Here is a 922,746-nt window from a genome sequence, read left to right as displayed (position 1 = left end):
TTTGGTGCTGAACACATGTCCCTCAACACCAATGATATCGCCTAGATCCAATAGTTTTTTGAATACGATGTTATATAAATCTTTATTTTCACCTGTGCAGATATCATCACGGTTGATGTAAAGCTGAATGCGACCGTACGGATCCTGCAGTTCTACAAATGCGGCCTTTCCCATCATACGACGGCTCATGATACGGCCAGCAATAGTGACTTGTTTAACCTCATCTTTTTTAAAACTCTGTTTGATATCGGATGTCGTAGCGTTTATCTTAAATTCTGCGGCTGGATAAGGATTTATCCCCATTTCTCGTAATTGTTCGAGATTCTCACGACGAATTACTTCCTGTTCGTTCAATTCCATATTTTACTTTCATTATGCTATATTTCTCTTCTAATACTGAAGGAATATATAAAACACAAAAATCTCAAATCAATACGGTAATGGGTGTGAATTAACAGGACATTATTGGTAATAATCGAAGGTACGTGAACACTTGGAGTTAAAAATTATAGATTCTGATATGCTTTGGGAGTTTGCCCGGTACGTGCTTTGAAAAATTTACCGAATGTGGATTGGTCGTAAAAATTAAGAGCATCGGATATCTGCTGTACAGATTGCTGTGAGTGTTGGAGCATAATTTTCGCTTCCACCAATAAAGCATCAGCAATCCAATATTTAGTTCCTTTACCTGTAAGCTGTTTTAATACCGAAGCTAAATACTGGGGTGTGATATGTAGCTTATCAGCGTAAAACGATACATGGTGCTGATGGATGACATTTTCTTTCAATAATGTTAAGAATTTATGAAAAATAATATCCTGCCTGGTTAAATTACTTTGTTTTACCTGATGTTCATGATGATTTATCATCATGTTTTCGGCCTCGATTACATATTCCAGCAAGAGTGCATTAATGATATCTTTCTTGAAATGATGTATGGCCGGCATTCGTTGCTCTAGTCTTTCATGACAAGAAGCGAGAACATTAAATTCCTTCTCCGAAAGATGGATAACAGGATCTTTACGGATATTTAAAAAACTAGTTTTTAGCACATCGTTTTTTGACCTGTTCATTGTCTCAAAATATGCCTGTTCTACAAAAATAAGTCGATATCTGGTATCTGGGCTACCTGATATGCTTTGATAGATATGCTCGGGTAGGATAAGAAGAAAATCTTGTTTGGATAAATGATGAATGCTATAATCGAGCTCAATACGCATAGTGCCTTGTTCAACGAGCACGAACATAAAAAAAGATGTTCTTATGGGAAACATCCGAGTAATATGCAAATCACGAATACCTACATCTGCGACCAGAATACTCTCTTCAAAATCGTAAATTGCTTCTTGATTGAAACGAAGAATATCTTTGAAATTTACTATCGATATATTTACCATAATCACATCATTATTACACTACAAATTAATAAAAATATTCGTTATTTACCAACTAATAATAAATACCATTTGTTTTTCTTTTCATATCGTGCTACAATTGTCTTAGGTAAAACAGATGAGAGAAGATTGTTATTCGAAAGGTTCCAGAAGTGTGGATAAGGAGAAGATATAGTGAGAAGGCCTTGCTTGGAGCTCATTCTTGAATACCATGACTGGACAGTAAAAATGGAAAAGTCTCCAGCACCAGTGAAAGAGACCTTGTATAACTGACATAGCGATATTGATTATAACACAGTCTTGTTGTTGTAGAAATTTGACTGATGATTTGCTCATAGAATTATCAAGAAACTAAAAGCTGTAATCACTTTTAAATCCGACTTTATAAAATCCTAAATATTATCCAGATGTTAAACGCTTGTTATCGGGCAACACAGCTAAGGATCTTAAAAAGAAAAGCCACATCTCACGACATGGCTTTAACTAAACATATGCATTCAAACTTAACTTACTTATACGTGTTGATAGATTGAGATACTTTCCAGTTGCCACCATCATTGACCAAGGTGATAAAATCGGTCTTAGTAAATCCTTCAAATTGTTGGGTCACTTTTGCAACCATATAGTCACTGGACTGCTCAACGATTGTAGTGCTTGTTTTACAGTTCAACTGCTCGCCTTTTTGCTTTTTCAAGAATGAAATTACTTCTGAACGGCTATTCGTCTTATCTTCTGCTGCCTGTACTTTCTGTTTAAAATCTGAAGTGAACAACTGCTCTACTCCTGCTGACTGTCCTTTGGTCATAACGCCTACGTAATGGTCAATGGCTAGATCTGCTGTGGATAGGTTGACAGTTGCTTTCTTATAGTTGTCTCCTGCTGGTTTGCCAGCTGCCATAGTGAATGTTGATACTGCGATCAAGGCTGCTGCTGCGAATGTTTTTGCTAAAGTGTTCATAATGTCTTTATATTATATTGTTAGTTTCTTAAGTTGCATCAGCCCCACATCCACCAACTCAAACCCTGATGCTTGCTAAAGCAATTGTTGATTCAAAAGTAGGGTGTAAATCGTGCCTACCCTATGGCAATTAGACTAATCCAACTAAAAACTCGGTGACTGGAGGAAATAGGTAGGTGAAAACAATCACCCCCTACTGCTAGCATTTATTAAGATATAAAAATTATTCTTGATCTTATATCTTAAATCATTGATCAGTTTTTAGTAGATTTATGGAACTGATCACCTACATTATAAATTGATAAAATGAGTGCAAAAGTACCTTTGGTTAGACCAATATCATGGTTAGCGTTTCTAATCATCATCATAGTATGGATTAGTTTCATGGCTATATTTGCTTTTCTATTCCAATTTAATGGCATTTATATCGGTTCTATTATTTTTTTTGTATTATCGATTTCCTTACAACAGATAATCCCAGCTAGTCATAATAAGGGAATGAAAGCTATCAAAAAAAATGATTTCAAAACAGCATTGGAACACTTCAATAATAGTGTCGATTTTTTTACACGATATAATTGGGTAGATAAGTACCGTGCGATCACCCTACTGAGTACCGCAAAAATGTCTTACAGAGAAATGGCCCTTTGCAATATGGCTTTCTGTTATTCGCAAACGAATGAAGCTGAAAAAGCAAAGGATCTTTATGAACAAATATTGAAAGAATATCCAGATAACGGTGTTGCTTTTTACAGTTTAAACTCTATTAATACGTTTTCAAACAAAACTGACTAGCCAGTACAGGAACAACATGAAATTCTTATTAGAATATTGAACGTTGAGCAGAAAAAGATGAAACGGACTCTAAATGAGATTTTCATACTTGAATCGGATCAAAAGTTTGATGAGGAATTTTCTCTTTACAAAATACTTCTCAAATCGGAGGCGCTTAATTTCGAATATTGGAAACATTACTTCTTTTTTCTTTGGTCAATGCTTGAGGATGTTATTGAAATTTTCTATTATTTCTTACAATACAATTTGATTTTTGGAGAGAAATACTCCTGTGTATTAAATAACAAAATAATATAACGCTCAAAACATTTGTTATTAGCCGGATATTAAACGTTCATATTCCTTTACAAACGTTTTATATAAAGCTAGCACAACTCACATCAATTTTTAATATAAAGTATAAATAAGTAAAGCCACATCTATCTAAATTGCCCTAAAAAAATTAGAAACTTATTGGGAGCAATTCACATTCCAAGCGGTTCTGTGTATTTATAACGATGTTCTATTACCGTTTCGATCTTTTCGATAGTAAATTAACCTCGCCGTTTTTTTAAATACTGTTTCTTAACCGTCCACTACCGAACAAATTTCGTCCGAAATTGAACATCTACAGATAAAATAAAAACATAATTATCTGATATTATGACAGATAAACAAATGGCACATGAGTTGAAAGAGTCGTAAATATAAAAATCTCGAATTTTAATGACCATCAATGAAAAAATCAGCTTTAATCATAACTTTCCTGTCCTTGACAATTTCGTGCTTTAGTCAAAAATCAAACAGTTCGGAAACCGAATTAACACAAAAAATAGACAATTATATAAAAGAGATAATTGAAATAAACGAAATACCGGGTACAGCTCTTGCTGCTATAAAAGACGGAAGGTGATTTTCGAAAAGTATTATGGGAAAAGTTCGTTAGCTGAAAATTTGAACATATCGGAAAATAGTGTTTTTAGATTGTATTCCACAACCAAGATAATGACAACAGTTAGTGTTTTTCAACTTATAGAGAGAAACCAGCTATCATTAGATGACAAAATTTCTAAATATTTGGACAATCTTCCGACAGGATGGCAAGATGTTAGAGTCAAAAATCTATTAACGCATTCATCGGGCCTGCCGGATATTGTAAAGTTTGACGATATTCCGTATGCGTTGGAAGAAAGCGAAAAATGGAACCGTTTATACAAAAAGCCTATAGAATTTGAAATCGGTAATCATTTCAGTTACAATCAAACCAACTATTGCCTGCTCACAAAAATAATTGAAAAAATAACCGGAGCAACATTTGAAGATTATGTGCTGAAGGGGCAATTCCCTAATGTCGAAAAAGGCATTGTTTTTTCAGCAAACTCCTCAGAATTTATTCCTGATAGAGTTGACCATCATCGCTTTGATTTTAAAACTGAGAAATACAAGCGATTTAATGCTGATCATGGCAAGATACATAATTCAGGGAGTGGATTAAATATTACACTGAAGGAATTTATCGCTTGGAATGAAAGACTGGACAAAAATATACTTCTAAGCCCTGCTACAAAAAATGCGATGTGGAGCCCCTTTCCGTTTAAAGACACAACAAACAGTTTTCTGTATGGGTGGGACAGTTATGAAACAAACAAGATAAAATCATTTGGGTTCAGTGGTGGAAATATGACGGCTTTTAGAAAATTTATTGATCATGATCTGACCATTATTTTTCTATCAAATGGCTATAAAAACTATAATGTGGAAGGACAAGTTATAGATCACGTCGCAGGAATAATTGATGAAAACTTAAGGGATAGTAATCTACTGGCAGATGAAAAAATAACAGCTGATTTTTATAAAGTTGACATTGCAAAAGCAATACAAAACTATTATTCGGTAAAAAGCCAATATCCGACAAGAAACTTCGAAAACAGATTACTATCGATCGGTTATAATCTCATGAATAATCAGAATTTGAAAAATGCAATCAAAGTATTTGAATTGAATCTAAAGGAAAACCCTAATTCTGCGAATGCTTATGATTGTATGGCAGAAGCATATTTTACAAACGAGCAATTTGACTTGGCAAGACAGAACTATCAGAAGTCACTTGATCTGTATCCCGAGAATACAAATGCGAAAGATATGATCAATAAAATTGATAAAATAATGAAAAAATAATCGGTTTTTTCGGGAATTAAAATCCGATAATCAGAGAAATGGTTTCGGGCTTTATATAACGTTCTGTTCGACTTGCTGTCAGCATGGTGTATGGCGACTATGCCTCGTTTATCTACATTAGCCTCTAAACAACAACTCATCAAGCTGATTTTATTTGTAAGTACAGTACTTGTTTAGTAGTTTAGAGCTATACTGTGATATCAAAAATGAAAAAAATATTCTTATTCGCGCTTCTGTCATCTTTTGGGCTAACTTTAACCTATGGCCAACAAACCAACAATCAATATAGTATTACAGACAAACTGCCGAAAGTAATCTATAAAGATCTTAAAGAACGAGACTTGGCGAAGATAGAGGTTTTAGGCAAGCTATATGCTAGTGAAACTGGACTAACGCTGAAAACCGATAGTATAAAGACGGTAGAAGCTAGTAAGGAAAAACAAGCTATCGTAATAGGGATAACTGCTGATTATAAACCCGAATTTATTACTTTATCTGATCTTAGGAAGAAGTATACCAATGTGCAATCGGATCGGGTTATTTTTCAGATCGAGGATAAAATAATTCAGGATGATCCCAATACAGTTTATGTCGACATCAGTAATATCATGACGATCTTTGTGTCTCCTGTTAAATTTATAGGTGACTTGGATGATCTTTATATATTAACATTGAAGGTACGTAATGAGAGAAATATGAAAGATATGAATACCATTCGTATTCGCTGATAGGTATCGTAAACCTCTATGATCCCAGCTAATTAATGCGGCTACTTTTGCGGAAACGATGATCCATATTTAATTACTTTTTTAAGCTGTGTTTTAAAAAATTATGACCAATATATTTAATAAAACTTTCCCATTACTAAATAAGACTTTTTAAAAAAATGGTTATTCGAGTGTCGCCCACTTGTAAGTAACATGGGCAAAAAAAACCGCCTGGTCATCCCAAACGGTTCTATATATTTTAGAATCCTGTTCTACTTCAGTTTTTCGATCTCTTCTATTGAAAGTCCGGTACCCTTAGCGATTTGCTCTACAGGTAAACCCATCTCTTTAAACCTCAAAGCTGTCTCAATAGCTTTCTTATGCTCCCCTTCTGCAAGACCTTCTGCTTTTCCTTTTGCTTTAGCTTCATTTTCTGCTTTCTTAGCTTCTCTTATAGCTTCTTTCAATTGCTTTTCTAATCCTTCAACTTGTTCCTGTTGATACATCCGCACTGCTTCAGCATCCCACTTACGTTTTAGAACGAATATCATACATAGTTCGTTCCTCCTTTGTCAATTTTGCGTAGCTGGCCAACTGAAAGAACCGCTGAAATACGGTCGAATTCATAATTCGTGGCAAGGTCTTTAACGTTGACATATTCTTGAGCATAAAGAATACTTTGTCGAGTTCATCTTCAACCTCTGCTTCGCTTTTAACAAAGTTAATAATTTCTAAATAGATAAAGCCCAAACCCTCGTAAAACTAATTGAGTTACTGTTGCATACTCAAGCAACTGTAAGGAAAGTCTCTTGCTGACCAAAAAGTATCAAAATTTTCCAGCAAAATATTTGTCCTGAATCTCTATGACACAGGCAGGTATCATGAAAATATGTACTCCGATCACCCCCTGGCATATGAAAACCGTCCATCAGGACAATGGTGTAAACCTCTGGAATGGCATACGCCCAGGCTTTGCGGTTTCCTTTGGGTGCTGTGTCTGAAATGACCTTGCTGGCATAGTACAGCATGCGTTGCTTCAGGTTGGTCTGTGTACTCGTCTGCATCTCGATGATGATCTCTTCTCCTGTACTAATCTGGACAACCAAATCAAAGATAACTTTACCAATCTCTTCGGTCGCTCCGATACGCTCGGTATCCCGATAAGTAAGATCTGTGATGGTCTTACGACCACGAAAGATGATGTTTAGAAAGTTGATCAGGTTGATCTTGTCTCCGAATAACCTCTTGAATCCTTCATCGGTGGTTGGATCAATAAATACGGGTTGTGAATGCGCTAACATAATTCTAGGATTTACTTAAATAATTAATTACATAAATCAAATATGATAAAAACTAAAAATATTAGTCGGTTATTAAACGTTTGTTGTCGTTTGTTGTCGGCTAGCACAACTTAGAGCAATCTTTAGAGATACATTAGAAAAAAAGAAAAGCCACATCTCTCGACGTGGCTTTTACTAAACATATGAAATTTACTTAACTTACTTATAGGAGTTGATGGATTGACGAATCTTTTATTATCTTAGTTTCGTTAAACATAATATGAGCGGTAATTTTAGAAAATGCCACAGCCAAACAAGAATGATAAATTTTGAAAACATAAAAACTTATTCAACTGAATTCCCAGAGGCTTGGAGTTTTTTGTGGTCACCAGAAGAGGCAAGTAAAATACCGGAGGAACATAAAGACCAAATCTTCTTTCTGAATAACGAAGCAAGTGAGTTTGTGGAAAATTACATCAACAGCTCGAAAATGATTACAGGCCCATTATGGAAACCATTTAATGAAAAATACTTTAAAACAATTGAAGAATTTGAAGTAACAGAAGACTGTGAACACGAAATAAAAAAATGGCTTTATTCGAAACCTATTCCGTTCAACAAGTTTGTATTTATTTACAGTGATAGAAGTGGACAATCTGTAACACTGACTTGGAAGATGGTAATTAAATATTGGGAAGGAATTTTTTTTGCTGACGACTTAATCATATTTGACGAAACACTAAATTGGGGACTTTTTTATTTTCATGAAGACAGAATTTACTTTAGTTCAGACAAAATCTACGACAAAGAATTTGAGTATGAAAAAACTAGAGAACTTAACGAATTGAAACATAGATTTCTCAATAAAGATAATCTTAACTTTAACAATGAGGACAAGAAGAAATCTATAAGAGATTTTAAACAGAAATACAACACAGATAGAATTGAATAAAACCTACCGCTAACATTTTAGCAAAATGGTAGGTTTAGTGCTACATTCAAGTTCAGTTTTTCAATTATGGCGACATTGTTAAAAAAGAATGGGAAGACGATTGTGGTTATGAATATCCATATGACAATATGCCCAAACCAAGTGATGAATAGCAATAAAAACAGCACATAACTAGGTATTGTGAACTAGTAGTTTGTAGGCACAAAGTATTTAATCTTTAGACTTCCCTTTTTTGCTAGATAAGCCTGAAACCGAACTGCAACTTTTGGATTATACCAATCAACTTTCAGTTCCTTTTTAATATCTCCGCCAGCGATTGAGATTCCATGTAATTTTATTGAGTCATCTGTATGTCCATCAATTTCGAGAATCAAGGTGGAGGCATCACTTACATTAGTTTCTGCAATAAACAGCGTGTCTTTACGCATATCTGATAATTGCCATTCGCCACGGTTCTTAGTATTGCACGAGACAAAGATTGCTGTTAGAATAGCTGTTAAGACTTGTGCAAAAATGAATTTCTTACAAAACATATGAGGAAAGATTATTGAAACCAAATTTATAAAATCCTAAATATGATCCATATGGTAGTCGAGTACTGTTGTCCAGCGCGTCTGAGGATACTAAAAAGCAAAGCCTCATCTCACGATGTGGCTTTTACTAAACATATGAATTAAACTTAACTTACTTATACGAATTGATGGATTGGGATACCTTCCAGCTGCCACCGTCATTGACTAAAGTCACGAGATCAATTTTGGTAAATCCGTCAAACTGCATGGTTACTTTGGCTAGCATATAATCACTTGACTGCTCAACGATTGTAGCACTTGTTTTACAGTTCAACTGCTCGCCTTTTTGCTTTTTCAAGAATGAGATTACTTCTGAACGACTATTGATCCTATTTGTTGAAGCATGTACTTTCTGATTAAAATCTGATGTAAACAATTGCTCTACTCCTGCTGACTGTCCTTCGGTCATAACGGCTACGTAATGATCAATCGCTAGATCCGATGTGGATAGGTTGACAGTTGTTTTTTTAGAGTTGTCTACTGTTGGTTTTGCTGCTGCCATAGTGCATGTAGATACTGCGATCAAGGCTGCTGCTGCGAGTGTTTTTGCTAAAGTTTTCATAATGTCTTTATATTATATTGTTAGTTTTTTGTTTATACATGTTTGTAATTGTTGATTCAAAAGTAGGGTGTAAATCGTCCCTACACTATGGCAATTAGAGTAAACCAACTAAAAACTCGGTGAATGGTGGAAATAGGGAGGTGAAGATAAGTTCTTTAAAGCAATGCGAAATTTGCAGATCAAAGTTGGTATATGTGTTATGGATTTAATCTTGCGGAGGAACGATTTCAAGATAGAAAACAAGCAGCAACAAAAAAGGTATATGGCGCATAATAACATAGAGAATGCCACTATTTAAGTAAACGGTGGTATTCTCTATATTGAATCTGGGTTATTATGTATAATATTATTGAAATATAATCAAAAATCAACTTTTGAATTTTAATTTATTATATGGTATTTCCTATCTCATCAAAGTCGCAATACAATAAACTGAAAACATCAGCTTTATTAAGGTTTGACAGTTGGACCGTCCACTATAAGTTGACCGTTAGGTAAAATTTTCAGTTCATCTAAGAATACTAAGCGCTGACTGCCTGTTTTAGTCGTGCGGGCATGATATACACACCATACTTTGCCTTCTTTATCTCTCAAAAGACTGTTGTGACCCGTCCCTGAAACAATACCTCCATGGGATATGTTTTTTTGTAATATAGGGTTTGTTGCAGACTTTTCGAATGGGCCAAGTGGATTTGAGGCTGTTGCATAGCCAACAGCATAATTCTCTCCTCCGAAATGATTTGCGGAGTACATCATGTAATAGAGATTGTTATGCTTAAAGAGATAGGATCCTTCTGTCCATCTTCTATTCACTTCACCTGAAGTCACAGACCTGCTCTCCCATTCAGATTGTTTATCATCCCTGGAGATAGGAGGACGTAACAATAATGTTGGCTCTCCAATTACATGCGAAAAATCTGAAGCTAGCTCTACTCCATATATCCAGCTTTCTTCTATTTCATCAAACATCCCCTGTTGCTTTGCCCAAGCTGCAATCTCCGATTGAACTGGATTTTTATAACAGCATCTGGAATAGTAAAGATACAAACGTCCATCTTCAGCAAAGTACACATTACCGTCAATAATGGGATATCCGGGGTCAAATAACGGACGACCTGTCAAATCAATAAATGGGCCTGTAGGATGGGTTGAGGTTGCGATACCAATACGATAATTTTCTAATTCATAATTCGGATTTTCTTTCCAATGTGCACTGTAAAACATATAGTACTTTCCTCCACGCTTATATACTTCTGGAGCCCAAAAATCTTTCGTCCCCCAGCTTTTATCTTGCTGAGCGGTATACACGGTCCCCCTATGCTCCCATTGTTTTAGATCCTTAGAAGAATAGGCTACAAAACCATGCTCTACTCCACCAGTACCATACATATAATAGGCATCTGTTTCTTGATCATAGAGTATAAATGGGTCACCAAAAGCAACATCGAGTGGATTATTTGATTGGGCTTGTGAGGTGGAGAAAAACAACTGCCAGCAACCCATCAATAAGAATAAACATACATTTTTAGTAATCATATTTCAATTATTTTTTAAATACAGTGCCCACCTCCGCCCAATGAACCAGATCGTCCGATCTTAAGATAGGCATCAATCGATTCCCTTTACTATCTCCCCAATCAACCATAATCCAATAGAATAAACTAAAAACTTAAAGCGCTGTTTTAATTTCACATCTGTTTACATCTGTTCACAATTTGGCTATTCATACCTACCGATAGAATATTCATCTCAGGTTCTGTAATTTATCTTTTTATTTATCAATTTTATTTTTTTTGTTTATAATTGTATTGAAGCCCAATTACAAATCTATATCACGTAAAAATGTAAATTAAACTTTACATCATATTGCCCATTTTATTCAAAATCATTCCAATTTGTATCATGTGTGAGCAAAATGATCAACAGATTCATCGGTATTTGAATTTATGGCCAATTCTTCACAAGATTTGAATTCAAAAAAAATGAAAATTATGACAAGCATTCCTTATCGTTTAATATCGATTATATGTTTATTTTTTATACTATCGTTATATTGTAATGCCAATGATGATAAGTCTATTAAAATTATCGAAAACGAGCTACCTATTGCAGACCCTTACGTATTATTCCATAATGGCAAATACTATGCATATGGCACCCGCATAGATGGTTTTGAAGTTTATATTTCCGAGGATCTCAAGCATTGGAAGCGTAATGAAAATTTAGCACTTTCCCCTCAAGACTCTTGGGGAACACGATGGTTCTGGGCACCAGAGGTATATTACGTAACCGCTAAGGGAAAGTTTTACATGTTCTATTCCGTTGATGAACATATTTGTGTGGCTTCTTCCTCAAGCCCGGAAGGGCCTTTTATTCCAGAAGAAAAAAAACCTATTATTGCCAAAGAAAAAGGAATTGACAGTTCTCTTTTTATCGATGATGACGGAACTCCATATTTATTTTATGTCCGATTTACGGATGGAAATGTCATTTGGATGGCTGAGATGAACAATGATTTACAAAGTATAAAAGCAGAAACGCTCACAAAATGCATGAGCGCAAGTGAACCATGGGAGAAGAAGCAAGCTACAGTCGTCGAAGGGCCGTCGATCTTAAAACGAGGCAATACGTACTATTTAATTTACTCTGCCAATCATTTTGAAAGCCAGGATTACGCCGTAGGCTATGCAACAGCCAGTTCACCCAAAGGTCCTTGGAAGAAATATAGTGGCAACCCCATCCTAAGGAGAGGCCATCCCTCAGCATCGGGATTGCTCGGCACAGGTCATGGAGCTCCATTTATAAGTGCTGATGGCGGATATAAATATATATACCATGCTCATGCAAGCTCAACTAGTGTCGCTCCACGGACATCTTATATTAATGATTTAGCAATTTCACCTAATGGCGTAATCAGCATTGTTGGAGAACCTATTAGACCGCTAATTGTTAAATAAAGATGTTAAATCGTATTGATCGGGCAGCACAGCTGAGGATACTAAAAAGCAAAGCCACATCTTGCGACATGGCTTTTACTAAACATATGATTAAACAGTAAATTACTTATACGAGTTGATGGATTGGGATACTTTCCAGTTGCCGCCATCATTGACCAAGGTGACTAAGTCGGTCTTGGTAAATCCTTCAAATTGTTGGGTCACTTTTGCAAGCATATAATCACTTGATTGCTCAACGATAGTGGTGCTTGTTTTACAATTTAACTGCTCGCCTTTTTGTTTTTTCAAGAAGGAAATAACTTCTGAACGGCTGTTGGTTTGATCATTTGATGCATGTACTTTTTGATTAAAGTCGGATGTAAACAATTGCTCTACTCCTGCTGACTGCCCTTCGGTCATAACCGCAACGTAATGGTCAATGGCGAGATCCGCTGTGGATAGGTTGACAGTTGCTTTTTTAGAGTTGTCTCCTGCTGGTTTTGCTGCTGCCATAGTGAAAGTAGATACTGCGATCAAGGCTGCTGCTGCTGCGAATGTTTTTGCTAAAGTTTTCATAATGTCTTTATATTATATTGTTAGTTTTTTGTTTATACATGTTTGTAATTGTTGATTCAAAAGTAGGGTGTAAATCGTCCCTACCCTATGGCAATTAGATTAAACCAACTAAAAACTCGGTGAGTGGTGGAAATGGCTAGGTGAAAGTCACAAAAAAAACCGCTTGGTCATCCAAGCGGTTCTGTATATTTTGAAAATATGTTCTACTTCAGTTTTTCGATTTCCTCGATGGCAAGGCCGGTACCCTTAGCAATATCTGCTACAGGTAAACCCATTTTCTTAAATTCTAATGCAATAGCACGCTTTTCTGCCTTAAGCTTAGCACGCTCTTCTAAACGCCCCTTCTCAATGCCTTCTTTTTTAGCCTTATCCAATAAATATTCTTGAGTGCCCATTATTTTACTCCTTCCTAATTTGTTTTCAATTTCTGACTCAAATATAGCTAAACTACCCTGATTTTCAAAGCCTACGTAATACGTTAAAAAATTATAGAGACCCTGACGCGTACTCTTATCCATTTTGCGACTCATCATCTCATCATACAGATCATGCTTGATATCCTTCAGTCTTTCGTCACTGATATTTTTATTCTTGATAGCCAATAACGTGGTCAGTACCACAACTGCGAATGGGTTAACATCAGTACGTAATGCGACCTCATCTTGATGCAACACCTTGTAACTATTAAAACGGTAATGGAGAATGGTGCCCATGAACTCTTTAACATAAACAGATGGATGGTAACTTTGGTTATCGTCGGCAAGAATAGCAATGGCAGAGATTGGAACCTGATACTTATCGGATATTTTATAGTAATATCGAAACATGCGCTCTGCAAGATCTCCCTTGCCTCTACTGGACTGTACCTCAATATGGCACAGTACAAACTGCTCACCGCCGTCTTTCAAATAGACTTTGACCAACTTATCTACAAAACGCACTCCCTTGCCGTTGGGCTCTGGAGGAAATAAGGACTCAAACTCTTTGTCTAAATAATCAAAGGGTTTACTCAGATCGAATATACTTGCTGCATCGGCAAAGAAAAACGCTAAAAAATGTGCAAAAGTCTGCTCTAAAATAGACTTCCAGAGCAGATCATCAACGCGATTGGAAGATTTACTCATAATAAATTGCTTATAATAAGGTTACTATAGTAAAGGTACAAAATAAAGAAGAGTAAGGCTAATATTTTTAGTAAATAAAATCTGTGAGAAAATGGGAAATTTAAAGGATAGTGAGCGCGAAGCTTGTTGTGCTTCTAATCATGTTGAAGAGTGATTAAAAAATAAACAATCATCGGTACAAAACGGTATACTTAATTCAATAGAAGAATAAATAATTTACTAACATTAGGAACTCCGTTGTATAAGACTGTTAATGAATTTTAGTACAATGCAACATTTGCTTAAATATATCTTATTTTAGGTTCAAAAATCTGACTTTACGTTGTAAATTAAAATATAATGATTGATAAATTATACCAGGATTTAAATTTGGTGCAATTCTATGACTATGATAATCCATGGTCAGAGAGTTATGATGTGATAAGTAATTTCGTAAAAATAGATGATAGCGTTTTAGATATAGGCTGCGGCACAGGTACATTAGCAAGCGAGCTTATCCATAGATGTAAAGAAATATACGCTTTGGATATATCTGTAGAGATGTTAACAAGAGCAAAGGAAAAAACATCAAACGTCAATTGGATCCATGCTAGTGCTTCATCATTTTCATTTGATAAGAAGTTTGATTTCATTTTTTTGTCGGGTCATAGCTTTCAGACGCTGTTAACTGAAAATGATCGTTTAAAACTCTTGAAAAATATCGAAAATCACTTAAAAGATGATGGAACTTTCGTTTTTGATAGTCGAAATCCATTAGTGCAAGAATGGACTACATGGGGAGAAAAAGAGTCGATTCGATATTTTAAGCATCCTAATTACGGAATCATAAAAGCATCGAATGATTGGGAAGCGAAAGATGAAATTATAACATACCAAACTTTTTATGAGGTTTTGCATACTGATAAAAGGTGGGTGGTTTCTTCTCAGATTTCTTTCCCTATGAAAGAAGAAATTTATTCATTACTTGATCAAGCAGAATTAAGTGTTAAACATTTGTATGGGGACTGGCAATTAAATCCATATACGGACAAAAGTAATGAAATGATTTTTGTAGGAAGTAAAAGAATAATCAGTCTTAAATGATATTAATGATTTAATGAAATTAACCTGTTTTTATAGTACACATACCGAAATTAAAAAAAATGGATAAAAACCGTCCTTCGCTCATAAAGAGAATAGCAAAAATATTCTTGAAAACAATCATCGGAATTGTGGTGATAATCGCTATCCTACTCCTCGCTACATTCGTAATTCATCGGATCAATTTAATTCGCGAAGCCGATAAAATTGAAGATTATGGTCAAAAAATAAAAATTTTTGACGGTACAATGAATGTGACAATGGATGGACAGGGTGCAGATACGATCTTATTACTCACGGGATTTGGAACGGCAAGCCCAAGATTGGATTTTGAACCACTGATCAGAGAATTAGACCAGAAATATACCGTGATCACGATTGAACCTTTTGGTTATGGATTGAGCAGTGAAACAAAGCGTGAACGCAGTTTGAATAACATGGCGGAAGAAATCCACGAAGTGGTGAAGCAATTAAATCTTAACCGTTTTATATTAATGGGGCATTCCATTGCCGGGCTTTACAGCTTAGCATACATCAACAAGTATCCAGGTGAAGCAACCGCTTTTGTAGGCATTGATAGCAGTGTGCCAACACAACCGTGGCCGGGGTATAATTCGGCACCTATGGATTTTTTAGCCAAAGCAGGTGTAATGCGTGCATTTTTAAAGTTTTTTGGAGAGGAAAAACCTAAAGACGAATCAGAAGCACACCGTTTTGAACAAAAACACATGATTACGATGAAAGTAACCGGAAATAATACTTTGGACAGAGAAGCAACATCATTGACTAATAGTTTTAAAGATGCTCAAAAACTAGCTTTCCCGAAGGATTTGCCTGTTTTATTATTTGCGGACAAAAACTCAGCTGTCAAAGGCTGGACAGAATTGCACCAAGAGCAAGCCAACAGCCTGGATAAGGGAAAACTCATCTTACTGCCGGGTTCTCATTATCTACATCATACTCAGTCGAAACGCATTGTAGCAGAGCTTGAGTCGTTTTTAGGAAAACAAAATAATTGAGCAGAATATAACTGCAATTATTGTGGTAAAGAATGTAGGTTATGAATTTTAGTAGAAAACAACTAGAACAACTTGTCGGCATGACTCATGAGGATTTGCTTTTCTTCGCTTCATGACTAAAAGAAATGTTTACTCTAATAAGCAGATATACTAGAATATCGAAAACAGAAAACTACCTTTCATACATAGAAGAAGGAATGATCTGGAATTGCACAAAAAAAACCGCTTGGTCATCCCAGCGGTTTTATACATTTTATTTTGATGTTCTATGTCAGTTTTTTGATATTTTCAATGTTACTTTTTGTTCAATTTCTGTAAACGTTCTTTTGCTGACGGAATGATATCATCATCTTTTTCTTCATAATTTTCAATGACACTTTCCAACGTACTCTTTGCTTGCAAAGCATTGCCTTTACGCGCATAGCTATCTGCAAGCAATAGGAAACTCTTGGCTTCCCAGTATGCATTTTCTTCCTTACTGTTAATCACCTCAAAAGCTGTTTCGATGGCTTTGTCGTATTCCTTGTTATCATACTGCAGTTGCCCAACACGGTATCGCGCTTCTGCGCCAACCGCCTTTTGGCTCTTCAGAGCAGCCAAATTGAGTTCCTTCATGGCAGACACGATGTTCTTTTGTTGTAGCAATACCCTTCCACTGTATAAATGAGCTCTGGCAATTTCCTCCTGCGATGCGCCATCGTAATCCTTGATCAACTTCACATACTTGGCCATCTGCTCCATATCGCCGAGTTCGAAATAACAGATCATCAGGTTACTTATTGCATAACCATAGTTCTTTTTATACTCTGAATTGAGCTCCAATTTTTTGAGATGCACAATTGCCTCGTTGTATTCTTTTAGATCCAGGTATAGCGCAGCAACTGTCAGCAAGGTATTTTCAGTATACTTGCTTGTCCAGTCATTCAGGATGATATTCAGATCGTGCAGTGCTTCCTTTGGATGCCCAGTGCGGTACGAACTCACACCGCGGATATAACGGGCATATTTTTCTTGTTTGGGTTTCGGAAATTTATCAAAATAAGCATTGATGGCTTCGACCGAAGCTGCGTATTGCTGCTTGGCAAACAGAGATTGGGCTGCTTGAAAAGCCATATTATCTTGCTCCGCAGGACTCAAATTACCGACATTGGTGCCGATAGCGTAATGAATATAGCTTGTAGCATCCCCTTGGTCTAGGTAGATGTTTTCAATAAAACGCATCGCTTGCTGTGCCTCATTGGTTTTGGAATATTTCTCCATAACACTTTTGAAAGTGGCTTTCGCCGCTTCGGATTCATCTTTATTATACTGCACGAGCCCTATGGTCATCAATGCACGGGGTACATAGCTGCTGCGCGGGTACTTTTCGATCATCCGTTGCAATCCATCGATAGCGCGATCATAATCTCCCGTAGTGAAATACGTATAGGGAATCTCAAAGGCGGCGTCATCAGCATAGTTAGAACTCGGAAATTGTTTCAAAACAGACTGCAGAATCTTTAGCTTGGTTTGATGGTCTCCCTGCAATCCAAAGATAACTCCGCGTTGGAACAACGCATAATCCTGATTGGAAGTTTTGCTGTTGATAAGCTGGTCATAATATTGGTTGGCACGGTCGTAATTTCGCATGGATAAATAGGAATCGCCCAAACGTGCGATTACGTCATGACGTATTTTTTCATCTAGTGAACTTCCCTCGACTGCCAAAAAGCGTTCAAAATAATCGGCCGACATACGAAAACTGTTATTTCTGAACGCTGCATAAGCCAACCCATAGTTTGCATAGTTATATACGTCGGTGTTTTTTGCAACGGGCAATCGTAGGAATCTGGAGAAGTTTTCTACTGCCTCTCCGTATTTGCGTACTTCATACATCGCTTCTGCTTTCCAATACGTAGCCAGTGCTGCCATTTTTGCATCCATCGGGAATTTTTCCGATCTCATGAATATCGATATGCTATTTTCAAAAGCACGCTCGTTATAAAACTCCAGTCCGCGATAGTACGTTGCTTTCTGATAGGTAGCATCAGCTTCCCGCCCTCGATCTTTCAAAGATTCCAGCAAACTTACTCCGGTATGGAAGTTGCTCGTGCCCAACAAGATTTGAGCGGATAATATTTCCGCACTTTCTTGTGTTTGAGCGCCCGGTTCACGACCTCCATATTCTTGAACAATATACTTCTCGAGAACTTTCTGAGCGGCTTGGGTGGAGTCCATTGCATACAACACCTTGGCGTAGTTAAATAACGCATCTGCTTTCAACTGGAGGTCGAAATCTAGTTTCATCGCTTTGACAAATGCATTTCGTGCTTGTTGCTTATCGCCGGTTTCTAGGGCAATATGACCCAGAGTAATGATCGACCCCTGATAAAAGGCATCAGAAGCATCCAGTGACTTCAAAATAGAGGCCGCTCTTGTATATTCACGTTCTTGGTAAGCCAGATAGCTGATACGGTAATTCTCAATATTGCTACGTAAAGCGTTTGGATGCTGTTTAAGCAATTTAGTGTAATAAGCTTGTTTGAATGTCTTATTTGCAAAATAAGTAGCCGTGGCTATTTGGCGTAGCTCTGTCTCAATGACTTCCCGATTGATAAGACTCATATCTGGGCTCCTGCGAACCTTTACGGCATCGGCCAGCACAGGTCGATAGTCGCGTACGACATCAATGGAATCCACCGTTTTAATTTGATATTCGTCCAGTTGTTGCTTTTCGATCTGCTGTTTCTCTACTTGCTGCCCATAGCCCGTAACCATCAAAGTTGAAATCGCTACAGTAAATAGGTATTTCAGGTAGTTGTGGTCAATTCTTTTTATCAATATCATTGTTCTTCCGTATTTCTGGGTATTTTCTAAATGTTCCTTTGCCGATGAAGCTATGTTGTCATCATCCTTTAGCTAGTAGGGTCAAAACTAAAGAATTCTAACAACATTGTGTAAACAGTCATTAAAAGATTGGCCTCTAAGAGGCAATCTCTAAGTCATATCAATCTTATTTCTGAGATCTCCTATTCCTCTGCTTGCTATCAGCAATTGAATTGAAACAATTTTAGAGCCAAGAAGAAAAATAGAAATTACAAAATGAATAAAATTTTTGACAACAGCTTGGTTGAGGACCGATCTGTTATTTTTTGTCTTTGCACACTTCCATTATATTGACAACTTAAAATTATTAAATTTGTCATGATTATCTCCTATTAATGATGACTAAAGTGTATAAACAATTTATCATCGAAATCATACATGTACCGAATTATAAAGATGATTCATCAGATAATATATTCAGATATTCTAAAATATACATAGGGAATGAATCCACTTACAATATAACATCAACATGCTATCAAAGTTTATCATAAGGGTCAAGTTACCTACAATTGCATAATCAAAGGTGCACAAGGTGTTACCTAATCCAGCTTTCATCTACTATATCGAATTGGAAACTGCTATTTATTGAACAATAGGGATATCGATCAAAAAAATCACCTACTTGTTTAAATGAGAATCATTTTATGTGAAGTCTATATAAATCATGGGTAGATTTCGATCTGTTTCCGCCCATAGGATTTTTTGGATTTCGTAACGATCTGAGTATATATGGTCTATTGAAAAATTCCAAAACCTTAACAAGGCTGAATTAGAAAACTACTGCAAACAAGAGTTGCCGAAAATAAGTACGGCTTTTCCATGAAAACTCTAAAATAAAATACCCGGAAAAACCGGGTATTTTAATGACAGCAATACTAATCGTTCATTCAACCTTTACATCGAAATAAAGGAAATAGTTTTATTTTTAAATTTCGCGGTGACTGCCGTTTCGGTTTTCATCGTATATAATTTAAAGCGACACCTCGTCACGCAACATTTTAATGGCATCATGTGCCTCCAGCTGTTTATCCAACTGCTTTAAAAGTATATTTTTCACCTCGACCGATAATTGATCATTATCTTCTTCCAGAATTTTTTTGTACGTTTCCTTAAACGCATCCTCTCCCTTTTCACAACTTTCTAATAAACTTTTTCTGTCATTACCTGCAATGGTTACTTTTATGTTCATCCACATTCTAAACAGTTTACCACTTAACATGGTTGCATCAGTTGGCTGTGCACCTTCTAAAACTACAAAAGGTTTCAGCTCTTCAATAAAATGCTGCGATTGCAAAACATATTTTGCAAATAATTGCTGTAAACTATCTAAACTTAGCGTATGCGAAAGATCTAAAGCAGTTTTATAACCTTCCACTCGATCATTATTAATTTTTATCAGGTCATTGATAATTTCCGGGTTGTTCAAGTGATTTTCCATAATACATGAGTTACTTTGTAAATATTTCTACTGGAATAACAACCTATCGGAAGAGGAGTTCATTGTCCTGATTGATTTCAAGTATTAACACCACTATTTGGTAATAAATTACATGGACAACGTATGGCTCCTATTTTTAAAAAAATGATATGCCAAATAATTGATCCAAAGATCATATGGATCAATTATTTGGCTTTTTTCGATTATACAACGTTAGGAATGCTTACTGACAAATTTAAACTACACAACATGATCTTCAAAGAATATATTATACGATAAACTCTGCCTACTCCCACTTTTTAAATATGGAATTCGATATAAATATCATCCAAATACAACAGGAATCTTCATCGTAATGATGGTTCCACTGGCTCCGGATGATTTAGTGACTTGTATGCTTGCCCTTTTGCCCAGTAACTGCATACGTTCGCGACTGATGATGCCCGAAAGTGACCTATGCGCGGGATCAACAATTACTTTTTCTATTTTACCACTGTCTTCAATTGTTACGGTTAGAAGATCATCTTCCAATTGAAAACGAATATGAATATCCCCCTCTCCGCTCTCCAGATCGAGACCATGAAGAATAGCATTTTCAACATAGGGTTGTATCAACATCGGCGGCAGCAATACCCCATCCGGATCCTGAATTTCCGATTGTACGATCGTATAGCTAAATGCTTCTTCACAACGCATCTGTTGCAGACTGATATAATTTTCCAAGGCCTCAATTTCCTCATTTAATGGAACCCAATCTTCACGACTCATTTCCAAACTACTACGCAACAAACGACTGAAACGGTTGAGGTACTTAATGGCTGCTTCCTTTTTATCCAGACGAACGAAACTTTGTACAGCCGCAAGTGTATTAAAGATAAAATGAGGTTCCATTTGTGTGCGCAACAATTTCTGCTGCAATAAAACCTTTTCTTTTTCTGCTCTGAAACGACGCTGACGAAAGCTATAATATAAAAACAGCATCATCATACCCAGTAATATGATACCCAATACCAAAACAGCAAGCCATAAGCGATTTTGCTGCAATTGCAGCTGATTGATTTTAATATTCTCATTTAAAGTACGAATGGAACGATCTTTTGCCTGCAATTGATAAAGTGAATTCATCTCCGCAGCGACTTGTGTATTTTCCATTTCATACACCTCCTTCTGTATCATCGATACATGTTTCCATGCAGCTATTGCCTGGTCTTTTTTACCCTGCAATTGGTATAGAGCGGCTAAGGCCTCTTGATAAATAATCTCATTACTGGCAAATATGACATCTGGGTGTGTTTCCTCTAGATCGGTCGCTTGTTGAATATAGCCTGCTGCCAACGTCTGACGGTTATGCTCAAGATGAAAGGTTGCTACATTGCAATAGGCAATAAATAGGTTGTTGATAACAACGATCGATTTTTCAGTCTCATAGCGCTGTTCGTCGCTTTGCATTTTTAACAACTGATAATGGAGCAGCGAGTCTTTCTGCCCGATGGTGCTAAAATATTGTATCTTGGAATCGTATAGGTAACTTACATGGTACTTGTCGGGATGCTGGTTATGTAAGGCCTCCAATCTGCGGAGATAAGGCAGAAAACTTGCCGCTGGTTTGTCCCGCATCTTCAATGTCTGAATCAATTGTACCAACACGCGCTGTTTGTGTATATCACCCTCGGGCAACGAATCACATAGTGGTAATGCTGCACGGTTCATTTTCTCGGCGAGGTCATATTGAAAAGTTTTCAAGTTGCTTTGTGCAGCGGAAAGCAACATCGCAGATTTTGCTTGAAAAGATAAATCGATGGTAGAATCTGATAGAACAATCGCTGCTGCTTTATTATAATAGTAGCCCGCTTCTTTTTGCCGTGACTCCATACTGCACACATTACCCAAGCCATTGTAGATAAGCGCCTTCATTTTGAGGTTGCCGTTTGTCGGTTCAATCAATTCGAGTGCTTGGCCAATTAAAATACGGGCAGAATCTTTTCTCTGCATACCATAGAGCCGCGCCAATTGATATTTTACCTCCACATGAAGCAGGGTATCTTTTAGGACAGACGGTTTCATAGCCATCTGCTGCCATACATGAAGCAGCGAGTCGCTGTTAGTAGATGCTAGGGTCACCTTTTTTAAGGTATCGATCTGCGATGAAATGGATGTTTCTTGCTGAAAAATTGGATTGCTATGCTGATAGCAGGAGAAAAGCCAAAAGCATAGCGCTACACAAAGTATCCATCGTGTTGTTTGTCTCATTTTTTTATTGATAGTAGCGTCAATATCGCACTTTTTCGGCGCATGGAAATGGGAATTTCTTCTTTGTTTTTAAGTACGATATACTCTGAGCGGTTAATTCCTGTCACATACTGCCTATTGACCAGATACGATTGATGTGTCCGTAAAAAATGGGGTGCAGGCAGCAGGTCTTCATAATATTTGAGTGGTTTGGAAATGAGTTCTTCTGTGCCGTCACTGAAAAAGAAAAATGTGTATGGCCCATCTCCTTTGCAATAGACAATATCATTTACGGATACAATCCGCATATTGTTGAGGGTACTCAGCACGATGCTTTCAGGAAGCTCGCCTACGGACATGCTATTCTGCGTCACTGACAATTGCTGCATCCATTGTGGATTGCTTTGGCGACGTCGTCGAAAGCGTTCAAGTGCTTCTTTGAGCTCGGTCTGATCGACAGGTTTCAACAGGTAATCCAATGCTCCGAATTTGATCGCTTTAATGGCAAAATGATTGTATGCGGTAATAAAGATAATATTGGGAGGAATAGGATCGAGCTTTTTCAATAAATCGAAAGCTGTTCCATCACGAAGCTGTATATCCAATAAAACCACATCAGGTTGTGTCTCGACAATCAGCTTTTGAGCTGTACGTACACTGTCTGCCCAACCCAGCAGTTCTGCATCTTTTTCCAATCCGATGAGAAAGCTGATCTCTTTACGGACGGCCGGCTCATCTTCGACAATAACAACTTTGATCATAAAGGTCATGTATTTATTTACGCTAAAGATAATATATTACTGGGTTTGTTGCTTTAGTTCGTTTACAATTCGTTTGTAGTTTTTACAAACCGTCTAAAAATCCTCAAGTTGACACTTTTTAAGTTTTGTCCTCGCAATGAGACCAGAATTGCGAGCTCTTATAGTTCAAATTAGGCCAGTTGTCATCATTGTGTGACGGATTGTAAACCGGAAATAGCGAATCATAAAGGATTTGCACATCTAAGCACAATGCGTATTATTTTTAATCATCAATTAACGCCTAGGCTTGTCCTACGCAATGGTTTTACTAAAAAAATGAAAAAATGAAAAAATTATTTATGAGTATGGTAGCGCTGACTGTAATGTCATCAGCTGCCTTTGCAGATTCAGGTGAAAAAGCTGCTGCAGAAAAATCGGTTCATACAACCACTGTACACAAAATGAAGGTCGGGACAAATGTAGTTCATGTAACGGAGGAAGTGAAACAAACCCAGACGGGAAATGCTGTCGGTCAAACCTGTGTGTATACCCTCAGAGTTTATAATTCGTCTGGACAGCTGACCACTACACATAACCACAGTTATGAGCTGGGGGCCGAAAATGGTTACGGATTCTCTTGGGATAATTGCGGAGCTTATTTTAAACATATGAGAACTAGTTATATGTCTATTTATCAATCGGTTGTCTACAACGTAGGTTAATAAATCATGTGTAGACTTCTTTGGTAACGAAGAAGGGCTTTCCTAGTTGCGACATTTTTTTCGCAAGAATAAGAAGGGCTTTTAGTCTTGTATATGATATCTACTAGAAGGGCGCTGTTTCCTATTGCTGTCGATGACGCATATAGGAAACAGCACTTTCATCACTTTTAAATTTATGAAATACTACTTATTATTTTTCTTATTATACTGTTCAGCCGATTATGTACAGGCGCAAAAATTGCACGTCGAGTATGAATATATTCCTTCTGCTATGGCGACTTTTCGTGAACAGGTGTATTATGCCGATGCTGTGAAGACTGCAGTACGCGATTCTATACCGGTCGCTTCTGCTGCAGGAGATGCGGAAAATGATGAATTATCTGCTAATTTTTCTATGATGCTGAATACCGGTCCAAACTACAGGAGCATCGTGATACAGAAAGATGGGAATAGTGACTTGGTGGAAACGCGTACACTCCAAGGAAAGAATTATTTGGTGACAGATAAATTTCCTGATATCGAATGGAACACCAACTATACGGAAACGGACACCTTGGGTCAGTATATCTGTCATAAGGCGATAGCGAAATATCGAGGTACGACATTGATCGCTTACTACACAAATGAAATTCCGGTACCGGCCGGCCCTTACAAATTTGGAGGACTTCCGGGACTGATCGTGATGTTGTACAATGAAAGTGCTAACCCGAATTACTGGATGCTCAAAAAAGTCTCCTATCCCTACAATGGGGATATCCCGGTAGATGAAAAATATATCCTTTCGTTGCCTAAATTATCATTGGAAGATTATGTCAAGAAAGATGAGGTACTGATAGAAGAACAGATGCGCATCATGGAAAGCAAAATGCCTGTAATGGATGGTGTGACGGTGGAAAGAAATAAAGTACGCGGTACTGTTGAGCAGGTTTATGAATGGGAATCAGTTAAAGGAAAATGATTAATCATGTTGGTCTGTATCGCTATCTATTGATGATCGGCCTGTGGTCTGTCGTTTATTGTGTGCAAGCGCAGGTAGTTATTCATGGACAGGTAACGACTGCGGGGGTGCCCCTCGGAGGGGTTCGGGTAGATGCCCGCCTAGCGGGAACTTCGGCCCTGATAGCTTACTCTTTTACAAATGGGAATGGCAAATACCGTTTGGATATAGCTCAAACAGGTAAAATTGTTGTCAGCTTCAAATCACTAAGCTATGAACCGGTGACAAAAATAATTGGACCGACGCTGACTGACACCTTGATTAACATAGCGCTTATAACTGGCGGTGTGGAGCGACTGCAGGAGATAGTGGTTAACGCAAAGCGTCCTTATAGACGTGGCAGGGATACTATAGAACTGGATGTAAAATCATTTCTGCAGGGCGATGAACGTAACGTGGAGGATCTGCTGAGAAAGATTCCCGGACTGAATATCGGTAGCGATGGCAGTATCAAAATTGGTGAAAAGGAAGTCGAGAAAGTCATGATAGAAGGAGATGATTTTTTTGAAAAGGGCTATCGCTTATTGACACAAAACATGTCGGTACAACCTTTGGATAAGGTGCAGGTATTACAACGTTATTCGAACAATAAACATTTGAAAGGGATTGAAAATTCAGATAAAGTCGCATTGAACCTACAACTTAAAGAAGACAGTAAAAATCAATGGCTGGGTTCGGTATCCGCTTCTGGAACGCCGTTCGAACCGTTATTTTACCAAGCCAATATTCATGTGATGAACTTTGGAAAAAGAAACAAGTTTTATTTGTTGGGAACAGCTAATAATAACGGTGTCGATGCCGTGGGCAGTATCAATCATTTGCTTTACTCGGGACAAACTGGTGAACCTGGCCAAATCGGTGTCGGTCTCAACACTCCCACTCTTATCGACAATACTCCCGACCTACCGGGGTTTGATTATAGAAGGACTAATTTTAATCATGATAAGCTACTGTCTTTCAATACGATCATGAATCCTTCAAAGCGCCTCAAGATCAAATGGCTAGGTTTTGCAAATCCAACAAAAAAAACGTTCTACCGAAATACAGTGCAAGAATATGATATTGAGGATATTCAATTTAGCTATACTGAAGGATATAAACTTGATAAGAAAATAAATAATTATTATTCCAGATGGGAGATGCAGTATGATGTCAACAGTCGCTCTACTTTGATCTACACCGGAAGTCTGGGATCACTGGGTAAATACGATAATGGGGCTCTGCTGCTTAATGGCGAAGGTACCACAGAACTGAGCAAAATGAAGGGCTTTCTGACCAACCAGCTCTTAACACATACACATAAGCTGTCGGACAACGAAGCTATTGTGAGTTCTGCCCGTTGGATTTTGCAAAAATCACCATTAGATTATCATATCGATCAATATTATTACGAGGACCTGTTTCAGATTAAAGGGATTTCGAATGTCGACCAGCATGCCAAAAATGACCTTCAGTATGTCGGGGTCACATCGCATTATGTAAAGAGACAGCAAGGTGGTGACTTTATGGAAGTGGCTATTGCCAATGAATACAAGAATCAGACACTGGTGACTGACTTTATATTGCAGCGGGAAGATGGCAGCCAAATCCGCCCTTCGGGATTTTCAAATGGGATCAATTTTAGGACCAATAATACGCATATCATGACCAAGTATACTGTAAAAAGAAGGAAGTGGGAATTGACCCCACAGTTGCGTGCGGGATTTATACAGCGTGATTTACGTAATGATGGCATCGCAACGAGTCAAAATAACTGGTTGATTTCTCCGAGCTTGTCTACAAAATGGTTAATACATCCTAAGGGGAAGCTGGAAGGCGAACTTTCTTTCCAACAAACTAGTACTGAGCTGATGGATGTCGCGCCAAATTATTTTAATACTGGCGTCCGGAATTTTGTAAAAGGCCTCGACGATATGGCTACATTGAACAACTCTGCTGCGGTAATCACCTATGCCTATGGTAATATGCTGGATAAATTTTTCGCCAATTTCTCCTTTGGTCATCAAACAATGTTTGATTACATCAGTAGCCAACGCATACTAAATCCTAATTTCAATCTAACGGAGAAGATATTGCTGAAAGATAAAAAAACAATGTTTTATAAAGCACAACTCAATTATTATGTCAAGTTGGTAAATGGGAATTTCAGGTTGGATATGGGGGCAGATTTTTCAGCTTATGAAGCCAGTATCGTCGGTGTAGGAAGGCGTAGCATTGCTTCCAGTTCCTACGACTATGGTGTGTCGTTTAGAAGTGTGTGGAAATCCAGATTGAACATACATACCGGATCGCAGATACAGATTAGATCTTTCAAGAGTGACAACCAAGATAAACTAAAAAATACCTACAGTTTTCTGCATTTTTTCTTCCATGTTGCCAAGGATATTCAGGCCAATATGAAAAATGAAGCCTATCATTTTGGTGATTTTCTCTCTGAATCGCCCAAAACATATTTCTTTTCGGATCTTTCTCTTTCTTATGATGCCAAGAAAATCAAGACCAAATTTAATATATCGGCCAAAAACCTATTTAACAACCGTCAATTTAGGAATGCCATTGTTACTGATACGTATCGGGCTGTAACCGAATACCGCCTTTTGCCGCGCTATTTTGCGCTGGGGATCAACTATAATTTTTGATGAATATTTGGATGGTATAGTTTCTGTGGATTGGCATGTACCAGTACGGCGTCTACATCTAAGAAAAAACATTGTACTCTTTTTTTGTAGTTTGCGTGGAAAGCTCTAGATTACGAAAAAGTAAGCTCTTCATTATTAAAACCAACACTTTATTTAATGAGCTTACATGACGAGAAGAACTTCCCACTAAGTTCAATCGTCTATATTCCTTTGTAATATCCCCGATTATTGGGATGCGCTAGTAGAACTATTCTATGTAATTTTGAATAATAGATCAATGATGCTCCTACTCAAACTTAAGGAGAGGTTAAAAATATTTTCAACGCGATTATGGTCATGTCAAAGCCTGCAACTATGACACGAAGTGAAAAAACAGGGCGATTAAAGCATTTATTATAGCCATTTAAAAACAGCAAGGAGCATAAATGGTTTGTGCAAGAATCTATACCAACGGAATGGTTAAAAAAAAGAGAATCAAAAAGAATACTATTTTTAAACAAAGAGGAATAAGATATGAACAGATTTAATGGCATCCATACTAAGATAACCCAAAAGGGAGCCGATTTGGCTAAACAAAAAATAGAAGCTGATTACAGTGAAAAATTTGTTTATGCTCTCCCCGATTGGGCGATGTTGACGGGCAATCCAGAGATAATCGGTGTCGTTCAAATTTATGGAAATGAAGGTATTCTGGTGACACAGCAGCGGGTGGATTTTGAAGTTGATTTTGGTGACGAGCACTCGATCATTTATTACACAAACTATCTGAATAATCAAATGAATGCTCACTTACCCCTATTGGGTTATGTGCTATTTTACAAAAATGTATTAATCGTACAAAAAGATCCAAATTATCCTTTAACATTAAGTGATTTAGAATCGGAAGAAATCATCCGTTACAACAGTAATAATATAAGCACAGATTTTTCTTTTATTATATGTAATAAGGAGCTGGAATTAGTGGCTTCTACTGCAGATTTGCGCGAGTAATCCGGCTGTGGACGAGTCTCTTTCAAAAAAGTTATCGCGCAACACAACTGAGTACTCTAAAAAGTAAAGCCACATCTGTCGACGTGGCCATTACTAAACATATGATTAAACAGTAATTACTTATAAGAGTTAATAGATTGGGATACTTTCCAATTTCCGCCGTCATTGACCAAGGTAATTAAATCGGTCTTGGTAAACCCTTCAAATTGTTGGCTCACTTTTGCAACTACATAGTTACTTGACTGCTCCACGATTGTGGTGTTTGTCTTACAGTTCAACTGCTCGCCTTTTTGCTTTTTCAATAAGGAGATAACTTCTCGGCGGCTATTCGTTTTATCTGTTGCGGCTTGGATTTTTTGACTGAATTCGGCTGTAAAAATCTGCTCTACTCCTGTTGACTGCCCTTCGGTCATAACTGCGACATAATGGTCGATAGCGAGATCTGCTGTCGATAAGTTTACTACTGCTTTTTTAGAGTTGTCTCCTACGGGTTTGCCTGCTGCCATGGTGCATGTAGATACTGCGATCAAGGCTGCTACTGCGAATGTTTTTGCTAAAGTATTCATATTGTCTTTATGTTATATTGTTAGTTTTTCTGTTCGTAATTGCATCAGCCCCTCATCCACCAATTCAAACTCGGATGTATGCTGACGTAATTGTTGATTCAAAAGTAGGGTGTTAATCGTGCCTCCTCTATGGCAATTAGACTAAACCAACTAAAAACTCGGTGAATGGTAGAAATGGGTAGGTAAAACTAATTTAATGATCATGCACAGCAAGGCTCTACTTCAATATTTAATACGTTAGTTGAGTAAATAAATAGAAGTTGAACGTTCTTTTTATAAGCTGTGATTTGATCGTGTATGTTGATGAGAGCTCATAAAGATATCTTTTTAAAACAGCTGAGAATTCTATCATTGTTGTGAAAGTTATTATATTAGAGCTATAAATAGCGACTTCGTAAAAAAGTGTTTTTGTTGGCATCATCTTACTGATGGGATTTTTTGATTCTTTACAGAAAAAAATAACCGCGGTGACTAGTGATAACGGCTAACTATTTTACTTGATGGTAGCAAGATCTTGCCAAAGCGCGTCTTTGTGTGAATACTAAACTTTAAATCGTAAGTGACGCTGTAACAATTTTAAAAGGAAAATTAATCTTAAGACCATGATTATCAATACACTAAAGGCACTATTCCACAGAGATTTAAACAAATTGATCTCTGAAGTCAAACAGTACAAAAGCGAATCTGATATTTGGAAAATTAATGGTCAAATAAATAACTCGGCAGGTAATCTTTGTTTGCATTTGGTCGGCAATTTAAATACTTACATTGGAAGAGAATTAGGCAAGACAGGTTATGTAAGAAATCGGGAATTAGAGTTTTCATCTAAAGATATATCAAGACAAGAATTAATTCAAATGGTTGGAAATACGATAGAAATGATTAACCAGACATTGGATCATTTTGATGAAAATCTTTTAGAAGCCGAATACCCAATTTTGGTCCTTGACAATAAGACCTCTACTGAGTTTTTTTTAGTTCACTTAGCCACTCATTTGGCTTATCATCTTGGGCAAGTAAACTATCACAGACGACTAATTGAAAAATGAAAAAGTGCACAACAGGCCACTGCCAACATATGGCTAAACGACTTCGGTTAGATATGGTCATTCTACTTCGTCCAACATGTAAAGGATAAAACTATGACTTGTTGCTTCATCATATTATGCACGGCACTCCGACTAAGGTGAATCAAATGCATATTTAAATAAATTATCCGTAATTAAAATTACTGCATTACCTAAAATTCCTCTGACACATAATTATTTCTATTAAATTTCCTATATTAGAGTAATTTAACCAATTAACCGATGAAGTACCTACTCCTAGTGGCCAGTTTGTGTGTACAAGTTGCTGTGGCGCAAAAGAAACCAACCGTTTATTATATTGTAAAACAAAACAGCAGTTACAACCGAAATGCTGATGAAAAAACCTATCATTTAGCAGTAGAAAAGGTGAAGAAATCATCCAAACAAGGGGATCTTATGCAATTGCGCATAGTTGGTTTTGAGAACAAAAATGGCGACCGTTTATTCTCTACTGCTGACTTGGACAAAGGAGAGAATTTCTTGACGTCGACTGCTGCAATTTCCAATATCTATGGTTTGAAAAAACCATTTCAATTTACAGTCAATAAAGGACTGGTCAGCATCGATACACTTAAATGGAAAGATGAAATAAAACAACAGCTTGCAGCATGGGAAATACAAGATGATGTTTTTGAAAATTCTTTAAACAATACATTTTCAGAGTATAGTAACCTTTTGCAATCGCTCTATTTTGCAGAAATATCATCGTCGGATGAAAATGCATTGAAAACATCAGATATCACAAAAAATGGTATGACATATCATATGGTGAAGCAAGATAAATCGGTGATTGCTATCCATTATTCACAAGTAGACAGCTCTTCGATATTGGAAGGCAGTACGAGCTTTGATCCAAAAACGCACCTTGTAGTCGATGAATCTAGAAAATCCAACTATTCATTTTTAGATGCAAATGGAAAAAAAATAAGCGGCCAATTTGCCAAATCGATACAGCGCGCTAGCAACTATACTGCAGCAGTAATTGAAAATGATTATTATGATATGCTCATAACAGGTAGTTATTGGAGCAACGCAGTAAATACTAAAGATAAAACGGATAGTCTCAAAGTACAACGTTATATAGATTTATACGAAGCAAAATATGCAGACAACCGCGATTACATCAAAAATAAATTAGGCCATTTGCAAAAGTTGCGGAATAAGCAGTATGATGATGCATTATCATCTATAGCTCCAAAGCTGATAGCCGGTACTTATCATCTCAGCAACAGGGTTACATCCGATAATATTTCAGACCATGACTTTAAAGAAATCATACCACTCCTGAATGATGTGCAACTCTTCGATTATCTGCAACATTCGCTAAGTCAATACATCTTATCTCTTGACAGCGCCTCCTTGCAGAAGGCCCAACTTATTGCCAATCAGCTTAGCGAGAAAGAGCGAGTAGCGGCTAGACCCTTGTACCTTTGGACCACAGCAATGCAGATAAAGGATGTAGATAGCCTTAAACAAATCCAAAATGAAATCCTAAACATGGATAACAGTTACTGGAACCAAGGAAATGCCGGTCGATATGCTCTTTTGATACAGAAGCTACTTGCTGAGCATGCAGGATATGATGCACAGACGATGCAGAAAATCATCAATAAAATTAGTGTTCTATATGAAGACAAGTCAAATAAGAAACGGTTCTTACAAAAAGCTCATTTGGCATATGCATATTATCTGGCTTATGAAATGACACCAGTAGACCAAGAAGATCGGGCGCTCCTATTATTGGAAAAAGCAGCCTATTATTCTCCAAAAAGTGCAGCTGAAAAGGAACATGGAAGTTTCTATGATCGCGTATTTTTGAAATCAAAAGAGAACTATAATGACGATTATATGGCTTTATTAAGTAAGAAGGGCAAGAAGGATATTGCTCTTCAAAACTATATACAGGAGTTTCTGAATAATCCAGCGAGTAGTTTTAAAAGCTTGTCCACTTTTTATCGTGAAAATTATAATGAAAGCAGTTTCAGTGATTTTTTCAAAAAAGAGATTGTTCCCAAACTTGCAGATGCGCCATCATTTTTGTTAAAAGACATACAGGAAAAGGATTTCTCATCCGCACAATTGAACGGAAAATGGACTGTTATCGATTTTTGGGGTACCTGGTGTGGTCCTTGTGTCGCTGAAATGCCCAAATTAAACCAGTATTACCTAGCGCTAAAGCAGGATAAAATGAGTAAAATCAACTTTATGAGCATAGCTTGTAGTGATACAAAAGAAAAAGTACAACGATTTTTATCAAACAATAATTACGATATACCGGTATTGATGTCCGACTCTAAAGTAGAACAAAATTATAAAGTGCGTGGATACCCAAGTAAATATATCATAACACCTGAAGGAAAATTAATTCCTACGGAATTTGGATTCAACTGGGAGACTTTGGTCTCTGAATTAAGCAAGTTATATACGGTTCCGGTGTCCTAGACAAAAAATATTGAAACTTGTGATCCATTCTTGCTGTTATGCTATCTATAAGAGTTGAGGCAAAAAACAAAAATATAGCATAACTCTGGGCTTGACAGCTGCCATTGGACACGTTGCCTACAGTGACCTTGTTGGCATAGTACAGCATGTGTTGCTGTAGGCTGATCTGTATTTTGTTATGTACTATATGGATCCTTTAGGGTTAAAAAAAGAATGCCTATTTTTCCCATTATATTCAACATTCTTTCGACAAAATCAATTTATTTATCAATTTATTGTATCTTTCTAAAAAAAAGAAATGAAGAAAACCAACCTCCTAATTTTAACCTTATTTATTGCAAATTTCAGTTATGCTCAAACCACATTAATGGATAGTATAATTCAAAAAAACTACTCTACATTTAAAAAAAACAAGAACAACACTTTCGAAGGCAAGGGATGGGATACCCTTCAAGATGAAATCATCAAAAACAATTCTGTATTATTGGGCGAGTCACATTTTACCAATGAAGTTCCTTACTTTACTAATGCGATTATCAATAATATAAAGTTCGACAACTATATTTTGGAAATTGATCCCTATACCACCAACACCATAACAAAAAAAATTAAATCCTTATCTCCTGCAGAATTGGATAAATTCCGTGATGAATCAGGTTCAGCTTTATCTTTTTTAAAAGGTGAAACTGAGTTCGATTTATTCAAAAATATTGTTGATCAGAACATCAACATCTATGGAGCTGAGCAAATCAGTCTATTTTCAGACCAGCTACTCTTTACGGAATTGATTAAACAATCCAAAAATACCAAGGCAAAAGAAATTTATAAGCAGATGATCGCTAATTCTGCTGCTTATGATACAAAAAACAACAGCACATTCTATTTGTTCTCTGACGATTTTGTAGCAAAAATGAGCGCATTGAGCACGCTCAATTTATCAGCTAACGAGAAAGAGCAGCTTGCAGCACTCCAACTAAGTAAAGAACTGTATTTAAATCGAATTCATGGGTTAAGAATTCAGTACATAAAACACTTGGTGATTGAAAAACTCCCCGAATGGAAAAACAAAAAGAATCTTTTCAAATATGGTGCTAATCACATGCCTAAAGGAGAAAGTTTAATGGAAATTTTCGATCTTGGAAACCTCGTGGCCAATATTGAAGAGGCAAACTACAGGAAGTCATTACACATTATGATTACCGGAAAGGAAGAGGGTGAAACATTGGCTGATTTAGATCAATATAAAGCTTTCCTAACCGTGGTAAAAGATGACAATTGGTATGCTTTTGATTTAAGACCCTTGAAACAAGCAATTTCTAAAAAGAAGCTTAAAGTGGAGGATTTGACGCTGGAAAGAATTATAAAAGGTTATGACTATTTGGTTTATATTCCAACTTTAACTAAAGCTCAAAATAGAGGCAAAAAAGATCATTAAAATACGCGTTAGAGCCGGCTTCCTATACCCCAGACACCAATACATTGACATGTATCAAAACGTTGATCAAACAAATGCCCTTTGCTGTATAGCTCATTCAAACTGAATAGGCGAAAAGAATTTTTCGCCTATTCAATTCAGATAGAGTAATGTAAGATGACGTTAATCTCGATTCTTTTAGTATTGGTCACCGCAGTTAGTACCGGAAAATGGTTAGACTGAACGAGAAGTTTGCGTTATATCTCAATTATATTTGCAAAGTTAATACCCGAATTGCGGCTTCGGAATGGATACAACGATATGTTAAAAAACAATTAGTTCCTACTCCAAAAAGAATATAGGGAACGGATATGAAATGGCTGTACACTATCTTCTTTTGATTTTTGTGGTCATGTGTATGCTCTACCGATTTTAAATTATTTTTACTGTACAGATTCATTTAATTTTGAATAAATAACCGTATCGATAAATTTTCCATTATAAAACTCACTTTCCTTTAAATGTCCTTCCTTATTGAAATTGCATTTCTCTAATACCTTGGCAGAAGCAAAATTTTCAGGGTCTATGACTGCTTCAATAGAGTGCAGTTTCATCTCCGTAAAACCATAGTTAACTACTTTTGCTATTGCTTCTGTGATACAACCTCGTCATTGAAATTCGGGAAGTAACATATAACCTATCTCTGCTCGATAATGCTCGGGTTTAATATAATAATAACCTATTGTACCGATCATTTTGGGATTACCTTTTATGGTAATAGCCCAATTAATCAGCTCACTACTGTTAATTTTTTCATCAGTTAATTTAATAAATTCTGAAATTTCGTCTAGGGTTGTAGCTACAGGACGAGGAATATATTTCATTATTTCTGTATCAGACCGCAGCGCATATAGTTCATTGATATCATGTAAATCGGCACGTCTCAGTTTAAGTCTTTCTGTTTCCAAATTAGGAAAAGTTGAAAAATTTATATTTAGCATTTTGGGTTTATATTTTTATAAAGTTATTATTTTTTTTAATCCATAGCTATATCAACAATCTCACTAATCGTAATATAGTACTGGTTTACCGACTTTCTATCCTCACACACCTATTAGCAATAAGTTCCAAAACTAAATCGAGTTACTTTTGAATCATAAACAAACACATAAACATATTTATCATGAAAACTAAAACAATCTTCGACATCAATAGCAAAACAATCTCCAATGGTTTTAAAAAAGCATTTAATTGTTTACAATCTTCTAAACTTAAAGTTTCCGCTAGTGATGGGAAAGTATACTTGCAGATTTCACTTCTATGGGCTATCGTTATTGGTATCATATTTCCTTTAGCCCTAGTTGTATTGGTTGTACTAACAGTATTTTCAAATCTTACTATTGCTATTCAACAAGATATTAAACAAAGTAATAATAACCATAAAATTATTGAGTTGAAATAATTAGGATTAATGTCAACAAAGAACAACAAACTTTCATCAAATCTGATATGAAAATTGGCTTATAATACTGAAAAAAAAATAAAGCTAATGGTTAGATTAGCTTTATTTTTATTACGATAGAAATAGAATTTACTACTTTCCTACCCAGAGGAAAACAACAAATTAGTTTTATAGATTGGGGTTGTTATTTAATTCATTCAATGGTATTGGAAATAAAAAATACTTGCTATTGGGAGCCAGACTTGTTCCATCAGGAAATTTAAGAATGTAATGTCCCATTACAGATACTGTTTTGCCGGCATCATCAACAAAAGTTTGATTTGTTTCACGCCGTACTGGTGCAGTCTGCGTTCTCAAGATATCATATAATCGGAAACCTTCTCCCCATAATTCTTTCCGTCTTTCCAATAAGACCTCCTGGACAGTTTTCGATTTATCAAAGTTGGCAACATCAAGATTTTTTAAGGCACGTTTTGCCCTTAATTCATTCAAGAGATCAATTGCGCCCTTTACATCATCTAATCGAGCTCTACTCTCTGCTTCAATAAGCAATTGTTCAGAAGACCGCATTAAGACAATATGTCCATCGCGGTTAGGGTGCTTATTTTTAAATTTACGGTATCGATATGATCTATAAATTGCTTCGGCGGGCTGCTTCGCAATATCAAATAACGATTTTCGGACATCTCCCTCAGTAAATAAGCCGATAAAGTTGGGATCGGGAATGATACTGTTATAACCAAAGTATAAATTGACCCCTTTAGCATCCGTGGCATAAGGAGTAGTTTCGATATAGGCTAAAAAAGAAGCTCCGCCCAGATTTTGTGTTGCTGTCTGTGGATGCCCCCATATCCACTCTGTATTACTAACGTCATTAAATCCTTCTTTATATTGATCTGCTGTCATAATAGGATAACCCACACGCGCTTTTGCAGCATAATCACGTGCTTGCTCCCAGTTTTCCTGTGTTAAATAGGTCCTTGCCAAAAGACCATAGACAACATTAAGATCAAACCTATTCTTGACCTTACGTTTAAAACCGGCCAGCAGCTTTTCTGCCTCTTTCAAATCGGATATAATTTGATCATATACCTGTTTTACCGTAGCAAGAGGTTTTGGTACTGTGGTTGGTGTTGTGGGATCCGTATAAATCGGAATTGCTTTAGCATTAGGATCTTTGGCATAGGTAAACTGATATTGACGAACAAGATTAAGATAGTTTAAACCTCTCAAGGCGTAAGCCTGTCCCTTGAGATGCTTTAAACTTTCTTTGCTGCTGTCATCAATGTTCAGATTAGCAATCAGATTGTTAGCGTGATCGATTGATTTATACTGTAAAGTCCAAAAGAATAGGGCTCGACGAGTAGTATGATCAAATGGATCTTTGTACGGATAAGAATCTCTAAAACCATAGCGACCATCGCGTGCAATGGCATCCTCTCCCATCACTTCATGCGTTAAAAATATAGTCGGAAGGCCGGGATTATCCTGCGAAGTACTATTCTCCATTAAAAAACGAATAGATCCGTTTATAAAGGCATCAATATTATTTTCGGAGGAAAATACCTCTGGTGTGGTAATCTGCGTCGCAGGCGCTGTATCAAAAAAGCTCTCGCTACAAGATGAAAGTACCAATATGGGTAATATGATCGTGATATATTTAAATTTTAATTTCATGATAAATCAGATTTTATAGATTAGAAGGAAACATTGAGAACTAGCGCATATGATTTTTGTGCAGGATAACGATAATAGGTAACACCACTCACCGTTTGTTCTGGATCTAACCCCTTTGTTCCATAGAAAGTCAACAAGTTTTCTCCTACAAATCTTATGCGGACATCCGAAAGTGACCATTTTGATACAAGCGTACGTGGAATAGTATAACTCAAACTTAAATTTTTCAATCTTCCATAACTTGCACTACGAAGGAATCGGGTCGATGGTATACTGTTCCACGAGTCTGTTACATACGATAATCTAGGAAAATCGGTGTCCGTATTTTCTGGCGTCCATCGATTTAGGGCTTCTTTAGACCAGCTACGTCCAGGAGCAGAACCAACATGCATAATCATCGGTTGATCGCCATCAAAAATTTTACCACCGAGACTGTAGGATAGCAAAAAAGAGAAATCAATACCTTTGTAAGTAAAACTATTGCTAATGCCTCCATAAAGATCTGGCAACGAGCTCCCTTCAAAATAGAAGGAAGCTTCATTTTGATTTGTAATTGATGTACGACCAGTCACATTTCCCTCTGCATCTTTAACATCTTTATACCAGCTTGCTTTACCGCTTTCTGGGTCTACGCCTGCCCATTCTTTAATGTAAAAATCATAGATGGAACCTCCTTCAATCATTTTCTTCGTATTGCCATACTGTCCAATGGAACCCGTTAGAATTTCCTTCTGTGGTAACTTGGTAATCTTATTTTTATAATGACCAAAGTTTGCTGTGATTGACCATCTAAAGTCTGTATTACGAATAGGCACACCTGTAATCTGCCCATCTATTCCTCGATTACGGAGTGAACCAATATTAGCATCGATACCACTGTATCCAGTAGATGGTGAAAGTGGCTTTTGAAAAAGTAGATCTTTTGATTGCCTGTCATAGACATCAATCTGTGCAATCAGTCGATTATTAAACAGGGCTATATCTGCTCCAATATTGAGATTAAGGTTAGTCTCCCATTTTAGATCTGGTGTAGGTAGATCGGATGGTAACAGTCCGAGATTGTCCAAACTATTGTAGATGGAATAAAATCCGCCATAAGCATAATTGCCAACACGATCATTTCCCTGGGCACCATAACTGGCGCGCAAATTAAGATTATTGATGCTGGACACTTCTTTCAAGAAGGTCTCTTTTTTAATATTCCAGGCTGCTCCTACCGACCAAAAATTGCCCCAACGTGATTGTTTGCTGAATCTTGATGATCCATCTCGACGGTAACTGCTGGAAAAGTGGTAGCGATCAAGGTAATCATAGTTTACTTGTCCCAACCAACTCGCCAATTTATAATCGGAAGAGGTTCCGTTAAAAACCCCACTTAGTGTTCCGGCCGATGGTTCTGTCTTACCCAAAACGTGAAAACCCGTACGGCTGCCAGACAAAGAAGATGCACCTTCCACATACACTTCTGGCCCTACCAATGCGCTAAGATGATGTTTATTACCGAAAGTGGCCACATAGTTTAGAAAACTATTGATCGTATAGTTTAGCGTACGACTTGAACTGCGGCTCGCCGAACCAGCCCCCTCTGTTAAAACTCCAGTACTATAATAGGAGTGCGAATAGGAATGTGAACTACTGTTTCTATAGTCGACATTGGCTGTGGTCTTTAGAAATAAATAATCCGTGAATGCTAATTTTAGATTTGTTCCTAACAAAACAGACTCATTGTTGCTTCCAGAAATAGCATTTTCGGCACTCCCTAAAATATTTGATCCGCTGGCTGCTGTTGTGGGACGCCATAATCCGTAATCCCAAATTTTATTACCTTGCTCGTCCAGAATATAAGTGCCATCAGCACTGCGTTGATAAACTGGATATAAATCTGATACTAAGCGTTGGAAATTGGCAAAGTTGCCTGTATTGCTATCACTCTGAGTCGGCGCACGCTGAAATCCGGAAGACAAGGCTACATTTCCACCGACTTCAAACCAGCTATTCACTTTTGACTGTATATTTGTACGAAAATTGTACCGTTTGAAATCTGCCGTACGAATCCAGCCCTGCTCATTTAAGTAGCCAGCTGATAGATAATAACGTGTACTTGTCCCTCCACCACTCAGATTAAGATCGTATTGCTGCCTTATGCCCTGACGAGCAATCGCCTTTCCCCAGTTGTCATTCCAAAGTGGTGTAGCTCCTGAGAGAAGCTTCCCATCAAGACCGACAGGTTTTGGAAAAGATGGGCCAAAAATATTGACTTTAAGTGCACCGTCTATTAGATAATCTGTGGCATATTGTGCTGCATCTGTAGCCGATTTTCCTTGATCAAGTTGCGTATTACGGATTGCTTCCCATTGCAATTCATAATATTCCTGTTGTGAGAGGTATTCGTAATCTTTTACTGCTCTACCGGTAAAGCCATAATTTGCAGAAAAATTGACTGCTGTTCTGCTGTTTAATTCTCCTGATTTGGTTGTAATTACAATAACACCATTGGCTCCCCTTGATCCGTAAAGTGCACTTGCTGTTGCATCTTTTAAGACGGAAATGGATACAATATCTTTAGGATTAAGGTTATTAGGATTAGCTCCTGGAATACCGTCTACTACATATAATGGTGCTGTTGAGGCATTCACCGAACCGACTCCACGAACAAACAATTCTGCATCACTACCAGGTTGTCCGGAAGCGGCGATAGATTGTAGTCCGGGCACGGTACCTTGTAGTGCTTTTCCGATTGTTGTAATCTGCAGATTGTCCAATTCTTTACCGCTTACTGTTGCTACGGAACCGGTATAACTTGATCTTTTAGTGGTCGTATAACCAACAACTACCGTTTCTTCAAGCGTATTTTCAATGGGCTCAAGTTTAATGATCACAGGAGAATGATCTATAACCAAAGTCTTACTTGTATATCCAACAAAAGAAATCGTAACAGTAAAGGGTAACTTTTGTCCGGTTACAAATTGAAATTTCCCCAACCTATCTGTGGTCACTTGATGCGTTACATCCTTTAAACTTAGAGTCGCTCCAGAAAGTGGTTTTCCAGTGGTAGCATCTTCTACTAATCCACTGAGAACAGCATTTATGATTGATTTTGTTTGTTCCTGTGCATAGGTCGGTACAATAGCGCCGCTCCCAGATAACAAAAGAAGCAAATGAAATAGGGTTGATTTTCTCATTATTTTTAATATTTTTTAATCAATACATTACTCTCCATATAATTCCTTCAATTTTTGCTGTAAAGCTTCTCCTCGAATGTTTCGGGCCACGATAACACCATTTTCATCAATAAGAAAATTGCTTGGAATAAAGCGCACTCCGTACAATGCTGTAGCTTCACTGTCCCAATATGCAAGATCAGATACCTGTGTCCAATTCAGACCATCATCTTTGATCGCTTTCAGCCAGTCTTCTTTTTTCTTATCAAGTGAAACCCCAAATATTTGAAATCCTTTATCTTTATACTTTTGAAATGCGGCGACTATATTGGGGTTCTCTCGGCGACAAGGTCCACACCAAGCAGCCCAGAAATCTAAAAAGACATATCCCTTACCTAAATGCTCACTAAAGCGAACTTTGTTTCCTTCCGAATCAGTAGAAACAAAATCTAATGCTTTATTACCAGGTAGAACCGCACGTTGCTTTACAATTAAATCTTTTAAGATGCGAACATATTGCGTTTGCTGTAAAGAAACATCCAATAAATTAATATGCTCCTCGATCTCATCGGGGGATAAATTGTAAGAATAATTGCGAAACAGAGCATATGCTGCAACGATTGATTTTGGATCGGCCTCAATAAATTGTTTTGCTGTAAGTCCACGCTGTTCTTTACTTGATTTTTCAAAATAAGCTTGTGCTCTCGATCCTTTGATTACGGCACGATCACCTTTCTCTGCAGATTGAATAATAACTTCTATCGGAGTATCCTCTAAGAAAAGCTGTATAGGATAGCTTTCTTCATTAAACTTCAATGCGTATAGTTCTGGAAGTTCAACTTTTGTTGTGAAACTAAATCTTCCATTTTTTATCAGAGTTGAATCAATTGTCTTAAAGAGTTTATTGTCGTATCGCTGAATATATATTTTACCTTCTTTAAGGCTATTTACTTTTCCTGTTAAACGCAATGATGTTATTTTTTGTGCCGATGCCTGTTCTACAAGAAGTAGCATCAACACGACAAGTAATGTGTGTTTGTTTTTCATGTTTTTATTTATTTATAAGTTGTTTTATTATCTTCTTACTCCTGATTGAAGCATCTGTCCTAGGAGCACTGCATTAAAGAAACTTCGCGCGTTGCCAAAAGAAATACCTCTGAACAACGGATCATCAACGAAGTATACAATACGTCCATTTCCACTATTTTCTACAATAATACTAGCTGTCCCTTCAAGTTTCTTTTGATTGTCAATCGAAGCATATCCATTTAATAAGGGTGATTTACTATAGACAGAAACATTATTATAAGGCTGATCACCTAATTCTATAAAGATGTTATGACTTCTATAAACAGCTTTATATTTTTGCGTATAACCATAACCGATAGGATGTGTACGATCGATTTCTGTATTAAAATAGGTACCACCTATACGTTTCGTTCCTTCTCTTGACTGTGCGGAAGCATATTCAAAGCGCTCTTTCGCTTTTTTGAGTTTACTATCTTTATCTCCAACACGTTCATCGAGGAATTTGAAGTTTGCAATTTTCTGATTGGCAAGCCACTGTCCTGCACGCCCTAATGCAATTAAAGTCCCTCCATTTCTCACCCAATTCTGAATGCGCTCTACTGCCGAAATATGTAATGCAGAATACTCCCCACTGACCAATACGAGTACTTGATATTCTTCTAAATTCACACGATTAAACTGTTCGATATTCAGCCGCAAGATGGGTTGTTCTAATTGGCGCTCAAATGCATACCATACTTCACCTGCTTCGTAGGCACTTATACCATTTCCAGTTAAAAGCAATGTGTTTTGGGATCGCAGAGCTTTAAATGCGCTACTTCCAAAATCAATTCCTTTTGCACTATAGCCCGTTGAAGATGCTGTAATATTCAGATTCCCTCTTTTGTTTAGATTTTGTAGCAACGTAAATAATTCATCAGCAGAAATCGTCTGACCATTGACTGGAATCAATAAACTACCATAATCAAAAGTAAGTGCTTGACCTTGATTAACGACCTCAAATGGACTAGTGGAAGATTTTACGAGGATATTCTGTTGCAACAATTGAGATAACAACCAAGGTGCTCCGTCTTGTCGCCAATCAACGAGGTAAGCATAATTACTCTTTATCAATGTGGATGCAGATATGGTTGGGTCAACAGTATGATCAGTCTCTTTTTTGTCTAGTTCTTGTTTTACTCCTGCATAAGGGAAACCATAGAGATAAGCAATAGAGTTACCAGAACCATCATAGAAAACACTGTCCACATACACTTTGGTTTCATCGAATATAACCTTGACGAGACGGTAGTTTGCCTGAGCAGTAGGAATAAGAATAGAAGATCCTTTTTCGAAATCTTTTCCATCCACCTTTATGTCTCTTTTATTATCAATAAATTGGATTTGATGTTGCGTTAGCAACTCTTTGAAATGATTTCCTGTACGATTGTTGTATTTCAGATCTACGATGTAGGCTTTGATCGGGTCTTTTGAGGCTAATTCAAACGCTGATCGGAAGAAGTTTAATTGATTTTCTTGAAGCTCAACGCGATGGTCTATTGCGGCATTAATACTTGCCAAGGCTATTCTAAAGTGGTTGCGAATAGCAAAAGGATACGTTAAATCACCATTATTTGTTACCTGAAAGAGTCCACGTGGACTTGCTTGCTCAAATAAGATTCCCAGGCTTCCGACATGATCGGGATAAGTGGATCCATATGTGGGATTGATATTATCAAACTGTTCTTTGGTGAAATAAAATGAACCTATTTCATCCAGTGTCTGTGCATAGTAGTTTGCAAATTTGTAATTAAGCGCGTAAGTTGATTTGGGTACAAGAGGTGACTCTTGGGCATCTGATTTTGTAGGTTCAAAAAAGAAAGAGGAAGATGCACCCATTTCGTGGAAATCACCTTGAAAATGAGGTAACCAATGTTGAAAATAATGTACACGCGCCTTACTCTCTGGATGCACTTGATTGATCCAATCACGATTGAGATCAAACCAATAGTGATTTGTTCGCCCACCAGGCCATACTTCATTATGTTCTCGATCCAAGGGGTTCCCATTGGGCGGAAATGATGTATTGGCATTGACCCAGTTTACATAACGATCGTAACCATCTGGATTACGAACCGGATCTATAAAGAATATCGCTTTGGAAAGCTGATCTAAAACTTTCGGATCCTCTGATGCTGCCAAATAATAGGCTGTCAAAATAGAAGCTTCGGCAGCCGATGTTTCATTACCGTGTACGCTAAAGCCTAAAAATATTAATCCTGTTTGTTGCTTATTATTAACTGCTAAATTATCTTTTGCCAGCTTAACGTTTTTGATGTGCTGATCTCGTATTTGTTCACTATTACGAATGTTTTCTGGAGAAGATACTTTTAAAACGATCAAAGGTCGTCCCTCCCAGGTATAACCAATAGTATCAACTTTGACACGATCTGATATTCGCTCAAGGAGTCTAAAGTAATCAAGCAACTGGTCGTAACGTGTATGGCTATGGCCTATTTGCCGATTAAAAAATTGACTTGGTGCAGGAATGTCTGCTGAAAAACGGCTCTGTGATAGAAAATAATAATCTTTTTCTAAGTTTAAGGAGGCGGCACCTTTTTGAAGTAATTTGGGTGTTGTGGTTACTTGAGCATAGGAAAAAAGATTGCCACTGCTAAGAAAAAAAAGCAAAAGTAGGCCCTGTAAAAATACGCTGTATTTTTTCATGTAGATAGATTTGTTTAAATAGGTAAATACTTACAAGTACAAATGTTGCACTTGTTCCATAGTGGACAACAAGAAAAAACTTTCTCTTGTTGTTGATTTAGGACAGAAGAAAATATTTAAGCGCACTAGCGCATTCGATGTGGAATAATGGGTAATCGAATGTTTTTAACTTCATGAATGGAGGCAAATGTTAAATGTTGTTGTTTCATTAGAACTTAGTTTTTGTTAGGTAGTTTCGTCGCCAACGCCAATTGATAAACGATTTGGTTACAAATATAATATATGTTTGTAATAAATACTACTCAAATGGTAGTCTTTTTTATTTTTTTATTTTGATCGAACTAGTTTGTGCTTAAAAATTGATTCTATATCGCATACTATCCATTACACAAACACCTATTAAAAACTCATAATCAACCTATTAACTCATCATCTTCAAGGATGTTTATACTTTATTTTTTCAGTACCTATCATGTCTGAAAAAATAACATGTTTTAAATTCAATTCTGCCTGTTCGAGTGAATAAAGCATTTAAGGATCATCATTTCCTAATTTGTTTTAAAATAATATGAATTGGATGTCGAGATAAATGAGGTGATCGCGATCTATTATGATGAACAATATGGCTTTGATTCAATCCATTCAAATGCGATTAGAATCATAGTATTTTTCTATTTATAGCTGTGGTGTTCTTCCTATTTGAATGGTGTATCCTTAACTTAAATCAAAGCGTTTAAGATAAAAAAAGCATGTTGCACCTACGCATTTTTACACTACTTTTTAGTATGCTATTCTTCTGTCGTTTTTAAAATAGATAAGATAATAAAGAATAGGCCTATATTATCAAATAAACAATGGAAAATAATCTTAAACTGATTGGATCAGCTTAATCTTCTATCCAACTTCGGAAAGCTGCTGTCATAGTTTGGCTGGTTTTAAGATATTCTTGATGTCCTTGTAGTTTTACAGCTAATGAATTCTTGTTGTAGCGTTCTATTTTTTCTACATATTTTTTGCAGATAAGTTCGCTTCGGTTAATCCTAAAAAAATCTGAAGGTTCCAGCTGCTCTTCTATTTCTTTTAAAGTCGACTCACTCAATACATGTTTTTTACCTAAGATATCATAAGCAAATAAAACGCCATCGGAGGCTTCAAAAAAGGTGATTTTTTCAGTGTCTAAAAAATAAATTCCCTGATGAAGACGTATGGTAAATCTTTTTTTATATGCCTTTGTTGAAAAGTTTTGCTCCATTAACTTTGCAATTCTTTCTATCATCACATCTTCTGTATTTCGTAACAACAAGAATTTATCCCAAGCTTTTTGAAAGCGTTCTTTCGAAAATGGTTTTAATAAATAGGCGATACCGTTAGTGTCAAATGCATCCATCCAGAACTGATCATAAGCTGTAGTAAAAATAATGGGGCAATTGAGATGAACCTCCCGGTAGATGTCAAATGCATTACCATCCAACAGTTCTATATCCGAGAATATCAAATCCACAGTATTGTTTTTTAAGAAGGAAATAGCTGTACCTACTGTATCAATTTCTGCTAATACTTGGTTGGGGGTACTCAGTTCTTCGAGCAATCTTTTTATCTTTTTTCTTGCAGGAATTTCATCTTCAATAATAAGTACTTTTATCATCTTATAGTGTATATATCACGGGTATAAAAATAGAAAAATCGCTTTCGCTTTTTTGGATCTCAATCGGTTTATTGGTCAATAATTTATATTGTTCTTTCAGGTTATTCAAAGCTCTTCCCGATCTTGATTTCATACTTTGTTTCGGAATTAGCGTATTGGATACAGTGCATATAGTAGTAATCTCTATGGTGATGATTACGGGATTTTCCTCTGTTCCTATATTATGTTGGACAGCATTTTCAATGAGTAATTGCAATGTGAGTGGTAAGATATAGCCAGCGCCAGATGCTGTCTGTATTTTCAGTTGATAAGCATTGCCATATTTATGCTGTATTAATTTGAAATATTGCTCTGCAAAGATTAATTCTTCATGAATGGTCACGATTTTTCTATCTGAGGCATGTAAAACATAGCGATAAATTTCAGCAAACTCATTCAAAAATGATGATGCTTTTTGTTGGTCCTCTTCGATAAACTGATCAAGTATATTTAAATTATTAAACAGAAAATGTGGATTAAGCTGCACCTTAAGTTGGCTTATTCTACTTTCTAGCAGTGCCTGATGATAAATGGATAATTCCTGTTGATGATTTTTATTTTTACTATAATAATAATATGCTAGAAAAAAACTACCAAAAATTATTCCGTCCATAAAATCTGAAAATGTAGAAATAGCTAATGTCTTGCTATTGAAATTTCGCTGTACAGTATCAAACAATAAGGCAATCACATAACCTAGTGCTTTTATCAATAAAACATAACTCAGTAAAGATGCACTAAAGATTTTAATGACTTCACTTAAGCTAAAGACAGATGATTTCTGCCAGTTTCTGATATAAAACTTGATGATTGAAAATAGTAAACTGGCAGCAACACATGTCATGATCGCAGCTTCGGGTGTAAAAATATAAACATTGATTTCACCTCTTATCCGGATCCTGGTTTGAATGGACTGTGCATAAGCAAATAATAAAACGAATGTTAGAAAATATTTATTTTTCTCTATTTTTCTTAGAAAATCTCTCATGATATATTTGATGTATCAATTTACAAAAATAGTCCTTTAAACCTATAGGACTATTTGCAAAAGGATATGATACTATTCTTTTCTTTTCGGAAACGAATCGATCGTATTTCCTTTCTCATCTAAAAAGTCTAGCTTTGCTACATTATTTTTATCAACATAAAACATTGCTCTAGGCATACCTTTATCATCAAAGAGAAATAGTCCATTATTTTGTTCTCTAGATTTCCCAAGCATTAAGCGGGGGGCACCACCAATTAATCCTTCCGTTTCATATAATTTATATTTTTCTTGCATCAGTTTAGGATCCTTTTTACGGAGAGCTTCCAATTCTTTCATGATCTCCATCGTTTTGGCTTGCGATTCTTTTGCTGGTCGATCATTAAATGACAAAGAACTACTCACAAACCTTTTATCTCCCTTCTGGTAGTCTTGCGTTAATAATTGCATCACTTGGTCACCATCAAATTGATCATAAGTGAGCGATAAACCTGAACTATGCCCATTTTCTGATTTTTTGCCATCGTATATAAAGCCTCCACACTCTATTCCATCCTCGTTAAAAAACAACATTCCGGAACGTTTTTTTCGATCTGCATTAGTCGATTTTCCGTTTATTTTTTCTTGACCATTCGGGAATTTATCCACATTTGTGATGATCATTTTGATGGAACCATCTTTCTCTACAATGTTAATACGCTCGACGTCTATTTCATTAAATTTATGATTTCCATACTTTTTAAATGCCAAAGTGGTCAATAAAGTCATACCGATTCCGCACGTTATTGCAAATGTTCTTAAAAAGGCTAGTTCTCTGTTCATCTGTTTTATTTTTTGGTATAGCAAAACTAGGGCAAGATCATTTGATAACCGCATATAGAATAATAGAAGCAGGAATAAAGTGAATGAGTACAGGAAAATTTAAGTTAAATGCCCCATATTCCGTCCTTTATTTAAATAAAAAGAGATGATCTGTTCCAACTTTTTACTTTTAATGGATCGTATTATTCTGAACTGGATTTCTCTGAATTTCTATGATAGGAATTAAGTAAATGCTTAAGAAGATAAAGGTGAATAAGAGAAGGAATTAGGGATAATAAAGGGGAAGGTGGATACGCTGAAAAAACTGATGGCGAAACATGACTGTGAAGTGAATAAACACACTAGCAGTTTCAGAATTACTTTTTCTTCCACTGTTAGTGAGTCTTTACTTAAAGCAACGACTAAGTCCCTATAAATTGTTTCTCAGATATTCTTGAAATTTATCTTGAAACTGCAGACCACTGCCTACTCTATATTTACTTAATTTGTTATGTAGTGTCAATCCCCAAAGTATGAATTCGGTTAGAAAATAGGAATCTTCGGGTTTCGTTTGCGGCTGGTATTGCTGTATTAAAGTACGGATAGGTGTTACTTGGTCCAATACGCGCTCATAATCTACATCATGGAGTTCATCGGACAGTTCGATACCCTCCGATTCTGAGAACCAGCGAACAATGTCATCATACGGATAACGTTGGTTTTCCTTTTCAAACTTCTCAATTTTTGGAAATAAGCTAAGAAATAGACTTTTAACTGCACTTTCAATCAATTGCAGCGCGACAGTAGCAGCTCCCTCTTGCTCTCCTTCATAGACGAGCTCAACTTTACCGGTTATAGCAGGCACAATACCCATAAAATCACTCAATCGTACAGCAGTAGCTCCTGCTCCGTTTTTAAGCATACGCAACTCGGCAGTGCTTAATAAGTTTTGAAATGCGGTAATGCTCATACGTGCGCTGACACCACTTTTCTCGTCAACATATTCGCTATTTCGTGCTTCAAAACTAATCTGCTCAATCAATTCTCGAGCAAGTTCAGGAACGTATATTTGCTCCTTTTGTGCAGCTTCCAAGTTAGCTTCTTGGGCGGTAATGGTCTTCGCTATCTCCACTGTTTCGGGATAATGCGTCAATATCTGTGATCCTATTCGATCTTTTAGAGGCGTCACGATACTTCCCCTATTGGTGTAATCCTCCGGATTTGCGGTGAAGACAAACTGTACATCCAGCGGAAGGCGCAATTTAAATCCGCGGATCTGAATATCTCCTTCTTGCAATATATTGAAAAGTGCTACCTGGATCCTCGCCTGTAGATCGGGCAGTTCATTAATAACAAATATCGAGCGGTTGGCTCGTGGGATCATGCCAAAATGAATCACACGATCGTCTGCATAACTCAATCTCAGATTTGCTGCTTTGATCGGATCTACATCGCCAATCAAATCCGCTACCGTGACATCGGGTGTGGCCAGTTTCTCGGCAAAGCGGTCACTTCTGTGAAGCCAATCAATTGGTGTGTCATCGCCCTTTTCCTTCAATAGTTCAACTGCATAGCGTGATATTGGGCTAAAGGGATCATCATTGATCTCTGAACCTTGTACTACAGGTACATATTCATCCAACAGGTCAACCATAAGCCTCGCTAGTCGTGTCTTTGCTTGACCGCGGAGACCAAGTAAATTAATGTTATGTTTGGATAGTATCGCTCTTTCAAGTTCTGGAATAACCGTGTCCTCGTATCCATATACTCCATTAAATACAGATTCGCCTTTGCTTATCTTTGTAATCAGATTTTGTCGCAGTTCTTCTTTTATTGTCTTTGGTCTGTAACCTAAAGCTTTCAGTGCGCCAAATGTCGTATTCTTCGTGTAATCCATATGTTCTTTTAATAAAGCGCAAATGTTGCGCAAAATGTATATCCTATTTTCGTTCAGGTAATTGTTTATCGTATTCTTTTTCTGCGATTTTCTTCGTAATCCTCAAAAATCATTTCTCCGAGATCTCCAAGTCCTGTATAATAAGCCTTCCCTTGATTTGATGCTGTAAATTCGTCAACAAATTGCTGTAGATAGGGATCTGATGTAATCATAAAGGTTGTAATGGGTATGCCCAGCTTTCGTGCTTGTGCCGCCATGCTATAACACTTACTGGTGATAAAAGGATCCAAACCCATTGGATTTTTATAATAACTACCATCCGGCATGTTTAGACAGCTCGGTTTTCCGTCGGTAATCATAAATATCTGCTTGTTTGCATGTCGCTTACGTCTGAGTATCTCCATCGCTAATTTCAATCCCGCAACCGTATTGGTATGAAATGGTCCCACTTGCAGGTATGGTAGATCTTTTATCGCTATAGGCCAGGCATCGTTACCAAAGACAATAATGTCCAGTGAATCTTTTGGGTACCGTGTCAAGATAAGCTCTGATAAGGCCATTGCCACCTTTTTTGCGGGTGTGATCCGGTCTTCCCCATATAAAATCATACTATGGCTGATATCGATCATCAACACCGTACTCATCTGTGACTTGAACTGCGTATCTTCGACAACAAGATCATTTTCTGATAAGGCAAACTCTCCTATACCATGATTAATCTGGGCATTTTTCAAGCTCTCGGTCAAAGCTATTTTCTCCAGGCTGTCTCCATATTGATAACCTTTAAAATCACCCATATTTTCGTCACTCCGCCCTTGATGATTGGTTTTATGATTGCCTGATTTTCCTTTTCGCATTTTTCCAAAAATCTGGTCCAATGCATGCTGCCGTAATGCTTTTTCCAACTTAGAGGTAATATCTACCCCACCACTGCCATCTTGCTCCAATTTTTCTCTGATATATCCTTTATTCTTTAGATCTGCAATGAAATCGTCTATGGTATATTCTGGAGTGGTCAGTTTAAATTCTTTGTCCAACTGCCGTAACCAATCAATAGCTTCATCAAAATCACCGGAGGTATGAGTAATCAGTTCTTTGAAAATATCAAATAATTTGTCAAAAGGCGTTTGAAACGGCTCGTCATATTGCTTAAAGATAAAACCCCTATTTCGTGTAGTGTTTTTCATGGATTCATTTTATTTGCATGATGAAGCTATGTACATCGTGATATCGCAATAGCTTCGCAGGATGAATTTACGAAATAATAATCCTTATAAAGAATCATCGGGTCCTTAATGATTTAAAGATGATATTTGAAGAAAGACGTTTTGCTCACCTGTTTTTATTGCAGAGTTAAAATCTCTAGTACACAGATCTGCTAGACGAATTTGCATTTATGTTTAATACTTCCTTGAGCAATTACGTACATAAAGAATAAGAAAATAGGACAATTTGAAGCAGGTATTTTTCCAGACGTTCCATCAAATTGGTCGAATAAGTCGCGAAATTGAGCCTCATGTCTATCCTTACTTCGAAACTACTCAAGTAGTACCGAAACTCAGGATTTTGATTTGTTTTATCGATCAGGTCCTCTTCGCTTTAAAAACTACGTATTTCTGCTTTAGCTTAATTTTTATTAAATTGCTATTATTCAGTTTTTTTACAAAATATGCGAACAATGTGGACTTTTACCGTGAAAAATAAAATTAAGGTTGCGATGTTATTTTTCTCCGTCCTTTGTTTAGTGATGTTGACCAATATTCAAGAACAACGCTTGGTCAAAAGAATTAACGAATCGGTGACGTCTTTATATTCGGATCGCTTAGTAGTGGGTGATTATATTCACAAACTTTCTAATCGTATGGAGAAATTGCTAATTTTATTATCTACAGCTAGTTTCTCACCGAAAGAAGTTCATTCGGAATTGAAAAAAATCGATCAACTGAATACTCTTTATGAAAAAACAGTGCTGACAGATAAAGAAAATATTAATTTTAATAAATTTAAAATCTATATTAAACAAATAACACAAAATGTCAATGCCACCGATCATGCCCAAGCAATTGAAATCAGTAAATATGCCCGCCAGACTTTGGAAACCTTATCTTCTATCCAACTGGAGGAAGGAAAGGTGAAATTAGATGAAGTATTGAGCATGACGAGTACGAGTAGGTTAATGTCTTACATTGAAATCGTGATCCTGATCGTTATCGCCGTATTAATTCAGATATTGGTATTTTCCGCTAAAGTAGATATGGGTGCCAAAGTTCCAAAAGATCATCGTCTAAATTAAGTATAGTGCTTAAATTTATAGCCTAATAGGGTCATCATTTTGCTGTGTAAATTAATGTCAATTATAGGACGTCTTTGATACATATCTTACTTTTTGAATAAAATTTCATTGATTATTTTAACTATTCTTTCAACTTTTATGTCATCTGTTTTTGCAGAATACACCCATTCAATTAGTTTTTTCTTTCTACTCTCCGGATATAATGAAAATTTTTCATAAACATGAGGACCATCTTTTAAAGAGAGTTCCATTTCTTCAGGCATCTCCGTTGGAAGCTCATCTTCATACAAGATAATATGCACATGATCTCCTTTTGCTTTTTTAATTTTACACCTGATGTCGGATTTTATGGGTAAAAAAAGGATGCCATTTCCCATTGACTGTAGCCTATAGTTCTTAATTTCATAACCATCGATGGTTCCCCTAACTCTTATCCAACCGAAGCGCACATCTTTGCGCGGTACAATTTCAGGTATTCGGGCAAAAGTCCATCCTCCCTTCCCTTCAAAGCGTTCGAGAATATATATTTTATCAATCAACGGGATCTGGCTCATCATCATTTAAGCTATTAGATACCAAAAATCAAGTTCCATACTATCTTGATCTGCTATTGCCAGCAATTCTTGACAAGAAGGGTCATCGAGGTATCCCATGCAGGTCTTTTTTGTAGCGCCAAGCGTTTTACCTAGCGCTATTTCTGAAAAGGTGTTCGCGTTGATCTTTCCAATAAAGTGAGCTTGTGTATTATCAACCATATTTAAATACTGCTCTTCTATATTTTGTGATATCTGGTGGAGTAAGTCATAAACATGATGATCCTCACGTATAGAAAATATACCCCTCTCTACACATGAAAATACATCTGGAACTTGAAAACTCTCTTTTTGTATTTCATGATATTCAACTTGTACACTTTTGGGTTCAATTAAATTGAAGAAATTTTTAACTTCAGGAAGATCACCGATATGATTTTCTAAATCTTTTAGACATTGAATGGATTCGCTAAATAAGACATTTGCATACTCGTTATCATAGTTTCTGACTAGGCAATGAAAAACTAGTCCCTGCTGTAGTGACAATGTGGTTTCAAATTTTAATACCGCTAACAAAAGCTCATCATCTGATACATCCTTCTTCTTCCTAAAGCGTGTAAACTCCACTACTTTGGCGGAGTGATTGTTTATTCGAATCATTATTGATTATCTTAATTTATACTTAGGCAAAAGTAAGTCCAAGAAAGACAGCCCTATGTCAGCAGTGATCACAACTTTTTATAAGTGTTTATTAGGAACATCCAGTCATTGTTAAGATTAGATCTCTTGGATTTTATTTACATTCAAGACCTTTCAGTACTTTTTTATATGAATATTTTCGAATTTAATGATCCGAACCCTTTCCAATTTTTAATCGTTTAGAACACAAGTAAATGGTCGTAAAAATTGATGCGCAAATATTATTCCTATGAAAATTATTATGTATGTTTGTTTTAACAATAATAATAACTCAAACCTAAACCAAATATGAACTTCTATTATTCAGCGATTTTTATTGTCAGTAGCTTAGCGATTTCCTTTTCTACATGTGCTCAATCAAAAAGCCTTTTCAATGGCAAAGATTTAACAGGTTGGCATATCGATGTTCCAGAAATGGACAAAAATACGACTGTAAAAAGTCCTTTTCTTGTCAGAGAAGGAATGTTGGTCAGTATGGGTACACCAAATGGTCATATTATAACTGATCAATCGTACCAAAACTATAGCTTAGAAGTCGAATACCGTTTTGCAGGAAAACCAGGCAACTGTGGTGTACTGGTGCATGCTTCTACCCCACGCGCACTTTATGGAATGTTTCCAAAATCTATTGAGGTACAGATGATGCATGAAAATGCGGGAGACTTTTGGTGTATTGTAGAGGATATTAAAGTTCCAAATATGGTTGAACGTCGTGGTGAGGAAGCTGAATGGGGCATTACAGAGGGTAAAAATCGTCGCATTATAAATCTTACCGATCGCTCGGAAAAACCGCTTGGCGAATGGAATAACATGAGGATCGAATGTTTAGACCGGAAGATCAAAGTATGGGTGAATGGTGACCTTGTAAATGAAGGTTACGACTGTACCGCAAATAGTGGACAGATTGCACTACAAGCTGAAGGTGCTGAAGTAGAGTTCCGTAAGGTTTTACTAACTCCGATAACACATCTTTCCAAATAAACGATACCATTAGTACTATACTATTTTTGCTTGCGAATATCCAGGTACAGATTTAAACCTCTATTTCATATACACAGAATACCAATATCTTCCATTAGATAATGGTATTCTGTATTTTGCGAACTGTAGCTGTTTTTAATTATCCTCATTGATTCAACTTACCATAAGCTTGTCACTTTTTTCAACAAAGAAACCTTCAAATATTGATATTTTTACTTTTATACTACAAGCTAATTTTTGCTGTATGAAAATGATATTGGTACATTGATACTATACGATATAATATCTTTTCTAGCAATACATCTTTGAGAACATGCATATCAGAAAATCATAAAATACAATTACAAAACCACCATATACGGATCTCAAACTTATGATAAATCTTTATCTTCGCTAAATAGGAAAACTCAATTCTTTACCGAGATATAGGTCTCCACCTCGGCCTCGGGACCATCATTGTATTTTTCACCATGTACGGTAAAATCTGCTTTATAAGCTCTTTTCAAATTAAACTCCTGATCAGCCCAAATATCCAACCATGTATTGAATACAGCTTCTGGCATCTTTCCTGTAGACACAAACTTAGCAAACTCTCCCCCTTCGATAACCAAACTAACGAATCCTTCTGGAATGGCTGTAAATACACCCACTTCATAGCCAATAATAGTATCGTAATACCCTGTAAAATCTGTTTCATAGTGGGTATAGACCGCATAAATATCGTTACTGATCTTGTGCTCGACCTGATGTATGGTTTCATCTTTCCAAAACTTTTGCCATAATAATTCGATATCATTTGCCGACTGTCCATTTTCATTGGTAGTTCTAATGACCATACCGATAATCTTCTTTTCTTGAATAGTGATGTTCTCCATATTTTACACGTTGATTTTTAATATTTAACGAAAATAGTCAGGGCGACTGACAGCAGTATGTCAGCAGAAGGATTACTATTGAATTAAATGCATATACTGATAAAGAGAGCTACAAGTATAGATGATATCTCTTTCAAAAAAAGAGATTGATTTCCAAATGTATAAAATGCCAACGACCGTTCCTGTTGTTCAGTCTGATTAAAAATATTTAAAGTAGATTAGGTCCTGTTTATTTTTTCGACTTATTTTAAGCAACATAATCATCCTATTCTGACTTTCTGGAATATGATTACCTGACCTGATTTCTGTAACTCAACTAAAGATTTTGATTATCTCTCTCTGGTGAATATCTGTTTATCCCAAGTTGATGATTTCAGTATACCATTGTGCTTTGTACGGTATATGAGTTTGTTGTTTTTCACCTCGATTTCACCGTACGGTGCATGATGCTCCCTGTCCTCAGGCATCACCAATCTGCCGTTTTTTACAAATGCTCTATAAACATCACCGCTTTCTCGACTTTGATATTTACGGGTCCAGTCGGTAATCATAGCATAACTGACATTTTCAAATGTTATCTGTAAGCATCTACTTGTTTTCTTATCGATCCAAATTCCGCCATATTGCTTTTGGATCTGCATCATCGTGAGAGGTGCTTGTTCACAACTACTTGATTTGTATAAAAACAAAACGATTAAAAAAAGAAATACTTTTTTAAAGCTCGGCATAGTTAAATGTAAGATTTTTCATTTGCAACTTTCGCAAAAGTCAGATTAAATCTGAACAGCTCCATATTCTAGATTTAATGATCACTTTCTATTTCTTCGATCATCTCTCCTGCTGTCTCTTGTCTCAATACCCTGATTACGTATATTTCGTTAACGAAATTGACAAGAGCGACCAGTATCGGTGTTGCAAATAGCAAACCTAATGCTCCTGTAACTGTACCCATTAGCAATTGAAAAAAGAGTACCATAGCTGGTGGTAATGACAGCATCTTTTTCTGGACGAAGGGTGCAAAAACTGCTGATTCTATTATCTGGACACCCACAAAAATTGCGATTATGTACAATGCTGTTACAGGTCCATCAAGCAAACCTACCAAAGCAGCAGGTATAAGTGCGATAGTTGGGCCCAAATTGGGGATGAAAGATAGTATTCCCGCTATCAAGGCCAGAATCAACCAAAGTTCAATTCCTAAAATAAGTAAAGAAAGTGCTGTTAAAACAAAAACAAACAGCATATCCAATAATTGAACTTTCAACCAGATCTTCAACTGCTCTCCAACTTTAGTCAGAACCTCCTCTACTGTAGATTTCTTCTTGTCAGGAAATAAGCTTACAATGCCAATCATATACTCCTTGGGGGAAATCATAATGAATATACCCAAAAATAATAAGGCATAGAGATCTCCCAAAAAACCAAATGTACCACTGAATACCTGTGGTAAATGTTCTATAACTTTGGTCATCTGATCTTCTGCACTATCCATATTATCGATGAGATAAGTACCCCAATTCGTACTAGTCAAATAAGTCTGGAGATTGTCTATCATTTTAGGTACTGTAGCGGCCAGCTCCTTATATTGCGTAACGGCTGTATTGCCGATAAAATATGATATGGTGCTACAGAAGATAACAACCCAAAGTATAGCTAACAGTAAACATATTTTGGAATTTAAACCTGTCCATTGTTGTATCTTAGATGAAATTGCATGGAAAAGTATAGAAATGAGAATTCCTCCAAATAATAAAAGTAATAGTGTAGTAGCTTTTATGAATAAGACTGTCAACGTCAAGAATAGTAAAACAACGATACATATTGCTGCTGATTTTTTGTAAATATCGCTCATAGGCAATTTGGATATAAATTTTTATTTATGTTCTACCCTATATTTAAATGAGTAGTTAATGAAGAACTTCCTCTCTAAAAATAACATTTGATACAGCTATTTGTTTTAAATCAATATATATAAACACCTTTAAAACTATAAAATCATATTAATGTGGGGTTTATCAAACAAAACTGTCGTTAATATTAATTTCCACTGCGGCAAACATAAGTCCTATTTGATGATCATTATTAATATATCTGAATAGATTTCTTTCCAATGCTTATATTGGATTTATATCAATTTAACCATTAGCCTATCCTTACATTCATCTTCATATGATCCATATTTTGAAATAATCAATAGTCTCGATCGGATGATCTCTTTGCGCCTATTAAATTTTCGCTCAAACAGATAGCATTGATATATTTATCCTGAATCACATGGAAAAAAGAAAATTACAGAATTAGAATTATCGACTATCAGTTATAGTAAAATTATACAAACAGCATATTATGGATTAAAGAATATTCAAGATTGCATTGCGGTAACGCCAAAAAGTGTTTTTACGATCAACTCCATCACACAAGCTTTTACGGGAGTAGCCATCATGCAAATATATATTTTTTAAGGTGTTGCATACTTAGTCTATTCAAATTAAAATCGGCTGTAAATCTTTCTAAAAATTTAATATATATTTATATATCTAAAATCTATATATGTTAGAAAATTTTGAATTTTATCTATTTCTGGTCCTGATGATTACCATGCTTATTATGCTGGCAAAAAAAATTCAGGTCGCTTATCCTGTATTGCTTGTATTAGCAGGACTTTTGATAAGTTTTATTCCAGGAGTACCCCCTATAAAAATTGAACCAGAATTGATATTTATTCTCTTTTTACCTCCTCTGCTATATGAGGCGGCATGGTCGACCTCCTGGAAAGAACTTTGGCGCTGGCGTAGAATTATTTTTAGTTTTGCTTTTGTCGTTGTGTTTTTCACTGCGTTATCGGTTGCGATTTTCGCTAATTATTTTATTCCTGGATTTTCTTTAGCCTTAGGGTTTTTATTGGGTGGAATCGTTTCTCCCCCTGATGCAGTAAGTGCTGGAGCAATCTTAAAATTTGTTAAAGTACCAAAAAGATTGGCCTCCATACTCGAAGGTGAAAGTTTGTTGAATGATGCTTCTTCTTTAATCATTTTCCGGTTTGCAATGATTGCAGCAGCAACGGGACAATTTGTTTGGCAGGAGGCCGCAGGAAGCTTTGTATGGATGTGTATAGGTGGTGTGGGAATAGGGCTGACTATAGCATATATTTTTCTGAAAATGCACAAGATTTTACCCACAGATTCAAACACTGATATTTTACTCACTTTTATTGCACCCTTCTCAATGTATTTAGCAGCAGAACAGCTACACGCCTCTGGAGTGTTAGCTGTCGTAAGTGGTGGCTTGTTTCTTTCCTATAGAAGTCATGACTTTTTGAGCAGTGCATCTCGAATACGTACCGTCACGGTGTGGGAAACTTTTGTTTTTTTACTAAATGGTATTGTTTTTATGCTTATCGGTTTAGATTTGCCTGAAATTGTTTCCGGTTTAGGAGATACGGATATTTATACTGCAATTGGATATGGAATTGCCGTTACTGGCGTTCTAGTTATAGTAAGAGTTCTTGCCGGTTACGCCGCAGTGATTACGACTTTAATTATGAGAAATTTTATCACGGTTGCAGATGCTCAATCACCTGGATGGAAAACACCCATGATCATTGGATGGACAGGCATGAGAGGCGTAGTGTCTTTGGCGGCAGCGCTTTCAATCCCTTTGACTTTAAGTGATGGAACTCCTTTTCCTCAAAGGAATCTGATACTTTTCATCACATTTGTCGTCATTCTTCTCACATTGCTCGTACAGGGGCTTACTCTACCTATTCTATTAAAAAAATTTCCATTGATAGACCGTGATTTTGTGAGAAGCGAAAAAGAAATAGATTACGAAATACAGAACAACCTCGCTCAAGTGGCTGTTGATAAAATTCGTAGCGATTATGCACACAAAATAGAAAGTTTCCCAATATTGAAGGATCAATTAGAGAAATATGAACACCAATTGAGCAGTTCTGAAATCATTATTAATTACACTGAATACCGAAATATTTATATTGACATTTTAGAAACGCAAAGGAACTGGCTGATCAATAAAAATCGTAAAGAACTTTTGCTAGATGAAGAAATCATAAAAAAACATCTTCGCCTACTTGATCTACAGGAAGAAAGATTGAATTTAAAAAGCTAGAATATGAAAACGAGTATTTTCATATAGAAAAAGAAATCCAGTACTTTAGCAATTACCGACATACAAAATGAAAAAACTAACCACACTGCTACTCCTAATCATGTCTACTGTATCCCTTTATTCACAAGAAAAAGTCGTGCTATCTCATACGATCAAAATATCAGATATGATTGAAATCAGTTTAGCGCTTGAAAATAAGCCCTATGGAAGATTTCACCTCATTAAAATAGATACGCTGACGACTACAAATTATAATGGGCAGATACTTCAAAATAACTTTTTTGAAAACATTTTCAGAAGAGCAAATGTTTTGGCTAGATATAATATCGATGAACATAAAAAATACAGAAACATGGATATTAAAGGTGTTATCAAATACTTTAAGCCTTCAGCAAATGAAAAATCATATTTCAATCTGGGTAAGCTTAAAGATTTAGAAAAAAACATGAATCTTATAGACAACCATTTAACAAAAAACAATTCGAAAATTTATTTTGGTATCGTAGATTCGGTATATATACAACAGGTATTTCCCGATTTTAAATATAAGCTCAGTGAGGAGGACGATTATAAAGGTATTGACTTTGAAAGCTATGACCTGATGTATGTTTATAAATCGGATATCAATCAAGATGTTATAATAGCAGTTAATGAAGATCTTGACCATGGTTATAATAATCTGACGGTAACTGATAAAAAAACAAATATGATATACAAACTGATCAAATTAAAAAGAAATATGACTGCTGATGAAAGAGATGACATAAAAATTGAATTGATGATCGAAAATGAAAGTTCAATCGAAAGAATACCTTTTGATTTTAAAAATGTTGTAGTCAAATAACAAAATGATAGCTAGTACCGGATTTAATGGTACCATTCTGAAGTAATTTATAATAGATGCTTGTTAGTTCATCTATGGATGTACACATTGCTACAGTATAATCCTCCTATTTTTTCGCAATAATACATAATTGCATCATAGAAATCAGCTATTAAAATCAATTTGCGTAGGTGATTTAATCTTGAGCATATTATATAAGAAAAGCTAATCTTGCGATTAGCTTTTCTTACAATACCTATTGATATTTACGAAGCGGTCACTGCTTAGTACGAGAACTTGCACTACTGATTTATAAACTTGACTATTCTCCTACTAGCCGTATCGCAAAAGTCAAGTCCAGAATAGTCTGGATTCAGCCCTCCTATGAATGGTACTGCCATTATAAAAAGATTTTTAGTTGCATTTCCAAAAGCATCAAGTGCCTGAAAATAATCATTTATACTTAAACCTTTTACTTGCATGTAATAACCGTTGTTACTATCGCTCTTGACATGGAGACTTTTTTCACTTACATATTTTTTTCCTTCATTCGGATCCTTAAAATTAAGATATCCTGTACTGATCAATCCTTGATATTTTAGTCCTTCAAATGGCAGATCGTTAAATTCTAGGGGCTGTTGTCCAGTACCGTCAACATAGAGTTGATAATGGTGTTCGTGTTTTTTATCTTGTATATCCACATAACGATAGATTGCACCCGTATCAGCATGAGGATCAACATGACTATCTCTGTCAACTTGGATATGTTCAATAACACCAGCTTCATACAGCGCAATAATTTCTTTATACGATTCCTGTGGTAGAGAAGCGATGATTACACTGATAAGTGGCATTAATACTTTACGTAACCGCAGCATGTCTTCTGCCGAAAAATGCTTAGCTGGGTAATTCATTGCATAGCTGAAGGCTGCCAAACGCTCCTTCCAAGAAATAGACTTTCTTCTATTTATTGATTTTTTTGCCTCTAGATATTCAGCTCTAAAAAGGGTAAAACTATCTAGTTCCTTTCGCAAACTGAGCATTTCTTCGACAAATTCCTCAATAGTCATATCTTTGATCTTTTCATAAAATTCGGGATCACTCTGCCTAATTGGGTTTTTGAAATTTCTTTCAAAAACGTAGTCGAGAGCCACAAAACCATTATTTTTCTCTTTATAATCATAAATCTCATCTAATGTCATTGACCAAGAAAGAGAGTATGGTTCGGACTCGGAATGGAAACGTAATGCAGGAAGATAACCACCAGTCGAAAAAAGATGTATAGAAAAGTTTTTAGAATCTTCATTCAGAACATAGCTTACTTTATCATCGTCATAGAAATACTGGCCATTTAACCGTGATAAAGTTTTGACAGCATCCACAGCAGTTAGGGAAGCTCCTTTAATAGCTACGGGAAAATTTGTTCTTTGATCAAATTTTGAAGGCGGATAAGGAGAATCATACCATCCTTTTTTCTTTCCTTCAAATGTTAATGGCCAGTAATGCCCTGTACATATAACCACAACCTCAGCATCATATACTTGATCATTTGTGATAGTGATCTTATAATTTTCTTTTTTACGATCATAGAGCAGGTCGGTCACAGCTGTATCAGTCAAAACATGCACCTTTATCTTAAGCTTTAGGGCTAACTTAATATATTCGTGAAATTGATTTTCGAGATAATTTCCCAAAAGAAGTCTTGGTAAAACTTGATAAGGATTTAATTTGCCGTTTATATAATAATCTGGAAAATCATCAGTTGGATTTCGCGATAAATAATCAGCAACATCGTATATTAATTCTGGAATTTCATTAGCAGAAACATTCGCGAGATGTTCATTGCACGATCCATATTTCCCATAAGGCATACCAACTCCCAATCGCTCATTTTTTTCAAAAATATAGATATTTTCAACTTGAAGATTTTGATTCACAATCTCCTTTAACATAAATAAAGCTGCGGGTCCCCCTCCGATTAGTGCAATCGATCCTAATTTCTCATTTTCCATAAAAATTGCTAGATTATTGATTCAAGACCCTATTCAAAATTCATACCTTTTTTACTATTTCTTTAATTTTTTAAGACAAAATTTTCAGAGAATATGATTATACTACTTGTTGGATCTGTTTTTTGGCATCTTTACTCGATTCACTTTTTAAATTCGATTGTTTTTCAATAAAGCGATCTTAACTATCATAATTGCTTTCACTTTGTCTAAATATAGTACTATAACACCAAACAAATTTAGTTAATTATGAAAAAGAAGATCATCTAATACTTTTAAGCTTACTTTCTAATCTTTTTGATAAAAAAATTAGATGATTTTTCTTAAGGTCTGTATTAAATTCATTATTAACAAATGAATCATTAATCGTTCCGTCGCTTTTTCTATAATTTCGTTCCATTACCTGCTCTCCCGCTAAAGCCAACTGTTCAAATGTGCTAGGTTTAAAATTTCCGTTTACTTTTGTTCTAGGAATGATGATATTAGGCATAGACTCCAAATAAATATTCCATACTCCCTCCTCTTTAGCAGTATATAAAACTTGAATATAATCTAACTCTGCCAATGGACTTAAATCGCGATTGAGCAATAACAGATAACCTTTGTCACAGCTGCTATTTAAAAAAATTCGATCGTCGATTTGCCAGTCGCTAGTGTGCAGAAACTGAACGCCTTCAATACCGTCGTTAAGCCATGAAGTTATCGTCCGGTTTGCTGTTAATTTTATTTCCGTCTGTACCTGAGTATTATTTCTAGTTGTTTCACCTAAATTTCTGTTATTATGGTCGGATTGACATGCCACACTAAAAAGAAACATAACTATACTATTCAAAATAATATTTCTAATCATATTTACTTTATATAAATACTCATCTGTTAATTCGAGATCTTACTTTGGATATATCACTACTTTCATGCCGAAATTCGAATCCACTGATTTATAAAAATTTATGGACAGAATCCTACATCTTACAAATTTATTTTCAATGGGCAATACGGCTATTACTGACCTGAAATACGAGTAAAATATGATCATAAGCCCATAATTTACTGGGAGATCTCCCTCTATTAAAGATGATGTTCGCGATAGATGATAAAGTATTAAATATTTTTCACCGTTTAACTTCGTGAGTGTCAAATAGACTATTACTGTAGACATCCGCGATCACTAGATGAGACTCCTTAAACATCAGTTATATAATAAGCACAAAATCCCTAAAGTTCACTTTTAGGGGTTTTAGAACTTCTGTAAAGAGATATGCCAATTTTTTCTGAAAGGATATCGACTAATACTGAATCTAAACTAACAAACTCCTGTTTGGTTTGTAATTATAGAAACAGTTTTGTGAAAATCAAAAAACTGTGATATCGTTAACTACATCATCCCTATGGAATTAAAACAAAACATCAGTAAGACGGAGCGTTTGATCACGATCCTATCATCTTCATATCTACTATATAAAAGCCTATCTGGCAAACAGAAGAATCCAGCTCTGGCTGCATCAAGCGCTTTGCTTTTATTAAGAGGTGCTGCGGGTTATTGCCCAGTATATAATAAATTTGAGATCGATCATACAGATCAACCAACAGATGTAACTGTAGATTCGGTCATCACTGTCAATTACCCTCGTGAAGAAGTTTATGCATTCTGGCGTAAACTTGAAAATCTCCCACGCATAATGAAACATTTGGAACGTGTGAAAGTAATTGATGAAAAACATTCAGAATGGCAGGTTAAAACACCATCTGGAGTAGAGCCTCTGATGTGGAAGGCTGCGATCAATGCGGATGTTGCCAATGAGCAAATTTCATGGTCAAGCATGGCTGATTCGTCGGTTCAAAATGCGGGAACTGTTAAATTTAAGGATATGGGAGAATCTGAAACTGAAATATCTTTTAAAATGTCCTATAAAGCTCCTCTGGGAGATATTGGTGCTGCAGTTGCTAAACTTTTAAATCCAGCTATTGAAAAAATGATCCATCAAGATTTTAAGAATTTCAAGGATTATATCGAATCTAATGATCAAAAAACAATTGAATCTGAAACTGCAAAAAAATAACTTCGCTTTAAATAATCGAAGTCAAGTGATTTGCTGACCGAAAAGCGAAAGCATAAAGAAGAAACCATAAAAACACATGACAAAGTGTATTTTGACAACGTCAAGCGATCGCATTTAATTTTCTTTAAACGCGAGCGCTTGACGATTTTTATGTTTAGAATGATGCACCTCTGAGATCAAATGCTAAAATTAATTGTAGCATTTGATCCCTATCCATGAGGGTCCATTACTATTTAATTAAGATCATTTCAATGTAGTATTGATCCACACATGATACGGGAATTTGATCAATTCTGACGGCGCTATATAATTTAAAATCAAACCTTTCTGATTACTTAGATATGTTTCTATATGTGCATCATCAGGGATAGAAACTGCTTCAAAAATAGCATCTTTATCAGTGGTATTGATATCAGCCTTGAGAACTTTTATTTTATTATCAATCAGCCAAAGTGCCAATTGCTCTCTTCCCATTTGTTTTAAATAACAAACCTCAGCATCGAAATTGTGTAGTTCATCTATAGCGCAATCTGGAAATACTGCTTTTAAGTAAAATTCATAAAGAGATTTATCGCCAGTACGAAGTGCATAGTTCTTGATAATGAGTCGATGTGGGTTGGTATCAAAATTAAAGTTGCCAGGATTTTCTAAAAATCCATAATACTCATTATAAAGGGTAATTCTCTTCTCCATATTATTTTGCTGTACATCCATAATATCTTTTTTACTATATAAAACAAAGATCTCTCAAAGATGTTCACAAATAATTAACTAAAATGAAATAAGTAAAATCTATTCTAACCTGAATAAAGAAATTAATACGTGCAACTAGATATCCAAATAAAATCGACAGGACAGACGCTCACCTTAAATGTAACGTAAAAGAGAGGATACATTCTTGTTGTCCTAGTCATACTTTAATAGAATTGGAAAATAAATGATTAACATTTCCTTTTATATTAATTTTATTACTGTAACTTATTGACTCTCTACAACGTTATTTAAATGACAAAATAAAACTTTATGATAAAAGCATTCCTATTTTTAGTTTTTTTAAGTCTGCTATCGTTCTGCTTTACTCAAAGATCCGTCAAAAGTAAAGATCAAGAGGTAGATCACTAGTGATGTTTGTGATGACGCAAAATAAAAAGCAAGATGATAAAATAAATACATATACCCATAGACCTATGATACAATTATTAAGATTTTTAGCATTTATATTTTTATCAGCTTCAGTATGTTCGACTACCTATGGACAATTAAAAGATGATTATTCCGCTAAAATTGACAGTTTATTACAGACAACAGCCCCTAGAAGTTTTAATGGCGTTGTACTGATCACTAAAAAAGGAAAAATTGCCTACTCCAGAGCTTTTGGCTATTCGGATTTTGAGCATAAAATTCCTCTGAAAATAACCGATAAGTTTCGAATTCAGTCGAATAGTAAACAAATCACAGCAGTTTTAATTTTAAGAGAAGTTGACAAAGGAAATCTTTCGCTAGAAGTTCCCGTTAGAAAATACTTACCTCATATCACACAGTCCTGGGCAGACACCGTTACATTACATCATTTGTTAAATTTTTCGTCAGGGATAACGGATATTGACCAACCGTTAAATTTTAAACCGGGTACTGATTTTTTATATAATGTGATCTCGTACTCTATGCTAGGTCAAGTCATTGAAAAAGTAACTGGCAAAACATACATTGACGCCGCCACAGACTTGTTTGACGAGTTGGATATGAATAATAGCTTTTGTTATGAAGAACATAAAATGCAAAATAGATTGGTCAATGGATACACGAGTGCCGACAATATATTTAAATTAAGAGAACATCCTGTACAAAGAGAAGGGTGGATTGATTTTATTCCTGCGGGTGGAATTGTTTCAAATTTACAAGATCTTAATAATTGGGATATAAAATTGCATCATGGAAAAATATTGAAACCAGAGACGTATAAGCTAATGACCAGTTATAGTATAACAGCACAACATGAAGCTTTTGGTACAGCGCGTATTGGATATGGTTATGGTGTCTACGTCAATGACAAGACACCTGTAAAATACATCGGACATCCAGGAAAGGGATTGGGTTTTGCATCACTTAAAATTTATTTTCCTGAAAAAGATGTCGATATGATTGTATTAGAAAATCAATATAGTGATGACAGTAATCTTCATTACTATTTTGAAAATAAAGTGAGAGAAATAGTCATGAATAGCAATTTATTGAATGAATAATACTGCTGTTTGATATCAATCCTTGGATATTTTACATTTTCTGTTTGTTGAGTACGTAGAGTATGTATTTTTGTGATGCATTCAAACTCTCTTTTGCCATATAGAGCTATTTACATTGTGTTATAAATGGGTTTATTGTAGAGAAAATAAAAATTAAAGTTTTATTAGGTCATCAACAAATCGTAAATTAGATGAGATATATCACCTTAACCAAGATCTCTTCGTATGGGAATACTGAAAAGAAACAATGTTGTCGTAAGTGGAACTGGAGACCATGTCATGATGTTTGCTCACGGCTTCGGATGCGATCAAAATATGTGGCGTCATGTATATCCTTCATTCCAGGAGAACTACAAAACAGTACTTTTTGATCATGTAGGCGCAGGAAACTCTGATCTATCTGCATATTCTTTTGATAAATATGATCGTCTTGAGGGCTACGCAGAAGATATTGTAGCAATTGCTAAGGAACTAAAAATTAGCGACATTGTATTTGTTGGACACTCTGTGAGCGCTATAATGGGGCTTATAGCGGCGAAGATGGCTCCTGAAATTTTTAAGACACTGATTTTGGTAGCCCCCTCTCCTTCTTATATTAACCAAGAAGATTATATAGGAGGCTTTAGCCATTCAGAAATCGATGAGCTATTAGCATCATTAAATAATAACCATTTAGGTTGGTCAATGGCAATGGGCCCTGTCATCATGGGCAATCCTGACAAAAAGGAACTTGGAGCGGAACTCGCGAATAGCTTTTGTAAAACAGATCCCGAAATCGCAAAGCATTTTGCTCGGACTACATTTTTGACAGATAAGCGTGAAATCTTAGCAGATACAAGACATCCTGTGCTAATCTTACAATGTAGCAATGATGTGATTGCTCCAATTGAAGTAGGTCATTATTTGCACAGTAAAATACCGCTGAGTACACTTGTCATCATGGATGCAACTGGGCATTGTCCTAATTTGAGTGCTCCAGAAGAAACAATCTCAGCAATTAGCAATTACCTATATGACCAATAAGTTTATGCACCCTGACGCCGAAGATTTCGATGATTTCTTCGAATCGTCACGATGTGGTTTTGTCATTACGGATCCAACTGGAAATATTGCAAGGATCAACAAGCGCGCTACTACTTGGTTGAATACAGTACCTAATAAATTAGTGGGGCAGCGTTTTTCTAATATCCTAAGTGTAGGTGGAAGAATTTATTTCGAAACCCATCTTTGGCCATTATTGCGCTTGCAGGGACATTTTGATGAAATAGCACTTGAATTAGCAGATTCAGGAGATGGAAAATTACCTGTATATATAAATGGCTATGAAAGAAGAAATGATAAACAGCAGGTACTCTTCATACGCTTTAATATTTTTAGTGCATCAGATCGCCGACTGTACGAGGAAAATCTTCAGATGGCAAAACAGCTTGCTCAAGCTGAACTGAAAATGGAACAACAAAATGCCTTGATCCGCGAACAGTTTATTGCTGTACTCGGGCACGATCTGCGTAATCCCTTAGGTGGTATTATTAATGCGGCACAATTACTTGCTAGAAAAAAAATAGGACAGCCTGAAGAAAGACTTATTAATATAATTGAGAGTGGCTCCAGAAGGATGCACGAGATGATAGATAATATCATGGATCTTGCTCGTGGTCGTTTAGGAGGTGGATTTTTCATTACTCCGATTATATCTGATCTTGAAAAGTTACTGAATCAAGTTAGCGATGAGTTAAGGGTGACATATCCCGCGAGTATGATAGCATCAGATTTTAATATCAATCAACCCGTATCATGTGATCCTGGAAGATTAGCGCAGTTGGTGTCCAACTTACTTGGAAATGCAGTTACACATGGATCTTATGATTCTCCTGTGATTTTACGTGCGACAACGACAAGTGATTATTGGGAGGTTATTGTCACAAATAAAGGAGAGCCAATTCCTGAAGAGGCATTGAAACATCTTTTCCACCCATTTCAACGTCAAAATAATCAAGCTAACCAGAATGGTCTTGGTCTTGGATTGTATATTGCTTCAGAAATAGCAAGGGCTCATAAAGGAACTTTGACTGTCAGATCAGATGCTCAAGAAACCTGTTTTACATTACAGGTTCCGCATTAGGCAGTATTTGATCAGCATCCGTGTTAAGATAAATTGAACATAGATAGTTGATATATCCTATTAAATAACTCCCTCTGAGATCACTAACCGTAGAAAGTTATTACTTTACCGACTTTATACCTTGACCTACCTAATTCCCATAAGCACTGCAACGAAATAGCGCTACTTTTGATTCATAAATAAATACATAAACAGATTTATCATGAAAACTAAAACAATCTTCGACATCAATAGCAAAACAATTTCAAATGGTTTTCAAAAAGCATTTGATGCTCTTAGAAGCTCCAAATTGAAAGTTTCAGCTAGCACAGGAAAAGTGTACCTCCATATTTCTCTACTATGGGCGATCGTTATTGGTATCATATTTCCTGTATCACTTATCGGACTGTTGGTATTGACAGTATGTCTAAAACTGACTTTATCTATTGAACAAGATGTGCAACAACCAACAGGCAGTAATAGAATTATTGAATTAAAATAAGTAACCATGCAATCAATAGTGCTGTATAGCTTATTGATTGCATTATTTCTCTATACCATGTAGCGACTACTAAAACAGACCCTTAATAAAATTACCAATATCACCATTATCGTTTTCCCATGAATTTTTTGCAGTAGCCGCAGGATCCAAGATCACTTTACCCAAATCACTATTCTCATCAATACCTATTCCTCTCATTAGTGCTCCCCTAGCTTGATTGACGATACTATTATCCCCACCAAAAGGTTTCCCATTAAATATTTCTTTTACATCAATATGAGTGATATATTTCGGTAATATCAAAGAAATTCCTTTTGTAAATTTTGCAATTGCCAGATCAACCAGTGTTTGCGCTATTCCAATCATATCTTCCGTACACTCCGCATCAATTTGATTACTGATTTCCATTACTTGCCTATCGCTCTCATTTTTGTAATCCTCCGCTAATTTGAGTAAATTAACTAAGGGTTTTCCTGGTCCAGGATTATATTGCTCTGGATTTAACCCTTTGTCCACCTGATCTTTAATGTATAGTGCTACATCAGCTAATGTCTTATTCCAATTTTCCTTTGAAATTTGAATTTGCTCTTCTTTGAGCTTATCACAGTTTGCCATATTATTTTCTTTAACGAGGTTATAATTAGTTATTTTAATCCTTATCGCTTAATCTGAAAAGTAAACGTTGGCCTTGCTATCCAACATTCCTTATACTAATAGTACCAAAATCAGATGCTTCCCCTAATAGTGCGGACAAATGTTTGCTTGAATTCAATAGAAACTAGATAATTTACCTGTGAATAAAACTTGACTAAAAAATTGGCCCTAAGATGTAATTTAGAAAACTAAGAAAATAATGAGGTAAATAACTGAAGGAAAAGATTTTTTTAACCTATTGATGTCTTAAAATTAAAGTCATGACCTCATCTTTCAAATTGCGTGCGATAGGAATTTTGTAACTACCAACTTGTATCTGATTGCCTTCTATGGCAGAAATATTATTCATGTTGACAATGTAGGATCTGTGACAGCTAATAAACGGATGCTTTGGTAAAAGAGAAAACATTTGTTGAAGTGTACAATAGGTGATATCCTGACTGTGTAAGGTATGAACAATGACATAATTTCCCATACTTTGAATAAAAAGGATATCCTGTAGCATCACCTTTTTTAATTTTTTATCTACTTTAATAAAAATATGTTCCTCTTGTGCTTTTTTAGAGATATTCAAGCTATGCGCATGTGCTGTAGTGATGATTTCGTGGGCTCGATGGGCTGCCTTTAAAAACCTGCCAAATGGAACTGGTTTTAAAAGATAATCGACCACTTCTAATTCATATCCACGTAGTGCATATTTTTCATAGGCCGATACAATAATAATCTTTGGAGGACTGCTCAATGTGGCAATAAAATCTAAGCCCGAAAGTTCGGGCATCTCAATATCCAGAAAGATAAGGTCTACGTGCTCAGTATTGAGATATTCACTGAGTTCAATAGCATCTTCACACTCCGCCGTGAGTTTAAGAAAACTAATTTTATCGATATAGGCAGCTATTCCTTTGCGTGCGAATGGCTCATCGTCAACAATGGCACATTTGATATCCATCATTCTTTACAAGTTTATGATTAATTCTGTTGAAAATAACTGTGGCTCCCTTTTAGATCTTAATATGTATTGATCAGGATATAATAAATCAAGCCTCTTTATAAGATTGGTCAATCCCGAACCAGATTTTACAGGCCCTCCAATCGGAATGCCCTGCTTATTCACTGTATATTCAAGCACAGTATTCGAAACCTTAAAAATTATCTCTTCACCTTGACGTTTTAGACTGATATCAATTTTATACTCACCTCTTACATACTTAAATGCGTTTTCGATGAGGGGCTGAAAAAGTAATGGAAAAATAGCAAGTCCTTCCCATTCGTCGTCAAAATCGGTATACACGGTTAATCTTTCAGTGAGTCTCTGCTGTTGAAAAGCGATATAGGATGTCAAATAGGTGATTTCCTGATCCAGTGACACTTTATCGTCAACATTATAGATTTGATAGCGCAATAATTCTGACAACTGCTCCAAGCTTCTTTTAGCCACAGTATTTGAGTCATCAACCTGAAAATATATGGTATTGAGGGCATTGAAAAGGAAATGTGGATGATATTGACTTCTTAATAATTGCAGATCGGTACCCAGTTTGTCTGCTTTGATTTGTTCAATATGAACCCTGCTATCTGTCAAACTTTTATTAATTACCTCATTTCTTAACAAGGTATAATAAAGTAATAACAAGGGAATATAAATGGCATTGACCAAAATATAATCAATAAAACCATCGCCCATGTAGACCCAGCCTAGGCGCTCACTGATGAAGATAATCGGATTAAGAATAACAATGACCTGAAGCAAGCCTATACTATATTCCTTCATAATATTCGTTGGAATATCATGAGCTCTAGAAAATAGTTTTTTGAGTCCATTGCGCCACATGAACGTGATAATATAGCAGATAGCTATCGAGATCATCAGTCCATTGGCGTGTATCCGAATACCACCTGACCAAAATTCATCTTTCTTTGTTAGATCAGTGACAATACGAAGGATATTAAAAGAAACAATACCCCATATGGCTGGCCCTACCTGATGTATTAAATTTACTTTTGGTTGTGAAGTTCTGGCTATCATCATATCAGTAACTAATTCTGTTATTTTCCTCTAAGCGGTTACCTATATTATTATTTTTAGGATCAGTTTTTCCTCCTTTATTCAACCTGTAAGAAAGATTAATCCCGAATGCTCTACTATCATAAGACTCTCGGTATTTTCCGTTCATTACATCTCCATTGAAGGTAATATTAGGTCTATTACTTCTAAAAAGGTCGTTGGCATAAATATACAAAGTAAATTTGTCTTGGAAAAAGGTTTTACGGAGTCCTGTATTGATAGACCACAAATGAGCAATATAAGCTTGACCCTCTGCCGTAGCACCATTGAAAAAACAATTAATTTCTAAATTTACTTTGGAAGGTAAATTAAATTGATTTTGTAATTGAATAGCAGGTGTCAACCGGCGATTGTGAAATACTTTATCCTTCGTGATCCATTCGAAGTTTTTGTACATTAAATTGGCATTTGCCTGTATATTCCAGCTGCGCATAGGTGATATAGTTGTCGCATTAAACCTTAAGCCAAAACCAGAAGCATGATCTAGATTCAGAGGCATTACTACCGTTCGATTATTATGGTCTAGATTGTAGCTTTTACTTATTGGATCTTGTTTTAGCGTGTAAGAAAACTGAAGTGAATACGTATTTTTAAAAACCCAAGTCAATTCCATATTATTTACAAATTCTGGCTTTAGATCTGGATTTCCTTTTTCATAGAGATAAGGATCGTTTACTTCAACAAAAGGATTTAAATCTCTAAAGTTTGGACGATTTACTCTTCTATTATAATGTAATGATAGCTTTTGTTGAGTTGACATGCTATAGGTCATCGTCATATTTGGAAAAAAATTTTTATAGGATCTGAGTTGGTCATCATGTGTATCCGTATCGTTAGTAGCCAAACTGTTGAATGTGGCATGTTCATAACGTAATCCCATATCAAGTGTAAACACTTCTGATGTTTGATACTGCAATTGAAAAAACAATGATTTTAATTTCTCCCCATGCCCAAATCCATTACTGAGCTGTTTCTCTGCTTGCCATTGGTTATTTCGATACACATCATACAATGACTTTGTACGCATATTGACACGCGTATATTTACCTCCAAATGTCGACACTAGGTTTGAAATTATATTAAACTGATATTTACTCTGCATCGTGGTGATCTTCACCTGAACATCTGTATGACCAACTAACTCTTGCTTTTCGGATTTAAAGTTATCTACCAGCAATTTGTCAGACCACTGAACCTGCTGGTCTGACTGTCTAAAATCTTGACGATCGAAATAGTTTTCCCATTTTGAGTCTTTATCAATATTGGCAATTAAGAACGCACCTGTACTAAAATTTCTAAAGTTATGGTGCAGTAGATTACTCGTATTTATAACAGAATCAGGTTGTACCTTATGATATAGAAAAACCGAATTAACTTCTTCATCTTTAACTCGTCTGTTGTTATTAAGCAATACATACGCTCCTGTATTCACATGTTTAGTAGGGCTATAATCCAACGTACTGTTGTAATAATGGTTCATATAATCTTTTTTTCTAATAGCATCCATATCCAACTGTAAATCTTTAATGCTTTCTTTTGTATCATGATCCAGATACCTACTCGAAGTAATATCAACGAGATCCCGTCCCTTAGAATAGGAATATGAATTGGAAAGAGATACTTTTTTAATAGTTGTCTCAGCCATAATATGGTGTTGCATCCTATTGTATTTCCCTTGTTCCACCTGCGATGATATAATCACACGTATTCCATTTGATGCTTTAGTATTTCTTTTCAAATTTATAATGCGTGCATCACCTCCTGCATCTAACGTGGCATCGGGTTGTGTAATCAGCTCGACGATGTCTATGGAAGACGCTGGCATAGCCGACAGATAAGTGATCAGATTTTCTCCAGTTAAGAAGCTTGTTTTTCCATCGATAAGAAATTGTACACCCTCCTGTCCATTTAAACTTATTTTACCATTCGGCATAATCGTTACCCCGGGCATTTTCCGTAATACTTCTAAAGCATTTCCACTGGAATTTAGAGCTGTTTTTGACACTTCATAAGTCAGTTTTCCAGCGGTTAGTTTAATGGGATTGAATCTCCGAAAGATATTCACTTCTCCTATCTCGATAACCTTTTTCTTTATTGATGTGTCTCGCAAGAGATATAACGAGTCCGACCGACGATAGATATCATTATTCTCTGCATTGTTATATTGATCCATATCAAAAGCTCTAATTTGAACTTCTGCTTGTAATGATTTAAGAGAATACAGCATAATAGCCGATACCAAACAACTAAACCTCCAATTCATATTGCTTATATTTTTTACGAATCTATAGTCCCACAGAAAATCTATTAAATAATTTATTCGAACAGTCGTATATACGGGATGAATGGTAACATAAGTGCCATTGCAGAGATATGCACATGATCTCATTTTATGATTTGTTTCAGCACAAAGACGTCACAAGCAGAGCTTCTTATTATAAGTACCAAACGTTTGTCGATTTGAAGATTTCGTTACTGAGGGTATTTTTAACGTGTACTATATGGGTTAAAAGGGAGAATGCAAATCTTATAATTTGCGCTAAGAAAGTAGGTGGATAACATATGGAAATAGCTTTACAGGAGGGAGGTCACCGCAACTTTATATCGACCAAGAAGTCGAAGAGAGCGAACTACTTTTAATATCGAAGGAGGATAAAGAATTAATCAACCCTATTACTTTAGCGTATCATCAGGAAATTTGATCCAATCATTTCCTGATGATATTTATTTAAGAAATTTTTAAGACTGTTGCATTTTCATCTTGGATCAAATCTGTTGGCATTTCAACCACTAGGCCATGATGATCCTGCTTAAATTGCACAGAACCCTTGTACCCCAATATTGTGACATTTGTGATCACCTTGGCATTGGGAGCATTTTTAGCTAAAGATGCAACTGTAACCGTCTGCTTATCGGACCTCCCCATTCTCATGACGTAAATGGTGTCTTTTTTTGTTGTAAATCTAAAATCTTCACTTGTCAAAGGTTTCCCTTTCCCCTCATTAAAACCCTGTGCATGCAATTCGGGAGCATGCTCTAGCGCTGGTCCTTCGCCAAAAATATGCCAAGGTCTAGTTCCTATTATAGCTTCTGAGTTAACCTTCATCCATGATGAAATGCCTTCAACTACAAACTGCGCTTTATCGTCAAGGGATCCATCTCCACGCAACGGAACACTCAATAGCAAGTTACCATTTTTGCTGACCACATCGATCAGCATATGTAAGATAGTTTTTGCAGATTTATAAAGATTATTATCATAAATGCGACGGTCATAATGCCATGCTCCAATACAAGTGCAGGTTTGCCAAGGCAGTGGTTCAATTTTATTACTTTGCCCACGTTCAATATCCCAAACCATACACTTACGTTGTTGCTCGTCTAAGATCTTACCATTGATTACCACTTCAACCTTACCGTTATTTTCCTTGGCACTTTTATTATAATAGTGAGCTGCAATATCCAATCCAACGTTGCTGATAGGCCAAAGTGGCAACGCAGTATCATCGAAATAAACAATATCGGGATGATAATTATCGATCAGCTCGAAAGTTCTATCTCTAAAATTTTCGCAATATGCCTTTGAAGGAATACTAACTCCGGAGTCGACATCCCAATGCCATTGTTGATGTATGCTATGATCCTGCTCACTGTCTCTACTGAGCGGATGGTTTTGAGCATACAGTTCCTGCGGATCATATCCCTCCCACCATTTACCTTTACCGTCAGCCTGGGTTAGATGACCATCATAAGGTACTCCTTTATATTGGCCTTTTTTATCAGCGCGTTGTGCCGTTTCATACCATGTCCAAGCATGTGCAGCGTGAACACTGACACCAAATTTAAGTCCTCTTTTCTTTGCAGCTGTGGCCCAGCCTTGAACAATATCTTTTTTAGGTCCAACATGTACACTATTCCACTTATGGTTTGTACTCTTGTACAGGTCTAAGTTATCATGATGATTAGCTAATGCCATAAAATATTGAGCTCCCGTATTTTTATATAAATCCATTAAGGATTCTGGATTCCATTTCTCTGCTTTCCATTCATGGATAACATCTTTAAACCCAAAAACTGATGGATGCCCATATTTTCCGATATGATAATGATACTGATCAGATCCTTCTTGATACATTCCGCGCGCATACCAATCACCTCGTTCCGGCTGACATTGAGGGCCCCAGTGTGCCCATATACCAAACTTGGCATCTCGGAACCATTCAGGCACACGATATTTTCCCAACGATGTCCAATCTGCTTTAAATGGCACTTTCCCCCAATCCCCTATTGCAGAGATAGGCGTGCTCAGATATAATGTAGGTATCGCAGTTCCTAAAATCTTAATTACAGTTCTTCTGTCCATAGAAAAAATATTTTAATAAAATATAATCGAAAGGACTTCGCTGAATATGAACAGCATACATCCGGTCTATAATGGTTTATCTTGAATACATTCAAAATTAGTAGTATTATTGATTAGACTTGATAACGTTATCGATAAAGAATAGCACAATATCGACTTTTAAAGTTTATTGAAAATAATATATCTTTATATCAAAGTATCCATCTAAACAAAGTATATTATATCTGCTTTGATTATTTAAGTAGAAGAGGAAAACACAGCACTTGAAAAACGAAAGACAACAATTTGATTTTATTCTATTAAATATTGGCTATGCAAAGCATGATGCTGATTGGAATTGGAAAAACGTCAGTAGCCCCTTTACACGCATTCATTGGGTCAGGAGCGGAACAGCTTGGCTGCATACTGGAAATACAAAATATCAACTTAAAGAAGATTGCCTTTATTTGACCCCCTCATACACAACTCATAGTTATGAATGTAGTGGTGAGCTTGAACTATATTATATTCATATTTATGAGAAGTTAGAAAATACATCCAGTCTGTTTGACCAAATGTCTTTTCCTGTTGAGATACAAGGTGATCCTCTCCTATTAAGCCTAATAGAACGTTTAATTGCTATAAATCCTGAACGAGAATTATCCATATATGATCCTGATGCTTACGACAATGCTAATGAATTGATAAGAAATATCGCTGTACAGGCAAACACTTCACACGCTATTGATCTTGAAAGTCATGCTATTATCCAGCTATTGATAGCTCGCTTTTATACCTATGCGACAGAAAAATTGCCGCACGTAGATAAAAGGATGTCAAAGGTGATAGATTATATTCATAACCATATCCACTGTTCTATTCGCATTTCTCAATTGGCTGAAATTTCTTGCTTGACCAAGGATCACTTTATACGTCTTTTCAAGAAGCAATTTAATGGCACACCAATAACGTACATAAACCAAAAAAAAATAGAAAAAGCTCAGCTCATGATGTTGCTCCAAAAATATAGTATTCAAGAAATTTCCTTTCAACTCGGATTTGAAAATGTTTCCTATTTTAATAGGCTTTTCAAAAAATTCACGGGAGAAAATCCTACTAACTATAGAAAGCGATTCAATATTTAATAACAGTATACCGCATCATATTTTTTATACGATGGATGATTATGATGTAATCGACCGGCATCAATTAATGATTACGCGATACGGATGATCACAGCATATGTAGTTCTTTTAGAATCTTCAATGTTATCTCTTTTCTACATTTACTAAAATTGACATTGATATCAGTTCGATCTTTAATCAGACGCGTTGCAAAGAAATAATCTTTCTCATGGATGATATTGGTTTCAATAATTTTGATAAATTTACCGCAAAGTACAAGAATATTTATCCTTCTTTAGACAGTCCTGTCCTATAATTTTCAAATCCATCCAAAATGTTGCAATTAGCTATTGTCTCACCATACTTGAGATCAATAAAATATATAAGTTTTGAGACGATAACTATTGTTTAAGCCATTTACCAATAATTTCTCGCAATGTTTGTTCAATAACTGGCTTCACAACAAAATCATTCATTCCTACTGCCAAACATTTATCTTTTTCACCCTTCACATTTCCTGCCGTTAAAGCAATTATTGGTATCTGTATGCCCGTTTCTTGATTTCTTATTTCCTGAGTTACTTCGTATCCATTCATTTCTGGCATTTGAATGTCCATCAAGATTAAATCTATATGATTTTCTTTAAAAAGTTTTAAACCCATAAAACCATCTACTGCTTCTAAAATTTCAGCATTTGGTAGGATATTTCGAACAAGTGTAGCTGTTAAAAGCATATTAAATTCATTATCTTCAACAATGAGCACTTTAAAATTGTATTTATGAACACTTTCCTTTTTTAACAAAGTTGTTTCTTGACTCTGTGCCATAAGCTGCACGTCTGACAAGGTTTTAAACAAATTTTCAAACAGTATAGGTTTAATCATCCAATGATGTAAATCGAGCTCTTCACAAATCTTGCCTATATCGTCTTTAAAATCATCAAATACTAAAATAATAGGTTGATCTAGGTCAGAATAAATCAATTTCTCTCTTATCTTTTTAATTGTTTCGATCCCACCCATAATGGGTATTTTATCATCGATGATAATAACGTCGTAACGATTTCCTGCCATCAATAGTTGCAACACTTCAAATCCATTGTTCGCTTGAAATACATTGATCTGTTTAAGCTTTAACTTCTGAACTAATGTTAATCTACTCGCTTGGTCGCTGTCAACAACCAGAACATTTTTAATTTGATCTAAATTCTTCCAATCTTGTGATTCGCCTTCCAATGATCGAAGTGTAATATCAAAAAAGAATAAGCTGCCGACACCATAAGTACTTTCTAATTGCAGTTTGCTACCCATCATATTCAGTAACTTATTTGATATGGTAAGGCCCAAACCTGTTCCGCCATAGCGCTTGGTAGTGGAAGTATCTTCTTGCGAAAATGCGTCAAAGATCTTTTCTTGCTTATCGACTTTTATACCGATTCCAGTGTCCCGAACACCAAAACGAAGGGTTGAAAACTGATCATCATGAAATAAAACTTCTACACTCAATTCGATTGTTCCTTTTTCCGTAAATTTAGTCGCATTGCTCAGAAGATTCATCAGTACTTGTTTAATACGTAAAGAATCAATCCAAACATAATGCGGAACATCTGGAGATACATTTAAATTTAATTCCAGTTTTTTTGACTCCATCTGAAAATTCAGAAAACTAGTCACTTGCTCCAGCAGCTCATAAAGTTCACTTCTTTCAATATCTAATTCCAACTTTCCAGCTTCAATCTTTGAAAAATCTAGAATATCATTGATAATACTTAATAAAAGATTAGCAGACTGATCAACTATTGCTAAGTAGCCTTTTTGAGTGTGATCCAATTCTGTTCTGGTCATCAGATCTGTAAATCCTATAATTCCATTTAAGGGCGTTCGGATTTCATGACTCATATTGGCTAAAAACTCTGATTTCGCTATATTGGCCTGCTCAGCAAGAAGTTTAGCTCGTTCTAATTCTTCCCTTTGATTAATGATTTTGCTAATATCAGTTGCTATACACAGATATCCAATGATAATTCCAGCGATATCCCGGATAGCTGTAACCGCTAAAGAAACATACAATGAAGATCCGTCTTTTCTAATATAGGTCCACTCCCTTTGCTCTGCTCCATAAATTTCGGGTTTTTCGACAAGAGCACGAAACCCCTTCACCTCGAAACCTAATTCTTCTTCAAGTTCCTTTGCACGAGATACAATTTCACCTTCTTTGTGAAAAATTACCGGACTCAATTTTCCGATTATTTCTTCACTATGATAGCCTAGTATATTTTCTGCTCCTTTATTAAATAGCGTAATTATACCTTGGGTATCGGTTGAAATAATACCAACAGCTGAAGTCGCTTCCAACACATCTTCGAGCAATTTTTTTGATTTAGCAGATTCTGCTTCAATCCGCTTACGCTTATCAATATCTTGAAAAGTCCCATATATGCGGATACAAGTTCCCTGCTCAAATTCGGCATAGCCAAGCGCTCTCACCCACAATTCGACACCTTTAAATGTAATTATTTCTAATTCCAGATCCCAAGATTCTCCTTTGGAAATTGCTTTTTGAATAGCTTCAAGAATTTTCTCTCGACTCTCATTAGCTTTATAAAATTCCAGAGCTTTATCAATATCTGGTTGATAATTGGTAGGTACCTCGTGTATTTCTTTCGTTATTTCGGACCAAGATAATTCTTTACTCAAAAGACTATATTCCCAACCTCCTATACGAGCGACTCTTCCGGTCCTAGCCAGCATAGCTTGCGTTTGCTTTAAATCCTTCTCTAAATAATGTTGCTCGGTGACATCAACAGCATTACCTATAATATAGGGGTTCTTCTCACCCTTATTTTGCAGAATATTATTGAAAAGCCAAATACGCAATTCTCCCGATTTTGTAGCAGTGCGCATTTCACCCTTTACCGTACCTTTTTGAACAATCTCATGAAGATAGCCTATCAAATTTTGATGTGCTTCTTGTGGAATAATATCAAACAAGGACATGTTTTCAATTTCAGATCTGGAATAACCAAGAATCGCCGCACCTGCATCATTCACAGTGAGCATATTACCTTCCAGATCATGTGTACACATCAGTCCCTGAGAATTATCAAAAAAAGCTTTTAATTTTTGCTCACTTTCCTTATAACTTTCTTTTTCTTTTCTGTTGACAATAAGGGCCATTGCCTCATCACGTAAGAGTGAAAGTGCTTTCTTTTGATCATCATTAAGCATCCTAGGGATTGTATCGATTACACACAATGTACCTAAAGCATAGCCATTGGGATCTATTAAAGGAAATCCGGCATAATAGCGGATATGCGGATCAGCCGTGACGAGTTCATTTTCTTTAAAACGTTCATCCTCCGTAGCATCATAAACCTCCAAAAAATTATCTCCAGTAATAACATATCTGCAAAATGCTAAGTTACGTGACGTTTCTTGCACATCGAGCCCAACTCTGGATTTAAACCACTGCCTGTCTTTGTCAATCAATGATATAAGTGAAATCGGTGCTCCACAAACCAAAGAAGCTATCGTTGTAATGCGATCAAAGTCTTCTTCTATCTCTGTATCTAATATTTCATACTCGTGTAATGCACGAAGTCGCTCCGATTCATTATGGGGTAAAGGCGGATTGTTCATTGCTCTATTTTGAGTTAATTACCTTGAATATTCTACTTATTAAACAATCGAAAAGCACAACTACTCCTATCCCAAACCTATTCTCGATCAAGTCATTAAAAGCTATGTCTAAAAATTTAAAAGCAATTTATGATTCTTTTTTAACATATCTAATAACAAAAAGTTTTAATGTGAAAAATATTTAATTTTTCTAAAAAATAACAAGGTAAAATATTTCTAGTATAGATGGTATAAAATAACTAAGCATTGGAAATTATTATAATATGGGTTATAAAACAATAAGGCCTGGTTATGATCAAGTTTAAATCTATCTTGATTTAGCCGCGTCAAACACGTATTTCCTGTTCAGAAATTTGAAGATCAACTTAAAAAAGTTCTTATCAGCTGAGTAGCAACTGACAAGAACTTTTATCTACTTGAACTTCTTTTATTGCGCCGATCTTAGAAATGCGTCATAATTATGTTTACTTTCAAAGTAAGCAACTTCATCTTGATTGCCGATCAAGACAATGTATGCAGTAGCCTTATCTACCTTTTTTAAGCTATATGGATCAATTGCCATGCGCACTTTTGCATCATTAGGAATGCGTTCTTTGCACATTTCGCAACAGCCATAATACATCTTCCCTTCAAAAGGGACCTCCAGCTGTTGCTTGCCCATATACTCATCATTGACCATACAGACCAAATTATTAGAGACTTGATCCCCTTTGTTCGGCCTGGATGTAGCGATCACTTTATGATCAGCAAGCTCCTTTTTAAATGGTTCACCGCCAATTGCACCACTCTCCTTTGGCGCATTATTATTACAAGATATGAATACGATGGTAGCAAAGACCACCATCGTAATTTTATTGAATTGTTTGATCATGTTATTCATTAATTTATTTATTTGGAATGGGTGTACCCTCCTGTATTTCTTCATTACCCAATTTAAGGATCACATCATTTTCAGTTAAGTCACCGACTACTTCTACCCGATCGGACATTACCCGACCTTTACTGATAGGTATTTTCTTGGCCTTGCCCGCTTCAACAGCGATCACATACATCCCCATATTACTATCAACTATAGCAGATTTGGGAACAAAGAATGTCGCTTCGCTATTTTGCAGTGGGATCTGAGTTTCTGCAATCATAAAAGGCTTCAATACATGATTTGTATTTATAAAATCTGCTTCTACTTTTTCTGATCGCAACTTAAGATCTAGACTACCCGATTTACGGCTTATTTGAGCAAAATATTTATGCTGAGGCTGTGATCTGACATAAAATTGAATGGTATCACCAAGCTTGATAAAAGGTGTATTAGCTTCAGGAATAGAAATATTAAGTCTCAATTTTTGATTGTTCTGCACGACCAATAAAGGCGATTTACCCATGGGGCCAACATATGCACCTAGATCGACATTTCGATCTGTAATTATACCGTTGAATGGAGCACGGATCACCAAATAATCGTCTATATTTTTAATTTCACTATAAGCAGATTCTGCTGCTGCCAATTGTGCCTGATCCGACAACTTTCGTGCAGCAATCTGATCCATAGCATCCTGTGCAATAGCACCTTCGGTTTGATTAGCGTTAACCATACGATCATAGGTCGCCAAAGTAGCCAAGTATACCGCTCGTTGTGCCTTAAGTTTGGCTTTAGCTGTAGCGACTTGAGATTGGATTTCTGGAGCTTCTAAAGTCATCAAAACCTGTCCCGCGACAACTCGATCACCAATATCAACTCGTATATTTTTAACATAACTGTTTACTTTGGCAAACAGCTCAGTACTCTGATCAGGCAACAATTCACCCGCTAATTTTAAGATGACCAAAGGATTGGTTTTTTGAACAGCAATAGTTTCAAAAGGGTTCATCATGGCAGCTTCCTTTTCCATGTTCTTTTCCTCTTTAGGTTCTTTCTCGGAATAGGCACAACCTGTAAAAATAAATACGGACGCTAGCAGCGCTATATAAATTAAGTTTTTCATTTTTTCTGTTTTCTAATTATTAAAATGGATACTATTCTCATCTTCAGGATCTAGCGATGGTGACTGAATCTTACTTTTGCCCATTACCCAGGCAAATACCAGTGGGAGGATGATCAGTACCGAAAATGTAGATGCCACCAATCCGCCTATTATAGCTCTACCCAAAGGTGAAACTTGATCACCACCTTCGCCAAAACCGATCGCCATGGGCAACATACCTGCTGTCATTGCTAGCGTAGTCATAATAATGGGTCTAATGCGCAACCCTGTTGCTGTAATCGCAAGGTTTCTGCATTACTGATCAGTAACACGGCATTGGAAATCGAAACTCCTATCGCCATGATGATACCCATATAAGATTGCATATTGATCGTAGATCCTGTTAATTTCAGCAACAGCAGAGAACCAAATATCACGAATGGCACAGTTGTCAAAATGGTTAATGAAACTTTGAATGATTGAAAATTTGCTGTTAGCATGAGAAAGATAACAACAATAGCGATCAATAATCCACCTGACAGGCTCTTCATTGTATTATCTAAAACTGGAGCCATACCAGCCACTTGAACAGTGACACCTTTGGGCAATTCGCCTAAAGAATCAATCGCTGCCTGTACATCTTTTTGGGCCCGACCTAAATCTGTCTGATGGACATTGGCTGTTACTGTGGTATAGCCCATCGTTCCCAAATTGTAGCTTTCTCCTAATGTTTTGACAGCTGTTATAGTAGCCACATCACCTAAAACTGGTCTATCAGCATTTTTTGACAAGGGAATATTAGCCAACTCATCTTGGCTATTGAGCATATTTTGTGGCATCTGTACCTGTACATCGTAAGCAATTCCCATCATCCCCCCAACCCACATATTTTTACTCGTATAGCGAGAAGAGGCTGTACTGGCGACCAATGATCTGGAAATATCCTGCGCATCTAAGCCCAACTGTGCAGCCCTATTTCTGTCAATATTAATTTCTAAAGCCGGATAATTCATAGATTGTGGTATTTTGATATCACGTAAATAATCCAATTCTTTCAGCTTCATCATCAATTTATTGGCAGACATAGCATTCATCTTCTTCATCATGCCCGAGATACGAATCTCAATAGCTGTATTTGCACCTTGACTTAAAATTTTCTCTGTCAGTTCGATCGGTTCAAATGATAATTTAAGTTCTGGCATTGTTTTTTTAAGATGAGCTCTTATTTCATCTTTTAGGACGTCCGAATTTCCTTTAAAATCTTTTAATGCTACCTGAAGTAAAGCTTCATGTGGACCAGCATTGTAAAGATAAATAGGACTTACAGCAAAAGAAGATGGATGCAGCCCTATGTAAGCCGACGAAATTGCTATTTTATCTTTGCCGATCAAGTTATTCAGCTGCTGCAATACCGCCTTTACTTTTTCTTCCGTTTTTTCAATTCTCGTTCCCTCAGGTGCTGTTATTCTAACTTGAAACTGGCTCGAGTTTACATTCGGAAGGACATCTTTGCCTGTAAGCTGATACATAATAGCTGCCAAAGCAAGAATAAGCACCAGGCTAAAAGAAACGATCAACCTTTTATATTCCATTAACCTTTTTAGCAGATTGGAGTAGCGATCTTTAAATCGATCAAAAGCTTTCTCTTTACTCTCCCCACCTGTCCCATGATTATTTTTCATAATCCAATTAGCCATGATAGGAACAAAAGTCTGTGACATGAGATAGGATATAATCATAGAGAAACCAATCGAAAGTGCCAATGGCATAAACAATGAACCAGGTATCCCAGTCATAACCAATGCAGGGGCAAATACAGCAAGAATACAAAGTAATATCAGTAATTTTGGAAAAGCTATCTCCATACATGCATCCCAGATCGCTCTTGCTTTTGTTTTTCCCATGGCAAAGTGCTGATGAATATTTTCAATCGTTACCGTGCTCTCATCAACCAAAATACCAATCGCCAATGCCAACCCAGACAGACTCATGATATTGATAGTCTGTCCAAATAATTTAAGAAATAAAACACCAGAAATAATCGATATTGGAATGGTTAAAATAACAATCAAAGCTGCCCGCTTATCTCTTAAAAATAAAATGACCATTAAACCTGTTAACAAGGCACCCAATACCCCCTCTATGATCAAACTTTTCACCGCATTGATGACGTATACGGATTGATCAAATTCGTAGGAGATGGTGACATCATCTGGTAGATTTTTTTGAATATCAGGAATGACCTTTTTAAGATTTTGTACAACATCATATGTAGATGCTTTCCCCGATTTAGCAACATTGATATAAACCGAACGTTTACCATCTATTAAAGCGTATCCTGCAGTGATGTCGGCACCATCTTTTACTGTTGCCACATCTCTCAAGTATACATTATCGACTTGTCCTTTGAATAGTGGGATATCACCAAACTCCTCAACTGTTTTTAATGTATTGTTGGTCGGCGTCAGATAGTTGATATCATCTATATACACGTTTCCGGATGGAGAGGTAATATTTTGACGACTGATAATTTCCACGATCTGTTCTGGTGAGAGCTGATGAACGCGTAATTTATTAGGATCAATATTAATTTCAATAGTACGTGGACTACCTCCAAATGGTGGTGCTGTGGTTAATCCCGGTATAGCAATTAGAAAAGGACGAGCAGTAAAATTGGCGATGTCCTGTAGCTGATTATTCGTTTTCGTTTCACTTCGAAACACCAATTGCCCCACCGGCTGAGAAGAGGCATCAAATCGAATAATAAAGGGTGGCGGAGCACCATGAGGCAAAAACACTTGTGAACGGTTGGATAATGCAGTCAGCTGTGCGATCGCTTCACCCATTTCAGTTCCTTCGTAAAAATTGACCTTCATTAAGGTTAAACCTTGTGTATTTTTTGTTTCAATACTTTTTATACCATTTGTAAAAAGCATCATATTGACATACATTTTAGTAAAATAGCCCTCCATCTGCTGCGGAGTATACCCATTAAATGAATGCGCTACATAGACAACAGGTAGGTTCATCTCGGGTAGAATATCTACCTGTATTTCTTTTGCAGCTCGTATCCCGAAGAATAAAAGCCCCAATACCATAACCATAATGGAAATTGGTTTGCGAAGTGCAAATCTGATTAAATTCATCTGTAAAAAAATTAGTATTGAGTTGCTTTTAAAAGTATAGAAATGTCACCCTGAGCGGATGCGAGCAATAACATCGCTTGCCAAACATTATTTTGAGCAATCTCATAATCAATCTCTGCTCGATTTAGACTGTACAATGCTTGAGTAAAATCAACTAAAGGAGTTAGTCCATTTTTATACAATGCAGTATGTTGTCGATGTGCTAGCTGAGCAGCTGTAAGTTGTACTTTGGTTTCCGCCAGATTATCCACCGCATTTTGAAATTGCACTTTCGCTAATTCTGTCTGTGCACTCAGTTCCTTCTCCATCAATGAATAATCCTGTTTTAAAGATTGGGTCTGAAATTGTTGTTCTTTAACTTTACTATCATAACGAAAGATATTAGTCAAATTCCAGCTTAATGTACCACCAATCAAAAAATTACTGCGTTGAATTCCCGTTCCTTTAAAGTAGGAAGACGAATAGGCCGTTTGATCTTGGATATAGTTCCAATCAAAACCTGAACCTCTTCCCTGTATCACACCAACAATATTGACAGTTGGCATTTTTTGGCTATGCATATACTTTTCAGACTGTTCACTTTCATCGATCTTGCGCTGATGCCAAGTTAATAAAGGATGATTGGCCGCACGCTTTTGAATTGTATCGCCAGATATATACGGTACAGTTGTATTAAATATACTATCCAACTGATATGTTTGAAATTCTTCATTCAGCAGTACGGCAAGGTGTTTTGAATATGATAGCTCTTTATCGTACGATTTTATTTCAAGAGATCTAGCATGGGAAACTTCCGCTTTTGCTAGCGACAGATCCACCTGAGGAATCAAACCACTGGCGGCTCTACTGCTTGTCATTTCGAAGAAGACTTGGGCGCGTTCGGTATTTTTACCCTGCACAAATCTGATCCGTTGACTAGCTAAAAGATTGAGATAAGCGGCAGCTACTTTGATCTGATGTTCAAAAATAATCTGATCGACATCTGCCGTTGCAACTTTTTCTTTTGAACTGGCAAGAGCGACCTGCTGTGTTTTTTTACCAAAAGTGAATATATTCCAATTGACATTTGCAAAATACAAAGACCCAAAAGCAGCGTTCCAATTTTGCTCAGCCAATGGCATCGAAGTGGCCGCAGAAGCCAAACCTCCGTAAGCATACAGCGGGCCATTTTGTGCATTGATAGTCCCATAGCTTTGCTGGGCTCCAAAAGTCACATCCGGAAGATATTGCTTGTTTTGAAATCGTGTATTTTGTACTGTTGACTGAACAAAAGATTGTTTTGATTTTATTTTATCATGATAATCTACTGCGCGTTGCAGTGCATCAGATAAATTTAATATTTGAGCAAAACCTGTCGTGTTGACTGCAAATATCAAACATATTGATGCCATGAATTTAAGATTCATAGACAAAAATTTAAAAAGTTAATATAAAGAATGGTTGCCATCTTCCGAATAATCGGCTATGGTCAAAATCGAATTCAATACTTAACCTTACTATATTCTATATAGACAATGGAAGATATATAAAGGATTAGAGCTGAGTGAAATTTTGGAAGACGAATATATCGGAAAATTAGGAACATGAAAGACCGATAATTTATCGAAAACAGTACCCCATATTCTATTGGGAATCGCCTCACCCAACACTTTAATAGAAAAATCAAATCCCCCCTGGTTACTTGAAGCTTTGTCTGTTTTTAATAGTTGAATATCTATTTTGCAACAGTTTTTCTTCTTTTTGCTTAGTCCCCTTTCTTTAGCTATACATAGCGGACAAGGTAGTCTGGAATCAGGCGTTATATTTGTCAAACTTACTTGCTTACTTAAAGTTCCTTTGCACAAATGCACCTGTTTAGCAAAGCCCGAAGACAACACTAAATATACAATTGAGAGGAATATGGCAAATAGTTTTTTCATATACTGATGTGCAAAGCTAATCCAAATTGGAGATTACATATTTATAATATTATGGCTAAATATTGTAAAACTTTAGATTGGCTTATGTCAAATAAGAAAATTTTAAGTCTTTAGTATACTTGACTACAGATAAGTAATATCAATTCAAAATATTTTATACAATAAACATAAAAAGAATAAAGCTATTTTTATATCAGTGCAATTTTCATTAGTTTTGTGGCACAATTAATCGTAAACATATCCATGTAATAAATAATTTCTTTTTGCAAAATATTAAACGTGATCGCATACTCATGCCTCACTATCATTCATGCTTTAAAAAGAAATTATGCTTATTCTAGAAAACATTTCATATATACATCCAAACAAAGATCTTTTATTTCAAAATATTAATCTGAGTTTACACGATCATCAAAAAATTGCTCTAATCGGTAATAACGGAATTGGGAAATCCACTTTATTAAAGATCATTGCAGGTGAATTACAACCCGCTGACGGACATATAAGCACCGATGGCAGCCTATACTATGTTCCTCAAATATTTGGGCAATACAATCATTTATCTGTTGCTCAGGTTTTAAAAATAGAATCAAAATTAACAGCTCTCCAAGAAATACTGGCTGGTAACGTGACTGAAGATAATTTTACTGCTCTTGAGGATGATTGGAATATAGAGGACCGCTGTCAGCAGGCTCTGAAATATTGGATGTTGACCGATATAGATCTCGGTCAAAAATTATCATCTTTAAGTGGCGGACAAAAGACAAAGGTTTTTTTGGCGGGTATCAACATTCATCAACCAAAATTGATTCTCTTAGATGAGCCGAGCAATCAATTAGACAGTATAAGTCGTTCTTTATTATATCAATATATACAGACTTCCACACGTTCGATCGTCATTGTGAGCCATGATCGCTCGTTATTAAATCAGCTTGAATTTATGTACGAGATGAATGCAACCGGATTGACCGGCTATATGGGAGATTATGATTTTTATCTTGAAGAAAAAAAAATCATACAAGATGCGCTCCAATCAGATGTAAAGCATCTCGAAAAAGAGCTACGAAAGACCAAGGTCAATGCACGTCGAACATTAGAACGCCAACAGAAACTTGATGCTCGAGGAAAAGCAAAGCAACAAAAAGAAGGTGTCTCGAGAATTATGATGAATACCTTGCGGAATAATGCTGAAAAAAGTACTGCTAAATTAAAAGATATCCATAGTGAAAAAAGTACAGGCTTATCAAAAGAATTACAAACTTTAAGAAAGGAAATTCCTGATATTGATAAAATAAAATTTGGATTAACAGATTCAACCTTACATACTGGCAAAATCCTTTATAAAATTAATTCTCTTAACCGTCAAATTCATGATAAATTGTTATGGCAAGAAGATTTAAACTTTCAGATCACCAGTGCTGAACGTATCGCAATAAAAGGTGAAAATGGTGCTGGAAAAAGTACACTTATACAGATCCTTTTAAACAACACGCCGAAGTTTACAGGTGAGGTATATCGTTTTCCCCATATATCGATATATATCGATCAAGATTATTCCATCATCAATAATGACCTAACGATCTATGATCAAGTGCAACAATTTAATGATACAGGACTACTGGAACATGAAATCAAAATTAGATTAAATAGATTCTTATTTGGAAAAGAATCATGGGATAAGCGATGTCGGACATTAAGTGGTGGCGAAAAAATGCGACTATGTCTATGTTGTTTAACCATTCGCAACTTAGCTCCAGACATGATTGTTATGGATGAACCTACCAATAACTTGGATATCCAAAATATAGAAATATTAACTGAAGCAATCAAAACGTATCAAGGTACCTTATTGATCGTATCTCATGATGATTATTTTTTAAAGGAAATAAATATCCAAAAAATAATACAACTTTAATCAGCAATATATCAGCTTTTCTATTGTACTTGAAGTATTTAAAATGCTCCAAATGCAATAGGAAAGTTTACGTAAATCACGCTACGCTCTAACGATATATGTTAATCATCATTAAAAATAAGCCATAATTTACAGATCCATCATTTTCTTAATCTAGATCAATGCTAAAAATAAAACAAGTACTTATCTTTAGCATTATAATCAACAGGTTCAGTTACCTTATCTTCATCCATATAGATACAGATGGAATATTTTAATCAGGTATAATCATGAAAATACCAAAACTAAAATACTGGATAACTGTTCCATATAGTAACATTTAAATAGCTTAACATGTCAAACATTGGTATCATTATAGAAGAACGTGCCGCAGATATCGGTAATTTTATGGTTGGTCGATTATTACCATTTCGTCAAAAAAGAATGGTAGGTCCCTTTTCTTTTATAGATCATATGGGGCCTGCAGCATTGAATGAATATGAAAATCTAGATGTCGGTCCTCATCCTCACATTGGATTGTCGACATTAACTTATCTTTTTGAGGGGGCGATCATGCATCGCGATAGTTTAGGTACAGAGATGGAAATAAAACCTGGTGCTGTCAACTGGATGACTGCAGGTAAAGGTGTAACTCATTCAGAGCGCACTCCTGAATACCTTCGACATACCGACAAATTTTTACATGGTTTGCAAATTTGGGTTGCTCTACCAAAAGAGCTCGAAGAATGTGAACCTTCTTTTGAACATACAAATGCTGAAGATCTACCTCATTGGGAAGATGACCAAGGTGTCAACTTTAGGTTGATCGCAGGCGAAGCCTTTGGTAAAAAGTCTCCGGTCTCCGTATACAGTAAGCTTTATTTCATTGAAATTAAATCAAAAAATAAAGCAAAAGTTAGTATTGGAAAAGACCTATATGGTGAATCAGGACTTTATATCTTATCAGGTACAATCACTGATGCAGGAACAACTTTTGAATCAAAACAACTTCTGATAGCAAAAGATGCGCAATTGTGCGAATTTGAAATTGGTGAAGACACCACAATTTACATTTTTGGAGGTGAGCCTTTTCCAGAAGAGCGGTATATCCTTTGGAATTTTGTAAGTTCATCTAAAGAAAGATTAGAGCAAGCCAAGCAAGATTGGATTGACAAAAAATTTCCTCCTGTTGCTAATGAAACTGGCTATATACCGCTTCCAGAATTTTATCTAACAAAAAAAACATCATGAATATCGTAAAAGCATCCATTGGTACAGATAAATATAAAACATCTGTAATTGCAGGAAAGAACAGTATTGTTGTTGATGAACCTCTCGATAAAGGTGGGCTTGATCTAGGTTTTCAACCACAGGAACTCCTGGCTGCTTCATTGGCCTCTTGTACTGCCATTACGTTGAAAATGTATGCTGACCATAAAGAATGGACAGTCAACTCTTTTCAGGTGGACGTAATGATTGAACAATCTGAAGATAAGAGCACAACAAAATTTGTAAGAAAAATAAGTTTTGAAGGTAAACTAGATGAAAAACAACACACTCGTATTGTAGCTATAGCCAATGCTTGTCCAATCCATAAAATACTTCTTTCCCAAATAGCGATCGATACAATACTCGTTTAATACCGCTGTGCTCTGACGTAACTAGTAGTAGTGCAACAGTAAAAGCATATCATTATAAAGGCTTTATGATTGATCAATCATAAAGCCTTTATAATGACAAAAAATCTGTAACATATGATGGGTCTTAGATACTAATGATATACTATACATTATAAACATATATGAAAAAGTTATCACTCATGGCTATCATAGCCTTTATTGTCGCTACATTTACAGTTCGTGCACAAGAAAATGCCATTCTTTGGAAAATATCAGGAAATGGTTTGGCCAAAGACTCCTACCTATTAGGTACGATGCATCTGATGTGTGAAGAAGACTATCTGTTAAAGGATAAAATCAAAAATCTGATCCCCAAAGTTGATGTGATAACCTTTGAAATTAATATTGGTTCAGAAGAAAATAAACCCATCATCCCTGAAATGATGAAACCTGACAGCAATTTCCTTAAAGGTATGACCAAAGCTGAACTCACTCAAATGGATAGCATCCTCACCTCACAACAACTGTCTATTCAAATGCTCGATATGATGTCACCAGCTGTATTTATATCCCTTTTAAGTTTAAAATCTTTAGAGTGCTCAGATCCTAGAAAAGTGAAAACAATGGAAACAGATATCCAAGCCCTGGCAACAGCTTCAAATAAAAAGATAGATGATCTCGAAACATTAAAATTTCAAATTGATATGTTAAACAATATGTTTAAAGCATCTGATTTATTGGAATATTTAAACAAAATTGATGAGATGCCAGCAATATCAAAAAAAATGGTAACCGCTTATCAAACCGAGAATTTAAAAGAGCTGGAAACAATTATTTATGATAATAGTTATATGTCTAAAGAAGATCTAGCAAACTTCTTGACTAAACGTAATATTAATTGGATGAATAAAATTCCATCGAAAATGTCAGCATCTTCCCATCTATTTGCTGTTGGAGCAGGACATTTGGTTGGAAAAAATGGTCTTTTAAACCTGTTAGCGGCTAAAGGCTATAAGCTCACTCCCATTCTTTAATTATGGCAAACAATAAAACTGTTGCAACTTCGGATTCAGTTCAGGATTTCATTGCACAAATACCAGATGAGCAGAAAAGAAAAGATAGTGATAGACTCATCCAAATTATGGAAGAGATCACTGGTGAACCTGCCGTACTATGGGGACCCAGTATTATTGGTTTTGGTTCGTACCACTACAAATATGCAAGTGGCCATGAAGGAAACGCACCTTTGGCCGGATTTTCACCACGTAAAAGCGCCATTTCTTTATATCTATACATTTGTGAAAATGATATAGATCTTGATCTTAAAAAATTAGGAAAATTCAAAATGAGCAAGGCCTGTATCTATGTTAAAAAGTTGTCCGATATTCATGAAGATTTCCTCATTAAAATTATAAAAGATAGTATTGTTGCTGTAAAGATAAAATATGGATAAAGAAAAAGGCGAAAGAGAACTCTTTCGCCTTTTGGGTAAATGATGGGGCTCGAACCCACGACCCTCGGTACCACAAACCGATGCTCTAACCAACTGAGCTACATCTACCGTGTTTGTGCTACAAAAGTAGAATTTTATTTGATATACTCCAAATGTTTTTAAGCAAAAAATCCTCATTACAACGTATCGTAATGAGGATTAAGGCATTATTTTTTAATTTTTATTAGATCATCTCAACACTGCGTTTCACAAATGACGTTAAAGCAGCACCTGTTAACAAACCGCGAGATAATAAAGCTAAGTCAAACGCTTGTTTTGCCAATTGCGCACCTTCTTCTTCAGTACTTGATAAAATGCGTTTCACCAGTGGATGGTTACCATTTACGGTTACCTTATAGTTGTCAGGTAAGTTGCCGTAAAAGTTCATTCCGCCATTGGTTTTGGCCATATCTTTCATACGACGCATAAACTCATCGATCGTTACTGATACAGGTAATTCCTCAGCAGATAAAGCATCCACTTCAACTTTCATGTCCGGACGACTAATAGCTTTTTCAAAGATTGATAAGGCTTGTTTAGACTCCTCTTCGGAAATTGACAATTCTTGCTTCTCATCTTTTTCAATCAACTTATCGATAACATCTGCATCTACACGCTTCAACTGTACCTTCTCGCCACCTTTTTGTTCCAAATAGGAAGTAATATGAGTATCCAGTGGACCATCTAATACCAGTACATCATAACCTTTTGTCTTTGCACTTGAAATAAAGCTATCTTGTTGTGCCGCATCGTGGGTATAGAGATAGATGATATTACCGTCTTTATCAACCTGAATATCTTTTACTTTCTCAAAATACTCTTTAATCGTATAGTTTTCTTTATCAGTATTGGTCAATAGACAGAATTCATTTGCCTTTTCAGCAAATTTCTCATCGCTCAACATACCATATTTGATAAAAAGACCGATATCATTCCATTTTTCTTCAAAACCTTTACGATCTGTTTTAAAGATTTCCTGCAACTTATCAGCTACTTTTTTAGTGATATAGTTGTTGATCTTTTTCACGTTACTATCTGCTTGTAAGAAGCTTCTTGAAACGTTTAATGGGATATCCGGTGAGTCAATTACACCATGTAATAACATTAAAAATTCAGGAACAATATCTTTTACTTCGTCGGTAATGAATACTTGACGTGAGTATAATTTAATTTTATTACGTTGAATTTCTAATTCATTTTTAATTTTCGGGAAGTATAAAATTCCGGTTAAATTAAATGGATAATCCACATTTAAATGGATCCAGAATAATGGTTCGTCCATTGAATATGGATACAACTCTTTATAGAAAGCCAAATAGTCTGCATCTGTCAGTTCAGATGGAGCTTTCGTCCAAGCTGGGCTTGTGTTGTTGATGATGTTATCAACTTCAACAGATTTATATTTTGGTTTTCCTTCTTCATCTTCTCCATCTGGCTCAGACGTTGTTTTCGTTCCGAAGCGGATATTTACAGGAAGGAAGCGCGCATATTTGTCCAAGATCTCCTGTAAACGCGATTGGCTTAGGAATTCTGAAGACTCTTCATTAATGTGTAAGATGATATCAGTACCACGTGTCGTACGTGTACCTGCAGAAATTTCATACGAAGTACTACCATCACATGTCCAATGCGCAGCCTCTGCCCCATCTTGGTAAGATAACGTTTCGATTTCAACGTTATCAGCAACCATAAATGCGGAATAGAAACCTAATCCAAATCGACCGATGATTTCATTTGCATCATTTGCTTCTTTGAATTTTTCCATAAATTCAGTTGCACCTGAGAAGGCAACTTGATTGATGTATTTTTTAATCTCGTCAGCTGTCATACCGATACCATTATCCGAAATGGTAATCGTTTTTGCCGCTTCATCAAGTTTTACATCAACTAATAAATCACCTACTTCACCTTGGTATTGACCTAATGAAGCTAAGCGTTTTATTTTTTGAGAAGCATCCACCGCGTTTGAAACTAACTCGCGTAAGAAGATCTCATTATCAGAGTATAAGAATTTTTTAATGACAGGAAAAATGTTTTCCGTGTGGATTGAAATAGATCCTTTTTCTGTGTTCATATATATTTTATATTTAATTGCTAATTGATTTCACAGTTAAACATCAATCTATATTCCAAACAGTCAATTTGAGACAAGATGTCATATTTTAAGTTAAAATGACAATATCAGGGCTGTTCATTGCTTGACTTAATCTTTATTTTTTATTGTAGCCGAGTATCCATTAAATTTAAACGTATCGGAAGTGTGTAGGCTATCAGCTGCTCTCTCCTTCTTATTTAAAGAAATTGGGGTACATGAACTGATTATGCTCAATGCGATTATAATCGAAAAAATAAACTTGATCACAAACTTACTGATGTGTTATGGCATAAAGCGCAAATGTTCCTAACCAATGTGAGCCCATATAGTCGTCATTGCTGATATTAGGCAATGAGTAAGCCAAATGGTTATTTGCCTGTTGATGTAAATGATTTAGTTCCGGTAGTTTAGTAGCGATGCCATTAAGACAAGTTGCACGGCTAAAATTCAATCCATCTAAATGAACAAGCTTTCCATCCGTACGGTCTTTAACAATACCCGGCTCTAACTTAAATTCTTTCACAAATAAATCGGGCATAAAGTCTGTTAACCATTTTTTATATTCGTCATCATTTAAAACTTTTGTCATCAATAATGCCTCTTCTAAGCAAGGAGAAAGAAAATCGCTACCACTTGGCTCAAATGCCAGAGAGCAAGATTTATCGTTTATAAAAAGGCGCTTTGCATGTTGTGTAATTAAATTTTGAAAAGCTGTATCTTGCGTTACCTTTGCATAATCCATTGATAAACTAAATCCAAAAGCGGTATTATCATGCTGTCCCGAACGGATCGGATAAACAAGTTTAGGTAAATACCCTTCATAACGTTTTACAAGCAGATCTGCCAAAGGCTGTAGCGCTGTGGCCCACTGTTTCCCTTCAGGATCATTCCAAGTCAACAACTCTGCCTGCAGCTGCAAGAGCCACGCCCATCCATAGGTGCGTTCGAAGCTTGTATTATTACTGTCCAGGAAGAAAGCAATTTCCTGATCAACATTCGTTTTGGTTATCTTATCATTCAGGATCAGTCTCGCCTGTTTACTTTCACTGAGGTTAGGGAAAGTTTTCAATATTTTAACGATAGACCAATAACCATGAACGGATGAATGCCAATCAAAACAACCGTAAAAAATGGGATGTAATTGTTTTGGTGATTTCAGATCCTGAGCAGATCCGATGACCTGACCCAGTTTATTTGGATACTCCTGTTCAAGGCAATGTAATGGCAATGCCAATATTCTTTTTGCCTCAGTAGAATCCAGCACGACCTGTTGATTTTTTCCTGTTTCGCTATTTCCTGTTTCTGATTGTTGAGAAGTCGATCCTTGATTTTTGTTGCTATTGTTGCATGACAATAAAACAGTACAAGTAAAAATGGTAACTAATATTTTGAACATTTTCGGTACATGAATTGATTTCTAAAAATAACAAAAAAAAACCAAAATCATTGTTTTGGCTTTTCAAACTGTTTCAAACTATATTTTACATCTTAGCATCCATTAGCTTCTCCGCTTTTATTTTAGGTGCACCCGTTTTCATTTTAATGACAAAGGCTCTATCCGACTGGAAACTTTTCGGCAATAGCACATCATAATAGGTATTTTTATCGAGATCAATACCAAGATCCGAATGACGCATCTCCAACATTTGTCCATTAGCTAATAACGTGGCAGACACAGGAACCTCTGTCGCTGCCTTGGGTACAGATATCCGGACAATATGATTGACGGGCCTGTTGAAAACAGTGAGGTATAAGTTATCTGCTTTTTTAGTGAAGTACCCCAGTTTAGAATTGGTCATTCCTGCATGTTTGGCTCCATAGATCGCTTCACCATTTATTTTCATCCACTCACCAAGCTCTTTTGCTATTTTATCTTCCTCAGGATGCATATTTCCCTGGCCATCTGGCCCGAAATTTAAAACAAAATTACCACTTAGGGATGCTGAATAGGTCAGCATATCGATAATATCATCGGTGGTTTTGGTATAAATACCCGACCAATCTTTCATATATCCCCAACCGTTTGGTGGAATCGTCATCACACAATCCCAATCGCGCCCCTCTAACCAAGTGATATCTCCCGGCAATTTACGCTCCCAGCCTTGTTCATAATCACCCAACATCTGACCATTGGAATCAAAATGACGTTTCCCAAATTCATCATTTCGGAAACGGGAGCCAATGATAAGACCAGGATGTTTTTCCCGAAGTTCTTTTTCAAGATTGTAAGTAAAATCATAAGACTTTATCCAAGACTGATCCCAAGTACCGTCAAACCAAAATCCTTTCATCTGTGGATAATTAGTCATCAACTCCAGTAATTGATTTCTAGTATATTTCAAGAATTTATCAAACTTTTTCTTTTCCTCTGCCGTTATTGGTTCTTTGCCCATATAATCTGGATTGTTCCATTCCAATACAGAGAAATAAAGGTACACATCGATACCTACTGCGGTATAGGCATCTACAACCTCTTTCACAATATCTTTTTTATAGGGTGTCTTACTGATATTATATGGCGAATATATGGTTGGCCACATCGCGAAACCATCATGGTGTTTTGTCGTAAAAATCACGTACTTCGCTCCCATGTCTTTTGCTTGTTTTGCCCAACGCTTTGCGTCAAAATCTTTGGGATTAAATTGTTTGTAAAGGTTGTCGTATGTATTCACCCAATCTTTAGGAGCAGATGGTCCTCTCCATGAACGTATCCATTCGGATGCTGCCGCACCATCACGTGCACTCACTCCTTTCCATTCATTCCCTGGTATTGCATATAGCCCCCAATGTATAAATTGACCTAATCCATAATTGCGGAATGCAACCATTGCCTCATCTGTCCGATTGGCAGGTGACAATGGTCCATACTTAATTTCTTTGATTTCTGTTGATTTAATTTTTGGTCCGGTCCATTGTGCTTGTAGAGAATTGGCTCCAGCTAACAATGCCACAGCAAGTATAGATCTGCTTAATAAGTTATTCATATTTAATTGGTTATTCAGGATTATCAATATAAACGCGTTGTGTCTTTTTTATCACCACCGGTTCAGGATGTGCATTTGTAAATGGATCGTAGTAGTACAAATTTGCTTCACGATACAAATTCAAATGTTTTTTCAATGATTCTGAAAATTGCAGGTAATTTTTATTTGAACTTTTCGTCCAACCGACCTCCGCCAGAGCGGCCAATCGTGGAAAAATTAAATAGTCTAATCTATTGGTATTGATAACGGTTTCCGTCCATAAATTTCCCTGAATACCTAAAATCTGATTTTTCTCGGTCGTCAACGAAGCATAGTGATCTGGAGAAAAATTATACACATTTTCCAAAGGATTGTACAGTTTTCCCCATTTTCGCCCATATTTATGCGATTCTTCCTGTACAAAATCAAAATAAAGTGGTAATCTTGGTGTCAGTATTGTTTTATAGCCAGCCTTTAATATGGCTTTCAACTGCTCGGGTTTATCATGTCGCCACCACATGAGTATCGTTTTCTCTTTTGATAAATCGGCATCTACCATCTCATCCCATGCTAGTAAAGTGGCATCCATTGTTTTTAGCGAATCTGCCATGCGACGCATAAAGTAATTTTCTACCGCTTTGTTATCATTTAGATCATGCTTCTGCTTCAAATCCTGCACGTGGGTATCTGAATTCCATGCTTCACTGCCAAAGGATACTTCATCTCCGCCTAAATGTATTACCGCCGATGGAAACAGCGCTTTCGTTTCACGCAATACCTGAGTTAAAAAAGAATACGTTATATCTTTAGCCGGATGAAAAGTAAAATCCGGATGTTTTTCATTTCCACCACCACTCAGTTGCGGGTAAGCCCGATTAGCCGCTGTGGCATGGCCCGGCATATCGATTTCTGGGATGACTTCGATGTTCCTTTCTTGTGCATAAGCTACAATCTCTGTAATGTCGGCCTGCGTATAAAAGGCCGCGGGAGCATATGGATCAGTCTGGGAGCCAATACCACCGACCAATGTTAATAGAGGATATTTTTGAATTTCTAATCGCCAAGCGGGTTCATCAGTCAAGTGCCAATGGAACTTATTGAGTTTATAAAATGCCATCCAATCTAAGATGGATTTCACCTTTTCCTTTCCAAAAAAGTGACGTGATTCATCTAACATAAAACCTCGCCACGGATATGCTGGTTTATCTTTGATTTCAAAAGCAGGAATAGTGATTCCAGACGCAGATTTATTTCCAAAGCTAAATGCTTGCAAAAGCGAACTGACGGCATGGGTAGCTCCTGCAGGAGAGCTTGCATAAATAATTAGCGTACTACCCTCTGTCTTAATTTCATACTCCTCACTTTCAAGATGTTGCTTACGAACAAATTGAATTGCTGAAATCTGTTTTTTATCATGATGGATAAGTCCTGTATAACCAAATTTTGATAAAAGCTGCTTTTGAAGATACCGACCAACCGTATCAAAAGTCTTATCTCCAATCTGTATTTTACCAGATGAAGGAAAGAAATACGACCCTTCCGTCATCTCTATAAAATCTGGCTTCGGAATTAGAGATAACTGTGCTTTCGTAACACTGGAGCTAATCGTAAACAAGACGATAAATGCTGCTGCTTTGCCAAGTTTTTTTGTGATCATAAAATTTTATTAACCCTGTCACGACTACGCCTTGATTGTCTCGAGATGTGGTCAGAACTAAAAACGTATTAATTCGATTTATAAAATCTAAATATATGCTTCTTGCAGATGATCTCAGGGAATATCTAGGATGCAAACGATTGTGCAAATGACGAAAACGTTAGCGTAATGAATTGCTTACAAAGTAGCATATCGCTCTATTAGCTGAGCAACCAGATAGGGAACTGCTTCCGATGCAGCACTTTCTATAGTACTTGCCCGTTTGGGTATCCGCGATGTATCAATCTGTTTATCAACAACATATAAATCGCATGTAGGTGCTATTATATCAACTAATCCTGCAGCTGGATATACAGCCAAAGAGGTGCCGATAACAATCATAATGTCGGCCTCTCGTGCCATTTCGAGGGCTGGTTCCATATTCGGAACTGCCTCACCGAACCATACTATATTAGGTCTTAATTGGGAACCTTTTTCACATAAGTCACCCATTTTGATCTCATAACCGTCGATTGGATAGATTAGCCTTTTATCTTTTGATGAGCAAGCTTGATCTAATCTTCCATGCAAATGAAGCACATGATCAGAACCTGCCCGTTCATGTAATGTATCCACATTTTGCGTCACAATCTGTACATCAAACGACTTACCTAATGCGACCAGAGCTTCATGCGCAGCATTAGGTTTAGCCTGCATAGCGACTTGTCGCCGCATGTTATAAAAATCTTGAACGAGTTTGGGATTACGGTACCAGCCATCAATACTAGCAACGTCATCTACATCATGCCCCTCCCACAATCCATCCGCATCTCTAAATGTCTTAATACCACTTTCTGCTGAGATACCAGCTCCGGTAAATACAATGATTTTCTTCTTCATATCTTCATTATCTACTACCAAGTTAAGACCGAATCTTGGAAATTTGTGGGCAATTGCAATTTAATGGAGTCTTTACTGCTGATGACATTATTATTGGACGTTATAAATGCTCTTTCAAAACTCACAAAAATCTTATTCGGTATATGCAGTTCTAAGGGAGATTTGGCCTTAAAAATGTAACGATTATTTTCCAAACTAAGATTTTTATAAATGCGATAAGCAACTACCTTAGCCTTTATTTTTTCAACTCCAGCGAGTTTCTTTATATCTGTTGTATTTTGAGCTTCGGTATCCTCATAGTACATAAAATGATCCGAATTAGCGAGATCTCTAATATCCAGGCGTTGCTCTAGCACTTCCCGGGCAAGTGAATCGGCACGTTGCTTTTGCGTTTCATTTCCGTTTCCGTGATTACAGGAAAGTAGCAGTGACAAGGGTAACAATGTTAAAATATATTTCATAATCATAAAAAAAGAGGCAATTAAAATTGCCTCTTTACAAATTTATAAATTACTTTCAATAGCTCCTACGTGCTCTCGATACAATTCAATTGGTTTATCCAATAAAACAGCAATTATTGTCATATTTTTATCCACCCGTTCTTTAGGAACGTCCATATAAACAATACCTGGAGTCGAACTCCAGTACAGTTTATTGAATATATCATGACCGATCATAGAACCTTCGCCTACTATGCGTATACGTGCAATGGTATTCTTAAGCCCTTTTAATGCAATAGGACCTGTTGGAGTTCCTTCAACGAAAAGATAAAGTGTCTGCTTATCTTTAGATAGCGCACTTAGTCCAGCGTAATGTCCATCAGGAATTCCAGCTTCAGCATCATGTAAAATTTCAGCATTTTTTGCTACCCACTCTTTCATATCGGCAGATGCAAATTTTAAGTTTTTATCTAATACATCGCCGTCTGCACTGATTTTGTCTTTAAACAAATTGGATCCCATGGCAGTAGCTTTACTAATTGTTGCAATGGCATACGCGGCTTGATTTTGGCCAGCAACTTCATAAGCAGTATAACTCACTTCTTTTCTTTCCAAATCAATAGCTGGCTTCTCATTAAAGGTAATGGCTACAACAGTTACAGCTGCATCGAAATTAGCTGTTGGTAGATTTAATTCTAGCGTATAATCATCATACTGATAATCTATTTTGTCTGAATTTCCAACAAATTTAATTGAAGTAGGTTTAGTTTTCAGACCTTGTAAAACTAATTTATCTTTGACATTATCCAAGTAGATGTATAATGTTTTTCCATCTTTAGAAAAAGCATTTTTATCATTCCAAAACCGAGATTGAACTCCTGCTCGGGTACCATAAATAGCGTCCTTGTGTTTAGAAGTCCATCTTCCTAATTCTTTCAAGATCTGCACCTGTTCTGTAGGAATTGTCCCATCAGCTTTAGGGCCAATATCCAATAAAAGATTTCCGCCCATTGAAATACAATCTACCAAAGTACGGACGATCATGTTTGGTGTTTTATAATGATGGTCAAAATGCTGATATCCCCACGAATCATTCATGGTATAGCAGAGTTCCCAGTAGCGTGCTTCAGGTTTTACAACCGGAATACCCTGCTCTGGAGTATCATAGTCACCGTGTTGATTCAGTCTGGAATTGATGATGATATTGGGATTATACTTGCGCAATTGTGTCAATGTTTCTTTTGCACGCCACTCCTGATCGTTGTGTTCCCAATCGCCATCAAACCAAATTAAATCTGGCTTATATGCTTTAGACAATTCTGCTAACTGTCCCTGATAGTAATTCACAAACTTATTCCAACGATTGGCATCATCGCCTACGTTATAACGTTTTTTTATTCTCGTATTGACATCATAGTCAGGATGACTCCAATCTGGTAATGAGTAATATAAACCGGTCTTAAGACCTTTTTTCTGAAGTGCGGTCACAAAGGGAGTCAAAACATCCTTTTTAGCAGCAGCATCTTTAGCTGTGGTAATCGCATTATTCGACTTGCTATCCCAAAGCGAGACCCCATCATGATGACGTGTTGTAATGACCGAATACTTCGCTCCCGATTCCTGAATCAATTTTGCCCATTCTTCCGGTTGATATTGGTTGGCTGTAAAACCAGCCAATTGCTTCATGTAATTTTCATGACTGATATAGTTATTAAAAAAAGCCCAAGATTCAGAAATCCCCTTAACCGAATAAATTCCCCAATGGATAAAAATGCCTAATTTTGCATCTTCAAACCATTCCATTTTTTTTACGTCCTCATTCTTGTTTTTAGTTTCTTGTGCAAAAACGTTATAGCTAGAAAGCGCTAAAAACAACACTGCTAATATTGACTTCTTCCGAATCATGTCTACTAATTGAAATATTAGGTTTTAAAAGGGGAAAAGTAAGAAATATATTCATGCAATTCAAACTTAAAGTCGCTATTTTGGCTTAATAATTTATCTTTGTATGGATGATTGAATTATATACGGATGGCGCTTCAAGCGGTAATCCAGGACCAGGTGGCTATGGCACAATATTAAGAACAATTTATACGGGTGATAACGAAGCGTATAAGGGGAAATTAATTGAAAAAGAATTCTCTGGTGGCTACCGCAAGACCACCAATAATCGAATGGAGCTAATGGCAGTAATTGTTGGTCTAGAAGCTTTAAAAAACTTAAATCAACAGGTTACGGTATATTCCGATTCCAAATATGTCATTGACGCCATCGATAAAAAATGGGTGTATGGCTGGATTCAAAAGGGATTCGCTGGTAAAAAAAATAAAGATCTCTGGATTAGATTGATGCAGGTTTACAAACTACATCAGGTAAAATTGGTGTGGGTAAAGGGTCATGCTGGTCATCCGCTCAATGAACGATGTGACCAATTGGCGGTAAAAGCCTCTAAAGATAAGTCTTGTTGGAAAATCGATTCTGTTTTTGAAATGGAAGAAGCAAAAGGATAAACAGAAATTATTATAATCTGTTTGAAATAGCAGAAGAAAGGCTAGCGAAATTGATATCGCTAGCCTTTTTATTGTTAACACGATTACGCAACATCTTCTTTAGCTGCCAGATAACGTTCTGCTTCCAAAGCGGCCATACAACCTGTTCCCGCAGCCGTAATTGCTTGGCGATATACATTATCCTGTACATCTCCGCAGGCAAACACACCTGGAATATTGGTTGCCGTAGTATTGGGTTGAGTGATTAAATAACCCGTTTCATCCATATCCAAGATACCGTTGAAAAGTTCTGTATTTGGCTTGTGCCCAATAGCAACAAAAAAACCTGTTACATCCAGCACTTTTTCAGATTGATCTTTGTTATTTAAAACACGAACACCTGTTACCACTTGACCATCACCTAAGATTTCCTTCGTTTCCGAGTTATAATGCACTTCAATGTTGGGAGTATTCATCACACGGTGAACCATTGCTTTAGAAGCTCTAAATTCATCACGACGTACCAACATATGTACCTTAGAACATAATTTTGCCAAATAAGTAGCTTCTTCGGCGGCTGTATCACCTGCACCTACAATAGCAACTTCTTGGTTTTTAAAGAAAAAACCGTCACATACTGCACAAGCAGATACACCAAAACCGTTATACTTTTGCTCACTATCCAATCCCAACCATTTTGCAGTAGCTCCAGTAGCGATGATCACAGTATCAGCAGTTACTGTTTTGATACCATCAATCTCAACCTGATGCACTGGACCAGAAAAATCAACTTTGGTCGCATATCCAAAACGGACATCTGTACCAAATCGTTCTGCCTGCATCCTTAGATCTTCCATCATGATTGGACCTGTAATTCCTTTAGGGTATCCAGGAAAATTATCAACTTCAGTTGTCTGAGTCAATTGACCCCCTGGTACCATCCCTGTATATATAACCGGTTTCATATCAGCACGGGCTGCATAAATAGCTGCCGTATATCCTGCGGGTCCTGAACCAATTATTAAACACTGTAGGTGTTCTATTTCTTGAGACATAATATTATTTTATAAAATCTTATTTTCTAATTAGCTAACCACTTGAACTAACCAAATTTATTTTTTAGACTTGCTAACATATCATTGGTGATCGCTGTTGGCTGGCTCTTATTTTCTTGTTTTTGAAATTCTTTTTTAGCCTGTTTTTTATCTTCAGCCGCGTGAATAGGTTCTGTTGATTTCGTTGCCTTTTTAGCCGCTCTATGCTTATTCCAGATCGTCTCTAAGCATTTCTTGGTATATAATGGGAAATCACCGTTCTGCATCCAAGCGTAATAACTCGGCTCAACATCAAATACATCCGTGACAGGTCTGCCTTTATGTTTACCAAAATTAATCACTTCGACCCCATCTTCATTGTAAACAATACGTCCTGCAAAATCAACTGGCTTTGTCATATTGGTAAACTCGGACAATGCTTGCACATCATTCACAACGGGTACAGATTGCTTACCATGTTTATCTTCATATACAGCTCCGTCATATTTCTTTAACTGTGCTTTTAAAACTTCATACGTGGCTCTTACGTCTGCTTCAGCATTATGTGCATTTTCCAAACTTTCATTGCAATAGAATTTATATGCAGCTTTCAAAGTACGCTGTTCCATTTGATGGAAAATATTTTGAACGTCAACAAAAACACGATTTTCTAATGAAAAATTAACTCCTGAACGCAAAAACTCCTCCATGAGCATCGGAATATCAAACTTATTTGAGTTATAACCCGCTAGATCTGCGTCGCCAATAAATGTTGCAACTTCTTCGCTTATTTGTTGAAATGTTGGCGCGTCTATAATATCGTCATCATATATACCATGGAACATGGATGATTCAGCAGGAATAGGCATAAGGGGATTGATCCGCTTCGTATACACTTGTTCCTCCCCATTTGGCAACACTTTTAATATTGATATTTCAACAATTCTGTCTGCCGAGATATTGATTCCTGTAGTCTCTAAATCAAAGAATGCTAAAGGTTTCTTGAGTTTCAATTCCATTACGAATTTTATTTATTAAATTGTTCCATACATCATTGTATACAACAAAAATACAAAGTATGAATGATTTTTTATTTATTGAAAGCCTATAATTACAATTTAGAGACTAATTCCATTGTTTTCATCTTTCCAATGACAATTTTGATCATCTTATTATAATCAAAATATCGTTCCGCTATTTCTTTTACTTTCTCAGGAGTCATGGCATTGATTTCTTTCATATAGTGATCGTAATACGATAATTCCATATTTGAAAGTAGTACATTCTTAAATTTATCGGCATGTGAAAAAATACTTTCCAGAGATCCCAACATGGATCCTGATAAATAATTTTTCACCAGTTCTAGCTCTTCTAAGGGTGCATGCTCTGTCCTCAAGATTTCAATTTCTTTTTCTATTTCAATCAGGGTGGCATCGGTGACATCTACGCCGACCTCAGTAGCAATAGTCATAAAGCCACCATACATCAATGTACCAACTGCTGATCCGATACTATAGGTATATCCTTTTTCTTCCCTAATATTACGCATCAATCTTGATCCAAAAAATCCGCCAAGTAACGTATTGACAAATTGTAAAGCTGGATAGTCCACATGATTACGATTGATGCTCGGCATACCGATACGAATTGCTGATTGCAAAGCATCAGCTTTTTCTTCATAAATCAAATGTCCAGTATCTGCCTTTAACGTCGGAGCCACTAAAGAAGTGGTTTTCATAGAAGTCCAATCTTCACCAAATTGCTGAATTAACTCTTCAAGTAAAGCTTCAGAAACATTTCCTGAAACAATTAATCTACAATTAGATGGCGTAAATTGCTGATGATATAAATCAATTAATGCATCTCTAGAAATCAAATCATAATCCACTAATGTAGGCGTTTTTCCGTAGCGATTTTCGGTTCCGAAAACATGATTATAATATGCTCTTCTCGCTAAGAAATCATTTTTATGAAGAGAAACTTGCAATTTCTGCTTATTATTTCTTAGGTATGTATCCAGCTCTTTTTGCGGTAAAGTAGATACGGTCAGGATTTCCTTAATTAACGGTAATAGAACAGCGCTATGCTTATTTAATGTATATAATGTTAATGAGGTGATATCAAATCCATATTCTGGCATTAAGAAAGCACCATAAAAATCAACTTTATCAGCAATTTCAGCACTATTGTAATTTATTGTTCCTTCTTTTAATAAAGCACTGAGCGCACTGTTTAAAAGTGGATTTTCATCTTCATTAAATACATTATTAAAAATCCATTCAATACGTACCAACTCTTGATCTGGAGAATGAAAAACATAGACAGGTAGTCCATTTTTAAATTTTAATACCTGTGGTTTTTTTAAATGAATATCACCGATTGGATTGGTTGGTGGGGCTATTGCTCTATTCAGCATTTGCGGCCTCCTTTGCTTTATAATACAATATGGTTGCGTTTTCTTTTCTAAAAATTTCTCTTGCTTGCTGCTGAATAGCCTCAGGTTGCACCGCCAAGTATTTAGCTGTTTCATGATTAAGTTCATTAGCATCACCTAATAACTCGTAGTAAGCTAAGTTCATTGCTTTATCTAGGATAGACAGCTCGGCAAAAACATGTGTGGATTCAATTTTATTTTTTACTTTTTCCAGCTCTTCAGCAGGCACTTCAATTGATTTCAAAATATCAAGTTCTTTCCAGATGGCTGCCTCAGCTTCTTCTAGTGTAATCCCATTGGATGGTTTTCCCTCTATTAAGAATAGATTGGGGTCGATACTCCCCATAACATAAGCATTAATTTCACTGAATAACTCTTGTTCTTTGACTAATCGACGATAAAGTCTTGAAGAAGATCCTCTAGAAAGCAAATCCGACACCAAGTCCATTGCGTGGTAATTTTCGTCCATTCGTGCAGGTGCGTGAAATGACATAAATAAAGCGTCTAATGGAACGTCTGCTACGACTGTTTCTCGACGCTCGCTCAGCTGCTTGGGCTCTTGTGGTATATTTCTATGATATTTATTTCCTGCAGGGATATCAGCAAACCATTTTGAAACCAATTTTTTGATTTCCTCAAATTGGACATCGCCCGCAATAACCATTATTGCATTCTGAGGAGTATAATGCTTTTTAAAAAATGCTTTCACATCTTCCATTTTTGCATCTTCAATATGTTTGAGTTCTTTACCAATAGTCGCCCACCTGTACGGATGTACTTGATACGCCAAAGGCCTTAATTTCAACCATACATCACCATAAGGCTGGTTGAGGTAACGCTGCTTAAACTCCTCACTAACAACACTTCTCTGTGTCTCTAAGCTTTGTTCCGAAAGGAAAGGCTCAACATGCGATCTGATTCTAACCACAATGCTGTCTCTAGATTAGAAGAAGGTAATGTAATGTAGTAATTCGTAATATCATTACTGGTGAACGCATTATTTTCTCCACCCACTCGTTGCAGAGGGGTATCGTAATCTGGAATATGAACGGACCCTCCGAACATCAGATGTTCAAATAGATGTGCAAATCCCGTTTGATCTGGAGATTCATCTCGTGCACCAACATCATATAATATATTTACACAGGCCATTGCTGTGTTATTGTCTTCATGAACAAGCACACGAAGACCATTTTCGAGTTCAAATTTCTGATAAGAAACCATTCAGGTTATTTAGATTAATTTATTGTATCCAATTGATATCCTTCCTCAACAAAGAAAGAGTTTTAGCTTCTTCTGAACCTGCTTCTGGTTGAAAATCATATGCCCAGTTAGCTTGCGGCGGCAAACTCATTAAAATCGATTCAATACGACCGTTGGTTTCTAAACCAAATTTAGTTCCAGAATCCCAAACCAAGTTAAATTCAACATATCGACCTCTTCGGAGATATTGCCAGTTTTTATGCTTATCGTTATAATCTTTATGACGATTTCTATTGACTATCTCTGTATAAGTAGGTGCAAATGTGCGTCCTAAATCACAAGAATATACGAAAATTTCTTCAAATGTCAATCCTGTTTTTTCAGGCGTTAACTTATCATAAAATACACCTCCTATCCCTCTAGTTTCCTGCCTATGGCGAACATAGAAATAGTCATCCGCCCATTTCTTAAAATCTGTATAGAAATCGGGATGATGTAAGTCGCATACATTTTTCATCTGCTGATGAAAAAATTGGGCATCTTCTTCAATAACATAATGTGGTGTTAAGTCAATACCTCCACCAAACCAGCGAATCTCTTCATTTAATTCAAAATAACGAATATTCATATGAATAATCGGGACGAAGGGATTGTTAGGGTGAATTACTATGGATACGCCCGTCGCAAAGAATTCATCTTCCTCTACACCAAATGATTTTTTGATCTGTTCGGGCAATTTACCATGAACTGCAGAAAAGTTGACCCCTCCTTTTTCAATGATATTGCCATTTTGAATAATTCTTGTACGACCGCCGCCGCCACCCTCACGTTCCCAAATTTCTTCTTCAAACTTTGCTGTTCCATCTAACTTTTCAAGTGCTTGACATATCTCATCTTGAATTATTTTGTAGGTTTCAGCTATTTTTAATCTATCGATCATATTGGACTAACTTAATTTTTCGGCCAATTGGCTAATGATTGTTGTGGCAGATTTGTGCTGATATAAGATCTGATAAACGGCTTCACAAATCGGCAGTTCTATTTGATGCTTATGCATATAATGTTGTATACAAGCAGAGGCATAATATCCCTCGGCGACCATATTCATCTCAAGTTGAGCAGACTGAACGCTGTAGCCTTTACCGATCATTGCTCCAAAAGTTCTATTTCTACTGAACTGCGAATAGGCCGTGACCAATAGATCTCCTAAATAAGCTGATTTATTGATATCACGAAGCGGGTTTGGATCGATCGTTTCTACATAAGTCTCCATCTCCCGGATTGCATTTGAAATCAGGACCGCTTGAAAATTATCGCCATACCCTAAAGAATGACAAATTCCACCAGCCAAAGCGTAAATATTTTTCAAAACAGCTCCATATTCAATACCATAAACATCATCGGAAATAATGGTTTTGATGTACCTACATGCTAACAATGAAGCGACCCATTTGGCATTTTCTTCGGATTTAGATCCAAAAGTCAAATATGATAATTTCTCCAAGGAGACTTCTTCTGCATGACAAGGTCCACCGACTACTAAAATATGATCTAATGGCACATCGTATACTTGCTGGAGATAGTCTCCGATAATTAAATTCTCGTCAGGAACAATACCTTTTATAGCAGACACGATAATTTTGCCTTCAAAATCAGATTTTGTGACACCCTCTAGCGCTGCTTTAAGATATGTTGCTGGTGTGTTTAAAATAATAATATTCGATCTCTGAATAATTTCACGTGCATGGGTTGAAATATGATCAGTATCTAACTTTACTTCAACGGCACTTAAATAACTTGGATTTTTTTTATGCTCTTTGATATAGTCAACATCCTCTTGTTTACGGACCCACCAATAAATATCCTTCTCGACAACGTTGTCACCCAGCATTTTAATCATCGCTGTAGCCCAACTCCCACTACCAATAAGCCCTACTCTATTTTTTTGCATTAAATTTTATTATAGACAGTTTCAGCAAATATACTTAATTATACAATAATTAACATTCTCCTCCTCCCTAATCAGGATAATATATCTTAAAATACGAATTTAAAAAGGAAATTAAAATGGTACTAAAACACATATGATACCTAATTTGACCATATTCAGGTGTCAATCGTGTAAAACTTAATGTTTACTTTTGCTTTTCGATTAAAACGAATTTATGGAGAAATTACATTTTTCAAAGAATTGGAATAATAAATTAGATTGTATGGCATTTACAACGTTAAGACTGCCAAATCAAAAATATCAAATTAACCACTTATTTGAAATTACATTAGATGGGATCTGTAAAGGGATTGGAAAATTAATATCCATAAATTATATCAGTATTGATGATATTGATGAATTTATTGCTCGTTTAGATACGGGCTGCTCAATCGATGAGTGTAAAAATATCATCATCGATATTTACCCAAATATTGATTTTAATCAGCAGCAATTAGTATTGCTATTAATTTCTAAAGTTGATCAAGAGTAGTATTGATCGAATAGAATTCAAAGCTCCCAGACGCTCTTTCCTTAGATATTTTTCGGCAACCTGTAAACACTACTTCCACCTCATCAAGTTGATTTTCAAAATAAGTTAGTTGCATACGCAATAATACTTTGTCGATATATTCCATCTGTTGATTTTTATAGCCAATAGAGAACAATTTCACGTTGCAGATAAGCTGAAATACAGCGATGATGAAAGAGTCGTCTTTATTGATTTTACGTCTCCATATTACATCTTTAAAACGCACATAAACAGACTATAACTACCTCTCACCTCCAGCAGACATGACAATCCTCTGTAAGTTATAATTTTGTTTGGTCAGCACTTGACTTACTTCTGCTTCAAAGGTCATCACGAGCAGTGCGATCATCGAAATAGAAAAATCTAGATTTTAACAAAAAAATCCTTGCGGCACCATTCACCACATCATAAACACATCAAAGCTTTTTATTTAATCATCATTTTAGCCGATCAGAGAGATTATTAATACAAAACCGCTCAGATACCCGACAAAATAAATTAGATCGCTTAAAAGCGCTAATTTGAGATAAAGCACTCTTCAGGCATCGATCAAGTATAGATGAAGCATAGATAGAGCGTTGGTAGTGCATGGATAGTGTATCAATGGGTACCGTTTTACGCACTATCCATGCTTTACCATTGCTTAGCATATGCACTACCCATGCTTGGGACATGCATGAACCACCGTGTTCCCGTGCTGGTCTACGCCACGCCTGCAGATCCTCAGCTGAGCTACTGGCTTGAGTAGCTCTTTGGTAGCTTCGCAGTAGCTTCTCCGTACATTCTTGGTACAAGATTGGTACACTCCCTGTGAATAACCCGTACACTAACGGTACACTCTTGGCCACTTGAAAGCCTTATTTTCCTTCAAAATCAACAGCAGGGATGTCCAGGCTATTTGGATCTGATTCGTACTTTGTTTTAACCTTGTTCGTACCTTGTTTTAAACTTTCTTGTCCCTGCACCGCAGTTGCAAAGTCCCTGCACCGTCCATTTCCCGGGTCAGGGACGGGAAAAAGGCGGTGCAGAAGCGGTGTACAGACGGCTTTCGGTAAAACAGTATCCGAATCTGATATGAAGCTGGTATCGAGCTGGTTGCTGTCAAAACTGCTCCGAAACATCCAATTTGGTATTTTTCTGCCTTTCTTCGACCTTTCTTCTAGACTTGTTCTACCTCCACCTGAGTCTCCTTCGAGTCGGCTTCGAGTGTCCCCTCACTCCCTGTCGAAGCCCAGTCGAAGCCACCTCGGAGCCCACTCGAAGCGACCTAGAAGATGGGGCGAAGTTGGTCAGGAAAAGGTTGGAGGATTGCCGACCCAATGCCGAGCCAGTCTCCAACGTGATCCCGATGGGCATTCGAAACTTGATCAAAGCATATGAAAAGATTGAAGAAAAACAATAGTAGTTGATTGTGCAACAGTATTTTTTAGCGCTTTTTTTCAACCGTTAATTCGGGTAGACATAGGGGTTGTTTATATATCACACCCACCCATAAACAACCCACAAAAAAACCGCCTGATCATGCCAGACGGTTCTCTATATTTTAAAAACGATATCTTATTTCAGTTTTTCAATCTCTTCGATGGAGAGTCCGGTTCCTTTAACAATATCTTCCACAGGGAGACCCATTTTCTTAAATTCTAATGCTATAGCAATAGCTTTCTCATGCTCTCCTTTCTCCATTCCTTTGGCTATGCTTAACTAAATGCTCAACATCGAAATATGATTATTAATTTAATTTTGCAATCGCAGTAATCGTTCCGCCGTCAACGCGCAATCCTTGAGTAGCAGAAGCAGTCGTTGCATCAATTTTGTAGACATAACTTATTCCTGTTTTCAAAGTAACGCCAACATAACCAATGCCATCTTTTTTAGTATAGTTTGTTGATGTAACACTATTTATTTCACTACCGCTTGGCAGACCAGACACTTTTTTAAAACTCTTATCATATACGTTGACAACAGCAAAATTATATTTATCAGCAGCATTCATCGCATTCATGGATACCACAAAGTTTCCTTTCCCAACATACAACCAATTACCAATTTTGTACCCTCCTGACAATTCTTCAAAATTGAGATAATAACTGAAGTCATACGCTGTAGTTCCCTTATTAATTCTAACAATTGCAGAAGGTTTTTTGCTCGTAACTTTACCTGCTGTGGTTGCTGCCGCTGACGAAAACGCATACAAATCACCTTTCTCGTCAACTGCTGTTCCATCCAAGAAATAGGCTCCAATATAGCTTGTACGATTATCTTTGATGACTTTTTCCAGTTCCATTTTTGGGTATGAATAAACTGCAATCCATGAACTATCTGGATAAGCAGTACCAAAAGAATCACCACAGCATCCTTTAATTGACATATAAGGTGCAAATACTTTATCTCCAAACTGTCTAATCCAAGTAAAGTGCGCCAACTCCCCATTGCTAGAGGGTATTTGATTGTTTATAGTTCCCTCTCCAGTAATCAAGAGGCTATTGGTATTGACAATATAGAAATTAGATAATTTATTCGTAATCGATCTAGATATTTTCATCAGCAAGATATCATTGTTAACGGGAGCAAAAGCTTGTACAGTTTCGGATTGAAAATCTGAAACCTTATTAAGCGTTCCATTTTTGATGTCATATGTCGTAACTGCTCCCGGATTTCCCTGTCCATATAACATGGAGAAAAACTTATTATTGGCAGTCATATAATATCGATATGTTCCATCTTGCTCCACTCCATGACCTTTTGTGGTCACCGATCCTTCATCTAAACTTGCAGCTGTCAATAGATAATCGGCCACTCCAGTTGATGCAACTGGTGAAACTGCAACAATATAATTACCAGGATTTGGCGGTCCAACATCATCCTTCTTGCATGAGGTAAATGCAGATAGAACTATGCCTGTAATCAATAATTTTTTAATATTCGTTTTCATTTTCTAATCTTTATATTCGAACGGGAATGATTATTTATTTATAAAATAGCGCAGGTTAACATAAAAAGCTCTTCCTGGTTTTTGTAGACTAAAATTGTCATACACCTTTTCATTGGTCACGTTTTTTGCTTCAAGGCCAATATTATATCGACTATTTGCAACGCTGTATACCACATTGAAATCGTGGGTAAACTGTTTCGGAACGACCAATTTTTGTCCTCCTCTACTTGGCCAATACAAATAGAATTCATGTACGTAAACTAAGTTATAACCTACATTCAAAGTATTTCCTTCATTCATGAAGTTCTTAAAAATAACAGAGGCATCTCCATGAGCAAAAAAGTACGGGATATTAGGCATTTGGTCATTATATAGAGGGCTGATATTGGAATAATTGGGTTCGTATTTCTGCTTATTCTGTAAATATTGATAGGTGATAGATCCACCTAAAGTCAACCAGCTTTTATACGAATAACGAGCATCAGCATCTGCTCCCCAAGTTTCTACCCCCTCACGATTATCAGCAACAAGTTTTGATTGATTATTATTTAAACGATTGTAAATAAAATCACTAGCATAACGGTATATTAAATTTGCTCCTACAACAAAACGGTGATCTTTATTGATGGCAAAATTATAATTTGTTCCTAAGTTCAAATTATGACTGCTTTCAGGTTTTAATTTTGCGTTAGCTTCTTGATTTTCCACATCTCCAAACATCTCATAGGGTGTTGGCATACGATTTGTCCGTTCGTACGATGTTTTTATCTGTAAATTAGGTTTGATATAATAAGCTGTAGCCAATCCATAACCAAAGCGATTATGTGTGGTGTCAAGAGCTCCATTTTTATTGTTTTGGGTCAAGAGCTTTCCAAAAACAGTTGTCGTCCACACATCTTGAATACCATATGTGTAACCCAAACCTAAAATATTTTTGTTCGTTTTTTGTGGTTGTTCATAAGCTGCGTTTGTAGGATTCAGCTCGTCGTGTCCTTTTCTATTGAAAGTCGAGAAAACATTGCTTAAGGCAATAGAATGGTTTTCTCCCATTCGATAATTCAAATTAGTTGTTGCTAGGCCTTCGTTATTTTTGTAAATATAAAGCTGTCTCGCGCGCTCGCCGTTAGTTCCATTCGGTTTTGAGGTGCCATACCAATCATAACGAACATTTACCGTATCAATATTTTGTTCTTTGCCCAGATTATAATTGGCATTAACGATCACGTCCAATCCTTTAATAATATTAGTCTTTCTATATTTTAAAGTAGGCATAACGGTTGACCCGCGGCGGTGCCATTGTCCGAATACGGACTTCATCCTCGCTCCTGTTTGAATTTCCTTATAATTTTGCCCCAGAATAACACCTAATAATAAGCGATCTGCAAAACTTTTGTCCACAAAACCCACCTGCGCTATGACAGATTCATTGTGGTATTTATCATGAAAGCGTTTTACGACAGCATTTTTATCATATGCACCTGTATAAATGTCAGCAGCCTCAACATTTACTTTATAATTATTGTCTGAATAATTCTGAAAAGCATTCAACTGGAAGGTCAATCCTTTTTTAGAAGTAGCGGCAGCATTAACAACAGTTCGGTGTGTATTAAATGATCCATAACTGTAAGAGGCATCAACAAAATTACGAAACCGGTCTGCAGTCACAATATTAATAGCGCCACCTAAAGCATCAGATCCTAACCACATCGGTACGACCCCTTTATAGACTTCAATACGATCCGCAATATTAATTGGGATATTATTGATCTGAAAAGAAGAACCAAAGTTATCCATCGGGATACCATCAACAAAATATCTAACATGTTCACCAGAGAAACCATTTAAAGATAAATTAAAGTTTGATCCAACTCCTCCAGATTCACGTACACGCACTCCAGCTACTTTATCCAATGCTCCAGAAATATCTAATGTGCTATTATATAGTTTTGTTGCATCGATTGCTGTTACATTATAAGCCTGGCGACTGACTTCCTGAACTTTAGTTAATCCCAGAACCTCAACCTCAGCAATTGCTTTGTTTGACTTGACCAAGTTAAAATTATGGTGATTAACAGACTCCAAAACCAAAACGATATCCTCTATCCATGTTTCTGCTTCAATTGAGGTGATCTTTACACGAACATTTTTAGATTTTACATTTTTAATTTCAAATAGTCCTTTGCTATCTGAAATTGTTTTCTGTTCTGCGATAGTAACAGTGGCACCATGTAAAGGTTGATTGTCTAAATAAATGGTTCCTTTAAATATCGTGGTCTGATGTTGTGCAAAACTTGATATAGCACAACAGACAAGGGCAATTAATGCCCAAATTTTTGTAAATTGCATTTCTTTTAATTTCCGTTAGAAGAAGCATACGTTTATGTATGCACAGTTAGTCTAATTATTTAGATTTTAAATGCGCCACGTTATAAATTGCAGCTTATGCGTGGCGTATTTCTTGCTTAGTCCCCAATAAACATCTTGGCTATCGGTTCATTGATCTGTTTATTTTAATATGTATATCTTTCTATATCATAAATTCCTTTCCAATAAGTTGATTATTTGTTAATTGTCAAAAAGTACTTTGGTTTAGTATGTCTGCCCCTATTCAGTATCCAAATTTCAAAAATGAATAGCCAATACTATGATTAAAACTGATTCAAGGTTGTTTAAGAATAATCGATTTATTTAGACTAATTATAAACAATACTGCAAATATAAAAATTAATCTATGCCCTCAAAACTAAAATTGAAATTATTGAAAGATTAGTAACATGTCGCTTGACTATATCACCAATTAATACTGATCATTCATTTTGCACTTCATAAGTATCAGATTCATGACGTATTTATGATTTACAGAAACAAAATTTATCCCCCTATCTACTTACATATGAAACAATCTCTTTCCAATTGAAAGGACATCAAATAAAGATTTTTACGATAGGAATTTTAGAGTGGCTCTTTGAGGGGATGGTATTAGTTTCTATGGTTCACTCCGCTTCATGTAAGTTTTGACGATAGAACGTTCTCGCTGTTGTTCTGTTATCCAGGTACTGATTTAAAGAAAACAGGCTGGATCAAAAGTCAATTGTACTAGATTGACACTAAATAAAATTTCGACACTTCGGTAGATTCAGCAAAAAAGGATCAAAACTCATCAGAGATTTGATCCTTTTTTATGATTTATGTCATTAAAAGCTAACCTAGCAAATTTAAATTCTGATTTGAAATGGCGAATTTCATTGATGAGAAAGCCTCTTTACTGATATCAAATGCACAGTCTTATTAACTTACCTTAATATTTTGAGCAGGATTAAAAGATTCAACATCTTTTGGTAGAATTACTGTTAGAATTCCTTCTTCATAGCTTGCCGTCAAATTAACTTGAGAGACCTGCTCATTTAATTGAAAAGATCTGCTGAATGATTGTGGAACAAATTCGCGGTACATATACTGCTCTTCGTTGTCTTCTGTTGCAGAGACTTCGTAAGAAATGGTCAATATTTTATCTTTTATTTCAATTTTAAATTGTTCTTTTTTGAGACCAGCAGCATATAATTGTAGGGTAAAAAAAGCTTTATTTTCTTCAATATTGACTAAGGGTCTATGTTCACGAGAAAACTCATTTCTTATCTTTCCAAATTGTTGTTCGAATTTATTTTTTAAATTGCCGTATTGCGCAAAACAGTCTGTGTTATTATTATTTTTATTAAACATGGTGCTTAAATATAAAGTTAATTGATCGGGATAATGGCTATATGAGAACGTTTGATTTCATGGGATGCTGGCCGTACAGCCGCACCTAAATCTGCTCTGAAATCAGTCGAAATAGGAAACGAACGTTCACGCAACATCTTTTGAGATTTCTTATTTCGCATCTGACTCGCAATAAAGATCGCCAATGCGCTCAATATTGTCCCTGCCACTAATAATTTAAATAGAAGTCCAATTACAAAGGACAGTAAGCCAACAACGAATGTTACTGCTATGAGCTTAGGTATAATAAATCGAATTTTATTTTTCATATTTTGTTTTTTTTATAATTACTTTAAAGGCCTTTTGATAGAAGACGCTTTTACAAAGACAATACTTTAAAACAAATCGTATTTTTTTTTAAAAAGATAATTTTTGAACAGATAGCGATTTATAGCAAGTTTTAAAATATAAAAAAAGAGCAGAGAATTATCTTCTCTGCTCTTTTGAGCCTCATCACTTCTGATGCTTTATTGTTGTTCCGTCTGCTCATCATGGGGCTTGTCCCGACATGCCGCTGAAAATCGACGTTTCCATTCTGCTTTGAATTTGGATCGATCATCATCTGTACAATGTTGCGCATGCTTGTTGAAGCACTGTCCATTACACATTTCATGTCTTCGACCTTTAAATCTAAAACCTCCAAAAAGAATTTTTGACAAAAGCAGAATTCCAAAAGCTTGCCAAAAAGAGATCATCTTTAAGCCAAATATTTCAGGCATCAATATATTCCATAATAACTGTACTCCCCATACAAATAATAAGGCAAGTATGATGCCGCAGGGTATCATAAAAAAAAGCTTCTTCTTTTTATTACTGCTATATGTATTGTTCATAAACTATCTTTTAATATTATATTTCATTGTAAAGTACACGAAGTTTTTGTCGAAGATGCTTAACGGCATATCCTTTACGACTGATGATTGTCTTGATACTCTCACCTTCCTGATCTGCAATCTCCTGCAGCGTCATATCCTCAATCTCATGCCATAAAAATGTATTTCTCTGTTTTTCTGGCAACTCGTCCAAAGCTTTCATGAGTTGATCCCAGAAAACATCTTTGAACATCTTCAGTTCAGCATCATTGGTATGGTCGGACAGTAGCAGTTCCTTGATTTGCAATCTTCCCTCCTCATCTTCATACATCTGATCTTCCAGTGATTCGGTCTTTTTTTTCCTATACAAATCTGTTATTTTGTTTTTAGCAACAGCATACAACCAACCACTCATATTCTCCAACTGATCAATATTAGAAAGCCGACTCGTCTGATACCACACTTCTTGTAAAATATCTTCAGCATCTTCAATTTTTTTCACTTTCCCATTAATGAAACGAAGCAATTGAGAGCCATAGTTTTTGACGACCTCGGATATCGAAGATGTTTTTTTATAAGACATGTTTAAGGTATGAGTAGCATCCATACCAGTATAGACGATCATCAAAAATTATTACTTTAAAAACTTCAAAAAATTTTACGGACTATTTTATTTTACTTATGGTGTCAAACGTACTTTATTTTAAACGTAATTTTATATTTAAAATTCCTAAAATAATTTAAAAACACCATATATCCGATCTAAAAATATTTTATTGTTACAAGTGAACTGACCATAATCTTTTAAATTTCATATTTTTCCAAATGATTCTTCACCTTTTGGCTGCTTAATTCATGTGTAATAAGGCGCATCATTTTAAATGTATGATAAATAACCCGTAAAATTTTACTGGTTTGCACAACCTAGAATAGCAACTAAATCTTAATTCAAAGCAACGACCGATCTTATCTAAAGTTATTAAATAAATTAAAAGAACCACATTACCTTCCTTATTAACAAGAGGATATAGTCAATTACGGTCAGTTTTAATTTGCTCTTTGTATTCAGGGCATTATATTTTTGAACTTGATATGACTGCCAATTGATTCAAATTTGATGGCAACTCAGCACCTATATCACGACATAGCAGGATGATACCTAAATTTATTCTTAAATTTGCTATTACGATTAGCGTTTTTTATATCATTCGATTTTTCAAAATAAAAAGATATAACTTAAAACCTATTGCAAAGTATACAACATTTAGTACATGAAATTTTTAATAAAGAGCTGCTTTCTCCTTTTTATATTGATCAATAATCTTCCCACTCGGATTATAGCTCAGGATATACAATATCTAGCAAATCCTTGGGTCCAGCAATTCACAAAATCAGCCTATCAGGCTGGCAATCAAAACTGGGGATTAAGCGTGGATAAACAAGGTTTAATCTACGCCGCCAATTCAGAAGGACTGTTAGTTTATGATGGCGCTTACTGGAATTTATATCCTCATCCCAATAAAGGTATTGTCCGTGTTGTTCAGGTTCATTCGGATGGAAAGATCTATACAGGCGGGCAATCAGAATTCGGATATTGGCAGAACAACAAAAATGGAAGGTTGGAGTACCATTCAATCAGTAGCCTATTACAAAAAAAACTAAATGATGAAATTTGGAAAATCATTATCCAAGATAAGCGCATTATTTTTCAATCTTTTTCGACCATATACAGCTATGAAAATAACCAGATAAAAACAATTACTGGAGATGGAGAACCTTTTCTATTTGCTTTTCAAGCCAATAAAAGAATTTTCATAGAAAAATTACCATCTGGTTTACATGAATTAAAAAATCATAAATTAGTTCCTGTTCGAGATAAAGACCGGATAAAAGGACAGAATATCCTGAGCATACTCCCTATCGATCAACATTCTTTCTTGATCGGTACAGCCAAAGCTGGATTATTTGTGATGGATAAAAATGGTACTATTAGTCCTTGGCAAAATGATATCAATGAGGAGCTTAAGAATGCACAAATTAACAATGGCACTAAACTGTTGGACCATTATTATGTATTTGGAACAATCCTAAATGGTATTTATATCCTTGATGAAAAAGGTGTTCTAGTACAGCACATCAATAAAAGCCTTGGTTTACAAAACAATACTGTTTTAAGCCTAACTGTTGACAAGCAATCGAATATCTGGACAGGACTTGATAATGGTATAGACCGAATAGCCATTAATTCTGATTTATATTATTATTCGGATAAATCTGGAAAGCTAGGAACTGTTTATTCTGCAAAAATTTATCAAGGATATCTTTATCTTGGAACCAACCAGGGCCTTTTTTATACTACCTGGAATCAGCAAAAGAAATATCAGCCCATCGACTTTAAAATGATTCAAGGATCGCAAGGTCAGGTTTGGAATTTAGAAATTATTAATAACGTGTTGGTATGTGGACATAATACGGGTACATTCCAGATAAAGGGAAACCAAATGAGCTTATTATCACCTAACACGGGGGGGTGGGTAATTAAAAAACTATCTCCTCACTTCCCAACCGTTTTGCAGGGTAATTACACCGGTATATCATTGTTCCATAGTGCAACAAATGTATTAAATTATATCAAGCAATATCCAAACTTCAAATCTGGAGTTCAATTGTTAGAAACGCAAAGTAAAAATACAATTTGGGCAGCAGGATATAACGAGCTTAATCTGATTAAATTTTCAGAAGATTTCTCTGAAATCAAACAGATAAAACCCTATGCACATCAGAAAGGACTACCAAAATCAAATTATATTGGTGTTTTTAAATTGGGTGAGATCAATGTCTTTACCACGGATAGTGGACTTTATTTATACGATGAACTGGTGGATAAATTTACACCATACCAACAAGTCAATAAAAAACTAGGAACATTTGCCAGATCAAACAAAATAACCGTTGCAGGAAACAATAGCTATTGGTTTATTCATAAAACTCGGATTGCTTTAGTCAATCTATTACCTGGAGGGGAAATCAAGGTCGATTCAATCAAATTAGCATCATTGGAAGGTAACATGATGAAGTTTTATGAAAACATAGCGCCCATTGATGTCAATCAATATCTGATCAGTATTGATAATGGATTCTCGTTATTGAATTTGAAACATGACAATTTCAAATCCGCGGCAGTACCGATTCCTCTCATTCGAAACATAAGAAGTCTTTTTAGTACCGATAGCGTTTATTTTAATGATGTTAAAGAAACGGTTAAGATAAAATACAGAAACAACAATATCAGAATATCTTACGCGTTGCCCTACTATACCGAAATACCTGTACAATATCAATATAAATTGGGAAATAGCCAAAATGAATGGTCAGATTGGTCTAATTTGCCTTATAAGGAGTTTTCAAACCTTGTGGTAGGTAAGCACCAATTTATCATCCGTGCAAAACTACCGAATGGCTTCATAACCAAAGAGAATACCGTTGAAATTGAAATCTTACCACCGTGGTACAGAACCTGGTATGCCTATTTAGGATATCTGATTCTGTTAATCTTTTCTTTTAAATGGATTCAGAACTGGTACAATAAAAAATTGATAAAACATGAAAAACAGTTAAAACAGTCCTATTTGCTCAAACAAGAAGAGCTCCTCAAGCAGGAGGCTATTCGTGCGCAGCAACATTTAATTGAGGTTAAAAATAAACAATTGGAGCATGAATTGTATGTTAAGAAAAAGGAATTGACAAATGCAACAATGAATATTGTGCAAAAAAATGAGCTTTTAAATTCACTAAACCATGAACTGCTGCAATTAAAAGATGAAAATGGCAATAAATTAAAAGCGGATCAGCTTCAGAAAGTATCAAAGATTCTTAAAAATGCTTATGAAGACAATATGGATTGGCATCTATTTGAGCAAAGTTTTAATGAGACGCATGAGAACTTCTTCAAAAAATTAAAACAACAATTTCCGGAATTAATGCCAAATGATCTGAAATTATGCGCATACCTCAGATTAAATATGAGTAGCAAAGAAATTGCCAGTCTACTCAATATCACAACACGTGGTGTAGAAATTAGAAGGTACCGATTACGTAAAAAATTGAATATACAAACAGAACAGAATTTAAGTGATTACTTAATGAATATCAACTAAAAATGTCTCTAAGTCGACCTCTCTCATCTGCGACTTAGAGACAATTTTTTATTGAAACCAATCAAAACACTACATCATTACCTCTCATACGATATAGTGTGTTTTTAACACTATCTATCAAATAAAGTAACAACACACTCACTATAAGTTGCTGACAAACAACTATAATTAATAACAAAAACACAAATACTTTGTATTCAAACGGAGTGATGTAATAATGTATAAGTCCAAAATTATACATTTCGAATACTACATCACATCTTTGCTGTAGTGAAACTTAACATAAATGTTAAATTTCATTAACAAACATTCAGAATAATTGGAATTTATTAATTGAAAGGATAACCAAAAAATTCACCTATGAGGAAGTTATTTACATTATTATTACTCCCTGCATTTTGTCACATCAATGTGTCAGTATATGCACAAAGCGGTAAAGTGATTACTGGAAAAATTACAGCTAAATCATCTAATGCCGTACTTTCAGGAGTTACCATTTCGGTTAAAGGCACAAACGTAGCTACGCAGTCGGACGCAAATGGAGAATTTAAAATTGCAGCAGATCCAAATCAAGTATTGATTTTCCGCTACATCGGTTATGATGGTAAAGAAGTGACCATCGGACAACAAAACAATGTTATTGTTAATCTAGCAGAACAAAATACTGCTTTGGATGAGATCGTAGTCATTGGTTACGGTACCGCTAAGAAAGCAGATTTGACAGGTGCCATTTCACGGGTGACGGCAGGTGATATTGTTAAGCAGCCCGCATTGAATGCTGTACAATCTGTACAGGGTAAAATTGCTGGGGTGAATATTATTGCCAATGAAGCTCCTGGCTCTGCTCCTACAGTGATTATTCGTGGTCTAGGAACAGCTTCGGGCGGTCGTGAGCCGCTATACATTGTCGATGGATTTCCTGTCGATAACATCACAAATATCAATTCGGCAGATATCGTATCCATGGATGTCTTAAAAGATGCCTCTTCAGCTTCTATTTATGGTCTACGAGCAGCTAACGGTGTGATCTTAGTAACGACAAAAAAAGGAAAATCAGGTCGTGCTCAAATCACTTATGATGGATATGTAGGTGCTAAAGGGATACTCAATCGTGTTAAAATGGCTGATGCCAATGAATATGTCACTCATTTTAATGAAAATCAAGCAGTAGTAGCAAAAGATGGAATTCCATTAGCACTCAACCAAAAAAACAATACCGATTGGTTTAAGGAATTATTACAAACTGGTATTGTGACTAATAACGTGGTTAGCGTATCTGGAGGTTCAGATGCAGTAGACTATTTCTTTAGTTATAACAACTTTACAGAAAAAGGAATTACAGACGGTTCTCGATATGTACGAAATACCATTCGTAATAATAACACCTACAAATTTTTTGATAACAAATTAAAATTAAGTCAAACGCTAAATGTATCCTTCTCTAATGATCGTACAAAACCTTTCAGTGCATTTGATGCGGCTTACCGTCAGTCACCTTTAGTACCTGTTCAATACGAAAATGGCCGATACGGAAGACCTATTTATAATAAGACTACAGGTGAAGCGACTTATATTCTTGGTGCAGGACAAGCTGGAGGAAAGTTGAATGATACAGGAAACCCTGTATATGAAAACAAGATGCAAGAGCAGTACAACAAAAACTTATCCATTCAAGGCGGACTTCAAGCCGAATATCAAATCTTCAGCGATTTAAAATTCACCTCTCGTCTCGGTGTGACACAGTTCTTTACCCAAAACAGAGGTTTTAACGATATTAAAGATCGTTACTTAAATGAAGATCCCTTAAATACGGCTGCAAAATTTGAAGAATTGAAAGCCAAGAACCCTAAATCACTTACTTACGCTAATAACAGTTTAAATATTGAAAAAACGCAGAAATTCCGTTGGGCGTGGGAAAATTTCCTATCCTATCAAAAGAGTTTTGGAAAGCATAATTTAGATGCAACCTTGGGGACTTCAAGAGAGAAAGTGGAAATTGGTAACATGTCAGACTTGACGGGATATGATGTCTCGAACAAATCCCAATACTGGAATATTAATCTTGCGTCTTCAAATTATGAAAAGCAGATCAAACAAACTTCTTATACTCCGACAGCATTGGTTTCTTACTTTGCCCGTGCTCAGTACAATTACGATTCTAAATACTATTTGACCGCAACAGTACGTCGTGATGGTTCGAGTAAATTTAAGGCTTCAGGAGAATTCTTTGATATCTTCCCATCATTTGGAGCGGGTTGGACTGTTTCCAATGAGAGCTTTATGCAAGGATCAGGAATTGATTTCTTAAAAGTCAGAGCGAACTGGGGTAGATTAGGCAACCAAAATGTTCCATTAAACGTTTCACAAATCTTATCATCTCCAGGCTCTGATAATTACAATTACGTGTTTGGACCAGAACAAGACCTTGTTTTTGGAGCGGCTTATGGCAGCCCAGCAAGAAATCTAAGATGGGAGGTAACTGAAGAAACTGGTGTAGGCCTTGATTTCACCTTATTAAGTAACCGCTTAAGTGGTAATGTGGATTATTACAATAAGACCAATACCAATGCTATTTTAGAAGTAAAACCCTTATTGAATTCACCGTTTTTTCAAAAATACTTTGATCACGGTGGAAAAATATCAAATCAAGGGGTGGAGATTGGTTTAAATTGGACTGATCAAATTAACGAAAACCTTTCGTACAGCATCGGTGGTAACTACTCATACAATAAAAATACATTGAAGGAGGTAAAACCGGCTTATGATGGTGCTATAGGAGGAAGTCTTAATAATGGACAAATCACTAAACAGTTGAAAAAAGGTCAACCACTCTACGCATGGTATATGCTGGAATCTGATGGTGTTTGGCAAACAGAAGCTGAAATTGCAGATGGTGTGGCAACAACTGGAGCGAAACCGGGTTATTTAAAATACAAAGACCAGAATGGTGATGGAGTTATTGATGATAACGACAAAGTTTTCCATGGATCATATTTACCATCGTCGACATTTGGATTAAACCTGAGTGTCAACTATAAGAAATGGGATTTCACGGCTCAGGGCTACGGAGTAGCAGGCAATAAAATTTACAACGGATTAAAAGGAACTCGGGTCAATGGTGGAGAAAATATTACCAAAGAGACTTTTGATAACCGTTGGACTGGAGCGGGAACATCCAATACACATCCTGGAGCAGCTCATGATGCCCTAGCTTCAAGTTATTATTTAGAGTCGGGAGCATATTTTAGAATCAATAACTTAACATTAGGTTATACTATTCCAAAATTATACAATTCAACATCGAAAATTAGAATGTACTTGACAGCGCAGAACCCATTTATGTTTACCAAATATTCGGGATTCTCTCCTGAAATTACAGGAACTAATGCGGGTATTCCTTCTGAAACTGCTGGAATTGAGCTTTCAGCTTATCCAACAACACGCAATTTCATTTTCGGAGTCAATGTTTCATTCTAAACTTTAAAAATTAAAATCATGAAATTTAACAAATTACATATAGCCTTAATTTTAACAGCAGGTTTGAGCATGTCTGCCTGTAAAGATTCATCATTTTTAGATGTGCCTTCTCAAGAAATTGTGGAGGAAGGTGATAAAGATCAGGTTTACACACCTGAATCTTTTGTCAATTCTGTCTACGGGATGTTTACGGACTGGAATTATTCGTTTTCTTATGTGGCCATTACCGATATGCTTTCTGATAATGCCGATAAGGGGTCTTCTCCTACCGATCCAGGAGGTGATAAACAAGAAATTGATAATCTAGCGTACACCAGTTCTTCAGGTTCTTTCGGTGCATTATGGTCTCATTGGTACAAAGCTATTGGCCGTGCAACGCAATCAATTGCATTGACGGAATCAACTGAAATTGCAGATGCTGCTTATAAAAACAGACTGATCGGCGAAGCGAAGTTCTTACGTGCTTTAAATTATTTCTATTTAGTTCGTGGTTGGGGCGATGTTCCAATTCAAGATCAAGACTTAATCATTCGCGCGCCTAAGGCAGACGTCTATGCTTATATCATTAAAGATTTAAAAGAAGCTATTGAGGTATTGCCTTTAAAATCTGCGTATGAGTCTAAAGACCTTGGTCGTGCTACAAAAGGTGCAGCACAAGCTTTATTATCAAAAGTATACTTATACAATCAAAACTGGAATGAGGCCTATACGTTAGCAAAAGAGGTCATTAATTCAGGTCAATATGGCTTGGAATCAAAATATGAGGTGCTGTGGCGCGCAAGTTCAGAAAATGGCACAGAGTCGATCTTTGAATTTCAGGCACGTGGAGAAGCTATTGCTCATGGTGTACAACAATATTCAGAAGTTCAAGGTGCCCGTGGTGTAACTGGCTGGGGCTGGGGCTTCAATACACCTTCTCAAAATTTATTAAATGCCTTTAACGCAGAACAAGATAATATCCGCCGCGACGCGACTATTATTTTTCGTGGAGAAACTTTGTGGGATGGCCGTGTAGTCGGAACTGGGGTTGAAAATCCAATGTACAACGAGAAAGCATACTCATCCGCTAATGCAGGTGCTGGGGATGGTGATAAAAATGTGCGCTATTTACGCTTAGGCGAAGTATATTTGATCTTGGCAGAAGCCGCTAATGAAATGGGTAACACCGCAGAAGCGACCACTGCACTGAATACGATTCGTACTCGTGTCAAATTGCCTAATACCACGGCTACTAATCAAACAGACTTACGCAAAGCAATCTGGAAGGAACGCCGTCTAGAATTAGCTTTTGAGCATGATCGTTGGTTTGATTTAGTTCGTACTAAACAAGCTCCTGAAGCGATGAAAGCAGATGGAAAAACATTCCAAGAAAAGCATTATTTGTTCCCAATTCCTTACGAACAATTAACACAAACACCAGACATGGTGAAAAATCCGGGTTACTAATCCAGGTTTACAATCATACAACGAAAACTGGGACTTATTAGCACTAAGTCCCAGTTCTTTAATATCCATCGCTCTACTTACGCTACTATGAAGTTAAAATTTAATCCCAAGCTTATCTTAGGCTTAATCTTAATTGGTACAAGCATTACTGCCTGTAAAACACCTCAAACTTTACAGAAAACTACTATTTCTGATGATTCTTTAATGACCCTAGTACAAAAACAAACGTTTAATTATTTCTGGGAAGGCGCAGAACCGAATTCGGGAATGGCAAGAGAAAGAATACACCTAGATGGACAATATCCACTGAATGATTTTAATGTTGTCACCGTCGGCGGTTCTGGTTTTGGCATCATGGCTACAATTGTTGCTGCGGAACGTGGTTTTATTTCTGCCGATGAAGCAACTAAAAGGTTTGATCGTATTGTAGATTTTCTAGCAAAAGCAGATCGTTATCACGGTGCTTGGTCGCATTGGATAGATGGTCCAACTGGGAAATCGAAGGTTTTTGGAAATCAAGATGATGCAGCTGATATCGTTGAGACAGCATTTATGGCTCAAGCGTTAATCTGTCTTCGCGAATATTATCAAAATGGTAACGACCAGCAGCAGCAAGTTGCTAAGAAAGCAGACGCTTTGTGGAAAGGAATTGATTGGGATTTCTTTAGAAATGGCCAAGATGTGCTGTACTGGCACTGGAGTCCAACACATGGCTGGGGAATGAATCATGCTATCCAAGGTTATGATGAGTGTCTAATCAGTTATGTGCTTGCAGCAAGTTCACCAACCCATCCTATCCCAGCTTCTACTTACCATAAAGGTTGGGCAAGAAGTGGAGCAATAGTATCTACAGGCGAAAAATATGGAATACCGTTAATTTTGAAACATAATGCTCCTGAACATGCGGTAGGTCCTCTATTTTGGTCCCATTATTCATATTTAGGACTAAATCCAAAAGGACTACAGGATCAATATGCTGATTATTGGAAAGTCAATGTCAATCACACTAAAATCAATATTGAGTACGCTAAACAAAATCCTCATCAATTTAAAGGATATGGTGAAAACTCTTGGGGCCTAACGGCGAGTTATTCTGTCAAGGGGTATGATGCTCATCATCCAGACAATGATAAAGGGGTCATCTCTCCTACAGCTGCACTTTCATCCATCCCTTACGCACCTGAAGAAAGCTTGAAGGCAATGCACTACTTCTATGAGCAAAAAGGTACAGAGCTTTTTGGTAAGTATGGATTTTACGATGCTTTTTCTGAAACAGAAAACTGGTACCCACAACGCTATCTAGCCATCGATCAAGGACCGATAGTGGTCATGATCGAGAATTACAGAACTGGTTTAATTTGGAACTTGTTTATGCAAGCTCCTGAGATTAAAGCAGGATTAAAAAATTTAGGTTTTAAAAGCCCAAAGCTATAATACACATTATTCACACACAATAACTATTAGAACATGAAACAATGGACTTCCTTATTAGTCGCTGTTGCATTGGTTCCGACACTGGCTTTCACACAGCCAGCGAAAAAACAAGATCCTAAAATGGATAAGTTTATCTCTGAACTGATGAAAAAAATGACAGTAGATGAAAAAATTGGTCAGCTAAACTTAGTTACTGCGGGCGAGGTAACCACAGGTACTACGGCTAGCACTGGAGTTGAAGCAAAAATTGCAGCTGGTCAAATTGGTGGAATCTTTTCTATGACTACACCTAAAAAAATTCGCGCTGCTCAAGAACTTGCTGTCAATAAAACAAGATTAAAAATTCCGATGATATTTGGTCTTGACGTCATCCATGGATACAAAACGACTTTTCCAATTCCACTGGGGCTTTCTGCCACATGGGACATACCTTTAATTGAAAAAACTGCGCGTATAGCAGCACAGGAAGCTACCGCAGACGGAATCAATTGGACATTCTCTCCAATGGTTGACATCTCTAGAGATGCACGCTGGGGACGAATTTCTGAGGGTTCTGGAGAAGACCCCTATTTAGGCTCTCAAATTGCAAGAGCAATGGTCAAAGGATATCAAGGCGATGATCTAACAGCAGTAAATACCATGATGGCTTGTGTAAAGCACTGGGCACTATATGGAGCTGCTGAATCGGGAAAAGATTATAATACGACCGACATGAGTCTTCACCGTATGTATAATGAATACTTCCCTCCTTATAAAGCAGCTGTAGAAGCTGGAGCTGGAACAGTAATGACTTCATTTAATGATATCAATGGAACACCAGCAACGGCTAATAAATGGTTAGTTACTGATGTTCTTCGCAAAGAATGGGGATTTAATGGTATGGTTGTAACAGATTATACTGGAATTTCTGAGTTAATCGACCACGGTTTAGGAGATTTAAAACAAGTATCGGCACTTTCTATAAAAGCAGGTGTAGATATGGATATGGTATCTGAAGGATTTCTGAACACTTTAAAGCAGTCACTCCAAGATGGCAAAGTCTCACAAAGTGATATTGATCGCGCTTGTCGATTGGTGTTGGAAGCGAAATATAAGTTAGGTTTATTTGAAGACCCTTACCGCTATTGCAATGAAGATCGTGCTCAAACTGAGTTATTGACACCTGCAAATCTAAAAGTTGCACGCGATGCCGCTACAAAATCTTTTGTGCTGTTAAAAAATGACAACCAACTTCTGCCTTTACAGAAAAAAGGTACTGTGGCTGTTATAGGACCTTTAGCAAATACGCGAGCAAATATGGTGGGTACATGGTCAGTAAGTTCTGACTTAGTCAATACTCCTTCCCTAGTCGAAGGCATGCAATCTGTTTTAGGCAATCAAGTGAAAATCGTAACGCACTTAGGTTCAAACTTGCTAGAAGATGCCGTATATCAGGAACATGCGACTATGTTTGGCCGTACGATACCGAGAGACAATAGACCTGAATCTGAAATTGTTGCTGAGGCTTTACAGATCGCTGCCCAAGCAGATGTTATTGTAGCGGCATTAGGTGAATCATCGGAGATGTCTGGTGAAAGCTCAAGCCGTACAGAAATTGGTATTCCTGCGATACAACAACGTCTTTTGTCGGAATTATTAAAAACAGGTAAGCCCGTCGTACTCGTCTTATTTGCAGGTAGACCAATGACCTTAACTTGGGAAAATGAACACGTTCCAGCGATCTTAAATGCTTGGTTTGGAGGATCTGAAACAGGAGCTGCTGTTGCAGAAGTATTATTTGGTGATGTAAATCCGTCTGGAAAACTAACAGCTACCTTCCCTAGAAATGTTGGACAAATGCCCATTTATTATGCACATAAAAATACAGGTAGACCTTTGGCTGAAGGCGGATCCTTTCAAAAATTTAGATCTAATTATATCGATGTGATCAACAGCCCACTTTTTCCTTTTGGATATGGATTAAGTTACACTACATTCGATTACTCTGATCTAAAATTAGACAAATCTTCTATTAAAGCAGGACAATCTATCCAAGCGTCTGTCACATTGAGTAATACGGGTAAATATGATGGTGAGGAAGTTGTTCAGCTCTATATTAAAGATGTTGTTGGTTCAATTACACGTCCTGTCAAAGAATTAAAAGGTTTTAAAAAAGTATTTTTAAAGGCTGGCGAATCTACAACAGTCAACTTTACAGTTTCTGAGGAAGAACTGAAATTTTATAATAATGACTTAAAATTTGTAGCTGAGCCTGGAGATTTTATCCTATATATCGGTAAAAATTCTCAAGATTTATTAGAAAGTAAATTCCAATTAAAATAATTGATTACTCTTTTTAACGTGGGAGCTATCTTAAATGAGATAGCTCCTTTTTTTATGTTATTAAAAAAATATAATAGGTCATCTACTCCATCATGCATCCCTCACAATATGAGTAGTATTCTTACTTAATATTTACTGCAAAATGAATTGTATGTCGCGATCGCAAAAATAGGCTGCTGACTTAAAATAAAAAAGCCGCATCTCACGACGGGGCTTTACTAACTAAACATATGATTGATTGTTGGTATAGTTTAATTGAAATCGATTTTCAAAAAATTAATGAGGGTAAAATCATCAGCTTATTGATAGGTATGAACCGACGTAAGGACTTTCCAAGCACCGTCTTCGTTAATTAAGGTAACAAGATCTGTCATGGTAAAATTTTCAAATTTCAAAGTAACTTTCGCAATCATAGAATTTGGGCACTGTTCCAATACTTGGTAAGAAGTGATGCAATTTAATTTTTCTCCTCGCTGCTTTTTTAAAAAGTTAATAATTTCGGAACGACTGTGACTTTTGGATTTTTCAGTTTGTATCCGTTGGCAGAATTCTGGAGCAAATAATTGTTCCAATCCAATAGATTCTCCCTCTGTAATGACTTCTAAATAATGATCTAGGGCCAATTTTGCCATTGAAAGATTGATAGTCCTTTTTTCAGGCCTACCATCAGCCATTGTGCATATGGATATGACGATAAGGGCTGCTGTTGCACATGTTTTTAATAAAGTTTTCATTGGTCTTTATTTTACATGTTCCTTTTTTAGTACTGATCCCTAGTTAAATGCAATTATTTGAGCGCTTTTTTATTCAATCAACTCAAAGAATCCAATACATGACCTCTAATCAAAAACCAAAGGCAGATCGATAGGTCTTTTACAAACAGTTGTGTATCGCTTATCGAATAGGGCGATCCAAAATAAAAAGTGCCGGATATTTACAAGATGATATTTCGCTTAAACGCACACCCCAGCTCAATGATGGTATCCGTTTTTGAAATCCCGGGAATACTATCTATTTTATCATATAATAACTGTCTCATGTGCTCATGGTCTTTCGCTATAATTTTTAAGTAAAGCGTATAATTTCCTGTGATATAGTAACATTCTGTCACTTCCGGTATTTTTTGCAATTCTTCAATAATTCTTTTAGAATCATGATCCTTTTCCAGGGAGATACCAGTAAAAGCTCCCCAATCATACCCCAGTTTTTTTTCATTTAAAACAGGTTTAATCCCTACTAAAATTCCCTGATCAATTAATCGCGTAATTCGTTGATGAATCATGGTATTGGAAACTCCTAATATGGCAGCAATAGCTGAATAAGCCATCCGTCCATCTGCCTCCAAATGTTTCAAAATCTGTCTGTCAAAATCATCTAATTGACTCATAGTTTACTTTTCTATATGCTGGAATGAATAAGTTAAATTACACATTTTAATGCAAACAAAAAGTTTAATTTAACTTTTCATGGATTAATTAGTTTAAATATTGTACATTTATTTGATAATTCCAATACTATGAATGATTTAACAAATGAAACGAAAAGCAATGCCTTCATTGCAAAGGAAAGTAAATATGGAGCACATAATTACCATCCACTTCCTGTTGTCTTGTCGAGAGGAAAAGGTGTATTTGTTTGGGATGTAGAAGATCGTCGCTATTACGACTTTCTTTCTGCCTATTCTGCCGTAAATCAAGGACATTGTCATCCAAGAATTATTAAAGCATTAAAGCAACAGGCAGAAAAACTGACCCTTACTTCTAGGGCCTTCTACAGTGATCAACTGGGTAATTTTGAGGAATACATTTGCAAACTATTTGGTTATGACAAAGCATTAATCATGAATTCTGGAGTAGAAGCTGTAGAAACAGCCATGAAGCTCTGTCGAAAATGGGCTTATCTCGTTAAAGGTATTGCTAAAGACCAAGCTAAAATTGTTTTTGCTCAGGGCAATTTCCATGGCAGGACAATTTCCATTATTTCGGCTTCTACCGATGATTCTGCAAAAAAAGATTTTGGACCATTTCTAGAAGGTGTGCTTCAAGTGCCTTATAACGATGTGGATGCATTTGAAAATTTATTAGAAAATGATGCAAATATAGCCGGATTTATTGTTGAACCTATTCAAGGAGAGGCTGGTATCATCGTGCCAGATCATGACTATCTAGCTCGTATAAAAGCAATATGTAAAAAATACAATGTACTATTTATTGTCGATGAAATCCAAACAGGGATTGCACGAACAGGCAATATGTTGGCCTCTTACGATATCGATGGTTACAACGACAGTACTAAGCCCGACCTATTGATTTTAGGAAAAGCATTATCGGGAGGTGTACTTCCTGTCTCTGCTGTTTTGGCAGACGATGCGATTATGTTAACCATTAAACCGGGAGAGCATGGTTCAACATATGGAGGTAATCCTTTGGCATGCGCAGTATCCATGGAAGCACTCCAAGTCGTGCTTGATGAGCATTTGGCCGCGAATGCCGAAAATATGGGTCAGTTATTTAGAAATGGCCTTGAAGAAATGATGACCAGATGTCCCATCATCACAGAAGTCAGAGGCAAAGGATTATTAAATGCGATCGTTATTGATAGTGAAGAGGAAGACGATCTAGCTTGGGAAATTTGTTTAAAATTTAAGGAAAATGGATTATTGGCGAAACCGACCCATGGCAATAAAATTCGCTTAGCCCCTCCTTTGGTTATGACACAAGAACAGATCGAGGAAAGTTTAAAAATAATTGAGAAATCCCTAAAACACTTTTCCTAAATATTCATGAAAAGAGCGATTCAATTAATTAAAAACAGATCTGATATTGGTGCAGGAACTCGAGGTTCTGACCTCGGTATTGACGCCATAGAAATTGCTGCAATTAACAAAGGGAGTCAGTATTTTAATACATACACTTACGTCGATATACAGACACGCAATGGTACCATCTATGATCCACTCATTTATCCATTTGGAAGACGGATCAAACAGGTGTTACAACAGTGCAAGCTATTAGCGATATCCGTGGAAGATTGTTTATTAGAAGAAAAATTTCCACTCGTATTCTCGGGAGACCATTCATCAGCAATTGGAACTATTAGTGGTATAAAATCAGCTTTTCCTGATAAAACCTTAGGGGTTATATGGATTGACGCGCATGCTGATCTACACGCTCCCTATACTACTCCTTCAGGCAATCTACACGGTATGCCTTTAGCGGCTGTACTAGGCATTGATAATCTTGAAAATCAAATCAATGACATTGACGAGGAAACTAAAAAATATTGGAATAAACTAAAATCGATTGGAACTTCAAATGCTAAATTGAGATCAGAACATCTGATCTATTTTGGAGTCCGTGATACAGAACCACCAGAAGAAAATTTAATTGAGAAACTAGCCATCAAAAAATATCCAGTTGAAAAGGTCAGAAATAGGAGTATCAAAGTCTGTGTTGCCGATGCATTACAACAATTAGCAGCATGTGATATCGTCTATGTCTCTTTTGATGTTGATAGTATGGATAGTGAATTAATTTCTAATGGAACTGGAACCCCAGTTCCTAAGGGATTTGATCCAGCAGAAATTACCGAAATACTTCAGGAAATCATTGCTTCAGGAAAAGTAATCTGTTTAGAACTTGTGGAGGTGAATCCCCTACTTGATAGTCAAGGCAATCGAATGGCGGAAGTTGCTTTCGAAATTTTAGAACAAGTCACAGAATCAATCGAGGCATTGAGCACACGTTAACAATCTCTTCTTTCATCATTGGACAGATAATACATTTATAACTAAATTGCATCTGTCCAATTATAAAAATTCCTTAATTGGCATCTACTATCTTGTAAACAAAATCTTCTTCCATCCAAAATGATTAACAGGTGTTCGATACTGAACTGTTTCGGTTCTACCTATCTCCCTCCATATGATGGGATATCATTCAATTTTTGGATAATAAAAAACTCCTAAATGAATATTATACTAGCATTTTTGCGTAAAATTGTATTATATACAAAAGTAAATTGAGATTTTTTTTCCATATTGCCTATCAAGGTCAAGATTACAGCGGTTGGCAAAGACAACCAGATGTCAAGAGTGTACAGGAAGTTTTAGAAACTACGCTTTCTAAAATTTTAAAAGTACAAACCACTATATTTGGATGTGGACGTACGGATGCTCAAGTACATGCCAGTCAATATTTTTTTCATGCCGATATGGAAAAAGAATGTGATTTTGATTTACTTTATCGATTAAACAAAGCTCTTCCTACCAATATCGCTGTTTACGATATTATAAAAATGGACGGCAAACCTCATGCTCGTTTTGACGCTATACATAGAGAATACGATTATTTTATACATACGTATAAAGATCCTTTCTTAAGCAATCAAAGTTCTTTATACTTATATCCAAATTTAGATCTGCAAAAAATGAGCGAGGCCGCTAAAGTGTTACTTAAATACAAAGATTTTCGTCCCTTTTGTACTCATCCTGATAAAAATGAGCATACCCTATGTCAAGTATCGTCGACCGGAATATATGTAAATACAAAAGGGGATCGGATTCGTTTTAATATAGCTAGTAATCGCTTTTTAGGAAAAATGATTCGTATTATAACAGGTAAATTGTTGAAAATAGCTGTTGGTGAATTGAGTATTGATGAATTTGAAAATCATTTAATAACATTAGATGTACCAAAAATATTAAACCCAGCCTATCCAGTCGGATTATACCTTTCTAAAGTTAAATATCCATATTTAGACCTGCCCCCACGAACTGATTTTTTGAGCCCTACACAAAGTTCAGACTGGCTATTGATTTAAATATTGCATGCGGTCATTGTCATACTTTTGGTACTTTTTCATTGATAACATCGTATTCATTACCCTATTGTATTCATTTCTCATAATGGGATTGAAAAATACGGCTCTAAAACTCTTGTAATAGCTTCATTATATTTTCGATTGGACGACCAATAACAGCTTGACCATTCTTTACTACGATGGGTCGTTCGATAAGAATGGGATGTTGCAACATGACATCGATCCATTCATTATCCGTAAGTATAAGATCTTTGAAGTTTTCTTGAAATATAGTTTCATGATGTCTAATTAACTGAAGTGGCTTCATTTTGAGTATAGCCAATAGATTTTTCATTTCGTCCTTACTGGGCACATCATTTATATATTCTTGTATATTGAATTCGACATGTTTACTCATTAACAAATCCAATGCAGCACAACTTTTACTACACAATTTATTGTGGTATATCTTTATCATGATGACAATTTATTACAATTAAAACAATAAGCCATTTGATCATATCCATATCGCTTATTGGCCACCTATAGCGGACTTCTACACCTCTATTTGTTTGATAAGCTGAATTTCAGCATTGATCCGAACTTCATCACTGACAACAATATTACCGGCTTCGGTTACAGCATCCCAGGTTAAACCAAAATTCTTACGGCTCAATGAACCACTTAGTGAAAAACCGGCCTTAGTTTGACCATAACTATCCATAACGATTCCTCCAAATGAAACCTCCAACTTAACTGTTTGAGTAATGGAACCAATCGTTAATGCACCAGTTAATACGGCGTGGCTATTAGCTCCCTGATATTTACTTCCCCTGAACCTTAAATGACTATATACATTTGCATTAAAAAAATCAGCGGATTTTAAATGCTCATCTCTTTGTTTATCATTGGTATTAATTGAATTAATTTCGGCAGCAAATTCAATGTTTTTAGCCGTATTAAAATTGTCATTATGAGTTTCCAGCTCAAGTGTAAATTTTTCGAAATAACCCGTTATCGTAGTGATCATTAAATGTTTCACTTTAAAAGACACTTCACTATGACTAGGGTCAATCGACCATTTATTTGATGCGATCATTCATTCGTTTTTAAAATATGATATTCCAGATACTGAGCACTGGTTATCAAACACTACTCACTTAAAATATAAATTGTATTTGCACCTAAATATGAGACCTAGTTCAACTGAATACCAACTCTCAATGCTTGCAAGCCCTTCACACCTTGCAGTTCTTCTAGTTCCAGCTCTTCCATATCATCCAACAAGGTACCGTTCTTTTGTAAATATTGAATATACCCAATATACTCTTTCTCTTCACGTTTTGTAAAATAGACAATGGCAATTTTACCCGGTTGGGTTAGGCGATCATTTGTACCTTTGATCGTTACCTTGTCAATTCTTTTCTTAATAATCTGATACCGAATATTGTATGCTCCTTCAACGTCGAATCGATGCTCATCTGTTCTAAAAGTGATATCAATAAGCGTAGCATTAACAAAAATTAGTTGGGTCGTAAATAATTGTTTTTCCATCTGATCCAACAAACTATGGGTAATCTTTGCGATCGCAGCCATAGATGTTAATTGCCAAAGGCGAATATTTTTGAGGTATATCTCATTAAACTTTTTATCGGGAGCAATTGACTGTCCAATATAAATATCATATTCAACACCATCAGATCTGAACTTTTCAAAATAACAAGGATAAGAATTTTGTAGTTCCTTGTCAAACAATTCAAGATAACCACTGATTCCACTATTTATAATTTGAATCGATCTTTCTAAGACATTACGATTTTTGAATACAATCCCGTGTACGGGATGAATGGCCCTTTCATATTCAGAAATAATTCCATGTGCTTGCTCTGAGTTTTCTTTGAAGTAGGTCAACACTTCAGTCACATGCTGATTGAAAAAGTCATTGAGTTGAATCTGAATAATATCCATTAACTCTTCATTGAGTTCTTGGTGCCATCTACGGCAATTGAAAATCATTTCATCTAGTATAACAATATTATTTAGGCTTTTTAGCTGAATCAAAACATTTTCCAGTAGTTCAAGATGAACGATCATATCCTGAAATGCAGCTCTATTTCTTTCAACGGTTGAATTTCTGATATCTACGGCTCCATATAAAGGATAAACTTGTTCAAATTTGATATCACCAATAACAGGTTTAGGTTTATCTTGTTCAATCCGTTGTAAATATTCCCAAGCCTCTTTATTAAATTTCCACTGCACCGCGGATTGTAAGGATGTAAATTTTTCCTTGATCACCTCATTGATCTGGGTCTGGAATTCGACAATTTCATCTTTCAATAACTGGGCAAGCAGGGTACTTGCTCTAAAGATACGAGCCAGTATTTGGTCTTCTAAAATTGCATCAGTTCTTGTAAAAACCTCAATAATTCCGACGATTTCTTTATTGTGAGCGATTGGAATTAGAGCATAACTTTGAATGCCAAGATCTTTCAACCTATCCCAAAAAAATGAAATTGTTTTATCAGCGATATCCTCTTTCCCATCGAACACTAAAATTTGAGGATTCTGAATAAATTGATCTAACAATTCTTGAATACGTTGCTGACTTGTGTTATTTTCTTTTATTAAATCGAGCAATGCTGATGTCTTCCTTTCTTTGAAATCAAACACCACCTGATCATTTAAATTAAAAAAGGGCAATAACGAAAAATCAATTTCCGAATTTCCTGAAAGTGTTTTTAAAGCAGTAATTACATGTTCATATGAATCTTTTTCATCAATGCCTTTAATAATGATGTTTTTGATATTTTCTAAAGCCTGCTGTTCTGTAATATCTGTGACCGATAAAATTGAAAAACCTTCCATTCGAATCATTTCTAGTGGAATTAATGATTTTATGATTTCAAAATTTAAAGTTTTTGAAAACCCATCGATTACTTTAGATCGATCAAAAAATGGTAGTTCCCCGATGACCTGTACCTCGACAAAAGTATGGTCAATATTGATCCTATAATATTTTTCTAAGCCCGAAGTGTCATCTGTAAATGAATGAATGATCTCAAAGTGCTTGCTTGATTTTATTCCGTATAATCTTTCTAGGATAAATGAATATAACATCTCCATTTTATCATTAAAAGCATCAGAACAATCTACTACATCAAGTTGATTTTCACACTTATACTGCTTCAGTAATGTGTAAAATTTATTCGTTCCATAACATATCGTTTTTCCTAATGGAAATCCTATAGCCCAGTAGTTATCTTCATAATCGGACAAAAGAGGATTGAGAGTCGCATGGATCAGTTGTAATTCCTGTTCGAATTTAAATATGTTATCATTATTCACAGGTCCATGCGCTGCAAGAGCGTTATCAAAATCATGCAATACATGTGTTAAAAAATCCCTCCTTATTAAAAGTTCATCGTTATATCTTCTTTTCAGATATTTTAGAAATGGTTCAAACGAGAGGTGAGTTTCAATAATAGGGAATTGATCTTCTTCGTCGCTAATAATGTTGAATAATGCTGATTGCATATTTTATAAATTAAAATCAAGATTCCAGTACAAGACTCCAACAAAAAAGAATATGTACTATTCTTAAAGGATTAGCTTAATGGATAATAACCAACAGCAAAAACTGAGTTATCATGTATTTTGGATGCTTGAATTCTTTGTAATATTTAATAGTTACTATTTTTAAATGGAATATTATAGGTAAAATCCTTCTTTATGCCTTTATTCTCATAAGTATAATAAGTTATTTGTGTACTTCTATCGAGCATCATATCGACAGTCACAAAACCTTGCATTGAATTCTTATAGAGCAAATGATTATTTCCTTTTATAGATGAGCTTTTTGAACCTGAACCACTAACAATTTGATACTGACCATCCGCTTTAATGAATTGGAGACCATGGTCATGTCCGGAAATATACAAGTAGTTAGGAAATCCATTAAATACTTCCTTGACACTTTGCTTCAAGTGCTTGTATGCGGCATGATTCATGTCTTCTGGATTTGAAAATGCGGTAGATCGTAATAAAGGATACAGCGACCCTATAACAGGTAGAGGTAAGTAGTAATTTTTATTCAAAATCGTAAGTGGAAAGATATGATCTTTCCATGAATAATAACCAGCATGTACACCGTAGGAATAAAAAGGATGATGCGAAGTTACTAATATGGTTTTATTTTTATTTTTATCGCGTATTTTACGCAATCTCTCCAATATTTCTGCCTCAGAATTACAGTCACACCCCATACTTCCATCATTCTTTTTATAAGGAAATAACCACCACTCACTGTCATATGCAATCATAACCATATGCTCTGAAATTGGTATTTCTACCGGATCAGGGCAACCATTTGATGGAATTAAACGTAAAAGAGAATCCTTTTGTGATGCTAAAAATTGTCCTTGAGCTCTAATCTTTGCAAGCCCATCTTTTCCAGATCGATCCCAATCATGATTGCCCGGAATAAAATATACTGGCGCACCTGCTTTTCGCATAGGTTCATACTGAGAACGTAGAATGGCTGCAGTCTCTAGCTCCTCTTTACTACCCGAAAGTCCCATTCCTTTTGGATAAATATTGTCACCGAGGTACATTACTGTGCTCCTTCCTTTAATAATTAGCGCTGCAGCATGAGGTATTATGGTTTCTTGTTTAAAATTCATTTCACCTGCATCACCGATAAAGATGACCCTATTTACGACACTGTCTTGTCCAAAAGCTTGGATCGTGAGACATGATAAAAAAAGAACAAACCAATTTTTCAACATGTGATCAATTTAATTTAAATTTCAATAATGTTGCTTTTCCATTTTTATCTCCAGCCTCATTGCCAATAAATAGATTGCCCGCATGATCAAAAGCAATTGCTTCTGGTTGATTGAAGATAGCTGGATTTAAAGGATAGGCACCAATTACCTCCCATTTATCATCAGTCACGACCAGCATTTTATTAATAGAAGAAAGGATATACCATTGATTCGTTTTTTTATTTCTGGTCATCGCAGAAGGACGAAACTTCTTCCCATTTAAACTACTAAAATGATCAATTTGCTGCTCATTAATTTGAAATTCGCTTTTTAGTGAAATATCACCATCTTTAGAAATCGCCAAAATATAACCTGTAAGACTTTTTGATTTATTATCAACCGCGCATTTCTTACATAAAACATAGAGTAAACTATCCATTGGCGATGCTGCTAAAGACTCATATTCTGCTTTGGGAATAATGTGTTTCCCGACCTTGACACTTTCTGCGTTTTGCTGAAGCAGATCGGTATAGGGGAATGTATAAATAGATCCATTGCTTTCAAGTACCATAATAAAACCATTGCTGATCGCGATATCTTCATAATCTCCTTTCTTCGCAAATTTAATTTCCTGGTGTTTTTTCTCCCCTGGCGCAAAAAAATATACGATTCCATTTTCATCTTCATTTGCAAAGATATGGTTAGAACTTTCCTCTGGAAACGCTATTCCAGATAATTCATGAAGCGCATCTGGAACAAACAGCTTCTCTCCATTATTTAAATCAAAACCCTTTGGACTTGGGTAAACAATATGATGCTGAGCACATGCTGAAAAGAAAAACAAGCACACGAAAGGCAGTAAGATCAACAGGTATTTTCTATTATTCATTTTCAGTAATTCAAAATGTCTTCATTAGTATGTAAAAGTCATAAAAGTTATGATATGTTCATGACTCAATCCTACAATTTTTAAATTTTTATCATTTCTACGAGTTTATAACTGTTTTTGAAATGTAAGCTTTTCAATTTATTTGTTGACATACCTGCAACCTATAAAATCTAAGCATTGAGAATAACGACAACAAGAAATGCAAATACAGATACAATTAAACCGTACATAAATATATTATAAGCTAGTCGCAGTAATTTAAATTTACGACCTAGTACTACTCCTTGTGAGTAGACATCTTTTATCAAGGTATTATACAGGTATTCGCGTTCTTCCATAATCAGTTTCATCCCACTGCTATAGCTTTCTAAATTCATTTTATAGAAATTACCAAAAAACAGTAAGTTAACTTTTTTATTCTTCAGGTCTTCATCTGTATATTTGCCATTTGGAACAGATGGCCGTGTTGCCAAAATAGCGATCACCATAGTCGCCAAACTGGTAAATAACAATATTGCTGTGGGAAATATCAAATGGGCATTACTATCTAACTTACGCAGTAGTAAGGCAATGACAACCGATAGTATAATGGAGTTTACAGTGATTAAGATATTCGATTTATTATCTGCCATATCACTTAAACGCTGATTATTGGTAGAAGTTATTCGGAACATCGTCTCAATACCGCGTTCGGGTCTATTACCTTTCTGTTCTGCTTGATGCTCCTTTTTATGGTTTTTTTTATTTTCTTTTTTTTCCAACTCGGTTGTATCAGATTCTTTTTTTTGTTTTAAAGTTGCCATATTTTGCTTTTTCTTGTGATCCAGAAATTTACGACCATAGTCCGTATGATAATGATGGCTTTCCATTAACTGGAGAGTACCTTTTCTCCAGTCCTCTTTATTGACCTGATAACCGCAGGCTTTTACCTCTTGTCGCATTAGTTTGTTGCGAGCATCAAATCGATCACTGCCTAAATGAAACAAGTCGGCATCACAGACAATTTCTTCTAATAAATTTTGAGGAGATTGAGGTAATTTTGTTGCTAATATACATCCGCGAATGGCACTGATCATAGGAATGTCTACATTTTTTTCCCTGAAAAACTTTTCAGCTATATCTGCACTTCTCTCTTCATGACTTTCTTTACCATTCACGCAATAACCAAGGTCGTGAAAATAGGCAGATAGTGTAACAATTGCGGTATCATGTTCATCTAAATTATAATAAGATGCCATTGTTCGCGCCGCTTCCACCACTTCTTCTGTATGGTCACTATTATGGAAGCTTAATTTTGAAAGATCATGATCACCCATATACTTTCCTACATATGCTGCAGTTTCCTTTATCAATTGAGAATAATCCATGAGATATGAGTTACTTTTATAAGTGATCAATTTGTTTTTCATTCATGCTTTTATAGTTTAAAGATAAGGATAAATAATACAATAATTCTTACGTCTTTAACCGCTCGAAGGTATCGATTATTGATAAAAAAACCTTTAAAAACAGATAGCTCGACTCCTATTACATCCACCCACTTCATATAACATGTAAAACACGTATATAAATTGGTTACTGTCATAACTGATGACTCAACTTAATGTCAGTGCCATTGATTACGACTGCTCAAATTCAACTTAGTAGAACCAATATAATACCCACTAAAGCTGGAACTGCTTGCTTATAAAAGATGCTTTTTCCTGCTGTCGCACTACCGTATACTCCGGCAATGAAAACACAACCTAGAAAAAACAGCGCTACTTGACTCTGCCAAATGACATCACTTATATATAGAGACCAAATAAGTCCCGCCGATAAAAATCCATTGTAGAGCCCCTGATTGGCCGCTAATGTCTTTGTTTCTTTAAATAGGTGCGCGGGTAAAGATTTAAATGTTTCCTTACCTTTAGTTTCCCAGGCGAACATTTCTAACCATAATATATATATATGTTCTAATGCTACTAAAGCAATTATTATTTTTGCAGTAATTCCAATTAGTCCTTCCATAAGTTAAATTGCTAAGTTTAAGATGTCATGATATACCACTGATATATGACAAGTTTTATATTTATCATGATAAATATAAAAAAAATCAAGGATATTTATATTTAAAACTCTCAAACTAGATCTGTTTCTTTTTTTTATTGGTTAGGATTTTGCGATGGACGGCTGCGTATTAAATCAAGACCGGAAAGACAAAAAGACTTCTTTTGCATCATAGACACAAGATCTAATTTTACGTGTTCGTTAACTTTATATGCATTAACATATAACGAATATAGTCTGTCCATAAAAAATTTAAATATATTTGTCGGAAATGATCAAAGGACTATCCTATTAATAAGGAAAAATGATTTAAGACTATATTACGCAAACGATGGAAATAAGAAACAGCACAGCTAACGATATAACGGATATATTCAACATATACGAACAGGCCTCTGCTTATAAGTTAAAGGTAGGCAATAAAGGCTGGAAAGGATTTGAAGTAGCTCAGGTACAGAAAGAGATCGATGAAGATAGACATTTTGTTATCTTAGAAGAAAATGTTTTAGCTTGTACATTCGTTCTGACATTTAAAGATGACATCATATGGAAAGAATCTGCGAATGACTCATCAATCTATATTCATCGAATAGCGACCAATCCACTTTTTAGAGGAAATTCATATGTAAAAAAGATTGTCTCATGGGCTAAAGAATATGCACGGAATAGTGATAAAAAATATATTAGACTCGATACGCATAGTGGTAATGATAAAATAAATAACTATTACATGAGTTGCGGTTTTACTTATAAAGGAATCAGTCAAATAAATTGGACACCAGCTCTACCCGAGCACTATAAAGAGGGATCATTCAGTCTTTTTGAAATTATTTTATAATAATACTATCCTCTCCACTCTCCTTCTCTTCTACATATTCATTATTTTAGGGCACTACCACCAGTGTATTTTCTTAAATTATGAAATTGAATAGATACCTCATTTAAATATTATTCACTCAACATGATCTGTACTCACACATTTCATTGGGTTAAAATCGAAATCATATGACAAGGTTTCCCTTCGTCATGTCCATTTATAATCATATCATAATTTCTGAATCGCATAAGCAGTGGATGTATTTCTAATAGAAAAACAAACATTTTAGGTCTTTTGATTGTTTAATTAATGAAATTCAATATTTAAATAAAAGATTCTATTATGAAAAACTCGAAGTTAAAAGACGAATTTGAACAAGTTAACGAAAGTAGCGGTACTTCACCCCATCGTTATGGTAAGGACGCTTTTAAGAAGGATAAAAAGACAAAAAAAAACAACAATATATTCTGGATTGGTGGTGCACTAGTGGCATTGTTAGTTTGGAAATATTGTCAAAATGATCCTGCTAAAAAGAATGTATTGGGATTTATAGGATGTAAAAAAAATCTATGAATCAATGATGTTGTCCATACATAATTCACTTTTTCAATAAGCGTTTTAAAATTCTTAAGTACGTCAAAAAGCATAATAGAGCAGCTGGCTATTTAGCTGTTAAAATTCAAAACGCACAATTTTTAAATTATCAAATTTTAATATAATTATATACATATGAGTCAAGAAAATATAAATCAAAGGGAGGAAGCGATAAAAAAAATTAAAGAACTTGCAGAAGGTATTAATTTTTGCTTTTTCTGTACTGATCTTAATCACCCCCCTTTCGAGTCCACTCCCATGAGTGTACAGGAAGTAGATGATCAAGGTAATATCTGGTTTCTTGCATCTAAAGATAGCGATAAGTACAGAAACATTAAATTGAACAAACAGGTTCAGCTGTATTTTTCAGATCCGTCATCTATGAAATATCTGTCTCTTTTTGGAAACGCTGAGATAGTGGATGATCAAAGTAGAATAGATAAATACTGGAATAAATTTGTTGAAGGATGGTTTGAAAAAGGTCGCACAGATCCCAATATTATTTTATTCAAAATTAAGCCTGAACATGCTCATTATTGGGATACGAAACATCACAAGTTGATATCATATGCCATTACCTTAATTAAGTCTGTAGGTGGAGATTTGGAAGATCAAGGCAGAGAAGGTCAAATTCATATTTAATTAGAGAAAAATTTATTAAAATCACATATTATGAAAAAAGTAACATTTTTATCAATGATGTTGTCAGGGGCATTGCTTTACTCATGTAATAACAATACTCCACAAGAGAAGGCAGAGAATGCTATGGAAAAAACAGAAGAAAAAGCACAAGATGCGGCATCTGATGCTGAAAAAGCTTCTGATAAAGCTGCTCATATTGATTTAGAAAAAACTATTTATTCGAATATGGCAGCTGCAAATGCAGCTGTTGCTAAGATAGCTATGCCTGCTTTGTCAAATAGTAAAGCGAAAGAACTTTGTTCTGATCTAGGCAAATCGATCGTAGACCGTATTAATGCTAAAACTAATGATAATATCATTGAGGCAGAGAAAGATATATTAGAAGATAGAACTGATGTTGAAAAAGCATTTTTGGAAAAGAAAATTTCAGCTCAGGACAAGGATCATATTCTGAAATATGCTGATGATTGTTTATCAGCAGCGAGAGGAACATTATAATCAAAAATCATTATTGCGCTTTACCTAAAAAGGCTAGTATCCCAATGATACTAGCCTTTTTAGGTAAAACATTTTATCATTAAATCGTCACACGTCCTCCAGTGGCAGGAATGGTAGCTCCAGAAATATAGGATGCAGCGGGTGAGGCTAAGAATACATAAATTGGTGCAATTTCAGCTGGTTGGCCTGGTCTACCAATAGGTGTATTCGCTCCAAACTTTTCATGATCTGGAATCGTACTTGGAATTAAAGGTGTCCATACCGGACCTGGCGCCACAGCATTTACACGAATATCTGAACCATCTTCGAAAAATTGTTGCGCTAAACTGGCAGTATAATTTTGAATAGCAGCTTTTGTTGCAGCGTAAGGGAGTAATTTAGGATTAGGATCATAAGCATTAACAGATGTCGTATTGATAATACTACCCCCTTTTGGCAAATGAGGTTTAGCATACTTGGTAAGATAGAACATAGCACTAACGTTCGTCTCAAAAGTTTTATTCCACTCTGCTGCAGAGATATCAGTAACGGAATTGTAAGTCATTTGATAAGCAGCATTATTAATTAAAATATCTAAACGACCAAATGTTTCTACTGTTTGCTGAATTGCTGATTGGCAGAAAGATTCATTGCGTATATCACCTCGGATTAACAAAGCCTTTTGACCCGCTTTTTCAATCCAACCAGCAGTATCTGTAGCATCTTCATTTTCAATTTCGTCAAGATAAATGATGGCAATATCCGCTCCTTCCCGAGCCATAGCTATAGCCGTAGCTTTTCCTATCCCAGAATCACCTCCTGTGATCAAACAAACTTGACCAGCTAAGAGATTATTTCCAATATATGTTTTTTCTCCGTGATCGGGCACAGGATCCATTTTTGCAGAGATGCCTGGTACTATTTGATCTTGCTTTTTAAATGGTGGCTGTGGATAGGAAGGATTTTGTTGATTTGTTACTTTCATAATAATTCGAATTAAAAAAATACCTTAATTTGTAACTCTTATTTGGGGTGTAAGAGCATATCAAATAATAAAACAAGCATTCCACAACAGATATTGTGTTTATTTAACCTGTTCATCAGTCGGCGCTAACGACTTGAATCTTTAAAACATAACTGATCTGTTGTGGAATGCATAAAAGCAAAAACTATTTTTGCCACATGTAAAGAAATACGACGATCATCACAATAACTGCAATCCAGATCGCCCATGGTATAGTTTTAGCAGCAGGTTTATCGCCATTTTCTTCATGTGCTTCCTGTGGGACCTCATTCTCTGAATAATTGGTCTTATTATCTAAATTATTTTCCATGACTTAGCTTTTTTAGTTACTTAATCGAATCTCTCTGAGTCGAATCTACCTTTATGGTATCACCTTGCATACTCATTTCTTGTTGCTCACTTAAATTATAACGTGTTTCATCACCAGCCGATGGTGCTATTTTACTATTATTTCCTTCACTATCAGTTTTGGATGTATTATTTTTACAAGCACCAAATATACCTAAAGATAAAAATGCTGTTAATGTTATCAATTTGAACTTTTTCATATTCTTTTTTAATTTGATTTACATATAACTAACTTTCATTTTGAAGCTATTGTTTGTTATCTATCGATATATACGCATTAATCATAAGCTATTGCGTATTAATACGCCCAAGTAACCTCGAGATTATGGTGAAAAAAATTATTGCATTAAGCCTGTTTTGATCGCATATTTTATAAGTGCTGCTGTATTTTTAACACCGGTTTTTTCTAGTAAGTTTTGTCGGTGCCCCTCTACTGTGCGTTTGCTTAAGAACAATTTATCAGCGATCTGCAAGTTTGTAAAACCTTCTCCGATGAGTTCCAATACTTCCATTTCACGCTCCGATAAACCAATTTTAAGCATAATCTGTTCTATATTGAGAAATGCTGTAGGCGATTTTTGAAGCGTATCTAACATAATCATGCTAATCTCTTCACATATAAATTTCCCCCCCTTTGCTACATGTCTTATTGCATATAGCATTTCTTCATATCCCACATTTTTAACCAAATATCCATTAGCACCATTTTGGAAAGCCTGTAATACATGTTGCACGTTATTTAACATGGAAAGGACAATTATTTTAATTGTTGGATAGTCACTTTTTACATGAGTAATCAATTCTAACCCATCCATATCAGACATGTTGATATCTGTAATAAGCACATCTGGTATATTTCCAGATTTTAAAATCTCTAAAATCATATTGCCATTTGTGCCTTGATCAATAACTTCGAGATCAGATTGTGATTCAAGCAATAATTTAACTCCATTAAGGACGACCAAATGATCTTCAGCCAAAACAATTTTAATCATGATTAATTTAATTTTACATTAACAACGATCTTATTTCTATCCGAACTTGTATTGATGTCGAGTGTCCCTTCAAATAAATTTACGCGATCTTGCAATTTTCTGATATTTTCTTTATTATAATTTTTAAGCTCTTTAGTATAATTTTCACTTACTCCTTCCATTTCCAATAATAGATTATCCTTATTTACCACTAATTTAATTACTAATATACACTCATTATCAGTTATGAACGAAGCTCGCAACATAAACTGTACCAATTGAAATAACTTGAGCTGAAAATTAAAATCCAAATTGTTGACGGCCTTGTCAACATAAACTTCATTTTTGGTACTACTATATTGAAGAAATAGATCTTCTATGGCTCTTTGGAAGCCAAAATCTCTTAACACTACAGGCAAAAGGTCATTCGCCATTTGTTGAACCTTTCCGATCGTACCATTAATAATATCTTTGACTTGATCAATGGGTAGTGAATGTCCCTGTTCTATTGAATAACGCTGTAAAGTTAACTGTATTGCATATAAATCTTGAGCTATATATTCATGAAGTAGTTTTCCCAATAGTAAATTTTGATCTTCATATTCTTTAATAATCGATTTATATAATTTTTCTCGTGACTGCATACCCAAGATTTATAAAAAAATGTTATGTATCTAACACCTTATAATTCGTGTTATCGATTACAAATATCGATCCTATCACGGTATAAATAATACGTGATTTCAACCGTATTAATACGTGGTCATATTGCGTCATCTTGGTTACTTATTTAGTATTTATATGTCAATCTGGTGTTGATACATGATCTGAAGAAATATATAAATCTGAAAATCTGCAAATTAAAAAACACAAAAGTTCCAGTGATTTTATTTTTTGTCATTTATCTATTGATCATAGAAATACTTAAATTTAGTTGAAGTTTTAAAGCCATCATATCATTCTGATAGTTATGATTTATTTTCGTTAATTTAGGGCATTATAGGAGTATATATTTTATATGAGAGTCGATTTAAATATTTCAGGTCAAAATACGATTAATATCCAGCAATTCGGCAGCATCATCATATTAGATCTTAATTTGCACATTATTGGCATTAGTGAAAATGCTCTAGAAGAACTAAAGATCGATCATATCGATCATGTACTTGATTGTTCTCTAGAATCTTTAGGCCCTACTATTTTTGGTAAGCATACAAATAAAATTCATCGACTAATCGAGAATATTAAGGACCACGTTATTCCACGTCAGATTATTCCAATAAAATTAGCTAACAAAAGAGTCTATTTAAAGTTAAGCTTACATGATGATCAAATTTTTATTGAATGGGAGGAACAGTTCAAAAAATATACTTCAGCAAAGAAAATTAACGAATTCAGTTTCTTACTTGATACCATACAACCCAATAATTGGGACCTAGTCTGTCATGCTATCAATCGTATATTACATTTTGACCACGTATTTGTTGTTCAAATAGAAGAAACTGGATATAGCCACGTCGTAGCTGAAGATACGTTAGATGGTCAACAATACTACAAAGACATGGAGTTTTCAAAAAGCTTTATGCCCAAAGAAGTTTTCCCATTCTATAGTATGTGCTCCTATCGCTATAGCCCAAATTTAAAAAACAACAATCAAAAATTTTATACTAATAAACAAGATTTCATATTATTAGAAAGCCAACTAGTCCCTGTTCCAGAGCTTCATCAAATTTTTTTATCAGAAAAAGGTGTCGTAAGTGCTTTATTTTTTTCAATTCATATTGATGGCAACTTTTGGGGTCTATTGGTCGCCCATCACGGTAAAGAAAAAAATATCGACCTCCAGCAACGTAAACTATGTACGTTCGCAATTCAGAACGCGACGAGTAAATATGAGAGTTACCTCAAGCAAAATCTACTTGAAAGAAACGAGATTTTAAGAACAGCTGAAGTTGATTTAAAAATTGACCTTTTAAAAAGTAAGAGTGTAAATTGTGCATTGATGAAACATATGGAAATCATCATGGATATGGTTGATGCTGATGGTTTTGCACTATTTAATCAAGGGGATGTTTGTTTTAATGGAATTTGCCCTACTAAAGCCCAACTTTACGAGATAGTAGCATTTATACAGGCACATACTGAAAAATCACTGTTTAAAGATAATAATTTCAGAGAAACACATGCTAAAAAATTCAAAGGTCGACTGCCATTTGCAGGCTTGATGTATCTTAAAGTTGGTCTTTTAAATGATCAGATATTGATCTGGTTTCGTAAAGAGAGCGCAAGTAAAGTACTAAATTTGCAGTTAAATCCATTAGCCAGTGAACAAAATACCCCAAGAATAGTCATTACGGAAAGTAGTAATAAAGATATTGCAAAATCGTGGAATGATATCGAGATCAATTTTGTTTTGACATTAAATCAGATTTTAAAAGAATCTATTGTCAGTAAGCTTAAAGAGAAACAACAATGGAATGAACAGGTGGTAGCTTCTAATAATGAATTGGAGATGCTAACCTTTACACTTTCTCATGACCTAAAGAATCCTCTTTCTATATTAAAAATCGGTCTTCAATTTTTGCAAAATAGTAAAGATGTGCTGAATGCAGTAGCGCTTCAAAAATGGTATAGCAATCTGATAGCAAGTACAGAGAGTATCGAAGAGATCATTAATAATGTGGTATCATTGAGTCAACAGAAAGGGAATAGCTTATCTAAAGAACCTATTCCAATGGCCTACAACCTGCAACAGATTTTTAATGACAGCTCCTTACTTTACGAAAATAAGTCTTGTGAAGTTGAATATGGAAAATTATTGCCGATATGGGCTGAAAAAAGCGCACTGTATCAAATATTTAGCAATTTAATCAGTAATGCGATCAAATATTCAACACATGTCACCACCGCTACCTTATATATTAATAGTTATTTCGAAGGAGGTCAAGTTTGTTATCTGATCCAAGACAATGGGATTGGTATTCCAAAAGAAAATCTTACTCAAATTTTCGAAATTTTTAAAAGGGGAAGCAATGTTAAAGATATTGAGGGTACCGGAGTAGGTCTTTCATTAGTTAAACGGATCATGGAACGACTTGGAGGAAGCATCAAAATAGAATCGGAAATCAATAAAGGCACTTCCGTTTATCTTTATTTCCCAATAGTGGAAGACTTCCCTCCCAGCATGCTGGCGGATTAAACAATAGTGAACAACTCACTATTGTTCTTTATTCAGTTCATGATCTTCGATAAAATTGTATAATTCATAAATGACATGATTGACAGCAGTGATGTAAATCTGAGCCGGATTGCAATCAATGCAATGCACCTTTTTTTGTAAATATATGCCATTAAAACATATTGCTATAAAAATATCTCCGACTTCGGCGTGATGATCATGTACAGCATCAGAGTCTGGGTAAGCCATTCCTGTTATCGCAATATATACATCTGCATCAACAAGTTTCTTGAGCCCTTCCAACATTTCATATGTGACTTGTGTTGATTCTGTCGTAAAATGTTCAATGCTATGTTCATTTACATGTAGTAATGATTTTTTAACAGAGGTAGCGTAACTTGTGATCCCGCCTAAAAAATAATCACCTGAGTCAACTTGCATACTTAATATGCTTCCTAAAAAACCACCGGTCATACTTTCTCCAACAAATACTTTAATATTATTGTCCTTAAAAAATTTACCGACAATATCTAACGTGGAGGTCTCTACATAATCCATCATAAATACATTTATTAAATTTGTAATTACTATCGATATATAAACACCTCTCCATCAGTAAATGTTCACCTACTCATCATAATTTAAAAAGTAAATGAACTCCTATACATTCATTTTAATGTATAGAGGTGGTTATAGCAAAGGGTATAAATACCCAATTTGTAAAATCAAAGAAAACAACTGTAATAATTAATTTCACAAACAACATCTCTTAAATCATCAGGAGTTGCATTCAAAAATTACTAATCCCCTGTTGCACAATATATAAATCAATATAACACCATATAGCAGGTATTAATACGGTCACTTGATAAAACCATATTTTCTCATCTTATATCAGCTTTTTTGGCTAGGAATTCGCTTGTAATATGTTGCAATTTACATCTATATCTTACAGCTACTCAAATTGCACATATTGTAAATAGACTATATCAAGTAATATATTTATGAAAACAGCTATTCCATCAGAGACGCAAAACAGACATTCAACAACTCAAAGCTTTACATTTACAATCGTTAAATTAAGGTCAATTTGCTTACAACATCGATCAAAGATATGCAGCAGTCCTGGTTTTATAAATAATATGAAAAATATTTAACCATAAAAAATCAAGACAATATCAGTTAGAAGAACCTATCATTTTTATTTTAATAGGCTTTTATAATAAAAAAATTAAAATCATGTATAAGAAAAGAACGATCATCGTTTCAAATAGATTACCTATACGCATCGAACGCAAGGACAATGAGCTCATATTTATCCCCAGTGAGGGAGGATTAGCCACAGGTCTAGGCTCAGTTTACAAAAGTGACGAAAACATATGGATTGGTTGGCCTGGTATTATTCCTTTAAATACTCAGGAAGAAGAAATTATTTCCAAAGGATTAGCAGAACACAACCTGATTCCTGTTTTCTTAACAGAGGAAGAATTAAAAGGATATTACGAAGGATTTTCTAATGAAGTCTTATGGCCAGTATTCCACTACAGACCTTCATATGCGGTGTACAGGACTCCCGATTGGGAAATGTATCAGAAGGTAAATGAAAAATTTTCTGATGTAGTTGATCAGCAAAACGTCCAAGAGAAAGATGAGGTATGGATCCATGATTATCAATTGATGCTCTTGCCGGAGTTAGTCAGAAAATCCTATCCAAGCATCGCAATTGGATACTTTCAACATATCCCCTTTCCTAACGATGAGGTTTTTAGAAGTATTCCTTGGCGCAACGAATTGTTAAATGGATTGTTAGGGGCTGATTTGATCGGATTCCACACGTTCAACGACACACAACATTTTCTCAATTCATGTGCACATATCTTAGGACTTAGTGTACAAAATAATTGTTTACATACCGGTGGTCGTAGTATTTTTACAGAAGTATATCCGATGGGTATAGATTTTGAAAAATTCTCCCAACTGGCTAATAGTGAACCTATACAGACACGTGCACAAGCGATAAAAGATTATTACAAAGACCAAAAAATAATCCTAAGTATAGATCGATTAGATTATAGTAAAGGGATTATTGAACGTTTGCTGGCTTTTGAAAACTTACTGGTCACCAACCCAGAACTGAAAGGTGAAGTTGTACTTTATATGATTGTCGTACCATCAAGAGATCATGTGGCACAATACAAACAATTGTTGGATGAAATCGACCGGACCGTTGGTCACATCAACGCTGTGTTTGGAAGTAACGAATGGACACCAATTGCTTATTTCTACAATTCTTTTCCATTAGAAGAATTGTCATCCTTGTATGTAGCTGCTGATATTTGTTTAATCACCTCATTGCGTGACGGCATGAATTTAGTGTGTAAAGAATATATAGCCAGCAAGGAAAATACAAATGGGGTCTTGATATTGAGTGAACTAGCAGGTGCAGCCAAAGAATTGACCCAAGCTATCCAGATCAATCCGAATGCCACCGACCAAGTGACAACGGCTATATACAATTCTTTGCATATGCCCGAAGCCGAGCAACGTATGCGGTTGAATGACAGCATCGAAATCGTTAAAAAATTCAATGTTCGCCATTGGGTGCGATTATTCTTTAACAGGCTTCGCGAAATCAAAATTTTTCAACAGAATGAAATGGCAAGGAGGATTAATACGCAAACCAAGGAAGCGATTCTTGATCAATATAATCGTGCCACAAGGAGATTGTTTTTCCTTGACTATGATGGTACTTTGATCGGTTTTCAAAATGATGCTGCTGCTGCTATACCAACCGAATCGTTATACGAAACACTTAATATGCTGCAGGAAAATGACGAGAGCCAAGTAGTCATTATCAGCGGTAGACCACATGAAACACTTGACAATTGGTTTGCTAATGAACAATATTATTTAGTTGCCGAACATGGCGCATGGAGTAATTATCCTACACATAAATGGCAAAGTGGAGCCATATTATCCACACGCTGGAAAATTCCGGTCAAGCATATCATGACCAAATTTGCTAATATAACAGCTGGTTGTGTGATTGAAGAAAAATCCTATTCTTTAGCGTGGCATTATCGTAAGGCACAGCCCGGCTTGGGTCATTTAAGGGCCTTGGAACTCGTGGAAAGCTTACGTTACCTTGTGCAACAACATGGTCTACAATTATTAATGGGCGATAAAGTAATTGAAGTAAAAAATAGTGAACTAAACAAAGGTAAAGCAGCTATGGATATTGTAAACAGCTATAATCCTGACTTTATCTTTGCTATCGGTGACGACGCTACTGACGAAGATATGTTTTTAGAGCTTCCAGCCGATGCGATCACCATCAAAGTAGGAAACAAAAAGTCAGCAGCACAGTTTTATGTCGACACGCAACAGGAAGCCGTTAAACTGATCGAATATTTTGCCTACAACAGAAAGAAACTAAAAGAGACTAACGCCACATCATCTGAAATCAAAATAAAAACTTATGACAAAAACAGCGAAGCATAAATACAATAGCGGGATCATTGGCAACTGTTCGTATATAGCTCACGTCAATAATACGGGAAATATAACTTGGTTATGCTGGCCGACATTTGAAGATTCATTTGTATTTGGCAGTTTGTTAGATCAAAAGGATGGTGGTGAATTTTCAATTCTGCCTACATCAGAAATCACCAATAAAGATCAGCAATACATTGAAAATACGAATATCTTATGCACCACTTTGACAACCGCCGAAGGAAGTTATAAGATAACAGATTTTGCACCGCGCTTTGAACAATATGAGCGATATTATAAACCTCTTATGCTGGTTCGTAAGGTCGAACCACTGGAAGGGAGGCCTAAAATTCGTGTGCGGTGCACACCTAAATATGCATATGGAAAAGAAGGGTTTAGTAAAAATAGAGGTAGTAATCATATTCAATTCGAGCAAGAAGATATCAAAATCCGCTTAGCAACAAATATGCCTGTCAGTCATTTTTTTGATGATATACCGCACGTACTCAGTAGTACGATTTATCTGGTTATGACCTTTGGAAGCCCATTTGAAGCACCTATAGAGCGTACTGCCGAAGACTTTTTAAGCAGAACAAAAGCCTATTGGCAACGGTGGGTTAAAAATGCCTCTATTCCCTCCTTCTGTCAAAAAGAGGTGATCCGATCTGCGCTGGTTTTGAAGCTCCATCAATATGAAGATACTGGAGCATTGATTGCCGCAAGTACTACTAGCCTACCCGAACATCCGGGTAGTGGTCGTAATTGGGATTATCGCTATTGTTGGCTCAGGGATAGTTATTATGTATTGACAGCATTGAGCCATATAGGACAATTTGAAGAAATGGAAAAATATGCTTCCTACATTGCCAATATCACCCAGACAGATCTCGGACGTCTGCAACCTTTATATGGGATCATGGGGCAGCATCTCTTGACAGAAAGTACCCTTGACCATCTGGAAGGATATTTGGGTAATAAACCGGTACGCTTAGGAAATCAGGCTTACGAGCATGTTCAAAATGATGTCTATGGTCAAGCTTTACTCGCGCTGCTTCCCATGTTTACCGATCACCGATTTAGCCATCAGAATACGGGACTGGCCAAGTCATGGACTAATTATATCTTAAATAAGATCGAAAGTACCATCGACGAGTTTGATGCCGGCATATGGGAATTTAGAAATTTTGAAAATAGACATTGTTATTCCAATTTATTTCAGTGGGCTGGTGCAACAGCAGCGTTAAAAATTGCAGAGCAATACGGTTTTCAAGATATAAAAATAAAAGCGCAGCAATTACGGGAACGTGCTAGTGTACATATTGAAAGTTGTTACGATGAAGAACGTAAGGTATATACTACTGCAACTAAAAACTCAAATTTAGATGCTTCTACTTTACAATTAATCATGATGAACTATCTTGATCCATCAAGTGAAAAAGCAAAACATCATTTGGAAGCACTAGAAAAAGAACTGAAGGGTGAAAATGGATTATTTTATCGCTACTTGCATAAGGATGATTTTGGAAAACCCAAGTCAACATTTCTGGTGTGTGCCTTTTGGTATGTAGAGGCATTAGCTTGTGTAGGTCGTCTGGATGAAGCACAAAAAGTATTCAAGCAATTGATCAAGTATGGTAATCATCTCAACTTATTTAGTGAGGATGTCGATGAACAGGATGGTAGTCAATGGGGTAATTTTCCGCAAGCATACAGTCATGTGGGACTAGTCAATGCTGCCAATCGCATCGCAGTCAAGTTAGATCACCCTGCATTTTTATAAAACTATACCCTACGCTGATCAAGACGCGTAGGGTATTGCTATACATGGATCATCTATATGGCATTGACTGCAGTTAGCTATACTTAAAAATAGATATAAACATTAGTATCATATGAATTGTTATTTAAATAAAAAATATGAAAAATATCATTCCAACACAAAAAGAAGGAAATCAATTGGACTGTTTTGAATCGGTTGAGTTTTCAAATACTCACATTGCTAATCAAGCATTTATAAAAGCAGCATACAATTTATTATCCATCAATGATTGGCATAAGATTGCTGAAGTGCCAGCAGCTGTTTTTCAATTGGTCGATTCTGATGGATCGTCATTGGAGAGACCTTTACAATTACATGATTATATTCGAATTGATATTCCGGGACCGGGTTTACCTCGCACAAAAGGCTATGATTGGGTAAATGTCGTCAATTTAGAATCAAAAAACATGAATGAGTATAAAATACTATCCATCAGTCTAAAACCTTGCCCTGATCCAACTCAACCAGATAATAAAGACACTGCTCATTTCTTTGAAGGTATAGCAACTTCCACTTTAATTCTTGAGCAACGAAACAATAGTCTATTATTCCAATATGCAGGCCGAAACGAAATACCCAATACAGACAACCATCAGGTAATTGATAATGTCAGAAATTTTATTGTGGGTCTAGGAGCGGTTTTAGGAGCATCTTATCCGCAATGGAAAGCATTAATAAAAGGTTTTGCTAATCAGGTGAGAAATTTAGATCAATAGGTTGAAAATACTTATTGATCTTCATGTTTTGTGTACGTTGTGGATGTATATTTATCTTTGAGACCTTGCATTTGCCTAAATTTTATGAAATATATGTGGTACAAGATCCCTTTCATAGACGGCGGAGCTATAGCCTACCCTTTATTTTGTCATTTCTTTTCGATGATTTTATCAATTATAAATTCAGTAAACTAGCAAACGATAGTTAAAGATATTTATTGACATCAAGTATCTATTCACTTCATTCAATAAAATCATTAACAAGATCATTATAACCGATTATTGAAATATTATGAAGCACCTATTTAAATAATTGAGTAAAGAAAGATCGAGATGTTTCAATACCCACAAAAAGAACACTATCTTCAACTCTGGTCGGATATATTTTTATAAAATTACCTTGATCAGAGCAGCCTTTGCCGGTATTCAGATTAAACCGATGTCGATGATAGGAGCATACAAGGTCCTCTCCTTCGCACCATCCTGTTACAAATGAGGCTCCCGCATGTGGGCATTTTCTTGAAAAAGCTCTCCATCCAGAACCGTCATGTACAATACAGATGCGATGATTGCCTGCCTTGACCTCATAAATTTGATTGATTTGATAAGAAGTCGTCTTATCTACCTGATACCACTGCAACATAATTAAAGATACATAGAAAGTTTCGACTTATTTTTTATCTTTGCGTAAATTCAAAAAACTAGCATATTTTATGGCTTTACAATGCGGTATCGTTGGATTACCTAACGTAGGTAAATCAACACTATTTAACTGTTTGTCTAACGCTAAAGCACAAGCGGCAAACTTTCCTTTTTGTACTATTGAACCAAATGTTGGGGTGATCACTGTTCCTGATACCCGTCTTAATAAATTAGCTGAATTAGTTAATCCTCAAAAAATTGTTCCAAACACAATTGAGATTGTTGATATCGCTGGTTTAGTTAAGGGCGCTTCTAAAGGTGAGGGTCTTGGTAATCAATTTTTAGGCAATATCCGTACAACAAATGCAATTATCCACGTTTTACGTTGCTTCGATGATGGCAATGTCATACACGTAGATGGATCTGTAGATCCGATCCGTGATAAAGAGATCATCGACACAGAGTTACAATTGAAAGATTTGGACACGGTGGTAAAACGTATTCAAAAAGTGGAAAAAATGGCTAAAACAGGTGGTGACAAAGATGCTAAACGCACTTATGAAATCTTATCTGTTGTAAAAGATCATTTAGAAGCTGGTAAATCTGCTCGTACTGCACCAATCGAAAAGGATGATTTTGATTTTATTCAAGAATTAGCCTTATTAACAGCTAAACCTGTATTGTACGTTTGTAATGTCGATGAAGCTTCTGTTAATACTGGAAATGCTTATGTTGACCGTGTAAAAGAGGAAGTGAAAGATGAAAATGCACAAGTATTGATTATTTCAGCTCAAATTGAATCGGAAATCGCACAATTAGAAAGCTTTGAAGAGCGTCAAATGTTTTTAGATGACTTAGGATTGAAAGAATCTGGAGTGTCGAAATTAATTGTAGCTGCTTATTCACTTCTAGACTTGGCCACTTATTTTACTGCAGGTGTACAAGAAGTTCGCGCATGGACGATTGAAAAGGGATTTACAGCACCTCAAGCAGCAGGTGTAATCCACACTGACTTTGAAAAAGGATTTATCCGTGCAGAGGTTATTAAATATAATGATTTCATTGAATTAGGTTCTGAAGCAGCTTGTAAAGAAGCTGGTAAATTATCTGTCGAAGGGAAAACATATATTGTTGAAGATGGTGACATTATGCATTTCAGATTCAACGTCTAAGAAAGGTAATAATTCAAAATAAAAGGGCTGAACAGATGTATGTTCAGCCCTTTTATTTTTAGTCATATACTAATACGCCAGACACATTCCAACTGCTGAAACTTGTCCCCTCGCTTTCCCCTTGAGGTATTTGTACTCTTACGGTATGTTTACCCGCCTTTAAATCACCTATATCAATGAATATAGGGTAAGTTACTGTTCCAGGACACCAATTTGAACGGCTTAAATCTGATGAAGACAGTCCATTCGAAAAATTTCCCGAAGCAGGATTGCTTAAACGGTAAGAACCGCAGTCATTGCGCCATGGTGTATAACTGAAAAGTGCAGTCCCATTCAAAAATAAGCTGTTTGTTTTTGGAACAAATTCATCACCATTGCCCCAGCCACCATGACCAGTTGTCACATAGCGTAATTGAACATTTGAGGCATCTTCTTTCAATTCAAAAGTCACCTCTAATCCCTTTTCTTTGTCGAACATCGTTCCGTACTCTTGACCGCCCATTTCCATTACATTGGTTGTATTAAAAATCGGAAGTAGTTTTTTTAACCCTTGTTTATTATCAAACCCAGGATGTACGGTTAACTCTACGCTCACTTCGTGTCCATTTTTGTCATAGTTGCCGATGAAAGTTCCAACGTAAACTTCTTGATCGCTAATCGCACTTGCGAGTTCAGTAATATCCTGTCTATACACTACAGAATCTTGCCAAGTTTTGCCTTTCAACTTCAAATAATTAAATTGACTTACCCCAAATGGAGTAAAAAAGCGCATGAGTTCTAAGATGGGTGTATAATTTGCAGTTCGGACTACACCTTGGTATTTTTTACCATTACCATTATCATATAAAGGAAGCGTATTCATCCCCTGCTGCATTCCGTCCAAAAAAGAAAGTTGATGATCTTGAGGAATGATAAAAACAGAGCCTGTGCGATCGTAAGCATCTCCTTTTGATTTTTCGATCAATTGGATAAATACGTTCTGTCCAGCTGCAATCTTTGGAATTTTTACTTTTTTAACAATGACAGTACCTTGCGCAAATCTTAAGATACTATCAGATTTACTATCATCAGAAAAACTTATTTTTTCATTTTTAAAAATAGGTATCTGTATAAATCTACTTTTCCATAGCAAATCCTTATAGGTCAGATCGTCCACATAGGTTAGATTGGCCGGTAACGATAAAGCCTGTGGCCAAGTTTTTAGATGCTCAATTTTACTTGCTGTAACCGCAGAATTACCATTGCGAACCACTTCAAGAACAAAACCTAAGTTTTGACCTAAGTCCGAAGGACCACCTTTTATTTTTAATTCTGTTGTATACCAAATATCAATACTATTTGAATTTACAGTCGTTCTTGCTCGATAACAGGTATAACCTAATATTTTTTTACTTTCTGTGGTGATTTCCAGCTTTTGCTTATTGATCGCAGATGAATCAATAGTCGCAATCTGTTGTTGAGCTGTAATTTGCGTTAATTTATAATAGGCATTGGAAGGTCGCTTGACAACAAAAACTTCATAAGGAGTTTTTGCTTCTCCATTTACAATTTTCCGACTTGTGATCACCGTTTGTTCGGCATTTGCATAAACTAAAGTTGGATCTTGACTTTCTAAGATCTTATTATTACTTGATCTTTGATATTCAACTAAAATTCCTTTCTGAGCCATTAGTGATTGCGACAAAAAAAGCGATAGCAATAGATATAATATTCGCATAGTATGGGATAAATGATTAAGACTCAAAAATAGAAAAATGATTCATAATATGGATAAAAATAAGAAAAGCCTGAGAGAATCGAGCGATTTCCCAGGCTTTAAAGTACCTCTTGAAAGAGGTAATCAACCTAAACCTAAGTCAAAGGTAAAATTTATTTATTATTCTTACAAAACAATTCTTCCATCAAAATTTAAAAACATTTAAAATAGCAGCGCTCAACACCTATTATTTATTTTAAAACAATAAATAATTATACTTAAATGAAGTCCAATTTTCAACATTTTAACCATGTAAACCTACAATAATACCCTAATATGTAAAGTGTATGCTCAACACTAAAGCAGATGATTAATAGAATATGCCGATAAGGTAAATAAAATTAAAAATTTATAATAATGATATTTTTTAAACTTTGAACAATAAATTATATATTAATACAATAAAAAAAGGTTTTCAAACGGGGAGAATGAAAACCTTTATAACCAATTATAAACCTAAATTATGATACATCAAAGATAGTGTATAAATAACACTATTGCAACTATTTAAATGTTCTTTTTTTATGAATATAAATTTTGTAGTTGAAAATCTACAATTTAGAATGATTCTAATCATTTTTATATCCTTATTTTATCTATATCTTTGTATAAAATAGAAAAACGCATGTTTACAGGAATAATTGAAACCTTAGGAAAGGTGAAAAATATAGTAAAGGAAGATACCAATATCCATTTATTTATTGAGAGTTCTCTTTCAAATGAATTGAAGATAGACCAGAGTGTATCCCACAATGGAATCTGTTTGACTGTGGTAGGCATTGAAAATAATATCCACCAAGTTACTGCTATCGATGAAACACTTCAGAAAACAAATTTAAATGATTTAAAAATTGATGATGAGATGAATATCGAACGATGTACCCAGGCTAATGGTCGTTTTGACGGGCATATTGTCCAAGGGCACGTTGATCAAGTGGCCACTTGTATAGGAAAACAAGATTTGGATGGAAGTTTTTTATTCACATTTCAATATGACTCGAGCCTACAAAACATAACAGTTGAAAAAGGTTCTATAACTGTAAATGGAATAAGCTTAACAGTGGTTAATTCAAAAATTGATCAGTTTTCTGTAGCTATTATTCCCTATACTATTGAACATACTAATTTAAAGCATGTGGAAGTAGGTACTCAAGTAAATTTGGAATTTGATATTATTGGCAAATATGTTTCAAAAATAATGGCTTTGAGAAATTAATCTCAAAGCCATTAATATTATTCTAGGTAATGTCCCTGCCTCATCAGTAGTGCTCTATATTTATTAAACACACTGGACTTGGACACAAAGCCAAGATAATTTCCGTCCTTATCAATGACTGGTAAAATCCAGACATCATCTTTTTTCATCTTAAGCATGACCGATTCCATATCTTCTTCATGTATTTTAACAAGATCGGTTGGTATTTCAGCTAATTTATGAAAAGGTTGATCGATACCTTCCTCCTCACCTAGTAAAATAGAAAATAAGCGTTCACTATATAGGATTCCCAATAGTTTTCCTTTCTCAGTAACAATAGGAAAAATATTGCGTTTGCTATGGATGATATCCGATTGTCTCATCTTAGGCGTTTCATCAGGTCGCAAAATTACAAAATTGGTCTCCAGTACATATCGGACTTTCATCATACTCAATACGGATCGATCTTTATCTTCATACGAGAGCAGATCACCGGAGTCTGCTAATACCTTGGTATAGATAGAATATTTCTGAATAGATCTGTTTATTAAATAAGAAATGGAAGTAACCAGCATGAGCGGAACCATTAAACCATAACCGCCTGTAATTTCCGCAATAAGGAAAACTCCTGTTAATGGTGCATGCATAATCCCGCTTAATGCTCCTGCCATACCCACTACTACAAAATTAGGAACATTTAATTCGGTCACTCCCGTGAGGTTGACACCATATGCAAACGCAAAGCCCAGTAAACCTCCCATGACCAGACTTGGTCCAAAAACTCCACCATTACCACCCCCGTTTAGTGTAAATAAGGCTGCAAAAGATTTTGCAAATAACGTTAATACCGAGTAGGCTAATATAACAAGACCGATATCCTGATAATCTGAAAACAAACTGTTTTTCACAATTGCATTAAATTGACCATTCAAAATTTGTTGAATAGCAATATAACCTTCCCCATAAAGAGCTGGAAAGATAAAGATCATTAGACCCAATGATATTCCACTGACCCAAACCTTATTATATGGATTTTGAATATGAGCAAACCAATTCTTTACGACAGTACTTATTTTAGCAAAATAAACAGAATATCCACCAACTAAAAGGGCCAACAATAAGTAGAAAAATAAGGCTGAGACCTCCCACTCTGTACTAAAGGTATGAAATAAAGGTTCACTATATAAAGATTGTGAAATAACGGAGGCCATAGCCGCAGAGATCAATAAAGGAATAAGCACCGGAATAGAAAATTCAGGTAATAAAATCTCGATTGCAAATACCATCCCTGCCAACGGACTATCGAAAGCACCGGCTATACCCGCTGCTGCACCACATGCCAGCAGCATCGTTACCTCTTTGTACTGTAACCCAAAAAAACGCCCTGTGTTTGATCCGATTGCTGACCCACTCATTGCAATTGGAGCTTCTAAACCACAAGATCCTCCAAAGCCTACAGTCATGGCAGAGGTAACAATCTGTGAATAAATATTATGTGCAGGGATATTACTCGACTTTCTAGAAATCGCGTATATGATAGGAGTTATACCATGCTCTAAATTCTTTGATTTTAAAACCTTACGCACATATAATACACTCAATAATATACCGAGTAAGGGGAAAAATAAATAAAATGAATATTTATAGTGCCAATCAACATCATCTTGCAAGGTTGATGCGATGAAATGTGTTAAAGCCTTTAAAACGGAGGCCGCAATCCCTCCAAATATTCCGACTACAAAAGCAAGGATAATGATGAAATTACGATTTGAAATCTTATGCATACGCCAGTTATTGAGCGCATTTAATTTCATGTTTAGCCGACTTCTTAATGTATGATTAATCATTTTATTGAAAACTTAGAACTTCCTTTTTTTTCTTTGTTTTGAACTTATCTGGTATGGCATCCATGATTTCATTTGATAATGCATCTATGGCATGTTTTTTCACAAAATTCTGTGTCGTTACAAGACTAATTTCTCGCACCGGTTCAGGAGCCTTAAAATAGCGAATACGATTAAGCTGGTCTTCATTGTAATCCACAATCGACAATTCAGGTAAAATCGTAATACCAGCGTTGATATCGACCATTTTTTTTAATGTCTCAACACTACCGGTATTATACTCAAAGCGACCCGAAGTATCATAATTATGTTTATGATGGCAAATATTTAACACTTGGCCCCTCATACAATGTCCTTCATTCAACAACCACAACTTATCTTCTCCGATATCATCTGCACTCAACATCTTTTTGCCAAATAATGGACTTTGTTCGGAAATATAAGCAACGAAATTTTCATAAAATAGTGGTTTCTCGACAATCCCGGCTTCATGCAGGGGCGTTGATAAGATACCACAGTCTAAAAGACCTACTTTTAACTCATGAATAATTCGCTCAGTTGTATATTCCCAGATCTGCAATTGTATTTTAGGATATTTATCCATAAAACTTGTCAATACAGTAGGTAGCAGATAAGGCGCTATGGTAGGAATGACTCCTATGCGTAATTCTCCATCTAATTCTCCATTTTCATTTTGTACAATCTCCAATACCTTTTTGCTTTCAATAAGGATAGTACGTGCTTGTGCGATAATCTTATCTCCTATTTCTGTCGGAACGACAGGTTGACGACTACGATCAAAAATCTTAACTCCTATCGACTCCTCCAGTTTTTGGATTTGCATACTTAATGTGGGCTGTGTCACAAAACACTTTTCGGCAGCGGCTACAAAGTTTCTATATGTATCAACGGCGACTATATACTCTAATTGGATGAGCGTCATCTTAGCAATTTTATTTGTACAAAAGTAACAAACATATTTCATACCAAATGATCGAATGAAGAGCGAAAGATATATACTTATTATTTTTTATCTTTGGAGTTGGATCGGAAACGAAACATTCCTATTAATATTATATAAACAAACATGAAGTTATTGAACACCAAATCATGGAGCCTGCTCCTTCTTTTAGCAACAACTGCCTTTACCATCCAAGCGAAATCACCTGACGAAGGTATGTTTCCACTTAGCGAATTAAGCAGAGCAGGCTTAAAGAGTGCTGGCCTAAAAATTAGTGAAAAAGATATTTATAATCCTGGAAAAGTGGGTCTAGTAGATGCTTTGGTACAAGTGAGTGGATGTACGGGTTCATTTATATCTGGTAGCGGACTGATTATCACCAACCATCACTGTGCGTTCTCTGCTGTACAATTAGCTAGTACACCTATTAATAATTACCTTAAAAATGGCTTCGTTGCACAATCGCATGAACAAGAGATTGAGGCTAGAGGTCTAACCATACGTATAACAGACTCTTATGAGGATGTATCTGACAAAATATTGTCTGCTGTTGCACAGATTACCGATCCTTCTGAACGAATCAATGTAATAAAGAAAAAGCAACAGGAATTAGTTGCTGAAGCGCAAAAGCAAGATCCAACGATAAAAGCAGAAGTTTCCGAAATGTTTATTGGTAAAACATATGTTCTATTTCGTTACAAAACTATTGAAGACGTTCGTCTCGTTTATATTCCTCGCCAAAATATCGGTGAGTTCGGTGGTGAAACAGACAATTGGGTATGGCCTCGTCACACAGGTGATTATTCTTTCTTACGCGCATATGTGGGTAAAGATGGGGCTTCTGCCAAATTTTCAAAAGATAATGTACCCTATCAACCAAAGAAATTTTTAAAAGTAAATCCAAAAGGTGTTAATGAAAATGACTTTGTATTTATTTTGGGTTATCCAGGACGTACATTTAGACATCGCCCTGCACAATACATCCAATATCAGCAAAACTTTTTGTTGCCTTATGTATCTAATTTGTACGAATTTCAAAATGATCGTATGTATGAGGCGGGCAAAACAGATAACAATGCTGCCCTGTACCTGGCAACACGTATCAAAAGAAATGCTAATGTGCTTAAAAATTACAAAGGAAAACTAAAAGGTCTCCGCAATATTGCTTTGATTGATACTAAAAGAAAAGAGGATCAGGCTTTAAGCGCATTTATCAACAGCAAAGCAAATTTGAAAACTAAATATGGTACATTGATGAGTGATATCGATGGATTGTATAACTTGATCAACCAAGACGCTTACAAAGAAATGTGGATGAATAATATCTACACCAGTACCAGTCTAATGCGTGTTGCAAAAGAAATAAATATCTTCAAAGCAGCTATGTTAGAACAAAAAACAACACAACAACAACAGGCATTTTTTGAATTGAATAGCGCTAAATTAAAAACAAATTTAGAGGCTATCTATGAAAGCTATAGTCAATATGCGGATCTACGAATATTCGCTAAGATGCTTGAAGATGCACATGCATTCCAAGGCAATAATCAAATTGAAAGCATTCAAAAGTTAAAATTCCACGATCCACAACTCGTTGGAGCATATGCAGGAAAATTAATTACAGAATCAAAACTAAATAATAGTGCAGAAGTATTCAATCATATTTTAGCAAATTCGAAGAGTCTGTTGGCCTATTCTGATGAACTGCTAAAATTCCAATCTGCATTAGATTTTGATATCCAAAAGTTTGCTGTGGAGCAAAAAAGAAGAGATGGTGTCCTCAATAAATTGATGGGTGACTATGTTGCTGTTAAGGAATTGTACCAATCCAAAAACTTTATTCCAGATGCCAACTCGACCTTAAGATTGACATTCGGTAATATAAAAGGGTACTCACCAGTAGATGCTACTTATATGAAACCCTTCACTACACTAGCGGGTATCATACAAAAGGGTAATCTTGGTGAAGCAGACTTTGACTATCCTTCAGAAATCAAAACGGCATGGGAAAATAAAAATTTTGGACCATATGTTAAAAAAGAATTAAATGATGTGCCTGTGAATATGCTTTACAATATGGATACGACCGGTGGCAACTCGGGATCGCCTATTATGAATGCGTATGGTGAATTGATCGGTGTCAACTTCGATCGCTCATATGATGCGACTATCAACGATTTTGCATGGAATGATAGCTATAGCCGTTCAATTGGTGTCGATATTCGTTATGTATTGTGGGTAGCAGACAAAATTGATAATGCACAATTTATCCTTAAAGAAATGGGTATTTAAAATTATTAAAAATTAAGACATTCATATTTGGCCCCATAAAGTTTAATTACTGTATGGGGCCAATTTTATTACTTAAAGTCTGAGGGACCAATCTTGCACCTCAATCTTCAATTAGTAGGATATACTTTATAATTATTCAATCGACACTATCCCACCTTCTTTCTTAAGATGGTCTTCCAAATAACTTGAGACGCTAGCCCGTCCACATCGTTCATGAGCGATCAAAGCTTCACGATTTGCTTTCCAAAAAGGTAATCTTAACTCGCAATTTAATTGATAAGAAATAGCAGATATTATTAAAATTTCAATTAGATTTAATTTATCTTCATCAAAAATTAATGACATGAACTACTTTTTTTTTGTTTCTTTTTGGATTTGTCAGATTATATCTACGGTTATTTTCAAGTACGGAGGCATTCATCCTAAATACCATTGGGCTGCTTTGATTGCAGGAAATTTAATTCTAATAATTGCAAGTTGGTTTCTAATTCAATTATTTAAAACTTTTCCCCAGCCTATCGTAATTGCCTTATGTTCGGGAGGAACATTTCTTACGGTACAACTTGCGATGGCCCTCATCTTCAAACAACCGTTGACTTGGTTGCAAATTTTAGGTTCAGCCATTATTGTCTTTGGGATGGTATTGGTTACTTTCGGTGGAAAAGATCAACCTGTTTAAAATATACTTAAATGGATTTTTAGACGTTCGTTTAAAAATCCATTTATGCATTTACAAAAATATCCTGATTAGAAGCGGAGACCAATACTTAGATAAGGACGAAACCCCTCTTTTGAAAATCCTCCAACAGCTTGAATGACCAAAAGATCAGCAGGTATGATATATAATCCACCGCCATATCCCGTGTGCCATCGGCTAGAAGATTCTTCAGACATCCAAACCCGCCCTATATCATGAAAACCAATGATTCCAACTGTTCCTGGAACTAAATAAGAGTCAAAACTCCAAACTTTAAGTCTCAATTCAAAATTGTTGTAGAGCATCGTCTTTCCTGTAAAACGCTTAGAATTAAATCCCCGTAAGCTGTTTTCACCACCTAACTGCGCATATTGAAAAATTAAAGGATCACCGAACAAAGTTTCAAATCCTGTCCGATTCGCTAATGTGATCCAATCTGCAGTATTTGTTTTGTAAAAACTAAATGTCGATTTTACTCTCATAAATTGATGATTACCGGCAGTTAACTGACTTTTTGCTTCAATCAAATTGTGCCAAAAAACACCTTTTTTAGCATTATCTTTTTGATCACGGCTATCGTATTGCAAAGCCGCTAAAATTCCTGTAAAGAAAAATTTTCCATAAACTGGAATGCTGGGGTTTTCCAAAGCATACTTTTCAAAAAAATGACTTTTGTTATCTTCTTCATTGCTGATGATCAAATCAGAGGAAGATCCAGCTTTCCAATTCCAATGATTACCAAAATCCCTTTTTAATAAAAAGTTGGCATAAATTCGATCGTATCGATTTCGATAATATTGAATTCCCCTACTTTTACGTTCCTCAAATTCTGTATTATTTCCCAACCCAAAAAAGTTTTCCTGGTTATTCGGCCCATCGGATTCCAACTGTATTAAAAAATCATTTTTGTTCCATAACGATTTAAAATCAGCACTATATTTGAAATTAAATGATTTTCGACCTGTGGTATAATGTGCCCAAAAATCTTGCTTAAATGCATAGGGATCTTTTCTAAACCCTTGTTTCTCGATGAGATAGCCAGCTCCTAACATGAGTCCCTTATCTACGCTGTACTGTAAAGATGCGAGTATACCTGTTCTATCGTATTTAAAACTATTCCGATCATAATGATGTATAAGGCTATCGTTAGAGAGTTTTAATTGCAACGCATTGTTTGTTTCAAATGTATTTTGGTCGGTTTTATCATCATAAACATACACGCGATTACTACGGGCGAAAGTAGGCTCTACGTAATAACTATCTGCTCCTTTCCCACCAATCAATCTGAGTTTTATTTTTGATTTACTCTTTCCCTTTAGATGATATACATCTGTCCCTGCGAGACCGTAAATTCTTAACTCTTTAGTTTCATTTGGATAAAACGTTCTTTTAACCAATTTTCTACCTACAGATCCATCTTTTTTCTTGTTCCTAATTTCCAATTCAATAGAACCATTCTTATGAAAGGTGAAATAAAAGAATTCATTTTTCGCTGAGGCGGCTATATCGACATTTTTTGCTAAGTCCCTATAATAAGTTAGGGCCGTCTCCATCAAGTTGTCTCTCCTTGCACGGATATGTCCTTTTAGTTCCGCAGCACTCAATTTTACTATGGTATCTGGCATTTGAGCCATAGCAACATCAATTAAGGAATCGGTCATGATCTTTTGAACATACTGAACTTCAGATTTCCACTCTTTTTCATCTAAATGATTCAGGAAATAACGATCAAAGTGCCTTTCATTGAAATTCCACTGTCCGACATTGCGAATATGATCTCCGAAAGGTTGTAAATGTGCTTTCAGCCACTGCATAGACAGCAAGACAGGGAATACACCGGAAGTTTTATAATAAACCTTATCTCGATCTCGTGGCACGGGACTATAAACTTTCTTATCTTCCACTTTTTGAGCATCCCATCGCCAATTGTCCTCATGTCGATCCCAATCGCCTAATAGAAAATCTAATAACCTTGCTCGCAACGTCAATCCTTGATCGACTTGGATATCATTGTCCTCTTCTAACTTACGTTGTGCTTTGAGCGTATTGTCCGTTTTAGCATTTTCATCTTCTAAGGGTACGCGAGGTTCAAACATGTAGGCTCTATTTCTAAAAATTTGGCGGTATTCTCCTAGGCCAGGGTCATCCCCCACATAGACCAATGAAGGGCTTGCATGTGGAATTTGCAATGCACGATTAAACGTTGGCACCGTCAGTGCTCCGAAAGGATGAGCGATAGAAATTTGGTCTTGTACAATATCTTTTGCAATAGTATGTCTTAAATTTTCAGGTAGACTTCTTTCAGGATATTTATTTATAGAGCGCAGCACCCATTCTCGCCCCGTGCTGTCTCGTAGCCGTAACGATTGTGTCTGCATCCCTCCTCCAAGTTTAACAATGCTGAGACCCCCAAATTCATCTTGAAGATTCATCACTCGCATCTTTACTGGAGTATTGTATAATTTGCGATAGGAATCTCCGAGCCAAAATCGATGAATTTTGCTCACTTTGTCATAGCTTGGATCTATCACAGCATAAACGGAATCAACACCCGATGAGGCTTTTGTTTGGGCATTTAATAAGGATATACAATTGATAAAAAAGCATACATTGACGATGCAATACCTATATTTATAGAGCTGGGATGTGTAACGGTTCATGCGATATGAATTAATGCAAGGTCAATTTTAAATCTAAAATACATAAAATTTTCAATTGCACTTATGGTAGGCATGCATCTCATCAGAAATTGATATCTAACAAGAGACATAAGCAAGGCAAGTTAATGGCTTATACAAGATGTGCGTGCCATATCAAATAAAAATTAATCACCGAATAATTCTTAAATTATAAAGGGTTTGACATGGCCAAACCCTTTATAATTAATCTTTCTTAACGAATTTTTTGAATTTCTTCTTTCTTGTATTTTTCTTTTTATGTTCCGAAAAACGATTTGGATCAAAAACTGGACCTTCAGAAAAACCTGCTGGCAGTGGCAGTTTTTCAATACTTGATCCGATCAACTCTTCGATCTTGGCAAAGCGCTGTTGATCTTTCTGATTAACAAAAGTAATTGCTGTTCCTGTGGTCGCTGCTCGAGCAGTACGACCCACACGATGAATATAATCTTCTGGATCCGGCGGTACATCATAGTTGATAACCAAACTGATCCCTACGATATCAATACCTCTGGAAATAACATCAGTACCGATCAATACATTGATCTTTTTTGCTTTAAAGCGATTCATGATATCTTCACGTTGCACCTGCTCCAAATCAGAGTGAAATGCCTCAACTGCGATCCCATTCTTATGCAGATCAATAGACAATCGCTTTACAAATTCTTTTTTAGAGGCAAAAATAATGGTGCTTGTATAGATAGGGTTGGTAAGAATGTGTTGTATCAACGCTGTTTTTTGATCATCATATACCATATAAACCTGTTGACTAATACCTTCAGAAGGTTTTGATAAAGCAATATTGATCTCCGTTGGATTGTGTAATATTTGCTTAGCTAGTGTTCTAATCTTACCTGGCATCGTGGCAGAGAACAATAAATTTTGTCTTTTTTCAGGAAGAAAACTAATAATTTTCATAATATCTTCATGAAATCCCATATCTAACATACGGTCAGCTTCGTCAAGAATAAAATGCTTCACTTTATTAAAATGAAGTTTTCCTGAAGCCAAATGTGCAATTAAGCGACCAGGCGTTGCCACGATAATATTCGCTCCTTCTTTTATTGCTGTACGTTGCTGTTCGTAATCCATTCCATTTCCCCCGCCGTATACAGCTATGGAAGTGGCTCCAGTAAAATAGCCTAAACCCATGATTTGCTGATCAATCTGTAAAGCCAGCTCTCGAGTTGGAACTAAAATTAACGTATTTATATAGTCGGATTGTTCCTCGGCGATCTGATGTAGAACGGGTAGTAAATAAGATGCTGTTTTACCCGTACCTGTTTGCGCGCAAGCAATCAAATCTTTATGCTCCAGCACAACAGGTATTGCCTGTTCCTGGATAGGTGTTGCATCTTCATATCCCATGCTATCTAAGCCCTCTTCCAACGAAGATGCTAAACCAAATTCTGTAAATTTCAATATTTTTTATCTTTTACTTTAAAAATCAGCATAATGTAAGCTTTTTTTTCTTATTTACCGTATATTAAATAATAACTACATGATTTTCAGTAAATTATATATAAAGCTATCGGATTTGGGAGAGATTAATAATTCTATTTTATTACACGTCTAAAATAAAAATAATAAGGATCATAGAGTAAAAAAGAAAGACCTAATATATCACGATTAGATCTTTGCTTTTTATATATCGAAATTGCTTATTATCAACTTAATCTTTCTTTATAAAGTATCGATGCTCAATCACTTCGACACGCTCGGCATCGTCCTCAATGGCTTTCTTGAAAGCACATTTGCCAGTCACACCTCGGTAGACAAGTGCTCCTCCTAGAGACAACCCAGAAAGTGCCGTTAAAGGGTGCTTTATTAAAAACCTCACACCTGCACCTAATATAAATCCACCAGCTACAACTGAAAGTATACGCTCTGAGGTTTCAATTTTACCGTTTTCACAGTTTTCGTCTACCTTACTTTTAACTTTGCTAATTACTTTATCTACTAACGTACCCATATGTATAAATTTTATAAGTTGTTCTACTTTTTATAACAATCTGCGTACAGTTTTGTTTTTGTTTACTAATATTTATTCCGTTCTTTGCGACACAATGTTTCAACGATGGAAATCATAGGTTATACTTTATCCATTTTCATCGGTATCACGCTCGGATTAATCGGTGCAGGTGGTTCCATTTTAACTGTACCGGTCTTAGTCTACTTATTCCATATACATCCTACATTAGCAACATCGTATTCCCTATTTATTGTTGGTTTCACGAGCTTAATAGGTAGTTTCCTTAAAATAAAAGAAAATGGTGTGGATTATAGTGCAGCGACTTATTTTGGAATTCCTTCCGTCTTTGTCATCCTCATCGTTCGTAAAGTTTTACTGGTCCATATTCCAGAAGTTATTTTGCAAATCCATCATTTTCAATTGACAAAATCAACGATCACTATGATTGCTTTTGCGGTATTGATGTTGGGCGCTTCCTGGAGTATGATCAAAAATAAACAGATTCAGGTCAGTACCAATCATCCTATAAAACAACCAATAACAAAAATGATCTTTTGGGGAATTGGAATTGGTTTAGTGACGGGCTTCTTAGGAGCTGGCGGAGGATTTTTAATCATTCCTGCTTTAGTTATTTTATTGCGCATGCCGATTCGAATTGCAATTGGCACTTCGCTATCCATCATAACCTTAAATTCACTCATCGGATTTTTAGGAGATATAGATCATGTACAAATGGATTGGTTTTTCTTAGTAAAGCTACTTTCTATAACGATCCTAGGTGTAGCAATAGGTAGTTATCTGCAAAAAAAAATCGCGACGGACAAGTTAAAACCAATTTTTGGTTGGTTTATATTTTTTGTGGGTACGTATATTTTAATTAAGGAACTCTTTTAGTTATCTTGCTATTATTAGCACGTAAATTGTATTGTTAACTTAAAAATGGAGTAACTTATTAAAGATCTTATGCTCGTAAAAAAATATTCTGGGGAGTTAGTCCCATTTAATAGCGACAGTTTACGTCACTCGTTGACACGTTCGGGAGCTAATCATGATCAGGTAGAAAAAGTGTACGCTCAAATAAAAGAAAAATTATTTGATGGTATCAGTACGAAGGCCTTATACCAATTAGCTTTTGAGGCTTTGAAATCTCAAAGAAACTCGCTTGCAGCTCGATATAGTCTAAAAAAGGCACTTCGCGAACTTGGCCCAGAGGGATTCTATTTCGAGAAATGGATAGGTCGATTATTTCAAGAGTATGGATTTGAAAGTACAACAGGACAAACAGTGCAGGGGCATGCTGTGTCACATGAGATTGATGTAGTGGCTGCTAAAGGCAATGAAATGCTTGCTATTGAATGTAAGTTCAGAAATGATATTGACGCTAAAATCTCGGTAACAACCCCGATGTATTTTTTGTCTCGATTTAACGACATCAGTGATATTGATTATCATTTTTTTGGGCAATACAAAAAGTTTACACAAGGCTGGCTTGTCACCAATGCTTATTTAACCTCTGATTCTAAAGATTTTGGAAAATACTACGGCGTAAACTTTCTTTCATGGGATTATCCCGAAGACAATAGTATAAAAAGACGTGTAGATAGAGCCGTATTTTATCCGGTGACCTGCTTGACCACACTAACTGATGAACAGGAAAAAACACTATTGCAACATCAGATCATATTGGTGAAAGATATCTTAAAAGATAAAAATGCTCTCCAATCTCTCCAACTAAGTCCAGAAAAATTAAGATTGGTGCTACAAGAGGCTAAAGAATTGATCGATTATAAAGTGGATGAAGAGTCCTGATGAGTATGATATTTTATTAGACCAAATACGATCAATGAATCTTCCACTACGAGAGATTACTTTTTATAACATTTTAATTTAGTATTGTTTTTTCACTTTATTTACTGCGGTAACAAGCGAAAAAACAGTACTAAAATATACTTAATAATGAAAAACAAATCCGTAATTTATTGATCAATTATAAAAAGAAATCTACAGAGATGAACTTGGGATAATAACCAATTTTATAATTAAAGACCATTTTCTGTCTACGCATTACACACGGTCAGGAGAGATCTATTGGATAATAAATATCTCCAAAAACCTTTAAGTCATCCAATGCTACAGGATTTTCAAAAATCCCGTAAACGGAAGAACCTGAACCTGACATGGAAGCATATATAGCACCAAAAGAATATAGTGCATCTTTTAATTCCTTTATTTTTGGAAACTGTTCAAATATGCTCAACTCAAAATCATTGTTCAAATAGTATTTCCATTCTTGTATAGGGAGTTTGATGATCGATCTTAAATCAAACTCTGGTTGCTTAGCTTCTACTCCACGATAGGCTTCTGCTGTTGATATGTGAATATTAGGATTAATAACAACGATATAATAAGCGCTTAAATTTAATTCAATCGGAGAGAAATCGGTCCCTATTCCTGTAGCATATACAGGTTTATTATCTATAAAAAATGGACAGTCTGCGCCTAACTGTTTCGCGTACGTCTGCAATTGTTTAACAGACAGCTCAAGCTGAAAACTGTCATTTAACATTTTCAAAACATAAGCAGCATCAGCTGAACCTCCTCCCATTCCAGCACCTATAGGAATTTTTTTTATTAAATGAATTGCGATTGATGGAATATCAAAATCTTGTTTAATTAATTGATAAGCACGCTCACAAAGGTTCATTCCTTCTCCAGGAATAACAATGCCTTCTGAATAAAAAACAGTTGGACCGGATTCCAAAGGAATGATTTCGACCACATCATATAATTTAACAGGATAGAATATGGTTTCCAAATCATGATAACCATCTGGCCGTTTTCCTACGATATGTAGGCCCAGATTTATTTTAGCATTTGCAAATGATAGCATAATGTGTGTTTAATATGAGATCGGTTAAACTTTAAATTCTATTTTAATATTCAAAAGTACCTGCTTTCCAAATTGGAATAGTAAATTGTTCGATAAGGTGAGCTAATTGATAGTTTTCATAATTATCCACTGTTAACCAAATAGCTTCCTCAATCTCGGCCTGTGGAAAGACATCTAGGGCTGCTTTTAATTCAATTTTAAAGATCTCTCCCCTCACTATGGTATCAACTTCATTGACAGCTTCGGTCTCATGAAACCCTAGGTATTCCAGCTCAGATAAGGAGATATTTAGATCTAACTCTTCTTTTAATTCTCGAACAAGTGCTTGAGAAGAAAGCTCACCTTTTTCTATCTTGCCACCTGGCATCATGTAATATGCAGAATTTTTTTTCCTAACAACCAAAAGCCTGTTATTCGTATCCACTACCATAGCTCCTGCTAAATAAATCTTGTTCATATCTTTTTTTATTGAAATCAAACTACTTTCCTATAATTAAGAATATAAAGTAAAAAGCGATTATCTCCATAATCGCTTTTTACCAATTTTTGTTTTACTGCTAAGTATCTAACTCTTTTAATAAAACTAAATATTGATCAATAGCTTTCCTCTTATCATCAGTAAGATGATAGTTTAAGCTTGAAGTTAAATAATGATGATAATCAAAATCTTCATATTTGGGTAGGCCCGGAATTACAGCTTCAGGCTCCGAGACGCCTACTTTTAGAGCCTCGTTAAATAACCTTACAAAATCTACTGTTAATGTTTTTGTACTCACCCAGACTGCAAATGCAAATGGAAGACCTGTAAATTCTTTCCACATAAGTCCTAAATCGTAAACAAAAGGTACCGTCTTCTTCTTACCAAACGTACGGTCACCTATCAGTACATACGCGTCAGCCCCTTCGATATCTGTCACGATCCTCACGTCGCGCTTCCAATGATTTTTAAGCAGTACTCGTGCTAACCCATTAGAAGTACGTGATTGCTTATCCAAATATAATGTCTGGATTTCTTCAATCGGTTTGTGAGCAAAAATAAAAACCGAATCAACAGCCCCCTCTGTACCAATACAATAATCGGTAATGATATGCGCATGCGGAAGACTTAATAAAGCCGCCACAGGAATTATACCTAAATCAGCTTGGTCATCAATCACTTTTTGGGCACATACACTCGGATTATCCAAGCTCAATTCGATCTGATCTAAAACTGTGGATTTTCTAATCCCATTTAAAAACGGCAATGTATTCGTATACGAAACTGCCGATACTCTCACTTTATCCATTTGTCAATACCTCTAGATGTTTCGTATTATAATAGTCAATAATTTCAAATTGATCATGATCATACGTTAATTTATATAAGGCAGTGTTTGTATGAGGAAATTCATCCATTTTTGAGGCATCTACTCCTGTCAATAGGCAAAGAATAATACGTAATGCGCGACCATGCATACAGACCAATACGGTTTCTTCATGCTCTTGTTTAACCATATGTGCGATGGCCTCACTTTGACGTAACATCAATGCATTAGGAGATTCCCCCTCATCTACACTGACATCCAATTCACCATTTTTCCATGCTGAGACCAGCTCATTGAATCCACTCATGATAGATTCGTCTTGCTCTTTACCTTCGTAGATTCCCCAACTAATTTCATCTAAACCCTCGAGTTCTTGCCAAGAAATACCATCTCTGATAAAAGATTCTACTGTCTGATGTGTTCTCAATAAGGTTGAGGTATAAATTTTATCAAACGGGATATCTTTATAAGCATCATAAAAAGCCTGAGCTTGTGCCAGTCCCGTTTCATTAAGTGGAGAATTCACGCCACGCCCCTGAACAATACCTTTCAAATTCAGATCGGTCTGTCCATGGCGAATAAAATAAAAAGTCTTTTTCAAAATATATCTTAATTATTTACAACAGGTAGTGCATAATAATTTTTTTTCTTGCTATCGTCTTCAAAAACTACATCCTTGTAATCGGTGACAACCTGATATAAGGTATCACGCTCTATTGGATGACGTCCTACCTTGCGAATCAACTCAACCAACTGCTGCGTTGACATACCCGGGTTCTGCTCCTCAGCTCCTGCCATACTGTAGATCTTCGTCGTATCATCCAATGTTCCGTCAATATCATCAACACCAAATGCCAATGACATTTGAGCTGTATCCCTTGAAATCATTGCCCAATAGGCTTTAATATGATCAAAATTATCCAAATAAATACGTGCTATGGCATAATTTCTCAAGTCTTCAATAACAGAAACCTCGGGAATATATGACATTTGATTTTCTTTATTTCGAAATTTCAATGGAATAAAAGTTTGAAAACCTCCAGTCTTATCTTGCAGTTGACGCAATCTTTCCATGTGATCCACACGATGCCAAAACTCTTCAATATGACCGTATAGCATGGTTGCGTTGGTATGCATCCCTAATTTATGTGCTTGCTCGTGAATATCTAGCCATTGTTCTGCAGTACATTTATCATGTGCAATCTGCTCTCTGATCTCTGGATGGAAGATTTCTGCTCCACCACCAGGCATCGAATCCAGACCACAAGACTGCAAATATTTCATACCTTCATAATGGCTCAGTTTTGCCTTCTTGAATATATAGTAATATTCTACTGGCGTTAAACCTTTAATGTGCAATTCTGGACGATGTGCCTTACATCTTTTAAAAAATTCGGCATAGAAATCAAGATTTTGTTTGGGCACGACACCTCCAGTAATATGAACTTCCGTAACGGCTTCATCATCATATTTCTTTACGATGTCCATCATACCATCTACCTCCATTTCCCATCCTTCTGCACGCTCTTTGATCATACGGGAATATGAACAGAACTTACAATCGTAAACACACACATTCGTAGGCTCAATATGAAAGTTACGATTGAAAAATGTGATATCCCCATGTCTTTTCTCCCGAATATAATTCGCTAAAACACCCAAATAACCCAATTCGGCATTTTTATAAAGGTATACACCCTCATCAAATGTGATGCGTTCTTCTTGCAACACTTTATTTGCTATATTTCTTAACTCACTATCCAAAAGCGGATTAGAAAGTAAGAAATTTAATTTTTCTTTAGCATCCATTATCATGTCTCCTAGTCTATAACAAATGTACCAAAAACAAGGCTAAATTCGTAGAATCTAGCCTTGTTTTTGGTACAGCAATATCAATGAAATAACCATTAATCTGTGAACTGTTGCATATCGATCAATTTTCTATACAAACCCTCTTTCTGAATCAATTCTGTATGACTTCCAAATTCTACAATTTGGCCACCATCTATCACCACAATTTTATCTGCATTCTGAATGGTGCTTAATCGATGTGCAATGACTACCGTAGTACGATTATCCATAAGCTTATATAAAGAATCTTGAACTAGTTTTTCGGATTCCGTATCTAATGCCGAAGTTGCCTCGTCCAATAACATAATGGGTGGGTTTTTCAATACAGCTCGCGCGATGCAAATTCGTTGTCGTTGGCCACCAGAAAGTTTAGCGCCACGATCACCAATATTCGTTTGATAACCGGATTCTGTTTTCAAGATAAATTCATGAGCATTAGCTATTTTGGCAGCATTCTCAACCTCTTGCTGGGTCGCAGATGTATTGGAAAAGGTAATATTATTAAAGATGGTGTCATTAAATAAGATAGACTCTTGATTCACTACACCTATCATTGTGCGTAGAGATTCTTGATCTAGATCCCTTAAATCTATACCGTCAAACAAAATTTGACCTGCTGTAACATCCATAAAACGCGGAATTAAATCCACCAAAGTAGATTTACCCCCTCCAGAAGGACCGACCAGCGCTATTGTTTTTCCCTTTTCAATAATTAGATTGATATGTTTTAAAATGTTTTTCTCACCATAAGCGAAATCTACATGCTGAAACTCAATCGCTTTTTTAAAATCAGTAACTTTCTTCGCATTAGGCTTATCAGTAACTTCACTTTTGGTATCAATCAATTCCAGTACACGCTCACCAGCCGCAATACCATTATGAATATTACTAAATGCATCTGTCAATGCTTTTGCAGGACGCATTACTTGTGAGAAGATAGCGATATAGGCAATAAACTCAGATGCTCCAAACTCATCACTCCCTGATAAAACCAGATTACCACCATATAATAAAATGATAGCGACCATAATCACACCTAACAATTCAGATACAGGTGAACCCATTTGTTGGCGCCTTGCCATTGCACGCATGATACCCGCATAACGATCATTCTCATCATTAAATCTTTTTTTAACGAAATTTGTTCCGTTAAAGGCTTTAATGATACGAACACCAGATAATGCCTCATCTAAGAAAGAAATCATATTCGCATAAGATGTTTGACCAGCAATCGCTTGTGCCTTTAAAGTTTTAACAATTTTAGATATAAAAAAAGCAGATACTGGAATGACGAGCATAGCGAATAAAGTCAGTTTTGCAGAAATAACAAATAACATAACCAGATATGCAATGAGTTGAAGTGGCTCTTTAAAAGCAACCTGCAATGTACCTGTAACAGAATACTGTACAACCTGAACATCAGAAGATACTTTGGAAATAATATCGCCTTTACGCTGTCCATTAAAATAGCCTAAATGTAGATCCATGACATTATCAAATACCGTCTTCCGTAAATTCAATAAAGTGTGAATACGCAAATTTTCCATAATTCGTTGGGCTAAATAACGAAACAAATTGCTTATAAATACGGAAATTACGATCACGATACAGACATACTTCAATGCACCATAAGCACCGAACTGTTGGTTAGCCAGACTTGCATAATAATTGAAGTAACCGAGAATATCAAAATATCCATCGGGCTTTGCTAATACTACATGAGAAGAAACTTGATCTGTATTGAAAAGAGTTTGCAACAAAGGAGCTAATAACGCCAAATTCAATGTGCTGAATACAACCGTAATTAGGGTGCAGATAATATACGGAATTGCGTATTTCTCAATGGGTTTGGCAAAAGATAATAACCTAAAGTAAGTTTTCATTTATAATATTAAGGTAGCAAAAATACTAAAATTACGCGCAATATATAAGGAATACTTTCAAGGAATGAAATCTTGCACTTCGATGATATTATAAATTTCATCCAATAAACACCAAATTTAAACCACAATATACCTAGCGGTTTTGCATTATGATTTATGAATATAACTCAGAAAACATCTTATTGATCATAATTGACTCGGACTCGTTGATTGATTATTAACCGTTCAAGCATAACTCTAGTTTATGCCAATCAATCTATTGAGGGGATTACTAATCTTTTAATAAATTTACAAAAAACACGATTTAACAACAATAAACCCAATTTTTATTGGCATTAGCTTTTCAATAAGTAGAGCTTGTATTCGCAGATTATTCGAGTTTGCTTCATCATAAATAGGTATGATATGCTTATTATATTCTTCTTAAATCCGTGTTAAGTCCATGTTAAGTCCATGTTGAGTCCGTGTTCAGTCCATGTTTATAGTATTTTCACCATGATACTACCCTGTTCGCAACCTGCTTGCATGTATAAGATATATTGGGGTCGCTCTACATATATATCGAGACGTATTACAATAGATTACGGATAAAAAAGCCTTTTATACTTGATATCAACGTACACCATATCTATTGATAATCATGCTCCATGTTTTGATGAATTCAAAACCGCAATCTTGATCAAGATGAATGCAATAACACCATGCACTACATCAACAAAAATATATGCAACGGAAATATCAATAATTTAAAAAGCAACATTATTTAAAATGTACAATGGGTTATACTATTATTTTAATAGAAAAAACCTAATTTAGTCCTTGTAAATAGTAAAATACCAGAACATAATGCAAATAGAAGTTGCCAAAAGGTTGCAACAAACCGAAGAATATTATTTCTCAAAAAAATTAAGAGAAATTGATGAGCTCAATAAAGCAGGTGCTCGTGTGATTAATTTAGGTATCGGAAGCCCAGACTTACCACCTCATCCTGAAGTAATTCAGACCTTGACGACAGAAGCGGCTAAAGCCAATGTACATGGCTATCAAAACTATAAAGGCTCGCCTATATTGAGACAAGCTATTGCAGATTGGTATCAACGCTATTATCAGGCAACATTCAATCCAAATACAGAAATTTTACCTTTAATAGGTTCTAAAGAAGGTATTGTTCATATTTGCATGACTTACTTGCAAGAAGGTGATGAGGTTTTAATACCAAACCCGGGATATCCTGCTTATGCCGCTGCAGTGCGACTAAGTGGAGCCACAGCTATTACCTATGATTTATCTGAGGAAACAGATTGGTTACCTGATCTTAAAAAGCTTTCTGAAAACGATTTATCGAAAGTAAAACTGATGTGGATCAACTATCCACATATGCCTACGGGCTCTAGTGCGAATGAAGGATTTTATCTTGAATTGATTGCTTTTGCAAAGGCAAACCATATTTTAATCTGCCACGATAACCCTTATAGTTTTATCTTGACAGACAGCCCTAAGAGTATTATGTCTATTGAAGGAGCAAAAGATGTTGCCTTAGAACTTAATTCATTAAGTAAGTCATCGAACATGGCTGGATGGCGAATCGGTATGTTAGTGGGTGCAGAAGAACGTATCAATGAAGTGCTGCGATTTAAAAGCAACATGGATTCTGGCATGTTCTTGCCAGCACAGCTTGCTGCGGCCAAAGCATTACAATTAGATCAATCGTGGTATCAAGAATTAAATGGAATCTACAATGAAAGAAGAGCATTAGTTTTTGAAATCATGAACATGCTAGGCTGTATCTACAAAAAAAATCAAGTTGGTTTATTTGTGTGGGCAAAAGTTCCTGACAGTTACGAATCGGGCTACGCTCTTAGTGATGAGGTATTAAATCAATCACGTGTCTTCATTACTCCAGGAGGTATATTTGGAACTGCTGGAAACTCCTATATCAGAATTAGTTTATGTGCTTCAGTTGAAGTGTTGCAAGAGGCTATTGAGCGAATTAAAGAAGTTAAAGAAACGAATTAAGATTAAAATAACATGATAAATATAGCCATTATTGGCGTCGGTTTAATTGGTGGCTCAGTCGCCATGAAACTAAAAGAAAAGCATTTTTGTGATCAGGTATTTGGTGTCGACAAAAGTGATGCTAACTTAACAAAAGCATTGCAAATTGGCTTTATCGATCAGAAAGCAACGTTGGAAGAGGCACTAGAAAAATGCAAGGTCATTATTCTCACGGCTCCTGTGGATGCGATTATCTCGTTGGCACCAAAATTATTAGATCTAGTAACAGACCAAGTCATTATTGACATGGGATCTACTAAGCTTAATATTTTACAATTGATCTCAGAACATCCAAATCGTGGTCGGTATGTGGCGGCTCACCCTATGGCAGGGACTGAATATTCTGGCCCAGAAGCAGCTTTACCAAACTTGTTCAAAGATAAAATGATGGTCTACGTGGAGGCTTTTAAATCTGATGAAGACGCTTTTGAACTCGCAGATTCCATTACTGAACAACTGGAAATGCGCACGTCATTTATGACTGCGGAAGAACATGATACCCATACCGCTTATGTTTCACATATCTCCCACCTGACTTCTTTTGCGCTAGCCTTAACGGTATTAGAAAAAGAAAAATCACAGGGCAGGATATTTGAATTAGCGGGTTCTGGATTTGAATCCACAGTACGTTTGGCTAAAAGCTCTCCCGATATGTGGACACCTATTTTTAAACAAAATAGAGTAAACGTATTAGAAGTATTGGAAGAAAATATTAAACAGTTGCAAGCTCTGAAAGATGCTATTCAAGAGGAAAACTATACACAATTACATAAGTTGATTAAAAAATCTAATAAAATAAAGCGCATTATAAAATAAAGCTCCTGTTATTAGTTTAGGGTCGTTCACTTAAGTTAAAAAATGCTAGAAGCCAATACTTCTAGCATTTTTTTGTTCGCAGCCATCATCATCGGCCATTGTGCGATCACATACAATCAACCATTTCTCTAAACTAAGAGAATCATCAACTTGTTCTTTTGATTCAACCTTTATTTCTACTAGGATCAATGTGTAAATGCTCTTCTTGATGAACAGCATATCCGATATCACTCTTGTCCTTATAGGACAGATAGATAATAATGGGAATTATAGCGGATTGGCGGCTACTTTACGAATAGATGTCGAATTGTAACCGATTTGTGCAAAGCGTTTTTTTCACCTTTTAAGAATGCGAAGACGCACATCTCCCTTATCCTTTGTTTTCTTTTGATTCCATAATTAACCTAAATTACTTAACACTCTTCATATTTAATAATTACACCTTTTTCTCAAGAAAAAGAAACTACATTTTTTACTCATGTATTAAATAAATAATTCAAAATATTTTGGTTTCTAAATTCCAAGACATATATTTGCAACGTAGATCGAATCGAAATACACCTAATCAAAACCTTTCAATCAGGTCTTGATTTATAAAGAAGTGGCGAGAGACTGGCTCAATGACCCACTGGCAACCTTCAAAATACGTTTGAAAAGGTGCCAATTCCTGTCCATATCAATATTGTTATGGAGGATATAAATGAAACGACAATGATATTTACATTACAAAAAAACAACAGGGTAAGTTCAATTACCAACGTAACATTTACAACTCTTGCATCAAGTTCAATGCGAATGTTTGAGCACATGTTTATGTTTTATTGTTAGATCTATCCATTTTTTACTTAATGGATAGCAAGTGCATCTACATGTGCAGATCCTCACTCTATAATATTCACGAAAATATTCAACTAATTAATTATAAAAAACCATGTCTACAAATAAAAATTTAAAATTCGAAACTCTACAAGTTCATGCAGGACAAGTTGCAGACCCAACTACTGGCGCACGTGCAGTACCTATATATCAAACCAGCTCATACGTATTTGAAAATGCGGAACATGGCGCTAACTTATTTGCATTAAAACAGTTTGGAAACATCTATACCCGTCTGATGAATCCGACAACAGATGTTTTTGAAAAACGCATTGCTGCATTAGAAGGTGGTGTTGCTGCAGTGGCGGTTGCCTCTGGTCAAGCTGCGCAGTTCATCGCATTAAATAATATTTTAGAGGCTGGTGATAATTTTGTGTCGAGTAGCCATATTTATGGTGGTACATACAATCAATTCAAAGTTGCATTTAAAAGAATTGGAATTGAGGTCCGCTTCACGAAAGAGACAACAGCTGAGGAGTTTGAGTCATTGATCAATGAAAATACGAAAGCATTATACTTAGAAACAATTGGAAATCCAAGTTATGATATTCCTGATTTTGATAAAATAGCTGCAGTTGCTAAAAAACACGATTTACCTTTAATCGTAGATAACACTTTTGGAGCTGGGGGCTATCTATTCAAACCGCTAGAGCATGGTGCTTCTGTTGTTGTCGAATCTGCGACAAAATGGATCGGCGGACATGGAACAAGTATTGGCGGTGTCATCGTTGATGGTGGTACATATAACTGGGGCAATGGTAAATTTAAACAATTTTCTGAACCTTCTGAAGGATATCATGGATTGGTCTTCGCAGATGTATTTGGCCCAGATGGTCCATTTGGCAACATCCAATTTGCAATCCGTGCACGTGTGGAAGGCCTTCGTGATTTCGGACCGGCTATATCACCTTTCAACTCATTCCAGCTTATACAAGGTCTAGAAACGCTTTCGCTACGTGTTCAGCGTCATGTAGACAACACCCTAGAAATCGCTAGATGGTTAGAAGCGCATCCGCAAGTTGAGCAAGTGAACTATCCGGGCTTGAAAAGCTCACCAAGTTATTCAAATGCACAGAAATACCTAAAAAATGGATATGGAGCGGTTCTTTCTTTTCAGATAAAAGGCGATGTCACTAAAGCCGATGCTTTTATAGATAGCCTAGAGTTAATTAGCCATCTAGCAAATGTAGGTGATACAAAATCATTGATCATCCACCCAGCCGCTACAACACACCAGCAACTCAGTGCAGAGGCACAAAAAGCAGCAGGAGTATTTGTTGGGTTATTACGGTTATCGGTAGGAATTGAGCATGTCGATGATATTAAAGATGATTTACAACAAGCTTTCGATAAAATAAAATAATTTCAGATAGCACCATTATATAAAAGCGTAAAAAACAACTATGAGTAAGAAATTAACGATTGGAATGTTTGGATTCGGAGTTGTAGGACAAGGATTGTACGACATTATCAAGACTAAAAACTTAAATTTAGAAATTAAAAAATTTGTCATCAAGAATGCTGACAAGAAAAGATCACTTGCCCCAGAGTTGTTTACAACGGATGCAGAAGCTGTATTAGGCGATCCAGATATCAATACAGTCGTAGAATTAATCGATGATGCAGAAGCAGCATATGCTTTAACAGTTCGTGCGCTTAAATCTGGAAAAAATGTTGTTTCAGCAAACAAAAAAATGATTGCTACGCATTTGGAGGAATTAGCGGCTATCCAACAAGAATATGGCACTAGCTTACTTTATGAAGGAGCTGTATGTGGAAGTATACCCATTATTCGTAATCTGGAAGAATACTATGACAATGAATTATTACATGCTGTAACAGGTATCTTCAATGGTTCATCGAACTTTATTCTGTCAAAAGTATTCAACGAGAATCAACCTTACGCTGATGCATTGAAGGAAGCACAAGATCTCGGGTTTGCAGAAACCGACCCCACTTTAGATGTTGGTGGATTTGATCCAAAATTTAAATTGACCATTGTCGCTTCACATGCCTATGGTATCTATGTCAATCCAGATGATGTGTTCAATATTGGTATTGATAAATTAGGTGCACAAGATATACGTTTTGCCAAAGAAAAAAACTTTAAAATTAAACTTATCCCTACTGCACGTGAAATCAATAACAGTAAGGTAGTCCTTTATGTCATTCCTAAATTTATCAGTGCAGATAATATTTTGTTTAATGTAGAGAATGAAAATAATGGTGTACTTGTGAAAGCAGCTTTTGCCGACGAGCAATTTTTCTACGGAAAAGGCGCAGGCGGTCACCCTACTGGATCTGCTGTCTTATCTGATATCACAGCTTTGCGTTATGATTATAGATATGAGTATAAGAAACATTTAAACATCGATGCACTATCTTATAGCAATGATCATGAAATTAAAGTGTATTTAAGATATGAGGAAGACAACCTGATCGAAAAACTAGGTTTTACTGAAATCATCGAAAGATACTATGCTCCTGACTTTAAATATATCATCGGGACGATCAATCTTAAGCAAATCACAGCACATAAAGATGAAATCAATCAAATAGGTAATTTCATCGCTGAGATCGGTTAATTAACACAACGATCAATCGGATTTCAAGCATTATGCTGTTTGTAGATCCAACAAGAGAACGCTTTATTCATCATATCAGGATAAAGCGTTCTTTTTTATCAAAAAATATTCAACCCAAATCTGTTTAGCGACATTTACTTACATACCAAATACATACTCAGTCCTGATATTTAATTTTTAGAGATCAAACTCATATCAATTAGCTCCAAATAAAACCAAGTATCGATCTTTTGATCAAAAATTCCTCAAGAATTAAGTAAAAAAACACCCTACAATAAGATTTATTATAAAACACGATTCGATTCCAACGCATCAAGCGCATAAATAACAAATATCCTTTAACAGAATACACAAAATTATACAGCATCTTAAGTGCTTTAAAAAAAACATGGTCAATATATGCTTTCAACACTTTATTTTATAAAATAATATAGCACAATCCACAATTACAAATAACTGGCAGAAAATTTGCTTGATATATTAAATATCACTATATTGTGGAGTTACTAAATAAATAATAAATTATGGCTAAGTGGTTAACAATTCTACTGATAATGGTAGGCAACTTGGTTTTTGCAGATACCAATGCAGTCAATACACAACAACATTCTAATTCAAGTTATATAATTCTTGCAGTAGTTGCCTTACTGGCAATTATCTATATTCTATATAGAAGGCAAAAAAGAAAATTTAACGATTAATGGAAATAAGGGGAGACTATAACTCCCCTTATTTTCTGATTCAAGATTAAATGATAGACTTATTGTTTGCTCGATAACCTAACTTTAATCCATTAATCCTTCATCGCGAAAACTGAAGTACCCATTGTCTGTGAAGATCACATGATCATTGACTCGAATGTCCATTAGCGTGGATGCATCTATAATTTTTTTTGTTAATATTTTATCCGCTTGACTAGCTTGACAAGTTCCCGAGGGATGATTATGAATTAATATCATGGAATTAGCAGTGCAATTAAGTGCATAACGTAAGATAATACGGATATCAACTGGTGTAAAATCATTCCCTCCTCTACCAATCAGCTGTTTATCCAATACTTTGCAGGCTGTATTGAGATACAGTACCCAAAACTCTTCGTGAGGAAGATCTTGTAATTGATATTTAAAATAATCATACACCCGTTTACTGCTATTCAGCAATGGTTTTTTTATCTGATCAGCTTCTTTACGTCTACGCCCCAATTCTAGGGCCGCTATTATTGTAATAGCTTTTGCTTGTCCGATCCCTTTAAATTCACATAAATCTACGACATCCATTTTAGAAAGGTTATCCAGATTATGTTGCGATCGTGATAAGATTCTTTTGCAGAGCTCTACTGCGGTCTCCTCTCGAGAACCTGAACCAATTAAAATAGCGAGTAGTTCAGCATCTGACAATACACGGCGTCCTTGTTCTAATAATTTTTCCCTTGGACGATCTGCTTCCGCCCAATCTCGAATGACTAGTTTACTCATATTAATAAATTAGGAATATAAATGGTCAATATAATTTCCTAATTTACTCAAAAATATAAAAACATAAAATTATTAGGATCAATTATTTATACAAATAAAATTCAGTGAAATCCGACTTGAGTGTGCATTCTTTTTATCAAGTCATTTTGAAATCTTATATTTGTATTTGAACATATTTATTTTAAAAAAATGAGTAAAGCGATTATTAAAACAGAAAAAGGCGACATGACTGTACAATTCTATACAGCAGATGCTCCAAATACAGTTGCAAATTTCATCAAATTAGCTAAAGAAGGGTATTATGATGGCCTGACTTTTCACCGTGTCCTTCCTGATTTCGTAATCCAAGGTGGATGTCCTAATTCACGCGAAGGTGCTTCTGGGATGCCTGGAACAGGTGGTCCTGGTTACAAAATCGATTGTGAATTGACTGGAGAAAATCAGTATCATGATAGAGGTGTTTTATCAATGGCTCACGCAGGTCGTAATACAGGTGGTTCACAATTTTTCATCTGTCATAGCCGTAACAATACAGCTCATTTGGATAGAAATCATACCTGTTTTGGTAAAGTTGTTGAAAATGTTGACATCGTTGACGATATCCGTCAAGGTGACCGTATTTTAAGTATTGAAGTTATTGAAGACTAGTTTTCAGTAAGAAAAAGTATATTATGAATTTAAGAGCATTAGTTTCTGTAACAGGAAAACCAGGGTTGTTCAAATTAGTTGGACAGAATAAAGGTGGATTTATTTTAGAGACTTTAGATAGCGCTAAGATTAAATCTGTAGTAAGTTTATCTTCTACAAAAATGGCGACTTTAGAAGACATCACAATTTACGGAGAAGATGAAGAAATCCGTTTATTAAATGTTTTTGAAACAATCAAAGAAAAAGGATTGTCGGTAGATCCAAAAGCAGACGGTGAGACATTACGCAATACTTTCCGCGAAATTGCACCAGGTCATGATGAATCTCGTGTATACTCATCAGATATCAAAAAGATCTTTACATGGTACAATATTATTAAAGATTTGCCTTTATTTGAAGAAGAAGCACCCGCACCTTTAGTGTAAACTATTTAAAATAAAAAAGAGCGGTCTTCGCATTAAATGCGAAGACCGCTCTTTTTTATTAAACTCAAATTTTATTTTCCAGCTTGAGCAATTCCTTTGCAAATATTAGATATCAATGAAGGTCCTTCGTAAATGAAGCCGGTATAAATCTGCACAAGGCTTGCTCCTGCATCCATTTTCTCAATTGCATCGGCAGCAGAATGTATACCTCCTACTCCAATTATTGGAAATGACCGGTTTGACTTATTAGACAAATAACGAATCACTTCTGTAGAGCGCTTGGTTAATGGTGCTCCACTTACTCCTCCCATCTCTTTTACTAAATTTTCATCACTACGCAATCCTGCTCTAGAGATCGTCGTATTAGTCGCAATTACACCTGCAATACCCGTCTCTTGAACGATTTCTACAATATCATCCAATTGACTATCGGTCAAATCCGGAGCAATCTTTAAAAGAATTGGTTTCTTATTTTCCCTCTTTTCATTGAGATTTTGAAGTGTATTTAAAATATGTTTTAACGGCTCTTTTTCTTGCAAATCCCGTAATCCTGGCGTATTGGGAGAACTTACGTTGACAACGAAGTAATCAACATAATCAAACAGCGCATTGAAACAATAGATATAATCATCTACCGCTTGTTCATTAGGTGTTAGCTTATTTTTACCAATATTTCCACCGATCAGTAATCCTTTTCGATCTTCTACAGATAGATGTTTCAACCGGTTGGCCGCAACATCAGCACCTTGATTATTAAAGCCCATTCGATTGATCAATGCTTTATCTGGGATTAAACGGAACATACGAGGTTGATCATTTCCAGGTTGTGGTCTAGGGGTAACCGTGCCGATCTCGATAAAACCAAAACCGAAGTTAGCCATGTCCGTGATATACTCCGCATTCTTGTCAAATCCAGCAGCCAATCCAACAGGATTTTTAAACTTTAGACCAAATACTTCACGTGCTAAATTTGGATTTTCATAAGTGTAGAGATTACTTAATAATTTTTTTGCACCCCAAATTTTTGAGAACATTTTTAATCCCCCTGTCACCGTATGATGAGCAGATTCGGGATCCATAGAAAAGAAAATAGGTTTTACCAGCTTGTACATATACACAAAGGTAGACAAAGAAGAAGAAATTTCATTACTTTTGCAATCGAAATGATATCAATAAATAACTTAACATTCGAAATAGGCTCTCGCGCATTGTATGATGAGGCCAACTGGCATATTAAACCTGGAGATAAAGTAGGTCTAATTGGTGCAAATGGTACTGGTAAATCAACATTATTGCGATTGATAGTAGGACAATACACACCTACCTCAGGTAGTATATCGATGGCTAAGGACTTAAAGATTGGATACTTAAACCAAGATTTATTATCTTATCATTCTGATAAAAGTATTTTACATGTTGCGATGGAGGCTTTTGAACGTCAAAATCAGTTACATTCAGAAATAGAAAATCTACTCCAAAAATTAGAAACAGATTATTCTGACGATATTCTAAATAAACTAAGTGATAAGCAAATGGAATTTGAAGCTTTAGACGGCTACAGTATCGAATTTCGTGCGCATGAGATCTTAGCGGGACTAGGTTTTTCAGAAGATGAGCAAAAACGTCCTTTAGCAACATTCTCTGGTGGATGGCGCATGCGTGTCATGCTGGCCAGAATCTTATTGCAAACTCCAGACATCTTATTACTGGATGAGCCAACTAACCACATGGATTTACCTTCCATCAAATGGTTAGAAAACTACCTGCAGGGATTTGAAGGTGCTATCGTGATTGTTTCTCACGATAGGTACTTCTTAGACCGTATTATTAAAAAAACCGTAGAATCACGTAAAGGGAAGTTAACACTTTATGCTGGTAATTACAGTTTCTATTTAGAAGAAAAAGCATTAAGAAGTGAGATTCAGGCTGGTCAATTCAAGAACCAACAGGCCAAAATCAAACAAGAAGAACGTCTTATCGAACGTTTCCGCGCGAAAGCTTCGAAAGCGAAGATGGCACAATCTCGTATTAAAGCTTTGGATAGAATGGAGAAAGTAGAAGATGTGGATGATGATAATCCAACAGTAAACTTCAGCTTCAAATTTTCAAAACCATCCGGAAGACATGTCGTTACTCTAGAAAATGTGTCTAAAGCATATCCTAATCTAGAAATTTTAAGAAATACGGCGGGAATCATTGAAAAGGGTGATAAGATTGCTCTGATTGGTGCTAATGGTAAAGGTAAATCTACTTTATTACGTATTGTGGCAGGTGCAGATCCAGATTATGAAGGAAAATCTGAACATGGTCATAATGTATCTCAAACGTTTTTTGCGCAGCATCAGTTAGAGGCTCTACACTTAGAAAATAGCATTATCGCGGAGATGCAAGCATTTGCTCCAAAACATACGGACACCGAACTGCGCTCCATTTTAGGTTGTTTCTTATTTTCTGGTGATGATGCATTCAAAAAGATTAAGGTCCTTTCCGGGGGTGAAAAATCTCGCGTCGCCCTAGCAAAAGCATTAACTGCTGATGCCAACTTCTTAGCCCTCGATGAGCCTACCAATCACTTGGATATGCAATCGGTCAATATTCTGATCCAAGCACTGCAGCAATTTGAAGGTACTTTGATCGTTGTATCGCACGATAGGTATTTTCTAGATCACGTTGCCAACAAAATATGGTATATCGAAGATAAACAGATCAAAGAATATCCAGGAACTTACCAAGAATTTGAGGATTGGAATTCGAAACGGATAATCAAACCTGAAGAAAAAAAAGTAGAGAAGAAAGTAGTTGTAGAGGAACCTAAAAAAGTCAAAGTTGCTCCTACTGATGATAAATTCAAATTGATCAGTAAAAAGAACAAAGAGCTCGCTGCATTAGAGTTAAAGGTAGTTGAAAAAGAACTTATTGTCAAAAATTTAGAAATAGATTTAGCAAAAGAAGAAATTTATTCAAATACGACTAAACTACAAGAATACACGCGTAACTATAACTCTTCTAAAGCAGAATTAACGCAATTGCAAAAGAATTGGGAAGAACTCGCGGAAGAAATCATGGAATTAGAAGACTAATAATCGAAAATTAAGATATCAGGTATACAATAGACAAGCTTTATTGTATACCTTTTTTTTATCTTAGTATTGTGAATATCAACTGGATTGAAAGTATCATCTTCCCGAAGGTTTTTTTGAATGAAGGGAAAGCTAGCGCATTCCTCCGAGGAAAAACAATTTTAATAACCGGAGCAAGCGATGGTATTGGAAAAGCATGTGCATTACTCTTTTCAAAATTTAATGTCCATTTAATCCTTGTCGGTCGCTCTAAAAAGCGATTAGATGAGGTTGCAGAAATTATTATAAACCACAATTCAACTGCTTCGATCTTTGTTGCCGACCTGTATCAAGAAGAACAGGTAGATCAACTTATTGAGCATATCCGCACGCAACAAACACCGATCGACATCTTTATTTCCAATGCTGGTAAATCGATCCAACGCTCACTGCAACATTCATTATTCCGTTATCACGATTTTACCCGAACAAATGCGCTTAATTATTTAGCACCTGTAAAAATAACATTGGCCATTACCCCTATTTTATCAAAACAATGTGGGCAGATTGTAAATGTTTCAGCTTTAAATGTATTGCTATTGCCAATAGCAAAATGGGCAGCTTATCAGGCATCAAAAACAGCTTTCGATCAATATTGTCGATCGAATCAATCGGAATGGAGAAAAATGAATATTCGGTTGAAGACCATATATTTACCACTGGTAAAAACAAAAATGATTACCCCTAATGTGACGTATCAAAATATGCCTGCAATGGAGAGAAATGAAGCAGCGTTACGTATTTTGAAACTTTTGATGGGTGCATCTAGTTATTCTAGACCGTGGTGGGCTATTTTCCCCATTACAATTGGCTTTTTTATTCGGAAATTTTGGGATAGATTCTAATCAGGTTATCATGGTATTAAAAAAGCAATTCAGTTTTTCAAAACAGCTAATAAAATCAATATGGCACACTTTCAAATCTGGCATTAATCTTTTTACATTATTAAAATCTGTAAGAAATTCAGAACACAGTTATTTGAATGATGGTAATCGTAAGATTAACTATGCGCAATTGTATCATGACTCATTTTCTATTATAGAAAAATTAAGAACATTTCATTCGAATCAAATTGATGATCAAGTTGTGCTTTTAGCTGATAATAGCTTTGATTTTATAAAATACTTATTTGCACTCTCGGCCCTAACAAAAGAAATTGTTATCATCAGCCCTCACCTCTCTGAAAATCAATTAGAAACTATTTTACAAAATTATAGATCGACATTGATTATTACAGATCATATACAGCGATTAAAAAATATCAATAGGCAATCGAACTGTTATTCTTTTGATGAAATAAATTCATATAGTCCACATCTAGCAACAAAAAGATTTAAACGTAATAATGGAAAAATAACTATTTTAAGTACAGGAACTTCCAATATGCCAACTCCTGTAAAACGCAAGCTTAATATTACTAAAATATGGAATCCATTTATTGAACTGATTTCCAGATTAGAATTACTTCGTTATTCATCCTGTCAGATCACTGTTCCCTTTTATCATGGCTATGGTCTCGCAAGTTTAGTATTAGGGCTATTTCTCAAACAAGATATCCACTTCACAGGAAAGTTTAGTTCAAAAGTCATCGCTCAATCCATCATCAACAATCGTATCGACTGTTTAGTTATCTTGCCTGCTATGATGACTAAAATTATCGCCGCAGATTATCAAGCTTTGGGTATTTGTAAATGCCTGATTTCAGGTGGGGATAAGCTTGAACCGACGTGGGTATCTTTTATTCTAAATCAATACCCGGCCACCAAAATCTTCAACCTTTATGGCACGACAGAGTTAGGTATATGCAGTATCGCCACCCAACAAGATTTAATAATGAACAACAGCACTATCGGCCGATTCCTAAAAGGTATCAAATACCGTTTACAGGAAAATCAGGAACTTCAAATAAGGTGCCCTTGGATACAGGATAGATCTAAACGGCAATATCTCAGCACGGGTGACTTTATTCGAATGGATAAAAATGGTTTATTATATTATCTAGGCCGCATGAACGATTCGAGTAATATCGGAGGACATGTTGTACATGGTGATGAACTTGCTAAAAAGATTACTGCATATCCATCTATAATTGAGGCCAGAGTGATCATTTACAAGAATGAGATTTTAACCCCTGAATTAAGATTAAAGCTTACATTAAAAAATGATGCTGTATTTGATCAAGATGATTTTAAAAATTGGCTAGAAAAAACTTTTCCAAAATATTTACAACCGAAATCTGTTGATTATAGCTTTAAATAAGCTTAAATATAGAACAACCTTCAAATGATTGTTGAATAAAAAGCTCTTCATCTGCAACCTAAAAATCAGCGTATTGTTTAATTATAATAAAATTCCTTCACCGGATTAAAATGGATCAACCTTTCATTGAATTTATTGATATCTTCCATTTTTCCAGATAAATCGTAAATAATAGCCAACTCGCCATCCAGCTTTTCAATTGTTTTCCGATTATATTTGACCTTAAATGTATGGGCTTCATTTTCAAAGTTTGCAACATGCTCAAAGTCACAGTCTACAAATCGAACATGGACGGTACGTATTAAGTAATATCGTGATAACATCAGTTCAATTTCTTGAAATAAGGATAAAATAATCACCATAAAAAAGGTGAAGAACAAAGCGAGTTTTGTTTCTCCGATTCCAGCGATCATACCAAGGCCGGCGGTCGACCATATAACCGCAGATGTCGTCAAACCTTTGACCGATAGCTTTCCTTTAAATATAACACCAGCACCAATAAAACCAATACCTGTAACAATATTAGCGGCAATACGATCGTCACTTCCACTGCCCCCCATCATTTTAGAAACTACAGTAAAAACGGCTGATCCAAAACAGATCAATACGATGGTTCTAAATCCAGCCGCCTTATTTCTATATTCCCTTTCAAAACCAATAATGGCACCACAAAATATGGATACCAGTACATTCCAGATATATTGATTATCAAAAAAACTTAGCAAAGAGTCCATAGCAATCGAAGAATATTATAAATAGGCATATGTTATACCATCACCTCCACGATCCTGATGTTCATCTTCAAATCTGGAAATATGACTATACTTTCTCAAATAGTCACGAATAAATTTACGTAAAATACCATCACCCTTGCCATGAATAATTTTCAAAGAAGGATAACCAATCATTACTGCTCTATCTAATACTTTCTCAAGCTCATATAGGGCATCCTCAGTTCGCATACCACGAACGTCAATCTCCGGATTAAAATCAGCTACAGCATGTGCCGATAATGTCTTAGAACCAGCCCTTGCTGCTTTTTTCAAGTCTTTACCCGCTAATTTAATGACATTCTTACGTTTTTGGACTGTTCGCAATTCTCCCATCGCCAAAATCAGATTGTTTTTAGCAATTTCTAATACTACAGCTTCGTTTTCAGAATCAATAATCTTGACCCAATCGCCAACAGCAATTTCCTCTGTAAGATCTGCAACAGTAACAGGCTTTTTATCCACCTTTTTATCTTTAGGAAGAATCGTAGCAAAAGAACTGTCTAGCTTTGCTCTGATTTCTTTTGTTTTCTCCTTATCAGCTTGTGCAGATTTTATTTCGGATACCGTGTTTTCAATTAATTTATTTGAATTTTTTAACAGTAGCTGTGCCTCTTCCTTAGCTTTTTTTAGAATCGTCCTTTTATTCTCCTCCAAATAATTTTGAAGTTCTTCATATTCTGATTTTATTCGAATCAATTCCTTTTCTCTTTTTGTGATTGCGGATTTAGTATCAAATATTTCTTTCTTCTCGCGCTCTAGATCAACCAACAGCGTATCCACCTTTTTTTGATGAGTACCGACCTTTTGTTTTGCTAAATGAATAATCTCTTTATTCAGTCCAATTTTTTGAGCGATTTCAAAAGCATATGAACTTCCTGGCTTTCCGATTTGTAAAATATACAAAGGTTTCATGGCTACATTATCAAATAGCATGGATGCATTTTCTAAACCAGTTGTTTGATTTGCAAATACTTTCAAATTGGAATAGTGAGTCGTTACCACACCACGAATATTCTTTTTATTCAATACCTCCAGCACAGCCTCTGCGATAGGACCTCCAAAGAGCGGGTCAGTTCCTGTACCAAATTCATCAATCAAAACCAAGGTGCGCGCAGTGGCGAACTCGGTAAAATACTTCATTTTTGATAAATGGGCACTGTAGGTACTTAAATCACTTTCGATAGACTGGTCATCTCCAATATCAGCAAATATTTGTTTGAATATACCCACCTTAGAATTGGCATCTGCTGGTATCAATAGTCCTGATTGAAGCATCAGCTGCATCAATCCTACCGTTTTCATACAAACTGACTTACCTCCTGCGTTGGGGCCAGATACGACTATAACACGTTGTACTTCGTCAATCTTTATATTCAGCGGAACAATTGTACCACGGTCATGCTGAGCATTCAATGTCAACAACGGATGACGAGCATTGACCAGATTGATTTCTGCTTCTTTTGATAACTCAGGCATTTCAGCTTCAATATCTAATGCAAACAAAGCCTTAGATCGGACAAAATCGACCTTAGTGAGCAATCCGTCGTATGCCAACATCAGAGGTATATGCGGTCGTAGTTTAGTTGTTAATTCAACAAGAATACGGATTACTTCACGTCTGCGTTCGAACTCCAAATCTCTCACCTTATTGTTAAGGTGAAACACCTCTTCTGGCTCAATATAAGCAGTTTGTCCAGTAGCTGATTCATCATGAATCAAGCCCTTAACTTTGCGCTTGTTCTCCGCTAGAATAGGAATGCATAAGCGACCATCACGTATCGTCAGATTGCCATCAGCTGTCCAGCCACTATTTTGTGCACTCTTAAAAATGATATCAATTCGCTTGCGCGCCTCTTGCTCAGCCTTTAATATGCTTTGAGAAAGATCTAACAACAGACGTGAAGCATTATGCTTCATTTTCCCCCGATCATCAATAATCATTTCAATATCACGGATAATCTCCTTTTCAATGGGCAAGTGCTCAAATAATAATTCTAAATTAGGGTATTGCCCTTGGCGATCATTAAAATAACGGATAATGGCATACACAGTTTTTAGTGAAAGCAGCACACGATGGAACTCCTCTTCCATTAAAAAAGCACCTTCTACTTTGGCTTTTTCGACCAAAGCGCGAATGGGATATAAGTGATCTACCGGCAATGCATCATCGCTGGTCAGTAGATGTTTAAATTCGTTAGTTTGACGTAAAAATTTATCAATTTGGTCAAATCGAGTTTGTGGTTGTATTTTATCAACCAAATCACGCCCCGACTCACTGATACATTTTTGTTTTATCAATTCCTTTATCTCGGCAAAACCGAGTTTATCACTTGCGTTATTAGGATAAATCATGTTTTAATTAAAATTTATTTAACCGGTTTATGAGGCAAAATTTCCAGCTTTTGACTGGATTTTGCATCTAATAGTACAGGAGGTTTCTCCGGTTTTTTCACCTCCTTAATATCAGTACGCAAAGGTACATTTTCCGAAACCTTTACAGATTCCATTTCAGGTCTTTGATCATTACGAATAGACTTAGCTTCTACTTTCGGTACAGCTGTCGAATCAATCGACGATTTTACTGGAGGTGGAATATGTTTAAGTAGAAATGTACCCAAATTCAAGTTCCCCTTTAATCCTGTCTGATCATAAAAATCTTGAGATGCCTTTTTGTAATCCCACTTTGTACTATCCGGTTTGTAGTTCAAAATCAATTTCTTTTGCCGTTCATATAAAGCAATAAAGTCATTTACACGCGTTAAGCTATCCTGAAAGAGTGCCGTCCGAATAGAATCCTTTCTGCGTACAGAATCCATCCTAGACTGATCTGCCTTGATATATCCTTCATTCATCTTTTTTAAGTTGTTCCCAACCTCTTCATATATCTTATTCATCGACTCGGCATCACTCGCATAAAAAGATAAATTTTTCTTAAAAGTAGTCGAGTCTAAATCGAACTTCTTAAAAGTATTGTCATAAAGTGGAAAAATAACTTTCCTTGCACTATCAGCATCTAATGTTGATAAATAAGAGTCTGTTATATAAATCTCAGTCAAGACCTTCACAAAATCCTTTTTCGGGATAATATCTTTCTCATTCGTACTTTTACAAGAAACAAATAAAAAAATCAGAGCAAGTACATTCAGTATTAATCGTTGCATTTCGTAATTTTGTACAAATTTATAAAAAGGGCTGACATTTGGCACCCTTTGAATTCTTAAATATACAATTATCATGAGTATTGCAAGCAACCTAGAAGCGATTAATTTAGAAGTTAAAGCGCTCGGCGTTCAACTAGTCGCTGTATCAAAAACAAAACCGAATGAAGATATCATGCAAGCGTATGAAGCTGGGCAGCGAGTTTTTGGTGAAAATCTAGTACAAGAACTGGTTGAAAAATACGAATCCTTGCCAAAAGATATCGAATGGCACCTGATTGGTCATCTTCAGACCAATAAAGTTAAATACATCGCTCCTTTCGTCACGCTTATCCATGCTGTGGATTCGCTCAAACTTTTAAAAGAAATCGACAAGCAAGCTGCTAAAAACAAACGTGTAATTGATTGTTTACTTCAAGTACATATTGCTGAGGAAGATACAAAGTTTGGTTTTGATCATGCCGAATTGATTGAAATGTTGCGTGATGAAGAATTTTTAGCTTTAAAACATGTTAACATCCGAGGTTTAATGGGTATAGCGACAAATACGGAAAATGAAAAGGAAATAAAAGAAGAGTTTTATGAATTAAAGTCACTTTATGATGGGATTAAAGCAAGCTTCTACCGTAAAAATGAAAGTTTTGATACATTGTCCATGGGGATGTCATCGGATTATAAATTAGCGATAGAGAAAGGATCAACCATGATCAGAGTAGGTAGCACCATTTTTGGCAAACGTGTAATCAAACATTTCAAAAATAATGACTAAAGCTATTATTAGGCCTGCTGTTGTAGCAGATGGTGTGAGGATGCTCGAATTAATTCGTGAACTTGCAGTAATTGAAAAAGCACCCGATGAGGTAACTGTCTCTATGGAAGAGTTTCTAGATGCGGGATTTGGAAAAAATCCTGTCTGGGGAGCTTTTGTTGCAGAAGTTGACGAGAAAATTGTAGGAATTTCCTTATATTACATTCGTTATTCCACTTGGAAAGGAAGAAGGCTCTATCTTGAGGATTTGATTGTGACAGAAAGTATGCGTGGCTATGGAATTGGCAAACAACTTTTCGAAGAAACTCTTAATTTAGGTAAATCCCAAGGATATCACGGCATGGTATGGCAGGTCCTAGACTGGAACGAACCTGCAATTCAATTCTACAAGAAATATAAAGCGGACTTCGATGCAGCATGGATTAATGTATCAATCACATATTAAAAGATAAAAGAACGGTTAAGTTACATGAAACCAGCACACTATTTATACCTCTATATAATATTTACTTTATTGGGCAGTACTTCCTGTACAAGTGAGCAAGGAGAAACAGCACAAAAAGTTAGTGGTGATACGCTGCATTATGATATGAAGGAAGTGCATAGGTATAGTAGCTTTTTTGTAAAAGAGGGTAAAAAGATCGATACCACATTTTTTAAAGCAAGATATCCAGCTTTTAAAGATACAATGATCAATAGCTTATTGAGCCATTCCATTAATCTAGAAGGTGACTCTGAAATACATATTGCAGCGAAGAGATTTGTGGATGCTTACGATGAGTATGTAGAAGAAAATAACGGTCAGTCTTCTGCCACTTGGTTTAGAGATCTTCACGCCAAAGTTTATCAAAATACGCCTAGGTTTATCAGTATAGAAACTAATCAAACCGAATATACGGGTGGGGCCCATGGCGATCATTTCACCTTGTTCAATCATTTTGATATCAAAACAGATCAAAAAATAACGCTTGTTGATATTGTCGATGAGAAAAATCAGAAAGAATTGACTAAAATTGCAGAAAAATATTTTCGCAAATTGGAAAAATTATCGATGACAGAATCTTTAAATGACAAATACTTTTTTGAATCAGGCAATTTCACACTTGCGAATAATTTTGCTTTAACAAAAGAAAGCCTGCTGTTCTATTACAATGTATATGAAATAAAACCTTACTCTGGGGGAAATACAACCCTAGAAGTTCCATATAAAGATATTAAGCACTTGATTTCAAACAAGGGCTTGACATATATCAATAGTATTAATTAGCAATCAACCTCAACGTAAATCATATCGATGCAAGTTTTTAAATTTGGTGGCGCATCAGTCAAAGATGCTGAAAGTGTAAAAAATTCAGCATATATCATTTCTAAATATAAAGTAGGGGCTTTATTAGTCGTTGTTTCGGCAATGGGTAAAACAACCAATCTATTAGAAGATGTAACTAAAGCATATTACCACAACACCGGTGAAGCTTTTGAAATGTTAGAAAAGGCTAAAGTATTTCACTTTAACATTTTGTCAGATCTATTCGAAGACCACAATCATCCTATCTTTGATGAAATCGCGAATTGTTTTGTTGAAATTGAATGGATATTGGAAGAAGAACCACAAGATTCTTTTGATTATCTATTTGACCAAATCGTATCTACAGGTGAAATCGTTTCTTCTAAAATATTAGCTGCTTATTTAAATCATATCGGCGTAAATTCAAAATGGCTGGATGCTCGGAATTATATCATGACCGACAATACCTACACCGAAGCACAAGTCAACTGGGAGAAAACAGAGGCTATCATTCAAGCAGAGATTCCACATATCCTACAAGAATATGTAGGTATCACACAGGGTTTCATTGGTTCTACTTCAGAAAATTTCACAACGACATTAGGACGTGAAGGATCAGATTATTCTGCAGCTATATTTGCAGCTTGTCTCGATGCGCAGCATGTTACCATTTGGAAAGATGTACCTGGTGTTTTAAATGCAGATCCCAAATGGTTTGAGAAAACGGAGCTTATACCCGAATTATCGTACACCGATGCCATTGAGTTGACTTATTATGGAGCGACTGTCATTCATCCAAAAACAATTAAACCGCTACAGAACAAAAATATTCAATTGAATGTCCGCTCTTTTTTAAATCCAGAAGTACCCGGCACGAAGATCAAAAGTACAAATGTATCCTTACCGGTACCTTCTTTTATCTTTAAAGTGAATCAAATATTGATCTCTATATCACCACGTGACTTTTCTTTTATAGTAGAAGATAATTTACGTGATATTTTTAATTTATTTCATCAATTTCGAATCAAACTTAATATGATGCATAATAGTGCTATTAATTTTTCAGTAGCTGTTGATGATACTGGACAAAACATTATTGATGTCTTGGAGGAATTGAAAAAGAAATTTAAGGTAAATATTGAAACAGGTTTAGAATTAATCACAATACGCTATTACAATCAAGAAACGATCAATCGTGTCTTGGTCAATAAAGAAGTGATAAGCGAATTGAAAGATACCTATACATGTCAGCTCCTTGTTAAAAAAATATAAATGAATATACATATCCTTCAAAGGGAGGTTCAAGATTTTATACATCAACATGAACATGAATCTTCAGCTTCACTGGCATTAAAAAAATCTCCTTTTGAAGGTATAACATCCTCTGAACTTGCTTCACAGATAGATGGAAAACAGCGCTGTCGAAAAAAAATACCTCTTTGGGCACAAACTGAAAATATCTATTATCCCGATAAGCTAAACTTAGAACAGTGCTCTTCTGAGAAGACTGCACGCTTTAAAGCATCGCTAATAGAACCTAATACGACATTAATCGATATCACAAGTGGCTTTGGGGTCGATGACTACTATTTTGCTCGAGCAGCTCAAAAAGTCATCTCCTGTGAAATTAATACCGAACTTGCAGCCATATCGAAGTATAATGCGAAGCAATTACAGGCCGATAATATAGATATAATTGCTTCAGATGGAGTGAAATTTATATTTGAAAATAAGGACCTTAAGATAGACTACATCTATATCGACCCGTCAAGAAGAGTAGCGCGACAAAAGGTTTTTATGCTAAGTGACTGCGAACCCAATATCGTAGTATTGCAACAAGAGTTGTTGCAGCGGGCAGATCATATCATCACTAAGGTAGCTCCTCTTTTGGATATTACTGCAGCACGATCAGAGTTGCATCATGTCAAAGATATCTACGTGGTGAGCCTTCAAAATGACTGTAAAGAATTGCTATTTGTACAAAAAAAAGATTTCGTAGGTGAGCCCAATATCACTGCTGTCCGAATTTTTGGAGAGAAAATCCAACAATTTTCTTTTACTCAACAAGAAGAAGCTGATACAGCAGTTTGCTTTTCGCAGCCCCTGCGTTACCTTTACGAACCTGATGTGTGTCTCACTAAAGCTGGCGCTTTTAAGAGTATTACAAAAGCCTTCAATCTCAAAAAAATACACCAACATACACATCTCTACACGTCTGATATTTATGATGAGGATTTTTTAGGAAAAATCTATGAAATTTCCGAAGTCATTCCGTTTTCCATCTTCAAAAAATCTAAAGAGAAATTAAAAACAAATGCTGTTGCTAAAAATTTTCCTTTGAAAACCGAAGTGCTGAAGAAAAAATTTAAGATCACTGACGGCGGCGAGTTACATAGTTTTTTTATAACTGACGCTGCAGATGAGCTAATTGTCATCCACGCGACACGAAAATAGTAAAGCGACATTATCATTACATAGTTCTGTAAAATAAACTATAATTTTATTTTATGAGAAATATTGCTTTATCAGCTTTAGATCTTGCGCCAATCAAAAAAGGTTGCACAACATCAGAAGCATACAACAGAACCATAAAAATAGCGCAACATATTGAGCAGTTAGGATATAAAAGAATCTGGGTAGCAGAACACCATAATATGGAGTATATAGCTAGCTCTGCTACATCCTTAGTGATTCAACATATTGCTGCCAATACAAAAAGTATTCGGGTCGGTTCAGGAGGTATTATGCTCCCAAACCACTCTCCTTTAGTCATTGCAGAACAATTTGGAACATTAGAAACTTTATATCCGAATCGTATTGACCTGGGATTAGGTCGTGCACCTGGTACGGATCAGGAAACGGCTATGGCACTCCGCCGCAATAATTTCAATACGGCATATCAATTTCCACAAGACGTAGCTGCACTACAACAGTATTTCAGTGACGATAATGCAGATTCAAAAGTCCGTGCTTTTCCGGCTGAGGGCTTAAATGTGCCTTTATATATCTTAGGATCAAGTACTGATAGTGCTTATCTAGCCGCTAGTCTAGGTTTACCTTATGCTTTTGCTGCCCATTTTGCACCTGCTCAACTAGCAAAAGCAAGTGAGATTTATCATCAAAATTTCAAACCGTCGGCAAGTCTTTCAGCACCATATTTTATAGTCTGTGTCAATGTTATAGCGGCTAAAACAACAGAAGAAGCAGAATTACAATCAACAAGTGTAAAAAATTTATTTGCAGGTATCCTGACTAATACTAGAGCCCCCCTATCTCCTCCCACATTTGAAGTGATCTATAAAGGGATTCCTAGTATCGAGCAGGCGGCTGACAATATGTTGTCCTGTAGCTTCATAGGAGACAAAGAGACCATCAGACGTGAATTGGAACCGTTTATCGAAAAGCTGCAAATAGATGAACTTATGGCCATATCTTATATTTATGATGATCAAAAATGCCTTGATTCATTCCGTATTCTGAAGGAAGCGTTAACAGATTAAGAAAGTTTATTTACATCGTGCATTATAATTTCTATATTTAATTATTCAAATTATAATGCACGATGAAATATTTAAGCCTGACAGCACTATTTATAACAATTATTTTTCAATCCTGTCAAAACCAGAACCAGATTAATAAGACAACAACTCCTGATGACACTGCTGCTATCGAAACAAGCAGCGACACCAATGCGGTGAACAGTCCAAGCATCAAAACCTCTCCCAGTAATGAAGCATCCATATTCATGATAGATACCTATCGGATGGACGAGTATTCAGAAGATCCTGAAAAAATATTAAATGAAGGATGGCTAGATCTTTATGAGGAAAAAGGGGAATATTACCTTGCAAAGGTCGATTATAAAATAGAAGATGGATTCAGTGAATGTGCGGGAGTACCTACGAAAGGAGTAATTTCAAAAAGAAATTCCATCCTATTTCTCAACTTCCCTTTTTTAAAAGCAGGAAAAATTGAAAACCTAAAGATCACCAAAGCTGAAATATGGCCTAAAGAAACTGTTCTGTATAATTTTAACAACCAGAAATACTTATTAAAAGGATATGGTGACATTGTAGGAACCAATATTCAAACCAATGATCAAAACCACGAGGAAGTCTTTCACGACGTTAAAAATTATAAATTAACATGTTCAGTCAACGGAAATTCTGAAATGAACATGTTCAAAGCTGAACAGTTTAATGACACTTTTATCAAGACATTATTTGTAGGAGATATTGATCGTGATGGAAAACTTGATTTTATTATTTCAACCCCTACCGATTACGAAGAAAACAGCATTATGCTTATTCTTTCATCTCAAGTAAAAGATAACGATCTGGATAAAAGTAGCTATAAGCAAGATGTCCAATTTGATTGCTAACGATGAAAATAAAAAAAGTTATTCAAGATTCCAATCCGATACTAAAAAGCTTAATCTCGCTTTTTACAGGTATGATCACAACAACAATTAGCTATCAGTATGACATCGGTTTGCTCATGCTCACTCTGCTCTTTTGGATTACATTTTGTCTTACTTACATTGGTTTATCGTGGTATATTTTCTACCGAATGCCTGTCGCTCTTATCGTCAAAAAAGCAGCTTCTGAGGACGGCAGCAGATTATTTGTTTCTATTTTTATTCTACTAGCCAGCTTCACTTGTCTGTTCGCAGTACTGCTCATCATCATAGCAGACCCAGGAACTAATATGTCCAAAGGTTTAAGTATTAGTATCTGTGTCTTGAGCATTATCAGCTCTTGGTTCTTAGTACATACGACTTATGTCTTTCATTATGCCCATCTGTATTATGCTGAGGGATCTGAAGGGAAAGGTCTAGATTTTCCAGGAAACGAAAAACCAGATTATGTAGATTTTGCGTATTTTTCTTTTGTTTTAGGTTGTACCTTTCAGGTATCTGATATTGAAGTCTCTTCACGAAAGATCAGAAGAGTGGTTTTATTTCATGGTCTGCTTTCTTTTGCATTAAATACTTTTGTAGTCGCTTTGACCATTAATATTATTTCTGGATTAATCCATTAATAATGGTAAGAGCAATAGTCGCTCATACCATAATAATATTGTCTAATTTTAGACATACAAAGTGCGTGAAAAAGACAAAGAATACCTATAATAACCATTATTTAGGTCCATTTTATAGCAAAAAAAGTTGATATACAAAAAAACGACCATCTCGTTCAATTACTAGAATACGGTCAATTAATTTGAAAAAATAACAACAGTGATGTCAGTTTTTTGAGATTAAATAAAAGTCGGACAGAAAATTTGACCATTACGATCACTCATAATATCAGAACATCGATTCACTTAAGCGGGAAGTCGTCAAATAAAAAAGAACGCACACATCGAGCGATGTTGTGCGTTCATAATTGAAAGGGAATTGAAAGGATTCTTTATAGTTTTTCTGCATGTTGTGAAATATCCATACCGATCAACTCCTCTTCTTCCGATGTGCGAAGAGGTGAAATCAGATCTGTTATTTTCAACAATAAGAAAGCAACAATCAAAATAAAAGCGGAAGAGGCAAACAGACCAATCATATGTGCCTGAAATAAACCAACCTCACCGTAAAATAAACCATTATGTTCAACAGCACTATTGATCTGTTTGTGAGCAAATACACCCGTTAAAATCATTCCAACGATTCCGCCTACTCCATGACAAGGAAAAACATCTAATGTATCGTCCACTTTAGAACGTGTACGCCAATCTACCACAAGGCGACTGACGATAGCTGCGACAGCACCTATAACTAAAGAATGTGGAACTGTTACAAATCCTGCGGCTGGGGTAATAGCAACCAGCCCAACAACAAGCCCAATGCAAGTTCCCATGGCTGAAGGTTTTGTCCCCCGTACAGCATCAAAGAAAATCCAAGTGAGTGCCGCAGCAGCCGAAGCTGTCATTGTTGTCGATAATGCCGTTGAGGCAAGACTAGAAGCTGAAAATGCTGAACCTGCATTGAAACCAAACCAACCAAACCAGAGCATACCTGTACCCAAGAGCACATAAGTAATACGGGCTGGCGTATGATGTCCTGGTTCACGACCTTGTTTTAAATAAATAGCCGATGCAAGTGCTGTTAGTCCGGCTGACATATGCACGACAGTACCACCTGCAAAATCCAAAACACCCAATTTAAACAGCAATCCGTCTGGATGCCAAGTGGCATGAGCAAGAGGTGCATAAATAAAAACAAAAAATAAGCAGATAAATAATATATAGGAAGTAAAGCGAATTCGCTCTGCAAAAGCACCCGTAATCAACGCTGGAGTAATAATAGCAAACTTCAATTGAAACATAGCAAATAAAGCAAACGGAATCGTTGGCGCCCCAACCCAAGGCTTCCCATCTAGAACATCATGAAACATAAAATACATCATAGGATTACCAATAACACCTCCAACACTATCTCCAAATACCAAACTAAATCCAAATACCACCCAAATCACGCTAACAACAGCCATACAGATAAAACTTTGCAACATGGTTGAGATTACATTCTTTTTTCTGACCATTCCACCATAAAAATAGGCTAAACCAGGCGTCATAATAAGAACGAGGGCTGTTGAAGTCAGCATCCACGCGACATCAGCACCATTATATTCATAATTACCACTATTTTTAGGCAAAGAAGGGAAAAATAGCGACAACAGCACTATAGCTAACATAAAATAAAAAGGAATAGCTGTTTTTTTAATCATTTTTTCTATTTTTATTAATCAACATCCAAATTAAATCAAAAAATATAGTAAAACCTATATTTTTTTTAAAAAAAATCAAAAAAAATAGATATCAAATGAAATTATAAAAATGAAATGACTAAAAAATACATAAATATGGAAATATATAGCACAAAAAAAAGGATGAATTTAAAAAATTCACCCTTTTAACAAGATTTATACAATAAAACTAAAATTGCTTCTCTAATTTCTCACTTAATACTGATTTTGGAACAGCTCCGATTTGTTTATCAACAATTTCACCGTTCTTAAAGAACAATAAAGCTGGAATGTTACGAATTCCAAAACGAACTGAGATTTCTGGATTCTCATCTACATTCACTTTTCCGATTACTGCTTTATCACCGTAATCATTAGCCAATTCTTCCACAATTGGACCTACCATACGACATGGACCACACCATTCTGCCCAAAAGTCAACTAAAACTGGTTTGTCCGATTTCAAAACAACTTCTTCAAAGTTGCTATCTGTAATTTCTAAAGCCATATTTCTTATTTTTTTAACCGAAGTTATTTGTTAATTATTATTTACTCTTTTATAAGAACAAATATAATAAAGATGTACGTAATATAAGTGTAATATTAAATTGACTTCTTTTAATTCAATCGGTAATTGACACCCTCAAATCCCTCTATTGCTTCTAGAAACTCATTTGTCAAATTAATTCGCTTCAATTTAGCAGGCATTTCGATTGAAATTTCATCTTGCGGATCCCAAATTTTGAAACGCAGTTGACAATTCGGAACTACACCCTCGATCTCATTCGAGTCCAATACTTGCTTCATCTCTTCTAAGAACATATCGTTCAATGCAGGTAGCGCAATATTAATTGTAAATATTTTAGCCATTTTCTCCCTTAAATCCGATAATAATTGAATGCCTTTAATTTCAAAACCCCAATTACCTACCTGCTTAAATCTTTCCTGCACTAACCCACGAAGCTGAACAAAATATCCTTCCTCCAGATAACCCTTAAACTTGACATAATCCTCACCAAAAACCATGATTTCATAAGAATCGGAATAATCCTCGATAATAAATGAACCAAAAGGTTTACCGGACTTTGCAATCCTATGATTAGCCATCGCAATGATTCCACCGATCACGACTTCTTTATTTTTGATTCGATTAAAATCCAGCAATACTTCCTCTTCTACCTCAGAAGCCTTCACCTTATTGATGAGTTGGAGATCACTGACTTTATTTTGGCAGAAATGCTTGATCTCAAACTTATAATTATCTAAAGGATGACTGGTCAAATAAATTCCAATCACTTCTTTTTCATATTTCAATTTCTCGATCAGTCCCCAAGGAGGACAAGATGCTAAAACAGGCTCAGGTAGTTCGGCTGCACCATCGCCTCCAAAAAGACTTACTTGTGCCGAGTTTTCATTCTCTTTAAATCGTTGAGCAAACTTAATAGCTTTTTCCAATCCCGTTGAATTATCTTCTGCATGAAAATATTGGGCACGATGCATATTTTGAAAACTATCAAACCCACCTGCATAAGCCAAACTTTCAAATGCTTTCTTATTTGCTGCGCGCAGATCGATTCGTTTGGCCAAGTCAAATACCGATTTATAAGGACCAGATGCTCGCGTTTGTACAATGGTATCCACCGCACCTGCACCAACACCTTTTACAGCGCCCATTCCAAATCGAATAGCACCCCGATCATTCACAGTAAACTTATAATGAGATTCATTTACATCAGGAGCCAACACTTCCAGCCCCATACGTTTACACTCCTCCATAAAAAATGTGACCTGCTTGATGTCATTCATATTATTGGAGAGTACTGCAGCCATGTATTCCGCCGGAAAATGCGCTTTTAAGTAAGCTGTTTGATAAGCAATCCAAGCATAGCAGGTTGAGTGAGATTTATTAAACGCATAACTTGCGAAGGCTTCCCAATCCGTCCATATTTTTTCCAACACTTTGGCATTGTGTCCTTTTTCTGCAGCTTGAGCAACAAACTTAGGTTTCATCTTATCCAATACCGCCTTCTGCTTCTTACCCATTGCTTTACGCAAAACATCGGCATCACCTTTGGAAAATCCAGCCAATTTCTGCGATAGAAGCATAACCTGCTCTTGATATACCGTAATTCCGTAAGTCTCTTTTAGATACTCTTCACAAGCATCTAAATCATATAAGATAGGTTCTGTTCCGTGCTTACGCTTAATAAAACTAGGAATATACTCCATCGGCCCTGGCCTGTAGAGTGCATTCATAGCAATTAAATCGGCAAACACAGTAGGTTTCAGATCCTTCATATGCTTCTGCATACCAGGAGATTCATATTGGAACACCCCTACGGTCTCTCCCCTTTGGAACAACTCGTAAGTCAACTGATCATCAATCGGAAATTCGTCAGGATTCAGTTCTAAGCCATTGCTCAACTTGACGTTTGCCACCGTATCTTTAATCAGGGTAAGTGTCTTTAACCCTAAGAAATCCATTTTCAATAGGCCAGCGGACTCAACAACCGAGTTATCAAATTGTGTTACATATAAATCGGAGTCTTTTGCTAAGGAGACCGGAACAAAATTGGTAATATCATCGGGAGTAATGATCACCCCACAGGCATGGATACCTGTGTTTCGCATAGAACCTTCCAGTACACGAGCCTGTTTAATGGTTTCTGCCTCTAAGCCAGCTCCTTCAGACATGGCGATTAGACGGTTTACGGCTTCCAATTCATCTGCTCGCAAAGTCTCTTTCAAGGCTTTCTCATCCATATTGAAAATTTTCGACAACTTCAAATTTGGAATCAATTTTGCAATTTCATTGGCTTCCTGTAAAGGCAAGTCTAATACTCTGGCTGTATCTTTAATAGACGATTTGGCTGCCATCGTTCCATAGGTAATAATCTGCGCAACCTGAGAAGAACCGTATTTATCAATCACATACTGCATCACACGACCTCGGCCCTCATCATCAAAGTCAATATCGATATCGGGCATGGATACACGATCGGGATTTAAGAAACGCTCAAATAGTAAATCGTATTGAATGGGATCTAGATTAGTAATTCCCAAACAATAAGCTACTGCAGACCCAGCAGCCGAACCACGACCAGGTCCTACAGAAACTCCCATCTTACGTGCCTCAGCTATGAAATCTTGCACGATCAAAAAATAACCAGGATAACCTGTTTTTTCGATTGTAGTCAACTCAAAGTCTAGACGTTCTATGATATCGTCGGTTAATCCATCCTTATAACGTCGTTTAGCACCCTCAAAAGTCAGATATCTGAGGTATTTATTTTCACCCCGCTTACCATGATCCTCCTGATCTTCGGCGACCTGAAACTCTTCAGGGATATCAAATGCAGGTAAAAGAACATCTCGATACAAAGTAAAGATCTCAATCTTATCGACGATTTCTTGAATATTAATGATGGCATCTGGCACGTCCTTAAATATTTTCTTCATTTCTTCGGCAGATTTGAAGTAATACTGTTGATTAGGAAGCCCGAAGCGAAAACCACGACCACGACCTTTCGGTGTGCTTAACTTCTCACCATCTTTGACACATAGTAGAATATCATGGGCATGTGCATCAGGTTGATTGATATAATATGTATTATTAGTGGCTACTAGTTTTACATCATGTTTACGGGCCAGACTCACCAACGTTGTATTCACACGGTCTTCGTCTTCCTGACCATGGCGCATCACTTCGATATAAAAATCTGAACCAAACTGTTCTTTCCACCACAGCAGCGCTTCTTCAGCTTGATTTTCACCAATATTCAAGACTTTATTTGGCACTTCACCCTGCAAATTGCCTGATAGTACAATCAAATCTTCTTTATATTGCTCCACAACCTTTCGATCAATACGGGGAACATAATAGAATCCTTCTGTATAAGCTACAGAGGCCATTTTTGCAAGATTATGATAACCCTTTTTATTTTTTGCCAAGAAGACAATTTGATAACCATTATCTTTTCTTTTTTTATCCAGACGATCATCACATACAAAAAATTCACAACCAACTATAGGCTTGATGATTTTCTCTGTAGGACTTTCTCCTGCGGCCTCCAACTCCTCATTCTTGGCCTTAGCTGCCTTATTATGATCTCCAACTTTCGCAACAAAATGAAATGCACCCATCATATTACCATGATCCGTTAGAGCAACAGCAGGCATACGATATTTAGCAGCAGTTTCCACCAAACTGCTGATGGAGATCGTTGATTGTAGAACCGAAAACTGAGAATGGTTATGTAAATGTGCAAAATCAGCATTTTCAAAATCATTCAGTACGTCATGATCAATAACCACATCTTGACCGCCACTTGGTTTGTTACGTTGACGTATCGCATCGGAAGCAGCTTTTAGATTCACATGCTTCAGACCCACAGTTGGGATAGGATGAGGATTTTGTTGTTTATAATCTACAAAATAACCTGTATCCGTTTGCAGCTGCTCAGGAGTAAAAACTTCTCTCCTAACCAACTCCAAGAAACATCGTGTCGTTGCCTCCACATCGGCAGTTGCATTATGTGCCTCTGCAAAAGGTACACCGAAGAGATAAGAGTGAAGTTCGGTTAGATTAGGTAATTTGAAACGTCCACCACGTCCACCAGGAAGCTGCAGCAAACTTGCTGTAACTTCGGTACAGGTATCTAGGATTGGCATTTCACCCATAGGTGACTGCACATCATAACGGTAAAATTCACAACCCATGATATTTAAATCAAAACCAATGTTTTGACCGACGACAAATTTGGCTTTTGCCAAAGCAGCATTAAATTTTACCAGCACCTCTTGAATCGGAACGCCTTGCTCAGTAGCTAATTCGGTAGAAATACCATGAATCTTCTCCGAATCATAAGGAATATTATAACCATCAGGTCTAATCAAATAATCGTCATGCTCCAGCAAGTTACCCATATCATCATGTAACTGCCATGCTATTTGAATACAGCGCGGCCAATTGTCAGTATCTGTAATTGGTGCATCCCAACGTTTGGGTAATCCTGTTGTTTCCGTATCAAATATAATGTACATACCTTCTTCCTTTATCCTTTTTCTAAACAGCTAACTATCAATAAATAAACCTCTTAAAAACACTAAAATTAATACCTTTAAAAAGTCCACTAATTTACAAAATTATTCCTCACTAAAACTGAAAAAACGTCATTTTAATAAAAATTCTTAACCCTTTAAGTACACGATAAAGCATATTAAAAGGGCAAAAATACTCTTCCGATAAAGTTATAGTCAGCTTTTATTCAATTCTATCATTTTAAATGCTTTTTCTAACTCCTCAACTGCCTGATTCAGCTCTATTTGTGTTAATGATGCAAAACCAAATCGAAAAGCATTTTGCTCCACATCAACTCTAACAATTTGCAGAGAACAATTTAACAATAAATCTTCAATCATATATTCAGGATTTAACCATAACCAAATCGCCATACCACCAGCCGGTAAGCGATATGTAACATATGAACTCAATCGCTCACGGAGCAATTGATCCAAATAATCACGTCTTAATCGATAACATTTTCTTGCTTTCTTCAAGTGCCGCTTCAATTCACCATCACTGATCAACTCTGCCAAAGCATGTTGCATATATCCATCTCCGCCAACATCAATCATTCTTCTATAGGCTACACACTGTTCGATAAATCGCTGTGGTGCCACCATAAAACCAATTCGGATAGAAGGATCTAATATTTTAGAGAAAGATCCAATATAAATCACATTTCCTCGATGATGACCACTTGCCAACGGTAGATAAGGAGAAGAGGTATAATGATAATCGTAATCGTAATCATCTTCAATAATAATAAAAGCGTATTTTTCAGCAAGGGCCAATAATTTCAAACGCCTTTCTACAGACAAAGTTACCGTAGTTGGATAGTGATGATGTGGGATCACATAAATAGCCTCAATATTTTTCACTTTACACCATGCTTCAATCGCATCCGTATCAATCCCCTCGGCATCAACATGAACCGGTATAACTTCAGCACCTGTCGCTTTAAACACTTGGCTAGCTAAAGGATAATTGGGGTGACCTACTATAATACTTGACTTCTCATTTAATAGCAATTGAGCAGCCAGATAAATACTCATCTGCGCACCATGAGTAATGAGAAGATGCTCCGCAGACATAGCAAGTCCTCTAGACTCAATTAAATAATTTGCCAGCTGCTCTCGCAGTTTTAATACACCTTGTGCCGTGCCGATATTAGCAATTTTAGAAATAGTTTTGCGATTGGTAAAAGTACGATAGGTTTTCAATAAATCATCAATCGGAGATAAACGGATATCGGGATAGCCATCATCAATCATTAAAGTCTTCAAATGATCTGTTGATCTAGATAACAAATCCGTTGCTATTGTTTTATATCCAACAGATAAATCCTCCCCATAGGTAACACGTCTTACAGGTTGACTCCACTTCTGTGCCTTGAGTACTGGGATACAGGCTGAAACAGCAACATATTTTCTGGGCACAACAGTAATCCAATCCTGAGACTGCAATTCATCATAAGCCGCAATCACTGTTTTGCGATGAACAGATAAGGTTTTTGACAATTCACGGCTACTGGGCAAATGCGATCCAGGCTTTAGCACACTATCACATATAGCATTGATAATGGCAAGAGCAACCTGCCGATAAATGGGTGTAGTACTTGACCTGTCAATGATAATGATGTTTTCAAACGGAAGCATACTGGACTACTGATTAACTTAAAACTGGAGCATAAAGATAGTCCTATTTAAAGATAATTTTGTCACATCAATCAAAAAAATAAAACAAATGGCATTTTTAATCAAACAAGCAACATTAGCAGATCTAGATGAATCAGCTACATTATTTAACCTTTATCGCATTTTTTACCGTCAGGAATCTGATCTGGAAAAAGGAAAGGATTTTCTCCGAGAAAGATTTATCAACAATGAATCCACTATATTTTTAGTCGTGGTAGATAATCAAGCAGTCGGTTTTGTTCAACTTTACAAATTATTCCATTACACAAAACTAGCGAAACAATGGCTACTAAGTGATCTGTATGTTCACCCCGATTTTCGTGGTCAAGGTCTTTCTATTGCATTGATAGATCGAAGCAAACTTTGGTGCGAGGAAACGAATGCATGCGGATTGATGTTAGAGACTGAAAAAACAAATGATGTAGGCAATAACTTATATCCTCGATGTGGATTTGAATATGATGGGCTACATAACTACTATCACTGGTGGAGATCGTAAACTAGAGATGGCGAACGTAAAACGTTCGTCATTCTTAAAAAACCATCATTAATTCCATACAAAATTTAATAAATTGCTGCCATGAATATTTCGGATCTGATCATCACCAAAGGAGAAAAAACTGAATTGGCGGATATTTTTCTCAACCAAGAAAATAGAGATGCCATACAGCAATTGATAAAAGAGCACAACTACAGTTTAGAACTACTTCAGTATGGACTTCCTGTAAATAATAAGATATTATTACAAGGTAGCTCAGGCTGTGGAAAGACTACTACTGCTAAAGCAATAGCACAGGCACTGAATAAGCCAATTTTGATACTTAATCTCAGCACCATCGTATGTGCTCGAATTGGTGAGACATCACAAAATATCAAACAAATATTTGATAAAGCGACTCGAGAAAGAGCGGTGCTGTTTTTAGATGAATTTGATCAAATTGGGAAAGCACGAGGAAATGATGACAAAGATGTTGGTGAAATGAGACGTCTGGTCAATACCTTGATCCAGCTGATCGACTATCTTCCACAGAACGTATTATTGATTGTCGCAACTAATCATGCCGAAATTATTGATAAGGCATTGTTACGTAGATTCCAGGTACAGATAAGCTATCATTTACCGACGCAATTCGAATTAAATCAGTACTACGATAAGCTGAGCGAAAACTTACCCCAAGAAATTAAACAATTTAAGCGAAAATACGAGATTTCGTATGCAGAAGCCAAAGATTATGCATTTACACAAGCTAAAGCACTCCTCATAGCAAAATTAGAACGGCAATAAAAACAATAAAATATGCGCGACATCATCCTAGACAATCTTGAATTTATCCAAAAAAAGATCACGGCCTGCTGTCTTCAAAATCACCGAGATCCTAAAGAAGTGAAATTGCTGCTAGCAACTAAAACAGTACCCCCGGCCCGCATACAGATAGCATTATCTGCCGGCTATACATGTATTGCAGAAAACAAGGTTCAAGAATTAGGGAAAAAATACGATCACTTAAAAAACAGTCCTCATAATAGCCATTTTATCGGGCATTTGCAGAGCAATAAAATCAAATACCTACTACAATATGATGTCGGCTGCATTCAATCGATCGATCGCCTAGATTTAGCACAAAAATTAAATCAAAAACTAAAGGCTGACAATCGGTTTATTGACATCTTAATTCAAGTAAATACTTCGAGAGAGGAAAGTAAATTTGGAGTATATCCAGAAAAAACGCTTGATTTAGTTAGGCAAATAGCACTACTTGACAACATTCGCATTAAAGGCCTTATGACTATTGGTTTATTTAGTACAAACAAAGAAAAAGTCCGAGAATGTTTTAGACTGCTTAAAAATTTACAATTGGCGATTATCAAAGCTGATATACCGCATGTCAGCATGGAAGAGTTGTCGATGGGGATGAGTGGAGATTACGAGATTGCAATCGCAGAAGGCGCAACAATCGTACGTATTGGGACAGCCATATTTGGAGCTCGAATATATCCAGATTCTTATTATTGGAATGAAACTCGTGCATAGATAAGTGCATTGGTTACTCCAGCATCAAACTTATGATGAGATATTTAATTTTTTAAAAAAATAATAAAGGCTTCCATTTTTATTTGAAAGCCTTTATTATTTTTACTATACAATTAAGATTGTAGTTTACTTATTTTGCATCCAAAATAATCACCTCTACACGTCTATTTTTTTGTCGTCCTTCTGGAGTCTTATTATCCGCAACTGGTTTAGTTTGCCCAATTCCCTTTGCTGCAATTCTCGATTCTGCAATACCAGCATCGGTCAAGAATTTTTTAACAGAGTTAGCTCGTTTTTCGGACAGCCATTGATTATACTCCACCGTACCTGTTGCGTCAGTATGACCATCAACACGGATTTTACTTTTATTTTCTTTTAAAAGTGTTGCCACTTTACTCAATTCGGATTTTGCCTTATCCGTCAAATAAGAAGAGTTTGTCGGGAAAAGCAAATCAGATGAAATAGTAAATTTGATACCTTCATCTGTACGAGTTGCATCTTCAAAATCACGCTTTACATTTTTCAAACCATCGTCAGTACCATCGATACTGACAACAGCACCGGGGTTAACAATAACAGCTTGTGGTTTACATGAGAATATAGAAACCGAACAAATTAGAGCAACAGCAATACTATTTATTTTTTTTATCATCGATTGTTTGGATTTTTTTATGAACGCAAAAATTAAAAGTAAAGATATAAAAAAAAGTGAACTCCCGAAAAACAGAAGGCTAAGAAATGAAATCTTAGCCCTCAATAATGCGTGCTGCCACATGGGAGCAATCCTTACTTCTTTATGTATATTTTCTTCAGCGTGGCGTTTATCTCTGGTATTTGATTATACAACTTCCATATTAAACCAGACTTTGCATTTTCCATTGAAATAGCAACTGTAGCTTGATTTTTCGCTTTAAAATCATCAGAAACATCATTATTTTTTAAATCAATCCACGATCTAAAACCATATTGCGTAAACAAAACCTGAGCATACTGATCATAAAATTTACGCAATGATTTTTGCCCAATTTCCTGTTCAAAGGCAACCGCTGAAATTCCAATCGCTGGATTAATCAGATAATGTCCATGTGGGTCTGCTGGATTTTGGACACCCCAGATATCTGTATAGGTAGATCCTAGATTCAGTTCATTATCCCTCCTTTTATAAGCTAAAATATAATTACTCGCCAACTGACCATAATCCACATGACCATCGTATTTGCCACGAGGATCAAGCGTTAGAAATGGTCTATAAAAATCGATCATACTGCTATTTAGATCTCCTAACGCTATCTTCTTTCCGTATAAAGTATGATCTTGAAAAATTAAAGAATCTCCAACCGAAACAGTTCCATTCATCATCAATTGCGGAGTAGTAAAATCGGTACGCAATTCAATCTTAGCATCCTGATCAATCTTTGAAACAGGATAAACTATAGAATTGCTATCAACAGGAGCTACTTTCCTTGCATAACCTGCTATATAACTAGCATCAGATAAAGGAAAAGTTGGTGAAGACATGGCTAATAAATAAGTACTCAGACCATCATTCAGCCCATTTAAATTTTTAGATTGAGCGGTACTATCGATTGCCGACCATTGATCTACTAAAGCATGAGGATTGAATGTTGAGGTAAGCTTAGTCCAGTTCACACGCTTCCATAATCCATTCACAGCATCACGCAAATTCTTTTCCTCTGGACTATCTTTAGAGAAATATTCTCGGGCCACGAGCAGTGCTTCTATCAGCGTAGATGTTGCCTTGACATCGTACATTTGTACATTATTTAAGTATACAGGAACTCCCTCCCTGCCATCATAAAAAGATGAAAATACACCTTCATGATTTTGTGCCTTATTTAAGAATTTCATCATTCTAGTCAATCGCATCAGAACAGCTTGTCGAGAAATAACGTTATTTTCAACCCCTACCAGCAATGATAATATAGCGTAGCCTGATTCTTCAATAGAAACTATCGCCTTTTTATTTGCCTTATTGGGTAGAAAAAGACCACTATTGATATCATAGTTTTCGATAAAATAGTTAACATTTGCTAATTTAACCAAATTGGACAGTTCCAGATCTGTAGCAGGTTTTGTTAAAATTTCTTTAACAGTAGAAAAGGGAGATTCTACGTAATCATAGTCTACCCATGCAATTTTGTAATAATACTTCTTATTAAATTCTTCGACAAGATCATAGCACTTCTGCATAAATACAGGACGAATAGCAATTGGCTTAAAATCAACATTATCCGTTGAGCGATATATCTTGATGTAACGGATACTTGGTGTCAGCGGCAATTGCCACTGCAACTCCACTTGTTTATCGATACTGGTGACTTGCGATAGAATAGCTCCAGAAGACAACTTGACTCGTGGTGGGTTTTTAGGTAAAAACTCCACTTGATCGATAAAAAGCTGATGAGTCATTTCGTCACTTGTGTTTTGAGAAAACACTACTTCAGAAATAGATTCACCAGCTTTCAAATTTGAAAACTTCGATAAAGGAATCTCTACATTTAACCATGTATCGTGATCAAAGTCATCAATAAAAGGTGCTAAATCCAACACGTTAGTTGCACTAGCTCCTTGCAGCAATTGAATTTTCGGAAGTGTTTTCTCTTTTGTATGTGCGCTCTGCACATATAATTTTATGGTTAACACATCATTTGCCACCACTTGATAATTTACTTTGTGCCGATCATTGAGTAAAGCAACTCTCCATGTTCCTGCTCGAGATGACAAGTAACGTAACGAAAGTGAATTACCAGGAGTAAAAAATAAAGAATCTGTTGTGGGTAAATTTTTCTTTACATTCTGCACCCAGCTATCTCCCGAATATTCCACCAGACTTTTGGCGTAATTACCCGAAAGGAGACTATTTTCAAACACAACTTCAGGATAAGTTTGTGCAGACAAGCTCATTGCAGAAGAAAGAGATAAACCTATAATGAATAGTATTTTTTTTGACATGCGCATAAATTGATAAATATAATCATACAAAAAGTAAGCCATCTCTACTTTATTGAAACACAAAAGTAATAAAGGATTTCCAATGTAAATGTCATACGTAATTTTAATTTCGGAAAAAATGCACTAATTTAGCCATCTGATTTTTTCATAACAACTTTATATGAAAACTACATTTGATTTTGAGAAGCCAATTGCGGACTTGCAATTGCAAATAGAAAAAGTGGAACAAGTAGCCGTAAAGACGAAAGTCGATATGAGCGCTACTGTGTTGGAGCTACAAGAAAAATTAGCGAACGCTGAGAAAGAAATATACGGTAATTTATCTGGATGGGAGAATGTGCAAATGTCACGTCACCCTGAAAGACCGCAAACATTTGATTACATTAATATGATCTGCGATGATTTCATCGAATTGCACGGAGATCGTACTGTAAGAGATGATAAAGCAATCGTAGGTGGATTCGCTTCAATCGGAGGACAATCGGTTATGGTAATCGGTCATCAAAAAGGTAAAAATACAAAAGAGCGTCAATACCGCAACTTTGGTATGGCAAACCCTGAAGGATACCGTAAAGCCCTTCGCTTAATGAAAATGGCAGAAAAATTTAACAAACCTGTCGTTACATTAATCGATACTATGGGTGCTTATCCTGGACTCGAAGCTGAAGAAAGAGGTCAAGGTGAAGCTATTGCACGTAATCTACTGGAAATGTCGGTATTAAAAGTACCTATTATCTGTGTGGTAATCGGTGAAGGTGCGTCTGGCGGAGCATTGGGTATCGGTATCGGTGACCGGGTTTACATGCTAGAGCATACTTGGTATTCGGTGATCTCTCCTGAATCTTGCTCTTCTATCTTATGGAGAAGTTGGGATCATAAAGAAAAAGCAGCAGAAGCTCTTAAATTGACTTCTAAAGACATGCTTGGCAATGGTCTTATTGATGGTATCATTAAAGAGCCTTTAGGCGGGGCGCATCAAAATCCAGAATTGGCAGCAGAGTTTTTAAAAACAAAATTAGTAGAGGATCTAGCGATCTTAACTGCAAAGGACAAGGATATCTTAGTTGATGAGCGCATTGCAAAATTCAGCAATATGGGTGTAGTTGTCGAGTAATATGTACTTAGCATTAACATGAAAAGGGTCGGTTTGGATAAAACCGACCCTTTTTTTCTTAGCATATCCGCTCCTACTCCTGTATTATAAAAAAATAAGTTTTTAAAATAGAATACGTTACGACATATTTCAAAAAAAACCGACCATATATTTGTCCTGTTTATTAGATTTTTCTACCTTTGCATCACTCCAAACAACGAAGGCAACTTTAAAAAAGAGTAAGATTCCGTAGCTCAGCTGGTAGAGCAATACACTTTTAATGTATGGGTCCTGGGTTCGAATCCCAGCGGGATCACTAAAATGCTTCACAGAAATGTGAAGCATTTTTTATTTCTGTTGGATTCGAATACAAGTGTCGAGATGGGTTAGATTCAATATAGGCTCGCGTCATGTGCTCGGGAATGGTGAGGCTGAGCCAACTTTCCCACTTAAGGTAGAACTTGGGCAGCAGAGCTGAGTAAAATCCCAGCTGGATCGCAAGAAGCGCACTAAAATGTACTTTTCCCGTTTAAATCATATTTTTTAGCCTTTCACACTAATTTTAGTTACATCCGAATTCGAACCAAATGGCGGTATTGTTTTAACCATTTGGATAGCTTAATTGTGATCAAAATTAGTAATGATTAATCAACGTTAAATGTGTTGAAATAGAAAAAGTAAACATTAGCTTGACCTGCTACCATATTGCCAAACCGATGTTATAGGCAGTTTTTTTACTCTTCGATTTTCCTCTTATAAAAAATATAATCAGTAGTTAGAGGTTCTATTCCGTTAGTTTTAATATCTGTTGCAATTTGACCACGATGATAAGTTGAGTGATTTATAACATGGAATAATACATCTTCAATCTTATTTATAAATATTTGACCTTTTGAATTTTTGTATTCAATAATATTCCTAGGATTTTCATTATGAATAATTTCCAAAGTTTTCGAATAATTATCTGCATTTATTTTTGAAATATTATTCCAATCATTAATCTGCCATACTTCAAATTCACTTTCATTATTTATTCTTGCATTCCAAATTTGCTGAGCATTTATTAAATGATTTAGAAGTTTCACCGATTTTTCTGGCTTTAATTGAAAATTTTCAGAAATAAATTCAATCAATTTATTATTAAAATAATAATTATATTCAAAAAGTTCTATAAGTTTTTCTTTCATTTGGAAAGGATTTTTTTAAAATTTATGTAAAGTTTTGGGCGGTTGCGATAGTCGGACAATATAGCACAAATATTCAATAGGGAGTGTTCCAACTATGTCATTGGATAATTAACCTAATCCTAAAATCGTCTATCGAATTTGAGCCTATCTCCAAATTTAATGTAAAGTTGGGATATGGTCAAACCTCAATTATACATTGGCATGGTCCATTTTTTAGAGATATCCTTTCTTATTGGAATTGCAACCTAAAAGTGGAGTCTTTTATGCTAGCAATTTCTATTTGTTCGGCAAAACATTTCCATCTCATGTGGTGTTTTTTATCCAATTCATGAATGTATTCTTTTAAAACGGTAAAAACCTATGGAACTCTAGAGAATAATCAGACCCATACTAATCATTTAAATTATTTATGATAGTTTTAAACGAATTAAAATTATCGTTTTGATCTCTAAAACTATCATAACTTATCATACGTACAGCAACGATATTTTCTTTGGGATTCACAATTAAATAATTACCCAAAAACCCATCAGCTCTATAACTGACATTGCCTTTGAATTCACGTTTTCTTATTTTGTGTTTACCTAAAAGTGTTGTATAAATAATTTCATTATACTGGTCCCCAAAAACTTTTCGAAGTTGCGATAAAAATGCCTCGTTTGTTGGATATACACCTTTCATCAACTTTAATTTCTGCACAAAAGAAGAATCAATTCCTGCAGTTTGAATATTATTAATAATTTCATCATCCACAATAGATATATTTTGATCGTAATCGATCCACCAAAGCATACCATAGCCTGCAAATTTTGGGCAAGGTTTGACAACTTCATCAATATATTCAGGTTTAATTATGATCTTATCGTTATACTGACCTCTGTTAAGAACTAGAATCCCCAATTTGACGAGATCTTTAGGTTTGATTTGACATCCCGACATCACATGTGGATTGCCGGCATGATCCAGAGTCCATGTAAAATCAGTAATATCCAATGGTGAAAACAACTTTTCACCAATATATACATCCATTCTTTTCCCTGTTATCTTTTGAATCACTCCCGCCATCAGATTTAACGACTTATTATTGTACGACCACACTTCACCTGGCGTATCTGAGAGTTCTGCAGCTAAGGCGAGCTGAACAAAATCTGGACTAGGATAAATTTCTTCACCAGCATTTGGATGGTTTTGAAGACCAGAAGTCATCTGAACCAAATGCCTAATGGTAATATCTTTCTTCCTCCCTTGTTTCCACTCGGGGTAAAAGTACCAAACAGGAGTATCGAGACTGTCTATCAACCCTTCAGTTAAGATACATGCTACAGCAAGCCCAATAATACTCTTGGTAGCAGACATCGCCTCAATCTTTTTATCGGCATACCCTGCTGCAAAATAGTTTTCAGTAACAAAATTTCCATTTTGATATATAATCACAGCCTCGCTATTGTGTTCTTTAGCTTGTCTTAAAAGTTCGCTCAATTTTTCAGGATTGATGGATTGAGCATGTATCGTATAAGTAAAAAAAAGACTGATGGTCAAAAAAATGATTTTCATTGTATTCTAGTATTAAAAAAAGCTACGTCAAGAAAAAAAACAGTCAGATTATGATTGCTGATAACCGAAATGTAATTTCAAGACAAAGTAAGGCAACTCTATTTTCTAAAAATTGTAAAAATGTAACCGTTCAAATAAAAAACCACATATTTTCCTTTTCTGTATTCACCTGTTTGAAGAACACACTTGGATGAAGATGAGTTAATGCTTTAAAATCTTTAATAAAATGCGATTGGTCATAAAAAAAATTTCCATAAGAAAGTGTAGTCAAATTTTTGCTGTTTTTATAATTTAGCAGTGTATTTCTAAATCGATGTATTTTTCGATATTCAGATGGTGTTTTACCCACATGCCTTAAGAACATCGTGGTGATATGTTTTCTTGAAACCTGGTGTTTAGCTGCAACCTGCGCAATTTTCAAATCCGATTCCACATCGATCAAGATCTGCTGCATCTGATATAAATCCTGCTTATCATATTTAGAAAGCCAATAAATTTCCAATAGCTCAAGTTGACGCTCACGCATTCCTTCATTAAAAATGATTTCCATTTTAGGCTTAAAATCATCAAATGGATTAAAATCAGTCATGATTGGTAGATTGAAAATTTTTGCACTGTCCATAAAATGATTGGCTCCAAGAGGTTTGAAGTAAATAGTGATTTCATTAATAAAACCCTGATATATCACTTCTATAGGCTCAGAATAACGCGAAACAAAATCAGCCATAATATACTGATCTTCACAACTTGAAATTAGAATCTGTCTTTGTGTAAGTTCAACTACCGCATGTTGATTAACAGAAAGGACACAATAGTTGTTGGGGAATGTCAAATATTTAATTTGATTGGATATTTTATCCTGAGTAAGAAAATAAAACCCTTCAATATATTTTTTTAGTATTTGATTTTTCGGTTTGTAAAACTCTAACTTCATTCTTGTTAACATTTTCAAAGTGGCTTGCAGATCAGGTAAAGACAAAATCTTGTACAGATTTCTATCATATTTATGGTCCCTAATTACAAATTAACCCCTTTGATCTTTATTTACGATTTTGTTTTGAACATCTACATAGAGCCTTATCTTTCATAACAGTCATTTTGCTAGGTACTGTATACAGGTATAGAACCGTCAGTCAGTATCCAAAGTCGTTGATTTCACAATGGGGAGGCTGAAATAAAAGGTGGATCCTTTTTCGGGTTCACTTTCAACCCATATCCGACCTTCATGACGTTTAATGATTTCAGCACAAAGGTAAAGTCCTATCCCAAAACCAGAAATATATTTAGTACTTTCTACGCGATAATAACGTTCAAAGAGTTGGTTAATATCTTCTGCTCTAATACCGATACCCTCATCAGTGACACTAACGCGCATTTCTTGACCATCAGTGATACAAGAAACTTCAATCAACGTATCTGGTTTAGAATATTTAACCGCATTACTGATCAGATTATTGATAACCTGTCCGATTTTGTCCCTATCCGCATTTACGAAAGTTGGAGCAATAGGCTTAAGGATGATATTATGAGTAGTAACCATGAGCTTTGTTTCAGACACCGTTTCCGCAGCTAGCTCAGCAATATCAAAATGTTGCAGATCGATATGGATCTTACCCGATTCTAGTCTGGATATATTTAAGAAACCGTTGATCATAGTAGTCATTTTCCTGACCTGTTTTACCGATTGATCCAGAGCATTGATAGCAAACTTTTCATTTGACGACTTCAATTTTTGCTGTAACAATTGCAGATAAGCATTTAGCGAGGTTAGTGGTGTCTTGAGCTCATGACTTACCATACCAATGAAATCACTCTTGCGTATATCGTCTGTTTTTTGTTCAGTTATATCAGCCATCACGCCAGCGATATAATTACCATTCTTGGTGTTCTGTACATATTTTCCTACTGAACGGACCCACCGTAACTTCCCGTCATGAAATCCAGTCACTGCATATTCAACATTAAAATTTGCTCCTGTTGCAAAAGTCGCAGCTACAGCATCCTCTACCATCTGACGATATTCTGGCAAAATTTGGGCAATGACAGCATCAAATGGTACGTTCTCATCGGATCTCAGTCCAAACATCTCATTGAATCTAGGAGAAGCGATGATTGTACCAAGTTTTTGATCAAGATACCATATAGCGAGTTCTCCCGATTCAATAGCTAATCTTAGCCCCTCTTCCGCTTGCTCCACATTGTTTGCCGCCAAGTGCTGTTCAGTGATATCCATCACTACACCCGTAAAAGTAGAAAAAGTGCCTGAAGTATCAGCTTTGAGATTTCCAATGCAACGTAACCAACGTAGTTCCTGGTCATGATAACCTATTACAGGAAAGGTAACGTCGTAATTGCCATTATGATAGATCGCATATTCGAGTTTAGCAGAAACATAATCCCGATAATCTTCCCGGACTTGCGCCAAAGCATTTTCAAAAGAAAGCTGCTCTTCCGGAAAATATCCAAATAATTGTTTCAGACGGGTATCAGTAATGAATTCACGTGTCACAGAATGCAAAAACCACGTACCAAAATTAGCAGCACTGACGGCCAGACGAAGTGCAACTTCACCCTCCTCGATCTTTTGCTTTGCCTCCAACAACTCTTTATTCAGCTGTTCCAACTCTTCATTAATTGCGCTGAGCTCCTCGTTAGAAGCTGCTTGTTCTTCGTTGGAAGCTTCAAGCTCTTCGTTTATAGCCTGTAGCTTTTCCGCACTCTGTGCCAATGTATCTTCCCAAACCTTACGTTCAGTAATATCCCTAGTTGTACCAGCGACTGCTTCTACTTCACCATCTTGATTAAGCACGGGTATCAAAATATAATCATATATGCGTCTTCCTAAAGATGCATGGGGAAAAGACACCTCTCCTCTGATAGATTGTCGTGTCTTCGTGATCGTTGCAATCTCGCGTTCATGCATCTCAGCATGCCAAGGTTCATATCCATTTTCGAGAAGGCTTTTTCCAATTGCGTTTTCCCATGTTTTGCCCCACATAGACAGTAGTGCACTATTGGCGTAAGTAAGACGACAGTTAAGATCAAAAACATACATCAGATCTGGCGTATTAGAAGTAATTGTTTCATATACCCTCTTCTGTTGCTCGGAATACTCCCTCGCATCTAAAAGCTCCTGTTGTATCTGTATCAAACCAGTCACCTCAAAAACGATATTGACCACCCCATCGATCACATCATTTTCATCTCTCCTTGCTTGGAAACTAAAACTAAAATAACGGTCCTTTGTAGGACCACCTTCAAATGCTGAAACCGGTATAAGTACATCATTCATTTCACAGGGTGTACCGTCATAATATGTTTTCAGGAGCATTTGTTGTATAGGACTATCGACCAACTCAGGTAGAGCCTCAAAAATTGGGCGTCCCAACAATTTACGGTCAAGCAACATATGGTCATAGGCCGTATTGGTCAGCTCATAAATAAGTTCTGGCCCCTGCAAAATACAGATACCTACAGGAGCCTGCATAAAATAGCGCTCCAAACGATCACGTTCTTTTTTGAAAGTCAGCTTTTCAGCTTCCTGTTCTTTCTTTTCAGCAACTTGCTTCGTATTTTCAAGCACCCAAACCGCGACCTTAATTACTTGGCCAAGCTTATCCTTAATCGGAGCATAAACAAAGGTCACAAAAACTATTTCTTCCTCACCGTGACGAATTAGCATTAACTCCACCTCATTAGCATAGTAGGGCTCTCCGCTAAGGATTACACCAGCAAGAGCTGACTCATAGTGCGTTCGAGCTTCTGCAAAAGCGTCCCAATAGAACTTGCCGAATATAGCATCGTAAGGTTTACCTGCTACCTCAAGAAACTTCCCGTTGACGATCTCGGCAACAAGCGTATCAGCATTCAGTATGCAGATTCCAATAGGTGCATTCAATACGATATTGTATAGATCCTCTCCGTCAGTTAATAGCATTAGAATTCGAGATTATTTTATATGATCACTAATATAATAAAATATTAGATACATTTTAAATAGCAAATCATGAAATCAGATCAAAAGAATGTATCAAATTAAAACTTATAGGAAATTTAATTTTATAATTAAGATTTCCATAAGAATTATAAAGCAAAAAGTTGGATTCTGTAATGAAACGAAATACTATACAGCATGATGTCATGTGAAAATATTAAAAACCACTGTATTCAGGGATATGCCCATCATACATCATCATCTAAATTTGTACTATACTGAAAGAACAGATTCTTTTAATAATGAAATGAAACCATAAAAATCAAAAAAAAATGAAAAAAGCGATTTCAACAATTACAATCTTAGTAATGATATGCACATTCTCAAGCTGTGGCGGAAAAAAAGATGCGATCAGCTACAATAATGAAATGATGACGATTATCAATAGTGAAGAGCAACATGTGAATGAAATGAACGTAGCGATGCAATCTAAAAAATATGATGATGCAGAAAAAGTAGCTCTAAAATGGAAAGATGCAGTTAGTGAAGACATTAAAAAAGTTGAAAAACTAGGTGATTTTAATGGTGATGATCAACTTCAAAAAGCTGTCCTACAAGGACTTCGGGGATATGGTAAAATTGTTTCAGAGGATTACCCTAAACTGATCAGTATCCGTAAAAGCAACTCAACAGATTCAGAAGCAGAACAAACATTACTAGACAACATCAACACAGCCTTTGAAAATATGGCCAACGGTGTGAATGTTGCTTCCGATAAATTTGAGAAAGACTACGCAAGAAAATAAAAAAACAGTAAAGCCAGTACAAAAAAAATTACTGGCTTTACTGTCTTTTAATGATTTAGTACGATACATGAAAACTCCTGTTTACGTGATTCGTCCGACACATACCATCTTACCACCTGAATAGCACCCTCAAATGCTAAAAGCTCGTCCTAACATACTCCAAGATTTCAGGATTAACTCTCCCGTAGGGATAAAAAAGCTTGCCTATAGATCTCAGGTCAGAAAACATGTCCCCTTCCGCGTATTTTTGTTTCAAGACTTCATCAATATCGGGCCATTAATCCAAATCTTCTTTATTCACTGTCATAAATTTCCAAAGCTTGTACCAAGCAGGTGTTAACCCCTTTTAACCCACATACTGTCAACGTAAGTAAAATGGTCTCTTTTATTTCATCTCTCGTTGCACCTAGCTGTTTAGCCATGGGTACATGAAACATCACAGCAGTCTGGTCACCCTGTGCCACTTTAATACCCAAGTAAATTAACTGCTTTGTTTTTGGATCAAGAGCTTTGGTGTCCATAAGTGATTCGACCAAACCATTAAATCCCTTAAATACTTCAGGTGCTTCTCTCTCAAAAGCAGCGTAAGGATTATGCTTTTCCATCATATTAATGTTATTATATTCCCAACTATCTATGTTTAGTAAAGTACGAAGCAATATCGATTACCAATTTAAACACATAATTAATAATGGTAATTTAGTAAAAAAAATCATTCGCCACAATATACCAAGAACATTAAATAGCATATTTAAAAATTCAGATCGACTACCAATTTTGCTTTTAGTGCCTCGCATAATCAATTAAAAAAATCAGGTAAGCGTACCTCGTCGATGCCCGTATCTTACTGGCATCAAAATAAGCGCGGTTGATCTCATAATCAGAATTGATTTACCAACAAAAAATATTTTTGTCAAAATAAACTGGACAAAAAATGACAAAAAAAGAAGCTTACCCACTTTTAACATCACTGCTGCTCATGATCTGCTTATTGACCAACAGCATACTTTATGCTCAAAATAAGCAGATTGATCAAACCATATCAGGATTTGTACATAACTCAACCACAGGTCAGGCACTACAGAATGCCACAATAGAAATTATGGGTTTGCATCTACGACAAACGAAGACAAATGTAGACGGAAGATTTGTATTTGAACATATTCCAATTGGAAGATATGAACTAAAAACATCTTTGATAGGATACGAGAGTCTGATCATCAAGGAAATACTTGTTGGATCGGTCCAGCAGATAGATATGGAAATTCCGATGTATGAAAATACAATTACGCTGCAGGAAGTGGAATCAAAACCCAAAATCCACCAGAAACAACCATTGAATCCATTTACTATTGTTGGAGGACAGACGTTCAGTCCAGAGCAAGCTAGCCGTTTTGCTGGGGGCATGGACGATCCTGCTAGGTTAGTCAGTACCTATGCCGGAGTGACCACTTCTAGTATGTCAAGCAATGGGCTCTCTATTCGCGGCAATGCTCCTAGCCTATTACAATGGCGGCTTGAAGGTATTGAGATCCCAAGTCCTAATCATTTTTCGGATATCAATGTACTAGGCGGAGGTCTTCTATCTGCGTTGAGCAACAATGTCATTGGAAATTCAGACTTCTTGATCGGATCATTTCCTGCCGAATATAACAATGCCATCTCTGGAGTATTTGACATCAAAATGCGCAAAGGAAATACACAACAGCACAACCATAGCTTTCAGCTTGGTCTTTTGGGCATCGATATCGCTTCCGAAGGTCCTATCACTAAATCCAGCAATGCTACTTACATCATCAATTATCGTTACTCGACTACTGGACTATTAGAAAAAATAAGAAAAGACAAAAATCTAGGCGGAAAACTTGGTTATCAAGATTTAAACTTCAATCTAAATTTTCCAACCAAAAAATCAGGCTTATTCTCCATTTGGGGCTTCGGTTTGGTCGATGAAGTTGCTCCGATTTTAGATCAAACAAGCAGCAGAAAATATTTGGATGAGGGTGTACTGTCTTCTGCTGACCAACAATCAGGAGCAGCAGGTATATCGCACCACTATTTCTTTAAAAATAATAAAACTTCTCTAAAAAGCACATTTGCTACCACCTATTCAGGCAATCATATTCATGAAGAATTTTATGACATTGAAAGCCATAAAAGTCCTAAGACTGATTTAACGTATAATACGACAAACCAGATCATCAGCTCCACCTTACAACATAGATTTCATCCCAATCACATCAATAAAACGGGAGTGACATTTACCCATATCCATTATGATATGAATGTGGATCATACCCCTTATTATGGACATCAATTAATGAATTTTGCCCATTCAAATAGTCGGACAAATATGGTTTCAGCCTATTCCAATTCAAAGATAAATATTAGCGAAGATTTCGCCATTATCGGCGGATTTAATGTGCAGCACCTCATGCTTAATAAAAAGACAGCCATAGAACCAAGAGTCGGTTTAAAATGGGATGTACTACCCCGCCGTTACATTTCAGCAGCATATGGCCTACATAGCCGCATTGAAAGACCTGATGTTTATTTTTTTAAAAATAATAACGATGAATTGAGTAATCGCAATTTGGCATTTCTAAAAAGCCATCAGTTCACTGTCGGTTATAACCAAGAAATCTCGCCTGACATGCATCTAAAAATAGAACCTTATTTTCAATTTCAATACGACGTTCCGATTACAGCTATAGGAAATTATTCTATCATAAATAGGACTGATTTTTATACTACACAACCACTTGTAAACAAAGGCAGAGGTAAAAACTATGGTGTTGACCTCACACTTTCTAAATCCTTAAAAAAAGGATATTATTACTTGTTGACAACCTCCTTGTTTGATTCAAAATATCTAGCTGCAGATGGACAATGGTACAATACCCGCTACAACCGTAATTATGTGTTCAATTTTTTAGCGGGCAAGGAATGGATTTTTGGAAGCGATATCCTAGGGGTCAATTTTAAGGCGAGCACATTGGGAGGACAACGATATACGCCAGTAGATGAAGCTGCAACCTTACGACATCCGGATAAAGAAGTTCAGTATGACGCAAATCACATGTTTGAAAAACAGTTTCGCTCCATGTTTATTGGTGATTTCACAATCAGCTATAAAATGAATCGAGGTCGATTTTCACATACATTTGCCTTAAAAAGCGTAAATGCTACAAAGCAAAGAGAATATATAAAACATAAATTTAATATGATTACGCAAACCATAGAACCCTACTTTGCAGCCAATTCACTATTTAACGTGAGTTATAGGATCGACCTTTAGCAGAAAAGTCATTTGGTTAAAAATTGCTAAACAATAGATTTTAATGTATCTTAAACCATACCTTCTAAAACATTGCATGATTAAGGAAAAACACCTACTAAGCTCTTTTGTATTCGATAAAAAATATCAGATCTGCAGACACGTGCTCTTCATTATGTTTGCTGCCGTGATCACATTTAATCAGGTTCTCATTGCCTATCAGGATTGCCAAGTGTTTCTAGGTAATTATCTCTATCTGATCGGCGGATCTTCATTATTAACTTACCTGATCATCATGTATTTTAATTATTTCTATCTAACGCCAAAATTTCTGCTCAGAGACCGCATATTGTCCTATTTGATCATCACCATGATCTGTATGCTATGCTTACCTTTACTATCGTTATGGATAGAGTACGGGGTGCGCAATTGGGCAAAACTAAACCACAGGATAGCAGATTATTCAAGTCCCTTAATATTGGTGGATATTCTTTCCACTTCTGTCATAACACTGATCTGTTTTTGTGGGATTTCTTTAATTTTGCTGTACCGGACATGGTCTTTAACAAACCAACACGTGAGCGTGCTAGAAATAGAACATCTTACATCCGAACTCAATAAGCTTAAGGGGCAGATTACGCCAGAATTTTTGTCGCGAGCATTACACCATGCTTCATTATGGACAATAAAAGATCCGCAAACAACAAATGATATCCTGCTCAAATTAAGCGAATTATTACGCTATCAACTTTATGACGCCCAACAGGAAAAAACTTTATTAAACTCGGAACTCCTTTATGTTACTAAATTCATATCACTTGAAAAACGGTGTAGACCCGTTTTAGAATACCGACTTAAGATTGACAAGCCACAGATGTATCACCAGATATCCCCCATGTTACTCTTGACATTAGTTCAAAGTTTTATCAAAAAAAGTAATACGCTAGAGATCAGCTCAAATGTAGAAAATAATATGCTCACGTTTATATGCAAATCGCATTCAATTACAAGAGCGCTCGATGATCAATTAACTTCGATACGAAAGAGACTTGATCTGACCTATAGCGACCAGTATATATTACAGTTGGAAACTGGATCTATTACCCTTAAACTAGCGTTATCAAAATAATGAAAAGTTTTTTAAACACCAATTCGATAACCAAGTTACTGATCGACCAGAAATATCATCTGACGAGGACTTTACTATTACAATCTGCCATCCTGGCTATATCCATCGGCATATTTTTCGACACACCTGACAAGCTTAACTTATCTACAGATCGCATCTTAGGTTGGCTCAGTTATCATTTATTTTTAAATTGTCTTGTATACGTAAATAAAGATATACTATTTCCGAGATTTTTGGCCAAAAATAAAATGGCTGCTTATCTCATTTATGTAGTTATTTTCACCCTATTTGCACTGTGTATCATGGTTTTACTTCAACAGCTTTTTTATGATATTGCCGTTACTAGACAACAGCCAGCGCCCATCGCTATATTTTTCAGTATAATCTCCTCCTTGTTTGCTATTGTACTTTTTTTAGGCGGAATATCAGCCTTACAACTATTCAAACAGTGGCTCATCAATAATCATCGCATCCATCAATTACAATTGGAGACCTCTCGCATTCAACAACGTTTTCTAAAAAGTCAAATCAATCCACACTTTCTATTTAACATGATCAATAATGCTAATATTCTAGTTGACGATGATCCGATCACCGCATCGATTATCCTAAAAAAATTGGAAAATATACTTCAGTATCAATTTAGCGATAATAAAATCGGACAAATCACATTATCGAAAGATATTAAATTTTTAGAAGATTATCTGGAATTGGAAAAGCTAAGACGTGATCAATGCGATTTTAGCTTGAAAAAAGAAGGAAATTTTGATAAGATAGACATACCGCCTATGCTGTTCGTTCATTTTGTAGAAAATGCCGTAAAACATAGTTCCGATAGTGCAGGTTCCTATGTCAATATCGAGTTCAAAATAGTAAACCAGCAACTTTACTTTTTTTGCGAAAATTCGAAACCAAGTGCACCTTCAAAAAGCGATATCGGTGGATTGGGATTGGAAAACATCAAAAGGCGTTTAGCACTACTTTACCACAAAAGACATCAGCTGCATATTGCAGATACGGATCAAACATATACAGTTACCTTATACCTGAATTTACAATGAGATACATTATAGTTGACGATGAACCAATTGCACGCAAAGGCATCAAAAAAATGGTTGACCAGATTCCACAATTGGAATTATTAGGAAATTTTAATAGTGCCGAAACCGCATCCGAATTCTTAAAGCATACCCCGATCGATCTGATATTTCTCGATATTCGCATGTCGGGGATCAACGGTTTAGAGTTTGCACGCAGTATACCCAAATTAACGCTTATCATCTTTACAACAGCCTTTTCTCAATATGCAGTAGACAGTTACGAAGTTGATGCTATTGATTATTTAGTAAAGCCGATAGATCCTAAGAAATTAAAAAAAGCTGTGGATAAAGCTATTCATTATCACACATTATTATTGGCAGAGAATAAAAAAGACCTGGATCAAACACAAGAAGATTATATCATTGTCAAATCGGACCGCAGATTTTTCAAGATACAGCACCATGATATATTATTTATTGAAGGGCTCAAAGATTATGTTATTATTCAGCTCCAAAATGAGAGGATCATTACGCGGATGCTAGTCAAGCAGATCCATGAAATATTGCCTCAGCAATTGTTCCTTCGGATCAACAGGTCTTTTATCGTCAATAAATCGCACATCAACTCGTTTGATAATAATGATGTATTTATCAAAGATTATGAGATCGGTATTGGGAGTGCTTATAAAAATAGTTTTCTTGAGTGCATGTTGAAGTTAAAATAATAGTCGGCTTGACGATATCATCCCTCAAGCTGCACAACTTCTTTCTTTAAATTTTCTTGAGCCTGTTGTTCAAACTTTTGATAAAAATACGCTGTTTTGAAAATACGGTGCATCGATAAAAATTTTTTTAAGACTTTTAATCTTCCGACACGATACATGGCATTTGAATAGATCGCATATTCCTTTCGCACATTTTGAAAATACAAGGCATACATTTCCCATGCTTGTCCTAAAATAGATAGGTCTGCATCTGTAAAATAATTAGTATCGCTATCTGTTGATTCCAGATGTGACTTCGTTGCTAGAATTTGTTTTCTGCAGAGCTTTATGATGTGATTAGAAACACCGATTTGTTTCATCCTCTTTTCTGCAAGATCAGCACTTTTCTCTTCATTATCAGACTGTAATGGATCGTAAATAATGTCATGATAATATAAAGTAAATAAAATAACGTCCCAATTCTTTATCTTTTCTTTTAAGTCGATCAATAATAACAATAGATTATCGAGATGCTGCAGCGTATGATAATACCTATTATGAGCAGCATAATGTTCAACGATCTCAGTCCATAAATGATCTATTAATGAGTCATCTTTGGTATAATTTTTCAAAAGTTCTATAAATGTATTTCTTAACATCAGCATTCACCATCATCATCTTTAATATGATGTGTTGTATTTAAATATAATAAAAAAAAGAATTGCAATAGATTAAAAGTAACAAAAGTAGCGGTCATGCGTTGTACTGATATGAAAATTGCAATGCTTTCGCCTATCGCATGGCGAACACCTCCTGTCCACTACGGTCCATGGGAACAAGTTACGTCCTTGTTGACAGAAGAACTAGTCAAATTAGGTATAGAAGTCACCTTATTTGCGACTGGTAATTCCATTACCCAATCACGTTTACAAGCCGTATGTCCTGCTGGGTATGAAGAAGATCGAAATATCAATGCCAAAGTCTGGGAATCGCTCCATATCTCAGAATGTTTCGAAAATGCGCATGAATTTGATATTATACACAATCAATTTGATTTTCTCCCCCTCACTTATTCGAAACTTGTGCAAACTCCCGTTGTTAGTACAATACATGGCTTTTCATCCGGCAGCATCCTACCTGTCTATAAAAAATACAACGAGGATAGTCATTACATATCCATAAGCAATGCTGATCGCTCTGAAGAATTAGATTACCTTACGACAATTTACCATGGTATCGATCTAGATCAGTTTACCTTTAATAACAATCCACAAGATTACCTATTGTTTTATGGTCGCATTCATCATGATAAAGGTGCTAAAGAAGCCATCGCAATAGCACAAGCACTTGGTAAACGTCTCATTATGGCGGGTATTATTCAAGATGAACATTACTTCAACCAGCATGTGCAACCTCATTTACAACCTGGTAAGATCGAATATATAGGTTCTGTTGGTTCAGACAAACGAAATGAATTGTTATCCAATGCAAGTGTACTGTTACATCCTATTAATTTTAGCGAACCATTTGGTTTATCGGTAGTTGAGTCTATGGCCTGCGGCACTCCAGTTGTCGCATTCAACAAAGGTAGTATGCCCGAACTTATTGATAATGGCCGGGATGGTTTTCTAGCCGAAAATATAGAAGAAGCTATAGAAATGGTGAAAGATATTCATTCGATCAACAGATTAGCTTGTCGGCAAAAAGTGGAAAATCATTTCTCGAAGGAAAGAATGTGCCAAAACTACGTCGAAGCCTATAAAAAGATTCTAGGTAAATAGTGATGGGACAATCATAATTTTAAAAATGCTTCACTACCTGTAAGGCATGGTTTATGTTATTTTGTTGATCCCATTTCAATATTTATATTGTTTTCTTTATTATTCTTGATACAAATAGAAAATATAGCCATATAATAGAATCATTTAATTATATTCGGTTTATTATAATATCTAAATGATTAAATGCGCATTGTTAGAAGAAAAAAAACAATAATGGAAATAAAGTACATACAAAAAACATATACAGCAATACTTAGTAAACTTATAAAACATAAACCTCAAATTAAGTAAATCCTAAAAAATGAAATTAAACTATTTCGCCTATTTATTCATGTTCATACTACTAGTCACTGCTTGTAGTAAAAGTAATGACGAGAACATTATACCAGAAGAGCCACAGCCCAAAGAATCAATTTATTTATTTTTAAAAGAGGAGATTATTGATTTTAAGGTATATAAAGGATCTGTGAATGGTGGTGTAGAAGTTTCCAAAACGGAAAAACCAGAATCATTTTGGAACCCTTACAAATTAATAGATTTAAAGTATGATACCTTAATTGTTAGAAATGATAGTATTTTTGAAAGACCTGAAAAATATGAAAAAAATAATTTCAGATTTCGGGTAAGCAACGATACGATATACCAATGGAATCGATATGCTGAGTTTTGGGCACTGTATGGATTAAAGAAGGATGATATCATTGAGCATTATATATCGTTCTATAGTTTTCAAAAAGCTACGCCTCCTTATTTATTTGCAGAAAATGGACATAACGATGGCTTAGTCGATTCATCACGATATTTCAGCAATAATGAGTATGTGTTTAAAAGCCCTAAAAACATGCTATCTGTCAATGATTTGGCAACATGGTACAATACCAAACATATATTCAAAAAACTGACCAAAGATCCAAAATAAAGACAACTTCAAATCTTCGGCACCAGCTTTCAAATGATTAAATTCACCAATATATGTGATATCAATCACCCAAATTGGCTTTCTTCAATGATGATCTTTGATTACCTTAGTGTATAACTTAAAGGGATAACAATATGGATAACACAATGAAAGCTGCGCGTTGGTATGCAGCAAAAGATATCAGAGTAGAACCTACAAAAATTCCTTCACCACAGGCTGGTCAAGTTAAAATTGCAGTTCAGTTTGCGGGGATTTGCGGGTCGGACTTACATGAATATGTACACGGACCACAACTGATCCCAGTAGACAAACCGTATCCGCTCAATGGCCATCAAGGAACCACAACATTAGGTCACGAATTTTCGGGCATCGTTGATGCTGTAGGTGAAGGTGTACAACATATACAGGTAGGCGACCGCGTGGTGGTAGAACCTATTTTCAAGAATTTTGATAGTCCTTTTATTGCTAATGGTAAATATAACCTATCCGAGCCATTAGGATTTATCGGACTCTCCAGCAATGGCGGTTTCGCATCCTATGTCGTGGTAGAAGATTACATGGTCCACAAGATACCAGATAGTATGTCTTTTGAAAAAGGAGCATTGGTAGAACCTGCTGCCGTAGCAGTATATGCTGTACTTCAAAGTGGTCTTAAAATTGGCCAGACCGTACTTGTTTCAGGAGCGGGTCCTATTGGTCTGTTGTGCGTACAGGCGGCAATTGCTGCTGGTGCTACTACTGTGATCGTTACCGATATCGCTGATAAACGCCTTGAAAAAGCAAAAACGATCGGTGCAACACATATTATTAATGCAAAAGAAGATGAAATTCCTCAAAAAATCAAAAACCTCACCGGTCTTGGAGTCGATGTTTTTCTAGATTGTGCTGGTGTACAGGCCTCTTATACCACTGGCATTCAGAGCTTAAAAAACGGTGGAACTGCTGTTTTAGTCGCTCTTTTTGGAAAACCAGTTACTACTGATGCCCTAGATCAAGTACTGCGAGAGATTACTGTGAAAGGAATCATCGCTTATCGGAATATTTTTCCGCATGTCATTTCCTTGATTGATAGCGGCCGAATGCCAGTAGAAAAATTGGTCACACGTAAAATTGTGTTAGATAATATTGTATCAGAGGGGTTTGAAGCATTAGTTAATGATCCAACTGAAGTCAAAATCTTAATTGATATACAGGGAAGTTAACCGTTTCAGAATTGATAAGCATAAGCAACCATATCTATAAATAGACAGTAATCAAAACTTATCAAACTATAAACAAAGCTCAATTATTCATTGAGCTTTGTTCATTAAGCACATTCCTCACCACCTACAACTATTATCCTACTGATGATATCCATCCCCTGTACAAATCCAACGTAATCTATAGGTCCACCTTTATCTCGATCAACAAGATGCCAATTAATACCTAAATAGCAAAAAAGAATGATTATGGAATTATTTTTTCTAATCGTAACTGTGCAAATAATTTGATAAATGAATCTTCCGTATTTTGATAAGCACTAAAGCCCAACTTTCTACTGTTTGCCATATCGACCATGACTTCTATAGGTCTTCCCAAATCAAGATCTGTATGCCAAGGTGAAGCGAGCTCAAATAGTTCATGATTATTTAAGCCATATTTTTTGACCATATCTTGCCAAGTCTGACTTTCATTTGCCAGTTGATCTGCAAGTGGTGTGATTGTGCCATTGAACCCTTCAGATTCAACACCAAAATAGTGTGAAATACGTCCCCACATCCAGCTCCATCTGAATACATCCCCATTCACAATATTAAATGCCATATTTTTCGCATCCTTATTGCTAGCAGCCCAGATTAATTGCTGAGCCAATATCTTGCTGTCTGTCACATCCGATAGACCTCGCCACTGTGCTTCAGAACCTGGCCACAACATCTTTTTTCCTGTTTCTTTACAAATACTAGCATATACAGCAAGCGTCACACCAAGATTCATCAGATTACCGATCGCGTGACCTATTACGGTATGTGGTCGATGTATACTCCAAGTGAAGCCATCCCGATCGGCAGCTCGATAGATCTCATCTTCTTGTGCATAATAAAAATTGGGATACTGCAACCTTGGTTGCTCTTCGCGGATAGGTGTATTAGGGAAAACACCTGCGCCGACATAAGCCTCAAAGGGGCCTAAATAATGCTTCAACCCAGTTACCAAAGCAACATGTTCAACTGTATTTTTTTTAGACAGTACATCCAGAAGATTGCGAACCATCCGGCTGTTCACCTCTATATTTGCAGTTTCCGAGTCTTGACGCATCCAAGTGGTGAAAAATATATGCGTAGGATACACAGTTTCCAATGCCCTTATTAGATCTTTCTGGATCCAGAAGGTCGGCTTTTACCGAAATGACTTCGGAGTTCACTGTTTTTGGATGACGTGCCAATCCATACGTCTTCCATCCCTGAGCCACAAGTTCCTGAGCTAAATTACTACCTGTGATACCCGTAGCACCTACAACCAACGCAATTCTATCGATCATGATTATTTATGTTTTCAACAAAGTTACCTGTGTTGGAAAACAAAGAAGTTGATCCTAGTCAAGAAATTTCATTGATCCAGATCAACACATTAGTCCGTTGAAGCTAATTTTTTTCGGATTCTACTCAGTGTTTCGGGAGCCAAACCGAGGTACGAAGCAACCAAATGCTGGGGTACACGTCGCATGATTTCAGGATTAGATTGGATCAATCTCTGAAACTTTTCTTCCGCTGAATAGCTATTGGAGCTGATCAAGCGTTCATCTTTTGTAACCAAACTATTTTGATATAACAGTCGAAAATATCTGTCCATAATCGGAACGTCAAGAGTCAACTGATCATATGCAGCCCGCGATAACAGAAAGAGTTCAGTATCCTCCACCGCATCGATATACAGTGTAGCAGGTTGTTGATTAATATAACTATTAAAGTCAGAAATCCACCAACCCTCCCAACCAAATAAGCTAATGTGTTCATTTCCTTTTTCATCAAGACGATAAGACTTGATAAGCCCTTTATTGACAAAAGAAAGATGCATACAGATGTCCCCCTCTTCAAGTATAAATTGTTTCTTTCTAATTTTTTTAAAAGTAAAAAATGCAGCAATTGCTGATTTCTCCGCATCTGATAATGCTACTTTGTGCTCAATATGGGAAAATAGTACGTCGAACATGTAATGATTTTTATATCCTATCAAACTTAAATAATTTTGTTTTGTTGAACAATGGTGTTATATCGACACCATCTATTACTTTTCTCATCTATCGTTCTAAGCTACATTTGGCATTAATTAAGCCTATTTAATCCATAATACCCTTTACTACTTCAAGCTAAATTAAAAATTAACATTAGTCTAGCTTCATAAAACTTTTCTCTATTTGCTGTGAAGGTGTATAAAATTTTAATGTGAGGCTATCTGGACTGTCTTTGAGCACATCAAGCCGAATGACGCTTTCATAGCCAACTTTAACATGATCACTTTTTAGAAAATCAGCATCCGCGAATAATATTACTTGTTCTACAATACCCTTATTTTCTATAATTTGTAGACGCGGACGAGACATCACACTCTGTATCAGCTGTACCCTATACTTTCCATATTCGGGAGTATAATACGATCGTCTTTCCATGCCTGTACTTGAAAACAAAATGCCGTAAAATGGCAACATCATTGGAACAATACTCATCAACACGCCTAAGATTAAAACAAACAAATAAATCTTAGTCAAAATGCTTTTCCAGAAAACGATCAAAAATGCAAAAGTTGACAAAAACCATGTCCAGAAGACCAGTCTATCTGTCCAATACCCTGCTAAGCTGATCTGCCAAAGCAGAATAGCTGTTATATCGACCAGCAACAGCATTGTCATGATCATATAAGCCGAGAAAAAGATCTTTTTCCTATTTTTAATTCGCAAACTTAAAATTTCGTTGTTGTCTATTCCCATCGATCTTATCTTTAGTGCTGTCAAAAAGAGTTTTTCATCAAATTCTTTTTGACGATTTAATGTACATTATTTTATCCAAATCCTGTACATTAAATCACGATCAATTTCCTTACCGCTTTATTTCTCCTAGTGATGGGAAATAGGGCAATATTTCCTCTCCCAATTCATTTATAACATCAGCAATAGGTCTTGAGCTAAAATGAATACCTAAAGCAGCATGATTAACTCCGACTTCCTGCCATTCATAAAGTAGATCCAACAATCCCCTTCTTCCCGTTTTAAGTACAAAACCTCCACGTAAAGGAGTTCGCGGAAAATTAGGATCTTCCGCTAGATCAATCCACTCATTTGTCATATGGGGTTTAAAGGTTTGATGAGGAATTAATTCTCGCCAAGCTTTTATTTTATCACCCAAGGGCTTTACATGCATCTTTGATGTTGTCGCACCAGGATAGGTGATCCAGCCGTCACCATGTTCAGCGATCCAGGACAAAGACTGCTGACTAGCGCCTGTTATTAAACTGGGAATATATTTTTGAGCAGGTTTAGGTAAGAGATCCAATGTGTCGATGTGTGTAAGAGCAGACTTTATTTTGGGAAAATCCTCCGTATGCAGACGGCGAAAATCTTCCAATACCTGCCTAAAACGTTCACCACGTTGCTCAAATTCAATTCCAAAAGCTGGAAATTCAATAGATCGATCTCCTGAACCCACTCCCAACAACAGTCTATTATTGGACAACTGATCTAAAGAAGCAGCTGTCTTAGCAAGAGAAATAGGATGCCAAAAAGGTAAAACAATACTACCGGTGGCTAAAGCGACCTGGTTTGTTTGTCCTGCAAGAAAAGAAAGATAAGTAAAAGCATCATACACTTGACCAGCATCACCAAAACTAGGATCAAACATGGGGATATCCCGAACCCAAATAGAAGCAAAATTTAAACGGTCAATTTGTTTCATGTATGCCGTGTGTTGAGCGAAAATAGTTAGGTTCCCATGATAAACTTCTAAAGGTAGAAATAAACCTACTGTAAGTTTATTCGGTGCAAATACGCGATTAAATGCGTTGTGATTTTCAAAATTTCTGGACATCATTTTTTTAAGAATAATTGTAAGTGTTAATGATTCGATATATCTAGATTTCTAGATATAGAAAATAAAAAAATAAAGGTATCCCTATACCTTTGTGAGTAATCGATAGTTAAACGAATAGACCTCCATAATACAAATCATTTCGATATATCTAGATTTCTAGATGTTAATAATTCAAAAATTAAGGTACTTAAATACCTTATTTCACAGATGGGTAGAATCTGAAATTCACATTAAATTTCTGATGCTCATCATCTGAGTTAATCACTAGCTAAAAATTACCAACCTTTCTTGGTAAGCTCTTGACACAATCCTTTACAAAGTATCTTTAATATAGGAAGCAAGTTCTTGAATCCTTTTTTCATTACGTTTATAATAAGTCCACTGGCCTTCTCGAACAGATTTTAACAAACCACAATTCACCATAGAAGTGAGATAAGAAGAAATTGTTGACTGCGACAAACCAGCTTTTTTCTGAATGACACTCATACAGACTCCATAATCTGTCACTTCAGGCTCGATATCCTCAGCATTAAAATGATTCTTTGGATTCTTCAACCAATGCAAGATCTGTAAGCGATGTTCATTTGCCAAAATTTTAAAAATATCAACCATATCTATATATCTAATAATCTCGATACAAACATATTTAAAATCGACTTGATCTCTGTTAAATTCATGTCATCTTACCAAATCATATACTAAGAAAAATATCTCATCCCTCAACAATTATTACAAAAAATCAATGTCTTCGCAAATACGCCAAGTACTAATACTGAATAAGAACATGTAAAGGGCATCTATTTTTGATTTTTTTTAAATGCTTAAATGTACACAATTAATGAAAAAGTTTTTCAGATGATGCATCTGAATTGCTTCAAATAACATGCACTAACAAACGATTGCATAAATCATTTGCAGATAAATGCATGACAAAAATCAAGAATACAAAACCAAAAATCCATCTTTTACCCGATGTTTAAATCGTGTATGAATCTGATTACAATCTACTTTCAGAGCTCGCAGAGCTCCAATATTCTTTGAAATCCTGATCTATTAGCGTATGTTTGCCTATCTTATATCGGGATTAAATCTTCGATATAGACAACCCTAAATCTGATAACACCCAAACTTATACATCATGCACAATTGGTTAAAAAATAACATAACGGTGATCTTCCTTTCCTTTATTAGTTTTCAAGCACAGGCAAATCCAAGTCCAAAAGTTTACGACTTGGCGAAGTATGGCATTCATCCCAATACTGGGAAAAACAGCAGTCCGACAATCAATCAAGCGATCCAAAAAGTTGTGGCAGAAGCGGGAAAAAATACCCCCATTATCATCAAGTTTCAGAAAGGGCGTTATGACTTCCATGCCGAAGGTGCTTTACAGAAAGTATATTACATCTCCAACCATGACCAAGAAAATCCAAAAACAGTCGGTATAGCCTTAGAACAATATCAAAATATCACCATAGATGGTCAAGGTTCTGATTTTATCTTTCACGGCCGGATGTTACCGATTTCCTTGGTTGAAAATAATAACCTGACACTCAAAAATATCCACATCGATTTCGAGCGACCGCAGATCTGTCAAGTCAAGATTTTGGAAAATGATGTTGCATCAGGGATCATCACCTATCAAACAGCACCTTGGGTCACCTATACCATCCATGATAGTACATTTTATAACACAGGCGAAGGTTGGTAAATGCGCCCCACAGCAGGCATCGCTTTTGAAGAAAAAACAAAGCACATCGTTTACAACAGCAGCGATATCGCAGTAGGTACAACACATGTTTCCGAAATATCAAAAGGTATCATTAGAGCCTATAAGTGGAAAAATCCGAAACTGATACCTGGTACTATTGTCGCTATGCGAAGCTGGCATAGACCTAACCCTGGTATTTTTGTCCATAAAGGAAAAGACATTCATTTAGAAAACATAAGCATACACTATGCCGAAGGAATGGGGCTACTGGCACAACTAACGGACAATATTTATCTGAACAAATTTCAAGTCGCATTAAGAAGCAAAAACGATCCGCGCTATTTTACCGCACAGGCAGATGCCACACATTTCTCTGGCTGTAAAGGTGTCATTGTTTCCAATAATGGTCTATATGAAAACATGATGGACGACGCCATCAATATACATGGCACTTATTTAAAAGTCATTCAAAAATTGGATAATAAAACTATTCTTGCCAGATACATGCACGAACAATCCTATGGTTTTGATTGGGGATATACAGGCGACTCCGTACAGTTTATACAGTCCAAAACCATGGAACTTTGGGACCATAAAAATCATATTCAGTCTATTGAAGTACTCCGCAAAAAAGACAGTGATCCGATACAGGATTTTAAGATTGTATTCACCAACCCCTTGGATGAATACATTGATCCTACTCAGCTGGATATCGGTATCGAGAATCTAACCTGGACTCCAAAAGTAACATTCAAAAACAATACGGTACGCAATAACAGAGCACGCGGAGCATTATTCAGCACTCCTCAAACAACAGTTGTAGAAAACAACCTTTTTGATCATACGTCCGGAACAGCTATATTATTATGCGGTGATAGCAACGGTTGGTACGAAACCGGAACATGCCGAGATATCACGATTCGAAACAACACGTTTATCAATGCACTCACCAATATGTTCCAATTTACCAATGCCGTTATTTCCATCTATCCGGAGATCCCTGATTTAAAAAACCAGAAAAAATATTTTCATAGCGGCATCAAGATTGAAAACAACGACTTTTATACCTTTGATAAACCGATCCTGTACGCAAAATCAGTAGATGGCATTATCTTCAATAACAATAAAATCAAAACCAACACCCAATATCCTGCATTCCACTGGAATAAAAAAGAGATTCTATTTGAACGTGTCATCAATGCTCAGATCAACAATAACACGATCAATGGCAAACCACTGATGTACCCATATCATTAAAAATACATATCTTTAAACATAAAAACGGCCTATCTCTTAAACCGAGATAGGCCGTTTCAGTTTGATATCCGCTTTGCTATTCTACATCTGATCCAGTATAGCTAAAATTCTATTTAGTTTTTCCACTTTCTTTCATCAGCGATATTTATCAATTATAATTGAGTAAATGAGAAACAGATCCTAATGGGCATACTTTGCTTTATTCTTGTTGTATCCAAGCAAAATGACCATCATGGAGATAAATGATACCACCGCCACAAGCTTCGGCCTGATGGATGAAAATACCATCATTCGGAAGTTTTATTTTATCATTTTCATTTACCTGTTCTTCTGTAATAATTTCACCTTCATCATTGACATTATTATAATAGATCTCTCCTTTTGGAGCTATTTCAAAAATACAAACCCATTCAATATCATCAAAACCCTGTCCCAATATATCCTGTCCCATTCCTAAACACGCAATTTTTTTATTCCCAAAAGCTATTTTAAGACCATATTTATGATTCTTTTTATGTTGGACGATATATACAGTATCCATGCGGTTATCTCCATCCATATCACATAAAACAACGTTAGGGGGTATGCTTTGTAGAAATTATTAGGGTATCACTTTTCATAGATCTATTGATAGGATTTTGTTTCCTATTTTTATCGATGGCCCTATTTGTATTTTGCTTATCAATGTTACGCTCTTCATGACTTATTGCATGGTTAGCATTCCCACTTTTACAGCCAACAGCAGTCAACAGAGTTCCTATTGACAAAAAGAATACGCTCACAATATTAATCCGTTTAAGGTCGTGATTAATCAATTTATCACTCATATGTTACTTTTGTAATTTAGCTAAACCACTTTCACTATTTAATCCTTTTTTAATATTAACGGAAACTCTTCTCTATTATTTTGAGCAGTTACCTGCTCTATTTTTCCCTGTTTATTGATTTTACACGTTACGATCACCTTTATTTCTTGTTTACTTAATGTTAGTTTTTCAAAAGTATTATAGATATTTTCCTCATCAAAGACCACATACTCCCGCTTCATTTTACCATCTTCTCCTCTACATTTAAGAAACAAAGAGGCAGGTACAGCTTGCGCAGGAAAGTTTTTTTGAGACAATGTACTATCGATTAGTGTAAACTTTTCACCGTTAAAAAATTCAACTTCTAATTCTGGATTATCCAAAACCCCGTCCTTGACAAATTGAAGAGTCCATCCGTAAGGTTGTCGATATTTTTTACGCCATTTATCATATGGGATCAGATCATCCGTAGTATGAACTTGCTCGACCCAATCTTTGCCCTTTCTCAGTCTGGTCAATTCTTCCCGAACCTCTTGACGCCTGGCAGGCTCTATCGCTATAGTATCTAATTTTTGCGCCTGATAAAAACTCACTTCGGTTGCATTACCCCAATTGCTTCCCACCCAAAGTGCCACATCGCCACCAGGTGCTAGTCCAACAATGATTTCATCATAGGTGCGGTGGAATACACCGTTGTGGTTTTTTGCTTCAAATCCTTTTTTAAACAATTGGGTTATTTTTTCTTTATCTAAGGATACCTCAAGCTTATAATAACAATCCTCAACAACAGAATACCAAGTCAGCCTTAAACTATCTGGCATCACCATACTACCCCGATCTTGACTAATAAAAGTAGTCATTCCTAAACCCCACCTCGAATCATAAAATTTGTCATCGATATCAGGAAAAGCATTATTTCTGCTCCACGATGAAATAAAAAAACGTCCCTCCAGCACCCGCACCGGGTACCCCTCAGGATTGGAGATAGCAGGTTCCCAATAGTATTTTTCCGAATTACGCCACTCTCGTTCCACACTCATCTCTGCCCGAGAAAAGGTCGTTGTCTTCAAGATCAATACGATATTGAAGATCACAGCAATCAAGCAGTATATACCGATTATCCAATTTTGTTTTAATGTCAGTTCTGTGCCTTTTTTACCTCGACCACAAATGATCAGCAGTACAATAAAATGGAGTATAAACTGTGAGAAGAGTATCAGAATACCGAAAAGATTTGCAAAACTAGCCCAGAGACCCTGCGTTTCAAATGCAACACCATCGCCTAGACACAGATAAAATAAAAATCCAAAACCAGTGATGGCGCCGGCGATTAGAAAAATTTTACGGAGGTGTGTTCTATTCATATGCCAGTGTTTATCATGATGAGCGGTTTGTGGAAAGATGAAGTGCTATTAAATAAATGTCGTACAGGCTAGAAGCAAGATAACCAAATATACACAACTCATCCTGATTTTAAAACATTAAAAAACGGTACCCCAATCTGTTCAGACTGCAGGTATATCGTTTATGTTCAACATACATACCAATTGTTAGAGTCATAGCTCATAGCAGGCATGTACCGCGCGATTTATTGATCCAACCAGACCACCTTTTGTTCACTCTGATGATCTTTCCCCAAAATATCGCTGTACAATTCAGGTCTTCTCGCCTTGATATACCGATATCCTCCCGCTTTCATTAATTTATCAGCAGTCAATTCTGCCATACAAATTTCATTGTCCAATGAACGGCATTCGGCCATCACGTCACCATAAGGATCGATAATCATCGCACAGCCATTCTTCAACTGGTCATCATCCATACCGATAGGATTTGAAAAAATAGCATATATAGCATTGTCATATGCACGGGCAGGCAGCCACTTCATCAGCCAGCTACGGCCTTTCAATCCGTCAAATTCAGCTCGAAGCAACGCGCTATTTTCTTCCTTATTTTTCCACAATTCCGCATCTACAAATCCGGCTCCAGGACGTGTTGAAGGGGTACACATCGTCACATGAGGCATAAAAATAACCTGAGCACCAAGCAAAGTAGTCGCCCTCACATTTTCAATGATATTATTATCATAGCAGATCAAGATTCCACACTTCCAACCCTTTATCTCAAAAATAGTATAAGCTGTTCCCGCAGAAAGATGTGGATTGATAAACGGATGTAGTTTCCGATGTTTAGCGATAAGCCCCGTTTCATCTACACAGATATACGCTTTAAAAAGAGCTCCTAAAGCGTCTTTTTCAAATAGTCCGGCCAAGATTGTTATCTGATATTCCTTAGCGATTGCTATTAAGGATTTGACAGACGGACCATCAGGGATCAGTTCCGCCAAATCCAGCATCTCCTCCCGGGACAAGTTCCGAGCAAAGGTATAACCGGTGATCGAACATTCATGAAAGGCAACTACATCTGCTCCTTGCCCCGCTGCCTCTGCTGCCAATTGCCTGATCAGATCAAGATTATAGGTTTTATCGCCGCTACGATTTTCAAACTGTACACTGGCAATTTTTAAGTTTTCCATTGATATCTAAATTTATAAACCACTAATGATTCAAAATTAGCTGGACGCCCTAAAAATACATTGTAAAAAACCGACAATTTCATTTTATAATACCTGCATCAAGTTGATCGCAAGCAGATGATCATTGTTACGATACTGTGTGGGTGTTACACCTACATGTCGCTTGAAGAAATTATTCAAATGCGCCTGATCATAATAACCACTCGCATATACAATCTGAGAAAGTGTAACCTCAGATCTAGATTTTTGCAATGATTTAAGGAAATACTGAAACTTGATCACATCTATAAATTTTTTAGGAGCAATTCCGACCTGCTCTTTAAATTTCCGTTCCAACTGCCGTTCTGTAACGGGAAGCTCATTGATGATATCCGCCACAGCAATGATCCCATTTGCTTGATAGATCAACCTTAAAGCACCATTTATCAGTCCATCTTCATGTTGAAACCGGTTTACTCTCGAAACTAACATCTGCTCGATCGCTGTTATCGCTTCAGCACGATTCGCACTGCTCAAAACCCGATTTTCGATATCGTCGCCTTCCTGACCAAAGACGGTGCGCAAAGGTACAACTGTATTGTTTAATTCAGAGGCAGATAGATTTAGCAAAGCACGTAGGGCATGAGGTTGAAGTACCACGATCAGCATATCCAATTTACCGACCGATCGAATGTCATTAAAATGCGTCATCTGTCCATAAAGAAAACTATGAGGCTGCACACTGTTCGAATGACGATCAGATTCTTGTAAAAACGGATCTTTAAAATGAAACACCAAACCGGGATTACCATCAGAAAATAAACGATAATTGGCAAACACCTCCTGTTCATGCCTAATGATCAAGTAGTGTTTTACAATATTAGAAAGCATCAATGTTGGATAAAGCTGCATAATCTCAAGGTGCTAATTTAATAAAGATAAGAAAGATAATAGGACAAGCGATAGGCTCACCCTATTTATTCAGAAGCGATAAACGTTTTAGGGTCAAATCCTTCCAGATAATCTATTTTCCACAGCCCATGATCCAGTACAGCTTTAGCTTTGTATCCAAAGTCACCACCCCACGACCAGCTGAAGATGGCATCTCCATTGCTCATATGAACATTTTTTAAGATAATATTTTCCCAATATTTATCTGGATTATCTTGACAATTGCACCACGGATTTGCGCCATTGCCAAATGGCGGAAGCTCACCTACATACCATATTTTGGATTTGTCCTTTAACTTCTCATCGATGGTTCGGGCTATTTGATCGTAATTTTCAACAAAATGATCCGTAAAAAAATTAGTTTCCCTCAGTTCAGCAAGTCGTTGCTCATGTCGTGCGAGATCAAGTCCCACATATACACTATCCATTTCTTGCTGCAGCAGTGGCTCAAAATCTACATGACTGCTTTGTACTTCATTCCATTTGTATAGTTCTACTACCCTATTTTTCAAGTCTTCAAGCAAGGCCCTTGTATTAACAAACGGTATTTCCGCAACCGCTTTAGATTTCCCTGTAGTGACATTTCCACTTTGATTACAAGCTGAAAATAGACCTAGTGTCAGTAAGAAGAATGTTGATTTCAAATATTTCATGATGAATATTGCTTTAGTTTAAGTTCCAACCCACTTCAAGTCCTTTGGAAGCATACTAGAACTGATCTACGGATGAATATCAAATTAAGTGCATGTAAAATTAGCATAATACGCTAACAATTCCTGATATTTAAATCCAGGATCTCGACAAATCAAAAAACAAAACCAACGAAAAGAAAAATAAAATTTTTAAATCATGTCCTTTATAATAGCTTCAGCAGCCTTTCTGCCACTTTTCATAGCAGCATTGATGGAACCGTTTAAAAGGTAATCGCCACAAACAAAACAGTTATCCCTTAATCTAAACATGTGATCATCTAGATCATCAAATACTTTTTCATCATTAGGCAGAGCATAAGGAATATGATAAGTCTTCACATGCTTCCAATGAACAGCATCAGGATACCATGATGTGAGTTCATCGATCACTTTTTTCTGTAGATCTGCCTCAATGATATGAGTATAATCCCCTAACAATGAAAGAGAAATTAAGGCACTGCCATTGTTAGCATATCTTGAAGAAATATTATTCATAACAGCAATATTATTGACCCATTTTCTTTTCGATGTATTTAATGCAATCATGGGATTATTAAATGGCTTTTTAGAGGCTGAAAAATACATATTGGTCACAGCTTGATATCCCTGTAAAATCTGTTGATGAGCAGGAGTTACATTTAATTCGTCTGCCGCTATAAGAACAAAGTTATCGTTATAAATAGAGCCTGTATGTGTCTTAACAAATTTTTGACCATATTCGATCACCTTCTGATTGCAAATAACATCTCCTGGAGAAAAGTCTTTAGCCAATTGCAAAGGAATCATTTCCATACCCTTTGCAGGAATCGCAGCATCCCCCTCAGCAAACATTTTAAAAACAAACTCAAACATCCGACTTGATGTTTTCAATTCATCTTCTAAAAATATTCCAGATAAAAATGGCTTAAAGAAAAGCGTCATCATTTGCTCACTAAACCCCTTCTTATTTAGATAATCGATAGTAGTTAATTCCTCCTCTAAAAATATATCATTGATACTTTTACGACCAAGATAGGCTCTTAGCTTGAGCAAGCGCAACTTATCACCAATTGTTCCTACAGCAGAAAATATGGTGCTGATCAAAGACGATGGTTTTCTAATGGGATCACCTACAGTACTGATGCCTTTTTTTGTTAAAATCAGTGCTCCAGGATCAAAGGCGCAAAGCTCGAGTGCTTCATAATCCAATAAATGTTGCGCTTCCGGATAAGCCGTCAGTAAAACCTGAAAACCGCGATCGAGTAAAAACCCATCGACCTCGTCGGTTTTTACCCTTCCGCCTATCCTGTCCGAAGCCTCAATTATCTTAAACGATTTACCAGCTTTTTTTAAAATTTTAGCAGCAGTCAGACCGGCTATCCCGGCGCCAACAATAAGTACATCTACATCGTTACTTTCCATGATTCTTATTTTTAATTTCTTGAGGTTCAGTACCTGGTTTTGCATAAGATAAAGACCCCACAAATTGCGGAATAAAATAACGATCTAATCCAGATACAGCCATAGACCCGGCTTTAATATGATCCACCGTCCCCCCCTCTTCAACAATCAAATCATCAATCAGTAGCTGCACGATCTCACCAATGACGATTGTCGTTCCATTGATCGCGACATCTATAATTTCTCTTAACTCCAAACCTATTCTCACAGTAGATTCTTGGACAAATGGAGCTTTAAAATCTTCTTTATACCATTCATGAAAGCCGCATGTATCAAATTCAGATATTCCCGAAGCATAACTGGCGCTGGTCTGATGCGCTTGTTTATACCAATCTGGCAATACATTGTTCAACGTGTACTGCCCAGTAGCCTGTATATTGTTAAGCGTATCGTTGTGTTCGCGCTGTGGTCTCATCACCAGTCCCAGCAAGGGCGGAAGAGCGCCTAAGTGAAATGCAGAACTAATAATGCTTAGATTAGTTGTACCCGCCCGATTGCATGTACCTAATAGATTCAGTGGTTTTACACCGATCAAACTATTAATCAGATTGATTCGATAGAATTTATCCATTTCATCGATTTCACTTCTATTTATTGCTTTCATCTATTAAATCATCTTATTTCAAATATAACCTAAACCAATATCATCAAGCATTGATTACATAAAAATACAGCCTTAAATTAAGGACTCAATACATATACCAAAGCTTTAAAAGATAAAAATACAATTTAAGTATTATTATATACCAAAATACAGATTTATATTTTACAAAACTGTAAATACATGACTATAATTCCTAAAAAAGACATTAATTAAAAAGTTAAAGAACAATAGTAAACTATATTATTTGCAAGTATCAAGTTGATTTTATGAAAAGTTTAGTATTCAGAAAATGATTATTTTTGATCATAACGAATAGGATGTTTATTCTCCCAATTTTGATCACATCATTAGATTCATAAATTCTGATTACTAAAAAATAGCATGTTTCACTATTAATAACTATTTTTAAACCAAATACAACTAAAAGTAAACTAACTCTAAGTATATGATCAACCAGTTTGCAGCAGTTCTGATTTTGGGATTCAGTATCAGCCTCGCTCATGCACAGATAACCAGTATTTCGGTCAATAAAGCAAATTTCGAGCAGTCTGGTTTTCCCTATAAAGGAAAAAGAGTACTTCAGGTGGAGCACATCACCACGCCTCAAGAAGATAATTATATTGTGTTCTCCAAAGAAGAGCGTCATGCCTATCCCGATCACCTTTATATCCAACAGTTTCAAAAAATAGCTGATAAATGGACCGTTGTTGCCGAAGATGATGTATCCGAAAAAGGGATTGTCACCTCCGTATGGGATGCACGAAAATCTTTTTTCGATGCTGATAAAGATGGTAGGCTTGACGCTATTTTTGTATATTCCAAACATCCAAAGGAGGATATGCAAAAACAGCTGAGCTGTATCGCCTTAATTCTCTACAAAAAACAGTTTTACAGACTTCAGGCAGACCATGATGATAGCTATCAAAACACGACCTATTCGGACAATTATGGTCAACTACCCGAGGTTATCAAAATACAAATTACCAATTTCTGGCAAAAATTGGATAAAAATTAAAAGAGTATCGCTTCGTCCTCACCTGACGAAGCGATACAAGGATCATTCGAGAACAGCAAATTAAAGCATAGCTAAAACCATCTTTTCCTCGTCGTCTCCGATTTTACTGATGGTATAACGTTTGATATCCACCTGTTTCATCTCATCCAACGCTTGGATCACATCTACAGCACGAGCTTCCTTGCTCGGTTTAATCAAGACGATCATATCCTTACCGTCAGCCTTTGGAGGGATTTCTGCTTTTAGACGATCCAAGACTTTTCTTATCCCTGTCTTACTGAGATCAGTAAACTCCGGTTTTGATATGGGATGATTAAAATCGCCATGATACCACATCAATCCCTTATCTGTCAATAACAGGGAAACTACACGCCTTTCGTCTAGCAATAAAGGGTTTTCTCCATGATTGTCCGGCATCGCCACATCTAATCGATACGGTTTACTTAAGGTGGTGGTCAACATAAAAAAAGTGATCAATAAAAAAGCAAGATCCACCATCGCAGTAAGATCGACCTTCGGAGCCAATTTTTTACTTCTTATTTTCTTTTTCCCTGCTTGCGGTTGTTTTTGATTTAGCTCTGCCATGACATTCTAGATTAAAAGGATATAAATTGGTTTATACTCTTTTATAGGATGCCCCCATGACACTTATTCCATATTAAATTTCAATAAAAATATAAAGTTTTATCACAACAGCTTTATTTAAAATCGAGGAGCATATCTTAAGGTAATTTCACCTTCAACATACGGTCAGGCAATACTGATCTATTTTTTCCATCGCTCCGATTGTCATCCTTCGGCAGTCTGGCACATGAAAAATACAAATACGCCATCTTCTACCGACAGCAATTAGATCTGGCAAAAATAACCTCAGATCTTGTACAAAGGTATTTTGTTCCCCGATGCACTTAAATACTTGATCAAATAAACCGATTAAGTTGTGAAATAATTCTTTTTCTTTCGCGATATCCCTTTAAAAATTATTAACAAATTCATTGATGGTTTCGATTTCCTCTTGGGTTAAATGGATATCGATCGCTTTAGCATTTTGAACCGCCTGCAGTGCATTTCTTGCCCCTGCCAGTGCAATGGTAATCCCTGCCCTTTCGATAGTCCACCGTAATACCAATTGGGCTAAAGTTGCATGATGCTGATCTGCAATTGGTTTTATTTTCGCCAGTAAATCATTTGTTTTAGTAATAAAATCAGGCTGGAAATGTGGTAATTTTGCGCGGTGATCACCAGGTTGAAATTGATAATCAGCAGTGATTTTACCTGTCAATAAACCTCTCTCCAATGGACTATACGCTAGGATTGATTTGTTATTAACCACACAATACGAAACTGTTTCCTGCTCGATATCCCGATTGACCATACTGAATGGGACTTGGTTAGAAACTAATTTTAATGTTTTTTCAGCTTCCTCCATTTCCGCCGCACTATAGTTACAAACCCCAGCATAACGTACCTTACCTTGTTCTATCAAACGGGTAACTGCTTCAAAAGTTTCGTCCATCCCTGTCGTGGGGTCGGGCCAGTGAATTTGGTAGAGATCAATGTAATCTGTACCCAAACGTCGCAAGCTCTGTTCACATTCGTAAATAATACTATCTCTACCCGCAAATTTATAGATATCAATATCCTCACCCGAATTGTTTTTACTGTGCATCGCTAAATTTCCTTTTGCCAAATCCCAGCGCATACCAAATTTAGTTAAAATCTGAACCCGGTCGCGACCAATTTCTCTGATCGCCTCACCAACGATTTCTTCACTAGTGCCCTGTCCATAGATGGGCGCTGTATCAATAGCAGTTACACCAACGTCATAAGAAGCTCTAATGGCTTCGATAGCTTCGGTTCTATCCGTACTTCCCCACATCCAGCCGCCAGCTGCCCAAGCGCCAAAAGTAATCGCTGAAATCTCTAATTCACTATCACCTAATTTTCTATATTCCATTTTTATTTTATTTTTAATATATCAAAACATAAATTCACATCTAAGATCCCTATCAATCGAAATTTTTGAATTTCTTACGGTCCTATACCTATAAAACAGTTAACATGGTCGGTTGTTTCGTTCTATTTTCAAACCAGCCTTTACGGTAAAAGTAAAACCTGACATACCCATACCATTGTACGGCTACTTACTGTGACATTTTGTTTTTATTTTACCCAGCTAGTCGGGCGATTCAGAGGTACAGCATTGGATATAGCAAGTTGACCTTCAACATTTTTTCAGGTATGCGATCGATATACTTGATGTATTACATCATAAAATTCATAAGGTTCAATTTCTATCCTGGATCAATTAACCTACTTTTTTGACAAAAAATCCAACAAGTGGTTTTAAAATTGCCTTATACCTTATTCTACATTAAATCACTACTAAATCAATTTGCGAAAATAAATTGAAACCAATAGGAGGCACCTTTGTTTAACTATTGTCACACCTCACATTGTAATTACGAAATTGATGTAGGTCAATAATTATAACAAAAGGATATGCTAATTTTGTAGCATAAATAAGAAGAAGAAAAATAAAAAAAATTATAAACAAATTTAAATATTAAAATTATGGCAAATTGGAGTTTAGACAAAGCACACAGTGAAATTGAGTTTAAAGTAAAACACATGATGATTACTAACGTAAAAGGTCAATTTCAAGATTTCGATGTTACGGTAGACAGTGAATCCAACCATTTAGAAAATGCCAAAATTTACCTGACCATCAAAACAGCGTCTATCAATACTAAAAACGAGCAACGCGATGAACACTTAAGAAGCTCAGATTTTTTTGACGCATCAGCTCATCCAGAGATTACCTTTCATGCGACAAGTAGCACAAAAGATGGGGATGATATCAAATTAACAGGAGATCTAACCATCAAAGGAGTGACCAAATCAATTACTGTAGATGTTGAATTTGGCGGATTAGCCAAGGATCCTTGGGGTAATGAAAAAATCGGTTACACCGCAACTGGTAAAATCAACCGTCAGGATTTCGGATTAACGTGGAATGCAGCATTAGAAACAGGTGGATTGATGGTGAGTGACGAAGTCAAATTTCAAGCAGATTTACAATTCATCGTTACGAAATAAAACAACATAGCATTTTATTAAAAAAGTCATGCACCAATCAGAAGCATGACTTTTTTACGTTGAATATGATTTGTGAATACACTTGATTAAGCCGGTACTTTACGTACTTTCTCTCGGTCCCATACACGATGGCCCTTCATCGCAGTAATAAAATCTGCAGTCAGATTATGACCAGATTCCAATATCAGACCCGAATCTTTTTCTTGCTTCGCGATATACGATTCAGCGATCAATTTTTCTGCTCCTTTTGCAAAAGCCAAAGCCTTACAATGTCTAAATCCTTCATTGATAAAGTGAATATAATCAGGCTCATCTTCCAAAGCCGCAACCGAATCTCCATCTGGTGTATAAAATGCATCATAGCAAACGGAAGCCTCGGTCAGATAGGTATGTTGGATTTCTGCTTCACCACCATCTTTAAATTTTACTGTCCCAGTATGTGTGGATATTAATACAGCCTCTGCTCCTTCAGCTTCCAGTGCCTTTTTCATCACATCGACCGATGCTCTGCTGACACCATCTGCAACTAGAAAAGCAACTTTCCGTGTTTCTATTGTTCCTTCACCTGGAGCAGTAGCCATACTCAATGCTGCCGATTTTTCAACTTCTGGTTTAGGCGCCTGTATCGGATAATCAGGATGATTTTGACGTGCAAACTGCAAGGTTAATTCATCCAGTTGTGCTGGTGGAGTTAATCCAAGATTGGCACCTACCCTTTTAGCAAGCTCCTGATCGATTTGATTCAAGATCGCCAGTTCACGTTTACGGATATCAACAGAATTCACCTTAGAGAGCTCAAAACTATAACCACTGATGATATGTTCCTTTTCAGGTGTTGACTGCGAATTAAAGAACAAACGAGCTTGAGTAAAGTGATCAGCAAAAGATGAAGACCTGCGCCTTACCTTATGACCATCAACTTTCTCCTCGTGACTTTTAAATCCTGTCTCGCCTTTCAACATGGCATGGTAAGGACATCCTCCCCCTAAGCTATTAGGGAAATAGCTCACATTTCCTTTTAAGATATCCTGTCTTCCAAAACCATCTTTTTGATTGTTGTGTTTACCATTGACAGGTCTATTAATCGGAAGCTCATGAAAATTAGGCCCACCCAAACGGTAATTTTGTGTATCTGCATAAGAGAATATACGTCCTTGTAGCAGAGGATCATTGGTCAGATCTATACCCGGTACCAAACGCCCCGGATCAAACGCTACCTGCTCCGTTTCAGCAAAGAAATTTTCGGGATTACGATTAAGAGTCATTGTACCGATGATCGTCACCGGGATCACTTCCTCAGGAATGATCTTCGTCGCGTCCAATAAGTCAAATGAATATTTATGTTCATCCTCTTCGGGCACCAGCTGTACCCCTAAATCCCATTGCGGGAAATTACCTTTTTCAATATTCTCCCAAAGATCACGTCTTAAGAAATCTGCATCAAAGCCTGATATTTTTTGTGCTTCATTCCATGCGACCGAGTGCACCCCCAATTTAGGTTTCCAATGAAACTTCACAAAAGTACCTTTACCGGCTGCATTGACAAATTTGAAAGTATGTACACCAAAGCCTTCCATCATTCTAAATGAACGCGGAATGGCACGATCTGACATTGCCCACATCAGCATATGTGCAGATTCTGGCATTAAAGAAATAAAATCCCAAAAGGTATCATGGGCAGATGCCGCCTGTGGCATCTCATTGTTAGGTTCAGGTTTAACGGCATGGATCAAATCCGGAAAATTCATCGAATCTTGGATAAAAAAGACTGGAATATTGTTTCCAACCAAATCATAATTACCTTCCTCGGTATAAAATTTCACCGAAAAACCCCGCACATCGCGGGCCAGATCGGTAGAACCTTTAAATCCCGCAACAGTTGAAAAGCGAATAAATAAGGGTGTGACTGTTCCTTTTTTCAAAAAAGCAGCACTGGTATATTTGGACATATCAACCTTCGCTTCAAAAACACCGTGAGCACCAGATCCCCTCGCATGTACTACACGCTCTGGAATGCGCTCACGATCAAAATGAGCCAGCTTATCTTGAAAAATAAAATCTTCTATAAGTGCAGGGCCGCGTTCTCCTGCTTTGAGCATATTGTTGTTATCATTGATCGGAACACCATCATTCGTTGTCAATACCCGGTTAGCATTGTCAATAGTATGGTCTTGGATCTGTTGCACTTTTTTGTTTTCTTGTTGCTTAGCCATGTTTATAGTAGTTATTGATGAAGATTAGCACATGCCAGAGGTAATATACAACCGACACTAAACTATAAACAACTTAAACGTAAAATTGTTTCTCCTTTCGCGCGATCAACTGCATGCAAAAAATGAATCAGACAAATTGATCTCATGCTCCTCGTTCATTTTAAGATCCGAGGTTTTCCATTCAACATGATCGACTTGAAGCGTTACTCATTTTCAGCACCTTATTCAATCAGCATGCCCTTTATTGATCATAAACTGACGCATATATGTCAATTTCTCTGTCAACGATCTAACCATAAAATTGTCAATGATCTGCTAACACGACCTTTAAAATCGTCTTTATCTTAGTATTAGTTCAAATCGGCAACAGTATTGAAGATTAGCCATGTCCATATGAGAAGCCTATAATCTTCAAGATGTAAATGCTTTGAACGATTTAATCAAGTGGTCTGCATTTCCACCTGTTTAATTTAACCATGCTCAGATTCCCTAGCTCAACAAGAGCTAGGGGATTTATTTGATAGCTCCTGTTTACATTTTAGCTTACAAACCCAACCCCGTATAGAGTAAAATAATAAGTGTCATTTAACATCAGTTATTTAAGAGCCAACCTTTAATTCTTAGATTAATTAAGATCAAAATAGCAAAGTAAACTTGCCTCATTTCTTTTTGTCAATATGATTTTATACTCTTAACTTATCTTATTCTAAAATGTAAAATATATTAATATGCAAGATCTGGGAAATCTCGGACTTAAATATTTAAACAAATATGCTGATCATGTTGTTTATGACCATATAAATGCACAAAATATAGAAAACAAACTAAAACTATAAATCATGAAAAAATTAACACTATTTGTATTCTTATTGTTAACGACTTCCATTGTCTTTGGACAGGAATTTACTGAAAACACAAAAATTGTGACTACATCGGGTATTGGTTTAGGATCCGTAATCGCAGTAGTTACTTCTTGGGACCGTAACAAATCCATTCTTTGGGCTATTCTACACGGAATTTTAAGCTGGTTTTATGTTATTTACTTTGCTTTTACCCGATAAGGAATTATAGCTACACAAACACTTTAAATCCTTACAAATTATCAAGCTATCCATTATTAATGTCGGTACAACGGAAATGGCATTTCTTGTTGTACCTATACTTTTTTATATATCACATGATCACCAATGATCATGTATATCGTGACAGCGGATGACTTTGGTCACTGGGATTATTACTATTTAATATTTATCGGCTGTATATTCTGGAGTTATTGTAACAGATCCAAAAGTTGGAATGCTGCATATGCTACAAACTCAGAAAAACAATCTTGACCTTTATGATGATGTAGAAAGTAAAACCAAGCTCCTCTTAACAAATGCAAAGGGATAACAACTATTTTCGATCTTTAATATTTTCAGCAAGTGGTTTTACAAGAGTATAATCTTGGTTAAAATAAGCTCTATATTTTTTGATATAGGCAGAAGGTGTCATGCCATATAAATCTTTAAATTTTTCTCTAAAATATTTCACATCCTGAATGCCCACCTCCACTCCAATTTGGTTTATATTCAAATCAGATCCAGAAAGTAATTCAGCCGCTTTTCGTAATCTGATCGCTCGGACAAATGCAGAAGTCGAAAGCCCTGATAACGCTCTAATTTTCTTATATAGGTTAGAATAGCTCATATGACATAAACTCGCTAATACCTGTGCATTAAAGTTATGATCTTGTAGATTCTCCTCAATAATAGTCATACACTTTTCCAAAAAATCTTTTTCCTCAACTGAAATTCCACCGTGATTTTCATCAATCCACCCCTCTTCATCTCTCTGTGTAATGCGCTTAAAAAAGTAATCGTGCAAAGCATTCCTATTTTCCATCAGTGCATGCACCCTTTTTATCAAGATTTCAGCATCAAAAGGTTTAGCCATAAAATCATCCGCCCCTGCTTCAATAGCCTGAATTTGATTTTCAGTAGTACTCAATGCACTGATCAAAATGATGGGCAACTGAGTGTACTTGGTATTATTTTTTAGATCTCGACAAAATTGATATCCAGTACCATCCATAAACACTTCGGCAATCACCATATTTGGATTTGTTTTTTCTATTAGTCGCATCGCGTCCTGGCAGTCCTTACCTTCAAAAACGTGAAAGTCCTCTTTAAAGATCTGTCGCATATATTGCCGAAAGACTTTGTTATCATCGACCACTAGAATTGTTTTTTTATTTGTAATTTCCAGCGGACTCAAATGTTGTGGTACCATGTGATTTGCCGCCATTTTTACATCTTCATCGAGTTGATGCTTCAGCAGCTGATTTTCCCACATCATATCATGCAGACGAAGGTACCATCGATCTTTGTTCAAGCTCAACATCATACATGTTTCACCGTCATCGCCTATTTTGTACGACAATCCACCCAGATGTTCTTTTACAAAATCGCGCGTTAGAATTAAACCTACCCCCAGATCGCTGTCCATTGATCCTTCAAGAAGATTAATCAGCGTTGCCTGCTCACTCGCATCAGCTTTTTTTGTCAAGGATGTGAAGCCCCAAATCAACACCTCAAAATCAGCATCATGTTCTTTCAATGTAACCGAAACAGTACCCTCCATCTTCAACCTCTGGAAAACAAAAGATAGCAAGTTAAAAATGACCAATGCGATTTTTTGTCTATCTCCATAAATCCACAGTTCCGCTAGCGGAATATCCAAATCAAAGTTAACAAGTTCATGGCCGGACCACTGCTGGTAAGCAAAACTTTCCTCCTGCAGCAGCAAACAAAAATCAAACCTTTCCAATTTTAGCGGTTTGCTAAAACTATTTCCTTTTTTAATTTCACTTAGTTGATCCGCGAGAACAAGAAGTTTGCTCGCATTCTGATAGGCTACTAAAAGATCCTCTGATACATCTTCTCGATATTTTTGGATATATGCCTTTAGCGGATTGACGACAAAAGTCAATGGTGTCTTGATCTCTTGTATAATATCTGCAAACGTAGCGATCTTCTTTCGACCGATTTCCCGCTCCTTCTCCACCTCAAGCTTTGCAAACTTAGCCTCGTACAACAGTTTTGTCCTATTTTTTTTTATAGTAACATATGTATACACCATTATCATCAAGAGAGCAATATAGAGCATAATCGACCACCAGGTCTGGTACCACGGCGGCAAAATTGTCACATCCAAAAGATGCGTCACTTTCCAATTATTATCCTTTGCTGATGCACGCACCAAGAGTTTATAATTTCCTGGAGCTAAGTGATTATAATCCATGACAGGAAGTTCAGCCAAATTAATCCAATTAGGATCGTGTCCTATCAATTGAACCGCATATCGCACATTTTCTAAGGAGAAAAATGGAAAAGCTGAAAACTCAAGGTGAAGATTCGTATTGTCATATGGGAGCTCTAGCTTGTGAAAAGAGTTCACATCAGGGCTTACTGTATTTTTAGCGATTAAATCCCGGATTGGTTTACCATTAACTTGTATTGCTGTCAGTTGCGGTTCAAAAGAAAGTGGAGTGACAGCTATGTTTTCAGGCCTCAATACATTAAACCCTTTATTACCACCAAATATCATCTGACTATTACGGAGCTTAAGTGCTGCATGATAGCTAAATTGATTGCTTTGAAGTCCATCCTCCTCCTTAAAATTGACACTACGTTTGGATTTTGTATCAAATTTAATTAATCCATTAAATGTACTTAACCAAAGCTGACCGTTGTCATCCGGCAGTATATTTAATATATTATTATTTGATAATCCTTGCTCCTCCCCATAACTGATAAACTTACCGCTATGTACATTGATGGATAAAATTCCTCGTCCTTCCGTACCGATCCATAGGTTTTTGCTATCTTCCGTACCGTAGATCGCTCGAATGCGATATCCCAAATCGTAGGTAATCATCCGCTGGTCGTGCAGTCTATAATGAATCAGCTGCGCATCATTACCAAACCAAAGATCTCCTCTTAAATCTTCCCAAAATGTCAATATATTGCCAAACTTATTGGATATAAAGACAAATTCCGACGTTGCCTCATTCCATTTATATAAACCAGCATGACCAAAAGTGGTAGCCCAGATACGTCCTCTACGATCTTCAAATATATTCCATACATTATCTGCCCAAATTTTGTTTACCGGATCATAACAGCGATAATGCTTGATCTGCTTGCCATTATTCTCAATCCGATAGATACCATTATTCCAAGTAGAAACCCATAACCGGTATTTTTTATCGCGCCATATTTTAGTGATGCTCTTATCTTTCAGGTCACCTTCAGCCACGGGCAGTAAGGTCTTTGTGGTTCGATCCCAGCTAAAGAGCCCGTAGCCGTCTGTTCCGACCCAGATTCTCTGTTCACTTTCTTCAAAAAAAGTAGAAACAAAAAAATTAGATTTTAAACTAGGATTCAGCTGCTTTGGTACAATAACATTAAAAGACCGTTTTTTCGCGTCTAATATTGTCACTCCACCGCGCAGTGTTGCGCACCACATGCGGCCTTCACGATCCTCCATCACTTGCTTAACGGCATTACTGGACAATCCCGAGCCATCCTTGGCTTCATAGGTTTTACTAAAACCATCTATTTGCTTTAATTTAAGATAGATACCGTCGCCATCGGTAGATGCCCAAATGGTTTCATTTTTAGATAAAAAGAGATGAAGCACAGGTTTTGAAAAACGAACAAAATGCTGCTTATCCTTAACTGGATGCCATTTATATACACCTGTATTTAAGGCTAAATAAATCGCCCCATCGGGCGTTGACAGCAATCCATTACATTCCTGAAATCGCACATCCTGTACAAGCAATGCGTCGGATTCCTGATCCCATTGGCATAGACCTACACCAGCAATGAAGACCCACAATGTACCTTGACGATCCAAGTCCATACCCTTTACTTGATAATTCCATTGTCTCTTTCCCCCTAATACCAAAGGAACCTGTTTATAAAGGAGATCAGTTTGGCTGTTAATTAGCAATCCTTTGTTATCGGAACCAATAAAAATATTTTTTCCCTGAGCCTTAAAAATTGCAGATCCTGTCAGAGAAATATGCTTTTTGGTGGTCGGATGCAAATAAGAAAGCTTACTAAACGTGTTCCATGTTGGATCAAAGACCACCACAGTATCTAGTGTTGCGATCAAAAGTCGTCCGTCGTCCATCTCAGTGAGTGCTTCTATACGATTTCCAGGAAGCGAATTGAGATCCATGACATTCTTTCTAAAAACCGTAAATCGATATGCATCATAACGATTCAGACCATCAAACGTACCCATCCACACCATCCCGCTTTTAGATTGGATGATACAATTTACATCATTATTGGAAAGGCCTTGTTCAATTCCAAGAGAATAGCGCTGTACAACAGAACTTTCTGTAACACCTTGCCCCTTTAAAGCACAGGGAAAAATACAGCATAGCAGCAAACAATATATATTTCTTATCCCAAACATCCCGACTAGTTTCTGGATATAAAAATACGATTTATGTCTGACTTATTTGTATATTATTAAAGATTTACCCCCCTAAGATTACTGCTTTACCCCTATTTTTTTGTATTCACCCCCCTATCTTAGCATCCAGCAAACCATAGCTCTTTTAAACCATATGATGACTTTATGAAAACAGCACTTTTCATTTTGATCTGCTTGATCTGCAACTTACCTTGTCGAACAGCAGCAGAAAACAGTAAAATAAATCTATTCCATGAGCATTTAGCTCCGTCTCTTTCTTTTGGTTCTATTGATACGGCAAAATGGAACTTAATTTTCTCGGACGAATTTAATAGTTCAGATCGTTTTGATACGACAAAATGGTCCTTCGCTCCCAGGTGGAGCCCCGCTTGGGCGAAATATTTGACTGCCAGCCCCAAATATGTAAGACAAGAATCTGGAAATTTACTTTTACGCATGGACAACCAGGTGATCGAAAATGACGATGTACCCTACCATTCTGGAGGAATTCAGACGGCCAAAAAATTTAATTTCCGATATGGTAAGGTAGAAGTTCGGGCCAAATTTAATCAAGGCAAAGGATCTTGGCCAGCTATATGGATGATGCCCGAACATCCTGTTTCTTACGGCGATTGGCCAAATAGTGGTGAAATCGATATCATGGAGCATGTCAATAAGGAAGATAAAGTACACCAAACTATTCACAATGGAGCAGTCACGGGTACCGATGGCGGAAGCACAGCTACAGAAAACAGCACTTACAATACAGAGGATTTCAACATCTACGCAATCATCTGGGACGCCACCAAAATTGAATTTTATGTCAATCATGTACTGCGCTACACGTACTATAAACCCATACCATCAACTGCTGCGCAATGGCCTTTTGATAAACCTTTTTATCTGATCTTAAATCAGTCTGGAGGAGCAGGATGGCCAGGAGCTATAGATGATGCCGATCTACCTTTTCAAATGGAAGTAGATTACGTACGTGTGTATCAAAAGCAAAAAACAAATTAAATTATATATCCACCCATCTAAAAACAACCTCAAATAACCATGCATTATCGGTTTAAATTTCCAACATCAAAGACACTGATCGCACTCAGTGTCATCGGCATGAGTTCGCCTCTTGTCTCGTTTGCACAGCAGCAACAATTTCAGGGACAGATCACTTCACAGGGTCAGCCCCTATCCAATGTTGTCATCAAAGTGAAAGGAACGACAGTCGCCACCCAAACGGATTCCCAAGGAAAATTCAGTATTACAGCCGCTGTTGGCAGTCAACTACAGATCAGTTACGTAGGCTTCCAGTCGCAGGAGGTTACACTAAAGACAAATGCTCCAATTCAACTAGAGCTGCAATCCGAAGATCAGCAACTGGAAGAAGTTACCGTAGTGGGTTATGGTCAACAGCGCACTAAAGATCTCACCGGATCTTTTTCCACTTTAAAAGCTGATGCATACAAAAGTCAACCCGTACTCACGGCTGCTTCTGCACTTCAAGGTCGAGTATCAGGTGTGGCAGTTACCCAAAGTTCAGGTGCTCCAGGCGGAAAAGCTAAAATTCGTATTCGTGGAAATAACTCCATAGCCGGCAGCAATGAACCGCTTTACATTGTAGATGGTATAGCGCTGAGTACCTTTAGCCTAGAAGATCTTAATGTGAACGATATCGAATCCATGGATGTGCTAAAAGATGCGTCGGCCACAGCCGTTTATGGATCACGTGGAGCCAATGGAGTTGTGATTATCAGCACAAAAAAAGGAAAAGCAGGTGCCACTACAGTAAGTTATGATGGATTTATCAACTTCAATACGTTACCTAAGCGCTATGAACTGATGGACGCCACTACCTACGCAACCATGGCAAATACCATTGCAGGAAGTACTGTCATTGCCGATCCTGCGAGTTACCAAAACAAAACCACCGATTGGCAGCGTTTGTTGCTAAAAAATTCTAACACGCACAATCAACAGCTTTCATTAAGCGGTGGCGGAGAAAAAGCCAAGTTCTTTATCTCTGCATTTTATCAAAATCAAGATGGAACTTTACGCAACACTGATCAAAAAAAATATGGATTGCGTTCCAATACCGATATCAAGATCAATGAAAAACTATCGGTAGGCATCAACCTATTTACACAACGGGTCGAAGCGCATAATAATGCGATTATGACCTCAAAAGCCAATCCCGTGATGGCATCTATTGCTTGGGCTCCCACCGAAACACCCTACGAAGCTGATGGGAAAAACTACAACAGAAATGGAATTTCGCCGATCTGGGTCAATCCATTGATGACCGCATTGGAATCCGATGACAATATCTTCAGTAATATTGCAACTTTCAATGGAAACATCAAATACAAAATTTTCGATGGATTGACATTTACCTCCAATGCAGGTCTAGACGCCAATTTAAGTAAATCAGCTTCTCTAGCAAATGACTGGGTGTCGCCCAACAATATGAAATCTGGTCAAGGATATAGTGAAAGCTATGCCTTTCAAAACAGCAATGTACTGACCTACATGAAGACCATAGCAGAAAAGCATAATCTGACCTTAACAGCAGTTGAAGAAAGCACGATTAGTACCAGTAATAATTTTAGCGCCAATGGCTCAGGATTGACCAGTACATCTAATGGGTACTACAATTTAGGATTAAATGCGGCTCAAAGCATATCTTCTGGTTATTCGCAATGGTCTATATTATCTTTTTTGGGAAGAGCAATGTACAGCTACGACAACAGATATCTCGCAACGGTATCGTATCGACGAGACGGGTCTTCCAAATTTCAGCAACGTCAAAAATGGAGCAATTTTCCTTCCTTCAGTCTTGGTTGGAATGTACATGAAGAAAGCTTCTTAAAAAGTGTGGAAGCAATTTCAAAACTCAAAATTCGTGGAGGTTGGGGTATGACCGGCAACCAGGCCATAGGTCCTTATCAGACCATGGGACTACTCAGTCCTGTTAATTATTCTTATGGATCGACGACATCTTATCAGGGCTATATGATTGGCAATCCTGCATTAGAAGATTTAAGATGGGAAACAACCAAACAGACTGATATTGGCTTTGACCTCGGGTTATTTAACAACCGACTGACGGTTACAGCCGATTATTACAACAAAAATACCGTAGATCTCCTATTGCCTACACAGATCGATAAATATTTAGGCGGTGGCACGATGCTTAAGAATGTGGGCTCTATCAATAATCGAGGTTTCGAATTTGCCGTTGATGCTGCTCTGGTCCAAAATGATTATTTTCAATGGAACAGTAATCTCAACGTAAGTTTTAATAAAAACAAAGTCATCAGCCTTAATGAAGGTCAAGACATGATACCACAACCCCGTATCGGAGGCGGTTTGATCAATGCCAATATCCAAGTGGTCAAAGTAGGTGAAGCATTAGGCGCATTCTATTTGATTCCGTGGGAAGGCGTTTATCAGGCTGACGATGCAAAAATGAATCGCAAAGCCGGAGACTATAAATACACCGATGTAAGCGGTAATAATCAGATCGGATATGAAGATATGACAATCGTGGGTAATGCCACTCCAAAAGTTCAGATGGGTTTTACCAATAACTTTACCTATAAAAATTTCGATCTCAATATTTTTATCCAAGGCGCCTATGGCCATCAAATGTTCAATGCTACTTACGCGGCCGCGGCCATTGTTACTTCCGATGTTGCTTATCCGACACTACAAGCTGCAATCAATTACTGGACACCCGAAAACCCGTCTAATGAATGGGCATCAGCTACCAGCAAGAGCAAACAATATGTGGAATCAACACAATTTTTACAAGATGCCGGATTCACCAGATTAAAAAACATCAGTCTGAGTTACAAACTTCCAAAATCGGTATTAAAAGTAGCAACAGCAAGTCTAGGTTTTGGTGTTCAAAATTTATTTACGGTGACCAAATATAAAGGTTTCGATCCAGAAGCAAGTTCTACAGCTCCTAACAGCGATGTAACCTCTGGGATTGATCTCGGCGCATATCCTTCACCTCGCACCTATACGGTTCGCTTAAACCTGACTTTTTAATTGACAAACATGAAAAAACAACTTTTTACTATATTATTTGCATCGAGCCTGCTCTTTGGCGGATGTAAAGATTACTTAACAGAAGATCCCAAAGGAAGTGTCTTACCTGCCACATTTTATAAAACTTCGGATGATCTTAATGCAGCCATGTTGGGGATTGCTTTATCTTACAATTTGGCTTGGAATCAAACCGGTGGTATGGCGATTACATTTGGATCCGATGACATTACCACACATGCCGGTGGTAACAAAAAAGGTTTCTCCGATTTTGACACCTTTCAACCCAACTCTTCCAACGATCGGATGACCTTATGGTGGGACAATTTTTATAAAACCATTAAATCGTCCAATGCATTGATTGAAAATTATGAAAAGGCAACTGAGGCATCGGCTGCAGATAAAGACCAGGCGGGCGGTGTTGGCTATTTCTATCGTGCACTCAATTATTTCTTTTTGACGCGTACCTGGGGAGCTGTTCCTATGCCACTGCAGTTTTCACTCGATCAAAAAGGCAATAGCACACCCGAAGAAATCTATGCACAAATTGTTGAAGATCTAAAAAAAGCTGAAACCATGCTTCCCGATGCTTGGACTGGACCAAGACGTCAAAACGGGGTAGATATCCTACCCACAGCAGGGTCAGCAAAATCTCTGCTAGCCAATGTCTACTTAACCATGGCAGGATGGCCACTTAAAAAAACTGAAAACTATGTCTTAGCGGCAAGTAAAGCCAAAGAGGTCATCGACAACAGCCAAAAATGGGGTTATACACTTCTCCCTTCCTTTGATCAACTTTGGGACAAAGATTATCAGTTCAATAAAGAAGCTGTCTTTGGATGCTACTTTAACAAAAACATGCCGAGCATTTGGACATATGGTGACAACTGGGGCAACGGCAGCCAGTTAGTTCCCCCAAACTTTGCTCCAGGAGAAGAAGGTGGATGGGATGAAGCTTTTGGAGAAATCAATTTTTATAACAATTTTCCTGAAGGACCTCGTAAAGCAGCTACTTATCAGAAAGATTATTTTATCAAGAATGATCCGAAGAATGTGGTCGACTATACCAAACTAACGCATAAACATCCTTACTTTATGAAATATAGGGATGATGAGTCGTATGATCCCGTAACACATAAAATGAATGATTGGTGGGGCAATGCAACGGTCTATGTCATTCGTTACCCAGAAGTCCTATTGACTTATGCCGAAGCACAGACCATGTCCACCGGAACTGCAGATGCAACAGCATACGAGGCGGTTAATAAAGTGCGCAGACGCGCAGGGCTCAAAGACCTCGAAGCGGGTTTGGCGAAAGATAAATTCCAAGCAGCAGTCATTGCCGAAAGAGGTTGGGAATTTGCAGGATTCGAACCAGCAGCAAGATGGTTTGATCTGATTCGTACCGAAACTGTTGCCAAAGCCAATGCAAATCGCGGAACTGGCGAATTGACCTTAGTGGGAAAACCAGACGATAGCAGCCATAGTTTCTACTGGGCTCCTATCCCGATCATTAAATAATTTATGACCCGAATAGGACTGCCTGTTATCAAGGCAGTCTTATTTTTCGCGCATCAAAACCACACTTCCATATCCAAAAAATAACTATGAAAAAAACAATATTATCCTTAGCCATAGGATTTTTAAGTTTACAGCTTACATGGGCACAAGAACAGATCACGATTATTCCCAAGCCACAGGAGGTTGCTTTAAAAACAGGAAAATTTCGTTTCAATGCCCAAACAAGTATTTCCTTTCGTCATGCAGTGCCAGCAGATGTCGCTCTATTTGTAACACAATTACGAACCATTACACAATATCCCTTCCCTACTGGGAATAAAAAGGAAAATGTGATTATCTTTTCCATCGATAAAAAAGCGGCTATCCAACATCCCGAGGGATATACCATCGTGGCGACGGATGAAAAGATTGAAGTCACCGCGACAACAGGAAAAGGATTATTTTATGCCACACAATCTCTACGTCAGCTTTTGCCGACAGCGATCGAAGCTCCCGGAAATAGTGTACAGACTGACTGGTCTATTCCTGCGGTCGAGATTTCTGATTTTCCACGATACGACTGGAGAGGCTATATGCAAGACGTGAGCCGTACTTTTTATGACGTCGATGTCATTAAAAAATACCTGGATGTCATGGCGTTGTACAAACTCAACACTTTTCACTGGCATTTATCAGATGATCAAGGATGGCGTATCGAAATCAAAAAGTATCCCGAATTGACTTCACCAAGAGCCACAGTATTTCATCATACAGAAAATCAACCTGCAGCAAGAAGTGGCTTTTATACGCAGCAACAGATTAAAGAAGTCGTAGCTTATGCCAAGGCACGAAACATCAGTATCGTACCTGAGATCGACGTACCTGGTCACTCATGGCCAGCCATCTTAGTCTATCCAGAGCTGGGGGTCAATTCGTATACCTATCCCAACCATATCTTTCCGTTTGTATCCTCTTGGCATTATTGGGGTGTGCAGTTCACGCCCAATACACTCGATCCAACAAGTGAAAAAGTGTACCAGTTTCTAGACCAGGTATTTACTGAAATTGCCGATCTTTTCCCAGGGGAATATATTCACTTTGGAGGTGATGAAGTGCGTCACGAGCTTTGGGACAAAGAAGAGCATGTCAAGCAATTTATGACTAGAAATCAAATCGCAAATGTACATGAATTACAGAGCTATTTCGTCAAGCGCGTATCTGACATTATCACCAAAAAAGGTAAAAAGCCCTTAGGCTGGAATGATATATTAAGTGATGCCAAAAACTTACCGAAGTCTACTGCCATCATGAGCTGGATAGGTGCTTCGGCTATAAAAGAAGCCACAAGCCAAGGCTTTAAAGCCGTAGCAACACCATCATCACATCTCTACTTTGATATTACACAAGCCGACCGCAATGATGGTACCATGAGTGATCTGGGCTACCCGCAGATTAATTCTTTACAGAAAGTGTATGAATATGATCCCTCAGCAGATCTTACGCCGGAAGAGGAAAAATTGGTCTTAGGCGTACAGGCCAATCAATGGACGGCTTTGACTCAAGAACTCAAAGAAATGAACGTGCACAATTTCCCAAGACTATTAGCTCTGTCCGAAATCGCATGGTCATCTCCCAAAAACAAAGACTTTAAAACCTTTTCGCAACGTCTCGACCACCAGTATCCCCGTTTAGATTCCCTGCGTATCGACTACTACAGACCAGGTGGGTATATTATTGCACAATGGGATAGTACCGCTATCAAGAGTCAGTACGACACGCTAAGCTACGATGTGACGAAAAAAGTATATGCCAACGGTGCAGTACAAGCAGGTTTCTTCTATCTGAGTGGAAAAAACTATTTAGAAATAGAACAAGTACAATTATTAGAAAATGGAAAAGTAATTGCGACAGACGATCACCATGCATTAGCGGACAAATTTAGAGGAACCAGTAAAATCAAACCCTTCTTTTACAATTTCAATGTTGACGCTTACCAGCCCTCCGCAACCTATACAATCAAAGCAATCGTTAGAGGAGTCGGCGGGATCGATTCAAAAGGTCATGTTACCTTCAATCTTACTCCTTTCAAAAACTTTGAAAAAACGGAAACACTGTAAAAAGTATATAGCCAAGTAATGATTGCTTTCATCTTAAAAAAGGACTAATTATCATTTAGTCCTTTTTTAAGATAGGCATTCCGCTTTTCATCAGACAGCGTATCCCCTAAGCATATCATTTTTAAAGATGATTTTATGTACAAATTACATAACAGCTAGAGGCTCTATTCCATCTGAAGAGAACATCCACCCTATTAAAAAATAAGCTTCTCACAGGAGACTACATTAAAAAGTACATCATAATTGAACCTCGCAATATCGAGGTTCAATTAATTTGTTATGTATTACAAAAAAATACAACTAAATTCGTTTCTTACCAATATTCCTAATATTAAACCGATGCAATTGGATGTCGAGCAATGGGTGATCAAGCCAAAAGAAGCAGGAGCAAAATTTACCAGCATAACCGCAACCCATGAAACCGGATGTGCACTCTATCTAGGATGGACAAAAAGCAAACAAGCTCTCGTTGGCGACTTTATGATTGCTTGTCGAAAGCATAATAGTAGACCCGGTGTAAACTTAGGTATAAGATGGATTACATATCTTGGCATTCAAGATTTTAAAGCCATAGGTACAAAATCATTAATTTCAATGCTTATGACACTATTTAAAAATAAATCAACACTCTTCATGCTCCTGATGGCGTGTACACAACTGGGATGGGCCCAACAGCAAGATCAGCCTAATATTGTGGTATTTTTTGTCGATGATCTCGGATGGCAAGACACATCCGAACCCTTCTATAAAGAGAAGACTTCGATCAATAAACGATTTCATACTCCACACATTGAAGCTCTGGCCCGAGATGCAGTCAAATTTACGGACGCTTATGCTACCCCGGTCTGTACCCCATCACGTGTTAGTTTTTTGACGGGCCTCAATGCCGCACATCATAAAGTGACCAACTGGACAAATCCCAAGGCAAATACACCGACGGACAATTCCGATGAGCTATTGACACCTCCAGATTGGAATATCAATGGACTCAGCCCAATTGCCAACGTACCAAAAACCATTCATGCAACCCCTTTTCCCAGCATATTAAAAGATCATGGCTATCATACCATCCATATCGGAAAAGCGCACTGGGGATCTGCTGGCACACCAGGAGCAAGTCCGCTCAATCTCGGTTTTATGGTCAATGTCGCGGGGCATGCTGCAGGGCATCCTCAGAACTATTATGGTGAAAAAAATTATGGAAATATATCCGGTAAAGCAAGCTATCAAGCAGTACCAGACCTAATGGAATATCATGGCACAGCGACATTTCTAACCGAAGCATTGACTCAAGAGGCACTAAAAGCGATCAAGGAACCGATCAAACGCAAAGAACCATTTTTCCTTCATTTCTCCAATTATGCCGTCCATGTCCCTATACAGCCAGATCCACGCTTTGTCCAAAAATATTTAGAAATGGGCTTAGACTCGACAGAAGCGGCCTACTCCTCGCTGGTCGAAGGCTATGATAAAAGTATGGGCGATATTGTACAGTTCCTAAAAAACCAGGGAGTTTATGACCAGACCATCATTGTCTTTATCAGTGACAATGGCGGATTGAGTTTACAGCCGATGCGCACAGGATCTAACCATACGCAAAACCTTCCCTTAAAAGCCGGCAAAGGTTCACTGTATGAAGGTGGTATACGTGTACCCCTACTGATAAAAAATATCGGACAACATCAGCCAAAGGTTAATCATACTCCAGTAATCATTGAAGACCTTTTTCCAACGATTTTAGACCTCGCAAAAATCAAGCAGTACGACCTCATTCAACAAAAATTGGATGGACAGAGTTTAGTGGGATTACTAAGTGATCGTCATGAAAATGAACATTGGGAAAATAGATCCCTTATTTGGAATATCCCTAATAAGTGGACCGTCCCCGATGGACCTGGCATCAATTTCTTTTCTGCTATCCGTCAGGGAGATTACAAACTGCTTTACGATATGAAGAACGGTAAACTGGAACTGTACAATCTGCGCGATGACATAGGCGAGAAAAATAATCTAGCATCAAAGATGAAACGCAAAACAAAAGATCTTAGCACATTGCTATCGGAACAATTAAAAATTTGGAACGCACAATTGCCGACTTATAAAAGCAATAATGCTCCGGTACTGTATCCTGATCAGATCAAGCTTTAAATTTTAAATCCCCTTCAATACGAGCAATCCCACCATGGAGTTTATCTAAACAGACCTGGTGGGATTATTACAAAAACCAGGTGCGGAATCCAACCATTGAACTGATCGGCCATTTGATTAAGACGGTTAGTTACAAAAGAGGAGACAATAGATTAGGTATAGAAATTACAAAAAATAAAAAACATCGTTACCTTTGTTTGGTCCGATTAGAATGACAGGCTCATTTCGACGTCAGATCAGATCAAAAAAAGAACAAATGGACTCGTTTTTTAAATTTAATAAGACCAACAGACAGTGGCACCTCCCTATAGTTGCAGGACTAAGTGTAGGTATCCCCATGATTCTGGGTTGGTACATGGACAATATAGAAGCTGGAAAGCTCGGATCGTTAGCCGGATTATCAATATTATACATCCAATCCGACAAACTCATCGAACGTATGATCCTCCTGATGACCTGCTGTTTTGGTCTCATGTTATCTTTTACCGTTGGATTGCTTTTTTCCTTTAGCCCCATTCTTGCCCCCATCGCATTGGGCCTTTTTTCTTTTGGCGTACATTACTCCCTGCACAAGCTCCAGTTGACCCGACCACCCGGCAATTTCTTTTTTATCATGCTGGCCTCTACTGCGATCTGTTCCCCTTTTCAGCCCGAACATATAGCCGAAAAAATCGGTTATGTCGCTATGGGCACCATCTTAACCTGCGGTATCGGTTTAATATACAGCCTACTTACCCTAAAAAAGAGCAATCAACCCGAAAGCATGATCCACCGTAAATCGAGCTATACCAACATCGTCGAATCCATTATCTTTGGGCTCATCATGACCCTATCTCTAGCAGTAGCTTTATCGTTGGATATTGAAAAACCTTATTGGATCCCTATTTCCTGTTTAGCCGTTATGCAGGGCAGCAGTTCAAAACACGTTTGGCTAAGAGCGACACAGCGTATCACTGGAACATTAATAGGACTTGGCATCACCTGGTTGATTGCATCTGGCAATCCAACACCGCTGATCATGGTGATCAGCATTACCCTTCTACAAGTCGTCGTGGAGTTTTTAGTCGTACGCAACTACGCAATAGCCGTTGTCTTCATCACCATTCTCACTATTTTCCTATCCGAGTCCGGCAAGCAATTGACACAAGATACCAACCAGATCTTCTTTGCTCGTATGATCGATATTTTTATCGGCAGCATGATCGGAATGATCGGTGGATGGATTTTATTTAATGCAAAATTACATGATCATACCACCCAACAATTAAGAAAAGCTAAGATATTAATGAAAAAGAATAGCCGAAACCGTGTAGATCATCAATAACTAGGTGAACAGCACATTCTGATCATCCAGATTTTCGACCATTAGTACGCTAATTGGAACTAGCTCACGCCACTTAGGATTGGTGATCTAAATCATTTTTTCACCGATTAATCAGATAAACTTCCTTGCACATCGTGTCATTACCGGTATCGATGATAAAGCGATGGGCCGTGGTTTGATAAAAAGATATGACGAAACTGTTTTGAAGATCACGCATCTATTTTTATCCGCTGAAAGAAGCGGAAATGAATCGCTAAGATCTTTTTTGATCCAGCTCATTGATTTAGTTGATAATCTGTTCCTGCATATTATTTAAATCATGCTTGATTAGGACCGACATAGATTGTCTTAGCTCTGTTTATGAAGTTTTTAAAGATAGAAATTAATTTCGTAAATTAGCTACCTGTTTCTCACTGAAATAATATTGCAACCGAATTATTGTATCACAATCTAATTCCCTTCTGATATTATATCAATTTAACATATAATATTTAGAAATTATTATGGAATTTTTAGATTGTCATGAAGAAAAAATAACAAGATGTGGTCTCATTCAAGATTTGGGGTTCCTATTTGTTTTTAGTAATGAAACTTGTTGTATAGCAGTTAGTGAAAATGTCATTCAGTTAACGCAGACCCCGTTCGAACAATATTTAGGATTACCAATTGACCATATTCTTGCTGAGTTGACGGGCAGTAGTACATTGGTTTTTGAAGACATTGACGAAAGCTTTAAAAATTCTATCTTTTACCGATTTACAAAAAGAATTGTCATCCACAATGAAAATTATGACTTAAGCATTTATCGGCATAACGATCATATATATGTTGAAGTGGAGATCTATAGTGATATACAGGTCGAATCAAATAAACTGTATTATTATGCAAAATATTTAGAAGATCACAAAGCCCATATCTGGGAATCACTTGCTACGCAAATACGCCAAATCATTCATTATGACCGGGTGATGGTCTATCAATTTATGGAGGATCATAGCGGTCAAGTTATTGCTGAGTCAAAATCGGAAAATATGCATTCTTTATTGGGGTATCGCTATCCTGAATTTGATATCCCCAAACAGGCCCGTGAGCTCTATACCATTTTTTTAGCGCGCCATACCGCCGACACGGACGCAGCTACACACAAAATCATGGGCAGTAGTCAAGAAGATATTGATTTATCAAAATGCAGTATTAGAGCCCTCTCTCCCATTCATATACAATATATAAAAAATTCAAAAGCACGTGCCAGTGCAAGCTTTTCCATCATTAGAGATGGCCAATTATGGGGACTCGTTACCTGTCAAAATAATCAACCCCAGCATGTCGATCTTTCCCAAAGGCATCTTTGTACTTTTTTGACTCAATTTGCCACCAAACATCATATTTCTGAGCTGTTAAAAAAGGAAATGGAAATTCAGAGTGCGATGAACGTGGTAGAAAAAGACTTAAAAAGCGATCTGTTAATTGATCGAAATACTTTTCATGTACTGGAAAGATTTGGAGAGAAGATCATGCACATGCTACATGCCGATGGCATTTATATTAAATATGCAACAGGAGAAAGATCGATTGGACTTGTGCCAAATACACAACAGCTCCAAGAAATAAATGATTTTGTCCAAGATGACGACAGCATATTTTCTACCCATAAATTTAAATACAGTCACCAAGGCGAAAATATACTCCCCGGTGTTATTACAACAGAAATATTACCAAACTCACCATGGAGAATATATATTTTCCGAAAAGAGGTCGTTATCCAAGAAGTATGGGCCGGAAAGCCCGAAAAACATCTGCAGTATGATGATTCAAAAAAAATAACATTCCCATCACCGCGAACCTCTTTTGAAGCTTGGAAGCAGATCACTAGAACCCATGCAACACCATGGCTTCATGTCGAAATTTCCTTTATAGAGCGTATTGTATTCATTATCCAGCAGGCACTAGCCAAAAGAAACGCCGAAATTGACCAACTGAATAAAGATTTGGTTCGGTCCAATAATGCTCTAGATACCTTCACATACACTCTGACCCACGATATTAAAAATCCATTATCATCCATTAAACTCGGAGCGCAGATGATCCTGATGAAAAACAATATCACGACCGAACTGCTGCATAAATTGGCGACTAATATGCTGGACTCTTCATCTTTGATCTCCGACATGCTCGACAAGGTGCATGAGCTGTCCAAATCAAATTCGGTAGCATTAAACTTAGAACTCTTAGATCCAACAAGTAAAATAATATTAATTGCAGAAAGTAGCAAAAATCAATACGATGTAACCCATCTCGATTTTATATTGGGAGATATATTGCCAATAAAGGGGGAAAGAACGTTGATTTATCAACTCTTTCTCAATATTGTGGGTAATGCAATCAAATACAGCAGCAAACAGGAAAAACCAAAAGTTGAAGTTTACAGTACCGCGTCGGATAAAAAAGTGACTTACTTCATCATCGATAACGGTATCGGAATGGATCTCAAGAATGGGAATAATATATTTGAAATATTTCAGAGACTTCCCAATTCTTCCGGATATGAAGGCTCCGGAATCGGATTGTCTATTGTCAGAAGAATCATTGATCGATTAGGGGCGGAAATTAAAGTTGAAAGTAGCTTAGGGAAAGGAACAACCATTCAGATCCAATTCGATAATTAAAAAAGTTATGTCCGTCTGACCGATCCAAACAATTACTGGATCAACTGGAGACACAACTGACTCAGCAAGTGGTATCATAGCCTAACGATGATATTCAAATAGTTGTTTTAGACCGTGTATTTTGAATTCAAAATAGTGTTTCATCTCCTGATCATAAAAATGCCCCCAAAAATTCTCTAACTTTTAGGGGCAGTACAACTTGAAAGCATATTTTAGTTCATCATGCTTTCAAAGCTTTGATTCTTTTGATAACCAAAACTTTATCATTCTAAAATATAGCTAGCCATTTAGCATCTTTACGGCTAGGATATGTTTACACAGTCCTCGTTTTCCTTGATGATTGGTAAACCAGTCGCAGGTACACTGCTGTTTATCTCCCGCGATAATCACGGTATGTTTCACTCCCGAACCCTCGACTCTGGCTTCGATGTAGCTTGGTGTATTTTTGACAAATTGAACACCATCAGTCGTCACTAATTTTTGCGCATTCTTCAATCTTGGATTTAAGGCCAGGATACGCTCCATCTTGAAAGGCAATCGGCGGTAATAGTGCTGATGATCGTGCAGGTCATAGCCCAATAAGCCTATGGAGGAGAGCGAACCCGTCAAAGTATCCATAGACGCAAAATCCACATCGTGTTCGATGGCTAATAAAGTCGGATCAAAATGTGCATTGGACTTGAGCAGGCTGTTCACAGCATGTACCCATTCTTGACGTACTGCCTTGACCATATTTTCCAACACATTTCCTTCACCTGAAAAACCGCGGTAGCTATCGGGCGACAGTGCCAGCGAAAGCCTGATTTTACCAAAATCGGCTACAAAGGCACAGCTCTCACCACCATCCTCTTGATATACAATCAATTTCTCCGCATACGGCAAAATCCCTTCTAATAAGCGTAAACGCTGTAACCCGCCGATGCGAACTGATCCAGCTGTAGCGATCGGTGAAAATACAAATCTAGGTCCTCTTTGGCTCAGGTATAATTCGCCTTTCACATTTCCTTTTGGAATGCCCTGAAACAGTTGGATAATCTGTATTTTAGTTAAACAGTATTTCTGTTCCATTCCGGCCAAATAAAGCTGTACCGAGGTCAATCCTTTGATCCATCGTGGCGGTAAAGTCACTTTCTTTTCGACGACTTTAGTTTTATCGGTACTGATGGACACTTCTTTACTACCGACACCCAGTACCATTTTCTCCGTTTTTTTAACGGCATTTAAGGCATTGAGCATGGGCTCATTAAAGTCTACATTGGTCGTACCACTGCTGATAAATTCGCCATCGATCGCATCTTCAAGCAAGTCAACCCGTGCATACACACCATTGCAGGAAGAGAATCCTTCAAATCGGATCTGATCTGTACCTGCTGAAACAATGGGATCGCGCAGGCTTGGCGGCACCGGCCCAAAACTGGACTGCACCACTTTAGCTAATGTCAGAAGGCATTTGGAAGTTAACAGTGGATCGGTAATACTGCCCCAAAAGAAACATGGTATGGCACTGACTTCACTTAACTCAGATTGATGGGCAAGCACCAATTGCTGCATACCTGATTGCTGTACAAGTGTCGAATTATTGCTGTAGCTGAACGCTAAATCTGTAGTGGCCATATGTTAATTACTTAATTTTTTTAATATCGGTTGCAATGATTTAAAAATCATTAATTTTTCAAATACCTCTTTGATTTCAACAGAAATATTCTGATTTTCTTTATGGACTAGATCATAATATAATTCGATCAGTTTTTTGAAATTAGTGGGCATTTTTTCACCTATCGCATAAGATAGAAACATGTATTCTATTATTTTTATTAAAGCTTGATTATGTTTGGAAGAGATATCACGACACTGTCCCAAAACATCCTCTAATCTTCCTAATGGACCATAAGTATGACTCATCAAGATTCCCAGAAAATTTCCTAGATCCTGAACCGGTAGTCGCTGCCTATCGATGGCCGTGATGAGCACTTCAATCGCCATAGCCCGTACTTCTTTTTCTTTGTTAAAAGTTGAAGTCGCTAAAAATAGTACCGACTGCTGGTCAAAATGAAAGAAATCATACAGCATTTCTTTCAGATAGCCGATCGGTGTCTTTCCTCCTTGATCAGCTTTAGCCGCTAACCCCAAGGTCAAAAACAAGGACAGACTTTCGGTATTCTGAGGCATCACACTATGCATGTAAGAGATGTCATCTTGATACAGATAATAGCTATGCAAACTGTCCTTGCCGCGTTGATAAATATCTTTATGATAAATAAAGGTATTCGGTTCTTGTTTGAAGTTTGGAAAGTGAAAACTTAATTTTTCACCATCATACACCATTTCTGATTTTCTCGTCTGATAATTATACCCCTGATAATAAGAAGGTGTAAACATAAGCTCTGGTCGGAAAGGCGCTACGGCAAAGGGTATCTCTTTCAAGTTTTCATCTTCAAATTCACTAAAAACAGCCTCCGGATAATGCGTCCGGGCCACGGTAGCCCAAACACCTAACCAGCCTACATACGCGCTATCTGATGCAGATAAAAGCTTTTTGACCCAAGATTTTTTTTCAATTTTCAATTCGTCATCCAATCCTAATGCATAAGTCAGAACAGATCTGACCTGACTGTCGTTTACCTGATCGATCAGCGCTACAATACCATCCAGATCTTCCCGAACAGTCCGGCTCAAAGCAATCGACAGATCTAATAAATCTAAGGCTACGCCTTTATCCTGATAATCCAAAATACGTTGTACGACTATTTGAGGAGCAATCCAGAAAGGTTCATGCGTAGGTAAACTCAATAAAGGCAATTGAATTTCTTTCGCGATATGGCGCTGCAGCTGTGTTAACTGCTCTCCGATCATACTCGCCCATTTGGAATAGTTGGAGTATCGATCTGTATTTTGATAAATCTTATTCGGCTGGAAATACATATTTAAAAATACCCCCGAAAAATGCTGAAACCATTGCGATTCTCGGTAAACTTTCTTAAGCTGATTGATATAGGGTTCCAGCTGCTCCTTATAATCCGCCGGAAAATTCGCTCTTTGCAAGACCCAGGCATTCATCAATATTTCCATCTGAACGGCATCTGTACTACCGATGACCTCTCCGATCTTAAACAGGATATCATTCCAACTCGTGGGATAAATAAAAGGTTGTTGGAGTTTTTTTTCGACTATTGGATCAAAAACATATTCCTCTCCGGTACTGATCATTAATTCACTTAAGATTTCCTGTTCAGTATAGCTTGATGCCACCATTAAATTTTTTAAATCTGCAGGAATACTTCCCAGCATTTGCGCACTGTAAAGCGTAAGTTTTTCTGTCAGTGCTTCTATCGGAGCTTTCTGATGTTTTAATATAAATTTCGCCGCTCGATCCTGCAATTGCAGATCCTGTACCATAAATACATCTGCCGCTTGCAGGATAAACTGATCTTTTACTTCAGGACGAATTTTAACTAATTTATCAAATTGTATCAGCAGTGTTTTCAGTGCTGTTTTGATATCATTACGCATAAAAATACCCTCAGACCAGGTCAGAAATTCTTCCAATCTAAAGTCAGCATGTGCAAAATAAGGTTTTAAAGTATCGACGACGAAATTGATCACCGCACTATTTTCAGCATGCAGCAGCGGAAAAAATAACTCCTGATGCTCCAACAGCAATTTCTCGTCCACGCCTATCCGATCGATCAATTTTCTAAAATAACTCTTCAGGTTAGTGTTCCAATTTTTGGTTTGCACTTCTAGAGCGCTTGTTAAAATAAATGCTTTAGCTATTTTATTGTCGGCCAGCAATTGATCAAATATTTTATCCCATGTCAGGTCATTGACTTTATTTTCATACTTATAATTCCAGTATACGGTATGGATCTGTGTTTCATACTCAAATACAAGTGGAATATCGCGCTGTATGGTCAATTCATCTGTTGTAAATAAGTCCAGTAAAGCTGGTGATGGATGGTGTGACTTGGACAAGGAATTGGCGTAAAGCTCTGGTTCAAATTCCAGAAAACCCTTACTTTCCGCATACCGCAAATTATCATAATTAACAGATTGCCAACTATTTTTCTGAACGTATTGCAGCAGATAAGGTGTCAGCCAATTGGGTTTGGCATATGTTAGAATCTGGGCAACTTCCAGGCTTCTTACTTGATTCATTAGTTCGATAAAAACATCCCAGCCCGGCGCATCCGAACCGTTAAAGGTCGCTAAAGCTAACAATTTCACCATTCGTTGTTGCTCTTTTGTCCCGCGTATACCCCAATCATATTGTGCTTTGGACTTGTACATTGGATCTTTCGACAGATCGACATAGTCGACCCAATAGCGTTTGGCAGCACGAATCTCTTTTTTAATAAGCTCCAGGTTGCCACTCGCATATTCTTCCAGATAAGGAATAATATCAGATACACTGCCTGCAGTGATGAGCGCTTTTAGACGTTTCACCGCTTCTTCTTTACGTTGCACTGAGGCGTTAGGTTTCCGCACAGTTCCCTCTTTTGTAACTTGTTGCGCAACTTCTACTGTGCCGTCCTCCGAATATCCTTTCTTCGTTTTCTCCTTAATGAGCTTTTCGGCATCCTGAATACACGTTTCTTCGTTGTCAAATGTTTTCGATTTTGATTGCCCAGCTGTACCATTTCTACCATAAGTTACTGTATGTGTTGCACCATTAGTTTGTATTTCCCAGAATTTATCAGATGTACCATCAATGAATTTTAGATGCTTAAACATAATTGCCTTTACGAATTTGTTAAACCTTTATTGTCAAAACTAAATATATAAAATTTTACCAACTTACGCTCACCGTCACGGCAAAAGGAAAATTGTCAACTCCCCCTTTACCGATATGATAAAGCAAAAACTTACAAAAATTGAACAAAACACATTTCATCAGCTTTAGCTCGTTTTTTAATAGAAACAACGAGGTATATGAAGATCAAGTATAACTATTCAGGTATTTTTTCTTCTTTCCGAAGTCTCGGTTGACAGCTGATGAAAATACAAACTAACAATCTTCATTTTTATTTGTAATAATAGCAAGAAGTTTTTGAGCATCAAAAATATATGAAACAGCTAATTACAACATGATGAATTATAAACAAAATATCAGTAAAACTGAACGCATAGTGACGATCCTGTCATCGTCTTATTTACTTTATAAAAGCCTATCGGGCAAAAAAAAAGATCCGGCACTGGCGGTTTCTAGTGCTTTGCTTTTATTAAGAGGATCTACAGGTTTCTGTCCACTATACGATAGACTCGGCATCAACCACACCAATAAACCGTCTGATGTGTTGGTCGAATCGGTCATAACGGTCAACAGTCCTCGTCAAGAAGTATATGCGTTCTGGAGAAAACTCGAAAATCTTCCTTTAATTATGAAACATCTGGATCGCGTTGAAATCATCGATGAAAAACATTCCGAATGGCATGTAAAAACACCTTCTGGCTTAGATCCCTTATCCTGGAAGGCCGCTATCAATGCTGATGTTGTCAACGAACAAATTTCATGGTCGAGCATGGCAGATTCGGAGGTGCAGAATGCAGGAACGGTAAAGTTTAAAGAAGTAGGAGAAAATGAAACCGAGATATCGCTAAAAATGAGTTACAAAGCCCCACTTGGTGCATTTGGCAAAACAGTAGGTAAGCTGTTAAATCCAGCTTTAGAAAGAATGATCCAAAAAGATTTTAAGAAATTTAAGGATTATGTAGAGTCTGAGGAACTGACAAAAGAGCTAGTATAATTTAAAAAATAGTAGTGATTATCCATTACTACAACAAATAAAAGGGTCTAATGAAATTTAGACCCTTTTATTTTGGCAACAAATTACGATTTCATTTTAGACTATTTTATTACATTTTTCAATACTTTTACCCTAATCAAAATGATATTGATGATGCTAAGTCAATTCAGTTATTATTTTAGTTACCAAAGTTTCCATGATTTTCTAACATGATGTAGAGCACAGTGCTGCCAGCGATCCACATCATGAAAAAAATGCTACCCTCGGTGATCAATTGCCAAATACTTTTGCCAATTCAGTGTGTAAGTTATCGCCTTTTAAATTGATTGCAACAATAGTTCCTTGCGGATCCACCAAATAATTCTGCGGTACGGCCCTTACCCCATATAAAACTGCCGCCTCGTTAGACCATCCTTTTAGATCAGCAACCTGGATCCATGGCATGCCGTCATCTTCTATTGCTTTTAGCCAAGCATTCTTTCCTTTAGTATCATCTAGAGAAACAGCCAATACCTCTAAGCCTTTATTCTTATATTTATGATAGGCTTTCACCAAATTCGGATTTTCAGCTCGACATGGACTGCACCAGCTCGCCCAAAAATCTATCAAGACATATTTCCCTTTAAAATCTGAAACCTTAACCATTTTACCTTTGGTATCCGGTTGTGAAAAATCGGGAGCTTTACTACCGATCTTTATGCTTCGCTCCGCTAAAAAGCGTGCTTCCAATTGACGCGCGGTCGTGAGCTGGCGTACTTCTTTCGATAGTTTTAAAAAAATAGGTTCGATTTCACTGAGCTTTCGTTTATTGGAAGCATCTATTAACGCATCAATCGAAAATATAGAGTTCGGATTATTTTCTGCAAATGCTAATTCCTTTACCCGACGAGCCTCAAATCTAGCCTCAAATTTTTCATGAATGGCTTGATATTGTTCATTCGCATCAGGAGCATCTTGTTTAACTGCTGCAAATGCTTTATTGCCCGCATCAATGATATCCATGAAACCTCCACCTATTTCTTTTAAATATGCAGTGTATTCATCATGCATAGGTGACCCTTTTATGGTTGCGGTACGTAAAGAATCCTTAATCGTGAAATTATAGTTCTCATTGCCCAGATAAAAGTATAAACGGTCGCCCACATTTTGTGCCATCAGTTTGCCTTTACCTTCTTGATCCAGCACCATTCTGGAATAGATAGGTTCATCAACAGTACCTGTTAAACTGAATTTTCCATTTACAATCTGGACAGAGTCTGACACCGAAAATCCATCTTTGGTATAGTCCAGGTAGATCATCTTACCGTTAAACATTTTAGGAGCCGTTCCTTTCATCTGAAAAGCAGCTTCTTGCGCAAACAGCAACGTTGGCGCTGCGGCCAGTATAATGGCAGCAATTTTTAAAATTTTCATATGTATTATTTAAGCTATCGTGTATTACTTATTTTCTCCAGGTCAGGTCTACCACTTCACCAGGTATTCCATCAATTTTATTGAGGAGCTGTCCATCTTTACCCACCTGAATATCCAGATAATAAAGTGAGCCCCCAGCACCTACTATAAGTGTATTTTCGTCATCGTCCAATTTCAATAAACTAACAGGCGACTGTATATTAACTTTTAATTCCTGCACCTGTTGATTGAGCGGATTATAACGGAACACTTTGTTTTGATAACCCACATAAATATATCCAATCCGGCTTGCCACCATTTTAGTATCAGCATTGATCCACTCCTGATGTACAAAGAGCTTTTTATGATTTGCGGTAACTAAAAATGGCCCGTTAAAATTAGCCGTAAACTTCAGTTCATAAACTTTTCCTGCATCATCTTTCACAAAAGCATAAGTGTCCTTATTATTGATCTGAACCATATGCAACAGATCCATCCCCACACGGGTAGGATCAAATATTTCTGGATTCACGCTCGTATATTGTGTGCCAAAATACATGGGTGAACCATACATATTAATCCGTATAAATTGTTTTTTAATTTTCTCAAAACCGATAATGCTGAAATTATTGTCTACCGATGACAGGACAAATTGAGGTGACAACTCATAATCGCCATCGGCAAATGTTCCAAACATACCATACGTTACCGATTGGTCCCATGTAGTCGTTGCTCCAGCATAAAATTTACCATTGATCACACCCAATAATGTCCCCTGGGGATAAGTTTGTAAACTTCCGACATCGATACGTGGAGGTGCTAAGAAAAAGTTGTCATACAATGTCCCTGGTTTCAAGGTCTCCTTCTTCAGATTATTCACATCCAGTCGAACCCCACCATTTTTTGAAATAATCCAATATCCTAACGGCGTGTTTCCTGTAAACTGATTCTTGACATAGTGGATATGTAATGGATTACCCGGAAGATTTTCACCATTAATGATCTCATAAATATTAGCCTGAACCGAATGATCAGGTTTTATAAAAGAGAGCTTACTAATACCATTATCGACCGACAGCACCAATGATCCTCTCGAAAATGCGGTCATCCCCTGGATATGAAAATTATAGAAATATTTCATCCCATTTGCCTTGTTTGTAACGGTAAGTCTTGCTCGATATCGCTTTGCTTCCAAACCAAAAGCGATACGTAGATCTTTACCCTCGTAATGATTAGTCTCAGGTTTAGTTGCTTCTGGGACATCAATTCGCCAGTTGCACTGTATCGAAGCAGGATCAATTCCAGATATTGTTGGAGTTATGATCAAACTGTCGCCTACAGAAGCCTCATACAAGGTGTCTAGCCCCGTAATTTGAGGTTCTTCAGGCATTTCTATGGCGTAGTTTCCTTTATCTTTATAGCAGCTGCATAAAGTTGCTATGATCATGTAAATAAAAACAGATACGAAGATCTCCTTTTTCATAAAAAATTTTTTACCCATATTATCTCACCTCCTTTCCTGTTTCATCAATAAAGAAATATTTTCCAGAACCTGTATTTTTCCTTAGCAATATCGTGCGATTTGGATTATCCACATGATAAAAGAGATAAGTCTGTCCGCCATCATTGGACTCCAGTTTATAGTCCTTTTCCGGATGATCCTTAATCCATTTAAATGGGTCATTTAACATCATCAGCAATAGATTTGCGAAATAAAGATTTTTTGGTGCATCTAGCCCCTGCATGGATAATGTCCGCTGCGCCGTAACAAGCAAAAATAACTGATGTTTTACCCTCGAATAATTGTCCAACCACATGGACCACCATTGGGGCTGTTCCAATTGTGCAGAGAGGATGATCCGGGCACGAATCAGGTCCTTATTTTCAATTCCAAAATCAGGACTTTCTTGAAGTTTGATGATTAAAGACACAGCACGTGTTTCCAGGTCCTTGACGTTATGAATGATAATAGGTAAAAAAGTTTGTCCCGCTCCTTCCATAAGCGGATAGTCTGCCTTCAATTTGTCGTAATGAATCTCCGCTTGAGCTGTTGAGGAATCCTTTTCTATATACGCCTGGAAGCTTCGTGATTTTTCATCCCGGTAACCCATCAATTTGACTGGTAGAAACACCGTATCCACCGCCTTGGTCATATCGTAGGCAAAGGTATACACGATACTATCCCGATCTGCAGCAGTCAAATCAAAATATATATTTGCCTGACGTTCATAACGCATTAAAGATTCTTTTTTACAAGAAAAGAACAGGCACATGCCCAAAGACATGATTACATAAGTAGCATATTTCATGTGGATATACATTTATCGTTGTCCATAAATTATTTCATCGTCAGGAAGCGGCCATGCAAACACCTGCTGGCTGACAGGTATTATAGCACCTTGTTGACCAATTATCGGTTGATTTAGCCGTTTATATACAAAAAAGGTCTGCCCTTCGGCATACATTTCCTTACGATATTCCTTGATCAGCACCTGCCGAAAAGCGGTCTGATTCATCATTTCCAGCTTTTGTCCTATGCCACGGTTCAGCCTGACCTCATCTAAATAGGTGAGCGCTTGAGCAGGGTCTGTATCAAATGTGCATTCAGCAGCGATATAATACATTTCACTTAATCTAATGGCTGGAGCAACCAAGTAATGCAAGTTGGCAGAAAAGCTCTCACTGAACACATTTCTTCTATATTTAAGCAAAGAAGATATAAAACCGGTACCCATGCCTGTGCTTCCAAACCATTGGGTGTACCGCATATCACTACCTCCCGCCCCACCTACATCATAGATGACCTTAGCTTCCTCTTGATCCAAGTACATACCCGAGTTCCCATCAGTAAACCATTCATTATTAAAGGTGTTGCTCATCGCAGGAATATACCAAGCAAAAAGTAACTCTTTGTAGAGGATACGATCCTTTTTATCCGCATCCACGGCCAAAAAATCTGTCCGATTTGTCCAAGGGAATTTTTTGGCTGCTATAATTTCCTTGGCATATGCTAATGCCTTTATTTGGTCACCTTTGTACAAATTAACGCGAGCCAGCAACCCACATACAGCAAAATAATTCAGTCTATGCCTCCTATTTTGTAAGAAAAGGTTTGGATCTTGGAGTTCCGAATTTTGTACGGTATCTGTACTTGTCGGATAGCCAATGACATATGATTTTTGACGTATAGGGTCTATTTTCAGCAATTCTTTCGCTTGTTCCAAATCTCGAATGACCGAGTCCAGAGCTTGAGATACAGAAGACAATTTTGTTGATTTGTTGGAGTAAGTTGTGACGTAAGGTATAGCATCCGCTTGGTCACGGACAATTGGTGCAGTAGCAAATAATCTAAGCGCATCAAAATGCAGATAAGCTCTCAAGGCCAATGCCTCTCCTTTGATCAATGGATAGTTATGACCGATAAACAGATTTTGCTTTTTATCGATTTCGCCTAGGATCAAATTTGCATTAGCAATTCCATTATATAGGCCTTTCCACACATTATCCTTGCGCGCGATAAAATTCGCATCGTTGTACCTGAAGTTTTTAGTTTGGAGATATCGTAACGGATCATTGCTCGCAATGCTGTAGTTCTGAACCAATACCTCAGCGGTACCAATGGTCATCTCTTTACCATAGAGATCACTTTTCGCAGATCTGGTGTACACACCTATAAGCGCTTCTTTAAAACCATCTTCTGTCGAGAAAAGGATGTTTTTATCCACATCACTTTCGGGTTGTATATCGAGCCATTTCGAACAAGAGAGGAACCCAAGATTGGATATAAATATTAATATGATATAAATCTTTTTCATTCGTCAATTAGTATAAGTCATTAGAAATTTATAAACCCGCCTGAAGGGTAAAAGAGATACTCCGCGCGAAAGGATAATTGATCCCACGTTCTTGCTTGACCGATGACCAACGAAAGATATCATTTGCGACTACCCCCATCCTTAAGCTTGACAGTGCTAATTTTTTTGTAAAAGCCTTTCCAGCATCGTATGAAATATTAAGCGACTGAAGCGCAAGTAAACGATCTGGCATTATAAATCGCGAAGAGACACGGGTTAGTCCAAGGTCTTGAATACTCTTATAGAAAGACACATCACCCGGGTTTTTCCATTTCTCTTCCAAGACGCGGCTATCCACATTATATCTTGGGTCTGCATTTTCCACCCGATCTACCAAAGTTTGATTATAGGTCTTTCCTCCCAATCGCGTTTGAAAATATGCCACCATCATCAATTGCTTGTAACGCAGTGTTCCGCCCAAAAATCCTTCCATTTTAGGAGTTGCCACCGCCACGACATCGATATCCTTCGCATCCCAATCATAAGACAATGTTCCATCTTTTTTAAGGAATACTTCCTTTCCATTTTCAGGATCAATGCCTAACGATGGCACAGCATAAATGGCATCTAACGATTGTCCTTCCTTGTACCGCAACAGAGGAACAGCCATCAGATCACTCCCTTGCTGTGCCTCATCGACCCGTTCGTTATAACTTTTAAGTGCATTGGAAATCCGGATGATCTTATTTTCGTTACGGACTAGATTAGCTAGCAAACTTAGTGTCCAATTTGAGTTGCGGATGGGTATCCAATTTGCATTCAGCTCAAATCCTTTGTTTTCCATATCTCCTAGATTTTCTTTATAAGAAATAAATCCGGTAGACGGAGCCAAATTGATGTCGGCCAAAATATCACGTGTTATCTTATGATAATATCTTGGCGACAATGTCAATCGATCGTTCCACAAGCCTAGATCGATGCCTATATCTGTACTTTGGGTCTTCTGCCAGGTCAAATTCTCATTACCATAATTCCTAACTGTACTTCCTAGACCCGACGAATACCAGTTACTTTTATCATAATTATAAGTTGTCCTTGACATGTACGGATCAAACTGTACAGAACCTGTCAATCCGATCGTTGCCCGCACACGTAACTGGCTAATAGACTCATTATCGAACCACGATTCTTGGTGTATATTCCAACCAATACCTGTTGACCAAAATGGAGCCGAGCGCTTATTAGCGCCAAATTTAGATGAACCATCGATCCGCAATGTGGCATCAAAAAGAAATCTATTGTCAAACGAATAATTTGAACTTAAGAATGCACCAAATAATCTGGAAGCGCTTAAACTACTTGCCGGACTTGCATTCTCGGCATACCCCTTGGCAAAACCGACACTTGTAAAACGATCATTAGGAAAACCGATCGCTGTAAAAGAACGTTCATCATAACTTTCCGTTCTGATATTTGTTCCCGCGACAAGATTGAAATTATGCTTTTCGATTGTCCGCATCCAATTTGCCCGTACATTGGCATCCCAGTACAGTTCATTATTCGTATAACTGGTATAACTCCCTTTCAAATCTGTTTGACTTGTCGGGTAATAAAAAAAGTCATTCGCCAAAGGCGAACGGAAGTTGTCATTATTGTTTAGTCTCTTCAGTAAGCTTACTTGTCCACGTAATCGCAAACCATTGCCTAGATCTAAGTCTGCAGATAGGTTATCTAATAGTTCGGTATAGCCTAATTTATTGAAGCTACTTAAAGTAGCATTATAAAGTGGGTTCAATACATGCTCCCTTTGGCTTGATCCAGAGTTGGCGACCCTGGTCCAAACATCAATTTCCTGAAGAATATTACCATTATCGTCTTTCATCCGATAATATGGATTCATCAGCACATAGTCTGAGAAATTACCATATGGCGATTCCGTACCATTTACAATGGTCACTGATAATTCATTTTGAAAGCGAACTTTATTACGAAGATTGTAGCTGAAATTCAGACCTCCTGAATATTGGTTTCTACCAGACCCTTTCATCACTCCAGGACGCGTCTGGTATCGCAGGTCCATTCCATATCTGAATGTTTCTGCACCTCCCTGGATGTACAGACCATGCTTTTGCCCAACAGCAGTTCGCACAGGCTGAGAGAGCCAGTACGTGTCTACTCCGCCTAACACATTGGCCAATTTGCCGTAATACAATTCGTCAAGTACATCTTGAGACTGTCTTTGTATATCGGCATCATATAACCCCGCCAATTTCTCATAGGCCAATTTATTTGGTGCATTTAAAACTTTATATCCAGACAGATCAGGCACGTTGACATTGCTTTCGTGTGTATAAGTCATCTGCAGCTTCCCATCTTTAGGCGATTTTGTCGTGATGACCATGACCCCATTGGCAGCCCGTGATCCATAAATAGCTGTTGCAGCAGCATCTTTTAAAATAGTGACACTCTCAATACGAGTCATATCCAAGTCCAGTACTTTTTGGACACTGACTTCAAAGCCATCCATAATAAAAGCAGGCATATTGATCGAAGTGGTAATATGATCACGTCTCAGTACTTCATTATTGCCACTAGGCAAAGAAGAAGATCCTCTGACATTGATATTTGGAAGTGCATTGGGATTAGAACCCGCGAGATTATTATCGAGCAATTTGAATGATGGATCAAATACTTGCATCGCTTGGAGCACATTTTGTGGATTCACCTGGCGCAGCTCTTCTCCGCTTTTGGTAACAGCTGTACCCGTATAAGAATCTTTCTTGATGACTTGGTAGCCCGTTACAACAACCTGATCAAGCGCATTAGCCTCTTCCTCCATTCGGATGGAATAATCAAATTTATCATCCAATAATTTAAGGACGTAAGTTCGATATCCCACCATAGTCATGGTCAATGTACCTTTTGCTGTAGCCAAGAAAAATCGTCCATCTTGATCTGAAATCGCGATCGGTCTGCCGTCCTGAAGCACGGTGACCCCGTTTAAGGGATTTTGATCTTTGCCCACTACGCTAACTTTGATCTCTCGCTGTGAAGGTTTTTTAACCGTCGGAGCAGTTTTTTGATTGGTATTAGGCGATCGTTGTTCCAAAAATATTGTTTTTGAATCAATCGTATAGCTCATATCCTGATCCTTTAAAATCTGATCAAGAAAAAACTTAAGGGTCACCTTTTCGACTTTCACGGTTATCGGCTTTGCCCTATCAAGTAATTTTTTAGCGCCCATGTACTCATAATTAGTCTGTTTCTTGATCGCCTGCAATACTTCTGTAAGTGCCACATCGCGACCCGAATAGGTAATGGTTTGCGCATTCAGCTTTTGACATATGAAAAATAGAAGCACAACAAAAAACAGTGACAATGGCTTTGTCACATTTACAGAGTAAGAATTTCTTTTCATTAATAATGTTTAGGTTAGTTTGTCGGACGAGGTCCAATAAAGTTCATATAGGTTTTCGTGTTAAGTCGTTTCTATTAGTCCTCCTTTCTTTTTAATATCCGTTCTTTTCAATAATTAATTTTCCATTTGCTGTAAAATGGTAATGTAAATTCTGGTCCTTTAAGATCTTTAATATGGTACTCAGTTTACTAGTGCGGTACGTTCCACCGAAAAACTCAACATCAGGTATCTCGCCCCTGTACTCGACATCCACATTATACCACCGAGACAAATCGTCCATGACTTCAAAGAGAGACTTTCCATCAAAATTAAATCGGCCATCTACCCAAGCGAGTTCCTGGTTCACATCGACAGCACGACTGGTTAGCTTACCTTTATTGACAAAAGACTGGTAACCTGGCAATAGGATGAGATGCTTTCCACTGGTTAATTCCTTCACCTGTACTTTACCTTTCAGTAGCGTTGTTTTCATCTCACTCTTGTTACCATAGGTGTTCACATTAAAATGTGTCCCCAATACAGACACCTGCTGATTTGCAGTTTCAACAATAAAGGGCTGATTTTTGCGCTTGGCAACCTCAAAATAGGCTTCACCATCTACACGTACTTCACGTTTATCCGCTGCAAATACCGTAGGATAACGAAGTGTTGTCGCCGCATTTAACTTGACACGCGTACCATCAGGCAATATCACATCATAAACACCTCCTCTAGGCGTTTCAATGGTTGCAAATTGAGCAGATTGTGTCTCCGCCACAGCGCTCCCATCATCATAATGAACTCCTTTTTTGTCCATATGGACCTGGCTTTCATGTTCATTGAGCTGAAATTGTCGTCCATCCGAAAAAGTAACAGTAGCGCGGTTTTGAGCAGGCAGCCTATCCATTTGAGATAGCTGGATTGCCGAAGGAATAGAGCTGTTGGTCTGGTTATAGTACCACACCCCTCCCAAAGCGATGATTATACAAGCAGCGGCAACAAACGGAAGCATCCGTTTAAAAGAAAATAGTTGTTGAGGTACAGGTGTTGTAAATAATTTTGCTCGTATCTTCTCAAAATCTCTGTTTTTTTCAAATTCCTGTAAACTTTCAAAAGACTTTTTTTGCATGACTTGATCAAAGCAACGTTTGTAAACCGCTTGATTCTCTTGAGACTCACTCAACCATTTTTTTAAAAGCAAACGGTCTTCAGCACGCTGTTCACCCTTCATTTCTTGAACAATGAGGCTGCTAATACGAATCAATAATTCTTCTTCTTTTAGGTTCATGATATCTTGTTTCAATTGTAGATACCGCACCGAAGTAAAAAAGTACTAAAGAAGATTCAAAAAAAATTAAATTTTTGAAGAAAAGAATACGATGGACACCAGGTAATGAAAAGAATCGCGGCTTAACCATTTTCTTAATAAACTGAGGGCACGCAGTTTTTGATTTTTAACAGTTTGTATACTGATATGTAACAATTCAGCCACTTCCTGATTGCTATATCCCTCCAAATAAGTCAGCTCCACGATTTCACGTGCTTTAGGAGGGAGTTTTTTAAGAGCGTCATATAGCTCTGCCATTGTTTCAGTGTAGACGATCTCTTGGAGTTGATTGGATTGATCGTGATCCTGTAGACGGACATAAGCATCCACACGATTTATTCTTCTTTGCCGCGAAGTTTGGTAATTGATACCCAGACGACGAGCAGTTTGATACAAAGCTGCTTTCAGGTGATGTAAACTTTCAAAATTGCGCTTACTTTGCCACAATCGGATAAAACTTTCCTCCGCTATATCTTCTGATTCTTTGGTCTCATCGACAAAACTTGATGCAAACAAACAGATTCGAGCAAAATAGCGATGATATAGATACGCACATGCTTCTTCTTTTCCTGTGGAGAAGTCTTCAAGCAATTCTTTTTCGCCCGTATATTCCATTCATCAATTTATTTTCAGGTCAGGTAGCTATTTTAAAATTCAAATATATAGATAAAATTTTAGTAAAATAGATGGATAAAACAATCAGAGATGACAATCTTCAGTTTTAAATCTCCATCTATTAGTCAGTGGGCAATTGATCAATACATAGCAGACACCCATCCAGAGAAAAAGAATCAACAGGTATATCGTCTCTACAGAATTAATCCACTATGCTTTTGGCGATGGAAGAACTATTTAGTAAACGCTGTTCATTTTGAATATATGGAATGGAATACCATCGAAAAGAACATGCAAAAAAACGATATAAATGCCCAATCTGAAAAGTATATTTTCTGACCTCTTTGCTGGCAACTACAATTTCATTCTGGGTAGACCGATCTCATGTTCCTGTGGATACGGCTGGCGATGCGTCATGCTGACATCTTCTTTCATCCGCTCCTGTGTTTCGAATTTTTTCTCTTCATCATGTGTATAGCGGGGATCAGGAATAAAAGGCATTTTCGCCATTTTTGCAATCGTAATCGTTGGAAAATGAAAGTCCACTTCTACCGTCCCCAACAGCAAATAGCATCCTCCTCCCTGAAACGGATACCTTTCCAGACAATCTGGAAAATGGGCCGTATCAAAATAATCGCCATTTGCATCCACCCAAGTTCCGAAATACATAATACCCCTTTTTGTAGGCACATGCTTGCGTGAAATCAGATAGGCGAGCATCTTGACCTGTTTTTTATGATACTGCAGAAGTTCTTTGGCCATGACCGATCCCCGATATTTGGTCTGCAGCAGATCAAAGGGGCTGCAGGAAACCGGAAAACTTAAGATCTCAATTTCGTCAAAAGCATCTTCAAAAAGGTTCCGTTTTAATTCCGGAAACTTAAATTCCTTGACGGGCTCTTCAAACAAAGTTGCCGCCCTACGCCCAGGTTTAAAATCACCAAGCAGCACCCTTGATTTTAGGAGCAATTCATTCTTGGCTACGCCCGTAAAACGAAACGCACCAATAAAGATCAGGATCTGTAAGGTCTCTATTCCAATCGGGATCCGTTTGATAAAGTCTTCCAAAGATTTATAGGCACCATTTCTTCTTCTTTCCTCAGGAATCAGTTTCCCGAGTTTGGATTCCACTTTCTCCAGATGCATAAATCCCAGATACACCTCATCGCCATAGATCGTGGTCTGCCGCTCACTCTTATTGACACAAGGGTTCAAGATCTGAGCGCCAGACATACGGGCCTCATGGATATACACTTCGGTTCTATAAAATCCGCCCATATTATTGATGACCGAGACCATAAATTCCAAGGGATAGTGGACTTTCAGATACAGGCTCTGATAGCTTTCGACCGCATAAGAAGCGGAGTGTGCTTTACAGAAAGAGTATCCCGCAAAGGATTCGATCTGCCGGTAGATTTCTGTACTCAGTTCTTCGGGATGCCCCTGCTGCCTGCAAGACGCAAAGAAATCATCCTTTACTTTTTGGAGTGCCGCACGCGACCGCCCTTTTCCGCTCATCGCTCTGCGCAGGATATCGCCATCCGCAGCGGACACACCTCCATAGTGGAGCGCAATACGGATCACATCCTCCTGATACACCATGATCCCGTAGGTTTCGCCCAGTTGCTCTTCAAATATGGGATGAAAATATTCAAACTTATCCGGGTTATTATGCCTGAAAATATATTCGCGCATCATCCCAGACTGGGCTACACCAGGCCGGATAATGGAAGAGGCAGCGACCAGTACCTGATAGTTATCACACTTCAATCGGCGCAGCAAACCGCGCATGGCCGGACTTTCAATATAAAAACAACCAATTGTTCTACCCTGACTTAAAAACTCATTACATCGCGCTTCATCCTTGGAGAGCGTGGTATCCTTGATATTGATTTTGATCCCCCGTTTTTCTTCCAATAGTTTGACCGTATCATTGATCGTTCCAAGCCCCCGCTGGGACAGAATATCAAATTTCTCAAATCCGATATCTTCCGCCACATGCATGTCCCACTGCACAATCGCAAAACCCTTGGGAGGCATTTCAAGTGCAGTAAAATTGGTGAGCGGTTCTTCGGAGATGATGATGCCGCAACTGTGCATAGAACGTTGGTTGGGAAATTTTTCCAATAACTTTCCATACTCCTGTACTTTCTGAATAACCTGATCTTTAAAAACCTGCTCCGGATTCTTGGTCAGTGCATCCAGTTCCTCTTTGGGCAGACCAAATACCTTTCCCACTTCTCGGATGATGGAACGGTACTTAAATTCGACATTGGTACCACAAAAGGCAACATGGTTTTTGCCATAACGGTCAAAGATATATTCCAATATGATATCCCGCTCCTGCCAGCTCCAGTCCAGGTCAAAATCAGGGGGACTTTTACGATTTAAATTGAGGAACCGTTCAAAGTAAAGATCCAGTTCCAAAGGGCAGATATCCGTGATCCCCAAGCAGTAAGCCACGATACTATTGGCACCACTTCCCCGCCCCACGTGCATAAATCCCATGCTGTTGCTATACCGGATGATGTCCCAGGTGATCAGGAAATACCCGCTAAAATGAAGTTCATCGATCACCTTCAGTTCTTTTTCGACTCGCTGTTTGGCCTGTTCATGATTCTTGCCATAGCGCCGTTCCATTCCCGCATAGGCCAATCTGGTCAACAGCATGATATCTCGCTCTTTTGAACCCGTATAGTGTATTTTATTTCTTGGAGTTGCAAATTCAAAATCGAAGCTGCAGGTCAATAGGATCTGTTTGGTGTTCTCCATGATCTGCGGATAATGACGGTAAGCATCTACGATGGATTGCGGAGACCTGAAATATTCAGATTGAAGGCAGATTTCACTTTCCGGCAATTTAGAGAGCAACATATTGTTGTCAATGGCGCGCAGGATCCGGTGCAAATTAAATTCCTTCTTGGTTGTGAAAGTCACCGGGTTCAATATGACCATCTTGGAGATCAGCACCTGATATTCCTGACGAAACAAGCTATTGAGTTCATGCTCCCGAATCCCAATATATTCATGCGCATGAAGCTTTTTAGGGATATTACTCAAGGGATAGATCACAAAACAATTTGTAAAATCAGGTTGGGCAGGCAGATCTATACCATCGCAATGATAAGCTGTCAACATCCGATTGACCTCGCCAAGACCACTAAACGATTTGGCAATGGCGATATACAGCAACTCGTTTCCTTTTCGGACTTCCACTCCGGCAATTGGTTTGATCTGCTTTTCTTCACATTTTTTTTTAAATTCATAGATGCCTGTGACCGTGTTGATATCCGTCAAGACAAGTTCTTTTATTCCCAAAGCTTCCGCTTGAGACACCAGATCGTCTATGGAAAGCGTTCCATACCGAAGACTATGGAAGGAATGGCAGTTCAGATACATATTTGCGGCGTTAAGTGGAAAAATTAAATCCTACGGCCCGGCCGATCGCGTCATTTCCATAGCGCATTTTAATGGCATCCATCGCCTGATACAGATTGATCAGCTGCGCATTATCTTCAAACAGATTCATTTGATAACTCCCATGCACCAGATCTGTAAACCGCAGTCCGATCAGTCGAAGACGCATCCGTCTGGTATAAATTTTATCAAAAAGTTCGAGTGCTACCCGTGCCAAAGTATGATCCGCAGCCGTATAGGTCACGCGGCATTGCTTGGTTTCTGTATCAAAATTGGAATACCTGATCTTGATCACTACAGTGGAAGTCAGCCATTTTTCCTGACGGAGCTGGTAGGCCAGTTGCTCGGCCATACCGGAGATCAGGCTTTTGACCGCCCGAATATCCATGGTATCACTACTGAACGTTCTTTCTTTCGATATGGATTTTCTTTCCGAGTAGGGCATTACCGGAGTTTCATCGATCCCATTGGCTTTTTTCCAGAGATCAGTACCATTTTTTCCGATCATCTGCTGCAGCACCTCTATAGGCATTTCTGAGAGCGTACCTATAGTCCGTATCCCTACTCGGGATAAAAGCTGAAAAGTAGTGTTGCCCACCATGGGCATCTTTTTGATGGACAAAGGATTAAGAAAAGAATGAACACCTATTGATGGGATCTCTCGATGGCCATGCGGTTTGGATTCACCTGTACCGATTTTACTCACCGTTTTATTGACCGATAGCGCATAACTGATAGGCAGTCCTGTTTCCTTTTCGATTTTAGCCCCCAGCTCATTGGTCCATTTATAAGCACCAAAAAACTTATCCATACCTGTGAGATCCAGATAGAATTCATCGATAGACGCTTTTTCCATCACCGGTGCACTTTCTTCAATCACTTCTGTCACCGTATGGGACATTCTGGAATACAGCTCCATATCCCCTTTTACCACTCTGGCCTGCGGACAGAGCCGAAGGGCCATCTTGATAGGCATCGCAGCCCTCACGCCAAAAGTTCTGGCTTCATAACTACAGGAAGATACCACTCCCCGATCTCCTCCACCAATAATCAACGGGATATCCTTAAACTGCGAATTGACCAGCCGTTCACAAGAAACAAAAAAAGTATCCAAATCCATATGTACTATTGCCCTTTCCATTTTCACTAATTTATTTAGTAAAAGTGCTAAGTTTTTTAACAATTATTCCTACATTTGATGTGATTAATCCTCACAAAATGAAAACACTTTCGATCATGTCCGACAATATCAGATACCTCCGGATGCAGGTACCTGACCTCACGCAAAGTAAAATTTCTGATCATCTGGGTGTTACGAGAGACGCTTACGCAAAATACGAGATGGGAAAAACGACCCCACCACTCGATGTGCTATTGGGGATCTCCCGCTTCTTTGAAGTGAGCACCGATCTTTTACTGACGACTGATCTGCGAAAATGTAAAACTCAGGAAGCTGTACCGCCACAAGAAAACTTAGATACTTAAATCGGTCCTAATTTTTGTAACTTGTATCCCATAACTCAACACAAACGAGGTGAATGAAAAAAGACACCTACTAACAAACGATACCAGCATGGCAGCATACCAAACCATTAATATAGAAGAGTGGAACAGAAAGGAACATTTTAATGCTTATCGTGATGCGATCAAGTGCGGATTCAGTTTGACCGTTAAATTAGATATTACGCAGGTCATTCCTTTTGTAAAGGAAACGGGATTTAAATTTTATCCCGTGATGATCTATTTGCTCTCACAAGCCGTCAACCAACACCCTGCCTTCAAAATGTCCATGAAAGAGGGCGAGTTGATCCTTTGGGATCGTGTCGACCCGGTTTATACCGTCCTTCATCAGGACACCGAAACTTTTTCTGCCCTGTCTGTCCCCTACAGCGATAGCTTCATAGATTTTATAGACAGCTATAACCAGGTCCTTCAAAAAAATGAAAACAACAGGAGTTTTTTCCCTGAGCAAGCACCCCAAAACCATTTTAATATTTCGGCACTTCCGTGGATTCATTTCGAAAGTTTCAACCTCAACATTGCTGATTTTACAGACTATTTTGCACCTAGTTTTACCTTCGGAAAATACCAAACAGAAGGAAGTAAAACCCTGATGCCCTTGGCTATACAAGTACACCATGCTATTTGCGATGGAATCCATGTTGCCAAATTGATAGACACCCTACAGCAAGCCTGTACAACCATTCAAACTCTTAAATAAAAAAGAACCTGTCCAGTTATCTTTAAAATAATTTTCACACTCACAGCTAAAAGATCAAAAAACACTTCATATTCAATTTTTTTAGGAGCTCGATTATTTATTCAATGCACGCTCAATCCACATAGTAGCAGTGGCTGCCAAATCATTCGGATATGTACTCTTCTGAGTGAGATGGCCTCGCTTATCAAAAACCAAATAACTGGGAATATATTCAAACCCAAATTGTTCCAATGCTGTCGCAAACTGATTTTTATACACGTAAAAATGTTCTCCACCTAATATTTTGCTATATTCCTGAAATCCATTACGATTGGACGATTCATCCGTTAAATACACGAATACGACATCTTCCCGAGCTGCATACTTTTTCTTTACTTGATCCATTTCAGAAAAAGCTTGTATGCAGGGACCACACCAAGTAGCCCAAAAATCAATGATGATCACTTTATCTTTATATTTGTCGACAATTGATGCAACGATCGTTTCATTTTTTTTATCAAATGGAAGAAAAAATACCTGTTCATCACCCACTCGATTACTACATTTTTTCAGTTCATTTTGATGGTAGATATAATTTCTTAACTCCTTATTTTTTAAAAGAGCTATCTATCTGATGCAGCTCTTGAGGAGTTAATATATACCCTTCGTTTATCTGTTGGACATAAGCACTCGCCATCATCATATCATAAAATAGGTTATCTTCTTGTTCAAAAGTTTTTCCAAATAAATCAATTAAACGTGTTTTAAAGCCCGCTGGTCCTACAGAAGTAATACTCGGGATCTGTAATAGCGAATCTTGCTGAATGGCAATCAAAAGATCAAAGTAACCCGAAGGCAGTAATGTAAGCGTATCTGTATAGTTTAACGTGATGATACCGTCATAATAAGTTAACGTTCGCTCCGGTATTGCAGTCGCAATTTGTGGATCCAAGTTCCGATTTTTATAGTATGCTAGTACACTGCTGGCATAATCTTTAAATAGTAAATTAGGAACTTTAAAGGTATTAATCATGTGCGTATAATAAGACTTAAGCAATCCGTCCGGAATATCTTGGGTTAATGAATACGTCATCTCAGCGACAGATTCCAGTTGTTTCCATTTAAAATCATCTGCAGATTTAAGAACTTCTTTTCTTCCGTCCTTAGAAGTTGGATAAGAAAACAGATTCATAATCAACTCTTCCTGTAGAGCCGAATTATCAAAAATTTCCTTATAACGCCCCTCAAACTGCACATCATAATCAACAGAATCGATCATCGATACCGTAATCACATTCGTCTCATTTGGCAATAGCATAGTTGCTATATAGCGGCCATTTAATCTAAAATAAACCGAAGTAGGGCCATACGTGTATTCAGATAAATATAATGTCGAATCATTGAGTTTTGTAAATGCGACCGGTTTATCTCTCAATAAAGAATTGCTCATCATCGGCATGCCGACCTCCATGTTATCGAAAAGAAGTGAAGGTTTTCCCTTTACTGTAAGTGATAAATAACCACTGGATAAAAAGTGAGACTGTGCGTAGACGTTTAATTGCAATGAACAATAAAACAAAGTAAGATATGCAATAATTTTGACCATGAAAAATTTGTTTATCTATTTTGATCACTAGAAATAGTAGCCGAAAAAGAGATTATAGGTAATAAAATATATAAGCTCCAAAAATTGATAATTCATGATGAACACATTGGTATATACCCATATAAAATTCACCTGTACGATCCATCATTGATAGGATTGGCTTATAATTATCTTAAATATAGGAAAATTGTATCTAATAAAAATTATTCTCTTCATTAATATAACTTCAATAAAAAACAACATCTTATTAAAAGAAGCAGGTGCTAATTAATAGAAAATAGATTCATACTTCTTTCAATGGCATATTTATTCCTATTTATCCACTCTTTTCTTAGTGGATTATAGACGATTAAAATGGATATTTTAAGCAAATATTTTTTTATCAAAAGGATATATATAAAAGAAACTAATGGCAATTTGCGAATTATCGAAAATCCTTCAATCTCGTATAAAAAATAGCTTTATAGCTTTCACTGATCGGGATTTTCTCTTCATCGATAAACAGACAGTTGCCGTCTATAAATTTGACGTATTTGAAAGATACAATATAGGAACGATGCACCCTACAGAAAAGACGAGTAGGAATCAGATTAATGATTTCCTTCAGATTCATATAAGTAATGATATGCTGATCTTTGGTATAGACGGATATGTAATTATTCAAACCCTTTATATACATGATGTCTGAAAATTTCACTTGATAATACTTGTTTTTAGCATCACCTTTTAGCAACAAATATTCATTTTCGACCAGCGAAGTCATCGATGCAATTTGTAGCAACCGAAATTTATCAACAGCTTTTTGAAAACGCTCATAGGAAAATGGCTTCAGCAGATAGTCGACCACATCCAGATCAAAGCCCTGCAGTGCATAGTCCGGATAAGCAGTAGTTAAAATGACCCTGCATTTATTTCCGCAGCGTTTAAGAAATTGAATACCGTTTATCATCGGCATCTGAATATCTAAAAAAACAAGATCAACTTGTCCGCTCATGATCAAATTTAAAGCATCGAATGCATCATCCGTGGCTTTAATTAAACTTAAGTCAGCTGTTTTATCGATGTATGCAGCGATAATTCCCGTCGCATACGCTTGATCATCTAATGCTATGCACCGGTACATCACACGATCCGCCCCACTCTTTATCATAACTTGACCATTAAAGATATACGATAAACCAGGTCATTCTTCTCCATATTTAAACTGTGTTGTCCTGGGTATAGAATTTCGAGCCTCCGTTTAACATTGGCGATTCCGATACCACTACCCTTTTCCCGAAATTGTGCATTGATATAATTAGACACTTCAAATACCAGTGTTTTTGGCGTGACATGTAGACGAATATTAACAGGTTGTTTTTCAACATGTGTAATACCATGCTTAATGGCATTCTCGACAAATGGAGCAAGTAACAATGGTGGAAACAAGAGCTTGTCTATGGCGCCCTCAATTGAAAATGTATGGTAAAAATGAGGGTAAAACTGCATACTATGCAGGGCAATATAATCTTCAATAAATCCAACTTCTTCACTTAGAGGAAGTAGATCCCTTTTTGTTCTGCGCAAGCGTGTACCGCATCGTATCCGATAGCTTTAGGATAGCTGTTGACAGATTTTCAGATAAAGGCAATGCTATGGAATACATATAATTTAAGGTATTATATAGAAAATGAGGATTGAGCTGTGATTTTAAAAAATTCAATTCAGCCTGTTCCATCCCTGCCTCAAGCGCTTTGTTCTTTTTTCCAACCTCAAAGGATTTCGCTGCCAGATACACAATCAATGCGATAAAAACTCCCGGCAATGAAAAATAAAAATTATCATATAGGAAGTAAAATGGATCAAGATGAGGATTTAGTTTAAATCCGAGATACTTCACAAAGAGCACTTCTTCAAAAGAATACCTCAAAAATACAATCGTCAGGAGCAATAATACAATACTGGCCGTTAAAGGTACAGCTTTGTTCAAACGCCAGAACTTCGGAAAGATATAGAACAGACAGACGACGATCTCCACCAGCAAAAGTAACTGCGAAAAAGCAATCAATATCACCCCTTCAAATGATAATCTTGAAAATAAAACTGCTCCGATTATGAGGTATAAAAATGAAATCAACCAGAAAAATAAAACGATGCTTAGAAGTCTCCTTTTCGTCATATCCAAATTTAAAAATTTAAAAGCCATTTTATAATTTTTTACACCAATGGCAGCTATTATTACGTGAATCTGTAAATTTCAGTTTGACATCATTTCCTGCCCCGCTCACGTAATAAAATTTAAGGTTTCATGTAAAGTTTGAACATTTGAGCAAACATTGATGATGAAACAAAAAATGGTAATTTATATGATCCAGCCCATCATATTACTCCTACTTTTAAGCTTGCCTAACTGTTCATCTGGACAAATAGCAAAACAGTTTGGCGGGCATGATATTTCGGGCAAAGTATTGGATTCTCTAACGGAAAAAACGATTCCGGCATCAAACATCTCCTTGTATAATGCGGATACTTCAGATGACAAACTAATCAAAACAGTCGTCAGCGATGGTGCGGGATATTTTAAAATCTTACAACTTCAGCCTGGCAACTATTTTGTAAAAGTGGGCGCATTGGGTTACAACAGCAGCACAACACTTCCCGTCACGATCAACAACAGTGATATTGATCTGGGTACGATCCGCATGTCAGCAGCCTATCATCAATTGCAACACGTCGATATTTACAGGAAAGCATCGCTCATACAAATCAAAACAGATCGGCTTATTTATAATACCGCACTTGACCCTACCCTGTCAGGAGGAAATGCGGCTGATGCATTACGAAAAGTACCTTTGTTATCTGTCGATGCAATGGGCAACGTTTCTCTTAAAGGAGATCGAAATGTACGCATATTAATTGACGGTAAACCTTCAGGAACCATGAATAATAATGTAGCAGATATATTAAAAATGATACCTGCAGATCAGATAAAAAATATAGAAGTGATCACCAGCCCATCATCAAAATTTGACGCCGAGGGTGCTTCAGGAATAATTATAATCAATACCAAACGGAATAATACGCAAGGTGTGCACGGATCATACTCAGGTGGATTGGGTACCCGCCAGAACAATTTCAATGGAAATATAAGCATCAGAAAGAACAAATTAGGAATTAATGGAAATTTGGGAAATTCATGGAGCTGGCCCGTCAATACATCGATAAGTTTTGATCAAAGACTTCTGAATAATAAAATCGATCTCGAGCAAGAAATCAAAAGTCGCAACAAAAGGCATGGGTTAAGAGGAGGCCTATCGTTAGATTATGAACTTGATTCCAATAAGCTCTTCATTTCCAATTTGAATATACATCAGCTTACGATCCAAACAGACAACCTTCTCAACAACATATATCAGGTAAGTGATTCGATCAGCAGTACCAATAACAGTCATGTTGGATACGGAGGATTTGACTGGAGTACCGATTACATTCGAAAATTTGATAAGAAAAACCAAGAATTAAGCATTTCAGCTCAATTCTCTCAAAATAAAGCCAACACAAATTATCACTCTTCCTACAAGCAGGTCGATTTTCGTCCTGATGAAAAAGGAATGAACATAGGCCTGAATAAAGAACTGACCATGCAGCTGGATTATACACATCCCTTTAAAAAGGCGACCTTTGAATTGGGTACAAAAGCCATCTTCAGGAACATTCATTCGATTATTCAAGTGGATACCATTGGACAAGATCAGGCCTATGTACATGTCAGCCACAGCACTTACAATTTCAATTATAAGCAAGATGTAGCAGCTCTATATTCGACCATACAGATCCCTCTAAACACAAAAACCGATCTTAAAGCCGGCGTTAGATACGAGTATACAGGATCAATAATTAAAGCGACCGATCATCAAACCGGCCTCCATGATCAGCAGCACCATATACTCCCAAGCACAGTCGTATCATACAAAGCCTCCGAAGAGTTAAATTTGAAGATCGCTTACAATCAACGTATACAACGACCAAGTTTGTATTTTCTAAACCCTTTCCGAAACGAATCAGATCCTGTCAATCAATTACAGGGAAACCCACAATTAGTGCCCGAACTATCGCACAATATGGAATTGAGCGCACATCTTAATATGAAAAAAAGCATGCTGAATCTTTCTTTATATCACCGCAGAAACAATAATGTCATCGAATCCATTTACAGAAATACAACTTTCAAAGACAAACCGATAGTAATACAGACTTTTGCGAATATCGGTAAAACGCAATCTTTAGGTGCTCATATCTTTGCATCCGTAGATTTATTTAAAATATGGACTTTGAGAGGGAATATCGACTTATACACCTATCATATACGGCCCAATGATCAATACGGTAATTTGACGCAGCAGTCAAATCAGATTTTCCTCCATTACAAGACCTTTATCAGCGCCACAGCATATCTAAAAAACGGATTGGTAGCCGAGTCTTTTTTATTTTTTGATGCTCCGGAGCGCACATTTCAGGGGCAATATGCTTCTTTTAACATGTGGAATATCGGCTTAAAGAAAGATGTACTAAACAAGAAAGGTACTTTGGGGTTCACCATGATCGATCCGTTTCAAAAGGTAAAAAATCTAGGTTCTTATGCAAAAACAGATCTCCATGAACAACGTGGAAATTTTGCGATTCCATTCCGATCATTTGGCATTAATTTCTCCTGGAAGTTTGGCAAGAACAATTCCAATCAGGGGAAGTATGATTCGAACATCAAAAATGATGATCAAAAATCTGGAGGAGAATCTAAAATATAAATTATGCCGTTTACATGAAATCGGATAGCGATGCTCTTTACGGCAGAAGAGTAAAACATTACCGTTGATTTGCTCCATACTCTTACAAAGAAGACAGCCTATCAAGAAAGATTTGAAAATTTTAAATTTGCTAGCCTATATACCCATTTTTTGAAATCATATAACTTAACTTAGTAATGTCCTAAATAAATTTTAGCGTATAAAAAATCTACCATTATCTTCAAATAATGCAGATTTAGATGTTTTAAAAAAAATGATAAATAGCTAGATTATCCTATAAAAAAAGTGTAAAAATATTTTTTTTCATGAACCTTTTTAAGGGACAGTTGTTTTATTAAATGAAAACTATAGCAGCTCTGCTTTTAAATAAGCAGAAAAATAAATCGACGTAGTACAGTAGAAAATCCAAATGCACCCAAAACTTTTGGATGATGAAACAAAAAAGAGGAAACGATAAGAAACATAAAAAAGTTACTGTACATCCAAACGTCAAGATAAAGGGTCTAATGCAAATTAGGCCCTTTTGACTTTGAAAAACTCTTCAATTGGCAGAAAATCCATTAAGAAGATAAAAATGGATTATTTTTTATACCATTCAATGTTTTGACAAGCTGTAGCTCACTCCGATCTCAACGCCAAAAGTCTGTATTCTATCGTAATATTTCCCAGCCTGGAAAGGGATTAGCGAATACAATTTATAATGCGGTGCTAATGATACAGCAATCGTTTGAGACAAAGGAATTCTTGTGCCCACGCCGATATTGATGCCTAGACCGTTCTGTTTGTCAACATAACCGTTTGAATTCTGCTGCACATGCAGCATCGGTCCCGCACTTGCATAAAAATATTTTAAGAAAGCTAAACGAGCTTCCAAAGGAACCTCCCAGATCTGAAGTCTTGAGAAATATTTATGCTGTTCAATATCTGGATTTATGAGTGCAGAAGTTGTTGCCACTTTCTGGTATGAATACCCTAGCCCCACACTAAACGACCATCTTTCATCGTGTTTATATATACCGCGTACGAGTCCCGAAACATAGTGCTTACTGTCGTGACTCCCGGAACCTACAAGGTTTTGAAATGGACCAATATTAACCGCAGACAGCGGGGTGACAGATAATTCAATACCGTAGCGACCTCTATGTTGCTCTTGGCCATAGAGAAAACTTCCCGATAATATCAAAGCAGTCAATACGATACCGGTGAGTAATTTGTTTTGCATATTTAAATCTAGTTATTCAATTTTTTTTACAACGACAGTAACGGACTCATGTTAGAAATCAATCTGGTATCGCGTTACTTCTCCGCTTTTTGCACTTACTGTTTCCGACCTTTCAAATTGTAATGGATTTGTATTGTTAAATCCTTTCCATTTTACAGAAGATTTAATATCCGCAGGTATGGTTACTTTAACAATTGTATCCAGATCAGGCGCTACGGGGCTTATTACAAAACCGATATTTCTGGTCTCAGGCCCATAGGATACCTCCAGCATGGTCAGTTCCAGTTTTTTAATATTTTTAATATGGATCTCCATTTCAGCCCTTTTGAATAGCGATATCCTTTCATTGGTCGGTTTATCGAACTGAAGCTCGTTCAATTGGTACATTCCCACTCTATGGAAAGAATCAGGATAATATCCGTCCAGATAATAACCATCTTTTTTTACACTGGACGCAAAATACCCTTCTCTGGCAAGGTATTTCGTCCCGTCAAATCGAAAACTATATTTCCCCTTGGCATCTGTACGCATTGTTCCTAGAGGTATGGAAGGTCTAAGGAATGAATTATAATAGATGAAGGAAAAGGCTACTTCTGCATGAGCAAGTGCATTGTTTGCAGGAGTATCCACCACGATACCCGAAAAAACAAAGCAATTCTTTTCGCAGGTTGCGCCATCGCGTTCATCTTTTTCACAGCTTAAACAGAATAGGGGTATCATAAAAAATAGCCACTGCTTTTTATTAAGTTTATGGTATAGCCTCCACATGATCATATAAAAAATAAGAAGGTTTAAATAAAATTGATAATCGTATTCAATAAAATTTGAACTCAGCAGGTTGAATTTGCTAACCCACAAACTTGATAGCAATAAAAGCATTTAATGAAGATATTACTATTCTTTAAAATAGGTTTTTCAACAACTTAGTCGATAGTTCAATAATAGAAACGGAATTTTCAATCATAATGCTACAAACTTAGTTCATTTCAGTTATTATTATAATTCAAAAAGATAAATCATGGCGCCTTTGATCAGTCTGCTCGATTAACTGACGAATATATGGATTGATAAACAAAGCAAAAGTCACGACCAAGCTTGACAGCTGTTTTAGCTTTATTCATTCATTAATCCTTCCGATTTAATGTTGACTTTCAAAAAATACCGCGCGAGAGGTATTTTATCTTGTCACACCTAAGCCAAATATCCCTAATTATGGCTATAGTTTCCATTAGGTAAAGCCTCTAAATTTGACGAAAACAAAATCATTAACGATGAAAGAAAATAAAAATATTTCGATAAGCACAAACAACGGAAAAACTGTGGCATTAATAGCCTATTTAACCATCATCGGCCTTATAGCCGCAGTAATTATGAATAATAAAAATGCAACATCTTTAGGTCGATTTCATATTCGTCAAAGTATTGGGATTACGGTGACTGCTATGGCTGCCGGACTATTAAGGTATGTGCCGTTGGTAGGAAATATTGTTGGCCTTATCATTGGGATTGTAATTCTTGTAGCACTTATTTTAAGCATTTTGAGTGCGGTCAAAGGAGAAGAACAAGAATTGCCTTTTATTGGAAATCTTTTTCAAAAATGGTTTTCAATGATTTAATACCATAAAAAAATCCCCCGCAATTGTCATAACTGCTGGGGGATTTAAAGGTGTACATCAGGACTATACCATTATTTCTGACTGCACCTCCCGACTTTACCATGAAGTCTACTCGTCACAAAACTCACCACCTTACCTACCACAGCCATCAAAGCTGTTTGTAGCAGATCTCCCAAAGAAAAGCTAGCCTAGATCGAACACAACGTCCCCCAGATCGTTTCGATGCGGATATCATTCCATTTCATCGGGCACCTCCTTTTCTTTCTGCTGCACAATAGGTCCAGCTGGTGGAGACTCCTCCTCTCCTTTTTTGTCCGGATCATCCAGCACCTTCTCCACTATGCCAAGACGCAACGCTATGTATTTAATCCTATGCAACGCCTTTTCTGATAATTTAATTGACTCCATAAGCACCACCTGTAGCGCACGACTTATTTTTTGCAGTATCTTTTTTAATTTGTTTACTATTTTTTTACTGAGTAACTGCTATTTACAGAGTCAAGACGGTTTACCGTAAAACCCACCGTCAGCATCAAAATATATTCGCAGCAAAATTAAATATTAAAAAAACACAACTAATGTTTGTAAAGATAAAATTTAAAACATTGCCTTAGAGAGCAATGGAGAAATTGCACTCGGGACAGTTGAAAAAAACATACTCAAAGTGCTTTTACCTCTGGCTTTTGTATAAAAAAAGAACAAATATTATTATGTCAAAAACAAATAAAAAAATTAAAGTATTTATCAATAATTACAATATTATTTTTCCTTATTTTAAATTCATGTAGTGACGACAGTAAATGTGATTTTTCATTACTTGAAAACAAAAATCAGCAAACATCAAAGAAATAAAGAACTGGTACCATAAATTAGAAATTGAAAAGAGGATGTTCAGAAAGGTGGGGATGCTTCTTTATTAGATTTATATGGTAGACTAATCAATATTAGCAAACAAAAAATAGGAGAACCCCATACGAATAAAGCACTTATTTTCTCAAACGGTGTTGCTAGTTTTATAGAGTGTTAATTAAAAAAATATGATGATGAAAAAAATTATTCTTATAGCGATTTCATTTTTTGTTGGGGTAACAATTTGTGATGCCCAAGAATATATTGGTACAAAAAAGGCATACACAACTTCCGAACAAGTTGACAACGCTAGAAAAAATAATACATAGAGATTGGTTTGGTCCCCCTAATAGATCAAGATCCAATACTAATAGGCCCATTACAGCGCAATACAGCTTATTTTGAAATAGACTACAAATTACAGGGATACATTAATAAAGGCTTTCTATCCATCACAAATAAAAATCTTAATACTAAGAATAGAACCATTGATCAAATTATTAAATCTGATATTGACTGGTATTTTCAAGACACCAATTTAGAAGATCGAGTGACTGGCTTTATTAGAAGTACAGTTATTCAAGCTGGTTATTATTTTGACGATACATCTCCAATTATTTGCGTTTACTTTTTAAACAATAACACAAAGGAAATTGTTGCTGCAAATATAGAAATCCTGCGCACAAAGGATGAAAAAATTGCTTTTACTAAAGATTTTATAAAGAAATATGCGAATATAAAATGGAAGATAAAAATATAAATGAATGCGGTCTAAATATATTTTTTACAAAGATTCATTATTAAGACACATAATTATTTATTAAAGAAGAAATATGGAATCAAATCGAACGATCTGACTCCATATTTCTTTTGTTTTTAGTCATCTCTACAGCTGTTAAAATATACTGGTTTACACATACTACCCGAAAGCACTGGCATTCACATATTGAAAAATAACACATCAATCTATTAGTAATAAAATCACAAAATCAAATCCATCATTCTTAAATTAAAAGGATGAATTTCATCCACATTTCAGCATTTATAATAGCTATCATTAAATCATTCGAACACATTTATTTATATTTGAATTAGAAATGGGAAAAGAAAAAGTAAAAATTAGAAATTATAAAAGAAATAAAATAATACTTGCTACATCAGCCGTTTTAATAATTGTAGCGTCAATGTTTATACTCGGAAATATAAATTCGAGCATTGACGAATTGAACGCTACTGAGATGCTCGATGTCGCTAATCATAAGTACGAAATTGTCACTCAAGAACTTGAAATTCTTAATAAAGTCTACACATACTTACCCGAAAATGACAGTATTTTTCTTACGAATATCCATATTGACACAAAATCTGAAAATAATCTATATAATTTAAATGAAAGTAATAGCTTCAAAAAAACCATAAGTGTTGACCTTAACACATTAAATAACTACCTAGCAAATCGAAAATATGGACACCGCAGTTACTTCAAGCTTTTCGACAAATCCGGAATCTGTTTAATAAGCCCTGAAAAGAAGGATATTGGAAAATACTATGATAGGTATAAATTCAATGAAATTGATGAAAAAATTATTAAATCAGATTTTATTGGTATTGATGTTTTTGTAAAGAATTACCCGTCAAATATAATTTTCAAAGATGCGACAATCGTCGTTTCTGTTCCAATATTAACATTTAAAGAAGATGTTCAAAAACTATCAAACCACAGTTTGCTACTTGGACTAGGCGACATGTTTATTGTCTCCCTATTATTTTATTTATTCATTTTGGAACAAAGGAAAATCGAACGGTTGCAATTGCAACATCTAGGGAAGGAAAATGAACATAATAAAATAAAATACCTTCATCTGCGGGAGCAATTTAATCCTCATTTTTTATTTAATTCATTAGGATCTCTGACACATTTAATTGGGAAAGACATAGAGCTATCCAAAAAATTTATAGTCAAGATGACCAAATTATACCGAAAAATAATACAGACCAATGCAAAAGAACTGGCTACTGTACATGAAGAGATAGAACTGGCTAAAGATTACATTTTTTTACAAAAGGTACGTTTTGGAGACTCCATAAGTGAAATTCAATATCATTTACCTGATCATGTATTGACTTTACAACTACCGAGGTTTTCCATTCAAATGCTTTTTGAAAATGCAATCAATAGCAGTCAATTTTCATCTAAAGCACCACTTAAAATTACGATTGACTTTGATCATGAAAACATGACTCTTAAAATCATATCTAATTTTGTTGCAAAATCTTCAACTTATCTAGATAATACAGATAAAAGTTTAATACTCTTAAAATCAATTTATCAGTATTATCATATAGATAAATTTCATTATCAAATTATTGAGGATAATTTTTCAGTAACCTTGCCACTGATTGAAGAATAAACAATGAGCTGAATATCTTACTCTTCACCATCATCCCTAATTTCAGGGTAAGTTTTTGAATGGATAACGGAAAGAAATATGCCGCATATAATCAAGGGGATAGTAAAAAGCTATCCCCTTCAGTTTGAGAACCTTTAAAATTGATCTTCTGCCCATTTAATAAGGAGAAAACCTAGTCGCTTTTACGTCGCCGTACTCTCCCCAGGAGCCTACTGGTCAGATAGCTCACGGCCGTACCGACCACGGCCATAAGTGCCGTTTGCAAGAGGTCACTAAAAGAAAAGCTCGCGTAGATGGAACACAGCGTGCCACCGAGCGTACCGATCCGGATATCATTCCCTTTCATCAGGTACCTCCTTTTCTTTCTGCTGCACGGTAGACTCATCCGGTGGAGACTCCTCCGCTCCTTTTTTGTCCGGATCATCCAGTACCGTCTCCACTATACCAAGACCCAGAGCGATATATTTGATGATGTTCAGTGCCTTGCCTGGCAATTTTACAGGCGCTAGCAGGATCACCTACAAGACCTGACCGATTTTATTTATTATTTTTTTCATTTTGTTTAATGTTAGAGGGTTAGAAAATAGTTATGAGGATAGAAGGTTATAAGGTTAGAGCAGTTCCATCGTCACTCCATCACTAGTCACTTCTTTACTACGTTACTCCTTCCACTCGTCAGTACGTCACTATTTAATATGTAAAAACATTTCCTGATCCATATTCCAAAGTGAATAAACCAGAGACTTCAATTTTGCGAGGGCCTTTTTACTTTCCGTACCGCAACCTTCAGCTGTTAATTTTGTTACAGGCGCGATACAGCCCAAAAGCTCTTTCTGCGCATCATTGGCAGCATGGATCAAGATCGCTTCCCTTCCCAAGACCGCAGGAATACCGAACTGTTCTCCATGTCTAGTATATGTTCATTTTTCCAGTTTATAGGTACCTACTGGAATACAGCTGAGCCGACGCAGATTATTACGCCAGGGCAGTTCTGTGGCATCAGAAACATAGTTTTATATTATATTGTAGTTAGATGCTGGTCTAGATTATAGAGAAACTTTTATAATTGAACTGACGAACAGGATGTGTCTCCACGCGGAAAAGTTTTTCTAAATAGTGTTATTGTTCAAGTATCACTAGCAGTTCTTTTTTGTAAAACACTTGAAATCGTGAACTAATATATTTAAATTCTGAAATATTAAATTCGGTTAATGCACGATAAAGATCTATTGAAGAGCTCTTACCTAAATTATAACGTGTTCTGATTGCTTCATAATTTGCTTTATTAGCATCATATGCAGCCTCTACTGCATTAAGCTCCTCCTGTGATGCTTCATACTCCAAGACACTTTGTGATATCACTTGTTTGCGCTCACGAGTAATTTTTTCTCTTTCATAATTTAGGCTTTGTTGGTTAATCTTGGCAATTTTCAAATTAGATCTAGTTATAAACCCGTCAAAAATAGGCATGGAAATAAGAATATTCCCTGATAGAGTGCGATTCTGATTAAACTGATCCCAAAATGGAATGGCTGATCCTGACAGAAAATTTAGCCTCTGAGAGGAGTAATTCGTACCATAATTTCCATTAAGCGATATAGTAGGGAAATAACTGGAACGGGCCATCTTTATTTTTAAATTTCCTAGTTCGATCTGTTTATTGAGTAAGCAGATATAAGGATCATATTTTAAGGTATAATTTGGATGGATTTTCTCAACTAAAAATTTTTGAGGTGGTACAGGTTCTATTTGTTCTGATTCTTCCATCTCGAGCAGTTGCTTAAGTTTCATCATTGATAATTCGTAGACATTTTTGGCAGACACAACATTAAGTTTGTCATTTGCAAGTTTTGATTTTGCCTGGGACAGATCAATCAAAGTACGTTTACCAACCTCAACCAATATTTCTTCCTGATGAAGTAACTGCTCTGAAAGCTGCAATTGACTCTTTCCTGCTCCCCATAAGTCATGATTAATCAATGATTGCGTAAACAGTCCAAGTAATTGTATCTCCAGTTCACGCGTAAGTCGTCGCGTATCCAATGACGCTAACTCCAGACTAAGTTTCTCAGCCTTTAAGGCATTTTGTTTTTGCCCTCCTTGATAAATAGTGATACTCGTCCCTAAACTCCCAGTAGCGTAACTGGACCATTGATTGCCTGTAATGAGTTTACCTGAAAATTGATCAAATACCATCCCCATGGTATGCTGATTGTTCACATTGAACGATAAATTGGGATATAAATTTCCACGGGCAATTGTGATATTATTTTGTGAAATTTGCTCACGTAGCTCACTCTGTTTTAAGCTTATGCTCCTTTCACGCAGTAACTGTACTGCTTGTTGCCAACTTATCTTTTTCTGCGCGTTACACAGATTTATGAAAAAACTTAATAATAGTATTAACAAAAATGATATTAACTTCATTATTTGGAGTGACCTATGTACCTAAGATTATCAAAAAACCGTTCGATCAACCTTCGATCATTGGTTATGATTTCTGCAGTCCCCTTAGCTTCGAACCTAAAATCCAACTGCGTGCCATAATTGGTATTAAGACCTCGCGGAAAAACCAAGGTTACGAGATAAGAATCTATCGTGGAACCATTCCCAATAGTGACTGGACTTGAAACCAAAGAGATATTATTTACCTCACCTTCAATATAACCATATTCTAAATACGGATAATCGGCCATTTTCACAATGACTTTTTGCCCCATTTTCACCTTACCTGCGCCCTGCACAGGTAACATCACTTTACCTAGCACCTCATTTTTCGTTGGAACAATCGAAAATAATGGCTCTCCAGCTTGTACAAATTGGTTGTTTGTCCAAAACTTCAGAAACTGTGCACTACCCTCTACCGGGGAGGTAATAAGATATTGTTTTTCCCAAAGATTGATTTTATCAATTAGGTTATTATAGGCTGTCAGTAATTCTAGATCAAACTGCTGCTCTTTCTCTGACTTGGTGATTTTATTCTGTTGGATTGAATTCTCAGTACTGCTGATTTGCTCTCTGACAGAACCGGAATTACGTAAAGATGTCTTCACCTGGTCTTCTGCTCCTAAATGGCTAACTACAGATTGCTCATATTCCGCCTGACTGATCAAACGTCTAGCTAAAAGAATGGAGTCTCTTTCCAGATATTTATCTGATATTTGAAGGTTAGCACTGCTCAGTTTTTCTTTATCTTTTAATGTACTTAAAGCACTGTGTTGTTCATTCAGGATTTTTGCTAATGATTGCCCATGCTTATCATATAGTTTATGATCTTGATAGTCGGCGAGTTGCTTTATATTGCTTAGCAAAGCTGAATATGGCACTGTCAAGTCTCCTAGATTAAGATTTTTAGGTAAAGTATTATATAATGATCTTGCTTCTGTAAGAGCAAGTGGTAAAGATGTTAAGTGGGATTTGATCTGAGCAATCAATTCAGGACGTGCAGGATTATCAATCCAGGCCAAAAGCTGATCGGGTTGAATCATATCTTGTGATTTAATATTATTGATCTTAAGACGTCCTGCTTGAAAAGCTACAATCTGCAAAGGAGACTGTTCAGAAGATACCGTTACTTCTCCAGTGACGATGTCGGGATATTTGACTATATAACTAAAAAATAATAATAAAATTACAATTAAACACACCAGAAGAGTTACATTCTTAGCAAATGTAATAGGCATGCGTTCCACAATATCTTTTACCTCTTCCGTTCTTTCCGCCTTAATTAAAATGTTTTGCTTAATTTCCATTTTTATTAGCTTGTTAATGTAGCCATTTCCGCCTGACTGTCTATTAATTCAAAGTATCGACCTTTTCTTTCCATCAGGCTATGATGATTACCAACCTCAGCGATTTGCCCATCTTTCATAACGATAATTTGATGCGCTTTGCGGATCGTACTAAGTCGATGAGCAACCACAATCACGGTCTTACCATGGAATATCTCATCAAGAGCCGTTGTAATTTTCTGTTCGTTAATCGTATCTAACGCATTGGTTGCTTCGTCAAAAAATAAAATATCTGGATTTTTATACAGTGCTCTGGCGATCAAAACTCGTTGCTTTTGTCCTCCACTCAATCCTCTTCCGTTTTCGCCCATTTGGGTATGATAGCCAAGTGGTAATTGTTCAATTTCATGAATTATATTGGCCGCTGTTACAGCCTTCTTCAGCCTATCATTATCTAGCCGCTCATCATCAAGAACAATATTATTTAAAATTGTATCATTAAAAATCTTACCATCTTGCATCACGGCACCACAACGATTTCGCCACTGCCTTAATCCAATATTATTGATATTCATATTACCGATGAGGATTTCTCCATAACTTGGAGTGTATAATCTTAAAAGTAATTTTAACAAGGTGGATTTTCCTGATCCACTATCACCAACTATTGCAGTAACCTTCCCTTCCGGAATATTTAAGTATATATTTTTAAGAATGATAGGTGAAACGGCCGTGTACTGAAATGACACATTCTTAACCATAATATCATGATTACCTGCAAGTTCCATATCATTACTACCTGTACCTTCATCTTCCTCTTTTAAAATCTGAATTTCATTTAGACGTAGAAAGCTAATTTGCGCAGACTGAAATGATACCATAAACATTATAAATTGTTGCACTGGACCATTCAGCATTCCTATTATAAATTGTGTAGAAATCATTACACCAAAAGTAATATCGCCAGATATGACAGCCTTTGCGCAGAAAAATGTAATTAATAAGTTTTTAATGCTATCTATAAAATTTGCACCTAGGTTTTGTATATTATTAATGCTCAACATCCGAAGATTTACCTTAAACAGTTTTGCCTGTATCCCTTCCCATTTCCATCTCTTTGCCTGTTCATAGTTGTTGATCTTAATATCTTGTATGCTTCCTATTGTCTCCACCCAATAACTTTGATTTTTCGCAGTTAGTTCAAAATAGTCCCAATCCAGTTTTTTACGCAATTTAAGAAACAACATAACCCATAGTATATACAACATGCTACCAATTAAAAATATATAGAATATAGTCGAATTGTATATTAATAAAACCAAACTAAAGATCACGAATGTCAGTGAAGAAAAGATCAAGTTAAGCGAATTGTTCATAATGAAACTTCTGATACGTTCATGATCATTAGCTCGTTGCAAAATATCTCCTAACATCTTATTTTCAAAAAATGAGACGGGAAGTTTCATTAATTTTATTAAATAATCAGATATCAATGCGATGTTAATTCGTGAAGAAATATGTTGCAATATCCAGTCCCTAACCGCTGAGCTTAAAGTTATACTAACAATAAGTGCTAGATTTGCAAACAATACGATATTAATAAAACTCACATCCTTTGTTTGTATACCAACATCGATGACAGCCTTTGATATAAAAGGTAATGCAGCCTGCATGGCCGTTATCAGCAACATTGTTATACCCAAATAATAAAAACTATTTTTATATGGCATAAAATAGCCACTTAGGTTTTCAAGTAGGCGCCCACGCTCTGATTTTTCTCCAACTTGTCGCTGTTTAAAATCGGCTTGTGGTTCCAGTACAAGAACAACACCTAAATTTCTACTTTCATTTTTTTTTATCCACTTGTCCTCAAACTCTGTCTTTTCACACTTGATATAACCCTTAGCTGGGTCAGAGATATGGAAGAAAACATCACCATTTCTTCTTTTTTTGATATCATATATTACTATAAAGTGATTATTGTCCCAATGAACAATTACTGGAAGAGGCACTTTGAATATCAAGTCATCAATTTCACACCTAAGAGCAAGAGACCGAATACCGATAACTTCTGCAGCATGTGAAATTCCAGCAAGCGAGACTCCTTCTTTAGTGTTGCCACAGAGATCACGGAGATAAGGAAGGGAATAGTATTTCCCATAATATTTGGCAATCATTTTCAGGCAAGAGGGTCCACAATCCATCTTATCAAGCTGGCGGTCTAAAGGAAATTTGACTATTCTCATTCTTATTACAATCGCTGAATCCAGTAGTAAAAGTTAATTTATAGTAGCTAAGCAAGATTAAGCTGGAACTTATCTGAATATTTAATTATTCTTAAACACCAGTGTTAACAGGATCTAATGTTGCTTCTTATGTATATTAGAGATTTTTAGCATCCATATATTTTGAAGGCAAAATAGTGACAGTTCTATCTGCTCGCAGCTCAATGTAAAATTTTATGATGCTGGCGCCGGTTACACCTGAAAAATAAGTAGCCGCGTGCCATTTATTCTGATCATTTCCTATAACCTGTAAAGCCGTGTCCGAAAATGCCGACTGTTTGCCCACAATCAACTTTAATTCTTCGATTGATCTATCATTTCCCTTTTCAATGATTCCTTGCAGTAAAATAATGGAATCCGGTAAATTAGAAATATTTTTCTTTTGCAGATCATCTGCAATTTGTTTAGCAAGATCTTTATATTGACCGTGAAGCCTTGCTGCCATACCATTCGCAACTACCTCGGTTTGTTCACCAGTATTATATCTTAATGAATAGACAATGGAATCTTTGTAAATGGTTTCTCCGATCTCCCAGTGGGTCGGAAAATTGAACTTTTGATTTCCGACCAACTGATTTAAGGAGATTTTGGGTGCTCTAAAATGAATGGGTCCATATTTATTTAATATATCTAAAGAATCACCTTTAAAAGTCATATCATAGTATGATCTACTATCAGGATTATCCCGAACCCAAATAACTTTAGCATGATCTTGTTCTATAGGAGCGGAAATATACTTAACTTCAGGATGATGTTTAAATATATGATTATTTGCAGTGTCGTATAACATAAAGCTGAGAGAAATCAGTGACCTACTTTCGCCTGGCTTATAATTAATGTCCATTTTTATAGTTTCCGCTTTATGGTTCTGATCTTGTGCATAAGAACAAGACCAAAAGAAAAAACTTATTACAGTAAAAAAAAAATAAAATTTATGATTTATCATGGGTTTATGCATTTTTGTCAGATAAAAAATAATGTAAGCTGATCGAGAGGATATATTGGAATGTTTTAATATAATCATCTTCAAAAGTTTTTACAGTCTTTAGAAGCGATAGGCCATTCTCATTTCAGCATTCTTTCTAATGGAAGCTTGGTTAAGAATATGAAAGTATATTAGAGATTTTTAGCATCCATATATTTTGAAGGCAAAATAGTGACAGTTCCATCTGCTCGCAGCTCAATGTAAAATTTTATGATGCTGGCGCCGGTTACACCTGAAAAATAAGTAGCCGCGTGCCATTTATTCTGATCATTTCCTATAACCTGTAAAGCCGTCTCCGAAAATGCCGACTGTTTACCCACGATCAACTTTAATTCTTCGATTGATTGATCATTTCCCTTTTCAATGATTCCTTGCAGTACAATAATGGAATCCGGTAAATTAGAAATATTTTTCTTTTGAAGCTCATCTGCAATTTGCTTGGCAAGATCTTTATATTGACCGTGAAGCCTTGCTGCCATACCATTCGCAACTACCTCGGTTTGTTCACCAGTACTATAACCTAATGAATAAACAATTGAATCTTTATAAATAGTTTCTCCTATCTCCCAATGCGTCGGAAAATTGAACTTTTGATTTCTAATCAACTGATGTAAGGAGATTTCGGGTGCTCTAAAATGAATGGTTCCATATTTATTTAATATATCTAACGAATCACCTTTAAAAGACATATCATAGTACGATCTACTATCGGGATTATCCCGAACCCAAATAACTTCAGGGCGATCTTGTATAAAAGAAACAGCAATATACCGGATCTCAGGGTGAAGTTTAAATATATGATTATTGGCAGTATCGAGTATTTTAAAATTGAGATAAATCAATGAGGTGCTTACCCCGGGTTTATAGTTAATATCCATTTTTATAGTTTCCTCTTTATGGCGCTGATCTTGTGCATAAGATCGAGTCCAAACGAAAACATTCATTAAAATAAAAAAAAACTGGAGCTTATAATTTCTCATGGTTTAACTAAATTTTATAAGATAATAAGTAGTATATTATTATATTCTAAGGACAATCCAAACATATCAATACGACGTAACAAGACTCTTCACTATAATTATCTACGAAATGTCTGTTTCAGTTTGTAGAATCGAGAAGGTCCAAACTCATAAGGTCCTCTTACTTTTCTCATTTCAGCGTATGAAATATCCTCTTTAAGTTCTCCACCACCCATTTTGTAATCGTAAGTATCATTCGAATTTCGTATAGCTGCATGATATGGGCTTGTCATATTACTATCTTCATACAGTACGATCATCTCTCCTTCAGATTGCGAACATTGTTCATAAAACATACTCAGAAATGCATTAAAATTTAGAGCTGCCTCGTCTCCACTAGTGCTCATATTGTTAGCAAACCATAATCCATCTAAACCAGCTGCATATCCAAAACAATTATATCTTTCATTAGGGGTAGGTTGACGATAACCTATAGAATAATCATAAATCAAGTCCACATTATACAATTTAAAAGTATACCCATTAAGTACAATTTCATATTCGCCCATGATAGCAGTACCGTTATTTATACCGTAACCATAGGTAAGTGTGTTGGTATATGTCATGATTATATTACCATTCGCATCTCTGGGCCAAGGATCGTAACTATTATTATAAACAGGTGGTGCGTAAATTACCCAACTATTATTTATATTAACCCATGGATTAAATGAGTAATATCCTCCGTACATTCCTTGATAACTCATATTATAATTTGTTGGAACGACCTGGTTTCCATCGTAACCTCCATTATAATGATAATTTCCATTATTATCTATTGTTAAACTAAATCCAAGCGACTGGAAATAATACAGATAGTCATTAACATCAGCTCCCGCTCCACCAGTAATTGCGGAAAGGAATTCCAGTTTCTCAAAAGGTGAATTTTCCAAACACAATTCCCGTTCAAGGTCTGCAAAAGATAATTTACTTGAGGCTTTCATATTGGTTATTTTTACTAAATTAAAAAAAAGCATTCAATATTCAAAACAATTTGTATTTAAACAAAAAATATTTTAAGTTAGCATAATAACAAGCTAAGGAAATCTTTTAGATTAACACATCAATTGTTTGAATCAATATATAACTAACCTACTTTAACAAATAACTAATAAGACCAATATTTATGAAGGGATTTTCCGTAATAATGCCTACTTATAATCAATCAAGTTTCATTCTACGCGCAATAAAGAGTCTTGAAAAACAAATTTTTAAAGATTGGGAATTGATAATTATTGATGACGGATCAACAGACGAAACAGATTTATATATTAAGAGCGCAACGAATAAAAAGGATTTTACATTAAAACATATCAAAAATGACGAAAACCAAGGGATAGGCTATTCAATAAATCAAGGGATTGAGATTGCATCATACGAATACATTGCATATCTTCCTTCAGATGACTACTTTTATGAAGCACATCTAAGCGTCCTTTTTGAAGCACTTGAAAAATCGGAAAATATTATTCTCGCGTTTAATGGAATGCAATATGAATCTAATAACTCACTGACCATTACGCACGATTTTGAAACAAAAACTACCCGAAGCAACTATTCGTTACAACTCGTTCAAGTCGCTCACAGAAAAACAGACGATAGATGGGTAGAGCGCAACGAATGGGTTTCAGAAAATCTATTTTATACATTTTGGCAAAAATTGACATTTAGAGGAGCGTTCTATCCCACAAAAAAGATTACGTGCTATTGGACTTCACACCCTTATCAGAGACATAAAATAATGTCTGAGCAATATGGTGGAAATTTAAATTATTACCGCAATTTTTATGGCGTTAAAAAACCTTTAAAAATAAAAGCGTCTGATGATAAATTTATTGACGAGACCAAAATGTATGAAAAATTCATTGGGAAAGATATTGCAAATAAATCCAGTGGGTTAAAAATTCTGATCGTAGGCGAACTTGGTTATAATCCTGAGCGAATTTTTTCCCTTGAAAAGGAAGGCCATCAACTTTTTGGATTATGGATAAATCGCCCTCCTTATTCCCATATAAATATTGGTCCTATTCCTTTTGGAAATATCGAATATGTCAACTTAGATGACTATAAAAATCAAATAAAAAAAATAAAACCAGATATAATTTACGCTTTATTAAATTTTTGCGCAATTGATTTAGCATATGAAGTGGTAAAAAGCTTTCCTGATATCCCATTTGTCTGGCATTATAAAGAAAGTCCCCAGGTATCCATTGCAGCTGGCACATGGAAAAAGTTAATTCATTTGTACCATTATGCAGACGGAAGAATATATATAAATGAAGAATGTAAAAACTGGTATGAACAATTTTTGCCTGAAAGTACAATGAGTGAAAGCAAAACTTTCATCTTAGATGGGGACCTACCACATAAAGATTTTTTTACCGATGACTTTTCCCCAAAATTATCCGGAACCGAAGGTGGTGTACATACAGTCGTAGCCGGAAGAATGATTGGAATTAATGTTAATGATATGCAAGCGCTTGCAAATAACAATATCCATTTACATCTGTATACCGAAAGTTACCATCAAAAAAATAAAGATATCATAAATCAGCTTAAAAATAACTTTCCTAATCATTTCCACATACATTCGCACTGCCGTAATTCAAACTGGGTTTCAGAATTTTCAAAATATGATGCTGGTTGGCTACATTTATTTAACAGTAGTAATAAAGGAAATATAGCACTAGCGGGTTGGGATGATTTAAATATCCCTGCAAGGATTTCTGTACTTGCGGCTGCAGGGCTTCCTGTTATACAAAAAGACAATAATGGCCATATTGTTGCAACACAGTCAATCGCTAAAAAATTTAATTTTGGAATATTTTATAATGATTACAACGACTTATCTAAAAAACTAAATAATAAAAAAACAATAAAAGATTTAACAAAAAACATAATAACAAAAAGAAATTATTTTAATTTCGATTACCATATTCCATCGTTAATTAATTTTTTCCGTCTTACCATTGTCTCCAAAAATAATGAAAGATAATATCAGTAATAGCAAAGAATTATTTGCTGTCTCCAACACCTTATTACTTTATTACCCTGCAGTAACCTCTTATAGCTTTTTGGAAGGAAAGTTAGGAATTTCGGCCTTCTTTTACGAATTTGCAAAGCTGAGTGGCCAGGACCAGTATAAATCGATGGCTGATGACACCGTACGTGAACTATTTGTCAAATTCAAGACTAAAAAAATTGCTCTTTTTAACCTTTTTGAAATTGGCATTGGAATATCTTATTTGATTAATAAAAGATTTATTGAACCTGACTTTAGCTCATTGTTAGAAGAAATCGATAAAATGCTGTCTTCTTTTAATCCTGAAATTGCAAAGAATATTCAGGATAATTCAAAACTTGCATGGGTAGGAATATTTGTATTACGCAACAAAGAGAGTATTGAAACACTGAAAATTTCTTTGATTAAGAAAGTATTGGATATATATGAAAACTTCAACGGATTTTATCATTTATCCACACTAGAGATTAATGCAATATTGTATTTCTTGATCGCAATTTCAAACATCCAACAATTTAAACTTAGAGTATCTGAGCTGCTAAAAACAATCGATAATACTTTCTTCACAAACCACACCAAAAAATTAGATTATGATTATTATATTTTAATGAAATTTTATGAAACACATAAAAATCCAACTACAGAGCATCTGTCAAATCTAAGAAATAGCATCCTTACTAATATTGATGATTGTAGCGATACGGATAAATTTATTAAAGAAAACTTACATTCCTTAATATTTGCACCAACTATTAAAACAGTGCAATTAAAAATCGATTTCATTTCTGCCATCCAAAAAGTACAATCGCGCATTATGGATGGTAGCTTTGCAATCAACGATGGATTGGCCGGAATTGGTTTAGCTGTTTTAAATTCAAAATAACTTTAAATATATTATCATAAAGTTTTAATTTCAAATCGCATAATGTGGAAAAACAATATGATTACTTGATAGTAGGCGCGGGATTATTTGGATCTATATGCGCTTATGAATTACAAAAATTAGGGTTTCGTTGCTTAGTTATCGATAAACGTAATCACGTAGGCGGTAATCTATATTGTGAAAAAATAAATAATATAAACGTTCACAAATACGGGGCCCATATTTTCCATACTAATAATGACTTGGTTTGGAAATATATTAATAAATTTTTATCCTTCAATAATTATAGACATTCGGTTATCGCAAATTATAAAAATGAAATTTACAATTTGCCATTTAACATGAACACGTTTGCTCAGCTTTGGAAGATTTCTACCCCTGCGCAAGCCTATGATATATTGGAATCTCAGAGAATACCTTGTCCATCTAATTTCAAAACTCTTGAAGACCATGCCCTTGAAACAGTAGGTCAAGATATCTTTGAAAAATTAATAAAAGGCTATACTACGAAACAATGGGGAAGATCAACTGACAAGCTTCCCGCATCAATTCTGAAAAGAATACCGCTAAGATTTACGTTTAATAATGATTATTTTGGAGATACTTTCCAAGGAATTCCTGTAGGTGGCTACAATCCCCTATTCGAAAAACTTCTGGCGAATGTTGATGTTAAAATATTAACTAACTTTTTTAAAGAAAGATCATATTTCACTTCATTAGCTACAAAAATTATTTACACTGGACCAATAGATGCCTTTTATAATTTTGAATTTGGCTATTTAGATTATAGAAGCCTAGAATTTCAACAAAGAATATTACCTTGTGATAATTTCCAAGGAACATCTGTCGTGAACTACACCGATATTCAGGTGCCTTACACTAGAATCATTGAACATAAGCATTTCGAATTTTCCAATTCACCTTCAACAGTTATTACTTATGAGTTCCCTAAAAACTATGAAGTAGACAGCGAACCCTATTACCCGATAAATGACACAAACAATAATCAACTTTACAGAAAATACCACGAAAAATCCAAAAAAGATGTTAATATAATTTTTGGAGGAAGATTAGCAGAGTATAAATATTATGATATGCATCAAATTATTGCTTCTGCTCTGAAAAAAATTAAAGAAGAGACGGATAGAAAACTATAAGTGACATAAGTAAGTATACCACAGATATGTCTCACCAAATGTTGCTGCAGAAAAGTCATCTTTATCATAAAAGGAAAATGCACCCCATTACGGAGTGCATTAATTTGGCTAATCAATTGCAAAATTGGCACAAACAAAATCACTTCCCTCTTCGCCTGCCCACTCTCCCAAGCAGTCTACTCGTCACAAAACTGACCACCGTACCTACTGCAGCCATCAATACTGTCTGCGCAAGATCGCCAAAAGAGAATGAAGCCCAGATCGAGCACAGCGTGCCACCCATTGCACCCAATCGGATATCATTCCATTTCATCGGATACCTCCTTTTCTTTCTGCTGCACAATAGACTCATCCGGCGGAGACTCCTCCGCTTCCTTTTTGTCCGGATCATCCAGCACCGTCTCTACTATACCAAGCCCCAGCGCGATATATTTGATGATATGCAGTGCCTTTCCTGGCAATTTAACAGGTGCTAGCAGGATCACCTGCAAGACCTGACCGATTTTATTGATTATTTTTTTCATTTTGTTTAATGTTTGAAGGTTAAATGGTTAGAGGGTTAGAGGGTTAGAGGGTTAAATGATTAGAGGGTTATGAGGTTAGAAGGTTAGATGTTAGAAAACGTTACTCCGTCACTAGTTACTCTGTTACTCCATCACTACGTTACTGGTTACTCGTCACTTCGTTACTCGATCACTACGTTACTCTGTCACTAGTTACTCTGTTACTCCGTCACTCGTTACTCCGTTACTTCTTCACTCGTCACTATTTAATATGTAAAAACACTTCCTGATCCATATCCCACAGCGAATACACCAAAGCTTTTAACTTTTCCAGCGCTTTACGGCTCTCCGTACCGCAACCTTCAGCTGTTAATTTTGTCACAGGAGCGATACAGCCCAAAAGCTCTTTCTGCGCATCATTGGCAGCATGGATCAATATTGCTTCCCTTCCCAATACCGCAGGAATACCGATCTGTTCCCCATGTCGGGTATATGTTCTTTTTTCCAGTTTATAGGTACCTACGGGAATACAGCTGAGCCGACGCAGATTATTACGCCAGGGCAGTTCAATCGTATGGCATACCAGCTCACCATCATAGGTCAGGGCGCCATTTGTACCTTGTGCTCCATAAGTCCGTTGGAGATGCAAGATTTGTTTAGTTGACATATTCTATATTTCATCGTTATCATTAAATAGACAATTTGTTCTGATCAGAAGGGATATATCGGGAGGCAGCGGTTAGTAAAAACCCACCTGCCTCCCGAAAATATCCTTCACGACATCATCACCTTAGATTAAGGCATGATCACCTGATTAATGGTCAGCGCATTATACTGTCCATTGGCCAGCGGATAGTAGGCATTGTTGACCATCTGAAAATAGCCAGTACCTACCAAAACCAATACACTTTTTTCAGGATCAGCATCGAGCGAAGCCATGATGTCCAGATCCATAGGCAGCATTTCTCCCAGTTTGATGTAAGCAGATCTACGGATGATAGGGCGCTGATCCAATTCATCTCCCGAAAACTCCTGCAGCACCAGCGTATACTGCACATGGGTAGCGCCACTCAATTTGGCGATGTGCAGGTTGGGAATCAGCTGCGGGCATGAAAAAAATCCATCACCGGTAAACCGGTCGTACGTGACCGTAAAGGGTTTTAAGGTGATGGCGCGCAAACTGGATCGTTGATTGCACTCCATTCCTTCCAGTAAGACCAAGTTTTCAGGCACGATCACCCTTTCCCCGCGGATATTCACCGAATCCATCTGAATAACTTTGAGCAATCGGCTTGCTAAACGTTGGCTGAATTTATTATCCGCATTTTCAAACAGCACATCGCGCAGCAGTTCACGCAGCTTTTTACCATCCTGCTGTGACCGGCCAAACTCACTCCCATTCTCACGGGTACGGGCAAATGCCGGATCGTTCGCAATTCGGTCACCCGAAACACCGGTTTTCATACGTGCTTGGTAACCCACACTTTTTGATTTGTAAAAGGAAAGATCCCCGATCGTTCCTTTTAATTTGATTAAACTTTCTACTCTTGCCATGACTTTATTGTTTTGACATTACGAAGATGGCTATCCATCCAGGAGCAGTAGGTCCAAAAGTGGAGATAGGCGGAAATATGGGGAATAATGATACCGTTTTACTTAATCTCAGGCGATAATAATCTAAATCATTAGGAATAAAACTGATTTCTAAAGGAAAAACTTATTTTAGTAAATGAATAACCAATAACAGCATTTTTCTGGAGAGGAATTAAACCTGATTTGCAAAATTGAAGCGTAATGACGCATCGGTCAAGTAGATGTTAGGCATCGATAAAGCATGGCATAAGCATATATAAAGCATAGATAGTGAATAGATACAGTATTAAAACAGGGTGTTTGATACACTTACCACGCACTTACTATACACTTATGCTATTTCAATACCGCACATAGGCAAACAAGCTTTACCCATACGGTATCAATGCTTGATACTTGCCTAGCAGATGGTTTAATAGAGAATGTCTGTCTATGGTAGCGCACCATCCATATTCATTCACACGATGATCTGATCGACAGATCATCCCTCAAAGTAAACTTACAATGAAAAATAAATATCGTCTATGTATCTATCCCAAAGAAGCAGCAGCGATCTTGGGACGCACTGAAAAGCACACCTATAAAATCTTTCAGGCTATCCGTGACTGCTACGGACTAAAATCCAATCAGTATGTCAGCATCAGCATATTTGCCGATTATACCGGATTGCCCGAAGAGGAAATCAGAAAGCTCCTGCTTTAACTGATTCCATTAGAAACAGCTGGAGAGGACTGTTTCTTTGACCTAAAAGGACGTGATCGAAATCATTACTTCCGTATCGGAATCCATGTATCCCAACCATCATGCACTAAAGAATTTCTATTTTCCCAAAAGACTTTAATCTTTTTGTCCGAGATCCCTTTACCAAAAGTTAACATCATATAAATATCTTCAGGTCGCATTTTGCGCTGCAGTCCGATCATCGATTCTGTATGCAATATCAGCTGAGATCCTTTTTTATAATAGGGAAAGTCTACCAACAGCATGTTGATCATATAGTTATCCGATATTTTAACCAACCAATGTTGCAACCCTTGTTCTTCCAGTGCCCTCATGATATGGTTACACAGCACCACAGATCCATCTGAAAAAATAACATGACGTTGCCTATGCTGCGTTTTCACCCCAACAATATCAAAAAAACGGATCATCCACAGATCTTTATACAGCGGACCGATACCGGCCACATGGACCAAATACGTGTACATTTCATTCAAAGCAATTTTCTGTGGTAATCGTGATCCGTCATCATGAGTCGCCGGAGTCGGAATTTGCGTTCTGGTTTCCACATATATTTCTTTAATCACCTCATGCTTGATGATGACCTCTTTGACCACTTCTTCTTTCACCGTCACTTCCTTGACGACTTCGACGATTTCTCTTTTATAAACGCGAATAGCCCAAGCACTATCTTTATCAAATAGATAAGCTATTCCTAACATTACAAGCGTTAAAATGGAGATTCGCCAGATCATATTCATCCACAATATATCCCAAAATTCATCCCTATCCCAAATCCATAATGATGTAAATGCTATAAAAACAAGCAGTACCGGAGCCACAGCGCAACCGTAATACATTAATTTCTTTAGATGAATATTCCGTTGTACAATATCATTTTCCAACCTTCTTCCAAAACAATAACGTACATAGGATATATAGACTATACTCACAAATAGATAGACCGACATGATTAAATAGAGCCATACAAACCCCATGCTCCAAACTTCCAGATTATTCCAGATCAACCGATATCCCAACTTATTATAAACAACTGGGAAGACGATAAAAACACAGATATAAAAGATGGTTCGATTCTTTTTAGAAGCTGAAATTTTAAGGAACATAAGATTAGATTTGAATAATAATAACTTATGAGAAATATTGATTAACTCAAAAGTAGCATTAATATGAATAATAAAAAAAATAAAATCTAAGAAATCCACAATTTTAATTTAATTATAAACCGTTTTTTAATCTTTCGTTACAAACTTAAGTTCAAAAACATACCATGATAACATCCAGATGTCAACGTTAAGCTATAAAATAACCATCTTAAACGTCGTAACTTTTTTGAGTATGCAAAAACGCACATTTATTAAAGAAATTTGGATTATATATTAATACCTTTTTTATGAAACAATCATTTGATGAATTTGGCGTTGCCTATGTCCAATACGCTGTATTTGGATTATTAGCAATAGATTTAGTGCTGGAGTGCCAATTTTTACGGTCTGATTTTACGGGATGGATGAATAGTAAATTTAACTTACATGTCAATCAACATCAGCAGTTACTGCTGATGCCTGCATCACTCAAAAATGCTCTTGCCCATGCTATCGCTCGGTCGTGGGAGCATGGACTGGCTGTCACCTTTATCAAAGATACCCAAGCCGAGCATGACGTACCCGATCAAAAAGAACTCGTTATTATTGGCCTAGATAATCTAGTCAATCAACATCACAGCTCATGCATAATAACCATTACACCCCTTATGATCCATATCCGGTATAAATATAAGCACTGATCGGGACAAGTTTATTGTTCCCATCATCTTGTTGACCAACATGTGGGAGGCGAACATATTCCAGTCAATAAAATATAATAACCAAAAGAAATAATGATGGAAATATCAAAACATGAAAATCTACTATTTGATACCCTTCAAGAGATTGCTCCAGTATCACCAGATTTATGGAAATGTTTTCGCGAAGTCGTCGAAATTAAATCTTATAAAAAAGGTAGGATACTTAATGCCGGCTTACTAGATCTCTATATCGTCCTTGAAGGTATCGTTATCAAACGCGAGGACCATACTAATCAAGTGATTGACTTCATCTGCAAAAAGCAGTTTATCTTTCACAATGAAAAAATAGATCACTGCTATTTCGAAGTCGATCATGATGCAGTGGTAGCCTATATCAGTAGCGACAACCTATTGAAACTATCAACAGAATATCTCAAATTTAAAGAGCACATGAAGTATTTTGGAGCCGATGTATTGAAGCAACGATCGCTACGGGGCAGATTCATTATACTTACAGCGCGTGAAAGGAAAATCAAACTATTAGAACTGTATCCCGAGGTATACATCAATTGCAGTACAGCAGATAAAAGTAGCTTTTTAGGAATGACCGCTAATTATTACAGCAGTATCATTATTTAAAGTACTCGACAAACCTCTACCTCCATATATCGATATTTCGAGCCTGACTGCTAACCCTTCCACATCAGTGGTATTACACACTAAAATCGTAGTTCCAATGCTATGATTTTAGTGTTTATTTTCTCCAAATTTGTAGTTCATTTTCTCCGAATTCGTAGTTCCAAACCGCCCCTTCTAGCCCTAACTTTACTTTAGTTGATCGATTTAACAACTACGGATGTCTCCTCTCCCATTGGTGGTTAGCAGATTGATCACATATAAGATGCAGGAGGTGTACGTCAACGAGAGCGATACCAGTATAATACAAGCAGAACCCAAGTTCACCTCAAGCATCTCAGGTTATAAACTAGATTTTTAAACATGAAGCGACAGCAGCAAAATAGTACGGGACAATCTGGCAGGCAGCCAAAAAGAAAGCGCTTTGCTAGCTCTGGGATGAGCTGCAAGTCTACAGCTACGAGCTGCAGGACTGCTGTACAGATCTCGGTAGACCGCAGGTCTTTATTAGGAAGCTGCTGTTGCGCCGGTCCAGTGCGCGATGCACATGGACGTAGATTTACGACATTCCCCAGATTATGGTACGGGGAAAAAGTTTTTGGTCAAATAAGGAGTCCTAAAGCCAAAAAAAGCAACCTCCATTTGGAAGTTGCAGGGGGCCAATACGCTGATAACGTATTGTGATCAATTTATAAACCTAATTAAATATAGTAAAAAAGGAGGTCATTATGGCTTGGTATTCACTTACAGGTCCTAACCCGACAAATCCAAATGACTATACATTTCAATCAAGCCAGCCGTCTTGTCCAGGCGCAGAAGAAATCTGTGCTATTCAAGCAAATGCTAGTGGAGCGAACAAACCTGTCATTACTCAAGCGTTGCTTGAGGAAATGGTTGACGCTTTACACAACGGTGCCGCTACTGCAAATGTTAAGTTAAAGGATCGGGCTTAAGAGTCTTACATCGGCATTTGCCAAATTTTAGAAAGGGTATGGCAAGAAAGCCATACCCTTTTTGATTATTCAGATTCGATAACAAAAACCCCGACATCTCCGACACCTTCTACAAGCTCGAGACCATGAAAATTGAGTTGCTGATTCAATTCTTCCAAATTTGAAAATGTTCCAATAGTCATCTTTTGCTTACTCTTTACCTGATCGATAATTGGCAAGTACACACCCGAAAGACCGATATAACTCGTGAGCACTCCAGTTCCTTCAAACTCTTGCTCATTCTTTGTGTGTTGAGAATCTATTTTATGCGCGGCACTCTTGCGTAGTAGTAAGCATTTCATTTTTTTTGTACTCCAGTAGGATCGAATTCCTAGCAGTGAGTGAATATCATGGAGTACGATTTTTGCCTGTACAGAATCTAGCCTTTTTACCACATCCAGACGTTCATAAGTTATAGCATGCTTTACTGACCACGCTTCACCTTTATGACCCAAATCGTCATATATACTTGAGTCGGGCACATGCCAGACTACCCGATTAGGAGTGGCCAAAAATGGAGGTTTCTGTATAAATCCCCAGATATTCAGTAAAGAACGCAAGATCGATCTATTGCTAATCGTTGTTTTAAATAGGCCTGATGCGCTATCTAGATCAAATTTTAAGGGTTTGCTAGGCACACCATCCTGATAACCCGATATTCGTACTCCAGTATTCCTTTTGCCTGCATCATTTTTGTCCATTAAATCAACAGTTCCGAAATCATTTTTAATCGGCAGGCTGATACTCGCATTTTTATAAAGCTGTAAAATATTCGCGGCAGTGACTAGTCGATTGAAGGTTATAGCCTGTACTTTTCCCTGATACAGCATGACCACATGTGGTGCAGCCTGATAAGGGAACAATTTGCGCAGCACCGTATCACCATATATGATCGGAAGGTTAACCTTATTTTCTTTTAAGAACTTATTGCTGTCAAAAAACTTCTGTAAAGTGGCTTTATCCTGCCACGTCACGTGAATGACCTGAAGTTTATCGCTATACTCCTGTTGCAATTTCTGCAGATGCGGCATCGCTTGTATACATGTCGCGCAGTAAGTATCAAAAAAATCGAGTACGATCACTTTATTCCGCAAACTTGCCCAGTCGACCGTATGTAGATCACCTCTCATTACATCAACTTTTTCGGGACCTTGAAATTCTGCTCCGATCTTCAAAGCCTGAGTTAAATCGTATCTGCGGTTCTCCTGTGCAGATAAGCTGCTGATGCTAAAAAATAGCAGTAAGCATACAGCTCCTTTGGAAAACATGTTATATATTTTTTCTTTTTGACTCATATCTTTATCTTTTATTCTGTGGAATTCCACTGAGGTTAATGACTATTTCAGACAATCTATAGGCATATTTTGGACTATTAGGTTCAAGCTGATATTCCTTCTCGCCCAATTTTCGAATCAATTTTTTCTGAAAGCGGGGGTCTAGATTCAGACGTTTCAGATCTGCCCATCGCCTGCCTCTAAATACTAATTCTTTTCTGCGCTCCTCTACTATCATAGCAAGCAAACGCTCTGGATCGGTCTCCTTCCAGTCTGAAAACGCGCCGGTTTTCCATCTTGTTTTCAGAAACTGGTTCATGGTAGATAAAGCTTCGCTGACCTTCCCTATTCTCACGGCAGATTCCGCCTTATTGAGAAACACTTCACTGGTACTTAAACCCACAAACAAGTTACCAGTAGCATTATCAAAATTTCCTTTAAAATGAAATGCGCCCTCCAGTGTATTCGATGCTTCGAAAAATAACGTTTTACGCCAATCATCCGCAGCATATGTACGGTACAGCACGGTATCAACGAAACAATAATCAGCATTCATAATGCCTGCGTATTTACTCACAGCAGGAAACAATACTTCCTTATTAAAACGAGCAATAGGCAAGCTCTTAGATGGGTCAAGCGTATTGAAATCTAATAGATCGGAATAATGCAGCATACACGAATCGGCATACGCATAGGCCTGCGCATAATCACCCATAGATAAGTATGCCCGACTAAGCCCTGCATAAGCAGATGCTTTAAAAGGTCTGCCAACAAACTCATTCTGCTGTGGCAGAGACGCCGCAGCAATCTTATAGTCTTTGATGACCTGATCGTAACTATCTTTTAGAGAAGCTCTGGTTGAAGGTTCATCGATTGCAGGATCTAATCGGAGCGGAATACCATATTCATCTGCCGCTGTACTTGCGTGATAAGCCACACCATAAATCTCGATCAGAAATTGAAAAGCAAACGCTCTAAAAAAATGGGCTTCTCCAGAGATCCTCTGAAAGCGATTGTCGTTATTGTTTGCAGTGCTATTAGAAAGTATTTCTAGGACCTGATTAGCATTGTACACCGTTTTATAAGGATTTCGCCACTGGCTCACATCTTCGTAGGGAGCGTCAGCCCATATGTAGGTATTCCTTTGATCTATATCCGGAGACGCTTCCCAAAGTTCTTTGGTCAGGAAATAGTCGTCACTACCAAGTTCACCATATAACGGGTAATTATCGTTCATCGTCGTATAATCATTCAGCAGTAAATCTGCATCGTCCAAACTTTTTGGAACAACCAATTTGATATCGGGTTTTTCATCAAGAAATTTTTCACAAGAGGTCAATCCCAACAACGACAAGAGGGCTATTAACATGAATTGTTTATTTATCATGGTTATTATAGATTAAAATTGAGGCCTAAAGAATACATTTTTGGATCTGGAATATGGATACCATATTCCGAATCTATCTTACGCTTACTTGCCTGCCAGAGCGTACCTATATTTTCAAAGTAAGTATAGAGTCTACAATTTTTAAATCCATAGCGTGCCAATACAGGCAGCTGCAGACTTAACTGTATATCCCTTAATTTGATCTGGCTTCCGTTTTCCACCAATGCAGATGAATTTCGATATACGGTACTTGCACTTCGATCGTTAGGATACGTAAATGCAGGCACATCTGTATGTAGCTCATCACCCGGTTTTTGCCAGCGATCTCCATAATCAGCATACCCCAGTCCATTGGAGAGGAAAAAATCATTGTTAAAACTATTTCTCAGAAAAACATGTCCTAGTCGATAGCCTATATTAAACGATAGTTCAACAGTTTTATATCGTACACTATTGCGAAAACTACCAAAGTATAAAGGCACTACCGAACCCTGATTTTCAAGTTCGCTCACTTGCTGCGCGATGACCGCATAATAGTCTTTGGAAACCTGCCCATTGAGGTAAGCTCGAGGACTACCGTCCTCAGGATCCAGCCCTGCCCATTTATAAGTGAGCAAACTATACAGGTCCATTCCTTCAAAAGGTGTCGTAATACTGCTCCCTGCTCCTGCCATATACAGCGAGCTGTAATCCGAAGGATCGGTGTAAGCTTTTGCCACTTTTGTTCTATTGTAAGAGAATACAATATGATTGTCCCACTGCCAGTTGCTGGTCTGCCACGGTATACTGTGCAGGGAGATATCCCATCCTTTACCTTTCAGATTTGCATAGTTGACGCTGAGTGTTGAAAAACCGGTTGTTGGATCCAACGGCGCATTGGAAATCAGATCTTTGCTGTTTTTCAGATAATACTCTACGCTTCCACTTAACCGATTACCTTTCAGTGTAAAATCCATACCAAAATTTAAATTAGCTACTCGCTCCCATCGCAATTTTGGATTTGGTGGAGTTGTCATAATGGCATAGTTTTGACCCGTGGTGTAATGTGGTTCACTCATAATGGTGATGACAGGATAGGCTGCAATGGAATTGTTTACATTGCCATTGTATCCATAGGTGGCGCGAAATTTTAGAAACTGAAACGGTAAATTTTCAAAAACAGCTTCATTTGTTGGAATATAAGCTCCACCTACAGACCAAAATGGCTGGCCGCGGTCATTAGACTTAACACCAAACAGATTGGAAGCATCTTTCCTAAAGCTACCGCTCACTATATATCTGTCCAGATAAGTATATGAGCCGTTTGCATAGTATGAAACATACCGGTTGACCGTCGATTCGATCCTATTGCGGTCGATCAATGTATTGACCCCCTGCTTACCGTTTAACACCGGAACAGACCTTCCGTATTGCACCGATTGAAAACTTCCTGTTTCTCGGTCATATCCATAATATTGAGAGATAGAAAGATTCTTTCGAAGCTGCCGTACATCATAGCCCACTAGCATACTCAGTTCATGGCGGTCTTTCCACCGTTTATTATATTCGGCATTTAGTCTGCCCTGATGCACATTACTGCTATAATGATTGATCAACATATAGTCTCCTAAGGGCAGATTCCACGTTACTTTTGTAGGATTCCAATTGGCATAGTAGTTCAGTTCATTTCTCATTTTATAAGATTCCATACCCCGCCAGTCTTCAATCGGATTATTGGTCCGCTGATAAGAGTACATAGCATTTAAGTTCAGTCCAAACCCAAATTGGTACCGTGCAGATAGATGAGTAAGAATTTCCTGCAATTTTTGCGTCTGCTGCGATGCATCCAGCTCTTCAATGGGATTAAACATCCAGTCCAGTAAACGACCATTAGCTACGGTATCGATGAAATCTTTATTTTTGCCGCTAAAATTGATCCGTTTAGGATGTCCATTTTCATCGACCAGTTTGAGGTAGGGATAATTGGCCAAACCAGCTCCCATTGTCTGATAAGAAACTCCATCAAAATTTTCTTTCCTTTTTGATTCTGTAAACGTAATCCCAAGATCCAGTAACAGGTTTTTTGCAGGCTTAAACTGCGATGCAGATTTCAGCACCATCCTTTCGTACGATGATGTCACCAGACTATTTAGATTGCGGTCATATCCTGCGGAAAACAAACTGTTTATTTTTTCACCACCACTCTGCAACTGGATATTATACTGCTGATTGACAGCTTTGCGGTAGATATATTTCATAAAATCATCGCGCATATCGATATTCCGAAGCTTATCCAGCTGATCATTTAAGGCCTCTTCTGTTATTAGACCATCACGCTGCTCTTTCATCATCCATAAAATAGGTTCAGGATTGGAGTTATATTTTCTGAAATTGCTATTATACTTTCCCGCATTAAACAACGATCGTTGAAGATCGATGTAGTCTGAGGTATTCATCTGAGGATAATAATATAGATCAGGTTTTTCTTTAACACTCAAGTTCGTATTAAATGAAACCTGTGTTTTTTCATTAAATTTTCCTCTCTTCGTCGTGATCACGATTACCCCATTGCCCGACTGTGCTCCCCAGATACTAGCCGAAGCAGCATCTTTCAGAACAGTGATATTTTCAATATCATTGGGATTGATATTATTAAAATTACCCATTCCAAACTCAGCCAGTTTTCCTTCAAATGGAATACCATCAACAACTATTAATGGCCAAATATCTTTGCTCAATGTACTGACACCTCTCACATTGATATTGAGCAGGTCACCTCTATTATCAGCAAATAATTTTGAGCTCGATATACTCGGCACTACATCTTCCAGCCTACTCACAAAATCTGTCGACACTTTTCTGTTGAAAAGCTTATTGTCGACAAACTCAAAACTTCCAGTAGCGCGTTCTTTCGGAATCTTCTGGTATCCTGTTGATACTACCTCCACTTCGTCAAGTTTATTATCATCAGGTATCAATTTCACCGTTATCGATACTCCTGCGGTATAATGGAGTTCTTGGGTTTTATAGCCTACGTAAGTAAACTTTATCTGTCCTTTCAGGCTCGCGACAGAAAGGCTAAATGTACCGTCTTTCTTGGTAGAGGTTCTAGCTTTTTCGGCTTCGACTCGGACCGATACGCCATCCAATGGTTTGTTGTCTACAGCAGATACGACTGTACCGCGGAGCACATGATTCATAGGCCCATCAGCCCCGCTGTCCTTGCGGGGCGTCTGAGCACTACTCAACATATGAAATGTCATGAATAAGCACACTAAGAGCACCTTACTGATCAGCAGTACGTCTGCTCCTCGTGGCTTGAAAAGCTCCCGGAGGTAATCCCAGAGTTTTTGTTTATATAATATATGTGAGTTCATTTGTTTAGCTTTTTTAGGCATAAAGCTACCTGATCCCCTTTTCATGCCGAGGTAGACTCGATCCCAAAAGTCTATTGTACCCTCGGCAGAATCGGGTTCACAGGTAGAAAATTTATTTAATTAGTTCTTGTCCAAGGTCTATTCTCGGTTTTCTTCTTCCTAAAGGTTTGGCCTTATGATCATGATCAACCTTTCCTCCCACAGCAATTCGAGAGACTCCCCTGCTATGGTCAATACTTTTCGGCTGTCTTTGACCATGGTGAGTTTTTTAACTCGTACAAAGATCTTAAAGTGATTATTGAGATCAATCAAGATCCGCTGTCTGTATTCATCACGTTTGGTATTGGCAGGTACAGCCAGTTCGTAACAATAAGTCGGGCTTTTCCTCAATTCATCACAGGGCACCAACTGATCACGTTCCGTACCGAGCACCAATATCTGGTCCGTCGGAAAGTCTGCCGGCAAGCCTAGTGCGAATAGGTACATTTCATGGACTGTCATCGCCATTAGGGATATCCGCAGTACCTGCGTACTATCATTACGCACGACCATACTGAAGGACTCTGATGATTCCCATAACCGAATCAATAGGGAGTAATAGCGTTGTTTAGGCCGCTCGTTGACAACATAGCGTACTGCTCTTGGTGCTGGACTTAGAGCCTGATCAAGTTGTAGCGGCTTAAAAAATCGTTCGGGTAAGAGTGTGATCATAGTTGGTTTTTTAATAACGTCGACCGGCTTTTCGCTCAGATACGAAGACATTTCTTCCCTTAAGGTCAGCGCATAGCTGTCCCAGTTGCAAGTATTTTGCATTTTAAAATAGTTTAAATTGGCAGCCTTAAAACCGTACTATTTGGACATAGTTTGGGTATTAAGGAAAACCAGGTTAAAAAAATAAATCAGGAAAATGCACTTTTACGTCTTCGTCAAGTAGTTATAATATGGTCATCATCAATGCACTCTTTGGGTTAAAAAACAAAAACCGGCCTGTCCTATTGTTATACAATAAGTTTAATTTTTCACATCAATTTTTGAAAATCTGCATTTAATTACTAGATTTAGTGTGTCAAGTTAATCAGAGCAATCATGCGAGAATAAAGAACGTATGAATTGTGAACATTAACAACAAGCCGGTAAAACCTATTCAAGAATAAGTTAAAGCCCCTATTTCATTCATCATGAAGTATAGCTCTACCCTTTTTTCTTTCAATGGGCTTTTATCTGATTGACCGCTCGCTATTCTGGAGGGCAAAATTTGTTCTTATATAATTTTGAATGGGCGAACCGCGGACTCAGATCCTGGATCTGGTCGGTGTGGGTTCTTTTGGTGGTTAATCTTTGTTCAATCATAATTTTAAAGTTTATGTGAACGATGAGCACTCAGGAAGCTTGAGAAAGGTCGAATTGGTTGAAAAACCAATAGGGCGAAACTCAATGCTTTTGAAACTGGTACCGTCAAGAACCCCTCAAACCGAGATTTGAGTTTCACAAAAGACTTACATGAGCTCCGCCCTATTGAATAATATATCACAAAGATAACAAAACTCAATAGATATGGCGAACTCACGATCAGCTCATGTGAAATTTGACGGTTTCGTTTCATGAGTGACATCGTTAAGAGATGCGTAATTACATCTCTTCTATTGTCGCTATTTATTATTCACTATCCAAATATACAAAGTTTGACGTTAAACACCAAACTTTTAGTAAAAAAAATAATAGTATATGAGCTTAAATAGATTAGATGAAATTTTCACAGAAAAAAAAATTCAAAATAGAGTATTAGCTAAACACTTCGAAAAATCTGAAGGAACAATTTCAAAATGGAGAAACAATAAAAGACAGCCATCAATAGATGAATTAAATGAAATTGCTAAACTCCTAAGAGTTAATATTAAAGAATTACTTAACGATTCCAATTGGACTGATGAAACATCAGAGACATATGATGATTTAAAAGCAAAATTTAAATAGATTGAGCAATTTTTTTATACTACTCATTCCATTTTCATATTTAATTACATCAAAAATAAAGTCGTCCAAGTTGCAGATGGAGATACTATAACCATACTCGACTCAACAAACACACAAGTGCGAATACGACTGTCCCCAAAAGCTTTTGAAGATATTACAGTTTGGAACCATGAATAACGAAGAGAAATTTATAGCTAAAAGTAAGATGTTTAGACTCCATTTTCAGCTTACTGAAGATGAAATAGATCTACTTTTGTTAGGCAAAAACGTGGTATATAAAGGCGTTGAAGCACATGATCGTGAATTGACATTACAACTGATAGAAGCATATCCCTTGATCTACGGGTTAGACCATGACAAATTTCAAAAAGATGAAACAACGTATCCTTTATGGGATGATCTGCCAGAAGCAACAAAAAAGTTAATCGAAGATAGACCTTATACTGCTTCGGATAATGTTGGAGAGGAAGGCCTAAAAAATACAGCAAGTTATGTAATTCTCGCTATTAAACATTTAGAGATAGGAACAATATTTTCAGAATCAGAACTCACCAGATGTCTCCCCTCTCCATTGAATCAAGGAATCACAATTTACCAGGTTAGTGGAATGCTGAAAGGTGCATTTAAGAAATTAAGGAAATCAAGAAAATTTAAGAATGACAATGGTGAAGAAGTTAATGATGCCCTTTACCTGATCCACAAAGCTATGGACGAACGCTTAATAGGAAAGGCTAAAAGGAAGTTAGAAAGAGATTGACGTATAAAATGAAATCAAGATCTATAATAGAGTAAAGGTAGAGTTAAAAGGTTATATAAATGATGAATAGAATAAATTCGAATACACTGGGTATATCCATATCGATAATAATTGCAGCAAGCTTTTTTATCCTTAATAAAGCAAACGCACAAAGCAGAGATACGATTTATTATAATGCCAAATGGGAAAAGACAGATCGTGAAAACAAGCATTTCTACCGTGTCATATATCGTGAGGTAAAGAAGAAACCAATACGCGTGCAGGATTACTATCCAAATGGAATCATGCAGATGGATGGCTGGTACAGCACACTAGAACCCGAAACGAGAGATGGAGAATTTACTTGGTGGGATGAAAAAGGTAAAAAAAATCGCTGGATGGTATTTGAAGAAAATGAGCCTACCAAAATAACTGAGTGGGATAGCGATGGTAAGATAACCCGTCAGCAGGAAAAGGTAAATACGGTTTCTTATAAAAAATGGAGAACGTGTATTAGAGTCTAAGGCGCTACAAAAAGCGCCAGTTTTCAACCGAGGCAAATCAACCTTCTCGGAATATGTAAGTGAATACCTCATCTATCCTAATGAAGCCCAGGGCAGCAGAGGAAAAGTAATAGTAAAATTTGTGGTAGACAAAACCGGTAGAGTGAAAGATGCTAAAGTGGTCCAAAGCGTAAATGCAATCCTGGACGATGCAGCTCTTAACTTTATAAAATCCTTGCCACGATGGACACCAGGTGTGCAAGAAGGAAAAAACATAGATATCACCATGGAGTTGCCCATGAATTTTAATCCCTAAAAAAGTTTAGGACATAGCGCTCAAAACTGTAATACAATTACAAGCAATAATTTTAAAAAAGTATCCGATCAATGATATATTGACACTTCTCATTTTCATACTTCAGATTATTGCAACGGTAATACTTTTTGTAAAACAGAAAAATCAATCAATTAGTCAATGAAAAAATTATTAATACTTGCATTTATATTGTCAATGAGTATACTTCTTAAAGCACAAGAAGGATTAAAGATTGATTACTCAGAAATTAAGGCAAAAGTAGAAGACAAAAACTCGAGCACATACTATCCAATATTATTGCAAAGATTCAACGACTTTGATAACACGTTAACAATTGACGAGTATGCACTAATATACTATGGCTTTTCTTTTCAAGATGCTTATTTAAAAAATCAACCCGATGAAAGAGCATTAAATAAACTCCAAAAAGAAGAAAATTATGAAGGTCTAATACTCGAAGCAAAAAAGATACTGTCAGTAAATCCAGTTAGTTTAAAAGCTAATGATTGTTTGATCGATGCCTTACAAGAAACTGGTCGTCCTGAAACTGAATGGAAAAAATATCAAGATAGATTTAGAGCAATTAGAAGAGTAATCGCCTCTAGTGGCAATGGCTTGTCCTGCGAATCTGCATTTAAAGTGATATATGTATCTGATGAATATAATATGCTGTACACATACTATGATGTAGAAAAAGTGCATTCACAAAAACTATCAGGACTATGTGACCAATTTGAGGTTGACCCGACAGAATACCTTCCTTCGAAAGTAGTATTTTTTGATATTTCTAGAAAACTATTAAGACAAGAAGAGTTGAGAAAATAATATACAGAGTGTGGTTTTATGAGCATAGAAACATTAAAAAATGATTTAAGAGAAAACCGCCAATAATAACTAGAAATATGAAAAAGCTAGCGCTACTTACATTTTTAATGTCACTGACCACTATTGTTTTTGGACAGGAGACCACAAACACAACTGTTAAAACAATTACCCAATCAGGGGTTGGATTAGGTTCTATGATAGCTGTAGTGACTTCGTGGGATAGAAACAGATCATTGGGATATGCTATCCTTCATGGGATTTTTAGCTGGTTTTACGTTATTTTCTTCGCTATAACTGATAAGAATAACAGATTACGAAAAATGGATAATAAGTAAATATGAATAGCCAATTTACATTACTTCCATTTCCAAAATGACGATTTAAAAGTACAATTCAAATACAACAACAAAAAAATCATGATAAAGCAATTAATGATAGTAATATCGCTTCTAGCATTTTCTTTAAATGGGATGGCACAATCAAATAACCCTATGGGCTCGGCATTAGATTTCACTAAAACGATGAAACTTCCGACTCGAAAAGAAGTTGGTAAAAAAGAACTCAGAGGCGAATATATCTTTACAGTTGACCTTGAAGGTAATTTAACAAATATTAGAGTTAAAGATAGTATGGGTTATGGTTTGGATGACCACGTCGTAAAAAAACTTTCTGAAGCTAAAAACTGGAAAGTAGCTGAAATTGATGGTGTAAAAAAAGCCGTTAACTATACGTTGCCACTTAAGCTAACATTACCGAAAAAGTAAAATAGATGTCAAACAAAATAGGATTAATTTTTAATACTGAAAGATTATATCTAAGATCTATTGCACCCTTATGGGGCAGAAACAAATGTACCCTTCGGGCTATTTTCATAGCATCTTAAGTTGGTTTAATGTGATTTATTTTGCTTTTACGCGATAGAAAAATTTAAAAAATGGAAGCAAGAAAAGGGATGAATTATAGTCAAATTATCATAAAGAGAATTATAATAGTTGTATGTATTATTTGTGCAATAGGACATTCATCCTATGGACAGAAGAAATACATATTATTAGATAGTTTGAAACACTCGTTTGATGTAGCAAGGTATACATTAAAGATGGATTCATTATATCGTGTTGCTAGTACCGTTGAACTTTTCAATATCATATTGCCAGAACAAGAAGGTTTGGTACTAATTTCTGTTTTACCTCCAAATCTAAATGACAAAGGTTTATGGACAAAAATCAATATTGAAAATATTGCATCAGATAATTTTATAAAACCTGCCGATTATAATAGATATTTTAAAGGACCTTTTGCACATTACTTAAAGCTTGGGCCTCGCTTTGATATACTTTTGGTCAAGAAGGAAAAAGATGGTTATTATTTAGCTAACTTTTGTTTTACACAGTATTTCGGTCTTGCAAATCACAATACCGTCTTTAATACACCTATGAATGTAATCAATATCGGGCAAACCCAGCTTTCAATCCGTGATATGGAGAAGATATACAAGAAAGACTTCCCCAGAGAACCCTTTATCATGACAGTTTACTTTTACAATCAAAATATAAGTGCAATGGTACCGTTTGGAACAAACGAACAATATATGAGGATGTATCTGTCAGATATATTTACAATTGGTAAAGAGAAAGCTTATAAATTTTGGACATATGCTTCATGGAATATCGTGGACGGATGGAATTATCCCCGCGGTATAGATCGTTTTGTATACATACCAGGCAAAGGTATAGTGGGCGGTTCATTTGACTTCTATTTTGAATTTTACAGGGAGTCTAAAAGACTTTACACTTATAATTTAAAGGCAAGATCATATGACTACACAAAAAAATAAGCAGTATATCTAATACATAATGGATAGATAACATCCTAAATTAAAAAATTGCAATCGCTGAGAAGCTAAAGTAAGCGATCCCGACAAATATCTTGAGAACAAATAATAACGTTAAATGAAACATCAATTTACCTTACCAGATTTCTCCGATTCTAACTTTGAAATAGAAGTGTCTTTTTGGACAGGTAAACAAACATTATACAAAGACGAAGTACTCGTGGAGCGGTCCACTGAAAAAGGAAAACCTTTTCTAGTACCAGATCACAATGGAGATATTGTGAAAGCATATCCAAAAGCTACATTTCCAGATATCATACCTGTCTTAGAAATCAATAACCTTAAATATAATATAGTAGAAAAACTAAAGTGGTATCAAGCAGTATTAGCTGTCATGCCCTTTTCCATAGTATTTATTGGCGGTGGCGCACTAGGTGGTGGCATTGGAGCTGTTGCATTTATGCTCAATCTACAATTATTAAGAAATGATGATAACGGTAACCTTAAATATTTAAAAGCAATCGGGGTTATTATCGCTGCATTTGCAATTTATTTTTTGATTAGTGCAGTGATCTGGGGATGGATTAATTAGAAAATTGAAAGAATGACAAGACCTATAATCTTTGGCGAAATCGCCAATATCCCTGAAGGTTACCACTTCGAAGGTAGAAAAGAAATGATGCCCACAAGTTTTCATAGAAATTGGGGAGCAGGAATCGATGGTAATGCAAAAGAGGGTGTTTCGGCAATTGTACTTTCTGGAGGTTATGAAGATGATCAAGATTTAGGCGATGAAATAATTTATACAGGTGCGGGTGGTAATGATACTAATACAGGTAAACAAATTGAAGATCAATCTTGGAATAACAGAGGAAATGCAGGCTTACTCAAGAGTCAAAATGAAGGACTACCCGTTAGAGTTATAAGAGGAAGTAATCACAAATCAAAGTATTCTCCAAAATCAGGATATACATATGCAGGTCTGTATAGTGTAGTTGACTCCTGGGAGGAAGAAGGAAAGAGTGGTTTTAAGATTTGCAAATTTAAATTAATATACAGCGGAACTAATAATACTAGAAAATACTGCAGAGGAAGTTGAAGTTAGATATTCTGCTGAACCCACGAAAAGAAAAGAAAGTACAATCTTAAGAATAGTTCGAGATTCAAAAATCGCACATAACATTAAAAAGTTGTATGATTTCAAATGTCAAGTGTGCAATATTTCAATCCCTACTAAAAATGGAAATTATGCTGAGGGAGCCCATATCAAGCCTTTAGGCATACCACACAATGGTCACGATAGTTCCGATAATTTGATCTGCTTATGCCCTAACCATCATGTTATGTTTGATAAAGGAATCTTCGCCATTAATGATGATCTAACATTAACTGGTGCCGTTTCAGGTGAACTCACTATAAATACCAAACATGATTTAAACAAAGAAAATCTTAAATATCACCGAGAAACTCATGGCTATAACTAAAGTATTATGTGGTCTTATTATAAAGGATCATCAAATTTTGATATGTCGTAGAAAACCTGAAAAATCTTTAGGCGGGTATTGGGAGTTTCCAGGAGGAAAACTGGAAGAAAATGAAACTTATGAGGAATGTTTAGCTAGAGAACTTCAAGAGGAATTGGGTCTTATCGTAACTGTCGGAGATCATTTCAAAACCGTTATCCATCATTATGATCAAAAGGCCATTGAACTTATCGCTTATGTCTGCGATACTAAATATGAAGTAAAAAAATTGGTGGATCATGATAAAATAGAATGGATAGCAATAGAAGATTTATTAAAGTGGGAACTGGCTCCTGCTGATGTTCCTATTGCAGAGGCATTAATAGAAACGTTTATCCGATCTCAAAAATTAAACCTAAAGCTTTCTTAAAGATATCACCTTATATGTTGACTAAATTTCAAATCAACGATCCTAGCCTTGAATCGCAATGGCGTTCTCTTATCCTCTTTGGTAAAAACTCTGCAACATATAAGTTTGCCTTTGCTAAAGCCATAATCGAACTATTAGAACAAAATAAAACGACTCTCACTTTAGAGGATCTGGCAAGTCCATTTGCTCGAAATATTGTTGAGCATCTTAAAAAAAGTGATAAGCAAGGGAACTCTTCATCAAGTAAATTTCTCCATACCTGTAGATCTTATATCGATGGCAAGCTGAGCGAAGATCAGCTGATCCAAACAACAACAAAATTAGGGTTTGTCAACGTGGTGGATGCTTTTCAAAACGTTAATGGGGGTATCATCACCGATCCCTTTTATCAAAAAAACTATATAGAGGGAAAAAAGGAAATTATTCTGAATGACAACATTTTCAAATTAAAGGAAACTGTACAATTTATCAATTTAGATCAAGAAGTCGATGCAAGATGGAATTTGGTCGAGACTGCGTGGAGTCTGCAGATCAATCCTAATCTTTTAGAAGTAAAACATGATGCTCTAAAACAGCAGCTGTACGTTGAATCGGATTTCATGCGCCGCATCAATATGACTAGTGTAAGGGATGCTTTAAGTGGTTATCAAAAAGGTAAATGCTTCTACTCCTATCAAGACATATTTGTGAATCCAGGATCTGAACAGATCTGCGCTGTGGATCATTTCCTTCCCCACATCCATAAAATAGCACATGCTAGAGAAGAAGCCAATATTAATGGTGTGTGGAACCTTGTATTAGCAGATCCAAAAATCAATATAGCTAAAAGTGCGAGAGTTCCGCATCGTCGGTTTTTAGAACGGCTGTATAATCGAAACGAGTTCTATATAGAAAGCAAACACCCTCTTGCAGAAACAATTGTGAATCAAACAGGAAAGACAAAGGATAAACGAAGATTATTTTTACAACAACAGTATAATATAGCACTCTCCCACTCCATTCACGAGTGGAGCCCAAGTATTGAAATACCGGGTACATTTTAATACTTTTGAATATGCAAGGAATCAAAGTAATAGTTCTGTTTATCGTTTTAATATTGACTGGATCAAACATGAGCTATGCTCAGGAAGACACCGCTCTAAACAGCGCGTTGGAAAAGATAATACAAGCATCTTTAACTGGTAATAACCAAGAGATCATACGTTACACCGCGCCTCGCTTAATTAAAGCCCTGGGGGGCGAAGAAAGTGCATTAAAACTATTTAACGAAACATTAGCTAGCCGTCAAGATAATGACACGACAAAAATAGATACGGTAATTAATTATAATAAAATGGATCCTATAAAACTGGGCTCTATTTATTTCAAATTCATTCCTCAATTAATAGTCATGAGTATTCCGGATAAAGAGAAGAAGATGATTGCGGTGACTAATATAATGGCAATAAAGGAAGATGAAACTTCCAGTTGGAAATTTATAGATACAAATAACATTGGCGACGAAGAGCTAGATATCATACTACCTGAATTTAAAGATAAAATAAAGATTCCCAGAGCTACGGGTGAACCTATTATTATTCCCAAGAATGAAGTTTTAAAAACAATACAAAATATATTAGAAATAATTAATGAAGCTGTTAAAGGAGAAGCAGAGGAAAGTGTCTCTTTTCAATAACTCTTCAAAATTTCAGTATTATTTGATTCTATTTTTAAAACTTCAAACTATGAGTATCAATAATTTTCTAGAATTACCATTAGATAAACATATTGGGCAGACAGAACATTTCTTTTTGATCCGAGACGGTTTTCCTGTTTCTCCTGGTCATACACTGATCATCAGTAAACAACTACGTAAAGATTATTTTGAGTTAACTCATGTCGAAAAAATAGATTTAGACAATGCTATACTCTTAGCCAAATCACTTATAGAAGCCGAATCAACACCAGACGGCTACAACATCGGTATGAACTGCGGCGAAACCACCAGCCAAACGGTATTTCACTTCCACTGCCATCTCATCCCCCGCTTCGCAGGCGATATGAAAAACCCTCGAGGTGGTGTAAGACATGTGATACCTAGCAAAGGGAGTTATTGATTATAAAAACTTTATCTTCATGTAAAATCTTTTATTCCCTCCCTATTTTCATTTAATTGATCAAAAATAATCGCGTTTTTGATAATAATATTAAATAAGAAATACCTATATTTAGAGCAAACAATTATTACCTAGCAAAATAGAACTTACTTATACGCATTACGCGGTTTTCTATTTCTTTAACTTCTTATTTAGTTTAGAAACGAATTACGCTGTTTGAAATATCTGTTTACGGGAAACCAGAAAACCTACATATAATTTTATGTATTTTGGTGAGGTTATACAGTTTGAGGAAATACAAATCTTTACAGAAGTAACAGGTAAAAAGATATTAGTTATTGATGGTAAGCATCAATTGTATTGCAGATTAAAGAATTAATAACTAACATGACTAATAAAGAATAACTTTTATATAACCAACAATTATGGAAACAGATTTGCAAATGAAACTTGAACAGCTTCACCAACGCGTAGATGCTTTAAAAGAACAAATTGGAACAGAAGAGGCAACAAAAAATGCATCCGTTATACCCTTCATTCAGATACTTGATTACGACATTTTTAATGCCACTGAGGTTAGTTCTTATGTGAATAGGTACGCAAAAGGGTGAAAAAGTTGATTATGTTTAAGATATTATAGAATGCTGTCCGAACTTCACCCGATGATAAATTTAAAAAAGAATCACACTTTGAATATTGAGCACTTGATTAAATTTAATATTTGCCTATTACAAATTATAAGTATAATTTAAAAATACCGGCAATATTTTTAATACCAAAACAGTAAATTATTTAAACATCTTAATAGTTTAAAAAAATATATTTTATAATAAAAAAAATAGTAAAATCGCAAAATAATGAATACTAACCTATTTAATAATATAGTAAGAAATGGTGAAAGTGATACCGTTGATTTTAAAGAAAAAACCTACTTTAATGATCCTAATAAAAGCTTAGATTTTCTTAAAGATTTGCTTGCAATGACGAATACAGTTAGAACTGAGTCTGCATACATTATTATTGGGGTAAATGATGAAGGTGAAAAAATAGGGATATCAAAAGGACGAAATATTAGATGGTTCAAAAATCCAAGCATTAATAAAAGATAAGGCTAACCCTATTCCACATTTTCAATCTTATCCATTTTTTGATGATGGCTTATTTTTCCATATAATTGAAATTCCAAAATGCTGGTATCCAACACCTTGCACCCCTTTAAAAACAAAAGGTTCCATTATAGAAAGAAAGGAGATTTATGTAAGACGAAACTCAAGTAATGAAGTTGCTACTTACGAAGAGGTTATAAAGCTTGAAGAATGGTTAAAAACAATTCCTAAACTTGAACAACTCAACGCAAGAAAGAAAAATACAGCATCGTCAGGTAATTTCAAATTCGATGAAATAACAATTCAAAAACTTTTCGGGAATGAAGCAGCTGAAGATGAGGATATTGAAAGATTAAAAGAATATTATTTTAAAAATGATATTTTTGATAAAATTGCAGTTGATTTACCATTACGAATTTTAGTAGGGCATAAAGGTATTGGTAAGTCAGCGCTTTTCAATGTCGCTATGTTTGAAGATAAAGAGTCGGGGAAACTGTCCTTAAAGGTAAAACCTGAAGATGTTGCAAATTTTGGCAAAAAAGAAATTTCTTTATCTTCTGCAATATCAGAATGGAAACAGGGATTATTAGTTCTCATATATAAAAAAGCACTTGCAGCATTTCGATTAAAGATACCAACTGAACTACCAAGAGAATTATCACCGGAAACATTATTTGATGATATCATAGAAGAATTATCTGATTCAAATGATGAAGGACTTATAAGTGAAGGGTATACTGAACAACTAAATAAATTTTTGTCAAACCCAATAATAAACATATATATTGATGATTTAGATAGAGGATGGGAAGGAACTAAGTCTGATATTACGAAAATATCTGCTCTTTTAAATGCGGTAAGAGATATTATTAATGATGGAGCGAGAAAAATTCAGTTCAAAATATCCCTCAGATCAGATGTCTACTTTTTATACAGGACCTCTGACGAAAGCACAGACAAAACTCAAAGCTCAGTAATATGGTACAAATGGACACATCATGAAATCTTATGTGTCTTAGTTAAAAGAGTTAGGTTATTTTTTGGAGAAAAAGTTGATGAAACAATACTAAAATCTTCTCATCAGTCTACACTTGCCAAAGATTTAAAAGAAATTATAGAACCTATCTTTTCTGGAGAAGGAAAGTGGGAAAATAAAGAAATGTATAAAATCTTACTGTCAGTCATAAGAAAAAGGCCCCGCGACCTTGTAAAACTATTGACTTTAGCCGCTAGGTCAGCTTATGAACGTAAATCTACAATAATTAGAACAGAAGATTTAAAAAACATCTTTGATGAATATTCATTAGATAGGATACAAGACACTATAAATGAATATAAGTCTGAACTACCTCATATGGAAAGGCTGATATTTGGAATGAAACCAAATAAGAGAACATTTAAGGCGGCAGATAACTTTTACTATACAACATCTACATTAACTTTTAAAATTAACAAAATTATAGAAAGAGGTGATTTTAAATTCTCCAATGGCAAGATCGCGACTCCAAAAGAGCTTGCAGCATTTCTGTATAAAATAAACTTTATAACTGCAACAAAAAAACTTGAAGACGGAACTATAGAACGAAAAGATTTTGAGGAAAACAGATATCTTGTTCCAAAATTTGAAGATTTCGGATATGACTGGGAGGTTCACATGGCGTTTAGATGGGGTCTTGACCCAAGTAATCAAACTGAAGTCTATAGTCCTTTGTCTTAAAAGAATTATGAAATATAATTCTTTTAAGACAAAGGGGGATTTTAAAATAAACTGTGTCAAGGGGTAATTTTCACTTTTTGAGGGCTGATGATTACCCTTTGTTGTTATTGCAACTCTAACACCATTCCCAGTTGCGCCACCACGAGTCGATGACCACCGGATACTTTTCACCCCATTTATACTGAAGTTCATCCATCCGCAGTCCGGCAAGATCCAATGTATTGGCTCGGCACACTGGTTTTAGGTCGTTCATAAATTCCTTCTGGACCTTACTGGCCACATATTTTAAGCTATTACGAATCTGGTGCACGACACAGGTCTGTCTTCGGTGTCGGGAAAAATACTCTGTATCGCTTCTGAAAAGCCTTTTAGATTATCGATACAGGCTATCAAGATATCCTCCAAGCCCCGGTTCTGTAAATCGGTCAGTACGCTTAGCCAAAAGTTAGCACCCTCATTTTCCTAAACATACATTCCCAGTAAATGTTTGTGCCCATTTCGATCAATGCCAAGGATATTGTATACTGCTCGAGAAACAAAACGATGGTCTTCTTTTACCTTGTAATGCATGGAATCCATCTACACGATCGTATAAAGAGAATCCAAGCTTCTTGATTGCCATTCCTCGATCTCAGGAATGATCTTATCAGTAATGGAATAAAGTGTACTGTGGCTGATGTCCGTGTCGTACATTTCCTTGATTTGATTCGAAATATCACGTAAGCTCATACCAAGCCTATACATGCCTAAAATCTTCTTCTCAAGACTCTCAGCTAAAATAGTCTCACGTTTCTTAACGAGTTGGGGCTCGAAGTTAGATCGAAGATCACCTGGTGTTTCGACATCGATCGTACCCTCCGAAGTGCGGATCTGTTTACTAGACTTGCCTTTACGCCGATTACCACCGGACCGTTGGGTCTCGTCCATATGGCTCTCCTTGTCAGCTTCTAAAGCTGCTTCTAAAAACTTTTTCATTAATGGAGCTAAAAGCTCCGTTCTTGCCATAAAGTGATTCTCCGCTGCGTAACTGTTCCAGAGCTTTATCCTTTATGGGATCAAAATCCTTTTCTTTAATACTCATAATTACTATGTCAAAAATAATACTTCTATTTATTATTCTTGATACAGTCTATTTTACAGTCTCAATTTTGCAACATAAAATAATTTGATAGAAATTCTAAATATTCTTAAAGAGATTAGAAGTTCCGATTAGTTATCCAATGACACTGTTCAAGTTACACTCCCTACTCAATTGTTTTTATCAACGTCAGTTCGCAACTGAACTGGCGTTTTATATCTAACAGAAGCCCCGTTCTTATTCTATTTTAACTTAATTTTTTTCGTCACAGGGTTATATTGGTAATTCACAATATTTTCATTTAAAATCAATTGGATTGTTTCTTCGATTACTTCAAAAGGAACTACAAACCATTCTCTCGGATTTAATCTTTGTCCTTTTTCATTAAACAAGTCAATGTCTAAACAAGCATTGGCGAAAAATCTATGCAAAAGACCTTCTAATTTGTCAGCATTTCTGTTATATACTTTGTAAGTCGCAACTTTCTGTACATCCGCAAATAAATAGGTCGCTTCATTCTTCGCATTTTTTATTCTCTCATCTACTGAATTTCTGGCAAAACCGACTTTATATAAGTCTTTAATGTTTGCTATTTGTGTGTTGCTAGATTTTGATTTCAGCACATAAATCAAACCCGATTGTACATCCTCTTCCTTTACAAGTCCCGTATTAACAAACAAGTCTTGTTCGATTTTCTCATAAGTATTGGTAATAAGTTTTCCGTTTTTTTGGATTTGCTTACCCAAAGAACGAAAAAGCATATTACTGTAAGTCCCATTTTCAAAAACCGTTCTCGTGCGTCCTTCAGTTCGCACTCTACTTCCTGAAACTAATTCTTTTTCTTCTGTCTTCAAATTCGCAGATTCCAAATACAAAAGGATGCCATCCATTAAATAAAAATCGCCTACGTGTAGATTTTTTTCAATGTTTTTAAACGGCTTTATCTTCCTTTTTCCTTCTTTAATTTCTTTATGCACTTTTAGAAACATTGTTTCATATTTCTCAAATTCTTTTTCTTTAATTGGCTTCCTTTGTGCAACAAAATCAGCGTCAGCCCTTTCTTCTGGTTTTGGCGTGTGTTTGAATTTGAAAATGTCCAAATCCTTATCCGAATCTAATAAACCAAGTTCATCATCTTCATTCAGAATATCATCAATGGTTGCTTTTTCCAATTCTACGTACCCCAATAAGTTATGCCTGTCAAATGGCTTTAGAATCTTCTTTTGAGCTTCATTTTCTCTAAAGTTTTTCAATTTTGCCTTCAAACCATATTCAGACATACTTGACTTATTTGGTTCTCTTTTGTTTTTATCAAAGAATGAGTTTATTTCTTCAAAGGAATCAATAAGCCTTTCATCATCAGTTTTCACAGAGGAAGTTTTGGCTTTAGAATCTAACAAACCAAAATCGTCATCATCAAAAATATCGTCTATAGTTAATTTCTTTTTAGCCATTTGCCAATGCTTTTTTCCGTTTTAATTCTCTCAAAAACACCAGTACTTCCGCCATTCTTTTTTCCTTATGGTCAAACGCTTGAATGTTTGGCTGCTCTCCATTATTATTCTTAACCCATTCTTTGATTTTTGGCCATAACAAAATCGCTTCTTCTTCGGTCATTTCAAACTTGGTAGATTGAATATGCTCGTCAATCAATTTTAAAACTTGAGTAGTTACCGATTTTGATAAAATTTCAAATGCTTTTTGAAAAGGATTAACCTGGTCTATCAAGTCAATATGAATATCATCAATGTTTACAAAACTGCCTGCCATTCTTATAAACTTCTTGTCGCTTTGTTCTTCAATCGTACTATTTTTTATTACCGAATCAACAACTACGTGTTGTCTAACGGCTTCAATATCATCATCACTTAAATCAGGATAAATTTCTCGGATGATTTTAGGAATTAGAACAGTATTGATAACCTCTGGTTCAACATTGCCCGGCATTGCTTTAAGCATCTGAGGGTCTTGCAATAATTTTGCTTTTAAGTCATTCAGGTCTGTATCAATGATGTCTTTGGCTCGTTGTGAAGTTGGAAGTTTAAATCCTCTTATTTTAATGGTGGTTTCATCATCCATATCGTCTTCATCATTTTCATCCTTTTTTAGTTTAAATTTGAAGTTTGGTGCTAATACTTGTTCCATTAACAAAGATGCAGTAATAGCTTTTAACATATTGTTTACAGACAATTTCACTTCTTCATCTTGGGCATCAGGTTGAGCAATGAGGTTGGTAAATTGTGCGTGAGATTTGTTGTTACTGTCTCTCGTAGCTCTACCAATAATCTGAATAATTTCTGTCAACGAACCTCTATAGCCTATAGTTAAAGCGTGTTGGCAATAAGGCCAATCAAAGCCTTCTTTTGCCATACCTAAAGCAATAATTATATCTATATCATCTGCCGATTTTACTTCTCGTAAGTAAGCAGTTATTTTATCTCTTGATTTTGGATTGTCTTGAACTAAGTCTGCAACTTTTAAAATCTTGCCTGTTTTGTGACTTTTTATGTGTATCACTCCTGAGATTTCGTCTTGAAATTCTATTGTTCCCAAAACATCAATAATATGGTCAACTTCATCGTGTTTAAGCTTTGAAGATTCAGCAGAGTTTACACTTGGTATATGAATAATTGTTTTTTGATTCTCATCTAATATTTCTGCTAAAGCAGAAATTCCTGTTTCAGGATTTTTTTTAAAATACCTGCCTGTATAAAAGTGATAGCCAATACCTAATGATTTTAAAAATTCGTAACCGTTTAATTGTTGGTAGTAAGTGTAGGTTACTTTCGTAAATTTTGCTTCATCTTCTGGCATTAAAACTGGTACACTATCGCCTCTAAAGTATGAGCCTGTCATAGCCACAATATGAGCACTTGAATTTGCCATGATGCTTTTTAATACTTGCCCTAAAATGTTGTCGCCTTCTGCTGATACGTGATGAAATTCATCAATAGTGACCAAAGTATCATCTAATTTTTTTACTTCTAAACCATCAAAGGCAAAACGTAACGTAGCGTGTGTGCAAATCAATATTTGTTCTTCAGAATCTAAAAAGTTTAAGAAAGCTGTTACTTTACTTTTTTCTTCTCCTGGTGTACAGAGATTGTATTTTGGATTTGGATTCCAATCGGCAAAAAAACCGTATTTTTTTAGTTCTGTTGCGCCAAAAGATGCTCCAATAGATTTTTCAGGAACTGCAACAATTACTTTTTTTATGCCTTGATGTTGCAATTTATCTAAAGCAATAAACATTAAAGCCCTCGATTTACCTGATGCTGGAGGTGCTTTTAGCAATAAATATTGTGCAGTTCTACCTTCATACGCTTTCTCCTGCATCTCTCGCATACCAAACGCATTGGTACTTTTACTTTTTCCTGTTTGGTCGTATGTTACGTGTACTAAATTTGGCATTAGTTATTTTTTTGATAGTCGTCTATATTTGTTTGAGAAAGTCTTTTTCGGCTTTTTCAAACTCATTTTTACTTGTTTTTTTTCTGAATTCATTTCACTGTCTTTTTTCTTGACGGCTTTTGTTTTGCAAAAAGAGTATCCTTTTGCAACATTTCTCCATACTGTTTAAACAAGTATTCCAAACGCTCGGTGTCGCTTTTGAATGGTTGTAAACGGTAACATTGCTCTATAGCTGTGTCGAGTTCTTGGTGTGCTTGTAGCAAGCCTTTGGGCATTGTAGTTGGGTTGTACAACTGTGCCATTGTTTTGCTGGGATGCTTGGCTCGCTCATCTAATATGGCAAAAACATAAAGATTTAAATTTTCCTTTTGCTTGTTTGTGATATCTGGAAATGGGAAAGTATTGTAGCAAAGTGATGATGAAAATATATAATCTGTTTTAAACTTTCCACCAACTGCTTTAACCCATACTAGCATCATTCTCGAAGAAATAATACCAAACATATATGGCAAGAAATCATAGACAGCTTGTGCTGTATTAGAGACAATCGTATTCTCGTCAAGAAAACCACAAGGAATGTAATCTCTTCTTTCCGAAGTAATTGTTGGAACGATAATTACTTCTTTTTTGAAATATCTAATTTCTCCAAATCTATGAGGAAATTGTGCTAGTTTCTTAGTAGCAGACTTAGTGCTATTTAATCTCATTTGTATTACGCCATCTAGTCGTTGATTTATTCCATTAAATCTCGAAACGACTTCAAGCTCTTGATCTTCTATCCATAAGCAGTATTTTTCTTCCCCATTTATATATTCATTAGACCCGTAAAATGATTTAATAATATTTTTGGGGAAATTCGGAATCTTTAAGATGTCTTCTTTTTGATTTTTATCTAATAATAAGTAACCTCCATCTGTAGGTTGGCTCCCTTTCATCATTATGGGGAAATTTGATAAAGGTTTTGTTCTTTTACTTAATATTATATTGCTTGTTGGTGCTAAGTACGGATTAATATTCTTCACAAGTTGTTTCAAGTTGTCTTGAAATAGATACTTTGGCTTAATATCATTGTTTCTAATTCCAATTATTACAACTGAAACTCCTGCGTTTCCTTTGGCGTTATTGGTCCATTTAAAAGATTGATGAGCAAACTCAACTTCTTGTCTTTGATTTAGAATAAGTGGCCAAAGTAAAGCAACTTGTTCCCCTTGCGTTATAGAATTGGTCGTTACAAATGCATATTTAGCATCTGTATTCTGAATGTAATTGGTTCCCTTATAAAACCAACACGCTATATAATCTAGTTTTTTATAATTGTTAACTCGTGAAAAGACTATTTTCATATCCTCCTTTTGGGTTTCATCTTGTCGGCTATAACCCAAATAAGGCGGATTTCCAATCACATATACTTCGTCTGTTGAAATAATTGGGCAAACAGAATTCCAATCTACTCTTGTAGCATTTCCCTGTTTAATTTGTCCTGCTTCCTTTAATGGGAGTATGGGTTTTGATTTTCCATAATCAAACAATATTTCTTCAAAAATTTTGTTCATTTGGTGTTCTGCCAACCAAAGTGAAAGTATTGCCATTTCGTGGGCGAAATCGTCTATTTCAATACCGTAAAATTGTGAAAGCTGTATTGCAGTCCATTTTATAGTGGGTGCACTGCCTTCTAAATCCGTAATTTTCTCTAAAATCTTGATTTCTAAAAGGCGTATTTCTTTGTAAGTAATAATCAAGAAATTTCCACTACCACAAGCGGGGTCAAAAAATTTGATTTTTGAAATTCTTTTTATAAGAGCTCTTAAATGGTTTACTGTGGTCGCGTTTTCATACGCTTCATACAATTCATCAAGAAATAAAGGTTTTATCAGTTTTTTGATATTTTCTACAGAGGTGTAATGCATTCCTAAATCGCTTCGATATTCAGGAATTACCACGGCCTGTATCATTGACCCAAAAATATCTGGGTTAATGTCTTTCCAATTTAGTTCGCCAAGTTCGATTAACGTTTTTCTTGCTTTGAAATTAAATAGTGGTGCATTTATTTTTTGACCAAATAAACCACCGTTTACATATTCAAACTTTCTAAGGTATTCTGGAAGATGTTCTGCATTTTCAGTATTTAAACGGTCAAACAAATCATCTAAAAACGTATGAGTGTCTTTTCCATTTTCTGCTGTATGTTGTGCTAGTGTATCGGTAAAAATACTTTCCTCTTTAAATATCTCGGTATCTTCTGCAAAGAAACAAAATAACAAACGGGATAAGAAAATATTAAGGTTGTGAATGCTTTCTTTTGAGTTGTAAATAGTTGGGTTTTCATCAATCAACAAATCATACAAAGAAGCCATTTTATAGGAAGCATTTCTATCGGCTTCATTATTGTTGCCAGAATTGTAAACTTCGCTACCTGCTAATGGCAAAAAAAAGTCAAAGTACTTGGATAGCTCTTCCAATCGAATGTCTAAGTTCTTGCCTAATTTCAGGTCTTTGGCGACTATTTGTTTATAGTCAGTAAGAATTGCAAATCTAGGTTGGTATTTTAAGATTCTTTCTTCTTTTGCGAACTCTTCAATGCTACTCAGCAGTTTGTTAGATGCTTCAACTTTAAAGAATATTTTCTTTTTGTATAGTATTTCCCCATCAACTTTGGATAAATTGTAATCTCCTTTTTTTAGTCGTGTTACAGACGTTTTAGAGATGCCGTATGCCACCAATAAATCAAAGACAAATTCATCTTTTGAGAAGTTATCAATCAGGTTATGAACGTTATGCTTTATTTCAGTTGATTTCATTAGTTACTTTGTTCAGGTTTGTTGGAAACTAGCAATTCTTTCACGTTTATATCCAAAATATCCGCTATTTCCATTAAAGTTTCCAATCGTGATTGTTGTCTGTTTTGAGCATAAGCGTTTACCATATTGTAGCTTTTCCCACGTTTTTCAGCCAACCAAGTTTGCTTAATTCCCTTTTGTTCCAACACTTCCTTAATTCTGTTCATTGTAATTCGATTTTGTACCTTTTAGAATGTCTCACTGAATCGCTTTACTTATTTCAAACATTAATTTGTTGTCGCTAAATTAGTGAAATTATTTAATGGTATCTCGAAAAACTGTGTATATAATGATTATATTCACTCCAAAGAAAGTATATAAGCCAAACTAAATTTATCTCAGTCTCTTTCTTCCTGAATTTGTCTCAGAACAAGTTTCAGATTCTGATTGGCAGTCCACTGACCATATTCCAAGGTATAAATTGGTATTACGCTAAAATATATAACTGGAATTAGAACTATTATTAAAAATAGATGGAATGAACTTATAACCACACTATCCTTAGTATTCAAGTATTACCCTAAAAGCGCTTTGATGGAATCATTCCCCATTACAAGCCCACCACCTATAAGTGCAAATAAAACATTACTTTTAAATTTCTGATTATTCCGCATTAATTCTATATCATTAATGATGTTTGCTAATTTTCTATTATTTATATTAAACAAATCCATCTGATTATTCATTTCTCGAACTCGGTAGATAAACAGCGCATCTGATAATGATAAATCGGCAAAATCCTGATGCGATTTTAACCATTTATCATTCAAAATTCTTCTCTGTATCAAAAAATTTCAAACCACAAATAATTAACGATGAAAAAAACAAGCACAAACTTAAGTAATGAGTAAAAATCAGAAAAATAGATACTAAGACCAAAAACAGTAAAAAGCGAGATAAAGTACATGGATACGAATAGCATACTAGACCGTTTAAACTTTCTTTCACTCATTCCATATATCAACTTGGAATAGGTTAAATTTTCATAATAATAACTGGCTAATCTTTTACTAAACATCATATTACTCATAATTCTATTGGTTTAAATTAGATATTACATCATGATCAAAACTATAAAAGTTTGAATAAATAACATAACCACTCCTCTTCTTTCTTCTCACAATATTCCATAAATTTATGTTATGCAGTCTTATGAGCATTCAAATATAATTCATGTACCTCGTTTCGAAGAAAAAGCTGGCTTTTATACTAGTTCTAAGCGTAGTCGCCTGATGTCCAAAATTAGAGGTAAAAATTCTAAACCTGAACTGATTTTAAGAAAAGCATTGTGGGCAAAAAATGTACGCTTTCGGCTGCACGATAAATCTCTACCAGGCACTCCTGATATCGTCATCAAAAAGTATAAGCTTGCCATATTTGTCGATGGTGAGTTCTGCCATGGTTTCGACTGGAAAAATAACCGCAATCGCATTAAATCTAATCGCTTATTCTGGATACCTAAGATAGAACGCAACATGCAGAAAGATGAAAGAGCAAATCGCGCATTAAGGGAAATGAACTATACCGTATTCCGCTTCTGGACCCAGGATATTTTAAAAAACCTTCCCGTGGTTTTGAACCAAATTGATCTATTTTTGGAAACTAGAAGATTGTGGCGGTAAACGTTTTCAAATGGAGGATTTAGTTTCAATTTAATTATTTCAACACCCTCTTAAACACGCCCACCACTTTTAGATCCGACAACTCTTCATCCCGAAGTGCAATAGGTTGAAAAGAATCGTCATTGGACATGGGTAAAAGTGTGATCTCTTGGTGCTCCCACCCCTCTTCACTGACCGTTTTCTTACTGCAATACTTCTTAATGGTATAATGAGCTCCAAATTCGCTATCCATAAAATCATTGGACTCGACTAGACAGATCAATCCATTGCGAGAACCTCCTTGATATTTCTCAAAGAGACAGATAGCGCCATTGGGGATCATCTGATTCATAGACTCTCCTACTACCTTACAGGCAAAATAACGATCTGGGTCCATAGTCGTCCCTTCAATCTGGATATAAGTAACCTCTTCGGCCTGTTGAAGCTCGGAAAAACTACCTGCCGCAATCTCAAGATCGTAATATGGGATACTACCTGTTGTCTGAAAATCGCTAATGACATAAGCGGGGGCAACAGTTGAATCACCTGCATTTGAGCGCTTTACAACGTCCATATACTGACTTAAATAATCTTTTAGATTGGGATTGGTGGCATAAAGATAGACTCCGCGGATCCCCCGAAACATTAAAGTTTTATATACATTTTTGACATAGAACAGTAAATCAAGTTCGTTGGTATTATTCTTTCCGTTGGTGTCTTTGTACTGGTCACGATCGACTGTGATCTTATGATTGATCGGGTCATAATCAATTTCTTTACCAAAGACAATAGCGATATAATTGAGGTCATTGCCAAAGACGGTATGGATACTCCCGACTTCATGTATGGCATCTTTTGAATTTATCCAGTCTTTTGCTGTGGAATTCCAACGTAGATCGACGCCTTCGATAGTCATATCATAGAGATGCCTATTCTTTTTGTTTTTGGTCTTGTATTCCCAGCTAAATCCGGCTACTAATCTGGATATACCTACTTCTGCTTCTCGTTGAAATATCTGCTCACGCATATCGACAAAGCTTTCGTAGAGCTTCAGTTCAAAACCTTTGGATTCGAACCGCTCTTGAGGCAATAGGTCTAAGTCAAATAAGCGATGGACAAAATCGGTAAACAGATCGCCGCCTTCGGAACGGATCTGTGTATGCAGACGGACAGTTTTATAGGCTGTAGAGTTTTTTAAATCTTCAAAATATGATGATGGTAGATCTGTCGGTCGTATAGACTGGTTGCTGTCGTAAAAGAATATCTGATTTTCGGATTGCTTCACGATCCAGTCCAACTCCGTTCCGGTGTGGACATCTAAATCAAGTCGCTTATTACTTTTATCAAAATCTCCATATCCGGATATGTTCTTACGTCGACGGAGACGGTGTGCCTCGTCTACCAGAACGACTTTATAGCTCCGCTTTGAAATATCGGTAGGTGATATGACCATATTGGCACTTAGCTGATCGATGGCTCTAAAAACTTTTTGCAGGGTACTGCGCAGCGAGGTCATCGATACAACTATAGCGATCTGATCTTTGAGCTGGTCTTCATTTGCTTCTGTAATGCCATGCTGATCCCGGTATCGCTTCAGCAGGGTGAAAGCTGCTACAGAGAACTCATCTTCCATCTCAAACTGCTCAAAATAGCGTATCGGTGTCACCAGGAGCTTGAGTACATAAATGGCTATAATGGTCTTGCCTGTGCCGGCATTCCCTTGTATAAATATTCCTTTTTTATCCTCCACTAAAGTTTCTAAACAGGCAAGTACGGCTTGCTGCTGATCAAGGTTGAGACTCTTATAGGGTGAATATTTAAAGACATTGCTATTGATGATTTCCTCGAATGAGGTACGGGCGATATGCAGTTCTTCAAGTTGATTCCAGATCTGCGGAAACAACAGTTCATACTGTTTCTTACGGTGGTAGTAGTGTCCGTTATTACCGAGATTGGCATTGACAAGTTTCAACCCTTTCTCTGCGGAAAAATGATTGATCAGAAATGCTTCTAGATGAAGCATAACTGATTTATTAAATAGGTGAGAAAATATAACATGCCTACTCAATAAATCTTTCTTGACTAGGTGTGCATTGTGATTGGAAAAACGATTCTTGATATTGATGGATTCACCGATATAAATCGATTTTTTATCATTGAGCAGGTATACCAGCGCGCTGTTGTAGAGATCGAGTTCGTCATCAAACTCGCCTTGCACCTCCCCCGTTGGTCGTACTGGGATGATATGTACTTCGTTAATATCGAATGGTGACATGCTATAATTCGTTATATTTCTTTGCCGTTCCTTTTGCTTTCTCGACCGGGTACTTTTCGTTATTCAGTTTCATCTTTTCCTCCACGATCTCTTTCACATCTAAGCCATGCTTATCGGCAAGCAACAGCGTGTACATCAAAACATCGGCTAATTCTTTTTTGAGTTTATCAGGATCAGCATCTTCATTGCCTTTCCATAAGAAAAGCTCAAGAAGCTCGGATGCTTCAATACTCAATGCCAAAGCTAAATCTTTGGAATTGTGAAATTGCTCCCAATCTCGGGCATCTCTAAACTGACGGATCTGCTCTAATAATTGTTGAATGTCGGACATGATGAAATCTTTTAACTACTGTTGGGTACTACCCAAATATCTGAAATATTGTTTGAAATACAATTAGGGAAAGGGATTAATCCGCGAAACTTAACGATCTTGTTCTACGTGGCGAATGTGCTATTTATCACTATTAGCCTTTTTTAAACACTTCACTCCTATGCCATGCCAGATTTTCTGGTGCTGGATAGTATTGCTCAGTTTTTGGTATTATAATTTTAGTTCCTTCTAATTTTTTGAGACTATAGGGATGCTCTCCAAGTTCGCGTATATGTCTGGAAACCAAAATACGATAATCTTGATCTACGGAAACCAAGCCACGATCAAATGCTCGGTGGAGATTTGGACATAGTGCTAATCCATTCGTGACCTTGTCATCGTGCGAAATGGAAAAAGGTACGATATGACAAGCATCGATAAAATTGTGATTGTACGTAGACCGCAACTGCATACCTGTCATCGCACAGGTATCCTGATACAACTGGGGGATATATCTTTTGAAAAGGTGTGATCGTATAAATACATCTTCCTCGGTATGAATCACCATATGTTTATACTTGACTTCGGGATCATTGAGTACCAAAGCCTGCAGATCGTGATAATACCCATCCCCGATTTGTTTATGCTCGTAATAATATTGAAGTTGGTTAGGGAAATAATGCGCCAAAATAGAATTTCGGATTAATTTCCTATTTTCAAGCGATTGCAATAATGCGTATAATTGAGGTGAAAGACTTCCGTAAGCAACAATGGATGCTAATGTACTAACGCTTTTGATATGAGCTTGCATAGGAGCTCCATGGTGAGTATGGATAAACCAAAAAGACTGTTCATCGACCTGATCGCTCTGCAGATAATAAAATGGCTGAGTAAAATCGGGCTGATGTGCTGTGGTAACCAACAGCCGCCAATTCTCCTGAAAAAGACCTACAAGATCTGCATTGACAAGAAAATGATTGTCATTATCCAGGCCTTTTTCTATTAACTCGATCAGAGTTAATAGAAAAACTGGTTTATGAGGTGCTTTACCATATTTGGTAATCCCTTGTTTTAATCTTGCAAATGCTTTTAGATATAGGCTCAGATTGCTCATGTTGGTCAAAGATAGGAAATGCAAAGTAAAATATGGAGAGAGTTTCATTACCTATAAACACGATGCTACAAGTAACCTGTGGTATGTTTGAAAAGAATAAAAAAGTGTTGATTTGTCAACGTTCTGCGAAGATGAAGCACCCGATGAAATGGGAATTTCCTGGTGGCAAGATTGAACCAGAGGAATCTAAGGAAGATTGTCTACAAAGAGAAATCAAAGAAGAACTAGGTATGATTATTACCATTGACCGTGCGCTGAATCCTGTAGAGCATCAATAATCTGATTTTTCCATTTGCACCTATCCTTTTAGCTGCAAATGGGAATTTGGTAAAGTAGTGCCCACAAAACATAGTCAGCAATATGGGTAGACACATCGGAATTATTAAATTACGAATGGGCGGAAGCTGATCTGCCGAAACGCGTAAATTAGTCAATGCCCATCTACTTACTAAATAAGGCATTGACTACAAGACAAGTAAGAAATCTTGCTTGATGAAATTATTAACAAGTTATCGTAAATCGCAAAGATTTAACGTATTAATATTTCTTGAAAACGATTAATTTCATCGCGGAATGATTTGTAATTTCTAAGAGAAAATTCAGTAATGCTTACGGTTGAACTTCTGGGATCGTGAATAACAAGTCTGTGAAATGTACCTAATTTAGAAAATTCTTTTTCCTCGTAAACCTGTATATCGGACTGGATGTTGAAGTCAAAATGATAATTTTTGAAAACTGATTTTACAGTTAGTACACGACCATTGAGCTCGACAGAATATGGTGTTTGTAACGCTATATAAAAAGCATAAAGCCCTACAGGCATTAACAAATAATAATACCATTTGAAAGACCTAAAATAAACTTCACCATATTGTAAATTAGTATATATTACACAGATAAATAACACAATTGCGGCTATTATTCCAAACAAAATACAATAGAACCCGATACCCAATTTTGATTTCACCATTTTATTAAATTTCCATTATTTACTATTTGTGACAAAAGTTACACCGACAGAAAGACCTGTCATAAGTAATCCTATAGGACCAGGGACATATGTCAAAGCATCCAAAAATATAAATTTAGTAGCATCTATCATATCATCATCCGTAATTTCACCATCAGAAAGAGCAACTATTACTTCATAACCATTAACAATTGTTCCTGCAAAGGCTAATTTATGAAGCACATTATATTTCAGCGCTTTTTCAAATACAGGAGATATATCTACTCCACCAGTTAATTTGATGAATTTAGTAATAGCTGCATGACTTAAAGACTGAAGACCGCTCGCTAACCCTGCTTTATCAACAATATCTTTTAATGCAGTAATATTAAATCTTTCTCTAATGTTAAGAAAATTTTCATCATAACCTTCTGGGAATCTAGTAGAAAATTCATCCTTTGGAAAATTATCCTCATCGTATATAGTACCAAACGGACATATGACTGCACAAAGACCACAGCCTATACAATCTGCTTCTTTAATAAACGCTTTAATTGTATTTAATTTGCCATTTATATATCCCTCGGTTACGCGTAAAGCGTCTGGACCACACGATTCTCTGCAAAAGCCACAGCCAGTACTAAAGTAAAAACTTTGGTTTTCTCATTATATCTTCTTGATTTTTCAATCGTAGATGTTTTTAGCTCAGGAAAAAATAAAGCTGTACGACTTAGATTCTTGATTATCTATTTTCAAGTGACTATTAAAGATTTAATTTCTAACATTTTGATTTTTTCTTTCCAAAACCTACTTTTGCAACATAATTAACCCAAATTTAATGAAAGGAATACTAATTTCTTACCTGGCTTGTTTATGCTTTTTTTTGTCCTGTAAAAAGGTAGAAAAAATAGTAGAAACAGTGCCTGACAGTAAGGCAATACAAATTGAAACGCTGATCAATGATCATGCAGATGAATCATCTATTACTTTCTCTGGCCGTTTATTGTACCTCAATGATGAAACAATTCTTGATCATGGTTTTGTTTTAGAATACGAATACCAGAACAACGTTGAGAAAAAAGAAATAAGATATTCGCTAGGAAACAAAGCAATTACAGGAAAGATTAACAATACGATCAAATTCCCCGCTGAAATCGAGAATGCCACTGTTATTAAGTATTACTATTATGTCAAAACAGATAGAGATCTTTATAGAGGAGAATCTACTAGCGTAGCCTTTAATTGGTACGATATCGAATACAATAATGATTTTATCGCTTCTCCTAATGATAAAATCACGGTAATCGGAGATTTTACAAAAATAAAAGACAAATATACGCTGCATGCTAACTATGACAGTAAGGTGGAAATACCCTTTACGGTGGGAAATGATCTGAAAACGTTGACATATACTATTCCTACAGATCAAACACATGGCAATACAATGAATCCAATACTCCTAAATAAGTCTCATGCTACTGGTGTATATGGAAGTGCGACATTACCTTCTGTCAAGATCGTAGGAAAGCTAGAAGAGCCCAAAGATTACAACTATATGTATAGTGAAAAGATAACTTTGAGGGGCCTAGGCTTAAATGGTACGCTAAAAGAACCTTTTTACATCTTGTTTGGCAACAATTCATTGCCATATCAATCTGAAATGGACCTATCCACCTTGACTTATAAGCAACCTGCTACAAGTTATAAATTAGGCTATTTCAACGGAAAAGACTCGGTGTTTTTTAAACAAAAAATTACAATCAAACAACCCCCGGCAAACGCATTACAATTTTATGTCGCAGAGATCCACCCTGGTAGTTCGGGAACATTTATTGGCCTAGATTTCTCCCAATATGCTCAACCTGACCTCACGACATATTCGGTTGGTAATAAACCCGCATATGTGAGATCAAATTGGACGGGGGTGCATGAATTTACTATTGATAACCTTCCTGAAGGTGAATATCCCTTATCGGCAGCTAGCCCTTTTTTTACGTACACAAGTCAAGCTAAAGTTAAGGTCAGCAAGTTGCGCCCAACTACTATAACGCAAAATAGAGGTTATTATGATCATCTAGTAAAGATAACCGGTAATTTTAGAGCAGGCATCCCCTACTTGGTCAAACTTGGCAATCATGATGCTGGTATATCGTCACAATCTTTACGTGATGGTCAAATTGATGTTGTGATTCCGCCTATTCCTCCAGGTACGTATCCTGTTTCTGTCGGTTACCGTGGCAAGGATGATCAAGAATATATAAGTAAAACTAACTTCAATGTGGAAGTACTCGCTCCTGAATTTAACGATTTCTACCCTAAAAAAGGCAAGGCTGGAGACCAAATCACACTGGTAGGCAAAGGGATATATTATGGTATGATTTATTTTGGCGGTCGACTAGTATGGCGCGAGTCGGGTTATGATGAAATTAAATTTACTATACCACGGGATATACAATTTAAAGGAAAGATCGAAATCAACCTTCTTTTTGGAGATAAATGGGTGAAAGGTAAAGAAACATTTGAATTAATCTAATAGCTGAATATTAATATGCTCCTACATAAAAAACTGCAATATATCCTCCTTCTACTAACGATGAGTAGCGTGATGCTATCTATATCGTGTAAGAAAGTACAGGAAGTCGAATATGTACAAACGACCGAAGATAAGATCGTCGTACAAACTCGACATATGGAACAGCTGAGTAAAACTGGTGTTACGCTCTTTGGATCTATCGATACGATACAGAACCAAAAAATCTTAAGTTATGGTTTTATTGTGAAAACGATAGATCAATATGGAACAGAGCGCAAGGAAAAGGAAATCGAGGCGGGTAAAGAAACCACAGGCCCTACGATCACATTTCAATATAAACCGACCGAACCGTTCTCTTTGGATATCACGTACGCATATAGCTTTTACGTACGTACGGCAAAAGGATACTATAGGGGCGAATTCAACTCTTTTAAACTGGATGGATTCAAAAGCCAGACACAAGCATTTGAAAAGTCAAAATCTGGAGACGAACTGGTCGTAAAAGGTGATTTTGAAAAGATAGACGCCAATTATAAGTTTAAAGCATACTTCCAAAACCCCAACACAAAAAGTATAGAAAGTAATGAAATACCTTATATATTAGCTGCGGATAAAAAAACAATCCGCTTTAAAGTACCCTATGCAACAGGGTTATACCATGGTGCGGAAATAGGCTTTTTATTCGAAAGAAAAGAGTTTCCATATGGATCTTTTTATGCTGATGTGGCTAAAACAACTATTCTAGGAGAAGTTCTCCCTCCAACGAAAACAGTATTTAGTCCATATGATATCATAGAGATCAAGGGGATCAATGTACCGCATCATTTGCATGCATCAAAAGATTTCATGTTAATATTTGGTGATATGAGGATACCCTTTGCCAGTGAATTACAGTTTAACCAAATACAAGATCTACGGGTAAAGGGAAATCGTCTTAAATTTGGGTATACCAATGGTGTAGAAACGGTAATCTTTAAAGAGGAAATTGAATTTTATGTTCCGGATCTATTGAAAGTGATGATTGACCAGCCATTTGTCCATCCAGAAAGTTTGGTCAGCATGCGGTGGCCAGGTTTTTCGGATTTTAACGCGGGAATGTATTTTGATTTTACTGTTGGTGGTCTACCTGTAAAACATAATGGTGTAAATGGGGATAACTTTGACTTTACAATCGGTGATCTAAAACCTGGAAACTATACTTTAAATATTAAAGATTCGTTCTATGATATCACGATACCTAATCAGATTACAGTAAAAAACTTTGACTGGATCTCGAGTGATAAATCTAGTGCCTATGAAGGCGAATCGATTACCGTTTACGGAACCTTTTTTAAAGGCGCGATGTACGCCATACAAGGTAAAAATAACCTCTCTTCTGAAATTATGTGCCAAAAAGATGGAGAGATAACGTTTGCTTGGTATCTCAACAATTTTGAAACAAATAAAATCAAGGTTGGTTACATAACAGGAAGTAGAGAAAGTAGACTAAGCGACAAAATACTCGAAATAAATTCACTTGGAATCACATTAGATAGTTTTGCGCCTGCAAGTGGTCTCACGGGTTCGGTGGTCCATGTAAAAGGTAAAAATATCAAATATGCACGGAGGATTCTTATTGGTGATATCCAAATTACACCGATACCGATTAGTAATGACGAAATCATGTTCACCGTACCTATGATGGCCAGCAAAGGGAAGGTTAAAATATCAGCAGAAGCCGCGAACAAAATCTATCAGTCCAGCGGTTATTTTGAAACCTTATGATGAAAAACTATATTGCTACTGTACCCATTATTCCACTTATTTTGAGTTTAATCTCATGAAATAACAAAAAATGAGTGTAAAAGAAAGAATCCCATTGTTAACCAATTTGGGGTTCTTTCTTTTTAGGATGTCTTAGCAGGAGGAACTACACATCTTTATACAATCCCTGCTATGCCATGCTAGATTTTCTACTTGCTCTAATTAGCAGCTCATAACAATTGTTTATCTTGGTTACGAACTGAAAAAAAACAAACTTTGGAATTGGAAAAGTAGGTTATGTGTCATAGTTTTAGGCGCTATGATTTACCATAGTTGCTCTAGAGATGAAAATGAGTATGATCAAGTACCACACAGTGAAATCAAAGATTGGGAAAAGGGTAAACAAGCAGATTGGTCTAATAAAGATAGCTCAGTGATCGTTTACAGCCTTTTTAAAAACCTGTCATTCTTAGACGACTATGTCATGTATTCTTGTATCGAAGTAAGAAATAAACGAGATACATTGTTTTATATCAGACAAGCACAATATGACGTCGACGAAGTTGTATCTGGAGACAGCTTAGTTGTTGCACATCAAGATAATCATGCTATTGGTGGTTGGTGGGAAATAACACCCAGATACCAGCACCGATTAGATGGTGATAGTCTAAAATGGAGTCAAACATTAAAGGACAGAAAAGATATTGCAGCGCAGCTGGGAAATACCAGTCAGTTGAAACATGCGGTCTATAAACTGGAAAAATCTGGCCTAGTAAAAGTCTTTAACAATGATAACCCTTTAGACCGTCAGAACAAGAAATCTTACGATAACGAGGGCATATATCATGTGAGTCCACTGAGCTTCGCTCCTGTTAGTATGTACAATCTAAACGCTATCAGCAAGATATTGTTAACGGATAATCCACCAAAGACTTTAAAAGCGATTCCGATTCTGGATTAATTCCATTAATGTGTTATGTATTTTGAATAAACACGGACTAAATATTCATATGGCAATTCAATCATGATACCCACTCCTTCCCTAAATTGGTGCTTGGTGATCATCGTAACGGTATTCAAGATGATCTAACGAATGAATATTCCCCTCTTTATCCTTACTGTAAAAGATCACCATTTTTCTCCTGAAAAGCAAAAGTGTCCAGTTCTCTTCTGCACCAGACCAAACACAGGTAATAATGTTTTATAGCCCTAATTTTCTATGAAACAGAAAAGTTAAAAAAAATCTTCATGGTTCAGAGTTTTATGTAAGTTATGTCAAAGCACTACCTCTTTTTTTCGTTTATGAGGCTTGTTCCCATAAATATTGTGTTCATAAACTATGATATATTTAAAAATTATTAAATCAGATGAAAATACAACTAATTATTACTATCTTTATTGGAAACAATTATAAAAAATATGAAAAAAATAATTTTACCATTTTTTTTTCTCTTTATTGCACTACTGTCTTGCAGTAAGAGAATGTCGAAAAAGTAGACGAAAAAAACGATACTTCGAGAATAACTTTACTAAATTCAAAAAGTTATGACAGAAACTTTTTATTTATTGAAATGAGCAAAGCAACGGCCATTCCGGTTGATCAATTACGGTTTGAAGAAAACTTGAAATATTTTTACATAGTAGATTATGATAATCTCAAGCTAGATCCAATAAAATATTTAGGCCTATAATCGTACATCATGTAAATTATGAAAAATTTTTTAATCGCATTTTTTGTTCTTTTGATGTGCAATAATGCATTTTCCCAAAATAATATTGTTAATGATGCTGATTTCAGTCCTCCAAACTCAGCACTTCAAAATGGCAAAATAATTGTACAAACTCATACCAATCAAGAATCTATAACTTTAGCTCTAAATCTAGTACGTTGGGCGGGAAGTGAAAGTAAACAATTAGAAGCTGAAGGATATTTTATTTTAGATATAAATTCAAGTGAGCTTATATTATCAGATGTTGTAACTTTTTCAAATTCAGATTTTTCGCCCTCATATGCTATAATTAGTCAGCCAAAATTTATTCCAATTACTTTTAAAGCTAATTTAGTAAAAATAGGAGCTGTAAAGTTTAAGTTTCGTGAAAAAACAAATGGTGCCTGGACAGCCTAGAGGTACTCCTCTAAAAACTTCACTACAGCATACTATATACCTCCTGTAGTTACTCCTGTCACAGAGATAACTGGACCAGATAATTTATGTACTGAAGCGATTTACACAATAACAAATCCAGGAACAATTAGTCTTGACAATGCAGCTGGTATCGCTACACTGACAGCTTTAGGAAATAACCAATGGAAGGTCACGAGAATTGGGCAAGGTACAGGTTCAGTAACTCTAAAATCTGTTATAGGTTCAAAGATTTATAATTATAGCATCTATGTTGGACCACTATTTCATGGTGCAATAGATGGTCCATTAGCATTAAAAAGAGGTTGGAAAGATAGGGAGTACTCTCTCTATACCACTGGAGGACAATATTCAAATCATCAATGGTCAATTTCTGACAATAGTATAATTCTTACTCCAAATGGAACGGAAGTAAAAATCACCGTGCCTTTTTCATATGTAGTAAAAGATATGATGGAAGGAGATTGGATTACGCTAACTTGTAAAATGAATAGTGACTGCGGTCCAGTTACAACAACTTTGCAGATTAACATTATGCCTATGTAAATTCGATAGCAATATATTTAATGACTTATATGGTATATATAATTAAAACACCAGATACAAAATAAAATATATTTGAATTTGACAAGAAGTTATCATTTTCGGTAGTAGCTGAGTGCTTATAAGAGCTTTATTATTAAATAATTAGATAAATAAAACTTTCAAGCAAAGACAAATAGTAATAAAAATCTGTTTGAGAATTCTCAAACAGATTTTTATTACTATTTGTCTCAGTTGTATAGGAACAACGTCCTTTTTAATTAATGCTAAATCAATTTCTATTTTTTTGAGAAATTGCTTGTGTAAGCTGTATAAATCTGAATCTGTGTATCGTCGGCTCTGCTCCCATCGTTAACATCTAGGTTTTTACCTGTGCGCATGGTGGAGGTCTATCATTAATCTACATTTAAAATAACATTTTAATGTTATTTTAAATAAATAAAAGCCATTCTTGGCAGAATGGCTTTTCATGATCTTGATAAAAGGTGATATATCTTATAGGCAGTTAAAAATGAAAAGACTACCAATTTAGCTCATAATTCGTGCTTCTGCCACCCGAATCTGCTTTAATTAGAATACCTTTATTAACTAAATCTGTAATATCTCGTAATGCGGTATCAGCCGATACCTTGGTCATCTTTGCCCATTTTGATGAAGTCAGATTTCCTTCAAAATTATCCATCAATTTATTCAACATCATACGTTGCCTATCGTTACTGATATGAACATTGTTTTGCATCCAAAAGTGATGTTTTCTCACGACTTTATCTATTATCGTATTCGAAGCAATAATAGCTTCTCTAAGGCAGTTTAAAAACCAAACTACCCAATTGGTTATATCAGAATCTCCTTTTTGCGTTTTCTCTAGAATCGTATAATATTCCTTACGTTCTTGTTTAAGTTGCGCAGACATACTATAAAAGCGTTGATTGACACCATCCGCTTTCGATAGTTGCATATCTGTTAATGCACGAGCAATACGTCCGTTTCCATCATCAAATGGATGTACAGTCACAAACCATAAATGTACAATAGCAGCTTTTAAGACTGGATCTATACTAGAATCCATATTAAACCAGCCTATGAATCTCTTCATTTCCTCCTCGAGACGTTCAGCTTTAGGTCCATCAAAGTGTACAACTTCTTTCCCCATTCCTCCCGAAACCACTTGCATATCTCCACTTCTCCATTGTGCTACATCAATCTTGTACAAGCCACTTCTACCGATTGGAAATAATGCGCCATGCCAGCCAAATAATCTTTCTATGCTTATGGTCTTATCTGTAGTCTGTGTAGCATCTATCATCATTTCTACCACACCATCAATATGTCGGTCAGATTGGATCAAACCTGAATTATCTAACCCTAATCGAGTAGCTATTGAAAAGCGCACTTGTTCTGGATTAAGTATTTCACCCTCTATTTCTGATGATTTCACTACATCTTGTATAAGCGTTTCTAAGTTTGCTTCGTCTTGTAATTCAAATCCTAGCAACTCTACTTTTCCAATAAGTTTTCCTTGCAGATGTCTAACTTCGCTTAATAAATTAAGTATCTTCTGGTCTTTCCATTGGAAATCTGTCCAATTATGTCGTTCGTGTATATAGACTGCCATCGCTTCTAAAATTTATGCGGTAAATATAAGCATTATTCACCGCAATAGAAGCGGAGAATAAACTATTTAATATCCGCACAAAATAAGCAGCACAATAGTAGTGTCCATAATATCAACTTATTGAGTTAAATCCCAATGTTATATTGTAGCTTGTTTAGAATCTAAGCTGTGATTCATCAAAATTTGAAATATAAGTGGGTTACTGGGAAAAGACCTCTAATCCGGATAAAACTAAAATAAAAAGTAGGATATATCTGTTCATTGCATACATGTTATGACCTGTACGATGTTTACTACACTGCATATTCATCGCAATTAGGATAATCATTAGAAAGAGCTCTGGTTCTCATCACAATTTGTTTATAAAATAAAAGGTATGTTTTTCATGTATTCTATCTATCCATCCAGAGTTTGAAGGCCCTTACTTTATCTTTAGGAACTACAATTTCAAAATCGGTCTTCGTATTCAGCTTCAATAATAAACTATTTTTAAAATAAGGAATAACTGTTATGACGGCATCAACATGAACGATTACTTGTCTGTTGCATCTAAAAAACTTCAAGGGATCTAACTGATTAACAAGCTCATCAAGTGTGCTTCCTAAAATAAACCGTTCACCTTCGAGCGTTTCCAATATCACGGAATGATCTATATATATGTAACAAATATGAGAAGTTTTAACCACAAAATACTTTTCACCTTTTTTAATCAGAAATCGTTCACGTAAAATATTTTTAGAATTATAAGTATCGAGTTGTTTAATTATCCGGCGTAAAGAACTATCGATTTTATAATTTGAACTATTCTGAAACACCTTTTTAATCATATCATCAAACTGTATTTGTGAAATTGGTTTCAAAAGATAGGACAATGCATTATAATCAAATGCTTTTATAGCATATTGATCAAACGCTGTAGTAAATACAATAGGGCAATTGACCTCTAAATTGGCAAATAGTTCGAATACTAAGCCATCACTCAGTTGGATATCCAACAATAATAAATCTGGCTCACCGTTGAGCATGAACCATTTTTCAGCCTCCTCAATACTTTTCAGCCATGCTATAATCGAAAGAGATTCCATTTTAGCCTTTCGAACTAGCCTTTCAATATTATTGTAAGCTGCGATTTCGTCTTCAACGACTACAATTTTCATATGCCATTAATTTAATTTTTCCTTTGGTTTGATGGGATTGTAATATTGGTACTTTGACAATGAAGAAATTGCCAACGATATCAATTTCCACTTCTGTTGTTGAAAGCATCGAATATATTTTCCTTAAGCTTGCCAGACCAATCCCACTGTTTTCCTTCGCAAAAGAATTCCTTTTACCAAACATATTATTTGAGACAATCACAAACTGGGAGTTTACATTGATCGTACATATCACTTGATGACGATCATCAATAATGTTGTGTTTTATTACATTTTCAACAAGATTATATATTGACAAAGGAGGAATAACAGCCTTATCGTCAAGTTGGTGTGAATAATTTATCGAAACGATTAAATTGGTACCATATCTTTCCTGAGTCATCTTGACGAATTTCTCGACGATCAAAAGCTCTTCCACTAATGATACCGTTTGGTTGTCCGCGTTCTTTAAAAGATATCGGTACAGCTCGGAAAGATTATGTAAAAAGTTCAATGCTTTGGGATTATTATCATCTATCAGAGAATAAAGCGTATTAAGATTATTAAATAAGAAATGGTGTTCTAACTGGCTTTTTATCGCATTGATACTGGCCGTTTGAAGTTGCTCCTGTAATAGAACATTTCTGCGCATATTTGAGATAGACACAGTTACTGCACCATAAATTATAGAATAGATATTTAATCCAAGCCACGTGGGAAAGAAGCGGCTAGTTAAAAAGAGTCCAAAAGATTCTTTGACGTTCCAGGTTCCCAAATAATACTCCAGCAGCTTTTCGAGCACTGTAACAAACACACCAATTAAGAGAAATGCTAAAATTTGTATTAATCTATTAAGTTTAGGCTTTTGAAAATCAAATTGTCCACAGTACCACATTAAAAATGCCACTGGAATGCTATAAATTAAAGATCTTGGAAAGATCGATAGAAAGAAGTCGGAGATAGAACCCAACGCATAGTCGGAACTAAACTTAACTTCACTTGATAGAATAATGGCAAACAATAAAAAAGCAAACAGATAAGCCCTAAAATATGTACTCAAAAATTTCTTCATTGATCCTTATATTATGGAATAGTTTTTTTAGTTTTAATGATCTAATTACTCTCTTTTAATTAACTGGGATCGCCGTACCTCCAGCGTTCTTGTCTTCAATAACATCCGAATCATCCTTTTTGCCACTCTTTTTAATTTTTCCAAATTGATAACGAAAACTTAGACGTAATTGTCGTATTTGTGCTACTATTGTAGAATTTTGATTAAAATTATGTCCTGAAACTTCATTATGTAATTTTACATTTTTATGGAATGGCTCTAATATCGATAGAGAAATACTTGAACTTTTATTTATTATACTTTTCTTCACACCAATCATTGAATACGAGAGCGCATCTGAATACCCCTGCAAATTAATTTCTCTCGTATTATAGTTCGAATATAAGTCTAATGAGTAACCTTTACTGAATCTTGCAGAAGCAAAAATACTGGCATTCATGATAAGCCCTTTATTGGAATACGCGTCACTTGAAAGTTTTCTATAAAAAATATTTAAATTTGGTGAAATAGAAAATTTTGAATTCTGATATGAAAAATAGATATTTCCTCCTAAAGATCTACTTTTTCCTATATTTTGAAAGGTAACAGAGGTTGAGCCATCTGAACCTACATCTCTTTTCTCTTGAATAGAATTATTCACGATTGTAAAAAAAGGTGACACTGTAAAAAACAATTTGTCAACTGAGAAATTTGAATACGCAAACTCTATTTGATGACTTTTTTCAGGTTTCAGGTTTGGATTTCCAGAACGGACATTATTGACATCTGCTCGATTTATAAATGGGTTTAGAAACGTAATACCCGGTCTCTGTAACCTCTGATTATAACTTAATCGTATTGAATGCTTAGTCTTCTCGAAAGACTTTACGAAAGACAAACTTGGCAAAAGATGACCAAAATCATTTTCGAAAGAATGCAATCGGTCAACTCTTCCATCATTTATTGTATTTTCGTAACGCAATCCCGTAGAGGATCGGAAACCTTTTCCTAATGAAACATTGTAACTGTTATAAACAGAAATAATCTGCTGATCATAATCCATATCATTAAATGAACTGTCCATAAGTTCAAAACTTTGGCTAGCATAATCGAATGCCGACATCTGCGAAGAGCTATTAAAAGCTCTTCCAATATATTTCATTCCTAATTCAAAATTGATCCTTTTAGAAAGAGGTTTCGAATAATCTATTTGTGCCGACAGTTCTTTACGCTTTTGTAAATTAAAACTTCTATCATCGTAAGCACGAGCTTGATTAAGAAAATAATGGTTATTATCCTTCGATGAACTTAATATAATCGATGAAATTAAAACGTGGTTTTCACCCTTCATCTTTAAATTGTGATCAAGATGTAAAGAATAACCTGGTTTTTTAATCTTATTATCTATAGAGCGTGAATTTGCACCCGTTCCCACTCCATCAGACGAGGTCAAGAAATTTATATCCTCATATCGATCATTATTAACATCATTCACCTGAATTCCGGCAGATAAAATATTTTTTTGAGAGAAGCTATAGCTTGATGACAGATTGGCTCCATAAGAACGCCCAATGGTCTTTATATCACTTTCTTGAAATAAATGCTGTGTTTGATCTCCATAGCTATTTCTCTCTAATGTAGAATGAATTTTATTCCTGTAATAATTGGAAGTTAAAGAAACACTTGAAGAAAACTTTGTCGTACTAATACCCCCTCCTGCTGCTATATTCGTATTTCCAATGGATCCCGCCGAAATATTAACAAATGCATTTATCCCTTTAAGATCTTTTTTTGTTATTATATTTATGATGCCGACAGTACCCTCTGCATCATATTTGGCACCTGGATTTGTAATGACTTCTACACGCTTAATCATACTTGCTGGAACTAATTTCAACGCGTCCGAAACTGATCCAGCAATCAGAGTAGAAGGCTTGTCATTAATGAATACTTTTACGCTAGAACTTCCACGTAATTTGACCTCCCCATTAAAATCAACGCTGACATATGGTACTTTTCTTAATAATTCGTCTGCAGTAAAAGTATCAGAATTATTCCCTCCATCAACGTTATAAATTAATTTACCATCATTTTCTTCCACTAATGGAACTTTTATTTGCACAGACACCTCGCCAATGGTTCGGCTCTTTTGAAAAAGCTTAATTATTAAAGGCTCTTTTGAGCGTGACGCAGTTAATAGCAAATCCAAACTATCGTAACCAATGTGTGAAATTTTAAGTAATAGTGAATCCCTGAGAACTTTGCGGATCTGAAATCTTCCCGCCTGATCAGATGACAATTTGTCGACAATTTCTCCATTATTAATGGAGATTACTTGAATAGTCGCAGACGGGATGACTTTCTCTGTTGCTTGTTCTAAAATTTTCCCATAGAATATAACGCTATCTAATCCAATTCTCTGCGGTATTACATTTTCTACTTTTTTTATGGAGCCCCCTTTTAATAGTAAAACAGATGTCAGTGAAAAAAATAATACGAAGGAAATTCTTCTTATGCTCATATTAAATTAGTTTATAGATCTAAACTAGATAAGCATCTTTAAAATTCCATCCACAAAACGATGAGGTCGAAATTCCGCCATTTAAAACCGAATTTTTGCACTTCATTAAATTTAAACAATGGGATGATAAAATAAACCCTATTAAATTTTAACCTATCGCAGTATTCGTCTTTTGTAGATCTCATTCTTCCTGACCAACTATTTCGCAGCAAGAACAATCCTGTAAATTAATATCCTCTTGATTTCAATTTTAATAAATATACTGATTTTTACCATTACTAGGATATTTAAATAGAAGCATCAGCTGGAAGATATTGTAACTTTCTCTAAAACTAATGAAGCTTTTGGGGAACTGTCCAACATGTCAGCTCTTTTCCCACTATCTAATGATATGATAATCTCTGATGCCGAACCGTTGTATCAAGCTATGCGTTATTCTCTATTTCCTAATAGCTCAAAAAGAAATCAATATGACTTGATTCAAGACATACAAACATAGGCCATTCCGTACTTAACAACGGATAAAGATCAAGTCGTTTTAGTGAATTCGTCTCATTAATACTTTGGTAACATAGCACTGATTTAAACAATATCTGTATCAATATGATCCAGTTCGACCACTTTATCGACAAGTGTTTCAGGAATTACGAAATTTATTGGCTTTTTTGGTCAGATTCAGTTTTTTGTATTTTCTGTGAATTTATAAGCGCAAGGATTTCTCTTGTCGAAAATCGATACCACGGACAACTTGTAGCAACTGGATTTTACTGATAATAACAGCTTATACATCTGCATAGAGTGGTGGGGATTACATGGATTCAGCATTTTACAAAGCGCACAATCAAATAAAATCTTGATATAATTTCATTTTGAAATAACCTTATATTTATATATATTTAATATCAGTTTCGTTACTTTAACCAAAATAACCTAGGGGTCATATTATAATGGATGTGAAAGGATTTTCATGTAGTTTAGATGAGTTTAATCGCTTTAAATTAGGGGATGAACGTGCCTTCTATAAGATATTTGAATATTATAAGCCAATCTTGTTCCAACGCATAAGTCGACTATGTCCTTCTCAGGTTGATGCTGAAGAGATCCTGCAGGAGATCTTTATCCAGTTATTTTTAAAACGCCAGGATATCCCTGATGTTGCAGCAATTTATCCTTTCTTATATATTGTTGCAAAAAGAATGGCTATTTCTGCATTTAGAAAGGAAGCCGTTCGTCAACGCTTTGAATTAACGCAGTATTCGCAATGGGACGAAACACATGACCGGTTAGGAAAACAGATTGAAGACAAGGATCTGATCGTGTTTTTAAATGCAGTTGTTAATCAACTGCCTAAACAACAGCAAGTCATTTTTCGAATGAATAAGATCGATGAACTGAGTTATTCGGAAATATCAGATCAAATCGGGATCTCAAAAAATACGGTCAGGAATCACCTTGTGGCTGCCTATCATTTTGTCCGTTTAAGGTTAGAGAACATCTTATTTCTTATATTTTTCATAAAAAATATCTTTTAACTAGTCCATCTTAGTTTGTGGCGCGATTAATCTAATAGCGCACAATAAATAGAAGATGTCTAAAGTAGAAGCATATAAAAAACTTATCCGCCAGTTCTATGCAGGATCCCTTCAGGGAACTGCGAAAGAAAATTTTATCAAATATATTGAAGATCCAGAGTTTTTGGAGGCTTGGGAAGAGTTGATGGAACAAGATACGGATGAAAATACTTCGCTTAGAGAGCCTGACGCATCACAATTATTTGCCAGAATACAATCCGACGACCGTGTTAAAAATAGTTTAACCGGCATACCTGATCGCTCAGCATCAAAAATAAAAATCTTCAAAAGTATAGCGACTGCTGCAATAGTGTTATTGCTTGGCACAGCGGCTTATCTAATTTGGAACCAAAATGAAAAGGAAATCAACCAAATAGCTCATCTCCAAAATGTAGATGCCGAAATAAAGGTTTTGCCTGGAACGAATAAAGCACAAATTATTTTAGAGAATGGATCACGTATTGACCTGGAAAAAATTAAAGGTGATACGGTGATCGCTAATGGTGATTTTGATATTGTGAAAACAGCGGATGGCTCGATATCTTATCGTCCAAAATACCCGGGTAAAGAATCATCAAAATTGGTCCATAATACCATCGTGACACCTGGAGGTGGAGAGTATAAATTGATCTTGCCGGATGGGACAAAGGTCTGGTTAAATGCCATGACGACTCTTCGATATCCAGTTCAATTTAATAAAGATATTCGAGAGATTGAGATGACTGGTGAAGCCTATTTTGAGGTTGCGAAAGTGGTGAAGGCAGATAAACGGGTGCCATTTATCATCCACACAGGATCTCAAAAATTGGAGGTATTAGGAACGGTCTTCAATGTGCAGCATTATGGACAAAAGATTGTCACCACACTGCTGGAAGGTAAAGTGAAATTAAACTTTGCGGGCAGTGGTCCTGATGGACAATATTTATCGCCCGATGAACAAGCAACATTTGATATGGCTAGTAATCGGGTCAAGAAGGTACAAGTAGATCCTTTCTATTTTTCGGCATGGAAAGACGGAAAATTTGCATTTGAAAAGACAGCTATTGAGGAGGTAATGGAAGCAATAAGTCGATGGTATGATGTGGAAGTTATCTTTAAGAATGAATTGAAAGATTTTCAGTTTTCGGGAACAATATCCAAATATGAAGATATTAATAAACTGCTTCAAACAATTGAACTGGTGGGAGGCATACATTTCCAATTAAAAGGAAGGAGAATTTATGTAATGAAATAATATCTACCCATGTGAAAAATTTCAGGAGCGTTGCGACCGCCCCTGAAGTTATGTCTTTAGAAAAGACAGTAGGCCGAACAAATCTTAACTTATAAAAACACTGATCAACCGTATGCAAAAGTACAAAAAAATTCGGTGTGGAATGCCTATGAATTTTAGGCAAACCTACACCTTTAACCCATTGACTATGAAATTGTCAATCGCACTACCTTTATTATTTGCCACAGCTTTACAAGTAAGCGCCCTCACCTATGGTCAGGGTATAAATTTGAAGAAACAAAATGTTAAACTGGAGACCGTGATCAAGGATCTGCAAAAGCAAAGTGGTTTCAATATTTTGTATAAGGAATCGCTGGTGTCCAATACAAAAAGAATAAATATCAATTATCGTAACGCTCCATTTGAAACTGTTCTGAAAGATATTCTTGCTCCATATCAGATCACTTATAGGATGGTTGATAATAACGTGGTGCTGAGCAAAGCACTGCCAAGAACTGCCCCTGCGATCGAAACCCACACTCCTGTAGCACTCGTACAGCAACGGAAAATTAAAGGAAAAATTTTAGATGCTGCTGGTCTACCGCTAAGCAATGTAACAGTCACGGAAAAGGGGACGTCAAATAAAACTGGTAGCGCTGAAAATGGGCAGTTTGAGATCCAACTGTCTGGTAACAATGTAACGTTGCAATTTTCAATAGTTGGTTTCCAGCCACAGGAACTCGCTATAGCAGGTCAGTCGGATGTGATTGTGTATATGAAACCAGCGATTACGGCCATGGACGAAGTGGTTGTGGTGGGCTATGGTGAGCAAAAACGTGTCAATCTGACTGGAGCGGTTAGTCAGATATCGGGTAAAGAATTTGAGGACAGACCTGTCACCCAATTAACGCAGGCCCTGCAGGGAACAATTCCCAATTTAAATATCGTATTTGGATCTGGAAAACCTGGAAATAGCGGAACTGTAAATATACGTGGTAATACATCTATCAATGGCGGGGGGCCATTGATCTTGATCGATGGTATACTGGGCACATTGGACCGGGTCAATCCAAATGATGTGGAGTCTGTGACGGTCTTAAAAGATGCTTCTGCAGCTGCTGTATATGGTGCGCGTGGAGCTTTTGGAGTGGTATTGGTAACCACTAAAAAAGGAAGTAAAAACGGCAAATCGACTATTGATTATAGTAATAACATCGGTTTTACGAAACATGCCACTAATACGGATTTTATAACGAGTGGATATTGGAACGCAAAACTCAATGATGATGCGATGTACAATGCATTGGGTTATCGGACTACCCGTTATACCGATGAGGATTACGAAGAGCTATTCGCCAGGGTCAATGATCAAGTTGAAAATCCCGACCGTCCGTGGGTAGTGGTCAAAAAAGATGCAAGTGGTCGAGATATCTATCGCTACTATGGTAATTTTGATTGGTTCAATTATCTGTATGATGATAGCAGGCCCAAGAGTGAACATAACCTGTCGTTCTCTGGATCTACAGGAAATACCCGATATGCGCTGTCCGGATCGAAGGCCAACGAACAGGGTATCTTCAATATTGATCCTGATCGGTTTGGGAGATACAATTTACGGGCTAACATCGCCAGTGATGTTAGAGAATGGTTAACGGTAAGCAATAGTACGCACTTTTTCAAATCATCTTATGATTGGGCAGGATTGGAAAATAATTTTAGTACGGTAGCTAATAACGTGAGCAACAGTCCAACCTATCATTATCATGCCATGTACGTCCCTCGCAATCCAGATGGGACATTAACAGGATATTCAGGCATCAACAGTTACCCGATCGGCTATGGCCTGCACAATGCCCTAGAAAGTGGCAATATGAGGGGGTATACACGTGGTACTGAGTTTACCAATATGACAGAAGCGGTTGTTAAACTGGGTAAAGGTTTGAGCGTAACGGGGAATTATTCCTACCGGGAGTATCGATCTGATTATTCTTACAGACAGACCAAACAACTATATTCCAAGTATCCAGGGGTGATGGAACTATCTTCTCTTTCGCAGTTAAATCAAGACAAGCTGAGAGAAAGTATGAGTAAATATGTCTGGCATTTTATCAATGTATTTGCCACTTATAAAAAAGATTTTGCTGATCATCATTTTACAGCCATGGCGGGCTTCAATCAAGAAGATCGTATGTACAAAAGAATCGGCGGAATCGGACAAGATTTGCTTTCTGAAAGTTTAAATGATCTAGACTTGGTCATCGGTGAAAAACAATTTGAAGCTGGTGCAGATGAATGGGCGCTAAGAGGTGGGTTTTATAGATTAAACTACGATTATTTAGGAAAATATCTGTTTGAGGTGAGTGGAAGATATGATGGCACTTCTCGTTTTCCTAAACATAGTCGTTTTGGATTTTTCCCCTCTTTTTCTGCAGGTTGGCGCATCAGTGAGGAAAAGTTTTTCCAACCGTTGAAAAATACCGTCAATAATTTGAAATTGCGTTATTCTTACGGATCGTTAGGAAACCAGGAGGTCAGTACGTATGCGTATATCTCATCAATGGGTACTGGACAGATTTCCTATCTTGTCAATGGACAGAAATTGAATGTGGCCAATAATCCTGCGCCTGTTGCCCCTACTTTGACCTGGGAAGAGATCACAACGAGTAATATTGGTCTAGACTTCAGCATGTTCAACAATCGGTTGGATTTTCAATCAGATCTATACGTACGGCAGACAAAAGGTATGCTGAGCAGAGGAAAAACGCAACCCGCAGTTTTTGGAGCAGCAGAACCTCAAGAAAATGCGGCCGATCTGAAGACAAAAGGATTTGAAGTTTCTTTGCTTTGGAAAGATCAATTTGCTGTAGCAGGTAAAGCATTTCATTACTCTGTTCGCGCGATGCTGTCCGATTACCAAGCTGAGATCACAAAATTTGCCAATGATGCGGGTCTGTTAAATAACTACTATACAGGACAAAAATTGGGTGAAATCTGGGGATACAAATACGATGGCCTTTTCAAAACGACCGAAGAAGCTCAGGCCTACGCTAAGCTTGTCAATCAAGATCAAATCAACAGAAGACGTGTGCAAGCTCCTACTGCTGATCTTCGGATGTTGCAAGCTGGAGATATCAAGATTTTGGACTTGAATGACGATGGAATTATTAACGCTGGAGATAATACCTTGAACAATCCTGGAGACCGGACCGTCATCGGTAATGATCAGCCTCGCTATTCCTACGGGCTCAATTTATCGGCCAACTGGAACGGTATTGATGCTTCGGTATTCCTACAGGGAGTGGGGCGCCAAAATTGGTACCCTAATCTGGAAGCGCAGGCATTTTGGTCTGTGTACGCAAGACCGTATGATTCCTTTATCCCGGCCAATTTTCAAGATAAAATATGGTCTCCTGAAAATCCGGATGCTTATTTTCCTTTCTTGAGAGGTTATACTGCCCAGAATTCGGAATTATCTGTCGCTAATGATATGTATATCCAAGATATAGCGTATTTGAAACTAAGAAACCTGACCATAGGATACACGCTTCCGATGTCACTGACAGAGCGCGTGCACATCAATAAATTGCGTGTATTTTTTAGTGGAGAAAACCTCCATACTTGGACCAAATTAAAGACCGATTACATTGATCCAGAACAAGTTATGACAGACAATACAGGAAGAAGTTATCCTGTAGGACGAGTGTTTTCATTTGGAGTACAAGTTTCATTGTAAATCGTATAAATCAGTTAAATCATGAAAACAAATAATACTTATATAAAATTTGCGGCATTTGCAGCAGTTCTTCTCTTTAATTCCTGTAACGATCAATATCTGGAGCGATACCCTTTATCTGAATTAGCTCCAGAAAACTATTTTCGTACAGCATCAGAATTACAGACCTATACCAATGCTTTTTATAGTGATCTGCCGGATGCATTAGCGATTCACTATAACAATCCCAATCAAGGTGATGATGAGGCCCGGAATACATTAGCAGCCGAATTTCAAGGTACGCGAACGACTCCATCTAGTGGCGGAGGATGGAGTTGGACGGTGCTGCGCAAGATTAACTTTTATTTGGCCAATTCACATAAATGTGCCGATGAAGGAGAGCGCTTGCAGTATGATGGAGTAGCTCGATTTTTTAGAGCATACTTCTATTTTGACAAGATTCAGCGATTTGGTGATGTGCCTTTGTACGAAACAGTAAACGAATTGGATGACCCTGCCATGTTTAAAGCAAGAGATTCACGAAAAATTGTTTTTGCTAAAGTTATAGAAGATCTTGATTATGCTATCGCAAACTGTCGTGACACGAAAAGTGCGCAGCTGATAACCAAATGGACAGCATTGGCCTACAAATCGAGAATATGTCTATTCGAAGGCACCTTTCGTAAATACCATGGTTTAGGAGATTGGGAAGCCATCTTGGAAGAGGGAGTAAAAGCCGCTGATGAGCTGATGAAATCGAATACCTATAGTATCTATAAAAGTGACGAAAAAAGAGCCTATCACGAACTTTTTATTGCAGAGGATGCTATAGCTTCGGAGATGATCTTGTCCAGACAATATAGTGCTGCAGTACCGTATGTGCATTCGGCCAATTTTTATATCCTGTCTGCATCTTATGGCAGGCCGGGAATGGTGAAGCAATTGGTCAATAGTTATTTAATGAAAGATGGCACCCGCTTTACCGATAAGCCTAATTTTGAAAAGATCGGTTTCTATGAAGAGACGCAAAATAGGGATCCGCGTCTATCTCAGACTATCCGTACTCCAGGTTATAAAAGGATCGGTGCTACGACAACCTCAGTCCCTGATTTTGCAACATCAGTTACAGGATATCAATATATTAAATATATACTTGCTCCCGCATTTGATGCCGGTCAGTCGACCAATGATATGCCGATCATAAGATATGCAGAGGTATTATTGAATTATGCAGAAGCGAAAGCTGAATTAGGAAATTTGACACAGGCTGATATCGATCGCAGCATCAAACTACTACGCGATCGTGTGGGAATGCCTAATCTGTTATTAAGTGCTGCAAACTCCGCTCCTGACCCCTATTTATTGGCAAGTTATCCTCATGTAACCAAAAGTGGACAGACTGGTGCCATATTAGAGATTCGTCGGGAGCGTCGTATTGAATTAGTAAAAGAAGGTTTGCGCTATCAAGATCTATTACGCTGGAAGGAAGGGGCAAAGCTCGCTCAACCATTTTATGGCATGTATTTTTCAGGAGCAGGCGAATATGATCTAGACCAAGATGGTAAGTTGGACTTAGTTATTTACCAAGGAACTGCGCCAACAAAAAAACCGGGTGTCCAATATCAGAAACTGGGAGAACTGGTATTAGAAAATGGCAGTAATGGTGGTCGCATTGTCAATTTACCTGACATTGATAAGAAATGGATAGAATCAAAAGATTATTATTATCCTATTCCTACCCAAGAGCTTCAACTGAATAATAAACTGGAACAAAACGAGGGCTGGGATAAATCGGGCACTTAGTAAGGGCTTAATCGACATCTTATGAGTAAGGTCGATGGACCTTACTCCTATCTTTTATATCAATAAAATAGCATAGAACTTTTTAATTTTACTTATAATAATATTATGAAAAAAAATAGATTATTTCCTATATTACTGATCCTTTGTATCGTGACGACTGCCCAGGTTGCAATGGCCCAAGAGCATTTGAAAATCGTATCCTATAATGTACTATATGGACTCAAAAAAGATTCGGTCAATATCGATCGATTTGTCAATTTTACGAAGGATTGGAGCCCCGACGTGATTGCATTGGAAGAAATGAATGGATACACGCAAAAGACATTGGAACAATTGGGACAACAGATAAAACATGATTATGTGTTGCAATCTAAAGAAGAAGGCTTTCCGGTTGCCATAACATCGAAATATCCATTGGTAAATTTTCGTAAGGTCACGGAAAATATGTGGCATAGTTACCTATATGCGAAAATAAAGGGAGTGCATTTTTTTGTTATTCATTTTTCACCGTTTAATTATCAAAAAAGATTAAAAGAAGTGACGGACGTATTGGCTCAAGCAAAGGAAATCCCTGCCCATGAGCCGATCTTGATCATGGGCGATTTCAATTCGCTAGATGCATCTGATCGAGAGCAATACAATAATAAAGTTTTGGCAGGTATGCTGGAAAATGAAAAAAAGCATGACCACATTCGTAATCTCAATAATGGCCAGATTGATTACAGTGTGTTAGGTAAATTAAAAGAAGCCGGATTTCAAGATACATACCGCGTATTGCATCAAAATTTTGAAAGTACTGTACCAACATTTAAAGATGGGAATGGTCAAATGAAACAAAGTGCAACAGGTGTACCAAAACGGATCGATTTTATCTGGGCTAATGCCCGCGCTGCTAAGATGGTGATCAAAAGTGGTGTTATAAAGAATGAATTTACCCATTATATATCTGATCATTATCCCACTTATGTGGAATTGGATCTGATGCAATAATAAAAAGCAAGATTTCAAGAAAGAGTTCCGTGGTTCAACAATTTCGGGACTCTTTCTTTTTAGCATCTCTTAGCACCAACAAACTCCGTGTCATGGAACTCTTCCCTCCTATGCCATTCTAGATTTTCTGCTGTTGGGGGTGTTGTTTAATTTTCTGTAAACCCTTTGTTTGGTATGTTTAATTTTAAAAATGACTCAAGATCGTTGTCTGGAAATAGATTATTAATTATTCCATCTGGAGCCAACTGCCTGCTACTATCAAAAATAAGAATATCATGGGATCTGAAGGGTACAGGGCTATTTTTGTCATATTCGACCATCTCGGTACTGTATAAATAATCTACTTTTGTCTTTTTTCTCTTCACCTTGGGTAACTTTGGGATGTCACCTCCAGCAATAACCTGATTAACTGATTTCTGAAGTACTGTTATACTTAAATTTTCATCTATGCAAAGCCTAGTAAAACGAAAGACGAGTTCTGCATCATTTAAAGGGAGTAATACTTTAAGATATTTCCAAGTAATTACTGTGCCCAAGATACCTACATGTATCTCGTCCTCAATAAGGGTAGCAAATGTAATGGCAAGTTTGATATTTTCAACATTGAACAGATTCCCCCATTTCTCTGTTAATCTTCGTGATTCCGCAGCGATGAAGTCTTCATCATGTTGCATCTTTTTATCTATAAAATATTTCCCGATCTGCCATTGAAAATTAATGTGGGAATTATTTAAACTTTGGAGGATAGTATAGCGTTTTGAACCTATAAAATCCGAAGTCAACTCATTATTCAGCATTTTAGTTATTTTAGTTGAATTTCGCAATGTGATTGAGGATTTGTTTCTATAATTTATTAACGACATGTTCAATGAACCAGCTTGGTCGTTTATCATTCGGTACCAAAATTTCAATCTGTCCCTTGATAACTTGTGCAATCATAACCATTGTTTCACCTGAGTTATCGAACAAATAGGCCTTATCTGCAATGTAGATAGCAGGCAGTAAATTGTTTAATGTTCGATGATAACGTGCAGTAATTTTCCGTTCCGGCACACCATGACCTCCCTTTTCTTCTTTTATATTGACACGTGAGACGTTGATATTGGGGTCATCAATACATATAAAATAAAGGTATGTTTTATAGTGCTTTTCCTTTGCTTCGGTTATTTCGTCCAATTTGGATGGATGACTCATGACAGTTTCAAAAGAATAACTGGTGCCCTTTTCGAGCAAATGATAGCGAATAAACGAAGTAATTAAAGATGCTTCATAGCTATGGGTATCTGCTGATTGATCTACAATCAGGTTTTCCACAAGTGCAATATATATAGGTTGCCCGGAGTCATGAGCTTTATCTAGTAAGGAAACCGATTCGGGTCTTAATAAAAATGTATCCAGATCTTCTTGCGTAAGACGCAGTCCGAACTTATCAAGATTAATAAAATTGGAATTCCTTTTCAATATCATCTGAATTTACAAAATAGCCAGTATTAAACTGGCTACCAATCTGCTTAAATAAGGTAGATTTTCCAGAACCATTAGGGCCTGCAAATACTCTTAGCCTTTTTGCTTTAGGCATAGCACCGATCCTTTTTTAAGACGCACTTTACTTTTCACCTTTTCAAGCTTTTTTATCGTTCGCTTAGAACCATCTGCGAATTTTTCAATAACATACACATCCTCTACTATTTGAATAGGTAACCCTAAAGCTCTATTCTCTCTATTGGCTACTATTGAAGCTTCTCGTGCAACTTTACTTAATAGTTGACGTTCCTCAAGTTTTTGCATGTCTTTTAAGATTGTTGATCTCATGATAACCTCCTGTATGCTATCAAATATACCAAAACTATTGCTTTAAACATACAGTTGACGCTACATCGCAAGCCCTAGTTGAATGATCCGCTGAAAAAGGAAAACCCTTTTTTTAAATACCATATAGTAATGGAGATATCGTAAAAGCATATGCTAAACCTTATACACTGACATGATCCCTGTTTTAGTAATCGATAACTATACATATAATAGCGTTGAGAAACTGAAGTGGTCTGGGAAAATATTGGTTATAACTTCCCTTCTCATTAGTATTTATTGGCGGTGGAGCGCTGGGTGGTGGCATTGGAGTGATTATAAAAGATAAAATTATTAAGAAATAATGAAAGCACAAACCTTAAATACTTAAAGGCAATCGGTTTTGCTATCAGTGCATTTGCAGTTTACTTTTTGATTAGCGCAGTGATCTGGGGCTAGTTTAGTTAGAAAATATAAAGGATGAGTAGACCAATATATTTTTCGAAGGGCACTGATTTGGAAGTAAAAAGGATAGAATGGATGGAAGTCATGGAATTTAGCTCTGGATGATAGGTCTATCGCAGAAGCATAAATAAAAACTTAAAATAGATCTCCGTAATTCTTTCTTACAGGAATGATCTCCTGGACGTTGACTGCATTTTAGGATTATAGGGAAAATTTGTAAAGGTTTTTTAGCACTAGAAAAGATGTTTGGCGCGAATGACTATGATGCCAAAACTGATCATGATCATGCTTATGATGGAAAAAATAGCATAGATAACGGTAAAACCATCACTTATACCAATACCTTCAGCATAATATATGTCCATATGAGCAGGTACATTTTTGGGGTCGACACTCCTAAAATCATTTACTAAACGAACTTGTTGTTGTTTATAATTAAATTGGAGAACCGGATAATGTACATATCCAAAGCGTTTGTTTTTTACACTGTCTAGCCCAATGACATCGGCTTTGATCTTAGTACCAAAGAGCATCAATCTGCTATCTTTGAATAGACCGTATGCTAGAAATAAACCCAGTAAGAGCAAAATAACACCGAAAGTTTTTTTGATGATCATGCTTGGAAATCGTCTATTTGATTATACTAATAAAACGAAGATAGTATTTTTATCTGATGTATAATATGCATCTTTGATACAGAGCTCCCTAAAAAATGATCACCATATTGGCGATGATTATCCTCTCTCCGTCCTATGTTATCCAATCAGATCAAAGATAAACTTCCGAATATCTTCGATAGCACGGATGGATTCGCAATCCTAATATGTGAAAGACAGCTATCGTTTTATAAGCCAGCGAATGTCTTTTACCCCCTATCACAGTCTGTCCCATACTTAAATGAGGATGAACTATTCTATATCAGGATTGTTATAAACTTATGTTATCATTTTTGAACATGTAATTGATTTCAAATAAGAACTCCATTAGTATGCAGAACACTCGTAAAAAGCTTAAGATCTTGTCATCGATGAATATGGTGCTACCACTGATCACTTTGTGCGCTGCTACTGCGTGTACAGAACGATCAGGCTCTGATAAAAGTAAAATAAATACCACTGTTCATAAAGAGGATACACTGCAACTCAAAAAATCAGAAGAACAGCATACACCGCTCCTTGATATCAAGGATATCAAACAAGCTTATGCGAATACCAATAAAGAACTGATCGACGGTCAATTGGATTCCACAACATTCAAATATTCGTGCAAGGATGAAAAAAATGGGACGGTGAGTTATTTTACAAAAAATGGTAAACTTAAACTCATTGTCCACAGATATAATGAGTATGATCATTATTCTGCTGTAGATCGTTATTTTGTACAGGATAGTACTTTATTTTTCACTTACCATACGAATGTAACTTGGTCTTTTGAAAATGGTCCAGAAGGCTCGACGAAAGATAACATCAAAGAAAATCGGACTTATCTGATTGCGGAGAAGCCGATCAAATGTCTGGAAAAAAAATTCACCATACACTCAAAAGCATCCTCTAATCCTGACCCGGAATCAATCCCTAACCGGGATGTTAATTGCCAGTCGGCAGAAATTGTATTAAAGCCATACCACATATTGACAAAATACCGATTTAAACCTACTGCAGACTGCTTGGAATGATCCAAATTGGAGATTGTCTATTTTGCTTAAAAAAGTGGGCAAGATCATATCCATCTTTAAAAACCAACTCATTCATTAACAGTAATTATCCATAATATATATATATGATTCGTCCATTCTCTTTCTTTATCCTTGCTGCTCTACTATTTGCAGGCTGTCAAAATCAAAAAAATGTTTCTGAAACAACTGAAGCTAAAGCTGATACGTCCACGTTAATTCCTCTTGAAACACAATTACGAGTGATTGACACTCATTTTTCCACAGATTCAGTACAATTATCGTTCATGGTGCTCAACCACTCGGACACTGTGCAGCGATTTTGTAAATGGGAAACACCCTTTGAACCGTTATTAGGAAAATATATGGAGATTATCGATGAACAGTGCACAGGAGATACTCAAATAAAAAAACAACAAACAATACAATGATAACTAGATAGTTGACATAGGAATATCACACATCCGATGACTATTGATTTTCTAAGGAGTCCAAACTGAATTCATAAACATCCCCCAAGTACCCGTTACATTTTATAAAAATATTTTTAGGGATTTCGGAAAAATCAATTTTGATGACTAAAGATTGATCACAGTCATTTTTGTCTGTATTATAAAATAATAGCTCGTTTTTATCTAACTTTATCGGCAAATCACTCATTCCCCCTAATACATATTTCCCAAAGTAGTTTTTATTATGATCATACAACAAAACAGCACCTGTAGTATGTTTATGAGGTCCCCATACTCTACCCCATGTAACTATGTAATATTTTTCCTTGGTTTTGGTCTCGATCTCGCCTAGATAAGTTATAGCGGCTTCATTGATGTAATCCTTCTTGTCACTAAGATTAAATGTAAAAATCTGACCAATAACGCTTTTGGATAAAACAAGCAAAACAACATCTTCTTTGTCTTGAGAGAGTCCTGCGCAAGACAAACAAAGCAAAATTGAAAAAATTAAAAGCTTGTTCATAGTTCTACTAATTTTGTGAAGTTGGTTTTAAAGAATTACGTATCATATCCTGTCCATATTGTGAAGCACCTGCACCATTATAATTGATAATAGCTTTATGCCCGTCCCTAAAACCCTTTGGGTGTCACATCTTATATACCTGCATTAATTGAGGTAACAGGGTCAGGTAGAATCATTCCCTTTTTTTACTCGAATATATGCTATTTTATAAGTACTTTCCATCAATAAAATAATTAATTTCAACTTGTGGGGCATAGTCGGATGCAATACAATGACAGCTACACTACATCATGAGTAAATTTACCAGGATATAAAACCATCCATAATCCGCCGATTATAAATACAATATTGATACAAGCAAATATCCATTTTCTTTTTTTATTAAAATTAATTACAATATCCATATGTGTATTATTTATAAATTTCTTCTACGAAAGCACTTGGTACCTTCTAATTTTTGAAGACTGTAAGGATGCTTCTCTAAGCTCTCGTATATAATTTGAAACTAAAATACGATAATCTTGATCTACAGCCACCAAGCCACGATTAAAAGCTCGATCAAGGTCAATACATAATATATCCCCTAACAGTTGTAATATGCTTGAGGAATCTCAACTGCTATTTTTGTCATTTGCTCCAATCGCTGAGCAAACTGATCGAAGAAATACGTATCTGCTGTAAAAACATACAGATATTCTTCGGTGCTAAGATGCACCATAAAATCTGCATATCCGGGTCCTTTGGCGGGAAGGATATTCTGAAAAGTAAAATATTTTATCTCATCAAAATCTAGAATCAGTGCAGTATCTATCCCTGCAAATCCTATTTTTTGATTAACATCGTCTACCCAGACACCACTTTGGTTTTTCAGTAGTTGATGTATCTTGGAGGGCACATTTTTAATTGCACTACTTTTTGTATAACTGATGCTCATATCCAATTTTTTATGAAAGGAAATGATTTCAGTAACCTGCATCACGGTTTCATATGCCTGGTTTTCTAAAAGATGATGGTATTGTCGTTGGTTGTAAAAATGCAACGAAGTACTGCCATCATCGTAACCATAATCTGCATCGAAGGTATAACAAATCGAGGCTTCAATGCCTTTGCTCAATGCGAACCTTAAATGGCATTGATCATTTCTTTCATAGCCATACTGGTCGATGTCGATATCCTCATCGATCCAAAGCTCCCGAAGTTGTTGGTAACTTTGATCGGTATTGGTTTCATCATAGAGCTGCACAAAAAACTCTTGAACGGGTGCATTTGATCTTGTATTTTCTGCATATATTTCCAATTGGAGAATCAAAAGTGCACCGATCCTGACGGGATACTTGAATCTTAAATATTTTACGCCAAAATCGCTGAAATAGGTTTCTACACAACCTAATGCTTCCAATTGCTCATATGTCGTATCCCAAGATACCATCTGCTTAGGTGCTGTATTTACTTCGTAGCCAAAATCTTCGTCACCTGGATAGGTATCCAGAATCTGGTAATTTTGAGCCATTTTCTTGGTCCAAATTTTTACTTTATCATCTTCCTTTTTGGCTTTACTGACGGCAAAAAAGGTTGTATTGTCAAAATGAAAACGTTCTGAGAGTTCCGGATATACTTCATCAAACCCATTTAATTCCGTAGAGATATAGTGTTGATGATCTGCAAAAAGGAACAGAAAGGGCACATTGCCCAAAATCTGTACATAAGCGTATTTTAAAGTCTGAAGATTGGCCTTTTCGAGATGGCCATGATCTTTGTAAAAAAGCGTATCGCCGTCTATCCAAATTTCTTTTCTATGCATTGTTCTATTTTTTTTTTAGCTAATTTACTACGGATATCAATCCTCTTCTTTCCATTGATGCAGATCATCAGTGGTCTTTGTAGATTTCACTTTCCCATCAACATACCTCTGCACTTGGTATGTTCCAGAATCTAGACGTTGAATCGTGATACCATAGTCGGGCTTACTTTTAGCATTGTAGGATACCGCTCCCAAATAGTTTTTTTCATCGTAAGGAAAGCTGTAGGAATGAAATATAGTTGCGAAATTTCTTTTATCCATATTGCCTAAATCACCAAGTTTGTTGTGGAGTTGGTCAAAAAACAGGTTTAGATCTCCGTCAAACTCAAACGAAAATTGTGAAAATAGAGGGCTTAAGAAGTCATTCTCTAGATCGTCCATATCGGGAAATGTTGTCTTGATAAAATGAAATTCGCGCAATATGCCATCTTCGTCCAGATAATAAGCTGTCGTAGCATGAGGTGCTATTTGATCTATTTGTTGGACACTCTTTTGGGAAGTAGCTACTCGCTTTTTTCCTTTATAAAAATCAGCTTGCAGAAAACCGTCTTTTTTATAGATATGCAGTTCGTTATTTGACTGCATATCATGGATCATCACCTTATTATCTTTCAACTGAAAATCCAATCGATTAAAATAATGCATCGCAAATAGATCAATCATAAAACCTATGAGCTGGCCATTTTGATACTGATCGATTCGTACGACACCATGAGGCAATTCATGATACACAGGACCATCCAACGCTTTCCCATTGTGGTAAGTCGTTTTTAGTGTGTAATTGACTGGTGCAGTTTGCGTATCCATGTTGAGGTAATCTATCGCATATTTGGCGACCAATTGACCGTTTTGGTAGTAATTGACATAATTCAACTCTCCCAATAGTTGTTCATCACTAATCTCATAGCCATTAAACGGTCTACCGTCCTTGAGTTCTAATTGATAGACATGTTTTTGATCGTCAAAAATCCTGATGGTATTGGTTTCCTTTAAATTAGGATTCACTTGTTTCATTTCTTTCCATTTGTGTGATGTTTCTTTTGAATGATCCTGAGCGCAAAGTATTGCCGTGCTACATGTCAAAAGCAATAGGGTCATGATGTATCTGAACATATCTCTTTATATTCTAGTGAGTTTGAATTGTTCTCCATCATTTGTAAGCTCGGAAGCCATATTTCTTGATGGTTTGAACATCCTGATGTCCATCCAAGCCAAATATTGTTGTTGGTACGGATCTGCTAGCTCTTTGCTCATATCTGAAACGGATATTTTTCACTTAATTGATGGTGAATTTGGTTAAATACTGTAGTGAACTGAACTTTTGTCTCCTCAGAAGTTCTACCGTGCTCGTCCATCATTGCTTCTAAATCGCGAAGCAAAAAAGCCATTTGCACACTTTGAACAAAATTAATTCCCATGGATTCAAATCCTTCATCATAGTCATGGTCGTAAAAGAAAACCATTCCTTTTTTGTCAAACAACCATCGATCACCTTGTCCTGTTCCTGCAAAAACCCAAAATTCTTTCGTTGCAAATTCTTTATTTTCGTTCACCGCTTCTACGGAATTGAATAATATAAAATCTCCTGAAATTTCAATGGTTTTAAATTGCGTAACCCATTTTCTATATTTTTCAGGAAACGGGAATTGCAGTGTTTTAGGAAAATTCTGAACACAGCTTTCGGATTCCGAAAACACGGTTTCTATTTCCATAGTCGTTAATATGTGGAAGGGATTCATGGACTTTTCTTTTTCATATTTTAAACGTTAATGACTTCAATAATAGTTCATTTATTTTTATAATTCTGGCATTATTGATCGCCACCGAGGCGCTGTCGTGTTCAATCTTCGGCTCTCCCCTAATACTTAAGTAAAACGCTATTTCTTCAATTTCATTATCCATTTTTTTAACCAAATTAAACCACCAGCTATTTCACCGCCTTACTTTTAATGATTATTCGAATTAAAGATAACAAAACTGTGGAGATGAAAATATCCCTGATACAAATGATTTTTAGTCTGATGTGATCATATTAAAACGTTCATCTTGTCAAAAGAAACAACCTCATTTAGATTCATGTTTGTCATAAAAATTGAAATATCTACTTGAGCGTGATTTGATCGTATTTTTGAATTCCTATTTTTGAAGATCGGTAAGCTCTGACCGTTCTTACCTTTCTTTAGCCTTTTTTGAAAACTTTATCATTTCCAAGTCTCTGCGCGGTAAAATAGATATTCTCCGCATCTACCTTATGGTTTAAACTTGCTTCGTATGCTGTCTCACCCACAACTAAAAACAAACTATCGGGTGAAACATAAGACTAAATACCAGCTTATCCAAAAAATCAGGTATTTTGTTCAGCTCGCTCATATGTTTCAATAGATACATCCATTTATCCCTATCAGTTTTGATATCAGTATCATGCTTTTTAAAATTCGGTAAAACTAAGACGCAAGTAAAGTATAGTTGACCTAATCCTGAAGAGCGTTGGAGTATAAAAGCATCTACATATGGTTAAGAAAGCGATATACTATATTAAATTGATAAGATTGTGTACCTTTAAACTACGATGTTATATGTAACCTGTGCTATAATTGAACATAATAATAAAGTGTTGATCTGTCAACGTTCTGCTAAAATGAAGCTCCCGATGAAATGGGAGTTTCCTGGTGGCAAGATCGAACTGGATGAATCGCAAGAAGACTGCCTAAAAAGGGAGATCAAAGAAGAACTGGGAATGACAATTTCTACTGTCAGAACACTGACAGCGGTAGAATATCAGTACCCTGAATTTGCCATATGCCTCTATCCTTTTATTTGCAAATGGGAATCTGGCGCTATACTCGCAACGGAACATAGACAGGCAATATGGGTAGAACCGTCGAAATTAATCAACTACGACTGGGCGGATGCTGACCGGCCGATCGTACGTGAATATTTGAGTTTATGAATTTTGGAATACACGAATCGCTGATAGCACAATCTTTAGCTAAATAAATTGAACAAATTGCCTACTGAGTTATCACATTATGGGATCAAACCGAAAAGAACTTGTACTGATACATCCATCTATATGCCTGAATCAAAAAGGCTGAAAGCTGAGCTTTATATTTTAGCAGATGCTTCTACTCCAAGCGTGCCGGAAACGCTCTTAGATATTGTAAAATATGCTAAAGTCAAAAGAAATTATAGTTTTTGGGGCTGATGGCAAAATTAATCTTCTAGAACTATCAGTTATTGAATAGGAAAATGAATAATGAAGCCCAGATAAACATTGATAATAATAAAATAGATATTAAAAAATAATGGAATTAAATTTTAAAACGGAAAGATTATATATACGACCAATTTCAGAACATGATATTGAAAATGTTCACCATTTACACAGTTTAGCAGAAACCGATGAATTTAACACTTTAGGAATTCCAAAAGATATACATGAAACAAGGAAAATTGTTGAGAGCTGGATTTTAGAAAATAACAAAAGACACACATTTGCGATTGAACTAAAAAATGAGCACGAATTCATTGGGTTGATCGGAATCAATTTAGGAAAAGAAAAATATAAAAATGCTGAAGTATGGTTCAAATTGGATTCCAAATTTTGGAATAAGGGCTATGCAACAGAAAGTTTAAAAAGAATAATCGCTTTTGGTTTTAACGATTTAAATCTTCATAGAATAGAAGCAGGTTGTGCTGTGGCGAATACAGGTTCTATACAGGTATTAGAGAAGGCTGGAATGTTGCGAGAAGCACATACCAGAAAATTATTACCACTAAAATCGGGTTGGTCTGATAACTACGGATACGCTATTTTATCAACGGACTAATTCCTGTTTTTAAATTATGAAAACAACAGCAAGGTAAATAAAATTATTGTTCTGCTACTAAAACCAAATCATGTATGAAAAAACTAATCCTACTTGTATGCTTACTATCAATAACGTCATTCGTTTTTGGACAGAGCGTTAGTGAGACAAAATTCGCAACTGAGAATAATACCGGTACTCAGAAATATACTTACGCATATATCGTAATTAAAGGGAAATTTCTATCTAAAAAACTCAAGGTCGATGTTGATCTTGGTGAAACTGAAGAGCAGATGAAAGCGGGTAAAGAATACTCCGATTTTCTAACGAATAAGAAGTCATATGCAGCTATTCTCAATCACATGGTGGACAATGGGTTTGAATTAATCGAAACAGTAGACTACAACTATGTGTCTTCTGGCGATGGCGGTACATCAGGCATTGTATTTATTATGAAAAAGAAGAGAGATGATAATCAGAAATGATTATAAAAAAACTAACCACTAGATATGAATAGCCAATTTACATTACCCGACTTTCCGAACTCTAATTTTGAAATGAAATATTCAACTTGGTTTGGTGAGCAAACTTTATACATGGACGATCTACCTTTAGAACGATCTAATGAAAAAGGTAAACCATTTTTAATTCCATCTCACACAGGAGAAATACTAAAGGCATATCCAAAAGCTGGCTTTCCGAATATTGTAAGAGCTTTAGTAATCGATAGTATCCAATATCGTATTGTAGAAAGACTGAAGTGGTATGATTTTGCTATCGCACTGCTCCCCTTTTGCTTAGTCTTTATTTTTAAAGGAAACAGCATAAGCATAGGAATTGCTGTCGCGATCTCGATTTCAAACTTAGAGATCCTTCGAAATAATAACAGCCAAAGGATGAAGTACCTAAAAGTGATCGGTTTAACAGTATTTGCCGCTACAGTTTATTATTTAATGTCGCAGTTGTTTTTAGCGTGGAATAAATAGAAGAGTAATAGCTCATGCACCATATAAGCGCTTAGGATTTTAATTAGCCTTGTAACTATCTACACAGATATGAGGTTCTTGTAGAACGGTAAAAATATAGAACAGGAAATTAATCTTTATTTTGATAAGAAATGATCAATTACACTCCCCTATTTAATAATAACCTTTCTATAATTATTCTTACCGAAACCCTACTTAATGATTTAGAGGAGCCTTACCGATTGTTAATGCTAATTTTGCATTAAATCGATAAAAGAATAAATCAAGAAATTATTCATCTTTTACGAAAGAAATACCAGTTTGGATTTTCCATTCTTCTTTAAGAATACTGTAAACATAAGTTCCTTTACTTCGTCCGTAAGATTGAATATTGTAATTTCTTAAAAGTCCCTCTTTGATGGCTCCAAGCTTTTCGATTGCCTTTTGTGATTTCAAATTATTGATATCGATTTTAAATTCTACCCTTCTTAGGTCTAAAATGTCGAAGCAATAATCAAGAAGAAGCCCTTTGCAGATTTTATTGATGCCTGTCCCTTGAAATTTTTCACCAATCCAGGTCCATCCAATTTCTAATCTTTTATTCTGAAAACTAATATTTCCAAACATCGTTAATCCTACAGGATCATGGGTTTCCTTTTTTAAAATAATCAAAGGGTATAGCACTTTATCTCTTTTTGAATTTAGACAGAAGTTAAAATAATCCGCCAAATCATTTCTATTGTGCACTCTTGCTCCAAACTCTCCTAATTGCTTACTATAACTTATCGATTCAATTTTGTCAATATCTTGAATGTTCAAAGGACGTAATAAAATTGATTCATTTTCAATAATCAATGTTGATGAGAAGAATGTTTCTAGGTTCATTTTTGTAATAGATAATAATAATTTAGACCGAACTAATATATGAATAATTTCGTAAGACTAGCTGTACTGATACATTACAGATGCTTAACTGCTATCGTTTAATGGACTCTTCTTTTTCATTTCAGCGCTATGTTTTTAATATAAAATCTGTACTTGTGAGTTCGTGCACACCCAAAAGTATTGTTGAGTAAAATAGCCTACATATAAAGAAATAGGATCAACTAGGCTTTGTTGAAGGGATCAATGAAGAAAAGACACTATATATAGAATGGGCAGTAAGCACACAACATATGTGATAAAAACAATGAAGTCAAAAGATCACAGGAGTAGATACTGACAATCTGCTTATCAAAGTCATCAATTGACAATATGTTAAAATCCATGAACACGACGCGATTATCCGTCAAAATCACCACAGTCATGTTCTTTAAAAAGAGGCAAAGCTACTTTGGTGGTAAAATACCTCGCTATTCTTTTATTTTTTAAGGCTACTTTCTGACCGTCAATCACCAATTCATAGACAGGCGCAGGATCGAGTTTGGTTAAAATAAAAGTGTGCTCTGCAGTTTTGAAAATGGTTTTGTTTTCTTCAATAGCGGTTGAGAAAGCATCAATTTCAAAAATATCTTTTTCATCGCAGACATTGGTCTATATCATTTTATTCTCTGTCACCGATAAACGCGCTAAGTCACAGGCATAGCAGTTGCCAGAGAACTCCATTCCGTATTTTTCATATACATTCGTACTCATACTATCCAGTATATCGATAGGTAGCAATGCAGAAAGATCATTCGATAGCTTTCTTTTTGTTTTCATACTCTTTTCTGATAGAGATGCAGAAGCTGTATCCGCGTGGGCATGTGAGACAACTCTTTTATCTGCGTTCTTTTCTTGAACAGGTGAACAGGAAGTCAGCAAAGCCAGCATTATGGAATAATTGATCATTACATTTTTCATATGCATATCATAATTTTTAGTCCTCAATTTATCGTTTTTAAAATTGTGTAAAATATGAGCGACAACAAATCCCTACTTTCAGCCATATTCACCCACTTTAAATAGTGATATCTTTGTAAAAAGATAAAACATGAAAACTTTATATCCATTCTTGCTTTCATCCATGCTTATATCTTTTTTAGGATGCAATCCTAAAAATAAAACCACGGAAAAGAAGCAACATCAAGCTGAAGTTACGCAGAAAATCATAACATTTGATCAATTCAAAAAGATAAAAGGTGTAGATAATATACAAGATGTACCCTTTCAATTATTCACCAAGCTCGATTCTATCCATTTTTTTGTAGCGCCGAGTAAAGATGCAGATCGCCTGAAAGTAGCTTGCAAGAAGCTGGATAATTACTACGGCTTTGAAGAGTTTGATGACTTCTACGCCATTCATTTTAGCATTAATAACAATATTTCAAACAGCATTGAAGCTTTTGTTCTAAAGTCAGAATTCACAGCCTCATTTGACATGACTTTAAAAGGTGTAAATCTTGATGAGATCAGAAGCAGTTTATTGAAAAAGTCTCAAGATTTTAAAAATAAATCATTTCGAAAATTCGGGACAATAACAGAAGTGTCTGAACAGGAATTTAAAACAGCTACTCAAAAGCGGATCAATGAAGTTTTAGTGAAAAATCCACAAGTAAAACTTAAAGATGGGAATTGGATATATAAGGAAAATGCAGAAGAAATCATGATCGTACAGCATGAGAATATCACGACAGAAGACGGAATTTTATCAAATGAATATATTGGACTATCCCCTTCCCTGAATTTAGAAGTTTTCAAAGAAAATTCGCCAGAAGTATACGATTTGTACTATTCGTTTTATAGTGTCAAACCCGAAGCTAAATTTAAAACCTTTACTGGTGGGTATCCACAAATTATCCCGAGTAAAAAATGGATTTCTTATGTCAATTCGAACCATGATGTAGGAAGTGATTTTGCGATCAGCAAATACGCGGAGCAAGTTTCTGAGCAAGAAAATTTGTTGTATATTAACTTTACCAACTTCAAAATTGCAGATCAGACAAAAGCTTTTTGGACAGATAACGAGACTTTTTATACCGAAGTTTATCCTACAAATTCAGCTCCTTCAAAGGGTAAAAAACAAAAGGCATCTTACATAAAAATTCAATTGAAGCCTAATCTACTTGAGTAAAAAGAAATATCATTTGCTATGGTAAGATAAACCCCTAAAACTAGGGGTTTATTCATTTCTGTAAGATATTAATAGCATGCCAGATGTATTAAGCGATTTCAAAGCCCTGTTCTTCAGCGAATGATTTCCATTTTTGGAATTTATGTTCGTTTTTAAAAGTTGGGTCATCCCCATAGTAATACAGCAAACGTTGTGTGGCATATTCGTAAGCACTGTATGCGTTGGCTTGTTCATAATACTTGATAGCTTTCTTCAAATCTGCTTTTACTCCCATACTATTTTCGTATAGGATACCATAATAGATACCCGAATAAGAACGATCATAATCTTTCTTGAGGTAAATCAACAGATTTTGATAATCTCTTAATCGATAATAGATTTCTGAAATTTTATCGTAATTATAATAGTATTTTTTTTCTGCTTGCTGATAGAAGTTCAAAGACTTACCATAATGCTGCTTGACATGTACCCCAAAGTAGTACAAATCACCCAAATTGCTAAGTGCCATTCCATCTCCTAGCTTTGCCGCTCTTTCGTAGGCTTGAATTGCTTTCTTTATGTTAAAATCGTAACCGATCCCATTTTGATATAGTGCCCCAATATTATTCCATGCTATAGGATGGTTTTGTTGCGCTGCTTTTTCATAATAGCTGATACCTCTTTGCGGATCAAACAAAGACTCAATTTCAGGATCGGTGAGCAATAACCCTATTTCTGTCCAACTGTCTACATCATTTTTCTGAGCAGATATTTCAAATAGACGAAGTGCCTCGTGGTAATTTTGATCCTCTTTTGCCGCGAAAGCCATATTTTTAATAGTTTCAACATCCATCAATTGCTCACCATTATATCCTGTTTGCGCATTCCAACGATTATAAAAGAAAATAAAGTATTCTAAATCTTTTCCCCTAAACGAAAAGCGATTCACGTAGATGTTACCATATTCCTGAGCTTCAACTTGATGGATGCTTTTATCTTCCTGCACCCGAAACAAGTTCGTTCCTTGATATAGAAATAACAAACCTTCGTCCGTTCTATAATTCAAAGGATTAGAAATATAGTCATATAGCTCGACTGACAGACCGTTTTCGAAATCAAAAAGTTGATAGAAGTCTTTTTTTTGAATAGCTAAAAAGCCATTTTGCAAATAATGAATCTGAGTAATCGCTGCTTGAGGCGAAATCAACCAAATGTCAATATCGGCATCAAAAAGCCCCAATCCCGTCTTAGATTGAAGTATAAAAACGTTCTTTTTAGTTCCGCTATTAGTTTCTGTTTTAACCTGAGTGATACAATCATTTTCAAGTAAAAACTGATGTTTTGCAGCATGATAGAATTTCCAGCTTTTTTCTTTACGAATAGCTAATACATCAAAATTGTCAAAGAAAATAAGTTGATCTGCATCCGTTAGTATAAGATTGCCCTTATCATCGATCAATCTACCTTTCTTGTTTCCTTTATTCGGTTTGACCCAGAAGCAATTAGCTGCCCGGATGATCTCTGCCTCTAGAAAATCACCCAGATAATACCCTTCTTTTGTATAATATTTTCGTTTATGATTTTCCTTTTGTTCCGTAAAAAAAAGATCTTTATCATAGTCATATACATACGGTCTTGCGCTCTCAACAGGAAGAATAAGCCCATTTTCATCGTTATAAACTCCAAATCTTCCAGTCGCCTCTACACCTAAAAATCCATAAGCCACGCTTTCGATAGCATCATAATCAGGAGGAACTAACCAAGTATTAGAATACACTTTTAAAATCCCCCAGTTCCCATTCACTTTTACTTCACCTAAAGGTTCACGTGCAAAATCGAACACATCAAGGGCCTTCTCATAAATTGGAGGAACTAATTCTTTCCCATCTCGCTGCAAGTAACCGTACAAACCCTCTTTTTTAACCAGCGCTATCTGATAGATAAGATCTGATTCAAAAATCTCATCATACACCGCTGGAGCCAAAATAACACCCTTTGCATCGCGCAAGCCAAACTTACCTGATTCTTCAAAAATAAAAGAGACAGCTTTCTGAAGAGCCACCTCCTCAAAATAACCCAATCCGTAATTGATCCAATCGGTTTGTAAAATATCGAGAAATGAGGCGTAACCTCTTTGTGAAAATAAACTGTCTAACACAGAAAGTTTTTGAGTCTTTACAGCCTTTTTGTATAATTTACCTTTATGTTGTATATCCAGCAACCACTCTTTTACTTGGACCTCATGCTTTTCTTCGTTCATATTAAAAACATCTGTCGCATTTAAGACAAAAGAATCATAAGGTAAAGCTTCCAAAAATTCGAAAATAAGGTTGACGGATTCGTAGTATTTTTTTTTATAATGCAACTGATAAGAGTCTGCCAGCAAGTTAAAAAAGTAACGTAGCTGCACAATACCTTGTTCTTTGTTTGCAATCAGCTCAACCCCCAGCACTTTGACATCTTCGGCCAATAGTGGATAGAGTAACAATGGAATTTCGTAATTCCACTCACCAAGATAAGTATCAAACGTTTGATTCGTTTTTTGATCGTAATTGTATAAATATATTCGATGTGCCATGTATTCAATTTACGCCATTATATAGATTATAAAATCCCTATTTACCGTGATTTTGTTGACAGTTCTAGGAGCTATATCCATCAGTAGCTACACTAAAACGACTTTTCTAGACATCATAATGCAACGACTGGCAGTCACAGCATGAACATTTAAGTACCAGTATTAGAAATGCTATTTTCTAATGAGCTGTAGTTGATCTCCTGTTTTCACCATTTCAAATGACATGACTTTTGATGGTTTGAAAACCTGTACAGGAACTTCGCAGGTTCCAGAATGAGTAATACGATCAACTTCCATTTCGATTTGATCAATTCCTGTAAAATAGTACCTGCCAACTATTGCGGTAAAACAATCATTGCCACATTCCCAACTATCATAACTTTTGAATCTGTCATCATCGATAAAGTCTATCGCGTAAAAATTGAAAAGTAGTGCCGTATCTATTTTTTTTGATAAATGATAACTTTTTTCACCATCTATATGGATAAGCCCGCCTTCTTTAATAATCCAACTGGTGCCTTTAATGTTATTCGGAAACTTATTTCTCTTTCTTTGAGACTCTGCACAACTGAACATATATATTAACAGTAAAAAGCTAAAAAAAGTAAATACTAAAGTTCTTTTCATAGTTACTTAATTTCTAAATGTTCAAACTCTTTTTAAATATCTTGACGCTGCAGTAGATTGTCTCTCTACGTGTACGTAACATTTAAAGCACGTTTCGTACCAAATACTTTTTATTTTATAGACTAAAACCACAATCTGATCAACGATTATTTTATAACCTCTACTTTACGAAGGTTTATTTTACTCATATTTATAACATAATATTCTGCAACAAAAGCCTTCCATCAAAATCGTTAATAGCATTCAGGCCAATATTTATCAATTAAGCTGTATACATGGATAAATTTTATTGTCTATTTTTTATCCCTAGAACAAATCAAGATATTCTTTCTTCAATGATTTATTTTGTATCGCTTCAATGAAAGAAGTAAAACTGTTCGATACAAGTACTGCTTCTTCAAATTCAGGTTCATCACCATAATAGATTTTTCCAAAATTTTCTTCTGAAACATTGATCGCAAAATAGCTATAACCTTTTTTAAGAGATAGAATAATTGGTATATGTTTATTCCAGAAATTTTTCACCTCTTGTTGAATTTCAACATCTCCATCAAAGGCATCTAAGGATTGAATTTCAAATTCATTCCATTTAAAATCATTTTCATCGTTTGTCTCATTAAAATCTGCAATACTGTTAAACCATGTTGTATCCGATTGATTCGTGAGCAGGGAGTATGTTTTTAAAAAAGCTAGATAATCATCCGGCAGGTACGAATATCGTGTCTGAAATCTTTTATTTAAAGTTTCATGATCCGATTTCTTAGTAATAAACTGTAGATGTTGACTCAATAAGTTCATAGTTTTATTTTCAGATATTTAGTTTTTGCAAAGAAATTAAAAGTTTGTTGAGTGATAAGCTTTAGATTGTTAAATCAAATTTATTCCGAAATGTTTTTATCCAGCTTAACCAATTATCGGGTCGTTTCATATGTCTTTTAGTTCATCTGATTTTTGGCATCTTGCAATAATTTTTCGGCCTTCAGTCTGATCTGTTTTGGCAATAGATTGAAATTTGCATCTTTTACTTCCCGATATTGATCTTCTTCCTGAAACGGAATCCAACACGTAATTTTTGATTTTGAAAATGTTTTACCACTCCTATTGGTATAAACAATCACTTTCAGTGGCTTAGCATCTAATCCATCTGATTCTTCAAAATAAGTAAGGTAGAACTCAGGAAACCCATCCTTATTTGCATCGCCAACTTCACAGTAGTTGATCAGAAATTTTGGTTGTGCCAGTCCTTTTGCAAAGTCTTTAAAAGTTATTTTTGGAATTAATCCACCATGATCTTCCAGAAAAATACCCGCGTGTAGATCCTTGGGATGATCGTCAAGATAAGCAGGTTGCGTCGCTTTGCTTTCGTTCAAAAACCAGACATAACTTCCGTAGTTGGGAACAAATGATCGGACAATCATCAATGGATTTCCTGGCAATGGATTCCCAAGATCTTCAATAATTTCATCAAACTTTCGATCTGAAGAAAAATATGCTGCGGTTTGAATCTGTGCAAAAGATGATAAACTGAAAATACTAGAAACAACGGGTAATAGAATTCTGAAAATCATAGTTATCGTATTTTGAATTAATGATGTAATTCACTTTGTATATTCTGCCCAAATACCTATAAATATAGTAATAAATAGTGTATTCCGAATGAATATTAGCATAGACTAATCCATCCGAATGATGGGATGTATAGGCTATTTGTTATTATGCTTAAAATTTTATTCATCTTATGGATCAATATTAATGAAAATCTAAGATCAATACTATCCCAGTTATCAGCTATATTTTTGGGCGATAAATTTGTTTTCAATTGACTTTTGAGTAGGTGCAGTGATCAATAACTTTTATTTTACAATAATTGATCATAGATTTTAGTAGATACAGACACAGCAAAATCCATCAAAAATGATTTATTTAACACCATTAAAAATAAAGATTTAAAAACCAACAACAATACTAAAATTGTTAGTTTAAAAGTTTTGATTTCCTCCTTTATTGTTGTACTTTTAATCAGATGCCCCTCAATATGAAGAATAAGACCAAGATTACAAACGCAAGTATATAATCGGCAGGTTTGCCAAAAGACGCTAAGCATGTTATAGCAGAATATATCTGGAATGGATTTGACGCTAAAGCCACAACTATTTCCATTGATATAGCAAATAACGAACTCGGATTTATAACGAGTATCAGCATCCGTGATAATGGAGAAGGAATACAACAGGAAACATTGGAGTATTCATTCGGTAATTTCCTAGATTCTCTGAAAAAAAACAAGTTAAAACGAAGTTCCTATACACGAGGAAAAAAAGGTAAGGGTCGCTTTTCTTTTTCTCTTTTTGCCAACCGCGCAACGTGGCAAACTACTATAAAAGTAGATGATAAACTGATTTCTTACCGCATACGCATAGATCGTGATACGAAAGAACAATACGATATCAGCGATATCAAATCATCTGCCCAGAACAAAGGGACAGGTACAACCGTAACATTTGAGGGCATATTTGGTTTGACAGCTGCAACACTCGACTCAGGAGAGTTCACAGATTTCCTAGCGCAGGAATTTGGATGGTATCTACATCTCAATCGCGATTGGGGCTACCGCATCCTCTTAAATGGAGAGCTGCTCAATTATGACAACTTGATCCAAGAAACGGATAGTACCACGTTTACCCTTTACAGTATTCAAGAGAATTCCTATCGTTTTCAGGTCAATTATATCCGCTGGAAACAACAGATCGGAGACCGATACTATTACTATTTCTTAAACAGCAGCAAAACCGAAGTCGCCAAACTACTGAGTAGCTTTAATAATAATGCAATAGACTTTCACCACTCGGTATATATTGACTCGGCTTTTTTCGATCATTTCGAACAAGATGATATCGCTTTATCTTCAGAAAGCAATCTTTTCAGTGAAAAGGAACAGCAGGTGGTATACCGTAAGCTATTGGCCGAATTACGCGATTTTTTAGATCGCAAACAGAAAAAGTATATCCGTGAACAAGCCGTAACGGTAAAATTAGATGAGCTGCAAAAGAAAAACCTCCTACCCCATTACAATGATTCAGATGTAGATATAAAGCGGAAAAAGGTTTTATTGGCCCTCATACAGGAACTATATATTGCCGATCCTCGAGCTTTTGTAGGTATTAAAGCAGATCTGATACGCACATACCTCGGACTTCTTGACCTGATCCTACAAACAGAGCGTAAACAGGATATATTGCCACTATTTGAAAATGCCATAGCAATATCAGATAAGGAAAGAGAGACGATCAGAAAATTACTTGAAAAATAAAACATCTTCTAAGGTAGATGATCATTTATCGTCCACCTCAGAAGATGTGATAGGGTTGCAGATTACTTGATATTTTCAGCTGCCACAGGCTATCCTTTTATAATACTAAAACATCAACAGAGTGATGATCCTTACCTAGACCAGTTGAAGGGTTGTGTACAAGGGTCACATTCAAATTTTAACACTTTACCTAAACTTTTTGCTTTCGGACCTTTTTTCACAAAGACATACGCCAAATCCAAATATTCTTCAACTTCCTGCCCGCTTTCGTCTCTGCCTTTTAATATCACAGAGTAATACTTCCCATCACTATCTTTTTTGTAAAACACTTCATTAACAGTAACTTTTTTTGGCATTTCATTATCGCAACAGCTACACCATAAAATAACTATAGGTTCTTTTTTAAGATAAGTAACAGCTTTCTCGGCTTGCTTCTGTGTTAAAGCTTGAAGTTGATCTGCTTTTGAAAGGAAAGCAGTAAAAAGCAATAAAAAAAGTAAAAGAGTCTTTTTCATATATAATAATTTTCAGATTTAAAGAATTCGACAACAAATACTATGCCTTTGATGCAATAAATTATTTTAAATTGAAAAAGACAAACGCTTATATAGACAAATATGATGTGAGCTGGACAACGTCTTACTGTTTTCCATCTAAACTGAGCATATTCCATATCAGAGAGTTACAGCAGATCCTGATGTTCCATCAGGTAAGCTAAAGCCTCTTTGACTGCTTGTTCACTACTTTTCGGATTGAAACCTAATTCGTTTCTTGCCTTGGAAATATCAAAGTCCTGTTGAAGACCAGAGAACATAGCGATATCTTTGGTCGTGATAATGGGGGCTGTGCCCCGCAATTTTGCCGAAAACTGCATCAATCCAGCAATACTATAAAGCAAAAATTTAGGGACAGTTGCTGGAATATGAAGTTTAAGTTCAGGATAAAGTTTGTGCGCCAGTTTGGTTGTATCAGTTATGCTCATACACCTTTCATTGGCAAGGATATAACGCTCTCCCGATCTTCCTTTTTCTGCAGCTAGATAGCAACCTTCTGCCACATCTTTAACATCTACCCAATTGAGTGCGATACGGGTGTCTACAGGAATCTGTTTTGCTAAAATCAATCTTAAAATACGATAGGAAACATTGAGCGGTTGAATGGCCTCGCTACCAATCATCGCCCCTGGCATCACCGAAACCAATGCTATACCCAATTCCTTTGCCAGTTCAAAAGCTAATTTTTCACCATCATTTTTGGAATTATAATAGGTATCCCGCCGATCAGGATTATAACCGTTGCTTTCTTTTGTTGGTAGATGGCTATAGTCTAATGCTGCTATAGAACTTACGTATACAATTTTTTTGACTCCAGCTTCTGCTGCAGCTTCTATAGTATGGCGAGTTCCCAGCATATTCACATCGTAAATTTCCTTTTGTGGATCTTTAGCCCATAATTTGAAAGCCGCCCCTACCGCATAGAACGTATCCACACCTTGCAGCGCCCTCTTAAAAGATTCCTTATCGGTGATATCTGCCTGAACGACCTCACAGTTCAGATCCTTGAAATACGATCTGTTTTTCATATTACGTACAGATGCCCGTACTACAAAACCCTTTTTTATTAATAATCGTACTAAGTTATTGCCCAAATGCCCGTTAGCTCCGGATACCAATACCAATTTTTTAGTTGTCATGTTCGTTGATTTTAAATGATAGGTCAAAGTTCAGCCTTATACATGTCAAACCACTTCACAAATGTTACCTAATGATCTGTTTGCGGATCCGGCTCAAACTTTTAGGATTCATACCTAGAAAAGAAGCGATATATTGCATCGGAACGTTTTGCAACAACTCTGGCTGCACATCCATCAATCTCAAATACCTTTGTTCAGCGGTGAGTGTAGCCAACTCTTTGGAACGTTTTTCATTATAAGAAAGAGATTGCTGAAACACATAGATGCTGAAATCTTTAAACGATGGTATTTCTTTTATTAATAGATCAAGATCTACCTTGGTTATACGCAAAAGTTCACATTCAGTAATACATTCAAGATTTTCTTCAGAACGGGAGCCATTGTTAAAATGGGCATAGGAGGTAATAAATCCTGGAGGACAGTTGATATGTGTCGTCACTTCATCACCCTTATCATTATAGTGGAACAAACGCAAAAAGCCTGACACTACATAATAGAGATAAGCAGGAACCTTCCCTTCTTCTTCGATGATACTGTTTTTAGGATAAAAAACCGGTTCCATAAACCTCCTGCACAGCTCCTGTTGCTGGGCAGAAAGCGCAACATGCTGTGTAATCAGTTCGATAAGTTGTTCGTGCATATTTTCATTGTCAATAGTCTATTGTTATACCTGCAAGGATATTAATTTTTCCACGGATTACCCATTATTCCGAACAATAATAAATTCTGTGCTCTAACCATCAATCCATATCTTTACTTGATGCGAATGGGTATTGTATAATTAACATTTACTTCCATTCCTTGTAATTTAGCTGGAATCCAATTTCCCATTTTTTGTATCGCACTGACAAGCTGCTCTCTGAATTTTAGAGGAACTTGTTCAGCAATCCTAAAATTTCTCGTTCTTCCATCCCGATCAACCATAAACGTCACCGAAATAGATTCACTCGATATACCCTTTATAAGATCGTAAGAAATGTTCAGATTTTCATAGAGCCCCCTCATAAATACCTGCAAACCCTTAGGATATGTTGTTATACTTTCCATATTTTCTTGAAAGTATAACACAATATCTCCATTTTTTTTAAACCTCTTTCCCTGAAACAATAAATCATCATGATATAATTCTTCAATTCACCTTCTATATAAGAATCTCCTGGACCCGAAATTCTTAAAAATCCATTCCCTCTCTTTACCAGATAATTACCAATAGAATCGAGATACAATAAATAAAAAGGATGGGTGTCTGTCGTTCCAGAAAACATTTTTTTTCCAATTTCCTGATGGACAACGATCATTTTTAATTTACCATTTGGATAATAATAGTAAGAGGAATCAATAGGTTCCGAATATTCATCAAAACGTTGCAAACTTTCTAAGTTCCCATTAGGAAAATAAGACACAAATTCGCCCGTATATTTCACACCAAATTCAAACGGATGATTAAAGTTATAGCTATAGCCATTTGATTTTAAAGAATCTGTTTCGGTATAATAATGAACAATATTATATAAATCTAATGAATCACTTCCGTATGGAATTATCTGTTGATAAGAATATGATCCGATCTTAGAATCTATAATTTCTCCCTTACTGTTAAAGTAAGTATATGAGGTATCCAGATCATGTTCATGTCGAATGAACTGCGCTCCTTTTTTAGGGTAGCAGAAATTTGAATAAGATGCGATTAAAATTAAAAACAATACGGTAATATATTTCATAAATATTGGCTGTGGCTTCAAAAATAGCTATTATAGATCATAAATTCATCATATTAATATTACAGAAAAAGAAAACAATTATTCTGCCGACATGGACACTCCGCCTTTTAGGACGTTTTGCAAAAGGTGAAATACGGATCTTATGACTACTCATTCACACGCAATTTTTAAAGCAGCTGTTTAAATATATTATCACATATTCAAATAGTATCTCAGGAATGAGATATCGTCGGATAAAGAATGATAATACTTTCACTTAAATTGCATAAAATTAAATTTTTCCCTAAATTCAATTTATGGGAATAATACAACAATACGTACGCATAGACCAGGATACTTTAGATCGTTATGTTGAAAATAGCCAACTTCTTCAAGACGATCTTTTCTCTACACCGCATTCTGAAAAGAACAATCTTCTAGATATAGGGAAAAGTTGGGATGGTTTGTTTTATGTGATAACAGGTGAACCTTTAACCAATCATAAAGCAGTTACCCCACCTTTAAAGTGGCTGATATACGGACCAAATATTCTGGACTTGGAACAGGATATGGGATATGGTCCAGCAACATATCTCACTGCTACGCAAACTCAAGAATTATTTGATGCGGTCAAAGTGATCGCAGAACAGTCATTATCAGATAGGTTTGACGCGAACAAAATGAACGAGGAAGGTGTCTACCCTGAATTTTGGGAAGATCCTGAAGCATTAAATTATTTGATAGAGGAATTCAGAAAATTGAAAGCATTTTTACAAGTAGCAACGCAAGAAAATCAAGCAGTCATCTCCTTTTTATGTTAATACATTAACATTAAGGACAGCGCTAGACTTCTATTAAAGTTGTTCCTTTTTAAGTGGATCATAGCTCAACATAATATAAAGAAAACTAGGAGTCAATTGACTCCTAGTTTTCTTTATAGGCGTTTAACAAATTGCATCTTGAGCATCAGCTAAACTCACTCCTGTATACTTTCGATTTGAAAAATTATAAAGAGACTACGTCTTCAGAAAACACAACGCCTTCATAGCAGGCATTATAAATTGCTTTTAAATCTTCAAGTGAAGGTACTCGAGGATTGAAACCTGTACACGGATCTAAAAGCGCATTATTTGCAATAAAGTCCAGATTTTTATCCCAGACCTCTTGCGTTATTCCAAAATCTTTGATCGAAGATTTGTTATTTACTTCTGAACGTAAAACTTCAATAGCCTGTGCCAGATCTTCGGCTGTTTCTTGACCGATTACCTTTGCTAATTCGGGATAACGTGCTGTTTCCTGTGCATTGTAACGAATCACATTGGGTAGAAAAATCGCGTTTGACGCTCCATGTGGAATACCATATAACGCCCCAACTTGATGAGATAAAGAGTGGACAATTCCTAACCAAGCATTATTAAAAGCCAGACCTGCCATGAATGAAGCATCGTGCATATTTTGACGAGCTTTAATGTTGTCAGGATAGTCGACCACTTCTTTGAGATTATCGAAAACCAGTGCTAAACCACCTTTGGATAATGCATCAGCATAATTGTTTTCGATATTGGATACATATGCTTCCACACAATGTGTCAATACATCAAGACCAGTATTGGATGTCACATGGGCAGGCATAGAGGCACAAATTTCTCCATCAACAATGGCAATGTCAGGCGTGAGTTCATATGAAACCACCGGATATTTAACCCCCTTTTCACGATCAGTAATCACAGCCAGTCCAGTTGTTTCAGTTCCAGTGCCACTTGTAGAAGGAATCGCTATAAATTTGGCTTTTTGACGTAATACAGGAACAGTAAAAGGTTTGATTATAGTATCAAAATCTAGATCTGGATATTCATAGAAAACCCACATGATCTTTGCAGCATCGATAGCCGAACATCCCCCTAATCCGATAATCCAATCTGGTTCAAACGTTTTAATCTGTTCTGCTCCTTTTAGACAAGTTGTAGAAGAGGGATCTTCTTCTACTCCTTCAAATACACGAACTTCTATTCCTGCTTCGCTAAGAAATGAAATTGCTCTATCCAAGGTTCCACTTTTTTTCATAGAACCTCCTCCAGTTACAATTACAGCCTTCTTACCTTGGATATTTTTCAATTCTTCAAGACTTCCAGCGCCATGGAACACCTCTCCTGCAATAAATAATTTACTCATTTTTCTGTTTTTTGTACTCAACAAAAGTACGGGAGAAGGAGGTATTACTGTTATACAAATGGGACTATCCGTTATACATTTGCGACAGTTCCTGCTGAAGTTGAGTAGGTGTTTCTTTCAATTTGGAGCGCACAAATTTGTTTAATGCTGAAGGCGAATTGAAACCCAGATCAAAAGCAATCTCTTTATGTGATAAATCAGAAAACGTCAACTGCCGTTTAATTTCCATTAAAATACGATGATGAATGGTTTCTATTGCTGTTTTTCCACAATGGCGTTTGGTGATTGAATTTAGCTTTTTACTGCTGACCATCAATTGCTCTGCATAATACTGAACGGCCCGATGCTGCTTGTAATGTATATTCAAAAGCTTTTTATACTTGATATAAATAGGCTTATCTACCGTTTCTTGATATAATACAGGATGAAGACCATGTACAGACTCGATCAATCCAAGTAGCAGAATTTTGATGTAAAATCTAGCTTGTTCTTTTTTAACTAGACTTGGATACTGATAAATATCTTGAATGCTATTGATCATCCCTATACTATGCTGAAAATCGATTGCAGACAGAATGATACAGTTCAACTGAGTCGAAAGGTGAACATTATAAGTGCTCAATTCATTTTTCAGAATATCAGAACAAAATAATATTTCCTCAAAAAGAATGATTTTACCCTTTAAATCAACACTTATACTAGAGACCAGGCTAACCTGTTCGGGAAAAATAACCGCGATTTTCCCCGCTTTAAGTTTATGTATTTTATCTTCTATACTCACTTGCATAGTCCCTTCTTCAATCACGAATAGGCAAAAATGATCTTTTTTATGAGGAACTGTATATGCGTTCAAATTTTCGGAAGTCAAATCAAAAACTCTAAATGACAAATCTTGATCTTCCTTTTTTTGTTGATTATCTTTTATTTTTAATGTCTTCAAAATTCCCTCCTATATGGCCCATAAATTGGGAGGTAAATCTAAAAAAACAAATAACACTTAAACGTAAAAATTATTAAAAAACAGTTCAAATCATTTATAAAGCTGTTAAAAACAGAATCTCCTATTGATTTGACCACAAGAAAAAATGAAGTCAAATCCAGCTTAAACATGCGCAAAATTTATCTAAAAAAGACCCGAATCATAATTAATCAACAGGACTAAACCTCCCGTAGTAAGGTATATAAAGCATTATATCACATTACTCTTTTGTGCTTGAATATATTCAGAAGGAGTCATTTTATACTTTGCCTTAAATACTTTGGTAAAATAATTAGGATTTGAAAAACCCGTTTCATAAGCAATCTCAGATATGGAATTGCTGCTTTTTTCTAATAAAGTAGCAGCGCGCTCTAATCTTACGGAACGTATAAAATCAACGGGACTCATTCCTGAAAATTCAAGCAACCTATTGTACAGGGATGTTCTGCTTATAGATAAGTGATTGCTCAATAGCTCAACAGACAGTTGCGGGTTATCCAAGTTTTCATGAACATATTCAAATACGCTCTGTAAAAACCTTTCTTTCTCAGAAAGGACTTCCACTTCAGGGGACACAAATGATAACTGTTTGCTATATGCATCTTTAAAAGCTTGATTTAGGAGCAATAGACTATTAACTTTTGCCAATAATACTGCCGTGTCAAAGGGTTTTGAAATATAATCTACTGCGCCTGACTCTAGACCGCAGACCAATCCATTTTCTACTCTGGAAGCTGTCAACAATATAATTGGAATATGTTTAGTCCGTTTATCCCGAACTAATTTCTGAGTCAATTCCATACCATTCATGATGGGCATCTGTACATCCGAAATGATCAGATCGGGATGATGAAAGAGGGCTTTCTGCCATCCTTCTTGCCCATTTGAAGCTTCGAAAATTTGATATAAAGAATCCAGTCGGCTTTTTAGAAAAAACCTCGAAAATCGTCATCATCCTCTACGATCAACACCACTGGACGAAGACGAATGTGCGGATCAGCAAGATCTTGCTCTCTCTGGGTATCAGACTCCGAAATCTCATCATGCACAATCTCCATTTTTTCCAAAAGAAGATCAAAAGAAAAGGAACTCCCAAATCCGGGCTCACTCTCCACATACATCTTGCCGCCATACATCTTAACAAATGAATCTGCAATTGACAAACCGATACCAGATCCTTGATTCAAAATATTAGCTTGCGTATCGTGTTGATAAAAACTATCAAAAATAGCTTGATGAGACTCCTTTGGAATTCCGACGCCATCATCCTTAACCATTATTTTTACTTTGATCATATTGCCTGCTTCTTGTACTTCAACGGACTGGATATGGACAGAAATATTCCCTCCTTTTTCAGTAAATTTAAAAGCATTCGACAATAAATTAAATATAATACGCTCTATTTTATTATGATCGAAAGAAGTTAATATATGGTCTTCACAGGTCATAAAACGATAGTTGACTTCCTTTTGAATGGCCATGTCACTAAAAGAATCATACATATCTTTGACAAATGCCACCAAATCCCCTTTCGTATTATGGAGCTTCAATTCATTTTCCTCCATTTTTCTAAAATCGAGCAACTGGTTGACCAGATTGAGCAAGCGATGAGCATTACGTTTTATAAGCGCGATCTGCTGAGAAGTTTCCTTATCTTTTTCCTTAAGCAATAAAATATCAATTGGCCCCGTAATTAACGAAATCGGAGTACGAAATTCATGACTCAAATTTGTCAAAAATTTAATTTTCATCTGATCCAGCTGATGGAGATTGTCTGCATTTCGACGTTCCTGCTCTAACGCAAACTTTTGTTTGAGTTGACGCACGCCTCTACTTCTCAACCAATATAATCCTACTAAAATCACGATAGCATAAAACACAAAGGCATAACCTTTTAACCAGATCGGCGGCGCAACATAAACTACAATAGACTTAATTTCTTCATCCCAGATCCCATCATTATTGCTCGCCCTTACTTCAAAAGTATAGGTTCCAGGATCTAAATTGGTGTAATAAGCAATATGTTCCTTACCCGCTTTTATCCAGTTTTTATCAAACCCCAACAATCGATACTCATATTGATTGTCCTCAGATACCGTCATGTTTAATGCAGCAAATGCGATCGAAAAGTTTTGCTTATACTTTAGGGAGATCTTTTGAGCAGTTAATAATGATTCAGATATAACACCACCTTGAGCAGGACTTATTACTTTATTGTCAATCTTTAATTCTGTTAATACAGGTTTAGATCGGTTATTATTAACTTTCAGATTATTGGGATAAAAATGATTAAATCCTTCCTGACCACCAAAATATACCTCCCCATCCGATAGCGTTAGTCCCGCCCCCAACATGAAAGCCCCCTCTTTGCAGCCCGACCGAATAAGCATAATTTTTAAATATTTTTTGCATTGGATCATAACAGCTCAGTCCTTTATTTGTACTAAACCATATTTTCCCAGCCTGATCCTCGACGATACTCTGTACGACATCATTGATCAAGCCATCACGTTCAGATAGCGTTTTAAATTGCTGATCACCTTTTTGCAACAGCCCTACTCCATTCCCATTGGTGCCTGCATACACATTTCCAGAGCGATCCGTATAGATCGATAAGACATAATTATTAGGCAAAGCGTTAGTACCTTTATTATAATACGATGTTTTACGGGTATATGGATTATAAACACAAATCCCAGCACCATACGTGCCTACCCACATCTGTCCCTCATGGTCTCTTCTCAAAGCGCGAATAAAATCTGCCGAGGGACTGATCTCATCTGCTGTCGGATTATCAGAACGACGGAATTTTTTGACAAGACCATCTTTAGACTGTATCACATTTATTCCGCCGCCATTGGTCCCGACCCATATATCCCCGTAGATATCTTTCTCCAAACTAAAAACTTCGCTATTATTCAATTGATTATCACCAGGTCCTGTCAAATATTGTGTACGGGATTTCGTTTCTAGATCAAACTTAATCACGCCCTTACCAAAAGTTCCCAACCATATTTCGCTAGCATGATCACCACTTTTTAACGCTAATACTGTCAATTCTTTATCTCCAGTTGGAATAGCGGATAATCGATCAGAAGTACGGTCGTACATATACAATCCACCTCCATCTGTGCCCACCACAACATTGTTTTTATACGGCAGAAATGAAGTGATCATATTAATCTCCTTATTTTCATTACCATAGCTGTCTATTGTCTTCAAGTTAAATTGGTTCAAGTTGACATCAAACTTATTCAGCCCCCCCTGCACCGTTCCGACCCAATATATTCCAAACTTGTCTAGATATATAGAACGAATCGATTTATGACTGATACTTCTGGCATTTCTAACATCTCGATTAAAAAATTTAAGTTCAAAATTGGTGGTATTTAATACGCCTAAACCATTATCAGTTCCGATCCACAGTCCCCCTTTTAAATCTTTGGCAATACTATAAATGCGCTTACTGCCTAATTTAGCACCTAATGTTGGCTGAAATACAGAAAATTGATCTTCATGATTACCTTTATACACAATGCCTTCCAGAGAAGAAACCCAAATACGCTTATGCTCATCCTCCTCAATACAAGTCAATTCCAGTAGTTGACCATGAGATGCGAGGAGGTGTTGCACAGCATAACTTTTACTATCTTTCAGATTAGCGCTAAACTGATAGATTTTATTTTCAGCCGCTACCCACATCCGTCCCTGACTGTCCCTAAAAACATAGCGGGATGTCAACTTTGTAAACTTCTTTTCGATAGCTCCATACGGAGCACCTAGTGGTTTATGAATATCTTTAACATTAATGATAAAGAGCCCACCATATGAGGTCACCCAGATATTACCTGCGACATCCGTATGAATTGCTGTTATTGCCGTACTTAACCAGTCACCTTTAGCATTTCGATCATAACTTACTATTTTGTCCAATTTACGATCATAGTAGCTTAAGCTTCCGCCATTAGTACCTATCCAAACCCTTCCCATCTCATCTTCACATAGTGCAGTGATGTGATTGGATTTTAAACCAGCTTCAACATCTGCGTTATAACGATAAACTTTAAACGTATAACCATCAAATCGATTTAACCCATCTTCTGTTCCAATCCATAAAAAACCATAACTATCTCTATAGGTACTAAACACGGTATTAGAAGATAAGCCGTCTTTTATTGTATAATGTTCAAATGAATGAGGTAACTCTTGCGCATTAGAAACAGTGCAAAAAATAAATGTAATGATTATTAAAAATTTGCACTTGAATAAATTCAACATATTTATGTTTAATAAGTTAACTGGTTAAAGGTTTACAGCAACACTTTTTATAAATATCACCATACTCCTAAACTATCAAAAAAAAATAGATTATTTGATCATTTAAGTACAATTTTAACATACTTACTCATCATTTGAACATTCTTACCTCCACAAGAATGTTACATCAACTAGTTTTGGATTAATAATTATAAACCAACCACCAAGGATAATTTTCACTATTTGTTATTAGATCTAACCAACCTAATGAACAATCGAAAACAATATGCTTGGCATTTATAAACCATTTAGATGAACAAGATTATGAGCACAAAAAACAGTACTTAGCAATCCATGATGAGAAGTAGCTATCAACGCTAATGAACCCTTCTGATAGGGTAAGCCAATTAATGATTTTAAACCAATTTATCTAATCAATTAAAATATTATGATGAAATATACCATCACACTTATTTGGTATGAGAAAAGACTATGGGGTATTCTCCTCCTTCATATTACATCGCTTCTTATCCTAATGCTCGGAACAAGTCCGTTATCTGCACAAGAATTAAGACAAATACGAGGAACGGTTGTTGACCAGAAAAAACAAGCTGTTGAAAGTGCATCTGTTAGGGTGAAAGACGGAAACACTGGAATATCAACAGATATCAATGGTGCATTTTCTATTCAAGTACCTAAAAACCGTAATACACTAATCATATCCAAAATTGGATATACGACGACAGAAGTAAATATTGGCAACAAAACTGAATTACAGATCGTACTCAACAGTTCCAATATTGATATCGACGAAATCGTTGTAGTAGGCTATGGTACACAGAAAAAAGAAACCGTTGTTGGAGCTGTAACACAGACAAGCGGTAAGATTTTAGAACGTGCTGGTGGTGTGGCGAGTGTTGGAGCTGCTTTAACAGGTAATGTACCCGGCGTAGTAACCACAGCAAGTACGGGTATGCCAGGTGAAGAAGACCCCCGTATCGTGATTCGCGGACGCAGTACCTGGAACAATACCGATCCACTAACCATGGTAGATGGTGTCGAACGTCCATTGAGCAGCGTTGATATCAGTTCCATAGAAACAGTATCCGTCTTAAAAGACGCCACCGCAACCGCTGTGTACGGTGTTCGTGGAGCAAATGGGGTGATTTTAATCACCACGAAACGAGGTCGCGAAGGAAAAGCATCTGTAAGAGGTACAGTTAATAATATCATCAAAACGGTATCCCAATTACCCGGAAAAATGGACTCATATGATGCCATGATGTTACGGAACCGCGTTATTGAGAATGAGCTCGCACTATCTCCAAACAGTTGGGCAGCATATCAAACCCAAGATATCATCAATAAATATCGTTACCCGGCCAGCATAGAAGAAAAAGAACGCTATGTCAATACCAATTGGGCAGAAGAACTTTTCAAAGGCCAAGCCTTCTCACAAAACAGCAATATCAATATTGCAGGTGGTACAAACTTTGTCAAATATTTTGCCAGTGCTGATTACCTCTATGAAGGAGACATGTTTCGTCAAAATGACAATAACCGCGGTTATAAAGCAGGATACGGATTTAACCGACTCAACATGCGGTCCAATCTGGATTTCCAATTGACACCGACCACTAAATTTTCAGCAAATCTTGCCGGTTCTCATGGCAGAAAAAAAGGCCCTTGGGCAGGAAGAGGTGATTCGTACAGCTATTGGATAGCCGCTTATACGGTACCTCCAGATGTTATTTATCCCAGATATTCAGATGGGACATGGGGTTTTTACAAACCAGATTCACAAGTCGGAATCAACTCCGCACAGGCCCTTGCCACCTCGGGCATAGAATTGACAACTACCAGTAAAATCACTTCCGATTTTATTTTGGAGCAAGATTTAAAAATGTTTTTAAACGGTCTGAAAGTTAGGGGAAGTATTTCTTTGGACAATACTTTTGTCGAATCTGGAAGAGGAGTCAACGATTTATACAATAATGTGCAAAGCAAATGGATTGATCCCGAAACCGGAATCCCTGTTTACGGACAAAATATAGATAATAGCCGTTTCGACTTTGTGGAAGGGATCAATTGGGCGCAACAAGCAGGCGCAGTTGATAACGCTTTTACCTATCGTCGACTTTTCTATCAATTGCAATTTGATTATGCCACCCAAATCGCCAATGACCACAACATTACGGCCATGGGTTTATTCAACCGTAATCAATATGCAACAGGAAGTATTCAACCCTTTTACCGCGAAGATTGGGTATTCCGTACCACCTATAATTATAAAGGAAAATACATGCTAGATTATAGTGGAGCTTATACAGGATCTGAAAAATTTGCCCGCGGTTACCGCTTTGGATTTTTCAATTCAGGTGGTATAGGCTGGTTGCTTTCAGAAGAGAATTTTATGAAAAATGTTTCCTTTTTGGATATGTTAAAGCTACGCGCATCTTATGGAGACATTGGTGATGACAATGTTAATGGCCGTTACTTATACCTGACACAATGGATCTATGGCGGTCAGTCGCACATGGGTACCGTTGGAGATGCTCCAGAGCGCAGCAGTTACATTTGGTTTAGAGAAAATGAATTAGGGAATCCAAATGTACGTTGGGAAAAAGTCAGAAAATTTAACTTCGGTACTGACTTCTCCTTTTTTAAAGGATTACTTTCAGGACAGGTCAATATCTTTAGCGATAAACGTAAAGATGTACTTATTGCTGGCAATGCCCGCTCTATACCAGATTATTTTGGAGTAGATGCTCCTGCTGCCAACTTAGGTATTGTAACCAATAAAGGTTACGAACTTGAATTAAAAGTGAATAAAGCTTTCAATCAAAATTGGCGTGTCTGGGCAGACATGAATTATACACATGCCAAAGATCGCGTTATTGAAGGAGATAGCCCAGGTTTATTACCTGATTATCAAAAACTAGACAACAAACAGATCAGCCAAACCTATTCGTTTGTCAGTGGAGGCTACTATAATACCTGGGATGAGCTGTATGCAAGTACCATGCATGATAATAATGATGCCAACAAATTACCAGGAAATTACCACATCTTGGATTACAATGGGGATGGCTTGATTGATACCAAAGATAATATTCCTTATGCCTATCCATCTACTCCACAGAATACGTACAACCTGACTGTTGGATTGGACTGGAAAAATTTCAGCATCATGACCCAATGGTATGGTGTCAATAACGTAACCCGACAAGTCGTATTTAATAGTTTTGAAAGACAACGCAATTTGGCTTATCACGAAGGATCATATTGGTCTAAAGACCATACTGATGCCGATGTACCATTACCACGTTGGCTTGCGACCCCGAGTAACTATACTGCAGGCAACCGCTTTATGTATGATGGATCGTTTATCCGACTAAAGACTGCAGAAATAGCTTATAATATGACTAGCGAAAATAAGTTTATACGTCGTTTAGGATTTCAGAATATTCGCGTTTTCCTCAATGGTCACAACCTGTTGTTCTGGTCCAAAATGCCTGATGATCGAGAATCCAATTATGCCGGTACCGGATGGGCCTCTCAAGGTGCCTACCCTACTGTCAAACGGTTTAACCTAGGTGCGAATATTACTTTTTAACTCGATATTATTATGAAAAAATATATAAAAATTATATTGTCATTCGGCATCATATCTACGACTTCTATTACGCTATCTTGTAAAAAGTATTTGGATAAAGAAGAACAATCCATTATATCAGAAGAAGAGGCTTTCAAGAACTTCAATAATTTTCAAGGCTATACAGAAGAACTGTACCATTGTATCGTCAACTTCACAAACCTCTATTGGACCAACTCCTGGAACTGGGGCGAGGATGAAATCACCTCAACCGCTGGAGACTATCATTTTATACATAAGATTGACAACGGCAACTTTTGGGGATGGCAGTCTCAGCATGACGGATGGGGTGCAGGATGGATGGAACAAGGAGATTTTACAACAACATTCTTTGGTGGCAATGATCGCAATATCAATAAAGATCTTTGGAATGCCTCTTGGTTTGGTCTGAGAAAAATCAGTATTGGTCTTGCCAATTTAGACAGAATGACAGAAGCCACACAAGAAGAACGCAACCTCATCAAAGGACAATTATTATTTTTCAGAGGCTGGTTTCACCATCGATTAATGGAATATTTTGGAGGTCTTCCTTATATCAATACGGTATTGCCAAGTGACGAAAAACTAACACTTGCTCGATTAAGTTATCATGAGTGTGCCGACCTAGCCGCCGCTGATTTCCGTGAAGCCGCAAATCTTTTGCCGATCAATTGGGACAACACCAATGCAGGAAAAAGAACCCTTGGTAAAAATGGTTTACGCATCAACAAAATCATGGCCTTAGGTTATTTAGGTAAAAATTATCTTTGGGCTGGTAGTCCTTTAATGAATCAAACGGTAACAGGAAACCGTAATTACCATGCAGAATACTGTAAAAAAGCAGCGGAAGCATTTGGAGAATTGTTATCGCTAACGGAAAGTGGACAGACGCAATATAAACTGGTAGACTTTGCAAATTATCACCTCAATTTCTACACCATAAGTGAAAATTGGGCATTACCAGGTAGTACAGAAGCAATTTTTAGAGGTCCTTATAATACAGGTAATAATACCCATTATGGAACCAGTAAGCAATACATGCCCAGCTTAATTACCGAAGGTGACGCGCTTAAATTTGTGCCAACAGCCAATTATGTGAATTATTATGGAATGGCCAATGGTTTACCTATTAAAAATAGCACACAAGCTGATGCTGAGTCCGGCTATGACCCAGAATATCCATGGAAAGGACGCGACCCTCGATTCTACAACGATATCCTATTTGACGGAGTTAAAGTGATCAAAGGAACTATACCTCCTAATATTAATTTAACAGAAAATGAATATCGATATGCCCAACTTTATACCAAAGGTTCTTATCGCGAAATTCAGAATGGAAGTCGTACGGGTTATGTATTACGCAAATTTATTCCGCTCAGCGCAAACAATTACGATAGAGCATTTGACTATGGATCCAATATGCATATCTATGTTCCCTATATGCGCCTTGCAGATGTTTATCTGATGTATGCGGAAGCTGCTGCAATGGGCTATAACACAGCTAGTGGAAAATCATCAAATTATCATAAAACAGCCGTGGAAGCCGTCAATGTCATTCGTCAACGTGCAGGAGTGGCTGGTGTAAATGCCAAATTTCTTGGATCAGCGGATGCTTTCATTGGAGAATTAAGACGCGAAAGAGCCGTTGAACTGGCCTATGAAGGTCATCGTTTCAACGATCTCAGAAGATGGTTATTATTGACTGAAAGACCTTATACACTCAAAACATCGCTTGAATTTGATAGATCAGGAACTTTCAATGAAAATGACCCTACACAAAACCGTGTGGTGAACATGAGAGAAAGTGTACTATTGGAGCGAAAATTCTCCAGCAAACACTATTGGCTACCCTTGAAAGTTTCAGATGTAAGTATGTATCCTGAATTTTCACAAAATCCTGGCTGGTAACTGGGATAAGCGATCAATTCCTAAAATTATGAGACATGAAGTATAAAAAATTAAAAATAGCATTGTGCTTAAGTATGGTCGGTCTGAGTACACTTGACGCATCAGCATCTCGCTCATTTCAATATAAAAACATAGCACCAGATGCAAATAACAGATTTACAGTACAAGATAGTGTGCATATGGACAGCACCGAGCTAATACAGGTCGCTTTTCGTAAAGTAAAAAAACAAAATGTTATGGGCGAAATTCAAGCAGTCAATTTAGCTCAGTTAATGAAAAAAAACTATACAACTTATAGTCTAGAAAACCTAAACGCCCTTATTTCCGGTTTCAATGGAGACATCTGGGGTGCTAGCGGTTATCTATTGCTCGTGGATGGATTTCCTCGTGATGCCGACAATGTGATGCCTACTGAGATTGAGCAGATCTCCGTATTAAAAGATGCAAATGCAATTGCATTGTATGGTAGTCGAGCTGCTAAAGGCGTCATCTATATTACAACAAAAAGAGGTAAAAGTGGAGGTCAAAGTATTAATATACGAGCCAATGCAGGTATCAATACTCCAATTAGTTATCCCAAATATTTAGGATCAGCAGAATATATGACTTTGTATAATGAGGCCAGACGCAACGACGGCCTTCCAAATTTATATTCAGCAGAAACAATATATCAACATAGTGCAGGAAACAATCCCTATCGTTATCCCAATGTGGATTACTATGCATCAGATTTTATCAAGAAAAGTTACAACCGTTATGACGCTACAGCAGAAGTTTCGGGCGGTAATGAGCGTACCCAATATTATACCAATTTCGGATTTTGGTCAGCAGGATCATTATTAAACTTTGGAGAAGCTGTCGATAACAACACGTCAAACCGTTTTAATATGCGCGGCAATATTGATGTACAACTAAACAAAATCATTTCCTTAAATGTAGATGCTGCTGCTAGTTTTTACTCCTCAAAAGGTGTGAATGCCGATTATTGGGGAGCTGCGGCAACCGTTAGGCCGCATCGTTTTTCGCCCCTCATACCGATCAGTATGATTGAGGAAAGCGATCAGAATTCGATGATATTTGTAAACAACAGTAACTTTCTTGTCGATGGAAAATATTTATTAGGCGGTAGTCAATTGGATCAGACAAATGCATTTGCCAACATTTATGCAGGTGGAAGCAATCGACACATGAACAGACAATTTCAGTTTAATACGGGACTTAATTTTGATCTAAACAGTGTACTGGAAGGCTTAACTTTTAAAACAGCCATGGCCATTGATTATCAAAACCAGTATAACCAATCTTACAATAATAGCTATGCCGTCTATCAAGCCAGCTGGAACAACTATGCGGGCAATGACCTCATCAGTAGCTTAACCAAATATGGTGACGATCGGATTTCAGGGATACAAAATATTGGTTCAAGTGCATACAGGCAAACATTAGGTTTTAATGCCCAGTTAAATTACGCCCATACTTTTAATGAGCAGCATCACGTGTCCGCAATACTACTGGCCAATGCTTTTCAGATCGGGAAATCTGCAGAATATCATAAACATAGCAATGCCAACCTGGGTTTACAACTTGGATATCAATTTGCAAACAAGTACTATGTAGATTTTAGTGCTGCTATGCCTCATTCTGCCAAATTACCAGAAGCTAAGCGTAAAGCCTTTTCACCTACCCTATCGATGGCATGGCGCCTAAGCGAAGAAGCGTTCATGAAAGACAATAGTGTCTTTAACAACTTAAAGGTAAAAGCTTCTGCCGGGATCATCAATACCGATTTGGATATAGAAGACTTTTATTTGTATCAAGGATACTATACTTTTAACAATGCTGCATGGAATGGTTGGAGAGATGGTGATAATGTACACACATTTGATCGCTTTAGAGGAGAAAACCTAGACATGCGCTACCCGCAACGAAGAGAGGTCACCTTGGGTGTTGAAGGAGCCATGTACAACAACTTAGTAACCTTTAATGCTTCTTATTTCTATAATCAGATGCATGGTCTGCTCGTACAGCCTAGTACCATGTACCCCATGTATTTTATGTCTTACTGGCCAGTTTATTCTGATCTACCTTTTGTCAATTTTAATGTAGATGAACGTCAAGGTCTGGATTTTGGAGTAAATATCAACAAAACGTTTAACAATAGTTTTCTTTCTTTAGGTGTTACGGGTCTATATTTTGACACGAAAGCTTTAAAACGTGATGAACTTTATGAAAATAGCTATCAAAACCGCACCAATAAACCATTAGATGCAATATGGGGACTTCAAAATGAAGGATTTTACCAGGACCAAGCCGATATAAATCAGTCCCCTACCAGTAGTTTTGGAGAAGTTAAACCTGGAGATATTAAATATAAAGATCAAAATGGCGACGGCATCATTGATACTCGTGACGAAGTTTATTTAGGAAAAGCAGGTTGGGGAGGATCGCCTTTCTCATTAGGATTTAATCTAACAGCCAAATGGAAAAATGTGACTTTCTTTGCTATTGCGACAGCAAGATACGGCGCCTATGCCATGAAAAACAGTTCTTACTTCTGGATGGACGGCGAAGATAAATATTCCATCATAGCACGCAATCGTTGGACAGAAGAAAACAAAGAAACGGCAACGTATCCGCGATTGACAACAGGCGTCAGTGACAACAATCTGCGCAATTCGGATTTCTGGCTGTACAAAACCAATCGACTTGATTTTTCCAAAGTACAGATCTCTTATGATTTTCCAGCAAGTGTATTAGGAAAAGGTATCATCAAAGAACTTGGTATCTATACCAATGGCTTTAACTTGATGACGTTTGCAAAAGAAAAAGAAACGATGCAGCTCACGGTTGGGGCTGCGCCACAAACAAGATTTTTCAATTTTGGTGTAAAAGCTTTATTCTAAATTATCAGTGAAAACTAATTGACATGAAAAAAATAATATTCATATTAAGCATGGCCTCTGCCCTATCACTCACCTCCTGTGAAGATATGTTCAAGCCTGCTATCGAAAATATTTTAGATATCGAGACATCATACGACAGACCATTGTACGCACAAGGATTGTTATTAAACGGTTACAATAGAGTTCCAACAAATAGCTGGACTTTTAGCGATGCCGCAACAGATGATGCAGTAACCAATCAAAGGTCTAATGATTATCAAAAAATTGCCACCGGTCAGTGGACAGCGATGAACAATCCAATGGATCAATGGCGCAACAGTAAATCAGCCATACAGTATATCAATAATTTTTTGAAAATAACCGATAAAGTCAACTGGGCAGCTACAGAAAATGTCACAGCGATGTTCAATGATCGCATGAAAGGTGAAGCCTATGGTCTTCGCGCTTTATTTATGTTTCACCTGTTGCAGTCACATGCCGGAAAAACAAGTAGTGGTGAATTAATGGGCGTGCCGATTATCCTTGACCATGAAGACTTAGAATCTGATTTTAATAAAAGCCGTGCTACTTTTGAGGCTTGCATGCAACAGATCTATGCTGATATTCAAAAGGCCGAAGATCTTTTACCATTAGATTATGAAGATATTGCATCGGAAAGTGCTATTCCAGCTAAATATAAAGCTTTAGCGATTAAAATGAATGATTACAATCGGGTATTCGGTTCACATTTCCGATTACGTTTAAGCAAAAGAATCGCACAAGCAATTAAAGCAAAAGCCGCACTTATGGCCGCTAGTCCAGCCTTTGCAACGGGCAATACGACAACTTGGGCTGATGCGGCAAACTATGCTGGCCTTGTCATTCAACAAAAAGGAGGCGTGTCTGGTTTAGATCCAGATGGAGGATTATTTTATCAAAGCAAGAGCGTGAATAGCATGAATGAAGGACGCAATACCTCAGAAATCCTCTGGCGCGTAAATCGTGGCGATCCTTCATCAGATTTAGAAGCCGATCAATTTCCACCAACATTGTTTGGTCGTGGACGCATCAATCCCACCCAAAATCTGGTGGATGCTTTTCCAATGGCCAATGGATATCCGATCACAGAAACTGCCAACAGTGGATTCAATGCGCAATCGCCTTATGATAACAGAGATCCAAGGCTTAAAAACTATATTTTAGTTAATGGGACGACGTCAGGTGTAAATAATACCGCGATCAATACAGCGGTAAACAGTCCGACAAATGATGGATTAAATAAAGTCGAAACATCGACTCGTACAGGATACTACTTACGCAAATTATTGCGCCAAGATGTCAACCTAAACCCGTCCTCCGTATCCGGTCAATACCATATTACGCCGCGCTTGCGCATGACAGAAATATACCTCGCGTATGCCGAAGCAGCTAACGAGGCATGGGGACCTACGGGAACTGGCACACAGTCATTTTCGGCTTACGATGTGATCAAAGCAATCCGAAACAGAGCCGGAGTGGGAACAAGCAATGGAGATCCTTATCTAAATGAAGTAAAAAACGATAAAGAGCGCATGAGACAGCTTATCCGAAACGAAAGACGTTTAGAATTATGCTTTGAAGGATTCCGTTTTTGGGACATCAGGAGATGGAATAAAAATCTGACAGATCCAGCAAAAGGAATGAGCATCCAAAATAACACCTATACCACAATCAACGTTGAAAATCGTGTTTACGAACCATATATGCAATATGGACCTATCCCGTATAGCGAAATATTAAAATACAGCAACCTGGCACAAAATAACGGATGGTAAAACCTTAAAAAAACGACATGAAAAAATTAAATATATTTTGCGCGACCCTATTATTGGCATTTGCATCTTGTAAAAATCAGGATTGGGAATTTCCAGATTTTAAGTATCAGACCGTATATTTCGCCTATCAGTATCCGGTACGTACCGTCACTATGGGGGAAGACATTTTTGACACTTCATTAGATAATCAAGGTAAAGTTAAAGTCATGGCTACCACGGGAGGTGTTTATAATAATGAAAAAGACATCAGTATTGATTTTACCGTTGACAATGCCATGACTGACAAAATCATTTTCAGTCCAGATGGCGGAGAGGTAAAACCCCTTCCAAGCAACTACTATTCTATCTTATCTAACAAAATAATGATACCAAAAGGCAGCTTGACAGGAGGTGTAGAAATACAGCTGACAGATGATTTTTTTGCTGATCCAAAGGCGATTTCCACCCATTATGTTTTGCCGATTCGATTAACCTCCGTTACCAATGCAGATTCCCTACTTTCAGGAACACCAAAATCAGGAAGTTTGCGTCGGAAGGCCGTCGCTGATGATTGGGATGTCAGTCCTAAAGATTACATATTTTACGGATTGAAATATATCAATACTTGGCACGGCAATTACCTACGTCGCGGTCAAGATGTTATTATTGGTAAAAATGGAAATACTTCCCTAAGTAAAACTCAAACACGAAGAATGGCTTATGTTGAAAAAGATGAAGTAAAAACTCTTTCTACAAAATCCTTAAAAAACACCATCCTTCCATTGGTATTTAAAGGAACAGATGACAAGAATATCAATTGCAATCTGCTCCTCTCATTTGATGATAAGAATAACTGTACCATCACTTCGGCAACCAGTGGCACAACAGCTTCTGGAAAAGGCACTTTTGTGAAAAGAGGAGATAAAAATAGCTGGGGAAATACAGACAGAGATGTTTTGTACCTGACATACCAAATTGATATGCCACAAATGACTGTGAGCACGCAAGATACATTGGTCATGCGTGACAGAGGAGTCAAAATGGAAACATTTTCTGTAGCGCTAAAACCATAATTCTATAATCTATAAATCAAAAAATGAACATGAAAAGATTAAATAGAGTAATTGGATCGAGCCTCATAGCAGGTCTCTTTTTAAATTCCTGTGCAAAACATGAAATTTTAAACTATTCAGTAGAAAAACCTGAAAGCGTAATCGCACAGGAAGATATTGATTCTTATACACCATTGCTTACATATATCGATCGAAGTGCACATCCCAATTTCAAATGGGGTGTAGCCTTAAATATGGACGACTACCTCAATAAAGGTGTCATGTACCGTTTAGTAAATCGAAATTTCGAAGAAATGGTTGTAGGGTATGAAATGAAACATGCCTCCATTGTTCAAGATGAGGGAGAGTTAGATTTAAGTAAAGTTGAACAAATGGTTAAGGCGGCAAAAGAAAATAACATGAAGTTATTTGGGCATACCCTGACGTGGCATTCGGGACAAAACGCAACTTACTTAAATAGCCTAATTGCTCCTGTACTATTGCCCCCTGGTTCGGCGCCAGTCCCAGGAGGGATCAATGTACCTGCACTTTCGGGCTATGCACTAAAGATGACTAATCCATCCGTTGTCAATGCATGGGAAGCACAAGCAGCTTATGACATCACAGGTATAGAAAACAACACAGAGTATATCCTAAAGATAACTGCAAGAGGTAGCAAAGCAGGAAATATTGGCTTAGATCTACAAGCAACATCTAACTATACTGGAGATAGTTTTGGTTCCATCGCTTTTACTACAGATTATAAAGAATATGTACTAAAACTAAAAACAACGGCAGTAAGAAATCGATTCATAATCAATTTTGGTCAATTCGCCGGAACAGTATACGTCGACGAAATATCGTTGAAAAAAGTAGGCAATGATACGGAGATCATTCCAGGTGGAGATTTTGAAAAAGGAATTGGTGGATGGTTTGGATGGGGCAATAGTTCTACACGCATACAGTCTGCCGAAGGAGAAGGTTACGGTGGACCTGGAGGGATCAGGATCGTAAAGACAGCTGAGCAGAAAAAAGAAATTCTAACCGAAGCTTTGGAGAAATTTATTTCCGGCATGCTTTCAGTCACCAAAGATTATGTCAAAGCCTGGGACGTTGTAAACGAACCCATGTCCGATTGGCCAGATCAATTCGCCTTAAAAACAGGTGTAGGTAAAACTGATTTGGCAGCAGATGAGTTTTACTGGCAAGATTACTTGGGTAAAGATTATGCTGTCAAAGCTATTCAATTTGCACGTAAATATGGCAATCCCAATGATATCCTGTTTATCAACGATTATGGTCTTGAAGGAGGTGGCAACAAATGCAAAGGTCTTATTGAATATGTCAATTATGTCGAAAGCAAAGGCGTCAAGGTCGATGGTATTGGCACGCAAATGCACATGAATATCACGACCAATAAAGATCATATTGTAAGCATGTACAAATTACTTGCTGCAACAGGAAAACTTATCAAAGTATCCGAGCTTGATATTGGTCTTGGCGAAAACGTTAAAACGGTAAATGCGACTGCCGAAATGTACAAGCAACAAGCGGAAATGTACCAGTTTGTGATCGAAAAGTATTTTGAGATTATACCAAAAGCGCAACAATATGGTATCACCATATGGAGTCCTCTTGATAGTCCTGATCGTGAAAATTCTTATTGGCGCAGAGGAGAGCCTATCGGAATATGGACAGAGTCCTTTGTCAGAAAACCAGCTTACAAAGCAGTAGCAGAAGCTTTGCAAAAACAAAAATAAGGTTATCACATCAAATGATCTGATCAATTGAGGGGAGGAAAAACATTTCCCCCCTCATTCGATACAGCGCTATTTTTTTATCGATCATTCAAGCAATCATTATGACATTTTTTATGAAAATTCTTGCCTGTTTATTGTTTTTATTTCTTTGTATCCGCTGTGCACCACATCCCTCACACCAAGAACAGCTTCAACCCGTATTGCAGATCGGTTCTTTTTCACTGATGGAAGATGAGTATCGCTATTGGAATGATAAATTAAAAAGTAAACATATTGATTCGGTTCAACGGCAGCAACAGATTCGCGAACAAGCTTACATTTTAGCCTATGCCCAGGAACACCATTACGATACCATCAGTTCACTCAACAAACACCTGGATTACGCGCTTAAGTTTTTTGTTTCACAAGTTGATGGTTATCTTTGGAACAAAGAAGTAAAACCTAAATTACAAATAACAGACAGTTTACTCCAGATAGCCTATAAAAAGAGAGCATTTACCTACCATATTGATCTGATCAGACTATCCGATACCGTCAAGACTATTGCACATCTAGGCACACCCGATCAAAGCCTATTTAACCATTTAAAAACGTTAACACCAAAAGAACAGTTCCATCAGATCTCCTTAACCTATCCATTTCTCCCATACGGCAGCTATACAGAAGGACTTGACCATGCGCAGATGGGGGAAGTCATTGGTCCATTTGAAACAGAACAAGGGCTATACATCATGCGGGTAAATCGCATTACGCCATCTTCTATTCCCCCCTTTAAGGATATTGAAACCTTCTTGCGTCAAGATCTCACAACAAGGATGACAAATAAATATGTATTTGAAAGTGTCAAACGGATCAAGGCAGAAACAAACCCAAGATTTAACAACATAGCACTCACTCATTTATGTAAATCCTATGATCCTGTCAAAAATCAATGGCCCGTTCAGCTTGATAGCCTACTTTTAATGCAATATTCCTTTCACAGAAAAACAAAGTCATTTAAAGGAAAAGATTTTAAGGAATTTATTCAGTATCAACCTTTATTTTTTGGTTCACTCCAAAATACAGAAGATGTAAAAAAAATGATTGAGACCTATCTAATTGGTGAATTTCTATATCATGAAGCTCAAAAATTTTCACCCGAACATGATAAAGCCTATACCTTAGCAAAAGGTTGGCTACGCAATCATTTTTATGTCAATTACTTTAAAGAAAAGCACATACTTCCCAATATTCAGATCACTGAACAAGATGTCATCAATTATTATCATACTAAAAAAGATGAAGTAAAACCTTTTGATCAGGAAAAAGAAAAGATGAGACAAGAATTGTATGTAAAAAAGGAAAAAGAGCTATCAAAGAATGAAATAGAAAGATTAAAAAAAAGATACCCCCTAGCCCTTGATAAGATCACCTAGCTTAGCATAAACCAACCTCAAGAACCATTATAAATTATCCATATTTAATCATTTTGTAAATCAAAAAAATCATGAAAAAAATTGTTTTAATCTTAACTTTGCTATTAAGCAGCGCAGCAGCTACTTATGCATTCAATCAACAAAGTGTCACGGCTTATGCCAGTACGCCAAATCAGCATGCTGCCATGGGGGTAAATATCAATAGTCACTGTACTTATCTTCAATTTAGCTGTGAATGGAGTAATGCAACATCTGGAACTGCGACAGCCTTTGGTGATGGATTACTTGGAGAGTATGGTTGGTCAGAAGGAAATGGAGATAGTAGATACTCGGTTTTAGGCTCAGGTAGATATTGGTCATCCCTAACCGTATACATTTATGCTGGTGGACCACTTGGAGCACAAGGAACAGCAACAGTAAGTTGGTTTTAATTATGTTCTCAATTTTAAACAGTATGAAAAAGATCATTTTAATAATAAGCTTATTGATGACGAGTTTCACCATGAGCTTTGCCTATACCAATGGCATAGGCCTTATGGCATCAACAGTCTCAGGTATGTATCCGCCCAGCAATAGTCAGATCGTATCGATCAATAAGTATTGTGAAGTCGCATTTCAATGTTCGTATAGCAATGGAGGTGAACCTTCCTATATCCCTACGTCTGGATCGGCCTATTTAAAACATGGCGGAATACCCCTTCATAATTATAACTTTGGAGCTTCATCTGGGGGTAATCAAACCTTTACTGGATTTTGGTACGCAATCGAAGTTGGTATTGTATGTACTTCCAACTCCATTGGATTAGTCATGTTCAACTGGTAAACCAATAAAAAAAAGGATAACTTATTTTGGGAAAAATAGAGGGGACAATCCCCCTCTATATAAAAATTTAAAAAACTATAATATGATGAAAAAAAACATAATCAACTATCAATTGCTTTTCTTGTTTTCTTTTTTTTGCACCTTAGGGTACTGCCAAGACAAAAACTTTCATATCTACCTCTGTTTCGGCCAGTCCAATATGGAGGGCCATAGTAAATTTGAAGATCAGGACACCGTCACGAATAAACGTTTCTATGCTCTACAAGCTGTAGACTGTCCAGATCTTGATCGTAAAAAAGGCGAATGGTATCTCGCAAAGTCCCCAATTACCCGTTGCAATACAGGATTGACACCTGCCGATTATTTTGGCAAAACACTTGTTGAAAATTTACCAGATAGCATCCGTATAGGCGTCATCAATGTATCCGTTGGAGGCTGCCATATTCAGTTATTTAATCAAGACAGTTTATCCAATTATGTAGCTAAAGCACCAGAATGGATGAAAGGCATGCTAGCAGCATATGATAACAACCCCTATGCAAGATTAGTAGAAATGGCCAAGATTGCCCAAAAAACGGGTGTAATCAAAGGAATTTTACTACACCAAGGTGAGTCCAATACGGGAGATCAAGATTGGCCAAATAAAGTAAACAAAGTCTATCAAAATTTATTGAAAGATCTTGCTTTAAAAAGTGAAGAAACACCGCTATTAGCTGGAGAATTATTAGCTGCAGAGCAGGGAGGTAAATGTGCAAGTATGAATGCCATCATTCAAACGTTACCTCAAACCATTCGCAACGCCCACATTGTATCTTCAAAAGATTGTGAAGGCATACCCGATGGCCTGCATTTTAGCGCTGCTGGATACCGAAAACTGGGTACAAACTATGCTAAAGTTATCCTACAACTGAATAATTGAACGAATCTCGATTTTTCCTATCCATAAGACGGTCCATCCCATTCTACAGAATAGATAGCGTCCGATTCTTCAACTATACGCACGATTGAAAGCTACTTCAATAAAAAAAGCTCATTAAAGAAATTAATATCAATCATTTCTTTAATGAGCTTTTTTTGAGATACAATAAGACTACTTCCCTAAGTTATTGGTATAGGCAGAAGTGCTATAAAGTCCGATCATAGATCCTGTAAATCCACCTGCAACGTCCGTAGAAAGAATATCACCCGATACCGTTCCGCCCAGATTCTCATAAGCATCTCCATGGATAGTATATGAAAATTTATATTGATCACCTACAGCACTGACACGGAGATTAATTTTACCCAATTTACTGATTTTTTGCTTAGCGACCACTTTGCTAACACCATTTTCAGTACGTTCTAGTAGCAGATAATGATCATTACCTGACTTAGTCAAGCCAAATACATAGTTAAACTTTTCACTTTGCAAACAAGTAATACCAGCAAGATCTTGTTCAGATTTAGGTACATAATCCATGGTTACCTCTGCCGTAAATGCAATATGTTGTTGTCTATAGAATAAAGAAGAGATCGGTTTTCTCTCTTTAATATCCACATGAAAAGGTTTAATGGCCAATCCATTATTTTCATGCACGATAAACTTCTCACGCGGTCCACGCAACGCAATCCATCGATCATCTAATTTCTTCCCATTCAATTTATCACTGTAAGTAAAATTTCCAGTTGGAAAGTACGTGGATTGATCCTTACTTTTTTTAACTCCTTTGGGTGCACGTACCAAAGCATTTAGCGGTTCCATCCCCCCCTCAAAAACAGGCCATTCTCCAGACCAATCAACAGGTAATACAAAGGTTTCTCTACCCGTGTTGACACGAGACTGCTCATTAGGCCTCACCGCTAAGAAGACACCATACCATTCACCATTAGGGGTCTGAACCAGATCCGCATGACCTGCCCAATCTACCTTATTTTGTCGATCAGCAGCGAGATGGCGCTGCGACAGAATAGGATTCTTTTTTGCAGGAGTATAAGGTCCCATCGGATGATCACTTGAAAAAATAACTTCACTGTGATTGCCCCCGGTTCCCCCTTCTGCACACATCAGATAGTACTTTCCATTTTTCTTGTAAATATGTGGCGCTTCGATCCAGATCGGTTTTTTGGACAGATCTACCCCTCCATCAACAATAATCTTACTGGAGCCAGCTACTACTTGGTCTTTCTCCACATCATACTCCCAGATTTTGATCACCCGATGACCTTTATACAATTCTTTTCCTGCATCAGGAGCATCATTATGGACTACATACGCTTTACCATTATCATCAAAAAATAAAGCAGGGTCAATTCCTTCAAATTTTAATTTTATCGGATCTGACCAATTGTTCTCCTTAGGATCTTTTGTTTTAACAACCATATTACCGATTCCCGAAGCAAATTGCGTCGTGATCATGTAAAAAGTATCATTATTGGGGTTGTACATAATATCTGGAGCATAGACACCCTCGCTGATACCAGCGACGCCTACTTGGAGTTGAGACTCTCGATTGAGCACATGCCCGATCTGTTTCCAGTTGACCATATCCTTTGAATGAAAAATGGGAACACCGGGAAACATCACAAAAGAAGAAGCTACTAAGTAGTAATCGTCACCTTTCCGTGTTATGCTAGGATCAGGATAACATCCTTGCAAAATAGTACTATAAAATTTTCCCGGAATAATTGGATTTTCACTGTAAACCTGATCATTACCTGTATAGTTGAAATTACTAAATAAAGGCGATCCCTCTTGCCTTTTAAGAAGACCTTTTCCATCATCAGTCCGCATCGCTTGGCATGATGAAAATATAACGATCGTCAGTACATAACATACTGCTACTGTTTTATTTCTTATCTGTTTTATTATTTGCATCTTATATTTATAATTATTGAACACATTAAAGCGCGAAACATTCTTTTCAGACCTCATTTAATTATGATGTTTGATCATTAACTTTATTTTTTTGAGATCTTCCAGTTCATGAACAGGTCTTTCGAGATCATATGGAATAGGCTTTTTTGAAAATGTTTGGAAATAAAGAAGGCAGGCATCTTTCCACCATACCGCATCCCTAGATTGAATCTTCAACTTCGATTGTACCTCAACAAATCGCTGCTGGTCAACTTGCCCCTCCAATCTATCCCAAGCCTGTTGCATGGTACGTACCTGTTGCACCCCAGCATCATATTTGTAACACAATTCATCCCACATGGAACGTCCACTTTTCATGGTATAGCTCCAAGGCACATGGTGAAACCAAAGTAAATACTGATCTGGACATAATTGGATATCTCCAAAAACCTCTTGAATAGGTGGACGGTACTGAGATATAGCATTACTGCCATTAGAAGTGCGATCAAATCCTAACCCTACAGTATCTGCATTATGATAATACCAAGGCATCCAGTCTGGACGACCTCCTTCCTGATCACCCCAAGGTTCAGGACCATAGTGATGGTCAAAGGCAAATATATGATGTAGCCCCAAAGGCATCATATAGTTAACCACCGTTTCTCGCGAACCCATCATCATTTTCTTCACAGGGTCAATAAACTTTTTATCCGTCGAAAAAGTCATGCTAATCCATTCCTCGGCAATTTGTTCAGAAGATAGCTCATGATTCCAAGCCAGCCTTCCGAACGCAAACCAATTTGCCTGCCCAAAGTGGTGACCTGTCCAATTACGATCTTCACCAATATTAGCCACTGCAGCAATCGCTGTTTTCCGTGCTGGTCTTAATGTACCATCTGTCAATTTTGCGACTGTACTCCCCTTTCCATCGGCATAAGTATCACTATCCAGTGTCTCTTTGAATAGTGGTGCTAGATAGGCTAGTGGTTCGCAAACCCCAGATATTCTTGAGTGATCTGAAATTCGACCATCTCATTACTTTTCCGAAGTGCACCGAAGAGTGGATTAAAGGGTTCACGAGGCTGAAAATCGATCGGCCCATTTTTGATTTGAATGATCACATTATCTCTGAATGCACCATCGAGAGGTACAAATTCTTGATAGGCCTGTTTGGCTCGATCTTCAGAAGAAGGATTATAAACAAAAGCTCTCCACATAATCACACCATAGTATGCTTTTACGGCATCTGCAAGCATATTTGCCCCATCTGCGTGCGTACGCCCATAGTCTTGGGGCCCTGGCTGCCCTTCAGAATTAGCTTTCACCAAAAAACCACCAAAGTCAGGAATTACCTGATAAATCTCTTTCACCTTATTCTTCCACCATAAAATGACCTCAGGATTAAGCGGATCTGAGTCTTTCGTACCCCCTAATATTTTTGGAGAAGAAAAGTTAACAGACAGATAAACTTTGATGCCATATCTTCTAAAGATATCAGCCAGACCTTTTAATTTAAGCAAATATTCCGAACTCAAAATTTGAGGAGAAGCATTTACATTATTAATAACTACAGCATTGATACCAATAGAAGCATTAGCTCGTGCATACTCCTCATATCGAGGAGATATGACACCTGGCAATTCGTCCCATTTCCACAACGAATATCCTGCATAACCACGTTCAACGGTGCGATCCAGATTATCCCAATGATTAAGAATCCGGATATCAAATGAGGGTATTTCTTCTACATTTAAATTGGAAACAGGTTGATTGGTAGCCTGGAGCTGCAACAAATGATAAGCAGCATATAACAGCCCTACAGGCTCAGGTGCAACCACTTTTATCCGATTTAAATTGCCCGTTATTTTAAAGCCATCTTTTAAATACGTTAATTTTCGATCCACCGCTAATTCAATAGACTGTTTCCCCCAAAAGTTAACTAATTCTTGCTTTGCCAATAGAACAATCGGATCCTTCGAATGAACGCTGATCGAACGATTATTAGCAACATCTTTAGAAACAGAAACATATCGAAGCCAAAGCTTACTTCCATCCTCTGCGCGAACAATAGAGTAAGGAAAAATAAAGAGTAAAAGCAATATAATGACTTTCATCATAGTTGTAAGTATCGTATTTATAATGAGATATCTCAGTTAGAGTTTAGTTAAGTAAGTAGGTCAGCAGAATCATTGTTAAAAAAAACAATTTTGATCTTATTGTCCTTCAATAGTCTTGATCAGCCCATGTTCATCATACTCTAGTTCCACTACTTTCATACTTCGTAACCATGTTTTACCACCCGATGGAACACAGTCATGATGAAATAAATACCATTTACCCTTAAACTTTAAAATACTATGATGCGTCGTCCAACCTACAACTGGTGTCAAAATAACGCCTTGATAAGTAAAAGGACCATATGGATTGTCCCCGATAGCATAACACAATAAATGCGTATCGCCGGTAGAGTATGAAAAATAATATTTATCGCCATATTTATGCATCCAAGAAGCCTCAAAAAAACGACGATCCAGATCACCTTGCTTGAGCGGGTTACCCTCTTGATCTACAATAAGAACATCCTTTGGTTCCTCCCCAAACTGCAACATATCATCCGACAATTTGGCTATTTTTGGACATAGAGCTGATTCATGCCAGTGAGGCAAATCCATTGGATAATTGATTTTATTGTCCCTATAATATTGTAATTGTCCACCCCATATACCTCCAAAGTAAATATAATGCGTTCCATCATCATCTTCGAAAGCACAGGGATCAATACTGTAACTACCCAAAATGGGGTGCTCTTGTGGGATAAACGGACCATATGGCGTCTTACTTACGGCTACACCTAACCTAAAAATATCGGTCTTATCCTTTAAAGAGAAATAAAGATAATACTGACCATTTTTATGTGCTACATCCGAATCCCACAGCTGTCTACCACCCCATGGAATATCGCCCACTTCCAATACTTTGCCATGATCCACGACCTCTCCATCGATATCATCCATGGAGAAAACATGGTAATCCCTCATATTAAAATGATCACCATTATCATTTTCTAAAATTCCGCTTTCCCAATCATGAGAAGGATAAATATAAATTTTATCCTCAAAAACATGAGCCGACGGATCTGCCATAAAATCATGTGGCGCTAAATATCTTCCCTTATTCATTCAGTATATGTTTATTTTTGTTTTGCTAATTCAACGATATCTTTTATAAAAGCTTTAGGCTTATATTGACGATCAAATAACAAAGGATAATCCGTACGCCCAGGAATAGGCCATCCATTTTTCCATGAGTCACCGTCACCGACACCCCATACTGTCACACGCGTTATTTTGTCATCATGTTTGAGATATAGTCCAAAAAATTCCTCATAACGATTTGCCAAAGCAGCAGAAATTGCCGTAGGCAAACTATCCACATAAGGATTTAATTCATTTTTATATTGATATGTTTCACTGATCTCTGCACCCATATGCGGTCGAGCATGGGGAAGTACCGAGATATCCATTTCGGTCACCATTACTTTTGTACCCAAGCTTGCAAAGTCAATGATTGTCTTTTCAACTTCAGCTATAGCAGGATTATCTAAGCCATGATGTTCTTGCATCCCAATGGCATCAACCCGACCTCCCGAGTCTAACACGTTTTTCACCAGCTTGACGATCCCATCTCTTTTAGCAGGAATTGCTGTAGAATAGTCATTATAATACAACTCCGCATTGGGATCTGCCTCTTGAGCAAATTGAAAAGCAAGCCTGATAAAGTCTTCACCTATGATTTCATAAAACTTACTTTTACGCAATTCACCGTTATCCAAAACGGCTTCATTCACAACATCCCAACCGTGAATACGGCCTTTATATCGACCAACAACCGTATGGATATGATTGCGCATTCTTTCAATCAAGACCTCGCGCGAAACCTGTTTCCCGTTCTTATCCACAAAAAACCAATTGGGTGCTTGTGAATGCCAAATAAGGGTATGTCCAGTAATATGCATACCATTTTTTTCTCCAAATTCAACAAAACGATCTGAATCTTTAAAGTTAAACTCACCTTCGCGCGGTTGCATATACATGCTTTTCATACAATTCTCGGCAACGATCGCACTAAATTGTTCTTTAACAACAGCAAGAGCAGCATTATTGCGTCCCCATATCTGATCCAGATTTAACGCCGTACCGATATAAAATTTACCCTTAAAAGCGTTCTTAAGTACGACTTGGTTATCATAAGTACTGTCAACCTGCATCTGCTGTGATTTAGTTGAACTACATGCTAAACTTAATGTAGCCATGCCCGTTAACAAAAATATCTTTGCTATCTTCATTTTTAATGATTTAATTCTTATGTCTAGATTCTATTTCATGATTTATTTTGTCAATAACAGCATCATCCAATTCATATTTGGAGATGATAAACATGGCGCCTATTAATAAAATGGCAGGGATAATTGCCACCAGCCAAAGGATACCTTGCTCGGCATATGCAGATTGCGACACGGTATTATCTTTGTCAAAACCGACATAAGCTAATACAAGTCCCGGTACAACACCACCTAAAGCCATTCCCGCTTTATAGAAAATACCCGTTAAGGCATTCACGATGCCAGATATGCGTTTTCCAGTCGCGTGTTCACCGTACGAGATCACCTCCGGAACCAGTGCCCACATATATCCGGTCGCAACGATTACTCCCGTAGATTTGATAAATTGTGCCACTAACACCAACCACACTTGTGTCTTTAGCGCTGGGACAACTGAAATACTATACAACATGACCATTCCTAATACTGCAATAGTTAAAAACACATAAAACATGCGTTTTTTACCGATCGCACGTTTAATAGCAGGTACAAGAGGCATAAAAATAAAGGCCGGAATAGACCCCAATGCCATAAAATAGGGAAGCATTTCTGGAGCTTGAACATTATAAATCATATAATATGACCCTGCTGAATTACCTATTGCCATCATGGCAAATGCAGTGATAAAGAAAAAAGCTAACACCCGCAACGGTCCATTATGCTTAAATTCAGTCCATAAATCAGAAACTTTTACATTCTCGGTCTCTTTTTCATCCATAACAACACGCTCCTGAGTTTGCGTATAACAGAATATCAGTAAAAACAAGCCGACAATGGCATAGATCGTCATCGTAATAAACCACGCTTCAGCAGATTCCTGCGAATTAATCTTTCCATCAGGAGAAAAATATTGCACCATGATCGGTACCCCATAACCAACAGCCAGTCCCCCCATATTCGCCATAAACATACGCGTTGAAGTAAGCTTGGTAACCTCATCTGTGTCACGAGTCAAGGAGGCATTTAATGCACCATACGGAACATTAATTAAAGTATAAATCATCGATAGACCAACATAGGTGATATAGGCATAGACCAATGAACCTGAAAATCCATTCCAAAAACAGAGAATAGCCAGACCGGTCAAAGGAATCCCGCCCAAGATTAAATAGGATCGGTATTTACCCATTCTTGGATTTCTCTTATCTACAAAAGCGCCCACAATGGGATCCCAGATCACGTCAACGATCCGCACGACTAAAAACATAATTCCTGCCGCAGCAGCAGATATACCAAATACATTGGTATAAAAAATAAGCAGATACATCGACACAGTCTGATAGATGAGGTTTTGCGCCAAATCACCAGATCCAAACCCTATTCGTTGCAATTGCGAAAGCTTATAGAAACCTTTTTGTTCGCCTATCGTTTGCGTTTTCATTTTCATTTATATAGTGTAAATAATTGGTCGTTATTGATTATCATAATGGTATAGTATAATTCCTATTTCAACATGATTGATGCACAATCATGTTGAATAGAATTGATTTATTATCGGTCAAGAGTTCGCTATTACCATTGTAAAATTACTAGTACGACGATTTAGCACCTGATACATATGTCTTATTAACAGATAAAAATGTTTAAATAACAACAAAAAACTGCTGATCATCTCGGTTTATTACATAATAAACCACTTGCTGTTCTTATTTAAGAAAAAAATATAAATTTAGGATGATAGTTGTGATGGTCTTTTATTGAGGTAAGATCTGAAAAGGTTATACAGATGAACATATGACGAAGATAAGGGCACTATTGCTTTTCGTGAAATACCCAGTGATCAAAATTGAACAGTTCACGACCTGCTGTAATATTTTGTCCTTTAAATACAAAATATACATCACGAATCCCTAAAGCAGATTGCGATAGAGGAACATGAAAGGTTTGCCATGTATTCCATCCGCCCGTACGGGGAACTTGGACAGCAGCCACTTGAGTACCAGCCACGCTATCCAAACGTACTTCTAAAATTCCGCCATCGAGCCCTGCCGCCAACCGAGCTGAAAATGATTCAGCACCACCATCGCCAAAATCTACCGCTCGAACCTTGATATATCCACCCGTGCGGATCTGAGTGACATATACACCAGTCTCTTCATTTTCTGCTGTCGTACATTTTTCGGACCAGGCCATCATCTCGGCTTCATTTTTTTTGTATGGATCGACAGTACCTACAGGGTTTATGCCCTCCTTACTTATGGCAATATTAGGAATACTGCCATCTTTGTTATAGTTGAATGCTTCCACAGCCGTAGATCGACCATAACTTCCACCACCAGGCAATAAACCCGTATGATAAAATAAATAGGAGTTGCCTTTAAAGTCAATGACTCCTCCGTGATTGGTAAAACTATTTGTAGGCTGTCCCGTCATGATCTTTCCTTGATATTGCCAAGGCCCTACAGGTGTACTGCTCGTAGAATAAGACAAACATTCGACACCCTTTGTCATTCCGGCGTACATCAAATAGTATTTTTTGTTTCGTTTATAAAACCATGGTCCCTCCACAAACACATCCTCATACTCCTCTCCCTTTTTTAAAGCCTCATCACTTCTTCCCGGTTTTCGGAGTCCACCAAAAGATGCAACAGATTGCGGAACCTCTGTGATATCTCCGGCGTACGAAATCATATCCTTATTGAGCTTGACATAATAAAGATGGGCATTGCCCCAATAAAGATAAGCCTGACCGTCATCATCGACATAAGCAGTAGGATCAATATTAGACCAGCTTCCAGTGGTAATCAACGGCTTGCCCAATGCATCTTTAAAAGGCCCAGTTGGACTATCGGAAACCGCAACACCAATAGCCATATCATTATTTATTGTCTGTGCACAGATATACCAGTAAAATTTACCATCCCGCTCCACACATTGTGCTGCCCAACCACGATCCCGTGCCCAACTAAAAGACTCTAGCGAAATCGGAACACCATGATCAGTCCAATTGACCATATCAGCAGAGGAGTACACTCTCCATTTAGTCATATAATAAAAGTCATATCCCGGTAGATCATCTCCCGTATACACGTACACCCTATCCTGATAAATCATAGGAGCAGGATCGGGTGTAAAATGAGTTTGAATAATTGGATTCTGAGCATATAAAGCTGTACTCACACAAGAAGCTAAAATGCCCAATACAATTTTTGTTTTCTTCATGATTAAAAGATTATTAAGTGTTTTTTACAAAAAATACGATTGAGAAATTCAAAAATGTATTTAAATGTTAGGGACTAATACGGAAATAATCAAAATCAACAAATCCACCGACAGTTTTGGTCGCATAATAAAATAAGCCAAATCGATATCCCATAAAATGCGGTATCGTATAGGACATTTTAAACTGCGGACCTATTGGAACCCACTCTTTTCCATTAAGGCTATAGAAAAAAGTAGCCATATCCTTTTTGTTGGTAAAATCACAGTTGGCTTTTAAATAAACTTTCTTTTGGTGTAAAGGAATATGGGCCACCTCTTCTTCCGCTCCCGTCATCGCATTGACCATCACTAAAAAATGTTTTCCTCCGTCCATACGGACACCGACCAAACCATAGTTTTTCTGCAATAAAGATAAACCTGCAAAATCCCCGTCCTTCATATTAGCAATATCTATAGCTGTAGATCCTGTGCATGTTGGACCAAAGGTGCGCTGTGTCAATGTGTTTCTAGCCTGTAAAAATTGTTGATCTACTCGCCCAGTCTTCAACCTCAAATGTCCCTTTCTAGCACTTACGGACCAAAGATCCGCCACAGGATTATGGTTCCACTGCCACACCAGTGGTAAAGCAGGTTCTCCACCTTTACGATCAAAATCATCCGAATTAACCAGATGAGGAATCAATCCTTTACTAGCAGGAAGATCCAGCACATCCGGGACTTGACCATCAATACCCAATACCGGCCAGTCATCGATCCATTGGACAGGTACTAAATACGGGATGCGCCCAACGGCACCATAATCCTGAAAGAGATAAGCATACCACTTACCATTTGGTTGATCAATCAATCCACCTTGTGCTACCCCTTTATCTTGCAACACCACACGTCCTTCATATGGTCCATGAAGTTGATCAGCACGGTGCACGATCACCGATCGCATTCCGCCCGGAGGCCAGGAAATATTAAATAGATAATATTTTCCATTCACTTTAAACAATTGGGAGCCTTCAGCAGGAAGCCCCCCTTGTTTGCCTAGTGGTGTGGTTGGTAAAGTGGCATTTTCAATCAAGACACGTTGAGTCTCCGGCTTCACTCCCGAAAGATCAGGCAGCAATTCAATGATATTGATTTGACCGCCCCCCCATACCATATAAATCTGATCTCCTTCAAAAAATAAACTATGATCGTGCAAAGCAGGCTTAAACTCTGTGCGCTTCCAAGGTCCCTTCTCGATATTTTGAGTGGAATAGATATACGTCTTACCCGTTGTTTGTGCAAATGTACTGACGTAGTAGGTCCCATTATGATAGCGTAAGCTACTTGCCCATGATCCCCGACCGTATGTATTTTTCCCATCATCGAGATTCAGTTCGTCCATATCCGCCAGAGCATGATGCCCGTATCCGATCATTTCCCAATTCACTAAATCTTTCGACTTCATCAGCGGTAAACCGGGGTTCATGTGCATGGTCGTACTGCTCATGTAGTAAGTCTCACCTACTCGTATCATGGAGAGATCCGGTACATCGGAAAAAATAATAGGATTACGCGCCTGATGATCGATCTGTTGTCCATAAATTGGATTTATGAATAACACCCAGACCCAGACCACATGACATACTATGCGCATACCTTTAAAATGAACTTTCATAACGCTGATCTATTTTTTGAAATTGATTTATAGATTTATTCAGATGTAAATATGACCTTGTAAATCTTGGATACTCCTTTGTAATTAAATACGACGCTGCTTGTCCCCGAAGCAGAGTCCGCCTGTGTAATAGTCACTTTGACATCAGGATGATCTGCAGATGCCGTCACGACAGGTGCAGTTGATGCTTGCGAAGAAATTTTGCTTTTGATCTCATACTGATCATAATCAACAATGCCATTCGCATTGGTCGATCGAACAGGTACAGCCGGTATTTCCAGTGCTTTACCATTGACAGCGATACGCACTTGAGGCACGATTGGGCGATCAATTTTATGTTTCTTTGAACTAAAGCCCAGACCGATCAAATCATAGAGTATTTCATGATCTTCACCCTCTGCCACCAAGTATATCGCATGCTTTTTATCAAGATGATCAACAAATTTGGATACATCGATTTTAAACTGTGTAGTCTCCAATTTCGACTGAGCAGGCACCACGATTTCGCCTATTTTTTTACCATTCCATACCGCATTATCATAAGGACCATCCAACCATACATTAACTTTAAATGATTTTTTAGATTTTGGAGTTAGAAATAGGTTAAACATGGTATGGTTACCTTCTTTTGTACCTTGGAAAGCTTTCAGACCAAATTGATCCTTTTTAAGCCCCCCAAAACCAAAATATTTAAAACCAGTAATATTCCCGTTTTGCAGATTGGTCACAGGCATATGATTGTCCCATATATCCCATGAATCCTGCATGGTGCTGATATCCGAAAGATAGGCTGCATATCCTGCAGAATAATATTGATAAGGATCAAGCCCAAAGATATGAAAGCCCTCAGAGGTTACTTCTGCTCCTTTATATTCTTTACCTTGACTGTCCTTCACAGTCACCATTTTATTTTCTCCATAAGGATCAAAAGCTCTAATTCTTACAGATCCCCCTTGAGCAACCGATTTCTCGTCCCAATCTATAATAACTGGAGCCACGACCGCTTGACGCGCAAATCCAAATCCTCTTGGCGGTCTATGATAAAAAACATACCATTGTCCATTAATTTCTTCAAGACTTCCATGCGTATTATGCCCCGCATTACTCGTCACAATAGCCGTTCCATCTAAATTTAATACAGGTCCCCGCGAATCGACCAGTACCCCGCCACTCTTCCATGGTCCTAACGGCGAATCACCGATCAGATAACGTAATGTCGAATTAGAGCTGTTCACTCCATACTCAGGTCCTGAGTACCCACTATACACCGATACATATTTATTCCCAACTTTACGTATCGAAGATGCTTCGAAGAAGTTGAAAGAACCTAGATCTTCCCCAGGTAAGATATGAGCATAAGTCGTCCCCTTAGGATCCCGCAGTACACCATAACTTGCACTTGCAGGAATAAAACGATCAATAATTTTTCGGCCAGGTCTCACCGAATACATCGTATTTTGGTCCAACTCAGCGGCTAAAGAACGCTGAAATCCCCAATAGGCATATGCTCTAAAACCAATCTCAAAATCAGGATCCTTTGGATCTGTAATCTGCTCAACAAATATTGCAGGATCAAATCCAATAACACTTCCAGGTAGCGTACGCTTGCCGTCTTCCGTCATGTTGATCGGTATAAAAGGACCATCAGGACGACTAGCTTTGGCGACCATAGCTTCACGGTTTTCACCTCTACTGTGCGGATACAAATAGTATTCTTTACGTCCATCCTTTCTCTTCACTTCCACTAAATCTGGAGCATACATCACATCCCACTGTCCATCAATCTCGTAAGTAAATATTGGCCCATCATCTCTCCAGCTTGACAAGTCATCCACAGGTGCAGACCACATCCGAATATCAGGACCACAATAACTATCAAACCTCAGGTCATGCGATCCAATAATATATGCACGATATTTCCCCGGATGATCCGGATCTTCAAAAACGCGAGGCTCGCCATCTGGTAAATGTTCCCAAAGCGGTAAGTAAGGATTGCCGGCAGCTTGGTGAACAAACTTTTGTATTTTATTGCTTTTCAACGATTGTTGTTGTGCCATCACAGCGGGCGCCGATAGCATCAGCATACCTGCACATAATAAAAAAGCAGTCTTTTTTTTAAACATATAGTTAATTTTATTCATATTTTTTTATGTTATCATATCAAATACATCCAACAGCAGCTCGTGCTACCAATGATCAGTCCGAAAGGGTGAGGCTAGTAATTTATCTTTATTTTGAAGATTAGCCTCTTCAGGATTATCACTCCAGGCATAACGGACAGCCACGGGATTTGCGACCTCCTGACTGCTCACGATAATGGTATTATCTTTTATTATCGCATCTGCCCATACGAACACCCGATCTTCACCCGCTATTGCAAAATGTTTTAAACTATTTTCACGGCTCTTTAAACCGCCTGCAACGGCATGGAAAAATAAAATAATCTTGTTTCCATCGATCTTCATATTTTTATAAAGAGGACCATCACTAACCAACTTTTCTCCATAAACCAATTTTCGTGCTTGCAAAAACAAACGATGAGCAAGATCTTTTTTATTTAACGGATGAATATCATTCCATTCGCCTAGATCATAAGTCACTGCCATTGCAGTTTGCGGCACGGTCAACGCCGTGTGCAATTGAGCTTCTCGAATACTTGCCCATCCACTCCGAAATGGAGGTTGAACAGATTTTGCCGAATAATTAGGGAGCTGTACCAGCAAAAAAGGTAATTCAGGTCGGTTCAATACCGTTCGCCAGTTTGTGATCAGTGCTTTTAAATATTTTTCGTAATTTGGATCTCCAGCATTGCCTTCTCCCTGATACCAGATCGCACCTTTCACTTGATAATCTCGCAGGGGGTAAATCATACCATGATATAAACTTGAACCCATGGATTGGAGGTTTACCAATTGTTTTTTAGTTTGTTCCAAAAGCTCTAGATCTTGACCAACCTTATATTTCCATAATCCTTTCAGATCCACTTCTATTTCATCATTTACAATTTTATACGGTTTATCTTCAATAAATCCACCGTTATTTGCATTTGCGGTTAAGCGAATGGTGATATTATTTTTTCCCGCAATCAATATTCCCGCAGGAATATCATACTTACGTGGAGGATAGAAATATGAAGTAGAGCCTACAAATTTTCCATTCACATAAACAGAATCACTATCGATCATAGTGCCTAAGTATAACTTAGCATGTTTTCCCTCCATAGCAGCAGGTAATTCAAAATCCTTACGATAGTAAACAGTACCCTTGATATTCAATCCAGTCTCATTCCAACGACTTGGTATCGATACCGTTTGCCATTCACGATCGTTAAAGTCGGTACGATTCCATTTGTTTGATCCTTGATCTATGGCAGCAGTTTCCATTGTCCGTAATGCTTCTTTATTTACAATCAATGCTGGAAATTCTTTCAGATGATCTTGATCCACCCAACTTTGGATCGTGCTCCCACCTTTGCTAGACACCAACATACCAACAGGAATACCTGTATGTCTGTAAGCCTCTTGTGCATAAAAATAAGCCAAAGCCGTCCAGTTGATTACGTCCGAAGCGATTGCGGAGTACCATTTGGCACCAGAAGCGATTTCATCTTTTTCATGTATCGATTCCTGTGTGGGCACTTTATAATAGCGAATCATATGGTTATTGGACACATTGATCTCAGGGTATCGATCCACTAACCTCAAAATAGGAGTTTCCATGTTTGACTGTCCAGAAGCTAGCCACACATCACCAATTAAAATATCGCGAATAATAATCTCATTAACTTCCATAATAAAGGGACCGCCTGCTTTCTGCGGAGGCAATATCACCGACCACTTACCGTCAGCTCCTGGTTGCGTCTGATAAATTTTTCCTTGAAAACGAATAGTAACCTTTTCGCCCCGATCTGCCCAGCCCCATAGTTTAAGTTCAATATCGCGCTGCAATACCATACGGTCACTAATTAAAGCAGGAAGCTTTACTTTTGCAAAGACCGTTTGGAACATGATAAAGCTCAATAAAACAGCAACAGTTCTCATAAAACAACTATTATTTTTCTTTAATTTAAAATTATATCGTAATTAATTATCACCATGACATAGCATGCTTTTCTTCCTTTATTTTATGAGGAAGAATTTAAGTGTTCTTGTGATAGAAAGATGGAAGATTTCTAATCTTTATATCGTAAATGTAGAAATGTAAAATTGGTTTATTAAATGCTCATAATAGGTCGAAGTAGGTTTAAAATAAGCTATGAAAAGAGCGATTGCTCTCTCCATAACTTAAAGTGCAAAAAAAACAATTAAACTAAACGACTAAATAAAACGGTTGATTAAATTCTCTAAATATTCTTGCTTACCGCTTATTAATTTTGGTTCACCATGTTCAGCAGCAAAGTTTCTTAAATCTTCTAGAGTCAATTTACCTTGTTCAAAGTCAGCCCCAGCCCCAGTATCAAAGCTTGCATAACGTTGTGAACGAATTTTTTTATAATCAGATTTTTGAAGAATATTATCAGCGATCACTAAAGCCCTTGCAAAATTGTCCATACCACCCACGTGAGCATAAAACAAATCAGCAGGATCTGTTGAATTTCTTCTAATTTTAGCATCAAAATTAACACCTCCACCATTTAGGCCACCAGCTTCTAAAATAATGAGCAAAGATTCTGTCAATTCATTCAAATCATTTGGAAATTGATCCGTATCCCAACCATTTTGATAATCTCCACGGTTAGCGTCTATAGAACCTAAAAGTCCCGCATCAGCTGCAACTTGCAATTCATGCTGGAAAGTATGTCCAGCCAATGTAGCATGGTTAACTTCAAGATTCAATTGAAAATCACCCAATAAATCATATTTTCTCAAAAAGCCAATCACGGTAGCCGCATCAAAATCATACTGGTGTTTAGAAGGCTCACATGGTTTTGGTTCAATAAAAAATGAACCTTTAAAACCATTTTTACGCGCATAATCTTTTGCTACATGTAGAAAACGAGCCAAATGCTCCTGTTCTCTTTTCATATTAGTATTCAAGAGCGACATATAACCTTCACGACCACCCCAGAAAACATAATTTTCGCCACCAAGTGCAATTGTAGCATCAATCGCGGCCTTTACCTGCGCTCCACCATGAGCGAGTACATGAAAATCAGGATTAGTCGATGCACCATTCATATAGCGGTGATGACTAAACAAATTTGCTGTACCCCAAAGCAATTTAATACCACTTTGCGCTTGCTTCTCCTTAGCGTAATTCACAATACGCTCCAGATTTTGCTCATTTTCAACAACATTATCGGTATAGTCCACTAAATCAACATCGTGAAAACAGTAATAAGGCAATTGCATTTTCGTCATAAATTCAAATGCAGCGTCCATTTTATCTTTAGCTCTGTCTATTATTCCAGATTTAGCATCCCAAGGAAAAAACTGGGTAGGTCCACCAAATGGATCAGATCCATTACCATTAAACGAATGCCAATAAGAGCATGCAAATTTAAAATGCTCTGCCATTGTTTTTCCAGCTACCACACGGTTAGCATCATACCAACGAAAGGCTAACGGATTATCCGATTCGACTCCTTCATATTTAACTTGTCCAATGTTTTTAAAATACTCTTGATTTCCTAATAAAACTTCCATTTTTAATTAATTTAACAATTTCCTATTTAAACTATTTTTCCATTTTTCATATAACTCATCATATAAACCAACATGCGAAGGTTCAATGATGGCATGTTTTTCCAATCCTGCAAAAGCTTCTTTACGAGAAACAAATATCTCCGCTCCCAGTCCTGCACCCAATGCAGCCCCCACGCTGCCGTCATTGTCATATAGCTCGACTTCCACATTGGTGACTCCTGCAAAAGATTGCTGGAATACAGGGCTCAAAAATAAATTGGCATGTCCTGCTCGAATGACCTTTGGTTCGATACCATTTTGTCTCAAAATATCAAGACCATACCGAAAAGAGAAGGCTATTCCCTCTTGTGCTGCACGCCATAAATGGGCATCATCGTGTCGTACAAAATCTATATTTTCGATGTGGGCATGCACCATCTTATTTTTTAGCATGCGTTCAGCTCCATTTCCAAATGGCAGTACGATAATACCATCAGAACCAATAGCAATATTGGAAGCTAATTGATTGATCTGTACATAATCATTCCCTCGAGCAGTTATTTTTTTCATCCAGCTATTTTGAATACCAGTACCGTTGATACAGAGCAACACGCCCAAGCTCGTCTGGACATGATCATGATTGACATGAGCAAAAGTGTTCACACGCGACTCTTGATCATAGACCAGTTGATCTGTGACCGCATAGATAACACCAGATGTACCAGCAGTTGCAGCAACTTCTCCAGGCTCAAATACATTTAATGACAATGCATTATTGGGCTGATCTCCCGCTTTGTAGCTCACAAAAGCTTCCCTAGACAGATTCAGCTCATCGGCAACTTCAGCCCTAATCTGACCGTAATTGGAAAAGACAGGTAAGATTTCGGGTACTAGATCGCGATCTATTCCATAATAATGAAGTAAAGTATCGGAAATACTATTCTGCTTAAAATCCCATAGGATACCTTCAGATATGGAACTGATATTGGAATTGATCTCACCCGTTAGACACATACTCAAATAATCACCAGGAAGCATAAATTTATAAATCTTAGCATACAGCTCAGGTTCATTTTCCTTTACCCAAGCCAACTTTGAAGCCGTAAAATTACCTGGAGAATTGAGGTGGGATCCTAAAAAACCAGTAGCAGACAAATTGCAGATAGCCTCATCTCCTATTGCTACCGCCCTACTATCGCACCAGATGATCGCATTGCGTATCGGTTGCTGGTCATGATCCACGATCACTAAACCATGCATTTGATAGGCAATACCGATTGCACCGATATGCTTCGGATTATACAAGCCTGTACTGTTCAGTTTTTGGATCGCCAATTTCGTATAATCCCACCAGACATGTGGATCTTGCTCTGCCCATCCCTGCTGCTCCGAGATGATAGCCGCCTCACTATCCGGGTACTGTGTAGATGCTATTCGTCTATTTGTCTGCGCATCGATCACAGATACTTTAATAGAGGAAGTCCCTAGATCTATTCCTAATAATAACATATAATATCTTCCTTATGATTTATCGTTTACATTTATATCAACCACCAGCGACCAAAGTCGTCTTGATCTCCTTAATTAATTTTTTACTCATTATTGCTGATCATGTACAAAAACATATTTTTCGCCCGCCTGAGTGGGAATATCATATTCATATACTTTTCTCAAATGGTTACCCTTCAAATTGGCCTGTGCTGATACCAGTGCCTCTTTTACCGTGACAGGATTTAACAATACATTTGGATTTTCACCCATTGCTTCCTTCAAGCCTTTTGCGGCCAGTGGCCAATACGATCGCACGCGTAAATTACCGCCAATTTTGGACGTAACTGTCATGTTCTCAATGCTTCCATCTTTCCAGTTCATATCAACATGAAAGCCACCTCTTGCCACCATCCCCACCACAGACCCTTCTCCCCATAAATCGGGTAAAGCGGGCAATACATGAACAGCTCCATCATGACTTTGCATGAGCATTTCGGCTACTCCAGCGCTCAGACCAAAATTGCCATCAATCTGAAATGGAGGGTGTGCGGTAAACATATTGGGATACGTACGCCCTTCTGGACTCATTTTATCAGCTAAAGTCAACATATTGTCAATGATCCGATACGCCTTATTTCCATCTAGCAAACGTGCCCAAAGATTTATTTTCCAACCGATAGACCATCCTGTTGCAAAATCCCCTCTGTACAGCAATGAATTTCTTGCAGCCTCAAACAACTCCGCTGTACGGTATGGAGATATTTGATGGCCAGGATACAATCCATACAAATGTGATACATGCCGATGGTCACTTTTTGGATCATCAAGATCTTCTAACCATTCTTGCAATTGCGTATATCTTCCGACTTGCATAGGAGGTATTTGTCGCGCAGTAGAAACCAATTTAGTCTGATAATCCGGATCCTGACCTAAAATTTCACTCGCCAAGGCAGTACGCGTCAGGATGTCAAATGCCAGTTGATTGTCCATGGTCACTCCAGCAGAAATAGGTCCGTGCTCCGGGGATATAGATGGAGAAATAACAAGCCAATCCGGATGTTTTGGATGAGCAATTAATATGGACAAAATAAAGTCCGAAGCCCCTTTCATCACTGGATATAGCTCCGCTAAGAATTTTTTATCACCCGTGTATAGATAATGTTCCCATATATGTTGCGTTAGCCATGTCCCTCCGGTCGGCCACATACCCGCTGCCGCAAAATCAATTGGGCTTGTTACGCGCCATAGATCGGTATTGTGATGCGTCACCCAACCATCAGCACCATACAATATCCGAGCAGTTTCACGACCACTTTCACTCAACTCTTTAATCATCTGAAACAAAGGCTCATTTGTTTCAGAAAGATTCGTTACTTCGGCAGGCCAATAATTCATTTCGGTATTAATATTGACCGTATATTTGCTGTCCCAAGGTGGATTCATCGATCTATTCCAGATGCCCTGCAAATTTGCCGGCTGGCCACCCGGTTGTGAAGAACAGATCAATAAATAACGTCCAAATTGAACCAATAAGGCCACCAAAGATGGATCTTGCGTGGTCTTGAAATTGTCAATCCGCTCCGTGATAGTCATGTTTTTAGCATCAGCTTTTTCACCAAGATCTAATTTGAATCGTGCAAATTGTTTATTATAAATTGCTATATGCTGCTTAAGTGCTTCTTGAAAGCTCTTTTTTTGTGCTGATGACAATTTACGTGCAGCTCTGCTTGCATGATCGTTATCGACTGTTTTGTAATTCACAAAATTTGTAGCAATCGAAATATACAGCACGACAGAAGTTGCACCCGATACGGTTATTTTATTATTTGTTACCTCGACTATACCATCTTTATTTTTTACAACCGTCTGCTCTTGATAGATAATTTGACCTTTAATCCCCTCATGCGTTGATCCTCTACCTTCCAAAATTAAACTTTCACCTGATTTGAAAACTTGATGATCGGAAGGGTTTGCATATTCCATCTCAAAATTAAGCGCCCCCTTTTTACTTGCTGTAATCTGCATCATAATCACATCATCCGCAAATGACGAAAACACCTGACGGGTGTATGTCACGTCACCTACCGTATAACGAGATCGAGCAACAGCGCTTTCAATATCCAATTCACGGTAATAATTTTGGTATTCTTGGTGGTCTGGAAAATTTAAAATGACACTGCCCCCAGTTTGATAGGGCATGCCATGGGTTTTGGTAAAAAATGATTGATTTATTAATTGATCCGCTTTTTCAGGTTTTCCATCAAAGATTAATTGTCGAACTTCAGGAAGTGCCGCCAAAGCATGATGATTGTCATTTCGATAAGGTCCTCCTGCATAAATCGTTTCCTCATTTAGCTGTAATTCTTCCCGTTGCGGAATACCATAAACCATAGCACCCAAGCGGCCATTTCCTATAGGCAGCGCCTGCTCCCAAATATGATCTAATACCGGTTTATCATACCATAATTTAAGAGCATTCTTATTTTGAGCAAATAACATGCAATTAAACACGGATATAATCCCTATAAAAATCACATTAAAAAAAACAGCTAGTATTAATCTCATAATTTTATTTTGACTACATCGGATTTACCCTTATTTCATCCATGCATTAAACTTATTTCCTATCCATCATCCCAATTATCGCTGGGAGACTCATCAACGATATTGATGTCCTCCATTTAAAGTAGTTTGAAAGAATTATTGATGATCTTGATCGCTATTTTTAAACAATAATTGCGAAACTAGATACAGATCATTCTTCCAGACATTAAAATCATGACCTCCAGGTTCGATGTAAAATACATGAGGCACCTGGTGTTTTTCCAAATAATCGTGCGTTCTGTTCGTGATTTGAATTAAACCATCTTGATCTCCACATGAAATCCAAAGTAACTGGAGTTTATCCTTAACTTCCTGTGGATTAGGAATAAGCTCCTCCGGCATACGTGTATTTGGTGCTGAAGAAAAACCACCTACCCAAGCGAATGTATCCAAGTTCCCGAGTCCAAAATTTAAAGCCTGTCCTCCCCCCATAGATAATCCAAACAGCGCACGATTGATCTGACCAGACTTTGCAGGATAATTTTTTTCAACATATGGAATCAAGTCCTGTAATAAATCCCGTTGAAATGTAGCAAAAGCTTCAATTTTATCAGCAGCCATGATGTTGCCGTTTGCACGATCATCTTTCATGGCACGTCCATTTGGCAGTACCACTAACATGGGTTCTAATTTACCTTGGGCATACAGATTGTTCAAGATGATTTGAGGTGTACCATTTTTCAACCATTCATATTCATCACCTCCGATTCCATGTAACAGATAAAGTACGGGATAAGATTTTTTCGGAGAAAAACCCGGAGGCAGATATACTAAAGCACTTCGTTTCGCCTCTACAGTTGATGAAAAATAAAAAATCGTATCGATCTTACCATGTGAAATATCCGATTGATATAAATCAAATCCTGCAGGAGCATGCTTCTGTTGCGCTCTCACTAAGGAAATTGATAGAACTAAAAGTAGTATAATCCATACGTTCTTCATGATCATGTAGTTTATAATTAGGTTTTGACTATTTAATTTCAATAGGCTTTTATTCGGTTTAAATTTTAGAGAAGCACACTTCCAAAGATCCTATCTTGACGATACTTGCTGCATTTATGCATTCCAAAAAATCATAAATCAAATAGTAAAACAGATATATATTGTAATTTAATAATATTGGTTTTATTTAGCTAAAATTATTTTCATTAATTATGCAAATAATTTCCTTTTCAAATAAATATTAAGGAAATATAAGTGGTTATGTTATGCTACTGTTGCATCTTGATATACTTTTCTAGAAAGCACTTTTTTAGTCGCTAATACAATACTAGCTGCATTTAAACCGTATTTTTCCATCAATTGAGCAGGAGTCCCCGATTCACCAAAGCTATCATCTACAGCAACATACTCTTGAGGGGTAGGCTGTTTTTTTGCCAGTAATTGTGCGATACTATCGCCCAAACCTCCCAGACGATTATGTTCTTCAGCTGTAACGACACAACGTGTTTTTCTGACAGAATTCAATACAGCCTCTTCATCCAATGGTTTAATCGTGTGAATATTAATAATTTCTGCATCTATACCTATTTTTTCAAGTTCCTCACCAGCTTGAATTGCTTCCCATACCAGATGTCCAGTTGCAATGATGGTTACATCTTTACCCTCATTAAGCATAACTGCCTTACCGATCTCAAATTCTTGATCTTCTGGTGTAAAAACAGGGACTACTGGTCTTCCAAAACGGAGATAAACTGGTCCATAATATTTCGCAGCAGCAATTGTAGCTGCCTTCGTCTGGTTATAATCACAAGGGTTGATCACCGTCATGCCCGGTAACATCTTCATCAATCCGATATCTTCCAAAATTTGGTGTGTAGCACCGTCTTCGCCAAGCGTCAGGCCTGCATGCGACGCCGCGATCTTAACATTTTTATCAGAATAGGCTATAGATTGGCGGATTTGATCATAAACTCTTCCCGTTGAGAAGTTCGCAAAAGTTCCCGTAAACGGAATCTTATTTCCGATCGTTAACCCTGCAGCGATCCCCATCATATTGGCCTCAGCAATACCGATCTGAAAGAATCTTTCAGGAAATTCTTTAATGAAATCATTCATTTTTAATGACCCGATCAGATCAGCACAAAGCGCAACGACATTTGGATCTTTTCTTCCAGCTTCCAATAAACCAGCTCCAAAACCAGATCGTGTATCTTTAGACTCTGTATATGTATATTTTTTCATTTTTTACCCGTATAGAATAGTTTGTATGAATTAATTGGTATTTAGGTTTAAGCAAAACGTCACTAAACTTTAAATACCAATACTTTACATACTAATAATAATTAATAATCACCTAATGTTTCTTGATTCTGAGCTAAAGCGATAGCCAATTGATCGTTATTTGGAGCTACACCATGCCATTTGTGCGAACCCATCATAAAATCGACACCATTCCCCATTTCAGTATGCAATAAAATAATAACAGGCACACCTTTATTAGCTTGTGATTTTGCTTCGGAAAGCCCCTCCAGTATAGAAGCAATATCATTTCCATTTTTTATTTCGATGACATGCCAGCCAAAAGCCAACCACTTTGCGGAAAGATTTCCTAGTGACAAAACATCTTGAGTTGCTCCATCAATTTGTGCCCCATTATAATCAATAATAGCGATAAGGTTATCCACTTTATTGTGGGGGGCATACATAGCAGCTTCCCATACTTGACCTTCTTGCAATTCGCCATCACCCATCAGCACATAAATCAAGCCTTTATCGTGATTCAATTTCTTAGCTTGAGCTGCACCAATCGATACAGACAACCCTTGTCCCAAGGAACCTGATGCGATACGAATACCTGGCAATCCCTCATGGGTAGTGGGATGACCTTGCAATCGGGATCCAATCTTACGAAACGATGCCAACTCCGCTACATCAAAATAACCTGCTCTTGCCAATACGCTATAGAAGACAGGTGAAATATGACCATTAGAAAGGAAAAATAAATCTTCCCCTTTTCCATCGAGATCAAATCCCTCCTTTCTATTCATCACTTCAAAATATAAAGCAACCAAAAGCTCTGTACAACCCAAAGATCCTCCAGGATGTCCAGATTGACAGGAGTGAACCATCCGAACAATATCTCTTCGAACCTGAGAAACAATTTCTTCTAGTTCGGAAACACTTTTTTTATTCATTTCCATAACTATTAATTATTTTGATCAGCCACTCGTTTATGATCAGCTAAGAATTGAGCAAGTCCGCTGTCCGTTAAAGGATGTTTTAAAAGAGAAAGAATCGCTGACAAAGGAGATGTAATGACATCAGCACCAATTTTAGCACAGCCTAATATATGCGCACTGTTGCGTACAGAAGCGGCTAATATTTGCGTTGAAAATCCATAGTTATCATATATTTCACGAATTTCATTGATAAGACCGAGGCCATCGACAGAGATGTCATCTAAGCGGCCAATAAATGGAGACACATAAGTTGCACCCGCCTTTGCTGCCAACAAGGCTTGTCCTGCAGAAAACACTAATGTACAGTTCGTTTTGATACCCTTTTTACTGAAATATTTAATAGCCCTTATCCCATCTTTGGTCATCGGTACTTTAACCACTATTTTAGTATTTAAAGAAGCCAACTCCTCCCCTTCGTAAATCATACCTGCATAGTCCGTCGCAATCACTTCGGCACTTACATCCCCATCCACTATGGCACATATATCAAGGTAATGTTTCTGAACATGGTCATCTCCACTAATCCCCTCTTTTGCCATTAATGTAGGGTTGGTCGTCACACCATCCAATACCCCGAAGTCTTGGGCTTCTTGAATATCCTTCAAGTTAGCTGTGTCAATAAAAAATTTCATTTATCAATTTAAGTTTAGTTGTTTATTGTTGGTCAACAATTAGCAGATGAAAAATCTCTAATTGTATAACAAAACTATATGATTAGGCGCTTATACAATGAAACAGATCTTAAAAATAAGGGTAAAAATGTTTAAAACATCCTCCCAAATCCTTTAAAACAGCACTTAATTAATTACTGTATCTACAAATAGCGTCTATACCTCCTAAATTATAATATAGGCTCCTACATCAAATTTTCTTTCAAACAGGTTTAGAGACAACTAAGAATTGGAGTGAAAACTATACGCTACAAATAGAAAAAGTGACGTCGGTTGACGTCACTTTTAATCTCATCGAATACTATGATAAATTGAAAAGTACTGAAAAATACAGTGTGCTAGATCAGTTTTTCTTCTTTATATGGGCAAATCCACACGGACACCATTCTTCCAGTAACAGGGTTTATAATTGACAGGAACGTCACCAGTAGAACCCGTTACATATACGTCTTCTCCATCAATATAAATCCCAGAAGCCTGCGCATTATCTTCCAGTTCATACAGAGTACCATTTTTCCAATAGCAGGCAGTATGTCGTGTACTATTGGATTGATATTTATTAATCAAACCGACCGCATAAATATCATTTTTAGATTGTGTGATTTGCAAAACTTCCCCATATCGATCATCCAATATAACCAGTTCCTGATTTTTCCAATAAACCGGAAAACCACAGTTACCCCCTACATAAACCGTATTTTCATTACTTTGAAAAATAGCGGTGACTTCTTTAAAGATTCCTTTATTCGGTAGAGGCAATGCAAGAGGTTCCGACACTCCGTCCCAAAAGAAGGGTTTGCTAATCGCTAAAGAACCGCTTCCATTAACTTTTGAAACTTTGCCAAACATGCCTGCAAAAATAGGTTTATCCTTATAGATCCCGATCGTCCTCAATATCCCCACACTGTCACTCTCCATTTTTAACCGAACACTATTTTGATAATAGTACATGACCGTATCCAACAGATAACTGCCCTGATCCAGCTGATAGGAATCCTTGCCCCCTATCTGATTTTTATATTCATAATTTATTTTACCCTGATCATCAATCGCTTTGCGATATAAGGTTCCTTTCGCAAGATGTTGATCAAACTTAGTTTGACTTGTCTTCACTCCATCCAACCAGTAAACAGTACCACGCTCTCCCCCTAAAGATCGATAACCACTGATGGCAACATGTTCTTCATGAACGATAATGGACAATCCATTACTAAACCGCTCCTGATTGTCTTCAGATTTTTTACAAGAAACAATTAAAAATAAAATTAAAGATAGGGCTAAAAGTCGACTGATAGAGATCTGATTCATTTCCGATGAAACTTATGATGATTAAAATTGATTACTAGTATTGTCAAAGTTAAATAAAAATAGAATAAATCAAAACTTTATAGCAAGTCATCTTCCTTAACCACACTCGATCGCAATTAAAGAGCAGATTAAATACAAGAAATGAACAAAAATGAGATACTGAAATAATTATAATAGCTTGTATATTTCTAAATCAATTTGTTTTCTGTAGCGATCTTGACCAATTCAATCATGTTTTTCGCCTGAAATTTTTTTAATAAATTTCGACGGTGTGTCTCTACCGTGATAATTGAAATAAACAGATTTTCAGCGATTACTCCTGAGGTATGCCCATTGGCAATAGCTTGTAAAATCTGTTGTTCCCGCTTGGTCAATCTAGGGATTTCAACCGTATTTTTAGTCGGACGCAACAAGATCTGCTGCACCTCTTTACTTAAAGCTAAATCCCCATGCAGTGCTTTTTCGATACATGCAATAATCTCTTCTGAATCCGCATTTTTTAAAATATAGCCATTTCCGCCATTTTCTAAAAAGCGAAAAATCATACTGCGCTCTGCTTGGTTGCTGATACCCAAGACAATAGTATGTGGCGAACTTTGTTTGATTATTTTACAAAAATCAAGCCCGCTACCATCACTTAAAATAATATCCAACAATACAATATCCACCTTATTCTCTTGAATAAAGTCAACGATAGCAGTGCCCTTTGTAAATGAAAAGATTTGAAATTTGTCTTCATGTTGTAAGAGAGATTTCAATCCTTCCAAAATCATGGGATGATCATCAACAATGGCCAGATTGAGGCTATTTTTATTAAACATAACACTCGATATTTATAGTCGTTCCTTCACCCTTTGATGAAATGATATCAACCCTTCCGTTAACTAATCGGACGCGATTTTCAATATTTCTTAATCCCAAACCTTCCGTAATCTCTTTTTTATCAAATCCAATTCCATCATCTTCGATCGTGAGCTGTAGCAGATTATTATTCTGACTGATCTGCACGATAATATTGCTGGCTTGGGCATATTTCAATGCATTACCGATACTTTCTTGGGTAATACGGTAAAGCGCCAACTGTGTTTGAAAGGGGATATTTTCAGTTAAATCAAAAGCCTCAAATTGAATAGGAAGATTTTTGTGGCTCATCGACTCACACAATTCTGTTAATGCGATCTCCAATCCTAGATTTTTCAATGTTTCAGGCATCAGGTTTCTCGAAATTCTGCGCATTTCGGAAATAGAACGATCCAACTTTTGAATAATATCATTTGATTGATCTATACTTCCGACGGGGTCTTTTGAAATCGTCATTCTGATATTCGCCAGCATGCCCCCCATACTATCATGAAGATCCTGAGCAATGCGCTGCCGCTCCTGCTCTTCGCCCTTCAAAATAGCTTGTGTAGCCTCATATTTCCTTTCGTCCTCGATACGCCTTAACTGTTGCCGATGACTTACACTGATTTGATCATTGAGTTTTCGTTGATTTGTATAATTGAGAAAAGCCAGCAACGCAATCACCAAACTTAAACCAAGTGCGATCCCTAAAAGTGTCGTCCGTAGGCTTTTATTACGAGCAATAAGTTGATTTTCTTTTTTTTCTTGTTCCAAACGATTGATCGTTTGTTGTTTGACAGAAGTTTGATGCAAGATCTCATACTCATTCATCTTTTCCAATAATTGCTGCTTCTGAATGCTATCAGTCAATACGCTGGATTCCTTCATCCAATGATAAGCTTCTTTATAATCACCCAATAATTCGTTTACAGATGCCAATTGCGTCAGAACAATTTTGCGGTTTATTCCTTCCCTTGTCAAAATTCCCTCTTTCAAAATTCCTTCCATCAAAGCCTTCGCTTTTTTGTAATCCTTTTGTACAAGGTAAATATTATACATCCGGAAATTTAACATCTGCAACATTTTGAGTTGCTTTTTATGCTTAGCGAATGTAATTCCTTTGCGCAGATTTTCCAGTGCTGGTTCAAACTGCTGTATTGTCGTATAGTACATGGCCACCTGATAGTAATAATTGGCAGCATGTTGCGTATTTGGATGTTGCTGGATCAGTAGTGTTGCTTTATCCAGGTAGCGCTTCGCGGTCTTACTATCAGGCATGTAGCAATAATTGCTCACCATATTGAGATAAGTAAGCAGGTGAACCGTGTTCTGTGGTCCAATCTGATGGATTTTTTCCAATGCTTTTTGATGGTATTCGTCGGCTTTATTAAAATCTCCAACGGACATAAAAGTCAACCCTAGCTGCGTGTAACAAAAAGCCAAAAGTTCTTTATTTCCACTTTTATCACTCAGAGGAATACATTTCTCTGTCAATGTTTTTACTAAGAAATCATATCCCTTTTCAGGCACTTGAATGTAAGCGTAATTGTACCAAGATTTAATCAATATCTCTGTATTTTGAGGTTCTTTCTCCAAGATACGGATAGCTTCTTCATACAGATTTTTAGCTTTAGTTTTATCCCCCTGATTCGTGTAGAAAACAGCTTGATAATAATCTAGAAGACCGCTACTCAATATATGTTTACCTTTTGAATGCAAAACAGCATCAAGCGACTGCCTGCTTTTTAGACTATCTGTAGGAGCCCAATATTCGGAAAGCAAAAGAGAGTTATTCAGTCGTATACTATCCGTATCACCTGATTTGATGAGGTTATTTATTTGTTTTAAGTACAGCTCTTCATCTAAAGGAATGAGTTGCTGTGCTTTGCTGTTATTGATAAGGATGAAAATTAAAAAAAAGAATACTAAAAAAAAACGCTTAAACATCGATCTACAATTTATACAACAAATATCAAAATAAAAAGAAGGCTATTTTCATCTCCCGAAAAAATCATGGTAAACCATTAGAAATTAAATCAGGGTTTAGGATGATTGTTCCAATAGGGCAATCTGTTGAAATTTGTTCATACAAAATACAAAAAAATACAGTTATGAAAAAAGTAAATGCTAAAATAGCCCTTTTAGGAGTTTTATCCTTACTCACATTTGGATCACTGACTACGAGTTGTAGCAAAGACAACGATAATAGTGAAGTTGTACCTAAAGGAAGTAATTATAAAATTACAGTAACATTAAGCAACGTAAATCAAGATCGCGATTATGTATCGGTAGTTGTTGCAGGTGGAACTTCAGCTGGAAAAAATGATGTATGGAAAGTAAACGGGGTGGTCAAAACCGGAGAATCAGCAATAGGTTTAAGTAAGACGGATTTCATTGGCGGAACCAAAACTTACGTTATTGAAACAACGCAGCCTATTCAGGCATTTTCTGGTGGTGTACAAATTATCAATTATGGTGAAGACCTACCTGTTAACTACAAAATTGAAGTAGACGGAACCGTTAAGGTCAATGAAAATCCAACTCTATCTGGTGACGGTGCTAACTTAACGAAACAATATTCGTTTTAAAAAAGATCACTGTTAAAAAACTATATTTTCTAATGAATACAATGACTATGGACGTACGGTCCATAGTCAAATTTCGATTAAGCCTTTCCAATAAAAGACCACCCAAAAGATGAAATTCATAAGCACAGCTATTTCCTAGCTGACTGAAGCTCATATCCTAGTAGATCAGATTTCATTCAAGAAATCACTTAATGATTGATCTTTTCCAACCGGCAATTTTTTACGTAATCGATAACGGTGAATTTCGACACCCCTGACCGTAATATTTTGCAATTGCGCGATTTGCTTGGTCGTGAAATTCAGCTTTAAATAGGCACACACTTTTAAATCATTACGTGATAGTCCCGAGTGGTTGGACTTTAGCTTATTCAAAAAACCATCATTGAGCTCATCGAAATGAGAGGCGAATTGATCCCAATTTGCACTATTTTTCTCCACATCTTTCAATAAACTATGGACACGTTTTAAATCAGATGCCTCTTCCTCTCCGATTTCTAATTTTGCCAATTCGTCACGGACTTTGACTAGAGTTCCAGAATTTTCTAATAATTTCATACTTGCACTTGCCAACTCCTTGGTTTTGAGCAACACTTCTTGTTCTAGTTTCTCATTATTGAGTTTTACGATTTCCTTTTCGCTTTTTTCGATTTCAAGTTGATGGATGTACCGAAGCTGTTCCATTTTCTTTTCATATTGGAGACGCTGTCTTTTCCATATTTGTTTTTGTATCGTGAAAAAACCATATACAGCAAACCCACCTAAGATGACATATATCAACTTTGCCCAAAAACTTAGATACCAAGGCGGTAAAATTGTAAAACCATAAGACGATACCTCGGAGATCTGATTGAGATTATTTCGAACTTTCACTTGAAAACGGTAGTGACCACTCGGAAGATTGGTGTATGATTTTTCAGAAACATGAGCCCATGGAGACCAATTTTCGTCATACCCGACCAGTTGATAACTAAACTCCACATGTTCATGGATTCCATAACTTGGCGATGAAAAAGCAAATTGAAAAGAATTCAAATTAGAAGCTAGTTGTGGCTCTTCAGCATTCAATTTCTTATCATTGCCGCTTAAATTTTTAGGAAAATATCCTGCAAAAATAATACTATCACGACTGGATTTTACAGTTACATGTGATAACAGTACCGTTGGTTTACGTGCTTCTTTGATATACTTTTCATAGTTAAGGTGAATAATTCCTTTTTCCGCAACGATATAGATATTATTTTTATCATACGTATTGATATGATCAAAGCCAGAGGTATTCATTCCTTCCATTTCAGGAAATTTGACCAGCTGATACGTTTTCCCCTTTGGATCAAATTGTGCTACTCCTACAGATTTGTTTGTACAAAACCAGATATTTCCATCTTGATCTTCTTTTAAATAACGAATCGTAAGCCCATCAAATACTTTAAAATCAAGTGCAGGTACAAAAACATGCTTACCATAATCATACCTGTAAAGCCCCTTTTCTGTTGCAAATACAACTTGATCTTTGATCTTAAACACGAAGTTTTGATAGTCAGAGGGCAAACCATTTTTTTTAGTAAATAGATCTGCTTGATACGATTGTCTATCTGCTGCGAGTCGCATGCGGTAAATACCCCGATAGGGATGTGATGCCCAGATTGTTTTTCGATCATCCTGCTCTATAAAACGATAAGAATCAAGTATCCCACGCAGCTGTCCTCCAGAATGAAAGCTACCTTGTTCATAATGAAGTAACTCAAAACCCTGATAAGTCCCCACGAGAGCGTGATCTACCGGAAATACCGAGCTTAAAGGCAATACATTCCAAATCCCGGTCCGATTGGATATGGGGATTAAAGATTGATCTTTTACCTGAAAAAGCCCCTTATTATGTCCAAGTAATAAGTGACCATTTAATTCTTTTAAGAGCCATGCCTCTCCACCATCACTTTTTGGAAAAAGCGAAAATGAGCTCAATGAACGACTTTGGTCTTTCATTCCTTTGGTAATAGGAGCCACATAAACTCCATTTGAAGAAGATAAATATAATTTATAATCAAAAATTAAGGAAGATAAACCAGTGACATCATTTTCAAGATTTGGTCTCAGATACCGTAAGGCAGATCCGTAGGAAATCACCGAAATGCAATTGTCACTCGCCACCCAAATATGCTGCTGTTGATCCACAAATACTGCGGAAATATTCTTGTTCTGTAATCCTTCTCTTACACCGATACGTTGTATAGTCTTGCCATTGATATGACGTATGTGGCAACCATCTTTTGCATTGCCAATCACAAAGGTTGAATCATCAATTCGAGCTGAGGATGGTGTATAACTATCCTCCCACCCCTCCTTATTTAATCGGATTAAAGCCCTGTCTTTCAACTCATAATTCTGATTATTTAAAGTTGAGATAACAATCCGATCTTTACCTAGTGGTATCATGGCAGATATCTTCATATCGGTATAAGGTAAAGCCACGAGCAGTGGGGACCAATGATGGTTACGGTAGACCAATAGTCCATTTTTTTTATCTTGTGCAAATAATGATTCCCCGACCTTGCCCATAAAATACCATTCAGCAGCTGCAGGGTGCACCGTTATTTTTTGACCTTTAAATTCAAAAATCACATTGGTCGCTCTAAAAAAAACAGACTGCCCAAATGAAATGGTATTCCAGATATCGGCAAAATTACGGTATTCTTCAGGTATCAGTGCTTTTAATGAGGTATAGGTCAATCCTCCCTGTTGAGCAGGTTCAAAGTAACCGAACTCTCCTTGACCACCTACATAAATACGGTCATGGTCATCAATCCATAAGGACCGAATGATGGTATGATTAGGTAAAGCATAAGATTTCCAATATCTCCCGTCAAAAGTAATCAGCCCTTCACTATTGCCAAAATATAGGATTCCCCTACTATCTTGTTTGATATCCCAAGTACGGCTTCCCCCTTGATATATAGTTTTATTGTAGTTATTCACGAGAGGTAACCCAATTAACTGTTGCCCAGCTGAGGTAATCGGTAAAAAAAAAGAAGCAATAAGATACAGTATAAAAAGGTATTTCATAAAAGATTAATAATCGGGTTGACGTAAACTTGACGTACCCCAAATATACCGAATTTTATATCATAAACCCAATATGATGTAGTGTTGAAGTAGTGGAAAAATTTAACTTACGCAGATCTAAGTCTAATTTTGGGCTAATTATAAACAGTCCTAAATTTTTAATTTATCAAGCATGAGAAATAATGTTAGCATCATGGCAAGTGTTGCTCTTCTGTCTTGCCTTACCAATCCAGTAAGTGCACAGAGCAGAACGATTACAGGTAAAGTCACCAATGAACAGGGGATTCCTCTTGTGGCCAGTATTACCGTATCCGGAGATTCCAAAATTGGAACAAGTAGCAACGAAAATGGAGATTTCACAATCGTTATCCCTCAAAGATCAAGTTATTTGATGGTCTCTTCGCTGGGCTATGAAACAAAAACTGTAGCCATTACAGGCAATTCAGTGACCATCCAATTAAAAGCGAATACCGATTTTAATCTCGATGAAGTCGTCGTCGTAGGGTACGGTACACAAAGAAAAGGCGATCTCACCGCACCAATTTCAACGGTCAATATGCAAGATATGGCCAAACGTACCGTTTCTAATCCCATGGATGCCCTCCAAGGTGCCGTTACAGGAGTACAGATTGTCAGCTCGGGAGCGCCTGGATCTACACCATCAGTACGGGTCCGCGGAGTAGGATCATTTAATAATGAAAGTCCTTTGTATGTGGTCGATGGTATGTTTATGGACAATATTGACTTCCTAAACCCCAACGATATAGCCGACATCTCTATTTTAAAAGATGCATCTGGAGCAGCGATATATGGGGTTCGTGCCGCAAATGGGGTCATTCTAGTCACGACCAAAAAAGGGAGTTTAAATATGAAATCCCGAGTAACTTACAATGGTTTTGCCGGATTTCAGACACCAACCAACATTCTAAAAATGGCAAATGCGCAGCAGTATGCTCATTATGCTACAGCCACAGGAAATGGTGCATTTGTAAAAAATTCAGTTGAAAAATTTGGTGGCACAGAGACCAATCCAGCGATGGATACGGATTGGTTCAATGAGCTGCTACGCTCAAAAGCATTAATAACCAATCACAATGTCGATGTCATGGGCGGAAGTGAAAAGATAAGCTATGCGTTTGGACTCAACTATGTCAAACAAGAAGGCATCATGGATGCTAAAAACAATAACCAAAAATTTAACATGCGCATGCAGGCTGATGCCAAAGTCACAGATTGGTTAAAAGTTGGATTCATGGCACATTTAAATAACTTTAAATCCTACCATCCCAATAATGCTGCTTTCCGTCAGGCCTATTTTGCTACTCCGCTATACCCGGTGTATGATCCTTCCCTCGAACTTTCAAAACCGGAAAAATTTGGATCTAGTACAGCGATCGGTATGCAATCGGGATTTTGGTACAATAATCCTATCGCTACCGCCTTCTATAACAACAATCAAACAAAAGGATTCCAGATCCTACCGAGTTTTTACGTAGAAGCAGAATTGTGGAAAGACAAGATTACGTTCAAATCACAGCTCAGCCAACGGTACCAATCCACACATAACATCGGTTATAATCCCATTTATTATATCGATAATGACCAGCGAAACGACCGATCTTTTCTACGATCTGCACAGGCACGTAACAACAACTATATCTTAGACAATTTACTGACCTACAAAGATCAAGCTGGAAAACACCACTGGACAGTGCTTTTGGGGCAATCTTCACGTGAAGAACGCTGGCGCGAAACCTGGGTACAGGCCAATGATGTACCCGAATCGGAAGAATTTTGGTATGTAGGCGTGGGTGCCCAAGGTATAGGTTCAGCTACTGGATATGGCGAAAATGGATCTCGAAATGCAGGGGTATCCTATTTTACAAGAGGAACATATGACTATGACAACAAATATTTATTGACCGCCACTTTCCGTGCCGATGGAAGTTCTAAATATCAAACGAAATGGGGATATTTTCCATCCGTAGGATTAGGATGGGTATTGACCAAGGAAAAGTTTATGGAAAATCAGACGCTTTTCAATCAGTTAAAAATACGCGGAAGCTGGGGTAAGTTAGGAAATGACGGTATCCAACCCAATGCAGGGTATGCAACCGTATATTCAGGGAATAATTTTTCAGGAATATTTGGTAGTGAGGGTACAACAAACGGCACAAGAATACCTGGTTATCGCATCGGTAGATTCTTCTCTCCAGTACGCTGGGAGGTCGTGGAAGAATGGGATGGCGGTCTAGATTTTGCTTTATTGAACAATCGCTTGAGCGGTACTGTTGATTACTACCACAGAACGACTCATGATCTGGCTTTCAGCAGACCAATTCCATTTTCTTGGGATCGTGTATATGGAAACTGGGGCAGTGTAGCCAACAGTGGATGGGAAGTCGGACTTCAATGGAAAGATAAAATTGGAGCATTAGGCTATGCTATTGCCGGAAATGTAACCACATTAAAAAATACAGTCAAAAATCTGGGAGGATTAGAAAATATCATGAACGGCTACCCAGAATGGTCAGCGGAATTCCCGGCAAGAATCCAGATCAACGAGCCGATCAACTATTATTATGGATATGAAGTCGCAGGAGTCTATCAAAATCAGGCGCAGATCGATGCCGACCCCATCGCAAGTGCATACAATAAACAGAATCCAAACTCCCCTATTGTACCAGGTTATTTCCAATACAAAGACCAAAATAATAATGGCGAACTGGATGAAAACGACCGTATCAATTTAGGAAACTACCTTCCCAAGATCACCTACGGCTTCAATCTAGCATTCGATTACAAAAAATTTGATATGAGTATCGCCTTCCAAGGTGTAAGTGGCAACAAAATCCATAATCTCAACCGAGCGATGAGAAGAAAATACAATCAAATGAATGTTGATGCAGCGTTTGTTGAAAATCTATGGACCGGTGAAGGCACTAGCAATACCCATCCATCAGCAGCAGGCTCTGTCGCATCATGGAACCTACAGGCAAGTTCATTCTTTGTCGAAAGCGGTGCTTACCTGCGCGTTCAAAACATTCAATTGGGCTATAATTTTGACTTTCCAAAACTACCGACCCGCATATTCGTCACAGCAGATCGGCCTTTTATGTTTACCAAATATAATGGTTTTACACCAGAAGTATCGGGAATGGGATTTGATGCCAATGTATATCCAATTGCATCCACATACAGCCTAGGAGTCAAAGTTTCATTTTAATTTTTAACCCTTACTTTTTTAATCTTATGAACACATTTAAATATATCCTCATAGCAAGTTGTATCGCAGTACCCCTCTCCATGAGTAGCTGTAAAAAGTTTTTAGACAAGCCTCTTGAAAATCAACAACGTTCGGAAGAAATCGACTACAGCAATACTGCCCTCATGTATGGCCCTGTTTCTGGCGTATACCGATCAGCCGCAGACGACAATCTGGTGCATTGGATCGATCTTTCCATACGCTGTATGCGAGATGATGACTACCTGCAGGCGGCACCCAATCCAAATGATAATCCAGAGTTAATGGCGATCAAAAATTTCCAAAATGATGTAACGGTTCAGTCCTATTGGGGACTCAATCAGTCTTGGATCAGTTATTACAGTCTGGTTATCGCAGTCAACAATGCGTTGATTGAGCTGGACAATTTTGCTGCAAAAATACCCGCGAGCAATACCAAAGACCTGATCTTAAATAAGCAATATAAAGCTGAGGTAAGATTTCTGAGAGCCTATGCCCATCTCATGGCTTCTCGCCTCTTTGGAAATGTACCCATTTTGATCGACAGTGAAAACATAGGACGTCTAGCAACCATCGAGAAGAGCACTGCGGCCGAAGTAAGACAATTTATCATTGCTGAAATGAATGAATGTATCGAAGATCTCGAAGATGCACGTCCCAATCAGTCCATCCATATCGGTGCCGTTACCAAATATACCGCACTGCTCCTAAAAGCTAAGGCTGCTGCAGACCTTGCCGGAAATGATAATGGCAGTCCCCATTGGGAAGAAGTCTTAGATGCAACCAATAAGATCATTGCGAGCAATAAATTTTCTTTATATCCAAACTATTACGAACTGTTTAAGATACCTGGAAAACTAGCGAACGAGTCGTTATTTGAATTGCAATATTCCGATTTTGGCTTAAGCACAGGAGATATTGTACGTCCAGGAGTAGACTGGGGAACATTTTTTAAATGGCAAGGTCCATCTGGGGATCAAAAAGGAAGTCCCATTTCAGGTGCGGGATGGGTTCCTCCGTCGCAAGATATTGTCGATTTTCTAACAAATCGTGGAGACAACGAACGTTTAAAAACAACTATTCTCTATTGTGGAATCAACGGCAACCCAGCGACCTCGGCAACCACGCCTAGTGGTGACGTTGTCTATGGTAATCCATTTGGTGTTAAATATTTTAATGGAAAAGCGTATCTTCCAAAAGCACAAATGACCGCAGGAAGAATGGAATATGGCGCAAATAATAATGTTCGGATACTTCGTTACGCCGATGTATTGCTTTTAAATGCGGAAGCAAAAGTAAGAAAGGGACAAAACGGGGATGAACCGTTCCGATTAGTACGAGAACGAGCTAAATTAGGAGCAATTTCGAATGTCACGTTAAACCAGATCCTGGACGAGCGTCGAGCTGAATTTGCTTGTGAGTGGTGGGGCGAACGTTTCAACGACTTGGTTCGTACAGGAAAAGCAAAAGATGTATTTGGCGCTAAATTTATTCCTGGCATGAGTGAATCTTTGCCAATACCGCAAACTCAAATAGATGCTAATCCTAATTTCAGATAAATCATGAAGTATATTAAAATAGGGATCTGGTGTTCCCTACTCCTTTTTAGCGTACAGCTAGCAGTATCGCAAGAAAACAAACCCGTCAAAACCGTCATTGCTAAAGAAAACGGTGGTTATATTATCAAGCGTGACGGTCAGCCGTATTTTATCAAAGGAGCTGGCGGCACCAATTATATGGATCGTCTAAAAGCGTATGGAGGTAACTCCATACGCACTTGGAGTCCCCAAAATGCCGACAAAATATTGGATGAGGCCCAACGCTTGGGACTGACTGTCACCTTAGGATTGGATGTCCGCGCTGAAAGGCATGGATTTGACTATAACAATCCTGAACTGGTCGCTCAGCAATTGGAAGGAATACGAAAAACCGTACTCCAATACCGAAACCATCCAGCACTTTTAGCCTGGGGAATCGGCAATGAGCTCAATCTGCATTATAGCAATCCCAAAGTTTGGGACGCTGTCAATGATATTGCGGCCATGATCCATGATCTGGATCCCAATCATTTGGTGACCACTATGCTGGCAGGTATCAACCAAAAGGAGTTTGACTATATCCAAGAAAAATGTCCAGCTATCGATCTCATTGCTGTTCAAGTATATGGCGGTCTCGCCTCCGTACCTGAGCAGATAAAACGTGTCGGTTGGAAAAAACCGTACATCGTCACCGAATGGGGACCTACAGGACACTGGGAAGTCACCCAGACTCCTTGGTCTGCTTCTATTGAAGAAAATAGTAGTGAAAAAGCTGCTGTATACAAAAGTCGCTATGAGGCCTCGATCGGAAAAGATAATCATTGCTTGGGTTCTTATGTGTTTTTGTGGGGTCAGAAACAAGAGCGCACCCCTACCTGGTATGGCTTGTTCACAGAAGCAGGTGAAGAAAATGCAGTCGTAGATGTCATGGAATATCTCTGGTCAAAAAAATGGCCTGCAAACCGATCCCCACAGGTATCGTCCCTGCTGTTAGATGGAAAAAAGGCAGCTGACTTCGTTTATGTCGAACCGGGGAAAACTTATCCTGTTGCTGTGTCTGTAAACGATCTGGATGGCGATAAATTAACGACTCGCTGGGAGCTTCTCCACGAAAGCACCGACCTGAAAGAAGGTGGTGACCGTGAAGAAAGACCAAAGGCTATTCCAGGACGTATTGCAGCTGAAGGTGAACAGCACACACAGCTTACAGCTCCCGCAGAAGAAGGCGCATATCGATTATTTGTCTATGTTTCCGATGGTCACAACAACGTGGCTACAGCCAACATCCCTTTTTACGTAACGGCTAATAAGTCAAACATTAGCGCCGCAGGCACAAAAAACACCTACCGTTTTTCAAGTGATCCCATTTGGGCAGATGAATTTAATTACGAAGGCTTACCAGACACGACAAAATGGTCGTACGATGTAGGTTCAAAATATAACGGCTGGGGCAATAATGAGGATCAGTATTATGTCGCGTCTTCTTCCAAAAACTCGATCGTAGGCAAAGGAGTTTTAAAAATCAAAGCTTTAAAAGAAAGTAAAGGTGGAAAACCCTACACTTCTGCCCGTTTGGTCAGTAAAGGTAAGGGTGATTTCTTATATGGCCGATTTGAAGCCCGAGCAAAATTGCCCAAAGGACGCGGTACTTGGCCAGCGATCTGGATGCTGCCTACAGAATCAACGTATGGCAATTGGCCCAATTCAGGTGAAATAGACATACTCGAACACGTGGGTTATGATCAAGATGTATTGCATATATCGACGCATACCCAAGCCTATAACCACAATATCAATACTCAAAAAACGGCCACAAAAAAGGTAGCTGGTGTTTCCGATGTGTTCCATTTATACCGCGTAGATTGGACCCCAGAATACATCAAAGGATTTATCGATGATCAAGAAATTTTTTCTGTTGAAAACGAACATAAATCCTTTGCGGAATGGCCTTTTGATCAAAAATTCCACTGGTTGCTCAATTTAGCCATCGGCGGAAATTGGGGTGGCAAAAACGGGATTGACGAAAGAGCATTTCCCGCAGTTTTTGAAATTGACTATGTCCGGGTATATGAATTGCTACCTTAAATCATTTCCATTATCCATCTGGAATTGAAGAAGTAAAACATCTAATTTTAACAAAAAAAATCTTTCCAGTATGGAGCTGGAAAGATTTTTTTTATAGCATGCACTTTGGTTCTCTTGTATTCAATTTTCTAGCATGGAGATGCCACCTCCTTTTTTCTTATTTAAACATACCGTATCAACGCCATAAAATTGTTTTCAAATTCAATATAGTTGCATACACAATAATATAACCAGCGGACACGAAAGCTCCTACTTTTTTAATCCAATCGATCAATTTCACCGCTGGACATAAGCCACAAACAGATTTTTAAAATGGATATCTAACCTAAACCCCTTCATTCAAACATCAACACGAAGATTATCGACACTGAAAATTTAGATTTTAACAAAAAATCCTTGCGACACCTCTTCAAGACATCCTGAATAGCTCCAAGCTTTTTATTTAATCATCATTTTAGCCGATCAGAGAGATTATTAATACAAAATCGCTCACATACCCGACAAAATAAATTAGATCGCTTAAAAACGCTTATTTGAGATGAAGCAATCTTCAGGCATTGATCAAGTATAGATGAAGCATAGATAGAGCGTTGATAGTGCATGGATAGTGTATCAACAGGTACCCTTTTACACACTATCTATGCTTAACCATTGCTTAGCATATGCACTACGCATGCTTGGGAGATACATGAACCACCGTGTTCCCGCGCTGGTCTAGGCTCTGCTTGTAGATCCTCAGTCAAGCTACTGGCTTTAGTAGCTCTTTGGTACCTTCTTAGTAGCTTCTCCGTACATTCTTGGTACAGGATTGGTACACTCCCCGTGAATAACCCGTACACTAACGGTACACTCTTGGGCACTTGAAAGCCTTATTTTCCTTCAAAATCAAAAGCAGGGATGTCCAGGCTATTTGGATCTGATTCGTACGTTGTTTTAACCTTGTTCGTACCTTGTTTTAAACTTTCTTGTCCCTGCACCGCAGTTGCAAAGTCCCTGCACCGTCCATTTCCCGGGTCAGGGACGGGAAATGGACGGTGCAGAAGCGGTGTACAGACGGCTTTCGGTAAAACAGTGTCCGAATCTGATATGAAGCTGGTATCGAGCTGGTTGCAGCCAAAACTACTCCAAAACATCCAATTTGGTATTTTTCTACATTTCTTCGACCTTTCTTCGACCTTTCTTCTAGACTTGTTCTACCTCCACCTGAGTCTCCTTCGAGTCGGCTTCGAGTGTCCCCTCACTCCCTGTCGAAGCCCAGTCGAAGCCACCTCGGAGCCCACTCGAAGCGACCTAGAAGATGGGGCGAAGTTGGTCAGGAAAAGGTTGGAGGATTGCCGACCCAATGCCGAGCCAGTCTCCAACGTGATCCCGACAGGCATTCGAAACTTGATCAAAGCATATGAAAAGATTAAAGAAAAACAACACTAGTTGCTTGTGCAACAGTGCTGTTTAATGTGTTTTTTCAACCGTTTATTCAGGTAGACATAGGGGTTGTTTATATGTCACACCCACCCATAAACAACCACAAAAAAAATCGCCTGGTTATCCTAGGATTGTATGGCGATTAACATACGATATCCGGATCGCTAAGTTTTTATGCCATTAATGGATCGCTTTTTGCATTTTCACCAACTTCAATACGTCCTGCAAACTGCTCGAAATAGCTCAAGTATCCAGTACAGCTTACTTTTATATCATACCAAAAATGCTGTTTGGATAAATCAACTTCGACAACCTTATTGGAATCTGCACCCAGCTTAATACGGCGTGTTGCTTGTCCATAACTGTTATCTTGAAGCCATATTTCAACCTGACGGTCTTCTTGATTTGCGATCTCAAACAGCAATCGGCCAGTAAATCCTTTACCTTTTTTATCATGTTCGTAACGACAAGAAATTTTAATTTTTGGGTTTTCTTTACTACCAGCAAATGTTCGAAAAAAACCATTGGGACCATAAACGCTCAATCTGTATGCAAGATGATCGAAGGCATCTAATGACCAACTATCCTGCAACCGATCTCCTGCGACAGTAGCATAATTCCAACTTCTGCCTTGTTCATTATCATAAGGGGTTTCGCTGTAAACGGTAAATGCTGCCCCCGCTGATGCAGAACCGAATACGCGGTTTGCAGCTTCAAAGGAAATCTGATAGGCTTGATTTTTTTGGTCAAAATATCCGTCAACATAGAGTTCGTACGGTAATCCACATGAATCTCTAGAACCTTTTTCTTGCTTTGGAAAGTAAGGAGAAATGCGAGGATCTTGTTCTATCTGATCTATTTCAGCTTGATCTAAAGGTTTAAATCCTTTGGGTAGATCTTTATATTGTGCTTGATGAATGCTTTTTATGAATGATTTTTTCTGGACAAATTCGGGCTTTGCTATCACTTCTCCTTTGTAAGGTCTGAAAGCCGACGTTAAATCTCCACAAACTGCCCTCCGCCATGCCGTAATATTGGTTTCTTCGATATTAGAACGTGTTTTGTGGCTAATGAACCGCTCTAAAAACTGCAATGGTGAAGTGTGGTCAAATACCTGTGAATTGACCCAGCCTCCTCGGGACCACGGAGAAGCAATAATCATCGGTACACGATACCCTAGACCGATATTACTTGCACGCCCACTTTCGGGGTGATATTGCTCTTCTTTTCTTACATACTCCAACCGTGTGTCGATGCTTTGAGAAACTTTACCTGAATCTTGACGATAAGGATTTGGCGCAGCAAAAGGAGCCACATGGTCAAAATAACCGTCATTTTCGTCATAAGTAAGGATAAAGATGGTTTTTTTCCATACTTCTGGATTTTTAGTTAAGATGTCCATGACTTCACTGACATACCAGGCTCCGAACCAAGGTGAGTCTGGGTGATCCGAAAAAAGTTGTGGTGCCGTCAGCCATGATACCGTGGGCAGTTTGCCTGTATCGACATCTGCTCTAAACTGATGCAAGATATCACCCTTCGGTATCTGGAGTTGGCGAGTCTCATCGCCTTCTTGATATTCCATCTGCTCGAGCTCCATATAGTCTGGAGCAGCACTGTTATTGACAAATGCGCGTCGGTGGATTTCTTTTGTGTATGCACTCAACTTTTCAAAGTTTTCATCTGTATACAGCTCTTGTTCCTTTACCGTTTCTTGCAGCCACTTTTGTAATTTATCGTACTCTTTCCCAGCTGTAATGCCTTTTTTGTTGAGTTCTTCAAGCTTCACATTGATCTGCTTTCTCTTTTCAATCAATAGATCTTGATACCGCTTGCTATATTTGACAGCATATTGGGGGAAATACTCCATGACATTGCATCCAAAATTCCCCAACCAACTGTTTTCTTGACCACTGTACCCCTCACTACTGGAAGATATTTCATTTTGATAGATTTTCCAGTCCACACCATTGTCGGTAAGGCGTTCGGGAAAAGTTTTCCATGTGGCTTTGCCGCTAAACTCAGAATCTCCATTCCAGACCAGTGCATTATCGGTCAGTTTTTCTCTGATATTGCCTGTCCAAAAATAGAGTCTATTGGGGTTAGTGCCGGTTAAACTGGAACAAAAATGTTGATCGCAGATGGTAAACGCATCGGCCATAGCATAGTAGAAAGGTATATCTTCACGTGTATAATGGCCCAATGTTAAGGGCATCTCTTTAAAATCTTTAAATCCCGAACGCTTGACATCTAGCCATCGATCCATCTTGCCTTGATTACGTGCATCGGTCTGATCTGTCCAATTATGTGGCAGGCAGCCCATCCAAGTGACTTTAGAATCTTTAATATCCAGTCGAAAAGGGGCATAAGTTTTACCATCCGATTGGGACTGTAGCCAAACCTTGCGGTGATTGGGTTGGCGGACAACACGCGGGTCGTTAAACCCTCGAACTCCCCTTAGCGTGCCAAAAGCATGATCAAATGATCTGTTTTCTTGCATCAGCAGAACAACATGTTCTGCATCATAAAACGTGCTTCCTAATGTAGGATTAATGGCCATGGCTTTAGCAATAGATTGAGGGAGCAGTTGTGACAAGGACATACCACCTGTCAGCATCGCTGCTTTTTTTAGAAATTCTCTCCTGTTATCCATTTTATCAATTATTCTTTTAAATCATCTTTACTGAATCAGCTACATAAATTCAACTTTTCCATTTTATAGCAACATACGATCGCTTCTTCTTTCTGATGTTGTAATATCATACTAGACTGAAAATATGAATAATAACTTGTTTATAATGAACAGCAATTATAAACTAATTATTGGAAATAGAATATAATTTTTTTCATCATTTCGATGTTGCTCATTAACCATCATGCTTTGTCGTGATTAGAGATTGATCGCATTCGTTCAAATTAAGTAGCCACACATGATAAGGTCTTTGAAAAAGCTAAAGATCATACCGGAGAAAACTTTTGGAACGGTGCATCTTATAGGTGCAAGTAAGCGATAATCTTATTATCTTTAAGATCTATCTTCTTTTAATCATTTAGATATGCTATTATGTTTACCAATATTACACCTCTTTCCGATCAACTAAAAAAATATATTACCTGCTTTACAGTATCACATCATAGAGAGACCTTTCCTTTAAAGTATACAGCATTTCCTAATCTGGGCACCTGTCTAGCCTTATTTAACCAGACGTCCATAGGCATCAAGCCCAACGAAGTTACTTTCACAAAAGATGTAACACATGGACCAAAAATTATCGTCTTGGGTAGATTGACACAACCAACCATCATTACGTTTAATGATCCTGTAGACGAAATAAGCATTAATTTTACACCTTGCGGTATCAACTTTTTTTTTAAGGTTCCATTTATAAAAATAGCAGCTCAGTCCTCTCAGTTGCTGAACGAATCCAAATGGTCTAAATTTGCCTCTCAACTCTTTACAGTTCCTATTGAAAAAAGGATTGAAAGACTCGAAGAATTTCTTTTGTCAAATTTAAGACAACATCAAGGTGATCCATTAGAAAGAATTTATAAGAGCACTGCTGGAGTGGATAAATTGACCGTGAAGGAGCTGGCCGCAATCGCCTGTATGTCTGAACGAAATTTCTTAAGGCATTTTAAAAGGTATATGGGCTGCAGTCCATCTCTTTTTAAAAAAATAATTAGATTTAGAAATGTACTTGATGCTCAATACTCGAAAAGTACAAACTCATACCACAGGTTTTTAATTACGGAAGATTATTACGATGCATCGCATTTCAGAAAAGAATTTGTACAATTTACAGGTTACGCAATAAGCTCATTTAAAAAAGGTTCTTTTCTACCCGGCAATGGGAGTTCGGTCTTTAAACTGATGTGAAAGTTGTCCGATTTGTACCTCTTTGGTTTTCTTCCGAAATGTACTTTTGATAAATAAAATAAGTTGTCATTATGAAAGAAGTATTCCTATCAGCATTAACATTTATTAGTTTAAGTTGCTATGCTCAAAAGCCATTAAATCTGGAATTAAAGAAACAATTGGATACCATTCTACGAACTGATCAGGGTATAAGGGAATTTTTAGATCCGCAGGTAACGGATGGAAGGAAAGATACCATTGCGCAATTCCTCAATTACCCGAGACCATTACTCGATAAAAGTAGCTGGAAAATTATGCAAAAAATTGATTCCATAAATATCGAAAAGGTAGAGCATATTATTGAAAAACATGGTTATCCAGGTAAGACATTAGTTGGTGAACCTGAAAATACAGCTGTTTTTTATGTCGTACAGCATTCAGATAAAATCTCAAAGTATTATAAATTAATTGAAAATGCAGGAAAGAATAAAGAATTACCGTTTCGGTATGTTGCTATGATGCTGGACAGAAAACTGACCCGCGAAGGAAAAGAACAGATATACGGTACCCAAGTATATATGCAGATGGTCAATAATCCAAAAACGGGCAAAAAAGAGCCATTTGAATATGTACTGCCTATTAAAGATGCTAAAAATGTAAATAAGAGAAGGAAAAAAGCTGGTTTTGATTCTACAGTGGAAGAAAATGCTCAGAGACTCGGTGTGGTTTATAAAGTATATACGCAGGATCAAATAAATGATATCATTAACAAGTAGGTTGGCGTATCTCTAACAGTTTAATGTTGATTCCATTTGTAAGATATCAACACCAAACTCACAAAACAGCCATTTGGCAATCCCAAACGGCTGTTTGTTAATCAGTTTAATCAGCCCTTAGTCTCATTCTTTCAGATCTGAAACCCAGATATTGGCTGTACCATAAGTAGAAGGTTCGGCGCTGGTTTCTATCTCCAGTAATCCACCTTTACGGAGTTCGTCATGATGCAACCAAAGTCTGTCGATATCTTTACCGTTGAGCAAAATCCGTTTGACATACTTGTTTTTATCGTTATAGTTGATCACTTTGATTTTAAGTTTCTGCTCTCCCCGCTGTACAACGATCTCTGGAAATAAAGGGACGCTGACATAATAGATAGGCTGTCCGATCAAAGGCTGATGTAGGCCCAATGCCGTCAATACAAACCAGCCTGACATGGCGCCGGCATCGTCATCCATGGTCCGTACAAATGCTTTAGGTTGGTTCTTGTATATCCGGTCTATGAAGGGATCTATACCACGGCTATTGTCATTAAAGTAATATTGTATGACCGTATCCAGAGCCAGCTCCCGTACTAATGATTGATAGCGTGATGGCTTACTGCTGGCATAATAGGATGTGGGTGACTGTATATCGGGTTCGTTGGCGCGATTAAAATAATGATGATCAAAAAAATCATCCAATTGCGTTGTAAATGCTTCTTTGCCTCCAGCCAGATTGACCAGTCCCTGCATATCAAAGGGTACATTCCAACGGTATTGACGGATTGTACCTTGATACATATTTCTTGCTGACATACGGTCTACATCCGGACGAGTGAGATCTTTAAATTCCTTTAACCAAACACCGGCATAGCTGCTAGCTCGATCGAGGTAGTGCTTACGATCTGCTGGCAACAAACCTGCCATAGCCCACATGTCATAAGCAGCTTCTAAATATTTATCGGGTTTTGAAAAATCGAAACGCATGGTATCCCGCACTAAGGAATCACGGATAGCGGATAAATGAATATCATATCCCTTCTTACTCGCATCTAAAAGCACAACAGCTGCATGTTCTGTCCTAACGGAGTTTGCAGGCTCGTTTGGTCCGGCGAAATCAAACTTGCCATAACGATAAAGATCTGAAACCGAAGAAACGATATTTTGATACTGCTGTGGATAAAGCAGCTCTAACAAAGGAAGCTGTGTTTTGTAATTATCCCAAATGGCCCACCCATGGTAGCGATTGCCTTTGGACTGGTGGACTTGCCCATCTGTACCCCTATAATGCCCATCTGATTCATTGATCTGATAAGGAGACTGCAGGGTGCGATAGAGCAGGGAGTAAAATAGTTTCTCGCGATTAGGATCTCCTTTGACCGTGATACCTGACAGGTAAGTTTCCCAACGATGATCAGAGTCAGCCTTTACCTGAGCATAGGTTTTAGTGCTATTGGCTTTTAAAGTCGCCTCGGCATAATCGGTACTCACGGCAGAAAAAGCAATACGCAATGTAACCTTTTGTGTTTGATTGTCGAGCTGGAGTGTCAAGAGATTGTCTGCTCCTTTCCATTGGTTATTGTTTGCTACAGCGATGGCATAATGGATGCTGTATATGCCCACCCCACAAGTTGTTCTTGATCGAATAGATCCTTTGAGCACCCCGTCCTTTGTAAGCGTGTACGCGTTGGAAACAAATGCACCATTGAATGCATGTGCGAGATCTAATGTCAGCCCCTTTTCTCCTGCGGAAAACGTGTATTGATGAATTCCAAAGTTCTCATGCACTGCAAATTGTGCTTTTATACGACTCTTTAAGGCAATATCATAATATCCGGGGCCGGCTTTTTCCTGCTCTTTAATCAGAGGTTTGCCATCATCCTGAAGTCCTAAAAATGGCTTTACCAATATTAAGCCACCACTTCCCTTGCAGCCTACTCCTTCAAATCTATTGTGCGTAAACCCGAGTATTTCTTTGGCTAAGTGTTCATAGCCCATATGCAACGTGGGATAGGTTTGTGGCGCGATACTCATGTGATGGAATGGCGAAGATGCTGCCGGTGACAGTTGTCCGTGGTCTCCGGAAGATCCTAAAAACACATTTGTAAGTTCGGTCTTTGACTGTCCATGGAGGATCAAGACAGGACTTAAGCTGATTAGAAAACTGGTTGATAATTGTTTCAGGTATTTTTTCATAACGCTATTTACAGGTCCTAAAAATAGACCTGTAAATTACTTTAATTTTGGTGTGGATAATAGATGAATTTGAAAATTATTGAAGCAGCTATCAAAAAATGCTACGGATCTAACGGTTCATCTGGATCTATGGTCAGGGATTCTATACGAGGTTTAAACTCCACGATAACATCACTGATGCGTTTACCCAATTCATAAGGTACATAACCTAATTCTCGTATACAACGATCGGCCATATTTTGAACGGCATCGATATGCGGCACACTGCTGTTGACGATTGCAAATTTATCTGGAGGAAATCCATAAGTCAACAAGATACGAGCGGTGTTACGGAGATTAGTGGTGGTATGTCGGGCATGTGGATCAATCAAGATGGCTTCTTCAGGCACCTGAAGTACCTGCATCAGGTATCTTTTCATCTCCAGCGCTTCAATATAAGGTGTCTTATAGGGATGCACACGGCCTCCAGAAACCACAATAAAGGGTGCCAGCCCGTCAAAGTAACTACGTGCCGCCATTCTGGAACGCAACATCCCTCCTGGGCTGATAGGCTGATCGTATTGATCTGGACCTGCTCCCAAAGTTAAGAGAAGACTGTAAGGATAACGGGTAAAATCTGTTTTACGGATCGCTTCATATGCCTTCTTGTTTTCCTGTTCCATCAAAGGTTCCAATTGTGCGGAATCCCATCTTTCGTTTACTTCCAATAGCCTAACGGCTGTCCAAAGAGATTCGTAAAAAGCCAACTTAGGTTGCCGCACGTCTTTGAGGACGTCTTGTGCCACGTCTTTGAGCAAGTATAGATAATGTTTACTGGTAATATTAAAAGAAATCGAATCGATGCGCGGATAGTTGGGCTTCTTAGCTCCAGCATAGACATCGATCACGTAGTTCATTGCTTCTAGATCTTGTCGCAAGGCGCGAGCAAGATATTCATCTGCTTGCTTTCCCTGTGACGGCCCATAGGTCTGAGAATCCATCAACCGCTTACGGAATGACTGCCCTGTCTGCCTTTTGGTGTTAGCAACAAAGATATTCACCAAGAGATCAATCTCCTGTTGCTTCCATTTGAAAGCATCGAGAAAACAGGCTACGTCTGCACATGTAGTATTATTGAGGTAGCGGCTATGCCTTTGTTTCAGCAGATTTTGAACTTCAGGCAGAGATAGTAATTCTCCAGTCAGTACGCTATCTTGAATTAGAATAGAGGTGGCATAATAGTTTTTGGCGATCACCCAATCTTGTGGGCTTCTATCGCTATGAAACTCCTGGCCCCAGGATACATTCGAAAGAAACATACCCAGGGCGAGAAGCCATATTTTCATAGTATTGATCATAAGAATAGTTTGTCACTATTTAATATCCTGTATTTTGATACATTTTTTCAGGATTTAACTTATACTCGTCAAATGGTATCGGATAAAAGCGATCCTTAATCGTAATATTGGATAATTTGGCATTGCCATAGTCGGCCTGACTCTTCTTTTTAAAATAATCGACCAGTCCATTTGCATCATAATTGCGGATGAGGTCAAACCATCTGTGGTTTTCAAAGGCTAGTTCAACACGGCGCTCATGCAAAATAGCATCTTTCAATGTCGGGTATTTGGCTGCGTAACTGGCATTAGTCCTTGAAACTGCATATGATGGTAAGCCTGCCCGAAGTCTAACTTCATCGAGTAAAGCAATGGCTTCTGCATCTTTACCTAAATGCATCTTCACTTCTGCAAGGAGTAACATTACGTCGGCATAACGGATCAGTATCCAGTCATTTCCTCCTCTTCCCTCGGTTCCTGCGGCTTCACTGTTGTCTCTGAATTTGGTGATAAACCAGTCTTTAACTTGTGCATGTTCGGCAAACTTGATCGAAAAGCTTTTGCGCAGATCTTGCTCTTCATAATCTTTTACCAGATCATGCTTCACATTGCCTCCAATACCTGTTGACACAAATTTTGAATTGATATTTTCTCCTCTTGCCTGATTATTACGCGCAATACTTGAACTGTAGTTTTGATCACCTTGCAGATACTGAACTTGCAGCACTAATTCTTTACAGGTACTTTTTTTGCTAACATCAAAAACTTCTGAATAAGGGATCTCGGTAAGCTTTCCGAACGTACGCATTCCGTATGATGCTGCTAAATATTGCTCTGCTTTTTGAAAATTAACTTGTTTATCGCCGGCTAAAGTGGCTCCCATTGTCAGGTAGACTTGTCCTAAAATAGCATTGATGGCTGCTTTGGAGGTACGACCCACAGCATACTGCCACTGCACATTGGGCAGGTTGCTGTTCAGGGCATCAGTCAGATCAGTTACGATCTGCTGGTAAACAGTAGCCTCTTTCTGTCTATAGGCAATTTCGGCAGCTTGCTCTTTGGTCGTGATCTCGACTGTTGACAACGGAATATCACCAAATTTGCGTACCATATGGAAATATAAGAGTCCCCTCACAAACTTGGTCTCAGCAATGTAACGTTCCTTGACTGCATTGTCTGCAAATGTTACGCGGTCGATATTGGACAATAGCGTATTGCAGCGTGCAATGCCATCGTACATCGCTGACCAATGTGTTTTGATATAGGAATTACTCGGTAATATCGAAAAATCATTAAACTGGAAGGGTTCACCTGCATTGGACTGGTTATCATCGCGGCCGGTATTGTCCGAACGCTCTTCGCTATAAAGCGCACTGGACTCGCCGATAGTGCTTCCTAAGCGCAATGCTTGGTATAAACCATTTACAGCTAATAAAACGTCGTTTTCTGACTTGAAATATGCGCCGACTGATACCTCATTGGGATTTTCCTGATTCAAAAATCCTTTGTCACAAGAGGATAGTGCTAGAAGAACGAAGGGTAATAAATATCTTTTTTTCATGATAGTCGATTTTTTTAGAATGTAACTTTTAATCCAAGATTGAATGAACGCACCAAAGGATATAAACCATAATCTACCCCGGGAGTCAGATTACCACGCTGGTTATAGTCGGGCTCTGGATTGTAACCTTTGTATTTGCTAATGGTAAATGGATTGTCTACACTTGCGGATATCCTTATTCCTGAAAGAGATAACTTATTGGCAGTTGCAGTTGGTAAGCTGTAACCCAAGATGATATTGGTCATCCTAAGGAAGGAACCATCTTGTAGGTAAAAAGTAGACAAACGTGTGCTGTTGCTTTGGGTTCCGCCACGTGAGGCACGGTATACTTCGCCGTTGCCCGGATTTGAGGCCGATCTATAGCGTTGCGCCACATCTGCATATTGATTGCCCGAGCCTTCCATATTATACAGGTAGTAATCATAACCATCCAATACTTTATTACCTTGCGATCCATTGAATGAAGCTCTCAAGTCAAAGTTTTTATATCGTGTATTGATCGCAAAACCATAGGTAAAATCAGGATGCGGACTACCGATAATACGTTTGTCTTCATCATTTACTATACCGTTGCCATCTACATCTTCAAAATAAAGATCGCCGGGTTGCATTGGATTGGTTGAACCTGCAGATGGTGCAACACTTTTATAGTTTTCTTCGGTCGCTACTCCCAATACTTTGAAACCGTAGAACATACCGATTGGACTGCCCTCTTGGGTAATATGTGTGATGTATGAACGCTCCGCCCCATTGGTCATAATGGTAGATCCTCCACCAAGATCCAGTACTTTATTACGGTTGACATTGATATTGCCACTAATCCCTAAATCAAAGTCTTTTTTACGCACTAAGGCAGCATCGACTTGAAGATCAAATCCTTTGTTCTCAACTTTACTATTGGGCAGATTGGTCAAGATCGTAGTCGCTCCGGATACTGCGGTGATCGGCTGGTTGAACAACATATTGGACGAACGGCTCAAATAAATATTGGTCATGATATTCAAGCGACCTCGGAGAAGTCCTAAATCCAATCCAGCATTGTATTGTGAGGTGGTTTCCCAACCCAATTTCGGGTCACGTAAATCTCCTGGCGCAAGGGCGGTTTCTACTTTATTGCCAATGATCACACCTGTGGGTGAATTGTAGGTGGTGATGGCATTATATTCACCAATATTGTTGTTTCCACTTTTTCCCCAACTTGCTCTTAGTTTCGCCGTTGATCCCTCTCCTAACCATGCATCATAAAAATCTTCTTTGGAGATGGTCCAACCGGCAGAAACGGAAGGAAATGTTCCCCATTTGGTGTTAGGCCCAAACCGAGATGATCCGTCTGTACGAAATGAAGCGGATAGAAAATATTTGGATGCATAGCTGTAATTAACGCGGCTAAAATACGACTGCAGTGTTGTAATTCTTTTGTAAGCGTCTAATAGCTGAAAATTTGATGGATCTGCCCCTTTGTTAGTGATTTCATCGATCGCATCATTCTGAAATCCATTGGCGCGAACAGACATATAGTCGACATCTGTCCTTTGTGCCGAATAGCCTAATAAAGCCGTTACTTGATGCTTATCCGCAAATGTCTTATTATAATTTAACGTGGTCTCGACTAGCTTGTCGATCTCACTACGGGTAGTAGCATCGGCATAAGCGGCGGCTTTTGCAGAATTAGAATAGGGTGCATTATTGCCATTTGAAATACTGGTAGGTCGATAATAATCGTGCTTCTCGTCGTAAGTTGACAAGCCACCGTTTACCTTTAGGTTCAAACCTTCTAAGATGGAGAAATCGGCAAATGCATTATATAACCCGCTTTTTCCGCGTCTATTATTTTTGATCTCAGTGACGTAGGCCAAGGGATTTTCCGGATTTTGGACGCCATAGTTATTGGCCGACAAATCGGCCATTAAAAATTTAGCGAAGCTACCATCTTCATTATAGACAGGTAGTGTAGGTAAATAAATTAATGCGGCCATAGAAGGACTCCTATCATAACGGCCTGTAGTCACTTCGTTGTTATCGTTATAGGTGAAAGATACGTTGGCACCGACAGTAAGCCTTTTGCTCACCTTGGCATCGGTATTGGCTCTGAAGTTAAAAACCTGTTGCCCTGTACCCAACATAATACCTTGCTGATCTTGATAGGAAGTACTTAAAAAATATCTATTTTTATCATTCCCACCATATGCAGATACGTTGTGGCGTTGAAAAGGTGCATTGCGATACAAAGCATCCTGCCAATCCGTATCATATTTTGCTTTCTTAGCCAGACCTGTCGAAAAATTGTAATATTCTTCTGGAATTGAAACCGAACCGGCGTTACTGACACGGGCGACACGATCGGCATTGCTGTCTAAGCGCATATTATCATTCCAAGTCAATCCTTTACCGATGACCAAATCTTTGTAAGCATTATTACGACCATCGATCAACAAGTCGATAAATTCGGCTGAATTTAATAGATCTATCTTTTTTGATAGCTGCCCAAAACCACCTAATACTTCGTAATCTACTTGACTACGCCCCTCTTTACCACGTTTGGTCGTAATGAGGACCACACCTCCTGCCGCTCTGGAACCATAGATCGCGGCAGAAGCAGCATCTTTGAGGATATCGATGGTCTCGATATCATTAGGATTGATATTCAAGTTATTGCCCGACGGATAGCCATCAATAACATATAGCGGATCTGAACCTGCATTGATAGATCCCATACCGCGCACCTTAATTTTAGTTCCCTCATACGGTGCTCCGCTTGTTTGCATGATTTGTACACCGGCTACTTTGCCCACTAAGGCTTGTGAAAGTTTAGGCGATGTCAGGTTGAGCTCTTCAGCTTTTACACTTGCAATCGCTCCTGTTACATCAGATTTACGGATTTTTTGGTAACCAATGGATACCATCACCTCCTCGAGCTGCTGGCCTTCTGAAACCAATTTGATCTGAAATCCACTTAAAGTAGTAACGGTATGCTGCGCTGTGGCGTAGCCAATAAACCGTATAGAAATGGTGTCTCCTACTTTTCCTTCCAGCACAAATTTACCGTTCTGGTCGGTCTGATAATCTTGTTGGGTGCGTAGATTACGGACGGTAGCTCCGCTAATGGGCTGACCATCTGCATCGAGCACAGTTCCGGATAGCTGCTGTTGAATATTCAGTTCGCTTTTCAACAAGGCTATTCTTAAATTGCTTGCTTCTGTAGGTAGAGAGTGGCATGTAAGTGGTAATAACAGCCACAATAGTCTAGATGATTTAAAGTACATGAGTTTTGCCTTTACAAATAAGATTGATTAGCGGCAAAGCTATAAGTTGATTGTTAAGTGAGGATTACCCCAAGCTTATGAAATGATTAACAAAGGCATGATTGGCTGCATGCTCAACAATAGCCTTAATAGAAAAGATTAGTGGTAAGTAAACTTTTCAAACTTGCTTTTCCATATTGGATTGCCTAGGTTTGTTTCCGCAAAACATTTAATACAAAAAGGATATGCAAACTCCCTATATTATTTTTAACGGAAAACTCATTTCGGAAAATGAAGCTCAACTCGCCATCAGTGATCTAGCTATCGTTCGCGGATACGGTATCTTTGATTTTTTCAAAACGGTAAATAGACTCCCTATATTTTTGGAAGATAATCTGGATCGTTTTTATCAATCTGCATATCTCATGGATCTTCCTGTTAATTATGCTCGGGAGGCAATCAAAACATGCATAGACACGTTGATACAAGCTAACAATATGCCGGACTCTGGGATTAAGCTGCTATTGACTGGTGGCTATAGTCCCGATGGCTATAGCATAGCAGAACCCAACTTCATTATCAGCCAACAACCATTAAAAAGAAATGTCATTTTGGAAGAGAAAGGATTAAAGCTACTTCCTTTTACCTATCATCGTCCCTTTAGTCAGGTCAAATCCATCGACTATGTCATGGGGATACAAGCTTTAAAAGTAGCAAAATCAAAAGGTGCTGACGATGTGGTCTATATGCAAAATGGCTTTATATCAGAATGTCCTCGTGCCAATTTCTTTTTGATCAGTCATGAGGGTAAGTTATTGACCGCAGCGGAAGATGTTCTTCAAGGTATTACGCGTAAGAAAATCATTGATCTAGCAAAAAATATCATGGAGGTAGAAGTGCGAGATATTAGCATCTCCGATCTGGAAAATGCGGCGGAAGCTTTTATAAGTTCGACCACTAAAAATATTACTCCCGTCACGTCGCTGCTGGGATATCAAGATTTTGCTCCACAAGCTGGACCTATCACCAAACAGTTGCAAGAGCTTTTACAAGATTTGATTTATAAACAATAACAGGTTTACGGCAACGTAATTGATTACTGATCAATCAAATGGAATTTTTGACAATTTTGCCTAAACATTTCAAATCAGCATAAATCCGTTCGTTCCAACCTAAAGCAAAGTTGAGTCGCATACAGTTGTGATAACGATCTTGGAGGGTAAACATTCTACCGGGAGCAAAGCTAATTTGATGACGCATAGCGGTATCATATAATGCTGCGGTATCAACTCTTTTATCTAACTCAAGCCAAAGCACAAAGCCTCCTTGTGGCTGACCTATTTTAGTATTGTCAGGAAAATATTCCTCGATAGCTTGTTGATATTGCAGGCAATTTGCGTAGAGTTTGTTTCTAAACTGATGCAGATGATGGTCATACCTGCCGTGCTCCATAAAATCGGCTATCACTTCTTGATAGAGTATAGGGGTAGAAATCGTCTGTAGAAGTTTCTGACGAATGATCTTACTCTTAAACTTTCCGGGAGCAACCCAGCCTACTCGATAACCTGGTGCTAGTGTTTTGGAAAAAGAGCCACACCACATGACTATTCCCTCTTCATCATACGCTTTACAAGGCTTTGGTCTAGTGGTTCCAAAGTATAGATTGCCATAAAGATCATCTTCAATTAATGGAATATTATGCTCGTTGAGTAATTTAACCAGTTGTATTTTATGATCTTCTGGCATCAAGCTTCCTAATGGGTTGCTAAAATTTGCTGTAAAACAACACACATTTATACGTGGCAGATACTTTCTCAATGCATCCATATCAATGCCATTAAGCGGATGTGCAGGTATCTCAATGACCTGTAGACCCAAAGATTTAGCAACCTGTATCGTTCCAAAATACACCGGAGTTTCAATCGCTATGGTATCGCCTGGTTTTGTGACAGCAAGCAAGCAGTTAAAAATGGCATTCATAGCACCAGATGTCGTTACTAAATCATCTTCCGTAAGCTGCCCTTCAAATTCCATACTCCATTTGGCAACACTTCTCCTCAGATTGACACTTCCTTGAGCAGGTTCATAACTTGTCCCTCCATCATCAAGTTTCCTAATCATATGGATCACTCCTTTATTAAGCTTGGCAATAGGAAGCATACTTTGCGCCGGAACACCAAGGGAAAATTGAGTGACCTCTTTATTTTTTAAGGAATTATAAACTTTATCGATAAGATCTTCAGGCTGCTTTTCGCCACCTGATGACGACAACATGCCCACAGATGGAAGAGAAAATCTTCGTTGTGAAGTTTTACTGACATAATAACCAAGGCGTGGTCTAGAGTTGATCAGCGATTTGCTCTCCAATTCGAGAAAAGCTTGTTTAACGGTATTGATACTCACATGATACATCTTCTGTACGGTACGTATAGAAGGAAGTTTTTCTCCCAGTTTTAACGTACCATTGAAGATCTGTTCTTCAATAATGTTTGCAATCTTTACATATAAGACTTCCTTCTTCATGGCTTTAACTATATGATAACAATATATTTTTTAGTGATGCTATGTTCTTCAAGATCGATTTGATTATACGTTAACATGGGATACTAAACCTCCAATGTAATCATTTTTAGAGCTCCAATGATCAATTTTAAAAAATCCAATCCATGCGCAATTAGAACTGCTTTTTAAAGTTACAAACAACATTTAAAGATTCAACCAGTAAATAAGCCTCTCAATAGCTGATGTCAATCTAAGAAGTTGCTGTTCGCCATCCTCAAATGCCTGATTAAAATTATTTTTTGCTTTTGTAATTAATGCGTCTTGAAATTCATGTCGATGGGTCTCATCGAAGAAAATACAATTTATTTCCACTTGATGATAGGGATTGACAATTGCTGCTGCATAAGCAACAACCTGTTTAGCTTCTAGTAAAACAGCTAACGGTAACCCAAAGTCTATGGTTAACTGTTCTACCGAATTTACATGCTCTCTAGATGAATTTTGATTAACACGTTGCTTATATAAAGAAACAACAGAACGGAGTTCAGATAGATATAAATTTTCCAATTTAAAATCTTCAAAATTGTTGACTTTCATGCTCATATCATATTCGTGAACGGCAAATTTAAAGAACGATATGTATGGGATACAGATACAGAAACACAATTTTTTAGGGGTACAATAAATATATATTGCCAATTTTAATACGAGTGGTAATCTCTTTTAATTCTTGATTCGAAAACAGTATTTTTAAGGTATAAATAAGAGGTCATTATCATAAAATGGGACATTTAACATCAAGATATAAACGGAAATTTACATCATAAATTCATTGTACAAACTAACTTTAAAAATAATTCACTTCAAAACTAATGGAAATCTTTATTATACTATCTATACTATCAGTTCCAGTAATCGGCTATTTGATTTATAGGCAAATTCGACAACAGGTTAGTACTCCTACAAAAATTGTGGAGTATATATTTATTGTTGCTTTATGCTTATCATTCCTTTTATTCTGTTTTGGGTTGATGATGTACGGATCACATCACACAGAAGCGATAGATATCGTTGACAATGGTTATTCTCCATTTGCTTCGGAACATAGTTTAACCCTCATTTTATTATTTGGAACAGCTCTTTTTGGATCGATAAAACTCTGGTTAAAAGGGAGATCACTACCCCCTTTGTTATTTGTACTAACATTGATTTTTGTCGTCCTTGGTATCATAATTAGTTTTTTTGTATTATTACAGATTTCTTCTAACACGCAATTTTACGATGCTTGGTTGTTTGGCTTTTTACCTGTCACCAACATCATAACGGCTATAACTTTAATTTACAAAGTCATTGCTGAAGAGGCAACGGAAGCTTCAAATAAAACTTATCGGAATAAGTTTCTCAATTACCTGAATCAAAAGATGGCTCATACAGCTCATCAACCCTTGTATGTTATTATTTTGCTGGTACCTATATGGATAATGATAGTGGCTATCCTGATGTTATTTGGACAGGAAGCGGATTCGATATCAAAAGTATTTACGGAAACTACAACCTGGAATTTTTCAACAAAAACTCATCCTCCATTTTTAGATCATAGAGGGCATTATTTATGTACTGTTGCCATATGTGGTGATCCCAAAGTCGTAAAACCACTGCGTTTAGGAAAAAGACATGGGTATGAAATCGTTGTAAACAGACAGTTGCTCATTGCTAATGCTTTTGAAGAATTGATCTCGGAAAGTTGGCCTGCGGCACATAAAATCATAAGAGGGTTGTACGATAAATACGGTTACCCTTTGTCTAAAAAGGTCACGTCCGTGGAAAGATCAAACTTGGTATATAGATTAATGAAACCCCTAGAATATTTTTTTCTCTTATGTCTGTACTTGTATAGTGAAAAACCTGAAGAAAAAATTGCCAGGCAATATCAAAGCTAGATCAATAAATTAAATAGAAAACGACAAAGAGATGCAAAACTTTATAAAATAAATAGGGTGGTGGGGTTGAACCTACTTTACTCCTAACTGAAAAGGAAGCAAATCTCCATTTTTTAATATATATCTCCAGGTATTATTTCGATAAACGAGTAGAGGAAAAATATCTGAAGGAGTATCTGTATGAGTATCAAAATATGATGGTGCATCAAATAGAATTTCTTCCAACTCCACTGGGATAATAATCTTACCTTGAACATCTGATATTCCAAATTTATTATTTTTTTGAAGCAGGAGATATTGTCCATTCTGAATAGATCGGATTTGGGTATATTCAACGGGAAGCAGTAGCTTACCGCTATGCAAATCCCCAAGACCATAATATTGATCATAGCCATTTACTTTTGGTAATATGACAGCATGATCAAGGAAGAAAGATTCTTGATGGTTTAATCTCGAATTGGTCAGATCATATTCCAAAGGGAATATGATGGTTCCCTTTTTATTGATAAGCCCCATTTTAAACATTAATGCTCTCGGATCCGAATTTTCGGATTGGCATACTAGAGCAGCATTTCCAACAAAATCAAAAGCCCATACATATTGCGGAGCGACAACGATTCGACCTTCTTCATTGATATATCCATAGCCGTTTTCATTATGTAGCAAAGCCATACCATTTTTATATGGCATAATGACGGTCTCCTTACCTGAATTCTGAGGTAAGTACCCTTGTTTTACATATGTTAGGCTATATGATCCTTTCAGCTCCTGATGAGACGTCATATCATAGAGCTTTCCTATTTTATCATCTTCGGACACCAGTAAAACCTGAGATGAATTCATACGATACACAGTATGATAATTTAGTTCTTCATCTTTTAAATTTTCCAGATTCATTAAAAGATAGCTCACTTTATTACCGTTTCTAATCTTTACCAGAGATCTTTTGCTATCGATGGTATCGATCTGCTTGATATCCGCTCCTACTACTTTTGTGCCTTTTAGGTCAAATAAATGACTGATTTGAGTATCAAACTCATCAATTCTTTCATTTTCAGGAATATGCATATTCGCTTTAATATAATCTTGTTTTCCTAAATTTAAGATATCGATACTTTCGTAAATAGCCGGAATCATCTCCTTGTTCAAATCCAAATCATATAGGCCAGTTTTCCCATTCTTTATAAAGGCGATTATATGTTCAGGTCCATGGTATAACTCAGAAATTCCTTCTACATCACTTAATAACAATTGACCGTTTGTATCAAAAAAACTGAACAATTTATTTTTCTCGGCAATCAGGTATTTTTTTTGACGGTCTGGATTTTTAAAATCAAAAAATTGGATATGGTAATATTGAGGATCTAAAAAAGTATTTGTTTGTGGAATGTACAATCCATAAAAAGCTCTTTTCTTAATTTTAAAAATAGCTAATCCATGGCTCCCCGATGAGTAAAAATAGTCATTGACATGTGTTATATCACCATGTTCTATTTTAAAAACGACCTGTCGATTCGGGTTTAAAAGGGAGGTGATCTGTTGCTTCTTAGTAACTAAATAATCATCGTATACTTTGACCTCATCGTATATGTTAGGTAATATTACGGTTCCCTTCAAGTCTACCACTCCTTTTTTATGTTGTTTTGTCGTAATGAGATATTCTCCATAGTAACCGTTAAAAGAATTATCATTAGGAAGTTCAATACGTTCAAATTCAAACGGAATTTTCAACTCACCATCTTGACCATATGCGCCGTAAAGATTGTTTTTTTTGGCAATCAGTAATCCCATGAAGAGTTCAGTATCGACAAATTCCTTTTTGGTAGGAATATGTATAACAAGCGACTTACCCCCTTTTGAAAACGAAGAAATCCAATTATCACTGCGCATACCCATATGATGATGCTCATATTCAAACGGAATCAAGATATGCTCATTCCAATCTATAACACCCCATTTTCCATCTTTTTGTGCATAAAGATAAGACTGACGATGACCACAACCTCCACAATAATCAAAGCCATCGTAACCATTTTTAGTCATTATTTTATTGTGCGACCGACTAAATAAGTACCATTTCCCATGTTGTTTGACGTCAAAATAATCGCCGTCCAAGTAACCAATTTCATCAAAAAAAGGCAATTGCGTTTTATCAACAAATAATAAACTTACTTTACCATCACGTTTTATTTTCCAAAAATCACGAAATTGAATATCTATATCATCATACTCTGCTTCAAGCAAAACATCACCTTTGTGAGATATGATACCCATTTTTTTGTCTTTTAAATATTTTAGTACAGTTTTGGGAAATAGCTGTGGATGGGCTGCCAACTCCCGTTTATAATCTTCTATTGCATAGGTATCATTAAACTCAATGGAGGTTTCTTCTGCCAGTATAAGGCTATTTCCAAGGGTATCTATATAGTACGTATTATCCTTATCTATTATTTTTGCAAATCCATTTCTAAAGGGTGCCATACGCCTCCCCTCCTGTCCAAACCGATATAACTCGGTCTGTGCTTGGGCTGAAAATACTAAGCCAAAGAATAAAGCAAAATGGAATAAAAAAAGCTTCAAATTCCAGGTACTCTGTGCGCTATTAATTAAGAATAATATCATAAAAATTATTTTTAGAGATTAGTACCGTTTCTCTTTTGATTTAATAGCATATTTCTGTCCGTCTCTACCAACAAAATAATACCATTCTCCTTCCTTTACCAACAGCGGCCATGTTTTATCTTCACCTTCATAATTTCGACGGATCTCATCATACAATGGTTCTACCAAAATTTTACCTGACCAATCAGCCAGTCCATACTTATCGCCTTTTGCAAAAGTAAAATTCAGATATGCACCACCAACTTCGAGATCCTGATATCCAGGACCGAGTATAATCTGCCCATCACGTCTGACCATAATCTGCTGATTCAGTTTACTGAAGATCAATATATCAGATTCTTTACCAGTGGTCAATACCTGTTCATATTCAAAAGGAACTACGATGTTGCCTTTTAAGTCAATCATTCCGCGCTGATATTTAAAGCCTGAGTAATTTTCTTTATCGATGATTTTTTTAGCTGCTATGGCATAACCTTCATAAAAATCATCGACTTGATCGTACTCTTCAAAGCATTTTTCATTTCCCACGGTATCGATAAAAAGATTTCCTTCTTTGACATATATTTTTTTTAAGCCATGATAAAATCTACCATTGGGATATTTTTCATAATTGGGAAAGCGGATCAAATCGTAACTACCATCGGATGTCCAATTGGTATTGGAATACACCAATTTTCCATCCGTATCGGTTAATTGCAAAGATTTATCGTGATGTTCAACCAATAAGAAATGGTCGTTTACTAAACGTATATCTATGACCGTATTGTCGAATGTACAGATCTTATCCTGTCCAATATGATAGATCGAAAACTGGTAGTGATAATTAGAAACTAATTTGCGGACAAGAATAAGATCCTTATTAAAGAGCGTGATTTGTTGTTCATGCGGAGATATCAATACTTTCTTAGTCTGCAAATCAAACAATCCTATTTTTAAAGCATGATGTTCGCCCGCTTTTCCATCTGAAAATGTGATAAAACGTTGCGATATATCAAATTGATTTTCTATTCCCGATGCTGAATATTGGTAACCATCATCGAAACTATAGTGCACCGGTAAGATTTCCATTCCATTTTCATCTACGATTCCTGAGTTTTGATTAGATCCGACTAAGAAAAAAGTCTTCCCGTTATAATAGTGCAACTTGATGTTCTGATATTTCCCCAATGGAATAATGGTTTTTCCATCCCAGTTACAGATACCTGTTTTTCCATTTTTAGTCACTTCAAAAAAATATGGAGCTTGCTCAATCTGGACTTCATAAGCTAATCTTTGCTTGACTTGTTCCGTTATATTTGCGTCAAAAATAAGATCAGACATCCCGATCACTGGACTGAAACTGTATCTATGATTCCCATTGGCAGCTAATACGCGGATCTCCTCATAATCAAAAGGCAAAATTGTCTTACCGTTGATATCAATAACGCCATAACCACTTGCTTTTTTTGCTATTCCAAGGTTTCTAATAAATGAATCCAGCTGTTCAAATTCATTTTTTATGATTACTTTTTTGGAAATTGGATCAACAACACCATAATGATTTCCCTGTTTAAAAATCAACCATTTAGAACCGTCAATGATTTTGTAATCCGTATATCCAGAAAGCAATACGTTGCCATTGGTATCCATGAGATCAAGTTGTGTACCTTTTTTCCCCTTAATATAGGTCTGTCCATCCCCTTTGATGTACTGGAGATGACTATCATACTCGACAGGTACGATGAGCTCACCATTTATCTTGGCCAACCCACTTTTATCGTGTGTGCGTATCTCCACAAACTCATCAGACAAGGAACTTGTTATATACTCATATTGAGGTCTTTGCAAAATTTGACCATTAAGAGCGGAAACCCATCCCCACAGATGATCATCAGCAACACCAATAATATTTTTATTAATTACTTCAGCTTTCTGAAATTGGACCGGAACAATAATTTTCCCATTTTCATCAGCAACTCCGGTCTTTCCATTCTTTTTTAGCACAAGGTATTTATAATCGTATTGCTTTCCCTTATGCCACTGTCCATCATAAGCTGTAGCAAGTTCGATCTCATCATACGCTATAGGAACAATCAGATCTCCATCTTCGTTTAGCACGCCATAATAACCATCCTTAATCACAACAAACAAATCTGCCGCGTGCTCTTCTACATCATCTATCCAATGATTGCCTGCTAAATGATAAAAAAAATCCTTCTTTTCTTTTTTAACTTTGATTAGTGGTGAAATGGACCGCTCAAAGCCCATTGATTCTACGATCTGAACAGTTTGTGAATATCCAAAAAAAGGTAATAGCAGAAAGAAGATAGGAAGAAGATGTTTCATGAACCTCAAGATTTTCTCAAATATCTTAATTATAATGTTGTAAATATCTCCCTGAATACCGCTAGTTTTAAGCTGAATATTTGATTCAATTGAATGTCTATCCGTTACTTCATGTCTTAAAGCGCTCATGTTTTCAGCAACATGTTCCTATAATCAACCCTATCATTATGCTTGAACTCCTATTATGAGCTAAAAAATAGAACATTTATTGGTCAAAATCCTCAATGGAAATAAAAATTAGGTTTAAAAAATGAAATCCATGTTAAAATAATAAAAATAGGTGCTCACTCGTTGATTGAAAATAAATTGTTATTTTTACGTATAAGGTACTGAACATCAATAAGGGCATCGCAAGAAATTTTCAGATACTATTTGTACGATTATAAAGCCTTTTTAAATCTTGAATTTATATTTTAGTACAAAGCAGCATAAAATGCTTTCGCCATTCAATCATGAACAACCTATTCTAAAAAATTTAGAATTCTTGAAAAACTTAAACTGAATTTTAATATGCTACTAGAAATAAACCCAAAGTTACCCATGAGAGATAAGCCGGTAACAGCTGACTATTACATCAACAAACTCGGTTTTCAAACTTTTGGAAATGAATTTGAGGATTATTTAATGGTCTATAAGGATCAGATCCAGATTCATTTTTTTAAGTTTACAGATCTTGATCCTAAAGAAAACTATGGTCAGGTATATATTAGGACGGATGATATAGATGCTGTTTACCAGACCTTATTGGATAACCACATTGCCATCCACCCAAATGGTCATTTAGCAGTGAAGCCTTGGGGACAAAAAGAATTTTCTTTGCTCGATCCCGATAACAATTTACTGACTTTTGGACAGCAGATTTAACTTAATTCACATCAAGTCAATCAGATCTATTATTCTTCAAACGATAATATACCAGTCAGCATACATAAAATTAAATACTGACTGGTATAAGTTTGTGATTAATCTTCGTGGTCTTCTCCCACTAGTGAAAACTTGATTGACTTTTGAGGATAATCATCAAAACTTTTTCTACTGGAATTACCAATTATTTTTTTTAGACTAACTTTATCTCCTAATCTAAACTGATCTTCTACCAATTGATAGTCCAATAAATATGGTCCACAATAGTAATTACCTTTTTCGTCTTGCTCGATTATTCCTTGATATAGCCCTTTTTTTGTTTCTCTTGGCATGTTATTATATTTATGGGACAAAGATACAAAGACTAAAACAATTTAGACAATTAACGTAAAAGATAATGATAAAAGAGATAACTGGATCGTAAAACCAAAGTATTAGCGGGATGTCCTCTATTATGAACTTCACGCTCCAGGTGTACGAACCCATCTATTCGTATACAGATCATCAACGCATGAAGCTTAATCAACATGAAGCTGCCTCCAATTGCTTTTAAGAAAGGGATGCTTCCCTATATTTTTTTAGACTGATACCATGATGACGCTTAAAGAACTTATTGATATGACTTTCATCAGCAAATCCAAATTCATCTGCGATTTCATGCACTCTTTTATCACTAAACCGCAATCGATGTTCGATCAAGCGAATCCGATAGGAAGAGATATACTGCTGTATAGACTCGTTGCATTCTTTGCGGAAATAGCTGCTTAGATAGGTTGGCGAAAATCCAAATTTCGCAGCAATTACAGCGATGGTAAGGAGCTCGGGCTGTCGTATGTATGCTTGGATATAATCTAATATCTGTAGCGTACGCCTATCCGCATTAGGAGTAAGTTGCTGAGGTTTATTGATGGCTATATTTCGCGCTGCGATAACGATAATAGCATTGACCAGATGTCTGGTCAAATCTTCATTGTAAAGGGATTGATGACTGCATGCCTGTTGTAAACTCTGAATCAACGAATTGACCATATGTTTATCATCATTATTGACTAAAATAGAACCTGATAAATGAGAAGCATAATACAAAAGACATTCGATGTGATCGATGCTTTTCCATTGATATTCTTTGATATAACTTTCTCCGAAACGTACGACCATAAACTCATTATTTCCCTCCAAATCAAACCCATGGCAATCATCTGGTGTAATAAGAAATAAGTCTCCCGGAAAATAGTCAAATTTATTTCCATTGACACTGTGCTTTCCTTTACCAGAAATAACATACACCAGCTCAAAGAAATTAAATTGTCTGTCACGCAGCGGACATACCGTTACGTTTTCATAAAAGACTTCAAGGGATTGATAGATATTTTCTTTTGCCATAATGCAAAGATACCCAAATAACACTTAAATGTACCTGTTTTTATCCATTTTTTCAGTCTATTTTTGTTGTTCAAGAATAATATATGAAAGCAATTGTATTGGAAAAATTTGGTGGTGTTGAACATCTTATTGAAAAGAATATTGAAAAACCTTACATCAGACCGGATGAGGTGCTGATCCAGGTGAAGGCGATCGGTATCAATCCTGTCGATGTTAAAGTTAGAAGTTATGATGCTCCGCTTGCTGACATGTTATCACAATATGATCCTCTAATTTTAGGTTGGGATATTTCGGGAGTCATTGTTGAAATTGGAAATGCGGTTACCAATTTTCAAATTGGAGATGAAGTTTTTGGTCTGATCAACTTTGTCGGTCATGGCAGAGGGTATGCGGAATATGTAGCGGCTCCCGAAGGGCATCTTGCACGAAAACCGCAACAAATCAGTCATATTGAAGCTGCTGCAACCCCTTTAGCTGCATTGACAGCTTGGCAAGCATTTCATTCCTACGGAAAACTAAGGCCCCATGACCGGGTTCTTATCCATGCCGCATCAGGTGGTGTAGGTCATTTTGCTGTACAGATCGCAAAATATCTCCAAGCTTACGTCATCACAACTTCATCGGCATCTAACCGAGATTTTATCATCCAATTGGGAGCAGATGAACATATTGATTACCAAAAAACGGCTTTTGAAGAAGTTCTTTCGGATATTGACTTTGTACTCGAATCGGTCGGTGGCTCAAATTTTCAAAAATCAGTACAAGTATTGAAACCTTTCGGTTCCATTGTCACCCTGCCCTCTGGACATAGTAAAGATGATGAATTAAAGGCGCAGGAAAAACAGCTTCATGCTTGTTATTTTATGTCCGTCTACAGTAGCAGTACGGAGATGCAAAAGATCGCTGACTTATTGGAATCGGGAATACTAAAACCTCATATTGCTCACGTGTTCAATTTTGATGAAATGGCAAAAGCACATGTACAAATTGAAACTGGGAGAACCGTAGGAAAAGTCGTTGTAACCTTATAATAGCAAGAGGAATGAACACAATAGATCAGGAGCTTTTAGCCGTAATTTCGCGTAGTGCTTATGGTGAGATTGATTATGAAACTTTACTGCAACATAATCCGCAAAAAATTAGAGAACAAGAAATGCGGGTATCTCTCTTGGAAGCAGATACCATTATCCCGCCCCAACTGGACATTCAAAACAGGTATATACCGTCTTCTGACAAAGGTAGAAATATCCGTTTACGGACTTACAGATCGAAGGAGAAAAGCAATCTACCGATCTTACTATATTTTCATGGTGGTGCTTTTATCTATGGAACTCCCGAACAGTATGATTTTATATTCTTTCGACTGGCTTCGGATCTGGACTTAATGATTGTTTCTGTCGATTATCGATTAGCTCCCGAACACCCATTTCCTGCGGCTATGGAAGACGGATATGATAGTTTAAAATGGCTCGTTCACCACGCTTCTCAACTTGGTGGAGATCCGAATCGTGTCCTCATTGGAGGCAGCAGTGCTGGAGCCACAATTGCGGCCTCCATCACCCATTTGGCACGGGATAAACAAGAAATAAAAATCAGACATCAGCTTTTACTTTATCCTGCGATGAGTCATTTGCTCAACACAGCTTCAATGGAATCATTGGCGGATGCACCTATGCAAACCAAAAATGCCGCGAAATGGATGTGGAAACATTATCTACCCCATATGGATCAACGGCCTGCCTATGCGGTGCCGCTACTTGAAGAAAATTTCAATCAACTTCCCGATGCTACGATAGTGGTCTGCGAATTTGATCCGCTTAAAGATGAGGGGAAAATGTATGCCGAGAAATTACGACAAGCAGCTGTATCGACGGAGCTTATCGAAATACAAGGAGCGGTGCATGCGTTTGATTTTTTCGAGAGTTCGCTATCAGATGCATTTTATGACCGATTATTGAATGTATTAACAAAAACAGTAAATCAAGATAAATGAAAAAAATAATAGTAGTCAATGGACATCCGGACAGAGAAAGTTTTAACAGTGCTATTGCTCAAACCTATATCCAATCGGCACAAGAAGCTGGCGCTGAAGTTCGATACCTCGCTATAGGGGAATTGGATTTCAATCCAAACTTGCAATTTGGTTATCGGAAAAGGATGGAATTGGAACCTGATTTGGTAAAAGCTCTTGAAGATATCCACTGGAGTAATCATCAAGTATGGATACATCCCATGTGGTGGCTGGGGATGCCGGCTATTATGAAGGGCTTCTTTGACAGAGCATTTCTTCCTGGCCTTACTTTTAAAAGCAACAAAAATGGAATCAGCGAAGGATTATTACAGAACAAGACAGGAAGAATCATCACCACAGCAGGTGATGTATCTCTGGATAGTTATGAAAAAAATTATGGTTCTAGTGGACTTATTCAGTTGAAAACAGGAATTTTGGAATACTGTGGAATATCTGATATAGAAAATAATTTTATTGGACTTCTGTATGAACTGGATGAAAATGATCGCCTCAACTGGCTCATCAAGATCGCTAATTTGGCGAAGATGGATACTGAAAATAAGGCAGCTGAAAGACCTTTATTATAGTTAAGTGGAAGGAGTTGACGCTCCTATCCACCATATATGGCTATCCCCTTTTCTTGTAAGACAAGTCCTTTCCAGGCAAATAATTTATATTGTTTTGAATCCCAATTGCCTTCACTTGATTTTTCTAGTACAATTCCCTTATCGGAATCTGGTAAAAAAATTTCGGCTTTCGAGTTGTCCGCACTGAAAATGATATAGGTTGGATTTCCTTCTACTCGAGCGCCATCTTTTAAAGGATTTAGTTTAGTTTTAAACGAAGCCAAGGTTAAACAGTTTTGCTCTAGTGTAGAATATACTTTTCCATCTTTATACAAGCAAGCATTTTTCTGCTCATCGCAATCCGTTTTAACCAATGGCATATCGGAAGAAAATGTTAAATTGTTGACATCCTTAAAGGTGGTACCATCTGCATTCATATCTCCGTAACCTTCCATAAGCGTATCTTTTTGGACTTGAAATGCTACTTGTCTAACCGACTCTAATCCTTCGGATTGAAAGGTATAATTTGCAACCAACACCCCGTCTTTCACTTGACCAATAAAAGTTCCTGTATTCTTGTCCTTTTCAGCAAAAGCATAGCTTAAATTTCCTTTCACTTCTGCTCCACTTTCAGTAATTTCTAAGGAAACTTTATTTTTGCCATCATTAAAGACATAGCATCCTAAATCAAGTGCCGTACTGGTGTGCTTTGGCACCTCAGATTTAACCTCATGAGCATCAGCTTTTTTCGCATCTTTATTTCTACAGCTTAGCATGGCGAATACGACACAGGATAATATAATCAGCTTTTTCATATTTTTCTATTTTTAATATTTTTATTGCTTTCCCTAAATTTAATTTTAATTTCTGACATCTTAGATGTTAAGTGTTTTTTTAGAAATTATTAACATGCTGTTTTTCCAAAATTGTTATGAAGAATCGTTTAAAAATCAATGACACTTTCCATGAACGGCCTATTCAATTGATAAAAGACAAAATGAATTTCGATCATTGTCCCCTGCTCACCGCGTGCCTACTCTGTAACAAGCTATTAAGCCTTTTCGACAAACAAATAAGTACAAGAGCGAAAAATGTGGTGATAAACATCAAAATTAAAACGTTGCAACAGTTGTAACTCGATTTGCTGTTATGGCAAATACCTCCTGCCCTGTTTTAGCTTGAATTAAATATAATCCGGTAAACAAACTAAAGGCGGGCAATAAAGCGCTGGTGTCGTCAAAAACAAAGCAAGGTAATTTTAACCGTTGTCTTGCTGGCCCCTTCAATAATATGCCGGGGTGTATATGTCCCGAAAAAATATATTTACCGTGATCAGGTGCATCTTTTCGCTCATGTACAAAGCAGAAATCACCAATTTCATAGTAGGTTGAAAAAAGGTTAATCGCTAATTGTTCATAAAAAATCCCCGCCAACTTATCATGATTTCCTTTCACCAAAATAATTTCCAATGCTTTATTTGCTGTCCTCCATATCCGAAATTCCTCTAAATCCATATTATGATGATGATGAAACATATCACCAGTTACCAATAACGTTTTTGGATTGTACATCGCTACCAGATGATCAAGACGCATTATATCGGTTTCGGATACTTGTTTAGGAATTTGCAGGCCCTCTTTCCTAAAATGTCCCGACTTACCCAAATGAAAATCACTAATAACAAGCAACTGATAATAAGGAATATACAACGCCCTTTCCTGATCAAGTATGAGCTCAATTCCTCTTTTTATAATGCGAATCATCTTCATCTAAATTTTTAAATACCTCTGCCTTCATTCTTTCTATTCTTGCCTCTAATTCTTCAGAACTCATACTCTCACGCATACTATCAACTTTAATTGGAAAAGAAAAAGGGGTAAAACGCTCTGCCGACTTTAGTACAATAGTACTCTGCTGAATTCTCTGTAAAGCTCGCAATAATCTCGGTTCTTCAAGCTGATAATGAAAATTTTCATCATAAGCTTGTCTGAGTAATAGATTTTTTGAATCATAAGATTCAAATACATCAAAAAATAAAGATGATGATGATTGAATCTGTTTATTTTTTAAATATTTACCTGGATAACCTTGAAATACCAGTCCTGAAATACAGGCAATATCTCTAAACTTTCTTTTGGCCATTTCTGTCCCATTGATACTGGCATTGATATCTTCACTCAAATTATCAGGTGAAAAAACGTCATAAACAATCGCATCATCCATGGGAATTTCTTGATCACTCAACAGTTCAAAACCATAGTCATTCATCGCAATTGAAAATGTAATGGGCATCAATTTTGAAATCCGGTAAGCCACCAGTGCCGCCATGACTTCATGGACCAATCTTCCTTCAAAAGGGTATGCAAAAAGATGGTATCCTTCTTTGGTTTTGATGAGTTCTACCAAAAACTCATGTTCCAATGGTACATGCGTAATCGATTCTTGCAATTCAAACAATGGTTTTATTACGGTCAACTCTTCTTCTTCATGATTTCCATTCAGTACTTGGCTATATTTTTTACGTAGTATCGCTCCCAAATTAGAACTTAATGGCAGTCGTCCACCCATCCAACTTGGTGTTATCGTCTTTTTATGATTACTTCTTCTCACAAGAACCAGCATATCTCGGACCATGACAAATTCCAGACTTCGTCCCGCTAAATTAAAACGGTCTCCAGGTTTTAATTTGGAAACAAAATACTCTTCGATCATCCCAATATATCCGCCAGTCAAAAACTTTACTTTTAGCATCGCATCGCTCACGATAGTACCAATATGTAAACGATGGCGCATGGCAATCTGTCTACTCGTTACTTTCCAGAGGCCATCCTCATCATCTAAAACTACTTTATGAAATTCGGGATATGCCTGTAAACTATTACCTCCTTGAGTAATAAACTGCATACACCAAGCAAATTCTTCTGCCAGTAATTCTGAAAATGCAAAAGTATTTTTTACCTCATCAAAAACTATTTTATCGTCAAACCCATCGCCGACGGCTAAGGTCACCAAGTATTGAATCAGGACATCAAAAGGTAAGATAAAGGGTTCACGTCTTTCAATCTGCTGTGTCTTTGCTGCCGTTTTTATTGCAGCAACTTCAAGTAATTCAAGAGCGTGCGTGGGCATAAAATAAATTTTTGAGGTTTCAAAGGGCGAATGCCCACTACGTCCGGCACGCTGTAAAAAACGCGCCACCCCTTTTGGAGATCCCACTTGGACTACGGTATCTACAGGTTTAAAATCGACGCCCAAATCGAGAGAAGAGGTGCAGATCACGACTTTTAGAATACCGGTATGCAGCGCATCCTCAATCCAATTGCGCAACTCAAAATCAATGGATCCATGGTGTATAGCCATTTGACCGGCAAAGTCTGGATGAATTTTTAGTAAATGTTGAAACCAGATTTCCGCCTGACTACGCGTATTGGTAAAGACTAGCGTGGTTTTACTTTTTTTGATAATTGGAATTAATTTATCTGCCAATTTTATGCCCAAATGCCCTGCCCAAGGAAGCATTTCAATGGTATCTGGAATAATGGATTGTATCCGGATTTTCTTTTCGGCATCTGCTTTGACAATTATTTTTGGAACCATCTGGTGGGACTGCAACACTTCCAGAGCTTCTTCTAAATTACCTATTGTAGCAGAAATACCCCAAATACGAAGTGTTCTGTCCGTTCTCGATCGAATTATTCCTTTGATTCTGGACAAAGCCAATTCGACCAATACACCACGCTTTGTACCCAATAGCTCATGCCACTCATCTGCGACAATACAAGCGAGGTCATCAAATAGATGGTCTGTATTTTTTTGTGCTAAGAGCAAATGTAGGCTCTCTGGTGTAATCAGTAACACCTGTGGCATGGCACGTTTTTGTTTTTGTCGATCCGATATGGATGTATCGCCGTTACGTACACCCACTGTCCAGTCGATATTAAGCTCTAACAAGGTCTCCTCCATTGCACGCGCCAAATCTTTTGCTAAGGAACGTAAGGGTGTTATCCAGATCATGCGGAGTCCTAGTTTTTTCTTTTTCTTGGATTGACCATGTTCTTGATTGAGATAGGCAATAATAGGTGCTAAAAAAACGGAATATGTTTTTCCAAAACCTGTTGGAGCATTGACCAAACCACTATAACCTTGCAAATAGGATTCCCATGTTTTTTCTTGAAATGGAAATGGCTTTCTTTTATTTGTTTTAAGCCACTTTAAAACGTGTTGATAACCAATTGTTTTTTTCATCTTTCACTAGCTCTCAAAGTTGATTGTAATAGCATTTGCAGATCTTCTAGTGTGTTGATATCAGCGACTTTTTTATCTCTTCTCCAACGGACAATACGTGGGAATCTTAACGCTAGTCCGGCTTTGTGACGCTTACTCACTGCTATACCTTCAAATGCAATTTCAAATACTAATTCTGGTTTAACAGTACGAACTGGTCCAAATTTTTCAATCGCATTTTTCACAACAAAACTATTCACCTCTTTGATTTCTTTATCTGTAAGACCCGAATATGCTTTGGCAATTGTAATAAATTGATCTCCATCGCGCACGGCAAAAGTATAATCTGTAAAAAAGTTTGCTCTTCTTCCACTCCCTTTTTGAGCATAGATCATGACGACATCGATCGTGAAGGGTTCTATTTTCCATTTCCACCAATCTCCTCGTTTTCGACCATTATGGTAAAGCGAATCTTTATGTTTTAACATAATTCCTTCACTATTCAATTTACGAGACTGCTTTCTTTCTTCTTCTAGTGCGTCCCAAGAATCAAATACCACCATTGGCGCAGGAAGTATGATGTTTTCTATGGGCAATAATTGTTCCAGTACAGCTCTTCTTTTATGCAGGGGCTCATTTCTATAATCTACACCAGCAAATTCGAGTGCATCATATGCATAAAAAGCAATTGGTGCTTCTTCCAATTGTTTCTTATAAATTATCTTTCTATTTAGACGCTGTTGCAAGGTACTGAACGATAATACTTCACCATCACGAACAGCCAATATTTCTCCATCGATCACCGTACCATTGGGAAGACCAGTTAAGGCAATATGCAATTCGGGAAATTGATCGGTGACCAATTCTTCTCCTCGGGACCAGATAAACAATTCGTCATTTCGTTTAATAATTTGCCCTCTAATACCATCCCACTTCCACTCCGCCTGCCAGTCCTCTGGAGATCCTAGTTCATGCACAGGTACATCAATTGGATGTGCTAGACAAAAGGGATAGGGCCAAGAACTATCTGTATTAACATGTGAACCGTTTACTAAATCGGTAAAGGTAATCTGGTCAGGATCCCACTTTCCCATGATGCTATGCGTGATGTGGTTGCTATCTAAACCTGTTAATCTTGACAAAGCATGAATTAAATTTTTGGTCGATATGCCTATTCTAAAATTACCTGAAATCAATTTATTAAATACAAATCGCTCTTGAGTATTTAATTTTTGCCAAGCATGAAATACAAAATCTTTTTTTTCCTGATCACTACTGTGAACCAGTCCCTTCAACTGTAAGATCCATTGATGTAAAGGGACATCAGATTCTGATGTAGAAGGTGGTAAAAGCAGTGCTATGGTTTCGCTTAAATCGCCTACATTATGATAACTCTCGACAAAAAGCCAAGGAGGTAAACCCGTGATTTCGATAATCCATTCTTTCAATAACTTGGTATTGATAGTTCTTTTAGGCTTTTTACCCGTAAATAAGGCAATCACCCAAATTTTATCAGCATCATCTGCTTCTGAAAAATAATCCACCAATGCAGCTAGTTTATCATTGGTTTTGTTGCTTTGCTCAAGCTTGGAAATTAACCTGCTGAATTTTTTCAAATTATCACCTCCTTTTCTGCTGCAGCATCATCATCTTCTTGACCAAACTGCGTCGTTACGGCTTGGGCAGCTATGCCTTGTTCGGATAAGTATCGAGCAAATACCGATGTAAATCCATGCGTCACATATATTTGTTCGGCTTCAGTTGCTTTGATTGCTGTAATCAGACCATTCCAGTCCGCATGATCACTTAATGCAAAACCAGCATCAGCACTCTGCCACCTTCTGTGACTACGCACCTGCATCCATCCTGAACAGACACCAACAGCTGCTGACTGTAAACTCTTGATCCACTTGCTATCGCGCATTACTGGGGGCACGATCAAAATACCTCCCTGTAACTCGTCCTTAGTCAATTCTGGAGTTATAGTTTGATATGCGGCTAATGGCACTCCTGCATGTTCAATAGCTTCATTTAATCGTCCAATACTGTTGTGCACATAGATCGGAAGATCGCCCGCTAAATTTTGTAATAAGCGTTGTGCTTTGCCTAAACTGTAAGCAATGAGCACGGTTGTTTTATGGTCTTCTTTATTTTGAACAGCCCATTTTTTTATATCGTCGAAGATGATGTCCTGTGCCAACCAATTGTATGTAGGCAGCCCAAAGGTGCTTTCTGAAACAAATGTATGGCATTTGATCGGTTCAAAAGCCGTGCTGACTCCATCATATTCGACCTTATAATCTCCCGAAATAACACAAATCTCCCCTTTGTAGGCCAATCGAACTTGTGCCGAACCTATTACATGACCGGCTGGGTGAAAAGATATTTCAACTCCATTTCGCACGACAGTCTCTCCATATCCTAATGATTCGACAATAAGATCGGCACTTATGCGGCACTTGATGATCGCTTTTGTGAAATGGTGACATAGGTAATATTTATTACCCCAACGCACGTGATCGGCATGACCGTGGGTGGTGACAGCATAGTCTACAGGCAACCAAGGATCAATGTAAAAATCTCCTTGTTTGCAATAAATACCTCGATTAGTAAAACTTATTAAAGCCATATGACTAATAACAAGAATGACAGTAATTAGTTTACAAAGCACCACGATTGGATGCTCATCAAACTATTTGCCATCCAAATTGTTTAATCTGTGTACGATCTACTTATTTTTAAGCGAAAAACAATATGGACATACAATATGTATTAGAAGAAAAAGGTGGACCAATCTTTGCGTTGGCCATTCACGACGGACACCAACTTGCAGATCAACTTACGCCTATCATGAATCTCTCGGAATCTGAAAGATTGAGAGAGGAAGACCCCTTTACAGGAATGTTAACGGACATTGATACCAATCGGCTGGTTGTTAAAACCTCCAGATTTCAAGTGGATCTAAACCGATCCATTCAAGACGCCGTTTATTTACGCCCCGATCAGGCTTGGGGACTACAGGTGTGGAAAGAAGCTCCCACTAAAATGATGTTGACTGAGCTACAACGTTCTTATCATTATATTCAAAAAATATTATCACTGATTATCGAAAATAGTATTCAGAAGTATGGGTATTTTATTATTTACGATATCCATAGTTATAATGCCAAACGTCAAGGACCTGATGAAATAGTGGATACTGAGGCTAATCCGCAAATAAATATTGGAACACTTAATAACAAAGGAATCTGGAGACCGTTAATAGACTCCTTTGTAAAATATATAAAGGATCACCGTATTCAAGATCAACCTATTGACATACGTGAAAATGTGAAGTTCTCAGGAGGATACTTGTCCAAATGGATAACAAGTAAATATGGTCAAAAAGGATGTGTTCTATCGATTGAATTTCGTAAAGATTTTATGAATGAATGGACGGGTATACCTCACCTTGACCATATTGAGTCGTTGAGAAAAATCTTACATTCTTCTGTATCCTTCATCAAAAAAAGCTATCAAAATCACTATGGATCAAAGTAAAGCAATCGCAAAAGCAGTTACATCCATCATACAAAGAGAACCCGTTCACATCCAGTTTTCAAAAGACAGTAAGCTCGTTCTGAAACGTATCAGCCCGTTACTTTTGATCTATCGTATTCCTGCTGAAGGCAAAGATCAGATGATATCCAATCTGGCAAAATCGGAGACATGCTCTCTTGTGGGCAAAGAATCTGATTTAGATTTTACTGCTGTTGTAACCCCTATCATCCGACAAATGATAGATGAATTTGGGGCTTGTCAGCTCATTGAAATCTGGCAAGATAAAGAGATGGAAAGCGATGTATCTATTTATATTTCGCAAAAATCGGCTTTGACTATTGCTCAAAAGTTTATTAAAGATTTTAAAACCAATGAGCAGCAGATGGCTTTGTCGATTGACATAAAAAAAGATACCAAGTCACCAAGTCCTCCGGGAACACAACCGGTTATCAATCCTTTAGCGGAAGAATTTAAGCAGTTGCTCTATGCTGGAATTGCTATAAAACCACACTATCTGGATGAAAATTCTGGCAAAGCCTATCCGCTAATTTTGCGAAATTACAGAGATGTTTTAACGAAAAGTCTACGCAAGAGCTTTTTAGAATTTGTTCGTCTTTATACTTCTTTGAAAGTTTCTCAGTTCCGCATGTTAAGTACAACGGAGCTTCAACCGCTGGTGTTAGAAATTGATCAAGAATTGGCTCTAGAAAGTCAAAAATTTGATTTTTTGTTATTAGTAAGTCCATTAAATGCGCGTGAAGCTTGGATCCAATTTAAAAAAGATAAATTTTTAAAAACACCTAAATTTAGGTACAGACCGATGCCTGTAGATCCAGAATTGGTCAAACGAAATTTATACAATCTTCGGATCGAGGATATTGATGATCCAACAATCGCATATCTTTTTAGAGATAAAAGAAAAGAGTTGGATGCGATGATGACGATGCTCATTGATCGCGGAAATGAAGGCTTTTTGCATGGTAGTTTACAAGTTTTTGGTAATGTGAATGACCATTTGTTAGAAACAGCGCGCGCCATTTTAATGGTCTATGAGCACAGCGAAGATAAGCCCGTTGCTCCGAAGAACATGATCAATGCTACTGAATTTGCTCAATTGGCGAAAGAGGAACTTCATTATTTGAGACAGCAGATGCCTGCTTTAGAAACGGGTGTACGGATTCGAGATGATATTACGGGTATTATGGTCAACCGTGGTGTGCTCAATATCAGTAAAGATTATCAAATCGAAGCTTCAAGAGCTATCGCATTGATTCAGCATGAAGTCGGAACCCACATCGTCACCTATTTTAATGGTAAAGCGCAGCCTTTCAAATTATTCAGTCTAGGTGTACCGGGGTATGAACAATTGCAAGAGGGTCTTGCTGTATTTTCGGAGTATATGGTCAATGAACTTAGTGGTGATCGTCTCCGCATTATTGCTGCTCGTGTTGTTGCTGTTCATCATATGTTAGCAGGTCATAATTTTAGCGACACATTCTTCCTATTGGTCGATCGTTATCATTTCACCGAAGAGATATCCTTTCATATCTGTACGCGCGTATACCGTGGTGGCGGATTTACAAAAGATGCGCTTTACCTCAAAGGTCTGATGAGCATCATTACTTATATCCGAGAAGGAAGAGATTTATCTCCTCTCCTTATTGGTAAAATACGGGAAGATTATATTCCAATCGTAGAAGAATTAACACAACGTGGATTATTAAATAATCCCATCTTGAAACCGCGCTATCTAGCAGAACCATATTTACACAATTTAGATCGAATTAAATCAGGGGACAATATTTTCAACCTATCAAATCATTAACATCATATCATCTATGAACATTGCATTCGTCATCAATCAAACGCATAAAGAAAAAGCTAGTTTTACAACAACATTATTAGCACTAAAGGCCCTACAACGTGGTCATTCGATCTATTACATCGGTTTGGCAGATTTTGTCTACCTCGGTCAGGATCAGATTGCGGCACATGCCCGAGCAGTACATCAGATTGAAGATATCACGGATTGCGAAGAGCTGATGGATAAACTTCGATCTACAAAAAAAGAACGGGTTCTAGTCCAAGATTTAGATATCCTGTGGCTTCGATTTGATCCCGTCCTTGATATGATCAATCGTCCATGGGCAGCATCTATGGGATTACAGTTTGCTCAGCTGGCACAACACAGTGGTGTCCGGGTGCTTAATAATCCGAAAGCCTTAGTTGATGCTGAAAATAAACTTTATCTTGAAAAATTTCCAGAAGAAATTCGTCCCAAAACAATCGTGACTCGCAGTTACGACGACGTAAAACAATTCTTTGATGAAGAGAACCATAAAATCATCTTAAAACCATTAAAAGGATCTGGAGGAAAGAATGTATTTCTGGTCAATGAACAAGAAAGTAAAAATCTAAAGCAGATTGTAGAAGTCATCTGTCGAGATGGTTATTTAATTGCACAAGAATATTTACCAAATGCTCAGTATGGCGATATCCGTTTTTTTCTATTGAATGGAAAGCCGTTGGTTATCAATGGAAAATATGCAAGTGTTCATCGAGTGCAACCGGAGGGCGAATTACGAAGTAATATTCATCAGGGGGCGACAGCGCAGCAGGCTGTAATCACTCCTGAGATATTGGAAATGGTCGAAAAAGTTTCCGAAAAACTGATAGAAGATGGGATGTATTTTGTCGGATTAGATATCATTGCAGATAAAATCATGGAAATCAATGTTTTTAGCCCTGGGGCATTACCACAGGCCTGCGAATTGAATGGTGAAGATTATACAAGCGCAATCCTTGAAGATTTGGAAAAATCAACTTCAAAAAAAGAAATCAAATCATAGATACAGTCTTGCATCAGATCAAATAAATCTACTGTTTTTTTTAATGTAATGAGTAGTAAAGTGTTTGAGAGAAATATGCATTTCCATTGTTGTCTTTAAAAATTAATCGATATCTTGAACCTATATTTTATAGCATTCAGAAGAAGATTTTAAAGTGGAACAACTCAATCGATTTGATCGCATTCTTGCAATTTTAATTCAACTCCAATCAAAAAAAACGGTCAGGGCACAAGAGCTGGCAAACCGTTTTGAAGTCAGTTTACGTACCATCTACCGAGATGTAAAAAGTCTGACTGCTGCCGGAATACCGATTATCGGTGAAGCTGGATTAGGTTATGAATTGGTAGATGGTTACAAAATACCGCCTATGATGTTTTCTAAGGCTGAGATTTCGAGTTTTGTGGCTGCAGAAAAATTGGTATTCAAATTTATTGATCAGGAAATGAAGAATCATTTCTCTTCGGCTTTGTTTAAATTGAAGGCAATTATCCGAAGTTCGGATAAAGATTGGATGGAGACTATCGACAAACATGTCGTCATGAAATCGATTGGGCACAATCAACAAAATAAAGCTTTACCCAATACGCTAACCCTGCTTTTCCAGTGTATCGCACAGAAAAATGTATTGCAAATTGGTTATCAGGCAGCTTATCAATCTGATATTACTATTAGGGAAATCGAACCTATCGGGGTATTCCATGAAAGTAATCATTGGTATATCTATGCTTTTTGTTTAGTTAGAAATGATTACCGTCAATTTAGAAGCGACCGTATTTCGGATATCAAAATATTGGATCAGATGCAGTTTAAACAGCATCCCCCGTTGGAAGAGTATTTAGCTGAACGAGAATTGGATGCAATAATTACTAGAGTGGTTATACAGGTCGATCGGCTGTTTGCCCATTATCTACATTGGGAACGCAAATATTTTGGTTTTAAGGAAGAAAGCATTAAAGGTGATCGTATTGAAATGATTTTTGATGTAAAAAATGCAGATATGGGTTTTGCAAGATGGTTTCTTATGTTTGGTGATCGTGCTGATATCATCAGTCCACAATCGCTTAAAGATACGGTCAAATCTCTGCTACAATTACAGATCAAACGCTTGACATAATCAATACTTCCAAAAAAGTGTTTCGCCTTTTCGGAAGTATTGATGATTAAAAATTTTCTATTTGGTATAACGGTCCCAAAAAAATGGAGGCTCAATGCCTAATGCTCGTAGATATACAAAACCCTGCCCGCGATGGTGCACTTCGTTATCTATAAAATATAAGATATTATCAATAATAGGGAATTCATATTGACCAAATAAATTAAATGTCTGATGAAATTCATCCTCTTTCAATTGTGACCATAATTCTTTAAGTTCTTCTGTATGCTGGTCCCAAACGGCTAATATGTCCGCCTTAGTCGTGTATTTCATTCCTTCGGTATATGCTTCTACCTGTTTATGAACAATACCTTTCAAACCCGGAACTGCAATCGAGATGAGCTCATTGACCATTTCACCGAATGTACGCATACCTGGTACGGCATAATTGAAAAGTTCTGCTTCAGGAAATTTCTCAATGGTTCTTTTAGTCAGGTTTCTATGCCCCAACCAATGCTTTAATAATTCTTCTTTCGAAATAATTGCTACTGTATTCATATCGCTTATTTTTAATTGATACTTCAAAAATAGCGGGGATATTGACAGCCTATTGTCAGTAGCAAAAAAATTATTTAGGCATGACCCGGTAAGTGGGATCGTTTTCAGAAGTCTCGATGAGTACAGGGCTGTCTGCTTTTTTCAATATCGCTTTACAGTCTTCACTCAAATGTCGCAATCGGAGTATTTTGGATTGACTCTGATATTTCTCCGCAAGTTTATTGACCGCATCAATAGCACTCATATCGGTGATCTTACTTTCTTTAAAATCAACAATCACATATTGAGGATCATCATTTATGTCAAACTTTTCTAAAAATCCTGTTACCGATCCAAAAAATAAAGGTCCATATATTTCATATACTTTATTTCCTGCTGCATCAATTGTTTTTCGGGCACGGATACGCTTCGCATTATCCCAGGCGAATACCAATGCGGCAATAACTACTCCAACGAGAACAGCTAACGCTAAGTTGTGGAGTACAATCGTAATCAAAGCAACCAACATACCCACAAAAATATCAGACTTTGGCATCTTGGTGATAATACGGAAAGAGACCCATTGAAAAGTGCCAATAGCGACGACCATCATCACGCCTACCAATGCTGCCATGGGTATTTGTTCTATCAATGGGGATGCGACTAAAATAATGGTTAAAATAGTCAGCGCACCAATAATACCAGACAAACGTGACCGAGACCCTGCATTGATATTGACCAAGGTTTGTGCGACCATGGCACAACCGCCCATCCCTCCAAAGAAACCATTGACCAGATTAGCTGCACCTTGCGCCATTGCCTCTCTATTGGCATTGCCTTTTGTATTGGTCAACTCATCCACCATCGATAAGGTCAACAAGGACTCAATGAGCCCTACTGAAGCCATAATCAGTGAAAATGGAAAGATAATCATCAAAGTTTCCCAGCTGAAGGGTAATTCTGGTATATGGAACGCGGGTAAATTTCCTTTTACAGATGCGATATCACCTACCGTTTTGGTATCGATGCGGAAGATATATACCACTAAAAAAGTCGCCAATATCGCGATTAAGGAAGCTGGGATCGTTTTTGATATTTTAGGAAATACATATACGACAAATGCTGCAAATAGCGTCAAACCGAGCATGATATAGGCAGATGGTCCAGACAACCAATGCGTGACTCCCGAGGCATCGACTGTCTTAAACTGCTCCACTTGCGACATAAAAATAATAACTGCTAACCCATTTAAAAAACCAAACATCACGGGTTGTGGTATCAGTCTCACAAACTTCCCAAATTTAAAAGCGCCTACAAGAAACTGAATAATACCCGCCAATACAACTGTTGCAAATAAATATTCTACACCATGCATACTGATCAAGGCGATCAGGGTGACAACTGTAGCCCCTGCTCCTCCCGATATCATACCCGGTCGACCGCCTAAAACAGCGGTCACGATACCCATTATAAAAGCAGCATACAACCCTGTTAAAGGAGAAAGTCCTGCTAGTATGGCAAAAGACAACGATTCGGGAATCATCGTCATCGCAACAGTCAATCCAGCTAAAATCTCTACCCTGTAATTGATTTTCCCATGTGGATTTAAATATCGAAGTAGTGCACTCATTAATTTTTTTTTGCAAAAATACATAAGCATCCGCAGATACTTACGGATTTTATATTCTTTTTGATATCTCTCAGAGATAAGGGCTGCAGAGGCTTGTATCTGTCAGTAAGGGTATTGAAATCATGAGTAGCTGAAGAGATGAAAATAAAAATCTCTCAAAATAATCTCCAGGAATATTTTATACCGATCTTATAGAATACAATAAATGAATGTTTTTAACTTTGTATCTTAAATTTAGAACCCGTTCAGTAATAATTAAAAACTCATGATAGAGGAGAATGTCTTATTAGTATTATCATTATTTTTTGTGATGGCGATGCTATTTGTGATCAGTCAAAGAATAAAAATCTCTTATCCCATTTTATTGGTTATTGGAGGTTTAGGAATATCACTTATCCCAGGAATGCCTGTAATAAGCATCAATCCTGATTTGGTATTTTTAGTTTTTTTACCACCCCTACTTTTTGAAGCGGCTTGGTATACGAACTGGGATAGCCTAAAAAAGTGGCGTCGATCAATAATAAGTTTAGGCTTTGGACTAGTATTTTTTACTTCGATTGCGATCGCTTATTTCTCTGTCAATATTATTCCTGGATTTACCCTTGCATTGGGATTTTTGTTAGGGGGCATTATTTCTCCTCCAGATGCTGTTGCAGCGACATCGGTATTGAAGGGGGTCAAAATTCCAAAGCGAGGTATCACATTATTAGAAGGTGAAAGTCTCGTCAATGACGCTGCTTCGCTAACTGTATTTAGATTTGCGGTTGCTGTTATTCTGACTGGTCAATTTGTGTTTCAGAAAGCAGCATCAGAATTTGTGGTATTATCCATCATGGGTGTTGTCGTAGGTTTGGCTGTCGCACATATCTTATATTTATTTTTACGCTACGTCGCTAAATCTTCCAGCATCTCCACTCCTATCACACTGATAGCTCCCTATATCATGTATATCGTGGCAGAGCATTTCCAGTGGTCTGGTGTATTGGCAGTCGTGAGCGGCGGATTGTTTTTATCCTTTCGTTCTGGTGACTATCTGAACTATCATACCCGCATCCAAACCAAAGAAGTTTGGGCTACTTTAGGTTTTTTATTGAATGGATTTGTATTTATTTTGATCGGACTGGAATTACCGGTCATTGTGGCCGGATTAGGAGCATATTCTCAAGGAGAGGCGATTAACTATGCTTTAATCATTAGTGCTATTGTTATCGTGCTGCGTATAGTATTGGTATATCTATCCGAATTTCTTCCTCGCATGTTATCCAAAAAAATAAGGGTTAGAGAAAAGAGTCCAGGTTGGAAATTACCTTTGATCGTAGGCTGGGCGGGCATGCGTGGTGTTGTTTCTCTTGCATCTGCATTGGCAATACCATTAACTTTAAATAATGGAGACCCTTTTCCGCATCGCAATTTAATTCTCTTTATCACCTTCGTTGTTATTTTGATTACATTAGTTTTTCAGGGATTGACGCTTCCTATTTTAATAAAACTTATCAAGATAGATGAAATTGATATTGAGGAACCTGTCGAAAATCAGATCGACGAAATTCGTGTATTGTTAGCAAAAGAATCTATCGCATATTTAGATCAGAATTATAGCAAAGAAATGGAAGAATATGAAACAATTGCGCGAATAAAAGAGCAATTACAAAGAAGTATCTCGGTTTCTGAAAGTGCAAAACAGGATGATAACTGTGCTCAATTGACTGCGGTAAGGAGTCTCTATAATAAAATCATGTTAGAAATTGTTGCCATTAGAAGAAATGGACTTTATAAAATACGTGAAGAAAAGCATTATGATAGTAGTATTATCAAAGACTTAGAATATACGCTTGATCTGGAAGAATCAAGATTAAAACGTAAATAGTAGAAACCTAAACTCTGGTGCCGACAATAAAGTAATAATACTTAACTTTCCGGACTATTTGATAAATTCAATTTATATGGCAAATGAATAGTCCGGGGCAAATTCCTTTTAATAGCTTTATCCACTTAAATAGACAGGATAGCACTGCTATTTATGTACAATTGGCACAGCAAATTATTCAGGCTATCCAACGAGGTTTTATACCTATCGGAACGAAATTACCAGGGAGCCGACAACTGGCTCACACTTTATCCATCCATCGTAACACCGTCGTAGCAGCTTTGCAGGAACTTGAGGCACAAGGATGGATTGACGTCAAAGCGAACATTGGATCGTTTGTTCTTAAAAATTCTACGAAAGCAAAGAAAAATATCGAACGATCTGGTACAGTAGTACAGAAACAGTATGCTGGGCAGACAGGTTATGAATTTGAAAAGAGCACCATATTAGAAAATCCTTTCGAACCCAGTATGTGTGTACTGAAATTTGATGATGGTATTGCCGACAGCAGGCTTTCTCCCATTTACCAGCTATCCAAATTTTATACGGCAAACTTAAAGCGAAAAAAAAACTTAAAATATCTAGGTTCCATCGACCAAAACAGACCGGCATCTTTTAGAGAACAATTGTGCAACTTTTTAAACCAAAGCAGAGGGTTACACATCCAACCTAAAAATCTTTTAATAACGCGCTCTGTCGAAATGAGTACTTATATCATTGCTCAAACTCTCTTGCAAGCGCATGATCTGGTCATTGTCGGTCAGCCCAGTTATTTTGCAGCGAATATGATTTTTCAGCAAGCTGGTGCAAGAATTAAATCTATACCTGTAGATCATGATGGTATTGTGATCGAAGCTCTTGAGCAGATCTGTCAAACACACAAAATAAGACTTCTCTATCTTACTCCGCATCATCATTATCCGACTACAGTAACGCTGAGCCCGCAGAGAAGAACGGCGGTACTACATCTGTCTTCCCAATATGGTTTTGCGGTCATTGAAGATGATTATGATTATGAGTTTCATTATAATGAGGCTCCCCTTATGCCCATGGCGACTGTAGATTATGATGGTATGGTCATCTACACCGGCAGCTTTGGCAAATCGTTAGCACCGGGCTTTAGAACTGGCTTTATCGTCGCTCCTGAAAATCTGATTTTAGAGCTACAAAAGCTGTTAAATATGATGGATCATCAAGGTGATTTTGTGATGGAACAAGTGCTAAGCGATCTGATAGAGGAAGGTGAAATACACCGATCGTTAAAAAAATCGATAAAACTTTATAAAGAAAGACGCAATTATATGAGTTATTTATTTGCCCGTGACCTGCATGAATATGTAGATTTTGAGATCCCTAATGGCGGACTTGCACTTTGGACCAATTGGTCTAAAAATATAAATTTAATCCAGTTGAGAAAGGAATGCGCTAGGGCGAATCTATTTTTACCTAAAACTATCTTGTACCAAGCGAAGGATATGACAGCAATACGAGTAGGATTTGGCAATTTGAATGAAGTAGAAATGGAAAAAAGCGTCACCATCCTTGCTGAGTCACTAGCCAGAATAATATAGAAGTTTGTATTTTTCATCATTAAATCCCTAATTTTACATTAAATTTTTCACTATGAGCTATCCCATTCCTGCTAGCGAGTCGACTCCAGCAACTGCTTTTCAACGATTATTAGATGTCTTATATACGCTTCGTGTAGCTTGTCCCTGGGACAAAAAACAAACGATGGAATCATTGCGTCACCTCACGATCGAGGAGCTCTATGAACTTACAGATGCTATTTTGGACGAAGATTACCCAGAGATCAAAAAAGAATTGGGTGATGTGATGATGCACTTGGTATTTTATGCCCGTATCGCGGAAGAAGAAAATCGCTTTACGATTGTGGATGTCTTAAATGGCATCTGTGACAAGCTGATCAGCCGTCATCCGCATGTATATGGCGATATCAATGTGGAGAATGAGGATCAAGTAAAACAAAACTGGGAGACGCTTAAGCTAAAAGAGGGAAACAAATCTGTATTATCTGGTGTACCTCATGGTCTACCTGCTTTGGTAAAAGCGTATCGGATCCAAGATAAAGTTCGTGGAGTAGGATTTGACTGGGAAGACAAGAAGGAAGTCTGGGCTAAAGTGGAGGAAGAATTAGCTGAATTTAAGGCTGAGTACGATATTGACAAACCAGAAGAATCAGATCTCGATAAAGCAGAAGGTGAATTTGGAGATTTGCTATTTTCATTAATAAATTATGCAAGGCATATTGGTATTAATCCTGAAAATGCATTGGAGCGTACAAATAAAAAATTTATCAGCCGCTTTACTTATCTCGAACAAAGAGCAGGTGAAAATGGACAGAACCTACAGGATATGACTTTGGAGGAAATGGACGTCTACTGGAATGAGGCGAAAAAATTAGCGAAATCGTAATAAACCTGAACTTTCGGATCTTTTTGATATGTAAAACTCACTATAGATAAAAAAAAGCCTTAAAATATAGCGGATATGATCTGCTATATTTTAAGGCTTTTTTACTTTATGATTAAACTTGAGATTAGTTTTGTCTTTTAATATCTTCTAATGTTTCCAGTTCGTTGAGATCGAATGGAGTCTCTTGATAAACATAATAATTCAACCAATTATTAAACAACAAATTAGCATGTCCTGACCATCTGACCAAAGGTCCTTGAGCTGGGTCATTGTTTAAGTAGTAATTATCTGGAACCTCTATCTCGAGCCCTTTCTCTACATCACGCATATATTCTGTATGCAAAGTCAAGGGAGCGTATTCGGAATGTCCTGTCAAATAAAATTCTCTTCCACCGCGTGATGATAAAATAGCTAAGCCTGCTTCTGGCGACTCGGACAATAGTTCAATTTCTGGTTTATTTTCAATTTCTGATTTTAATATCGTGGTATGTCTACTGTGTGGGATGAAAAATTCATCGTCAAAGCCTCTGAATAATGGATTGGTTTTATCTAAAGTGGTATGCTTAAACACGCCGAATAGCTTTTCAGCCAATGGGCTTTTTTCAACTCCATAAAAGTGATAGAGTGCCGCTTGTGATGCCCAGCAAATATATAAGGTTGAAGTGACGTGTTTTTTTGCCCAGTCGAAAATACGGGTGACTTCATCCCAATAGTTAACTTCTTCAAAAGGCATCATCTCGACAGGCGCACCTGTAATGATCATACCATCATAATACTGATCTTCTATTGCTGAAAAAGACTTATAAAATAGCTCTAAATGCTCCTGAGGAGTATTTTTAGACATATGAGTATCCAATCGTAAAAATTCGACTTCAACCTGCAATGGATTATTTGACAATAATCTAATAAAATCGGTCTCTGTTGTAATTTTTAACGGCATTAAATTTAGAATGAGCACCTTCATGGGACGAATGTCTTGTTCGTTGGCTCTCAGATCGCTCATTACAAAAATATTTTCCTTTTTTAATAGCTCAATAGCTGGCAAATTATCTGGTATTTTTACTGGCATATGCTTTCTCCCTCCCCTTGGTTTAGTTTGGGTATAAATATAAAAAAAATTAAATTACTAATCTCCCAAATACTGATAATAACAACAATTAAATATTGTTTAACAGGGATTTGACTCATAGAAAAAGCACGCAGAGGGTACCTTTCAATCTTAAAATAATAGATGGCAAGAATATCGATTATTAGATTTTTTCAGATTCGGTTTTACTGAGAAAGACTAAGTTCCTTTTGTACCACATTTAAGAAAAGATCAATTCCCGGATGGCTGACACTGGCATTATAGATCAATGATAAGGTGGTCCTTTGCTTAATATGGATTAAATCAATAAATTTCACTTTTGAAGTATAACCTTTTTTTAATGAGGCTGGAACAATCGCTACTCCTAACCCCTGTTCCACAAGATTAAAGATGGTCAAGGCATTGACTGTACGTAAAGCTACATGCGGATCAAATGCCGCATCTTTAAAAATGCTCATCACTAAATCATAATAGGAATGACTATAGTCTTTTGAAAAAAGAATAAAGGGTTCATTCTTGAATTCACTCACACTGGTGAAGTTTGCCTGCTGAATGGGGTAATCTCCTGGAACAACTAAAGAAAAGTGCTCTTTGACGATGGCAATATGATGAATTCCTTTTGGAAAATCATCTAATCGAACAAATCCAAAATCTAATTCTTCTTTCAATACCTTTGCAATCTGCATTTCATTCGATAGTTCCTGCAAGTCGACTTCTACTAAAGGGAAATCATGTTTCAGATGGACCAATACTTTAGCAAGGACAGATTGAACAGCAGATCCAATAAAGCCAAGACGAAGTTCCGTAAGATCGTCAGATCCCATAATACGGAGCTCACGTGTCATCTTATCCATGTGGCTGAATAAAAGATCTACTTCCTTTTTTAGATATACTCCTGCTCCGGTCAATCGCACATAGCGTTTACCCCTATCAAATAAAACAGCCTGATAGATATCTTCCATTTGTTTGATCTGGCGCGATAACCCCGGTTGGGAGATATAAAGTCGTTCAGCTGCTTTTCTAAAATGTAATTCCTCTGCTAAGACTTTAAAATAATAAAGATGCCTCAATTCTATTTGATAACTCATAGTAATCAACACTTGTCAAAATTGGTATTTATAATCATTAAAGATATCAGTTAAATTTGAGATAATAGAATGAAATCATAGCGGGCAAAGTATTTTTTATCCTGCGACAATGGTATAATCGGCGTACGTGAAATCTAAAAAATAGGCTTACTGTATTTCGCAATATGATTCTTCATGATTTTAAAAAGCTTAAAATAATATGGCTGCTCAAAACCAAATAATCAAGTCGCGTGCAGCAAATTTATCCAAAGATGTGGATACACGTTTAATACAATTTATTCAATGGAAAATAAACTAAAAATATTTCAATACGGCAATGATCAATTAACTTGTTCTATCGCCATGCAACTTGCGACAGGACGTATTAAAGGAGAACTCACTGCATCAACTATAGAAAAGGTCGTACAAAGCGCTCAATATGTGCAAGATACAGTTGATTCTAATAAAATAGTGTATGGTATCAATACTGGATTTGGACCGTTATGTACTACGTTAATCAATCCTGCAGACACTAAAAAATTACAAGAAAATATTTTAAAAAGTCATGCCGTGGGTGTCGGAGAACCGATCGATAAGCAATTGTCCAAATTGATGATGATCTTAAAGGTGCATGCGCTTGCTAAAGGATATTCGGGGATTCAGTTGACCACATTGGAACGCATGATATGGTTTATTGATCATGATATCGTCCCGATCGTTCCCAAGCAAGGATCTGTAGGTGCTTCTGGAGATCTTGCCCCGCTCTCCCATTTATTTTTACCAATAATTGGATTAGGAAAAGTTTGGTATCAAAATGAGATACGACAAACTTCAGAGGTATTAGCATTATTGGGAACGAATGCGATTACATTGGGTGCCAAGGAAGGGTTAGCGCTCATAAATGGAACACAATTTATGGCGGCACATGCTGTTAAAGCGGTCTCAGAAATGCATAATTTACTTGAAAATGCAGATCTGATTGCAACATTGATGATAGAGGGTTTAAATGGATCGATCAAACCCTTTTTTGCACAACTCCATCAACTTAGACCTTACAAAGGAAACCAATACGTAGCAAGTACTATCTATAACTTATTACAGGATTCGGAAATAGTGACTTCTCACCATAATTGTTCGCGTGTTCAAGATCCTTATTCCTTACGCTGTATTCCGCAAATACATGGTGCATCGCGCAACGCATGGTTACATTTAAAAGATACCATTGAAATTGAGATCAATTCTGTAACAGATAATCCGATTATTATCGACAGTGAATTGACTATTAGTGGGGGAAGTTTTCACGGTCAGCCGATTGCACTTCCTATTGATTATGCGACATTGGCGATCTCTGAAATCGGAAACGTTTCTGATAGACGCGTCTATCTTTCACTGGAAGGTGATACACCAAATGTGCCCAAATTACTATTGAAAGAAACTGGCCTCAACTCAGGTTTTATGATCTTACAATATAGTACTGCGGCATTGGCAAGTGAAAATAAAGGATTATGCTTTCCGTCCAGTGCTGACAGCATCCCAACATCATTAGGACAAGAGGATCATGTGAGCATGGGATCTATCGGCGCGCGAAAATTGCTACAAGTCATCAATAATGTCGGCAATATACTGAGTATCGAACTCATCTGTGCGGCACAGGCTTTTGATTTTCATAAACCACTCCAATCGACAGCTATTATGGAAGCAGTGCATGAGGAAATCAGAAAAGTGATACCACATATAACGGAAGATCAAATGATGGAAGATATTCTTTCTGCTGCGCAACAACTTATTTCTTCAGGATGCTTGGTGCAGGTTGCAAAACAAATAGCGGAGGAGCAACATGTGCCTTATCACGGATTACATCACGAATATTTTAATAATTTTTAATAATGGATAAAATATTAATTGGTCCCTTCTCTCAATTGCTATCATTTGATAAAACGCCATTAAAAGGAGCGTTAGGAGATGATCAGATCGAAATTGCGAAAAACGCTGGCATAGTGGTTGAAGACGGTAAAATAGTCGCGATTGGCGACTATCATGATTTAAAAAAAAGTGTACATAACGAGGCAGAACTGCTATTGACGGAAGGCGATACCGTATGTGTCCCAGGTTATATCGACTGCCACACGCACCTAGCATTTGCTGGAAATCGAGCAAATGACTTTGCATTACGAAATGCTGGTGCCAGCTATCTTGAAATTGCAGAATCAGGTGGAGGTATCTGGAGTACCGTACTGCATACTCGAGCGGCCAGCGAATCGGACTTGACTGCACATATCGTCCACTATGCAAAAGAATTATTAGCACAAGGAATCACCACTATTGAAGTTAAAAGTGGATATGGGTTATCCATCAAAGAGGAACTAAAAATACTGCGTGCCATCAAAAAAGCACAACAAGCTCTTTCAGTTGACTTGATTCCGACTTGTCTAGCAGCTCATATGAAGCCCAAAGACTATACGGGTAGCAGTAAAGACTACCTGAATGAAATCGCTCATGAGCTTTTCCCAGTATTAAAAAGTGAACAGCTGACCAACAGAATTGATGCCTTTATTGAAAAAAGTGCTTTCACTGCCGATCAGATTGAACAGTACTTCAGCAAAGCTAAAGAAATGGGCTTTGACATCACGGTACATGCTGATCAATTTTCAACATCAGGATCTGCGGTTGCAGTTCGATTTGAAGCAGTAAGTGCAGATCATCTGGAAGCATCAACCGATTTGGAAATTGAATTATTGGCAAATAGCCATACTGTTGCTGTCGCATTGCCAGGTGCGTCAATTGGTATCGGTTGCGCGTTCACTCCTGCTCGAAAGCTCTTGGACCGCGGGGCCTGCTTAGCTATTGCTACTGACTGGAATCCGGGATCTGCGCCAATGGGTCAACTCATGATACAGGCTACTATTCTAGCAACTGCAGAAAAATTGTCAAATGCTGAACTCTTTGCTGCAATTACATACCGGGCTGCTCAAGCGCTCCATTTGAGCGACCGGGGAAGACTGCGAAAGGGAGAATTTGCTGATTTTGTTGTCTACAAAACCAATAATTATCAAAATATCACTTACAGCCAAGGTACTTTAAAACCTATTCAGGTATGGAAGAAAGGAACTTTGATTTATATAAAAGGAGATGAAACATGTTAACTTTTAAAGACGAAATATTACAGGGAATACCTAAGCATTTACCTCCAAAAGTTGCTTATGATGCGAGTGTAAGTCATGCTCCTAAACGTAAAGACATCTTATCCAAAGAAGAGAAAAAATTAGCGATAAAAAATGCGCTTCGTTATTTTCCTATGGATTGGCATGTCGAATTGGGAAAAGAGTTTCTTCAAGAATTAGTACAATTTGGACGTATCTACATGCATCGTTTTCGCCCCAGCTATACGATGTATGCAAGACCAATTGCGGACTATCCTGGCGAAAGTCTTCAAGCGCGAAGTATCATGCTGATGATTCAGAACAACCTCGACCCCGCTATTGCACAACATCCTCATGAGCTCATCACCTATGGTGGAAATGGTGCTGTGTTTCAAAATTGGGCACAGTATGTATTGACCATGCAATACTTAGCTCAAATGACCGATAATCAAACGCTGCACATGTATAGCGGTCATCCTATGGGATTATTTCCTTCGTCAAAAGATGCTCCAAGGGTTGTGATTACCAATGGTATGATGATTCCAAATTATTCTAGACCTGATGATTGGGAGAAGTATAATGCCCTGGGTGTGACACAGTATGGTCAAATGACAGCTGGCTCCTATATGTACATCGGACCCCAAGGTATCGTCCACGGTACTACCATAACGGTCATGAATGCTTTTCGAAAGCAATTGTCAAAAGAGGAAAGTATACATGGCAAGGTATTTTTGACTTCGGGATTGGGGGGAATGAGTGGTGCACAACCTAAAGCGGGCAATATAGCTGGCTGCATTACCGTCTGCGCAGAGGTTAATCCTGCTGCTGCTCGCAAAAGATATGAGCAAGGATGGGTAGATGTATTAATAGAAAATATGCATGAACTCATTACTTTTGTGAGGCAAGCTATTGAAGACAAACAAATTGTTGCCATCGCTTATATAGGCAATATCATCGAAGTCTGGGAATCTTTCCTGCACGCCGACATTCAGATTACCGTAGGTTCTGATCAAACTTCTTTGCATAATCCTTGGGCAGGTGGCTACTACCCTATCGGATTAACCTTTGAAGAGTCGAATGTCTTGATGGCGGAAAAACCGGAACAATTTAAAAGAGAAGTACAACAATCGTTAATTCGTCACGTGAAGGCAATCAACGATCATGTCGCACGAGGCACGTACTTCTTCGATTACGGTAATGCTTTTTTACTAGAAAGTAGCCGTGCCGGAGCAGAGGTAATGGCAACGGATGGTATCAATTTCCGTTACCCTTCTTATGTACAAGATATTTTAGGACCGATGTGCTTTGATTATGGATTTGGCCCTTTTCGTTGGGTATGTACTTCTGCGGATCCAGATGATTTAAAAACGACAGATCAAATAGCATTAAACGTTCTAAAAGACTTACAAAACACAGCTTATGCCGAAATTCAGCAACAATTGGGGGATAATATCAAATGGATTGAACAAGCTGACCAAAATAAACTGGTTGTAGGCTCTCAAGCTCGAATCTTGTATGCTGATGCGATCGGTAGAATACGAATAGCAAAAGCATTTAATCTGGCTGTCCGAAATGGCGAATTAAGTGCTCCAATTGTACTGGGAAGAGATCATCACGATGTCAGCGGAACAGATTCTCCTTACAGGGAAACTAGTAACATCTATGATGGAAGCAAATTTACAGCAGATATGGCTATCCATAATGTCATCGGTGATAGCTTTAGAGGAGCGACTTGGGTCTCTATTCACAATGGTGGTGGTGTTGGTTGGGGTGAGGTTATTAATGGCGGTTTTGGTTTGTTGTTGGATGGCTCTGAAGATGCAGATCGAAAACTCGAAAATATGCTTTTTTATGATGTGAACAATGGTATAGCACGTCGTGCATGGGCTCGAAATGATACGGCTAGACAGGCTATTGAAGTCGAATTGGCAAGAACTAAATCCCTAAAAGTAACGTTGGCAAATCGTGTTGAAACAGCAGCAATAAATCAAATTTTTGAAGAATATGGAGACTAGGCATTGGACCTATTATGATCGGGCAGATTTAAAAAAATGGTCTGGTCGTATAGATGGTACGACAGAGGAGCATTTAAGATGGCATCAAATTATTCATTGCATTGATCTCAGGGATGAGCTGGATCTTAGCGGCAGTTATGTGCTACTAGGTTTTGCATGTGATGAGGGTGTGTTGCGAAATCTGGGGAGGCCCGGTGCGGCAAAGGGTCCTGAAATCTTAAAGCAAACGCTTGCAAACCTTCCTGTATTTCGGAATAAGAAAACGAAGCTGATTGATGCTGGGACAATCCATTGCAAAGATAAGCAACTGGAAAATTCCCAAGATGCACTTGGTTTTGTGATCCACCTTATTCTACAGCGTGGAGGATTCCCGATCGTACTGGGGGGTGGACATGAAATCACCTTTGGCCATTACTTAGGTCTCAAAGCTAATTACAAGAATAAACTTGGCATCATTAATTTTGACGCTCACTTTGACATCAGGAAACCGCAACATGAAATCCCAACATCAGGTACGGGTTTCTATCAGATCGCACAATTGGAAAAACAGCTGAATTACCTACCTATTGGGATACAAAAGATCAGCAATACTCAAGTTTTATTTGATACCGCAAGAGAGTATCAAATTAATTGGATAGAGTCACAAGATTTTCGGGATCGCAATAAAAAAGTAATCCTAGATCAAATCGATGCATTCATCAGCGGGATTGATCATCTATATCTAACAATAGATCTGGATGTATTTGCTGCAAGCTATGCTCCAGGAGTTAGTGCGGCTGCCTTTAATGGTATTGTTCCCGACGCATTTTTCCTTGACATATATACGCATATCATTGCTTCTGAAAAGCTCGTAAGTATAGATATTGCAGAACTTAATCCAGAGTATGATTATGATAATCATACCGCCAAGTTAGCGGCAGATCTACTATTTAGGCTCGTTATAGCTTAACAAACAATAAGTTTTAAATGACCTACTAAAAGCCTAAAAACATTACTAAAATTAGAAAACTGAACTGGATTTTCTAGCGACAATGTAGAGATCGATTAAAATGGATGAAGTTATGGATGAAATTTTATTTTTAACCTTAAGTTGCAATTATTCTAGTGATCGTTAACTAGAATAAGTATTTCCGCAGCTCTAGCGGTATTGACCCTAACCTAAATTAAAGTAAAAGAAAAAAAGGAAAAGAAAAAGTCAGCAGAACAATATTTAAGGAATTTATACTTAAATTCGCAAGCAATATGGAAACTGTTGTCAGTGGTATTAGAAGTACCGGAAAATTACATTTAGGAAACTACTACGGCGCATTAAGCAATTTTGTGAAAATGCAAAATGAATATAATTGTTATTTTTTCATTGCCGATTTACATTCTTTAACGACTCACCCAACACCTCACGGTCTTCAAACTACCGTTCGCCAAGTGATTGTGGAGTATCTTGCGGCTGGTATAGACCCTGAAAAATCAACAATATATGTACAATCGGATGTACCAGAAGTCTCCGAATTATACTTGTATATGAATATGAATGCTTATTTAGGTGAGCTCGAACGTGCAACAGCTTTTAAAGATAAAGTACGTAGCAATCCCGATAATGTCAATGCCGGACTGCTTACCTACCCTGTTTTGATGGCTTGTGATATCTTACTTCATCATGGTACAAAAGTTCCTGTTGGCAAAGACCAAGAGCAACATTTGGAAATGACCAGAACATTTGGTAATCGTTTTAATCGCTTGTACGATGTCGATTACTTTAAAGAAGCGTTTGCTTTTAGTTATTCGGATAAACTTGTTAAAATACCAGGATTGGCAGGACAAGGTAAAATGGGCAAATCTAACGGTGAAGCAGATTGCATCTATCTATCGGATAGTGCAGATGTGATTCGCAAAAAAGTCATGCGTGCTGTGTCAGATTCAGGTCCTACGGAAATGAACCAACCTAAACCAGAATCTATTCAAAATTTATTTGATTTGATGAAAGTGGTTTCAAGTGCTGATACCTTACAACATTTTGAAGATTTATATAATAATTGCGCCATTCGGTACGGTGACTTTAAGAAGCAACTAGCAGAAGATATGGTCAACACGACTGAACCGGTGCGTTCGCGAATTGAAGATATATCAAATGACAATGATTATATTGCTAAAGTGGCTAAGCTAGGTGCCGAAAAAGCTGGTGAATCAGCTCGTAAAACATTGAAAGAGGTGCGCGAGATCATTGGTATTAAAAGATTTTATTAAGAATTTAAACCCAAAAATATGCATATTGCTATTGTCGGAAATATTGGTGCCGGAAAAACAACCCTAACAAAATTATTAGCGGATCATTTTAAATATGAACCTCAATTTGAAGCAGTAGACAATAATCCATACTTAGAGGATTTTTATGCTGACATGAAGCGCTGGTCATTTAATTTGCAGATTTTTTTCTTGAATAGTCGCTTTAGACAAATTGTCGAATTGCAAAAAACAAATATTGATATGATCCAAGATCGTACAATTTACGAAGATGCTTATATCTTTGCTGAAAATTTGTATGATATGGGATTGATGAGTGCGCGTGATTTTGAAAATTATAGTAACATTTTTCAAAGTATCATACATTATATCAAACCTCCTGATTTATTAATATATTTAAAAGCCTCAGTCCCTACCCTGGTCAATAATATTCAGGTTCGTGGACGCGATTATGAGTCTGGCATTCGTTTAGATTATTTATCCAAATTGAATGAGAAATATGATAAATGGATCGATAATTACAAGGAGGGTAAGTTGATGATTCTTGATAAAGATAATTTAGATTTTACAAAGAATCCAGAAGATTTAGGTACTATCGTTGAAAAAATTGAATCCCAATTATTTGGTTTGTTTTAATCAACATAGGATAATATAATTCATAAGCCAGTTTTTGATAGAAACTGGCTTTACTTTTAAAGCTAAAATAATGAAGGTAATAGGTATTATTCCTGCACGGTATGCTTCTTCCAGATTTCCTGGAAAACCATTAATTGATATCGCTGGTAAATCCATGATTCAACGTGTATATGAACAAGTAAAAAGTGCAAGTTGTCTGCATGAGGTCATCGTAGCAACAGATGATGAGCGGATAGCTGAGCATGTGCGTAGCTTTGCTGGAAATGTCGCTATGACATCATCTGCACATCAATCTGGAACAGATCGTTGTGCAGAGGTGGTATCTAAGATCAGTGGGTTTGATATCGCAATCAATATTCAAGGAGATGAACCGTTTATAAATCCGCTACAGATCGAATTACTCACATCTTGTTTTAATAAGGAGGATACACAAATAGCTACGCTTGTCAAAAAAATTCATACAACGGAAGAATTGTTTAATGTCAATATCCCAAAAGTGGTACGTAATGCTCAGGAACAAGCAATTTACTTCTCGAGACAAACGATACCTTACTTGAGAGGCGTAGAACATGAGCAATGGCTCTCAAAACATACTTTTTATAAACATATTGGAATATATGGTTATAGAACCGCTGTTTTAAAAAAACTTACAGCGCTTCCTATAGGATCTTTGGAAGAGACAGAAGCTTTAGAACAATTGCGCTGGATCGAGCATGGATATACCATCCAAACGGCGGAAACAGAGCATGAAACAATCGCTGTCGATACAAAAGAAGATCTGGAACGTATTATACAAACTTATTTCACCTCCTAAATTAACGGTGCTCCGTAAAATATAATGCACGGACACCGCTTAACAATTCTTTTTTTTCTGTTAAACTTAAAAGACGAATCTGTTCTTTAATTTGAATAAATTCGGTCATTTGCAATGGGGTATTTATGCCCAATAACGCGGAAGTCACGGCTTCATTGGATAGTACAAAAGATAGCGCAGCGGTGAGGTTGTTAACTTCGTGTCTTTTAGCAAAAGCATTCAGATTGCGGATGATATGCTGCACTTCACTGGAACTATATTGTAAAAAACTTTCAGCTGGTTTATTGATTAACATTCCTTTTGCGATTGCTCCTCTAGCCAATATCGACACTTGATTTTCCAACAAATAAGCGGCAATTTGTTCTTCTAAACGTCGATCAAGTAAACTATACTGCATCATGACAGCACTTATATTTGATTTTGCCACATACTGTCGAATGACATTGGGACGGATCGAGGATACACCATAGGTTCGAATTTTACCTGCATCGACGAGTGTTTCAAATGCTTCGATAATTTCATCTATGGGATCTTCAATAGTGCCTCCATGAAGCTGATAGAGATCGATATAATCTGTTTTTAATCGTGATAGTGATGATTCAACTGTTTTGATAATATAATGCTTGGAGGCTTTCCAATCCCAGCCGTTTCCATCAGCTCGCCAACTGTTTCCAACTTTAGTTGATAGCACAATATCCTTCCTGAAATCTTGTACGGCCTCACCAACGAGCATTTCATTAAATCCTTTTTCATATAAATCAGCGGTATCAAAGAAATTGATCCCGCTGTCAAATGCTTTACGAATGAGCTCTATGCCTTGCTTGTGCTTACTGCCCTTTAAGGACATACACCCTAAACCGACGGCCGAAACTTCTATAGCTGTTTTACCTAATTTATTATACTGCATCTTTGACAAAATCCAATAACTCAATATCAAATATCAAAATACTATTTGGCGGAATTGCACCCATATTTTGACTTCCATATCCTAATTTGCTAGGAACATAAAATCGATATTTGGCTCCCTTGGACATGAGTGGCACGCCTATTTTCCAACCTTCAATCACACGATCCAACTTCATTTTCAAGGGTTCATTGCGATCAAGAGAACTATCAAATTTTTTACCATCCAATAAGGTTCCCGTATAATGCACTGTTACTTCATTTTCACGACTAGGCTTTTCACCATTACCCTCGACCAATATTTCATATTGTAATCCTTCTTCCGTACTTTTGACTGTAGCTCTCTTAGCATTTTCAGTAAAAAAAGCTTGCTCTTTTGCAAGATTCTCTTTTTCTTTAAGTTCTCTGGCTTCATTAACGGCATTTTGGATCACAACACGTAATTGATCTTCTGCAATTAAAGAGTTCTGTCCATCAAGTGCACTGATGATAGCTTTGCCTATCAGTTCTTTATTCCAGTCGGCAATTTCTAAACTTTTTAAAGAACCACCAATATCGCGTCCAAAAGCATAAGAGATAGAATCTGCTTTTGAGGATAATAATGGTTTTACCGTTGTCGTTGTTTTTACGGTTTTCTTTTTCTGTTGTGCTGATACCGATAGTGTAGCCAAAGACAGTAATGCTAAAGCAATATATTTCATAAAATTTTAAGTATGTTTTGTCACAATATTAGTAATAATTTCTTGAGTATTATTTTTATAATCCACTACTACTCGAGATTTGCTATTTAACCAAGCTTCTATGGACAACATATTTTTTTGCTTAAGGCTAGATATGACAGGTACCCCCATTTCTTCTAAAGCTGCGGCATTCAAATGTTGTTCATACTGATTTTTCATCGGAACGACCAATAATTTCTTTTGTAGGAATAATGCTTCAGCAGGTGTTTCAAATCCTGCACCACATAGAACACCAGAAGAGCTTGCCATACTGGTGATGAAGGCATCGTTATTAATAGGACGTATGGAAACATTTTTCATATCAAAAGCGCGCGAATTATGTTTACTAAATACCTGCCAATTGATATCTGAAAATTTCATCAGATGCTTCAAGAGATGCGCATCATCATATGCTGGTAGATATACCGTATAATGCCCCTTGTCTTGCACATCGAGTCCACGAACAGAATTTCGAATAACCGGAGTAAATATGTTTTTATTATAACTTTTGAAGTGAAATCCATAAGCATAGGTAGAAGGAGCATAATTTTTCATGATAAATTTACCCAACATATCGGTATCATCGGGCTTAGGACTGGACGGGTCTAAAGCGGCAATCTGATGGCTCAACCCAATACAGGGATACTCTTTCATATGGGCCGACCAAGCAGATATGGGTTCAAAATCATTGATAACAAGATCGTACTGTTCGATAGGAAGTGATTTAATCTCCTGAGTAAATTTGCGAACCGTGGAACTCATAAATGTCTTCCAAAGATCTACTCCCCCCGATTTCCCAAAGATAAAGCTCAAACCATGTAATCGATACTTTACTTCAAACGGTAAAACCAAATCAGCCTGTGTCCCGCTAACCAATACATCTACTTCTCCAAAATTACGTAAACAAGGTACAATATCCATAGCTCGACTGAGATGACCATTTCCTGTACCCTGTACCGCATAAAGTATTTTCATAAACTTCGCGATTATTTATCGCCAAAATAAAAATTTTTGATGACATTAAAGTTAAATTTAGGTTAGGTTTTTATATTTCTCGAGAATAAATAGTTGGCATTTTAAATGATAGTATGTAACTTACTTTCTATTAACCAATTATTGAACTATGAAAAGATTATCCTTTATAATCTCTTTATTCATTATTTTTCTTCTATGCGGTTCTTGGGGATTTTTTGCACATAAAAAAATTAATGAATATGCTGTATATACCTTACCTCCTACATTAGCATCCTTTTATAAGAAAAATATTCTCTTAATTAGTGAGAAAGCTGTCGATGCAGATAAAAGATGTTACATCGATAGTCTCGAACCAACTCGTCATTATATCGACATCGATGATTTTGATGAACCTACTATTGACTCTATTCCGATACATTGGTCAAAAGCAAAAGAAAAATATCAAGAAAAACAGTTATTATTAACTGGAATCGTTCCTTGGCAAATCTCTTTCAGTTACAACAAATTAGTACAGGCATTTAAAGATAAAGATATTCCTAAGATTATTCGATTTTCAGCAGATTTGGGTCATTATATCGGGGATGCCCATGTCCCGCTTCATACCACTAAAAATTACAATGGACAATTGACTAACCAAATAGGTATACATGCTTTCTGGGAAAGTCGTCTACCCGAAATGTTTTCTAACAAATATGTATTTATTAAGGGGCGGGCACAGTTTATTAGCGATCCAATAACGACCGCTTGGGATATCGTAAAAGAAAGCAATCGACTTGTAGATTCTGTACTCATGCTTGAAAAACAATTGAACAATTCATTCTCAAAATATCAAAAATATGCATTCATTGAACGAAACAATATATTGATCAGAACTTATTCGGATGAATATGCAAATGCTTATCATCAACTACTCAATGGTATGGTTGAAAGAAGAATGACAGGCGCTATACAACAAGTAGGTGCATTTTGGTACTCTGCATGGGTGGAAGCTGGTCAACCAAACCTCAAAAACATAGGTAAAGTGACGATTGATGAGGCGCCGATCAATACAAAAAATAAAAAAAATATGGGTAGAGAAGAACTCTAAATCAGCCGGACTAGATACAATTTAAAAACCGGCACCTTAAAACACGACGTGATGAAATTACTTTTGTCCCATAAATTTTAAGACATGCCCTATGAGTAAAAAAGTTACCCTACTAGCACTTGCTTTAGTAGCATCTACTTATGCTTTTAGTCAAGTGAATAGTGATCAAGTCGCAAGATTAAAAGATACAACAAATTTAAGTGAGGTGATCATCAATCAAAATCGATTGCAAATTCCTTTTACAAAACAAACAAGAAATATTCAAATTATCACGCAGGAAGATATCAAACGGTTGCCTGCACGCTCTGTTAATGAATTATTAGCCTATATAAATGGTGTCGATATGCGCCAAAGAGGGCCATTTGGTTCGCAGGCTGACGTTAACATTGATGGGGGGTCTTTTGAGCAAACACTTATACTGTTAAACGGAGCTAAAATATCTGATCCACAAACAGCACATCATTCGCTTAACCTTCCTATTCCAACAGAAGCAATTGAACGTATTGAAATTATTAAGGGTCCTGCATCTCGAATTTATGGTATCAATAGTTTAACGGGTGCGATTAATATTGTCACCAAATCAGCAACGAGCAACCTCATCAGTGCTCATGTATACACGGGAAGCTCTTTTCAAAACAGTGAGGATACAAAAACTGGAAAATACTATGGTAAGGGGTTCCAGTTGGGGATTATGAATAAGATCGCTAAGTTTGACCAGCAGCTTTATTTAGGACATGAAGATTCAAATGGACAGCGCTATAACACCGCATCAAAAAACAATAAAATTTATTATCAAGGAACTTATACTCCAGATAGCTTAAATAATATTGCAACCTCTATTGGCTACATCGATAATCAGTTTGGAGCAAATGGCTATTACGCTTCTCCTGGAGATAAAGAATCTTACGAATTGGTTAAAACAGCTTTTGCAACCATACAGTCAAAACATAAACTCACCGAAACAATAACTTTATCTCCTCGGATTTCTAATCGTTATAATGAAGACGATTACCGTTATTTTAGACATGACCTCAGTAAAGCAAGAAGCCAACATTACAATAATGCTTTTATGGCAGAATTAAATGCTACTTACGATCAAAATTACGGTTCATTTGGATTAGGGGTTGAAAGTCGTTTTGAAAATATAACCAGTTCCAATATAGGTAAGCACAGTCGTGAAAACTATGGTGGATACATCGAATTCAAGACTGAAATGATCAAAAATCTATATATCAACTTGGGTACTTATGTCAATTATAACAGTGACTACAGTTGGCAAGTATTTCCAGGAATAGATTTAGGATATGATCTGAATACGAATTGGAAATTGATTTTTAATATGGGATCGAGTCAACGTATACCATCGTTTACAGATCTGTATTTAAATCAAAGGCCTGCTAACATTGGAAATCCACAATTGCAAGCTGAAAGAGCTAAACAAATTGAAGGGGCTGTCAAATATACGAATGCGCATATCATTGCACAAGCTGGATATTTCTACAGAACAATTAATGATTTTATAGACTGGACGCGTTCTGCAACTACTGAACCTTGGCAACCACAAAACATAGATCACAATAAGGTACAGGGTTTTAATGCTAATATACGTATAGACTTGAATGCCCCAGAAGCTTACACAAAATATTATGCTACAGTGGGCTATAGTTACTTAAATCCTAAAATAGAGAATGACCATAATAATGCCTCTAAATATGCTATTGAAAGTTTGAGAAATCAGGTTAACGTAAATTTGACAGTTAGTCATAAAAACTGGAGTTTAACCACAGCTAATCGCTTCAATGAACGACTTTCGTATAAATCGTACTATATATCAGATATTCGTCTTGCAAATCAGATCAACAAATTAAATATTTATGCAGATGCACAAAACCTGTTTAATGTGAAATACATTGAAGCGGGTGCAGTACCCATGCCTGGCACTTGGTACACGCTGGGTGCAAAGTATACAATTAGCTATTAAAGTAACAACTGGGTAGCTAAAATAAAATGGCCCCAAATAGTTCGTCACTATTTGGGGCACACTAATGGAACTACCCTTTTGTTATTTTTTCTTCATTACATATTGGAGTCCCCCAATAATATGCTGTTGAAATTTTTCAGTATCAAAGGCATCTACAGTATGACCGAGACCGGTATAGAATGATCTTCCGCCATCAAACTCTTGATACCAGGCAATGGGATGAAATTTTCCCATCTTTCCTCCTTTATAACTGGTCTCATCCAATTCCATTAAAATATGAAGTCCTTTTTTCATTGATTTAAAATCATACCATTCGTCGCGATGAAACCAAACTTTAGGTAAGTGTTTCGTTGCTAAATGATCATGATCAACAACATTAATGTTAGCTTTCTGAACAGCTGGATGAGAAGCAAAATATCCACCGACAAGCTGTCCATACCAAGGCCAGCTATATTCGGTATCACTTGCGGCATGTATGCCTACAAATCCTTTTCCAGACTGCATAAAGCGAACAAATGCGGCTTTTTCACTTTCATTAAAAATATCACCCGTTGTGCTCAAAAAGACTAAAGCATCGTATTTTGCTAGCGTAGAGTCGGTAAATAAGCGACTGTCTTCTGAATGATCAGCCTTCATATTATTCCGTAAAGCTAATTGCTTTAATACGGCAACACCATGCTCGATACTTTCATGCCTAAATCCTGTTGTCTTTGAAAAAATTAAAATTCGCTCCTGAGCACTCACCTGAGTTGCACAAAATGTTGTAAAAAGGAATACTATTTTTTTGAAAAGATTAGACATAACTATTATCAGGTTTATGCTATTAAATTACGATAAAAATCTAAACTTTCAATAATTAAATCTTCCGTAACAAAAATATCATAATCACATGATCCAATTTTACTCAATAAAGCAAACCCAATCTGATTGGAATGATTTTTCTTATCGTTATTCATCAAACTGAGTAACTCGTGATCAATGGAATCATCAAATCTATAGTCATTGAAGTTTTTCCTAAATGTGGCAATTAAATCTTGTAGATCTTCCAACGGAAGGCCATTCAACTTGTGCGACAAATAAGCTTCGCAAATCATACCGATTGCAATAGCCTCACCATGAAGTAGGGATTGCTCATCATGAACTAATGAATAACCTTCTATAGCATGACCAATCGTATGTCCAAAATTTAATATTTTACGAAGCCCCTTTTCCTTTGGGTCTTGTGTGATCACCGTATTTTTGATTCCTACCGAATGTCGGACATATTCTGAATTAATCGCACTTACGTCAAGATTTTTGACCGTATTATAATAGGAAGCATCAAAAATCAATCCGTGTTTAATCACTTCTGCAAACCCCGAAACCAATTGCTTTCTTTCCAGAGTTTTCAAAAATAGGCTGGATATATACACGGCTTGAGGCTGAGTAAATGTACCGATGATATTTTTATAATTATCTAAATCTATACCAGTCTTACCGCCAACGGATGCATCTACTTGAGATAATAGTGTGGTCGGAACTTGAATAAAATCAATTCCTCTTTTGAACGTTGAAGCAGCAAAACCACCCATATCTGTCACCACACCACCTCCTAAATTAATTAACAGACTGTGTCTATCTGCACCAAAATCAAGCATGGTATTCCATACACCGATACAAAAATCAATGTTCTTATTTTCTTCTCCAGGATCGACTTCAATCACATCAAAATTTCCGAGATCAGCCAAAATAGGTTGTAAAATAGGTAAACAATGATCACTGGTGTTTCGATCAACTAAGACCAAAATCTTGGAGTAATTTCTTTCTTGTATAAAGGTTTTTAGAGACTGTAATGAGTCGTCAAAGACTACTTGATAGCCTAAACTTTCTATAAATTGCATTTCTATTGCGTTCAGTTGATGTTTTTTATAAACAAATTTTGTTAAATATTATACCAATTTTACTTGTTGACCTTCAAATTCAACGATATCATTAGGTCTCACTTTCATTCTTTTCCTGTACTCCACCTCACCATTAACGATGACCATACCTTCAGTCACAACTAATTGAGCCATAGCACCATGTTCCACCCAGTTTAAAGCTTTAAGTAACTGAATTAATGGAATATATTCTCCTTCGATTTTGAATGTTTGCATACAGCAAAAATAAGTTAATATTTCAGGAATCTCCTAATCAATAAGTGGTAATATTTTTGAATTTACTACATTTGTGTGGATTAGATTAAAATGATGACACAGATTGTTGAAACCAGAAAACTATCTTTTGATAATACAGAAATTGCATTCAAAAGTAAAACCGATAAAGATTTAGATCGTGCTTATTTACTTTACAAAGTAATAGCTAGCAACTTTTTAGTAAAAGTCGGTCCTCCAATCACTAATTTTGCACTTAATATTGGATTACCTATTCAAGGAATCATTAAATCAACAATCTTTAAGCAATTCTGTGGGGGAGAAACAATTGAAGGTTGCACGGCAGCAATCAATCATTTGGGCGAAAATAACGTTGGTACGATTTTAGACTACTCGGTAGAAGGTGAGGATACAGAAGCAGCTTTTGATGCTACCTTTAAGGAAACCTTACGCACGGTAGTTGCAGCTAAAACTAATAAATACATTCCTTTTTCCGTATTTAAACCTACTGGATTAGGTCGTTTTGATCTATTTGAAAAAGTAAATGCAAACCAAACATTAACTACAGCAGAACAAGCGGAATACGACAGAATGTATGATCGTTGTGATCAAATTTGTAAAGCTTGTTATGAGGCTAATGTGAAGGTACTGATCGATGCTGAACACTCTTGGATCCAAGATGCTATTGATGATATCGCACGTGATATGATGGAAAAATACAATAAAGAACAACCTATTGTATACAACACCTACCAGTTATATCGCCACGATAAATTAGCATCATTAAAAGCAGATTTTGACTATGCTAATACGCAAAATTTCTTTATAGGGGCTAAAATAGTACGTGGTGCTTATATGGAGATTGAGAGACAGAGAGCTGCTGAGAAGGGCTACCCATCTCCTATCCAACCAACAAAAGCAGCAACTGACAAAGATTATGATGCTGCTATCCATTTCATATTGGATCATATCGATCGGTTTGGCATGATGGCTGGTACTCACAATGAGGAAAGCAGTCTTTTGTTAGCGAATGAACTGGACAAACGTGGTATCGACCATAGAAGTGATCGCATCTATTTTGCACAATTGTTGGGGATGTCTGATAATTTGACATTCAACCTATCTGAGTCAAACTACAATGTGGCAAAATATATGCCTTATGGTCCAATTAAGGCTGTAATGCCGTATTTATTTCGGAGAGCACAGGAAAATACTTCGGTTGCAGGCCAAACAGGTCGCGAACTGGGTTTAATCATAAAAGAAAAACAAAGAAGAAAAGCTAGTCGTTAAGACTAGCTTTTTTTGTAAGTTTGCAGACTTAAAATTTAGATATGTCACCTGAATCAATAGCGAAATTTAATAAACTTAATGAAATAGCGGAATCATACGAAGCCTTATTATTTGATGTAGATGGTACATTAGCCGATAATATAAGTGCACATAAAGCAGCCTATGTCGCTACGGCGCTAGAATATGATGTATTATTGGATGATGGTCTCATCGATGAAACTGCGGGCTGGCCTACTGTCGCGGTTGCAAAAGAAATTTGTATTCGCTATAATAAATCTTTTGATGTTCAAGAATTTTCAACTCGTAAATCAGCGATTTTTATAGAACGTTTTATTCAGGAAACCCAACCTATAGACTATGTTGTCGAACATTTAAAATTTCAAATTGGCAAAAAACGTATTGCAGCGGTATCGGGAGGATCTAGATCGACTCTAAATATCACCTTAACAGTACTTGATGTATTGGATAAATTGGAAACTTTGGTATGTGCGGGTGACACGCCTCATGGCAAACCCTCTCCAGAACCTTTTCTTTTGGCAGCGGAGAGATTGCAGATAGCTCCATCAAAATGTTTAGTTTATGAAGATGGAGTACCTGGAGTGCAGGGCGCTTTGGCTGCAGGAATGGGTGCTGTACGTATTGACCAGATTTAAAAGCTGGTCACCACTTTCAGACCTCCGTTGGTATAGTTAAAATCGGTAGACTTAAGTCCGCCAACAGGAAGTTTTACAAATGGTTCGACTGCTACAGACAATTTCTTTCCTACCTGCATCTTTTTACCAACAGAGAAATTGACAAATCCATTAAACTCGTTTGTATTGACCGCATTCCCCTTAAAGGATTGTTTCATATTTTCTGGTGCGTAAACTGCATTTCCATTATCTGCCGCAGTATTCTCATTTATTCCATTGACAAAATAATTTTCTTGCGTTTGATCCAAAACACCTATGTAAGATACACCAACGGAAGTATAGAAACTCTTCGTGACATGATAGCGTACATCTACGGGTATATCAATGGTCAAAAGTTTATTATTTACTGCACTTAATTCTTTATTTGGAGCTTGCTGTTTGGCCAATAGCAATGATTCATCATGTCTGACGATCGAATTATTGGATACAACTGCATTATAGGAGATATTTGCGGATTGCACAGCGCTTAAATTATCTTGACGATTTGCACCTGCACCATATTGTTGCATAGAAACTCCCGATCGAATACTGATTTTATCCGTGACTTGATATGCTAGACTTAAACCACCACCTAAGCTCATCTTATCCACAGTCGAAGACGGGGATACAAAGGCTCCTATCTCCCACTTTTTAATCGCTGAAGCAAAATCATGCTTTGCTGCATTACCAGGATATAAGGACCCGAGGTTTTCCAGTTTTTCAGCAATGGAACGAGTACTCTCGTTAGTGTTATTGACACTGCTATTGGTTACTAAATTATGATCCTTTACTCCCTCTCTCTTTGTTTCTACAACTTCTTTAATCGTTGAAGGTTGAGGATCGATAAAATCATTTCTTTGATCATGATCATTGAAAGTAGGAGTTGAAAAACTCAAGTCATGTCCAGCAGTAAGCATGTTATGCTCATCATGATCTATGGTACGAACAGGACTTTGATCAGTAGAATTGGAATTGGCTTCAGTACGATTTTTCTGCGGATCACTGAATGACCATCTCGGAGAATCGATTGTTGTATCTAAATCATCCTTTTTCTGAACCAGTTTTTCTGTTATTTTTAGATGTGCAACACCAGGTAAATCTTCCTGAGGTAGATGTCTTAGATATAAAAATGAAGCGCTGGCAATACATAATACTGCTGCAGCTGCACTCCAATACTTCCAATTAACTTGCTTTTTTGAAACAAGAGTAGTATGATCTGACGCAAATTTTTCCCAAGCCCCTTCTAAATAAGGAAGCTCATGAGCTTTCATTTTATCGACGATGTCGTCTATCAATTCCTTATCTTTTTCTTTTGTCATCTTAGTAACTACTTCTTATTATTTAAATTCCTGTCCTATCTTATTCTGTTCCAAATAAAGCATCCTTAGTTTTTGCTTTGCTCGAGTAAGATAAGTACGGGAGGTGCTATCGGGAATTAATAACTGCTTTGCAATTTCATCATGTGAAAAACCTTCAATCTCATATAAATTGAAGATAATACGTTGCAATTCAGGCAATGAATCTAATAACTTCATGATATCGCTAACCTCTAAATTACTTGAATTGTAAACCATGGGAACATGTATACTATTTTCTGCCACATCTTCTAATGAAATCATCTGCTTTTTTGATCGCAGAAAATCAATGGATATGTTGGCTGCAATTCTACCGATCCATGATCGAAATGATTTTTCTAACACTTCTTCTTCAACCAAATGATTAAAAGAATCTAAACGTCTGAAAATTCGTATAAATGCCTCATTTGTTAACTCTTCTGCATCTACATCGGATTTGACATAGCGAATAATGATAGCCATTAAGTATCCATAGTACTTTTTATAGACAAAAGCCTTCCCCTGCTCACGACCACGCAAACACTCATCCAGTGCACCTTTCAGTGTTTCTTGCTTTCCCTTTTTAAAGTATGATTGTATAATGCTCACTCAAATAAGACTATATTAATTTGCTAATCTTCATCTAAAATAATACTTTCTAAATTAAGATTCTAAAAGTCTTTATTTCAATTTCTGTCATGCTATTTATTAAGTACAGTTTAATAACGATCTCCAATAACATTATGCTACAGGATTATTTTATAAAATATAAAATAGTTTGAGCTCCTATAAATGCAAAAAAAAAGCTATTTTTGTCTGATTTTTATATTATTTAATCCTTACCAATGAGTACTGTATTATCCGAACAGGAACAATTAAGAAGACAGGCATTGCAATCTCTTGTGGATTTGGGTATCGACCCCTATCCGGCTGAAGAGTTTGAGATCAGTGCAAATGCTGCTGATATATTAAAAAATTACGATAGAGATAAGCTTAACTATAAGAATATAAGCATTGCGGGACGTATCATGAGCCGTCGTGTCATGGGAAATGCTTCATTTTTCGAAATTCAAGATAGTTCAGGCCGTATTCAAGCTTATATAAAACGTGATGACATCTGTCCTGATGAGGATAAAACGATGTATAATGTCGTTTTTAAAAAATTATTAGATATTGGTGACATCGTTGGAATCAAAGGCTATGTTTTTACAACTCAAACGGAAGCAATCTGTGTTCACGTTGAAAAATTAACAGTATTATCGAAGTCATTACGCCCTCTTCCAATTGTAAAAACTGCAGAAGGAAAAACATACGATGCTTTTACAGATCCGGAATTACGCTATAGAATGCGATACGTAGATCTTGTTGTTAATCCGCAAAATAAAGAGATTTTCGTCAAAAGAACGAAGTTGTTTAGCGCTATGCGTAACTTCTTTAATGAAGCAGGTTATATGGAGGTGGAAACTCCAGTTCTTCAGTCTATCCCTGGGGGTGCAGCAGCACGTCCATTTATAACGCATCATAATGCTTTAGATATGCCTCTATATTTGCGTATCGCAAATGAATTGTATCTGAAACGCTTGATCGTGGGTGGTTTTGATGGTGTTTACGAATTTTCAAAAAACTTCAGAAATGAAGGAATGGATCGTACACACAATCCAGAATTTACAGCAATGGAAATTTATGTGGCTTATAAAGACTACAACTGGATGATGAAGTTTACAGAACAATTGTTAGAACACTGTGCAATTGCTGTAAATGGAACAACGAAAACGACATTCGGTGAACATGAAATCGATTTCCGTGCCCCTTATAAAAGGATTACTATGGCCGATTCAATTAAGGAATTTACAGGTTTTGATATCACTGGAAAATCTGAACAAGAAATTTTTGAAGCGGCTAAAGACATGGGAATTGCGGTGAACAACACCATGGGCAAAGGAAAATTAATTGATGAGATTTTTGGCGAAAAATGTGAAGGAAACTATATTCAACCGACGTTTATCACAGATTATCCAAAAGAAATGTCTCCATTGACTAAAAAGCACCGGGATAATCCAGAGATTACTGAACGTTTTGAATTGATGGTGTGTGGTAAAGAAATCGCTAATGCTTATTCTGAATTGAATGACCCTATTGATCAGCGTGAGCGTTTTGAAGCTCAAATGGCATTATCCGCTCGTGGAGATGATGAAGCCATGTTTATCGATCAGGACTTTTTACGTGCACTGGAATATGGTATGCCTCCAACCTCTGGTTTAGGTATTGGTATGGATCGTTTAATCATGTTCCTAACCAATAATGCTTCTATTCAGGAAGTATTATTCTTTCCTCAAATGCGTCCAGAAAAGATTACGACAGTTGCTTCAACTGAAGATTATATAGCACTAGGAATTCCAGCTGAATGGGTGCCTGTATTACAAAAAATGGGTTTTAATACAATCCCTGAATTGAAAGACGCTAACCCAAACAAAGTTTTTAACGACTTGGGCGGAATGCGTAAAAAAATGAAATTAGAAATCGCAATGCCAACAAAAGACGAGGTGTTGGCTTGGTTTTCTTAAATCACGATTTGACCTATAAGGGTGCGATTATTAGCTTAATAATCGCACCCTTTTTATTTGAACTCTAATTTGATACATTCATGTCATTCGACAGTAATTGTTCCACAAACAAGACGATATCCAATAAATAAAGAGAAAAAGCATTTACCTATTTCATTATTTAATCCTATTTTTATAAGGATAAACATTAAAAATGAAAAATATACTTTCCATAGATGGGGGTGGGATTAGAGGTATAATACCAGCTTTAGTATTAGTGGTATTAGAAGAAATTCTTCAAAAAAAATGTAATGATCCTGATGCTCGAATTGCCGAATATTTTGATTTTATAGCGGGTACAAGTACAGGTGGTATTTTGGCCTGTATCTTATTATACCCTAGTGATGAAAATCCTTTAAAACCTAAATTTTCTGCTAAAGAGGCGCTCAATCTCTACGTTTCTCACGGTAGTGATATTTTTAAAACGACAAAATGGAGAAAATTTTTAAGCGAATTTGGCTTGGTAAGCGAATTGTATTCTGCTACTGCGCTTGAGAGTGTATTGCAACAATATTTTGGAGAAACGAAACTCAGTCAACTCATCAAGCCATGTATCATCACGGCGTATAATATAGAGCTCCGAAAGAATCATTTTTTTAGGCAACAAAAAGCGATCACGCATGGTACAGCCCGCGACTTCTATTTAAAAGACGTTTGCCGAGCGACCTCAGCTGCTCCTACCTATTTCTCTGTTGCTGAAATCTACTCCATAGCGGGAACGAGATATCCATTGGTAGATGGTGGGATGGTGGCTCAAAATCCATCCATTTGTGCTTTGCTGGAGGTGATGAAGGCTTTTGAAGATACGGAAATAAACGATTTATTTATGGTTTCTTTAGGCACAGGTATAGCAAAGACGGCCTATAATTATGAACATTTTAAGAAAAAATTAGCTATTCAGATCGGACCTGCCTTGGTGGATATCATGACTAGCGCCTCTTCTGAAAGCACAGAGTTTTTTATTGAACAATTATTCAAGTTTAATCGAAAATCAAAAAATTATGTTCGTTTAGAACCTACAAATATGTCAAGTGTCGAATCTTCTATGGATGCAGCTTCCCAAAACAACATCCAAAAGCTCATCTCTCTGGCAGATAGACTCATGAGTGAAAATGAAAATCAACTGAACCGGATCGTAGATCACTTGATCAAAGAAAATAATGCTAAAAACAAGAAAAATCCGTGGTCGAAGTTGATGGATAGGTTGTAAAAGTTTACATTTACGCATATTTTAAATCAATATGGCACTAAATATCGTTTGGATCTCCTTTTTTGTTATTGCATTCATTGTTGCTTTGATCAAGCTCATTTTTTTTGGTGATACCGAGATTTTCATGAAAATAATCAATGGCATGTTTGACAGTGCTAAAAATGGGGCTGAAATTTCGTTAGGGCTAGTTGGTATGATGACGTTTTGGTTGGGTATCATGAAAGTTGGTGAAAAAGCAGGTATGATTACACTGTTTGCTAAAGCGGTTAATCCTTTTTTTAGTAAGTTGTTTCCTGGGATTCCAAAAAATCATCCTGCGAATGGTTCTATTATCATGAATTTTTCTGCGAATATGCTTGGTTTGGATAATGCCGCCACGCCCGTTGGACTTAAGGCAATGCAAGAACTACAGGAACTCAATCCTGAAAAAGAAACAGCGACTAATGCACAAATCATGTTTTTGGTTTTAAATACGGCAGGTATTGCATTAATTCCTACATCAGTCATTGCACTACGGATGGCTAATGGTGCTGCTAATCCTGCTGATATTTTTATTCCAGCCTTAATCGGAACATTTATTTCCTTTATATCTGGTATGGTGGCTGTTGCTTTTTTTCAAAAAATCAACTTATTTAAATTACCTATACTCATTTTTTTAGGGAGCTTTGTTGTTTTAATGGCTGCATTATATTTTGGTTTAAATGGCTTACCTCCTGAAAAAATTGAAATTGTTACTGGATTAATTGGTGGCGTTTTAATCTTTTCTATTATCATCTTATTTATCGTTTATGGTGCATTTAAGAAACTAAATGTATACGATGCTTTTATTGATGGGGCTAAAGATGGGTTTAAAACTTCCATTATGATTATTCCTTTTTTAATCGCTATTTTAGTTGCTATTTCTGCTTTTAGGACTACTGGATGTATGGATTATCTTGTAAATGCAATCGGGGCATGCTTTGCTTATTTTGGTCTAGACACGCGTTTTGTGCCAGCACTTCCGGTTGGATTGATGAAAACGTTAAGTGGCGGTGGTGCAAGAGGTCTTATGGTAGATGTGATGCAAGCGTACGGGGCTGATTCGTTTCAAGGTAGACTGGCAAGTGTTATCCAGGGATCTTCTGAAACAACTTTTTATGTTCTGGCTGTCTATTTTGGTTCTGTCGGTATTAAAAATACCCGACACGCTCTTATATGTGGCTTGATTGCTGATTTGGTGGGTTTGATCGCGGCTATTATTTTAGCCTATATCTTTTTTGGTTAAATTTTTCAATATTTATTTAGATGATAAAAACAATTGCTTTAATCGCGCACGATGGTAAGAAACCAGAAATGGTTGCTTTTGTAAAGGATCATATCGAGTTTTTAAGAAAGGCACATTTGGTCGCAACTGGTACAACTGGTTCTTATGTGAAACAAACAGGGCTTGAAGTGGAGCTAAAGTTAAGCGGTCCTATGGGTGGTGATGCACAAATTGCTGCTCTTGCTGCGGAAGGAAAGGTGGATGGTATCATCTTTTTTAGGGATCCACTTGGTAAACATGCTCATGAACCAGATATTCAAATGTTAATGCGGGTCTGCGATTTATATAATGTTCCACTGGCAACCAATCCAGCGACTGGAAGCCTGATCATCGAAGGGCTATTGGAAGATGAATAAGGATTTAAAAAACTTTAAATTCATACTATCCTAATTATTATTTATATTTAGAAATATGAACGATAACGAGATCTTGGTAACGATTGGCGATATTCCTTATACAACAACCATTACACATGGGAAAAATACCTTGATTGCTGATGAGCCACAAGAACTAGGTGGACAGGATAAAGGGGTTAATCCTCCTGCCCTATTACTATCTGCAATAGGCTCATGTAAGGCAATGACAGTAAAAATGTATGCCGATCGTAAAAAATGGAAATTGGAAGAGGTCAATATTAAACTTTCCTATGAAACTTTAAAAAGTGAATTACAACAAACAACCTATATAAAATGTCACCTCTCTTTTAAAGGAGAATTGGACCAGGAGCAAAAAGATCGTCTGCTACAGATCGCAGAAAAATGTCCTATTCACAAAATTTTGTCTAATCCAATTATCATTTCTTCTAATTTGATCTAAAAAAATCGATTAGAATTTTTGATTATATCCATCAGATGCTATATTTGTCGCCACAAAGAATCTATGAACATGCAAAATGAACAGCACACTCCAATTGACTCTCCTTTTACTTCAATAAAAAGAGAAAATTGGAAAAAACTGAATGGTCACTTGAAGCACAAATTTTCGCAACACGATTTGGATCAATTGCATGCACTCAATGAACCTTTGAACGCTGAAGAAATTGAAGATGTATATTTTCCGCTAAGTCATCTTTTGGGTATTCATATTGAACGTTTTCAGGACTTGCATAAAAGTACAAACCATTTTTTTGAAAAAAATGAAAGTACACTTCCATTTATTATTGGTATTGCAGGTTCCGTTGCTGTTGGAAAAAGTACGACTGCCCGTGTACTACAACGGGTTTTGAGCCTACTTCCTAATAAGCCAAAAGTAGATTTAGTAACGACCGATGGATTCTTGTATCCTAATCATATCTTAAATGAGCGAGATATCATGAATAGAAAGGGCTTCCCTGAGAGTTACGATGCTAAAAAATTAATACAATTTTTATCGGCGATAAAATCAGGTATGGGATCCCTTTCGGTCCCCTTATATAGTCATCTTGAATATGATGTCTTACCGGACGATCAACAACAATTGATAGATCATCCGGATATCCTTATTGTTGAAGGGATCAATGTACTGCAAGTCAATTCGCAAAGACCAAGAAAAGGACACAGTGTTTTCGTTTCTGATTTCTTTGATTACTCCATTTACGTTCATGCGAGTGAGAAAAATCTATTAGAGTGGTATACCAATAGATTTGAGTCTTTACGACGTACAGCTTTCCAAAATCCAGCATCTTTTTTTCATCGCTATGCCGATATGAACGCAGAGGAGAGTATTCAGATGGCGCATCAAATCTGGAATGAGATCAACAAACCAAATCTAATACACAATATATTGCCGACTCGATATCGAGCAGATCTGATCTTAGAAAAAGGTAGTCATCATTTTGTTAAAAATGTAAAAGTTCGCAAAATCTAGTCTTCTCTAGAGCGAAATAATAACATTTCATTTAAGATTTCATTTTGAATCTGATGATGTAACTTATTGCTGCTGGATATGGTTGTCAGTTCAATTTTATATTTAACAAAATCCTTGCCCACTTCAGCGACTTTTATTTTAAATAAATCATTCCAAATAATGTTGCTATTTACTTTGAGCAGCGGTTTCAAATGGTTTTCAAAAGAAGTAATCTCAAGAGGTTTTTCTAAAGGAAGCTCAAACTTGACAATGAGCTTATTGGACTTTTGAGATGACTTATTCACCATAGTGGACGTAAATATCAGATTATTAGGAATTAAAACCACATCATCATCTTCATCCCTAACAACAATATTGGCTAAGGTAATATCAACGATCTTACCTTGATAATTGCTGATTTTAATATGATCTCCAATAGAAAATTGGTCAGAGAACATGACCAATAATCCACTTATCATATTGGTTATGTACTCCCTAAAGATAACGGCTATCGCCATCGCGACAATGGTCATACTAGTAATGAATTCCTTTGGATCAATACCCAATGCAATCATAACCGTAACCACAATCATAGCAGCATTGAGCACACGCGCAACGCGTGAGATACCTAAAACAAAATTACCCCTGACATCGTGATTTGCATGTTTACGATTGTATAGCGAAACAATTAAAAATCGTCCAATAGAAATAAGCAGATTGGCAGTCAAAAATGTGTTTAAAGCATAAGCGAAATGTAGTATAATACGATTTTGTTCATAAAATGAGGCTAAACCAACAAATGAGTAGCTTAAGGCTAGCCAAAGAATGCAACGAACGACGAATGATAGGGACAATTTATTTTTAACCATTTAAATCTGATTTTCTTGAGGAACTAAACTAATCATTTTTCAATCAATATAGAAAAATGATACACCTAAAATTAAGTATATTTGCAGTAGACCAGCGGTCGAAAAAAGTATGAAGGAAGAAACAACAACTGTAGAACTTACTGTAACTGGGATGCATTGCACGAATTGTGCAATAGCCATACATCAATATTTAGAGAAAAAGGATGCTAAAGATATATTTGTGGACTTTGCTTCAGATGAAGTGAAATTTTCAGGTATCGCACAAGAAAGTCTTACAGAAATAACCAAGGGTATAGAAAACTTAGGCTTCCATGTCGTAACCGATGAAGCGCCGAAAGAGCATTTTTACAAAAAAATAGAAACTAAATTTTGGTTCAGTCTCATTTTTACGATTCCATTATTTGCCCATATGTTTATCCATCACCCCTTGTTGCATGATCCTTATGTACAACTTGGGCTATGTATTCCTGTATTCTTACTTGGTTTCTTTCATTTTGGCAAAAGTGCATTTTTTTCCTTAAGGAATGGAATGCCTAATATGGATGTGCTTATATTTATAGGGTCGTCGGCAGCATTCACCTACAGTCTCATCGGTACCATTCAGCAGCTGGGCCCTGATTATATGTTTTATGAAACATGTGCTACGATTATTACTTTAGTTCTTTTAGGAAACTTGCTAGAAAAGAAGTCTGTCAAAAAAACAACCTCAGCAATTGGAGATCTCATCAAAATTCAAAATGTGAATACGACCAGAATCTCAGGTGAACATGAAGAAATAATACATACGAAAGATGTCAAACAGGGAGATGTTCTACTCATCAGATCAGGAGATCTCATCCCTGTCGATGGTGATATTTTATCTGGGGATGGGTTTGTCAATGAAGCTATGATCACGGGGGAAAGTCTACCTGTATTTAAAAAGAAATATGATAGCGTTATTGGAGGAACAACTTTAACAGATGGTAACTTTAAGATAACAGCGACTAAAGTAGGTCGTAAAACGGTACTTTCACAGATCATCTCCTTGATCAAAGATGCGCAATCAAAGAAACCTCCTATTCAAAAGCTAGGTGATAAAGTTGCCTCTTATTTTGTACCCTTAGTGGTTGTCATAGCGGTATTCACATTTTTCATCACGTATTTTATTGCTGAAATTTCATTGCAACAGTCGCTTATGAATGCCATTGCTGTACTTGTCGTCTCCTGCCCCTGTGCTATGGGGTTAGCAACTCCAACGGCAATCATGGTTGGATTGGGCAGAGCTGCAAAAATGGGAATATTAATCAAAGGAAGTGATACGATCGAAGAAATGTCAGAATTGAAGTATATGGTATTTGATAAAACAGGTACTTTGACAACGGGCGATTTTAATATTAAAGCAATCCAAACTTTTGGTATCGAACAAAAGCAAGTTGAATCTATTATCGCCCAATTAGAAAGTTATTCGAATCATCCTATTGCAACCTCTATACGCCAACATATGACAGAGGTGAAAGCATACCGCATCATCTTTCAAGATGTCAAAGAAATTAAAAGCGAAGGCATCTATGCAACAGATACCAACAACAATGCATACAAACTGATCAATGCACGATTAGGAAAAGTTGATTATTCAAACCGTTATGACTTGATATTATCTATCAATGACGTTGTTGTTGCGGGACTGGTTATTGAAGATCAAATAAAACCTTATGCAAAAGAATTGATTCAGGCGATTAAAGCTAAAAACATTATACCCGTCATACTGAGTGGCGACCGCAAAACTAAATGTGATCAAGTGGCTCAAAAACTGGGAATAGCAGAAGTTTATTCTGACCGCAATCCAGAAGAAAAATTAAACATCATCAATCAACTAAAAAAAACAGGTATCACCGCCATGGTTGGAGATGGAATTAATGATGCCCCTGCCCTAACCACAGCTCATGTTGGCATCTCTTTGGGAGATGCAAGTCACATTGCCATTCAATCGGCAAAAATTATCTTATTGAACTCTGATCTAAAATCCATTGAGAATCTATTACTTATTGGTCGACATACCTTACAAACAATCAAAGAAAATTTATTTTGGGCTTTTGCTTACAACATCGTGGCAATACCACTTGCAGCGATGGGATTTTTAGGTCCTATGCTGGCGGCATTCTCTATGGCATTTTCAGATGTAATTGTGATTGGCAATTCACTTCGACTACGTTTTAAAAAATTAAGATAGAGAGCAACTGTGATTAGATTTTGATTTTAAAATCAATAAAAAAATAGACTATTTTTTTCACTATCTTGAACCTCAAAACATTCGCTTTTGAGGTTATTTTTTTGTAACTTCGCATGCGTAGCAATCCGTGTAGACGGCATTGTTTAATAGTTTTATCGAAACCAAATTAATATGGCTGAAGAAACAGAAAATGATAATAATTTAGTGCCTGCAAACGATCGAATTATTTCGGTAAGTATAGAGGATCAAATGAAAACTGCTTACATTGATTATTCAATGACAGTTATTGTTTCTCGTGCATTACCAGATGCTAGAGATGGCATGAAGCCTGTACACCGTCGTGTTCTTTATGGCATGTTGGATTTAGGTGTTACAAGTAGTAAACCTTACAAGAAGTCGGCACGTATCGTTGGTGACGTTTTAGGAAAGTACCATCCGCATGGTGATACTTCCGTATACGATGCAATGGTGCGTCTCGCGCAAGATTGGAACATGCGCTATCCTTTAGTGGACGGGCAGGGTAACTATGGTTCAGTCGATGGAGATCCACCTGCAGCAATGCGTTATACAGAAGCAAGATTAAAAAAAATTGCTGAGGAGATTTTATCGGATATTAATAAAGATACAGTTGACTATCAATTGAACTTTGATGACTCTTTGCAAGAGCCAACAGTATTACCTACCCGTATTCCTAATTTATTAGTAAACGGAGCATCAGGTATCGCAGTTGGTATGGCGACAAATATGGCGCCGCACAACTTGACAGAAGTCATTAATGGTACAGTTGCTTATATTAATAACCGCGATATCGACATTCCAGAATTAATGCAATACATCAAAGGCCCAGATTTCCCTACTGGTGGTTTGATATATGGTTATTCGGGAGTGCAAGATGCTGAAAATACAGGTCGTGGTCGTGTGGTCATGCGTGCAAAAACCGAAATTGAAGTATCAAAATCTGGTAAAGAATCAATCGTTGTAACAGAGATTCCGTATCAAATCAATAAAGCGAATATGATTGAACGTACCGCTGAATTGGTTAATGAGAAAAAACTAGAAGGTATTTCAGCTATTCGAGACGAGTCCGATCGTACGGGTTTACGTATTGTCTATGATATCAAACGTGATGCTAATGCAAATGTTGTTCTCAATAATCTATTTAAGTATACTGCTTTACAGACATCGTTTTCAGTAAATAACATTGCACTTGTCAAAGGAAGACCAGTGTTGATGAATTTGAAAGATATGATTCAGGTATTTGTCGATCACCGTCATGATGTAATTACACGCCGGACTCGATTTGAATTATCTGAAGCAGAAAAAAGAGCGCATATATTAGAAGGATATTTAATTGCACTAGATCATTTAGATGAGGTTATTAAACTTATCCGTGCTTCTGCGACTCCTGAAGATGCCCGCGTAGGTTTAATGGAGAAATTTGGTTTATCAGATCTCCAAGCTCGTGCTATTCTAGATATGACGCTTCGTCGTCTAACTGGACTGGAACATGACAAAATCAAAGAAGAATATGCTGAATTAATGAAAACAATCGAATACTTAAAATCTGTTCTAGCAGACGAAGGTCTTCGTATGCAAATCATTAAGGATGAATTGATCGAAATCAGAGAGAAATATGGTGACGAACGTAGATCGGTTATCGTACACTCGGCTGAAGATATGCGTATGGAAGATTTTATTGACGATGAAGAAATCGTGATTACAATCTCTCACAATAGTTATGTAAAACGTACTCCACTTACTGAATATAAACGTCAAGGTCGTGGTGGACGTGGATCTATCGGTTCAACTACACGTGAAGAAGACTTTACGGAACACATCATCACAGCTTCGGCACATAATTACATGTTGCTATTTACAGAATCTGGACGTTGTTTCTGGCTTCGTGCATTTGAGGTACCGGAAGGAAGCAGAACTTCTAAAGGTCGTGCTTTACAGAATATCATCAATATTCCAAAAGACGAAAAAATTAAGGCCTACATTTTAGTGAAGAATTTAAAAGACCAGGAATATCTGGAGAATAATTTCATCATTATGTGTACTAAGAAAGGTACAATTAAGAAAACATCTTTAGAAGCTTACTCTCGCCCTCGTGCTAATGGTATTAATGCTATTAACATCAACGAAGGAGATCAATTATTAGAAGCTTGTTTAACGAGTGGCACTAGCGAAATTGTAATGGCATTACGCTCTGGACGCGCTATTCGCTTCAACGAGTCTACGGTTAGACCAATGGGAAGAACAGCTACTGGTGTTCGTGGTATCACTTTGGGTAGTGAAACTGATGAAGTAATTGGTATGATTAGTGTAGATGATCCAGAGACTACGGTACTTGTTGTTTCGGAAAAAGGTTATGGTAAACGTACAGACATCGAAGATTACCGCGTTACAAACCGTGGTGGTAAAGGTGTGAAAACAATTAGCGTTACAGAAAAAACAGGTAGTTTAGTAGCGGTAAAAGGTGTTAACGATACTGAAGATTTGATGATCATCAATAAATCAGGAATTGTTATTCGTATTTCAGTAGAACAACTAAGAGTAATGGGACGTGCTACACAGGGTGTACGTTTGATTAATCTAAAAGGTGATGATGAAATCGCATCTATTACTAAAGTAGATCGAGAAGAAGAGGAAGAAGAAGTGATCGCAGATGAAGATGGTGAAATGCCAACAACAAAAGATGGAGAAGCTTCGACTGAAATAACAGAAACCGATCAAGACGAAAAATCTGAATCTAACGAAGAATAAAATAGAATGAGAGCATTATTGACATCATTAATACTGTCAGCTTCAAGTTTAACTGTTGTTGCCCAATCCAATATCAAGGAGGGCAGCAACAGTTTTGCACTTTATACGCAAACTGGAGATATAAAACATCTTGAAAATGCACGAAAATTTAGTGATGCTGCATTTAAAACTCGAAAAGATTCATCTTCTGTTCGGAATAATATTTTAAGAGGATTAGTTTATAGTTCCTTTGCTGTGGCAGATTCAACAAGAAAACAGAAATATACCCTCGACCCTATTGATGAAAGTCTAAATACATTAAAACTGATCAATAGCAAAAAGGCTTATAAAAATTTTCCAACTGAAGTTGACTATATCAAACAAAATTTAGCAACGTCTTTAATTTACAAATCAAATATTGATTTGAAAAATAACAAGTTTGATGAAGCTTACAAAGGATTTCTTAAAGTAGATTCTCTTGGTTTTAAAAATGCTGACTTAAAATTTAATTTAGCAACGCTAGCGGTAAGTAGTAAAAGATATCCTGATGCCATTAAATATTATAATGAGTTAATCAAACAGGATTCTCGCAAAGCGCAATATTATCTGGAACTAGCGGCGGTATACGAGAAAATTGGCACCAAACAAGATGAACTTAACACATTGACAGCTGGTCGTCAACAATTTCCTCAAAATAAAGAGATTCTTTTTAAACTAATCGATATTTATGCTAAAAATGAATCTTATGACGCTGTTTTGCCTATCATTGATGAAGCGATCAAATTGGAACCTGAAAATGTGGAGCTAAATTATCTAGGTGGATATGCATATGAAGACGCTAAAGATATTCGAAATGCAAAACAATATTACAACAAGGTTTTGCGTTTAGATGCTAATAATTATCCATCAAATTTAGCTTTAGGACTTATTTATTTGAAAGATTTCCTAAAGTCTAAAACAGACGAAGATAGACAATATGCACAGGCATATCTGCTGAAAGCAAATGAAATTAAACCATATGATGTTAATGCACTTAAAGCCCTATCTACTTACTACAATGCGATAGAAGATTTTGTACAATTAGATCGTGTGAATATATTATTAAATCAATTAACAGTTAATTAGAGATGAACATTAAATCATTATTATTATTGGCAGCTATTGCATCGGCAGGAACATCTGTGTATGCACAAAAAAATAATGTTAATAAAGCAAAAACGGGTATAGCCAAATTTGAAGAACTGAAAGGCGCAGGTACTCCACAATTAGCTTTGCCAAATTTAAAAACTGCACAAGAAGCTATTGATCTTGCTGTTGTTCATGACAAGACAAAAGATAATGCCGAGGCTTGGACGATCTATTCTTTAGTATATGCTAATTTAGCTAATTTGGATAAATCTACGGAAGCTGCAAAAAAAGCAGAAGATGGAATTGCTAAAGCTAAATCTTTGGATACTGATGGTGCAAATAAAGATAATATCCGTGTGTCGGAGCAAGTATTAGGTCAATATAATTTTAATATCGGTGCTGAAGAATATCAAGGTCAAAAATATAAAGAAGCTTATGACTCTTTTGAAAAAGCTTTGACATACTTACCAGGTGATACCACATTAATTTACTATGGCGGTATTTCGGCATTACAGGTGAATGATTACGGTAAAGCAATTGCAAAATATAAGCAATTGATTCCTGTGAAAGAATTTTCTTCTCACAAACAGGTAGTGGTAGATCTTCCAAAATTATATTTATCAGCAAAAGATACAACTTCAGCATTAGAATATGCTGCTAAAGCGGTAGAATTATATCCTGAAGATAATGCTGCGGCAGTTCAAAATATTGAGTTTAACTTGATTACTGGACGTGAAAAAGAAATTTTAGCTGGTATCACGGCACAATTAGCAAAGGATCCAAATAATAAAAGTTTAAATTATTATTTAGGTATTGCTAATTCTGCAAATAAAAATGACGCTGCTGCTATCGAGGCTTATAAAAAAGCACTAGCTATTGATCCTGATTATTTTGAAGCAAATACCAATATCGCGATTACAATGATGAACGGTGTTCGTGAAAAATTGAATATTTTGAATAATGATAGATCATTGAGTCAAGCAAAATACAATGAAGGGGTTGCTAAGATTAAAGAAGAGATAAAACCTGCATTAGTATATTTAACAAAAGCAGTGGAGCTGCAACCTAAGAATGTTGATGCTTTAACAAATCTAAAAAACTATTACGTTTTCATGCAAGATGAAGCAAAAACTTCAGAAATTACAGCTAAAATCAATGCTTTAAACTAACATTGAAGATTGATACAGAAGAGGGGATTGCTAATTACAGCAATCCCCTTTTTTTGTGCAGTTATTAAAAATTTCATATTATATGCAAAATTTAAAATAAAACTTGAATCTCAATAAATAACTCTGCATAAAGGACCAAATTACTTTTTAAAACCTTTAACTTAAATTAACATCATTGAAAAAAATATTTGTTACCTTTATACAAATAATAAATTAATCAATTTAAGCTCTGTATGTAAATTTAGTTTTACCATTATTTTTAACCAGAGTTAAACGATCTCAATGAAAACAACAATTAAATTTAATAATGTTAACACATTATTTTCCAAATCTTTAAAGGAAAGAATTAACGACTACTTCAAAACTAATAAAATTCAAAAAACAGGAGAAAAAAGAGTATTAACAAAAGCAATTATCCTGTTTTTAACGGCTATATCTTTCTATATCATATTAGTTGTCATTCAACCTCATTGGTTAATCAGTGTTGTTGTTTTAATATTGCTCGGTATTAACTTTGCTGCGATTGGATTCAATGTGATGCATGATGCCGGTCATGATACTTTTTCTAACAGTAAAAAACTAAACAGCGCTTTGTCTTACAGCCTTAATCTTATGGGCGGCAATATATATTTTTGGAAACTAAAACATAATATAGCACATCATACTTATACCAATATTGAAGGTGAAGACCATGATATTGATATTAAATTTATGCGTGTGCACAAAGACCAAGAGTTAAAGAAGCACCACTCCTATCAAAAGTATTATTTTATGCTTTTATACAGTATATCTTATTTAGCGTGGATATTTTACCAAGATTATGAAAAATATTTTCTTGAAGCTATGGGTAGCAGAAAAAAATCATTTGACTTCCCTTTACGCGAAAAAGTAATATTTTGGGTAAGTAAAGTTGTTCATCTTAGCATTTTTATTGTTATCCCTGTTTTAGTTGTTGGTTGGGTGCCTACTTTAGTGGGATTATTGATATCGGGCATTGCATGTGGTATATGTTTGGCAACAGTTTTCCAACTGGCTCACGTCGTAACAGAAACAGAATTTGTTGCTTTAGAACAGACAACAGATCCAACTAAAATGGAAAATGAATGGATGATCCATCAATTGAGCTCAACAGCAAATTTTGCTACAAAAAATAAGTTTTTGACTTGGATATTAGGTGGTCTAAATTATCAAGTGGAACATCATTTATTCCCAAAGATAAGTCACATACATTATCCAGCCATTAATAAATTGGTGAGAGAAACGTGTCAAGAGTTTAATGTTAAATACTTGGAATATAAAACATTAAATTCGGCTTTTAAATCACATGTTAATGTGATACAGTCCATGTCGAGATAAATAAAATTAAAGATATTCAAAAAGGCTAATCTTAATCGGTTAGCCTTTTTTTTATCTAAACCTGGTCTTAATGAGTATTTTATACTGAAAAAACATGATCGATCATAAGGTGGAAAATAGTCGTGATCGACAGCAGAATAAAGCTTATAACCATGTCTATTTTCACCTTAAATTAGATATCCTAACCCTATCTCATTGTTTCTCCATTCTAATAAATCAATTGGCAAAAATAATATAACATCCCAGAAAGAACATCATATATCTTTCTTTAAGATCCAGATTAATCGGTATTAAAAAAGCCGTTGCAAGTATTGCAACGGCTTTAAGAAATATAATTATGTATTTGTATTCGAGCTTAGAAAGTGAATTTAACAGAAGCATTCCATGTACGTCCCCATCCCATCAACACGTAGTTTGAAGTATCAATGCCTTTCCAGTATGTGGCACCTGCTTTAGACTCAACATTTGAAGTAGCTTCAGAAATATACAACTTGTCCAAAACATTATTCATATTAACACGGAAACTGATCGCATTTTTCTCACTCACAGCAACTCTATAAGATATACCCGCATCTAACAGATCATAATTCGGTAATTTCATTGTAGGTGTATTACTCGGTAATGCACCGTATAATCTTTCATATCTTCTGTAATCAGCATCTACAGAAAGACCTTTTATGATGAATACTTTAGCACCAGCTCCGAATGATGTTTGTGCAGCATCACCCACTTTAACACCTGTTAAATCCCTTACTTTATTCTCTAATACAACGCGATCCTCGTTACGGACGATAGTATTGGATTCACCATCATATACCCACTTACCTACTGAACCGAAACCCTTTAATTGTAAGAAAGAAAAAGGACGTGTCAATAATTCCAATTCTACACCTTGGTGATCCTGTTTTACACCATAGTTTGTATTGTAAATAAGACTACCAACTTGAACTAAGTCAGCTCCATATTTATCCACTTCTTTTTGAGTAGCAGTAAAAGAGCTACCAGTTGTACGGTCAGCCCAAGTTGTACGGTACGCATTTACGCTTAAATCAAAATATCTAGAATTATATTTATAACCTAATTCTAATCCTAAGATTTTTTCATTAACAGCATATGGATTAACATCATTTTTGTAGTTCATGAAGATATTGTTCTGGTAAGGTTGACGTGAATAATATCCCGCATTACCAAATAACGTATGACCACCTAATGTATAACTTAATCCTCCTTTAGCATTATATCCAAAATTGTTAACAGATTCTGATTTACCTTCACCGATTTTGTATAAAAATACATCATTACGGCTATTGTGCTGTTGCGATACCGATCCTTGCGCAAATGCTGTGAAACCATCCTTCGCATATTCGATCTGTCCAAACAAACCCGCGTAACGAATAATTTGTTCGTAATCCCAAGCTAAGCGATCTTTAGCATCAGTTGGTTTATCTGACCATGTTTTCCAAGGATTTGTAGAATACTGATTTGAAGTAACGGTCAATCCAGGTAAATTTACATTGTCTTTATGTGATATACTTGGAGCTCCTAATAGATCTGTAACTTGTCTATAGTGCTCTCCTTTGTAGTCTCGTAAATCAAATCCAATATTAAAGTTTAAATTATCGTTTAATTTACGGTTATAGTTAGAAACTACACCATACCATTGGTGATTATTAACATCAGCAGCTAAATAAGGAACTTTTTCTTTAGAAGCATCATTACGTAGTGACTGACCGCCACCACGAGCCATAGAAGCATATACAACCGTTGATAACGATGATTTATCATCAATTGTCCAATCCCAGTTTAAATTAGCAACTGGTTTATGATAATAATTTTTACGTGGGTTAGTCTCTACCCCGTTAATTATTTTTATGTTATCATTATACTTTCTTCCTTCTTTCAAGAAGTTAGATAATTCGGAAGTATAACCTTGATTGTGCCATTGAGGAGCACCTGTCACCATTAGATTTAAGTTGTGCTTCTCGTTTACCTTATAGCCAACAGATAAAAAATAGTTTTGACCAGCACCTTCAGTACCTTTCATGTACCCATTACCTTGCCATCCTGTAACCATTGCTGAGACAGCGAATCCGCTTTTCATTAAACCTGTGTTATAAGCTATGGTTGATTTTACAAACATATCGTTACCGATCGTTGTCTTAATAAAACCACTTTGTTTCATATCTGTCGACTTAGTAACAAAGTTTGTTGTACCACCAACAGAAGAAATCGCTAATTTTGAGGATCCTAAGCCACGTTGAATTTGAACAAGAGAAGCAATATCTGTCAAACCGCTCCAGTTAGACCAAAATACACGACCATTGTCCATACCATTGATCGGTTGACCGTTTAATAAGAAGGCAGTATTAGATTGATCGAATCCGCGAGTGGTCATCGAAGACTCTCCAAAACCACGCGCTTGACTTGTCACATATACAGATGGAGTATTAGCCAAAGTCGCCGTGATATCTTGTGCACCTACTTTTTCTTCAATTTCTTGTTGAGAAATAGTGGAAACAGCAATTGGCGTTTTACGATCTTCAGCAATGTCAATCAAACCACGACCTACCACAACAACTTCACCCAAATTTGTTGAAGATGATTCTGCAAAAACAGGGTCTAAATGTAGTGCTTGACCGGCTTTCAAGAACACATTTTCGTAAACAAGGGGTTTTTGACCAATGTAGGTAACCTCAATTTTGTAAGGCCCTCCTTCTTGAAGATTTACGATGTTAAATTGTCCGTTAGAATCTGCCGATCCGCTGAAGGTGGCTCCGCTTGACTGGTGTGTAACTTTAATGGTTGCACCTGTCGTTGTTTGTCCAGTAGATTGTTTGACAACCCCTGTAACACTACTTGTTGTTGTTTGTGCATGGATTGTGCCATAACTTGCAACAGCAAGAGCAAAAAAAAGTAGAGACTTTTTCATGTAAGATGTGTTTGATATAGTTTTGATGGTGCAAAAGTAAAACTCCCATACCTATTTAACTAATTTTAACATCAATTGCATGTGTTAAAACATGCTTTTTGTTGCGTTAAATTTTAACAAAAACATATAAAAAACGCATATAAGCTAAAAAATAAACAGTATAACATTGCACTTATTATGGATTTGAACATAAATTCCAATCATATATGAATCAATGGCAATTTTGCCAAGAATAAAATTTTGTCCTTTTTGAATAAATTTAAAATTATATGGAATCGGTCGAAAGCAGTTGAAGACAGAAGGAGATATTGAGGTATAATCGTTAAGAAATAAGTATTATATATGTTTATTCTTACAACTCTAAAAGTAAATCTAAAGAATCTTTGTCGAAATAACAATAGATAAAAATAAAAAAGGCTTAAAAATTAATTTAAGCCTTTTCATAAAAACTAATATATTACTTCTTTGGAATTTCCTTCAAGATCTGTTTTACAAATTCCCAGTACTTCTGAACAGAAGAAATAGATACTCTTTCTGCTGGAGAATGGGCTCCCAAGATGGTTGGCCCAAACGATATCATATCCATTTCAGGATAATTTTTACCTAATATTCCACACTCCAATCCAGCATGGCAAGCAACCACTTTTGGTTCCTCCTGATGCTGTTCTACATAAATACGCTTTAATATTTCTAAGATTTCAGAATTTGCATTTGGAGTCCAACCTGGATATGAGCCGGAAAATTCGACGTCAAATCCTGCTAAAGAGAAAGTTGCTTCCAAAGATTGTGCTAAATCTATTTTAGAACTCTCGACAGATGATCTTGTTAAGCATTTGATACTCATTTTACCGTCAGCAACACTAACCTTGGCAATATTATTAGAAGTTTCCACTAAATCGTCGAAATCAGCACTGATCCGATATACGCCATTTTGGGCTGCATAGATCGCATTGATCAGCTTTTCTTGATCATGAGCTGAAATAACTCGGGCGGGAACCTGCGTTAGCTTTTCAATGGTTATCGTCAAACCAGCGTCTACTGTTCTAAATTCAGCTTGAATATCAGCTACTAAAGGTGCTAGATCGGATGCAAAATTATCTTCATGTTCTGAAGACACAATCACTTTGGCAACCGATTCGCGAGGGATTGCGTTACGTAAGCTTCCGCCATTTAAAGTAGCAATCTGTAAACCAAATTCTTCATATGATTTGTACAGCAATCGGTTCATAATTTTATTTGCATTGCCTAATCCTTTGTGAATCTCAATACCAGAATGGCCACCATTAAGTCCTTTTACAGCAATTTCAAAAGCTACTGCCCCGGAAGGACTTGCTTCTTCAACGTAAGATTTAGATGCCGTTACATCAATTCCTCCGGCACAACCAATATCAATTTCATCATCTTCTTCCGTATCTAGATTTAATAAGATTTCGCCTGTTAAAACTCCTCCTTGCAGTCCCATTGCACCAGTCATACCTGTTTCTTCATCAATCGTAAATAAAGCTTCGATAGCAGGATGTACCAAATCTTTTGATGCCAATATAGTCATAATCGTGGCTACACCAATACCATTATCAGCACCTAAAGTGGTTCCATTAGCTTTGACCCAGTCTCCATCAACAAACATATCGATTCCTTGCGTATCAAAGTCAAAATTAGTATCATTGTTTTTCTGATGTACCATATCTAAATGAGATTGCAGAACAACTGTTTTACGATCTTCCATTCCTGGAGTCGCAGCTTTTCTCATCAAAACATTCCCAACATGATCTTCACAAACTTCTAATCCCAATTTTTTACCAAAATCTATCATAAATGCGATAACACGTTCTTCTTTCTTAGAAGCACGAGGAACTGCATTTAATGCAGAAAAATTTGCCCACAACTCCTGAGGAGCTAGGGCTTCTAAATTATTATTTGTCATAATTTTTTCTATTTCAATAACAAAGTTAGTTTTTTTGAAGTAATTTCGACCCATGGATAATAAGAATGTAACGAATCAATTCTATCGTGAATCGGGAAAAGAACTTTTCGAAAAAAGACTCCATGCAAAAATGCAGGTTAAAAAATTTAATGATACCCAGCCAAAATCGTTTAAGGAAAGACAACTCATCATTAAGAATCTATTAAAAGCAAAATCCAATCGTTTCTTTATCGAAGCCCCATTTTATTGTGACTATGGCTTCAATATTTCGATCGATGATAATTTCTTCGCTAATTACAACTGTACTTTACTTGACTCAGCTCCTATTACAATCGGTAAAAATGTATTATTTGGACCGCATGTATCGTTATTTACTTCTACACATGCGATTCATCCAGAGGACCGTGCAAAAGGTTGGCAATGCTCAAAATCTATCACGATTGCTGACAATGTCTGGTTAGGGGGCCATGTTATCGTTAATCCGGGCATAAACATTGGAGAAAACAGTATCATTGGTTCAGGATCAGTAGTGACCAAGGATATTCCTGCAAATGTTATTGCTGCTGGTAATCCATGTAAAATTATAAGGAATATTACCGAAGCTGATAGACTTGAAATTAAAGAATCTAACAATTTTTAATCAGATTCTGGTCAAATTAACTGTATTTCGATGATATTTTTCGGCTTTAAATTTAAAACTATTTAAGTTTATTACTTGTTTATGAATTTAAGCCTGATATATGACATGCTCAAAATGACGAAAATTAGATTTCTTTTCTTATATGTAATAATGCTACTGCTGCAGTTTCTGCTTTCGACGCAAACTTTACATGCCCAAGAGTATATTCAGGAATATATCGATACGGTTAATAATTTCGAACCGTTACAGAATAAAATTCCTTTTGATACAACTAAAAACAGTAAAAGTATCCTAACTTCTTCTAAAATTACTAATGGAAATTACCAACTCCCTAATTATCAAGACACCATCAATCATAATCCACGTAAACATTTTGCTAGGGCAGCAACAGAATGGTTTATGTTTCAGGCTTTACCGGCTTCATTCAATTATTTTATCAGAAAAGATCCATACTCACATATCACGCTAAATAATTGGTTTAAACATCTTAAACCAAACGCATGGGCATGGGACGATAATGCTTTTGCGACAAACCAAATTGCTCATCCTTATCATGGTCAATTGTATTTTAATGCGTTCAGATCCAATAATTATAGCTTTCTGCAGTCTTCTGCTGCCACTTTGGCGGGAAGCTTTATATGGGAAACGGCAGGCGAGACACAGGCCCCTTCGATCAATGATTTAGTTAACACCACTTATGGTGGTATTATATTAGGTGAAATCACTCACCGTATTTCACAAAATGTGCTATCTAGACCGACAAGTTCTTTGGCAGAGCGACAAGGAAAAGAAGTATTAGCTTTTTTTATTAATCCTGTCAATGGCCTAAATCGCCTACTAGATGGACGTTGGGGAAGAGTCGTAAAAGGTGCTGTAATTGATTCTTCAACAGTTAGAGCTGAGGTCGATTTTGGTTTTCGACGCTTCGACACCAAAGATCTAGATATCATCACGAAAGGCAAAACAGATTACTTTGTTCGGTTAAGCTTGATTTATTCCAATGATGATATTGAAAACAAGAAACCATTTGATGATTTTTATGTCAATTTGGAAGTCGGCGGTGACGACAGTTCATTTGTCAACACCGTCAATGTATATGCCTCACTTTATGGAAAACGGGTACTAAAAAATCTACCGGGAAGACATCTGGGAGTTTTGTCTGCAAATTATGACTTTTACCATAACGAAGCTTTTTTTTATGGAGCACAGAGCATGAATTACAATGTCATATCAACCTTTAGTTTGGGTGGTAAAAATCGATTAACAACAACCCTAGGAGGCGGTCCTGTGATATTAGCTGCAGTACCAGATCCCTACCTCCTTTTTGGAGAAAGCCGAAATTACAATTATGGGCCAGGTGTTGACGTCCGCGGTTCTGGGGAAATTAGTGTACTGAACAGGTTTAAGTTCGGTGCACAATACCATGGGGGGTATTTTGTCACCTTGAGCGGCAATGAATCCCACTATTTTTTACACACAGCTTCCATCAGCGGAAGTCTACGTCTGTTGAAAAACTTTTCATTAAACATGAATTCTGGTTATTTTAGATTAGAAGGTAATTTTAAAGACTATCCTGATGTAAACAAAAGTTATCCATTTGCCCGTCTTTCTCTAGGATATAATGTTTTATTTTAGGATCAACTGTAATGAAAATATTGTGTATTATTTCTATTGGTTTCATCCTGATAAACTGTACTGCATCTTCCAATCAAAATAAATTGGAAGATAAGTCCGAACAATTGCATATGGTTGATGGCTATAATCAGCAATTTGTAGATGCCGAGGGAAAAATCATTAAAGATAGATTCAAACCTCCGGTTAGCTACGAAAGGATAAATTATAAGAAAAATGAATTTGGTTATTTCTTAGAACAGCTCCCAGTCAAACCTATTGATAAACTCGTGACCTATTATAATGGAAGGACTAAAGATAGAAGAGACATCTATGCAAGTGTGGTTGATCTGCCTATAGGAAAAAGAGATCTACATCAATGTGCAGATGCTGTTATGAGACTGCGAGCTGATTATTTATATCAAAATAAGAAATATAATGATATTCATTTTAATTTTCTGTCTGATGGCAAGCCAAGGTATTATAATAAATTTGCAGATGGGGACTATTCCTATTCAACATACTGGAAATACTTAGAATATATTTTCGCATATGCTAACACTGCATCTCTTCATGATGAATTATCGACAGTTAAATCGATGGATAATGTGCAAATAGGAGATACTTTTGTTCAAAAAGGAAATCCTATCGGTCATGCTATCGTGGTTGTAGATCTGGTAGTAAATCCCAAAACAGGTCAAAAATTAGTATTAATGGCACAAAATTACATGCCTGCGCAAGAATTACAAATCATCAATAATCCCATTAACAAATCTATAAGTCCTTGGTATGCCTTATCTGGTAAAGTTATACGAACACCAGAATGGAAATTCTATTCTGAAAATTTAAAAACGTGGAATTAGGTCTATACATTGTTTAACACATGACGACATCATACTCCCATAGATAAACCTATTTTGATATCGATACTAGCCCATATCAAATAGTATCATGCTAGATCGTCGGTTAAACAAATTTGCATGCGGACATATGCAAGCGTTCCCTTAAAAAAAGGCTGCCCCTTCTCTTGCATACCAAATTTTTTATAAAATGAAACTGCATCTGCTCGCGCATCACAATAAAGTGCACGACCATTCCATAACGCACAAAAGTCAAAAACGGACTTTAGCAATGCTGCACCTATACCATATCCTCGAAACGTAGATAATACGGCAAATTTTCTAAATTGATAAGTCTCTTTAGCAACCTCAAAAACAGAAATAACACCCACTATCTCCCCTTCTACGCTAGCGGCAAAGTGTGTTCCATCAAAATCATCATCAATCATCACATCTTTTAGTGATCCCTTAGGATATAATACCTCTTGACGAATTTTCCATGTTCGCGAGGCAATAACTTGCTCTATATAAATTTGATTAATTTCCATTCATTCAATTCTATTCGTGATTAATGTGCCTATTATCATACTTAGCTTAAATCGCCTCAACAAGAATAAAATAAGCTCGTGAATTAAGTCAATATCACCATCATTTTGTTTAAAATAATTTATCATATTTCTTTCACATTTCCAGTCCGTTTTAAAGTTCCCCAGCTAGTTAGTTCTCCTTTTAATGCTTTCTTAAGCGATCTAAAGAGTACGATATACATCAATTGTCTCCAAAAAAAACGCTGTGGAATAATACAAATAAGGGATATTCCATTCACCTCGCTTAACGAAAATAAACCGCTCAATAAAGAAAAAAGCATAAATAAATCTGCTAAGGATGAAAATATAGGTAAAATGATTTGAAATATTAACATATTACATTTTGCACTCGGAGAATTGATCTGTATTTTTAACAAAAGAGATGTTAAAAAAATATGTGACTAGTCATTACTAAATTTCATTCAATATATATTAATTCTAATAATATTAGTACATTTACTAAAATTAATAGATTTATGTCAGATCGTATATTTCAAAAACTTACTATTTTAGCAGACGCAGCCAAATATGACGTAAGCTGCAGTTCGAGTGGAAGCAATAGGGCTAATAAAAATAAAGGTCTAGGCAATGCTAATCAAGGAGGGATCTGTCATTCTTATACAGAAGATGGTCGATGCGTCTCCTTATTAAAAATTTTATTGACTAACCATTGCATTTATGATTGTGCTTACTGTGTATCAAGAAAAAGCAATGATATAGAGCGTGCAGCCTTTACTGTACAAGAAGTAGTGGATCTGACCATCAATTTTTATCGTAGAAACTATATTGAAGGTTTATTTTTAAGTTCGGGCATTTTTAAAAACGCAGACTATACAATGGAAAGGTTGGTTTCTATAGCTAAAAAGTTGAGATTAGAACATAAATTCAATGGCTATATTCATCTAAAGACTATTCCAGGAGCTAGTGATGAACTTGTACATCAAGCAGGTTTATATGCTGATCGTCTCAGCATCAATTTAGAAATACCAACAAAAGAAGGGCTTAAACTCTTAGCTCCAGATAAAAATCGCGAAGATATGATTGTCCCTATGCGTTATCTGAAAAATGAAATTATAAGAACAAATGAAGAACGAAAGATCATCAAATCGACACCGACCTTCGCTCCTGCTGGACAAAGTACGCAGATGATCATTGGCGCATCAGGCGAATCTGATAAACATATTATTCAGACTGCGCAGCATTTTTATAAAAATTTTAACCTAAAGCGTGTTTATTACTCGGGCTATGTTCCGATATCTTACGATAAGAGACTGCCTGAGATTGGTTCTGCAGTACCTATGGTTAGAGAAAACAGATTGTACCAATCCGATTGGCTTTTGCGTTTTTACGGTTTTAATGCCGACGAAATCGTTAATGATACTCACCCACTGCTTGATCTTGATATTGATCCTAAATTAAGTTGGGCACTACGCAATCAGCATGTATTTCCTATTGATATCAATAAAGCTGATTATAATGCCATCGTGCGTATCCCAGGTATTGGAGTTCAATCTGCCAAGAAAATCATCATGGCTCGACGATTTGGTCCCTTACGCATAGAAAATCTTCAAAAGTTAGGAGTTGCGATCGTTCGTGCGAAATATTTCATCACTTGTCTTGGATTTCAACAAATATATGCTGATAAAACAGGAGCAAATATTAAACAATACATATTAGCACAGTCTACTAGTAAATACATCAAAAATAATACGCAACAATTAAGCTTATTTTAAGATGCTCAAAACACTTATTTATGATGGTACATGGTCAGGACTGATCACTTGTGTATTTTGTTCTTTTGAATACAAATGGCAGGTTGAAAATATTCAGCAAAATAACCAGGACATACAGTCCGGATTATTCGTTACTGCAGAAACAGTAATAACAGATGATGTTAAGGTGAAACGCGTTCTTTTGGGATTAGAGAAAAAAATAGGAATGCAAGGAATTAAAGAGCTTTACTACGTATTTCTTTCCGAGGTGAAAAATATGGAACTCCTCATACTGAGGAGTATTGTTTATTACTTTAAATCGAATAATAAACCAAATCTTAATTACGCAAATGATCATATTTTAAAAATAAAAAAAATAGTAAAATCTGTCTCTAGGGAAAGACATCGCATTAAAGCATTTGTTCGATTCCAAAAAATGAAAGATGGCTTATATTATGCAAATCTAGAACCCGACTTTAACGTATTACCCTTAATTGTTAATTTTTTCAAAGATCGTTATGCCGATCAAAAATGGCTGATCTACGACTTAAAAAGGAATTACGGCATTTACTATGATCTAGCACAGGTCACAGAGGTTAAATTTACTAACAGATTAAATAAAAATCATGTTGTAATTCAATTAGATGATGAAGAATTACACTATAGTAATCTATGGAAAAATTACTTTGATGCTGTTAATATAAAAGAACGAAAAAATACAAAATTACATGTTCAAAGTTTGCCAAAACGCTATTGGAAATATTTAAATGAAAAAAAATTATTGTAAAAAATCTTATTTTTGAAAAACCAAAAATAGAAATTAGCTGTTTATTTAAATAAAAAGAGATGACTATAAAAAATATTGAAGACGAAAAGAAAGGTCAAATAATCGCAGAAATAGATGGTAAAGAAGCCGGTATAATGGAATATACCTGGGCAGGAGAAGATAAATTCATTATTGACCACACGGAAGTATATCCAGAATTTAACGGCAACGGTGTGGGTAAAAAAATGGTTTTGGAAGCTGTAGATTATGCACGTAAAAAAAATGTTAAAATCATGCCGCTTTGTCCCTTTGCAAAATCTGTATTTGACAGAACAGAAGCATTTCAAGATGTATTGTTTTAAAAACTACATGGTTGGTATAAAGTAAAAGCTTATTGTAAATGGGTCAACTGAGGGATGAAAAGAACGTCCGGTAATAAAAACTTATCCTGAATCACTTCGATAGAGCAACGCTCATCTATTAAATATATAAGGCTCGGGAAACATAATGAAACAACAATCCATCAATCTAAAAAGACGCTTTCGATAATTCAAAAGCGTCTTTTTTACACTGTCTCTTGCCCCGGTTAGGCGACTATATTGATAATCTTACCTTTGACAAAAATTAACTTCTTTAATGATTTCCCGTCCATAAAACGTTGAACATCTTCATTCGATAAAACAATTTCTTCGACAGCTTTCGCATCCAGATCCAATGGCAATAAAAGATTCATTTTCATTTTTCCATTGATCGATACTGGATAAGCAAACTCAGATTCAACTAAATAATCAGCAATAAAAGTTGGGTATGTCGCATATGAGATGGATCCATTTTCTTTTCCCAATAATGACCACAACTCCTCTGAGATGTGTGGTGCATAAGGTTGAAGTACAATAACCAGTTGCTCTAAAATAGCACGCTTATTACATTTAAGATCTGTAAGCTCATTGACACAAATCATAAAAGCAGAAACAGAAGTATTGAATGAAAAACGTTCAATATCATCCTCAGCCTTTTTAATGATCTTATGCAAAGCCTTATATTCAGCTTTTGTAGGTTGATCACTTGATATATTAAAGTTACCTTCAGCGTCATGGAATAAGCGCCATACTTTTTTCAAAAACTTATATACCCCCTCAATACCATTCGTATTCCAAGGTTTCGCCTGCTCCAATGGACCTAAGAACATCTCATACAAACGAAGCGTATCTGCACCATATGTATCAATGATATCGTCAGGATTTACGACATTGAATTTCGATTTAGACATTTTCTCCACTTCCGTTCCGCAGACATATTTACCATCTTCTAATATAAATTCTGCGGTAGCATAATCCGGTCTTGAGGCTTTGAATTTCTCCAGATTCAAGACGTCGTTTACGACAATATTAACATCTACGTGTAGTGGAATGGTATTATATTGATCTTTCAACCCGTAAGAAACATAGGTATCTGTCGCTTTCCCCTCATCACTCAATAAACGGTACACAAAGTTAGAACGTCCTTGAATCATTCCTTGATTTATTAATTTTTTAAAAGGCTCTTCCTCATTGTGGAAACCTAAATCTTTGAGGAATTTATTCCAGAAGCGTGAGTATAGCAAGTGACCTGTAGCGTGCTCAGAACCACCTATATATAGATCGACAGATTTCCAGTAATCGACAGCTTCTTTAGAAGCAAAAGCCTCCTCATTTTGAGGATCCATATAACGGAACCAGTACCAAGAAGAACCAGCCCAACCTGGCATTGTACTCAGTTCATACTCGTATTGATCTTCATACTTCCAATTTTCTGCACGTCCTAACGGAGGTTCGCCAGTTTCTGTTGGCAAATATTTATCTACCTCAGGCAATAGCAAAGGAAGCTCCTCTTCTTTAATCAAGTATGGCAATCCATTTTTAAAGTAAACCGGAACCGGCTCTCCCCAGTATCGCTGACGACCAAAGATCGCATCGCGCATACGGTAGTTAATTTTAGCCTTTCCTAATTTTAGCTCTTCCAATTTTGCGATTACAGCAGTAACACCATCTTGGTAGTTCATGCCGTTCATAAAATCAGAGTTGATATATTTACCATCTTTATTTGGATCCGCTTCTTCCTCGATCTGCTGTGAATCAGAAATTTGTATGATAGGCAGATTAAAATGCTTAGCAAATAGATAATCTCGCTGATCTCCAGATGGTACTGCCATCACAGCTCCAGTACCATAGCTTGCCAATACATAATCAGCAATCCAAATCGCAACATCTTCTCCCGTGATCGGATGTTTTGCATATGAGCCTGTAAAAGCGCCCGATACCGTTTTAGTATCAGACATACGATCCAATTCAGATTTTTTACTTGTTCTATCAATATATGCGCTGATGTCGGCCTGTTGTTCAGCAGTCGTCAATTTTGAAACCAATTCATGTTCGGGAGCTAACACAACAAATGAAACACCAAAGATCGTATCTACACGTGTCGTGAATACTTCAATATTTGTATCTAATTGTGGAACTGGAAACTTCACTAAGGCACCGACAGACTTGCCAATCCAGTTACGTTGCATCTCGACTAAGGGTTCAGGCCAGTCAACTAGATCCAATCCCTGCAACATACGATCGGCATATGCTGTGATACGCATAGACCACTGCATCATCTTCTTTTGTTCTACTGGAAATCCGCCTCTTTCAGAAAAACCATTGATCACTTCATCATTAGCAAGTACAGTTCCTAATGCAGCACACCAGTTAACAGTACTTTCACGCAAATAAGCAATCCGGTATTTCAACAACTCACGCTGTTGCTTCTCTTCATCAAATGCAAGCCATTCTCCTGCTGTAAACGATAATACATCATCATCAGAAACAGCATTAATTCCTTGTGAACCAGATACCTCAAAACGACTAACTAAAGTATCTATTACCTCGGCCTTATTCGATTCATTATTATACCACGAATTGAACAATTGCATAAAAATCCATTGCGACCACTTGTAGTATGAAGGATCAGAAGTACGTACTTCTCTACTCCAATCAAAAGAAAACCCGATGTTATCCAACTGTTCACGGTAGCGACTTATATTCGCTTCAGTTGTGATCGCTGGATGCTGTCCCGTTTGAATCGCATATTGCTCCGCTGGTAGACCGAATGAATCATATCCCATGGGATGCAAAACATTAAAACCTTTTAAACGTTTATATCTTGAAAAAATATCCGAAGCGATATAACCAAGTGGATGACCGACATGCAAACCAGCTCCAGAAGGATAAGGAAACATGTCTAAAACATAATATTTCGGTTTGTCATGTGTATCCGAAGATTTGAATGTTTCATGATCGGCCCAAAATTTTTGCCACTTTTTTTCTAACGATTTGTGATTGTACTCCATTTTTGTATTGAGGAATTTTGTAAGACTTGCGAAAATACAATTTTAATGGGGAATTGTAAGAAAAGTTTTGTAGTTTGAACAATAAATGATAGTATTGAAAAGTTAATTACAAAGGATATAGCGAATTTTTGCAGTTTCGAAATAAAGTTATTACAAGATTAATTCGAATTAATCCCCTCAAATCATTACTTTCGCAAATAAATTTTTATTGCTTATTATGTCAGAATACGAATCAAGCACGCAAAAAAGAAAAACAAAATCAGTTTACGTCTCTACTGTTATCAGTATAGCACTGGTCCTTTTAGTGACTGGATTATTAGGTTTATTACTTGTGCACGCAAAGAATTTATCCAAATACGTTAAAGAAAACATTGTTTTAAATGTTATCGTTAACGATGGCACTAACGAAGGCGATGTTCTTTCATTGCAAAAAGATCTAGAAAAGGATAATTATGTTTTACGCTCAGAATATATCAGCAAGGAACTTGCCGCAAAATCGTTGAAAGAAGATTTGGGTGAAGATTTTGTTCAATACTTAGGCCACAATCCTTTACTTCCTTCTATCGATGTTTATATGAAGGAAGATTATGCAAACTCCGACAGTATCAAAACTTTTATCGATAAAATATCGCGAAATAGCAGAATAAAAGAAGTTGTTTATCAAGAATCACTTATTGATATGGTCAATAAAAATGTGCGCATCATCAGTATTGTTGTACTGGCATTTGCTGCAATTTTATTGGTAATTGCAGTAGCACTGATCAACAACACGATACGTTTAGCGATTTATTCACAAAGATTCCTGATTAAAAGTATGCAACTAATTGGGGCTACAAAAAACTTTATACGTAAGCCATTTATTACCTATGGTATCATACATGGTTTGTTAGGTTCATTGATAGCAATCTTATTATTAATATTTACATTAAAATTTGCACAGCAGCAAATTCCTGAATTGGTATTTTTAAGAAATTGGTATGAGTTTGCGGCTATTTTTATTGTAGTTATCGCAATTGGAATTCTAATTTCTGGCCTTAGTACATACTTTGCCGTTACCAAATATTTAAAAGCAAAATCTAACGATTTATACAGTTAAAAATGGCTCAAATCAAAAAATCTGAATCGACAAACAAAAGTTCTTTTGTTTTCGGAAAATTGAATTATCAATTATTTATTGTCAGTATTATTATTGTAATCATTGGTTTTTTCCTAATGAGTGGTAATACAGATATCTATAGCTTCACTAAAATCACGTTAGCTCCCATTGTCATAGTACTTGGTTTTGCTTTAGGCTTTGTAGCCATTCTTTACAAACCAAAATCTAAATAAAACAATACTAGACTATGTCCTTATTTGAAGCTATCCTTCTAGCGATTGTTGAAGGATTAACTGAATATCTTCCAATTTCATCAACAGCTCATATGGGTTTTACTGCAGCTTTGATGGGCATCCAGGAAAGTGAATACCTCAAAATGTTTCAAGTGTCCATCCAATTTGGCGCTATCCTTTCCATTGTAGTTCTCTATTGGAAGAAATTTTTTGATATTAAAAATATCCAACTTTATTATAAATTAGCTATTGCTGTTATTCCGGCATTGGTATTAGGAAAACTATTGGACGACAAAATCGAAGCTGTATTAGGTAATCAGATCGCGATCTCTACGGTATTGGTCCTTGGCGGTGTAGTTTTGCTATTTGTCGACAAATGGTTTAAGAATCCAACGATCTTGGATGAAAAAGAAATTCCAATAAAGAAGGCATTAATTATCGGTTTCTGGCAATGTCTAGCCATGATGCCTGGTACATCTCGGTCAGCTGCATCTATTATAGGTGGACTGACTCAAGGATTAGACCGAAGAGCTGCAGCGGAGTTTTCTTTCTTTTTAGCAGTTCCTACTATGCTTGCCGTAACCGTTTACTCCGTATTTGTTAAAACGTGGGGAGAAGGAACAGCACATGCACAGAAAGGCTATGAGATGATATTTGCCAGCAATGAAAATATCATTGTTTTTATAGTCGGTAACGTCGTTGCCTTTATCGTTGCTATGATAGCGGTTAAATCATTTATAACCGTATTAACAAAATATGGATTTAAATTTTGGGGTTGGTACCGTATTATTATTGGTATCGCTTTATTAGTATTTTTCTGGAATAACTAAACCATTTGACGCTACACTTACTATTTAAATATTAGTGCGAGAAATAAATATTAGTACCTTTGCAAAAAAATACAAAATCAACTTGACTTTGTTATGTTAAATGCTTGTTTTAACGAGATTCAGCAAATGGAAACAAAATCAATGATCTAGTGCAATTGAATCAATGAATGGAAAATAACGAAAAAGATCAAATAGAAAAAGTGTTTTCATTTGCCGAAGGACAAATGTTATTGATAGATAAGCCACTGACCTGGACAAGCTTTGATGTAGTTGGGAAAATTCGTAACTCCATTAAGCCATTAAAAATAAAAGTAGGTCATGCAGGTACATTAGATCCATTAGCAACGGGTTTGTTAATTGTCTGTACTGGTAAATTTACAAAAAAAATAGATAGCTACCAAGCAGAGGATAAAGAGTACATGGGAACCATCACGTTAGGTGGGACAACCCCTTCTTACGATCTTGAAACAGAAGTCGATGAAACTTTTCCTACAAATCATATTTCGGAACAAATGATATATGATGCTGCGAAAACTTTTGAAGGTGATATCGACCAATACCCTCCTGCGCATTCGGCTATTAAAATCAACGGAGAGCGTATATATGAAAAAGCTCGTCGAGGTGAAACAGTGGAATTAAAAACCCGCAAAGTAACGATTAATAGCTTTATCATTGAAAAAATAGAAATGCCTGTTATCCATTTCAGGGTTTCGTGCAGTAAAGGAACCTATATTCGTTCACTAGCATTTGATTTTGGAAAAGTACTCAACAGTGGTGCTCATTTAAGTTCACTCAGAAGGACTAAAAGTGGCGATTACCAGGTTGAAAATGCTTGGAACTTAGAAGAATTAATTCAAAAAATAAAAGTTCATAAAGAAATTAATATCGAAGAACATCAATCTTAAGAATTGATTTCTATCTATTAGTTTATCGAAAATATTTCATTAAATGAAAATTTATAGAAGTTTAGATGATTTTAAAGCATTGGAAAATGCAGTTGTTACCATTGGTACATTTGACGGCGTCCATATCGGTCATCAAAAAATATTAACTCATTTAAAAGAATGTGCTAAAAAAATTAATGGGGAAACGGTTTTATTAACCTTTTACCCTCACCCAAGATTAATTATCAATCCTGACGATGATAGCTTAAGGCTTATTAATGATATCGAAGAGAAAGTCAGTAGACTTTCTGAATTAGATATTGATCATTTAATCATTACCCCTTTCTCTCGTGATTTTTCAAACCAAACTCCTGAAGAATATATTAGCAATGTATTAGTCGGAAAATTAGGTACAAAAAAGATTGTAATTGGATATGATCATCACTTTGGAAAAGATAGAAAAGGTAGTTTAAAAGATTTGCAGCAGTATGCTGATATTTTTGATTATTCCGTAGAGCAGATCCCGGAGCAGGATATCAATGATGTAGCCGTATCCTCAACCAGAATACGTCTCGCCTTGATTACGGGTGATATCAACACCGCAAACCTGTATTTGGGTTATCCCTTTGAATTAACAGGAACGGTAATACGTGGTGATCAAATTGGACGAACAATAGGTTTTCCTACAGCCAACCTGCAGGTACATGAACAGCATAAATTGATTCCGGCCTATGGTATCTATGCTGTAGAAGTTCATATTTTTGATCATCTTCAAAATATCACCACAGGTGAATACATCGAAACAGAACCATATAGCATTGCTAAAGGAATGGGATACATAGGCACACGTCCGACGGTAGATGGAATGAATAGGAGTATTGAAATTAGTCTTTTCGACTTCAATGAAGATATTTATGGTAAAACATTGCGTGTGAAATTTTTACACTTTATTCGTCATGATGAAAGATTTGATTCGCTACAACAAATGAAAGATCAAATTAAAGAGGATGAAAAACAAATAAGAGCGTTACTTTTTTAAATAAGATCAAGAATAAATAGAAATGGGTCAACGTTTTTTAGCGTTGACCCATTTCTATTTTAAAATTGATTCTAGATTACCAAATCACGATTCTATTCTTTTTAGGGACAAATAATTTATCACCTTCTTTAGTACCGAATGCTTCATGGAAACCATCTAAATTGATGATGGGCGCAAAAGCACGGTATTGTGCAGGCGAATGGGGATCTGTCTTCACTTGGTTCACAACAAACTCATCTGTGGTTTTCGTTCTCCAGATTGTCGCCCATGATAAAAAGAAACGTTGCTCTTGTGTATATCCATCGATCAAGCCTGGATTACCTTTATCTTTCAAATACATCTTCAATGCATCAAAAGCTACAGATGATCCACCTAAGTCTCCAATGTTTTCTCCTAAAGTAAAACGGCCATTTACTTTAACACCTGGTACGGGTTCGTACGCCTCAAATTGCTTGACCAACGCATCAGCCGAAGCTTCAAACTTAGCTTTATCTTCTTCAGTCCACCAGTTGTTCAAATTACCATTTCCATCATATTTAGCTCCTTGATCATCAAAACCATGAGATAACTCATGACCAATCACAGCACCGATACCACCAAAATTAACAGCTGCATCAGCTTTATAATCGTAGAATGGCGGTTGTAAAATAGCTGCTGGGAATACGATTTCGTTAAATAAAGGACTGTAATAAGCATTTACCGTTTGTGGAGTCATACCCCACTCTGTCTTATCAACAGGTTTACCTTGTTTATCTAAATTGTCTTTAAAAGCCCATTTGCGTTCATTTAAAATGTTGTCAAATAAAGAAGTACCAACTGCTAAAGTAGAGTAATCCTTCCATTTATCCGTATAGCCAATCTTCACTTTGAATTTAGCCAATTTTTCTAAAGCTTTCACTTTCGTATCTGCAGACATCCATGCTAGATCTTTGATGTGTTGCTGAAAAGATTTGATCAAATAATCGACCAATTCTTCTGCCTGTGCTTTTGCTTGTGGCGGGAAATTTTCTTTTACATACAACTTACCCAAAAGCTCTCCCACAAGGCTATTGACAAATTCAAGACCTCTTTTTTCCAGATCGCGCTGCTCTTTTTGACCTTTTAGCTTTTTACCCCAGAAATCAAAATTGAGTTGATCCAAATCCGCAGTTAGGTATCCTGCAGCATCATTCATGACATTAAATTTGAGCATCTCTTTGATCATATCCAAATTCTCAGGTTTCAGTACCTTATCTAGATTTTGGTAATAGCCCAATTCTGAAATAATAACCGTATCCGCCTTAAATCCTGTATCTTTCAAATATTTCGCTAGATCAATATTCTTAACCATCTTACCTAAATCAGCAACTGCAACTGGATTATAACGCTTTTCAGCATCACGCGACTGCTCTACTGTTTTTAGATTTTTAGCCAATTCTTTTTCAAATGCAACAATTTTTGGACCTTTTAAGTCACGAGTACGTTGACCGACTTTGCTATAAAGCGCCGAAATAAAATTAGAATAATCACCTAAAGTCTCGGTATTTTTAGCGTCTACCACTTGGTAATAAGAACGACCAAGACCTAAACTGGCAGCACCTAAATAAACCGTATTGACATTACTGTTTTTCAAATGCGCATATACATAACCACCAAAGAAAGGATTGCCACCGATAGGTGTTACTTCGACTAAGTAATTATATAATCCTTTAAAATCCTTTATAGCATCGATCTTATCTAAAAAAGGCTTTATTGGAGTTACCCCCAATTGATTACGCTTTTCAAAATCAATGTAAGAACGGTACAAATCACCAATCTTTTGACCATCAGAGCCTTTTTCAAATGTAGTACTTAAGGATTCTTTTAAAATCTTTAAAGTGGCGATATCCGTATTTTCACGAAGTTCATCAAATGATCCCCATCTTGCTTTATCTGAAGGTATTTCCACTGTTTTCATCCACTGACCGTTTACAAAATTGTAAAAATCATCCTGTGGACGGACACTCTTATCCATAAATGCTGGATTGATTGCTGGATTTTGCTGTGCAAAGAGAACCCCTCCACACATCATCAAAGCAGCAAGTACTGTGTGTTTTTTCATATCACCGTTATTTTGTTTTAATTTAATGACAAACTTAATAAAAGTAAGTATTATGTTTACAAGGAGAAACATTTAATTTCCATATGATCACTGAAATAGCTGGAAAACACTATAAAATCATTACCACAAATGCGAAGGATATTCGTTTAGAAACGAAGTTGGGTGTTCATACCATCTTTGTTTCTGCGAATATTGATGTCAATACATTAGAACAGTTTATAAAAAACAAAAAAACGATTACAGCTATTAACGAAGAAATTAGTTATATAGATCAGCCTATTCAACTATTTCAGCAAAACTATTTGCTTAAAATTATCGAGAGGAGTGCTATGCCTAATATCGTTGTAAAAAATACAACGATTTCCATTTATTGTAAACGTCAGAAGGAGTATCAAAAACAGTTAAAAAAATGGAGGAAACAATTTATATTACAGCAGCTGGCAGATCTCATTGGTTATTGGGAAGAAGAACTGCAGATATTGATCAATGAGATCAAACTTAGATCCATGCAAAAGCGTTTATACACTATTCAAGACCAAAATAGTATCACTTTTAGCAACGTTATTATTTGTTTGTCTATTTCTGAGCTGAAATACCTCATTTTTAATGCAATTACTGAACTTTTGAATTTGAGCCCCAAAATACGAACACACTATTTTCCTGAAGAACAATTGATTCAGGATCAAATTGCTTATACATTAAAGACATGTCAACAATCAAATTAAATATAAAGGTGTCTGAAAAAGAATGGGTAGAAATCAATCATAATTTCACATTATTAGTCAATAAAATCACAGTTGACGACCGAAGAAAATTACAGGAAGTTGTATTTGACAATTTATCAGATAAAGATGGTGCCCCGCAAATTGATGATCTGATTATCGAAAAATTCACTATTGATGAAAAAAAGACACGTGGTAAGTTCCGAATTAATTTCAGTATAAATCGTCAATTCTGTTGCAGCGATACCATCTCTTGTCAGTCGGATTATATCGATTTCACTTTTACTTATCGGCCAAATTTTATAAATGCCATAGGAGATTTTGTAAACTGGAATATTGAAAATTAGTATAAAATGGAAATACCAAATCGGTACAAAGTCAATACTTCCTCTTTTCAACATTATTGGACAAAGGGAGCTGGAGTAAAACTATTAAAAAAGTTAGACCATAAACCCAGCATAGATGATGCGAAAAACCTTATTCCTTATCTGTACGCATACGATGAGTCTGCAGACAAATTGGTGAACCAACTGCATCTACAAGTGGGATTTGTAAAAGGTCAACAACTTATAAAAGATTATTTAACAGATCCTAAAAGTGTTCTGCTGCCCTTTAAAGATGCACTAGATACCTTTTTTAAACAAATAGACACTTCACCATCATGGCTCAATTGGAACATGGTAGAAAAAGGTATAGAAGTTTGCCAACGGTCAGGTTTAAGTGGATTAATTGTACTTCGCGATTATTGCCTTATGGGTGGCTATGAATCTGCGGCCATCAATAAACCATTAATTTATACAGGCGCTTTAAAAAAAGGAGCAGTCAAAAGACTTGCTGATACAGTTGAATTCTGGGTTGATATCATGCAAAACCAATCCTTAAAAAAGGATCAGATCGGTTTTCGGAAAATCATTGAAACCAGAATGATCCATTCCTATTCTCGGATTAATATTTTGAGTAAAACGAATTGGAAGCAAGATGACTGGGGCATTCCACTCAACCAGTGGGACATGTTGGCAACAAACCTAGGCTTTTCTTTAGTTTTTATGGTAGGTCTACAACGTATGCATTTTCAAATCCTTCCTGACGACATCACTGCTGTACTTCACCTTTGGAAATATATTGGTTACTTATTAGGAATTCCTCTTGAATTATTGCCTGACACAGAGCAGGAAGCAATCCATGCACTTTATTATTGGACTATGACACAAAAAGAAGGCGATGCAGATTCTAAACTGCTAGCAAATGCACTACAGCAGGAACCAATAGCAGCATATTACCCCACATCAGCATTAGGACGTAAAATGATGCGTGAAATTCACCTTTATTACAATTACTACCTTTTAGGTAATTATTCATGTCAACTTTTAGGTTTAAACAAATCGCGATTTGGCGCTATTGCCTATCTTAACATCTTAAAAAATAAAATCCGAAATAGCAAGTTTATGACGGACAATCATCTACATATGATGATTACAAAAGGGAGATCCGAACAATTAGAAGTAAAAAGAATTTATCTGACTTATAATAAAAGAGAAAACAATAAAAAGAGCTAGTTTGTCTACCTTAATGCAATTCCATTTGCTTTTAACATGGTTTTAAATTTAGGATTGCGAATATACTGGTTAAAAGCGTGGCTTTCCATTCCTGAAAAATCAGTTTTATCAATGCAAGTATAATGTTTGATCAATTCGTTGTAGACATCATCTTTGTACCCTAAATCCGTTGGTGTTAATTTATCCGCAAGAAATCCAACAAATTTCTTGAGCATCTTGTCGGTATTATTCGTGGTAATATGAATTTTTTTAATTTGAGGACTAAATGAACAGAAAGAATCATTACCCATTTCATTTGATTTAAAATCTATCAATCCAATTGCTGGTGCTAACATAATACATGTAATACGATTTTGGTTTTCTGATAAGCTACTTGCTTTTTCTACATCAACATTATGAACTTCCTTAATTTCTTTAATAAATTTCTCATTAAAAGATGGCTTACTCAACGCGCTGAGCACTACAGATGCTCCACGACTATGTGAAATAATATAAATATCTTTATTAGATATCGCATTTAACACCCTTCGTAAACCAAACTCACCTGCCATTTGGCTGAAAGATGTGGCCGTAAACCAAACTTTGACTCCTGCAAAAGGATTTGTAATGGACAATCCATCCCAGTAAAAACGTATGATCTCGTCTTCCTGAGCATTAATCTTAATCAGCTTTTGGATGTAACCATAACTCTCATTTACTTCTTGATTGGTAGCATTAAATCCATGAACAAAAATAAAAATACGTTTCTTTGATTTCACATGCTCCTTGAGTTCTTTTAGTTTTTTAACTTCAAATCCATTCAGCTCATCTACAATTCCTCTGTCTGTCGCTATTTTCATCAATGAATAGGCTTCTCTTTTTCCATTCTGCGGAGGATTTCCATAAGATTTTCGCCAATTATCAGGATAAAAATTTCCATTCTGGTCTACAAATGAATTTGAGATATTTGGTTTTACAAATGAATTAGGTTTCTGCGAAATAGGCACATTGTGGATAATACCACAAGAAGAACAAAATATGAGTATGATTAAATAGCGCAAGTTTGAATTCATATATCTTTGAAATATAGTTAAACTAAAAATAGTGGAAATTATTGATAGAACGTCACCATCACCTAATTGTTTTATCTTGCTAATGATAAAAGTATTGTAAATAATATGAATTACAATACTTTAATTATATTTCGCTGCAAAATCGTGGCTATATACTAAATCTCGGCACTATGTTTGGTAAAGAAATAATTCAGAAAAAACTATCCTTTAAGAAGTTAAGATTTTCTGATATGTCATCGTTTTAATCAGCCATGTTTTATGAAGTATTTCTCTATCGAAAAAAAATTACAATTTACTATTTTTATATGTCTCCTATTTATTTCTTGTCAAAATGGGCAACCTAAAAATAGTCCCCAAAAAGATACTACTGCAGATTCATTGGCAGCGTCGAAAAAGAAAGCAGAGCAAATAGCGAAAGCTGAACCAAAGACCGCAGAAGACATCAAGATCACCAAAGAGTTACAATATACAAAGTATACATTGGAAGATACTTATCCATATAAAGATACTGTGCGGCAATTTCAATGGAATAAAATAAAAGAAAAATTAGCCTTTATTGAAAATTTTCAAGATGGAGAGTCGATCTATGGAGTTTTGCAAAATTATCAAAACTCGAATGGTGAGGCACCAACAATTCCTAATTTTAAAAGAGATTCTTACAAGCGCGTTGCCGATTCTTTAGGAACGGAGCGCTATCAAGCAAGTCCATTATATCGTATAGGGGAAACAAAATTACCTGCTATATATGGTAAAGATGGATGGCTAGTCAAGCTACAAAGTAGTGACACCCTAAAACGTATAAAAGTTGAGGGTGTATCTTTTAATGGAACTTGGGAAGTGCCAAAAAGATATGTTAAAACAATTGGAGATTCGGTCAAATTTGACCAAGTAGCGGTTGTAGATGTTACAAACCAAAATATTTGTACACTGGATAAAACAGAAAAAGGATGGGTAGTACGCAGCATGAATCCTGCTACAACAGGCCGTCACAAGCCTCCCCATGCACAAGAAACACCTACGGGTATATTTGTGCTTCAACAGCATAAATCTAAAATGTTTTATTTTAAAGATGGTACAAAGAGTATAGAGGGATATGCGCCATATGCAAGCCGTTTTACGGCCGGAGCTTATATACACGGGGTTCCTGTTAATAATCCTAATGGAAAAATAACAGAATATAGCTCTACTTTAGGTACCATTCCTCGTTCACATATGTGTGTCAGAAATGCGTCATCGCATGCACAATTTGTTTATAAAAGGTCAAAAGACTTTCAAACATTGGTGATAGTTATTGATTAACAATAATTAATAAACTGATTAACAATTTTTTACACTTTTTAACTATCTTTAGTTCTTAGATTTGTATTTGAAAAACAATTAAGGATAAGATATGGAGAAATTAGTGTTCATTTTATTTATGGGTTTATATGCGGCAGTATTCTCAGAATCAAAAAATACAGTAGCGCCAGAAATTCATAAAAAACAAATTGAAATTAAAAAAGAACTATCGAAGGTAGATTCACTCTACCAAAGCATGAATCTGAAGGATGTGGTGAACTATAAAGCATTCGCAGAAGCAATGGAAGGTTATCAATTACTACCGGCTAAAAACAAAGATATATTATCAATAATTGATTTTACATTGGCATCAACAGAAAAAAGACTTGTTGTATTAGATATTAAGAACGAAAAAGTCCTTTTTCATTCCCTTGTTTCGCACGGTAAAAATAGCGGAAGCAATTACGCTACTTCTTTCTCAAATACTCCCGAATCTTACCAAAGCTCACTTGGTTTTTATGTAACGGAGAATACTTATCAAGGTGAAAATGGATATTCTCTAGTGCTAAATGGATTGGAAGAGGGGTTCAATGACAAGGCTAAATCAAGAGCTGTAGTGGTGCATGGAGCAGATTATGTAAACACAGGTATCGTAAGTGCGTTGGGTCGATTAGGACGCAGCTATGGCTGTCCTGCCTTGCCCAGAGAATTAAGCAAACCTATTATCAACACCATCAAAGATGGTACGCTGTTATTTATATACGCGGACAATGAAGAGTACTTTGCAAAATCAAAAGTCTTAAATCATCGCAATGCGCTCATGGCACATTACGAAAAAGATATGGCTGATCGTCAATTTGGAACGTTAAATTAATAAAAAAGCTCTCAAGTAAATCTTGAGAGCTTTTTTATTAATTACCGTAAGGTAAAGTTGCATGTAGAGACTGACTCCATCTTCAAATGCGTTAATTCTTAATATATGATTGATAATACATCTCTTCTATAATTTTTCCTGATCCCAAAAATCTGCGTTTTTAATGCCCAATTCCCTTGCACTAAATTTTGGATTCAACTCCCCTCTATTTCGTTTCATTTTATAGTCTTTCCAAACCTTTAATGCTGTTTTGCTCATCAATAATATAGCAATCAAATTGACATAAGCCATTAGACCGACCCCAATATCTCCAATTGCCCAAGCAATCTCAGCTGTTTTTACAGATCCATAATATACCGCACCTAAAAATACCAGTCGTAAAACCCAAGTAATTGTAGGATTTACCTTATTTGAAAAGATATAGGACAAATTAGTTTCTGCATAATAGTAATAGGCCATTACTGTAGTAAATGCAAAGAAGAATAGTGCTATTGCGACAAAGCCATTACCTATCAAAGGAAAATGGTGCGATACTGCTGCTTGTGTAAAAGCTGTATAATTTACTCCAGGTATATGTTCTGAAATAAACCCCATCAGTTGGCCAGCACCATCAAATTGCCCCACATTATACTGATTGGTAAATAAAATCATGAGCCCTGTGGCTGTACAAACAAATAGAGTATCGACATATACTGAGAATGCTTGCACCAATCCCTGTTGTGCTGGATGACTCACTTCTGCTGCTGCGGCAGCATGTGGGGCAGTGCCCTGTCCAGCTTCATTGGAATAAATACCTCTCTTAACTCCCCAAGCTATGGCCATACCGACCACTCCTCCAAATGTAGCATTCACACTAAAAGCAGAGCTGAAGATTAAACCAAAAACATCGAATATCTGGGTATAATTTAAAGCAATGATCACTAAAGCCATTAATATATAAGCTCCTGCCATAAACGGCACAACAAGCTCAGCAACACGTCCGATACGCTGTACACCACCAAAAATGATAAGAGCAAGTAAAATTACTACTCCTATGCCTGTGTATGCTACAGGTATCTCAAATGCGTTGTGCATGGAAGATGCAATGGCATTACTCTGCACACCCGGTAATAAAAAACCAGTACTTGCAATTGTTATAATAGCAAATAAAACAGCATACCATTTTACACCGAGACATTTTTCGATATAATAAGCCGGACCTCCTTTAAATTCACCACCGACCTGCTGTTTATATACCTGCGCTAAGGTAGACTCAACAAACGCTGACGCAGCACCTAAAAATGCAATGGCCCACATCCAAAAGATAGCACCTGGACCGCCCATATATATAGCTGTAGCAACTCCGATAATATTTCCGGTACCCACACGACCTGAAATAGCCAGTGCAAAAGCCTGGAAGGAAGAAATACCTTCGTCGGTTTGTTTCTTTTGAAACAACAAACGCAACATATCTTTGATATAGGTCAGTTGAAGAAATCCGGTACGTATGGAGAAATACAAACCCGTCAATAAGCATAAATAAATAAAAATATCACTCCATACAAGGTCAGAGGCTATTTTCACAACATTTTCAAAATAATTTTCCGTCATAATTTAAGGTTTTGCTAATTACTAGCGTTTAATTCATATTTCAAGTTCTGAAAATATAAATTTTTATTCAGGATGATGCAAAAAACATTTCAGAAAATAAAAAAAAGCCAGACTAATCAAAATTAATCTGGCTTTAAGTGATCTATGCAGTGTAACGCTACAGCATATCAATTATAGAACAATATCGAGCAAATAGAAAATAGCAAATATCACCGATGCGATACCATTTGTTGTCATAAAAGCACGATCAACACGACTCAAATCAGTAGGACTCACAATTCGATGTTGATAGATCAGTAAAGATCCGTAAAAGACAACACCTATATAATAAAACCAGCCTACTTCCATATACAATATCGGTAGTAGGACGAATATAAATGAACATATGTGTAAAATTTCAGAGAACCTTAAAGCTCCTTTTGGACCTAGCAATACAGGAATAGAGTTCAACTTATTTAGACGGTCAAATTCCTCATCTTGTAATGCGTAAATAATATCAAATCCACTTACCCAACACAACACTGCCAGTCCATAAAGTACGGGTACAATATGAAATTGTCCTGTAACTACTAAATAAGCACCGACAGGAGCTAAACCTAATCCTAACCCAAGCACCAAATGACATAATGCAGTAACACGTTTAGTATAAGAGTAAAACAGCACAACAAATAAAGCAATAGGTGATAACATAAAGCACAAACTATTGATAAAATAGGTCGCAATTACAAAAATCAAGCAGTTCGTGATGGTAAATAGTAGTGCACCATGTGCAGAAATTCTACCAGCTGGAATATCACGCATTGCTGTTCTAGGGTTAATTGCATCAATATCCCTATCTAAGTAACGATTGAACGCCATGGCTGCATTCCTTGCTGTAACCATACAAATAAGCATAAGTAATAACAGCTTCCAATCAAAAGTATGATTGGTTGTATGGATTGCTAAGAAAAAACCAATAATGGCAAATGGCAATGCGAAAATACTATGCGCAAACAATACTAAGGATAAATATTTCTTCATAAACTATTCCTCTTCGTCAGCATGACGATATCTATCAAGATCGACGTCACCGTATTTATCCTCATCACCATCATCATATCCATCTTGATCAATATCTGAAGTCACCTCAGGCAAAACAAATCGCGTATTGATATCAGCGATAGTATCCAATATAGCATCACAACCTGATTTCACTTCTGCAGAAGTTAAGAAACATTTGGGGATCTCTTCAAACCATTCCGACAAAGCTTTTCTAAATTTTGACATATTCACATCAGATTTCACATGGGATTGTTTATCTGCTTTGGTAAATACGAGCATAAAGGGCAATCCCTTCTCACCTAACCAATAACAAAATTCAAGATCTATTTTCTGTGGTTCATGGCGGCTATCGATCAAAACAAAAATACATTGCAAATTATCGCGATGGGTTAAATAACGACGAATAAATTTCTCCCAAGCTTCACGATTAGTTTTCGAAGTCTTAGCAAAACCATAACCAGGCAAATCCACTAAAAACCAATCATCATTGATAATAAAATGGTTTATAAGTTGCGTTTTACCGGGTTTTTGAGACGTTTTAGCTAAACCTTTTTTACCAACCATAGCATTGATTAGTGATGATTTACCCACATTGGAACGACCAATAAAAGCATACTCTGGTAGTTTGCCTTCCGGCAATTTATCAACTCGTGTATTACTACAGATGAATTCGGCTTTTTTAATTTGCATCTTGCAAAGGTAGCATAAAACTCTCCTTCTGACAAATTCAACTCAGATCCAAATTTATAAAAACGATAAAGTAAATAAAAGTGTAACATTTCATGCGGACTGTTTACTAACTTTAAAAATACTCATGTAAAGCACATGTAACTGATTAGCTAACTGATACACATTATCGATAAATAGGATGAGTATCATCAACTATCAAAAAAACAGCAAGTGTATACTACAAAGCCGTTACAAAATATATAACACATAAGAATTAACCAAAATAAAACATGCTTTTAGAAATCAAAAATGTCGTAAAAGACTATGCGAGTCATAGAGCCTTGGATCATGTATCTCTTAATATTCCAAGAGGAAAAATATTTGGACTTTTAGGTCCCAATGGTGCAGGAAAAACATCATTGATCAGAATCATCAATCAAATAACTGGTCCAGATTCTGGAGAAATTATTTTCGATGGTGAGCCATTAGCGCCTAAACATATTGGACGTATAGGCTATCTTCCTGAGGAAAGAGGACTTTATAAGAAGATGAAAATAGGTGAACAAATGCTTTACTTAGCTCAATTAAAAGGTCTGAATAAGAAAGAAGCAACTGATCGAATTAATTATTGGTTTGAAAAACTAGACATTTTGTCATGGTGGGATAAACGAGTAGAAGATCTCAGTAAAGGCATGCAACAAAAAGTACAATTTATAGCCACTGTACTTCATCAACCTGATCTGATTATCTTGGACGAACCGTTCTCTGGATTTGACCCCGTCAATGCTAACCTAATCAAAGATGAAATCATCGAATTGAACAAAAAAGGCGCTACAATCATCTTTTCGACACATCGTATGGAATCTGTCGAAGAACTTTGCGATCATATCGCTTTGATAAACCGCTCGAAGAAAATACTAGATGGCAACATTAAGGACATTAAAAACAAATATAAAAATCAAACCTATAAAATAGAATTACAGTCTTTAGCTGATGAAAAATTAATCCATATAGAAAATCTATACGAATTAAAATATTTAGAACAAATTGAAAACAAGACAAATATAATAATCAAGATAAACAAAGACATTAGCATAAATCAAGTATTACAAAGTCTCCTACCATTAGCCGAGATCCATCAAGTATTAGAGATCGTTCCGTCAATTAATGACATTTTCATCGAGCAGGTTACCCTATCCAATAATTCTAAAAAAGAAATCGATCATGCATAAAATATTACTCATTATCCAACGCGAATACTTTTCACGTGTCAAAAAGAAATCATTCCTATTGATGACATTTCTGGTTCCCCTATTTTTCATCGCTTTATACGGTGGAATATTTTATTTGACAAAGAAAAGTTTCAAAGATGCCCATGCTCATGTTTACATTCTGGATCAACATGGTGACTTTGCTTCCCAATTGAAAAGTGACCCCAACATAACGTTCACTGTAAGTGACCGCTCGCTAAAAGATTTGAAAATACAAATCAAAGACGATGAGCAAAACAGCTCCATTCTGGTTATTCCAAAAAACATCTACCAGAAATCTGACATTGAGCTCATTTCTGCTGATAAAGCAAATATTACAATCCAAAACTCCATCGCTCGCCAGCTCGAAGGTATCATCCGACTAACGGAATACAAAAAACTGGGCATTGACCCTCAAGTACTAGTTTCTGTACAACCGCATATAAACGTCAATGCCAAAGAATTGACTGAAGACGGGGAAGAGAAAAACAGCAACACAGGTATCGCTATGGGTATCGGTGTAGGGCTAGCAATATTAGTTTACCTTTCGCTATTTCTTTATGGCGTTCAAGTGATGCGGGGTGTCATTGAAGAAAAAAGTAACCGTATCATCGAAGTCATTATCTCATCGGTCAAACCTTTCCAGTTGATGATGGGCAAAATCATCGGCATTGGTATGGTCGGACTTACCCAATTCCTACTTTGGATTATACTTACAGGTGGATTAATCTTTTTAGCTACTAATCTGCTAAATAAAGAAGCTGTAGAACAGGCGGCAATGCAGCAAGGCAGTATGGCGAATATGCAGCAAACAACAGGCTCTGGATTTGGTTTCGGCATATTGCAACATCTCGATTCAGTTAACGTCACAGAGATCATTATTTGTTTCTTCCTGTTCTTCCTTGCAGGTTACTTACTCTATAGCGCTATCTTTGCCGCAGTTGGTTCAGCTGTAGATAGTGAGACAGAAGCCAATCAATTCACCATGCCCATCACAATGCCTTTATTGCTAACTTATGTGTTATCGTTTGGTGTCATTATCAATGATCCTAATGGCCCTATAGCAACATGGTTAAGCTTCATACCCTTCACCTCCCCTATCGCCATGTTGGTGCGTATACCATTTGGAGTGCCGACTTGGCAGATCGCTGTGTCATTAATCATTTTGATTCTTACTTTTTTGCTAGTAACTTGGTTAGCAGCCAAAATATACCGAGTTGGTATTCTGATTTATGGTAAAAAAGCAAATTATAAAGAGATTATGAAGTGGATGAAATATTAGTACACTTTAGCCTATAATAAAACAGTTCTTTTCAGTCAAAAAAGAACTGTTTTATTAAAAAAAAACTATTTACCGAGTATTTTCATATGTCTTTTCTCTTTACCGAGGCCTCCCCCCCTTTTACCGAGTTTACCAGACCATTTACCTGATTGCCGTTCATACTTTTAGTTGACGTATCTATTTTTGATTTAACAAAAGAAAAACTTTAATCAAGAATCTAAAACTAAAAACCATGAAAAATTCATTCAACTCGATCTTTATCGTATTTGCACTAATAGGAGCTCTCGTAGCTTTGACAACTAATAGTTTTGCAAAAGATAAAAAGATTAAAAACACAAATCCTATCACTGTTATTGATAGCTATATCCAGATCACAACGGAAGGTAATACCGAAGGTATCCAACATTTATTTTCCAAAGATTTTAAGTGGACACAATCTTCAAATGCAAAAACAAAAACATATAATAAATCAGATCTGATTACCTACCTAAAATCAAACAAGGGACTTATTCAAAATTGTAAAACGAACTACAGTATTGTTGAAAAGAATGACAACTGTGTCATAGCAAGAATAGAGATGAAATATGATACATTTACAAAAATTGAATGTATAACTTTATGTAACGAAAATCAAGAATGGAAAATAAATCAAATCATCGAGTCTTACAAATAGCAGCGAGCAATATCAACGAAAAAAGGTCTTAAAACTAAATTTTAAGACCTTTCATTATTTTATTTATAGTTTTCTATTTCATTAAGAATCCACCACCAATCAAATCATTGCCTTCATAAAAAACAGCAGATTGTCCAGGAGCAATTCCTTTTACGTTATGGACAAAGTCAATCTTTACCATATCTCCCTCTTGCGAGATCGTTGATAAAGCTCCAGCATCTTTATAGCGTACTTTTGAAATTGCTTCCATTGGTTGATCCAATGAAGCATATTTCACCAAATTGACGTTGCGCACATAAGCGAATGATTTTTCCAATTCATGCTCCTCACCTAAAACTACGGTATTACTTTCTGGAAGTATCTCGACCACAAACATAGGTTTGCCCAATGCAATTCCCAAACCTTTACGCTGCCCAATAGTAAAGTAAGGATAACCGATATGCTGACCTACTACTGTACCATCTGTCAAGATAAAGTTACCTTGACCAATTTGTTGATCTAATGTTGGCACTTTATGTCTTAAAAAAGCACGGTAGTCATTATCCGGTACAAAACAGATTTCATAGCTTTCCGCTTTATTAGCAAGCTCAACCTGCCCCATATCTAAAGCCATCTGGCGTATTTCCTTTTTCGTAAATGATCCTAATGGAAATTGAGTTCGTGCCAAGTTTTCTTGTGCCACTCCCCAAAGTACATATGACTGATCTTTATTTTCATCTTTACCTTTCGAAATCACATAACGGTTATTGTCGTGAAGGCGAATATTGGCATAGTGTCCCGTAGCAATAAACTCACAGTCCAATTTGTTAGCACGCTTCATTAACGCCTCCCATTTGATATGGGTATTACACAATACACAAGGATTTGGCGTACGGCCGGCAATATATTCCTCTACAAAGTTATCAATAACAAAATCGCCAAACTCATCTCTAATATCCAATATATAATGTGGAAAACCATAATTGACAGCCAATGAACGTGCATCGTTGATACTATCCAAGCTACAACATCCAGTTTCCTTAGACGAACCACCAGATGCTGCGTAATCCCAAGTCTTCATCGTGATCCCTATGACTTCATATCCTTGTTCATGAAGCATGACAGCCGCGACCGAACTGTCAACACCCCCACTCATAGCAACTAATACTCTTCCTCTTTTACTCATTTTATTTTATTGAAATGCAAAGATAGGCTATTTCAAATTTTAACGTGTTAATTTCTTGTAAATTTTATCTGTATCTAAATCAAGTCTTTCAAAAAAATACATGAAATAAATGGGTGAAAAATTTTAGAATTCGAATTATCGGGGTATATTTGCATCGCATTCAAAGTTAAATGTGAATGCAGATGATGGTGCCATAGCTCAGTTGGTAGAGCAAAGGACTGAAAATCCTTGTGTCGCTGGTTCGAATCCAGCTGGCACCACCAAATCTGAAAGTAACAGATTCAAAATAAAAACTTGGAAGGTGCCATAGCTCAGTCGGTAGAGCAAAGGACTGAAAATCCTTGTGTCGCTGGTTCGAATCCAGCTGGCACCACCAAATCTGAAAGTAACAGATTCAAAACAAAAACTTGGAAGGTGCCATAGCTCAGTCGGTAGAGCAAAGGACTGAAAATCCTTGTGTCGCTGGTTCGAATCCAGCTGGCACCACCAAATCTGAAAGTAACAGATTCAAAACAAAAACTTAGAAGGTGCCATAGCTCAGTCGGTAGAGCAAAGGACTGAAAATCCTTGTGTCGCTGGTTCGAATCCAGCTGGCACCACCAAATCTGAAAGTAACAGATTCAAAATAAAAACTTGGAAGGTGCCATAGCTCAGTCGGTAGAGCAAAGGACTGAAAATCCTTGTGTCGCTGGTTCGAATCCAGCTGGCACCACATCAATAGCTTTAACATATATGTTAAAGCTATTTTTTCCTACCCCGCTTCAGTAACAAATTGATTATTTATACATACTATTCGCATCACGGTAATATTTTTTTGTAACTTCAAGGTTTAATATTTTTTCACAAAAAAACTTACATGCTACGAATATCCAGCATCCTATTTTTTTCTTTTTTAATCCTAAGTAGTGCCTGTAACAACTCTACTGGAAGTACAATAGCATCTGTACTAAAATCACGTTTTGATGGGCACTACGCTTACCCAATATTATCTTGGGCAGGAAAAAATCCAGCAGAAATAGGCTGCATCATCGAAAAACATTTTGATTATCGAGATTCCATATTTAATTGCGATCATAACAACTACATTAATAAAGGAGACCCCTGTGTATTGACCGATGCCTATTATGAAGGCATACAATTTCCATCGACATTGACATCTAAAAAAACAAGCTGGAAGAACTATTTCAATTACCCAAGGACAAAGTAAATCTACCTGAAGATATCATGCGGATAGATTATGGAGACAATATTTATTCAAGTGACAAACCTATCGACACCAATTACACTAAGTGGCTAACTATAACAACCATCGTACATATAGGTACAACTGATATGGACTGTGAATAAGTTAACGGAATACCTTAAAACATGATTAAGGCATACAGGTTCTTCAAATCAAACTTTCAAGACAATACACCGTGACATATCCCATATACGCTCAATCTATCAAGTTATAATGAAAAAATATTCATTATAACTATCAATGACTACTAAAATCGACTCCGTTCACAGCAATCTCCAATTTTCAGTTTATATACTCAAAAATTAATTAGCTTGAAAAGCAAGGACTTAATGTTTTTGATTAAAAAAAAAGCACTTAAGTTTTGGAAATATAGATCATTTAAGTACTTTTGCATCACCGAAAGGGACACGCGCTCATAGCTCAGCTGGATAGAGCATCGGTTTTCTAAACCGACGGTCTCAGGTTCGAATCCTGATGGGCGTACTTAAAATCCTCTTTACTTTTGTAAAGAGGATTTTTTGCTTTATACTTTTTTCTCTTCTATATTGTTTTCAATCCACGATTTAAATTTAATAAGAAAGGACTTTAGAAAAATCTCGAGTAGATGCATCTATTAATGTGCCTGACTCATCAAATAGATTGGCTGCATGACTTAAATAAGCTTCTGGTTGTTGGAGAGTTGGCATATTTAAAAACACTAAAGATTGACGAAGATGATGATTAGCTCCAAAAGCACCTAATCCCCCCGCTGTACAGCTGATAATAGCAGCAGGTTTACCATCCCATACACTTTTGCCATAAGGTCTTGAGCCCACATCTAATGCATTTTTAAGTACTGCGGTTAAAGATCGATTATATTCGGGAGTAATAAACAATACCGCATCATGAAGCTTCAATTCTTTTCGAAAATTTTGCCATTCAAGGGGTTCATTTTCTTCCAAGTCTTCATTATATAAAGCTAGCTCCCCGATTTCAATATTTTCAAAATGCAGACCTCCAACCTTGAACTCACTAACAGCCCTAGCAATTTTTTTGTTGAATGATTCCTTTCTTAAACTGCCAACGACGAGTGCAACTTTGAGTAATTTCATACGTATAAACTTTTATTTATATCATAACATATGATCTCAAAATTTGTTTTTTATAACCCTACAAGAGAAAAACAAAGACAAAATATACTTTTTTCCATGATCTCATCATTTCTTTTTAAACACTAAAAGTTTATGTTTATCATTTAATACACCTTTAACTCCCATCCTAAATCATAAAATAAATAAAATTAAAGCCCTTAATATCAATAAAATCCCCTCTTATATCCCATTAAAGTGATTATATTATCAAAATAAATTTGGTAGCAATGTTAAAATTCGTACTTTTGTCGCGGAGAGCTGGCAGAGTGGTCGAATGCGGCAGTCTTGAAAACTGTTGACTGTCATAGGTCCGGGGGTTCGAATCCCTCGCTCTCCGCCAACAAAAAATAAAGCCCAAAGTAATTTGGGCTTTTGTTGTTTATAGACTTTTGGAAGCTTGCTCCAACAATAAGACATAAACAACAAAGTAAATGAGCATAGCGAATGGCTTTATTTTATGATGAAGCCTCCCCCTTTAAGGGATCATGTAATAATCCCTCACTCTCCGCATCCTAACAAGGAGAAAGTATCAAAACCCTACAAATTGTACAATTTGTAGGGTTTTTCTTTTATACGCCATATCGTTTTTTTCAATACATCTCATTTCCAGCGAGACCCTAGCGAGACCCTAAAAAATGGTTAGCTAGGGTCTCGCTAAAATGAACCTCTAGATGAACACCCAACAAAGGCATTACCTGACCAGTTGTTGAACATCTTGACAGTTTATATCCAATAGAATAAATTGAATATTGAAATAAAACACCACCACAATGAGCAATCAAGTTACCGTCTACATGTATGCCCGTGCAGCAAAAGCCAACAAAGCAGGCCAACATCCATTTATTTCCGCATAACCATTCAGGGCAAAAGCACCGTATTCTCCACTAGGAAATTCCTCATACCATCCAAATGGGATCCAAAAACTCGGAATATGGGTCGTACTAAGTATCATGATGTCCTTTACGAAAAATAGATTAAAATACAATGTATAAAGATTATGTCTTAAGCAACAAACCTGTTAGAAAACAAAAACCGGTAGGAAATATTTGCTGAATCATATAAAAAGCCCTAGATTTACGACGATATGAATTGCTATAGATTAGACATAACAAAAAAAATTCATCGTATCTTATTTATCATTGCCACGATTTTTTTTGTGCTTTTGACTTCCTGTGCAGTAAAAAGTAGTATCAAAAGCTGGGCTGATATCCAAATCAGTACAGTACAAGCCCCTGTAAAAAACGGAAATTTATTTTCAAGTAGCAGTAAGGATAAATGTAGCAGTGCTGAAATCACAGACACACAGATATCACAAACTATTTCTTATAAGGCTAGTGATTATACACCAACAGTCTTATTTACAATCGCATTTTTGCTGCTTTTTAGCGTTACTACTGGCAGGCTGCAAGTACCTACACATTATGGAAAATTAAAATTATCAAGTTCCATACCCATCTTTATACGAGATCGTAATCTCCAAATTTAATATTCTTTTTCACCTCCCCGTACTCCTATTGATCATCACTTTAATAGGCAAAACTTCTATTTTATTCAAGATAGATCGTTGATATACCAACGGTCTCATAATAATTATAATCACTATGATAAAACACATAGTGGCAACTACATATTTGTGGTTTGCCATTGCGTCCTTATCGCCAATATACGGACAGCAACAAATCGATCATACACTGGGCAATTTATGGCAACAGGTGGAAGAGAATTATCCCGGAATTGGGGTTAAAAGAAATATAGCACATGCTGCCCAGTTAAAAGCGATGGCTATAAAGACTAGTAGTCTTCCGCAACTAAAAACGCAGGTACAAAATACTTTCGGGACATATGAAGGTAATGCAGGAGCTTTTTTTCCACAACCCGGTTTTTTCAATGTTAGTGGCAATTCAACTGCACAAGAAAATAGCCGCCTAGCCGCAAATAGTTTCGCGTCTGCTACTATAGAATGGGAATTATTCACCTTCGGTAGAATTAAAAATGAAAATGAAGCAGCACAGATGTTATTTCAGAAAAAAGTCAGTGAGCAAGAGGTATACATTCTCAACCTCAAAAAAGTACTATCCGAACGCTATATTACACTGCTCTATCATAACGCAAAATTAGATTTATCAAAGAAAAACACCGAACGATTAGACGATATTCGCAAAATCAGTTCCAGTTTAGCCTTATCCGGTCTTAAACCTGCAGCTGACAGTCTCTTAGCATCCTCTTCTTATATGCAGGCAATAGGCGAGTATGACCATTGGATGGGTAATAAGCATTCATCTTACATCAAACTCAAAGAATTATATGGCAGAGAAAATCTGACTTACACTTCATCTATTCATCGCTTTTCTAATCCGAAAGAAAAATATCATCTGCTTGCTGATCAAGGCATATCAAATACACATCCAGCATTAGTTACATTAGAAAAACAAGCACAATATTACATCCATACAGGAGAAGCACAAAAAAAAGCAGCCATGCCCTCTTTGAAATTATTAGGTGGTTATGGATATCGGGGAACAGGTGTTAGCACCACTGAAAAAACTTCAAATGCGTGGCAAGATGGGTTTAAAAATAGCACCAACAATTTGTTGGTTGGAATAGGATTAACCTGGAATATAACGAGCCTATATACTAATCGATTTAGAGGAGAAAGCTTATTAAAAGAAGCTGAAGGCACGAAGTTATTACAGACACAATATCAGCAAGCTATGCAAGCTGATCTATCTGCATCTCAAACAAAAAGCATCTGGAAATATAAACAGATCCAAAAATCCCAAATTGCTGTTAAACAAGCTCAAGATGCTTATATCATGTATCTCGCTCGATATAAGAGTGGATTGATCACACTGAGTGAATTATTACAAATCCGCAATTTATTAGAACAAGCTGAAAATAATCATATCGAAGCTTCACTTTCCTACTGGATATTATTGGCTCATGAATCAGAGTTAGCTGCCGATTTTGACTATCTTTTTAATAACCTTTAATACATAGACATGAATCTAATTAGATTTGCACTTAGGAAACCCATTGCTATCATGGTAGCAGTCATTACGATCGCATTTTTTTACTACAGTACAAAAAAAAAATAAATGTAGACATCTTCCCTGAAGTTGAACTACCTGCCATGTATATCGCTATGCCTTATGGGGGTTTATCTCCAGCCTACATGGATGGATTTATGGCAAATGAATTTCAGAAGGTACTTTTATTTGTAAGTGGTGTCAAAAACATTGACTTTAAAAGTGTACAAGGGCTAAGCCTAATGAAACTTACCTTTTATCCGGGTACTAATATGGCACAAGTGGCTGGAGAGGTTTCAACATCAGTTTCAAGAGCCATGGGTTTTCTACCTGCAGGAGCAGTACCTCCTATGGTCGTACGCTTTGATGGAAGTTCACTCCCTGTCGGGCAATTGGTATTTGAAAGTGACAAGCTCTCAATCAACGAAATACAGACCCTTGTCCTGACGAAAATTAGGCCCATGTTCGTTGATATTCCTGGTATTACGGCTCCTGCACCATTTGGAGGAAGCACACGTTCTATAGTGATCGATATTGATCCCCAAGCCATGCAAGCAAAAGGTCTGAGTCCAGAAGACATTACCATAGCCATTACAAAAAGTAGCATTCCATCTCCTGCAGGAAACATCCGTATCGCAGATGAAAATTTAATGGCTCCCATTAACTCAATAGTCAAAAATCCGGAAGAATTTTTAAACACTCCTATCAGAACAACAGACAATCGCATCATTTATGTACGCGATGTAGCCTCAGTATCTGACGCGGCGGATCAGACTGTAGGTTATGCCTTGATCAACGGAAAGCGTTCTGTATACTTGCCCATTATTAAAAAAGCTGATGCTTCGACACTTGATGCTGTTAATAATTTAAAATCATCAATGGGTATGTTAAAAAATCAACTTCCTGAAGATGTAAATATCCGTTATGAATTTGATCAGTCAAAATATATAGAACGTTCATTAACAAATCTCATACATGAAGGTATATTGGGAGCCGTATTTACCGGATTAATGATCTTCTTATTCTTGGGTGATAGTCGAGGAGCAATTATCGTGGTACTTACTATCCCGATTGCTATTCTTTCAGCTGTTATGGTGCTATACTTCTTTGGCCAAACACTCAATATCATGACATTGAGTGGTCTTGCATTATCGATCGGCATCCTGGTTGATGAAGCCACAGTTACCATTGAAAATATACACCAGCATATGGAAATGAAAAAAAGTAAGCAAAGAGCTATTCTCGATGCATTACTTGAAATTTCTGTTCCTAAATTGTTAATTCTACTTTGTATCCTAGCTGTGTTAACACCTGCCTTTATCATGACAGGTATTCCTAGAGACATGTTTATTCCTCTCTCTATGGCTGTAGCTTTTGCTATGATTGCCTCATTTATAGCTTCTCAAACCTTTGTTCCAATATTGGCCAATTGGTTTATGAAAGATAAGCATCAAGAGATAAAGAAAATACCAAGAAAAAGAGTATTATTTGAAAAATTCAGCCTCAACTATTCGTATAGGATAAGGAAATGGTCTACCAAATCATTATCCCTTTTTATAGTGTACGTATTATGCACAGGAACTGCAACCTGCTTATTATTGAACTTCGTCGGTACAGATGTGATGCCTATTTCCAATAGTGGAGATTTTCAGATACGTATCCAAGCAACACAAGGAAGTAGAATTGAAAAAACAGAACAAATTGTCAAAGCAATAACAGAGGATATCAAAGTCATGCTTCCTGACAATGGAACTACGATCACATCAGCTTTTATTGGGATGCATCCGGCAACATCCCCAATCAATCCTATTTTTCTGTTTACCAATGCTTCTCATGAAGCGGTATTGCAAGTATCCGTTAATCAAGACATCTATAAAAATTCCATGGAGGACCTCAAAGAGGAAATAAGAAAAAAAATAAACGAAAAGCACCCACATGTACAGCTAAATTTTGAACCGATGGAGCTGACTGAAAAAATAATGGGACAAGGAGCCATGACTCCGATTGAAGTTAAAGTCGGAGCTGGGCAATTAAAGGCTGCAAGTGAATTTGCAGCAAAAATTGAACCCAATTTAAAAGAAATATCATATTTAAGAGATGTACGCATCGCAGAACCGCTGGAATATCCTACAGTAGAAATTGAAGTCAATCGTGATCTTGCGGGGCAGTTTGGTTTAACCATGCAAGACATCACACGAAGTTTGATTACTGCTACATCATCTACTAGATTTACAGATAAAAATCTGTGGGTAGATCCTAAATCAGGACTTGTTTTTCAAGTTCAGGTACAAATCCCCGAGCAGATCATGTCATCAGAAGAAATGCTCAAGTCACTTCCGTTAAAAAAAGGAAATCTTCGCCCTCTACTAGAAGATGTTGCAACAGTACGCAGAGTGACAGCTCCAGCACAAGTAAACCGTAAAGGTCCCAATCGTTATGTCACCATTATCGCCAATGTTTACAATAAGGATTTAGGTACAGCGTCTGCAGCCGTAAAAAAAGCAATCAATGATGTAGGACAACCTCCTCGGGGTATCAATGTATGGACAGAAGGAACAATGCAACTGCTGGATGACACATTAGGGAGCCTGTTGACAGGGTTAGCAGTAGCGATTATCGCTATTTTCTTGATGTTATCCGCTTATTACCAATCTTTTAAAATTCCATTAATTATTTTATCCGTTATTCCTGCGGTGATTACTGGAAGTTTAATTATACTTTTTTTATCCGGCAGCACACTTAATTTACAATCCTATATGGGAATAATTATGTCCATCGGTGTATCAGTATCCAATGCTGTATTGCTTGTTAATCAAGCCGAATATTATAGGAGAAATAGGGCTTTGAAACCAGTAAATGCAGCAAGACTAGCAGCATCATCTCGTTTGAGACCTATATTAATGACTGCTGCTGCCATGCTAGCTGGTATGTTGCCGATGGCCATAGGCATAGGTGACGGAGCAGAGCAAGTTGCACCATTAGGTAGAGCCGTTATTGGTGGGCTTATTGCATCTACCCTAGCTATTCTGCTTCTCTTACCACACTTTTTCTCGTCTCTTATGTCCAAAACAACTATTATCAGTCCATCTCTTGATCCTGATGATAAGGAAAGCCAGTTTTTTTCTAATCAAATAACATAATTCATTTAAACTCTACGATCATGTACCCTGCAATATCAATATATAAAACTATACGCCTGACCCTCGCACTTGCTTTATCAATGACACTTACGGCATGCTTACAGCAAGAAAATCAGATTAATAAGGAAACAAAAAAAACTGAAAAAAGAATAAATTATCCAACAGCATCCGTACAATTTATCAATCCAGAATACGAAATTTCAATTCCTGCGGAATTAAGACCCTATGAGCAGGTAGCGGTATTTGCAAAGGTATCAGGATTTGTAAAAAAGCTATATGTAGATCGTGGAGATCATGTACGCAAAGGCCAACTATTAGCAGTATTAGAAGCTCCCGAAATGAATCAGCGGTATTTATCTGACAAAGCTACAGAGCAGAAGATCTACAGTGATTATCTTTTTGCTCGGCAAGCATATGATCGCTTAAAAGATGCGTCAACAACATCGGGCGCCATAGCGGCAATTGAATTAGAGAGAGCGAAAAGTAATGTTGAAAGTGTAAGGGCTGCTTTCGAATCTTCTAGAGCAGGTGCTTCACATACCTCACAATTACAGCAATATCTACGTATCACAGCTCCTTTCGATGGCGTAATCACTGAAAGAAGTGTGTCTATTGGAGCATTGGCGGGTTCATCGTCCAACCAATCCCTATTTACGATTGCTCAAGGAAATAAATTACGTTTAACTCTATCTCTTCCAGAAAAACATGCTGCATCAGTACAACAAGGCGTACGAGCCAATTTTACTGTCAGTTCTCAACCTGGAAAAATATTTAAGACGACACTTTCACGTACATCTGGATTGTTAGATCAACATGATCGATCACTAACACTAGAATTTGACGTAGATAATACATCTGGAGAATTACAAGGAGGAGATTATGCACAAGTCAAACTTATGTTAAAACGTAATAAACCGTCAACTTGGGTACCTAAAAAAAGTATTCTGACTAATCAGAGTGGTACATTTATATTTATATTAGACAATCAGGAAATAAAACGTATTCCAATCAAGGAAGGTGTATATTTGGATACTTTAACAGAAATATTTGGTCAGGTATCAGCAGGTAGTCAAATCATACTGAAACCATCGGAAGAAATAAAAGAAGGTAAAATAAGTAAATAGAAATAAATATGATAATCCATTTAAATAAGAAAATGATCGGTATATTTCTGATCGCGACGTGTATTACTGCCGTATCTTGCAATTCAAAAACTAACGATACGCAAAGTTCGCAGGTAATCGAAACAACTGTTGACAGTGCTCTATCAAGTCCAACACACCAAGCTAATGAGGTTTCCTTTACAGATGAAAATGGAAAAAATATTACGTTAAGCTCATTAAAGGGTAAAGTAGTATTCATTAATTTCTGGGCAACGTGGTGTCCTCCATGTATTCATGAAATGCCATCTATTAATTCCCTAAAACAGTCTTTTAAAGGAACTAATGAAATCATATTTTTAATGGTCGATGTAGATGGTATGATGGATAAATCGAAAGCATTCATGGCTGAACATAAATATGATTTACAAGTCTATGTACCTCATGGTGAAATACCATCTGAGTTCTTAGGAAACGCTATTCCAACGACAGTAATCCTTGATAAAAAGGGAGATCTGGTGGATCGACTGGAAGGTGGACGCGACTATGCTGATCCCTCAATTAAAAAATCTCTGGATAAACTCATCCAAAGCAATTAACATAAATTGTCAAAATTAGGATATCAAATATACGTAAGATAAAAAATACATCAAGCCTTCGTCATAAACTGACGAAGGCTTTTTATCAGATCACCTCCCCGATCCAGGCATAATAAAAGTCTCCATGCAAGCATGATGTTACTTACATTACATAGATTATCTCACAAAAATTGACGTAAATAGGTTTTCATCATTCTTCACCTAGACAACAGCATATTACTTTTTATTGAAGTATTTTTCCAATTAACAACATACAACTACTATTGAACTTAAAAAAATATTGAATTATTATATTTTTTCCTTTTTTATATAGATTTAACTCCTTACATTTACTATATGAGCAGAACAACAATTGCCCATTAAATAACCAACTATACTATTATATTTAGAGTATAAATTAAAATTTATACCAATGATTACCTTGTTCTTTTCACATTAATTTTTTTTATATGAAAAAACTTTTACCTTTTGTAATAAGTGTCATGATCAGCTTTTTACTTTTGAAAAGTCACGCTGTTCGCGCCCAGGTTCCAGATAGTACACAAGGAAAAATTTTGGATAGTTATCCTAAATTTCAATTCAAAGGTCTTTTTCAAGGTCGATTCACCACAAGTCTTAAAAAAAATGTTGATGTAGAAGGCCTTCATCATACAGATGACAAGGGTACCAACAACTCCTTTTCTCTTAAATATATGCGCGCACAAGTGAAAGGACAGATCAGTAAAAGAGTAGAAGTTGTAGCTTTAGCCAACTTCGCAGATTTTAAAAATGATCCCAAAACACGAGTTTTAGAAAATGCTTATCTGAGATATAGCTTTAATCCTAAGGTTGCTATTACCGTAGGGCAGTTCAGGCCTTGGTTCGGACTAGAAGAAACATACCCCGTGGATATTATAAAATCATTAGAATGGTCAAATCAATATACAGAGTTTGGTAAAAATGGTTGGACAAGCTTTCAGATAGGAGCCTCCGTTGGCGGCACACTGCCGGTTGGTAAGATACCTATGCGGTATGCTATTTCTGTAGTTAATGGAAATGGAAAAAATCAGGTTTCGGACAAAGATAATGGTAAACAATTTTTAACGCGTATTGTATTTGATCTTTCAAAAAGATATGATTTTAGTATAGGATTAAACGGAGGTACAGGTACCGTATTTAAAAGAAATGTACACGCTTTAGCATTTGATATATCATCCAAATTTCAACTTGCACAAAAGTGGAACATGGATTTCCAAATAGAAGCAAAACAAGCGATTAATCACAATTTATATTTCAGTCTTGAAGAAACAAATCGACTAGAAAACATATATCAATATCAAATGCGAGGGGCTTATTTCTTACCCAATATGCGTTATGAAATTGATTATAAAAACCTAAAAGCTATTGAATTTTCATGCAGGTACGAATATTTAGATACTGATTTTAGGCAAAATTCCAATCCAAGACAATCTATAGTCCCCATGTTCAGTTTAGAATTCTTAAAAAATTATGGTGCTAGAATACAAATGGGTATGCAGATAGACTATTATAAACATCAAATCGAAAGTTCAAACAAATACAATGGTAATTTGTTCATTTTACAAGTTCAAAGTCGATTGTAACCTAACGTACATATTATGAAAGAAGTGGACATTAAAAAAATGGGGATTACCTTTGCTTTCGCATTGATTATTTGGTTTATACCGGTACCACATGGTGTATCGCCCGAAGCTTGGCATCTATTTGCAATTTTTGCAGCAACCATATTAGGTATTATTCTAAAAGCAGCACCTATGGGAACCATGTGTATGCTAGCTATAGGATTTACAGCTTTAACACAAGTATTAGCACCAGGTAATCCCGCCCTATCGATTACCAAATCATTAAGTGGTTTTGGTGACAAAGTAATCTGGCTTATTGGTATTTCATTTTTTATAGCTAGAGGCTTTATCAAAACGGGTTTAGGAAATAGAATTGCATTTATATTTATCAAGATTTTCGGAAAGAGTTCATTAGGCTTAGCTTATGGACTAGGTCTTGCAGACGTTTGCCTTGCTCCCGCTATCCCAAGTAATACCGCTCGTGGTGGAGGTATCATCTACCCCATTATGAAATCCATGGCTATCAGCTTCGGTTCACTTCCAGAAGACCCAAATACACATCGAAAAATTGGGTCCTATTTAACTTTAAATAGTTACTATATGAATCTCATTGCCTCATCAATGTTTCTTACCGGAACAGCAAGTAATCCGATGTGTCAGAAATTTGCAGCAGATTTAGGAATTAATATAACATGGATGTCTTGGGCAGCTGCAGGATTTGTTCCCGGACTTGTTGCATTTATTCTTGTACCACTAGTCTTATACAAATTATATCCACCTGAATTAAAAAAAACAGCTGATGCACCCAAAATGGCAGCAGAAAAATTAAAAGAAATGGGAGCAATTAAAACAAGCGAATGGTTGATGTTACTTGCTTTTTTCATTCTGCTGAGTTTATGGATTTTCGGCGGTTCATTGTCAATAGATGCTACGACAACCGCATTTATCGGACTCACAATCTTACTACTCACTTCCGTACTCACTTGGGAAGATGTCAAATCTGAAAAAGGAGCTTGGGATACAATTGTTTGGTTTGCAGTGTTGGTCATGATGGCTAGCTCCCTAAATGAGCTAGGCTTTATAGGATGGTTTAGCGATCTGATTAAAACCCAAATTGGAGGGCTTGATTGGATTATTGCATTTCCTGTGATTATCTTAGTCTACTTCTACAGTCACTATATTTTCGCAAGTGCAACAGCCCATGTTGCCGCAATGTATGCTGCTATGTTAGGTGTAGGGGTTTCGTTAGGTATACCCGGTATGCTACTCGCAATGATGCTTGGGTTTGTTGGCTCAATATATGGTGTTTTAACCCATTACGGACATGGTCCCGCTCCCGTTTATTTCGGTAGTGGATATGTAGATCTTAAATCATGGTGGGTAAAAGGTTTTGAAATCGGTATTTTATTACTTGTGATCTACATGGTGGTTGGTGGCCTGTGGATGAAAATAATTGGTTACTATTAATTCTTTGCTTATGTTGACAACGCTATCTCGAAAATTGCTGATGTGTTTTACAGGGTTATTTCTTTGTTTTTTCTTAATCATTCACTTTTTAGGAAACTTACAATTATTTCTTCCTGCCGAACAAGCACATACCCAATTTAATGCATATTCTCATTTTTTATCAGGCAATATCGTTATTAAAATAGTATCATATGTCTTATATACCAGCATCATATTACATGCATTAGATGCAGTCGTGATCACCATTAAAAATAGAAGATCAGGAAAAAAATACCATTGCGATCAAAGACAGCGGGCCAGCAAATGGTATAGTCGCAACATGGGAGTTTTAGGTACAATTATCTTAATATTCTTAGTTATTCATTTTCAAAATTTTTGGTATATCTATAAATTTGGCACCCCACCAATAGACAGTAATGGCAATAAAGATCTCTACATATTGGTGGTCACCACTTTTAGAGAATGGTGGTATGTGGTGATTTATGTTTTATCTATGGTCGCATTGTGCTATCATTTAATACATGGTGTACATAGTGCTATTCGTACCTTAGGGCTTTTCCATCCCAAATATGTAAAATGGATAAGAAATTGTGGCATCGCTTATTCCGTCATCATAAGTGTAGGATTTGCAATGATGCCCATCTACATTTACTTTACACAATAGGTTAACCTTCATATTTTAAGAACATGAATTTAGATGCAAAAATCCCAGAAGGTTCTTTGGAAAAAAAATGGGAGAACTATAAAAAAAACGCCAAATTGGTCAATCCTGCAAATCGCAAAAAATTAGATGTCATTGTCATTGGAACTGGGTTAGCTGGAAGTTCCATCGCTGCATCATTAGGAGAAATGGGCTATAATGTCAAATCCTTTTGCTTCCAAGACAGCCCTAGACGTGCACATTCTGTCGCTGCACAAGGAGGTGTTAATGCAGCAAAAAATTATAAAAATGATGGTGACAGTGTGTATCGTATGTTTGTTGATACACTAAAAGGTGGTGATTTTCGTGCTCGCGAAGCAAATGTTTACCGTATGGCCGAATGTTCACTTAATCTAATTGACCAAGCAGTGGCTCAGGGAGTACCCTTTGGTCGTGAATATGGTGGCTATTTAAACAATCGCTCTTTTGGTGGGGTGCAGGTAAGCCGTACCTTTTATTCACGAGGACAGACAGGACAACAATTGTTATTAGGATCTTATCAGGCGCTTATGCGTCAGGTAGGAAAAAAAAGTGTCGCTTTATATAGTAGACATGAAATGTTAGATTTAGTTGTTATTGAGGGGAAAGCACGAGGTGTAATTATAAGAAATCTCGATACCGGTCAAATCGAACGGCATGCAGCACATGCAGTAATATTGGCAACGGGTGGCTATGGTAAAATATACTATCTTTCTACCTTAGCAATGGGATGTAATGGTTCTGCCATCTGGAGAGCCCATAAAAAAGGGGCTTTAATGGCTAGTCCAAGCTGGATTCAAATTCATCCTACTTCATTACCGCAATCTGGAGATTACCAATCCAAATTAACGCTGATGTCTGAATCATTGCGAAACGATGGAAGAATCTGGGTACCGAGTAAAGAAAATGAACAACGATCTGCCAATGAGATTCCCGAACAGGAAAGAGACTATTACCTAGAGCGTAGATATCCAGCTTTTGGAAACCTTGCCCCAAGAGACATCTCGTCTCGTGCAGCAAAGGAAAGGATTGATGCTGGCTTTGGAATCGGGCCATTAAAAAATGCAGTTTATCTTGATTTTGCTAAAGCAATTAAAGAACAAGGGATCGAGAAGATTAAAGAAAAGTATGGTAACTTATTCGATATGTATGAAAAAATTACCGGTTACAATGCATATGAAGTACCGATGATGATTTCTCCTTCCGCACACTTCTCAATGGGCGGTCTTTGGGTAGATTACGAACTGATGACCACAATTCCTGGATTATTTGCCTTAGGCGAAGCTAATTTTGCTGATCATGGGGCTAACCGCTTAGGTGCAAATTCACTCTTGCAGGCTTCTGTAGATGGATATTTTATAGCACCTTATACGATTGCAAATTATTTATCAGGGGATATCCATACAGGAAAAATATCGACAGATCATATTGAGTTCGAAAAAGCTGAACAAGAGGTAAGAGCACAATTGCATCGATTCAGCAATAGCAAAGGAGATAAAACCGTAGATTATTATCATAAAACACTTGGTAAAATATTGTATGACTATTGCGGACTCGTTCGAAATGCAAATGGATTAAAATTTGCAATCTCTGAAATAAGAAAATTAAGAGAAGAATTTCATAAATATGTTCATATTCCAGGAACTGAGGCAACCATGAACACCGAAATAGAAAAAGCAGGGAGAGTTGCAGACTATTTGGAAATTGGTGAACTGATGTGTTATGATGCAATTACAAGAAATGAGTCTTGTGGAGCACATTTCCGTGAAGAATATCAAACAACAGAGGGTGAAGCCAAACGAAATGATGAGGAATATCAATTTATTTCTGCTTGGGAATGGAATAATAATGAAATACCCCTATTGCATAAAGAGCCCCTATCCTTTGAAGTGATTCAACCAATTGTACGTAGTTATAAATAATACTAAAATTCAAGCTATGAAGTTACAACTGAAAATATGGAGGCAAGAAGGTAAAAACACTGAAGGCAAACTCGTAGATTATACATTAGAAAATCTCAATCCACATATGTCTTTTCTCGAAATGTTGGATACCCTCAATGAGAAACTCATATTGTCCAATGACACACCAGTAGAATTCGATCACGATTGCCGTGAAGGAATTTGTGGTCAATGTGGTATAATGATTAATGGAATTGCACACGGTCCTCTTAAAAATACAACGACCTGTCAATTACATTTGAGATCTTTTAAAGATGGAGAAATTATTATTATTGAACCATTTAGATCAGAAGCTTTTCCTGTTAAAAAAGATTTAAAAGTAGATCGCTCTGCATTTGATCGCATTATTTCCACTGGTGGGTTTGTATCTATCAATACAGGACAGGCACCAGAGGCACTCACCATACCGATTACACATGAAATAACAGAAGCTGCATTTGATTCGGCAGCTTGTATTGGTTGTGGTGCTTGCGTTGCCACTTGTAAAAATGGAAGTGCAGCACTTTTTACTTCTGCCAAAATCAATCATATGGTATTACTTCCGCAAGGTAAAGAAGAACGTCTATCACGTGTGATTGATATGGTACATCAAATGGATAAAGAACTTTTTGGGCATTGTACAAACACTGAAGCTTGTGAAGTAGAGTGCCCTCAAAGTATTTCGGTTCTAAACATTGCCCGAATGAACTATGAATATAATCGTGCGCAGATTTTAAAAAAGTAGATCAATAAGATGCCAATTAAAAATATGCCACCTTTGAAATCAATCAAATATGAAGTCAACAAAAAAAAGGTTGCACTTTTTTAAGTGCAACCTTTTTTTTATTTATTATCCTTCACAGGAATATTTTATACTTAAAGACTAAATTTAATTCATAATACAGCCTATTTATATAACGTAAATGGGATATTACAATTTACGTTTTACTTCAACTTGTTCGTAAGCTTCTACAATATCTCCTTCTTGGATATCGTTGTATCCTTGAATATTAAGACCACACTCATAACCAAATGACACTTCTTTCACATCGTCTTTGAAACGTTTCAATGAAGCTAATTTGCCTGTGAAAACAACAACCCCATCACGTACGATACGAATATCATTATTGCGGTTAATCTTACCATCCAATACCATACAACCTGCGATAGTACCAACTTTAGAGATTTTAAATGTTTCGCGGATTTCAACGTTAGCAACGATTTTTTCTTCAAATTTCGGAGCAAGCATACCTTCCATTGCAGATTTAAGTTCAGCAATAGCATCATAGATGATCGAATAAAGACGAATATCGATTTGCTCTTGCTCAGCCAATTTACGTGCACCTATAGATGGACGAACTTGGAAACCAATGATAATCGCATCAGAAGCAGAAGCTAACAATACATCTGACTCAGAGATTGCACCCACAGATTTGTGGATTACATTTACCTGAATCTCTTGTGTTGATAATTTCAATAATGAATCTGATAAGGCCTCGATCGAACCATCCACGTCACCTTTTACGATTACGTTCAATTCTTTAAAGTTACCGATTGCCAAACGACGACCAATCTCATCCAAAGTAATATGTTTCGTAGCACGCATACCTTGCTCACGTTGCAATTGAAGACGTTTATTCGCCACATTACGTGCTTCAGATTCGCTTTCCATTGTATAAAACTTATCACCTGCAGTAGGTGCTCCAGCCATACCCAATATCTGAACCGGCACAGAAGGACCAGCTTCTTTAACACGTTCTCCACGTTCATTGGTCAAAGCTTTTACTTTACCACTATGAGAACCTGCTAAAATTGGATCTCCTACACGTAACGTACCTCCTAAGATCAATACAGTTGTAACAATACCTCTACCTTTATCTAAAGCAGCTTCAATAACAGAACCTACAGCACGCTTATTAGGATCGGCTTTAAGGTCTAACATTTCTGCTTCTAATAATACTTTTTCTAATAAAAGATCAACATTTAATCCAGTTTTTGCTGAGATCTCTTGCGCTTGGTATTTACCTCCCCAATCTTCTACTAATATATTCATTTGAGACAACTGCTCTTTAATACGATCTGTATTAGCACCAGGCTTGTCTATTTTTGTAAATGCAAATACAATCGGCACACCAGCAGCTTGTGCGTGGTTGATCGCCTCTTTTGTTTGTGGCATCACAGCATCATCCGCTGCAATAACAATAATAACAATATCTGTTACTTTAGCACCACGGGCACGCATCGCTGTAAAAGCTTCGTGACCAGGAGTATCTAAGAATGTGATCTTACGTCCACCATCAAGTTGTACCGCATAAGCACCAATGTGCTGCGTGATACCACCTGCTTCACCGCCTGTTACGTTTGCTTTACGCACATAATCTAACAAAGATGTTTTACCATGATCGACGTGACCCATTACAGTAACGATTGGAGCACGAGAAACTAATGAATCTTCATTATCTGCTTGTTCAAGATCAGCAATTTCTTCATCTTCAGGTTTAATAAACTCGATTTGATAACCAAATTCATCAGCAACAATTGTTAAAGTTTCAGCATCTAGACGTTGATTAATAGACACGAACATACCTAAACTCATACAAGTTGCGATAATTTGTGTTACAGCTACATCCATTAAGTTTGCAAGTTCGTTTGCTGTCACAAATTCCGTAACGCGCAAAACTTTTGCTTGCATTTCTCTTTCTAATGCTTCCTCTTCTGCATTACTAGCTACATCGTCACGCTTTTGACGTCTCAATTTAGCACGTTGTGCGAATTTACCTGATTTACCAGCGCCACTTAAGCGCGCTAATGTTGCCTTGATTTGATCTTGAATTTCCTTTTCTGTAGGTTCCTCTTTTGGCTCATTAGGTCCTTTACCCCTATTATTGTTAAAAGGAGGACGACTTTTGTTAGCACCTGGACCTCCTGGACGGTTATGTTGTCCACCAGGACCACCTCCTGGGCGGTTTTGATTTACACCTGGAGCACCACCTGGGCGATTTTGGTTATTTCCAGCAGGATGATTTCCTCCAGTACGATTTGGATGAGTACCTCCACTTTGATTAGGACCACCAGTACGATTTGGATGAGTACCACCACCCTGAGGTGCACTTCCTGGGTTATTTGTACGCTTACGTTTACGTTTCTGATCATTGCCAGTAGCACTTGAAGAAGATGCTACAGGTTTATCTCTATGAGAAGGTCTTGCCGTTGGCAATTCAATCTTTCCAATTACTTTTGGACCTGTTAATCGTTCTGCCTTAGCACTAATGACTTCATCTGCAGGATTAACTTTTTTCTCTTCCTTTACAGGAGTTTCAACCGGTGCTTTTACAGCAGGTTTTTCATTTTTTGGCTTTTCTTCTACCACTTTCTTCTCTTGAACTTTTGGAGCTTCAGTTTTAACTTCAACTTTTTGAGGTGCAGCAATGACAACCTTCGGTGCTTCCTTCACTTTCTCCTCTGCTTTTGGTGCTTCCACTACCGGAACTTTTGGCGCTTCAACTTTCGGAACCTCTAATTTTGGCTCAGTTATTACAATAGGTTTTGGAGCAGCAGGAGTTGCTTCTTTAACCACCTCAGGCCTCTTCTCCACTTCCTTTGGAGTTTCAGCTTTCACTTCTGGAGTGTCTTCTTTTTTAGGTTTAGAACCTCTTTTCAAAGCATCTAAATCTATTTTACCAACGACTTTCATCCCTCCAGTATGCGTATTTGACGAACTTTCTTTTGCTTCATGTTCAGTTACTTTTTCAGTAGGCGTCTCATTTTTAACAGCATCCGATCCTTCTCTTGTATTAACTGCAACATTTTTAATCAAAATTTCTTTTGAAACTACAGTTTCTTCATAATCGTCATTTTTAGATGATTCTTTAGGAGAAGCGACTGGCGACTCATCACGACGAATTTTGCCAATAACAATTTGTTTAGCTTCATCTTTCACGATTTTGTCACCTTGAAACTCTTTCAACAGCACATTGTACATCTCTCCGGATAGCTTAGTATTAGGCTTGGCGTCGACGTCATAACCTTTTTTCACTAAACAATCTACGGCAGTAGATATGCCAATATTGAGTTCCTTTGCTGCTTTAAGCAGGTTTGTACCTTTTCCTTCAGTCATCTATTATTTTAACTAATTAAATATTTAATACAAAAATATGTTTTTTTTACATCTCTATAACAATTAAATTCGAAATAGAGATGAAAATAAATTATATGGCTTCATTTTATTCAAATTCAGCCTGCAAAATACGTAAAATCTCTTTTACCGTATCTTCTTCCAGATCAGTACGTCTGGACAATTCTTCTTCTGTCAATGCCAATACTGAACGTGCAGAGTCTAAACCAACACGTTTCAATTGATCAATAACCCAGCTTTCGATCTCATCGCTGAATTCTTCGATATCCACATCCTCATCAAATTCATCATTCTCACGATATACATCGATTTCATAACCCGTCAATTTACCGGCCAATTTGATATTGTGTCCACCACGACCAATTGCCAAAGATACTTGATCAGATTTTAAATACACAGCGGCAGTCTTATTTTCCTCATCAATTTTGATTGAGCTAATACGAGCTGGGCTCAATGCGCGTGTGATATAAAGAGAATGATTGGTCGTAAAATTGATCACATCAATATTTTCATTGCGCAGTTCACGAACAATACCATGAATACGAGATCCTTTCATACCAACACAAGCACCAACTGGGTCGATACGATCGTCGTAGGATTCAACAGCTACTTTAGCACGCTCACCTGGTTCACGAACGATTTTCTTAATTGTAATTAAACCATCGAAGATTTCAGGAACTTCAAGCTCAAATAAACGTTGTAAAAATTCTGGAGCAGTACGAGAAATAAGAATCTTAGGATTATTATTCATCATATCTACTTTATAAACTACTGCACGAATGCTATCGCCCTTCTTGAAATAATCTGCAGGAATCTGTTCAGTCTTTGGTAAAATCAATTCATTACCATCATCGTCCAAAACAAGTAATTCCTTTTTCCAGATTTGATAAACTTCACCAATAACCAATTCACCTTCTCGGTCTTTATATTTTTTGAAAACTTCGTCTTTCTCTAATTCCAATACCTTTGAAACCAAAGTTTGACGTGCTGCCAAAATAGCACGACGACCAAAGCTCTCTAATGTAATTTGTTCAATATAGTCATCACCGACTTCCAAATCAACATCAAATTTCTTCGCTTCTGTTAATTCAATTTCTAAATCATCATCTTCCGAAAATTCATCTTCAACAACAACGCGAGTTCTCCAGATTTCCAAATCCCCATTATCTGGGTTGACAATAACATCACAATTCTCATCTGTGCCGAAACGTCTACGGATCATACTACGGAATACTTCCTCTAACACAGAAATAACCGTTGGTCGGTCAATGTTTTTAAACTCTTTAAACTCTTGGAAAGAGTCAATCAAATTGATATTGCTGCTCATTTTTATTTAAATGAAATTAACACCTTAGTTGCTTTTATTTGTTCCAAAGGAATAATACGAGCAGCCTGCTGCGCCTTTTTTCCTTTTTCTTTTATTGTTTCTTCAATAGTAATCTGTGAGTCATCAACTTCAAGCAAAGTACCTTCAGCTTTCGTTCCATCATTTAACTTCACTTGTACATTACGTCCGATATTTTTTTCATACTGTCTTTGATGAACAAAATTAGTATCTATACCTGGAGATGAAACTTCTAGACGGTAAGCTTTTTCTACTACACCCTCTTCTTCTAGCTGGAATCCGACAAATTTGCTAACTTGTACACAGTCATCGATACTAATCCCTTGATCACCATCCAGTAAAACCTCCAAGACACTGTTTGGATGAAACTTAACACTTACAATAAACAAATCATCGCGATCTGCTATTTTTTCTTGAACGAGTTCGATAACTCTTTTCTCTACATTTTGCATATTCTGTCGAAATCGAATAAAAATACTGAAATCAATGAATTAAAAAAGGGGGCATACGTTGCCCCCTTCCTCTCAGATAGGACAAAGGTAAATATTTTTTTCAAACAATCAAAATTCGCATCAAAAAAGTTTACTTATAATCTACATTTAACCTTTATCAACAACCGAATTTATGGTTTTTTGCATTTCGGCCATCATGCTTGTTAGCGTCTCCATCGTAGGCTCATTACTAGGCTCCGGCAAGGTGGTACTAATAAATGCTTTTGCTCGCCATACTTCCATAATATCACCAGCCTCAACCCAGTAAGGATCATAACTTTTGTTATCCGAAACCAGCTTCAACCCTTTATCTTCCTTAAATTTATAAGCCACCCGCTTATATACAACACCTTCATCCTTGGAAACAATGACATAAGTATGTCCTGGTTTAATTTCATTCCAGTTTTCAACATATTCTGCCACAATGATAGATCCACTTGGTAGAGGTCGCATCGAATCTCCTTTAATTTCAAAAGCACGATAGGTCCCCTGATTGAACATAGGTAACGAAAATTTAGGCAAAGTCGCTACATACTCGGGATCAGAATAACCGTTCATATAACCAGCACTAGCCTTTACCGGAACAAGCTCTATATTCTCACGATCCTGCCCATCTACCGTTACACTCAATACACGTAAATTAGAAGCATTGCTTTTCGGTGCTCGTTTCCACTTATCATTAATCTCATCATTAGCAAGCTCATCCATTGATAGCTCATAAAATTCTGCTATCTTTTTTAGTAATTCATATTTTGGCTCAGCCCGATCCTCTTCATACGCCCCTACAGAAGCACGCTTTATTTCCAATAAATCGGCAAACTGCTGTTGTGTAAGTCTTTTCGTTTTTCTTAAAAACTTAAGATTGGAAGCTATGTTTGGCATATTTTTTAAAATTTAATTTTTAATATCTAAAAATATTAGTAATATTGTGCCAATAAAATTAGTAAAAATTATACAAATAACCAAATTTATTAGCTCAAACATGAAATCATACACATTATACATTATTACTGACAGCAATAGACACTTCCTAAATGTAGACATTACATCAGATTTCGCATTAATTGCAAACGAAATTAGAAGCAGCAGTAATATCTTTTTTCCAAACGGACCGCACTTAACACGCATCGTTTATATAGAAAAATTCGAATCTAAAGAAAAAGCTGAGAAAAGATTACTTGAACTGCGTCATTTTACCTTTATGCAAAAAGAAAAATTGATCCGCAAACAAAATGCCGACTGGAAAAATTTGTGTCCATTCCACATGAATACGGTAGAAAAAAAATCGGTTGCTTATACTTCATAAACAACCGATTTCCAAAAAATATCATATATTTACTTTACTCTACAGTATCGATCGAGTCAGGTGGTTTTGTCGCAACGACATCTCTTTCGGTAGATAATACATCAATGTTATCTCTCTGCTCAGGTGTTGACAATCCCTCTTCTTGAGTTGTACCTTCGCTACCACTATTTTCTAATTCCTCCAAAGGCAATTCGTCGTGTGTTGCTGTGGAATCTAACACTACTTCTTCTCGAGGAGGACGAGGTGTCTCACAATTATATTTCTTGGTGATTTCGACAGTAGGTGCTGGAAATTTACCCTGAGTATACCCTAGAGCTTTATCTTTGTATATAGCTTCCATAAACAAACCAAAGATCGGTAAAGCTGTTTTAGACCCCTCTCCTGTTTGTGAGTTTTTAAAGTGAATATTACGATCATCACAGCCTACCCATACTGCTGTTACCAAATCCTTTGTAACCCCCATATACCATCCGTCAACATATTCGGACGAAGTACCAGTTTTACCCCCTATCTCATTTTCTTTACTAAACAAGTCATATTCCCACAAGGCTTGTGAAGTCCCCCCTGGCTCCTCCATTCCACCACGCAACATATAAGTCATCAACCAGGCATCCTCTTTATCGACAACTTGTTTACGTTCAGGTTTAAAAGTTGCAATAACATTACCTTCATAATCTTCAATGCGCGAAACTAAAACCGGAGTCACACGCTCACCATGATTCATCATTGTTGAATATCCATTTGCCATCTCAAAAACTGAAACATCATTCGGCCCCAATCCAATCGATGCTACAGCACTCAATTTACTTTCTATACCAACACGATGAGCCGCTTCCACAATCTTATCCGCCCCAACTTTTTCCGTTAACTGCACGGTGATTGAATTTACCGAACGTGCCATTGCCCAACGCAAGGACATATCTCGGTAACTGAAATTCCAATCTGCATTTTTAGGCTCCCAAACTTCAATAGAATCGCCTTTATCAATTTTAATCGTGACTGGCTTATCTTGCATTTGATCACAAGGGGTCATGCCCGATTCCAAGGCAGCCAAATAAACAAATGGTTTAAATGTGGATCCTGCTTGTCGTTTTGACTGGTTTACATGATCATACTTAAAATATTGATGATCTATTCCTCCAACCCAAACTTTGATCTCACCCGAGTATGGATCCATACTCATCACACCCGTATTCAACATCGTCACATAATATTTGATCGAATCCACTGTGGACATCTGCACCTTCTCACGCAAGCGTTCACCTTTCCATGAAAAAACTTCCATTTCTTTTTTTTGATTCAGATAGTAATCCATACTATCCGTACGGTTATCGTATTTTTTAGCCAAAAATTTATAATAATCGGTTTTTTTAACCAAATTATCAATAAACCCAGGAATCACCTTACCGGACAGATCCCTCCAAGGATCTTCATTGCCCCATGCGTTTTTCAATCTTCTTTGCAATACTTGCATTTGCTTAGCTACAGCCTCCTCGGCATGCTTTTGCATTTTTGAATTGATGGTGGTGTAAATTTTTAAACCATCTTTATAAATATCTCTATCATTCTCTTCTGCCCATTTTTCCAACCAACGTTCTACAGCTGCACGCAAATATGAATCTTCTCCTGCATGTACATCCTTATTGTCCGCATGCAAGACTAATGGCTCTTTTGACAATTTTTCTACCTGTGATTGATCAATATAATCAGCTTTTGCCATTTGCGCCAATACAACATTTCTACGTTCACGCGACTTTTCTAAATTACGCATTGGATTATAGATTGTAGTTCCTTTCAGCATCCCCACCAATACTGCGGATTCATTGATACTCAAGTCACTTGCATTTTTACTAAAATAACGACGCGCAGCAGTTTGGATACCATAAGAATTATTACTAAAAGATACCGTATTCAAATACATTGTAATGATTTCATTCTTTTCATAACGGGATTCCAATTTATATGCTGTCATCCATTCTTTGAATTTGGTTACGATCAAACCCACACCTGGAATTTTTGCCAGTAAACCACCAGACTTATTATATCGAGTTCGATAAAGATTTTTTGCAAGTTGCTGTGTAATGGTACTTGCCCCCCTTTTATCCCCAGTTAAGGTCGAAATAATCCCCGATCCTAAACCCCAAAAATCAACCCCACTATGTTTATAAAAACGAACATCCTCCGTAGCGACCAAAGCATTTATCACATGCTTAGATATACTGTCAAAAGCAACGGGATTACGATCTTCATCGAAATACCGACCGATTAATACACTATCTGCAGTATACAATTCTGTTGAGATATTGACACTTGGCATCGTAATATCCTTTTTTGTAGGCGAGTAGCCAAAAAGCCCTAAAAAGTTAAGCTGTATAGCACAAACTAGGACGATTAAAAAATATATAGCGATCGCTATATAGCGTAAAAATTTATTCTTAATACGTTTGAACATACGGTAAAGGTCTAAAAATGTTTTGTGAAAACAAGCAAAAAAAATAAGCTTTTACATGCTGCAAAGAAGAATTAACGAAATTTAACATTTCGTTATTCCAAATCTGATAATTAGGATTATAAGAATCCATATTGCTACAATAATTATACCTAAATATACCACCTCAGTATTTTTGTTTCATTAATCGATATAATTTATTTAAATTTATCTTCGAATTAGTCATATAAAACATGTTAAAGCAAACCTTACAACAAAAGTTATTACAAAAACTATCTCCACAACAGATTCAGTTTATCAAACTTTTACAGGTTCCTACGGTATCTTTGGATGCACGCATTAAAGAAGAATTAGAAGAAAATCCAGCTCTTGAAGACGGCAGCTTAGCAAACATGGCTGAACCGAATGAGGAATACCCGGATCGTGACCCTGACGATACTTTCGATAGTGAAGAAAGCTATGACAGCGATGAGTTTAATGTAGATGAATATATTCAGGAAGATGATTATACCGATTATTCCAATAATTATAATTACTCTGATGAAGACGATGATAAAAAAGAGATTCCTATTGCTGTACAAGATTCATTTTTCGAAAAATTGCAACAACAATTAGATTTATTAGCTTTAGATGACCGTGATTTTCTAATTGGACAACAGATTATCGGAAGTTTAGATGATGACGGCTATCTACGTCGACCTATATTAAGTCTTATCGATGATCTAGCATTCTCACAGAATGTCATAGCGTCAGAAAGTGAAGTATTGGAGATGCTTAAAGTGATTCAAGATTTTGAACCTGCTGGCATTGGTGCACGTGATCTACAAGAATGCCTACTGATACAGCTGCAAAAGAAAGATCAAAATAATCCTACAGTTATTCAAGCGACCAAAGTAGTTAAAAATTATCTAGAAGAATTTACAAAGAAACATTACGATAAACTGGAGAAATCACTAGGATTAACATCAGAAGATCTTAAGAATATCGTTAATGAAATACTTAAACTAAATCCCAAACCAGGAGATTCAGGCGCTGTTGCAGGCAAACAACTGCATGTTATACCTGATTTTCATATCAGTAATAATGATGGTGTTCTTCATCTTACCTTAAATGGTCGTAATGCTCCAGAACTACGTGTAAGCCGCTCATACCAAAGTATGTTTGAACATTACGAAAAATCTAATCAAAAGGATAAAAAGATGAAGGAAGCGGTTCAGTTTGTTAAACAAAAACTGGATTCTGCTAAATGGTTTATTGATGCCATCAAACAAAGGCAACAAACTTTATTGAAAACCATGAATGCTATCATGGAGTATCAATACGATTACTTCTTAACAGGAGATGACGTCAAACTTAAACCCATGATTTTAAAAGACATTGCTGACCGTATTGGTATGGATATTTCAACAGTTTCTCGTGTAGCAAACTCGAAGTATGTACAAACAGAATTTGGAACTTTCCTTCTCAAATCCTTTTTCTCTGAAGCGATCCAGACCGAATCTGGGGAAGAAGTTTCGAATAAGGAAGTAAAAAAGATCTTAGAAGAATGTATTGCAAATGAGGATAAACGTAAACCACTAGCTGACGAGAAATTAACCGAAATTCTGAAAGATAAAGGTTATAATATCGCTAGACGTACTGTGGCAAAATATCGTGAAGCACTCAATATACCTGTCGCCCGCCTTCGTAAAGAGTTATAAAAACTGAAAAGCCACCAGTAGGTGGCTTTTTGTTATTTAGATTATTATCTTTGTTCCAAACAATAAATAAGAATTATATTCAAAATACAAATTGACTTGGTTATATTTCAATTTGAATAACGATAGTCGAAAGGGATCTCGTACAAAAAACTATCGCACATATAACTCATATTTTTGTGCTAATAACAAATATTTAGCTACCATATTCTAATATGATGTATTGATGAAAATTATCTCCAAAACAACCCAATAACGACCTTTGCATTACAGCATATGGAAATTTATTGATGGCTATCTATGTATCATTGTGAAATTATCATTACTTACTCAAAAAAAAACCTTACTATAATTTTTTAAAGACCAATGAGAGCAACAAAAATTGTTACCCTTACAGCCTTACTTGCGATCCTAACCTGTGCGGCAGAAGGGCAAGAACGAGATGATAGAGCTACTATCTTAAATTTCAAAGGAATTCAATTTCACAGCAAAGATTCCCTTTTCTACACGAACTTCAGATTTAGGATGCAAAACCGAGCAGGGTTTACCGAAAAATTAGACGGAGAAAAGAATGGTGAATGGGATGCCCGTGTTCGTAGACTTAGGATGCGTGTCGATGGTTATATTTACACACCTAAAATTAGCTACTCGTTGCAATTGGCCTTTACCAGAAGTGATCAAGATTTTGATGAAACCGGGATTCCTAATATTGTCCGTGACGCAGTTGTATTCTACAACTTTACAGACGATTTCTACATCAGTTTTGGGCAAAATAAATTACCAGGAAATAGACAACGTGTCAATTCTTCCGGACAGCTCCAGTTTGCAGATCGTTCCTTAGTAAATACAAGATTTACATTAGATCGCGATTTCGGTATGAGTGCCAATCTTAGCAAAAAAATTGGTGAAGTACCTATTAATGCTAAAGTAGCTATCTCTACAGGTGAAGGTAGAGCAGCAAGTGGTACAGATAGTGGATTATCTTACACAGGAAGGGTTGAATTTTTACCTTTTGGCAATTTTGAAAACGGAGGAGACTATTCAGAAGGAGATTTGGAAAGGGAAGAAACACCCAAGTTATCAATTGGAGGAGGATATAGTTTAAACGATAGAACGACACGAATAGGTGGTCAAACAGGTAAGTATGTTGAAAATCCTTTCACTTTAAAAACAAGCTTTGTGGATGCAATCTTCAAATATCAAGGATTTGCTTATCAAGCGGAATATATGCGTCGTGATGTCGACAATCCAATGAATATTGATTTACAAGGCAACACAGTCTATGCATATAAAGGATTCGGTGTGAACCAACAGATGTCATATTTGATGAATCATGGATATGAAATCGTCAGTCGATATACTTTTGTTCAGCCACACAAAGATATTCGAGCTTATGAAAAGCAGACAGGATCATAGAAGCTGGCATAAACAAATATATAAAAGCACATCGCCTAAAATTTAATCTAAGTGGAAATTATACCTTTAAAGATGGGCAATTTGACAATACTGATGAAAAAAATTCATGGGGATTTCTATTTCAAGTTGAGTTAGGAATATAATTACCCATATGTTCAGGATTAAATGAAAATCCCCTTAAACGCATCTGGCTTTTAGGGGATTTTTCAAAAAAAGATGAAGCTACTCCTCATCCAATTCTTCAAACTTTTGTAAATCTTCTTCAGCTCCGATTCTATCACCTAAGGATTCCTTAATCGCAGCACGGTATTGGTAAAGGTCCGAGTAGTATGGATTGAGATCAATAGCCCGATTATAATCGAGTAAAGCCTCCTCCTGCTTACCCAAACGTTCAAATACATCTGCACGAAGTACATATGGATAGAAGTCATCTTTCATCAGAGCGATCAATTTAGAATAATCAACGATTGCATCTTCGTCTTTTCCCAATCTTTCAAACAGCGAAGCCCGCTCCTCGTATATAGCTGATTGATCTGGATTTATGGACTCTGCTTTTTTATAATCGGCTAACGCATCCTTATCCTTCCCTAGGCATTCATGCAATTTTGCACGTAAAATATAAGCTGACACACAAGACTTATCCATTATTAAAGCTTGATCACAATCTTCTAAGGCCAATACGTACAAAGTCAACTTGCTATAAATAGCTGCTCGGTAGACATACCATTCCGCAGAATTAGATGACAACATTAACCCTTCAGAATATAAAGCAATAGCTTGCTGATAATCATAAATATGAACATATTCCAAAGCAAGCTTCGTTAAATTCTCCATATTATCAGGATTTTGTCTCCAAGATCTTTCGAGATCTTGGATATCTACTTGTTCCGCTTTGAGCGTTACCAAATAGGGAAGATGTTCATGCCATTCTAACAGACTATGATAATTAAAATCAAGGCGCTTTGCCACCTGATAATCATAAAAAGCACCTTCATCATCATCCAAATTACGATTCAGTATACATCGGCATGCATAAAAATAAGGTTCTTTTGGAAAATCTACGATAGCTTTGGTATAAATTTGAACTGCTTTTTCAGGTTCATCATGTATAAAATAGTGTAATGCTAAATAACTATAACCAAGCGGAGTTACTTGCACACTTTGAGCTTGTTGTAAATAATTTGCAGCATCAATTGAACCAGATTGTATTGCTGTCAACCCCTTCAATAAAAGTATTTCAGTAGCTTCTACATTTACATCGTCCAATTCAGCTAAGATCTCTCGATATCCAGCCGTGACCTCAGGTTTAAATTGAAGCAATTCTACGATTGGTAGATAAGCATACTTTGCTAATAAAGCAGTTGTATTACCCTTTAAATCAAAGTCTGAACCAACATGTTGGTGCCTAAACAATTTCTTAAGTATATCTTGAATCTGTTGCATTTACAAATGTACAAGGATGTACAGCAAAACAGAAATATATTTCAATCCTTTACTGAATTGATAACTGTCCGATTCGTATAAAAATAAAAAGGCTTAAACATTTGATAGTTTAAGCCTTTTTATTTTTATAGGATAGTTTACACTAATTCGTCGCTATAGACATAACGGATCTCTTCTCTAAGATTGTAACGCGAAGCCATAACTTCACCATAGGCACCAGCAGTACGTATCGCAATCAAATCTCCTCTTTTTGACTCTGGCAAAGTCACCTCTTTCCCAAAGCAATCTGAGCTTTCACAGATCGGCCCAACAACATCATAGTTGACAAATTCCTTCGAAGTAGCAGCATCCAATTTTTCGATTTTATGAAAAGCTTGGTACAAGGCCGGGCGCATTAATTCGGTCATTCCAGCATCCAAAATCAAGAAATTCTTCTTTACACCATTCTTCACATAAAGTACTTTACTAATTAAAGAACCACATTGTGCTACCAAAGCTCGCCCCAGCTCAAAGTGAACTTCTTGTTGCGCAGTTCTTTCCAAAAACTTATCAAAAATATCAAAATACGTTTCAAAATCAGGTATAGCATTGGTATCTGGATGATGATAATCTACTCCAAGCCCTCCCCCTACGTTCAATACTTTGATAGCTACACCACGTTCCTCAAACCAGTTCTTCCACTCATTTACCTTTACACACAAGCTCTTAAATACATTCATATCCGTTATTTGAGAACCAATATGAAAATGAAGTCCAATGAGTTCAATATTTTCACATTTCCGTATTACAGCAGCTGCTCTTTCTAATTCAGCATTTGTTACACCAAATTTATTTTCATCCAAACCTGTAGTGATATAATGATGAGTATGTGCATCGACATTGGGATTGATTCGCAAAGCTACCTTCGCTTTACGTCCCTTTACTTCAGCTAAATCATTGATAACTTCTAACTCCTGAATAGACTCTACATTGAAAGCAAAAATATCGTGCTCTAATGCTAAATTTATCTCTTTGTCAGACTTTCCTACTCCAGCAAAAGTGATCATCTTTGCATTAAACCCTGCATCAATGGCTTGTTGCACCTCATTACCACTTACGCAATCGGCACCAAAGCCCTTGCTTTGGATCATTTCAAGTAATCTACTATTAAAATTTGATTTCAACGCAAAATGTACATGAAATCCACGTTTACTGGATGCCTCATATGCTGCATCCAACGTATCTTCCAATACGTTCAGATCATAATAATAAAAAGGAGTTTCTTTTCCTATGAACTGATTTTTTATATTTTCATTTTTCATTTAGGCTATTTCAATTAAAATAAACGGTTATGTAATGAACGTAATGCCTCGACTTTATGATTTGTATCCAATAAAACAGAAACATTATAGTCAGAACCGCCATATGAAATCATACGTACAGGTAAGTGTTTTACCGCATCTAAAACACGCGCAGCATATCCATGCGTATTCAAGTCAAAATCACCTACTACACATACGATCGTTTGATGCTCATCAACTGAAACTGTTCCAAAATCCTCGACCTCTTTGATAATATCTTGCAGATTTTTTGTATCATCAATAGTAACCGAAACAGCCACTTCAGAAGTTGTAATCATATCAATTGGTGTTTTATAACGCTCAAATATCTCGAAAACACGACGTAAGAATCCGTACGCTAATAGCATACGAGAGGAATGGATATGAATGGCAGTAATACCATCTTTAGCAGCAATAGCACGGATACTCCCTTTTTGACCACCTTCTTTGCTAATAAGAGTGCCGGTTGCCTCTGGATCCATCGTATTTAACAAGCGAACTGGAACATTATACTTCTGAGCCGGAAAAACAGATTGTGGATGTAAAATTTTAGCTCCAAAATAAGCTAACTCTGCTGCTTCATCAAAACTCAAATGTGCGATAGGACTTGTATTTTTAACAATACGAGGATCATTATTATGCATACCGTCAATATCAGTCCAGATTTGAACCTCCTCAGCACCGATAGCTGCACCAATTAAAGAGGCAGTATAATCTGAACCGCCACGTCGTAAATTATCCACTTCCCCAAAAGAATTACGACAAATAAATCCCTGAGTAATGAATAACGTATTTTCTGGTACTTTAGCAAGTAAAGGTGTCAACCTTTCTGTAATAAAATCTACAACGGGCTCATTGTCTTCATCAATCTTCATAAAATCTAATGCCGGCAATAAAATAGACGGAACATTGATTTCTGTCAAATAAAAATGAAATAAAGCAGTAGACATCAATTCTCCCTGCGCCAAGATGATTTTATCTTCCACAGGAGTAAAAATTTCATTAGCAAAGCTTTCAATAAAATTAAAATGAGAATCAATCAGGCTTTTACCATTTTTATATCCCGCTTCAGTTTTGAACAATTCCTTAATAAGGTCTTCGTACTTGTCTTTATGCTTATTTATTAAATCCTTTGCCAAGTCTTTATCACCTGCAAGATATACTTGACCAATTTCTACTAAAGCATTTGTTGTCCCAGACACAGCTGACAACACCACAACCTGACGCTCAGAAGGGTTTACGATATCTAATAACCCTTTGATGCGTTCTGCACTACCGACAGATGTACCACCAAATTTTAAAATTTTCATACTGAATTACATTATATTTAAATTTTGCCGTGAATATAGGCAATTACTTAGTTTTTTTGCAAAAAAAAGCGGCACAAATACATAAAGTTTTTGTGCCGCATCAATTATTATGCGGAAGATTACTTCTTAAGATTCTCGATAATCAACTGTGCCAATTCAACACCTATACGTTCTTGTGCCTCATTTGTAGCCGCTCCAATATGGGGCGTCAACGAAATTTTTGGATGTTTTAAAATCTCTATTCGCGGAGTAGGCTCATTGTCAAACACATCCAAACCAGCAAATGCAACTTTACCTGAATCTAACGCTTCAATCAAAGCAAGTTCATCAATCACACCACCTCGAGCAGCATTCACTAAACCGACCTGATCTTTTAATAGCGCAAATTCAGCTTGACCAATTGCCGGTTTATCTAAGAATGGAACATGTAGCGTAATAAAATCAGATGTTTTTAATAAATCCTCCATTGCTATCTGATCTACAGGCAGCTCGACTTCAAATCCCTGTGTTAAAGACAACGTTAATGTTTTAGGACCATCGGCAAGATCGTAGTACACAACGTCCATTCCCAGACCTAATCCAATTTTTGCAGTCTCACGACCGATACGACCGAAACCAACAACACCTAAAGTTTTACCCCTAAGTTCAGTTCCACCAGCATATGCTTTTTTTAAAGCACCAAATTTACTCTCGCCTACTATGGGCATCTGACGGTTGGAATCGTAAAGAAAACGTACACCATTTAGTAGATGAGCAAATACCAATTCCGCCACAGATAATGAAGAAGCCGCAGGCGTGTTTAATACTGCTATTCCTCTCGAACGCGCATATTCAACATCGATATTATCCATACCAACACCACCACGTCCAATCACTTTTAAATTTGGACAAACATCAATTAGTGCTTGTCTTACTTTCGTTGCACTACGCACTGTAATAGCGTCGTATGCCTGTAATTTTTCCGCTAATTCTTCCTGCGGTATATGATTTGTATCTACTTCAAATCCGGCATTCTCCAAAAGTAATTTACCTGCTGGATCAATACCATCATTTGCTAATATTCTCATGATATAAATTAGATTTTATTTTTCAATTCTTCAAACTCCTTCATCGCATCTACCAATGCATTGATACTACTGATCGTTAGTGCATTGTAAATAGAAGCTCTAAAACCACCAACTGAACGATGCCCTTTGATACCAATCAACTCACGCTCTTTTGCCAAAGCCAAAAACTCTGCTTCTAACTCTGCAGAATCCATGATAAAGGTAACATTCATACGAGAACGATCTTCCAATGCAGCAGTTCCTCTGAAGAATGGATTGCGATCAATTTCATCATACAAAGTACGTGCTTTGATGATATTCTCTTGCTCAATAACTGCTACCCCCCCCTTAGCTTTCAACCAACGTAAGTTGAGCAACGAGACGAAGATAGAAAATACAGGTGGAGTATTGTACATAGAATCTGCAGCTATATGTGCAGAATAATCCAATATTGATGGAATAACTCGACCCGTTTTACCTAAAATCTCATCTTTTACAACTACTAAAGTAGCACCTGCAGGTCCCATATTTTTCTGTGCACCAGCATAAATTAAATCAAAATCAGAAACATTAATCTCACGACTCAAAATATCTGAAGACATATCAACCACTATGGGTGCATTTGAAACTGGTACATCAAACACTTCAGTACCATAAATTGTGTTATTCGATGTATAATGAAAGTAAGACGCATCTGCAGGAACAGTAAACTGTTTTGGTATATAAGTGTAGTTCTTATCGCTCGATGACGCAACGACCTCTACAGCTCCGATCTTCTTAGCCTCTTTAATCGCTTTAGAAGCCCAAACTCCAGTATCCAAATAAGCAGCTTTACCACCTTCTGGCAATAAGTTCATCGCTACCATAGCAAATTGCAAACTCGCCCCTCCTTGTAAGAACAAAATGGAATATCCTTGCGGTACATTTAACAATTCGCGAACCAATTTAGTAGTTTCATCCAATACCGCCTCAAATTCTTTGGAACGATGCGAAATCTCTAAGATGGATAAACCTGTATTATTAAAATCAATTACAGCTTGTGAAGCTTCTTGAAAAACTTCCTTTGGCAGAATGCAAGGACCTGCTCCAAAATTATGTTTCATCGATATATAGTTTGTTTTTGTATAGCTTTTCTATGTTTCGATTAAGCAAACGTTTGCTTTCCGAAGATCAAAGGTACAAGATTTCTTATTTAAATTTCAATAAAAAATCAATATTAATGAAATTTAGAAAAAACTAATGCCCAAATGATAAAAAGATAACATAAAACTGCTTTAAATTTGTTAAAAATGATATTATGTATAACCTATAATAAGATTACTTTCCAAGCTTGATCTACTTTATTTTTTTTTAATAAATCTTGAGCATAAAGTTGGAGATGTATTTGACGACTCGAATCATCACCAATAAAAGCATTAAGCAGATCAAAAATTTCCGGTTCATCTCTTATCGCATCAATCTCATCATCCTCAGGTAGCTGGTTCACGGTCAGCAGTTGCTGTATCTCTTCTGGTGTAAATACAGCCGAAACCTTAATAAAGGGGGGTAAATCTGAAAATTGCATATAAAAAAATTGACCTTTGAACAATAGTCAAAGGTCAACTTTATCTCTGGTATTTAAAACAGTTTTTACAACTTTTCAATAATATGATCAGCAAACGAACTCGTTTTAACAAGTGTAGCATTCTCCATTAAATTGTAGAAATCTATAGTTACAGTTTTATCTTTTATGGTCTCGCTCAATGCTTTAACAATCATATCAGCAGCTTCCTGCCATCCCATATATTCTAACATCATCACACCGCTCAAGATAACAGATGAGGGATTCATGGTATCCGTATTCGCAAAACGGGGCGCAGTTCCATGTGTAGCCTCAAAAACAGCATGACCTGTATTATAATTGATATTTGCTCCAGGAGCTATACCGATACCACCTACTATAGCCGCTAAAGCATCAGATATATAATCTCCATTGAGATTTAAAGTGGCGATCACCGAGTAATCACGTGGATTCAATAAAATCTGTTGCAAGAAATTATCGGCAATTACATCTTTAATCAATAATTTACCAGCTGCCATAGCTTCTTGCTGCTCAGCATTAGCAGCGGCATCACCTTTTTCTATTTTGGTACGTTCCCACTGACCCCAAGTATAGGTCTGATGTGCAAATTCTGTCTCAGCGAGTTCATAACCCCAGTTCTTAAATGCTCCCTCTGTAAATTTCATAATATTACCTTTATGTACCAAAGTAACCGAAGGAAGCTTGTGTTCTAGGGCGTGCTCAATAGCTGCACGGATCAATCGTTTAGATCCTAATTCCGAAACCAACTTAATTCCCACACCCGTACCTGTAGAAAAATTATAATCAACATGAAGTTCATCATGTAAGAAATCTTGAAGTTTAGCTGCATCTGATGAACCAGCGGCAAATTCGATTCCAGCATAGATATCTTCTGTATTTTCACGAAATATGACCATATTCACATATTCGGGATGTTTCACTGGTGAAGGCACACCTTCATACCACTTAGTCGGTCGCTGACAAACAAATAAATCAAGTTCTTTACGTAAAGCCACATTTAAAGAACGGATGCCTCCGCCAATAGGTGTTGTCAAAGGCCCCTTAATACCGATCAAATATTCCTTCAATATATCCAGCGTTTCTTGTGGCAACCACTCTCCAGTCATATCAAAAGCTTTTTCACCAGCCAATACCTCTTTCCAATCGATCTTTCTTTTACCACCATAAGCCACCTCCACAGCACGATTGAATACACGCACAGAAGCATGCCAAATATCGGGACCTATTCCATCTCCAATAATAAAAGGAATAATCGGTTGATCGGGCACGTGCAACGATCCATGCAAAGACTTTGTTATTTTACTCGCCATAGTTCAGTTTATTTATCTTTATTGAACATGTTCCCAATTTCCTTACTGATTTTTCTAAAAATCGGCGCCGCTTGTACATCTTCATATTCATCAATATGTTGATTGTCTACTCGACTAGGAAATACTAATACCACATTTTCATGGATACTTTCCAATTTCTTTGCCAAACCATCCAAAGAATCTCGATATGACACTTCCCCGTAACGTGAAGACACGTAAAATAGAAGTGCGTTATCCTCTCTAAATGATGCTAGTCCCTGTATATGATCCCAATCATCATACATCTTATAATTGACTGGAACTGAATTTTTGATTTCATCTAGAAATGCTTTAGTAGCGATTTCTGTACGCTCATCACACACAAAAGTGACCGAAATAGTAAGCTCCTGTCCTAATTTAAGCACCTTCTCAACCCAATACTCAAAACCAAATTCAGACTGCGCCAAAGGCGGTACAAATACAATAATCTTATTATGGGTAATAAATGGCTTTTTAAATCGACACATCATGACATTAGCAGAAGTACGATTTAAAATGCTTTCAGACTTCTCGCCAACGATTTTATCCACAAAATTGCTTGCGCTCGGCCATCCCAACAAGATACAATCAGCCATCACATCTTTTGCGGTTCGACTGATACCACTTGGGATATTGAAATCAATGGTTGTTGCAATATTGACTTCAGTCTCACTTCCTGAAGCATATTTAACAATATTATCCAAGTTTTTACGAGCAATTGCCATATTTTTCTCCGCCTGCTCATTATCCTTTACAACAGAAACAATACTAATCGGATAATGTGACTTTTTACTACGCATCAAAGTAGCAAAGTCCAAAAGCGGCTGCATATTCTCCATATTTGCCAATGGAATCAAAATATGCTCGTCATGTTCTTTTACAATATTGATATGGCTCTCATCTTGATCACCATCCATTACAATTTTTTTAGATGCTCCCTCCGTCACAATACTTGCTACTATACACGTCACTAAAATCAATAAGATCGTACCGTTCAAAACATTTTCATCAATGATCTCATTTTTATAACCGACCATTATCACAGCCAAAGTTGCCGCCGCATGTGAACTACTCAACCCAAAGATAACGTTACGTTGTCCTGCTGAATATTTAAAGACTAATTGTGTGATCCATGCCGCACCCCATTTACCTAATATAGCAACTAATGTCAATGTAGCAGCTATAATTAAAGCTTCTGGACCCCGCAATAAAACGCTTACATCAACAATCATCCCCACACTAATCAAGAAAAAAGGAATGAAAATCGCATTTCCAATAAACTCAATCCGATTCATCAGTGCCGAAGAATGGGGAATCAACTTATTCAATGCCAAGCCAGCAACGAATGCTCCTATAATAGGTTCAAGCCCCGCTATCTCGGACAAAAAAGCCGCGAAAAATACAATAGATAAAATAAAAATATAGTGAGAAGTTTTTTCACTTTCAATACGTTCGAAAAACCATTTGGCAATACGAGGGATAACACCAAACATGATAAAAAGGAAGATAGCAAACGATACACCTAAGGTAACCCAAAACTCTTGACCGATATTACCTTGGGAAGCACCTGTGATCACAGCCAGAATAATCAATACTGCGGTATCAGTCAATATGGTACCACCAATAGTAATAGCTACAGCTTCATTTTTCGAAATACCATAACTATTGACAATAGGATATGACACCAATGTATGTGTAGCAAACATACTTGAAATCAATATACTAGCCAAAATACCATAATCCAGAAAATAATAACATACTGGAAAACCGATGGCTATGGGAATAATAAAAGTAAAAAAACCAAACCATAAACTTTTATGCTTTGTTTTTTTAAATTCATTCATATCCAGTTCCAAGCCAGCAATAAACATAATATAGAGCAAACCGATTGTCGAAAACAGATCTACTGCCGAATTTTTCTCCAACCAGTTCAATCCGTGTGGACCAATGACCACTCCAGAGATAATCAAACCTATAATACCAGGGACTTTAATGGAACGTAATAAAATAGGAGACAATAAAATAATAAATAAGACAAGCGCGAAAATGAGTACTGGACTTTTTAAAGGTGCTTCAAAAGCATGCGATAAGTGATCTAATACGTTTCTATTCATAAATATATAAGCTAATTCAAGTATACATGTGCAAAAGTATTTCATATAGAAATCCCCCTACAAAACCTCTAAAAGTAAAATATTTATTCCGGAACTACAATTAAAGCAATCAATTATTTAAAAGAAATCGCGCGAATAGGACTGATTTTAGTAATCAATAGAGAAGGAATAAACAACGCTAACATACCAATCACGACCAATGAAATATTGATCAGCACAATATCGGTCCAGTATAGTTTAACCGCCACATAAGAGATGTAATAAGTCTGTTCATCCAATTTGAAAAAATGGGTATAATCTTGGAAGAAATATAGACCTAATCCGATAAAATTACCTAACAATAGCCCTACACCAATCAAATATAGCGCATTGTACATAAACACTCGTCGTACACCAGTATTATGAAAGCCCAACGCCTTTAGAATTCCAATCATCGAAGTACGTTCCAAAATGGTGATCAGTAAAGCTGAAACCATATTAATGATCGCTACTAAAGTCACCAGTATAAAGATTATTGTGGTATTCATATCAAGCAAATCTAACCATTGAAAGATATCAGGTACTTGATCACGAATACTTACAGCATGCATATCTACAGGTACAATATCATCAATTTCATTCGTTGTTTGTTGCAATTTAGAGAAGTCATGAATGCGTACTTCATATCCCCCAACAGCTGTACTATCCAAATTATTGAGTCTCCTAATCAAATTAAGAGAACCGATGACATACACCTTATCCAACTCTTCAGAACCCGAGTTATAAATACCTTTGATTTCAAATTTACGTTTCCGAATAGGCTGTTGCACAAAGTACATGATAAAATCATCGCCGACCTTAAGCATCAGTCTGTTCGCTAAATATTTAGAAATCAAAATCTGTTCTCCAGCACCTTCATTCTTATTAAAATTTAACGTATCTCCTTCAACTAGTATATTTTTTAAATAACGTTGATCATAGCCCGCATCTACTCCTTTTAGCAAAACTCCCTCGACCTCATCGTTGACATTGATAATTCCTGGTTTAGTAGCAAAAGAACTGATACCAACCACATTTTCATGATTTCTAACGGAATCTAATTGCAACGAATCTAAAGCAATCGGTGAATTTTCATAAGAATTGTTGAGATCATAACGAAGAACGATAATATCTCCAAAGAAACCACGTTGCTTGCCCGTAATTTCTGATTTGAATCCCCGCAATACACCCACAGAAAGAATGATCGCCGCGATTGCCAAGGCTATTGCCCCTATGGTAATGCGCACGATTAATTTAGAAAAAGTTCTTTTTCCTAAAAAAGTGATTCTCTTGGCTAAAAAGTATGGAAAATTCAAGCTTTTAAATTATTTATGTAACTTCGCAAAGTTAAAAAAAAATGTGAACCAGCCTACTTTATTACTGCTGTTTCCATCATCTCAGTACTAAAATAAGAAAACATTATCGATATGCGCATCATATTCATGGGAACACCAGACTTTGCCGTCGCTTCATTAGATGCTCTCGTACAATCCGGAGAAAATATTGTAGCAGTAGTCACAGCACCTGACAAACCGGCGGGCCGAGGACAAAAACTTCATCAATCGGCAGTTAAGATATATGCAGAGGCTCATGGTATACCAGTATTGCAACCCGTTAAACTTAGAGATCCTGATTTTTTGGAAGAATTGAGAATTTATCAAGCAGATTTACAAGTCGTCGTTGCTTTTCGCATGCTGCCCGAAGCCGTATGGAATATGCCTCCATATGGCACCATTAACGTACATGCATCATTATTACCACAATATCGAGGCGCAGCACCCATCAACCACGCTATCATCAACGGTGAGCACGTGAGTGGTGTATCAACATTTCTTTTACAACATGAAATAGACACCGGAAAGATTCTATTATCGGAGGAAGTTGCTATTGCCCCTGATGACAATGCTGGAATTTTACACGATAAACTGATGCATGTAGGTGCGCAATTACTTTTAAAAACTTTGGCCGGACTAAAAACGAATACGCTGACACCAAAAGCACAAAGTACACTAATTCCAGAGAGTGAATTGAAACATGCGCCTAAAATATTCAAAGAAAACTGTCAAATCGACTGGAATCAAGATATTGACACCATCTATAACCTCATACGCGGATTGAGTCCATATCCAGCCGCCTATACAAGCTTAGACAATAAAGTATTAAAGCTCTATGTAGGAACAAAAGAATATTCAACTCCAGATATTACTCCTGGAGATTATAAGACCGACGGTAAATCCTACCTTAAATTTGCAGGTAATAATGGTTACATCCATGTCATCCAATTGCAGATAGAAGGTAAAAAGAAAATGGAAATTATAGACTTCTTAAGAGGTTACCGGTTCTAAACGACTACATCCTCATTTTTGTGGTCATCGGATTTTTCCGGTATAAACTCCATTAAATCAGCGGGCTGACATGCAAGTGCTTCACAGATCGAGGCCAGAGTATCCAAACGCAATGCTTTGGCTTTTTGATTTTTAATGATGGATAGGTTTGACAGCGTGATTCCTACCTTAGCACTTAGCTCATTCAGTGACATTTTGCGATCTCGCATTACTTTGTCTAAATGTATAATAATTGGCATAATCAAAATTATATGTTTTATTGAAAAACATGTGAATCATAAAAATGTTTTGGTTCTGAAAAATTTAATTTTCTCTATGCTCAAATGTATCATTTATTTTGAAAATTTAAGCTTGTCATGCTCCTAGATGAGTAGCAATTCCTTTACAAAAACAAAGCACATTCATTACCAACCGATTACAAATCGGTTTAAAAGTTTAAACATTATTATGACTGACTTATCTCTTTTTGGAATAATTTTTGCTGCATGAATATTGAAATAAAATTCCTCATAATCAGCATGATATAATCATGTATCAGCAATAAATATTAAAATAATTCGTTTTTATTTTGTATTTTTGCAAACATTTCAGAGAAGAAAGGTATTAATATAATTAATGAGACAGCTCAAAATTACACAATCAATTACCAATCGTGAGTCACAGTCGTTGGACAAATACTTACACGAAATTGGTAAAGTAGACTTAATAACAGCAGAAGAAGAAGTTGAATTAGCACAACGTATTCGCGAAGGTGACCAAGTTGCCTTGGAGAAATTGACTAAAACCAACTTACGTTTCGTCGTATCTGTAGCAAAACAATATCAGAATCAAGGATTAACCTTAGGTGATTTAATCAATGAAGGTAACTTGGGCTTAATAAAAGCAGCTAAACGTTTTGACGAGACTAAAGGTTTTAAATTTATCTCTTATGCGGTATGGTGGATTCGTCAATCAATTCTTCAAGCTATTGCGGAGCAATCTCGTATTGTGCGTTTACCATTGAACCAAGTGGGTTCATTAAGTAAAATTAGTAAAGCATTCTCTAAATTAGAACAAGAATATGAACGCGAACCTTCACCAGAAGAGTTAGCTGATATTCTTGAAACAACAGTCGATAAAGTTTCGGATACTTTAAGTAATTCGGGAAGACATGTCTCTATGGACGCACCATTCGTGCAAGGGGAAGAAAATACCCTATTAGATGTATTAGAGAATCATGACCCAGATACTGATAGTTCTCTTATCGATGAGTCTTTATCGGAGGAAATCAGACGTTCATTATCTACTTTGACAGAAAGAGAAAGAGAAATAATCGTTTTATTTTTTGGTCTCGGATCTAATCACCAATTATCTTTAGAGGAAATAGGTGAAAAATTCAACCTGACTCGTGAACGTGTCCGCCAGATTAAAGATAAAGCTTTACAACGCTTACGTCATACATCTCGTAGCAAGATTTTAAAATCTTATTTAGGTTAATAGTATTAACAGTATTTTTAGATGCGCAGCCAAAAACTGCGCATTTTTTGTATCTTATCGCATCCTCCACACGTCTAATACAACACAGCTCATTTTGTATTATAAGATCCAGCGCATCAACGCTATTATTAAATTCAGAAGATATAAATTATTTTTTTTAGTTCACCCTACCACTCTGATTGATTTAGAAATGATTTACATAAATTTATTTTGTGGACGATATTTTTCGGATAAGGCATCATTATCTTGATACAAAAAGAAAATCTATTTCAACAAGATAATTTTAAATTACTTTTTATATTGCTGCCCCGGAGCAAAATGCTTAGCAGATTTTGTTCCTGCTGCTTTTTTAGCTTGGCCAGGAGGAACTTTACCACTATGACCGGATGTCCTTGACATATAGCATGAAGTACTGAGCATAGCAGTTGAAAGTGCTAATATAAAATACATCTTTTTCATTTTAATCATTCTATAGTAATGACATTTAACGTGCCAAAAAAAGATAAGGCCAAATCTATACTTCATTTTTATCTATCATAGACAATTTGATACCTCAATTTATTTCATAAAACAAAGGAGAACTCAAAAATTAACAAAAACATAATACATCATCAAAAATGGTTCAACAGGTATCAATTCACAGAAAATCACTTCTCTTCATATAAACTTTCTTAAAAAATTACGCTGAGTTTATTGAGAACTATAAAGAAAGTAGTCCCGACCAGAAGATCGAGACTACGCAAGATGGTTCAGTAATTGAACTTGTTTAGCATACAGAAGAAGTGCTTATCTAAATATTTGACATCTTAAAACAGTATATTTTAACCTATACCACATTCATCACCTGTGCTATTCCAGAGTTGGATTGAATGTTCCCCCCCAGTCCTTATTTTGTTTAATATTTGAATTTTTATCAATGACAGATTGTGCTATCGGAAAGAAATAGTAGGTATCAGGAACCAAATTCACTTTATTTCCTGTATTCGGCACTTGAAGTATACTGTACTTAAATTGATTTTCCCTGAGTTGATAACTCTTTGCAAGCAGAGCAGCCTCATCCAAATCCATATCTGTGCCATCGTTGGTGATAGCAATTGCTTCTACTCCATATTTAGTCGTGTTGTTCAGCATGTTTAATTTGCGAGCTCGTCTCAAATCCCAGAAACGATGTCCCTCAAAACAGAATTCGATATTACGTTCAGCTAAAATTGCATCACGCATTTGCGAACGGTCAGTTGCTGTAATACCATAGTTACCATCGTCCCCAGCTTCAATACCAGCACGCATACGAATTTGTTTTAAAAGATTTAATGCCGTATTGAAATCACCAGTTTCATTTGCCGTTTCCGCATAATTCATCATAACTTCTGCAAAACGCATCAATACAAAATCGACATCATACTGTGTTTCCACTTCCGTTTGTTTAAGAGACAACTTAGAGTTTTTAAGAATAAAAAAGCCACTATATCGATTCAGATTTTCTGATGGTGTCTTTGCTTTAGGATTCACACCAAAATTATCCAGATCAGCAGCTATACCAACTGAGGTATATTGTCTCTTTCCTGTCTTTCCCGAAACCTCATATACTTTACCATTCCATACAATCGATTTTTCAAATCGTGGATCTCTATTTTCCCAATAAGACTGCAAAAACTGCTCACTGGTCTTATAGTACTTTCCGGTCGGGTCTGAAAAAGATTTGCCATCTTTCATTGGAAACGATTTAACAAAATCCCAAGATGGAACAGCACTCGCGGATCCTCTACTTTCAGATCCCGGACGAACACCATTATCCCAACTTGCGACTTTATTAGGGTAAGCATTGATGACTGCAAATACGACTTCAGCCCCCTTCTCCTGCAATGCAATATTGGAATAGTCAGCGGTCAAATTATACCCATCAGCTTTTAACTTATCATAAGCAGCCTTATTAGCTATGTTTGCTTCTGCCCAGAAAGCATTATTATATGGGTTGGATGGGTTAAATTGAGGTGATGCTTTGTATAATAAGACTTTGGCTTTAAATGCCATAGCAAAGTTTCCATCAATCCTACCATAGTCTACTGAATTTTTAGCAATTACAGGAGGCAATAAAGAAATCGCTTGATCAAGATCTTTCACGATAAAATCAAAGCACTCTTTTGTGGTATTTCGAGGTACTTGTAATTCATCGGTTTCTAAATCTTGAGGAACAGTAATATAAGGCACTCCTCCGTGGTTTCTCACCATATTGAAGTACATATAAGCACGCATAAATAAGGCCTGGCTAAGGACTGAATTTTTCACATCTTTACTCAGTCCTGTACTTTCGTTTACTTTTTGGATTGCAGTATTAATTTTACGTATGGTCGTGTAGTCCCAAACTTTATACGCTGCATTATTAACTGTAACTGCATCTAATGGAAAGGCAATTCCGATTAATTGATCGGAATTTGCATCAGCTCCAGCGCTCCAATTACCAAATAAGGGATAAAGATTGGTTATATAAGCATTCACGAGGTTTGGATCATTCCAAACCTTACTTTCATCAAGTGAATTTAGATCTTCAATATCCAACACATCTTTACAGGATGATGATGTCAATAAAAGCGCTAATATGGGATAAAATATTTTTTTCATCAGTTTATAATTAATGGTATTGTTTTATGATTTTTTGTACATGAAATCTACCGAAGTAAAAGCAGATACTCTTTCGTATTTAAAGACATTGCAGCGAGGATTTCATGATGAGTTTTCTTAAAATTTAATATCCAATCCTAATGTGAAAGTTTTCATTACAGGATAGGAATCATACATTTTCTGCTCTGGATCATGAAATTCTGTCATAGGCGAAAACACAAATAAATTTGTTCCATTAAAGAAAAGATTAACATGATTGATTTTCATTGCTTTTGTAAGAGACTGCGGTAAACTGTATGAAACATTTAAATCTCTTAAACGTAAATAAGCACCATTGCGAATCCAAAAACTAGATGCCCCAGTGCCCGATTCTTGCCAATTAGATCCTACCACTCTTGGATATTCAGCATTTGGATTATCTGCTGTCCATACATCTCCAGCCCAGATTGGGTAATATGGACGAAAAGTACCTCCATGCTGACGGATTCCGCCCCCTTCTTGATTACTAATAACACGATCATAGGCCAATACTCCTTGTAGTAAAGCTGAAATAGTGACGCCTTTCCAGTTTGCATTTAGTCCTAAGCCATAATTAATACGAGGAGTATTATTTTCAGAAAGTAAGGTCAAATCATTATCATCAATTTTTCCATCTGGCATATCCGAATAATTAGCGCCACGAATATCTTTATATAAGATCATCCCAAGATAAGGATCACGTCCGTAGGTTTTAAAACCACTGCTTTTCAACGCATCCAATTGTTGTTGCGTTCTGATAAGATCTATAGCTTCAAACCCTATGATTCTATTTTCGGGTCTACCAACTCGAGATTCAAAATTACGTGTCCCACCAACCGCAAAAGCTGGTTCTTCATCAAAAATATCCCATCGATCTTTTGCATATCCCATATTAGCTGTCACTCCATAGGACACTTCACCAATACGGTCATTCCAATTGACGGAAAACTCGCCCCCTTTGTAGCTTCTCGCGGCATAATTTTCAGGAGCTAAGGCCCGTCCATAATTATCCGGTACTTTTAAAGATCGTGGACCTAATATATCTGTTTCTTTTCGACTAAATACATCAACTGAACCCGTTAATTTATTGTTGATAAAACCAAAATCTAAACCGATATTGACACTTTTAGATGTCGTCCATGTTAGGTTTTGCGTTGGTGTAGCTCCGTAAGCAACACCATTATAGTAACGATCTCCAAACATATATCCTCCTGAAGGCCGATATTTTTCTTGATACAAAAATTGTCCGATCCTTTGCGCATTCACATTCAAATCATTACCTGTAGTACCATAAGATGCGCGTAATTTTAAATCACTCATGGTGTTTCTAACATTGGAAAAAAACTGCTCCTCCGATATGCGCCAAGCGGCTGACATCGAAGGAAAAAAACCCCACCGTTTGTCACCTGGGAATAAAGGAGAACCATCATATCGAAATGAAAATTCGGCAATATATTTATCCGAATAATTATAGTTTGCACGTCCAATGAAGCCCCTTCTTGAATTAATAGATTCATAAGCATCTGTAGATCTAAAATTACGATCTGTCGGATAAATAAACATCTGATCGATACTTACAATCGGATTTTCTGCACGTGAATTCACGTATGTACCACCAGCCTTAAATTGTTCATACACCAATAATGCATCGATACCATGTTTATTAAATTTACGGTTATAATTCAAAAACCAGTTGACCTGATATTCCCATTCCCGTTGTGGAGCATAATCCATAAAAGGCTGTGCCTGACTAAATGTAAAAATATTCACTTTATCTTCAGATGGCGGTGCTGGGATAAATCGGTTACCGTCCGGATTCAAGGATGTAAAAGTATAGTTCTTCTGAAAAGTCATAAATCGTTTGCGCATATAATCTTCTGCAAGATAACTACCGACAACTTTCGTAGATAAGCCCTGTACAAGTTTATCCAACTTATAATTTAACGTCATAATCGGATTGACTTGGCGGACTTTACGATCTATGTAGCGGTTACCAACAACTTGGTCAATCACATTCCATGCTTGCCAACTTCCCATAGGTGTTTGCACAGGATAATCTGTTGCTGAATCACTTGGTGACCCATCAGCATTGAGATAAAACGGATACATCTTAGGCCAGTTAAATGTTACACGATAAAAATCTGAAACATCAAAATCATCATCATCAGATGAGGTACTAAAAGGCCAATAAAAACGCTTTGAATTGATTTGATTAGCAGAAATATTAACATCAATCGTAAAATCATCCGTGATCTTAGCACTAACATTACTTCTCAAATTAAACTTCTCATGATCCAAAGATTTATAAGATCCATTCTCTTTTCTATAGCTCACCAAATTATAATAGGTGATGCGATCTCCTCCACCAGACACAGAAATTGATTGTCTATGACTGAATGGATTTCTCCATATCACATCGTTGACACTGTAATCCTTATCTTTAAAATAATCAAACTCTATTTGTCCATTTGGAGCGACCCACGGCGAGGTCTTACTTCCATTTTCCCACAAAAATTGTGAAACACGATTTTGATAAGTCAGCTCATCAGCAGCTGTAGTAATATCAGCTAAAAGCGTCTGAGTTGGTGCTCCAAAACTATAGTTACTTTGTACATTGAAAACAGGTTCTTGCGCAGATCCTTTTTTAGTAGTCACCACCACAACTCCGTTTCCAGCTCGCGTACCATATACCGCAGCAGTAGCTGCATCTTTCAAGAAACTCATCTGATCCACTTCGTTTGCTTCTAAGGCATCGAACGCAGCCTTGTCACGAACAATCCCATCAATAACATACAAAGGTTCGGCAAAGCTACCACGAATGCGTAAACTTGATGAAGCCCCTGCCATTCCTGAGGTATTAGTCACATTGATTCCTGCGGCACGTCCAGCAAGAGCATTGGACAGATTAGAAGGCGAAATATTCTTTAACTGTTCTGCATTGACTGAAGCCACAGAACCGGTGATATTAGCCCTCTTTTGTTTTCCATATCCTACAACGACAACTTCCTCTAGACTTCTTGTTCTTGTTCCAAGGCAACGGTAATAGCGACTTTATCTTTTGAGTCAATATTATAGTTACTAAGGATTTTGGTTTTGAAACCAACAAAACTGACTTTAATCTCGTAGTCTTGTCCTTCGGGGATACGATCAAATGAGAAAGTTCCTGCTGCATTTGTCGTATTGATCTGTTTGTACTTTGTTTTTGGGTTTTCAATACTCACTGTTGCTCCACTAATCGGATTGTTACTCGCATCCCGTACAACCCCATTGACAGAAGCTGTTGACTGCGCTAATCCCACATGATAACTCATACTCACTAGCCCTAACATTCCCAGTCGAAGAGGCCAATTCGTTTGCGGACTTCTAAATCGCAGTAGCAGCATCGTTTGGAATTGATGCTTTTTGGATAAAAAGTTATTCATAATTCGTTTTTAATTTGATTGTTTATTTATTTGGATTGGTATAGTTTATATCGGTATGGTGTAGATAGTTGATTTCTTTTATAATATCTTCATACACCTGGTTCTTATTGGAGAAGGTTCCACTATAGAATTTATTCGCAATTTTTGCTTTATCGTACTGAAAATCTATATCGTAATTTTGGACCAGAAGTGCCAAAACATCTTCTAAAGAAATATTTTTAAACTGGATAGTATGCGTATTTTGAAGAAAATGTCCACCTCGATCTGTACCTACCGTCTGTGATTTTATCTCTTCAAGAACGATCAGATCGCGATGATCTAAAGTAATTTCCTCGTTAGGAAAAAAAGTGCGTACCAATGTTTTTCCCCTATTAGTATCCTCAGCCTTCACCTCAATCTTTCCTTCAAACAATTTAATTTGCGTTTGAGTAGATTCCAATTCATCAACGGTAAATATGGTACCTAAAGCTGTAGTTATTACACCAGTTGAATGTACATGAAAAGGTTTATGCACATCTTTCGCAACATGGAATTTCGCCTTGCCTTTTAAGTACAATGCTCTTTCTTTTAGTGTGCTGAAATCTTCGGCGTATTTAATTTCTGAATGCGGATAAAGACTTATGACCGAACCATCACTAGCCGTTAAATGCATAATTTCATTTCCAGAATTAATGTAGTATAAATTGCTGATCTCTTTAATTTGATCATCAAGAACTTTAACTTTCGTAATTTGTGAAGTTGGTCCTACCTTCGAAGTATTAAAAGGAAAGTAATACCCAATTATACCGATCAATACTGCAGCAGCTGCCGAAACAACTCGACGTACTTTCTTCTGATAGGAGCGCTTATTTTTTTGATTTATAAAGGCAAATACTTTTTCTTTGATTTTATCTTGATTATGGTAATCTAGATTTTCTGGCACGAGACTCCATTCCTCTTGGGGCGAAAGCTCGTCAAGTACCCCTGCTTGTTGTATATAATTTTCCAAAAACTCAGCTTCTTCAGTAGAACACTGGTTTTTTAGATATCGGTCAATTAGTTCAGTAGTAATCTTCATATAATAAGAATACTGCAATACTTGACCTTACCCCCAAAAATATTTTAAATAAAATATAAATAATAAGAATATTTTTTTTAATGCTTTCAATGCTAAAGCTATGTGATTCTCCACAGTTTTAGGAGTTATTGAAAGTCGCTCGGCTATTTCCTTATAGCTTAAATGATCAAATCTGCTCATCATAAAGACTTTTCGGCGCGATTCTGGCATCCGTCCTACAATCTCTTCATAGCGTAATTGAATCTCTTTTAAGAGATATAAATCTGACGGTGTCGGAACGGCATCTGCTTTAATTTTCAAATCCAACGAAACCTGTCTTTTTCTTTCCTCCTTTACAATATCAAAAAGAGTCGTACGGGCGATACAGAATAATTGGGCTTCTATGTCCACAGATATATGTTTATGAAAAAGGTTATTCCAAAGTTTAATAAAGACACGCTGTACCGTTTCTTCAGCTATATAAGTAGAAGAAGTTTTATTCAATGCGTATTGATAAACTTTTTTATTCCATTTTTCATAAATGTGCTCAAATTCAGCAGTAGAAATTAAGGTTTGGTTAGACATAACATGGATTAGTGTCGAAACTAATATAACAATTAATACTAGTTATTCACAATCATAATATATTAGAGAGTAAATCTAAACCATACTGGGTCGAATATGCTAATTTATCCCCTGAGTTTTTATTAAATTCTATTTCATATAAGTATAATTTAATAATAAACTAAAATAGCAAACCATTAAACCTAGCTACTACAAGATTTCAATCAAAATTTACACTATAAAACAATTATAATCATACATTATAAATAGATACAACTTAATTTTTATTGATTAGCACAACAACGATCATACAATAAATTACTAGAGCAAATTTTTTAAAAATAAGAATGATGATTAAACGATTTACTTTAATAAATTGATTTTTAATAAGGCGTAATCAAATTGCTATTGTAAGTAACTTTACCTAAGTTTACTAGTAAAACAATTAGTATGAAAATAGCTTTTTTCTCCACCAAGCCTTATGATAAACAATTTTTTGAAAAAGAAAATGAAAAATATGGTTTCGAACTCAATTTTTACGAAACACATTTAGGACCTCATATCGTAAATGCGATCGAAAAAGAAGATGCTGTTTGTGTTTTTGTCAATGATCGATTAAATAGGGAAGTTATAGAAGTGCTTGCCCAAAAAGGTATAAAAATAATTGCCTTACGGTGTGCGGGTTTTAACAACGTTGACATGGATGCTGCCAAAGAATTTGGTATTTACATTTGTCGTGTACCGGCGTATTCACCCGAAGCCGTTGCTGAACATGCCATGGCTATGTTACTGACTTTGAATCGTAAAACTCATAAAGCATACAATCGTGTACGAGAACAAAATTTTTCACTAAACGGATTATTAGGATTCAATTTATATCAGAAAAAAATTGGTGTGATTGGAACAGGTAAGATCGGAAAAGCTTTTGCAAAAATTGCTTTGGGTTTTGGCGCCGAAGTGATTGCTTATGACCTATATCCAGATCAATCGCTCAGTGATCTTAAGGTGAAATATGTCGATTTAGAGACCCTTTTTACCCAATCAGATATCATATCGTTGCATTGCCCACTAACTGTTGACAATCATTACTTAATTAACAAAGAATCGATTGATAAGATGAAAAGTGGTGTCACCATTATTAACACCAGCAGAGGCAACTTGATCAATACTACCGATGCTATACAAGCCTTAAAAAACAGACAAATTGGACTTCTTGGCATTGACGTTTATGAACAAGAAGAAAAACTTTTTTTCAAAGATTTGTCCGCGACAATCATAGACGATGATACTATTCAGTTATTAATGAGTTTTCCCAATGTTTTGCTAACTGCACATCAGGCTTTTTTTACAAAAGAGGCTTTAGAACAAATCTCACAAAGAACACTTAAAAGTATAGATGAATTGCTGCAAAATGGAACAACAGATCAAGAAGTATTACTTTAAAAAAGAGTTTAATAATTTCCATTCGAATTGCTTTTGATATCAAAAGCAATTCGAATGGAATCTGATCAAAAAATAAAACGGTATATTTATCAGCGCATAAAAAAATACATAACTAGTTACGATTGTTAATTCCTGTAAAATAATCCCAAGTCACTTTAGCGATGTCTGAAATCATCCGCTCATTCGTTTCCTTACTCTCTTTGGAATTTGTCACAAATATACTAATGACAAAGTATTCGCCATTTGGAAGAGAAACAATTCCTACATCATTTAATGCTGCAGTAACACCTGTATCTTTATTTCTACCCGACGAGCCCGTTTTATGTGCGACCACAGTTCCTGCCGGAAGTTGTCCTTTTATTTGGTTAAGACCTGTGTTAGTGGACTTCATCGTACTCCATAGAAAATCATACATGGACATGGACAATAAATTGTTTTTATTGACATAAAATGTCTTCAAAATGTTGTTCATTTCTTGAGGAGTGCACCAATTCAAAAACTGTTTATCCCAATTACTTTGCATCGTTTTTTCATTAATCTTAATAGAGATATTCTTAAAACCTTGCTTCGCAAAATATTGCTCTACTTTCTGTGGGCCACCAAGAAGCTTTAACATGACATCACAACCAATGTTATCGCTTAATGTAATCGTATATTCGAGAATTTCTCTCAATGTGAGGGTTACTCCATCAGGATACTTATCTCGAATAGGACTCCAGATCTCTGGAGTAAGATCACGTTTTGTAATTTCAATTTTTTGATCCAAAGTAAAATTACCTTTGTCAATCTCTGTTAACATCACAATTGCTAATGGAAATTTAAATACGCTTTGCATTGGCAGACGCTGACTTGCCTGTACACCTACAGTATCATTTTGGCTTATGCCACTGATAGCAACACCAACTAAGGCATTTTTACCAGTGATAATTTGATTGATATGCTGTTGCAAACCATCCATATTTTGAGCATAGCTGGTAAACGATAAGAAAAAGATTATAATTATTATGTATGTACTTTTTAACATGGAGTATCAAATATTATGCGGTTTCGTGTAAAAGAAGACGTGTTGAATTTCGTTTTTTAAATCCTGATCTTTTGATCTAAAATTCTTTATTCATGTAAAATTAATAAAACAAATACTGTCAAACAACTACAGCACAGTTTCCTGCTCCTAAATAGGACTAGTATTTAATATATTACCATAAAAAAGCCGATTACAATAATGTAAACGGCTCCATTTATTATTTATTGAGTTAGCTTCGATCAATTTATGAGCAATTACTATACAGTCTCATATACTAATATACAAACATTTATTCTGAACGACGCATAATTTTTTCTATCTTTTTTCCTTTTGCTAATTCATCTACGATTTTATCTAAATACCTCACCTTCCGTGTTAGCTGGTTTTCGATTTCTTCAACACGATAGCCACAAATGACACCAGTAATCAACGTTGCGTTCGAATTAAGATTCGCCTGATCGAAGAAGATTTCAAAAGTCACTTTCTCATCAATTTGATGCTGCAACGTCACATCATCAAATCCAGTTAGCCATTGAATCACCCGATGTAACTCTTCTTTAGTTCGGCCTTTCTTTACAACTTTTGCGACATAATGTGGATAAACGGATGCGAAAAGCATTTTAGCGATACGTTCATCCTGTGTGCTCTTGATTTTCATTAATTTAGCCATTTTATGATATACCCTTACCGACTTTAGATTTATTGCTACCTTATTATTTCTATGACTGCTATAAAGATCAATGACTAAGTTAAATCTTATTCAAAATTTCCCTTTGGTTCCCAAAGTTCAATTACATTACCTTCAGGATCTAATATATGTACAAATTTACCATATTCAAATTCTGAAATTTCATCGACCATAGTCACATCTTCTTTTTTTAATTCCTCAACCAAAGCGACGAGATTATCCACCCGATAATTAATCATAAATGGCTTAGTAGAAGGATTAAAATATTCAGACTCTTTAGGAAAAGTACACCAAGTGGTATTGCCCTTTTTAGAGGTATCATCAACATCTCTCCATTCAAAATTAGCACCATACTCGCTAGTAACTATTCCAAGATTTTTGGCATACCAATTATTTATCGCCTCCGGATCGTCACATTTGAAGAACACCCCTCCTAATCCAGTTACTTTTTTCATAATTATAAAATCATTTGCTAATGGCTAATCATTACATATTCAGAATAAATATAAAAAAAATGAGTTAAACAACTCTATAAAAAAAACACATCACCTCCATCATACAGATAGAAGTGATGTATTAAATTAAAACTATAATATTCGTATTATACTGCCAAAGCTTCCCTCACTGCTGCTGCCAATGTCGTAGTAGGACGACCAATTAAAGATGACAATTGTTTATTATTATCGTACAAATCTCCTTTTGATGCACCAACATCAAAACTTGCAAAAGCCGCCGCTAAACCTTCTGGCAAACCAGCACCTATTAGTGCAGCGGTGTACTCAGCCTCACTTAAATTTTGATATGGAATCGTTTTACCTGTTTGTTTAGATATTTCAGCAGCTAAATCTGCAAGTGTATATGCCTCGTCACCTACTAATTCATATACTTTACCTTGCTCATTAGAACTTGTTAAAACAACTGCAGCTGCTTCAGCATAATCTGCTCGGGCAGCTGATGAAATTTGCCCCTCACCCGCACTACCAATTAAAACTCCGTGGGTAATGGCAGCTGGAACTGATGCCGTATAATTTTCCGTATACCATCCATTGCGTAGAATAGTATAAGGTATACCAGATGATTGAAGAGCTTTCTCTGTAAGTAAATGTTCTTCTGCTAAGCTCAAGGAAGATGTATCAGCATGTAAAAGACTAGTATATACAATCCACTTCACTCCTGCTTCTTGAGCTGCACGGATCACATTTTCATGTTGAGTTTTCCGCTGCCCTATTTCATTACCAGATATTAACAATAAATGATCAATACCTTGCAATGATCCGCTCAAAGTCTCAGGTTTATCATAATCAAATATACGCGATTCAACTCCTAACTCAGCTGCCTTTTGAGTGTTGCGTACCAAAGCAACTATATGATCAGCTGCTACTTTTTCTTTTAATTGTTTTACCACTAGACGTCCTAGATGTCCGGTCGCTCCTGTAATTCCTATTTTCATAAATCTTTATATTGTAATAAAATTTGTTACATTTAAAGTCAAAAAAAATCAACGAAATTTTTTCGCAAAATTTTCTAATGACATGCCTCTTAATGAACGAATAACCAGTTGGTCTGTTTCAGCATACAACTTCTCCAACTCCCCATTAATCCTTTTACCAACTGGACAATTGGGATTAGGACTTAAATTCTTTTTACCTAATATTTCCGAATTCTTCACCGCGACATAAATATCGGCTAGTGATATATCTTCGCTAGGCTTATTTAACATTGACCCACCTACTTTGCCCTTACGTCCTACGACAAAGCCAGCATCTTGCAGCGTACTCAATTCTTTTCTGACCATCGCCGCATTAATATTAATACTTCCTGCAATCCAATCCGAATTTACCCAATTATCCCCACTATCGGCCAATAAAGTCAATATATGTAATGCCGTTGAAAATCGTGTGTTATTCATATCGTCAACAAATGTAATCAGATTATTTATATTGTAATAATTTATATTACAATTAGATTTAAAAATGACATTTAATTTATAAATCGATGTATTTACCCCCTGTGAGAGATTATGCAGATGCTCCTACATTTTAGTAAATTGATTACAATCATTAACATATTAATGCTCATAATCAATCTACTATAATAGTTCATCATTTTTCACTACAGGATTATTAAGATCATGTTTAACATTTTCTACCCAAATTTAAAACTCCTTTTCAAAAGTATAGCTAGGCTTTTAATCATGATCAGTACGTTTACAATTAACGACTACCTGTAGTAATCACGATCTCATTACTATTTACAAGATCATGATGAGAGACTTTAAATCCTTTTGATTTTTTTCCATCTATAGCAATGTTTTTAATATAGCCTTCCACTCCTTTACGCTCACGTCTAATAATTAATTTATCCTTTCCATGATGATACTTAGCATCCAAATGAATGGTTACTTTATCAAACACTGGTGTCACTACCGTATATTCAGGTCTTCCTGGACAAAGGGGATAAATCCCCATCATATTCATAGAAGCCCAAGTAGACATCGTACCTGTATCATCATTTCCAGGTATACCCGCTGCTGTATTTTTAAAATGAGTATTTAATATTTCCGTTACTAATTTTTGAGTACGCCATTCTTCACCCTCTATTTCAGAAAAGATATGTGGGTACAGCATATCAGGTTCATTGGTCACATCAAAATAGCCTTTATCAAAAGTAGCCTGAAGTTTTTCAACAAAATTACGCTTACCGCCCATTAATTTCACTAAGCCAGGAATATCATGCGGAATAGCGAAAGTATAATTCCATGCATTTCCCTCATGAAAACCTGGATTGGGCTCAAAATTAGCGCCTTGTAAAGGATCAAAAGGAGTTAAAAAAGTTCCATCTGGAAGTATAGGTCTGAATGTTCCGTAATCTTTAGAATAATAATGCTGATAACCTTTCGCACGCTCCGCAAATAATTTTGCATCTTCCTTCTTACCTAATGACGCCGCAAACTGCGAAAGATTCCAGTCTGCAAGATAATATTCTATCGAGTGAGAAACAGAATTATCAAATGCTGCACGGAGAGGTACATATCCATACTTGACATAATCAGCATTGTCAGGTCTTATTTTATTTGTACTATCCACGCATGTGGCAGATTTATAAAAAGCATCATAAGCTGCTTGATAATCGTAATCCCGAATACCTTTCATCCAAGCATCAACAATAACAGGAATAGCAGGATCGCCATCCATCGTATAGGACTCTCGGCCATATAATTCCCACTTAGGCATCCATCCACTCTCCTTGTAAATATCAATCATCGATTTTATCATTTCAGTTTGACGATCTGGAAACAGTAAACTCATCAAGGGTTGAACATTTCTATAAGTATCCCAAAGTGAAAAAACAGTGTATCGATTACCATTTGTATGGAGCGTTTCTCTACTCTCCATCGCTGGATATTGACCATTGAAATCTTGTAAAATATTAGGATGAATGAGCGCATGATACAATGCTGTATAAAAAACAGTTTTCTGATCATCTGTACCACCTTCCACTTCTATTTTAGATAGATCTTCATTCCATTTTTTAGCAGCCGCTGTCTTGATCTGATCAAATCCTCCACTAGGTTGCTCCTGCTCCAGATTTTCTCTTGCATTCGCTATACTAACAAAAGAAACCCCTAGCTGAACTTCAATTTGTTCATTTTCTATTGTTTCAAAGCTCAAAAATGCCCCAATATCATCACCCGAAAGTTCATTTTGATACGATGTAAAAAGTTTATATTTTCCCGCATCTTTATTCCATTCATTTTCCCAAGCATCACCTGATCGCTGAAATTTCCAATATCCTTTCTGAATTGGTTTCTTACTTAAACGCATAACAAAATAAATAGGATATACAGCCTGATTATTTACATAGCAAAACGATCCCAACAACTTTGATCCTTCGATCTCATGATCATTTACAAATCGCATAGTAGCCCCCGTTTCATTAGTAAGCCCTTCTCCTAAATTTAATAAAATATGGCTTTTACCTTTAGGAAATGTAAATCTTGAAATTCCTGTTCTAAGTGAAGCAGTTGCTTCAGTTTTAACACCATACTTTTCCAAATAATTAGAATAGTATCCTGGCGAAGCATGCTCATCCTTGTAAGTGCTTCCGTAATTTTTATAATCTACCTGAAGATCCCCTGTAGTAGGCATCAACAAAAGACTTCCCATATCTGGACACCCCACACCACTTAGGTTAACATGAGAAAATCCAGTGAAAAATTTATTATGATACTCATAAGGAGTTGACCACCATTGTGCATCCTTATTAAATTTATTCAAAGATGATCCCATCACATTAAAGGGAGAAACATTCATTAAGCCCTGCGGAACCTGAGCCCCAGGATTTGTAGTACCATAGTTTGTGGTTCCAATAAAAGGATTGACAAAGTCAATAGGTTTTTTTTGCGCGACAGCATATTGTAGCATGAAAATAAAAAGCAGAACGGAACTGATTTTCTGCCAATTTATAAATTTATAGACAGCATGTATCGCTATCCAAGATTTCAAAGGTATTCTACAATCGTTTAAAGTAAGTAAGATTTTTATGTTCATTGATTTGTTATAAAAAGTATTATTTGTTTATTTTATAATCATGTAGTTTCATGCATATAGTTCACTTATCAAAGTTTCCATCTTGACAAGCACTATCCTCCATTAAAGCTTTTCTCATCATTTTTCAACATACATTTTAACTGAATTATTTAACGTAGTTCCTATTATTTTCAATTGTAAAATCATCACTATCCGACTATATTGATCCCAACCATAACTTTCCTCCCTGCTTCTCTCAAAAGCATAGTATGAGATAATAGCAATTCATAAAAAAAATCAGTCTAGATGTATCATACAAGAATAGATATGATATATCCAATCTACAATAATAAGGATTATATTACAAGATCACACAATACAGTAAGTAGTGAACTCTTTATACCGTTAAAATACTGTTAAACCTTATAAAAAAGTGTATTGCACACAAGTGTTCACTATAGAATTAAAAATGATTGATAGGAAAAGGAAAATTTTCTTGTCCTATGCTAAGCATATTAAAAAAAAATAAAACTAAAATTGTTAATATTTATTATTGATTATATAAACAGTAAAAGACACCTTTACATTATATATACTTGGATATCAAAATCTAAAAAATTATTAAATTATGAAAACAATTATAAAAGTTATACTAACACTAAGTGCGGGTATAATCCTACCATTCACGGCACTAGCTGTTTCAGACAGTAATAATACAGCTATATTGCAAACATCAATTCGAAAAGCTAGTCCGATTACAATTTTAAATCCTCAAGGAAATATTGATTCATTACTGCAATATTTTCAATACACCACCCAGTTGTTACAAAACAATATTTCCGGACTTAGTGAAGCGCAACTACAATTTAGCCCTGGAGAAGGTAAATGGTCTATCAGTCAATGTTTAGAACACATTATTCGCTCAGAGAAAATGTTATTTGACATGGCCCAAAAAGAACTAGCAAAAACTGCACAACCGCAACGAAAAAACGAAGTAAAAACAACTGATCAAGATTTAATTACGATGATGACCGATCGAAGTCAAAAATTTCAAGCTCCCAAGGAGTTGCAACCTACAGGAAAGTATAACAACAGCAGTATCGCAATGAGCGACTTCACTGCAGCACGAGAACCTGTAGTGCAATATATTAAAAGAGCTAATCTTGATGATCTACGCAATCACATAAGTGAGTATCCGACCGGTATAGTCGATGGTTACCAAAATCTGCTCTTTATTGCAGCACACTGCGCTAGACACATTAAACAAATAGAAGAAGTAAAGAAAAATCCAAATTTTCCTAAAAAATAAATGATGAAAACTAAAACCTATCAGATAAATATCAAAGCACCCGTTGCACAAGTCTTTTATAAAATGCTTGATAGACCCACTTATAAATTATGGACAGCTGAATTCCAACCCACTTCAGATTACGAAGGCGGATGGAACAAAGGAGATAAAATTTATTTTATCGGCATCAATAAAGAAGGAAAAAGAGAAGGAATGATCGCCAAAATTGCGGAACATATTCCAAATAAATTTATTTCTATAGCTCATTACGGAATACTAGATGGGGATACAGAAATCTTAGAAGGACCTGCAGTAGAAGGTTGGACAGGCTGTACTGAAAATTATCACTTTGAGGAGCAAGATGATGTTACTACAGTCACCGTTAAAGTGGATGTCATGGATCAATATCTAACTTATTTTGACGAAACATGGCCTAAAGCTTTAGCCCGTCTAAAACAAATCTGCGAATAAAGATGGTCCATGTTTTTGATGAATATTATGAGAACATAGCCGAGCCCATTAAAAGTTGCTTACTTGCACTGCGCAAGATAATTCTACAACAGGATACGCTAATCACAGAAGCGCAGAAATGGGGCATGCCCTGTTTCTGCTATAAAAATAGGATATTTTGTTAACTATCTATGGATCGTCACAAAAACTTTCCCTATCTCATGATGGTGAAAGTAAGATATCTTGATATACCCATTTTAGAAACTGGTAAACGAACCAAGATGAAAGTTTTAATAATTGATTCTAGCAAGGATATTCCATTAAAGACGATTAATGACATCTTAAAAACTGCACTGAATCTTTATAGATCAGGAATACCAAAAATAAAGAACAAGTAAAATCATATACATGATCAATTCCTGAGAAAAAAAATTCAATCGATCCATAATCTTAACTCCACAACGTTTTGTCTGTTTAAAAATTAAGGACACCCAAAGTTGAATCCTGAAACAAAAAGCATCAACTATACAAACACATTAGCAATACAAAAGGACAGCTCTAAGGGGAGATTAGAAACAGCTATTATGAATTTTCGATTACACTTGAGTAATACAGCAAAGAGCCTATCTACACACCTTACATAGTCACAAACCATCCAATAAATACACAGTTGCTTTAATATCATCAATATGGCTAAGACTCTCTACAAATGGCTTAATCGTTATGACATAAAATTTTTACATAGTAAAATGAATTATTGGTCTATAAATTGATTATATTATTTCATGGCAAAATTTTTAAAAATAGTATTCATATTAGCAATTATTACTGTCTTAGGTTGGTTGGTTTGGTCAAAGCTTGAAAATAAAACCACAACAGTAACGACACATCAGCTTTTGATCGAGCGCATCGAAGCAATGGGCAAACTAGAACTGGTCAAATACAGATTGAGTGATGTACTTGAACATAAAAACGTTTCCACATTCTTACCCGATGCGAGCGTTCTTTTGATCATCAAAGCAGATGCCGTAGGCTGTATCGATTTGACAAAAGTAAAATCAGAAGATATCCAAGTTTATGGAGACTCTGTTGCAATGAAACTACCTAAACCCGAAATTTGTTACATCAAGATCGATCATAAATCTTCACGTGTATATGATACCAAGATGGCATTTTTCCGAGAAGCAGATCTCGTAGACGAAGCCTATAAAAATGCAGAAAAGGAAATTGCATCAGAAGTTAAAAAGTCCGACATCTTACTACAGACCCGCACAAATGCGCTGAATGTATTTACACCACTATTAAAAAGTTTAGGTTTCAATAAGGTGAGCCTTTCATTTGAAGAATAAAACCGTAGGTTCCACCCGTTTGCAATTTACGTTCGAAATCTCTAGGAGATAGTGTAACAGTACATTGAACATATAAAAGTAGCAGTACGGTAGAGGCATTTTATATAGGACCTGCCCAAGATCTAGACAGTATTATTACTGAAGCAGATCCAGACCATACGGCACTAAAAGTTTACAAAGAGCTAGGCATTGAAATTATTTAAATCTGCACACTCAGTGATAAATGCTACAAGTTTTATCTACGACCTACACCCATTATCTTTATAATTTACTCCATATTAAGTAGTTAAAGTTTCCATTTATTAAGAAATCATATATATATTTACCTACCCAATTCTAAAACCATCTGAATATTACATCTTTTATATGGCGTGGCTCGTCCTACAATTTTTTGGAATCCGAGCTTATGATATAAATTGATAGCAGGTTTCAGAATGGTATTACTCTCTAAGTATATATTTGCAGCACCTAATTCTTTAGCTTTATTTACGACAGCTTGACCAAGCAAAAATCCTAAATTTTTACCCTGTGCTCTTGGAGATACAGCCATTTTTGCCATTTCAAAATCATAATCTCTATCCTTCATTTTAATAAGAGCACAAACACCCACTGGTTCATGATGATAAAGAGCGACTAAAATAGCCCCACCTTGATCTAAGATGTATTCTTGAGGATGCTCCAGAGCTCGGTAATCAGCCTCTTCCATCTCAAAATAAGTAGAAATCCATTCTTCATTAAGAGATCTAAAAGCTAATTGGTGTTCAGCTTGATAAGGTACAATTTGTACTGCTTTACTTTCACGAATCTTTTTTTGTTCTTTTACTCTTTTTAACAATGATTTTTGTTCCAAAAGCACCTCCCACTCTTCAATTGCTTCCCAAAGATTATGAGTAGCTTCTCCTAGAACAGTTTCGATTGCTGCATCCACGTCGCTACATGAAATTTTTATTGTTTCACTGAGATTTTTTCCTTTATCAGTTAAGCCCACAACATTTCTACGTTTATCTCTTGATGATAAATTATCTTCAACAAGTCCAGCCTGAGCCATTTCTCTGATTATTTTAGTAACAGAAGGTTGCGAATGTCCAATTTCATAAGCAAGATCAGTAATCGTTTTTTCTCCTTCTTCAGACAAAATAAAGAATACAGGAAACCACTTTGGAAGAAACTCCACATGATAAAGTTCATATATCTGAGCAGCATCTTCGGTGACCTTATTGGTCAATAATCGCAATCTACTTCCCATAGCCATTTTTCCCGTCTTATTAAAGAAATTCATAAAACTATTTTTAAAAAATTTATATTACATAACCAATTACATAACTGGTTATGTAAAACTACAAAAATATTTCCCTGATCCCAATAAGATACAGGACTTACATTACTTAAAAATTTCCTGATGCTCCAAAAATAAGTGAGCTCAATCTATTTATAAGCTTTAATTAAAACCTATTAATAGACTAGGTTACTCATAAAAATGAGATAAAAAAACTCAGTGTAACACAAATTTATGGAAGATATCTTTCTTTACAGATTATTTTATATGTTAAAATGAGCACAATAGAGAATAAGTATAACATCACTTCAATCCCCCCATTATAAAGACTTTTAAAATCCATATATGCAAGTATTAAATTTTTACTCATTAGCAAATACGAGTATCCACCCAAAAATTATCCCGTGTCTGTAATATAGATTCAGGCGTAACTCGATTTAAGACATACGATTTATCATCAATTTGCAATTCTTTGCAATCGATGTCATCTTCCACAAACAACATTCTCAAAATGGCATTACTTTCACTAGCTCGAATGTCCGATTCAACCATTTTTGTATCGTTTGAAATAAACCAGCTTTTAGCCTCTTCTTTATTGAAAAATTTCAGATACATGAGACATGAATCAAATTCTCCCAATTCTTTAACTGCGTGTTCAGGATAGAAACTTCGAATATATTCTTCATATAGATCTCGTCGATCATGTCGCAATGCAAAATTTCTAATAATCAATCGCTGTGGATTACAATCTATACTAAATTTATGGGGATTTTCTAGAAAGCCATAATACTTATTGTATCGCACAAGACATGCATCCAAACTTTTTTTAATATTGTCCATAAGAACTAGCTTATTACTTATATATATAACAATCAAATGCTTATAGTGTTTAATGATTATATTGCGCATCTTCAATGAAGGCATAGTTCCCTATATCTATGGTTTTTTATGATCGTTTTTACAGGATAAGCCTTATCTTTACTCAGATCATAGTACCCCAGTCCGCTGCACAAAAAATATCTAATGACAAAGTATCTATCAGTATTCATTGCAATTATTTTCTCGTCGTATAACGCGTATTCTCAAAAAGCAATTATCCTTGGACAAATAGATCATATACATTCTACAGTACTTGGAGAAAACAGAACAATCAATATATATTTACCAGAAAATTATAGTGCTACCGACACGATCAAATACCCCATTATTTATATATTAGATGGTGGTGTAGAAGAAGATTTTATTCATCTAGTTGGGATCGTTCGTTATTATACACAACCGTGGATTGCGCAATTTCCAAAATCAATTATTGTTGGGATCGAAAATACGAATAGAAAAAGAGATTTCACCTTTGCAGTTCCCAACCTCGACTTCCTGGAAAAAGAAGGTTTTAAGAAAGAAAATTTTTCTCAGTACGGAAAATCAGCAGCATACATTGCATTTCTGGAAAAAGAACTACAGCCCTACATGGAAAATAAATATCATGCAAATACAGATCGTACCATTATTGGAGAATCATTAGCAGGTCTGTTAGCATCTGAAATTCTAGTGAAGAAGCCCCATTTGTTTAGTAAGTATATCATTATAGCACCAAGCCTGTGGTGGGGAGAACAAAAGTTATTACATGAATCTAAAGATGCATTACATGCTCATGTCAACAATCCATTAAACGTCTATTTAGGATTTCCTAATAAAGATGAAGACGTCAAAATGTACAAGGAATCAATCAACTTTAATAAAATGTTGAAACAAACCAATAACATCAATGTATGTTTTGACTATTTACCACAAGAATTGCACGCAACAATTGTTCACCAAGCCGTATACAATGCATTTAAAAAATTATACCCAAAGAAATAAATACGTTATCTTTCCCTATGCGATCTACCCTATTGATTATTGACAGCTTATCTTCCAATAACATATATGAGTAGAAATTAGCACTGTAAATTAAAAAGAAAAATTTATAGAATCGGCCCTTTCACCGATCATAAGCATTGCTTACAGACAATAAATTATGAGTATAAAAAATGATATTATACCCTCATTTCAAAAAGTGTAAATGAGTTATTTCGATAATGCGCAGGCATATCAGTATTTCCTTGAAGCGCAATAGTAGCTACTATGTTAAAACCGCATTGCTCATAATAATAGTTCAGTCGTTCATTACCTGCGGTAGTATCCATTCTTATGAATTCTTTTTGTTTTTGTTTAGCTATTATTTTTACAAAATCAATGATCTTGACAACAAAATTTTGACCTCTAAAAAGTGGATTAGTAGCAATACGATGAATATAAATCGCCGGTTCTTTATTTTTTTCTTCCCAAATAATTGGATCAGAGTCAGCGAGTAGAAAAACACAAGCAACTTGTTTGTCTATCACAATTTTATACTGCTGTCCCCTTCTAATTTCCTCTAGTACAGTCCGCTCTTCAAATCCCAACCAATTCACTTTGCCTAAGGCATGCTGATAGGCAATCGCTTTATCGTACAATTCCATGTGGGCAACCAAATCTTCAATACAACTTTTTTCTATTCTCATGAGTCTTCAAATCTTGTTGTAAAACTTGCATCAGCTTATAAATATAGATGATTTGACATGAACAAAGAATAATCTTAAATTTTTTCTGTCACATTATAATTTTATCTTTGATCTATGACAATTGAGGAACTAAAAGAATATTTTGATTCTGCATCATTACCAGATGAAATACAGATAACAGTTGATATGCATATCTTCGATATGCCCAAGTTTCTACAAGCCAATATAGCTGCTTTAGAACGTTGGAATAAAGAATTAGAAAAATGTCCTTCGTATCATCGTCTGATAAATTTAAAAAAAGCACTTGAAAGTCAATAATTGCTAATATCGATGCGATATCATTTATCGCTTCGATATTATTCCTGCAATAAACTGTGCTGTGAAGCTGTAAAAATATTTCTAAATACGATGTTCATCTCCTTTTCTCGCTGTGCAGCTTCAATACCACAAAGTGGAAATAATTGCATCACATGATCTTTAATACTGGAAACCAAGCTCCGACTTTCAATGGCAATCCTGTTATAAATAATAGCATTGTCCATTTCTTTTTCTCGATTGCTCCAAGATTGCTCTGCCAATTGATATATAACATCTCTTCGTTTATTAAAATCATCTTGTATCTTATCCAATCGTTTAAAATAAAGCTTTCCTTTATCCTTTAACCATACTTCATCCTGAGATTTCACAATAAAATACCTTTCAACCAGATCAATAAAGCGCTTGTACATACCGATAAAATTAACTAGTAATGTTAATTCGGCAAGCGGAATAAAAGGATACTGGTACAAAAGCTGAGGCCACGTACTTTTCGATTCATTAATCACAAAACTACGTGAATCTTTCACAAAAAGATTTTCGACCGAGAAGCTATGGCTTGCAGTACATTCCAAGCCAAACGTATCCCAATCGTAATGAATCAATACATCATTACGATCGAAAAAGAAAGAATATATAAGCTGCTGATCATTTTCGTCCAATACCGGTATACCCTTTTCAGTGATGACACAATTTGCTGTAAAATGAGTCAGATGTGGGGCACCGGTAGCATATTTCCAATGACCTTTAATCCGATACCCACCTTGTTCGCGCTCAGCATATCCAGATGCACGACCACTTCCACCAAGGCACACTTGCGAATTCTGAAAGATCTCTTTGCCAATTTTTGGGTCGATAAATCCGACAAACAAATTAGCTCCCGAGCACAAAGTAATGGTCCAAGCTAAACCACCATCGTAATAAGCCAATTCCTCCAACAATTGCATTCCTTCTAACAAAGAAAATTCCAAACCGCCAAGACATTTAGGCACCCATATCTTAAACCATTTCTCAGAGATACTTAAATCCAGTTGTGCTGCAGTCATAGCTTTACAATTAATTGCATGCTGTTGCTGGTCTTTTATAAGATTAATTTGAGTTTGATTCATGATCATATATAAATTCACTTTTGAGGATTCTTTTCCAGTTAAAATAACCAAAGAAAGCCATGACAAATAAAAACAAAGTTAACGCCGCAAACAAGAACAGATCTTTATGGTACAGCAATGGTATTGCCATAAAATTGCTAATATTTAATAAAATCCAATTCTCGATCTTTCGCTTGGCCAGTAGCCACATTCCCGCCCATGCTGTACAGGAAACAAGCGCATCCCACAAAGCAACATCAGAGTCTGTAGCATGCAATAATCCGAAATAAAATACAATAAAACCAATGATACAAATCAATGATACTACGATCCAATCATTTTTTGATGATCGCGTGATGACATGATGATCTGTACGGTTTTGTTGCCAATACATCCAACCATAGATACTCATCAGTAGGTAGTACATATTTAAGGCTATTTCACCATATAATTTCGCGAAAAACAGAACGTAAATTGACATTAATATACCACAAATACCAAAAAGATAATTGATAGATTTATTAGATTTGGCGAACCAAACTTGTAAAACACCAAAGCCAACGGCTAACCATTCAGGCAAAGATGTCGCTTTGATCTGCTGTAAAAAATCGTATAAAATTTGATTTAACTGCATTTAAAATATGTGTAAGATAAAATAATACACACTTATGAAATAGCTATAAATGCAAGATTTTTGAAATTAAATATCCCTACGCCAGCATTATCTGGATCAGGTATATAACAAGAATTGCTCAGGGCATTGAGCAATTCTTGTTATTTGGGTATAATCTCAGCCTGTACCAGTACATTTACTGCAAGCACCCCATAAGTATGGTTAAAAGAAATTAATCTTTAAAATTCTCAAGCTTTAATGCAGTATGTGTGCGCTTTCTAGTCGCTACACAAAGCTCTGCATCATCATTTAATGATTGTCCGTGCGACGGGATCATTTCTCGCAATTTTTTGCGATATTCATCTGCTTTAGCACGTTCTGGAAAACATCTTTTCAGAAGTTTGATCATGATAGCTACAGAAGTAGAGGCACCTGGTGAGGCACCTAGCAACGCTGCAATAGAACCATCTGCAGAAGAGACAACCTCCGTTCCAAATTCTAGCACACCACCATGTTTAGCATCCTTTTTGATCACTTGTACACGCTGGCCAGCAACTTCTATTTTCCAATCCTCTAATTGCGCTGTTGGCATAAACTGTTTCAAAGCATCTAATTTATCTTTGGGACTTTTCATCACCTCAGATATTAAATATTTTGTGAGATCCATATTGTCACGTCCTACAGATAGCATCGGTTTAATATTTGATAACTTGATCGAAGCAGGTAAATCAAAATAAGAACCTTGTTTTAAAAATTTAGTAGAAAAACCAGCATATGGTCCAAACAACAAAGCCTGTTTACCATCTATATAACGTGTATCAAGGTGTGGCACAGACATAGGAGGAGCACCAATAGAGGCTTTACCATATACTTTCGCATGATGATCTTTGATGACATCTTCATTGACACAGCGTAACCACTGACCACCAACAGGAAATCCTCCATAACCTTTAGATTCAGGAATACCCGATTTCTCTAGCAATAGTAAAGAGTGTCCACCAGCACCTATAAAAACAAATTTAGCGTTGATTGATCTTTTTTCACCAGTTTTTAAATCCTTGACCTCCAATTCCCATGTACCATTGTCATTTCTATCAATGTCACGTACTTCTTGGGTAAGATGCAAGGTAATATTTTCTTTAGCATCCAAATGTTCAACTAAATCACGCGTCAACGCGCCAAAATTTACATCCGTGCCTAATATCATTTTCGTCGCAGCGATTTTATCATCGTCAGGACGACCTTTCATCATTAATGGAATCCATTCATTTAAAACCGCTTTATCCTCCGTATATTCCATACCCTTGAACAAGTTATTCTCGGATAAAGCATCAAATCTCTTATGAAGGAAATCAATATCTTTTTCTCCGAAAACAGCACTCATGTGCGGAACAGATCGAATAAAGTTTTCCGGTTTTTTGATAACTCCTTGATCAACCAAGTAAGTCCAAAATTGTTTAGATACTTCAAATTGTTCCGCAATACTGATTGCTTTATCAATTGAAACCGTACCATCCGCTTGTTGTGGGGTATAATTCAACTCACATAATGCAGAGTGACCAGTTCCTGCATTATTCCATGCATCTGAACTCTCTGCTGCAACAACATCCAAGCGCTCTAAAATCTCTATTTTAATATCTGGACTCAACTCATTAATAAGTGTGCCTAGAGTTGCGCTCATGATACCTGCGCCAATTAAAACGACGTCTACCTCTTTGGTATTTTTTGTTTTTTTACTCATGTCTTCGTGATTGATGCAAATTTAATATAGATTTTTATATTAACGCAATCCTTTTGTCAAAAAACTGTACTTTTTAAAACCACTTATTCAAAAATACCATACTATTATTAAGAATTCCCTAACCTGACTGTTTTAGCCATTTTTATTTAACATGCCCCATTCAAGTTGACAGTATTATTACAACTTAATTTTCGATTATTATTTTGCAAATTCAAAATTAAATTGATATTAAGGTTGCGATTGTAGGATAGTTTTAACATTTTTGCAAGCACCTTATATTACATATAATACATAAGAATGAAATTACTTGAAGGAAAAACTGCTCTAATCACTGGAGCCTCAAAAGGAATAGGAAGAAAAATTGCTGAAGTATTTGTACAACACGGTGCAAAAGTGGCATTCACATATTTATCATCTGTGGAAAAAGGTCAAGCTTTAGAGCAAGAACTTCAAGCTTTTGGAACTACTGTAAAAGGTTACCGCTCAGATGCATCAAAATTTGATGAAGCTGAAAAATTAATCAGTGACATTGTTGCCGATTTTGGTACTATTGATATTGTTGTCAACAATGCCGGTATTACAAAAGACGGGTTGTTAATGCGTATGACTGAAGAAAACTGGGATGATGTGATCAATGTAAATTTAAAATCTGTCTTCAATGTTACTAAAGCAGCATCCAAAATCATGATGAAAAACCGTAAAGGTTCTTTTATTAATATGAGCTCTGTAGTAGGAGTTCAAGGAAATGCAGGTCAAGCAAATTATGCAGCTTCCAAAGCTGGTATTATCGGCTTTTCAAAATCAGTTGCTAAAGAGTTAGGGTCACGCAACATCAGATCCAACGTGGTGGCACCAGGATTTATCCGTACCGAAATGACGGAAGTATTAGATCCTAAAGTAGTCGCAGGATGGGAAGCTGGTATACCACTGAAACGTGCTGGAGAAGCGGAAGATGTCGCAAATGTATGTTTGTTTCTTGCATCCGATCTATCTGCATACGTAACAGGACAAGTATTACCAGTAGATGGCGGTATGTTATAATCACATATATATCAAAACATAAAAAAGGTTCTTAGGCTTTCAAGCTAAGAACCTTTTTTATGCGCTAAATTTTTATTGAAAGCCTCATTGCCACTATCCAATACAGATATTAACAGCGTAGAAATTATTCATATTCCTACAAACATAAGTCAAAAGCAAAAAAAATGAACGGGTACATGGATTGGCCTGTCATGCATTTAGGATTGTAAATAAAACAAATTTATCTAAGTTTGTACTGAAATTTATAGCGTATGAACTGGGACCGGGTATTTACTATTCAAAATCAAACAGAATTTAATAAAATCTGCTTAGACACTTTTCATTTTCAAATGGAACATGTCCGTATTTACAAAAAATATGTGCAGTACCTCAATATAAAAATAAATACGATCGATCATTACACTAAAATCCCATTTCTGCCAATCGAGCTTTTTAAAACTCAGGAAATTATTGCCGACGATCTACAGCCTGAGATTATATTTACAAGTTCAGGCACCACAGGAATGACTACCAGTAAGCATCTTGTTGCTGATAAAAAAGTTTATGAGCAAAGTTTCAGAACTGCTTTTGAACAGTTTTATGGCAAAATGGAAAATATAGCCATTTTAGCTCTTCTACCCTCCTATTTAGAGCGCACTGGATCTTCATTAATCTATATGATTAATGATTTAATGCAGCATAGCCAACAGCCAGAAAGTAACTATTTTTTATATAATCACGAAGAATTATACCAAACACTCTTACAATTAAAAACAAAAGGGACGAAGACATTACTTTTCGGAGTAACATTTGCCTTACTAGATTTCATAGAAAAATACGAATTATCATTTCCAGAGCTGATCATTATGGAGACGGGAGGCATGAAAGGCAAACGTAAAGAAATGGTTCGAGAAGAAATTCATGATTTACTTTGTAAAAGCTTTCAGGTCTCTGGCATACATTCTGAATATGGAATGACAGAATTATTGTCTCAAGGATATTCCTATGGAAATGGCATATTCAAGCATCCAAATTGGATGAAGATTTTAATTCGAGAAACAAATGATCCACTAACACTTGCTACAAACAAAAAAACAGGAGCGATCAATGTTATTGATTTAGCAAATCGATATTCTTGCTCCTTCATCGCAACCCAAGACCTCGGAAAAATTTACGATGATGGGTCTTTTGAAGTATTAGGTCGATTTGATCAAAGCGACATCCGTGGATGTAATTTACTAGTGCAATAATAAAGAGCAATTTCAAATCAGCATATAGCATTTTCAACAATTGATTGATTTAGATCTACGATCTACAAAAAGTAATTTGAACATCAGATCATTATAATGCCGAGTATTAATAAAAAAAGCTTTTCTTACGAAATCAATAAAAAAGACCAGATTTAACATTCTGGTCTTTTTCATATCGTTATTTCAAACTTGGATCTTCGAAAGTATTTCCACTAGTCATATCACCAGAATCGTATCCTTTCTTAAACCAGGCACGTCGCTGTGCTGAAGTTCCATGTGTGAAAGAATCGGGCACAGCATAACCTTGAGCCTGAGTTTGTAATCGATCATCACCAACAGCTTCCGCAGCGGCCATACCGTCCAAGATATCATTGTAATCAATCTGTATATCAGATAGTTTATTAACATGGTGCGCCCATACTCCAGCATAAAAATCAGCCTGCAACTCGGTCATCACCGATAATTTATTATTTTCAACTTCACTCAATTTACCGCGCATATTATTGGTCTTAGGGAGTAAACCAACTAATTGTTGAATATGATGACCAACTTCATGTGCGATAACATAGGCTAGAGCAAACTCACCTTTAGCACCAAATTTTGTTTTCAATTCTTGATTGAAAGTTAAATCTAAATAGATCCTATGATCGCCCGGGCAATAAAATGGTCCATAAGATGCTTTTCCTACACCGCATCCATCAGTTTCCGTACCTCCATCATAAACCACCAAACTGGTTGCTTCATAATTTTTACCCAACTGCTCCTTAAAAAGTGTCGTCCAAACAGTCTCTGTACTCGCTAAAACAGTTCTTGAAAAATCAGTTAATTTTGCTTCCTCTTCACTAATTTCTCTTGGCTGTCCAGTTTGCTCTGTACCAGTCATATTTTGCGCCTGTTGTAATAATTGCGCTGGATCTCCCCCCATCAAAAATCCAATAATCAATACAATTATTCCACCTACGCCCCCTAAAGTCAGTTTTTGACCACCAGACATTCCCCTTCTATCCTCAAAGTTGTCGCTCTTTCTACCACCTTGCCATTTCATGTTTATTCAGTTTTAGTTTAATTTCAGTTAATATTAAATAAGATACAAATTATATCGTTTACTGCATTGCAAATTATATTCCAAATTATCAATCCTTTATTTTTTGAGTTGTTATATCTGCTGTTTTTAGATATAGAATTATAAATATTCACTATGTTTGCAACTTATCATTTGCAACTTATCCAAAAATTAGATGAATTTAGAAAATCAACTATTCGAAAGAGCGGGAAATAAATGTGAATTGAGTCAAGCAACTGAAGATTTAGTCTTATACACACTACCTCCCGATTTACAAGCCAATGCCGACAATACCATCGTTTTATGCCAAAAATGTGCCGATCAATTAAATAAGACGACACAATTAGATGCCGAATACTGGAAATTCTTACCCGATAACATGTGGTCAGAAGTACCTGCTGTACAAGTAGCTGCTTGGCGTATGTTGAATCGCTTAAAAAATGAAGGTTGGGCCTCAGAAGCGTTAGATATATTATATCTGGATGATGACACCCTAGAATGGGCGAAACAAACAGGAGATCACGAAAATGATGGCTATGTAGAATTTCACCTAGATAGTATCGGACAACAATTGTTTGATGGTGATTCAGTAGTACTCACCAAAACATTAGATGTAAAAGGATCTTCAATCCGTGCAACTTTAGGTACCGTTGTTAAAAATATCCGACTTGTTTTCGATAATACAGAACAAATTGAAGGAAAGATTGATGGTCAGACCATCGTGATTTTGACAAAATATTTAAGAAAGCAGAATTAAAATAAAAAAAGATCCCCGACATTTTGCTGTATCGGGGATCTTTTTTAAATAAAGGATTTTATTAAACAGCCTTTTTTATTTCTGTTTAGGATAGTCGCGCATATGCGCAAATTCATAATTTGGATGCAATTTCAAACTATCAATCAAATCACTTAACATTTTCTGTGCTTTTCTAGTTTGAAACATATCATCATGCATCAATAAAACAACATTATTCTTAGAAAACGACGTACCATTACGCAACCTATTATTAATCTGACGATAAATAAAACTTACAGACTCTACCGGCATACCCGATGGTTTACCCTTTTTCCATTCACAATCCCAGCCCATCGATCGGTAGCCATTTTGGTATAGCAAATCTGCAGTGCTCGATCCACTTTGCATATCAATACGTTTGCGATCAGCAAAATACCAGATATTACGACCAGGCAACCTGACAATTTTATGTTTTAGATTTAAATCCTTCTCATTTTTATCAAAATCTTCATAAGCAGACTCGGCATTACTATAAAAATAAGTAAACTTATTATTTGCATGGTTAAAACTATGGTTATAGCAATCCACTAATGGATTATTCATATAACGTTCATAATACTTATGCAAGCCTTTGCTCATTCGATCATGCTTTCCAATAAGAAATACATTTATTTTTATATTTTTTGCTGTTGCTATCGAATCAATAAATTGACTGCCATTCAAAGGACCATCGTCAAACGTCAGATAAATATAACGCGGCGATACAGAGTCCGTTAATAATTTAGCAGTATCCACTTCATGATGTAAAATACTCTTTTTCTCCTTAGTGGCAATTGAATCTTTTTTAATGTTTTCAACCACCGTATCCTTATCTATATCATCAATTGCTTTAGTACGATCAACAGTACTCACAGGAGCTGCACCTGTTTTTTTATTTCCATCTTCATTGCATGATTGCAATACAAAAGATGTCACTGATATTAACCCAAGGAACAACCCCAGATTTAATGCTTTCTTCATGTTATAATTCACCTTTAACCCTACACGTAAACCACTCAAACCAATATTTGAAACGTAGTGGTTTTAACGATGTAAAAGTAAGATTAAATTTATCAGTAATCCAATTTTATGAAATCTTTTTTCGTCAAGAATAAAAACATTTTTCATCAGATTAGTCATCCAAAGCTAATTTGATTTCACAAAAGCTGCTAGACCCTCATTCAAATAATTTAAATAAGTAATAGGATCATAATCAGCACCCTTAGGCTTGACCAAAACCTGACGATTCGACGAGTTCATTAAAACATAAAAAGGTTGTGAGTTAGATTCAAATTGGCTCGCTTGCAAATAACTCCATTTACTTCCTATCGTTTTTAATAATTTACCTGCACTCGTTTTTTGTTGATCTTCCACAGCTAATTCTGTACGATCGTCCACATAAAGTTGGATAATAATGACATTATTCGTCAAAAAAGAAAGAACTTGTGGATCTGTCCAGACATTAGCCTCCATTTTACGACAATTGACGCAAGCATGCCCAGTAAAGTCAAGCATCACCATTTTCTTTTGAGCTTTAGCATATTCCATCCCCTCTTCATAATCAAAGAACACATTTAATCCAAGCGGAGCATGAAATAGATCTGCATACTTGCGATTAGACACATCTGCTACCTGTCGAGTCGTACCTCCAGATGCTTGATTCAAGTCAAAATCCTGTGTACTCTGTGGCGGTAAGAATGCAGAAATGGATTTCAATGGTGCACCCCACAATCCAGGAATCATATAAACTGTAAATGATAAAACGATGATTGCGAAAAAAGTACGTAAAACAGATAAATAAGGCAAGTTGCTATCATGAGAAAATTTGATTTTCCCAAGTAAATAAAAGCCCATCAAACCAAATATAACAATCCACAATGACAAGAAAACTTCACGGTCGAACCAATTCCAGTGGTATGCCAAATCAACATTAGAAAGGAATTTAAGCGCAAAAGCTAATTCTAAGAATCCCAATACGACTTTCACACTATTCAACCAACCACCAGATTTTGGCATCGCCTTCATAGCACTTGGAAATAAGGCAAATAATGCGAATGGTATAGCCAAAGCTAGCGAAAAACCAAACATCCCTACAGCAGGACCTAAAAGTGCACCACTCGTAGCAGCCTGCACCAACAAAGTACCTATAATGGGTCCAGTACAAGAAAATGACACCAAAGCCAAGGTAGCAGCCATAAAAAATATACCTGCCCACCCTCCTTCATCAGATTTTGCATCCATTTTATTCACCCAAGAACTTGGAAGACTAATTTCAAACGCTCCTAAAAAAGAAGCTCCAAAAGCGATCAGCATCAAAAAGAAAAAGAAATTAAAAATACCATTCGTTGACAAAGCATTGAGCGCATCAGAACCAAAGATCATCGTCACTGCCAAGCCAAGAACCACATAAATTACAATAATAGAAATCCCATAAAATAAAGCCCGGATAAAAGACTTTGAGCGATTTTGACTGCCTTTGGTAAAAAAGCTGACCGTAAGCGGTAACATTGGAAATATACAAGGCATAAGTAATGCAGCAAATCCACCAATAAATCCTGCTAAAAATATACCAAAAAGAGAATCACCACCTTTAGTCCCCGAATTTGAGATTATGGCCTCACTCTTGCGAACAACCTGTGTCGTATCAGAGACTACAGTATCCGTCTGAGCTTCACTAACACTTCCATCCACAAATTCCAATTCATCCATTTTCAATAAAGTATCAGTTTCTTGAGCTTGGGCAAAAATAGGACAGAAGGCTATTAACAGCAATAATTTTACGATTAAACTTTTCATAAATAATTAAATAATAATGTCGAGCGACAAATTGCAATTGGTTAAACCTGACAACAATGGGAGTACTCCCATTGTATCAGATTCTACTTAACATAAATATACTGCCCAATATCCCATTAGGCTGAAACAAACACTATACAGGTTCAGTATTGAAAAGAGACTTTGTCAATCTACTAATCGGTTGAAATCCCGTAAAAGAAAGATCTGTAGAGATATACCCATCAATAACGGGTTGCTCTTTAACTAGATCAGTACTTAAATATTTTTTATTATCATCACAAAGTAAGGTCACCACAATGGCATCATTCCCTAGTTTTTGTTTCAGTTTAATGGCACCTATCACATTAGCTCCTGAAGAAATCCCTACTGCTAACCCCAATTCCTTCGCTAATTTTTGAGCCATAATAATAGAATCTCCGTCCGAAGCAGCAATCACCTCATCAAGCTCATCCAATTTTACAATAGCAGGAATAAATTCATCTGAAATCCCTTGAATACGATGCGAACCAACTTTGTGTCCAGTTGACAAGGTCGGACTCTCTGCAGGCTCAAGAGGATGAATCTTGACGTGAGGATTAAGACTACGAAGATGGCGTCCTACCCCCATTACCGTCCCACCTGTACCTACACCAGCTACAAATGCATCTGCAACAAGACCCTTTGAGGCAAGTTGAAGACCAATCTCTCGACCAGTAGTAAATTCATGCGCTTCGGCATTAAATTGATTTTCAAATTGCCTAGGCAAGAATACACCACCCTTTTTAGCTAATTCCTCACTCAACTGGATACTACCCAAAAAACCACCTTCTTCTTTACTTACCAATTGAATATCTGCACCCATACTTTTAATAATATCGATACGCTCTTTACTCAACCAATTGGGCATGATGATCTTTACCTGGTGTCCCAAAGCTTTACCAATAGCAGAAAAAGAAATACCTGTATTGCCACTGGTGGCTTCGATAATCACATCTTTAGGATCTATTTGGCAATTCATATATGCCTTATACATAATGTATAAAGCCATACGATCTTTAATACTACCAGTTAAATTATAGTTTTCACATTTCACATAAATCTTTCCAGCCTTACCTTTATATGTGTATTGCAATTCCAACATTGGTGTATTGCCCACTAAACACCATAAATGTTTAAATCTACTATCGAGTTCTGGAGATAAACACTTACTAAACATCAATTCGTTAACCATGATCAATTATTTTTTAATCATAAAGAGGTCATGCATACACACCCTCCATATTATCACCAAAATTGAGTTAAAACAAAATAATATTCAACACAAATGAATAACATCGATAAATTTTATTGAAAAATTGATATATTTAATAAAAAATACAAAACAGATGTTCATATTTCATCAATATCAATAAAAAATACATATGCACCTCGATGATACAGATATCAAATTATTAAGAATATTACAGCACGATGCAACCCTAAGTAATAAAGAACTCGCATTCCGTTTACACAAATCTATTGCTGCAATCTATGAACGTGTTAAAAAATTAAAACAGCAAGGCTATATCAAAAAGACTGTTGCAATTCTTGACCGGCAAAAAATTAATATGGGTTTGATTTCATTCTCTCAGGTATTCTTAAAAGCACATACCGCGGAAGTTTTGAATGAATTTGAAAAAGAAGTAGCAAAATTTCCAGAAGTCATGGAATGCTATCAAATGGCGGGGTCATATGATTTTATGCTTCGCATAGCCACTAAAGATATGCAAGCTTATCATGAATTCTTAAGATATAGACTCGCGGTTCTTCCACATGTCAATACGGTACAAACCTATTTCGTCTTATCTGAAACCAAAAGTGAAACCGCATATCCTATTTAGCTCATTGAATAACAAAAAAGAGGAAATTTTCATTTCCTCTCTTTCTAATAAACACATCAAAAATTAACCTTTATCTTCTTCCATGCCCTTCGCCCCTATCTGAGCGGCGATCGTGGTTTTTTTTATCATTTCTTTTTTCGGATTTTCGATGATCTTGCCGATCTCCTCTATGATCATTGCGGCGTTCCACACGATGATTATCATATCGGGCATTGTGACGTGGACGATCGTGGTCACCTCTATAATCCCTTATGCTAACTTGGTTTCTACGATTTGCATAATGTCCATAATCTCTTCTATAACGATCATGATGTCTCCAAGGATCTCGATCATTAACAACTACTTTATAAGTATTATAAAAATTAAAGTTACGATATCTCGCAGGTAAATTTCTGCTCGTGACCCATCTTCGGCCATGATAATGTGTATATCGTCGGTTGATCACATCGTAGTAGACATTAATTTCAGGAATGTAGTAATAACGAACATAATCATAACCTACCGGTCCCCATGAAGGTTGATTTCCAATGTTAATACTAACATTAACTTGTGCTGCAGCAGGCTTTACAAAAAACAAACCGCCAACTAATATCGTTAAGTAAACTAATTTTTTCATAGCTGCTCCTCCCATTATTTTAATATTTTTCAATTTATTTATAAGTAGGACTCAAGTACTGAAAAGAAGATTAACGACAAGATGTTAACATTTGTTAAAAATATAAAAACAGCCTCATCATCAATCAATTAAAATTAAATTTTACATGAATGTGTAAAGAATAATAAAAAATTCAGCATTTTATTTGGTTAAAAATTTATCCACATCAAAACGAATAGAAAGAATCATTTTTTATCTTTGTTAGACATTTAAATCCATCATCCATTGACAACACAAAATACCACGTGCTACTGCGGCAATCGGCAGCCATATGAAGATTGCTGCATGAGAATTCATCTTGATCAAAAGCAAGCACAAACTGCCGAACAGCTTATGCGTGCAAGATACAGCGCTTTTGCCGTTCAAGATATTAACTTTTTATACGAAAGCTTTTATGTTGCGACACGTGGTTTTCAAAATAAAAAAGAAATCCAAAAATGGGCAGAGGAATCGAAATGGTTGCAGCTCCAAATAGTACGAACAAATATAAATACAGTAGAGTTCGAAGCCCACTATTTAGACGCCCAACTAAATCTTCAAATTCATCACGAGATATCCCGTTTTAAACAAACTGAAGGAATATGGTATTATGTCGATGGTGACCTGTTATCATAACAAAGGGTCTTACAAGATGATGTAAGACCCTTTGTTATGATGATAAATATCCTATTAGCGCTCTAATTCAGGTTGTTCGTGATCATCACGATATGGTGCTTCTTCATCGAACTCTCCTTCCCATTTGGCTACTACCACTGTCGCTAAACAGTTACCAATTACATTTACCGAAGTTCTAGCCATATCCATCAGTTCATCTATTCCCAAAATAGCCGCAATCACAAATGTTGGTAAACCAAACTGATCAGCCGTCGCTATTAAAATAATAAGGGAAGCACGTGGTACAGCAGCAACTCCTTTGGACGTGATCATCAATGTAAAAGCAATCATTAATTGTTCTCCAAAACTCAAGTGTATTCCAGCCGCCTGCGCAACAAATATAGCCGCCAACGACAGGTACAATGAAGTACCATCTAAATTGAAACTATACCCTGTTGGTATAACAAAAGATACAATCTTGCGTGGCACACCAAATTTTTCCATGGCCGACATAGCCTTTGGCAAAGCAGCATCAGAACTTGTCGTTGCAAAAGCGATGGAGACAGGTTCTTTAATTGCATTGATAAACTTCAGTATTGGAATTTTTAAATATAATGCAACAGGCAACAAAACGAAACACATAAAACCAATTAATGCCAAATATAGCGTTGCTAAGAGCATAAATAGGTTTTTCAGAATATCCACACCAAGATGTCCAACTGTAAAAGCCATAGCTGCCCCCACCCCAATAGGTGCAAAATACATGATCAAATTCGTAAATTTAAACATGGTTTCAGACAAGCTTTCTGTAAAATCGACTAAAGGTTTTCTTTTCTTTTCGTCGACCATAGCTAAGCCAATTCCAAATAAAACAGAAAAGACTACGATTTGAAGCACCTGATTATCATACACTGCTTTAACGATATTCTCAGGGAAAAGATCTCTAAAAAAGGCGGTAAACTTGTATACAGGATGTACATGTTCGGGCAATGAAGCTAAAATATCGGCATCATTACTAATATGAGTCTTCGGCAATTCTTCATGTGGCATATGCGCGACATCAACACCCACACCTGCTTTTGTCAAATTGATGGCCCCAAGTCCAATAAAAATAGCACAAGTCGTTGCGCAGAAAAAATACAACATGGATTTCCATGCCATCCGACCGACTTGTTTCAAATCAGAGTGACCAGCTATACCATAGACTAAGGTCGCAAATAAAATTGGACCGACAATTGTCTTGACCAACTTGATAAAGCCTTTACTCAATGGTTGTAATGAAATAGCAATATTAGGAAAATCCAGACCCACGAAAATACCTAAGATCATACAAGTCAAAATCCAGGTCGTTAGATTTTTTCGAACCAAAGCATTCGCTATTAACACAGTGGCAACAATCCATCTTACTGCCATTAAAAATGATGGAGAAAAATTGACCCAACTAAATTCGTAACATATCGCAATAATTGCTGCAATTGTTACCGAAACAAGGGTAATTAGCCCCATTTTTGATTTATACATCGGCACACTATTATAAAGGTAAAGTACAAAAATAAAAAAATACTAGTCTTTCACAAATATAAATATGGCAGTATTACCATAACTTCAAACTAAATGCAAACATGTGGTCATAAAAAAAGGTAGAATATTTGAATATTCTACCTTTTTCGAAATAATATTTTAAAAGCAATACTTTTTATTCAGCATGTAGCCAAGCTTTCTTCGCTAATAACTCTTCTTGTGATTCTCGAACTTCTTCATCGTCGACACAACAGTCAACCGGACAAACTGCTGCACATTGTGGTTCATCATGAAAACCAACACACTCTGTACATTTGTCTGAAACAATGTAATATACTTCATCTGACACTGCAGCTTGAGAATCGTTAGCATCTAACGTAACTCCATCTCCAAAATCTATAACTCCATCTAATGCCGTTCCATCTGAGAATTTCCAACTCACTCCAGCGTCATATATTGCATTATTCGGGCACTCCGGTTCGCAAGCACCACAGTTAATACACTCGTCTGTAATTTTAATCGCCATTTATAACCTCAAAATTATGATAAAAAACTATTTTTGTACTGTCATTTATACAATCAGATCATTTTACACGTTTAAAATATAGTAATTTGGTTTGCTGATTGTGTATTGACAACACAAATATAAAACAAATTTGTGTATACATGTTTATTAATTTTCACATTTTGACAAAGAAACAACGATTAGAAGGTTTTGCAAAACTTGCAAACTTATTCCATACAGATAATACAGAACTACAAGAATTAATAACTGCTGCTCAGCATAAAAATGCCTGGTACACTGCAGAACATGTTACTAAGGCCTTTGATTCTTGGAAAGCTAATTTAGAAATTCAAAGACTTGAAAACTGGATGGCACCCTATCCTGATATTGAAAGTGATCAAATTGTAGGCCTTGTGCTAGCTGGAAATATACCATTAGTGGGTTTCCATGATATTTTGTGTGTATTAGCAGCAGGATTTAAAGCCAAAATAAAAGTTTCATCAGACGATGCACATTTGACCACCTATGTGATACAAAAATTGATTGAATTAGAGCCACGCTTCAAAGATAAAGTAGAATTAGTAGAGCGATTAACAAATTTTGATTTAGTCATTGCCACAGGTTCAGATAATTCTTCACGCTATTTCGAACATTATTTTGGAAAAAAACCAAATATTATAAGAAAAAACAGAAACAGTGTCGCTGTACTAACGGGCAACGAGTCTCCAGATCAACTAAAAGCACTCGGTCATGATATATTTGATTATTTTGGTCTAGGCTGCCGTTCCGTTTCTAAAGTATTTGTTCCTAAAGACTATGACATCAGTCACTTTTACGAAGGAATAGCATCATTTGAAAAAGTAAACACACATTTCAAATACAATAACAATTACGATTATAATAAATCCATTTACCTGATCAATGCAGACAAACATTATGATAATGGATTTTTATTATTAAAAAAAGATGATAAAATAGCATCACCACTAGCAGTCATTTATTTCGATGAGTATGAAAATGTTAATGATTTAACCCAATACTTAGATATTATAGCAGATCGATTACAATGTGTGACATCAGAGATGCCGTTAGCAATAAAAACACCTTCTTTTAAATTTGGAGCAAGTCAAAACCCGGCGTTGGATGATTATGCCGATGGAGTCAATACGCTCGATTTTTTATTTGCAAACCAATAAGCATAGCCTTATATTCGTAGAAGAGTATTTGAAATAAAAAGTACTAACTTTGTAAGTAGATGTATATAATCAAAGTAAAAGGAGTCGCCAAAATCCCGGATTATGTTCAATTAAGAGATGATTCATTCACTCTTTTAGCATATTTCAGGGTAGATCGACCTGACAAATCATTAGACAAAATCGGTCTTGGAGATAAGTCAGAGTATATTATGCAAATGGTAAAGGACTTGCCATTTGGACAAATAAAAAAATTAGAATTATAGTTCAATGTCTGGAAATACAGTAATCACATTAAAAAACGTCGATATCTATCAACAAAAACATTTGGTATTATCAAATGTAAATTTGAATATTAATAAAGGCGAATTCCTTTACCTCATTGGTCAATCAGGGAGTGGGAAAAGTAGCTTACTTAAAATTATTTATGGCGATCTATATATTGGAAATGGTGAAGGATTAATTGCAGGATTTGATCTTAAAAAACTGCATGAAAATGATGTCCCTTATCTAAGACGTAAATTAGGAATCGTTTTTCAAGACTTTCATTTGTTATCAGATCGTTCGGTAGAGAAAAATTTAGAATTCGCCCTGAGAGCAACAGGCTGGAAAGATAAAACACAAATTGAGCACCGTATGCTTGATGTGTTAGAAAAAGTAGGTCTTCGCTCAAAATTAAAGAAAATGCCGCATGAGCTTTCAGGAGGTGAGCAGCAACGTATCGTTATCGCCCGTGCATTACTCAACAATCCAGAAATTATTTTGGCCGATGAACCAACAGGTAATCTAGACCCTGCCACTTCAGAAGAAATTGTTTTGCTTTTACGTGATATTGCTTCATCAGGAACGGCTATTTTAATGGCAACTCACGATTACCAAATCATTCGTAATATGCCAGCCCGTATCATAAAAACAGCCGATGGAGTACTGGTAGATCAAGTAGAAATATAGCCTGTCAAAACTGACAGAAAACCTTATCGTCCGACATTTTGTTAGTCCAATTCTTGGGTTACTGACAAGCTGTCGGATTTTTCTATTTTGGCAACAACTTTGACTGTATTTAGATTTTAAAGAAAGAACATTAGTTTCCAACATAGAATTTAGAAGAAATGAGCGAACAAGAGAATAATAACGAGACGATTCAAGATCCTATTGAGGATAATACGACAGAAAATCAAGAAGAAACAATTGAACTTTCTGTTGAGGAGAAATTAAATGCTGAATTAGCAGAATCAAAAGATAAATATATTCGTTTATCAGCTGAATTTGACAACTACAGAAAACGTACAAGTAAAGAACGGGTTGAATTGATTCAATCTGCTGGAAAAGATGTCATCACAAAATTATTATCAACAGTAGATGACTTTGACAGAGCCTTAAAAGCAATGGAGACAGCTACAGACGTTGAATCAATAAAAACAGGTATAGATATCGTCAATAATAAATTCAGACAAACTTTGGAGCAACAGGGCTTAAAAGAAATGGATGTATTAGGTAAAGAATTCGATGCAGACCTACAAGAAGCAATTACAGCAATTCCAGCTCCTACCCCAGATTTAAAAAATAAAGTTATTGATGTTATTGAAAAAGGTTACTATTTAAATGATAAAGTAATCCGTCATGCAAAGGTAATTATAGGTCAATAAGATAAAAAAGATGTCAAAAAGAGATTATTACGATATATTAGGTGTAGCTCGTGGTGCAGATGAAAAAGAAATTAAATCTGCCTATCGTAAACTAGCCGTGAAATATCACCCGGATAAAAACCCTGGTGATCATGAAGCTGAAGAAAAATTTAAAGAGGCTGCTGAAGCATATGATGTCTTAAGCAATCCTCAGAAAAAACAACGCTATGACCAATTTGGTCATGCTGGTAACTCTGCTTCAGGTGGCGGTTATGGTGGTGGCATGAATATGGACGACATATTTAGCCAATTTGGAGATATATTTGGTGGAGGTGGTCATCCTTTCGAAAGTTTCTTCGGTGGCGGTGGCGGAAGCGCTAGAGGTGGTCGCCGTGTGGCAAGAGGTACAAATCTTCGCATCAAAGTAAAGTTAACACTGGAAGAAATTGCCAAAGGCGTAGAAAAAAAAGTAAAAGTAAATAAACAGGTAAACTGTCATACTTGCGACGGCAGTGGGGCAAAAGACAAATCATCTTTTCATACTTGTAATACTTGTGGCGGTTCAGGATCAGTGAGACGTGTCACCAATACCATTTTAGGTCAAATGCAGACAACTAGCACTTGTCCTACTTGTAACGGAGAAGGTGTAGAGATTACTGCTAAATGTACAACATGTAGAGGCGAAGGATTAGAAAGAGGTGAGGAAACTATCGCCATAAACATTCCTGCTGGTGTAAGTGAAGGAATGCAATTGTCGATGAGTGGTAAAGGTAATGCTGCACCTCGGGGTGGAATTGCAGGAGATCTAATCATTCTAGTTGAAGAAATTCCACATGAAGCATTGAAAAGAGATGGTCTGAATGTTATTTATGATCTTTACATCAATTTTGTAGATGCTACATTAGGAACAAGTGTTGAAGTTCCCACTATCGATGGCAAAGCAAAAATTAAAATTGATCCAGGAACACAAGCAGGCAAAATCCTAAGACTTAAAGGAAAAGGTATTCCTGAAGTCAATTCTTATCATAAAGGTGATCAACTTATTTATGTAAATATTTGGACTCCAAAAGCAGTTTCTTCGGATGAGAAAGAAATCTTAGAAAAATTGAAAGAATCTCCAAATTTCAAGCCTCAACCGGGCAAATCTGAAAAATCTTTCTTTGAGCGGATCAAAGAATATTTCGATTAAATAGTAAATCGTATACCCTATACTTAAGACCATATGTCAGCACTGACATATGGTCTTTTTTTATGTCAGCATACAAACTGACATTATTTCACAAAAAGTTAAATCAGTATCAAAGTGAAAATTTTATAATATTTATTTTTTCATAATGTCAATTTTTAAAACTCTGATAGTGTTTAAATTACGATTCACATAATTTCTTAATACATTTTCATGACATTTTTAAATGCGATTGGTATTCATATTGATATTATGAATCAAATAGTCAAAAGGTTTGGCTATGCTTAAAAAACAAACTTTTAAAAAAATGAAAAAATTATTACTTACACTAACAGCAGTTGCTGGTTTAACTTTTGCATCTCAAGCTCAAGAATTTGGTTTCAAAAAAACTGATTTTATTGTAGAAGGTAATTTATCAGCAAATACAACGAATAACAAAGAAACAGAGAAAAAAACAAGTACATTCAATTTCAATCCATCTGTTGGTTATTTTGTATCAGATAAAGTTGCAGTTGGTTTAGATTTCAATATTGGTAATTCAAAAAACACAGATTATTCAGCAACTGCGGATACTTATGTTAAAAATAACAATTTTGGAATTGGAGCTTATGGTCGTTACTACTTCTTAGATTTAAGCCCACGTTTCAAAACGTATGCACAATTGTCAGCTGGTTACAACCAATTCGGTGGTGAAATCAACAATGGTACAACGACAACAGATATCGCTAAAACAAAAGGATTTGGTGCTGGAGCTGGATTAGGTGTTAACTACTTTGTAACAGAAAACATCGCAATCAACTTTGGTTTAACAAACTTATTGTCATTCAACAGCAAAAAAGTTGATGTTGACGGCGCAAAATCTTCAAATGAATTCAATGCAAACATCAACAGTTTCAACAACTTCTTTGATACTGCTAAATTTGGTTTGACTTTCAAATTCTAATCGTATTCATTATACAATAATTAAGGGTCGGTGTAGCTACACCGACCCTTAATTATTTATATATAACGTTTGACAATTCGTAGTCTATGGGTATATCTATTTAATTCCTGATTAAATATACCTTCCTGATCCATCCTGTCAATACGTACACGGGCAGAGGCATGAATGATCGTTTCAGAATCCAGCATGATACCGACATGATTGATCCGACCTTCCTCATTATCAAAAAATGCCAAATCACCAACCTTAATCTCAGACAAAAAGTCAACCGTTTCCCCCAATTCAACCTGCTGATATGCATCACGAGGCAAAGACACTCCAAATGACTGATAGATCAACTGTGAAAAACCAGAACAATCGATCCCAAATTTAGAACGGCCGCCCCACAGGTAAGGCACATCCCAATAGCTCTTCGCTAGCAGTGCGACCTGATCCTGAAAATCTACTGCGCCATATCGCAATTCCTGACCAACAAAATCTTGTATATTTTCCGCATCAAAATAAGCAAAAGATGCTCTCACATGAGTTCCATGTAAAAGCTGAATAGCATAATCACGATGAGTAAGAAAGCCTCCCTCAAATCCGACACGCATGATTGCTAAAGATTGATAGTGCTGATAACCTTGATCATCTACCGTCAAAAACTGACCATTTTGTATCCAACCGTTATAACCATCAGCTGTAGTACTGATTTTGGTCCAATCTTTTGATTTTGTTATGATTTCAAAAGTCTCACCAAATAATAGTTGTGAAACCATTTCGCTTCGATGTGCAGCTTCTGCACGAAGAGGAACGATTGTCAAATTACATATTCCAAATTCCATATTTATAAAAACAAAAATGCGTATATTCAGGTTATTAATATATATAATACGAAAATAAACTTTAATATCACAACCATGGATACCAATGTCGTAAAAATAACTAGAATATTAGTCGCTGTGGACGATGAACCCTGTTCACACAAGGCCATTGCATATGCTAAAGAGATGGTAAAGAAATTTGAAACTTCAGTTGCATTAGTGACCGTCACCTCTCCCACTTCACCAGCAAGCTATGGAGCTGATCCGCTATTAGGACAACAGCCTATTATTATACCTGAGGTATCAGAAATAGAACAGCAAAATGCACAAAAATACCTCGAAGAACTAGGACAAGAATTTGTAGGTGCCAGTGAGGTTTTCCTATTCAATAGAATTGGATCTGTAAAAGAAGAAATACTGGCCACTTCACATGAATGGTCAGCAGATCTGATCGTCATGGGATCTAATGGCCGGACTGGTTTTGACCATTTTATATCTGGTTCCGTTTCAGAGGCAGTCATTAGAAAAGCAACATGTCCGGTATTAGTCGTTCCTGGCAAATGCGAATAAGATGATACCTATACCAGTGGGCGATCATCAATAAACAGCATCAGTCTACTGGTATAACCTATTATCTCAGCTATTATAAAAATAGTAACTCACTCATTTTAATCCTCAAATTTAGAAGTTTCAAAACGCTTTCGATTGAAGTACAATGTTGTGGAGATAGGCAAAAGCAGCACTAGCTATCCATTTATTACCTATCAAAATGTCTCAAAAAACAAAAGCCATTTGATAGATACAAATGGCTCCTTAAATAATATAGTTTAGTAAATTACATCTTGATTAACCGAGCAACAAACATACTATCCGCCTTTTCATAATAGCCCTTTAAGACTTGATATGATTCAAGCGCGTATTCTAATTCTTTTTGAATATATGCAATAACCTCTTCATTCTCCTTTCCAAAAACAGAACAGGTGATATATATAAGTGGTTTGCCTACTTTAAGGTGCTGAGATACATTCCTTGCAATTTCCTTTTGTAATGAAGCAAATTCATTAATTTTCCTTGCATTAAAATAAGTGATATTCTCAGGACTACGTCCCCAGGTACCAGAACCCGTACAAGGAGCGTCCAAAATAATTCCATCAAAAAGCTCTGCACCCAAAATCGGAGTAGTATCTTTTGTTAGATCCACTATTTTCTTTCGATAATCTCGTATTCCCGCACGTTCAAAACGCTCATCCAAGTTCCGCAAGATACTCATACGAACATCTGAAACAAGTAAGTTAGTCTTTGGATGCGCATCAAGAAACAACAGAGCCTTACCACCCGAGGCAGCACAAGCATCCCACCAGTTTTCTTTTGGAGAAGCATCCATAAAGTTCAGAGTACGCTGTGATGATAAATCTTGTACTTCAATTACACCATCGAGATCTTTAAAGCGCTGCAATGATGTACCATTTGACAATGCAATAATCTGGTCCGAAATAAATTGATAACTTATCCCCTCTGATTCAAAAACAGCTTTTACAAACTTTTCTTTACCACGTTTCACCCGAATAAATAAATCAGGTTGGATAAATTGATTCTGAATAAAATCATCTTGATCTATGGCATTAGATAGCTCATCTTTAAAAGGAAAAACATCAGCAACTTGTAATAATTGAAGCTCTTTTAAAAATGTCAATTTATCATTTAGAGATAGCGCTATATTCCAATCCGGTTCAAATAAAGCAACAAATGGACTTTCCGTCTCACAAAGATATTCTGCTATTATCAGTCTCTTGTGCTGAGAAAGCTGCTTCGCACCTTTCCCTAATCGAAAATAGTTGTAACACAATCGGGAAGTCCACTTACGGTCCTTTGATCCCATTTGTTTATTAATTTTGAAAAATGAAGTAAGATAACGTGCAAACGGTTCATTCCCCTCATAACCATCCAGTGCTCTTTCAAAATTACGAATTTGCTGCTGAACTCTCTTTTCACTAAAATCACTCATCTATTACTTCCTATCAAAATTATTATTACGATATACCATAAATCGTATTCCTCTATTCACATACCCCCATTCCGGAAAATAATCAAAACTAAAATCATTATTAATTCCAGAATAAGTCTCTTTGACCACATGTTGAACATAATCGTCACCGTATTTAGCAATCAGGCCACCAAAATAAATAGCCGCATCATATCCTTTATACGAAAAATCAGATGGTGCCACTTTAAATTTAGTCTTATATTTAAGATCAAATTTCCGGGTCTTTTCCGCCCCCTCATCAACCAATGTCGAGGTCGTCACGGTTAATTCATAACGATCTATATTAGCATAGTCTTCAAAAGAAAGTTTAGCCCAATTTGGATGACCGTACAATTTAAAAGCATAGCCCGATTCACTACTATGCACATCCATATTGGCTAGTAATGCTCTAATTTGGTTTCTATTTGTCGTACCACATACGATATGATTCGTTCCAGCTATCACTAAGTTATCATTTAACTCTGCTATAGAAGTAACAACTTTTATCTGTAGGCTTTTATTATAACCAAGAGCCTCTGAAACAAAATTATCCAAGAACTGCTTACTATCCGCATCTTGCACATTATATACCAATACCATATCACCATAAGCATATTCCTTTGAAACATACTTGGCCATGATTTCAGAATGCGCACGAATAGAAGGTGTCAACGACACTAAATTTGGGATACCAAATTCAGAAGCTAAAGTTGCCGCTAAAGGAGATATTTGTAAGATGCTTTTATTTTTAAAAGATTGTGAAAAAGCTTTAATCTCTTTTGGATAAACAGGTCCAACAATTAAACTTGCATTTTTAACAACATTCGATGTTGCTAATGATGAGTTTCTATAGTTATCATCTTCAGAATCAACCACCTGCAAATTAAATTTATTTCCCTGCTCACCTAATTCCTCTAAGCCAAGTTGAAAACCCTGATAAAAATCCAATGCTAATGCTGATCTTTTGACATCCTCTGCTGTAGGACGCATACCAGAGATACGGTTCAATTGAAAAGGTAAAAGAAGAGCAATAGATTTTTGTCTTTTAAGGCTTTCACTCGCTTTAGTAGCTTCGAGTTTTTTGGCTTCTTCTGCCTGTTTTGCAGCAGTTATTGCACCATTATTAGATGAAGTACTCTGCTCACCTTTACTAGAAGGTGAGCGAAGTACGCCTATTTTTTTTGTCGTACAGCTTGAAAGACTTAATGCCAATGCTACTGCAAGAACTATTTTATTCCCACTCAATCGTCGCTGGTGGTTTTGAACTGATATCATATACAACTCTATTAATTCCTTTAACGTGGTTGATAATTTCATTTGAAATTTTAGCCAACAAGTCATAAGGTAAGTGAATCCAATCTGCAGTCATGCCATCCAATGAACCTACAGCACGTAAACTAACCACATGCTCATAAGTACGTTCATCACCCATAACACCTACAGAACGAACAGGAAGAAAAATCGTGCCAGCTTGCCAAACTTTATCATACCATCCCGCTTCTTTCAAGTTACGGATAAAAATATCATCTGCTTCCTGAACAATACGAACGCGATCTTCTGTGATATCACCTAATATACGTATCGCTAATCCTGGACCCGGAAATGGATGTCTTCCCAAAATTGCAGGATCAACACCTAATGTTTTACCAACACGTCTGACCTCATCCTTAAATAAGGTTTTTAAAGGCTCTACCACTTTCAGCTTCATGAAATCAGGCAAACCACCCACATTATGATGTGATTTAATAGTTGCAGAAGGACCTTTTACCGATACCGATTCAATAATATCTGGATATATAGTACCTTGGCCCAACCATTTAGCCTCAACACCCTCAGGTAATTCTTTTTGAATTTCTTTTGCAGCCTCATCAAATACATCGATAAAAGAATTACCAATGATTTTACGTTTTTGTTCCGGATCAGAAATACCAGCTAAGCGACCAAAGAATAATTCTTTCGCGTTGATACCTTTAATATTAAGACCCATATTTTTGTATGAATCCAATACCTGCTCAAACTCACCTTTACGTAACAAACCATGATCCACAAATATACAGTGTAGGTTTTTTCCAATTGCTTGATGTAACAATACAGCAGCTACCGTAGAATCAACCCCACCTGACAGTGCCAATATTACATGGTCTTCACCTAATTCAGCTTTCAAAGAAGCAATACTAGTTTCAGCAAAAGCATCTGGAGTCCACTCTTGAGCACATCCACAGATTCCGACAACAAAGTTTTTTAATAAAACTACGCCATCAGTGCTATGCGTTACTTCAGGGTGAAATTGAATACCATAAGTTCGTGTTCCTAAAACATGATAAGCAGCAACACGAACTTTATCCGTACTAGCTATAATTTCAAAATTTGAAGGAACTTCTTTGATCGTATCACCATGTGACATCCATACTTGAGACTGAACGGGTACACCTGCTAATAATTCATTCTCAGCATTCACAAATTGCAAATTTGCACGCCCGTATTCACGGATCTCCGAAGGTAAGACCTCACCTCCTGATTTTTGAGCGATATATTGTGCACCATAACATACACCTAGCAAAGGAAAACGCTCTTGAATTGAATTAAAATCAATTTGAGGAGCATCCTCTTGTCTTACTGAATATGGACTTCCCGAAAGGATTACTCCTTTTACAGTCTCATCAAATTCAGGCAAGTTGTTGAAAGGATGAATTTCACAATATACGTTAAGTTCTCTTACACGACGCGCGATTAATTGCGTGTATTGCGAACCAAAGTCAAGAATTATAATTTTTTCTGGCATGGCGCAAAGTTACACATTAGATATGAATTTATAGAATGGAAATTTGACTTAAATCAACTCAAAATACGCAATTTGCTATAAAAAGCATCCATTTCTTTTATTCCAATAAAAATCAACTAGCTCATCAATTCTATCAAATTAATTTCAACACTTTTATAACTTAAAACCATACGCCGATAGATACTTTCATATTTAAAACAGTTTTCCCCATACAGATTTAAATTTCGATGTAAATCTGTAATCTCCTTTCTCAAGAATATCCAATAAATTTTTCGTTGCTGAGTAAGTAGTTTTCATTTTAATCGCTGTTATCACTTCCTCCGATTTAGCATCCTTACCGTCAAGATGATATAACACAACTAATCCAACTAATACATCTATTTCAGAAGGGTCCAGCGCATGCGCACGTTCAAACATTTCAATTGACTTTGGAATTTGATTGAGCTCAAATAAAGCATAAGCATAGTTACCCAGTATCATTCTTTGTTTTGGACTTTTTTGCAACACCAAGTCATAATATTCAGCTGCTTTTGCATAATTATTTAGCACATCGTAAGTCAATGCCAATCCAGCATAGATATCCAAATCAGAATTACCCAAACTAATCACTTTTAATAAATCATTTTGAGCGTCCTGATATTTCTTCAAATCAAATAAAACAGAATATCTATTCTCATAATAGACTGGATTATTGATGTCCAACTCAATAGCTCGATCCAAATCTTTCTTTGCTTGTAATAGCTTATCCATATCTTGAAAAATCAAACCTCTATTATTATAATACATAGCTGCTTTAGGAGAGTTTTCAATTGCTTTATCTAGAAGTTCAATAGCTCTTAAATTATTTTTTTGCCGTTGAAATGCTAAAGCACCATAAAAATAAACATCAGCTACAAATTGTGGTTCAGCCATCTCTTCCCCATTTTTCAGATTATTTTCAAAAAGTGTAAATACATTTATGAGTTCATCATCTTTACGCATCTCATTCAATAGCTTCAAATAGTTATTGTAATATCGCGCGTTATTTTTCTCCAACTGAAGCACGCGCTGATAATCCGATCTCGCCAATTCTGGCTTCAAATCAAAATAATACGTATTACCACGAATATCATAAAAAGTATGATTTTCAGGATCCAATGCTATTCCTGTAGTAGCTGTAGCAATAATATCAGCATTCCTTTTCAATCCAATTAAGATGTAGCATTTCACTTCATAATAAGCACTGATTGTTTGATCTTGATCAATAAGCTTATTGATCCGTTTTAAAGCTTCGTCATATTTGCCAGCCTTATAAAGATCCCATGCAACTTGATACGAGTCATCACGAGAAGAACCCGTTGTTTCCAAAGCCACATCCTCAACTTGTTTTACCTGCACAGCAGCACCTTCTTTCTCCTGCGCAACACTAACATGCCATATGCTCATTAGACCTATCAAAAGCAGTACATTGATTCCTTTCATCAGTTATAATATTCTTTAAAGATAATTTACAATAGTAAAATTAAGTTTGTTCACTTAGATTCCTGTTGTCGTAAGATGAAGTTGACCCGCTGATCGATATTTTAATTTTTCTTCAAAAAAGAAATAAGCCAGCAAATATGCTTTTCTCATCTTGACCTAATCCATATATAAACCCCAAATAAAGTAAAATGTTTCCTCATTTTTTAGTATCTCCATTTCTCAAATTATAAAATATTTAACAAAAAAAGCTTCATATCTTTCGATATGAAGCTTTTTAATCTTATAGTTTATATCAAACTAGCTGATAATTCCAGCCTTAATCAACTCCAATTCCATTTCTTGCTGCAATTTAAGCGCTTCTTCTCTTGCCTTTTCTGCAAAATCAAGACCCTTTGAAGCATAGATAATACCGCGGGTACTATTGACCAAAAGTCCACAATCCTTATTCATTCCATATTGACATACATCTTGCAATGATCCCCCTTGCGCGCCAACACCAGGAACCAATAAGAAATGATCAGGTGCATGCTCACGAATTGTAATAAATCCTTCTCCTCGCGTTGCCCCAACGACATACATCAGATTCTCAATCGTTCCCCATGTATTTACCTTATCAATAACCTGTTCAAACAACTGCAATCCCGAAATATTTTGAAAATTCTGAAAATCCAAACTTCCTTCATTAGATGTTAAGGCAAGCACAATCGCCCATTTTCCATCAAAATCTAAAAATGGAGTAACAGAATCTTTTCCCATGTAGGGTGCAATAGTGATCGAGTCAAACCCCAAACCCGATTGTTTTTCATCAAAAAACGCTTGCGCATACATTTTCGACGTATTTCCAATATCACCTCGCTTCGCATCCGCTATGCTTAGGCAATCTTTAGGAAGTGCTGCCCAAGTTTTCTGCAAAGATTGCCATCCTTTTATTCCATAGCTCTCGTAAAATGCAATATTAGGCTTATAAGCAACACATAAATCTGCTGTAGCATCAATGATAGCTTTATTAAACGCGTAGATTGGATCCTCTTCTGCTAAAAGATGTTCAGGTATTTTAGTAATATCTGTATCTAAACCAACGCAAAGAAATGATTTTTTTATTTTGATCTGTTGAATAAGTTCTGCTCTTGTCATACTTGTTATTCTGTACTTATTTTTTTGTTAATTCGATTATAAAATCAGATACTTCTTTACGAGAATAATCTGCTAAACCTTCATGTTTAGTTTCAATTTCACCGTTCTTATTGATGATCAATGTGGTCGGAATAGAACCCCCTAACCATTCTTTTGGAATTGCAGAATTTGGATAGTAAACCGGCAAATTCAATTGTTTACCCTTCATAAAAGTATTCGCCTTTTCAGACTCCCCCTCAATCTCCACGATAAGGAATACAACATCCTTATTATCTTTTAATCGCTCATATAAAGTCGCAATAGATGGCATCTCAGCGATACAAGGCGGGCACCATGTAGCCCAAAAGTTGATAAAAACCACTTTACCTCTAAGATCATCCATTTGAACAACTTCTCCCTGATCATTCTTAAAAGAAATATTGTGATCCGTAGCGATAAAAGCTTGCGAATCTGATTCCTTAGGTTTTTCCAAAGAAGGCTTAAATAAACCGATACGCATCAATCCCTGTTGAAAATATGCACGACTTGTAGGCCAAAGCAATAAAAGAATGACCACAACAAAGATCGAATTGAATACTATTTTTTTAGTTTTTGGATTCATGAATGATATACTTAGGAATCAAATTTTTCTAATTGCTTAAGCAATGTGGCGAAATCTTTTGGATAAGGTGCCTCAAATTCAAACCTCTTTCCATCAATCGTAAAATCAACATATCGCGAATGCAATGCAAAGCGTTTCATAATCGGTTGCTCCTCTTCATTTTTAGACAATGAAAATCCTCGTTTTTTAACCTGTGATAAATAAACAGGCTTTCCATGGTACATATCATCACCAACAATAGCAGCTTTTTGGGTCGCTAAGTGTATACGAATTTGATGCATACGACCAGTGATTGGCTTACACTCTACTAAAGTATAATGATTAAAATAACGAATAGAATTAAAAATTGTAGTTGCAGCTTTTCCCTTAGCACGATCTATAGATACATTTTTACTTCCTTGATTCAAAATTGGTAATTCAACCTTCAAATCTGTAAACGTATGTGTTCCCGCGATAATGGCATGATATACTTTATTGACACGACGTCTTTCAAATTCAATAGAGACGGCACGGTAAGTCTCTGGATTTTTAGCAATAAGTAATAATCCCGAAGTTTCCTTGTCCAATCGGTGACAAATTTGAGCATCAGCAAAATATTTTTTTGCTAAGCGTAAAATATTGATCTCCCCCCCTTCGCGTTCGTCCAAGGAAGCGATAAACGGTGGTTTGTTGATAACAATTAAATTATCATCTTCAAAAACAATAAGATCGGAAAATTTCGGAAATTTAAATAAGCGAGTTTCGTTTTCTCTCATGGCACAAAAATAGTAAAATCAAAGCAATTTAGTCCCCTAATTACTAAACTATCATTTTAATATCAATAATTAATGACCTTAATTCAACGAATTTCTCTAATTTTGATTAAATTAAAATAAATCAGTAATGTCTGTAAATAAAGAAGTAAAACGTATTACAACAGTACAAGTACAGGAGATGAAGCAGCGCAATGAAAAAATTGCCATGTTAACCGGTTATGATTTCACTATGGCTAGGGCACTAGACCAAGGCGGAATCGACATCATTTTAGTAGGAGATTCAGCGGCAAACGTTTTTGCGGGTTACGAAACAACGCTTCCCATTACTTTAGATCACATGATCTACCATGCAGCATCTGTGGTACGTGGTACAAACAGAGCCATGGTTTTAGTCGACCTTCCATTTGGCGTATATCAAGGTAGTGTTGAACAAGCGTATTTATCGGCAGTACGTGTGATGAAAGAATCTGGAGCACATGCCCTGAAGTTAGAAGGCGGTCTAGAAATCATTGACAACATTAAAAAAATTATAAATGCAGGAATTCCTGTCTGTGGTCATTTGGGACTAACTCCACAAGCAATCAATAAATTTGGAAATTTTGGTGTTCGCGCTAAAGAAGAACATGAAGCTGAAAAACTAAAAGCAGATGCACTAGCACTACAAGAAGCGGGTTGCTTTGCAATTGTACTCGAAAAAATACCTGCTGCATTAGCCGCAGAAGTAAGTGCTTCGCTGCACATCCCAACAATAGGTATTGGCGCGGGAAATCAATGTGACGGACAGGTATTAGTCGTCAATGATATGCTTGGGCTGACAGATGGGTTTAAACCTAAATTCTTAAGACAGTATGCACAGCTTTATCAAGAAATAACTGGAGCTGTAGGACAGTATGTTGCTGATGTCAAATCAGTCGATTATCCCAATCAAAACGAACAATATTAACCGATAGCTGTCATGACCAAAATTATTTTAATAGCCGGACTTATATTATTTTTATTATACTACATCAGTAAAAAGTTGTCAGCATCATTTACTGCAAGTAATAGTCCAGCTATTATTGTCAAAAATGGTTATCAAAAAATCGATACTTCCAAAGTCATCATTGCCGACACATCTCAAAAAGTGATGAAAAATGTAGGCATTGGCGCCATCTTACTAATTATCATGCTTGCATTGATCATCAAAGTCAAGCTACTGCTGTTCTTGCTGCCGATCTCAATCTATATGATGGGCTACTTATTTCTATTTAAAAATCATTTAAAGAAGACAACAAGTCAGGTCATTTGGTACAATAAACAAACAGCAGATGTTATGATTGAATCTCTTACAGAGAAGACCTATCGCTTTAATTTGCTTAGCGATGTCCAAGCTGTTCAACAGATCGAGTCAATTCAAAATACAAAAGGATTATTGTTTGGATATTTTAGAATCAAAACCAAGGAAGAGATTATTGAAATTCCTTATCTGGTATATCAAAATAATCCGAGCAATCAGGACTTTTTCAGTTCATTAAAAAGCAATTATAAGATTGATCTACAGAAAAAGATATTCCCGATCATTTAATTCAACGATTTACATATGCTGCAGAATAGAATAAAAAGAAGACAGCAATAAATCGCTGAGATTAGGTATAAAAAAGGCTTCTATCCACTCAGATAGAAGCCTCTTTTATACCAGAACAATACCGTTAAAAGTCATCTTCAATAATCTCAGCCACACGACCGATCTGACCGTCCATCAAACGGACTTTAATTCCTCTATGATGATACGGGGCTGAAGTTAATAAATCTTTTACGATACCTTCTGTAAGCTCTCCAGAACGTTGATCTTTTTTCAAGATAATATTAACCAACATACCTGGTTTAATCGTTGCTCTTGTTTTTCCATCCATAATACAAATATCAAAAAATAAACAAGGTCTTACAAATGAAGTAAGACCTTGTTTCATTAAGTTTATGATATGCTATTTAAATAATTTAAAAATATCATTACCGAAAATAAACACCATCAAAGCGAGTAGGATAAAAAATCCAACCATTTGTGCTTTTTCCAAGAATTTCTCACTTAACGGTTTTCCTTGTATCATTTCTATTAATAAGAAAACAACATGACCACCATCTAAAGCTGGAATAGGTAATAAATTCATAAATGCCAGAGCCATTGACAGCATACCTACCAGTGACCAAAAACGCACCCAATCCACTTCAGTACCAAATAACTGTGCGATTCCTACAGGACCTGAAAGCGCCTTATCAGCACGAATCTCACCTTTAAATATTTTACCAAATCCTTTTGCATTATCGGTAATCACCGTAAATGCTTTCTTTGCACCCATTGGCAAAGATTCCATCAAACTATAATGAATGGTAAACGTTTTAATCGTTTGATCACGATTGACATTAAAACCTAAAATGGCATCCTTTGGAACTACGCCTTTTAAAGCTTGTTCTTGACCATTACGTACGATTTTCAATTCAATTGGTTTACCAATTTTACTATTCAGCTGATCTTTAAACTGGTCAAAAAACAAAATTGGAGTTTGATCAACTGCGATGATACTATCACCTTTAATCAAGCCCATTTTTACAGCTTCAGAACCCGGTTGAATACCAGCAACAGCTGTCATTTTCGTACGAGGTTCGATAAATTTCTCATCCTTTTTATCAGCAATAGTATTTAAAATATCAGCAGGGACGTGAATTTTAGTATGAACACCTGCACGCTCAACCGTAAGATCAACACCACCCATTAATAACTTAGAACTGATTAAATCCGAATAATTTACAATTTTAACACCATCAATAGCCATGATACGGTCTCCCGCCTGTAAGCCGATTGATTTACCAATTTCCCCCGGAACAATCCCATTCACCAGTTGATCGTTTTTAATATCCGTGGTTCCCATTTTGAATGTCAACATCCAAAAAACTACAACACCCACAACTACATTCACTATAATACCGCCCAACATGACGATCAAGCGTTGCCAAGCTGGTTTTGAACGAAATTCCCATTCCTCAGGTTCACCTTTTAATTGTTCAGTATCCATGGACTCATCGATCATACCTGCGATCTTGACATATCCTCCCAAAGGCAACCAACCTATACCATACTCACAGTCTTTATATTTGAATTTGAATAATTTGACACCCCATGCATCAAAAAACAAATAAAACTTCTCTACTTTGATTCCAAAAGCTCGAGCCGCTAAAAAATGGCCTAACTCATGCAATACGATTAAAATTGACAAGCCTAAAATGACTTGTGCCACCATAATTAAAACACCCATGTATCTCCTTCTATAATTTTACTTAATTGATTATTTCTTCTGCGATTCTCCTCGCAGCATAATCGCACTCAATATAGTCATCTAGACTTGGTCTCGCAAGATAATTTACTTTTTCCAATACCGTCTCGATCACATCGCTCATGCCTAAGAAACTGATCTTATCCTTTAAAAATGCATCCACGACGATTTCATTAGCTGCATTTAACACACAAGAACGATTACCGCCCTTTCGCAATGAATCATAAGCCAATGCCAAATTTCGGAAGGTATGTAAATCAGGTTTTTCAAAAGTCAATTGCGGATAGTCCAGAAAGTTAAAACGTTCAAAATTATTTTCCAAACGAAGTGGATAAGACAATGCATATTGTATCGGCAATTTCATATCTGGTACCCCGAGCTGCGCTTTTATCGACCCATCTTGAAACTGAACAAGAGAATGCACAATAGACTGTGGATGTACAATGACATCAACCTGATCAACTTCCAAATCAAAAAGCCATTTTGCTTCTATGACCTCCAAGCCTTTATTCATTAAAGAAGCCGAATCAATAGTGATCTTAGCGCCCATCACCCAATTTGGATGTTTTAAGGCATGCTCCTTAGTTACTGAGGCCAACAAAGACCGGTCTTTCCCCCGAAACGGACCACCAGAAGCCGTGATATAGATCTTTTCAATCGGATTAGCGTCCTCTCCCACCAAGCATTGAAAGATCGCCGAATGCTCCGAATCAACCGGCAGCATCTTCACCTGATGTTTTAAGGCTAAACCCATCACCAGCTCTCCGGCAACCACTAAAGTCTCTTTATTTGCAAGTGCTATATCTTTACCATTTTCTATTGCTTTAATGGTAGGTCTTAGACCTGCCGCACCAACAATAGCATTCAAAACAACATCGATCTGTTCAATCTGTACAACGTCCTCCAAAGCTTGCACACCCGAGTAAACAGCGATAGCAGTATGACCTAATTTTGCTTTAACAAATTCGAACTGTGTTTCATCAATAATCACTACAGCCTGAGGTAGAAATTCAAGCGCCTGCGCCACTAATAAATGAGCATTAGAACCACAAGTCAATACAACTACTTCAAAACGATCAGGAAAAGCCCGCACCACATCTAAGGTTTGTGTACCTATACTACCCGTTGAACCTAAAACAGCTATTCCTTTTTTATTCAAAATCAATTTTTTTTATTAAAATATATTACTTAAGATACTAGGATCTTCACTTCCTTTATATTCCTGAACCATATCTCGGTACGCAACAGTATACACAACCGATGTTAGTGGAATAATCAAAAAGGAATTTATCAAACTAAATATGATCGCCATAATCGAATACTCCATATACACCCAATAAATATTCAGTACACTTACAAAAGTCAAACTCAACAAAATTAAAAATAGACGAACAACATTTCCTTTTGTAATCGCCAAGCTCCAACGCAATGACTTAGTTACATTAGTTCCTTTATCAATGATAAAAAAGGGGAAAAAAGAAATTCGAAGCAAAATAAAGAATGATAAGATCGCAGCGACATTAGGTACAATCTCAAAAGAAACGACCTCAGTATCAATCCCCATATAGATAAGTGGAAAACAAACAATCATGGCAACGACAAGAATCAATAAAGAAGCTAACGTAAACAACACGATACCACCTAAAAAGATAAATAATTCTGACCAAGAAGGCCAAGTTTTGACAACCCCTACATGTTCCTTATGATCCAATAAATTCAAAATATACTTAAAAAGAAACAGCTGCAGACCTAATAAAGTAACAGCAAATAATAACATTAAAGGAATCTTGATAAGAATACTTGACATCTCTAAATAAAATGTCAATTCATGCGCAACGACAAACAATAAAAAAATAGACAACAGCAATCCTCCTATAGAGAAATAATGCCCCTTAAGTATGTGAATTGACTTGCTTAAAACTTCATTAACAGCAAAAGTGCTCTCCTTGAGAAACTGAATCATCGAAATAAAAATAAATTACACAAAGATGAAATAATTTTTGGTTATCAACAATTTAACACATCAATATTTCATCTTTTTTTAAAGATAAAGAACTCTAAATCAAAAAAGCCTTCTCAAAATAATATTTGAGAAGGCTTTTCTTATCACTACCGCTCTATTTGAAGTCTTTTGGAACTGGTTTTTCCAATAAATATTGATAGTAAAAACGAACACGTTCTTTAAAATCATAAGCATTTTTTGATCTTTCAAAACCATGGCGACTACCTGGGTAGATCATCAACTCAAACGGTACCGAACGATCCGTTAAGGCATCTACCAGTTGTGTCGTATTTTGCAAATGAACATTGTCATCCATGTCTCCATGCATGATGCGTAAAACACCTTTGTAGTTGTCGGTATAAGTCAATACCGATCCCTTTTTATACCCTTCAGGATTATCTTGAGGGGTATCCATCCATCTTTCAGTATAGTGCGTATCATACAGCTCCCATGAAGTAACTGGGGCTCCTGCAATACCAAAATCAAAAACGTTCGCGGCCTTGGTTAATGCCAAACAGGTCATATAACCACCATAACTATGTCCCGTTATTAAAAATTTATGCTTAGCCACATAAGGCTTTGCCTTAAACCACTTTGCAATGGTAGAATAATCGATTATTTCCCAATGGCCTAAGTTTCGGTGCATCAAAGCCACCCCCTTCTTTCCAAACTGTCCAGAAGCACGGTGATCTGCAGAAACCTGAATAATACCTTCATTAGCCCAATATTGGCTTCGTGTTCCTTTCCATGTATCCTTCACTGTACCTGCATCAGGACCTCCATAGATACTAAAAATAACAGGATACTCTTTTGTCTCATCAAAATCAGTCGGATAAGTAACCACTACCGGTAAATCATACTGACCATCATCAGACTTGATCGTGAAGTACTTAGTTGCACCAAATTTATAAGAATTAAAATCAGAAGATTTACTATCGGCAAGCTCTTTCACGATCTGACCTTTATTATCCACCAAAGCAATCCTGTTTGGAGTACTTACATTCGAGTAATTCGTAATAAAATAGCGTCCATCAGGAGAAATCTTCACATCATGAGAATAGTCACCAAATGTTAAACGCTTCATGTTTTCACCCGAAAAATCAACACGGTATAAATCATATCGAGCAGAGTTTTCTTTACGAGCCATAAAATAAACCACTTTTGCTTTTTCATCGATATATTCCAATGAAGTCACCTGCCAATCACCTGCTGTAATCGGATTTAATAGTTTACCACCTAAAGTGTATAAGTAATAATGTGCCCAGCCCGTTTTATCCGATTTTAATATATAATGCTTATTATCTTCCAAATAAGTAATCCGCTCATCATGATCCAAATTAATCCATGAAGACTGTTTTTCATCGTAAATTTCTTTCTTGGCGCCAGAATTAGGATCTACTTGATAAAATTTCAAATTATTCTGGTCACGATTCATCCATTGGACCATAATATTTTTACTATCAAAACTCCAATACGGTTGACCAAAATATTGATCATCTTTCTCATTAAAATCAGACCATATCACTTCACCACCAGTAGCATTCACAATTCCGACTTTCACTTCAGGATTGGGATCACCAGCTTTCGGATAGCGCGTCTCTTCTAGATACCCATGCTGACCTTTGGACACATAAATTGGAAACATCGGCACTTTAGTATCGTCAAAGCGCATAAAGGCTAGTTTCTTACTGTCTGGAGACCACCAAAAAGCCTTATAATTGGTCGATCTACCTAATATTTCCTCATAATATACCCAAGATGACCAACCATTATAAATAACATCAGTCCCATCATTCGTATAGCGAATTTCTTTCCCCGACACTAAATCAATAGCATACAAATCGCTTTTTCGTGTAAATGCGACCAGCTTACCATCTGGTGAAAGGGTTGGATTTTGCTCAGCAATATCCGGAGAGCTTGTCAATTGCTTTGCAGCTTGATTACCGTCCTGAATAAAAATATCATTTTTTGAAATGTACACTTTCACAGAAGATTTAGCCGGCACAACATGCAATTCACGTTTACCGCTTTTTAAATCCACTTGATACACTTTGCCATCCTGCGCATCCCGCTCCAAATAAGCCGTATTATTTGCCCAACCTGGATAGCCATTGATACTTTGTGTTAATGAATTTCGATTTCCCCAAGATTGATCAAAATCCAATCGTTTTTGTTGCGCTTGAACTGAAGATTCTGATACCAGAATAAAAGCCGTAAGACTCAGCGCGGTAATTAATTTACTCATTTAAATATGAAGATTATCTAAGTTTGACCACTAAGATAGGAAATTGACCCTATTTACAAGAAATTTAAGTTGTAACAAGCTGAATAGACAAATAAAATTTACATATCCTCAAACAGCGATAATTGATAGCCCTCAAAACGTTCGATTTTTTCATCTTGAAAATTTGAAATCGAAATCCCCATCAATCGAACCTTTTTATCAAGCTCCAACTTAATGAGCAAAGCAAGTGCAACTTGATACATATCTTCTTGATTAGAAAATATTTGTAAGATTGAAATGCTTCGAGTTAATACCGTGAAGTCAGCATATTTCACTTTCAACGTTAAGGTTCTCCCCCGTTTGTCCCCTTTTTCAAGACGACCATAAAGACGGGTGTTCAGATCATGTAAAATAGATTTAAGCTCCTCCAATTGTTCAATATCATGCGAAAAAGTATCTTCAATACCAATAGATTTACGAATACGATTAGGAACAACAGCACGATCGTCAATTCCCCTCACAATCTGATAGAAAAAATCACCCGATTTTCCAAACCAACGAATCAAATCAGCATGGGACTGCTTCTTAAGATCCATACCTTTAAAAATTCCCAACGAGCGCATTTTATTAGCAGTCACCTTTCCAACACCAAAAAACTTTTCAACAGGAAGCTCCTCCATAAATGACAATATTTTTGAAGGACCTATAAAAGTCAGCCCATCGGGCTTGTTCATATCTGAAGCTATTTTAGCAATAAACTTATTAACAGATACACCAGCCGATACAGTAAGGTTAAGCTCAGACTTTATTTCTCGTTTGATTCGCCTCGCTATTTCCAAAGCTGATCCGATCTGCTGTTTATCATCAGAAACATCCAAAAATGCTTCGTCCAAAGATAGTGGCTCCACCAAATCTGTATAACGATTAAAAATAGTGCGAATGTGATCTGACACCTGCTTATAAACATCAAATCTAGGTTTGGTAAATATAATATGAGGACATAATTTGAGCGCCTGTATAGAAGACATGGCAGATTTAACCCCATATTTTCGAGCCTCATAACTCGCTGCAGCAACTACCCCACGACCGTCAGGAGATCCACCGACAGCGATTGGCTTACCCCTTAAATCTTCAAAATCACGTTGATCGACAGAAGCAAAAAAAGCATCCATATCCAGATGAATAATTTTTCTCTTTTTATCTGTTATTGTCTCCATCATCAATTTCTAATTATACAAATTTATAGAATAATATATAGAGATGCTCCTTTATTGAAATTTTAAAATCCATAAACAAACTCAAAAAACATCCTATTTATACTTATGGTTATTGTAATTTTTTTCTGAGTAAGCTCCGCTATAGCTAAAAAACAGGTGCAATAGTCGTATTAAAAATTGGAAAGTAGATCGATCCACCAGCATAATAAGAAATGGCCGTTTAGACATTTCAAATAGCAATCACAAAGAATAGAAAAAAGATTAATTTTGAATAGATATCCAAATAATGATATTGCCCATCCAAACAAATTTACCTAAGTTTATACTAAAATTAAACTCAAATATGACTAATTCAATCGATACGCAACAAAAGAAAGGTGGTTTCAAAAAATTCATAATGATCGCCATCCTAGTCATTTTAGCCCTTGGAGCAAGTATTACATACTATAAATACTTTTTCGTTTTTGGCGAAGGAGTTAAATCAGGCTATTTAAACTTCGCTGTAAAAAAGGGAAATGTGTTTAAAACCTACGAAGGCAAACTGATACAAGAGGGTTTCGGACAGATGAAAGCAGGCGGTGTAGCCAGCAATCAATTTGAATTCTCCATTCAAGATGAAGCTATATTTAAGCAACTCGAAACAAATAGTGGTAAGTTTTTCGATTTACACTACAAGGAATATCATGGCGTATTGCCTTGGAGAGGAAATACGGTCTATGTTGTCGATAAAGTCATTAACATGAAATAAGAAAAAGCTGCCTCCTACGCTTCTGACCAGCGCATGAGACAGCTTTTTAGTAATACCCCTATATATTTCAACACGCTCCCAGTATCATCACATATACTTTGAACAAAGGTACTTTGATCCTCCTGAGTATATCACAGAAAAATTTTCATAAAAAATCTGGTTTACGCTAAGGTAAAGATATCCGGTCTTTTCTCTATCATCTACTGCAAAATACTGCGATACGAGTAGGCAGCAACTTCAATATATCTTACATCTATATGTATGGACCAAAAATAGTGATATCATGGTGAAAACACCATAAACTCGGACTGAACACGGACTCAACACGGACTCAACACGGATTTACGGTGTATATGATCAGATTATAACCTACATTTCATCTGGATCAGACTCAAATTACCCATAGACACCAGCTATACTTAGTCACAAGCTAACAAGAATAAAAACTGGCTTTATTTAGCTTGAACAATGTTTTTTAAAGATTTAAAAAGAAATGCTCCATCTGCTCAAGCGATAGATGAGCATAAACTCGCCACATGAACGAACGGGTAATATTCAAACACAGAGTCCGAGTCAAAAAACCGAATCATCATATCCATCAGGTTAATTTATCCTCATCGTTCTTACAATAACATGTCCACAAGTAATCAAAAACTTAAATACACACTGAAGATGTAATATTAAAAAACGGAGACTTTTTATTTTATCAATTTATATTCCATTAAAATAGTCAAGTCTTCGGTCAAAGATATATCCAAGGATACATTGACAATATAAATTAGGTAAGAATTATAAACGAAAAAATATAGGTTTTTGATTTCTAAAATATCCCACCGCTCGCTCAGGAGCAGGGACCAGCATACTCACAAAAAAAGAGTACGGCCACCGCATGAGACTGACAGCCCGGATATGGTGACTGTGGCAGTCTAGCAACATCGCCGATATCCTGCAACAAGATGATTATTTATTAGAATTTGTTTTCACAAAAGTAATCGTGAGATTTCGCAAATCTCGGAATCGGTTACAACCCTTTGTAACCGAAAGGTTGTAAGACCGAAGACTGCGGCAATAAGCTCATTTGTTGCATTAAAAATCAAATGATTGTACAGAGTATCGTAGCGTACGCTTATAACGGCACGGAGATTGAATTGAAAACAGCCCTTTTGGACAAATTATTTTTCTATGCTACTACTAAAAAGGAGCATCATCAGGCATGTCGTTCATACGCGAAGGCATCGTGATACCACCTGTCATACCGCCGGTATCACCACCACTAAACATGGCGGAAGGATTCATTGCTGGCGAACTGAATGATGTCGGATTATTAAATCCATCAGCAGCACCCATCCCTGTAAATTCATCTTCTAAATCCACAAACTTCACGTATTTACCAATAAAGCGGAGCGGTACAATACCCGTCTCACCATTACGGTGCTTCGCAATAATAACCTCTCCCACACCAGCAGTAGATCGGCCTTCCTCATCCTCTGTCATACCATAATATTCTGGACGATATAAAAACAATACCATATCCGCATCCTGCTCAATAGATCCAGATTCACGTAAATCGGAAAGCATTGGTCGTTTTGAATTTCCCGGACGAGACTCTACAGCACGGCTCAATTGGGATAAAGCTAATACCGGAACATTCAATTCTTTAGCCACAGATTTCAACGCCCTTGAAATACTACCAATCTCTTGCTCACGGTTACCACCACCTTTACCCTCAGCCTTACCATGCATAAGTTGCAAGTAATCGACGATCACCATTTGAATATCATGTTGCGCTTTCAAACGTCTACATTTTGCTCTAAATTCAAACACATTTAATGCGGGAGTATCATCGATGATTAAAGGAGCCTCAGTCAAACGTCCAATCCTTGAATGCAATTGTTGCCATTCATGATCAGCTAAATTACCTTTCTTTAATTTTTCTTGTTCGATTTCAGTTTCACCAGCGATCAAACGATTCACCAATTGCACAGATGACATCTCCAGCGAGAACACCACGACAGGTTTTTGATGATCAACCGCAGCATTGCGTGCTACAGATAATACAAAGGCCGTCTTTCCCATTGCAGGACGAGCAGCGATAATGACCAAATCTGATGGTTGCCAACCTGAAGTCATACGATCTAAGGCGGTCAATCCAGAAGGCACACCAGTCAATCCATCTGTACGATCACGCAACAACTCCAAATTAGAGATCGCTTCACGCATGATATCATCCATTTTACGAGAATCTCTTCTTAAATTGTTTTGAGCAATATCAAATAAACTCTTCTCTGCATGGTCTAATAAATCAAATATATCTGACGTTTCATCATACGAACTATTGATAATTTCGGTAGAAACTTTAATCAGTTCACGTTGAATATATTTTTGCGAGATAATACGCGCATGAAATTCAATATTTGCAGCAGAAACTACGCGATCTGTTAATTGTGTAATATAATATGCACCACCCACCATTTCCAAAGCTCCCATCTTTCGAAGTTCGGCGGTCACAGTAAGCAAATCAATAGGCGAAGTTTTTTGGAAGAGATTAAAAATAGCTTCGAAAATCTTCTGGTGCGAATCTTTATAAAAAGAATCCGGTTTAAGAATATCAATGACCTCACTTAGCGCATTTTTCTCCAACATCAAAGCCCCTAGGACAGCTTCCTCCAAATCCAAAGCTTGAGGCGGCAGTTTGCCAAGTCCGCTAACTAAGTTGTTGAGTTTAGTCCTACGCTCTCCGAAATTGGTTTTCTTACCAGTTCCAGCATTATTATCTTCAAAATTATTATCGTTACTCATCTTTATGTGATATCCAAAAACTTGTGCATGTACGCCAAAAAATTGATAGCGGATAGCAAATGTATAAAAAATAAGGTAGAGATTTTTTAAGAGTTGTACACAGTTAAAATAGTTGTGAAAACAATCACCTTAAAAGCTTTTGATAAACATCGTTTTACATCCTAACTTTTCCACATTTGATGTGGAAAAAAATGTTAACAACAAAAAATAGCATCTAATTTACAATACATTAAGACGTTGTTAACAACTTTGACCACTGTTAACAAAGTTAAGCTATTTCGCACACTATTCGTACAAGCTTATTGGAAGAAATTTTAAAAAGATTATTCCGATTTTGGTTTAAATTGGAAGCTAAGCTCAAAAATTCTGAATTTTTATTTTTTCCTTTTCGATCATATTAAAGCTCAATCAGAATATTGTATCTTTGCTACTATGACAAATGAAGCATCATCATTAAAACCATACAAAGACGCGAAAGATGGTAAAAAGCAACAAGTTGCAGATATGTTTAACAACATCTCCAAAACTTATGATTTTTTAAACCATTTTTTGTCCCTAGGTATCGATATAATTTGGCGTAAAAAAGCGATTAATGCTTTAAAAACCATCGCTCCACAATATATGCTTGACGTTGCTACGGGAACGGGAGATTTTGCATTGGAGTCCATTAAGATATTAAATCCTAAAAAAATAATTGGTGTAGATATCTCTCAGGGTATGTTGGATGTTGCAAAACAAAAGATTACGCAAAAAGGACTCTCCAATCAATTTGAAGTGCAGTTAGGAGATTCTGAGCATCTGCAATTTGAAGACAACACATTTGACGCAGTAACAGTCGCTTTTGGAGTTCGAAATTTCGAAAATTTAGAGCAGGGATTGGCCGATATATGTCGTGTATTGAAACCAGGGGGTAAAGCTGTAATCTTGGAATTTTCTAATCCTAAAAAATTTCCAATCAAGCAATTATACAATTTCTACTTCAAGAGAATAACACCCACGATCGGAAAAATATTTTCGAAAGACTCAAGTGCTTATTCCTATCTCCCAGAATCTGTCGCTCGTTTTCCTGATGGCGAAAAATTTGCTCAAATCACTAGAGCAGTAGGTTTTTCAGACACCGTAATTCGTCCCCAGACTTTTGGCGTATGTACAATTTATATCGCTACAAAATAAAAATCTCAGTTTAGTTTTATTTTTAACACCAATACTATGTCAAAAACAGTATTCATCACAGGAGCAAGTTCAGGAATCGGAAAAGCATGTGCTGAGGTTTTAGCGCAAGAAGGTTACAACTTACTACTATGCGCACGTCGTTTCCAAAATCTGGAAGAAATCAAAGATAAATTAACAGCACAATATCCTCAAATTGCTATTCATATCTTTGAACTTGATGTACGCAACTACGATGAAGTGAAATCAAAAATTGAAGGCTTACCCGCCGAATGGAAAAATTTGAATGTACTCATCAATAATGCAGGGTTAAGCCAAGGATTAGATCCTATTCAATATGGTGATATTGGCGATTGGGACCGGATGATCGATACCAATGTCAAGGGATTATTGTATGTAACAAAAACCGTCATTCCATTATTGCAAGATCAAGAAGGAGCACATATTATCAATATAGGCTCGATTGCTGCCAAAGAAGTTTATCCCAACGGCAATGTCTACTGTGCAAGTAAGCATGCCGTAGATGCCCTTAATCAAGCCATGCGTATCGATCTTCTTTCGAAAGATATAAAAGTAACAGGCATTAATCCTGGCATGGTAGAAACTGAATTTTCAGAAGTACGTTTTAAAGGTGACAAAGAACGAGCAAAAAATGTGTATACAGGAGTCGAGGCATTGACAGGAAAAGATATTGCCGAAACCATAGCATTTGTTATCAGTAGACCCAAGCATGTCAACATTAATGACCTGATCATTATGCCAACTGCCCAAGCAACTGGAACGATTGTAAATAGAAAATCATAAAATCAATTAAAATATGACTTTAGAAGAAAAAATAAATCAAGATATTAAAGCGGCAATGATCGCAAAAGATGCGAATAAATTGCGCGGCCTTAGAGCAGTAAAAGCAGCAATATTATTAGCTAAAACAGAAAAAGGTCACACAGAGGAATTGACAGAAGAGACTGAAATAAAAGTACTTCAAAAATTAGTTAAACAACGAAAAGAATCTGCTGAAATTTATAAAAATCAAAACAGAGAAGATCTGTACGCTATTGAAGTGGAGGAACAAGAAGTAATCGAAGCTTATTTACCAAAACAATTGAGCAGAGAAGAAGTCGAAAAAATCATCAAAGATATCATCAGTACTACTGGAGCATCTTCTGTAAAAGATATGGGTAAAGTAATGGGTGCCGCTAATCAACAGTTAGCAGGAAAAGCCGATGGACGCACAATATCTGAGCTTGTAAAAAGTTTACTCGCTTAATTAAATATACTTAATTATTAAAAGGGCTATAGCAATATAGCTCTTCTTTTTTTATGGAATTATTTTGGAAACATAAGACCTTCTCTGAATTAACTACAGCAGAATTATATCGCATTATCAAATTACGAGTAGAAGTTTTTGTCAACGAGCAACAATGTTTTTATCCCGAATTAGATGATAAAGATTATCAATGTAGCCATCTTTGGGCAGAGATCAATGATGAAGTTGTTGTATATTCCAGACTCGTTCCTCCAGGCCTCTCTTACCCAGAGCCGTCAATCGGTCGAATTGTCACCAACCCTACCTTTAGGGGCAACAATTATGGCAAATTACTGATCGCTCGATCGATCGCGTACAGCTATGAAAAGCATGGCAGGACAGCGATTCAAATTGGGGCACAGACTTACCTTAGAAAATTTTATGGTAGTTTTGGATTTGAGCAAGTATCGGATGAATATTTAGATTATGGAATTCCTCATATTGACATGATAAAACCTTAAATTTAATTATATGAATCATATCGTTATTATTACAGCAGCTATTTTAGGTTCTACAGCCATTATGCTTGGCGCTTTTGGGGCACATGCCTTTAAAAAATTGATTAGCGAAGAAAAACTAGCCTCTTTTGAAGTTGGTGTTCGCTACCAGATGTATGCCGCCATCACCCTCTTGATCATTGGATTTAACCTATCATTTGATCTATATAGTGAACGATTTGCCTTCTATGGGATCACATTGGGGACATTACTCTTTTCAGTCAGCATCTACTTCTTATCATTTGCACAGTATTGGAATAAAAACTTAAAATTCCTAGGCCCTATTACACCACTAGGAGGGCTCCTGATGATAGCAGGTTGGGTTGCATTAATCATTCGTTTTATCTAACTTAGGCTTAATAAGGCCATGATGTCTGCCCTGAACCGCTTGATAAAGCTGATGACGTCTACTCCGATCGTGCAAAAAGCACGATCTATAATTGTGTATGTTATGATCAAGTAGACATGTTGACAAAAAAAAATATCTTTTCAAAATTTGCCTTTCAGCGTACAATCATTTTCATTTTAAAGTGGTTGTCGATTACGGTGCTCATCGGCATTATAGTCGGTTCTATTTCGGCATTTTTTCTGTCCAGTTTATCTTGGGTCACCAACTATCGCGAACTTCACCCAGCGATTATCGTTGGATTACCAATAGCCGGTTTACTAATTGGCATATTATATTATTACTATGGAGGCCTATCCAGTAAAGGAAACAACCTCCTACTTAAAGAATACTACCAAAGCGAACAGAGTATCCCGCTAAGGATGGCGCCCCTAGTTTTAGTTAGCACACTTCTAACGCATCTTTTTGGAGGATCTGCAGGACGAGAAGGCACAGCTGTACAAATCGGTGGAGCTATCGCTGATCAATGCACCCGAGTTTTCAAACTCAATCAGGACGATCGTAAGATTTTAATCATTATGGGTATCAGTGCTGGTTTCGCTTCTGTTTTTGGAACACCTTGGGCGGGAGCAATATTTGGATTGGAAGTGATTACTGGAGGTAAATCAAGATTAAAAGCATTTATACCGAGCATCATAGTCGCCTTTGTAGCCAACTATGCCTGCTCATTTTGGAATGTAGCTCACACGCATTATCAGATCCATGAGAGCATACCTGCAATAAATAGTCAGTATATGCTCTATACAATTGCAGCAGGTGTTGTTTTTGGACTAGCAGCATATCTATTTACCCGATGCAGCGATTTCTTTACGGCTATTTTCAACCAGATAAACTATCCCCCACTGCGGCCTTTTATTGGAGGATTAGTATTGGTGGCCACCATTTGGTTATTAGGAAATACACGATATATTGGCTTAGGTATCCCAACGATATTAGCATCTTTTGATAGTCCTTTAAATGCTTATGATTTTTTGATCAAGCTCTTATTAACCACTTTCACACTAGCTGCCGGATTTAAAGGAGGAGAGGTAACCCCCTTGTTTTTCATTGGTGCTACCCTTGGCAATGCCCTTTTTAGTATCATTCCATTACCTTTGGGGCTACTGGCAGCAATGGGCTTCATCGCTGTCTTTGCCGGAGCAACCAACACACCGTTAGCGTGTTTAATAATGGGTATTGAGTTATTCGGATATGAAGCAGGTATTTATTTCACTGTAGCGTGCCTGATCGCGTATTTTTGCTCAGGCTCAACAGGCATATACGCCACTCAAATGCAAAAGGGACCAAAGCATCGGTTTTACCTCCATTTGCGAACTCGAAGAGCAAGTCTATACGAAAAGTTAAAGAGCTTCTAAAAGCTAGAAAAACAGCTCATGGATCATCATTAAATGAATAAGCCATGAACTGTCTATTATATGCGCTATAGCTCTTTAAGATGTTTGTAATTAGATTTTATGGTGTCAATTACTTCCTGCATTTTTCCGCCCAGCATTAATTTAGACATCGATTTGGCCATACCTACCATTTGATCAAAATCAACTTTTGGAGGCATTGCCAATGCATTGGGATTGGTAAACACATTAAGAAGAATAGGTCCGGGATGTGACAGGGCAAATTCAACTGCATTTCGAACCTCTTCAGGCTTGCGAACATTTATACCTTTAAAGCCCATCGCCTGTGCAATGGCTGCAAAATCTGGATTTACCATATCAGTTTCATTATCAGGTAAACCGGCAACTTCCATCTCCAATTTTACCATACCCAAAGCCCTATTATTAAAGACGATGATTTTTATCGGCAATTGATACTGATTGATTGTAGCCAAATCTCCAAGCAGCATCGACAATCCACCATCGCCACATAAAGCAATTACTTGTCGCTCTGGATGAGACAAAGCTGCCCCTATTGCCATTGGCATAGCATTGGCCATAGATCCATGATTAAAAGAACCGAGCATCTGCCTCTTACCAGTCCCTGTGATAAAACGCGCTCCCCATACACAAGTCATTCCGGTATCTACGGTAAATATGGCACTATCAGTCGCTAATTCATTGATACAATGAGCCAAATACTCCGGTTGAATGGTATCTTCTCCCCCTTTCTCTTCCATAAAACTGCGCATATTATCCTTTACTTTTTCGTAGATCTTAAGCTGAGCTTCCAGGAAACTAGCATCTTCTTTTTGTTCCAGTAAAGGTAGAAGGGCTTGTAAAGTATGTTTGATATCACCACATAAGCCCATCTCCAATTTTGCGCGTCGCCCTAACCGTTCGACAGCTGTATCAATCTGAATAATCTTATTATCAGTAGGCATAAACTTATCATAAGGAAAATCTGTTCCTAGCAATAAAATCAAATCTGACTCATGCATACTTTGGTATGCCGCAGCTTGCCCAAGCAGACCAGTCATTCCTATTTCATAGGGATTATCATGTTGAATCCCCATTTTACCCCTAAAAGAATATCCTACGGGAGCCAAAATCTTTTGAGACAATTGGACCACCTCAGCATGCGCACCAGAAGCACCTATACCACAAAAAACAGTTACACATTTACTCGAATTAATAACTTTTGCTAGTACATCCAGCTCATCATCCGAAGGTCTAATGACGGGGTTTACGTGGAATAATTGAGTCGAAACAATAGATTCTTCAGCTTTCATCTCCGAGACATCGCCAGGTAAACCAATAACAGCAACACCCTTTTGTCCGATAGCATGTTGTATTGCTGTTTGAATGATTCTTGGTGCTTGCTCTGCAGTAGTGATTAATTGATTATAACAACTGCAGTCATCAAAGAGCTTGATGGTATTTGTTTCCTGAAAATAGCCCATTCCCATTTCAGGCGTGTTTATCGTCGATGCGATCACAATGAGGGGAACATGAGAACGATGAGCATCGTACATACCATTGATCAGATGCACATGTCCTGGACCGCAACTACCCGCACAACAAGCAATTCCATCTAATTCCGCTTCGGCAGCAGCGGCATAAGCCCCAACCTCCTCATGACGGACATGAATCCATTTGATCCGACCATCTTTACGGATTGCTTCATTAAAAAAATTTAGACTATCTCCTGTAACCGCATATACACGTTTTACGCCTGCTTCAACTAGCATTTCAACTAACTGATCTGCAACAATCTTTGCCATAATAAATCATTTAAGTCAAAGAGCAATCAATAGCTCTCCAACTTAAATAACAATAAAAATTACAATCAGTTTTAAAATTTTCTGTTAAGAAAGGTTATAATAATTTACCAGCTAAAAATAATCCCGCAACAGTAAAGTAAATAATCAATCCAGATACATCAACCAAAGTCGCGACAAATGGTGCAGAAGCAGTCGCTGGATCCAACCCAAATCTTCGTAAGACAAATGGAATAACAGATCCCGATAAAGTACCCCAAAGAACAACAAATAGCAAAGATAAGGAAACACTTAAAGCAATATATACCCAATAGATACCATAGTCATAAATCCCTAATTCTTGCCATAATAAGATTCTCAAAAATCCAATAAGACCAAGTATACCCCCTAAAATCAGTCCAGAGGAAATCTCTCTTTTCATCACATACCACCAATCCTTCAATTTGATCTCTCCCAAGGCCATAGCACGAATAATTAAGGAAGCCGCCTGCGACCCTGAATTACCACCACTCGAAATAATCAGTGGCACAAACAAAGCAAGCACGACCGCTTTTTCAATTTCTCCGTCAAAATAAGCCATCGCCGAAGCAGTAAGCATTTCACTTAAAAATAGAATAATCAACCAACCTGCTCGTTTTTGAATTAACTTTAACAAAGGGGTTTTTGTATAGGCAACGTCAAGTTCATCCATACCACCAAAACGATGGATATCCTCCGTGTCTCGATCTTCAATCTGATCCAGCACATCATCAAAGGTGACAATTCCAACCAAAACACCATTTTCTGTCGTTATAGGCAGTGCACTGCGATCATATTTTTTAAAAATCTCAAAGGCTTCCTCCATGGGAGTCACCGCTTTTATGGAGACGAAATTATAATCGATCAATTCTGAAATCTTAGTATCCGCATCAGCTAATAGCAGTTCGCCAATTTTCAAATCATCAATCAATACATTATTTTCATCGACCACATAAATAAAATTTAAGGTTTCAGCTTTCTTACCAAATAACTTAATATGTTTAAATACATGTTCAACTGTAAAATAAGGTCGTACTTGTACGTACATGGGCGTCATCAAACGAGCAATACTGTTTTCGGCATAACCAATCAACTTTAGCGCCAACTGCTTCTCACGTTCATTCAATAGATTGATTAAATACTTAATCAGATCATCGGGTAATTCAGAAAACAACTGATTCCTAATATCCGGTTTCAGATTATTAAGCAATTCCGATAATTGCGACTCCGATAGAGATCGCGCCAATCTATATTGAACATCCTTCTCTAAAAAAGAAAAAATTTCGAGTCTTAATTCAAAATCATATTGATTGAATTGTTGATACAGGGCCTCTTGATCCAATGTACTTAGAGCCTCGGCAAGATCTGCGGGATGTATTTTTATTTTTTTACCCATACATAGTTACTTTTTTGTCTCCGCGAGATGTTGAAAACTAAACGAAAAATATCATGATAGAAATATTCAAAATTGAAGGTTGCCAGGCTGGAGCTCAATCGGTTCCTTCCCTTGTTGAAACAATCTGGCGGATAAAGTACCCTTAAGTTCAATTTGAGCATTTTCAACATGGAGCCAGCTCCCCTCTCTCAAGCCTAAAACAGCTTGAGTATTAAATTGATGAAACTCGCGTATTCGGGTTTCTCTTGTTTCACCTTTATGGGTAGAATTGGGATCCGGATCAAGATAATGAGGATTAAGATTGAAAGGTAAAAATTGCAAGGCATCAAAACTAGGCGGATATACAATGGGCATATCGTTAGTTGTTCCGATTGTCAATCCAGTTAAATTAGATCCTGCAGAGGTACCAACATATCGCAATCCTGCGGCGACTGCTGCCTTCAAATCATTGACAAGGTCTAATTCATACAAGGTCTTCAACAAAAGAAAAGTATTTCCCCCACCGATAAAAATCGCCTTTGCCTGCCCAATCGCCTCTTTTTGATCCGAATAAGTGTGTAAACCGCTCACACGAATACCTTTATCTGCCAGAGCTGTCTGCACATTTGCCGTGTATTCATCATAAGAAATACCAGAAGGTCTTGCGTAGGGTACAAAAATCAATTCATCAGTTTGAATAAAATCAACCAAATCGTCTTTTATATAAGTCAAAAAAGAACTTCCGTGAATGGTGCTCGTACTGATAACAAGCAATCTAATATTACTATTCATATCCATTATCTTACTACCTAAAAATCCTTCAAATTTAGAATTTATTATGTTATTCCAATACAAAAAAAGCTAGCGTGAAAAAGATTTAATAAAATCTTTATTTTCACGCTAGCCCAATTGTATCTCTGCAACAGAATCAATTTACTACTCTTACTCCGGATTAAAAATTATTCTAAAAAATCTTCATTCTATCGACTTATTGACATCGGTCTTCTTTTTTTTATCCTCCAAGCGCTTCTCCTGTTTCAAAGCCTTGTGCAATAAATATTCAATTTGCCCATTCACGCTCCTAAATTCGTCGGCAGACCATTTTTCCAATGCTTTATATACATCACTCTCTATCCGGAGCATGAAATTCTTTTTTTCCGCCATACTTTTTAACTTACTTATACTATTGATACAAAGTCCCTGTGTTCAATACTGGAGAGGCTGCCTTTTCACCACACAGTACGACCATAAGATTGCTCACCATAGCTGCTTTTTTGTCATTATCCAATTCTACAATATCCTTTTCGGACAACCTTTGTAAAGCCATCTCCACCATTCCTACTGCACCTTCAACAATTTTGGCACGTGCAGCAACAATTGCCGTAGCTTGTTGTCGCTGTAACATCGCCCCAGCAATCTCCGATGCATAAGCCAAATGACTGATACGCGCCTCTTTGATGATAATACCAGCAGGAGCCAATCGGTCTAACAGCTCTTTTTCCAATATATGATTTACGGTATCACCACCCTCACGCAACGTGATTGTAGCTTGATTGTTGGGATCGATTTCTAAATTATCATACGGAAAACTCCCTGCCAGATGCCTCACCGCTGCCTCACTTTGCGTACGGACATAAGAAGTGTAATTCGTGACATCATAAGTTGCTTTGTAGGTATCCCCTACCTGCCAAACAATAACTGCACCGATCTCAATAGGATTTCCCATCTTATCATTGACCTTTAACGTCTGACCTTGCAAGTTATCCGATCGTAAACTAACATTTAAGGTCGAATATAAAGGATTGACAAAAAATAATCCATTTTCTTTTACTGTACCCACGTAACGTCCAAAAAAATTCAAAACACGGGAATGGTTTGGATTAATAATCATTAAACCCTTTAATAAGAATAAAGCAGTTAAAATACATAAAATCCCCACCACTACATACCATCCAGAATCATTCGCTTGAAAGAAGCAGACAATACCCAATACAAAAAGAATAATAGCCATTAATAGCGCTAAATAGCCAGACAAGGGTTTAATTAATTTTTCCATAATTTAATATTTGATATTATTTTGATATCAAATATATACCATAAAGATGTCATTTCCAAAAAAAATATTTAATATCAAAAAGTAATTTTTATCTTCGTTATTATTGCATATATACCCCATGTTTAAACAATCTTTTTTACCCATTGAGCATAAAGAAATTCAGATCTTAATATTAGGTTCATTGCCTGGAGATAAATCGATTCATGAGCAACAATATTATGCCCATCCTCAAAATCGGTTTTGGAAATTAATGCAGCACATTTTCAACAAGACTGCTCCGCTTTCTTATCCTCAAAAGCTCGACTTGCTATTAGAAAATCAGATTGGACTGTGGGATGTATGTGCCCGAGCCAAAAGAAAGGGAAGTATGGATCTTGATATTGTAGAAGAGATACCGAATGATCTTCCGCATTTCATTTCACAGCACCCGCGATTAGAGACGATCATTTTCAATGGACAAAAAGCCCATCATGTATATGAAAAGCATTTTACAAAGAGCGAACACTATCAACATTATACACTACCTAGTACCAGTCCCGCAAATGCGCGATACTCTTTGGAAAAATTACTTCAGGAATGGTCACTTTTATTAAAAAAAGATTAACAAATATTTCCTACAATAAAATCTTAAAATTCATATTGAATCCTTATTTTTGCAGCAACATGTCAGATTTAAAATATAACCAAAGAGGTGTATCCGCAGGTAAAGAGGATGTACACAATGCTATTAAGAACATCGATAAAGGATTGTATCCAAAAGCTTTTTGTAAAATCATCCCTGATATTCTAGGAGGTGATGAGCAGTGGTGTAATATTATGCACGCTGATGGCGCAGGCACAAAATCTTCCTTGGCCTATGTTTACTGGAAAGAAACAGGTGATCTATCGGTATGGCGAGGAATAGCTCAAGATGCGATTATCATGAATTTAGATGATTTACTTTGTGTAGGTGCTACTGATAATATCCTACTATCATCAACCATTGGTCGTAATAAAAATGTCATTCCGGGAGAAGTACTTGCTGAAATTATCAATGGTACTGAAGAAATTCTAGCTGAATTGCGTGAAATGGGCATCGGAATCTATTCAACCGGTGGCGAAACTGCAGATGTAGGTGATCTGGTACGTACCATTATCGTAGATAGTACCGTGACATGCCGCATGAAACGTGAGGACATTATTTCAAATCATAAGATAAAAGCAGGTAATGTAATCGTTGGCTTGTCATCATCAGGTACGGCTACTTACGAAAAAGAATATAATGGTGGTATGGGTTCAAACGGATTGACCTCAGCGCGCCATGATGTTTTTAATAAAAGTATTGCAGAAAAATACGCCGAAAGCTTTGATCCCGCTGTTCCTTATGAACTAGTATTTGCAGGTAGTCAAAATTTAACTGACACCATCACTGTGGAGACAGGAGAAAAAATTACTGCAGGTAAATTGGTACTTTCACCAACTCGCACATACGCTCCAGTCATCAAACAGATTTTAGATCAGTATCGCTCACAGATTGATGGTATGGTACATTGTTCAGGCGGTGCACAAACAAAAGTTTTGCATTTTGTTGATGAAGTTCATGTCATCAAAGACAACTTATTCCCGATTCCTCCCCTTTTTGAACTAATTCAAAAAGAATCAAACACCGATTGGAAAGAAATGTATAAAGTATTCAATATGGGACATCGTATGGAACTATATGTACCTGAAGAAATCGCATCTGCAATTATTTCAATATCTGAATCTTTTGGTATTCCAGCTCAAATTATTGGTCGCGTAAAAGCATCTGCTACAAAACAGGTAACAGTAAAATCTCCTTACGGCGAATTTGTTTACGAATAATAAAATAGCATGAGGCTTGATTAATCACAAGCCTCATCGTAACCTATAGCCATGAAAGATAAACTAATTGTGGGATGGAAAGAATCATTAGATTTACCAGAACTTGGTATTTTTAACATTGAGGCTAAAGTGGATACTGGAGCAGGCTCCTCTGTTTTACATTGTGAATCATATGAGGTTAAAATAATTGATAATCATAAGTGGATTATTTGCCAAATAATCGTTAATTTTAAAACAGGAGAACTTCGCATATTTAAGTTTCCTGTTTATAGAGAAAAAATCGTCAAAAGTTCATTCGGTCAAAAAGAAAAACGTTATTATATTCTTACGAAAGCAAGATTGTACAATCAATCATTCGAAATCAAGTTATCTTTTAGAAACCGCTCGTCCATGCGATATCCCATGTTATTAGGAAAAAGTTTCCTGTCTAAAAAATTTATCGTGGACGTCTCAAGGTCTAACTTATCTCAAAAAGCCGTTGGGTAAAACTAATGTTCATACATATTTGTTAATTTACCAACATTACAATTAAATAATTCTAATCATAGCAAAGTGAAAATCGCTGTATTATCAACAGTTAAAAGCTTATACTCGACACGTCGATTAGTAGAAGCCGCAGAAAAACGTGGACATGAATGCGTTGTCATCGATCATAGCAAATGCTATGTAGGAATTCAACAAGGCAAACCCAGCATCCATTATAAAGGTCAAGATATTTCAGATATTGATGCGATCATCCCCCGTATTGGGGCTTCAGTAACTTTCTATGGTTCGGCCATTGTAAGACAATTTGAAGTTATGGGTGTTATATCTGCCAATCCAAGTCAAGCCATTACCCGCTCAAGAGACAAGCTTCGCTGTATGCAGATCCTCTCCGGAGCAGGAATAGGACTTCCCATTACTGGATTTGCTCGCACAACTTCCGATGTGGACGATCTTATCAGTATGGTTGGTGGTGCACCATTGGTGATCAAACTCTTAGAAGGAACACAGGGAATTGGAGTCGTATTAGCAGAGACTAAAAAAGCTGCATCCTCTGTTATCGAAGCTTTTTACGGCTTGGGAAATAATATATTAATCCAAGAGTATATCAAGGAAGCAAAGGGAACAGATATTCGTGCTTTTGTAGTCGGAGGAAAAGTAGTCGGCGCAATGAAAAGGACAGCCAAAGAAGGCGAATTCAGATCAAACATCCACCGCGGAGGAACCGCTGAGATTATCAGGCTGACGAAGAGCGAGCGGGAGACGGCTATTGCTGCTGCGGCCTCTATGGGTTTAACAGTATGTGGTGTTGATATGATGCCTTCAGACAGAGGCCCATTAGTGCTGGAAGTAAATTCATCTCCAGGATTAGAGGGCATAGAAAAAGCAACAAAAAAAGATATAGCAGGTGAAATAATCATATATCTCGAAAAGCAATATGAATTGAAAAAAGCGGCTAAGCCCGAAATTCGTAAAAAGAAAAAGAAAGAAAGTAATTTATAAAATGGAGGTTCCTAAAAAAAAGGAACCTTTTTTTATAAATAAATTTAAAAACGAAAGAAAATACCAGGAAGTAAAAGCAATGATACAATCAAGCTTTATACGATCACGACATTTTGACAATAGCAAAACGAAAGAATAGGAATATACGGGTACATTTGCCGAATAACTATTTAGATGCTATGAAGCTATTTCGATACGGAAAATTAAATGAAGAAAAAACAGGAATTTTAATCAACAATATCCACTATGATACCTCTGATTTTGGTGAAGATTATGACAATAATTTTCTTGCCACAGGAGGAATCGAACGATTAGAAGCGTTTATTTCAAAAAATCAAGCAAATCTTAAAGCAATACCACCCGATAGTCGCATCGGAACTCCAATTGCCAATCCAAATAAAATCGTATGTGTAGGTCTCAACTACTCTGATCATGCAGCAGAAACAGGACTGGTACAAGAGCAAGAGCCTATTTTATTTTTAAAAGCTATCTCGGCATTAAACGGGCCGTTTGATGACATTATGATCCCTAAAAATTCTTTCCATACCGACTGGGAAACTGAACTCACTGTAGTAATTGGCAAAAAAGGCACCCATGTACCAGTAACAGAATCAACCGATTATATCGCTGGATATGTGATGATGAATGATGTAACCGAGCGTCATTTCATGAAACATCGAGGTGGCACTTGGGACAAAGGAAAAGGATACAATACCTTTGCACCTCTAGGGCCTTATTTTGTAACTAAAGATGAAATCAAAGATGATGGAAATTTACGCATTTGGTTAAAACTTAACGGTACACTCATGCAAGAAGGAAATACAAAAGATTTCATCACTCCTGTCAAAGAATTGATTTCCTATATATCCGACTTCTTTGGCTTATTTCCAGGAGATATTATTTCAACCGGTTCACCATCAGGCACAGGTATAGGTCATGTACCACAACGATTTTTAGTAGAAGGAGACGAAATCGAGTATGGAATAGAAGGATTAGGAATTTCAAAAAATAAAATAATCAACTATCAAAAAGACTAATATTACAGACATAAAAAAAGCACTTCTGAGACGAAGTGCTTTTTTTATGTCTGTCCGGCAGACTATTTGTAATTTATAGTACCACCAGCTAATTTTTTTTCCGATGTGTGTGGAGGTTTACCATAAACATCGATGATACCACCAGCACGAGTTTTAGCGATTATCGAATCTTTAACATACACTACCGCGTTTCCTCCCCCATTAACAGTCACATTGGTCACATCAGTAATTAAATCTTTTCCCTCATACTTGCCTCCGAAATTAGAAATAACATCCTGTGTGATACTTTTTCCCATTAGAGATACGGTAGAACCTGAAGTGGACTTGACATCAACCTTTTTAGTCTCCACATAGACAACGATCAGACCTCCTTCGGCAGCAGATACGCTTAATTGATCAGCAGAAATCTGACTGTTCTGTCTATTGATAATCTTAGCGCCCTTTTTTGCAGATAAACTTTTCAACGATTGAAAATAGACCTTGACATTGATATTATTTCCCTGTAATGCGTTTAGCGTATTCATCTTGATACGCAATGCACCGTTCTTGTTGATCACTTGAATATTTTCAGAATTAGTTCCTTCGGTCACGACCTCATTGGAAGTACCCTGTATTAATTCGACCTGAATTTTATCCGTAACATCAACGGAGTTAAACGTTCCCACATTTTGCTTTATCTGAGCAATACTCAATTGGGCAATAAAACATAAAATAGCACCTAATCCTAATTTTTTCATAACCATATATTCTATTCGTATAATCATTATACAAAATATGCACCATTTGTGAATTTAACTTACTATTTAGCACATTTTAACAAAAATAATAAAAACAAAGCGTTAACAAAAAAAGCGTATGAAGTGACATACACTTCATACGCTTTAATAACTGCTTTTAACAGTCGTATACGATATTACAATTTGTTATTGATATCGATCGCATTTAACTCTTGAAAAGCTTGTTTCAAACGAGTTACGAAAGCCTCTTCACCTTTACGTAACCATACGCGAGGATCATAGTATTTCTTATTTGGTGAATCAGCACCTTCAGGATTGCCGATTTGACCTTGCAAGTAATCATGGTTTTTAGCTTCGTATTCACGAACACCATCCCACATAGCCCATTGCATATCTGTATCGATATTCATTTTGATAGCACCGTAAGAAATTGCTTCTTCAATCTCTTCAGGAGAAGAGCCCGATCCACCATGGAAAACAAAATTAACAGGTTTTTCAGCTGTTAAATTGAATTTCTCACGAATATATTCTTGTGAATTATGTAAAATAACAGGTTGTAATTTTACATTTCCTGGTTTATACACACCGTGTACATTGCCAAAGGCAGCTGCTACAGTAAATTTATCAGAAACTTTAGATAATTCTTCGTAAGCATAAGCCACCTCTTCAGGTTGCGTATATAATTTTGAGCTATCAACATCTGAGTTGTCAACACCATCTTCTTCACCACCTGTAACGCCCAGTTCAATTTCTACAGTCATACCAAGTGGTTTCATGCGTGCTAAGTATTTTGCAGAGATTTCGATGTTTTCTTCGATAGGCTCTTCAGATAAATCTAACATATGGGAAGAGAATAATGGTTTGCCATGTTGTGCAAAAAATTTCTCTCCAGCATCTAATAGACCGTCGATCCAAGGTAATAATTTTTTAGCAGCGTGGTCAGTATGCAAAATTACTGCAACACCATAGTGCTCTGCCAATAGATGAACGTGTTGCGCAGCAGCTACAGCACCTAGAATACATGCTTTTAAACCATCATTATTTAATGTTTTACCAGCGTAAAATTGTGCTCCACCATTCGACAACTGAATAATTACAGGTGAGTTAACCGCCTTAGCAGTTTCCATTACAGCATTGATCGAGTTAGTGCCTGTTACATTAACTGCAGGTAATGCGAATTTATGCGTTTTTGCTAATTCGAACAATTCTTGTACTTGATCTCCCGTCAATACACCTTTAAAATCTTTTAGGCTCATATTATAATTTGCTTTTGTTATTTATGGACTAAGTTAAAAAAAAAATATTGTTCTACATAATTTATAAAGTGTACATATTACACTAACACTTATGATTGATCTTCATTTCAGCAACATATAGGTATAATGAATATTAAATACTGTTTATATCAGTTATTAGACATTTCAAATAGTATCATCAGAAGTAATTATTATTGCACTATTGCCCCCAATTATTTTGTATATATAATCCAATTCAATAAGTTTGGTTAAAATAGAGTAAAATATGTTACACGTATACGGCATCAAGAACTGCAGCACAGTAAAGAAAGCACTTAATTGGTTAGAAGAAAACAAACTTAATTACACTTTTCACGATTATAAAAAGGAAGGAATTTCAGAAGAGAAATTAAGGGAATGGGAGAAGGAAATCAGTTGGGAAATCTTAGTCAATAAAAAAGGAACAACTTGGAGAAAATTAACTACTGAGGATCAAGCAGCTGTTACAGATGCGAAATCAGCAAATCAGATATTAGTAAAAAATACTAGTATGATCAAACGTCCATTAATAGAAGGTGGTAAACAACTTGTCGTTGGATTCGATGAAAAGGAGTACAGTTCCTTTCTAAAATAATCGTTACAATAACAGTATTTGACCGAAAAAATTTAACAATACATCTTTTCATACTATATTTAAGCAGAACAAGTCCTACAATTTAGTATGAAAAGATTATCCCTATTGTCCATAAGTATTCTGTCCTTATCCTTATCAAGTCTAAGTGTTGCTCAGCAAAAGAATAATTACAATTATACGGAAACATTTGCCCCATTATTTTTCAAGAATAATGGTGATGAATTTCGCTCTGCAAGTGGAAAACCAGGTCCGGCCTATTGGCAGAATAATGCCGACTATAAAATCTCGGCAACATTAGATGATCAAAAAAATACAATTGCAGGAAAAGTCGAAATAAACTACACCAACAATAGTCCCGATCAATTAGACTATGTCTGGCTGCAATTGGACCAAAATATGTTCTCCAAAGAAGGTCGAGGGACTGCTATTACACCATTGACAAAAAGCAGGTACGGCGATGCCAACACCAACTTTGATGGAGGATATACTGTAGCATCAGTTACTGATCAAGCAGGTAATCCCGTGGATTATATCATTACAGATACCCGCATGCAAATTCGACTACCAAAAGCAATAGCTGCTAAAGGCGGAAAAGCAGGTTTTAAAATACTGTATTCCTACACCATTCCAGAATATGGTGCCGATCGTACGGGGATATTAAAAACAGCAAAAGGCAATATTTTTGCTATTGCACAATGGTTTCCACGATTGTGTGTATATGACAATATCAGAGGTTGGAATACCCTACCGTATACCGGACCAGGAGAATTTTATCGCGAATTTGGTAATTACCAAGTCGAAATCACAGCGCCAGCAAATCACATCGTTGTACTCGGAGGCGAATTACTCAATCCTCAAGAAGTATTTACGTCAGAACAGTTAAAACGATACGAAAACGCGAAAAATAGTGACCAAACAATCGTGATCCGTTCTGCACAAGAAGTCGCTCAAGCAAACTCAAGACCAAACAAAAAAAGTTTAACGTGGAAGTACAGTCTATATAATGCCCAAGATATTGCATGGGCATCTTCTACATCATTTATACTAGATGCTGTAAAAATTAATTTAGCTAGTGGAAAAAAATCACTTGCTATATCCGCATATCCAGAAGAAAGTAACGGCAACAATGCCTGGGAAAGATCGTCCGAATATACAAAAGCAGCAATTGAACATTATTCCAATAAATGGTTTGAATACCCCTACCCTGTAGCGGTCAATGTAGCATCAAACGTCGGAGGAATGGAATATCCAGCGTTATCCTTTTGTGGTAATAGAGCCAAAGCAGGATCTCTATGGGGCGTCACAAATCATGAATTTGGGCATAATTGGTTCCCGATGATTGTGTCCAGCAATGAAAGAGAGTTTGGATGGATGGATGAAGGCTTCAATTCATTCATAAATGAAATCGCAACAGAAAGTTTTAATAATGGCGAATATTTCAAACAAGTGGGTGATCCAAACAGCCAAGCAGTTCGATTTACCGATCCGCGATTGGAAGCGATTATGAATACACCACAAAGCATGGACGAACGTAATATTGGTGTTTTACTTTATTACAAACCAGCTTATGGATTAAAATTACTGCGCAACGAGATCATCGGCAAAGAGCGTTTTGATTTTGCTTTTAAAAAATACATTTCAGATTGGGCATATAAACATCCAACTCCAGAAGATTTTTTCCGCTCCATAGAAAATGGTACAGGTGAAAATTTAAACTGGTTTTGGCGCGGATGGTTTCTAAACAATTGGCGTGTCGATCAAGCCATTACCCAGGTATCGTATATTAAAAATGACCCTAAGCTAGGTGCTGTCATCACTATTCAAAATCTAGAAAAACTACCAATGCCTGTCGTAGTAGAAGCGACAACAGCATCTGGGAAGAAAATCCGCAAAAAATTACCTGTAGAAATTTGGGAAAGAAATAAATCTTTCGATTTCAAGCTTGATTCGCGAGAGCCTTTAACATCTGTCCAACTGGATCCAGATCATGTTTTTCCAGATCATGTTCCCGAAAACAATATCTGGACAGCTAAATAAAAGAATAAAAATCTTCTATACATTTAATTAGGAGATTTTTATTTAAAAAAAATCGTTTTAAGCACATTACTCCTTATAATTATGTATTTTTGATAATAAAACACTGAAAATGAATATAACAATTATACATAGTTTAAGCCTATTTACCATGCTAGGTGTTAGTAGTCTTTTTACTGAAGTGCGAGCACAAGAAAAGGTAAAAGGGATTACGCTGGAACTCACAAGCAGTCAAAGAATAGGTGGAGTTTCAATTAAAAATCTACGTACCAATACAACGGTAGAGACAGATCAAGAAGGTAATTTTGCCATTGATGTTCAATTGAATGACTACTTAGCGATTGAAGCAACTGGTTATGAAAAAGATACAGTCTTTGTATATGATTATGGTGTTAAAAGAATTTATCTCAATCGACTAAACAATGCGATCGAACTGAATGAAGTATATATTGAACGTATGACCGATAGTCGTCTTAAAGCAGAAATAGAGGCAACAAAACTCGCTGGTAAATATTCGGATGTAGGGCAAGAACGTGGAGGAATCCGTCTTTCCCCTTCCCGCATATTTGGCAAAGATGCAAAGAAGGCACGTCAAAACTATAAACTCTTAGTTGAAGAACAGCATAAAAGAGTTATTGATCGCAAATTCACAACAGATTTAATCCAGTCTCTAACTCCGCTTAGAGATCCTGAATTAGCTCTTTTTAAAGAGCAATACAGACCTAGCTATAAATTCATTGAGCAAGCCTCAGCAGAGGATATCAAAATTTATGTGATGGATTCCTACAAGAAATTCAATACCAACAAACGAAAGTAATTCTTTGGTTTTACCCTTAATGCAAAAGCTTTTAACTGGAATATCCATATCCAGTTAAAAGCTTTTTGTTATTTATGAACTTTTTATGTCCAACTCAAATAAATAAGTTTCAATCTCAACAAATACATTTTGTTCATTGACCAGCCCATCATTCCGCATAGTGGAGGAATTTATCCACCATATGTAAACGTTAAAATATACATCTCTTGGTCCAATATAAAAATTTTACCATTTGTACATCTAAAAAGTCCAAGTTTGCAAAATAATTTACGAAAGCGTAGTAAACATTAATTATCACAATATCAATATAGAGAATAAAAAAAACTTCCCTTTTTTTCATTTATTAAACTATATTTGACTTTGAAAAGACAATCAATATTAGTTTAAAAAACAACTCAATTATAAAATAAATATATGCTTTTTAAAAAATCGATTAGCAAGTTAATTGCAGAAGCAGAACTTAACGGTCAGGGAACATTAAAACGTACACTATCCAGTTCTGGTCTTATTGCTTTGGGTGTAGGTGCAATCATTGGTGCCGGATTATTCTCACTAACAGGTATAGCAGCGGCAGATCATGCTGGTCCTGCTGTCGTGCTTTCCTTTATTATCGCAGCTGTGGGCTGTGGTTTTGCAGGATTATGCTACGCCGAATTTGCCTCTATGATCCCGGTTGCTGGATCGGCATATACCTATTCATATGCAACAATGGGCGAATTTATGGCTTGGATCATCGGATGGGATCTTGTATTGGAATATGCACTTGCCGCAGCGACAGTCTCAGTAAGCTGGTCGCAGTACTTCAATCAGCTCTTACTCACATTAGGGGTTGAAATTCCAACACAATTTTTACATGGACCTTGGGAAGGTGGTATTGTGAATGTTCCTGCTATCATTATTGTTTGTTTGCTGTCGTTACTGCTCATGCGCGGTACAGAAGAATCTTCATTTGTAAACAATATCTTAGTTGTATTAAAAGTAGCTGTAGTTTTAATTTTCATCGTATTAGGATGGGGATTCATAGACCCAGCAAATCACACGCCATTCATTCCTGTCAACCATGGTGAAGAACTGGTAAAAAGTGGTCAATTGGGCTTTTGGAGTTTTCTCGGAAGCGATGACTTTGGGCATTTTGGTTTCAGTGGAATTCTAAGAGCGGCAGGAGTTGTCTTTTTTGCTTTTATTGGTTTTGATGCCGTAAGTACTGCTGCACAAGAAGCAAAAAACCCTAAAAAAGGCATGCCGATAGGCATCATCGGATCATTAATTATCTGTACTTTACTTTATGTATTATTTTCTTATGTATTGACAGGTTTAGCACCTTATACGGAATTTAAAGGTGATGCAAAACCAGTTGCTACAGCTTTTGCTAAAACAGGATATACCTTTCTAAACACAGCACTGATCGTAACGATTATTGCAGGTTACACTTCGGTAATCTTAGTTATGTTGCTAGGACAAAGCCGTGTATTTTACTCCATGAGTAAAGATGGTTTATTACCTAAAATATTTTCAGATTTATCCAAAAGACAAACCCCATGGAAAACAAACTTAATCTTCATGGTTTTCGTCAGTATATTTGCAGGATTTGTTCCAGTATCCGATCTAGGTCATATGGTTAGTATAGGTACTTTATTTGCCTTTACTTTAGTTTGTATAGGAATCTTAGTATTGCGTAAGACAGAACCTAATTTGGAAAGACCATTTAAAACTCCATTTGTACCACTTATTCCAGTATTGGGAATATTTGTCTGTGTGCTGATGATGGCTTCTTTACCGATTGAGTCTTGGGAACGCTTAGGTATTTGGATGCTAATTGGTGTCATTATCTATTTTGTATATAGCAAGAAACATTCGAAAATCCGAAAAGAGTATGCCGAAGAACATAAATTAAAAGACTAATCAAAAAAGGCTGTTTCATTGATGAAACAGCCTTTTTTTGATATTATCAATGCGCTTATGACCATAAACCAGCGAGTAGCATGATATATTATTCTTTTTCTTTGGGTTCCACCTCTGTCACGATATAAACGTCTTCATTTTCCTTCTTCATCTTATACTTTTCTCGCGCTATACGCTGGACTTCACGTTGATCAGATCTAATGTCAGTAATCGTTTCGATGATACTCTGATTCTCTTTCTCATAAAAAGCCTTCTCTCGTTCTAAATTACTTTTTTGATGTTGGTAGCTATATTGCGTTGCAAAGTCATTGCGATCAAAAAAACACATCCATACGGTAAAAGCTATTGCCGCCAGAAAATATTTATTTCGAATAAGTCCTAAAAATCTATCCATAGTGCAAAAGTAATATTAAAGATCTATACATGCTAAATCTCAATTAAATATAGAAACATTTATTTGGAAAATCATTATGCATCAACCAAGTAGTATTTATTTATGGAAAAAGCCGGTAACTATCATCTCATATTAACAGCGAGGCATTGTTATTTTTATATTTAAAAATTCCATTATTTATGAGAAAAAATTCAATGGAATGAAGCATGCATAAATAAAATATGAAAAATACATAGTGAATACCCCAAAAAAAATAATGATCTATAAAAACGAGATAACTGATAAATTTGGTTAAATCCGCATTTAAATTGCGGATTTAACCAAATTTATCTAAGTTTAACCCTATTATTGAATAGAATCGAGCAAATGAAATATTATCTAATAGCAGGCGAAACTTCAGGAGATTTACACGGTGCAAACCTAATCAATGCATTAAAAATTGAAGACCCCGAAGCTACTTTTAGTATCGTTGGTGGTACGCAAATGGAGGAATCTGCCAATCAAAAAGCCCTGATTCACACTTCTGAAATGGCATTTATGGGATTTGTAGAAGTTTTAAAAAATTTAGGCACCATTTCAAAAAATCTAAAAAAGGTTAAGGAAGATATCATCAAACAAAATCCAGACTGCGTTATTTTAATCGATTTTCCTGGATTCAATCTAAAAATTGCAGATTTTGCGAAGAAAAAAGGTATTAAAACCTGTTATTATATCTCCCCTAAAGTATGGGCATGGAATCAAAAGCGAGTCGTTAAAATCAAACGAGTCGTAGATCACATGTTCTGTATTCTTCCCTTTGAAGTAGATTTCTATAAAAAATGGAGAATGCCCGTTGATTATGTCGGAAATCCACTCTTAGATGCGATTTCTTCCTATCAATTCAACCCTAATTTCATTGCCGAGCATCAACTTTCAGAAAGGCCTATTATCGCGCTACTTCCGGGAAGTCGTAAGATGGAAATTGCTAAATTGTTACCCGTCATGGCCAATTTAACGTACCTCTTCCCTATGCATCAATTTGTCATCGCTGGTGCTCCTAATTTTGATAAATCTTATTATCAACAGTACCTTGGGGACCAACAGATTCCAATTGTATTTAATGCCACCTATGATCTACTGAAACATGCCGAAGCAGCGGTCGTGACAAGTGGAACAGCCACCTTAGAAACAGGAATTCTTAAAGTCCCTCAGGTGGTGGTTTACAAGGCTAATGCGCTGTCCATCTGGATTGCAAAACTTGTGATCAAAGTAAAGTTTATCTCCTTGGTCAATTTGATCAACGACTATCTATCTGTCCGAGAGCTTATCCAAGATGATTGTACCACCTATGATATTGCACAGGAATTAGATCAATTGATCAATAAGCCTGAATATCGGGCTAGCGTACTGGAAAATTATGAAATATTGGCGCAAAAATTAGGTCAACCAGGTGCCTCAAACAAAACAGCTAAATTAATTGTTCAGTATATGAAGTAGCGCATTAAACTTTCAAAAACGCTATTCGTCAAATAGATGTTATTTAACAAAAATTACAAATAGCTATGAAAAAAATAATAACAATACTAACATGTGCCTTTCTGGCATTTCAGTCATATGCACAAAGTAATGTAGAGCACATCAGCAAATTGGAAATTGGGAAAAAGGCTAAAAAAGTCTACAATACCAAATCATCTGATTCAACAATCAATTTACATATTGACACCTTAATCATGGGAGATAAAGCGTCTTTGATGTTTTATGCGAATAAAAATGTCAATCTCACTATTGGGCATGCCATTATTGGCAACAATGCTTCCATTTCAGGTACCGATAGTAAAAACAATGGATCAAATTTTGATATTCAAGCAAATTTCCAAAAGTTAGGATCGCTATACATTGTAGCGAAAGGAGATAATGCCTTTAACGGAACAAGAACATTTCCAAATGGAAACGGTGGAAATGTAAAGTTATCACTTTCAGAAAATAGTATCGTACCACAAAGGGAAAACAAGAAGCAACCCAATTATCTTCAGATCGCTAACGAAGGCGGAGGTAAAAATGTCAATGCAACAAGTGATCTTCGATCAATTTATGATCGTGTGAGACAGGCACCAGCTGGATTACGAGGTCTTCCTCAGGGACAGATCTTCTCTGGAAGTCCGGGTATAGATGGTAAGACAGAAATTATTACCATAAAATAAAAATAGCGAGCCATGGCTCGCTATTTTTATTAGATACATGTTAGTCTAACGACAACCTTTCAGCTTTAATTCATAAGCGACCACCAGCTTGGTCATTCTATCATAACGCGCCAATCCTTCTTGCTGATTATTATGTTTTAAATAGCCGTTATAGAAGATGCCAAAGACTTTATTAGTCCAACCTGTATAATTACTCCAAAAAACAGCCTCCTGCTTCAGATCATCTAATACAAGTTGTGAAAGCCTGTTTTTATAATTGGCAAACAATTCCTCATCGATCCCCCTCAGCTCCTGTAGCATATACGATGTTGTTTGTAAATAGCTAGAATAGCGGTAAAAAAGCTCTGGATGATTTTTCAGTCGAACATAGGCAATAAAATTTGCCTCATCTTCAAACCCCACCCCCTGTTGATGTGCCAATTCGTGAACATACGTAAAAGGGCTGGAAAAAACAGGCATTGCAGTATTGACATGTGCTTCATGCGTAAAAGGATTAAAATATCCTGAGACACCAAAATAGGAAACCCAGTTACTATTGAGAGGTCCCTTTGCACCGACTAAAGTCTTTGAAAGAAAAGATTGAAAAGTGGTATCCGAATACACTAACTCCACCATCTCTCTTCTTATTTTTGCATCCTGATGCTCCCATTGCTTTGGATTTATCTGGGCGCGTAAAACATTTGTCGAATCGAGACATGCTTCCAAAACGACAAGATAATCAGCTAACTTTAGACTATCTGTGCTTAAACCGGTATTCTGAACAATGGGTGTCCGGTAATAGTTCATCCCCCAGCTTATATAAAAAAACAAGTATAAGCCCAAAATTACATTAATAAGATACACCAGGAATCTACCCGCATGAGCGTATCTCTTTTTTAAAAGATGCCTAATAACGGTAAACACTAACATCAAAAGGAAACAAACCGCAAAAAAATAAAATAAGTCTCCAATACTAAAAGGTAGATAACCAAAAATAGCTTGTGGCAAATATGAAAAAAAAGGATACCACATTCTTGAATAATAGTGTTCAATAAAAACAGTATTCTTTTCCAGAATAGTGATTACTGCAATAATAGAACACAGTATTGCAAAACAAATAAGTGATTTCCTTAACATATACTTCATTTAAAATTTAGCTCTCATTTTCAAAATATAGCTTATAATAGTTCATTCCCTTTTCTTCATCAAATCCCTTTTCAATATATTCTCGTTTCCCATGCAAATAAACATGAAAATTTTTATCCAGCTTTAATACTGTCTTATAAGAAGCTTCCATTTTCTTGACGGCTTTATCTGCTATATCAAAACTGCTTTGAAAAGGGGAATCAAATTCATCTTCAAACCCAGATCTGAAGTCATTAAACATGGTTGCCGCAATAGGATTACCGATTACTTCCTCTTCAAATTCTTCTTGATCAAAAGTCTCTTTCTCTTTGAAGTAATTCAATGATTTGTTGAGCAGATCAATCTTATCAGCCTTTTCTAGCTCAAACATATCATCCAACTTCTCATTTACAAAGTTTTTGTAGACCTTTAGATAATTGCCAGTTTGATTAAAATCATCATTTCGAATTTTAATATTTAGAAAATCATCTTTCCAATAGACAGCCTCGGTTTTATTGGTTTGATCCACAACCAGTACTTTGAATCCCTCCTCCTCTTCAACATTCACAATGATGACACCTTTATCCAGTTTATTGATATTAATCGCTTCCTCTTCGTAATCCAGTTGAAAACCACCTTGATTTGGATAAACCTTGAGATAAGTTTCCTTATTTTCTGATTTAAAAATTCCGATTGCATCATGATTTTCTCCTTCAATCTGTATATTTTTTAAAGAGACCACATATACTTCACCCGGTTTAATCTTAGGATGCATACAGACCTCATACAGATGCTTTGCTACTTGTTGAGAAAATTCATGAAAAGGTAATTGCTCCTTGAAGAACTGTTTGGTAAAGTGATAAATTTCATTCAGTTCCAGCTCCCCATTGGGATGAAACAAGCGATATACCTCATTTACTTTTGCAAAAGGACTCATAAAGTAGTGCATCAGAAGAGGAGGCAGCACTTCGTCATTTTCCAAAGGAACAGGTTGTTCCGATAAAATATAAAATTCTTCCTGCGACTTATTTCCTACACGGTGGATAGCAAGTTGATCAAAAGTAGCATCTTGATGAAAAAACATAGTTCTTATTTAAATCTGTATTATTAAAAATTATATAAATCGACAGCGATCTTAAATGTTTGGCAATGTGCATTGACAATATCTCTGATATGCATAGAATATCCTCCCCCCATACTGACCTGAACAGGGATTTTATTGGTCACACAAAGGGTAAAAACAAATTCATCACGCATCCGGCAAGCCTCAGGAGATAGTTTGAGTTTGCCTAATTTATCCGTTGCCAGTATATCCACACCCGCTTGGTAAAAGACAAAATCGGGTTTTACCTTTTTAAAAATTAGCGGCAAAGAATCACCTAATAGTTGCAAATATACATCATCTTCGAGACCATCAGCAACAGGAATGTCCAAATCCGACTGTTCTTTGATAAATGGAAAGTTTTTATCTCCGTGAATAGAATACGTGAACACACGGTCATCATCACGAAAAATATGTGCTGTTCCATTTCCTTGATGTACATCCAAGTCAATGATTAAAATTCTGTTTGCTAACTGCTTATTAAGCAAATAGCGCGCTGCCACAGCTTGATCATTAAGCAAGCAAAATCCTTCACCAAAGTCATAGCCTGCATGGTGTGTCCCTCCTGCAATATTAAAAGAAATATTATATTTTAGTGCATACAGCGCACACTGAATGGTACCATCGACCAGATAGCGTTCGCGATCAACAAGACTTTTTGTCAAAGGAAAACCGATCCTACGAATCATTTTAGCGTTTAATGTCAAATCAAAGATATCCCGAACATATATAGGGTCGTGAGCTAGACATGCTGTTTCAAAAGAAGCCAGAGCAGGTTCGAAAAAATTTTCCTTTCTCACAACACCTTCATGTAAAAGCTGTAAAGGAATCAATTCATATTTTTCCATCGGAAATCGATGACCTTCTCGTACGGGATGAATATATTCGGGATGGAACGCAATCTTCAACAAAGCAGTATATTTAAAACTTCACTAAGATAATAAAAAGGATATTTATTGGTTTTTATTGTGGATAATATTTAAAAATAATTGTTTCCCCCTATAAAAAATAGCATATTTGATTTCAACTCATTACATTTATGGAACTTAGCACCAAACCACAATTATCAACCGAAGAGCAGCGTGTATTAGGCGCTTTGATCGAAAAGTCAAAGGTCACTCCAGAATATTATCCGATGTCACTGAACGGTCTCCAAAGCGCCTGCAATCAAAAAACCGCTAGAAGACCCGTCGTACAATACTCCGATGAAACCATTATCAATACCTTAGCCATATTAAAGAAAAAAGGACTTATTGCACATGTTGTGGGTGGTGGAAGCCGCGTGACCAAGTATAAACACAATTTTGCCATACAATTTCCGTTGGTACCATCAGAATTAGCGATTATATGTCTACTCTTACTACGTGGACCGTTAACTGCAGGCGAAATAAACTCCAATTCAGGACGTCTTTACGATTTTGAAGCTTTAGAGGATATCACAGCCCAGTTAGATAAGTTAGCAGCAGAAGGATTCGTAAGAGCACTCGATAAACAACCAGGACATAAAGAAATCAGATATATTCATCTGTTAGGCGACGTTGATCTGGAACAATTTGAACAAACTCCTGCTACATCGGAAAGCACTGCACTTCTACAAAAAAGAATTGAAACATTGGAACTTGAATTAGCACAACTGAAACAACAATTTCAGGAATTTTGGGATGAATTACATTAATACTTAATCAAAATCAATCCTTTTTTTAAGAAAATAACAAGATGTATGTTGATTTTTTCATCCGAGAGGTGCACCCAATGGAAGAGGTATCTATCTATGATTTCAAGAATCAAACGATTCAATATATTAACATGTTCGATCCCATGGCAAATTGGAAATGAAAAGTTGTATAGTATAATTAAACTTCATGACGCTTAATTTGTTATAAAGTATAAAAACATAAAATATGAAATTTGGACAAGTCACGAACCCCCAGGATATTGATTTTACCTTACCAGCGATCTCCCCTGAAACATTGAAATTACTCAAGCAGCATAAGAATAAAGCATCCTTTGAAGTTTATGTGGGCTGTGCCAAGTGGAATAAGACAGAATTGAAAGGCTTCTATCCAAGAGGAACTAAAGATGAACTCACTTATTACAGCAATCAATTTAATAGTATTGAATTAAATGCAACTTTCTACCATGCACCATCCAAGGAGCAAGTAGAAACTTGGAAGAATAAGACACCTGCAGATTTTAAGTTTTTTCCTAAAATACCGCAGTCTATCAGTCATTATAGTCGTCTATTGAATACCGAAGAAAAAGTAAAAGAATTTACTGACAATATCGTTTTTTTCGAAGAGAAGTTAGGGATGATTTTTTTGCAGATGCACGATAACTATAAACCAAAAGACATGGAACGCTTGCGTGAGTTTCTGTCAAAATTTCCAAAAGGTCTTCCACTAGCAGTAGAAGTACGAAATCAGGAATGGTTTTCAGATCCCAAAATAGCTGAGGCTTACTTTCAACTACTTGAAGAGTTTAGTATTACAAATGTCTTGGTTGATACAGCAGGGCGGCGTGACCTATTGCACATGCGCTTGACTACACCTATCGCCTTTATACGGTATGTTGGTGCCAATCATGCTTCGGATTACTCTCGATTGGATGAATGGATTGCGGTTATTAAACAATGGAGAAAAGCAGGACTGCAAAAGTTATATTTCTTTATCCACCAAAATATAGAAGTGGAGTCTCCTCTATTGGCAACTTATTTTATTCAACAATTAAATGCAGAGTTTGGTCTAAGTATCGTTTGTCCAAATAAAGGTAACGCCTAGAACTGGAAAAAATCAAAAAGCCTAATCAAATGACTAGGCTTTTTACTTTTATGCTTTATTAAAAAGATTATTTTTTAGCAAAACGGAAGTTTTTACCAATAAAACGTGCATTTGCACCTAATTCTTCTTCAATACGTAATAATTGATTGTATTTAGCCATACGATCCGAACGTGAAGCAGAACCTGTTTTAATCTGACCACAGTTCAATGCAACAGCTAAATCAGCAATTGTCGAATCTTCAGTCTCTCCAGAACGGTGCGACATTACTGACGTATAATTTGAATGCTGTGCCAAAGTAACCGCATTGATTGTTTCCGTCAAAGATCCAATTTGATTAACTTTTACCAAGATTGAGTTTGCAGTATCGGTATCAACACCTTGTTGCAAACGTTTTGTATTCGTAACAAATAAATCATCACCAACTAACTGGATCGTTGCACCGACTTTTTCAGTTAACAATTTCCATCCAGACCAGTCATCTTCCTGCATACCATCTTCAATAGAAATAATCGGATATTTCTCAGTCAATTCTGCTAAATAAGCAACTTGCTCTTCAGAAGTACGGATAGCACCTTTATCACCTTCAAATTTAGTATAATCGTATTTTCCGTTTACATAAAATTCAGATGCAGCACAATCTAAAGCCAAACAGATATCAGAACCTGGTTTGTAACCTGCTGCTTCGATAGCTTTTAAAACAGTTTCAATAGCATCTTCAGTACCATCAAAAGTTGGAGCAAAACCACCCTCATCACCTACTGCTGTAGATAAACCACGGTCATGTAAAATCTTTTTCAAGTTATGGAATACTTCTGTTCCCCAGCGCAAAGCTTCTGAGAATGAAGGTGCACCTACTGGCATAATCATAAACTCTTGGAAAGCAATAGGAGCATCAGAGTGAGAACCACCATTAATGATGTTCATCATCGGAATAGGTAATGTATTGGCATTAACACCACCAATATAACGGTATAGAGGTTGACGAGACTCTTGCGCAGCAGCTTTTGCAACAGCTAAAGAAACACCCAAAATAGCATTAGCGCCTAAATTTCCTTTATTTTCAGTGCCGTCCAAATCAATCATGATTTTGTCAATTGCATTTTGTTCAAAAACGTCAACACCTGCCAAAGCTTCAGCAATTTTAGTATTTACATTTTCTACTGCTTTCAAAACACCTTTACCTAAGTATTTTGATTTATCACCATCACGCAACTCTACTGCTTCGTGAACACCTGTAGAAGCACCAGAAGGTACTGCAGCACGTCCAACGAAACCATTCTGTGTCGTTACATCTACTTCGATAGTAGGATTTCCGCGCGAATCCAAAATCTGACGCGCATGTACATCAATAATTAAACTCATTGTAATATTGGTTTAAACTTTTTATATAGTATTTTATACAATACTTAGTGTAATTTTTACACTAAAAAATTATATTCTGATTTAATAATCAAATATAAATAAAATTGGGCTGATTAAAAAACGTAAAACACAATTTTATGGCAAGAATGAATAGCTAAAGAACAAAAAAAGAGGTTAGCAAATCGCTAACCCCTCTCTTATACGTATTCATTATTTTTTTATCAATTCAATGAAATCATCAAATAAATAACGTGAATCATGTGGACCAGGTGATGACTCTGGGTGATATTGTACCGAGAATGCATTTTTACCGATCACACGGATACCTTCAATCGATTGATCATTTAAGTTGATATGGGTTACTTCAACTTTATCAGACTGTTCAATATCTTCTGCAACTACACCAAAACCGTGATTCTGCGATGTAATTTCACAACGATTGGCAATGATGTTTTTCACAGGATGATTGATACCACGATGTCCATTGTGCATTTTTTGAGTACGAATATCATTTGCTAAGGCCAATATCTGATGCCCTAGACAAATTCCAAACATAGGCTGATCTGCTGCTAAAATGTCTTTTACGGTTTGTATTGCGTAACTCATCGCAGATGGATCACCAGGACCATTAGAGATAAAATATCCAGCAGGATTCCATTCTTGCATTTCAGCAAAAGTTGTTTTAGCAGGAAATACCTTGGCATAAACTTCTCTTTGATCGAAATTGCGAAGAATATTTTTCTTAATACCTAGATCTAGTACTGCAACACGAACCGGAGCATCTTCATTACCGTAGAAATAAGGTTCGGTAGTCGATACCTGAGATGATAATTCAAGTCCATCCATAGATGGAACAGTAGCTAATGTTGCTTTTAAAGATTCAACATCTAAATTCTCAGATGAAATAATCGCATTCATAGCCCCTTTGTTGCGGATATGACGTACTAAAGATCGCGTATCAATATCAGAAATACCAACTAGATTTCCTTCTTCAAAATAGCTTTGAATAGATTCATCAGCCATTTTACGACTATAGTTAATATTATAATTCTTACAAACTAGTCCTGCTATTTGAATCTTACCTGATTCTGTGTCATCTTCATCAATTCCATAGTTACCAATATGGGCATTGGTTGTTACCATGATTTGTCCGAAGTATGAAGGGTCGGTAAAAATCTCTTGATAACCTGTAGTTCCGGTATTGAAACAAATCTCGCCAGTAGTCGTTCCAATTTTACCCGCTGCCTTTCCGTGATAAACTGTTCCGTCTTCTAAAACTAAAATTGCAGGCAATTTGCTGTAGTTGGTCATTATTTATTAAATATAAAATTGTTTTTAATAATTCCTTGCTTGATCGAAGTTTGGTGTATAAAAAAAGCCCTAAATGGGCTAAATTATCAACTAAAAAATTGATTTAACGATAACGAATTTATCGTTCTTTATAACATTTGCGAAAGCATTTACTTCAATTTTCACAGGAGACAAAGGTATAACAAAATCATCAAAGTAAAAAGACTTTTTTTATTTAATTGTGATATTCCAAATTTATTGACGTAATAAATTAAATTTCAGCACGAAAACCATGTATTTGTTATCCATTTTCAATGCTATTTATGCGATAATCCTATCCTATGCCCATATAAGCAGAGTATATTGATGAATATCCAGATGCTACATTCACAAAAAAGAGAACCAACCAGCTGCACCTATTTGTATCGGCCACGATGATGAATCCCGCTACTTTAAAAAGATACCATATCACGAACAAACACCCCTCTTTAACCTTTCGCATAGGATGACATGGTCAGTGTTCGTTATTTTTGCTAACCATATAGCAGAAGTAATTCAAATCGAAGTTGCTTTGCGCAACAGTACTCCTATTTGCCACGATATCTGCGCTTAAAAGCATTAAATTGATCATAATGATACAATGTTGTATGAATTTAAAATAAGAAAGGCGATTGCTGTTTTGCAATCGCCTTTCTTATCCATATACGAATGATTATGAATTAATAGCTTTCCAGATCATGTCCTTCAATTGCAAAATATTTTTACCTGCAACCGATGATATGAAAATATGTGGCAATCCTTCCGGAACTTCTTTTTCCATCTCACGTTCCAATTCTTCATCCAGCATATCCGACTTCGTAATCGCCAATAATTTTGGTTTATCACGAAGTTCAGGATTATAAACAGATAACTCGTTCAATAAAATATCATACTCCTGTTTTATGGTACGTTCTGTATCAGCAGGTACCATAAATAATAAAACAGAATTTCGTTCGATATGTCTTAAAAATCGATATCCCAAGCCCTTTCCTTCTGAAGCACCTTCAATAATACCGGGAATATCTGCCATGACAAAAGATTTGCCATCACGGTAGCTCACAATACCTAAATTGGGAACCAGAGTTGTAAAAGGATAATTGGCAATTTCTGGTTTAGCAGCAGAAACAACAGATAAAAGCGTTGATTTTCCGGCATTTGGAAACCCTACTAATCCCACATCAGCTAATACTTTCAATTCCAAGATAATCCAGCGTTCCTGACCAGGCATACCTGGTTGTGCAAAACGAGGAGTTTGCTGTGTAGAAGATTTAAAGTGCCAGTTTCCTAATCCACCTTTACCACCAGGAGTTAAAATCTGCGTTTCACCATCTTCGGTAATTTCAAATAAAACTTCTCCGGTTTCAGCATCTTTAGCAACTGTACCAGCAGGAACTTCTAGAATTTCATCCTTACCCGAAGCACCTGTACTTGTAGCTGAGCTACCAGATTCACCACTAGAAGCAATGATATGCTTTCTATATTTAAGGTGTAATAACGTCCATAATTGTGTATTCCCTTTTAGAATAATGTGACCTCCACGGCCTCCATCACCACCATCAGGTCCACCTTTCATGGTTGTTTTATCTCGATGCAAGTGCGCTGAGCCAGATCCTCCGTGTCCCGATCGACAACACACCTTCACATAATCAACAAAATTCGAACCCTGCGCCATAGAAATAAAATATGTTTGTTAGTAAAACGTTTCCGTTTCCTTATTTAATAATTGTCAATAATAGCAGTTAACTCTCCGAAAATAAAATCAATATCACCGATACCGTTTACTTTGGACAATTTACCCTGTGCTTCATAATAGGGTAAAACATGAATTGTCTTGGTGAAATATTCATCAATACGTTTTACCAATTTATCTGCTGCATCATCTGCACGTCCAGAAATCTCCTGACGCTTGGCAATGCGTGTTTTTAATTCTTCTTCATTCACATCTAAAGCAATAACTACAGAAATAGAAGAGTTAATACCGGTTAGAAATTCATCCAACGCTTCGGCTTGTGCCACTGTACGTGGAAAACCATCAAAAATAAATCCTTTCGCTTCCGGATTTTTCTTCACTTCCTCTTCCAACATCGCAATCGTAATCGAATCAGGTACCAAATTTCCGTCAGCAATAATCTGACTTACTTGTTTACCTAGAGCTGTCTGGTTTTGAATATGAGCTCTAAAGATATCACCCGTTGAAACATGAACTAACTGATATTTATCGATAAGTTTCTGCGATTGTGTTCCCTTCCCTGCCCCCGGAGGGCCAAATATTACAAGGTTTAGCATAGTAGTATTTAGAGTAATAGAGTAAAAAAATAAAAGCCTAATCGCTATATTGATTAGGCTTTTCAAATAGTGCGCTCAAAGGGAGTCGAACCCCTAACCTCCTGATCCGTAGTCAGGTGCTCTATCCAATTGAGCCATGAGCGCGTCAACCATTACGTCATCTTCATTGCTGTTCTTCCGTTTTGGTGATGCAAATATAGGCAAAATAGCACTGCCTCCAAATTTTTTTTTCAAATTTTATCTAATAGTCTGATAATGAAACAAAATAAATAATCGCTTATCGAATACTTTAATGATTACTTATAATCGATCTCAGAAGCTTCCTGATACCACATTATAGATCATGTACAAAACGTCTCAGCTATCAACAATCAGAAGTTAAAACTGGAATATTAATATCATACCTGATGATCAACTACAATAATAGCGTAAAAATTATTTTCTCTCTTTTATGTATAGCAGCAGTATCTCAATTTGGTCTTGGCTTATGATCGTCATAAAAAATCAAACATCATATTATATAACATAATTGATATCCCTTACACTATTAGTGGGCTCCGAGAAAATAGATGACAGATGATAGGAAAGATATAGAAAAAAGAAAAAGCTTAATCTTTATCAGACTAAGCTTTTGTAGTTGTGCACTCAAAGGGAGTCGAACCCCTAACCTCCTGATCCGTAGTCAGGTGCTCTATCCAATTGAGCCATGAGTGCATTTTAATTTGACTTGTTTAAAAGTCATACCCTTTTGTTTGGTGATACAAATATCGGGACTTTTTTCAATTCTGCAAACTATTTTCCAACTTTTTTGATCAAAAAAACTAATATTTTTTTTATCTTATTGATAGTATTACATTTACAGGAGTTATTTTTTTAATATTTTTTTTCATAAAGACGATCCTATGTTCCAAAAGGAAACGAAACTAAGCAAAATACGCATCGATGATATCAGCATTTCTTACATGATAAGACCAAGCAAGCTGCATATGCCGCAAAAGACGATTATATTTTTACATGGATTTCCATTTAACAAAAACATGTGGCGTGAACAACTATTGGATCTGGATGAAACAATGACTGGTATTGCAATTGATATTAGGGGACATGGACATAGCACTCGAGGGCATGGATTTTTTAGTATCGATGTATTCGCAAAGGATTTAATCAAATTGATCACTCATTTAAATTTAAATAATGTTGTGCTTTGTGGCGTATCCATGGGAGGTTATATTGCACTTCGGACCTATGAATTAAAGAGTGATAAAATAAAAGGACTTATTTTAAGCGACACGCACGCATTTGCCGATGATAATCAAGGCAAACAAAAACGTTTTGACTCGATCCAAGCATTACTGAAATATGGTAAGCGTCCCTTTTCTTTAGGATTTATTGAAACTATTTTTTCCAAGAAAACATTATCCGACAATCCTCAAGCGATTGAAGTGATTAAAAGTTCGATCAGAAGAAACGATTTGGCGAGCATCTGTGCTACGCAATTAGCTTTGGCAGCTCGAACAGATACCACGGAAATGCTATCGTCTATTACTGTTCCCACTCTCGTGATTAAGGGAAAAGAAGATAAATTGGTAAATGAAAAGCAAATTAATAGCTTACTGGAGGGGATAGCAGATGTTAAATACGTTGAATTTGCAGCATCTGGTCATTTGCCTAATTTAGAAGAACCCAAAAAATTCAACCAGGAAATCAACTCTTTTTTACGTTCTTTTTAATTAAAGAGCGTAAAAAAATGCAGTGGATAAAAATCGACACTGCATTAAATTGGATGTTCCAATAGAAACCAAGTTTTATAAACCACGGTATTTACTTTGTTTATATTTAAAAAAATCATTCAAATGCTGTATATTTTCCTTTCTTTCCTCCGATTTACGATAAGAAATAATGGCATCCCAGATAAACAAACCAAACGCCAATGCTGCAAAAAGTACAGGTAAGCTTAGTAAGTTTCCAGTTGCATTTTGCATGATTAACCAAGTTGAAATAACTACCGTCAATAAAAATTTAATAATAAATCCTAACATAATAATAAATTAAAGTGAATTGAATAAGACGCTGGCAATTCTTGCCCCACGTGTGAATAAACGATGATGCTCAGTTTTGAAGTCTTAGTTCACTAGCATAAAATATGACCAGCAACCTAAATTGGTGGAGAAGAACCAATATATGGATGAATCAAAACTATGAAGTCAATTTTTAAAATAGCAAGAAACGTATGGAAGAGAAAAAAAATTTATTTTTTTTCATGAGTGCTATTCAAGAACTGACCAAAATTAAAGCCATCATAGAGCATTTAATTTTGCACCAACCACAAATGTACTAATTTTTTTAGATATAACAAAATGTTATGCGCAAAATATTAGTTAACATGTATTATATTTTATTTTATAAATAACTAAAATTTAAGTAAATAAAAAGTATAGGACTCATAGCCAGATGATATTATCCGATAGTTGAAAATATGGAGAGCATCTGATAGAATGATCAAAATATCGCTTGTCATGGTAGGAGCATCTGTCATATGAGTGTAGTAAATTTGGCATGATATTCAGGTTTTAAAAATCATTGTTAATTTTGCTAACACTGTTAACTAATGAAGTTTAGATGGGGGTTGTAGAGCGCAAATTAAGAGATTTAGAAAAAATTAAATTACAAATAATTGAACAGTCATGGCTTATTGTAGAGGAAGAGGGCTGGCAGGCACTTTCGATTCGTAAAATTGCCGATGCTATCGAGTACAGTGTACCCGTGATCTATAAGCACTTTGAAAACAAAGATGCCATTATTGCTTATTTTACTAGACAAAGTTTTGCGATGATGGCAGAGCAACTCGCTTCTGCCGTGGACCTCAATAAAAATGCTGACGACAATTTATACAACATCGCCACATCATACTGGAAATTTGCCCTTGAACATAAAAAATGTTATGAAATTATGTTTGGATTAGGCATTCCACAATGCGAGGTCGTTAACAGTATTAAAGAAATGAAAGCAACATCTACTGTCATGTTAACTTGCATTTCTAAATGTATAACAGAAAATAATGTCGATCAGATCGATCTGTATTTAAAGTTCAAAACCTTTTGGTCGATTTTACATGGCATTATTACTATTGAATTTCTATCAAACAAAGAAACCAATCCAGAAGAAGTGTCTCCAATTTTAACAGATGCGATTCAAGGATTTATTATATCATTAAAACATCATAATAACTAACATGAGTTTATTAGAAGATTTAAAATGGAGATATGCCACCAAGAAAATGAATGGCACTCCTGTAGCACAAGAAAAAATTGACTACATTTTAGAAGCTGCTCGCCTAGCTCCTACTTCCTCTGGATTACATCCTTTTCGCGTCATTGAAATTTCTGATCCAGAATTGAAAGCTAAAATCCAGCCCATCGCATATGGACAATCACAAATCGTCGATAGTTCACATATCTTGGTATTTGCAGCGTACGATGCCTATACAAAAGAACGTGTCGAAGCAACTTTTACACAACAAGCAGAAGAAAGAGGATTACCATTAAACTTTGCAGATGATTACAAAAATAACTTATTCGCACAATTATCAGCACTGTCTCAAGAACAGCAATTTAGTCATGCTGCGCGTCAAGCTTATATTGGTTTTGGATTGGCATTAGCAGCTGCAGCAGAGCAAAAGATTGATGCCACTCCTATGGAAGGTTTCAACAATGAACAATTAGATGCCTTACTTGAACTGAATAAATTAGGTCTTAAATCAGTGTCCATCATAGCAATCGGCTATCGTGATGAAACTCATGACTGGTTAGTGAACATGAAAAAAGTGAGACCGCTCCAAGAAGATTTTATTATTAAATTTAACTAGATATATTTCTGGGAACCCTCTAATGAAGAGTGTTCCCATTATTAAGCACATATTATGAAAATAGAAATTTGGTCTGATATCGTTTGTCCATTTTGTTATATCGGCAAAAAAAGATTAGAACAAGCTTTAGCATCCTTTCCACATCGTGATGAAGTAGAAATTGTATGGAAATCCTACCAATTGCATCCTCAATTTCCACAAGATGCAGCAGGCATACCCGCAGTTAAGTACATCAAAGATGCTAAAGGATTGAGTGAAGAAGAGACTTTGGGCATGATGCATCAAGTCCAGTCCATCGGCAAGTCTCTGAATATTGACTTTAATTTTGAAAAATCATTGATCGTTAACACCTTAAATGCACATCGCCTCATTCATTTCGCTCAAGAAATCGGTCAGGGCAATGTATTAAAAGAGCGCTTATTTAAAGCTCATTTTAGTGAAGGTAAAGATATCAATCATATCGACAGTTTAACTGCACTCGCTGTAGAAATAGGTCTAGATCAAATAGCTGTTGAAGAGCTGCTACACAGTGACCGCTTTGCCTACGAAGTGACACAAGATATTCAAGAAGGCATCAACTTAGGTTTACGTGGTGTTCCGTTTTTTGTTTTCAACCAAAAATTTGGAATCGCAGGAGCACAACCTTTAGAAATGTTTGAGAAAACACTTCGTCAAGCCTATGATGATGCCAAACCGGCAATCATTATGAATGATAATGAAGGTCCTAGCTGCGACAGTGAAGCAGGATGTTGTTAATGGTATTCGATGAACAATTTTCATAATCAGACATAACCATCAGGTTACCAAAACTTATGCTTTTGAATCGCAAAATCGTGCGAATAAGTTGAACTTATTTCTTAATTTCGTTTCCTATTTAATGCAGAAAAATTGTAGTATAAATGCAGTTAACCAAACTAGAAATAAAAGGATTCAAAAGCTTCGGCGACAAGATCACCATCAACTTTAATGAAGGCGTCACGGCTATCGTGGGTCCTAATGGTTGTGGAAAATCAAATGTTGTAGATGCAATACGTTGGGTTTTGGGAGAGCAAAGTACACGGATGCTCCGTTCAGAAAAAATGGAAAATATCATTTTTAATGGAACGAAAAATCGTAAAGCCGCAAACTTGGCTGAAGTATCGCTCACGTTTGATAATAATAAAAATGTGCTTCCTACCGCATTTACGACAGTCACCGTGACGCGTAAATTGTTTAGAAACGGGGATAGTGAGTATCGATTGAACGATGTAAAATGTCGTTTAAAAGATATTACTGACCTCTTTCTAGACACAGGGGTTGGTGCTGATTCGTATTCGATCATTGAACTGAGAATGATCGACGAAATCATCAATAATAAAGAGAACTCACGTCGTAATCTATTTGAAGAGGCTTCAGGAATTTCCAAATACAAAGTTCGCAAAAAACAAACCTTAAATAAGCTTAGAGACACCGAAGTCGATTTAAGTCGCGTAGATGATCTGCTTTTTGAGATCACTAAAAACTTAAGGTCTTTGGAAGGTCAAGCTAAAAAAGCAGAAAAATATACGCTGTTAAAAGATGAATACCGTCACAGTAGCATCAATCTAGCCTACTATCGCATCGGAGATTTCAGCAGTGAATTGGAACGTTTACAGCAGCAGGAATCTAAATTGAACAAGCAAAGCACAGATGCTCAAGAACATATCAGTAAAGCTGAAAATGAATTGAAGCAAATCCGTGAAGATAATTTAGAGCAAGAAAAAAACGTTTCCCTGCAACAAAAAGCAACGCAAGAGTTTATCAATAAAATCCGAAATTATGAGTCGGAAAAAAAAGTTAAAAACGAGCAGCTTAAAAATCTTCAAGATAAAGAAAATCGGCTGAATCTGGAGATCAACAATGACAATCAGCAGCTCAATCATGTGCTCTATACCATTAAACGTCTCCATGAAGAATTATTTCATGAGCAACAGCAATTGGATAATTTTCAAGCAAATCTTGAAAAAGATAAATTTGAAGTCGAAGAACTGAGAGGTCAACAGCAAGCTGCCAAAGGAAAACTCGATGCTTTCAATAAAGCAAGTACATCATTGCAGGACAATATTTATAGGCTTGAAAAAGATATTGCAGTATTAAATATACAAAAAGAAGCTCTTTTACAAGAGTCTGTCCGCACACTGGCGGATACCGAATCAAAAGAAGCAGAATTAAATCAATTCAACATCGCTGTTGCCGAGTTGGAAGGACGTGTTGAAACACAACAACAACAGTATGAGACTGCTATCCAAATGGAAGAAGAGTTGCAAACTCAACTGCAGCATCATACTACAAACATCAATACCCTCAAAGAAGATCTAAGTAAAGAATCTAGATTGGCAGATGCCAAGCAAAACGAATATAACTTAACAAAATCATTAATAGATAACTTAGAAGGATTTCCGGACTCCATTCGATTTTTAAAGAAAAATGCAGGTTGGAAAAAGCAGCCACCTTTATTTTCGGATATCCTATTCTGTGAAGAAGATTATCGTGTAGCTATCGAAAATTATTTGGAACCGATCATGAACCATTATGTCGTGGAAACACAACAGGATGCTGTTCAGGCGATCAACCTTTTGAGTGACGCGGCCCGTGGACGTGCAAATTTCTTTATTCTGGATGCTATTGAGTCAGTACCCACTGCTCCATCAATTGATCATGACCTCCTAACACCGGCATTGGATGTGATTACTGTTGATGACAGATTCAAACCCCTGTGTCAAGTACTGCTGCAACATGTTTTTATTTTACAACGTGAACGTGATCATGAACTCGAACTAGCACTACCTCAAGGAGATACCATTATTTTACAAAAAAATGGCAAATTTTCTAAAAGCAAATTAGGGCTATCAGGAGGTTCTGTTGGATTATTTGAAGGAAAAAGAATTGGACGTGCTAAAAATATTGAAATCTTAGCGAAAGAAATCAAAACGCTTAATGAAAGTATCCATATTTTACAAGATAAAATAGCAGATGAGACTGGACGCTTAACAGCTTTACAATCGAATTCGCAAAAGGAAACAATTGATGAACTTCGTTTTCAATTAAACCGGTTAAATAATGAACTGATATCTGTTAAAACAAAACAAGAACAGTATCAAACCTTTATTACCAATGCGCTCAATCGCAAGAAGGATATACAAGATAAAATTGTCGCCATCGAAAATGATTTGTTGATTTTGGAACCCAAAATACAAGATTTCAAAAACGAACGTGAACAACAGGTTGGTGATTTACAAGACTATCAGGATCGTTTCAATGAAATTTCTGAAATCTTAACCGAGAAATCTGCCAGCTATAATCAAGGGAATATTGCTTACCACCAACAGCAAAACAAGGTTTCAAATATCAATAAAGATCTTGAATTCAGAGAAACTCAACAAGATGATTTTCAAAACCGTATCGAACGTAACAGTAAAGATCTCGAAGAAGTGCAACTTTCTTTAAAAAATACTGCCCAATTCGTCGATGAAGAAGATGAAGATCTCGTGGATATGTACACGCAGAAAGATGCGTTAGAAAAGGGTTTAGAGGACTTAGAAAAGAATTACTATGGCGTACGGAAACAAATCAATGAGCTTGAGGAACAGATCATCCAGTATCGTCGTTCAAAGGAACAGGACGATCTTCTAATTTCTGAAATAAAAGATAAGAAAACAGCACTTCAAATTGATCTCAACACGTTAAAAGAGCGCCTCTCAGCGGAGTTTAATATTGAATTGAAAGACTTATTGGAACAGGAAGAAGCGCCCACAATTACCGAAGATCAGGATGCACTTGTAGCCAAATGTACTAAGCTGAAAAAACAGTTGAATGAGTATGGTTCTATCAATTTAATGGCCAAAGAAGCTTTTGATGAGATGAATGAACGTTACAACTTTATCAATAAAGAAAAAGCTGATTTATTAGAAGCAAAAGGATCTTTAATGGCAACAATTAAAGAAATTGATGATACCGCAGAAGTACAATTTATGTTTACATTCAATAGTGTCCGTGATAACTTTATCAAAGTTTTCCGTTCCTTATTTAATGAAGAAGATAGCTGTGATTTAATCCTAACAGATCCTTCCAAACCTTTAGATTCGGATATTGATATCATCGCGCGTCCAAAAGGAAAAAGACCACTTTCGATCAATCAGTTATCTGGGGGCGAGAAAACATTGACCTCTACGGCGCTTTTGTTCTCGCTGTATCTATCTAAGCCTGCTCCCTTCTGTATCTTTGATGAGGTAGATGCACCATTGGATGATACTAATATTGATAAATTTAACAACATTATTCGCGACTTTTCGAAGAACTCACAATTTATAGTGGTTTCTCACAATAAGAAAACGATAGCAAGCACCGATATCATCTATGGTGTAACCATGGTCGAGCAAGGTGTATCACGCGTAGTTGCTGTAGATTTGAGAGATGTTGCTTAAGGTTTCATAACAATTGCTAAGGCGGCCTATTGTATAAAAAAAGGAGCGATAAAATTTTATCGCTCCTTTTTTTATACTGCTTCTAAGCAGTTGATATTATTTAGTCGCTACCAAAGAAACCTTAAAGTTAATTTCAGCAGAGATTAAATCATCTTTTTTACCTTCATAACTTACACCCCAATCTGCACGAACGATATTAAAATCAGCTTCTGTTTTGATTGTTGTTGCAGTAGATTCAACAACTTTAGTATCGAATGAAATATTTTTAGTAACACCTTTGATTGTTAAGTTACCAGAAACTTTCACATCTTGAGGAGTTGCACCAGCTTCAGCTTTAGTGATAACAAAAGTGGCTTCTGGAAATTTAGCTACATCAAAGAAGTCTGCTGCTTTCAAATGTCCATCCAATTTCTCCTTATACTCACCTTCCAAATCTGTAGAACTAATTGTATTCAAGTCCAATGAAAATGTACCTCCGGTCAGAACACCGTTATCTACACTTAAAGTACCTGATTTAATTGCAATTGTACCTGTATGTGCACCTGTTACTTTTGTACCTGTCCATACCACTTTCGATTGTGCAACATCTACTTGATAAACATCTCCTGCGGGAGTAGCAATTTGTTCAGTAGCGACAGAATCTTGAACTTCGGCTTTTTTTCCTTCAGGATTTCCAGCGCATGAAGACATGATAACAGCTGCAATAGCGGGCAATAACAATAATTTTTTCATAATTAATATACTTTTATATGTTTAAACATTTGATTTATCAAATATATTATAAGATTGAAATAAAATCTACCTTTGTAGTATACAAAATTAAATTATGACAATACCATGTTTTTAATGTCCTTTTGGAGTTGCCTCTACACGTCGAATATCAGCCCCTAGTTTTTTCAAGCGTTCTTCAATATGTTGATAACCACGTTCTATTTGTTCGATATTATGAATGGTAGACGTGCCTTTAGCTGACAAAGCGGCAATTAATAAGGATACTCCTGCACGTATATCTGGAGAAGTCATCTCAATGCCTCGCAAAGGATACATTTTATTTAACCCAATCACAGTAGCGCGATGTGGGTCACAAAGAATGATTTGAGCACCCATATCGATTAATTTATCAACAAAGAAAAGACGGCTTTCAAACATTTTTTGATGCACCAAAACATTTCCTTTTGCTTGTGTAGCCACAACCAAGACAATACTTAATAAATCAGGTGTGAATCCTGGCCATGGAGAATCGGATATCGTTAAAATTGATCCATCAATAAAAGTATCGATTTCATATGAATCTTGAGCTGGAATAAAAAGATCATCACCTCTTAGTTCCATTTTAATTCCTAATCGTTGAAAAACAGTAGGAATAATCCCCAGCTCCTTATAACAAACATCTTTGATGGTAATCTCAGAACCTGTCATAGCTGCCAGTCCAATGAAAGAACCAATCTCGATCATATCGGGCAACATGCGGTGTGTAGTACCGCCTAAGCGCTCTACTCCTTCTATGGTAAGCAAGTTTGAACCGATACCTGAGATTTTAGCTCCCATGCGATTCAACATTTTACATAACTGTTGTAGATATGGCTCACATGCAGCATTATAGATTTCAGTCGTTCCTTTTGCCAATACAGCTGCCATCACAATGTTGGCAGTACCGGTCACTGACGCTTCATCTAATAAAATATATGCACCTTTTAATTGAGAAGCATCAACATTGAAGAAATGATTTTCCGCATCGTAGATAAACTTAGCTCCCAACTTTTCAAATCCCAAAAAGTGCGTATCCAAACGTCGGCGACCGATTTTATCACCTCCTGGTTTCGGAATAGCAGCCTTTCCAAAACGAGCTAATAAAGGTCCAACGATCATAATAGATCCGCGCAAACTTCCGCCTTTTTCCTTAAACTCGTTGGATTGGAAATAATCAATATTAATATTTTTTGCTTCAAAGACATAAGTATCCTCGTCAATCTGATTAACACTTACCCCTAGAGCTTTCAAAAGATCAATTAATTTATTCACGTCCTTAATATCGGGAACGTTACTGATTGTCACGGGCTCCTCCGTCAACAATACTGCAGACAGTATCTGCAATGCTTCATTTTTTGCCCCCTGAGGAATAATCTCTCCTTTTAATGGCTTCCCGCCATTGATTTCAAATGCATTCATTCGTACACCTATATCTTTTTATATTCTCTTTACGTTATCTATAAGAAAAAAAGCAATTGAAAAGAAATATAAATTACTTCACAATTGCCTTATCTAATACCCAAGGTATTAACAATTATCCTCTTTTATAACCGCTGTTACTGTTACTACTGCTGTTGCTATTATTATTATTTTGATAAGGGCGTCTGTTGTTGTTATTACTGCTTCCGCCACCAGAGTTGCTACGCTTTTGGAACGAATTCGTGCCAGAAGGTCTTCTATTGTTTGAGTTATTGTTATTACTGCTGCGACTGTGGTTATTATTAGAATGACCCGAATTGTTATTCGTTGTTTGGGCAGGGCTATTTCCTTTAACGCGGTTGCCTGGAGGCGCGCTTTTAAAGTCTAGCTTCGTTAATACAGTGCCTTCGGGCAATTGCAAAACTTTACTTGATAATTCGGATAAATCTTGGATGATAAATTCATCTGCAACCGCATCCTTATTCCAAGTTGTATAAGCCATTTTCATAAAATTGGCAATGGAAAGAGCCATTTTTTGACGCTTTTCCTCATCTGTGATCGAAATGGCCTTATTAATCATCTTCTCCACAGTAAAACCGTAATGTTTGTACTTAATATTATGCTGTGGATAGGTTAACAATTCCGGTTCATGTTTTACCAATTCTGGAGTTGCTGTAGGATAAGGTGAGTCTACATCGATTTTAAAATCAGAAATAATTTGTAAGTGATCCCACAATTTATGCTTAAAATCTGCCACATCGCGTAAATGAGGATTTAAAACCCCCATCATATCAATGACAACTTGAGCATACTTATTTCTTTCCTCTTTTGTCGGTAAATCACAAATATAGTTTACCATATTTTGCACATTCCTACCGTATTCAGCTAGGATTAGCTTCGGTCTTGTGCTGTTGTAGTCAAAGTTCATATAGTGAATTTCAGTACCAATACAACGTTGTATTTGATACTTTGGTATTAAATTATTGAATAATTCTCAGTTTTGCAAATTTAAGCAACAATTGTTTCTGTCCCAAGTCTTTAAAGAAAATAGTTGCTTTTACTTCTCCCTTCGATCCTTCCAGGTTCACAACCTTTCCAAATCCAAATCTTTCATGCTCCACTTCCATGCCAACTTGTAAATTATTGGTATCAGACGGAGTAAAACCAGCGGAAGGTGTATGCGCTTTGGGTAATATCGAGGTAGTTTTAAAAGGTTTCGGCTTAGGTTTTGAAAAACTATCCGTCTCTTTTTGCTGCCAAGCAATACGCTCACCTTGAAAACCTCCAGATTCTGCAGAAGAACTTTGTCTTGGTTTAAAATCCAAATCCAAACAAGCTGGATTCAGTTCATCCAAGAATCTACTTGGTTCACAGTTATTCAGTGTTCCCCAACGATATCTAGAAGTTGCGTACGAAAGTAATAATTTTTTTTCAGCTCTGGTAACTGCAACGTAAAATAATCTTCGTTCCTCCTCCAATTCTGTCCTCGAATTTAAAGCCAATTGTGATGGAAATAGATTCTCTTCCAATCCTACGATAAATACAACTGGAAATTCTAACCCTTTTGAAGAGTGTATCGTCATCATGGAAACCGTGTCGGCGTTGGGATCTTTGTCATTATCATCATTAGTTAACAAGGCGATATCTTGCATATAGATATCCAAACCACGCTCCTCGATATCTTCACGTTCAGAGAACTCTTTAATACCATTGAGCAATTCTTGGATATGCTCATAACGTGTCAATCCTTCTACTGATTTATCTTCGTACAATTCCTTTAATATACCCGAATGCTGCGCAATGTGCATCGCGGTATCAAAAGCACTATTGGTCTTTGCTAATGCCTGAAAACTCAATATCATTTGACCAAAACCACCTACAGATGCCGCACTGCGACCATCCATAAACATCTGAGCATTGGCTACAATGTCCCAAAGACGATATTGGTGCTGATCTGCTGCAATGACAATCTTCTCGACCGTGGTATCACCAATACCTCGACGTGGGTAATTAATGACGCGCTTCAACGCCTCCTCATCATTCGGATTGAAGGTCAACCTAAAATAGGCGATTAAATCTTTAATTTCTTTCCTTTGATAGAATGAAGTACCACCGTATATTTTATAAGGAATATTAATTTTTCGTAAGGCTTCCTCCATCGCTCGAGATTGGGCATTTGTACGATATAGAATCGCAAAGTCTTTATAATTTAAAGATTTCAAAGCCTTTTCTTGCGAAATTAATTCCGCAACAATTTTACCTTCCTCATTATCCGAAAATGCACGTGAGACCTTAATCTTCTCTCCTTCTTCATTATCTGAAAAGACATTTTTCTCCAACTGATTCTGATTGTTAGCAATGACCGAATTTGCAGCATTCACGATCGTTTGAGTCGAACGGTAATTTTGCTCTAATTTGAAAACTTGAACAGTTGGATAATCTTTTTGGAAATTCAGGATATTCTGAATATTTGCTCCACGGAATGCATAAATACTTTGTGCGTCATCGCCCACCACGCAGATATTTTCATTGACAGCAGCTAAGCGTTTAACGATCAAGTACTGTGAAAAGTTTGTATCCTGATACTCATCGACCATTAGGTACTTAAACTGATGCTGATATTTATGCAGTACTTCTGGGTGCTTATTAAGCAGTACGTTGGTCTTAAACAACAGATCATCAAAATCCATAGCACCTGCACGATAACAACGCTGTGCATAGGTCATATAGATTTCTCCCAATTGTCCTCGACCGTTAGAAATATCTTCAGCTTTTAAGGCTTCATTTTTATTGTACTCCTGTGGTGAGATCAGATTATTTTTAGCCTGCGAAATACGTCCATATACGTGATTGACATTATAGAGCTTATCGTCCAAGTTCATTTCTTTTAAAATGGACCGCAATAAGCTTTTCGTATCATCGGTATCATAAATCGTAAAATTACGGGGATATCCAATTAATTCTGCTTCAACACGTAAGATCTTTGCAAACACCGAGTGAAATGTACCCATCCATATGTTCTTGGCTTCAGCCCCAACAACGGACATAATACGATTACGCATTTCTTTAGCTGCCTTATTCGTAAAGGTCAATACTAATATATGGAAAGGATCTACTCCTTTTTGTATTAAATGTGCTACACGGTAAGTAATGACACGAGTTTTTCCTGATCCAGCTCCAGCAACAATCATTACTGGACCATCAGTTTGTTCTACAGCTCCTCTTTGAGATGGGTTCAATCCTGCTAAAAAATCCAAAGCTTTCTCCTAATATTATATGTTATCTAAAATAGCTTATAAAAGTACGAAAATCATTTGGTGGATAGGGAGTGATCATCTACAAATATTATTTTTTTTAATAAAACAGCCTATTATTGATAATTATATAAAACACTGTTTCAATATCAAAAAGAGACCAAATTAAATAATAATTTAGGCTTACTTTAGATATAGCTTAGGGTTAGTAGGGGGTTAATAGGGGTATACCCCTATTAACCCCCTACTAACCCTCTATAAACCCCCTATTATATCCCCATTATTATAAAACTTGTTATTAATCAAATCCGAAGTTGAAGCAGAAACTATGGCCGCAAAATCGACAGTTATTTAAAAGCCACAAAAGAGGCGAAATTTAATTTTTTGTGAAGCACGTCTACGAAATTAAACCCCACTGTTTTCAATAAATTTAGCTGATAGGTCAGACTACGTGGTGTGTCTTCGTATTCAATATAATTGAACACATGATCGCGGTAGGATGCGTCTTTCAAACTCGTCAGATAGGCTCCGTAATGCTGATGATGGATTAAATGCTGAATAGCTTCATGATCCTGTATCACCAAATCAAAAATCCACATACTCCCGCCCTTTTTTAACAACCTATATAATTTTTCAAACGCTTGTTCCCAATCTTGATCATCACGCAGATGATGCAATACTGCCGTAGCTATAATCACGTCATAACTATTTTCTTTTAGCGCCGCTGTTCTAAAATCACCTTTAATTATTTCAACTTTTCCTGATGTCAATCCTTGTAGGCGTTCATAGGCCTTATCGAGCATCGGTTGACTTAAATCAACCAACGTACAATCAAAATTTGAAAGTTGATGTGCTAATTTGACCGGATAATTTCCGGCACCACAACCAATATCCAGCACCTGCTTTAAATCGGGATATACAGTAGCGATACCATCCGTGATCAGCTCCATATTAAAAAGCGCATCTAAAGTCGTCTGCTGACCGGTGTCAAGATTTGAAAAACGACTTACATCCTGATCAAAACGCTCTTCAATGTCCTTTAATGTTGATTTTTTTGTCATTTCATAGTTTTTTAACTTTTTCAAATCTAAAGCATTGATTAATACTTTAAAAATACTATTTTAGGCAATTATTAATACCTTTCAAGTATCGATGGAATTAAGACATTTACATTATTTTAAAGCAGTAGCGACCACGTTACATTTTGGACGAGCAGCAGAACAATTGCACATCTCTCAACCTCCGCTTACCCGCCAAATTAAAGATTTGGAGAAAGAGTTGGGCGTGATTTTATTTTATCGAAATAACAAGCGTGTAGAGCTGACTAATGCTGGTCGCTATTTTTTAAAGGAATGTGATCAATTGATGCAGCAGCTGGAGAAAGCTAAATTGATGGCCAAGCAGCTACATCAAGCAATATCGGGCGATTTTAGATTGGGATACATCAGCTCTACCCCGAAAAAGATGTTGGCACACATCCTCAAACAGATAAAAGCAGAGTTTCCATATTTGCATGTATATCTTTATGAGATTTCTTCTCAAAAGCAAAAAATAGCATTAGAAAACGGCAAGTTGGACTTAGGGATCTTACGTGCGCCAATATTCACGACCGATCTTCAGGTTCATTCTTTATTCAAAGATTCGTTCTGTCTAGCAACTCCAAAAGATTGGACAAAAGAAATCAGTGCGATTACATTGATGCAAGAAGACTTTATCTCCTATAATGCCAGCTATGCGGATGACTATCACAATCAAATTATAGCTTGTGCCAATAGAATTGGTTTTCACCCACAGATTGTCCACGAATGTAATACCATGCATTCCATATTGGAATTAGTAGCAAATGGCTTGGGCATCGCATTTGTTCCAACATCGGTATCTAAACAGGACACCGAGCTGACCTTAAACTTCCATAGTCTAAAGGAGCAGGAGATTCAAACGGAAGTCATACTAGCCTATGATCACAAAAGCCAGCATCCCGTTTTACAACAATTTATAACCTTGATTAAAGACTACTATACCACATAAGTAGTTTATCAAATAGCTATAAAATAAAGGTCAGATCTCCATTCGTGTGCTGATCTTTATTTTATAATTCTCGCTCTACCCCTAAACCAAACAAAGCAAAATCATATTTAACAGGATCAAGGGGATCCAATTTTCTTAAATTGGCAGTCAACTCCAATGCTGTTTTCCAATTTACTTTATCTAAGGTAATCAATCCGAATTTTCGGGCTACGCGTTCTACATGAAGATCACAGGGACAAATGAGATCTTTTTGATTCAGTCGCTTCCAAATTCCAAAATCTACACCTTTATCATCGTCACGTACCATCCAACGCAGAAACATATTGATCCTTTTTACAGTTGATTTTTGAATGGGCGAACTGATATGCTTTCTTGTTCTTAATGGATAATCGGGAAGCGAGAAAAAATAATTTTTAAACTCATCTAATGACTTCTCCAGAATAATCTCATCGGCATGTTCCTGACCAACTAAAAATGCATCTTCTAAAGATGGAAAATGGTTATAATGATAGCGAAAAAACTGAATAAAATACAAAAGATCGGTATCATTAAAGGTGCGATGCTTAAATCCGAGCACTTGCTTAAGATCTATTTCTTGATGATTCATGATAAAATCATGTGGACTTCCATCCATGCGCTCAATCAGCTCTGTGCATTTATTAATAATCGTTTTACGCTGCCCCCATGCTAATACAGCTGCTATAAATCCCATAATTTCAATATCTTCTTGCTTTTGAAAACGATGGGGAATAGAGATGGGATCATGAGTTATAAAATGGGGTTGATTATATTCTTCAACTTTTTTATCTAGAAAATCCTTAATATTAAAATCTGCCATTACACTAAAATAAAAACCATCAGTTTCCTCTAATAAAGAATATCAGAAGAAACTGATGGTCATAACCTTTTTAATCTATAATTATACTAAAGCTTGCTCAAGATCTGCGATCAAGTCATCAGCATCTTCTATTCCTACAGAGATACGGATCAGGTTGTCCACGACACCAACTTTTTCTCGTGTTTCTTTTGGAATTGATCCATGTGTCATCGTTGCTGGATGATTGATCAAAGACTCTACGCCTCCTAAAGATTCAGCGAGGGTAAATACCTTAAATTGTGAAGCGATACGGAAAGTTTCTTTTAGATCGGCACCTTTTAACACAATAGATATCATACCACCAAAATCACGCATTTGTTTTATAGCAATATCATGTCCAGGATGATCTTCGAAACCTGGCCAGTAAATTTTCTCAATTTTAGGATGGCTTTTTAAGTACTCCGCAACTTGACGTCCATTGGCACAATGTGCTTGCATACGCAGATGTAAAGTCTTGATACCACGAAGTGCTAAAAAAGAATCCTGAGGACCAGGAGTTCCACCTACAGCGTTATAATAAAAGAACAATTGTTTATATAGCTCTTCATCATTCATGACTAATGCTCCCATAACCACATCTGAGTGACCATTGATATACTTTGTTGCCGAATGCATAACGATATCAGCCCCCATATCCAAAGGGTTTTGTAAATATGGAGAGGCAAAGGTATTATCGACAACATAAAGCACCTTCTTCTCTTTAGCAACTTGACCTATTGCTTCGACATCTGCAATCTTCAATGTTGGATTGGTTGGTGTTTCTACCCAGATTAATTTAGTCTTATCCGAGATTGCTGATCGTACTGCATCGACGTCTGAGGTATTGACAAATTTGAAAGTTATACCATAAGCTTCGTATACTTTGGTAAAGATTCGGTAAGAACCGCCATATAAATCGTCACCTGTCACGACTTCGTCTCCCGGTTTCAATAATCGCAACACGCAATCTGTAGCTGCCATACCGCTTGAAAAAGCTAAGCCGTACTGACCATTTTCTAAAGCAGCTAAACAATCTTCCAATGCTTTACGTGTTGGGTTTGTTCCTCTCGAATATTCATATCCCTTGTGTTCGCCAGGAGATGCTTGTTGATAGGTAGAGGTTTGATATATTGGAGTCATCACCGCACCCGTTGTTGGATCCGATTGTTGACCAGCATGAATTGCTTTCGTTGCAAATTTATATGCCATATTTTTTACTATTTATGTTAATTCTGAAAAGTAAATTTATTAAAAATCTAACGGAGATTTGTATTTAAAAGTATAATTCAAGTCATTTTGCAAACGCGCTGATCGTACAATTTTTTGGAATGATGCGGTATCATGGAAAGCACTGGGCAAATCAAAGCCATATTTTTTTGCCGATGCTTCAATGACATCTTTTTTTGAGGGATGAAGCGGGCATACCACATTATATATCGCATAGGTTAAGGGGGTCACAAACCCCAAACTTATAATCCTAGCAACATCTTCTAAATGGATAAAGTTAGCGAGTTGCCCTCCTGTTGTACAGATCTTATTTGCAAAATACTTAGCAAATATGCGATTTAGACCAAACAAGCCTCCTAAACGGAAAACATGTGTTCTTGGAAATTGACCAATGGCTTTTTCTGCTAGCAATAATTTTTCCTGCAGCTCATTTTCTGCAAAAGTATCTTCCATAATTTCTTTGGACACATCGGGATATATTCCGGTAGAACTTAAGAATATAATTTTTTTATACGTTAGCGTCGATAACGATTGAGCTACATGGAAAAACCGATGAGTTAATTGTTCGATTGTTGATTTACTTGATGCCGGAATACTCACTAAAATATAATCAAAGTCAATTGGCAGATCATCTGGAAGTGTAGCAGATTTGTCAAAATTGTGTGTAAATACAAAAATACCATCGGAGCGTAACCGATGGTATTTTTCATCTGTAGTCGTTGATGCCCAGACCTCATGTCCTTCGCTCAACCACAACTTAGCAACAAACTCCCCTACCCATCCACATCCTAATATAAGATAACGCATGAGAAAGTGATTTATAGATTAATATGCTTTCGCAAATAAAACTCTTTTTGTTGATGGCTTACCTGTGAAAATACAGATACCAGCTTCTTCTTTGGCATCCAAAGGAATACAGCGGATGGTAGCTTTCGTTTCTTCTTTAACAAGTTTCTCCGTTTCTACTGTTCCGTCCCAATGACAGGAAATAAAACCAGCTTTGGTTTCTAATACTTCTTTAAATTCATCATACGAATTTACTTCTGTAATATGAGAATCTCTATAATCTAGTGCTTTCTTAAAAATGTTTTCTTGAATTTCATTCAATAAGCGCTCAATTCTGTCACCTAAACCATCTTGTTCAACAGTTTCTTTTGTTTGTGTATCACGTCTTGCTAATTCAACAGTTCCATTTTGCATATCACGGGCTCCGATCGCCACACGCAGTGGCACACCTTTCAGCTCCCACTCTGCAAATTTGAATCCTGGTCTTTGCGTATCGCGGTCATCATATTTCACAGAAATATTTTTACTTTTTAATTCTGTAGACAGGGCATCGATAAACGTATCGATGGCTTGTTTTTCTTCTGCAGTTTTAAAAATTGGAACGACTACGACTTGAATCGGTGCTAACATGGGTGGTAATACCAAACCTTGATCATCCGAGTGCGCCATAACCAAAGCTCCCATTAGACGGGTAGAAACACCCCAAGATGTTGCCCACACATGCTCTAGTTTACCTTCTCTAGAAGTAAATTTAACATCAAAGGCTTTTGCAAAGTTTTGACCAAGAAAATGTGAAGTACCAGCTTGCAAAGCTTTACCATCTTGCATCAATGCTTCGATACAGTACGTATCAATTGCTCCTGCAAAACGTTCATTTTCTGTTTTACGGCCGCGAATAACAGGTACACCTAAATAGTTCTCAACGAAGTCACCATATACGTGAAGCATTTTTTCTGTTTCTTCAATTGCTTCTTCTTGTGTAGCATGGGCTGTATGACCTTCTTGCCATAGAAATTCTGTCGTCCGTAAGAATAGTCTTGTACGCATTTCCCAACGTACCACATTGGCCCATTGGTTGACTAAGATCGGAAGATCACGATAAGATTCGATCCAACCGCGGTAAGTGTTCCAAATAATCGTTTCTGAAGTTGGTCTAACAATTAGTTCTTCTTCTAATTTAGCATCTTCATCTACAATAATATTTCCATGACCATCATTTTTTAAACGGTAATGTGTTACGACAGCGCATTCAGTTGCAAAACCTTCAACGTGTGAAGCCTCTTTCGAAAAAAATGACTTAGGGATGAACAAAGGAAAATAAGCATTACTGTGTCCAGTATCTTTAAATTTTTTATCCAAAACGGCTTGCATACGCTCCCAAATAGCGTATCCATATGGCTTAATTACCATACAACCTCTTACTGCAGCGTATTCTGCCAAGTCAGCCTTGATCACAAGGTCATTATACCATTGTGAATAGTCTTCTTCACGACTTGTTATACCTTTACCCATATTATTTATTTCAAAAATTATTGTAACATTGTGATTAAGAATTCCGTCTAATAAGCGAATGTCAGTTTTAAAAAGAAATATTTATTTATTTTTGAAAAACGATTAAACCCTTATCAGAAATCTGGGTCTAAGATAGTAAATTAGACTGTATTGTCGAACATAACGACTTAGTATATTATGAAAAAAAATAGTTTTTTACTCGGCGCTATTGTGATTTCAGGAGCCCTAACATTAGGTTCTTGTACTACTAGCAGACAATTCACGCATAGTGATGATGTCTATAATAATAATGCCCAGGCAAGACAAGCTTACCAAAGTCCTGACTATTACTACACGGATGAAAGCGAAGTGAATCAAGGCCAAGATAATGGATATTATAGTGATGATTATTCTGATCAGGAATATGAAGAAGGAAGATATGAAGATTTGGAATATGCAAATCGAATCAATCGCTTCTATTATTCTTCTCCAGGAATGACGTACTTTGACCCTTTCTTTGATCCATGGTATGGTATGGGTATGGGTTACGGAGGTTGGTATGGTCCATCTTTTGGATTTGGTTACGGTGGCGGAGGTTGGTCATTGGGACTAGGTTTTGGCTTCGGTCATGGATGGGGGTATAATCCTTGGTATCCAGGATGGGGATACGGCGGCTATTGGGGCGGCGGATACGGCAATTATTGGGGTGGAGGATATGGTAATTATTGGGGTGGTGGATATGGTGCTCCTTATTGGGGGAACCACAGATCTCGTCAGTTAGCGTCTCGTAGCGTTTATCGCGACAACTATAATACACGTTCTGGATCTAACGGACGGTATAGTGATGCCGGCAGAACATCAGGACGTACACGCTCAAATACTGTTGTATCGAGAGATGCAAATGGTAGAATCAGTACGGTAGGTAGAACGCGTTCATCTGCTTCAAGCAATAATCCAAACGACACAAGAACAGGTAGAACACGTATCGGATCAAGCAACACTAACCGTGGTGACTACAATAGTAACGGTGTGGGCAGAACAAGATCAACTCGCTCAGATAATTATGATAACAATACAAATGGCGGTGTAAGCAGAACGCGCTCAACAAGTACAAATAGAGCACAATATAACACACCAACAAGAAGTACAAGCAGAGATAACTACCAAGAATCAAGAACACGTAGTAGCGAACCTGTACGTTCATCACAACCAACCATGAGAACGCAATCTAGTGGTGGTTTTAATAGCGGAGGTGGTGCAACACGTTCATCTGGAGGCGGCGGCGGTGGCGGCGCAACACGTAGCAGTGGCGGAGGACGTACAAGATAAATAAGATCAATAAAAAGAGTGATTGAGCCCAATTCAATCACTCTTTCATTACTACTATAACAATTAAACTATATGACTATTAAAAAAATACTTTTTGGAAGTGTACTAGCTATAGGTATGGTTGGCACTGCAAAAGCCCAGTATACGGAAGACGCTCTTTTATTTTCTCAAGGAGATAATGGAGGAACAGCTCGTTTCAAGGCTATGGGTGGTGCATCAACAGCATTAGGTGGTGATATCAGTTCAATTACAGGCAACCCCGCTGGATTGGGTTTCTATAATCAATCTGATGCTTCGGCAACACTACGTTACCAATATAATAAAAACAAGGTAAACTACTTTGGTCGTAAAAGTGATAGTAAAACAGATAACTTCAATATAGATAATGGTGGTGTTGTATTTCATCTACCGACTGTCCGTTATGGTGGAGATCTAACAAAGGGTTGGTTAAACTTTAATGTTGGTATCGCCTACAACCGTACGAATCTTTTTGACAACAAATTAGATTACAGCGGAATAAACACCGATAATTCTATCACGCACGCCTATGCTGATCGAATGATCGATCCAACTCAGAAAAGACTGGGCGGATGATTTTTATAAATCTTTCATGTTTGAGGAAGATAAGGATAAAAAGTTCTATTTTCCTTTGGCAGAAGATAAAAATAGTGAGCAATTTAATTCCGTATGGAGTAAAGGAGGAAAATCAGAAACAGCCCTATCTTTTGGTTCAAACTACAGTAATAAGTTTTACATCGGTGCTACATTCAGTTTAACTGATTTTCGTTATGAAAAATCTGCTGTATTTACAGAATACGGTATGACAAAAACCGCAGCAGGTATCGCTGCTTTAAATCCAAATTCTGACTATTTAAAACCAGATAAGGAAGAGTTTAACTATGTAGATTATGAATTATTTGATCGTTATGGCCAGGTAACACAAGGATCCGGTTTTGATTTCAAACTAGGGATGATCTATAAGCCCACGCCTTCACTTAGTTTAGGATTTACGGCTAAGACACCTACGTTCTTATCGATCGCTGATGAATCTACAGCGTACACCGATATTAATTATTTCAAACCGAATGTAAACACCTCATTTGCAAGCTTTAGATCAAGCGAAGAAATTGGATCAAGTTCTTATGATTATAATTTACAAACCCCTTATAAGCTTTCTGCAGGTGTAACACAATATTTAGGTGCAGGTCTATTAACTGCTGAGGTAGAATTTGTGGACTATGCTAGTATGCGTTGGAGAGACTCCAGAAATAACTCAGCTATAGAAAAAGAAATGAATAATAGCATTAAAGAAACTTATCAAGCAGCATTCAATGTACGCTTAGGTGGTGAGGTATTATTTGATCAAACATTCAGCGGTAGAGCGGGTTTCAACTTTAATGGTAATCCTTATAAAAATGCGGACTATAAGACTTATGGTATCTCAGCAGGTGTAGGAGCCAAATTAGGCGGAGGTGTTTATCTTGACTTAACAGGCGTTTATAATGCTAATAATTATAAAGAGAGTCCTTATAAAATTACTTATGAAGGTGACTGGAATACTGTCAGCCCACGTGCTGATATTAAAAACAGTAGAACGAACGTCATGTTAACAATAGGATCAAAGTTCTAAGGAGTTACTCTTATACAAAAAAAGCTTCTATTTTTAATGGAATAGAAATGCCCCAAAAAGCTAGACACTTTTTGGGGCATTTTTTATTATAATGGAAACACTTAAACTTGCTCTACTTTTCTTCTTACGAATAAGTTATAGTTTTCATGTTTATCCACATAGATCTCTTCTCCTTCTTCAATAAAACCATCTAATGCGACAGCATCATACCACACCCCCTCAATCTCGATCTTACCTGAAGGACGTAATACTGTTTTTGCTATCCCCACCTTATTTAAGAGGTTGGATTTTAATATGGAAGAAGTGTACCCTTCTTCTGATTTTTGTTCTTCTTTCAGCACAAGACGTCTAAAAATAGGAGCTTTTAACAAACTCTTTCCAAATATAACCATCAATACGACAGATAGTATCATGGCTCCTATAACTAATAAAAATGAATTGAATAACATACCTGGATAAGCGAGTTTAAAATCTAAAAAATCATTGGCAACGAGACTAAACGTCAGACCGCAAATAACGAAAATTATTCCTAAAATCCCGGCAATTCCAAAACCAGGTATTATAAAAACTTCTAAAAAGAGAAGCACAAGACCAACGACAAAAATTGCTATTTCCCAATTGGCGGCTAAACCTTGTATGTAAAGCGGAGCAAAAAACAACAGCGCGGCTACAATGGCGACTGCAATGGCAAATCCTAATCCTGGCGCCTGCATTTCAGCATAGATACCCCCTATGATCAACAAAATCAAAACTCCACTCACAGCTGGATTAATTAAAAAACTGATGATATGGTCGATTGTTCCTTTGCGATATACGGTCTCTTGCACTTGATTTAAATTCAGATCCTTATAGATCATCTCCCGGTTGGCAACTTCTGCTTTTGCTAATCCAAATTTCACAGCTTCACTACTGGTCAATGTAAGTAACTGACCATCTTTTTTGATATGAGGTAAAGAGACATTGGGATCAACAAATGATTCAGCTAATTGTGGATCACGCTTTTTAACTTCAGCAGTTGCGCGCATCAAACTCCGCATATAGGATTGGTATTTCTCAGGAAGCACCTCCCCTTTGGCATTGACCACGCTTGCTGCTCCAATACTGCCGCCCGGATGAATATAAATATAATCACTAGCTAGGGAAATCAAAGCTCCCGCGGATGCCGCATTATTATTAATATAAACAATCGTTTTGATTTTAGAATCGAGTAATTTACTCCTTATCGAATCTGCAAAATTTAAGGCACCACCATAGGTATTCAATTCCATTAATACATAATCTACCTTATTACTCTGTGCACTGTCATAAACTTGCTTAACAGTACGCCAAGAACTTGGCCCTATATCATCCTTTAATTCAAATACATATACCTTTTGAGCAAAACTTGAGGAGAATAATACCAAGCTTAAAAAGACTGTTATTAAAAATGATTTACTAATTTTGCTTTCCATAAATAAGATTATTAAAAAAATAAACGAGCGATTAATACATTTGCTATGTCTAAATATACTATTTCTAACGCATTTTCTCAAACATTCAGATTTCCGATCTGGAAAATAGAAATAGATGAAAAGAGTAAATTAATCGCAATAGAGTGCCGTGATCCCCAAAATACCTTACCATATATTAGTGTTATGGATTTTGATGGACTGGTGCATTTGGATCATTATATCTTGCCTGAAAAGGAATGGACATTGACCGCTATACAAGGTAAAAAAGTCATTTTGAAAAAAGTATCGGAAAATAGCCCGGTATCGCCAGGACTATGGATGATCGATTATACCAATCCTACTACGACCTCTTTGTTTCATCAGTATCAATATTTAGGTATACTGAATGGCTATATCCAAATGAGGCCCCAGCATATCACGTCTGGGTTTGAGCTCTACTTTTCACTTAAAGATCAGGAAGTGTTGACCAGCATACCAACAGAAATTAAACCTTTTGAAAATGATATAGTCTTTCCATTGGAATTTAATGCTGAAAAACCTGGATTTTTGCAGCATTATCATAATGAAGATCTTTGGATCAGTAAATGCCATGATCATTTTTTATGGTGTTTTCATGAAAAGCAGCAGGATAAATATATAGTCAGATTACTGATCTCCGATCAAAAACAGATTCTAGATGAAGCAGTAATTATTCGGGATCTAGATTTAAAATTGGTGCAAATTTATTTTCAGATTGGGTGTCAGATTTTTCTTTTAACACACAATAAACAGGAATTTGTATCGTATTTAGTATAATTGTAAAACATGATGAATATTCTATCAAAATCTACCACATATAAAACACTAGCATTCTTATCATTAACAATGTTAGCTATGAATCATAACAAAGTGACAGCGGGCACATTTTCTACAACTGCTGTACCTGATTCAGTAGGAGTCGAAAAAATCGATGGTCAGGAATATGTTCTTTTCAAAATTGAAAAGGGCGACAACTATTATCAATTGAGTAAGCGGTATAAAACAAGTGTTGGCAAATTAACAGAGTTAAATGGAAATAAAACATTGGCTGTCGGACAGATTGTTAAAATCCCTACCGGAAGAATGTTTTATGTAACACCAAGTAATCCGAAGAATAACAATAAAGGAACTCAAAAAGAACTCATCGATTATAAAGTCGGTGACCAAGAAACACTTTATGCGATCTCCCGTAAATTTGATGTAACAGTTGAAGAAATCAAAAGAGCGAATAATTTGCGTTCTAATAATATCAGTGGCGGCCAGATTTTAAAAATCCCAAGTAATGGTACTTTTATTATTCCACAAAAGCCAGATACCATTTTAATTACTCCAGATACCACCACTGTAGAAGAACCGACTATTACAGCCAATAAATATGGTATTCGTGAAAAAACAGAACGTGGGATCGGTGTTTGGATTGATGGACTGAACGAAAGCGGCACCAGCAATTTGGCTCTTCATAAAACAGCGGCTATCGGTACCGTCTTAAAAATCACGAACCCCATGACCAGAAGTGTCACTTATGCAAAAGTTGTTGGGAAATTTAATGAAAATGCAGATACGCACAATGCAATAGTTGTTTTATCAAAATCTGCAGCAGCCTATATTGGCGCATTAGATAAACGCTTTCAAGTCGAAATTACTTACGGAGTTCCCTTAGAGGACTAGTATGCATCGATTCTTTTCGAATATTATATATTAAATGAATAAAAAACCATATGTCATAGGAATCGCAGGTAGCAGCGGTTCTGGTAAAACATTTTTTCTAAACTGTTTTTTAAAACACTTTAGTCCTGAAGAAGTAACGCTCATCTCACAAGATGACTATTACATTCCTGCTAATACAAAAACTCAGGAGGAAAATAAATTGTACAATTTTGATCTTCCAACTTCAATCGATCGCGATGCTTTTTACAAAGATATTAGTGATCTTTTTGAAGGCAAAACAATTTATAAAGAAGAATATACGTTCAACAATCCGGCAATAAAGCCTAAGATGTTGGAAATAAAACCAGCACCGATTCTAATCATTGAAGGTCTGTTTATCTATCACTATACAGAGGTAAATCAGTTGATTGATCATCGTATATTTTTAGATGCAAATCAAGAAATCGCTTTGGAACGCAGGTTGCGTCGTGATCTGATCGAACGCGGCTATTTTGAAGATGATGTGCTATATAAGTGGGTCAATCACGTGTTACCATCTTATAATGAATATTTATTGCCTTACAAAAATACCTGTGATCAGGTCATTATCAATAATACGGATGATCCAGCACCAATTTGGAAGATCACGGATGATATCTGTCAGGAACTTAAAGATAAAATATATAAATAACGATTAAAAGACTGCACGATGCAGTCTTTTTTGTTTTCAATCTGTACTAAAGGGTTTGTGTATACTTATTATTTAGCTATCTTTGCGCCAGCAAACAAATTATACTAATGAGCCATTCTGTAAAGATTAAAAATGCTTTAGTGTCTGTATATTATAAAGACAACTTAGCACCATTAATTCAATTATTAAACAAATACGGTGTTACCTTCTATTCTACAGGTGGCACAGAAGCTTTCATCAAAGATCTAGGTATTGATGTAGTTCCTGTAGAAGACTTAACGAGCTATCCTTCTATTTTAGGAGGTCGTGTTAAAACATTACACCCAAAAGTATTTGGTGGTATATTAGCAAGAAGACCTTTGGAAAGTGATCAACAGCAATTAGCACAATACGAAATTCCAGAAATTGATTTAGTCATTGTTGATTTATATCCATTTGAAGAAACAGTCGCTTCTGGAGCTTCAGAGGAAGATATCATCGAAAAAATTGATATCGGAGGTATTTCATTGATCCGTGCTGCAGCCAAAAACTTTAATGATGTCGTTATTTTATCTTCAAAAAATGACTATACGGCATTAGAAGAAATGCTAGCCAATCAAGAAGGAACAACAACTTTGGAACAACGTAAAGAATTTGCTAAGCTGGCTTTCAATACTTCTTCTCACTACGACACTGCTATTTTCAATTACTTCAATAAAGAAAATACACTTGATGTCTTCAAACAATCTGAACAAAAAGCTCAAGTATTGCGTTACGGCGAAAACCCTCATCAAAAAGGTGTTTTCTATGGTGATTTAGAGGCTATGTTCACCAAATTGAACGGGAAAGAATTATCGTATAACAATTTAGTAGATGTTGATGCAGCAGTAGCAATTATTGATGAATTTACAGAACCAACATTTGCAATTTTAAAACATACAAATGCATGTGGAGTAGCTTCACGTCCAACAATCAAACAAGCATGGGTTGATGCTTTAGCGTGTGATCCAGTTTCTGCATTTGGTGGTGTACTGATTACAAATGGTGAGGTCGATGCTGAAACTGCTACTGAAATCAATAATTTGTTTTTTGAAGTGCTCATCGCTCCTGCTTACTCTGAAGAAGCAATTGCAATTCTTACAGCAAAGAAAAACCGCATTATTTTAGTACGCAAAGAAGTGGAATTACCTACACAACAATTCAAAACATTGTTGAACGGGGTTATCCAACAGGATAAGGACAATACGGTTGAAGGACCTGAGGAAATGACTGCAGTTACTCGTGTAGTACCAACAGCAGCTCAATTAGAAGACTTATTTTTCGCAAACAAAATTGTAAAACATACGAAATCAAATACAATTGTATTTGCTAAAAATGGCACATTAATTACTTCTGGTGTAGGCCAGACATCAAGAGTAGACTCTTTGAAACAAGCTATTGAAAAAGCAAATGCTTTTGGGTTTGACTTGAAAGGTTGTTCAATGGCTTCTGATGCTTTCTTCCCTTTCCCTGACTGTGTTGAAATTGCAGCTGAGGCGGGTATCGCAGCAGTGCTTCAACCAGGAGGATCGATCAAAGATCAGTTATCTATTGATATGTGCAATGAAAAAGGGTTAGCGATGGTCACCACAGGTGTGCGCCATTTCAAACACTAATCATCCATAATAAACAATTTTTAAAAAAAAGGCTCATAAATTTTTATTATGAGCCTTTTTTGATAGATCAATTCACATCACTGCAATTTCCAATAATTAGAAAGAGGTTAATGCTTATCTTTGATATCATTATAATTTCAGGTTGTTCATTTTCATAAAAATAGTTTAAACATCTAGCGTATGTACATTGCAATTTTAAGAGGGATCAATGTAAGTGGCCGAAATCTCATCAAAATGGAGGCTTTGCGACATGCTTTTGAATCATTAGGTTTTAAACAAATCTCTACCTATATCCAAAGTGGAAATGTGATATTTCACTCTGATATCACAGATGAAACTACTTTGGAAAATATAATCAGAAATATGATCTTACAGGATTTCGGTTATGATATTCCGTGTATAGTTGTTCACGCAGATCAATTAGAACAGATTATCGACCAAAATCCGCTCACTGCCCAGATCGATAAAGATGTGGCTTTTTTTCATGTAACCTTACTAGCTGAAAAACCAAAATCAAATGATATGACTAGTCTAAGGGAAAAGAAACAACTTGATGAAGAAATCTTTTTGGTTGATAGAGCGGTTTATCTATACTGCCCATATGGGTACGGGAAGACCAAATTAACGAACAACCTAATCGAATCAAAACTAAAAGTATCTGCTACGACAAGAAATTGGAGAACACTCCATGAACTACTTAAAATGGCATCACAAACAGTTCTTTAATAATAAAGGCGACCGATGGTCGCCTTTATTATTATCATAATAATTTTTAGATACTTGGAATATTCACCAGTTCATTGGTATCAGCATTATAATCGATACCATCAAAATTAAAACCGAATAGGTTAAAGAATTCGTCACGGTAACCTTGTATGTCTGAAATTTCAGATAAATTTTCTGTACATGCTTGTTCCCAAAGTGCAGCTACCTCAGCTTGTACATCTGCTCTCATTTCTAAATCGTCAACACGGATGCGGCCTTTTTCGTCCAATTGAACTTGACCATCAGCCGTATAAAGACGTTCGGCAAATAAACGTTGCATCTGCTCGATTGTTCCTTCGTGAATACCTTTTTCTTTCATCACTTTATATAACAATGAAATATATAAAGGAACAACAGGAATTGCTGAACTCGACTGTGTCACTAAAGCTTTATTAACAGATACATAAGAGATACCGTTAATGTCTTTCAATAATGCATTGATCGCTGGGACAGTACCTTCTAAATCATCTTTAGCACGACCAATTGTACCATTACGATAAATTGGGAATGTAAGCTCAGGGCCGATATAAGAATAAGCAACAGTCTTAGCACCGTCTGCTAAAACTCCAGCTTCTTTTAAATCTTCCATCCAGAATTTCCAATCTTCACCACCCATCACTGCTACTGTATTTGAAATATCTTCTTCATTATCAATCGGATTGATTGTGATATCAGAAACTACACCAGTATGAAAATCTACTGTTTTATTTGTAAAAGGAACATCGATTGGTTTCAAAACAGATGCATATGCAACGCCTGTTTTGGGATGTGTTCTTCGTGGAGAAGCTAAACTGTAAATGACTAAATCTACTTGACCTAAGTCTTGTTTAATTAGTTCGATCGTTTGTTTTTTGATTTCATCTGAAAAAGCATCGCCATTGATACTTTTTGCATAAAGACCAGCTTCTTGTGCTTCTTTTTCAAAAGCAGCGGTATTGTACCAACCAGCTGTACCAGGTTTACCTTCTGCTGCTGGTTTTTCAAAAAATACGCCAATCGTTGCTGCTCCAGAACCAAATGCTGCCGAAATACGAGATGCAATACCAAATCCCGTAGATGCACCAATGACCAATACTTTCTTAGGGCCATTGGCAATTTCGCCTTTGGATTTTACGTATTCAATCTGGTTTTTAATGTTTTGCGCAGTTCCTTCTGGATGCGAGGTTAAACAAATAAAACCTCTAGTTCTTGGTTGTATAATCATAATGATTAATTTTCTTACTCATGTTTTATTAAGGATGCAAAATAAACAAATTTTAGTAACAATTGATGCATAAATCAAGAATATCTTTTCAAGATATTGGATTCAATGCCTCTTGTTATTCTCATATCCATTAATTACTTTAGAAGAGATTAATCTTCATGCTTACAAAATATGCTCCTTACAAATAAATCAAAAGCACTTTCACTCGGTATATTAGCCTCCTTATTTTTTGCAAGCACATTTGTACTTAACCGTATCATGGCTGTTTCTGGGGGTGGATGGCAGTGGTCAGCAGCCTTACGCTTTGTATGGATGCTGCCTCTATTATTACTCATCGTTATGATACGGGGAAATTTTAAGCAATTACTGTTAGAGATGAAAACTAATCTAGGACAATGGGTGCTTTGGAGTACAATTGGATTTGGACTCTTTTATGCTCTATTGACATTTGGTGCCAGTTATGGGCCTTCGTGGTTAGTTGCAGGTACATTTGAGTTTACCATCATTGCAGGTATGTTTATTGGTCCTCTAATCGAAAAAAGAGGTCAGCGACAGCCCTTTTCAAAAGCTACTTTATTTTTTTCTTGCATTATTTTCTTGGGTATAATAATCATGCAAATTTCTGAAGCAAAATCTACTTCTTGGCCAACCCTATTAGGAGGTGCTATCCCTGTTTTAATCGCTGCGATTGCCTATCCACTCGGTAACCGAAAAATGATGGGCATCACAAAAGGGCGTTTGGATACTTATCAACGTACTCTGGGCATGACCCTTGCGAGCATGCCTTTCTGGATCATCCTGATGGTATATGGCTATCAAGAACATGGACTTCCAGATCAAGACAAGCTCTTCCAAACTCTGCTCGTGGCTGTATTTTCGGGCGTTATCGCCACATTGCTCTTCTTTAAAGGGACAGAACTGGTACAACATGATCATAAAGGACTTGCTGCTGTAGAGGCTACCCAAGCCTTGGAAGTGATCTTTACACTAGTTGGTGAAATCATGATTTTAAGCAGTCCTTTCCCTAACAACCTAGCTACTTTGGGTATTTTCTTAGTGGTAGTAGGTATGTATCTGCATAGTAAAAACAATTAATGATTGAGGGTCTTACTTATTTTATCTAAATTGAGGCTATTGGCCATAGCCGAAAATATTTTGTAATAAGTGCCTCGTTGATCGTAAAGATCTTCGTGGATACCTTTTTCTACTACCCGACCTTTTTCCATAACCACAATTTCATTGGAATCAATAATCTGGGAGATACTATGCGAGACAATAATAACCGTACGGTCTTTCTTGATTGCATCTAAGCTATTTTTTATTTGCTCAGTAGCGATTGCATCTAAATTAGCCGTTGGCTCATCCAAGAAAATAATTGGCGGATTTTTTAAAAATAGTCGGGCAATGGCAATACGTTGTTGTTGACCGCCAGATAAGAGATGAGCACCGGAGTCATATCCTTGTGGTAATTCCATAATCTGTTCATGGATATAAGCGTCCTTGGCCGCCTGTATGATTTCTCCTCTTGTACTCCCTATTTTTCCATATTCGATATTTTCGAAAATCGATCCTTTAAAAATATGGTTGCGCTGCAATACCATACCAATATTTTTTCGCAAAAAATTGGTATCATAGTTTTTAAGATCCACGCTATCCAATAGTATCCTCCCTGCTGTAGGTTCATAAAATTTGTCGAGCAGATTGATCACTGTGCTTTTTCCGGCGCCGCTCAGTCCAACTAGTGCTGTGATCTGATTGGGTTTTATTTCAAAGGAGATATCTCGGAGTGCATGAGTGCCATTGGGGTACTCAAATGATACATCTTCAATCACTATGTGACCTTTAATTTGATCAGGTCTGAAAGTTCCACTCCCTTCGATCAGGTCGTCAGATTCCAGTATTTCGAAAAAAGATTCTGAATAGATCAAAGCATCGTTGACCTCATCATAGATGCGATGCAATTGGCGGATTGGTGCAGAGACATTGGAAAATAGCATAATATGAAACATGATTGCACCGATGGTAATCTGGTTGTCCAAGACCAAAAAAGCGGTTAACACAATGATGGCAACGACCGCTATTTGTTCAATAAAGTTCTTTAAGCTATCAAAAATGAAACTCGTTTTCCTTGTTTGCATCTGATTTTCGGTCATCTCATACTGGATCTTTTCATGGCGATCGGCCTCTTCAGGCTCGCGAACAAAAGATTTAATGACCAATATGGAGTCAATCAAATTGATGATCCTATTATTTTTCGATTCTCTATACTTCCGCATTTGACGTCTAAATCCACTTAATTTTCCAGCTTGTGTCTGACTGATATAAAAATAAATGGGGATGACTGCCAAGCCTACTAGTCCCACATATAGGTTTGCCATAAACATACAGACTAGGGCTACAATCGCATTGGCAAACAGTGGCAAGATATCGATAAAGAAATTTTGGACTAATCGCGTCAGTGAGCTGATACCCGAGTCGATCCGTGTTTGCAATTTGCCACTTTCATTTTCTTCTGACGTGTAAAAGGCCATCTTATATGTCAAGATTTTTTCGACAATGCGCTGTGAAAAATCACGGGCAATAAATATACGTAGTTTCTCACCATAAAACTTTTGACCAAATTGGATAAAAGAATAGACAATCTCTTTGACCAAAAGTACTCCCGAAATAACTCCTATCAAATGCATTCCCTTAGATAAAGGTTCTTTTGCCACCATCAAATCACTAATCGAATCAACCGTATACTTCAAAATAAAGGCATTGATCTGTGCAGCAAAAGAGCCAATTAAGGTCAAAATTAAAGTATAAAAAATAAGATTTTTATAAGGTTTGGCAAAAGGTGTTATTTTTTTAAACAGTAGTGATATCGTCATATATGAAGGAAAAAAAATGGAAACGACATGAAATTCGTTGTATTTAACTGATAACAACAATAATACCGAAACCAAAAAAAGATATAAAAAAAGGGAAATGAATCATTTCATTTCCCTTTTTAGGTATTCTTAAATACTAATGATTAGCCAAAAACATTATTCAATACTTTTGCTAAGCGTAAACCACCTTTTAACATGCAGTTTTCTACCGTATAAATGTTATTATAAATATAGTTGTAAGACAAATTTGCATTAAGCTCAACATCAGCATATATTTTATCCGATAGTTGATTTGATTCATATAACCAACTGGCCAACGTCCCTCCTTGCAATTGTTTCACTTCATTTTTATTTAAGATATCCAATACCGTTGCATACTCGGTATAGCTGTATTTTTCACCATCGATTAAATCAGAATCCCAAACGCGGTGGATATTGGATTTTTTACCAAACCAGCTGACTTCAATTTTATTACCACCCTGATCCTCAGCTCTACTGACGTGCATTGGTTGATGTGCGTCACCAATTAAATGAATCAACATGTATAAATTTTGTTTCTTTTTCTCCAGTGGCAAATCTTTATCTGCAAATGACTGCTCTAATCTCAATACAGATTTATATAAATTTTCATCGCTTGAATTTTCCATTGCCAATTGAAAATCCGCCCACGGTAAATGTGGATTAGTATTTATAAAGTGTGAATTTCCTAATTTTTTAAATTCATCGTGTGGATCCGACTTAATAAAATCACCCCAATTTGCCCAATAAGCCAGTTTTTGATTGCCAATTATTTTTTGAATATTTTTCTTTGCTTTTTTTGTCAAATGACGTTCTGCAACCTCGGCAACCACGCGATGTCCAGTAGACCCCCAAGCGAATACGGAAGAAATCTGCAAAGTCATGGCGAGTACAATCAGACTTTTTAGTATATTTTTCATAAACAATACAATTTTAGCGCAAAGGTAAAAATTACATCCTCAAATAAAACCCTATTCGCGTAACAATTTAACTTTTAAAAATTTCAAATCCGTACTGTGCATCGCACCAGAATTCATCCAATGCCATTAATCGCGGCTTGAAGAAAGAGATAAGATCTGGCCAATCTTCTTGTTTAAAAATACTCTTTCCCTCCATAGTCGTGTAAATCATGCTCACCAATTTGCCCTGCTCATCCATTACTTCTAAATCCCAAATCCACTCCTCTCCCAGTATGCCGGTCAACATAGTACGGTACTCTTCAAATTGCTCCCACAATAACGTTCGCATAGATATATCTTGATGGGTCCACTCGATGGCAATTAAAGCTACACGTTTATCTGCTTCCATTTTGAAGCGAAGATGTTTAATTCCCGTCCTATAGTTTACCCAATTGATCTTCTCACCATCTGCAGAAGTGTGTAATGCCATATACTGCCCAAATCGGGTCCAAAAAGTTTCCTTTAATTGTTTTACTTCTTCTCTTGAATACACCGCGTTAAATTTTGAAATAACGAAATTACTACTTTTATTTTCATAAAGCACCAAACATTCAGATCCACTTTGGCGTTTTTATTGCATATCATATTCGAAACACTTCATAATTTTAGAATAAATCATAAAACGATGGATAAGAAAAAATCACTACTCTTACTTGCCACTACTGCCGCAGTAACATTAGCTTACAATGCATTGAAGCCTGTCAAATCGAAGGTGAAAGTTGTCGAGCCTTTTGATATCGATCGTTACTTAGGTAAATGGTATGAAATCGCACGATTAGATTTTAAATGGGAAAAAGGTTTATCTCAGGTAACTGCGACTTATAACAAGAACGATGATGGAAGTATTGCTGTCAATAACCAAGGCTTTCTTGATCACAAAAATAAATGGAAACAGTCCATTGGTAAAGCGAAATTTAAGGATTCGCCAAAAAAAGGGGCTTTAAAAGTATCTTTTTTTGGTCCTTTTTATAGTGGTTATCATGTCGTAAAACTTGATCATAATTATCAATATGCACTGGTTTTTGGTGATAATTTGGACTATATGTGGATACTGTCGCGAGAAAAAAATATACCAGATGAAGTGAAATTAGCTTATCTGGAGTATGCTCGAAAATCTGGTTTTGCTATTGAGAACTTGGTTTGGACTCAACAAGATTAACCAAAAATTGGTTTTAAAACACTATAATCAAGAGTTGGATCTTGTGCAAAAACTTGAGCCAGCTCTTCTCTATCTTCTTTTGTGATCACCCCGCCAACACCTATATTATATAATTCAAGCAAATATAAAGAACCTTCAAGTTTGTTTTGATAGTTTAAAATTGCACTTCCAACATAAAAATTTAAGACAGATACGGCATATTCACCAAAAACATCAAATCCAAATCCAGTAGTTGATTGTACTGCAAAACGCATGTATTTTTCAAAGTCAGATTTTAAAATTTCTTTTAACTTTTGTTCCATACTCACAAAAATGCAATTTTATTATGAATTAAAAAAAGGAGGCGAATATGCTTCGCCTCCTTTTTTTAATTCGAAAATTGAAATTTATCGTACACTTACGGCAACAATACGATCCAATATGCGCTCAGATTCAGGTGCATCAGCCGCGGCTTTTGCAAACTCAGAGCCATACCCTTCTGCTCCAATCACTTGACTACTCGGTCCTTTGCCTACCAAATATACTTGAACTACTTGAGCACGGTCGGTAGATAATTTTTTATTAAAATCTTCATTTCCAGTTTTATCTGTATATCCTCCAATTTTAATGGTCGCCTCTGGAAATGCTTTCAAAATGGCTGCTAAATTTTCTAATTGCACTTGACTTTCTGGCAATACTTTAGCCGTGCCTGTTTCAAAATTCAAATTATCAAAATTAAACCATTTATCTTTTAATTGATCTTCGCTCATAGATTTATAATCCGTTTTTAGAAACTGAACCAGTTGATCTTCAATTCCGCCCTTATAAGCTTTTAATTTAACCCCATCAGGTAAAATAACTTCTAAACTTTCTCTTACTACAGGAACAACTGCAACAAAAGTGGTACCCGTATCTACAACCGTTCTTTCAACACTATCAGTGGCTGCAACTTGATCCTTATCTCCTTTGCAACCTTTTCCAAATAGGAACCATAGAACCGCAATGATAACAATTGGTATCAAGATCTTCCAGATTCCACCACCACCTGATGGTGGGGTTTCGGTATGCAAAGGATCAACAGTTGGCCCAGCTGGACGAGGCGGTATAATAGGCACATGATCAATTGGAGGCACTACAGGTGGTACAACAGTTAACGGGTCATCATGGGTTGCTTCCGCAGGAGGAACAACTTGGGGAGTCACCACAGCCAATTCTTCATCCTTGGCAACGGCCTCATCTGTGACGTCGGTTGGATGACTAATCGTTGGTTCGTCCTTTTTATCAAGAGGAACTGATACGAGGATAGCTTCTACTGGTTTATCAGATACAGGGTTATCAGGTATTGAACTTTCATCCGCTACTCGGTCAGTTGTCGATGATATTATCTGATCATCATGAGCAAAGGAAGTTCCAAATACCGCAAGACCTAGACCTGATGGTAAAGCTGCTGTAAAATGATGTTTATTTTCATCCAACAATCTGCCAATGGAACTTACGCTCCAATTGGTTCCATTTTGTGTCAAACTTGAAAATACAGCAGGTAGGGATAGATTCAATAATTTTTCAACAGTCGATCCGTTGCTACCAACAAAACTTGCTATCGACGAAATAATCGTATTCAGTTTATCTCCAAAAATAGAACTTAGCAGGTCATTATGATGTGGCTCCAAAGGCTCTGCATCTACCAACCCGTTGATGCGACCTGTTTCTGAATTTGTCTTTAAGAAGTCACTAAAATTAAAATCTCCATAATATTGTTTTGCTTTTTCAACAACAGAACTTAAACCTATCCCTGATTCCTTTTGTAAACCAATAAAAACAGTAGGCACAATTGCATCCATTGCAGTCCTTACATTTTCTTTATCTTCTCCTACGGAATTACCGAGCTTAGACAAGATATCATCGTTAAAAAATTCTTTAGCAGAATTTAAAAGATTCATTTCCATAATGTTCAAATTTTAGTTTATCTTTTATAGTAAGTGATATTGCTATATCAAGTGATATTATACAATTTCACCCTATTGTAACAATTATCTTGCAAGAATTGTTTTGCCAGTGCATTTTAATGTGGTAGCTTAAATGAATTTTAGTTGATTAATATAACGAACTTGATTCTAGCAATAATGTTCGTTTCGACCCATAATCTAAATTTAATATTAAGCAAATATAGGTTTGTTATATTCGCCACCTAATGAACACAACATATTCATTTTAATAACCAACATTCATTTTAACTTTAGACATGATTAAACGTACATTCGCAACCGCATTTTTCTACTTAGCATCACTATCCATTTTATTTGCTCAAAATAAACCGAAATATATATTCTACATGATCGGCGACGGTATGGGATTGAATCAGGTAAATTCAACAGAAGTATATCTGGCAGATCTTGAAAATCGGATCGGTGTGAAACCACTAATTTTTTCACAATTCCCGATCGCTACTTTTGCATCTACATATTCTCTTTCTAATGGTATTACAGATTCCGCAGCAGGTGGTACAGCCCTTGCGGTCGGCTCTAAAACAAAAAATGGTGTGATTGGAATGGATTCTACACAAACGAAACCACTAAAAAGCATCGCATATGCGGCTAAAGAGAAAGGACTAAAAGTAGGCATTACAACAAGTGTAAGTATTGATCATGCTACTCCCGCTTCATTTTATGCACACCAAACCAACAGAAACAAGTATTATGAAATTGCAACAGATATCACAAAATCAAATTTTGACTTTTTTGCTGGATCTGGATTTTTAAAGCATAATACCAATGCTGCTAAAGAATCTGTTACTCCTATCTTTAACCTATTTGAGAAATCGGGATATACATTAGCATTCGGAAAATCAGATTATAATCGTTTAAAAACAAAAGCGAACAAGATGATCTTGATGAATAATAAAGATACTGATCCAGAATCTTTAAAATTTGCGATTGACCAAAAAGATGGTGATCTAAATCTTAAAGATATAACGGAAGTAGCAATTGAATCGCTTACTAAAAATAATGACAAAGGCTTTTTCTTGATGGTCGAGGGTGGCAAGATTGATTGGTCAAGCCATAGCAATGACGCTGCTACCACACTGCACGAGGTGATCGATTTCAATAATGCCGTTCAGGTAGCTTATGATTTCTACTTAAAATACCCAGAAGAAACACTTATCATCATTACTGCTGACCATGAAACTGGTGGCATGACATTGGGTACGGGAAGTAGTAATCTAAACTTTAAAGCTCTTGCTAATCAAAAAGTTTCACAAGGAGAACTCTCTAAGATAATTTCTAAATTACGAATAAATCAACCGAATGCTACTTGGGAACAAATCAAAACTGTATTGTCAGATCATCTGGGATTATGGACTCAAGTTAAAGTCAATGCAAATCAAGAGAAAGCAATCTTTGATGCTTATGAAAATAGTTTTATCAAACATGTTAATGCAACTGAAAAAAGCCTCTATGCGAATGACGACAAGCTGGTTTCGATAGCTGTTAAAACTTTAAATGAAGTTGCTAATATTTCTTGGGGATCTGGTAATCACTCTGCAGGTTATGTTCCTATTTATGCTATAGGAGCTGGATCAGAACTGTTTACACATAAGATGGAAAATATCGATATTCCTAAAAAAATAGCACAAGCTGCAGACTTGAGCTTATAATAATCTTTAAATTAAGCAAAACGGGATATCACATGTGATATCCCGTTTTGCTTAATTATTTACTTACTTATCGCTTTGCTTTTGCAAATGTTTTTTCTCACTTTTTATATTTAAGAATTCTACTAGAACAGAAAAAGCCATCGCAAAATAAATATATCCTTTAGGAATATGCTGATCAAATGCTTCTGCTGTCAGTGATACTCCGATTAGAAGAAGGAACGATAGCGCCAACATCTTGACCGATGGATAATCATTGACAAACTTGCTGATTTGTTCTGCAGATAGCAACATGATCAATACAGCAATAATAACGGCAGCAACCATCACTCCGATCTGATCTACCATACCAACAGCTGTAATCACTGAATCTAGTGAAAAAACAATATCTAAAACTAATATCTGTAAGATCGTACTCATAAAAGTTGCGCTTTTTTTACTGACTTTTTGCTCATCGTGTGGACCATCCATTTTATGATGTATTTCCGTTGTACTTTTATAAATTAAAAATAGGCCTCCAATAAATAAAATCAAATCTCTTCCTGATAATTCCAAATAACGGGACCAATCGTGATTATCAATACCAAACGTGGTCGCTAGATTGATGAATGGTTCTGTCAATGACATAATCCATTTGATAGAGAATAACAATAATACGCGCGTTACCAATGCTAATATCAAGCCTAACTGACGCGCTTTCTTCTGCTGCTCGGCAGGAAGTTTACCACTGAGAATCGATATAAAAACAATATTATCGATACCAAGTACCACTTCTAGTACAGTCAATGTAAGCAGTGAAATCCAAATTTGTGGGTCCGAGATCCATTCCATAAAATATATTGGGGGTTTTTATAAATTAAATTATTTATAATGTGCTAACGAAAAAATATGGGGACTAAATCTGGTTAATCTTCCCTGACTATTTAAAAAATCTAAACTTATAACAAAACAGTACCCAGCAACTTCACCACCTAATTTTTCGATCAATTTACTCGCAGCCACAACTGTACCTCCTGTAGCCAATAAATCATCATGAATCAACACTTTACTTCCTTTGGGAAAAGCGTCTTCATGCATTTCGATAGTAGCCTGTCCATATTCAAGAGCATAGGATTCTGAAATCGTATGAAAAGGTAATTTACCCTGTTTACGAATAGGAATAAAAGGTACCTGTAAACGATTGGCCAACATCAATCCAAATAAAAAGCCTCTGCTTTCGATACCCGCTACAGCATCTAGTTGACAATCTTTGAGTTTATCTACAAATACGTCTACCATCTCTGTACATAGCTGCGCATCTTGCAATAATGGTGTGATATCTTTAAAAACGATTCCAGGTTTTGGAAAATCATATATATCACGAATGATATGTTTTAATTTTTCTTCAAGCATCATTAAAATGTTAAATATGGAGCAAGTTTACGCAAAAAATCATCATCTAATAGAATCACTTTTCTTAAATCACCTAAATTTTGAAAACCACCATGCTGATTACGGTAATTGACAATTGCTCTCGCTTGTTTCGGACTAATGTAAGGGTGTTTAGCCAAAGACTTCTCGTCCATTTGATTGATATCAAGTTTGGAAATAGCAATATCCGAGTTGATTTCCAGATTTGGAAGTATTTCTTCCAATGTCTCAGGCGATAATCCGTACACTTCTTTAATTTGGTCTACAGATACAAAACCACCTAGCGATTCGCGGTATTTTACGATTCGCTTTGCAAATATAGACCCGATTCCTTTCAATGTAATGAAAGCGGTCGTATCAGCTCTATTCACATCGATTATAGCGGGTAAATATTTCTTACCCAACGCAGTATTGCTTAGCATAGTACGATTTTCTAACTTATCCTGAGTTTGTTTTTGCATAGATGTTGGGGAGATCACAATAAAATTTTCTATTCGTTTAAATTCAGCTGGAGAAATGGAATAGATCTTGGCAAGATCTTTCTTATTATAAAATTTACCTCCTTTAGCTCTGAAATTGAAAATGACCTTTACCTGCTTTTTCGTAAAACCCAATTTCATCCATCCCTCCTCATCTAAGCTATTGGGATCAAAATGGAACAAGCTTTTTTCTCTATTTACATCTATAGAGGATGTATTCTCTGTCTTTGAAGAGTATGTGTTTTGATAATCGTGATCAGCATTTACAGCTTTTTGAGTAGCTGTAAATGATTGAATATTATAGTGATCGAAGTCAGTTTTATTTAAAAAATTGACAATATATGGAAAACTGAACAGCAATAAGATCAATATACAAAGTATAAAGAAACCATTCTGTTCAGTTCTTGATAAATTAAAATATTTAAAAAAATGCTGTAACACTTGGACTTAGTTTCGTTTAAAATACATATTTTTTAAATAAGATAAAACAAAACAATTGAAAATCAAACAAATACTAAATAAACGAATATCTACAAGCTGTTTTTATCTACTTTTTCGACTTTGCTGTCATTCTTCAATGTTTTTGATATTGCATCAAATGGTCTAGAAACAACTTCGTCACCTTTTTTAAGTCCCGATAAAATAATGATATTTTTATCATCTTGAATCCCTGTTTTGACAACAGTCTGTTTTGCCAAACCATTATTGAATACAAACACATACTCTTTGAGGCTATCGGTACTTAGACTATCTGCTCCACTACCATTTCTTATCGTTACGGATTGGATTGGAATTGCTAGCCCCTTTTGTTGCTTTGTGAAGATTTGTACCGTAGCAGATAAACCTGGTTTAAAAGGAGATACATGATTTTCTTTTAACAGATCTTCATAAGAACTTAACTGGATTCTCACTTTTACGTTAAAATTGGTAACCTGTTCTGTTGAAGAACCTGCGCTAACAGTTGCAATATTTTTAGATGAAGAAGCGATTTCAGTGACGATACCTTTAAATTTACGATCTTGATATGCATCTACTTCAATTTCGGCTTCATTTCCTACACGTACACGGTTGATATCATTTTCATTAACATCTACATTCACTTCCATGGCGTCCATATTAGCGATACGCATGATTTCGGTTCCAGCCATCTGTGCTGTCCCCACCACACGCTCTCCCAATTCGATTGACAATAACGATACAACACCATCACTCGGTGAATAGATCGTGGTACGATCCAAATTATCCTTTGCCTCTTTTACAGTTGCCTGTGATTGATCAATGCCAAATTTAGTGGAAAGTACATTTTGTTTTTGCGCTTCGATAGCTGCCAAAGCGGAATAATATTCGGATGAACTTTTATCCATCTCTGCAGCAGAAATTACTCTTTTATTAAACAATTCCAAATTTCGTTTATAAGTAGCTTCCACATTCCTAAAATTAGCTTGTTGCTGTTTCAACTGTTGTTGAGCAGCAGCTAGATTTGCCTTTTGTGAATTTAGGGTCGCAATCGATCGCTCATATCCAGACTGCAAAATATCTGGTTTGATACGACATAACACTTGACCTTTCTTAACAATATCGCCTTCTTTGATGTTCAACTCTACAACCTCTCCTGATACCTCAGAACTTAATTTGACTTCAAATTCAGGTTGTATTTTTCCACTTGCCGACACCAGTTCATTGATATTCATCTCTTTGGCTACGTCTACTGCAACCTTGACCACATCCCCTTTTCCGAACCATCCCAATTTGCTCCCCACCAAAACCAATACGAGGATAACGACTGCACTGATGAGTATGATTTTTGGTAATTTACTTTTCTTTTTAGCCATTTCAGATTTTCATTATAAGGTTAATTGACATCGAATTTAATAGGATTTCCAACATAATAATCAATTATTTTATCTTTAAAGATCATATTATATTTGGCTTGAATCAAATCAAACTCAGCTTTATTTCTGTTTGTCTGCGCAGTAAATAATTCAATACCATTGGCCATCCCAATATCATAACGCTCTTTGATGACCTGAAAAGCATCTGTAGCACTATTGAATGCGGACATACTTGATTGGTATCGCTGGGCTGCAGCAGAAAGATCCAAAACAGCTTGATTAACTGTTTTATTCAAAGTTGTTTCCAAAAGTTGAACATTGGTTTCTGCCAATTGTAGATTAATCCTTGCCTTTGAAACATTTACTCTATTTCTATTATTATCAAAAATTGGAACAGACAACGTAATGCCAGAACCAAATGATTTATTTTGATTTAATTGATCACCAAATGGAAGATAGCTTCCTGTAAAAAGATTTCTTCCTTCCGATGAATAATTCGTACCATAACTAACACCTACAGAAAGAGTAGGATAATAGCCCCCTTTTGCAATATCAATTTGCTTTAAAGCAACCTGTTTGTCTATCTGCGCTTTCTTAACTTCTGGATTGAAGCTTTTAGCTTTTTCAAAGACGTCTATGGCTGCGTACTGGCCTAGTACATGATTGATGGCTTCCACTTTAGGCTTGACCAATTGGAGGTCTGTTTGTGGTGGCAATTCCATCAACTGCTTTAGCGCAAGTAATGACGATTCGTACGCATTTTTAGCATTGACAAGATTCAATTCATCTGTTGCAACTTGATTTTTAGACTGCGAAAGATCTGCCAATGTTTTATTACCAACTTGGAATTGAATGGAATCGGTTTTTACTTGCTCTCTGGATAATAGAATTTGTTGAGCGCTTGCAATCATCATCTCATTGTTAGTGATTGCTTCCAAATAATTAACCAACACGGATAACATGAGATCATATTTAATCTTTTCGATTTGGGTGGCAGCTGATTCCAGCAACAACTTATTGGCTTTGATCTGATTGATTTTTTGGAAACCTTGAAATACGGTTACATTAGAACTTAAGCTTGCTCCAGTCGATGTCGTCCATTTATTACCCGTGATCAGTGTTCCGGATACTTGATCAAACGCAAGACCATTATTAAACCGTTGACTGACTCCTAAACTCAAATCTGGATACAAGTTTGACTTGGCCTGAAATACATCTTGAGCCGCTAGATCCTTGTTTAAAGAAGCTTGCTTAATTTGCAGATTTTTTTCCAACGTGATCCGAATCGCATCTTCAACAGTTACTTGGCTTTGTCCAAAACTTGTAAGTCCCATCATGGATAACATGATGGTCATAAAAGCTATTTTTTTATAATTTTTTCTATCGTCCATAGTAAGAACTTAATAGTTTTAATATTTTTGCTAAAATATAAAAGTATGTATCTTGTAAAAGCACCCTTCTTTCTTAAATTATTTTATTCAAAATCAATTTGGAATAAATCAAGGAAAGAAAACAAAATTTACCTCACATTTGATGATGGGCCTATTCCAGAATTAACTCCTTTTGTTTTAGATACATTAAAACAATATAACATCAAAGCGACATTTTTTTGCGTAGGTGAAAATATTAAAAAAAATCCACATTTATTCGAAAGAATTTTGATTGAGGGTCATCAAGTCGGCAATCATACTTATAATCATCTAAAAGGTTGGCAAACAACAGATGATCATTATCTTGAAAATGTTCAAAAATGTCAAGAATTAACTCAAAGTAATCTCTTTCGTCCACCCTACGGCCGAGCCACAAAATCACAGTTAGCAAAACTATACCCTGACTATCAAATCATCATGTGGGATGTACTCACTGGCGATTTTGATCTATCGCTATCTCCGGAAAAGTGTTATAAAAATGCTATTAAACATACTGAAAATGGTTCTATCATCGTTTTCCATGATAATATAAAGGCGATTCCAAGAGTTGAATATGCGCTCCCAAAAACGATAGCTTATTTACTATCAAAAAATTATCATTTTGAATTGTTATAATTTTTTGGTTTGCAACACTTTCAAATCATAATATTGGGCACTACTTACACTGAAATAACCTAATGCACCATTTGAAATATTGGAAATTGGATTTGAAGGGGCAGCAGATCCTGGATTTTGACCTTTAATATTTGACCAATAAGTGTAAACATCTTTAGCGATACATTGTCTCAAAATTTTAATCTCATCACCTACTTTTATGTCATTATCTTCATTGGCAATTTCATGCTCAACAAAAAGACCATCATTAAACTTATCACTAAATACATCACTGAATTTGAAATCTTCATTATTCAATTTTATTTTATATTTATAATAATTTTCCTTTGCAGGTGGATCTAAAAAGCTCAACGAAGCATATATATATTCTTCATCGAATGTTTTTTTACGAACTAGGCCGATAGAATCGACAGCAACGTATGCTGGCATCGTACAGGTTGATTCATACAAGCTTCCGTCTGGCATTTGAACCGATAAGGCATAGATGTTGCCTTCTCTCAAAGTCATACGGTCCATTATGTATTCACCATTGCTCTGATCAACAAACTGATACGACCGACCACTTGTTATATTTTTCACGACAACATTGGCACCTATCACAGGATTACTAGCTGAGTTATTAGAAAAATCAACAGCACGGTTAATCACGATCATCTGTGCGGTATTGGCATTATGCAAATCTGCTACGATTACATACTTATCCGCTACAGAATCCAATTTCAGATCAATTTTATCTTCACAGGAATTCAAAAAGACAATTATGAATAACGCGATACAATTAAAAATAACTTTCATTTTTATCAAAATATTTTTTTTTAAAAAAGGGATTTAACATTCATGAATAGCTAACTACACTCATTGTCATGAGTTCTAGTGATCCATGATCGTTGAATCATTAAAATTTAAAATTCCAGGTTACAGAAGGAATTACTCCAAAAAGTGCAATCCGATAAGCTTCTGTAATATTTGGATTATCTTCATTTTCTCTGAAATCAATGAGATATGCATTTTTTCTATTATATGCATTGTAAAGCCCAAATGACCAAGAAGACGAATATCGTTTATTTAACTTAGCACCTGGATCGTAGGTTGCAGATATATCTAATCGATGATAGTTGGGCATCCGGTAACTGTTACGATCCGTATAATAAAATAATGTTTTGCCATCGACTTGATACTTTCCAGAAGGAAATGTAACTGCATCACCGGTGTAGTACACAAAGGTTGATCCTAAAGTCCATTTCTCCGTTAACTTATACATTGCAACTAATGCTACATTGTGGGTTTTATCTTGTCGTGCATTGAACCACTTTCCACCATTAATCTGATCAAATTGACGCTCACTTTTTGATAAGGTATAACTCAACCATCCGGTTAACTTCCCTTTGTTTTTCTTCATAAACCATTCTATACCATAAGCTCTACCTTTACCAAATAGAAGTTCTCCATCCAGCATCTCATTTGCTTGTAAATCTGCGCCATTTTTAAAATCGATCTGATTTTTCAGATCTTTATAATAGGCTTCTACCGAGGCTTCATACTTGGCGTTGTCGAAGTTTTGGAAATATCCCAATGAAACTTGATTGGCCAGCTGTGGTTTTATATTATTGGAACTCAGCACAAATTGATCTGTTGGAAGACTTGATGTTGTATTGGTTAACTGGTGCAAATTTTGAGAATTTCGATTTAAAGATGCTTTAATACTTTGATTTTCATTAAACATATAATTTAATGATAGTCGAGGTTCCAAAGTAAGGTAATTTTGAATTACATCATTTTTATCATATAGGGTTTTTGCCGTTTGATTTCCATCTGCATCGAAACTATAGATGGTGCCCGGGCCCAACATACTGTAATTGTTTATTCTTAAGCCATAAAGTGCTTTGAATCTATCTGAAAGCGTCCACTCATCAGATATGTAAACTGCGGTCTCTAATCCTTTTCGGGGTTCAATTTCAATGGTATTAACGGCAGACCCCTCTCCTCCATACAGACTAGCAGGACGTATGGTCTGAGCAGATGCTTGTAATCCAAATCTAATCTGATGATCGTTATTGGGATAGTATTGAAAGTCTTGCTTTAAGTTTAAATTTTCAATTTTAGATGTGATCTTAAAATTTGAATTGTCTTCAACATTCACATTATAGTTAAAGTCGCTATAAATAAATGTGGTGTTGCTAAACAACTTATTGTTCCAAACATGATTCCACCGTACTGTTCCAGTGGCATTCCCCCAATTGAAATCAAATAAATCACTATAAGCCATGGCATCTTTGCCAAAGTAACCAGATAAAAACACGGAGTTCTTATTATCAAAACGGTAGTTTACCTTAGCGTTGAGGTCATAGAAAAATAATTTGCTTTTATTGATATCTTCATCCTTTGATAGTTTTAAAAATAAGTCAGCATATGTTCTACGTCCACTGATCATAAAAGATCCCTTATCTTTAACTATAGGGCCTTCTACTTTTAACCTTGAAGCGATCAATCCAATACCTCCTTCTACACCGAATTTTTTGTTATTACCATCAATCATATTAATATCCATAACGGAAGACACCTTGCCCCCAAAATGGGCCGGCATACCTCCTTTATAAAAATTAACATCTTTGATTGCATCCGAATTAAATGTAGAGAAAAAACCAAAAAGGTGTGATGCATTATACACGGCTGCTTCATCCAATAAAATTAGATTTTGATCGCCACCACCACCACGGACATAAAAAGAACTACTTCCTTCGCCTCCACTGGTAACACCTGGTAATAGTTGAATGGTTTTTAACACATCTTGCTCACCAAAAACAACAGGAATATTTTTAATATCTTTAATTTCCAACTTTACCAATCCGGTCTGCACACCCGAAACATTTCCAATCTTTCTTCGACCAGATACGACAACCTCTTCCAACTTTCGTCCAGCAGGTGTCATATCTACGTTTAATACACTATCACGATCGATATCCAAAGTGAATATACGTTCATCAAAACCAACATAAGATATAGCAATAGACTGGCTACCTGACGGCAACTGAATTGAATAAAAACCATAATTATTGGTTCTTGCGATCTGACTGGAATTAAGATCTCGCACGACCGCACCTATAAGTGTCTCTCCATTTGCAGCATTCTTAATATATCCCGAATACTGAAATTTACTTTGTGCAAAAGTGAAAGAAAAATTAAAGAAGAAACAGAAAAAAATAAAAAGGATAGGTCTTAGTAATCGTGACATTATATGAAATTAGTGATTTTTACCAAAGATAAAAAAAGCCTTGTGGTTAGCAAGGCTTTATGTCATTAAGTTTATAATAAATTAATAAAGATTTCAGTATTACAAATTTATATCATTTATTCAAAATAGCCAATTATTTATTTATTTTTTTTTGAACTCTACTTTTTTAGTAAAAAATTCATTGAAAAATGCCATTTGATAAACGATTGATTTTGACCAGTAATCCCAGTTATGTGCTCCTGCACGTGTCATAAATGTATGAGCAATATTGTGATAATCCAATTTATCGTGTATGGCCAGATTCACTTTATAAAAGAAATCTTCTTTACCGCAATCTATGATTAATTCTAAGCGATTTGGTTCAAGTAAATGGATCAAATTAATAACTGATTTTGCTTCCCATTCCATCGGTTGACTGGAGTATGTGCCAATCCTATTTCTAATATTCCAATTCATAGGAAAAGGGCGAATATCTAAACCTCCAGAGGTACTTCCTGCAGCACCATATGTCGCTTGATGGTTGATAGCTAAGGTCATCGCTCCATGTCCTCCCATACTTAAACCAGTTATCGCACGTGCCGAGCGATCTTTCTTTGTTGCATAGTGTGTATCTATATAATTGACCAATTCTTGACTCACAAATGTATCGTACTGGTAGTTTTTATCACCTGCTATATCCCAATACCAACTGTCAAAGCCTCCATCAGGACATACGACAATATAATTATAGATGTCGACAAGTTTCTTGATTTCTGGAGCATTATTGACCCAGTTATCATATCGGCCACTATAACCATGTAGCAGATATAATACTGGATATTGTGCTGCTTTATCATACTTATCAGGAAGCACAATAACTGTTTTGATTCCTTTTGACATACTTTTACTTTCGATACTTAACGTATCGACTGTTGCAGCTTGGATACCACTGCAGATAAGGACGAAAATAAGGCTGATCAGCCAATACTTGATACTTTTGTTCATTATATTATCGTTTTTCAAAAAAATAAAGATATGATTTTAATCCAAATGGACGTTCACTTACGGTGTAAAATCCCTCACCTTCCAGACCAAAGGCAATAGCCTCCCCTTGCGACTCAATTTCATAAGGAATTGAGACAGGTTTTTGAGATAAAGTCTGCTCAATTGACCCACCCCTTCTTCTTTTCCAATAAAAAATTTGCGTGAGATTTTTAATCAAAATAGCGTCTCCCGATGGACTAATATCTGAAGAAGTTACAAAAGTAAAGGGTAATTTCTGCACGGGTGTCAGCATGCTAAAGTTCTTTTTACTGTTGCTAAATACAGTTGCTGTATATACGGTAGATTGAAAGTCTCTTTTTGAAACGATATAAAGCTGATGATCGATTGGGTCAACAAATAAGGCTTCTGCATCTCTTGGCCCATCTTTATATCGTAACGTAACGGTACGAATATCATCCTTTGGAATGGAGACCAATTGATCCCCATCCTTATAAACAGGTTCGGGAAATATATGCAATTTAATATTTTTACGGCGAGCTCGATTATCACCTATATCTGCTAAGATTAAAAATGATTTTCCTTTGATCATGACTCGCCCTATATCTTCACAGTCTTTTACTTGAATAGACTCCAATTCATAGGTACAAACTAATTTGCCTTTCTTATTGATCAAATAAACACGCGCATCATCACCGCTATCGTTATGTACCCAAAAATAAGAAGATTGCTTTGCATTGATAATTCCTGACAATTCACTTAACTGTTTATCGACAATTTCACCCAAAGCGACCTGCGGTTTAAAGATTTGCGGATTTAGTTGACTATACCCAATGTGAAATTGTACGAACAAAAAGTAAAAAACAATAACTTTGTTTAAGTGATTCATACCTTAAAAGTACAATATTTTTTAATGATACACCGTTTTCTATTTACAAATGAAGCATATGATCAAATTCTCGGCACTATTACTTTTGTTCCTTACCACCATAGGTTTTACGTCATCGGCTCAAACCAATGATTTCACAATTAAAATAAAAAGTGGCGTTCCACACGAGCAAGCATTACAAGTTAAATATTATAACAGTATAAACTGGGAACCATTTTATGCTCATATTGAGTCTTTTACTTATGACCCGCATTATAACTATGAACTACGTGTAAGAAGAATAAAGCTAAAAAATGCGGAACTTAATAAACCCAGCTATCGTTATTCACTGTTAAAAATAACACATAAATCATTAACAAAAGCTGAACGGCTTGAGATGGAAATCAATGACAAACGCGTAGATTGCCAAGGATCTGGACAGATGAAATGTTTAATGGTAAAATTTAATCGAAATGACAAATGGGAATATTTTTACGATCATATCAATGGATTTGACTATAAAGAAGGGTATACCTATAACATAATCGTTAACCGCACAAAGCTAGAAAACCCTCCACAAGACGCTTCGGCATATCAATATGATTTAGTGAAACTAGTAAATAAAACTATAACCAACACAATATCTTTACCCACCGCAGCTGCATTTTTATCAAAATTTAAATGGAAATTAATTAGTCTAAATGGAAAAGAAGTATCCAAACACAATGCATTTCTCCTATTTGATGCACATAACGGTCGTATTTCAGGTAACTCCAGCTGTAATAATTTCTTCGGGCCATTTGTCATAAGTAGTAATAAAATTTCATTTCCCAATCTAGGCACTACCATGCGTGCTTGTATGGGAGAAAATATCGAAGCAGACCTATATCAGGTACTTGAGAGCAAAGATCTGCACTATGATATTGCTGAACAAACTTTTAATCTCTATATTAAAAACAAGCACGTCGCTATTTTTGGACTTTCTGAAAAGTAAGCAAATGCTTTTACTGTTGTTTGACAAACAATTTCATAGGATGATATGTTTTACAATAAAAATAAAACGATATGTCATATTCGAAATTTACAAAACTACATCAACAGAATGATATTCTTATATTAGGAAATGTGTGGGATGCACAGAGCGCAAAAATTGCAGAGTCGTCGGGATTTCAAGCATTAGGAAGCTCTAGTCACGCGATAGCCAACTCACTTGGTTATGCCGATGGAGAGCAGATCCCTGTAGATGACTTACTATTTATGATCGAGAGAATTGTGAAATCAGTCAAATTACCTGTTTCTGTAGATTTTGAATCCGGTTATTCGGATGATCCTGATCAAGTAGCTAAGTATGTCAAGCAATTAACAGATCTGGGTGTTGTGGGAATTAATCTTGAAGATGGAAAGGTTGTTAAATCGGTACGTAAACTGGGAAAATCAAACCTGCTCGCCGATAAAATTGCGGCAATTAAAGCAATGACTAAAAATGTATTTATTAATGCTAGAACAGATACCTACACGACCAAACACGAGAGTGCACTTGAAGAAACTATAAAAAGAGCACAAATATATAGTCAAGCGGGTGCAGATGGTCTATTTGTCCCCTTAGCAGAAAGTAAGGAAGATATTGAACAGATAGTCACTGCAACAACATTACCGCTCAATTTATTTTTAACGGACAAGCTTCCAAAAGCCGCAATTTTGGGAGAAATTGGTGTGAAGAGATTGAGCCACGGGGCGAAAATATATGAATATTTAGTTGCTAAAAACACCAAACTATTTCATGATTTTCTGATTAATCCAAAGCTTCCAAAATAATATTTGATACCTCCGAAGGTTCTTAAAGGAGCAAGGTTCTTAATTCAACAATTTTTATTTATTAAATATTATACTTCCTTCAGAAAGAGATAAACTTACTGAAGGCAGTATAATATTGAATAATTGTAAAGCCGCAAGTAAGTTGACCACGTGGTGTATCTTACAACGAAAATGACATCTTACAATTCTTCGCTTAACTGCTGTAAAGCTTCTTTAAACTTGATCGATTTAAAATTCATGGCTCCTACATGCTTATTCACCAAAAATCCTTTTTTATCTAATATAATTGTTGTTGGTATAGAACGGGTAGCTAGATCTTCGGGAAGTGGTGAATTAATTTGATAGACTGGAATACTATATTTTCTTTTCTCCATAAAACGTATCGCTTTATTCATACTCCGGTCCATGTCTACTGCCATGAAAACAATATTTTTATTGCTTTTCAGCTCTACATATAATTGATTAAGTGCCTGCATTTCTGCTATGCATGGAGCACACCATCTCGCCCAATAATTGATCACTACTACCTTTCCTTTTAAATCTTGTAGATTGATCTCAATACCTGCATGATTTTGAAATAGTACATCATACATTCCTTTTGATGTGGGCAATGTATCTGCTATACCATCTGAGTCTATAAACGATGAGAAAAACAATCCAGCTGCCATGATAATCCAACTTAAATTTTTCTTATATACTCGCATATTACTTTAGATAATCTCGTACTAAAAATAGGAATTTTTAATCGCATTACCAGCATCAGCTGACGTCCATCGTCCTTGCGCACTAGGATCAAATGCAGCATGTTACAAAGTAGATTTAATTTTTATACCCTTTTCATTAAAGGATCATCTAATTTTATTATATATTCGCTATATTGAAATAAAAAAACTGTCTCAGGTAGCAAGAGTGGTCACTTTCAACTAACATATCAAATTTATATGGTTACAATAAACAATTACGAAGACTATAAATCCTATGAGGGTAAACTCTTGGGATTATCGCAATGGCATAAGATCGATCAGAAACAAATCAATAGTTTTGCTGATGCAACATTGGATCATCAATGGATCCATGTCGATAAAGAAAGGGCAGAATCTGAAGGACCTTTCAAATCGACTATCGCTCATGGATATTTGACACTTTCACTAATACCTTACCTCTGGAAACAGATTGCCGAGGTCAAAAATGTGAAGATGGAAATTAACTATGGTATCGAAAATTTAAAATTTGGTCAAGCCGTATTAGTTGATAGTGAAGTTCAGTTACAAGCAAAAGTAAAATCGGTTAACAACCTAAGAGGTGTCATCAAAGTTATTATAGAAGCAACATTATTGATCAAAGATCATGCGAAACCTGCCTATGTCGGTGATGTCGTGTTCCTTTATCATTTTATGTAATATTTAAAAACGCATTCATACTTTAGCATAGGTATGAATGCATTTTTATTACGCTGGTGAAACTATATTTTGTTTAAGTTTTTTATACATGTTTTTTAACGTTGGAGATAAAAAAATGATAATTAATATACAGATACTTATGAAGGACATCAATTCATAATAATCCATAGCATAACGAACGAAAGATTGATTCTTGACACGCTCCGTTACTAGCTTTACCGCAGTAGCCTGTTCACGAAATTGAAGACCATTTTCCAGTAGTTTAGTGGCTTCTTTATCAAAATATGATTGTAAAATAACATTGTTTCGTTGCAAATAGTCTTGAAATATCTGTTGATGCTGATTACTTTCAAATAATTTGAAGAAATTTTGCAAGCCGATGCTACAGGTGTACCCGAAATACCGCGCTGCCAGACATATCGCTGCTGCCGAAACGGCAAAATGAGGCTTAACGCTTGCAATCGTAAATAATATAGTCGGTACCATGATTAGTCCTACGCCTATCCCATGTAGACAAAGGGGAATCCAGAAATAATAATCATTGCCTTTACTTTCAAATGAAAAGAACATGATCTGATGAAATGTTAGCAAAAAGCAATAACCAAGGATCCAGATCCATTTCACAGATCGATGTGCAAGGATCCAGTACATAGCACATAAAACTCCTATAATAATTCCCAACATATTAAACCACTGCATATACGAAAGATGGATCGGATCCACCTTGAGTACCTGTAGAAAATATTGATTGGATACTGATAGGGAAAATCGTTCTATGTACATCATATAGAGAATCAGTAATCCTAGAAGAAATCGACGATTCGAAAAAATAGAAATTTTGATATAGACTCGTTTTAATGTCATTTGACGCAGAACAAAACATACTAAAAATGCGATTCCTATACCTAGTGCTAGTTGCATGTGCGCATCCCAGAACCAATATACTTCTTGACCATACACCATCATGTAACCAAAAGCAATAATGAGACCGCTGAAAAAGATACAACTTGGCCAATCCAATGAAAATAAAGGATAAGGTTTTACGTGGCGTATGGAGGTCATTGAGATGAATACCAACAGCAGACCTGGTAAAAAAGCCAAAGCGGCATAGAGGTATAATTCATCAAAATTAAATGAATCTATAAATTCTGCAGTTACAAAACTGTTAAAAGGGGAACTACAGAGTAGCATTCCAAAAAAAATGGAATAACTGACTTCTTTAGCCCGCTCGCTGTTTAAGCGTGAAAATATCATCGATATGGAGAGATTAACAGCACTTGCAAACAGCATGCCCTGGATAAAACGTAAGCCATAGACCCACGTAATATCGGTAATACGATACATCAAATAACAATTCAAAATCTGCAATAGATTGAATATAATATAATACTGCTTAACAGGAAAAAAGAGAAAAAACCGACGTTCTAAGATGTAAAATCCAACAAATCCGGCATAAAACAGAATAATCAAAAATTGTACATCACTGGGTTGGGAACCATAGTACCCCGCTGTAACCTCCACATTGGCTCCTGGTAAAAAGAATAAAACCATACTCGGCATTAAACAGCTGAATAAAATTAATTTAATAAGCCATTCTGGAACCCATTGCTTAAATATTGATTTCACTATTTCTTATGTTTAGCAATAGATACATTGACATTCATTCCCGATCGTAAGACTTGTTCACCTTGTTTTTTATCTAATTCAATTCGTACAGGAATGCGCTGTACGATCTTTACAAAATTGCCGGTAGCATTATCTGGTGGTAGTAAAGAGAATGACGATCCAGTTGCAGGAGATATTGAAATAATTTTACCCTTAAACACTCGGTCTGGGTAAGCATCGGCGATGACTTCTACTTGATCATGAATATGTAGAAAACGCAACTGTGTTTCCTTAAAATTTGCTGTTACCCATGTCGGTGTTTCTGCGTTTACTATAAAACCCAATACTTCGCCTGAGCTAATCATTTGTCCTTCTTCAATACTTCGCTTACCGATCATACCGTCATATGGAGCACGGACTATTGTATATCCGACATCCAAATGTTTGCGTCCAGCAGCAGCTGATAATCTATTTTTCTCGGCATTCACTACTGTTTTCTGAACTTCGACATCATGCACCCGCTCTTGTGATGCTTGCAGTTTATGTTGCAAAGCTGCCAATTCACTTTTATAAACGTCCAAAGTCGCTTTTACGGCCTCCAGTTGCTGTGCAGTAGCAGATTTCTCTTCATAAAGAAATTCATACCGATCAAACTCCAACTGCTGCTTAGTGACACGGGCTTCGTTGGCTGCAATAGATTTTTTCAAAGATTCATGCTCCTCCATCAAAATGTGTTTTTGACTACTCAAAACATTCATTTCTGCATGTTCCTTATAAACCGAAGCATTCGCCTGATCTGCCTCATATTTATATTCGCGGTTATCAATAATTAGTAAAGTATCGCCACGTTTTACAATTTGATGGTCTTGGTAATGTACAGAGACTACATAGCCCCCTATTCTAGAAATAATGGGATTAATATATTGTGTTACCTGAGCATCATTGGTATAAGCATAATTGAGTCTTATCCATAAAGTACGTACTCCCCAAAATAATAGCGCACACAAAACAAAGACAGCGATCCAATTGGTAGCTGTTGTCAACTTAGCATCGGTCAATAACCAACGAGATTTAGGTTTCATTTAAATAGTACCTTTTAAAAATTCAATAAAATAATAGTGCTTTTGTATGGCGATTTTAGCAGTTTCTAGTTCAAACAGGGTTTTGAGATACTCCATATCTGCATCTAGCAAATCAGTTACCAAAGCAGATGACTTGAAGTACCTATTTTTGATAATACGTGCATTCTCTTTAGCGAGACCCACATTTTTGATACATACATCACGCTGCACACAAGCTAATTTGTAATCTAAATGTGCTTGCAGTAATTGATTTTGGATCTGCTCCTGTTCCAGGTGATGTCTTACCTCCTCGCGTTCCAAAGAAATCTTTGCCTCTTGTACGATATGTTTATTGCGATAAATGGATGAAATTGGAATTTTTAATTTAAGCCCAACAATTCCTAGATTGTACCAGCTATTATTGTAGGGATAAAGCATGATCTGGGGGTTCGCAAATGTAAAATTTCCTATCAAGGACAATTCAGGAAGGTAATTTGCTTGTGACTGTTTAATCGCAAGTTGTTTTAGCCTAATTTCTTGTTCTGACTTTTGAAGGCTAAAAGCGTGGTATTGAGCAAATGACCAGGCATCATCGTAACTTTCGACCGTAAGCTTAAAATCGTGAGGAATCGGAATAATCTCAGCGTCAACATCAATAATGAATTTTAACTTCTGATTTAATGCTTGGATATCGTGAGCAATTTGAACGAGCAAGAGTTCACGCTTAGAAAGTTCTAGCTCCATACGCAATACATCACTATGTAGTACCACACCTGAATGATACAGATTATTAATTTCTTGTAATTGTGCCTTTTGATCCCCGATATCAGATTCAATAAGTTTTTTATCCATATAAGATCTTTCCAGAGCTAAGAATAGGTTACAGACATCTAATTTGATACGTGCTTTATCATTTGCCCATTCAATTGAAGCTAGCAGCTCTTCTAATCTTCGAGATTCAATTTTCATTAAATCTTTATGTCCATTATATAGATTTAAATAAAAATCAACTCCTGTATCGTATAAATAATGGATTACATCGTGTTGACTAGGTTTATTAAAAATGCCTTGATCATATATCGGCATATTGGTTGCATAACTTGCAGACCCTCGTAATGAAATTTCAGGGAGTAACTCCATTCGTTGCTGTTTGACAGCTAAATCGCGTTCTTCAATTTGCAAACGAGATTGCTCTATTTGCTTGGAATTCAGTAATGCTTTACTGATGATGTCATCCAAAGAAGTTCTTAAAGTATCAGATGCCTTTGCACCTGAGATAGCAAATGATAACAACCCAATTGTTAAAATCCGCTTTACCATTCTGGTAATAAATATCACTTTTGTATCTATAAAAATTTTGCGTTGCAAACATAGAGACTATTTCGATAAATAATTTCTTCACAATTGCCAATATATTATGCATAAAAGACAAAATTAAATAAATACAAGTGCTTTAGATCGATTTAAGACAAACGAGAATGTGTAATATATTCTTTTAAAGAAAATATAATTCAATATTAGAAATAAATAAAGTTATATATGTGACTTGTTGATCATTATAATCGATAATAAATAAAATAAGGTTTGTTAAATTCAATAGAATTTTAACAAACCTTATTTTATAATTACTAATTAGGTGTAAATCGTTCAATTTGAACAATACTACTTTTTGGACATCGTTGCGACATTGTGTTTATATTTGACTCTGAAACAGTTGTACCGCAGCGTGCTTAACATTTAAACCTTAATCAAAATCAAAGAAATCAGAAAGAAAGGATTTCTTCTTTTTAGGATATTGTTGGTGTTTGTGCTGTGTATCGTGATGATCTCCACGATAATTTTCTCTATAATCGGATCTTTCGCTATGTTGCTGTGTGCGGAGAGGACGATCTTCATAACCAGTGGCAGAAACTTTATTTTGATCCGCAGCGTATGACATTAACTTATCCAGCTCTCCCTTGTCTAACCACACGCCTCTACAGATTGGGCAGTAATCTATTTCAACTTGATGACGCTCTGTCATCAATAGCGTTTCGTTACAATTTGGACATTTCATATTTTTCTTTTTCTAATTTTCCAATCAATTAAAGAGCAATTTAATCAAATTAATGGTCTACTTATCTACTCCTAACTAGTTTTCACATTATTTAACAAGAACCATGATGCGATCAGATTGTATTCAATTCAAAAACCTACAAAAATATGGTACATGTAGGATAAAAGTTAAAAAAAAGTGTATCAAGTAATGATTTACAACTGTTAGTATGTTAGCTTAAAGCTATATTAAAACAAATAACCCTGTCGCAAAGGATAAAAAATAAAATCCGTACAACAGGGTATATATGGGTAGTCATCGTGTCAACGATCTTTACTTTTGAGGATCCAACGTTATCTCGTAAACTTTAGGGTCATATTTCATCATTGCACCAGTAGCAGCGTCTACACCCCAACCAATTATCCCAATAAAATTTAAAACAGAAACTGGATTAAAAGTAGTTTCTGGCTGAAACATTTTAAATTCATATCCCTCTTTCTTTAAGGTTACTGTTTGGCCACTAAAACCTTTCTTAAGTCTAACCGCTACAGGTGTTATTCCTCTATCAAGTCCATCAACTTCGACTTTAGCCCCCTCTGGAAATGTTTTTATGGTCACTGTCTGTTTGGTACCTGTAAAAAGAGTCGCGCAAGAAGTGAGTGTAACAATTGACAATGATAATAGTAAAATTCTTTTCATAATATGCTTTTTAAAATAAAGCACAAAGATATAAAACGAAATTAATTATTGTTAAAATAATTAATAATTCATTCAAATAAATATCACAATATTTTAGTTATGTTATCCATGATAAGTGAAGACTAATCAACAACATGTTCTGATGAAGATCTTTACCTGAAATTTACAGGCTTATTTATCATGTCATTCATCTCAAATTCAGATGACCTTTACACATCTCATCAGATGACCTTTACACATCTCAAAAACGAAATACAATATGAACAAAATAGAATAATATGAGCTCATGGATAATGACTTAAAATAGTCAGTTATCAGCCTCATAATAACATAATAGACAAACTCATTACTTTGTAATACCCATAAAAACGTAATAAAAATTATAGAAATAAACCTTATCTTTGCAGCATGATTAATGTATCAAATCTTTCTCTTCGTTATGGTAAACGTATACTATTCGAAGATGTCAATTTAAAATTCACACCTGGTAATTGTTACGGTATTATCGGTGCCAATGGAGCTGGAAAATCAACTTTTTTAAAAATTGTTTCTGGTGATATTGACCCTTCTACGGGTTCAGTTGCTTTCACACCTGGCGATAGAATGTCGGTCTTAAGCCAAGATCACTATGCTTTCGACGAATTTACGGTATTGGAAACGGTTATGATGGGAAACCAAGAACTGTACAAAATCATGAAAGAGAAAGATGCTATCTATATGAAAGAAGATTTCTCGGATGCTGATGGCGAACGTGCAGGTGAATTGGAAAGTTTATTTGCAGAAATGGATGGCTGGAATGCGGAATCCAATGCGGCAACACTATTGAGTAGTTTAGGTATTAAAGAAGAATTTCACTATAAATTAGTTTCAGAAATTGATGGTAATCAAAAGGTACGTGTTTTATTAGCACAAGCTTTATTTGGGAAACCAGATATTTTGATTCTCGATGAGCCTACCAACGACTTGGATATTAACACGATCGCTTGGCTGGAAGATTTCTTAGCTACTTATGAAGCAATTGTATTGGTCGTATCCCACGATCGTCACTTCTTAGATGCAGTCTGTACACATACAGTGGATATTGACTTTGGTAAAATGACGATCTATACAGGTAACTACTCTTTCTGGTACGAATCGTCACAGTTAGCGTTGAAACAGCGTACTGATCAAAATAAGAAAACTGAAGATAAAGTAAAGGAATTACAAGAATTTATCCGTCGATTCTCAGCCAATGCATCTAAATCTAAACAAGCGACTTCTCGTAAGAAAGCTTTAGATAAAATCAATATTGACGAGATCAAACCTTCTAATCGTAAATATCCTGCTATCATGTTCAATACCATGAACAGAGAGCCGGGAGATCAGACCTTACAAGTAGAGGGATTGGGTAAGACCATAAATGGTGAAGTTTTCTTCAAAGATATTACCTTCATGATCAACAAAGGTGATAAAATTGCGGTTTTGGGAGCCAATTCATTAATTACTTCAGCTTTTTACGATATCATATCGGGTCGCGATAAAGATTACGAAGGAGATATTAAATGGGGTATTACCATTACTCCGGCAGATATGCCAATGGATAATTCTCCTTTCTTTGAAGGTAGGACTGAAAACCTTGTCGATTGGTTAAGAGATTATACCACAAATCCTGATGCCGATGAGCAATTCATACGTGGATTCCTAGGTAAGATGTTATTCTCGGGCGAAGAAGTATTGAAAAAATGTTCTGTATTATCAGGTGGTGAGAAAATGCGTTGTATGTTCTCAAGAATGATGCTACAAGGTGCAAATTTCTTAATCTTTGATGAGCCAACCAATCACTTGGATTTAGAGTCCATCACAGCTTTGAATAACGGTATGGTAGATTTCAAAGGTTCAATGTTGTTCACTTCTCGTGACCACGAATTAACTGAAACAGTAGCTAATCGTATCATTGAATTGACTCCAAAAGGTATCATCGACAAACTGATGACCTATGATGAATATATCAATAGTGAAGTCGTACAAGCACAACGTGCCGAAATGTATAAATAAGCATTTCATATTATTACAAAAGGGAGAGGTCTTGATCAAATAATCAAAACCTCTCCCTTTTTATGTCGCTCATACTAATTTGAATAAACTCCGAAATCAGCTAAATGAGAGTAAAAGAAATTTCCCCAAGAGCTCGTTGACTCAATCTTTAAATAGCGCGTACTCAATACAGAAGGAAGATCAACATTAATCCAGCTACCCGATACTTGTATCAATTGTGCCGTTTTCACTAATGTCCAAGTTGTACCATTCGTACTCGAATAGATATTGATATCTTTCATTGCGCCGTTGAGATTATCACGATTACGAAAAGCAAGACCTTTTACAGAACGATTTGCTCCCATATTAACAGAAAAATAATGGGGCTGCGGCGTTTGTGCAGAAGACCATGGCGTATGCCATATCGTACTTCTATTTTTATCCAAAACATTACTTGCAGGAGCACCATTTTCTTGACTATCAGCAGCTATGATCGACCAACCTGTAGTAGGCAATAGATCGTGAACCACAACCTTGGACAAATCAGGTATACTATTGACAAAATTATATAGGTAACTGTAAGTCGAACGGCTTCCATTTTCATGCATAAAGCCAATTCTCAATTGATACTCGTTAGTTAAATCGTAAAAATCAGCTAGTGGACATTCGAATCTAAAACTATCAACTCCAATAACCTTTGCTGCCCATTGTACCGCATCGTAGTCTTGATTGCCTCCGTAAGGAGTTCTATCATGCCAGATAACAACATCTTTTACAGGTTTAGTGGCTGTAAATTTACCTGAGACAACGATACTATTGTTGGTGTAAGATGATGACAATGAAGTAATATCGACAGATGCGGCTTGATACCAATCTGTACGTGTCACCGCACTAAATACTTGGCTATTGTTAAAGGTTGCAGCTGTCGCTTTTGTCAATGATGTCGTTGAAAGTCCATAAGTGGAGTTACCACTTCCCATTAAAGCGGTACCCAATGTAGGTGCTAGCGTTTTATTCATACGATTATGACTAGCATTTAGACCATGTCCCAACTCATGAATCATTCCCCCTATCCAAACTGTTGCTTTCCATCCGATATCTCCCCCTATTCCTAAGTTTTTCGCATCTAAATTGACATAGTCCAAAGCATAACAGGTGGTTCCTGTTCCGTAAAAAGGAGGACCCCCAGGATTTGCCGGATCTGTATTATAAGTTGGGATAATAATTAAGTTATGTTCACTCTTTTTTGCCGTAGGATTTAAGGCATAGTATGCGTCTACTTCAGCCTTTACAGCTCCAGATCCACCTTCATAGGGATAAGTAGCTTTACCAGAGTTACCTGCAATGTAAATAACATGAATAAGAGAATCATTGATCAAGTCTAAACCAAAAGATTTTCTTCCAAATCCCTCACGATCCATGTTGTCTGCAAACATGTTTTGGGCATCTAGTAATATTTTACTTAAACGCTTTCTGAAATTTGGAATAGAATCCACATCGTTTGGTACAAAGTAAATGACATTTAATTTGTAAGGATTATTGCGCCACTCATTGGTCAAACCAAGTGTTTGGCTTTTGTTTACAACAGAAAGGGATTCATCATTATTAGCTAAATCTTGTGTAATATCCTTACAGGAAAAAACGGTTAGTAGTATCAAACTACATAAAAGGTAAAATGATTTATTCTTCATATTTAATGTTTAAATGGTATAAACCTAATTTAGAAAAGACAAATCATTTTATAAAAAATAATTTAAAAAATATAATATTTTACTTAACGCAAACGATTGTTTTTCATCTTAAATTAAGTCTTATGTAACAATATTATTGTAACAATGATTCAGAATCAAAAAATTAATTAGTACTAAACAAAAATTGCAGTAGTGTTGATAAACAAAAAGATTACAAAATTTTACTTCACCCGGTGTGTATAATAATGATTCATCTAAGAAATCTAAATTCTACATTTTTATTTCTGGTCGATGAGAAGTAAAATTTCGGTAGTAACAATCTTTTACAACAGAATTTTACTTTTATAAAATAATAACAATAATATACTCCTATCCGTTCTACTATCTTCTATTTTAGTCCAGTTGAAATCAAAAATTTCAGTTCTAAAAGATAAATTATTTATTATATGAACAGATCAAAAATCTTGCTTTAAAAGTCATAGAAGTACAATAAAACAAAATTACAAACCCTCTATTTCAGCTCATTAAAAAAATAAAAGGACTATTATTTGAAAATAAATTCTATAATATGAAAACAAAAAAATATATTTGTCTACCAAATCGATAGATTTAATATTAAATATGAAAAGAACATTACTAACCTTTACAGTTGTAGCCATAATTGGACTTACGAAAACAACCCAATCATTTGCTCAGGGTTCTAACATCATTGAATTGACAGGGCATATCATTGATCAAAATACGAAGGAACCGTTACCCGGCATTACCGTTACGATTCAAGGAACCGTTAATGGTACTTCTACAAATAATCAGGGTGATTTCAAATTGAATACAAAAGCAAAATATCCTTTTACTTTAAAAGTATCAGGTGTTGGTTTTGAAACAAAAACCTATGAAGTCACTGGACCACAATCAAATCTCAATCTGTCCTTACTTACTCAAACTATATTAGGCAAGGAAGTAGTTGTTACTGCTTCAAGAACTCAGGAAAGTATCTTAAAGTCTCCTGTATCGATTGAAAAACTGGATATTAGAGCTATCCGAGAATCACCAGCTCCTAGTTTTTACGATGCCCTTGAAAATGTTAAAGGGGTTCAAATGACCACATCAAGTATTACCTTCAAAATCCCTAATACCAGAGGTTTCAATATTCCCAACAACTTTAGGTTTGTGCAGCTCGCCGATGGTGTGGATATGCAAGCCGCTACCCTAGGCGTGCCTCTTGGAAATGCTATTGGCCCAACTGAATTGGATATTGCGAGTATTGAAATAACTCCTGGTGCTTCTTCTGCTCTATATGGTATGAATGCCATTAATGGAATGGCTAATCTATTGACAAAAAATCCGTTTTTGTACGAAGGATTAAGTGTATACTCGAAAAATGGACTAAATCATACCGGTGGTACTGGCCGCGAATTGAGTAATCTAACCGAAAATGCCGTCCGTTTTGCTAAATCTTTCAATAATAAATTTGCATTTAAGGTCAATCTTAGCTACTTAAGAGGAACTGACTGGCTTTCTAATTCTTATCAGGATCAAAATCCAAACACACTAAACACAGCAAATCCTAGCTTCCCAGAACTTTCAGGAAGTAATAATCCCGCCTACGATGGCTGGAATATTTATGGTGATGAAAATAATAATGCTGTCACCCTTTCTGGTTTGAACATTAATGGTAAAGCAAACCAATCTCTGATTGTAAGACGTACAGGTTATAAAGAGGAAGATCTTTCAAAGCCTACAGTTGAAAATTTAAAATTTGACGCTGCACTACATTACCGTTTAAACGAAAATGCCGAATTATCATACAGTTATCGATTTGGTCAAATGGATGGTGTATTTCAACGGGGAAACAAAATTCAACTCGACAATGTGAAGGTCCAAAATCATAAATTAGAATTGAAAGGAAATGACTACTCCATCAAAACTTATATTTCTACAGAAAATACAGGTGACTCCTATAACATCAAACCATTGGCTGATAATCTCGATCTAACACATCTTTCGAACAATGCATGGCGTGACTTGTTTAAAAACTCATTACAGACACAATTAAATTCGGGTACTTCACTGACCGAGGCACTACAAAATGCGAGAAAAATTGCTGACAACGGCCGTGTAGAACCAGGAACAAAAGATTTTGCGGATTTAAAAAATACCATTACACAAATCAACAATTGGGATCATCTAAACGCTGGAGTTGCCACTGGAACGGCAACTGGTGGCGCTCAACTGAAGCAAATGAGTAGAACTTATCATGCTAATGCTCAGTGGGATTTAAGCAAGCACATCAATATCTTCAATTTGCTTGTCGGTGGAGATGCAACTATTTACGAAGTCATTCCAGATGGAAATAACTTTGTTGACTTTAAAAGACCAATTGCCGAACGTAGCCAACCGTTAGCGAATGGCTCTTTCGGTGATCAGGTTTATTATAAAAAATTTGGCGGCTTTGGTCAGATCACCAAATCATTATTAGATGAAAAATTAAAACTTTTTGGATCACTTCGCGTCGATTATAATCCCGAATTCACAGCTAAAATAAATCCTAGGATCGCAGCAGTATATACCCTAAAAGAAAAACATAATCTTCGAGCATCATTCCAAAATGGATATCGCTTCCCCGCACTCTTCGAAGCATTATCATTTGTCAATAATGGGAATGTACGTCGCGTAGGAGGACTTTCCTATATTAATGAGGGTCTTGGATATTTAGACAATTCGTACACATTACAGTCTGTCAACGCATTTAATGCAGCAGTCAATAAAGATGTTGCAACTGGATTAACATCCAATGATGCAGCGCTCAAGAACCGAGGCCTACTGACGGTCACAAACCTGAAAGCGACAGAGCCAGAAAGTATTAAATCTTTTGAAATTGGTTATAAAGCAGTCCTTCTTCAAAATAAATTAGCAATAGATTGGGATCTCTATAGCAATGTGTACAATGGATTTTTGGGACAAGTAGAAGTTGCTGTTCCTGCTACCGATAAAATAAACACAGATGCATCTGTATTGGATATGCTAGCTAGCAATAGATCCAAACAAACGCGTTACCGCGTCTATACGAATGCAAAAAATAGTTATAACAATTACGGTAGTTCTTTAGGGATTACGTACAATTTCAGCGGAAATTATACAGTAGCTGGGAATATCAACTATAGTGACATCACAAAAAATAAAGATTCTGATCTTTTTGTTACCGGATTTAATACGCCAAAGTGGGCGACAAACCTTTCGTTTGGAAATAGACAGATACTGCCAAACTTTGGATTTAATGTCGTCTGGAAATGGCAAGATGCGTTTAATTGGGAAAGTCCACTTGTCAATGCACGTGTGTCTGCATATCATAATATTGATGCTCAGGTGAGTTACAAAATGTCAAAATCAACAATAAAACTTGGCGGAAGTAATATACTGAATAATCATTACATTCAATATGCAGGTGGTCCAACACTTGGAGCTTTATACTACATGGCTATCACTTTTGATAATATCTTAACAAAATAATATTCCCTCCCCTTCTATTATATTTGGTTTAATCCTCCTCATCTCTCGATGAAGGAGGATTTTTATTGTCGGATGATTATTTTAAATAAAGTCCGAAATACCAAGTCCATGCAATTAAAATAAGTTGCATCGGAAGCCTTTGAGCATACAGGTAATTCATACCTGGCCCTGTGTAGTCGGCTTTAAAAATATTGATCATTTTTTTTGAAGAGTTCACATTAGCTATAAAAACTACAATAAAAAAGATGATTAACAATATGGCTGTTGTAGCTCTTAATGACGGTATCATCAAACCTACACCTGCAGCAATTTCGAGTACACCAGTTAGATATACAAAAAAAAGTTTTGCTGGAATAAATTCAGGGATCATCATCACCATACCCTTTTGGAATCTGAAATGTGAAAGACCTGTAAAAATGATGAAAACAGCCATACCCAGGTTTCCGGCAAACAAAAAATCCCAAACACCATATACTAATTTTGTGCCTAGTAGAGCAATGAAAAAAGCGGTAAAAAGAATAAGTAATAATTTCATAAATCTTCCATTAGTTTGTCCTGATAGCAACTGCTGATAAACCTGGCAAAGTTGATAACAAGTTTTACAATAACAACAAATAACATCAGGAATTGTTACATCCGTTTTTTTAAATACAACTGTGAAATATTTTCGAAACAAGGTTTTCCGATGACGTTTATTCGTATTTCGCTCTGTAAGCGATCACCATTAATCTGCATTAACAAGCATAAAAAAGCAGCAGTAATCTACATTACTGCTGCTTATATGAAAAGTTTGCAATGACTTTAGTGTAAACTTGAAGTATCGACCTTATTTTTACCTTGTTTGATCATCAATACAAAGGGCACACAGACTATAAATAATAATCCGATATACAAAAATACATCCATATAAGATAAGACTGTTGCTTGTTTCATCACCGACCCCTCTAGTAATTGGTATGCCTTTGCCAAAGCTTCATTAGGAGTGAATCCTTTTGCCACAAAACTGGCCTGTAGCTGATTGATTCTTTGTTGCACTTCAAAATTAGTTGGATCAAGATGTGCAATTAGATTGACGCGGTGACTTTGTGTAAACCTGGAGATAAAAGTAGTAATCAATGCAATACCAAATGAACCACCCAACTGGCGCATCATACCTGTAAAAGCAGCACCTTCACCAATACTTTTCCCTGATAGGGTCGATAGTGATAAAGTCATCACGGGCACGAATAATAAACCGAGCCCCACTCCTCTAAAGATCAAAGGCCAAAACATATGTTCAGCACCTGTATCATTGGTCAAGCGACTGTACATTACGAATGAAAAACCAAAGAAAACACAAAGTCCTAGGGCCACCATGTATTTCTGGGGAACACCATTTTGAATCATCTTCCCTATGAAAGGCATCATAAACCCCGTCATGAGGGAGCTTGGGATCAGGAGTAATCCTGCATCCGTAGCCGTCCAACCTAAAATCGATTGGGTGTAAATGGGAATGACAAACGTCGATCCAAATAAGCCAAAGCCCAAAATGAAACTCATTACGACACCCACTTGCAAGTTTTTATCCTTTAAAACCCGGAGATTAACAATAGGCCTGTCATAAGTCAACTCCCGCCACACGAAAAAGAGCAATCCCAAAACAGAAGTAATGGATAAGACAACGATAGTCCTATTAGAAAACCAATCATCCTGCTGTCCATGTTCAAGCACATATTGTAGCGAACCGATAAACATGATAAGGAAAATCATACCCCACCAATCAACATCTTTAGCTGCCTGTTTTTCTCCATATTTTGGACTCTTAACAAATGAAAGTGTTAAAAGAACAGCAATAATACCTAAAGGTACATTGATGTAGAAAATATAAGGCCAAGAAAAATGATCTACGATGTAACCACCTAGCGGTGGACCTAAAGTGGGTCCCACGATAACTCCCATCCCGTAAATAGCTTGTGCCATACTTCTTTTAGCCGGCGGATAACTTTCTGTAATAATAGTCTGAGCGGTGACTAACAAAGCTCCTCCACCCATACCTTGTATAAATCTAAAAAATACAAGTTCCCAAATATTAGTCGAGTTACCACATAAAAAAGAAGCAACCGTAAAAATAATAATGGAAGCAGCAAAATAATTTTTGCGACCAAACTGTTGCGATAGCCAACTTGTCATGGGAATCACGATAACATTTGCGATCGCATATGCCGTTATCACCCAAGCGATATCCGTCAATGTGGCTCCTAATGTTCCTTTCATATCATTGAGAGCAACATTGACAATCGTAGTATCTACAATCTCCAATAAAGCACATAAAACGGCTATAATGGTAATGATTACACGTCGATACCCATATTCAATGAGGCTATCTTGATCAAGTGTAGCTGTCATAATTTTATTTTAAATGAACGTCAACATCTGCATTCATCCCTGGACGCAATAAAGCAATATGATCTGCGGTGTTAGCTTTTGTAAGTAATATTTTCACAGGTAAACGTTGTACTGTTTTTACGAAATTGCCCGTTGCATTATCTGGAGGTAACAACGAAAACCGAGAACCTGTTGCTGGTGAAAATGAATTGACTTCACCCTCAAATTCAATATTGGGATAGGCATCAACGATGACTGATACTTTTTGCCCAATTCGAATATCATTCATTTGTGTTTCCTTAAAATTAGCAACGACCCAAGTTTCATGATTATCGACGATGTAAAATAAAGCAGCACCCGGATTAACCATTTGTCCTGGTCTAATTTTAACATTGGAAATCTGACCATCTGCAGAAGCTGTTACGACCGTATAAGAAAGATTCAACTTAGCGGCATCAACAGCAGCCCTCGCACGATCTATATTTGCTTGTGCTACGGCAGTTTGTTTACTTGCGACATTTGTTTTACTAAGTACCGCTTCACGCTGCGAATTAGAAGCATTACGTTGCTGCTTCAAAATCTCCACCTGCTTCTCCGCTTCCAACTTAGTTGTTAGCGCTTGTTCATATTGCTGTTTTGTGATCGAGTGATTGTTGTACAAGTTTGAATATCGGTTGAAATCATTTCGAGCTTGTTCTGCACGAATTTGAGCAACATCAATACTACCCATATTAGAGCGAACTGTGGCATCAGAGATTGCAACATTTGCAGAAGTAGCGTTTACATCTGCTTTTGATACCTCAAGCGAACCTTCTGCACCTAACAAAGCTGCTTCGGCCTCCTTTACTTTAATTAAATAATCTTGGGTATCTATTGTAAATAAAGTATCACCTTTTTTCACAATATCATTATCTTTCACATAGACCTGAGCAATATATCCCCCTACTTTTGGGATAATCGGATTCATATTCTTATCCACCTGTGCATCATCAGTAGTCTCATGCGATTGACTATGTATGTATTTATAACCTCCATACCCTCCTCCAACTAAGATAAGAGCAATAAGAATGAAGACAAATTTCTTATTTGATGGTTTCTTTTCTTCTTGATTTTCCATTGATATTTATAATTATTTTGTTGTTAATTGACCATTTACTAAAAGCAAATCATAATACTTTTCAACCGTATTAGCCTTTGAAATGGCTAAATTGATTTTTGATTGTAATTGCTGTACATCGGCTTCAAGCAGATCATCGGTATCCGCGACCCCATTATCGTATTTATCTTTTACGATCCGATAGTTTTCATTTGCTTGATTGACGGCTTCTGTATATAACTGATTTTGAGAGATTGTTAAGTGATAATTTTCATTTGCTTGCTGTACTTGGACTCTAATTTTATCGTTCATCATCACAACATTTTCATCCACTTGATTTACTTGATTGCGCGCAATGTTGACATTTTTCTTATTTTTATAAAGTGATCCGATATCATAAGATATTCCAACCCCAACATTCACAGCATTTTTAACAGTAATCAAATTATGCACATCCAATGCAGCATACCCGCCTGTCAAAGCAATTTTTGGTAAAGCATTCGATTTTTCAATATTTACTCTATTCAAAGCAATATCATGTTGTGCTTGAAGCGCTTTCAATTCATTTCTATTGGTTAATGCGGTAGTGGCGTCTGAAATATCTGCTATTATTGGTGCTTCATCCAAATTGATAGCAGGGACTTTGGTTGCTTCATCCAATTTCAAGAAATTAACCAACTGATAATTTAAAACAGTAGCGTTCTTTTGCGCTTCCTGCAAAGCAACTTTGTAATTCGACAATTGCAATTCCGCTTTTAAAAGATCATTGCGCGGAATAATACCATTTGCTTCCATTGCCTTAAAATCGGCAACACGCTGTTCAGATCTTTTGATATTTTCTTCCATCAAAAGTGCTGTTTGCTGCGCCTTATATAAGTTGATATACAAATTGATGCCCTGCTCAGCCAATTGATCCTTCAAGGCTAGTGCAGAAAACTCCTCGGCTTTGACAGCATTGCTAGCCGCTGAAATACTATTTTTGATCTTACCCCCTGTATAGATCGGCATACTGACCGAAGCTTGACCAAGTAACAGTTGATTTGCCTTAATACTCATGGGATCTGAAGACGACGACATCGGAATCTGGAATTTGACATCCGGAGAAGTCATCGCTAAGTATTGTCCACTTAACTTAGCGTCTGGAAGTAAGGTATTCTTTGAAGCCTCAAATTCCAATTTTTTACCTGTGATTTTTGTTTCTGAAGCTTTTGCTTCTAAACTTTGTGTCTGCGCAAGATGAATAACCTCTTGCAAAGTAAGGGGAGTACTTTGCTGTGCAAATGCTACGCCTTGTAGACAGAAAAGTAAAAGTGTAAACTTTCCTATTTTAGTATTCATATGTTAATAAAGCTTTAATCGTTCTTTGTAAATGCGTTACTAAAGTAGATTCCATATATTCACTATACTCCTCATCTGTAGTAATATTTAATTCTGATTTTAAAAATGATCGATTCATCTGGAAATTCATAAAAGTACCCATCATCGTTGCATGTATCAGGATAGGATCATTACCTGAACGAAACTCACCTGTATCCACGCCTTTTTGAATAATACTCGAGATAACATGTAAATTATGAACCTTCAAATTCTTGTAAGAATCAGAAAGCATCAGTCTTTTCTTCACGCCCGCTTCTATAGCAATGATCTGATAAATCGCTAAACTGGAATTCATATATTTAATATATGAGCTCACCATTTCATCCAATATCTCCATGACAGGAATCGTCAACTGCAAAATACTTTCATCCATTTTGAATTTTTCAACCCGGTAATCAAAAAGATCATCTAGCAATTTGTCTTTAGATCCAAAGTAATAATTGATCATAGCAACATTAACCTGAGCTTCATGTGCAATATCACGGACAGAGGTGCCATCAAAACCATTTATTGAAAAAAGCTTTTCTGCTACATGCAATATCTCTAACTGTTTCTCACTAAAATCCATTTTTTCTTTTTTTTAAACCGTGTGCAAATTTAAACAAGTGTTTAATTTAAACAAGCGTTTAATTTAAATATTACAAAAAGATAACATTACATTCAAATAGCTGAAAATAAGGACACTAAATGCATTTAACACTGCCATAATAACAAAAAAAGCCTATCTCAAAATAATTGAGATAGGCTTTTTTACAGTTAATCTTTACATTTTTCTCTCTTTCGAAAGAAGTGATTATGTTAGTTAAGTATTGTAAATATCAATTCCGTCAGTATATCCTTAGTATTCGTATTACTTCCGATATTCATTCCCTTAGATTTTAGATCAGCATCTTTCAAAGCTGCAATAATGGCAAATGTTTTCCTACGATTATAGTTGCGGGCAGCAAGTTCATATTCTTTCAGAAAAAATGGATGCACCCCAAGCTCCTTTGCTGCTGTACTTTTGTCAACAATATAATGATACTTTAATATCTTAGTAAAATACCCTGCAATAGTACCCAGGACTAAAACCAATGGATTGCTTTTAGGGTTTGCTGCGAAATAATCAACAATTTGATAAGCCTTGAATGCGTTTCTTTTGGCTAAGGCAGTATTCAGTTCAAAGACATTAAAATCTTTAGAAATACCAATATTTTGTTCAATATCAGAAACAACGATCTCCCTTTCTTTCGGGACATTGAGCATCAGTTTATTTAACTCATTGACAATTTTAGAAAGTTCTGTACCTAAATATTCCGAAAGCAATGCAGCAGCTTGGGGGTGGATATTCCATCCCTGTTCTTTGATAAAGGAAATAACCCAACTGGCTACCTTATCATCATAAAGTTTATTAGATTCAACAACAAGACCTTTTTTTTCAATGGCCTTATACAGTTTTTTACGTTTATCAAACTTCCCATATTTATAATCAAATACCAATACAGTAGATGCTGTACACTGTTCTACATACTTCAGCAAAAGTTCGTCATCTTTCCATTTCAGATCCTGCGCCTCTTTAATAATGATCAGTTGATGGTCACTCATCATGGGATAGCGCTTAGCTGCACTAACAATAGTTGAAAAATCAGTATCTTTTCCATATAATACGGTTTGATCAAAACCTTTTTGAGCATCATTAAGAACAGTATGCTCCAAAGCATCACTGATGACATCAATAAAATAACTTTCCTCACCGTGTAGTAGGTACACAGGTTGAAATTTACGTTTTTTAATGTCTGTTAAAATAGGGCTGATATTCATGATGCCCCTAAATTACAACTAAATTGATGAACAGTAAAATTTGTCATGTGGAATCCGCTTTTAACGTTATTAGGTGTAAAACAAAAATTAGTATATTTGCCATATGTTTAACCCCATTCCGTTAAATTTACCGCCATATCCAGCGAAGTTGACTAAAGAAAATGAAACGATTTTCATTTTTGATGACCTGCGGAAAAAGAAACTTGTTTTAACACCTGAGGAATGGGTGCGTCAACATTGGATTCATTATCTTCACCTTAATAAAAAGTATCCTAAATCCTTGATGAAAATTGAAGGTGGTTTAAAATTAAATGATCTTCAAAAACGGAGTGATCTATTGATCTACAATAATCGAGGTGAAAAAATAGTTTTAGCGGAATTTAAAGCTCCACACATTAAAATTACACAAGCGACCTTCGAACAGATCGCCAATTACAATTCTATCCATAAAATTCCGTTACTATTAGTAAGCAATGGATTAGAGCATTACTATTGTAAGATTGATTTTCAAAATAGCTCATTCCTATTTATAGAAGAGCTCCCTAGTTACGATCAACTTTTAATAGAATTGTAACTCAGATGTAAAACAAATCGTGCAGAGTATTTATTATTTAAAATATAGTTTTATATTAGTCTTATAAATTTGAATCACAAAGAATATGAATATAGATAAAAACGAATTCAGAAAATATGCCATTAAGCATCATAGAATTGGAAGTCAACATGTTGATGGTTTTATAGCACGCGCACAAGTAAATACACCTACAAATTTGACTCCATACATTGTAGAAGAGCGTCAATTAAATGTAGCTCAAATGGATGTGTTCTCACGTTTGATGATGGATCGTATTATTTTCTTAGGTGATGGTATTAACGATCAAGTAGCAAATATCATTCAGGCACAATTGTTGTTTTTACAATCAACAGATGCACAACGTGATATTCAGATCTACATCAATTCACCAGGTGGTAGTGTATACGCTGGTTTAGGGATTTATGATACGATGCAATATATTGCACCAGATGTAGCGACAATCTGTACAGGAATTGCTGCTTCTATGGGTGCTGTATTATTAGTTGCTGGTGCAAAAGGAAAGCGCGCTGCATTGAGACACTCACGTGTCATGATCCACCAACCTTCAGGCGGAGCTCAGGGTGTTGCTTCAGATATGGAAATCAATCTACGTGAAATGATGAAATTAAAAGAAGAGCTTTACACCATCATTGCTGATCACTCTGGACAGACTTATGAATGGGTAGAAAGATCTTCTGACCGCGATTATTGGATGAAAGCTTCTGAAGCAAAAGACTTTGGAATGATTGATGAGATTTTACTTCCTAAAAAGGAGATTATTAAATAGTAATGGCTAAAAATAATAACAGTGGTGTTCATTGTTCATTCTGCGGGATGAGTAAAAATGATGCCCAAATGCTTATCGCCGGAGATGGCGCTCACATCTGTGATCGTTGTATCAACCAAGCTGGCGAAATTCTAGCAGAAGAATTGAAACAGCGCAAGAGTAAAACATTACAAACTGCGTTAAAGTTAATTCGTCCGTTAGAAATAAAAGAACACTTAGATCAGTATGTGATCGGACAGGACGACGCTAAAAAAGTGATCTCTGTTGCTGTGTACAATCACTACAAACGGTTAAATCAAAAAGTTGATAAAGATGAAATCGAAATTGAAAAATCAAATTTGATTGTTGTAGGTGAAACGGGAACAGGTAAAACTTTATTGGCTAAAACGGTCGCTAAAATTTTAAATGTGCCTTTCAGCATCGTGGATGCGACAGTTTTGACAGAAGCTGGTTATGTAGGTGAGGATGTGGAAAGTATTTTGACCCGTTTACTCCAAGCTGCTGATTATGATGTTGCTGCTGCTGAACGTGGAATCATTTATATTGATGAGATCGATAAAGTTGCACGCAAAAGTGATAATCCGTCGATCACTAGAGATGTTTCTGGAGAAGGTGTACAACAAGCGTTATTGAAAATCTTAGAAGGAACAGTTGTTAATGTTCCGCCTCAAGGTGGACGTAAACACCCTGATCAAAAAATGATTGCTGTCAACACGAGCAATATTTTATTTATCTGTGGTGGTGCATTTGACGGTATTCAAAAGAAAATCGCCAATCGCCTACGGACACAGACAGTGGGTTATCGCATGAATGAGGATGATGCAGAGATTGATTTAAAAAATCTATATAAATACATCACCCCTCAGGATTTGAAAAGTTTTGGATTAATTCCAGAATTAATTGGAAGATTACCTGTATTAACGTATTTAAATCCATTGGACAAAGAGACACTATTGAGTATCTTGACTGTACCTAAAAATGCGTTAATCAAACAGTACAGAAAATTATTTGAATACGAAGGAATTGAATTAATATTTGATGCTGAAGTTTACAACTTTATTGTAGATAAAGCAGATGAGTTTAAACTTGGAGCTCGTGGTTTAAGAAGTATATGCGAGGCTATTATGCTCGACGCAATGTTTGAAATTCCTACTTCAAAGGAAAAGACCAATCAAAAAGAATTGCATATCACCTTAGAATATGCCATGAAAAAATTTGAAAAGTCGGACATCAAAAAATTGCAAGTCGCTTAAAAAAATCCCTCGCTAATCGCGAGGGATTTTTTTTAACCATATGAATTATTCAGACCGCTCTTCCTTCAATTGAGGTTAAATTATTAAATAGATGAATTATGGCAAAAAGTAAAAAAAATGTTGATACCCCTATCACACCTGGTTTAAAATCTAAAGAAGAAATCGTTCACAACTGGTTGCCACGCTACACTGGAAGACCACTGGAAGAATTTGGAGATTATATCTTATTAACCAATTTTTCAAAATATGTCACTATTTTTTCAGAGATGCATGACGATGCGCCAATCTATGGAGAAGATAAACCAATGCAGAGTGTGACAGCAGGTGGTATTACAATTATAAATTTTGGTATGGGAAGCCCCATGGCGGCAACTGTAATGGATCTATTATCAGCGATCTCACCAAAGGCAGTCCTATTTTTAGGAAAAACTGGCGGATTGAAAAAGAAAATCGGTGTTGGAGAACTCATCTTGCCGATTGCAGCCATCAGAGGTGAAGGTACATCAAACGATTATTTCCCCGCAGAAGTACCGTCATTGCCATCCTTTGCTTTACAAAAAGCAATCTCAACGACTATTCGTGATCATTCCCGTGATTATTGGACAGGTACAGTATACACGACCAATAGAAGAGTATGGGAACACGATAAAGACTTTAAAAAATATCTAAAGGCAATACGTGCTATGGCTGTGGATATGGAAACGGCAACTATTTTCAGTGTCGGATTTGCTAACAAGATTCCCACAGGTGCATTATTACTAGTTTCCGATCAACCGATGATTCCTGAAGGTGTAAAAACAGCTAATAGTGATGTGAGTGTCACAGCTAAGTATGTGGATGCGCATATCAGTATTGGAATAGACGCACTTAAACAACTTAAAAATAATGGGTTGACTGTGAAACATTTGAAATTCTAAGAAACAGACTATTTTTGGTATTTTTGTACAAACAAACAGTAAATTTATGTGGTATAATAACATTTTAGAAACAATAGGCAACACCCCTCTTGTTAAACTAAACAAAATAACCAAAGATCTCAAAGGAACTATTCTAGCCAAGATCGAGACCACCAACCCAGGCAACTCGATCAAAGATAGGATGGCACTCAAAATGATTGAAGATGCAGAGCAGGCGGGTTTATTGAAACCAGGAGGAACAATCATTGAAGGAACTTCAGGAAACACGGGTATGGGATTGGCCATGGCAGCAGTTGTCAAAGGCTATAAATGTATTTTTACCACTACAGATAAACAATCTAAAGAGAAGGTCGATGCTTTACGCGCTTTTGGTGCCGAAGTGATCGTATGTCCTACAAATGTCGATCCCGAAGACCCACGGTCCTATTATTCGGTATCAAGCCGCTTAGAACGCGAAGTCCCTAATAGCTGGAAAGCTAATCAATACGATAATCCTTCTAATGCGCAAGCACATTACGAACAAACTGGTCCCGAAATATGGGAACAAACAGAAGGAAAAATCACTCATTTGGTTGTTGGTGTCGGTACTGGCGGCACTATTTCAGGTGCAGCTCGATACCTAAAAGAACAAAACCCAAATATTAAAATATGGGGCATTGACACCTATGGTTCTGTATTCAAAAAATATAAAGAAACCGGTATTTTCGATAAAAATGAAATATACCCCTATATAACGGAAGGTATAGGTGAAGATTTTCTCCCAGAAAATGTTGATTTTAGTGTAATAGATCTTTTTGAAAAAGTTACCGATAAAGACGCGGCATTGATGACAAGAGAATTAGCGCGTAAGGAAGGTATCTTTGCCGGTAATTCTGCAGGATCAGCATTAGCAGGACTTATTCAACTAAAAGACAGTTTAAAAGAAGACGATCTCGTTGTCGTCATCTTTCACGATCACGGATCTCGATATATGGGCAAAATGTATAATGAAGATTGGTTGAGAGAACGTGGATTCTTAGAAGACGAGAAACTAAATGCAAAAAGTATCTTAAAAAGAAGAGGCGAACAGGCCATTGTTACTGCAGATGTTCAACAAACCGTATTCGAAGCATTCAACTTCATGAAAACGCTCAATATTTCTCAGATTCCTGTCACGCAACAAGGTATGGTTGTTGGTAAAATAACAGAGTCGGATATTTTAAGTGCATTATTGGAAAATCCTGCTCTCAAATCATCTTCCGTGCAAGATGTTATGACAAAACCGTTTCCATTTGTTGACTTAAAAACATCGATTGATAAAATATCAGCACTGATCAATAAGGATACACAAGCTGTATTAGTAGAGGATGAGTTTGGCAAAATCAATATCATCACGCAATATGATATTATCAATGCAATATCGGAAGCGTAATTAAATAAAACTGCATAAAAATAGCCTTATTGTTTTATCAATAAGGCTATTTTTATGATAAGCAATTAAATTATGCTCCCATTGCATTCGCACTTTTGCGGAATGTGTATGAGTTGAAAATTTGTCTTCTACCAAATCTTGGACGAGACTCAGCATTAAGAAACTTTGTGTACACAGTTTTTGGAACACCAAAATACTCATATGTACTTTTATCCTGAAATGTAACTCTTAAGGTCTGACCTTTAAATTCAAAATCCTCAATAAAAAAGTTATTGATCGTATTGTTATACTCTTCTAAATTGGCTTCGTGTGTTTCAGGAGCAATACTAACTAAGAAGTGGTAAGCCTCAATAATTTCTGTACTCTTTAACTCAGCCTCCTCTTTTTGCACTTCATCTTGAAATTTATCCGGATGCCAAGCTTTGATTAAGTCACGATATATCTTTTTTAACGTTGCTAAATCTTCATTTTTTGTAATACCAAAAATCTTTTTGGATTCACCTATTCTTTTCATAATATTTATTTTTCCCTATTCCAACCAAACCATATTGATTTTAGGATTTGCAAAAATACGTCAATTATATTTTAGAATGAACAATTGCATGTTAATTTTTTGTAATTTCATCTATTACATCTACTTAATTGATCAGTACTGCCTATAAATAAAGATCATCCCCGCTCCTATAGTACCTTGACAAGCTTTAATGTGTCACAAAAAGATTTCCATTGTGCATAAATGCGTGTACAGCAGACATCCTAGACACTGCTTCAGCAGAGCAGGTCGCATTTACAAAAACAAGCTGGGCATCATCATGGATACGGGGCCATTGTTGTTTTCCTTCATCATCCAACGGTAATATCTGCTGGGTAGCAAACTGCAACGTCCTAGAAAGCTGAAATTCTGTCATATAGCCATACAATTGGGCTATAAGATTTGCTTTCTGTAACATATTTCCAGTACCAAATGTACTCCAGTAATCTTGTACATTGTCATTTCCGATTAACACATCAACACCACATTTTCTTAATGCAGGAATAGGCATGGGCCTTCCTTTAAAAGGTACAGAAGAAGCAATACCAACTTGCGCAAAAGCCAATTTTTCTGCGATCTCTTCTACTTCATTTGCATCCAGATGAGCTAATGCGAAAGCATGGCTAATAAATGTTTTTCCTTGCAATTGTGGATTTTCAATAGCTTTATCAATAAGGTATTGTATCGTTTGTACTCCTGAGGGACCTGCTTCGTGCAAATGGATATCAATTCCTTTATTATGATCTAAAGCCAATTGGACCATAAATTCTAATGGTTTTTCGACACTTCCATCAATACTGTAGGGATCCAATCCTCCAATAAAATCAACCTGATCATACTTTGCCACTTCTTTCATCAAAGGAACCGAATCTGTATAATACAAACCATGCTGTGGAAAAGCAACAAGCTCTGCTTCAAATGATTCTTGTTTATGTTCCAATGCCCTCAAAAGATGTTCAAAAGACTGAAGTCCAGATGTAGGATCTACATTGAAATGAGTCCTCGCATAGGTTGTTCCATAGCCTTGCAGCAAACCAATCAGTTGCTCTGCACGTAGTGTCGAAGTTTTTAATAATTCGGGGATGATCTGCTGCTCATACGCAATCATATCAGCAACCGTTTTTCTTTTCGGAGATAGGGCTTGCCAAGGTAGGCCAAATAAAGTTTTGTCGATATGAACATGCATATCTTTGAACGCTGGCAACATCAGCTTTCCATCCATATCAATAGCGTCCTCATTCGGATCGTGGGCTCTAATCGCGTTTATTTTTCCATTAGCAATTTCAATACAAAATAAATCAGTAAGGGTACCCATAACTTCTTCATTTTCATATTCGAATCCAGTCTCTAAACGAACATTTTTGAGTGTATAATGCCCTTTGGCAAGTAATTGATGAGATGATAGCATATGATCCATGATTATATAACAAATATAAAAATCATGTATTGGACCACCTATGTACAGATCATGCTACCTGTTGTTCAAATTATCCTTGTTCTTTAAATTGAGAAGGAGTCATACCGGTCTGATTTTTAAAAAACTTAGAAAAACTAGCATGATCATAAAAACCTAATTCGTAAACAATATCTTTCACACTTCGATCAGAAACCTTAAGTAAGCGCTTTGCCTCCAACAAGATACGATCATGTATCAACGTTGAAGCTGCTATATTAAATCCTTTTTTACAGACTATGTTGAGATAATTAGCCGAGATATGAAGCTTTTCAGCATAAAAAGAAACAGACCGATCTGATTTAAAGTGCAGGTCGATAAGCTGTACAAATTTTGAAATAATAGGATTTGAATGGTATTTTTCAAAATCATTGAACGTGAGCTCAAAAGTTTTACGCAGCAATAGGCCTATTAATTTACTCCGTGTCTGAATAATTTCCCAAAGAACAGTGTTATCTTTCAATTCCTGTGCAATCGCAAGAAATTCATATCGTAATGCCTTGTACAATGAATCTGAAATCTGAAAAACAGGATGTTGTTGATAATATAAAGAAGAAAAACGAAGATCTGGCAAAAAGAGCTCGAACCATTCGCGATTGATCATCAATTGATAGCAAACAGTCCCCTCTTGAAATTGCCATTGATGCACTTGACCAGGAAAAAGTAAATGTACCTGTTGCTGTTCAACTGTATAACTTTTAAAGTCAATGGTATGCGATCCACTCCCTTGCTCAAATAACAAAATAATGAAGAAATCATGTTTATGAGGTTCTAAGATCTGACGTGAGCCACGTAGCTCATGAAATAGTAAATTACTAAGCTCCGAAGGTGCTTCAGTAAACTCTTGAATATTCAAAACAGGAAAATAATCGCGTTGGTTATCCATTCTCCTCAAATTTAGCAATTCAATTTACTAAATATGGTGGAGAATGAATTAAAGTTCATTGTATTTTTATTGGAAAAATTAAAATATGAAAATAGCAATATAACCTAATTTGTTACGCTTAGTAAACCAATTCTCCATTATGAACAAGAGAGCGGATATCTGAAATACGCGAAACGGCTTCAGCAGAACAACTTGCGTTAACCAGTACAAAGTCAGCTTTATCCCCTATTTTAGGCCATTGCTGTATTCCTTTATCATCTAAAGGAAGTAGCCCTGCAGTAGCCAATTTTAAACTTCTTGATAACAAAAACTCAGAAGAATAACCATAAAGCTGAGCCATCAAATTCGCTTTCTGTAAAACACTTCCTGTTCCAAAAGTATTCCAGTGATCCACAATACTGTCATTACCAGTCATAACGGTCACGTTATACTTGTATAAAGTCGGAATCGGCATAATTAAACCTCCAAATGGGATTGTTGACACGATACCGATTTGTGCAGCCCCTAATTTTTCCGCAACTTCTTCTTGCTTTATTTTATCGATCTTTCCCAGTACAAAACAATGGCTTAAAAATGTTTTACCTTTTAAAACCGGATTTTCATTGACCTTATCGATTAAGTATTCCACCGTTTTCAATCCCGACTCTCCGGACTCATGTAAGTGAATATCTATTCCTTTATGATGATCCAGGGCAAGTTGAACAGTAAAATCCATTGTTTTTTCAATCTGCCCATCAATGGAAAACGGATCCACACCACCTATAAAGTCGATATCCATTTGAGCCGCTTCCTTTAAGTAAGGAACACTATTTGTATAGTATACGCCATGTTGTGGAAAAGCAACCAATTCTGCTCCAAAGCCTTTACGCTTATTTTCAAGAGCGATCTGCAGATTTTTAAGTGATTGCAATTTAGATGTCGGCTCGATATTGACATGACTACGTGCAAATGCCGTACCTTTTGACTGCAAAAGTTCAATCAGTTTTTCTGCTTTAAAAGTTGAATTTTTCAATAAGTCTGGGAGCATCTTTTGTTCCAAAGCAATCATTCCTTTCACTCCACCTGCCCCACGTCTGATCGCTTGCCACTTATCTCCATAAAAAGTTTTGTCTAAGTGAATATGCATATCTTTAAAAGAGGGCAACATCAACAATCCCTGAGCATCGATAGCATCTGCATGAGGTTGGTTAGCACTTATTTTTACAATTTTCCCATGTTCAACTTCAACATAAAATAAATCTGTCGTCGTAGCAATCACATCAGCCTCATCAAATTTAAAACCTGTCTCCAAACGAATATTTTTGAATTGTAGTTTTGAACTTACGTTATTCGGTTGATTAGCATACATAGGATCAGCGATTAAAGTGCCCATCGGTAAAGATGCGCCAGCAACAGCTATAGCAGCACTTTGAATGAATTTTTTACGGGATAAATTGCTCAAATTATTCACGTTCTTTTTTTGTTATAAAATTACAAGTAAACTTGATCAAAATAAGGGTACATTTTATAACAATGCTTGTGCGATTTATTCCAATTGATCTCGCAAGATCTCCATCGTGAAGTAACCATTGGTTATCTCATCTTCATATGAAATAGCGGCAGGACATTGCTCAATCCTGACATAGTATTGCTCCTTAAAGAAGGACGGCAGCAGCTCCTCGATTTCATAGACATCATCGACATCGATCCCATATTTATCATCAATATGTGGAGATAGATGATGCTTAAAAAAAACCGTCTTTTTCGCCAAATCTTTAGCTTCCTCTAACGCTCGAGCGACGACGAGCTCTTTATAATGGTACTCTTCCATATCATTGAGCTTGTACCCCCCTAGATTGACAAAATATAATTTCAACTCTTTATTATCTACAGGTTCAGTCGAGATGGAAATTTGATAGTTCCCAACTTTCGTCACTCTCCGCCAAGAATCAACATGAATATCATCTTTAGCCTCTGGCCAATAATTTTCAATCGATGGAACTAATTCACCCAATTGTTTTGCGATACCAAAGTAAATATCATGCTGTTCAATATGTCTGTCTGATGGTTTACATCCCAGTAGTAACATAAAAAGATTCATATTTTTTCTCGATTAATTATAGTTTAATTATCATTACTTTTATAAGATACAACTTAAATCTAATGAGAACAAAATTTTTATTAATCCTATTATCAACGATATGCTTAGTTCCATATACGCTATTTGCTCAAAAAATTGACATAAAACTAGAACGGAAATTAAGGGTACTCACGCAAAACTTTCAAGGAGATATTGGTATCTATGTAAAAAACCTAAAAACGCAAAAATCAGTTTTGATACAAGCAGATTCTATCTTTCCAACAGCCAGTATTGTCAAAGTTCCGATACTTGTTGGGGTTTTTGACAAAATAGAAAAGGGAGAATTAAATCTCGATCAAAAATTCACTTATCGTTCATCTCAGCAATATGGCGGTTCTGGCTTAATGCAATTCTTCAAAGATAGCACCGAAACAGATCTATCTACCCTAGTTGGATTGATGATAAGTTATAGTGACAATGTTACCTCTATCTGGAATCAACAACTTGCAGGCGGAGGTTTAGTCATCAATGAACTGATGGATAAATTAGGGTTAGTCAATACTAAAGTTAATTCCCGTACAGTTGGACGTGACGACATTTGGAAAAAATACGGTTGGGGACAAACCACTCCAAGAGAAATGGCAACCTTAGTGGAGATGATCTATCAAGGCAAGGTTATCAGCTCAAAATCTTCAGATCAGATGTATCGCTATTTGGGCAATATTTTTTACAACGAACGCTCGCTATCACAAATACCGCCATATGTTAAAACTGCCTCAAAAACAGGATCTGTCGATGAAGCTCGAGGCGAAGTTGTCCTGGTAAATGCACCTAGCGGTGATTATGTTTTCTGTGTACTGACCAATAATATTAAGGATCAAAGTTGGACCAAACATAATGAAGCAGAAGAATTGACTAGAAAAATATCTCATTTATTATGGAATTACTTTGAACCAAAACGACCATATACACCATAAAAGAATACCCAATCACCTTTGGTCAAACTGAACAAAATAACTATTATATCATCTTGCTGTCGTTATTTTCATTTTTCTGCGCATGTTAAAAATATTCTGTTAAATTTACTTTATGAGTATCTTAACACAACATTTTGAGACGGTTCACAATACCGCACCATTTTCTAAAATAAAAAACGAAGACTTTATACCTGCATTTGATCTCGCCATAACCAATACCAGGGCAGAAATCGATGCTATAGCGCAAGCAACTGACCCTGCTACTTTCGAAAACACCATTGAAGCATTTGCATTTTCAGGAATGGCACTGGATCGTCTATCCAGTATTTTTTTCAATTTGCATTCTGCAGAAACCAATGAGCAATTGGAACAAATAGCCCAAGATATTGCGCCTAAGCTTTCGGAGTTAGGTAATGATATAACGCTTAACTTTGACCTTTTCAAAAGAATTAAACAAGTCTATGATCAAAAAGAAGAATTAGACCTCACGGCAGAACAGATGACGCTTTTAGAAAAAAATTATAAAGATTTTGTTCGAAATGGAGCGCTACTAGCCGACAATAAAAAAGATCAGTTACGCGCTATTGACAGCGAACTATCGCTACTCAAATTAAAATATGGCGAACATATACTAGCCGATACAAATGCTTATGAATTACATCTTACAGACGAAGCCGATTTAGCGGGCTTGCCCGATGGAGTGAAAGAAGCAGCAGCAGGATTAGCAAAATCTAAAGACCAATCTGGCTGGATCTTTACTTTGGACTATCCGAGTTACATTCCATTTGTCACTTATGCCGATAACCGTGAATTACGTCAAACGATCAGTATTGCAGCAGGAAAAAAGGGTTTTCAAAATAATGAGAATAACAATGAAGAAATTGTTTTAAAAATCAGTAAGCTACGCTTCCAGCGTGCACAGCTTTTAGGATATGAAACACATGCTCATTTTGTATTAGAAGAACGCATGGCCCAAAATCCAGCTAAAGTAAGAGAATTTTTAACTGATTTACTGACTAAAGCAAAACCAGCGGCAAAAAATGAATTTGATGAATTAGCTGCTTTTGCAAAAGAAACGGACGGTATTGACAAACTGGAGAAATGGGACGGAGCTTATTATGCTGAGAAACTAAAACAAAAGAAATTTCAACTTGATGATGAGCAATTAAAACCCTATTTCAAATTGGAAAACGTACTACAGGGTGGATTCGAAATCGCAGAAAAACTATTTGGATTGCATTTCAGTGAAGTGCAACACATAGATAAATATCACCCTTCGGTACAAACCTTTGAAGTAACGAATAAGGATGGAGACTTTATTGCTATTTTTTATGCCGACTTTTTTCCCAGAAAAGGCAAGCGCAATGGAGCCTGGATGACCTCTTTTAAACCCCAATATAAAAAAGAAGGACAAAACGAACGCCCGCATGTTTCCATTGTGTGCAATTTTACACCAGCTACAGCAACCAAGCCTTCGCTACTGAGCTTTAATGAAGTTACTACCCTATTTCATGAATTTGGTCACGCTTTACATGGCATGCTAGCCGACACCGTATATCCCACTCTTTCTGGAACTTCTGTATTCTGGGATTTTGTCGAATTGCCAAGTCAGATCATGGAAAACTGGTGTTACGAGCAAGAAGCATTGACGCTATTTGCTAAACATTACAACACTGGAGTGCCAATTCCTATGTCAATGGTGGAAAAAATACGCGAAAGTGCCTCTTTTCTAGAAGGCATGGCTACACTTCGTCAACTTAGCTTTGGAATGCTAGATATGGGGTGGCATGGTCAAGATCCTACAGCGATAGATGATGTAAAGCAATTTGAAAAAGAGCAATTTAAATCAACACAGCTTTATCCTGATGTTGCTGAAAATGCAATGAGCACTTCCTTTTCACATATTTTTGATGGCGGTTATTCATCGGGATATTATAGTTATAAATGGGCAGAAGTACTGGATGCTGATGCATTTGACTACTTTAAACAAAATGGAATTTTTAACAAAGAGATAGCAGCAAAATTTAAAGATACCGTTTTATCCAAAGGTGGGACAGTTCATCCCATGAACTTATATAAACAATTTAGAGGTCAAGAACCAACTGTAGAAGCCTTACTGAAACGGGCGGGATTGCTTAAATAATTTGGAATTTCCCCAATAAAAAAAAGGAATGTTTTACTCAGGTAAAACATTCCTTTTTTTTATTGTATTCGTAAAAGCAGATGCTATTTTGAATTGATATCTTTTTCTTCCGTCTGCGTTATTTTAGCAGCAGCATCCTTATCTGGAGTTGCCACTTTCTTAGTACTATCTTGAGCCAAACTTGGATGAGGAGCTGGAGCTGCTTTCGATTCTGTAGTCGATTTTGTTTCCCCTTTTGTGTCGTCTGATTTTGTTAAATCAGTCGTTAATTTTGATGGAACAACAGTTTTCGGAGCTTCGGCGGTCTTTGGTGCTGCTTTCTCAGGAGAAGGTTTAGCCGCAGGCTTTGATGCTGTTGTTATAGGCTTACTTGCAGTGACAGGTTTCGGAGCTTCAGCTGCCTTTGGCGCTGCCTTCGCAGGAGCAGGTTTAGCTGCAGGCTTTGATGCCGTTGTTGCAGGCTTACTTGCAGTGACAGGTTTCGGAGCTTCAGCTGCCTTTGGCGCTGCCTTCGCAGGAGCAGTTTTAGCCGCAGGCTTTGATGCCGTTGTTGCAGGCTTACTTGCAGCAACAGGTTTAGGAGCTTCAGCTGCCTTTGGCGCTGCCTTAGCAGGAGCAGGTTTAGCTGCAGGCTTTGATGCCGTTGTTGCAGGCTTACTTGCCACTACGGGTTTAGGAGCTTCAGCTGCCTTTGATGCTGCCTTCGCAGGAGCAGGTTTAGCTGCAGGCTTACTTGCCACTACGGGTTTGGGAGCTTCAGCAGCCTTTGATGCTGCCTTCGCAGGAGCAGGTTTAGCTGCAGGCTTACTTGCCACTACGGGTTTGGGAGCTTCAGCTGCCTTTGGTGCTACCTTCGCAGGAGCAGGTTTAGCCGCAGGCTTTGATGCCGTTGTTGCAGGCTTACTTACCGAGACAGGTTCTGAAGTCTCTTCCGCAGTTGTAGATCCTGGCAAAAGTTGTGGGTTATCAGCAGCTTCAGCAGCAGCCTGTGCAGAATCAGGTTTACTATCAGAGGCTTGCTTTTTCTTGTTTGATTTTTTTAATTTACCAGCAGGCTTAATTTCAGCATTCACCTTTTTTTCAGAGACGGATTTAATTTTATTACTTTTATCAGTAGATGCAGCAGGTATTGTTCCTGATTTTTTCTTCTTTTTATTTTTCAGAGAATCATCACTTTTTGAAGCTATTTTATTATCAGCTGCAGTTCCCGAAAGCTGACCATCTTTTGATTTCTTATTTTTAGGCTTGTCTTTTACTTTTTTATCTTTATTTGAACTAGTCCGTTGAATCGTTTCATCTACATGAAAAAAGGGCAATTTTTCCTGTATATCTGAAAGCGTTTCTTTCACTTTCTTATTCAGTTTTTTATAAGCCTTCATTAACTTAGAATCCTCATTTGAAATCTCTTTTTTAGACGCTTTCTTTAATTTTCGAGGCTTTTTCGATTTTTCCGCAACTATATGAGCTTTGGTAATTTCATCAGCAGGTTTCTTTTTAGCAACTGGCGTTGACAAATTTTTACTGATCTTTTTCGATTTTTTGGGTTTTATTTCTTTAGCCATGTAGATTTATTTTTTGATTCAATGAATATTTCATCTTTATAACAATTCTGATTAACAATTGTTTGTAGATCAATAAATGTAAGTTAGTAAATATATTGCATTCCACCCTTGTATATTACTTCATTATTGGAATAATATTTGTATTTTTGTGTCCTACATAATTGGGGTCGACCGGAATTGACAGGATGGAGACGGTTATGTAAGCATGCAGTGCGTTGTTAGTAGAGCACTTTAATCGGAACTTTCACAATTACAACTGGCGAAGAAAACTACGCCTTAGCTGCTTAAGTTAGACTTAACATAGCTATTTGTCCCGTTAGATCCTGTTCTTTGGTTTAACATCAGGGGCATCGAACAATAGAACTGGCAGGTGTGATTTTGCTAATCACTTGTAAGACTCAGCAAATACGGCGTACGGTATAGGTCAGCAACTCACCTTCCCTCGCCCGACAATTAAAGAGAAGCTAAGCATGTAGAAAGCGTATACAGTACCATGACTGGACGAGAGTTCGAATCTCTCCGGCTCCACAAATAAAACCGCATTCAGAAGATCTGAATGCGGTTTTATTATTTTAGGAGAAAAATAATAAATTAAAAAAATCTCAATTGATCCCCTTGTTCAAGTCAAAACAGGAAAAAAATAGCACAAAAACTACAAGAAATCGGATATCGACCAAGCAGTTATAACCTGTTGAAAAAATATTAAATATTTCTCTTTTCCAATATTATTAGTGTTTTTATAAACATCTGTTAATGTAATAGGAAGTGATTAAATTGCCCAGAGGCCTTTTTAATTTTCATCTCTAAAAACATGAGATAACATGTTTTAATGATTAACTCTAAATCTTTAATGCTGCACATGGAGAAATAAACCGAACTAGATATATCACAAACCTTTTGTTTAACCATTAAATCTATTGCTTTTTCATAAGCAAACACTTTCCATTCTCTACCAAAAAGTTGAACGATTAGATTTTCAAGGTTAGTAGGTGAATCCAATTCTATGTCGCTAATTAAAGCTTTAATTTGAGTGTGGAGATCATTAGTTTCATTCAGATCTCGAACAACATCAAAGACTTCAGTCCATTCTTTTGGAAGGATCTCACATTGAATATTCATCCATACCGTACGTATCATTATTCTAAAATCTCTACCCAGATTATAATATTCATTGTTCGAGAGTGATTTTACTTCATCTTCTAAAATTGGTTTATATAATGTATTTAAATCGGAGATATAATCTTCAACCGATTTTTCGTCAAATATATGTGCCAGCCAGAAGTATGGATTAAAATGCTCTAGACCATCCACATCCATATCTTGGTATGCTGTCCGACTGTATAATAAATGTACCGTAGGTATATTTACGGCCTGATCTAGAAAACCGGACGTGCTAAATAGATAAAGGGATTCTATAAGACGATTTAAAAATATCTGTGTTTTTAAAGGATTATGATCAGCACCAAAATAGCCCCAAATATTACTATCATCCTCGGTAACATAAAGCCAATCATCTAATAGCTTTAACCAACTAACCACAGATATTTCATTATAAAAATCGTTTAATACTTTATAAATATCGGCAGCATCAACGATGGATAAATTTGTAATATCTCCATAAAATCCACTTAAACCAAAATTTCGTTGCCTAAATTGTGGAGTCTGCAATGATTCTTTTAGATACAGCGGGTTTTTTATAAAATTTATGGACTCAACATCAAAACGTAGTTCGTATCGATGATTTTGAAATACCAACTCCCAACCAAAATTCACAAGAAATTTTAGCTTTTTAATAAGTTTGCTATAATCCTGCTTGGCAGGCTGTTCACTAAGTACTTCGATAGTTAACTGATTTAAGTCTCTTTTAAGTTTACTAAGTTTGGTTTTTTCGAAAAATCTATTCAACTCGGATTGCTGGCTTTCAATTATATGCTCCTTTTCTGCATAATGTTTGATATGATATTTTGTTTCCATAAGTTATATAATTAGCTTTATTTGTTATTTGACTAGAATCATAATTATTTTGCATATGCATAATTGTTTAATTTTAGTTCATATCAAAGTTCAGAAGAGTATTAAGCATAACCAATCCCCAAAGTGGCATATATTATTCCATTAAGCGTATAAAATATCCGTGTTTAATTTTTAAATTAGTTTCATCAGATAGAAACAGTTACATATCTTTGTTATCATAAGAATGGAAATGGAAAAGACAAATCAAGTTCACGAAGGAAGAAACATTAAACGTTTCCGCGAAATGTTAGGTATCAAACAAGAAACACTAGCTTATGAACTAGGTGATGGTTGGACTCAAAAAAAGGTTTCACAACTTGAGGCTAAAGAAAGTATCGAGAAGGACATATTAGAGCAAGTTGCCAAAATCTTAAATGTTAGCTCAGAAGCAATCCAGCATTTTAACGAGGAGTCTGCAATAAATATTATTTCCAGCACATTCCACGACAACGCTTCTGGTGTCAACTACAAATGTGAGATGACATTCAATCCCATTGAAAAACTCATCGAATCTCATGAAGAAAACAAAAAGCTCTACGAACGCCTTCTCGAATCCGAAAAATCTAAAGTAGAACTTTTAGAAAAATTATTGAACAGCAAATAAGCTAGTCTTTATATATCAATTGTGCAACGGGGAGTTGCACAATTAAAAACACATCTCTTTGTCAGCAATAAATATAATCACTTCATGCTATATTGCCCGACTTTTGCCCCACTATCGCATCTTTTGCCCCATCATCTTATACTATATGCATGAGAAATAGTCTCTACCCAACCTAAAAAATAATCACCTGTATCATTTGATGCGATTAATAAGCAATTCAATTTAAAATTTTCAAGCAAATGCTCATCAGGCTGTTACTTTAGGTGAATTTTGTTTGTTATGGGGATTAGAAGTTGAGCATATACATAAATTGATCTAATCTATAAACCACAAAGCCATAGACAATCTACAAAATTGAACAGAATGCTTAAATACAGCGTTTTAAAAACCAAATACTTAAAAATTTTAAATTCATTTTGCATGAAATTTGAATTTTATTTCATACATTTGAATCATGTATAAGCTGGATAACTTACGGAAATCAATACGAAAAGGACAAGTATATCGTAGAGAAGATTTAGCAAAATCATCAAAATCAATAGATCGTGATTTAGCTAACTTAGTACAAGAAGGCAGTCTTAAAAAACTAGCTCAAGGCCTATACTATGCACCTAAAAAAACTGCTTTCGGAGATTCCGCTCCTGAAGAGAGAGATGTTATAAAGAAATACCTAAAAGGAGACGATTTTTTGATAACATCCCCTAATTATTACAATTCATTAGGATTAGGAACAACACAGCTCTATAATAGTAAAAGTATATACAATCATAAAAAACATGAAGATGTCAAACTTGGCAATAAGGTTTATCAATTTAGACGTAAGCCCAAATTCCCCAAACAGCTGTCATCCGAATACTTAGTTATCGATCTATTAAACAATATAAAAAGCTTGGGTGAAGACGAGCAGATCCTAATCCATAATCTAAAGTCAAAGGTACAGCAACTTAATAAAGAGCTTCTTAAAAAGAATGCTGATAGATATGGATCTATAAAAGCTAAAAAAATAATAAATGAATTAGTATAGAACTATGTATCTGCATCATCACAAAAACTTCAAAGATCTACTACTTGCAGAATCTGAAGCTAGAGCAATAGATCCGATACTGATCGAAAAAGATTATTGGATTATGCACTGCCTATACGGCCTAAAAACATTAGGCTTTCGGTTTGAATTAAAAGGGGGTACTTCCCTATCAAAAGCATATAAAATAATTGATAGATTTTCAGAGGACATTGATATCCATATTCATCCTGATGCAACATTGGGAATAAATGAAAATCCTAAAAATACCAATACAAACAATGTTGCCAAGAGACTAAACTTCTACAACAGCTTGGCAGATGAAATCAAGATAGATGGAATTGTAGCTGTTGAAAGGGATACTGTCTTTGACGACACTGATTATTATCGAAGCGGAGGAATAAGATTATTTTACAACTCCTTTTTTAACGCATTGCCAGGATTAAAAGAAGGAATTTTATTAGAAGTAGGATTTGATAATATAGCCCCAAACAGCCCAATGAATATATCATCATGGGCATTTGACAAGGCGCTAGGAGCATCGATTGATTTAATAGATAATAGAGCCCTGCAAATTCCATGTTATGATATGCGTTATACCTTTGTAGAAAAACTACAAACTATAGCAACCAAATTTCGGAGTATGCAAAGTTCCGGGGATAATCAAGTGAACTTCATGCGCCAATATTATGATGTATATCAACTACTTAATCAACAAGAAGTAATAGATTTTATCGGCACACCCGAATATTTAGCCCATAAACAACGTAGATTCCCTAGTGTAGATTTCGGAATTCCTCTTTCTCAAAATCAAGCTTTTTTATTAGAAGACACCAAAGTAAAACAACAACTTGGTCAATTATATATTAACAGCAGTGCACTTTATTATAATGGCCAAGTGGATTTACAATCCATACTTGATTTATTTAAGATATACCTCAAAGATTTATAATAACTAAACAAAGGAAAACAAAAGAACTACACCAGACTTTATAAATTTGACAAATATAAGTTGTAAAATCAAAAAGGCATTGGATAACATGACCTGACTAAAAATAAAACAATAACCTACTCAAAAACATAAACTTAGCCAACCATATTTACTACATCCAATGCCATATTAACATGTTTATTTCGTATATTTGTTTAGTAATAAGACATAGGGAATTTAGGAAAATGCCTTAGCGAGACCAAATCGAGACCTTGCAAAAGCACGACTTATAAAAGATATTAAATCAGCGAGTTACAGGAAAGGTTCGAATCTCTCCGGCTCCACAAAAAGAAAAGCTCAACTTAGGTTGGGCTTTTCTTTTTTAGTGGATTAGAGCACTCGAATAGAGAATTTTGTATTTCTATACGATTAGAGCTAACAATTGGATTTAGCTGAATATCTTATTTTGAATTCAATTTATATTCCCTGAAATACAAAAGGTTTAGCATCTAAAAACTTGCCCGATGTTTCACCCGCATAGATTTGGTTCTGATCCAGTGCCAATTTCTTTACTTTTGCATTATTACTGAAATCCATTTTTTTCAAGTCTACCCAGATCGCATTTGGACTGAGCGCATCTTCAAAATAGTACACAAGATTTTTTTGGTCTGAAACTGTTCTCCATCTTGTTGTAGATAGATTGGGAAAACCTTCGGTAGATATACCATAAGGTACAGAACATTGTCTGATGACACTAAATGCACCAGCTAAAGCTATTCGAATGTCGTCCGTTTGTGGAATGGCTTTGATATAATAAGATGCCCTTACATAGCGATCAGCAGCCCTATTTGTACCAGGAAGAAATATATTGCCCGGAATTCCTTTCCAATATTCATTGATTGCCAATTGTTCTTCAAATATAGGATCATTGGTCATTACGGTATAAGAAGGATCATGATGGATAACTAATTTTCCATTTATATATTCCAAAATAGCATTGTCCCCAGTCGCATCTGACATGGAAAGATGTACAGTCGTAAACTTATCAGTCCCTGGAATAAAATCTGTAACGACAACAAATTCTTCTTTACTAAAATGAGCTACAGCCTCTGCTACGGTAGCAAAATTATCTAATGCATATTGAGCCCACAATGAAACTGACAATCCTTTTTTACCTGTACCCTCTTTCGAAAATTCAGGATACTTTGAACTTACTAGCCAAAGTAAATTCGCAACCAACCCCTTTTCATTCATACCGTCAGATACGGCAATATCCCACGAACTTGTCGTCATACTACCATATTTAGAAGTCCATTTTACTGTATTTTTTCCAGTACTCCCATCACGTTCCATATTTCTCGGAAATAGCCACAAATTAGAGGGAATTGGAATTGAAAAATCCATACTGCGAGCTGTGAGGATTGTGTTATTTGGGCCTTTATAAACAACTCTCGTACAAGCGTCTGCTTGATTAAATGAAGACAATCCTACCGCAACTAGCAGTAAAGTCCTTCCAATTTGTTTGATACATCTTTTCATTCTTACTTATATTATTTGATGAAGTTTTTTAGTTTTTAGACGATAAATGAAAAATAAATACAACAGATCCTATTCAAAACGAAGTACCAAAGCAATTTAAGAATAATTTTTTCTATTAAAAAGAAACTAAACATAGATATTGAAAAAACAATTGAAGAAAAGTTATTTTTAAGCAATTCCATTGACAATAAGATTAATAGGGTTTCACAAGATTATTGAAAATCGCCATTAATTCAATCATCCACTAACTATGTGTAAACCAACTATAACATCACTCCACTTTATTTAATCGGTTAATTTGATATAACCCCACTTGGATATCATACAAATGAACAAATTTATCTAAGTTTGAACAATGGTGACATATAAAACATAATATGAAAATAATGTATTCGCTTATCACAGCAATGATGATGCTATTTCAAGCAGCCGCTATTGGTCAGACGATAGATACACTGGTAGATGTAGGTAGTCACAAACTACATTTTAATATCAAAACCGGCGCAGGAATACCTATTATATTTGAATCTGGAGCTGGTAATGATGGCTCTGTCTGGACAGAAATATGTAAAAGGCTAAGTCAACGAATCGAGGCACCGCTCATAACCTACGATCGTGCCGGATTTGGAAAAAGCGAAATTGACACAAACAACATCAATATCACAACTGAGGTCAAAGATCTAGATTTAGCGCTCAATAAATTGAAGTTTACGGGAAATTATTTCTTTGTAGCCCACTCATTAGGAGGAAATTATGTTATGAAATTTATCTCTAATAACCCGAATAAAGTTAAAGGCGCAGTGTTTATTGACATCGTAAGTCCTTATTTTATGACTTCGCAACGAGCCACCTATACGAAAAATCTATTCATAGATAGCATTGCAGCAATTAAAAAGGAAAGTATAGGATTTTATCATCTTGTTCTAAACTATGAAAATACTAGTGAAGTAATGCGCAAAGTTGCACCTGCAGTCAAAACACCGCTTACCATCATCGCCTCTGGAATCACTCCATTTGAGGGAGAAGATAGACAACAATTTAAAAATGGATTAAAAAGATTTGCATTGGATAATAAAAATCGCACCTATATTTTAGCCGAAAATGCGGAACATTATGTTTTCTATGACGATCCGGAATTAGTGACTCAAGAAATTATAAAACTTTATCAACTGGTCAAATAAAAACAAATCACATCAATATTGATGCCTTTAATGCCCATCCAAACATAAAAAAACGCTCAAAATATGCATATGCAATAAATCCAATAGAAAGTAGTAGTCTCGATAATTTAATTGTTTAAAGAGGTTTCCTGCTGAAAACATAAAAGCAGTTATTAGAAAATGTTTAACTTTATAAAATGCACACTGAATTTGAAAAGCTAATTATAGACTCACTCCTTAAAGGAAAGACACAACAAGAAATTTCAATTGAGTTAAAAAACAAAGGGGTAGTTCCTTACAGCCTATCTTCCATTGAAAAAACGATGAATGATCTTAAACGTAAACATCAAGCAACGACTTTATTTCAATTAGGAGCTATAATCACCCTAAAAAGATATATTCATAAAAAAGAGTAGGTATGATCCTACTCTTTTTTATGAATATAAGCTCCTTTCTTCACATCCAAAAATTAAGATAAAGAAATTTGAGATACTGCTGTTTTATGATTCTTTTTTCATTATACCACATTTTACACAAAACCAAACCGGGTATTTATTATCTACTTCGCGTGCTTCCCACTTATGGTAACATTTGAAGTATACTTTGTATAAAAAAACAATTATTAATATAAGAATAATGAAGGCTAGCAGGTACAGAAGGTTGAACATGATTAAAATAGTTAAATGCATGATGTGATTATCTAAAAAAGTAACGCACATATTTCATTTATGTTTTATGTATCTGAGGATAAATTTTAAACATCCCCATTTAGTATATTATGTTGATACTAAAAAATTACTATTTACAATCACCATTAACCCTGCTCCATCAATTGTCCATTGCGTATTTTTTTATCGATATAAAACAATAATTGAAGCAGCATCATTCTTTTTAAAGAGAGCTACTTAATTCTCTCTAACCTATTCACGGTTGACGACCTGTAACATAGATATAATCCGTCAATCATAATAATAGCATCAATTAATTCATTTTTTAGCGAAAACCCTTTTACCAACAGTCATCAGCAAAACCGCCAATAAACCCGCTACTACCCCATAACCGACCTGTTTTACCATAGATGGGACATTAGGAAGAAAATGATGTAAATAATCAATATTATGATCAAAAATACCACCGGATACTAATATCAATGCGATAGTTCCAACCACTGCCAATAATTTAATGACAATGGGTAAAGAATTTACTAACAGATATCCAAATTTTGAAACAACCCCCTGATTGTCTGATCGTTTAATTAATCTATATCCGGCATCATCCATACGGACTATCAAAGCTACGATACCGTAAACACCGATTGTCGCAAATATAGCGACCACAGATACCGTTAAAATCTGAATGGTTAAACTTTCATTCAATACTGTCCCTAGAGCTATAATAACGATCTCAACCGATAATATAAAATCAGTTGTAATCGCAGATTTAACTTTTACTTTTTCTAGCTCCGTATTATTTTCTTCATTTTCAACAACCACTTCATGTCCAGTTTTTTGCCTATGAAACAGGTATTCTATGATTTTTTCAACACCTTCATAGGCTAAATAGATACCGCCTATAATCAGAATAAATTTAATTGCAATAGGAAAAAAAACATTAAGCAACAAGGCTATCGGTACAATTATAACTTTATTAATTAATGAACCTTTTGTAATGGCCCATAATACTGGAATTTCACGAGAAGAGAGGAATCCAGTTGCTTTCTCCGCATTTACGGCCAAATCATCACCTAGAATTCCTGCGGTCTTACTCGCAGCAATTTTACTTGTAACCGCAACATCATCCATTAAAGCAGCAATATCGTCCAATATTGCAAATATACCTGAAGCCATATGTATTTAAATATTTAAGAGGGCAAAATATAAAATGATTTCGAATTTCATTTATATTTTCTAATTTTTATTTGAAGTGGAAAAAAAACGATGGCTTTAATGGCTATTGTTAGCCCTATGAGCGTTCAAAAAAGTGCTATATTAAAAGTTAAAAACAACTACAAACAGCTATTAAATCTGTAAAAAACACCATAAATACTTGATCTATTACGTTACTTTTATTACCTCTAAATGATAAGATGATACAGATAGCGATTTTTAGCGATATACACGGCAATCTACCAGCATTGAAAGCCGTATTAGAAGATATTGACGCAAGAAAAATTGGGTACACCTATTGTCTCGGCGATCTAGTGGATTTTGCTCCCTGGAGTAATGAAGTAATCGAATGTATCCGATCAGAAAAGATCCCGTGTATCATGGGAAATCATGATGAACGTATTGCATTTGACTATCCGGTAATACCTTTGGAAAAGCATGATGAAAAAGAAACAGCTTGCCGCATACAAGCCATTAATCACTCTAAAAAGATCATAAATGAAGAAAACAAGCTATATTTAAGTCAGCTTCCATATTCAATGCAATTCGATTTTAAAGTAAAAACCAAAAATTGGCGTATCCAGTTGGTGCATGGTAGCTTAAAAAGCAATGAACAATACCTCTACGAATCAGAGCCAGACATCACTTTTAAACAGATATTCGACGAAACAAATGCTGACATATTGATTATGGGCCACACGCATATTTCTTATATCAAACCTATTGCTAACAAATGGGCCATGAACACCGGTTCGGTCGGCCGTTCAAAGGAAGAAATTAGAGATGCCACTTATCTCTTGTTGCAACTATTAGAAGATAAGATACAAGCTAAAATCATCCGTATCCCTTATGATATTTCAGCGGTAACGAATGCAATAAAAAGCAGTGGAATACCTGATTTTTATGCCGACTTTTTACGATCACCATAGATCAATACACCGATATAGCGCCATCCATTTATAGAAGAATGGGCGAGGTATAAAAATCTTAATCTTTAATTTCTGATAGTTCAAAGCGAACTTGCTGCAACGGATAATCTTGAGAGTCTGTTTTCACTTTACTGATTTTTAAAATCACATCCAAACCTTCGTAAATTTCTCCAAACACGGTGAAATCATGATCTAATCGAGGCTGCCCCCCAATTTTTAAATAAGTTGAACGCTGATCAGCTGTATACTTAATATTCTTTTTCAATTCCAAAGCATCAAGTTCACTTGCTGTTATCTTTTTACCAACTACAAAATAGATTTGGTTCAGGAAAGATGCCTTTTCTGAATTACCATCTCTTCCTGCCCCCAAAGCTCCAACTTTGTGAAATGCGCTTTCGTTAAATTCTGGAGCAAGACGTGGTTTTTGCTTTGTTGGATCTGCAGCCTCACGCTTTTCAATATCAATATCATGCTCTCCCCCCTGCACCACAAAATCCGAAATAATGCGATTGAACAAAGCATCTTTATAAACTTTTGCCTCAATAGATTTTAAGATAAGATCACGATGTTCGGGGGTATAATCATATAAAAGAACTTTAAAGTTTCCGTAATCCGTTTGAAATAATAAACGATGTGTTTGACTTTTTCCAACTAATACAACGAACAAACATAAAAGTAAGAGTATGAATTTTTTCATAAAATAAAATTTGAATGAAGGTAATTCATTTTTTAATAAATATAAAACAACACTCCAAATATTAAAGGCAACTTCATCAATCCTACTATTTAGATACCTTATTTGAAACCATCGTATCATTACAAAAGCCAAGAACTGCCCACCTTCATTCACTTTTTATACCCGCATGAGATATTACCATTTATGACATCAAAATTTTAAGATAATTATGATTGAAAAAAGCATAATTATGCGTTAACTTAATAGTTGATAAACCGAAATAAGTTATCCATTTTTTTATGAAAAAGATGTAAACAATAACTTCACATAAGATAATATAAAAATTTGAAAAACAAATTTATTGTATTTATAATTATGAAATTCGCAATGCTATTTTTAATTAAATTACGCTAACTTATATGACCCATGTATTTTTTATAAATCTTTTGCTCTCCAATATGATAAATACTAAAAATAATAGCAATAAAAATAACGTTGCAATTATAGATACAGATATATGCAAAAACAACTTTAAATAACTGACAATGAATACATAAAAACATTAACACCCACATCAATACTCATTAGCCTTAGTTATGATATAAATTAAAGTAGAGCTTTTAAGTTTGTGACAGGACTATTAAGGACACAAATCAGGCATATAGCTGATTCATCTTTCAAAAAAACATCTTCAACTAGATATTAGAATCAAATTTGATTCCGATATTCCAGAGTATATTGTTGCAACAGATGGAATAAAATTTACATTATAAAACACTACAAAACAGATGTAAAGCATAAAATATATAAACCTTTAGTTTTATCATAAAATTTATCATTTAACTTATTTTTTTCAAAAACTGTAAATAATCATCCTTTCTAGTCTTGCATGGCTCATTAAAGAAACGATATAATTTAATGACCTAAGTATGCGGCCTATCACCTACAAAAGTCCAAGCTACATGTCACGTGATCTCAGCAATTCAACTCAACAATTTTAAGGCCCTATGTAAGCTTATCTTTTCACTTCGAACACCAGAGTAAGCCTTTAGGTAAATAATACGATATATCGCCTTATTTACACCTTAATTCAAAAAAGATAAATAGAGGAGTTGACTTAAGATGTTATTAAGCTCACATTACGAATAACTTCTATTTTAGATTTTGATTTCATTTAACCTACATTGATGGACATTTCGAATGATAAAAAATTGTAAAATTAAACTGAAATATCCTTCAAAAAAATTTTCATGATCACTGAGCTCAAACTATCCAAAACATCGTAAATACAAATAAAATACTCAATTACAAACACATACAATCAATATATAAACTAAAATATGATATAAGACAACCATTAATCAATAACATTGAAAAATAAATCCTATCTGCCTACTGCTAACCTGTGATATATTGAGGCAACAGCTACCTCTTCAAAAAATATGTGATAAATAAGAATTTTAAATTGTTCTCACTACCTAGATCCCTCCCCCCCCCTTCCTTGCTGACATCAAACATAAAAGATAGGACACAAAAAAAGACAAGACCTAATCTAGACCTTGTCTTTGATGATGTGTTGAACCATGCCTACTATACCAATATCCGTCATCTTCTTAAAAACAGACGAGACTGTTTGTTTAAAGAGATATCACTTTCATTGATGATCTTTGTCCGCTTTATCAGCAAGATGAGCTACAGTAACGAACGGCAACTTTTGAATGAGCAGAATCACCACCAAAAGGGGGATTCAATTTTTTAATAGATACATCGATTGTTTTCGCAAAAGAAAATTTTGCATGGATAGCTTTCAAAATTTCATGAGCCGCCGACTCCAAAAGTTTACGTTTAGGTTTCATCACCTGATGGATAATTTGATATAAGATCTCGTAATTAACAGTCTTATCTAAATTTTCATGATCATCGATTCCTGCATCAAAGCTTACTACAGCATGTACCAAAAATTCATTTCCTAAGATCTGCTCTTCCTCGTAAAATCCTATGGGAGCGAATACACGAACATCTTCCAAAGAAACGGTTTGCAATATTTTCATACTACAAACCTATATTTTTATTCTGAATAATGCGAGATATGAACGCATTAAAAAAGCTTAAAGATTAATTATGATGGCAAGTAACCTTGTTGAGCATGCTCATTGAAAGATTTTATAGCAAAACCAGAGCACCGTGTGTCATCACTTATTCTAATGAACAGAAACCAATTCTACTTCAAATATTAATACTGCATTTCCACCAATTTCTTTTGAAACACTCAATTCACCATACCCTAGCGAAGCTGGAATAAACAACCGCCATTTACTACCTTCCTTCATCAATTGCAAGGCTTCGGTCCAACCAGCGATGACCTCGTTAACAGGAAACGAAGCAGGCTTTTTACGTTTCTCTGTAGAATCAAAGATAATACCGTTGATGAGCCGGCCTTCGTAAAAGCATTTGACACTATTGGTCAATTTTGGGCTTTTACCTGTTCCTTCCACAATGATTTCATACTGCAAACCCGACGGTAAACTAATAACTGTATCCCGCAGCGCATTTTCCTTAAGAAACACTTCGCCCTCAATTAAATTTTTTTTAGCCTCTAAGCGTAACTTTTTCAAATATCCTGTTGCGTTAGCCATATATTTTTCTTTCAAAATTATAGAATTTGTTTTATACACAATAATATTTTAAAGCTATATAACACAGATTCATTCTTTATCATAATTTTACACTAGTTCAGATGATCTCCTCCCCCATTCCTATACCTTCTCCGTTCTTGAGCATTTATATCTAAACTCAAAAAAATAGCAAGTATCCGCTACTCATTTATCATCCAATCGAAAACAACAGAAACCGGCCAATGATCCGATAACGGTTCTCCCAATTTATCTACAAACTTTTCGCGTTCCACTTCATATTTTTTTGGCATCAAAGTGATCTGTTCATTGCTTCTAAACATGATTTTATCAATCGATTCGGATTCATTATCGATATCCATAATATCCATACATAAAAATAAAGGATCTATCGTAGGCATCACATCATCACGCTCGAGCATTATCCAGCTATCTTGCAAATGCGTCTTAACCATAAATTCTTCTAGATTGTCTTCTGAAAAAGCAAAATGGGAATTGAAATCTCCGGCGACTATGATAGCTTTTCCAACGGAATGTTTATTGATATAATTTGCCAACTGAAGATAATTTGCTCTTCTAGCTTTTGCAGCCCTAGGGTGATCCTGTGAATTGGCATGAATATTATAAAAATCAACCGCAACGCCCAAAGCAAGATGCATCGTACAATGACTAAAGCCCTTTGGAGTCAATCGATCAGAACCGGTCCTATTCTGCCATTCGACCCGCTTAAAATTGGTGATCGGATATTTAGACAAACTATCCAGTCCATCACCAAATATAGCTAATCCCATACTGATCGTACGATAAGGATGCAAATTACCGCTTTGGTACAAATAATAGTTATAATTAAAGTCCTCTTGAATATGGGCGACATCAAAATCATTCACGAGCGACCCAATATGTGCAATACTAGAAGACCGATCTGTTTTAGCAGATGAGATTACTTGAGGAAGTCCCGCGATATTATAGGTAATAACAGAAAAATTGCCCGATTTAGCATCGAGCAATTCATATTCTTTTTCTTCGATAAAAACACGGACTCTTCTTCTTGTCAAAGATTTCCATACTTCTAGTATGTATTGAAAAAACATAAGTGCTTATAACTAGTCTATTGATCTATGACAAATATAGAATGCTTATATTAAATTACAATAATCCTATAATTAAACTTCCATCAATCATTTATAACGCCGAATCAATCGCATCCCACAATTTAATTCTCTTTTCTAAGGCTAATTTAGAAACTTCTTCAACTTGCTTCCACTTCGAAGCATCATCACCACAGAGTTCCATAATCATCTTCATCGCCAGCGGCCCATGTTCATCACCATCCAACTCGATATGTCTCTCAAAGTAGTACAATAGTTTTTCTAAATTAGAGTCTGGAAAATTGAGCTGGATCTCTTTCAGTATCGATGAAAACATATCGGGAATCAAATCTTCGCGACCAAATGTGAATGCTGCAGCGATCTCATGTGCGCTACCATTTTCGATAACATCAAAAGTAAATGCCAAAAACTCTTTTATATTGGGGTGCAAAGCACTATCTTCGATCACCTGCAATACAGCGGAACCTGCATATACCTGTTCCAAAAATTGATTAATTTCATGGCTATCCCCTCCCAGCGCATGCAACGCATCAAGATACATCTCAAAGTGACTTAATCTTCTACCGTCGATATACTCATCCGATTCCTCAGCAACAACAATTTCATTAATTAAATATCTCGTGTTGGGAAATTTTGAAGGATACCATGGAGTAGTTGTACAGGTTAGTTTTTGTTGCAATGCCTTTAATAGCGACATAAAATCCCAAACTGCATAGATATGTCCCTGCATAAAAACCTGCAGATCTTCAATAGTTTTTATTTTAGAATAAAGAGGATGGACAAGGAGTTGATTTCTTTCGACCGCAATATAGGCATTAACGTTTTTAATGTGTTCCATTTCTAATGATTTGAACGCAAAAATAGGTTCTCAAAATGAGAACTCTTCAGTTTTAAAAAAAATTGACTTCCTATTTACATACGTTACTTAAAAATAGAAAAGCTTGAAGTGGGGAACCTCAAGCTTATCGTTAGCCATATATTAACCTATTTTATGAAAAGTATTTGTAATTAAAACGACCGCATTTTTGAATTATTGTGCTTCGTTCTATTTTTTTTTAAAAATTATTTTTTAAATCTCATTTTAAAAATAATTTATGCTCTTACAGATCCCTTTGCGAGCACATGCTTTTGTTATATAACGTGATATGTGACCGTTTATTATTTGTTTAAAATAAATAATGCAATATGCAAGTTACTTTAAACTTCTCCCGTATATTTATTGTTATAGCATTGTCACATACATTAAAGCACCATCAATATGGCAGATTTCAATTTAGAAGATTTCGTAAACATTTTAAACAACAAAGAGGTTTTTCAATACTTAATCGATCAAAAGGTAATTAAGGAAAAAAAGTTTTTAGAAACATATGAATATGAAAAAGAATTACATGAGTTACAAATTGAGCTCACGTCAATTCAAAATAAAGTCATTAAAGAAAACAAACGTATCCTGATTATTTTCGAAGGAAGGGATGCGGCAGGCAAAGGTGGTACTATAGAAAGGTTAGTTGAATATTTAAATCCTAAAAAACTACGTGTAGTGAGTCTACCCAAGCCTACAGCAGAAGAATCCACCCAATGGTATTTTCAACGTTACTTCAAGCAGCTGCCCAATGCCGGCGAGATCGTATTCTTCGACAGAAGCTGGTACAATCGAGCAGTAGTCGAGCCCGTTTTTGAATTTTGCACCCAAGAACAGCACAACCTGTTTTTAAAACAAGTCAATGAAGTCGAAGAGCTGTTGATACAAGACGGTATTATCTTAATCAAATTCTTCTTAACCATCTCTAAAGAAGAGCAAGCTAAAAGATTGGAGGAAAGAAAAACTGATGTCCTTAAACAATGGAAAATTGGACCGCTAGACCAACAAGCTCAGGAAAAATGGAATGATTACACCAGCTATATCAAAACATTATTTAAATCTACTGGAACAAAGCTGTCACCATGGATTGAAATTGAAACAGATAATAAGAAAAAAGCCCGTCTAGAAGCCTTTAAGATTATTATCAACCAAATCTCAGATCAAAAAGGAGAAAAATTAGAAGATTTTGTTAAAATCCACAACTAAGATCCGTTCATGGAAAAGAGCATTTTATTGCTGCTCTTTTCCACTAATTGACCCTTCCACACCGATTACTTTAATCACCTTATCACCTAATCCTGTTATATCAGACTTTAGTCCAACCATGACAGTCATAATATTGATGGGTGTTTCTTGAATTTTATTAAAGGAATGCAGATAGCCGATTTCCAAACCGAGGAAAAAACCATTGAAACGATAGTCAGCACCAACACCTAATTTACCAGAAAAAGAAAATTTCTTCTGGTTTTCAATTTTAGCAATATTATTCATCGCATCCACCTTTACCCTAGGTTCGGTCAGCAAACCCACGCCGGGACCTGCATAAGCATAAGCATTCAATTTTTTCAGTTGCTTACGAATGCCTCCTGCCAATGAAAAAGTGTAAAAATTAGCATTTGCATCCTCGATCTTAAAAGGATATTGATTATCCTGAATTTTTTGATCATAATCAAAAGACAATGTATATAAAGCAGGATAAAGATAATATTTAGGATTTTTTAAAGAAATGTCCAATCCTAAACTACCAGAGAATTTTGGTGATAAAACCTCTTTAGTCTTACCCAACGGAAAGCCCATACCTGTCCCTCCAAAATAGTAAACCTTACGATAATGTAAAGTATCGACACCAGATTGAGCAAAAACAGAGCAACACAAAAACAGACAAAAAATAGTCGTTAAAATTCTCTTCATAAAAAATGAATCTATTATTGCAAAACAATAATAGGATCGAAAAGTTTTGTACAAGCTTAAATATATTAAAAATAATTTTTTGATTGCGGACCCTGGCTAAACAATAAATCCACAATACTTAAGTCTGGATAAAAGCCATTCTTCTCTTCAAAAACCTGATAATAAGGTTTAGGATTTAATAGAAGGCTTTCTTTCTTAGGATGAATACGATCTCTAAAATCCAACGCATCGGGCACTGCTTTAAAATACTCATCTGTAAAAGACAATTCACGTTTCAATTTTAATGACTTTAATAAAAGTTCTAATTGAGCAATATTGAAATCAAATAAAAAGTCAAACTTTTTCGTGTAAAATTGAGCAAAATCATCCTCGTAATATTCAAAATAGGCAGAATTTCGATAGGCCGCCTGCAGGCTTAACCAATGCAACCTTTGCCAATCAAATTCATAAGAAATTCGTTTTTCAGACATTGGAGAACGTTCTCTTTTACTATGCTGAATAGGTACAATCAATTCCTGTATACCATTCGCAGTCGCAATACGTGCTCTTGATCGATAGGTTTGTTTTTGGAAATTATCGAACTTCTCAATCAAAATAGGCAACGCATTTTGTTGAATACAATGAAAATAAGAAACTGGGGGTAAGTAGCAAGTCGTTAATAATAAATGAGTTGACATAAAAATCGTTGAATTTTACTTTATCTAGGGCAAAAATAACTTAAATTAGGGATATTTGCAGTTAAGATTTACAATAGTTACAAAGTATACATGAAACAAAAAGCACTATCAGCACTTTTATATCTCTTCGCTTTGCTGCCGTTTTGGTTCATCTATCTTTTATCTGATATTTTATACTATATCTTATATTATATTATTCAATATCGTAAAGATGTCGTATTTGAAAACCTTAAAAACTCTTTTCCAGAAAAAAGTAAAAGTGAAATCGTCACGATAGCCAAGAAATTTTACCGTTTTTTTCCAGATCTGCTTTTAGAATGTCTAAAATTTAAGACCATCAGCCGTGCAGAAGTTAACCGGAGAATTACACTTGAAGATGAACACGAATTAAAAAGACATCTCGAACAAAATAAAACAGTCATCGCCGTTACCGCCCATTATTGCAATTGGGAATATGGAATCCATCGCTTAGGTGCTATCACAGAAGCACCCACCCTCATCGTATACAAACCACTCAATAATAAAATCATTGATCAGGTCTACAATGAAGTTCGTGCTCGATTTGGAGCTATTATGGTACCCATGAAACAAATCGTGAGACATTTGGTTAAACTAAGAGGTCAGCCAAGTGTGAGTGTTTTTGTTGCAGATCAAGCCCCATTATATTCGGACGCTGATTATTTTTTGCAATTCCTAAATCAAGAAACTCTTGTCTACACGGGTGTCGAGCGCATTTCTAAAATGACTAATGGACCTGTTGTATTTTGCCATATTGGAAGAAAAGAAAAAAGAGGATATTATTTTTGTAAATTCACAACATTAATTGAAGATCCATCTTCATATTCAGATAAGGAAATTACTCATATTCACAATGCTTTTACGGAAAAAATCATCCGTAAAGAACCCGAGTATTGGCTTTGGACCCACAGAAGATGGAAAAGAAAACGTAGAAAATGAAAAATTACCCTAAAGTAGCTGTAGTTATTTTAAATTGGAACGGGAGATTTTTCTTAGAAAAATTTTTACCTTCCGTATATAACAGCAGTTATCCAAATATTGAATTTATAATCGGAGACAATGCATCTACAGATGACTCATTATCATTTGTTCGTGCTTCATACCCAAAAATTACCATACTAGAAAACACCGAAAACTATGGTTTTGCAGGTGGATATAACCACATTCTATCACGTGTTGACGCAGATTATTTTGTTCTGCTCAATTCTGATGTAGAGGTGACCACAAATTGGATCGAACCTGTTATTGACATGTTGGAACGAGATGACAAGTTGGTTGCGGCACAACCTAAAATACTTGCCTTCCATAATAAAGCAAAATTTGAACATGCAGGAGCTGCAGGAGGATATCTCGATCGTTTTGGATTCCCTTTTTGCTGCGGTCGTATCATGGATAAGGTAGAATATGATTTGGGTCAATATGATGAAGCCAAAGAAATATTCTGGGCATCAGGAGCGGCTTTATTCATAAAGAGCCATGCCTGGAAAGAAGCAAAGGGACTAGATGAAGATTTTTTTGCGCATATGGAAGAAATAGATCTGTGCTGGCGCTTGAAAAAAATGGGGTATCGTATCGGATATTGCCCAGAATCAACAGTTTACCACGTCGGTGGCGGAACCTTAAATGCGAGCAACCCTCAAAAAACGTATTTAAATTTCAGAAATAATCTATATATGCTCCAAAAAAACCTACCGATTGGTCAGGTATTTACAACCATATTTATAAGAATCTGGTTTGATTTTATTGCATTATTAAAATTTCTTTTTGACAGAAAGTTTAAAGATGCTTGGGCAGTGAGCCGGGCTCATCAATCTTTCTTCCTTAATTTTTTCAAAAACGCTAAAAAAAGAAACAACCATACCGGAATAGAAAATAAGACCGGTCAATATAAAAAATCAATAATCACTGATTATTATTTAGATAAGAAGCAAAAATTTTCAGACTTAGATCAAGATTGCTTTTTTTAAACGTCTTTATTTACAGCAAATAAAAACGCATAAAAATGCAGCTCTTATTCATAGCTGCATTTTTTATTAATTTCTATTCGCAAATTGATTAAACGTACTTTTTATTTGTAAATTCGCAACATGTCATCCATGGATATTGAACAAAAAATAACTGCACTAACGCAGGAGCTCAACCACTATAACTATCAGTATTATGTGTTGGCGCAAAGCCTGATTTCAGATTATGATTTCGATCAAAAATTAAAGGAGCTTCAAACATTAGAATTACAATACCCTGAATTTGCTGATCCCAACTCACCTACGCAACGAGTAGGTGGAGATGTAACTTCTAAATTTGAAACAGTCAGACATCGTTGGCCGATGCTGTCACTAGGTAATACCTATAATCAAGATGATCTTCGTGATTTTGATCAAAGGGTACGCAAGATAATAGGTGACAACTTTGAATACATCTGTGAGTTAAAATTTGATGGCCTATCTATAAGCCTTACTTATCAACAAGGTAAACTTGTTAAAGCTGTAACTCGTGGAGATGGTACACAAGGAGACTTAGTGACCAACAACATCAAAACAATTAGAAGTATCCCTATCCACTTAAAAAAAGGTCACTATCCCGAAGAGTTCGAAATAAGGGGTGAAATCTTTATGCATAAAAATGCCTTTTTAAGATTAAATGCCGAAAGAGAAGAAAACGAAGAACAAACCTATGCCAATCCGCGTAATTTTGCTGCAGGAACAATTAAATTACAAGACTCCGCAGAAGTAGCTAGAAGACCTTTAGACTGTTTCTTATACTTTTTGTACTGTGACAATAGAAACAAGCTATTTCACAACCATTGGGAAAGCCTTCAAGCTGTAAAAGAATGGGGATTTCACGTTTGTGAACATACACTAAAATGTCAATCGTTAGATGATGTTTTTGGTTTTATTGATTATTGGGATGAAAAAAGACACGATCTAAGTTATGAAATCGATGGTATTGTAATTAAGGTAAATGACTATGGCGCACAAGAAGAATTAGGTTTTACCGCTAAAAATCCACGTTGGGCGATTTCATATAAATTCAAAGCAGAGCGTGTAGAAACACAGTTGACATCCATCAGTTACCAAGTCGGACGTACTGGAGCAGTTACTCCCGTTGCCAATTTAAAACCTGTAAGTTTAGCTGGTACCACAGTTAAAAGAGCTTCTTTGCATAATGCCAATGAAATCGCAAGACTTGATCTCCATGAGGGTGATACTGTTTTTGTCGAAAAAGGAGGTGAAATTATCCCCAAGATCATTGCGGCAAATGAAGACAAAAGACTTCCAAATGCTCCAGCGTATGTTTATCCAACACATTGTCCAGAATGTCACACAGAACTCATCCGCCAAGAAGGCGAAGCTGTTCATTATTGCCCCAATGAAGATGGATGCCCCCCTCAGATTATTGGAAAAATGCAACATTTTATCGGTCGCAAAATGATGGATATAGAAGGACTTGGTGATGAAACAATAGAAACGTTTTATAAAAAAGGAATTCTCAAAAATGTTGTTGATATCTATGGGCTAAAAGACCATGTAGATCAATTACAGCAATTAGATCGTTTCGGACAGAAGTCCATTGACAATATGCTGAAAGGGATCGAGAAATCCAAAGAGAAACCATTTGAAAAATTACTTTTTGCATTAGGGATTCGACACGTCGGAGAAACAATAGCTAAAAAATTAGCACAACATTTCAAGACCATCGATGCCATTAAAGCCGCCTCAGTTGAAGAAATCGCGATGGTGCAAGATATAGGGATCCGAATTGCAGCAAGTATACATGAATACTTACACATCCCAGCGCATGAAGAGTTAATCGCAAAACTAAAATCTTATGGTTTACAGTTTGAAATTGAAGAGAAAGAAGTAATTTTGGATAGTGAAACTTTGGTCGGCCAAACATTTCTCATATCTGGCGTATTTATAAATCACACGAGAGAACAACTCACCGAGCTTATTGAAAGCAATGGTGGCAAAATGGTATCGAGCATTTCAGCAAAATTAAGTTATCTCGTAGCAGGCGACAAAATGGGTCCCTCAAAATTAGCAAAAGCAGAAAAACTAAATATTAAGATGATCAATGAAGATGAATTATTAGCTTTGATCAACAATACAACAAGTATATAAATTAAATATTAATCTTTACAAACAACACAATGAACGAGCTTCATGGAGCTGGTGTAGCATTAGTTACACCTTTCAACGCAGATGGAACAGTTGATTTTGATTCTTTAGCACAGCTAATTGATTATCAGATCGACTCAGGTATGAATTATTTAGTCTCTTTAGGTACTACTGGCGAAGTAGCCACTCTTACCAAAGAAGAACGAAAGCGTATCTGGGATTTCACTGTCAAACAGGTGAATGCGCGCGTGCCATTGGTTGCGGGTATTGGTGGAAATAATACAGCTGAAATAGTAGAGCAGATCAAAAACTTTGATCCAGCTGGATTTTGTGCTATTTTATCAGTTTCTCCTTATTATAACAAACCCGTACAAGAAGGGATCTATCAGCACTACAAAGCGATAGCTGAGGCATCTCATCTACCCATCATCTTATATAATGTACCAGGACGTACAGGAAGCAATATGACTCCAGCGACAACAATACGTCTGGCAAAAGATTTTAAAAATATAGTAGCAACAAAAGAAGCTTCTGGCAATTTTGCTCAATTTAACGAGATCTTGAGAGACAAGCCTGAAGACTTCTTATTAATATCTGGTGACGATCCTGCCACCTTGCCAATGATGGCTTTAGGAGCGGTAGGTATTATTTCCGTTGTTGGAAATGCCTATCCTGCGCAAGTATCAAAATTAGCAGCTTTATGTACAGCTGGCAACTATGCAGAAGCAAGAGCGATTCACAATTCCCTTTTGGAAATAACAGATTTATGTTTTGTAGAAGGAAATCCTTGTGGAGTTAAATATATTTTACAAGAAATAGGCATCGGTCAAGATCACGTACGTTTACCTTTAATACCAGTATCTGCCAATACGCAAGCTGCTATACAGGTAGAAATGCTAAAATTGAAATAAAATAGAAAAGTAATCATTGTATATTTAAAATCTATTAATTATCTTTGCACTTCCGTAAGTACGGAGAAAAAAATTAATAAACATAATTATTTAACAAAATGCAACAGTACGAATCTGTAATCGTTCTTACCCCGTTGCTTTCTGAAGATGCTGCGAAAGAAGTAATCGCAAAATTCAAAAACATCTTAGCAGAAGGCGGAGCCGAAATTGTCGCTGAAGACAATTGGGGTTTGAAAAAATTAGCGTATCCAATCCAGAAAAAAACAACTGGGTTTTATCACTTAACTGAATTCAAGGCTCCAGGAGAATTAATCAATAAATTAGAGGTTGAATACAAACGTGATGAGCGTATTATGCGTTTCTTAACTATTGCTTTAGACAAACATGCTAAAGCGTATAGCGAGAAAAAACGTAGCGGTGCATTCAACAAAAAAGCGGAAACTAAAACTGAGGAGGGATCAAACTAATGGCTAACGAAAATATCCAATACGTAACTGCCCCTAAAGTAGAGGACAATCGTAAAAAATATTGCCGTTTCAAAAAGAATGGTATCAAATACATCGATTATAAAGATGCTAATTTCTTGATGAAATTCGTAAATGATCAAGGTAAAATCTTACCTCGTCGTTTAACTGGTACATCGTTGAAATTCCAACGTAAAGTAGCTCAAGCTGTAAAACGTGCTCGTCACATCGGTTTGTTGCCTTACTTAGCTGATTCATTAAAATAAGGAGGACTAGAGAACATGGAAGTTATTTTAAAACAAGATATCAAAGGCTTAGGTGAGCAAAATGATGTCGTAAATGTAAAGCCAGGTTACGGTCGTAATTATTTAATCCCACAAGGATTTGCTATTCAAGCGACTGTATCAGCAAAGAAAGTTTTAGCTGAAAACATTAAACAAGCTCAGTTCAAACAAGATAAAATTAAAAAAGACGCTACTGAATTAGCTGCTAAATTGGAAACTATCAAGTTATCAATCGGTGCTAAAGCTGGTGAAACTGGTAAAATCTTTGGTAAAGTAAACAGCATTCAAATTGCTGATGCTTTAAAAGCTAAAGGTTTTGATGTTGACCGTCGTCGTATTACTTTCGAAGTAGAACCTAAAGAAATTGGTGAATACTTGGCAAACTTAAACTTACACAAAGAAGTGAAAGTTCAAGTTCCTTTCGAAGTAGTTGCTGAATAATAGATATTCGGTATAACATATACAAAAGGAGATAATTTCGATTATCTCCTTTTTTTATGACATCATATGCATACGGGCATATAGAAGGATATGATATGAAAGAGGGTAAATCAAGACTAGTTGATTTACCCTCTTTTTTAATTATCTACAACTGCATGTCCCTATTTTATATATCGATACCATTCAATACATACAATTTCACCTATTTCAGTCTCAGATCGATTGACTTATACGCAGTGTGCATCGATATCCCATTATTTTCATATAACCTATCCAACCACGACCATGTATTGACATGCTATCACTTATTTCCAATATCTACCATAACCGATTTCTTGCAGAAATTCAAACAGCATGATAATATCGTGTTAAAATCCTAGATGTTATCCCTAAAAAAGCGATGAGATCATGTGATTACAATTTTAACATAATTCCTGCTGCACCGCCACCAAACAATTTAGAGTTGTTTTTATCCCCACCCCAAATCTTCCATAATGATTTACCTGCCTGCGTTACCGGACTGTCTTCTTTGCTAACGTAATTAAAACTAGGTGCTACAAATAAAGATAAGTTTTTACTTAAACGTAGCTCTGGAATCATTCTAAAACTAGAATGACTATTGGACAAAAGCTTAAAATTATGAGTAAGCTGATTACGATTTGAAATTTCAGCACGCAACATAAATTTATTGCCATGTAAAAGGACTGCACCAATACCCGCTTCAAAACCATATTTCGCAATATGATCGTCAGCTAAAGCTACATTTACTCCCAAAACACTATATACTATACGCCCTCCTGATCTAAACTGTACTGCCAGATATTCATCTTGATCGATAGATAAGGAAAGACTCTTCTCTCCATTTTTGATGAAGTTTAATAAGCCAATTGGATAATCACTACTATCTGCCATATTGACCACAGCAGCCAATTGGATTCCTTTGACTTTTTTTGCACGATTTGCAATCCCTGCAACTTGATTCGTGACCACACCTTTGCTGTAATTAAATCCGGCAGTCAACTGTGTTGCGCCAGCACCTTCTTTGATCAGATTACCAATTCCACCGATCTGTACTCCTTTCACTGTATCCGCTTTATTCACCCCTCCTGCTAGTTGGACTCCTTGAACGTCACCAAACACTTGATTAGATAATCCAGCGATCTGCACCCCTTTTACTCGGCCTCCGACCACATTAAAACCTCCCGCCACCTGCAATCCCTCCATGTCGTATTGATTGAGATTGAAAACCCCACCTATTTCCACTCCCTTTACGCCAGCAGTTGATCCTCCAAGGATATTCATCGAAAATTTATTGACAATCTGCGAACGAATAAAACCATGTGAACTTAATCCGGGTGTCATCGAAATCTGATAAGGACTATATAGGAAGAGCCCCCCGAGATTCATATTTTGAATACTTTGCGCAGGAGATAAAAATACTCTTCCAAAAAAAGATTGATAAAGCCCCTTGTGCTCTTCATATCCTGAAAAGTAACCATATCGACGCTTTTTATGATCGACCTTTGCATCGATCGGAAAAATAACCATCACACTTGTATCACGAAACATTTCTTTACTCACGTTGACAGCGATCAAACTGCTTTTTTTCTTAATATCAAGTTCAAAATAACCATTGTGATCTGTTAAAGTAGAAAGTAGAGCATCTCGGTCAAAAATACTTGCATCAGAAATAGGCCTATTTGTTCTGATATTTTTGATATAACCCATGATCACTACTTTATTTTTGTCGTGAGTCTGTACTTCAAAATCTACAGACATGCGCTGTGGGGTATATTGTACGATAATATGTTTCCCCAATTCTTTAAAACTATATTCCTTCCCTAAAATATAATCGAGATAACCAAATAAATTACCCTGATATGCCGCAAGATGAAGTGTACTATCCATCTGGAGGATATTGCTATTAAACGAGAATAAGATTCCTTGTTTTTCTTGTAAGACCTGAAAAACCTGACCAACTGTGGTGCTTGGAAAAGCAGGCATTTGGATATCAGCAGCAAGTTGCTGCTGCCCGTATCCTTTAAAAAAACTAAATAAAACCAAGAGTAATGAAAGGTGTTTAAATCTTGTAAAAGAAAGTAGGGTATAAATATGATGGATAAGTTTTATCAAAAACATGATTATCTAGTTATATGAATAATGGAATCTTTAATAATGACTTTACTTTTAAAAGTATCTGCAATAACCTTCAAAATATCATTTAAACTATTTTGTTTAAAAGTCGCCGTCAATAAAAGTTTTTTATCCGCTGCAACATCAATGACTATTTTTTGCTCATAAGCTTTACTTAATAACTCCACCACACGTTCCAAGCTTGTATTTTCAAATATAAACTCGCGATCTACATAATATTTATAAAATTGATCTGGCACCTGTTTAACAGAAACTGTAGTTGTGTCGTTGTCTTTCACAGTAATCATTTCTTTAGGATGTAGATATATTTCATGATTGTTGTAAGAAACTTTCACCAAGCCCGTCGCTACAATAACCTCAGTGGCATCTACATGACGACGCACATTAAAACTAGTCCCCAATACCGTAATCTTACTTTTACCAGAAGCGATCACAAAAGGATGTGCCCGATCTTTCAATACTTGAAAAAACACCTCACCTTGCTCTAATTTGACACTACGTGCTGCATTCATCCACGTACTAGAATATGCGAGTTTCGAATTTTTATTAAGTGTGACTGTCGATCCATCGGGCAATGTATTTTTAAGTACTGATGTGGTACTATAGAGATTTTGCTCCTGTCTATTACTTTTATCAAAGTAATAAAATCCCAAAGAACACATCAACAGGACTGCCGCTGCCGCCCACCAATTCCATCCAATGTCGACCGTTTTCCTGTCCCGAGTATCATTCCGATCAGCAGATCTATTGGCTCTAGCAGCTCTAAACTTTGCCCAAGCTTGATCAACATCTACTTCTGGAGCTTCAAGCGCTTGAGGTAGGCTATCCCACATTTGTTTCATTTTTAAATATTCAGCATGATTGCGGCTATCTTGTCCCAACCACTGTTGAATAATCTTATTTTCTTCTTCATTGGTTTCTCCAATGATGTATTTTTCTAACAATTCCTTATTCATATAATATAGATGATATAGAAAACAATCACAGTTAAATAATCTATCAATTCAATACGTAAATGTCGAAGAGCTTTGCTCATATGGCCTTCAACTGTTTTTATGGAAAGATCCAGTGTATCGGCAATATCTTTATATTTCATTTCCTGAAAACGACTCAGCTCAAATACAATACGGCTCTTTTCTGGAAGTCCAGCTAATGCTAACTGCAGCTTTTGATCAAGATCTTTTGCACTTTGATCTACAGCTGGCACGACATCCTGTCGGCTCAGTTGATAAGATTGGTAAGTCAACTTTCTTTGTTCCTTTTTTAGCAAATTCATACTTTCATTATAAACCGCACGATATAAATAGGCTTTTATTGAAGTATGCACCTCCTGTTCCCACTCTTTTTCCCATAAACGCAAAAAAACTTGCTGGACAATTTCTTCAGCACTTTCACTATCCCTCACGTATCGAAATGCCGAACGGTGCAATTCCTGATAATACGTACGAAACAGTTGCTCAAATTTTTTTTCTTTATTTTCTGACATGGATTTTATTTTCCGCACTCATTAAACGATCTACTGTATTATATATGACAATCAAAACGACCTATACCCTTACCTGAATTTCATTTTTTTCTACCCGATCAAATTTAAAACATATTACACCATAATATTTTAAAATTTATCAAGGGTATGTCCATACTTGGTTGTCATAAAAGAAAGACGAATAATTAATCGACACAAATACAAACAATTTAGAAAAATGAAAACAACATTAAAAACTGCCCTTTTGGGATTGACATTATTAGGATTAGGTACAATAGCAAATGCGCAGGAAGTGACCTATGGAATTCAAGTTGGAAGTAATTATCATATGACATCATTTGGTAATCATTCCATTAAAGATAATAATGGAAAAGTTGGTTTTTCAGTAGCTGGATTTGCACGCATTGGAAATCAATTATTCTTTCAACCAGGTGTTGGAGCCAGCTTATTACGTAAAAACTATACATTAGATAAGAGTGTGAAGACATTAAAATTTTATCAAATAAATTTACCACTTCAGGTGGGATACAAATTAATCGATCAGGAAGATTTCAACCTTCGGGCGATGTTAGGTCCTCAATTAAATTATGATCTCAAAACGGTTAAATCAACAGGCACCGCGGATTACAAGAAATTTTCTTTCGATGGAAGAGTAGGATTAGGTATCGACATTAGTCGATTGACAGTGGACGCTTATTACACCCACGGATTGAGCAGTGTTGATAAAACACTAGATGCCAAAAACAGGACAGTAGGAATTATGGTCGGCTACAAATTCTAATCTTTTGCATGGATATACCACGGGCTTCATTCAAAAAAGTAGTGCTCGTGGTATCTCTAAATATGGACATCTTAAGATCGTTTAAACTCAAAAGCAATAAGACAACTAAACTATTGGATTAATTTCCTCTTCGGACGGTACCTCAACTTTTCTGGCGAGCTCATTTACTTTTATCAAAATAGACTCTACGATTACATCCGCATTTTCGATCCAATCTAAAGTCCAAATACGGAAAATATTCCATCCTAAGCTCTCCAGCATCTTGGGCAATACCAGTTCTCGATCATTCGTAGTTTCAGCATCAAAATAATTGGTTCCATCTAAAAGAATCGATAAAATATAACGGTTTGGAAATTCTGGATGAACAATACCTAGGTCAACTTTAAAATCTGATGTTCCTATATTCTCATTAACCACCAATCCTTCAGCTCGTAATCTACTTGCCACGTTATGACTTAAATTTATGTGGTTATCCTCAGCTTTTATCAGACTTGCATCAAGTGGCAAATGTCCCTTTTCTGCAAAGGCTAAGAAGTTTTTCAGACCGGCGACCCCTTCCGAAGCTGTACGGTTTAAATTAATCTGGTCTGATCGAAGCGTTGCAAACACTTTCATTTCCTCACGAGCTCTTGTTACAGCGACATTAAGTCTCCTCCATCCACCCTCACGATTTAAAGGTCCAAAATTCATACTGAGCTGACCTTTATCATCCGGTCCATAACCAATAGAAAACAAGATCACATCACGCTCATCTCCCTGCACATTTTCCAAATTCTTGATGAAGATCGGTTCATCTCTTTCTACTGCCCATGATTCCAGCTGCGCATCCTTTCGATATAACTCATTGAGTTTATCTTCAATTAAACTCTGTTGCACCTGACTAAAAGTGACGATACCGATACTTTGTTTACGTGTCCTTTCATTTCGAAGTCGTTTTGCGATATCATCCACGATAGCCTGTGCTTCAAATTTATTTTGACGACTTTTACCCTTATCATAGTACCCTTCTACATACTGATAAGTAACTCGGCTATTTAAATCATCTGCCGATGGGAATGTTAATAGTTTATTGTCATAATAATGTGCGTTGCTAAAAGCAATTAAACTTTCATGCTTACTCCGATAATGACGCAACAGATACTTCGATGGAAAAGATAAAGAAAGGCAATCATCCAAAATACTTTCCAAATCCTCAATTTCTATATTTTCCTCATCGACTTTATTGCTCATAAAAAATGATGTCGGCGGCATCTGTTTTGGATCTCCCACGATCACGGCATGTTTGGCACGTGCAAGAGAACTTACAGCTTCACAAGTCGGCAATTGCGAGGCCTCATCAAAAATTAATAAATCAAATTGCTCCGGATTTACTTCAAAATACTGCGCAACGGATATTGGACTCATCAACATACAAGGAGCCAATCGAGGTAAAAGAGTAGGCATCTGATCAAATAATCTTCTGATACTTAATCCCCTTCCCCTATTTTTGATAGCACGCTGTAGCACGGCTATTTCAGAACCTTGAGCAGCCTCCTGTACCGCATTTGGCAAGTCCTTGTTTAGCCGTAACAACAATTCCTTTTTTGTCAATTCAGTGAAGCTTTCAGCAATTTGTTTATACTTCGAAATTTTATCCTCAAATAATCGAACATTGAACATATTTAATGCTTCATGAGAAGCGATTACTTGATCCGCCAGATTATAGTGAATGATATAATCAAAATGCTCAACCAAATGTTCTTGCTGGATATCATCATTTTCATAACAAGCTACCAACCATCCTAAGTCTAGTCCTATCGCCCTTTCCTTGGTTTTAGAATAGTTAGTCCAATTTTTAATGGTATCAATATGTGTGACTATGCCGGTCATTTTTTTCCTTATTTCAGTCAACCAATCGATTTCAATAGGATAAGATCGGACATCCAATTGGGTTTCATTTTGAAATTGGTGGATATGACCAAGTAAGGTCTGCCATGCTGCTAAAACATGGCGTAGATCTTGGTTGGGTACCAATTGCTTGATATCGGTTTTCGAATGCGCTATCCATTGCGAGAGAACTTCTTCCAAAGGAGAAGTTAATAAGGGCCCCAACAATTCGTTTAATGCTTGTAAGCCTTCGACTTGTTTTCGGATATCACTCAAATCTGTTTCCTCTTCTAAATAAGAATTTGATAATGCTTGACGGACGAAATCATATTCTCTTGATTTGACAACTTCAGTAATTTGTTGGTAAGCATTGACTTCGTTAAAAAATTGATCTAATGCAGCATCTTCATTTAAAAGCTTACTGCTGTAAGTAGATAATCCTTTTTTCACTTGTCTCTTTTTTAACCACTTTGGAAAAAACCAAGTTTGTTTTGCTGCATTCCAGATTGATTCTAAAGCCGTTAGATTCGCATCCAACACACTTTTATGGGCATTACTTAATAAAATACGCCGTTTAATTTGAAAATTTTCAAAATCAAGCATCCATTTCTGTAGCTTTTCTTGCTGTGGCTGATTAAGGATCAGCCGCCAAAGCGACAAACCCGTTTCTGGCAACTGTGCTAATGAATTTACAAATTGATTAAACTGATTAAAGTCTGACCACGAAAATACTTGGATCGGGATACCAAGAGTTTCAATGACACGCCGCATTACGAGCTCATATTCTTCACAGCTTTGTTTCAATTGAAGAGATGAAGATGCTACCTGTTGTTGAATTGCCGGCGAATAATTAGTAAGCGCAATTCCCTTAAATGGATTATGACTAGGCTTGGTTATGATCTGTGACACAGAATATAAGTCGATAACCAAATCTTTCCATGATCGCCACTTTTCATTAGTTAGGGTATCAAAAATTGTTTTTGGCAAATCAATTTTACCAAAATTATAGGATTCTAATGTTGTAATTGCAATAATACTATCATACAAAGTCCAACCGATGGTCTGTTGTGCATGCAGTTGTTCGATATATACTTGAAGTTCTCTTTTGGCATTTATCAAATGATTAGCCTCTTCATTAAAATCAAAATTACCCAATATCTTCGGCAGATCTAAGGTTTCAGCAAGCTGCGCAAGGACATCTGATTTCTTGGCTTTGTTAGAGTGAAGCTCCAAACAGAAATTTGATAACCCGATAGTCGCCAGTCGTTTATATACAACATCCAAAGCAGCTTTTTTTGCCGCTACAAAAAGTACCTTTTTTCCTTGAAATAGGGCATTAGCAATGATGTTGGTAATGGTCTGCGACTTTCCTGTACCTGGAGGTCCATGTAGCACAAAACTTTTATTTTCACTTGAAGCATATATCGCTGCTAACTGCGAAACATCTGTTGCAATAGGTAATGCTAAAGCCGCGGGATGAATATTATCAAAATCTAATGTATTTTCTTCATTATTGACATTAATCCGCAATTGACCATCGATCAGACTCTGCACAATTGTACTTTGTGCAATCTGCTCAGATTGATGTGCAATATCATTCCAAAGAATCAATTTATTAAACGAGAAATTACCTAAAACCACTTGATCAGCAATATCCCAACCTCTTAATCCCATAATCGCTCTGCGTATGTGTGCGATTACCTGCGTGACATCAATACCTTTGTTGTCTCTCGGAAGTTCTTCCAGATCACTTAAATCAAGTTCATATTCTTGCCTGAGAAATTCCAACAATGTGATATTAATCATCGCCTCTTCTTCCCGGCTACGAAGTATAAATTTGCTATTGATAGAGCGACGGGTCAACTCTACAGGAATCAAGATAATTGGTGCAGACCTGACTTGACTAGGAGTCTTCTTATCCCTCCACTTCAAGAGCCCAATAGCCAAATAAAGTGTACTCGATCCATTTTCCTCAATAGATAATTTGGCGTTTCGATAGATATGGGTGAGGATAGTATCCAAATCCTCACTGTGGTAGTAAGAGATCAAACGATTATGGGCCAATTCCTCCTGAGCTAGCTGATATGCAGGAGATGAAGCATGCAGTGTTTCATTCAAGATACTATACTGTTTTAACAGCGGAGCATTTGCACTTGCGCTAATCGAAAAGCTCTTCCCTTCCACTAACAGATCTTCCAGATCATGAATATTAACATCCATGATCTGTAACATATTTTTTGTCATGCGCAGATTCAGTAAATTGTTGCGCAACGACAGATCCAATAGTTTCCTTTCCCAGATTTTTTGTTTACTGATGGATTTATTCCCGTTTAATTCTTTTTCAGCGTAGATCTTACCAATCTCAATCTTTTCATCTTTTAAAGCAGCATTTCTTACGATTAGATCAGAAAGTTCGCTCATGCTAGCGTCCAACTTGAGAGGGAGAGGTTTAATACCACTAGCTCGGGCTCTTTTGATATCAATAGATAAAACAAAATCATCCTTTTCGACAAGGTTTGCTTCAGCGAGATCAATCGCTTCATTGAAACTGATATCGGTACCTTTACAAACACTGGTCGACTCGATAACGACTATTTCACTTATTCCTTTAGCAAAACGTTTGGTTATAGCCGTTTTATCTTCATTGATAATTTCGGAAAATTTATCATTATGAAGCCAACAACCCACAAAAGCATGTCCTTTCGTTACAATTATAATGGGATTTAGATCTATAGCCTCCAGACAAGCAGCGTACAATAAACTGATATCAATACAATTACCGAAACGCTTACTGGCAATCACATCAAGTAAACGCAAACGTTGCCCCCGTTCCTCATAACTTGGAGGCAGAGCACTGTACACGATCTGTTCAGACTGTATTGCTTTATATATCGCCCGCATCATTTCCAGTATGCGCACAGGATCTTCATATTGGTATCCTTCAAATTTAACGGGCAGATTTTGCTCTTCTAGATAGGTTATTGCTTTATTCTTTATATTATAAATATAAGAATGGTTGGGTGTTACATAAGAAGCTAATAGTTCAGGAAGTGCATTAAAACCTCCAAAGAACGACATAGGATGCAATTCTATTTCGACCCTTTCCTCCGTCAATAAATTTTCATCTTGATAAATCCGAATATAATATAAACTGCGTTCAATCTCACTTAATTGAATAAAATAAGCAGGTTTAATCATGATCTTATCTGTCGGTATTTTAACCGATAAACCCACAGGTAAATATGCGAGTTGGTAGGAATAACGCTCCATCCAGGGTTCATCTGTATCAATATCAATACGAATTTTCTCTAAAATTTGATCGCTTTCAGAAGAAATCATCAGGTTGCTTAAAAAAGTAATCTGATTTTGATACATGGAAAGATTCAGGAAATTTGCTGTCTCTTTTTCTATATGAATCTGTTTAATATTTTCCATTCGCAATTTTAACTTATTAACTAAGATAAAAAAGATAAACAATAGTTCAAATATCTTCTATCTTAAATAATTATCATATCAGATTATTGTGCGATAAACACAGGTATTTTTACGGTATGTCTCAATTTATTTACAGTTTCACCAAAAACAAAATCTTTCACACCTGTATGTCCATGACTGCCAACGATTAACAAGTCAGCATGATATTTTTCGCAGATCTTCGCAATTGAAGCAACCCGATTATTATACCCCAGTTCCCAATCCACTTGATAATTTCGGTCTAAAAAAAAGTGAGCATATTTTTTTAGCCGGTCCAAATCTTGTCTAGATTCAAAATCATCGGTACTTTCTCCCGTATATTTTACCCCTGCGCTTTCAACAATGTGCACTAAAATAAAATGAGAATCCGGATTTGCGACTGAAAGTGCATATTTCACGGTTTTAGTATCTGAGGTAGAATAATCCAAAGCTAGAACAATTTTATTAAATACGTCCGGTTCTTCAAATTTCAAATCCTCAAAAGGAGGATGCACATCCAATTCAATGGGTTTATTTTTGTGGAGAATAGGATATAGCAGTGTCATAAAGAGTAAGACCACCATGCCCACCGCACCAAGGATCAATACACTCGTCAACCACAGCGAGTCATACTTGACAATCCATCCCGTAATCTCTTCATATACCAATTTTATATTAAGTATCGCAATAATAGCGGCAATCAGCCAAGCTAATACCTGTACATAAGGTTTAATCGCAAAACTGCCCATTTTTTCCTTATCGCTCACGAAGTGAATTAAGGGGATAACAGCAAATGCTAACTGCATGCTCAATATGACCTGACTAAAAATAAGTAAGGATCCAACCTGAGATTCTCCTGCGATTAAAATAACCAATACTGCAGGAATAATGGCCAACAAGCGTGTAATAATTCTTCTTAATGTGGGGCTAATGCGCAATCTCAGATATCCTTCCATTACAATTTGCCCCGCTAAGGTACCTGTAACAGTTGAGCTCTGCCCTGCAAGTATCAGGGCAATAGCAAATAACTTCGGTGCCAGATCCGTTCCCAATGTTTTTCCCAATAAATGATAAGCGTCCTCTAAGTCTGCAACATGGTGCATTCCGTTTTTATGGAAAGCCGCTGATGCGAGAATGAGGATTGCGGCATTTACCAAGAATGCTAAATTTAAAGCGATAGCGCTATCGAAAAGGTTATATTTAATGGCTTTCTTGATAGAATGGTCATCTCGTTCTATTTTTCGCGTTTGAACTAGGGCAGAATGTAAGTACAAATTGTGAGGCATGACAGTTGCACCTATAATCCCTATTGCGATATACAATGCTGCGCTATTGGGCAAACTGGGTATAAAACCTGTCACCACTTCACTAAAATCAGGCTGCACCAAAAACATTTCTACCATAAAGCACATACCGATCATCGTAATGAGCCCTATAATAAAAAGTTCCATTTTACGCATACCCAGCTTCTGCAAATACATGATGAGAAATGTATCAGCAAAGCTGATCAACACCCCCCAAAGAATATCAATTCCGAAAAGAAGATTAAGACCTATTGCCATACCCAGCACTTCAGCAAGATCACATGCAGCGATCGCAATTTCGGCTAAGATATAGAGCACAAAATTCATGCGTTTTGGATAGGTCTCCCGGTTGCACTGTGCAAGATCCTTACGTCGTACAATACCTAATCGTGTACACAAACTCTGCAATAGCAAAGCCATGATATTACTCATCAATAACACCCACAGTAAGGCATAACCAAATTGACTTCCTCCAGCCAGATCAGTAGCCCAATTACCGGGGTCCATATATCCTACGCTAATCAGATAAGCAGGTCCAAAAAAACTGAGTACTTTCTTAATCTTTGACTTACCCTTAATAATTTCAACACTTTCGTGTACGTCAGAAAGAGATTTTTCATGTTGGTAAGGATCTTTACTCATGTAGCAATTTATTGTAATTTATACCCGATCTATCTTGTGGAAATAAAGATATAAATCCTTAAACTAAAAACTACATTTTTACACCTTTTATTAAAAATCAAAGGATAATTGTCCGACTTCGACCGGCGGTTTTTGAAAATTCCCAAACTTAAGCTCTTCTATGATATCATATTGCTTTCGAACCGGATTAAATTTACGCAGAAAGATACTTGAACAAAAAAAGTCTAAATCAACTGTTCTAAGATTCTCAGAAGCAATCGCCAGCGCTTCTTGATCTAATTTACGCGCTACGGTCAAGTGAGGTTCTTCGCTTTTATAAAGCTCCGTTGCAAAATCTATTTTAGTGATTGCCTCTATTTTCTTTTTCAAAAATTGCTTGGATTTTAATGCGGGTGCGATATAAAAAGTTCCCTTCTGTGGAAAAACCTGATATTCGTCAAAATATACATATTGAGATTGTTCAAATTTTAACACATCTACAACTTGTTTCTTTATATGCGAAAGCATCTCCTGATCAGCATGATATTCACATATCGTAATATGAGCCATTGAATGACAGCTGGAAAACCATCCAATCTTATTTTTTAAACTTTCTTTAATCGATTGTACAAGTTGAATACCTTTTTCACAAGGCTGAAATACAAATGAATACTTTTCTACATGTGCGGACATCTGCCCTCCTTTCAATAACGTCAAATATGCTTTTTTTAAAGATAATCATAATAAAACAATAAAAGAAGTTGATAAAACAAATCAGGCCCTCTTCATCATGTTTGCGCGCCGTTGATCAAGTAATATACCATAAAGGTCTATATTCGGTTATTTGCAAAGTTTTTTTTAAGTAACTTTGACCATTATTCATTAAATACGACGATAAAGTGTCTCTCGATAAATTAAAATTAGGCAAGCGGTTACAAAAATCCATGGAAGATCTGGGTTATTTAACGGCAAAGGAAATACAGGTAAAATCGATGTCACGGATATTAGGAGGTCAAGATATCATTGCTATCGGTCCTGAAGGTTCAGGAAAAACGACAACTTACGTACTCAGTGTACTTTCTGGACTTAAATTTAATGTTCCTGATGCGCCCAAAGTTTTAATTTTGGCACCAGATCAAGAACGCGTTCAGGCTATTCTAGATCAATTCTATTTGATCAGTAAAAATAAAGACCTCAGTATTATAGGCTTGCGCGCAGGTGGAAGTATGGAACAGGAGATTGAAAAGCTCGTAGCAGGTGTTGAAATCGTTGTTTCAACACCCAATAGAGCAAGAGCTGTTTATCTCAAACTAGGCTTAAATCTCAATTTAATCCATACCCTGATTATCGATGATGCCGAAGAGGTTATAAAGAATGGAATGATCACCCCTGTCAAAGAACTTGTACAAAGCTGTAAAAAATGTCAACATCTAATTTTCAGTACTGTAGAGCACGAAAAATTACATCAGATGATCGATAGTTTTATGGTTACTCCTGCCCTAATTGAAGTAGAGGAACTGGCAGCTGAAAAACTTAACGTTCATGACTTGTTTCTTTATCAAGTACCCAATTTCACAACTAAAATCAATCTTCTCAATAGCTTGATGTTAGATAATGAAGTATTTGATAAAGTCATCATTTTTGTCAACAGTAAACTTACTGCCCAAAAGCTAGGAAAAAGCTTGCACCGCAAGTACAATGAAGAAATTCTGATCTTCAACCCCCTATTTTTTGAAGATAAAAACATTCATGATATCAATCTATTCAAACAAGATAACGCACATCGGATCTTAATCGTTGCAAATGAAGGAACTGAAGAATTAGACTTATCAGGTATACCTTATATCTTTCATTTTGAAATACCTGAGCACAACGATACCCTGATCCAACGTATTATCAAATCTGGTGATGAAGAACAATTGGCGTTTACCCTCGCAACTGATTTGGAATTGCCTGAAATCAAGAAAATTGAACAAATTGTAGGTCAAAAAATGGAAGTACTTGATTTGCCTGAAAAATTATCAATTTATAGTGCAAAAAAAGAAAATCCTACACTGATCGATGAAGGAACCAATGACAATCGTGGCGGAGCCTTCCATCAAAAGAAAGAAAGCAATAGTAAGACCTATAATTATGGCGCTGGCAAAAAAGCTAAAATGACCATGAAAAAGAAAAAAGGTTAAAGGAGTCAAATTCCTAAAAGAAGTTAAAAATCACGGAAATAAAATTCCGTGATTTTTTATTTATACCATATTCAAACCAGCACACCTTTGACCTTCAGCGAACCTTCTTTAGAAAATTATGGTGTTATGAATTTATCAATTATATTTTATCTTTACATAGGCTATATAAAAGCGCCTTGAACAGATAAAGAACGTAGGAAAATATTAAAAAATGTATAATTTCAAAAATGACTATTCTGAGGGTGCACACCCCAATATTTTAACTAAACTCATTGAAACAAATCTCGTACAGCAACTGGGCTATGGTGAAGATGAATATGGTATTGAAGCTAAAGAGGTATTAAAAGAAAAAATAAAAAACCCTCATGCTACGATACATTTTCTTTCTTGCGGTACACAAACCAATCTCATCGTAATTTCTTTTCTCCTTCGTGTCCATGAAGCGGTTATAAGTGCTAAAACAGGACATATTTCTGCCAACGAGACCGGTTCTATCGAAGCAACGGGACATAAAGTTATTGCAGTAGAAACGGAGGATGGTAAATTAAGACCTTCAGATATCCAAAACGCATTAAAAGAATATGCACTAAAGCCACATGTCGTCAAACCAAGAATGGTTTATATTTCCAATTCGACTGAGATCGGTACCATATATACGAAAAGTGAATTAGAAGATTTATCTTCATGCTGCAAGACCAATAATTTGTTACTCTATCTCGATGGTGCTCGATTGGGACATGCACTCATGGCGCAAAATAATGATATGACACTCACTGATATCGCAAGATTAACAGATATCTTCTATATCGGTGGAACAAAAAATGGCGCATTATTGGGAGAAGCGGTTATTTTTAGGACCCCAGAACTAGCCTTCGATTTTGAATATGTATTGAAACAGAAAGGAGCGCTACTTGCCAAAGGAAGAGTACTAGCCATACAGTTTTTAGAATTATTTAAGCACGATCTATATTTCGATTTGGCACATCACGCAAACACGATGGCCTTGAAAATAGTAGATGCCGTACAGTCAAAAGGATTTTCTTTTTTAACAAATTCAATGACCAATCAAATCTTTCCTATTTTACCAAAAGATATTATCCAAAAACTCAGTGAAAACTATCAATTCTATATTTGGAAGGAAATAGATGATGATCATGCTGCAATTAGACTGATCACATCTTGGGCAACAGATGAAAAAAATGTTGATGCGTTTATAGCAGATCTAAAATCACTTTAAGCAGTTTCTCTTACTCATGAATAGTCATTAAAATAAGCGTGGCTTATCTGAAACCAGACAAGCCACGCTTTATTGCTTAAGAAACAAATTTTTAGTAACCGGTATTTTGTGTTAAAGCTCCCCCACTTCTATCAATTTGCGTTTGAGGAATTGGGAAATATTCATTTTCAGGTTTAAAGTTCAGTCCTTTATAAGTTGGCAAAATACCCCCTTCAAAAGTTGAATAGCTCTCTAATGTAGATTTTGCTTCTCCCCATCTTACTAAATCATAAAAACGATGTCCTTCCATAGCCAACTCTAAGCGGCGTTCAAAACGAACAGCTTTACGAGCATATGCTGGATCAGGAAAAGATAAGTACGGTTTTACCACATACACAGCAGCATTATTATTATATGCTGTTTTTTTAGGTGGCAAATTTGCTGCACGGGCACGCACTGCATTCACATAATTCATCGCTCCTGTCAAATTGCCAGCCTCTATTTCACACTCTGCCGCCATTAATATCACATCAGCTAGACGGATAATATTAACGTCCAAATCCGTTATATATGCTGCCCCAGAAGCGGTATGGCTACCAAATTGACTCTGTGGGATCATCGTTTTGATACCGACAAAAGGACCACCGCTTGCCACCTCTCTTATCCAAGCATTTCCTGGCATAACACCATAATCAAGATAGCGCACACCCCTACGACCTACAGTATAATCTAAACGTGGGTCAAAACGCAATGTAGTATCCAATTTGTAAGTCAATGGCGATGCTTCATTAAAATCTGATTTGTAAGGATTTGTACGGTAAGATCCATCCAACATCGGTAGACCATTGGCATCTACTTTATAAGCATTTACCAAGTCGATCGTAGGCTGATAAAAACCACAACATCCAACAGGGTTATTTCCATTTAAGCCAGCCAACATATCTCCGACATTTGCATTGTCTCCAGTTCCATCAGGATTGATTGCATGTTTCGACACTAACAATGCTTCAGGTCCATCCTCATTCAGCACATCAAAGTTATTTTGAAAAGGCATTCCCTGAATATCTTTACCTGCAATAACTTCTTTGAACAACACAAGCGCTTCAGGATATTTCTTCTGGTATAGATACACTTTACCTAAATATGCCTTTGCAATATTTCTATCCATTCGACCCGACTCTTGATTGATTTTGGTTAAAGGCAAGTTTTCAATACCGATCTTTAGATCATCAATTATTTTAGGCAATACATCATCTTTATTAGGCTTTACTTTAGCCTCATCAGCAGTCGTATTTTCGTCTACATATACCAAGTTTTTAAAAACTCTCCAAAGATAAAAGTAGTAGTGTGCCCTTAATACACGAGCCTCACCTTCAATCTCCTTAGCTCGCGCTGCAGTGATGGTTTTCGCACCAGCCTGATCTACTTTTAATAAGCGCAACGTATTGTTAGCTCGCAATACCCCTTCGTAATACACTTCCCACATTTGGCTCAAGTTATCATTTGAGCTGTTTGGTGTATGAAATTCAATCATATTCATATTAGGTTGATCGGTAGATGTCGAACCTTTATGCGCATTGTCTGACGCAACTTCCCCAAATAACCACTGACTAGGAGCAGATGAATAATTTCCCCAAGTTCCACTTACATTTCCATTCAATATGCCATAAGCACCAATCAATACCCCTTCAATTCCCTTTGCATTTTCAACTTGTGATTCTGCCAATTCTCCCTGAGGTAGTTTCTCCAAAAAGCCTTTACCGCACGAAGCAAATAAAAGTGTAGTGGCCCCCAGGATCATATATATATTCTTTTTCTTCATGATATTTAAATTTTAATAATTAATAAAGCCCTAGAATCCTAAACTAAGTCCTAACATATATTGTCTTGACTGCGGATATACTCCAAAATCAACACCCAATGCTGGGTAATCTGAAGGAGTAGCAGTTACCTCTGGATCTAAACCTTCATATTTGGTGATCGTAAATAAATTCGTAACAGCAAAATACATTCTAAATTTGCGTACCGAACTATTTCCTCCAAATAGATTTTGAACAGGTAAATTATAACCGATTTGTAAATTCTTAAGCTTTAAAAAACTTGCATCTTGTACATAGTAACTTGAAGAGGCATATTCATAAGGAGAGGCGTCATTAACTTGCGAAGGGATCATACTTCCTGTATTTGTTGGACTCCACTCATCTAAAACACGCACACTTTTCTGTCCTTTGAAAACTCCAAAATCTGTAAAGTAACGAGTTGCTTCATAATTTTGATTTCCCTTAGAACCATAGAAATAGGCCATTAAATCAAAGTTTTTATATGTAGCATTAATATTCAATGAATATACGAAATCAGGGTGTGGGCTTCCGATGATTGTTCTATCATTAGCGTCGATGACCTTGTCTCCATTAATATCTGCATATTTAAGTCCTCCTATCCTTGACTTTCCATCAGCGTAAGGAGCGCTTGCGATATCAGCAGCATCTTGATATATACCAACCACTTTATATCCGTAAAACGCACCTAGTGGTTCTCCAGCTTTCAAAATTGATGTTTCCATACTTCTGAATGCTCCATAAACCTGCTGGCTTATTGATGGTGCCAATGACACGATCTTATTGACATTTCTAGAAATATTTGCCGACAGATCTAATGTGAAAGGTTTGTCTTGTTTCTTACCGTAGTGATAATTCAGTGAAAACTCAACTCCTTTATTTTGCATATCACCGATATTGACATAAGGTGCATCTGCTCTACCTGCAACAACTGCTGGCAAAGGAAGTGGATAGAGCATATCGGTAGTCTTCTTATTATACCAATCAAATGATCCATCAAGATCGCCATTCAGAATTGAAAAATCCAATCCAAGGTTTAGTGCAGAAACTTGCTCCCACTTGATAGCTGGGTTACTGTATGCATTTTGCCATACTCCCGAACTAAGCGGTCCATTGATCGGATAAGAAGATGCATTCACTTCCACTCGATAACGATTCACATATTGATTTTGTGGAATGCGCTGATTTCCCGTCACACCATATCCTGCTCTTATCTTTAGATCATTCAACCACGAAGAGCCTTTTAAAAACTCTTCTTCAGACAAGCGCCAAGCGGCACTTACACCTGGAAATACACCATATTTATTATCAGGTCCAAAAGTGGAAGATCCATCTCTTCTCACAGTTCCACTGAAAATGTAACGATCTTTATACGAGTAGTCCACTTTTCCGAACATAGAGAATAGAGCACCAACACTTCCCTCTCCGTTTCCAAAAATGTCCTTCGAAGCAGAATTGATGTAAAAATAATCTAAACTTGCTGTTGTAAAGTAACCATTTCCTCTAGCAGATATTTGTCTATATCGATTCTCTATTGCCTCTGTACCCAATAAGATATTGAGGTTATGGTCATCATTAAATTTAGCTTTATAATTTAATGTATTTGTCCAAGTCCACTCTTTATTGATTCCAGAAGATTCATTCATTCCATTATTAAAGCTTCCCTCTGTAAATTCTGGATTGGGGTAGGTATATGAAACTGTATTATAATTTTCATACTTCATACCCATACTTGTACGTAAGGTCAACCCCTTAAGCAGATCATACTCACCATACACATTTCCAAAAAATAGATTACTCTTATTTTTATTATCTTTAGCACGATAAGCTATTGCTACAGGATTTTCCCCATTTCCATATTGTCCACCGACCGATCCAGCAAAATTTCCACCTTCATCATATACCGGTATCAAATTGTGAATACGATAAGCAAAACCAAGGGCACTACCTTCTCCAATATAATCTCCGGCAGTATTGGTATTTACCCCCATACCAAAGCCTTCAGTGAACGAATATTGTATATTTTCCCCAAATCTCAACTTTTTATCAAAAGCAGAAAATGACATGTTAGAACGGATATTATATTTTTCAAAACCCGTATGAACAATGGTACCCTTTTGTTTTAAATAACCTCCTGAAAATGCATAATTAGCACTTTCACCACCTCCTGTAGCACTCAATTGATAAGATTGTGTAGGTGCATTTTGCGATAAAGCATCAAACCAATTTGTTCCTGCTTTATTTGCTTTCGTGATCTGATAAAAATCAGAACGACTCGTAGCATTGTATTTATATTTTGACATGTCAAGGTCAGCAGGTGTAATGGCATTGCCGAGTGCTGCTCCTGCAATTATATAATCTGGTAAAGTATTGTTTTTTCCATCCAATCTATTTTCAATATCTAAAACTTGTTGCGGACTCAACATTTTCGGAAACCGGCTACTATTAGGCACTTGTAATCCATAATAGGCATCCAAATTAATTTGTGGCTTACCCGATTTCCCCATTTTTGTGGTCACGATCACAACACCATTATTTGCTCGAGAACCATAGATAGAAGCCGCTGATGCATCTTTCAGCACTTGCATAGACTCAATATCGTTTTGATTTAACCAGCTCAGCTTACCTTCGTAAGGCACTCCGTCAATAATATACAAAGGTTCGTTATTGTTGATGGTACTATATCCACGAATTTTAATCTGTGGTGTAGAACCGGGCGCACCGTCTGTAACAACCTGAACACCGGTAGCCCGACCTTGTAAAGATTCGACCGCACTAGCAGCAGGCGTACTCTTCAATTGATCAACGTTAACCACAGAAACAGCTCCTGTTAGATCTTTTTTTCGTTGCGTACTATACCCCGTTACAACGACCTCCTCCAAATCATCACTTTGACTTAACATGCCTACAATAAGGGGCAATGAAGTGGAAGTGACATTAACAGTCTGCTTCGAAAATCCAACATAAGTAATTTCTAGGACATCATTTACAGCTGCATCAATCTGAAAATTACCGTCCGCATCAGATGATGTGGCTGCCGTTTTCCCGACAACTTTAATGGTTGCTCCAGCGATCGCTTCTTTAGTAGCTGCATCTTGAATTTTTCCTCGAATAGGTTTTTGTACTGACTTTGCACTGACCGCATAATAGGTCGCATCAGCAAATTTGGACATTGGGTTACCTAAGGTTTGATGGCTAATCAACACAAGTGCGGTAGATGCCCAAAGAGAGTATTTTATCGTTTTTTTATGCTCAATAAAATCCTCGTTAAGAAACTGTAGTAGTTTTCTCATAATGTGAAAAAGGTTTAATTTGGTAATTTAATCAGTGCTATATCCTCTTGAAGAATCTCCCCTAGCACTACATGTTTAGTTGTTAATTAAATTTACGCAAACGATTGAAATTTCATAATTATTTGTTAAATATCTTTTAAACAAATACATAACAGATTGATACATAAGTAATAAAACTACAATCACTTATTGTAACAAATACATTTTGTAACAAGAAAAAGACAGTAAAAAATTTAAACTCCCTATAACTCAAAAAAGTTGACACATTAATGTTAAAAAACTGTTAAAATCAAAGTAGATCATAAACTTATTCAACACTTAAAAAGTACTCTTATCTTTTATCAAAAAATTATAAACTTAAAATGACTTTCTTTATAATTTGAAGATCAAACAAAATAGCTTCGTAAGCTAATCTTATTTTAGATAGGCAATATTTCTGTAAAGAAAAGGGCCTATACAATTGTATTGTATAAGCCCTATATATCATTAATCCTTTAGTTTTTTTTTAAAAGGATACTACATGATCAGTAGTAACCCATTTTTTTGTTTCCAATGCTAGCAAGAAACAGATAGCCTATCGCTCCTAAAACAAAGAACCGATCAATACAGCAAACTTTGCTTCTTCGATTAACATCGGGTCTGTAAACGCCAATATAGAGACAAAGATGGACATCGTAAATCCAATTCCCCCAAGTAGACCTACTCCAAAGATATGTTTCCAGTTGGCCCCTTCAGGTAAGGTGCATAATTTAAGTTTTGTAGCAATAAAAGAAATCCCTAAAATACCAATAGATTTTCCAACCAGTAGCCCCCCTATTATACCAATACCCAAAGCAGTAGTTAAGCCTCCAACCATTTCACTATGAATCGTGATATTGGTATTTGCAATTGCAAAAAGTGGGATAATAATAAAATTGACTGGAGAAGTAAGGATGTGTTCCAGTTTTTCTTAATGGAGATTCATCATCCGTAGCATTTGTCGGCAATGTCAATGCCACTAATACCCCAGCAATTGTTGCATGTATACCCGAATGGTGAATAAAATACCAAATAAATACTCCAGGAATCAAGTAAGCCCAAATCTTTTTGACACCAAAATAATTCAACCCTAATAAAAATGCAAAAATACCTAAAGCAATAAATAAGTAGTTATAATGTAAATCGCCACTATAAAATAAAGCAATCACTAAAATGGCCAATAAATCATCCACAATAGCTAAGGCAGCCAAAAAAATCTTTAAACTAGCTGGCACCCGATTGCCCAATAGCGTAATAACAGCCAATGCGAAAGCAATATCGGTAGCCATCGGAATTCCCCAGCCATGTTCTGTAGGTAGACCTTTATTAATAAACAAATAAATGAGGGCTGGAAGAATAGCACCACCAACCGCTGCTAAAATTGGTAATAAAGCTTTTTTCGGAGATGATAATTCCCCTTCCACCAATTCACGTTTGATCTCTAAACCCACCAATAGAAAAAATATTGCCATCAAACCATCGTTTATCCACAGCAGAATGGAATAGTTCAAATGAATATTTTCTGTCTCAAATCCGATCGTTGTATTTAAAAGATTACTAAACGAAGTTGCCAGTGGAGTGTTCGCAACAATCAAGGAAACAATAACGCAGATAAATAACAGAATACCACCTATATTACTAGATTGTAAAAACTGCTTGAAAATTTTTAGATTAATTAAATTTGACATGAAGACTTTTTCATTTAGTGATCAATAAGAAAAAAGTAGGTATCAAAATGACTATACGACCTACATAATGTAATTGCACTAAGATAAGTTTTTCTTTTAAAAAACGAAGCTTTACAGCCCGATATATCTGAATACTTCATGCTCAATACCACATGTATATTAACAAAAAAACGATTTCGAAATACTTAACATAAACTTCACATCATATTTACCATATGGTAAGAATACAAGCTTATCTTTATGGTAATTAAAAATGAAACAAAATGATTAAAGACTTTGAAGTAACAGCTTTAGAAAGCTACACAGATGCAATCGAATTTACATTTGATGGAGATGATTTATTATCAGGAGAGGATTAACTTACCTGTATTGAACAATTTGTCGCACGCTTAAAGCGTGTTTTTTTTTCTTACGGATCAAATAAAAAGGACCAATTAAATTAATCAGTCCCTTTATAGTATTGTACGGTAAAAAGTGATTACTTAATCTTCATGACCATATTATCTACACCTTCTATTTTTGTATCCGCTTTACCAGTCTTATTTTTTGATGATTTATAATGTACATGATTTTGAGTCCCCTCTACATGTACAATATCAACATTGTTGGCATTGACCTTATTTCCCATACCTTCTATGCTGACTTTTTTAACTTGATCTAAGTTTACAGAATTACTTGCACCTTCTATCTCTAATTTCGCAAAAGAACCTTCGATGGTCACTGCATTTTCCAGCCCCTCTATTTTGACAACATCATTCGCAGTCACTTTAATAGTACGCTTATTACCTTTACCTTCTATAACAATTTCTTTTCCTTTTACCTGATCCACCTGCTTAATAGGTTTAGAATCGATCGCTGCGTAGGTTACACTTGTGGCCGCTAATAGAATAGCAGCAAAACCAAGTATCATGTTTTTTCTTATCATAATCATAACAATATATTTGTGTCTAGAACAATCAATAAGGCTATAATGTTTTTATTTTTTCAACCAGCCCAACCATCCAGATCCCCAAGCTTTTTTCTTTTCTAAAGCTTTTTCATGTTTTGGAAAAAGCTTTAGGATGGCTTGAATCTTTTGCTTTGCAGTCTCTTGATCACTCAGCTCAAATGATGCTTCAGCAGACATCAACATCATTTCGATCCAGTCATCATCCTCTTCCCAGTTTTCATTAGCATACATTTCTTGTGACTCTTGACTGATCCGAATAACATTTTCCCAATCTCGCAAATGAAAATATGCGCGGACAACATGAATCAATATCAAATGAAAATCACCATACGACTCTTCTTCTACTAAAGTGGACTTAGTAGAATCATAGGCGACTAAAAGATCCTGTAAAGCAGCAGCATAGTTTCCCAACAAATAGTACGATTTACCTCTCAGATAATGCAATTTACGATAATCGATAAGCGCCATTTCCTGTATAGGTTTTGTTGCTTGGTAATTATTAGCACACGCAATACATTGATCGTACTGTTCTAACTGAAAATAATTTTGCATGAGCATATACCAATTTGAGGCATCGTCAGGTTTATTTTCTAATTCTTTTTGCCAATCCTTTAACGTTTCAGAATCTCCCCTATGATTGATTAAGTCAAAGCGTGCATTCTGAATTTCCATATATGCCTGGCGGGTCACAAACAGATCCTCTTCATCATAAGCGGCATAATCTGCCGAATGAATGAGTTCGTCATATTCCTGAGAGATGGTTTTCAACCTTTCCTCTGCTTCTTTTATATAGCCTAATTTAAATTCACATTTGGTGACATACGCAGAAATACGAAGGTAATTAGGTAAGTCAAACTCTTTAAAACTTTCATCCAATAACTCATGATAATTGATCAAGGCATCTTCGTAATCACCTTTTTCAAAATACGCATCAGCCAAAGTATTGTACAGCTCCCAAAACCGACTATAAGTAAGACCTTCTTTACAGATATCGATCACCTCATCATATTTGCGTTTACTACTGAGTGCCAACGCATAGTTATTGCAACACATAGACATAAGTTGGCTATTGATGAAGTAATTAGCTTCAAATTTATTCTCATGAAAATACGCCTTAAATCCTAAGTACGATCTTTTAAAAAACTGTAGGCGATAATTTAATAAAGGCATATCTAGAACTGGAGAACCAATTGAATTTTCAAATTCTGAAAATTCACATCCTGAATTAAAATAATCAATAGGTCCATCTTCTGGCCAGTTCAAAATTTCAGGTAATTCTTTATGAACGTGATAGTAAGTCAAGATATACCGGTGGATCGTAATTGAAAAGCCTTCCAATTCTACGGATTTCGCTAAGTAAGGCAACGCCTCATCATAGTTTCCGCCTTCAAGAATATACGTTCCAGCAAAATGATAAGGAATGAACCAGTCCGGGTAAAGATCGATATAACGCTTAGCTTCGATGAGAGGGTCGGACAGATCGAGTCCCAACTCCTCACGAAAATTGCGTTGTACCATGATCGCAAAATAGATGCATTGTTTATTTTCCAATCCACCATTTAACAAATCCATTACCCGTTCATAATACTTAAATATTTCAGCATCTACTTCTGGATCTTCATTTCCATATAAAACTGCCTTCACCCCTGCCCAACCAATCATTTCATAATCATGATATTCCAGTGCAAGTTGACCGATATCCAAGTATAGCAAAACATTATTCGATAGAATATCGTGTTTATATTTTTTAAATTCGGCTAATGCCTGTTGATGTTGATTGAGGTTCTCCCGGAGTATCATGGCTTTAAAAAGTACACTTTCCGTTAGCAAAGCACATTTACTAATACGATCATGGGCATATAACACTTCATAAATGGCGAGCAATTCATTTATATTACGAATTGATTCAGCATATTTTTCATGTAAATAATTTAGATCAGCGCTGAATCGACATACATTTTCCAATTCGTCCTCATGTACGCTCAATCTTTCGATATACGACGAGTACTCGTCATAGTCTAAATCTTTATAGAAAAATCGTGTCGTTTCCAATAAACCAAATAATGCAGCTTCATGGTTTGGTTCAATTTCTAAAATAGTTTTATAGATGTTGATGACTTCTTGAAAATCATTTAATGAAAGTTCATTATTGTCTTCTTCTGAAATTTGATAATCAAGTTCTTTAAGTACGTTTGCTTTTAGTAGTAATGCAGGGATATCTTGAGGGTTTAATACAAGAAACACTTCCAATTCAGATAAACAATCCTCATATCTCCCTTCTTCATACAAATTTACTAGATCTTGAAACTTCATAAATTACGGCTCTTTTATATAAAAATAAAAATATATTACAAACTTCAAAACAGTTCAAAAAAATAAACTGTAAAACAGCTCATTATTAAATGATAAAATAATGAATAGCTTGCAACATTAAAATAAAAAAAAGGAACCCAGATGGGTTCCTTTCCAATATCTAACAAATTGACTCGGGGTTAAAACTCTATTTTACTGCGTCAATAACTGCTTTGAAAGCATCTGGGTTGTTTAAAGCTAAGTCAGCTAAAACCTTACGGTTTAAACCAATATTTTTAGCGTTTAATTTACCGATCAACACGGAATAAGATAAACCTTGTTGACGAGCTCCAGCGTTAATACGTTGAATCCATAAAGCTCTAAACTCGCGTTTTTTGGTTTTACGGTCGCGGTAAGCGTACTGTAAACCTTTTTCTACTGTATTTTTAGCAATAGTATATACTTTGCTACGTGATCCATAATAGCCTTTCGCTAATTTAAGGATTTTTTTACGTCTTCTTCTCGAAGCAACTGCGTTAACCGAACGTGGCATATTTTTAAAATTATTTGGTAAAAGGCGCCATGTTTTGCAATGAACTTACTACCCTGTACCCGGTTAAAAAATTATTATTAATTAAATCGAATAAAACTTATTTACCGATAGCAAGCATACGTTTAACGTTGCCCATATCGCCATCAGATACATAACTTGTTGTTGTTAAGTTACGTTTACGTTTTGTGCTCTTTTTTGTCAAGATGTGGCTTTTGAAAGCGTTTTTTCTTGCGATTTTACCTGTTCCAGTAAGCTTAAAACGTTTTTTAGCGCTGGAATTGGTTTTTACTTTTGGCATAATACTTTAAATTTTATATCAATCTGTTAGAATTTCTTTATTATTTTTTAGCCACCAATTTAGGTGCTAAAGTTAAAAACATACGTTTTCCTTCCAATTTAGGTAGCAATTCTACTTTACCCACTTCTTCTAAAGCTTGTGCAAAACGCAATAACAAGATCTCTCCTTGTTCTTTGTGTACAATTGCACGACCCTTAAAGTGTACGTAAGCACGAACTTTCTCACCACTTTCAAGAAACTTAATCGCATGTTTCAATTTGAAATCAAAATCATGTTCGCTGGTATTAGGTCCAAAACGGATTTCCTTAATAACAGTTTGCTTTGCATTAGCTTTGATTTCTTTTTGTTTCTTCTTTTGCTCGTAAACAAATTTACTGTAGTCGATAATTTTACAAACCGGCGGAACAGCATTTGGCGAAATCTCAACTAAATCAAGTTCCAATTCATCTGCAAGCTCTAAAGCTTTACGTGTAGGATATACTCCTGTTTCCACATTGTCACCTACCAAACGTACCTCAGGCACACGGATTAGCTCATTAATGCGGTGATCTGGTTCTTTCTTTCTCATTGGTGGTCTAGGACCACCTGGTCTTTTTAATGCCAAATGTTTAAATATTTAAACGGTTATTTCTTTAATTAATACTTCTCTAAATTCGTCAGCAGTCATGGAACCCAAGTCTACTGAACCATGTTTACGAACAGAAATCGTGCCATTCTCAGCCTCTTTCTCGCCCACAATCAACATGTAAGGCAGTTTTTTCACTTCTGCATCTCTGATTTTGCGACCTACTTTTTCATCACGCAAGTCTATCAGTCCGCGAATATCGGAATTATTTAGCGATTCTAAAAGATTTTTCGCATATTCTTCATATTTTTCTGATACAGGCAAGATGATAAATTGTTCTGGGGCAAGCCATAATGGAAATTCTCCCGCGCAATGTTCGATCAATACGGCGATAAAACGCTCCATAGAACCAAATGGTGCTCGGTGAATCATCACAGGTCTATGTTTTGCATTATCAGAACCTGTATATTCCAATTCAAAACGCTCAGGCAAATTATAATCCACTTGAATGGTACCCAACTGCCATTTACGACCCAAAGCATCTTTCACCATGAAATCTAGCTTAGGACCATAGAAAGCTGCCTCTCCATACTCAATAACCGTAGACAATTCCTTTTCTGCAGCAGCTTCAATAATCGCGCTTTCAGCTAAAGCCCAGTTTTCATCTGTACCAATATATTTAGTACGATTTTCAGGATCTCTCAACGAAATTTGTGCCGTATACTCTTCAAAACCCAGGGCTCTGAAAACATACAGGACCAAGTCGATTACTTTTTTAAACTCTTCTTTTACTTGATCAGGACGACAAAACAAATGCGCATCATCTTGAGTAAACCCTCGCACACGTGTCAAGCCGTGTAGCTCTCCAGATTGTTCGTATCGATATACAGTCCCAAATTCCGCAAAACGTACAGGAAGATCCTTGTAAGAACGCGGTTTTGTCTTATAGATCTCACAGTGATGTGGGCAGTTCATCGGTTTCAAGAAAAACTCTTCATTTTCAACTGGAGTTCTAATAGGTTGGAATGAATCCTCACCATACTTATCATAATGACCAGAAGTCACATACAATTGCTTGTTACCGATATGAGGAGTCATAACAGGCTCATATCCTGATTTCAATTGCGCTCTTTGCAAAAAATCTTGCAATTTCTGACGTAAAGCAGCTCCCTTTGGTAACCACAATGGCAGTCCAGCTCCAACTTTTTCTGAAAAAGCAAACAATTCCAATTCTTTACCTAGTTTACGGTGATCACGTTTCTTAGCCTCTTCGATAAACTTTAAATATTCAGTTAATTCAGAAGCTTTTGGAAATGTAACCCCATAAATACGAGTCAATTGTTTACGAGACTCATCACCTCTCCAGTATGCACCAGCTACATTCGTCAGTTTGATTGCTTTGATAAATCCTGTATTAGGAATATGCGGACCACGACACAAATCTGTAAATTCGCCCTGTGTATAAAATGTGATCTTTCCGTCTTCAAGATCTTTGATCAGATCTAATTTGTACTCGTCCCCTTTTTCAGTAAAATAAGCAACAGCATCAGCTTTTGAAACGGCTTTGCGTTCGAAAGTTTCTTTACGCTTTGCCAATTCCAACATCTTATCTTCGATGTGTTTAAAATCATCCGATGAAAATTCACGATCGCCAAAATCTACATCATAATAAAAACCGGTTTCGATAGCAGGACCAATACCAAACTTGATGCCTGGATAAAGATCTTCTAATGCTTCGGCTAATAAATGCGCTGAAGAATGCCAAAAGGTAGATTTACCATTCGTATCATTCCAAGTTAACAATTTTACGGTAGCATCTTCTTCAATCGGGCGAGATGAATCCCAAATTTCTCCATTTACTTCGGCCGCTAATACATTTCTAGCTAGACCTTCCGAAATTGACAGTGCTACTTGAGCAGCTGAAGTCCCTTTTTCATATTCACGAACGGAACCATCAGGTAATGTAATTTTAATCATCAACAAATATGATTATTTTTAGTAATTATTTATAAAACAATACTTTACAGATAAACAACATACTAAGTTGTTCGCTATCTGCAAAGCTTAACTCTTAAAATCTATTCATAGATTCCTTATCCATCAAATATACTGAAAATAATCGATAATTACACTTTTAAGTCTTACCCATACTCCATTAAGATTTGATATGAGCTACTTTCCTGTACAAATGTCATACTTTTGACTATTTCGCAAACCTAGCACATGCACTTCAGCTATTGAAAAACTACACGATACATGTAATGATTTTTTCTATCGCAGCCGATACCTAAAATCTCATTAAAAATAATGTCGGCAAAGTGCTAAACCTATCTAATCTAAAAGTAATGAATTGAAAACAATCCCGATATCACAATCTTTTTTATTATTTTTGCAATCTTAAATTCATTACTATGTCACATCAAGTTCCAGAAGACGGTACTTTGCTTCCGTTAATGGAAGAATTCTATACAATTCAGGGAGAGGGATTTCACACAGGAAAAGCTGCATATTTTATTCGATTGGGAGGATGTGATGTCGGTTGTCATTGGTGTGATGTCAAAGAAAGCTGGGATGCTAATTTACACCCATTGACTACTGCAGACCAGATTATTGAAAATGCTAAAAAATATCCAGCGAAAACCGTTGTCATTACCGGAGGGGAACCTTTAATCTATAATTTAGACTATCTGACAAAAGGATTGCACAAAGCTGGTATTCAAACGTTTATTGAAACCTCAGGAGCCTATCCACTCAGTGGTGAATGGGATTGGATCTGTCTATCTCCAAAAAAATTCAAAGCCCCTAGAAAAGATGTTTTAGAAGCTGCAGGCGAATTAAAAGTCATCGTTTTCAATAAAAGTGATTTTGAATGGGCAGAGGAGCATTCAAAACTAGTCAACAGCGATTGTAAACTATACCTACAACCTGAATGGTCTAAGTATGCCGAAATGACTCCGCTCATCATTGATCATGTTAAAGATAATCCGAAATGGAATATCTCACTACAGACACATAAATATTTGAACATCCCTTAATCAACACGATATTCTTATCATAAAAAAGGCGATCAATGATCGCCTTTTTTATGATAAGAATTACTTTTCTACTTATTTCAGGTACTTTGCCTGGAAATCTGTTAGCGAATATTGCTGCACTTCTGGGCTCACCTTTAAGTCCTTGACCAGAATATTTCCCTGATCATCTGTATCTATAAAATCCAAAGTAGGCTTAAGCACCACCTTTCCATTGAAATCCAACAGTCCTTGTTTATTATTTTCTGAAAATAAAAGATATGATCCTACAAAATTGCTGATATTATTTAAACCACCAATAATGGAAACTCCTGCTGCGTTAATAATTCCATATTGATCTTCTATCGCATAGACCATATTTTCATCATTGACAGGATACAGCACTTCAAATCCCACTTGATTTATTTTCTTCGCTTCATCATCGATGATCCAAAAAAGACTACTGCTGTCCGAAACGATTGCTCTTTTCTTATTCAGCACATCAATCGAATAAAAAGTTGCAGGTTGTACAACAGTACCATCGTTTTTTTTCACACCAAATAAATGTTCGTCGCCATACGCTACATTCTGCTGTGAAAACCATTTTAAAGGAGCCTTCAGTTCAAAAGCATCTTGAAAGACACTCGCATCCTCCAGATTACTTCCCTCCGTTGCAGATAGTTTTACGATTTTCACATCTTGGGGTAACTCAAATTCCTTTAAATCGGTCAGTTTTTTCAAGTCGGACACTTCAAACCCCAACTCTTGATGAACCTGATCGTTTAATTTCAAGACCGCCCCCGGGATATTGATCAAGAAAGGTAAACTACTTAAGTAATAACTTGGCAACTCAGGAGCATACCAGACGAGCATGGTTACTTCACCGGCATTGGGATCAATAACCTTCAACTTTGCTTTTATACAACTTATACCATTTATCGTTTCCTTTTCAGCCTCGTTTTCTAAAGTAAGATAGGCATCCTCAACAGTTTTTGGATCTTTTAATAATGGATAATCAATTGACAGATCATCTTGAGACAATAAATCATCACCTTTGGTAAAAGAATACTCTTGTTTTTGAATCCGATCGGCAATTAAAATATGCCCCAGATTGTCTACAGATTTAATTTTCGATGGAGAAGCATAGATAGCTACTTCCTTAACAGCAGCTCCCCCCTTTATAAAAGGTTCATAAAAATCGACCGCAAATTCGGGTACTGATTTCTCTAATTCTTCTAGCGCTATCTGTCCCTTAAAACTTACTTTCATTTGCCACACTTTATCCTGAGCAATTGCCGAATGGGATAATAATATAGTTAGAAATACAACATGAACCAACTTTTTCATACTTTACAAATATAGCTCGTAAACAACAAAAGACAGACCAAAAAGACCTATCTTTTGCAATAAAAAATTATTTAACTGATTTAGTTTGTTTTTGTTGATTTAAACAAAAATAGCGAAGCTAATTTTACTGATCATATCCAGCATCTTTATACAATCCTATTTAAATACGATTTTCTGATCTACTTTTCACAACAGTTTCATGATAAATCTATGACCTTCTTTGTTTTTACAGCTTCGTCACAGGCAAATGCAATACGCAGACTATTTAACGCATCTTCAGATTGTTTGGTTAAATCCAGATCTTCAATAATTGCTTTTTGAAAAAACAACTGTTCGCGATTACATAAATCCTGATGATTAGGTTCATCCTCAAGCCTAATCCATTCATCCGCTTTTAAAAACTCATTATTCTCATCAATATCGGCATGATGAACACGAATAGATTCTGTTTTGGTATGAGCCTCTACAGAGTCCGAAACGCCATCTTTCACAGCTTCCTGAGGCACGATAGATACAGACCCTTTAGGTCCAAATACATCTTTAACAAAAAAAGCGGTCTGACTCACCATAGGTCCCCAACCTGCTTCATACCATCCAACAGAACCATCATCAAAATGCAACTGGAGCTGTCCATAATTATAGTTTGTTTCTGGTATATCGGTAGTCAACCGAGCTCCTATCGCAGAAACACGGATTGGTTTTGCATCTGTCATTTGACACATCACATCGATATAATGCACACCACAATCGACGATCGGGCTTAAGCTATCCATCAGATTACGATGCACATTCCACATGTATCCATGACTCTGCTGGTTCAAATTCATGCGCATGACCAAGGGTGTACCCAACGTGCGACTGATGGAAATAAATTTTTCCCAAGACGGATGATACCGCAAAATATAGCCTACCACTAGCTTTTTTCGACACCTTGATGCCGCGTCAATCACCTGTTGCGCTCCTAAAACCGTATCTGCGACAGGTTTTTCGATAAAAACATGAGCACCTGCTTCAAAAGCTTTAATGGCATAGCTTTCATGTGTATCAGGATAGGTTGAAATACATACAGCATCCGGCTTAGTTGCTAGAAGAGCCTGTTCAAAATCATCAAATTCAGGATAGCTCGAACTTAGCTTTTTATTTAACGAAGTCTTACTCGCTCCGCGAGACACCAGACCAACAATTTCAAATCCAGCAAGATCATGATAAGCACGTGCGTGAGAAGCACCCATATTACCACATCCTACAACTAAAATCCTAATTAATTTCTCCATAACTTATACAAACGGGGTTTTTCCAGGTTGGGGAATCGCACGATGATCAGCCTGCATATTCCAATGATATTCCGTAGATGTCGGTCCTAATACTTCAGTAGATTGCATGATCTGCTCATATGTGATTGCTTTTCCAGTATATGCAGCTGCTCTAGACCAAATTGCAAGTAACGTACTGTTAGCAAGATGTTGCCCATCATTGATCACTTTCTTATTGCGAATGGCTTCAAAAAGCTCATCGTGCTGAGTTTGGTACATGTTGTTATTCCTTCCCGTAAATTTCCAGGCTTTATCACCATACACCTCAAAATTAGAAGGAATATTTAAGTTTGCACGCCCATTCTTTCCGATCACTTCTACCGTATTTCTTGAATCGGTACCATTCTGTTGGCGACAGGAGTGAAAACCTTTCAATCCATTACCGTAATCAAATTCGATGGACATATGATCAAATACATTACCCAATTTATCCTGTTCACGAGACTGTCTTCCACCAGTCGCAATAATAGTCTTAGGAACAATATCACCCAATGCCCAAGCCATCATATCGACACTATGGATCGCTTGCTCTACGATCAAATCACCTGAGTATCTTTGAAAATAAAACCAGTTTCGCAATTGATACTCCAGATCAGACCAGTTTGCCTGCCTCTCTTTATGCGACAATTCTCCTCCAAACCTAAATGTAGAAATGGATTGTATAGCACCGACATCACCTTGTTTGATCTTTTGAAAAATCTCGCGGTTTGGTGTCGCATAGCGAAAACAAAAACCACTCACCAGACAAAGGTTTTTATCTTTTGCAAGCTTGACACTTTCAAAAACTCTTTTCAGATTGGGAATATCAACAGCCACCGGTTTTTCACAAAAAATATGCTTGCCCCTTTTCACAGCTTCTTCCAAATGATCAGGTCTGAAATTTGGAGGAGAACAGAGCAATACCACATCCACATCGGTATCCATCAATTTCTGAAAGCCTAGAAAACCCAAAAAGATATTGCTATCATCCACTTTCACTTGATCTTTAGAAATTTGTTTTAGAGAATCAAGACATAGGTCAATTTGATCTTGAAATATATCGGCAACAGCCGTAATGATGACATTTGGATCTGCCCGCAACGCCTGTGAAGCTGCGCCCGTTCCTCTACCGCCGCAACCTACAAGTCCGATTTTAATTTTCTTCGAAGCATTATTCGCGTACAAGTCTAGACTTGAAGCAGCTAAGGCAGTACCCAAGACCATAGTATTTGTTTTCTTTAGAAAAGAACGACGATTTAGATTTTCTAAATTCATGTGATAGTTATTATTTTCGGTTGTATGTATCTCCAATATTGTTTCAAATTGGGAGATTTAAAATTAATATTAAATATGAGACTATAAAATTATAATTGACTTCCTTATGTAATAATCTTGTGCACTGGCGTATTTGCAACCAGCACGTTAAGCTAAATTAACTGGTAACATAGAAAAAAGCACCCTCTAATATCGTTCTACTTTTTAAAATCATATAGAACAGTAACAGGATTTGAATACATTAATGCCATATTTGAGGTATCTCTATTTTATTTTTAGCAATTAATAGCTATTTTAATTTGATTTCTATTAACAAAGTCTTATTTTTGACTCATTATTAATACAAACATGATTTTTGCTCACGTACATCACTTTCATATGCATCATCGCCATTGCGGCGATATGTAATAAGTGTGTTTCTACGTGAAGCATTTTTTCCCTTGTGTTTGATTTCTATATATTAATAATTTACAGCTAACATTATAAAGCTTTGAAAAATCTTAAAATTGCTATCCAAAAATCGGGTAGATTAAACGAAAAATCAGTTCAATTACTTAAAAACTGTGGTCTTGACTTCGAAAACTATAAAAGTTCTTTAATAACAACCGTTTCCAATTTTCCATTAGAAATTCTTTTTCTTCGCGATGATGATATCCCAGGATATGTAGAGCAGGGCATTGCTGATCTTGGAATTGTTGGTGAAAATGTCATTGATGAAACCGAATCTGAAGTAAATTATTTGCAACGATTAGGTTTTGGAAAATGCATGTTAAAATTGGCTGTTCAAAAAGACAGCGACATTCAAGATCTAAAAGATCTAAACGGAAAATCAATTGCAACCTCCTATCCTGTTATCTTAAAGAAGTTCTTAGACGAATATCGCATTGAAGCAGATATTCAGATGATATCTGGTTCTGTTGAAATTGCTCCAGGTTTGGGGTTAAGTGATGCGATCTGCGATATTGTATCCACTGGTGGAACATTAAAAAACAATGGTCTTAAACAATTTGCTGATGTCCGCAAATCCGAAGCTATTCTGATTGGCCGTCCAGGATTAGAGGACAACGAGATACTGTTGGAGCTTTTGCAAAGGATTCAGTCTGTCTTATTGGCGAAGGAAACAAAATATGTTGTTCTCAATGTGGAGAAAACAAATCTACCTACTATTACTGCTTTGTTACATGGTGTAAAATCGCCAACGATTGTTCCTTTAGCTGAAGAAGGTTGGGTTGCTGTTCACACGGTTATCTCAGAAGATGATTTCTGGGGCAAGATCAACAAATTAAAATCTGCTGGTGCCCAAGGAATTGTCGTGATGCCGATCGAGAAAATTATTATGTAAAAAAAGAACGATTTTCGCTTTAAAAAAATCTATGATGCTAAAAACTTTCGAGTATGCCAAGTTAACACCTGCTGAACTGCAAACGTTAACCACGCGTAATACAGATCCTTCACATGCCATTCAGGATACGGTTTTGGATATTATTCAAGAAGTACGTCAGAATGGAGATCTAGCTTTAATTAATTATGCTTATCAATTTGACAAAGTTGAATTAGAGAAGCTTTATCTTGATGCGGATGATATTGATGTATTAGCATCAACGATCAATCGTGATCAACAACGGGCATTAGAGATTGCCTTTCAAAACATTCATAAATTCCATTCTTCACAAGTGAAGCGTGAGCGTGTTGTTGAAACGACTACTGGTGTAAAATGCTGGCGTGAAATTCGCCCTATTGAAAAAGTTGGTCTTTACATTCCTGGTGGATCGGCGGTCTTACCAAGTACATTATTAATGCTGGGTGTGCCGGCACGAATTGCAGGTTGCAAAGAAATTATTGTCTGTTCTCCACCTCAAAAAAGTGGTAAGATCAACGGCTTTGTTGCCTACTGCCTTAAATTGTTAAAAATAGAGCGTATCTATTTAGTAGGAGGTGCGCAAGCTATAGCGGCAATGGCATTTGGTACGGAAACCATACCAAAAGTAGATAAGATATTTGGTCCAGGCAATCAATTTGTAACCAAAGCGAAAAGTATCGTTCAAGGGATGGCCAATGTCAGCATCGATATGCCCGCTGGCCCTTCGGAGGTATTAGTGATTGCAGATGAAACCGCAACTCCTGCTTTTGTTGCAGCTGATCTGTTAGCTCAAGCTGAACATGGTGCAGACAGTCAAGCCGTACTGGTCGCCACTTCTATCGATATTATTCAATCTGTCAATCTAGCATTAGAGCAGCAATTAGCGGTTTTACCACGTTTTGAATTAGCGAGTAAAGCCATCGACAACTCTTACGCGGTACTAGTCGCTGATATGCAAGAAGCTCTTGCCTTTAGTAACTATTACGCTCCGGAACATTTGATTTTGGAAACGGATGAATGGGAACGTCTAGTTCGTCTTATTTTGAATGCAGGTTCGGTATTTTTAGGACACTTAACTCCCGAAAGTGCTGGAGATTATGCATCAGGAACCAATCATACATTACCAACATCAGGTTATGCGAGGTCTTATTCAGGTGTTTCTGTTGACTCCTTTGTCAAAAAGATAACTTTTCAACATATCAGTGAAGAAGGTTTGGTCAATATTGGCCCCACTGTAGAGATATTAGCCGAATTAGAAGGACTTCACGCCCATAAAAATGCGGTTACTGTCCGAAGAGAAAATTAAAAATTTCAAATCAAAAGAAAAGCCTTTCAGAAATTCTGAAAGGCTTTTTTATTAAAATCTTACTTCGATTTAGTTTTTCAATGCTTCACCTACTTTTTTGGCTTTATCGCCAACAGCTTTAGCAGCATCTTTTGTACCTTCGCCTACAGCCTTAGCCGCATCTTTAGTACCTTCAACTGCAGATTTTCCAGCTTTCGCGGTAGCATCAGCAGCTTTATCAATCGCGTTACCTGTTGCGTGAGCAGCATCTTTAACACCTTCTTCAACATCGTTCGCTACTTTAGCTGTCCCTGCAGTGAATTTTTCCCAAGCAGTTTTTGTTTCTGCTACCGTTTTACGAGCAGCTTCCTCAGCTTTTTTGTCTCCTTTAGCAATCGCTGCGTCCAGATCTCGTTGAGCTTGCTCATATTTAGCTTTCGCTTCATCAGCAGCAGCATCCGTATGTTTATCCAAGCTATCTAAAGAATTATCCAGCTTTTCACCTACTGTGACTTCTCCATCACTATTTTTATCTTCTTTCGGAGTGTTATTACAAGCAGCAAAAGTTAATGAAACTCCTGCGAACAATGCTAAAAATGCAATTTTCTTCATTTCTATATTTTTTTGGTTAACAGATTTAACCAATCAATATTTATGCCAATTATGATCTTGGATATATGGTTCCTTTTGCAGCTTCCAAAGTATTCTTCAATAAACCAACAATAGTCATCAAGCCCACCCCACCTGGTACAGGTGTGATCCATGAAGCCTTAGGTGCCACTTGATCAAAATCCACATCGCCATAAAGCTTAAAGCCAGATTTCGTTTCAGTTGAATTTTCTCTATTGATACCTACATCAATAACAACAGCGCCGTCTTTCACCATATCTGCTGTAACAAAGTTTTTCTTTCCGATTGCAGCAACGATGATATCAGCACGTAAAACTTCGGTCTTAAGATCTTGAGTACGACTATGTGTTAAAGTAACAGTACAGTTTCCTGGATTTGAATTACGGGCTAAAAGAATACTCATTGGCGAACCAACAATATTACTTCTTCCTACCACTACAGCATGTTTTCCAGCGGTCTCTATGCCATAATAATCCAGCATCAACATAATCCCATAAGGTGTTGCTGGAATAAAACAAGGTAGATTACGCTGCATTCTACCTAAATTGATCGGATGAAAACCATCGACATCTTTACGGTAATCGATTGCTTCCGTGATTTTATCAGGATCGATATGTTTTGGAAGAGGCAACTGCACGATTAAACCGTCAATAGTTTCATCAGCATTGATTTCTTGAATTTTTGCAATCAACTGTTCTTCTGTCACATCGATATCATAACGAATATTAGTAGACTCAAAACCTACTAATTCACAATTGCGCATTTTACTCGCCACATAAGTTTCACTTCCGCCGTCGTTCCCAACTAAGATAGCCACCAAATGAGGTTTACGTCCAGCTTTCGCTGTAAAATCAGCTGCATCTTTTTTGATGTCTTCTTTAATTTTAGCTGATACGAGTTTACCGTCTAATAAATTCATTTTTATAGGAATAGGATTTTTTAATTTCTAATCTAATTTCAATACTGCCATGAATGCCGATTGCGGAATTTCAACGTTACCTACTTGACGCATACGTTTTTTACCTTTCTTCTGCTTTTCCAAAAGCTTACGCTTACGCGAAATATCACCACCGTAACATTTTGCTGTTACATCTTTACGCAATGCTGAAATGGTCTCACGTGCTATGATTTTCATTCCAATAGATGCTTGGATACGAATTTCAAATTGTTGACGAGGCAATAATTCTTTTAATTTTTCACAAATTTTCTTACCAAAATCATAAGCATTACTTCTGTGGATCAAAGAGGACAGTGCATCGACAGGCTCATCATTTAAACGAATATCTAAACGCACCAAATCCGATTGACGGTATCCGATCTGCGTATAATCAAAAGAAGCATAACCTTTAGAAATAGTCTTTAATTTATCATAAAAATCAAATACAATCTCACCCATTGGCATTTCAAACACCAATTCAACACGATCAGATGTCAAATAAGATTGGTTGATGATGGCCCCACGTTTCTGAATACAAAGGGACATAATCGGACCTACGAAATCTGATTTAGTAATGATATTAGCTTTAATATAGGGTTCTTCAATAGCATCTAATTTACTTGGATCAGGTAAATCAGATGGATTATGAACTTGGACTTCTTCATTATCTTTTGTCAAATAAGCTTTATAAGATACGTTTGGTACTGTCGTGATCACAGTCATATCAAATTCACGCTCAAGACGTTCTTGGATAATCTCCATATGCAGCATACCTAAGAATCCACAACGGAATCCAAAACCTAGGGCTGCTGAAGACTCTGGTTCAAACACAAGAGAAGCATCGTTCAGCTGTAAACGGTGCATAGATTCGCGCAATTCCTCATAGTCTTCGGTATCAACAGGGTAAATACCAGCAAAAACCATCGGTTTTACTTCCTCAAATCCTTGGATTGCGCCATCACACGGTCTTTCTTTATGGGTGATGGTATCACCCACTTTTACCTCACGTGCTTCTTTGATTCCTGAGATGATGTAACCAACATCCCCTGTTCTGACCACATCTTTCGCAACTTGATTTAATTTCAAGGTTCCGATCTCATCCGCAGTATATTCTTTTCCGGTAGCCACAAATTTTACTTTGTCACCTTTACGGATCTCGCCATTTTCAACTTTAAAATAGGCCATGATACCACGGAAAGAATTATAAACAGAGTCAAAAATCAAAGCCTGTAATGGAGCTGCCGGATCACCTACAGGTGCAGGAACACGTGCTACAATTGCTTTTAAAATATCAGGAATACCAAGACCTGTCTTACCAGATGCCGGAATAATATCTTCGCGTTTACCGCCTATTAAATCAATGATTTGATCTTTCACTTCCTCTGGCATAGCACCAGGAAGATCCATTTTGTTTAAAATTGGAATAATTTCCAAATCATGCTCCAATGCGAGATAAAGATTAGAAATTGTTTGTGCTTGTATCCCCTGCGATGCATCGACAATTAATAATGCACCTTCACAGGCAGCAATAGAACGTGATACTTCGTAAGAAAAATCGACGTGTCCTGGAGTATCAATTAAATTCAGGATATACTCTACTCCGTCTTGTATATAGTTCATTTGGATAGCATGACTCTTAATGGTAATACCACGTTCACGTTCCAAATCCATATTATCTAGTAATTGTGCCTGCGCTTCACGTTGTGTAATGGTATTGGTATACTCCAATAATCGATCGGCTAATGTACTTTTACCGTGATCAATGTGTGCGATGATACAGAAATTACGTATTTGCTTCATATAGGATTTTTAAAAATCGTTTCTAAAAAGCAAAGATACTTTTTTTGACAGACATTTAAGCTAAGCTCTAACCTAATTTATGCACATAATTTTGTCCTTTAGTCTTCTAGGATGAAAAATGTTTTCGATTGGCAGTTACGTTTTCTACCCGCCATTCAATCTGACCTGTAAATGCTTGGGAGCGTATAGGACAATCCTTTACCTGACAATAACTGCAACACTCCGGAAGGCACGGGTCGGCATGAATAAAAAATTCAGTATCTATGGACATTTTTGTATTCACCATTTTATCTAAGGTAGATATATCATCATGCACCTTATCAAGCCTATAGTAATTAGGCAATGTTAAATGGCAGTCTACATGCAATTCATTGCCATAACGCTGAACCCTCAAATTATGAATATCAATCCAATCGACATGCCGATTTTCCTGTAATACTTGAACCACTTCTTTTACGAGATCCAGATCGGACTCATCCATCAAACCACCTATCGACAGGCGCAACAATTTATATCCATTGTACAAGATAAAACTGCCGAGCACAAAAGAAATCGCAATATCGATCCATGCTAATCCAGTCAATTTCATGAGCATCAAACCGATAATAAGACCTACTGTACTATATGCATCTACTTGCAAGTGCTTACCATCAGCCTCCAAAGTAAGTGAGCCTAATGCACGCCCCCTTTTCATAATATAAAATCCGATGATAAAATTAATCAAAGCAGTAACCGCTACCAGACCTATCCCCTCTTCAAGATTGGACAAAGTAGAAGGAAAAAAGATATTGTAAAATCCTTTTACTAAAATAACGGAGCCCGCTATAAAGATCAATCCTCCTTCTAAAAAAACTGAAAAGAATTCAACTTTACCATGACCATAAGGATGATTGTGGTCTTTGGGTTGTGCAGCTAAATAAATGCTGTAAAAAGCAAAACTAGAAGCAATGACATTGACTATGCTCTCTGCTGCATCTGTAAAGATCGCGTTTGATGCAGTGAGGAAATAGGCAACAAATTTGACTATCATTAGTCCCAAGCCCGTTAGTAAGGACAGTAGAACTAATCTTTTTTGCTTAGACATCATATTATTTGTTTTTTTCGCGACAAAGGTAGTCATATAACGCTACGATTTCCTTTTTAGTTTGATCCCAGCGGTCTTTTCAACATACTGTCGTACATGTTCATTTGATATACCGCCCTAAAATAAGGATTCGATCTGAAGTAAAAAAACTCATAAAAATTAATAACATGTTGTAGGTTGCTATGCGATCATCGAGCTTGTCCATAAATTAAGGAGTGCTAACCGCTCATCTAAACAAAAACTTATTTTTAGAAGTAATCAAATCTGGATAAGATTTTACATATTTTTTGTAAAAAAGAAACAATCGTTTGTCTTTTTTCAAGAAATTAAGGCATTATTTGCATTCTAAATAATATCTTTGTCTTACCATGAGCACACAATCATATTTATCAGATAGGATAAACAATTTATCCGAGTCGGCTACGCTTAAAATGACTAAGCTTGGTCGTGAGTTAGCCGCTAAAGGCGTTAATGTTATCAGCTTAAGTGTTGGCGAACCAGATTTTAATACTCCTGACCACGTTAAAGAAGCTGCTAAGGTAGCTTTAGACGAAAATTGGACACGTTATTCTCCTGTTCCGGGATACCCGGAATTACGTCAGGCTATTGTGAATAAATTGAAGATTGAAAATAATCTAGATTATGATATTTCTCAAATCGTAGTTTCTACTGGTGCAAAACAATCTTTATCAAATGTTATTTTAACGCTAATTAATCCAGGAGATGAGGTCATAATCCCTACACCGTACTGGGTTTCCTATTCGGAAATGGTTGTTTTAGCGGAAGGAAAATCGGTTTTCATCAATACTGAGATCGACAACAACTTTAAAATTACACCAGAGCAACTTGAAGCTGCGATCACATCGAAAACAAAATTATTCATGTTCTCATCACCCAATAACCCGACAGGTACGGTGTATAGTAAAGATGAGTTAGCTGCTTTGGCAAAAGTATTCGAAAAATATCCGCAGATTTTCATCTTATCAGATGAAATCTATGAACATATCAATTTTGTAGACAAACACGAATCTATCGCTCAATTTGACAGTATCAAAGACCGTGTCATCATTATAAATGGTTTTTCTAAAGCATTTGCGATGACAGGTTGGAGATTAGGCTACATCGCCTGCAATAAAGAGATCGCTGCTGCAAATGATAAATTACAAGGTCAAACGACATCGGGAACATGTTCGATATCACAACGTGCAGGTATCGTTGCTTATGAGCAAGGATTAGCATCTGTGAATAAAATGAAAGAAGCATTTGCTCGTCGTCGTCAACTGGTTTATGATTTATTAGCTGCAATTCCAGGTGTTAAAACAAATTTACCTGAAGGAGCATTTTACTTCTTCCCAGAAATCAGTTCTTTCTTCGGAAAAAAAGATGAAAATGGAAATATAATCAAAAACTCATCCGACTTAGCACTATACTTATTAAACGTTGGTCATGTTGCTACAGTAGGTGGTGATTCATTTGGAAATGACAAATATATACGTCTATCTTATGCTGCTTCAGACGAAAGTTTAGTAGAAGCTTTAAAACGCATTAAGGAAGCATTAGGCAAATTAGCGTAAACCTTGACGCACTATAAAAAAAGCTGTCTCTTATACCAAAGTTAAGAGACAGCTTTTTTATTGACCTGATCGTATCCCCAAAAACCGCTCATGATCCCATTCTTGGATTATCCACATCTGTACGATTCAATGTAAATGAAAATACACTACCAGAACCGTATTCACTTTGTACGGTAATGGTACCTCCCTGTGCCTCGATAAATTCTTTACTGATACTCAACCCTAACCCTGTACCTTCCTTCTTTGTTCCAGGGATACGAAAGTACCGTTCAAATATTTTATCCATATATTGTTCTTCTATCCCCTGTCCCGCATCTTTTACGGCAAATCTCACCTTATCCTGGGTCGACTCAACAATAATAAATATAGCAGAGTTTTCATAAGAATAACGAACAGCATTCGACAATAGGTTGGTCAATACCCAAGCCGTTTTTTCATTATCAGCAAGTACATCCGGTAGATTATTTTCCATTTGTAGGCGCAATTCTAGATGTTTTTGTTCTGCCATGGATTTTGTTGCGCGTATGGCATACTCCACCAGCTCACTCACGTTTGTAGGTGCCACGTTCAACTGAATAGTCCCACTTTCAACCTGCGTCATATTTAAGAGTTCACCCGTAATTTTCAACAATCTTCCTGTATCATCGCGAATACTTTGCACCAGGTTACTTTGATCATCATTGAGCACGCCGATCTGCTTATTTTCTAAAAGCTGTAAACCCATTTTTATAGACGCAATAGGTGTTTTTAATTCATGTGAAATGGTCGCTATAAAATTAGTTTTGGCGAAATCCATTTCTTTAAATTGTGTGATATTGCGCAACATGATAACTTGTCCGATAAATTGTGAATCTGTCTCTCCGGTAGGTACGATATCGATATCCACGATTTCTTTTTCAAAATAGCTTTCTTTACCATTAGCATAGATTTTGAGAAGAGCAGATTCTCGTTTCTTCTCATCTTGAAATAGATCTTTAATAAAATCCCGCACCAGATCATTGGTGACTGCTACATCTTGTATTTGTTTACCAATCAATTGATCGCTTTGTAAACCGATTATCTTCAACGCTTCTTCATTAGCAAACAACACAATCTTCTGCTCATCGATACCAATGACAGGGTCATGCATCTTGTTAATAAGCGTATCAATTCGTTTTTTCCCTTTCAATATCTTATCGAGTTTACTTTCCGCATACTCTTCAAGTTTTTCAGCCATGGTATTAAAAGAATTTGCAAGCTCCCCAAATTCATTCCGTTTTTCATAATGGATACGCTTTTTATAATTTTCATTTGCTATCTGTTTAATACTCTCGGTCAATTCCTTTATAGGATTGGCGATATTCGAAGGGAGGTTGATGATGAGGACAAAAGCAATTAAGAAGCACAAGGTCCCGCTAATGGAAATGACTGCAATCGCTTTTTCTGCTGTTATAGATGCAATATCACTTTTCCGTTCTATCGCTTCCATATTAAGCCGCATCAATTCCGTTATATCCTTTCTGATTTTTGAAAGCAGCGTTACATCTTCCTTATTTTTCACAAATTGATAAAAATGTCTTTCCACCTGATCCGTTGCCTGGACTTCCCCGATCTCAGTAACATTCTGCTTCTGTTTCTCCAAGTTTTCCTTAAAGTCATGTATGGCAGCGGGATCGACAGTATATTCCTCGAGTGCTAACAACATATTGCGCGCGTACTGCAAAGTATTATAATTTGCGACAAGAATATTATTGGTATCTCTTTTTAACTGATTGACATACCAACCGCTCACCACAACCAACAATACGATCATGAGAAACAGCGACCCGACGCCAAAGGTTAATTTTGTTTTTATACGCATTATGAAAGAATTATAAGGTCAATTTTTTCGTTAGAAAGCTTCGTGAGAAGCGTATTAAAAGTATTTGTTGCCCAAATTATTTTGATCAATCCCAAATGAGGTTTACCGATACACACGGTGGTTATCTGTCTAGCTTCACATTGTTCAATAATTGCTTTAGCGATTTTACTATGATTAACTTTGATAATCTCTGCCCCCAATTCTGTTGCTAATTTAAAATTATTAATCAGATGTCTTTGCTTATCCAAGGCTATTTTAGCAACACTTTCTTTAGGGGTCTGTACATAAAGTACAAACCATTTACTATTATAATAGTTTGCTAACCTTGCTGTTTTACGAATCACAATGGTAGCCGTCTTCTCATTTGAACTAATGCAGGCTAAAAACTGTTCCTTTTTAACATATTTATGATGAATGACCTCCGTTTCAACTTTTCTTTGCACCTGCGAAGCAACTTCTTTTAAAGCCAATTCACGCAATTGTAGGATATGATCGCTACTGAAAAAATTGGCCAATGCCATTTCAATCTTAGCGAGATCATAAATTTTACCTTCTTTCAGGCGGTTGATCAATTCCTCTGCAGTCAAATCAATATTGACCACCTCATCGGCTAATCCAAGTACACTATCCGGTATTCGCTCCTGTACATCGATCCCCGTAATATCTTTAATCTCATCATGCAAACTTTCAATATGCTGAATATTAACTGCGCTGATCACATTGATCCCTGCATCCAAGATATCGATTACATCCTGCCAACGCTTGGCATTGAGACTTCCTTCGATGTTGCTATGTGCAAGTTCATCAATAATAACAATTTCCGGATGCAAATTAATAACCGCCTGCACGTCTAGTTCTTCAAGTTCTTTTCCCTTATAAAACAATTTACGTCTCGGTATCATCGGCAGTCCATCTAGCAAGGCGTGGGTTTCCTTTCTATTATGCGTCTCAATATAACCTATTTTAATGTCGATCCCATTATGCAGAAGCATATGTGCCTCTTGCAACATACGATAAGTCTTGCCCACACCGGCACTCATACCGATATACAGTTTAAATTTTCCTTTCCTTGATTTTTTGATCAAGCTCAAGAAATGTTCCGCATCTTTTCTTTCTTCCATATACCATAAATCCTTTTATATAATTTCCTACTGTATCGTAAATGAACAATACAGCAGGAAAAAAAATTGATTTAATTAAAAACGCAATGCCAAAGAAGTAATTGCAAGCATATTATGCTTCTCCAAAGAATCATTTCGATTTACAAAAATAGCATCTTTACTCTGTAGTCTCTTTAACTCTGTTCGCCAGATCAAATTCGAGAAAACCGCATAATCTAACGTAGCAGAATAACCAAATGTTTGAAACCCATTAGCGGTTCCGGTATTGATCATCACGCCTTTTTTATCTTGATAATATTCTCCTCGTATCGCTATAGCCAGGTCATCATGCGGTTTATATGAAGCAATTAAAACAGGAGTAAACCACGTGTTATAGCGACTGCTTCCTTTTTCCTTCTGTTCAGCTCCCATATCAAAACCAGTTATAAGCATCCATTTATCATCCAGTTGGAACTGTCCATAAAAATGATGGAAATACCGCATCTGCCGAACTGAATCAGCTTTATCACTACCTATGAATGAGCTGCTGTTCAAGGTGATGCCGGCGGTAGGTTTATAGGTTAATTGATGACCAAAAGCAGGTGTACTATTTCCATCTACGCGTTGAATGCGCTGCCAGCCATTTAAAATCAATCCACTCATCATCCACTTTCCATCATCCGTTGTATAAGATAGTTTAGCTCCAGTTTCAAAGTAAGGAGAATTATCAGCTCCGATACTTCGAGTTAAAGTATAGCAATCCTTACTGATCGCACTTTCAAATCCAATATGGGAGGGCAAAACACCAGCGTCGATCCACAGATTGTTTTCTGAGATCTTGACGCCAACATTTGCTTCATAGATATTCCGCAACGTTACAGGCTCAGCAGCATAATTTGCACTCATGTATGTTCCCGCGCCAATTGCAAGGTTAGTCCTAATTCGATCGGTTTCATAATTTAATTTAATCAATCCAAGATTTAGATTCACCTCATTATTACGATGATGGCTGTATACAAACCCAGGTCTTGTGTTGTTTTTAGGATTAGAAAAGTCGTATTGACTGTACACTTCTACATAACCACTAATTGTTAAAGGTTTTTTGACTTCAACGTTTTCTTGTGCTTGCAAAATATGGATGCTTCCAAGCAATAGCATGGAACTGATGATGTATTTTTTCATATAAAATTATTTTGCAGCTAATTCATCTAATGCAATATTCAATTTCAGTACATTTATTTTTGCTGGACCAAACAATCCCCATAATGGTTTTTCGGTTTGCTCATTGACTAGTGTCCTCAATTCGGCTTCAGGTATATTTCGGATCTTCGCAATACGTTTTACTTGAACCCGTGCCGCCTGTACTGAAAAGTGTGGATCCAGACCACTCGCACTAGCCGTAATCAGATCAGCTGGTATTTCGGCCTTAGTGATGGCTGGGTTATGTACCAAAAAGGTATCTATTCTACCCTTTACCTCTTCAAGGTAAAGGGGGTTCGAAGGCCCTTTGTTACTACCTGCAGAACCTGCTGCATTATAATTTGCGGCAGAAGGTCGGGACCAAAAGTATTGATCGTCTGTAAAGGACTGACCTATGTTGCTGTAATAAGTATTGCCTTTAAAAGTGACAATTTCACCTTTGCCGCTGTTGGGAGTTACCTGTGCAATGGCCCAAACGGCAAAAGGATAGATCACCGCAAAAAAAACAATTAGGATAAGAGTCAGCTTTATCGCTGGTAATATATGCTTTTTCATATTTTTGTTTTTTAGATAAATAAGGATACAATCAGGTCGATCAATTTAATGCCGACAAAAGGCACCAAAATACCACCTACACCAAAGATGAGCAAGTTGCGACGTAACAGTGCGCTTGCACCAATCGGTTTGTATGCGACTCCTTTCAAAGCCAATGGTATTAAAAATGGAATAATTAGTGCATTAAATATAACTGCAGATAAGATGGCACTTTCAGGACTATGTAACTGCATAATATTTAATCCCTGCAACGCAGGAATAGCCGTGATAAACAAAGCTGGAATGATCGCAAAATATTTAGCCACATCATTTGCAATACTAAAAGTAGTAAGCGTACCACGGGTCATCAATAACTGTTTACCGATCTCCACCACTTCGATCAATTTCGTAGGATCATTATCCAAATCAACCATGTTACCTGCCTCCTTAGCCGCCTGCGTCCCACTGTTCATGGCAACACCCACATCTGCCTGAGCCAATGCAGGAGCATCATTGGTCCCATCTCCCATCATCGCAACCAGACGGCCATTAGCTTGTTCCATCTTAATGTAGTTCATCTTATCCTCTGGCTTGGCCTCAGCAATAAAATCATCTACTCCGGCCTTTTCCGCTATATATTTTGCCGTCAATGGATTATCTCCGGTTACCATAACTGTTTTGATTCCCATTTTTCGTAAACGTTCAAACCGCTCTTGAATACCGGGTTTTATCACATCTTGCAGCTCAATGACTCCTAACGCAATTTCGTTCTCACAGACGACCAACGGGGTACCTCCATTTTGAGCAATTTTAGTAACCTGATCGGTTATATCTGCTGGAAATTCATTTCCGGCCTGCGTAACGATATTACGGATCGCATCTGTCGCCCCTTTACGGATTCGGGTCTGATCAAAATCAATTCCCGAACTTCTCGTCTCTGCGGTAAACTTGATAAAAATCGGTGAATTGATTTTGAATGCCATCGGATCAATACCCGCTAGCTCAATAATTGATTTGCCTTCAGGCGTTTCATCACTCATTGAACTTAATACAGCAGCTTTAACCAGACGATCAGCGGCTATGCCTCGAGTTGGATAGAAATTTGTCGCTTTACGATTACCAATGGTAATCGTACCTGTTTTATCCAATAATAAAACATCGATGTCTCCTGCAGTCTCTACAGCTTTTCCACTTTTGGTAATGACATTAGCCCGCAAAGCTCTATCCATACCGGCGATACCAATTGCAGATAATAACCCGCCAATGGTAGTGGGTATTAAACAAATAAATAGTGAAATAAATGCAGCGATTGTGATAGGAGCCTGTGCATAATCTGCAAAAGGTTTTAACGTCACGGTCACGACAATGAATACCAAAGTGAAACCTGCCAGAAGAATAGTCAATGCAATTTCATTTGGTGTTTTCTGCCGGCTTGCCCCTTCTACCAAAGCGATCATTTTATCCAAAAAACTTTCACCAGGTTCAGTCGTTACTTTTACAAGTATTTTATCGGACAGTACCTTGGTACCACCTGTCACACTACTTTTATCCCCACCAGCCTCGCGGATCACTGGAGCAGACTCCCCCGTAATCGCACTTTCATCTATTGTTGCCAACCCCGAAACAATCTCGCCGTCGGAAGGAATGATATCGCCCGCTTCACAGATAAAAACATCTCCCTTAACCAATTGTGAGGAAGAAATCATCTTTCCATCTGCCAATTTAGCTGGCGTTTCTTCTCTTGTTTTTCGCAGACTGTCCGCTTGTGCTTTTCCCCTTGCCTCGGCAATAGCTTCAGCAAAATTGGCAAATAGCAGGGTAAGCAATAAAATCAGAAATATGCTGAAGTTATAACCAAAACTACCTTGTGATGTTTCTCCTGTCAATATCCATAAACTGACGATGAGCATCACAAAAGTTCCGATCTCTACCGTAAACATCACGGGATTACGAAACATCAGTTTGGGGTTCAATTTCACGAAAGACTGTCTACAAGCTTGCAATAACATGTCACTCTGAAATAATGATTGATTCTTATTCATTTTTAAATATTTATATGGACGATGGCAATGATCGTTTTTACGATATAGGCCACCGATCCGTTACCATTCAAGTGAGATTAACGCATAGAAAAATATTCTGCAATAGGACCTAAGGTCAGGGCAGGGAAAAATGACAATGCTGCCACGATGATGATTACTGTAAATACCAGAATCCCAAAAGTTGCCGTATCTGTTTGCAAAGTACCTTCCCCTTCAGGAATAAACTTTTTCTTAGCCAACAAACCAGCAATTGCTACAGGCCCTATAATCGGCAAGAAGCGTGATAGGATCAAAACGATACCTGTACTGATATTCCACCAAGGTGTATTATCCCCTAAACCTTCAAATCCACTCCCATTATTTGCCGACGAAGACGTATATTCATATAAGATCTCACTAAATCCATGAAATCCAGGATTGTTTAATGTAGAGGCTCCCTGTCCAGGAAATGCTGTTGCTAAACCGGCGCTGATTAAGATCAGAAAGGGATGAATCAATGCAATGATCATCGCGATTTTCATCTCTCGAGCTTCTATTTTTTTACCTAAAAACTCAGGCGTACGTCCGACCATCAAGCCACTGATAAATACGGCCAGAATAATGAAGATAAAAAAGTTCAGAATACCGACACCTGCACCTCCATAAAAACTATTGATCATCATCGCCAGTAATTCATTCATTCCGGAAAGTGGCATCGAACTATCGTGCATGGAATTGACAGATCCAGTTGAAATCACGGTCGTCACAATGCTCCAGAATCCAGATGTCGCTGCACCAATTCGGATTTCTTTTCCTTCCATTGCACCCAATGACTGATCGATCCCCATACTTGTTAGAGCAGGGTTACCTCCCATTTCCATTTTGATATTTGGAATTGCCAATAGCAAAAATCCTACAGTCATCACGGCAAACATCATCCACGATAATTTTCTTCTTTTAATAAAGTAACCGAAAGCGAAGATCATGGCAAATGGGACGATCATCTGGGCAGCCATTTCGACCATGTTACTGAGGTAAGTCGGATTTTCAAAGGGGTGAGCCGAATTGGTTCCAAAAAAACCACCACCATTTGTGCCGATATGTTTGATGGCTACAAATGCTGCAGCAGGTCCACGTGAGACTTCCACTGTATCTCCTTGCAGACTCACCATGGTATCCTTACCCTCAAACGTCATAGGCGTTCCTTGAAAAGCAAGTATGATCGCCACAACAAAGGATAAAGGAAGTAAAATCCGTGTACAGGATTTTATAAAATATTCATAAAAATTGCCTAAATCTGTAGCTGTTTTATCTCTAAAAGCTCTAAAAAGAGTAACTGCAGCAGCCATACCTGTACCGGCACTGACAAATTGTAAAAACATCAACCAATACTGTCCCAAATAACTCACCCCCGTTTCACCAGAGTAATGTTGCAAATTACAATTAACAACAAAAGAGATGACAGTATTGAATGCGAGATCTGCTGTCATACTCGGGTTTTGGTCTGGATTTAAAGGCAAACTTCCCTGTCCCATCAGTACCAGCATCCCCAACAGGAACCAGATCATATTGATGCTAAGCAGTGCAACCATATGTTGCTTCCAACTCATTTCAACCTTTGGATCAATACCTGTTAGCTTATAAAATAATCTTTCAATTGGATTGAAAACCGGATCAAAAATGGTCCTATCTCCTGCATAAACCTTGGCAATGTATTTTCCTAAAGGAATTGCTAAAGCAATCGTGCCAAGAAACATGACGATTATGGCTATAATTTCTGTATTCATAATTAAATTTTAAATATAATTTCATTCACAGTTTGACGATTTAAAACTGTTCAGGCTTTAGTAATACATATACGATATATGCAAACACGCCTACCGCTACTACAAGTAATCCTATCATCGTTTTCTTAATTTTAATTTTCTAATATCGTTTTTAGATATTCCTTCCTCAATTCCTTAGGCAGTATGTCTAAATGCTTTTTTAAACTTGCTGGACTTTCTTCTGTAGATAGTTTCGTCAGAAATTCATTTTCGATCGCATTACGGATGTATTGATTCCCTCCTTGGTAGATCAAATTCACCACTTTTGCAATCTCCCCTGCATCCGCATATTCATACTCATTTCCTGAATTTATCTTTTTTAAACACTCTTCTGCTAATTTCCGCAATACGATATAATCAGTTATCGTATCGTCTCCTAGTTCTTGATCCGAAATCCAACTACGGGATTCTGGCAGCCATTCTTCCAGTGTGCTGATCATCTTTGATTTCATCTTATTACTTCTTTATTATATCTGGAGAGAGCTCAACGAAATTATTTTTGCTATCGACCAAGATCACTTACCTGCTGGTTTTATATTAAATCTGATCAAAAAAGTCAATCGATTTAAAAAACAGTGCGAAACAGATCACACCTAACAGTAACATTACTACGGTTATCATATCTACTTAATTTATGTACTTAGGATATCTACAAATTTTACTACTGCAAAAGTTACAATTGCAACAAAGGCAAGTTTCAATAGTCCCTGCGTGATTCCGCACTTCCAGTACCGGTCGTACTGCCTGATTTTTTTCCATTTTGAATTTAACATGAGTATTCATTTTGGAAATGGAGGATGCCAATTTTATTCCAAGTCAAAGGCAACAAAACCAAAAACCTAGAAAACAACAGGTTAGCGTAAAACGGTGAAAAAATAGAAACAAAAAAGCCTATCATTTTGATAGGCTCTATATCATAATAGAAGGATTTAATTCTATAAATACGATGCGCGACTATAGAAGATGTGGAGTTTTCATATCTACTCTATGCTCCTACGCTGCAATACAAATAAGGAAGTAATGCAAGATATCTGATACCTGTAAGCAGGGTCAGAAAATAATGATATCATGCTGAAAGTATCGTAATAGTGGACTTAACACGGACTCACCACGGACTTAACACGGATTTATGCTCTATAAAGTATGAATAAAGCATCTATTCAGTATGAAGAAAACTCGAATATCCTCTTATACGAGCTGCACTTATTGGCAAGCTAACAATACTTAAAAAGTAGGCCTAAACAACTTAAACAATGTTTTTTCGAGATTTAATAAGAGATTATCCATATCCTCAAGGGATGGATAAGCGTAAACTTGACTTCTAGTTGATCGTCTGATGATCCATCGGCGAGTCCGAGTCAATAGATAAAAAAGTCATATTCATCAGGTTAATTTATACTCTTCGATCTTACGATAAAGTGTTGCAATACCAATTTCCAACAGACGAGCCGCTTCAGATTTATTGCCCTGGGTATGTTGCAGTACTTTTTGAATATGTAATTTTTCTACACTAGCCATGGAGAAAGCAGATAACATTTTTGCTCCAGTAGCAACAGTTAAATTAGCAAACGGAAGTGTTTCTACACCAAGAACATCGGTATCGGATAAGATTACACTACGTTCAATACAATTCTTAAGTTCTCGAATATTTCCTTTCCAATCATGATTTTCCAATGCGGTAATGTATTCAGAGGAAAGCTGTATTTCCTTTCTTTTTGCGCGCAAAGAGTATATCTGAGTAAAATGATGAGCCAATAATCTAATATCCTGTTTACGTTCTCGCAATGCTGGCAAATAGATACTAAATACCGAAAGACGATAAAAAAGATCACTTCGGAAGTGTTCATTGGCGATCTCTTGTTCTAAATTTCGATTCGTAGCCGCAATAATACGTACATCGACCTTTGTTACTTTTGTTTCACCGATCTTCAGAAATTCACCAGTTTCCAAAACCCTTAATATCTTAGCTTGAAGTTCGATTGGCATCTCTCCAATCTCATCTAAAAAAATAGTTCCTTTATTCGCTTCTTCAAAAAGTCCTTTTTGATCTTTCATCGCGCCAGTAAAAGAACCAGCCTTATGTCCAAAGAGTTCACCTTCTAATAATTCTTTACTAAATGCCGCACAGTTGATGGCAACAAAATTAAATTTACTGCGGCTACTGGCCTGATGTACTGCTTGCGCAAAAACTTCTTTTCCAGTACCCGTATCGCCGGTCAGTAACACGGTTGTATCTGTTACAGCAACCCTTTTAGCCAAATCTATAGCATTCAAGATCGCTTTAGATTTACCTATAATCTGATCAAAAGAAAAACGATCACCAAGCTGTCTTTCGAGCTGTTGCACCCGTTTTGCCAATGCAACCTTTTCACTAGCATTGTATACCAAGGGGATGATCTTATTATTATCATCTCCTTTCGTTATATAATCAAAAGCACCATTTTTCATAGCTTGCACACCATCGGGTATATTGCCATATGCTGTCAACAAAATAATTTCAAGACAAGGGTATTTCTGCTTGATTACTTTTGTGCTGTCTACGCCACTCCCATCGGGTAATTTGACGTCGCAAATAACAACATCAATATCTTGCTCTTCCAATCGTTTCAGTCCCTTTTTGAGATCTGATGCCTGAAATACCTCGTAGCCTTCAAGTGTAATTATTCTAGCGAGTAATGTACGAATCTTATCTTCGTCTTCGATGATTAGGATAGTGCTCAATGCTTAAAATTTAGATATCAAACTTAGATAATTTTTATACGATATACACCATTATCCAGAAATATTAACATAGTTAACGTCCAAATTGATCGTAATTATCTGTAGCATATTTTTCAAAACGTGTCAATATAGCGATGTTATCCCGTTCCAATTTTGACAGCTCTTTGGTTACATCGTTAGAAACTGGCACATACCAATCTACAGGATCAAAGAATTGACGCACATTAATTTTGGTAAAAGCATAGCCGTGTCTCGCAAAAATTGTATTTCGAATAATCTCTAAATCCAACTTCTTGAGATTTTTCAGATCTCCTTCTGTCAACTTCATTTTTGAACCATTCAATTTAAATACTGCTGGAGATGCTGCCCGATACAGATCATTGATGTAGGTATACGTTGTGTCACCATCTTCAACTGTCTGAGTTTCCTTTTTTGAGGCATACCAATCTATTAATGGTTCACTATGCTCATCATTGGGCAACATGAGGTTGGCATTATATACAAACTGCTTTTTCGTCAGTTTAAAATTACGCTTTCTAACATGTACTCCTTGATCAAAAGCGGTCCAGGATCCGACCAGCGTATCGTTTTTCCATTTAAATTCAAATCGTCCATCAGATTTTTTATCACCTGGCTCATCCAAGATAAATGATATCACATTTCCGTTTTCTTCGATTTTTCCGACCAATGGCCTTAAATTGCCTTTCACGACATTCTGACCAATTACCGTATCGGCAGTAATGCGTTTGATTGTCAAATTAATTTTAGGACTGTAATCAAATCCAGCTGGAAATTCTCCCTTATTTTGAAGAATTTCTTCAGAGACCTTTTCATCAACAGTAAAGTCACCTACCCAATTCCCATACAATTCTTTGTGAATCTCATTTTCAACAACAGCTGCAACTGAATCAGTTGGGATTGAAGATTTCTTATTCGTTTTGTTATGACAAGAAGCGAGTGCGGCAAATCCAAGCACTGCAAAAAAAAGTCTTTTCATCTTATTTATTTTGGTTAATAATCCATTCTGCTAGTAGTAGATTTGGAATCCAACCTAACCAGGCAATCAGCTGATATAAATCCATGGGATTAGGGTGAAAAAAATATACTAATATGACCTTCCAATAGCGCAAAGTTAATGCCGAACATGTCAATGCAAAACTTCTGATCATAAAATTTGTATGCGCTTTGAAATCTCCAATCTTTGCTCTTAGGACAGCCTGGAGCGTATAATAAAACCATAAACAGGCTAATACGGTAAACGCAATTTGCGCTATAAGTCCACCATTTGCTTTCATGCCAATTAGAAAACCTGAAGGTGCTGCACAACCTAAAATGATAGCAACATACAGATAACCCAGTACATGGTGTACGCGGGGGTAATTTCTTAATATAGTTTTATTGAATTGTGTAAATCCAGCTGGCAATGCTAGCACAGCAGAGATGACATGGATATAAAAGGCATATTTATACCAACTAATCTGTGTAACCTCGGTTTGCTTAATTTGTAAAAATGAGGCATCTAATTCAAAATTTCGATATCGCCATGTGATCTCGCCCATCAACATACAACTATATGTAAACAGCAATATTAGAACCAAATTATAGGTGGTATTTTTCCAGTCCGAAATCATGATCAGCACTTGATAGAATTAAGGTAATTAATCAGGGTTAATTACCTTAATTTAGAAATTTAACTTAACATCCAATCGTTACACCATTTACGATAACGGCTTCTTTTTTGACCACTACTATACCATCACAAACGGCATAGGTCTCGAAATCACCATCTTTCAGATGCTTTCCTCCCTTTATCCTGACATTATTGCCAATACGGCAATTTTTATCTAAGATTGCATTTTCGATATAGCAACGTTCACCAACGCCTACAGGTGGAGGTGCTTGGGTGCTCCCTAGTTCTAATACATCTTCCAATTGCTCATAATAGTCACTACCCATCATGTACGTATTTTTAATGACTGTGCCATGGCCTATACGGGAACGAATACCGATCAGCGAGCGTTGAATTTTATCCCCGTTGAGAATACATCCATCTGCTACGATTGTATTATTTAATGTGGTTCCCGATATTTTGGAGGGAGGCAGCATGCGCGCTCTCGTATACACTGTTTCATTAAAAAGATTGAAATCGGGAACATCATCTGTTAAACCAATATTTGCTTCAAAGAAAGAACTTATAGTACCAATATCTGTCCAATATCCATCAAATTGGTAACTCAGTACATTTTTAGAATCGATACTTTCCGGAATGATTTCTTTTCCAAAATCCATTCCTGGATTTTCTTTTAACAAAGAGGCCAAGATCCCTTTTGAAAAAACATAGATGCCCATAGAAGCTAAATAATGACGTCCACGCTTGTCCATCTCCTCGGAAACTTCAGAGCTCCAGTTTACCAATTCTTCTTTATTGGGTTTTTCGGTAAAGGAAGTAATGATATTATTTTCATCAGATTTGAGTATGCCAAATCCCGTTGCATCCTTAGCGCTTACGGGTATTGTAGCAATCGTGACATCGCCCTTGTTTTTCACATGAAAGTCGACTAGCGCGGCGTAATCCATTTGATACAATTGATCTCCTGATAATATCAGCACATAGTCATAATCGACATTCAACAAATTCTTTTGGGTTCTTCTCACTGCATCAGCTGTTCCTTCAAACCAACGATCACCTTCATTATTCTGATCTGCCGCCAAGATGTCTACAAATCCTTTACTAAAAATACTGAAATTATATGCATTTTTAATGTGCTTATTTAAAGATGCCGAGTTATACTGTGTCAGCACAAAGATTTTATTATATCCAGAATTTAAACAATTCGAAATCGGAATATCCACCAAACGGTATTTACCTGCAATTGGTACAGCTGGTTTTGAGCGCTGTTCCGTCAAAGGGTACAAACGAGTACCTCGCCCTCCCCCCAAAACAATAGAGACTACTTTGTGTGACATATTAATTCAATAATTTAGTGTACAAATCCAAGTATTTTTGAGCCGACTTATGCCATGAAAAATCCAAATTCATTTCCTTATCTCTCACTTCTGATAATAAATCGGCTTGAGCAACAATTTTTAAAGCCCTGATCACACCTTCGGTTGCATCGGTAACACGTGCTTCAGGAAATACAATTCCATAACCATTAGGCTCTTGTATATCAATTACGGTATCTCGGAGACCGCCGATCCCTCTAACGACAGGAATTGTCCCGTATTGAAGCGCATATAATTGGTTTAATCCACAAGGCTCCACACGTGAAGGCATCAACAACAAGTCTGTTGCAGCATATACCTGATGTGCTAGTGATTCGTTATAACCAAAATAAACGGCTAACTGTTGCGGGTATTTTTCCATGACCTGTTGCAATGCAGCCTGTATATCTTGATCTCCAGAGCCTAAAATAAATATACTCATTTTAGCCTTAACTTTTCCTAAAAGTTGATCAATTATTTCTGCTAATAAATCTGCTCCTTTTTCAATAGCAAATCGACCAATAAACGACATTAAAGGCAGTGAAGGGTCTAGTTTGTATTGCTCGCATAAGGCTTTTTTATTTTCATACTTACCTTTTTTGACTGAAGTAGAATCGTAATGAGTATGAATTAGCGTATCCAACATTGGATTCCAATATTCAGTATCGATACCGTTCACGATGCCATAACCTTTTTGAGATTCAGCCTTAAATAAATCTTGCAATCCATTTGCATCAACAAACAATTCTTTCAAATAGCCTTCTGATACCGTAGAAAATGCGTCGCAGCATTTAACTGCCGCCGCCATTGGATTGATCAGACTATCCCAATCCAGCAGTCCCCATCGCCACGTATCAAAACTTGGCATCAAAATTCCCTTATTCCAATTCATCCAACCTTGGTACTGTCCATTATGAACTGTAAAAAGTGTTTTTACAGATGAAAATTGTTGAAAGTCATGACTATATTTTAGTAAGAAAGGAACCAATCCAACATGATGGTCATGACAATTGATCAAATCGGGCATGATTTGATCTGCTTTTAACCAATGTAAAAATGCATGTTGAAAAGACAGCCACTGCTCCGCCTCATCTGGATAACAATACACCTCTTCCCGATCTAACTTACCAGGTATTCGGATGAGATACAAGGGAAATCCAAGTTGATCACTTGCTTCTTTCCATATTTCATAATGCAACTGTTCCGATCCCTGATAGAAAAAACCCATAGCAATCTGATCAAATTTATTTTCTTGCGTAAATTTTCGATCGTACCAAGGCATCACCACAGATGCATCAATTCCCAGCTTACGTTGATATTTTGGCAAAGCGCCTACTACATCTGCCAATCCCCCAACCTTGGCTACAGGAAAACATTCGACACTTAGATGTATTACTTTCATTATGCTTTTCGTTTTAATATTAGGCCACCCAAGGGAGGCAATGTCATCACTATGGATTGATCAAAACCCATCCAGTGTACTGTACTAGAATTATATACTGGATCACCTACACCACTTCCATAAAAATCCCGTTGGTCCGAATTCAAAATTTCTTCCCAGATTCCATTCTTCGGAACCCCCACACGAAAGTCTTGTCTCACCACAGGAGTTAAATTTAAGACGATCAATAAATCATCCTTTTCTTCATATCCTTTTCGGAGATAAGCATACACACTATTTTTATCATCGCCCTGTTCAACCCATTGAAACCCTTCTTCTACAAACGCTCTTTGATATAGCGCAGGCTGGTTTTTGTAGGTATGATTTAATCGGCTGATAAATTTAAGCATACCGCTATGGGGTGTATATTCCAACAAATGCCAATCCAAGGATTTATTTTCATTCCACTCTGCCGTCTGTGCAAATTCGTCGCCCATAAATAACAGTTTTGTACCTGTTAATGTGAACATATATACATATAGAGCTCGCAAATTGGCAAATTTCTGCCATTCGTCACCTGGCATTTTGTCTAACAGAGACTGTTTTCCATGTACAACTTCATCATGTGATAAAGGCAGCATAAAATTTTCATGATAGGCATACACCGTCGCAAAAGTTAATTTATGATGATGATAACTCCGATTTATCGGATCTTCTTTGAAGTAATCTAGGGTATCATGCATCCATCCCATCATCCATTTCATTCCAAAGCCTAAGCCACCTGCAAATGTTGGTTTACTCACTCCTGGCCATGACGTCGATTCCTCTGCTATCGTCTGTACATCAGGATAATGCTGATATACAGCTTCATTGAGTTCTTTGAGAAAGTGAACTGCTTCAAGATTTTCTCTTCCCCCAAATTCGTTCTTTTCCCATTCTCCTTCATTTCGGGAATAATCCAAATAAAGCATGGAGGCAACTGCATCTACCCGCAGTCCATCGACATGATAGCGATCTAACCAAAAGAGCGCATTACTGATCAAAAAAGATCGTACTTCATTTCTTCCGTAATTAAAGATATACGATTTCCAGTCTGGGTGAAATCCTTTTCTTAGATCTTCATGTTCATAAAGACAGCTGCCATCAAAACGATGTAATCCATGTGCATCACCAGGATAATGCGAAGGAACCCAGTCCAGAATCACACCGATATGATTTCGGTGTAGTGATTCAATCAAATACATCAGATCTTGAGGCCCTCCATAGCGAGATGATGCAGCAAAATATCCGGTTATCTGATATCCCCAAGAAGGATAAAAAGGATGTTCCATAACGGGCAAAAACTCGACATGTGTAAATCCTGTCTCTAGGATATAGGGGACCAACCGGTCTGCAATTTCACGGTAGGACAGCAACCGTTCAGGATCCGCTGGGTCGCGCTGCCACGATCCTAAGTGCATTTCATAAACAGACATTGGCTTGTCCAAACTATTGAATTCAGCGCGCTGCGAAATCCAACTGGAGTCTTCCCATTCATACCAAGTTGTACCGACAATGGATGCAGTCTTTGGGGGTAATTCGCAGATCAGAGCAAAAGGATCTGCTTTTTCCAATCGTTCGCCGTTGGTCGACTGAATATGGTACTTATAGACCTCTCCAGTACCGATATGAGGAATAAAACCTTCCCAAATACCACTGCCATCCCAACGCACATGCAATCCATGGGTTTGTGGATTCCAACCATTAAAATTTCCTGTTACCGAAACCTCACTGGCATTGGGAGCCCAAACGGCAAAGTAAACACCAGAATTGCCACCGTGTTCAACAACATGAGAACCAAATTTCTCATACAATTTATAATGTCTTCCAGCCCTAAATAAGGATACATCAAATGCTGTAAGCAACGAAAAAACTTCTACTGGGTGACCCATGATTCGATGAGGTTTAATAATCGTAAATTATGCTATAATTAAATTTCTAAAATCTTTTTCTATCAAAACGTATTCGTTGCCCAATTCATCTTTTGACAGGCTAACTTCGACACCATCTGCTTTGATTGTTTTTATTTCAAAGGGAATTCCTACTAAATAGATTTTATAATCATCGAACCTTTCATTGTACAGCCCTTCTACTTGTTGCAATATCACCAGACTATTGTCAGTTCCTTCTACCAGGAAGTGTTTTTCAGCATAGACACTCTGTTCATAAGCAAAAGTATCACCATGGTCTGCATAGATGTACGAGTCAAACTTGCCCTTGCTGTAATATACATTGAGTTTCAGTGCATCTATTTTGTGCTCAAAGGTATATTGCATAACGGGATATTCTGGGATGACACTTCCACCTTTAACAAAAATAGGCATCTCATCCAAAGGTGTATCGATCGTATGCTCCTGCGAACCTGCGTATGGTTGTAAATTGAAATAATAATACCAGTCTCCTTCCGGTAGGTAAACCACTTTATTTTTTTGACCCGGATTTAATACTGGTGAAACTAAAATTTTATCACCGAAACAAAATTCTTCTTCCCGAATTAAATTTTTCGGAATATGTTGTTCAACCAAAGAGATCGGTCTTAATATCGGTTCGCCGTAACGATGTTGCTGCCAAAATACCGTATAGATATAAGGCAATAACTTATACCTCATTTCAATAAATTTCTTGCATATTGCTTCCCACTCTGGTCCAAAACTCCAAGGTTCGCGATCACGCGTATCACCTGCAGAATGCACACGCATAAATGGAGAAAAGACGCCAAATTGCATCCAACGCGTAAATAGTTCACCATCCGGTTCACCCGTAAATCCTCCAATATCTGTTCCGCAGAAAGATAACCCTGACACAGACAGTCTTTGTAACTGAAGAAGTCCTATACGCAAATGCTCCCATGTCGCAATATTATCTCCTGTCCACACGGATGAATAACGTTGGGTGCCAGCATATGCTGCCCTAGTGATCGTAAACGGGCGTTTATTTTTATATAGTTTTTTCAAGCCATCATAAGTGGATCGAACCATTTGCATACCATATACATTATGGGCTTTACGGTGAGATCCTCGGTATCCATCGTAATTGTGGCGGACATCATCCGGGAAAGTACCTCTTCCAAATACGGCTGGTTCATTCATGTCATTCCAAAATCCAGCCACACCATCATCCACCAAGCCTTTGTACAAAGTGCCCCACCATTCCCTTACACTTGGGTTTGTAAAATCAGGAAACTGGCATCTTCCTGGCCATACAAAACCTTCCATAAAATAATCATCTCCACGACGACAGAAGTACCGATTTTCCTGACCTTCCTTAAATACCCAGTAATTTTCGTCGACCTTAATTCCGGGATCGATCATGACTACAGTTTTAAAACCATTGGCAGCCAAGTCTGAAATCATTTTTTTAGGGTCTGGAAAATATTGTTTATTCCAAGTAAAACAGCGGTATCCATCCATATAGTCAATATCCAAATAAATGGCATCACAAGGAATTTCTCTTTTTCTAAATTCAGCTGTAACTTCTCTTACATTTTGCTCCGGGTAATAACTCCAACGACATTGATGATAACCGATACCCCAGAGCGGAGGCATAAAATGGGTACCCGTAATGCTGTGATAACGTTTTACTACATCCATCATATTGGGTCCATGGATATAATAATATTGCATCTCTCCCCCCTCAGACCAAAAACTCGTACGTTGTTTATTTTCAGAAGCAAAATCAAAGAATGTCCTAAACGTATTATCAAAGAAAATACCATATGCTTCACCCCCCGTCACACCAATATAAAAAGGAATTGTTTTGTAAAGAGGATCTTGATTAAAAGCATACCCATAGGTATCAGAATTCCAATTTTTAAAACGTTTCCCGCGCAGATTAAGATTCGTGGCTTTATCTCCTAAACCAAAGAATGCTTCATCTTCATGTGCTTTTTTACTACAGTAGACATAGTAGCCTCCAAAATCAGGATTTTCTTCCCAATGCATGGGTTTGTCATCGGCACTAAAGACTTTACCGGATAAGTCTTGAAATGAAACCAAAAAGTCTGCTTTGCGAATCGCACAAATCACTTTATTTGTTTTTACATAAAAACTGGTTTCATCCTCATCTACAGAAAAGGATACCGCATGTTGATCGGTATCGATAACGGCATAGGAAAAGTCATCCAAAAAAGAACCTTGTGGTGCTAAACGAACACGAATAATTTCATCTGAAACAATACGTATTTCGACTTTTGCGACCCCATCAGTAAAGTAAAATGTATTCCGATCTTTGCTGTAGGATCTGACTCGAGCCAGATACTTTTTCTCTATAGTCGGTAGGTCTAGTACAGGGTTATTAACATGGTGAACAGTACCATCGGATGTCTCGTCACCTAATAATTCACTTGCAAATTCCTCTTTTTTAATGGAGTCTCCCATAGCATTTATTCTTTAAATAATTTAATCAGTTTAAGCTGAACTTAAATTACAATAAATAACACAAAAACTCACTACTTAAAACATTAAAGAGTAAACTATTTTCATTTTATAGCTTATTTGCTACGTATTGCTTCTACAGGATCTAGCCTTGACGCCATCAAAGCTGGTACAATACCTGATATCAAGCCTATTAATGTGGAGATTAATACGGTTAACAATACCATCTTTAAACTCACGACAATCGTCATTCCGATTGCTAATTTTACTAACAAGGTTATTAAAAATACAATCGAGAGACCAATAGCCCCTCCTAATAAACACAGTATAATGGATTCGATCAAAAATTGAGATAGTATAAAAAAGTTTTTAGCTCCTAAAGCCTTTTGGATGCCAATAATATGGGTACGCTCTTTGACACTCACAAACATAATATTTGCGATACCAAATCCGCCAACTAAAACGGAAAAGATACCGATACAAAACCCAGCCAAATTAACAATACCAAACAATTTATCCAATTGTGAAGTAATCATAGTGGTTTGATTGATAGAAAAATCATCTTCGCGCTGTGGTGCTATACGATGTATAGAACGCATCAGTACTTTTATTTCACTTTCTGCCTCTGCTAAGGAATATTTTGGCAGAACCCGAATCGCAATGCTCGGAGAAAAATTATCATAATTGACTAAATTTCGGGCGAGCTCAAAAGGAATAAAGGCACTATTATCGGGCGAAGTATTGATCAAAACGCCCTCTCCTTCTTTTTTCAAAACACCGACCACTTGGACTTTTCGCCCCAACATATTGACATATTTGCCTAGCGGATCGCTGTTAGGGAACAGTCCTTCGGCAATAGTAGCTCCTAATACCGCTACCAACGCCCCTGCACGAGTTTCGCTTTCCACAAAATATCTTCCTTTTTCAACATTGAAATTTTGTATGTTATATTGGTCTTGGGTACCTGCAGAAATCATCACCCCAGAGGCATTATTATTTTTATATTTAATAGTAGAGCCACCGATATTGATGATATAGGCAATTTTATCGGCAGTGGTAATCCGTTCCTTAAGTGCAAGAAAATCTTTATATTTCGGTTCCGGTCTATTCAGATACTTCCACCAAGGGAAATCGGGTCCCCCTGTCCACGGCCATTTTTCGATATATAAAGTATTGGATCCGATCTTTTTTACCGAATTTTCGATATTATTCCGTAGCGTATCGACAGCAGAAAAAACGCCAATGATCGTCAAAATACCTATCGTTACACCTAATAAGGACAATAGCGTTCGTGTACGATTATCTTTTAATGCTGACAATGCGAATTTCGCACTTTCTTTTATGAGACCTATAACTAGCATATTCAGGTTCTAAAATACAATTTAGTTTTGGTTTTATGTCAAAATGAATTCATTAATCAATTTAATACCGAAAGAAACACCCTTTTAACTAAAAAATTACCTACCTTTGTATGCTTATTTATGTTCCGATAAGTCTGTTATTTGGAACTTAAATACATATACAGGCAATCATTTAAAATATCAATATTAAAGATGAAGTTATCTCAATTTAAATTCAACTTACCAGAGTCTCTTTTGGCGTCTGAACCAACTGAAAATCGTGACGAATCACGCTTAATGGTTTTACACCGCGACACTGGTAAAATTGAGCATAAAATTTTCAAAGATGTATTAGATTACTTTGATGACAAAGATGTCATGATTTTAAATAATACAAAAGTTTTTCCAGCACGTTTATATGGTAACAAAGAAAAAACAGGTGCTACTATCGAAGTATTTTTGTTACGCGAGTTAAACAAAGAACTTCGTTTATGGGACGTTTTGGTTGATCCCGCTCGTAAAATCCGTGTAGGTAATAAACTTTACTTTGGGGATGATGATCTATTAGTCGCTGAAGTTGTTGATAACACCACTTCTCGTGGACGTACTATCCGTTTCTTATTTGATGGTACGGATGAAGAATTCCGTCGCAATATTGAGATTTTAGGAGAAACACCTCTTCCAAAATACATCACACGTAAAGCTACTCCTGAGGATAAATTCCGTTACCAAACGATCTATGCTAAAAACGAAGGTGCTGTCGCTGCTCCAACTGCTGGTCTTCACTTCTCCCGCGAGTTGATGAAGCGCTTGGAATTAAAGGGTGTTGATTTTGCAGAGGTGACCTTACACGTTGGTCTAGGAACGTTCAGAACAGTGGAAGTTGAAGATTTAACGAAACACAAAATGGATTCTGAGCAGTTCATCATTACGGAAGAAGCTGCAAAAACGGTCAACAAAGCGATCGATCTAAAAAGAAGGGTTTGTGCTGTTGGTACCACTTCTATGCGTGCTATCGAATCTGCGGTTTCTGCGGATCGCCACCTAAAACCGGCTAATGACTGGACAAGTAAGTTTATCTATCCACCATACGATTTCAGTATTGCCAACTCCATGATTACCAACTTCCATACACCAGAGTCTACTTTGTTAGTGATGATTGCTGCATTTGGAGGATATGAGCATGTGATGAACGCATATGAACAAGCTGTAAAAGAAAAATATAGATTCTATAGCTATGGCGATGCCATGTTGATTATCTAATCAACTTCATAAAAAGATTAACGTGGATAAGTAGGCTATTTATCCACGTTTTTTATTTCCAATATTCCCTTATTGACACCAAATTGTGATGGATCAAAACTTCGTTTTAATAGTAGCCGCAGGTAAAGGAAGCCGTATGCAGTCTAATCTGCCAAAGCAATACTTGCTTTTAGAAAACAAGCCTGTGCTTATGCATACAATCGAAAAATTTTATGCGAGTGAAACAAAACCTCACCTCATTATTGCGATCGACTCTGAAATGGAGGACTTTTGGAAGTCTCTCTGCAAACAATATCACTTCACGATCCCGCACTCCATTAGCTATGGTGGAAAAACACGGTTTCAAACGGTAAAAAAAGGAATTGCTTTTATTAAAAAAATGCTTCCTGATTTTAATGGATCTGCAATTGCCATACACGATGGTGCCCGACCACTCATCCAAACGTCTACCATTGATCTGGCTTTTGAAAAGGCAAAAAAATCAAAAGCTGTTATTGTTGCCAGATCTTCGACAGATTCTGTACGGATGACAAAAGGCACAAACACCCAGGCGATTGATCGCAATCAGATTTGGTTGGTCCAAACCCCACAGATATTTGAAGCTTGTTTGTTAGAACGTGCTTATGAGCAAGAAGAGGAAACAACATTCACGGATGATGCTTCGGTAGTAGAAAAACTTGGCCATGCGATTGAAATCGTAATGGGTGATTATAAAAATATAAAAATTACTTATCCTGAAGACTTAGAAATTGCTCAAATCTATTTAAAAATGTAAAGCATTGCCAATAGAATGTAATGGATTTTTCTATTCTTCCCTATAACTCAATCTCAAGCTGATCGTAGGCTAAGTGAATATGTTGGGGCAACTCTTGTGATACATCTTGATGTAAGCCCATGCGATGGCCAATATGTGTTAAATAGGTTTTTTGAGCACCTATCTCCTGTGCAAATTCGATCGCCTCCCCTAAAGTCAGATGGGAAATATGACTTTCTTTTTGTAGAGCATTGATCACTAAGACTTTCAGCCCTGTTAATTTTTTTCTTGTTGCGCTTGATATCGTTTTGGCATCAGTTATATACGCAAAATCATCGATTCGAAAACCCATAACTGGCATTTGATAATGCATGACTTCTAAGGGTAAAATCTCCTTATCGAATAAAGAAAATGGCTTTAACGCTTCTATTTCTACCAATTCCAATCTTGGAATACCTGGATACTGCGCTCCCGAGAATGCGTAATAAAATTCGCGTCTCAAGGCCTCATGAAGCACCGGTGTTCCGTAAATATCGATGGAAGATTGTTGTTTAAAATTAAAAGCACGAACATCATCGAGACCCGCGATATGATCTTTGTGTGAATGGGTCATTAATATGGCATCCAAATGCATAACTTGTTCGCGCAGCATCTGATACCTAAAATCAGGCCCCGTATCAACGATAATATTTCGGTCATGATAATGAATCAAAATAGAAGAACGCAAGCGTTTATCAAAATGACTATTTGATAGACAAACAATACATTGACAAGCGATTACAGGTACACCCTGTGAAGTCCCCGTTCCTAAAAATTTGATTTTCAACGTTTAGATTTTAGTTTAGCAATTTGTGTATAAATGGCGGTATGCTTCTCATTAACTCGTGACTCATCGATGTCAATATCATTTAAGATGGCTATCAAAGATTGAATTTTCATTTCCAAATTCGAAAATTTATTCACCACCACTACATGTGAATTTTGTAAGACACACGCTCCTGTTTTGAATGTTCCTTTCTCATACCTCACCCGATATCCCTGATCTTTAAAAAGATCTTCAATCTTATCTAAACTACTTTGTGTAAATGCTACCAATTTCTCCTCAATTTATGCGCCCTTATATTCAAATATAGTAATTTTTAAAATTAAAAATCACTCTCCTAATCGAAGTATTTCCTTTCCAAAGGTATCCCAGCTGTATTTTTTCTTTTCGACTTTAATATTTTCACGAAATCTATCGCATTTATCATCTTGATAAAATGCCACTATTCCCTTCGCTATTTCTTCCGTATTAGGTTCGACAACACTTCCAACCACCTGATCATGCACCAACTCAGGTAGCCCCCCCACACGGGTAACAATCATGGGAACATCGTAGTGATAGGCTACTTGTGTTATACCACTCTGGGTCGCCGATCGATAAGGTAATACAACAGCATCTGCGGCGCAAAAATATGTGCCTACAGCATCATTGGCTATGAAAGAGGTGTGGAGATATATGCGATCTTGAAGCTGATGTTTTTCAATTAATTTTTGATAATAATCTTCATCACCATAAAACTCACCTGCCAACAACAGCTTGACATTCATTTGTTTCAATTCATTTTTTGCTAAAGCTTCTAGCAACATATCCAATCCTTTATATTGGCGGATAAAACCAAAGAAAAGGACAACCTTTTCGGCTACAGGTATCTTCAACTCTGCTCGTGCTTGTTCAAGACTGATAGAAGGTCCGTAGTTATCGTATAAGGGATGCGGGGTATAGACTGCTGGTAGTTTGGGTTTAATCGCTCTTAAATCTTTGAGTACGCTTTTACTCATGGTCACACAACCATCCACTGCATTTAAAAAATATTTTGCCAGTAGCTCATCTCCCATCCGGTGTTCATGAGGGATGATGTTATCAGCGATACACACGACTTTTGTGTGCTTATTTTGACGTACAATACGCTGAATCGTGCCTAAACACGGTCCAAAGAATGGCATCCAAAACCGCACAATCAAGAGGTCATATTTTGCTTTCTTCAACTCAAGACCTATTTTGATCCAGTTAAAAGGATTGATCGAATTCACCTTTGAAAAAATGCGCAAGCCTTTTGGAGCAGGTTCATCTGAAAACTGTGATTTACCTGGGAACAGAAAGTTAGGATATTGCAGCGAAAATGAATAAATATCTACTTCATGCCCCAATTGCTGATAATGTTGCGCCAATCGTTCATTAAATGAAGCAATTCCTCCCCCTCGCAATGGATATGCAGAACCTAAAATAACAATACGCATACCCGTTAATTAAATGACTTTCTCGATCTGATAATTATTACGATCTGTGCTATTTCGGGAAACAAGTTCAGCTAAAAAACCGGTCAAAAATAATTGAGTACCAATGATAATAGCGGTCAATGACAAGAAAAACAAGGGTTGATCGGTAATGTCGCGAAATGGCGCTCCTGAAGCTATACTCATCAATTTATGACAGATCAGATAGAGGGTAATCATGAGACCTAATAAAAAGCTTACGACACCCATAACTCCAAAGAAGTGCATCGGGCGTTTCGCAAATTTCCCAACAAAGAAGATGGACAATAGGTCCAAGAAACCTTTCACAAAACGTCCAGCTCCAAACTTAGTTGTACCGTATTTGCGTGGATAGTGCTGCACCACTTGTTCTTGGATATTGGTGAAACCTGCCCATTTGGCGATCACAGGAATGTAACGGTGCATTTCACCATATACCTCAATATTTTTTACAACATCTTTACGATATGCTTTCAATCCACAATTGAAATCGTGTAGATTATCAATTCCAGACATTCCTCTCGTCACGGCATTGAATAGCTTGGTCGGTAATGTCTTTGTTAGGGGATCATAACGTTTCTGCTTCCATCCTGAAACTAAGTCAGCACCTTTATTCATGATTCGATCGTACAATTCTGGGATTTCATCAGGGCTATCCTGCAAATCGGCATCCATCGTAATGACCACATCTCCTTGTGCGGCTGCGAAACCAACATTTAAAGCTGCTGACTTTCCATAATTACGTCTAAATTTGATGGCAGAAATATTATTATTGTCCTTTTTTAAATCTTCGATGACTGCCCATGATTTGTCCTTACTTCCATCATCGATTAAAATAATTTCATAAGAAAACTGATGTTTAGCCATCACTCGATCTATCCACGAGGTCAACTCTGGTAAAGACTCTTCTTCATTAAAAAGAGGAACAACAACTGAAATATCCATATGTACGTTGATCATTGTCAATATATTTGCTTTATAAACAAGTTAAGGTATCGTCTATAAGACAACACCTTAACGTATTGATTTTTTTAAATTTTATTCCTTTAAACTGTTGGATTACCGATACTTTTTTGACCATTTTTTGTCAAAGCAGCCAACAATAGGGCAAACAGAAAATAAGGCAACAAGGTGATTACAAAACCTTTCACGCGTGCTCCTAGGGTCATTGTAGCGACCGATTCATTATCTTTCTCCATCTGTTCGATGCTTGCATCTATCGTTTGTTGCTTTTCCTCTTCACTAGCAAAATTTGTACTTTTCTCCATACTTTCAATCCGTGCATTCATCATGACATGAAAATTCTCTTCTTGAATCGTAGGTTCGACATATGCCAAATAAGAAAATGTACTTACCGAAGCGACTAAATGGTTAATTACAAGCATGATATAAATACATTTTAATGCTTTACTAAAGTCCCATATCCCGCCCATTTTCTTACGTAAGCAGAACGTTAATAAAACCGTAACACCTACAAATAAAATGAAGTTAAAAAACGGATTGGTAAATTGTAAAAGAGACGATCCTGCCAATGGTCTCACGATGTAGATCGAACATAATCCCAAAACAAAGGAAATCACGCCTAAGACAACACCATATACAATGCTTGTAATCTTACTATTTTTGTCTACGCCAACTTCCATTATCCTTTATAAAACTGAGTTATGATCTGATATAGTGCAGCATCAAAAGCTTTATTTTCACTCTGAGCTTCGTATTCTTGAAACTGAGCATCTTTTGGATTGATTTCACTAAAGAAGCTTAAAACTGCATAAAACAATTCATACACTTCGCTAGAAGGATTGATTGTTTTTGCTGTTTTTGCAATTTCAGCATACGTGCTCTCTACTAAAATCTGATTGGCAATGATGTCTTCGTAGATCTCATGCTCATCTTGGAATTCATCTTCATCAACCAATAAGAATTCTTTCAAATAGTCATCCAAATCTGGTTCAATCTCATCATCTTTACATTCACGTAAATACAAAAAGATGTTCAACAATTCTGTACCGCGATCAATTGTTTCATCTTCGATTTTTTCCCATTCTTCAGATTCTAAATAATCATCTTCCAATTTTTGGATATCTGTAGAGAAAAAGTTCATCAATAATAGATCGACATACACTTCTCTCAATTCATCGAATAGTGGATAGTCATCAAATACTTCGTCCAACAAAGCCAATTTATCGATATATTTTCCATCAGTATCAAAAACGGTTTCAACTTTTGTTAGAAATTCTGATTTTGTTTCGATGTTATCTACTCTACCGTAGGTGTTAATCCCTGCAGCAACAGCCGCTTTAATATTCGCTTCCATTATTAAGCATTTTTTATGATTTGACCATTATTGATCACTAATTTAACTTTTCCTTTTAACTCTTTTCCGAATAAAGGACTATTTCTTGATTTGGACTTATTTGATTGTTGATCAAAAACCCAACTTTCATTCATATTAAATAATACTAGATTTGCAGCTTCGCCTTCTTTGATCTGTGGCACAGTCAAGCCCACGATCTGACGTGAATTTACAGCTAATTTTTCAACTATCTGTTGCTCATTTAATCCAGCTTTGATCAACAGCGGCAAAACGGTCTGCAATCCTATGATACCATTTTTGGCGATATGAAATTCAACATTTTTAAATTCAATTTCATGTGGAGTATGTTGCGACACAACAGCGTCAATGACACCATCCTTTAATCCCTTTATTAACGCTTTAGCATCTGCTTTGGTGCGCAATGGCGGGCTTACTTTATAATTACTGTCAAAATCAACGATTTCATCATCCGTAAATACAAGCTGATGAGCAGCGACATCGCACGTCACTTGAATACCTTTTCCTTTTGCCTTTTTAATTAAATCCACTGCCTCCGCTGTACTGATTGAAGTGAAGTGAATGGGTGCTTCGGCATATTCGGCAAGGTATAAATCTCTCGAAACCATTAATGATTCGGCAAGATTAGGGATGCCTTTCATACCTAAATATGTACTCATGACGCCTTCATTCATCTTATTGCCACCTGCCATCGATGCATCTTCGGCATGGGCGATGATCAATCCTCCAAATCCTCTTGCATATAATAATGCTCGGCTCATTAATCCTGCTTGCTGCATACTTCTATTACCATCACTGAATGCAATAGCACCAGTCTGTTTCATATCATACAGTTCGGCCATTTCATGTCCGTCGCGATTTTTACTCACAGCTCCAATGGGCAGCACATCCACCAAATTACCCTTTGCAATATTCACAATTAAAGCAACCTCAGCGCGGCTCTGGATAGCTGGTTCAGTATTGGGCATGACAGCAACTGCCGTAAACCCTCCTGCTGCAGCTGCAGCTGATCCAGAAGTGATATCTTCTTTTGTTTCTAATCCCGGTTCACCAAAGTTGGCATTTAGGTCAAAAAAACCGACCGAAAGTACATTTCCTGTACCGTCAAATATTTCTATATTTTTATCAGCGACTTCAATCGATTTTGCAATTTTAGAAATCTTTCCCTTTTCAATGAACACATCAACCACCTGTTGATCAAATTCATTTCCTGGCAAAACCACTTTTACAGAAGTAATTAATACGCTTTTCATATGTTTAAGAAATTGAAATTTATTGGATTTGAATAGTAAGTACTCGAAGTTTTAAAGCATAACAACATCTTTTCTGTAATGGAATTCAATAAAAATAGAAAGTTTTCTCTTTGAAAATTAGAGGAAGGATGATTTTTAATACGTGTCGCTTTAGACTGCTTCATTTCAAAGAACAAAGTTACAAAATAGTATCGATTTTGCATTGAATTTTAGAAAATATTCGTACCACGCTTCCTTATTCTGTTCCCCATTGATAATGATTAAAATCAAAACCTGCTAAACTCAGTACGCGATCAACCACTGTAGCTGCTAAGTCATCAAAAGTCTTTGGCATGCTGTAAAATGAAGGTGATGCAGGACAAATAACGCCACCAGCTTCTGTAATAATTTTCATATTTTGAATATGAATTTGACTTAGAGGTGTTTCGCGTGTCACTAATATTAATTTTCGCCTTTCTTTCAATATCACATCTGCTGCACGTGTGGTCAGATCGGAAGAAATACCATGCGCAATACGCGCTAATGTGCCCATAGAACACGGACAGATGATCATGGTATCGAAACGTGCTGAACCGGATGCAAAAGGTGCAAAAAAATCATTTTTGCTGTAAAATTTAAATGGTATTTGATTATAATCTTGATTTTGCAATTCTTCTTGCCATACCACCTTCGCATTATCGGACATGACTACTCCGACTTCACTGATCTGATCTTTTAATTCCACCAGCCGATTGAGCAGAACTTTAGCATATATGGAACCGCTTGCTCCTGTTATCGCCACTACAATTTTTCTAGACATAATTTCCTTTTAAAAAACAAAGCTATAAAAAAGGGTCGAATAAGGAATATTCGACCCTACATCTACCTATGAAAAACCTGCTCTTGGGATGAGCATATACAAATATACCATTCGTGTGAATATTTCAAAAGAATTTTATTAAAAAAGGGGTGTACTGTAGCTACGTCTCCACAGATGAGGCTTAAAGGCTACATTTTGAAAATAAGAAGGTTAAAAAAGTCCACGATCGAGCGCAAATAATTGCTCGATCACAGCGATTGACGCTTAAATTAATCTTGATATTTTTTTTAAAATCCAGATTTCCATCATATATTTTTTCTATTTTAGAGTCCGATAAGACCGTATAATACGAAAAAATGAGCTTAAGTATATTAGAACAATACATCGAATCTGGAAATAGTAGGGATTTGGATTTACTATTAACCAATAATCCCGATTTAATCTTAGAAGAGACCAGTCATGGGATTTCGCCATTATTATTAGCCTGTTATTTTCATAAACCTCAAATCATACGCGTGCTGCTGCAACATAACCAAGGTTTAAATATTCATGAAGCAGTTGCTGCGGGCTTAAACAATTACATAGAGGCTATGATTAAGCAATTGCCTACGGTTGTGAATGAAATTTCAACACATGGTTATTCTGCACTTGCCTTAGCAACACATTTTAATAAAGAAGAGGCTGTCCGAATTTTACTGACACACAAAGCCGATCCAGACATTCCTACACAAAATGAAGAAAGTTTGTATCCTTTACAGATCGCCCTTTTAAATAAAAATAATGCCATCAGTAAATTGCTTATAGAAGCTGGTGCCGATGTCAACAGTATACCGAGCAATGGTCAGACTGCACTACATCTGGCCGCCCAACAGGGAAATATTGAATTAATTGTATTGCTTCTGGAAAATGGCGCGCGCATCGAATTAAAAAATATGAATAATAAAACTGCTTCAGATTTAGCCGCATCAAAAGGTTACGGTGATATTGCAGAAATACTGAAGGAAATTTAGACTATCTTTTCAACAGTTCCAGACCTATACCGCAACTTAAGCATTGCTTGAAATCGCAATATCTATTTTTAATATGCAGCAATCCTTGAGAGTGTGCTGCATGTAAACATGATACGCCCATTTGTTCAAATTTATCGATGATATTATTGTTCTCAGCAGGCAATTCTTCTAACCAATACATTGCTTTCTCTTTGAACTCTTCGAGTCCCATATATGTTCCATAGGAAAAGGTAAATACGATGAAAGCATTTATGATCACTATATTTTGACTTACTGTACTGAGTCGATGATTGCTGATCAAAGAAGATTGTTTTCCAAAATTAAAATGAGTTTTCCAGTACGTCGCCACTTGAATCTGATCCATTAGCACTCTAAAATCATTCAGTTTTTCAATCTTTAGAATTTCTTGGAGATGCATGCGATCATGTTGCAATAAATTGGCCAATTGCGCTAAACGTATAGTAGGAAAGTTATGCGGTCGCATCCTTGAAAACAACAAAGGAAAATGAGTTTCTTTTAAATCATGTGCATTTCTTAGATAATTGTATTCCTGTTGTAGCTTTAGGGGATATTCTTCATTAAAATTTGTATTTAACAAACCCGCTTGCCCAAAGATCATGGCTTCTATTTTAAGGGCATCACGTCTATATTTCTGCACTAATAAAGTAGAAACTTGTTCACCCAATGCTTCAAATGCTTTTGCATTAACTTTAAATCCAAAACTTCTGAACAGCCAAACAATAAAAGTCTTTTCCCAATCCCCGTCAAATTGTTCCAATAGAACCAAAATCGCCTGGGACTTCTCTTCCATCCTTTCGATCGCCATACGATCTATCCAATGTTCGATTTTGAAAGCATCCAATTGATGAAGTTGATTTTCGCAGGGAATCCACCGCTGCCCTTCCATCAGACGTTGATATTGGTCCAGCAATTTTTCTGAAACATAGTTTGCCAATTTAAATGTTGGTATCAGCGAGCCATCTTTATAATATACGTCTTGATCATCGTCCCACACGACATGTAAAATCACATTGTGATATTGAGGATCACGATGATGTCCATGTGAAAACCAATCTGATGCCCGCATATGAATCTCGACACTTCCAGTCCACTCGACTGTTCCGATACGGATTTTTGAAAATAAAAAATCAGGGCCAGCATTGTTATTCTGCTCCCCCACCTGTACAACATGAATAGGATCACCATGAACGGTTTTTAATTGGTCTGTCTGAAAAAGACGCAACTTCCATATGAATTGCAAAAGATCTTCAGGAATAGTCATAACCTAAAGATAATCAAATAATCTGAATTTACATATTAAGTAATATTTTCAATTCGTCATCTGAAATTTGTACACTTTCTTTTAATATTCCATGCAGGTGAGGTGCCTTGATTCCTTCTCCTAAGTTTTTGGTACTTTTAATTACTCGGGCTTCATCCCAAAGATTTGCTTCAATAAATAAAGCTAATGTCTTCGCCCCACCCTCTATGATGATCGATTGAACGTCCATCAGGTACAATTGATATAAAATATTTTGTGGTAAATACCAGTCAAAATTTTCCAATTCAATATATTTATTATGACCAGACCACTCCGTTTTAACGGCATTGAAGATGATGGTTTCAGCTTCATCGTTAAAAATCGCAGCTTCTTTTGGTACAGTCAGTAATTTATCGATCAATATCCGTTTCGGATTTTTCCCTTGCCATTCGCGCACAGTCAAAGTTGGATTATCGACTAATGCGGTTTTGGTCCCAACTAAAATTGCATCTTCCTCTGCTCGCCATTTATGAACCAATTGCTTACTCGCTGCATTGCTAATCCACACTTGCTCACCTTCTTTTCCTAAGTAGCCATCAGCACTTTCTGCCCACTTGAGAATGACGTAGGGACGATGTTTTTGAACGCGTGTAAAAAACCTGCGATTTAACCATAGCGCTTCTTGTTTCAAAAGCCCTACTTCGACCTCCACACCTGCATTTTTCAAAATTTCCACACCTTTTCCATCTACTTGAGCAAACGGGTCCAAACAGGCGATATAAACTTTTTGCGGTTTATATTTTGCAATGAGATCTGCACACGGAGGCGTCTTACCAAAGTGTGCACAAGGTTCTAAACTGACATAGAAAATTGACTGTCTTAATTTTGCTGCTGCATCATCTCCATAATGGTCCAATACCTGCTGAATAGCATTTACTTCTGCATGCGCTCCACCATAAGGTGAGGTGTAGCCTTCTCCAATTATTTGATCTTCACAGACAATAACCGCACCTACCATTGGATTGGGACTTGTAGTACCTGCTCCCAAAATGGCCAATTCTAAGCACCTGCGCATGTAGCTTTCTTGCATATTCATACACAAAAGTATCAAAACAATACTAGAACAGAAAACACAAGATTTATAGCGAATTTTTAACGATCATATAATTGTCCATACAGATACCAAATAACGCTCATTGTACAACAACTTGAGTGCTCTATAAAAAGACTTGAAGGAATAATTGTTTGCCATCTATTGCAATTATTATGGTAAATAAAACAAATTTATCTAAGTTTGAGGAATGGAAAATTTACAAACCTACGACAGCTTGTTCCAAAAAGATCTCGCTACATTTTATGACGCAGAAGAAATTAAAAACATCTTCTATATCGTTATTGAAGATGTTTTAGGACTTTCCAGAATGCAGTACAGTTTAAATAAAGATCTCGTATTGTCAGCAGATCAAAGCTTACGTATGTCACATATTCTACATGACCTAGTGAAGCAGAAACCCATACAGCACATCTTGAAAAAAGCCGATTTCTATGGTGAAGTTTTTGAAGTCAATCCTTTTGTATTGATTCCTCGATCAGAAACAGAGGAACTGGTCGATATGATTATCCGCAATCACAAAGATCAGGTGCCATTGCGCATTATCGACATCGGCACTGGATCGGGCTGCATTCCGATCTCACTGAAAAGACATCTACAAGAAGCTCAAATTTCCGCATTAGATATTTCTAAAGAAGCAATAGCAACAGCTAAACGCAATGCACAGCGATTGGATACCCCTATTAACTTTGTCAATGCTGATATTTTAGAGTGGGAATATATTTTTCAATCGCAACAATATGATATCATTGTTAGCAACCCTCCCTATATCACACCTAAAGAAAAAGAGGAAATGCATCCCAACGTATTGGAATTTGAACCACATCTTGCACTTTTTGTGGAAGAAACTGCCCCCTTACTATTTTATGAGACAATCGCTTCATTCGCGTTGAAACATTTAACGGCCAATGGGGATCTATATTTTGAAATTAATCAATATTATGGGGATGAAACAGTTGATATGCTTCGTAAAAAAGGGTTTAAAATGGTAGAATTATATCATGATATGCAACAAAACCCAAGAATGATACATGCGAAAAAATAGGGCAATAAAAAATTAATTATTTCATTACCAAACAGTAACAAAATAATCTAAGATAAATTGTTTAAAAAATTGGCACATATCACTATTTTTTCTACCTTTGCATCACTTTCAGAAACGGATTTATTTCCAAAAAGAAAGGATTCCGTAGCTCAGCTGGTAGAGCAATACACTTTTAATGTATGGGTCCTGGGTTCGAATCCCAGCGGGATCACAAAAAAAAGCTTCACAGAGTGTGAAGCTTTTTTTGTATCCAATGGGATGAGAACAGAAGTGTTGGGATGGGTTCGACCTTTTTCTGTTTAAAGATGTTAGGGATTCTAATGTTACATACTTATACAAATCCTCTTCAACAGCCTTTTTTTCAAGAAAAAGTGCCGCATTAAAAATGATTGATAAAAATCACCATCATTTCTCAAATTTCCAGCAATCAAAAAACATGATATCTTCTGGAGCTTTACCCAGAAAAACAAAATAAAGATCATGTATTCCCTTTAATTTTTTCTCTAAGGAGATGTCAACTGCTGCCCAACGATCATCGCCTCCAGTCAATGGAATTTTAACAGAACCCACAACCTGACCATTTTCTGATCCTAATCGAATCTGCATTTCGACACCG

Annotated in this window: 768 protein-coding genes, 12 tRNA genes, 1 other RNA gene, 10 pseudogenes and 2 riboswitches (2 of these 793 running past the window's edge); of the genes and pseudogenes, 344 read left to right on the top strand and 447 right to left on the bottom strand. The window is 36.5% G+C overall.

The window, feature by feature from the left end; genetic code table 11:
• The 3 genes from lysS (AC06G9_RS10465) to AC06G9_RS10455 all read right to left on the bottom strand — a co-directional run.
• On the bottom strand, nucleotides 1-360 hold the start of the coding sequence (lysS, locus tag AC06G9_RS10465; RefSeq protein ID WP_094771981.1) for a lysine--tRNA ligase. The gene continues 1,137 nt to the left of window position 1, outside the view; 360 of the gene's 1,497 nt are visible here — the first part of the coding sequence; the start codon lies at nucleotides 358-360; the stop codon falls past the left edge of the window.
• A 146-nt stretch (nucleotides 361-506) separates the two neighbouring features.
• Nucleotides 507-1,397 (bottom strand): helix-turn-helix domain-containing protein, encoded by an 891-nt coding sequence (locus tag AC06G9_RS10460; RefSeq protein WP_281047195.1) that lies wholly within the window; start codon nucleotides 1,395-1,397, stop codon nucleotides 507-509.
• Between the two features lie 505 nt (nucleotides 1,398-1,902).
• A complete protein-coding gene (locus tag AC06G9_RS10455; protein ID WP_480958089.1) occupies nucleotides 1,903-2,352 on the bottom strand; it encodes a nuclear transport factor 2 family protein in 450 nt (149 codons plus the stop codon).
• Nucleotides 2,353-2,658: 306 nt separating this feature from the next.
• Between AC06G9_RS10455 and AC06G9_RS10450 the strand changes: the two genes are divergently transcribed.
• The 3 genes and pseudogenes from AC06G9_RS10450 (at nucleotide 2,659) to AC06G9_RS10440 (ending at nucleotide 6,032) form a co-directional block, all read left to right on the top strand.
• Entirely contained in the window at nucleotides 2,659-3,147 is a 489-nt protein-coding gene (locus AC06G9_RS10450; RefSeq protein ID WP_066852808.1) for a tetratricopeptide repeat protein, read from the top strand.
• Nucleotides 3,148-4,014: 867 nt separating this feature from the next.
• Nucleotides 4,015-5,304, top strand: a pseudogene (locus AC06G9_RS10445) (serine hydrolase); the annotation flags it as partial.
• 206 nt (nucleotides 5,305-5,510) lie between these two features.
• The gene (locus AC06G9_RS10440; RefSeq protein ID WP_094771977.1) at nucleotides 5,511-6,032 is read left to right on the top strand and encodes a hypothetical protein; all 522 of its coding nucleotides are present in this window, start codon (nucleotides 5,511-5,513) and stop codon (nucleotides 6,030-6,032) included.
• 251 nt (nucleotides 6,033-6,283) lie between these two features.
• Here the strand turns inward: AC06G9_RS10440 and AC06G9_RS10435 are convergent, their stop codons facing one another.
• From AC06G9_RS10435 to AC06G9_RS10425, 3 genes are read right to left on the bottom strand one after another with little or no spacing between them, the layout of a single operon-like run.
• Nucleotides 6,284-6,562, bottom strand: a complete 279-nt coding sequence (locus AC06G9_RS10435) for a hypothetical protein (RefSeq protein ID WP_480958088.1) — start codon at nucleotides 6,560-6,562, stop codon at nucleotides 6,284-6,286.
• On the bottom strand, nucleotides 6,540-6,761 hold the full coding sequence (locus tag AC06G9_RS10430; protein WP_480958087.1) for a PD-(D/E)XK nuclease family transposase: 222 nt from the start codon (nucleotides 6,759-6,761) through the stop codon (nucleotides 6,540-6,542). Before AC06G9_RS10430 ends, AC06G9_RS10435 begins: the two co-directional genes overlap by 23 nt.
• A gap of 35 nt (nucleotides 6,762-6,796) precedes the next feature.
• Nucleotides 6,797-7,312 (bottom strand): PD-(D/E)XK nuclease family transposase, encoded by a 516-nt coding sequence (locus AC06G9_RS10425; protein WP_346572960.1) that lies wholly within the window; start codon nucleotides 7,310-7,312, stop codon nucleotides 6,797-6,799.
• A gap of 259 nt (nucleotides 7,313-7,571) precedes the next feature.
• Between AC06G9_RS10425 and AC06G9_RS10420 the strand changes: the two genes are divergently transcribed.
• The gene (locus AC06G9_RS10420) at nucleotides 7,572-8,243 is read left to right on the top strand and encodes a hypothetical protein (RefSeq protein WP_480958086.1); all 672 of its coding nucleotides are present in this window, start codon (nucleotides 7,572-7,574) and stop codon (nucleotides 8,241-8,243) included.
• Between the two features lie 185 nt (nucleotides 8,244-8,428).
• Here AC06G9_RS10420 and AC06G9_RS10415 read toward each other — a convergent pair whose 3' ends face one another.
• The 3 genes from AC06G9_RS10415 to AC06G9_RS10405 all read right to left on the bottom strand — a co-directional run bounded on the left by AC06G9_RS10415 (nucleotide 8,429) and on the right by AC06G9_RS10405 (nucleotide 10,913).
• Nucleotides 8,429-8,776 (bottom strand): hypothetical protein, encoded by a 348-nt coding sequence (locus tag AC06G9_RS10415; protein ID WP_480958085.1) that lies wholly within the window; start codon nucleotides 8,774-8,776, stop codon nucleotides 8,429-8,431.
• A gap of 151 nt (nucleotides 8,777-8,927) precedes the next feature.
• Nucleotides 8,928-9,377, bottom strand: a complete 450-nt coding sequence (locus tag AC06G9_RS10410; protein WP_480958084.1) for a nuclear transport factor 2 family protein — start codon at nucleotides 9,375-9,377, stop codon at nucleotides 8,928-8,930.
• 450 nt (nucleotides 9,378-9,827) lie between these two features.
• Entirely contained in the window at nucleotides 9,828-10,913 is a 1,086-nt protein-coding gene (locus AC06G9_RS10405) for a glycoside hydrolase family 43 protein (RefSeq protein WP_480958083.1), read from the bottom strand.
• Between the two features lie 446 nt (nucleotides 10,914-11,359).
• Between AC06G9_RS10405 and AC06G9_RS10400 the strand changes: the two genes are divergently transcribed.
• Entirely contained in the window at nucleotides 11,360-12,334 is a 975-nt protein-coding gene (locus tag AC06G9_RS10400) for a glycoside hydrolase family 43 protein (protein ID WP_480958082.1), read from the top strand.
• Between the two features lie 102 nt (nucleotides 12,335-12,436).
• Here AC06G9_RS10400 and AC06G9_RS10395 read toward each other — a convergent pair whose 3' ends face one another.
• Nucleotides 12,437-12,889 carry a nuclear transport factor 2 family protein gene (locus AC06G9_RS10395; RefSeq protein WP_480958081.1) on the bottom strand — a complete coding sequence of 151 codons (453 nt, stop codon included), beginning with the start codon at nucleotides 12,887-12,889 and terminating at the stop codon, nucleotides 12,437-12,439.
• 203 nt (nucleotides 12,890-13,092) lie between these two features.
• On the bottom strand, nucleotides 13,093-14,013 hold the full coding sequence (locus AC06G9_RS10390) for an RpnC/YadD family protein (protein WP_480958080.1): 921 nt from the start codon (nucleotides 14,011-14,013) through the stop codon (nucleotides 13,093-13,095).
• 339 nt (nucleotides 14,014-14,352) lie between these two features.
• Between AC06G9_RS10390 and AC06G9_RS10385 the strand changes: the two genes are divergently transcribed.
• Nucleotides 14,353-15,096, top strand: a complete 744-nt coding sequence (locus tag AC06G9_RS10385; protein WP_480958079.1) for a class I SAM-dependent methyltransferase — start codon at nucleotides 14,353-14,355, stop codon at nucleotides 15,094-15,096.
• A gap of 59 nt (nucleotides 15,097-15,155) precedes the next feature.
• Complete coding sequence (locus tag AC06G9_RS10380) at nucleotides 15,156-16,112, top strand: alpha/beta fold hydrolase (protein WP_480958078.1); 957 nt, start codon at nucleotides 15,156-15,158, stop codon at nucleotides 16,110-16,112.
• Nucleotides 16,113-16,406: 294 nt separating this feature from the next.
• Here the strand turns inward: AC06G9_RS10380 and AC06G9_RS10375 are convergent, their stop codons facing one another.
• The 4 genes from AC06G9_RS10375 to AC06G9_RS10360 form a co-directional block, all read right to left on the bottom strand.
• Nucleotides 16,407-18,938 (bottom strand): tetratricopeptide repeat protein, encoded by a 2,532-nt coding sequence (locus tag AC06G9_RS10375; protein WP_480958077.1) that lies wholly within the window; start codon nucleotides 18,936-18,938, stop codon nucleotides 16,407-16,409.
• A 1,012-nt stretch (nucleotides 18,939-19,950) separates the two neighbouring features.
• Nucleotides 19,951-20,418: a ferritin-like domain-containing protein gene (locus tag AC06G9_RS10370; protein WP_045756500.1), complete on the bottom strand. Its 468-nt coding sequence runs from the start codon at nucleotides 20,416-20,418 to the stop codon at nucleotides 19,951-19,953.
• Between the two features lie 324 nt (nucleotides 20,419-20,742).
• Entirely contained in the window at nucleotides 20,743-22,668 is a 1,926-nt protein-coding gene (locus AC06G9_RS10365; protein WP_480958076.1) for a sensor histidine kinase, read from the bottom strand.
• Complete coding sequence (locus tag AC06G9_RS10360) at nucleotides 22,665-23,408, bottom strand: LytR/AlgR family response regulator transcription factor (RefSeq protein ID WP_293929396.1); 744 nt, start codon at nucleotides 23,406-23,408, stop codon at nucleotides 22,665-22,667. The genes AC06G9_RS10365 and AC06G9_RS10360 overlap by 4 nt, the downstream gene beginning before the upstream one ends.
• 338 nt (nucleotides 23,409-23,746) lie before the next feature.
• Here AC06G9_RS10360 and AC06G9_RS10355 point away from each other — a divergent pair, with 338 nt between their 5' ends.
• The 4 genes from AC06G9_RS10355 (at nucleotide 23,747) to AC06G9_RS10340 (ending at nucleotide 28,735) form a co-directional block, all read left to right on the top strand.
• Nucleotides 23,747-24,109, top strand: a complete 363-nt coding sequence (locus AC06G9_RS10355) for a hypothetical protein (RefSeq protein WP_346570132.1) — start codon at nucleotides 23,747-23,749, stop codon at nucleotides 24,107-24,109.
• Between the two features lie 175 nt (nucleotides 24,110-24,284).
• A complete protein-coding gene (locus tag AC06G9_RS10350; RefSeq protein ID WP_480958075.1) occupies nucleotides 24,285-25,067 on the top strand; it encodes a GLPGLI family protein in 783 nt (260 codons plus the stop codon).
• On the top strand, nucleotides 25,064-27,745 hold the full coding sequence (locus AC06G9_RS10345) for a peptidase associated/transthyretin-like domain-containing protein (protein ID WP_480958074.1): 2,682 nt from the start codon (nucleotides 25,064-25,066) through the stop codon (nucleotides 27,743-27,745). Before AC06G9_RS10350 ends, AC06G9_RS10345 begins: the two co-directional genes overlap by 4 nt.
• A gap of 513 nt (nucleotides 27,746-28,258) precedes the next feature.
• Nucleotides 28,259-28,735 (top strand): hypothetical protein, encoded by a 477-nt coding sequence (locus AC06G9_RS10340; RefSeq protein WP_293929389.1) that lies wholly within the window; start codon nucleotides 28,259-28,261, stop codon nucleotides 28,733-28,735.
• A gap of 116 nt (nucleotides 28,736-28,851) precedes the next feature.
• Here the strand turns inward: AC06G9_RS10340 and AC06G9_RS10335 are convergent, their stop codons facing one another.
• On the bottom strand, nucleotides 28,852-29,301 hold the full coding sequence (locus tag AC06G9_RS10335; RefSeq protein WP_346573001.1) for a nuclear transport factor 2 family protein: 450 nt from the start codon (nucleotides 29,299-29,301) through the stop codon (nucleotides 28,852-28,854).
• Nucleotides 29,302-29,903: 602 nt separating this feature from the next.
• Between AC06G9_RS10335 and AC06G9_RS10330 the strand changes: the two genes are divergently transcribed.
• The 3 genes from AC06G9_RS10330 to AC06G9_RS10320 all read left to right on the top strand — a co-directional run bounded on the left by AC06G9_RS10330 (nucleotide 29,904) and on the right by AC06G9_RS10320 (nucleotide 34,266).
• A complete protein-coding gene (locus tag AC06G9_RS10330) occupies nucleotides 29,904-30,350 on the top strand; it encodes a DUF1572 family protein (RefSeq protein ID WP_346573003.1) in 447 nt (148 codons plus the stop codon).
• A gap of 261 nt (nucleotides 30,351-30,611) precedes the next feature.
• Nucleotides 30,612-32,831, top strand: a complete 2,220-nt coding sequence (locus AC06G9_RS10325; protein WP_480958073.1) for a TlpA family protein disulfide reductase — start codon at nucleotides 30,612-30,614, stop codon at nucleotides 32,829-32,831.
• A gap of 298 nt (nucleotides 32,832-33,129) precedes the next feature.
• A complete protein-coding gene (locus AC06G9_RS10320) occupies nucleotides 33,130-34,266 on the top strand; it encodes a hypothetical protein (RefSeq protein WP_480958072.1) in 1,137 nt (378 codons plus the stop codon).
• Between the two features lie 422 nt (nucleotides 34,267-34,688).
• Here the strand turns inward: AC06G9_RS10320 and AC06G9_RS10315 are convergent.
• A pseudogene (locus AC06G9_RS10315) lies at nucleotides 34,689-35,246 on the bottom strand (GNAT family N-acetyltransferase).
• A gap of 182 nt (nucleotides 35,247-35,428) precedes the next feature.
• Between AC06G9_RS10315 and AC06G9_RS10310 the strand changes: the two are divergent.
• Nucleotides 35,429-35,707 carry a hypothetical protein gene (locus tag AC06G9_RS10310; RefSeq protein WP_346573017.1) on the top strand — a complete coding sequence of 93 codons (279 nt, stop codon included), beginning with the start codon at nucleotides 35,429-35,431 and terminating at the stop codon, nucleotides 35,705-35,707.
• Between the two features lie 168 nt (nucleotides 35,708-35,875).
• On the opposite strand, the gene AC06G9_RS10305 is transcribed toward AC06G9_RS10310, so the two are convergent.
• The 9 genes from AC06G9_RS10305 to AC06G9_RS10265 form a co-directional block, all read right to left on the bottom strand.
• Entirely contained in the window at nucleotides 35,876-37,384 is a 1,509-nt protein-coding gene (locus tag AC06G9_RS10305) for a RagB/SusD family nutrient uptake outer membrane protein (protein WP_293929375.1), read from the bottom strand.
• A gap of 20 nt (nucleotides 37,385-37,404) precedes the next feature.
• Complete coding sequence (locus AC06G9_RS10300; RefSeq protein WP_480958071.1) at nucleotides 37,405-40,566, bottom strand: SusC/RagA family TonB-linked outer membrane protein; 3,162 nt, start codon at nucleotides 40,564-40,566, stop codon at nucleotides 37,405-37,407.
• A 27-nt stretch (nucleotides 40,567-40,593) separates the two neighbouring features.
• Nucleotides 40,594-41,592: a TlpA disulfide reductase family protein gene (locus tag AC06G9_RS10295; protein WP_293929371.1), complete on the bottom strand. Its 999-nt coding sequence runs from the start codon at nucleotides 41,590-41,592 to the stop codon at nucleotides 40,594-40,596.
• A gap of 27 nt (nucleotides 41,593-41,619) precedes the next feature.
• Nucleotides 41,620-44,280 (bottom strand): M14 family zinc carboxypeptidase, encoded by a 2,661-nt coding sequence (locus AC06G9_RS10290; protein WP_480958070.1) that lies wholly within the window; start codon nucleotides 44,278-44,280, stop codon nucleotides 41,620-41,622.
• An 886-nt stretch (nucleotides 44,281-45,166) separates the two neighbouring features.
• Nucleotides 45,167-45,925, bottom strand: coding sequence for a LytR/AlgR family response regulator transcription factor (locus tag AC06G9_RS10285; RefSeq protein WP_480958069.1), 759 nt, complete (start codon nucleotides 45,923-45,925; stop codon nucleotides 45,167-45,169).
• 1 nt (nucleotide 45,926) lies between these two features.
• Nucleotides 45,927-46,952 (bottom strand): sensor histidine kinase, encoded by a 1,026-nt coding sequence (locus AC06G9_RS10280; RefSeq protein WP_480958068.1) that lies wholly within the window; start codon nucleotides 46,950-46,952, stop codon nucleotides 45,927-45,929.
• Nucleotides 46,953-47,024: 72 nt separating this feature from the next.
• Nucleotides 47,025-47,771 carry a hypothetical protein gene (locus tag AC06G9_RS10275; protein ID WP_293929363.1) on the bottom strand — a complete coding sequence of 249 codons (747 nt, stop codon included), beginning with the start codon at nucleotides 47,769-47,771 and terminating at the stop codon, nucleotides 47,025-47,027.
• A gap of 409 nt (nucleotides 47,772-48,180) precedes the next feature.
• Nucleotides 48,181-49,647 carry a sigma 54-interacting transcriptional regulator gene (locus AC06G9_RS10270; protein WP_480958067.1) on the bottom strand — a complete coding sequence of 489 codons (1,467 nt, stop codon included), beginning with the start codon at nucleotides 49,645-49,647 and terminating at the stop codon, nucleotides 48,181-48,183.
• Nucleotides 49,648-49,712: 65 nt separating this feature from the next.
• Nucleotides 49,713-50,834: a vWA domain-containing protein gene (locus tag AC06G9_RS10265; RefSeq protein ID WP_346570106.1), complete on the bottom strand. Its 1,122-nt coding sequence runs from the start codon at nucleotides 50,832-50,834 to the stop codon at nucleotides 49,713-49,715.
• Between the two features lie 482 nt (nucleotides 50,835-51,316).
• Between AC06G9_RS10265 and AC06G9_RS10260 the strand changes: the two genes are divergently transcribed.
• Entirely contained in the window at nucleotides 51,317-51,940 is a 624-nt protein-coding gene (locus AC06G9_RS10260; RefSeq protein WP_480958066.1) for an MCP four helix bundle domain-containing protein, read from the top strand.
• 86 nt (nucleotides 51,941-52,026) lie between these two features.
• Here AC06G9_RS10260 and AC06G9_RS10255 read toward each other — a convergent pair whose 3' ends face one another.
• Nucleotides 52,027-52,479, bottom strand: coding sequence for a DUF1905 domain-containing protein (locus tag AC06G9_RS10255; RefSeq protein ID WP_480958065.1), 453 nt, complete (start codon nucleotides 52,477-52,479; stop codon nucleotides 52,027-52,029).
• A gap of 21 nt (nucleotides 52,480-52,500) precedes the next feature.
• Nucleotides 52,501-53,133, bottom strand: a complete 633-nt coding sequence (locus tag AC06G9_RS10250; protein ID WP_480958064.1) for a hypothetical protein — start codon at nucleotides 53,131-53,133, stop codon at nucleotides 52,501-52,503.
• Between the two features lie 327 nt (nucleotides 53,134-53,460).
• Between AC06G9_RS10250 and AC06G9_RS10245 the strand changes: the two genes are divergently transcribed.
• The gene (locus tag AC06G9_RS10245) at nucleotides 53,461-54,153 is read left to right on the top strand and encodes a 3-keto-disaccharide hydrolase (RefSeq protein ID WP_480958063.1); all 693 of its coding nucleotides are present in this window, start codon (nucleotides 53,461-53,463) and stop codon (nucleotides 54,151-54,153) included.
• Between the two features lie 407 nt (nucleotides 54,154-54,560).
• On the opposite strand, the gene AC06G9_RS10240 is transcribed toward AC06G9_RS10245, so the two are convergent.
• The 3 genes from AC06G9_RS10240 to AC06G9_RS10230 all read right to left on the bottom strand — a co-directional run bounded on the left by AC06G9_RS10240 (nucleotide 54,561) and on the right by AC06G9_RS10230 (nucleotide 56,880).
• Nucleotides 54,561-55,028, bottom strand: a complete 468-nt coding sequence (locus AC06G9_RS10240) for a GyrI-like domain-containing protein (RefSeq protein ID WP_480958062.1) — start codon at nucleotides 55,026-55,028, stop codon at nucleotides 54,561-54,563.
• A gap of 329 nt (nucleotides 55,029-55,357) precedes the next feature.
• Nucleotides 55,358-55,672 (bottom strand): hypothetical protein, encoded by a 315-nt coding sequence (locus tag AC06G9_RS10235; protein ID WP_480958061.1) that lies wholly within the window; start codon nucleotides 55,670-55,672, stop codon nucleotides 55,358-55,360.
• 158 nt (nucleotides 55,673-55,830) lie between these two features.
• Nucleotides 55,831-56,880, bottom strand: a complete 1,050-nt coding sequence (locus tag AC06G9_RS10230; RefSeq protein ID WP_346573048.1) for an AI-2E family transporter — start codon at nucleotides 56,878-56,880, stop codon at nucleotides 55,831-55,833.
• Between the two features lie 698 nt (nucleotides 56,881-57,578).
• Between AC06G9_RS10230 and AC06G9_RS10225 the strand changes: the two genes are divergently transcribed.
• On the top strand, nucleotides 57,579-59,156 hold the full coding sequence (locus AC06G9_RS10225) for a Na+/H+ antiporter (RefSeq protein ID WP_094771962.1): 1,578 nt from the start codon (nucleotides 57,579-57,581) through the stop codon (nucleotides 59,154-59,156).
• Nucleotides 59,157-59,223: 67 nt separating this feature from the next.
• The gene (locus AC06G9_RS10220; RefSeq protein WP_480958060.1) at nucleotides 59,224-60,000 is read left to right on the top strand and encodes a hypothetical protein; all 777 of its coding nucleotides are present in this window, start codon (nucleotides 59,224-59,226) and stop codon (nucleotides 59,998-60,000) included.
• A gap of 281 nt (nucleotides 60,001-60,281) precedes the next feature.
• On the opposite strand, the gene AC06G9_RS10215 is transcribed toward AC06G9_RS10220, so the two are convergent.
• Both AC06G9_RS10215 and AC06G9_RS10210 read right to left on the bottom strand, forming a co-directional pair.
• Complete coding sequence (locus AC06G9_RS10215; RefSeq protein WP_480958059.1) at nucleotides 60,282-61,991, bottom strand: FAD/NAD(P)-binding protein; 1,710 nt, start codon at nucleotides 61,989-61,991, stop codon at nucleotides 60,282-60,284.
• 259 nt (nucleotides 61,992-62,250) lie between these two features.
• The gene (locus AC06G9_RS10210) at nucleotides 62,251-62,805 is read right to left on the bottom strand and encodes a hypothetical protein (protein ID WP_480958058.1); all 555 of its coding nucleotides are present in this window, start codon (nucleotides 62,803-62,805) and stop codon (nucleotides 62,251-62,253) included.
• Nucleotides 62,806-63,376: 571 nt separating this feature from the next.
• Here AC06G9_RS10210 and AC06G9_RS10205 point away from each other — a divergent pair.
• Nucleotides 63,377-64,048, top strand: a complete 672-nt coding sequence (locus AC06G9_RS10205; RefSeq protein WP_480958057.1) for an SRPBCC family protein — start codon at nucleotides 63,377-63,379, stop codon at nucleotides 64,046-64,048.
• Between the two features lie 243 nt (nucleotides 64,049-64,291).
• Here AC06G9_RS10205 and AC06G9_RS10200 read toward each other — a convergent pair whose 3' ends face one another.
• A complete protein-coding gene (locus AC06G9_RS10200) occupies nucleotides 64,292-64,762 on the bottom strand; it encodes a hypothetical protein (protein WP_480958056.1) in 471 nt (156 codons plus the stop codon).
• Nucleotides 64,763-65,235: 473 nt separating this feature from the next.
• On the opposite strand from AC06G9_RS10200, the gene AC06G9_RS10195 reads away from it, so the two are divergent.
• From AC06G9_RS10195 to AC06G9_RS10180, 4 genes are all read left to right on the top strand, one after another.
• The gene (locus tag AC06G9_RS10195; RefSeq protein ID WP_480958055.1) at nucleotides 65,236-66,291 is read left to right on the top strand and encodes a serine hydrolase domain-containing protein; all 1,056 of its coding nucleotides are present in this window, start codon (nucleotides 65,236-65,238) and stop codon (nucleotides 66,289-66,291) included.
• A 225-nt stretch (nucleotides 66,292-66,516) separates the two neighbouring features.
• A complete protein-coding gene (locus AC06G9_RS10190; RefSeq protein ID WP_293929330.1) occupies nucleotides 66,517-67,314 on the top strand; it encodes an alpha/beta fold hydrolase in 798 nt (265 codons plus the stop codon).
• Entirely contained in the window at nucleotides 67,304-68,413 is a 1,110-nt protein-coding gene (locus AC06G9_RS10185) for a PAS domain-containing sensor histidine kinase (protein ID WP_480958054.1), read from the top strand. The genes AC06G9_RS10190 and AC06G9_RS10185 overlap by 11 nt, the downstream gene beginning before the upstream one ends.
• Before the next feature lie 202 nt (nucleotides 68,414-68,615).
• Nucleotides 68,616-68,894: a hypothetical protein gene (locus tag AC06G9_RS10180; RefSeq protein WP_045754808.1), complete on the top strand. Its 279-nt coding sequence runs from the start codon at nucleotides 68,616-68,618 to the stop codon at nucleotides 68,892-68,894.
• Nucleotides 68,895-68,963: 69 nt separating this feature from the next.
• On the opposite strand, the gene AC06G9_RS10175 is transcribed toward AC06G9_RS10180, so the two are convergent.
• From AC06G9_RS10175 to AC06G9_RS10155, 5 genes are all read right to left on the bottom strand, one after another.
• Nucleotides 68,964-69,509: a hypothetical protein gene (locus AC06G9_RS10175; RefSeq protein ID WP_045754809.1), complete on the bottom strand. Its 546-nt coding sequence runs from the start codon at nucleotides 69,507-69,509 to the stop codon at nucleotides 68,964-68,966.
• A 274-nt stretch (nucleotides 69,510-69,783) separates the two neighbouring features.
• A complete protein-coding gene (locus AC06G9_RS10170) occupies nucleotides 69,784-70,500 on the bottom strand; it encodes a LytR/AlgR family response regulator transcription factor (RefSeq protein WP_480958053.1) in 717 nt (238 codons plus the stop codon).
• 3 nt (nucleotides 70,501-70,503) lie between these two features.
• The gene (locus AC06G9_RS10165) at nucleotides 70,504-71,577 is read right to left on the bottom strand and encodes a sensor histidine kinase (RefSeq protein WP_346570093.1); all 1,074 of its coding nucleotides are present in this window, start codon (nucleotides 71,575-71,577) and stop codon (nucleotides 70,504-70,506) included.
• Between the two features lies 1 nt (nucleotide 71,578).
• Complete coding sequence (locus AC06G9_RS10160) at nucleotides 71,579-73,876, bottom strand: outer membrane beta-barrel family protein (RefSeq protein WP_346570092.1); 2,298 nt, start codon at nucleotides 73,874-73,876, stop codon at nucleotides 71,579-71,581.
• A 465-nt stretch (nucleotides 73,877-74,341) separates the two neighbouring features.
• The gene (locus AC06G9_RS10155) at nucleotides 74,342-75,976 is read right to left on the bottom strand and encodes an alpha-L-fucosidase (RefSeq protein WP_480958052.1); all 1,635 of its coding nucleotides are present in this window, start codon (nucleotides 75,974-75,976) and stop codon (nucleotides 74,342-74,344) included.
• Between the two features lie 263 nt (nucleotides 75,977-76,239).
• On the opposite strand from AC06G9_RS10155, the gene AC06G9_RS10150 reads away from it, so the two are divergent.
• Entirely contained in the window at nucleotides 76,240-77,100 is an 861-nt protein-coding gene (locus tag AC06G9_RS10150) for a helix-turn-helix domain-containing protein (protein ID WP_480958051.1), read from the top strand.
• A 380-nt stretch (nucleotides 77,101-77,480) separates the two neighbouring features.
• Here the strand turns inward: AC06G9_RS10150 and AC06G9_RS10145 are convergent, their stop codons facing one another.
• The 6 genes and pseudogenes from AC06G9_RS10145 to AC06G9_RS10120 all read right to left on the bottom strand — a co-directional run bounded on the left by AC06G9_RS10145 (nucleotide 77,481) and on the right by AC06G9_RS10120 (nucleotide 87,743).
• Complete coding sequence (locus tag AC06G9_RS10145; protein ID WP_346570089.1) at nucleotides 77,481-80,717, bottom strand: PAS domain S-box protein; 3,237 nt, start codon at nucleotides 80,715-80,717, stop codon at nucleotides 77,481-77,483.
• A gap of 427 nt (nucleotides 80,718-81,144) precedes the next feature.
• Entirely contained in the window at nucleotides 81,145-81,588 is a 444-nt protein-coding gene (locus AC06G9_RS10140) for a hypothetical protein (protein WP_346570088.1), read from the bottom strand.
• Nucleotides 81,589-81,601: 13 nt separating this feature from the next.
• The gene (locus AC06G9_RS10135) at nucleotides 81,602-82,699 is read right to left on the bottom strand and encodes an efflux RND transporter periplasmic adaptor subunit (RefSeq protein WP_346570087.1); all 1,098 of its coding nucleotides are present in this window, start codon (nucleotides 82,697-82,699) and stop codon (nucleotides 81,602-81,604) included.
• Nucleotides 82,700-82,711: 12 nt separating this feature from the next.
• Nucleotides 82,712-85,776, bottom strand: a pseudogene (locus AC06G9_RS10130) (efflux RND transporter permease subunit).
• 59 nt (nucleotides 85,777-85,835) lie between these two features.
• On the bottom strand, nucleotides 85,836-87,230 hold the full coding sequence (locus AC06G9_RS10125) for a TolC family protein (protein WP_293929305.1): 1,395 nt from the start codon (nucleotides 87,228-87,230) through the stop codon (nucleotides 85,836-85,838).
• Nucleotides 87,231-87,320: 90 nt separating this feature from the next.
• Complete coding sequence (locus AC06G9_RS10120; protein WP_414713165.1) at nucleotides 87,321-87,743, bottom strand: HYC_CC_PP family protein; 423 nt, start codon at nucleotides 87,741-87,743, stop codon at nucleotides 87,321-87,323.
• Nucleotides 87,744-88,071: 328 nt separating this feature from the next.
• Between AC06G9_RS10120 and AC06G9_RS10115 the strand changes: the two genes are divergently transcribed.
• The 5 genes from AC06G9_RS10115 to AC06G9_RS10095 all read left to right on the top strand — a co-directional run bounded on the left by AC06G9_RS10115 (nucleotide 88,072) and on the right by AC06G9_RS10095 (nucleotide 92,709).
• Entirely contained in the window at nucleotides 88,072-89,658 is a 1,587-nt protein-coding gene (locus tag AC06G9_RS10115) for an ABC-F family ATP-binding cassette domain-containing protein (protein WP_480958050.1), read from the top strand.
• A 333-nt stretch (nucleotides 89,659-89,991) separates the two neighbouring features.
• The gene (locus AC06G9_RS10110; protein ID WP_045752199.1) at nucleotides 89,992-90,888 is read left to right on the top strand and encodes a pirin family protein; all 897 of its coding nucleotides are present in this window, start codon (nucleotides 89,992-89,994) and stop codon (nucleotides 90,886-90,888) included.
• A complete protein-coding gene (locus AC06G9_RS10105) occupies nucleotides 90,885-91,277 on the top strand; it encodes an OsmC family protein (protein ID WP_248753828.1) in 393 nt (130 codons plus the stop codon). Before AC06G9_RS10110 ends, AC06G9_RS10105 begins: the two co-directional genes overlap by 4 nt.
• 161 nt (nucleotides 91,278-91,438) lie before the next feature.
• Nucleotides 91,439-92,290: a TraB/GumN family protein gene (locus tag AC06G9_RS10100; protein ID WP_480958049.1), complete on the top strand. Its 852-nt coding sequence runs from the start codon at nucleotides 91,439-91,441 to the stop codon at nucleotides 92,288-92,290.
• Between the two features lie 2 nt (nucleotides 92,291-92,292).
• Nucleotides 92,293-92,709: a DUF1801 domain-containing protein gene (locus tag AC06G9_RS10095; protein ID WP_248753830.1), complete on the top strand. Its 417-nt coding sequence runs from the start codon at nucleotides 92,293-92,295 to the stop codon at nucleotides 92,707-92,709.
• Between the two features lie 34 nt (nucleotides 92,710-92,743).
• Here the strand turns inward: AC06G9_RS10095 and AC06G9_RS10090 are convergent.
• The 8 genes from AC06G9_RS10090 to AC06G9_RS10055 all read right to left on the bottom strand — a co-directional run bounded on the left by AC06G9_RS10090 (nucleotide 92,744) and on the right by AC06G9_RS10055 (nucleotide 102,687).
• Nucleotides 92,744-92,817 (bottom strand) — tRNA-His (locus tag AC06G9_RS10090).
• A 115-nt stretch (nucleotides 92,818-92,932) separates the two neighbouring features.
• Nucleotides 92,933-94,822 (bottom strand): molecular chaperone HtpG, encoded by a 1,890-nt coding sequence (gene htpG / locus AC06G9_RS10085; RefSeq protein WP_293929297.1) that lies wholly within the window; start codon nucleotides 94,820-94,822, stop codon nucleotides 92,933-92,935.
• 292 nt (nucleotides 94,823-95,114) lie between these two features.
• Nucleotides 95,115-96,239, bottom strand: a complete 1,125-nt coding sequence (locus AC06G9_RS10080) for a DUF2891 domain-containing protein (RefSeq protein ID WP_293929295.1) — start codon at nucleotides 96,237-96,239, stop codon at nucleotides 95,115-95,117.
• Between the two features lie 85 nt (nucleotides 96,240-96,324).
• Nucleotides 96,325-97,827: an alpha-L-fucosidase gene (locus tag AC06G9_RS10075; protein ID WP_293929293.1), complete on the bottom strand. Its 1,503-nt coding sequence runs from the start codon at nucleotides 97,825-97,827 to the stop codon at nucleotides 96,325-96,327.
• A gap of 10 nt (nucleotides 97,828-97,837) precedes the next feature.
• On the bottom strand, nucleotides 97,838-99,463 hold the full coding sequence (locus AC06G9_RS10070) for a beta-N-acetylhexosaminidase (RefSeq protein ID WP_293929291.1): 1,626 nt from the start codon (nucleotides 99,461-99,463) through the stop codon (nucleotides 97,838-97,840).
• Nucleotides 99,464-99,640: 177 nt separating this feature from the next.
• Complete coding sequence (locus AC06G9_RS10065) at nucleotides 99,641-100,342, bottom strand: SIR2 family NAD-dependent protein deacylase (RefSeq protein WP_480958048.1); 702 nt, start codon at nucleotides 100,340-100,342, stop codon at nucleotides 99,641-99,643.
• Nucleotides 100,343-100,356: 14 nt separating this feature from the next.
• Nucleotides 100,357-100,803 (bottom strand): hypothetical protein, encoded by a 447-nt coding sequence (locus tag AC06G9_RS10060; RefSeq protein WP_293929289.1) that lies wholly within the window; start codon nucleotides 100,801-100,803, stop codon nucleotides 100,357-100,359.
• Between the two features lie 42 nt (nucleotides 100,804-100,845).
• A complete protein-coding gene (locus AC06G9_RS10055) occupies nucleotides 100,846-102,687 on the bottom strand; it encodes an alpha-L-fucosidase (protein WP_293929287.1) in 1,842 nt (613 codons plus the stop codon).
• Nucleotides 102,688-102,794: 107 nt separating this feature from the next.
• On the opposite strand from AC06G9_RS10055, the gene rnhA reads away from it, so the two are divergent.
• A complete protein-coding gene (gene rnhA, locus AC06G9_RS10050; protein WP_108159772.1) occupies nucleotides 102,795-103,292 on the top strand; it encodes a ribonuclease HI in 498 nt (165 codons plus the stop codon).
• 83 nt (nucleotides 103,293-103,375) lie between these two features.
• Here the strand turns inward: rnhA and trxB are convergent, their stop codons facing one another.
• From trxB to AC06G9_RS10020, 6 genes and pseudogenes are all read right to left on the bottom strand, one after another.
• Nucleotides 103,376-104,326 carry a thioredoxin-disulfide reductase gene (gene trxB / locus AC06G9_RS10045; RefSeq protein ID WP_021190301.1) on the bottom strand — a complete coding sequence of 317 codons (951 nt, stop codon included), beginning with the start codon at nucleotides 104,324-104,326 and terminating at the stop codon, nucleotides 103,376-103,378.
• 47 nt (nucleotides 104,327-104,373) lie between these two features.
• Entirely contained in the window at nucleotides 104,374-105,324 is a 951-nt protein-coding gene (locus tag AC06G9_RS10040) for an exonuclease domain-containing protein (RefSeq protein WP_480958047.1), read from the bottom strand.
• A 92-nt stretch (nucleotides 105,325-105,416) separates the two neighbouring features.
• Nucleotides 105,417-106,721, bottom strand: a complete 1,305-nt coding sequence (locus AC06G9_RS10035; RefSeq protein WP_293929281.1) for a M16 family metallopeptidase — start codon at nucleotides 106,719-106,721, stop codon at nucleotides 105,417-105,419.
• Nucleotides 106,711-107,963: pseudogene (locus tag AC06G9_RS10030) on the bottom strand (M16 family metallopeptidase). The gene AC06G9_RS10035 and the pseudogene AC06G9_RS10030 overlap by 11 nt, the downstream one beginning before the upstream one ends.
• Nucleotides 107,964-107,982: 19 nt before the next feature.
• The gene (hemF, locus tag AC06G9_RS10025; RefSeq protein ID WP_293929279.1) at nucleotides 107,983-108,882 is read right to left on the bottom strand and encodes an oxygen-dependent coproporphyrinogen oxidase; all 900 of its coding nucleotides are present in this window, start codon (nucleotides 108,880-108,882) and stop codon (nucleotides 107,983-107,985) included.
• Nucleotides 108,883-108,888: 6 nt separating this feature from the next.
• Complete coding sequence (locus AC06G9_RS10020; protein ID WP_480958046.1) at nucleotides 108,889-109,893, bottom strand: NAD(P)H-dependent glycerol-3-phosphate dehydrogenase; 1,005 nt, start codon at nucleotides 109,891-109,893, stop codon at nucleotides 108,889-108,891.
• A 214-nt stretch (nucleotides 109,894-110,107) separates the two neighbouring features.
• Here AC06G9_RS10020 and AC06G9_RS10015 point away from each other — a divergent pair, with 214 nt between their 5' ends.
• Nucleotides 110,108-110,425: an ASCH domain-containing protein gene (locus tag AC06G9_RS10015; protein ID WP_293929277.1), complete on the top strand. Its 318-nt coding sequence runs from the start codon at nucleotides 110,108-110,110 to the stop codon at nucleotides 110,423-110,425.
• On the opposite strand, the gene AC06G9_RS10010 is transcribed toward AC06G9_RS10015, so the two are convergent.
• From AC06G9_RS10010 to AC06G9_RS09965, 10 genes are all read right to left on the bottom strand, one after another.
• Nucleotides 110,406-110,690, bottom strand: a complete 285-nt coding sequence (locus AC06G9_RS10010; RefSeq protein WP_480958045.1) for a hypothetical protein — start codon at nucleotides 110,688-110,690, stop codon at nucleotides 110,406-110,408. The two genes, AC06G9_RS10015 and AC06G9_RS10010, sit on opposite strands and share 20 nt — an antisense overlap.
• Before the next feature lie 211 nt (nucleotides 110,691-110,901).
• Entirely contained in the window at nucleotides 110,902-111,312 is a 411-nt protein-coding gene (locus AC06G9_RS10005; protein WP_480958044.1) for a hypothetical protein, read from the bottom strand.
• A 9-nt stretch (nucleotides 111,313-111,321) separates the two neighbouring features.
• Complete coding sequence (locus AC06G9_RS10000) at nucleotides 111,322-111,585, bottom strand: hypothetical protein (RefSeq protein ID WP_293924993.1); 264 nt, start codon at nucleotides 111,583-111,585, stop codon at nucleotides 111,322-111,324.
• 436 nt (nucleotides 111,586-112,021) lie between these two features.
• Nucleotides 112,022-112,147: a hypothetical protein gene (locus AC06G9_RS09995; RefSeq protein WP_293924992.1), complete on the bottom strand. Its 126-nt coding sequence runs from the start codon at nucleotides 112,145-112,147 to the stop codon at nucleotides 112,022-112,024.
• Between the two features lie 46 nt (nucleotides 112,148-112,193).
• Complete coding sequence (locus tag AC06G9_RS09990) at nucleotides 112,194-113,396, bottom strand: DUF4374 domain-containing protein (RefSeq protein ID WP_293924991.1); 1,203 nt, start codon at nucleotides 113,394-113,396, stop codon at nucleotides 112,194-112,196.
• A gap of 30 nt (nucleotides 113,397-113,426) precedes the next feature.
• Nucleotides 113,427-115,742, bottom strand: coding sequence for a TonB-dependent receptor domain-containing protein (locus AC06G9_RS09985; protein WP_480958043.1), 2,316 nt, complete (start codon nucleotides 115,740-115,742; stop codon nucleotides 113,427-113,429).
• Nucleotides 115,743-116,684: 942 nt separating this feature from the next.
• Nucleotides 116,685-117,116: an Hsp20/alpha crystallin family protein gene (locus AC06G9_RS09980; RefSeq protein ID WP_108159782.1), complete on the bottom strand. Its 432-nt coding sequence runs from the start codon at nucleotides 117,114-117,116 to the stop codon at nucleotides 116,685-116,687.
• Nucleotides 117,117-117,133: 17 nt separating this feature from the next.
• Complete coding sequence (locus tag AC06G9_RS09975) at nucleotides 117,134-117,424, bottom strand: hypothetical protein (RefSeq protein WP_045754186.1); 291 nt, start codon at nucleotides 117,422-117,424, stop codon at nucleotides 117,134-117,136.
• A 198-nt stretch (nucleotides 117,425-117,622) separates the two neighbouring features.
• Complete coding sequence (locus AC06G9_RS09970) at nucleotides 117,623-117,988, bottom strand: hypothetical protein (protein WP_248753847.1); 366 nt, start codon at nucleotides 117,986-117,988, stop codon at nucleotides 117,623-117,625.
• Between the two features lie 16 nt (nucleotides 117,989-118,004).
• The gene (locus tag AC06G9_RS09965) at nucleotides 118,005-118,592 is read right to left on the bottom strand and encodes an RNA polymerase sigma factor (RefSeq protein ID WP_293924989.1); all 588 of its coding nucleotides are present in this window, start codon (nucleotides 118,590-118,592) and stop codon (nucleotides 118,005-118,007) included.
• Nucleotides 118,593-119,238: 646 nt separating this feature from the next.
• Between AC06G9_RS09965 and AC06G9_RS09960 the strand changes: the two genes are divergently transcribed.
• The 5 genes from AC06G9_RS09960 to bglX all read left to right on the top strand — a co-directional run bounded on the left by AC06G9_RS09960 (nucleotide 119,239) and on the right by bglX (nucleotide 130,803).
• Nucleotides 119,239-122,124 (top strand): ligand-binding sensor domain-containing protein, encoded by a 2,886-nt coding sequence (locus tag AC06G9_RS09960; protein WP_480958042.1) that lies wholly within the window; start codon nucleotides 119,239-119,241, stop codon nucleotides 122,122-122,124.
• Between the two features lie 360 nt (nucleotides 122,125-122,484).
• Entirely contained in the window at nucleotides 122,485-125,601 is a 3,117-nt protein-coding gene (locus AC06G9_RS09955) for a SusC/RagA family TonB-linked outer membrane protein (RefSeq protein ID WP_480958041.1), read from the top strand.
• An 18-nt stretch (nucleotides 125,602-125,619) separates the two neighbouring features.
• Nucleotides 125,620-127,047 carry a RagB/SusD family nutrient uptake outer membrane protein gene (locus AC06G9_RS09950; RefSeq protein WP_108159785.1) on the top strand — a complete coding sequence of 476 codons (1,428 nt, stop codon included), beginning with the start codon at nucleotides 125,620-125,622 and terminating at the stop codon, nucleotides 127,045-127,047.
• 87 nt (nucleotides 127,048-127,134) lie between these two features.
• Complete coding sequence (locus AC06G9_RS09945) at nucleotides 127,135-128,481, top strand: glucoamylase family protein (protein WP_153198099.1); 1,347 nt, start codon at nucleotides 127,135-127,137, stop codon at nucleotides 128,479-128,481.
• Nucleotides 128,482-128,514: 33 nt separating this feature from the next.
• On the top strand, nucleotides 128,515-130,803 hold the full coding sequence (gene bglX / locus AC06G9_RS09940; RefSeq protein WP_480958040.1) for a beta-glucosidase BglX: 2,289 nt from the start codon (nucleotides 128,515-128,517) through the stop codon (nucleotides 130,801-130,803).
• Nucleotides 130,804-131,102: 299 nt separating this feature from the next.
• On the opposite strand, the gene AC06G9_RS09935 is transcribed toward bglX, so the two are convergent.
• The gene (locus AC06G9_RS09935) at nucleotides 131,103-131,537 is read right to left on the bottom strand and encodes a nuclear transport factor 2 family protein (RefSeq protein WP_084405340.1); all 435 of its coding nucleotides are present in this window, start codon (nucleotides 131,535-131,537) and stop codon (nucleotides 131,103-131,105) included.
• Nucleotides 131,538-131,737: 200 nt separating this feature from the next.
• The gene (locus AC06G9_RS09930; RefSeq protein WP_108159788.1) at nucleotides 131,738-132,190 is read right to left on the bottom strand and encodes an Lrp/AsnC family transcriptional regulator; all 453 of its coding nucleotides are present in this window, start codon (nucleotides 132,188-132,190) and stop codon (nucleotides 131,738-131,740) included.
• Between the two features lie 129 nt (nucleotides 132,191-132,319).
• Between AC06G9_RS09930 and rocD the strand changes: the two genes are divergently transcribed.
• From rocD to truA, 3 genes are all read left to right on the top strand, one after another.
• Nucleotides 132,320-133,579, top strand: coding sequence for an ornithine--oxo-acid transaminase (gene rocD, locus AC06G9_RS09925; RefSeq protein WP_480958039.1), 1,260 nt, complete (start codon nucleotides 132,320-132,322; stop codon nucleotides 133,577-133,579).
• A gap of 6 nt (nucleotides 133,580-133,585) precedes the next feature.
• On the top strand, nucleotides 133,586-134,551 hold the full coding sequence (locus tag AC06G9_RS09920) for an arginase (RefSeq protein WP_045754178.1): 966 nt from the start codon (nucleotides 133,586-133,588) through the stop codon (nucleotides 134,549-134,551).
• 272 nt (nucleotides 134,552-134,823) lie between these two features.
• Complete coding sequence (gene truA / locus AC06G9_RS09915) at nucleotides 134,824-135,624, top strand: tRNA pseudouridine(38-40) synthase TruA (RefSeq protein ID WP_293924984.1); 801 nt, start codon at nucleotides 134,824-134,826, stop codon at nucleotides 135,622-135,624.
• 106 nt (nucleotides 135,625-135,730) lie between these two features.
• Here the strand turns inward: truA and arsC are convergent, their stop codons facing one another.
• The 7 genes from arsC to AC06G9_RS09880 all read right to left on the bottom strand — a co-directional run bounded on the left by arsC (nucleotide 135,731) and on the right by AC06G9_RS09880 (nucleotide 143,268).
• Nucleotides 135,731-136,081: an arsenate reductase (glutaredoxin) gene (gene arsC / locus AC06G9_RS09910; protein WP_045754176.1), complete on the bottom strand. Its 351-nt coding sequence runs from the start codon at nucleotides 136,079-136,081 to the stop codon at nucleotides 135,731-135,733.
• Between the two features lie 78 nt (nucleotides 136,082-136,159).
• Entirely contained in the window at nucleotides 136,160-136,702 is a 543-nt protein-coding gene (locus AC06G9_RS09905) for a YceI family protein (RefSeq protein ID WP_094772890.1), read from the bottom strand.
• Nucleotides 136,703-136,800: 98 nt separating this feature from the next.
• Nucleotides 136,801-139,140, bottom strand: coding sequence for a hypothetical protein (locus tag AC06G9_RS09900; protein WP_248753855.1), 2,340 nt, complete (start codon nucleotides 139,138-139,140; stop codon nucleotides 136,801-136,803).
• A gap of 146 nt (nucleotides 139,141-139,286) precedes the next feature.
• Complete coding sequence (locus AC06G9_RS09895) at nucleotides 139,287-140,390, bottom strand: metallophosphoesterase family protein (protein WP_248753856.1); 1,104 nt, start codon at nucleotides 140,388-140,390, stop codon at nucleotides 139,287-139,289.
• A gap of 4 nt (nucleotides 140,391-140,394) precedes the next feature.
• On the bottom strand, nucleotides 140,395-141,258 hold the full coding sequence (locus AC06G9_RS09890; RefSeq protein ID WP_108159795.1) for an SdiA-regulated domain-containing protein: 864 nt from the start codon (nucleotides 141,256-141,258) through the stop codon (nucleotides 140,395-140,397).
• Between the two features lie 170 nt (nucleotides 141,259-141,428).
• Nucleotides 141,429-142,667, bottom strand: coding sequence for a Pycsar system effector family protein (locus tag AC06G9_RS09885; protein WP_293924981.1), 1,239 nt, complete (start codon nucleotides 142,665-142,667; stop codon nucleotides 141,429-141,431).
• 226 nt (nucleotides 142,668-142,893) lie between these two features.
• Nucleotides 142,894-143,268 (bottom strand): DUF1304 domain-containing protein, encoded by a 375-nt coding sequence (locus tag AC06G9_RS09880; protein WP_211322275.1) that lies wholly within the window; start codon nucleotides 143,266-143,268, stop codon nucleotides 142,894-142,896.
• Nucleotides 143,269-143,638: 370 nt separating this feature from the next.
• Here AC06G9_RS09880 and AC06G9_RS09875 point away from each other — a divergent pair, with 370 nt between their 5' ends.
• The 4 genes from AC06G9_RS09875 to AC06G9_RS09860 all read left to right on the top strand — a co-directional run bounded on the left by AC06G9_RS09875 (nucleotide 143,639) and on the right by AC06G9_RS09860 (nucleotide 145,858).
• Nucleotides 143,639-144,145, top strand: coding sequence for a GNAT family N-acetyltransferase (locus AC06G9_RS09875; RefSeq protein WP_248753860.1), 507 nt, complete (start codon nucleotides 143,639-143,641; stop codon nucleotides 144,143-144,145).
• Nucleotides 144,146-144,466: 321 nt separating this feature from the next.
• Entirely contained in the window at nucleotides 144,467-144,697 is a 231-nt protein-coding gene (locus AC06G9_RS09870; RefSeq protein ID WP_248753861.1) for a hypothetical protein, read from the top strand.
• 156 nt (nucleotides 144,698-144,853) lie between these two features.
• Nucleotides 144,854-145,360: a pyridoxamine 5'-phosphate oxidase family protein gene (locus tag AC06G9_RS09865; RefSeq protein WP_153198350.1), complete on the top strand. Its 507-nt coding sequence runs from the start codon at nucleotides 144,854-144,856 to the stop codon at nucleotides 145,358-145,360.
• 30 nt (nucleotides 145,361-145,390) lie between these two features.
• Complete coding sequence (locus AC06G9_RS09860) at nucleotides 145,391-145,858, top strand: hypothetical protein (RefSeq protein WP_480958038.1); 468 nt, start codon at nucleotides 145,391-145,393, stop codon at nucleotides 145,856-145,858.
• A gap of 79 nt (nucleotides 145,859-145,937) precedes the next feature.
• Here AC06G9_RS09860 and AC06G9_RS09855 read toward each other — a convergent pair whose 3' ends face one another.
• The 5 genes from AC06G9_RS09855 to AC06G9_RS09835 all read right to left on the bottom strand — a co-directional run bounded on the left by AC06G9_RS09855 (nucleotide 145,938) and on the right by AC06G9_RS09835 (nucleotide 148,827).
• Nucleotides 145,938-146,822, bottom strand: coding sequence for an SDR family oxidoreductase (locus AC06G9_RS09855; RefSeq protein ID WP_480958037.1), 885 nt, complete (start codon nucleotides 146,820-146,822; stop codon nucleotides 145,938-145,940).
• Between the two features lie 184 nt (nucleotides 146,823-147,006).
• Entirely contained in the window at nucleotides 147,007-147,171 is a 165-nt protein-coding gene (locus AC06G9_RS09850; protein ID WP_248753863.1) for a hypothetical protein, read from the bottom strand.
• A gap of 16 nt (nucleotides 147,172-147,187) precedes the next feature.
• Complete coding sequence (locus tag AC06G9_RS09845; protein WP_480958036.1) at nucleotides 147,188-147,409, bottom strand: hypothetical protein; 222 nt, start codon at nucleotides 147,407-147,409, stop codon at nucleotides 147,188-147,190.
• 138 nt (nucleotides 147,410-147,547) lie between these two features.
• A complete protein-coding gene (locus AC06G9_RS09840) occupies nucleotides 147,548-148,204 on the bottom strand; it encodes a response regulator transcription factor (RefSeq protein ID WP_045753542.1) in 657 nt (218 codons plus the stop codon).
• 2 nt (nucleotides 148,205-148,206) lie between these two features.
• Nucleotides 148,207-148,827, bottom strand: a complete 621-nt coding sequence (locus AC06G9_RS09835) for a hypothetical protein (protein WP_293924980.1) — start codon at nucleotides 148,825-148,827, stop codon at nucleotides 148,207-148,209.
• A 374-nt stretch (nucleotides 148,828-149,201) separates the two neighbouring features.
• Between AC06G9_RS09835 and AC06G9_RS09830 the strand changes: the two genes are divergently transcribed.
• Nucleotides 149,202-151,382 (top strand): ATP-binding protein, encoded by a 2,181-nt coding sequence (locus tag AC06G9_RS09830; protein ID WP_248753866.1) that lies wholly within the window; start codon nucleotides 149,202-149,204, stop codon nucleotides 151,380-151,382.
• Between the two features lie 18 nt (nucleotides 151,383-151,400).
• Here AC06G9_RS09830 and AC06G9_RS09825 read toward each other — a convergent pair whose 3' ends face one another.
• A complete protein-coding gene (locus AC06G9_RS09825) occupies nucleotides 151,401-151,922 on the bottom strand; it encodes a CinA family protein (protein ID WP_052627555.1) in 522 nt (173 codons plus the stop codon).
• A gap of 678 nt (nucleotides 151,923-152,600) precedes the next feature.
• Here AC06G9_RS09825 and AC06G9_RS09820 point away from each other — a divergent pair.
• From AC06G9_RS09820 to AC06G9_RS09810, 3 genes are all read left to right on the top strand, one after another.
• On the top strand, nucleotides 152,601-154,862 hold the full coding sequence (locus AC06G9_RS09820) for a bifunctional alpha,alpha-trehalose-phosphate synthase (UDP-forming)/trehalose-phosphatase (RefSeq protein ID WP_480958035.1): 2,262 nt from the start codon (nucleotides 152,601-152,603) through the stop codon (nucleotides 154,860-154,862).
• The gene (locus AC06G9_RS09815) at nucleotides 154,840-156,633 is read left to right on the top strand and encodes a glycoside hydrolase family 15 protein (RefSeq protein WP_480958034.1); all 1,794 of its coding nucleotides are present in this window, start codon (nucleotides 154,840-154,842) and stop codon (nucleotides 156,631-156,633) included. Before AC06G9_RS09820 ends, AC06G9_RS09815 begins: the two co-directional genes overlap by 23 nt.
• A 137-nt stretch (nucleotides 156,634-156,770) precedes the next feature.
• Entirely contained in the window at nucleotides 156,771-157,388 is a 618-nt protein-coding gene (locus tag AC06G9_RS09810) for a hypothetical protein (protein ID WP_052627554.1), read from the top strand.
• Nucleotides 157,389-157,689: 301 nt separating this feature from the next.
• Here the strand turns inward: AC06G9_RS09810 and AC06G9_RS09805 are convergent, their stop codons facing one another.
• Nucleotides 157,690-158,031, bottom strand: coding sequence for a Rieske (2Fe-2S) protein (locus AC06G9_RS09805; RefSeq protein ID WP_293924976.1), 342 nt, complete (start codon nucleotides 158,029-158,031; stop codon nucleotides 157,690-157,692).
• A gap of 70 nt (nucleotides 158,032-158,101) precedes the next feature.
• On the opposite strand from AC06G9_RS09805, the gene ychF reads away from it, so the two are divergent.
• Complete coding sequence (gene ychF, locus AC06G9_RS09800) at nucleotides 158,102-159,202, top strand: redox-regulated ATPase YchF (protein WP_045753537.1); 1,101 nt, start codon at nucleotides 158,102-158,104, stop codon at nucleotides 159,200-159,202.
• 58 nt (nucleotides 159,203-159,260) lie between these two features.
• Here ychF and AC06G9_RS09795 read toward each other — a convergent pair whose 3' ends face one another.
• A complete protein-coding gene (locus AC06G9_RS09795; RefSeq protein ID WP_480958033.1) occupies nucleotides 159,261-160,871 on the bottom strand; it encodes a GLPGLI family protein in 1,611 nt (536 codons plus the stop codon).
• Between the two features lie 712 nt (nucleotides 160,872-161,583).
• Here AC06G9_RS09795 and AC06G9_RS09790 point away from each other — a divergent pair.
• Entirely contained in the window at nucleotides 161,584-162,174 is a 591-nt protein-coding gene (locus AC06G9_RS09790) for a riboflavin synthase (protein ID WP_045752221.1), read from the top strand.
• A 17-nt stretch (nucleotides 162,175-162,191) separates the two neighbouring features.
• Here the strand turns inward: AC06G9_RS09790 and AC06G9_RS09785 are convergent, their stop codons facing one another.
• Both AC06G9_RS09785 and AC06G9_RS09780 read right to left on the bottom strand, forming a co-directional pair.
• On the bottom strand, nucleotides 162,192-163,967 hold the full coding sequence (locus tag AC06G9_RS09785) for a chloride channel protein (protein WP_094772956.1): 1,776 nt from the start codon (nucleotides 163,965-163,967) through the stop codon (nucleotides 162,192-162,194).
• A gap of 34 nt (nucleotides 163,968-164,001) precedes the next feature.
• Nucleotides 164,002-164,940 carry a hydrogen peroxide-inducible genes activator gene (locus AC06G9_RS09780; protein ID WP_045752219.1) on the bottom strand — a complete coding sequence of 313 codons (939 nt, stop codon included), beginning with the start codon at nucleotides 164,938-164,940 and terminating at the stop codon, nucleotides 164,002-164,004.
• A 144-nt stretch (nucleotides 164,941-165,084) separates the two neighbouring features.
• Between AC06G9_RS09780 and AC06G9_RS09775 the strand changes: the two genes are divergently transcribed.
• On the top strand, nucleotides 165,085-167,250 hold the full coding sequence (locus tag AC06G9_RS09775; RefSeq protein WP_480958032.1) for a S46 family peptidase: 2,166 nt from the start codon (nucleotides 165,085-165,087) through the stop codon (nucleotides 167,248-167,250).
• 132 nt (nucleotides 167,251-167,382) lie between these two features.
• Here AC06G9_RS09775 and AC06G9_RS09770 read toward each other — a convergent pair whose 3' ends face one another.
• On the bottom strand, nucleotides 167,383-167,595 hold the full coding sequence (locus AC06G9_RS09770; protein WP_248753871.1) for a hypothetical protein: 213 nt from the start codon (nucleotides 167,593-167,595) through the stop codon (nucleotides 167,383-167,385).
• Here AC06G9_RS09770 and AC06G9_RS09765 point away from each other — a divergent pair.
• The gene (locus AC06G9_RS09765) at nucleotides 167,594-167,929 is read left to right on the top strand and encodes a DMT family transporter (protein ID WP_094772900.1); all 336 of its coding nucleotides are present in this window, start codon (nucleotides 167,594-167,596) and stop codon (nucleotides 167,927-167,929) included. The two genes, AC06G9_RS09770 and AC06G9_RS09765, sit on opposite strands and share 2 nt — an antisense overlap.
• 68 nt (nucleotides 167,930-167,997) lie before the next feature.
• Here the strand turns inward: AC06G9_RS09765 and AC06G9_RS09760 are convergent, their stop codons facing one another.
• From AC06G9_RS09760 to AC06G9_RS09750, 3 genes are all read right to left on the bottom strand, one after another.
• Nucleotides 167,998-170,607, bottom strand: coding sequence for a BamA/TamA family outer membrane protein (locus tag AC06G9_RS09760; protein ID WP_248753872.1), 2,610 nt, complete (start codon nucleotides 170,605-170,607; stop codon nucleotides 167,998-168,000).
• A gap of 222 nt (nucleotides 170,608-170,829) precedes the next feature.
• A complete protein-coding gene (locus AC06G9_RS09755) occupies nucleotides 170,830-172,047 on the bottom strand; it encodes a DEAD/DEAH box helicase (RefSeq protein WP_045756063.1) in 1,218 nt (405 codons plus the stop codon).
• 250 nt (nucleotides 172,048-172,297) lie between these two features.
• Nucleotides 172,298-172,597 carry a YgaP family membrane protein gene (locus tag AC06G9_RS09750; protein ID WP_480958031.1) on the bottom strand — a complete coding sequence of 100 codons (300 nt, stop codon included), beginning with the start codon at nucleotides 172,595-172,597 and terminating at the stop codon, nucleotides 172,298-172,300.
• A gap of 105 nt (nucleotides 172,598-172,702) precedes the next feature.
• On the opposite strand from AC06G9_RS09750, the gene AC06G9_RS09745 reads away from it, so the two are divergent.
• Nucleotides 172,703-173,491 (top strand): sulfite exporter TauE/SafE family protein, encoded by a 789-nt coding sequence (locus AC06G9_RS09745; RefSeq protein ID WP_108159816.1) that lies wholly within the window; start codon nucleotides 172,703-172,705, stop codon nucleotides 173,489-173,491.
• A gap of 69 nt (nucleotides 173,492-173,560) precedes the next feature.
• Nucleotides 173,561-174,406 carry an ATP cone domain-containing protein gene (locus AC06G9_RS09740; RefSeq protein WP_045755731.1) on the top strand — a complete coding sequence of 282 codons (846 nt, stop codon included), beginning with the start codon at nucleotides 173,561-173,563 and terminating at the stop codon, nucleotides 174,404-174,406.
• A gap of 265 nt (nucleotides 174,407-174,671) precedes the next feature.
• Here AC06G9_RS09740 and ispE read toward each other — a convergent pair whose 3' ends face one another.
• The 6 genes from ispE to AC06G9_RS09710 all read right to left on the bottom strand — a co-directional run bounded on the left by ispE (nucleotide 174,672) and on the right by AC06G9_RS09710 (nucleotide 180,525).
• Nucleotides 174,672-175,487, bottom strand: coding sequence for a 4-(cytidine 5'-diphospho)-2-C-methyl-D-erythritol kinase (gene ispE / locus AC06G9_RS09735; RefSeq protein WP_248753873.1), 816 nt, complete (start codon nucleotides 175,485-175,487; stop codon nucleotides 174,672-174,674).
• Nucleotides 175,488-175,530: 43 nt separating this feature from the next.
• On the bottom strand, nucleotides 175,531-175,944 hold the full coding sequence (locus AC06G9_RS09730) for an NUDIX hydrolase (RefSeq protein WP_480958030.1): 414 nt from the start codon (nucleotides 175,942-175,944) through the stop codon (nucleotides 175,531-175,533).
• Between the two features lie 100 nt (nucleotides 175,945-176,044).
• Complete coding sequence (locus tag AC06G9_RS09725; protein WP_480958029.1) at nucleotides 176,045-176,773, bottom strand: menaquinone biosynthetic enzyme MqnA/MqnD family protein; 729 nt, start codon at nucleotides 176,771-176,773, stop codon at nucleotides 176,045-176,047.
• Nucleotides 176,766-177,392: a histidine phosphatase family protein gene (locus tag AC06G9_RS09720; RefSeq protein ID WP_094772906.1), complete on the bottom strand. Its 627-nt coding sequence runs from the start codon at nucleotides 177,390-177,392 to the stop codon at nucleotides 176,766-176,768. The genes AC06G9_RS09725 and AC06G9_RS09720 overlap by 8 nt, the downstream gene beginning before the upstream one ends.
• A gap of 8 nt (nucleotides 177,393-177,400) precedes the next feature.
• A complete protein-coding gene (mqnE, locus tag AC06G9_RS09715) occupies nucleotides 177,401-178,600 on the bottom strand; it encodes an aminofutalosine synthase MqnE (protein WP_480958028.1) in 1,200 nt (399 codons plus the stop codon).
• 98 nt (nucleotides 178,601-178,698) lie between these two features.
• Nucleotides 178,699-180,525 (bottom strand): ABC transporter ATP-binding protein, encoded by a 1,827-nt coding sequence (locus tag AC06G9_RS09710; RefSeq protein ID WP_094772907.1) that lies wholly within the window; start codon nucleotides 180,523-180,525, stop codon nucleotides 178,699-178,701.
• Nucleotides 180,526-181,371: 846 nt separating this feature from the next.
• Here AC06G9_RS09710 and AC06G9_RS09705 point away from each other — a divergent pair.
• From AC06G9_RS09705 to AC06G9_RS09690, 4 genes are all read left to right on the top strand, one after another.
• The gene (locus AC06G9_RS09705; RefSeq protein ID WP_248753877.1) at nucleotides 181,372-182,541 is read left to right on the top strand and encodes a pyridoxal phosphate-dependent aminotransferase; all 1,170 of its coding nucleotides are present in this window, start codon (nucleotides 181,372-181,374) and stop codon (nucleotides 182,539-182,541) included.
• A 12-nt stretch (nucleotides 182,542-182,553) separates the two neighbouring features.
• Complete coding sequence (locus tag AC06G9_RS09700; protein ID WP_248753878.1) at nucleotides 182,554-183,396, top strand: prephenate dehydrogenase; 843 nt, start codon at nucleotides 182,554-182,556, stop codon at nucleotides 183,394-183,396.
• A 588-nt stretch (nucleotides 183,397-183,984) separates the two neighbouring features.
• Nucleotides 183,985-184,099: riboswitch (SAM riboswitch) on the top strand.
• A gap of 228 nt (nucleotides 184,100-184,327) precedes the next feature.
• Nucleotides 184,328-185,635, top strand: coding sequence for an O-acetylhomoserine aminocarboxypropyltransferase/cysteine synthase family protein (locus AC06G9_RS09695; RefSeq protein ID WP_094772908.1), 1,308 nt, complete (start codon nucleotides 184,328-184,330; stop codon nucleotides 185,633-185,635).
• A 40-nt stretch (nucleotides 185,636-185,675) separates the two neighbouring features.
• Nucleotides 185,676-186,857: a homoserine dehydrogenase gene (locus tag AC06G9_RS09690; protein ID WP_248753879.1), complete on the top strand. Its 1,182-nt coding sequence runs from the start codon at nucleotides 185,676-185,678 to the stop codon at nucleotides 186,855-186,857.
• Between the two features lie 785 nt (nucleotides 186,858-187,642).
• Here AC06G9_RS09690 and radC read toward each other — a convergent pair.
• On the bottom strand, nucleotides 187,643-188,332 hold the full coding sequence (radC, locus tag AC06G9_RS09685; RefSeq protein WP_045756203.1) for a RadC family protein: 690 nt from the start codon (nucleotides 188,330-188,332) through the stop codon (nucleotides 187,643-187,645).
• 189 nt (nucleotides 188,333-188,521) lie between these two features.
• Between radC and AC06G9_RS09680 the strand changes: the two genes are divergently transcribed.
• Nucleotides 188,522-188,980, top strand: coding sequence for a peptidylprolyl isomerase (locus AC06G9_RS09680; protein ID WP_045756204.1), 459 nt, complete (start codon nucleotides 188,522-188,524; stop codon nucleotides 188,978-188,980).
• Between the two features lie 23 nt (nucleotides 188,981-189,003).
• Nucleotides 189,004-189,405, top strand: a complete 402-nt coding sequence (locus AC06G9_RS09675) for a DUF5606 family protein (RefSeq protein ID WP_045756205.1) — start codon at nucleotides 189,004-189,006, stop codon at nucleotides 189,403-189,405.
• Between the two features lie 71 nt (nucleotides 189,406-189,476).
• Here the strand turns inward: AC06G9_RS09675 and AC06G9_RS09670 are convergent, their stop codons facing one another.
• A complete protein-coding gene (locus AC06G9_RS09670) occupies nucleotides 189,477-190,517 on the bottom strand; it encodes a quinone-dependent dihydroorotate dehydrogenase (RefSeq protein WP_248753880.1) in 1,041 nt (346 codons plus the stop codon).
• A gap of 51 nt (nucleotides 190,518-190,568) precedes the next feature.
• On the opposite strand from AC06G9_RS09670, the gene AC06G9_RS09665 reads away from it, so the two are divergent.
• The 3 genes from AC06G9_RS09665 (at nucleotide 190,569) to AC06G9_RS09655 (ending at nucleotide 194,783) form a co-directional block, all read left to right on the top strand.
• Nucleotides 190,569-192,485: an ABC-F family ATP-binding cassette domain-containing protein gene (locus tag AC06G9_RS09665; protein ID WP_094772911.1), complete on the top strand. Its 1,917-nt coding sequence runs from the start codon at nucleotides 190,569-190,571 to the stop codon at nucleotides 192,483-192,485.
• A 71-nt stretch (nucleotides 192,486-192,556) separates the two neighbouring features.
• Complete coding sequence (locus tag AC06G9_RS09660) at nucleotides 192,557-193,369, top strand: SDR family NAD(P)-dependent oxidoreductase (RefSeq protein ID WP_248753882.1); 813 nt, start codon at nucleotides 192,557-192,559, stop codon at nucleotides 193,367-193,369.
• A 10-nt stretch (nucleotides 193,370-193,379) separates the two neighbouring features.
• Nucleotides 193,380-194,783, top strand: coding sequence for an AMP-binding protein (locus AC06G9_RS09655; RefSeq protein ID WP_480958027.1), 1,404 nt, complete (start codon nucleotides 193,380-193,382; stop codon nucleotides 194,781-194,783).
• Nucleotides 194,784-194,860: 77 nt separating this feature from the next.
• Here AC06G9_RS09655 and AC06G9_RS09650 read toward each other — a convergent pair whose 3' ends face one another.
• From AC06G9_RS09650 to AC06G9_RS09640, 3 genes are read right to left on the bottom strand one after another with little or no spacing between them, the layout of a single operon-like run.
• Complete coding sequence (locus tag AC06G9_RS09650) at nucleotides 194,861-195,517, bottom strand: MgtC/SapB family protein (protein WP_293924964.1); 657 nt, start codon at nucleotides 195,515-195,517, stop codon at nucleotides 194,861-194,863.
• Nucleotides 195,518-195,532: 15 nt separating this feature from the next.
• Nucleotides 195,533-197,908, bottom strand: a complete 2,376-nt coding sequence (locus AC06G9_RS09645) for an endonuclease MutS2 (RefSeq protein ID WP_346574240.1) — start codon at nucleotides 197,906-197,908, stop codon at nucleotides 195,533-195,535.
• Nucleotides 197,909-197,922: 14 nt separating this feature from the next.
• Nucleotides 197,923-198,717 carry a DUF4296 domain-containing protein gene (locus tag AC06G9_RS09640; RefSeq protein ID WP_346574238.1) on the bottom strand — a complete coding sequence of 265 codons (795 nt, stop codon included), beginning with the start codon at nucleotides 198,715-198,717 and terminating at the stop codon, nucleotides 197,923-197,925.
• Between the two features lie 73 nt (nucleotides 198,718-198,790).
• Here AC06G9_RS09640 and AC06G9_RS09635 point away from each other — a divergent pair, with 73 nt between their 5' ends.
• The 8 genes from AC06G9_RS09635 to AC06G9_RS09600 all read left to right on the top strand — a co-directional run bounded on the left by AC06G9_RS09635 (nucleotide 198,791) and on the right by AC06G9_RS09600 (nucleotide 205,808).
• Nucleotides 198,791-199,483 (top strand): YggS family pyridoxal phosphate-dependent enzyme, encoded by a 693-nt coding sequence (locus AC06G9_RS09635; protein WP_045756528.1) that lies wholly within the window; start codon nucleotides 198,791-198,793, stop codon nucleotides 199,481-199,483.
• A complete protein-coding gene (locus AC06G9_RS09630; protein WP_480958026.1) occupies nucleotides 199,476-199,928 on the top strand; it encodes an N-acetyltransferase family protein in 453 nt (150 codons plus the stop codon). The genes AC06G9_RS09635 and AC06G9_RS09630 overlap by 8 nt, the downstream gene beginning before the upstream one ends.
• Nucleotides 199,929-199,952: 24 nt before the next feature.
• Nucleotides 199,953-200,750, top strand: a complete 798-nt coding sequence (locus tag AC06G9_RS09625) for a DUF3298 and DUF4163 domain-containing protein (protein WP_045756530.1) — start codon at nucleotides 199,953-199,955, stop codon at nucleotides 200,748-200,750.
• Nucleotides 200,751-200,777: 27 nt separating this feature from the next.
• The gene (locus tag AC06G9_RS09620) at nucleotides 200,778-202,040 is read left to right on the top strand and encodes an aspartate kinase (RefSeq protein ID WP_045756531.1); all 1,263 of its coding nucleotides are present in this window, start codon (nucleotides 200,778-200,780) and stop codon (nucleotides 202,038-202,040) included.
• Nucleotides 202,041-203,222 carry a THUMP-like domain-containing protein gene (locus tag AC06G9_RS09615; protein ID WP_346574233.1) on the top strand — a complete coding sequence of 394 codons (1,182 nt, stop codon included), beginning with the start codon at nucleotides 202,041-202,043 and terminating at the stop codon, nucleotides 203,220-203,222.
• Between the two features lie 53 nt (nucleotides 203,223-203,275).
• On the top strand, nucleotides 203,276-204,268 hold the full coding sequence (locus tag AC06G9_RS09610) for an LLM class flavin-dependent oxidoreductase (RefSeq protein WP_293924954.1): 993 nt from the start codon (nucleotides 203,276-203,278) through the stop codon (nucleotides 204,266-204,268).
• Between the two features lie 62 nt (nucleotides 204,269-204,330).
• Nucleotides 204,331-205,149, top strand: a complete 819-nt coding sequence (locus tag AC06G9_RS09605; protein WP_480958025.1) for a hypothetical protein — start codon at nucleotides 204,331-204,333, stop codon at nucleotides 205,147-205,149.
• Nucleotides 205,150-205,151: 2 nt separating this feature from the next.
• Nucleotides 205,152-205,808, top strand: coding sequence for a DUF1345 domain-containing protein (locus AC06G9_RS09600; RefSeq protein ID WP_480958024.1), 657 nt, complete (start codon nucleotides 205,152-205,154; stop codon nucleotides 205,806-205,808).
• 371 nt (nucleotides 205,809-206,179) lie between these two features.
• Here the strand turns inward: AC06G9_RS09600 and AC06G9_RS09595 are convergent, their stop codons facing one another.
• The 4 genes from AC06G9_RS09595 to pdxR form a co-directional block, all read right to left on the bottom strand.
• Nucleotides 206,180-207,490 (bottom strand): ammonium transporter, encoded by a 1,311-nt coding sequence (locus AC06G9_RS09595; RefSeq protein ID WP_480958023.1) that lies wholly within the window; start codon nucleotides 207,488-207,490, stop codon nucleotides 206,180-206,182.
• Between the two features lie 208 nt (nucleotides 207,491-207,698).
• Nucleotides 207,699-208,016, bottom strand: a complete 318-nt coding sequence (trxA, locus tag AC06G9_RS09590; protein ID WP_094772917.1) for a thioredoxin — start codon at nucleotides 208,014-208,016, stop codon at nucleotides 207,699-207,701.
• Between the two features lie 110 nt (nucleotides 208,017-208,126).
• Nucleotides 208,127-212,551, bottom strand: coding sequence for a DNA polymerase III subunit alpha (dnaE, locus tag AC06G9_RS09585; protein ID WP_480958022.1), 4,425 nt, complete (start codon nucleotides 212,549-212,551; stop codon nucleotides 208,127-208,129).
• Between the two features lie 213 nt (nucleotides 212,552-212,764).
• Nucleotides 212,765-214,228 (bottom strand): MocR-like pyridoxine biosynthesis transcription factor PdxR, encoded by a 1,464-nt coding sequence (gene pdxR, locus AC06G9_RS09580; protein ID WP_480958021.1) that lies wholly within the window; start codon nucleotides 214,226-214,228, stop codon nucleotides 212,765-212,767.
• 88 nt (nucleotides 214,229-214,316) lie between these two features.
• Here pdxR and AC06G9_RS09575 point away from each other — a divergent pair, with 88 nt between their 5' ends.
• The 3 genes from AC06G9_RS09575 (at nucleotide 214,317) to AC06G9_RS09565 (ending at nucleotide 216,299) form a co-directional block, all read left to right on the top strand.
• Nucleotides 214,317-214,766: a GNAT family N-acetyltransferase gene (locus AC06G9_RS09575; RefSeq protein ID WP_045754136.1), complete on the top strand. Its 450-nt coding sequence runs from the start codon at nucleotides 214,317-214,319 to the stop codon at nucleotides 214,764-214,766.
• Nucleotides 214,767-214,847: 81 nt separating this feature from the next.
• Complete coding sequence (locus AC06G9_RS09570; RefSeq protein ID WP_480958020.1) at nucleotides 214,848-215,552, top strand: AAA family ATPase; 705 nt, start codon at nucleotides 214,848-214,850, stop codon at nucleotides 215,550-215,552.
• A 12-nt stretch (nucleotides 215,553-215,564) separates the two neighbouring features.
• A complete protein-coding gene (locus tag AC06G9_RS09565) occupies nucleotides 215,565-216,299 on the top strand; it encodes a YggS family pyridoxal phosphate-dependent enzyme (protein WP_480958019.1) in 735 nt (244 codons plus the stop codon).
• 130 nt (nucleotides 216,300-216,429) lie between these two features.
• Here the strand turns inward: AC06G9_RS09565 and AC06G9_RS09560 are convergent, their stop codons facing one another.
• Both AC06G9_RS09560 and AC06G9_RS09555 read right to left on the bottom strand, forming a co-directional pair.
• Nucleotides 216,430-216,951, bottom strand: coding sequence for an OmpA family protein (locus AC06G9_RS09560; protein WP_244914447.1), 522 nt, complete (start codon nucleotides 216,949-216,951; stop codon nucleotides 216,430-216,432).
• A 134-nt stretch (nucleotides 216,952-217,085) separates the two neighbouring features.
• On the bottom strand, nucleotides 217,086-219,272 hold the full coding sequence (locus AC06G9_RS09555) for a glucoamylase family protein (protein WP_480958018.1): 2,187 nt from the start codon (nucleotides 219,270-219,272) through the stop codon (nucleotides 217,086-217,088).
• Between the two features lie 160 nt (nucleotides 219,273-219,432).
• Here AC06G9_RS09555 and AC06G9_RS09550 point away from each other — a divergent pair, with 160 nt between their 5' ends.
• Together AC06G9_RS09550 and AC06G9_RS09545 are read left to right on the top strand one after the other, a co-directional pair.
• Nucleotides 219,433-220,386 carry an acetyl-CoA carboxylase carboxyltransferase subunit alpha gene (locus tag AC06G9_RS09550; protein WP_045754133.1) on the top strand — a complete coding sequence of 318 codons (954 nt, stop codon included), beginning with the start codon at nucleotides 219,433-219,435 and terminating at the stop codon, nucleotides 220,384-220,386.
• A gap of 222 nt (nucleotides 220,387-220,608) precedes the next feature.
• Nucleotides 220,609-220,681: transfer RNA gene (locus AC06G9_RS09545), tRNA-Lys, on the top strand.
• A gap of 418 nt (nucleotides 220,682-221,099) precedes the next feature.
• Here the strand turns inward: AC06G9_RS09545 and AC06G9_RS09540 are convergent.
• The 4 genes from AC06G9_RS09540 to AC06G9_RS09525 form a co-directional block, all read right to left on the bottom strand.
• Nucleotides 221,100-221,552, bottom strand: a complete 453-nt coding sequence (locus tag AC06G9_RS09540; protein ID WP_480958017.1) for a DinB family protein — start codon at nucleotides 221,550-221,552, stop codon at nucleotides 221,100-221,102.
• Nucleotides 221,553-221,942: 390 nt separating this feature from the next.
• Nucleotides 221,943-223,106 carry a serine hydrolase domain-containing protein gene (locus AC06G9_RS09535; RefSeq protein WP_480958016.1) on the bottom strand — a complete coding sequence of 388 codons (1,164 nt, stop codon included), beginning with the start codon at nucleotides 223,104-223,106 and terminating at the stop codon, nucleotides 221,943-221,945.
• 130 nt (nucleotides 223,107-223,236) lie between these two features.
• The gene (locus AC06G9_RS09530; RefSeq protein ID WP_346574217.1) at nucleotides 223,237-224,040 is read right to left on the bottom strand and encodes a helix-turn-helix domain-containing protein; all 804 of its coding nucleotides are present in this window, start codon (nucleotides 224,038-224,040) and stop codon (nucleotides 223,237-223,239) included.
• Nucleotides 224,041-224,235: 195 nt separating this feature from the next.
• Entirely contained in the window at nucleotides 224,236-227,043 is a 2,808-nt protein-coding gene (locus tag AC06G9_RS09525; RefSeq protein ID WP_480958015.1) for an ATP-binding protein, read from the bottom strand.
• A gap of 329 nt (nucleotides 227,044-227,372) precedes the next feature.
• Here AC06G9_RS09525 and AC06G9_RS09520 point away from each other — a divergent pair, with 329 nt between their 5' ends.
• Complete coding sequence (locus AC06G9_RS09520; protein ID WP_293924931.1) at nucleotides 227,373-227,846, top strand: LIC11966 family surface protein; 474 nt, start codon at nucleotides 227,373-227,375, stop codon at nucleotides 227,844-227,846.
• 293 nt (nucleotides 227,847-228,139) lie between these two features.
• Here the strand turns inward: AC06G9_RS09520 and AC06G9_RS09515 are convergent, their stop codons facing one another.
• The gene (locus tag AC06G9_RS09515; protein ID WP_260949664.1) at nucleotides 228,140-228,454 is read right to left on the bottom strand and encodes a carboxymuconolactone decarboxylase family protein; all 315 of its coding nucleotides are present in this window, start codon (nucleotides 228,452-228,454) and stop codon (nucleotides 228,140-228,142) included.
• A 326-nt stretch (nucleotides 228,455-228,780) separates the two neighbouring features.
• On the opposite strand from AC06G9_RS09515, the gene AC06G9_RS09510 reads away from it, so the two are divergent.
• The 4 genes from AC06G9_RS09510 (at nucleotide 228,781) to AC06G9_RS09495 (ending at nucleotide 234,017) form a co-directional block, all read left to right on the top strand.
• Nucleotides 228,781-231,144: a carboxypeptidase regulatory-like domain-containing protein gene (locus AC06G9_RS09510; RefSeq protein ID WP_480958014.1), complete on the top strand. Its 2,364-nt coding sequence runs from the start codon at nucleotides 228,781-228,783 to the stop codon at nucleotides 231,142-231,144.
• A 76-nt stretch (nucleotides 231,145-231,220) separates the two neighbouring features.
• Nucleotides 231,221-232,252: a histidine kinase gene (locus AC06G9_RS09505; RefSeq protein WP_293924927.1), complete on the top strand. Its 1,032-nt coding sequence runs from the start codon at nucleotides 231,221-231,223 to the stop codon at nucleotides 232,250-232,252.
• The gene (locus tag AC06G9_RS09500; protein ID WP_480958013.1) at nucleotides 232,252-233,313 is read left to right on the top strand and encodes a sensor histidine kinase; all 1,062 of its coding nucleotides are present in this window, start codon (nucleotides 232,252-232,254) and stop codon (nucleotides 233,311-233,313) included. Before AC06G9_RS09505 ends, AC06G9_RS09500 begins: the two co-directional genes overlap by 1 nt.
• On the top strand, nucleotides 233,310-234,017 hold the full coding sequence (locus AC06G9_RS09495) for a LytR/AlgR family response regulator transcription factor (RefSeq protein ID WP_045755948.1): 708 nt from the start codon (nucleotides 233,310-233,312) through the stop codon (nucleotides 234,015-234,017). Before AC06G9_RS09500 ends, AC06G9_RS09495 begins: the two co-directional genes overlap by 4 nt.
• A 17-nt stretch (nucleotides 234,018-234,034) precedes the next feature.
• Here the strand turns inward: AC06G9_RS09495 and AC06G9_RS09490 are convergent, their stop codons facing one another.
• Nucleotides 234,035-234,655 carry an HD domain-containing protein gene (locus AC06G9_RS09490; RefSeq protein WP_434440884.1) on the bottom strand — a complete coding sequence of 207 codons (621 nt, stop codon included), beginning with the start codon at nucleotides 234,653-234,655 and terminating at the stop codon, nucleotides 234,035-234,037.
• A gap of 96 nt (nucleotides 234,656-234,751) precedes the next feature.
• Between AC06G9_RS09490 and AC06G9_RS09485 the strand changes: the two genes are divergently transcribed.
• From AC06G9_RS09485 to AC06G9_RS09475, 3 genes are all read left to right on the top strand, one after another.
• The gene (locus AC06G9_RS09485; protein ID WP_480958012.1) at nucleotides 234,752-235,777 is read left to right on the top strand and encodes a glycosyltransferase family 4 protein; all 1,026 of its coding nucleotides are present in this window, start codon (nucleotides 234,752-234,754) and stop codon (nucleotides 235,775-235,777) included.
• A 301-nt stretch (nucleotides 235,778-236,078) separates the two neighbouring features.
• On the top strand, nucleotides 236,079-236,696 hold the full coding sequence (locus tag AC06G9_RS09480) for a hypothetical protein (RefSeq protein WP_480958011.1): 618 nt from the start codon (nucleotides 236,079-236,081) through the stop codon (nucleotides 236,694-236,696).
• A gap of 134 nt (nucleotides 236,697-236,830) precedes the next feature.
• A complete protein-coding gene (locus tag AC06G9_RS09475; RefSeq protein WP_480958010.1) occupies nucleotides 236,831-237,898 on the top strand; it encodes a 2,3-butanediol dehydrogenase in 1,068 nt (355 codons plus the stop codon).
• Between the two features lie 244 nt (nucleotides 237,899-238,142).
• Here AC06G9_RS09475 and AC06G9_RS09470 read toward each other — a convergent pair whose 3' ends face one another.
• From AC06G9_RS09470 to AC06G9_RS09445, 6 genes are all read right to left on the bottom strand, one after another.
• Entirely contained in the window at nucleotides 238,143-238,991 is an 849-nt protein-coding gene (locus AC06G9_RS09470) for a Rossmann-fold NAD(P)-binding domain-containing protein (protein ID WP_480958009.1), read from the bottom strand.
• Complete coding sequence (locus AC06G9_RS09465; protein ID WP_480958008.1) at nucleotides 238,915-239,214, bottom strand: NAD-dependent epimerase/dehydratase family protein; 300 nt, start codon at nucleotides 239,212-239,214, stop codon at nucleotides 238,915-238,917. The genes AC06G9_RS09470 and AC06G9_RS09465 overlap by 77 nt, the downstream gene beginning before the upstream one ends.
• 89 nt (nucleotides 239,215-239,303) lie before the next feature.
• Nucleotides 239,304-239,885 carry a Crp/Fnr family transcriptional regulator gene (locus AC06G9_RS09460; protein WP_346570012.1) on the bottom strand — a complete coding sequence of 194 codons (582 nt, stop codon included), beginning with the start codon at nucleotides 239,883-239,885 and terminating at the stop codon, nucleotides 239,304-239,306.
• 175 nt (nucleotides 239,886-240,060) lie between these two features.
• Nucleotides 240,061-240,660 (bottom strand): hypothetical protein, encoded by a 600-nt coding sequence (locus AC06G9_RS09455; RefSeq protein WP_480958007.1) that lies wholly within the window; start codon nucleotides 240,658-240,660, stop codon nucleotides 240,061-240,063.
• A 109-nt stretch (nucleotides 240,661-240,769) separates the two neighbouring features.
• Nucleotides 240,770-241,756: an LLM class oxidoreductase gene (locus tag AC06G9_RS09450; RefSeq protein WP_211322277.1), complete on the bottom strand. Its 987-nt coding sequence runs from the start codon at nucleotides 241,754-241,756 to the stop codon at nucleotides 240,770-240,772.
• Between the two features lie 312 nt (nucleotides 241,757-242,068).
• Nucleotides 242,069-242,368, bottom strand: a complete 300-nt coding sequence (locus AC06G9_RS09445) for an ArsR/SmtB family transcription factor (RefSeq protein ID WP_248753911.1) — start codon at nucleotides 242,366-242,368, stop codon at nucleotides 242,069-242,071.
• A 526-nt stretch (nucleotides 242,369-242,894) separates the two neighbouring features.
• Here AC06G9_RS09445 and AC06G9_RS09440 point away from each other — a divergent pair.
• Together AC06G9_RS09440 and AC06G9_RS09435 are read left to right on the top strand one after the other, a co-directional pair.
• Nucleotides 242,895-243,464 carry a hypothetical protein gene (locus AC06G9_RS09440; protein ID WP_480958006.1) on the top strand — a complete coding sequence of 190 codons (570 nt, stop codon included), beginning with the start codon at nucleotides 242,895-242,897 and terminating at the stop codon, nucleotides 243,462-243,464.
• Nucleotides 243,465-244,721, top strand: coding sequence for a right-handed parallel beta-helix repeat-containing protein (locus tag AC06G9_RS09435; RefSeq protein WP_480958005.1), 1,257 nt, complete (start codon nucleotides 243,465-243,467; stop codon nucleotides 244,719-244,721).
• A gap of 199 nt (nucleotides 244,722-244,920) precedes the next feature.
• Here AC06G9_RS09435 and AC06G9_RS09430 read toward each other — a convergent pair whose 3' ends face one another.
• The 8 genes from AC06G9_RS09430 to AC06G9_RS09395 all read right to left on the bottom strand — a co-directional run bounded on the left by AC06G9_RS09430 (nucleotide 244,921) and on the right by AC06G9_RS09395 (nucleotide 251,729).
• On the bottom strand, nucleotides 244,921-245,262 hold the full coding sequence (locus AC06G9_RS09430; RefSeq protein WP_480958004.1) for a hypothetical protein: 342 nt from the start codon (nucleotides 245,260-245,262) through the stop codon (nucleotides 244,921-244,923).
• 34 nt (nucleotides 245,263-245,296) lie between these two features.
• Entirely contained in the window at nucleotides 245,297-245,548 is a 252-nt protein-coding gene (locus AC06G9_RS09425) for a hypothetical protein (protein ID WP_480958003.1), read from the bottom strand.
• A 38-nt stretch (nucleotides 245,549-245,586) separates the two neighbouring features.
• Nucleotides 245,587-246,891 carry a DUF2931 family protein gene (locus AC06G9_RS09420; protein WP_480958002.1) on the bottom strand — a complete coding sequence of 435 codons (1,305 nt, stop codon included), beginning with the start codon at nucleotides 246,889-246,891 and terminating at the stop codon, nucleotides 245,587-245,589.
• Nucleotides 246,892-247,115: 224 nt separating this feature from the next.
• Nucleotides 247,116-248,063 carry a nitrilase family protein gene (locus tag AC06G9_RS09415; RefSeq protein WP_480958001.1) on the bottom strand — a complete coding sequence of 316 codons (948 nt, stop codon included), beginning with the start codon at nucleotides 248,061-248,063 and terminating at the stop codon, nucleotides 247,116-247,118.
• A gap of 84 nt (nucleotides 248,064-248,147) precedes the next feature.
• A complete protein-coding gene (locus AC06G9_RS09410; protein WP_045756373.1) occupies nucleotides 248,148-248,954 on the bottom strand; it encodes a helix-turn-helix domain-containing protein in 807 nt (268 codons plus the stop codon).
• Nucleotides 248,955-249,019: 65 nt separating this feature from the next.
• On the bottom strand, nucleotides 249,020-249,646 hold the full coding sequence (locus AC06G9_RS09405) for a hypothetical protein (RefSeq protein ID WP_480958000.1): 627 nt from the start codon (nucleotides 249,644-249,646) through the stop codon (nucleotides 249,020-249,022).
• 189 nt (nucleotides 249,647-249,835) lie between these two features.
• On the bottom strand, nucleotides 249,836-251,086 hold the full coding sequence (locus AC06G9_RS09400; RefSeq protein WP_480957999.1) for an NAD(P)/FAD-dependent oxidoreductase: 1,251 nt from the start codon (nucleotides 251,084-251,086) through the stop codon (nucleotides 249,836-249,838).
• Nucleotides 251,076-251,729, bottom strand: a complete 654-nt coding sequence (locus AC06G9_RS09395; RefSeq protein WP_480957998.1) for a flavin reductase family protein — start codon at nucleotides 251,727-251,729, stop codon at nucleotides 251,076-251,078. Before AC06G9_RS09395 ends, AC06G9_RS09400 begins: the two co-directional genes overlap by 11 nt.
• A 445-nt stretch (nucleotides 251,730-252,174) precedes the next feature.
• Between AC06G9_RS09395 and AC06G9_RS09390 the strand changes: the two genes are divergently transcribed.
• The gene (locus AC06G9_RS09390) at nucleotides 252,175-252,744 is read left to right on the top strand and encodes a hypothetical protein (protein ID WP_480957997.1); all 570 of its coding nucleotides are present in this window, start codon (nucleotides 252,175-252,177) and stop codon (nucleotides 252,742-252,744) included.
• A 60-nt stretch (nucleotides 252,745-252,804) separates the two neighbouring features.
• On the opposite strand, the gene AC06G9_RS09385 is transcribed toward AC06G9_RS09390, so the two are convergent.
• Nucleotides 252,805-253,329, bottom strand: coding sequence for an ExbD/TolR family protein (locus AC06G9_RS09385; protein WP_293924897.1), 525 nt, complete (start codon nucleotides 253,327-253,329; stop codon nucleotides 252,805-252,807).
• Nucleotides 253,330-253,717: 388 nt separating this feature from the next.
• On the bottom strand, nucleotides 253,718-254,701 hold the full coding sequence (locus AC06G9_RS09380) for an aldo/keto reductase (RefSeq protein ID WP_346570002.1): 984 nt from the start codon (nucleotides 254,699-254,701) through the stop codon (nucleotides 253,718-253,720).
• Nucleotides 254,702-255,318: 617 nt separating this feature from the next.
• On the opposite strand from AC06G9_RS09380, the gene AC06G9_RS09375 reads away from it, so the two are divergent.
• A complete protein-coding gene (locus tag AC06G9_RS09375; RefSeq protein WP_480957996.1) occupies nucleotides 255,319-255,843 on the top strand; it encodes a YceI family protein in 525 nt (174 codons plus the stop codon).
• Between the two features lie 86 nt (nucleotides 255,844-255,929).
• Here the strand turns inward: AC06G9_RS09375 and AC06G9_RS09370 are convergent, their stop codons facing one another.
• Nucleotides 255,930-258,056 carry a catalase gene (locus AC06G9_RS09370; protein ID WP_480957995.1) on the bottom strand — a complete coding sequence of 709 codons (2,127 nt, stop codon included), beginning with the start codon at nucleotides 258,054-258,056 and terminating at the stop codon, nucleotides 255,930-255,932.
• 839 nt (nucleotides 258,057-258,895) lie between these two features.
• On the opposite strand from AC06G9_RS09370, the gene AC06G9_RS09365 reads away from it, so the two are divergent.
• Nucleotides 258,896-259,117 carry a hypothetical protein gene (locus tag AC06G9_RS09365; protein ID WP_045756290.1) on the top strand — a complete coding sequence of 74 codons (222 nt, stop codon included), beginning with the start codon at nucleotides 258,896-258,898 and terminating at the stop codon, nucleotides 259,115-259,117.
• Between the two features lie 334 nt (nucleotides 259,118-259,451).
• Here the strand turns inward: AC06G9_RS09365 and AC06G9_RS09360 are convergent, their stop codons facing one another.
• The gene (locus AC06G9_RS09360; protein ID WP_480957994.1) at nucleotides 259,452-263,528 is read right to left on the bottom strand and encodes a hybrid sensor histidine kinase/response regulator transcription factor; all 4,077 of its coding nucleotides are present in this window, start codon (nucleotides 263,526-263,528) and stop codon (nucleotides 259,452-259,454) included.
• A gap of 165 nt (nucleotides 263,529-263,693) precedes the next feature.
• Between AC06G9_RS09360 and AC06G9_RS09355 the strand changes: the two genes are divergently transcribed.
• From AC06G9_RS09355 to AC06G9_RS09325, 7 genes are all read left to right on the top strand, one after another.
• Entirely contained in the window at nucleotides 263,694-264,548 is an 855-nt protein-coding gene (locus AC06G9_RS09355; protein WP_480957993.1) for a glycoside hydrolase family 16 protein, read from the top strand.
• A 39-nt stretch (nucleotides 264,549-264,587) separates the two neighbouring features.
• A complete protein-coding gene (locus AC06G9_RS09350) occupies nucleotides 264,588-267,584 on the top strand; it encodes a SusC/RagA family TonB-linked outer membrane protein (protein ID WP_480957992.1) in 2,997 nt (998 codons plus the stop codon).
• 9 nt (nucleotides 267,585-267,593) lie between these two features.
• Nucleotides 267,594-269,102 carry a RagB/SusD family nutrient uptake outer membrane protein gene (locus AC06G9_RS09345; protein ID WP_480957991.1) on the top strand — a complete coding sequence of 503 codons (1,509 nt, stop codon included), beginning with the start codon at nucleotides 267,594-267,596 and terminating at the stop codon, nucleotides 269,100-269,102.
• Between the two features lie 86 nt (nucleotides 269,103-269,188).
• On the top strand, nucleotides 269,189-271,198 hold the full coding sequence (locus AC06G9_RS09340; RefSeq protein ID WP_248753928.1) for a beta-N-acetylhexosaminidase: 2,010 nt from the start codon (nucleotides 269,189-269,191) through the stop codon (nucleotides 271,196-271,198).
• 279 nt (nucleotides 271,199-271,477) lie between these two features.
• Nucleotides 271,478-273,346: a sulfatase gene (locus AC06G9_RS09335; RefSeq protein ID WP_480957990.1), complete on the top strand. Its 1,869-nt coding sequence runs from the start codon at nucleotides 271,478-271,480 to the stop codon at nucleotides 273,344-273,346.
• Between the two features lie 256 nt (nucleotides 273,347-273,602).
• A complete protein-coding gene (locus tag AC06G9_RS09330) occupies nucleotides 273,603-274,670 on the top strand; it encodes an FUSC family protein (RefSeq protein WP_293924880.1) in 1,068 nt (355 codons plus the stop codon).
• A 503-nt stretch (nucleotides 274,671-275,173) separates the two neighbouring features.
• A complete protein-coding gene (locus AC06G9_RS09325; protein ID WP_480957989.1) occupies nucleotides 275,174-277,336 on the top strand; it encodes an ATP-binding protein in 2,163 nt (720 codons plus the stop codon).
• Nucleotides 277,337-277,615: 279 nt separating this feature from the next.
• On the opposite strand, the gene AC06G9_RS09320 is transcribed toward AC06G9_RS09325, so the two are convergent.
• Nucleotides 277,616-278,950 (bottom strand): SWIM zinc finger family protein, encoded by a 1,335-nt coding sequence (locus tag AC06G9_RS09320; protein ID WP_480957988.1) that lies wholly within the window; start codon nucleotides 278,948-278,950, stop codon nucleotides 277,616-277,618.
• Between the two features lie 3 nt (nucleotides 278,951-278,953).
• Entirely contained in the window at nucleotides 278,954-282,067 is a 3,114-nt protein-coding gene (locus AC06G9_RS09315; RefSeq protein ID WP_480957987.1) for a DUF6493 family protein, read from the bottom strand.
• A gap of 353 nt (nucleotides 282,068-282,420) precedes the next feature.
• Here AC06G9_RS09315 and AC06G9_RS09310 point away from each other — a divergent pair, with 353 nt between their 5' ends.
• The gene (locus AC06G9_RS09310) at nucleotides 282,421-283,080 is read left to right on the top strand and encodes an SRPBCC family protein (RefSeq protein WP_260949680.1); all 660 of its coding nucleotides are present in this window, start codon (nucleotides 282,421-282,423) and stop codon (nucleotides 283,078-283,080) included.
• Between the two features lie 270 nt (nucleotides 283,081-283,350).
• Here the strand turns inward: AC06G9_RS09310 and AC06G9_RS09305 are convergent, their stop codons facing one another.
• The 7 genes from AC06G9_RS09305 to AC06G9_RS09275 form a co-directional block, all read right to left on the bottom strand.
• Nucleotides 283,351-284,493: a redoxin domain-containing protein gene (locus AC06G9_RS09305; RefSeq protein WP_480957986.1), complete on the bottom strand. Its 1,143-nt coding sequence runs from the start codon at nucleotides 284,491-284,493 to the stop codon at nucleotides 283,351-283,353.
• 28 nt (nucleotides 284,494-284,521) lie between these two features.
• Complete coding sequence (locus tag AC06G9_RS09300) at nucleotides 284,522-285,955, bottom strand: PKD-like family lipoprotein (RefSeq protein ID WP_480957985.1); 1,434 nt, start codon at nucleotides 285,953-285,955, stop codon at nucleotides 284,522-284,524.
• 19 nt (nucleotides 285,956-285,974) lie between these two features.
• Nucleotides 285,975-286,781, bottom strand: coding sequence for a DUF4843 domain-containing protein (locus tag AC06G9_RS09295; RefSeq protein WP_480957984.1), 807 nt, complete (start codon nucleotides 286,779-286,781; stop codon nucleotides 285,975-285,977).
• Between the two features lie 12 nt (nucleotides 286,782-286,793).
• Complete coding sequence (locus tag AC06G9_RS09290) at nucleotides 286,794-288,287, bottom strand: RagB/SusD family nutrient uptake outer membrane protein (RefSeq protein WP_480957983.1); 1,494 nt, start codon at nucleotides 288,285-288,287, stop codon at nucleotides 286,794-286,796.
• Nucleotides 288,288-288,315: 28 nt separating this feature from the next.
• On the bottom strand, nucleotides 288,316-291,684 hold the full coding sequence (locus tag AC06G9_RS09285; RefSeq protein WP_480957982.1) for a SusC/RagA family TonB-linked outer membrane protein: 3,369 nt from the start codon (nucleotides 291,682-291,684) through the stop codon (nucleotides 288,316-288,318).
• Between the two features lie 91 nt (nucleotides 291,685-291,775).
• Complete coding sequence (locus AC06G9_RS09280) at nucleotides 291,776-292,951, bottom strand: FecR family protein (protein WP_480957981.1); 1,176 nt, start codon at nucleotides 292,949-292,951, stop codon at nucleotides 291,776-291,778.
• A 66-nt stretch (nucleotides 292,952-293,017) separates the two neighbouring features.
• Nucleotides 293,018-293,605, bottom strand: a complete 588-nt coding sequence (locus AC06G9_RS09275; protein WP_094772941.1) for an RNA polymerase sigma factor — start codon at nucleotides 293,603-293,605, stop codon at nucleotides 293,018-293,020.
• 90 nt (nucleotides 293,606-293,695) lie between these two features.
• Between AC06G9_RS09275 and AC06G9_RS09270 the strand changes: the two genes are divergently transcribed.
• Nucleotides 293,696-293,944: a hypothetical protein gene (locus AC06G9_RS09270; RefSeq protein WP_094772942.1), complete on the top strand. Its 249-nt coding sequence runs from the start codon at nucleotides 293,696-293,698 to the stop codon at nucleotides 293,942-293,944.
• Between the two features lie 15 nt (nucleotides 293,945-293,959).
• On the opposite strand, the gene AC06G9_RS09265 is transcribed toward AC06G9_RS09270, so the two are convergent.
• Together AC06G9_RS09265 and dinB (AC06G9_RS09260) are read right to left on the bottom strand one after the other, a co-directional pair.
• Nucleotides 293,960-297,004 carry a DNA polymerase III subunit alpha gene (locus AC06G9_RS09265; RefSeq protein WP_480957980.1) on the bottom strand — a complete coding sequence of 1,015 codons (3,045 nt, stop codon included), beginning with the start codon at nucleotides 297,002-297,004 and terminating at the stop codon, nucleotides 293,960-293,962.
• Between the two features lie 10 nt (nucleotides 297,005-297,014).
• Nucleotides 297,015-298,163: a DNA polymerase IV gene (gene dinB, locus AC06G9_RS09260; protein WP_480957979.1), complete on the bottom strand. Its 1,149-nt coding sequence runs from the start codon at nucleotides 298,161-298,163 to the stop codon at nucleotides 297,015-297,017.
• Between the two features lie 77 nt (nucleotides 298,164-298,240).
• On the opposite strand from dinB (AC06G9_RS09260), the gene AC06G9_RS09255 reads away from it, so the two are divergent.
• Both AC06G9_RS09255 and catA read left to right on the top strand, forming a co-directional pair.
• Complete coding sequence (locus tag AC06G9_RS09255) at nucleotides 298,241-298,507, top strand: helix-turn-helix domain-containing protein (RefSeq protein WP_293924860.1); 267 nt, start codon at nucleotides 298,241-298,243, stop codon at nucleotides 298,505-298,507.
• Nucleotides 298,508-298,595: 88 nt separating this feature from the next.
• Entirely contained in the window at nucleotides 298,596-299,243 is a 648-nt protein-coding gene (catA, locus tag AC06G9_RS09250; RefSeq protein WP_480957978.1) for a type A chloramphenicol O-acetyltransferase, read from the top strand.
• A 93-nt stretch (nucleotides 299,244-299,336) separates the two neighbouring features.
• Here the strand turns inward: catA and AC06G9_RS09245 are convergent, their stop codons facing one another.
• The 5 genes from AC06G9_RS09245 to AC06G9_RS09225 form a co-directional block, all read right to left on the bottom strand.
• Nucleotides 299,337-299,774, bottom strand: coding sequence for a TlpA family protein disulfide reductase (locus tag AC06G9_RS09245; protein ID WP_480957977.1), 438 nt, complete (start codon nucleotides 299,772-299,774; stop codon nucleotides 299,337-299,339).
• A 55-nt stretch (nucleotides 299,775-299,829) separates the two neighbouring features.
• On the bottom strand, nucleotides 299,830-300,828 hold the full coding sequence (locus AC06G9_RS09240; protein ID WP_480957976.1) for a hypothetical protein: 999 nt from the start codon (nucleotides 300,826-300,828) through the stop codon (nucleotides 299,830-299,832).
• 424 nt (nucleotides 300,829-301,252) lie between these two features.
• A complete protein-coding gene (locus AC06G9_RS09235) occupies nucleotides 301,253-301,978 on the bottom strand; it encodes a LytR/AlgR family response regulator transcription factor (protein WP_480957975.1) in 726 nt (241 codons plus the stop codon).
• Nucleotides 301,975-302,394 (bottom strand): LytS family sensor histidine kinase, encoded by a 420-nt coding sequence (locus AC06G9_RS09230; protein ID WP_480957974.1) that lies wholly within the window; start codon nucleotides 302,392-302,394, stop codon nucleotides 301,975-301,977. The genes AC06G9_RS09235 and AC06G9_RS09230 overlap by 4 nt, the downstream gene beginning before the upstream one ends.
• On the bottom strand, nucleotides 302,357-303,013 hold the full coding sequence (locus AC06G9_RS09225; protein WP_480957973.1) for a histidine kinase: 657 nt from the start codon (nucleotides 303,011-303,013) through the stop codon (nucleotides 302,357-302,359). Before AC06G9_RS09225 ends, AC06G9_RS09230 begins: the two co-directional genes overlap by 38 nt.
• Nucleotides 303,014-303,146: 133 nt before the next feature.
• Here AC06G9_RS09225 and AC06G9_RS09220 point away from each other — a divergent pair, with 133 nt between their 5' ends.
• Nucleotides 303,147-305,612 (top strand): TonB-dependent receptor domain-containing protein, encoded by a 2,466-nt coding sequence (locus AC06G9_RS09220; protein ID WP_480957972.1) that lies wholly within the window; start codon nucleotides 303,147-303,149, stop codon nucleotides 305,610-305,612.
• Nucleotides 305,613-306,207: 595 nt separating this feature from the next.
• On the opposite strand, the gene AC06G9_RS09215 is transcribed toward AC06G9_RS09220, so the two are convergent.
• Together AC06G9_RS09215 and AC06G9_RS09210 are read right to left on the bottom strand one after the other, a co-directional pair.
• Nucleotides 306,208-306,834 (bottom strand): hypothetical protein, encoded by a 627-nt coding sequence (locus AC06G9_RS09215; protein ID WP_480957971.1) that lies wholly within the window; start codon nucleotides 306,832-306,834, stop codon nucleotides 306,208-306,210.
• A 51-nt stretch (nucleotides 306,835-306,885) separates the two neighbouring features.
• Nucleotides 306,886-307,554, bottom strand: a complete 669-nt coding sequence (locus tag AC06G9_RS09210; RefSeq protein ID WP_480957970.1) for a hypothetical protein — start codon at nucleotides 307,552-307,554, stop codon at nucleotides 306,886-306,888.
• Between the two features lie 551 nt (nucleotides 307,555-308,105).
• On the opposite strand from AC06G9_RS09210, the gene AC06G9_RS09205 reads away from it, so the two are divergent.
• Nucleotides 308,106-308,450: a magnetosome magnetite crystal formation protein family gene (locus AC06G9_RS09205; protein WP_480957969.1), complete on the top strand. Its 345-nt coding sequence runs from the start codon at nucleotides 308,106-308,108 to the stop codon at nucleotides 308,448-308,450.
• Nucleotides 308,451-308,681: 231 nt separating this feature from the next.
• Here AC06G9_RS09205 and AC06G9_RS09200 read toward each other — a convergent pair whose 3' ends face one another.
• Entirely contained in the window at nucleotides 308,682-308,804 is a 123-nt protein-coding gene (locus tag AC06G9_RS09200) for a hypothetical protein (RefSeq protein ID WP_480957968.1), read from the bottom strand.
• 683 nt (nucleotides 308,805-309,487) lie between these two features.
• Between AC06G9_RS09200 and AC06G9_RS09195 the strand changes: the two genes are divergently transcribed.
• The 3 genes from AC06G9_RS09195 to AC06G9_RS09185 all read left to right on the top strand — a co-directional run bounded on the left by AC06G9_RS09195 (nucleotide 309,488) and on the right by AC06G9_RS09185 (nucleotide 311,710).
• Entirely contained in the window at nucleotides 309,488-309,628 is a 141-nt protein-coding gene (locus AC06G9_RS09195) for a hypothetical protein (protein ID WP_480957967.1), read from the top strand.
• 8 nt (nucleotides 309,629-309,636) lie between these two features.
• A complete protein-coding gene (locus AC06G9_RS09190; protein ID WP_480957966.1) occupies nucleotides 309,637-310,059 on the top strand; it encodes a hypothetical protein in 423 nt (140 codons plus the stop codon).
• A 337-nt stretch (nucleotides 310,060-310,396) separates the two neighbouring features.
• Nucleotides 310,397-311,710: a sensor histidine kinase gene (locus tag AC06G9_RS09185; RefSeq protein WP_480957965.1), complete on the top strand. Its 1,314-nt coding sequence runs from the start codon at nucleotides 310,397-310,399 to the stop codon at nucleotides 311,708-311,710.
• A 332-nt stretch (nucleotides 311,711-312,042) separates the two neighbouring features.
• Here AC06G9_RS09185 and AC06G9_RS09180 read toward each other — a convergent pair whose 3' ends face one another.
• The 8 genes and pseudogenes from AC06G9_RS09180 to AC06G9_RS09145 form a co-directional block, all read right to left on the bottom strand.
• The gene (locus tag AC06G9_RS09180; protein ID WP_480957964.1) at nucleotides 312,043-312,228 is read right to left on the bottom strand and encodes a hypothetical protein; all 186 of its coding nucleotides are present in this window, start codon (nucleotides 312,226-312,228) and stop codon (nucleotides 312,043-312,045) included.
• A gap of 168 nt (nucleotides 312,229-312,396) precedes the next feature.
• Nucleotides 312,397-312,603 (bottom strand): annotated as a pseudogene (locus AC06G9_RS09175) (DUF5675 family protein); the annotation flags it as partial.
• A 226-nt stretch (nucleotides 312,604-312,829) separates the two neighbouring features.
• Entirely contained in the window at nucleotides 312,830-314,137 is a 1,308-nt protein-coding gene (locus tag AC06G9_RS09170; RefSeq protein WP_480957963.1) for a TolC family protein, read from the bottom strand.
• Nucleotides 314,137-315,462: a hypothetical protein gene (locus AC06G9_RS09165; protein ID WP_480957962.1), complete on the bottom strand. Its 1,326-nt coding sequence runs from the start codon at nucleotides 315,460-315,462 to the stop codon at nucleotides 314,137-314,139. The genes AC06G9_RS09170 and AC06G9_RS09165 overlap by 1 nt, the downstream gene beginning before the upstream one ends.
• A gap of 5 nt (nucleotides 315,463-315,467) precedes the next feature.
• Entirely contained in the window at nucleotides 315,468-317,687 is a 2,220-nt protein-coding gene (locus tag AC06G9_RS09160) for a peptidase domain-containing ABC transporter (RefSeq protein WP_480957961.1), read from the bottom strand.
• 136 nt (nucleotides 317,688-317,823) lie between these two features.
• Nucleotides 317,824-318,570 (bottom strand): hypothetical protein, encoded by a 747-nt coding sequence (locus AC06G9_RS09155; RefSeq protein ID WP_480957960.1) that lies wholly within the window; start codon nucleotides 318,568-318,570, stop codon nucleotides 317,824-317,826.
• A 272-nt stretch (nucleotides 318,571-318,842) separates the two neighbouring features.
• Nucleotides 318,843-319,691, bottom strand: a complete 849-nt coding sequence (locus AC06G9_RS09150; RefSeq protein ID WP_480957959.1) for a hypothetical protein — start codon at nucleotides 319,689-319,691, stop codon at nucleotides 318,843-318,845.
• A gap of 98 nt (nucleotides 319,692-319,789) precedes the next feature.
• On the bottom strand, nucleotides 319,790-320,674 hold the full coding sequence (locus AC06G9_RS09145) for a DUF7689 domain-containing protein (protein ID WP_480957958.1): 885 nt from the start codon (nucleotides 320,672-320,674) through the stop codon (nucleotides 319,790-319,792).
• A 182-nt stretch (nucleotides 320,675-320,856) separates the two neighbouring features.
• On the opposite strand from AC06G9_RS09145, the gene AC06G9_RS09140 reads away from it, so the two are divergent.
• Genes AC06G9_RS09140 through glf form a run of 3 tightly spaced genes read left to right on the top strand, consistent with a single transcriptional unit; the run spans nucleotide 320,857 to nucleotide 324,792 of the window.
• Nucleotides 320,857-322,725 (top strand): glycosyltransferase family 2 protein, encoded by a 1,869-nt coding sequence (locus AC06G9_RS09140; protein WP_480957957.1) that lies wholly within the window; start codon nucleotides 320,857-320,859, stop codon nucleotides 322,723-322,725.
• Nucleotides 322,715-323,635: a hypothetical protein gene (locus AC06G9_RS09135; RefSeq protein ID WP_480957956.1), complete on the top strand. Its 921-nt coding sequence runs from the start codon at nucleotides 322,715-322,717 to the stop codon at nucleotides 323,633-323,635. The genes AC06G9_RS09140 and AC06G9_RS09135 overlap by 11 nt, the downstream gene beginning before the upstream one ends.
• 44 nt (nucleotides 323,636-323,679) lie before the next feature.
• The gene (gene glf / locus AC06G9_RS09130; RefSeq protein ID WP_293924826.1) at nucleotides 323,680-324,792 is read left to right on the top strand and encodes a UDP-galactopyranose mutase; all 1,113 of its coding nucleotides are present in this window, start codon (nucleotides 323,680-323,682) and stop codon (nucleotides 324,790-324,792) included.
• A gap of 299 nt (nucleotides 324,793-325,091) precedes the next feature.
• Here glf and AC06G9_RS09125 read toward each other — a convergent pair whose 3' ends face one another.
• The 3 genes from AC06G9_RS09125 to AC06G9_RS09115 all read right to left on the bottom strand — a co-directional run bounded on the left by AC06G9_RS09125 (nucleotide 325,092) and on the right by AC06G9_RS09115 (nucleotide 326,849).
• Nucleotides 325,092-325,316, bottom strand: coding sequence for a hypothetical protein (locus AC06G9_RS09125; protein WP_293924824.1), 225 nt, complete (start codon nucleotides 325,314-325,316; stop codon nucleotides 325,092-325,094).
• Nucleotides 325,317-325,557: 241 nt separating this feature from the next.
• Nucleotides 325,558-325,962 (bottom strand): DUF5675 family protein, encoded by a 405-nt coding sequence (locus AC06G9_RS09120; RefSeq protein ID WP_480957955.1) that lies wholly within the window; start codon nucleotides 325,960-325,962, stop codon nucleotides 325,558-325,560.
• Between the two features lie 128 nt (nucleotides 325,963-326,090).
• Nucleotides 326,091-326,849: a hypothetical protein gene (locus tag AC06G9_RS09115; RefSeq protein WP_480957954.1), complete on the bottom strand. Its 759-nt coding sequence runs from the start codon at nucleotides 326,847-326,849 to the stop codon at nucleotides 326,091-326,093.
• Between the two features lie 543 nt (nucleotides 326,850-327,392).
• Here AC06G9_RS09115 and AC06G9_RS09110 point away from each other — a divergent pair.
• Nucleotides 327,393-327,590, top strand: coding sequence for a hypothetical protein (locus AC06G9_RS09110; RefSeq protein WP_108157712.1), 198 nt, complete (start codon nucleotides 327,393-327,395; stop codon nucleotides 327,588-327,590).
• A gap of 65 nt (nucleotides 327,591-327,655) precedes the next feature.
• Here the strand turns inward: AC06G9_RS09110 and AC06G9_RS09105 are convergent, their stop codons facing one another.
• The gene (locus AC06G9_RS09105) at nucleotides 327,656-328,735 is read right to left on the bottom strand and encodes a hypothetical protein (protein ID WP_480957953.1); all 1,080 of its coding nucleotides are present in this window, start codon (nucleotides 328,733-328,735) and stop codon (nucleotides 327,656-327,658) included.
• 287 nt (nucleotides 328,736-329,022) lie between these two features.
• Here AC06G9_RS09105 and AC06G9_RS09100 point away from each other — a divergent pair, with 287 nt between their 5' ends.
• The 4 genes from AC06G9_RS09100 to AC06G9_RS09085 all read left to right on the top strand — a co-directional run bounded on the left by AC06G9_RS09100 (nucleotide 329,023) and on the right by AC06G9_RS09085 (nucleotide 331,004).
• Nucleotides 329,023-329,415: a hypothetical protein gene (locus tag AC06G9_RS09100; protein WP_480957952.1), complete on the top strand. Its 393-nt coding sequence runs from the start codon at nucleotides 329,023-329,025 to the stop codon at nucleotides 329,413-329,415.
• A gap of 93 nt (nucleotides 329,416-329,508) precedes the next feature.
• A complete protein-coding gene (locus AC06G9_RS09095; protein ID WP_480957951.1) occupies nucleotides 329,509-330,054 on the top strand; it encodes a cyclic nucleotide-binding domain-containing protein in 546 nt (181 codons plus the stop codon).
• A gap of 360 nt (nucleotides 330,055-330,414) precedes the next feature.
• Complete coding sequence (locus tag AC06G9_RS09090) at nucleotides 330,415-330,735, top strand: hypothetical protein (RefSeq protein ID WP_480957950.1); 321 nt, start codon at nucleotides 330,415-330,417, stop codon at nucleotides 330,733-330,735.
• Between the two features lie 44 nt (nucleotides 330,736-330,779).
• The gene (locus tag AC06G9_RS09085; RefSeq protein ID WP_260949722.1) at nucleotides 330,780-331,004 is read left to right on the top strand and encodes a hypothetical protein; all 225 of its coding nucleotides are present in this window, start codon (nucleotides 330,780-330,782) and stop codon (nucleotides 331,002-331,004) included.
• 65 nt (nucleotides 331,005-331,069) lie between these two features.
• Here AC06G9_RS09085 and AC06G9_RS09080 read toward each other — a convergent pair whose 3' ends face one another.
• From AC06G9_RS09080 to AC06G9_RS09065, 4 genes are all read right to left on the bottom strand, one after another.
• Complete coding sequence (locus AC06G9_RS09080) at nucleotides 331,070-332,338, bottom strand: TlpA family protein disulfide reductase (RefSeq protein WP_480957949.1); 1,269 nt, start codon at nucleotides 332,336-332,338, stop codon at nucleotides 331,070-331,072.
• A gap of 4 nt (nucleotides 332,339-332,342) precedes the next feature.
• The gene (locus AC06G9_RS09075; RefSeq protein ID WP_480957948.1) at nucleotides 332,343-333,704 is read right to left on the bottom strand and encodes a RagB/SusD family nutrient uptake outer membrane protein; all 1,362 of its coding nucleotides are present in this window, start codon (nucleotides 333,702-333,704) and stop codon (nucleotides 332,343-332,345) included.
• 5 nt (nucleotides 333,705-333,709) lie between these two features.
• Nucleotides 333,710-337,060, bottom strand: a complete 3,351-nt coding sequence (locus AC06G9_RS09070) for a SusC/RagA family TonB-linked outer membrane protein (protein WP_480957947.1) — start codon at nucleotides 337,058-337,060, stop codon at nucleotides 333,710-333,712.
• A 159-nt stretch (nucleotides 337,061-337,219) separates the two neighbouring features.
• On the bottom strand, nucleotides 337,220-337,873 hold the full coding sequence (locus AC06G9_RS09065; protein ID WP_480957946.1) for a hypothetical protein: 654 nt from the start codon (nucleotides 337,871-337,873) through the stop codon (nucleotides 337,220-337,222).
• Nucleotides 337,874-338,785: 912 nt separating this feature from the next.
• On the opposite strand from AC06G9_RS09065, the gene AC06G9_RS09060 reads away from it, so the two are divergent.
• From AC06G9_RS09060 to AC06G9_RS08975, 18 genes are all read left to right on the top strand, one after another.
• Nucleotides 338,786-339,034, top strand: coding sequence for a helix-turn-helix domain-containing protein (locus AC06G9_RS09060; RefSeq protein ID WP_480957945.1), 249 nt, complete (start codon nucleotides 338,786-338,788; stop codon nucleotides 339,032-339,034).
• A 169-nt stretch (nucleotides 339,035-339,203) separates the two neighbouring features.
• On the top strand, nucleotides 339,204-339,791 hold the full coding sequence (locus tag AC06G9_RS09055; protein WP_480957944.1) for a hypothetical protein: 588 nt from the start codon (nucleotides 339,204-339,206) through the stop codon (nucleotides 339,789-339,791).
• A 59-nt stretch (nucleotides 339,792-339,850) separates the two neighbouring features.
• Nucleotides 339,851-340,294 (top strand): hypothetical protein, encoded by a 444-nt coding sequence (locus tag AC06G9_RS09050; protein ID WP_480957943.1) that lies wholly within the window; start codon nucleotides 339,851-339,853, stop codon nucleotides 340,292-340,294.
• Nucleotides 340,251-340,589 carry an energy transducer TonB gene (locus AC06G9_RS09045; protein WP_480958177.1) on the top strand — a complete coding sequence of 113 codons (339 nt, stop codon included), beginning with the start codon at nucleotides 340,251-340,253 and terminating at the stop codon, nucleotides 340,587-340,589. Before AC06G9_RS09050 ends, AC06G9_RS09045 begins: the two co-directional genes overlap by 44 nt.
• Before the next feature lie 159 nt (nucleotides 340,590-340,748).
• Entirely contained in the window at nucleotides 340,749-341,414 is a 666-nt protein-coding gene (locus tag AC06G9_RS09040; protein ID WP_480957942.1) for a DUF4919 domain-containing protein, read from the top strand.
• A gap of 77 nt (nucleotides 341,415-341,491) precedes the next feature.
• Nucleotides 341,492-341,749: a hypothetical protein gene (locus tag AC06G9_RS09035; protein WP_221197843.1), complete on the top strand. Its 258-nt coding sequence runs from the start codon at nucleotides 341,492-341,494 to the stop codon at nucleotides 341,747-341,749.
• Between the two features lie 81 nt (nucleotides 341,750-341,830).
• Nucleotides 341,831-342,178, top strand: coding sequence for an energy transducer TonB (locus tag AC06G9_RS09030; RefSeq protein WP_480957941.1), 348 nt, complete (start codon nucleotides 341,831-341,833; stop codon nucleotides 342,176-342,178).
• A 170-nt stretch (nucleotides 342,179-342,348) separates the two neighbouring features.
• Nucleotides 342,349-343,251 carry a hypothetical protein gene (locus tag AC06G9_RS09025; protein ID WP_480957940.1) on the top strand — a complete coding sequence of 301 codons (903 nt, stop codon included), beginning with the start codon at nucleotides 342,349-342,351 and terminating at the stop codon, nucleotides 343,249-343,251.
• Between the two features lie 115 nt (nucleotides 343,252-343,366).
• Nucleotides 343,367-343,840: a hypothetical protein gene (locus AC06G9_RS09020; RefSeq protein WP_480957939.1), complete on the top strand. Its 474-nt coding sequence runs from the start codon at nucleotides 343,367-343,369 to the stop codon at nucleotides 343,838-343,840.
• A gap of 12 nt (nucleotides 343,841-343,852) precedes the next feature.
• Entirely contained in the window at nucleotides 343,853-344,347 is a 495-nt protein-coding gene (locus AC06G9_RS09015) for a YDG/SRA domain-containing protein (protein ID WP_480957938.1), read from the top strand.
• A 91-nt stretch (nucleotides 344,348-344,438) separates the two neighbouring features.
• Complete coding sequence (locus tag AC06G9_RS09010) at nucleotides 344,439-344,732, top strand: HNH endonuclease (RefSeq protein WP_480957937.1); 294 nt, start codon at nucleotides 344,439-344,441, stop codon at nucleotides 344,730-344,732.
• Nucleotides 344,719-345,141, top strand: a complete 423-nt coding sequence (locus AC06G9_RS09005; RefSeq protein ID WP_480957936.1) for a (deoxy)nucleoside triphosphate pyrophosphohydrolase — start codon at nucleotides 344,719-344,721, stop codon at nucleotides 345,139-345,141. Before AC06G9_RS09010 ends, AC06G9_RS09005 begins: the two co-directional genes overlap by 14 nt.
• A gap of 14 nt (nucleotides 345,142-345,155) precedes the next feature.
• Entirely contained in the window at nucleotides 345,156-346,184 is a 1,029-nt protein-coding gene (locus tag AC06G9_RS09000) for an HNH endonuclease family protein (protein ID WP_480957935.1), read from the top strand.
• 11 nt (nucleotides 346,185-346,195) lie between these two features.
• Nucleotides 346,196-346,816 (top strand): hypothetical protein, encoded by a 621-nt coding sequence (locus tag AC06G9_RS08995; RefSeq protein WP_480957934.1) that lies wholly within the window; start codon nucleotides 346,196-346,198, stop codon nucleotides 346,814-346,816.
• Nucleotides 346,770-347,237 (top strand): HIT family protein, encoded by a 468-nt coding sequence (locus AC06G9_RS08990; protein WP_480957933.1) that lies wholly within the window; start codon nucleotides 346,770-346,772, stop codon nucleotides 347,235-347,237. Before AC06G9_RS08995 ends, AC06G9_RS08990 begins: the two co-directional genes overlap by 47 nt.
• A 425-nt stretch (nucleotides 347,238-347,662) precedes the next feature.
• A complete protein-coding gene (locus AC06G9_RS08985; RefSeq protein WP_480957932.1) occupies nucleotides 347,663-347,848 on the top strand; it encodes a hypothetical protein in 186 nt (61 codons plus the stop codon).
• A 246-nt stretch (nucleotides 347,849-348,094) separates the two neighbouring features.
• Entirely contained in the window at nucleotides 348,095-348,346 is a 252-nt protein-coding gene (locus AC06G9_RS08980; protein ID WP_480957931.1) for an AlbA family DNA-binding domain-containing protein, read from the top strand.
• A complete protein-coding gene (locus tag AC06G9_RS08975) occupies nucleotides 348,306-350,060 on the top strand; it encodes a P-loop ATPase, Sll1717 family (RefSeq protein ID WP_480958176.1) in 1,755 nt (584 codons plus the stop codon). Before AC06G9_RS08980 ends, AC06G9_RS08975 begins: the two co-directional genes overlap by 41 nt.
• A 115-nt stretch (nucleotides 350,061-350,175) precedes the next feature.
• On the opposite strand, the pseudogene AC06G9_RS08970 reads toward AC06G9_RS08975, so the two are convergent.
• From AC06G9_RS08970 to AC06G9_RS08945, 6 genes and pseudogenes are all read right to left on the bottom strand, one after another.
• A pseudogene (locus AC06G9_RS08970) lies at nucleotides 350,176-351,035 on the bottom strand (IS256 family transposase).
• 345 nt (nucleotides 351,036-351,380) lie between these two features.
• A complete protein-coding gene (locus AC06G9_RS08965) occupies nucleotides 351,381-352,592 on the bottom strand; it encodes a GIY-YIG nuclease family protein (protein ID WP_480957930.1) in 1,212 nt (403 codons plus the stop codon).
• Complete coding sequence (locus AC06G9_RS08960; RefSeq protein WP_480957929.1) at nucleotides 352,585-354,549, bottom strand: DEAD/DEAH box helicase; 1,965 nt, start codon at nucleotides 354,547-354,549, stop codon at nucleotides 352,585-352,587. Before AC06G9_RS08960 ends, AC06G9_RS08965 begins: the two co-directional genes overlap by 8 nt.
• A gap of 89 nt (nucleotides 354,550-354,638) precedes the next feature.
• Complete coding sequence (locus tag AC06G9_RS08955) at nucleotides 354,639-357,347, bottom strand: class I SAM-dependent DNA methyltransferase (RefSeq protein ID WP_480957928.1); 2,709 nt, start codon at nucleotides 357,345-357,347, stop codon at nucleotides 354,639-354,641.
• A complete protein-coding gene (locus AC06G9_RS08950) occupies nucleotides 357,347-357,553 on the bottom strand; it encodes a helix-turn-helix domain-containing protein (RefSeq protein WP_480957927.1) in 207 nt (68 codons plus the stop codon). Before AC06G9_RS08950 ends, AC06G9_RS08955 begins: the two co-directional genes overlap by 1 nt.
• 348 nt (nucleotides 357,554-357,901) lie before the next feature.
• Nucleotides 357,902-358,156, bottom strand: coding sequence for a hypothetical protein (locus AC06G9_RS08945; protein WP_480957926.1), 255 nt, complete (start codon nucleotides 358,154-358,156; stop codon nucleotides 357,902-357,904).
• A 372-nt stretch (nucleotides 358,157-358,528) separates the two neighbouring features.
• On the opposite strand from AC06G9_RS08945, the gene AC06G9_RS08940 reads away from it, so the two are divergent.
• Entirely contained in the window at nucleotides 358,529-359,008 is a 480-nt protein-coding gene (locus AC06G9_RS08940; RefSeq protein WP_480957925.1) for a very short patch repair endonuclease, read from the top strand.
• 34 nt (nucleotides 359,009-359,042) lie between these two features.
• On the opposite strand, the gene AC06G9_RS08935 is transcribed toward AC06G9_RS08940, so the two are convergent.
• From AC06G9_RS08935 to AC06G9_RS08925, 3 genes are all read right to left on the bottom strand, one after another.
• Nucleotides 359,043-361,262, bottom strand: coding sequence for a DNA/RNA helicase domain-containing protein (locus AC06G9_RS08935; RefSeq protein ID WP_480957924.1), 2,220 nt, complete (start codon nucleotides 361,260-361,262; stop codon nucleotides 359,043-359,045).
• A 1-nt stretch (nucleotide 361,263) separates the two neighbouring features.
• A complete protein-coding gene (locus AC06G9_RS08930) occupies nucleotides 361,264-361,593 on the bottom strand; it encodes a nucleotide pyrophosphohydrolase (RefSeq protein WP_480957923.1) in 330 nt (109 codons plus the stop codon).
• A 133-nt stretch (nucleotides 361,594-361,726) separates the two neighbouring features.
• Entirely contained in the window at nucleotides 361,727-362,686 is a 960-nt protein-coding gene (locus AC06G9_RS08925; RefSeq protein ID WP_480957922.1) for an HNH endonuclease, read from the bottom strand.
• 32 nt (nucleotides 362,687-362,718) lie between these two features.
• On the opposite strand from AC06G9_RS08925, the gene AC06G9_RS08920 reads away from it, so the two are divergent.
• On the top strand, nucleotides 362,719-362,964 hold the full coding sequence (locus AC06G9_RS08920; protein ID WP_244914334.1) for an NUDIX domain-containing protein: 246 nt from the start codon (nucleotides 362,719-362,721) through the stop codon (nucleotides 362,962-362,964).
• 251 nt (nucleotides 362,965-363,215) lie between these two features.
• Here the strand turns inward: AC06G9_RS08920 and AC06G9_RS08915 are convergent, their stop codons facing one another.
• From AC06G9_RS08915 to AC06G9_RS08905, 3 genes and pseudogenes are all read right to left on the bottom strand, one after another.
• A complete protein-coding gene (locus tag AC06G9_RS08915; RefSeq protein ID WP_480957921.1) occupies nucleotides 363,216-363,656 on the bottom strand; it encodes a hypothetical protein in 441 nt (146 codons plus the stop codon).
• Nucleotides 363,657-363,671: 15 nt separating this feature from the next.
• Nucleotides 363,672-363,878 (bottom strand): hypothetical protein, encoded by a 207-nt coding sequence (locus tag AC06G9_RS08910; RefSeq protein ID WP_480957920.1) that lies wholly within the window; start codon nucleotides 363,876-363,878, stop codon nucleotides 363,672-363,674.
• 240 nt (nucleotides 363,879-364,118) lie between these two features.
• A pseudogene (locus tag AC06G9_RS08905) lies at nucleotides 364,119-364,262 on the bottom strand (4Fe-4S dicluster domain-containing protein); the annotation flags it as partial.
• A gap of 211 nt (nucleotides 364,263-364,473) precedes the next feature.
• Between AC06G9_RS08905 and AC06G9_RS08900 the strand changes: the two are divergent.
• From AC06G9_RS08900 to AC06G9_RS08885, 4 genes are all read left to right on the top strand, one after another.
• A complete protein-coding gene (locus AC06G9_RS08900; RefSeq protein ID WP_480957919.1) occupies nucleotides 364,474-366,168 on the top strand; it encodes a hypothetical protein in 1,695 nt (564 codons plus the stop codon).
• Nucleotides 366,169-366,183: 15 nt separating this feature from the next.
• A complete protein-coding gene (locus AC06G9_RS08895) occupies nucleotides 366,184-367,932 on the top strand; it encodes an IPT/TIG domain-containing protein (protein ID WP_480957918.1) in 1,749 nt (582 codons plus the stop codon).
• A gap of 298 nt (nucleotides 367,933-368,230) precedes the next feature.
• The gene (locus tag AC06G9_RS08890; RefSeq protein WP_480957917.1) at nucleotides 368,231-368,872 is read left to right on the top strand and encodes a hypothetical protein; all 642 of its coding nucleotides are present in this window, start codon (nucleotides 368,231-368,233) and stop codon (nucleotides 368,870-368,872) included.
• 748 nt (nucleotides 368,873-369,620) lie between these two features.
• Entirely contained in the window at nucleotides 369,621-370,037 is a 417-nt protein-coding gene (locus AC06G9_RS08885; RefSeq protein ID WP_146170993.1) for a hypothetical protein, read from the top strand.
• A 1,081-nt stretch (nucleotides 370,038-371,118) separates the two neighbouring features.
• Here AC06G9_RS08885 and AC06G9_RS08880 read toward each other — a convergent pair.
• The 4 genes from AC06G9_RS08880 to AC06G9_RS08865 all read right to left on the bottom strand — a co-directional run bounded on the left by AC06G9_RS08880 (nucleotide 371,119) and on the right by AC06G9_RS08865 (nucleotide 376,921).
• Nucleotides 371,119-372,213, bottom strand: coding sequence for a Fic family protein (locus AC06G9_RS08880; protein ID WP_108157680.1), 1,095 nt, complete (start codon nucleotides 372,211-372,213; stop codon nucleotides 371,119-371,121).
• A 392-nt stretch (nucleotides 372,214-372,605) separates the two neighbouring features.
• Nucleotides 372,606-373,370 carry a LytR/AlgR family response regulator transcription factor gene (locus tag AC06G9_RS08875; protein WP_108157679.1) on the bottom strand — a complete coding sequence of 255 codons (765 nt, stop codon included), beginning with the start codon at nucleotides 373,368-373,370 and terminating at the stop codon, nucleotides 372,606-372,608.
• Nucleotides 373,351-374,421: a sensor histidine kinase gene (locus AC06G9_RS08870; RefSeq protein ID WP_480957916.1), complete on the bottom strand. Its 1,071-nt coding sequence runs from the start codon at nucleotides 374,419-374,421 to the stop codon at nucleotides 373,351-373,353. The genes AC06G9_RS08875 and AC06G9_RS08870 overlap by 20 nt, the downstream gene beginning before the upstream one ends.
• 55 nt (nucleotides 374,422-374,476) lie before the next feature.
• Complete coding sequence (locus AC06G9_RS08865; RefSeq protein ID WP_480957915.1) at nucleotides 374,477-376,921, bottom strand: TonB-dependent receptor; 2,445 nt, start codon at nucleotides 376,919-376,921, stop codon at nucleotides 374,477-374,479.
• A gap of 947 nt (nucleotides 376,922-377,868) precedes the next feature.
• Here AC06G9_RS08865 and AC06G9_RS08860 point away from each other — a divergent pair.
• From AC06G9_RS08860 to AC06G9_RS08840, 5 genes are all read left to right on the top strand, one after another.
• A complete protein-coding gene (locus AC06G9_RS08860; RefSeq protein ID WP_108157676.1) occupies nucleotides 377,869-378,453 on the top strand; it encodes an RNA polymerase sigma factor in 585 nt (194 codons plus the stop codon).
• A gap of 55 nt (nucleotides 378,454-378,508) precedes the next feature.
• Nucleotides 378,509-379,726, top strand: coding sequence for a FecR family protein (locus AC06G9_RS08855; protein ID WP_108157675.1), 1,218 nt, complete (start codon nucleotides 378,509-378,511; stop codon nucleotides 379,724-379,726).
• Nucleotides 379,727-379,913: 187 nt separating this feature from the next.
• Nucleotides 379,914-383,438, top strand: coding sequence for a TonB-dependent receptor (locus AC06G9_RS08850; protein WP_170114459.1), 3,525 nt, complete (start codon nucleotides 379,914-379,916; stop codon nucleotides 383,436-383,438).
• A gap of 21 nt (nucleotides 383,439-383,459) precedes the next feature.
• Nucleotides 383,460-385,220, top strand: coding sequence for a RagB/SusD family nutrient uptake outer membrane protein (locus AC06G9_RS08845; protein ID WP_480957914.1), 1,761 nt, complete (start codon nucleotides 383,460-383,462; stop codon nucleotides 385,218-385,220).
• Between the two features lie 105 nt (nucleotides 385,221-385,325).
• Nucleotides 385,326-386,210: an endonuclease/exonuclease/phosphatase family protein gene (locus AC06G9_RS08840; protein WP_108157672.1), complete on the top strand. Its 885-nt coding sequence runs from the start codon at nucleotides 385,326-385,328 to the stop codon at nucleotides 386,208-386,210.
• A gap of 146 nt (nucleotides 386,211-386,356) precedes the next feature.
• On the opposite strand, the gene AC06G9_RS08835 is transcribed toward AC06G9_RS08840, so the two are convergent.
• The 4 genes from AC06G9_RS08835 to AC06G9_RS08820 all read right to left on the bottom strand — a co-directional run bounded on the left by AC06G9_RS08835 (nucleotide 386,357) and on the right by AC06G9_RS08820 (nucleotide 389,080).
• Nucleotides 386,357-387,007: a DUF1016 N-terminal domain-containing protein gene (locus AC06G9_RS08835; protein ID WP_170114458.1), complete on the bottom strand. Its 651-nt coding sequence runs from the start codon at nucleotides 387,005-387,007 to the stop codon at nucleotides 386,357-386,359.
• A 46-nt stretch (nucleotides 387,008-387,053) separates the two neighbouring features.
• Nucleotides 387,054-387,671, bottom strand: coding sequence for an ATPase (locus tag AC06G9_RS08830; protein ID WP_480957913.1), 618 nt, complete (start codon nucleotides 387,669-387,671; stop codon nucleotides 387,054-387,056).
• 96 nt (nucleotides 387,672-387,767) lie between these two features.
• Nucleotides 387,768-388,022 (bottom strand): hypothetical protein, encoded by a 255-nt coding sequence (locus tag AC06G9_RS08825; protein ID WP_480957912.1) that lies wholly within the window; start codon nucleotides 388,020-388,022, stop codon nucleotides 387,768-387,770.
• A 674-nt stretch (nucleotides 388,023-388,696) separates the two neighbouring features.
• Nucleotides 388,697-389,080 carry a hypothetical protein gene (locus tag AC06G9_RS08820; protein ID WP_108157668.1) on the bottom strand — a complete coding sequence of 128 codons (384 nt, stop codon included), beginning with the start codon at nucleotides 389,078-389,080 and terminating at the stop codon, nucleotides 388,697-388,699.
• Between the two features lie 371 nt (nucleotides 389,081-389,451).
• Between AC06G9_RS08820 and AC06G9_RS08815 the strand changes: the two genes are divergently transcribed.
• Nucleotides 389,452-390,138, top strand: a complete 687-nt coding sequence (locus AC06G9_RS08815) for a hypothetical protein (RefSeq protein WP_480957911.1) — start codon at nucleotides 389,452-389,454, stop codon at nucleotides 390,136-390,138.
• Nucleotides 390,139-390,242: 104 nt separating this feature from the next.
• Complete coding sequence (locus AC06G9_RS08810; protein ID WP_480957910.1) at nucleotides 390,243-390,566, top strand: hypothetical protein; 324 nt, start codon at nucleotides 390,243-390,245, stop codon at nucleotides 390,564-390,566.
• 40 nt (nucleotides 390,567-390,606) lie between these two features.
• Here the strand turns inward: AC06G9_RS08810 and AC06G9_RS08805 are convergent, their stop codons facing one another.
• From AC06G9_RS08805 to AC06G9_RS08790, 4 genes are all read right to left on the bottom strand, one after another.
• Nucleotides 390,607-391,110 (bottom strand): hypothetical protein, encoded by a 504-nt coding sequence (locus tag AC06G9_RS08805; protein WP_480957909.1) that lies wholly within the window; start codon nucleotides 391,108-391,110, stop codon nucleotides 390,607-390,609.
• Between the two features lie 583 nt (nucleotides 391,111-391,693).
• Nucleotides 391,694-392,911, bottom strand: a complete 1,218-nt coding sequence (locus tag AC06G9_RS08800) for a hypothetical protein (RefSeq protein ID WP_480957908.1) — start codon at nucleotides 392,909-392,911, stop codon at nucleotides 391,694-391,696.
• Between the two features lie 36 nt (nucleotides 392,912-392,947).
• Nucleotides 392,948-393,925, bottom strand: a complete 978-nt coding sequence (locus tag AC06G9_RS08795; protein ID WP_480957907.1) for a hypothetical protein — start codon at nucleotides 393,923-393,925, stop codon at nucleotides 392,948-392,950.
• 236 nt (nucleotides 393,926-394,161) lie between these two features.
• Nucleotides 394,162-394,650, bottom strand: coding sequence for an SMI1/KNR4 family protein (locus tag AC06G9_RS08790; protein WP_480957906.1), 489 nt, complete (start codon nucleotides 394,648-394,650; stop codon nucleotides 394,162-394,164).
• Nucleotides 394,651-395,480: 830 nt separating this feature from the next.
• Here AC06G9_RS08790 and AC06G9_RS08785 point away from each other — a divergent pair.
• From AC06G9_RS08785 to AC06G9_RS08765, 5 genes are all read left to right on the top strand, one after another.
• Nucleotides 395,481-395,861, top strand: coding sequence for a (deoxy)nucleoside triphosphate pyrophosphohydrolase (locus tag AC06G9_RS08785; protein ID WP_480957905.1), 381 nt, complete (start codon nucleotides 395,481-395,483; stop codon nucleotides 395,859-395,861).
• A 123-nt stretch (nucleotides 395,862-395,984) separates the two neighbouring features.
• A complete protein-coding gene (locus tag AC06G9_RS08780) occupies nucleotides 395,985-396,116 on the top strand; it encodes a hypothetical protein (RefSeq protein ID WP_262508775.1) in 132 nt (43 codons plus the stop codon).
• 100 nt (nucleotides 396,117-396,216) lie between these two features.
• Nucleotides 396,217-396,741: a GNAT family N-acetyltransferase gene (locus AC06G9_RS08775; protein WP_108157660.1), complete on the top strand. Its 525-nt coding sequence runs from the start codon at nucleotides 396,217-396,219 to the stop codon at nucleotides 396,739-396,741.
• A 74-nt stretch (nucleotides 396,742-396,815) separates the two neighbouring features.
• Nucleotides 396,816-397,205 carry a hypothetical protein gene (locus tag AC06G9_RS08770; protein WP_480957904.1) on the top strand — a complete coding sequence of 130 codons (390 nt, stop codon included), beginning with the start codon at nucleotides 396,816-396,818 and terminating at the stop codon, nucleotides 397,203-397,205.
• A gap of 24 nt (nucleotides 397,206-397,229) precedes the next feature.
• Nucleotides 397,230-397,706 (top strand): hypothetical protein, encoded by a 477-nt coding sequence (locus AC06G9_RS08765; RefSeq protein WP_146170988.1) that lies wholly within the window; start codon nucleotides 397,230-397,232, stop codon nucleotides 397,704-397,706.
• 270 nt (nucleotides 397,707-397,976) lie between these two features.
• Here the strand turns inward: AC06G9_RS08765 and AC06G9_RS08760 are convergent, their stop codons facing one another.
• Together AC06G9_RS08760 and AC06G9_RS08755 are read right to left on the bottom strand one after the other, a co-directional pair.
• Nucleotides 397,977-398,570, bottom strand: a complete 594-nt coding sequence (locus AC06G9_RS08760) for a GNAT family N-acetyltransferase (protein ID WP_293924714.1) — start codon at nucleotides 398,568-398,570, stop codon at nucleotides 397,977-397,979.
• Between the two features lie 648 nt (nucleotides 398,571-399,218).
• Entirely contained in the window at nucleotides 399,219-399,527 is a 309-nt protein-coding gene (locus AC06G9_RS08755) for a hypothetical protein (protein ID WP_480957903.1), read from the bottom strand.
• 130 nt (nucleotides 399,528-399,657) lie between these two features.
• On the opposite strand from AC06G9_RS08755, the gene AC06G9_RS08750 reads away from it, so the two are divergent.
• Nucleotides 399,658-400,737: a hypothetical protein gene (locus AC06G9_RS08750; RefSeq protein WP_480957902.1), complete on the top strand. Its 1,080-nt coding sequence runs from the start codon at nucleotides 399,658-399,660 to the stop codon at nucleotides 400,735-400,737.
• An 88-nt stretch (nucleotides 400,738-400,825) separates the two neighbouring features.
• Here AC06G9_RS08750 and AC06G9_RS08745 read toward each other — a convergent pair whose 3' ends face one another.
• From AC06G9_RS08745 to AC06G9_RS08730, 4 genes are all read right to left on the bottom strand, one after another.
• Complete coding sequence (locus AC06G9_RS08745) at nucleotides 400,826-403,294, bottom strand: SEL1-like repeat protein (RefSeq protein ID WP_480957901.1); 2,469 nt, start codon at nucleotides 403,292-403,294, stop codon at nucleotides 400,826-400,828.
• A 171-nt stretch (nucleotides 403,295-403,465) separates the two neighbouring features.
• Nucleotides 403,466-403,921, bottom strand: coding sequence for a hypothetical protein (locus tag AC06G9_RS08740; RefSeq protein ID WP_045753420.1), 456 nt, complete (start codon nucleotides 403,919-403,921; stop codon nucleotides 403,466-403,468).
• A gap of 306 nt (nucleotides 403,922-404,227) precedes the next feature.
• Nucleotides 404,228-404,719 (bottom strand): SMI1/KNR4 family protein, encoded by a 492-nt coding sequence (locus AC06G9_RS08735; RefSeq protein WP_480957900.1) that lies wholly within the window; start codon nucleotides 404,717-404,719, stop codon nucleotides 404,228-404,230.
• A 137-nt stretch (nucleotides 404,720-404,856) separates the two neighbouring features.
• On the bottom strand, nucleotides 404,857-405,489 hold the full coding sequence (locus AC06G9_RS08730; RefSeq protein ID WP_480957899.1) for a hypothetical protein: 633 nt from the start codon (nucleotides 405,487-405,489) through the stop codon (nucleotides 404,857-404,859).
• Between the two features lie 515 nt (nucleotides 405,490-406,004).
• On the opposite strand from AC06G9_RS08730, the gene AC06G9_RS08725 reads away from it, so the two are divergent.
• A complete protein-coding gene (locus AC06G9_RS08725) occupies nucleotides 406,005-407,231 on the top strand; it encodes an ATP-binding protein (RefSeq protein ID WP_480957898.1) in 1,227 nt (408 codons plus the stop codon).
• Nucleotides 407,232-407,362: 131 nt separating this feature from the next.
• Here AC06G9_RS08725 and AC06G9_RS08720 read toward each other — a convergent pair whose 3' ends face one another.
• The 5 genes from AC06G9_RS08720 to AC06G9_RS08700 all read right to left on the bottom strand — a co-directional run bounded on the left by AC06G9_RS08720 (nucleotide 407,363) and on the right by AC06G9_RS08700 (nucleotide 410,645).
• A complete protein-coding gene (locus tag AC06G9_RS08720) occupies nucleotides 407,363-407,746 on the bottom strand; it encodes a hypothetical protein (RefSeq protein WP_045753424.1) in 384 nt (127 codons plus the stop codon).
• A gap of 167 nt (nucleotides 407,747-407,913) precedes the next feature.
• Complete coding sequence (locus AC06G9_RS08715) at nucleotides 407,914-408,924, bottom strand: NAD-dependent epimerase/dehydratase family protein (RefSeq protein WP_480957897.1); 1,011 nt, start codon at nucleotides 408,922-408,924, stop codon at nucleotides 407,914-407,916.
• Between the two features lie 64 nt (nucleotides 408,925-408,988).
• Entirely contained in the window at nucleotides 408,989-409,564 is a 576-nt protein-coding gene (locus tag AC06G9_RS08710) for a Crp/Fnr family transcriptional regulator (protein ID WP_045753425.1), read from the bottom strand.
• Between the two features lie 113 nt (nucleotides 409,565-409,677).
• Nucleotides 409,678-409,971 (bottom strand): energy transducer TonB, encoded by a 294-nt coding sequence (locus AC06G9_RS08705; protein WP_480957896.1) that lies wholly within the window; start codon nucleotides 409,969-409,971, stop codon nucleotides 409,678-409,680.
• Nucleotides 409,959-410,645: a hypothetical protein gene (locus tag AC06G9_RS08700; RefSeq protein WP_480957895.1), complete on the bottom strand. Its 687-nt coding sequence runs from the start codon at nucleotides 410,643-410,645 to the stop codon at nucleotides 409,959-409,961. Before AC06G9_RS08700 ends, AC06G9_RS08705 begins: the two co-directional genes overlap by 13 nt.
• 296 nt (nucleotides 410,646-410,941) lie before the next feature.
• Here AC06G9_RS08700 and AC06G9_RS08695 point away from each other — a divergent pair, with 296 nt between their 5' ends.
• Complete coding sequence (locus tag AC06G9_RS08695; RefSeq protein WP_045753427.1) at nucleotides 410,942-411,445, top strand: YfbM family protein; 504 nt, start codon at nucleotides 410,942-410,944, stop codon at nucleotides 411,443-411,445.
• A 184-nt stretch (nucleotides 411,446-411,629) separates the two neighbouring features.
• Here the strand turns inward: AC06G9_RS08695 and AC06G9_RS08690 are convergent, their stop codons facing one another.
• From AC06G9_RS08690 to AC06G9_RS08670, 5 genes are all read right to left on the bottom strand, one after another.
• Nucleotides 411,630-412,796, bottom strand: coding sequence for an iron-containing alcohol dehydrogenase (locus AC06G9_RS08690; RefSeq protein WP_293924694.1), 1,167 nt, complete (start codon nucleotides 412,794-412,796; stop codon nucleotides 411,630-411,632).
• Nucleotides 412,797-412,860: 64 nt separating this feature from the next.
• A complete protein-coding gene (locus AC06G9_RS08685) occupies nucleotides 412,861-413,736 on the bottom strand; it encodes a helix-turn-helix domain-containing protein (RefSeq protein WP_346574094.1) in 876 nt (291 codons plus the stop codon).
• A 249-nt stretch (nucleotides 413,737-413,985) separates the two neighbouring features.
• On the bottom strand, nucleotides 413,986-414,675 hold the full coding sequence (locus tag AC06G9_RS08680; protein WP_480958175.1) for a helix-turn-helix domain-containing protein: 690 nt from the start codon (nucleotides 414,673-414,675) through the stop codon (nucleotides 413,986-413,988).
• A gap of 26 nt (nucleotides 414,676-414,701) precedes the next feature.
• Entirely contained in the window at nucleotides 414,702-416,129 is a 1,428-nt protein-coding gene (locus tag AC06G9_RS08675; RefSeq protein ID WP_480957894.1) for an ATP-binding protein, read from the bottom strand.
• Nucleotides 416,065-418,053, bottom strand: coding sequence for a ligand-binding sensor domain-containing protein (locus tag AC06G9_RS08670; RefSeq protein WP_480957893.1), 1,989 nt, complete (start codon nucleotides 418,051-418,053; stop codon nucleotides 416,065-416,067). The genes AC06G9_RS08675 and AC06G9_RS08670 overlap by 65 nt, the downstream gene beginning before the upstream one ends.
• 427 nt (nucleotides 418,054-418,480) lie before the next feature.
• Between AC06G9_RS08670 and AC06G9_RS08665 the strand changes: the two genes are divergently transcribed.
• The 10 genes from AC06G9_RS08665 (at nucleotide 418,481) to AC06G9_RS08620 (ending at nucleotide 434,218) form a co-directional block, all read left to right on the top strand.
• Complete coding sequence (locus AC06G9_RS08665) at nucleotides 418,481-421,648, top strand: SusC/RagA family TonB-linked outer membrane protein (RefSeq protein ID WP_293924687.1); 3,168 nt, start codon at nucleotides 418,481-418,483, stop codon at nucleotides 421,646-421,648.
• A gap of 12 nt (nucleotides 421,649-421,660) precedes the next feature.
• Nucleotides 421,661-423,574, top strand: a complete 1,914-nt coding sequence (locus tag AC06G9_RS08660; protein ID WP_293924685.1) for a RagB/SusD family nutrient uptake outer membrane protein — start codon at nucleotides 421,661-421,663, stop codon at nucleotides 423,572-423,574.
• Nucleotides 423,575-423,609: 35 nt separating this feature from the next.
• A complete protein-coding gene (locus AC06G9_RS08655) occupies nucleotides 423,610-426,477 on the top strand; it encodes a SusC/RagA family TonB-linked outer membrane protein (RefSeq protein WP_434438208.1) in 2,868 nt (955 codons plus the stop codon).
• Nucleotides 426,478-426,500: 23 nt separating this feature from the next.
• Nucleotides 426,501-428,270 carry a RagB/SusD family nutrient uptake outer membrane protein gene (locus AC06G9_RS08650; RefSeq protein WP_293924683.1) on the top strand — a complete coding sequence of 590 codons (1,770 nt, stop codon included), beginning with the start codon at nucleotides 426,501-426,503 and terminating at the stop codon, nucleotides 428,268-428,270.
• Between the two features lie 17 nt (nucleotides 428,271-428,287).
• Nucleotides 428,288-429,322, top strand: coding sequence for a DUF5627 domain-containing protein (locus AC06G9_RS08645; RefSeq protein ID WP_293924681.1), 1,035 nt, complete (start codon nucleotides 428,288-428,290; stop codon nucleotides 429,320-429,322).
• Between the two features lie 29 nt (nucleotides 429,323-429,351).
• Nucleotides 429,352-431,061 (top strand): endo-1,4-beta-xylanase, encoded by a 1,710-nt coding sequence (locus AC06G9_RS08640; protein WP_293924680.1) that lies wholly within the window; start codon nucleotides 429,352-429,354, stop codon nucleotides 431,059-431,061.
• Nucleotides 431,062-431,174: 113 nt separating this feature from the next.
• Entirely contained in the window at nucleotides 431,175-432,476 is a 1,302-nt protein-coding gene (locus AC06G9_RS08635) for a peptidylprolyl isomerase (protein WP_293924679.1), read from the top strand.
• 71 nt (nucleotides 432,477-432,547) lie between these two features.
• On the top strand, nucleotides 432,548-432,907 hold the full coding sequence (locus tag AC06G9_RS08630) for a hypothetical protein (protein ID WP_293924677.1): 360 nt from the start codon (nucleotides 432,548-432,550) through the stop codon (nucleotides 432,905-432,907).
• A gap of 23 nt (nucleotides 432,908-432,930) precedes the next feature.
• Entirely contained in the window at nucleotides 432,931-433,299 is a 369-nt protein-coding gene (locus AC06G9_RS08625) for a hypothetical protein (RefSeq protein WP_480957892.1), read from the top strand.
• Nucleotides 433,300-433,381: 82 nt separating this feature from the next.
• Nucleotides 433,382-434,218: a sialate O-acetylesterase gene (locus AC06G9_RS08620; RefSeq protein ID WP_434438212.1), complete on the top strand. Its 837-nt coding sequence runs from the start codon at nucleotides 433,382-433,384 to the stop codon at nucleotides 434,216-434,218.
• 171 nt (nucleotides 434,219-434,389) lie between these two features.
• Here the strand turns inward: AC06G9_RS08620 and AC06G9_RS08615 are convergent, their stop codons facing one another.
• The 20 genes and pseudogenes from AC06G9_RS08615 to AC06G9_RS08520 form a co-directional block, all read right to left on the bottom strand.
• Nucleotides 434,390-436,153: a glycoside hydrolase family 43 protein gene (locus tag AC06G9_RS08615; protein WP_434438214.1), complete on the bottom strand. Its 1,764-nt coding sequence runs from the start codon at nucleotides 436,151-436,153 to the stop codon at nucleotides 434,390-434,392.
• A 57-nt stretch (nucleotides 436,154-436,210) separates the two neighbouring features.
• Nucleotides 436,211-436,987 carry a hypothetical protein gene (locus AC06G9_RS08610; protein ID WP_480958174.1) on the bottom strand — a complete coding sequence of 259 codons (777 nt, stop codon included), beginning with the start codon at nucleotides 436,985-436,987 and terminating at the stop codon, nucleotides 436,211-436,213.
• Nucleotides 436,988-437,017: 30 nt separating this feature from the next.
• A pseudogene (locus AC06G9_RS08605) lies at nucleotides 437,018-438,246 on the bottom strand (alpha-glucuronidase); the annotation flags it as partial.
• A gap of 99 nt (nucleotides 438,247-438,345) precedes the next feature.
• Nucleotides 438,346-439,311: a glycoside hydrolase family 43 protein gene (locus AC06G9_RS08600; protein ID WP_045752658.1), complete on the bottom strand. Its 966-nt coding sequence runs from the start codon at nucleotides 439,309-439,311 to the stop codon at nucleotides 438,346-438,348.
• 11 nt (nucleotides 439,312-439,322) lie between these two features.
• On the bottom strand, nucleotides 439,323-440,477 hold the full coding sequence (locus tag AC06G9_RS08595) for an endo-1,4-beta-xylanase (RefSeq protein ID WP_260949847.1): 1,155 nt from the start codon (nucleotides 440,475-440,477) through the stop codon (nucleotides 439,323-439,325).
• A 10-nt stretch (nucleotides 440,478-440,487) separates the two neighbouring features.
• Nucleotides 440,488-441,900, bottom strand: coding sequence for an MFS transporter (locus tag AC06G9_RS08590; RefSeq protein ID WP_260949849.1), 1,413 nt, complete (start codon nucleotides 441,898-441,900; stop codon nucleotides 440,488-440,490).
• Between the two features lie 365 nt (nucleotides 441,901-442,265).
• On the bottom strand, nucleotides 442,266-443,675 hold the full coding sequence (locus AC06G9_RS08585) for a glycoside hydrolase family 43 protein (RefSeq protein WP_480957891.1): 1,410 nt from the start codon (nucleotides 443,673-443,675) through the stop codon (nucleotides 442,266-442,268).
• Between the two features lie 67 nt (nucleotides 443,676-443,742).
• Nucleotides 443,743-445,326 carry a glycoside hydrolase family 43 protein gene (locus tag AC06G9_RS08580; RefSeq protein WP_480957890.1) on the bottom strand — a complete coding sequence of 528 codons (1,584 nt, stop codon included), beginning with the start codon at nucleotides 445,324-445,326 and terminating at the stop codon, nucleotides 443,743-443,745.
• 35 nt (nucleotides 445,327-445,361) lie between these two features.
• Nucleotides 445,362-447,467, bottom strand: a complete 2,106-nt coding sequence (locus AC06G9_RS08575; protein ID WP_480957889.1) for a hypothetical protein — start codon at nucleotides 447,465-447,467, stop codon at nucleotides 445,362-445,364.
• 45 nt (nucleotides 447,468-447,512) lie between these two features.
• Nucleotides 447,513-449,366: a sialate O-acetylesterase gene (locus AC06G9_RS08570; RefSeq protein ID WP_480957888.1), complete on the bottom strand. Its 1,854-nt coding sequence runs from the start codon at nucleotides 449,364-449,366 to the stop codon at nucleotides 447,513-447,515.
• A 276-nt stretch (nucleotides 449,367-449,642) separates the two neighbouring features.
• Nucleotides 449,643-450,971, bottom strand: a complete 1,329-nt coding sequence (xylA, locus tag AC06G9_RS08565; protein ID WP_248754078.1) for a xylose isomerase — start codon at nucleotides 450,969-450,971, stop codon at nucleotides 449,643-449,645.
• A gap of 6 nt (nucleotides 450,972-450,977) precedes the next feature.
• A complete protein-coding gene (locus tag AC06G9_RS08560; RefSeq protein WP_480957887.1) occupies nucleotides 450,978-452,459 on the bottom strand; it encodes a xylulokinase in 1,482 nt (493 codons plus the stop codon).
• A 90-nt stretch (nucleotides 452,460-452,549) separates the two neighbouring features.
• Nucleotides 452,550-455,006: a glycoside hydrolase family 95 protein gene (locus AC06G9_RS08555; protein ID WP_480957886.1), complete on the bottom strand. Its 2,457-nt coding sequence runs from the start codon at nucleotides 455,004-455,006 to the stop codon at nucleotides 452,550-452,552.
• A gap of 135 nt (nucleotides 455,007-455,141) precedes the next feature.
• Nucleotides 455,142-455,987, bottom strand: coding sequence for an alpha/beta hydrolase (locus tag AC06G9_RS08550; protein WP_480957885.1), 846 nt, complete (start codon nucleotides 455,985-455,987; stop codon nucleotides 455,142-455,144).
• 264 nt (nucleotides 455,988-456,251) lie between these two features.
• Nucleotides 456,252-457,229 carry a transketolase family protein gene (locus AC06G9_RS08545; RefSeq protein WP_480957884.1) on the bottom strand — a complete coding sequence of 326 codons (978 nt, stop codon included), beginning with the start codon at nucleotides 457,227-457,229 and terminating at the stop codon, nucleotides 456,252-456,254.
• 101 nt (nucleotides 457,230-457,330) lie between these two features.
• Nucleotides 457,331-458,182 carry a transketolase gene (locus AC06G9_RS08540; protein ID WP_045755330.1) on the bottom strand — a complete coding sequence of 284 codons (852 nt, stop codon included), beginning with the start codon at nucleotides 458,180-458,182 and terminating at the stop codon, nucleotides 457,331-457,333.
• A gap of 11 nt (nucleotides 458,183-458,193) precedes the next feature.
• Nucleotides 458,194-458,859, bottom strand: coding sequence for a fructose-6-phosphate aldolase (gene fsa, locus AC06G9_RS08535; protein WP_045753032.1), 666 nt, complete (start codon nucleotides 458,857-458,859; stop codon nucleotides 458,194-458,196).
• Between the two features lie 396 nt (nucleotides 458,860-459,255).
• Nucleotides 459,256-460,206: a hypothetical protein gene (locus tag AC06G9_RS08530; protein WP_480957883.1), complete on the bottom strand. Its 951-nt coding sequence runs from the start codon at nucleotides 460,204-460,206 to the stop codon at nucleotides 459,256-459,258.
• A gap of 188 nt (nucleotides 460,207-460,394) precedes the next feature.
• Nucleotides 460,395-461,027, bottom strand: a complete 633-nt coding sequence (locus AC06G9_RS08525; protein ID WP_045753030.1) for a response regulator — start codon at nucleotides 461,025-461,027, stop codon at nucleotides 460,395-460,397.
• A complete protein-coding gene (locus tag AC06G9_RS08520; protein ID WP_346569897.1) occupies nucleotides 461,020-462,996 on the bottom strand; it encodes a tetratricopeptide repeat-containing sensor histidine kinase in 1,977 nt (658 codons plus the stop codon). Before AC06G9_RS08520 ends, AC06G9_RS08525 begins: the two co-directional genes overlap by 8 nt.
• Nucleotides 462,997-463,160: 164 nt before the next feature.
• Between AC06G9_RS08520 and AC06G9_RS08515 the strand changes: the two genes are divergently transcribed.
• The gene (locus AC06G9_RS08515) at nucleotides 463,161-463,637 is read left to right on the top strand and encodes a hypothetical protein (RefSeq protein ID WP_045753028.1); all 477 of its coding nucleotides are present in this window, start codon (nucleotides 463,161-463,163) and stop codon (nucleotides 463,635-463,637) included.
• 165 nt (nucleotides 463,638-463,802) lie between these two features.
• Here the strand turns inward: AC06G9_RS08515 and AC06G9_RS08510 are convergent, their stop codons facing one another.
• Nucleotides 463,803-466,697: a triple tyrosine motif-containing protein gene (locus AC06G9_RS08510; protein WP_480957882.1), complete on the bottom strand. Its 2,895-nt coding sequence runs from the start codon at nucleotides 466,695-466,697 to the stop codon at nucleotides 463,803-463,805.
• Between the two features lie 172 nt (nucleotides 466,698-466,869).
• Here AC06G9_RS08510 and AC06G9_RS08505 point away from each other — a divergent pair, with 172 nt between their 5' ends.
• From AC06G9_RS08505 to AC06G9_RS08495, 3 genes are read left to right on the top strand one after another with little or no spacing between them, the layout of a single operon-like run.
• Nucleotides 466,870-469,923, top strand: coding sequence for a SusC/RagA family TonB-linked outer membrane protein (locus tag AC06G9_RS08505; protein WP_045756039.1), 3,054 nt, complete (start codon nucleotides 466,870-466,872; stop codon nucleotides 469,921-469,923).
• Between the two features lie 26 nt (nucleotides 469,924-469,949).
• Nucleotides 469,950-471,500 carry a RagB/SusD family nutrient uptake outer membrane protein gene (locus AC06G9_RS08500; protein ID WP_045756040.1) on the top strand — a complete coding sequence of 517 codons (1,551 nt, stop codon included), beginning with the start codon at nucleotides 469,950-469,952 and terminating at the stop codon, nucleotides 471,498-471,500.
• A 3-nt stretch (nucleotides 471,501-471,503) separates the two neighbouring features.
• The gene (locus AC06G9_RS08495) at nucleotides 471,504-473,564 is read left to right on the top strand and encodes a family 16 glycosylhydrolase (RefSeq protein WP_480957881.1); all 2,061 of its coding nucleotides are present in this window, start codon (nucleotides 471,504-471,506) and stop codon (nucleotides 473,562-473,564) included.
• 869 nt (nucleotides 473,565-474,433) lie between these two features.
• On the opposite strand, the gene AC06G9_RS08490 is transcribed toward AC06G9_RS08495, so the two are convergent.
• Both AC06G9_RS08490 and AC06G9_RS08485 read right to left on the bottom strand, forming a co-directional pair.
• Nucleotides 474,434-474,697: a hypothetical protein gene (locus AC06G9_RS08490; RefSeq protein WP_480957880.1), complete on the bottom strand. Its 264-nt coding sequence runs from the start codon at nucleotides 474,695-474,697 to the stop codon at nucleotides 474,434-474,436.
• Between the two features lie 461 nt (nucleotides 474,698-475,158).
• Nucleotides 475,159-477,639 carry a phosphocholine-specific phospholipase C gene (locus AC06G9_RS08485; protein WP_480957879.1) on the bottom strand — a complete coding sequence of 827 codons (2,481 nt, stop codon included), beginning with the start codon at nucleotides 477,637-477,639 and terminating at the stop codon, nucleotides 475,159-475,161.
• A gap of 411 nt (nucleotides 477,640-478,050) precedes the next feature.
• Between AC06G9_RS08485 and AC06G9_RS08480 the strand changes: the two genes are divergently transcribed.
• Both AC06G9_RS08480 and AC06G9_RS08475 read left to right on the top strand, forming a co-directional pair.
• On the top strand, nucleotides 478,051-478,863 hold the full coding sequence (locus AC06G9_RS08480; RefSeq protein WP_480957878.1) for a helix-turn-helix domain-containing protein: 813 nt from the start codon (nucleotides 478,051-478,053) through the stop codon (nucleotides 478,861-478,863).
• Between the two features lie 71 nt (nucleotides 478,864-478,934).
• Nucleotides 478,935-479,618 (top strand): DUF6624 domain-containing protein, encoded by a 684-nt coding sequence (locus AC06G9_RS08475; protein WP_293925258.1) that lies wholly within the window; start codon nucleotides 478,935-478,937, stop codon nucleotides 479,616-479,618.
• 123 nt (nucleotides 479,619-479,741) lie between these two features.
• Here the strand turns inward: AC06G9_RS08475 and AC06G9_RS08470 are convergent, their stop codons facing one another.
• The 4 genes from AC06G9_RS08470 to AC06G9_RS08455 form a co-directional block, all read right to left on the bottom strand.
• Nucleotides 479,742-481,796 carry a glycoside hydrolase domain-containing protein gene (locus tag AC06G9_RS08470; RefSeq protein WP_480957877.1) on the bottom strand — a complete coding sequence of 685 codons (2,055 nt, stop codon included), beginning with the start codon at nucleotides 481,794-481,796 and terminating at the stop codon, nucleotides 479,742-479,744.
• Nucleotides 481,797-481,897: 101 nt separating this feature from the next.
• Entirely contained in the window at nucleotides 481,898-483,121 is a 1,224-nt protein-coding gene (locus AC06G9_RS08465) for a YdcF family protein (RefSeq protein ID WP_480957876.1), read from the bottom strand.
• A 31-nt stretch (nucleotides 483,122-483,152) separates the two neighbouring features.
• A complete protein-coding gene (locus AC06G9_RS08460; RefSeq protein WP_045753060.1) occupies nucleotides 483,153-484,673 on the bottom strand; it encodes a RagB/SusD family nutrient uptake outer membrane protein in 1,521 nt (506 codons plus the stop codon).
• A gap of 14 nt (nucleotides 484,674-484,687) precedes the next feature.
• Nucleotides 484,688-487,843: a SusC/RagA family TonB-linked outer membrane protein gene (locus AC06G9_RS08455; protein ID WP_480957875.1), complete on the bottom strand. Its 3,156-nt coding sequence runs from the start codon at nucleotides 487,841-487,843 to the stop codon at nucleotides 484,688-484,690.
• Nucleotides 487,844-488,160: 317 nt separating this feature from the next.
• Here AC06G9_RS08455 and AC06G9_RS08450 point away from each other — a divergent pair, with 317 nt between their 5' ends.
• Entirely contained in the window at nucleotides 488,161-488,988 is an 828-nt protein-coding gene (locus AC06G9_RS08450) for an aminotransferase class IV (protein ID WP_480957874.1), read from the top strand.
• A gap of 34 nt (nucleotides 488,989-489,022) precedes the next feature.
• On the opposite strand, the gene AC06G9_RS08445 is transcribed toward AC06G9_RS08450, so the two are convergent.
• Both AC06G9_RS08445 and AC06G9_RS08440 read right to left on the bottom strand, forming a co-directional pair.
• The gene (locus tag AC06G9_RS08445) at nucleotides 489,023-490,438 is read right to left on the bottom strand and encodes an aminotransferase-like domain-containing protein (RefSeq protein WP_480957873.1); all 1,416 of its coding nucleotides are present in this window, start codon (nucleotides 490,436-490,438) and stop codon (nucleotides 489,023-489,025) included.
• 183 nt (nucleotides 490,439-490,621) lie between these two features.
• Complete coding sequence (locus AC06G9_RS08440; RefSeq protein ID WP_480957872.1) at nucleotides 490,622-491,020, bottom strand: hypothetical protein; 399 nt, start codon at nucleotides 491,018-491,020, stop codon at nucleotides 490,622-490,624.
• Between the two features lie 269 nt (nucleotides 491,021-491,289).
• Between AC06G9_RS08440 and AC06G9_RS08435 the strand changes: the two genes are divergently transcribed.
• The gene (locus AC06G9_RS08435; RefSeq protein WP_346731851.1) at nucleotides 491,290-492,357 is read left to right on the top strand and encodes a DUF6688 domain-containing protein; all 1,068 of its coding nucleotides are present in this window, start codon (nucleotides 491,290-491,292) and stop codon (nucleotides 492,355-492,357) included.
• Between the two features lie 72 nt (nucleotides 492,358-492,429).
• Here the strand turns inward: AC06G9_RS08435 and AC06G9_RS08430 are convergent, their stop codons facing one another.
• Both AC06G9_RS08430 and AC06G9_RS08425 read right to left on the bottom strand, forming a co-directional pair.
• Entirely contained in the window at nucleotides 492,430-494,979 is a 2,550-nt protein-coding gene (locus AC06G9_RS08430) for a WG repeat-containing protein (RefSeq protein WP_480957871.1), read from the bottom strand.
• 18 nt (nucleotides 494,980-494,997) lie between these two features.
• Nucleotides 494,998-497,304: a WG repeat-containing protein gene (locus tag AC06G9_RS08425; protein ID WP_480957870.1), complete on the bottom strand. Its 2,307-nt coding sequence runs from the start codon at nucleotides 497,302-497,304 to the stop codon at nucleotides 494,998-495,000.
• 510 nt (nucleotides 497,305-497,814) lie between these two features.
• Between AC06G9_RS08425 and AC06G9_RS08420 the strand changes: the two genes are divergently transcribed.
• A complete protein-coding gene (locus tag AC06G9_RS08420) occupies nucleotides 497,815-498,168 on the top strand; it encodes a bleomycin resistance protein (RefSeq protein ID WP_094771599.1) in 354 nt (117 codons plus the stop codon).
• Nucleotides 498,169-498,266: 98 nt separating this feature from the next.
• Here the strand turns inward: AC06G9_RS08420 and AC06G9_RS08415 are convergent, their stop codons facing one another.
• Nucleotides 498,267-498,500, bottom strand: coding sequence for a hypothetical protein (locus AC06G9_RS08415; protein WP_094771600.1), 234 nt, complete (start codon nucleotides 498,498-498,500; stop codon nucleotides 498,267-498,269).
• Between the two features lie 217 nt (nucleotides 498,501-498,717).
• Complete coding sequence (locus AC06G9_RS08410; RefSeq protein WP_281047332.1) at nucleotides 498,718-499,551, bottom strand: AraC family transcriptional regulator; 834 nt, start codon at nucleotides 499,549-499,551, stop codon at nucleotides 498,718-498,720.
• Between the two features lie 83 nt (nucleotides 499,552-499,634).
• On the opposite strand from AC06G9_RS08410, the gene AC06G9_RS08405 reads away from it, so the two are divergent.
• The 3 genes from AC06G9_RS08405 to AC06G9_RS08395 are packed head-to-tail and all read left to right on the top strand — an operon-like array spanning nucleotide 499,635 to nucleotide 502,149.
• Nucleotides 499,635-500,582: an NADP-dependent oxidoreductase gene (locus AC06G9_RS08405; protein ID WP_094771601.1), complete on the top strand. Its 948-nt coding sequence runs from the start codon at nucleotides 499,635-499,637 to the stop codon at nucleotides 500,580-500,582.
• Nucleotides 500,583-500,593: 11 nt separating this feature from the next.
• Nucleotides 500,594-501,544, top strand: coding sequence for an alpha/beta hydrolase (locus AC06G9_RS08400; protein ID WP_480957869.1), 951 nt, complete (start codon nucleotides 500,594-500,596; stop codon nucleotides 501,542-501,544).
• Nucleotides 501,541-502,149 carry an NAD(P)H-dependent oxidoreductase gene (locus AC06G9_RS08395; protein WP_480957868.1) on the top strand — a complete coding sequence of 203 codons (609 nt, stop codon included), beginning with the start codon at nucleotides 501,541-501,543 and terminating at the stop codon, nucleotides 502,147-502,149. The genes AC06G9_RS08400 and AC06G9_RS08395 overlap by 4 nt, the downstream gene beginning before the upstream one ends.
• Before the next feature lie 23 nt (nucleotides 502,150-502,172).
• Here AC06G9_RS08395 and AC06G9_RS08390 read toward each other — a convergent pair whose 3' ends face one another.
• The 5 genes from AC06G9_RS08390 to AC06G9_RS08370 form a co-directional block, all read right to left on the bottom strand.
• Complete coding sequence (locus AC06G9_RS08390) at nucleotides 502,173-502,943, bottom strand: hypothetical protein (protein WP_480957867.1); 771 nt, start codon at nucleotides 502,941-502,943, stop codon at nucleotides 502,173-502,175.
• A 297-nt stretch (nucleotides 502,944-503,240) separates the two neighbouring features.
• Nucleotides 503,241-503,891 carry a ligase-associated DNA damage response endonuclease PdeM gene (pdeM, locus tag AC06G9_RS08385; RefSeq protein ID WP_480957866.1) on the bottom strand — a complete coding sequence of 217 codons (651 nt, stop codon included), beginning with the start codon at nucleotides 503,889-503,891 and terminating at the stop codon, nucleotides 503,241-503,243.
• Complete coding sequence (locus AC06G9_RS08380) at nucleotides 503,863-506,373, bottom strand: ligase-associated DNA damage response DEXH box helicase (RefSeq protein ID WP_480957865.1); 2,511 nt, start codon at nucleotides 506,371-506,373, stop codon at nucleotides 503,863-503,865. The genes pdeM and AC06G9_RS08380 overlap by 29 nt, the downstream gene beginning before the upstream one ends.
• Nucleotides 506,370-507,968 (bottom strand): ATP-dependent DNA ligase, encoded by a 1,599-nt coding sequence (locus AC06G9_RS08375; RefSeq protein ID WP_480957864.1) that lies wholly within the window; start codon nucleotides 507,966-507,968, stop codon nucleotides 506,370-506,372. Before AC06G9_RS08375 ends, AC06G9_RS08380 begins: the two co-directional genes overlap by 4 nt.
• Nucleotides 507,965-508,981: a ligase-associated DNA damage response exonuclease gene (locus AC06G9_RS08370; protein ID WP_480957863.1), complete on the bottom strand. Its 1,017-nt coding sequence runs from the start codon at nucleotides 508,979-508,981 to the stop codon at nucleotides 507,965-507,967. Before AC06G9_RS08370 ends, AC06G9_RS08375 begins: the two co-directional genes overlap by 4 nt.
• A 125-nt stretch (nucleotides 508,982-509,106) precedes the next feature.
• Between AC06G9_RS08370 and AC06G9_RS08365 the strand changes: the two genes are divergently transcribed.
• The 4 genes from AC06G9_RS08365 to AC06G9_RS08350 all read left to right on the top strand — a co-directional run bounded on the left by AC06G9_RS08365 (nucleotide 509,107) and on the right by AC06G9_RS08350 (nucleotide 513,855).
• The gene (locus AC06G9_RS08365; RefSeq protein ID WP_248754116.1) at nucleotides 509,107-509,892 is read left to right on the top strand and encodes an N-formylglutamate amidohydrolase; all 786 of its coding nucleotides are present in this window, start codon (nucleotides 509,107-509,109) and stop codon (nucleotides 509,890-509,892) included.
• Nucleotides 509,879-511,717, top strand: a complete 1,839-nt coding sequence (locus tag AC06G9_RS08360) for a peptidase MATCAP family protein (protein ID WP_480957862.1) — start codon at nucleotides 509,879-509,881, stop codon at nucleotides 511,715-511,717. Before AC06G9_RS08365 ends, AC06G9_RS08360 begins: the two co-directional genes overlap by 14 nt.
• Before the next feature lie 13 nt (nucleotides 511,718-511,730).
• Nucleotides 511,731-512,741 (top strand): ATP-grasp domain-containing protein, encoded by a 1,011-nt coding sequence (locus tag AC06G9_RS08355; protein ID WP_094771608.1) that lies wholly within the window; start codon nucleotides 511,731-511,733, stop codon nucleotides 512,739-512,741.
• 154 nt (nucleotides 512,742-512,895) lie between these two features.
• Entirely contained in the window at nucleotides 512,896-513,855 is a 960-nt protein-coding gene (locus AC06G9_RS08350) for a helix-turn-helix transcriptional regulator (RefSeq protein ID WP_045753039.1), read from the top strand.
• Between the two features lie 57 nt (nucleotides 513,856-513,912).
• On the opposite strand, the gene AC06G9_RS08345 is transcribed toward AC06G9_RS08350, so the two are convergent.
• Nucleotides 513,913-514,392 carry a DinB family protein gene (locus AC06G9_RS08345; RefSeq protein WP_248754119.1) on the bottom strand — a complete coding sequence of 160 codons (480 nt, stop codon included), beginning with the start codon at nucleotides 514,390-514,392 and terminating at the stop codon, nucleotides 513,913-513,915.
• A gap of 70 nt (nucleotides 514,393-514,462) precedes the next feature.
• On the bottom strand, nucleotides 514,463-516,001 hold the full coding sequence (locus tag AC06G9_RS08340) for a SulP family inorganic anion transporter (protein WP_094771678.1): 1,539 nt from the start codon (nucleotides 515,999-516,001) through the stop codon (nucleotides 514,463-514,465).
• A 265-nt stretch (nucleotides 516,002-516,266) separates the two neighbouring features.
• Here AC06G9_RS08340 and AC06G9_RS08335 point away from each other — a divergent pair, with 265 nt between their 5' ends.
• The 3 genes from AC06G9_RS08335 to mazG all read left to right on the top strand — a co-directional run bounded on the left by AC06G9_RS08335 (nucleotide 516,267) and on the right by mazG (nucleotide 520,304).
• Nucleotides 516,267-517,868: a Na+/H+ antiporter gene (locus tag AC06G9_RS08335; protein WP_480957861.1), complete on the top strand. Its 1,602-nt coding sequence runs from the start codon at nucleotides 516,267-516,269 to the stop codon at nucleotides 517,866-517,868.
• A gap of 83 nt (nucleotides 517,869-517,951) precedes the next feature.
• Entirely contained in the window at nucleotides 517,952-519,439 is a 1,488-nt protein-coding gene (locus tag AC06G9_RS08330; protein ID WP_260949899.1) for an aminotransferase-like domain-containing protein, read from the top strand.
• A 52-nt stretch (nucleotides 519,440-519,491) separates the two neighbouring features.
• Nucleotides 519,492-520,304, top strand: a complete 813-nt coding sequence (mazG, locus tag AC06G9_RS08325; RefSeq protein WP_094771613.1) for a nucleoside triphosphate pyrophosphohydrolase — start codon at nucleotides 519,492-519,494, stop codon at nucleotides 520,302-520,304.
• Nucleotides 520,305-520,428: 124 nt separating this feature from the next.
• On the opposite strand, the gene metA is transcribed toward mazG, so the two are convergent.
• Entirely contained in the window at nucleotides 520,429-521,373 is a 945-nt protein-coding gene (gene metA / locus AC06G9_RS08320; RefSeq protein WP_045756094.1) for a homoserine O-acetyltransferase MetA, read from the bottom strand.
• A gap of 203 nt (nucleotides 521,374-521,576) precedes the next feature.
• Entirely contained in the window at nucleotides 521,577-522,479 is a 903-nt protein-coding gene (locus AC06G9_RS08315; protein WP_094771614.1) for a LysR family transcriptional regulator, read from the bottom strand.
• Nucleotides 522,480-522,761: 282 nt separating this feature from the next.
• On the opposite strand from AC06G9_RS08315, the gene hutH reads away from it, so the two are divergent.
• From hutH to kdsB, 7 genes are all read left to right on the top strand, one after another.
• Nucleotides 522,762-524,342, top strand: a complete 1,581-nt coding sequence (gene hutH / locus AC06G9_RS08310) for a histidine ammonia-lyase (protein ID WP_480957860.1) — start codon at nucleotides 522,762-522,764, stop codon at nucleotides 524,340-524,342.
• A gap of 2 nt (nucleotides 524,343-524,344) precedes the next feature.
• Entirely contained in the window at nucleotides 524,345-525,601 is a 1,257-nt protein-coding gene (hutI, locus tag AC06G9_RS08305; RefSeq protein WP_480957859.1) for an imidazolonepropionase, read from the top strand.
• Entirely contained in the window at nucleotides 525,595-527,613 is a 2,019-nt protein-coding gene (locus AC06G9_RS08300) for a urocanate hydratase (protein WP_480957858.1), read from the top strand. The genes hutI and AC06G9_RS08300 overlap by 7 nt, the downstream gene beginning before the upstream one ends.
• On the top strand, nucleotides 527,603-528,562 hold the full coding sequence (hutG, locus tag AC06G9_RS08295; RefSeq protein ID WP_045753547.1) for a formimidoylglutamase: 960 nt from the start codon (nucleotides 527,603-527,605) through the stop codon (nucleotides 528,560-528,562). The genes AC06G9_RS08300 and hutG overlap by 11 nt, the downstream gene beginning before the upstream one ends.
• A gap of 293 nt (nucleotides 528,563-528,855) precedes the next feature.
• On the top strand, nucleotides 528,856-529,854 hold the full coding sequence (trpS, locus tag AC06G9_RS08290) for a tryptophan--tRNA ligase (protein ID WP_045753548.1): 999 nt from the start codon (nucleotides 528,856-528,858) through the stop codon (nucleotides 529,852-529,854).
• An 18-nt stretch (nucleotides 529,855-529,872) separates the two neighbouring features.
• Nucleotides 529,873-530,487, top strand: coding sequence for a deoxynucleoside kinase (locus AC06G9_RS08285; RefSeq protein WP_094771620.1), 615 nt, complete (start codon nucleotides 529,873-529,875; stop codon nucleotides 530,485-530,487).
• 70 nt (nucleotides 530,488-530,557) lie between these two features.
• Nucleotides 530,558-531,301 carry a 3-deoxy-manno-octulosonate cytidylyltransferase gene (gene kdsB, locus AC06G9_RS08280; protein ID WP_293925279.1) on the top strand — a complete coding sequence of 248 codons (744 nt, stop codon included), beginning with the start codon at nucleotides 530,558-530,560 and terminating at the stop codon, nucleotides 531,299-531,301.
• 1 nt (nucleotide 531,302) lies between these two features.
• Here the strand turns inward: kdsB and AC06G9_RS08275 are convergent, their stop codons facing one another.
• From AC06G9_RS08275 to AC06G9_RS08265, 3 genes are read right to left on the bottom strand one after another with little or no spacing between them, the layout of a single operon-like run.
• Nucleotides 531,303-532,208: an aldo/keto reductase gene (locus tag AC06G9_RS08275; protein WP_480957857.1), complete on the bottom strand. Its 906-nt coding sequence runs from the start codon at nucleotides 532,206-532,208 to the stop codon at nucleotides 531,303-531,305.
• On the bottom strand, nucleotides 532,198-532,905 hold the full coding sequence (locus tag AC06G9_RS08270) for an FKBP-type peptidyl-prolyl cis-trans isomerase (protein ID WP_045753552.1): 708 nt from the start codon (nucleotides 532,903-532,905) through the stop codon (nucleotides 532,198-532,200). Before AC06G9_RS08270 ends, AC06G9_RS08275 begins: the two co-directional genes overlap by 11 nt.
• Nucleotides 532,906-532,911: 6 nt before the next feature.
• Nucleotides 532,912-533,898: a glycosyltransferase family protein gene (locus AC06G9_RS08265; RefSeq protein WP_045753553.1), complete on the bottom strand. Its 987-nt coding sequence runs from the start codon at nucleotides 533,896-533,898 to the stop codon at nucleotides 532,912-532,914.
• A gap of 148 nt (nucleotides 533,899-534,046) precedes the next feature.
• On the opposite strand from AC06G9_RS08265, the gene AC06G9_RS08260 reads away from it, so the two are divergent.
• A complete protein-coding gene (locus AC06G9_RS08260; protein WP_293925282.1) occupies nucleotides 534,047-534,985 on the top strand; it encodes a zinc dependent phospholipase C family protein in 939 nt (312 codons plus the stop codon).
• Between the two features lie 91 nt (nucleotides 534,986-535,076).
• The gene (locus AC06G9_RS08255; protein ID WP_480957856.1) at nucleotides 535,077-536,966 is read left to right on the top strand and encodes a TonB-dependent receptor plug domain-containing protein; all 1,890 of its coding nucleotides are present in this window, start codon (nucleotides 535,077-535,079) and stop codon (nucleotides 536,964-536,966) included.
• 81 nt (nucleotides 536,967-537,047) lie between these two features.
• On the opposite strand, the gene AC06G9_RS08250 is transcribed toward AC06G9_RS08255, so the two are convergent.
• Genes AC06G9_RS08250 through AC06G9_RS08240 form a run of 3 tightly spaced genes read right to left on the bottom strand, consistent with a single transcriptional unit; the run spans nucleotide 537,048 to nucleotide 539,101 of the window.
• A complete protein-coding gene (locus AC06G9_RS08250) occupies nucleotides 537,048-537,767 on the bottom strand; it encodes a ThuA domain-containing protein (protein WP_248754131.1) in 720 nt (239 codons plus the stop codon).
• A gap of 14 nt (nucleotides 537,768-537,781) precedes the next feature.
• Nucleotides 537,782-538,846 carry a 3-dehydroquinate synthase gene (gene aroB, locus AC06G9_RS08245; protein WP_346569165.1) on the bottom strand — a complete coding sequence of 355 codons (1,065 nt, stop codon included), beginning with the start codon at nucleotides 538,844-538,846 and terminating at the stop codon, nucleotides 537,782-537,784.
• A 48-nt stretch (nucleotides 538,847-538,894) separates the two neighbouring features.
• The gene (locus AC06G9_RS08240; protein ID WP_045753558.1) at nucleotides 538,895-539,101 is read right to left on the bottom strand and encodes an RNA-binding S4 domain-containing protein; all 207 of its coding nucleotides are present in this window, start codon (nucleotides 539,099-539,101) and stop codon (nucleotides 538,895-538,897) included.
• A gap of 93 nt (nucleotides 539,102-539,194) precedes the next feature.
• Here AC06G9_RS08240 and AC06G9_RS08235 point away from each other — a divergent pair, with 93 nt between their 5' ends.
• Together AC06G9_RS08235 and AC06G9_RS08230 are read left to right on the top strand one after the other, a co-directional pair.
• On the top strand, nucleotides 539,195-540,388 hold the full coding sequence (locus AC06G9_RS08235; RefSeq protein WP_045755412.1) for a proline dehydrogenase family protein: 1,194 nt from the start codon (nucleotides 539,195-539,197) through the stop codon (nucleotides 540,386-540,388).
• A gap of 41 nt (nucleotides 540,389-540,429) precedes the next feature.
• Entirely contained in the window at nucleotides 540,430-541,041 is a 612-nt protein-coding gene (locus AC06G9_RS08230; protein WP_045753559.1) for an HAD family hydrolase, read from the top strand.
• Here AC06G9_RS08230 and AC06G9_RS08225 read toward each other — a convergent pair.
• Both AC06G9_RS08225 and AC06G9_RS08220 read right to left on the bottom strand, forming a co-directional pair.
• The gene (locus tag AC06G9_RS08225) at nucleotides 541,038-542,378 is read right to left on the bottom strand and encodes a hypothetical protein (RefSeq protein WP_480957855.1); all 1,341 of its coding nucleotides are present in this window, start codon (nucleotides 542,376-542,378) and stop codon (nucleotides 541,038-541,040) included. The genes AC06G9_RS08230 and AC06G9_RS08225 overlap by 4 nt on opposite strands.
• Nucleotides 542,379-542,396: 18 nt before the next feature.
• Entirely contained in the window at nucleotides 542,397-543,002 is a 606-nt protein-coding gene (locus AC06G9_RS08220; protein ID WP_045754491.1) for an RNA polymerase sigma factor, read from the bottom strand.
• A 236-nt stretch (nucleotides 543,003-543,238) separates the two neighbouring features.
• On the opposite strand from AC06G9_RS08220, the gene lysS (AC06G9_RS08215) reads away from it, so the two are divergent.
• The 6 genes from lysS (AC06G9_RS08215) to coaA all read left to right on the top strand — a co-directional run bounded on the left by lysS (AC06G9_RS08215) (nucleotide 543,239) and on the right by coaA (nucleotide 549,354).
• Nucleotides 543,239-544,957, top strand: coding sequence for a lysine--tRNA ligase (gene lysS, locus AC06G9_RS08215; protein ID WP_094771630.1), 1,719 nt, complete (start codon nucleotides 543,239-543,241; stop codon nucleotides 544,955-544,957).
• Between the two features lie 193 nt (nucleotides 544,958-545,150).
• The gene (locus AC06G9_RS08210; RefSeq protein WP_045754489.1) at nucleotides 545,151-546,206 is read left to right on the top strand and encodes a patatin-like phospholipase family protein; all 1,056 of its coding nucleotides are present in this window, start codon (nucleotides 545,151-545,153) and stop codon (nucleotides 546,204-546,206) included.
• Nucleotides 546,207-546,237: 31 nt separating this feature from the next.
• Nucleotides 546,238-547,470 (top strand): nucleoside recognition domain-containing protein, encoded by a 1,233-nt coding sequence (locus AC06G9_RS08205; RefSeq protein ID WP_045754488.1) that lies wholly within the window; start codon nucleotides 546,238-546,240, stop codon nucleotides 547,468-547,470.
• A gap of 20 nt (nucleotides 547,471-547,490) precedes the next feature.
• Nucleotides 547,491-547,865, top strand: a complete 375-nt coding sequence (locus AC06G9_RS08200; protein WP_045754487.1) for a methylglyoxal synthase — start codon at nucleotides 547,491-547,493, stop codon at nucleotides 547,863-547,865.
• A 55-nt stretch (nucleotides 547,866-547,920) separates the two neighbouring features.
• A complete protein-coding gene (locus AC06G9_RS08195) occupies nucleotides 547,921-548,325 on the top strand; it encodes an OsmC family protein (RefSeq protein WP_045754486.1) in 405 nt (134 codons plus the stop codon).
• Nucleotides 548,326-548,388: 63 nt separating this feature from the next.
• A complete protein-coding gene (gene coaA, locus AC06G9_RS08190; RefSeq protein ID WP_248754137.1) occupies nucleotides 548,389-549,354 on the top strand; it encodes a type I pantothenate kinase in 966 nt (321 codons plus the stop codon).
• Here coaA and AC06G9_RS08185 read toward each other — a convergent pair.
• Entirely contained in the window at nucleotides 549,351-550,202 is an 852-nt protein-coding gene (locus AC06G9_RS08185) for a mechanosensitive ion channel family protein (protein ID WP_045754484.1), read from the bottom strand. The two genes, coaA and AC06G9_RS08185, sit on opposite strands and share 4 nt — an antisense overlap.
• Before the next feature lie 109 nt (nucleotides 550,203-550,311).
• On the opposite strand from AC06G9_RS08185, the gene AC06G9_RS08180 reads away from it, so the two are divergent.
• The 5 genes from AC06G9_RS08180 to AC06G9_RS08160 all read left to right on the top strand — a co-directional run bounded on the left by AC06G9_RS08180 (nucleotide 550,312) and on the right by AC06G9_RS08160 (nucleotide 558,809).
• Nucleotides 550,312-552,411: a heavy metal translocating P-type ATPase gene (locus AC06G9_RS08180; protein ID WP_480957854.1), complete on the top strand. Its 2,100-nt coding sequence runs from the start codon at nucleotides 550,312-550,314 to the stop codon at nucleotides 552,409-552,411.
• A gap of 171 nt (nucleotides 552,412-552,582) precedes the next feature.
• Nucleotides 552,583-555,177, top strand: a complete 2,595-nt coding sequence (gyrA, locus tag AC06G9_RS08175; protein ID WP_045754482.1) for a DNA gyrase subunit A — start codon at nucleotides 552,583-552,585, stop codon at nucleotides 555,175-555,177.
• A gap of 6 nt (nucleotides 555,178-555,183) precedes the next feature.
• A complete protein-coding gene (locus tag AC06G9_RS08170; protein ID WP_480957853.1) occupies nucleotides 555,184-556,281 on the top strand; it encodes a tetratricopeptide repeat protein in 1,098 nt (365 codons plus the stop codon).
• A 2-nt stretch (nucleotides 556,282-556,283) separates the two neighbouring features.
• Nucleotides 556,284-557,453, top strand: a complete 1,170-nt coding sequence (locus AC06G9_RS08165) for a tetratricopeptide repeat protein (RefSeq protein WP_248754139.1) — start codon at nucleotides 556,284-556,286, stop codon at nucleotides 557,451-557,453.
• A gap of 282 nt (nucleotides 557,454-557,735) precedes the next feature.
• The gene (locus AC06G9_RS08160; RefSeq protein WP_045754479.1) at nucleotides 557,736-558,809 is read left to right on the top strand and encodes a fatty acid desaturase family protein; all 1,074 of its coding nucleotides are present in this window, start codon (nucleotides 557,736-557,738) and stop codon (nucleotides 558,807-558,809) included.
• Between the two features lie 355 nt (nucleotides 558,810-559,164).
• Here AC06G9_RS08160 and AC06G9_RS08155 read toward each other — a convergent pair whose 3' ends face one another.
• Together AC06G9_RS08155 and AC06G9_RS08150 are read right to left on the bottom strand one after the other, a co-directional pair.
• Nucleotides 559,165-561,738 (bottom strand): TonB-dependent receptor, encoded by a 2,574-nt coding sequence (locus AC06G9_RS08155; RefSeq protein WP_293925286.1) that lies wholly within the window; start codon nucleotides 561,736-561,738, stop codon nucleotides 559,165-559,167.
• Between the two features lie 457 nt (nucleotides 561,739-562,195).
• Nucleotides 562,196-563,662 (bottom strand): aminoacyl-histidine dipeptidase, encoded by a 1,467-nt coding sequence (locus AC06G9_RS08150; protein ID WP_480957852.1) that lies wholly within the window; start codon nucleotides 563,660-563,662, stop codon nucleotides 562,196-562,198.
• A gap of 52 nt (nucleotides 563,663-563,714) precedes the next feature.
• Between AC06G9_RS08150 and AC06G9_RS08145 the strand changes: the two genes are divergently transcribed.
• The 3 genes from AC06G9_RS08145 to AC06G9_RS08135 all read left to right on the top strand — a co-directional run bounded on the left by AC06G9_RS08145 (nucleotide 563,715) and on the right by AC06G9_RS08135 (nucleotide 566,776).
• Entirely contained in the window at nucleotides 563,715-564,302 is a 588-nt protein-coding gene (locus tag AC06G9_RS08145) for a sugar O-acetyltransferase (RefSeq protein ID WP_480957851.1), read from the top strand.
• A gap of 114 nt (nucleotides 564,303-564,416) precedes the next feature.
• Nucleotides 564,417-565,937 (top strand): DUF3943 domain-containing protein, encoded by a 1,521-nt coding sequence (locus AC06G9_RS08140; protein WP_480957850.1) that lies wholly within the window; start codon nucleotides 564,417-564,419, stop codon nucleotides 565,935-565,937.
• Nucleotides 565,938-565,948: 11 nt separating this feature from the next.
• Complete coding sequence (locus tag AC06G9_RS08135; RefSeq protein WP_480957849.1) at nucleotides 565,949-566,776, top strand: DUF4846 domain-containing protein; 828 nt, start codon at nucleotides 565,949-565,951, stop codon at nucleotides 566,774-566,776.
• An 86-nt stretch (nucleotides 566,777-566,862) separates the two neighbouring features.
• Here AC06G9_RS08135 and AC06G9_RS08130 read toward each other — a convergent pair whose 3' ends face one another.
• A complete protein-coding gene (locus tag AC06G9_RS08130) occupies nucleotides 566,863-567,300 on the bottom strand; it encodes a GNAT family N-acetyltransferase (RefSeq protein ID WP_480957848.1) in 438 nt (145 codons plus the stop codon).
• Nucleotides 567,301-567,815: 515 nt separating this feature from the next.
• On the opposite strand from AC06G9_RS08130, the gene AC06G9_RS08125 reads away from it, so the two are divergent.
• The 3 genes from AC06G9_RS08125 to AC06G9_RS08115 are packed head-to-tail and all read left to right on the top strand — an operon-like array spanning nucleotide 567,816 to nucleotide 570,179.
• Nucleotides 567,816-569,072, top strand: coding sequence for a putative DNA modification/repair radical SAM protein (locus tag AC06G9_RS08125; RefSeq protein ID WP_480957847.1), 1,257 nt, complete (start codon nucleotides 567,816-567,818; stop codon nucleotides 569,070-569,072).
• A gap of 1 nt (nucleotide 569,073) precedes the next feature.
• Nucleotides 569,074-569,838, top strand: coding sequence for a TIGR03915 family putative DNA repair protein (locus AC06G9_RS08120; RefSeq protein WP_248754146.1), 765 nt, complete (start codon nucleotides 569,074-569,076; stop codon nucleotides 569,836-569,838).
• Between the two features lie 59 nt (nucleotides 569,839-569,897).
• Nucleotides 569,898-570,179 carry a GNAT family N-acetyltransferase gene (locus tag AC06G9_RS08115; RefSeq protein ID WP_045754472.1) on the top strand — a complete coding sequence of 94 codons (282 nt, stop codon included), beginning with the start codon at nucleotides 569,898-569,900 and terminating at the stop codon, nucleotides 570,177-570,179.
• Nucleotides 570,180-570,403: 224 nt separating this feature from the next.
• Here AC06G9_RS08115 and leuS read toward each other — a convergent pair whose 3' ends face one another.
• Entirely contained in the window at nucleotides 570,404-573,187 is a 2,784-nt protein-coding gene (leuS, locus tag AC06G9_RS08110; protein ID WP_480957846.1) for a leucine--tRNA ligase, read from the bottom strand.
• Nucleotides 573,188-573,404: 217 nt separating this feature from the next.
• On the opposite strand from leuS, the gene AC06G9_RS08105 reads away from it, so the two are divergent.
• From AC06G9_RS08105 to AC06G9_RS08085, 5 genes are all read left to right on the top strand, one after another.
• A complete protein-coding gene (locus AC06G9_RS08105; protein WP_045754416.1) occupies nucleotides 573,405-574,283 on the top strand; it encodes a cell division protein FtsX in 879 nt (292 codons plus the stop codon).
• Between the two features lie 2 nt (nucleotides 574,284-574,285).
• Nucleotides 574,286-574,516, top strand: coding sequence for a DUF3098 domain-containing protein (locus AC06G9_RS08100; protein WP_045754415.1), 231 nt, complete (start codon nucleotides 574,286-574,288; stop codon nucleotides 574,514-574,516).
• Between the two features lie 14 nt (nucleotides 574,517-574,530).
• On the top strand, nucleotides 574,531-575,346 hold the full coding sequence (locus AC06G9_RS08095; protein WP_480957845.1) for an undecaprenyl-diphosphate phosphatase: 816 nt from the start codon (nucleotides 574,531-574,533) through the stop codon (nucleotides 575,344-575,346).
• A 167-nt stretch (nucleotides 575,347-575,513) separates the two neighbouring features.
• A complete protein-coding gene (gene truB / locus AC06G9_RS08090) occupies nucleotides 575,514-576,251 on the top strand; it encodes a tRNA pseudouridine(55) synthase TruB (protein ID WP_248754148.1) in 738 nt (245 codons plus the stop codon).
• Nucleotides 576,252-576,294: 43 nt separating this feature from the next.
• Complete coding sequence (locus AC06G9_RS08085; RefSeq protein WP_480957844.1) at nucleotides 576,295-577,269, top strand: bifunctional riboflavin kinase/FAD synthetase; 975 nt, start codon at nucleotides 576,295-576,297, stop codon at nucleotides 577,267-577,269.
• Between the two features lie 76 nt (nucleotides 577,270-577,345).
• On the opposite strand, the gene AC06G9_RS08080 is transcribed toward AC06G9_RS08085, so the two are convergent.
• The gene (locus AC06G9_RS08080) at nucleotides 577,346-579,349 is read right to left on the bottom strand and encodes a M13 family metallopeptidase (protein ID WP_346569156.1); all 2,004 of its coding nucleotides are present in this window, start codon (nucleotides 579,347-579,349) and stop codon (nucleotides 577,346-577,348) included.
• Between the two features lie 83 nt (nucleotides 579,350-579,432).
• Here AC06G9_RS08080 and AC06G9_RS08075 point away from each other — a divergent pair, with 83 nt between their 5' ends.
• Genes AC06G9_RS08075 through AC06G9_RS08065 form a run of 3 tightly spaced genes read left to right on the top strand, consistent with a single transcriptional unit; the run spans nucleotide 579,433 to nucleotide 581,627 of the window.
• Entirely contained in the window at nucleotides 579,433-580,074 is a 642-nt protein-coding gene (locus AC06G9_RS08075; RefSeq protein ID WP_480957843.1) for a hypothetical protein, read from the top strand.
• On the top strand, nucleotides 580,056-580,418 hold the full coding sequence (locus AC06G9_RS08070; RefSeq protein ID WP_346569154.1) for a hypothetical protein: 363 nt from the start codon (nucleotides 580,056-580,058) through the stop codon (nucleotides 580,416-580,418). The genes AC06G9_RS08075 and AC06G9_RS08070 overlap by 19 nt, the downstream gene beginning before the upstream one ends.
• 6 nt (nucleotides 580,419-580,424) lie before the next feature.
• The gene (locus AC06G9_RS08065) at nucleotides 580,425-581,627 is read left to right on the top strand and encodes an oxygenase MpaB family protein (protein WP_480957842.1); all 1,203 of its coding nucleotides are present in this window, start codon (nucleotides 580,425-580,427) and stop codon (nucleotides 581,625-581,627) included.
• A gap of 5 nt (nucleotides 581,628-581,632) precedes the next feature.
• Here the strand turns inward: AC06G9_RS08065 and AC06G9_RS08060 are convergent, their stop codons facing one another.
• Nucleotides 581,633-582,679 (bottom strand): alpha/beta hydrolase, encoded by a 1,047-nt coding sequence (locus AC06G9_RS08060; RefSeq protein WP_045755563.1) that lies wholly within the window; start codon nucleotides 582,677-582,679, stop codon nucleotides 581,633-581,635.
• Between the two features lie 258 nt (nucleotides 582,680-582,937).
• Here AC06G9_RS08060 and AC06G9_RS08055 point away from each other — a divergent pair, with 258 nt between their 5' ends.
• On the top strand, nucleotides 582,938-583,978 hold the full coding sequence (locus AC06G9_RS08055) for a L,D-transpeptidase (protein WP_480957841.1): 1,041 nt from the start codon (nucleotides 582,938-582,940) through the stop codon (nucleotides 583,976-583,978).
• Between the two features lie 91 nt (nucleotides 583,979-584,069).
• Entirely contained in the window at nucleotides 584,070-584,831 is a 762-nt protein-coding gene (locus AC06G9_RS08050; RefSeq protein WP_045754406.1) for a murein L,D-transpeptidase catalytic domain family protein, read from the top strand.
• Nucleotides 584,832-584,957: 126 nt separating this feature from the next.
• On the opposite strand, the gene AC06G9_RS08045 is transcribed toward AC06G9_RS08050, so the two are convergent.
• From AC06G9_RS08045 to yihA, 3 genes are all read right to left on the bottom strand, one after another.
• Nucleotides 584,958-586,421, bottom strand: coding sequence for an alanine/glycine:cation symporter family protein (locus AC06G9_RS08045; RefSeq protein ID WP_480957840.1), 1,464 nt, complete (start codon nucleotides 586,419-586,421; stop codon nucleotides 584,958-584,960).
• Nucleotides 586,422-586,592: 171 nt separating this feature from the next.
• Complete coding sequence (locus AC06G9_RS08040; RefSeq protein WP_480957839.1) at nucleotides 586,593-587,441, bottom strand: UbiA-like polyprenyltransferase; 849 nt, start codon at nucleotides 587,439-587,441, stop codon at nucleotides 586,593-586,595.
• 3 nt (nucleotides 587,442-587,444) lie between these two features.
• Nucleotides 587,445-588,152 (bottom strand): ribosome biogenesis GTP-binding protein YihA/YsxC, encoded by a 708-nt coding sequence (yihA, locus tag AC06G9_RS08035; RefSeq protein ID WP_084405355.1) that lies wholly within the window; start codon nucleotides 588,150-588,152, stop codon nucleotides 587,445-587,447.
• A 269-nt stretch (nucleotides 588,153-588,421) separates the two neighbouring features.
• Here yihA and AC06G9_RS08030 point away from each other — a divergent pair, with 269 nt between their 5' ends.
• The 3 genes from AC06G9_RS08030 to AC06G9_RS08020 all read left to right on the top strand — a co-directional run bounded on the left by AC06G9_RS08030 (nucleotide 588,422) and on the right by AC06G9_RS08020 (nucleotide 591,336).
• Entirely contained in the window at nucleotides 588,422-589,363 is a 942-nt protein-coding gene (locus AC06G9_RS08030) for an ABC transporter ATP-binding protein (protein WP_094771647.1), read from the top strand.
• A complete protein-coding gene (locus AC06G9_RS08025; RefSeq protein WP_248754157.1) occupies nucleotides 589,356-590,663 on the top strand; it encodes an ABC transporter permease in 1,308 nt (435 codons plus the stop codon). Before AC06G9_RS08030 ends, AC06G9_RS08025 begins: the two co-directional genes overlap by 8 nt.
• 232 nt (nucleotides 590,664-590,895) lie before the next feature.
• On the top strand, nucleotides 590,896-591,336 hold the full coding sequence (locus tag AC06G9_RS08020; protein ID WP_346573937.1) for a nuclear transport factor 2 family protein: 441 nt from the start codon (nucleotides 590,896-590,898) through the stop codon (nucleotides 591,334-591,336).
• A gap of 73 nt (nucleotides 591,337-591,409) precedes the next feature.
• Here the strand turns inward: AC06G9_RS08020 and mnmA are convergent, their stop codons facing one another.
• Nucleotides 591,410-592,501, bottom strand: a complete 1,092-nt coding sequence (gene mnmA / locus AC06G9_RS08015; protein WP_094771649.1) for a tRNA 2-thiouridine(34) synthase MnmA — start codon at nucleotides 592,499-592,501, stop codon at nucleotides 591,410-591,412.
• A 187-nt stretch (nucleotides 592,502-592,688) separates the two neighbouring features.
• Between mnmA and AC06G9_RS08010 the strand changes: the two genes are divergently transcribed.
• From AC06G9_RS08010 to AC06G9_RS07980, 7 genes are all read left to right on the top strand, one after another.
• Nucleotides 592,689-592,764: transfer RNA gene (locus tag AC06G9_RS08010), tRNA-Phe, on the top strand.
• Between the two features lie 37 nt (nucleotides 592,765-592,801).
• Nucleotides 592,802-592,877, top strand: a tRNA-Phe gene (locus tag AC06G9_RS08005).
• Between the two features lie 37 nt (nucleotides 592,878-592,914).
• A tRNA-Phe gene (locus tag AC06G9_RS08000) sits at nucleotides 592,915-592,990 on the top strand.
• A gap of 37 nt (nucleotides 592,991-593,027) precedes the next feature.
• A tRNA-Phe gene (locus AC06G9_RS07995) sits at nucleotides 593,028-593,103 on the top strand.
• A gap of 37 nt (nucleotides 593,104-593,140) precedes the next feature.
• A tRNA-Phe gene (locus AC06G9_RS07990) sits at nucleotides 593,141-593,213 on the top strand.
• A 144-nt stretch (nucleotides 593,214-593,357) separates the two neighbouring features.
• The gene (locus AC06G9_RS07985) at nucleotides 593,358-593,708 is read left to right on the top strand and encodes a hypothetical protein (RefSeq protein WP_480957838.1); all 351 of its coding nucleotides are present in this window, start codon (nucleotides 593,358-593,360) and stop codon (nucleotides 593,706-593,708) included.
• Between the two features lie 445 nt (nucleotides 593,709-594,153).
• Nucleotides 594,154-594,227: transfer RNA gene (locus tag AC06G9_RS07980), tRNA-Arg, on the top strand.
• A gap of 86 nt (nucleotides 594,228-594,313) precedes the next feature.
• Here AC06G9_RS07980 and AC06G9_RS07975 read toward each other — a convergent pair.
• Entirely contained in the window at nucleotides 594,314-594,835 is a 522-nt protein-coding gene (locus AC06G9_RS07975; RefSeq protein WP_480957837.1) for an NADPH-dependent FMN reductase, read from the bottom strand.
• 291 nt (nucleotides 594,836-595,126) lie between these two features.
• Between AC06G9_RS07975 and AC06G9_RS07970 the strand changes: the two genes are divergently transcribed.
• The 12 genes from AC06G9_RS07970 (at nucleotide 595,127) to AC06G9_RS07915 (ending at nucleotide 609,150) form a co-directional block, all read left to right on the top strand.
• A tRNA-Ser gene (locus AC06G9_RS07970) sits at nucleotides 595,127-595,214 on the top strand.
• Between the two features lie 402 nt (nucleotides 595,215-595,616).
• Nucleotides 595,617-595,847, top strand: a complete 231-nt coding sequence (locus AC06G9_RS07965; RefSeq protein ID WP_434438274.1) for an Arm DNA-binding domain-containing protein — start codon at nucleotides 595,617-595,619, stop codon at nucleotides 595,845-595,847.
• Between the two features lie 111 nt (nucleotides 595,848-595,958).
• On the top strand, nucleotides 595,959-596,360 hold the full coding sequence (locus AC06G9_RS07960) for a hypothetical protein (protein WP_346569145.1): 402 nt from the start codon (nucleotides 595,959-595,961) through the stop codon (nucleotides 596,358-596,360).
• 115 nt (nucleotides 596,361-596,475) lie between these two features.
• Nucleotides 596,476-597,864, top strand: a complete 1,389-nt coding sequence (locus tag AC06G9_RS07955) for a TolC family protein (protein ID WP_346569144.1) — start codon at nucleotides 596,476-596,478, stop codon at nucleotides 597,862-597,864.
• A gap of 140 nt (nucleotides 597,865-598,004) precedes the next feature.
• Nucleotides 598,005-601,040: an efflux RND transporter permease subunit gene (locus AC06G9_RS07950; RefSeq protein ID WP_480957836.1), complete on the top strand. Its 3,036-nt coding sequence runs from the start codon at nucleotides 598,005-598,007 to the stop codon at nucleotides 601,038-601,040.
• 20 nt (nucleotides 601,041-601,060) lie between these two features.
• Nucleotides 601,061-602,164 carry an efflux RND transporter periplasmic adaptor subunit gene (locus AC06G9_RS07945; protein ID WP_480957835.1) on the top strand — a complete coding sequence of 368 codons (1,104 nt, stop codon included), beginning with the start codon at nucleotides 601,061-601,063 and terminating at the stop codon, nucleotides 602,162-602,164.
• 8 nt (nucleotides 602,165-602,172) lie between these two features.
• Nucleotides 602,173-602,739 (top strand): TlpA family protein disulfide reductase, encoded by a 567-nt coding sequence (locus AC06G9_RS07940; protein WP_480957834.1) that lies wholly within the window; start codon nucleotides 602,173-602,175, stop codon nucleotides 602,737-602,739.
• Nucleotides 602,740-603,188: 449 nt separating this feature from the next.
• A complete protein-coding gene (locus AC06G9_RS07935; RefSeq protein ID WP_480957833.1) occupies nucleotides 603,189-604,340 on the top strand; it encodes a porin in 1,152 nt (383 codons plus the stop codon).
• A gap of 15 nt (nucleotides 604,341-604,355) precedes the next feature.
• Complete coding sequence (locus AC06G9_RS07930; RefSeq protein ID WP_434438280.1) at nucleotides 604,356-605,786, top strand: anion permease; 1,431 nt, start codon at nucleotides 604,356-604,358, stop codon at nucleotides 605,784-605,786.
• Nucleotides 605,787-605,796: 10 nt separating this feature from the next.
• The gene (locus AC06G9_RS07925) at nucleotides 605,797-606,450 is read left to right on the top strand and encodes a succinate dehydrogenase cytochrome b subunit (protein ID WP_108157512.1); all 654 of its coding nucleotides are present in this window, start codon (nucleotides 605,797-605,799) and stop codon (nucleotides 606,448-606,450) included.
• Nucleotides 606,451-606,473: 23 nt separating this feature from the next.
• Nucleotides 606,474-608,387 carry a fumarate reductase/succinate dehydrogenase flavoprotein subunit gene (locus tag AC06G9_RS07920; protein WP_153195111.1) on the top strand — a complete coding sequence of 638 codons (1,914 nt, stop codon included), beginning with the start codon at nucleotides 606,474-606,476 and terminating at the stop codon, nucleotides 608,385-608,387.
• Between the two features lie 16 nt (nucleotides 608,388-608,403).
• Nucleotides 608,404-609,150: a succinate dehydrogenase/fumarate reductase iron-sulfur subunit gene (locus tag AC06G9_RS07915; protein WP_346569137.1), complete on the top strand. Its 747-nt coding sequence runs from the start codon at nucleotides 608,404-608,406 to the stop codon at nucleotides 609,148-609,150.
• A 186-nt stretch (nucleotides 609,151-609,336) separates the two neighbouring features.
• Here the strand turns inward: AC06G9_RS07915 and infB are convergent, their stop codons facing one another.
• From infB to AC06G9_RS07895, 4 genes are all read right to left on the bottom strand, one after another.
• Complete coding sequence (gene infB, locus AC06G9_RS07910; RefSeq protein WP_045754912.1) at nucleotides 609,337-612,522, bottom strand: translation initiation factor IF-2; 3,186 nt, start codon at nucleotides 612,520-612,522, stop codon at nucleotides 609,337-609,339.
• A 106-nt stretch (nucleotides 612,523-612,628) separates the two neighbouring features.
• Nucleotides 612,629-613,867: a transcription termination factor NusA gene (nusA, locus tag AC06G9_RS07905; protein WP_045754911.1), complete on the bottom strand. Its 1,239-nt coding sequence runs from the start codon at nucleotides 613,865-613,867 to the stop codon at nucleotides 612,629-612,631.
• A gap of 2 nt (nucleotides 613,868-613,869) precedes the next feature.
• Nucleotides 613,870-614,337 (bottom strand): ribosome assembly cofactor RimP, encoded by a 468-nt coding sequence (gene rimP / locus AC06G9_RS07900; protein ID WP_045754910.1) that lies wholly within the window; start codon nucleotides 614,335-614,337, stop codon nucleotides 613,870-613,872.
• 147 nt (nucleotides 614,338-614,484) lie between these two features.
• Nucleotides 614,485-615,258, bottom strand: coding sequence for an XRE family transcriptional regulator (locus AC06G9_RS07895; RefSeq protein WP_248754169.1), 774 nt, complete (start codon nucleotides 615,256-615,258; stop codon nucleotides 614,485-614,487).
• Nucleotides 615,259-615,358: 100 nt separating this feature from the next.
• Between AC06G9_RS07895 and AC06G9_RS07890 the strand changes: the two genes are divergently transcribed.
• A complete protein-coding gene (locus tag AC06G9_RS07890) occupies nucleotides 615,359-615,682 on the top strand; it encodes a GIY-YIG nuclease family protein (RefSeq protein ID WP_045754908.1) in 324 nt (107 codons plus the stop codon).
• Nucleotides 615,683-615,716: 34 nt separating this feature from the next.
• Here the strand turns inward: AC06G9_RS07890 and AC06G9_RS07885 are convergent, their stop codons facing one another.
• Nucleotides 615,717-618,134: a penicillin-binding protein 1A gene (locus tag AC06G9_RS07885; protein ID WP_480957832.1), complete on the bottom strand. Its 2,418-nt coding sequence runs from the start codon at nucleotides 618,132-618,134 to the stop codon at nucleotides 615,717-615,719.
• Nucleotides 618,135-618,364: 230 nt separating this feature from the next.
• Here AC06G9_RS07885 and rpoN point away from each other — a divergent pair, with 230 nt between their 5' ends.
• Nucleotides 618,365-619,831 (top strand): RNA polymerase factor sigma-54, encoded by a 1,467-nt coding sequence (rpoN, locus tag AC06G9_RS07880; RefSeq protein ID WP_094771657.1) that lies wholly within the window; start codon nucleotides 618,365-618,367, stop codon nucleotides 619,829-619,831.
• 363 nt (nucleotides 619,832-620,194) lie between these two features.
• Complete coding sequence (locus AC06G9_RS07875) at nucleotides 620,195-621,244, top strand: porin (RefSeq protein ID WP_480957831.1); 1,050 nt, start codon at nucleotides 620,195-620,197, stop codon at nucleotides 621,242-621,244.
• 222 nt (nucleotides 621,245-621,466) lie between these two features.
• On the opposite strand, the gene AC06G9_RS07870 is transcribed toward AC06G9_RS07875, so the two are convergent.
• The 9 genes from AC06G9_RS07870 to AC06G9_RS07830 all read right to left on the bottom strand — a co-directional run bounded on the left by AC06G9_RS07870 (nucleotide 621,467) and on the right by AC06G9_RS07830 (nucleotide 632,720).
• Nucleotides 621,467-622,687, bottom strand: a complete 1,221-nt coding sequence (locus AC06G9_RS07870; protein ID WP_480957830.1) for a tetratricopeptide repeat protein — start codon at nucleotides 622,685-622,687, stop codon at nucleotides 621,467-621,469.
• A 137-nt stretch (nucleotides 622,688-622,824) separates the two neighbouring features.
• Complete coding sequence (lysA, locus tag AC06G9_RS07865; protein ID WP_045755787.1) at nucleotides 622,825-623,988, bottom strand: diaminopimelate decarboxylase; 1,164 nt, start codon at nucleotides 623,986-623,988, stop codon at nucleotides 622,825-622,827.
• Nucleotides 623,989-624,002: 14 nt separating this feature from the next.
• Nucleotides 624,003-625,316 (bottom strand): aspartate kinase, encoded by a 1,314-nt coding sequence (locus AC06G9_RS07860; protein WP_480957829.1) that lies wholly within the window; start codon nucleotides 625,314-625,316, stop codon nucleotides 624,003-624,005.
• 119 nt (nucleotides 625,317-625,435) lie between these two features.
• On the bottom strand, nucleotides 625,436-626,383 hold the full coding sequence (locus tag AC06G9_RS07855) for a D-2-hydroxyacid dehydrogenase (RefSeq protein ID WP_045755785.1): 948 nt from the start codon (nucleotides 626,381-626,383) through the stop codon (nucleotides 625,436-625,438).
• An 8-nt stretch (nucleotides 626,384-626,391) separates the two neighbouring features.
• Nucleotides 626,392-627,465, bottom strand: a complete 1,074-nt coding sequence (gene serC, locus AC06G9_RS07850) for a 3-phosphoserine/phosphohydroxythreonine transaminase (protein WP_094771660.1) — start codon at nucleotides 627,463-627,465, stop codon at nucleotides 626,392-626,394.
• Nucleotides 627,466-627,668: 203 nt separating this feature from the next.
• Nucleotides 627,669-627,926: a hypothetical protein gene (locus tag AC06G9_RS07845; protein WP_248754175.1), complete on the bottom strand. Its 258-nt coding sequence runs from the start codon at nucleotides 627,924-627,926 to the stop codon at nucleotides 627,669-627,671.
• A gap of 65 nt (nucleotides 627,927-627,991) precedes the next feature.
• Complete coding sequence (gene icd, locus AC06G9_RS07840; protein WP_045752236.1) at nucleotides 627,992-629,254, bottom strand: NADP-dependent isocitrate dehydrogenase; 1,263 nt, start codon at nucleotides 629,252-629,254, stop codon at nucleotides 627,992-627,994.
• Between the two features lie 8 nt (nucleotides 629,255-629,262).
• Entirely contained in the window at nucleotides 629,263-631,386 is a 2,124-nt protein-coding gene (locus tag AC06G9_RS07835) for a cation:proton antiporter (RefSeq protein WP_248754176.1), read from the bottom strand.
• A 113-nt stretch (nucleotides 631,387-631,499) separates the two neighbouring features.
• Nucleotides 631,500-632,720, bottom strand: coding sequence for an ABC transporter permease (locus AC06G9_RS07830; RefSeq protein ID WP_094771664.1), 1,221 nt, complete (start codon nucleotides 632,718-632,720; stop codon nucleotides 631,500-631,502).
• A 111-nt stretch (nucleotides 632,721-632,831) separates the two neighbouring features.
• Between AC06G9_RS07830 and fmt the strand changes: the two genes are divergently transcribed.
• Complete coding sequence (gene fmt / locus AC06G9_RS07825) at nucleotides 632,832-633,749, top strand: methionyl-tRNA formyltransferase (protein ID WP_094771665.1); 918 nt, start codon at nucleotides 632,832-632,834, stop codon at nucleotides 633,747-633,749.
• Here the strand turns inward: fmt and AC06G9_RS07820 are convergent.
• Complete coding sequence (locus tag AC06G9_RS07820; protein WP_045754102.1) at nucleotides 633,746-633,988, bottom strand: helix-turn-helix domain-containing protein; 243 nt, start codon at nucleotides 633,986-633,988, stop codon at nucleotides 633,746-633,748. The two genes, fmt and AC06G9_RS07820, sit on opposite strands and share 4 nt — an antisense overlap.
• Nucleotides 633,989-634,364: 376 nt before the next feature.
• Between AC06G9_RS07820 and AC06G9_RS07815 the strand changes: the two genes are divergently transcribed.
• Nucleotides 634,365-635,225: a sigma-70 family RNA polymerase sigma factor gene (locus AC06G9_RS07815; RefSeq protein WP_021189489.1), complete on the top strand. Its 861-nt coding sequence runs from the start codon at nucleotides 634,365-634,367 to the stop codon at nucleotides 635,223-635,225.
• A gap of 288 nt (nucleotides 635,226-635,513) precedes the next feature.
• Here the strand turns inward: AC06G9_RS07815 and AC06G9_RS07810 are convergent, their stop codons facing one another.
• From AC06G9_RS07810 to AC06G9_RS07785, 6 genes and pseudogenes are all read right to left on the bottom strand, one after another.
• Nucleotides 635,514-635,684 (bottom strand): quinol oxidase subunit 4, encoded by a 171-nt coding sequence (locus AC06G9_RS07810; protein ID WP_293928713.1) that lies wholly within the window; start codon nucleotides 635,682-635,684, stop codon nucleotides 635,514-635,516.
• A gap of 390 nt (nucleotides 635,685-636,074) precedes the next feature.
• Nucleotides 636,075-637,844 (bottom strand): RagB/SusD family nutrient uptake outer membrane protein, encoded by a 1,770-nt coding sequence (locus AC06G9_RS07805; protein ID WP_045754101.1) that lies wholly within the window; start codon nucleotides 637,842-637,844, stop codon nucleotides 636,075-636,077.
• Between the two features lie 117 nt (nucleotides 637,845-637,961).
• Nucleotides 637,962-640,829 (bottom strand): annotated as a pseudogene (locus AC06G9_RS07800) (SusC/RagA family TonB-linked outer membrane protein); the annotation flags it as partial.
• A gap of 41 nt (nucleotides 640,830-640,870) precedes the next feature.
• Complete coding sequence (locus AC06G9_RS07795) at nucleotides 640,871-641,284, bottom strand: carboxypeptidase-like regulatory domain-containing protein (protein ID WP_480957828.1); 414 nt, start codon at nucleotides 641,282-641,284, stop codon at nucleotides 640,871-640,873.
• Between the two features lie 22 nt (nucleotides 641,285-641,306).
• A complete protein-coding gene (locus AC06G9_RS07790) occupies nucleotides 641,307-642,341 on the bottom strand; it encodes a FecR family protein (RefSeq protein WP_094771669.1) in 1,035 nt (344 codons plus the stop codon).
• A 27-nt stretch (nucleotides 642,342-642,368) separates the two neighbouring features.
• Complete coding sequence (locus AC06G9_RS07785) at nucleotides 642,369-642,905, bottom strand: sigma-70 family RNA polymerase sigma factor (protein ID WP_293928706.1); 537 nt, start codon at nucleotides 642,903-642,905, stop codon at nucleotides 642,369-642,371.
• Nucleotides 642,906-643,334: 429 nt separating this feature from the next.
• Between AC06G9_RS07785 and AC06G9_RS07780 the strand changes: the two genes are divergently transcribed.
• Entirely contained in the window at nucleotides 643,335-644,327 is a 993-nt protein-coding gene (locus AC06G9_RS07780) for a 2-hydroxyacid dehydrogenase (protein ID WP_045754097.1), read from the top strand.
• Between the two features lie 112 nt (nucleotides 644,328-644,439).
• Here AC06G9_RS07780 and bla read toward each other — a convergent pair whose 3' ends face one another.
• The 6 genes from bla to AC06G9_RS07750 form a co-directional block, all read right to left on the bottom strand.
• Nucleotides 644,440-645,351 carry a class A beta-lactamase, subclass A2 gene (gene bla / locus AC06G9_RS07775; RefSeq protein WP_480957827.1) on the bottom strand — a complete coding sequence of 304 codons (912 nt, stop codon included), beginning with the start codon at nucleotides 645,349-645,351 and terminating at the stop codon, nucleotides 644,440-644,442.
• A gap of 289 nt (nucleotides 645,352-645,640) precedes the next feature.
• A complete protein-coding gene (locus AC06G9_RS07770) occupies nucleotides 645,641-646,021 on the bottom strand; it encodes a DUF2200 domain-containing protein (RefSeq protein ID WP_293928700.1) in 381 nt (126 codons plus the stop codon).
• 86 nt (nucleotides 646,022-646,107) lie between these two features.
• Nucleotides 646,108-646,494: a VOC family protein gene (locus AC06G9_RS07765; RefSeq protein ID WP_346569122.1), complete on the bottom strand. Its 387-nt coding sequence runs from the start codon at nucleotides 646,492-646,494 to the stop codon at nucleotides 646,108-646,110.
• A gap of 146 nt (nucleotides 646,495-646,640) precedes the next feature.
• Nucleotides 646,641-647,489, bottom strand: coding sequence for an SDR family oxidoreductase (locus AC06G9_RS07760; RefSeq protein ID WP_293928696.1), 849 nt, complete (start codon nucleotides 647,487-647,489; stop codon nucleotides 646,641-646,643).
• Nucleotides 647,490-647,537: 48 nt separating this feature from the next.
• The gene (locus AC06G9_RS07755; protein WP_045754092.1) at nucleotides 647,538-647,948 is read right to left on the bottom strand and encodes an Rrf2 family transcriptional regulator; all 411 of its coding nucleotides are present in this window, start codon (nucleotides 647,946-647,948) and stop codon (nucleotides 647,538-647,540) included.
• A 304-nt stretch (nucleotides 647,949-648,252) separates the two neighbouring features.
• On the bottom strand, nucleotides 648,253-650,589 hold the full coding sequence (locus AC06G9_RS07750; RefSeq protein WP_480957826.1) for a GH92 family glycosyl hydrolase: 2,337 nt from the start codon (nucleotides 650,587-650,589) through the stop codon (nucleotides 648,253-648,255).
• Nucleotides 650,590-651,196: 607 nt separating this feature from the next.
• Between AC06G9_RS07750 and AC06G9_RS07745 the strand changes: the two genes are divergently transcribed.
• The 4 genes from AC06G9_RS07745 (at nucleotide 651,197) to AC06G9_RS07730 (ending at nucleotide 653,655) form a co-directional block, all read left to right on the top strand.
• Nucleotides 651,197-651,877, top strand: a complete 681-nt coding sequence (locus AC06G9_RS07745; protein ID WP_480957825.1) for a DinB family protein — start codon at nucleotides 651,197-651,199, stop codon at nucleotides 651,875-651,877.
• The gene (locus AC06G9_RS07740) at nucleotides 651,878-652,327 is read left to right on the top strand and encodes an SRPBCC domain-containing protein (RefSeq protein WP_480957824.1); all 450 of its coding nucleotides are present in this window, start codon (nucleotides 651,878-651,880) and stop codon (nucleotides 652,325-652,327) included.
• A 2-nt stretch (nucleotides 652,328-652,329) separates the two neighbouring features.
• On the top strand, nucleotides 652,330-652,491 hold the full coding sequence (locus tag AC06G9_RS07735; RefSeq protein ID WP_480957823.1) for a DUF1801 domain-containing protein: 162 nt from the start codon (nucleotides 652,330-652,332) through the stop codon (nucleotides 652,489-652,491).
• A 600-nt stretch (nucleotides 652,492-653,091) separates the two neighbouring features.
• A complete protein-coding gene (locus AC06G9_RS07730; protein WP_248754191.1) occupies nucleotides 653,092-653,655 on the top strand; it encodes a DUF4230 domain-containing protein in 564 nt (187 codons plus the stop codon).
• Nucleotides 653,656-653,977: 322 nt separating this feature from the next.
• On the opposite strand, the gene AC06G9_RS07725 is transcribed toward AC06G9_RS07730, so the two are convergent.
• Complete coding sequence (locus AC06G9_RS07725; RefSeq protein ID WP_480957822.1) at nucleotides 653,978-654,934, bottom strand: bifunctional helix-turn-helix transcriptional regulator/GNAT family N-acetyltransferase; 957 nt, start codon at nucleotides 654,932-654,934, stop codon at nucleotides 653,978-653,980.
• 366 nt (nucleotides 654,935-655,300) lie between these two features.
• The gene (locus AC06G9_RS07720; RefSeq protein WP_248754193.1) at nucleotides 655,301-655,771 is read right to left on the bottom strand and encodes a hypothetical protein; all 471 of its coding nucleotides are present in this window, start codon (nucleotides 655,769-655,771) and stop codon (nucleotides 655,301-655,303) included.
• A 183-nt stretch (nucleotides 655,772-655,954) separates the two neighbouring features.
• Between AC06G9_RS07720 and AC06G9_RS07715 the strand changes: the two genes are divergently transcribed.
• Nucleotides 655,955-656,791, top strand: a complete 837-nt coding sequence (locus AC06G9_RS07715) for an alpha/beta hydrolase (protein ID WP_480957821.1) — start codon at nucleotides 655,955-655,957, stop codon at nucleotides 656,789-656,791.
• Between the two features lie 176 nt (nucleotides 656,792-656,967).
• On the opposite strand, the gene AC06G9_RS07710 is transcribed toward AC06G9_RS07715, so the two are convergent.
• Nucleotides 656,968-657,474 carry a GNAT family N-acetyltransferase gene (locus tag AC06G9_RS07710; RefSeq protein ID WP_480957820.1) on the bottom strand — a complete coding sequence of 169 codons (507 nt, stop codon included), beginning with the start codon at nucleotides 657,472-657,474 and terminating at the stop codon, nucleotides 656,968-656,970.
• Nucleotides 657,475-657,588: 114 nt separating this feature from the next.
• Between AC06G9_RS07710 and AC06G9_RS07705 the strand changes: the two genes are divergently transcribed.
• Nucleotides 657,589-657,792 carry a DUF6965 family protein gene (locus tag AC06G9_RS07705; RefSeq protein ID WP_248754196.1) on the top strand — a complete coding sequence of 68 codons (204 nt, stop codon included), beginning with the start codon at nucleotides 657,589-657,591 and terminating at the stop codon, nucleotides 657,790-657,792.
• A gap of 38 nt (nucleotides 657,793-657,830) precedes the next feature.
• Here AC06G9_RS07705 and AC06G9_RS07700 read toward each other — a convergent pair whose 3' ends face one another.
• The 3 genes from AC06G9_RS07700 to AC06G9_RS07690 form a co-directional block, all read right to left on the bottom strand.
• Entirely contained in the window at nucleotides 657,831-658,898 is a 1,068-nt protein-coding gene (locus tag AC06G9_RS07700; RefSeq protein ID WP_480957819.1) for an acyl-CoA dehydrogenase family protein, read from the bottom strand.
• Nucleotides 658,879-659,511 (bottom strand): nicotinamide riboside transporter PnuC, encoded by a 633-nt coding sequence (gene pnuC, locus AC06G9_RS07695; RefSeq protein ID WP_480957818.1) that lies wholly within the window; start codon nucleotides 659,509-659,511, stop codon nucleotides 658,879-658,881. The genes AC06G9_RS07700 and pnuC overlap by 20 nt, the downstream gene beginning before the upstream one ends.
• A gap of 211 nt (nucleotides 659,512-659,722) precedes the next feature.
• A complete protein-coding gene (locus AC06G9_RS07690; RefSeq protein WP_293928672.1) occupies nucleotides 659,723-661,231 on the bottom strand; it encodes a malate:quinone oxidoreductase in 1,509 nt (502 codons plus the stop codon).
• A 297-nt stretch (nucleotides 661,232-661,528) separates the two neighbouring features.
• Here AC06G9_RS07690 and fabG point away from each other — a divergent pair, with 297 nt between their 5' ends.
• Both fabG and AC06G9_RS07680 read left to right on the top strand, forming a co-directional pair.
• Nucleotides 661,529-662,272 (top strand): 3-oxoacyl-[acyl-carrier-protein] reductase, encoded by a 744-nt coding sequence (gene fabG, locus AC06G9_RS07685; RefSeq protein WP_045752681.1) that lies wholly within the window; start codon nucleotides 661,529-661,531, stop codon nucleotides 662,270-662,272.
• A gap of 251 nt (nucleotides 662,273-662,523) precedes the next feature.
• Nucleotides 662,524-663,501, top strand: coding sequence for a LuxE/PaaK family acyltransferase (locus AC06G9_RS07680; RefSeq protein WP_094773629.1), 978 nt, complete (start codon nucleotides 662,524-662,526; stop codon nucleotides 663,499-663,501).
• A 178-nt stretch (nucleotides 663,502-663,679) separates the two neighbouring features.
• Here AC06G9_RS07680 and ypfJ read toward each other — a convergent pair whose 3' ends face one another.
• Nucleotides 663,680-664,546, bottom strand: a complete 867-nt coding sequence (gene ypfJ, locus AC06G9_RS07675) for a KPN_02809 family neutral zinc metallopeptidase (protein WP_045752683.1) — start codon at nucleotides 664,544-664,546, stop codon at nucleotides 663,680-663,682.
• 193 nt (nucleotides 664,547-664,739) lie between these two features.
• Here ypfJ and AC06G9_RS07670 point away from each other — a divergent pair, with 193 nt between their 5' ends.
• Nucleotides 664,740-665,321 (top strand): PhnA domain-containing protein, encoded by a 582-nt coding sequence (locus AC06G9_RS07670; protein WP_045752684.1) that lies wholly within the window; start codon nucleotides 664,740-664,742, stop codon nucleotides 665,319-665,321.
• A 75-nt stretch (nucleotides 665,322-665,396) separates the two neighbouring features.
• Here the strand turns inward: AC06G9_RS07670 and AC06G9_RS07665 are convergent, their stop codons facing one another.
• From AC06G9_RS07665 to AC06G9_RS07655, 3 genes are all read right to left on the bottom strand, one after another.
• Nucleotides 665,397-666,320, bottom strand: a complete 924-nt coding sequence (locus tag AC06G9_RS07665; protein WP_480957817.1) for a polysaccharide deacetylase family protein — start codon at nucleotides 666,318-666,320, stop codon at nucleotides 665,397-665,399.
• Nucleotides 666,321-666,485: 165 nt separating this feature from the next.
• Nucleotides 666,486-668,135, bottom strand: a complete 1,650-nt coding sequence (locus AC06G9_RS07660; protein WP_480957816.1) for a protein-disulfide reductase DsbD family protein — start codon at nucleotides 668,133-668,135, stop codon at nucleotides 666,486-666,488.
• A 133-nt stretch (nucleotides 668,136-668,268) separates the two neighbouring features.
• Nucleotides 668,269-669,345, bottom strand: a complete 1,077-nt coding sequence (locus AC06G9_RS07655; protein ID WP_045752687.1) for a PLP-dependent cysteine synthase family protein — start codon at nucleotides 669,343-669,345, stop codon at nucleotides 668,269-668,271.
• Between the two features lie 190 nt (nucleotides 669,346-669,535).
• Between AC06G9_RS07655 and AC06G9_RS07650 the strand changes: the two genes are divergently transcribed.
• Nucleotides 669,536-669,994 (top strand): Lrp/AsnC family transcriptional regulator, encoded by a 459-nt coding sequence (locus AC06G9_RS07650; RefSeq protein ID WP_045752688.1) that lies wholly within the window; start codon nucleotides 669,536-669,538, stop codon nucleotides 669,992-669,994.
• 70 nt (nucleotides 669,995-670,064) lie between these two features.
• Here the strand turns inward: AC06G9_RS07650 and AC06G9_RS07645 are convergent, their stop codons facing one another.
• Nucleotides 670,065-670,610, bottom strand: a complete 546-nt coding sequence (locus tag AC06G9_RS07645; protein ID WP_045755257.1) for a hypothetical protein — start codon at nucleotides 670,608-670,610, stop codon at nucleotides 670,065-670,067.
• A gap of 324 nt (nucleotides 670,611-670,934) precedes the next feature.
• On the opposite strand from AC06G9_RS07645, the gene AC06G9_RS07640 reads away from it, so the two are divergent.
• Nucleotides 670,935-671,264: a YchJ family protein gene (locus tag AC06G9_RS07640; RefSeq protein WP_248754205.1), complete on the top strand. Its 330-nt coding sequence runs from the start codon at nucleotides 670,935-670,937 to the stop codon at nucleotides 671,262-671,264.
• Between the two features lie 54 nt (nucleotides 671,265-671,318).
• On the opposite strand, the gene AC06G9_RS07635 is transcribed toward AC06G9_RS07640, so the two are convergent.
• Together AC06G9_RS07635 and AC06G9_RS07630 are read right to left on the bottom strand one after the other, a co-directional pair.
• Nucleotides 671,319-672,764, bottom strand: a complete 1,446-nt coding sequence (locus AC06G9_RS07635) for a dicarboxylate/amino acid:cation symporter (RefSeq protein WP_045752690.1) — start codon at nucleotides 672,762-672,764, stop codon at nucleotides 671,319-671,321.
• Nucleotides 672,765-672,939: 175 nt separating this feature from the next.
• The gene (locus AC06G9_RS07630; protein ID WP_045752691.1) at nucleotides 672,940-673,290 is read right to left on the bottom strand and encodes a 4Fe-4S binding protein; all 351 of its coding nucleotides are present in this window, start codon (nucleotides 673,288-673,290) and stop codon (nucleotides 672,940-672,942) included.
• A gap of 161 nt (nucleotides 673,291-673,451) precedes the next feature.
• Between AC06G9_RS07630 and AC06G9_RS07625 the strand changes: the two genes are divergently transcribed.
• The 6 genes from AC06G9_RS07625 (at nucleotide 673,452) to AC06G9_RS07600 (ending at nucleotide 678,216) form a co-directional block, all read left to right on the top strand.
• Complete coding sequence (locus tag AC06G9_RS07625) at nucleotides 673,452-674,465, top strand: acyl-CoA reductase (protein WP_480957815.1); 1,014 nt, start codon at nucleotides 673,452-673,454, stop codon at nucleotides 674,463-674,465.
• A 59-nt stretch (nucleotides 674,466-674,524) separates the two neighbouring features.
• On the top strand, nucleotides 674,525-674,728 hold the full coding sequence (locus AC06G9_RS07620; protein ID WP_045752692.1) for a hypothetical protein: 204 nt from the start codon (nucleotides 674,525-674,527) through the stop codon (nucleotides 674,726-674,728).
• 4 nt (nucleotides 674,729-674,732) lie between these two features.
• Nucleotides 674,733-675,413 (top strand): cell division ATP-binding protein FtsE, encoded by a 681-nt coding sequence (locus tag AC06G9_RS07615; RefSeq protein ID WP_045752693.1) that lies wholly within the window; start codon nucleotides 674,733-674,735, stop codon nucleotides 675,411-675,413.
• Between the two features lie 158 nt (nucleotides 675,414-675,571).
• The gene (locus AC06G9_RS07610) at nucleotides 675,572-676,108 is read left to right on the top strand and encodes a nucleotide exchange factor GrpE (RefSeq protein WP_045752694.1); all 537 of its coding nucleotides are present in this window, start codon (nucleotides 675,572-675,574) and stop codon (nucleotides 676,106-676,108) included.
• Between the two features lie 10 nt (nucleotides 676,109-676,118).
• Nucleotides 676,119-677,276: a molecular chaperone DnaJ gene (gene dnaJ / locus AC06G9_RS07605; protein ID WP_094773625.1), complete on the top strand. Its 1,158-nt coding sequence runs from the start codon at nucleotides 676,119-676,121 to the stop codon at nucleotides 677,274-677,276.
• A gap of 304 nt (nucleotides 677,277-677,580) precedes the next feature.
• A complete protein-coding gene (locus AC06G9_RS07600) occupies nucleotides 677,581-678,216 on the top strand; it encodes an outer membrane beta-barrel protein (RefSeq protein WP_045755293.1) in 636 nt (211 codons plus the stop codon).
• A 56-nt stretch (nucleotides 678,217-678,272) separates the two neighbouring features.
• Here the strand turns inward: AC06G9_RS07600 and AC06G9_RS07595 are convergent, their stop codons facing one another.
• Nucleotides 678,273-679,040, bottom strand: coding sequence for a C40 family peptidase (locus AC06G9_RS07595; RefSeq protein ID WP_480957814.1), 768 nt, complete (start codon nucleotides 679,038-679,040; stop codon nucleotides 678,273-678,275).
• A 75-nt stretch (nucleotides 679,041-679,115) separates the two neighbouring features.
• Between AC06G9_RS07595 and AC06G9_RS07590 the strand changes: the two genes are divergently transcribed.
• Nucleotides 679,116-679,589, top strand: a complete 474-nt coding sequence (locus AC06G9_RS07590) for a universal stress protein (protein WP_045752819.1) — start codon at nucleotides 679,116-679,118, stop codon at nucleotides 679,587-679,589.
• Nucleotides 679,590-679,854: 265 nt separating this feature from the next.
• Here the strand turns inward: AC06G9_RS07590 and AC06G9_RS07585 are convergent, their stop codons facing one another.
• The 7 genes from AC06G9_RS07585 to AC06G9_RS07555 form a co-directional block, all read right to left on the bottom strand.
• Nucleotides 679,855-681,024: an RsmB/NOP family class I SAM-dependent RNA methyltransferase gene (locus AC06G9_RS07585; protein ID WP_480957813.1), complete on the bottom strand. Its 1,170-nt coding sequence runs from the start codon at nucleotides 681,022-681,024 to the stop codon at nucleotides 679,855-679,857.
• A 3-nt stretch (nucleotides 681,025-681,027) separates the two neighbouring features.
• On the bottom strand, nucleotides 681,028-682,317 hold the full coding sequence (locus tag AC06G9_RS07580) for an ABC transporter substrate-binding protein (protein WP_248754207.1): 1,290 nt from the start codon (nucleotides 682,315-682,317) through the stop codon (nucleotides 681,028-681,030).
• Nucleotides 682,274-683,824, bottom strand: coding sequence for a glutamine-hydrolyzing GMP synthase (gene guaA, locus AC06G9_RS07575; protein WP_346575355.1), 1,551 nt, complete (start codon nucleotides 683,822-683,824; stop codon nucleotides 682,274-682,276). Before guaA ends, AC06G9_RS07580 begins: the two co-directional genes overlap by 44 nt.
• A gap of 192 nt (nucleotides 683,825-684,016) precedes the next feature.
• Complete coding sequence (locus AC06G9_RS07570; RefSeq protein WP_480957812.1) at nucleotides 684,017-685,285, bottom strand: tetratricopeptide repeat protein; 1,269 nt, start codon at nucleotides 685,283-685,285, stop codon at nucleotides 684,017-684,019.
• Between the two features lie 297 nt (nucleotides 685,286-685,582).
• Nucleotides 685,583-686,419 carry an orotidine-5'-phosphate decarboxylase gene (gene pyrF, locus AC06G9_RS07565; RefSeq protein ID WP_045752824.1) on the bottom strand — a complete coding sequence of 279 codons (837 nt, stop codon included), beginning with the start codon at nucleotides 686,417-686,419 and terminating at the stop codon, nucleotides 685,583-685,585.
• A 16-nt stretch (nucleotides 686,420-686,435) separates the two neighbouring features.
• Nucleotides 686,436-687,020 carry a TlpA family protein disulfide reductase gene (locus tag AC06G9_RS07560; protein WP_045752825.1) on the bottom strand — a complete coding sequence of 195 codons (585 nt, stop codon included), beginning with the start codon at nucleotides 687,018-687,020 and terminating at the stop codon, nucleotides 686,436-686,438.
• Nucleotides 687,021-687,031: 11 nt separating this feature from the next.
• Complete coding sequence (locus AC06G9_RS07555; protein WP_045752826.1) at nucleotides 687,032-687,775, bottom strand: RluA family pseudouridine synthase; 744 nt, start codon at nucleotides 687,773-687,775, stop codon at nucleotides 687,032-687,034.
• A gap of 127 nt (nucleotides 687,776-687,902) precedes the next feature.
• Between AC06G9_RS07555 and panB the strand changes: the two genes are divergently transcribed.
• Together panB and AC06G9_RS07545 are read left to right on the top strand one after the other, a co-directional pair.
• Nucleotides 687,903-688,718, top strand: coding sequence for a 3-methyl-2-oxobutanoate hydroxymethyltransferase (gene panB, locus AC06G9_RS07550; protein ID WP_045752827.1), 816 nt, complete (start codon nucleotides 687,903-687,905; stop codon nucleotides 688,716-688,718).
• A gap of 12 nt (nucleotides 688,719-688,730) precedes the next feature.
• Complete coding sequence (locus AC06G9_RS07545) at nucleotides 688,731-689,339, top strand: hypothetical protein (protein WP_045752828.1); 609 nt, start codon at nucleotides 688,731-688,733, stop codon at nucleotides 689,337-689,339.
• A gap of 124 nt (nucleotides 689,340-689,463) precedes the next feature.
• On the opposite strand, the gene AC06G9_RS07540 is transcribed toward AC06G9_RS07545, so the two are convergent.
• The 6 genes from AC06G9_RS07540 to dinB (AC06G9_RS07515) all read right to left on the bottom strand — a co-directional run bounded on the left by AC06G9_RS07540 (nucleotide 689,464) and on the right by dinB (AC06G9_RS07515) (nucleotide 696,529).
• Entirely contained in the window at nucleotides 689,464-689,667 is a 204-nt protein-coding gene (locus AC06G9_RS07540) for a YwbE family protein (protein ID WP_038697238.1), read from the bottom strand.
• A gap of 72 nt (nucleotides 689,668-689,739) precedes the next feature.
• Entirely contained in the window at nucleotides 689,740-691,065 is a 1,326-nt protein-coding gene (gene rseP / locus AC06G9_RS07535; RefSeq protein WP_045752829.1) for an RIP metalloprotease RseP, read from the bottom strand.
• A 22-nt stretch (nucleotides 691,066-691,087) separates the two neighbouring features.
• Nucleotides 691,088-692,242, bottom strand: coding sequence for a 1-deoxy-D-xylulose-5-phosphate reductoisomerase (locus tag AC06G9_RS07530; RefSeq protein WP_248754211.1), 1,155 nt, complete (start codon nucleotides 692,240-692,242; stop codon nucleotides 691,088-691,090).
• Between the two features lie 15 nt (nucleotides 692,243-692,257).
• Entirely contained in the window at nucleotides 692,258-693,046 is a 789-nt protein-coding gene (locus tag AC06G9_RS07525) for a beta-carotene 15,15'-monooxygenase (protein ID WP_248754212.1), read from the bottom strand.
• Nucleotides 693,047-693,200: 154 nt separating this feature from the next.
• Nucleotides 693,201-695,330 (bottom strand): S9 family peptidase, encoded by a 2,130-nt coding sequence (locus AC06G9_RS07520; RefSeq protein WP_480957811.1) that lies wholly within the window; start codon nucleotides 695,328-695,330, stop codon nucleotides 693,201-693,203.
• A gap of 98 nt (nucleotides 695,331-695,428) precedes the next feature.
• Entirely contained in the window at nucleotides 695,429-696,529 is a 1,101-nt protein-coding gene (dinB, locus tag AC06G9_RS07515) for a DNA polymerase IV (RefSeq protein WP_480957810.1), read from the bottom strand.
• Between the two features lie 340 nt (nucleotides 696,530-696,869).
• Between dinB (AC06G9_RS07515) and AC06G9_RS07510 the strand changes: the two genes are divergently transcribed.
• Nucleotides 696,870-697,274: a flagellar basal body-associated FliL family protein gene (locus AC06G9_RS07510; protein WP_045755296.1), complete on the top strand. Its 405-nt coding sequence runs from the start codon at nucleotides 696,870-696,872 to the stop codon at nucleotides 697,272-697,274.
• A gap of 1,191 nt (nucleotides 697,275-698,465) precedes the next feature.
• On the opposite strand, the gene dnaB is transcribed toward AC06G9_RS07510, so the two are convergent.
• Nucleotides 698,466-700,073, bottom strand: coding sequence for a replicative DNA helicase (gene dnaB / locus AC06G9_RS07505; protein ID WP_045752833.1), 1,608 nt, complete (start codon nucleotides 700,071-700,073; stop codon nucleotides 698,466-698,468).
• Between the two features lie 432 nt (nucleotides 700,074-700,505).
• Here dnaB and ubiE point away from each other — a divergent pair, with 432 nt between their 5' ends.
• The 6 genes from ubiE (at nucleotide 700,506) to AC06G9_RS07475 (ending at nucleotide 704,807) form a co-directional block, all read left to right on the top strand.
• Nucleotides 700,506-701,246: a bifunctional demethylmenaquinone methyltransferase/2-methoxy-6-polyprenyl-1,4-benzoquinol methylase UbiE gene (ubiE, locus tag AC06G9_RS07500; protein WP_480957809.1), complete on the top strand. Its 741-nt coding sequence runs from the start codon at nucleotides 700,506-700,508 to the stop codon at nucleotides 701,244-701,246.
• Between the two features lie 36 nt (nucleotides 701,247-701,282).
• Nucleotides 701,283-702,047: an SDR family NAD(P)-dependent oxidoreductase gene (locus tag AC06G9_RS07495; RefSeq protein WP_480957808.1), complete on the top strand. Its 765-nt coding sequence runs from the start codon at nucleotides 701,283-701,285 to the stop codon at nucleotides 702,045-702,047.
• A gap of 13 nt (nucleotides 702,048-702,060) precedes the next feature.
• Entirely contained in the window at nucleotides 702,061-702,510 is a 450-nt protein-coding gene (locus AC06G9_RS07490) for a GatB/YqeY domain-containing protein (protein WP_045752836.1), read from the top strand.
• A gap of 53 nt (nucleotides 702,511-702,563) precedes the next feature.
• Nucleotides 702,564-703,010: a GNAT family N-acetyltransferase gene (locus AC06G9_RS07485; protein WP_293928652.1), complete on the top strand. Its 447-nt coding sequence runs from the start codon at nucleotides 702,564-702,566 to the stop codon at nucleotides 703,008-703,010.
• Nucleotides 703,011-703,020: 10 nt separating this feature from the next.
• Complete coding sequence (locus AC06G9_RS07480; protein WP_293928651.1) at nucleotides 703,021-703,395, top strand: DUF423 domain-containing protein; 375 nt, start codon at nucleotides 703,021-703,023, stop codon at nucleotides 703,393-703,395.
• 5 nt (nucleotides 703,396-703,400) lie between these two features.
• Nucleotides 703,401-703,463, top strand: a riboswitch (Fluoride riboswitch).
• A 48-nt stretch (nucleotides 703,464-703,511) separates the two neighbouring features.
• Complete coding sequence (locus AC06G9_RS07475; protein ID WP_480957807.1) at nucleotides 703,512-704,807, top strand: voltage-gated chloride channel family protein; 1,296 nt, start codon at nucleotides 703,512-703,514, stop codon at nucleotides 704,805-704,807.
• Nucleotides 704,808-704,872: 65 nt separating this feature from the next.
• Here the strand turns inward: AC06G9_RS07475 and AC06G9_RS07470 are convergent, their stop codons facing one another.
• From AC06G9_RS07470 to AC06G9_RS07450, 5 genes are all read right to left on the bottom strand, one after another.
• Entirely contained in the window at nucleotides 704,873-706,606 is a 1,734-nt protein-coding gene (locus tag AC06G9_RS07470; protein WP_045752840.1) for a thiamine pyrophosphate-dependent enzyme, read from the bottom strand.
• Nucleotides 706,607-706,700: 94 nt separating this feature from the next.
• Nucleotides 706,701-708,017 (bottom strand): magnesium transporter, encoded by a 1,317-nt coding sequence (gene mgtE, locus AC06G9_RS07465; protein ID WP_248754219.1) that lies wholly within the window; start codon nucleotides 708,015-708,017, stop codon nucleotides 706,701-706,703.
• A 66-nt stretch (nucleotides 708,018-708,083) separates the two neighbouring features.
• Nucleotides 708,084-708,788 carry a dipeptidase PepE gene (gene pepE / locus AC06G9_RS07460; protein ID WP_293928649.1) on the bottom strand — a complete coding sequence of 235 codons (705 nt, stop codon included), beginning with the start codon at nucleotides 708,786-708,788 and terminating at the stop codon, nucleotides 708,084-708,086.
• A 183-nt stretch (nucleotides 708,789-708,971) separates the two neighbouring features.
• Nucleotides 708,972-709,160: a type II toxin-antitoxin system antitoxin gene (locus AC06G9_RS07455; protein ID WP_108157420.1), complete on the bottom strand. Its 189-nt coding sequence runs from the start codon at nucleotides 709,158-709,160 to the stop codon at nucleotides 708,972-708,974.
• 19 nt (nucleotides 709,161-709,179) lie between these two features.
• Nucleotides 709,180-710,052 (bottom strand): SPFH domain-containing protein, encoded by an 873-nt coding sequence (locus AC06G9_RS07450; RefSeq protein ID WP_045756126.1) that lies wholly within the window; start codon nucleotides 710,050-710,052, stop codon nucleotides 709,180-709,182.
• A 118-nt stretch (nucleotides 710,053-710,170) separates the two neighbouring features.
• On the opposite strand from AC06G9_RS07450, the gene AC06G9_RS07445 reads away from it, so the two are divergent.
• The 5 genes from AC06G9_RS07445 (at nucleotide 710,171) to AC06G9_RS07425 (ending at nucleotide 714,416) form a co-directional block, all read left to right on the top strand.
• Nucleotides 710,171-710,656: a DNA-deoxyinosine glycosylase gene (locus tag AC06G9_RS07445; RefSeq protein ID WP_480957806.1), complete on the top strand. Its 486-nt coding sequence runs from the start codon at nucleotides 710,171-710,173 to the stop codon at nucleotides 710,654-710,656.
• Between the two features lie 59 nt (nucleotides 710,657-710,715).
• The gene (locus tag AC06G9_RS07440; RefSeq protein WP_480957805.1) at nucleotides 710,716-711,894 is read left to right on the top strand and encodes an AIR synthase related protein; all 1,179 of its coding nucleotides are present in this window, start codon (nucleotides 710,716-710,718) and stop codon (nucleotides 711,892-711,894) included.
• A gap of 51 nt (nucleotides 711,895-711,945) precedes the next feature.
• Complete coding sequence (locus AC06G9_RS07435; RefSeq protein ID WP_045756124.1) at nucleotides 711,946-712,380, top strand: ATP-dependent zinc protease family protein; 435 nt, start codon at nucleotides 711,946-711,948, stop codon at nucleotides 712,378-712,380.
• Nucleotides 712,381-712,446: 66 nt separating this feature from the next.
• The gene (rimK, locus tag AC06G9_RS07430) at nucleotides 712,447-713,379 is read left to right on the top strand and encodes a 30S ribosomal protein S6--L-glutamate ligase (protein ID WP_045756123.1); all 933 of its coding nucleotides are present in this window, start codon (nucleotides 712,447-712,449) and stop codon (nucleotides 713,377-713,379) included.
• Between the two features lie 179 nt (nucleotides 713,380-713,558).
• A complete protein-coding gene (locus AC06G9_RS07425; protein ID WP_480957804.1) occupies nucleotides 713,559-714,416 on the top strand; it encodes a fumarylacetoacetate hydrolase family protein in 858 nt (285 codons plus the stop codon).
• A gap of 62 nt (nucleotides 714,417-714,478) precedes the next feature.
• Here AC06G9_RS07425 and AC06G9_RS07420 read toward each other — a convergent pair whose 3' ends face one another.
• Nucleotides 714,479-715,153 carry a head GIN domain-containing protein gene (locus AC06G9_RS07420; RefSeq protein WP_480957803.1) on the bottom strand — a complete coding sequence of 225 codons (675 nt, stop codon included), beginning with the start codon at nucleotides 715,151-715,153 and terminating at the stop codon, nucleotides 714,479-714,481.
• 176 nt (nucleotides 715,154-715,329) lie between these two features.
• Nucleotides 715,330-716,409 carry a class II fructose-bisphosphate aldolase gene (gene fbaA / locus AC06G9_RS07415; RefSeq protein WP_094773615.1) on the bottom strand — a complete coding sequence of 360 codons (1,080 nt, stop codon included), beginning with the start codon at nucleotides 716,407-716,409 and terminating at the stop codon, nucleotides 715,330-715,332.
• A gap of 265 nt (nucleotides 716,410-716,674) precedes the next feature.
• Between fbaA and AC06G9_RS07410 the strand changes: the two genes are divergently transcribed.
• The 4 genes from AC06G9_RS07410 (at nucleotide 716,675) to AC06G9_RS07395 (ending at nucleotide 721,775) form a co-directional block, all read left to right on the top strand.
• Entirely contained in the window at nucleotides 716,675-717,022 is a 348-nt protein-coding gene (locus AC06G9_RS07410; protein ID WP_094773614.1) for an ArsC family reductase, read from the top strand.
• Between the two features lie 87 nt (nucleotides 717,023-717,109).
• A complete protein-coding gene (locus AC06G9_RS07405) occupies nucleotides 717,110-719,059 on the top strand; it encodes a M1 family metallopeptidase (protein ID WP_293928641.1) in 1,950 nt (649 codons plus the stop codon).
• A gap of 109 nt (nucleotides 719,060-719,168) precedes the next feature.
• Entirely contained in the window at nucleotides 719,169-719,873 is a 705-nt protein-coding gene (locus AC06G9_RS07400; protein WP_260950015.1) for a hypothetical protein, read from the top strand.
• 414 nt (nucleotides 719,874-720,287) lie between these two features.
• Nucleotides 720,288-721,775 carry an amino acid permease gene (locus AC06G9_RS07395; RefSeq protein ID WP_480957802.1) on the top strand — a complete coding sequence of 496 codons (1,488 nt, stop codon included), beginning with the start codon at nucleotides 720,288-720,290 and terminating at the stop codon, nucleotides 721,773-721,775.
• Between the two features lie 88 nt (nucleotides 721,776-721,863).
• Here AC06G9_RS07395 and AC06G9_RS07390 read toward each other — a convergent pair whose 3' ends face one another.
• A complete protein-coding gene (locus tag AC06G9_RS07390; RefSeq protein WP_045752120.1) occupies nucleotides 721,864-722,169 on the bottom strand; it encodes an FtsB family cell division protein in 306 nt (101 codons plus the stop codon).
• 366 nt (nucleotides 722,170-722,535) lie between these two features.
• Between AC06G9_RS07390 and lpxB the strand changes: the two genes are divergently transcribed.
• Entirely contained in the window at nucleotides 722,536-723,645 is a 1,110-nt protein-coding gene (lpxB, locus tag AC06G9_RS07385; RefSeq protein WP_293927890.1) for a lipid-A-disaccharide synthase, read from the top strand.
• 65 nt (nucleotides 723,646-723,710) lie between these two features.
• Nucleotides 723,711-724,349 (top strand): hypothetical protein, encoded by a 639-nt coding sequence (locus tag AC06G9_RS07380; protein ID WP_045752118.1) that lies wholly within the window; start codon nucleotides 723,711-723,713, stop codon nucleotides 724,347-724,349.
• Nucleotides 724,350-724,394: 45 nt separating this feature from the next.
• On the opposite strand, the gene AC06G9_RS07375 is transcribed toward AC06G9_RS07380, so the two are convergent.
• The 3 genes from AC06G9_RS07375 to AC06G9_RS07365 all read right to left on the bottom strand — a co-directional run bounded on the left by AC06G9_RS07375 (nucleotide 724,395) and on the right by AC06G9_RS07365 (nucleotide 727,466).
• Nucleotides 724,395-725,360 (bottom strand): DUF3810 domain-containing protein, encoded by a 966-nt coding sequence (locus AC06G9_RS07375; protein WP_260950064.1) that lies wholly within the window; start codon nucleotides 725,358-725,360, stop codon nucleotides 724,395-724,397.
• A 121-nt stretch (nucleotides 725,361-725,481) separates the two neighbouring features.
• A complete protein-coding gene (locus AC06G9_RS07370; protein WP_248754227.1) occupies nucleotides 725,482-726,537 on the bottom strand; it encodes a nucleoid-associated protein in 1,056 nt (351 codons plus the stop codon).
• 23 nt (nucleotides 726,538-726,560) lie between these two features.
• The gene (locus AC06G9_RS07365) at nucleotides 726,561-727,466 is read right to left on the bottom strand and encodes a histone deacetylase family protein (protein WP_045752673.1); all 906 of its coding nucleotides are present in this window, start codon (nucleotides 727,464-727,466) and stop codon (nucleotides 726,561-726,563) included.
• Nucleotides 727,467-727,594: 128 nt separating this feature from the next.
• Here AC06G9_RS07365 and AC06G9_RS07360 point away from each other — a divergent pair, with 128 nt between their 5' ends.
• Both AC06G9_RS07360 and AC06G9_RS07355 read left to right on the top strand, forming a co-directional pair.
• On the top strand, nucleotides 727,595-728,230 hold the full coding sequence (locus AC06G9_RS07360; protein WP_248754228.1) for a YceH family protein: 636 nt from the start codon (nucleotides 727,595-727,597) through the stop codon (nucleotides 728,228-728,230).
• A gap of 226 nt (nucleotides 728,231-728,456) precedes the next feature.
• Nucleotides 728,457-729,332 carry a DUF72 domain-containing protein gene (locus AC06G9_RS07355; RefSeq protein ID WP_045752671.1) on the top strand — a complete coding sequence of 292 codons (876 nt, stop codon included), beginning with the start codon at nucleotides 728,457-728,459 and terminating at the stop codon, nucleotides 729,330-729,332.
• Between the two features lie 67 nt (nucleotides 729,333-729,399).
• Here the strand turns inward: AC06G9_RS07355 and eno are convergent, their stop codons facing one another.
• The 6 genes from eno to AC06G9_RS07325 form a co-directional block, all read right to left on the bottom strand.
• Nucleotides 729,400-730,695 carry a phosphopyruvate hydratase gene (gene eno / locus AC06G9_RS07350; protein WP_293927878.1) on the bottom strand — a complete coding sequence of 432 codons (1,296 nt, stop codon included), beginning with the start codon at nucleotides 730,693-730,695 and terminating at the stop codon, nucleotides 729,400-729,402.
• Between the two features lie 210 nt (nucleotides 730,696-730,905).
• Nucleotides 730,906-732,006, bottom strand: a complete 1,101-nt coding sequence (carA, locus tag AC06G9_RS07345; RefSeq protein ID WP_045752669.1) for a glutamine-hydrolyzing carbamoyl-phosphate synthase small subunit — start codon at nucleotides 732,004-732,006, stop codon at nucleotides 730,906-730,908.
• 691 nt (nucleotides 732,007-732,697) lie between these two features.
• Nucleotides 732,698-733,696 (bottom strand): GTPase ObgE, encoded by a 999-nt coding sequence (gene obgE / locus AC06G9_RS07340; RefSeq protein ID WP_045752668.1) that lies wholly within the window; start codon nucleotides 733,694-733,696, stop codon nucleotides 732,698-732,700.
• Between the two features lie 44 nt (nucleotides 733,697-733,740).
• Nucleotides 733,741-734,310 (bottom strand): adenylate kinase, encoded by a 570-nt coding sequence (locus AC06G9_RS07335; protein ID WP_045752667.1) that lies wholly within the window; start codon nucleotides 734,308-734,310, stop codon nucleotides 733,741-733,743.
• Nucleotides 734,311-734,380: 70 nt separating this feature from the next.
• A tRNA-Arg gene (locus AC06G9_RS07330) sits at nucleotides 734,381-734,454 on the bottom strand.
• Nucleotides 734,455-734,950: 496 nt separating this feature from the next.
• Nucleotides 734,951-735,024 (bottom strand) — tRNA-Arg (locus tag AC06G9_RS07325).
• Nucleotides 735,025-735,212: 188 nt separating this feature from the next.
• Here AC06G9_RS07325 and AC06G9_RS07320 point away from each other — a divergent pair.
• Complete coding sequence (locus tag AC06G9_RS07320; RefSeq protein WP_480957801.1) at nucleotides 735,213-736,040, top strand: alpha/beta fold hydrolase; 828 nt, start codon at nucleotides 735,213-735,215, stop codon at nucleotides 736,038-736,040.
• Between the two features lie 75 nt (nucleotides 736,041-736,115).
• Here the strand turns inward: AC06G9_RS07320 and AC06G9_RS07315 are convergent, their stop codons facing one another.
• The gene (locus tag AC06G9_RS07315) at nucleotides 736,116-736,349 is read right to left on the bottom strand and encodes a hypothetical protein (RefSeq protein ID WP_045752665.1); all 234 of its coding nucleotides are present in this window, start codon (nucleotides 736,347-736,349) and stop codon (nucleotides 736,116-736,118) included.
• Nucleotides 736,350-736,929: 580 nt separating this feature from the next.
• Between AC06G9_RS07315 and AC06G9_RS07310 the strand changes: the two genes are divergently transcribed.
• From AC06G9_RS07310 to smc, 4 genes are all read left to right on the top strand, one after another.
• Nucleotides 736,930-737,541: a TetR/AcrR family transcriptional regulator gene (locus AC06G9_RS07310; protein ID WP_480957800.1), complete on the top strand. Its 612-nt coding sequence runs from the start codon at nucleotides 736,930-736,932 to the stop codon at nucleotides 737,539-737,541.
• 1 nt (nucleotide 737,542) lies between these two features.
• Nucleotides 737,543-738,175 carry a nitroreductase family protein gene (locus AC06G9_RS07305; protein WP_480957799.1) on the top strand — a complete coding sequence of 211 codons (633 nt, stop codon included), beginning with the start codon at nucleotides 737,543-737,545 and terminating at the stop codon, nucleotides 738,173-738,175.
• 54 nt (nucleotides 738,176-738,229) lie between these two features.
• Nucleotides 738,230-738,931 (top strand): DsbA family oxidoreductase, encoded by a 702-nt coding sequence (locus AC06G9_RS07300; protein WP_045755954.1) that lies wholly within the window; start codon nucleotides 738,230-738,232, stop codon nucleotides 738,929-738,931.
• Nucleotides 738,932-739,074: 143 nt separating this feature from the next.
• On the top strand, nucleotides 739,075-742,617 hold the full coding sequence (smc, locus tag AC06G9_RS07295; protein WP_480957798.1) for a chromosome segregation protein SMC: 3,543 nt from the start codon (nucleotides 739,075-739,077) through the stop codon (nucleotides 742,615-742,617).
• Between the two features lie 96 nt (nucleotides 742,618-742,713).
• Here smc and AC06G9_RS07290 read toward each other — a convergent pair whose 3' ends face one another.
• The 5 genes from AC06G9_RS07290 to AC06G9_RS07270 form a co-directional block, all read right to left on the bottom strand.
• Nucleotides 742,714-743,349 (bottom strand): YceI family protein, encoded by a 636-nt coding sequence (locus tag AC06G9_RS07290; RefSeq protein ID WP_480957797.1) that lies wholly within the window; start codon nucleotides 743,347-743,349, stop codon nucleotides 742,714-742,716.
• A gap of 111 nt (nucleotides 743,350-743,460) precedes the next feature.
• The gene (gene murA, locus AC06G9_RS07285; protein ID WP_045753106.1) at nucleotides 743,461-744,786 is read right to left on the bottom strand and encodes a UDP-N-acetylglucosamine 1-carboxyvinyltransferase; all 1,326 of its coding nucleotides are present in this window, start codon (nucleotides 744,784-744,786) and stop codon (nucleotides 743,461-743,463) included.
• A 115-nt stretch (nucleotides 744,787-744,901) separates the two neighbouring features.
• The gene (locus AC06G9_RS07280; RefSeq protein ID WP_045753107.1) at nucleotides 744,902-745,714 is read right to left on the bottom strand and encodes a DUF4290 domain-containing protein; all 813 of its coding nucleotides are present in this window, start codon (nucleotides 745,712-745,714) and stop codon (nucleotides 744,902-744,904) included.
• A gap of 52 nt (nucleotides 745,715-745,766) precedes the next feature.
• Nucleotides 745,767-748,043, bottom strand: coding sequence for an ATP-dependent helicase (locus AC06G9_RS07275; protein WP_248754235.1), 2,277 nt, complete (start codon nucleotides 748,041-748,043; stop codon nucleotides 745,767-745,769).
• Between the two features lie 344 nt (nucleotides 748,044-748,387).
• Nucleotides 748,388-749,101 (bottom strand): class I SAM-dependent methyltransferase, encoded by a 714-nt coding sequence (locus tag AC06G9_RS07270; protein WP_480957796.1) that lies wholly within the window; start codon nucleotides 749,099-749,101, stop codon nucleotides 748,388-748,390.
• A gap of 91 nt (nucleotides 749,102-749,192) precedes the next feature.
• On the opposite strand from AC06G9_RS07270, the gene AC06G9_RS07265 reads away from it, so the two are divergent.
• On the top strand, nucleotides 749,193-750,068 hold the full coding sequence (locus tag AC06G9_RS07265) for a LysR family transcriptional regulator (RefSeq protein WP_045753110.1): 876 nt from the start codon (nucleotides 749,193-749,195) through the stop codon (nucleotides 750,066-750,068).
• A 61-nt stretch (nucleotides 750,069-750,129) separates the two neighbouring features.
• On the opposite strand, the gene AC06G9_RS07260 is transcribed toward AC06G9_RS07265, so the two are convergent.
• From AC06G9_RS07260 to proS, 4 genes are all read right to left on the bottom strand, one after another.
• On the bottom strand, nucleotides 750,130-750,906 hold the full coding sequence (locus AC06G9_RS07260) for a TIGR02757 family protein (RefSeq protein WP_248754237.1): 777 nt from the start codon (nucleotides 750,904-750,906) through the stop codon (nucleotides 750,130-750,132).
• Between the two features lie 81 nt (nucleotides 750,907-750,987).
• A complete protein-coding gene (locus AC06G9_RS07255) occupies nucleotides 750,988-752,133 on the bottom strand; it encodes a cystathionine gamma-synthase (RefSeq protein WP_480957795.1) in 1,146 nt (381 codons plus the stop codon).
• Between the two features lie 39 nt (nucleotides 752,134-752,172).
• Nucleotides 752,173-752,958: an NAD-dependent epimerase/dehydratase family protein gene (locus AC06G9_RS07250; RefSeq protein WP_480957794.1), complete on the bottom strand. Its 786-nt coding sequence runs from the start codon at nucleotides 752,956-752,958 to the stop codon at nucleotides 752,173-752,175.
• Between the two features lie 18 nt (nucleotides 752,959-752,976).
• Nucleotides 752,977-754,449: a proline--tRNA ligase gene (gene proS / locus AC06G9_RS07245; RefSeq protein WP_045753114.1), complete on the bottom strand. Its 1,473-nt coding sequence runs from the start codon at nucleotides 754,447-754,449 to the stop codon at nucleotides 752,977-752,979.
• 177 nt (nucleotides 754,450-754,626) lie between these two features.
• On the opposite strand from proS, the gene AC06G9_RS07240 reads away from it, so the two are divergent.
• The 3 genes from AC06G9_RS07240 to AC06G9_RS07230 all read left to right on the top strand — a co-directional run bounded on the left by AC06G9_RS07240 (nucleotide 754,627) and on the right by AC06G9_RS07230 (nucleotide 757,387).
• Complete coding sequence (locus AC06G9_RS07240; RefSeq protein ID WP_346569090.1) at nucleotides 754,627-755,757, top strand: hypothetical protein; 1,131 nt, start codon at nucleotides 754,627-754,629, stop codon at nucleotides 755,755-755,757.
• Nucleotides 755,758-755,829: 72 nt separating this feature from the next.
• Complete coding sequence (locus tag AC06G9_RS07235; RefSeq protein ID WP_480957793.1) at nucleotides 755,830-756,351, top strand: hypothetical protein; 522 nt, start codon at nucleotides 755,830-755,832, stop codon at nucleotides 756,349-756,351.
• 16 nt (nucleotides 756,352-756,367) lie between these two features.
• Nucleotides 756,368-757,387, top strand: coding sequence for a hypothetical protein (locus AC06G9_RS07230; protein WP_480957792.1), 1,020 nt, complete (start codon nucleotides 756,368-756,370; stop codon nucleotides 757,385-757,387).
• A 101-nt stretch (nucleotides 757,388-757,488) separates the two neighbouring features.
• Here AC06G9_RS07230 and AC06G9_RS07225 read toward each other — a convergent pair whose 3' ends face one another.
• Nucleotides 757,489-758,838, bottom strand: a complete 1,350-nt coding sequence (locus AC06G9_RS07225) for an NfeD family protein (RefSeq protein WP_480957791.1) — start codon at nucleotides 758,836-758,838, stop codon at nucleotides 757,489-757,491.
• Between the two features lie 45 nt (nucleotides 758,839-758,883).
• Here AC06G9_RS07225 and AC06G9_RS07220 point away from each other — a divergent pair, with 45 nt between their 5' ends.
• The 5 genes from AC06G9_RS07220 (at nucleotide 758,884) to AC06G9_RS07200 (ending at nucleotide 763,554) form a co-directional block, all read left to right on the top strand.
• On the top strand, nucleotides 758,884-759,633 hold the full coding sequence (locus AC06G9_RS07220; RefSeq protein ID WP_045753118.1) for a hypothetical protein: 750 nt from the start codon (nucleotides 758,884-758,886) through the stop codon (nucleotides 759,631-759,633).
• A gap of 78 nt (nucleotides 759,634-759,711) precedes the next feature.
• The gene (locus AC06G9_RS07215) at nucleotides 759,712-760,524 is read left to right on the top strand and encodes a LysM peptidoglycan-binding domain-containing protein (RefSeq protein WP_260950034.1); all 813 of its coding nucleotides are present in this window, start codon (nucleotides 759,712-759,714) and stop codon (nucleotides 760,522-760,524) included.
• Between the two features lie 34 nt (nucleotides 760,525-760,558).
• Nucleotides 760,559-761,194: a uridine kinase family protein gene (locus AC06G9_RS07210; RefSeq protein ID WP_248754245.1), complete on the top strand. Its 636-nt coding sequence runs from the start codon at nucleotides 760,559-760,561 to the stop codon at nucleotides 761,192-761,194.
• 107 nt (nucleotides 761,195-761,301) lie between these two features.
• Nucleotides 761,302-762,828, top strand: coding sequence for a bifunctional phosphoribosylaminoimidazolecarboxamide formyltransferase/IMP cyclohydrolase (gene purH, locus AC06G9_RS07205; RefSeq protein ID WP_293927833.1), 1,527 nt, complete (start codon nucleotides 761,302-761,304; stop codon nucleotides 762,826-762,828).
• Between the two features lie 180 nt (nucleotides 762,829-763,008).
• The gene (locus AC06G9_RS07200; protein ID WP_248754247.1) at nucleotides 763,009-763,554 is read left to right on the top strand and encodes a DUF1697 domain-containing protein; all 546 of its coding nucleotides are present in this window, start codon (nucleotides 763,009-763,011) and stop codon (nucleotides 763,552-763,554) included.
• A gap of 46 nt (nucleotides 763,555-763,600) precedes the next feature.
• On the opposite strand, the gene fabV is transcribed toward AC06G9_RS07200, so the two are convergent.
• A complete protein-coding gene (gene fabV, locus AC06G9_RS07195; protein WP_108157377.1) occupies nucleotides 763,601-764,797 on the bottom strand; it encodes an enoyl-ACP reductase FabV in 1,197 nt (398 codons plus the stop codon).
• A 171-nt stretch (nucleotides 764,798-764,968) separates the two neighbouring features.
• Between fabV and AC06G9_RS07190 the strand changes: the two genes are divergently transcribed.
• The gene (locus AC06G9_RS07190) at nucleotides 764,969-765,892 is read left to right on the top strand and encodes a DMT family transporter (RefSeq protein WP_480957790.1); all 924 of its coding nucleotides are present in this window, start codon (nucleotides 764,969-764,971) and stop codon (nucleotides 765,890-765,892) included.
• Here AC06G9_RS07190 and AC06G9_RS07185 read toward each other — a convergent pair.
• The 3 genes from AC06G9_RS07185 to AC06G9_RS07175 all read right to left on the bottom strand — a co-directional run bounded on the left by AC06G9_RS07185 (nucleotide 765,889) and on the right by AC06G9_RS07175 (nucleotide 769,140).
• Nucleotides 765,889-767,670, bottom strand: a complete 1,782-nt coding sequence (locus tag AC06G9_RS07185; protein ID WP_480957789.1) for an ABC transporter ATP-binding protein — start codon at nucleotides 767,668-767,670, stop codon at nucleotides 765,889-765,891. The genes AC06G9_RS07190 and AC06G9_RS07185 overlap by 4 nt on opposite strands.
• Nucleotides 767,671-767,813: 143 nt before the next feature.
• A complete protein-coding gene (locus tag AC06G9_RS07180; RefSeq protein WP_045753126.1) occupies nucleotides 767,814-768,608 on the bottom strand; it encodes a S1/P1 nuclease in 795 nt (264 codons plus the stop codon).
• Nucleotides 768,609-768,675: 67 nt separating this feature from the next.
• Nucleotides 768,676-769,140: a DUF4268 domain-containing protein gene (locus tag AC06G9_RS07175; protein WP_045753127.1), complete on the bottom strand. Its 465-nt coding sequence runs from the start codon at nucleotides 769,138-769,140 to the stop codon at nucleotides 768,676-768,678.
• Between the two features lie 132 nt (nucleotides 769,141-769,272).
• Here AC06G9_RS07175 and AC06G9_RS07170 point away from each other — a divergent pair, with 132 nt between their 5' ends.
• Nucleotides 769,273-769,806, top strand: coding sequence for a lipocalin family protein (locus tag AC06G9_RS07170; protein ID WP_293927818.1), 534 nt, complete (start codon nucleotides 769,273-769,275; stop codon nucleotides 769,804-769,806).
• On the opposite strand, the gene AC06G9_RS07165 is transcribed toward AC06G9_RS07170, so the two are convergent.
• Together AC06G9_RS07165 and AC06G9_RS07160 are read right to left on the bottom strand one after the other, a co-directional pair.
• A complete protein-coding gene (locus tag AC06G9_RS07165; RefSeq protein ID WP_248754253.1) occupies nucleotides 769,803-770,108 on the bottom strand; it encodes a hypothetical protein in 306 nt (101 codons plus the stop codon). The genes AC06G9_RS07170 and AC06G9_RS07165 overlap by 4 nt on opposite strands.
• 84 nt (nucleotides 770,109-770,192) lie before the next feature.
• On the bottom strand, nucleotides 770,193-771,731 hold the full coding sequence (locus AC06G9_RS07160) for an OmpA family protein (protein ID WP_480957788.1): 1,539 nt from the start codon (nucleotides 771,729-771,731) through the stop codon (nucleotides 770,193-770,195).
• Between the two features lie 296 nt (nucleotides 771,732-772,027).
• Between AC06G9_RS07160 and AC06G9_RS07155 the strand changes: the two genes are divergently transcribed.
• Nucleotides 772,028-773,440 (top strand): alkaline phosphatase, encoded by a 1,413-nt coding sequence (locus AC06G9_RS07155; RefSeq protein ID WP_248754257.1) that lies wholly within the window; start codon nucleotides 772,028-772,030, stop codon nucleotides 773,438-773,440.
• Between the two features lie 63 nt (nucleotides 773,441-773,503).
• Here the strand turns inward: AC06G9_RS07155 and AC06G9_RS07150 are convergent, their stop codons facing one another.
• The 5 genes from AC06G9_RS07150 to AC06G9_RS07130 all read right to left on the bottom strand — a co-directional run bounded on the left by AC06G9_RS07150 (nucleotide 773,504) and on the right by AC06G9_RS07130 (nucleotide 778,549).
• Nucleotides 773,504-774,268 carry a TerC family protein gene (locus AC06G9_RS07150; protein ID WP_480957787.1) on the bottom strand — a complete coding sequence of 255 codons (765 nt, stop codon included), beginning with the start codon at nucleotides 774,266-774,268 and terminating at the stop codon, nucleotides 773,504-773,506.
• 30 nt (nucleotides 774,269-774,298) lie between these two features.
• Complete coding sequence (locus tag AC06G9_RS07145; protein WP_293927893.1) at nucleotides 774,299-774,829, bottom strand: adenine phosphoribosyltransferase; 531 nt, start codon at nucleotides 774,827-774,829, stop codon at nucleotides 774,299-774,301.
• Nucleotides 774,830-774,831: 2 nt separating this feature from the next.
• Nucleotides 774,832-775,767 (bottom strand): helix-hairpin-helix domain-containing protein, encoded by a 936-nt coding sequence (locus tag AC06G9_RS07140; protein ID WP_480957786.1) that lies wholly within the window; start codon nucleotides 775,765-775,767, stop codon nucleotides 774,832-774,834.
• Between the two features lie 89 nt (nucleotides 775,768-775,856).
• Nucleotides 775,857-777,158, bottom strand: a complete 1,302-nt coding sequence (locus AC06G9_RS07135) for an efflux RND transporter periplasmic adaptor subunit (protein WP_045753136.1) — start codon at nucleotides 777,156-777,158, stop codon at nucleotides 775,857-775,859.
• Nucleotides 777,159-777,178: 20 nt separating this feature from the next.
• A complete protein-coding gene (locus AC06G9_RS07130) occupies nucleotides 777,179-778,549 on the bottom strand; it encodes a TolC family protein (RefSeq protein ID WP_480957785.1) in 1,371 nt (456 codons plus the stop codon).
• A gap of 45 nt (nucleotides 778,550-778,594) precedes the next feature.
• Between AC06G9_RS07130 and AC06G9_RS07125 the strand changes: the two genes are divergently transcribed.
• Complete coding sequence (locus AC06G9_RS07125; protein WP_045753138.1) at nucleotides 778,595-779,203, top strand: polysaccharide deacetylase family protein; 609 nt, start codon at nucleotides 778,595-778,597, stop codon at nucleotides 779,201-779,203.
• Here the strand turns inward: AC06G9_RS07125 and AC06G9_RS07120 are convergent.
• From AC06G9_RS07120 to AC06G9_RS07105, 4 genes are all read right to left on the bottom strand, one after another.
• Nucleotides 779,198-779,998 (bottom strand): DUF4249 domain-containing protein, encoded by an 801-nt coding sequence (locus AC06G9_RS07120; protein WP_480957784.1) that lies wholly within the window; start codon nucleotides 779,996-779,998, stop codon nucleotides 779,198-779,200. The genes AC06G9_RS07125 and AC06G9_RS07120 overlap by 6 nt on opposite strands.
• Before the next feature lie 100 nt (nucleotides 779,999-780,098).
• Nucleotides 780,099-782,435 carry a TonB-dependent receptor gene (locus tag AC06G9_RS07115; protein WP_346569076.1) on the bottom strand — a complete coding sequence of 779 codons (2,337 nt, stop codon included), beginning with the start codon at nucleotides 782,433-782,435 and terminating at the stop codon, nucleotides 780,099-780,101.
• 141 nt (nucleotides 782,436-782,576) lie between these two features.
• Nucleotides 782,577-783,419 carry an alpha/beta hydrolase gene (locus tag AC06G9_RS07110; protein WP_480957783.1) on the bottom strand — a complete coding sequence of 281 codons (843 nt, stop codon included), beginning with the start codon at nucleotides 783,417-783,419 and terminating at the stop codon, nucleotides 782,577-782,579.
• A gap of 4 nt (nucleotides 783,420-783,423) precedes the next feature.
• A complete protein-coding gene (locus AC06G9_RS07105) occupies nucleotides 783,424-784,305 on the bottom strand; it encodes a hypothetical protein (protein WP_052627450.1) in 882 nt (293 codons plus the stop codon).
• 58 nt (nucleotides 784,306-784,363) lie between these two features.
• Between AC06G9_RS07105 and AC06G9_RS07100 the strand changes: the two genes are divergently transcribed.
• Nucleotides 784,364-785,278, top strand: a complete 915-nt coding sequence (locus tag AC06G9_RS07100; protein ID WP_045752344.1) for a DUF4377 domain-containing protein — start codon at nucleotides 784,364-784,366, stop codon at nucleotides 785,276-785,278.
• Nucleotides 785,279-785,349: 71 nt separating this feature from the next.
• On the top strand, nucleotides 785,350-786,099 hold the full coding sequence (locus tag AC06G9_RS07095; protein WP_293927789.1) for an isocitrate lyase/PEP mutase family protein: 750 nt from the start codon (nucleotides 785,350-785,352) through the stop codon (nucleotides 786,097-786,099).
• A 179-nt stretch (nucleotides 786,100-786,278) separates the two neighbouring features.
• Here AC06G9_RS07095 and AC06G9_RS07090 read toward each other — a convergent pair whose 3' ends face one another.
• A complete protein-coding gene (locus tag AC06G9_RS07090; protein ID WP_293927786.1) occupies nucleotides 786,279-786,803 on the bottom strand; it encodes a TlpA family protein disulfide reductase in 525 nt (174 codons plus the stop codon).
• Nucleotides 786,804-787,040: 237 nt separating this feature from the next.
• On the opposite strand from AC06G9_RS07090, the gene AC06G9_RS07085 reads away from it, so the two are divergent.
• Nucleotides 787,041-787,499 carry a MaoC family dehydratase gene (locus AC06G9_RS07085; protein WP_045752336.1) on the top strand — a complete coding sequence of 153 codons (459 nt, stop codon included), beginning with the start codon at nucleotides 787,041-787,043 and terminating at the stop codon, nucleotides 787,497-787,499.
• Nucleotides 787,500-787,547: 48 nt separating this feature from the next.
• On the opposite strand, the gene AC06G9_RS07080 is transcribed toward AC06G9_RS07085, so the two are convergent.
• From AC06G9_RS07080 to AC06G9_RS07060, 5 genes are all read right to left on the bottom strand, one after another.
• Nucleotides 787,548-789,125, bottom strand: coding sequence for an MFS transporter (locus AC06G9_RS07080; RefSeq protein ID WP_293927783.1), 1,578 nt, complete (start codon nucleotides 789,123-789,125; stop codon nucleotides 787,548-787,550).
• Nucleotides 789,125-790,186: an HlyD family secretion protein gene (locus tag AC06G9_RS07075; protein ID WP_248754265.1), complete on the bottom strand. Its 1,062-nt coding sequence runs from the start codon at nucleotides 790,184-790,186 to the stop codon at nucleotides 789,125-789,127. The genes AC06G9_RS07080 and AC06G9_RS07075 overlap by 1 nt, the downstream gene beginning before the upstream one ends.
• Nucleotides 790,187-791,485, bottom strand: a complete 1,299-nt coding sequence (locus tag AC06G9_RS07070) for a TolC family protein (protein ID WP_248754266.1) — start codon at nucleotides 791,483-791,485, stop codon at nucleotides 790,187-790,189.
• A gap of 424 nt (nucleotides 791,486-791,909) precedes the next feature.
• Nucleotides 791,910-792,221, bottom strand: coding sequence for a TFIIB-type zinc ribbon-containing protein (locus AC06G9_RS07065; protein ID WP_248754267.1), 312 nt, complete (start codon nucleotides 792,219-792,221; stop codon nucleotides 791,910-791,912).
• A gap of 312 nt (nucleotides 792,222-792,533) precedes the next feature.
• On the bottom strand, nucleotides 792,534-792,899 hold the full coding sequence (locus AC06G9_RS07060; protein ID WP_045752340.1) for a PEGA domain-containing protein: 366 nt from the start codon (nucleotides 792,897-792,899) through the stop codon (nucleotides 792,534-792,536).
• A gap of 408 nt (nucleotides 792,900-793,307) precedes the next feature.
• On the opposite strand from AC06G9_RS07060, the gene AC06G9_RS07055 reads away from it, so the two are divergent.
• Nucleotides 793,308-794,933, top strand: a complete 1,626-nt coding sequence (locus AC06G9_RS07055) for an ABC-F family ATP-binding cassette domain-containing protein (protein ID WP_045753903.1) — start codon at nucleotides 793,308-793,310, stop codon at nucleotides 794,931-794,933.
• Nucleotides 794,934-795,007: 74 nt separating this feature from the next.
• On the opposite strand, the gene AC06G9_RS07050 is transcribed toward AC06G9_RS07055, so the two are convergent.
• Nucleotides 795,008-796,603 carry a discoidin domain-containing protein gene (locus AC06G9_RS07050; RefSeq protein WP_480957782.1) on the bottom strand — a complete coding sequence of 532 codons (1,596 nt, stop codon included), beginning with the start codon at nucleotides 796,601-796,603 and terminating at the stop codon, nucleotides 795,008-795,010.
• Nucleotides 796,604-797,224: 621 nt separating this feature from the next.
• On the opposite strand from AC06G9_RS07050, the gene AC06G9_RS07045 reads away from it, so the two are divergent.
• On the top strand, nucleotides 797,225-800,113 hold the full coding sequence (locus AC06G9_RS07045) for a TonB-dependent receptor (protein ID WP_293927771.1): 2,889 nt from the start codon (nucleotides 797,225-797,227) through the stop codon (nucleotides 800,111-800,113).
• A gap of 76 nt (nucleotides 800,114-800,189) precedes the next feature.
• Here AC06G9_RS07045 and AC06G9_RS07040 read toward each other — a convergent pair whose 3' ends face one another.
• The 6 genes from AC06G9_RS07040 to holA form a co-directional block, all read right to left on the bottom strand.
• Nucleotides 800,190-800,648: a DoxX family protein gene (locus tag AC06G9_RS07040; RefSeq protein ID WP_346569065.1), complete on the bottom strand. Its 459-nt coding sequence runs from the start codon at nucleotides 800,646-800,648 to the stop codon at nucleotides 800,190-800,192.
• Nucleotides 800,649-800,914: 266 nt separating this feature from the next.
• Nucleotides 800,915-802,498: a DHA2 family efflux MFS transporter permease subunit gene (locus tag AC06G9_RS07035; protein ID WP_045753899.1), complete on the bottom strand. Its 1,584-nt coding sequence runs from the start codon at nucleotides 802,496-802,498 to the stop codon at nucleotides 800,915-800,917.
• Between the two features lie 4 nt (nucleotides 802,499-802,502).
• On the bottom strand, nucleotides 802,503-803,594 hold the full coding sequence (locus tag AC06G9_RS07030) for an HlyD family secretion protein (RefSeq protein ID WP_293927763.1): 1,092 nt from the start codon (nucleotides 803,592-803,594) through the stop codon (nucleotides 802,503-802,505).
• Between the two features lie 12 nt (nucleotides 803,595-803,606).
• Entirely contained in the window at nucleotides 803,607-804,911 is a 1,305-nt protein-coding gene (locus tag AC06G9_RS07025; RefSeq protein ID WP_480957781.1) for a TolC family protein, read from the bottom strand.
• On the bottom strand, nucleotides 804,901-805,518 hold the full coding sequence (locus AC06G9_RS07020) for a TetR family transcriptional regulator (protein WP_045753896.1): 618 nt from the start codon (nucleotides 805,516-805,518) through the stop codon (nucleotides 804,901-804,903). Before AC06G9_RS07020 ends, AC06G9_RS07025 begins: the two co-directional genes overlap by 11 nt.
• 230 nt (nucleotides 805,519-805,748) lie before the next feature.
• Nucleotides 805,749-806,750, bottom strand: coding sequence for a DNA polymerase III subunit delta (gene holA, locus AC06G9_RS07015; RefSeq protein ID WP_045753895.1), 1,002 nt, complete (start codon nucleotides 806,748-806,750; stop codon nucleotides 805,749-805,751).
• Nucleotides 806,751-806,853: 103 nt separating this feature from the next.
• On the opposite strand from holA, the gene AC06G9_RS07010 reads away from it, so the two are divergent.
• From AC06G9_RS07010 to AC06G9_RS06990, 5 genes are all read left to right on the top strand, one after another.
• A complete protein-coding gene (locus AC06G9_RS07010; protein ID WP_045753894.1) occupies nucleotides 806,854-807,324 on the top strand; it encodes a type I restriction enzyme HsdR N-terminal domain-containing protein in 471 nt (156 codons plus the stop codon).
• An 85-nt stretch (nucleotides 807,325-807,409) separates the two neighbouring features.
• Complete coding sequence (locus tag AC06G9_RS07005; RefSeq protein WP_045753893.1) at nucleotides 807,410-808,111, top strand: ATP-dependent Clp protease proteolytic subunit; 702 nt, start codon at nucleotides 807,410-807,412, stop codon at nucleotides 808,109-808,111.
• Between the two features lie 2 nt (nucleotides 808,112-808,113).
• The gene (gene clpX / locus AC06G9_RS07000) at nucleotides 808,114-809,364 is read left to right on the top strand and encodes an ATP-dependent Clp protease ATP-binding subunit ClpX (protein ID WP_045753892.1); all 1,251 of its coding nucleotides are present in this window, start codon (nucleotides 808,114-808,116) and stop codon (nucleotides 809,362-809,364) included.
• A gap of 98 nt (nucleotides 809,365-809,462) precedes the next feature.
• Nucleotides 809,463-810,281: an AMP nucleosidase gene (locus tag AC06G9_RS06995; protein ID WP_045753891.1), complete on the top strand. Its 819-nt coding sequence runs from the start codon at nucleotides 809,463-809,465 to the stop codon at nucleotides 810,279-810,281.
• 46 nt (nucleotides 810,282-810,327) lie between these two features.
• A complete protein-coding gene (locus tag AC06G9_RS06990; RefSeq protein WP_045753890.1) occupies nucleotides 810,328-811,692 on the top strand; it encodes a pyridoxal-phosphate dependent enzyme in 1,365 nt (454 codons plus the stop codon).
• A gap of 70 nt (nucleotides 811,693-811,762) precedes the next feature.
• Here the strand turns inward: AC06G9_RS06990 and AC06G9_RS06985 are convergent, their stop codons facing one another.
• The 5 genes from AC06G9_RS06985 to AC06G9_RS06965 form a co-directional block, all read right to left on the bottom strand.
• Nucleotides 811,763-812,206: a KTSC domain-containing protein gene (locus AC06G9_RS06985; RefSeq protein WP_045753889.1), complete on the bottom strand. Its 444-nt coding sequence runs from the start codon at nucleotides 812,204-812,206 to the stop codon at nucleotides 811,763-811,765.
• A gap of 187 nt (nucleotides 812,207-812,393) precedes the next feature.
• Entirely contained in the window at nucleotides 812,394-813,632 is a 1,239-nt protein-coding gene (locus tag AC06G9_RS06980; protein WP_480957780.1) for an amidohydrolase, read from the bottom strand.
• 79 nt (nucleotides 813,633-813,711) lie between these two features.
• Nucleotides 813,712-814,563 (bottom strand): helix-turn-helix domain-containing protein, encoded by an 852-nt coding sequence (locus AC06G9_RS06975; protein WP_045753888.1) that lies wholly within the window; start codon nucleotides 814,561-814,563, stop codon nucleotides 813,712-813,714.
• 118 nt (nucleotides 814,564-814,681) lie between these two features.
• Nucleotides 814,682-816,013, bottom strand: a complete 1,332-nt coding sequence (locus tag AC06G9_RS06970; protein WP_293927742.1) for an amidohydrolase — start codon at nucleotides 816,011-816,013, stop codon at nucleotides 814,682-814,684.
• Between the two features lie 75 nt (nucleotides 816,014-816,088).
• Entirely contained in the window at nucleotides 816,089-816,643 is a 555-nt protein-coding gene (locus AC06G9_RS06965; protein WP_480957779.1) for a DUF1543 domain-containing protein, read from the bottom strand.
• A 62-nt stretch (nucleotides 816,644-816,705) separates the two neighbouring features.
• Between AC06G9_RS06965 and AC06G9_RS06960 the strand changes: the two genes are divergently transcribed.
• Complete coding sequence (locus AC06G9_RS06960; RefSeq protein ID WP_045753886.1) at nucleotides 816,706-817,599, top strand: serine hydrolase; 894 nt, start codon at nucleotides 816,706-816,708, stop codon at nucleotides 817,597-817,599.
• 112 nt (nucleotides 817,600-817,711) lie between these two features.
• Entirely contained in the window at nucleotides 817,712-819,742 is a 2,031-nt protein-coding gene (locus tag AC06G9_RS06955; protein ID WP_480957778.1) for a M3 family metallopeptidase, read from the top strand.
• Nucleotides 819,743-819,825: 83 nt separating this feature from the next.
• Here the strand turns inward: AC06G9_RS06955 and AC06G9_RS06950 are convergent, their stop codons facing one another.
• Nucleotides 819,826-821,304, bottom strand: a complete 1,479-nt coding sequence (locus AC06G9_RS06950; RefSeq protein WP_293925477.1) for a hypothetical protein — start codon at nucleotides 821,302-821,304, stop codon at nucleotides 819,826-819,828.
• Nucleotides 821,305-821,467: 163 nt separating this feature from the next.
• Between AC06G9_RS06950 and ssrA the strand changes: the two genes are divergently transcribed.
• Nucleotides 821,468-821,835: a transfer-messenger RNA gene (gene ssrA / locus AC06G9_RS06945) on the top strand.
• A gap of 219 nt (nucleotides 821,836-822,054) precedes the next feature.
• Here the strand turns inward: ssrA and AC06G9_RS06940 are convergent.
• On the bottom strand, nucleotides 822,055-823,278 hold the full coding sequence (locus AC06G9_RS06940; RefSeq protein ID WP_293925405.1) for a hypothetical protein: 1,224 nt from the start codon (nucleotides 823,276-823,278) through the stop codon (nucleotides 822,055-822,057).
• A gap of 229 nt (nucleotides 823,279-823,507) precedes the next feature.
• On the opposite strand from AC06G9_RS06940, the gene AC06G9_RS06935 reads away from it, so the two are divergent.
• The 3 genes from AC06G9_RS06935 to AC06G9_RS06925 all read left to right on the top strand — a co-directional run bounded on the left by AC06G9_RS06935 (nucleotide 823,508) and on the right by AC06G9_RS06925 (nucleotide 825,894).
• Nucleotides 823,508-823,921: a helix-turn-helix domain-containing protein gene (locus AC06G9_RS06935; RefSeq protein ID WP_480957777.1), complete on the top strand. Its 414-nt coding sequence runs from the start codon at nucleotides 823,508-823,510 to the stop codon at nucleotides 823,919-823,921.
• Nucleotides 823,922-824,375: 454 nt separating this feature from the next.
• Complete coding sequence (locus tag AC06G9_RS06930) at nucleotides 824,376-824,945, top strand: DUF6088 family protein (protein WP_293925403.1); 570 nt, start codon at nucleotides 824,376-824,378, stop codon at nucleotides 824,943-824,945.
• A gap of 4 nt (nucleotides 824,946-824,949) precedes the next feature.
• Nucleotides 824,950-825,894, top strand: coding sequence for a nucleotidyl transferase AbiEii/AbiGii toxin family protein (locus AC06G9_RS06925; protein ID WP_480957776.1), 945 nt, complete (start codon nucleotides 824,950-824,952; stop codon nucleotides 825,892-825,894).
• A 456-nt stretch (nucleotides 825,895-826,350) separates the two neighbouring features.
• Here AC06G9_RS06925 and AC06G9_RS06920 read toward each other — a convergent pair whose 3' ends face one another.
• A complete protein-coding gene (locus AC06G9_RS06920) occupies nucleotides 826,351-827,412 on the bottom strand; it encodes a linear amide C-N hydrolase (RefSeq protein ID WP_094773555.1) in 1,062 nt (353 codons plus the stop codon).
• A 377-nt stretch (nucleotides 827,413-827,789) separates the two neighbouring features.
• On the opposite strand from AC06G9_RS06920, the gene AC06G9_RS06915 reads away from it, so the two are divergent.
• Both AC06G9_RS06915 and AC06G9_RS06910 read left to right on the top strand, forming a co-directional pair.
• Complete coding sequence (locus AC06G9_RS06915; protein ID WP_293925401.1) at nucleotides 827,790-828,593, top strand: alpha/beta fold hydrolase; 804 nt, start codon at nucleotides 827,790-827,792, stop codon at nucleotides 828,591-828,593.
• Between the two features lie 176 nt (nucleotides 828,594-828,769).
• Nucleotides 828,770-828,988 (top strand): hypothetical protein, encoded by a 219-nt coding sequence (locus tag AC06G9_RS06910; RefSeq protein ID WP_045756062.1) that lies wholly within the window; start codon nucleotides 828,770-828,772, stop codon nucleotides 828,986-828,988.
• A 570-nt stretch (nucleotides 828,989-829,558) separates the two neighbouring features.
• On the opposite strand, the gene AC06G9_RS06905 is transcribed toward AC06G9_RS06910, so the two are convergent.
• The gene (locus AC06G9_RS06905) at nucleotides 829,559-830,419 is read right to left on the bottom strand and encodes a DUF808 domain-containing protein (RefSeq protein ID WP_293925400.1); all 861 of its coding nucleotides are present in this window, start codon (nucleotides 830,417-830,419) and stop codon (nucleotides 829,559-829,561) included.
• Between the two features lie 239 nt (nucleotides 830,420-830,658).
• Between AC06G9_RS06905 and AC06G9_RS06900 the strand changes: the two genes are divergently transcribed.
• Nucleotides 830,659-831,387 carry a metallophosphoesterase family protein gene (locus AC06G9_RS06900; RefSeq protein ID WP_346572422.1) on the top strand — a complete coding sequence of 243 codons (729 nt, stop codon included), beginning with the start codon at nucleotides 830,659-830,661 and terminating at the stop codon, nucleotides 831,385-831,387.
• Between the two features lie 58 nt (nucleotides 831,388-831,445).
• Here the strand turns inward: AC06G9_RS06900 and AC06G9_RS06895 are convergent, their stop codons facing one another.
• The 5 genes from AC06G9_RS06895 to AC06G9_RS06875 form a co-directional block, all read right to left on the bottom strand.
• Nucleotides 831,446-832,084: a peptidylprolyl isomerase gene (locus tag AC06G9_RS06895; protein ID WP_045752225.1), complete on the bottom strand. Its 639-nt coding sequence runs from the start codon at nucleotides 832,082-832,084 to the stop codon at nucleotides 831,446-831,448.
• 1,658 nt (nucleotides 832,085-833,742) lie between these two features.
• On the bottom strand, nucleotides 833,743-834,114 hold the full coding sequence (gene folB / locus AC06G9_RS06890; protein ID WP_248754280.1) for a dihydroneopterin aldolase: 372 nt from the start codon (nucleotides 834,112-834,114) through the stop codon (nucleotides 833,743-833,745).
• 150 nt (nucleotides 834,115-834,264) lie between these two features.
• The gene (bamJ, locus tag AC06G9_RS06885; protein ID WP_480957775.1) at nucleotides 834,265-834,699 is read right to left on the bottom strand and encodes a BamJ family beta-barrel-assembly machinery protein; all 435 of its coding nucleotides are present in this window, start codon (nucleotides 834,697-834,699) and stop codon (nucleotides 834,265-834,267) included.
• 179 nt (nucleotides 834,700-834,878) lie between these two features.
• A complete protein-coding gene (locus AC06G9_RS06880; RefSeq protein ID WP_248754282.1) occupies nucleotides 834,879-835,787 on the bottom strand; it encodes an endonuclease/exonuclease/phosphatase family protein in 909 nt (302 codons plus the stop codon).
• Nucleotides 835,788-835,878: 91 nt separating this feature from the next.
• Nucleotides 835,879-836,643: a DUF3050 domain-containing protein gene (locus AC06G9_RS06875; RefSeq protein ID WP_248754283.1), complete on the bottom strand. Its 765-nt coding sequence runs from the start codon at nucleotides 836,641-836,643 to the stop codon at nucleotides 835,879-835,881.
• 420 nt (nucleotides 836,644-837,063) lie between these two features.
• Here AC06G9_RS06875 and ppk2 point away from each other — a divergent pair, with 420 nt between their 5' ends.
• Nucleotides 837,064-837,873, top strand: coding sequence for a polyphosphate kinase 2 (ppk2, locus tag AC06G9_RS06870; RefSeq protein WP_480957774.1), 810 nt, complete (start codon nucleotides 837,064-837,066; stop codon nucleotides 837,871-837,873).
• Nucleotides 837,874-837,897: 24 nt separating this feature from the next.
• On the opposite strand, the gene AC06G9_RS06865 is transcribed toward ppk2, so the two are convergent.
• Both AC06G9_RS06865 and AC06G9_RS06860 read right to left on the bottom strand, forming a co-directional pair.
• Nucleotides 837,898-838,578 carry an outer membrane beta-barrel protein gene (locus tag AC06G9_RS06865; protein WP_045756176.1) on the bottom strand — a complete coding sequence of 227 codons (681 nt, stop codon included), beginning with the start codon at nucleotides 838,576-838,578 and terminating at the stop codon, nucleotides 837,898-837,900.
• A gap of 65 nt (nucleotides 838,579-838,643) precedes the next feature.
• Nucleotides 838,644-839,255, bottom strand: coding sequence for a WbqC family protein (locus AC06G9_RS06860; protein WP_346569032.1), 612 nt, complete (start codon nucleotides 839,253-839,255; stop codon nucleotides 838,644-838,646).
• A 90-nt stretch (nucleotides 839,256-839,345) separates the two neighbouring features.
• Between AC06G9_RS06860 and AC06G9_RS06855 the strand changes: the two genes are divergently transcribed.
• The 7 genes from AC06G9_RS06855 to rplI all read left to right on the top strand — a co-directional run bounded on the left by AC06G9_RS06855 (nucleotide 839,346) and on the right by rplI (nucleotide 845,491).
• Entirely contained in the window at nucleotides 839,346-840,212 is an 867-nt protein-coding gene (locus AC06G9_RS06855; RefSeq protein ID WP_094773550.1) for a lysophospholipid acyltransferase family protein, read from the top strand.
• Complete coding sequence (locus AC06G9_RS06850; RefSeq protein WP_045756173.1) at nucleotides 840,209-841,240, top strand: glycosyltransferase family 2 protein; 1,032 nt, start codon at nucleotides 840,209-840,211, stop codon at nucleotides 841,238-841,240. Before AC06G9_RS06855 ends, AC06G9_RS06850 begins: the two co-directional genes overlap by 4 nt.
• Nucleotides 841,241-841,360: 120 nt before the next feature.
• Nucleotides 841,361-843,394 carry an NAD-dependent DNA ligase LigA gene (ligA, locus tag AC06G9_RS06845; RefSeq protein ID WP_094773549.1) on the top strand — a complete coding sequence of 678 codons (2,034 nt, stop codon included), beginning with the start codon at nucleotides 841,361-841,363 and terminating at the stop codon, nucleotides 843,392-843,394.
• 29 nt (nucleotides 843,395-843,423) lie between these two features.
• On the top strand, nucleotides 843,424-844,302 hold the full coding sequence (gene dapA, locus AC06G9_RS06840; RefSeq protein WP_480957773.1) for a 4-hydroxy-tetrahydrodipicolinate synthase: 879 nt from the start codon (nucleotides 843,424-843,426) through the stop codon (nucleotides 844,300-844,302).
• A gap of 98 nt (nucleotides 844,303-844,400) precedes the next feature.
• Nucleotides 844,401-844,769 carry a 30S ribosomal protein S6 gene (rpsF, locus tag AC06G9_RS06835; RefSeq protein WP_045754298.1) on the top strand — a complete coding sequence of 123 codons (369 nt, stop codon included), beginning with the start codon at nucleotides 844,401-844,403 and terminating at the stop codon, nucleotides 844,767-844,769.
• A complete protein-coding gene (gene rpsR / locus AC06G9_RS06830) occupies nucleotides 844,769-845,032 on the top strand; it encodes a 30S ribosomal protein S18 (protein ID WP_021191490.1) in 264 nt (87 codons plus the stop codon). The genes rpsF and rpsR overlap by 1 nt, the downstream gene beginning before the upstream one ends.
• 15 nt (nucleotides 845,033-845,047) lie before the next feature.
• On the top strand, nucleotides 845,048-845,491 hold the full coding sequence (gene rplI, locus AC06G9_RS06825; protein WP_045754297.1) for a 50S ribosomal protein L9: 444 nt from the start codon (nucleotides 845,048-845,050) through the stop codon (nucleotides 845,489-845,491).
• A 414-nt stretch (nucleotides 845,492-845,905) separates the two neighbouring features.
• Here the strand turns inward: rplI and AC06G9_RS06820 are convergent, their stop codons facing one another.
• From AC06G9_RS06820 to AC06G9_RS06810, 3 genes are read right to left on the bottom strand one after another with little or no spacing between them, the layout of a single operon-like run.
• Complete coding sequence (locus AC06G9_RS06820) at nucleotides 845,906-847,630, bottom strand: hypothetical protein (protein ID WP_480957772.1); 1,725 nt, start codon at nucleotides 847,628-847,630, stop codon at nucleotides 845,906-845,908.
• A gap of 2 nt (nucleotides 847,631-847,632) precedes the next feature.
• Nucleotides 847,633-848,601, bottom strand: coding sequence for a FecR domain-containing protein (locus AC06G9_RS06815; RefSeq protein ID WP_480957771.1), 969 nt, complete (start codon nucleotides 848,599-848,601; stop codon nucleotides 847,633-847,635).
• Nucleotides 848,598-849,131 carry an RNA polymerase sigma-70 factor gene (locus tag AC06G9_RS06810; RefSeq protein ID WP_045754294.1) on the bottom strand — a complete coding sequence of 178 codons (534 nt, stop codon included), beginning with the start codon at nucleotides 849,129-849,131 and terminating at the stop codon, nucleotides 848,598-848,600. The genes AC06G9_RS06815 and AC06G9_RS06810 overlap by 4 nt, the downstream gene beginning before the upstream one ends.
• Before the next feature lie 217 nt (nucleotides 849,132-849,348).
• On the opposite strand from AC06G9_RS06810, the gene AC06G9_RS06805 reads away from it, so the two are divergent.
• Nucleotides 849,349-849,912, top strand: a complete 564-nt coding sequence (locus AC06G9_RS06805; RefSeq protein WP_480957770.1) for a porin family protein — start codon at nucleotides 849,349-849,351, stop codon at nucleotides 849,910-849,912.
• Nucleotides 849,913-850,017: 105 nt separating this feature from the next.
• Here AC06G9_RS06805 and AC06G9_RS06800 read toward each other — a convergent pair whose 3' ends face one another.
• From AC06G9_RS06800 to AC06G9_RS06790, 3 genes are all read right to left on the bottom strand, one after another.
• Nucleotides 850,018-855,213 carry a DUF4011 domain-containing protein gene (locus tag AC06G9_RS06800; RefSeq protein WP_480957769.1) on the bottom strand — a complete coding sequence of 1,732 codons (5,196 nt, stop codon included), beginning with the start codon at nucleotides 855,211-855,213 and terminating at the stop codon, nucleotides 850,018-850,020.
• Between the two features lie 83 nt (nucleotides 855,214-855,296).
• Nucleotides 855,297-857,177: an Nramp family divalent metal transporter gene (locus tag AC06G9_RS06795; protein WP_293925388.1), complete on the bottom strand. Its 1,881-nt coding sequence runs from the start codon at nucleotides 857,175-857,177 to the stop codon at nucleotides 855,297-855,299.
• Between the two features lie 90 nt (nucleotides 857,178-857,267).
• Nucleotides 857,268-857,873, bottom strand: a complete 606-nt coding sequence (locus AC06G9_RS06790; protein WP_248754289.1) for a 2'-5' RNA ligase family protein — start codon at nucleotides 857,871-857,873, stop codon at nucleotides 857,268-857,270.
• A gap of 227 nt (nucleotides 857,874-858,100) precedes the next feature.
• On the opposite strand from AC06G9_RS06790, the gene AC06G9_RS06785 reads away from it, so the two are divergent.
• Together AC06G9_RS06785 and AC06G9_RS06780 are read left to right on the top strand one after the other, a co-directional pair.
• Entirely contained in the window at nucleotides 858,101-859,339 is a 1,239-nt protein-coding gene (locus AC06G9_RS06785) for a DEAD/DEAH box helicase (RefSeq protein WP_248754290.1), read from the top strand.
• A gap of 211 nt (nucleotides 859,340-859,550) precedes the next feature.
• The gene (locus tag AC06G9_RS06780; protein ID WP_480957768.1) at nucleotides 859,551-860,576 is read left to right on the top strand and encodes a threonine aldolase family protein; all 1,026 of its coding nucleotides are present in this window, start codon (nucleotides 859,551-859,553) and stop codon (nucleotides 860,574-860,576) included.
• 91 nt (nucleotides 860,577-860,667) lie between these two features.
• On the opposite strand, the gene AC06G9_RS06775 is transcribed toward AC06G9_RS06780, so the two are convergent.
• The 9 genes and pseudogenes from AC06G9_RS06775 to thrS all read right to left on the bottom strand — a co-directional run bounded on the left by AC06G9_RS06775 (nucleotide 860,668) and on the right by thrS (nucleotide 874,026).
• On the bottom strand, nucleotides 860,668-862,377 hold the full coding sequence (locus AC06G9_RS06775; protein ID WP_248754292.1) for a RagB/SusD family nutrient uptake outer membrane protein: 1,710 nt from the start codon (nucleotides 862,375-862,377) through the stop codon (nucleotides 860,668-860,670).
• 30 nt (nucleotides 862,378-862,407) lie between these two features.
• Nucleotides 862,408-865,686, bottom strand: coding sequence for a SusC/RagA family TonB-linked outer membrane protein (locus AC06G9_RS06770; protein ID WP_045755908.1), 3,279 nt, complete (start codon nucleotides 865,684-865,686; stop codon nucleotides 862,408-862,410).
• A 524-nt stretch (nucleotides 865,687-866,210) separates the two neighbouring features.
• Nucleotides 866,211-867,392 (bottom strand): annotated as a pseudogene (gene nhaA / locus AC06G9_RS06765) (Na+/H+ antiporter NhaA).
• 478 nt (nucleotides 867,393-867,870) lie between these two features.
• Nucleotides 867,871-868,302, bottom strand: coding sequence for a DUF3060 domain-containing protein (locus AC06G9_RS06760; RefSeq protein ID WP_248754294.1), 432 nt, complete (start codon nucleotides 868,300-868,302; stop codon nucleotides 867,871-867,873).
• 66 nt (nucleotides 868,303-868,368) lie between these two features.
• Nucleotides 868,369-870,654, bottom strand: a complete 2,286-nt coding sequence (locus tag AC06G9_RS06755) for a tetratricopeptide repeat protein (RefSeq protein ID WP_480957767.1) — start codon at nucleotides 870,652-870,654, stop codon at nucleotides 868,369-868,371.
• 187 nt (nucleotides 870,655-870,841) lie between these two features.
• The gene (rplT, locus tag AC06G9_RS06750; protein WP_021191518.1) at nucleotides 870,842-871,186 is read right to left on the bottom strand and encodes a 50S ribosomal protein L20; all 345 of its coding nucleotides are present in this window, start codon (nucleotides 871,184-871,186) and stop codon (nucleotides 870,842-870,844) included.
• Nucleotides 871,187-871,283: 97 nt separating this feature from the next.
• On the bottom strand, nucleotides 871,284-871,484 hold the full coding sequence (gene rpmI / locus AC06G9_RS06745) for a 50S ribosomal protein L35 (RefSeq protein ID WP_021191519.1): 201 nt from the start codon (nucleotides 871,482-871,484) through the stop codon (nucleotides 871,284-871,286).
• 40 nt (nucleotides 871,485-871,524) lie between these two features.
• Nucleotides 871,525-872,088, bottom strand: coding sequence for a translation initiation factor IF-3 (infC, locus tag AC06G9_RS06740; RefSeq protein WP_021191520.1), 564 nt, complete (start codon nucleotides 872,086-872,088; stop codon nucleotides 871,525-871,527).
• A 12-nt stretch (nucleotides 872,089-872,100) separates the two neighbouring features.
• On the bottom strand, nucleotides 872,101-874,026 hold the full coding sequence (gene thrS, locus AC06G9_RS06735; RefSeq protein ID WP_094773544.1) for a threonine--tRNA ligase: 1,926 nt from the start codon (nucleotides 874,024-874,026) through the stop codon (nucleotides 872,101-872,103).
• Between the two features lie 434 nt (nucleotides 874,027-874,460).
• Between thrS and AC06G9_RS06730 the strand changes: the two genes are divergently transcribed.
• Nucleotides 874,461-875,084, top strand: coding sequence for a 7-carboxy-7-deazaguanine synthase QueE (locus tag AC06G9_RS06730; RefSeq protein WP_045754401.1), 624 nt, complete (start codon nucleotides 874,461-874,463; stop codon nucleotides 875,082-875,084).
• Nucleotides 875,085-875,156: 72 nt separating this feature from the next.
• Here the strand turns inward: AC06G9_RS06730 and AC06G9_RS06725 are convergent, their stop codons facing one another.
• From AC06G9_RS06725 to AC06G9_RS06715, 3 genes are all read right to left on the bottom strand, one after another.
• On the bottom strand, nucleotides 875,157-876,407 hold the full coding sequence (locus AC06G9_RS06725) for a hypothetical protein (RefSeq protein ID WP_480957766.1): 1,251 nt from the start codon (nucleotides 876,405-876,407) through the stop codon (nucleotides 875,157-875,159).
• 197 nt (nucleotides 876,408-876,604) lie between these two features.
• A complete protein-coding gene (locus AC06G9_RS06720) occupies nucleotides 876,605-877,681 on the bottom strand; it encodes a Gfo/Idh/MocA family oxidoreductase (RefSeq protein ID WP_293925380.1) in 1,077 nt (358 codons plus the stop codon).
• A 3-nt stretch (nucleotides 877,682-877,684) separates the two neighbouring features.
• Complete coding sequence (locus AC06G9_RS06715) at nucleotides 877,685-878,974, bottom strand: Gfo/Idh/MocA family protein (protein WP_293925379.1); 1,290 nt, start codon at nucleotides 878,972-878,974, stop codon at nucleotides 877,685-877,687.
• 490 nt (nucleotides 878,975-879,464) lie between these two features.
• Here AC06G9_RS06715 and hisG point away from each other — a divergent pair, with 490 nt between their 5' ends.
• Together hisG and hisD are read left to right on the top strand one after the other, a co-directional pair.
• Nucleotides 879,465-880,316, top strand: coding sequence for an ATP phosphoribosyltransferase (gene hisG, locus AC06G9_RS06710; protein WP_045754398.1), 852 nt, complete (start codon nucleotides 879,465-879,467; stop codon nucleotides 880,314-880,316).
• 34 nt (nucleotides 880,317-880,350) lie between these two features.
• A complete protein-coding gene (gene hisD, locus AC06G9_RS06705) occupies nucleotides 880,351-881,640 on the top strand; it encodes a histidinol dehydrogenase (protein ID WP_293925480.1) in 1,290 nt (429 codons plus the stop codon).
• A gap of 69 nt (nucleotides 881,641-881,709) precedes the next feature.
• On the opposite strand, the gene AC06G9_RS06700 is transcribed toward hisD, so the two are convergent.
• The 4 genes from AC06G9_RS06700 to AC06G9_RS06685 form a co-directional block, all read right to left on the bottom strand.
• Nucleotides 881,710-882,231, bottom strand: a complete 522-nt coding sequence (locus tag AC06G9_RS06700; RefSeq protein WP_346569020.1) for a hypothetical protein — start codon at nucleotides 882,229-882,231, stop codon at nucleotides 881,710-881,712.
• 49 nt (nucleotides 882,232-882,280) lie between these two features.
• Nucleotides 882,281-883,168: a bifunctional 5,10-methylenetetrahydrofolate dehydrogenase/5,10-methenyltetrahydrofolate cyclohydrolase gene (locus AC06G9_RS06695; RefSeq protein WP_045754397.1), complete on the bottom strand. Its 888-nt coding sequence runs from the start codon at nucleotides 883,166-883,168 to the stop codon at nucleotides 882,281-882,283.
• A 27-nt stretch (nucleotides 883,169-883,195) separates the two neighbouring features.
• Nucleotides 883,196-884,986: a translation elongation factor 4 gene (lepA, locus tag AC06G9_RS06690; protein ID WP_045754396.1), complete on the bottom strand. Its 1,791-nt coding sequence runs from the start codon at nucleotides 884,984-884,986 to the stop codon at nucleotides 883,196-883,198.
• 106 nt (nucleotides 884,987-885,092) lie between these two features.
• Nucleotides 885,093-886,070, bottom strand: coding sequence for a cation diffusion facilitator family transporter (locus AC06G9_RS06685; protein WP_248755941.1), 978 nt, complete (start codon nucleotides 886,068-886,070; stop codon nucleotides 885,093-885,095).
• Nucleotides 886,071-886,438: 368 nt separating this feature from the next.
• Here AC06G9_RS06685 and AC06G9_RS06680 point away from each other — a divergent pair, with 368 nt between their 5' ends.
• Nucleotides 886,439-887,644, top strand: coding sequence for a pyridoxal phosphate-dependent aminotransferase (locus AC06G9_RS06680; RefSeq protein ID WP_480957765.1), 1,206 nt, complete (start codon nucleotides 886,439-886,441; stop codon nucleotides 887,642-887,644).
• 88 nt (nucleotides 887,645-887,732) lie between these two features.
• Here AC06G9_RS06680 and AC06G9_RS06675 read toward each other — a convergent pair whose 3' ends face one another.
• The 17 genes from AC06G9_RS06675 to AC06G9_RS06595 all read right to left on the bottom strand — a co-directional run bounded on the left by AC06G9_RS06675 (nucleotide 887,733) and on the right by AC06G9_RS06595 (nucleotide 909,025).
• Nucleotides 887,733-889,484 carry a HAMP domain-containing sensor histidine kinase gene (locus AC06G9_RS06675; RefSeq protein WP_293925376.1) on the bottom strand — a complete coding sequence of 584 codons (1,752 nt, stop codon included), beginning with the start codon at nucleotides 889,482-889,484 and terminating at the stop codon, nucleotides 887,733-887,735.
• A complete protein-coding gene (locus AC06G9_RS06670; RefSeq protein WP_480957764.1) occupies nucleotides 889,484-890,605 on the bottom strand; it encodes a sensor protein KdpD in 1,122 nt (373 codons plus the stop codon). The genes AC06G9_RS06675 and AC06G9_RS06670 overlap by 1 nt, the downstream gene beginning before the upstream one ends.
• Nucleotides 890,606-890,680: 75 nt before the next feature.
• Nucleotides 890,681-891,766, bottom strand: coding sequence for a porin (locus AC06G9_RS06665; RefSeq protein WP_480957763.1), 1,086 nt, complete (start codon nucleotides 891,764-891,766; stop codon nucleotides 890,681-890,683).
• A gap of 6 nt (nucleotides 891,767-891,772) precedes the next feature.
• Complete coding sequence (locus AC06G9_RS06660) at nucleotides 891,773-892,339, bottom strand: K(+)-transporting ATPase subunit C (protein WP_480957762.1); 567 nt, start codon at nucleotides 892,337-892,339, stop codon at nucleotides 891,773-891,775.
• A gap of 11 nt (nucleotides 892,340-892,350) precedes the next feature.
• On the bottom strand, nucleotides 892,351-894,360 hold the full coding sequence (gene kdpB, locus AC06G9_RS06655) for a potassium-transporting ATPase subunit KdpB (protein WP_480957761.1): 2,010 nt from the start codon (nucleotides 894,358-894,360) through the stop codon (nucleotides 892,351-892,353).
• Nucleotides 894,361-894,437: 77 nt separating this feature from the next.
• Complete coding sequence (gene kdpA / locus AC06G9_RS06650; protein ID WP_346572440.1) at nucleotides 894,438-896,126, bottom strand: potassium-transporting ATPase subunit KdpA; 1,689 nt, start codon at nucleotides 896,124-896,126, stop codon at nucleotides 894,438-894,440.
• Between the two features lie 40 nt (nucleotides 896,127-896,166).
• Nucleotides 896,167-896,244 (bottom strand): K(+)-transporting ATPase subunit F, encoded by a 78-nt coding sequence (kdpF, locus tag AC06G9_RS06645; RefSeq protein WP_414713137.1) that lies wholly within the window; start codon nucleotides 896,242-896,244, stop codon nucleotides 896,167-896,169.
• Nucleotides 896,245-896,257: 13 nt separating this feature from the next.
• Nucleotides 896,258-896,617 (bottom strand): DUF7674 family protein, encoded by a 360-nt coding sequence (locus AC06G9_RS06640; protein WP_248754303.1) that lies wholly within the window; start codon nucleotides 896,615-896,617, stop codon nucleotides 896,258-896,260.
• 180 nt (nucleotides 896,618-896,797) lie between these two features.
• Nucleotides 896,798-896,938, bottom strand: coding sequence for a hypothetical protein (locus tag AC06G9_RS06635; protein ID WP_260946097.1), 141 nt, complete (start codon nucleotides 896,936-896,938; stop codon nucleotides 896,798-896,800).
• 610 nt (nucleotides 896,939-897,548) lie between these two features.
• Nucleotides 897,549-898,886 carry a sigma-54-dependent transcriptional regulator gene (locus AC06G9_RS06630; protein ID WP_480957760.1) on the bottom strand — a complete coding sequence of 446 codons (1,338 nt, stop codon included), beginning with the start codon at nucleotides 898,884-898,886 and terminating at the stop codon, nucleotides 897,549-897,551.
• A 73-nt stretch (nucleotides 898,887-898,959) separates the two neighbouring features.
• Nucleotides 898,960-899,883, bottom strand: coding sequence for a YARHG domain-containing protein (locus tag AC06G9_RS06625; protein WP_045752928.1), 924 nt, complete (start codon nucleotides 899,881-899,883; stop codon nucleotides 898,960-898,962).
• A 1-nt stretch (nucleotide 899,884) separates the two neighbouring features.
• Complete coding sequence (locus AC06G9_RS06620; RefSeq protein WP_480957759.1) at nucleotides 899,885-900,445, bottom strand: DUF2306 domain-containing protein; 561 nt, start codon at nucleotides 900,443-900,445, stop codon at nucleotides 899,885-899,887.
• Nucleotides 900,446-900,581: 136 nt separating this feature from the next.
• Entirely contained in the window at nucleotides 900,582-901,853 is a 1,272-nt protein-coding gene (locus AC06G9_RS06615) for a glucose-1-phosphate adenylyltransferase (protein ID WP_045752930.1), read from the bottom strand.
• Nucleotide 901,854: 1 nt separating this feature from the next.
• Nucleotides 901,855-903,273 carry a glycogen synthase gene (locus tag AC06G9_RS06610; RefSeq protein WP_480957758.1) on the bottom strand — a complete coding sequence of 473 codons (1,419 nt, stop codon included), beginning with the start codon at nucleotides 903,271-903,273 and terminating at the stop codon, nucleotides 901,855-901,857.
• Nucleotides 903,273-905,183 (bottom strand): 1,4-alpha-glucan branching protein GlgB, encoded by a 1,911-nt coding sequence (gene glgB, locus AC06G9_RS06605; RefSeq protein ID WP_480957757.1) that lies wholly within the window; start codon nucleotides 905,181-905,183, stop codon nucleotides 903,273-903,275. Before glgB ends, AC06G9_RS06610 begins: the two co-directional genes overlap by 1 nt.
• A 27-nt stretch (nucleotides 905,184-905,210) precedes the next feature.
• Nucleotides 905,211-907,667, bottom strand: coding sequence for a glycoside hydrolase family 31 protein (locus AC06G9_RS06600; RefSeq protein ID WP_094773535.1), 2,457 nt, complete (start codon nucleotides 907,665-907,667; stop codon nucleotides 905,211-905,213).
• A 113-nt stretch (nucleotides 907,668-907,780) separates the two neighbouring features.
• Nucleotides 907,781-909,025 (bottom strand): ABC transporter permease, encoded by a 1,245-nt coding sequence (locus AC06G9_RS06595; protein ID WP_480957756.1) that lies wholly within the window; start codon nucleotides 909,023-909,025, stop codon nucleotides 907,781-907,783.
• Between the two features lie 192 nt (nucleotides 909,026-909,217).
• Between AC06G9_RS06595 and queA the strand changes: the two genes are divergently transcribed.
• Together queA and AC06G9_RS06585 are read left to right on the top strand one after the other, a co-directional pair.
• Nucleotides 909,218-910,267, top strand: coding sequence for a tRNA preQ1(34) S-adenosylmethionine ribosyltransferase-isomerase QueA (gene queA / locus AC06G9_RS06590; protein ID WP_045752934.1), 1,050 nt, complete (start codon nucleotides 909,218-909,220; stop codon nucleotides 910,265-910,267).
• Between the two features lie 88 nt (nucleotides 910,268-910,355).
• Nucleotides 910,356-911,042, top strand: coding sequence for a 2-C-methyl-D-erythritol 4-phosphate cytidylyltransferase (locus AC06G9_RS06585; RefSeq protein WP_480957755.1), 687 nt, complete (start codon nucleotides 910,356-910,358; stop codon nucleotides 911,040-911,042).
• 40 nt (nucleotides 911,043-911,082) lie between these two features.
• Here AC06G9_RS06585 and AC06G9_RS06580 read toward each other — a convergent pair whose 3' ends face one another.
• The 8 genes from AC06G9_RS06580 to AC06G9_RS06545 form a co-directional block, all read right to left on the bottom strand.
• The gene (locus AC06G9_RS06580; protein WP_293925369.1) at nucleotides 911,083-911,847 is read right to left on the bottom strand and encodes an MBL fold metallo-hydrolase; all 765 of its coding nucleotides are present in this window, start codon (nucleotides 911,845-911,847) and stop codon (nucleotides 911,083-911,085) included.
• Nucleotides 911,844-912,116, bottom strand: a complete 273-nt coding sequence (locus AC06G9_RS06575) for a hypothetical protein (protein WP_045752937.1) — start codon at nucleotides 912,114-912,116, stop codon at nucleotides 911,844-911,846. Before AC06G9_RS06575 ends, AC06G9_RS06580 begins: the two co-directional genes overlap by 4 nt.
• A gap of 57 nt (nucleotides 912,117-912,173) precedes the next feature.
• Nucleotides 912,174-913,301 (bottom strand): glycosyltransferase, encoded by a 1,128-nt coding sequence (locus AC06G9_RS06570; RefSeq protein WP_248754311.1) that lies wholly within the window; start codon nucleotides 913,299-913,301, stop codon nucleotides 912,174-912,176.
• 9 nt (nucleotides 913,302-913,310) lie between these two features.
• Nucleotides 913,311-914,261, bottom strand: coding sequence for a glycosyltransferase family 2 protein (locus tag AC06G9_RS06565; RefSeq protein WP_045755310.1), 951 nt, complete (start codon nucleotides 914,259-914,261; stop codon nucleotides 913,311-913,313).
• A 101-nt stretch (nucleotides 914,262-914,362) separates the two neighbouring features.
• Nucleotides 914,363-914,959, bottom strand: a complete 597-nt coding sequence (locus AC06G9_RS06560) for a DUF4199 domain-containing protein (protein WP_045752939.1) — start codon at nucleotides 914,957-914,959, stop codon at nucleotides 914,363-914,365.
• A complete protein-coding gene (locus AC06G9_RS06555; protein WP_045752940.1) occupies nucleotides 914,959-915,633 on the bottom strand; it encodes a hypothetical protein in 675 nt (224 codons plus the stop codon). Before AC06G9_RS06555 ends, AC06G9_RS06560 begins: the two co-directional genes overlap by 1 nt.
• A gap of 2 nt (nucleotides 915,634-915,635) precedes the next feature.
• A complete protein-coding gene (locus tag AC06G9_RS06550) occupies nucleotides 915,636-916,904 on the bottom strand; it encodes a dihydroorotase (RefSeq protein WP_045752941.1) in 1,269 nt (422 codons plus the stop codon).
• A 235-nt stretch (nucleotides 916,905-917,139) separates the two neighbouring features.
• Nucleotides 917,140-917,703, bottom strand: coding sequence for a UbiX family flavin prenyltransferase (locus AC06G9_RS06545; RefSeq protein ID WP_248754313.1), 564 nt, complete (start codon nucleotides 917,701-917,703; stop codon nucleotides 917,140-917,142).
• A gap of 356 nt (nucleotides 917,704-918,059) precedes the next feature.
• On the opposite strand from AC06G9_RS06545, the gene AC06G9_RS06540 reads away from it, so the two are divergent.
• Nucleotides 918,060-918,713, top strand: coding sequence for an ankyrin repeat domain-containing protein (locus AC06G9_RS06540; RefSeq protein ID WP_248754314.1), 654 nt, complete (start codon nucleotides 918,060-918,062; stop codon nucleotides 918,711-918,713).
• Between the two features lies 1 nt (nucleotide 918,714).
• Here AC06G9_RS06540 and AC06G9_RS06535 read toward each other — a convergent pair whose 3' ends face one another.
• Nucleotides 918,715-919,995 (bottom strand): DUF2851 family protein, encoded by a 1,281-nt coding sequence (locus AC06G9_RS06535; protein WP_293925368.1) that lies wholly within the window; start codon nucleotides 919,993-919,995, stop codon nucleotides 918,715-918,717.
• Between the two features lie 28 nt (nucleotides 919,996-920,023).
• On the bottom strand, nucleotides 920,024-921,070 hold the full coding sequence (gene ribD / locus AC06G9_RS06530; protein ID WP_045752945.1) for a bifunctional diaminohydroxyphosphoribosylaminopyrimidine deaminase/5-amino-6-(5-phosphoribosylamino)uracil reductase RibD: 1,047 nt from the start codon (nucleotides 921,068-921,070) through the stop codon (nucleotides 920,024-920,026).
• A gap of 205 nt (nucleotides 921,071-921,275) precedes the next feature.
• Here ribD and prmC point away from each other — a divergent pair, with 205 nt between their 5' ends.
• Entirely contained in the window at nucleotides 921,276-922,130 is an 855-nt protein-coding gene (gene prmC / locus AC06G9_RS06525; protein WP_045756276.1) for a peptide chain release factor N(5)-glutamine methyltransferase, read from the top strand.
• Nucleotides 922,131-922,268: 138 nt separating this feature from the next.
• Nucleotides 922,269-922,341, top strand: a tRNA-Lys gene (locus tag AC06G9_RS06520).
• A 194-nt stretch (nucleotides 922,342-922,535) separates the two neighbouring features.
• Here the strand turns inward: AC06G9_RS06520 and AC06G9_RS06515 are convergent.
• A protein-coding gene (locus AC06G9_RS06515; RefSeq protein ID WP_480957754.1) for a glycoside hydrolase family 43 protein crosses the window boundary here: on the bottom strand, nucleotides 922,536-922,746 show its final stretch. 1,145 nt of this gene lie beyond the right edge of the window; only the last 211 of its 1,356 coding nucleotides appear in the window; its start codon lies off the right edge, out of view; the stop codon is at nucleotides 922,536-922,538.

The organism is Sphingobacterium sp. MAE (assembly GCF_056711605.1).
Note: the sequence above shows the minus strand (reverse complement) of the source record. Positions and strands in the feature narration are given on the sequence as shown.

Excerpts from the sequence above, each read along its gene's own strand:
- AC06G9_RS08965 (WP_480957930.1), bottom strand. The coding sequence starts at position 352,592 with ATGGCTAAAAAGAAATTAACTATAGACGATATTTTTGATGATGACGAT.
- AC06G9_RS08510 (WP_480957882.1), bottom strand. The coding sequence starts at position 466,697 with ATGAAATACCTTTTTATACTGTATCTTATTGCTTCTTTTTTTTTACCG.
- AC06G9_RS09880 (WP_211322275.1), bottom strand. The coding sequence starts at position 143,268 with ATGGAAGGACTAATTGGAATTACTGCAAAAATAATAATTGCTTTAGTA.
- AC06G9_RS08125 (WP_480957847.1), top strand. The coding sequence starts at position 567,816 with ATGTCAGATCGTATATTTCAAAAACTTACTATTTTAGCAGACGCAGCC.
- AC06G9_RS08580 (WP_480957890.1), bottom strand. The coding sequence starts at position 445,326 with ATGAAAGTTCATTTTAAAGGTATGCGCATAGTATGTCATGTGGTCTGG.
- AC06G9_RS08560 (WP_480957887.1), bottom strand. The coding sequence starts at position 452,459 with ATGTTATTATTAGGAATAGATCTAGGGACTTCCTCTATTAAAGTATCT.
- AC06G9_RS09015 (WP_480957938.1), top strand. The coding sequence starts at position 343,853 with ATGACAAGACCTATAATCTTTGGCGAAATCGCCAATATCCCTGAAGGT.
- AC06G9_RS09205 (WP_480957969.1), top strand. The coding sequence starts at position 308,106 with ATGAAAGAAAATAAAAATATTTCGATAAGCACAAACAACGGAAAAACT.
- AC06G9_RS09235 (WP_480957975.1), bottom strand. The coding sequence starts at position 301,978 with ATGATAAAGAGTGGGGCGGATCGTGTGATGTACCGGTGCATAGCATTA.
- AC06G9_RS09875 (WP_248753860.1), top strand. The coding sequence starts at position 143,639 with ATGGAAATAAGAAACAGCACAGCTAACGATATAACGGATATATTCAAC.
- AC06G9_RS09620 (WP_045756531.1), top strand. The coding sequence starts at position 200,778 with ATGCAAGTTTTTAAATTTGGTGGCGCATCAGTCAAAGATGCTGAAAGT.
- AC06G9_RS08485 (WP_480957879.1), bottom strand. The coding sequence starts at position 477,639 with ATGGATAACAGGAGAGAATTTCTAAAAAAAGCAGCGATGCTGACAGGT.
- AC06G9_RS09135 (WP_480957956.1), top strand. The coding sequence starts at position 322,715 with ATGAAAGATAATATCAGTAATAGCAAAGAATTATTTGCTGTCTCCAAC.
- AC06G9_RS08130 (WP_480957848.1), bottom strand. The coding sequence starts at position 567,300 with ATGGAAATTAATCAAATTTATATAGAGCAAGTTATTGCCTCGCGAACA.
- AC06G9_RS10195 (WP_480958055.1), top strand. The coding sequence starts at position 65,236 with ATGATACAATTATTAAGATTTTTAGCATTTATATTTTTATCAGCTTCA.
- AC06G9_RS08520 (WP_346569897.1), bottom strand. The coding sequence starts at position 462,996 with ATGTTTAAGCGTTTTTTTTTAGTATTCTTTTTTTTAATTTTCATCCTT.
- AC06G9_RS09955 (WP_480958041.1), top strand. The coding sequence starts at position 122,485 with ATGAGGAAGTTATTTACATTATTATTACTCCCTGCATTTTGTCACATC.
- AC06G9_RS08785 (WP_480957905.1), top strand. The coding sequence starts at position 395,481 with ATGTTATATGTAACCTGTGCTATAATTGAACATAATAATAAAGTGTTG.
- ychF (WP_045753537.1), top strand. The coding sequence starts at position 158,102 with ATGGCTTTACAATGCGGTATCGTTGGATTACCTAACGTAGGTAAATCA.
- metA (WP_045756094.1), bottom strand. The coding sequence starts at position 521,373 with ATGCCAGTAAAAATACCAGATAATTTGCCAGCTATTGAGCTATTAAAA.
- AC06G9_RS06545 (WP_248754313.1), bottom strand. The coding sequence starts at position 917,703 with ATGTCTAGAAAAATTGTAGTGGCGATAACAGGAGCAAGCGGTTCCATA.
- AC06G9_RS09795 (WP_480958033.1), bottom strand. The coding sequence starts at position 160,871 with ATGGCTCAGAAAGGAATTTTAGTTGAATATCAAAGATCAAGTAATAAT.
- AC06G9_RS07435 (WP_045756124.1), top strand. The coding sequence starts at position 711,946 with ATGAAAGATAAACTAATTGTGGGATGGAAAGAATCATTAGATTTACCA.
- AC06G9_RS09360 (WP_480957994.1), bottom strand. The coding sequence starts at position 263,528 with ATGTTTGGGATAAGAAATATATATTGTTTGCTGCTATGCTGTATTTTT.
- AC06G9_RS09150 (WP_480957959.1), bottom strand. The coding sequence starts at position 319,691 with ATGAGAAATTATAAGCTCCAGTTTTTTTTTATTTTAATGAATGTTTTC.
- AC06G9_RS07545 (WP_045752828.1), top strand. The coding sequence starts at position 688,731 with ATGACCAAAATTATTTTAATAGCCGGACTTATATTATTTTTATTATAC.
- AC06G9_RS07680 (WP_094773629.1), top strand. The coding sequence starts at position 662,524 with ATGAACTGGGACCGGGTATTTACTATTCAAAATCAAACAGAATTTAAT.
- AC06G9_RS09765 (WP_094772900.1), top strand. The coding sequence starts at position 167,594 with ATGAACTACTTTTTTTTTGTTTCTTTTTGGATTTGTCAGATTATATCT.
- AC06G9_RS08935 (WP_480957924.1), bottom strand. The coding sequence starts at position 361,262 with ATGTCACCATTCGATATTAACGAAGTACATATCATCCCAGTACGACCA.
- AC06G9_RS07725 (WP_480957822.1), bottom strand. The coding sequence starts at position 654,934 with ATGAATTTCTTTAATAAGACGGGAAAAATGGCTATGGGAAGTAGATTG.
- AC06G9_RS08840 (WP_108157672.1), top strand. The coding sequence starts at position 385,326 with ATGAAAAAAAATAGATTATTTCCTATATTACTGATCCTTTGTATCGTG.
- AC06G9_RS08775 (WP_108157660.1), top strand. The coding sequence starts at position 396,217 with ATGGAATTAAATTTTAAAACGGAAAGATTATATATACGACCAATTTCA.
- prmC (WP_045756276.1), top strand. The coding sequence starts at position 921,276 with ATGGAAAATTTACAAACCTACGACAGCTTGTTCCAAAAAGATCTCGCT.
- AC06G9_RS09050 (WP_480957943.1), top strand. The coding sequence starts at position 339,851 with ATGATGAATAGAATAAATTCGAATACACTGGGTATATCCATATCGATA.
- AC06G9_RS08480 (WP_480957878.1), top strand. The coding sequence starts at position 478,051 with ATGTTTACCAATATTACACCTCTTTCCGATCAACTAAAAAAATATATT.
- AC06G9_RS07455 (WP_108157420.1), bottom strand. The coding sequence starts at position 709,160 with ATGGCGGAAAAAAAGAATTTCATGCTCCGGATAGAGAGTGATGTATAT.
- AC06G9_RS09920 (WP_045754178.1), top strand. The coding sequence starts at position 133,586 with ATGAAAAGAGCGATTCAATTAATTAAAAACAGATCTGATATTGGTGCA.
- AC06G9_RS09680 (WP_045756204.1), top strand. The coding sequence starts at position 188,522 with ATGAGTAAAGCGATTATTAAAACAGAAAAAGGCGACATGACTGTACAA.
- AC06G9_RS08505 (WP_045756039.1), top strand. The coding sequence starts at position 466,870 with ATGAGAAATAATGTTAGCATCATGGCAAGTGTTGCTCTTCTGTCTTGC.
- AC06G9_RS09490 (WP_434440884.1), bottom strand. The coding sequence starts at position 234,655 with ATGTTAAGAAATACATTTATAGAACTTTTGAAAAATTATACCAAAGAT.
- fmt (WP_094771665.1), top strand. The coding sequence starts at position 632,832 with ATGCGCATCATATTCATGGGAACACCAGACTTTGCCGTCGCTTCATTA.
- AC06G9_RS07540 (WP_038697238.1), bottom strand. The coding sequence starts at position 689,667 with ATGGATGGAAAAACAAGAGCAACGATTAAACCAGGTATGTTGGTTAAT.
- AC06G9_RS09480 (WP_480958011.1), top strand. The coding sequence starts at position 236,079 with ATGAAATTAAACTATTTCGCCTATTTATTCATGTTCATACTACTAGTC.
- AC06G9_RS06910 (WP_045756062.1), top strand. The coding sequence starts at position 828,770 with ATGCACACTGAATTTGAAAAGCTAATTATAGACTCACTCCTTAAAGGA.
- AC06G9_RS08835 (WP_170114458.1), bottom strand. The coding sequence starts at position 387,007 with ATGCTGAATAATGAGTTGACTTCGGATTTTATAGGTTCAAAACGCTAT.
- AC06G9_RS09505 (WP_293924927.1), top strand. The coding sequence starts at position 231,221 with ATGATTAAGGAAAAACACCTACTAAGCTCTTTTGTATTCGATAAAAAA.
- AC06G9_RS09570 (WP_480958020.1), top strand. The coding sequence starts at position 214,848 with ATGAATATTTCGGATCTGATCATCACCAAAGGAGAAAAAACTGAATTG.
- AC06G9_RS10410 (WP_480958084.1), bottom strand. The coding sequence starts at position 9,377 with ATGAAAACTTTAGCAAAAACACTCGCAGCAGCAGCCTTGATCGCAGTA.
- AC06G9_RS10270 (WP_480958067.1), bottom strand. The coding sequence starts at position 49,647 with ATGGATTACACGAAGAATACGACATTTGGCGCACTGAAAGCTTTAGGT.
- AC06G9_RS09850 (WP_248753863.1), bottom strand. The coding sequence starts at position 147,171 with ATGGAAAATAATTTAGATAATAAGACCAATTATTCAGAGAATGAGGTC.
- AC06G9_RS10175 (WP_045754809.1), bottom strand. The coding sequence starts at position 69,509 with ATGGCAAACTGTGATAAGCTCAAAGAAGAGCAAATTCAAATTTCAAAG.
- AC06G9_RS10345 (WP_480958074.1), top strand. The coding sequence starts at position 25,064 with ATGATTAATCATGTTGGTCTGTATCGCTATCTATTGATGATCGGCCTG.
- AC06G9_RS09725 (WP_480958029.1), bottom strand. The coding sequence starts at position 176,773 with ATGGATAAAGTGAGAGTATCGGCAGTTTCGTATACGAATACATTGCCG.
- AC06G9_RS09865 (WP_153198350.1), top strand. The coding sequence starts at position 144,854 with ATGAGTCAAGAAAATATAAATCAAAGGGAGGAAGCGATAAAAAAAATT.
- AC06G9_RS07945 (WP_480957835.1), top strand. The coding sequence starts at position 601,061 with ATGTACCCTGCAATATCAATATATAAAACTATACGCCTGACCCTCGCA.
- AC06G9_RS09185 (WP_480957965.1), top strand. The coding sequence starts at position 310,397 with ATGGGAAAAGAAAAAGTAAAAATTAGAAATTATAAAAGAAATAAAATA.
- AC06G9_RS09975 (WP_045754186.1), bottom strand. The coding sequence starts at position 117,424 with ATGAAAAATAAAATTCGATTTATTATACCTAAGCTCATAGCAGTAACA.
- AC06G9_RS07740 (WP_480957824.1), top strand. The coding sequence starts at position 651,878 with ATGATGAAAACTAAAACCTATCAGATAAATATCAAAGCACCCGTTGCA.
- AC06G9_RS09475 (WP_480958010.1), top strand. The coding sequence starts at position 236,831 with ATGGATAACACAATGAAAGCTGCGCGTTGGTATGCAGCAAAAGATATC.
- fbaA (WP_094773615.1), bottom strand. The coding sequence starts at position 716,409 with ATGAGCCTAAAAGATTTTAAAGGTGTATTGACGGGAGATCAAGTACAA.
- AC06G9_RS06600 (WP_094773535.1), bottom strand. The coding sequence starts at position 907,667 with ATGGGAGACTCCATTAAAAAAGAGGAATTTGCAAGTGAATTATTAGGT.
- AC06G9_RS06895 (WP_045752225.1), bottom strand. The coding sequence starts at position 832,084 with ATGAAAAAATTCATACTCTTACTTTTATGTTTGTTCGTTGTATTAGTT.
- AC06G9_RS07815 (WP_021189489.1), top strand. The coding sequence starts at position 634,365 with ATGAGACAGCTCAAAATTACACAATCAATTACCAATCGTGAGTCACAG.
- AC06G9_RS08695 (WP_045753427.1), top strand. The coding sequence starts at position 410,942 with ATGGGAATAATACAACAATACGTACGCATAGACCAGGATACTTTAGAT.
- AC06G9_RS08070 (WP_346569154.1), top strand. The coding sequence starts at position 580,056 with ATGTCAACAATCAAATTAAATATAAAGGTGTCTGAAAAAGAATGGGTA.
- AC06G9_RS07635 (WP_045752690.1), bottom strand. The coding sequence starts at position 672,764 with ATGTATAAATCAAAAATGGGGCTAATTACCCTTGTTTCGGTAACAATT.
- AC06G9_RS09990 (WP_293924991.1), bottom strand. The coding sequence starts at position 113,396 with ATGAAAACGAATATTAAAAAATTATTGATTACAGGCATAGTTCTATCT.
- AC06G9_RS06780 (WP_480957768.1), top strand. The coding sequence starts at position 859,551 with ATGTATAATTTCAAAAATGACTATTCTGAGGGTGCACACCCCAATATT.
- AC06G9_RS10035 (WP_293929281.1), bottom strand. The coding sequence starts at position 106,721 with ATGCTGAATAGAGCAATAGCCCCACCAACCAATCCAATCGGTGATATT.
- AC06G9_RS07690 (WP_293928672.1), bottom strand. The coding sequence starts at position 661,231 with ATGAGTAAAAAAACAAAAAATACCAAAGAGGTAGACGTCGTTTTAATT.
- AC06G9_RS09675 (WP_045756205.1), top strand. The coding sequence starts at position 189,004 with ATGAATTTAAGAGCATTAGTTTCTGTAACAGGAAAACCAGGGTTGTTC.
- AC06G9_RS09265 (WP_480957980.1), bottom strand. The coding sequence starts at position 297,004 with ATGTATCTGAACTGCCATTCCTTCCATAGTCTTCGGTATGGAACGCTT.
- ubiE (WP_480957809.1), top strand. The coding sequence starts at position 700,506 with ATGACAAATGAAGCATCATCATTAAAACCATACAAAGACGCGAAAGAT.
- AC06G9_RS09040 (WP_480957942.1), top strand. The coding sequence starts at position 340,749 with ATGAAAAAATTATTAATACTTGCATTTATATTGTCAATGAGTATACTT.
- AC06G9_RS09165 (WP_480957962.1), bottom strand. The coding sequence starts at position 315,462 with ATGGAAATTAAGCAAAACATTTTAATTAAGGCGGAAAGAACGGAAGAG.
- AC06G9_RS07060 (WP_045752340.1), bottom strand. The coding sequence starts at position 792,899 with ATGAAAAGAATTTTACTATTATCATTGTCAATTGTTACACTCACTTCT.
- AC06G9_RS08135 (WP_480957849.1), top strand. The coding sequence starts at position 565,949 with ATGAAAATATTGTGTATTATTTCTATTGGTTTCATCCTGATAAACTGT.
- AC06G9_RS06880 (WP_248754282.1), bottom strand. The coding sequence starts at position 835,787 with ATGTTTTTTCAATACATACTAGAAGTATGGAAATCTTTGACAAGAAGA.
- AC06G9_RS09330 (WP_293924880.1), top strand. The coding sequence starts at position 273,603 with ATGGACTCGTTTTTTAAATTTAATAAGACCAACAGACAGTGGCACCTC.
- AC06G9_RS08670 (WP_480957893.1), bottom strand. The coding sequence starts at position 418,053 with ATGTTGAATTTATTCAAGTGCAAATTTTTAATAATCATTACATTTATT.
- AC06G9_RS06800 (WP_480957769.1), bottom strand. The coding sequence starts at position 855,213 with ATGGAAAATATTAAACAGATTCATATAGAAAAAGAGACAGCAAATTTC.
- AC06G9_RS09470 (WP_480958009.1), bottom strand. The coding sequence starts at position 238,991 with ATGCGTCAAGACTCGGAAACTGCAAATATAGAGGTGAACAGCCGGATG.
- thrS (WP_094773544.1), bottom strand. The coding sequence starts at position 874,026 with ATGATTAAAATTACATTACCTGATGGTTCCGTTCGTGAATATGAAAAA.
- AC06G9_RS09140 (WP_480957957.1), top strand. The coding sequence starts at position 320,857 with ATGAAGGGATTTTCCGTAATAATGCCTACTTATAATCAATCAAGTTTC.
- AC06G9_RS08080 (WP_346569156.1), bottom strand. The coding sequence starts at position 579,349 with ATGAAAAAACACACAGTACTTGCTGCTTTGATGATGTGTGGAGGGGTT.
- AC06G9_RS09700 (WP_248753878.1), top strand. The coding sequence starts at position 182,554 with ATGATAAATATAGCCATTATTGGCGTCGGTTTAATTGGTGGCTCAGTC.
- AC06G9_RS08570 (WP_480957888.1), bottom strand. The coding sequence starts at position 449,366 with ATGAGAACTGTTGCTGTTTTATTGAGCTTTATCATGTTCCAAACGGTC.
- AC06G9_RS10055 (WP_293929287.1), bottom strand. The coding sequence starts at position 102,687 with ATGATTCGGAAGAAGTCAATATTAGCAGTGTTGTTTTTAGCGCTTTCT.
- AC06G9_RS07215 (WP_260950034.1), top strand. The coding sequence starts at position 759,712 with ATGAATCATAACAAAGTGACAGCGGGCACATTTTCTACAACTGCTGTA.
- AC06G9_RS09835 (WP_293924980.1), bottom strand. The coding sequence starts at position 148,827 with ATGCAGTCACGAGAAAAATTATATAAATCGATTATTAAAGAATATGAA.
- AC06G9_RS08445 (WP_480957873.1), bottom strand. The coding sequence starts at position 490,438 with ATGAAGAAGGAAGTCTTATATGTAAAGATTGCAAACATTATTGAAGAA.
- AC06G9_RS07615 (WP_045752693.1), top strand. The coding sequence starts at position 674,733 with ATGTCTGGAAATACAGTAATCACATTAAAAAACGTCGATATCTATCAA.
- AC06G9_RS09780 (WP_045752219.1), bottom strand. The coding sequence starts at position 164,940 with ATGACGCTCATCCAATTAGAGTATATAGTCGCCGTTGATACATATAGA.
- trxB (WP_021190301.1), bottom strand. The coding sequence starts at position 104,326 with ATGTCTCAAGAAATAGAACACCTACAGTGTTTAATAATTGGTTCAGGA.
- AC06G9_RS08985 (WP_480957932.1), top strand. The coding sequence starts at position 347,663 with ATGGAAACAGATTTGCAAATGAAACTTGAACAGCTTCACCAACGCGTA.
- AC06G9_RS08950 (WP_480957927.1), bottom strand. The coding sequence starts at position 357,553 with ATGAACAGAATTAAGGAAGTGTTGGAACAAAAGGGAATTAAGCAAACT.
- AC06G9_RS06715 (WP_293925379.1), bottom strand. The coding sequence starts at position 878,974 with ATGAATTTAGAAAATCTAAATCGTCGTTCTTTTCTAAAGAAAACAAAT.
- kdpF (WP_414713137.1), bottom strand. The coding sequence starts at position 896,244 with ATGATAGGATTACTTGTAGTAGCGGTAGGCGTGTTTGCATATATCGTA.
- AC06G9_RS08645 (WP_293924681.1), top strand. The coding sequence starts at position 428,288 with ATGAAAAAATTAAATATATTTTGCGCGACCCTATTATTGGCATTTGCA.
- AC06G9_RS09820 (WP_480958035.1), top strand. The coding sequence starts at position 152,601 with ATGTATAAGAAAAGAACGATCATCGTTTCAAATAGATTACCTATACGC.
- AC06G9_RS09905 (WP_094772890.1), bottom strand. The coding sequence starts at position 136,702 with ATGATCGCATCAAATAAATGGTCGATTGACCCTAGTCATAGTGAAGTG.
- AC06G9_RS07170 (WP_293927818.1), top strand. The coding sequence starts at position 769,273 with ATGGATAAGAAAAAATCACTACTCTTACTTGCCACTACTGCCGCAGTA.
- AC06G9_RS08795 (WP_480957907.1), bottom strand. The coding sequence starts at position 393,925 with ATGAAACAAGTGAATCCTAATTTAAAGGAAACCAATACCATCAGGATT.
- AC06G9_RS06675 (WP_293925376.1), bottom strand. The coding sequence starts at position 889,484 with ATGCGTATAAAAACAAAATTAACCTTTGGCGTCGGGTCGCTGTTTCTC.
- AC06G9_RS08425 (WP_480957870.1), bottom strand. The coding sequence starts at position 497,304 with ATGAAACATCTTCTTCCTATCTTCTTTCTGCTATTACCTTTTTTTGGA.
- AC06G9_RS07045 (WP_293927771.1), top strand. The coding sequence starts at position 797,225 with ATGAAAAGAACATTACTAACCTTTACAGTTGTAGCCATAATTGGACTT.
- AC06G9_RS08370 (WP_480957863.1), bottom strand. The coding sequence starts at position 508,981 with ATGGCTTTAATAAGTTTTACTAATCGAGGTATTTATTGCAAACAAGGA.
- AC06G9_RS06555 (WP_045752940.1), bottom strand. The coding sequence starts at position 915,633 with ATGGAAGCGAATATTAAAGCGGCTGTTGCTGCAGGGATTAACACCTAC.
- panB (WP_045752827.1), top strand. The coding sequence starts at position 687,903 with ATGTCTGTAAATAAAGAAGTAAAACGTATTACAACAGTACAAGTACAG.
- AC06G9_RS06920 (WP_094773555.1), bottom strand. The coding sequence starts at position 827,412 with ATGAAAAGATGTATCAAACAAATTGGAAGGACTTTACTGCTAGTTGCG.
- AC06G9_RS06965 (WP_480957779.1), bottom strand. The coding sequence starts at position 816,643 with ATGAATCTTTTTATGTTACTACTGGGATGTAAACCATCAGACAGACAT.
- AC06G9_RS08270 (WP_045753552.1), bottom strand. The coding sequence starts at position 532,905 with ATGAAATATATTGCTTTAGCATTACTGTCTTTGGCTACACTATCGGTA.
- hutG (WP_045753547.1), top strand. The coding sequence starts at position 527,603 with ATGGAGACTAGGCATTGGACCTATTATGATCGGGCAGATTTAAAAAAA.
- dinB (WP_480957810.1), bottom strand. The coding sequence starts at position 696,529 with ATGATGGAGACAATAACAGATAAAAAGAGAAAAATTATTCATCTGGAT.
- dnaE (WP_480958022.1), bottom strand. The coding sequence starts at position 212,551 with ATGTACATTATATTTGATACGGAAACAACAGGATTACCCAAACGTTGG.
- AC06G9_RS07040 (WP_346569065.1), bottom strand. The coding sequence starts at position 800,648 with ATGAAATTATTACTTATTCTTTTTACCGCTTTTTTCATTGCTCTACTA.
- AC06G9_RS07640 (WP_248754205.1), top strand. The coding sequence starts at position 670,935 with ATGAGAATTCATCTTGATCAAAAGCAAGCACAAACTGCCGAACAGCTT.
- AC06G9_RS09860 (WP_480958038.1), top strand. The coding sequence starts at position 145,391 with ATGAAAAAAGTAACATTTTTATCAATGATGTTGTCAGGGGCATTGCTT.
- AC06G9_RS07770 (WP_293928700.1), bottom strand. The coding sequence starts at position 646,021 with ATGGCTAAATTAATGAAAATCAAGAGCACACAGGATGAACGTATCGCT.
- AC06G9_RS09930 (WP_108159788.1), bottom strand. The coding sequence starts at position 132,190 with ATGAGTCAATTAGATGATTTTGACAGACAGATTTTGAAACATTTGGAG.
- AC06G9_RS08120 (WP_248754146.1), top strand. The coding sequence starts at position 569,074 with ATGCTCAAAACACTTATTTATGATGGTACATGGTCAGGACTGATCACT.
- AC06G9_RS07360 (WP_248754228.1), top strand. The coding sequence starts at position 727,595 with ATGGAACTTAGCACCAAACCACAATTATCAACCGAAGAGCAGCGTGTA.
- AC06G9_RS09290 (WP_480957983.1), bottom strand. The coding sequence starts at position 288,287 with ATGAAAAAGATTTATATCATATTAATATTTATATCCAATCTTGGGTTC.
- AC06G9_RS09520 (WP_293924931.1), top strand. The coding sequence starts at position 227,373 with ATGAAAAAAGCGATTTCAACAATTACAATCTTAGTAATGATATGCACA.
- AC06G9_RS09410 (WP_045756373.1), bottom strand. The coding sequence starts at position 248,954 with ATGCAGCTTTATCCAACATTGATGCTTTCTAATATTGTAAAACACTAC.
- AC06G9_RS08790 (WP_480957906.1), bottom strand. The coding sequence starts at position 394,650 with ATGAATCCCTTCCACATATTAACGACTATGGAAATAGAAACCGTGTTT.
- AC06G9_RS09035 (WP_221197843.1), top strand. The coding sequence starts at position 341,492 with ATGAAAAAGCTAGCGCTACTTACATTTTTAATGTCACTGACCACTATT.
- AC06G9_RS10215 (WP_480958059.1), bottom strand. The coding sequence starts at position 61,991 with ATGGAAAATGAGAAATTAGGATCGATTGCACTAATCGGAGGGGGACCC.
- AC06G9_RS06905 (WP_293925400.1), bottom strand. The coding sequence starts at position 830,419 with ATGGCTTCAGGTATATTTGCAATATTGGACGATATTGCTGCTTTAATG.
- AC06G9_RS07090 (WP_293927786.1), bottom strand. The coding sequence starts at position 786,803 with ATGCGAGTATATAAGAAAAATTTAAGTTGGATTATCATGGCAGCTGGA.
- AC06G9_RS09750 (WP_480958031.1), bottom strand. The coding sequence starts at position 172,597 with ATGGGTACGTTAGTAGATAAAGTAATTAGCAAAGTTAAAAGTAAGGTA.
- AC06G9_RS09465 (WP_480958008.1), bottom strand. The coding sequence starts at position 239,214 with ATGATCGATAGAATTGCGTTGGTTGTAGGTGCTACGGGTATCACAGGT.
- AC06G9_RS09885 (WP_293924981.1), bottom strand. The coding sequence starts at position 142,667 with ATGAAAAACAAATTGATCACTTATAAAAGTAACTCATATCTCATGGAT.
- AC06G9_RS08360 (WP_480957862.1), top strand. The coding sequence starts at position 509,879 with ATGGATCAAAGTAAAGCAATCGCAAAAGCAGTTACATCCATCATACAA.
- AC06G9_RS08440 (WP_480957872.1), bottom strand. The coding sequence starts at position 491,020 with ATGAGCATGAAAGTCAACAATTTTGAAGATTTTAAATTGGAAAATTTA.
- AC06G9_RS07480 (WP_293928651.1), top strand. The coding sequence starts at position 703,021 with ATGAATCATATCGTTATTATTACAGCAGCTATTTTAGGTTCTACAGCC.
- AC06G9_RS07700 (WP_480957819.1), bottom strand. The coding sequence starts at position 658,898 with ATGAATCAAACTCAAATTAATCTTATAAAAGACCAGCAACAGCATGCA.
- AC06G9_RS08105 (WP_045754416.1), top strand. The coding sequence starts at position 573,405 with ATGTCAGAATACGAATCAAGCACGCAAAAAAGAAAAACAAAATCAGTT.
- AC06G9_RS06680 (WP_480957765.1), top strand. The coding sequence starts at position 886,439 with ATGAGCACACAATCATATTTATCAGATAGGATAAACAATTTATCCGAG.
- AC06G9_RS08825 (WP_480957912.1), bottom strand. The coding sequence starts at position 388,022 with ATGAGATCAACAATCTTAAAAGACATGCAAAAACTTGAGGAACGTCAA.
- AC06G9_RS07240 (WP_346569090.1), top strand. The coding sequence starts at position 754,627 with ATGAAAAAAAATAGTTTTTTACTCGGCGCTATTGTGATTTCAGGAGCC.
- AC06G9_RS07720 (WP_248754193.1), bottom strand. The coding sequence starts at position 655,771 with ATGGACAATATTAAAAAAAGTTTGGATGCATGTCTTGTGCGATACAAT.
- AC06G9_RS09690 (WP_248753879.1), top strand. The coding sequence starts at position 185,676 with ATGAGTAAGAAATTAACGATTGGAATGTTTGGATTCGGAGTTGTAGGA.
- AC06G9_RS09005 (WP_480957936.1), top strand. The coding sequence starts at position 344,719 with ATGGCTATAACTAAAGTATTATGTGGTCTTATTATAAAGGATCATCAA.
- AC06G9_RS09950 (WP_108159785.1), top strand. The coding sequence starts at position 125,620 with ATGAAATTTAACAAATTACATATAGCCTTAATTTTAACAGCAGGTTTG.
- mnmA (WP_094771649.1), bottom strand. The coding sequence starts at position 592,501 with ATGAGTAAAAGAGGAAGAGTATTAGTTGCTATGAGTGGGGGTGTTGAC.
- radC (WP_045756203.1), bottom strand. The coding sequence starts at position 188,332 with ATGAGTAAACTAGTCATTCGAGATTGGGCGGAAGCAGATCGTCCAAGG.
- AC06G9_RS07745 (WP_480957825.1), top strand. The coding sequence starts at position 651,197 with ATGAAAACAATTATAAAAGTTATACTAACACTAAGTGCGGGTATAATC.
- AC06G9_RS09980 (WP_108159782.1), bottom strand. The coding sequence starts at position 117,116 with ATGTTTAATAAAAATAATAATAACACAGACTGTTTTGCGCAATACGGC.
- AC06G9_RS09400 (WP_480957999.1), bottom strand. The coding sequence starts at position 251,086 with ATGGAAAGTAACGATGTAGATGTACTTATTGTTGGCGCCGGGATAGCC.
- AC06G9_RS08020 (WP_346573937.1), top strand. The coding sequence starts at position 590,896 with ATGAAAAATTCATTCAACTCGATCTTTATCGTATTTGCACTAATAGGA.
- AC06G9_RS10180 (WP_045754808.1), top strand. The coding sequence starts at position 68,616 with ATGAAAACTAAAACAATCTTCGACATCAATAGCAAAACAATTTCAAAT.
- AC06G9_RS07590 (WP_045752819.1), top strand. The coding sequence starts at position 679,116 with ATGGATACCAATGTCGTAAAAATAACTAGAATATTAGTCGCTGTGGAC.
- AC06G9_RS09340 (WP_248753928.1), top strand. The coding sequence starts at position 269,189 with ATGAAAAAAACAATATTATCCTTAGCCATAGGATTTTTAAGTTTACAG.
- AC06G9_RS10450 (WP_066852808.1), top strand. The coding sequence starts at position 2,659 with ATGAGTGCAAAAGTACCTTTGGTTAGACCAATATCATGGTTAGCGTTT.
- AC06G9_RS07955 (WP_346569144.1), top strand. The coding sequence starts at position 596,476 with ATGATAAAACACATAGTGGCAACTACATATTTGTGGTTTGCCATTGCG.
- ligA (WP_094773549.1), top strand. The coding sequence starts at position 841,361 with ATGTCATCCATGGATATTGAACAAAAAATAACTGCACTAACGCAGGAG.
- AC06G9_RS07820 (WP_045754102.1), bottom strand. The coding sequence starts at position 633,988 with ATGCCAATTATTATACATTTAGACAAAGTAATGCGAGATCGCAAAATG.
- AC06G9_RS08755 (WP_480957903.1), bottom strand. The coding sequence starts at position 399,527 with ATGAAAAATGTAATGATCAATTATTCCATAATGCTGGCTTTGCTGACT.
- AC06G9_RS06955 (WP_480957778.1), top strand. The coding sequence starts at position 817,712 with ATGAGTATCTTAACACAACATTTTGAGACGGTTCACAATACCGCACCA.
- AC06G9_RS09170 (WP_480957963.1), bottom strand. The coding sequence starts at position 314,137 with ATGAAGTTAATATCATTTTTGTTAATACTATTATTAAGTTTTTTCATA.
- AC06G9_RS06990 (WP_045753890.1), top strand. The coding sequence starts at position 810,328 with ATGTGGTATAATAACATTTTAGAAACAATAGGCAACACCCCTCTTGTT.
- AC06G9_RS10390 (WP_480958080.1), bottom strand. The coding sequence starts at position 14,013 with ATGAGTAAATCTTCCAATCGCGTTGATGATCTGCTCTGGAAGTCTATT.
- AC06G9_RS10015 (WP_293929277.1), top strand. The coding sequence starts at position 110,108 with ATGGAGAAATTACATTTTTCAAAGAATTGGAATAATAAATTAGATTGT.
- AC06G9_RS08740 (WP_045753420.1), bottom strand. The coding sequence starts at position 403,921 with ATGAAAAGAACTTTAGTATTTACTTTTTTTAGCTTTTTACTGTTAATA.
- bglX (WP_480958040.1), top strand. The coding sequence starts at position 128,515 with ATGAAACAATGGACTTCCTTATTAGTCGCTGTTGCATTGGTTCCGACA.
- AC06G9_RS07445 (WP_480957806.1), top strand. The coding sequence starts at position 710,171 with ATGTTTAAACAATCTTTTTTACCCATTGAGCATAAAGAAATTCAGATC.
- yihA (WP_084405355.1), bottom strand. The coding sequence starts at position 588,152 with ATGCAAATTAAAAAAGCCGAATTCATCTGTAGTAATACACGAGTTGAT.
- AC06G9_RS09255 (WP_293924860.1), top strand. The coding sequence starts at position 298,241 with ATGAAAACACTTTCGATCATGTCCGACAATATCAGATACCTCCGGATG.
- AC06G9_RS08810 (WP_480957910.1), top strand. The coding sequence starts at position 390,243 with ATGATTCGTCCATTCTCTTTCTTTATCCTTGCTGCTCTACTATTTGCA.
- AC06G9_RS07255 (WP_480957795.1), bottom strand. The coding sequence starts at position 752,133 with ATGGCATATAAATTTGCAACGAAAGCAATTCATGCTGGTCAACAATCG.
- ypfJ (WP_045752683.1), bottom strand. The coding sequence starts at position 664,546 with ATGAAATGGCAAGGTGGTAGAAAGAGCGACAACTTTGAGGATAGAAGG.
- AC06G9_RS08405 (WP_094771601.1), top strand. The coding sequence starts at position 499,635 with ATGAAAGCAATTGTATTGGAAAAATTTGGTGGTGTTGAACATCTTATT.
- AC06G9_RS07765 (WP_346569122.1), bottom strand. The coding sequence starts at position 646,494 with ATGAAAAAAGTAACTGGATTAGGAGGGGTGTTCTTCAAATGTGACGAT.
- AC06G9_RS06540 (WP_248754314.1), top strand. The coding sequence starts at position 918,060 with ATGAGCTTAAGTATATTAGAACAATACATCGAATCTGGAAATAGTAGG.
- AC06G9_RS09985 (WP_480958043.1), bottom strand. The coding sequence starts at position 115,742 with ATGCAATTTACAAAAATTTGGGCATTAATTGCCCTTGTCTGTTGTGCT.
- AC06G9_RS07835 (WP_248754176.1), bottom strand. The coding sequence starts at position 631,386 with ATGAATAGAAACGTATTAGATCACTTATCGCATGCTTTTGAAGCACCT.
- truB (WP_248754148.1), top strand. The coding sequence starts at position 575,514 with ATGGAAAATAACGAAAAAGATCAAATAGAAAAAGTGTTTTCATTTGCC.
- AC06G9_RS09435 (WP_480958005.1), top strand. The coding sequence starts at position 243,465 with ATGCGCCCCACAGCAGGCATCGCTTTTGAAGAAAAAACAAAGCACATC.
- gyrA (WP_045754482.1), top strand. The coding sequence starts at position 552,583 with ATGGCTGAAGAAACAGAAAATGATAATAATTTAGTGCCTGCAAACGAT.
- kdsB (WP_293925279.1), top strand. The coding sequence starts at position 530,558 with ATGAAGGTAATAGGTATTATTCCTGCACGGTATGCTTCTTCCAGATTT.
- AC06G9_RS08100 (WP_045754415.1), top strand. The coding sequence starts at position 574,286 with ATGGCTCAAATCAAAAAATCTGAATCGACAAACAAAAGTTCTTTTGTT.
- AC06G9_RS10210 (WP_480958058.1), bottom strand. The coding sequence starts at position 62,805 with ATGTTTCTTTTTAGTGTGGCATGTCAATCCGACCATAATAACAGAAAT.
- AC06G9_RS08545 (WP_480957884.1), bottom strand. The coding sequence starts at position 457,229 with ATGAAAAAATATACATATACAGAGTCTAAAGATACACGATCTGGTTTT.
- rplI (WP_045754297.1), top strand. The coding sequence starts at position 845,048 with ATGGAAGTTATTTTAAAACAAGATATCAAAGGCTTAGGTGAGCAAAAT.
- AC06G9_RS07810 (WP_293928713.1), bottom strand. The coding sequence starts at position 635,684 with ATGAAAAAGATGTATTTTATATTAGCACTTTCAACTGCTATGCTCAGT.
- AC06G9_RS09530 (WP_346574217.1), bottom strand. The coding sequence starts at position 224,040 with ATGAAGTTAGAGTTTTACAAACCGAAAAATCAAATACTAAAAAAATAT.
- AC06G9_RS08530 (WP_480957883.1), bottom strand. The coding sequence starts at position 460,206 with ATGAATCAGATCTCTATCAGTCGACTTTTAGCCCTATCTTTAATTTTA.
- AC06G9_RS08700 (WP_480957895.1), bottom strand. The coding sequence starts at position 410,645 with ATGAAATATATTACCGTATTGTTTTTAATTTTAATCGCATCTTATTCA.
- AC06G9_RS07600 (WP_045755293.1), top strand. The coding sequence starts at position 677,581 with ATGAAAAAATTATTACTTACACTAACAGCAGTTGCTGGTTTAACTTTT.
- AC06G9_RS08420 (WP_094771599.1), top strand. The coding sequence starts at position 497,815 with ATGCTACTAGAAATAAACCCAAAGTTACCCATGAGAGATAAGCCGGTA.
- AC06G9_RS07315 (WP_045752665.1), bottom strand. The coding sequence starts at position 736,349 with ATGTTAGGATTTATTATTAAATTTTTATTGACGGTAGTTATTTCAACT.
- htpG (WP_293929297.1), bottom strand. The coding sequence starts at position 94,822 with ATGAACACAGAAAAAGGATCTATTTCAATCCACACGGAAAACATTTTT.
- AC06G9_RS06795 (WP_293925388.1), bottom strand. The coding sequence starts at position 857,177 with ATGAGTAAAGATCCTTACCAACATGAAAAATCTCTTTCTGACGTACAC.
- AC06G9_RS08735 (WP_480957900.1), bottom strand. The coding sequence starts at position 404,719 with ATGAACTTATTGAGTCAACATCTACAGTTTATTACTAAGAAATCGGAT.
- AC06G9_RS06640 (WP_248754303.1), bottom strand. The coding sequence starts at position 896,617 with ATGAAATCAAAGATGATCAGCACACTGGAAGAATGGCTGCCAGAATCC.
- AC06G9_RS08715 (WP_480957897.1), bottom strand. The coding sequence starts at position 408,924 with ATGACAACTAAAAAATTGGTATTGGTATCCGGAGCTAACGGGCATTTG.
- AC06G9_RS09315 (WP_480957987.1), bottom strand. The coding sequence starts at position 282,067 with ATGTTTAAGCATCTAAAATTCATTGATGGTACATCTGATAAATTCTGG.
- AC06G9_RS06570 (WP_248754311.1), bottom strand. The coding sequence starts at position 913,301 with ATGCGTATTGTTATTTTAGGTTCTGCATATCCATTGCGAGGGGGAGGA.
- AC06G9_RS08705 (WP_480957896.1), bottom strand. The coding sequence starts at position 409,971 with ATGGAAAGTATAACAACATATCCTAAGGGTTTGCAGGTATTTATGAGG.
- AC06G9_RS09705 (WP_248753877.1), top strand. The coding sequence starts at position 181,372 with ATGCAAATAGAAGTTGCCAAAAGGTTGCAACAAACCGAAGAATATTAT.
- AC06G9_RS09565 (WP_480958019.1), top strand. The coding sequence starts at position 215,565 with ATGCGCGACATCATCCTAGACAATCTTGAATTTATCCAAAAAAAGATC.
- AC06G9_RS08875 (WP_108157679.1), bottom strand. The coding sequence starts at position 373,370 with ATGAAAATTGTAGTCGTTGAAGACGAAATCGCAGCTTACAATAATATT.
- AC06G9_RS07110 (WP_480957783.1), bottom strand. The coding sequence starts at position 783,419 with ATGAACAAAAGTATCAAGTATTGGCTGATCAGCCTTATTTTCGTCCTT.
- AC06G9_RS07645 (WP_045755257.1), bottom strand. The coding sequence starts at position 670,610 with ATGAAAAAATTAGTTTACTTAACGATATTAGTTGGCGGTTTGTTTTTT.
- AC06G9_RS09070 (WP_480957947.1), bottom strand. The coding sequence starts at position 337,060 with ATGAACTCACATATATTATATAAACAAAAACTCTGGGATTACCTCCGG.
- AC06G9_RS08615 (WP_434438214.1), bottom strand. The coding sequence starts at position 436,153 with ATGCAAATAATAAAACAGATAAGAAATAAAACAGTAGCAGTATGTTAT.
- AC06G9_RS08465 (WP_480957876.1), bottom strand. The coding sequence starts at position 483,121 with ATGAAAATATGGCTTCTCGCCCTGGGTATGTTTCTTTCGAATGTATCC.
- AC06G9_RS07925 (WP_108157512.1), top strand. The coding sequence starts at position 605,797 with ATGTTGACAACGCTATCTCGAAAATTGCTGATGTGTTTTACAGGGTTA.
- AC06G9_RS09740 (WP_045755731.1), top strand. The coding sequence starts at position 173,561 with ATGCTCGTAAAAAAATATTCTGGGGAGTTAGTCCCATTTAATAGCGAC.
- AC06G9_RS08395 (WP_480957868.1), top strand. The coding sequence starts at position 501,541 with ATGAAAAAAATAATAGTAGTCAATGGACATCCGGACAGAGAAAGTTTT.
- AC06G9_RS09120 (WP_480957955.1), bottom strand. The coding sequence starts at position 325,962 with ATGTCAACTAAACAAATCTTGCATCTCCAACGGACTTATGGAGCACAA.
- AC06G9_RS09055 (WP_480957944.1), top strand. The coding sequence starts at position 339,204 with ATGAATAACGAAGAGAAATTTATAGCTAAAAGTAAGATGTTTAGACTC.
- AC06G9_RS08030 (WP_094771647.1), top strand. The coding sequence starts at position 588,422 with ATGCTTTTAGAAATCAAAAATGTCGTAAAAGACTATGCGAGTCATAGA.
- AC06G9_RS08160 (WP_045754479.1), top strand. The coding sequence starts at position 557,736 with ATGAAAACAACAATTAAATTTAATAATGTTAACACATTATTTTCCAAA.
- AC06G9_RS09365 (WP_045756290.1), top strand. The coding sequence starts at position 258,896 with ATGAAAAAATTAACACTATTTGTATTCTTATTGTTAACGACTTCCATT.
- rnhA (WP_108159772.1), top strand. The coding sequence starts at position 102,795 with ATGATTGAATTATATACGGATGGCGCTTCAAGCGGTAATCCAGGACCA.
- AC06G9_RS09300 (WP_480957985.1), bottom strand. The coding sequence starts at position 285,955 with ATGAAAAAGGAGATCTTCGTATCTGTTTTTATTTACATGATCATAGCA.
- AC06G9_RS10365 (WP_480958076.1), bottom strand. The coding sequence starts at position 22,668 with ATGAGACAAACAACACGATGGATACTTTGTGTAGCGCTATGCTTTTGG.
- AC06G9_RS07300 (WP_045755954.1), top strand. The coding sequence starts at position 738,230 with ATGAAAATAGAAATTTGGTCTGATATCGTTTGTCCATTTTGTTATATC.
- AC06G9_RS10060 (WP_293929289.1), bottom strand. The coding sequence starts at position 100,803 with ATGAAATATATTTTAACATTGTTACCCTTGTCACTGCTACTTTCCTGT.
- AC06G9_RS08780 (WP_262508775.1), top strand. The coding sequence starts at position 395,985 with ATGCCTGAATCAAAAAGGCTGAAAGCTGAGCTTTATATTTTAGCAGAT.
- AC06G9_RS08475 (WP_293925258.1), top strand. The coding sequence starts at position 478,935 with ATGAAAGAAGTATTCCTATCAGCATTAACATTTATTAGTTTAAGTTGC.
- AC06G9_RS09840 (WP_045753542.1), bottom strand. The coding sequence starts at position 148,204 with ATGATTAAAATTGTTTTGGCTGAAGATCATTTGGTCGTCCTTAATGGA.
- pyrF (WP_045752824.1), bottom strand. The coding sequence starts at position 686,419 with ATGACAAGAGCAGAACTTATTCAACAGATCAAAATAAAAAAATCATTT.
- AC06G9_RS09670 (WP_248753880.1), bottom strand. The coding sequence starts at position 190,517 with ATGTACAAGCTGGTAAAACCTATTTTCTTTTCTATGGATCCCGAATCT.
- AC06G9_RS09210 (WP_480957970.1), bottom strand. The coding sequence starts at position 307,554 with ATGATACCCCTATTCTGTTTAAGCTGTGAAAAAGATGAACGCGATGGC.
- AC06G9_RS08955 (WP_480957928.1), bottom strand. The coding sequence starts at position 357,347 with ATGAAATCAACTGAAATAAAGCATAACGTTCATAACCTGATTGATAAC.
- AC06G9_RS09770 (WP_248753871.1), bottom strand. The coding sequence starts at position 167,595 with ATGTCATTAATTTTTGATGAAGATAAATTAAATCTAATTGAAATTTTA.
- AC06G9_RS06785 (WP_248754290.1), top strand. The coding sequence starts at position 858,101 with ATGGAAGATCTGGGTTATTTAACGGCAAAGGAAATACAGGTAAAATCG.
- AC06G9_RS10075 (WP_293929293.1), bottom strand. The coding sequence starts at position 97,827 with ATGAATAACTTATTAAGCAGATCTATACTTGCTGTGGCATTGTTAGCT.
- AC06G9_RS09280 (WP_480957981.1), bottom strand. The coding sequence starts at position 292,951 with ATGAACCTAAAAGAAGAAGAATTATTGATTCGTATTAGCAGCCTCATT.
- AC06G9_RS06865 (WP_045756176.1), bottom strand. The coding sequence starts at position 838,578 with ATGAAGAGAATTTTAACGACTATTTTTTGTCTGTTTTTGTGTTGCTCT.
- AC06G9_RS09310 (WP_260949680.1), top strand. The coding sequence starts at position 282,421 with ATGATGAATTATAAACAAAATATCAGTAAAACTGAACGCATAGTGACG.
- AC06G9_RS08380 (WP_480957865.1), bottom strand. The coding sequence starts at position 506,373 with ATGAAAAAAACAATTGGTTATCAACACGTTTTAAAGTGGCTTAAAACA.
- AC06G9_RS08085 (WP_480957844.1), top strand. The coding sequence starts at position 576,295 with ATGAAAATTTATAGAAGTTTAGATGATTTTAAAGCATTGGAAAATGCA.
- AC06G9_RS09710 (WP_094772907.1), bottom strand. The coding sequence starts at position 180,525 with ATGAAAACTTACTTTAGGTTATTATCTTTTGCCAAACCCATTGAGAAA.
- AC06G9_RS07355 (WP_045752671.1), top strand. The coding sequence starts at position 728,457 with ATGAAATTTGGACAAGTCACGAACCCCCAGGATATTGATTTTACCTTA.
- dnaB (WP_045752833.1), bottom strand. The coding sequence starts at position 700,073 with ATGAGTAACGATAATAATTTTGAAGATAATAATGCTGGAACTGGTAAG.
- AC06G9_RS10080 (WP_293929295.1), bottom strand. The coding sequence starts at position 96,239 with ATGTTCAAAATATTAGTTACCATTTTTACTTGTACTGTTTTATTGTCA.
- AC06G9_RS08765 (WP_146170988.1), top strand. The coding sequence starts at position 397,230 with ATGAATAGCCAATTTACATTACCCGACTTTCCGAACTCTAATTTTGAA.
- ispE (WP_248753873.1), bottom strand. The coding sequence starts at position 175,487 with ATGCTATCATTTGCAAATGCTAAAATAAATCTGGGCCTACATATCGTA.
- AC06G9_RS08025 (WP_248754157.1), top strand. The coding sequence starts at position 589,356 with ATGCATAAAATATTACTCATTATCCAACGCGAATACTTTTCACGTGTC.
- AC06G9_RS09650 (WP_293924964.1), bottom strand. The coding sequence starts at position 195,517 with ATGGACTCTTTGCTAAGTTTTTTTGATAATCAATATATCTGGAATGTA.
- AC06G9_RS07120 (WP_480957784.1), bottom strand. The coding sequence starts at position 779,998 with ATGAAAGTTATTTTTAATTGTATCGCGTTATTCATAATTGTCTTTTTG.
- AC06G9_RS10290 (WP_480958070.1), bottom strand. The coding sequence starts at position 44,280 with ATGAAAAAATACAGCGTATTTTTACAGGGCCTACTTTTGCTTTTTTTT.
- AC06G9_RS07560 (WP_045752825.1), bottom strand. The coding sequence starts at position 687,020 with ATGAATCCAAAAACTAAAAAAATAGTATTCAATTCGATCTTTGTTGTG.
- lysA (WP_045755787.1), bottom strand. The coding sequence starts at position 623,988 with ATGAAAAATGAAAATATAAAAAATCAGTTCATAGGAAAAGAAACTCCT.
- dapA (WP_480957773.1), top strand. The coding sequence starts at position 843,424 with ATGAACGAGCTTCATGGAGCTGGTGTAGCATTAGTTACACCTTTCAAC.
- AC06G9_RS09345 (WP_480957991.1), top strand. The coding sequence starts at position 267,594 with ATGAAAAAACAACTTTTTACTATATTATTTGCATCGAGCCTGCTCTTT.
- AC06G9_RS09060 (WP_480957945.1), top strand. The coding sequence starts at position 338,786 with ATGAGCTTAAATAGATTAGATGAAATTTTCACAGAAAAAAAAATTCAA.
- AC06G9_RS09085 (WP_260949722.1), top strand. The coding sequence starts at position 330,780 with ATGGCTTGGTATTCACTTACAGGTCCTAACCCGACAAATCCAAATGAC.
- AC06G9_RS10225 (WP_094771962.1), top strand. The coding sequence starts at position 57,579 with ATGTTAGAAAATTTTGAATTTTATCTATTTCTGGTCCTGATGATTACC.
- AC06G9_RS06755 (WP_480957767.1), bottom strand. The coding sequence starts at position 870,654 with ATGAAGTTTCAAGATCTAGTAAATTTGTATGAAGAAGGGAGATATGAG.
- AC06G9_RS08170 (WP_480957853.1), top strand. The coding sequence starts at position 555,184 with ATGAGAGCATTATTGACATCATTAATACTGTCAGCTTCAAGTTTAACT.
- AC06G9_RS07210 (WP_248754245.1), top strand. The coding sequence starts at position 760,559 with ATGAATAAAAAACCATATGTCATAGGAATCGCAGGTAGCAGCGGTTCT.
- AC06G9_RS10240 (WP_480958062.1), bottom strand. The coding sequence starts at position 55,028 with ATGGAGAACATCACTATTCAAGAAAAGAAGATTATCGGTATGGTCATT.
- AC06G9_RS09405 (WP_480958000.1), bottom strand. The coding sequence starts at position 249,646 with ATGAAATATTTGAAATCAACATTCTTCTTACTGACACTAGGTCTATTT.
- AC06G9_RS10360 (WP_293929396.1), bottom strand. The coding sequence starts at position 23,408 with ATGATCAAAGTTGTTATTGTCGAAGATGAGCCGGCCGTCCGTAAAGAG.
- AC06G9_RS10260 (WP_480958066.1), top strand. The coding sequence starts at position 51,317 with ATGCGAACAATGTGGACTTTTACCGTGAAAAATAAAATTAAGGTTGCG.
- AC06G9_RS06815 (WP_480957771.1), bottom strand. The coding sequence starts at position 848,601 with ATGAATAAGGAATTGTTAGAAAAATACATCATTGGAGAAACCAATGAA.
- AC06G9_RS10115 (WP_480958050.1), top strand. The coding sequence starts at position 88,072 with ATGCTTATTCTAGAAAACATTTCATATATACATCCAAACAAAGATCTT.
- AC06G9_RS10295 (WP_293929371.1), bottom strand. The coding sequence starts at position 41,592 with ATGAAAAACAAACACACATTACTTGTCGTGTTGATGCTACTTCTTGTA.
- AC06G9_RS09385 (WP_293924897.1), bottom strand. The coding sequence starts at position 253,329 with ATGGCAGAGCTAAATCAAAAACAACCGCAAGCAGGGAAAAAGAAAATA.
- AC06G9_RS07790 (WP_094771669.1), bottom strand. The coding sequence starts at position 642,341 with ATGAAGATTACTACTGAACTAATTGACCGATATCTAAAAAACCAGTGT.
- AC06G9_RS06695 (WP_045754397.1), bottom strand. The coding sequence starts at position 883,168 with ATGAATTTATTAGACGGTAAACTCGTATCAGCTAAAATTAAAGAAGAC.
- hutH (WP_480957860.1), top strand. The coding sequence starts at position 522,762 with ATGGAAAATAAACTAAAAATATTTCAATACGGCAATGATCAATTAACT.
- AC06G9_RS06660 (WP_480957762.1), bottom strand. The coding sequence starts at position 892,339 with ATGAAAAAGCATATATTACCAGCGATAAAGCTGACTCTTATCCTAATT.
- AC06G9_RS08770 (WP_480957904.1), top strand. The coding sequence starts at position 396,816 with ATGAAAAAACTAATCCTACTTGTATGCTTACTATCAATAACGTCATTC.
- AC06G9_RS08315 (WP_094771614.1), bottom strand. The coding sequence starts at position 522,479 with ATGAGTTATCAAATAGAATTGAGGCATCTTTATTATTTTAAAGTCTTA.
- AC06G9_RS08285 (WP_094771620.1), top strand. The coding sequence starts at position 529,873 with ATGCATATTGCTATTGTCGGAAATATTGGTGCCGGAAAAACAACCCTA.
- AC06G9_RS08655 (WP_434438208.1), top strand. The coding sequence starts at position 423,610 with ATGAAGTATAAAAAATTAAAAATAGCATTGTGCTTAAGTATGGTCGGT.
- aroB (WP_346569165.1), bottom strand. The coding sequence starts at position 538,846 with ATGCAATTTATAGAAAGTTTAGGCTATCAAGTAGTCTTTGACGACTCA.
- AC06G9_RS07320 (WP_480957801.1), top strand. The coding sequence starts at position 735,213 with ATGTTCCAAAAGGAAACGAAACTAAGCAAAATACGCATCGATGATATC.
- AC06G9_RS07705 (WP_248754196.1), top strand. The coding sequence starts at position 657,589 with ATGACAATTGAGGAACTAAAAGAATATTTTGATTCTGCATCATTACCA.
- AC06G9_RS08345 (WP_248754119.1), bottom strand. The coding sequence starts at position 514,392 with ATGAATACAGTAGCAATTATTTCGAAAGAAGAATTATTAAAGCATTGG.
- AC06G9_RS09550 (WP_045754133.1), top strand. The coding sequence starts at position 219,433 with ATGAAAACTACATTTGATTTTGAGAAGCCAATTGCGGACTTGCAATTG.
- AC06G9_RS09635 (WP_045756528.1), top strand. The coding sequence starts at position 198,791 with ATGAGTATTGCAAGCAACCTAGAAGCGATTAATTTAGAAGTTAAAGCG.
- AC06G9_RS10065 (WP_480958048.1), bottom strand. The coding sequence starts at position 100,342 with ATGAAGAAGAAAATCATTGTATTTACCGGAGCTGGTATCTCAGCAGAA.
- AC06G9_RS10165 (WP_346570093.1), bottom strand. The coding sequence starts at position 71,577 with ATGATGATAGCCAGAACTTCACAACCAAAAGTAAATTTAATACATCAG.
- mgtE (WP_248754219.1), bottom strand. The coding sequence starts at position 708,017 with ATGGGTAAAAAAATAAAAATACATCCCGCAGATCTTGCCGAGGCTCTA.
- AC06G9_RS08855 (WP_108157675.1), top strand. The coding sequence starts at position 378,509 with ATGTCTAAAGTAGAAGCATATAAAAAACTTATCCGCCAGTTCTATGCA.
- AC06G9_RS07125 (WP_045753138.1), top strand. The coding sequence starts at position 778,595 with ATGTATCTTGTAAAAGCACCCTTCTTTCTTAAATTATTTTATTCAAAA.
- AC06G9_RS07795 (WP_480957828.1), bottom strand. The coding sequence starts at position 641,284 with ATGAATAACTTTTTATCCAAAAAGCATCAATTCCAAACGATGCTGCTA.
- AC06G9_RS06820 (WP_480957772.1), bottom strand. The coding sequence starts at position 847,630 with ATGTTTTTGATAAAACTTATCCATCATATTTATACCCTACTTTCTTTT.
- AC06G9_RS09195 (WP_480957967.1), top strand. The coding sequence starts at position 309,488 with ATGATGATGAAAAAAATTATTCTTATAGCGATTTCATTTTTTGTTGGG.
- AC06G9_RS07070 (WP_248754266.1), bottom strand. The coding sequence starts at position 791,485 with ATGGTAAAGCGGATTTTAACAATTGGGTTGTTATCATTTGCTATCTCA.
- AC06G9_RS08650 (WP_293924683.1), top strand. The coding sequence starts at position 426,501 with ATGAAAAAAATAATATTCATATTAAGCATGGCCTCTGCCCTATCACTC.
- AC06G9_RS10000 (WP_293924993.1), bottom strand. The coding sequence starts at position 111,585 with ATGTTTCGGAGCAGTTTTGACAGCAACCAGCTCGATACCAGCTTCATA.
- glgB (WP_480957757.1), bottom strand. The coding sequence starts at position 905,183 with ATGGGTCACCCAGTAGAAGTTTTTTCGTTGCTTACAGCATTTGATGTA.
- AC06G9_RS08860 (WP_108157676.1), top strand. The coding sequence starts at position 377,869 with ATGGATGTGAAAGGATTTTCATGTAGTTTAGATGAGTTTAATCGCTTT.
- rimP (WP_045754910.1), bottom strand. The coding sequence starts at position 614,337 with ATGCAAAATGTAGAGAAAAGAGTTATCGAACTCGTTCAAGAAAAAATA.
- AC06G9_RS09655 (WP_480958027.1), top strand. The coding sequence starts at position 193,380 with ATGGTATTAAAAAAGCAATTCAGTTTTTCAAAACAGCTAATAAAATCA.
- AC06G9_RS06875 (WP_248754283.1), bottom strand. The coding sequence starts at position 836,643 with ATGGAACACATTAAAAACGTTAATGCCTATATTGCGGTCGAAAGAAAT.
- infB (WP_045754912.1), bottom strand. The coding sequence starts at position 612,522 with ATGACTGAAGGAAAAGGTACAAACCTGCTTAAAGCAGCAAAGGAACTC.
- AC06G9_RS09000 (WP_480957935.1), top strand. The coding sequence starts at position 345,156 with ATGTTGACTAAATTTCAAATCAACGATCCTAGCCTTGAATCGCAATGG.
- AC06G9_RS07785 (WP_293928706.1), bottom strand. The coding sequence starts at position 642,905 with ATGTCTAACCAAACCTTAATTTCTACTGCTGAATTTGAGCACATTTAT.
- AC06G9_RS07225 (WP_480957791.1), bottom strand. The coding sequence starts at position 758,838 with ATGGAAAGCAAAATTAGTAAATCATTTTTAATAACAGTCTTTTTAAGC.
- AC06G9_RS10135 (WP_346570087.1), bottom strand. The coding sequence starts at position 82,699 with ATGAAAAACTTAATTTATATAGCGCTGCTAGCGTCCGTATTTATTTTT.
- AC06G9_RS10190 (WP_293929330.1), top strand. The coding sequence starts at position 66,517 with ATGGGAATACTGAAAAGAAACAATGTTGTCGTAAGTGGAACTGGAGAC.
- AC06G9_RS07940 (WP_480957834.1), top strand. The coding sequence starts at position 602,173 with ATGATAATCCATTTAAATAAGAAAATGATCGGTATATTTCTGATCGCG.
- AC06G9_RS10265 (WP_346570106.1), bottom strand. The coding sequence starts at position 50,834 with ATGAAAAACACTACACGAAATAGGGGTTTTATCTTTAAGCAATATGAC.
- AC06G9_RS09630 (WP_480958026.1), top strand. The coding sequence starts at position 199,476 with ATGACTAAAGCTATTATTAGGCCTGCTGTTGTAGCAGATGGTGTGAGG.
- AC06G9_RS09455 (WP_480958007.1), bottom strand. The coding sequence starts at position 240,660 with ATGGGAATAGACAACAACGAAATTTTAAGTTTGCGAATTAAAAATAGG.
- AC06G9_RS07495 (WP_480957808.1), top strand. The coding sequence starts at position 701,283 with ATGTCAAAAACAGTATTCATCACAGGAGCAAGTTCAGGAATCGGAAAA.
- carA (WP_045752669.1), bottom strand. The coding sequence starts at position 732,006 with ATGACCAACTACAGCAAATTGCCTGCAATTTTAGTTTTAGAAGACGGA.
- AC06G9_RS10330 (WP_346573003.1), top strand. The coding sequence starts at position 29,904 with ATGATTATCAATACACTAAAGGCACTATTCCACAGAGATTTAAACAAA.
- AC06G9_RS07310 (WP_480957800.1), top strand. The coding sequence starts at position 736,930 with ATGGGGGTTGTAGAGCGCAAATTAAGAGATTTAGAAAAAATTAAATTA.
- AC06G9_RS06560 (WP_045752939.1), bottom strand. The coding sequence starts at position 914,959 with ATGGAAGTTGGCGTAGACAAAAATAGTAAGATTACAAGCATTGTATAT.
- AC06G9_RS10310 (WP_346573017.1), top strand. The coding sequence starts at position 35,429 with ATGAAAACTAAAACAATCTTCGACATCAATAGCAAAACAATCTCCAAT.
- catA (WP_480957978.1), top strand. The coding sequence starts at position 298,596 with ATGGCAGCATACCAAACCATTAATATAGAAGAGTGGAACAGAAAGGAA.
- AC06G9_RS07150 (WP_480957787.1), bottom strand. The coding sequence starts at position 774,268 with ATGGAATGGATCTCGGACCCACAAATTTGGATTTCACTGCTTACATTG.
- AC06G9_RS09335 (WP_480957990.1), top strand. The coding sequence starts at position 271,478 with ATGTATTACAAAAAAATACAACTAAATTCGTTTCTTACCAATATTCCT.
- AC06G9_RS08155 (WP_293925286.1), bottom strand. The coding sequence starts at position 561,738 with ATGAAAAAGTCTCTACTTTTTTTTGCTCTTGCTGTTGCAAGTTATGGC.
- AC06G9_RS06760 (WP_248754294.1), bottom strand. The coding sequence starts at position 868,302 with ATGATACTTGGTTTTGCTGCTATTCTATTAGCGGCCACAAGTGTAACC.
- AC06G9_RS06810 (WP_045754294.1), bottom strand. The coding sequence starts at position 849,131 with ATGTCAGAAAATAAAGAAAAAAAATTTGAGCAACTGTTTCGTACGTAT.
- AC06G9_RS08435 (WP_346731851.1), top strand. The coding sequence starts at position 491,290 with ATGGAAATCTTTATTATACTATCTATACTATCAGTTCCAGTAATCGGC.
- AC06G9_RS08930 (WP_480957923.1), bottom strand. The coding sequence starts at position 361,593 with ATGTCCGACATTCAACAATTATTAGAGCAGATCCGTCAGTTTAGAGAT.
- AC06G9_RS07375 (WP_260950064.1), bottom strand. The coding sequence starts at position 725,360 with ATGTGGTATCCTTTTTTTTCATATTTGCCACAAGCTATTTTTGGTTAT.
- AC06G9_RS07400 (WP_260950015.1), top strand. The coding sequence starts at position 719,169 with ATGAATATAACAATTATACATAGTTTAAGCCTATTTACCATGCTAGGT.
- AC06G9_RS09305 (WP_480957986.1), bottom strand. The coding sequence starts at position 284,493 with ATGAAAATTTTAAAAATTGCTGCCATTATACTGGCCGCAGCGCCAACG.
- AC06G9_RS07230 (WP_480957792.1), top strand. The coding sequence starts at position 756,368 with ATGTTTGAGGAAGATAAGGATAAAAAGTTCTATTTTCCTTTGGCAGAA.
- AC06G9_RS07920 (WP_153195111.1), top strand. The coding sequence starts at position 606,474 with ATGAATTTAGATGCAAAAATCCCAGAAGGTTCTTTGGAAAAAAAATGG.
- AC06G9_RS08995 (WP_480957934.1), top strand. The coding sequence starts at position 346,196 with ATGCAAGGAATCAAAGTAATAGTTCTGTTTATCGTTTTAATATTGACT.
- AC06G9_RS09510 (WP_480958014.1), top strand. The coding sequence starts at position 228,781 with ATGACAAAAAAAGAAGCTTACCCACTTTTAACATCACTGCTGCTCATG.
- AC06G9_RS10340 (WP_293929389.1), top strand. The coding sequence starts at position 28,259 with ATGAACAGATTTAATGGCATCCATACTAAGATAACCCAAAAGGGAGCC.
- AC06G9_RS10250 (WP_480958064.1), bottom strand. The coding sequence starts at position 53,133 with ATGATTCGAATAAACAATCACTCCGCCAAAGTAGTGGAGTTTACACGC.
- AC06G9_RS08540 (WP_045755330.1), bottom strand. The coding sequence starts at position 458,182 with ATGAATAAAAAAAGTGTTTCCGAACTAGAAGAAATTGTTTCTCAGGTT.
- AC06G9_RS09575 (WP_045754136.1), top strand. The coding sequence starts at position 214,317 with ATGGCATTTTTAATCAAACAAGCAACATTAGCAGATCTAGATGAATCA.
- AC06G9_RS08845 (WP_480957914.1), top strand. The coding sequence starts at position 383,460 with ATGAAAACAAATAATACTTATATAAAATTTGCGGCATTTGCAGCAGTT.
- AC06G9_RS08590 (WP_260949849.1), bottom strand. The coding sequence starts at position 441,900 with ATGAAAATGAAAACGCAAACGATAGGCGAACAAAAAGGTTTCTATAAG.
- AC06G9_RS07960 (WP_346569145.1), top strand. The coding sequence starts at position 595,959 with ATGAATTGCTATAGATTAGACATAACAAAAAAAATTCATCGTATCTTA.
- AC06G9_RS07870 (WP_480957830.1), bottom strand. The coding sequence starts at position 622,687 with ATGCAACAGATTCAAGATATACTTAAGAAATTGTTTAGGCACCAACAT.
- AC06G9_RS08500 (WP_045756040.1), top strand. The coding sequence starts at position 469,950 with ATGAACACATTTAAATATATCCTCATAGCAAGTTGTATCGCAGTACCC.
- proS (WP_045753114.1), bottom strand. The coding sequence starts at position 754,449 with ATGGGTAAAGGTATAACAAGTCGTGAAGAAGACTATTCACAATGGTAT.
- AC06G9_RS08600 (WP_045752658.1), bottom strand. The coding sequence starts at position 439,311 with ATGAATAAGGGAAGATATTTAGCGCCACATGATTTTATGGCAGATCCG.
- AC06G9_RS08885 (WP_146170993.1), top strand. The coding sequence starts at position 369,621 with ATGAAAAATTTTTTAATCGCATTTTTTGTTCTTTTGATGTGCAATAAT.
- AC06G9_RS09095 (WP_480957951.1), top strand. The coding sequence starts at position 329,509 with ATGATGGAAATATCAAAACATGAAAATCTACTATTTGATACCCTTCAA.
- AC06G9_RS07190 (WP_480957790.1), top strand. The coding sequence starts at position 764,969 with ATGCTCCTTACAAATAAATCAAAAGCACTTTCACTCGGTATATTAGCC.
- AC06G9_RS07750 (WP_480957826.1), bottom strand. The coding sequence starts at position 650,589 with ATGAACATAAAAATCTTACTTACTTTAAACGATTGTAGAATACCTTTG.
- AC06G9_RS09540 (WP_480958017.1), bottom strand. The coding sequence starts at position 221,552 with ATGAAAGAAAAACTTATAGAACTTTTTGAATATAATTATTATTTTAAT.
- AC06G9_RS07620 (WP_045752692.1), top strand. The coding sequence starts at position 674,525 with ATGTATATAATCAAAGTAAAAGGAGTCGCCAAAATCCCGGATTATGTT.
- AC06G9_RS08115 (WP_045754472.1), top strand. The coding sequence starts at position 569,898 with ATGACTATAAAAAATATTGAAGACGAAAAGAAAGGTCAAATAATCGCA.
- mazG (WP_094771613.1), top strand. The coding sequence starts at position 519,492 with ATGAGCTATCCCATTCCTGCTAGCGAGTCGACTCCAGCAACTGCTTTT.
- AC06G9_RS08045 (WP_480957840.1), bottom strand. The coding sequence starts at position 586,421 with ATGACGGAAAATTATTTTGAAAATGTTGTGAAAATAGCCTCTGACCTT.
- pepE (WP_293928649.1), bottom strand. The coding sequence starts at position 708,788 with ATGAATAGTAATATTAGATTGCTTGTTATCAGTACGAGCACCATTCAC.
- AC06G9_RS08195 (WP_045754486.1), top strand. The coding sequence starts at position 547,921 with ATGAACGATAACGAGATCTTGGTAACGATTGGCGATATTCCTTATACA.
- AC06G9_RS09325 (WP_480957989.1), top strand. The coding sequence starts at position 275,174 with ATGGAATTTTTAGATTGTCATGAAGAAAAAATAACAAGATGTGGTCTC.
- AC06G9_RS07145 (WP_293927893.1), bottom strand. The coding sequence starts at position 774,829 with ATGCTTGAAGAAAAATTAAAACATATCATTCGTGATATATATGATTTT.
- AC06G9_RS06915 (WP_293925401.1), top strand. The coding sequence starts at position 827,790 with ATGAAAATAATGTATTCGCTTATCACAGCAATGATGATGCTATTTCAA.
- AC06G9_RS06635 (WP_260946097.1), bottom strand. The coding sequence starts at position 896,938 with ATGTTAAATTCAAAATGGAAAAAAATCAGGCAGTACGACCGGTACTGG.
- AC06G9_RS09615 (WP_346574233.1), top strand. The coding sequence starts at position 202,041 with ATGAATATACATATCCTTCAAAGGGAGGTTCAAGATTTTATACATCAA.
- AC06G9_RS09155 (WP_480957960.1), bottom strand. The coding sequence starts at position 318,570 with ATGGACATTAATTATAAGCCAGGCGAAAGTAGGTCACTGATTTCTCTC.
- AC06G9_RS06565 (WP_045755310.1), bottom strand. The coding sequence starts at position 914,261 with ATGGATATTTCAGTTGTTGTTCCTCTTTTTAATGAAGAAGAGTCTTTA.
- AC06G9_RS07180 (WP_045753126.1), bottom strand. The coding sequence starts at position 768,608 with ATGAAAAATATACTAAAAAGTCTGATTGTACTCGCCATGACTTTGCAG.
- AC06G9_RS08820 (WP_108157668.1), bottom strand. The coding sequence starts at position 389,080 with ATGATCATCAAAAAAACTTTCGGTGTTATTTTGCTCTTACTGGGTTTA.
- icd (WP_045752236.1), bottom strand. The coding sequence starts at position 629,254 with ATGGCGAGTAAAATAACAAAGTCTTTGCATGGATCGTTGCACGTGCCC.
- AC06G9_RS10100 (WP_480958049.1), top strand. The coding sequence starts at position 91,439 with ATGAAAAAGTTATCACTCATGGCTATCATAGCCTTTATTGTCGCTACA.
- AC06G9_RS07200 (WP_248754247.1), top strand. The coding sequence starts at position 763,009 with ATGTACATTGCAATTTTAAGAGGGATCAATGTAAGTGGCCGAAATCTC.
- AC06G9_RS08150 (WP_480957852.1), bottom strand. The coding sequence starts at position 563,662 with ATGACAAATAATAATTTAGAAGCCCTAGCTCCTCAGGAGTTGTGGGCA.
- AC06G9_RS07665 (WP_480957817.1), bottom strand. The coding sequence starts at position 666,320 with ATGAAGAAAGCATTAAATCTGGGGTTGTTCCTTGGGTTAATATCAGTG.
- AC06G9_RS06700 (WP_346569020.1), bottom strand. The coding sequence starts at position 882,231 with ATGAAGAAAATTGCATTTTTAGCATTGTTCGCAGGAGTTTCATTAACT.
- purH (WP_293927833.1), top strand. The coding sequence starts at position 761,302 with ATGAGCCATTCTGTAAAGATTAAAAATGCTTTAGTGTCTGTATATTAT.
- AC06G9_RS08585 (WP_480957891.1), bottom strand. The coding sequence starts at position 443,675 with ATGAAGAAAACAAAAATTGTATTGGGCATTTTAGCTTCTTGTGTGAGT.
- AC06G9_RS08495 (WP_480957881.1), top strand. The coding sequence starts at position 471,504 with ATGAAGTATATTAAAATAGGGATCTGGTGTTCCCTACTCCTTTTTAGC.
- AC06G9_RS06985 (WP_045753889.1), bottom strand. The coding sequence starts at position 812,206 with ATGAAAAGAATAGGTGAATCCAAAAAGATTTTTGGTATTACAAAAAAT.
- AC06G9_RS08430 (WP_480957871.1), bottom strand. The coding sequence starts at position 494,979 with ATGATATTATTCTTAATTAATAGCGCACAGAGTACCTGGAATTTGAAG.
- AC06G9_RS10375 (WP_480958077.1), bottom strand. The coding sequence starts at position 18,938 with ATGATATTGATAAAAAGAATTGACCACAACTACCTGAAATACCTATTT.
- dnaJ (WP_094773625.1), top strand. The coding sequence starts at position 676,119 with ATGTCAAAAAGAGATTATTACGATATATTAGGTGTAGCTCGTGGTGCA.
- AC06G9_RS09390 (WP_480957997.1), top strand. The coding sequence starts at position 252,175 with ATGATCAACCAGTTTGCAGCAGTTCTGATTTTGGGATTCAGTATCAGC.
- AC06G9_RS10235 (WP_480958061.1), bottom strand. The coding sequence starts at position 55,672 with ATGATGCAGATCCAAAAGCAATATGGCGGAATTTGGATCGATAAGAAA.
- AC06G9_RS09855 (WP_480958037.1), bottom strand. The coding sequence starts at position 146,822 with ATGAAAGTAACAAATCAACAAAATCCTTCCTATCCACAGCCACCATTT.
- AC06G9_RS10040 (WP_480958047.1), bottom strand. The coding sequence starts at position 105,324 with ATGGAATTGAAACTCAAGAAACCTTTAGCATTCTTTGATTTAGAGACT.
- AC06G9_RS08915 (WP_480957921.1), bottom strand. The coding sequence starts at position 363,656 with ATGGTGAAATCAAAATTGGGTATCGGGTTCTATTGTATTTTGTTTGGA.
- AC06G9_RS09160 (WP_480957961.1), bottom strand. The coding sequence starts at position 317,687 with ATGAGAATAGTCAAATTTCCTTTAGACCGCCAGCTTGATAAGATGGAT.
- AC06G9_RS09665 (WP_094772911.1), top strand. The coding sequence starts at position 190,569 with ATGATATCAATAAATAACTTAACATTCGAAATAGGCTCTCGCGCATTG.
- kdpA (WP_346572440.1), bottom strand. The coding sequence starts at position 896,126 with ATGAATACAGAAATTATAGCCATAATCGTCATGTTTCTTGGCACGATT.
- AC06G9_RS07885 (WP_480957832.1), bottom strand. The coding sequence starts at position 618,134 with ATGTTCAAACGTATTAAGAATAAATTTTTACGCTATATAGCGATCGCT.
- AC06G9_RS08180 (WP_480957854.1), top strand. The coding sequence starts at position 550,312 with ATGAAGGAAGAAACAACAACTGTAGAACTTACTGTAACTGGGATGCAT.
- dinB (WP_480957979.1), bottom strand. The coding sequence starts at position 298,163 with ATGGAAAGGGCAATAGTACATATGGATTTGGATACTTTTTTTGTTTCT.
- AC06G9_RS08515 (WP_045753028.1), top strand. The coding sequence starts at position 463,161 with ATGAAAAAAGTAAATGCTAAAATAGCCCTTTTAGGAGTTTTATCCTTA.
- AC06G9_RS09970 (WP_248753847.1), bottom strand. The coding sequence starts at position 117,988 with ATGAACAATACATATAGCAGTAATAAAAAGAAGAAGCTTTTTTTTATG.
- AC06G9_RS09105 (WP_480957953.1), bottom strand. The coding sequence starts at position 328,735 with ATGTTCCTTAAAATTTCAGCTTCTAAAAAGAATCGAACCATCTTTTAT.
- AC06G9_RS07265 (WP_045753110.1), top strand. The coding sequence starts at position 749,193 with ATGGAATTAAGACATTTACATTATTTTAAAGCAGTAGCGACCACGTTA.
- AC06G9_RS06960 (WP_045753886.1), top strand. The coding sequence starts at position 816,706 with ATGAGAACAAAATTTTTATTAATCCTATTATCAACGATATGCTTAGTT.
- AC06G9_RS09825 (WP_052627555.1), bottom strand. The coding sequence starts at position 151,922 with ATGATGGATTATGTAGAGACCTCCACGTTAGATATTGTCGGTAAATTT.
- AC06G9_RS09500 (WP_480958013.1), top strand. The coding sequence starts at position 232,252 with ATGAAAAGTTTTTTAAACACCAATTCGATAACCAAGTTACTGATCGAC.
- AC06G9_RS10395 (WP_480958081.1), bottom strand. The coding sequence starts at position 12,889 with ATGAAAACTTTAGCAAAAACATTCGCAGCAGCAGCAGCCTTGATCGCA.
- hisD (WP_293925480.1), top strand. The coding sequence starts at position 880,351 with ATGCTAAAAACTTTCGAGTATGCCAAGTTAACACCTGCTGAACTGCAA.
- clpX (WP_045753892.1), top strand. The coding sequence starts at position 808,114 with ATGGCTAAAAATAATAACAGTGGTGTTCATTGTTCATTCTGCGGGATG.
- AC06G9_RS07395 (WP_480957802.1), top strand. The coding sequence starts at position 720,288 with ATGCTTTTTAAAAAATCGATTAGCAAGTTAATTGCAGAAGCAGAACTT.
- AC06G9_RS06805 (WP_480957770.1), top strand. The coding sequence starts at position 849,349 with ATGAAAACAACATTAAAAACTGCCCTTTTGGGATTGACATTATTAGGA.
- AC06G9_RS10275 (WP_293929363.1), bottom strand. The coding sequence starts at position 47,771 with ATGAACAGAGAACTAGCCTTTTTAAGAACATTTGCAATAACGTGCGGA.
- AC06G9_RS06860 (WP_346569032.1), bottom strand. The coding sequence starts at position 839,255 with ATGTCAACTCATTTATTATTAACGACTTGCTACTTACCCCCAGTTTCT.
- AC06G9_RS09220 (WP_480957972.1), top strand. The coding sequence starts at position 303,147 with ATGATGAAACAAAAAATGGTAATTTATATGATCCAGCCCATCATATTA.
- AC06G9_RS09275 (WP_094772941.1), bottom strand. The coding sequence starts at position 293,605 with ATGGAATATACGGGCGAAAAAGAATTGCTTGAAGACTTCTCCACAGGA.
- AC06G9_RS10185 (WP_480958054.1), top strand. The coding sequence starts at position 67,304 with ATGACCAATAAGTTTATGCACCCTGACGCCGAAGATTTCGATGATTTC.
- AC06G9_RS07670 (WP_045752684.1), top strand. The coding sequence starts at position 664,740 with ATGAATTTAGAAAATCAACTATTCGAAAGAGCGGGAAATAAATGTGAA.
- kdpB (WP_480957761.1), bottom strand. The coding sequence starts at position 894,360 with ATGAATAAGAATCAATCATTATTTCAGAGTGACATGTTATTGCAAGCT.
- AC06G9_RS08165 (WP_248754139.1), top strand. The coding sequence starts at position 556,284 with ATGAACATTAAATCATTATTATTATTGGCAGCTATTGCATCGGCAGGA.
- AC06G9_RS10385 (WP_480958079.1), top strand. The coding sequence starts at position 14,353 with ATGATTGATAAATTATACCAGGATTTAAATTTGGTGCAATTCTATGAC.
- AC06G9_RS08365 (WP_248754116.1), top strand. The coding sequence starts at position 509,107 with ATGGACATACAATATGTATTAGAAGAAAAAGGTGGACCAATCTTTGCG.
- AC06G9_RS08040 (WP_480957839.1), bottom strand. The coding sequence starts at position 587,441 with ATGAAGAAATATTTATCCTTAGTATTGTTTGCGCATAGTATTTTCGCA.
- AC06G9_RS07370 (WP_248754227.1), bottom strand. The coding sequence starts at position 726,537 with ATGTTTTTTCATCAAGATGCTACTTTTGATCAACTTGCTATCCACCGT.
- AC06G9_RS09075 (WP_480957948.1), bottom strand. The coding sequence starts at position 333,704 with ATGATAAATAAACAATTCATGTTAATAGCCCTCTTGTCGTTGTTGGGA.
- AC06G9_RS09285 (WP_480957982.1), bottom strand. The coding sequence starts at position 291,684 with ATGAAAAGAAATTCTTACTCTGTAAATGTGACAAAGCCATTGTCACTG.
- AC06G9_RS09900 (WP_248753855.1), bottom strand. The coding sequence starts at position 139,140 with ATGCAATCAGCATTATTCAACATTATTAGCGACGAAGAAGATCAATTC.
- AC06G9_RS09295 (WP_480957984.1), bottom strand. The coding sequence starts at position 286,781 with ATGAAATATGCTACTTATGTAATCATGTCTTTGGGCATGTGCCTGTTC.
- rseP (WP_045752829.1), bottom strand. The coding sequence starts at position 691,065 with ATGGGTGTTTTAATTATGGTGGCACAAGTCATTTTAGGCTTGTCAATT.
- AC06G9_RS06850 (WP_045756173.1), top strand. The coding sequence starts at position 840,209 with ATGAAAAATTACCCTAAAGTAGCTGTAGTTATTTTAAATTGGAACGGG.
- AC06G9_RS08925 (WP_480957922.1), bottom strand. The coding sequence starts at position 362,686 with ATGAGCAATCTGAGCCTATATCTAAAAGCATTTGCAAGATTAAAACAA.
- AC06G9_RS10140 (WP_346570088.1), bottom strand. The coding sequence starts at position 81,588 with ATGATCAAACAATTCAATAAAATTACGATGGTGGTCTTTGCTACCATC.
- AC06G9_RS08415 (WP_094771600.1), bottom strand. The coding sequence starts at position 498,500 with ATGCCAAGAGAAACAAAAAAAGGGCTATATCAAGGAATAATCGAGCAA.
- AC06G9_RS07185 (WP_480957789.1), bottom strand. The coding sequence starts at position 767,670 with ATGACGATATCACTACTGTTTAAAAAAATAACACCTTTTGCCAAACCT.
- AC06G9_RS07405 (WP_293928641.1), top strand. The coding sequence starts at position 717,110 with ATGAAAAGATTATCCCTATTGTCCATAAGTATTCTGTCCTTATCCTTA.
- AC06G9_RS08050 (WP_045754406.1), top strand. The coding sequence starts at position 584,070 with ATGGAGAAATTAGTGTTCATTTTATTTATGGGTTTATATGCGGCAGTA.
- AC06G9_RS08255 (WP_480957856.1), top strand. The coding sequence starts at position 535,077 with ATGAGTAAAAAAGTTACCCTACTAGCACTTGCTTTAGTAGCATCTACT.
- smc (WP_480957798.1), top strand. The coding sequence starts at position 739,075 with ATGCAGTTAACCAAACTAGAAATAAAAGGATTCAAAAGCTTCGGCGAC.
- bamJ (WP_480957775.1), bottom strand. The coding sequence starts at position 834,699 with ATGGCTAACGCAACAGGATATTTGAAAAAGTTACGCTTAGAGGCTAAA.
- AC06G9_RS10335 (WP_346573001.1), bottom strand. The coding sequence starts at position 29,301 with ATGAATACTTTAGCAAAAACATTCGCAGTAGCAGCCTTGATCGCAGTA.
- AC06G9_RS08060 (WP_045755563.1), bottom strand. The coding sequence starts at position 582,679 with ATGAATTCAAACTTGCGCTATTTAATCATACTCATATTTTGTTCTTCT.
- AC06G9_RS10285 (WP_480958069.1), bottom strand. The coding sequence starts at position 45,925 with ATGATAAAAGTACTTATTATTGAAGATGAAATTCCTGCAAGAAAAAAG.
- AC06G9_RS10200 (WP_480958056.1), bottom strand. The coding sequence starts at position 64,762 with ATGGATGTACAGCAAAATAATATGGAGAAGAGAATTACCCTTTATAAT.
- AC06G9_RS07805 (WP_045754101.1), bottom strand. The coding sequence starts at position 637,844 with ATGAAAAAAATATTTTATCCCATATTAGCGCTTTTATTGACATCATCA.
- AC06G9_RS08225 (WP_480957855.1), bottom strand. The coding sequence starts at position 542,378 with ATGACAAAAGAAAAAGATAAGGAATTGATAGACGACATCGTCGATAAA.
- AC06G9_RS06670 (WP_480957764.1), bottom strand. The coding sequence starts at position 890,605 with ATGGAAGAAAGAAAAGATGCGGAACATTTCTTGAGCTTGATCAAAAAA.
- fabG (WP_045752681.1), top strand. The coding sequence starts at position 661,529 with ATGAAATTACTTGAAGGAAAAACTGCTCTAATCACTGGAGCCTCAAAA.
- serC (WP_094771660.1), bottom strand. The coding sequence starts at position 627,465 with ATGAAACATAATTTTGGAGCAGGTCCTTGCATTCTGCCAAAGGAAGTT.
- AC06G9_RS10325 (WP_480958073.1), top strand. The coding sequence starts at position 30,612 with ATGAAGTACCTACTCCTAGTGGCCAGTTTGTGTGTACAAGTTGCTGTG.
- AC06G9_RS09935 (WP_084405340.1), bottom strand. The coding sequence starts at position 131,537 with ATGAAAACTTTATTAAAAACATGTGCAACAGCAGCCCTTATCGTCATA.
- mqnE (WP_480958028.1), bottom strand. The coding sequence starts at position 178,600 with ATGGATGCTAAAGAAAAATTAAATTTCTTACTTTCTAATCCGCTTTTG.
- AC06G9_RS09625 (WP_045756530.1), top strand. The coding sequence starts at position 199,953 with ATGAAACCAGCACACTATTTATACCTCTATATAATATTTACTTTATTG.
- AC06G9_RS08895 (WP_480957918.1), top strand. The coding sequence starts at position 366,184 with ATGCTCCTACATAAAAAACTGCAATATATCCTCCTTCTACTAACGATG.
- AC06G9_RS09965 (WP_293924989.1), bottom strand. The coding sequence starts at position 118,592 with ATGATCGTCTATACTGGTATGGATGCTACTCATACCTTAAACATGTCT.
- AC06G9_RS10355 (WP_346570132.1), top strand. The coding sequence starts at position 23,747 with ATGAGTATGGTAGCGCTGACTGTAATGTCATCAGCTGCCTTTGCAGAT.
- AC06G9_RS06950 (WP_293925477.1), bottom strand. The coding sequence starts at position 821,304 with ATGGCTAAAGAAATAAAACCCAAAAAATCGAAAAAGATCAGTAAAAAT.
- AC06G9_RS06900 (WP_346572422.1), top strand. The coding sequence starts at position 830,659 with ATGATACAGATAGCGATTTTTAGCGATATACACGGCAATCTACCAGCA.
- AC06G9_RS09560 (WP_244914447.1), bottom strand. The coding sequence starts at position 216,951 with ATGATAAAAAAAATAAATAGTATTGCTGTTGCTCTAATTTGTTCGGTT.
- AC06G9_RS08260 (WP_293925282.1), top strand. The coding sequence starts at position 534,047 with ATGAAAAGATTATCCTTTATAATCTCTTTATTCATTATTTTTCTTCTA.
- AC06G9_RS08355 (WP_094771608.1), top strand. The coding sequence starts at position 511,731 with ATGAACATTGCATTCGTCATCAATCAAACGCATAAAGAAAAAGCTAGT.
- AC06G9_RS08265 (WP_045753553.1), bottom strand. The coding sequence starts at position 533,898 with ATGAAAATACTTTATGCGGTACAGGGTACAGGAAATGGTCATCTCAGT.
- AC06G9_RS08630 (WP_293924677.1), top strand. The coding sequence starts at position 432,548 with ATGAAAAAAATTGTTTTAATCTTAACTTTGCTATTAAGCAGCGCAGCA.
- AC06G9_RS09395 (WP_480957998.1), bottom strand. The coding sequence starts at position 251,729 with ATGAAAGCAATAAATAGAAGTGAAATCGATGAAATGGATAAATTCTAT.
- AC06G9_RS08300 (WP_480957858.1), top strand. The coding sequence starts at position 525,595 with ATGTTAACTTTTAAAGACGAAATATTACAGGGAATACCTAAGCATTTA.
- AC06G9_RS08065 (WP_480957842.1), top strand. The coding sequence starts at position 580,425 with ATGGAAATACCAAATCGGTACAAAGTCAATACTTCCTCTTTTCAACAT.
- trpS (WP_045753548.1), top strand. The coding sequence starts at position 528,856 with ATGGAAACTGTTGTCAGTGGTATTAGAAGTACCGGAAAATTACATTTA.
- AC06G9_RS09115 (WP_480957954.1), bottom strand. The coding sequence starts at position 326,849 with ATGGCAAGAGTAGAAAGTTTAATCAAATTAAAAGGAACGATCGGGGAT.
- AC06G9_RS09890 (WP_108159795.1), bottom strand. The coding sequence starts at position 141,258 with ATGAATAATAGAAAATACCTGTTGATCTTACTGCCTTTCGTGTGCTTG.
- AC06G9_RS07890 (WP_045754908.1), top strand. The coding sequence starts at position 615,359 with ATGAAATCATACACATTATACATTATTACTGACAGCAATAGACACTTC.
- AC06G9_RS06775 (WP_248754292.1), bottom strand. The coding sequence starts at position 862,377 with ATGAAGAAAAAGAATATATATATGATCCTGGGGGCCACTACACTTTTA.
- AC06G9_RS07425 (WP_480957804.1), top strand. The coding sequence starts at position 713,559 with ATGAAGCTATTTCGATACGGAAAATTAAATGAAGAAAAAACAGGAATT.
- AC06G9_RS09515 (WP_260949664.1), bottom strand. The coding sequence starts at position 228,454 with ATGATGGAAAAGCATAATCCTTACGCTGCTTTTGAGAGAGAAGCACCT.
- AC06G9_RS08185 (WP_045754484.1), bottom strand. The coding sequence starts at position 550,202 with ATGGTTAAAAATAAATTGTCCCTATCATTCGTCGTTCGTTGCATTCTT.
- AC06G9_RS07130 (WP_480957785.1), bottom strand. The coding sequence starts at position 778,549 with ATGGACGATAGAAAAAATTATAAAAAAATAGCTTTTATGACCATCATG.
- hemF (WP_293929279.1), bottom strand. The coding sequence starts at position 108,882 with ATGATCGATAGATTAAAAATAGCTGAAACCTACAAAATAATTCAAGAT.
- AC06G9_RS06995 (WP_045753891.1), top strand. The coding sequence starts at position 809,463 with ATGGCAAAAAGTAAAAAAAATGTTGATACCCCTATCACACCTGGTTTA.
- AC06G9_RS07065 (WP_248754267.1), bottom strand. The coding sequence starts at position 792,221 with ATGAAATGTCCAAATTGTAACGAAACGCTATTGATGACAGAGCGTCAT.
- rpsF (WP_045754298.1), top strand. The coding sequence starts at position 844,401 with ATGCAACAGTACGAATCTGTAATCGTTCTTACCCCGTTGCTTTCTGAA.
- AC06G9_RS09600 (WP_480958024.1), top strand. The coding sequence starts at position 205,152 with ATGAAAATAAAAAAAGTTATTCAAGATTCCAATCCGATACTAAAAAGC.
- AC06G9_RS07610 (WP_045752694.1), top strand. The coding sequence starts at position 675,572 with ATGAGCGAACAAGAGAATAATAACGAGACGATTCAAGATCCTATTGAG.
- AC06G9_RS10105 (WP_248753828.1), top strand. The coding sequence starts at position 90,885 with ATGAATATCGTAAAAGCATCCATTGGTACAGATAAATATAAAACATCT.
- AC06G9_RS09805 (WP_293924976.1), bottom strand. The coding sequence starts at position 158,031 with ATGTTGCAGTGGTATCAGGTAGATAAGACGACTTCTTATCAAATCAAT.
- AC06G9_RS08410 (WP_281047332.1), bottom strand. The coding sequence starts at position 499,551 with ATGGCAAAAGAAAATATCTATCAATCCCTTGAAGTCTTTTATGAAAAC.
- AC06G9_RS08460 (WP_045753060.1), bottom strand. The coding sequence starts at position 484,673 with ATGAAAAAAAGATATTTATTACCCTTCGTTCTTCTAGCACTATCCTCT.
- AC06G9_RS07095 (WP_293927789.1), top strand. The coding sequence starts at position 785,350 with ATGTCATATTCGAAATTTACAAAACTACATCAACAGAATGATATTCTT.
- AC06G9_RS06730 (WP_045754401.1), top strand. The coding sequence starts at position 874,461 with ATGTCACATCAAGTTCCAGAAGACGGTACTTTGCTTCCGTTAATGGAA.
- AC06G9_RS10155 (WP_480958052.1), bottom strand. The coding sequence starts at position 75,976 with ATGGACAGAAGAACTGTAATTAAGATTTTAGGAACTGCGATACCTACA.
- AC06G9_RS06770 (WP_045755908.1), bottom strand. The coding sequence starts at position 865,686 with ATGAGAAAACTACTACAGTTTCTTAACGAGGATTTTATTGAGCATAAA.
- AC06G9_RS08075 (WP_480957843.1), top strand. The coding sequence starts at position 579,433 with ATGATCACTGAAATAGCTGGAAAACACTATAAAATCATTACCACAAAT.
- AC06G9_RS10300 (WP_480958071.1), bottom strand. The coding sequence starts at position 40,566 with ATGAGAAAATCAACCCTATTTCATTTGCTTCTTTTGTTATCTGGGAGC.
- AC06G9_RS08400 (WP_480957869.1), top strand. The coding sequence starts at position 500,594 with ATGAACACAATAGATCAGGAGCTTTTAGCCGTAATTTCGCGTAGTGCT.
- AC06G9_RS06610 (WP_480957758.1), bottom strand. The coding sequence starts at position 903,273 with ATGAAAGTAATACATCTAAGTGTCGAATGTTTTCCTGTAGCCAAGGTT.
- AC06G9_RS08900 (WP_480957919.1), top strand. The coding sequence starts at position 364,474 with ATGAAAGGAATACTAATTTCTTACCTGGCTTGTTTATGCTTTTTTTTG.
- AC06G9_RS09995 (WP_293924992.1), bottom strand. The coding sequence starts at position 112,147 with ATGGAGAAAGGAGAGCATGAGAAAGCTATTGCTATAGCATTAGAATTT.
- AC06G9_RS10460 (WP_281047195.1), bottom strand. The coding sequence starts at position 1,397 with ATGGTAAATATATCGATAGTAAATTTCAAAGATATTCTTCGTTTCAAT.
- AC06G9_RS10400 (WP_480958082.1), top strand. The coding sequence starts at position 11,360 with ATGAAAATTATGACAAGCATTCCTTATCGTTTAATATCGATTATATGT.
- AC06G9_RS10370 (WP_045756500.1), bottom strand. The coding sequence starts at position 20,418 with ATGGAAAATCACTTGAACAACCCGGAAATTATCAATGACCTGATAAAA.
- AC06G9_RS09645 (WP_346574240.1), bottom strand. The coding sequence starts at position 197,908 with ATGATTTATCCTAATAACGCAAGTGATAAACTCGGTTTTGCCGAGATA.
- AC06G9_RS07155 (WP_248754257.1), top strand. The coding sequence starts at position 772,028 with ATGATTAAACGTACATTCGCAACCGCATTTTTCTACTTAGCATCACTA.
- AC06G9_RS10145 (WP_346570089.1), bottom strand. The coding sequence starts at position 80,717 with ATGAACAATCCGCCTTTACCCCATAATGAATCGGAGCGACTTCGTGCA.
- AC06G9_RS08575 (WP_480957889.1), bottom strand. The coding sequence starts at position 447,467 with ATGAATAAAATTAACTATATGTTTAAAAAAAAGACTGCTTTTTTATTA.
- AC06G9_RS09730 (WP_480958030.1), bottom strand. The coding sequence starts at position 175,944 with ATGAACAAGATTTATTTAGCAGGAGCTATGGTAGTGGATACGAATAAC.
- AC06G9_RS09440 (WP_480958006.1), top strand. The coding sequence starts at position 242,895 with ATGCACAATTGGTTAAAAAATAACATAACGGTGATCTTCCTTTCCTTT.
- fabV (WP_108157377.1), bottom strand. The coding sequence starts at position 764,797 with ATGATTATACAACCAAGAACTAGAGGTTTTATTTGTTTAACCTCGCAT.
- AC06G9_RS08750 (WP_480957902.1), top strand. The coding sequence starts at position 399,658 with ATGAAAACTTTATATCCATTCTTGCTTTCATCCATGCTTATATCTTTT.
- AC06G9_RS07755 (WP_045754092.1), bottom strand. The coding sequence starts at position 647,948 with ATGAATAACACACGATTTTCAACGGCATTACATATATTGACTTTATTG.
- AC06G9_RS08660 (WP_293924685.1), top strand. The coding sequence starts at position 421,661 with ATGAAAAAATATATAAAAATTATATTGTCATTCGGCATCATATCTACG.
- AC06G9_RS08665 (WP_293924687.1), top strand. The coding sequence starts at position 418,481 with ATGATGAAATATACCATCACACTTATTTGGTATGAGAAAAGACTATGG.
- rpoN (WP_094771657.1), top strand. The coding sequence starts at position 618,365 with ATGTTAAAGCAAACCTTACAACAAAAGTTATTACAAAAACTATCTCCA.
- AC06G9_RS10120 (WP_414713165.1), bottom strand. The coding sequence starts at position 87,743 with ATGAAAAAACTATTTGCCATATTCCTCTCAATTGTATATTTAGTGTTG.
- AC06G9_RS07440 (WP_480957805.1), top strand. The coding sequence starts at position 710,716 with ATGTCAGATTTAAAATATAACCAAAGAGGTGTATCCGCAGGTAAAGAG.
- AC06G9_RS08055 (WP_480957841.1), top strand. The coding sequence starts at position 582,938 with ATGAAGTATTTCTCTATCGAAAAAAAATTACAATTTACTATTTTTATA.
- AC06G9_RS09320 (WP_480957988.1), bottom strand. The coding sequence starts at position 278,950 with ATGGCCACTACAGATTTAGCGTTCAGCTACAGCAATAATTCGACACTT.
- AC06G9_RS07280 (WP_045753107.1), bottom strand. The coding sequence starts at position 745,714 with ATGAACTTTGACTACAACAGCACAAGACCGAAGCTAATCCTAGCTGAA.
- AC06G9_RS08390 (WP_480957867.1), bottom strand. The coding sequence starts at position 502,943 with ATGAAAAAGCTGATTATATTATCCTGTGTCGTATTCGCCATGCTAAGC.
- AC06G9_RS07380 (WP_045752118.1), top strand. The coding sequence starts at position 723,711 with ATGAAAAAAATAATAACAATACTAACATGTGCCTTTCTGGCATTTCAG.
- AC06G9_RS10160 (WP_346570092.1), bottom strand. The coding sequence starts at position 73,876 with ATGAATTGGAGGTTTAGTTGTTTGGTATCGGCTATTATGCTGTATTCT.
- AC06G9_RS08800 (WP_480957908.1), bottom strand. The coding sequence starts at position 392,911 with ATGCATAGAAAAGAAATTTGGATAGACGGCGATACGCTTTTTTACAAA.
- rplT (WP_021191518.1), bottom strand. The coding sequence starts at position 871,186 with ATGCCACGTTCGGTTAACGCAGTTGCTTCGAGAAGAAGACGTAAAAAA.
- AC06G9_RS10305 (WP_293929375.1), bottom strand. The coding sequence starts at position 37,384 with ATGAAATTAAAATTTAAATATATCACGATCATATTACCCATATTGGTA.
- AC06G9_RS10420 (WP_480958086.1), top strand. The coding sequence starts at position 7,572 with ATGAGCGGTAATTTTAGAAAATGCCACAGCCAAACAAGAATGATAAAT.
- AC06G9_RS08595 (WP_260949847.1), bottom strand. The coding sequence starts at position 440,477 with ATGAAGATAGCAAAGATATTTTTGTTAACGGGCATGGCTACATTAAGT.
- AC06G9_RS09240 (WP_480957976.1), bottom strand. The coding sequence starts at position 300,828 with ATGGTCAAAATTATTGCATATCTTACTTTGTTTTATTGTTCATTGCAA.
- AC06G9_RS07305 (WP_480957799.1), top strand. The coding sequence starts at position 737,543 with ATGAGTTTATTAGAAGATTTAAAATGGAGATATGCCACCAAGAAAATG.
- AC06G9_RS09815 (WP_480958034.1), top strand. The coding sequence starts at position 154,840 with ATGACAAAAACAGCGAAGCATAAATACAATAGCGGGATCATTGGCAAC.
- AC06G9_RS07660 (WP_480957816.1), bottom strand. The coding sequence starts at position 668,135 with ATGAAAAGTTTAATCGTAAAATTATTGCTGTTAATAGCCTTCTGTCCT.
- AC06G9_RS09605 (WP_480958025.1), top strand. The coding sequence starts at position 204,331 with ATGAAATATTTAAGCCTGACAGCACTATTTATAACAATTATTTTTCAA.
- AC06G9_RS09845 (WP_480958036.1), bottom strand. The coding sequence starts at position 147,409 with ATGAAAAAGTTCAAATTGATAACATTAACAGCATTTTTATCTTTAGGT.
- AC06G9_RS09100 (WP_480957952.1), top strand. The coding sequence starts at position 329,023 with ATGAAACAATCATTTGATGAATTTGGCGTTGCCTATGTCCAATACGCT.
- AC06G9_RS07135 (WP_045753136.1), bottom strand. The coding sequence starts at position 777,158 with ATGGCTAAAAAGAAAAGTAAATTACCAAAAATCATACTCATCAGTGCA.
- AC06G9_RS09775 (WP_480958032.1), top strand. The coding sequence starts at position 165,085 with ATGAAGTTATTGAACACCAAATCATGGAGCCTGCTCCTTCTTTTAGCA.
- AC06G9_RS09110 (WP_108157712.1), top strand. The coding sequence starts at position 327,393 with ATGAAAAATAAATATCGTCTATGTATCTATCCCAAAGAAGCAGCAGCG.
- AC06G9_RS08095 (WP_480957845.1), top strand. The coding sequence starts at position 574,531 with ATGTCCTTATTTGAAGCTATCCTTCTAGCGATTGTTGAAGGATTAACT.
- leuS (WP_480957846.1), bottom strand. The coding sequence starts at position 573,187 with ATGGAGTACAATCACAAATCGTTAGAAAAAAAGTGGCAAAAATTTTGG.
- AC06G9_RS09030 (WP_480957941.1), top strand. The coding sequence starts at position 341,831 with ATGATAAAGCAATTAATGATAGTAATATCGCTTCTAGCATTTTCTTTA.
- AC06G9_RS09415 (WP_480958001.1), bottom strand. The coding sequence starts at position 248,063 with ATGGAAAACTTAAAAATTGCCAGTGTACAGTTTGAAAATCGTAGCGGC.
- AC06G9_RS07160 (WP_480957788.1), bottom strand. The coding sequence starts at position 771,731 with ATGGAAATGAATCTTTTAAATTCTGCTAAAGAATTTTTTAACGATGAT.
- AC06G9_RS08720 (WP_045753424.1), bottom strand. The coding sequence starts at position 407,746 with ATGAAAAAGACTCTTTTACTTTTTTTATTGCTTTTTACTGCTTTCCTT.
- AC06G9_RS09785 (WP_094772956.1), bottom strand. The coding sequence starts at position 163,967 with ATGAAATTAAATGCGCTCAATAACTGGCGTATGCATAAGATTTCAAAT.
- AC06G9_RS07715 (WP_480957821.1), top strand. The coding sequence starts at position 655,955 with ATGACAAAGTATCTATCAGTATTCATTGCAATTATTTTCTCGTCGTAT.
- AC06G9_RS07595 (WP_480957814.1), bottom strand. The coding sequence starts at position 679,040 with ATGGAATTTGGAATATGTAATTTGACAATCGTTCCTCTTCGTGCAGAA.
- AC06G9_RS06725 (WP_480957766.1), bottom strand. The coding sequence starts at position 876,407 with ATGAAAAAGTTGGTTCATGTTGTATTTCTAACTATATTATTATCCCAT.
- AC06G9_RS08635 (WP_293924679.1), top strand. The coding sequence starts at position 431,175 with ATGAAAATTCTTGCCTGTTTATTGTTTTTATTTCTTTGTATCCGCTGT.
- AC06G9_RS08880 (WP_108157680.1), bottom strand. The coding sequence starts at position 372,213 with ATGGCAGTCTATATACACGAACGACATAATTGGACAGATTTCCAATGG.
- AC06G9_RS09745 (WP_108159816.1), top strand. The coding sequence starts at position 172,703 with ATGGAAATCATAGGTTATACTTTATCCATTTTCATCGGTATCACGCTC.
- AC06G9_RS09445 (WP_248753911.1), bottom strand. The coding sequence starts at position 242,368 with ATGGTTGATATTTTTAAAATTTTGGCAAATGAACATCGCTTACAGATC.
- AC06G9_RS08230 (WP_045753559.1), top strand. The coding sequence starts at position 540,430 with ATGTCACCTGAATCAATAGCGAAATTTAATAAACTTAATGAAATAGCG.
- AC06G9_RS09370 (WP_480957995.1), bottom strand. The coding sequence starts at position 258,056 with ATGGCTAAGCAACAAGAAAACAAAAAAGTGCAACAGATCCAAGACCAT.
- AC06G9_RS09555 (WP_480958018.1), bottom strand. The coding sequence starts at position 219,272 with ATGTCAAAAAAAATACTATTCATTATAGGTTTATCTCTTTCTTCTGCA.
- AC06G9_RS07050 (WP_480957782.1), bottom strand. The coding sequence starts at position 796,603 with ATGAAGAATAAATCATTTTACCTTTTATGTAGTTTGATACTACTAACC.
- AC06G9_RS07915 (WP_346569137.1), top strand. The coding sequence starts at position 608,404 with ATGAAGTTACAACTGAAAATATGGAGGCAAGAAGGTAAAAACACTGAA.
- AC06G9_RS07570 (WP_480957812.1), bottom strand. The coding sequence starts at position 685,285 with ATGAAAGGAATCAATGTACTGCTTTTGATAGGTCTAATGAGCATATGG.
- AC06G9_RS07490 (WP_045752836.1), top strand. The coding sequence starts at position 702,061 with ATGACTTTAGAAGAAAAAATAAATCAAGATATTAAAGCGGCAATGATC.
- AC06G9_RS10440 (WP_094771977.1), top strand. The coding sequence starts at position 5,511 with ATGAAAAAAATATTCTTATTCGCGCTTCTGTCATCTTTTGGGCTAACT.
- AC06G9_RS09355 (WP_480957993.1), top strand. The coding sequence starts at position 263,694 with ATGAAAACAGCACTTTTCATTTTGATCTGCTTGATCTGCAACTTACCT.
- AC06G9_RS09610 (WP_293924954.1), top strand. The coding sequence starts at position 203,276 with ATGAGAAATATTGCTTTATCAGCTTTAGATCTTGCGCCAATCAAAAAA.
- AC06G9_RS07525 (WP_248754212.1), bottom strand. The coding sequence starts at position 693,046 with ATGATTCAGTTTCTCAAGGAGAGCACTTTTGCTGTTAATGAAGTTTTA.
- AC06G9_RS06940 (WP_293925405.1), bottom strand. The coding sequence starts at position 823,278 with ATGGAAACAAAATATCATATCAAACATTATGCAGAAAAGGAGCATATA.
- AC06G9_RS09380 (WP_346570002.1), bottom strand. The coding sequence starts at position 254,701 with ATGGAATATAGAAAATTAGGTGATAGTGAATTAGAGATTTCAGCGATT.
- AC06G9_RS09525 (WP_480958015.1), bottom strand. The coding sequence starts at position 227,043 with ATGCTATTAACTGACGGAGAGGATCTATACAATATCGTATTGAATGCA.
- AC06G9_RS07985 (WP_480957838.1), top strand. The coding sequence starts at position 593,358 with ATGCTACGAATATCCAGCATCCTATTTTTTTCTTTTTTAATCCTAAGT.
- AC06G9_RS07270 (WP_480957796.1), bottom strand. The coding sequence starts at position 749,101 with ATGACAAAAAAATCAACATTAAAGGACATTGAAGAGCGTTTTGATCAG.
- AC06G9_RS08525 (WP_045753030.1), bottom strand. The coding sequence starts at position 461,027 with ATGTTTAATAAAAATAGCCTCAATCTGGCCATTGTTGATGATCATCCC.
- AC06G9_RS08640 (WP_293924680.1), top strand. The coding sequence starts at position 429,352 with ATGAAAAGATTAAATAGAGTAATTGGATCGAGCCTCATAGCAGGTCTC.
- AC06G9_RS07760 (WP_293928696.1), bottom strand. The coding sequence starts at position 647,489 with ATGAAAATAGGAATTACAGGAGCGACCGGACATCTAGGACGTCTAGTG.
- AC06G9_RS07935 (WP_480957833.1), top strand. The coding sequence starts at position 603,189 with ATGAAAAAACTTTTACCTTTTGTAATAAGTGTCATGATCAGCTTTTTA.
- AC06G9_RS07010 (WP_045753894.1), top strand. The coding sequence starts at position 806,854 with ATGTTTAACCCCATTCCGTTAAATTTACCGCCATATCCAGCGAAGTTG.
- AC06G9_RS10070 (WP_293929291.1), bottom strand. The coding sequence starts at position 99,463 with ATGATCACAAAAAAACTTGGCAAAGCAGCAGCATTTATCGTCTTGTTT.
- arsC (WP_045754176.1), bottom strand. The coding sequence starts at position 136,081 with ATGATAAAGATATACCACAATAAATTGTGTAGTAAAAGTTGTGCTGCA.
- AC06G9_RS07115 (WP_346569076.1), bottom strand. The coding sequence starts at position 782,435 with ATGTCACGATTACTAAGACCTATCCTTTTTATTTTTTTCTGTTTCTTC.
- AC06G9_RS10205 (WP_480958057.1), top strand. The coding sequence starts at position 63,377 with ATGGAATTAAAACAAAACATCAGTAAGACGGAGCGTTTGATCACGATC.
- AC06G9_RS09760 (WP_248753872.1), bottom strand. The coding sequence starts at position 170,607 with ATGAACCGTTACACATCCCAGCTCTATAAATATAGGTATTGCATCGTC.
- rpsR (WP_021191490.1), top strand. The coding sequence starts at position 844,769 with ATGGCTAACGAAAATATCCAATACGTAACTGCCCCTAAAGTAGAGGAC.
- AC06G9_RS07260 (WP_248754237.1), bottom strand. The coding sequence starts at position 750,906 with ATGGCAGATTTTAATATTAAGGATTTTCTAGATAAAAAAGTTGAAGAA.
- AC06G9_RS07235 (WP_480957793.1), top strand. The coding sequence starts at position 755,830 with ATGACTATTAAAAAAATACTTTTTGGAAGTGTACTAGCTATAGGTATG.
- AC06G9_RS10095 (WP_248753830.1), top strand. The coding sequence starts at position 92,293 with ATGGCAAACAATAAAACTGTTGCAACTTCGGATTCAGTTCAGGATTTC.
- AC06G9_RS07875 (WP_480957831.1), top strand. The coding sequence starts at position 620,195 with ATGAGAGCAACAAAAATTGTTACCCTTACAGCCTTACTTGCGATCCTA.
- AC06G9_RS09425 (WP_480958003.1), bottom strand. The coding sequence starts at position 245,548 with ATGAGTGATAAATTGATTAATCACGACCTTAAACGGATTAATATTGTG.
- AC06G9_RS10380 (WP_480958078.1), top strand. The coding sequence starts at position 15,156 with ATGGATAAAAACCGTCCTTCGCTCATAAAGAGAATAGCAAAAATATTC.
- AC06G9_RS09450 (WP_211322277.1), bottom strand. The coding sequence starts at position 241,756 with ATGATGTCCAGAAATTTTGAAAATCACAACGCATTTAATCGCGTATTT.
- AC06G9_RS09430 (WP_480958004.1), bottom strand. The coding sequence starts at position 245,262 with ATGGATACTGTATATATCGTCCAACATAAAAAGAATCATAAATATGGT.
- AC06G9_RS06665 (WP_480957763.1), bottom strand. The coding sequence starts at position 891,766 with ATGAAAAAATACATCATCAGTTCCATGCTATTGCTTGGAAGCATCCAT.
- AC06G9_RS07075 (WP_248754265.1), bottom strand. The coding sequence starts at position 790,186 with ATGAAACCTAAATCTCGTTGGTTATTGACCGATGCTAAGTTGACAACA.
- AC06G9_RS09215 (WP_480957971.1), bottom strand. The coding sequence starts at position 306,834 with ATGCAAAACAAATTACTCACCGGTATCGTATTGACTGCTTTGATATTA.
- AC06G9_RS09125 (WP_293924824.1), bottom strand. The coding sequence starts at position 325,316 with ATGAAAAAAATAATCAATAAAATCGGTCAGGTCTTGCAGGTGATCCTG.
- AC06G9_RS08805 (WP_480957909.1), bottom strand. The coding sequence starts at position 391,110 with ATGAACAAGCTTTTAATTTTTTCAATTTTGCTTTGTTTGTCTTGCGCA.
- AC06G9_RS08145 (WP_480957851.1), top strand. The coding sequence starts at position 563,715 with ATGGATAATAAGAATGTAACGAATCAATTCTATCGTGAATCGGGAAAA.
- AC06G9_RS07510 (WP_045755296.1), top strand. The coding sequence starts at position 696,870 with ATGACTAATTCAATCGATACGCAACAAAAGAAAGGTGGTTTCAAAAAA.
- AC06G9_RS08980 (WP_480957931.1), top strand. The coding sequence starts at position 348,095 with ATGAATACTAACCTATTTAATAATATAGTAAGAAATGGTGAAAGTGAT.
- AC06G9_RS09420 (WP_480958002.1), bottom strand. The coding sequence starts at position 246,891 with ATGAATAGAACACACCTCCGTAAAATTTTTCTAATCGCCGGCGCCATC.
- rocD (WP_480958039.1), top strand. The coding sequence starts at position 132,320 with ATGAATGATTTAACAAATGAAACGAAAAGCAATGCCTTCATTGCAAAG.
- AC06G9_RS07555 (WP_045752826.1), bottom strand. The coding sequence starts at position 687,775 with ATGAGAGAAAACGAAACTCGCTTATTTAAATTTCCGAAATTTTCCGAT.
- AC06G9_RS06855 (WP_094773550.1), top strand. The coding sequence starts at position 839,346 with ATGAAACAAAAAGCACTATCAGCACTTTTATATCTCTTCGCTTTGCTG.
- AC06G9_RS06685 (WP_248755941.1), bottom strand. The coding sequence starts at position 886,070 with ATGTCTAAGCAAAAAAGATTAGTTCTACTGTCCTTACTAACGGGCTTG.
- AC06G9_RS08235 (WP_045755412.1), top strand. The coding sequence starts at position 539,195 with ATGACACAGATTGTTGAAACCAGAAAACTATCTTTTGATAATACAGAA.
- AC06G9_RS08200 (WP_045754487.1), top strand. The coding sequence starts at position 547,491 with ATGATAAAAACAATTGCTTTAATCGCGCACGATGGTAAGAAACCAGAA.
- AC06G9_RS08210 (WP_045754489.1), top strand. The coding sequence starts at position 545,151 with ATGAAAAATATACTTTCCATAGATGGGGGTGGGATTAGAGGTATAATA.
- AC06G9_RS08865 (WP_480957915.1), bottom strand. The coding sequence starts at position 376,921 with ATGAGCATAAGAAGAATTTCCTTCGTATTATTTTTTTCACTGACATCT.
- AC06G9_RS09145 (WP_480957958.1), bottom strand. The coding sequence starts at position 320,674 with ATGAAAGCCTCAAGTAAATTATCTTTTGCAGACCTTGAACGGGAATTG.
- AC06G9_RS06625 (WP_045752928.1), bottom strand. The coding sequence starts at position 899,883 with ATGAAAAGACTTTTTTTTGCAGTGCTTGGATTTGCCGCACTCGCTTCT.
- rpmI (WP_021191519.1), bottom strand. The coding sequence starts at position 871,484 with ATGCCAAAAGTAAAAACCAATTCCAGCGCTAAAAAACGTTTTAAGCTT.
- AC06G9_RS09695 (WP_094772908.1), top strand. The coding sequence starts at position 184,328 with ATGTCTACAAATAAAAATTTAAAATTCGAAACTCTACAAGTTCATGCA.
- AC06G9_RS10425 (WP_346572960.1), bottom strand. The coding sequence starts at position 7,312 with ATGTTAGCGCATTCACAACCCGTATTTATTGATCCAACCACCGATGAA.
- ppk2 (WP_480957774.1), top strand. The coding sequence starts at position 837,064 with ATGGCAGATTTCAATTTAGAAGATTTCGTAAACATTTTAAACAACAAA.
- AC06G9_RS09870 (WP_248753861.1), top strand. The coding sequence starts at position 144,467 with ATGAAAAACTCGAAGTTAAAAGACGAATTTGAACAAGTTAACGAAAGT.
- AC06G9_RS09945 (WP_153198099.1), top strand. The coding sequence starts at position 127,135 with ATGAAGTTAAAATTTAATCCCAAGCTTATCTTAGGCTTAATCTTAATT.
- AC06G9_RS07475 (WP_480957807.1), top strand. The coding sequence starts at position 703,512 with ATGTTGACAAAAAAAAATATCTTTTCAAAATTTGCCTTTCAGCGTACA.
- AC06G9_RS07250 (WP_480957794.1), bottom strand. The coding sequence starts at position 752,958 with ATGCGTTATCTTATATTAGGATGTGGATGGGTAGGGGAGTTTGTTGCT.
- AC06G9_RS09025 (WP_480957940.1), top strand. The coding sequence starts at position 342,349 with ATGGAAGCAAGAAAAGGGATGAATTATAGTCAAATTATCATAAAGAGA.
- AC06G9_RS07220 (WP_045753118.1), top strand. The coding sequence starts at position 758,884 with ATGTCTAAATATACTATTTCTAACGCATTTTCTCAAACATTCAGATTT.
- AC06G9_RS07005 (WP_045753893.1), top strand. The coding sequence starts at position 807,410 with ATGAATATAGATAAAAACGAATTCAGAAAATATGCCATTAAGCATCAT.
- AC06G9_RS10020 (WP_480958046.1), bottom strand. The coding sequence starts at position 109,893 with ATGCAAAAAAATAGAGTAGGGCTTATTGGTAGTGGGAGTTGGGCTACA.
- AC06G9_RS10220 (WP_480958060.1), top strand. The coding sequence starts at position 59,224 with ATGAAAAAACTAACCACACTGCTACTCCTAATCATGTCTACTGTATCC.
- AC06G9_RS07335 (WP_045752667.1), bottom strand. The coding sequence starts at position 734,310 with ATGCTAAACCTTGTAATATTTGGCCCTCCGGGGGCAGGGAAGGGAACA.
- AC06G9_RS09090 (WP_480957950.1), top strand. The coding sequence starts at position 330,415 with ATGAAGCGACAGCAGCAAAATAGTACGGGACAATCTGGCAGGCAGCCA.
- lysS (WP_094771630.1), top strand. The coding sequence starts at position 543,239 with ATGAGTACTGTATTATCCGAACAGGAACAATTAAGAAGACAGGCATTG.
- AC06G9_RS07630 (WP_045752691.1), bottom strand. The coding sequence starts at position 673,290 with ATGGCGATTAAAATTACAGACGAGTGTATTAACTGTGGTGCTTGCGAA.
- AC06G9_RS07860 (WP_480957829.1), bottom strand. The coding sequence starts at position 625,316 with ATGAAAATTTTAAAATTTGGTGGTACATCTGTCGGTAGTGCAGAACGC.
- AC06G9_RS08470 (WP_480957877.1), bottom strand. The coding sequence starts at position 481,796 with ATGAAAAAATACCTGAAACAATTATCAACCAGTTTTCTAATCAGCTTA.
- AC06G9_RS08490 (WP_480957880.1), bottom strand. The coding sequence starts at position 474,697 with ATGTTTTGGAGTAGTTTTGGCTGCAACCAGCTCGATACCAGCTTCATA.
- AC06G9_RS10280 (WP_480958068.1), bottom strand. The coding sequence starts at position 46,952 with ATGAGAGATTTTCTAAGAAAAATAGAGAAAAATAAATATTTTCTAACA.
- AC06G9_RS09535 (WP_480958016.1), bottom strand. The coding sequence starts at position 223,106 with ATGAAAATCATTTTTTTGACCATCAGTCTTTTTTTTACTTATACGATA.
- AC06G9_RS07055 (WP_045753903.1), top strand. The coding sequence starts at position 793,308 with ATGATTAATGTATCAAATCTTTCTCTTCGTTATGGTAAACGTATACTA.
- queA (WP_045752934.1), top strand. The coding sequence starts at position 909,218 with ATGAAGTTATCTCAATTTAAATTCAACTTACCAGAGTCTCTTTTGGCG.
- AC06G9_RS08275 (WP_480957857.1), bottom strand. The coding sequence starts at position 532,208 with ATGCAGTATAATAAATTAGGTAAAACAGCTATAGAAGTTTCGGCCGTC.
- AC06G9_RS07025 (WP_480957781.1), bottom strand. The coding sequence starts at position 804,911 with ATGAATACTAAAATAGGAAAGTTTACACTTTTACTTTTCTGTCTACAA.
- AC06G9_RS06550 (WP_045752941.1), bottom strand. The coding sequence starts at position 916,904 with ATGAAAAGCGTATTAATTACTTCTGTAAAAGTGGTTTTGCCAGGAAAT.
- AC06G9_RS08340 (WP_094771678.1), bottom strand. The coding sequence starts at position 516,001 with ATGAGTGCACTACTTCGATATTTAAATCCACATGGGAAAATCAATTAC.
- AC06G9_RS08690 (WP_293924694.1), bottom strand. The coding sequence starts at position 412,796 with ATGAGTAAATTATTTATTGCAGGAGAGGTGTTCCATGGCGCTGGAAGT.
- AC06G9_RS07975 (WP_480957837.1), bottom strand. The coding sequence starts at position 594,835 with ATGAAATTACTCAAAGTTGCACTCGTCGTTGGCAGTTTAAGAAAGGAA.
- AC06G9_RS06975 (WP_045753888.1), bottom strand. The coding sequence starts at position 814,563 with ATGGATAACCAACGCGATTATTTTCCTGTTTTGAATATTCAAGAGTTT.
- AC06G9_RS07485 (WP_293928652.1), top strand. The coding sequence starts at position 702,564 with ATGGAATTATTTTGGAAACATAAGACCTTCTCTGAATTAACTACAGCA.
- AC06G9_RS10415 (WP_480958085.1), bottom strand. The coding sequence starts at position 8,776 with ATGTTTTGTAAGAAATTCATTTTTGCACAAGTCTTAACAGCTATTCTA.
- nusA (WP_045754911.1), bottom strand. The coding sequence starts at position 613,867 with ATGAGCAGCAATATCAATTTGATTGACTCTTTCCAAGAGTTTAAAGAG.
- guaA (WP_346575355.1), bottom strand. The coding sequence starts at position 683,824 with ATGCCAGAAAAAATTATAATTCTTGACTTTGGTTCGCAATACACGCAA.
- AC06G9_RS08745 (WP_480957901.1), bottom strand. The coding sequence starts at position 403,294 with ATGGCACATCGAATATATTTATACAATTACGATCAAAAAACGAATCAA.
- AC06G9_RS08940 (WP_480957925.1), top strand. The coding sequence starts at position 358,529 with ATGCAGTCTTATGAGCATTCAAATATAATTCATGTACCTCGTTTCGAA.
- AC06G9_RS07165 (WP_248754253.1), bottom strand. The coding sequence starts at position 770,108 with ATGGAACAAAAGTTAAAAGAAATTTTAAAATCTGACTTTGAAAAATAC.
- AC06G9_RS07735 (WP_480957823.1), top strand. The coding sequence starts at position 652,330 with ATGGTCCATGTTTTTGATGAATATTATGAGAACATAGCCGAGCCCATT.
- AC06G9_RS10110 (WP_045752199.1), top strand. The coding sequence starts at position 89,992 with ATGTCAAACATTGGTATCATTATAGAAGAACGTGCCGCAGATATCGGT.
- AC06G9_RS09595 (WP_480958023.1), bottom strand. The coding sequence starts at position 207,490 with ATGATTAAAAAAACAGCTATTCCTTTTTATTTTATGTTAGCTATAGTG.
- AC06G9_RS10455 (WP_480958089.1), bottom strand. The coding sequence starts at position 2,352 with ATGAACACTTTAGCAAAAACATTCGCAGCAGCAGCCTTGATCGCAGTA.
- AC06G9_RS10435 (WP_480958088.1), bottom strand. The coding sequence starts at position 6,562 with ATGATATTCGTTCTAAAACGTAAGTGGGATGCTGAAGCAGTGCGGATG.
- AC06G9_RS09065 (WP_480957946.1), bottom strand. The coding sequence starts at position 337,873 with ATGCAAAATACTTGCAACTGGGACAGCTATGCGCTGACCTTAAGGGAA.
- AC06G9_RS07950 (WP_480957836.1), top strand. The coding sequence starts at position 598,005 with ATGTATATCGCTATGCCTTATGGGGGTTTATCTCCAGCCTACATGGAT.
- AC06G9_RS10405 (WP_480958083.1), bottom strand. The coding sequence starts at position 10,913 with ATGATTACTAAAAATGTATGTTTATTCTTATTGATGGGTTGCTGGCAG.
- AC06G9_RS08620 (WP_434438212.1), top strand. The coding sequence starts at position 433,382 with ATGATGAAAAAAAACATAATCAACTATCAATTGCTTTTCTTGTTTTCT.
- bla (WP_480957827.1), bottom strand. The coding sequence starts at position 645,351 with ATGTTAAAAAGTACATACATAATAATTATAATCTTTTTCTTATCGTTT.
- AC06G9_RS08850 (WP_170114459.1), top strand. The coding sequence starts at position 379,914 with ATGAAATTGTCAATCGCACTACCTTTATTATTTGCCACAGCTTTACAA.
- AC06G9_RS06595 (WP_480957756.1), bottom strand. The coding sequence starts at position 909,025 with ATGCTAGTTATAGGTCTCATAAAAGAAAGTGCGAAATTCGCATTGTCA.
- AC06G9_RS09020 (WP_480957939.1), top strand. The coding sequence starts at position 343,367 with ATGAAACATCAATTTACCTTACCAGATTTCTCCGATTCTAACTTTGAA.
- AC06G9_RS07100 (WP_045752344.1), top strand. The coding sequence starts at position 784,364 with ATGATCAAATTCTCGGCACTATTACTTTTGTTCCTTACCACCATAGGT.
- AC06G9_RS08920 (WP_244914334.1), top strand. The coding sequence starts at position 362,719 with ATGGAGAGAGTTTCATTACCTATAAACACGATGCTACAAGTAACCTGT.
- pdeM (WP_480957866.1), bottom strand. The coding sequence starts at position 503,891 with ATGATTCGCATTATAAAAAGAGGAATTGAGCTCATACTTGATCAGGAA.
- AC06G9_RS07020 (WP_045753896.1), bottom strand. The coding sequence starts at position 805,518 with ATGGATTTTAGTGAGAAACAGTTAGAGATATTGCATGTAGCAGAAAAG.
- AC06G9_RS07895 (WP_248754169.1), bottom strand. The coding sequence starts at position 615,258 with ATGCCAAACATAGCTTCCAATCTTAAGTTTTTAAGAAAAACGAAAAGA.
- obgE (WP_045752668.1), bottom strand. The coding sequence starts at position 733,696 with ATGGCGCAGGGTTCGAATTTTGTTGATTATGTGAAGGTGTGTTGTCGA.
- AC06G9_RS09790 (WP_045752221.1), top strand. The coding sequence starts at position 161,584 with ATGTTTACAGGAATAATTGAAACCTTAGGAAAGGTGAAAAATATAGTA.
- coaA (WP_248754137.1), top strand. The coding sequence starts at position 548,389 with ATGAACATGCAAAATGAACAGCACACTCCAATTGACTCTCCTTTTACT.
- AC06G9_RS07845 (WP_248754175.1), bottom strand. The coding sequence starts at position 627,926 with ATGCAATTTTCAGATTTACCCCCCTTTATTAAGGTTTCGGCTGTATTT.
- AC06G9_RS09350 (WP_480957992.1), top strand. The coding sequence starts at position 264,588 with ATGCATTATCGGTTTAAATTTCCAACATCAAAGACACTGATCGCACTC.
- AC06G9_RS07580 (WP_248754207.1), bottom strand. The coding sequence starts at position 682,317 with ATGATATCAGTTCAAAACCACCAGCGACGATTGAGTGGGAATAAAATA.
- AC06G9_RS10245 (WP_480958063.1), top strand. The coding sequence starts at position 53,461 with ATGAACTTCTATTATTCAGCGATTTTTATTGTCAGTAGCTTAGCGATT.
- AC06G9_RS08960 (WP_480957929.1), bottom strand. The coding sequence starts at position 354,549 with ATGCCAAATTTAGTACACGTAACATACGACCAAACAGGAAAAAGTAAA.
- AC06G9_RS08815 (WP_480957911.1), top strand. The coding sequence starts at position 389,452 with ATGCAGAACACTCGTAAAAAGCTTAAGATCTTGTCATCGATGAATATG.
- AC06G9_RS07650 (WP_045752688.1), top strand. The coding sequence starts at position 669,536 with ATGCACCTCGATGATACAGATATCAAATTATTAAGAATATTACAGCAC.
- AC06G9_RS08240 (WP_045753558.1), bottom strand. The coding sequence starts at position 539,101 with ATGCAAACATTCAAAATCGAAGGAGAATATATTCCATTAATTCAGTTA.
- AC06G9_RS08550 (WP_480957885.1), bottom strand. The coding sequence starts at position 455,987 with ATGAAGAACGTATGGATTATACTACTTTTAGTTCTATCAATTTCCTTA.
- AC06G9_RS09460 (WP_346570012.1), bottom strand. The coding sequence starts at position 239,885 with ATGTTCGACGTACTATTTTCCCATATTGAGCACAAAGTAGCATTATCA.
- AC06G9_RS08450 (WP_480957874.1), top strand. The coding sequence starts at position 488,161 with ATGCAAACTCCCTATATTATTTTTAACGGAAAACTCATTTCGGAAAAT.
- AC06G9_RS10170 (WP_480958053.1), bottom strand. The coding sequence starts at position 70,500 with ATGATGGATATCAAATGTGCCATTGTTGACGATGAGCCATTCGCACGC.
- pdxR (WP_480958021.1), bottom strand. The coding sequence starts at position 214,228 with ATGCTTCCGTTTGAAAACATCATTATCATTGACAGGTCAAGTACTACA.
- AC06G9_RS07450 (WP_045756126.1), bottom strand. The coding sequence starts at position 710,052 with ATGGAAAAATTAATTAAACCCTTGTCTGGCTATTTAGCGCTATTAATG.
- AC06G9_RS09225 (WP_480957973.1), bottom strand. The coding sequence starts at position 303,013 with ATGGCTTTTAAATTTTTAAATTTGGATATGACGAAAAGGAGACTTCTA.
- AC06G9_RS07390 (WP_045752120.1), bottom strand. The coding sequence starts at position 722,169 with ATGGATAGATTTTTAGGACTTATTCGAAATAAATATTTTCTGGCGGCA.
- AC06G9_RS09485 (WP_480958012.1), top strand. The coding sequence starts at position 234,752 with ATGCGTTGTACTGATATGAAAATTGCAATGCTTTCGCCTATCGCATGG.
- AC06G9_RS06585 (WP_480957755.1), top strand. The coding sequence starts at position 910,356 with ATGGATCAAAACTTCGTTTTAATAGTAGCCGCAGGTAAAGGAAGCCGT.
- AC06G9_RS09830 (WP_248753866.1), top strand. The coding sequence starts at position 149,202 with ATGAGAGTCGATTTAAATATTTCAGGTCAAAATACGATTAATATCCAG.
- AC06G9_RS07085 (WP_045752336.1), top strand. The coding sequence starts at position 787,041 with ATGGTTACAATAAACAATTACGAAGACTATAAATCCTATGAGGGTAAA.
- AC06G9_RS08555 (WP_480957886.1), bottom strand. The coding sequence starts at position 455,006 with ATGAGATTAATACTAGCTGTTTTTTTTAATGTGATTTTTATAGGGATT.
- AC06G9_RS07730 (WP_248754191.1), top strand. The coding sequence starts at position 653,092 with ATGGCAAAATTTTTAAAAATAGTATTCATATTAGCAATTATTACTGTC.
- AC06G9_RS07930 (WP_434438280.1), top strand. The coding sequence starts at position 604,356 with ATGAAAGAAGTGGACATTAAAAAAATGGGGATTACCTTTGCTTTCGCA.
- AC06G9_RS09960 (WP_480958042.1), top strand. The coding sequence starts at position 119,239 with ATGAAATTTTTAATAAAGAGCTGCTTTCTCCTTTTTATATTGATCAAT.
- AC06G9_RS08330 (WP_260949899.1), top strand. The coding sequence starts at position 517,952 with ATGAATAGTCCGGGGCAAATTCCTTTTAATAGCTTTATCCACTTAAAT.
- AC06G9_RS09495 (WP_045755948.1), top strand. The coding sequence starts at position 233,310 with ATGAGATACATTATAGTTGACGATGAACCAATTGCACGCAAAGGCATC.
- AC06G9_RS06615 (WP_045752930.1), bottom strand. The coding sequence starts at position 901,853 with ATGTCACACAAAGTAGTCTCTATTGTTTTGGGGGGAGGGCGAGGTACT.
- AC06G9_RS08730 (WP_480957899.1), bottom strand. The coding sequence starts at position 405,489 with ATGATTTTCAGAATTCTATTACCCGTTGTTTCTAGTATTTTCAGTTTA.
- AC06G9_RS06930 (WP_293925403.1), top strand. The coding sequence starts at position 824,376 with ATGTATAAGCTGGATAACTTACGGAAATCAATACGAAAAGGACAAGTA.
- AC06G9_RS06935 (WP_480957777.1), top strand. The coding sequence starts at position 823,508 with ATGGAAAAGACAAATCAAGTTCACGAAGGAAGAAACATTAAACGTTTC.
- AC06G9_RS08250 (WP_248754131.1), bottom strand. The coding sequence starts at position 537,767 with ATGTCTAATCTTTTCAAAAAAATAGTATTCCTTTTTACAACATTTTGT.
- AC06G9_RS06720 (WP_293925380.1), bottom strand. The coding sequence starts at position 877,681 with ATGGAGAAATTAATTAGGATTTTAGTTGTAGGATGTGGTAATATGGGT.
- AC06G9_RS07710 (WP_480957820.1), bottom strand. The coding sequence starts at position 657,474 with ATGAGAATAGAAAAAAGTTGTATTGAAGATTTGGTTGCCCACATGGAA.
- AC06G9_RS09375 (WP_480957996.1), top strand. The coding sequence starts at position 255,319 with ATGGCAAATTGGAGTTTAGACAAAGCACACAGTGAAATTGAGTTTAAA.
- AC06G9_RS07105 (WP_052627450.1), bottom strand. The coding sequence starts at position 784,305 with ATGAATCACTTAAACAAAGTTATTGTTTTTTACTTTTTGTTCGTACAA.
- AC06G9_RS08890 (WP_480957917.1), top strand. The coding sequence starts at position 368,231 with ATGATTTACCATAGTTGCTCTAGAGATGAAAATGAGTATGATCAAGTA.
- AC06G9_RS07780 (WP_045754097.1), top strand. The coding sequence starts at position 643,335 with ATGAAAATAGCTTTTTTCTCCACCAAGCCTTATGATAAACAATTTTTT.
- AC06G9_RS08625 (WP_480957892.1), top strand. The coding sequence starts at position 432,931 with ATGAAAAAGATCATTTTAATAATAAGCTTATTGATGACGAGTTTCACC.
- AC06G9_RS08760 (WP_293924714.1), bottom strand. The coding sequence starts at position 398,570 with ATGAACCTAGAAACATTCTTCTCATCAACATTGATTATTGAAAATGAA.
- ribD (WP_045752945.1), bottom strand. The coding sequence starts at position 921,070 with ATGAATATGCAAGAAAGCTACATGCGCAGGTGCTTAGAATTGGCCATT.
- lpxB (WP_293927890.1), top strand. The coding sequence starts at position 722,536 with ATGAAATATTATCTAATAGCAGGCGAAACTTCAGGAGATTTACACGGT.
- AC06G9_RS07470 (WP_045752840.1), bottom strand. The coding sequence starts at position 706,606 with ATGGCAAAGATTGTTGCAGATCAGTTAGTTGAAATGCTAGTTGAAGCA.
- AC06G9_RS10350 (WP_480958075.1), top strand. The coding sequence starts at position 24,285 with ATGAAATACTACTTATTATTTTTCTTATTATACTGTTCAGCCGATTAT.
- AC06G9_RS07035 (WP_045753899.1), bottom strand. The coding sequence starts at position 802,498 with ATGACAGCTACACTTGATCAAGATAGCCTCATTGAATATGGGTATCGA.
- hutI (WP_480957859.1), top strand. The coding sequence starts at position 524,345 with ATGGATAAAATATTAATTGGTCCCTTCTCTCAATTGCTATCATTTGAT.
- holA (WP_045753895.1), bottom strand. The coding sequence starts at position 806,750 with ATGAATATCAGCCCTATTTTAACAGACATTAAAAAACGTAAATTTCAA.
- AC06G9_RS07410 (WP_094773614.1), top strand. The coding sequence starts at position 716,675 with ATGTTACACGTATACGGCATCAAGAACTGCAGCACAGTAAAGAAAGCA.
- AC06G9_RS07420 (WP_480957803.1), bottom strand. The coding sequence starts at position 715,153 with ATGAAAAAATTAGGATTAGGTGCTATTTTATGTTTTATTGCCCAATTG.
- AC06G9_RS10320 (WP_480958072.1), top strand. The coding sequence starts at position 33,130 with ATGAAGAAAACCAACCTCCTAATTTTAACCTTATTTATTGCAAATTTC.
- AC06G9_RS08140 (WP_480957850.1), top strand. The coding sequence starts at position 564,417 with ATGACGAAAATTAGATTTCTTTTCTTATATGTAATAATGCTACTGCTG.
- AC06G9_RS08675 (WP_480957894.1), bottom strand. The coding sequence starts at position 416,129 with ATGTTGGGGGCGGGACTAACGCTATCGGATGGGGAGGTATATTTTGGT.
- AC06G9_RS06980 (WP_480957780.1), bottom strand. The coding sequence starts at position 813,632 with ATGCTATCATCTCATCAATTACTTGCCAAAGGGCATTATACACTCAAA.
- AC06G9_RS09080 (WP_480957949.1), bottom strand. The coding sequence starts at position 332,338 with ATGAGTCAAAAAGAAAAAATATATAACATGTTTTCCAAAGGAGCTGTA.
- AC06G9_RS09810 (WP_052627554.1), top strand. The coding sequence starts at position 156,771 with ATGAAAAATATCATTCCAACACAAAAAGAAGGAAATCAATTGGACTGT.
- murA (WP_045753106.1), bottom strand. The coding sequence starts at position 744,786 with ATGAATGCATTTGAAATCAATGGCGGGAAGCCATTAAAAGGAGAGATT.
- AC06G9_RS07855 (WP_045755785.1), bottom strand. The coding sequence starts at position 626,383 with ATGAGAATATTAGCAAATGATGGTATTGATCCAGCAGGTAAATTACTT.
- folB (WP_248754280.1), bottom strand. The coding sequence starts at position 834,114 with ATGAAAATATTGCAAACCGTTTCTTTGGAAGATGTTCGTGTATTCGCT.
- AC06G9_RS09895 (WP_248753856.1), bottom strand. The coding sequence starts at position 140,390 with ATGTTGAAAAATTGGTTTGTTCTTTTTTTATCATGTCTCACGATCCAA.
- AC06G9_RS10125 (WP_293929305.1), bottom strand. The coding sequence starts at position 87,230 with ATGAATCTTAAATTCATGGCATCAATATGTTTGATATTTGCAGTCAAC.
- AC06G9_RS07290 (WP_480957797.1), bottom strand. The coding sequence starts at position 743,349 with ATGAAAAAATTATTGTTATTGCCCGCTATTGCAGCTGTTATCATGTCT.
- AC06G9_RS06535 (WP_293925368.1), bottom strand. The coding sequence starts at position 919,995 with ATGACTATTCCTGAAGATCTTTTGCAATTCATATGGAAGTTGCGTCTT.
- AC06G9_RS08335 (WP_480957861.1), top strand. The coding sequence starts at position 516,267 with ATGATAGAGGAGAATGTCTTATTAGTATTATCATTATTTTTTGTGATG.
- AC06G9_RS06925 (WP_480957776.1), top strand. The coding sequence starts at position 824,950 with ATGTATCTGCATCATCACAAAAACTTCAAAGATCTACTACTTGCAGAA.
- xylA (WP_248754078.1), bottom strand. The coding sequence starts at position 450,971 with ATGGAAGTTTTATTAGGAAATCAAGAGTATTTTAAAAACATTGGACAA.
- fsa (WP_045753032.1), bottom strand. The coding sequence starts at position 458,859 with ATGAAATTTTTTATTGACACAGCTAACTTGAAGGATATTCAAGAAGCC.
- AC06G9_RS10230 (WP_346573048.1), bottom strand. The coding sequence starts at position 56,880 with ATGAGCGATATTTACAAAAAATCAGCAGCAATATGTATCGTTGTTTTA.
- eno (WP_293927878.1), bottom strand. The coding sequence starts at position 730,695 with ATGAGTTTAATTATTGATGTACATGCGCGTCAGATTTTGGATTCGCGC.
- lepA (WP_045754396.1), bottom strand. The coding sequence starts at position 884,986 with ATGAAGCAAATACGTAATTTCTGTATCATCGCACACATTGATCACGGT.
- AC06G9_RS06620 (WP_480957759.1), bottom strand. The coding sequence starts at position 900,445 with ATGGGCGAGATCACATGGCGATATCGAAATTTTGAATTAGATGCCTCA.
- AC06G9_RS09270 (WP_094772942.1), top strand. The coding sequence starts at position 293,696 with ATGACAATCTTCAGTTTTAAATCTCCATCTATTAGTCAGTGGGCAATT.
- AC06G9_RS08710 (WP_045753425.1), bottom strand. The coding sequence starts at position 409,564 with ATGCACGAACAACTTATCGAACTGATTACACAGCATGTTGCGCTTTCT.
- AC06G9_RS08870 (WP_480957916.1), bottom strand. The coding sequence starts at position 374,421 with ATGAAGAAATTTTTGAGTACATATTTTAGGGCTTATCTGTTTGCTTTT.
- AC06G9_RS07520 (WP_480957811.1), bottom strand. The coding sequence starts at position 695,330 with ATGAGTAAATTAATTACCGCGCTGAGTCTTACGGCTTTTATTCTGGTA.
- trxA (WP_094772917.1), bottom strand. The coding sequence starts at position 208,016 with ATGGCTTTAGAAATTACAGATAGCAACTTTGAAGAAGTTGTTTTGAAA.
- AC06G9_RS08205 (WP_045754488.1), top strand. The coding sequence starts at position 546,238 with ATGGCACTAAATATCGTTTGGATCTCCTTTTTTGTTATTGCATTCATT.
- AC06G9_RS08990 (WP_480957933.1), top strand. The coding sequence starts at position 346,770 with ATGAAGCTGTTAAAGGAGAAGCAGAGGAAAGTGTCTCTTTTCAATAAC.
- pnuC (WP_480957818.1), bottom strand. The coding sequence starts at position 659,511 with ATGCAGTTAAATCAAATTTTATACGATTTTTTACAGCAGATCAAAGCG.
- AC06G9_RS07655 (WP_045752687.1), bottom strand. The coding sequence starts at position 669,345 with ATGGTTAACGAATTGATGTTTAGTAAGTGTTTATCTCCAGAACTCGAT.
- AC06G9_RS07030 (WP_293927763.1), bottom strand. The coding sequence starts at position 803,594 with ATGGAAAATCAAGAAGAAAAGAAACCATCAAATAAGAAATTTGTCTTC.
- AC06G9_RS07585 (WP_480957813.1), bottom strand. The coding sequence starts at position 681,024 with ATGAGTGATTTTAGTGAAAAGAGAGTTCAGCAGCAAATTCGTAATTTT.
- AC06G9_RS09640 (WP_346574238.1), bottom strand. The coding sequence starts at position 198,717 with ATGCAACGATTAATACTGAATGTACTTGCTCTGATTTTTTTATTTGTT.